The 828,135-nt window shown below is 45.1% G+C and carries 720 protein-coding genes, 1 rRNA gene, 9 pseudogenes and 1 riboswitch (1 of these 731 running past the window's edge); of the genes and pseudogenes, 376 read left to right on the forward strand and 354 right to left on the reverse strand.

The window, feature by feature from the left end:
• A protein-coding gene (locus tag MSG34_RS01710) for a cobalamin biosynthesis protein CobT (RefSeq protein WP_248336108.1) crosses the window boundary here: on the forward strand, positions 1-398 show its 3' portion. 1,321 nt of this gene lie to the left of the window's left edge; 398 of the gene's 1,719 nt are visible here — the last part of the coding sequence; its start codon lies beyond the left edge, outside the window; its stop codon occupies positions 396-398.
• 84 nt (positions 399-482) lie between these two features.
• Here the strand turns inward: MSG34_RS01710 and MSG34_RS01715 are convergent, their stop codons facing one another.
• Together MSG34_RS01715 and pta are read right to left on the reverse strand one after the other, a co-directional pair.
• Entirely contained in the window at positions 483-1,247 is a 765-nt protein-coding gene (locus tag MSG34_RS01715) for a sulfite exporter TauE/SafE family protein (protein ID WP_248336109.1), read from the reverse strand.
• A gap of 65 nt (positions 1,248-1,312) precedes the next feature.
• A complete protein-coding gene (gene pta, locus MSG34_RS01720; RefSeq protein ID WP_248336110.1) occupies positions 1,313-2,386 on the reverse strand; it encodes a phosphate acetyltransferase in 1,074 nt (357 codons plus the stop codon).
• A gap of 154 nt (positions 2,387-2,540) precedes the next feature.
• On the opposite strand from pta, the gene MSG34_RS01725 reads away from it, so the two are divergent.
• Complete coding sequence (locus tag MSG34_RS01725; protein WP_248336111.1) at positions 2,541-3,329, forward strand: IclR family transcriptional regulator; 789 nt, start codon at positions 2,541-2,543, stop codon at positions 3,327-3,329.
• A 216-nt stretch (positions 3,330-3,545) separates the two neighbouring features.
• The gene (locus MSG34_RS01730; protein WP_248336112.1) at positions 3,546-4,973 is read left to right on the forward strand and encodes an NAD-dependent succinate-semialdehyde dehydrogenase; all 1,428 of its coding nucleotides are present in this window, start codon (positions 3,546-3,548) and stop codon (positions 4,971-4,973) included.
• Between the two features lie 211 nt (positions 4,974-5,184).
• On the opposite strand, the gene MSG34_RS01735 is transcribed toward MSG34_RS01730, so the two are convergent.
• On the reverse strand, positions 5,185-7,368 hold the full coding sequence (locus MSG34_RS01735) for a malate synthase G (RefSeq protein ID WP_248336113.1): 2,184 nt from the start codon (positions 7,366-7,368) through the stop codon (positions 5,185-5,187).
• A gap of 155 nt (positions 7,369-7,523) precedes the next feature.
• A complete protein-coding gene (locus MSG34_RS01740; protein WP_009845781.1) occupies positions 7,524-8,477 on the reverse strand; it encodes a LysR family transcriptional regulator in 954 nt (317 codons plus the stop codon).
• Positions 8,478-8,618: 141 nt separating this feature from the next.
• Here MSG34_RS01740 and MSG34_RS01745 point away from each other — a divergent pair, with 141 nt between their 5' ends.
• On the forward strand, positions 8,619-10,217 hold the full coding sequence (locus tag MSG34_RS01745; RefSeq protein ID WP_012600243.1) for an isocitrate lyase: 1,599 nt from the start codon (positions 8,619-8,621) through the stop codon (positions 10,215-10,217).
• A 196-nt stretch (positions 10,218-10,413) separates the two neighbouring features.
• The gene (locus MSG34_RS01750; RefSeq protein WP_017067975.1) at positions 10,414-10,992 is read left to right on the forward strand and encodes a hypothetical protein; all 579 of its coding nucleotides are present in this window, start codon (positions 10,414-10,416) and stop codon (positions 10,990-10,992) included.
• A gap of 102 nt (positions 10,993-11,094) precedes the next feature.
• Here the strand turns inward: MSG34_RS01750 and MSG34_RS01755 are convergent, their stop codons facing one another.
• Positions 11,095-11,487, reverse strand: coding sequence for a cystatin domain-containing protein (locus tag MSG34_RS01755; protein ID WP_048614685.1), 393 nt, complete (start codon positions 11,485-11,487; stop codon positions 11,095-11,097).
• 667 nt (positions 11,488-12,154) lie between these two features.
• Here MSG34_RS01755 and MSG34_RS01760 point away from each other — a divergent pair.
• Together MSG34_RS01760 and MSG34_RS01765 are read left to right on the forward strand one after the other, a co-directional pair.
• Positions 12,155-13,384: an acyl-homoserine-lactone synthase gene (locus MSG34_RS01760; protein WP_248336114.1), complete on the forward strand. Its 1,230-nt coding sequence runs from the start codon at positions 12,155-12,157 to the stop codon at positions 13,382-13,384.
• A complete protein-coding gene (locus MSG34_RS01765) occupies positions 13,377-15,986 on the forward strand; it encodes a hybrid sensor histidine kinase/response regulator (RefSeq protein ID WP_248336115.1) in 2,610 nt (869 codons plus the stop codon). The genes MSG34_RS01760 and MSG34_RS01765 overlap by 8 nt, the downstream gene beginning before the upstream one ends.
• A 119-nt stretch (positions 15,987-16,105) precedes the next feature.
• Here the strand turns inward: MSG34_RS01765 and MSG34_RS01770 are convergent, their stop codons facing one another.
• Together MSG34_RS01770 and MSG34_RS01775 are read right to left on the reverse strand one after the other, a co-directional pair.
• Complete coding sequence (locus tag MSG34_RS01770) at positions 16,106-16,381, reverse strand: hypothetical protein (protein ID WP_050633040.1); 276 nt, start codon at positions 16,379-16,381, stop codon at positions 16,106-16,108.
• A gap of 438 nt (positions 16,382-16,819) precedes the next feature.
• Positions 16,820-17,158 (reverse strand): annotated as a pseudogene (locus tag MSG34_RS01775) (DUF1254 domain-containing protein); the annotation flags it as partial.
• Between the two features lie 128 nt (positions 17,159-17,286).
• Here MSG34_RS01775 and MSG34_RS01780 point away from each other — a divergent pair.
• The gene (locus MSG34_RS01780; RefSeq protein WP_248336116.1) at positions 17,287-18,204 is read left to right on the forward strand and encodes a LysR family transcriptional regulator; all 918 of its coding nucleotides are present in this window, start codon (positions 17,287-17,289) and stop codon (positions 18,202-18,204) included.
• Positions 18,205-18,242: 38 nt separating this feature from the next.
• Here MSG34_RS01780 and MSG34_RS01785 read toward each other — a convergent pair whose 3' ends face one another.
• Positions 18,243-19,169, reverse strand: a complete 927-nt coding sequence (locus MSG34_RS01785; RefSeq protein ID WP_248336117.1) for a LysR family transcriptional regulator — start codon at positions 19,167-19,169, stop codon at positions 18,243-18,245.
• A 129-nt stretch (positions 19,170-19,298) separates the two neighbouring features.
• Between MSG34_RS01785 and MSG34_RS01790 the strand changes: the two genes are divergently transcribed.
• Together MSG34_RS01790 and MSG34_RS01795 are read left to right on the forward strand one after the other, a co-directional pair.
• Positions 19,299-20,087, forward strand: a complete 789-nt coding sequence (locus MSG34_RS01790; protein WP_248336118.1) for a hypothetical protein — start codon at positions 19,299-19,301, stop codon at positions 20,085-20,087.
• Between the two features lie 67 nt (positions 20,088-20,154).
• Positions 20,155-21,666 (forward strand): DUF1214 domain-containing protein, encoded by a 1,512-nt coding sequence (locus tag MSG34_RS01795; protein ID WP_048614673.1) that lies wholly within the window; start codon positions 20,155-20,157, stop codon positions 21,664-21,666.
• Positions 21,667-21,937: 271 nt separating this feature from the next.
• Here MSG34_RS01795 and MSG34_RS01800 read toward each other — a convergent pair whose 3' ends face one another.
• The 7 genes from MSG34_RS01800 to kduD form a co-directional block, all read right to left on the reverse strand.
• On the reverse strand, positions 21,938-23,938 hold the full coding sequence (locus MSG34_RS01800; RefSeq protein WP_248336119.1) for a heparinase II/III family protein: 2,001 nt from the start codon (positions 23,936-23,938) through the stop codon (positions 21,938-21,940).
• A gap of 9 nt (positions 23,939-23,947) precedes the next feature.
• Complete coding sequence (uxaC, locus tag MSG34_RS01805; protein ID WP_248336120.1) at positions 23,948-25,372, reverse strand: glucuronate isomerase; 1,425 nt, start codon at positions 25,370-25,372, stop codon at positions 23,948-23,950.
• Between the two features lie 159 nt (positions 25,373-25,531).
• A complete protein-coding gene (locus MSG34_RS01810) occupies positions 25,532-27,298 on the reverse strand; it encodes a sodium:solute symporter family protein (protein ID WP_050652775.1) in 1,767 nt (588 codons plus the stop codon).
• Positions 27,299-27,703: 405 nt separating this feature from the next.
• Positions 27,704-28,342 carry an RpiB/LacA/LacB family sugar-phosphate isomerase gene (locus tag MSG34_RS01815; protein WP_248336121.1) on the reverse strand — a complete coding sequence of 213 codons (639 nt, stop codon included), beginning with the start codon at positions 28,340-28,342 and terminating at the stop codon, positions 27,704-27,706.
• Between the two features lie 72 nt (positions 28,343-28,414).
• Complete coding sequence (locus MSG34_RS01820; RefSeq protein WP_248336122.1) at positions 28,415-28,735, reverse strand: cupin domain-containing protein; 321 nt, start codon at positions 28,733-28,735, stop codon at positions 28,415-28,417.
• Positions 28,736-28,742: 7 nt separating this feature from the next.
• The gene (locus tag MSG34_RS01825; protein WP_102429220.1) at positions 28,743-29,267 is read right to left on the reverse strand and encodes a YgjV family protein; all 525 of its coding nucleotides are present in this window, start codon (positions 29,265-29,267) and stop codon (positions 28,743-28,745) included.
• 19 nt (positions 29,268-29,286) lie between these two features.
• Entirely contained in the window at positions 29,287-30,048 is a 762-nt protein-coding gene (gene kduD, locus MSG34_RS01830; RefSeq protein ID WP_048609765.1) for a 2-dehydro-3-deoxy-D-gluconate 5-dehydrogenase KduD, read from the reverse strand.
• Positions 30,049-30,294: 246 nt separating this feature from the next.
• Between kduD and kdgR the strand changes: the two genes are divergently transcribed.
• The 4 genes from kdgR to MSG34_RS01850 all read left to right on the forward strand — a co-directional run bounded on the left by kdgR (position 30,295) and on the right by MSG34_RS01850 (position 34,149).
• The gene (kdgR, locus tag MSG34_RS01835; protein ID WP_248336123.1) at positions 30,295-31,080 is read left to right on the forward strand and encodes a DNA-binding transcriptional regulator KdgR; all 786 of its coding nucleotides are present in this window, start codon (positions 30,295-30,297) and stop codon (positions 31,078-31,080) included.
• 291 nt (positions 31,081-31,371) lie between these two features.
• Positions 31,372-32,703 carry an MFS transporter gene (locus tag MSG34_RS01840; protein WP_248336124.1) on the forward strand — a complete coding sequence of 444 codons (1,332 nt, stop codon included), beginning with the start codon at positions 31,372-31,374 and terminating at the stop codon, positions 32,701-32,703.
• A gap of 143 nt (positions 32,704-32,846) precedes the next feature.
• Positions 32,847-33,728, forward strand: a complete 882-nt coding sequence (locus MSG34_RS01845; RefSeq protein ID WP_248336125.1) for a DMT family transporter — start codon at positions 32,847-32,849, stop codon at positions 33,726-33,728.
• Positions 33,729-33,903: 175 nt separating this feature from the next.
• Positions 33,904-34,149, forward strand: a complete 246-nt coding sequence (locus tag MSG34_RS01850) for a hypothetical protein (protein ID WP_050632849.1) — start codon at positions 33,904-33,906, stop codon at positions 34,147-34,149.
• A gap of 53 nt (positions 34,150-34,202) precedes the next feature.
• Here the strand turns inward: MSG34_RS01850 and MSG34_RS01855 are convergent, their stop codons facing one another.
• A complete protein-coding gene (locus MSG34_RS01855) occupies positions 34,203-35,390 on the reverse strand; it encodes a GGDEF domain-containing protein (protein WP_248336126.1) in 1,188 nt (395 codons plus the stop codon).
• A 305-nt stretch (positions 35,391-35,695) separates the two neighbouring features.
• Here MSG34_RS01855 and MSG34_RS01860 point away from each other — a divergent pair, with 305 nt between their 5' ends.
• The 7 genes from MSG34_RS01860 to MSG34_RS01890 all read left to right on the forward strand — a co-directional run bounded on the left by MSG34_RS01860 (position 35,696) and on the right by MSG34_RS01890 (position 45,887).
• Positions 35,696-36,484, forward strand: a complete 789-nt coding sequence (locus tag MSG34_RS01860; RefSeq protein ID WP_017070998.1) for a phytanoyl-CoA dioxygenase family protein — start codon at positions 35,696-35,698, stop codon at positions 36,482-36,484.
• A 20-nt stretch (positions 36,485-36,504) separates the two neighbouring features.
• Positions 36,505-37,494, forward strand: a complete 990-nt coding sequence (locus MSG34_RS01865; protein WP_248336127.1) for a zinc-dependent alcohol dehydrogenase family protein — start codon at positions 36,505-36,507, stop codon at positions 37,492-37,494.
• A gap of 301 nt (positions 37,495-37,795) precedes the next feature.
• Positions 37,796-39,700: a bifunctional UDP-sugar hydrolase/5'-nucleotidase gene (locus tag MSG34_RS01870; protein WP_248336128.1), complete on the forward strand. Its 1,905-nt coding sequence runs from the start codon at positions 37,796-37,798 to the stop codon at positions 39,698-39,700.
• Between the two features lie 381 nt (positions 39,701-40,081).
• The gene (locus MSG34_RS01875; protein ID WP_248336129.1) at positions 40,082-41,056 is read left to right on the forward strand and encodes a hypothetical protein; all 975 of its coding nucleotides are present in this window, start codon (positions 40,082-40,084) and stop codon (positions 41,054-41,056) included.
• A 456-nt stretch (positions 41,057-41,512) separates the two neighbouring features.
• Positions 41,513-42,211 (forward strand): ABC transporter ATP-binding protein, encoded by a 699-nt coding sequence (locus MSG34_RS01880; protein WP_248336130.1) that lies wholly within the window; start codon positions 41,513-41,515, stop codon positions 42,209-42,211.
• Positions 42,212-42,219: 8 nt separating this feature from the next.
• Entirely contained in the window at positions 42,220-44,754 is a 2,535-nt protein-coding gene (locus MSG34_RS01885) for an FtsX-like permease family protein (protein ID WP_248336499.1), read from the forward strand.
• On the forward strand, positions 44,754-45,887 hold the full coding sequence (locus MSG34_RS01890; protein WP_248336131.1) for a lipocalin-like domain-containing protein: 1,134 nt from the start codon (positions 44,754-44,756) through the stop codon (positions 45,885-45,887). The genes MSG34_RS01885 and MSG34_RS01890 overlap by 1 nt, the downstream gene beginning before the upstream one ends.
• A 197-nt stretch (positions 45,888-46,084) precedes the next feature.
• Here the strand turns inward: MSG34_RS01890 and MSG34_RS01895 are convergent, their stop codons facing one another.
• Positions 46,085-46,348 carry a hypothetical protein gene (locus tag MSG34_RS01895; protein WP_017091753.1) on the reverse strand — a complete coding sequence of 88 codons (264 nt, stop codon included), beginning with the start codon at positions 46,346-46,348 and terminating at the stop codon, positions 46,085-46,087.
• A gap of 385 nt (positions 46,349-46,733) precedes the next feature.
• Between MSG34_RS01895 and secD (MSG34_RS01900) the strand changes: the two genes are divergently transcribed.
• From secD (MSG34_RS01900) to MSG34_RS01940, 9 genes are all read left to right on the forward strand, one after another.
• Positions 46,734-48,521: a protein translocase subunit SecD gene (secD, locus tag MSG34_RS01900; RefSeq protein ID WP_122081215.1), complete on the forward strand. Its 1,788-nt coding sequence runs from the start codon at positions 46,734-46,736 to the stop codon at positions 48,519-48,521.
• Positions 48,521-49,423 carry a protein translocase subunit SecF gene (secF, locus tag MSG34_RS01905; RefSeq protein WP_248336132.1) on the forward strand — a complete coding sequence of 301 codons (903 nt, stop codon included), beginning with the start codon at positions 48,521-48,523 and terminating at the stop codon, positions 49,421-49,423. The genes secD (MSG34_RS01900) and secF (MSG34_RS01905) overlap by 1 nt, the downstream gene beginning before the upstream one ends.
• A gap of 303 nt (positions 49,424-49,726) precedes the next feature.
• Complete coding sequence (locus tag MSG34_RS01910; protein ID WP_050632839.1) at positions 49,727-50,818, forward strand: calcium:proton antiporter; 1,092 nt, start codon at positions 49,727-49,729, stop codon at positions 50,816-50,818.
• A gap of 57 nt (positions 50,819-50,875) precedes the next feature.
• Positions 50,876-51,532 carry a DedA family protein gene (locus MSG34_RS01915; RefSeq protein WP_248336133.1) on the forward strand — a complete coding sequence of 219 codons (657 nt, stop codon included), beginning with the start codon at positions 50,876-50,878 and terminating at the stop codon, positions 51,530-51,532.
• Positions 51,533-51,577: 45 nt separating this feature from the next.
• Positions 51,578-52,969 (forward strand): magnesium transporter, encoded by a 1,392-nt coding sequence (locus MSG34_RS01920; RefSeq protein WP_102561633.1) that lies wholly within the window; start codon positions 51,578-51,580, stop codon positions 52,967-52,969.
• A 36-nt stretch (positions 52,970-53,005) separates the two neighbouring features.
• Positions 53,006-53,656, forward strand: coding sequence for a MarC family NAAT transporter (locus tag MSG34_RS01925; protein ID WP_248336134.1), 651 nt, complete (start codon positions 53,006-53,008; stop codon positions 53,654-53,656).
• A gap of 187 nt (positions 53,657-53,843) precedes the next feature.
• On the forward strand, positions 53,844-54,521 hold the full coding sequence (locus tag MSG34_RS01930; protein ID WP_248336135.1) for a hypothetical protein: 678 nt from the start codon (positions 53,844-53,846) through the stop codon (positions 54,519-54,521).
• A 75-nt stretch (positions 54,522-54,596) separates the two neighbouring features.
• Entirely contained in the window at positions 54,597-55,298 is a 702-nt protein-coding gene (locus MSG34_RS01935; protein ID WP_012600215.1) for a hypothetical protein, read from the forward strand.
• A gap of 296 nt (positions 55,299-55,594) precedes the next feature.
• Positions 55,595-56,527: a LysR family transcriptional regulator gene (locus tag MSG34_RS01940; protein ID WP_050620449.1), complete on the forward strand. Its 933-nt coding sequence runs from the start codon at positions 55,595-55,597 to the stop codon at positions 56,525-56,527.
• A gap of 135 nt (positions 56,528-56,662) precedes the next feature.
• On the opposite strand, the gene MSG34_RS01945 is transcribed toward MSG34_RS01940, so the two are convergent.
• Together MSG34_RS01945 and MSG34_RS01950 are read right to left on the reverse strand one after the other, a co-directional pair.
• Entirely contained in the window at positions 56,663-58,396 is a 1,734-nt protein-coding gene (locus tag MSG34_RS01945) for a mechanosensitive ion channel domain-containing protein (protein ID WP_248336136.1), read from the reverse strand.
• A 289-nt stretch (positions 58,397-58,685) separates the two neighbouring features.
• Positions 58,686-59,726 (reverse strand): alpha/beta hydrolase, encoded by a 1,041-nt coding sequence (locus MSG34_RS01950; protein ID WP_248336137.1) that lies wholly within the window; start codon positions 59,724-59,726, stop codon positions 58,686-58,688.
• A 408-nt stretch (positions 59,727-60,134) separates the two neighbouring features.
• On the opposite strand from MSG34_RS01950, the gene MSG34_RS01955 reads away from it, so the two are divergent.
• The 3 genes from MSG34_RS01955 (at position 60,135) to MSG34_RS01965 (ending at position 63,665) form a co-directional block, all read left to right on the forward strand.
• Positions 60,135-61,973 carry an alkyl sulfatase dimerization domain-containing protein gene (locus MSG34_RS01955; RefSeq protein WP_228013015.1) on the forward strand — a complete coding sequence of 613 codons (1,839 nt, stop codon included), beginning with the start codon at positions 60,135-60,137 and terminating at the stop codon, positions 61,971-61,973.
• Positions 61,974-62,178: 205 nt separating this feature from the next.
• Positions 62,179-62,388 (forward strand): hypothetical protein, encoded by a 210-nt coding sequence (locus MSG34_RS01960; RefSeq protein ID WP_017094616.1) that lies wholly within the window; start codon positions 62,179-62,181, stop codon positions 62,386-62,388.
• 356 nt (positions 62,389-62,744) lie between these two features.
• Complete coding sequence (locus tag MSG34_RS01965; RefSeq protein WP_050650966.1) at positions 62,745-63,665, forward strand: LysR family transcriptional regulator; 921 nt, start codon at positions 62,745-62,747, stop codon at positions 63,663-63,665.
• Between the two features lie 64 nt (positions 63,666-63,729).
• On the opposite strand, the gene MSG34_RS01970 is transcribed toward MSG34_RS01965, so the two are convergent.
• The 3 genes from MSG34_RS01970 to MSG34_RS01980 all read right to left on the reverse strand — a co-directional run bounded on the left by MSG34_RS01970 (position 63,730) and on the right by MSG34_RS01980 (position 67,255).
• Positions 63,730-65,001, reverse strand: coding sequence for a DUF1254 domain-containing protein (locus MSG34_RS01970; RefSeq protein WP_050650967.1), 1,272 nt, complete (start codon positions 64,999-65,001; stop codon positions 63,730-63,732).
• A gap of 84 nt (positions 65,002-65,085) precedes the next feature.
• Entirely contained in the window at positions 65,086-65,853 is a 768-nt protein-coding gene (locus MSG34_RS01975; protein ID WP_248336138.1) for a hypothetical protein, read from the reverse strand.
• Positions 65,854-66,466: 613 nt separating this feature from the next.
• Complete coding sequence (locus MSG34_RS01980) at positions 66,467-67,255, reverse strand: helix-turn-helix transcriptional regulator (protein ID WP_050650969.1); 789 nt, start codon at positions 67,253-67,255, stop codon at positions 66,467-66,469.
• A 98-nt stretch (positions 67,256-67,353) separates the two neighbouring features.
• On the opposite strand from MSG34_RS01980, the gene MSG34_RS01985 reads away from it, so the two are divergent.
• The 4 genes and pseudogenes from MSG34_RS01985 (at position 67,354) to MSG34_RS01995 (ending at position 69,975) form a co-directional block, all read left to right on the forward strand.
• On the forward strand, positions 67,354-68,247 hold the full coding sequence (locus MSG34_RS01985) for a DMT family transporter (RefSeq protein ID WP_050650970.1): 894 nt from the start codon (positions 67,354-67,356) through the stop codon (positions 68,245-68,247).
• Positions 68,248-68,295: 48 nt separating this feature from the next.
• A pseudogene (locus tag MSG34_RS24235) lies at positions 68,296-68,550 on the forward strand (peptide ABC transporter substrate-binding protein); the annotation flags it as partial.
• Between the two features lie 409 nt (positions 68,551-68,959).
• Entirely contained in the window at positions 68,960-69,463 is a 504-nt protein-coding gene (locus tag MSG34_RS01990; protein WP_019822926.1) for an acyl-CoA thioesterase, read from the forward strand.
• A 239-nt stretch (positions 69,464-69,702) separates the two neighbouring features.
• A complete protein-coding gene (locus MSG34_RS01995; RefSeq protein WP_019822928.1) occupies positions 69,703-69,975 on the forward strand; it encodes a hypothetical protein in 273 nt (90 codons plus the stop codon).
• 561 nt (positions 69,976-70,536) lie between these two features.
• Here MSG34_RS01995 and malG read toward each other — a convergent pair.
• The 3 genes from malG to malE (MSG34_RS02010) all read right to left on the reverse strand — a co-directional run bounded on the left by malG (position 70,537) and on the right by malE (MSG34_RS02010) (position 74,273).
• The gene (gene malG / locus MSG34_RS02000) at positions 70,537-71,427 is read right to left on the reverse strand and encodes a maltose ABC transporter permease MalG (protein ID WP_048610621.1); all 891 of its coding nucleotides are present in this window, start codon (positions 71,425-71,427) and stop codon (positions 70,537-70,539) included.
• 11 nt (positions 71,428-71,438) lie between these two features.
• A complete protein-coding gene (gene malF, locus MSG34_RS02005) occupies positions 71,439-73,010 on the reverse strand; it encodes a maltose ABC transporter permease MalF (RefSeq protein WP_048614637.1) in 1,572 nt (523 codons plus the stop codon).
• Positions 73,011-73,088: 78 nt separating this feature from the next.
• Entirely contained in the window at positions 73,089-74,273 is a 1,185-nt protein-coding gene (gene malE / locus MSG34_RS02010) for a maltose/maltodextrin ABC transporter substrate-binding protein MalE (protein WP_048614635.1), read from the reverse strand.
• A 664-nt stretch (positions 74,274-74,937) separates the two neighbouring features.
• Here malE (MSG34_RS02010) and malK point away from each other — a divergent pair.
• Positions 74,938-76,050, forward strand: a complete 1,113-nt coding sequence (gene malK / locus MSG34_RS02015; protein ID WP_065677202.1) for a maltose/maltodextrin ABC transporter ATP-binding protein MalK — start codon at positions 74,938-74,940, stop codon at positions 76,048-76,050.
• Between the two features lie 239 nt (positions 76,051-76,289).
• On the opposite strand, the gene MSG34_RS02020 is transcribed toward malK, so the two are convergent.
• Together MSG34_RS02020 and MSG34_RS02025 are read right to left on the reverse strand one after the other, a co-directional pair.
• Positions 76,290-76,490 carry a hypothetical protein gene (locus MSG34_RS02020; RefSeq protein WP_010431457.1) on the reverse strand — a complete coding sequence of 67 codons (201 nt, stop codon included), beginning with the start codon at positions 76,488-76,490 and terminating at the stop codon, positions 76,290-76,292.
• A 209-nt stretch (positions 76,491-76,699) separates the two neighbouring features.
• Positions 76,700-78,616 (reverse strand): methyl-accepting chemotaxis protein, encoded by a 1,917-nt coding sequence (locus MSG34_RS02025; RefSeq protein WP_248336139.1) that lies wholly within the window; start codon positions 78,614-78,616, stop codon positions 76,700-76,702.
• 454 nt (positions 78,617-79,070) lie between these two features.
• Here MSG34_RS02025 and MSG34_RS02030 point away from each other — a divergent pair, with 454 nt between their 5' ends.
• From MSG34_RS02030 to MSG34_RS02055, 6 genes are read left to right on the forward strand one after another with little or no spacing between them, the layout of a single operon-like run.
• The gene (locus MSG34_RS02030) at positions 79,071-80,027 is read left to right on the forward strand and encodes a MoxR family ATPase (RefSeq protein ID WP_248336140.1); all 957 of its coding nucleotides are present in this window, start codon (positions 79,071-79,073) and stop codon (positions 80,025-80,027) included.
• Positions 80,028-80,037: 10 nt separating this feature from the next.
• On the forward strand, positions 80,038-80,964 hold the full coding sequence (locus MSG34_RS02035; protein WP_248336141.1) for a DUF58 domain-containing protein: 927 nt from the start codon (positions 80,038-80,040) through the stop codon (positions 80,962-80,964).
• The gene (locus tag MSG34_RS02040) at positions 80,961-81,446 is read left to right on the forward strand and encodes a DUF4381 domain-containing protein (protein WP_248336142.1); all 486 of its coding nucleotides are present in this window, start codon (positions 80,961-80,963) and stop codon (positions 81,444-81,446) included. Before MSG34_RS02035 ends, MSG34_RS02040 begins: the two co-directional genes overlap by 4 nt.
• Positions 81,439-82,446, forward strand: coding sequence for a VWA domain-containing protein (locus MSG34_RS02045; protein ID WP_248336143.1), 1,008 nt, complete (start codon positions 81,439-81,441; stop codon positions 82,444-82,446). Before MSG34_RS02040 ends, MSG34_RS02045 begins: the two co-directional genes overlap by 8 nt.
• Positions 82,439-84,322 (forward strand): VWA domain-containing protein, encoded by a 1,884-nt coding sequence (locus MSG34_RS02050; protein WP_248336144.1) that lies wholly within the window; start codon positions 82,439-82,441, stop codon positions 84,320-84,322. The genes MSG34_RS02045 and MSG34_RS02050 overlap by 8 nt, the downstream gene beginning before the upstream one ends.
• A gap of 2 nt (positions 84,323-84,324) precedes the next feature.
• Positions 84,325-86,004, forward strand: a complete 1,680-nt coding sequence (locus MSG34_RS02055; protein WP_248336145.1) for a BatD family protein — start codon at positions 84,325-84,327, stop codon at positions 86,002-86,004.
• Between the two features lie 103 nt (positions 86,005-86,107).
• Here MSG34_RS02055 and MSG34_RS02060 read toward each other — a convergent pair whose 3' ends face one another.
• The 5 genes from MSG34_RS02060 to MSG34_RS02080 all read right to left on the reverse strand — a co-directional run bounded on the left by MSG34_RS02060 (position 86,108) and on the right by MSG34_RS02080 (position 92,170).
• Positions 86,108-88,252: a GGDEF domain-containing protein gene (locus MSG34_RS02060; RefSeq protein ID WP_248336146.1), complete on the reverse strand. Its 2,145-nt coding sequence runs from the start codon at positions 88,250-88,252 to the stop codon at positions 86,108-86,110.
• Between the two features lie 336 nt (positions 88,253-88,588).
• Positions 88,589-89,338 (reverse strand): phosphate ABC transporter ATP-binding protein PstB, encoded by a 750-nt coding sequence (gene pstB, locus MSG34_RS02065; RefSeq protein WP_004732036.1) that lies wholly within the window; start codon positions 89,336-89,338, stop codon positions 88,589-88,591.
• A 90-nt stretch (positions 89,339-89,428) separates the two neighbouring features.
• Positions 89,429-90,292, reverse strand: a complete 864-nt coding sequence (gene pstA / locus MSG34_RS02070; RefSeq protein ID WP_017064256.1) for a phosphate ABC transporter permease PstA — start codon at positions 90,290-90,292, stop codon at positions 89,429-89,431.
• 15 nt (positions 90,293-90,307) lie between these two features.
• Positions 90,308-91,237 (reverse strand): phosphate ABC transporter permease subunit PstC, encoded by a 930-nt coding sequence (pstC, locus tag MSG34_RS02075; protein WP_017064255.1) that lies wholly within the window; start codon positions 91,235-91,237, stop codon positions 90,308-90,310.
• 111 nt (positions 91,238-91,348) lie between these two features.
• Entirely contained in the window at positions 91,349-92,170 is an 822-nt protein-coding gene (locus tag MSG34_RS02080; RefSeq protein WP_048609800.1) for a phosphate ABC transporter substrate-binding protein, read from the reverse strand.
• A 472-nt stretch (positions 92,171-92,642) separates the two neighbouring features.
• Between MSG34_RS02080 and MSG34_RS02085 the strand changes: the two genes are divergently transcribed.
• Positions 92,643-94,286, forward strand: coding sequence for a methyl-accepting chemotaxis protein (locus MSG34_RS02085; RefSeq protein ID WP_248336147.1), 1,644 nt, complete (start codon positions 92,643-92,645; stop codon positions 94,284-94,286).
• Between the two features lie 88 nt (positions 94,287-94,374).
• Here MSG34_RS02085 and MSG34_RS02090 read toward each other — a convergent pair whose 3' ends face one another.
• From MSG34_RS02090 to MSG34_RS02120, 7 genes are all read right to left on the reverse strand, one after another.
• Positions 94,375-94,932, reverse strand: coding sequence for a DUF1566 domain-containing protein (locus MSG34_RS02090; protein WP_050643358.1), 558 nt, complete (start codon positions 94,930-94,932; stop codon positions 94,375-94,377).
• 2 nt (positions 94,933-94,934) lie between these two features.
• Complete coding sequence (locus MSG34_RS02095; protein ID WP_122081233.1) at positions 94,935-96,419, reverse strand: DUF1566 domain-containing protein; 1,485 nt, start codon at positions 96,417-96,419, stop codon at positions 94,935-94,937.
• 4 nt (positions 96,420-96,423) lie between these two features.
• The gene (locus MSG34_RS02100) at positions 96,424-98,751 is read right to left on the reverse strand and encodes a proprotein convertase P-domain-containing protein (RefSeq protein ID WP_122081234.1); all 2,328 of its coding nucleotides are present in this window, start codon (positions 98,749-98,751) and stop codon (positions 96,424-96,426) included.
• A 9-nt stretch (positions 98,752-98,760) separates the two neighbouring features.
• Positions 98,761-100,902 carry a TonB-dependent hemoglobin/transferrin/lactoferrin family receptor gene (locus MSG34_RS02105; RefSeq protein WP_248336148.1) on the reverse strand — a complete coding sequence of 714 codons (2,142 nt, stop codon included), beginning with the start codon at positions 100,900-100,902 and terminating at the stop codon, positions 98,761-98,763.
• On the reverse strand, positions 100,903-102,924 hold the full coding sequence (locus tag MSG34_RS02110) for a prolyl oligopeptidase family serine peptidase (RefSeq protein ID WP_122081236.1): 2,022 nt from the start codon (positions 102,922-102,924) through the stop codon (positions 100,903-100,905).
• 258 nt (positions 102,925-103,182) lie between these two features.
• Positions 103,183-104,070 carry a lipase secretion chaperone gene (locus MSG34_RS02115; protein ID WP_050632817.1) on the reverse strand — a complete coding sequence of 296 codons (888 nt, stop codon included), beginning with the start codon at positions 104,068-104,070 and terminating at the stop codon, positions 103,183-103,185.
• Between the two features lie 38 nt (positions 104,071-104,108).
• On the reverse strand, positions 104,109-105,050 hold the full coding sequence (locus MSG34_RS02120) for a triacylglycerol lipase (RefSeq protein WP_248336149.1): 942 nt from the start codon (positions 105,048-105,050) through the stop codon (positions 104,109-104,111).
• A 482-nt stretch (positions 105,051-105,532) separates the two neighbouring features.
• Here MSG34_RS02120 and MSG34_RS02125 point away from each other — a divergent pair, with 482 nt between their 5' ends.
• On the forward strand, positions 105,533-106,780 hold the full coding sequence (locus MSG34_RS02125) for an SGNH/GDSL hydrolase family protein (protein WP_248336500.1): 1,248 nt from the start codon (positions 105,533-105,535) through the stop codon (positions 106,778-106,780).
• Between the two features lie 132 nt (positions 106,781-106,912).
• Here MSG34_RS02125 and MSG34_RS02130 read toward each other — a convergent pair whose 3' ends face one another.
• Positions 106,913-108,244, reverse strand: coding sequence for a DEAD/DEAH box helicase (locus MSG34_RS02130; protein WP_248336150.1), 1,332 nt, complete (start codon positions 108,242-108,244; stop codon positions 106,913-106,915).
• 361 nt (positions 108,245-108,605) lie between these two features.
• Here MSG34_RS02130 and MSG34_RS02135 point away from each other — a divergent pair, with 361 nt between their 5' ends.
• A complete protein-coding gene (locus MSG34_RS02135; protein WP_017061882.1) occupies positions 108,606-108,872 on the forward strand; it encodes an Lpp/OprI family alanine-zipper lipoprotein in 267 nt (88 codons plus the stop codon).
• Between the two features lie 177 nt (positions 108,873-109,049).
• On the opposite strand, the gene MSG34_RS02140 is transcribed toward MSG34_RS02135, so the two are convergent.
• Positions 109,050-110,024 carry a L,D-transpeptidase family protein gene (locus MSG34_RS02140; protein WP_048609811.1) on the reverse strand — a complete coding sequence of 325 codons (975 nt, stop codon included), beginning with the start codon at positions 110,022-110,024 and terminating at the stop codon, positions 109,050-109,052.
• A gap of 346 nt (positions 110,025-110,370) precedes the next feature.
• Here MSG34_RS02140 and deoD point away from each other — a divergent pair, with 346 nt between their 5' ends.
• From deoD to MSG34_RS02160, 4 genes are all read left to right on the forward strand, one after another.
• Entirely contained in the window at positions 110,371-111,081 is a 711-nt protein-coding gene (gene deoD / locus MSG34_RS02145; RefSeq protein WP_017061880.1) for a purine-nucleoside phosphorylase, read from the forward strand.
• Between the two features lie 82 nt (positions 111,082-111,163).
• Complete coding sequence (locus tag MSG34_RS02150; RefSeq protein ID WP_048610586.1) at positions 111,164-112,633, forward strand: lactate dehydrogenase; 1,470 nt, start codon at positions 111,164-111,166, stop codon at positions 112,631-112,633.
• 186 nt (positions 112,634-112,819) lie between these two features.
• Positions 112,820-114,289 (forward strand): hypothetical protein, encoded by a 1,470-nt coding sequence (locus tag MSG34_RS02155; protein ID WP_248336151.1) that lies wholly within the window; start codon positions 112,820-112,822, stop codon positions 114,287-114,289.
• The gene (locus tag MSG34_RS02160) at positions 114,289-115,869 is read left to right on the forward strand and encodes a GGDEF domain-containing protein (protein ID WP_248336152.1); all 1,581 of its coding nucleotides are present in this window, start codon (positions 114,289-114,291) and stop codon (positions 115,867-115,869) included. Before MSG34_RS02155 ends, MSG34_RS02160 begins: the two co-directional genes overlap by 1 nt.
• Before the next feature lie 80 nt (positions 115,870-115,949).
• Here MSG34_RS02160 and MSG34_RS02165 read toward each other — a convergent pair whose 3' ends face one another.
• Positions 115,950-116,852, reverse strand: a complete 903-nt coding sequence (locus MSG34_RS02165; protein ID WP_248336501.1) for a DMT family transporter — start codon at positions 116,850-116,852, stop codon at positions 115,950-115,952.
• Between the two features lie 250 nt (positions 116,853-117,102).
• Here MSG34_RS02165 and MSG34_RS02170 point away from each other — a divergent pair, with 250 nt between their 5' ends.
• The 6 genes from MSG34_RS02170 (at position 117,103) to MSG34_RS02195 (ending at position 122,705) form a co-directional block, all read left to right on the forward strand.
• Positions 117,103-117,498: a DUF3302 domain-containing protein gene (locus tag MSG34_RS02170; RefSeq protein WP_048610582.1), complete on the forward strand. Its 396-nt coding sequence runs from the start codon at positions 117,103-117,105 to the stop codon at positions 117,496-117,498.
• Positions 117,498-118,628, forward strand: a complete 1,131-nt coding sequence (locus MSG34_RS02175) for an HlyD family secretion protein (RefSeq protein ID WP_050650987.1) — start codon at positions 117,498-117,500, stop codon at positions 118,626-118,628. Before MSG34_RS02170 ends, MSG34_RS02175 begins: the two co-directional genes overlap by 1 nt.
• Positions 118,629-118,930: 302 nt before the next feature.
• The gene (locus tag MSG34_RS02180; protein WP_004732085.1) at positions 118,931-119,479 is read left to right on the forward strand and encodes an ECF-type riboflavin transporter substrate-binding protein; all 549 of its coding nucleotides are present in this window, start codon (positions 118,931-118,933) and stop codon (positions 119,477-119,479) included.
• Positions 119,480-119,485: 6 nt separating this feature from the next.
• The gene (locus tag MSG34_RS02185) at positions 119,486-121,180 is read left to right on the forward strand and encodes an ABC transporter ATP-binding protein (RefSeq protein ID WP_122081245.1); all 1,695 of its coding nucleotides are present in this window, start codon (positions 119,486-119,488) and stop codon (positions 121,178-121,180) included.
• Entirely contained in the window at positions 121,177-122,016 is an 840-nt protein-coding gene (locus MSG34_RS02190; protein ID WP_122081246.1) for an energy-coupling factor transporter transmembrane component T, read from the forward strand. The genes MSG34_RS02185 and MSG34_RS02190 overlap by 4 nt, the downstream gene beginning before the upstream one ends.
• A gap of 224 nt (positions 122,017-122,240) precedes the next feature.
• Complete coding sequence (locus MSG34_RS02195; protein WP_086774926.1) at positions 122,241-122,705, forward strand: TetR/AcrR family transcriptional regulator; 465 nt, start codon at positions 122,241-122,243, stop codon at positions 122,703-122,705.
• 98 nt (positions 122,706-122,803) lie between these two features.
• On the opposite strand, the gene glgB is transcribed toward MSG34_RS02195, so the two are convergent.
• The 3 genes from glgB to MSG34_RS02210 form a co-directional block, all read right to left on the reverse strand.
• A complete protein-coding gene (glgB, locus tag MSG34_RS02200; RefSeq protein WP_122081247.1) occupies positions 122,804-124,984 on the reverse strand; it encodes a 1,4-alpha-glucan branching protein GlgB in 2,181 nt (726 codons plus the stop codon).
• A 175-nt stretch (positions 124,985-125,159) separates the two neighbouring features.
• Positions 125,160-127,340 carry a 4-alpha-glucanotransferase gene (malQ, locus tag MSG34_RS02205; RefSeq protein ID WP_019821657.1) on the reverse strand — a complete coding sequence of 727 codons (2,181 nt, stop codon included), beginning with the start codon at positions 127,338-127,340 and terminating at the stop codon, positions 125,160-125,162.
• A gap of 187 nt (positions 127,341-127,527) precedes the next feature.
• Positions 127,528-129,981 carry a glycogen/starch/alpha-glucan phosphorylase gene (locus MSG34_RS02210; protein ID WP_048614594.1) on the reverse strand — a complete coding sequence of 818 codons (2,454 nt, stop codon included), beginning with the start codon at positions 129,979-129,981 and terminating at the stop codon, positions 127,528-127,530.
• Positions 129,982-130,548: 567 nt separating this feature from the next.
• Between MSG34_RS02210 and malT the strand changes: the two genes are divergently transcribed.
• The 7 genes from malT to sstT all read left to right on the forward strand — a co-directional run bounded on the left by malT (position 130,549) and on the right by sstT (position 139,698).
• Positions 130,549-133,257: an HTH-type transcriptional regulator MalT gene (gene malT / locus MSG34_RS02215; RefSeq protein WP_050620425.1), complete on the forward strand. Its 2,709-nt coding sequence runs from the start codon at positions 130,549-130,551 to the stop codon at positions 133,255-133,257.
• 601 nt (positions 133,258-133,858) lie between these two features.
• Positions 133,859-134,779, forward strand: a complete 921-nt coding sequence (locus MSG34_RS02220) for a DUF368 domain-containing protein (protein WP_059017557.1) — start codon at positions 133,859-133,861, stop codon at positions 134,777-134,779.
• A gap of 203 nt (positions 134,780-134,982) precedes the next feature.
• Positions 134,983-135,423: a hypothetical protein gene (locus MSG34_RS02225; protein WP_059017560.1), complete on the forward strand. Its 441-nt coding sequence runs from the start codon at positions 134,983-134,985 to the stop codon at positions 135,421-135,423.
• Positions 135,420-136,016, forward strand: coding sequence for an SCO family protein (locus MSG34_RS02230; RefSeq protein WP_050620424.1), 597 nt, complete (start codon positions 135,420-135,422; stop codon positions 136,014-136,016). Before MSG34_RS02225 ends, MSG34_RS02230 begins: the two co-directional genes overlap by 4 nt.
• Before the next feature lie 85 nt (positions 136,017-136,101).
• Positions 136,102-136,560 (forward strand): copper chaperone PCu(A)C, encoded by a 459-nt coding sequence (locus MSG34_RS02235; protein ID WP_048609827.1) that lies wholly within the window; start codon positions 136,102-136,104, stop codon positions 136,558-136,560.
• Between the two features lie 467 nt (positions 136,561-137,027).
• The gene (rsgA, locus tag MSG34_RS02240) at positions 137,028-138,092 is read left to right on the forward strand and encodes a ribosome small subunit-dependent GTPase A (protein WP_248336153.1); all 1,065 of its coding nucleotides are present in this window, start codon (positions 137,028-137,030) and stop codon (positions 138,090-138,092) included.
• Positions 138,093-138,483: 391 nt separating this feature from the next.
• On the forward strand, positions 138,484-139,698 hold the full coding sequence (gene sstT / locus MSG34_RS02245) for a serine/threonine transporter SstT (RefSeq protein WP_048609829.1): 1,215 nt from the start codon (positions 138,484-138,486) through the stop codon (positions 139,696-139,698).
• A gap of 179 nt (positions 139,699-139,877) precedes the next feature.
• Here sstT and MSG34_RS02250 read toward each other — a convergent pair whose 3' ends face one another.
• The 3 genes from MSG34_RS02250 to MSG34_RS02260 all read right to left on the reverse strand — a co-directional run bounded on the left by MSG34_RS02250 (position 139,878) and on the right by MSG34_RS02260 (position 143,881).
• Positions 139,878-141,098 carry a tetratricopeptide repeat protein gene (locus MSG34_RS02250; RefSeq protein WP_248336154.1) on the reverse strand — a complete coding sequence of 407 codons (1,221 nt, stop codon included), beginning with the start codon at positions 141,096-141,098 and terminating at the stop codon, positions 139,878-139,880.
• A 297-nt stretch (positions 141,099-141,395) separates the two neighbouring features.
• Positions 141,396-141,998, reverse strand: coding sequence for a response regulator (locus MSG34_RS02255; protein WP_050647760.1), 603 nt, complete (start codon positions 141,996-141,998; stop codon positions 141,396-141,398).
• A gap of 11 nt (positions 141,999-142,009) precedes the next feature.
• Positions 142,010-143,881, reverse strand: coding sequence for a sensor histidine kinase (locus MSG34_RS02260; protein WP_248336155.1), 1,872 nt, complete (start codon positions 143,879-143,881; stop codon positions 142,010-142,012).
• Between the two features lie 221 nt (positions 143,882-144,102).
• Here MSG34_RS02260 and dsrO point away from each other — a divergent pair, with 221 nt between their 5' ends.
• From dsrO to MSG34_RS02285, 5 genes are all read left to right on the forward strand, one after another.
• Entirely contained in the window at positions 144,103-144,939 is an 837-nt protein-coding gene (dsrO, locus tag MSG34_RS02265) for a sulfate reduction electron transfer complex DsrMKJOP subunit DsrO (protein ID WP_248336156.1), read from the forward strand.
• Positions 144,936-146,069: an NrfD/PsrC family molybdoenzyme membrane anchor subunit gene (nrfD, locus tag MSG34_RS02270; protein ID WP_248336157.1), complete on the forward strand. Its 1,134-nt coding sequence runs from the start codon at positions 144,936-144,938 to the stop codon at positions 146,067-146,069. Before dsrO ends, nrfD begins: the two co-directional genes overlap by 4 nt.
• Before the next feature lie 14 nt (positions 146,070-146,083).
• On the forward strand, positions 146,084-149,176 hold the full coding sequence (locus MSG34_RS02275; RefSeq protein WP_248336158.1) for a tetrathionate reductase subunit A: 3,093 nt from the start codon (positions 146,084-146,086) through the stop codon (positions 149,174-149,176).
• Between the two features lie 410 nt (positions 149,177-149,586).
• The gene (locus MSG34_RS02280; protein ID WP_248336159.1) at positions 149,587-150,228 is read left to right on the forward strand and encodes a c-type cytochrome; all 642 of its coding nucleotides are present in this window, start codon (positions 149,587-149,589) and stop codon (positions 150,226-150,228) included.
• Positions 150,229-150,237: 9 nt separating this feature from the next.
• Positions 150,238-151,299 (forward strand): c-type cytochrome, encoded by a 1,062-nt coding sequence (locus MSG34_RS02285; protein WP_248336160.1) that lies wholly within the window; start codon positions 150,238-150,240, stop codon positions 151,297-151,299.
• Between the two features lie 143 nt (positions 151,300-151,442).
• Here the strand turns inward: MSG34_RS02285 and MSG34_RS02290 are convergent, their stop codons facing one another.
• Positions 151,443-152,372 carry a LysR family transcriptional regulator gene (locus MSG34_RS02290; RefSeq protein ID WP_059017577.1) on the reverse strand — a complete coding sequence of 310 codons (930 nt, stop codon included), beginning with the start codon at positions 152,370-152,372 and terminating at the stop codon, positions 151,443-151,445.
• Between the two features lie 26 nt (positions 152,373-152,398).
• Entirely contained in the window at positions 152,399-152,839 is a 441-nt protein-coding gene (locus MSG34_RS02295; protein ID WP_009845852.1) for an Lrp/AsnC family transcriptional regulator, read from the reverse strand.
• A gap of 141 nt (positions 152,840-152,980) precedes the next feature.
• Here MSG34_RS02295 and MSG34_RS02300 point away from each other — a divergent pair, with 141 nt between their 5' ends.
• Complete coding sequence (locus MSG34_RS02300; protein ID WP_048609838.1) at positions 152,981-153,565, forward strand: LysE family translocator; 585 nt, start codon at positions 152,981-152,983, stop codon at positions 153,563-153,565.
• A 47-nt stretch (positions 153,566-153,612) separates the two neighbouring features.
• On the opposite strand, the gene MSG34_RS02305 is transcribed toward MSG34_RS02300, so the two are convergent.
• Positions 153,613-154,002 carry a DUF1294 domain-containing protein gene (locus tag MSG34_RS02305; RefSeq protein WP_248336161.1) on the reverse strand — a complete coding sequence of 130 codons (390 nt, stop codon included), beginning with the start codon at positions 154,000-154,002 and terminating at the stop codon, positions 153,613-153,615.
• Between the two features lie 156 nt (positions 154,003-154,158).
• On the opposite strand from MSG34_RS02305, the gene MSG34_RS02310 reads away from it, so the two are divergent.
• The 3 genes from MSG34_RS02310 (at position 154,159) to MSG34_RS02320 (ending at position 162,003) form a co-directional block, all read left to right on the forward strand.
• Positions 154,159-155,931 carry an alpha-amylase family protein gene (locus tag MSG34_RS02310; RefSeq protein ID WP_248336162.1) on the forward strand — a complete coding sequence of 591 codons (1,773 nt, stop codon included), beginning with the start codon at positions 154,159-154,161 and terminating at the stop codon, positions 155,929-155,931.
• A 404-nt stretch (positions 155,932-156,335) separates the two neighbouring features.
• Positions 156,336-159,977, forward strand: a complete 3,642-nt coding sequence (gene pulA / locus MSG34_RS02315; protein ID WP_248336502.1) for a pullulanase-type alpha-1,6-glucosidase — start codon at positions 156,336-156,338, stop codon at positions 159,975-159,977.
• A 259-nt stretch (positions 159,978-160,236) separates the two neighbouring features.
• Positions 160,237-162,003, forward strand: a complete 1,767-nt coding sequence (locus tag MSG34_RS02320) for an alpha-amylase family protein (protein WP_248336163.1) — start codon at positions 160,237-160,239, stop codon at positions 162,001-162,003.
• Between the two features lie 154 nt (positions 162,004-162,157).
• Here the strand turns inward: MSG34_RS02320 and MSG34_RS02325 are convergent, their stop codons facing one another.
• The gene (locus MSG34_RS02325; RefSeq protein ID WP_248336164.1) at positions 162,158-163,075 is read right to left on the reverse strand and encodes a LysR family transcriptional regulator; all 918 of its coding nucleotides are present in this window, start codon (positions 163,073-163,075) and stop codon (positions 162,158-162,160) included.
• 194 nt (positions 163,076-163,269) lie between these two features.
• Between MSG34_RS02325 and MSG34_RS02330 the strand changes: the two genes are divergently transcribed.
• The 3 genes from MSG34_RS02330 to MSG34_RS02340 all read left to right on the forward strand — a co-directional run bounded on the left by MSG34_RS02330 (position 163,270) and on the right by MSG34_RS02340 (position 169,316).
• Entirely contained in the window at positions 163,270-164,901 is a 1,632-nt protein-coding gene (locus tag MSG34_RS02330) for an alpha-glucosidase (RefSeq protein WP_248336165.1), read from the forward strand.
• Between the two features lie 368 nt (positions 164,902-165,269).
• Positions 165,270-166,448: a maltose/maltodextrin ABC transporter substrate-binding protein MalE gene (malE, locus tag MSG34_RS02335; RefSeq protein ID WP_048610530.1), complete on the forward strand. Its 1,179-nt coding sequence runs from the start codon at positions 165,270-165,272 to the stop codon at positions 166,446-166,448.
• Positions 166,449-166,478: 30 nt separating this feature from the next.
• Positions 166,479-169,316 (forward strand): amylo-alpha-1,6-glucosidase, encoded by a 2,838-nt coding sequence (locus tag MSG34_RS02340; RefSeq protein ID WP_248336166.1) that lies wholly within the window; start codon positions 166,479-166,481, stop codon positions 169,314-169,316.
• A 76-nt stretch (positions 169,317-169,392) separates the two neighbouring features.
• Here the strand turns inward: MSG34_RS02340 and MSG34_RS02345 are convergent, their stop codons facing one another.
• The 3 genes from MSG34_RS02345 to MSG34_RS02355 form a co-directional block, all read right to left on the reverse strand.
• Complete coding sequence (locus MSG34_RS02345; RefSeq protein ID WP_248336167.1) at positions 169,393-170,220, reverse strand: alpha/beta hydrolase-fold protein; 828 nt, start codon at positions 170,218-170,220, stop codon at positions 169,393-169,395.
• A gap of 95 nt (positions 170,221-170,315) precedes the next feature.
• Positions 170,316-171,182, reverse strand: a complete 867-nt coding sequence (locus MSG34_RS02350; RefSeq protein WP_248336168.1) for a MalM family protein — start codon at positions 171,180-171,182, stop codon at positions 170,316-170,318.
• A gap of 81 nt (positions 171,183-171,263) precedes the next feature.
• Positions 171,264-172,583, reverse strand: a complete 1,320-nt coding sequence (locus tag MSG34_RS02355) for a carbohydrate porin (protein WP_248336169.1) — start codon at positions 172,581-172,583, stop codon at positions 171,264-171,266.
• A gap of 434 nt (positions 172,584-173,017) precedes the next feature.
• Between MSG34_RS02355 and glgX the strand changes: the two genes are divergently transcribed.
• The 3 genes from glgX (at position 173,018) to MSG34_RS02370 (ending at position 177,847) form a co-directional block, all read left to right on the forward strand.
• Complete coding sequence (glgX, locus tag MSG34_RS02360; RefSeq protein WP_248336170.1) at positions 173,018-175,012, forward strand: glycogen debranching protein GlgX; 1,995 nt, start codon at positions 173,018-173,020, stop codon at positions 175,010-175,012.
• Positions 175,013-175,243: 231 nt separating this feature from the next.
• Positions 175,244-176,986, forward strand: a complete 1,743-nt coding sequence (locus tag MSG34_RS02365; RefSeq protein WP_248336171.1) for a diguanylate cyclase — start codon at positions 175,244-175,246, stop codon at positions 176,984-176,986.
• A 138-nt stretch (positions 176,987-177,124) separates the two neighbouring features.
• Complete coding sequence (locus MSG34_RS02370; RefSeq protein ID WP_248336172.1) at positions 177,125-177,847, forward strand: tRNA (adenine(22)-N(1))-methyltransferase TrmK; 723 nt, start codon at positions 177,125-177,127, stop codon at positions 177,845-177,847.
• Between the two features lie 152 nt (positions 177,848-177,999).
• Here MSG34_RS02370 and MSG34_RS02375 read toward each other — a convergent pair whose 3' ends face one another.
• Positions 178,000-178,944 (reverse strand): acyltransferase, encoded by a 945-nt coding sequence (locus tag MSG34_RS02375; RefSeq protein WP_248336173.1) that lies wholly within the window; start codon positions 178,942-178,944, stop codon positions 178,000-178,002.
• A gap of 341 nt (positions 178,945-179,285) precedes the next feature.
• Here MSG34_RS02375 and MSG34_RS02380 point away from each other — a divergent pair, with 341 nt between their 5' ends.
• From MSG34_RS02380 to MSG34_RS02390, 3 genes are all read left to right on the forward strand, one after another.
• A complete protein-coding gene (locus MSG34_RS02380) occupies positions 179,286-180,089 on the forward strand; it encodes a ferredoxin--NADP reductase (protein ID WP_050632784.1) in 804 nt (267 codons plus the stop codon).
• A 65-nt stretch (positions 180,090-180,154) separates the two neighbouring features.
• Positions 180,155-180,487, forward strand: coding sequence for a DUF1971 domain-containing protein (locus tag MSG34_RS02385; protein ID WP_009845875.1), 333 nt, complete (start codon positions 180,155-180,157; stop codon positions 180,485-180,487).
• A 221-nt stretch (positions 180,488-180,708) separates the two neighbouring features.
• Positions 180,709-181,701: a 2-hydroxyacid dehydrogenase gene (locus tag MSG34_RS02390; RefSeq protein ID WP_017063995.1), complete on the forward strand. Its 993-nt coding sequence runs from the start codon at positions 180,709-180,711 to the stop codon at positions 181,699-181,701.
• 134 nt (positions 181,702-181,835) lie between these two features.
• On the opposite strand, the gene MSG34_RS02395 is transcribed toward MSG34_RS02390, so the two are convergent.
• From MSG34_RS02395 to MSG34_RS02405, 3 genes are all read right to left on the reverse strand, one after another.
• The gene (locus MSG34_RS02395) at positions 181,836-182,708 is read right to left on the reverse strand and encodes a patatin family protein (protein ID WP_050647742.1); all 873 of its coding nucleotides are present in this window, start codon (positions 182,706-182,708) and stop codon (positions 181,836-181,838) included.
• A gap of 217 nt (positions 182,709-182,925) precedes the next feature.
• Entirely contained in the window at positions 182,926-184,377 is a 1,452-nt protein-coding gene (locus MSG34_RS02400) for a catalase (protein WP_048609850.1), read from the reverse strand.
• A gap of 287 nt (positions 184,378-184,664) precedes the next feature.
• Positions 184,665-185,837: a glycerate kinase gene (locus tag MSG34_RS02405; protein WP_248336174.1), complete on the reverse strand. Its 1,173-nt coding sequence runs from the start codon at positions 185,835-185,837 to the stop codon at positions 184,665-184,667.
• Positions 185,838-185,938: 101 nt separating this feature from the next.
• On the opposite strand from MSG34_RS02405, the pseudogene MSG34_RS02410 reads away from it, so the two are divergent.
• Together MSG34_RS02410 and MSG34_RS02415 are read left to right on the forward strand one after the other, a co-directional pair.
• Positions 185,939-186,025, forward strand: a pseudogene (locus MSG34_RS02410) (DeoR/GlpR transcriptional regulator); the annotation flags it as partial.
• Positions 186,026-186,205: 180 nt separating this feature from the next.
• Entirely contained in the window at positions 186,206-186,667 is a 462-nt protein-coding gene (locus MSG34_RS02415; RefSeq protein WP_050712354.1) for a hypothetical protein, read from the forward strand.
• 43 nt (positions 186,668-186,710) lie between these two features.
• Here MSG34_RS02415 and MSG34_RS02420 read toward each other — a convergent pair whose 3' ends face one another.
• Positions 186,711-188,942 (reverse strand): hypothetical protein, encoded by a 2,232-nt coding sequence (locus MSG34_RS02420; protein ID WP_248336175.1) that lies wholly within the window; start codon positions 188,940-188,942, stop codon positions 186,711-186,713.
• 456 nt (positions 188,943-189,398) lie between these two features.
• Here MSG34_RS02420 and MSG34_RS02425 point away from each other — a divergent pair.
• Positions 189,399-190,306: pseudogene (locus MSG34_RS02425) on the forward strand (GyrI-like domain-containing protein).
• A gap of 169 nt (positions 190,307-190,475) precedes the next feature.
• Here MSG34_RS02425 and MSG34_RS02430 read toward each other — a convergent pair.
• The 4 genes from MSG34_RS02430 to MSG34_RS02445 all read right to left on the reverse strand — a co-directional run bounded on the left by MSG34_RS02430 (position 190,476) and on the right by MSG34_RS02445 (position 192,671).
• The gene (locus MSG34_RS02430; RefSeq protein WP_241486948.1) at positions 190,476-190,778 is read right to left on the reverse strand and encodes a hypothetical protein; all 303 of its coding nucleotides are present in this window, start codon (positions 190,776-190,778) and stop codon (positions 190,476-190,478) included.
• Between the two features lie 53 nt (positions 190,779-190,831).
• Positions 190,832-191,170 (reverse strand): Fis family transcriptional regulator, encoded by a 339-nt coding sequence (locus MSG34_RS02435; RefSeq protein ID WP_248336176.1) that lies wholly within the window; start codon positions 191,168-191,170, stop codon positions 190,832-190,834.
• A gap of 199 nt (positions 191,171-191,369) precedes the next feature.
• Positions 191,370-192,344 (reverse strand): Gfo/Idh/MocA family oxidoreductase, encoded by a 975-nt coding sequence (locus tag MSG34_RS02440; RefSeq protein ID WP_248336177.1) that lies wholly within the window; start codon positions 192,342-192,344, stop codon positions 191,370-191,372.
• A 3-nt stretch (positions 192,345-192,347) separates the two neighbouring features.
• Positions 192,348-192,671 (reverse strand): antibiotic biosynthesis monooxygenase, encoded by a 324-nt coding sequence (locus MSG34_RS02445; RefSeq protein ID WP_248336178.1) that lies wholly within the window; start codon positions 192,669-192,671, stop codon positions 192,348-192,350.
• Positions 192,672-192,777: 106 nt separating this feature from the next.
• Here MSG34_RS02445 and MSG34_RS02450 point away from each other — a divergent pair, with 106 nt between their 5' ends.
• Positions 192,778-193,635 (forward strand): LysR substrate-binding domain-containing protein, encoded by an 858-nt coding sequence (locus tag MSG34_RS02450; protein ID WP_248336179.1) that lies wholly within the window; start codon positions 192,778-192,780, stop codon positions 193,633-193,635.
• Positions 193,636-193,663: 28 nt separating this feature from the next.
• Here the strand turns inward: MSG34_RS02450 and MSG34_RS02455 are convergent, their stop codons facing one another.
• The 4 genes from MSG34_RS02455 to MSG34_RS02470 form a co-directional block, all read right to left on the reverse strand.
• Positions 193,664-194,872: a crosslink repair DNA glycosylase YcaQ family protein gene (locus MSG34_RS02455; RefSeq protein WP_248336180.1), complete on the reverse strand. Its 1,209-nt coding sequence runs from the start codon at positions 194,870-194,872 to the stop codon at positions 193,664-193,666.
• Positions 194,873-194,906: 34 nt separating this feature from the next.
• On the reverse strand, positions 194,907-195,554 hold the full coding sequence (locus MSG34_RS02460) for a DsbA family oxidoreductase (protein WP_248336181.1): 648 nt from the start codon (positions 195,552-195,554) through the stop codon (positions 194,907-194,909).
• Positions 195,555-195,734: 180 nt separating this feature from the next.
• The gene (locus MSG34_RS02465; protein WP_248336182.1) at positions 195,735-196,532 is read right to left on the reverse strand and encodes a Cof-type HAD-IIB family hydrolase; all 798 of its coding nucleotides are present in this window, start codon (positions 196,530-196,532) and stop codon (positions 195,735-195,737) included.
• Between the two features lie 78 nt (positions 196,533-196,610).
• Complete coding sequence (locus tag MSG34_RS02470; RefSeq protein WP_048609878.1) at positions 196,611-197,183, reverse strand: TetR/AcrR family transcriptional regulator; 573 nt, start codon at positions 197,181-197,183, stop codon at positions 196,611-196,613.
• A 139-nt stretch (positions 197,184-197,322) separates the two neighbouring features.
• Between MSG34_RS02470 and MSG34_RS02475 the strand changes: the two genes are divergently transcribed.
• From MSG34_RS02475 to arsB, 3 genes are all read left to right on the forward strand, one after another.
• Positions 197,323-197,847 carry an HPP family protein gene (locus tag MSG34_RS02475; RefSeq protein WP_248336183.1) on the forward strand — a complete coding sequence of 175 codons (525 nt, stop codon included), beginning with the start codon at positions 197,323-197,325 and terminating at the stop codon, positions 197,845-197,847.
• A gap of 134 nt (positions 197,848-197,981) precedes the next feature.
• Positions 197,982-198,323 (forward strand): winged helix-turn-helix domain-containing protein, encoded by a 342-nt coding sequence (locus MSG34_RS02480; protein ID WP_081229294.1) that lies wholly within the window; start codon positions 197,982-197,984, stop codon positions 198,321-198,323.
• 105 nt (positions 198,324-198,428) lie between these two features.
• The gene (gene arsB, locus MSG34_RS02485; RefSeq protein ID WP_248336184.1) at positions 198,429-199,484 is read left to right on the forward strand and encodes an ACR3 family arsenite efflux transporter; all 1,056 of its coding nucleotides are present in this window, start codon (positions 198,429-198,431) and stop codon (positions 199,482-199,484) included.
• Positions 199,485-199,561: 77 nt separating this feature from the next.
• On the opposite strand, the gene MSG34_RS02490 is transcribed toward arsB, so the two are convergent.
• Positions 199,562-200,452, reverse strand: coding sequence for a LysR family transcriptional regulator (locus MSG34_RS02490; RefSeq protein ID WP_248336185.1), 891 nt, complete (start codon positions 200,450-200,452; stop codon positions 199,562-199,564).
• A 130-nt stretch (positions 200,453-200,582) separates the two neighbouring features.
• Between MSG34_RS02490 and MSG34_RS02495 the strand changes: the two genes are divergently transcribed.
• The gene (locus tag MSG34_RS02495) at positions 200,583-201,014 is read left to right on the forward strand and encodes a PACE efflux transporter (RefSeq protein ID WP_248336186.1); all 432 of its coding nucleotides are present in this window, start codon (positions 200,583-200,585) and stop codon (positions 201,012-201,014) included.
• 218 nt (positions 201,015-201,232) lie between these two features.
• On the opposite strand, the gene MSG34_RS02500 is transcribed toward MSG34_RS02495, so the two are convergent.
• From MSG34_RS02500 to MSG34_RS02530, 7 genes are all read right to left on the reverse strand, one after another.
• On the reverse strand, positions 201,233-202,105 hold the full coding sequence (locus MSG34_RS02500; protein ID WP_048610471.1) for a universal stress protein: 873 nt from the start codon (positions 202,103-202,105) through the stop codon (positions 201,233-201,235).
• A 16-nt stretch (positions 202,106-202,121) separates the two neighbouring features.
• Positions 202,122-204,125: a tripartite tricarboxylate transporter permease gene (locus MSG34_RS02505; protein ID WP_059017639.1), complete on the reverse strand. Its 2,004-nt coding sequence runs from the start codon at positions 204,123-204,125 to the stop codon at positions 202,122-202,124.
• A 289-nt stretch (positions 204,126-204,414) separates the two neighbouring features.
• Positions 204,415-205,593, reverse strand: coding sequence for a tripartite tricarboxylate transporter substrate-binding protein (locus MSG34_RS02510; RefSeq protein ID WP_248336187.1), 1,179 nt, complete (start codon positions 205,591-205,593; stop codon positions 204,415-204,417).
• Positions 205,594-205,897: 304 nt separating this feature from the next.
• Complete coding sequence (locus MSG34_RS02515) at positions 205,898-206,962, reverse strand: 4-oxalomesaconate tautomerase (RefSeq protein ID WP_248336188.1); 1,065 nt, start codon at positions 206,960-206,962, stop codon at positions 205,898-205,900.
• Positions 206,963-207,208: 246 nt separating this feature from the next.
• A complete protein-coding gene (locus MSG34_RS02520) occupies positions 207,209-208,348 on the reverse strand; it encodes an ABC transporter substrate-binding protein (protein WP_248336189.1) in 1,140 nt (379 codons plus the stop codon).
• Positions 208,348-209,817 (reverse strand): sensor histidine kinase, encoded by a 1,470-nt coding sequence (locus tag MSG34_RS02525; protein ID WP_248336190.1) that lies wholly within the window; start codon positions 209,815-209,817, stop codon positions 208,348-208,350. The genes MSG34_RS02520 and MSG34_RS02525 overlap by 1 nt, the downstream gene beginning before the upstream one ends.
• A 15-nt stretch (positions 209,818-209,832) precedes the next feature.
• Complete coding sequence (locus MSG34_RS02530; RefSeq protein WP_016795398.1) at positions 209,833-210,501, reverse strand: response regulator transcription factor; 669 nt, start codon at positions 210,499-210,501, stop codon at positions 209,833-209,835.
• A 449-nt stretch (positions 210,502-210,950) separates the two neighbouring features.
• On the opposite strand from MSG34_RS02530, the gene MSG34_RS02535 reads away from it, so the two are divergent.
• From MSG34_RS02535 to MSG34_RS02550, 4 genes and pseudogenes are all read left to right on the forward strand, one after another.
• Positions 210,951-211,805 (forward strand): MIP/aquaporin family protein, encoded by an 855-nt coding sequence (locus MSG34_RS02535; RefSeq protein WP_050643411.1) that lies wholly within the window; start codon positions 210,951-210,953, stop codon positions 211,803-211,805.
• A 59-nt stretch (positions 211,806-211,864) separates the two neighbouring features.
• Entirely contained in the window at positions 211,865-213,385 is a 1,521-nt protein-coding gene (gene glpK, locus MSG34_RS02540) for a glycerol kinase GlpK (RefSeq protein WP_065675764.1), read from the forward strand.
• 292 nt (positions 213,386-213,677) lie between these two features.
• Positions 213,678-214,469 (forward strand): DeoR/GlpR family transcriptional regulator, encoded by a 792-nt coding sequence (locus tag MSG34_RS02545; RefSeq protein WP_248336191.1) that lies wholly within the window; start codon positions 213,678-213,680, stop codon positions 214,467-214,469.
• 628 nt (positions 214,470-215,097) lie between these two features.
• Positions 215,098-215,322, forward strand: a pseudogene (locus MSG34_RS02550) (transposase); the annotation flags it as partial.
• 55 nt (positions 215,323-215,377) lie between these two features.
• Here MSG34_RS02550 and MSG34_RS02555 read toward each other — a convergent pair.
• The gene (locus MSG34_RS02555) at positions 215,378-216,613 is read right to left on the reverse strand and encodes a YadA C-terminal domain-containing protein (protein ID WP_248336192.1); all 1,236 of its coding nucleotides are present in this window, start codon (positions 216,611-216,613) and stop codon (positions 215,378-215,380) included.
• 214 nt (positions 216,614-216,827) lie between these two features.
• Positions 216,828-217,121, reverse strand: coding sequence for a hypothetical protein (locus tag MSG34_RS02560; RefSeq protein WP_248336193.1), 294 nt, complete (start codon positions 217,119-217,121; stop codon positions 216,828-216,830).
• Between the two features lie 270 nt (positions 217,122-217,391).
• On the opposite strand from MSG34_RS02560, the gene glpD reads away from it, so the two are divergent.
• Both glpD and MSG34_RS02570 read left to right on the forward strand, forming a co-directional pair.
• Positions 217,392-218,951, forward strand: a complete 1,560-nt coding sequence (glpD, locus tag MSG34_RS02565) for a glycerol-3-phosphate dehydrogenase (RefSeq protein ID WP_248336194.1) — start codon at positions 217,392-217,394, stop codon at positions 218,949-218,951.
• A gap of 256 nt (positions 218,952-219,207) precedes the next feature.
• Positions 219,208-220,017 carry an SDR family NAD(P)-dependent oxidoreductase gene (locus MSG34_RS02570; RefSeq protein WP_248336195.1) on the forward strand — a complete coding sequence of 270 codons (810 nt, stop codon included), beginning with the start codon at positions 219,208-219,210 and terminating at the stop codon, positions 220,015-220,017.
• A gap of 105 nt (positions 220,018-220,122) precedes the next feature.
• Here MSG34_RS02570 and MSG34_RS02575 read toward each other — a convergent pair whose 3' ends face one another.
• Positions 220,123-221,019 (reverse strand): LysR family transcriptional regulator, encoded by an 897-nt coding sequence (locus MSG34_RS02575; protein WP_248336196.1) that lies wholly within the window; start codon positions 221,017-221,019, stop codon positions 220,123-220,125.
• 194 nt (positions 221,020-221,213) lie between these two features.
• Positions 221,214-221,450 carry a YdcH family protein gene (locus MSG34_RS02580; RefSeq protein ID WP_017067743.1) on the reverse strand — a complete coding sequence of 79 codons (237 nt, stop codon included), beginning with the start codon at positions 221,448-221,450 and terminating at the stop codon, positions 221,214-221,216.
• 285 nt (positions 221,451-221,735) lie between these two features.
• Between MSG34_RS02580 and MSG34_RS02585 the strand changes: the two genes are divergently transcribed.
• Positions 221,736-222,200 (forward strand): TetR/AcrR family transcriptional regulator, encoded by a 465-nt coding sequence (locus tag MSG34_RS02585; protein WP_172378622.1) that lies wholly within the window; start codon positions 221,736-221,738, stop codon positions 222,198-222,200.
• A 142-nt stretch (positions 222,201-222,342) separates the two neighbouring features.
• Positions 222,343-222,801, forward strand: coding sequence for a hypothetical protein (locus tag MSG34_RS02590; protein ID WP_172378621.1), 459 nt, complete (start codon positions 222,343-222,345; stop codon positions 222,799-222,801).
• Between the two features lie 143 nt (positions 222,802-222,944).
• On the opposite strand, the gene MSG34_RS24160 is transcribed toward MSG34_RS02590, so the two are convergent.
• The 7 genes from MSG34_RS24160 to MSG34_RS02620 form a co-directional block, all read right to left on the reverse strand.
• Positions 222,945-223,067, reverse strand: coding sequence for a hypothetical protein (locus MSG34_RS24160; RefSeq protein WP_282449629.1), 123 nt, complete (start codon positions 223,065-223,067; stop codon positions 222,945-222,947).
• A gap of 223 nt (positions 223,068-223,290) precedes the next feature.
• Positions 223,291-223,986 (reverse strand): aspartate/glutamate racemase family protein, encoded by a 696-nt coding sequence (locus MSG34_RS02595; RefSeq protein ID WP_172378620.1) that lies wholly within the window; start codon positions 223,984-223,986, stop codon positions 223,291-223,293.
• Between the two features lie 164 nt (positions 223,987-224,150).
• Positions 224,151-225,134: an HAD family hydrolase gene (locus tag MSG34_RS02600; protein WP_248336197.1), complete on the reverse strand. Its 984-nt coding sequence runs from the start codon at positions 225,132-225,134 to the stop codon at positions 224,151-224,153.
• Positions 225,135-225,311: 177 nt separating this feature from the next.
• Positions 225,312-226,577, reverse strand: a complete 1,266-nt coding sequence (locus MSG34_RS02605; protein ID WP_248336198.1) for a RidA family protein — start codon at positions 226,575-226,577, stop codon at positions 225,312-225,314.
• 175 nt (positions 226,578-226,752) lie between these two features.
• Complete coding sequence (gene argF / locus MSG34_RS02610; RefSeq protein ID WP_017078525.1) at positions 226,753-227,799, reverse strand: ornithine carbamoyltransferase; 1,047 nt, start codon at positions 227,797-227,799, stop codon at positions 226,753-226,755.
• A gap of 171 nt (positions 227,800-227,970) precedes the next feature.
• Positions 227,971-229,062 carry an agmatine deiminase gene (aguA, locus tag MSG34_RS02615; RefSeq protein ID WP_248336199.1) on the reverse strand — a complete coding sequence of 364 codons (1,092 nt, stop codon included), beginning with the start codon at positions 229,060-229,062 and terminating at the stop codon, positions 227,971-227,973.
• Positions 229,063-229,078: 16 nt separating this feature from the next.
• Positions 229,079-230,515 (reverse strand): APC family permease, encoded by a 1,437-nt coding sequence (locus MSG34_RS02620; RefSeq protein WP_050620376.1) that lies wholly within the window; start codon positions 230,513-230,515, stop codon positions 229,079-229,081.
• Between the two features lie 396 nt (positions 230,516-230,911).
• On the opposite strand from MSG34_RS02620, the gene arcC reads away from it, so the two are divergent.
• On the forward strand, positions 230,912-231,820 hold the full coding sequence (arcC, locus tag MSG34_RS02625; RefSeq protein WP_050647705.1) for a carbamate kinase: 909 nt from the start codon (positions 230,912-230,914) through the stop codon (positions 231,818-231,820).
• A gap of 124 nt (positions 231,821-231,944) precedes the next feature.
• On the forward strand, positions 231,945-232,571 hold the full coding sequence (locus MSG34_RS02630; RefSeq protein WP_050643423.1) for a TetR/AcrR family transcriptional regulator: 627 nt from the start codon (positions 231,945-231,947) through the stop codon (positions 232,569-232,571).
• A gap of 126 nt (positions 232,572-232,697) precedes the next feature.
• Here the strand turns inward: MSG34_RS02630 and MSG34_RS02635 are convergent, their stop codons facing one another.
• The 6 genes from MSG34_RS02635 to MSG34_RS02660 form a co-directional block, all read right to left on the reverse strand.
• The gene (locus MSG34_RS02635) at positions 232,698-233,942 is read right to left on the reverse strand and encodes an NADH:flavin oxidoreductase/NADH oxidase family protein (RefSeq protein ID WP_248336200.1); all 1,245 of its coding nucleotides are present in this window, start codon (positions 233,940-233,942) and stop codon (positions 232,698-232,700) included.
• 176 nt (positions 233,943-234,118) lie between these two features.
• Positions 234,119-235,567: a DUF1254 domain-containing protein gene (locus MSG34_RS02640; RefSeq protein WP_248336201.1), complete on the reverse strand. Its 1,449-nt coding sequence runs from the start codon at positions 235,565-235,567 to the stop codon at positions 234,119-234,121.
• 12 nt (positions 235,568-235,579) lie between these two features.
• Entirely contained in the window at positions 235,580-236,257 is a 678-nt protein-coding gene (locus MSG34_RS02645) for a hypothetical protein (protein WP_248336202.1), read from the reverse strand.
• 61 nt (positions 236,258-236,318) lie between these two features.
• Positions 236,319-237,857, reverse strand: coding sequence for a sulfatase-like hydrolase/transferase (locus MSG34_RS02650; RefSeq protein ID WP_048669076.1), 1,539 nt, complete (start codon positions 237,855-237,857; stop codon positions 236,319-236,321).
• 185 nt (positions 237,858-238,042) lie between these two features.
• Entirely contained in the window at positions 238,043-238,939 is an 897-nt protein-coding gene (locus tag MSG34_RS02655; protein ID WP_248336203.1) for a LysR family transcriptional regulator, read from the reverse strand.
• A gap of 17 nt (positions 238,940-238,956) precedes the next feature.
• Entirely contained in the window at positions 238,957-240,108 is a 1,152-nt protein-coding gene (locus MSG34_RS02660; protein ID WP_248336204.1) for an anaerobic sulfatase maturase, read from the reverse strand.
• A gap of 242 nt (positions 240,109-240,350) precedes the next feature.
• On the opposite strand from MSG34_RS02660, the gene MSG34_RS02665 reads away from it, so the two are divergent.
• The 3 genes from MSG34_RS02665 (at position 240,351) to nfsA (ending at position 243,971) form a co-directional block, all read left to right on the forward strand.
• Complete coding sequence (locus tag MSG34_RS02665; protein WP_248336205.1) at positions 240,351-241,751, forward strand: DUF1254 domain-containing protein; 1,401 nt, start codon at positions 240,351-240,353, stop codon at positions 241,749-241,751.
• A gap of 140 nt (positions 241,752-241,891) precedes the next feature.
• On the forward strand, positions 241,892-243,004 hold the full coding sequence (locus tag MSG34_RS02670) for an outer membrane protein transport protein (protein ID WP_248336206.1): 1,113 nt from the start codon (positions 241,892-241,894) through the stop codon (positions 243,002-243,004).
• Positions 243,005-243,248: 244 nt separating this feature from the next.
• Positions 243,249-243,971, forward strand: coding sequence for an oxygen-insensitive NADPH nitroreductase (nfsA, locus tag MSG34_RS02675; RefSeq protein WP_012600115.1), 723 nt, complete (start codon positions 243,249-243,251; stop codon positions 243,969-243,971).
• Positions 243,972-244,082: 111 nt separating this feature from the next.
• Here nfsA and MSG34_RS02680 read toward each other — a convergent pair whose 3' ends face one another.
• Both MSG34_RS02680 and MSG34_RS02685 read right to left on the reverse strand, forming a co-directional pair.
• Complete coding sequence (locus MSG34_RS02680) at positions 244,083-245,615, reverse strand: phospholipase D family protein (protein WP_248336207.1); 1,533 nt, start codon at positions 245,613-245,615, stop codon at positions 244,083-244,085.
• Between the two features lie 161 nt (positions 245,616-245,776).
• Complete coding sequence (locus MSG34_RS02685) at positions 245,777-246,340, reverse strand: TetR/AcrR family transcriptional regulator (RefSeq protein WP_059017675.1); 564 nt, start codon at positions 246,338-246,340, stop codon at positions 245,777-245,779.
• A 93-nt stretch (positions 246,341-246,433) separates the two neighbouring features.
• Between MSG34_RS02685 and MSG34_RS02690 the strand changes: the two genes are divergently transcribed.
• The 4 genes from MSG34_RS02690 (at position 246,434) to MSG34_RS02705 (ending at position 249,140) form a co-directional block, all read left to right on the forward strand.
• Positions 246,434-246,967: a dihydrofolate reductase family protein gene (locus MSG34_RS02690; protein ID WP_162926785.1), complete on the forward strand. Its 534-nt coding sequence runs from the start codon at positions 246,434-246,436 to the stop codon at positions 246,965-246,967.
• A gap of 162 nt (positions 246,968-247,129) precedes the next feature.
• The gene (locus MSG34_RS02695) at positions 247,130-247,921 is read left to right on the forward strand and encodes an oxalate:formate antiporter (RefSeq protein WP_012600111.1); all 792 of its coding nucleotides are present in this window, start codon (positions 247,130-247,132) and stop codon (positions 247,919-247,921) included.
• A gap of 223 nt (positions 247,922-248,144) precedes the next feature.
• Positions 248,145-248,642, forward strand: coding sequence for a hypothetical protein (locus tag MSG34_RS02700; protein ID WP_102483343.1), 498 nt, complete (start codon positions 248,145-248,147; stop codon positions 248,640-248,642).
• A 207-nt stretch (positions 248,643-248,849) separates the two neighbouring features.
• Complete coding sequence (locus MSG34_RS02705; RefSeq protein ID WP_017062386.1) at positions 248,850-249,140, forward strand: putative quinol monooxygenase; 291 nt, start codon at positions 248,850-248,852, stop codon at positions 249,138-249,140.
• Positions 249,141-249,261: 121 nt separating this feature from the next.
• Here the strand turns inward: MSG34_RS02705 and MSG34_RS02710 are convergent, their stop codons facing one another.
• The gene (locus tag MSG34_RS02710; RefSeq protein WP_248336208.1) at positions 249,262-250,143 is read right to left on the reverse strand and encodes a LysR family transcriptional regulator; all 882 of its coding nucleotides are present in this window, start codon (positions 250,141-250,143) and stop codon (positions 249,262-249,264) included.
• A 246-nt stretch (positions 250,144-250,389) separates the two neighbouring features.
• Here MSG34_RS02710 and MSG34_RS02715 point away from each other — a divergent pair, with 246 nt between their 5' ends.
• The 9 genes from MSG34_RS02715 to MSG34_RS02755 all read left to right on the forward strand — a co-directional run bounded on the left by MSG34_RS02715 (position 250,390) and on the right by MSG34_RS02755 (position 260,750).
• A complete protein-coding gene (locus tag MSG34_RS02715) occupies positions 250,390-251,580 on the forward strand; it encodes an MFS transporter (protein WP_248336209.1) in 1,191 nt (396 codons plus the stop codon).
• Between the two features lie 391 nt (positions 251,581-251,971).
• Positions 251,972-252,730, forward strand: a complete 759-nt coding sequence (locus tag MSG34_RS02720; RefSeq protein ID WP_048609916.1) for a helix-turn-helix transcriptional regulator — start codon at positions 251,972-251,974, stop codon at positions 252,728-252,730.
• A 33-nt stretch (positions 252,731-252,763) separates the two neighbouring features.
• Complete coding sequence (locus tag MSG34_RS02725; RefSeq protein ID WP_061037889.1) at positions 252,764-253,408, forward strand: response regulator transcription factor; 645 nt, start codon at positions 252,764-252,766, stop codon at positions 253,406-253,408.
• A 122-nt stretch (positions 253,409-253,530) separates the two neighbouring features.
• Positions 253,531-254,199, forward strand: a complete 669-nt coding sequence (locus MSG34_RS02730) for a hypothetical protein (RefSeq protein ID WP_248336210.1) — start codon at positions 253,531-253,533, stop codon at positions 254,197-254,199.
• A 52-nt stretch (positions 254,200-254,251) separates the two neighbouring features.
• Positions 254,252-254,926 carry a fimbria/pilus periplasmic chaperone gene (locus MSG34_RS02735; RefSeq protein WP_248336211.1) on the forward strand — a complete coding sequence of 225 codons (675 nt, stop codon included), beginning with the start codon at positions 254,252-254,254 and terminating at the stop codon, positions 254,924-254,926.
• 44 nt (positions 254,927-254,970) lie between these two features.
• A complete protein-coding gene (locus MSG34_RS02740; protein WP_248336212.1) occupies positions 254,971-257,385 on the forward strand; it encodes a pilus assembly protein PapC in 2,415 nt (804 codons plus the stop codon).
• The gene (locus MSG34_RS02745) at positions 257,378-258,259 is read left to right on the forward strand and encodes a hypothetical protein (RefSeq protein WP_248336213.1); all 882 of its coding nucleotides are present in this window, start codon (positions 257,378-257,380) and stop codon (positions 258,257-258,259) included. Before MSG34_RS02740 ends, MSG34_RS02745 begins: the two co-directional genes overlap by 8 nt.
• Before the next feature lie 52 nt (positions 258,260-258,311).
• On the forward strand, positions 258,312-259,667 hold the full coding sequence (locus MSG34_RS02750) for a GGDEF domain-containing protein (protein ID WP_248336214.1): 1,356 nt from the start codon (positions 258,312-258,314) through the stop codon (positions 259,665-259,667).
• Positions 259,668-259,823: 156 nt separating this feature from the next.
• A complete protein-coding gene (locus tag MSG34_RS02755; protein ID WP_248336215.1) occupies positions 259,824-260,750 on the forward strand; it encodes a LysR family transcriptional regulator in 927 nt (308 codons plus the stop codon).
• A gap of 45 nt (positions 260,751-260,795) precedes the next feature.
• Here MSG34_RS02755 and MSG34_RS02760 read toward each other — a convergent pair whose 3' ends face one another.
• The 3 genes from MSG34_RS02760 to MSG34_RS02770 form a co-directional block, all read right to left on the reverse strand.
• The gene (locus tag MSG34_RS02760; protein WP_248336216.1) at positions 260,796-261,356 is read right to left on the reverse strand and encodes a sugar O-acetyltransferase; all 561 of its coding nucleotides are present in this window, start codon (positions 261,354-261,356) and stop codon (positions 260,796-260,798) included.
• Positions 261,357-261,559: 203 nt separating this feature from the next.
• Entirely contained in the window at positions 261,560-262,558 is a 999-nt protein-coding gene (locus MSG34_RS02765; RefSeq protein WP_248336217.1) for a LacI family DNA-binding transcriptional regulator, read from the reverse strand.
• Positions 262,559-262,657: 99 nt separating this feature from the next.
• On the reverse strand, positions 262,658-264,097 hold the full coding sequence (locus MSG34_RS02770) for a 6-phospho-beta-glucosidase (protein ID WP_248336218.1): 1,440 nt from the start codon (positions 264,095-264,097) through the stop codon (positions 262,658-262,660).
• Positions 264,098-264,414: 317 nt separating this feature from the next.
• Here MSG34_RS02770 and MSG34_RS02775 point away from each other — a divergent pair, with 317 nt between their 5' ends.
• Both MSG34_RS02775 and MSG34_RS02780 read left to right on the forward strand, forming a co-directional pair.
• Positions 264,415-265,977: a bifunctional UDP-sugar hydrolase/5'-nucleotidase gene (locus MSG34_RS02775; protein WP_248336219.1), complete on the forward strand. Its 1,563-nt coding sequence runs from the start codon at positions 264,415-264,417 to the stop codon at positions 265,975-265,977.
• A gap of 361 nt (positions 265,978-266,338) precedes the next feature.
• Positions 266,339-267,418: a hypothetical protein gene (locus tag MSG34_RS02780; RefSeq protein ID WP_248336220.1), complete on the forward strand. Its 1,080-nt coding sequence runs from the start codon at positions 266,339-266,341 to the stop codon at positions 267,416-267,418.
• Between the two features lie 46 nt (positions 267,419-267,464).
• Here MSG34_RS02780 and MSG34_RS02785 read toward each other — a convergent pair whose 3' ends face one another.
• Both MSG34_RS02785 and MSG34_RS02790 read right to left on the reverse strand, forming a co-directional pair.
• Positions 267,465-267,989 carry a hypothetical protein gene (locus MSG34_RS02785; RefSeq protein WP_248336221.1) on the reverse strand — a complete coding sequence of 175 codons (525 nt, stop codon included), beginning with the start codon at positions 267,987-267,989 and terminating at the stop codon, positions 267,465-267,467.
• A gap of 51 nt (positions 267,990-268,040) precedes the next feature.
• Positions 268,041-268,430 carry a VOC family protein gene (locus tag MSG34_RS02790; protein WP_248336222.1) on the reverse strand — a complete coding sequence of 130 codons (390 nt, stop codon included), beginning with the start codon at positions 268,428-268,430 and terminating at the stop codon, positions 268,041-268,043.
• A gap of 253 nt (positions 268,431-268,683) precedes the next feature.
• Here MSG34_RS02790 and MSG34_RS02795 point away from each other — a divergent pair, with 253 nt between their 5' ends.
• A complete protein-coding gene (locus MSG34_RS02795; protein ID WP_050647680.1) occupies positions 268,684-269,526 on the forward strand; it encodes a DMT family transporter in 843 nt (280 codons plus the stop codon).
• Here the strand turns inward: MSG34_RS02795 and MSG34_RS02800 are convergent.
• The gene (locus MSG34_RS02800) at positions 269,523-270,425 is read right to left on the reverse strand and encodes a LysR family transcriptional regulator (protein WP_048609931.1); all 903 of its coding nucleotides are present in this window, start codon (positions 270,423-270,425) and stop codon (positions 269,523-269,525) included. The genes MSG34_RS02795 and MSG34_RS02800 overlap by 4 nt on opposite strands.
• Positions 270,426-270,613: 188 nt before the next feature.
• Between MSG34_RS02800 and MSG34_RS02805 the strand changes: the two genes are divergently transcribed.
• Positions 270,614-272,686: an alkyl sulfatase dimerization domain-containing protein gene (locus tag MSG34_RS02805; protein WP_081229243.1), complete on the forward strand. Its 2,073-nt coding sequence runs from the start codon at positions 270,614-270,616 to the stop codon at positions 272,684-272,686.
• Positions 272,687-272,835: 149 nt separating this feature from the next.
• On the opposite strand, the gene MSG34_RS02810 is transcribed toward MSG34_RS02805, so the two are convergent.
• Both MSG34_RS02810 and MSG34_RS02815 read right to left on the reverse strand, forming a co-directional pair.
• Positions 272,836-273,750, reverse strand: a complete 915-nt coding sequence (locus tag MSG34_RS02810) for a LysR family transcriptional regulator (protein ID WP_248336223.1) — start codon at positions 273,748-273,750, stop codon at positions 272,836-272,838.
• Positions 273,751-273,759: 9 nt separating this feature from the next.
• Positions 273,760-275,133 (reverse strand): MATE family efflux transporter, encoded by a 1,374-nt coding sequence (locus MSG34_RS02815; RefSeq protein ID WP_248336224.1) that lies wholly within the window; start codon positions 275,131-275,133, stop codon positions 273,760-273,762.
• A 327-nt stretch (positions 275,134-275,460) separates the two neighbouring features.
• Between MSG34_RS02815 and MSG34_RS02820 the strand changes: the two genes are divergently transcribed.
• From MSG34_RS02820 to MSG34_RS02830, 3 genes and pseudogenes are all read left to right on the forward strand, one after another.
• On the forward strand, positions 275,461-276,306 hold the full coding sequence (locus tag MSG34_RS02820) for an enoyl-CoA hydratase/isomerase family protein (RefSeq protein ID WP_048609935.1): 846 nt from the start codon (positions 275,461-275,463) through the stop codon (positions 276,304-276,306).
• A gap of 210 nt (positions 276,307-276,516) precedes the next feature.
• Entirely contained in the window at positions 276,517-277,338 is an 822-nt protein-coding gene (locus MSG34_RS02825; RefSeq protein ID WP_248336225.1) for an SDR family NAD(P)-dependent oxidoreductase, read from the forward strand.
• A 204-nt stretch (positions 277,339-277,542) separates the two neighbouring features.
• Positions 277,543-278,324: pseudogene (locus tag MSG34_RS02830) on the forward strand (radical SAM protein).
• 118 nt (positions 278,325-278,442) lie between these two features.
• Here the strand turns inward: MSG34_RS02830 and MSG34_RS02835 are convergent.
• On the reverse strand, positions 278,443-279,027 hold the full coding sequence (locus MSG34_RS02835; RefSeq protein ID WP_248336226.1) for a TetR/AcrR family transcriptional regulator: 585 nt from the start codon (positions 279,025-279,027) through the stop codon (positions 278,443-278,445).
• 119 nt (positions 279,028-279,146) lie between these two features.
• Between MSG34_RS02835 and MSG34_RS02840 the strand changes: the two genes are divergently transcribed.
• Positions 279,147-280,037: a DMT family transporter gene (locus MSG34_RS02840; protein WP_248336227.1), complete on the forward strand. Its 891-nt coding sequence runs from the start codon at positions 279,147-279,149 to the stop codon at positions 280,035-280,037.
• A 32-nt stretch (positions 280,038-280,069) separates the two neighbouring features.
• A complete protein-coding gene (tsaA, locus tag MSG34_RS02845) occupies positions 280,070-280,480 on the forward strand; it encodes a tRNA (N6-threonylcarbamoyladenosine(37)-N6)-methyltransferase TrmO (RefSeq protein ID WP_248336228.1) in 411 nt (136 codons plus the stop codon).
• Positions 280,481-280,536: 56 nt separating this feature from the next.
• Here the strand turns inward: tsaA and MSG34_RS02850 are convergent, their stop codons facing one another.
• From MSG34_RS02850 to ascF, 3 genes are all read right to left on the reverse strand, one after another.
• Positions 280,537-281,154, reverse strand: coding sequence for a bifunctional 4-hydroxy-2-oxoglutarate aldolase/2-dehydro-3-deoxy-phosphogluconate aldolase (locus tag MSG34_RS02850; protein WP_248336229.1), 618 nt, complete (start codon positions 281,152-281,154; stop codon positions 280,537-280,539).
• A 31-nt stretch (positions 281,155-281,185) separates the two neighbouring features.
• Positions 281,186-282,616: a 6-phospho-beta-glucosidase gene (ascB, locus tag MSG34_RS02855; protein WP_248336230.1), complete on the reverse strand. Its 1,431-nt coding sequence runs from the start codon at positions 282,614-282,616 to the stop codon at positions 281,186-281,188.
• 71 nt (positions 282,617-282,687) lie between these two features.
• Positions 282,688-284,166 carry a PTS cellobiose/arbutin/salicin transporter subunit IIBC gene (gene ascF, locus MSG34_RS02860; protein WP_248336231.1) on the reverse strand — a complete coding sequence of 493 codons (1,479 nt, stop codon included), beginning with the start codon at positions 284,164-284,166 and terminating at the stop codon, positions 282,688-282,690.
• Between the two features lie 232 nt (positions 284,167-284,398).
• On the opposite strand from ascF, the gene MSG34_RS02865 reads away from it, so the two are divergent.
• Both MSG34_RS02865 and edd read left to right on the forward strand, forming a co-directional pair.
• The gene (locus tag MSG34_RS02865) at positions 284,399-284,923 is read left to right on the forward strand and encodes a gluconokinase (RefSeq protein WP_017631475.1); all 525 of its coding nucleotides are present in this window, start codon (positions 284,399-284,401) and stop codon (positions 284,921-284,923) included.
• Positions 284,920-286,716, forward strand: a complete 1,797-nt coding sequence (gene edd / locus MSG34_RS02870) for a phosphogluconate dehydratase (protein ID WP_248336232.1) — start codon at positions 284,920-284,922, stop codon at positions 286,714-286,716. Before MSG34_RS02865 ends, edd begins: the two co-directional genes overlap by 4 nt.
• 72 nt (positions 286,717-286,788) lie before the next feature.
• Here edd and MSG34_RS02875 read toward each other — a convergent pair whose 3' ends face one another.
• The 3 genes from MSG34_RS02875 to MSG34_RS02885 form a co-directional block, all read right to left on the reverse strand.
• Positions 286,789-287,796, reverse strand: a complete 1,008-nt coding sequence (locus MSG34_RS02875; RefSeq protein ID WP_050651076.1) for a LacI family DNA-binding transcriptional regulator — start codon at positions 287,794-287,796, stop codon at positions 286,789-286,791.
• Between the two features lie 143 nt (positions 287,797-287,939).
• Entirely contained in the window at positions 287,940-288,641 is a 702-nt protein-coding gene (locus MSG34_RS02880; protein WP_248336233.1) for a lipoate--protein ligase, read from the reverse strand.
• Positions 288,642-288,763: 122 nt separating this feature from the next.
• Positions 288,764-289,693 (reverse strand): hypothetical protein, encoded by a 930-nt coding sequence (locus MSG34_RS02885; protein ID WP_248336234.1) that lies wholly within the window; start codon positions 289,691-289,693, stop codon positions 288,764-288,766.
• Here MSG34_RS02885 and MSG34_RS02890 point away from each other — a divergent pair.
• From MSG34_RS02890 to MSG34_RS02910, 5 genes and pseudogenes are all read left to right on the forward strand, one after another.
• Positions 289,652-289,812 (forward strand): annotated as a pseudogene (locus MSG34_RS02890) (IS110 family transposase); the annotation flags it as partial. The gene MSG34_RS02885 and the pseudogene MSG34_RS02890 overlap by 42 nt on opposite strands.
• A gap of 138 nt (positions 289,813-289,950) precedes the next feature.
• Positions 289,951-290,850 (forward strand): homocysteine S-methyltransferase family protein, encoded by a 900-nt coding sequence (locus MSG34_RS02895; RefSeq protein WP_248336235.1) that lies wholly within the window; start codon positions 289,951-289,953, stop codon positions 290,848-290,850.
• A gap of 113 nt (positions 290,851-290,963) precedes the next feature.
• Entirely contained in the window at positions 290,964-291,974 is a 1,011-nt protein-coding gene (locus MSG34_RS02900) for a Gfo/Idh/MocA family oxidoreductase (protein ID WP_248336236.1), read from the forward strand.
• 10 nt (positions 291,975-291,984) lie between these two features.
• Complete coding sequence (locus MSG34_RS02905) at positions 291,985-293,505, forward strand: SgrR family transcriptional regulator (RefSeq protein ID WP_248336237.1); 1,521 nt, start codon at positions 291,985-291,987, stop codon at positions 293,503-293,505.
• 152 nt (positions 293,506-293,657) lie between these two features.
• The gene (locus MSG34_RS02910; RefSeq protein ID WP_248336238.1) at positions 293,658-294,056 is read left to right on the forward strand and encodes a DUF1090 domain-containing protein; all 399 of its coding nucleotides are present in this window, start codon (positions 293,658-293,660) and stop codon (positions 294,054-294,056) included.
• 102 nt (positions 294,057-294,158) lie between these two features.
• Here MSG34_RS02910 and MSG34_RS02915 read toward each other — a convergent pair whose 3' ends face one another.
• From MSG34_RS02915 to MSG34_RS02930, 4 genes are all read right to left on the reverse strand, one after another.
• A complete protein-coding gene (locus tag MSG34_RS02915; protein ID WP_248336239.1) occupies positions 294,159-295,253 on the reverse strand; it encodes an HDOD domain-containing protein in 1,095 nt (364 codons plus the stop codon).
• A 236-nt stretch (positions 295,254-295,489) separates the two neighbouring features.
• A complete protein-coding gene (locus MSG34_RS02920; RefSeq protein WP_248336240.1) occupies positions 295,490-296,545 on the reverse strand; it encodes an alcohol dehydrogenase family protein in 1,056 nt (351 codons plus the stop codon).
• Positions 296,542-297,060: a TetR/AcrR family transcriptional regulator gene (locus MSG34_RS02925; RefSeq protein WP_248336241.1), complete on the reverse strand. Its 519-nt coding sequence runs from the start codon at positions 297,058-297,060 to the stop codon at positions 296,542-296,544. The genes MSG34_RS02920 and MSG34_RS02925 overlap by 4 nt, the downstream gene beginning before the upstream one ends.
• Before the next feature lie 168 nt (positions 297,061-297,228).
• Positions 297,229-298,350 (reverse strand): multidrug effflux MFS transporter, encoded by a 1,122-nt coding sequence (locus MSG34_RS02930; protein WP_248336503.1) that lies wholly within the window; start codon positions 298,348-298,350, stop codon positions 297,229-297,231.
• A gap of 97 nt (positions 298,351-298,447) precedes the next feature.
• Between MSG34_RS02930 and MSG34_RS02935 the strand changes: the two genes are divergently transcribed.
• Positions 298,448-299,221 carry a helix-turn-helix transcriptional regulator gene (locus MSG34_RS02935; protein WP_248336242.1) on the forward strand — a complete coding sequence of 258 codons (774 nt, stop codon included), beginning with the start codon at positions 298,448-298,450 and terminating at the stop codon, positions 299,219-299,221.
• Positions 299,222-299,321: 100 nt separating this feature from the next.
• Here MSG34_RS02935 and uxuA read toward each other — a convergent pair whose 3' ends face one another.
• The 3 genes from uxuA to MSG34_RS02950 all read right to left on the reverse strand — a co-directional run bounded on the left by uxuA (position 299,322) and on the right by MSG34_RS02950 (position 302,591).
• On the reverse strand, positions 299,322-300,509 hold the full coding sequence (uxuA, locus tag MSG34_RS02940) for a mannonate dehydratase (protein WP_017068145.1): 1,188 nt from the start codon (positions 300,507-300,509) through the stop codon (positions 299,322-299,324).
• 208 nt (positions 300,510-300,717) lie between these two features.
• Complete coding sequence (locus tag MSG34_RS02945) at positions 300,718-301,500, reverse strand: FCD domain-containing protein (RefSeq protein WP_048660902.1); 783 nt, start codon at positions 301,498-301,500, stop codon at positions 300,718-300,720.
• A 107-nt stretch (positions 301,501-301,607) separates the two neighbouring features.
• Complete coding sequence (locus tag MSG34_RS02950; protein ID WP_054542902.1) at positions 301,608-302,591, reverse strand: TRAP transporter substrate-binding protein; 984 nt, start codon at positions 302,589-302,591, stop codon at positions 301,608-301,610.
• 299 nt (positions 302,592-302,890) lie between these two features.
• Here MSG34_RS02950 and MSG34_RS02955 point away from each other — a divergent pair, with 299 nt between their 5' ends.
• The 9 genes from MSG34_RS02955 (at position 302,891) to MSG34_RS02995 (ending at position 312,742) form a co-directional block, all read left to right on the forward strand.
• On the forward strand, positions 302,891-303,403 hold the full coding sequence (locus MSG34_RS02955; protein WP_048609952.1) for a TRAP transporter small permease: 513 nt from the start codon (positions 302,891-302,893) through the stop codon (positions 303,401-303,403).
• Between the two features lie 15 nt (positions 303,404-303,418).
• Positions 303,419-304,726 (forward strand): TRAP transporter large permease subunit, encoded by a 1,308-nt coding sequence (locus tag MSG34_RS02960; RefSeq protein WP_048609953.1) that lies wholly within the window; start codon positions 303,419-303,421, stop codon positions 304,724-304,726.
• A 96-nt stretch (positions 304,727-304,822) separates the two neighbouring features.
• Complete coding sequence (locus tag MSG34_RS02965; RefSeq protein ID WP_239936401.1) at positions 304,823-306,286, forward strand: fructuronate reductase; 1,464 nt, start codon at positions 304,823-304,825, stop codon at positions 306,284-306,286.
• A 12-nt stretch (positions 306,287-306,298) separates the two neighbouring features.
• Positions 306,299-307,711, forward strand: a complete 1,413-nt coding sequence (uxaC, locus tag MSG34_RS02970; protein ID WP_248336243.1) for a glucuronate isomerase — start codon at positions 306,299-306,301, stop codon at positions 307,709-307,711.
• A 3-nt stretch (positions 307,712-307,714) separates the two neighbouring features.
• Complete coding sequence (locus MSG34_RS02975; protein ID WP_248336244.1) at positions 307,715-308,707, forward strand: sugar kinase; 993 nt, start codon at positions 307,715-307,717, stop codon at positions 308,705-308,707.
• A 9-nt stretch (positions 308,708-308,716) separates the two neighbouring features.
• Complete coding sequence (locus tag MSG34_RS02980) at positions 308,717-309,343, forward strand: bifunctional 4-hydroxy-2-oxoglutarate aldolase/2-dehydro-3-deoxy-phosphogluconate aldolase (RefSeq protein ID WP_050712314.1); 627 nt, start codon at positions 308,717-308,719, stop codon at positions 309,341-309,343.
• A gap of 129 nt (positions 309,344-309,472) precedes the next feature.
• On the forward strand, positions 309,473-309,976 hold the full coding sequence (locus MSG34_RS02985; RefSeq protein WP_248336245.1) for a YgjV family protein: 504 nt from the start codon (positions 309,473-309,475) through the stop codon (positions 309,974-309,976).
• Between the two features lie 272 nt (positions 309,977-310,248).
• The gene (locus tag MSG34_RS02990) at positions 310,249-312,297 is read left to right on the forward strand and encodes a glycoside hydrolase family 3 N-terminal domain-containing protein (protein WP_248336246.1); all 2,049 of its coding nucleotides are present in this window, start codon (positions 310,249-310,251) and stop codon (positions 312,295-312,297) included.
• Between the two features lie 64 nt (positions 312,298-312,361).
• On the forward strand, positions 312,362-312,742 hold the full coding sequence (locus MSG34_RS02995; RefSeq protein WP_017057786.1) for a hypothetical protein: 381 nt from the start codon (positions 312,362-312,364) through the stop codon (positions 312,740-312,742).
• A 101-nt stretch (positions 312,743-312,843) separates the two neighbouring features.
• On the opposite strand, the gene MSG34_RS03000 is transcribed toward MSG34_RS02995, so the two are convergent.
• Positions 312,844-314,298 (reverse strand): glutathione synthase, encoded by a 1,455-nt coding sequence (locus MSG34_RS03000; protein ID WP_248336247.1) that lies wholly within the window; start codon positions 314,296-314,298, stop codon positions 312,844-312,846.
• Between the two features lie 118 nt (positions 314,299-314,416).
• Complete coding sequence (locus MSG34_RS03005; protein WP_017061092.1) at positions 314,417-315,364, reverse strand: LysR family transcriptional regulator; 948 nt, start codon at positions 315,362-315,364, stop codon at positions 314,417-314,419.
• A gap of 127 nt (positions 315,365-315,491) precedes the next feature.
• Here MSG34_RS03005 and add point away from each other — a divergent pair, with 127 nt between their 5' ends.
• The gene (add, locus tag MSG34_RS03010) at positions 315,492-316,490 is read left to right on the forward strand and encodes an adenosine deaminase (protein ID WP_108223611.1); all 999 of its coding nucleotides are present in this window, start codon (positions 315,492-315,494) and stop codon (positions 316,488-316,490) included.
• 118 nt (positions 316,491-316,608) lie between these two features.
• Positions 316,609-317,175, forward strand: coding sequence for a sugar O-acetyltransferase (locus MSG34_RS03015; protein ID WP_248336248.1), 567 nt, complete (start codon positions 316,609-316,611; stop codon positions 317,173-317,175).
• A 114-nt stretch (positions 317,176-317,289) separates the two neighbouring features.
• On the opposite strand, the gene MSG34_RS03020 is transcribed toward MSG34_RS03015, so the two are convergent.
• From MSG34_RS03020 to MSG34_RS03035, 4 genes are all read right to left on the reverse strand, one after another.
• Positions 317,290-318,123 carry a hypothetical protein gene (locus MSG34_RS03020; protein ID WP_248336249.1) on the reverse strand — a complete coding sequence of 278 codons (834 nt, stop codon included), beginning with the start codon at positions 318,121-318,123 and terminating at the stop codon, positions 317,290-317,292.
• A gap of 37 nt (positions 318,124-318,160) precedes the next feature.
• Positions 318,161-318,784 (reverse strand): HAD family phosphatase, encoded by a 624-nt coding sequence (locus tag MSG34_RS03025; RefSeq protein ID WP_248336250.1) that lies wholly within the window; start codon positions 318,782-318,784, stop codon positions 318,161-318,163.
• A gap of 174 nt (positions 318,785-318,958) precedes the next feature.
• Positions 318,959-319,441, reverse strand: a complete 483-nt coding sequence (locus MSG34_RS03030) for a prepilin-type N-terminal cleavage/methylation domain-containing protein (protein WP_248336251.1) — start codon at positions 319,439-319,441, stop codon at positions 318,959-318,961.
• A gap of 47 nt (positions 319,442-319,488) precedes the next feature.
• Entirely contained in the window at positions 319,489-320,445 is a 957-nt protein-coding gene (locus MSG34_RS03035) for a helix-turn-helix domain-containing protein (protein WP_248336252.1), read from the reverse strand.
• 328 nt (positions 320,446-320,773) lie between these two features.
• On the opposite strand from MSG34_RS03035, the gene MSG34_RS03040 reads away from it, so the two are divergent.
• Both MSG34_RS03040 and MSG34_RS03045 read left to right on the forward strand, forming a co-directional pair.
• Positions 320,774-322,018, forward strand: a complete 1,245-nt coding sequence (locus MSG34_RS03040; protein WP_248336253.1) for a membrane dipeptidase — start codon at positions 320,774-320,776, stop codon at positions 322,016-322,018.
• 280 nt (positions 322,019-322,298) lie between these two features.
• Positions 322,299-323,006 (forward strand): GntR family transcriptional regulator, encoded by a 708-nt coding sequence (locus tag MSG34_RS03045; protein ID WP_017078485.1) that lies wholly within the window; start codon positions 322,299-322,301, stop codon positions 323,004-323,006.
• 119 nt (positions 323,007-323,125) lie between these two features.
• Here MSG34_RS03045 and MSG34_RS03050 read toward each other — a convergent pair whose 3' ends face one another.
• Positions 323,126-324,220, reverse strand: a complete 1,095-nt coding sequence (locus tag MSG34_RS03050) for a carbohydrate porin (RefSeq protein ID WP_248336254.1) — start codon at positions 324,218-324,220, stop codon at positions 323,126-323,128.
• A gap of 762 nt (positions 324,221-324,982) precedes the next feature.
• A complete protein-coding gene (locus MSG34_RS03055) occupies positions 324,983-326,182 on the reverse strand; it encodes an enolase C-terminal domain-like protein (RefSeq protein ID WP_248336255.1) in 1,200 nt (399 codons plus the stop codon).
• Between the two features lie 260 nt (positions 326,183-326,442).
• Between MSG34_RS03055 and MSG34_RS03060 the strand changes: the two genes are divergently transcribed.
• From MSG34_RS03060 to MSG34_RS03070, 3 genes are all read left to right on the forward strand, one after another.
• Complete coding sequence (locus tag MSG34_RS03060; RefSeq protein ID WP_017065207.1) at positions 326,443-327,876, forward strand: PTS transporter subunit EIIC; 1,434 nt, start codon at positions 326,443-326,445, stop codon at positions 327,874-327,876.
• A 113-nt stretch (positions 327,877-327,989) separates the two neighbouring features.
• Entirely contained in the window at positions 327,990-328,958 is a 969-nt protein-coding gene (locus MSG34_RS03065) for a sugar kinase (protein ID WP_050647642.1), read from the forward strand.
• A gap of 15 nt (positions 328,959-328,973) precedes the next feature.
• Positions 328,974-329,603: a bifunctional 4-hydroxy-2-oxoglutarate aldolase/2-dehydro-3-deoxy-phosphogluconate aldolase gene (locus MSG34_RS03070; RefSeq protein ID WP_248336256.1), complete on the forward strand. Its 630-nt coding sequence runs from the start codon at positions 328,974-328,976 to the stop codon at positions 329,601-329,603.
• A 97-nt stretch (positions 329,604-329,700) separates the two neighbouring features.
• On the opposite strand, the gene melR is transcribed toward MSG34_RS03070, so the two are convergent.
• A complete protein-coding gene (melR, locus tag MSG34_RS03075) occupies positions 329,701-330,705 on the reverse strand; it encodes a transcriptional regulator MelR (RefSeq protein WP_050052613.1) in 1,005 nt (334 codons plus the stop codon).
• 327 nt (positions 330,706-331,032) lie between these two features.
• Here melR and MSG34_RS03080 point away from each other — a divergent pair, with 327 nt between their 5' ends.
• Together MSG34_RS03080 and melB are read left to right on the forward strand one after the other, a co-directional pair.
• The gene (locus tag MSG34_RS03080) at positions 331,033-332,385 is read left to right on the forward strand and encodes an alpha-glucosidase/alpha-galactosidase (RefSeq protein WP_248336257.1); all 1,353 of its coding nucleotides are present in this window, start codon (positions 331,033-331,035) and stop codon (positions 332,383-332,385) included.
• A gap of 70 nt (positions 332,386-332,455) precedes the next feature.
• The gene (gene melB, locus MSG34_RS03085; RefSeq protein WP_048610299.1) at positions 332,456-333,883 is read left to right on the forward strand and encodes a melibiose:sodium transporter MelB; all 1,428 of its coding nucleotides are present in this window, start codon (positions 332,456-332,458) and stop codon (positions 333,881-333,883) included.
• 200 nt (positions 333,884-334,083) lie between these two features.
• Here melB and MSG34_RS03090 read toward each other — a convergent pair whose 3' ends face one another.
• The 9 genes from MSG34_RS03090 to MSG34_RS03130 all read right to left on the reverse strand — a co-directional run bounded on the left by MSG34_RS03090 (position 334,084) and on the right by MSG34_RS03130 (position 341,571).
• Positions 334,084-334,344 carry a DUF5062 family protein gene (locus tag MSG34_RS03090; RefSeq protein ID WP_017061084.1) on the reverse strand — a complete coding sequence of 87 codons (261 nt, stop codon included), beginning with the start codon at positions 334,342-334,344 and terminating at the stop codon, positions 334,084-334,086.
• 180 nt (positions 334,345-334,524) lie between these two features.
• A complete protein-coding gene (locus MSG34_RS03095; protein ID WP_248336258.1) occupies positions 334,525-335,271 on the reverse strand; it encodes a phosphatase in 747 nt (248 codons plus the stop codon).
• 18 nt (positions 335,272-335,289) lie between these two features.
• A complete protein-coding gene (locus MSG34_RS03100) occupies positions 335,290-336,024 on the reverse strand; it encodes a nucleoside/nucleotide kinase family protein (RefSeq protein WP_061037841.1) in 735 nt (244 codons plus the stop codon).
• Between the two features lie 8 nt (positions 336,025-336,032).
• Positions 336,033-336,551, reverse strand: coding sequence for an MltR family transcriptional regulator (locus MSG34_RS03105; protein ID WP_164091097.1), 519 nt, complete (start codon positions 336,549-336,551; stop codon positions 336,033-336,035).
• A 56-nt stretch (positions 336,552-336,607) separates the two neighbouring features.
• Positions 336,608-337,879: a zinc-binding dehydrogenase gene (locus tag MSG34_RS03110; RefSeq protein WP_248336259.1), complete on the reverse strand. Its 1,272-nt coding sequence runs from the start codon at positions 337,877-337,879 to the stop codon at positions 336,608-336,610.
• Between the two features lie 47 nt (positions 337,880-337,926).
• Positions 337,927-339,339: a PTS mannitol transporter subunit IICB gene (locus tag MSG34_RS03115; RefSeq protein WP_082152263.1), complete on the reverse strand. Its 1,413-nt coding sequence runs from the start codon at positions 339,337-339,339 to the stop codon at positions 337,927-337,929.
• A gap of 29 nt (positions 339,340-339,368) precedes the next feature.
• Positions 339,369-339,812 (reverse strand): PTS sugar transporter subunit IIA, encoded by a 444-nt coding sequence (locus tag MSG34_RS03120; RefSeq protein WP_019824525.1) that lies wholly within the window; start codon positions 339,810-339,812, stop codon positions 339,369-339,371.
• Between the two features lie 551 nt (positions 339,813-340,363).
• The gene (locus MSG34_RS03125; protein WP_248336260.1) at positions 340,364-340,795 is read right to left on the reverse strand and encodes a GNAT family N-acetyltransferase; all 432 of its coding nucleotides are present in this window, start codon (positions 340,793-340,795) and stop codon (positions 340,364-340,366) included.
• A gap of 119 nt (positions 340,796-340,914) precedes the next feature.
• On the reverse strand, positions 340,915-341,571 hold the full coding sequence (locus MSG34_RS03130) for a QnrS family quinolone resistance pentapeptide repeat protein (protein ID WP_248336261.1): 657 nt from the start codon (positions 341,569-341,571) through the stop codon (positions 340,915-340,917).
• Between the two features lie 319 nt (positions 341,572-341,890).
• Here MSG34_RS03130 and MSG34_RS03135 point away from each other — a divergent pair, with 319 nt between their 5' ends.
• Positions 341,891-342,481: a TetR/AcrR family transcriptional regulator gene (locus MSG34_RS03135; protein ID WP_048614307.1), complete on the forward strand. Its 591-nt coding sequence runs from the start codon at positions 341,891-341,893 to the stop codon at positions 342,479-342,481.
• A 91-nt stretch (positions 342,482-342,572) separates the two neighbouring features.
• Here the strand turns inward: MSG34_RS03135 and MSG34_RS03140 are convergent, their stop codons facing one another.
• The 16 genes from MSG34_RS03140 to MSG34_RS03215 all read right to left on the reverse strand — a co-directional run bounded on the left by MSG34_RS03140 (position 342,573) and on the right by MSG34_RS03215 (position 362,063).
• Positions 342,573-343,820, reverse strand: a complete 1,248-nt coding sequence (locus MSG34_RS03140) for an anaerobic sulfatase maturase (RefSeq protein WP_248336262.1) — start codon at positions 343,818-343,820, stop codon at positions 342,573-342,575.
• Positions 343,821-343,939: 119 nt separating this feature from the next.
• Positions 343,940-345,685, reverse strand: coding sequence for an arylsulfatase (locus tag MSG34_RS03145; protein WP_248336263.1), 1,746 nt, complete (start codon positions 345,683-345,685; stop codon positions 343,940-343,942).
• 76 nt (positions 345,686-345,761) lie between these two features.
• Entirely contained in the window at positions 345,762-346,193 is a 432-nt protein-coding gene (locus MSG34_RS03150) for a tetratricopeptide repeat protein (RefSeq protein ID WP_048610280.1), read from the reverse strand.
• A gap of 194 nt (positions 346,194-346,387) precedes the next feature.
• On the reverse strand, positions 346,388-347,593 hold the full coding sequence (locus MSG34_RS03155) for an iron-containing alcohol dehydrogenase (protein WP_248336264.1): 1,206 nt from the start codon (positions 347,591-347,593) through the stop codon (positions 346,388-346,390).
• 216 nt (positions 347,594-347,809) lie between these two features.
• Complete coding sequence (locus tag MSG34_RS03160; protein WP_017070129.1) at positions 347,810-348,253, reverse strand: hypothetical protein; 444 nt, start codon at positions 348,251-348,253, stop codon at positions 347,810-347,812.
• Positions 348,254-348,325: 72 nt separating this feature from the next.
• Positions 348,326-349,741 carry a coniferyl aldehyde dehydrogenase gene (locus MSG34_RS03165; RefSeq protein WP_248336265.1) on the reverse strand — a complete coding sequence of 472 codons (1,416 nt, stop codon included), beginning with the start codon at positions 349,739-349,741 and terminating at the stop codon, positions 348,326-348,328.
• Between the two features lie 275 nt (positions 349,742-350,016).
• Positions 350,017-350,499, reverse strand: coding sequence for a MarR family winged helix-turn-helix transcriptional regulator (locus MSG34_RS03170; RefSeq protein ID WP_017061075.1), 483 nt, complete (start codon positions 350,497-350,499; stop codon positions 350,017-350,019).
• 360 nt (positions 350,500-350,859) lie between these two features.
• Complete coding sequence (gene choV / locus MSG34_RS03175; protein ID WP_248336266.1) at positions 350,860-352,071, reverse strand: choline ABC transporter ATP-binding protein; 1,212 nt, start codon at positions 352,069-352,071, stop codon at positions 350,860-350,862.
• A gap of 2 nt (positions 352,072-352,073) precedes the next feature.
• Positions 352,074-352,916 carry a choline ABC transporter permease subunit gene (gene choW / locus MSG34_RS03180; protein ID WP_248336267.1) on the reverse strand — a complete coding sequence of 281 codons (843 nt, stop codon included), beginning with the start codon at positions 352,914-352,916 and terminating at the stop codon, positions 352,074-352,076.
• A gap of 95 nt (positions 352,917-353,011) precedes the next feature.
• The gene (locus tag MSG34_RS03185; protein ID WP_017070132.1) at positions 353,012-353,983 is read right to left on the reverse strand and encodes a choline ABC transporter substrate-binding protein; all 972 of its coding nucleotides are present in this window, start codon (positions 353,981-353,983) and stop codon (positions 353,012-353,014) included.
• A gap of 136 nt (positions 353,984-354,119) precedes the next feature.
• A complete protein-coding gene (betA, locus tag MSG34_RS03190; protein ID WP_248336268.1) occupies positions 354,120-355,832 on the reverse strand; it encodes a choline dehydrogenase in 1,713 nt (570 codons plus the stop codon).
• 72 nt (positions 355,833-355,904) lie between these two features.
• Positions 355,905-357,365: a betaine-aldehyde dehydrogenase gene (gene betB / locus MSG34_RS03195; RefSeq protein ID WP_086968942.1), complete on the reverse strand. Its 1,461-nt coding sequence runs from the start codon at positions 357,363-357,365 to the stop codon at positions 355,905-355,907.
• 112 nt (positions 357,366-357,477) lie between these two features.
• Positions 357,478-358,080 (reverse strand): transcriptional regulator BetI, encoded by a 603-nt coding sequence (gene betI, locus MSG34_RS03200; protein ID WP_004732441.1) that lies wholly within the window; start codon positions 358,078-358,080, stop codon positions 357,478-357,480.
• Between the two features lie 429 nt (positions 358,081-358,509).
• Positions 358,510-359,016 (reverse strand): hypothetical protein, encoded by a 507-nt coding sequence (locus tag MSG34_RS03205; protein ID WP_248336269.1) that lies wholly within the window; start codon positions 359,014-359,016, stop codon positions 358,510-358,512.
• Positions 359,017-359,025: 9 nt separating this feature from the next.
• A complete protein-coding gene (locus tag MSG34_RS03210; RefSeq protein WP_248336270.1) occupies positions 359,026-360,708 on the reverse strand; it encodes an LruC domain-containing protein in 1,683 nt (560 codons plus the stop codon).
• 257 nt (positions 360,709-360,965) lie between these two features.
• A complete protein-coding gene (locus MSG34_RS03215; RefSeq protein ID WP_248336271.1) occupies positions 360,966-362,063 on the reverse strand; it encodes an alpha/beta hydrolase in 1,098 nt (365 codons plus the stop codon).
• Positions 362,064-362,341: 278 nt separating this feature from the next.
• Between MSG34_RS03215 and MSG34_RS03220 the strand changes: the two genes are divergently transcribed.
• The 3 genes from MSG34_RS03220 (at position 362,342) to MSG34_RS03230 (ending at position 364,778) form a co-directional block, all read left to right on the forward strand.
• Positions 362,342-363,046, forward strand: a complete 705-nt coding sequence (locus tag MSG34_RS03220; protein WP_048610257.1) for a response regulator — start codon at positions 362,342-362,344, stop codon at positions 363,044-363,046.
• Positions 363,047-363,082: 36 nt separating this feature from the next.
• Positions 363,083-364,402, forward strand: a complete 1,320-nt coding sequence (locus MSG34_RS03225; RefSeq protein ID WP_248336272.1) for an ATP-binding protein — start codon at positions 363,083-363,085, stop codon at positions 364,400-364,402.
• A gap of 100 nt (positions 364,403-364,502) precedes the next feature.
• On the forward strand, positions 364,503-364,778 hold the full coding sequence (locus MSG34_RS03230) for a hypothetical protein (RefSeq protein WP_248336273.1): 276 nt from the start codon (positions 364,503-364,505) through the stop codon (positions 364,776-364,778).
• Between the two features lie 98 nt (positions 364,779-364,876).
• On the opposite strand, the gene MSG34_RS03235 is transcribed toward MSG34_RS03230, so the two are convergent.
• From MSG34_RS03235 to MSG34_RS03275, 9 genes are all read right to left on the reverse strand, one after another.
• The gene (locus tag MSG34_RS03235; protein WP_048610253.1) at positions 364,877-365,254 is read right to left on the reverse strand and encodes a hypothetical protein; all 378 of its coding nucleotides are present in this window, start codon (positions 365,252-365,254) and stop codon (positions 364,877-364,879) included.
• A gap of 156 nt (positions 365,255-365,410) precedes the next feature.
• Positions 365,411-365,851 carry a PACE efflux transporter gene (locus tag MSG34_RS03240; RefSeq protein WP_048610251.1) on the reverse strand — a complete coding sequence of 147 codons (441 nt, stop codon included), beginning with the start codon at positions 365,849-365,851 and terminating at the stop codon, positions 365,411-365,413.
• A 52-nt stretch (positions 365,852-365,903) separates the two neighbouring features.
• Positions 365,904-367,358 (reverse strand): N-acetylglucosamine-specific PTS transporter subunit IIBC, encoded by a 1,455-nt coding sequence (nagE, locus tag MSG34_RS03245; RefSeq protein WP_248336274.1) that lies wholly within the window; start codon positions 367,356-367,358, stop codon positions 365,904-365,906.
• Positions 367,359-367,371: 13 nt separating this feature from the next.
• Positions 367,372-367,920, reverse strand: a complete 549-nt coding sequence (locus MSG34_RS03250) for a sugar O-acetyltransferase (RefSeq protein WP_248336275.1) — start codon at positions 367,918-367,920, stop codon at positions 367,372-367,374.
• A gap of 180 nt (positions 367,921-368,100) precedes the next feature.
• Positions 368,101-368,625, reverse strand: a complete 525-nt coding sequence (locus tag MSG34_RS24165) for a prepilin-type N-terminal cleavage/methylation domain-containing protein (RefSeq protein ID WP_084703256.1) — start codon at positions 368,623-368,625, stop codon at positions 368,101-368,103.
• A 185-nt stretch (positions 368,626-368,810) separates the two neighbouring features.
• On the reverse strand, positions 368,811-368,984 hold the full coding sequence (locus tag MSG34_RS03260; protein ID WP_156168089.1) for a hypothetical protein: 174 nt from the start codon (positions 368,982-368,984) through the stop codon (positions 368,811-368,813).
• Between the two features lie 99 nt (positions 368,985-369,083).
• Positions 369,084-369,689 carry an outer membrane beta-barrel protein gene (locus MSG34_RS03265; protein WP_050643510.1) on the reverse strand — a complete coding sequence of 202 codons (606 nt, stop codon included), beginning with the start codon at positions 369,687-369,689 and terminating at the stop codon, positions 369,084-369,086.
• A gap of 377 nt (positions 369,690-370,066) precedes the next feature.
• Positions 370,067-370,249: a hypothetical protein gene (locus tag MSG34_RS03270; protein WP_048610244.1), complete on the reverse strand. Its 183-nt coding sequence runs from the start codon at positions 370,247-370,249 to the stop codon at positions 370,067-370,069.
• Between the two features lie 447 nt (positions 370,250-370,696).
• Positions 370,697-370,993, reverse strand: a complete 297-nt coding sequence (locus MSG34_RS03275; protein ID WP_197279020.1) for a hypothetical protein — start codon at positions 370,991-370,993, stop codon at positions 370,697-370,699.
• Positions 370,994-371,815: 822 nt separating this feature from the next.
• Between MSG34_RS03275 and MSG34_RS03280 the strand changes: the two genes are divergently transcribed.
• On the forward strand, positions 371,816-374,185 hold the full coding sequence (locus MSG34_RS03280) for a M4 family metallopeptidase (protein ID WP_248336276.1): 2,370 nt from the start codon (positions 371,816-371,818) through the stop codon (positions 374,183-374,185).
• A 123-nt stretch (positions 374,186-374,308) separates the two neighbouring features.
• Entirely contained in the window at positions 374,309-375,865 is a 1,557-nt protein-coding gene (locus MSG34_RS03285) for a M28 family metallopeptidase (RefSeq protein WP_248336277.1), read from the forward strand.
• A 115-nt stretch (positions 375,866-375,980) separates the two neighbouring features.
• Here the strand turns inward: MSG34_RS03285 and MSG34_RS03290 are convergent, their stop codons facing one another.
• The 6 genes from MSG34_RS03290 to MSG34_RS03315 all read right to left on the reverse strand — a co-directional run bounded on the left by MSG34_RS03290 (position 375,981) and on the right by MSG34_RS03315 (position 383,881).
• A complete protein-coding gene (locus tag MSG34_RS03290) occupies positions 375,981-378,431 on the reverse strand; it encodes a family 20 glycosylhydrolase (protein WP_248336278.1) in 2,451 nt (816 codons plus the stop codon).
• A 107-nt stretch (positions 378,432-378,538) separates the two neighbouring features.
• The gene (locus MSG34_RS03295) at positions 378,539-379,168 is read right to left on the reverse strand and encodes a bifunctional 4-hydroxy-2-oxoglutarate aldolase/2-dehydro-3-deoxy-phosphogluconate aldolase (protein ID WP_248336279.1); all 630 of its coding nucleotides are present in this window, start codon (positions 379,166-379,168) and stop codon (positions 378,539-378,541) included.
• A 20-nt stretch (positions 379,169-379,188) separates the two neighbouring features.
• Entirely contained in the window at positions 379,189-380,136 is a 948-nt protein-coding gene (locus tag MSG34_RS03300) for a sugar kinase (RefSeq protein WP_248336280.1), read from the reverse strand.
• 92 nt (positions 380,137-380,228) lie between these two features.
• Complete coding sequence (locus MSG34_RS03305) at positions 380,229-381,743, reverse strand: sodium:solute symporter family protein (RefSeq protein WP_048610233.1); 1,515 nt, start codon at positions 381,741-381,743, stop codon at positions 380,229-380,231.
• 207 nt (positions 381,744-381,950) lie between these two features.
• The gene (locus MSG34_RS03310) at positions 381,951-382,343 is read right to left on the reverse strand and encodes a RidA family protein (protein ID WP_017065166.1); all 393 of its coding nucleotides are present in this window, start codon (positions 382,341-382,343) and stop codon (positions 381,951-381,953) included.
• A gap of 104 nt (positions 382,344-382,447) precedes the next feature.
• A complete protein-coding gene (locus MSG34_RS03315) occupies positions 382,448-383,881 on the reverse strand; it encodes a D-aminoacylase (protein ID WP_248336281.1) in 1,434 nt (477 codons plus the stop codon).
• 176 nt (positions 383,882-384,057) lie between these two features.
• Between MSG34_RS03315 and MSG34_RS03320 the strand changes: the two genes are divergently transcribed.
• Both MSG34_RS03320 and MSG34_RS03325 read left to right on the forward strand, forming a co-directional pair.
• On the forward strand, positions 384,058-385,332 hold the full coding sequence (locus MSG34_RS03320) for an amino acid deaminase (RefSeq protein WP_248336282.1): 1,275 nt from the start codon (positions 384,058-384,060) through the stop codon (positions 385,330-385,332).
• A 186-nt stretch (positions 385,333-385,518) separates the two neighbouring features.
• Positions 385,519-386,382 (forward strand): MurR/RpiR family transcriptional regulator, encoded by an 864-nt coding sequence (locus MSG34_RS03325; RefSeq protein WP_017062019.1) that lies wholly within the window; start codon positions 385,519-385,521, stop codon positions 386,380-386,382.
• Positions 386,383-386,492: 110 nt separating this feature from the next.
• Here MSG34_RS03325 and MSG34_RS03330 read toward each other — a convergent pair whose 3' ends face one another.
• Positions 386,493-387,035 (reverse strand): AAA family ATPase, encoded by a 543-nt coding sequence (locus tag MSG34_RS03330; RefSeq protein WP_248336283.1) that lies wholly within the window; start codon positions 387,033-387,035, stop codon positions 386,493-386,495.
• Between the two features lie 53 nt (positions 387,036-387,088).
• Positions 387,089-387,628, reverse strand: a complete 540-nt coding sequence (locus tag MSG34_RS03335; protein ID WP_248336284.1) for a hydrolase — start codon at positions 387,626-387,628, stop codon at positions 387,089-387,091.
• Between the two features lie 343 nt (positions 387,629-387,971).
• On the opposite strand from MSG34_RS03335, the gene MSG34_RS03340 reads away from it, so the two are divergent.
• From MSG34_RS03340 to MSG34_RS03350, 3 genes are all read left to right on the forward strand, one after another.
• Positions 387,972-388,556 carry a porin family protein gene (locus MSG34_RS03340; RefSeq protein ID WP_050647614.1) on the forward strand — a complete coding sequence of 195 codons (585 nt, stop codon included), beginning with the start codon at positions 387,972-387,974 and terminating at the stop codon, positions 388,554-388,556.
• A 252-nt stretch (positions 388,557-388,808) separates the two neighbouring features.
• Positions 388,809-389,378 (forward strand): porin family protein, encoded by a 570-nt coding sequence (locus MSG34_RS03345; RefSeq protein ID WP_248336285.1) that lies wholly within the window; start codon positions 388,809-388,811, stop codon positions 389,376-389,378.
• Between the two features lie 232 nt (positions 389,379-389,610).
• The gene (locus tag MSG34_RS03350) at positions 389,611-391,233 is read left to right on the forward strand and encodes a phosphoethanolamine--lipid A transferase (protein ID WP_248336286.1); all 1,623 of its coding nucleotides are present in this window, start codon (positions 389,611-389,613) and stop codon (positions 391,231-391,233) included.
• Positions 391,234-391,299: 66 nt separating this feature from the next.
• On the opposite strand, the gene MSG34_RS03355 is transcribed toward MSG34_RS03350, so the two are convergent.
• From MSG34_RS03355 to lafA, 10 genes are all read right to left on the reverse strand, one after another.
• Entirely contained in the window at positions 391,300-392,019 is a 720-nt protein-coding gene (locus MSG34_RS03355) for a lytic transglycosylase domain-containing protein (protein ID WP_248336287.1), read from the reverse strand.
• Between the two features lie 381 nt (positions 392,020-392,400).
• A complete protein-coding gene (locus tag MSG34_RS03360) occupies positions 392,401-393,369 on the reverse strand; it encodes an OmpA family protein (RefSeq protein WP_248336288.1) in 969 nt (322 codons plus the stop codon).
• A 10-nt stretch (positions 393,370-393,379) separates the two neighbouring features.
• Positions 393,380-394,252, reverse strand: coding sequence for a flagellar motor stator protein MotA (gene motA, locus MSG34_RS03365; protein ID WP_048610084.1), 873 nt, complete (start codon positions 394,250-394,252; stop codon positions 393,380-393,382).
• A complete protein-coding gene (locus tag MSG34_RS03370) occupies positions 394,240-394,947 on the reverse strand; it encodes a sigma-70 family RNA polymerase sigma factor (protein WP_048610086.1) in 708 nt (235 codons plus the stop codon). Before MSG34_RS03370 ends, motA begins: the two co-directional genes overlap by 13 nt.
• Before the next feature lie 9 nt (positions 394,948-394,956).
• A complete protein-coding gene (locus MSG34_RS03375) occupies positions 394,957-395,391 on the reverse strand; it encodes a flagellar biosynthesis sigma factor (RefSeq protein ID WP_048610088.1) in 435 nt (144 codons plus the stop codon).
• 2 nt (positions 395,392-395,393) lie between these two features.
• A complete protein-coding gene (locus MSG34_RS03380; RefSeq protein ID WP_248336289.1) occupies positions 395,394-396,653 on the reverse strand; it encodes a flagellar hook-length control protein FliK in 1,260 nt (419 codons plus the stop codon).
• 41 nt (positions 396,654-396,694) lie between these two features.
• A complete protein-coding gene (locus tag MSG34_RS03385; protein WP_048610091.1) occupies positions 396,695-396,994 on the reverse strand; it encodes a hypothetical protein in 300 nt (99 codons plus the stop codon).
• The gene (fliS, locus tag MSG34_RS03390) at positions 396,978-397,382 is read right to left on the reverse strand and encodes a flagellar export chaperone FliS (protein ID WP_048610093.1); all 405 of its coding nucleotides are present in this window, start codon (positions 397,380-397,382) and stop codon (positions 396,978-396,980) included. Before fliS ends, MSG34_RS03385 begins: the two co-directional genes overlap by 17 nt.
• Before the next feature lie 10 nt (positions 397,383-397,392).
• The gene (gene fliD, locus MSG34_RS03395) at positions 397,393-398,715 is read right to left on the reverse strand and encodes a flagellar filament capping protein FliD (RefSeq protein ID WP_248336290.1); all 1,323 of its coding nucleotides are present in this window, start codon (positions 398,713-398,715) and stop codon (positions 397,393-397,395) included.
• 95 nt (positions 398,716-398,810) lie between these two features.
• Entirely contained in the window at positions 398,811-399,647 is an 837-nt protein-coding gene (gene lafA, locus MSG34_RS03400) for a lateral flagellin LafA (RefSeq protein WP_048610097.1), read from the reverse strand.
• A gap of 166 nt (positions 399,648-399,813) precedes the next feature.
• Between lafA and MSG34_RS03405 the strand changes: the two genes are divergently transcribed.
• A complete protein-coding gene (locus MSG34_RS03405; protein ID WP_248336291.1) occupies positions 399,814-401,901 on the forward strand; it encodes a flagellar biosynthesis protein FlhA in 2,088 nt (695 codons plus the stop codon).
• Between the two features lie 27 nt (positions 401,902-401,928).
• Here MSG34_RS03405 and flgA read toward each other — a convergent pair whose 3' ends face one another.
• From flgA to MSG34_RS03500, 19 genes are all read right to left on the reverse strand, one after another.
• The gene (flgA, locus tag MSG34_RS03410) at positions 401,929-402,636 is read right to left on the reverse strand and encodes a flagellar basal body P-ring formation chaperone FlgA (protein ID WP_048610364.1); all 708 of its coding nucleotides are present in this window, start codon (positions 402,634-402,636) and stop codon (positions 401,929-401,931) included.
• 13 nt (positions 402,637-402,649) lie between these two features.
• Complete coding sequence (locus tag MSG34_RS03415) at positions 402,650-403,069, reverse strand: hypothetical protein (protein ID WP_248336292.1); 420 nt, start codon at positions 403,067-403,069, stop codon at positions 402,650-402,652.
• The gene (locus tag MSG34_RS03420) at positions 403,059-403,346 is read right to left on the reverse strand and encodes a flagellar biosynthesis anti-sigma factor FlgM (RefSeq protein WP_061031954.1); all 288 of its coding nucleotides are present in this window, start codon (positions 403,344-403,346) and stop codon (positions 403,059-403,061) included. The genes MSG34_RS03415 and MSG34_RS03420 overlap by 11 nt, the downstream gene beginning before the upstream one ends.
• Positions 403,347-403,407: 61 nt before the next feature.
• A complete protein-coding gene (locus MSG34_RS03425; RefSeq protein WP_248336293.1) occupies positions 403,408-404,415 on the reverse strand; it encodes a hypothetical protein in 1,008 nt (335 codons plus the stop codon).
• A 13-nt stretch (positions 404,416-404,428) separates the two neighbouring features.
• Positions 404,429-405,433: a FliG C-terminal domain-containing protein gene (locus tag MSG34_RS03430; RefSeq protein ID WP_048610108.1), complete on the reverse strand. Its 1,005-nt coding sequence runs from the start codon at positions 405,431-405,433 to the stop codon at positions 404,429-404,431.
• Positions 405,434-405,466: 33 nt separating this feature from the next.
• On the reverse strand, positions 405,467-407,140 hold the full coding sequence (gene fliF, locus MSG34_RS03435) for a flagellar basal-body MS-ring/collar protein FliF (RefSeq protein WP_050651144.1): 1,674 nt from the start codon (positions 407,138-407,140) through the stop codon (positions 405,467-405,469).
• Between the two features lie 14 nt (positions 407,141-407,154).
• Positions 407,155-407,529 carry a flagellar hook-basal body complex protein FliE gene (locus MSG34_RS03440; RefSeq protein WP_086968991.1) on the reverse strand — a complete coding sequence of 125 codons (375 nt, stop codon included), beginning with the start codon at positions 407,527-407,529 and terminating at the stop codon, positions 407,155-407,157.
• 29 nt (positions 407,530-407,558) lie between these two features.
• On the reverse strand, positions 407,559-408,461 hold the full coding sequence (locus MSG34_RS03445) for an OmpA family protein (protein WP_048610109.1): 903 nt from the start codon (positions 408,459-408,461) through the stop codon (positions 407,559-407,561).
• Positions 408,458-409,342 carry a flagellar hook-associated protein FlgL gene (flgL, locus tag MSG34_RS03450; RefSeq protein ID WP_050643539.1) on the reverse strand — a complete coding sequence of 295 codons (885 nt, stop codon included), beginning with the start codon at positions 409,340-409,342 and terminating at the stop codon, positions 408,458-408,460. The genes MSG34_RS03445 and flgL overlap by 4 nt, the downstream gene beginning before the upstream one ends.
• A 10-nt stretch (positions 409,343-409,352) precedes the next feature.
• The gene (gene flgK, locus MSG34_RS03455; RefSeq protein ID WP_248336294.1) at positions 409,353-410,732 is read right to left on the reverse strand and encodes a flagellar hook-associated protein FlgK; all 1,380 of its coding nucleotides are present in this window, start codon (positions 410,730-410,732) and stop codon (positions 409,353-409,355) included.
• Positions 410,732-411,250: a rod-binding protein gene (locus tag MSG34_RS03460; RefSeq protein WP_157367449.1), complete on the reverse strand. Its 519-nt coding sequence runs from the start codon at positions 411,248-411,250 to the stop codon at positions 410,732-410,734. Before MSG34_RS03460 ends, flgK begins: the two co-directional genes overlap by 1 nt.
• Positions 411,250-412,377 (reverse strand): flagellar basal body P-ring protein FlgI, encoded by a 1,128-nt coding sequence (locus MSG34_RS03465; protein WP_248336295.1) that lies wholly within the window; start codon positions 412,375-412,377, stop codon positions 411,250-411,252. Before MSG34_RS03465 ends, MSG34_RS03460 begins: the two co-directional genes overlap by 1 nt.
• The gene (gene flgH / locus MSG34_RS03470; protein ID WP_282449630.1) at positions 412,377-413,099 is read right to left on the reverse strand and encodes a flagellar basal body L-ring protein FlgH; all 723 of its coding nucleotides are present in this window, start codon (positions 413,097-413,099) and stop codon (positions 412,377-412,379) included. The genes MSG34_RS03465 and flgH overlap by 1 nt, the downstream gene beginning before the upstream one ends.
• A 47-nt stretch (positions 413,100-413,146) precedes the next feature.
• The gene (gene flgG, locus MSG34_RS03475) at positions 413,147-413,932 is read right to left on the reverse strand and encodes a flagellar basal-body rod protein FlgG (RefSeq protein WP_048610117.1); all 786 of its coding nucleotides are present in this window, start codon (positions 413,930-413,932) and stop codon (positions 413,147-413,149) included.
• Between the two features lie 11 nt (positions 413,933-413,943).
• Entirely contained in the window at positions 413,944-414,678 is a 735-nt protein-coding gene (locus MSG34_RS03480; RefSeq protein ID WP_048610119.1) for a flagellar hook-basal body complex protein, read from the reverse strand.
• A 4-nt stretch (positions 414,679-414,682) separates the two neighbouring features.
• Entirely contained in the window at positions 414,683-415,909 is a 1,227-nt protein-coding gene (gene flgE / locus MSG34_RS03485) for a flagellar hook protein FlgE (protein ID WP_048610121.1), read from the reverse strand.
• 151 nt (positions 415,910-416,060) lie between these two features.
• Positions 416,061-416,729: a flagellar hook capping FlgD N-terminal domain-containing protein gene (locus MSG34_RS03490; RefSeq protein WP_248336296.1), complete on the reverse strand. Its 669-nt coding sequence runs from the start codon at positions 416,727-416,729 to the stop codon at positions 416,061-416,063.
• Between the two features lie 36 nt (positions 416,730-416,765).
• Positions 416,766-417,194, reverse strand: coding sequence for a flagellar basal body rod protein FlgC (gene flgC / locus MSG34_RS03495; RefSeq protein WP_048610123.1), 429 nt, complete (start codon positions 417,192-417,194; stop codon positions 416,766-416,768).
• Positions 417,195-417,214: 20 nt separating this feature from the next.
• Positions 417,215-417,562 carry a flagellar basal body protein gene (locus MSG34_RS03500; protein WP_048610376.1) on the reverse strand — a complete coding sequence of 116 codons (348 nt, stop codon included), beginning with the start codon at positions 417,560-417,562 and terminating at the stop codon, positions 417,215-417,217.
• 171 nt (positions 417,563-417,733) lie between these two features.
• Between MSG34_RS03500 and MSG34_RS03505 the strand changes: the two genes are divergently transcribed.
• The 9 genes from MSG34_RS03505 (at position 417,734) to MSG34_RS03545 (ending at position 424,470) form a co-directional block, all read left to right on the forward strand.
• Positions 417,734-418,501 (forward strand): FliM/FliN family flagellar motor C-terminal domain-containing protein, encoded by a 768-nt coding sequence (locus tag MSG34_RS03505; protein WP_048610125.1) that lies wholly within the window; start codon positions 417,734-417,736, stop codon positions 418,499-418,501.
• On the forward strand, positions 418,494-418,877 hold the full coding sequence (locus MSG34_RS03510) for a FliM/FliN family flagellar motor switch protein (RefSeq protein ID WP_048610127.1): 384 nt from the start codon (positions 418,494-418,496) through the stop codon (positions 418,875-418,877). Before MSG34_RS03505 ends, MSG34_RS03510 begins: the two co-directional genes overlap by 8 nt.
• Before the next feature lie 26 nt (positions 418,878-418,903).
• Positions 418,904-419,644, forward strand: a complete 741-nt coding sequence (gene fliP / locus MSG34_RS03515; RefSeq protein ID WP_048610130.1) for a flagellar type III secretion system pore protein FliP — start codon at positions 418,904-418,906, stop codon at positions 419,642-419,644.
• Entirely contained in the window at positions 419,641-419,910 is a 270-nt protein-coding gene (gene fliQ, locus MSG34_RS03520; RefSeq protein WP_048610132.1) for a flagellar biosynthesis protein FliQ, read from the forward strand. Before fliP ends, fliQ begins: the two co-directional genes overlap by 4 nt.
• A gap of 5 nt (positions 419,911-419,915) precedes the next feature.
• A complete protein-coding gene (gene fliR, locus MSG34_RS03525; protein ID WP_248336297.1) occupies positions 419,916-420,695 on the forward strand; it encodes a flagellar biosynthetic protein FliR in 780 nt (259 codons plus the stop codon).
• Positions 420,688-421,827: a flagellar biosynthesis protein FlhB gene (flhB, locus tag MSG34_RS03530; RefSeq protein ID WP_050651151.1), complete on the forward strand. Its 1,140-nt coding sequence runs from the start codon at positions 420,688-420,690 to the stop codon at positions 421,825-421,827. Before fliR ends, flhB begins: the two co-directional genes overlap by 8 nt.
• Before the next feature lie 105 nt (positions 421,828-421,932).
• Entirely contained in the window at positions 421,933-422,748 is an 816-nt protein-coding gene (locus tag MSG34_RS03535; protein ID WP_248336298.1) for a GNAT family N-acetyltransferase, read from the forward strand.
• Between the two features lie 115 nt (positions 422,749-422,863).
• Positions 422,864-423,703, forward strand: a complete 840-nt coding sequence (locus tag MSG34_RS03540) for an AraC family transcriptional regulator (RefSeq protein ID WP_086969007.1) — start codon at positions 422,864-422,866, stop codon at positions 423,701-423,703.
• 134 nt (positions 423,704-423,837) lie between these two features.
• A complete protein-coding gene (locus MSG34_RS03545) occupies positions 423,838-424,470 on the forward strand; it encodes an acetyltransferase (RefSeq protein ID WP_048610139.1) in 633 nt (210 codons plus the stop codon).
• A 151-nt stretch (positions 424,471-424,621) separates the two neighbouring features.
• Here the strand turns inward: MSG34_RS03545 and MSG34_RS03550 are convergent, their stop codons facing one another.
• On the reverse strand, positions 424,622-425,596 hold the full coding sequence (locus tag MSG34_RS03550) for an arginine deiminase-related protein (protein WP_017061193.1): 975 nt from the start codon (positions 425,594-425,596) through the stop codon (positions 424,622-424,624).
• A 586-nt stretch (positions 425,597-426,182) separates the two neighbouring features.
• On the opposite strand from MSG34_RS03550, the gene MSG34_RS03555 reads away from it, so the two are divergent.
• Both MSG34_RS03555 and MSG34_RS03560 read left to right on the forward strand, forming a co-directional pair.
• Positions 426,183-428,033 carry an ABC transporter ATP-binding protein gene (locus tag MSG34_RS03555; protein WP_248336299.1) on the forward strand — a complete coding sequence of 617 codons (1,851 nt, stop codon included), beginning with the start codon at positions 426,183-426,185 and terminating at the stop codon, positions 428,031-428,033.
• 286 nt (positions 428,034-428,319) lie between these two features.
• On the forward strand, positions 428,320-429,024 hold the full coding sequence (locus tag MSG34_RS03560; RefSeq protein ID WP_248336300.1) for a DUF445 domain-containing protein: 705 nt from the start codon (positions 428,320-428,322) through the stop codon (positions 429,022-429,024).
• Positions 429,025-429,134: 110 nt separating this feature from the next.
• Here the strand turns inward: MSG34_RS03560 and MSG34_RS03565 are convergent, their stop codons facing one another.
• Entirely contained in the window at positions 429,135-429,623 is a 489-nt protein-coding gene (locus MSG34_RS03565) for an Lrp/AsnC ligand binding domain-containing protein (RefSeq protein ID WP_004732526.1), read from the reverse strand.
• A gap of 278 nt (positions 429,624-429,901) precedes the next feature.
• Here MSG34_RS03565 and MSG34_RS03570 point away from each other — a divergent pair, with 278 nt between their 5' ends.
• Positions 429,902-430,072 carry a hypothetical protein gene (locus MSG34_RS03570; RefSeq protein WP_019823299.1) on the forward strand — a complete coding sequence of 57 codons (171 nt, stop codon included), beginning with the start codon at positions 429,902-429,904 and terminating at the stop codon, positions 430,070-430,072.
• 62 nt (positions 430,073-430,134) lie between these two features.
• On the opposite strand, the gene MSG34_RS03575 is transcribed toward MSG34_RS03570, so the two are convergent.
• The 7 genes from MSG34_RS03575 to MSG34_RS03605 all read right to left on the reverse strand — a co-directional run bounded on the left by MSG34_RS03575 (position 430,135) and on the right by MSG34_RS03605 (position 439,391).
• A complete protein-coding gene (locus MSG34_RS03575) occupies positions 430,135-430,359 on the reverse strand; it encodes a hypothetical protein (RefSeq protein ID WP_081008942.1) in 225 nt (74 codons plus the stop codon).
• 328 nt (positions 430,360-430,687) lie between these two features.
• A complete protein-coding gene (locus MSG34_RS03580) occupies positions 430,688-431,488 on the reverse strand; it encodes a hypothetical protein (protein ID WP_248336504.1) in 801 nt (266 codons plus the stop codon).
• Positions 431,489-431,717: 229 nt separating this feature from the next.
• The gene (locus MSG34_RS03585) at positions 431,718-432,608 is read right to left on the reverse strand and encodes a helix-turn-helix transcriptional regulator (protein WP_248336301.1); all 891 of its coding nucleotides are present in this window, start codon (positions 432,606-432,608) and stop codon (positions 431,718-431,720) included.
• 247 nt (positions 432,609-432,855) lie between these two features.
• Positions 432,856-434,382, reverse strand: a complete 1,527-nt coding sequence (putP, locus tag MSG34_RS03590; protein ID WP_170930181.1) for a sodium/proline symporter PutP — start codon at positions 434,380-434,382, stop codon at positions 432,856-432,858.
• Positions 434,383-434,531: 149 nt separating this feature from the next.
• Positions 434,532-435,236: a 1-pyrroline-5-carboxylate dehydrogenase gene (locus tag MSG34_RS03595; RefSeq protein ID WP_048614230.1), complete on the reverse strand. Its 705-nt coding sequence runs from the start codon at positions 435,234-435,236 to the stop codon at positions 434,532-434,534.
• Between the two features lie 11 nt (positions 435,237-435,247).
• The gene (gene putA, locus MSG34_RS03600) at positions 435,248-438,385 is read right to left on the reverse strand and encodes a bifunctional proline dehydrogenase/L-glutamate gamma-semialdehyde dehydrogenase PutA (protein WP_248336302.1); all 3,138 of its coding nucleotides are present in this window, start codon (positions 438,383-438,385) and stop codon (positions 435,248-435,250) included.
• A gap of 181 nt (positions 438,386-438,566) precedes the next feature.
• Complete coding sequence (locus MSG34_RS03605; protein WP_019823315.1) at positions 438,567-439,391, reverse strand: AraC family transcriptional regulator; 825 nt, start codon at positions 439,389-439,391, stop codon at positions 438,567-438,569.
• Positions 439,392-439,534: 143 nt separating this feature from the next.
• Between MSG34_RS03605 and MSG34_RS03610 the strand changes: the two genes are divergently transcribed.
• The 4 genes from MSG34_RS03610 to MSG34_RS03625 all read left to right on the forward strand — a co-directional run bounded on the left by MSG34_RS03610 (position 439,535) and on the right by MSG34_RS03625 (position 444,223).
• Positions 439,535-439,693, forward strand: coding sequence for a hypothetical protein (locus MSG34_RS03610; RefSeq protein ID WP_248336303.1), 159 nt, complete (start codon positions 439,535-439,537; stop codon positions 439,691-439,693).
• Between the two features lie 205 nt (positions 439,694-439,898).
• Positions 439,899-441,002, forward strand: a complete 1,104-nt coding sequence (locus MSG34_RS03615) for a PEGA domain-containing protein (protein ID WP_017065149.1) — start codon at positions 439,899-439,901, stop codon at positions 441,000-441,002.
• Between the two features lie 243 nt (positions 441,003-441,245).
• On the forward strand, positions 441,246-443,075 hold the full coding sequence (locus MSG34_RS03620; RefSeq protein WP_248336304.1) for an SUMF1/EgtB/PvdO family nonheme iron enzyme: 1,830 nt from the start codon (positions 441,246-441,248) through the stop codon (positions 443,073-443,075).
• A gap of 428 nt (positions 443,076-443,503) precedes the next feature.
• The gene (locus MSG34_RS03625; RefSeq protein WP_029235686.1) at positions 443,504-444,223 is read left to right on the forward strand and encodes a helix-turn-helix transcriptional regulator; all 720 of its coding nucleotides are present in this window, start codon (positions 443,504-443,506) and stop codon (positions 444,221-444,223) included.
• A 102-nt stretch (positions 444,224-444,325) separates the two neighbouring features.
• Here MSG34_RS03625 and pdxH read toward each other — a convergent pair whose 3' ends face one another.
• Positions 444,326-444,961 carry a pyridoxamine 5'-phosphate oxidase gene (pdxH, locus tag MSG34_RS03630; RefSeq protein WP_017061203.1) on the reverse strand — a complete coding sequence of 212 codons (636 nt, stop codon included), beginning with the start codon at positions 444,959-444,961 and terminating at the stop codon, positions 444,326-444,328.
• A 167-nt stretch (positions 444,962-445,128) separates the two neighbouring features.
• On the opposite strand from pdxH, the gene MSG34_RS03635 reads away from it, so the two are divergent.
• From MSG34_RS03635 to MSG34_RS03660, 6 genes are all read left to right on the forward strand, one after another.
• Positions 445,129-447,051, forward strand: a complete 1,923-nt coding sequence (locus MSG34_RS03635) for an ATP-binding protein (RefSeq protein ID WP_248336305.1) — start codon at positions 445,129-445,131, stop codon at positions 447,049-447,051.
• Between the two features lie 84 nt (positions 447,052-447,135).
• Positions 447,136-448,431, forward strand: coding sequence for a response regulator (locus MSG34_RS03640; RefSeq protein ID WP_081229179.1), 1,296 nt, complete (start codon positions 447,136-447,138; stop codon positions 448,429-448,431).
• A 112-nt stretch (positions 448,432-448,543) separates the two neighbouring features.
• Positions 448,544-449,935, forward strand: coding sequence for an HlyD family type I secretion periplasmic adaptor subunit (locus tag MSG34_RS03645; protein ID WP_248336306.1), 1,392 nt, complete (start codon positions 448,544-448,546; stop codon positions 449,933-449,935).
• Between the two features lie 59 nt (positions 449,936-449,994).
• The gene (locus MSG34_RS03650) at positions 449,995-450,663 is read left to right on the forward strand and encodes a transglutaminase-like cysteine peptidase (protein WP_019823329.1); all 669 of its coding nucleotides are present in this window, start codon (positions 449,995-449,997) and stop codon (positions 450,661-450,663) included.
• 5 nt (positions 450,664-450,668) lie between these two features.
• The gene (locus MSG34_RS03655) at positions 450,669-452,579 is read left to right on the forward strand and encodes a LapD/MoxY N-terminal periplasmic domain-containing protein (RefSeq protein WP_050647601.1); all 1,911 of its coding nucleotides are present in this window, start codon (positions 450,669-450,671) and stop codon (positions 452,577-452,579) included.
• An 18-nt stretch (positions 452,580-452,597) separates the two neighbouring features.
• The gene (locus tag MSG34_RS03660; RefSeq protein WP_248336307.1) at positions 452,598-454,712 is read left to right on the forward strand and encodes a type I secretion system permease/ATPase; all 2,115 of its coding nucleotides are present in this window, start codon (positions 452,598-452,600) and stop codon (positions 454,710-454,712) included.
• A gap of 122 nt (positions 454,713-454,834) precedes the next feature.
• Here MSG34_RS03660 and MSG34_RS03665 read toward each other — a convergent pair whose 3' ends face one another.
• The 4 genes from MSG34_RS03665 to MSG34_RS03680 all read right to left on the reverse strand — a co-directional run bounded on the left by MSG34_RS03665 (position 454,835) and on the right by MSG34_RS03680 (position 461,308).
• Entirely contained in the window at positions 454,835-456,505 is a 1,671-nt protein-coding gene (locus MSG34_RS03665; protein WP_248336308.1) for a FapA family protein, read from the reverse strand.
• Between the two features lie 418 nt (positions 456,506-456,923).
• Positions 456,924-459,017 carry a GNAT family N-acetyltransferase gene (locus tag MSG34_RS03670; RefSeq protein WP_248336309.1) on the reverse strand — a complete coding sequence of 698 codons (2,094 nt, stop codon included), beginning with the start codon at positions 459,015-459,017 and terminating at the stop codon, positions 456,924-456,926.
• Positions 459,018-459,110: 93 nt separating this feature from the next.
• Entirely contained in the window at positions 459,111-460,085 is a 975-nt protein-coding gene (locus MSG34_RS03675) for a ParB/RepB/Spo0J family partition protein (RefSeq protein ID WP_017065141.1), read from the reverse strand.
• 5 nt (positions 460,086-460,090) lie between these two features.
• Complete coding sequence (locus MSG34_RS03680) at positions 460,091-461,308, reverse strand: ParA family protein (RefSeq protein WP_017061213.1); 1,218 nt, start codon at positions 461,306-461,308, stop codon at positions 460,091-460,093.
• 1,261 nt (positions 461,309-462,569) lie between these two features.
• Here MSG34_RS03680 and MSG34_RS03685 point away from each other — a divergent pair.
• Positions 462,570-464,549, forward strand: a complete 1,980-nt coding sequence (locus tag MSG34_RS03685; protein ID WP_248336310.1) for a replication initiator protein RctB domain-containing protein — start codon at positions 462,570-462,572, stop codon at positions 464,547-464,549.
• Positions 464,550-464,929: 380 nt separating this feature from the next.
• Here MSG34_RS03685 and MSG34_RS03690 read toward each other — a convergent pair whose 3' ends face one another.
• The 3 genes from MSG34_RS03690 to MSG34_RS03700 are packed head-to-tail and all read right to left on the reverse strand — an operon-like array spanning position 464,930 to position 467,211.
• Positions 464,930-465,448 carry a transcriptional regulator gene (locus MSG34_RS03690; RefSeq protein ID WP_248336311.1) on the reverse strand — a complete coding sequence of 173 codons (519 nt, stop codon included), beginning with the start codon at positions 465,446-465,448 and terminating at the stop codon, positions 464,930-464,932.
• Positions 465,445-466,377 carry an ATP-binding cassette domain-containing protein gene (locus MSG34_RS03695; protein ID WP_248336312.1) on the reverse strand — a complete coding sequence of 311 codons (933 nt, stop codon included), beginning with the start codon at positions 466,375-466,377 and terminating at the stop codon, positions 465,445-465,447. The genes MSG34_RS03690 and MSG34_RS03695 overlap by 4 nt, the downstream gene beginning before the upstream one ends.
• Positions 466,378-466,386: 9 nt before the next feature.
• Positions 466,387-467,211, reverse strand: coding sequence for an ABC transporter ATP-binding protein (locus MSG34_RS03700; RefSeq protein WP_248336313.1), 825 nt, complete (start codon positions 467,209-467,211; stop codon positions 466,387-466,389).
• 362 nt (positions 467,212-467,573) lie between these two features.
• Between MSG34_RS03700 and MSG34_RS03705 the strand changes: the two genes are divergently transcribed.
• Entirely contained in the window at positions 467,574-467,768 is a 195-nt protein-coding gene (locus MSG34_RS03705; RefSeq protein WP_017061218.1) for a hypothetical protein, read from the forward strand.
• Between the two features lie 189 nt (positions 467,769-467,957).
• Positions 467,958-468,518, forward strand: coding sequence for an NADAR family protein (locus MSG34_RS03710; RefSeq protein ID WP_050643559.1), 561 nt, complete (start codon positions 467,958-467,960; stop codon positions 468,516-468,518).
• 205 nt (positions 468,519-468,723) lie between these two features.
• On the opposite strand, the gene MSG34_RS03715 is transcribed toward MSG34_RS03710, so the two are convergent.
• Entirely contained in the window at positions 468,724-469,482 is a 759-nt protein-coding gene (locus tag MSG34_RS03715) for a transporter substrate-binding domain-containing protein (protein WP_048614214.1), read from the reverse strand.
• A gap of 88 nt (positions 469,483-469,570) precedes the next feature.
• On the opposite strand from MSG34_RS03715, the gene MSG34_RS03720 reads away from it, so the two are divergent.
• The 3 genes from MSG34_RS03720 to MSG34_RS24170 all read left to right on the forward strand — a co-directional run bounded on the left by MSG34_RS03720 (position 469,571) and on the right by MSG34_RS24170 (position 473,210).
• Complete coding sequence (locus MSG34_RS03720; RefSeq protein ID WP_248336314.1) at positions 469,571-472,003, forward strand: response regulator; 2,433 nt, start codon at positions 469,571-469,573, stop codon at positions 472,001-472,003.
• 333 nt (positions 472,004-472,336) lie between these two features.
• On the forward strand, positions 472,337-472,966 hold the full coding sequence (locus MSG34_RS03725; RefSeq protein ID WP_172378490.1) for a hypothetical protein: 630 nt from the start codon (positions 472,337-472,339) through the stop codon (positions 472,964-472,966).
• Positions 472,967-473,087: 121 nt separating this feature from the next.
• Positions 473,088-473,210: a hypothetical protein gene (locus MSG34_RS24170; RefSeq protein ID WP_282449632.1), complete on the forward strand. Its 123-nt coding sequence runs from the start codon at positions 473,088-473,090 to the stop codon at positions 473,208-473,210.
• A gap of 69 nt (positions 473,211-473,279) precedes the next feature.
• Here the strand turns inward: MSG34_RS24170 and MSG34_RS03730 are convergent, their stop codons facing one another.
• Together MSG34_RS03730 and MSG34_RS03735 are read right to left on the reverse strand one after the other, a co-directional pair.
• On the reverse strand, positions 473,280-474,032 hold the full coding sequence (locus tag MSG34_RS03730) for an SDR family NAD(P)-dependent oxidoreductase (RefSeq protein WP_248336315.1): 753 nt from the start codon (positions 474,030-474,032) through the stop codon (positions 473,280-473,282).
• A gap of 12 nt (positions 474,033-474,044) precedes the next feature.
• Complete coding sequence (locus tag MSG34_RS03735; RefSeq protein ID WP_248336505.1) at positions 474,045-474,740, reverse strand: sulfite exporter TauE/SafE family protein; 696 nt, start codon at positions 474,738-474,740, stop codon at positions 474,045-474,047.
• A 362-nt stretch (positions 474,741-475,102) separates the two neighbouring features.
• Here MSG34_RS03735 and MSG34_RS03740 point away from each other — a divergent pair, with 362 nt between their 5' ends.
• Positions 475,103-476,419 carry an aspartate aminotransferase family protein gene (locus tag MSG34_RS03740; RefSeq protein WP_086969442.1) on the forward strand — a complete coding sequence of 439 codons (1,317 nt, stop codon included), beginning with the start codon at positions 475,103-475,105 and terminating at the stop codon, positions 476,417-476,419.
• A 167-nt stretch (positions 476,420-476,586) separates the two neighbouring features.
• On the opposite strand, the gene MSG34_RS03745 is transcribed toward MSG34_RS03740, so the two are convergent.
• A complete protein-coding gene (locus MSG34_RS03745) occupies positions 476,587-478,101 on the reverse strand; it encodes a PLP-dependent aminotransferase family protein (protein ID WP_248336316.1) in 1,515 nt (504 codons plus the stop codon).
• Positions 478,102-478,340: 239 nt separating this feature from the next.
• Between MSG34_RS03745 and MSG34_RS03750 the strand changes: the two genes are divergently transcribed.
• The 4 genes from MSG34_RS03750 to MSG34_RS03765 all read left to right on the forward strand — a co-directional run bounded on the left by MSG34_RS03750 (position 478,341) and on the right by MSG34_RS03765 (position 481,627).
• Positions 478,341-479,207, forward strand: coding sequence for a transporter substrate-binding domain-containing protein (locus tag MSG34_RS03750; RefSeq protein ID WP_048614201.1), 867 nt, complete (start codon positions 478,341-478,343; stop codon positions 479,205-479,207).
• A 131-nt stretch (positions 479,208-479,338) separates the two neighbouring features.
• Positions 479,339-479,980 (forward strand): amino acid ABC transporter permease, encoded by a 642-nt coding sequence (locus MSG34_RS03755; RefSeq protein WP_017066356.1) that lies wholly within the window; start codon positions 479,339-479,341, stop codon positions 479,978-479,980.
• A gap of 134 nt (positions 479,981-480,114) precedes the next feature.
• A complete protein-coding gene (locus tag MSG34_RS03760; RefSeq protein ID WP_017066357.1) occupies positions 480,115-480,780 on the forward strand; it encodes an ABC transporter permease subunit in 666 nt (221 codons plus the stop codon).
• Entirely contained in the window at positions 480,773-481,627 is an 855-nt protein-coding gene (locus MSG34_RS03765; RefSeq protein ID WP_102428101.1) for an amino acid ABC transporter ATP-binding protein, read from the forward strand. The genes MSG34_RS03760 and MSG34_RS03765 overlap by 8 nt, the downstream gene beginning before the upstream one ends.
• A gap of 145 nt (positions 481,628-481,772) precedes the next feature.
• Here the strand turns inward: MSG34_RS03765 and MSG34_RS03770 are convergent, their stop codons facing one another.
• Positions 481,773-482,501, reverse strand: a complete 729-nt coding sequence (locus MSG34_RS03770; protein ID WP_248336317.1) for a UTRA domain-containing protein — start codon at positions 482,499-482,501, stop codon at positions 481,773-481,775.
• 211 nt (positions 482,502-482,712) lie between these two features.
• Here MSG34_RS03770 and MSG34_RS03775 point away from each other — a divergent pair, with 211 nt between their 5' ends.
• The 6 genes from MSG34_RS03775 (at position 482,713) to MSG34_RS03800 (ending at position 488,120) form a co-directional block, all read left to right on the forward strand.
• A complete protein-coding gene (locus tag MSG34_RS03775; protein WP_050620241.1) occupies positions 482,713-483,816 on the forward strand; it encodes an ABC transporter substrate-binding protein in 1,104 nt (367 codons plus the stop codon).
• A 61-nt stretch (positions 483,817-483,877) separates the two neighbouring features.
• Complete coding sequence (locus tag MSG34_RS03780) at positions 483,878-484,765, forward strand: alkaline phosphatase family protein (protein ID WP_248336318.1); 888 nt, start codon at positions 483,878-483,880, stop codon at positions 484,763-484,765.
• Positions 484,762-485,655, forward strand: a complete 894-nt coding sequence (locus MSG34_RS03785) for an ABC transporter permease subunit (protein ID WP_017061233.1) — start codon at positions 484,762-484,764, stop codon at positions 485,653-485,655. The genes MSG34_RS03780 and MSG34_RS03785 overlap by 4 nt, the downstream gene beginning before the upstream one ends.
• Positions 485,655-486,440, forward strand: coding sequence for an ABC transporter permease (locus tag MSG34_RS03790; RefSeq protein ID WP_004732591.1), 786 nt, complete (start codon positions 485,655-485,657; stop codon positions 486,438-486,440). Before MSG34_RS03785 ends, MSG34_RS03790 begins: the two co-directional genes overlap by 1 nt.
• Complete coding sequence (locus MSG34_RS03795; protein WP_048610148.1) at positions 486,440-487,459, forward strand: ABC transporter ATP-binding protein; 1,020 nt, start codon at positions 486,440-486,442, stop codon at positions 487,457-487,459. Before MSG34_RS03790 ends, MSG34_RS03795 begins: the two co-directional genes overlap by 1 nt.
• A 1-nt stretch (position 487,460) precedes the next feature.
• On the forward strand, positions 487,461-488,120 hold the full coding sequence (locus tag MSG34_RS03800) for an HAD family hydrolase (RefSeq protein WP_248336319.1): 660 nt from the start codon (positions 487,461-487,463) through the stop codon (positions 488,118-488,120).
• Positions 488,121-488,214: 94 nt separating this feature from the next.
• On the opposite strand, the gene MSG34_RS03805 is transcribed toward MSG34_RS03800, so the two are convergent.
• Positions 488,215-488,397 (reverse strand): hypothetical protein, encoded by a 183-nt coding sequence (locus MSG34_RS03805; RefSeq protein ID WP_248336320.1) that lies wholly within the window; start codon positions 488,395-488,397, stop codon positions 488,215-488,217.
• Between the two features lie 83 nt (positions 488,398-488,480).
• Between MSG34_RS03805 and hppD the strand changes: the two genes are divergently transcribed.
• From hppD to maiA, 4 genes are read left to right on the forward strand one after another with little or no spacing between them, the layout of a single operon-like run.
• Positions 488,481-489,554, forward strand: coding sequence for a 4-hydroxyphenylpyruvate dioxygenase (gene hppD, locus MSG34_RS03810; RefSeq protein WP_017097192.1), 1,074 nt, complete (start codon positions 488,481-488,483; stop codon positions 489,552-489,554).
• Positions 489,547-490,677: a homogentisate 1,2-dioxygenase gene (locus tag MSG34_RS03815; protein WP_248336321.1), complete on the forward strand. Its 1,131-nt coding sequence runs from the start codon at positions 489,547-489,549 to the stop codon at positions 490,675-490,677. The genes hppD and MSG34_RS03815 overlap by 8 nt, the downstream gene beginning before the upstream one ends.
• Positions 490,678-490,689: 12 nt before the next feature.
• Entirely contained in the window at positions 490,690-491,727 is a 1,038-nt protein-coding gene (locus tag MSG34_RS03820; protein ID WP_248336322.1) for a fumarylacetoacetate hydrolase family protein, read from the forward strand.
• A gap of 38 nt (positions 491,728-491,765) precedes the next feature.
• A complete protein-coding gene (maiA, locus tag MSG34_RS03825; protein ID WP_248336323.1) occupies positions 491,766-492,455 on the forward strand; it encodes a maleylacetoacetate isomerase in 690 nt (229 codons plus the stop codon).
• Positions 492,456-492,665: 210 nt separating this feature from the next.
• Here maiA and MSG34_RS03830 read toward each other — a convergent pair whose 3' ends face one another.
• Together MSG34_RS03830 and MSG34_RS03835 are read right to left on the reverse strand one after the other, a co-directional pair.
• Positions 492,666-493,595, reverse strand: coding sequence for a carbamate kinase (locus MSG34_RS03830; protein ID WP_248336324.1), 930 nt, complete (start codon positions 493,593-493,595; stop codon positions 492,666-492,668).
• A 523-nt stretch (positions 493,596-494,118) separates the two neighbouring features.
• Positions 494,119-496,155, reverse strand: a complete 2,037-nt coding sequence (locus MSG34_RS03835) for an acetoacetate--CoA ligase (protein ID WP_248336325.1) — start codon at positions 496,153-496,155, stop codon at positions 494,119-494,121.
• 199 nt (positions 496,156-496,354) lie between these two features.
• Here MSG34_RS03835 and phhA point away from each other — a divergent pair, with 199 nt between their 5' ends.
• The 4 genes from phhA (at position 496,355) to MSG34_RS03855 (ending at position 498,751) form a co-directional block, all read left to right on the forward strand.
• Complete coding sequence (phhA, locus tag MSG34_RS03840) at positions 496,355-497,149, forward strand: phenylalanine 4-monooxygenase (protein WP_248336326.1); 795 nt, start codon at positions 496,355-496,357, stop codon at positions 497,147-497,149.
• A complete protein-coding gene (locus tag MSG34_RS03845; RefSeq protein ID WP_248336327.1) occupies positions 497,139-497,477 on the forward strand; it encodes a 4a-hydroxytetrahydrobiopterin dehydratase in 339 nt (112 codons plus the stop codon). Before phhA ends, MSG34_RS03845 begins: the two co-directional genes overlap by 11 nt.
• A gap of 251 nt (positions 497,478-497,728) precedes the next feature.
• A complete protein-coding gene (locus tag MSG34_RS03850) occupies positions 497,729-497,938 on the forward strand; it encodes a DUF3283 family protein (protein ID WP_004732615.1) in 210 nt (69 codons plus the stop codon).
• Between the two features lie 96 nt (positions 497,939-498,034).
• Positions 498,035-498,751, forward strand: coding sequence for a YebC/PmpR family DNA-binding transcriptional regulator (locus MSG34_RS03855; protein ID WP_017057670.1), 717 nt, complete (start codon positions 498,035-498,037; stop codon positions 498,749-498,751).
• Positions 498,752-498,902: 151 nt separating this feature from the next.
• Here MSG34_RS03855 and MSG34_RS03860 read toward each other — a convergent pair whose 3' ends face one another.
• A complete protein-coding gene (locus tag MSG34_RS03860) occupies positions 498,903-499,154 on the reverse strand; it encodes a DUF2798 domain-containing protein (protein ID WP_248336328.1) in 252 nt (83 codons plus the stop codon).
• Between the two features lie 85 nt (positions 499,155-499,239).
• Between MSG34_RS03860 and MSG34_RS03865 the strand changes: the two genes are divergently transcribed.
• The 14 genes from MSG34_RS03865 (at position 499,240) to rlmJ (ending at position 516,011) form a co-directional block, all read left to right on the forward strand.
• Positions 499,240-500,142, forward strand: coding sequence for a LysR family transcriptional regulator (locus tag MSG34_RS03865; protein ID WP_048614154.1), 903 nt, complete (start codon positions 499,240-499,242; stop codon positions 500,140-500,142).
• Positions 500,143-500,154: 12 nt separating this feature from the next.
• A complete protein-coding gene (locus MSG34_RS03870) occupies positions 500,155-501,030 on the forward strand; it encodes an NAD(P)-dependent oxidoreductase (protein ID WP_102502140.1) in 876 nt (291 codons plus the stop codon).
• A gap of 341 nt (positions 501,031-501,371) precedes the next feature.
• A complete protein-coding gene (locus tag MSG34_RS03875; protein WP_065608296.1) occupies positions 501,372-502,052 on the forward strand; it encodes a hypothetical protein in 681 nt (226 codons plus the stop codon).
• Positions 502,053-502,118: 66 nt separating this feature from the next.
• Positions 502,119-502,817 (forward strand): ABC transporter ATP-binding protein, encoded by a 699-nt coding sequence (locus tag MSG34_RS03880; protein ID WP_050651191.1) that lies wholly within the window; start codon positions 502,119-502,121, stop codon positions 502,815-502,817.
• Positions 502,805-504,103, forward strand: a complete 1,299-nt coding sequence (locus MSG34_RS03885) for an FtsX-like permease family protein (protein WP_248336329.1) — start codon at positions 502,805-502,807, stop codon at positions 504,101-504,103. Before MSG34_RS03880 ends, MSG34_RS03885 begins: the two co-directional genes overlap by 13 nt.
• Positions 504,096-504,872: an outer membrane lipoprotein-sorting protein gene (locus MSG34_RS03890; RefSeq protein WP_248336330.1), complete on the forward strand. Its 777-nt coding sequence runs from the start codon at positions 504,096-504,098 to the stop codon at positions 504,870-504,872. The genes MSG34_RS03885 and MSG34_RS03890 overlap by 8 nt, the downstream gene beginning before the upstream one ends.
• A gap of 9 nt (positions 504,873-504,881) precedes the next feature.
• A complete protein-coding gene (locus tag MSG34_RS03895; protein WP_248336331.1) occupies positions 504,882-506,174 on the forward strand; it encodes a hypothetical protein in 1,293 nt (430 codons plus the stop codon).
• Positions 506,174-507,208, forward strand: coding sequence for a sensor histidine kinase (locus MSG34_RS03900; protein WP_248336332.1), 1,035 nt, complete (start codon positions 506,174-506,176; stop codon positions 507,206-507,208). Before MSG34_RS03895 ends, MSG34_RS03900 begins: the two co-directional genes overlap by 1 nt.
• Positions 507,209-507,280: 72 nt before the next feature.
• On the forward strand, positions 507,281-508,111 hold the full coding sequence (locus MSG34_RS03905; protein ID WP_248336333.1) for a LytTR family DNA-binding domain-containing protein: 831 nt from the start codon (positions 507,281-507,283) through the stop codon (positions 508,109-508,111).
• Positions 508,112-508,350: 239 nt separating this feature from the next.
• Positions 508,351-511,119: a M16 family metallopeptidase gene (locus MSG34_RS03910; RefSeq protein WP_248336334.1), complete on the forward strand. Its 2,769-nt coding sequence runs from the start codon at positions 508,351-508,353 to the stop codon at positions 511,117-511,119.
• A gap of 285 nt (positions 511,120-511,404) precedes the next feature.
• A complete protein-coding gene (locus MSG34_RS03915) occupies positions 511,405-511,869 on the forward strand; it encodes a hypothetical protein (RefSeq protein WP_029235281.1) in 465 nt (154 codons plus the stop codon).
• A gap of 334 nt (positions 511,870-512,203) precedes the next feature.
• Positions 512,204-514,003, forward strand: a complete 1,800-nt coding sequence (gene secD, locus MSG34_RS03920) for a protein translocase subunit SecD (protein ID WP_081090041.1) — start codon at positions 512,204-512,206, stop codon at positions 514,001-514,003.
• Between the two features lie 2 nt (positions 514,004-514,005).
• On the forward strand, positions 514,006-514,944 hold the full coding sequence (gene secF, locus MSG34_RS03925) for a protein translocase subunit SecF (RefSeq protein ID WP_248336335.1): 939 nt from the start codon (positions 514,006-514,008) through the stop codon (positions 514,942-514,944).
• A gap of 200 nt (positions 514,945-515,144) precedes the next feature.
• Complete coding sequence (gene rlmJ, locus MSG34_RS03930) at positions 515,145-516,011, forward strand: 23S rRNA (adenine(2030)-N(6))-methyltransferase RlmJ (protein WP_248336336.1); 867 nt, start codon at positions 515,145-515,147, stop codon at positions 516,009-516,011.
• A gap of 385 nt (positions 516,012-516,396) precedes the next feature.
• On the opposite strand, the gene MSG34_RS03935 is transcribed toward rlmJ, so the two are convergent.
• Together MSG34_RS03935 and parE are read right to left on the reverse strand one after the other, a co-directional pair.
• Positions 516,397-517,050: a SinI family restriction endonuclease gene (locus MSG34_RS03935; RefSeq protein WP_248336506.1), complete on the reverse strand. Its 654-nt coding sequence runs from the start codon at positions 517,048-517,050 to the stop codon at positions 516,397-516,399.
• Between the two features lie 93 nt (positions 517,051-517,143).
• Positions 517,144-519,018: pseudogene (parE, locus tag MSG34_RS03940) on the reverse strand (DNA topoisomerase IV subunit B); the annotation flags it as partial.
• Between the two features lie 85 nt (positions 519,019-519,103).
• On the opposite strand from parE, the gene MSG34_RS03945 reads away from it, so the two are divergent.
• On the forward strand, positions 519,104-519,892 hold the full coding sequence (locus tag MSG34_RS03945; RefSeq protein WP_248336337.1) for a TdeIII family type II restriction endonuclease: 789 nt from the start codon (positions 519,104-519,106) through the stop codon (positions 519,890-519,892).
• Between the two features lie 51 nt (positions 519,893-519,943).
• On the opposite strand, the gene dcm is transcribed toward MSG34_RS03945, so the two are convergent.
• A complete protein-coding gene (gene dcm / locus MSG34_RS03950; RefSeq protein ID WP_248336338.1) occupies positions 519,944-521,257 on the reverse strand; it encodes a DNA (cytosine-5-)-methyltransferase in 1,314 nt (437 codons plus the stop codon).
• A 154-nt stretch (positions 521,258-521,411) separates the two neighbouring features.
• Between dcm and MSG34_RS03955 the strand changes: the two genes are divergently transcribed.
• Both MSG34_RS03955 and MSG34_RS03960 read left to right on the forward strand, forming a co-directional pair.
• Complete coding sequence (locus MSG34_RS03955) at positions 521,412-522,119, forward strand: Eco47II family restriction endonuclease (protein ID WP_170930183.1); 708 nt, start codon at positions 521,412-521,414, stop codon at positions 522,117-522,119.
• Complete coding sequence (locus tag MSG34_RS03960) at positions 522,109-522,495, forward strand: MazG nucleotide pyrophosphohydrolase domain-containing protein (RefSeq protein WP_248336339.1); 387 nt, start codon at positions 522,109-522,111, stop codon at positions 522,493-522,495. Before MSG34_RS03955 ends, MSG34_RS03960 begins: the two co-directional genes overlap by 11 nt.
• On the opposite strand, the gene MSG34_RS03965 is transcribed toward MSG34_RS03960, so the two are convergent.
• The 4 genes from MSG34_RS03965 to MSG34_RS03980 all read right to left on the reverse strand — a co-directional run bounded on the left by MSG34_RS03965 (position 522,489) and on the right by MSG34_RS03980 (position 526,064).
• Positions 522,489-522,767 carry a helix-turn-helix domain-containing protein gene (locus tag MSG34_RS03965; protein ID WP_170930184.1) on the reverse strand — a complete coding sequence of 93 codons (279 nt, stop codon included), beginning with the start codon at positions 522,765-522,767 and terminating at the stop codon, positions 522,489-522,491. The two genes, MSG34_RS03960 and MSG34_RS03965, sit on opposite strands and share 7 nt — an antisense overlap.
• Before the next feature lie 150 nt (positions 522,768-522,917).
• Complete coding sequence (locus MSG34_RS03970) at positions 522,918-524,006, reverse strand: alkene reductase (protein WP_248336340.1); 1,089 nt, start codon at positions 524,004-524,006, stop codon at positions 522,918-522,920.
• A gap of 59 nt (positions 524,007-524,065) precedes the next feature.
• On the reverse strand, positions 524,066-525,274 hold the full coding sequence (locus tag MSG34_RS03975; protein WP_248336341.1) for an MFS transporter: 1,209 nt from the start codon (positions 525,272-525,274) through the stop codon (positions 524,066-524,068).
• Positions 525,275-525,380: 106 nt separating this feature from the next.
• A complete protein-coding gene (locus tag MSG34_RS03980; RefSeq protein WP_248336342.1) occupies positions 525,381-526,064 on the reverse strand; it encodes an SDR family oxidoreductase in 684 nt (227 codons plus the stop codon).
• A gap of 160 nt (positions 526,065-526,224) precedes the next feature.
• Here MSG34_RS03980 and MSG34_RS03985 point away from each other — a divergent pair, with 160 nt between their 5' ends.
• The 5 genes from MSG34_RS03985 to MSG34_RS04005 all read left to right on the forward strand — a co-directional run bounded on the left by MSG34_RS03985 (position 526,225) and on the right by MSG34_RS04005 (position 530,032).
• Positions 526,225-527,154: a LysR family transcriptional regulator gene (locus MSG34_RS03985; RefSeq protein WP_248336343.1), complete on the forward strand. Its 930-nt coding sequence runs from the start codon at positions 526,225-526,227 to the stop codon at positions 527,152-527,154.
• 113 nt (positions 527,155-527,267) lie between these two features.
• Entirely contained in the window at positions 527,268-527,660 is a 393-nt protein-coding gene (locus MSG34_RS03990) for a GFA family protein (RefSeq protein WP_017057647.1), read from the forward strand.
• Between the two features lie 29 nt (positions 527,661-527,689).
• On the forward strand, positions 527,690-528,157 hold the full coding sequence (locus tag MSG34_RS03995; RefSeq protein WP_248336344.1) for an OsmC family protein: 468 nt from the start codon (positions 527,690-527,692) through the stop codon (positions 528,155-528,157).
• 122 nt (positions 528,158-528,279) lie between these two features.
• Positions 528,280-529,512 carry a PatB family C-S lyase gene (locus tag MSG34_RS04000; RefSeq protein ID WP_248336345.1) on the forward strand — a complete coding sequence of 411 codons (1,233 nt, stop codon included), beginning with the start codon at positions 528,280-528,282 and terminating at the stop codon, positions 529,510-529,512.
• A gap of 175 nt (positions 529,513-529,687) precedes the next feature.
• Positions 529,688-530,032, forward strand: coding sequence for a ribosome recycling factor family protein (locus MSG34_RS04005; protein WP_248336346.1), 345 nt, complete (start codon positions 529,688-529,690; stop codon positions 530,030-530,032).
• Between the two features lie 144 nt (positions 530,033-530,176).
• On the opposite strand, the gene MSG34_RS04010 is transcribed toward MSG34_RS04005, so the two are convergent.
• The 16 genes from MSG34_RS04010 to MSG34_RS04085 form a co-directional block, all read right to left on the reverse strand.
• Positions 530,177-530,416: an RNA-binding protein gene (locus MSG34_RS04010; RefSeq protein WP_017061273.1), complete on the reverse strand. Its 240-nt coding sequence runs from the start codon at positions 530,414-530,416 to the stop codon at positions 530,177-530,179.
• A gap of 131 nt (positions 530,417-530,547) precedes the next feature.
• Positions 530,548-531,222 carry an SDR family NAD(P)-dependent oxidoreductase gene (locus MSG34_RS04015; protein ID WP_248336347.1) on the reverse strand — a complete coding sequence of 225 codons (675 nt, stop codon included), beginning with the start codon at positions 531,220-531,222 and terminating at the stop codon, positions 530,548-530,550.
• A 256-nt stretch (positions 531,223-531,478) separates the two neighbouring features.
• Complete coding sequence (locus MSG34_RS04020; RefSeq protein ID WP_048610083.1) at positions 531,479-531,745, reverse strand: hypothetical protein; 267 nt, start codon at positions 531,743-531,745, stop codon at positions 531,479-531,481.
• 252 nt (positions 531,746-531,997) lie between these two features.
• The gene (locus MSG34_RS04025) at positions 531,998-532,540 is read right to left on the reverse strand and encodes a DUF3833 domain-containing protein (protein ID WP_248336348.1); all 543 of its coding nucleotides are present in this window, start codon (positions 532,538-532,540) and stop codon (positions 531,998-532,000) included.
• On the reverse strand, positions 532,537-533,112 hold the full coding sequence (locus MSG34_RS04030; RefSeq protein WP_050651211.1) for a chalcone isomerase family protein: 576 nt from the start codon (positions 533,110-533,112) through the stop codon (positions 532,537-532,539). The genes MSG34_RS04025 and MSG34_RS04030 overlap by 4 nt, the downstream gene beginning before the upstream one ends.
• A gap of 3 nt (positions 533,113-533,115) precedes the next feature.
• A complete protein-coding gene (locus MSG34_RS04035; RefSeq protein ID WP_017061278.1) occupies positions 533,116-533,637 on the reverse strand; it encodes a DUF2878 domain-containing protein in 522 nt (173 codons plus the stop codon).
• Positions 533,615-534,895 carry a cyclopropane-fatty-acyl-phospholipid synthase family protein gene (locus MSG34_RS04040; protein WP_048610077.1) on the reverse strand — a complete coding sequence of 427 codons (1,281 nt, stop codon included), beginning with the start codon at positions 534,893-534,895 and terminating at the stop codon, positions 533,615-533,617. Before MSG34_RS04040 ends, MSG34_RS04035 begins: the two co-directional genes overlap by 23 nt.
• 105 nt (positions 534,896-535,000) lie before the next feature.
• Complete coding sequence (locus MSG34_RS04045; protein WP_050653131.1) at positions 535,001-535,807, reverse strand: DUF1365 domain-containing protein; 807 nt, start codon at positions 535,805-535,807, stop codon at positions 535,001-535,003.
• A complete protein-coding gene (locus tag MSG34_RS04050) occupies positions 535,804-537,075 on the reverse strand; it encodes an FAD-dependent oxidoreductase (protein WP_248336349.1) in 1,272 nt (423 codons plus the stop codon). The genes MSG34_RS04045 and MSG34_RS04050 overlap by 4 nt, the downstream gene beginning before the upstream one ends.
• 2 nt (positions 537,076-537,077) lie before the next feature.
• Positions 537,078-537,809: an SDR family NAD(P)-dependent oxidoreductase gene (locus MSG34_RS04055; RefSeq protein ID WP_248336350.1), complete on the reverse strand. Its 732-nt coding sequence runs from the start codon at positions 537,807-537,809 to the stop codon at positions 537,078-537,080.
• Positions 537,809-538,240, reverse strand: coding sequence for a nuclear transport factor 2 family protein (locus tag MSG34_RS04060; protein WP_248336351.1), 432 nt, complete (start codon positions 538,238-538,240; stop codon positions 537,809-537,811). Before MSG34_RS04060 ends, MSG34_RS04055 begins: the two co-directional genes overlap by 1 nt.
• Positions 538,241-538,254: 14 nt before the next feature.
• A complete protein-coding gene (gene phrB, locus MSG34_RS04065; RefSeq protein ID WP_248336352.1) occupies positions 538,255-539,670 on the reverse strand; it encodes a deoxyribodipyrimidine photo-lyase in 1,416 nt (471 codons plus the stop codon).
• On the reverse strand, positions 539,667-540,614 hold the full coding sequence (locus tag MSG34_RS04070; RefSeq protein WP_048614107.1) for a DUF523 and DUF1722 domain-containing protein: 948 nt from the start codon (positions 540,612-540,614) through the stop codon (positions 539,667-539,669). The genes phrB and MSG34_RS04070 overlap by 4 nt, the downstream gene beginning before the upstream one ends.
• 143 nt (positions 540,615-540,757) lie before the next feature.
• Positions 540,758-541,438, reverse strand: coding sequence for a ChrR family anti-sigma-E factor (locus MSG34_RS04075; protein WP_050643595.1), 681 nt, complete (start codon positions 541,436-541,438; stop codon positions 540,758-540,760).
• A complete protein-coding gene (locus MSG34_RS04080) occupies positions 541,431-542,078 on the reverse strand; it encodes a sigma-70 family RNA polymerase sigma factor (protein WP_248336353.1) in 648 nt (215 codons plus the stop codon). The genes MSG34_RS04075 and MSG34_RS04080 overlap by 8 nt, the downstream gene beginning before the upstream one ends.
• Positions 542,079-542,188: 110 nt before the next feature.
• Entirely contained in the window at positions 542,189-542,809 is a 621-nt protein-coding gene (locus tag MSG34_RS04085) for an LON peptidase substrate-binding domain-containing protein (protein WP_248336354.1), read from the reverse strand.
• A gap of 252 nt (positions 542,810-543,061) precedes the next feature.
• On the opposite strand from MSG34_RS04085, the gene MSG34_RS04090 reads away from it, so the two are divergent.
• Positions 543,062-543,448 (forward strand): tautomerase family protein, encoded by a 387-nt coding sequence (locus tag MSG34_RS04090; protein WP_017070218.1) that lies wholly within the window; start codon positions 543,062-543,064, stop codon positions 543,446-543,448.
• A 113-nt stretch (positions 543,449-543,561) separates the two neighbouring features.
• Here the strand turns inward: MSG34_RS04090 and MSG34_RS04095 are convergent, their stop codons facing one another.
• Positions 543,562-544,359, reverse strand: coding sequence for a DUF4344 domain-containing metallopeptidase (locus MSG34_RS04095; protein WP_248336355.1), 798 nt, complete (start codon positions 544,357-544,359; stop codon positions 543,562-543,564).
• A 326-nt stretch (positions 544,360-544,685) separates the two neighbouring features.
• On the opposite strand from MSG34_RS04095, the gene MSG34_RS04100 reads away from it, so the two are divergent.
• Positions 544,686-545,042: a YibL family ribosome-associated protein gene (locus tag MSG34_RS04100; protein WP_017060971.1), complete on the forward strand. Its 357-nt coding sequence runs from the start codon at positions 544,686-544,688 to the stop codon at positions 545,040-545,042.
• 316 nt (positions 545,043-545,358) lie between these two features.
• Positions 545,359-546,585, forward strand: coding sequence for a sodium/glutamate symporter (gltS, locus tag MSG34_RS04105; protein ID WP_048610056.1), 1,227 nt, complete (start codon positions 545,359-545,361; stop codon positions 546,583-546,585).
• Between the two features lie 201 nt (positions 546,586-546,786).
• Here the strand turns inward: gltS and norW are convergent, their stop codons facing one another.
• From norW to MSG34_RS04125, 4 genes are all read right to left on the reverse strand, one after another.
• Positions 546,787-547,956 carry an NADH:flavorubredoxin reductase NorW gene (norW, locus tag MSG34_RS04110; RefSeq protein ID WP_248336356.1) on the reverse strand — a complete coding sequence of 390 codons (1,170 nt, stop codon included), beginning with the start codon at positions 547,954-547,956 and terminating at the stop codon, positions 546,787-546,789.
• Between the two features lies 1 nt (position 547,957).
• The gene (gene norV, locus MSG34_RS04115; protein ID WP_248336357.1) at positions 547,958-549,457 is read right to left on the reverse strand and encodes an anaerobic nitric oxide reductase flavorubredoxin; all 1,500 of its coding nucleotides are present in this window, start codon (positions 549,455-549,457) and stop codon (positions 547,958-547,960) included.
• 276 nt (positions 549,458-549,733) lie between these two features.
• A complete protein-coding gene (locus MSG34_RS04120; protein ID WP_048610277.1) occupies positions 549,734-550,390 on the reverse strand; it encodes a nitroreductase family protein in 657 nt (218 codons plus the stop codon).
• 291 nt (positions 550,391-550,681) lie between these two features.
• Positions 550,682-551,548, reverse strand: coding sequence for a glycerol kinase (locus tag MSG34_RS04125; RefSeq protein ID WP_248336358.1), 867 nt, complete (start codon positions 551,546-551,548; stop codon positions 550,682-550,684).
• A 571-nt stretch (positions 551,549-552,119) separates the two neighbouring features.
• Between MSG34_RS04125 and MSG34_RS04130 the strand changes: the two genes are divergently transcribed.
• The 3 genes from MSG34_RS04130 to MSG34_RS04140 all read left to right on the forward strand — a co-directional run bounded on the left by MSG34_RS04130 (position 552,120) and on the right by MSG34_RS04140 (position 555,931).
• The gene (locus tag MSG34_RS04130; protein WP_017072359.1) at positions 552,120-554,012 is read left to right on the forward strand and encodes a PTS mannitol transporter subunit IICBA; all 1,893 of its coding nucleotides are present in this window, start codon (positions 552,120-552,122) and stop codon (positions 554,010-554,012) included.
• A 183-nt stretch (positions 554,013-554,195) separates the two neighbouring features.
• Positions 554,196-555,344 (forward strand): mannitol-1-phosphate 5-dehydrogenase, encoded by a 1,149-nt coding sequence (locus MSG34_RS04135; protein WP_248336359.1) that lies wholly within the window; start codon positions 554,196-554,198, stop codon positions 555,342-555,344.
• Between the two features lie 50 nt (positions 555,345-555,394).
• The gene (locus MSG34_RS04140; protein WP_017065079.1) at positions 555,395-555,931 is read left to right on the forward strand and encodes an MltR family transcriptional regulator; all 537 of its coding nucleotides are present in this window, start codon (positions 555,395-555,397) and stop codon (positions 555,929-555,931) included.
• 261 nt (positions 555,932-556,192) lie between these two features.
• Here MSG34_RS04140 and nagB read toward each other — a convergent pair whose 3' ends face one another.
• Both nagB and MSG34_RS04150 read right to left on the reverse strand, forming a co-directional pair.
• On the reverse strand, positions 556,193-556,993 hold the full coding sequence (nagB, locus tag MSG34_RS04145; protein WP_019819998.1) for a glucosamine-6-phosphate deaminase: 801 nt from the start codon (positions 556,991-556,993) through the stop codon (positions 556,193-556,195).
• A gap of 604 nt (positions 556,994-557,597) precedes the next feature.
• A complete protein-coding gene (locus MSG34_RS04150; RefSeq protein WP_019819999.1) occupies positions 557,598-557,951 on the reverse strand; it encodes a DUF413 domain-containing protein in 354 nt (117 codons plus the stop codon).
• A gap of 154 nt (positions 557,952-558,105) precedes the next feature.
• Between MSG34_RS04150 and MSG34_RS04155 the strand changes: the two genes are divergently transcribed.
• The gene (locus MSG34_RS04155) at positions 558,106-558,996 is read left to right on the forward strand and encodes a LysR family transcriptional regulator (protein ID WP_029405267.1); all 891 of its coding nucleotides are present in this window, start codon (positions 558,106-558,108) and stop codon (positions 558,994-558,996) included.
• Between the two features lie 216 nt (positions 558,997-559,212).
• Here MSG34_RS04155 and MSG34_RS04160 read toward each other — a convergent pair whose 3' ends face one another.
• Positions 559,213-559,416 carry a hypothetical protein gene (locus tag MSG34_RS04160; RefSeq protein WP_017061519.1) on the reverse strand — a complete coding sequence of 68 codons (204 nt, stop codon included), beginning with the start codon at positions 559,414-559,416 and terminating at the stop codon, positions 559,213-559,215.
• 236 nt (positions 559,417-559,652) lie between these two features.
• Between MSG34_RS04160 and MSG34_RS04165 the strand changes: the two genes are divergently transcribed.
• The 3 genes from MSG34_RS04165 to MSG34_RS04175 all read left to right on the forward strand — a co-directional run bounded on the left by MSG34_RS04165 (position 559,653) and on the right by MSG34_RS04175 (position 562,134).
• The gene (locus MSG34_RS04165) at positions 559,653-561,029 is read left to right on the forward strand and encodes an AlkA N-terminal domain-containing protein (protein ID WP_248336360.1); all 1,377 of its coding nucleotides are present in this window, start codon (positions 559,653-559,655) and stop codon (positions 561,027-561,029) included.
• A gap of 65 nt (positions 561,030-561,094) precedes the next feature.
• On the forward strand, positions 561,095-561,577 hold the full coding sequence (locus MSG34_RS04170; RefSeq protein WP_248336361.1) for a methylated-DNA--[protein]-cysteine S-methyltransferase: 483 nt from the start codon (positions 561,095-561,097) through the stop codon (positions 561,575-561,577).
• 170 nt (positions 561,578-561,747) lie between these two features.
• Complete coding sequence (locus MSG34_RS04175; protein WP_086773968.1) at positions 561,748-562,134, forward strand: hypothetical protein; 387 nt, start codon at positions 561,748-561,750, stop codon at positions 562,132-562,134.
• Positions 562,135-562,148: 14 nt separating this feature from the next.
• On the opposite strand, the gene nhaD is transcribed toward MSG34_RS04175, so the two are convergent.
• Together nhaD and MSG34_RS04185 are read right to left on the reverse strand one after the other, a co-directional pair.
• Positions 562,149-563,588, reverse strand: coding sequence for a sodium:proton antiporter NhaD (gene nhaD, locus MSG34_RS04180; protein WP_248336362.1), 1,440 nt, complete (start codon positions 563,586-563,588; stop codon positions 562,149-562,151).
• A gap of 240 nt (positions 563,589-563,828) precedes the next feature.
• Entirely contained in the window at positions 563,829-563,999 is a 171-nt protein-coding gene (locus tag MSG34_RS04185) for a hypothetical protein (protein ID WP_162926817.1), read from the reverse strand.
• Positions 564,000-564,531: 532 nt separating this feature from the next.
• Between MSG34_RS04185 and MSG34_RS04190 the strand changes: the two genes are divergently transcribed.
• The 4 genes from MSG34_RS04190 to MSG34_RS04205 all read left to right on the forward strand — a co-directional run bounded on the left by MSG34_RS04190 (position 564,532) and on the right by MSG34_RS04205 (position 567,282).
• A complete protein-coding gene (locus tag MSG34_RS04190) occupies positions 564,532-565,269 on the forward strand; it encodes a nucleoside recognition domain-containing protein (protein ID WP_048610036.1) in 738 nt (245 codons plus the stop codon).
• Positions 565,269-565,736, forward strand: a complete 468-nt coding sequence (locus tag MSG34_RS04195; protein WP_004737023.1) for a YjiG family protein — start codon at positions 565,269-565,271, stop codon at positions 565,734-565,736. The genes MSG34_RS04190 and MSG34_RS04195 overlap by 1 nt, the downstream gene beginning before the upstream one ends.
• Before the next feature lie 626 nt (positions 565,737-566,362).
• Entirely contained in the window at positions 566,363-566,749 is a 387-nt protein-coding gene (locus MSG34_RS04200) for an MAPEG family protein (RefSeq protein ID WP_050632578.1), read from the forward strand.
• 8 nt (positions 566,750-566,757) lie between these two features.
• Positions 566,758-567,282 (forward strand): hypothetical protein, encoded by a 525-nt coding sequence (locus MSG34_RS04205; protein WP_017061527.1) that lies wholly within the window; start codon positions 566,758-566,760, stop codon positions 567,280-567,282.
• A 42-nt stretch (positions 567,283-567,324) separates the two neighbouring features.
• On the opposite strand, the gene MSG34_RS04210 is transcribed toward MSG34_RS04205, so the two are convergent.
• Together MSG34_RS04210 and MSG34_RS04215 are read right to left on the reverse strand one after the other, a co-directional pair.
• Entirely contained in the window at positions 567,325-567,960 is a 636-nt protein-coding gene (locus MSG34_RS04210; protein ID WP_248336363.1) for an START domain-containing protein, read from the reverse strand.
• A gap of 175 nt (positions 567,961-568,135) precedes the next feature.
• Complete coding sequence (locus tag MSG34_RS04215) at positions 568,136-568,612, reverse strand: YHS domain-containing (seleno)protein (RefSeq protein WP_048610296.1); 477 nt, start codon at positions 568,610-568,612, stop codon at positions 568,136-568,138.
• Between the two features lie 110 nt (positions 568,613-568,722).
• Here MSG34_RS04215 and MSG34_RS04220 point away from each other — a divergent pair, with 110 nt between their 5' ends.
• Positions 568,723-569,547 (forward strand): AraC family transcriptional regulator, encoded by an 825-nt coding sequence (locus tag MSG34_RS04220; protein WP_061037713.1) that lies wholly within the window; start codon positions 568,723-568,725, stop codon positions 569,545-569,547.
• Between the two features lie 232 nt (positions 569,548-569,779).
• Positions 569,780-570,658 carry a 6-carboxytetrahydropterin synthase gene (locus MSG34_RS04225; protein WP_248336364.1) on the forward strand — a complete coding sequence of 293 codons (879 nt, stop codon included), beginning with the start codon at positions 569,780-569,782 and terminating at the stop codon, positions 570,656-570,658.
• Positions 570,659-570,756: 98 nt separating this feature from the next.
• Here MSG34_RS04225 and MSG34_RS04230 read toward each other — a convergent pair whose 3' ends face one another.
• Together MSG34_RS04230 and MSG34_RS04235 are read right to left on the reverse strand one after the other, a co-directional pair.
• The gene (locus MSG34_RS04230) at positions 570,757-571,797 is read right to left on the reverse strand and encodes an acyltransferase family protein (RefSeq protein WP_248336365.1); all 1,041 of its coding nucleotides are present in this window, start codon (positions 571,795-571,797) and stop codon (positions 570,757-570,759) included.
• Positions 571,798-571,920: 123 nt separating this feature from the next.
• Complete coding sequence (locus MSG34_RS04235) at positions 571,921-572,877, reverse strand: AEC family transporter (protein WP_048610304.1); 957 nt, start codon at positions 572,875-572,877, stop codon at positions 571,921-571,923.
• A 176-nt stretch (positions 572,878-573,053) separates the two neighbouring features.
• Between MSG34_RS04235 and MSG34_RS04240 the strand changes: the two genes are divergently transcribed.
• Together MSG34_RS04240 and MSG34_RS04245 are read left to right on the forward strand one after the other, a co-directional pair.
• Positions 573,054-573,647: a TetR/AcrR family transcriptional regulator gene (locus MSG34_RS04240; protein WP_008216752.1), complete on the forward strand. Its 594-nt coding sequence runs from the start codon at positions 573,054-573,056 to the stop codon at positions 573,645-573,647.
• Positions 573,648-573,904: 257 nt separating this feature from the next.
• Positions 573,905-574,753 (forward strand): alpha/beta hydrolase, encoded by an 849-nt coding sequence (locus MSG34_RS04245; protein ID WP_048610017.1) that lies wholly within the window; start codon positions 573,905-573,907, stop codon positions 574,751-574,753.
• Positions 574,754-574,911: 158 nt separating this feature from the next.
• Here MSG34_RS04245 and MSG34_RS04250 read toward each other — a convergent pair whose 3' ends face one another.
• Together MSG34_RS04250 and MSG34_RS04255 are read right to left on the reverse strand one after the other, a co-directional pair.
• On the reverse strand, positions 574,912-577,446 hold the full coding sequence (locus tag MSG34_RS04250) for a glycosyl hydrolase family 18 protein (protein ID WP_248336366.1): 2,535 nt from the start codon (positions 577,444-577,446) through the stop codon (positions 574,912-574,914).
• A gap of 400 nt (positions 577,447-577,846) precedes the next feature.
• Positions 577,847-578,311, reverse strand: a complete 465-nt coding sequence (locus MSG34_RS04255) for a DUF2850 domain-containing protein (RefSeq protein WP_017065063.1) — start codon at positions 578,309-578,311, stop codon at positions 577,847-577,849.
• A gap of 307 nt (positions 578,312-578,618) precedes the next feature.
• Between MSG34_RS04255 and MSG34_RS04260 the strand changes: the two genes are divergently transcribed.
• Positions 578,619-578,900: a pyrimidine/purine nucleoside phosphorylase gene (locus MSG34_RS04260; protein WP_248336367.1), complete on the forward strand. Its 282-nt coding sequence runs from the start codon at positions 578,619-578,621 to the stop codon at positions 578,898-578,900.
• Positions 578,901-579,125: 225 nt separating this feature from the next.
• Here the strand turns inward: MSG34_RS04260 and MSG34_RS04265 are convergent, their stop codons facing one another.
• The gene (locus MSG34_RS04265; protein WP_248336368.1) at positions 579,126-579,998 is read right to left on the reverse strand and encodes a pirin family protein; all 873 of its coding nucleotides are present in this window, start codon (positions 579,996-579,998) and stop codon (positions 579,126-579,128) included.
• 158 nt (positions 579,999-580,156) lie between these two features.
• Between MSG34_RS04265 and MSG34_RS04270 the strand changes: the two genes are divergently transcribed.
• Entirely contained in the window at positions 580,157-580,441 is a 285-nt protein-coding gene (locus MSG34_RS04270; RefSeq protein ID WP_048610009.1) for a hypothetical protein, read from the forward strand.
• Between the two features lie 25 nt (positions 580,442-580,466).
• Here the strand turns inward: MSG34_RS04270 and MSG34_RS04275 are convergent, their stop codons facing one another.
• Positions 580,467-581,657: a GGDEF domain-containing protein gene (locus MSG34_RS04275; RefSeq protein WP_248336507.1), complete on the reverse strand. Its 1,191-nt coding sequence runs from the start codon at positions 581,655-581,657 to the stop codon at positions 580,467-580,469.
• Positions 581,658-581,959: 302 nt separating this feature from the next.
• Between MSG34_RS04275 and MSG34_RS04280 the strand changes: the two genes are divergently transcribed.
• Entirely contained in the window at positions 581,960-582,298 is a 339-nt protein-coding gene (locus tag MSG34_RS04280; protein ID WP_248336369.1) for a DUF1840 domain-containing protein, read from the forward strand.
• Between the two features lie 170 nt (positions 582,299-582,468).
• Here the strand turns inward: MSG34_RS04280 and MSG34_RS04285 are convergent, their stop codons facing one another.
• On the reverse strand, positions 582,469-583,251 hold the full coding sequence (locus MSG34_RS04285; RefSeq protein ID WP_248336370.1) for a hypothetical protein: 783 nt from the start codon (positions 583,249-583,251) through the stop codon (positions 582,469-582,471).
• A 369-nt stretch (positions 583,252-583,620) separates the two neighbouring features.
• On the opposite strand from MSG34_RS04285, the gene uhpT reads away from it, so the two are divergent.
• From uhpT to manA (MSG34_RS04310), 5 genes are all read left to right on the forward strand, one after another.
• The gene (uhpT, locus tag MSG34_RS04290; protein WP_052879412.1) at positions 583,621-585,015 is read left to right on the forward strand and encodes a hexose-6-phosphate:phosphate antiporter; all 1,395 of its coding nucleotides are present in this window, start codon (positions 583,621-583,623) and stop codon (positions 585,013-585,015) included.
• A gap of 147 nt (positions 585,016-585,162) precedes the next feature.
• Positions 585,163-585,771, forward strand: a complete 609-nt coding sequence (gene uhpA / locus MSG34_RS04295) for a transcriptional regulator UhpA (RefSeq protein WP_017061545.1) — start codon at positions 585,163-585,165, stop codon at positions 585,769-585,771.
• Positions 585,771-587,267: a signal transduction histidine-protein kinase/phosphatase UhpB gene (gene uhpB / locus MSG34_RS04300; protein ID WP_282449633.1), complete on the forward strand. Its 1,497-nt coding sequence runs from the start codon at positions 585,771-585,773 to the stop codon at positions 587,265-587,267. The genes uhpA and uhpB overlap by 1 nt, the downstream gene beginning before the upstream one ends.
• Positions 587,268-587,275: 8 nt before the next feature.
• The gene (locus MSG34_RS04305; protein ID WP_248336371.1) at positions 587,276-588,616 is read left to right on the forward strand and encodes an MFS transporter; all 1,341 of its coding nucleotides are present in this window, start codon (positions 587,276-587,278) and stop codon (positions 588,614-588,616) included.
• A 291-nt stretch (positions 588,617-588,907) separates the two neighbouring features.
• Positions 588,908-590,113, forward strand: coding sequence for a mannose-6-phosphate isomerase, class I (gene manA, locus MSG34_RS04310; protein ID WP_248336372.1), 1,206 nt, complete (start codon positions 588,908-588,910; stop codon positions 590,111-590,113).
• On the opposite strand, the gene MSG34_RS04315 is transcribed toward manA (MSG34_RS04310), so the two are convergent.
• From MSG34_RS04315 to MSG34_RS04340, 6 genes are all read right to left on the reverse strand, one after another.
• On the reverse strand, positions 590,110-590,634 hold the full coding sequence (locus MSG34_RS04315) for a GNAT family N-acetyltransferase (RefSeq protein ID WP_248336373.1): 525 nt from the start codon (positions 590,632-590,634) through the stop codon (positions 590,110-590,112). The two genes, manA (MSG34_RS04310) and MSG34_RS04315, sit on opposite strands and share 4 nt — an antisense overlap.
• 96 nt (positions 590,635-590,730) lie before the next feature.
• Positions 590,731-590,988, reverse strand: a complete 258-nt coding sequence (locus MSG34_RS04320; protein ID WP_009846137.1) for a YdcH family protein — start codon at positions 590,986-590,988, stop codon at positions 590,731-590,733.
• 467 nt (positions 590,989-591,455) lie between these two features.
• Entirely contained in the window at positions 591,456-592,445 is a 990-nt protein-coding gene (locus MSG34_RS04325) for a rhodanese-related sulfurtransferase (RefSeq protein WP_248336374.1), read from the reverse strand.
• A 266-nt stretch (positions 592,446-592,711) separates the two neighbouring features.
• Positions 592,712-593,143 carry a GNAT family N-acetyltransferase gene (locus MSG34_RS04330; RefSeq protein ID WP_248336375.1) on the reverse strand — a complete coding sequence of 144 codons (432 nt, stop codon included), beginning with the start codon at positions 593,141-593,143 and terminating at the stop codon, positions 592,712-592,714.
• 75 nt (positions 593,144-593,218) lie between these two features.
• The gene (locus MSG34_RS04335) at positions 593,219-593,554 is read right to left on the reverse strand and encodes a 5-carboxymethyl-2-hydroxymuconate Delta-isomerase (protein WP_248336376.1); all 336 of its coding nucleotides are present in this window, start codon (positions 593,552-593,554) and stop codon (positions 593,219-593,221) included.
• A gap of 154 nt (positions 593,555-593,708) precedes the next feature.
• Entirely contained in the window at positions 593,709-594,857 is a 1,149-nt protein-coding gene (locus MSG34_RS04340) for a PLP-dependent aminotransferase family protein (RefSeq protein ID WP_248336377.1), read from the reverse strand.
• A gap of 115 nt (positions 594,858-594,972) precedes the next feature.
• On the opposite strand from MSG34_RS04340, the gene MSG34_RS04345 reads away from it, so the two are divergent.
• The 7 genes from MSG34_RS04345 to MSG34_RS04375 all read left to right on the forward strand — a co-directional run bounded on the left by MSG34_RS04345 (position 594,973) and on the right by MSG34_RS04375 (position 602,961).
• Positions 594,973-595,842 carry a GyrI-like domain-containing protein gene (locus MSG34_RS04345; protein ID WP_050651251.1) on the forward strand — a complete coding sequence of 290 codons (870 nt, stop codon included), beginning with the start codon at positions 594,973-594,975 and terminating at the stop codon, positions 595,840-595,842.
• Positions 595,843-596,088: 246 nt separating this feature from the next.
• Positions 596,089-597,426 (forward strand): MATE family efflux transporter, encoded by a 1,338-nt coding sequence (locus tag MSG34_RS04350; protein WP_248336378.1) that lies wholly within the window; start codon positions 596,089-596,091, stop codon positions 597,424-597,426.
• A 234-nt stretch (positions 597,427-597,660) separates the two neighbouring features.
• Positions 597,661-598,419, forward strand: a complete 759-nt coding sequence (locus MSG34_RS04355; RefSeq protein WP_086969156.1) for an ATP-binding cassette domain-containing protein — start codon at positions 597,661-597,663, stop codon at positions 598,417-598,419.
• Positions 598,416-599,267, forward strand: coding sequence for an ATP-binding cassette domain-containing protein (locus MSG34_RS04360; RefSeq protein ID WP_248336379.1), 852 nt, complete (start codon positions 598,416-598,418; stop codon positions 599,265-599,267). The genes MSG34_RS04355 and MSG34_RS04360 overlap by 4 nt, the downstream gene beginning before the upstream one ends.
• Before the next feature lie 46 nt (positions 599,268-599,313).
• Positions 599,314-600,825: an ABC transporter substrate-binding protein gene (locus tag MSG34_RS04365; RefSeq protein ID WP_248336380.1), complete on the forward strand. Its 1,512-nt coding sequence runs from the start codon at positions 599,314-599,316 to the stop codon at positions 600,823-600,825.
• A 4-nt stretch (positions 600,826-600,829) separates the two neighbouring features.
• The gene (locus MSG34_RS04370; protein ID WP_248336381.1) at positions 600,830-602,566 is read left to right on the forward strand and encodes an ABC transporter permease subunit; all 1,737 of its coding nucleotides are present in this window, start codon (positions 600,830-600,832) and stop codon (positions 602,564-602,566) included.
• A gap of 152 nt (positions 602,567-602,718) precedes the next feature.
• The gene (locus MSG34_RS04375) at positions 602,719-602,961 is read left to right on the forward strand and encodes a hypothetical protein (RefSeq protein WP_248336382.1); all 243 of its coding nucleotides are present in this window, start codon (positions 602,719-602,721) and stop codon (positions 602,959-602,961) included.
• Between the two features lie 120 nt (positions 602,962-603,081).
• On the opposite strand, the gene MSG34_RS04380 is transcribed toward MSG34_RS04375, so the two are convergent.
• The 3 genes from MSG34_RS04380 to MSG34_RS04390 all read right to left on the reverse strand — a co-directional run bounded on the left by MSG34_RS04380 (position 603,082) and on the right by MSG34_RS04390 (position 609,495).
• Positions 603,082-605,937, reverse strand: coding sequence for an FAD-binding and (Fe-S)-binding domain-containing protein (locus tag MSG34_RS04380; protein WP_248336383.1), 2,856 nt, complete (start codon positions 605,935-605,937; stop codon positions 603,082-603,084).
• A 436-nt stretch (positions 605,938-606,373) separates the two neighbouring features.
• A complete protein-coding gene (gene lldD, locus MSG34_RS04385; protein ID WP_248336384.1) occupies positions 606,374-607,513 on the reverse strand; it encodes an FMN-dependent L-lactate dehydrogenase LldD in 1,140 nt (379 codons plus the stop codon).
• Positions 607,514-607,800: 287 nt separating this feature from the next.
• Positions 607,801-609,495 carry an L-lactate permease gene (locus MSG34_RS04390; protein ID WP_248336385.1) on the reverse strand — a complete coding sequence of 565 codons (1,695 nt, stop codon included), beginning with the start codon at positions 609,493-609,495 and terminating at the stop codon, positions 607,801-607,803.
• 234 nt (positions 609,496-609,729) lie between these two features.
• Between MSG34_RS04390 and MSG34_RS04395 the strand changes: the two genes are divergently transcribed.
• The 10 genes from MSG34_RS04395 (at position 609,730) to MSG34_RS04440 (ending at position 624,219) form a co-directional block, all read left to right on the forward strand.
• The gene (locus tag MSG34_RS04395; protein ID WP_048611944.1) at positions 609,730-610,647 is read left to right on the forward strand and encodes a LysR family transcriptional regulator; all 918 of its coding nucleotides are present in this window, start codon (positions 609,730-609,732) and stop codon (positions 610,645-610,647) included.
• 11 nt (positions 610,648-610,658) lie between these two features.
• Positions 610,659-612,713, forward strand: a complete 2,055-nt coding sequence (locus MSG34_RS04400) for a prolyl oligopeptidase family serine peptidase (protein WP_248336386.1) — start codon at positions 610,659-610,661, stop codon at positions 612,711-612,713.
• 373 nt (positions 612,714-613,086) lie between these two features.
• Positions 613,087-614,427, forward strand: coding sequence for a carbohydrate porin (locus MSG34_RS04405; protein WP_248336387.1), 1,341 nt, complete (start codon positions 613,087-613,089; stop codon positions 614,425-614,427).
• Between the two features lie 603 nt (positions 614,428-615,030).
• Entirely contained in the window at positions 615,031-616,038 is a 1,008-nt protein-coding gene (locus tag MSG34_RS04410) for a LacI family DNA-binding transcriptional regulator (RefSeq protein WP_248336388.1), read from the forward strand.
• Between the two features lie 18 nt (positions 616,039-616,056).
• Entirely contained in the window at positions 616,057-617,304 is a 1,248-nt protein-coding gene (locus MSG34_RS04415) for an extracellular solute-binding protein (protein ID WP_050632545.1), read from the forward strand.
• 67 nt (positions 617,305-617,371) lie between these two features.
• Positions 617,372-618,358, forward strand: coding sequence for a sugar ABC transporter permease (locus MSG34_RS04420; protein WP_248336389.1), 987 nt, complete (start codon positions 617,372-617,374; stop codon positions 618,356-618,358).
• A 46-nt stretch (positions 618,359-618,404) separates the two neighbouring features.
• On the forward strand, positions 618,405-619,253 hold the full coding sequence (locus MSG34_RS04425; protein WP_170930191.1) for a carbohydrate ABC transporter permease: 849 nt from the start codon (positions 618,405-618,407) through the stop codon (positions 619,251-619,253).
• A 17-nt stretch (positions 619,254-619,270) separates the two neighbouring features.
• Positions 619,271-620,620 carry a GH1 family beta-glucosidase gene (locus MSG34_RS04430; protein ID WP_248336390.1) on the forward strand — a complete coding sequence of 450 codons (1,350 nt, stop codon included), beginning with the start codon at positions 619,271-619,273 and terminating at the stop codon, positions 620,618-620,620.
• On the forward strand, positions 620,620-621,711 hold the full coding sequence (gene ugpC, locus MSG34_RS04435; protein ID WP_050632543.1) for a sn-glycerol-3-phosphate ABC transporter ATP-binding protein UgpC: 1,092 nt from the start codon (positions 620,620-620,622) through the stop codon (positions 621,709-621,711). Before MSG34_RS04430 ends, ugpC (MSG34_RS04435) begins: the two co-directional genes overlap by 1 nt.
• A 93-nt stretch (positions 621,712-621,804) precedes the next feature.
• Complete coding sequence (locus MSG34_RS04440) at positions 621,805-624,219, forward strand: glycosyl transferase (protein ID WP_248336391.1); 2,415 nt, start codon at positions 621,805-621,807, stop codon at positions 624,217-624,219.
• Positions 624,220-624,371: 152 nt separating this feature from the next.
• Here the strand turns inward: MSG34_RS04440 and MSG34_RS04445 are convergent, their stop codons facing one another.
• Positions 624,372-625,319 carry an aldose 1-epimerase gene (locus MSG34_RS04445; RefSeq protein ID WP_248336392.1) on the reverse strand — a complete coding sequence of 316 codons (948 nt, stop codon included), beginning with the start codon at positions 625,317-625,319 and terminating at the stop codon, positions 624,372-624,374.
• 64 nt (positions 625,320-625,383) lie between these two features.
• Here MSG34_RS04445 and MSG34_RS04450 point away from each other — a divergent pair, with 64 nt between their 5' ends.
• Together MSG34_RS04450 and MSG34_RS04455 are read left to right on the forward strand one after the other, a co-directional pair.
• Positions 625,384-628,458: a GH116 family glycosyl hydrolase gene (locus MSG34_RS04450; RefSeq protein ID WP_248336393.1), complete on the forward strand. Its 3,075-nt coding sequence runs from the start codon at positions 625,384-625,386 to the stop codon at positions 628,456-628,458.
• Between the two features lie 97 nt (positions 628,459-628,555).
• Positions 628,556-629,569 carry a substrate-binding domain-containing protein gene (locus MSG34_RS04455; protein WP_248336394.1) on the forward strand — a complete coding sequence of 338 codons (1,014 nt, stop codon included), beginning with the start codon at positions 628,556-628,558 and terminating at the stop codon, positions 629,567-629,569.
• A 200-nt stretch (positions 629,570-629,769) separates the two neighbouring features.
• Here the strand turns inward: MSG34_RS04455 and MSG34_RS04460 are convergent, their stop codons facing one another.
• Together MSG34_RS04460 and MSG34_RS04465 are read right to left on the reverse strand one after the other, a co-directional pair.
• Positions 629,770-631,398: an ABC transporter ATP-binding protein gene (locus MSG34_RS04460; RefSeq protein WP_248336395.1), complete on the reverse strand. Its 1,629-nt coding sequence runs from the start codon at positions 631,396-631,398 to the stop codon at positions 629,770-629,772.
• Positions 631,399-631,410: 12 nt separating this feature from the next.
• A complete protein-coding gene (locus tag MSG34_RS04465) occupies positions 631,411-631,905 on the reverse strand; it encodes a hypothetical protein (RefSeq protein WP_029235272.1) in 495 nt (164 codons plus the stop codon).
• 240 nt (positions 631,906-632,145) lie between these two features.
• On the opposite strand from MSG34_RS04465, the gene MSG34_RS04470 reads away from it, so the two are divergent.
• The gene (locus tag MSG34_RS04470; protein ID WP_102428155.1) at positions 632,146-634,506 is read left to right on the forward strand and encodes an ATP-binding protein; all 2,361 of its coding nucleotides are present in this window, start codon (positions 632,146-632,148) and stop codon (positions 634,504-634,506) included.
• Between the two features lie 188 nt (positions 634,507-634,694).
• On the opposite strand, the gene MSG34_RS04475 is transcribed toward MSG34_RS04470, so the two are convergent.
• Positions 634,695-635,441 (reverse strand): flagellar brake protein, encoded by a 747-nt coding sequence (locus MSG34_RS04475; RefSeq protein WP_248336396.1) that lies wholly within the window; start codon positions 635,439-635,441, stop codon positions 634,695-634,697.
• Between the two features lie 274 nt (positions 635,442-635,715).
• Here MSG34_RS04475 and MSG34_RS04480 point away from each other — a divergent pair, with 274 nt between their 5' ends.
• From MSG34_RS04480 to MSG34_RS04490, 3 genes are all read left to right on the forward strand, one after another.
• Positions 635,716-635,940: a GNAT family N-acetyltransferase gene (locus MSG34_RS04480; protein WP_248336397.1), complete on the forward strand. Its 225-nt coding sequence runs from the start codon at positions 635,716-635,718 to the stop codon at positions 635,938-635,940.
• 71 nt (positions 635,941-636,011) lie between these two features.
• Entirely contained in the window at positions 636,012-637,124 is a 1,113-nt protein-coding gene (locus MSG34_RS04485) for a phosphotransferase (RefSeq protein WP_248336398.1), read from the forward strand.
• Positions 637,114-638,295, forward strand: coding sequence for an MFS transporter (locus tag MSG34_RS04490; protein ID WP_050620146.1), 1,182 nt, complete (start codon positions 637,114-637,116; stop codon positions 638,293-638,295). Before MSG34_RS04485 ends, MSG34_RS04490 begins: the two co-directional genes overlap by 11 nt.
• A 101-nt stretch (positions 638,296-638,396) precedes the next feature.
• On the opposite strand, the gene MSG34_RS04495 is transcribed toward MSG34_RS04490, so the two are convergent.
• From MSG34_RS04495 to MSG34_RS04510, 4 genes are all read right to left on the reverse strand, one after another.
• On the reverse strand, positions 638,397-639,743 hold the full coding sequence (locus MSG34_RS04495; RefSeq protein WP_248336399.1) for an MATE family efflux transporter: 1,347 nt from the start codon (positions 639,741-639,743) through the stop codon (positions 638,397-638,399).
• A 101-nt stretch (positions 639,744-639,844) separates the two neighbouring features.
• The gene (locus tag MSG34_RS04500; RefSeq protein WP_248336400.1) at positions 639,845-640,687 is read right to left on the reverse strand and encodes a helix-turn-helix domain-containing protein; all 843 of its coding nucleotides are present in this window, start codon (positions 640,685-640,687) and stop codon (positions 639,845-639,847) included.
• A 274-nt stretch (positions 640,688-640,961) separates the two neighbouring features.
• Positions 640,962-641,879, reverse strand: a complete 918-nt coding sequence (locus MSG34_RS04505) for a DMT family transporter (protein ID WP_248336401.1) — start codon at positions 641,877-641,879, stop codon at positions 640,962-640,964.
• A 330-nt stretch (positions 641,880-642,209) separates the two neighbouring features.
• A complete protein-coding gene (locus MSG34_RS04510) occupies positions 642,210-643,103 on the reverse strand; it encodes a DMT family transporter (protein ID WP_048611858.1) in 894 nt (297 codons plus the stop codon).
• Between the two features lie 123 nt (positions 643,104-643,226).
• Between MSG34_RS04510 and MSG34_RS04515 the strand changes: the two genes are divergently transcribed.
• Positions 643,227-643,709 carry a MarR family transcriptional regulator gene (locus tag MSG34_RS04515; RefSeq protein WP_248336509.1) on the forward strand — a complete coding sequence of 161 codons (483 nt, stop codon included), beginning with the start codon at positions 643,227-643,229 and terminating at the stop codon, positions 643,707-643,709.
• Positions 643,710-643,808: 99 nt separating this feature from the next.
• On the opposite strand, the gene MSG34_RS04520 is transcribed toward MSG34_RS04515, so the two are convergent.
• Together MSG34_RS04520 and aceB are read right to left on the reverse strand one after the other, a co-directional pair.
• Entirely contained in the window at positions 643,809-644,249 is a 441-nt protein-coding gene (locus MSG34_RS04520) for a heme-binding protein (protein WP_008220964.1), read from the reverse strand.
• Between the two features lie 101 nt (positions 644,250-644,350).
• Positions 644,351-645,976, reverse strand: coding sequence for a malate synthase A (gene aceB / locus MSG34_RS04525; protein ID WP_248336402.1), 1,626 nt, complete (start codon positions 645,974-645,976; stop codon positions 644,351-644,353).
• 313 nt (positions 645,977-646,289) lie between these two features.
• Here aceB and gcl point away from each other — a divergent pair, with 313 nt between their 5' ends.
• The 9 genes from gcl (at position 646,290) to MSG34_RS04570 (ending at position 659,118) form a co-directional block, all read left to right on the forward strand.
• A complete protein-coding gene (gene gcl / locus MSG34_RS04530) occupies positions 646,290-648,062 on the forward strand; it encodes a glyoxylate carboligase (RefSeq protein ID WP_102575673.1) in 1,773 nt (590 codons plus the stop codon).
• 117 nt (positions 648,063-648,179) lie between these two features.
• Positions 648,180-648,956, forward strand: a complete 777-nt coding sequence (gene hyi, locus MSG34_RS04535; protein ID WP_017075254.1) for a hydroxypyruvate isomerase — start codon at positions 648,180-648,182, stop codon at positions 648,954-648,956.
• 37 nt (positions 648,957-648,993) lie between these two features.
• Positions 648,994-649,890: a 2-hydroxy-3-oxopropionate reductase gene (locus tag MSG34_RS04540; RefSeq protein ID WP_248336403.1), complete on the forward strand. Its 897-nt coding sequence runs from the start codon at positions 648,994-648,996 to the stop codon at positions 649,888-649,890.
• Positions 649,891-650,131: 241 nt separating this feature from the next.
• A complete protein-coding gene (locus MSG34_RS04545; protein ID WP_248336404.1) occupies positions 650,132-651,442 on the forward strand; it encodes a glycerate kinase in 1,311 nt (436 codons plus the stop codon).
• A gap of 163 nt (positions 651,443-651,605) precedes the next feature.
• The gene (locus tag MSG34_RS04550) at positions 651,606-652,220 is read left to right on the forward strand and encodes a TetR/AcrR family transcriptional regulator (protein WP_048611847.1); all 615 of its coding nucleotides are present in this window, start codon (positions 651,606-651,608) and stop codon (positions 652,218-652,220) included.
• 351 nt (positions 652,221-652,571) lie between these two features.
• Positions 652,572-653,396 (forward strand): efflux RND transporter periplasmic adaptor subunit, encoded by an 825-nt coding sequence (locus MSG34_RS04555; RefSeq protein ID WP_248336405.1) that lies wholly within the window; start codon positions 652,572-652,574, stop codon positions 653,394-653,396.
• A 2-nt stretch (positions 653,397-653,398) separates the two neighbouring features.
• Positions 653,399-656,461 carry an efflux RND transporter permease subunit gene (locus MSG34_RS04560; protein ID WP_248336406.1) on the forward strand — a complete coding sequence of 1,021 codons (3,063 nt, stop codon included), beginning with the start codon at positions 653,399-653,401 and terminating at the stop codon, positions 656,459-656,461.
• Between the two features lie 178 nt (positions 656,462-656,639).
• The gene (locus MSG34_RS04565; protein WP_248336407.1) at positions 656,640-658,076 is read left to right on the forward strand and encodes an amidohydrolase; all 1,437 of its coding nucleotides are present in this window, start codon (positions 656,640-656,642) and stop codon (positions 658,074-658,076) included.
• A gap of 298 nt (positions 658,077-658,374) precedes the next feature.
• Complete coding sequence (locus MSG34_RS04570; RefSeq protein WP_050647492.1) at positions 658,375-659,118, forward strand: oligogalacturonate-specific porin KdgM family protein; 744 nt, start codon at positions 658,375-658,377, stop codon at positions 659,116-659,118.
• Positions 659,119-659,222: 104 nt separating this feature from the next.
• On the opposite strand, the gene MSG34_RS04575 is transcribed toward MSG34_RS04570, so the two are convergent.
• A complete protein-coding gene (locus MSG34_RS04575; RefSeq protein ID WP_050647491.1) occupies positions 659,223-659,867 on the reverse strand; it encodes a MurR/RpiR family transcriptional regulator in 645 nt (214 codons plus the stop codon).
• 172 nt (positions 659,868-660,039) lie between these two features.
• Here MSG34_RS04575 and MSG34_RS04580 point away from each other — a divergent pair, with 172 nt between their 5' ends.
• From MSG34_RS04580 to manA (MSG34_RS04605), 6 genes are all read left to right on the forward strand, one after another.
• Positions 660,040-661,443 carry a fructose-specific PTS transporter subunit EIIC gene (locus MSG34_RS04580; RefSeq protein ID WP_048611837.1) on the forward strand — a complete coding sequence of 468 codons (1,404 nt, stop codon included), beginning with the start codon at positions 660,040-660,042 and terminating at the stop codon, positions 661,441-661,443.
• A gap of 84 nt (positions 661,444-661,527) precedes the next feature.
• A complete protein-coding gene (locus MSG34_RS04585; protein WP_248336408.1) occupies positions 661,528-664,185 on the forward strand; it encodes a glycoside hydrolase family 38 C-terminal domain-containing protein in 2,658 nt (885 codons plus the stop codon).
• A 10-nt stretch (positions 664,186-664,195) separates the two neighbouring features.
• Positions 664,196-665,896, forward strand: a complete 1,701-nt coding sequence (locus MSG34_RS04590; protein WP_248336409.1) for a sugar phosphorylase — start codon at positions 664,196-664,198, stop codon at positions 665,894-665,896.
• 3 nt (positions 665,897-665,899) lie between these two features.
• Positions 665,900-666,520 (forward strand): fructose PTS transporter subunit IIA, encoded by a 621-nt coding sequence (locus MSG34_RS04595; RefSeq protein ID WP_048611831.1) that lies wholly within the window; start codon positions 665,900-665,902, stop codon positions 666,518-666,520.
• A gap of 14 nt (positions 666,521-666,534) precedes the next feature.
• Positions 666,535-667,698, forward strand: a complete 1,164-nt coding sequence (locus MSG34_RS04600) for a glycerate kinase (protein WP_248336410.1) — start codon at positions 666,535-666,537, stop codon at positions 667,696-667,698.
• 43 nt (positions 667,699-667,741) lie between these two features.
• On the forward strand, positions 667,742-668,929 hold the full coding sequence (gene manA / locus MSG34_RS04605) for a mannose-6-phosphate isomerase, class I (protein ID WP_248336411.1): 1,188 nt from the start codon (positions 667,742-667,744) through the stop codon (positions 668,927-668,929).
• A 119-nt stretch (positions 668,930-669,048) separates the two neighbouring features.
• Here manA (MSG34_RS04605) and MSG34_RS04610 read toward each other — a convergent pair whose 3' ends face one another.
• The 4 genes from MSG34_RS04610 to uraH form a co-directional block, all read right to left on the reverse strand.
• Complete coding sequence (locus tag MSG34_RS04610) at positions 669,049-670,410, reverse strand: 8-oxoguanine deaminase (RefSeq protein ID WP_248336412.1); 1,362 nt, start codon at positions 670,408-670,410, stop codon at positions 669,049-669,051.
• 159 nt (positions 670,411-670,569) lie between these two features.
• The gene (locus tag MSG34_RS04615; RefSeq protein WP_048613967.1) at positions 670,570-672,021 is read right to left on the reverse strand and encodes a nucleobase:cation symporter-2 family protein; all 1,452 of its coding nucleotides are present in this window, start codon (positions 672,019-672,021) and stop codon (positions 670,570-670,572) included.
• Positions 672,022-672,239: 218 nt separating this feature from the next.
• Entirely contained in the window at positions 672,240-673,583 is a 1,344-nt protein-coding gene (locus MSG34_RS04620; protein ID WP_048611821.1) for an NCS2 family permease, read from the reverse strand.
• 246 nt (positions 673,584-673,829) lie between these two features.
• Entirely contained in the window at positions 673,830-674,183 is a 354-nt protein-coding gene (gene uraH, locus MSG34_RS04625; RefSeq protein ID WP_248336413.1) for a hydroxyisourate hydrolase, read from the reverse strand.
• 411 nt (positions 674,184-674,594) lie between these two features.
• Here uraH and puuE point away from each other — a divergent pair, with 411 nt between their 5' ends.
• The 12 genes from puuE (at position 674,595) to MSG34_RS04685 (ending at position 684,249) form a co-directional block, all read left to right on the forward strand.
• Positions 674,595-675,530, forward strand: coding sequence for an allantoinase PuuE (gene puuE, locus MSG34_RS04630; protein WP_048611817.1), 936 nt, complete (start codon positions 674,595-674,597; stop codon positions 675,528-675,530).
• A gap of 22 nt (positions 675,531-675,552) precedes the next feature.
• Complete coding sequence (uraD, locus tag MSG34_RS04635) at positions 675,553-676,068, forward strand: 2-oxo-4-hydroxy-4-carboxy-5-ureidoimidazoline decarboxylase (protein WP_017067791.1); 516 nt, start codon at positions 675,553-675,555, stop codon at positions 676,066-676,068.
• 123 nt (positions 676,069-676,191) lie between these two features.
• Positions 676,192-677,178, forward strand: a complete 987-nt coding sequence (gene alc, locus MSG34_RS04640) for an allantoicase (RefSeq protein ID WP_004732858.1) — start codon at positions 676,192-676,194, stop codon at positions 677,176-677,178.
• A gap of 14 nt (positions 677,179-677,192) precedes the next feature.
• Complete coding sequence (locus MSG34_RS04645; RefSeq protein ID WP_004732859.1) at positions 677,193-677,753, forward strand: ureidoglycolate lyase; 561 nt, start codon at positions 677,193-677,195, stop codon at positions 677,751-677,753.
• A 14-nt stretch (positions 677,754-677,767) separates the two neighbouring features.
• Positions 677,768-679,084, forward strand: a complete 1,317-nt coding sequence (locus MSG34_RS04650; protein ID WP_248336414.1) for a urate hydroxylase PuuD — start codon at positions 677,768-677,770, stop codon at positions 679,082-679,084.
• Between the two features lie 391 nt (positions 679,085-679,475).
• Positions 679,476-679,748, forward strand: a complete 273-nt coding sequence (locus MSG34_RS04655) for a DUF4282 domain-containing protein (protein ID WP_017064999.1) — start codon at positions 679,476-679,478, stop codon at positions 679,746-679,748.
• A 125-nt stretch (positions 679,749-679,873) separates the two neighbouring features.
• Positions 679,874-681,088 carry a DUF3644 domain-containing protein gene (locus tag MSG34_RS04660; protein ID WP_248336510.1) on the forward strand — a complete coding sequence of 405 codons (1,215 nt, stop codon included), beginning with the start codon at positions 679,874-679,876 and terminating at the stop codon, positions 681,086-681,088.
• A 70-nt stretch (positions 681,089-681,158) separates the two neighbouring features.
• Positions 681,159-681,755 carry a DJ-1/PfpI family protein gene (locus tag MSG34_RS04665; RefSeq protein ID WP_248336415.1) on the forward strand — a complete coding sequence of 199 codons (597 nt, stop codon included), beginning with the start codon at positions 681,159-681,161 and terminating at the stop codon, positions 681,753-681,755.
• A 96-nt stretch (positions 681,756-681,851) separates the two neighbouring features.
• A complete protein-coding gene (locus MSG34_RS04670; protein WP_248336416.1) occupies positions 681,852-682,091 on the forward strand; it encodes a hypothetical protein in 240 nt (79 codons plus the stop codon).
• 16 nt (positions 682,092-682,107) lie between these two features.
• Positions 682,108-682,581: a GrpB family protein gene (locus MSG34_RS04675; RefSeq protein WP_048611806.1), complete on the forward strand. Its 474-nt coding sequence runs from the start codon at positions 682,108-682,110 to the stop codon at positions 682,579-682,581.
• 353 nt (positions 682,582-682,934) lie between these two features.
• Complete coding sequence (locus MSG34_RS04680) at positions 682,935-683,438, forward strand: RDD family protein (protein WP_048611805.1); 504 nt, start codon at positions 682,935-682,937, stop codon at positions 683,436-683,438.
• Between the two features lie 286 nt (positions 683,439-683,724).
• A complete protein-coding gene (locus tag MSG34_RS04685; protein WP_248336417.1) occupies positions 683,725-684,249 on the forward strand; it encodes a hypothetical protein in 525 nt (174 codons plus the stop codon).
• Here MSG34_RS04685 and MSG34_RS04690 read toward each other — a convergent pair.
• From MSG34_RS04690 to MSG34_RS04735, 10 genes are all read right to left on the reverse strand, one after another.
• On the reverse strand, positions 684,246-685,127 hold the full coding sequence (locus MSG34_RS04690; RefSeq protein WP_004732869.1) for an AEC family transporter: 882 nt from the start codon (positions 685,125-685,127) through the stop codon (positions 684,246-684,248). The two genes, MSG34_RS04685 and MSG34_RS04690, sit on opposite strands and share 4 nt — an antisense overlap.
• A 288-nt stretch (positions 685,128-685,415) precedes the next feature.
• Entirely contained in the window at positions 685,416-686,750 is a 1,335-nt protein-coding gene (gene guaD / locus MSG34_RS04695; protein WP_248336418.1) for a guanine deaminase, read from the reverse strand.
• A gap of 59 nt (positions 686,751-686,809) precedes the next feature.
• A complete protein-coding gene (gene xdhC / locus MSG34_RS04700; RefSeq protein WP_248336419.1) occupies positions 686,810-687,691 on the reverse strand; it encodes a xanthine dehydrogenase accessory protein XdhC in 882 nt (293 codons plus the stop codon).
• Positions 687,692-687,745: 54 nt separating this feature from the next.
• Positions 687,746-690,136, reverse strand: coding sequence for a xanthine dehydrogenase molybdopterin binding subunit (gene xdhB, locus MSG34_RS04705; RefSeq protein ID WP_248336420.1), 2,391 nt, complete (start codon positions 690,134-690,136; stop codon positions 687,746-687,748).
• Positions 690,129-691,574 (reverse strand): xanthine dehydrogenase small subunit, encoded by a 1,446-nt coding sequence (gene xdhA / locus MSG34_RS04710; RefSeq protein ID WP_282449636.1) that lies wholly within the window; start codon positions 691,572-691,574, stop codon positions 690,129-690,131. The genes xdhB and xdhA overlap by 8 nt, the downstream gene beginning before the upstream one ends.
• 452 nt (positions 691,575-692,026) lie before the next feature.
• Complete coding sequence (locus MSG34_RS04715; RefSeq protein ID WP_048611788.1) at positions 692,027-692,761, reverse strand: GntR family transcriptional regulator; 735 nt, start codon at positions 692,759-692,761, stop codon at positions 692,027-692,029.
• Positions 692,762-692,955: 194 nt separating this feature from the next.
• On the reverse strand, positions 692,956-693,642 hold the full coding sequence (locus tag MSG34_RS04720; RefSeq protein WP_248336421.1) for a DNA-3-methyladenine glycosylase I: 687 nt from the start codon (positions 693,640-693,642) through the stop codon (positions 692,956-692,958).
• Between the two features lie 89 nt (positions 693,643-693,731).
• Positions 693,732-694,259 (reverse strand): N-acetyltransferase, encoded by a 528-nt coding sequence (locus MSG34_RS04725; RefSeq protein WP_248336422.1) that lies wholly within the window; start codon positions 694,257-694,259, stop codon positions 693,732-693,734.
• A 42-nt stretch (positions 694,260-694,301) separates the two neighbouring features.
• Positions 694,302-694,928 (reverse strand): HD domain-containing protein, encoded by a 627-nt coding sequence (locus MSG34_RS04730; RefSeq protein ID WP_248336423.1) that lies wholly within the window; start codon positions 694,926-694,928, stop codon positions 694,302-694,304.
• A 163-nt stretch (positions 694,929-695,091) separates the two neighbouring features.
• Positions 695,092-695,751, reverse strand: coding sequence for an HAD family phosphatase (locus MSG34_RS04735; RefSeq protein WP_248336424.1), 660 nt, complete (start codon positions 695,749-695,751; stop codon positions 695,092-695,094).
• Between the two features lie 411 nt (positions 695,752-696,162).
• Here MSG34_RS04735 and MSG34_RS04740 point away from each other — a divergent pair, with 411 nt between their 5' ends.
• Positions 696,163-697,491 (forward strand): anaerobic C4-dicarboxylate transporter, encoded by a 1,329-nt coding sequence (locus MSG34_RS04740; RefSeq protein ID WP_004732879.1) that lies wholly within the window; start codon positions 696,163-696,165, stop codon positions 697,489-697,491.
• A 113-nt stretch (positions 697,492-697,604) separates the two neighbouring features.
• On the opposite strand, the gene MSG34_RS04745 is transcribed toward MSG34_RS04740, so the two are convergent.
• From MSG34_RS04745 to MSG34_RS04755, 3 genes are all read right to left on the reverse strand, one after another.
• Positions 697,605-697,928: a DUF4144 domain-containing protein gene (locus MSG34_RS04745; protein WP_248336425.1), complete on the reverse strand. Its 324-nt coding sequence runs from the start codon at positions 697,926-697,928 to the stop codon at positions 697,605-697,607.
• An 83-nt stretch (positions 697,929-698,011) separates the two neighbouring features.
• Positions 698,012-698,803: a CLCA_X family protein gene (locus tag MSG34_RS04750; RefSeq protein ID WP_248336426.1), complete on the reverse strand. Its 792-nt coding sequence runs from the start codon at positions 698,801-698,803 to the stop codon at positions 698,012-698,014.
• 120 nt (positions 698,804-698,923) lie between these two features.
• Complete coding sequence (locus tag MSG34_RS04755) at positions 698,924-699,613, reverse strand: flavin reductase (protein WP_248336427.1); 690 nt, start codon at positions 699,611-699,613, stop codon at positions 698,924-698,926.
• 235 nt (positions 699,614-699,848) lie between these two features.
• On the opposite strand from MSG34_RS04755, the gene MSG34_RS04760 reads away from it, so the two are divergent.
• A complete protein-coding gene (locus MSG34_RS04760; RefSeq protein WP_248336428.1) occupies positions 699,849-701,180 on the forward strand; it encodes a ferric reductase-like transmembrane domain-containing protein in 1,332 nt (443 codons plus the stop codon).
• A gap of 139 nt (positions 701,181-701,319) precedes the next feature.
• Entirely contained in the window at positions 701,320-701,727 is a 408-nt protein-coding gene (locus MSG34_RS04765; RefSeq protein ID WP_017061620.1) for a hypothetical protein, read from the forward strand.
• Between the two features lie 69 nt (positions 701,728-701,796).
• Here MSG34_RS04765 and MSG34_RS04770 read toward each other — a convergent pair whose 3' ends face one another.
• A complete protein-coding gene (locus MSG34_RS04770) occupies positions 701,797-703,239 on the reverse strand; it encodes an N-acylglucosamine 2-epimerase (RefSeq protein ID WP_248336429.1) in 1,443 nt (480 codons plus the stop codon).
• Between the two features lie 287 nt (positions 703,240-703,526).
• On the opposite strand from MSG34_RS04770, the gene MSG34_RS04775 reads away from it, so the two are divergent.
• The 3 genes from MSG34_RS04775 (at position 703,527) to MSG34_RS04785 (ending at position 707,657) form a co-directional block, all read left to right on the forward strand.
• The gene (locus MSG34_RS04775) at positions 703,527-705,005 is read left to right on the forward strand and encodes a DUF1214 domain-containing protein (RefSeq protein WP_048613884.1); all 1,479 of its coding nucleotides are present in this window, start codon (positions 703,527-703,529) and stop codon (positions 705,003-705,005) included.
• Positions 705,006-705,123: 118 nt separating this feature from the next.
• Positions 705,124-706,614, forward strand: a complete 1,491-nt coding sequence (locus MSG34_RS04780; RefSeq protein WP_248336430.1) for a DUF1214 domain-containing protein — start codon at positions 705,124-705,126, stop codon at positions 706,612-706,614.
• 104 nt (positions 706,615-706,718) lie between these two features.
• Complete coding sequence (locus MSG34_RS04785) at positions 706,719-707,657, forward strand: LysR family transcriptional regulator (protein WP_248336431.1); 939 nt, start codon at positions 706,719-706,721, stop codon at positions 707,655-707,657.
• Between the two features lie 82 nt (positions 707,658-707,739).
• Here MSG34_RS04785 and MSG34_RS04790 read toward each other — a convergent pair whose 3' ends face one another.
• A complete protein-coding gene (locus tag MSG34_RS04790) occupies positions 707,740-708,387 on the reverse strand; it encodes a glutathione S-transferase family protein (protein WP_248336432.1) in 648 nt (215 codons plus the stop codon).
• Between the two features lie 118 nt (positions 708,388-708,505).
• On the opposite strand from MSG34_RS04790, the gene MSG34_RS04795 reads away from it, so the two are divergent.
• Positions 708,506-709,357, forward strand: a complete 852-nt coding sequence (locus MSG34_RS04795) for a LysR family transcriptional regulator (protein WP_248336433.1) — start codon at positions 708,506-708,508, stop codon at positions 709,355-709,357.
• Between the two features lie 18 nt (positions 709,358-709,375).
• Here the strand turns inward: MSG34_RS04795 and MSG34_RS04800 are convergent, their stop codons facing one another.
• Positions 709,376-711,163, reverse strand: a complete 1,788-nt coding sequence (locus MSG34_RS04800) for a sigma-54-dependent Fis family transcriptional regulator (protein WP_248336434.1) — start codon at positions 711,161-711,163, stop codon at positions 709,376-709,378.
• Positions 711,164-711,490: 327 nt separating this feature from the next.
• On the opposite strand from MSG34_RS04800, the gene MSG34_RS04805 reads away from it, so the two are divergent.
• The gene (locus tag MSG34_RS04805) at positions 711,491-713,011 is read left to right on the forward strand and encodes an aldehyde dehydrogenase family protein (RefSeq protein WP_050653211.1); all 1,521 of its coding nucleotides are present in this window, start codon (positions 711,491-711,493) and stop codon (positions 713,009-713,011) included.
• Between the two features lie 140 nt (positions 713,012-713,151).
• Here the strand turns inward: MSG34_RS04805 and MSG34_RS04810 are convergent, their stop codons facing one another.
• Both MSG34_RS04810 and MSG34_RS04815 read right to left on the reverse strand, forming a co-directional pair.
• Positions 713,152-713,889, reverse strand: a complete 738-nt coding sequence (locus tag MSG34_RS04810; protein ID WP_050653212.1) for an NUDIX domain-containing protein — start codon at positions 713,887-713,889, stop codon at positions 713,152-713,154.
• 225 nt (positions 713,890-714,114) lie between these two features.
• Positions 714,115-714,516 carry a hypothetical protein gene (locus MSG34_RS04815; RefSeq protein WP_017061631.1) on the reverse strand — a complete coding sequence of 134 codons (402 nt, stop codon included), beginning with the start codon at positions 714,514-714,516 and terminating at the stop codon, positions 714,115-714,117.
• Positions 714,517-714,822: 306 nt separating this feature from the next.
• Between MSG34_RS04815 and MSG34_RS04820 the strand changes: the two genes are divergently transcribed.
• Positions 714,823-715,905 carry a pyridoxal phosphate-dependent aminotransferase gene (locus tag MSG34_RS04820; RefSeq protein ID WP_050653213.1) on the forward strand — a complete coding sequence of 361 codons (1,083 nt, stop codon included), beginning with the start codon at positions 714,823-714,825 and terminating at the stop codon, positions 715,903-715,905.
• Between the two features lie 77 nt (positions 715,906-715,982).
• Here the strand turns inward: MSG34_RS04820 and fghA are convergent, their stop codons facing one another.
• Both fghA and MSG34_RS04830 read right to left on the reverse strand, forming a co-directional pair.
• Positions 715,983-716,822, reverse strand: a complete 840-nt coding sequence (gene fghA, locus MSG34_RS04825) for an S-formylglutathione hydrolase (protein WP_012601125.1) — start codon at positions 716,820-716,822, stop codon at positions 715,983-715,985.
• Positions 716,823-716,978: 156 nt separating this feature from the next.
• A complete protein-coding gene (locus tag MSG34_RS04830) occupies positions 716,979-718,127 on the reverse strand; it encodes an S-(hydroxymethyl)glutathione dehydrogenase/class III alcohol dehydrogenase (RefSeq protein WP_017076927.1) in 1,149 nt (382 codons plus the stop codon).
• Between the two features lie 510 nt (positions 718,128-718,637).
• Between MSG34_RS04830 and MSG34_RS04835 the strand changes: the two genes are divergently transcribed.
• The 9 genes from MSG34_RS04835 to folM all read left to right on the forward strand — a co-directional run bounded on the left by MSG34_RS04835 (position 718,638) and on the right by folM (position 727,878).
• The gene (locus MSG34_RS04835) at positions 718,638-720,809 is read left to right on the forward strand and encodes a metallophosphoesterase (RefSeq protein ID WP_248336435.1); all 2,172 of its coding nucleotides are present in this window, start codon (positions 718,638-718,640) and stop codon (positions 720,807-720,809) included.
• A gap of 243 nt (positions 720,810-721,052) precedes the next feature.
• Positions 721,053-721,397, forward strand: coding sequence for an SMR family transporter (locus MSG34_RS04840; RefSeq protein ID WP_248336436.1), 345 nt, complete (start codon positions 721,053-721,055; stop codon positions 721,395-721,397).
• Positions 721,398-721,628: 231 nt separating this feature from the next.
• Entirely contained in the window at positions 721,629-723,926 is a 2,298-nt protein-coding gene (pflB, locus tag MSG34_RS04845) for a formate C-acetyltransferase (RefSeq protein ID WP_348983357.1), read from the forward strand.
• A gap of 40 nt (positions 723,927-723,966) precedes the next feature.
• Positions 723,967-724,110, forward strand: a complete 144-nt coding sequence (locus tag MSG34_RS04850; protein ID WP_248336437.1) for a hypothetical protein — start codon at positions 723,967-723,969, stop codon at positions 724,108-724,110.
• Positions 724,111-724,366: 256 nt separating this feature from the next.
• Complete coding sequence (locus MSG34_RS04855; protein WP_248336438.1) at positions 724,367-725,182, forward strand: DUF4238 domain-containing protein; 816 nt, start codon at positions 724,367-724,369, stop codon at positions 725,180-725,182.
• Positions 725,183-725,542: 360 nt separating this feature from the next.
• Positions 725,543-726,040 carry a 2-amino-4-hydroxy-6-hydroxymethyldihydropteridine diphosphokinase gene (folK, locus tag MSG34_RS04860; protein ID WP_248336439.1) on the forward strand — a complete coding sequence of 166 codons (498 nt, stop codon included), beginning with the start codon at positions 725,543-725,545 and terminating at the stop codon, positions 726,038-726,040.
• A 97-nt stretch (positions 726,041-726,137) separates the two neighbouring features.
• A complete protein-coding gene (gene folX, locus MSG34_RS04865) occupies positions 726,138-726,509 on the forward strand; it encodes a dihydroneopterin triphosphate 2'-epimerase (protein ID WP_017067658.1) in 372 nt (123 codons plus the stop codon).
• Positions 726,510-726,526: 17 nt separating this feature from the next.
• On the forward strand, positions 726,527-727,165 hold the full coding sequence (gene folE, locus MSG34_RS04870; RefSeq protein ID WP_248336440.1) for a GTP cyclohydrolase I FolE: 639 nt from the start codon (positions 726,527-726,529) through the stop codon (positions 727,163-727,165).
• Positions 727,162-727,878, forward strand: a complete 717-nt coding sequence (gene folM, locus MSG34_RS04875) for a dihydromonapterin reductase (RefSeq protein ID WP_248336441.1) — start codon at positions 727,162-727,164, stop codon at positions 727,876-727,878. The genes folE and folM overlap by 4 nt, the downstream gene beginning before the upstream one ends.
• A gap of 155 nt (positions 727,879-728,033) precedes the next feature.
• Here the strand turns inward: folM and MSG34_RS04880 are convergent, their stop codons facing one another.
• Both MSG34_RS04880 and mpaA read right to left on the reverse strand, forming a co-directional pair.
• On the reverse strand, positions 728,034-728,912 hold the full coding sequence (locus MSG34_RS04880; RefSeq protein ID WP_050653224.1) for a DMT family transporter: 879 nt from the start codon (positions 728,910-728,912) through the stop codon (positions 728,034-728,036).
• Positions 728,913-729,003: 91 nt separating this feature from the next.
• Positions 729,004-729,711 carry a murein tripeptide amidase MpaA gene (mpaA, locus tag MSG34_RS04885; RefSeq protein WP_248336442.1) on the reverse strand — a complete coding sequence of 236 codons (708 nt, stop codon included), beginning with the start codon at positions 729,709-729,711 and terminating at the stop codon, positions 729,004-729,006.
• 173 nt (positions 729,712-729,884) lie between these two features.
• Here mpaA and MSG34_RS04890 point away from each other — a divergent pair, with 173 nt between their 5' ends.
• The 8 genes from MSG34_RS04890 (at position 729,885) to ugpC (MSG34_RS04925) (ending at position 739,303) form a co-directional block, all read left to right on the forward strand.
• Positions 729,885-731,510, forward strand: coding sequence for an ABC transporter substrate-binding protein (locus MSG34_RS04890; RefSeq protein ID WP_248336443.1), 1,626 nt, complete (start codon positions 729,885-729,887; stop codon positions 731,508-731,510).
• A gap of 172 nt (positions 731,511-731,682) precedes the next feature.
• Positions 731,683-732,567, forward strand: coding sequence for a LysR substrate-binding domain-containing protein (locus MSG34_RS04895; protein WP_102431983.1), 885 nt, complete (start codon positions 731,683-731,685; stop codon positions 732,565-732,567).
• A 102-nt stretch (positions 732,568-732,669) separates the two neighbouring features.
• Positions 732,670-733,554 carry a sugar ABC transporter permease gene (locus MSG34_RS04900; protein WP_108020927.1) on the forward strand — a complete coding sequence of 295 codons (885 nt, stop codon included), beginning with the start codon at positions 732,670-732,672 and terminating at the stop codon, positions 733,552-733,554.
• Between the two features lie 23 nt (positions 733,555-733,577).
• Positions 733,578-734,525, forward strand: coding sequence for a carbohydrate ABC transporter permease (locus MSG34_RS04905; RefSeq protein WP_248336444.1), 948 nt, complete (start codon positions 733,578-733,580; stop codon positions 734,523-734,525).
• A gap of 6 nt (positions 734,526-734,531) precedes the next feature.
• Positions 734,532-735,812: an extracellular solute-binding protein gene (locus MSG34_RS04910; RefSeq protein ID WP_248336445.1), complete on the forward strand. Its 1,281-nt coding sequence runs from the start codon at positions 734,532-734,534 to the stop codon at positions 735,810-735,812.
• Positions 735,813-735,915: 103 nt separating this feature from the next.
• Positions 735,916-737,385, forward strand: a complete 1,470-nt coding sequence (locus MSG34_RS04915; RefSeq protein ID WP_248336446.1) for a CehA/McbA family metallohydrolase — start codon at positions 735,916-735,918, stop codon at positions 737,383-737,385.
• Positions 737,375-738,109, forward strand: coding sequence for an HAD family hydrolase (locus MSG34_RS04920; RefSeq protein WP_248336513.1), 735 nt, complete (start codon positions 737,375-737,377; stop codon positions 738,107-738,109). The genes MSG34_RS04915 and MSG34_RS04920 overlap by 11 nt, the downstream gene beginning before the upstream one ends.
• A 57-nt stretch (positions 738,110-738,166) precedes the next feature.
• Positions 738,167-739,303, forward strand: coding sequence for a sn-glycerol-3-phosphate ABC transporter ATP-binding protein UgpC (gene ugpC / locus MSG34_RS04925; protein ID WP_248336447.1), 1,137 nt, complete (start codon positions 738,167-738,169; stop codon positions 739,301-739,303).
• A 122-nt stretch (positions 739,304-739,425) separates the two neighbouring features.
• Here the strand turns inward: ugpC (MSG34_RS04925) and MSG34_RS04930 are convergent, their stop codons facing one another.
• The 5 genes from MSG34_RS04930 to MSG34_RS04950 all read right to left on the reverse strand — a co-directional run bounded on the left by MSG34_RS04930 (position 739,426) and on the right by MSG34_RS04950 (position 746,012).
• The gene (locus tag MSG34_RS04930; RefSeq protein WP_248336448.1) at positions 739,426-740,343 is read right to left on the reverse strand and encodes an ROK family protein; all 918 of its coding nucleotides are present in this window, start codon (positions 740,341-740,343) and stop codon (positions 739,426-739,428) included.
• Between the two features lie 306 nt (positions 740,344-740,649).
• Positions 740,650-742,062 carry a fructose-specific PTS transporter subunit EIIC gene (locus MSG34_RS04935; RefSeq protein WP_248336449.1) on the reverse strand — a complete coding sequence of 471 codons (1,413 nt, stop codon included), beginning with the start codon at positions 742,060-742,062 and terminating at the stop codon, positions 740,650-740,652.
• A gap of 13 nt (positions 742,063-742,075) precedes the next feature.
• Complete coding sequence (locus tag MSG34_RS04940) at positions 742,076-742,516, reverse strand: PTS sugar transporter subunit IIA (RefSeq protein WP_248336450.1); 441 nt, start codon at positions 742,514-742,516, stop codon at positions 742,076-742,078.
• Positions 742,517-742,780: 264 nt separating this feature from the next.
• Positions 742,781-743,998, reverse strand: a complete 1,218-nt coding sequence (manA, locus tag MSG34_RS04945) for a mannose-6-phosphate isomerase, class I (RefSeq protein WP_248336451.1) — start codon at positions 743,996-743,998, stop codon at positions 742,781-742,783.
• A gap of 109 nt (positions 743,999-744,107) precedes the next feature.
• Entirely contained in the window at positions 744,108-746,012 is a 1,905-nt protein-coding gene (locus tag MSG34_RS04950) for a fructose-specific PTS transporter subunit EIIC (RefSeq protein WP_248336452.1), read from the reverse strand.
• Between the two features lie 378 nt (positions 746,013-746,390).
• Between MSG34_RS04950 and MSG34_RS04955 the strand changes: the two genes are divergently transcribed.
• Complete coding sequence (locus MSG34_RS04955) at positions 746,391-747,230, forward strand: AraC family transcriptional regulator (RefSeq protein WP_248336453.1); 840 nt, start codon at positions 746,391-746,393, stop codon at positions 747,228-747,230.
• A gap of 563 nt (positions 747,231-747,793) precedes the next feature.
• Complete coding sequence (locus MSG34_RS04960) at positions 747,794-749,572, forward strand: transporter (protein WP_248336454.1); 1,779 nt, start codon at positions 747,794-747,796, stop codon at positions 749,570-749,572.
• A 126-nt stretch (positions 749,573-749,698) separates the two neighbouring features.
• On the opposite strand, the gene MSG34_RS04965 is transcribed toward MSG34_RS04960, so the two are convergent.
• Both MSG34_RS04965 and MSG34_RS04970 read right to left on the reverse strand, forming a co-directional pair.
• On the reverse strand, positions 749,699-750,472 hold the full coding sequence (locus MSG34_RS04965; RefSeq protein WP_017061657.1) for a PTS sugar transporter subunit IIA: 774 nt from the start codon (positions 750,470-750,472) through the stop codon (positions 749,699-749,701).
• Between the two features lie 7 nt (positions 750,473-750,479).
• Positions 750,480-750,782: a fructose PTS transporter subunit IIB gene (locus MSG34_RS04970; RefSeq protein ID WP_248336455.1), complete on the reverse strand. Its 303-nt coding sequence runs from the start codon at positions 750,780-750,782 to the stop codon at positions 750,480-750,482.
• 328 nt (positions 750,783-751,110) lie between these two features.
• Here MSG34_RS04970 and MSG34_RS04975 point away from each other — a divergent pair, with 328 nt between their 5' ends.
• Positions 751,111-752,976, forward strand: a complete 1,866-nt coding sequence (locus tag MSG34_RS04975; protein WP_248336456.1) for a fructose-specific PTS transporter subunit EIIC — start codon at positions 751,111-751,113, stop codon at positions 752,974-752,976.
• 126 nt (positions 752,977-753,102) lie between these two features.
• Here the strand turns inward: MSG34_RS04975 and MSG34_RS04980 are convergent, their stop codons facing one another.
• Positions 753,103-753,687 (reverse strand): TetR/AcrR family transcriptional regulator, encoded by a 585-nt coding sequence (locus MSG34_RS04980; RefSeq protein WP_017087226.1) that lies wholly within the window; start codon positions 753,685-753,687, stop codon positions 753,103-753,105.
• 139 nt (positions 753,688-753,826) lie between these two features.
• Positions 753,827-754,000, reverse strand: a complete 174-nt coding sequence (locus MSG34_RS04985; protein WP_017054859.1) for a hypothetical protein — start codon at positions 753,998-754,000, stop codon at positions 753,827-753,829.
• Positions 754,001-754,495: 495 nt separating this feature from the next.
• On the opposite strand from MSG34_RS04985, the gene MSG34_RS04990 reads away from it, so the two are divergent.
• Positions 754,496-756,475: a methyl-accepting chemotaxis protein gene (locus MSG34_RS04990; protein ID WP_248336457.1), complete on the forward strand. Its 1,980-nt coding sequence runs from the start codon at positions 754,496-754,498 to the stop codon at positions 756,473-756,475.
• Between the two features lie 100 nt (positions 756,476-756,575).
• Here the strand turns inward: MSG34_RS04990 and MSG34_RS04995 are convergent, their stop codons facing one another.
• The 7 genes from MSG34_RS04995 to MSG34_RS05025 all read right to left on the reverse strand — a co-directional run bounded on the left by MSG34_RS04995 (position 756,576) and on the right by MSG34_RS05025 (position 764,968).
• On the reverse strand, positions 756,576-757,319 hold the full coding sequence (locus MSG34_RS04995) for a GntR family transcriptional regulator (RefSeq protein ID WP_048613788.1): 744 nt from the start codon (positions 757,317-757,319) through the stop codon (positions 756,576-756,578).
• Positions 757,320-757,438: 119 nt separating this feature from the next.
• The gene (locus MSG34_RS05000; protein ID WP_248336458.1) at positions 757,439-758,725 is read right to left on the reverse strand and encodes an OFA family MFS transporter; all 1,287 of its coding nucleotides are present in this window, start codon (positions 758,723-758,725) and stop codon (positions 757,439-757,441) included.
• Between the two features lie 94 nt (positions 758,726-758,819).
• Positions 758,820-759,773, reverse strand: a complete 954-nt coding sequence (locus MSG34_RS05005) for a PfkB family carbohydrate kinase (RefSeq protein ID WP_050620075.1) — start codon at positions 759,771-759,773, stop codon at positions 758,820-758,822.
• On the reverse strand, positions 759,763-760,785 hold the full coding sequence (locus MSG34_RS05010) for an ADP-ribosylglycohydrolase family protein (RefSeq protein ID WP_050620074.1): 1,023 nt from the start codon (positions 760,783-760,785) through the stop codon (positions 759,763-759,765). Before MSG34_RS05010 ends, MSG34_RS05005 begins: the two co-directional genes overlap by 11 nt.
• Before the next feature lie 74 nt (positions 760,786-760,859).
• Positions 760,860-762,158 (reverse strand): nucleoside permease, encoded by a 1,299-nt coding sequence (locus MSG34_RS05015; protein ID WP_048611695.1) that lies wholly within the window; start codon positions 762,156-762,158, stop codon positions 760,860-760,862.
• A 341-nt stretch (positions 762,159-762,499) separates the two neighbouring features.
• Positions 762,500-763,663, reverse strand: a complete 1,164-nt coding sequence (locus MSG34_RS05020) for an aromatic amino acid transport family protein (RefSeq protein ID WP_248336515.1) — start codon at positions 763,661-763,663, stop codon at positions 762,500-762,502.
• Positions 763,664-764,029: 366 nt separating this feature from the next.
• Positions 764,030-764,968 carry a LysR substrate-binding domain-containing protein gene (locus MSG34_RS05025; protein WP_050646485.1) on the reverse strand — a complete coding sequence of 313 codons (939 nt, stop codon included), beginning with the start codon at positions 764,966-764,968 and terminating at the stop codon, positions 764,030-764,032.
• A gap of 153 nt (positions 764,969-765,121) precedes the next feature.
• On the opposite strand from MSG34_RS05025, the gene MSG34_RS05030 reads away from it, so the two are divergent.
• From MSG34_RS05030 to MSG34_RS05055, 6 genes are all read left to right on the forward strand, one after another.
• Positions 765,122-766,558, forward strand: a complete 1,437-nt coding sequence (locus tag MSG34_RS05030) for a UDP-N-acetylmuramoyl-L-alanyl-D-glutamate--2,6-diaminopimelate ligase (protein ID WP_248336459.1) — start codon at positions 765,122-765,124, stop codon at positions 766,556-766,558.
• 122 nt (positions 766,559-766,680) lie between these two features.
• On the forward strand, positions 766,681-767,826 hold the full coding sequence (locus tag MSG34_RS05035; RefSeq protein ID WP_248336517.1) for a D-alanyl-D-alanine carboxypeptidase family protein: 1,146 nt from the start codon (positions 766,681-766,683) through the stop codon (positions 767,824-767,826).
• On the forward strand, positions 767,823-769,043 hold the full coding sequence (locus tag MSG34_RS05040) for an MFS transporter (protein WP_061037610.1): 1,221 nt from the start codon (positions 767,823-767,825) through the stop codon (positions 769,041-769,043). Before MSG34_RS05035 ends, MSG34_RS05040 begins: the two co-directional genes overlap by 4 nt.
• A gap of 147 nt (positions 769,044-769,190) precedes the next feature.
• Positions 769,191-770,426: a MerR family transcriptional regulator gene (locus MSG34_RS05045; protein ID WP_248336460.1), complete on the forward strand. Its 1,236-nt coding sequence runs from the start codon at positions 769,191-769,193 to the stop codon at positions 770,424-770,426.
• Positions 770,427-770,996 carry an N-acetyltransferase gene (locus MSG34_RS05050; protein WP_248336461.1) on the forward strand — a complete coding sequence of 190 codons (570 nt, stop codon included), beginning with the start codon at positions 770,427-770,429 and terminating at the stop codon, positions 770,994-770,996.
• 237 nt (positions 770,997-771,233) lie between these two features.
• The gene (locus tag MSG34_RS05055) at positions 771,234-771,782 is read left to right on the forward strand and encodes a carboxymuconolactone decarboxylase family protein (RefSeq protein WP_248336462.1); all 549 of its coding nucleotides are present in this window, start codon (positions 771,234-771,236) and stop codon (positions 771,780-771,782) included.
• 114 nt (positions 771,783-771,896) lie between these two features.
• Here MSG34_RS05055 and MSG34_RS05060 read toward each other — a convergent pair whose 3' ends face one another.
• On the reverse strand, positions 771,897-773,324 hold the full coding sequence (locus MSG34_RS05060) for a PLP-dependent aminotransferase family protein (protein WP_248336463.1): 1,428 nt from the start codon (positions 773,322-773,324) through the stop codon (positions 771,897-771,899).
• A gap of 124 nt (positions 773,325-773,448) precedes the next feature.
• Between MSG34_RS05060 and MSG34_RS05065 the strand changes: the two genes are divergently transcribed.
• Positions 773,449-774,348, forward strand: a complete 900-nt coding sequence (locus MSG34_RS05065; RefSeq protein WP_050711877.1) for a DMT family transporter — start codon at positions 773,449-773,451, stop codon at positions 774,346-774,348.
• A 104-nt stretch (positions 774,349-774,452) separates the two neighbouring features.
• Here the strand turns inward: MSG34_RS05065 and MSG34_RS05070 are convergent, their stop codons facing one another.
• On the reverse strand, positions 774,453-774,878 hold the full coding sequence (locus tag MSG34_RS05070) for a DUF3010 family protein (protein ID WP_017069797.1): 426 nt from the start codon (positions 774,876-774,878) through the stop codon (positions 774,453-774,455).
• 259 nt (positions 774,879-775,137) lie between these two features.
• Here MSG34_RS05070 and MSG34_RS05075 point away from each other — a divergent pair, with 259 nt between their 5' ends.
• Complete coding sequence (locus MSG34_RS05075; protein ID WP_248336464.1) at positions 775,138-776,775, forward strand: methyl-accepting chemotaxis protein; 1,638 nt, start codon at positions 775,138-775,140, stop codon at positions 776,773-776,775.
• Between the two features lie 154 nt (positions 776,776-776,929).
• Here the strand turns inward: MSG34_RS05075 and MSG34_RS05080 are convergent.
• Positions 776,930-777,276, reverse strand: a pseudogene (locus tag MSG34_RS05080) (DUF3316 domain-containing protein).
• A gap of 209 nt (positions 777,277-777,485) precedes the next feature.
• On the opposite strand from MSG34_RS05080, the gene MSG34_RS05085 reads away from it, so the two are divergent.
• Both MSG34_RS05085 and MSG34_RS05090 read left to right on the forward strand, forming a co-directional pair.
• Entirely contained in the window at positions 777,486-778,355 is an 870-nt protein-coding gene (locus MSG34_RS05085) for a LysR family transcriptional regulator (protein WP_050647257.1), read from the forward strand.
• Between the two features lie 4 nt (positions 778,356-778,359).
• Complete coding sequence (locus tag MSG34_RS05090) at positions 778,360-779,037, forward strand: endonuclease (RefSeq protein ID WP_050647256.1); 678 nt, start codon at positions 778,360-778,362, stop codon at positions 779,035-779,037.
• A 5-nt stretch (positions 779,038-779,042) separates the two neighbouring features.
• Here the strand turns inward: MSG34_RS05090 and MSG34_RS05095 are convergent, their stop codons facing one another.
• On the reverse strand, positions 779,043-779,261 hold the full coding sequence (locus MSG34_RS05095) for a hypothetical protein (protein ID WP_050620063.1): 219 nt from the start codon (positions 779,259-779,261) through the stop codon (positions 779,043-779,045).
• Between the two features lie 240 nt (positions 779,262-779,501).
• Positions 779,502-781,163 (reverse strand): methyl-accepting chemotaxis protein, encoded by a 1,662-nt coding sequence (locus MSG34_RS05100; protein ID WP_248336465.1) that lies wholly within the window; start codon positions 781,161-781,163, stop codon positions 779,502-779,504.
• A gap of 275 nt (positions 781,164-781,438) precedes the next feature.
• Between MSG34_RS05100 and MSG34_RS05105 the strand changes: the two genes are divergently transcribed.
• Complete coding sequence (locus MSG34_RS05105; protein ID WP_048613816.1) at positions 781,439-781,951, forward strand: RNA methyltransferase; 513 nt, start codon at positions 781,439-781,441, stop codon at positions 781,949-781,951.
• A 111-nt stretch (positions 781,952-782,062) separates the two neighbouring features.
• Here the strand turns inward: MSG34_RS05105 and MSG34_RS05110 are convergent, their stop codons facing one another.
• Complete coding sequence (locus tag MSG34_RS05110; protein ID WP_248336466.1) at positions 782,063-784,123, reverse strand: alpha-amylase family glycosyl hydrolase; 2,061 nt, start codon at positions 784,121-784,123, stop codon at positions 782,063-782,065.
• A 278-nt stretch (positions 784,124-784,401) separates the two neighbouring features.
• Between MSG34_RS05110 and MSG34_RS05115 the strand changes: the two genes are divergently transcribed.
• From MSG34_RS05115 to phnE (MSG34_RS05165), 11 genes are all read left to right on the forward strand, one after another.
• On the forward strand, positions 784,402-785,238 hold the full coding sequence (locus MSG34_RS05115) for an SGNH/GDSL hydrolase family protein (protein ID WP_248336467.1): 837 nt from the start codon (positions 784,402-784,404) through the stop codon (positions 785,236-785,238).
• Positions 785,239-785,293: 55 nt separating this feature from the next.
• Positions 785,294-786,184 (forward strand): LysR family transcriptional regulator, encoded by an 891-nt coding sequence (locus tag MSG34_RS05120; protein WP_248336468.1) that lies wholly within the window; start codon positions 785,294-785,296, stop codon positions 786,182-786,184.
• A gap of 91 nt (positions 786,185-786,275) precedes the next feature.
• The gene (gene dgcN / locus MSG34_RS05125; protein ID WP_248336469.1) at positions 786,276-787,283 is read left to right on the forward strand and encodes an N-acetyltransferase DgcN; all 1,008 of its coding nucleotides are present in this window, start codon (positions 786,276-786,278) and stop codon (positions 787,281-787,283) included.
• Between the two features lie 57 nt (positions 787,284-787,340).
• A complete protein-coding gene (dgcA, locus tag MSG34_RS05130) occupies positions 787,341-788,327 on the forward strand; it encodes an N-acetyl-D-Glu racemase DgcA (protein WP_248336470.1) in 987 nt (328 codons plus the stop codon).
• A gap of 399 nt (positions 788,328-788,726) precedes the next feature.
• Positions 788,727-790,700 carry an ATP-binding protein gene (locus MSG34_RS05135; RefSeq protein ID WP_248336471.1) on the forward strand — a complete coding sequence of 658 codons (1,974 nt, stop codon included), beginning with the start codon at positions 788,727-788,729 and terminating at the stop codon, positions 790,698-790,700.
• Entirely contained in the window at positions 790,697-792,049 is a 1,353-nt protein-coding gene (locus MSG34_RS05140) for a sigma-54 dependent transcriptional regulator (protein ID WP_122082392.1), read from the forward strand. The genes MSG34_RS05135 and MSG34_RS05140 overlap by 4 nt, the downstream gene beginning before the upstream one ends.
• 256 nt (positions 792,050-792,305) lie before the next feature.
• A complete protein-coding gene (locus MSG34_RS05145) occupies positions 792,306-793,526 on the forward strand; it encodes a glycerophosphodiester phosphodiesterase family protein (protein WP_172378326.1) in 1,221 nt (406 codons plus the stop codon).
• 300 nt (positions 793,527-793,826) lie between these two features.
• Positions 793,827-794,867 (forward strand): phosphate/phosphite/phosphonate ABC transporter substrate-binding protein, encoded by a 1,041-nt coding sequence (gene phnD, locus MSG34_RS05150; protein ID WP_017054845.1) that lies wholly within the window; start codon positions 793,827-793,829, stop codon positions 794,865-794,867.
• 127 nt (positions 794,868-794,994) lie between these two features.
• Positions 794,995-795,765 carry a phosphonate ABC transporter ATP-binding protein gene (phnC, locus tag MSG34_RS05155; protein WP_004732991.1) on the forward strand — a complete coding sequence of 257 codons (771 nt, stop codon included), beginning with the start codon at positions 794,995-794,997 and terminating at the stop codon, positions 795,763-795,765.
• The gene (phnE, locus tag MSG34_RS05160; RefSeq protein WP_248336472.1) at positions 795,753-796,577 is read left to right on the forward strand and encodes a phosphonate ABC transporter, permease protein PhnE; all 825 of its coding nucleotides are present in this window, start codon (positions 795,753-795,755) and stop codon (positions 796,575-796,577) included. Before phnC ends, phnE (MSG34_RS05160) begins: the two co-directional genes overlap by 13 nt.
• Positions 796,577-797,380 carry a phosphonate ABC transporter, permease protein PhnE gene (gene phnE / locus MSG34_RS05165; protein WP_048663773.1) on the forward strand — a complete coding sequence of 268 codons (804 nt, stop codon included), beginning with the start codon at positions 796,577-796,579 and terminating at the stop codon, positions 797,378-797,380. The genes phnE (MSG34_RS05160) and phnE (MSG34_RS05165) overlap by 1 nt, the downstream gene beginning before the upstream one ends.
• 125 nt (positions 797,381-797,505) lie before the next feature.
• Here the strand turns inward: phnE (MSG34_RS05165) and MSG34_RS05170 are convergent, their stop codons facing one another.
• From MSG34_RS05170 to MSG34_RS05200, 7 genes are all read right to left on the reverse strand, one after another.
• A complete protein-coding gene (locus MSG34_RS05170) occupies positions 797,506-797,661 on the reverse strand; it encodes a DUF3012 domain-containing protein (RefSeq protein ID WP_017061679.1) in 156 nt (51 codons plus the stop codon).
• Between the two features lie 239 nt (positions 797,662-797,900).
• Complete coding sequence (gene raiA, locus MSG34_RS05175) at positions 797,901-798,257, reverse strand: ribosome-associated translation inhibitor RaiA (RefSeq protein WP_102320895.1); 357 nt, start codon at positions 798,255-798,257, stop codon at positions 797,901-797,903.
• A gap of 338 nt (positions 798,258-798,595) precedes the next feature.
• Positions 798,596-799,063, reverse strand: coding sequence for a hypothetical protein (locus tag MSG34_RS05180; protein WP_248336473.1), 468 nt, complete (start codon positions 799,061-799,063; stop codon positions 798,596-798,598).
• 1 nt (position 799,064) lies between these two features.
• Positions 799,065-799,472, reverse strand: coding sequence for a hypothetical protein (locus MSG34_RS05185; protein WP_048611636.1), 408 nt, complete (start codon positions 799,470-799,472; stop codon positions 799,065-799,067).
• Positions 799,473-799,532: 60 nt separating this feature from the next.
• The gene (locus MSG34_RS05190; protein WP_048613835.1) at positions 799,533-800,027 is read right to left on the reverse strand and encodes a hypothetical protein; all 495 of its coding nucleotides are present in this window, start codon (positions 800,025-800,027) and stop codon (positions 799,533-799,535) included.
• A gap of 2 nt (positions 800,028-800,029) precedes the next feature.
• Positions 800,030-800,515, reverse strand: a complete 486-nt coding sequence (locus tag MSG34_RS05195; RefSeq protein ID WP_081228941.1) for a hypothetical protein — start codon at positions 800,513-800,515, stop codon at positions 800,030-800,032.
• 22 nt (positions 800,516-800,537) lie between these two features.
• Positions 800,538-800,885 carry a hypothetical protein gene (locus MSG34_RS05200; protein ID WP_048611632.1) on the reverse strand — a complete coding sequence of 116 codons (348 nt, stop codon included), beginning with the start codon at positions 800,883-800,885 and terminating at the stop codon, positions 800,538-800,540.
• A 293-nt stretch (positions 800,886-801,178) separates the two neighbouring features.
• Between MSG34_RS05200 and MSG34_RS05205 the strand changes: the two genes are divergently transcribed.
• Both MSG34_RS05205 and MSG34_RS05210 read left to right on the forward strand, forming a co-directional pair.
• Positions 801,179-801,763, forward strand: coding sequence for a hypothetical protein (locus MSG34_RS05205; RefSeq protein ID WP_248336474.1), 585 nt, complete (start codon positions 801,179-801,181; stop codon positions 801,761-801,763).
• A gap of 414 nt (positions 801,764-802,177) precedes the next feature.
• Entirely contained in the window at positions 802,178-803,608 is a 1,431-nt protein-coding gene (locus tag MSG34_RS05210) for a Na+/H+ antiporter NhaC family protein (protein ID WP_248336475.1), read from the forward strand.
• Positions 803,609-803,730: 122 nt separating this feature from the next.
• Here the strand turns inward: MSG34_RS05210 and glgC are convergent, their stop codons facing one another.
• Positions 803,731-804,951: a glucose-1-phosphate adenylyltransferase gene (glgC, locus tag MSG34_RS05215; RefSeq protein WP_248336476.1), complete on the reverse strand. Its 1,221-nt coding sequence runs from the start codon at positions 804,949-804,951 to the stop codon at positions 803,731-803,733.
• Positions 804,952-805,350: 399 nt separating this feature from the next.
• On the opposite strand from glgC, the gene ompW reads away from it, so the two are divergent.
• Both ompW and MSG34_RS05225 read left to right on the forward strand, forming a co-directional pair.
• On the forward strand, positions 805,351-805,995 hold the full coding sequence (ompW, locus tag MSG34_RS05220; RefSeq protein ID WP_248336477.1) for an outer membrane protein OmpW: 645 nt from the start codon (positions 805,351-805,353) through the stop codon (positions 805,993-805,995).
• Positions 805,996-806,197: 202 nt separating this feature from the next.
• Positions 806,198-808,009 (forward strand): choice-of-anchor I family protein, encoded by a 1,812-nt coding sequence (locus MSG34_RS05225; protein ID WP_248336478.1) that lies wholly within the window; start codon positions 806,198-806,200, stop codon positions 808,007-808,009.
• A 106-nt stretch (positions 808,010-808,115) separates the two neighbouring features.
• On the opposite strand, the gene MSG34_RS05230 is transcribed toward MSG34_RS05225, so the two are convergent.
• Positions 808,116-808,835, reverse strand: coding sequence for an SDR family oxidoreductase (locus MSG34_RS05230; protein WP_008216572.1), 720 nt, complete (start codon positions 808,833-808,835; stop codon positions 808,116-808,118).
• A gap of 209 nt (positions 808,836-809,044) precedes the next feature.
• Between MSG34_RS05230 and MSG34_RS05235 the strand changes: the two genes are divergently transcribed.
• On the forward strand, positions 809,045-809,950 hold the full coding sequence (locus MSG34_RS05235) for a LysR family transcriptional regulator (RefSeq protein ID WP_248336479.1): 906 nt from the start codon (positions 809,045-809,047) through the stop codon (positions 809,948-809,950).
• A 57-nt stretch (positions 809,951-810,007) separates the two neighbouring features.
• Here MSG34_RS05235 and MSG34_RS05240 read toward each other — a convergent pair whose 3' ends face one another.
• Positions 810,008-810,346, reverse strand: a complete 339-nt coding sequence (locus MSG34_RS05240) for a helix-turn-helix domain-containing protein (RefSeq protein ID WP_004733017.1) — start codon at positions 810,344-810,346, stop codon at positions 810,008-810,010.
• Between the two features lie 105 nt (positions 810,347-810,451).
• Here MSG34_RS05240 and MSG34_RS05245 point away from each other — a divergent pair, with 105 nt between their 5' ends.
• Together MSG34_RS05245 and MSG34_RS05250 are read left to right on the forward strand one after the other, a co-directional pair.
• Entirely contained in the window at positions 810,452-811,219 is a 768-nt protein-coding gene (locus MSG34_RS05245; RefSeq protein ID WP_248336480.1) for an SDR family oxidoreductase, read from the forward strand.
• A 135-nt stretch (positions 811,220-811,354) separates the two neighbouring features.
• Complete coding sequence (locus MSG34_RS05250; RefSeq protein WP_248336481.1) at positions 811,355-812,008, forward strand: cupin domain-containing protein; 654 nt, start codon at positions 811,355-811,357, stop codon at positions 812,006-812,008.
• Between the two features lie 106 nt (positions 812,009-812,114).
• Here MSG34_RS05250 and MSG34_RS05255 read toward each other — a convergent pair whose 3' ends face one another.
• The gene (locus MSG34_RS05255; RefSeq protein ID WP_248336482.1) at positions 812,115-812,753 is read right to left on the reverse strand and encodes an NAD(P)-dependent oxidoreductase; all 639 of its coding nucleotides are present in this window, start codon (positions 812,751-812,753) and stop codon (positions 812,115-812,117) included.
• A 154-nt stretch (positions 812,754-812,907) separates the two neighbouring features.
• Between MSG34_RS05255 and MSG34_RS05260 the strand changes: the two genes are divergently transcribed.
• Positions 812,908-813,804, forward strand: coding sequence for a LysR family transcriptional regulator (locus tag MSG34_RS05260; protein ID WP_248336483.1), 897 nt, complete (start codon positions 812,908-812,910; stop codon positions 813,802-813,804).
• Between the two features lie 124 nt (positions 813,805-813,928).
• On the opposite strand, the gene MSG34_RS05265 is transcribed toward MSG34_RS05260, so the two are convergent.
• Positions 813,929-814,777 carry a hypothetical protein gene (locus MSG34_RS05265; RefSeq protein ID WP_248336484.1) on the reverse strand — a complete coding sequence of 283 codons (849 nt, stop codon included), beginning with the start codon at positions 814,775-814,777 and terminating at the stop codon, positions 813,929-813,931.
• 338 nt (positions 814,778-815,115) lie between these two features.
• Positions 815,116-815,772 (reverse strand): 3,4-dihydroxy-2-butanone-4-phosphate synthase, encoded by a 657-nt coding sequence (gene ribB / locus MSG34_RS05270; protein ID WP_017054827.1) that lies wholly within the window; start codon positions 815,770-815,772, stop codon positions 815,116-815,118.
• 186 nt (positions 815,773-815,958) lie between these two features.
• A riboswitch (FMN riboswitch) is annotated at positions 815,959-816,109 on the reverse strand.
• Positions 816,110-816,482: 373 nt separating this feature from the next.
• Here ribB and MSG34_RS05275 point away from each other — a divergent pair.
• Entirely contained in the window at positions 816,483-817,226 is a 744-nt protein-coding gene (locus MSG34_RS05275) for a phosphatase PAP2 family protein (protein WP_248336485.1), read from the forward strand.
• 85 nt (positions 817,227-817,311) lie between these two features.
• Here the strand turns inward: MSG34_RS05275 and MSG34_RS05280 are convergent, their stop codons facing one another.
• The 3 genes from MSG34_RS05280 to MSG34_RS05290 all read right to left on the reverse strand — a co-directional run bounded on the left by MSG34_RS05280 (position 817,312) and on the right by MSG34_RS05290 (position 819,912).
• Positions 817,312-817,674, reverse strand: a complete 363-nt coding sequence (locus tag MSG34_RS05280; RefSeq protein WP_248336486.1) for an MmcQ/YjbR family DNA-binding protein — start codon at positions 817,672-817,674, stop codon at positions 817,312-817,314.
• Positions 817,675-817,750: 76 nt separating this feature from the next.
• On the reverse strand, positions 817,751-818,476 hold the full coding sequence (locus MSG34_RS05285) for a sulfite exporter TauE/SafE family protein (RefSeq protein WP_193841066.1): 726 nt from the start codon (positions 818,474-818,476) through the stop codon (positions 817,751-817,753).
• 224 nt (positions 818,477-818,700) lie between these two features.
• Positions 818,701-819,912: an MFS transporter gene (locus tag MSG34_RS05290; protein ID WP_048611602.1), complete on the reverse strand. Its 1,212-nt coding sequence runs from the start codon at positions 819,910-819,912 to the stop codon at positions 818,701-818,703.
• A 29-nt stretch (positions 819,913-819,941) separates the two neighbouring features.
• Between MSG34_RS05290 and MSG34_RS24240 the strand changes: the two genes are divergently transcribed.
• Positions 819,942-820,091 (forward strand): hypothetical protein, encoded by a 150-nt coding sequence (locus tag MSG34_RS24240; protein ID WP_179946933.1) that lies wholly within the window; start codon positions 819,942-819,944, stop codon positions 820,089-820,091.
• Positions 820,092-820,551: 460 nt separating this feature from the next.
• The gene (locus MSG34_RS05300; RefSeq protein WP_017065874.1) at positions 820,552-821,166 is read left to right on the forward strand and encodes a YitT family protein; all 615 of its coding nucleotides are present in this window, start codon (positions 820,552-820,554) and stop codon (positions 821,164-821,166) included.
• A gap of 137 nt (positions 821,167-821,303) precedes the next feature.
• On the opposite strand, the gene sigZ is transcribed toward MSG34_RS05300, so the two are convergent.
• Both sigZ and MSG34_RS05310 read right to left on the reverse strand, forming a co-directional pair.
• Complete coding sequence (sigZ, locus tag MSG34_RS05305) at positions 821,304-821,903, reverse strand: RNA polymerase sigma factor SigZ (protein WP_248336487.1); 600 nt, start codon at positions 821,901-821,903, stop codon at positions 821,304-821,306.
• Positions 821,887-822,183, reverse strand: coding sequence for a metalloregulator ArsR/SmtB family transcription factor (locus MSG34_RS05310; protein ID WP_004733042.1), 297 nt, complete (start codon positions 822,181-822,183; stop codon positions 821,887-821,889). Before MSG34_RS05310 ends, sigZ begins: the two co-directional genes overlap by 17 nt.
• 233 nt (positions 822,184-822,416) lie before the next feature.
• Here MSG34_RS05310 and MSG34_RS05315 point away from each other — a divergent pair, with 233 nt between their 5' ends.
• A complete protein-coding gene (locus MSG34_RS05315; RefSeq protein WP_248336488.1) occupies positions 822,417-823,517 on the forward strand; it encodes a permease in 1,101 nt (366 codons plus the stop codon).
• Between the two features lie 106 nt (positions 823,518-823,623).
• Here MSG34_RS05315 and MSG34_RS05320 read toward each other — a convergent pair whose 3' ends face one another.
• Complete coding sequence (locus MSG34_RS05320) at positions 823,624-824,826, reverse strand: hypothetical protein (protein ID WP_248336489.1); 1,203 nt, start codon at positions 824,824-824,826, stop codon at positions 823,624-823,626.
• 382 nt (positions 824,827-825,208) lie between these two features.
• On the opposite strand from MSG34_RS05320, the gene MSG34_RS05325 reads away from it, so the two are divergent.
• Positions 825,209-825,511, forward strand: a complete 303-nt coding sequence (locus MSG34_RS05325; protein ID WP_248336490.1) for a hypothetical protein — start codon at positions 825,209-825,211, stop codon at positions 825,509-825,511.
• Between the two features lie 105 nt (positions 825,512-825,616).
• On the opposite strand, the gene trmY is transcribed toward MSG34_RS05325, so the two are convergent.
• Positions 825,617-826,216: a tRNA (pseudouridine(54)-N(1))-methyltransferase TrmY gene (gene trmY, locus MSG34_RS05330; RefSeq protein ID WP_017061702.1), complete on the reverse strand. Its 600-nt coding sequence runs from the start codon at positions 826,214-826,216 to the stop codon at positions 825,617-825,619.
• A 255-nt stretch (positions 826,217-826,471) separates the two neighbouring features.
• On the opposite strand from trmY, the gene MSG34_RS05335 reads away from it, so the two are divergent.
• Positions 826,472-826,996 carry a DUF3087 family protein gene (locus MSG34_RS05335; RefSeq protein ID WP_048611591.1) on the forward strand — a complete coding sequence of 175 codons (525 nt, stop codon included), beginning with the start codon at positions 826,472-826,474 and terminating at the stop codon, positions 826,994-826,996.
• Positions 826,997-827,574: 578 nt separating this feature from the next.
• A 16S ribosomal RNA gene (locus tag MSG34_RS05340) occupies positions 827,575-828,135 on the forward strand; the annotation flags it as partial.

Consider the following 828,135-nt stretch of genomic DNA (forward strand, 5'->3'; position numbering starts at 1 on the left):
TTGTATTCAAAGATTTTGATACGCATTGGAGACGCTCTCGCCTTGGCATTGCGAGTCTTCGTAAAGCCGACATCTTTAAAGAAGGGATTGATGGCGAAGCGGTTCAGTTCGCTAGCCATCGATTGCAGCAGCACACCGCCCTGCGAAAGGTTTTGATTGTGTTCTCAGACGGCTGCCCAATGGATACCGCGACCAGCACCGCCAACGATCAGTTCTATTTGGATAACCACCTCAAACAAGTGATTGAACGTGAGTCGACCAAAAACGGGATTGAGATTCATGGCGTGGGGATGGGAGTGGATTTGAGCCCATATTACCGCAACAACATTACCTTGGACGTACAAGAGAGCTGCTTGTTCGGGCTATGTAGGAACATCTTTGAGATGCTAAAGCGCTGACGTGTCAGTGAGGAGGGTGTCATCAAGCATTAAACGAGAATCAAGCCCTCCTCCTTCAAAGATAATTTTGATAAAGAAAACGTTCTAAGCCAAAAACAACGACCATACAGAGACCGCCATCAAGTACCCACCAATCAACATCAACACAATAAACACTAACTTCCTGAGTTGATCATTAGACAACGGCGGTGGGAAACGTCGAGCAAACATAGTGACAAGTGCAACCAAGGGAACAGCAATAGCGGATAACCACAGTATGCTCGCTTCCATGTCACCTGCAGCGTAGACATTGACAGTACGGGACATCGACGTACAAGCGAACACCATCAGCAGTGTGCTTCGCACCAGATCGAGCGTAAAAGGTTGCCGATAGAGATGATAAACAATCGGTGGACCTGCCATCCCAAATAACCCACCCGCGAGCCCAGAACTAAAACCTGAGACAAGGAAAGATACGGTTGCCGAACGGTCCTTTCTGGTTTTAGGTTTAAACATAAAACTCAAACCTGCGAATAGCACCATCGCACCCAATAGTCCTCGGAGAATATGCGTTGCCGAATCGCTTAACTCGTCCAGCAAGTACACCCCCATCGAAACGCCGGGAATAATACCGATGACCAACACCACCAGAATTTTGAGTTCCCCAAGTAGTGGCTTACCCATCAATGCAACCAAACAATTGAACAAGGTCACAATACTGACCACAGCGGCTATAACGGGTAAGGAAACCAGATTAAGGCTAACCGTTAAACCAATCACGATGATACCGAGGCCAAATCCGGTGACAGTTTGAAAATAGGTACCCACCGCGATGGTGGCAAGAATAGCGAGTAAAACAGGTAACTCCATCAGCAGTCCTAGTTGGGTTGTTTGGGTTTGATTCGAATTTGAGTGCTAGATTCAGGAGCGAGATGTTAATACCTAAAATCAAACGTCGACTCTTGTCTTTCTTCAACCTCAGCTTCAGTATCAACCTTAGAGTCAGACACTTTCCCTTGCTGCGCTTGTACCGCGGTCACCGCGATCACATTAAAGATGTCTTGTGCGCAACACCCTCTTGATAAGTCATTCGCAGGTTGATTCAACCCTTGTAATAGTGGACCAATTGCAACTGCCCCGCCTAACCTTTCCGCAAGCTTATAACCAATATTGCCTGCTTCTAAATTGGGGAATATCAATACGTTCGATTGACCTTTCACCTCTGAGTCGGGCAGCTTTTTCGCCGCTATTTCAGTGACAATCGCCGCATCAAGTTGGACATCTTGATCGACGGCGATTCCAGGGCAACGTTGTTTCACGAGTTGAGCAGCATTACGAACCTTATCGACCGATTCGTGCTTAGCACTGCCGTTGGTCGAAAACGACAGCATTGCGACTTTAGGTTCTTCCATCAGTAGCGTTTGAGCACTGTTTGATGCGGCCACTGCAATCGATGCTAGCTCGGTTTCATTGGGGTTAATCACCAAACCACAGTCACTGAAAATCATGCCGCCTTTAAGATTATGGAAAGGCTCACACAACATCATCAGAAAAAAACTGGACACCAATTCACTGTCTGGCGCGGGGCCGATAATCTGAAGCGCAGCTCGCACCACATCAGACGTGGTATAAACCGCACCATTAACTGTGCCATCCACCAGCCCCTCTCTGACCATCAAATTGGCAAAAACGAGTGGGTCTAGAACCAGCTCTAGGGCGTCATCATAAGTCATGCCTTTGGCTTTTCTTAATGTATACAGCCGCTCAGCGAGCACCTCTTTGAGTGACGACGCCTGTGGAGAAACAATATGAATGCCAGCGAGGTTAATGTGGTGCAGTTCTGCAGCAGCGATGATCGCCGATTCATCGCCCACGAGTGTGATGTGAGCGAGCTGTTTGTCGATTGCCATTCTTGCAGCAGCTAGCACTCGCGGGTCCTCAGCTTCACTCAAAACAACACGCTTACGATCTAAATGAGCTTTATCAATAATCCGTTCAATCGCCTTCATCTTTAAATTCCATTTATTGAGATTAATTGTTCCATAATTTACATTTATATTATTGGAATAATAAAAAAGGTCAAACTTTATTCAGATAATTGAAGAATAATGAATTGGTATGTACACTCTTAGGCATAGACATATCGCAAGGATGAATCACTGTATGCAAACAGAAACACCGCAAGTTCAAGGGGATACACCGACCCTCCGACTTTTTGCACTATTAGAGGTGATAGCGCAAAAAGACGAGTTTATTTCTCTGCAAGGTTTAGTCGAAGAGACTGGATTGCCAAAACCCACGCTGCACCGAATGCTTCAGCAATTAGAAGCCGCGGGCATCATTCAACGAGACGGCGACGAAAAGCACTACAGCTCAGGCATTCGACTCAGAAAACTTGCCGAAAACCTACTTTTGAATAGCACCATGCACAGCGCCCGACGCACCATCCTTGAAAATCTAAGGGCAGAAGTCGGTGAGAGCTGTAACCTGACGGCTCTTTCAAGTGGTGAAATCATCTATCTCGACCGTGCAGAAACTGAAGCTCCCCTTCGCTTTCACCTGCACCCCGGCTCTCGCGTTCCCGTGCACTGCTCGGCTACCGGCAAACTGTTTTTAGCACACATGTCTAAGTCGCAGCGCAGACGATTAATTGAAAATGTGCCGCTGACTCAATACACAGTAAACACGATTACCGACTATTCGACTCTAGAGAAAGACATTGAAGAAGCGAAAATCCAAGGTTTTGCTATTGATGACGAAGAGTTTTTACCAGGCTTAGTCTGTATCGCTGTGCTGATACCCTCACCAACAGGTCAATCAAACCTAGGCCTAGCGATACAAGCACCTGTGATTCGAGTGAAACCAGATGAAGCAATAAAATTCTTGCCCGCACTTCAAAAGGCAGCAAAAGCGCTAGGGAAGATCGAAGCTGATAATTGGAGTCAGCAGTAAGCACTTTCTTAGAGAATCTCGAAGTCCATGACTTAGCTGATCATGGATTTCAAAAGCCCTACTTTGGTAAACAATGCTTGCGCAAACAAGGGCTTCAAAACTATCGAATTAACGACCACAATCTGCGACTAATCAACATTTGGTCGAAGTGATCTGAACACTCGCCAACCCGCACATCAGCAACACGTCTAAAGTAATCACGACAAAGGAATCACGATGCTAAACATTGATAACCAGCACTTACTCTCTTTTATGGTGACAGAAGCGAACAACGCAGTTGCAGTCACAAACCCAGCAACGGGTGAACTCATCGGGCACGCACCGGTATCATCAGAAACAGAGTTAGCGAACGCGATTGAACAAGCTCATGTAGCGCAGAAAGAGTGGGTAAAAATTCCTGCTAAATCTCGTGCTGCACTGCTTCATCGCTGGCACCAATTGATCCTTGAAAACAAAGATGACCTTGCTCGAATCATGACAATGGAACAAGGTAAACCGTTAGCAGAAGCGGCAGGCGAAGTCGTGTATGGCGCGAGCTTCATTGAGTGGTTTGCAGAAGAAGCGAAGCGCACTTATGGTGATTCCATTCCTAGCACAATCGCTGGTAAACGCTTGGTGACCATCAAGCAGCCTATTGGTGTCGCATGTGCAATTACGCCATGGAACTTCCCTATTGCAATGATCACTCGTAAAGCGGCTCCTGCCTTAGCAGCGGGTTGTAGCTTTGTCGTGAAACCTTCAGATGAGACACCGCTTTCTGCGTTTGCTGTGGTTGAACTGGCTTATCAAGCGGGTATCCCTAAAGATCTACTTCAAGTGGTGCTTGGTGAAAGCCCTGAACAAGTGGGCAACCTATTCACTTCGCATCCGTTGATCAAAAAAATCTCTTTCACTGGGTCGACCCGTGTGGGCAGTATTTTGATGGCTCAAGCAGCAAAAGGCATCAAACGCACCTCAATGGAACTTGGCGGTAATGCACCTTTTATTGTATTTGACGATGCTGACATCGACGCGGCCGTTCAAGGCGCAATGGCGTCGAAGTTCCGTAATGCAGGTCAAACATGTGTCTGTGCAAACCGATTCTACGTTCACAGTAAAGTGTACGATGAGTTTGTGGCTAAATTCGATCAAGCGGTTCAGCTGCTTAAGATTGGTAACGGTTTAGATGAGGGTGTCACGATTGGACCTGTTGTCAGCCTTAATGCGAAGAACAACATCCAAGCTTTGATAAACCGAGCGATTGAACAAGGTGCTGCGCCTGTCACGCCAACTCAGGAGCTTAATGGGCTTTTCATTCAACCTGTTGTTCTTAAAGATGTAAAACACAGCATGGACATCGTTCAACAAGAGATCTTTGGCCCAGTCGCGCCTGTGATGAAATTCGACACGGACGAAGAGCTTATCGAGATGGCCAACGATACGATTTATGGTTTGGCGTCTTACTTCTACAGTCAGAACATCCACCGAGTGTGGAACATTGCAGAAGCGCTTGAGTACGGTATGGTCGGTATTAATGATGGCCTAATCTCAACCGAGGTAGCGCCTTTTGGTGGTGTGAAACAATCAGGTATTGGCCGTGAAGGTGCGAAAGAAGGCATCGATGAGTACATGGACATTAAGTATCTTTGCTTTGGCGGAAAATAAGGTTGGTAGTAACTAAGTTCTGGCAGTGATTAGGGCTCGGAAATACTTAAGTCTTAGCGAGCACTAAACTGCCCCATTATCCCTCCCTTCCCACCACAAGAATGAATCAAAAAAAAGCCGCGCTATAAAAGCGCGGCACCTTGGGCTCGGTTAAAGGGGATTTCTTTTTTTAGTATTTTACATTCTCTGTTTTTGTTATTCGGTTGCTTCGCTATTCCTGCGCTTTCAGCTTTAGACGCATCGCGTGCAGCACTGGCTCGGTATAACCACTCGGCTGAGCACAGCCTTCAAATACCAACTGGCACGCTGCTGAAAACGCAATGCTGTTTTCAAAATCAGGCGCCATATTTTGGTAGCTTGGATCCCCTGCATTTTGTTCATCAACCACTGCTGCCATGCGCTTCATGGTTTTCATTACTTGGGCTTCCTCGCAAATGCCGTGACGTAACCAGTTAGCGATGTGTTGACTTGAAATTCGCAGCGTTGCACGGTCTTCCATTAATCCCACATCGTTAATATCAGGCACTTTCGAACAACCTACGCCTTGGTCAATCCAACGAACTACGTAACCAAGAATACCTTGCGTATTGTTGTCCAGTTCGTTTTGGATATCTTGAGCAGTCAGCTTTTGATTGCCTAACAATGGGATAGTAAGAATATCGTCAACATTTGCTCTCACACGCTCACGAAGCTCTTTCTGACGGCTAGGAACACTCACCTTGTGATAGTGCAAGGCATGCAGAGTCGCCGCAGTTGGAGAAGGAACCCAAGCGGTATTGGCACCGGCTTGTGGGTGTCCAATTTTCGCGTCCATCATCTTCGCCATGTTATCTGGTTCTGGCCACATACCTTTACCAATCTGGGCTTTACCTTGCAGGCCACAAGCTAAGCCAAGATCAACGTTTTGATCTTCGTATGCGCCAATCCAAGTCATGGTTTTAAGCTGTGTTTTAGGAGCAAACGGACCCGCTTCCATACTAGTGTGGATCTCATCACCCGTTCTATCTAGGAAACCTGTGTTGATAAACACGACACGGTCTTTGGCTGCGCGAATACACTCTTTCAAGTTCACAGAGGTACGACGCTCTTCGTCCATAATGCCGACTTTAATGGTGAAGCGTTCTAAACCTAGTGCATCCTCAATGCGACCAAACAACTCATTGGTGAAAGCCACTTCTTCAGGGCCATGCATCTTAGGTTTAACTATATTGATGCTGTTCGCGGTCGAGTTTTGGTACGCGCTGTTGCCTTTTAAATCATGCATCGCGATTAGCGAAGTGATCATGCCATCCATAATGCCTTCAGGGACTTCGTTACCGTCAGCATCAATAATGGCAGGGTTGGTCATCAGATGGCCCACGTTGCGGATGAACAACATGCTGCGACCTTTCAGCGAGATCTCGCCTCCCGTCACACTGGTGTATTGACGATCGGGATTTAGGTTACGAACGATGGTTTTGCCGTTTTTCTCTAGCGACTCTTGTAAGTCACCTTTCATCAAGCCTAACCAGTTACGGTAAGCCAATGCTTTGTCTTCACCATCAACCGCTGCTACCGAATCTTCACAATCCATAATGGTGGTGAGAGCCGATTCTACCAACACATCTTTAATGCCAGCTACATCGACGCTACCAATCGGTGCGCTTGGGTCAATTTGAATTTCGATATGTAAATTATTGTGTTTCAGCAGAATACTTGAAGGGGCACTCGCATCACCTTGATAACCAATGAACTGGTTGCGATCAATCAGAGTGACTTCTTCGCCGTTATCTAAGGTCGCTGTCAGTGTATTGCCAATGCTGACGTTGCTGATGCTGTATTTGGTGACGTCTTTATGAGAGACACCGTTGAGAGGTGCAGCATCATCAAGGAAACCTCGAGCGTAGCTCACCACTTTAGCACCGCGTACCGGGTTAAAGCTTCCTCCCTTTTCCGCGCCGTCACTTTCACTGATGACATCGGTTCCGTAGAGCGCATCGTATAAACTGCCCCAACGCGCATTAGCCGCGTTAAGTGCAAAACGTGCATTCATAATAGGTACAACAAGCTGCGGACCCGCTTGTGTTGCAATTTCAGGCTCAACGCTGGCAGTAGTTACTTGAAAGTCATCACCCTCAGAAACGAGGTAGCCAATTTGCTGTAAGAACTGTTTGTACTCGGCCGCATCTAGCGTTTGTCCCGCACGCTCTTGGTGCCAAACGTCAATTTGATGTTGAAGATCTTCACGCTTGATAAGCAGTGCGCGGTTCTTGGGAGCCAAGTCTTCAAGGATAGTTGAAAATGATTGCCAAAAGTCTTCAGCGACAATGCCTGTTCCAGGAATGACCTGCTCATTAATTAATTGGTAGAGGGTGCTATCAATGTTCAAGCTTCCCTGTTGAATACGACTGCTCATAAAATCTCTCTCAAACTAACTGATGACTACTCATTAAATCTACGTAACTGGTTTAAATTTACGTTACTAGATTAAACTTACGCAACGGACATAAATTTAGCTAATTTATGCCAGTTATACTGGATATTCACAAAAAAAATACCCTACAAACTGTGTTATTCCGTCACTCCACTCTCGATTTCATTGGCGACACTTTTAATCAAGCGACGCATCCACTGGTGATCGGGATTGGTTTGCAACAATGGACTCCATGCCATCTTCACCTCAAAGGGTTCAATCGCAAATGGCGCAGGCTTGATCAACAATCTAGGGTTATTGCGCTGCAGTTGAGCCGCTTTGGTTGGAATGGTCAGGATCAGATTCTTTTGTTGTGCGAAGAGAATCGCCGACAAATAGTGTCGAGTAAACACCGTGATATTGCGCGTTTTACCAATGCGCATTAATGCTTCATCTATCCAACCAAGCTTTTGCGCTTCGCTTGGGTTGATCCCAACTCCGGTTCCCATTCCGGTCTTACTTACCCAGATATGTTGCGCCTTTAGATAAGACAAAATATCGAAGTTGTCGGCTATTGGGTTATCACAACTAAATAGACAAGAAAACCCGTCGTGCCAAAGGCTCATCTGATGGAACGACTGTGGGATATCGTCAAATCGGTTGATAATTATATCAACGGTACCTTGCTCTACATCCTGATAGCTCACATCACTTGGCGTCATTATATCCAGTCGTATTTTCGGTGCTATCTCGCTCAGTTTTTTCAATAGCGGCTGAATAATGGTCGACTCTGCATAGTCACTCGCCATGATACGAAACACGCGTTCACTGTCTTCTGCATTAAACTCTGTGGTCGGCTGCAGTGTCTTCTCTACATTCGCCAAGATGTTTCGAATCAGTGGCTGCAACTTGTGCGCGCGTTCGGTCGGTATCATCCCTTCACTTGTTCTCACTAATAGCGGGTCTTCAAACAGATCACGCAATCGGCGAAGGCCATTACTCATGGCTGGTTGAGTAATACCCAATTGATTTGCTGCTCGTGTAACGTTTCTTTCACGTAGCAACATGTCTAAATACACAAGTAAATTAAGGTCTATACGAGCAATATTCATAAGAAAAATACCGAATATAATAACTATAAATTAACAAAATTATCACATACATGATTATTATTTGTCCATGGTTAGATTTAATCCAAATCAAATGACCTCGCCAAATTGGCCAACATGTCCACGTGAAACTAAGGAATAGTTATGTCGCAAATTACACAAGATATCGAAATGATTGAAGTTGCAAAAAGCGCTGCTGGTGCTCCATGGGATGCAATTAACCCTGAATCTGCTGCTCGTATGCGAGCTCAAAACAAATTCAAAACAGGTCTGGATATTGCGCAATACACGGCAGATATCATGCGTGCAGACATGGCGGCTTACGACGAAGACAGCTCTCAATACACTCAGTCTCTGGGTTGCTGGCATGGTTTCATCGGCCAACAAAAGCTGATTTCTATTAAGAAGCACTTTGATGGCAAGACTGACCGCCGTTACCTATACCTTTCTGGTTGGATGGTTGCTGCTCTTCGCTCAGACTTTGGTCCACTTCCAGACCAATCTATGCATGAGAAAACCTCCGTTGCTGGCCTAGTAGAAGAGCTATACACCTTCCTACGCCAAGCCGATGCTCGTGAACTGGGTGGTTTATTCCGTGAGCTAGACGCTGCGCGTGAAGCAGGCGATGTGAACCTACAAGACCGTATCCAAGACAAAATCGACAACCACGTGACACACGTAGTGCCAATCATTGCCGATATCGATGCTGGTTTCGGTAACGCAGAAGCGACTTACCTAATGGCTAAGCAGATGATTGAAGCGGGTGCTTGTTGTCTACAAATCGAAAACCAAGTAGCCGATGAGAAACAATGTGGTCACCAAGATGGCAAAGTTACAGTTCCACACGCTGACTTCCACGCAAAACTTCGTGCGCTTCGTTACGCTTTCCTTGAGCTAGGCATCGACAACGGCATCATTGTTGCTCGTACCGATTCTCAAGGTGCTGGCCTAACAAAAGAAATCGCGGTAGTGAAAGAGCCGGGCGATCAAGGTGACATCTACAACTCTTACCTAGATGTTGAAGAGATTGATGTTGCAGATATGGCAGAAGGCGATGTTTGCTTCAACCGTGACGGCAAGCTAGTTCGACCTAAGCGTCTACCTTCAGGTTTATACCAATTCCGCCAAGGTACTGGTGAAGATCGTTGTGTATTTGACTGTATCGAAGCAATCAATGCAGGTGCTGACCTACTTTGGATTGAGACTGAGAAACCACACATCGGTCAAATCAAAGAGATGATGGACGGCGTACGTGAAGTACACCCTAATGCGAAACTGGTTTACAACAACTCTCCATCATTCAACTGGACGCTAAACTTCCGTCAGCAAGCTTACGATGCGATGGTAGCAGAAGGTAAAGATGTTTCAGCTTACGACCGTGCAAGCCTAATGAGCGCGGAATACGATGAAACTGAACTGTCTGCAAGCGCTGACGAGAAGATCCGTACATTCCAAGCAGACGCATCACGTGAAGCGGGTATTTTCCACCACTTGATTACTCTACCGACTTACCACACAGCTGCGCTGTCTACTGACAACCTAGCGAAAGAGTACTTCGGCGACCAAGGCATGTTAGGTTACGTTGCGAATGTTCAGCGTAAAGAAATCCGCCAAGGCATCGCATGTGTTAAACACCAAAACATGTCTGGTTCTGACATGGGTGATGACCACAAAGAGTACTTTGCTGGTGAGAACGCACTAAAAGCTGCAGGTGAAGCGAATACATCGAACCAATTTGATTAATCGCTAACGCTAAAGCCTCCCCCGTCCTTCTCTCTTACTTAGGTAAGATCCGGGGGAAGGCTTTGAGATAAAGCTTGTACTGCCAGCTTTATCTCAAAGCCTCAGATTTGTGTTCCACACCACGGTTAACCGAACAACTTCTGTTTAAGCTAACTGTATACATATTTGTTCAGATTCCTATTTGTTGAGAGTGCCTATGACTTCAATACCTACACACCTACAAGATGCAAAAACACTGTTATCAGAGAATGGTTTCGCGACGGGTGATACTTGGTATCACGGCACATCTTCAGCTTTATTAGCTTCTATTCAAGGCCAAGGCCTAAAACGCTCTGGTGACAAAGCGCTCAACGAAGCAGCTTCAAAAACCATGGCGACCATCGGCAACAACTATACCGAATCGGTTGAGCCAGTATTTCTCACTCAGAGTAAAGAACTGGCGTATTACTGGGCTCAACAAACCGTTCGTGAGCGAGGCGTTCGATTCGAAGGTGAAGAACAACCTATCGTATTAGCGGTAAACCTATCTGAAAAGCAACGCGCCAAAGTAAGACCGGACGTGGGCGCAATGAGCCTATTGATGATGAGTGTGGGTGAGCAATTCATGTCTCACCTCACTGAAATTTATCAAGCCAACAACATTGCAGGCCCCGACATCGAGCTTCGCACAGCCGATCGCATGGACTACCTCAATAAACTTGGTATGGCCTACATTGATGAAGACATCAGCCGCGCTTGTGTTCAAGAGTTAGCTGAGCCCGAGCTGGCCGACTGAAAACGTTCAGTGAATCAGTCTTCTTAAAACAAAAATGGCTCCCAATACGGAGCCATTTTTATTTGCTATCAGCCTATCTCACAAGATACAGGCACATCTAGATTATGAGCACAGAAGACCTTTCTGTGCAGGTTGCGTCATTTCGATGTCACCCTGTAGAGAACGGTAAACGATGGTGTTCCACACTTCACCATTATCCATTTCAAACTCAATAGCGTAATTCAAACCCGCGACAACCTGAGTTCGCACACTCAGAATCTGCTTGAGCTCAGCTGAAGTGTTCATTTGGCCAAGAACTGCATTTAAAGCTTGCTTAGCTTCCGGTGTGATCTCACTTTGCGACCAACCACCCGTCAGGTTTTTAGTGCTGCAGATGGGGTTCGCATTCTCTTGTGGTTGAGTTGGTACCTCTGATTTCTGACTACACCCAGCTAACGCTACGACACTAAACAAGGTTGCTATTCCAAGTAATGATGTTAATCGTACTTTCTTCATAAATTCTCTCTACCTCAATCATTTACGAGGGATTACTCGCAATAATGTTTCATATGCAGGCAAGCTTAAGCCTCGAATGTCATCACTTCATCAGGGATTATGGTGTAACTACTCTATAAACACAGGAGATTGTCAGGAAAACAAACCGAGCACTGGAGCCCTGCGTTTATCCACCTGATATTTAGAACATTAAAATGGGTAGCGAGAGAATAAGCGAGTATAAGACAGATACAATTCATCAGCTAATTAAATACCTCACACCCGAGATATTCATATTGCAATTAATAAGATGAACTCATGTTGATTTGAATTATGACATTGGTTCAAAAAATAGATATTTGAGATTATTTTATAAATTCAAAAGTTTATGCTCGGCTTAATCATGTCTGATTTTAAAACTGTGATCCAACCCTACAAGTTGTTGATAATAATGTATTTTGTTCACCTTTGAATTCATTCAAACATGGAAAATCTTTATTGTTAAGGGTGGGTGCAAGTAGTAAAATCTCACCCGATTATGCAACTTACTTCTCACACTATGGACACAAGTAAAGTTACGATTAGCTCTCTCTAAGTAACGTAACTTCAAACACATACCTAAAATCAGTGTCCTATAGATAGTGCAGATCAAATAAAAATAATTATATAAACCTAGGCTAGGTTAAACATGAAATTAACGTCGTCTTTAGGCTCACTGTTGGCTAGCAGTCTGTCTATCGAAATAAAACAGCGAGCGCTGATAGAGCTCGTCATCAGCACTTATCAGCCACATGAGCGCACTGAGCTTTTTCAAAACGTGACTGAATATCGTAGAAGCCAATTAGAATTGCTTTTCCCAGAGCATCAAAACAAAAGCTACTCTGTATTGTTTGAGGTGATGGACTACCGCGATCTGATTCTGCGCTATCCAAATACACTATCTGCAGAGATTGCTCTTCTAGAGCAGGCCGTAGGGCAGTGCTATATGCATTGGCTAGATTTCTGGTGTGAGTGTGAAATTGCTGCGATCAAAGCAAAATCTCCATTAAATCCAAGCTCTATTTCTCATGTCGACCTCCCTATCAATGACAGTGCTTATTACGGTGCGATCATCGAACAGATAGAACATGAGCCACTTTTGGTACAAACACCGAGTCACCCACAAGGAATGCTAATCAGCGATGCCATTGCTTTAAGCAATCTTGAGGTGTTCATCAAGGGTGAAAAATGGTTTGAGATGCTGCCTTTATTACACCTTTCTCAAGCAGGTAAGCATTTTATTTTGCTCAAACATCCAGTCGATGAAGCCTTTCCAACGCTGGTTTCCTCTACGCTGATTCAAGACTGGTCTAAGAATGACACTTGGCTAAGTTACGCACCGCCGTTCAGCAATGAGCAATGGCAATACTGTTTACCCAATTACGGCTACGATGAACTCGCAGGGTTACAACTTTTCACACCGCCTACACTGTCAAAATGTTACTCTCTCCCAGAATTTGACCAACAATTCCAGTTACAATTGTCCGACAAAGATGCCCTGTGTGAGGTGTTACGTCTGACCGTCAGTGGCAATACCCAACAAAAGCTCTATTTCCTCTACCTTGCTCAAAAAGAGCTGATGAGTGTATTACACCAAATAGGCTATAAGATTGGCTTCACTATTATCGAGCAACCTTTCATGCTTCAGTTTTATCAAACCATTGATTCCAATGCATACTTCCATGCTGGGTATTGCGAATTAAATGATGATGGCACAACAATTTATCGAGGGTTCTGGAATTTCGAGATGATGGTAAAAGCGTTCAATAATATCGATTTTCGGAGCTACAAACGCGCAGTGCGAGAGAGTAGAAAGTCATTAGAAAAATCGCGCTCGGCAGGAAAAACTAGCTCGGTAAAAAAGGATGAACATGTTTGATTTCGGCCTCGAGGCGATCATCTATGCAAAAGCAATCACACTGCTTGCAACCGTGGCTGTGGTTGTCATGTGGTTGTTCTATTACTGCTATCGCCTGAAACAGAAGAACGAAGTGATCGCGGGGACACACCATGCCCCTTACATCGCGTACTCGATCTGCATTGTTGCGTGGATCAGTAGTAACGCTTATTTCCATACCGACTTATTACCAGAACTTGGGGCCTCGGCCGCTGTGTTCGCCGCAAAGTTTGCCAACCTCGCCTCTTTCTTTGCCTTTGCCTTTGCTTATTACTTCTCGTGTAAACTCGCCGCCGAACAACGTAACGGTAAGGTTCATGTGTGGCAACAAGCCATTTTCGTCACCTTAACCGTCTACTCCTTCTTTATCAATTTAAGTCCGGGGTTAACCGTTGAACACGTCACCATTGCTGGCCCAAGCCAGTTCGTGATTGAGTTTGGTCCACACACGCCGTACTTCTTCATTGGGATGATAAGCTTTGTAGTGCTAACACTACTCAACCTGGTGGCCATGCGCGCCAACAGCAGCAAGCTAACTTTAGCCAAAACCAATTACATGATCGCAGGCATTTTAGTCTTCATGCTGTCTACTGCGACAATCCACCTAGGCATGACCTACTTCTTACGTGATTTCTCGCTCACTTGGTTGCCACCAGCTTTGTCGATAAGTGAAATGTTGTTCGTTGGCTATGCCCTGCTGACCTCGCGCTTCTTCAGCGTGAAATACCTGGCGTACATGAGCCTAAATGCTCTGTTGGTCTGTGCTATTTTGGTGATCCCTTTTGGCGCGATATTTATCCCGCTGACAGACGACAGTCAATGGCTCGTTGCTATCCCAATCTGTGCGATTATCGGCATCACTTGGCATGTTCTCTACAAACGCGTAAGCCACTACGCCTCACTCTTTGTCTACGGAAACAAGAAAACGCCAGTACAGCAGATCCTCTCACTAGAAGACGATTTCAAGCTGTCGATTGATGATGCAATGCGTCGATTAGGTAGCCTATTGCAGATTCCCGAAGACAAGTTGCGTCTGGTGAACAGCAACTACAACGAAACCTTCTACGAAGATTATCTGTCTACCAACAAGTCCGTTTTAGTGTTCGATGAGCTGTCTCAGGAGCTTGATTACACCGCGCCAACCAAGCGCTCGATAAAAGCCCTGTATGACAAGATGAGTTCAAACGACACCGCCTTGGTGATGCCTTTATTTGGTCAGGGGAAATCGGTCACGCACTTATTGGTCTCGTCACACAAGAGCAACGATAAGATGTTCTCTAACGAAGAGATCTCTGCACTGCAAACCTTGTTAACTCGTGTACAAAGCACCATTGAAGCCGATAGACGCATTCGCCAAAGTCGCGCTCTAGCTAATTCTATCGCACACGAAATGCGTAACCCGCTGGCTCAAGTGCAGCTGCATTTTGAGGTGTTAAAGCAGCACATTGATAACCAAGCCCCAGCCAAACAAATCCTAAAGGATATTGAGAATGGCCAGGCGGCGATTCAACGCGGGCGACAACTGATTGATATTATCCTGCGCGAAGTCAGTGACAGTACGCCTGAACACGGCCCTGTGACCATGACCTCTATCCACAAAGCCGTGGATCAGGCCGTAAGCCACTATGGTTTTGAGAATGAAAAGATCATTGAACGCATTCGTTTACCACAACACGCTGATTTTGTAGCAAAGCTCAATGAAACCTTATTCAATTTCGTTATTTTCAACCTGATACGTAATGCTATCTATTACTTTGATTCTTATCCAGAAAGCCAAATTGAGATCAGCACCAACACAGGGCCTTACGAAAACGTTCTGATATTCCGAGATACTGGCCCAGGCATTGACGAAGCCATTGCACATAAGATCTTTGATGACTTCTTCTCTTACCAAAAAAGCGGTGGTAGCGGCCTAGGGCTCGGTTATTGCCAACGTGTAATGCGTTCATTTGGCGGCCGAGTTGAGTGCCACTCTAAACTTGGGGAGTTTACTGAGTTCCACCTGTACTTCCCTGTGGTACCCAATGCACCCAAAGCAGACGCACTTCGTACGCCTTACTTCAATGATTGGAAAAGTAATCAAAACGCAACTGAAAACAAAACCAACGCAGAAGCTAAGCCAGATAACCAAGCGGAAACGCAAAGTTCAGAACCAACAAGTACCCTAACCCCAGAGAACCATTTGGCTCCAACCGTGCTTATCGTCGATGATAAAGAAGTACAACGCACGCTTGTTCAGATGTACCTGAGTCGACTTGGCGTCAATAGCTTACAAGCCAAAAACGGTGAGAATGCCGTCGAGCTGTTCAAAACACACAAGGTCGATTTGATCTTAATGGACGTACAAATGCCGATAATGAATGGGTTTGACGCAAGCCAAATCATCAAGGCACGCTCTCCTCAAACGCCAATCATTGCTTTGTCTGGCGAATCAGGACAGCACGAGTTAGATATGATCAGCAAGTTGATGGATGGTCGCCTAGAGAAACCTACCTCTTTGAACGCGCTGCAACACGTGCTCGATAACTGGCTTGAAAAAGGCTGGGCGTCGAATGCTTCCAAAGAAGCCGAAGGTGAAGAGTAGATGGCTAATGGCTAATGGCTAATGGCTAACAAGTTAATCAACGACTTATAAAAAATCCCCTCAAGAAAGGTTCTTGAGGGGATTTTTATTTGGGAACATTTCAGCCATTAGAAAAGATATTAAAGTTCTTTAATCTCAATCTGACGCAGCGTCTCCATGTATTCCAAAGTTTCATTCACATCGACTGGCTCGTACAAACGTAATACACCAGCCCAACCTTCAGACACTTCAAAATCATAAGCTGTACCGGTACCACAATTGAATGTGACAGACACTGTTCCATCACCGTTATCACGCATGGATTCACCAGAAGCATAGAAGTGCTCAGAGTCGATCCAACCATCCGCTCCATAAGTGGTTAGAGAGTAGTAACCACCGCGCCCCTCAAAGTCCAAATTTGGCGTTGGAATCGTCCACTCTTGGCACGTTGTTTTACCTTGGCCAGGAACACGCTCTAGATACTGCGCAGTGTCTGCAGGTAACCCAGCATAACCAAATGCCGTCACGTATTTGAAGTGGTGGTCTTCTACGTCATCCAAAGTCGCACCAAATCCCTTTAACCCTTCAATAGGCGCGCCGTGTTGCATCACGTTATTAATAAGTTTCAGTCGGTAGTTTTCAACGTCACTTGGGTTATAACCTTTGCCCTGATAAGGCTTGTTAGAGTTCGCTTTGATAGAAAGTAAACTCTGGCGTCGCTTAGTGTCTTCAATAGAATCTGCTATACGCGTTCTTGCTAGCACATGAACATGAGTGCCGGTCGTCAAATCATCTGCCGTTAGGTGAAGTGTTTCACCTCGGCGAACCACTTTATGCACAAGATGATTTTCGTCCATGATATGAATAATCTGGAAGTAATCGTTGTCTTCGTCTGGCACATGGAATGTTGCGCCTTCTGATACATCCACAACCATAGTTGAATAAACGACATCACGATTTGAGCGAATCACCGTTTGCGCGTCTTTGGATACTGGGTCAGCGTGCAGCCAATGGTTAACACCCACTTTGTTTTGCAGGCCAAGGAAGTTCCAGTCAGACTCCGCTTCAGGATAGTTATCCCAATTAACACCACCGATAGCCGCGTGGTCATAAACCGCTGAGCTGTTATTGTCTGCGGCCGTTACGCCAAATGCAGTTAACGCCAATAGCGTCACTAACGTCGTTTTCTTCATAATGGTTTCTCGTGTTTGTTTCGATGAGCTCAGTATGTAGATGCTGCGTGATATACTCCAATTGATTATATGAAATCAAGATATACAATATGGGTATATCTCAACAGTTTCGATGATGGAGCCTCACGATGATGAGTAACCGCTTTAAACAACTAGACCTCAATTTACTTAAAGTATTGAAGGTGTTGGTTGAGGTAAAGAATACACGCAAGGCTTCAGATCTGTTGTTTACAAGCCAACCCTCTATCAGTCGTTCACTACAAAAGCTACGTGAGTACTTTGACGATGAGTTGTTTATACGCTCACAACATGGCCTAGAACCGACCGCCAAGTTGCTTGAAATCAAGCAGACTTTATTACCCGTGTTATCGCAGTTAGAACAAGTGCTTGAACCTGAATCCGAATTTGACGTTGCTCAGTTTGATGGCACTGTGAACATCGCGATTAACGGATTTATTGCCAACAGCATCTCCGCAAAGCTAACTCAAATATTGTTAACACAGGCGCCGAAGGTGAAAGTGAACATTGTGGATTGGGGTGCCCATACGTTGGATTTGATCACCTCTGGCGAGGTTGATTTAGGGATCAATTATTACCCATTAGAACTATCTAAACAGGTATACCAGAAACGTGTCGCAAGTGATGATTTTGTATTGGTTTGCCGCACAGGCCACCCACTTGCCAACACATTATTGAAAAGTGACCAGCAAGAACCTTTGCAATTAGCGAGCTTGGTCGTCAGTGATTGGAACGACAATATTGCGTTAGCACCAAACGTGTTAGCCGATGTTGGCATCAAGACTGAGGTCAAAATACGTTCGACTTACTTACACAGCTTATTGTCTATAGTGAAACAGAGCGACGTATTATTCCCATGCTCAAAACTACTGGCTAATTCGCTTTCAGATGAGTTTTCCTTTGTGCAGTTTCCTCATATGCCCAATATGCCAAATGGCGATATTGGCATGACTATCGGGCGTAAACATCGCAATCAACCGAAAATGCTCTGGTTGGAATCGTGTATCGAAGAGGTATTCAGAGGTTAGTTACCGCATCTCTAAAAGTTGAAAAACAAAGCTAGCTCTTACTGGTGATTAGCCTCTGCCATCGCCGTTTCAATCAAATCCAGCAGCCATTTGTATTTGGCTGAGTGCTGGTTTTTCTTATGAAGATAGGCGAACACCTCCATCTCCTCGGGGCCATCTTCCAACCCCTCAATCGCGACTGAGCGCAATACGCCTTTATGTTGCTCAATCACCGGAGGCATGCAAGGAGCGATAATATTGGAGTGCTTGATCGTTTCAATTAACCCAACAATAGAAGTCGTTCGCAACGCCATATTAATTGCCTTACCTTGGCTCAAGACTTCCTCTTCCAACCGTGAATGTTTGTTTTGGTCGAAATAAGCTAGGTCAACGTGAGCAAATGGGAACGACAATAAATCATCAATCGTCGCGATAGACGCCTTAAAAGGATGATCGACTCTCACTGCCAATACAAACTTTAAGTTCACGAGCGGTACAGCAATGATCTCAGCAGGCAAATTCTCAGCTTCAAAGTGAATGACAAAATCAATCTCGTCACTTTTGAGCCTTTCTAAAGAATTTTGGGAACTCGTATGACTGATCAGCCTTGAAAATGGACTTTCTATTGATAGCTGATGAAAAAGAGCGGGCGTCAACCAAGGCAGGATATGAGGGTTTACCTCTATCTTGAAATCTTCGCTTAAATCCGCAGGATTAAACTGCTTTCCTTCTTCTATCGCCGTGAATAGCCCGTCCAATAAAGGAAAAACTCGTCGATACAGGTTGTCTGAATAAGGGGTTGGCAAAAACTGCTTATGGGACAACACAAACAATTCTTCACCTAGAGACTCCTTAAGCTTCTTGATGCTTTGGCTAACGGCAGGTGCCGAAACAAACAGCTTCTCAGCGGCTTTTCGCAAGCTCTTCTCTTGATATACCACCACAAACACTTTCAATAAATTCAGGTCGACGTTGTTCAGTTTCATAGCTAACCATAAAGCATTGCTTAACGAATGGTTAAGTTTATATGAATTAACTTAACAAAGTCCACTTTGTATAGTTGTCCCACCTTCACGATGTACACGGATGTAGTGAGATAACTCTATGAGGCAGCTATGTTATTACAACGTTCTATCCTTTCCCTAACACCTCTTTTGTTGGCCAGCGGTGTTATCGCTGAAGAAACAGAAGTTCAAGACATGTCAGACCCATTGGCGGTCTACACACAAGCTGGCTTCGGCTACACAGATAAAGGCTTAAACCTCAAAGTAGGACAAACCTACGACACAGGCAGCGACACAACCATGGGCATGAATGTGTTCGAAATCAAAGGCATCGCTGGTGAAGCTGTTGGTTGGAACAACCGAGGTGCCGACGACAGTATTGACTCAATCCGCTTTAGAAACTTTGGGGTCGACCTAACCAATGGTCGAGGTACTCAAGTTGATATGTCTTGGGATTTCGATAGCAATCAAGGTAGCGCGTCTTATAGCTTTATTCAGGCATTACCACAAATGGGCATGTTTAATTTCTATCCGCTTGCAGGTGTCGGTGTTGCTGCTGGTGAAGAGTTGGTTGAAGGCACTGGAGGCGATCTCGACGCCGATCAGCTTCGCGACCGCTACAACATGCACGGTACTTTCTACGTGGCGGGTATGTACGCAAAAATGCAACTTACCGACAAGGTTTGGTTGAACTACAACCCTATGTATTTAGGCACAATGTCAGGGTCATCAACGTTCAAAGATTTTGGCTTTGAGGGCAATGATTCAGTACTCGCACATGAATTTGCAGCGAGCTATCAAATCAATCCAAGAGCCAACGTTCGTTATTTCGCAAACTGGACAGAAAACACCAGTATCGAAGACGGTGATCACCGCATCGAATTTAACTACCAATTTTAAGTAGTGATTTCGGCTTTAACGAGCCGGTTTCGCTTGAACGAATAAGTTTAAGTTTTGAGGACACATTATGAACATGATATCTAAAGCCCTTACCGGTACTTTCACACATCCACTGCGATCAACAGCGATGCTCGTTTCTGTAACAGCCTTGTTTTCAGCAACGGCGATTGCTGGAAACGATAACCCAACAGAAACCCTTCAAACACGTTCGGGAGACTTCACTTTCGAAACCGACTTTCTTCATGGTATTCCAACACAAGAAAGCTCAGCAAAACTGTTCGAACTGATGGACTATCAACGCGCGTCACAAGCTTACATTTGGTCCGTGCCTTTGGTGTCAAACTACGCATGGAAACAAGCCTATGCCGACATGGGTGCAGAGGATGGTCAAATTACTTATGTTGAGTCTCATGAATCTAAGCTAGGAGGCTTAACTTACAACACCTCTACGCCTTACGCGATTACTTGGTTTAACGTAGAAAAAGAGCCCGTTATTATAGAAATCCCCACAAATGAACTGCGCGGCGCAGTACACACTATGTGGCAAATCGGTATTTCTCAGATGACTGAGCCGGGCATCTACGTGGTAAAAGCCAAAGGGTCTGAAACACCGAGCAACCTGCCAAAAGGCGCTAAGGTTTTTGAGTCAGACACCAACTATGTGTTCTTCGGCGTTCGCTTAATGGCAGATTCAGACCAGCAACGTATGAAAGACTTAGAGGCCCTGAAAATTACCGACCTTAACGGCAAGCCACTGAGTGATAACGGCGTAAACTTCCCTGAGCGTGGTGAAGATGCCAAACACCCAAGAGGTATGGCATTTTGGAATACGTTGAATGAAGCCATTCAAGCAGAACCAGTAGCAGAGCGTGATCGCATGATGCACGACATGCTACGCCCACTGGGTATTGAGAAAGGTAAGACGTTTGAACCATCAGGTCAGCAGCGTGAAATCTTAGAGCAAGCTGTAGTTATGGGGGAAGCTATGGTTAAGAATATCGACTTCAACAAAACAGAACGCTTGCCACACGCAGCTTACGGTAAGGAAGGCAACTTTTGGGAAGTCGCGACGGCTTCAACACCAAACCAAGATCGTTACTACGGTATGGATCTCGATGGACGCGCAGCTTGGTTCTATGAAGCTGTAACTAACGACGTAGCAATGCACGGTTTTGAAAATGGCGGCTGGGGTCAGATTTACCTAGACAACTACCGTGACGACAATGGCAAAGGGCTAAATGGCAGTAACCACTATACTTTGACGCTAGACGGGGATGTAAATTTCGCCGATTTGTTCTGGACAATTACAGTCTACAACGTAGAGAACCGCGCCATCATCGACAACGATATTGAGCGTGCCGACGTGGGTTCTAACATTGAAGGAACAGTTAAAGATGCACAAGGCAATTACACCTTCCACTTTTCACCAACTAAGCCAGCGGGCGTTAATGAGGCTAACTGGGTGCAAACTCGAGAAGACGAAAACTGGTTTGTTTACTTCCGCGCATACTCACCAAGTAAAGCATTTGTAGCGCAGCAGCCAGAAACCTTACTGCCTAACTTTAAGCGTGTGGACTAGCCGTTAAGTCTATGTACTAACGATTAAGCCCTTTACGACCTACGATAAAAGAGGAGCCTCAATGCTCCTCTTTTTTACTTTGGCCAAATTGTAAAAACCAAGGGTATCGTCTTAGGAACCTAACCAAAGATGAAGAGTAGATGGCTAACGGCTAACAAGCTAATCAACGACTGATAAAAAACCCCCTTAAGAAAGGTTCTTGAGGGGATTTTTATTTTGGGGTGAACTCGTAAAATTCAGCGAGTTACAATTCTTTAATATTGTTGTTCGATCAAACGAATAAAGTAACACCCGTTTCTTGGTTAATTGAAATAGATTGTGCCACTCCATTTCTTACCAAGCTTAAATTGATAACGTTCGATCGCCATTCGATATCAGAAACTCGAACCTCATCGTTTTGCGTCAAGTTATGTACCGTGGCAACTTTAAGAACCGCTTCTTGGCTACGTAAAATCGTGTAAGCTAAATCACTGGTTGCAGGGTTGTCTGGCGCATACCCCAACAACAGAGTTGCTGAACTATCCGTTATCAGCTGCTGATTAAATTCAGTTTGTCCATCAATCGAATAACGCAAATCAATGGACGCTTTAAGAGGTATCTCATGGCAGCTAGTCATTCTTGCTAAAGGCCCATCTAGTGGATTGTCGCAACCTTGTGCCTCTGTCAAAGCGCTGTGTTGTCCTCTGACATGCCAGACCAAATCTAGTTGTTGGTGGTGAGGGTTTTCCGCAGTATTGAATTCAATCGCCACATCCCCTAACCACAGAATTTGACGGCGAAACATCACATCTTTGTATGCGGCCAAATCCCACTGAACAATAGTATGGCTGTCAACCGTCGGTAACTCGCCACACCAATCTGTTTGTGTGTCTAACCATGTGTAGGACGGTTCTTTTACAAACGTATTCACTTGAGGGTTGGCTGGCGGTTGATTCTTCTGATTCACCGCCAAGGTGTTGTGCGTCACCGTATTTTTATAATACCCGTAATGCAGTTCAGCACCGTACCCTGTTGTTCCCAAATCAGGCAAAATTTCTTTACCATTTCGAGTAATGATCATCCCAAGTCGATCATAGTGATCGTGCTCACCACCATACGGAGAGTGCTTAATTAATAGCATGTTATCGTGCTCTCGATCGTGCATGATCGTGACGCCTGATTGTTCTGCATGAATAGACTGGCACATGATCGGCTCTGCCACAGGTAATGCATCAACACCGTACAACAGCGCGTCGATATTGTTGCGTGGCTTATCTTGATAGATGCTCTGCAACGCCGATGCAAATAAAGGGTCTCGGAACTCGCGATACCCGAATTCGAACAAGTGGCTATGAGTTAATTTCTCTTGGCCGGCAATACAATCGTTCAGACGTGGAAAGTCACCCGTATTGATGAGTAGCTTGAGCGGCAACGCCAACATGGTATGGAAGTTTGGCACTGATTGTAGTGAGTACTCTGTTTTACATGCCATTTTTTCGAAATTCAGAAGTGCTTGTAAAGCGTAGTAATGATAATGGATAGAACCTTCAAACCATAAGCCCTCCCCTTTTACACCATGCTCTAACTGATACTTCAAGCCATAAGGGGTGCTCACCGAAAAGTCGATGAATTTTCGGTCACCAAGTATCAAGCCTATCACGCCAATAGTCGCAGAAATCTTCATTTCATGGTTATGCAATTGATCAGCTCGATGTTGCATCAGGAACTCAGCGCCTTCGCGTAACAAGCGCTGTTCAATAAACAATTGCTCTTCGGTATTCAACTGCTCTTTAACGAAATCATAGCCTCGGGCAAAATCAATATTGCAATTCGCTTCACAGAGAGTCTGCGCATTTGCTTTTCCTGGACCGTTATATGGAATACCGCCATGTTCTTCGTAATTCGGGTAGTATTCTGCATAACCCAATAAGATCTCACGAACTTTTTCGAAGTATTTGCGGTCTTGAGTAATGTGCCAAAGCAAGCCTAGGTCATTACACGCTTTCGAATTGAGCCCATTAAGCCAACGCCACCATGCACCGTCATAAGGTTCCCCGGTAAGCACCTCGCCATCAACAGGGCACACATGTTCAGTGGGTCGGTCTCTATCCCAACTTAAGCGAACCCCATGCGTGGGGCAAAAATAATATAAATTCCATGTTGCGCGGGCATCAGGTGGAACGAGAGTGTCTGAAGTAAGCACAACCTGATTATCTTGAATAATTTGTTCGATGATCTCTTGGCTGGCATTTTGACGAATGATCGCCATTTCCGGAGAGGTAAACTGCAGCATAATGGATACCTATACTAAATCTTTAGATGAATGAAAATTGAAGTATTGTTTGGCGTTTTGATAACAGATGTTCTCGACACTCTGTTTAAGCAAAGGCTCATCATTCGGTAATTCCCCATCATCGATCCACTTACCGAGTAAGTTACATAGAATGCGACGAAAATAGTCATGACGAGAGAGTGACAATACGCTGCGAGAGTCGGTTAACATTCCGACAAAGCGTCCTAGAGCCCCTAAATTTGCTAGATCTTGAAGTTGTTTTTCCATACCCGCCTTATGATCGTTAAACCACCACGCAGAACCAAGCTGCACTTTACCTGGCTGCGCATCACTGTCTTGAAAGGCGCCTATGATTGACCCAAGCACTGGGCTATCTTTCGGGTTAAGGCTATATACGATGGTCTGAGGAAGTTGGCGGTCTTGATCTAACAAACTCAATAAATGACTCAGGTTTTCTGCAATTGGGTTGTCACTGATAACACTGAAACCCGTACCGCCACCTAGATCATCAAAGCGGCGCTTATTCACATTAGTTAACACTCCAATATGAATTTGCATCGACCAACCATGCTTATGATAAGCCTTGCCAAGCACTTCAAAAACGGCCGTCTTAAACTGCGAGATTTCTTCACTATTCAGCACATCACCACGTTTGACCTTTGCTATAGCTTGATCAAGTACATCAGGGTGATAGTGTGAAAAATCCACAATTTTTAACCCCAAGTCAGATAATCGACAGTTATTCTGGGCAAAATAGTCCACACGAGACGTGATTGCTTGAGCGTAGCTTGCAAAATCGACGATATTAATGTCACTGATGAACGCCAGTGAATCGAGTGTCTTTTGAAAACTACTTTGATTCTCTATTTCAATCAGACTGTCAGCGCGAAATGTCGGCAAGACTTGTACAGTAAATTCTGAACGATTCAGTTTATCGTGATACCTCAAATCGCTAAGTGGATCATCGGTAGTGCACAAGGTATCGACTCGACTCTCTTTAAGCAGACTTTGGAATCGGTGAGACTCTTGGCTGAGTTTTTGATTACAGTGTTGCCAAATAACCTCGCAGTTCTCTGAGTTGAGTAGTAAATCGAGACCGAAGTATCTCTTAAGCTCCAAATGACACCAGTGATACAGCGGATTGCCGATAAGATACGGCATGGTCTCACACCACTTTTGAAACTTTTCATAATCACTCGCATCACCTGTGATGTAATGCTCATCGACTCCGTTACTTCGTAATGCACGCCACAAGTAGTGATCGCAACTCAACCAAGCCTGAGCAATATTGTCGTATTGATGGTTGTCATAAATCTCTTTGGCATCTAAGTGGTTGTGATAATCAATAATGGGAAGCCCTGCCGCGTAATCGTGATATAAACGCTTGGCAGTGTCCCCCTGCAATAGAAAATCTTTGTGTATGTATGAAGACATAATTCAAACTCTTGTAGAAAACTGTATTGATGAACTTTAGGGAAAAATTCAATCATGAAATTGTTTCCTAAAGCCCCTCTACGAGGTGGTTCATATAAGCCAGAGAGCGTCCCCTCTGGCCTATACCCTTGTTACTTTTACATGACTAGTTATTGCCGATTACTTAGATGTAGATACTTCTAACCGAGGCGTTTTCCTCGCACTCTTCAATAACAGAGAACCCACAGTAACAATCACTGCGCCACAGAAGATAAAGGCCATGCGACCCCAGAACGGGTTCGGGATTAGTACCATCGCCGTTACAAGTGCACCGAAAACCAGAATGAGTTTGCCTAGCATGTCGCGTTGTTGGCGATCCATTTCATCTTGTCCTTCCTCTTCGATAACAGGAGTCGCAACATCACTCCAAAACTCTTTAAGTTCTGTGTTTCGTTCGCCCACTGGCTCTTTGTAGAACTTAGTTGTTAGGCAGAAGAAACCACCCGTGATCACAAGGTGACCAATAACCCCAAGCAGAACTTTTAGGTCACTCGCTTCACGTCCTGTGAACGGAACCTCTAGGTTTAATAGATTGGCAACGACGTCTGCTGTAAGCACAAAACTCACGATGTAAGACACCAACATGCCCACAGCCAATGTCGCCCAGGCTGCCCAGTCGGGCGTTTTCTTAATAAACATACCGAAGAATAACGGCACTAGAATCGGCATCTGTAACAGCGTACTTACGTACATCATTGCGTCGAAAAGGCTCAAGCCACGAAGAGAATTAATGAACAACGCCACCATGATGATCAATATGCCAAAGACCATAGTCATGAATTGACTCACTCGCATCAGCTTCTTGTCATCCGCATTTTTGTCCATGATTGGCGCGTAAAAGTTACGCACGAACACACCTGAATTTCGGTTTAGACCTGAATCCATTGAAGACATTGTTGCTGCAAATACAGCCGACATAAGCAGTCCCACCATACCAACCGGCATGACGTTTTCGACAAACACTAGGTAGACTGCATCAGCTGCTTTACTACCAAGTTCAGCCGCGTGCACAGTTGCCGCTTCAGGATAGATAATTGCCGTTACCCAAGGTGGTAAGAACCAAATTGCAGGCCCAACCAGCATCAATACAAACGCAAGGAGTGCCGCTTTACGTGCGTTAACAGAATCTTTCGCCGTTAAGAAACGATATGAATCTTGCATGTTGTTGATGTTTTGCAGCTGCTTAACGAACATGAAGATAAACCAAGATACGAACAGCAATGGATAGTTCATATCAGAGCCCATGACACTATCGGCAGGGAACTGCTCGATAAGATTCGCTGGACCACCAATTTTTGCCAATGCAGCCACAGCACAAACCACCGTCACCGCCATGATCACAACCATTTGTACAAAGTCTGAAGCAACAACCCCCCATGCTCCGCCCAGTACTGAAATGAAGAGAACAATCAAGCCAGTCACAACGATCGTGGTTTCGATATCCACTTTAAACACAGCACTAACGAAGAGTGCGAGACCATTTAGCCAAATACCGGTGTAAACCACACTTGTCGGCATTGTCGCCCACGTAAACACTTGTTCATTCGTTGCACCAAAGCGACGACGCACACCTTCAATAGGTGTAACAACACGCATTTGTCGAAAGCGATATGAAAAGAACAACCACGAAAGTAGAAAGCCAAATGCGTTCGCCATGAAAATAACCATGATTGGGAACCCATCGGTAAATGCTTTACCCGCAGCGCCAGTAAATGTCCAAGCACTAAACTGCGTCATGAATGCGGTAGAGCCAACCATCCACCACAACATCTTGCCTCCTCCACGAAAGTAATCACTGGTAGAGCTGCCTGCAAAACGTTTGAAGATGACGCCAATCGCTATCATAAAGATAAAGTAGACACCAACAACGAGCATGTCGATATTCATTACGAACCCCTTTTCATTATTGTTCCGTTTAAATGATTTAATTTTTAAAATACTGTTTCATTATTACATTAACGACATTTTATTTAAGGGTAATCTGTGATTTTTGTGATCCAAATAATGCAAAAGTCATACAAATGAGATCGAGGTTGGATTATTGAGATCGGCGCTTTTTAGGTTGAAAAGATCATTGATGGATATTTGGATACATCGTGGCGAGAAGGAGCAAAAATAGATCAAGTAACCTAGGGATATAGCGACCAAATTACGAGCCTAGGAGGTATACCAAACCATGACTTAGGCGCCTATTGCTTTGGTATTTACTGAACATCAGCCATTAATTATCCAAACACCGGATATAAAAAAACCAGCCTCATTGGGCTGGCTCTCTGAAATCAAGCGTTAGAATTAGTCCAAAAGCGAACGAACGTAATCAGCAATATCTTGATTTTGGCAGTTGTCAAAGAAACACTGTTGGAAGCGAGGGCTACCCACAGCAGTCTTCACTAGATCTTGATCGATAGCGCGCAGTGAATCAATAAAGTGATCCTTCACTACCGCTGCTTTTACCTCATTAAGAAGCGCGGCATTGCGTTGTTGTGGCTCTGCTCGCTCTAACGGGTAACCTTGACCACGCTCACCTGTGAACGCTTTTTCAAAGATGTAACGAACGTTCAGTTCACCAGCCCAACCAAAACCTTTCGCAAAAGCGAGCGCGATAGCGTTGCCGTTGTTGATTTGGTTAAACAAGAACGCATCAGAAGGCTCTAAACAGTAACCACAAACCACGCCTGGATGTAAGTTCAGCGACATCAAAGCACCTTGGCCAGTGCCACATCCTGTCACAACAAAGTCAACCGCCTTTGAGTTAATCAGAATGCTCGCCATAATACCTAGGTGAATATACGTTAAGTGGTGATCATTCTCGTCTGTCATTCCTAGGTTGAAAACATCGTGACCAAAACCACCAGCAACTGACTCTAGTTCAGCTGATACCATTGCATTTTTGCCTGCTTGACTGTTTTCCATCATTAGTGCGATTTTCATTTACTTTCTCCCGCAGCATTACTGCAAATTTAAAAATTAGTGCTCAAATGTTCGTTCTAAAAAATTTAGAGCTTAAACAAAGTCTTTACGCATTGGCGTAAAGTTATCAATTAATACGCCGGCTTCTAGGCAAACACAGCCATGTTCGATACCCGGCTCTTTGTACATAGTGTCGCCTGCGCACACCACTTTCGTTACATCGCCAATAGTGAACTCAAAGGCTCCCGACAAAACGTATGTGAGCTGCTCATGAGGATGGGTATGCAACGCACCAACAGCGCCGGTTTCGAAATGAACTTCTACAGCCATCACGTTCTCGCTATGAGCAAGCACCTTGCGAGAAACTCCCGCGCCAAGATCTTCCATTTTCACGTCTTCGTTATACACAAACATGTCGTTTTTATTCCTGTTGTTGCGGCGTAATTTTGCACTTGGCGTTATCTTGGTATAGACGAAAAATAGTAACGAGGTTAATCCCTATCACTGATATTTCCATCAGCGAGCCACCAATTGAACCAATAATCAGATTATTAGTTAGCCAGCATGCAGCTCCCAATAAAAAGCCGACTCTTAGTGCAATGCCGTTCAATCTAAATATTGAGTACGTTCCAATAATCGTTCCCGCTAAAGGCAGAAGTTGATACCAATGCTGAGCAAAACCGATTCCGCTGCCAACCGCGAGGGCAATAAATAACCCTGCAGCCCACAGCGATTTGGTATACATCGCGGTGCCAGTTCTTAATGCTGAAATCAAAGCACCGATTGCCGATGTAATGGAACCCAATAATAAAAAGTGAATAAGATGGTTAACGTTCAACATCAACATAACCACTTTGAGCTTTTTGTCGTCCTTCTGGTAAAAGGTCGAAAGGCCCAGAAGGAAACTTACTAGCCCTACAGCTTGTGCAACGATCTCGTTAACCATCTTATATTACAAAATATCGTTATCGTGCTAACCATCCACCATCAACAGCAATGGTATAGCCATTAATGTAATCCGATGCAGGTGATGCTAAGAACACACATGGGCCAGCGACATCTTTTGGTGTACCCCAGCGATCAGCAGGAATGCGCTCAAGAATAGCTTGGTTACGATCAGCATCTTCACGCAATGCTTGAGTATTATTGGTTGCCATATATCCAGGTGCAATCGCATTAACATTAATGTTATCGCTCGCCCATTCGTTCGCCATCGCACGGGTAATGCCCATTACAGCACTCTTAGACGCAGTATACGAAGGAACACGAATACCACCTTGGAAAGAGAGCATTGATGCGATATTAATGATCTTGCCGCCAGTGCCTTGCGCTTTAAACTGCTTCGCAACCGACTGAGACATAAAGAAAACGGTCTTGGTATTGATGTTCATTACGTCATCCCAGTTTTGCTCAGAAAACTCAATCGCGTCTTCTCGGCGAATAATGCCGGCATTATTAACAAGGATGTCGATGTGACCAAACTCAGTCAGCGCTTTATCTATAATTCCAGGAATATCTTCCTGCTTTAGAAGGTCAGCACGTACGTCTAAAAACGTATGACCCGCTGCATTCATTTTTTCGATGGTATCTGTTGGCTCAACACGATTTACGCCAACCACTTTACATCCAGCTTCAGCTAAACCAATTGCCATACCTTGACCAAGACCGGTATCACAACCCGTCACTATCGCTACTTTACCTTCCAGATTGAATGACTCTAACATCATGTTCGCTTCCTCAATTACGTTTAGTGTTGTGGCATTTCTGTAATTTCGCCCACTCGATTTAGTCATACAATAAAACATAAATTCGTTGCTGACAATTATTTTTGAAACGACATTTCAAAAATAATTTCTAATTAAGTTAAAACTTTGAAGTCGATCGTTCTCGTTTTTTATTTTTTTGAAAAGGCTTTTTAGAAATTACGAAAAGTGGTATTTTGTCTTGATATTAGATAGCCCAAAGGAAGAAAAATGGAGAAGTCCACCCAACCAGAAGCCGTTTCATCGGTATTAAAAGTTTTTAATATTCTTGAATCTCTGGGGGAACAGAAGGAAATAGGCGTATCAGACCTTTCACAACGTCTAATGATGTCTAAAGCCACTACCTACCGCTTTCTACAAACAATGAAAATGCTTGGCTATGTATCTCAACAAGGCGAAGCTGACCGATACTCACTCACATTAAAGATGTTCGAACTTGGTTCAAAATCACTCGAGTGGGTTGATATGATCACAATTGCAGAGAAAGAGATGCGTGTGATTTCAGAAGAGACTAATGAAACCATTCACTTAGGTGCGTTGGACCATGGCTCAATCATCTACATACACAAGATCGATTCTAGCTTCGCGCTGCGCATGCACTCACGCGTTGGTCGAAGAAATCCTCTGCATACGACTGCGATTGGTAAGGTTTTATTGGCAGAACGTGACGAAGAATTCGTTCGCACTCAGTTGGTAGACGCCGAGTTTGTGAAAAGCACAAAAAATACCCTCGAAAACGTCGACCAACTTATCGATGAACTTAAAGCGGTTAAGCTACAGCACTTTGGCGAAGATAATGAAGAACAAGAGCCAGGCTTACGTTGTATCGCAGCTCCAGTTTACGACCGTTTTGGTACCGTAATTGCCGGTGTCTCAATTTCATTTCCTACCATTCGATTTGATGAAGAGAAAAAAGCTCACTATGTAGCGCTACTGCACAACGCAGGTAGAAATATATCCAAGCAATTAGGGTTTAATGATTACCCAATCAAATAATGAAAAGGCAGCAATTATTGCTGCCTTTTTTATTGCGAGTTGTCCCATCGATTACCAGCCCACGAATCATCGACAAGTCATGCTGTGCGTAAATTGAACAACATAAAGCTGAGATAAATCACTCCCCTTACATCAAATCATGTGAAGACCATCAAACCTATAACCCACCATGAACCATGATCTCGAAGATCACCCAAACCAGATATTTTAGGGATTTGGCAACAATTCCATGATTTAAAAGAGTAAAAGGGTTATACATAATAATGTGTTATCTAAATTACTGAAATTATCATGACGCTCAAAGAGATCCTTAAAATTCCCAATGTCCGCTACTTCTTAATGTTTAGAAGCAGCTACTTTGCGCGTTTTTACTACCCTATATTCACCCTACTTTATTTAGATTACGGGTTAACCCTGTCTCAATTCGCGATGCTCAATGTAGTTTGGGCAGCCACTATTGTGCTTGCTGAAGTACCGTCGGGCGCATTTGCCGATACCTTAGGCCGCAAGAAACTGGTGGTGCTGTCTTCGATCGTGATGTTTGTTGAGATCGCCATGATAGCGCTAGTGCCAACTGGAAACCCCGACTTGGTGTTCGTAGTCTTTCTGATTAACCGGATTCTCAGTGGCTTAGCGATGGCACTGGCCAGCGGTGCTGACGAGGCATTGGCTTACGACACCTTAAAAGAACAAGGCAATGAAGAGTTGTGGCCTCGAGTGCTGCAAATCCAGCTTCGTGTCGCCTCAACGGTCGGTATCTTTGTCACACTGATTGGTGCGGCGATGTACGACGTGAATTTTATGACGAACATCTTTCATTTCCTTGGACTAGCCGAACCAGAAAGCACTAAAGATCTGATGCGTATTCCTGTGTTCGCCACCCTATTTGTTGCGATGATCGCTATCTATGCCGCGATTAATATGCGCGAAGAGAAAAAGGTGATGCCAAGCGACCAAACCAAATTGGCAACCACCATCTCAAGTCTCAAATTGACGATCGATGCAGGTAAATGGGTATTCTCTACGCCTTACGTGCTGTTCATCTTGCTCTACTACAGCCTATTCGAACACACCTCACGCATGTTCCTAACCATGAACAGCCAATACTATCTGGCCATTGATATTCCAATTATCTACTTTGGTTTTATTGGTGCGGGTATAAGTTTGCTTAAGATTATATTGGCAGGACAAAGCCGAAGATTAGCAGAGAGTATTGAGCCTAAAGCCTTCATTGTGGTCATGGGTTTAGCAAGCATGGCGACTTATTACTGGATCAGTTTAGGTTGGTCGATTTACGGGGTCATTCCGGCGTTGGTGTTAATCTTTATCATCATGACGATGAACATTTTCATCAGCTACCACCTGAATAAAAAGACCGAATCGCACAACAGAGCCACCGTTCTTAGTTTCAAAGGGCTGATGTTTAATCTCGGATACGGTCTGATCGGTATCTTGTACGCTTACTACTATAAGTTGGTGTCTCAGGGCTACACCGAACAAGAAATAGAACAGAACCTTGCCTTCTTGGCCTCACTGTCTTCTTTTTTCTATTACTTCACCTTACTGTTCATTTCGATCAGCGCGCTGTTCTATTTCAAAAACAAGAAACAGCCGATCTTCTGAAGAAAGCATCGAACTGTTGAAGAGATCTCTACTGCCGAATAGAGAATTAAGGTGAGCCTGTGGCTATAAACAGATCATGACACTTCTTATCATGTGATTTTTTGTTAGTATCACCACCAAATTACATCACTCATGGAAGCGTCATGTCTTTTAGTTGGATCGCCTTTACTCTCCTTGCCGCCTTTAGCCAATCTTGGCGCAATGCCTTTCAAAGCAAGTTAAGTGGCACCATGAGCGTGGCTGGCGTGACGTTGGCGCGTTTTATTTGGGCTGGCCCAATCGCCCTTATTTACCTCTACGCCCTCTATCAATGGCAGCCAGTCTCCGCACCGGATTTTTCAGGTGAATTCGTTTTCTATATAGTTGCTGCCGCCATTATGCAGATCCTCGCGACGGGTTTAATGGTGATGCTGTTCAAGCTAGAAAACTATGCGATAGGCGCAGGATTAGCCAAGTGTGAAGCCCCCGTGTCTGCGGTGCTATCCGTACTGTTTTTTGGCACCGCTTTAACAGTGACAGGTTGGGTGGGCGTACTTATTGGTACTTTAGGCGTGCTAATCATGAGTAGCGCTTCTGGCTGGCGAAGCTTGTCCCCGAAAGTGTTCTTATTAGGTATGGCTTGTAGTACCGCCTTTGCTTTAACGTCTCTTTGGGTACGGGAAGCAAGTTTGAGCATAGGGTTGCCCTTCCCTCATAGCGCCGCATGGGTGCTGTTCCTCGTCATTTCCCTTCAGACAGTGATTATCTGTACGTATCTTTTCTTCAAGGAACGCGACACGCTGCGCCTGATATTCAAGAAGTCGAAACTGGTCGTAATGACAAGCCTAGCGAGTGTTATCGGTTCTCTAGGTTGGTTTAGCGCAATGTCACTTCAAGCCGTTCCGTACGTAAAGACGCTTGGGCAAGTCGAAGTGATCTTCATGGTGTTGATATCCTACTTCTGGTTAGGCCAAAGCATCGCACGCAAAGACATTGTTGCACTCATCTTGCTCTCTATCGCAGCGGTATTGGTGATGTGGCAGTGACTTGAACGTCGCCATACTTAGAGGTTGGCTCAAAGAGAACTGGAAATCATACCCAAGTGACATATTCATCCACCGTATAAATATTACGGTGGCGTAAAATGATAAGAACGGCCTCCACATAATTTTTATAGTGCACGTATCAGCTATTAATCATTACCCAATAGGATACAGCCCAATGAAAACCCTTACTCAAATCGCACTAGCAACGATCTTTTTTACAACCTCAATGATGGCATTCGCAGAACCCGCGACAACAAACCAAGCCCAACTAGAAGCGTCAACCACAACAGTGAAGCATGAAGGAATGACCGTGACGCTAACAGATAAGCATTTTACGCCTGCAGAAGAAACTGAAGCCACTGCTTCACAAACTTTAACGCAAAGCCAAAAAACAGACTCAGCGCCACAGCCAACAATATAATGGCTGTATCAAAATAGTGGCATGGCAAACTAACACATAAAGACCTGTCATCATCAGGCAGTGACGAGCTCGTTAATATGACTAGGACAAATTGAAGTCATATTGCGACCGTTTGTTTTCGCTTGATACAACGCTTTGTCGGCTCGACTAATAAACCCATCCCAATTCTCATGTGGGTGAAGCTGAGCGACACCGAAACTCGACGTCAGAAACATCTCATTCCCTTGCACGGCTGAGATCTCTGAAATAGACAATCGCAGCTTACAAGCAATAGCCTGTGCTTGTAGGAAATTAACATTGGGCAATAAAATCATTATCTCGTCTCCGCCAAAACGGAACGCGCTGGCTGTTGGCGATGTTTTGATTGCACTTTGAACCATTTCAGCAAAAGACTTGATGACGAGATCACCCACAATATGTCCGTGTTGGTCATTGATCGACTTAAAGTTATCAATATCCATCATAATGGCACTAACAGGCATAGTCCCCGCCTGCTTCATGATGACTGGAACCATTTCATCTAATGCTCTGCGGTTTCCAAGTGCCGTTAAAGGGTCGCTGTAAGATAGGTCATGAATAGACCTAAGCAACCTTGCATTAATCAACCAGAGCATCGTGAAGCTCATCGATACGATAAGAACAATACTCACTAAAAAGGCAAGTTGATGAATGAGCGCGGCCGCCATGAAATCCTGCAGCTCAGCCGAAAATAGCGTCACCATTACTCGGAAAGCCATAAACCCGCCATATATCAAAAATGACAAGGCCATCATCCGAGTTGCTAAGGTCAAGTCATCACGTTGCCCCTTCAATACCGCAAAAGCAGTACAAAGAGTCACAAAGGCTAAATAGAAACTAATGAGGATGATTCGAGCCTTGATGGAAGGTTCGTAGTACGTGAAATAAATAAAACATGGTAAAAGAGCCAACATCATCAGACTGCTGAGGTAGGTGCATTTTAGGGAATATTCTCGAAACAGGCACAAGCTATACAAAGCGAGATGAAAGCCAAGCGCAATGACCATGTTGGCGCCAATAACAGTGATCCAATCAGGGAGTTCCCCTCTTAGGCTCAACATCAACGGCCCACTTCCAATAACAAATATTGAAATGGAAAAAATTGAAAGCCCTTTAATGGACTGTTGGGTAAATTGGAACAGCAACAAGCCAATGCAGTAAATGAAAGAGAACAAAATAATAATAAAATTAAGTGTTCTAATATCCAGCGAAAAACCATCCATGATTTACTCTCTTCCCTAAGCCAATTAAATCACAATATGGTCAATAATTATCTAAACCATAAATTTATTCACCATATGAATCATTACACTTTGTAAAATAGGGGATGTGTCACATATAGGGAGATCGGTATCACATGAGTCCATGACATGGATAGGCACGTAAAGCTCGCCCCCCATATGGCTTCATAGCATCACTGAATCTACAGGCTTCTGCACTCGTTACTTGGTTGAATGACGACTGTCTGGCATTATGCGCCCAAGAAATCTGTGGTTATTACACAGCAAAGAAAGAACGAAGGTAGTCAGTGGTAGAAAACAGCCAACAATTAAGTGACCGTTACGACAAACATGGTTACTTTGTTATCAGAAATTATTTCAATGAAGCTCAAATTGCATCGCTTAGAAAAGTCGTGCTGAAATTTCATGAATCATGGAAAGCAGACAATGAAGAATTCTATAAAGAAGAAGCATTTAACTCGTCTTTAATTACGGGAAGCGAGTATTTGCCTGCGGACGATAGAAGCGTGCTTTTCGACTTCATCAGCTCGAAACAAGTGATGGACGTGGTTGATGCGGTGATTCCGAACAAACCGGCATTCATGAATACACAGCTGTTCTTCAACCCAGTAAATCCGCAACAAAAAGACTTCTGGCATCGTGACTGTCAATACGACTACGACATTGATGACCAGATGAAAGTCATCATGGAAACCCAGGTATTGCATCTGCGAGTGCCCCTTTTTGATGAGCCAGGTATGGAACTTATCCCTGGTACGCACAAACGCTGGGACAACGAAGAAGAATACAATGTTCGCCAAGAAGAAAATGGCAAAGTGAGCAGCGATGACATCTCTGGCGGTAAGCAGATACCGTTAGCCGCCGGTGACTTATTGGTGTTTTCAGCGGATATGATCCACCGAGGCCGATATGGCTTGGATCGTTTGGCTTTGGATATTTTGATCTTCGATTCGGCGGCAGACTATGTCGACTACGTTGATGACGACTGTTTACCAACACCAGCTATGTTAAGCAATATTAGCGACCCAAGGTTGTTTATGAACACGCTACACTTAAAATCGATGCAATACTCATAATCCATAAAGGTGCCCGAACTATGACTGACACTAAGCAAAATACCCGAATTAGCCAGTTCCGTTTCGGTCAGCCAAAAGAATCTCTCAAGTTAGAACATGTCGCTTTAGGGGCACTAGACAAAGATAAAGTTCGCGTACAAATTGAAGCGACTAACATCAACCCTAGTGATCTGTTGTCGATTTATGGTGTGGGCCAATACAAACATAGCCATCAGCCGCCGAGAGTACCGGGATTTGAAGCGGTAGGAAGGGTTGTAAAGTCTAGCAATGCTGAGTTTTCAGTGAATCAGCGCGTGCTTGTGGCAACCAGTGGAACGTGGCAGAACTATGTCGATGTATCACCAGATGACCTGTTCCAAATTCCTCAACATCTAGACAATGGCTACGCCTGTCAGTTGTACATTAATGCGCTAACAGCATGGGTGTTGACGACAGAAATAGCCAAGCTGACCCACGAAGATGTGTTGATCATCAACGCGGGCAGTTCAGCCATCGGTAAGATCTTCTCCCAGTTGTCAGTATCACTCGGCTTCAACATCATTGTCGTTACATCACAGGCGGAGCTGTTCCCTGCCACTTCCTGTTGGGTGTTAGATGCGAACGCTGATCTAGTTTCTCAAATTAAGGCGTTAGGCTTGCCTATGCCAAGCGTTGCCTTTGATGCGATTGGCGGCTCACCCGGAACCAATCTTATTTACACCCTTGGCAACAACGGGCGCTTTATCAACTATGGGACGCTGTCGTTGGATTTTTACGAGCCACGCTTCTTTGAGTACGCGAAAAGCCAACACATCGATTTCAGCACCTTCTTCTTACGTTATTGGGAGGAAGCGGAAGGTAAAGATGTTCGCCGTGATAAGTTCACGACCATGCTAGATCACTTCATCACAAACGACATTCAGCTCGACGTTGACCGCTATCTGCCATTCGATGAAGTGCAAACCGCGATTGATCTCATTGAATCGAAAACCACACGCTTGAACGGCAAGATCATCTTGCTGTCACAGTAAGTAAAAATTTGACGATATATACCTTGTTTATTTCAACAGGCAAGACGTTCAACAGCTGACAAACAAGCTTATTAATATCCCAACGCTTAGAAAGCTTGATTCAAGGAATTGAGTATTGAGAACGCAGTAAAGAGTTGTAATGCGTTTCTCCATAACTTAAGTGATTACGAGATGGTCATTAGTCACATTTATTTGAAACATCAATAAGTTGCATCACTAGAAATATGACACTGATCACCCATAAAATAACCTCGATTCTATATGGTAGCGTCATACTTAAAACCACGATGTGAACATACCTATGAAAAGACACATACTATCAAGCGCCATCCTACTATCTCTAGCCTTTCCCACCTTTGCAGCTGATGGCGACATACACGATGTCACGATACTGGGTACTTCAGATATCCACGGTCATTTTATGGCGTGGGATTACGCGGCAGATAAACTCAACACTCGTGGTAGTTTGAGTCAAATCGCGACCAAGGTTGGTGAGATCCGCAAAGAGCAATCTAACATTATCCTTGTCGACGCTGGTGACACCATCCAAGGCAACTTCGTTGAAACCTTCAAAGACGAGCCCGTTGATCCAATGATGCTTGGCTTTAATCACATGAAATACGATGTGTGGGTTTTAGGTAACCACGAATTCGATTTTGGCCTCAAAACCCTCAACAGAGCCGTTACCCAATTTAAAGGGCAATCTCTCGGTGGCAACATCAAGAACAAAAACGGAAACCCATTCTTGCCGGGTTACACCATCCTTGAACGCGGTGGCATTAAGATCGGCGTGATCGGAATGGATACCCCAATGACGGAGGTCTTTGCGCAAGGTACAAACCGTTTAGAAGGCGTCACTTTCACTAATCCAACCTTGGAGGTGAAGAAAATCGTCAAAGAAATTGATGATAAAGTGGATGCCATCGTATTGGTTGCCCATATGGGGATTGAGAACGAGAATGACATTGCTGACACCGGTGTCACCGACATTGCCAATGCAAACCCAGAGCTTGATGCCATCGTCGCTGGTCACATGCACACTCGCATCGATAAGGCCGTTGTGAATGGCGTTATTATTACTGAGCCCGACAAATATGGCCGCGCCCTATCTCGTATCGATCTTCAATTTGAAGAGCGCGATGGCACATTCACTCTCGTCAACAAAGACAGTTTCACCTATAAAATTAAAGGTATCGACTCTGATGAGAATATGGACGAGCTATACCAGCCTTATCATAAACAACTCCGAGAAATGGCGAACAGACCTGTCGCTCAACTTACCGGCGTTGATTTAGTCCCAGAAAACGAAATCCACGGTATCCCTCAAGTCCACGTTCAAGACACAGGCATCAGTGCGCTATTCCAAGAAGCGAGCTTCTTTTATGCACCTAAAGCCAATGTCATCGCACTTCAAATAGACAACGACAATGCAGAGCTTGATGTTGGTCCAATCAAAGCTAAAGACATCGCGTACAACTACCAATACGCAGGTGGCGAAATCACGGTCTACCAGATGACAGGCAAAGAGCTAAGAACCTATATGGAATGGTCTGCGGGCTATTTCAACTCAGTGCAACCCGGTGATGTGACCTACAGCTTTAACCCTGAACGCAGAGCATCAAAATACTCAACCAATGACTTTTTCGCAGGCGTAACTTATACCATCGACCTCACTCAGCCTGCAGGTACACGCATCACCAACCTCGCGTTTGCTGATGGGACACCTGTTACAGATGAAACCGAAATCCGTATTGGTATGAATAGCTATCGAATGGGTCATCTAACCAAGAAAGGCGGCGTGCTAGAAGGTGAATCATTCCCTGTACTCTTTGATACGGAAGCAGAGTATGGAGAAGAAGCAGGCACGATCCGTAACATGACCATCAAGTTTCTTAAGGAAGAAAAGAACGGTCAGTATGAAGGCAAGCCTCAACAACGATGGGCACTTTCTGGCTTGGAGAGCCGTTACAATGAACAGCGAGAGATCGTAAAGTCGTTGATCAATGATGAAACCATATCAATCCCAACCAGTGACGATGGCCGCTACACAAACATCGCTTCTATCAACGTGAAAGAGCTGCTGTTCAAATCTGACGAAGCCAAACAAACAGCCATAACCACACGCGAAAAGAAACTGGCGCAGGCAACTGAGCAAGAGAGTAAGCAGATCAAACGCGAAATAACTCTGATTGAAGCACTCAATTAATCCCTAACGTCAAACCAATAACGACTTAACGACGCTTAGAGCGTGGTTAGGTCGTTATCGTTCCCGCCCTACAACATCACATCTGTACTGAGTAAAACGGTTGATATTGGATGAATGAGCTGCAAAGGCTAACTCATAGTTGGACAAGAATGAGTTTAGGGAAAATAGAATATGATCGATTACGAATAACTATAGGTATGGAAATTCGCTTAGTTGAGTGTCGAGTCTAACTAGAGCAAATTAGGTCTAGGTTGGAATTGAATTTGTACAACACCACAAAATACAAGATGTGGTTCTATGAAGATAAACCAACCAATTTATAATTTATGTAGCATATGGTAACTTGAACAATTATATAAAAATCAATTGAGTAGGAATTTCATGAACCGGAAAATTTTGAAAAACATATCTCTCCTGGCCGCATTAACTCTTACTGGGTGCGCTATGACCAGTGGAGAGTTAGCTATTCATCATATGTCTGACTATGAGGAATACGATTTAGTTGGGACTAACCATTCGAAAGCCCAACAAATAATGACATTAGTTGCGCGGAATAAACCTGTGGGAGTTAACGATTTAGATGCACCATCGTCAGTTTCTAACAATTTAGTTCGTGTAAACCAAGGAGCGCAGTTAGTCGGCTTACTATCGGGCGATTTAAACCCATTTCAGGCGGGTTTCAACATTATAGGTTCAACAGCAAGCTACAATGAGTTGAATTCACGCTATAGAGGAAACGCCATCTTTACCTTCACTGTATTTTCAGACTCAGACTATACGTCACTTGAAAACACTATTAGGCAGATTAGTGCAAGTCACGAAAATATGATTAAAGACGCTTATCAAAGTCTAGGTCGTGATGTAGTTAAATACACTCCTGATGACATTTCTCAAATGTCAAAAAGAGCAAATTTAGTTGCACCATTAGTTAAAGGCTCTACTGCCAATATTGATTGGTGTGCTTCACCAGATGCATTAGAAAGGGCAAGAAATAAAGAAGATGTAAGTTCATATCTGTGGTCTTCATGTGTCGTTTTCATTTCAGGAGATAGTGTTGCATATGAAAATATCACCAATGCTGACAGTCTCCCTTTCTTAGAGGAAGATCAAAACTTACTCGTCACTCGAACTTTTCTACCTGACATGTTTCCGATGAGTAAGCTACATTCTGAAATTCCCAATACTTATGCCTACATCCCATACTTCAGGCTGATGACTCTAAAAGGTCAAAGGGGTATGAGCGAAGAACAACTTGAAGCTACAATCAAAGAAGTAGCAGATGAAAATTGGTCAAAACAATCGATCGTTGTAGATTTAACAAATGGTCAAACCATGGACTTTGGCTTATCTGATTAAGTTGATGTAAACCTGCGTCCAACTCTGGTAAAGGTAGTCATGACGATTCTAATGATGTTGGGATTCTAGTTTCTCTTTTTGGGCTTGTTTGTCTCTGTCGATTTAGTTTTTACATCCATAAAAACGGTACTGAAAGTTAACGTATCATGCGTATCGTTTTTATATTTCTTGAATATATGAGTAATGTACCTGCCGTGTTTTAGAGCACTTTCGAGCCCAAAAGTACCACGGATAAAAATTCAAAGCCTCCGAGGTGACTCTAAGCTCCCACTAACATCCTTATTCCTCCCCACACTGATCTATTTCCCTCTTTTCGAAGTACAAGTTATTAATAATTCGACGTAAATCGCTTTCTTTTTCAAATTGTTGTCTACAGTTTTATAGAGCTTGTCGCTTCAGTAATTGCCACAAGTAATGACACCTTTTGATGGTAGGTTTTGGTTATAAGGAAAGGAAATGGAAAGCCCAATTGTCACACTCACACAGGCCAGCAAAAGCTTTATTGATGGTAAAGACACTCATAGCGTGTTGGGCAATGTCGACTTCGCTTTGGCGGCAGGGGAAAGCGTGGCTTTGACAGGGGCGAGTGGTAGCGGGAAAAGTACTTTGCTTAACATCATTGCGGGGTTTGAACCTCTATCTGGTGGCGAATTGTGGCTCGATGGCGAGAACTCATTAGATTGGAAAGATCCACAGTGGAGCCGATTCCGCCATCAAAAACTAGGCGTGATCTTTCAACAGTTCAACTTGCTAACCCCACTCAACGTAAAACAAAACATCGCCTTCCCGCTCCATTTAAATCAACAAAAATGGAGCGACTGGTGCGATTATTTAGTTGATGCATTGGGTATCAGCGAGCTACTCGAAAGACATGTATCCGCACTCTCTGGCGGTCAGCAACAACGAGTCGCAATAGCGCGTGCGCTAGCCCATAAACCCAAACTATTGCTTGCCGACGAACCCACAGGCAATCTCGACCACAAAGCAGGGTTAGAGGTTATGAAGCTGCTGAGTGAAATCACCACTCAAGGTAATACTGCCGTGCTTTTGGTTACGCACAGCCCGGAATGTGCCAGCTTTATGCAGACAAAATTGGTGTTAGATGATGGTTGTTTAAGGAACGCCGATCTAACCCCAAGAGCAGCAGCGTTGTGAGTAAACCAATGAAGCAAACTGGCTTCGCACAGAGTCAGCTCACCCATACAAAACTGACTCTGAATCTATTTGCGGCACACTATCGTCAATCACCACTGCAAGCCGCGGCGATTCTGATCGGCATTGTGTTAGCGGTCACCTTGTTTGTCGCAGTGCAAGCCATCAACCTCAATGCCAAGCGCAGTTATGCAGAATCGACCGAGCAACTTGGCGCCCAAGCGCAAAACCTTATCATTCCACCAACAGGGCAAAACTATTTGCCGGAATCGCTCTACTTCAGCTTAAGACAAAGTGGATTAAGCGCAGCGCTGCCCGTAATTGAAGGGCGAGTAAGAGACGAGCAAGGTCGACGTTGGTCAGTTCAAGGCAGTGAGCTGATCGCCGCCCTCACTTCAAGAACTCGCCACTCTCGCGTCGACGAAAAAAGCAATACTCAAACCAAAGAGCCAAACATTTCCCTGTTCGACAATGCCTTACCTTTGCCGCAACTCTTAGCGGGCGAAGCCATTGTGATGATGAGCCAATCTCAGCACCAGAGTTTGGACGAAGTAGACACGCTCACTTTGGATGAAGTACTCACCAAAGTTGTGGTACTGCCAGATGAATGGCAGCTCGGTAGCCGAATGTTGATGGATATTGGGTTCGCTCAGCAACTGCTTAACAAGCAAGGGCAACTGAGCTATATCGCTATTTTTGACACTAAGAGCGACACTAACAGCAATGCTCAGGATAAATGGCAAAGCCTTATTGGCGAGCAAGGGCAATGGATATCCAATAACCAAAGCACGGATCTCGGTTCAATTACCGATAGCTTTCACCTCAATCTCACCGCCATGAGTTTGTTGGCGTTTTTAGTTGGCCTGTTCATCGCTTACAACGGTGTGAAGTACAGTTTGCTGAAACGTAATCGGCTGTTGGTACAAATTCAACAAGCTGGGATTGCGCCAAGCATCGTATTTTCAGCTCTGTTAGTCGAGCTGACTGTTTTAGTCACACTGGGCGCGTCGCTTGGTTTCATTCTCGGCATTCAACTCAGCCATTGGCTACATCCCACCGTCGCGATAACACTTGAGCAACTTTATGGTGCAACACTGCTTCCCGGTACATGGCAGTGGCAATGGTTAGTGCAGGCACTGCTGCTCACGCTGGCCGCAACGCTTGTCGCGTGTTGGCAGCACTTTAAACAGCGGGTGCGACACCCCCTCTCTTCCCATGGCGGTTTCTATCAAGCGCCGGAAGCGTCTAACGAAAATCAGCTGTTTGTTATCGGGTCAGTATTAACCATTCTCGCGTTAGCAGGATTATGGTTGAGCGAGCATCACCGCTTCACCATGGCATGGCTCGGTGTGTTAGTGGTGTCGATTCCTTTGTATTTGCCCAAAACACTCAGCGTGCTAGCGAACTGGAGCGAAAAACGCACCCAATCGGGGTTAATACAATATCTGTTCGCTGAGCTGCGTGAACTTATCTCCCCTCTCTCCCTTGCCATGATGGCGTTGCTTCTCGCCGTCACCGCCAATATCGGAATGAATACCTTAGTCGGCAGCTTTGAATCCACGTTAAAGCAATGGCTTGAACAGCGCTTACATGCCGATATTTACGTTAGCCCTGCCCAAGGTGAAATCGCAAATGTGGAGCGTGCGTTAGAGCAGTTTGATAATGTTGAAACCGTTTATAAGCAATATTATGTCGACGATAACTTGCAGGGCTTACCGACTTTGCTCGGCACCAAAGACAAAGACACACTTGAGCAAACCATGGTGTTCCAATCCCGCGTAGATGACTTCTGGACGCGCTTTTACCAAGGTGAATTCGTGGCGATCAGCGAACCTACAGCGGTGAAGCTCGGCTTGTCCCTTGGAAGCCAACTCAAGCTCGACGCGATCCAAGACAAAACACTCATCGTCGGGGCGATTTTCCACGATTACGGCTCACCCAATGGTGAAGTGTTACTTTCACCTGATCTATGGCTCGAAAGCGGATTTACTGACTTACCCACCAGCTTGGGAATCAAAGTCTCTGGCGACCCACAGGTGGTGTACGAACAGCTACGCCAACAACTCAATCTGCACCCTAGCCAGCTTTACGATCAAGCGCAGATCAAATCGATCGCTTTAGATATCTTCTCACAAACCTTTGCCATCACTCGGGCGCTTAATGGCGTCACTTTAATGGTGGCGGTGATCGGCTTGTTCTGCGCCTGTTTCATGTTGCTCGATGCACGCAAAGCCGCCATTGCAAGGTTGTATGCGCTCGGTGTTAGTCAGAAAAAATTGATGGCGATGGTGGTCGGGCAAATCGTTGTTCTGGTCGCCTTCACTCTGGTTATCGCCTTACCACTCGGCGCTATGGTCGGTTATGTGTTGACGGACATCGTCACCCTGCGCGCCTTTGGTTGGAGTTTAAATTACGTATGGAATTGGAGTGACGCACTCAACATCGCAGCCATCACTATTCTAGTGGCTGTGTTTGCGACCTTGCTTCCACTGTGGCGTTTGGTCAATAAACCCGTGGTATCCAGTTTGCAAAGTGAGGTGTTGTGATGAATCGATCAATGAGAGTTTTCGTTCTCACACTTGGCATCTTGCTCCTTTTAGGATGTGAGGAGTCCACTCAACCACCAGCTCAAAATATGGGTTCGATACTTGGCGCAGAAACACAAACCGACGATGAAACACAAAAAGAGGCTGAGCAATTTACGCCGGTAGTAAAAGGCGTGGAGATCGCCTTCCCCGCCGACCATCAAGCACACCCTGATTTTCGTCATGAATGGTGGTATTTAACCGCAAATTTAATTGATGAAGAAGGCAATACTTTAGGCGTGCAGTGGACACAATTCCGCTTTGCGGCTGCACCACAGGAAAGTGGCAATAGCACTAAGGAAACTACGTGGCAAAGTCAGCAAATCTACATGGCACACAGCGCCGTCACCACCAAAGACAAACACTACGCCGATGAAAAATGGTCTCGCGACCAAGCTGACCTTGCGGGTGTTGGCTCTTCACCGTTTGGTGTTTATCTCGATGATTGGCAATGGACGTCGACGACCGATGACCTGTTCCCAGCTATATTGGTCGCCAACTCGGATCAATTTGGATATTCACTTAAGTTAACCAACAACGCGCCTTATCAAAAGCAAGGCGAACAAGGCTACAGCACTAAAAGTAGCGATGAATGGTTGGCTTCTTATTACTACAGCCAACCATTCATCGATGTATCGGGCAAAGTAACCATTGATGGCATCACGCATCAGGTGTCTGGTAAAGGTTGGATAGACAGAGAGTGGAGCTCGCAGTTTTTACTCGACTCGCAACAAGGTTGGGATTGGTTTGCGCTAAGGCTGAGTGATGAAACCAGCTTGGTGGTATTTCAACTTCGAAACTCAACATCAGGCAAAGCCAGTTATTCCCATGCGAGGTTGATGAATCAAGATGGATCCGGCATAACGATTAAGCAGCAAGACATCAGCTTAACCGCCATCAAGCAAACTAAAATCGACGGGCGTGACTACCCAACAGAGTGGCAAGTTTCGATTCCAAGCCAGCAAATAGAACTGACCGTCTCGGCACTCAATCCAAATGCCAAAATGCCGCTGTCGGTGCCTTATTGGGAGGGGCCAATCGTGATTAAAGGTTCTCATTCCGGAACTGGCTATATGGAATTGACTGGGTACTAAGCCAACAGCATATTTCTGAAATGAGAAGCTTTAATTTTTAACAGGCGAACAAGAATAAAATCAACCGTTACATCGGCTGCCATAAATATCGTTTACCCAGCTTGGGTTATCAATACAAGTTGCTCTAGTTTGTCACTCCCCAACAAACTAGAGCAACTTAAAAATCAACGCCGTAGACAAACATATCAATGGGTTTTCTATTCAGTCGATAGCGCTAGTGCAGAAATCCCTTGGAATATTTCTTGTCCTTTATCTGTTTTAATTTCAAAATCATCGAGCCAATAGATGTCAGTTAATAACCGAACATCTCCGATTAATTCACAGCGATCCTTTTCGCACAGTGTGTCGATTTCTCCACTCCAACATGTTGATATATCGATGACTATCATTCTTTCTATCTCAAGAAACTGATGGCTAAAATGCTCATGCAATGACTCTATACCTTCTGCGTAACTAAGCACTAGAGTGCATCTCCCTTCACCAATATCGCAAACTCTATATTTGCGATCGTTTAAATATATTGTGCAATCCACGTAGATTTATCCTCAATCATTAATTCAGATTACATTGTTTTAAATAAATCGAATCTCTGCGAGGAATTAGAGAAATTCATATATGCAAAGTCGAGCAAACCAAATATGAATTTCTCTAACCCATAGTTCTATTGAATCAAGAAACTAAGATAGCTCGGTAACCAACAGTTAGGTTTATCGATAAAACCGAAAGCGCCATCGATAACCTTTAGGATCCCTTAGTTTCAACTCATACATGATTAATACTGGTGCTTATTTAATAAATAAGCTTGGTGCTATTTACGTATGCGTTAATCAATAAGATGCAACCAAAATGAAGTTAAAGCGCTCAATCGCACCCATAAATTATTCAGCTAAATGGAAGGTCATCGTTCTCGTGTTGTCTGTAGTACTGATGCTTCTCAGTGCCCTACCCTCTGCATTTGGTGAACGTGAAGCTTTGCACATTTCAAACCAAACGCATTCGACACACGCTGATGATGTATATCGTTATCTTGTGGACAATAGCATTGATGTTCACAGTGTTAGCGAAAACAACGATAGGTTAGTTGTGACGTTTGCTTCAAGCGGGCAACAAGCCCCCGCACAAGCTTTGATGTCCGATTTTATCCAATCATCGGAGACCGTTGCCCTCACGCTCGAACCTTCAGCTCCTTCTTGGCTAACCTCGCTAGGCTTTCAGCCGATTAAGTTTGGATTAGATCTGCGCGGTGGTGTGCAATTTCTCTTAGACGTTGACCTAGCCCCTGTCTTTAATGCTCACGCGCAATCAGTGATCGACGACCTTCGTCAGGAGTTTCGTGTACGCGGTCGTGTAGAAAGCGGTGAGGTGGTCATTGTTCGATATAACGAAGCATTACTTGGCGATATTCGAACCCACTTAAGAACACAGTATCCAAATTGGACTCTGAGCCAATCTGGTGAGCGCTTAATGATCTCAATGGATGAGGAAGAGAAACGCGCGATTCGAACTCTGACCGTGACACAAAATCTTCAAACAATGCGAGGCCGCATAGAAGAGCTAGGGATCACAGAAGCCGCAGTCCAACGCCAAGGTGAAAATCGAATTCGCATCGAACTGCCAGGAGTACAAGACCCGACATCCGCAAAAAACATTATCGGCGCCACTGCATCGTTAGCGTTTTACCATGTGGAGCCTAATGTCAGCGCACGAACAAAATCCATCAATGACCAAGATGGTAGACCTGTCATTCTGCATAGAAACAGTATCTTAGGGGGCGAGCATATTATCGATGCACGCGCCAGCCTAGGAGAATTGGGAACACCCGAAGTTAACATCACCCTTGATAGCACGGGGGGGCGACTGATGACCAATCACTCGCGCAGCAATATCGGAAACCCGATGGCGACTCTGTACAGTGAATACAGTCAATCAGAGACAGGACAATCCATTGAGCAAAGCGAAGTTATCAGCGTAGCGACAATTCAATCAACGCTGGGTAACCGCTTTCGCATCACTGGCGCGGGGTCAATGGCAGACGCTCAAAACCTGGCTCTTCTATTGAGAGCTGGCTCACTCACCGCTCCTGTCACCATTGTTGAAGAACGCACAATCGGGCCAACTCTTGGTGCTGAAAACGTCAAAAATGGCTTTGCTGCACTCGCCTTGGGGCTTGGTTTTACATTGGTATTTATCGCTTGTTGGTATCGACGCCTTGGCTGGGTTGCAAATGCTGCACTGACTATCAACTTAGTGTGTCTGTTTGGCCTATTGGCGCTCATTCCTGGCGCTGTGCTAACGCTTCCGGGCATTGCTGGGCTCGTGCTAACCGTGGGGATGGCTGTCGATACCAACGTGCTTATCTTTGAACGCATCAAAGACAAAATGCGAGAAGGCAGAAACTTTTCCCAAGCCATAGATCGAGGGTTCGATAGTGCATTCTCTTCAATTTTCGATGCCAACCTCACCACTATGATCGTTGCCATCGCTTTGTATGCAATAGGTAACGGCCCAATTCAAGGCTTTGCTATCACACTCGGATTAGGCCTACTGACTAGCTTATTTACCGGCGTATTTGCGTCTCGAATTCTTATCAATTATTTGTGGGGAAGAGACACCTCACATGAGGTGAAACTGTAATGACCAAATCAATTAGCGTCACCAAAATACGTCAATTGATGACGATGATATCTCTGATTCTTTTGACGCTTTCCATTACATCGATCGTTGCAAGGGGGTTCAATTGGGGACTCGACTTTACGGGAGGTGTTGTCGCCGACATTCAAACAAAACCAAACGTAACTCAAGTTCAGCTCAAATCTCACCTCGACTCAGCACTGAGCCAAGATGTTCAAGTGACGGCGGCAGGCAGTGAGGGAAATTGGCAACTGCGTTTCAATGATACAGACCTCGATTTGCGAGAAGCACTTAACCAAGCACTGTTGCCAATAGACAGCAATTTCCACATTGCTAACAGCAGCGTAATTGGCCCTCAGGTTGGGTTAGAAATGGTCGAACAAGGCGGATTAGCGATTTTGGCTTGTTTCGTTCTTACCTTGCTGTACTTGAGCTACCGATTTGAATGGCGATTAGCGCTAGGTTCAATTGCGGCGTTGATTTACGACATTGTTATTGTGCTAGGGCTCTTTGCGGTGACTCAAATTGAATTCAACCTAACCGTGTTGGCCGCTTTACTGGCAGTGATGGGCTACTCCCTGAATGACTCGATCATCATTTCAGATCGAATCCGTGAGGTATTTCGTGCGAAGCCAGACGGTGAAACCGATGCCCTTCTCGATCAGTCCATCGTGTCAACGTTGTCACGAACGCTTGTCACATCAGGCACCACCTTAGTCACAGTCTCAGCATTGTGGTTGTTAGGAGGGAGCGCACTAGAAGGTTTCGCCATTGCACTATGTGTCGGGATTTTAAGTGGGACATGGTCTTCTATCTCTATTGGCACACTCTTGCCAACTCTTGTGGGCTTGAAACCAACCCACTATAAACCGGAAGAAACTGAATCCCTTGAAAGCATGCCTTAGCTTTTACTTACTGCGCTCATTGCTTACTGCTTACTGCTTACTGCTTACTTAGCACGCTATTAGGCGAATGTCGGTCGTCTGATAGCAACAAAGAATTTCTCTAATTCATAGTCTGAATCATCGGTTCACCTTAAGTTAGCAACATGGTTAGACGCATAGCTTTGTAGATATCGTTTTAGATGCAAAAGCTTAAACGCATAACTTGAAACGAACCGTTTGCTGCACAGGAAATTGCAGTATTCACCCGATTTACTCTCGTTAAAGGACATTAGCGAGCCTTCGGTTACTCAATAAAGGCTCAACATGCTCAACGTACTCAAACAAGAATACAAACTGCCACTTGGCATCGTTGCCGTTCTATTTTTCAAACTGATCGGCGACAACTTACTCACAGGAGAGCTGTCTCAGTTCGCCTACATAATGATTACTGCGGTGCTGTTTTACTCGGTGATGAGCGCCATTTTTTCGGTTGTTCGCCACTCAGATGCACTGGCGATCAAGCTTGGCGACCCATACGGTACTCTTATATTAACGCTGTCTGTTGTCTTGCTCGAAGTCATTATGGTCTCGTCCGTTATGCTGACTGGAGAATCGAATCCCTTCCTAGCGCGTGACACCATGTTTGCTGTCGTGATGGCGGTGCTTAATGGCTTTGTCGGTATCACCTTGTTAATCGGTGGGATGAAATACCATACCCAAACCTACAACCTTGATGGAATAAAAGCGTACTTGGTGGCCATTATTCCACTCTCATTACTGTGCTTGGTACTGCCTAATTTCACCAGTATGGATTCGCTGGGTAACATGTCGACCAGCCTAACTTGGACATTAGTGCTCGCTTCGATCGCCTTGTATGCCGTATTCCTGTTCATCCAAACACGCAGCCATACCGACTACTTCATTGATGGTGATAATGAAGATCATCATGAACATCACGGCCCTCTGCACAGCAATATATTCCACACGATTATGCTGGTGAGCTATTTGATGGTGGTGATTTTGTTAGCGAAAAGCCTCGCGATTCCAATTAACGATGGCATCACGGAAATGGGCGCACCTGCGGCTCTAGGTGGTTTGATTGTTGCCTTGATTATTCTCGCACCTGAAGCTGTTGGTGCCGTTAAAGCCGCCGTGACCAATCAATTACAGCGTGCGATGAACCTCTTCTTTGGCTCAGTTCTCGCCACTATTGCACTAACCGTTCCCGCTGTTCTGCTGATTTCAGGGGTAATGAACGAACCCATCCAACTCGGCCTCGCCCCTGCAGAAATGGTGTTATTAGGTGCAACGCTATTAATGACAAGCGTGAGCTTTAGCAGCGGGAGAACTAACTCGCTCAATGGTGCAACCCACCTCATCCTGTTCTTTGCCTACATCATCTTGATGTTTGATTAAAACGCATTGTGGGCTCCGGCTATCAACAGCCAGAGCCCACGTTAACTTGGAGTTTCCATGCAAGAGATTATTTCCGCGATTTGGCTGCAAGACTTTGATGCCTTACTTGAATTGAATTCACTGCACGTTTTATTGCTTTTGCTTGGTGTCGTGCTTTTCCTTGAGTCGAGTTTTGTTTTCTTACCACTACCCGGTGACGGCCTAGTGCTGTTTGTCGGGGCCATGGTTGGTTTGGGCGCGATTGATTTTTCAAGTGCTCTAATGCTTCTAACCAGTGCCTCTTTTTTGGGCAGTATCATTGCCTACCTTCAAGGGCGATGGCTGCACAATACTCCGTTCATGCGTAAAGCTGAACAAACACTGCCAGATGAATCGTTACCCAAGGCAAAAAAACTATTAAACCGATTCGGGTTTTTGTCCCTGTTCGTTTCGCGGTTTGTCCCATTTGTTCGCGTACTGACCCCAATGTTGATGGGCGTTGCACAACTCAGCGCAATAAGAACGTTGATTGTTAGCTTCACTAGCTCGATTACATGGGTCTTCAGTTTATTGCTGATAGGAAAGTGGATCATGCGACACCCATTCGTCTCGCAATATCAAGAGTTGATTACAAAGTGGTTCTTAATGGGCAGTTTAATCCTGATGGTTACTGCATTTATCGCCCTCTTTATTCGGCTTGCGACCAAGAAGCGACAACCACAAACATCCGAATAAAAATCGCTTTAATTGTATTCTCACTTATTGTCAAAGGTCTAACATATGACATTAATTACATTAGCTTTTTCATCAGAAGGGGCGGAAAAGCTGTACCTCAAAATACTGGAGTGTCTCACTCTAAGAAAGGCTAAACGACTGAATCAAACGCTTCTAGAGGCTGAACCCGTCGAACTGCCATCAGTCTTAAGGAAGCTCTCTGACCAGCAACGTATCGCCACTTGGACTCTATTAAGCGAAGTAAACCCAAGCCTTGCTGCCAACTTACTTGATCACTTATCTGATCCCGAGCTTCTATGGCTGATCAGTCAACTATCTGAAAGTAGCACCATAGTGCTATTTCAATATTTGCATTCCGCAGACCGCCGGTTGCTACTCAATGAGCTGCCAAGTGACCTACAAAAACAGCTCAGGCAAGCCCTACCTTCAACATGGAAAGACGAGGAGCGTGCAGCCTTGATCTACCCACAAGACTCTGCCGGAGGGATTTGTAAAAGCGAAGTCCTCAAACTGGCAGCAGACGCTACCATCGACAGTTTGAGCGCAATATTAAGCGCAGAAGAACACAACTTAGATCGACTAGAGTGGCGCTACGTTTACTTGCATGACACTGAAGGCAGCTATTTAGGCGGGCTGAAGATCCGTGATGTACTGCTGCTACCACGTGGTACGCCATTAAGGGAATACATAGATACCACAGTGCCCGTTATCAGCCCTGACACGGATCTAAATACGATTAAAAGTACGCTGGACACCACTTTACACCCCGTTGTTCCCATCGTTGATGAACAAGGTTTCCAAATAGGCATCGTCGGTTTTAAACATCTCAATGAAGCCTTATACCAACGTTCGAAGCAGCAAATGCTGGAGCAATCCGGTGTATTTGGAGGTGATGAGTCTCGCACCATGCCAGTACTAAAACGTAACCTACGTCGACTCGCCTTTTTATTGCCTTCAGTCGCCTTAAGTTATGCCGCGATTTCAATCATTGCTATTTACGAACCCATCATTGAACAAATTGCCGTCTTAGCGGCCGTGTTGCCGCTTGTCGCCAATCTTTCTGGTGCGGCTGGGAATCAATCCGTTGCAGTGTCGATACGTGAATTATCGATGGGCCAGATCTCAGCCAAAGACCTGCTGTATGTGGTCGCGAAAGAGATTCCAATCGGCGCGATCAATGGAATGCTAATTGGTGGTGTTCTGGCTCTGCTTACGCTGTTCACGCTTGGCGGGGAGCACTCTGGATTGCCATTGGTTATCGCCATCGCTTACACACTTTCTTCCACTCTTGCCGTCGTGATTGGAGGTACATTGCCCTTGCTACTAAAACGGCTCAACTTCGACCCAGCCATGCTATCAAGCCCAATGCTGACAACCTTAACCGACGCAATTTCGTTCTTCAGTGTTCTGTATCTAGCACACGCTTTTTTACTGTGATTTAACTTTTTCTTCCACCACAAAATGGGGATTCTTATGCATTTAGAAACATTGTTCACCTATATGACACTCACGGTTCTTGGTCTATTACCCATCATGAACCCACCCGCAGCAGCAACGGTTTTACTCGGTTTGAGTAAAGGACGAGATAAGAGCTATATTGTGTCGCAAGCCAAAACGACTGGAGTCTATCTTTTCATTGCCTTGTGCATCACCTTCTTCATTGGTGCATCGGTACTCGAACTCTTCAGTATTTCAATACCGAGCTTGCGTTTAGGTGGTGGCATCATCATTGTCGCGATTGGTTTCAATATGCTGTTTCCTCGCCCCGACAATGGAGCCGCCCCCTCTGGGCAAGATTCAATCGCACTAGTACCTTTAACCATTCCTTCACTGTGTGGCCCTGGTTCTATGGCGATGATCATCAGCCTGGCCGCTCAAATTGCTACTTATGAAAACCACACAAGTATGACTAGCGTCTATGGTGGTGTAGTCGCAGGGCTTACTCTCGTTGCACTTATTGCGACCTTCACATTAACCATGGCGTACCCTCTGCTCAAGGCGCTTGGTCAAAATGGCATCAATGCATTTACCCGAATTATGGGCTTCCTATTGATCTGTATGGGAGTGCAGTTTTTCACTCTCGGGATTCAAGAAATCGTTCTTGAGATCAATGAACTCTTATAAGTAAACAAACAGCCCAATTTTGAGCCTCAGCCATTTTTGGTTGGGGCTTTTTTATGTCTATACCCAAGTAACCTCAAGGTGCTTGGGTATATACGTTTAGCAAATATGAATCGCTGTAATTCATAGTCTATTCCCCGGTCAGTAAATAAAATAGCGGCATAAACAAACACAACTTGGATTTATATTTATGAAACTAACTAAAACATCTCTATTAATTGCATCACTTATTTCTTCACCTTTAGTCCTTGCAAATAACAATGTTGATTTCTCTGACTCTAAACAACATTATTCGGGGTTTGATATTGGTTATGGCAGCAACGATTTTGATATTGGCCTTCAATATGCCAAGTCACTAAATAACGATTGGAGTTTGCTAAGTTCATATAGCAGTGACGACAATTTTGATAACCACGAATTGGGATTTGATTTTCAAAGAAGCGATGGCTTAGGGCTTGTTTTTGAGTATGAACATGATACCAACTTCCAATCCGATAATTTGCGCGCGAATGACTATAGCTTCAGTCTCTACAAGGCCAATACGGTTAACGAACAGTTTTCTGTTGTACCTCAAGTAACGCTTGGCAACCTGAAGCATCAACAGATGAGCAGCAGTGTTTACTACACCAGTGCATCACTTGATATGACTTACAACCTGAACCCAAGCATGTGGGTAGGATTCACACCGGAATACACTTACAGCTTAGGTAAAGTGAAAGAAAAGAATGGCAACAAATCGACGCTTAGAGATTGGGATTACACGGCAGAACTTGGTTATCAATTAAATAGCACAAGCGCGTTCGTCTATAGCTATCAATATGATGATGGTAATAACCTTTCATTATTCTCTTTTAAACATTCATTCTAAATAATTAGAGCTGCCGGTAATAGGCAGCTCATTTTTTAATACCTAATTTTTAAATATTTAAATAAGTGAGACACTTTGAAAACTAAACTAATATTACTGAGCTGTATTATCAGCGCTTATTCCATTGCTGATGAAAACACAATTGATTTTGAGTCCGCGGTAGAAGAGTTTACAGAAGCGACCATTGAAACAACACCCATTGATTTCACCGACCCGACTGCCGCTTATAGCTCCCTTCAATTAGGGTACAGCAATGAAGGCCTTGATGCCGGATTTGGATATGCTAGAGCAATCAATGACGATTGGGCGGGATTGATTTTTGCTCAGTCTCTAAACAGTTTTGACACATACAGAGTCAGAGCCGCGGCACTGAGCACCAATTTCGGTAGTGGCGTTATGGGAGACTATTTATATGATGACCGACATGACACACACACTTTCGTATTGAACGCGATGCAAGTCCTGCCGCTGCATGAACGGCTACTGATTGCACCGACTCTTGGCGCGGGTGTCATATCCAGCGATAACCTTAATAAAGACGTACCTATTGCTATGGCGCAATTGTACGGTGTCGTTACCATTACAGAGCAAGTCTCTATGATGATAGCACCTATCTACACGACATCTTTGAGTGACAAAACACTTAAAATCAACACGTTAGACTGGGAAGGTAATTTTTCATACCAAATCGCAGATAACCAAAACATTTCATTTAAGTATAGTATCTACGATGAAACCGACAACAAGGTGGGCATTCACTACACCTATGCGCTGTAGCTACACTCATTCACTATAAGGCCCTTGAATCTACCTAAAACGAGTACTCTAACTCGAAGCTCTTGTATCACATCATGCCCTAAGCGCCTTTAGTAACACGGATGTTGCTAGCCCTCCTTTTACTTACTCAAGATATTTAGAACGCCTTTCGTTGAAAGCTAACTTCTGCTCACAGCGCATTGCTGCGAACCGTATCAAACATTCTTTAACACATATCGTTCTTAAACTATTGAACAAAGGCTAATTTCCCTTATTCTTAGGTTACGCTTTCGAACTTCATTACGAAAAGGTAACCCATGAAAGAACTTCAAGACTTAGACCTAAATCTGCTCAAGTTACTTAAAGCGGTTGTTGAAACTCGTAATACCCATGCAGCAGCAGACAAGCTTGGTATATCGCAAACCAGTGTCAGCAGAGGGATGGCGAAGTTAAGAGAAACTTTTGGCGACCAGCTTTTTCTTCGTAAAGCACACGGCGTCGAGCCTTCAGAATTGGCAGAGAAACTCGCCGAAGCGGCCGATGAAATGTACTCCCCTTTGATAAAAGTGGTTGAGTCCTACCACAACTTTGACCCTAAAATATTTACCGGCGAAGTCACTATTGCATTAAATATATTTCTACTTGAACTGTATGGCGATGGGGTTTTTAAGGTTCTGCAAGAAGCTTTACCACAAGCGAGCTTTAAATTGATCTACTGGCAAGATAAAAGCTTGGTAGAAGTACTGAATGGACAAGTCGATTATTTACTACAACTTTCAGGCATTCCATTACCTCAAGATATCTACCAACATAAGCTCACCGAAGTAAAATTGAGCCTAATTGCGCGTAAAGATCACCCTGTGTTAAGTAAAAGCAGTGAATGGGAAGACATTCATCACCTACCAATAACAAGAATCTTAATTGATGGCATTAACACCAAGCGTGCTCCGATTGAAGATCTCTATATATCAAAAGGCTACAACGCGAATATTGTGCTGGCGACGCATAGCCTCACAGTATTACGAAGCAAGCTCAGAAATTCAGATGCCTTCTCTTTTGGCAGTAGTTTTATGACGGAAGATGATTCGGAACTCCGCTGTTACCCATTACCTAATTTACCAAAAGAAATGCGCCAAATTGGTGTAGAGGGCGGCTACCTGCAATCCAAACGAGGCTTCCCACTTCACCAACTATTGCATCAAACCATGCAGAGCTACTTTGATAGTATTGTTCAACCTGACGGTCGATAGCGAGCGGGATTTCTGGCCTCAATTGAAAAACTATTAACGATAAGCTCTGGCCCCTAAAGCGATATATAGGTCGCTTTAGAGGCACGTTGTCTTTAGGGGCAAGGTGTCTTTAGGTTAATCGTGTCTGAGGCTGCTTTAAGCAGAAGGTGGGCGCACAGCAGAGGTTGCCGCCGGATACATGATGGTATTTTTAATTTCGTACTTATATTCAAAGCTGAAATCAGGAAATGGGAAGGCTTGCTCTTCATGCCACTGCGCAACAACCTGTTCGGCTTTTCGTTTCTGTTCCTCATTGTCATTAGCATTTACATCCACAAGTTGATATTGCGTAGAGTGAGCTATCTTCGCACCAATGCTCTCGACTTGGGTCAATACAGAAAACAAAATATCCTCTTGGACAGCCATGAACTCTTCATGGTCACGACAGCTAATGTAAGCCATCAGATTAATATTGATGGAGTATTCCCCAACACCCATGAGCCTCACTCGAACTGGATCTTCTTCGATGATTGGATGTTGCAGTAACAACCGGCGCAGATTAACGATCAGTACGCGTAATTGCTCAAGGGTAGTTTCGGAACGCAATCTCAACACATGATCCATGCGTCGCTTATCACGTCGCTCCAAGTTATCAATTTCCATGTTGGCAAATTCCGAGTTAGGAATGGTAATTAAAGAGCGCTCTAGCGTCCGGACTCGAGTCGAACGCAAACCAATACTCTCAATGGTTCCTAGTTTGTCTCCATAACGACAAAACTCACCAATCTTTACGCCCCCGTCAGCATAGAGCGTTAATCCGTTGATTACGTTCTCCAATATAGGGCGAATGGCCAGTGCAACCGCTAAGCCACCCACACCCAAACCTGCCAATATTGGGGAGATTGAGAACCCCATAAATTCGATGACATAAATGCCAAGAATAGCGATCGTCAACCCGCCAAATATACGTGCTAATACGGTAATCAGTGACGAATCTACGTGCTTTCCATTGTGCTTTTTGAATACATAAATATCAGCGAAATAATTGAAAATGGCCATAATAAGCCATGAGACGAAGAAGAACTGAGCCAGTAGGAAGAAGGTGGTGAACAGCTGATAAACACCACCTGTAATCCATATCCCATCATCAATCACCCATCTTGCTAAAAACAGCAAATTCACCACGCCCACCAGCGACAACAGTCGACCTGCCCGCCATTTCAAGCCTTTACCTTCCCAGCGACGATTCCAGCGTTCACCAAGCAAAAAGCTAATTCTTATCATTATCTTACATAGTGACAAAACGCCAGTGAGTGCAAGCCATTGCCATAAAGGAAGCGGCCCATAAAGTTGATTAAAAGATGAAGGTAAAGAAAGAACAAATTGCTTAGAGAACATAGGTCCGGGGCTAATCAGAAATTCCTGATAATAGTCTGGACGTGCTTTGCCATAGTACGGAAGGACTGACATCGTTCTATACCACCGAGAAAGGCTTTGAATGGTGTTAGAACTAAATAGGAACTGATCGGTTCGATCGCCTAGAGTTTGGCGAGACAATACGATCTCAGTATTGCCTAAACGCCAGTGATCAATATCTTCTCCCCTTATTTGCTCGACATTTGGCACTAGCTGATGAGTGCCTTGATCAATTCGATCCAACAACTCACGAAGAAGAATTATTTTCTCCATCACGACAACTGTTCGGCTTCGGTTCGGAACCATAGACAAATCCATGGTTCTGATCACTTGTGAATAAGCATGCTGCGCTTCTTTAAGATGCAGTGTTTCATTTTTCCAATGCTCGATAACCACACTCGAATCCCTGATGAAGCTCGAAAGAGTATGTTTGGGGCTCGACGTGTCAGCGAGCTCCAAAGCAATACTTGGCATGGCTAGCGCATTAGGTATGGTTAGACATAAGGGTATGGTTAGAAAAACGGCTACTAACATCGAATAAAAACGTCTTATCACAACGATCTCCCGTCATCACTTTGTTCCAATGAAAACATAGGGGCAAGCGAATAAGAATGATCCATGACAGATTGATGTTGAGAGTAATGATAATTAGCTTGTAGTAACGTGGATATACATTTTAAAAGTGAAGTGAATAACGTTGTCATTATATCCTCCAAATAAAAATTCACATCCGTGTGATTCAATATTAGCTTGCTGAAATAAACTAGTTGATATGTTTATTGAAGAACTGGCCTAACTCATTAATAGCATCTTCAGACTCTGGCATATCGATTAAGATACCACTCATATAATCACCATGAGATTGGCCATCATATATATGCAGGTCAGTTTCTACGTCTGCACTGCGTAATAATCGATGCATACGAACCGTATCACTTAACAAGAGATCTCGAGTGCCTGAAATGAATATCGTTGGTGGGAATTCATCAATATCAGCGTATATTGGTGAAATAAGAGGATTATCAAGCGCTTCTCCACCAGCATAGACATCGAAAGTGCCCTCAATCAACCCTTCTCGCTGACCTAGAGGGTCTAAGCCTTGCATCGTTAACCATGAATCCGATGTCTCTTTAAGGTCGACGGAAGGAGTCCCAACAAACAATGCGCCAGGTGTGGGAAGATCGAGTTCTTGCAGTTTAAGTGTCGTTGTTAACGTTAAGTTGCCGCCTGCGGATGTGCCAAAAATCGCTGTTGATTCTGGTGATTGAGTTTTTATTAGCTCTTTCCATACTGCAACTGCATCATCAATTGCCGCTGGGAATGGATGCAGTGGCGGTTGACGATAGTCAACAGAGATCACCTGAGCACCAAGCCCGTTCGCAACCCAAATAGCTTCTCGTAAAGCTGATTCACCCCCACCGAAAACAAATGCACCACCATGGATATGGACTAGCCACTTATCTTTGTATTCAGGGGCGATATTCTTCGGCGTAACAAAGAACGTATCGACTCCGGCAAACTGCTTAGCTTCATAAGTAACGTCCAAGCGCTCTAGAGCTTGTTGAGCAATCTTAATACCTGGCGCATCAAATTGGGCTTGTAACGCCAACCACTCTGCCGTGTTGTTAGGAACAGGAATTGCCGGTGAGATAACTCTGTTCTCAAATAACTGAGCAAACTCTGTCGATATTCCTGCTGGGGTCGGAACCTTTCGCTCTTGCAGTTCCATTCCAGCAAACGCCGCTGTGCTTGATAAGGTGAGTAGCAATGCAGGAATAACAGTGCGTAGTGATTTGGTTTTCATAGTAACTCCGGTAATGAATCTAAAAGCCGTGATTGGCGAACTGAGGCTATTATTCACGTCCGAATCCATTAGCACTATGAATTAGAGAAATTCAAATTTGATTATAGCTAAGTAGCAATAATGAATTTCTCTAATTCCTACTAATTCTAAAAATCAAATGCGATATTAAATGAAGAAAAGATAAGGAGCTTACATGAAATACTTACCAGCAAGTATGGTATTAACAGGCTATTTAGTTTTCTTTTTTATATTGGTTATGCGTTTAAACAGCTAAACAATATAGAAAGACAACACTCAATCACTTATTTAACTTCTTACTAGCTTAATAAACAAAAGAGTAAGAGGAACATTAAATTTAGTATCGGTCATCAGAATTAATTCGGACAGTATTAAACCATGAGAAAACCAATGAAACTTAATTCAACAACAAAATCAATCAAGCTATTCATTCTGACAGCTTCATTAAGCGCAACTGCCATCGCTCAAGACACGATGTTTACCTCTCCACAAAACGTATATAACGACAGTGAAGTAGTGCTGACTAAGTATAACAATGGCGGAGTAGTGAATGCTTCGGTGATAGAAAACGTAGCAAAGACTCAGCCTGAAGAGGCGTACATCAAACAAGTAACAGATGGAGTTTGGGCAATCACTGGCTATCATTTCGGCTACAAAACAGTTATTGAGGGCGAAACTGGCCTTATCATTTATGACTCTGGTGACGACATTGAAGAAGCAACGGAGATCTTGGAATTAGTACGCAAACACATTAGTGAAAAGCCGATCCACACCGTCATTTATAGCCATTCTCATTATGTATTTGGTGCACAAGCGATTCAACAAGCCTTTGATGGCGAGCTCAAAGTGATTGGTCATCCAGAGATCAACAAAAACGTTCTAGAAAGCGGCGGCTTAGGTGCGTCGATTCCTGAATTATCACCAACGCTAACAGCCCGTGCCTATGAGCAATTTTCGGTGCTTCTGCCTGCTGAGGGGCCTGACGCAAAATCACCAACACCGATAGGTAAAACACAAGGGTTTGTGCCAGTAAATACTCCTGTAACACAAGGCCAAACAATGACGGTTGATGGTGTCGAGATGGTTTTCTACACCGACTTTGATAGTGATACCGACGATCAAGTGATCGTCTATCTGCCTGAGTCCAAAACGGTACTCAACAACCACCTATGGCCAACTTACCCGAACTTCTACACATTAAGAGGTTCAGTGTATCGTGATCCGACAGTTTGGGCTGAAGGTATCCGCCTTATCAGAGACTTAAATCCAGAACATCTTATCAACACGCACACTGAACCACTCAGTGGCCATGATGAGATCCAAACCACATTGAACGGTTACTATGATGGAATTATGTACCTCTATGACCAAACTATTCGAGGGATTCTGCAAGGTAAAACACCTGAAGAGTTAACTTACTCGGTTCAGTTACCACAAGATCTCGCCGAATTACCCCATAACCAGATGACTTATGGTGAGTTTTCTTATTATCCGAAAAACATCTATTACCATGCGCTTGGTTGGTTTAACGGTGAAGCTGAAACCTTGAACCGTATTGAGCCGAACCTTCAAGCTAAGAAAATCATTGAAGGGTTTGGGGGAGTAGACGCGGTAAAACAAGAGCTAAACAAGACTATTGCCAACAATGAACTCGCATGGTCAGCAGAACTCGGCGGCTACTTAGTCCGTGTTGTCCCGAACGATGAAGAAGCTAAACAGCTTTTGGCAGACACATTAAGACAAATGGGCTACCAAACAGAGGCATCAATCCCCCGATCTTGGTATCTAACCAAGGCTCTTGAATTAGAAGGAAAAGTCCAAATACCAAGCGTGGTGTTTTCAGATGCTAATTCAATCATAGGATCCCCAGCCGAGACGTTGGTGGGCCAATTTCGAGTGCGTCTAGACCCAATCGCAAGCTATGGGGAAGACCAAATGATGGCAATTACGATAAAAGACTCGGATGCCCCAACAATGGGATTGCATGTACGTAGCACTGTCGCTGAGTTTATCTCAGACACCGAAGACTACAATCGCCAAGCTGACCTTGAAATCAGCGTATCTAAACGCACTTGGGCAGAGTACTTTGTTGGGGAGAAGAGCTTAGATCAAATGCTAGAAAGCGCTGACGTGAGCACTAACCACAAAGATGATGTGAGAGGATTCTTTAGCCTCTTTGACCAATTAGACGAATCGAAAACCCGGTTTGTATCCCCATCGCAGTCTTAGACTTGAGCTTCGACATAGACTTAGTTTTTGGGCTTAAACATAGCGATAGCCATGGACTAAACCACTTTTAACCAAAGCCTCCACGACGGAGGCTTTTTGCTATTCATCGTGTTCTATTTATCTAAACGCTTGTTACAAAATATCTAATTTAACCAAACACTGAGCTCCCCTAAAATACCAGTCAAATGATTAGGGGAGATAGAACATGATTAGCTCAGTACACAATGACGAACTCAACAGATACATAGAGAAACTAGACTTAAACCTTACCAAAGCTCAGGTTCGTGAACTTGGTTGGCAGCAAAGTAATGAAGAGGTAGGAAAAGAAAAAACAGTATTAGGCTCGTGGTTTTTCTTTTCTTTCTTTGGCTTATGTACGTCTGCATGTCTTGCACTGCTGATGTATATCTCATGAAGATAAACAAAACAATGACCACGTATAACCAGCACGGAACCTTCTATTGGTTCGAGGTCGATGGAGAAACGTACATACTGTTCAAGGTCGGTATCAACAGCGCGCTATTGAACCAACACTATGAGGATGTCACCGAACAACAGAGTAAAATATATAAGCTGTTAAAGACTAGTAAAGAACCCTAGGTGCCTCGCTTGTTAAATTGATCGCATGATGTTTGAGTTATGTTCCAGATAACAACAAAAAATAGATTGGCGATTCCACGATAATTCACACATCCTACTCCTTCATCTGGCGGGAACAGACTCACCCATGTACTATTGTATAAAAATCAACAAAATATAGTAGCTACGGTTATGGATGACGGTCTGTTAAGGAAACTGGATTTTAACTCTATTAAACTTCTCAAAATTCTTGGAGAAGAACGCAATACTAAACGTACTGCGGAACGAATGTTTTTGTCGCAACCTGCGGTTAGCAAACAGCTCAAAAAACTTCGTGAAGATATTGGTGACGAATTATTCATCCGCCGACAATACGGGTTAGAACCAACGCCTTATTGTTTAGAGCTTCTAGATAAATTACCGGCGCTATTCGAGTTACTGGAAGATGTTTTTTCTCGAAACCAAAATTTCAAACCTAGCGAGTACACTGGTGATATTTGCATAGCCATCAATACTTCAATGTATCGCCCTATCTCCCGAAAATTGTATACACACCTTAGCGCCTCAATGCCAAATGCAACATTGAAAATAATCAATTGGGGTCAAGATACCGAGCATAACCTGGCCATGGCAAGAGTGCACATCGGTATTAACTATCTTCCGCTCGATATTTCCAAACAAATAATTCAGAAGAAAGTGGCGCGATGTACCTTCAAGCTTGTCTGCAGAGAAGGACACCCAATCATCAACACCCAGCGTACTGCTCACGATGTAGGGCAATACCCTCTCGCTCTTCTCCAGCTTCCAGATTTCAATAAAAAAGAGAATCTAATTGAAACAAAGTTACGCGAATCGGGAGTCACACCAAACGTGGCACTTCGAGCAGACCAGTTAAGTATCTGTTTGCACGTTGTATCTCAATCCAACGCACTAATGCCTTGCATCGATATCTTTGACACCGAACTCCCAAAAGGGACGAGGTTTATATCCCCGAACAAAGAAGACACACCAAGTAGTGATATTGGTGCTTTCATCCCATCGAAACTCTCTAGAACACCCTTAGTGACATGGTTGCACAAAGAAATCGATCAAATCTTTTCGCATGCTAATTAGGTCAATTAAATTCGTATCGGTAGCTCATGGGAATAAGGCGCTGTCCTTAGCTGCCCGATAAACATTAATTTCCATAGTTAAACGAAGCTTTCGGAACCATTAGACTTTCCAAAGGTGAGCCCTGATAAATCAAACTTTGCACGGTACTACCTGCTAAGCCTTCCTGAGGTAGGTAGTAACGAACGACAAAGTAGTAGTCTTCGCCATCCACTACTGGCATCCAGTAGGTTTCGTTCTCTGGATTATGGCTTGAGAACGTAATGGTGATATTGCCATCAGCGTCAGGTGACGTGTTTCCTCCAGCCCATACTTGTCGCTGTGACCCACCAATCGTTGCAGGATCGAGAGGCAAACGGGTCTCATCCGAGTAACGCGTGACAGACCAGAATTGTCCAACGGCTTGGTCATGAGGCATAGTCAAGACAAAATCTTCAGCTCCGTTCAACTTTTCGCCTTCAGGCGTCATCGGGATCAACTCATAATATGCATGCTCTGCAGGAAAGCCAAGATGCCCTAAATGCGTTAATACTGAACGTCTTCTTTCATCGGCAAGATCATCAACATGACCAGGGTGTTCAAAGCCAGACAAATTGTTCACTACTAGCCCGGACGAGGCTAAGTTATGCACGTAACTCCTAACCTCGGTTAGCCTTTCTTGGTCGAAGTTTTCATCTGCGATAATGGTTTGGATGTTGTCGTGAGTCTGAACCCAGCCATCGGTAATTTGGTCTGCAAAGCGGAGGACCTCTCGAACATTGGCACGATCAGGCAATACAACATTTGAAACAGCTGAGTGATTGTCGATAACAAGTTGCTTACGCCACTCATCAGCCCCTCCGTTGTCACGATACTCGAATGTTTGCACTCGAATAAAAGCAAAAATCAGGTCATCGTTGACCTCGATGGTGTCGATATAGTTCCCCTCTGGCGTGTCATAATCTGAACCAGAACGAATAATAAGGTAGGTTCCACCTTCATCAGGAGTCACTTCGTGATAAGCCGCGAAATGCTCAGCGTCCAGTAAATGGAATGAAGCATATCGACTAGATTCACGAGCTGGTACCGTCACTTCAATAGGGCCATTGGATACGTCAAGCATCGCTTTAGCGTAAATGTGGTCCAGTGCAGGCGTGATAACGTCCCAAGTATGATCGGCTAAGCCAGGAAATTCAAATTGATTTAGTCCATTTTTCTCCATGAAACCAATCATGTTTTCCATGTGGTGATACACTCGTTGCCCTGTTAATTCAGCATCCGTTGGTACAATTTCTTCTGCATTAACTACATTTCCAAGAGAAATAGATGCAATCAACAATGATATTGCTGTGTTTTTCATAATAATCCTATTTTTAAATTATTAGTTAGAATAATTTAATTGATATTGTTAGGTTGATTTATTTACTGTGGTTTTTTTCTAAATTTAAAATTGATGGTTATATTCGATTCTAAAATCGGTACCAGTGATAACTTCACCAAAATTCCAGAATGCCCGTATATTACTCTGGCTATCTATTTGGTAACTTGCAGCCACTTCATGCTGCCAACCATAAAAATCGCTCGCGAGCTCTACACCACCAAGTTGGGTTGTATACATGGGGTTATAGTTGAGCCAAATATTGTCCGTGACGTCGATCTTGGAATACGAACCGATCACCGCAAAACTAGATGGAATGGTGTAGCCAATAGAGCCTTCATAGTCGGCGCCTGGTTTGATCAAGTGTGAATGCACATCTGCAACTGACAGTCCCACACCGACGAGAGGATACAATTGCACTGGCCCTATGCTTGGTAATGCTTGAATAAAGGAGTAAGAAGTAGAACCTACTTTGTTATCGAAGTCCCAGTTCAAATCAAGTTGAGAGCCCAATCCACTCTCTATGTTTACGTTGAAGTCGCGATAGCGCAACGAGTCAAAACTGTCATCACCTTTTAGGCTTAAACTTTCGGCAGCAAAGCCTTTTACCTCTAGAACATGCATAGCCATTGTTTCATCATTTCTTGTGTCATAGGCTTGGCCAAACTTAAAATTAACACCTTTATTTGTAAAACCTAATCCTGCTTGAGAATAGACAGCCATAGGGTCAGACATGTCCTGATATTCATCCGCAAAAACTGAGGTGAATGATAATGATAAAATAGAAGCAAGTGCTAACGTCAAATTTGATTTGTTTTTATTTAATAATTTCATACTGTTCTCTCTTATTTATTATGCTCTCCTTTGCAATTGCAATTATTAATTTAACTGCATCATGATTTTTTAATTAACCCCGAAGCGAGATTGTTATTCCTAAACAACCTCGTTTCGATAGAACAATATTAAATAATTAAATTTAGATTCGGAAATGAACTAATGAACATCAAATATTACCCAGAGGCATATCTGACGTATCTTAGCTTTCGGATCCAAAGTTGTCAGAGGTCTAAAAAGAGGAAAAGTCAGCCATAAATGATTAAGGTGTAGTCAGTATTAACTGAAAAATAAGATGAAAAGCGTTGAAAGAATATGGAGAGAGGCAGGATATGCAGTTTACTACGTCCAAGAATAAAGAGTCTCTCTGGAGCTTTAGAGGTTTTCTGAGTGGTTAAGCAGTTAAGTAATCCAATGGAACAAAATTAGGAAACTAGGAGGGAGGCCAGTGGTGGTTCTACAACTTCACTATCCGAAACAACCGCGTATCGATTGAAATTCAAACACTTTATCTACGATACATCTTGAATTCATCGGCAAAATCTCAGATACGCCCAAACAGAGTTCCAGGACTTGATTGGGCATGTTGTAAAGTTTAAGTACATAGAACGAACTACAACAAACGGTTCTTATACTGCTCTGGCGTTTGGTTCGCGTAACGTTTGAACATGGTGATAAATGGACTTGCTTGGTTATAACCCAATGTAAGAGCGACCTCTTTAACCGATTGGCCGTTTCTCAACAAGTCCATTGAGTAAAGGTAGCGCACTCGCAGTCGCCACTCGGTAAAGCTCATTCCAAGCTCCGTCTGGCAGTGGCGAGAAAGGGTTCTTTCCGTGGTGTGGACACGTTCAGCCCAATCTTTCAGTGTCACTTCGTCGGTTGGGTTCTCTTCAACAGAAGCCAATATAGGCGCTAGATACTTATTGTCGGTTGAAGGCAAGAAGTGATGCTCAACCTCACGCTGCGCAAGCTGGTCAAGCAGTACCTGGACAAGCCTTTGATCTTGTTCTGTTTCCGCAACATTTATTCCACGCTCGCGAAAGTCATCGATGATAGAAGACACAATCGGCGTGATCTTTATAAGACTGGTTTTTTCTGGCAAGTGTTGCGTGAGTTCTGGCGCGATATTTAGCGAGCAGTAGTCCAGAGGCTTACGGTTATAACTGCAATGCATCACCCCGGCCGGTACCCAAATCGCCAAATGCGGTGGTGCTAGAAATCGGGTGTTTTCCGCTTCCATCTCTAATATACCGCCACTGATCAATTGAACCTGTCCCCATGAGTGGCTATGAACTCGGGTCTCAGTGTTCGAAAGAAACGCTTCAAAATTCATAAATACGTTGGATGGTGCCTTATCAATTGATAAGGATGGGTGAAGGTTTCTGGAGTGTTTTTTCAAACTTGTCTTCCTATCGCGCCTGATGTCTTTCTAAAGATACTTGTAAGTATAACGACCTGTCAAACTAGCCGCATCAACTCATTTGCGACGGAATTCACATGCATTATCTCTTACCATTTTTTACAGTCTGTATCTGGGGCGCCAATGCAATCGTCAACAAGCTTGCTGCAAGCACCATAGAACCTAGCGCGATGAGTTTTTACCGCTGGTTTTTTGCGATGTTAATTCTCACGCCTTTCTGCATTCGCCCGGTGATGAAGCAGTGGGCTGTTATTAAGCCAAACCTATCGAAATTAGCGTTCCTCGGCTTTTTGGGTATGGTGTTGAACCAATCTCTAGGTTATTACGCAGGCTTAACAACAACCGCTTCCAACATGGCATTGATCACATCTTTAGTCCCGTTGATCAGTGTGTTTCTAAGCGTTCCCTTATTGCACAAGTCCATTTCTGGTTTGAGTATTGTGGGTGGCGTGTTGTCACTGTCAGGCTTAGCTCTGATGTTAGGTAAAGGCGATCCTTTGTTTTTCATGCATCAAGAGTTGACTCAAGGCGATGGCTATATGCTGATTGCGGCCTTTGTTTATGCGTCTTATTGTGTGCTATTGAAACGCTGGAAGATGTCAATCAGTAGCTGGGTGGTGATTTACATTCAGGGTCTGTTTGCTGTCGCGATGCTTACACCACTTTGGCTTACCAGCGAACAGCTTTTACCACCGCAACAAGCGATCCCATTGATAGCTTACGCCGCGGTTGCCGCTTCAATTTTAGCACCTTGGATGTGGGTGAAAGCGATTGACACCATTGGTGCTGACTCAAGCGCGATGTTCATGAACTTGCTTCCGGTTGTTGCGATCGTATTAGCCGCGACATGGCTTGGCGAAGAGATTAACCAGTTCCACATCATTGGTGGTGTGATGGTGATTTCCGGTGTCATCCTTGCTCAAATCAAAAGAAAACCAAGGCTTGAGGCTCCTCTCCCTCAACAAAGCTAAACGCATTACCCAACGCTCACATTAGGGTAAATATTCAAACTCACGTTTCACACAGCAAATGAGAGTGGCTACTGTAATCCAGATTATCATGAGCTCTTACAGCAAGCGCGTAAAACGGAAGATCAGTCTAAACGCTTCGCTTTATATCAGCATGATGAGTCGCTAGTAAACGATTCGGCAGCAGCTATGCCTATGCATCATTACAATCACACACGATTAGTGCGAAATACACTAAAAGGCTTCCCAAACAATAATCCGAAAGGAAATATCTACGCGAAGGATCTATACTTTGTAAAACAGTAAAAGTGAGCTGATAAGAAAACAATAATCACTACCACTTTAGTGGTAACTGAGATACAGTCACTTTAACTAAACCAAATCAACAGCGGTTAGTTGGCTAACACAAAAAAAGGTACCGACATGAGTACCACACGGCTTAGAAACACCTAGCATTGCGCTAGGTGTTTTTTTTGTAATCGACCTACCTAGCGACTCAATCAGTATTTATGATCTCTTAGCTTGATATCACTTCATCCATGTTTGCCATTCGCCTCATAGGCCTTTAAACACCAATATTCATCAACTGATCATCTGTTTGAAAAAAATAGTCTTAACCGTGAGATTATCCGCTTTAACTTATGTCATCTTAAGTATATTGTTACTAGCAAGTAACAAGCATGTTATGCAGCAAAATAATAATGAAGGAAGATAGATGAGCAGTAGCAATAGCCGACAAGATGGTAAACGAGACGTTACTCTGCGTTTTTTAGCTGAACCCGGGGATGTGAACTTTGGTGGTAAAGTTCATGGTGGTGCAGCAATGAAGTGGATCGATTTAGCAGCCTACGCTTGTTCCGCAGGTTGGAGCGGCAAATACTGTATAACAGCCTATGCAGGCGGAATTCGATTCGTTGCCCCAATTCATGTAGGCAACCTTGTGGAGGTAAGTGCAAAGGTCATCTACACAGGTTCATCTTCAATGCATATCGCTATCGACGTGCAAGCAAGCGACCCTAAAGAGCTCAATAACCGCCTAACAACTCACTGTATCGTTATTATGGTCGCTGTCGATGAGAATGGTAATCCGACTAAAGTGCCAGAGTGGATACCAGAGACGCCAGAAGACATCGAATTACGAGATTCGGCTATTCGCCTAATGAACATGCGAAAACAGATAGGTGAAGAGATGGAAGCTCACGTGAAGTACCTTAAGTAAGGTCCACCAGCAGCCCTCCCCCCCGACAAAACCTTATTACAATGCCAAGCGCCTGCTTGGCATTGATCTATTTGATACCTTCGTGCTCTACACCGCCAAATCCGCTGCACACCCAATACAGACGATAAGAGCGTGATACCCAGCCAAAGGTTGAAATGAATCGGCACTTGTTCACCGATTTATTTTGACTGTAATAAAGTCGTCATTTTGCTCTGATTAAATACCGCCAATCATAATAGATGCATTTGAATTTCTTGGAGCCACTCTTGAGCGTCATACGCCCCACTCTTAGCGAGTCTACACTGAACAATTTAAAGGCTGTTGAGTACCAATGGGTTAGAACTTTGTACGTCGAAGGCTACGACAGCAATGAAATCAACCACTATATCCAAACGTGTTTCGGCGGAGATCCGACATTTGCCGATCTATTTCGTCGCGTGGCACTCGATCAAGAAAGCATCTATGTATTATTGCAACACTTAGGCTGTGCTCCCTCGAGCAAAGAGTTCTGACTTCTAACTCCCGCCAAAAACCAGATATATAAATAAAGCCACTTCCATAACCCTCACAAATACCACTTAAAGACTCTGTAACTACCTCTCGCTTCCCTACACATTTTCAGTGCAATTTCAGGTTTTGTTGCATACAAATCATTGAAGTATCACGCATTGGAATATTAGCAACATATCAATAGTACAACGGCCACTTATACTGAGTGTCTGATTTGTGAGATTAGTTCATTTCTACAAGTAACCAAAATGAAGCGGTCGGTATTTAGGAGAGAAGTAACTCGAAATTTTGGGTTTTAAAGTAGATATGAGCGCGATAGTTGACGAGTAACGCTGAGACAAAAAACAAAAAGTAGCAGGCATAAAAAAACCCAAGTAAATACCTGGGTTAGAGTTACAAAAACCACTAATCATTAATAGCGTAAGGAACCTGATTAGTAGCCAGCTATGCGTAACCTGAGGGTTATTTTTATTACTGATCGGCGGCCAAACCAAATGATGTAATAAAAATGCCAATATAGAGCGACCTAACGGTCGCTCTTTTTCTTTCTTATAGAGTACAGCTTATCCTTTTACACCACCTGCCGTCAAACCGCCAACTAACCAACGTTGAGCAAGTAAGAACACGATAGTAATCGGAAGTGCTGATAGTACAGCCGCTGCCGCAAAGTCACCCCATAGGTAGTTCTGAGGGTATAGGTACTGCTGCATACCTACTGCTAGTGTGTAAGAATTCACATCCGATAGTAGGATTGAAGCAACTGGCACCTCACCAACAACACCAATGAAAGATAGAATAAACACAACCGCTAGGATTGGCACAGACAGTGGTAGTAGAACCAGTCTGAATGCTTGCCAAGGTGTTGCACCATCAAGGGCTGCAGCCTCTTCCAGAGAGTTATCAATCGTTTCAAAGTAACCCTTAATCGTCCATACGTGCAGTGCAATACCACCTAGGTAAGAGAAGATTAGACCACCGTGCGTATTCAAGCCTAAGAACGGAATGTATTGACCAAGTTTGTCAAACAGCGCGTAGATTGCTACGAGAGCAAGTACTGCTGGGAACATTTGGAAAATCATCATCGCTTTCAGGATAGTTTCTTTACCTTTGAAGCGCATACGAGCAAATGCGTAAGCCGATGTTGTAGACAGTGCCACAATTAAAATAGAGGTAATACCGGCTACTTTTATTGAGTTCCATAACCAAGTCAGTACTGGAAACGGAGGTGGCGTTACCGAGCCATCAGCATTCGTCACTGACATACCTAATGCTAGCTTCCAGTGTTCCAAAGATGGGTTATCTGGAATCAAGCTACCGGTTGCAAAGTTACCTTCACGGAATGAGATAGCAATAATCATTAACAGTGGGAAAATAATGAGCGCTAAGAAGCACCACAGCGCAAAATGCGTTGCCCATAGTCGGTATTTAAGGCCTTTACCTTGTACCATAGCCATTGTCGTGCTCCTTAATCTTGAGTCAGTTTAGTGAAACGAAGGTTTAGTAACGCTAGTGCACCAACCAGTAGGAAGATAAGCGTTGCGATAGCACTTGCTAGACCGAAGTCTTGACCGCCGCCGCCTTCGAATGCGATTCGGTACGTGTAACTTACAAGCAAGTCTGTGTAACCCGCTGGCTCAGAAGTACCAATCATGTTCGGGCCACCGTTCGTCAATAGTTGAATCATTACGAAGTTGTTGAAGTTAAAGGCAAACGCTGCAATCAATAGCGGTGTAAGCGGTTTAATCATCAATGGGAACGTAATGCGCTTGAAGTTATCAATGAAGTTCGCACCATCAATCGCTGATGCTTCGTACAAGTCTTCAGGAATCGCTTTTAGTAGACCCATACACAGAATCATCATGTAAGGGAAACCTAGCCATGTGTTAACAATCAACACCATGGTTTTTGCAAGAATCGGGTCTGAGAACCAGTTAGGACTTAAACCAAAGATACTCTCAAGCACCATGTTGATCTCACCAAAGCTTTGGTTGAATAGACCCTTAAAGATAAGAATCGAGATAAACGCTGGTACGGCGTAAGGCAGAATCAGCAGAACACGGTAAACTGCGCGGCCTTTCAGCTCTTCCCATTGCACAACGTTCGCCAGAATCAAACCAATCGCAAGTGTGAAGGCGACAGTACAAATCGAGAATACAACCGTCCATATAAAGATGCTAATAAACGGTTCTTTAATGCCGTCATCTTTCCAAACACGTTCGAAGTTAGCTGTTCCGATTTCTACAACAAAACCTGGAGAGATTGTGTTACCCGTAAACTCACCTTTATCATCAACTGGTTGATAGAAACCCACTTCCATGTTTGGCTTCAAGGTTTCGCCAGATTCATTGTTGTATAGCGTTTCACCGTCGTCCTGAAGGGTGTAAAGCGGAGCAACGGCAGCAAACTTACGTAAGCCACTCATGCGGATGTCATCACCGTTTGGCAGATGGAAATCAACACCACTGATCGCTGAACGGTTTTGGATGATCGCTTTGATCTTCTCTTTTTCACCTTGCGCAGACTCGATTGCTGATAGGTCCATGTCTGTTGCTGTCATACCTTCTAGAGAAAATACGTCAGTTGCCAACAGCTGGTCGCCATCTTTCACTACGATCTGGTGACCGTCATCTGTTTTGTACAAAGTAAATGGGTAACTTTCACCGCTTTGGAATGAACGGTCTAAAAGAACGGTTTGAGTACGCTCTAAAGAAAGCTGGTTTTTTGCGCTGTAGTTAGTAAACGCAAGCCCTACGGTGTATGCCAATGGGAAAAGAATGAATAAGATCATTCCGGCAATACCTGGGTAAATGTAACGGTGGGCGTAAGTTTTCTTACTGCCAAAAATGTAAAGTGCCAAAGCCGTTAAGATCACCGTAAGCAGCGCAAATGCGAGCTCACCGCGAGAATACATTAAAATTGTAGCGTAGCCGTTAATTAAACCAACACTACCAAGCAACCCCCATTTGATGAAGACGCTTTTACTGCCTGGAAGGCTTGATGGTGCCGGGATCGCATCTGAACCTTGAACTGACTGCATAGAGGAACCTGCTAACGAGATATAAAAATAGAAAAGTAAGGAGAGGTTGCCCCCTCCTTAAAAGGTAATGCTTTATTATTACTTAGTCATACGAGCTTCAGCAGCATCGAGTGCTTGATCAACAGATTGACGACCGTCAACTACGTTACCGATCGCTTCTTCCATGCTGTACCAGAACGTTGTGAACTGAGGGATGTTAGGCATGATTTCACCGTTCATCGCGTTGTCCATTGTTGCTGCAATACGTGTGTCGCTGTCTAGTTGACGTTGGAAAGAGTTAAGAGCAACAGCACCAAGTGGCTTGTCGTCATTCAAGGTCTTCATACCTTCATCTGTTAGTAGGTAGTTTTCCATGAACTCAACAGCTAGGTCGCGGTTTGGAGAAGCAGTGCTGATACCACCTGCCCATACACCAACGAAAGGCTTAGACGCTTTACCGTTAAACTTAGGCAGTGTTGCTACACCGTAGTCTACGCCAGCTTTCTCAATGTTTGCCCAGCCCCAAGGACCGTTGATGGTCATTGCAACGTTACCTGCAACAAACTCAGACTCAGCTACTGAGTAATCCATGTCGGCAGAGATAACTTTGTCTTGTACCATCTTCTCGATGAAACCTAGAGACTTCTGAACACCGTCAGTCGCTACGCCCGCATCTTTAATATCGTAACCTTCAGCAGTCTGTTTGAATGCGTAACCGCCGTCAGCTGCTAGTAAAGGCCATGTGAAGTAAGCTCCGCCACGTAGAGGCCACATGATTGCTTTCTTGCCGTCTTTTTGAAGCTCAGCGTTAAGTGCTGGAATTTCTTCCCAAGACTTAGGTGGGTTAGGAACAAGCGCTTTGTTATAAATTAGAGAAACTGACTCAACAGCAACAGGGTATGCGATTGTTTTACCTTCGTATGAAACAGCGTCCCATGCGAAGTCTACGATACCTTCTTTAGTCTCTTTAGAAGGTTTGATATCAGCAAGAAGACCCGCTTCTGCAAAACCACCAAAACGGTCGTGAGCGTAGAAGATCATGTCTGGGCCATCGCCAGCTGCTGCTACTTGAGAGAATTTCTCTTCTAGTTTATCTGGGAAAGCTACTGTTACTTTAACGCCAGTATCTTCTTCGAAACGTTTACCTACTTCAGCCATTCCTTCATAAGCTTTATCGCCACCAACCCAAATAGTTAGTTGACCTTCTTCGATAGCAGCGTTTGCACCAAATGAACCCAGAGCCACTATTGTGCCTAGAGCTACAGCGCTTAGAGCGTTTTTCATGTCAATATCCTTTTTATATTTATACGTAGGGCGCATTCAATTAAGACGAGCCAGTTTTCGGAGGTTATGATCTGAGAAAATCGATGACAGCTCATCATCCTAGCCACTACGCCCTAGCTATTATGGCTTAATTTCGTGATCGTCATCCGGTCAGATTAGAGAGCGAAGTCACAAAGTGTATACTCATCGTGATCCACATCACCGTTACGTGGTGGATTTATTTGAACTGGATCGCCAATTAAGGATAACCCCATTTATCTACTCCTCCCCTCCTACTCCCCCTAGTTAATTTTCCATTAGGAGGATGTACCCTTACGCCATTTCACCGAAACTGCATTCATCCAAGAGTGGATAGTAAGAACCCTTTACCGGCAAGTGTATGCGTTGACGCATTATTCATTTAGTTGGCTTCACTGCCCGCTGGTGTCTTATATTAGCATCGAGCTAAATCTGTGATTGAATCACGGGGGAGGTTTAGCTGGATGTGGGGGAAATGGGCATCAGTTTGGCTATGACGGGTGGGCTTGGTTAAAGAAGCCAAGTCTCACCCACTTTTTTCTTACTCACTCAATACTTACCAATTCCTACAGTTACTGCTGACCCAAAAATTTCTTATAATGATAAGCAGTAAAACTTAAAATTTGATCGATCGAGGACAAGCTAGATGGCGAGTGTCACGTTAAAAAACGTTTATAAATCATATGGTGATGTACAGATTTCTAAGGATGTAACCTTAGACATCAACGAAGGTGAATTCGTAGTATTCGTTGGACCATCAGGTTGTGGTAAATCGACGCTATTACGTTGTATCGCAGGTCTAGAAGACATTACGTCTGGTGATTTGTACATTGGCGACCAACGCATGAATGACGTTGAACCGTCAAAGCGTGGCGTGGGTATGGTATTCCAATCGTACGCGCTTTACCCTCACCTTAACCTTTACGACAACATGTCTTTCGGTCTTAAGCTAGCAAACGCAAATAAAGCTGAGATCGACAAACGTGTTGAACATGCTGCAGAAATCCTTCAGCTTGGTCACCTTCTTGAGCGACAACCTAAAGCGCTTTCTGGTGGTCAACGTCAACGTGTTGCGATTGGTCGTACTCTGGTTTCTCAACCAAACGTATTCCTACTTGATGAGCCTCTATCAAACCTAGATGCTGCACTACGCGTTCAAATGCGTTCGCAAATCACCAAGCTACAACGTCAACTGGGTTGTACCATGATCTACGTTACCCACGACCAAGTGGAAGCGATGACAATGGCGGATAAGATCGTTGTTCTTGATGGTGGTTATGTATCTCAAGTCGGTAAGCCGCTTGACCTTTACCACTACCCTCAAAACCGTTTCGTTGCTGGCTTTATTGGCTCACCGAAGATGAACTTCATGTCGGTACACATTGAACAAGCTGAAGCAGAACGCGTATTGGTACAACTTTCTAACGGCATGACTTTCTGGATTCCTGTTGACGGGACGACGGTTAATGCCGGCGATCGCATGTCTCTGGGTATTCGCCCTGAACACTTGATGTCTGCTGAAGCAGGTGACGCGACGATTGAAGCTGACGTGATGATGGTGGAGAAGCTAGGTAACGAAACTCAGGTTTACCTAAACCTTGAAAGTGCCGATGCTGATGTTATCTATCGCCAGCCAGACACGTTAACAATCGAATCAGGTGACAAATTGGCGATTGGTATTCCAGCGCACCGTTGTCACCTGTTCCACAGCGATGGCCGCGCATGTCGTCGTTTGTACAAAGAATACGGCACAGACTAATCGCTTAGCCTTTTAGGATATAACTTGCCCATACCGAATCCCCCTTACTCAGTAAGGGGGATTTTTTATGTGCTGGAGACGGTTTCACTTACATTGAATAGTTCATGAGTCAGCTACTCTGTCTTTCGCTAGCGGCAATAAAAAAGGCCTAGCAACCGCTAGACCTTTATCTGTTAGTCAGGCTATAAACCCAACCGTTAATATCACTTCTTTCAGACATGAAACCTGTCTAAATCAACTTAGTGAATTGGCGTATCATTCTGTTTGTTGAACTGGCCAAAATGCTTCTCTAACACTTCAGGAGTCAGTTTGCCTTCCGCTTCTAGTCGCTTGAACTCAGCAACAATTGCTTTTTGCTCTTCAAGTGATGGCAGTTTCACCTCAGGCTCATCGCCCATCTCTTGAGTCATCTGCTCTAGTTCTTTTTCAAAATCGCTCATGATACTTACCTAAATATTAAACCTAACGAGATTTTACTCATTTACGCCCTATGATGCTAGGGTGATTGAGTGCAAAGCCCGAAACCAGATCAAGCTAAGGTCCGTTAAAAGAAAACAAACCCACAAAATAAAAAGAGCTGGATTCACGATTAAATGAATCCAGCTCTTAGTTTATGTCTCTTTCTAAGCCATGCTACAGCTTAAAGGGATTAAAGCTTAAACGAACCAACCATCTTATCCAGACGAGAAGAAAGGTCTCGAAGCTCTTGGCTCGCCTCAGCAAGTTGCTCAGCAGTGCCCGTTGTCACTTCGTTGATGGCGTTTATCTCTTCAATGTTCTGGTTGATGGTGTGAACTACGGTTGATTGCTCTTCCGTTGCCGTTGCCACTTGAGTGTTACGGTCCGTAATATCAACGATACGGTCTGAAATGCCACTCAGCACGTCTACCGCTTCATCCGACGCCGATACACCTTCAAGGGTAATCACCTTACCCGTACTCATTGCCGTTACTGCATCTTTAGCATCGCTTTGCAGTTGGTTGATCATCTTCTGAATCTCTTCCGTTGAATCTGCGGTACGGCTTGCTAGGTTACGTACTTCATCCGCTACAACGGCAAAACCACGACCTTGCTCACCGGCACGGGCTGCTTCAATCGCTGCGTTTAATGCGAGTAAGTTAGTTTGCTCTGAAATATCACGAATAACACCCAGAATAGAACCGATGTCTTGAGTTGTAGAAGCCAGTTGCTCTACTACCTGACCCGTGCTTTCAATATCTTGCGCCAAACGACTGATCGCGTCTTTTGCTTTGTTCACCACAGAGCGACCTACTTCCGTATTGCCTGAAGCTTGAGTTGCCGTTTCTGCTGCGGTTGCCGCGTTCGATGCAATCTCGCTGATGGTCATACCCATTTGGTTAATGGCAGCCACCACTTGAAGCGTTTGGTCGCGCTGTTCTTGGCTGTTGTCGTGGGTGATGTGGGCTTTGTTAGAAACACTCTCTGCCGCCACTTGAAGCGCTTGGCTTGTCGAACACACCTCTTTCATCGACTCGTGAATCTTTTCAATGAATCCGTTGAAGCCTTTTGAAAGCTGTGCGATTTCATCGTTACCTTTCACTTCGATACGCTGCGCAAGGTCACCGTCACCTTCGCCAAGGTCGCCGAAACGCTTAGCCAGAAGTTTAATAGGTTGAGTAATGCTGTTCGCCAGAACTACGCCCATTAGGATAAATACTAATGCCACTACCGCAGTCATGATCAGCATCTTCTGCGCTGTCGCATCTAGCTCTGCAAATACTTCACCAGTCGGAACGACACCAATAACGAACCAGTCCATTGACGACACATACAAGCTCGCCACAAACAGCTCTTGGCCTTGGCTTTCAGTGGTAATCAGGTTAAAGCCCGACTTATTCAGTAGTTGACTGGCTTGAGGGCCGTAGAGTTGTTGAAGTGAAGAGTCACTGCGAGATCGCTCACGGTGAATTTGAACATCACCTTGGCTATCGGTTAAGAAGACAAAACCGGTATTTTCAATCTTGAAACCGTTCAGCAGGTTAACCATGTCATCCATCGACTTTGATAGACCAGACATCGCCAAACCAGAAGGCTGCTGATAGTTAGCAAACATCTTCACTTCGCCATTGGCTTCTTGGAACATGCTCACCATGGTCGGCTGTCCAGATTGCGTAAAGCCAAAGAACCAACCATCTTGCTGTTGGTTTAACTGACGTAGGAAACCATTTTGGTTCCAGTAATACGCCGTTTGACGGTTCGCCACTGAGGCATCATTCAACTGATACTGGTTACGAACATTGTTCAGTTGTTTCACCAGCTTGTTTTCTAATGACGGAGCGCGATCGGTCGATTCTATAGCATCAGAAATAAATTCATTTGAAGCAATTTGCTCCGCCGCCAACAATAGCTGAGACACTTCACGATCAATTTCACCATTGATTCGCTCTAGCATTCCTGGAAGTTCAATATCGATCAATCGATGACTTAATACATCTCTTGCTTGTTGTTGTGCCATTGCGCCGACAATCACTGTCGATGCAAGAACCGCAAAGGTAATTCCAAGTACAACTTTTTGCTTGATACTCAGAGAGTTAGTTTTAAACATATTTGGACCTTTAAAAAGAATCGCTCGTTATTGGTATACCCTGAACAGGACTTTTTAGTGCACGCCAACAAGCAATGCACAATCTGAGTGATGTATCGGCCACAACCAATAAAACTAGAGACTTTTCTCTCAAAAAATTGCAAATGTGATGTAACAATTAGAAATATTCACCTTGAACATGAATTAACTAAGCAAATACCGCATTGTCGAGAGTCGATTTTAGCTCTCAGCCCTTAGATCCAACCGAACTCAAACCACTCGCCACCGCCGAGCTTTTGTATATAAAAACCAATTGATATGGTAATAATCACAACCTAACGATGTTTTTAGCTAACCACTTGTAAATCTTTCCAATTTTGAAAAAATAAATTACGCAAATGTACTGGAACTTTTTCCTCGAAATCAGTGACCAATACACAAAATAAAAATCAAATGGATACCCAGAGAGTCCAAAATGCACAAATCAAATTTCGAAGTCCTTCAAAACTATCTAGAGTCTCAAATTATTGGTCAGAAAGAGCTCGTTAAGCAACTGATGATCGCCCTCTTGGCGGATGGTCATATCCTCGTTGAAGGACCTCCCGGCTTAGCAAAAACTCGCGCAGTAAAATCATTGGCTGACTGTGTTGAGGGCGACTTCCATCGTATTCAATTCACTCCCGATCTATTACCTGCTGATTTAACGGGTACCGACATCTTCCGTCCTGAGACTGGGGAGTTCACTTTCCAATCAGGCCCGATTTTCAACTCGCTGATTCTAGCGGATGAGATCAACCGAGCTCCGGCGAAAGTTCAAGCGGCAATGCTGGAAGCAATGGCAGAGAAACAAGTGACTGCCGGTCGAAAAACCTATGCGCTGCCTGAGCTGTTCTTGGTAATGGCAACACAGAACCCGATTGAACAAGAAGGGACTTACCCGCTACCGGAAGCTCAGTTAGACCGATTCTTGCTTCACCTAGAAGTTGAATACCCAGATATGGAAAGCGAGCTGGAGATCTTACGACTCAACCGTGGTGAGGCTCAAGGCAACGAATCAGCTCAGCCACAACAGATATCTCAGCAAACGATCTTTGAAGCGCGCCAAGAAGTGCTCAACATTCACATGGCAGACACCATTGAGCAGTACATCATCAGATTGGTAATGGCGACTCGCCAACCTAAGCAATACAGTGACCAACTTGATCAATGGTTAGACATGGGTGTCAGCCCGCGTGCAACCATTGCGTTAGACCGTTGTGCCCGCGCTCACGCTTGGCTTGCAGGACGAGATTACGTCACTCCACAAGACGTTCAAGCGATGGCATTCCCTGTGTTACGCCACCGTCTATTGCGCAGCTACCACGCACAAGCTGAAGGTGTCACCGCAAACCAAGTGATCGCACACCTTATTTCATTGGTTGGCAGCGCATAGGGATACGCGCATGAATAATCAACTACCCAACCATAGTGACGGTGTCACGTTAAATCTAGATGAGCTGCTGCAATACAAAGCGCAGTCTGTTCGCTGGTTGCCTCCAGCCAAGAGCCTTTGGTCGCAGCTTAACGGTCAACACGAGAGCAATCGCAAAGGTCGTGGGATGAATTTCTCTGAAGTTCGTCAATACCAAGCGGGCGATGACATTCGCAGCATAGATTGGCGTGTGACAGCCAGAACGGGCAAAGCGCATACCAAATTGTTCTCTGAAGAAAGGGAGCAACCTGTCATTCTGTTCTTAGATCTTTCAAGCAGTATGATTTTTGGCTCAACCTTGCTGCTGAAATCGGTTCAACTTGCTCACTTTGCTAGCCAACTGTGCTGGCTTACTGTGGCTCAAAAAGACCGAATTGGCGCGGTGATCGATACTGGCAAAGAGGTCATTGAGATTAAGCCAAGTGCAAGCAACCATGCTCCACTGCGTATTTTGAAAAAAGTCATAGAAATCAATAATTTGGCACTGTCTAATCACGACAATCATAATGACACGACCTTAGAGCATGGGCTGAAATCTCTGCACCAGCTTTGCCCTAAAGGAAGCGATATTATTATGCTCAGTGACTTTGTGCGTTACCAAGAAAGTGACTACTCACTTATCAGTCAAATTCGCCGACACAACAGAGTACGTCTGGTGCATTTCTACGACCCGCTAGAGCAAGGTGAAACCGCCTATAAAGGTTCTAAGCAGGTCACCGATGGCAGCAAAACTCAATGGTTTAATTTCTCTTCTAATAAAGAAAAGCAAAAGCTTAACCATGCTTTTTCGGCTAAGAAACAGCAGCTACAGCAGATGGGGTTGTCTCTCGCGATACCTTATAGCTCGCTGTCGAGTGCGCAGTCACTCATGAGCCAGATATCAGGAGAGCAGTCATGAAGCAGCCCTTAGATTTAAGTCCGGTTATTGCGCCAGATGCACCGACTTGGTGGCCTTTGGCGTGGGGATGGTGGGCCGTGATTATCACGGCCATTTCCCTGATTGCCTTGGTGTTTTTCATTCTAAAACGTAGAAAAAACAATCAACAGGCGAAGCAAGAAGCGTTGTCTTACTTTAGTAATAGTCAGTCTCCAGATGGCTTGTCTCCGAGCAAAGCGCAAGACATGGTTCGTCAGGCTGCACTGAGCTATTTCCCACGCGAAAAAATTGCAGGTTTGTCTGGTGATGATTGGTTGAAGTTCTTAGATGCGCAATTGGCGAAGCCGTTATTTGTAGCAAAACAATCCCAGTGGCAACAAGCGCTCTATCAAGATGTAGCTCTAATGAACGACGACCAGAAAAAGGCTCAACAGCAATTGGTTAATGACTGCGAAGTGTGGCTTCGTACTGCCCTTCCTCCAAAGCGAGGTCGTTATGAGTGATTTTCTAAGCACTATGTTTCTAAGCAGGGACTTGCTAAACATCGAGTTCGTTTGGTGGTGGATGTTCTTCCTCGCGCCACTGCCGTTGCTCGTTTACTTGTTCTCACCAAAGTCAGAATCAAGCAATGCCCTAAGGCTTCCATTTCTGCCCGAAGACAGCAACACAAAAACACCGAGCAGTCGCTTACCAAAGGCGTTGTCCGTGATTATCTGGCTTCTGCTGGTTACGGCGAGCGCGCGCCCTGTATGGTATGGCGAACCGGTGGAGTTTCAGCCTAAGCATCGTGATTTGATGTTGGTTGTCGACCTCTCCTACTCGATGAGCCAAGAAGACATGCAATTCAATGGCGAATACATCGACCGCTTGTCGGCTGTGAAACGAGTATTGAGTGACTTTATTGAGCGTCGTAAAGGTGACCGAGTCGGATTGGTACTATTTGCTGATCACGCCTACTTGCAGACTCCGCTTACGCTAGATAGAGATACGCTTTCACAACAACTCAATCAAGCGGTGTTAAAGCTTATCGGAACTCAAACCGCGATTGGTGATGGTATTGGCCTTGCTACCAAAACCTTTGTCGATAGCGATGCCCCTCAGCGTGTAATGATTCTACTCAGCGACGGCAGCAATACCGCCGGGGTATTAGACCCGCTAGAAGCGGCGGATATTGCAAAAAAATACGATGCGACGATTTACACCGTGGGTGTCGGTGCAGGCGAGATGATGGTCAAAGAATTCTTCATGACGCGCAAGATCAATACTGCTCAAGACTTGGATGAACGCACACTAATGGAAATTGCCAAACGCACCGGCGGTCAGTACTTCCGTGCGCGTGACAGTAAAGAGCTGGCAACAATTTACGACACCATCAACCAGTTAGAACCCGTGACGAACGCTACTAAGATCTGGCGACCACAACAAGAATGGTTTGTGTGGCCACTATCGGCGACAATGTTCTTCGCATTTATGCTGTTAGCCATTAGGAGAAACAATGTCTAACTTTACTTTTATCTACCCATATTGGTTCTTGGCGCTTGCTGCATTGCCCGCTATTTGGTGGCTGAGCAAGACACAATCCAAACAGGGATTACTCGCGTCACACATCGCCCGTTATCTGGTTCCTGAATCGAGTAAGCCATCGAAAAATCGCAGTACTTACTTCGGTATTTGGTGGCTGGTCGGCGTTATTGCGTTAGCCGGGCCAAGCTTCGAGAAAAACGAACAGCCAAGCTTTGAAAAAACGCAGGCACGAGTTGTGATCATGGATATGTCGATGTCTATGTATGCCACCGACATTAAGCCGAATCGCTTAACTCAAGCGCGATACAAGGCTCTGGATCTGCTTTCATTATGGAAGGAGGGGCTAACAGGCATGGTGGCGTATGCTGGAGATGCTTACACCATTAGCCCGCTAACGTCAGACATCAACACCATCAAGAACCTAGTCCCTAACCTATCGCCAGATATCATGCCTTATCAAGGCGGTGATGCCGCATCAGCCGTTAAGCTAGCGATTGATATGATGACTCGCGCTCATATCTACCAAGGCGATCTAGTTCTGATTGCTGACGATATTGATGCTCAAGAGAAGAAACAGATCGACTCCCTACTCTCTGACAACGATTGGACATTGTCGATTTTAGCCGTCGGGACTGAAAGCGGTGCGCCAATCTCGTTACCTACGGGTTCGATGCTGCAAAGCGACTCAGGACAAACCGTGGTGGCAAGAACCAACTTGAAGAACATGCGCGAGCTTACACGCAGCTATGGTGGCACGTTCATTGAAGTTCAATTTGATAACTCAGATGTTGAACACATCGCGAGCTACCTCGACCGCGTTGCAACAACATCAGAAGTAACCAAGACCAACAACTCACTCAACACCAGAGTGAACAACGGTTTCTGGTTACTGCCTTTGCTATTACTTCCCGCACTTGGATTATTCAGGAAAGGTGTTATTTGGTGTGCCTTAGCTGGAGTTATCTCTTTTAGCCAACCAAATACTGCGTTTGCGAACCCGTGGAAAACCGATGATCAAGTAGGCTATCAGCTGTATCAGAACGAAGACTTCCAACAAGCTGCTGAACAGTTCACCCAGCAAGAATGGAAAGGCATTGCTCAATACAAAGCCGGCGATTTCGAAGCCGCTGAGCAGACGCTGCAAGACCTTTCTGGTGAAGATGCTCGCTATAACCTTGCTAACGCCCAAGCCCAACAAGGCAAGTACGACCAAGCGATACAAGAGTATCAACGTATTCTTGAAAGCAACCCTGAGCATGCTTATGCGAAGAAGAACTTAGAGGTCGTCGAACAAGCCCAGAAGCAACAGCAACAGCAACAGCAACAGCAACAGCAAGGCGATTCTGACTCCAAAGACCAGAAAGACCAAGGTCAGCAAGGTCAGCAAGGTCAGCAAGGTCAGCAAAATGATTCTTCGCAAAGCTCTCAGAATCAACAACAAAGCTCTGCTGACAACGGCAAGTCACAAGATCAAAGCAGTAACCAAGATCAAAGTGACAACCAAGGTCAAAACGCAGCTCAAGGGCAACCTGAAAATCACTCTGACTCTGAAAAGTCTAAACAAAACGACAAGCATGCCGCTCAACAAAGTAAGAGTGATCAGCCGAAACAGAGTGAACAAGAAGGCGCTACACCTCAAAGTGCTAGCGCACAACAAGCTTCAAAAGAAGATGGTGAGAAAAGTGGTCAGCAAGCTGTAGCACAAACCTCAGATCAACCTCTGTCGAGCGATCCGGACATGCGAAAACTTGAGCAAGTAGAAAGCGCCCGTGACCCGAGCCAACTGCTTAAAGCGCAAATGATTTTACAAGCACGACAAAAAAGTGCTCCTAACAACCAGAACAAAAAGTGGTAACCATGCGATTTCTAAACAAGCCATTTTTATCCGTACTCCTAACATTGTTGTTGGGCGCTTTCTCGTCCTTCTCAGCATTGGCTGCAAACGCCGTGGCGAGTGTTTCACATAACAGTGTCACCAAAGATGAAGTATTTCTTCTTAGAGTCGCAACCGATGAAAAGGTCTCTTCTGACGCGTTAGATCTTACGGCGCTCCAGCAGGATTTCTATGTCGGCACGCCAAACTTTGGGTCATCGATGCGAATCGTCAATGGCAACCGTTCGGTGTCAAGTGAATGGAACATTACCCTTGCTCCACTGCGTTTGGGTAAGTTGCAAATCCCGAGTTTTGATATTGAAGGGGCAAAAACTCAGCCTATCACCATCAATGTTGCAATTAACAAAGCCGCTCCAACTCAACATGACATGGCTGAGTTCCAACTTAATCTCAGCAAGAACTCGCTGTACCCACAAGAAGTGGCTGAGCTTGATGTAAAACTCATCATCAAAGCTGACCCAAGAAGGCTGCAAGATCCTAAAATAGCGCCACCGAGCTCGCCGGGTTTAGATGTGGAACCTATTGGTGAGTCGAAGCAATTTCAAGATGTTCTCAATGGACAAGAGGTGACGGTAGTTCAACAGTCTTTCCGTATCTCCTCACAAAAGGCCGGACAGTTTAAGTTGAACGGACCGAAGCTGACTGGAGCCGTTGTTTACTCAACCAACAACTCCAGTACAACGCGTCTGTTCCAGCTCGATACACCTGTTGAAACCTTAGGTGTAACTGTGAAGGACGTACCAAAAGGCTACCAAGGTGAGTGGTTACCAACATCAAACTTCAAACTGATTCAACAATGGTCAGATAGCCAAGGCAATCAACTGGGAAATAGTAATGCTTTAGAAGGCGGTAACCCAACCATTGAAATGGAAGCGGGTGATTCGTTAACTCGTACCATCACCATGACGGCTAGCAACTTAACGCAACACCAGCTGCCAAAACTGAATATCACCTACCCTAATTCGGTACGTGTTTATGAAGAGAAGCCGCAATTTGGCACAACTCAGTCAGGTGATGCTGTCGTTGTTTACAAGCAAGTATTGATTCCGAAAGAGGCTGGAAATATCTCGCTTCCTGATGTGTCTCAAGCTTGGTTTAACACCGATTTGCAATCAGAACAAACCAGTAAAGCGCAGGGGCTAGAGTTAGCGGTAAAAGCAAGTGATCGCGCAGCGTCAAGCACTCCACCAGTTACGGCTACGCCCGCCCAACAAGTAAGCCCGACGGTTGTAACTGTAGATAGCCCTGGGATATGGCCTTACCTAACCGCTCTGTTTGCTGTTTTATGGTTAATCAGCTCAGCGATGGCTTTCTATTTCTGGTCACGACGTGGTGTAACGACAAAACCAACACGCATAGTTGAACGTCAATCATATACAGCAGAAGCGCTTATTGAAGCTCTGAAAACGAAAGATGGCGTGATGACCAGAACCTTGTTTGAGCAATGGAAAGCTGAAAACCCAGATCTGAGTGATGAGACAATAGGAGTGGTTGAAACTGAGCTAACGAAGCTCAATCAGAGCCTCTATGGTGAAGCTGGTTCACCAAGTCAGTCATGGGATCCTTCTGAGGCAGTCAAAGCAGTTAAAAAACCAAAGCGAGTCACAAGCAAAGCACGCAAGAGCACATTGGAAAAGCTTTAGTTAACCAGCAATCTAAGTAAACAAAAAAGAACGAAGCCGTGATGACCATATTGTGATCATCACGGCTTCATTCGTTTTACGCTAAGAAGAAACAGATACCGCACTAAGAAATTGAAACTTCGACCTTTTTACGTTTCAACGCAGAAACGATCCGATTTCGCCCTGAGTCTTTGGCTTGATACAAGGCTTTGTCGGCCTTGCCATACAGCAGATCAAAATCGAATTGATGCTGGTCTGAGGTTATCGAGGCATAGCCGACAGATGCAGTTAAATACCGACTGGTGCTGCTTTCACAATGAAGGATCTTCGCCTCTTCAATGCATTTTCTGATCGACTCTGCACGCCGCTTGGTCTCAGAGTGATGGGTGCCGATCATTAACAACATAAACTCCTCTCCCCCAATACGACAGAAAGTCTCTTGCTCATTGTAAACATGGTTATTTAGTATCTTACCTATCGAGCGTAAAGCAGCGTCACCTTCGGTATGACCATAAACACTGTTGTACAAACCAAAGTGATCGAGGTCGACAAGGATCAATCCGAAAGTGACCTCATGTTGTGTGGCAAACGCTCCTTGATCGTCACAATTTAGATCTTCTAAAACTTGCGACAACATACGACGATTTCCAAGACGCGTCAGCGGGTCTAATTTAGAAATGATGTCCAACTGTTCATTGGCTCTTTCAAGCTCTTGAGTGCGCTTACTGACCTCTTGTTCGAGCGTTTCATTGAGCTTTTTAAGCTCCTCTTGCGCCATGGTTCTTTGCAGCACCTCAGCAAGGCTAGAGGCAAAGATACGAATCACTTCGCGAAGCTGGGAAGTTAAAGGGCTGCGTGTTAACAAGTTATCGGCGGCAATAAATGCAATCGGCTCACCCGTATTGGTGGTGAGCATGGTCATTGCCGTCCAACCTACCCCAACAATATTAAAGTCATGATAGATAGGTACTGATTCTTCAAATGCGACTTGATTGGGACAAGCGCGAGCCGCTGAAACAATGTTGCGTTCCACCAGCTCTGAACGATAGTAGGACTCGTCGACAATATCACCCTTTATGTCGGTGCCCCATGTACCTTGCATGTAGCTGCAATTCTTATCCGTCAGGAAAACCGCCAATCGGTCGATGCCTAGGTGTTGAATAGCAAAGCTAACCGCAGACTTACACACCTCACTAACACTGTCGCAGCGAGACAACTCAACCATGCTCGAGTGCAGCATGCGTATGTTCTGCTCTTGGCGTTTACGAATGTATATCTGAGAGAGGAGCGACCCGAAGGATTCAAGCATCTGCTTTTGATAATTGGTAATGGGTGAACGGTGGATGTAGTTATCCATCGCAATCCAGCCGACCGGTTTATCCCCTTCACGCAAGATAAGCATCCCATTCCAGCCCTGCCCCACTACCTTGCCTTCGGTGTAGAGTGGCGCTTGTTCAATAATGACTAAGTTGGTGTGGTTGTCAGACAACGCCTCAATGTATTCGGCCTCAAGCTGGTGTAAATCATATTGAGTATGATGTTCACTGTTGGTTTTACCCGTTTCGTCAGTGCCGTAAGTACCACTAAAGCAGCGCTTTTTCATATCAAGTAACATGAAGATCGCACGATCAAAGCCTAGGCGATCGCGTACGGCTTCTACTGATGCTTTATAGAGTGCATCTAAAGTTTCGGGATTAGAAAGCTCTAACGCCACCTGATGAACTAGCTTCATGTTCTCGACAAACAGTTCACGAAGCTTAATCTCATCAAGGTATTGAGCTTCACGTGTGTCTCTGTGTTTGATCTCAAGTGCCGCGTTCTTCTCAGCACGAATACACTGCCAGCGAGCGGCGGCAAGTTGAAGAACATCTAGATCTTGGTCGAAGGTTTGATTGATCTTTTCGGCATCGCAATTTTGAACAATTAAATAAGTTCTGCAGGCAGGCGCATTATCGAGCATCATGATGAATGACTCCCCACCGAGCACTTTTATGTGATCCCAGTTACAGGTATTGATTGCCATAGGTAAAACACCGTCTGCGGTATCGAACTGTGAAACCCAAGGCCAAAATGTTGAGGGGTAATTCTCAAGTGAGGTTAATTCACCGTAACAAAACAACGGCAACGAATCGCTTTCCGGTATCGGCTCAGCAAATATCCCAATCCCTTTTGGAGCAAGCATTTTAGCCAAGTACTCAAAAAGAGACTCTGCCAATAAACGGTGATCGCGCGTAGCAGATATTTGTTTTGCAAAGGCTTTTACAGGCACAGCTTCCGTCCATTGGCTATTGAGAATACAGCAAAAATACAGAAGCCTTGATATGCAATCAATGTAACTAAAAATGAGATGTTAAGCGGGTCGCAATTTCACTTTTTACATTATCACAAGCATGAGAAGGACTACAAAAATGGGATTTCCTGCCCAAAATTTCATCGACATTGGGACTTTTTTAGAGGCATAAAAAAGCCCCACCTAAAGTGGGGCAAAACTTCCATCGCTTATAGTTATAGTGATAATTCTGTCGATCTATTCGATTATCTAACCTGCGTATCAGTTAGCGTGCTGGTTTTGCTAATAGGCCAAACACAGCACTTAAATAATCAATTAACCAAAGTCACCGTTTACGTAACCTTTAGTACGATCATCTTTTGGTTCGCTGAAGATAACACTCGTTTCATTGTGCTCTACAAGCTCTCCCATTAGGAAGAAAGCAGTACGGTCTGAAATACGACGCGCTTGCTGCATTGAGTGCGTTACGATAACGATAGTGAAGTCTTTCTTCAGGTCTTCCATCAATTCTTCAATCTTGTGCGTCGCGATTGGGTCAAGAGCCGATGTAGGTTCATCCATCAGGATTACATCCGGTTCCATTGCAATGGTACGAGCGATACATAGACGTTGTTGCTGACCACCAGACAAGCCAAATGCGTGTGCTTTAAGACGATCTTTTACTTCGTCCCAAAGTGCTGCACTGCGCAGTGAACTTTCTACTACTTCATCAATGTGCTTCTTGTCTTTGATGCCTTGAGCGCGTAAGCCGTAAGCTACGTTCTCGTAGATGCTCATTGGGAATGGGTTTGGCTTTTGGAATACCATGCCTACGCGAATACGCAGGTCAGCCACATCAATATTGCCGTAGATGTTTGTACCATCCATATCCAGCTTACCTTTGATAGTAACGCCTTCAATTAGGTCATTCATGCGGTTCAAGCAACGTAGTAGCGTTGACTTACCACAACCTGATGGGCCAATCAGTGCCGTAACCTGACGAGTTGGAATTGGCAGGTTGATAGATTTAAGCGCTTGGTTGTCGCCGTAAAACAGATCTAGGTTCTCAATATCAAATTTGTTCATGTTCGTAATCTCTAAATTCTTAAATTCGTGTCTAACTTGATGCTTTCTTTATCACGGGGGCTCTCTTTATTGATGAGCCAGCTAATGAGCTTAGTAAGTTGCCGTGTTGAAGCGTCTCGCAATCAGTTTTGTAACCATGTTGATCAAGAGAACCAGTACGATTAGGACTGTCGCCGTGCCGTAGGCTTGGTTCCACTCATCGATAGTAAATAGCTCTGTTGTCAGCTTATATAGGTGAACCGTTAGTGTACGGCCAGAATCGAATACCGACTCAGGAACACGTGCCACCATACCTGCTGTTAAAAACACAGGTGCTGATTCGCCAATTACACGACCAATACTAAGAATGACCGAAGTTAAGATACCTGGCATTGCGCTTGGTAAGATCAAACGCCAGATAGTGTAGATTTTTGAAGCGCCAAGGCCATACGAGCCTTCGCGGTAAGTTTGTGGTACTGCCATCAATGCTTCTTCTGTAGTACGAATGATTACAGGAAGAATCAGGATACTTAGCGTTAGTGCACCCGACAGAATCGAGAAGCCAAGACCAAGAATCGAAACAAAGAAGGTCATACCGAACAGACCAAAGATGATCGATGGGATACCAGCTAACGACTCAGTACAGAATCGAATCACTTTCACCAATCGGCTACCTACTTTCGCATATTCAGTTAGGTATATCGCCGTCATGATGCCCAGTGGCGCGGCTACCGCAATCGATGCAATTACCATGTAGATCGTGGCAATGATCATTGGGAAAATACCACGTTCTTCACCAGTACGAGTGTAATCATCAGTGATGAAGTTCCAATCTACGTATTGCAGACCGTTCGATAGGATGTACCAAATAATCCAGAATAAGAAACCAACGGTTACAGCTGCAGCTGCCCAGATAAAACCTTTTAGGATGTTATCTTTGGTTTGACGTGCTTGTTTTAGTTTTACGCGATCCATATTACTTATCCTCGCCTACTTCGCTTTTTCACGGTTAAGATAAAGTAGAGCACCATTTAACATCATGATGAACACTAGAAGTACAACACCTGTTGCGTACAGTGCGTTAGCGTGAACGCCACTTGCGTAAGACATTTCAATTGCAATGTTTGCTGTTAGCGTACGAGCAGAGTCCAAAATGCCTTCTGGCATTGCTGGCGCGTTACCCATAACCATGATGATTGCCATCGTTTCGCCAAGTGCGCGACCAATACCCAAAATCACACCAGTCATAATGCCTGAACGTGCAGCAGGAACGAGTAGCTTAAAAATCGTGTAGATTTTCGAAGCACCCAGTGCAAGTGAACCTTCTTTGTATGTGCGAGGTACAGCACGAATCGAAGTTTCAGAAACCGTGATAACGGTAGGAAGAATCATAATACCCAGAACAATGATACCCGCCAGGATAGTATTACCCGCTGGTACTTGGAAAACGTTCTGAATCATTGGAACGATAATTACTAGACCGAAGAAGCCGTAAACTACCGACGGGATACCCGCTAGAAGCTCAACTGCTGGTCGAATAATATCTGCAAGACGCTTTGGAGCAATCTCAGCAATAAAAATAGCGGTTAATACACCAACTGGCACACCAACAACTACAGCTCCAAGTGTCGAAACAATCGATGCAACAATCATGGTTGCAACACCGAATAGAGCTGGAGGTAACCAGTCAACACCCAGAACGATGCCAGAAACACCAGCCTCTTGGAATGCAGGGATACTCTCTGCAACGATAAAGTAAGCGATAACGGCTAGTGATACGATGCCGATTACAGCACTCGATAAGAACAAGCCGTGGAAGATTCTTTCTCTCCAGTCGATGCGCTTCTTAGCACGTAGACTTGGCTTGTTGATTTGAGTCGCTTCAGTATTCATAAGCTTTTCACTATTTGCGATGGTCATATATAAAATCTCAAACTTTGTGGCTCAATAAGAGCTCGAAATAAACAAAGTTGAAAGAAAAGGCTCAGCCTAAAGCAGGCTGAGCAATAATTAAGATTGAGTCAGTTAAGATTAGTTAACTGTGATGTAGCCTTTTTTAGCTGAGATAGCTTGAGCTTCGTCTGCAACCATCCAGTCTAGGAATTGTTGAGTTTCAGCTGATGGAGCGCCATCTTTGTAAAGAACTAGGAAAGGACGAGCAACTTTGTAAGAACCGTTCTTAACGTTGTCTACAGTCGCAGCAGCGCCGTCGATAGTTAGAGCTTGAACAGATTCGTCAACTGTACCTAGAGAGATAAAGCCGATAGCGTATGGGTTGCTTGCTACAGAAACTTTAAGTGCGCCGTTACCGTTTGCAACTTGTGCACGTTGAGAGATAGCCGATACTTTCTTATCGCCAATCTTCTTCTTAAGTTTCATGATGTCTTCGAATGCACCACGTGTACCAGATGCAGTATCACGAGTGATTGCTACGATTGGCTTGTCAGCACCGCCAACATCTTTCCAGTTAGTGATGTCGCCTTTGTAGATTGAAGTGATTTGCTCAGCAGTAAGAGCAGATACTTCGTTGTTCGGGTTAACAACAACTGCGATACCGTCACGAGCGATAACTAGCTCTTTCAGGTCAGCTGTTTTCTCTTCTTCTTTTAGGTCACGAGAAGAGATACCAAGGTCAGCACTTCCATTTTTTGCTGCTTTGATGCCTGCAGAAGAACCTGGTGCTTGAATTTCGATGAACACTGGTTCGCCTTTATTCATGTAGGTTTCTGCAAAAACTTCAACCAGTGGAGAAGCACTGTTAGAGCCAACTACAGAGATAGTTTCTTTAGCTGAAGCTGTATTCACTGTTAGAGCGCCTAGTAGTGCGATTGCACCGATAACTGTCTTTTTCATCACAAATTTCCTTTAGTGGCGTTATTGCCGTAATGTTGTGTTTTGCTTGAACGAGGCCTACTTTAGAATCTGAATATGACAGTTGTGTTTCACTTAATTGAAGCCTATATGACAACTACAACTTATTTTCTTGTTTCTCCCCTACCAAATAGCCTTAAAGTAATAAATTAGCCCCACTCATAGGCACCGAAAATTCATTCCAACCTATTTAAGCTAAACCGCTCAATATCTCGCCATCCTTTTATTTTATTACCTAATACCACACAAGGTTCTGTGCCAAATAACCCTACCTTAAAAATGGCTAAAGCCTTGTTTGTACAATAAATATTCAAAATTTATCAAATATCTATCTCATATATCAAAATCGAATTCATTACTGATTGAATTGTCATTCTCAGAAGTTAGAATCACCTGCTAATTACAATAATAACAATTGCTTCTGCTCATTTATTTATTCAAAGAAGGACATTACATGCGCCAACCTCTCAGTGGCTTATCAATCAAAATACAAATTCTCATACCCGTATTATTTTCCGTCGTCTTACTTTTAGCCGGTGTCATCATCGGTGGTGAAAAGCTAGAAAGTGCATTCAAAGATGTATCAGTAGCGACCGACCAATTAATCTTACATAAAGAAGAACTAAGCGAAATCGTCGACAACAGCTATGGCATGCGCATCAAAGCGATTTACAGTCTATTCAATGCTGATGACGTAAAAACACTGGTTGAAACACTAAACCAAAAACGCGACCAAAATACTCGCCTACTGAATTCATTAGACACAGTTCCAGGCATGCAAGATGAAGTAGCAGCGATGAACAAAGCGATGAATCACTATGTCGACTTTTCTCGTACAACAATGCTTCCTTTATTAAGAGCGAAGCACGGCGATGCATCACTCTCTTCAGATTTTGAAAACCGCTACCAGATCGCAATCGACCAATACCGACACGCGGGTAATGACATGGTGCAAGCGATCAACACGCTTTCTAAAAAGTTGAATCTGCTTGCGACTCAAGAAGTCGACATCAATGGTCAGCAACACACCAGCACACTCGATACCGCAACCATTGCGCTTCTAGTGATCCTATCTGTAGCTCTAATTATCAGTTGGACGCTGGCTGGCATCATTGTTAAGCCGATCAGCAATATTCAAGCAACCATGCGCGAAGTGGCAAAAGGTAACTTGTTAGTTAAAGCAGAAGAGTATGGCGACAACGAAATCTCACGCCTAGCGCAAGACGTAAACCAGTCTGTTGAACAATTGCGTGACACGGTAAGCTCGCTGTCTCGAATCAGTATCGAAGTGGCTTCTGCGTCGACAGAGTTAGCAGCAGTAATGACACAATCGAGCGTTAATTCAGACCAAGAGAAGCAAGAAGTAGAACAAGTTGCTTCTGCTGTAAACCAATTAGAAAGCACAGCATCACACGTCAACGAGAATGCAGTACAAGCCGACTCAGCTTCCAAGCAAGCCGACGAAATGGCAACACACAGCATGAGCTTGTTTAACGAGAGCAACCAAGCTAATGAGCAAATGGCGATTCAGCTGAGCGAAGCGGCAAACGTTGTAGGCACGTTAAAAGAGCACTCCGAGCAGATTGGTAAGGTAATTGAAGTAATTCAAAGCATCTCTGAACAAACTAACCTTCTTGCACTTAATGCAGCAATCGAAGCCGCACGAGCTGGGGAAAGTGGCCGTGGTTTCGCAGTTGTTGCCGATGAAGTTCGAATGCTGGCGGCACGTACCCAAGATTCAACCAAAGAGATCCAAGCAATTATCGAAGGTTTGCAGGTTCAATCGGGTAACGCCAATGAAAGTATGAGCAGTTCACTGTCTATGTTAGAGCACAACCAAACGCTCTCGGGAGAGGTCAGCGCAGCCCTTTCTGGTATTGCTAATTCAGTAACCGACATGACAGAAATCAATACTCAAGTCGCCTCTGCCGCAGAAGAACAAAGCCAAGTGACTGCAGACATCAACCGCAATATCTCCAACATATACAGCCTAGTAAGCCAAAACGTAACCGGCATTACCCAAGCCGCTGCAGCAAGCCATGAGCTATCTAACTTAGCCGAGCAGCAAAAGCAGCAGTTGGACTACTTTAAGGTATAGGGTTTAAGATTTAAGTTAAGACCTAAATACCAAAACCTAAAAGGCCGTGGAGAACCACGGCCTTTTTATTCAGAACATTTCCATTAAATTATTCTGCAACTAATAAGACGCTAAATTTATATTGTGCAGCGTTGTACTGGTAAACCTCACCATTAATCGAATCAAACGTCATCACGCTCTGTCCACCACCTGCAGGCGTTGAGCTCCAAATAAATGAAGCTAAGTTTCCGACTTCAACGTTAAACGTATCACCGAACACCTTGTGACTTATTGCTGGAGAGTGACAAGCCACCTCTTTTAATGATACCAACTCTTTGATGTTTGGCATGCGCCATTCTTTTACGCCTGCAAACTGATGTAACACATGGCTACCACTCTGGTCATTAATTGATTCAACCATGGAGAGCGCACTTTGCCAATGGTACGTTTCAGCAGGTCCACTACAAGCTAATGTCTTCGTATCCCAAGTTTTACCTAGTTGACAACGCATCCACGTTAATCCAGTCAGTTCATCGCTAAACGTCCCATTATCATTCGCAATGTAACGCGTACTTGGAGCTGATTTTTCGATATTCAAGCTGCACTCTTGTGCTATTGCACCCGCAGAAAATAGACCAATCAAAGTAATGGTTAATAAATTTTTCATCGCTATTTACCTTGTAGTGAAACTAAACGAGCTGGAAATTGGTATGAATCGTAATTGTCTGAAGAATCAACATCGCCAGAGTAAATTTCGAGAGAACTGATGTATCCACGATCGCCGCCAAGGGTGCCAATTTCGTTGTAATAGAAGCCCCCATCAACGGCAGTATTACTGTACTGATTATAAATAATGGATTGATTCCATACCGACCCTATATAGCTTGTGTAGTCGATCCCAGCCGTTTGGTGGGGGAAGTACTTATAAGTTAAACCGTAAGCCTTACCATCCGAGTTGGTTTCTGTCTCACCAAAGTCGAGTAGATTATAAAATTCATGAAATGTTGGTAAACGCCAGTCAGATTTTCCACATAAGTTAATTGAGTTAATGTGCTCCACGTAATCTTGGGTCGTACAAACTTGATCGCCTTTGGTCTTACACGTTGCTAGATCAACATCCTGATCGTAAGGCGTTACTACTCCAGGTAGTTCAAGGGCTAATAAGCGGTCTTTGTGTTGAATCGAGTTTTCATCATCCGTTTTCGATTCCCAAATCAAGCCACTGCGTTGATCCAAAACGCAAGACCACTGTGCTGCATCATCGGCAAGCACCTGACCATTAGCATCCAACTTCGCGAACTGAAAACCATTGCCAGTGTTCGAATTCAACTCGGTTTTATCAAAACCATACTCTGCATCTTGACCGGGGAATGAGCTCTGTGGTTCTGCCACATCTTGTGTGTCATCAATATCAGAGAAGTAACGTATGACACCGGTATCATTCAATGCTGTCGCAGCTTTCAATTCACCCTCTAAGAAGTTTGCAAAAGCGACAACCTCTTCATTAGTCAGTACTCCATTGACATAATCAGCCGCACTCTTATCAAACTTCGCACTCAACTGAGCGAGCATGAATGCACGATTCGAGTGCTTAAACGCCTTAATTGTTGATACAATATTTTGCTCCAAACTCGCGAGCTCAGACGCAGATAAATCATCTTGTATGTCACCAGAAATGGAGATGCCACTTTTCGCCAACTGCGCTTTTAACTTGCTGTTGGCCTCAGTAACCGTCAATCCATCCGCAACATAACCAGCCAGTAATGAGCTAATACCATTGATCTCATTCCCAGCGTTTTTTTGTAAACCAGGTGCCGCTATGTAAGCGTAAGAAGATGCAGAACCACTTGTACTATTTGCAGCAATCCCCGTATCGACTTGTGCTAACAAAGGCACCGATAAAATCGATTTTTTAGTACTGGTAATACTAAATTCACCATTCGCGTTAGCTGTTGAACTAGGCTCTCCGCTGTCACACATGTAGTTTTGATTTATGTCTGCACAGACCTTACTTTGCAAATCTACATTCTGTGCTGTCACTGTACCTGACACGGTATAGGTTGGAGCTGCAGATGCAGAGGTATCGGAACCGCCCGAACCACCGCAGCCAGCAAGAGCCAAAGAGATGGCCAAAATTGTCAATTGAGGTTTCATAGAGTTATCTTCTTGTTTTGTTTTTAAAGAGCCTTGCCACTAAAGACAAGTAACGCGTAGTAAATGACCTGCCGAACGAGAGCAAGGACATGAATAGAATCAACATAGGTGAAGCCGAGCCACCAGACGAACCGCTGGCAACGACTGGTTCTTTTGGTGATGTGGTTGTTTCACCACACTCGTATTTTGAAATAGTGCCAAGACCCCAACGTTTTAAGTGCCCAGTTTCACCATTCACATAATCGGCAACTTCTAAGCGCCAAGATCCGTTAATAGACTCCCCCTTAAACGAATCTAGAATCGAGTCATGCTTGAGTGTGAAGTAACCATCAAAGCCAGAAAATCGCGTCGATTTATGGTTCAGTAAATCTATCCGTGTCCCTCTAGGTGAAATCAAGGTGACCACTAAATCACTCAATCGAGGGTGATCGATCTCTAGGTACACTCCGAAATTTTCGTCTGCCGTTTGAACCGCTCCATTTAGGGTGTAATTAAATGTTTTAAACCCAACGATCGGCTGATTTGTTGAGCTCAATCTGCTGTCTGGAAGATAGCCGTTCATTTCTTTGATATCGGATTCGAGGACAGGTAACCCATAAACAAGTGACAAATTATGCTGCCAGTTTTGTGATTTCAAAGCGTCGCTGTATTGATAATCGACGCTCGTATTCATGATGACTGACGAACCACAAACCTCACCAGTAGGAAGTTTTGCCTCTATCAACAGCTGGTTAACCGGATCGCTAACGAATGGCTGTGTTAATGTCGATATTTTGACCTGACCGTCGACCTGTGCCTGTCTGAGCGTGGGATACAACTCGATCGCTAGCGCTTTTTCTGGATCAACATAGCGGCTAGCAACTTCAACCTTAAACGGCTCTATTACCAGCCCATGCACATCAAATTTTTGCTTCAATATTTCGGCATAATCGCGATTTGGATACAGTTTTTGAGCCACAAACAGCGTGCTCTCAGCTAGGTCGTGCATTTTCAACCCACGACCAACCCCGTACATAGATTCGAGTACAATTGAATCGAACTCTTTAAAAGCGAGCTCACCATATTGTTCAACCGATGCTTTCAGAGCCTGGAACAAAGGCGTTGACCAAAGCTCATCACCTAGCTCACCCGCAACGCTTTCATGAGGGCGATATTCCGCTTGTCTAAAGTAACGTGCTCTTTGGTTCCATAGGCTACGAGTGGTATTCCTGACCCCGAAGTAACCATCCCAGTTAAAGACGGTATCGATCTCGAACTCTTGTCCACGAGTTTGAGTATTTTCATATTGAGTACGAAAGCTAAAACTACCCGCCCAGTAATCACCAAAACCTTCACCGATTGCGCCGGTATGACCATAAGCCCAATCTTTTACTATGTGATAATGAATCCCATGCCCCAGCTCATGCAGGATCACATCACCATCTAGTGCATCAGGAGATCCTCCACCGATACCAAACAAAGCGGCTTTGGGGCCATAGTAATAGGTCGAGTTATCTGCGGATAAACCTCTGCCATCGAACTCAAGTGGCTCTTCAAACAGATCGAAGCCCAAGTTGCTGATATAACGCAAAGATTGATCAAGGTGAGCGAAAACCATTAATTGCGGGAATCGTGTATCTTGCCAATCTACATTTTGTAGTTCAGCTAGGTCAGTAAACTTAGCGACACCTTCAGCTGCGAGGAAATTTGAAGCATCACGGTTCGTTACAGCACCCGAGTCAGTATCAATCGAATATAAGGCAGCTGCATCAACCTGAGAGACACGATCATTGGTAAGGTAGATACCATCGCTGTGGTTCAAAACCTCCACATCAGTTTGTACATAATGTGGAAGACTCGGGTATTGGCTAACATCGGTGAGTAAAGATTCTGGTGGTGCAGCTTTGTCCATAGTTCTCAAATCTGGACTGAATACATTTACATGCGTCGAAACCACTTGCCCGCTGCTTAAGCTTGGCGCTCGCTCAGCTTCTAGTAAACGAGGAACTTCAAGCTCAGCTGCCGTTGTCGGAATTCCATTGAGTAATACGGTATTTTCCAGACTCCTGAAGACTCGCGAAACCTGCTCGTCTATGTTGGTTGATAACACCACCGACTTCTGTTGTTGGTACTCGCCTTCGATCAATACATCGAAGTTGTAGTGGTGCCCCAACTTAGACTGAGTTTCATAACGAAACCTAAACTTACCAACCTCAGGGTAAGCTTGTTCTAAATAGGCTTTGGCTTCCTGTTGCGTTGTCACAACAGTATTATCAATTGGGTAATCCCACTCGGCAGCGCTACTGGCTGCTGAAACCAAGAACAAAGCGATGTATAGAGGACTCTTTTTCATATGCCCTCCTTAAAACGCATACTTGGCGTTAACGGTGAAGTAGCGGCCAGGTTCTGTGGAGTAAATTTTATTGCTGTCCGCAATACCCGCAACGTCTTGGTATCGGATATATTCTTTGTCGAATAGATTCATCACATTGGCACTAACATCCAAGCCAAAGTTCCAAGAGTAACTGACTCCCAAGTCGACACTTGCCCAGCCAGAGGTCGTCGCACAGTCAGTAACGATACCTAAATCATCTTCACACTGAGGTACGCTGTCCATAGCTTGAGCCCAATTAACCATCGCGTAAGCGGAGAACATGTTGTCGTCATAAGTCACCTCGGCATTGCCTTCCCAAGGGGTTAATGTGCGAACTTTTTCTCCATCCTCATCTTCACCATCAACAAAACCGACTTTGGTACTCACACTCCAAAAGTCACTCAAACGATGCGCAATTGAAGCTTCGATGCCGTACGTCTCGACTCCATTTACGTTTTGATACTGCTTGTAGTAGTTGCCTGTATTTGAGTCAGGTACAAACGTGATCTGTTTAACGTCGATAAAATTATCGAACTTCTGATAGAAAACGGCGGCGTATAACTGAGTTTGGCCATTATCAAACTTACTACCTAGCTCAAACGAATCACTGGTTTCGGCCTCTAGGTCCATATTAGGCACAATGACAAATGGGGTAATTGGGACAAAATCATGATTTTGATAACCATAAATTTTGTCATAACCCGGAGCTCTAAAGCCGTGGTTGTACGAAAGGTATGTGTTGAGTGATTCTGTTAACTGATAACTCACCGATAAGCTAGGTGAGAACTCGCTAGAGCTTTGTTCCTTCACTTCGTAGCCATTGATCGTGCTCTGTGACTCAGGTTTCAACTGGTGTAAATCGAAACGGGCACCTGCCGTCACCGTCCACTGATCAATTTCAATCGCATCACGAACAAATGCAGCAAAGTTATACGAGCGAGCTAGAGCAAAAGGGACATCCGCGTTAAGTGACACTCCGTTCCAGTCTAAAACAGAAGATTGACTTGGACGCTCATGGAGGTTGGTTTCCATGCTCATGCCATAAGACAAGGTATGGATCATGTTTTGATGTTGGAATGCGCTAATAAAATCGGCGTTAGCACCAAGAAGTTGATCCGTGAAACCACGAACATCAATCGTTCTACGAAGCTCGGAAACGTTGTTGTTGGTTCGAGACATCAAACGATTCGTTGTGTCCTCATTAGTCATATCACGCCAATATATCTTGGCATCTAACTCCTCAAACCAAGAATTTAGGGGCAGATACTCAAAGCCCGCATACGCAGAAAACGTCTCAGTATAAGACTGTTGGTCAAAATCTTCAGTGTCCCACTTACCGTCTTTTTGGATCTTAGAGGTACCTTCTTTTCGACTTAGATTCTCTTTGTAGTACTCAACATTCCCTTTAAGCATCAAGGCATCACTTGACCAGTAGTTCAAGGTGTAACCACCACCGACACCATCTATGTCTCGGTTATATAAGTCTTCATCAAAATTTCGTGTTTCTTCACCTTCCCAATAAGAAAGATTAACCAAGCTTTCGAATTTTCCCGAACGGAAGGCGAGGTTTGTTGCACCTTTATATTTATTACTGATACCGGTATAGGTTGCAGAGACATCACTATAGAAATCTTTGTCCTCTAAATAGTCCCCCGGCTTTTTAGTCCGAACCACCACCACACCACCAATAGCACCTGAGCCAAATACAGACGAACTCGCCCCTTTTATAACCTCAATACTTTCTAGGTTAGACATATCAAACGAGTTACGCCCAATCTTGTCATTGATGTCATTGGCACCAAAGCCATCAGCAGACTTGATTCCGTCTTTCACAATCAAGATACGGTTACCTGTCATTCCGCGGATAGTGATGTTTTGAGGTCGCCCCGCTCCCCCAGAAACACTAACTCCCGGCTCGCTCTTTATTGCATCATAAAGCTCTGTTACACCCTTTTTCTCTAGTTCTTCACCAGTGATCACAGCCACTGACCCAGCGACTTCGGATAGTGGCTGTTCTATTTTATTCGCTGTTACGATCACTTCTTCAAAGTGATAAACCTCAGATTCGGCGTGCACGGGGTTGGCAGCAAGTACACTCAGTACTGCCGCTGATAGGGGGGAAAGCTTCATTTACTGCTCCGCTTTAATGTCTTTTGGGATAAGTGATAAAAGAAATGCGTACTCAAACGCTTGTTGCGATTGCGATCGTCGCCTGTCTGCCGAGTGCCCTTGAGTAAAGTTTGTCGACAATAAATAAGGCCCGCTCCCGGTCGTTAGTTCGCTAAGTTTTGCGTAATACTTAGCTCCTTCCCAATAGGGAACTCGGCGGTCATTGAGGCCAACCTGAATCAATATTGGTGGGTAGTTTTGTTCGCTAATATTCAGATAAGGGTCGTATTGCTGCATTACCTTCAATTCATCGGCAATATTTGGATTACCCCACTCACCATACTGCTGAGTCGTTAGAGGTATTACAGAATCAGACATGCTGTTCACGACATCGACAAAGGGGACTTTAAGGACTGCACCATTAAACAAGTCAGGAGCCTGATTTAATGCTGCGGCAACAAGAGTGCCACCAGCGCTTCCACCCATAGCGTAAATTGGGCGTCTACCTTGATCGTATGTCGTCAAATCTCGAGCTACAGCAATGAAATCCGAGATAGCATTCTCTTTTTTGACCCCTTTTCCTGCTTGGTACCAAGCGTCACCATAAAAGCCGCCACCGCGAACATGTGCAATTGCATAAATCACGCCCTCATCAAGTAGGCTAATGATTTGGGGCATAAAGTAAGGCTTCATCGTCATTCCGTAGGCCCCGTACCCGTACAAAAACAGAGGTGTATCCTTCGTGAGCTTATCCTTGCGATACGCCAAAGTTACTGGGATCGCTACCCCGCCAGAGTTGACGATGACTTGCTCGGAATAATAGTTAGATTTTTGATATTCAGGGTAGTGATCTTGAGAAAAGAGCTCTCTTTTTAGAGTGTCAGTATTCAGCCGCTCCCACTTCGCTGGCTGAGTTAAAGACATGCTTCGAATGTGCAGTTTGTTACTTTGGTAGTCACCTACTTGGCTTACCCAAGCAACTTGACCTGGTTCTGCTATCAGCTGTCTTGAACGATGACGTCCGTCGTTATCGAAGAATTGTAAGAATTGAGACGCACCAGTCTGGGTGATGATCACAGGCCCAGACTCAAACAGATGAAAGTTACTGATTCTAGATTCATCACTCGGTTTAAAAACAGCATTCCAATTATCTATTTTTGATGCTTGATTAAGCGCTACCGAGTAAAAGGCAAATCCCTTGCGAGCATGATTACTGTTCGAGAATAAACGAGAGCCAACAACATCAACGTAGTACTCCACGCCAGTTCTGCGAGGTAAGAAAGGTTTAGAGATTTCGCCGGTATCAAGATTTAACAGGCGTTGCTCACTTGAATCTTCATTGTTTGCCTGAACGATAGCAAATTGCGTATCACTTGAAAGGTAGTACGACAGTAACCACGCAGAATCTGGTTCTTCAATTAATTGATTTGGCTCTGACTGGTCTAAGAAGTATTGCGTTAGCGCATAAGGTCTCGAAGTTTGTTGCTCAAGTTGAACCAAATACAGAGATTGATCGTCTTTCGACCACGTAAGCGTACTGTCTACATTCCGCGCGATTGGGGTAACTTGACGAGTTTTAAGATCAACAACACTGACTCGGTACTGTTCAGATCCTTTGACATCTTCGGCGATCGCAAGCTGTGTTCTTGTTGAGTTTAATGCCCAGCCAGCTAACTGATAGTAATCAAGATCGGTAGATCGATCGTCAAGGTTAAGTAGCTGCGTTGATTCTTCATTCCCAACCAATCGGGACAATAAAACTCTTTCACCATTGTGATTGAGGATCGCATACTCATACCCACCAATTTCAAACCACGGTTTGTCAGCTCTCTCTGGGCGATTGTCCTGCCAATTGTCTTGCAAGGATTCACTCAATAACCGAATACGTTCTTGATACTGCTGAGTTTTATTATTTTGTTGATTAAGATAGTTGAGTACGTTGCTCGCGCTACGGGAATCATCTCTAAGCCAAGAGAGCTGATCGGAAGCACTGACCGTCCCCATCAGTAAAAGAGTAAAAGCTAACAACACAAACACTTTCATAAACTCAACAAATCCATACGCTAATTTAATAAATTTCGCGTATACTGCACCCAAACGATAATGAGATCAATTATCATTTACATAAATATGTGATATTAATCACGATAGATACGTCAATTAATTATGAATTGCTCTTGTATTACTATGGAATATTTATGTTTATTCAGAAGAAGAAAACCAGTTGATAGTTTTGACTATAAGCAATAATTTACCATATTACAGAATAAGCAATCGTTTACTTAATTAAACTAAATGACTTTACTGTTTAGTTTCATTAGCTCGAATTCTTTCAATCGCTTCTACCCTTCTAAGCTGTTCTGGTGGGAAATGTTCAGTCCTAAGTTGCGCAATCTTCTCTTGTTGTTCGGTTTCTGATAGGAATGAATCTTTCAAAACATCATTTCGTTCTGCCAAGTAGACCTCAAAAGAGTCTTCAAAGGCCGCTCTTTGTTTATCAAGTGCTTCAAGTCTTTGGGTTGCTTCTTCACCAACAAGTTCGCTTCTCTTTAGGTATTTACCCTGTTCATCGAGACCTTCAGAGCTAGAGAGTTGTTGGAGTAACACCTGATTCTGGTGACTCGACTGAACATAATCAGGTTGCTCAGATAAATAGGATTCAAGTCTTTGTTGGTATTCTTCATCCTCTAATCCCTCCTGTTTCAGAAGTAACTTTTCTAAGGCGATTTCTCTCATTCTGTTGTCGTGCGTAAACAGAATACTTATCTCGCTTTCATTGAAGAACTGAGCTTGAAGGTCAAGGAGCGCTTGATTGAGTGCACGTAGATCATCAACGGAAATGGATGTGGTATCTAACTGCACGTCCAACGATATCAGTGCCGACTTGTACTCAAGATACTTGGCAAACAGTGCTTCATCGACAATCGTAGCTTGTGATTGCTCATGGTGTTTTGCCACATTGTCGCGAATATCTTCAAGTGTTAGTTCGGTATTACCGGACACGAAGTATTCCATCATGTCTTTGGCTGATGCGTTATCGATGTCGGTATCTTTCTGAGAGGCAACTTTCAATGCGGAGACGCGTTGTTCGTCGTCAGTATGTGTATCTTGATTATTTAGATATAAAAAGACCGCCGCCGTACTCATCAGGGCTATCGTGGTTATCGACAAAATGGCGGTCTTTTTCATCATACTTTCCTTGTTTTCTTATTAAACGGCTTTGCAGACTACAAGCCAGCCAACTTCAATCGATTCGCATGCTGACGATATAGAGTCACAGGATCGGTCTCAAACAAGTGGTGAATTCCCAATAACCCATTGATCTCATCTAGGTGGTTCATTTTGTAATCATCACCAATCACTTTGCCCAAATGGGCGCTGCATGCTCCTACTAACCCGTCATTAGGTTCATTGAAAGCTAAACCTAGGATTGTCATCGCTCCGTCGGTAGGATCAAGAAGGTTGGTAAAAGTGGAAGACCCTGTCCATGAATAGTAATAAACGCCGTTACTTGCTTGCCACTCACCATCACCACACTCAGACGTCGGAACACCCTCAGGATAAAACTCGTTGAATGCTAGCGAGCCTTCTGTGGTCAATGCTTCAAGAGAAGCGAGTCCGTCTTGGTCGAGATCCGTTCCACCAGATAAAAGGTTAATCAGTGTCGTTAATCCACCTGCTAATTTAACCGCAATACCTTCTGTGACAGAGCCTTCAGATACGTTCCCTCGAACGAGATCAGCAACCTTAGAACCTTTATGCACACCACCAATACTGGTCACTGAAGCCACAAGATCCGGTCGAACCGACGCAACATAACGAGCCGTAGGCCCCCCGTGGCTGTGACCAACCAGATTCACCTTACTTGCTCCTGTTGCAGCTAGCAGCGTTTCAACTTGACTGAGTAACTGTTCACCACGGATCTCAGAACTGTTGGTTGCAGAGACCTGAGCGATGTATACGCTCGCGCCATCTTTGGTTAGGGATTCTGGCACGCCATAGAAATAGTCGACGCCCGCTAGTGTATCGAAACCAAACAGACCATGTACCAACATAATGGGGTATTTCGTTTCAGTGTATCCGCTGACTTCTAATGCTGATGCGCTCGTTCCGGCATATATGCCAAAACTGGATAGGCAGGCTATCGTCCAAATTAATATCTTTTTCAATGCTCTTTCCTTAAACAGATTAGACCTCTGATGAGTAAAAGAACCGTAGATGATGATTTTATAAAACAGAAAGTAACGATTTGATATTTGTGATGGCGAACTTGAATTAAACAGGTGCGATGAACATCAGGCAAACAGAATCAGAAGAAAAACCAAAACCATAAGTAATTGATTAAATTAACATTTAGTTAAGTTTAATGAGATTACTCATTCAATATCCTGACTCAAATATCAATTCCACATTCTCAATAAACCAAAATTTTTCGACAAATAACCGTTTGGAAGCAGGTATTTTTCAACCACAAACTCGTTGAAAACTTGATACTTATGCCATTAACGACACACCACAAACCTGAATACATTGACGTTAATTATTGATTTTAGATATAGGTCGTACCAGTTATTTACTTATCCAGTTATCAGCAAGAAACAAGCAACAACGTTTTTGTTTGGCTCATCTAAATATAAAAGAGAATACAGTGATGAAAAATACGGCTTTAATACTCACGTTAGCCCTGCCTTTTGGCGCTTATGCCGCAGAAGACTCAATACCAACACCTGAATCGATTACATCTGCACAAGTACTCAGTACACAAGGCTCAGAGACCTATTCATATGTTAGATGTTGGTATCGAACCGATGCCTCTCATGACTCTCCGGCCACCGACTGGAAGTGGGCAAAGAAAGAGAATGGTGATTACTACACGATCAACGGATATTGGTGGTCTTCTGTTTCTTTCAAAAACATGTTCTACAGTGATGCGCCTCAATCTGAAATCAAACAGCGTTGCGAACAGACGCTCGACATCCAACATGACGCCGCCGACATCACCTATTTTGCGGCAGACAATCGCTTCTCTTACAACCACTCAATCTGGACCAACGACAACGCTTTTCAAGCCAGTAGCATCAACCGTATTGTCACCTTTGGTGATAGCCTGTCCGACACTGGTAACCTATTTAATGGCTCTCAATGGGTTTTCCCGAACTCAGATTCGTGGTTTTTAGGGCACTTTTCGAATGGTTTAGTCTGGACTGAGTACTTAGCAAAAGCGAAAGATGTTCCTCTGTATAACTGGGCTGTGGGTGGCGCCGCAGGCACCAACCAATACGTGGCATTGACTGGTGTTTATGATCAAGTCACCTCTTATCTGACCTACATGAAAGTTGCCAAAAACTATCGCCCAGAAAACTCACTGTTTACTCTCGAGTTTGGCCTCAATGACTTCATGAATTACAACCGAGAAGTCGCCGATGTAAAAGCTGACTTTAGCAGCGCGCTGATCCGCTTAACGGAATCCGGTGCGAACAATATCTTGCTGTTCACCTTACCCGATGCAACCAAAGCCCCTCAATTCAAATACTCTGCCGAACAAGAGATCATAAAAGTTCGTGGCAAGATCTTAGAATTTAACCAGTTCATCAAAGCTCAAGCCGAGTATTACCAAGGTATGGGGAAAAACGTGGTGTTGTTCGATGCAAGTGCGTTGTTCGCCAGCATTACCGATAACCCAGAACAACATGGCTTTCGAAACGCGAGTGATGCTTGTCTTAATATCAATCGAAGCTCAGCCGCAGACTATTTAAGAAGCCACAGCTTAACTAATGATTGTGCGATCTATGGTTCAGACAGTTATGTATTCTGGGGCGTGACGCACCCAACCACCGCCACACACAAATACATTGCCGACCATATCCTAGCTTTTTCATTCTCAACATTTGATTTCTAAAGCCTTTAGAGCAACTCCGTAACCTGAGGCAGCACCTCTTAGGCACAAAAGTCAGATACAAAAAAACCGCCTAATAATGGCGGTTTTTATTTATGTCAGTTTTACAAACAAACGCTTTTAGCTGGCTGTCGATTACTCGTCGTCAGTTTTTGGCGCAACTTTTTTCTTAGGGATAAACACTGTATCACCCACTGCCACATTCTGGTGGAAGCTCTTATCGCGCTTAACTGGTTTCTTCGGCGTTTTCTTCGCTTGAGTGTTGGTTTTCTTCTTCGCAGGACCGCCTTTAGCAAACGCAGGTTTACGAGGCTTAATACCTTTGAACTTACCTTTTAGGCCTTCAAGCACAGAGAAAGCAAGATCTTGTTGAAGGTAAAGCTCAACACGCTTGAAGCTGTCCCAGTCTTTTGGACCAACCAAAGAGATTGCATCGCCTTTATTACCTGCACGGCCAGTACGACCAACTCGGTGGACGTACTCTTCGGTGTGCTTCGGCATATCAAAGTTGATTACGTGGCTTACGTTTGGAATATCGATACCACGAGAAGCAACATCGGTTGTTACCAAAATCTTGTAAACCGCACGCTCAAACTGACTCATGATCGCATTACGCTGCGTTTGGTTTAAGTTACCGCTCAGTGCAACGGCTTTAAGCTTCTTCTCATTTAGCTTATCCGTTAGGCGATCAGTATCAGCACGAGTGGCTGTGAAGATCATAACCTGACGGTATTCAGCTTCTTCTAATACACGGTCTAGAATCGCTTCTTTGTGATCTAGGTGATCACATAGGTAGAATTTCTGGGTGATATCAAGGTGCTGCTCGTTAGAAACACCCACCGAGATGCGCTTAGGTGCGTCTAGCATTTCATTGGCAATGCCGTTCACTTCCGCGTGATCAAGCGTTGCAGAGAACATTAGAGTTTGACGACGACGGTGCTTAGCTGCGTTTGCAATACGACGCAGTTCTGGAGCAAAACCAAGATCAAGCATACGGTCTGCTTCATCAAGGATTAGCGTTTCAACACCATCAAGGAACAATGAGCGGTGCTCTAGGTGGTCAGCAAGACGACCTGGCGTCGCTACGATAAAGCGAGGGTACTTACGCAATGCTTTAACTTGATCGTTAAAGTTCTCACCACCTAAGATAAGCGCCGCTTCATAAGACAGACCACCAAGCATGCTACGCAGTTCGCCGTAAACTTGCTTCGCTAGCTCACGAGTAGGAGCCAAAATTACACCACGAGGATCTTTAGCAGAAAACGCTTTTGTTTTTAATGCTTTATGTATCATTGGCAACACAAACGCCAATGTTTTTCCTGATCCCGTTTTTGATGAAGCCAATAGATCCTTACCAGCAATAGCAACAGGGATCGCTTTTGATTGGATCTCTGTCGCCTTCTTGAAGTCGTAATGTTTTAAGTTCTTCAGTAAGCGGTTATCTAAGCCTAAATCTTTAAAGTGCAAAGGACTCTCCAGTCATGATGGTATTGAATAAAATTAATTTAACGTGACATGATACCGCGAAAGTACTTTATAAGGATAGAGATCACAGTAAATTTATCCCTTAATCTATCTTTAGCTAGAACATTGTATGCATTGCTAGCAAAGGGATAGCTCTCCAAAAACACCTTCAAGTCGTCTCTAAATCCTTCATCTCATAAATGAGACACAACGTGATACTTAGCTAATTACCTCAAAAATTTAGCAATTTCTTTAGTTATTGTTTTTGCAGTTAAAAAATTAGTCGCTACAATCATTAATGAAGCGACTATATGATAAAGAATGTATAGCGCATCTTTTGATGATAAATAAGCAAGGAGTTCTTATGAATAAGACGTTAATCGCAGCTGCAGCATCAGTTTTCATTCTAGCCGGTTGTTCTTCAGAGCCAGAAGAAGCTGCAGTGTCAGAAATGGATCAACTAACTAACCAAGTGGCTCAACTTACAAGCGAAGTTGAAGCACTTAAGAGTGACAAAGCAGCAGCAGAAATGAAGGCTCAAGAAGCAGAAGCAGCCGCTATGGCAGCGAAAGAAGAAGCGGATCGTGCTAACGAACGCATCGATAACATCGCTGAGTCTTACACTAAGTAGTTTGAGATCTAATCGCGATTAAGCTGTAGATTAAATAAGTCGCAAAAAGCAGTATATAGACAGCACCACTTCTTAACGAATGTGGTGCTTTTTTTGGGCGATACCAATTCGAGTAGAAGGTATTGATTCGAGTAGAGAAAAGATAAAACGCCCCTTGTTACAGAAGAAGCAGTCGAATTAAAACTCAATCACAGGTGGTGCTATCTCTACAGGCACGCCGTTTTGAGCAAAGATAACCGCTTTCGCCTTTGAATTTGGCAGTTCTGCGTCTTCAAGCCACCATTTTAGTTCCACAGGGATCTGTAATGATTTCTTCGAACCATCACTTCGAGTTAATGGTTCGTGCGCTTCAACAAACACACTTCTATCTGGCTCTAACGACACCTTGATAGGCTCATTGATAATAGTGACCTGTTCACCACGGTTCACTTGCTCAAATAGCCACTCAATGTCTTTAGGTTCCATTCGGATACAACCAGAGCTAACTCGTAAACCTATCCCGAAGTCTTTGTTTGTACCATGGATCAAATAGTCGCCAGCGCCATAAGCAAGCCTCAGAGCGTACTCACCCAATGGATTTTCCGGCCCAGCGGGAACCACTCTCGGTAATTCAATGCCTTTTTCAAGATACTCTTTGCGGATTGAATTTGGTGGCGTCCATGTTGGATTCGGTCTTTTTTGGCTTATCTTGGTGATCATCTCGGGAGTATCGCGCCCCACTCGACCGATACCGACAGGGAAAACATGCACCTGATTTTTCTCAGGCTCGAAATAGTACAACCTTAACTCAGCAAGATTGATGACGATCCCCTTTCTTGGGGTGTCTGGCAGAATCAAGCGGCTTGGAATGCTTAACACATAGCCTTCCGCGGGAAGAAAAGGATCCACCCCTTTGTTGGCTGCCATTAGAGAGAGAAAACCAATATCGTATTGCTTGGCAATAATGGCTAAGGTTTCGCCCGCCGCCACTTCATGTTGTTGGATTCTGCCCACAATGCGGCTTTCTGTTGGTGGCAATTCAAAGGTTGCAGCAGACACCCACGATGAAGCTATCCCGCTGGCAAGCAAAGTAGTTCTTACAACAAGCGACACCGCCCTGTGAAGTCGTGTTTTCATTGACGGTAAAGGCGTCGAGTTAGCGCAATGCGACATACAAATCCTTGGTTTGTCTTTTATCAAAGTTTAGATTATCTCTGATCAAACGTCTCTACAACGTATTGTTGTCTCGAAACTGATAGGCAACAAGTTTATATGTAAGCCTTTTCCTCTCATTCGCTTGCAATTAACCCATACAAAATCGATTGCCTTTACGCTTTCAACAGATTTGGTTATCAATATTAATAAAACTATAATGACGGACCTGTTTTGTGACTAAAGTCTCATGGAGCCACGTTCTAACTCGCTAATATTGCCTCAACAAAACGAATTCAATTCAACAGAATCGGTAATTGATTAAATCCTGTTCCTATAATTACCGTTTAAACTTTGGAGAACGACCATGGCTACACCTCATATTAATGCTCAAGCTGGTGATTTCGCAGAAACAGTACTTATGCCGGGCGACCCGCTTCGCGCAAAATACATTGCAGAAACATTCCTTGATGACGTGAAGCAAGTTTGTGACGTTCGCAACATGTTTGGCTACACAGGCACTTACAAGGGTAAGAAAGTTTCTGTAATGGGCCACGGTATGGGTATCCCATCATGCTGCATCTACGTACACGAGCTAATCGCTGAGTTCGGCGTGAAAAACGTTATTCGTGTAGGTAGCTGTGGCGCGGTACGTGACGACGTTAAACTAATGGACGTTGTTATCGGCATGGGTGCATCTACTGACTCAAAAGTAAACCGCATTCGTTTCAACAACCACGACTTCGCTGCTATCGCTGATTTCGGTCTTCTAGAAGAAGCAGTAAACCAAGCACGTGCACAAGAAGTTCCAGTTAAAGTTGGTAACGTATTCTCTGCAGACCTTTTCTACACTCCAGAAGCTGACCTTTTCGAAAAAATGGAAAAGCTAGGCATCCTAGGTGTTGATATGGAAGCGGCTGGTATCTACGGCGTTGCTGCAGACCTTGGTGCTAAAGCACTAACTATCCTAACAGTATCTGACCACATCATCCGTGGTGAAAAACTAAGTTCTGAAGAGCGTCAAAAATCTTTCAACGACATGATGAAAGTTGCTCTAGAGACAGCAATCAACATCTAACGATTTGATAAAAGATACATTGAAAAGCGTTACCCCGCAGCCAGGCTCGCTTGGCTGCTCAAATAATCCCGAGGGGGAGATCGTGTCTAACGACAAGCTGCCAAAAGATGCGGATGGTTTGCAACTCAACTTTTGTAAAACATTGGCGTGTGACAACTTTGGCTTGAGCGATGCAAAACGGTATGTTTTGCAACACGCGAACCCTAAGCGTCCAGCGATGGTTTGTCGTGAATGTGGAGCTTTCCCCCCCTTACTTAACAATCGTGAAGTGTTAAGCGAACTTCATCGCCTAAGACAACTTCACAGCGATGGGCTTCCTGCTTGTCGTAATGATGACTGCGATAATTTCGGCTTATCGGTTCATACCCACAAACATCTTTATCATGCCTTCGGCTACAGTGGCGACAGGCAGCGTTATCGATGCAAAGACTGCCAATCAACCTTCGTTGATAAATGGTCTGGATCCAATAAAAAACTCCAATTTCAAGAGAACCTCATGGGCTTACTGTTCATGGGCTATTCCGTACGTGAAATCTGCCGAAAATTAGAGATCAACCCAAAGACTTTCTATGATCATGTTGACCATATCGCGAGCCGTTGTCGTCGTAAATTAGCGATGATCGATGCACGATGGGTTAACCATGCGAAAGATTACGAATTCGCATCTCACTACCAGCGTCTGCAACCACAAAGTAACAACGGTGTGGTGTGGATAGCGACAGGCGAGGCGCATTCTGGCTATATACTTTGCCAACACGTTAACTACTCTCAAAATGAAGAACCATCAGGAAACGTCGACCACAACCCTTATGATGATGTGGCACGATTTGTATCCAAAGAGCACTCTTCAGAAGCGAACCTCGAACTGCCTCAGCCCTCAGACAAACTAAAAGAGCGCATTGAACAGCAGTACCAAGTAATTCTTGCGAGAGGTAACGTTGAGGACCCTATGGGTAACCTCACCACATTTAGCTACCCTTCAAAGGGTGCACTCATTCGACCGCCTTATACCTCTTATGCTCACTTCTTACATGTGTTGGATATGTGTAACGAAGACAAGCATGTCGCCATCTATATGCCACAAGATCCATTACTAAGATCTGCCGCTTTAAGCGTATGTTTGCCGCGCATTCAGAGTCAAAATATTGACCTTATGTATGTCGAAGAAGATTCTGGCTGGCAAGACGATCAAAGTTTTGAAAAGATCGACATCGTTCACATGAGTTGGTGGCGAGATCGTTGGGCTATTGCGAATCAGGGTGATAACCAGAAAGGTATCTGCTACCTAACCGGTAACAATCCAGAACCAAAACAGTGGTTTAACACGGCCTCAATTCAACAAACTAAGTTCTATCAACAGCGCTTTCAGCTGTTATTTGATAGCTTTATTAATGAGCCCAGACGTAAGCTTCGTCCTGGGGGCATTCTTCCATTGCTCGACATATTTAGAGCTTGGCACAATCTGTGCTACCAAGATAAGCAAGGGCTCACGGCAGCACAACGCTTAGGCGTAGCGGAGCTGCCATTAACTCTAAAGCAACTACTTTCATAGCAACAAAGCCTCTAGGTAATTATTCGGGAACTCATTGATTTTAAAGCGACAATATGAGGTAACACCCATAATTAGAAAAGATCGATGTTCCTTTGACGCTCTACGAAAGATAATTGGTGCTTATCTCAAATTACACTCTTATAATGATTGTGTTATCAATATGTTCGATAATCATGGATCTAAGTCTTGGACAAAAATCAGTACCTTCTTGAAACAGAATTAGAAAAACTCAAAACTCGTGTCGACTCTGAGCCATCGGTGATCCTAGAGATTGCCCAACAATGCCTAGTCCGATCAGAGCAAGTTCTGTTTGAAGAGGGTGTCATCCAGTCATTGATGCTAATGGCAAGGTGTAGCTGGAACCTGATGGATTACCAAAAAGGTTTAAAATACATCAAGGAAGCCTACAAGCGCCAAATCCGATTAGATACCGACCTTTTTCTCCCTGAAATCCTCCATTTACACGCGCTCCAGTTCTGGGGACAAGCCAAGTATTACTCCGCCCAACAGTTCTGGATCAATGCCTTAGAACAGTCCGCATTGGTTGATGAAGTCGAAATTCAAATTGAATGCCTCATTGGCCTTGGCAATATTTGGCGAATGACCCACGAATATAAACTTGCACGTTCAACCCACCAGCTTGCCGTGAAAGTGGCTAACAACAGCCGCATTGGTTGGTTAGAGGGCAAAGCCAGAATACTGCTCGCTTGGGATTACTACCTGCTCAACAACTATGTTGAAATGCTGTCGGTATTGGACGGCGCAGAAGAAGCATTAAAAGACCATAAAGATAACACTTGGCATGCTGAGGTGTGGGACTTCCGAGGCCTTGCCCTACTTGGTCTTGAACGCTTAGATGACGCAGAGCGCGCCACAGCCAAAGCGCACAATCTGGCCGTTGAACACAACCTAGTTTGGATGAAGGCGCACTCATACATCAGCCGAGCTAGATTAGAGCTCTTGAGAAAAAGGCCAGAACAAGCGGCGGAATTACTCAGGCTCGCAGAACAGTCTGCAAACGAGTTCGATAATGGGGAGTTGCTGAGCCAAATCTGTTACCAACAATCCTTGGTGGCGGAAGAAAACCAAGACTTCCAAGCCGCACTCGTCGCATTTAAAAAGTACCGTCAATATTCTATCGGCATGCTCAAAGAGCAAACAACACGTGTTGGGTTAGATAAAGCGCGCAGTTCGAAACGCCAGCTTGAACAGAGAGCACGAAAACTGATTAACCGTATTCGCGGTCAGCACGAGTACGATCCTGAAAAGCACCTCTCTTACGTTGTCTCTGAAACCTTTTGGTGGGAAAAGTTGGTGCTATTTAAGACAGAGCTTAAACGCTCAAACCACAGCATCATTATGTTCCATCATGTCGATACTGATTACTTAGATGTCTGTACCGAGCTTGCTCATGCTTTATGTAACCAGAATGACTTCATCGCAAGGCTAAGCTCTGAACGTGTGGCTCTTATGCTTTCCGAGAAAGGCGAAGCCGCAGAGCAAACCTTCCAAACTCTCAGCACCATGCTCGATATCTATCCTTGGCATAGAAAAGGATTAAAAGGTTCGAAACCAACCGTCAGCCTCAATGATATTTTAACGTTCCCGTTCACGCTTGAACAACTCGAAGAAGACCATGCTGAGGTAATAGAATAATGGAAACTCTATTAAGCAAGATCACAGACGCCGGTTTAGACCCTTCATCAGTATCAGGTGAAGAAGCGATCATCTTCTGGAACCACATTCGTCAGCACGTTTCGACAACGCAAACAGAGCAAGCACACTGCTATATCATTAGCTCTGAATACCGTGCTGAGTTACAACAAAATCAAACCAGTATCGAAGAGTTGAGACGAGCACTCGATCTGCTCCACCTTCCTGCCGATGTCGAAGACATTCTGACAGTCAAAACCAGCCTAAGTGACCGCTTAGTTGAAATTGGTGATTACACCTCAGCACTCAATGAATTCGTCAGTTCATCGACAATCGCGGTTGAACACGGCCATATCGATGAATATGTATTAGCCATTTTAGGCATGGGGAACCTGTGTGATTCCTATGGCGATCACAACAGAGCCCTTCGCTACTATCAAAAAATCAGCAGCATAGACCATGCGATAAGCAGTCGCTCACTTCGCCTTAAATTCAAGCTGCATATGGTAGCAAGCTTGCTTCTACTCAATCGCATTACTGCAGCCAGCGATTTACTGAATGAGTGCGAAGAACTGAGTATTTTGGTGAGTGACAAGTTGCTCACAGCTCAAATATTGCTTTACCAAGCAAAGGTGCTGCGCGCTAAGAAAAAACACCATGAAGCGCTACGCTGTCTGTCTAAAGTTCAATACCCAGCCAACAGCACTCAAGCAAGCTGGCTTGCAACCATGACTCGTCTAGAGCTAGCACATTGCCTAAGTGCAACCGGCAAGCAAGACTACGCGAGCATGATTTTGTCGAGCACAGACAAACGCGTGAAAGCCTACTCGTCGCCAGTACTTGCAAAGCGATTCTACGATTCGCTGAGTGATGTGTGTATGAATCAAGGGCGTTTTCAAGAAGCGCTAAGCTATGAGAAAAAAGGCTACCGAATTGAAACCGATCTGATGAAGCAGATCCCGATCAGTGAACTCGGTGCAAGCCAGCTACGCCGACTGTCTCGTTTTGAGTTACAACTAAAACTCATTCTCTCTGAACAAGAGAACAAAGAGCTCAAAGAGACAACCGAACAACACAAGAATGCGGTGGCTCAGCTTCAACAAGACGTATTCACAGATCCATTAACAGGGTTGCACAACCGCCGCTGGTTAGATGTGAAACTGAAAGACATGCTGCTGCACGATACCTCTTTCGCGCTGATGGTTATTGATATTGACCACTTCAAGTCTATCAATGATGAACTGAGTCACTTAGTGGGTGATAAAGCGATTGTTAGTGTGTCTCAAGAGCTGCGCTCATACTTTAAGTTTAGAGGCGCGTCGTGTGTCAGATTTGGTGGAGAAGAGTTCCTCGTCATTCTAGAGAACACTGATCTTCCTAAAGCGGAAATGCACTCTGAAAATTATCGAGAGCGCATCTTCCAATTCGGTTGGCATGAGATACTTGGGGAGCGCGGTTTGACCGTGAGTATTGGTATCACTTTGCATCGTGACGGAGAGAATACTCAACGCACCTTCTACCGTGCCGATAAAGCTCTATACCGAGCTAAAGCCAACGGCCGTAATCAAGTTTGTACAGAGTAATGGCATGTCACTCTGTAATTCTGTAATTCTGTAATTCTGTAATTCTGTAATTCTGTAATTCTGTAGCTAAGGCCAACAGATTATTGATAAAAGAACAGGGAAATACCCGCGAGGGCGGCAAGCGTCCCGATGATACTTTGTTTTGACACCTTCTCCCCTTTCAGCGCATAAATCACCAAAATAAAGACCGGGCTGGTCGCTATCAAGGTTTGTGCAATCGCAGGGTTAGCATTTTTCAGCGCCACTTGTTGAAACCATAGAGCAAGAAACGTCCCGACAAAGATTGCTCCTAATAACCAAAGTTTATCGAGCTTGGTCATTTCCCATAAATCTCTTTTTATCGATGAATACGGCTTCTTTTCAACGAAAGGGATAATCAGCATCACGGCAAACACGCCGATCGTCAGGCGAATCAATGCACCTAACAATGGTGGAATATCGCCCGCCACTAACGCGTAATGAGAAATAACCACACCAGATGCCTGACAGACACTCGCCACAAGTCCATAACCAATGCCCCCCCACTGCGCTTGGTCATTCGATTCACCGCTCGCCGATTTTGATGGTTGGAAGACAACGAAGGTCACCGCCAGTGTTGTAATCACGACACCGAGCCAACTTTGCACTGTCAATACAGCGCCAAGGAACATTAATGCCAACACACCAGAAAGAGGCGGGGCTAAAGACTCCAGTAACAACGTCTTATTGGCACCGATTCTTTTCAACGCTGCAAAATAGGCGCTATCTCCAATCGCAATGCCAATCACACCTGAAATTGCCAATATCAGAAAATGGTTGGTACTCAGTTCAAAGTCCGGCATCGGAATAAGAGGCATGACCAGCAACATCATCCCTGACGCTACTATACCCTTAACAATGTTCAACTGCATCGCAGAGAAGCGATGTCCAAATTGCCCATAGATCCATGTCGCACATGCCCACACAATTGCAGCGCCAATAGCCGCTAATTCACCTATATACATCCGTATTTGTCCCTTGTGGTTATGCCCGTCATTTAGAATCGTAGCTGTCATCATTTCAGCTTAAATACCAACCAGAAAGCCAAAATAGCCTCTTCAAACGCGATGAGAATTTATAAGATTCATCAATGCTTTTATTCGCATTAGAAGCGACAACACATTATTTTCAACTCGGTAAATCATTTTTATAACAATTACTTGGATGATAGCGTAGTATATTTATAACTAATATCTAACATTACAAGGATCTGTTATGTTTTTAGACTACTTTGCACTCGGTCTACTGATTTTCGTAGCATTGGTTATCTTTTATGGCATCATCGTTATTCACGATATTCCCTATGAAATTGCGAAAGAACGTAACCACCCTCATCAAGATGCTATTCACGTCTCAGGCTGGGTTAGCCTATTCACCTTACACGCTATTTGGCCCTTCCTTTGGATCTGGGCAACGCTGTGGCGTAAAGATCGTGGTTGGGGCTTCGCTAAATTAGAAGAAGAGCAACACGATATTCATCATCGCGTCGATATTCTCATCGATCAAGTGAGTACCCTTCAGGAAGAAATCGCACAGCTCAAGCAAGCTGGTGCTGAGCAAAACAGTCCAGAGAAAGAGACAAACAACGTTCAAGATCAGGAGGCTAAGTAATGGATTTACTGCTGATAATGACCTATGCGGCACTTTGTATCACCATCTTCAAAGTATTTAATATCCCGCTCAATAAATGGACAGTACCTACCGCCGTTCTTGGAGGTGTCGTCATCATAGGTACTTTGATCCTACTGATGAACTACAACCACCCTTTCACGCAAATTGGTAATCAAGTTTACTCAACAACGCCAGTCGTTTCAGGCGTTAGGGGTAAAGTTATCGAAGTACCTGTAGAGGCAAACAAACCTCTGAAGGAAGGGGATATTCTTTTCAAAATCGACCCAGTTCCATTCGAAGCTGAAGTTGCAAGATTAGAAGCTAAAGTAAAGGAAGCAAGCCAAGGTGCACTTGGAATGGAATCTGAAGTGGCTGAAGCTGAGGCTGCAAAAATCAAAGCCATCGCAGAGAGAGATAAAGCCCAACGTGAATTCTCTCGTTACAAGCGCGGTTATGACAGCGGAGCCTTTACCGAGCAACAATTAGATACACGCAGACAAGCTTACAAGGCATCAGAAGCCGCCGTGAAAGTGGCCGATGCTAATCTAGAACAAGCAAAAATCGCCTTAGACTCTGAAATTGGTGGCGAGAATACAGCCGTTTTAAGCTTACTGGCTGAATTGCGTAAAGCTCAGTTTGATTTAGAGCAAACCGTGGTTCGAGCTCCCACTGACGGATACGTTACGCAGCTAGCATTGCGCCCAGGTGTTATGGCAGTACCGCTTCCTTTAGCTCCTGTGATGACCTTTGTTCACACAGAAGAACAATTCTATACCGCAGCGTTCAGACAAAACTCCTTACAACGCCTACAACCGGGCTACGAAGCTGAGTTCTTGTTTAGAGCATTGCCAGGGAAGATATTCAAAGGACGTATTGATGAAGTGATTCCAGCTATTGGTGAGAGCCAATTCCAAGCTAGAGGCGCGCTTCTAGGTACTGATGCGTTGCGTACCAGTGGTCGTGTGTTTGTTAAATTGAGCATCACAGATGATCTGTCTGACTACCATTTACCTATGGGTACCGCGGTTGAAGTTGCCGTTTATTCTGACAGCTTCACTCACGTGTCTATCATGCGTAAGGTCCTTATTCGCATGAAGAGTTGGCAAAACTATCTATATCTAGACCACTAAACGGTCGTAGATATGTGACGAACCCGCTTAACACATTGTTAAGACGAATGAAAAAGCCAGACCCGCTCTGGCTTTTTTGTTGCTTGATTAACCGTAAAATTGCGCTTTTTACACGATATTTAGGTGTTCAGATGGAATTTTAGACATCTAGACACTTACCTTCCCTTATGGAAGGGTTCTACTGTATAATGCGCGCCTTATTTTTTATATTTGCCCAAAAAACGTTCTCATTGAGACGCATATTAATAATGGCGAATATTCGTTCTTTATTAAGCTTTATCTTTCAGTATTCGAGGTTATCTATGAACTTTTCAGCTAAAACAGTGGTCGTTATTGCCATTGGCGCGGCACTGTACGGCATTGGTGGTTTACCTATGTTTGGTGTCCCAGTGTTTGCGAACACGACATTGAAACCAGCGATGGCAGTCCTAGCACTGTTTTCTGTTTTGTTCGGCCCAATTGTTGGCTTCTTAGTTGGCTTTATCGGTCACTGGGTAACGGATCTGTTCGCAGGCTGGGGCGTGTGGTTAACTTGGGTACTAGGCTCAGGTATCGTAGGTATGGTGATCGGCTTATTCCCTATGATGACTAAGAACCGTCTTCAACAAGGCGAGCTGCCAATGAAAGATTTTGTGTTGTTCGTGATACTGGCCCTTGCAGGTAACGTTGTAGGCTATGGCTGCTCTGCGTTCCTAGACACCATCCTATACGCAGAACCGTTTACTAAAGTCTTCACTCAACTGTCTATCATCGCAGCGGGTAATACCGTTCTGATCGCTGTTGTGGGCTTCCTGATCCTAAAATCAGTCGCTAAACGCAACAAACAAAGCCGCAACCTGACTGAGGCATAAGCGATAATGACTATAGCATTTTCGAACTTCTCTTTTAGATATGAGTCGCTGGATAAACCGACGCTAAAAAATATCAATCTAAGGATAGAGAAAGGAGAGAAAATCGTCATTATTGGACCAAGTGGTAGTGGTAAATCTACCCTAGGTCAGTGTCTCAATGGTCTGATACCTCATGCAATCAAAGGTGAGGTGTCGGGCTCTTTAGAGATAAACGGCAAGAATATCTCTGAGTTTTCGATGCACGATTATACCGAGCAAGTCGGCACTGTATTGCAAGATACTGACAGCCAGTTTGTGGGTTTGAGTATCGGTGAAGATATCGCGTTCGCACTCGAAAACCAGTTGATGTCGAACATTGACATGTACCCGTTAGTTAAGTCGACGGCAAAAATGGTCGACCTAGCGGACATGCTTGAGCGTTCACCTCATGACCTTTCTGGTGGTCAAAAACAGCGAGTATCGTTAGCGGGTATCTTAGTTGATGACGTTGATATCTTGCTGTTTGATGAGCCTCTAGCAAGCCTTGACCCGAAAACGGGTAAGGCAACGATTGAGATCATTGATCAGCTGCATAAAGAAACCAACAAGACCATCGTGATTATCGAGCACCGCCTCGAGGATGTCCTACATCGCGATATCGACCGCGTGATCTTAATGGAGCGTGGTGAAATCGTTGCTGACACGACACCCGATGAAATCTTGGCTTCTGAATTACTTGATACACACGGCATTCGTGAACCGCTTTACTTATCAGCGCTTAAGGCGGCGAAAGCACCACTAACCAGCGAAGACAAGCTGTCAAACCTCAAAGCTTTAGACTACAAAAGGTTCCGCCCTGCTGTTCAAGCATGGTTTGCTGAGCGCCCAGCCCCGTTAGCAGAGAAGCAGTACCCACCTTTACTCGAAGTTCATGGTCTGACTTATTCTTACGACGGCGAGAAGAACGCACTCGAAGATGTGAGTTTCAAGATTGGCAAAGGTGAGTTCGTTTCGATTCTGGGCAAAAACGGTTCGGGTAAATCAACCATCACTAAACTCATCATGGGTGTGATCGATGCCGATTCAGGCTCTTCCTATCTAAATGGTGAAGACCTATCTGAGCTTTCTATCTTTGAAAGAAGCCAGAAAGTCGGTGTCGTGATGCAGAACCCAAATCATATGATCTCGCATCATATGATTTTCGACGAGATTGCCTTTGGTCTTCGTAACCGCAATATTGCAGAAGAGCTGATCACAGAAAAAGTAGAGCATGTTCTTGAACTGTGTGGGCTGAGCAAGTTCCGTCACTGGCCGATCGAAGCACTGAGCTACGGCCAGAAAAAACGTGTAACGATCGCTTCTATTTTAGTGCTGGAGCCTGAGCTTCTTATCTTGGATGAGCCGACTGCAGGTCAAGACTACCGTAACTACACATCCATGCTGGCATTCATCCAAAAGCTTAACCGTGATTTGGGTATTACCGTTGTGATCATCTCACACGACATGCACCTCGTTCTCGAGTACACCACACGTTCGATCGTAATCGCAGACAGCAAGTTGATTGCGAATGCAGCGATGACGGAAGTATTTAGTCAACCATCTCTTCTAGAACGTGCAAACCTTTGTACCACCAGCATTTATGAACTCGCGACTATGATGAAAATCGACGACACCAATGCATTCATGCAGTACTTCATCGACTACGAGAGAAGCGCTCAATGAACGCATCAAAAGTAAAATTCGGCATCAATTACATTGATACAAAATCACCGCTTCATGCTCTCAACGGCATCACCAAATTTGCGCTCTTTTTAGCTTGGGTGACCGTAGTATTGACTACGTTCGACCTGAGATTGATTACGCTGCTTATTGTGACTGGTTTATACCTGCTAAAGCTTACCAATGTACCTGTACGCGTGTATAAGCCTTTGTTGTTAGGAACGGCAAGCGTATTAAGCCTAAATGCTCTGTTCATGTACCTGCTGGCTCCCCAGCAAGGTACTGAGCTCATCGGCAGCGAAACCTTATTGCTGACATTGCCGGGTAACTACTCGTTGAGCCAAGAGACACTGTTTTACTTGGTTACTGTCACGCTCAAATACATGAGCATGTTCCCGATAGCGTTGATTTTTGTCTTCACAACGCATCCGACTGAGTTTGCAGCTAGCCTCGACCGTATCGGTGTTCCCTACAAGATCGCCTACGCGGTGAGCTTAACATTGCGTTACTTGCCTGAAGTTAAAAAAGACTTCATCAATATCATGCATGCTCAACAGGCTCGCGGTGTAGAGCTCTCAAAGAAAGCGCCTCTAATTACTCGAATCAAAAATGTTGCTAAGGTTCTAGGCCCGCTCATTTTCTCTAGCTTGGACCGCGCAGACGAGATCTCTAACGCAATGACATTACGAGGTTTTGGTCGACACAAAGCACGCACTTGGTATAGCTATGCACCTTTGAAACGTATCGATTTAGTTTGTTTGAGTGTCATCGCTTTTATCGTGGTGTTAGCCATTGCGAAACGTATTCTAGAGCCGCAGTTATTTTGGTATCCGTTCTAGTCATCTGAATTAGCAAAGATAAACAAAGACTTTAAATAACACACCGCTCAATAGGGCGGTGTTTTTGTATGCACTTAAATATGATCAAAATTCAAACAGATGAATGTTAATTATCGTTTTTTAACGATAAACTGACCATTTATTTACCTCTGGGGTTTGAGATTTAATTCAGAAACTCTTAATATACTGTGTTTACAGAATGTTACACTCAATAGAGATTTGTAATGGCTCGAATAACTCAAGTACAGAAACTAGAAAATCAAAAAAACTACGATAACATCGTACTAAACCTTTTTCTGGCTGAAGGACATGAAGCACTAACTTATGCAAGGATTGCTCAAGAAATTGGCATTAGTTTAACGACGCTTCAGGGCTATTATCCGTCGACCCGCGCTATTCGTTCAGTACTTCACGAACACATGCTATCGATCGTTATAGACAGTCTAGATTTTTCATCAGAAGCGCTCTTTATCCAATCTTGGCAAACCGCTCTAGATGACGAGCAGTTTCGATACGTGATTAAATTGATGTTTTTCCATGCTTCGCAAATAAAGAACCCTGAGCAATTTAATCTCAGCTCAAACGGCGAATTTCGTGAAAAGATGTTGGATAGTTTTGGCAACGACTCAGTTCGAATCCTTGAAATGGTAGTCGGACGCTCAATGTTCTATCTCACCAACTTCAAGTAACACTCACCAGCTTACTGAAATAGAAAAAGGGAACCCTTGGGTTCCCTTTTTTAGACTTTCAGAAAAGTGAGCAGCGATAGCTTGCTCAACTTATAGACCTAATTTAGCTTGTAAAAAACGGTCGATAACGGCGGTAAGCGTAGTTCAATCGATGTGTCTAGCCCTTCGCTTTCTACTGATTCAATCTCAACAGTCTGCTTCACTTCAAAACCGCTGCCTGCATAGTCCTCAGAGTCTGTGTTCAACAGCAGTGAGTACTGACCTTTTGCAGGAACACCTAAGCGGAAATGCTCGTGAGGCACTGGCGTAAAGTTAGAGACAACTAATACACGCTCACCAGATTCACTGATACGCTCATGCGCAAGAATGCTTGCTTCAGCAGAGTCCTGTAGACGCCATTCAAAGCCTTTTGGGTCAAAATCAAGATCGTGCATTGCAACTTCAGAGCGGTACAGGTTATTCAAGTCTTTCGTTAAACGCTGAACTCCTTGATGACGTTGGTAATCCAGCAAGAACCATTGCAGTTGGTCATCATGGTTCCATTCAGCCGTCTGACCAAATTCTGCACCCATGAAGTTTAGCTTCTTACCCGGCTGCGCATACATGTAACCCATATAAGCACGTAGATTTGCCGTTTGCTGCCATTCATCACCCGGCATCTTGTTGTGGATAGAACCCTTACCGTAAACTACCTCATCGTGAGACAGAGACAATACGTAGTTCTCGCTGTGTGCGTAAACCAGCGGGAAGGTAATCGTATCGTGGTGATATTTACGGTTGATTGGATCTTCTTGGATGTAAGACAAGCTATCGTGCATCCAACCCATGTTCCACTTAAAGCCAAAGCCTAAGCCGCCCATGAAGGTAGGTGCAGAAACACCTGGGAACGCTGTCGACTCTTCGGCAATCGTCATCGCATTCGGGAAGTGCTTGTACACTTCTTCATTCATCCACTTAAGGGTTGCGATGGCGTCATAGTTTTCGTTGCCGCCGTCTGCGTTCGGAATCCATTGATCATGGCTGCGCGAGTAATCGAGGTACAGCATCGAAGCAACTGCATCAACACGAATGCCATCAATGTGAAATTGCTCGAACCAGTAGAGTGCATTAGAAACTAAGAAGCGACGAACATGCTCTCTGCCTAAGTCGTAAATGTACGAGTTCCAATCTTGATGCCAACCGCGACGTGGGTCCGGATCATGGAACAATGGTGTGCCATCGAAGTTTGCTAGGCCGTGATCATCACTTGGGAAGTGAGCTGGAACCCAGTCCAGAACAACGCCAAGACCCGCTTGGTGACATTGATCAACGAAGTATTTGAAATCATCTGGAGAACCAAAACGGCTAGTCGGTGCAAATAGACCAACAGGCTGATAGCCCCAAGAGCCGTAGAATGGGTGTTCTGAAACTGGCATTAACTCAACGTGCGTGTAGCCAAGATCCGTTAAGTATGGAATCAGCTCAGCTGCCAGCTCGCGATAATTTAAGAACTCACCTTCAGCGTTACGCTTCCAAGAACCTGCGTGAAGTTCGTAGAACGACAGTGCTTCTTTACGTTTCTCCGTCACTGGGCGGTTTTGCCACTTAGCATCTTGCCACTCGTAACGAGCATGATCGTAAGTCACGGATGAGAACGATGGGTATTGCTCAGAGTAGAAACCCCATGGGTCAGCTTTGTGTGGTAAGCCTTCGCCATTTGGTCCTTTTAATTCAAACTTGTATTGAGCGCCTTCTTCCAGTTCAGGAATGAATAGGCCCCACATACCGTAATCTAGGCGTTGCATTGGGTGGCGGCGACCATCCCAAGCATTGAAGTTACCCACCAAGCTTGCCGCAGTTGCATGAGGTGCGTACACCAAGAAACGCGTACCTGAAATCGTCTGTCCATCACGCTCTAGCGTAATAAACTGAGCCCCCATGTGATGATACATATCTTTCGGTGTATGAAGATCTTCATAACTCGCGTACAGATCGTGGTACTGGTACGGATCATCGATGATCTGTTCTACGCCAGCCCAATCAACCGCAAGCTTATAGTGAGTGAAACGTAAGTCTCTCTCTTGCTTAAGAATGAAACCACTTTCACCCTCTCGCGCTAACTCAATACGAGGTTCCTTTCCAACAATCAACTCGACTTTATCTGCCCCAGGAATCCACACACGTAATGCACCTTGCTCAGAAGGTAGGTATGGCCCTAAAAACGCAAATGGGTCTGTAAAACAAGCCTGTGATAGTTGGGTATATATTTGTTTTTGCTTTGAAATCGAACTTAGTTCCAAAACGTTTCTCCCTAACCAAACATCCAAAAAACATAATACAAAAATGCCCGCTATTAGTGCGGGCAATATAACGACGATTTATTCTACCAGATGAGCATTCATTATTGAGTGACCGAGGTTGTAGTTTCGTACGGCGTAAGCAAAAAACCACCTAATTTCAAGTCACTCAACGTCATTACTTACCTGCTTTTTCTCGAACGTCAGTCAGCTTAGAAGCGATACGATTAACGCCTTCGTGAGCAAATATTTCGTCCAAGTTCATTGATAGTTTACGACGCCAGTTAGGGTATTCATCAACCGTGCCAGGAATGTTTACTGGCTTGTCCATCTCTAGCCAATCTTCTAGCTGAACACTCAGTAGTGTTGAACCACCAGCCGCTACGTGCAGTTGAAGTGCCTCAGCAAGGTAAGAGTCCATCGGTACTTGGCTCGCATCACGGCCCACACCTTCTGGTAGGAAACCATGCCATGCTACTGAATCTAAGATACCTTGCTTGCACTCTAGGCGGTCATCGAACAAAGTTTCTAGTTGTTCAGCATCTGGGTATAAGCCAATCTCTTGGCCCATTTTCAGGTCATCACAGTGCCAGAAGCCGCGAAGCGTTGGCATATCGTGAGTACACAGTGCCGCCATCGATTGTGATGCGTAGTGTTTTGGTGAGATGAAACCACCGTCATCTTCTGATGTTTCGAAGAAGAACACTTTGTAAGAGTGTACGCCCGCATCTGCAAGGATGTCGACAATCTCATCCGGTACCGTTCCTAAATCTTCACCGATAACGCTACATTGGTAACGGTGAGACTCAAGCGCCAGAATAGACAGCATATCTTGTACTGGGTAGTAGATGTACGCGCCCTTAGTTGCGTTCTCACCCTTTGGAATCCACCACAAGCGCAGTAGACCTAAAACGTGGTCGATACGCAGTGCACCACAGTGCTTCATGTTCGCACGAAGTAGCTTGATGTAAGCGTCGTAGCTTGTTTCTTGAAGCACTTCTGGGTTTAAGGGAGGTAGACCCCAGTTCTGACCCAAAGGACCAAGAATATCAGGTGGAGCACCAATGCTCGCATCCATCACTAGGTTGCCTTCGTCAGCCCAAGTCTCGCTGCCTGAATCTGCAACACCTACCGCTAAGTCACGGTACAGGCCAACAGCCATGCCTTTCTCTTCAGCAAGAGACTGTGCATCGTTGATCTGGCAATCAGCTAGCCATTGCAGGTACATGTACAGATGAACGTTTTCTAGGTTCTCTTTGATGTACTTCTGTGTCGCTGGGCTGTCGAATGTACGGTACTTCTCAGGGAATACCGGCCATCCCCACATGCCAGAATCTTCGGCATGCAGTTCACCATGTAGAGCATCAAACGCCGCTTGATGCATCAGGCTATCGCCACCCTCTTCTACGAAGGCTAAGAACGCTTGTGCACGGTCGCTGTTTTTGTCTAGATGACGAGTCTTAAATTCTGCGAATAACAGAGGCAAGATGCTCATCTTAAGCTCAGACACTTCGGTGTAGTTTACCCAGTGTGCTTCACGCGCTTTTTGTAGACGCTGTTGGAACTCTGCGCTGCCGACTGTTTGTTGTGCTTCTGCACTTAGTGCGAATTCAGGAACTGAACTCACATCAATGTATAGGATGTTCAACCAGCGACGAGAAGACGGACTATATGGGCTCGCACCTTCAGGGTTCGCAGGGAACAATGAGTGAATCGGGTTTAGACCAACGAAGTCACCGCCGCGAGACGCGATATCAGCAACCAATTGTTTTAGGTCACCGAAATCACCAATACCCCAGTTGTGCTGAGTTCTTAGTGTGTAAAGTTGAACACTTGGTCCCCAAAGCTTTTTGCCTTGCTCGATTGGTGACTGCTTGAAACACGCCTTTGGCGTAATGATCAGTGTCATCTCATAAGGCTTCTTACGGCGCTTACGGCTCACAATGAGCTTGTGGTAACCCCATGCCAAATCACTTGGCAATGCAAACACTAAAGGGCCACCCTCGGCACGCTCGTCACGAACGACTTGAGATTGAAGATAGCCTTCAAGTACCTCTCCTTGCTCGGTTTCTAAGCGCCAGCTAAACTCACTTTCACGAGCACTTACACCTAGATTAAGCGCCACTTCTACTGGCTCACCGTCACGCAAGACAAGAACTGGGTCTAGTACATCTTTTTTGTGTTTTCTTTCTGCTGACTTAAGCAGTGCATCATCGCTGCTTGTATCGTAGCCCAACGAAGCCAATAGAGACGTGATCGTCTCGTCTGATACTTGTGCTTCATCGCCCCACGCACTAACGTAACTGTCGGCAATGTTTGCCATTTCTGCGACTTGTTTTAATACGGTTTGTTCTTTCATCGCTCTCTCCGAAAACGTTCTGACGCTTTCTATTTTGTAGGGTTGTTAATTTAATTTTTACTAATCAATTAGCTTGTGACAATCGGTTTGTAAGGAGCTTGTTTATAAACGACAAACCTTTAAGCCTTTCGTTTGCTCACAAGCTAATTGAGCCAAGGCAGAAACTGCCTTGGCTACTTTGGAAGTATTAACGGTTAACCGCTTCAAGTTTCCAGATGTTGTTCACGTAGTCGCGGATAGAGCGGTCTGATGTGAACTTACCAACCAATGCTGTGTTAAGAATTGCTTTCTTAGCCCAACCTGCTTGGTCTTTGTATTGCGTGCCCATGTCTTCGTGCGCTTTCACGTAAGATGCGAAGTCAGCAAGACATAGGTAAGGGTCACCACCGTCTAGCAGGCTATCAAACGTTGCACGTAGAAGACCTGGCTGACCTGGAGTGAACTCATCGCCAGTCAGTAGGTCTAGAGATGCTTTCAGTAGTGGGTCTGCATTGTAGTAGTCGTATGGGTTGTAGCCCTGAGCTTTCAGAGCTTGAACACCATCAACGTCTAGGCCGAAGATGTAGATGTTTTCATCACCCACTTCTTCACGAATCTCTACGTTTGCACCATCCATCGTACCGATAGTTAGCGCGCCGTTTAGAGCCATCTTCATGTTGCCCGTACCAGATGCTTCTTTACCAGCTAATGAGATTTGCTGAGAAACGTCTGCTGCAGGGATGATGATTTCAGCCATGCTTACACGGTAGTCAGGAATGAATACCACTTTCAGTTTGTTACCGATGCGAGGGTCGTTGTTGATCTTCTCTGCAATCTTGTTAACCGCGAAGATGATCTCTTTCGCTAGGTGGTAACCCGGTGCTGCTTTCGCTGCGAAGAAACATACGCGTGGCTCACACTCGAAACCAGGTTCGTTAAGAATACGGTGGTACAGAGATAGAATGTGTAGCAAATCTAGGTGCTGACGCTTGTATTCGTGCAGACGTTTGATTTGAACGTCGAAGATAGCGTTAGTATCTAGCTCGATACCCATGTTCTCTTGAACCCAATCAGCTAGGCGCTGTTTGTTTTCTTTCTTAACAGCCATGAATTCTTTTTGGAATTTCGCGTCTGTTGCAAACTTAGCGATGCCTTCTAGCTGCTCAAGTTTTGCTGGCCACTCAGTGCCGATCTTACCTGTGATTAGCGTAGATAGGCCTGGGTTACAGAACTTCAACCAACGACGTGGCGTGATGCCGTTCGTTACGTTAGTCAGTTTGCCAGGGAAGATTTCATTGAACTCAGGGAACAAGTCTTTCTTAACCAGTTGAGAGTGAAGCGCAGCTACACCGTTTACTTTGTAAGAACCAATCACACATAGGTTTGCCATGCGAACCATGCGGTGGAAACCTTCTTGGATGATAGAAAGCTTCGCTTGCTTCTCACCGTCACCAGGCCACATCTTGCGAACTTCTTGCATGAAGCGGTGGTTGATTTCAAAAATGATTTCCATGTGACGTGGAAGAAGACGGTTGATCAGTGATTCAGACCAAGTCTCTAGTGCTTCAGGAAGTAGTGTGTGGTTCGTGTATGCGAACGTATGAGCACTGATTTCCCATGCTTGATCCCAAGATAGACCTTTCTCGTCAATCAAGATGCGCATTAGCTCAGGAATCGCAATCGTTGGGTGCGTATCGTTAAGCTGAATCGTTTCTTGCTTAGGCAGATCTTCTAGAGAGAAGCCTGCTGCTTCGTGACGACGTAGAATATCGCGAACAGACGCTGCTGAGTGGAAGTACTGCTGCATTAGGCGCAGAGTCTTACCTTTCTCGTGGTTGTCGTTCGGGTAAAGAACTTTAGTGATGTTACCTGCATCGATTAGCGAGTGTTGCGCTTCGAAGTAATCACCGTTGTTAAAGCTTGCTAGTGAGAATGGTGCGATTGCCTGACACTCCCAAAGACGCAGCGGGTAAACCGTGTTTGACTCGTAACCTACGATAGGTAGATCCCAAGGCATCGCTTTTACTTCCATACCTGGAACCCAAGTACGAACTTCTTTACCGTCAACGAACTCAACGTCTACATGACCGTAAAAACCAATGTGTTGTGCTAGTTCTGGACGAGCTACTTCCCATGGGTAACCTTCAACACCACGCCATGCGTCAGGTGCTTCTTGTTGACGACCGTCTTGGAAAGATTGTTTGAATAGACCGTACTCGTAGTGAAGACCGTAGCCTACTGTTGGGTATTCTTGAGCGGCACAAGAATCCATGAAACAAGCAGCAAGACGACCTAGACCACCATTACCTAGTGATGGGTCGCGTTCTTCTTCTAGAAGGTCAGTTAGGTTTTGACCTAGCTCTTCCATTGCATGAGTGATCTGTTCGTATAGACCCATGCTGATCAGGTTGTTACCTGTTAGACGACCAATCAAAAACTCTAGTGATAGGTAGTTAACGCTCTTAGCGTTCTTAATTTTTTCATCATTTTCAGTTTCTAGCAGGTCAAAAGTCGTTAGCTCTGCAAGAGCACGACCCATTGCTAGATACCATGAACGGCTGTCTGCTGTTTCAACGGTTGTTGCGTAGGTTGCAGATAAATGTTTCTTAACACTCTCTTGGAATGACACTTTATCGAAAGTTTTTTGCTGAGTTGGTTTCATTTCAGAAATCTCGCTTTTAATAGTTCTAATTCATCTGTGACATATCGTGCATGGTCACCATAAACTAAACATCCTCCCGCTAATGCAACTGACTAGGAGTAGATGGGAGGGCGTAGGGGGCGTACCGACTTAGGGTTAGTGATCTGACTCTCATGTTCTGACTGCGAACAAAAACTTGGAGTGACTAAGATCACAAGCTCCCGTTCGATAACTTAACTTCAATTGATGTGACTTTTATTTAACCAGATTAAAGTCATTGTCAAATCTGATATTCAGATCACGAAAATAATTTCCAACTCTCATCTTTTGCATAGATTCCCGTGTAGGGATGAACGAAGTCACATTCATAAACCAACCCGCAACGTGAGCAAAGTCTCAAATAAAGGGCGTAGACACCCAAAAACATGCAGGAGCGCAAGGTTTCTGAGGAGGATCATAGTCGGTAACGTTTGGCTTCACGTAATATGAGTAAAGACTTAAGTAATTAGGCTAATGTCATTGGAGTGCACTCAACGATAGATTGGGATATTCCAGAACATAGCCACGGAATAGGTGTAAAACTTCGATATGTGGATCCCTTCGAAACTGACTCGTCCCGGCCGCTTACATAATGCAATCCTACGACCTAGGGTTCTCGATCTGCTTCACAATGCAGATTGCTATAAGCTTGTGTTGTTCCGCTCTCCAGCGGGCTACGGCAAAACCACCATGGCTGCACAATGGTTGGTAGATAAACCTAATGTGGGTTGGTACAGCATCGATGATAGCGACAACGATGCCTTCCGCTTTATCAACTACCTACTTCAATCACTTAATAAAGCGACTCAAAATGCCTGTCCGAACGCCCAAAAACTGGCAGAAAAGCGACAGTTTTCATCGCTGCATTCTTTATTAAGTGAAGTATTTGCCGAGATGTCGGAATTCCATCACGAGTGTTTTCTGGTGTTGGATGACTATCACTTGGTCAACAATGACGACATCCACGAAGCCATGCGCTTCTTCCTCAAACACATGCCCGATAACCTAACGTTGGTTGTCACCAGTCGTGGTACGCCACCACTTGGTACAGCAAACCTGCGCGTTCGTGACTTAATGATCGAATTAGGCAATGACTCGTTGGCGTTTGATACCGAAGAAACCACACGCTTTTTCAACCAACGCGTAGCCGATGGCATTGATGACACCACGGCAGACAGTATTTGTAGTTATGTAGAGGGTTGGCCTTCTGCACTGCAACTTATCGCGCTACAAGCACAACACCAAAAACGCACTCTTGCACAGTCCGCAGAGTCATTCTCTCACTTTAACCACGCTCATCTTTGGGACTACTTGGTTGAAGAAGTATTCGACCTGCTAGACAAAGAAACCCGACAGTTCTTGATGCAATGCTCTGTGCTTGATCACTTCAACGATGAGCTTGTGTGTGCACTTACACAGCGTGAAGATGCGTTAGGTATGATCGAATCACTCAACCGTTTTGGTTTGTTCATCTACCCTCTTGAAGGTGAAAAGAACTGGTATCGCTTCCATAACTTGTTTGGTGAGTTCCTCGCCCATGAGCGCCAAGCTCGAATTCCTCAGCAAGAAGCAGAACTGCATCGAAGTGCTGCAAAAGCGTGGATCAAGCAAAACACACCGCACCAAGCACTACGTCACGCACAGCGCGCTGAAGATCCAGAACTGATCATTCAAATCCTGACTGAACACGGTTGGCCGATGTTCAACCAAGGCGAGCTTTCATCTTTAGAGATGGCGATCAAGCAACTGACCACCGATCAACTTTACAGTGAGCCAAAGCTTTCGATGTTGCGTGCTTGGCTTGCACAAAGTCAGCACCGTTATGACCAAGTGGGTACTTTGTTGGAAGAAGCTGAAACTCAATATCAAGCTCGAAACATTGAACTCGATACTCAGCAACAAGGCCAATACAACGCCTTGCGCGCCCAAGTTGCCATTAACAGCAATGAGCCAGAGAAAGCATTGGAATTGGCTGAGCTTTCATTGAGTCAGTTGAACACCACCGTTTATCGCAGCCGCATTGTCGCCACCTCGGTTGTGGGCGAAGTGAATCACGTAATGGGTAACCTAAGCCGTGCGCTACCGATGATGCAACAAACAGAAAAACTGGCACGTCAGTATCAAGTTTACCATCAGGCTCTGTGGGCGATTCTGCAACAAAGCGAAATCTTGATTGCTCAAGGTTATGTTCAAGCTGCGTTTGAGCTTCAAGACAGCGCATTCAAATTGATTGAAGAACATCAGCTTCAATACGTGCCGCTGCATGAATTTTTGCTGCGTGTTCGCGCTCAGATCTTCTGGTGTTGGAACCGACTAGATGAAGCGGAAGAGTGTTGCTACAAAGGCTTAGATATCCTTGGACACCACTCTCCGAGTAAACACCTACACAGCTATTCTATGTTGGCTCGTATTTCATTGAGCCGCGGTGAGATTGATAAAGCGTCGAAATTTATCGACCAGATTCAGCACTTATTGCGTCAATCGACTTACCACGTAGATTGGACGGCAAATGCTTCTCTTTCTTTGATTCTGTTCTGGCAAGTGAAAGGCGATAAAGAGGCGATACGTGATTGGCTGAGTGTGGCGGTTCGACCTGAATCGGCAAGTAACCACTTCTGCCAACTTCAGTGGCGAAACATCGTTCGTGCACACATCATCCTTGAGCAATACGAAGAAGCCGAAGAAGCGCTGACCTTCCTTAAGAGTGAAGCCCAGCGTTCGCACCTGATTACAGACACTAACCGAAACTTGATCGTTGAAGCCGTGTTACGTACACAAATTAACGATGAAGACAGCGCACGAGTACTGCTTGAAGAAGCACTTCATATGACTAACCAAACCGGTATGGTCGGTAACTTCTTAGTAGACGGTGGAACTATCGGGCATATCTTGGATAAGTTGAGTAACAAGCCAGGCTTAGGTGATTTAGAACGTCACCGCGCGCAACAAATCATGAAAGATATCTCCACCACCCAACGCAGCCGCTCCGTTCACTTCGATGAAGACTTTGTTGAGAACTTGGTTAATCACCCGAACATTCCTGAGCTTGTGCGCACTAGCCCACTCACTCAGCGTGAATGGCAAGTACTTGGTCTGATCTATTCAGGATTCAGTAATGAGCAGATCGCTCAAGAACTCGATGTAGCGGGTACCACGATCAAAACTCACATCCGTAACCTTTACCAAAAGCTCAACATTGCTAACCGTAAAGAAGCAATCAGCACTGCGGAGAACTTGCTGCAGTTGATGGGGTACTAAAACGGATTCGAGATTCGAGATTCGAGATTCGAGATTCGAGATTCGAGATTCGAGATTCGAGATTCGAGATTCGAGATTCGAGAAAAGTTTAAGCTAGTCGCCAATGGTGGCTAGCTTTTTTTTGCTTGGAACATGGGAAAATAGCAACTTACCAAACGACAGGCAAAAAAATAGCCAACCGCAATAATCGCGATTGGCTCTATATATTTGTGAACAAATCATAAGTTCACTAACAACGTCAGTTGGCTAGGTGACCCTCGGCTTAAGAAGGGTCAATGTTTTTAATGCAGTTAGCGTGCCAACTTTTATTCAACGTTTTATAAGCCCTGCATCGCATAAAAACCATGAATTTTTCATGCGAATTGCAAAGTGCATTTGCATAATGCAACCAAGATGCAATATTGATAAGAGATCAGTTTCATCGCTGCTCTTAATGACAAATTACTAAGTGGTTGTTATCTAAATGTTAGGCAAATATTCACTTCAACTTATTGCCTTACAATTAATAGAGTAATAAAAGCCCTTCCCCAAAAGCATATTCATACTTTTTTTACACTAAAGTTTGTATACTGCACAAAATCATCCTCAACTCTATGAAGCAATGAACTACTTAAGTACTTTTTTCAAAGGCATGGCAATGGGCGCAGCAGACGTTGTTCCTGGCGTGTCGGGCGGAACCATCGCATTCATCACTGGTATCTACGATACGCTACTAGAAAGCATTCGCAGAATTAACCCTAGCGTACTTGGCTTATGGAAACGCGAAGGCTTCAAAGCCGCGTTTAATCACATCAATGGTTTCTTCCTCATTTCACTGTTCGCGGGCGTATTCACGAGCATTGCGACATTCGCAAAATTGATTTATTGGTTATTAGTCACCCACCCTGTTCCACTGTGGTCTTTCTTCTTCGGCCTGATCTTGGTGTCGGTTTTCCATATTCTTAAGCAAGTAGAGAAACGCGATATGATTCGCTTCGTGTTTTTGCTTCTTGGCGTTGCTTTCGCTTATAGCATTACCGTGCTTAAACCGCTGCAAATGGAACCAACCAGCATCAATGTTCTGATTGCGGGTGCGATTGCTATCTGTGCGATGATTTTGCCGGGTATCTCGGGCAGCTTTATTCTGCTCCTGATTGGCATGTATGGCCCCGTGCTTGGCGCCGTTAAATCATTTCAAGTCGATGTACTTGCGCTATTCCTTGCGGGCTGTGTGATCGGACTGCTGACTTTCTCGCACGTACTCTCTTGGTTACTGCGTTCATTCCGCGACTTCACATTGGTATTCTTAACCGGTTTGATGATCGGTACGCTGCCTAAGATCTGGCCTTGGAAAGAGACCATCAGCTGGCGCACAAACTCAAAAGGTGAACAAGTTCCTCTGATTCAAGAAAACCTATCACCGTTTGATTTTGAAGCGGTAACCTCTCAGCCTTCTCAGTTGGCCATGGCGATTGTGATGATGTTTGCTGCGATTGCATTGGTTTTAGGACTGGAAAAGTTCGCAGAGCGTAACGCTGACTAATCATTCAACGTATTTCTGGAACATGTTCAGAATGGATAGAACTTAGAAATACTAAGCTCACATATCTATTAAACAGACAAAAGCGAAGCCAATGGCTTCGCTTTTTTAGTTCTACCATACGCACAAAATTGCTTTTTGATACAAGCACGTATTGAGGGGTATGATAACATCGCCGCTCTTATAAAATTAGATGAGAACACGACATGCACTCTGCATTAAAGGTTGCTGCTGTTGGGATCGCTCTCGTGGCAGGCTTTTATGGGCCGCAAGCAATTCAGCAGTTTAAATCAGCGATGGAGCACTCAACTGCCGACGTCAACTTGGATGATTACTGCATGCTTTCAACCACATCATGTGAGCAAAAAGCGGTGGCGATGACACTCGATAGTGAGACGGCTCAGCCACTCGTTCCAAGTAAAATCAAAGTAGTTTGGGAAGGCGCAGCCTCTGACACATTAATGCTGTCACTCACTGGCTTAGAGATGGAAATGGGCTCGGCACGTTTTCAATTAAAGAATATTGGCGACAATACCTATGAAGGTGACGTGATTTTACCTGTGTGCACCATGGATAAAATGACTTGGCTTGGCGAACTCACCGATGGTGTTGAAACCGTAAACCCTGCAATAAGGATGGCAAGATGAGTAAGAATTGGTCGTTAGCATTAGTGGTAGCGTTTGTACTTGGCTTTGGTGTCAAAAGCTATCTTGATGGGCAAAACGAAGCTCAAGAGCAACACGCTGCAAAACAAGAGTTCTCTGCAACAACCCTTTTCGGTAAAGACAACCAGCCAACGGAAATCTTTGACCAAACTGATGACAGAATTCGTATCGTTTACTTTGGTTTCACTCGCTGTCCAGATGTGTGCCCCACTTCTCTAGCAATGTTAGCCGGTGCACTTAACCAAGTTTCTGATGAAGCAAAAGCCAAGATTCGCCCGATGTTTGTGTCTCTTGACCCTGAGCGTGATGCAGCAGAAGCCTCATACGAATACGCACAATACTTCCACCCAATGATGGAAGGACTAAGTGGTCCGTTAGATGTGACAACCACGCTTGCACATAACTACGGTGTTATTTTCAGAAAGACCGAGCTGGAAGGTTCAGAGTTGGAATACACCCTTGACCACAGCTCATATTTCTATTTTTTAAAGCCCGACGGCACCTTGATTACTAAAGTGCCGCATACGTTAACGCCAGCGCCGATTGTTGAGGCCATCAACCAATTGACGCAGTAAAACGTAACAATAAAGAACTTAACCAATAAAGTTCGAACAAAAAAGTCAGGTCCCAGACCAAAACATAAAAATTAAGGACAACAACATGAAGTTAAAAGCACTTGCTCTAGCAGGCTTATTGCTCACTCCCCTTGCTCACGCCAATAGCGATATTATGGTTCATGACGCGTATGCTCGTGCAACACCGCCTTCAGCAGTGAACAGCGCGGTATTCACGACTCTGATGAACCACAGCGATAAAGATCGCGCTATTGTTTCTGCGACAACGCCAGCAGCAGGAAAGGTAGAACTTCATGATGTTATCGTTGACGGCGACGTAATGAAGATGCGCCAAGTTCAAGAGATCACAATCCCAGCGAATGGTGAAGCGGTACTTAAACCTGGCAGCCTACACATCATGCTGTTCGACCTAAAAAGCAGCCTAAAAGAGGGTGAGCAAATTGAGATGACGCTGACCTTTGCCAATGGTGAAACACAGACCTTCGACGCACCCGTGAAGAAAGTGATGAGCGGCATGAAAAAGATGAACCACGACCATCATTAATCGTATTCACAATTGATAAAATAATTTAAGCCACGATGACTTCTCGCCATCGTGGCTTTTTGTTAAACTGAGCGCGCTTTTTATTCAAAGCCTGAACACATTAATAAACCAAGGAGAATAGAAGATGATTGTAATGAACACACTAAAACTGGCAGTAAAAGTAACGCGTTAATTTTGTTTGGTTAAACCAACTTTAATCTCGAACTACCAACATTAAGCCATCAGCTGGCTACCGCACACTTTTACCCGGTTTACTGTTGATCGTAAGTGATCAATATCTGCATGCCTGTAAGCATGACTCAATCCGGGGTCCTATCTATTTGAATTCGACCCAAGCTCAAACATTTTTGACGTCTCGACGCTTTTTGATCTGACTAACGCTTTTCGATCTCATCAACAATCTGGGGTCTTACAAGACGTTAATGCTCTCATAAGAAAAGAAAGCTCGCACGTCTGGGTAAATAGACATGAATTCACAAAACGCATTTTCTCATCCAATGTCACTTCAACAACTTGGATGGCAACCTGTATTCCAACAACAACTGACACTCGAAGACTATGACCATTCCGTCATTGCTCGTATCGTCGCACATCACCGTAGTGGCTATACCTTAGCGTCAGAGCAAGGTGAAATTGTTCTACCCATCCACCAAAACCAACCGGCAATGACCGTTGGCGACTGGGTGATTCTGAACTCCGATCTGCAATTCGACCGTTTACTAGACCGTCAATCGCTCTTCCGCCGTAAAGCAGCAGGCAGTCGCGTAGCTGAACAATATATTTCAGCCAATATCGACACGGTTTTTATCGTGGTTTCGTTAAATAACGACTTTAACCTAAGCCGCATCGAGCGTTATCTCGCTCTCGCTAATGAAGCGCAAGTTGAAGCCGTTATCGTACTCACTAAGAAAGACTTGTGTGACGACTACCAAGACAAAGTACAGCAAGTGCAAAGCTTAGATCCGATGCTGATGATCGAAGCCGTTAATAGCCTAGACCAAGACTCTACTCAAGTATTAGCACCTTGGTGTAAAACGGGAAAAACGGTGGCTTTGATGGGGTCGTCTGGTGTTGGGAAATCTACACTGGTCAACTCACTGCTTGGGGAGACTCAGCAAGCCACGGGTGGCATTCGTGAAGACGACAGCAAAGGCCGACACACAACGACGTCACGCTCACTGCATTTACTGACATCGGGCGGCTTACTGCTTGATACGCCAGGAATGCGAGAGTTGCAACTTGCAGACTGCGCCGAAGGGGTAAGCGAAACCTTTTCTGATGTCGAAGAGTTAGCTATGCACTGTCGTTTCTCTGATTGCCATCATGAATCAGAGCCTGGATGCAAAATACGCAAAGCCATTGAGAGTGGTGAGTTGTCTGAAAGACGATTTAATAACTATCAAAAGCTATTGCGGGAGCAAGCCAGAAATGGAGCCTCATTGGCAGAGCAACGTGCTAACAGTAAGCAGCTTTCGAAGATGTACAAAACCGTTCAATCAGAGAGTCGAAATCTTAAAAAAGCTTCTGACTAAACCTTTAAGTTAACGACTATAAGTTATATTTGAGACAAGCTTAGCCCCATAGTGTTAAACACGTGGGGCTTTTTGTTTCAATTTGGTCTTAGTGTGACTATTTATGCACACAATGTTCTCGCCAATAGCCGTTTACATTTCCAGATTTACAGTATATTGAGTCTATTAAATGTCATTCTGTAGATTTATAGCTCAATCAAAATACATTAATTTAACATTTAGCTCTAAAAACACCACGTAGCGCAAACAATCACCCTAAAAGTAAACTATTCCTAGACACCCTCTTAGATCCCGCTAATATGACCGCCCATTCCACTAGTGTATAGTCGGATTTGGTACAACTTTATAAAAAGATACATCACTATAATAAATTAACAATTGCAGGTATTTTATGCAAAATCACAACATGCTCGCCCGCATCGCTCGTGGAAATCTCGTTCTACAGATCCTTGCTGGTATTGTTTTCGGTGTCGTTCTCGCCATGGTTTCTCCTTCAGCAGCTCAAGATGCAGGCCTACTAGGTAGTCTGTTTGTTGGTGCTCTGAAAGCTGTTGCCCCAATTTTAGTATTCATTCTTGTTGCAGCTTCTATCGCAAACCAAAAGAAAGGTCAGCATACTCATATGCGTCCGATCATTGTGCTTTACCTGATTGGTACGTTCTCTGCAGCACTGACTGCTGTTGTACTGAGCTTCATGTTCCCAACCACTTTGACACTGGTTGCTGGCGCTGAAGGTGCTAACCCTCCTCAAGGTATCGCGGAAGTTCTTCATACCCTTCTATTCAAGCTTGTCGATAACCCAGTTAGCGCACTAATGAACGCGAACTACATCGGCATTCTTGCTTGGGCAATCGGTCTTGGTCTTGCACTGCACCACGCATCTGCAACAACCAAAGCTGTTTTCGAAGACCTTAGCCACAGTGTTTCACACATTGTTCGCTTCATTATCCGTCTTGCACCATTTGGTATCTTTGGTCTTGTTTCGACAACATTCGCAACAACGGGCTTCGATGCACTAGCAAGCTACGGTCAACTGCTAGCGGTTCTACTAAGCTCAATGCTGATCATTGCACTTGTGGTTAACCCACTGCTTGTATTTGCAAAAACAAAACAGAACCCATACCCACTTGTACTGCAATGTATTCGTGAATCTGGTGTAACGGCATTCTTCACTCGTTCAAGTGCTGCAAACATCCCAGTGAACATGAACCTTTGTAAAAAGCTAAACCTAGACGAAGATACTTACTCCGTATCTATTCCTCTAGGTGCAACGATCAACATGGCGGGTGCTGCAATCACTATCACTGTGTTAACACTTGCTGCTGTACACACAATGGGTATTGAGATTGATATCTTCACTGCGATTCTACTAAGCCTTGTTGCTGCAATTTCAGCATGTGGCGCATCGGGTGTTGCTGGCGGTTCATTGCTGCTTATCCCATTAGCATGTGGCCTATTCGGTATTTCTAACGATGTAGCGATGCAGGTTGTAGCGGTTGGTTTCATTATCGGTGTGATTCAAGATTCAGCTGAAACAGCGCTTAACAGCTCAACAGACGTCGTGTTCACTGCGGCTGTATGTAAAGCTGAGCAAAACAAAGCTTAATAAGCTCTTAAGTATTCGGCTTTCGCTCTAAGCTCTAAGCTCTAAGCTCTAAGCTCTAAGCTCTAAAAGCAAATAGCACATAAATAAAAAGGGAAGCATCAGCTTCCCTTTTTGTTGTCTTGAATTTCTCGATTAGAGCTAAAACGACCTATCGACCGTACACAACCAATGAGTGCAATTTACTGGTTTCTGTTCCAGTTAGACTCAACAGCAGACTGACTGAAATCTAGAGGATCACTATTTGGTGTCGCTTGTCTCTCTGTTGATGCTTGCTCGGGATTCACCTGTTGGCTGTAATCAACATTCGTATCTTGAGCACTCGGCGCTTGAGTCGCTATGTGGCTCGCATCTACATTCAACTCATTACCTTCTTCATCGAGCACTTCTTTTACTTTCTTAGGAATCGGTATAGTACGCTTGTAGAGCTTGTTGAGCGCTTTAATGATTGAGTGCTTAGTGATTGCTTCTTGGGTCAGCTTAGTCATTATCGGCTTAGTCAGAGCCTGTAAGCCCACGACTGCATCCACACCAAGCTCCCCGCCGACTTTATCCCGCAAATGCTTCGCTTCGGAGTAACCAAAATGAGCTGATAGGAATAACCAGATATAAGCGATGGCGTTGCCGTGTTCACCATGGTCTATCCAAGCTTCGCCTGCTCTAAACATCGCTTCTGCACTGTTCTTTTCTGCAGCCGTCTCAAACCAGTAAACAGCCTCACCATGGTTAGGCTCAACACCCACACCATTCAAATAACTCATACCGAGTTTGATCTTGCCGTCTAGGTTGTTTTTTTCAGCGGCCTTTTGGTACCACTCGACAGAACTCTCAGCTGAGTAGTCTGGGTTTTCTTTATCGAGACACCAGTCACCGATAAACAGCATCGCTTCGGTATTACCACCAGCCGCAGACTCTTCAATATAGGTATAACCCTTAGGGATATTCTTATCGGTTCCACGACCAAAGACGAGCGCTTTGCCCATCTCGAATTTCGCCGATACGTCATTGTCTAAAGCAGAGATTGCCAGCTGCCAAAAGTTGGCTTTCTCTCTTAAAATCAGGTCTTCTTTACGCTTCATGCTTAGGCGCACAATGCCGTACATGCCATTGATATTATCGAGTTGCGCCGCTTTGTCGTACCAATACAGAGCTTCTTTAATATTGTTACGTTCAGCTTCTTTTGCCAAATACAGAATCGACGGTACATGACCGGTTTCGGCTTTGAAGTGACGCTCTTTTTGCTCTTGTATGCGCGCTTTTTCAATCGCTTTTCGGTAAGCGACAGCACGAGCCTTACGTTCTTGTTCCAAGCGCTGCTTTCTTAGCGATAAAGAGATCAACCACACGGCGACAAGTATTAACGAAAGAGCCGTCGCACCAATTGCGATTCCCATTGTACTCATAAAATATTTTAACCTAACTCGGTTGATATCAGCCTCGGTGTCGAGGAGTTATCAACCTATAGTGAATGTTTCGAATTACAGGGAAAAGCGCCGTTATTAAAACGTTCCGCCCTAAAATGAACTCAGTTAAGTATCTCAGGAATACATAACGATAAAAAGTCTACTTAGACCTATCCGTATGCACTCCATAAATGGTGTGATCTTGCTTCAATATCGATTACTTATGAAGACCACCTTTAACCAGAAATTCAGTAGTAAAGGGAATGATTTCCCACTCTCTATCTCTTACATTTATGGTTAGGTAAGCTGCCCATAAATGTATGCCAACTCAGCGACCGTTTTCGCAGAAAACTTCTTCATCAAACTCGCTCGGTGTACTTCCACAGTTCTCATTGCAATGCACAATTCATCGGCTATTTTCTGGTTACGCTTACCGTCGATAATTTGTTTGAGGATGTCTATCTCACGCTCGGTTAACGACGCGTACGCTTGGCGATACACGTTCAGGTGTAAGTGCTTTTCAGAAGCGTTCAAACCTTGCTTGATCGCCTCAGCTAACTCATTGCCTTTAACTGGCTTTTGGAAGAAATTCACCGCGCCGGCTTGTAAGGCTTCAACCGCCATTGGCACATCACCGTGCCCCGTCAGATAAATCACCGACAGTGGGCTCTGCGCTTTCACCATCAACTCATGAACTTGCTGCCCTCTCATCTCTGGCATTCGGCTGTCTAAAACCACACAACCCGGCGCACTCAAATCCACTGAGTCCAAAAAACTGGGGCCATCTTCAAAAGCTGACACAGTGAAATCATGCTCTTCTAATAAGAACACCAACGAGTCGCGCATCGACTCATCGTCATCAACCACATAGACAGGAAGCCTTTGATGAAGTTCAGACATAACAAGATTCCTTATGAATCATTTGAAAGAGAGAAAGGCAGTGTCACCGCAACATGACATCCATGTGGGGTGAGTGACGTGATCGTCATTTGACCACTGTGATCTTCAATAACATCTTGGCAAATCGCGAGCCCTAACCCCAAGCCGTTTTCTTTGCTGCTCACAAAGGCTTGAGTCACTTCTTGCTCAGTGAAATCTAAGCCCGTTCCGTTATCGATAATCGACAACATTATTTTATCCGGTTGATACTCGGTAATCACTTTAATTGTCGCCGGCTCACTGTTTTTGTTATCAATATCAGACGCAGCGCTTTGTTCGCGATGCTGTTGTGCATTACACGCATCGGTCCCATTGTTGATCAAGTTTACAATCACCTGTTGCAAACCCACAGAGTCAACATTTAGTTTGATAGGCTTACCTACGGCATAGCGTTCAATGGTTATCTTGTGCTTGTGTAATCGGAATTGCAGTAACTCAATGGTGTCTGTAAGCAGCTGCTCGATATCGGTCTGAGACTTCTCTGATGAGCGTTTTTTGATCATGTTTCTCAAGCGCTGAATGATTGCGTCAGCACGATCCACTTGTGACTGAATCTTCTCAAATACAGGCTCTATATCTGTCAGCGGTTTGTTCTTCGAAATCCGCAGTAAACCACCTTCGCTATAGTTACGAATCGCAGCCAAAGGCTGATTGATCTCGTGTGCTAAGCTGCTTCCAAGTTCACCAACCACTGCGATGCGTTGTGAATGTTCTAGCTGTTCACTCTTGCTCTTTAACTTATGCAGCGTGGCTTCTAACTGCTTTTTGCTGCGGCTGAATTTGTATTCCAACCAAAAGTGGTAAGCATTCAATAGCACCACCAGAATAAAGAACGCCCATGCCCACTGCTGATTGTACTTGAGCCATATTAACGCTTCTTTCCACCAAGGTTGTTGCAGTGGGTGCATGTCGAGTTGTTGATAAAGCTTGTCTATCGAAAGCAGACTTGTCGGTGACGTCCAACCCGATGCATTCGCTGCAATGGCTGGCGCACTGCTCTTAGGCATCGCAAATAACACCTGACTCATCTGTTTGGCCAGTGCCGAAGAAGCCCGCTCTGTTTTGGCGAACGACCAGTTGGGGTACAACGGCGTAGACACTTGGCATCGGAATCCTTCTGGCGCTTGATTCTCGATAATTCGATATTGCCCCGCCACCAGTAAACCTTCACTGATCATGTTCTCAACTAAACAGCTTGGTACGACAGCTGCTTCAATATGTCCTTCACGCAGTTGATACAAACTGGCGTCGATTGGGAAACCTAAAAATTGGGTGTTAGAGAAAAAATGGTTGGGATTAAGCCCTTGTTGCATCACTTGATAACGCATTGTTAGATAGCCGCCAAATGCATTTTCAGATACTGCCGCAATCGGCTTACCACTCAATTGTTCGAGCGAGATATAAGGTGACATTCTTCTCACCACCAAGGCAGAGCCAATACTTCGGGTATTGCTGATGCTTCGATCTTCGAAGTTATGGCTGGTCATGGTCGCCATCCAAGAGAGGTCATATTGACGCCCTAATCGAACCGCCTGACCCGGATTGGTGATGACAAAGTCGACCTCAACACCTTTTACCGCATCAGCCATCTCTTCTAAGTTGAAAGGCTTGAGAACAAAGTGTTTGCCGGGAATGCGCTCCGACAACCAATCCATCGTCGGCTGCCAGCGCTGCTGCGCGGAAAGCTTGCCTCGGATAGCCAGCACACCGACCTCAATAACCTGCTCCGACTCAACAATGTTTGTCGTTGTAATCTCTTGCTCCGTTTGAGCGGCTAAACACATTCCTGCAGTTAAGCTCAACCAACAAAGGCTAACGATTGATATTAGGTTTCGGACTGTCACTAAAATCTCTTTCTCCACACTGACGGCATGTTCACACTCAAATAACGCATTGACGACACGTTAAATAGAGCCTTTAAACAAAGCATAACAGCTAGATTGGTAAAACCACATTTGTTCTAGATCAACTTTGATCTGGGTATGTGGAAATCCACAATACCCCGCGTACGCCCAAAATCTGACAATGAGCCCAACAGATAGAATAGTCATTTATAGGTACCAACATGGACTCATTGAAAAGACGGTTTCTCAGCCAATTCGGCAAGGTTTCCGCTGGTGCTGCGCTCATTCCCATCACCGGAATCAACACCGCAGTCGCAAGCACAGCCATTCGCAATAACAACCAACCTGACCGCAAAGGCGAAGTAGGTAAACGCTACGCCATGGCAGTTGATTTACGTAAATGCGTTGGCTGTCAGGCGTGCACTGTTGGCTGTAGCGTTGAAAACCAAGCGCCAATTGGCCAGTTCAGAACCACCGTAAAACAGTATGAAGTCTCCCTTGATGATGGTTCGACTACTCAACAAGACGTGAAGTCATTCATGTTGCCTCGTCTGTGTAACCACTGCGACGATGCTCCGTGCATTAAGGTTTGTCCTGTTCAAGCGACCTTCCAACGTGAAGACGGCATTGTAATGGTCGACAACGAACGCTGCGTAGCCTGTGCTTACTGTGTTCAAGCTTGCCCTTACGACGCTCGATTCATCAACAACGACACCCTTACCGCAGACAAATGCACATTCTGTGCACACCGCCTTGAAGATGGCTTGCTGCCCGCTTGTGTCGAAACCTGTGTTGGTGGTGCGCGCGTTATTGGTGACCTCAAAGATCCAAACAGCGAGATCAACCGCCTGCTTAATGAAAACCAAGACGACATCAAGGTGCTCAAGCCAGAGCAAAATACCAACCCACATGTTTTCTATATCGGCATGAACGAGCGTTTCGTTAGCCATATCGAAGGTCAGCCTGCGATTTATGATCCAGCCGCCATCGATAACTCATCCTCTAGCAAACAAGAATTGGCAATCGCGACACAAGGCAAACAAGGAGAGACAGCATGAATATCACTGAGGTGTTAGTTCCCGCTCAAGAGATCGCTTGGCTACCGTGGGCGGTTCAGTATTTCTTCTACATAGGTTCGGCTTACGCGGCGGCTATTCTGTTTTTGATTGCACTTATCTTCAAAAACTCTACCAGTCACCAATTCCGTTCTGCCCTTGTGCTTGTGATGGCCATTGGCGCGATTGTTGGGCCATTAGCCCTCACTGGTGACTTACACCAACCGGGACGTGCGTGGCACTTCTACGCTCACATCACACCTTGGTCATGGATGTCATTGGGCTCTCTGTTCCTACCTTTGTTTTCTGGTCTGGCTGTTGCGACTGCTTGGGTTTACCTGCGTGATGACATCGCACAGCTCAAAGAGAGTGAAAACCCACTTCTAAAACGCTTGTCTTGGTTAACACTGGGCCAATGGCAGGTATCGACAAAAGTGATGATTGCATTAGCCGCTGCAACTGCGTTATCAGGCCTAAGCATCGCGCTTTATACAGGTGCAGAGATTGCGATTTTGGCGAGCCGACCACTTTGGCATCAACCGGCTTCTCCACTGCTTTGGTTCACGACGGCATTCGTTGCTGCAACAGGTTTAACTCTATTTATTTGGGCTCTACTGCCTTCAAGCAAGCCAAGCTTAAAACCAACAGATCTCGCTCTGGTACAAAGAACTATTACCTTAACGGGTGGACTTGCGATCATTCTTACGTCGATTTGGGCATCTAACCATGGTCATTTCAACCTGTATGAGAACGACGCTTGGGGTATAAACCTAGGCATCATGACCACCAGCATTTTGCTGTGCATGATCTTAGTGCTGCCACTACAACGCCTATCGCAAAGTAAGCTAGGAATTATCTGTGTTGCGCTTGCGACCATCGTTTCAGCATGGGCGGTACGTTGGGTCACCATGATGGAAGTTCAAACCATTCCCCGTTTTGATGTGGGTGCATTCCCTTATGAACTGCCGATGGGTAGCGCAGGATTACTCGGCATTGTTGGTATGTGTAGCCTTTGGTTAGCACTTGCATTGTTCGCCTCTGAGATCGTGTCAACTCGATCTACACCTAAGACAATATTGAAGCCAAACCAAAATACATCATCGTCACCACTTAACCGTTCACATAGCTTGTAGTCTGAGGAATCATCATGGATAACAAACGTCGTCAATTTTTGAAAACAGGCCTTGCTGCCGGTGGTGTTGGAGCTTTTGCTGCAGGTTATGCGACAACCACAAAGCACATGGTTCACGGTGCTATCGATGGCACAGCTGGCAAGAAAACCAATCACATCCATCACGGTAATTCGTTAGAGACGGAATACAGTGTCGATGAGCAAGGTAAGATCTCGCCAAATCCAAACCAACGCGTGGCACCTTCAATGTGTTTTGGTTGCTGGACACTGTGTGGCTTGCGTGTACGAATCGATAATCGCAATGACGAGATCTTACGTATCTCAGGTAACCCGTATCACCCGCTATCAAGTGATCAGCAAATCCCGTTCAAAACACCAGTAAAAGACGCCTACATTGGCTTGTCTGGTGAATCTGGTATCAATAACCGTTCGACAGCCTGCGCTCGTGGTAATGGCATGCTAGAGATTCAAAACAGCCCATACCGAATCACTCAACCGCTCAAACGTGTTGGTAAACGTGGTGAAGGTAAGTGGGAACCGATCAGCTACGAGCAACTTATCTCTGAGGTCACCGAAGGTGGTGACTTGTTCGGAGAAGGCGAAGTTGAAGGCTTGCGATCGATTCGCGACATCGAAACACCACTTGATCCAAACAACCCTGAATACGGTCCAAAAGCGAACCAGTTATTGGTGACTAATGCCGGAAATGAAGGCCGTGACGACATCTTGAAGCGCTTTGCATTTAACAGCTACGGCACACGTAACTTTGGTCACCATGGATCTTACTGTGGCTACGCGTTCCGCGCGGGTTCTGGCGCGATCATGAACGATCTAGACAAGTTCTCGCACTTAAAACCCGACTTCAACAATGCAGAGTTCATTCTTTTCATCGGTATGTCTCCAGCTCAAGCGGGTAACCCGTTTAAGCGTCAAGCAAGACAATTGGCAGAGGCTCGTACCAACGGAAAACTCAACTACACCATTGTCACTCCAAGCCTTCCGGCAGGATCTTCAAGCCTTGCAGCGGGCGATCGCAACAACTGGCTGCCGATCAAGCCGGGCACTGACTCAGCATTAGTTCTGGGTATGATCCAGTGGATCATCGACAACCAGCGCTACAATCACGACTTCTTGTCTCGCCCAAGTGCGCAAGCGATGAAGAAAGCAGGCACCACACACTGGTGTAACGCATCTCACCTCGTGATCAGTGACGAATCACACCCACAAAATGGACGTATGCTTCGTGCATCGGATATAGGTTTGCTAGAAACAGGCGAACCGATGTCTGACGATGACGGATTTATAGCATTAGATGTGACAACGTCACTATTGACATCACATATTCAGGTGAATGAAGCGGCTCTGTTCGTCGATCAAGACGTAGAAGTTGATGGTCAGACTGTTCGCGTTAAATCTTCTCTACAAAGATTGAAAGAAGAAGCCTTCAAATATGACCTTGCTTACTACAGCGAGCAGTGTGAAATCCCACAAGACCAGATTATTGCGCTAGCAAAACGCTTTACCAGCTACGGTACGAAAGCAGTCGTGGATACTCACGGTGGCAACATGCACACCAACGGCTTCTACAACTCGTTCTCTATTCTGATGCTGAACGCGCTGATCGGTAACATCAACGCGAAAGGCGGTGCGATGGCGAAAGCGGGCGGCTACCCAACTTCGGTTGCAGGCCCACGTTACGACTTTACCAAGTTTAAAGGTAAGACTAAGCCTCAAGGTGTGTTCTTGTCCCGCAGCAAGTTCCCGTATCAAAAAACCAGCGAATACAAGCGTCGCGTTGCCGCAGGTGAATCACCTTACCCAACGCGCGCGCCGTGGTACCCAATCTCAGCACCGCTTTTAACTGAGCACTTATCAGCTGCAATTGATGGCTACCCTTACCGAGCAAAGGCATGGATCAACCACATGGCGAACCCACTTTATGGTGTTCCGGGTTTAGACAACTTGCTGGGTGAAAAGCTTAAGGATCCAAAACAGCTTGGTTTGATCGTGTCTATCGATGCCTTCATCAATGAGACCACAGCGTTATCGGATTACCTCGTGCCAGACACAGTGACCTACGAAAGCTGGGGCATGGCAACACCTTGGCATGGCGTTGCAACTAAAGCGATCACCGCTCGCTGGCCGATTGTCGAACCTAAAACCTCACGCACTCAAGACGGACGTGCCATCAACCTAGAGAACTTCTTTATTGATCTAGCGAAAACGCTTGGCCTAGGTGGCTTCGGCGACAACGTAATCAAAGACAATCAAGGTAACTGGCACGGTATTCATAGCGCTGAAGACTTCTACCTGCGCTCGGCTGCTAACTTAGCGTTCGTAAAAGGTGGCGTGCCGAATGTAGACGCGGAAGATATTGTTTGGTCTGGTCTAGAACGCCTAGTGCCTGTGATGAACAAAACGCTCAAGCCCGAAGAGATGCTCAAAGTAGCGTATATCTTTGCGCGTGGCGGTCGTTTTGAAGACGCCACTAATGCCTACACCAATGAAACCATGAAGTACAAATGGACCAAACCACTGGCTATTTGGAATGAAAAGCTCGGTACTTCTCGCAACACCATCAGTGGTGAGCAGTACATGGGTTGCCCGACATGGTATCCACAAAAGCTGGCAGATGGCACACCTTTGGCAGAGCAGTTCCCAGCAAAAGAGTGGCCATTTACGCTAACCAACTTTAAGTCCAATATTCACAGTGCGGTCTCTAATTTGTCACCACGCTTGGAATCGATTAAAGGAGTAAATCCGGTTTACATCCACCCGCAAGACGCTTCTTCTGCGGGTATCAAAACCGGTGACGTGTTTGCTATTGAAACACCGAGCTCAACCACACATGCGTTGGCGATGGTGATTGATGGCATCAAACCCGGTACATTAGGCTTTGAACACGGCTTTGGTCATAAAGAACTCGGTGAGCGTGCGCACTGGATCGGTGATACACAACAACCTGTGAAGATGAAGTCGAACGATGGCGTTAACATCAATGATATTGGCTTAATTGACCCGACCAGAGAAGGCAAAGGCGTGATGTTGGATTGGGTTGTGGGCGCAGCAGCAAGACAAGCGCTTCCGGCTAAAATCTACAAAGTCTAGACGTTCAAACCTCCCCTATTTCAGTCAAATCAAGACTGAGCACAGTAGAGCAACTTCGCCATTCGAGGTTGCTCTTCTTTTTAAGCTATTCAACGCCCAACCATCAATTCTTTACATCACTTCCCTGCAAGTTTCTCTCCTAGCCCCATCAAGCGTCTATGCTTATACAATCGGTGCCATAAAAGAGCCTTAACAAGCAGTCACACCGAGGCGAACATGGCAGTTCCCTTGCACTTCGTTAACGGTAGTTGGATTCGCCTATCGAAATCCACACTAATACCATTGTGGTGATTGAGGTTATTAATGTGAGACTTACCTCAAGTTCCCAGTGAATTAATGTGGAAATCCACAATAGCGCGAACAACCAATTATGTCGAAAATGCGTGCATTACAACCAATAGCGACGCCTCATGATTAAGCTGAACATAAAAACTCAAACTCTAACGCTTTGCATCGCTGCTCTAGGAAGCCTTTCTTTATCCGGTTTTGCACAAGCAGCGCCTAATCCAATGCCAGAAGCCGCAGAAACCTGTAGCGGTTGCCACCAAGCCGACGGGAAAGGCATGCCCAACATCGCACCGATGCTTGCAGGGCTCAATGCTGATTACCTCGAACATCAGCTTGTTCTGTTCTCAAGTGGTGAGCGTCAAAGCGCGATCATGAAAGGCATGGCTGATGGTGTCTCTGATCCTGCGATTCGTCGTGAAGTTGCAGAATACTTCGCTTCATTATCTTCATACGACTTCACCGATTTAGAACAACGCGGCTCACAAGCCGATATCGACAATCCCTATCGTAAACTTGTATTCCAAGGCGATTGGGATCGAAACATTCCAGCTTGTGCAACCTGTCATGGGCCAAGTGGTATGGGCGTAGACAAATTCCCTCGCCTAGCGAGCCAGCATGCCGACTACATTCAGACTCAGCTCAACGCTTGGAAAAACGGCACTCGTAAGGGTGATGATTTGAACATGATGGGTAATATCGCCGGCAAGTTGACCGACGATGAGATCAAAAATCTCTCTTACTACTTCGCATCTTTCCGATACTAAAGGGCTCGCATGAAAACATTACTTCTAATTACCGTAACCCTTGCCTCTGGAATCGCTTATGCCGAAGCTGAGTTGCCCGATCGCCAAACCGAACTGCCCGCCGTTGAAAAACCACAAGATAATAAATACCTGGTGCCACGCGACTTGGTAGATATTCCTGATGGGGAATTTGGCGATAAAGTAAAACTGGGCTATTCCCTGTTTGTCGATTCACAACAGATGCGTGGTACATTCGTCGGCAATGAACAAAACTGTGTAAACTGCCACATGCAAGCGGGCATGAAGCCTAACGCAGCACCTCTTTGGGGTGCGTACATGGCCTACCCTGCGTATCGTTCCAAGAACGACAAGGTAAACAGCTACGCAGAACGTATCCAAGGTTGCTTCACCTACTCAATGAACGGCCTGCCACCGGCTGAGGGTTCAAAAGAGATGGTCGCACTAACGGCTTATTCATACTGGCTGGCGATGGGCGGCATCTTAGACAAGAACGGCATGCAAGACACGCCTGTCCCTGAGATCAGCGATGTTGACTTACAAGTCGGTGGTAAAGCGGAAAGCTTCCCTCTCCCTGAAGAGCTGTTAAGCAAATACCCAATCGATGACCGCAGTAAACTGGCAGGGCGTGGCTACCCTAAGATTGATAACCCTGAACAAGAGCCGTCAATAGCGCGTGGTGAAAAGGTTTACCAAACCAGCTGCCAAACCTGCCATGGTCAAAATGGTGAAGGCATTAAAGGAGCTGACGGCCGTTCATACTTCCCACCACTGTGGGGCGAAAACGCGTATAACTGGGGCGCGGGTATGCACCGCGTGAACACCGCTGCCTACTTCATCTATGAAAACATGCCGCTTGGAAAGAGCCAGCAGCTTTCGATTCAAGATGCTTGGGATGTGGCTGCATTTGTGAATAGTCATGAACGCCCACAAGATCCTAGATACAAGGGTGATGTTGCTGGCAATGTTAAGCGTTACCACAACCACCAAGGCTACTATGGCAAAGAAGTCGACGGTCATGTGCTGGGTACCAAAGCTTATCTGAGTGGTAAAGAAGTGATTCATGAGCATTGATAGGTATTAGTGATTATGAGCCGTTCACGCCAGCTATAGCTAAGCTTTACATTGTAAATCAGTTATAGTCGGAACAATAAAAAAGGAGCCAGATCGTTCGACGTTCTGGCTCCTTTTTTATGTTTGAACGATTAGAAATCCAGCTAACCTTGCTGCATCTTTTCCCAAATCGTCGGAGAGCCGATATAGTCTTGAACCGTGGTAATGAACTCTTTGACCAGTTTTGTCTGTTTACGGTGCGGATACACAGCGTAGATTGCAGTATCAATCGTCGAAATCGGGTAATCAGGAAGTAAAGTGACTAAGCCGAGCTCTTTCATTGAGGCATACAGGTTTGATTGATCAAGGAAGCCATATCCTAAGCCATCTTTCACACAAGAGACCATGGTGCGAACATCACTCACCTTATAGTTGCCACGAATCGTCAGGCTTTGAAAAGTGTCGCCATGCGGCTCTTCACTGATACGCAGATGATCAACCGTCATATCTCCATTGGTATAAATCACAGCAGGTAGCGCGAGCAAATCTTGTGGCGTTTTCGGTTCACCGTGCTCCTTCACAAAATCGTTCGATGCGACCAACATGAAGTTACTGTCGGCAATCTTCTTCGCAATCAAATTCGATTCAACAAGCTTACTGAAGCGAAACGCGATATCAAACTGTCCTGCAATGATGTTGGCGATCTTATCGTCTAGTGAGAGTACAATCTGAACATCCGGGTACTTTCTCATGAACTGAGTGATGATAGGTTGCAGATATTGCTGCCCAAAATAGATCGGTGAAGTAATTCGTAGCACGCCTTTTGGCTCTGACTGGTATGAATCTGCAATGCCTTGAATCTGATTGATGGTGTCTTTAAGCACATAGGTTTGTGCGAGAATATCTTCCCCTGCCGACGTCAACGAAAACGAGCGTGTAGAGCGGTTCAGAAGCTGAACACCTAAATCTTGCTCGAGCTTTTTGATCTGTTTAGAGAGTGATGAGTTGTCCATATCGTGCAAGGTTGCCGCTTTGGTAAACGACCCTTGTTGAACCACATCTAAGAACAATAACAACTGATTGGTATTTGGCACTGCGCCTCTCCTGAAATAAAACTCGACTAGCGTTCGTCTTTAGGGGTATCCATCACAACCATAGTCGTAATAGATTGCACCTGAGCACATTCCCCAAGCACATCGGCATGAAACTTCTTATAGCCCGGTAGGTCTTTGGTTTCTACCCTTAGTAAGTACTCGTTGGCGCCAGTAATGTTGTGGCACTCCACCACCTCTTTTTCCATACTGACGTGCTGTTCAAACTCCAGCTGAGCCGCTTTGCTGTGGCTTGATAAACCAATCGAAACATAAGCAATAAAACCGACACCCATCAGCCCATTATCCAGAACCGCACGGTAACCTTGAATGATACCTTTACGCTCAAGATCCTGGACGCGTCTTAAGGTCGCAGAAGCCGACAAGCCAATCCGTTCTGAAAGCTCAATGTTGGAGATTCTGCCGTCCAATTTAAGCTCTTGCAATATCCTTTCGTCAAATCTATCCATAAGTACTTATTATTGTGCATTTAGTGATAATAGAGGAAATAAAAGCACATAATTGCCTCACTTTCCACCTACTATGTTTCTCAACACGTGAAAGTCATGACCGGTCAGTCACTTCGTTCATTTTTTTGCTGGAGAACCATAATGCCTTTAGAACAACTTAGCGCACTTGCCTTGTTTGCGTTCGTCTCGACCTTCACGCCAGGTCCAAATAACATCATGCTCATGACTTCTGGTGCGAATGTTGGCTTTGCTCGTACCATTCCGCACATGCTCGGCATAGCTCTAGGGTTTGCAGCCATGCTGCTATTAGTTGGCTTTGGTTTAATGGGCATTTTCAACGCTTATCCGGTTACGCACCAAATATTGAAATACCTAAGCCTTGCTTACCTCGTGTACCTTGCAATTAAGATAGCACTGAGCGGCAAAGCCAAAAGCACCGAGGCTTATAAGCCAATGACCTTCATCGGCGCGGCAAGTTTTCAGTGGGTGAACCCGAAAGGTTGGTCGATGGCGCTGACGGCAATTTCAGTCTATAGCAGCGGCAGTTCATGGTGGGAGCTTGCGATCATCGCAGGTATCTTCACGCTAGCCAACTTACCGTCAGTGACATTCTGGACAGCTGCAGGCAAGCAACTGCAACACTGGTTAACAACACCCATCCGCATCAAAAGCTTTAACTACGGTATGGCGGGGTTGCTGTTAGCCTCAACGATTCCGATGTTGTAACAAATAGCTTCCCTATGATGGTTAGTAAGTGATTACTAGCCATCACTTTACAAGTATCCAATAACCTCGCTAAGCCAACGCCCAAACGTCGCCTGCCCGCTCGGAGTTAACGTCCACACAAACGCCGCAACATTCATTGCCACTGTCACCCAATATATCGCTCTGAATGGCTGCTTCTGCGTTTTATGTCGCAGCTTATCTTGAGCAATCAACGCCCCTAACCAGCCACCAGCAACAGACAAGATATGTAAGGTTTTCTCTGGCACACGCCAATTGCCATTGATCGCTGCTCGCTTGTCCTTTGCGTACACAAAAAACGTCACCACACCGATAACCAAATACCACACCAACAGCGCTTTAGAGCTTTCTGTAAACAACACAGATACCGCCACCAGAACCAAATAGGTGATAACGATTTGAATAGATGAAGACAACATGACTCCTTTTGGGCAACAGCTCACATACTGTAGCAATTACGCCCTGTAGATTTTGATAAGGATGAGTAAGGCATATTGTAATTCGGTTAGCCTGCAAAGAATAAACAAGCCCTTTCATCCCTACATAACATGATGGAAGTTAAAGGAATTATAAATATGTACAACCAAAAGTACGCCATCTACCAAGTTTTTACGCGTTTATTTGGCAATAAAAACACCCAACATGTTCCATGGGGCACAATCGAGCAAAATGGCGTCGGTAAGTTCAGTGATTTTACCGACAAAGCGCTGTCTGAAATCCGCAAACTCGGTATGACTCATATTTGGTATACCGGGGTGCCACATCACGCCATCATCAATGATTACAAACACATCGGGATTTCAGACGATCACCCGAGCGTAGTGAAAGGCCGTGCAGGATCACCTTACGCCGTCAAAGATTATTACTCTGTAAACCCAGATCTCGCCGACAACCCCGAGCACGGTCAGGAAGAGTTTGAGGCATTAATCAAAAGAAGCCACGACAACGGCTTAAAGGTGATCATCGATATCGTCCCTAATCACGTTGCGCGTCATTATAAAGGCTTGAACAACCCAGAAGGTGTCAGTGACTTCGGCGCTCAAGATGACACAACGCTGGAATACCACAGAGACAATAACTTCTACTATATTCCCAACAGCACCTTTGAATTGCCAGACATAAAGCCCGCCTTTACGCCGCTAGGTGGTGAACAGCACCCTAGCCTAAGCTCCCCGTTTATCGAAACGCCAGCCAAATGGACGGGCAATGGATCACGCTTAGCTAAACCTAATTTCGACGATTGGTATGAAACCGTGAAGATCAATTACGGTGTGCGCCCTGACGGTTCAAAAGATTTCCCTGTGCTCCCCAAAGACTATGCCCAACGCGATTACCGAGAGCATCACCAATTCTGGGAATCGGTCGCTGTACCTAGCTCTTGGATTAAATTCAGAGATATCGCTTTGTTCTGGTTAGACAAAGGTGTTAATGGACTTCGCTACGACATGGTTGAAATGGTGCCTGTTGAGTTTTGGAGCTACCTAAACTCATCAATAAAGATGAAAAACCAAGATGCCTTTCTGATGGCAGAGGTGTATCAGCCGGACTTGTACCGCGAATACATTCACTTAGGCAAAATGGACTATCTATACGACAAAGTTGACCTATACGATGGTCTCAAAGCCATCATGCAAGGCAAGGCTTCAACGGCAATCATCCCTGAAATCCAACATCAAATGATGGATATTGAACATCACATGCTGCACTTCTTGGACAATCACGATGAGCAACGCATCGCTTCTCCCGAGTTCGTTGGCAATCCACATGTCGCAAAGCCTGCGATGCTAGTCAGCGCGTTATTGAGTAGTTCTCCAACCATGATCTACTTTGGGCAAGAAGTCGGAGAACCCGGTGCAGAGAATGCAGGCTTTGGACAGCCCTCACGAACTTCCATATTTGACTACATTGGCGTCCCACAACACCAAAAGTGGATGAATAATGGTGCGTTCGATGGTGAGTTACTAACCAATAAAGAAAAGCAACTGCGTCACTTCTATCAAAAGGTAATGAACTTTTCGCTAGAGCACTCGTCGATGACAGGTGATTACCAAGACTTACACCAGTGCAGTAACTTGAGTGATTCAGTCTACGCATTTCTGCGCTATGACCACCAAGAGCTAACCATTGTTGCTGCTAATTTCAGCCAACATACCACCGAAAGTATTCACCTAGAGATTTCACATGACGTCATTCAAAAACTCAAATTAGTTGATGGTCGTTACATACTCAATGAACATATTGAAGGCATAGCACAACAAGTGCTCGACATTGAGAACAGTGTTGGCAACTTTAATATTGAATTGAAACCGCTAGCGTCTTTGGTTTGGGTGTTATCCTTTAATGGATAATATATCTATCAATATTAATTACCGAACAACTCCCTTTAAATCAATTGATAAATAACTTAATTCCCATATAAAATTAACACTCTCTCAATTCGATATATTACTCACATTAATAAGGATGAGCTCTCATCCTTATTAACTACACCTAGCTTCTACGCCCTACATTATTGATATTAAACAAATGAGTCATTGATCCAATTAATTTAACAACAACCAAATACAAAGCGTGATATTGACGCTAGGTTTCCTATATTTACGAATTAAAAATAACTTTATACATTGCCATCACAAATAGTTGACCTTGGTTAAAGCTAGGATATTTATCTTCATAAAAAGTGAAATATGGATATCAAAACGTGAACAACATAAATATTAATAAAATTATCTCTCTACGAAATACCTTCAATGTGACCAAAAAGAGAAGCTTCAAGCGCTCGACTTTGGCCAAAGCAATTTTACCGCTATTCACCGCTACTTTGATCGCAGGTTGTGGCAGTGATAGCGACAATGACATCGACGCAGGCAATGATGGATTATACAAAGCAGGCGAAAACGAAGTTGTTGTTTATTACAAACGTGACGTTGCAGCCGCAAGCACTTCAGGCTCTACTTACGACGGTTGGGGACTTCACCTATGGAATGGCGAAGGTTGTACTAGCACAGACTTAGTCGCAATGGGGTTGAGTGAAACCGGAACCGATTGGAACAGCCCTTACGAATACGATGGTATCAGCGATACTTACGGTGCCTATTATGTATTGAAAGTAGATCCTGATGCTTCTGACCCACACAAATGCATGAATTTCATCTTGCACAATGGCGACGAAAAAGCGTTTGGTAGTGCCAATTCAAAGATCGAGTTAACCAAACTTGGTGATTCGCAAGGTGTATTCGGATTCCACGGCAGTAGCGAGTTATATTACGACCCAATTTCAGAGCGCCCTGTGAATATTGACGGTCAAAAAGCACATTGGTTAGATGCGACCACCATTGCTTGGGAAGCCGCTAGCAATGCCGACTCGGTGAAACTGTTCTACGCACTCGATAACAGCATCACGATGAACGACGACAAAGAGATCGTTGGTGGCACTGCAATTGAACTGAGCAAAGATGGGGAATTGTCTTCTGAATTGAAAGAGCGTTTCCGCCACCTTGCAAGCTTACCTGCCCTTGCTATCGACGTTGACGACAACACATTACGCACCATCTTAAAATCTCAGATAATTTTTGTTGCCTATAATGCCAATGGCGATGTTATCTCTTCAACTGAGGTTCAAAAGCCAGGTGTGCTTGATGCGGTATTTGCTAGCGAAGATGCTGGTAATGCAATGGGTGAAGAACTAGGCGCGATTGTTGAAGGCAGTGCTGCGACCTTCAAGCTTTGGGCACCAACCGCGCAAGATGTAGAACTCGTCTTGTACAGCGAAGATCTGCAAAGTTCACAAGTGATCCCAATGACGGAAAACACTGAGACGGGTATTTGGGCGACTGACGCGGTGTCTAATGCAGTCAACAGTTACTATCGTTACCAAGTGAAGGTCTACCACCCAACTACAGGCAATATCGAAACTCGCCTAGTAACCGACCCATACTCTCTCAGCTTGTCGAAAAACTCGGCATACTCTCAAGTGATTGACCTGAATGATTCAACTTTGAAACCAGCGAGCTGGGACGACTACGAACGACCAACCGTAGAGAAAGACGAAGACCACGTACTTTACGAATCTCACCTACGTGACTTTAGTTTCAGCGATAAGCTCGGCACAGCTAGCCTAAATGGAAAATACCTCGCTCTCACAGAAGCCGATCGTGAGTCGGTCAAACACCTACAAGCTCTGAAAGATGCGGGTTTAACCACGCTGCATATCTTACCAGCATTTGATATCGCTACCGTTGATGAAGATGCCGCGAGCCGTGTTGATATCACCGACACCGTAGGCAAACTGTGTGATGTAAAACCGACTGCTGCCTTATGTGGAAGCGAAGACGAAAACAAAGTCATCGAAGACGTACTCGATGGTTATAACCCTTCAACGGGTGACGCACAAGCATTAATGAATGACCTTCGTATGCTTGATAGCTTCAACTGGGGCTACGACCCATTCCATTACACGGTGCCAGAGGGAAGTTACGCGACCGATCCTAATGGTTCGCAGCGTATTCTCGAATTCCGTCAGATGGTGAAAGCCACGCACGACATGGATCTCAAGCTGATCATGGACGTGGTATACAACCACACCAACGCGTCTGGTGTGAACGATAAGTCGGTACTGGATAAAATTGTCCCTGGGTACTATCACCGTCTTAACGTCAACACTGGTGGCGTAGAAAACTCGACTTGTTGTGACAACACTGCGACCGAAAACCTGATGATGGGTAAATTGATGGTCGACTCACTCAAGGTATGGGCTGACGATTATAAAGTGGATGGTTTCCGTTTTGACTTGATGGGTCACCAGCCAAAAGACGTGATGGTCGAAGCATTGGAAGAAGTGCGTAAAATTGACCCGAATACTCTGTTCTACGGTGAAGGTTGGGACTTTGGCGAAGTAGCGGATAACGCACGCTTCGATCAAGCAAACCAAATCAATATGGCAGGTACTGAGATCGGTACATTCTCAGACCGTTTGCGTGACGCCGTTCGTGGTGGTAGCCCGTTCGACGGTGGCGTCGATTCAGAAGGCAACCACCCACTTCGCTTTAACCAAGGCTTTGGTAACGCAGCGATTGCCAATGAAGAAACCAAAGTTGATCAAGATTCGATCAATGGTCGTTTGCATAACCAAGACCTTGTTCGTTTAGGTATGGCAGGTAACCTCGCAGAATACGTACTGATTGATTACAAAGGCGATACCAAACTGGGTAAAAACGTTGATTACAACGGCGCGCCAGCTGGTTACACCAAGATGCCTTCAGAGAACATCTCTTACGTGTCGAAACATGATAACCAAACGCTTTGGGATAACAACGCATACAAAATCGCCACTGGTACTAGCTCTGCAGAGCGTGCTCGCATGCAGTCTGTATCGCTTTCTACCGTGATGTTAGGCCAAGGCATACCATTCATCCATATGGGTTCTGAACTGCTACGTTCAAAGTCTATGCAGCGCGACTCTTACGATTCTGGTGACTGGTACAACCGCGTAATGTTTGATGGTACTAACAACAACTGGAATGTTGGCTTACCACGTGAAGACAAAGATGGTGCCAACTGGGATCTGATCAAAACTATCATTGCTGACAGCGCGGCTAAACCAGACGCAGACGACATTGAGTTAACTAAGCAGCAATTCCTAGAGCTATTAAAGATCCGTAGCTCAAGCGAACTGTTCCGCTTAGATACAGCTGACGAAGTTATGAAGCGTGTCGACTTCCGTAACGTTGGCGAAGATCAAGTCGAAGGCCTGATTGTCATGTCGATCGATGATGGTGTGTCTGCGGGCGACGATCTTGACCCTGCAAATGATGCGATTGTGGCAGTTGTAAACTCAACCAATGAATCTCAATCGTTCAAAATCACGGGAGCAACAGGCTTTACACTTCACACCGTTCAACAAAGCTCTGAAGATGACATTGTAAAAGGTGCAAGCTTCGCCGCTGAAACCTTCACAGTCCCTGCATTAACCACCGCTGTATTTGTACAAGTTCAAGGCGATGCACGAGGTGCTGGTTTGCCGGTTGATAACTCAGGCAAGGATGTATCGAGCATTCCGCCATACGGCCAAACAACCGTTTACGTTAAAGGTGACATGAATGGATGGGGCGCAACGGATGATTGGGCAATGAGCTTTATTGGCAACGGTGTTTACTCTGTAACAAAGACTTTGGAAGCAAAAGAGTATGGATTCAAGTTTAGCGGCGCTACTTGGGAACAGCTTGATCTTGGTTGTAATTCAGTTGAACTTGCAGATGGATCTATCGGCATTGGCAACGCGGGAGATTGTAAATTGAACGTAACAGAAGCGGGCAGTTATACCTTTACTCTGAATGCGATTCACGAGCTGGATGACAATGTGGAGAAAGCCGTAGTTTCTGTGACTAAACAATAGATTCAACAACAAACAATTAAAATATACCTGCTTGTTAGGGGAGACATGATCTCCCCTTTTTAACGACGGTTGCTCCCAATACATTGAAGTAAATGACAAACAACAGTACCTCCTTTCTTTTTGAGCAGCAGCTCACATACCACAACAACTACGCCCCGAATTTCTTAACTAAGGAGGATAAAGCAGCATTCTGATTGAGCTAGCCTCCTAACCCAAACATAAAGGTCTACACCTCTACTTCACGAGATGGAATATAAGTATGTACAACAAGAAACATTCAATCTATCAAGTTTTTACACGTTTGTTCGGTAATCAGAAAACACAAAACACACCGTGGGGAACCATTGAACAAAATGGTACTGGCAAGTTTAGTGACTTCACTGACAAAGCCCTTTCAGAAATTAAAGAACTCGGCATCACACATATTTGGTACACCGGAGTACCACACCATGCAGTGATCAACGACTACAAAGACATTGGCATCTCAGACGATCACCCAAGCGTTGTAAAAGGGCGAGCAGGCTCTCCTTATGCCGTCAAAGATTATTACTCCGTAAACCCAGATCTTGCCGACAACCCAGCGCAGCGCTTACAAGAATTCGAAACATTGATAAAAAGAAGTCACGATAATGGCTTAAAAGTCATCATAGATATTGTCCCTAACCACATCGCTCGTAATTACAAAGGATTAAATAATCCAGAGGGAATAAGTGACTTTGGCGAGCAGGACGACACAACTATTGAATACCACCGAAACAACAACTTCTATTACATTCCTGGTAGCTCATTTGAACTCCCCGAGTTCGAATCCGCTTTTATCCCACTAGGAGGAGAACAACACCAAAGTTTAGCCTCATCATTCCTTGAATCGCCAGCAAAATGGACAGGAAATGGGTCTCGCTTAAGCAAACCAAACTTCGATGATTGGTATGAAACGGTAAAGATAAACTATGGTGTGCGCCCAGACGGCTCAAAAGACTTCCCTGAACTGCCAAATGACTATGCTACACGTGACCACCTAGCTCACTACCATTTCTGGCAGCAAGTTGACGTACCAGATTCATGGGTTAAGTTTCGAGACATTGCCTTGTATTGGTTAGACAAAGGCGTTGATGGATTTCGCTACGATATGGCAGAAATGGTACCTGTCGAATTCTGGAGCTATCTAAACTCATCAATAAAAGTAAAGAATCAAGACGCATTTTTGATGGCAGAAGTATATCAACCGGACCTTTATCGCGATTATATTCGCTTAGGTAAAATGGACTATCTATATGACAAAGTTGATCTTTACGATGGCCTAAAAGCGATTATGCAAGGTAAGGCTTCAACTGCAATCATCCCTGAGATTCAACATCAAATGATGGACATTGAACACCACATGATGCACTTTTTAGACAACCACGATGAACAGCGTGTAGCATCTCCAGAGTTTGTCGGTAACCCACACATCGCTAAGCCAGCCATGTTGGTTAGTACGCTATTAAGTAGTTCTCCAACCATGATTTACTTCGGGCAAGAAGTCGGCGAACCAGGTGCGCAGAATGCAGGTTTTGGACAACCTTCTCGCACATCTATATTCGATTACATCGGTGTTCCTCAACATCAAAAATGGATGAACGGAGGAAAGTTCGATGGTGGGCAACTCAACAATGATGAAAAGCAACTCCGACTCTTCTACCAGCGAGTGATGACGTTTGCACTGAACCATTCATCTATGACTGGAGAGTACCAAGATTTACACAAATCCAATCAGCTAAGTGATTCTGTTTATGCTTTCTTGCGCTTTAATAACGAAGAGCTTGTTATCGCAGCTGCTAACTTTAGCCAAAGCATAACGGATAATATCGAGTTGAAGATTACTGCAGAAGTGATTCAAGAGCTGGGAATCGCAGACGGAAGCTATCCGCTCAAAGAACATATTGAAGGCGCCCAACAACAGACACTATATGTGGAAAATGGCGTCGGTTACTTCAGCGCTGAATTAAGTCCCCTAGCGCCTTTCGCTTGGGTGTTAGCTATCTAATATACTGGCTCTCGAAGTCATTAATTATTGTTACATCGAAATAAGGATAAACGGTACTTAACGTAAATATCAAACATGTTAAGTACCTAAATGCCATGAGCAGTAGAGATGTTAAACCATCGAAAATTCACAAAATCCTATTAGTTTTTAAAGCCTAATTAAAATTAGCCTTTTGTAAAATTTCAATGAAGGTTTTAATCTTCAGATCGTCCGCTCCCTGCTTCGCGTAAAGACCAACATTCCCTCGCTTAGAATCATCAATCAACAAAGTTTCAAATCCTCTTTTTTTCATCCAATCACACATTTTATGACTGTATGGCATCACAGCATCTGACATTCTTAACATATCTAAGCTTGCAAAAAGAGAATCAACATCATAAACATCTCGCCCTACTACCTCGACATCACGCCCACCAGATTGTGAGTTTACGTGATCAGAAAGTACGGAGTTATGTCTGGAGTGATCGGGAGTCACTTGGAGTATTGGATAATCCAACATGTCACGCCTTAACAAACTGAAATCTAGATATTTCTTTGTTAATAATGGATGACCATTTCGAACAAACACGGCTTCTTTGTCTTGAAATAGTGGGTAGAAAGTCACTTTACATCGCTCATGCAATCCATAAATTTCATGGCCTACAAACAGATCTATATCCCCTTGAACTAGGTGATGCATCAAAGATAAATTATTTCCGAACTCTAAATGTAACGACCCCATTTGTTCTTGTTGTTTGTACTCTTCAACAGCCTTACAAACAAATTGTTCCCACCAAGCTTCGCCTGTGCCGAGCTTCAATTTACCTAATTGGCGCTGCTGCATATCGGTAAAACGGTGCATTAGCGACAGATGCTTTTCTTGCTGCTCTTGCGCAAACTCCCGAAACAGCAACCCATACTCGGTAAGTTCAACGCCTTTTGACTTCCGAATAAAAATAGCAACACCAATATCACTCTCTAATTTCTTAATTGCAGCAGTCAAGGAAGGCTGGCTTATATTCAGTTTTTCTGCAGCACCTTTAATGCTACCGGTATGCGCAACCATCAGAAAATATCGATATAGCTTATTCATAAGACTCTCTTAGTTTGCATTCGATCACAAAATGCGAGGTTAGAAATTCGACAAATTACCCCACTGATGTTTGCACACAGCGGATAGGCAACATGATATAGGATTTTTCTATATAGAGCATTAGTAATGCTATTTCCCACTCAAAGGTGAAATCACTATAGTAAAGGCAACTAACTAATTAAGTGGAAATTGAGATGGAACAGAAATGGTGGCATGACGCGGTAGTCTACCAAATTTACCCGCGTAGTTTTTTAGACTCAAATAATGATGGTATCGGCGACCTAAATGGGATTATCAGTAAGCTCGATTACCTCAAGGAACTTGGCATCAATGTCATTTGGTTATCGCCTGTTTACCAATCTCCAATGGATGATAATGGTTACGACATCTCTGACTACCAAGCGATTGCTAAAGAATTTGGCAGCATGGAAGACATGCAACGCCTTATGGACGAAGCAAAAAAACGTGACATCAAGATTGTCATGGACTTAGTGGTAAACCACACGTCAGACGAACACCGTTGGTTCGAACAAGCTCGCTCTTCAAAAGATAACCCATATAGAGATTATTATATCTGGCGTGATGCAAAACCGGATGGGAGCGCACCAGACGACCAAGAATCTATCTTCGGCGGTAGCGCTTGGCATTGGGATGAGCTAACACAACAATATTTCTTCCACCTATTTTCAAAACGTCAACCAGATTTAAATTGGGAAAACCCGAAGGTACAAGAAGAAGTTCATAATATGATGAACTGGTGGATTGACCTTGGCATCGGCGGCTTTCGATTAGATGTGATCGACCTTATCGGTAAAGAGATCGATAAAGGAATTACGGGTAACGGGCCAAGACTACACAAGCTATTGCAACAAATGAATCAGGCTACCTTTGGCAATAAAGATTTGTTAACAGTTGGAGAGACTTGGGGCGCAACACCAGAGATTGCTAAGCTATACAGCGGACAAGATAGAAATGAACTATCGATGGTATTCCAATTTGAACACATCACACTGACATGGGAAAACGGTGACAAATGGAATCCTATTCCGCTCGACCTTAGAGAATTCAAGAATGTTCTGACGAAATGGCAGCTAGAATTGGCAGATGGTGGCTGGAACTCTCTATTCTGGAATAACCACGACTTACCGCGCTTGGTGTCAAAATACGGTGATGACAAAAACTTCCGGATCGAGTCAGCCAAAATGCTTGCGACTTGTCTACACTTCTTGAAAGGCACACCCTATATCTACCAAGGTGAAGAAATTGGCATGACGAACGTTGCCTTCGATAGCTTGGAGCAGTACAAGGATATCGAGACTCATAACTTCTACAAAGTAAAAACAGAGTCTGGTGTCACTCATGAACACATGATGGATGCCATTCACGAGAACAGCCGTGACAATGCCAGAACACCAATGCACTGGAACAATCAAGCTAACGCAGGGTTCTCTAACGTAACGCCGTGGATTGAGCTCAATCCAAACTACCCGGATATAAACGTCGAAAGTGCATTAGCCGATTCAGGTTCAATATTTTACCACTACAAGAAATTAATTGAGTTACGCAAAGCTCATCCAGCAATTGTCTACGGAGCTTTCATTCCTGTTTTTGAAGAACACGATAAGGTTTTTGCCTACGTTCGTGAATTGGATGGTGAACAGCTTTTTATCGTATGTAACTTCTCAGGAGAGTCGTTAACTCTTGAAGTTCCTGAACAATATCGCACCCAAACGCCGACTTGCCTAATCAACAACTATGGTGAAGTTTCAAGTGTAGATACGCTATTACACTTAGCACCTTATGAATCTTTTGCTTTAAAACTATAGCCCTATAAGCTCCAACCCCCGCACAAAGGCAAGGTAATTCCTTGCCTTTTTTATTGTTCCTAATCAGTGGTTTTAACTCATACAGCATAAACCGACATACGCAACTCCCTCCTTAGCCAGCTATAGCTAAATGACCAGCAATTTGTTTGAGCCCACCTTCACATTTCTTTTCATGTTCAACATCACAAAAGCTTTCCATCTTCCTCTAAAACTCTAGCCTCACCTTAATGATATAGATTTTTACTATATCTTCTGTTTGTTTACCTATTTCTCAAGGCACAAGGAAACCGATAAAATCACTCCAAGATAATAAGAACTGATAGAAGTGATTATCGTTATGGATAACCTTCTGAATATGGAATAAAACTATGAAACCTCTATTGAAAACACTGTCTATTTGTACCCTTGCTGCTCTTTTTAATGCACCAGCTTTTGCTATGGAAGAAGGTGAAATTACTATCTGGATCAACGGCGATAAAAGTTATGCCGGTCTCGCTGAAATTGGTAAGCAATTTGAAGAAGATACGGGCGTTAAAATCAATGTTCAGTATCCAGATTCACTGGAAGCAAAATTCCAACAACACGCTGCGACAGGCGGCGGCCCAGACATCATCTTCTGGGCACATGACCGTTTTGGTGGTTACGCTGAATCAGGTTTACTTCACGAACTAAACCCAAGCAAAGAATTCAAAGAAAAGCTTGTCGACTTCAGCTGGGATGCGGTAACGGTGAACGGCAAAATTGTAGGGTACCCTCTAGCAATCGAAGCACCTTCTCTAATCTACAACAAAGATCTACTTCCAAACCCACCAAAAACATGGGAAGAACTTGCTGCTATTCAAAAAGAGATGGCTAAACAAGATAAAAAAGCCATTATGTGGGATGTAAAAAATGCTTACTTCACATGGCCAATGATCTCTGCCGGTGGTGCATTCGCTTTTGAGAAAACAGAAACAGGCTATAACGCAAAAAGCACTGGTGTTAACAACGAAGCAGGCGTTCACGGTCTTCAATTCTTAGTTGATATGGTAAACCAAGGGGTTGTTAACCCGAACATGGATTACTCAGTCGCTGAAGCTGAGTTCACCAATGGTAACGTTGCGATGACCATTAACGGCCCTTGGTCTTGGGGTAACTTAGATAAGCTCGGCGTTAATTATGGTGTTGCAGAATTGCCGACATTAAATGGTGGTAAGGGTAACCCGTTTGTTGGAATCCTAAGTGCAGGCATCAATGCTGCAAGTCCGAATACTGATCTTGCTGTCGAATTCTTAGAAAACTACTTATTCCAAGACGATGCTTTGAAAACCATGAATGATGATAAGCCTCTTGGCGCCGTGACACTAAAATCATTCCAAAAGATCCTTGAGAGTGATGAACGCATCAAGTCAACTATGACGAACGCTGAAAACGGCGAAATCATGCCTAACATCCCTCAAATGACCGCTTACTGGTTCGCTGAGGGTGCTGCAATCGATAACGCAATGCAAGGTAAGCAAACGGTTAAAGAAGCACTAGACACTGCAGCTAAGCAAATTACCAAATAACCTTTCTTCTTATTAATATCCTATTGTCCTTTGGCACAGCGCATGCTGTGCCTTTTTTGTTTTGGAAGTCACCTCGTTATGCAAATCCCTACTCTTTATCTCAAAGGTACATTTAATGGTTGGGGGTTAGACACCCCACTTATCAAAGAGCAAGATGGCTCTTATAGAGCAAGCATATGCTTATCAACCGATCTTTATCGCTTCAAGATCTCTGATTCAGATGGAACGAAGCAATGGACACTTTCAGGGCATGAAAGTGAAGCAACACTTTGCGAGTTCGAACAAGCAATCTCTCTTATCAATACACAAGGAATTGGCAATGACCTACTACTCTCTCCCACTGAGGCAGGTCAGTACTCCTTGAAGGTTAGATTCTCCTCGTCGACTCCAACCCTCACCATAAGCAAAGGTGAATACAACACTCAATCAACACCTCAACGAGAGCGCCTTGATACTAAGCTCATTGAGATTGAGGGCGTATTTCCCGACTGGAAGCACCCTGAGTTTGCAATACCACACGAGCAACTATTCCAAGAACTAGCCATCACAGAGGAACAGTCATTCCCGTTTGTATTCGGGGATAACGTCGATGGTTATTATCACGGTACTACCTATAACTATGTAAACAGTGGAAAATATCGCCACCACCAAGGTTGGATACTAGGCTCCTTCGCCAGCTATACCAACGGCAAGTTTAATAATAAGCTAGAAGCTCAATGTGCTCGCCTTATGCCTTATGGAATTGAGCATCATTACGACAATAGTCAGGAATCGCTAAGCCTTGTTCAAGGTTCGAGGCTTGTATCGCTCACGGTTTCGTCAAACAAACCAAGCATTTTAAGCCTGATTCCAGAACTCAACATACCGACTGTTCACTCTACAGTTCATACCTCAAATACCTCAAGCTCAAATGTAGTCTTAGAACTCAGCCCTCAAGTTTGCCCTGAAGGCAGCCCAAGATTTGTAGCAATTGCTAGCAACCGTTCAATACATGCAAAAGAGGTATCACTAGACGATCATCATGAACTGCGCGACCTAGTTCAACTCTCAGAGGGTAATGTAAAACTAATGCTCTCAACGTCGAATAAACAAACAGACCTTATTGTCTATTTAGGCTTTGCTGACACTCTTGAATCCGCTAGTTTACTGGTAAATCAAGCTGTCAAAAATAACGAGCACGTTCTTCACCAGCAGCGAGTTTATGACTTCCTGACCAATAATTATTTGTGGACCAACGACCCGGAATACAACCGAGCGGTTATGTGGTCACGTCTTGCCAGTAGAGCCTTTGTTAGCCATGAATTTGGAACCGGTATTTGGGCTGGGCTACCTTGGTTCAAAGACTGCTGGGGCCGCGATACGTTTATCGCTTTATCAGGAACAAGCTTGGTTAATGGCTTATTTAACGAAGCCAAAGAGATAATTGAAAACTTTGCATCAATGCAGATGCTCGACGAAAGCTCCGTGAATTTTGGCCGAATCCCCAATCGCGTGACAAGTAAAACGAACATCATTTACAACACTACTGATGGCACACCGTGGATGATTCGAGAAGCTCTTGAATACATCAACTATTCTGGTGATGTCGCGTTCGCTAAGGCTATTTACCCTACCCTGAAGCGTTTTATCACAGGTGTCGAAAGACACTACTTAAATAATGAAGATAGCTTGATGGCACATCGCCATCCTGATACATGGATGGATGCAAAAATTGATGGGATGACACCTTGGTCTCCTCGTGGACCTAAAGCCAATGACATCCAAGCTTTATGGTTTGAAAGCTTAAACTGTGCCATTCAACTCGCAACTTTAGTGGGCGACTCCGAAGCAGAAAAGAGTTGGAAAATCCAAGCAGGAAAAGTGAAGGAAAACTTCGCAACCAAATTTTGGGATAATGTACATAATCGATTAGCCGACCATTTATCTGAAGGTGACGTTCCCGATTATAGCGTGCGTCCAAACCAACTCATGACGATTTCAATTCCTCAGAAAGTTGAGCTTAATCAGAGTGAAAAAGAGCAATACATCGTCAAGAATGCTGTCGAAACGCTATTGTTCCCATGGGGGATCTGTTCATTACAACAAGAGCACGTTGATTTTCACCCATATCATGACAATCAAGCCATGTACCACAAAGACGCGGCTTATCACAATGGTACGATCTGGGGGTGGAATGCAGGCTTTACCATCACTGCTCTCAACAAGTTTAAGAAGCAAGACCTCAGTTACCAACTATCTAAAAACTTGGCGAGGCAAATCCTTACACAAGGCTGTAGAGGAACAATGAGTGAGAATTTGGACGCCTACCAAGTCGATGGCCGCGATCTTGTAGAATCAGGCACATTCGCTCAAGCTTGGTCTGTTTCCGAATATGCTCGTAACGCGCAACAAGACTATTTGGGATACTGCCCACGCTTATTAGATAAAGAGATACACCTAACACCCAACCTTCCAAGTTGTTGGCATGAATTGGTTGCTACGCTACCTTTTGGGAAAGGAAATCAACTACGGCTAGCATTTGAATCTAAAAATGGTATTTGTCACTACGAAATTCAGTCAAATTTAGAAGGTACAATAAGTTCCGAAATAACATTAGTTCTTAAACTGGATATAGACCAAAAATCTGTGGCTGTTATCTCAACACCATTGACGGAGCAGTTGGAAATAATGGTCGATAGTCTCCAAAATCAGGTCACTGTAAGCAATAAACAAGCGCATATTGATATTCAACCTAAACAAAGTAATACCATCTTAAGTGACTTACAATTTGCTAAACCTGATTTTTCCAGGAAACACAGTTGCATGTTTAACAATGACTACTTGTTGAATAAACGGAATAAACAACAGCTATCAGTAGCCAAAGACTAATTCCATTGTTAGCAAGCCGATATAAAGAAAGCCTAATCCACTTATTACTAGAAAGAGAATGGAATTAGGCCTTCTTTTATTGTCTAAAAATAAAGTCGATGAAGTCAGGGAATCGCAGAGACCAAGCCGTTTCATTATGCTTATGATCTTTACCTTCTTGATAAAACAGCGTCACGTTCCGTTTTTGAGCGAGTAACTTATTCATTTCTCGCGAACCACTTAGATATACATCCGCGAAATCCACTATTGTGCCTTCGCGGGCTTCATCCGTTCCCATATCCATATATATTTTTGTTGGATACCTAAAGTTCAACTCTTTCATATATTCGAAGTATGAGGTTTTATTGAACCAAAACGCTGGAGAGAATACCCCAAGTCCGCCAAAGGTATCCTGATATAGAGAACCTCCGTACAAACTGATTAATCCCCCCATGGAACTACCAGCAAGATACGTAAACTCTCGGCTAGGCTTTGTTCTGTATGTTTGGTCTATATAAGGCTTCAATGTTCGACAGATGAAAGCCATGTAATCGTCACCTTCACCACCAAATTTAAGTAACTCATCACCCACGCCCATTTCTTTTATGTCTCGATGTGCTTTCCAAGGTGAATACTCGTTATAACGCCCCATCTTATTAAGCTCATCACTACTGTCGATTGCTACGACAATTAACCCAGATAATTTACCAAGTCTCTGCATCTCATCAAGGGCCGTTCGTGCATCCCAACACATCCCATATGTCGCTGTGGACTCTTCAAAGACATTCTGCCCATCGTGCATGTATAAGACCGGATAAGCTTGTTCTGATTGTCGGTAACCCGCAGGAAGATAAATACGAAGTGTGCGAGTTCGATTAAGTTGTGGGATTAGGAACTCATCAATAAGAATCAATTCAGATTGCATAACTACCTCTAAACCTGAAATATATGAATACAGATAGAAAAAACGCCCCTTAAAGGAGCGTTCGATCTAAGCTACAAGGCTGCTAATTTATTAAGCTATTTTGCGTTGACAGCTCGTACAAAGGCTTCTTGTGCACCTTCAACATTGAGAGCTTTTGCTTCATCCAACAAACTTAAAGCTTTAGGTACATCACCAGATTTCACCGCATTTTGTATAGCAGATAAATAGAAGTCTTTTGTCTCTTGTTGTACGCGAATCTGTGTATCAGCTTTGTTAGTTGTCGCTACCACAGGAGTGGCAACAGCAGCCACTGGAACTACAGCAGCTTTAGCACGGTAAGGGCGAAGCTTTAGAGTTTCAACTTCTAATACTAGACGACCACCTAGTTGATTGGTGTATACAGGGTCAGTGACCATAGGCATCACTTCACCAAACTCTTTCGCACGAACTTTCGCAGGGTGATCAACTCTAATCGCTTTTCCTAGCTCATCAGCTGGTGTGTAAATAATAATGTAAGGTGTTTTACTTGCATCAACACGTAAGCGCTCAATGTAACTAGTGCGTGTAAACGCATCGGATGCCTGAACCTTAAAGTCTTCAAACTTCAATGTTTGTACTGGCTTAAAGTTCTCATCAAGAAGCATAGCTTCTGGAGCGAAAACAGAATCATCGATCATCAAACTAGAAAGCTTAACTAACATCTCACCAGAGCGCTCGCTGAACTTGAACGCTGCAAAGTGGCTATTACCGGTCGTAAATGTACCGACAGGTGAACCCAGGTCGATATCAAATTTTAAATCTTCATTGTCATTTAATCGAGCGTATGGGAACTGAGAAAAATCGCTGCAACATACTTCTGCGTTGGTAGGGGCATCTAATTTAGTTTGAACTTGAGCATCTGAAGCACAACCGCTTAGCAAGGCACCTAGTACCACGGCTAACATAGAGCTTTTATTTGTCATTTTAATCTCTCTCACTATTGGTTGTTGTTTTGGGGAAAACGGAAAAAGGCAGCCAATTGGCTGCCTTATACTGTAAATGGTTTAGAACCAAATTTCAGTGTGCACACCGAATACAAATTGGTCTTTACCGTTTTCGATACCAATTTGCTTAGCACTTGCTTCGTCGTCAGCTTTAATGTAGCTGATGTAAGGTTTTACTTGTGGGCGACCAAAGTAGTCTGAGTTTGCTGTGAATGCTGTGGCAATTTCTAGGTTAAGAATATCACTTTCCACATCATCACCGGTGCGCCCCCAGTAACCTTCATCACCTTCTTCGTGTGCGTAAGAAGCTGTCGCCTCTAAACGAATATTGTCGTTAAGCTTGTAAGAAGGACGAGCTGCAACAATATAACGTGTTAGGCCTTCAGCGCCCCAAAGTTCATCAAGAGCTGTGATATATGTCGCTTCTGTACCTAGTTGCCATCTTTCTGAGATATTTAGGACACCGTAAGAAGTCAAGAATAGAGACTCAGCATCATCATTACCGCCTGACCAGTTACCGAAGTTCACGCCACGGTTTTGCATTACACCTGTACCGTATGCAATCGCGTTTTGAGTCCAACCATCTAAGCCGTAGTAGCTAGTATTAAGAGTCAAAGACGCACCGAAGCCGTCGTCATTTTCTCCGTCAAGAGCTTGTTGGCCGTATTTCAAATCAAAATCTAATGAACCGATACCTGCGTCAACACCGTAATAGTAGAGGTCAAGAGAAGAAAGTGTTGCACGGTCAGTACCATTATTGATGGAATCATTTGTATCAGCCATCGTGTATGCAATACCTGCAGTATTTCCGCCTAACTTAGTTTGGATACCAGCACCAACACCTGATGATTGTTTCCAGAACTCACCAGACAAGATACCTGCAGCACGATTTAGGTAACGTTGACCAGCCCAAATTGATGTGTCTTCTCCAAGAACGCCACCTAGTTCAACAAAGGCCTCTTTTACTTCAAACTGAGAGTCAGTATTCTGCTTCTGTCCACCTTCAGAAGAGTATGCGTAAGAGTTACCATTACCATATTCAGTACGTAGAACGTAGTCAGCCCAAACACCATTTTGGTATTCAGAGTGCTTCTTAATTACGAATTCAACTTGGTTAGTGCTCTTACCATGTGTACCCGCAGTTTTGTAATCTGGCTTACCAAATTCAGTATCGACTGTTTTACCATCTACAACACGTACGTTAGAAGACATGTAACCGTGAACTTCCCAACCATCAGCAATAACTTCCGTTGGGTTTTTAACCTCAACTTCCATTGCTTCATCACCACTTGTTACATCAAGAGCTACTTCTTCTGCATATACAGAACCAGCCATAAGTGCAGTAGTCACCGCTGCAGCAATCAAACTTACTTTTTTCATTCTTAACTCCATTAAGGACGATTTATTTTTAGGTTTTATATTTTTGCTCTCTTGCGACAACCAAAGGCAGTTATGGCGGACGTAAGATAGAGAGGTTTAGGGTTTCCCCTGATTCGTTTCAACGGAGCCAATATTAAGAGGGGATGACAAGTTTGACTTCCTCCGCCCTGAACTAAATTAAGGGGGATGAGAAGGGAGTAGAATTTATACAGAACGGTGTTTACAGGAGTTAGATCACTTAATCTAGGAGGAGTAGACAGCACACAGATCTAATTATTCAATATAAGTGGGATCTACTTCAAATATATAATTTGAACCTAATCGGTAAATTATTTTTTTAACAATAATTATTCTGTGAAGTTGCTTGACCTTACTGTGACAAAGCTTTTTACTTATAGTTCACTGATGTCGATAAACGAACAAGAAATCAAGCAATGACTAGAACGCTCGCTCGCCCTTATCCACTAGGCGCAACGCTAGGTAACACTGGCTGCAACTTTTCAATTTATTCTCCTGACTGTAAATCACTCTCTCTCGCTCTTTTTGACGAGAACGACGAATTCACCACTTATAAATTAGAAAATGAATACGCTGATATCAGATATGTCTTTATTGATGGTATTAAAGCGGGACAAAAATACGGCTTCATTGCAGAAACGGACAACGGTCCTATCCTGCTTTCAGACCCGTATGCCAAAGCAATAAGCGAACCGCTCAATTACGTCACGCCATATACCAATGAAAAAAGCTTTGCGATGGCGAAATGTGTCGTTGTTGATGACACCTTCGATTGGCAAGATGTAGAAAAGCCACGCATTAGCCGCGAAGATACTGTTCTTTTTGAAACGCATGTAAAAGGCCTATCTCAACTCCACCCAGAAGTGGCAGCCAATACTAAAGGACGCTACTTAGGGTTAGTGAGCCCTGAAATGCTTGCGTTCTACAAACAACAAAATATCAACTCTCTACAGCTTCTACCCGTTGCTGCGTGCATGCATGAGCCTCATCTCTTGGACATGGATAAAGTGAACTATTGGGGTTACAACCCATACTTGTTCATGGTGCCAGACCCACGCTACGCAGAAAAAGACGCCGTTAATGAACTCAAAACCGCCATTCGTGAACTTCACCGCAATGGCATCGAAGTTATTCTAGACGTGGTGTACAACCACACGGCGGAAGGTGGCGAAGGTGGTACAACCTTCAACCTCAAAGCGCTAGATAGCCGCTACTACATTAAACATGGCTGTCATTACGCGAACTTTACGGGTTGTGGTAACACCGTTGATCTCACCCACCAGCCTGCACTCAACTTAGTGATGGATACGCTTCGCTACTGGGTAAGTGAGTTCCAAATCGACGGCTTCCGCTTTGACCTAGCAGCAACGCTGGGACGCGAGGGTGATAACTACAACCCTGAGGCTGCATTCTTTAAAGCTGTGGCTCAAGACCCTGTACTTAAAGAAACCAAGCTCATTGCAGAACCTTGGGACATCGGTCCGAATGGCTACCAAGTGGGTAATTTCCCGCTAGGCTGGAATGAGTGTAACGACAAACTACGAGACATCACTCGTAGCTTCTGGCGTGGTGATCAAGGCTACCTAAAAGAGTTTGCAACCCGTTTGATGGGGTCACGTGACATCTACAGTGCAGCGCACTGGCCGTATAAATTAACCGTCAACTACATCACTTACCATGATGGCTTCACCATGCAGGATCTTGTTTCTTACAAGCATAAGCACAACGAAGAGAATGGTGAGAACAACCGCGATGGACACGGCGACAACCGTTCTGAAAACTACGGTGTTGAAGGTGAAACTGAAAACCTGTTAGTTATCGCGACACGTGAAAAGCAGAAACGAAACTTCATGGCGAGCCTGCTGTTTGCTTTTGGTATTCCTCATATTTTGACGGCCGATGTGTTATCTCACACTCAAAAAGGTAACAACAACGCTTACTGCCAAGACGGTGTGACCAGCTGGCTTAACTGGGAAGATTCAGAGCGCAAGACTTACTTCAAGACTTGGTTATCTGAAATGATCTCTGCTCGTCAGCAATACATGGTGCCGTTTATTAAGGCATTCAGTGGCGAAAAGCGTAACTCTAACCGCATCTTCTGGAGCCGTGTTGATGGCACACTTATGGAACATGATGATTGGAACCGCTTAAGCTCAGTAGCTTTGCATTTAGGTATTGGTAAAGATGGCGACGAGTTGATTTATCTGATCAACCAAACCAATGCGCCAGCACGTTTCTCGTTACCGAATGATCGTGAACAAAACTGGGTAACCATCTGTGATACCAACTCGCGAAACGTTAAACCCGGTCATGCAGAAGGTGAAATGTTGTTATCGCCCACTTCGATGGCAATTTTGCACTACTCACCAGAGAAGACTGATTTGATTAAAGTAAAAGCTAAGTCAGCTTAATAAAACACCGAAAACCATAGAAGCCAGTTATATTTATAACTGGCTTTTTTGTTAGCTGAATATCTCAAAAATCATTCATCCATATGGAATCATTTGCATTGATGTGGTTAATGAAACTGTTTAGTATTGCCGTACTATAAAAATGAATCTATAACGTCTTTGGATATCATGGCTTTACCTAAAACATTAATTCGGCTTTTTAAACCATACATTATTTTATTAACTGGAGGGATGCTCTATCTTGCTGTGGCTCAGCTTGAAAAAGTAGAAACAGCAGCAACAGAACAATCATCATCAAACATTCGTATCGCAAGCTCTACCATTCGTTCCAACATCGAAGCCACATTCGGCAAACTCTATTTTTTAGAAACCAGTCTAGGCTTACCTAAAGCGGCACCAATCGGTGACAAAAAATTCAGAGAATTGAGTGATAATATTCTAAAAAGAACGCCAAACTTCTCCGATATCGTTCGATACCAACCACAATCCCAACAATATATATCAAGTCGTGGATTACCTCTTTCCCATGAACAAATCGACGCCATAAAATGGAACTCAATAGACAGTGTTGTTGAAGATTTCTACATCTCTTCGATTTACCAAAAAGCAGATGGTCGTTGGGTATTCGCAGTTAAACACACGGCGGAAAAATTGAATGAAGAAATATGGATTGAGTTTGACCTTCTACACACCACTCAAGGATTAAGAGACTTAAAAACGCTTAATCATGGCTATGTGTTTGTGGTTGACCGAGCAACAGAACGACTGGTCTTCCACCCAGATCCAAAACGTATCGGAACTAAATCAGTCAGCTATCACGCAGGTATCAGCCATCAACTCTCACAAGGTGAAACCGTTGGTAAGCACGAATACTACTATCAAGATAACTTCAAAATATCGGTGTTTGACGCTGACAACAGCTTGAACTGGGTATTCATCGCAGGCACCGATCGCCACGACATCTTAACCAGCTCACACCAATTTACGCTAACTGGCTTGGTACTTGGTTCACTGCTTCTATTGTGGATTGGCGCAAACTATTTGGCTTATCGTTTGAACGTGTCCTTGTCACAACTGAATAAAGTCGATGACCTTGTAAGCTTTAAGCGAGAGTTAAAATCCATACTGGATAGCTTTACCTACCAAAAAGGCATTCAATTCTGTCTCTATCAGCCTGAGAACCACGCATTCAGTACCATCGACTATCACGGAAACAAATCAACGGTACATTGTGACAAAGCCCTTGCAGAGCGATTTACACCGGACACCATGGCTTACCGAAGTGGTAAGTACGCCGATCCACTGGCATGTAAACTCAAAATACACCAACGCCATTACTGTATTCCTTTGCACTCTCGCAAGCAGTTGATCGCAGTGCTCTATGTGAACGCAAACTTACCGATCAGCCAGAGTATTCTGCGAATGATCCGTGATTACACTGAAGTCTCTTTGTCTAACTTACTGCTTCAACATCAATTGAGTAGCAAAGACCTGATGACGCAGTTAGACAATAAAAGCAGTTTCAGCATCGCCATCGAAAACTACGTGAGCGAGCCCGACACCTATGTCGCACTGCTTGATATCGATAATTTCGACCACGTAAACCGTGCCTACGGTGAAGCTGTGGGCGACAAGATGATCAAGCTGACTGCAGAATCGATACGCTATTACTTCCCTAAACCGAAAGGCCTTTGCTTGGCGCGTGTTGGAGGAAAGGAGTTCGCGGTATTGTTCAAAGCCAATGATGTGAAAGATGCAAAATTCCAGCTAGACCAGTGCCGAGTCGGAATCGCGGAGAGAACCATCGTCACTCCAGATATCACCTTATCACTAGGGGTTAGCGTGGGATACTCGCAAATAGAGGGCGAAACAGACTCAGCTTTAGCGCTAGCGGAACAGGCAAAGCTTATCGCGCAACAGCTTGGTAAGAACCGAGTGGAAGGGCATATCAGAGCCGTCGCCAAAGCATCGTAAACCCACACTAACCATTTTGTAGCCATCACACACCACAAAGCACCTAGGATTCACACCCTAGGTGCTTTTGTTTTTCTAGAAAGTCATTACAATGCGCCTTCGATAAGACCACATCCCTTTTCTAACGACGCGAACCTTATGAAGCTAAGTAACCGACTGCAAACTCTCCACTCCCTTGTCAGCAACGACTACCAACATATTTGGGACTGTTGCTGTGATCATGGCTTTTTGGGTGTTCAACTGTTGTCGGATAATAAAGCGCCTCAGATTCACTTTGTCGACATTGTCCCGTCTCTGATGAGTGAGCTTGAAGGCAAGCTAGCGCGCTACTTTCCACAAAATAATAAAGCCGAACAAACGGTTACCAGCCAATGGCAAGTCTACTGCATGGACGTCGCCGCTATCCCGCTTGAGAAACATACTGGCAAACACCTGGTGATTATTGCGGGCGTCGGTGGCGATCTCACTCAGAAGCTCGTCGATGATATTCATCGTCAACACCCAGACAAAGCGATCGATTTCTTGCTTTGTCCGGTGCATCAGCAATTCGAGCTAAGAAGCCATTTAAAGGCGCTTAATTTTGGTCTTATTGAAGAAGTGTTGATTGAAGAGAACCGTCGTTATTACGAGATTTTATTGGTGAGTAATAGCCGCGGTGATGCTAAAAAGAACCAAACCATTAGCGAGATATCAAACGTCGGTGACAAGATCTGGACACCAAGTTGTGATGAACAAGTGAAGGTATCACAGCAATACAAAGCCAAAACATTGCAGCACTACTTGCGCATCCATCAAGGACAAGAGAAGCAAGGCAAACTGAGCCAAGTGAAACACATCATCGAGGCTTATCAAGCAATTTAACTTTGCATTCTCTTTGAGTGTCTTCGCTTTAAAGAGTTAAAAACATAGTAAGTACTAACTTCACGGTTCAAAGCCGATAAAACCAATTCAATAAAAAAGCCGACAGTTCAATGAACTATCGGCTTTTTTGATGCTATCTGTTTGGTTTGAGCTTACTGCTCTTGCTTCTTATTAACCGTATCAAGCCCATCAATCGTTTCAGCCTCACGGAGCGTATCAACCCCATAAACCGTATCGAGATAGTCGTCTTTCTCTTTCCACGTGCTATTCAACCAACTGTGGAAACGGCGCTTAAACGCTTTATCTTCAAAGTAATTACCGTTTACGTTCTCATCCATCGGATGCAGTTTAATGCGCACCACGACCTTGGTCATTTTGCCTTTTAGCATATCTTCAAACGGAGAAGTCTGGTTTTCCGGATAAGCCAGAGTGACATCCACGATACCATCTAAGATTGGCCCCATTGCAGATAAAGCAAATGCCACACCGCCGGTTTTAGGCTTAAGTAGGTGTCGATAAGGTGTTTTCGCAGTCGCCAGTTTCTCGTGATTGGCACGCGTCCCTTCAACGAAGTTAACCAAGGTTGTCGGCGCTAGCTTGAACTTAGTACACGCCTTGTTGATTGCATCGAAGTCATCATTACGACGCTCAGGATTACGCAGCAAAAACTCACGCGAGTGACGTCTCATGAAGGGCATATCTAGCCCCCAACATGCCAGTCCAACAAAAGGGACGTACAGCAGTTCATGCTTAAGGAAGAACTTAGTCATCGGCATCTTGTCTTTCAAGATAGAAGACAGAATAACAATATCCGCCCAGCTCAGATGATTCGACATCATCAAATACCACTGTTTGGTCGAGATATCTTCCCCGCCTTCGACTTGCCACTCGATGTCGTTGTTCACGTTCAACATCCAAAGGTTGAGCGAAGCCCAGCACCAAAATGTGAAGTTAGCTAAACGAGTACACGACTTCTGTACAACAGAGATTGGCAGAATCAATTTGATGAGGCCAAAGAAGCTCACGGTAAACGCAGTCATTGCGGTATTGATGGTCACGAACAATACGTTCAAGGCCATACGAAGATTATCAAGCATAAAACACGGCTATATTGAGATCGAAAGCCGCCATTATACTCATCTGCAAAATATTCTCTTTAGTAATTGGTTGAATACCCTAGGGGTCAAACCACTGCACTAATTTTGCTTGTATCTAAAGACCAATTCATCGTTCTTAATCAACAAAATCAGCATCAAAAAATATCAATGATGTCATTTAGACTCGAAGTTAAATAAGTCCATTTGACACAATTTCAAATTATTTTCACCACAAAGCAGTATTGATAAGCATTCTCATTATTGGCATGGTACATGCAACTCCAAAATGTAAATAGTTGAGTATCCTTAATGAGATAACTTCTCTACGTAAAGGTGATGATATGACAGATATTCCTCATGGTTTGGTAACCGGTAAAGTTTTAAACAAGACGGAATGGACAGATCAACTGTTCTCACTTCAAGTCAGTGCTCCTGTCTCTCACTATCAGGCGGGGCAGTTCACGAAACTTGGCTTGCTTAACAGTGAGGATGAGTTCGTAAGACGCGCCTATTCGATGGTAAACGCACCAGAGCACGAACAAGGTCATCAACATCTGGAGTTTTTGATTATTAAGGATCAGAACGGTCAACTTTCACCTCAACTTCATGAATTGAAGGTGGGCGATGACATCTTTGTCGGCAAAGACCCAAGTGGCTTTATGACCTTGGATGAGATCCCAGAGATCGCCGACGATCTATGGATGCTTTCGACCGGAACCGCGGTTGGGCCTTTTATCTCAATGCTCGAAAGCATGCAGATACAACAGCAAAACGGCTCCGAATCTGAAAAAGTCGCCTCGTTCAAAAACCTTGTACTGGTTCATGCCGTAAGAACAGAACAAGACCTGACTTATCGAGACCGTATCGCTCAACTCGTTCATCACTTCCAAGGGAAACTACAATATGTGCCAATTATTTCTAGAGAATCAGTCACCGGAACTTTGCGCGGACGAATCCCAAGCTTGTTACTTGGAGGCGACCTTGAGCAAACCGCGTCTGTCGCTTTCAATCAAACCCGCAGTTTTTTCTACCTTTGCGGCAATCCGCAAATGGTTCGCGACACAAGTGAAGCACTAACCAGCTTAGGTTTCGAAAAGCACTTACGCAGAAAACCCGGTCAATTCAGTAGTGAGAACTACTGGTAAATAACAACCGCCAACCGTTAGACAGAAGCACAACTTTCAAAGAACAGTTAGAGAAGAGGTTTTATATGAGTCATTTACGTATTCCGTCACACTGGAAAATTCAACGTTCCACTCCATTTTTCACCAAAGACAACATACCAGCTGCGCTTCTCAATCATCACAATACCGCTGAGGGCGTATTCGGCCAGATCTGCGTAATGGAAGGCACCGTCACCTTCTACGGTTTTGCCGATGCAGAAGCGACAGAACCAGAAAGTGTTATCACAATCGAAGCTGGGCAATTTGCCACAAGCCCACCTCAATATTGGCATCGAGTAGAGCTTAGCGACGACGCACAATTCAACATTAACTTCTGGTCTGAGAAAGAGACCAAGAAGATGTTCAACACCCGAAAGTAAGATCCATTCAATATTGATGAACTTATAAGCAAGCTGCCTCGTACTGTGATTTTTAATGTTCAAGAACTGAAGAAAAAGACCAAGTAACCATAGTAATTACAATGACTAATGGTGATAGACAAGAGAAAAAAACTCTAGCACACTGAACAGAGTTATTAGTTTTAACCCCTTATCAAATAAACATAATTGGGGTTTTCATTTTTTAGGTAAGAGAGGAAGCCATGCTCAACATTGCTTTTTTTAGCTCAAAATCATACGACGAAAAATCATTCGAACTGGCAAAAGGCGAACTCAACGCTGAGTTTCATTTTCACGATTTTCGACTCACTACAACAACAGCAAAAATGGCACACGACAACGAAGTGGTTTGTGCGTTTGTAAACGATGACCTATCGCGAGACGTGTTAGAGATTCTTGCTCAAGGCGGCACCAAGCTGATCGCGATGCGCTGTGCGGGCTTTGACAAGGTCGACCTAGACGCAGCCAAAGAGTTTGGTCTGCAAGTGGTTCGCGTTCCGGCTTACTCACCAGAATCGGTAGCAGAGCACACAGTCGGCATGATGATGTGTTTGAATCGTAAACTACACAAGGCATACCAACGTACTCGTGATGCGAACTTCTCTCTTGAAGGCTTGGTAGGCTTTAACTTCCACGGAAAAACGGTTGGTGTGATTGGTTCAGGTAAGATTGGCCTAGCGACAATGCGAATTCTGAAAGGTTTAGGCATGAATATCCTATGCTACGACCCATATCCAAACCCGTTAGCTGTTGAGTTAGGCGCTAAATACGTTGAACTCGACGAGCTTTACCAAGAGTCTGATGTAATTTCTCTGCACTGCCCGATGAGTAAAGAGAACTACCACTTATTGGATGCAACGGCATTTGAGAAGATGAAAGATGGCGTGATGATCGTCAACACCAGCCGTGGTGAACTACTGGATTCAACCGCTGCGATTGAAGCGCTTAAACAGAGTAAGATTGGTGCGCTTGGTCTTGATGTTTACGACAACGAGAAAGAGTTGTTCTTCCAAGACAAATCTAACGATGTGATTGTCGATGACGTATTCCGTCGCCTATCCGCTTGTCACAACGTGCTGTTCACAGGTCACCAAGCTTTCTTGACCAAAGATGCGCTGTTCAACATCGCCAATACAACGCTCACCAGTGTCGATGCTTTCTTTGCGGGCAACACCAGCGGCAACGAACTCGTTTAATAACAGGCTGATTTAATAGCCTACTGAGCTAATAGCCGGCGAGTTAAAAACAAACTAGCTCTGCAAACACAAAGCCACGCTATTCTGAAGTGAACAGCGTGGCTTTTCATTTATTCAGTATTCTAAAACCCTTCCTAGACGCAGAAATGACAATCTTCGGTGTCTAAACCATACACGCCTTTTCGAATGGCAAGGTGCTCTTCACCCGCTTTAATGCCCATCTCATAACCTGCATTAAGAGTGCTTTGATCCATAGTCAAACGCTTCACTGCGAACGCTTCTGGCGGCGCTATCACTTTAATTGTCGCATCTTTGGGTGGGTTACGAATGAACTCCAAAGACTGGTTGTAGTTGTCGGCACGCACCGCCATCGACTCAGCAATATTTGGGAATTTCTTTAGTAGCTTTTTCAGCATCCATTGGTGCTTTTGAGGCTTCATTCGGTAACTCAAAGGATGAGAAAGAATCACCGTAATGTCTCGCGCACCACGACGATAGGCTTCGCGAACCGGAATCGAATCCGCGACACCACCATCGGTATAACAGCCACCAGAGAAGCACGGTGTTTCTCGGTAAGCAATAGGCAAAGCGGTGGTTGCTTCCACCACGTTAGAGAGGTTTTCTGGCTTGATATGATAGTAGTCCGCACTGCCCGTATCGACATTTGTGACAGCAGCGATGAGTGGGATGCTTGAAAACAACTCACCACAATCGAGCGGATAACGTTGATTGGATTCGTTCCATAACCATTTCACGTCCACTAAGTTACCGCCTTTAGCAAAGCGAGCAGGGTTAAAGAAGGTCTTATCCGTCGCCATAGTGGTGATCACATCATAACTACGTTTTGGTGCATGAGATAAGTAGCCAACCAGATTCGACACACCTGCAGATACGCCGATGGCAAAATCATAAGGACGGAAATCGTCTTGCATAAAGGCGTCTAAAACTCCGGCAGCAAAAATGCCTCTCATTGCTCCACCTTCAACGATTAATGCGCTCTTATTCATCTCAAACTCTTCTACTTTATAAACTGATAGCCACAGAATAATCCCATCACTCTTACAAAGATAATGGGATAGATTTATCAATTCGATAGGTAAAAACTATCAATGTGGATTATTAAATTTTTCAATGATTTAGGGTTGCTTGATAAACCAAGAGATCAAAAAAGGCCATCGAGTGATTCACTCAACGGCCTTTCAATTAACTAGTTAAGATGATTGATTACGACTTAAATTCGCTCACGTCGATTTCAAGCAGTTTACCAATGCCTTCACCGTATGCAGGGTCGGCTTTGTAACAGTGTCTTAGGTGACGCAATTGAATCTCTTTTGGCACGCCGCCTAGGTTGCGAGCAGTGTTATCAAAAAGAATCGCTTGCTTCTCTGGTGTCATTAGGCGGAACAAGTCACCCGGTTGCGAGAAGTAATCTTCATCTTCGCGGTGATCCCAGTGTGCTGCTGCACCATCTAGGTTCAATGCTGGTTCAGCGAAATCTGGCTGCTCAGCCCATTGACCTTCGTTGTTTGGCTCATAACCTAATGTGCCACCGAAGTTACCATCGACACGCATCGCGCCATCACGGTGGTAGCTGTGTACTGGGCAACGAGGAGCGTTCACTGGAATATGCTGATGGTTTACACCCAAACGGTAACGTTGTGCATCACCGTAAGCAAACAGACGACCTTGTAGCATCTTGTCTGGTGAGAAGCTGATACCTGGAACTACGTTCGCCGGGTTGAATGCCGACTGCTCAACTTCTGCGAAGAAGTTTTGTGGGTTACGGTTTAGCTCGAATTCACCCACTTCAATCAACGGGTAATCTGCATGAGGCCAGATCTTAGTTAAATCAAACGGGTTGTATGGAACCTTCGCTGCATCCGCTTCTGGCATCACTTGTACTTTCAGCGTCCATTTCGGGAAGTCTTGGTTATCGATGCTGTCTAGCAAATCACGTTGGTGGCTTTCGCGATCATCACCGATCACTTGTGCCGCTTCTGCATCAGAAAGGTTCTTAATACCTTGCTGAGATTTGAAGTGGAATTTAACCCAGAAACGTTCGTTATCAGCATTGATGAAGCTGAACGTGTGGCTACCAAAGCCGTGCATGTGACGGTAAGTCGCAGGGATGCCACGGTCACTCATTACGATAGTAATTTGGTGCAGAGCTTCCGGCAAAGAAGTCCAGAAATCCCAGTTGTTTTTCGCGCTACGCATGTTGGTGCGTGGGTCACGTTTCACCGCGTGGTTTAAGTCAGGGAACTTAAGAGGATCACGAAGGAAGAATACTGGCGTGTTGTTACCCACCATATCCCAGTTGCCTTCTTCAGTATAAAACTTCAATGCAAAGCCACGGATATCTCGCTCAGCATCGGCAGCACCGCGCTCACCCGCAACTGTTGTGAAACGTGCAAACAAGTCGGTTTTTTTACCGACTTCAGAGAACAATTTTGCCTTGGTGTATTTTGTGATGTCGTGTGTAACGGTAAATGTGCCGTAAGCACCTGAGCCTTTCGCGTGCATACGACGCTCTGGAATCACTTCACGATCAAAATGGGCCAATTTCTCCAAGAACCAAACGTCTTGAAGAAGTTGAGGACCACGTTTGCCCGCAGTTTGAACATTCTGGTTATGAGCAACAGGACAACCCGCAGCTGTAGTTAGTTTTTTACTCATCATCAATTCCTTATTACCTTTTAGGTGCAGCATCTTTGTTGCACCGCCACTTCTGTATGGTAGTTATTCATCACACAAAACCACGCAGTAACTAAGGATATAGAATAAGCTTGAATCAAAGTAAAATATAATCGTTTGTAATTATCGTTATCATGGACAAAACCTATCAAGTTAATGATCTAAATCATAATCATTTCATATTGATAAGAATATTTACAATATAATAATCATAAACTTACGAAACACAGCAAACCAAACATCGGTTTACCCCATCTTGTAGATGCCCACTATTTTTGCGATATTTTGTGACCTAACCGTAAAGTCGCTGCAATATTTCTTGCCGTTCTCGTCAAGTTGACATCAGCCTCTTGTAGTACTATTTCTAAGGTTTGAGGTGATCTCACGGTACCAAACAAGCTGCTCATTTCGCCGTAAAGTGCTTCTACTTCGGAGCCTAAAGAACCAGCAACCCCTATGGTCGGAATACCCTGTAAGCTCGCACGTTTAGCAATCCCATAAGGCGTTTTTCCTTGCAGAGTTTGATTGTCCATTTGACCTTCGCCGGTAATCACAAGGTCTGCGCCTTTCAATACTTCATCGGCTTGCAAAACATCAAGCACCATCTCAATACCCGGTTTGATCTGCATGTTAAACAACAAACCAAGCCCCATTGGAGCACCACCAGCCGCGCCATAACCCGTGCGCTTGTGAACGGGGTCATCGCCACCAACAAGGCCTTGTATTTCTGCAACTTGAGTAAAGTTCGCAAGCGCCTTATCAAGCATCAAGACTTGTTCCGGTGTCGCCCCTTTTTGTGGGCCGAATATATGGCTGGCACCGTTATCACCACACAGCGGATTATCGACATCGCACGCCACAATTAACTCGATATCAGCACAGCGGGAATCTAAACCAGTAAGATCAATAGATGCTAAATCCGCTAGTGCAGCGCCTCCTCGGTTAAGCTCTTGCCCTGCATTATCTAACAATGTCCCGCCTAACGCTTGAACAATACCCGCACCACCATCATTAGTCGCACTGCCACCCAATCCAAGAATAATCGTTTGAGCGCCCTGCTCTATCGCTTCCAAAATCAGTTGCCCAGTACCGAATGAAGAAGCAACCAATGGATCACGCTGCTCTGGTTTCAACAAGTCCAAACCCGATGCAGCGGCTATTTCAATCAATGCCGTTTTGTTCGGGTTGCTATCGGATGGCTCAAGCATCGCCCATTCAGCATTAACCAATGCGCCCAACGGCCCTTCCACTTGATATGTTCGCTTCTGCCCTACTAAACCTTGCAATAACACATCCACAGTCCCTTCGCCGCCATCGGCTAAAGGCAAGGTCACGTATTCAGCATCAGGGAAGATTTCACAAAAGCCCTTTTCAATGCACGCCGCCACCGATACAGCCGATAAAGATTCTTTAAACGAGTCTGGTGCAATAACAATTTTCATACTGAGAGATCCAAAAGGTTAGTAATTTTGATGAGTGCCCAATCTAAAAATGCCCCTATGTCAGATTAGCAAGCCAACCGGACGAATTGCCAGCTTTCATCCTTGATAGCTTGCTCACCGACATTGATCTTTCGAGCAGTGTGATTGATGAGCTTCGAGACAAAGGCATTAAGGTCATTAACTCGTAACGGATCCCCCATCAAGCTTCAGGCTCACCAACCAAACATTCAGAGCCTGAATGGCTTTCACCCAAAACCATCTATTTATCTACTCGATAAAAATAATTCTTACAATTAAGCGTTTATATTCATTAATAATATTGGCGGCGGACGGCATAATAGCCGCGAATCCTTTTAACGAGTTTGGTTATGTTCTACAAGCGTCTTTTGGTATTGGCTTTACCGCTTACTTTTGTGTTTCCCACCCATGCTGAAACGTTTGGTGAGCGAATGGCGCGCATCGAACAAGAGAATGTACTGGCGAAAACCATGAGTGAAGAACAAGTTGAATTGATACAAAAAGTCGTACAGACCAACCACTGCGCTAAAGTGGCGTTAACCCATCACCAACGCATTTTGGGGCAATATAAGGTTGAGACGTCTTCTTCGGAGTTATTCGTAAAATGGCGTCAACTCGGTAAGCAGTTAGACGCTCAATACGAGACAGATTACCCCGGCTACCCTAAGCACGCTTTTCAAGAATATCCAGCAGCTTCAAGCAAAGTCGATGGCTACCTTTTTGCTCTAATCGACAATGGTTTAAACGAGCAATCGTGGATCGCCAAAGAGTTTAAGCAGTGTAAAAAGAATAAGCTGATATCCCGAACCTAAGCTCTAGTCTACTCAGGTTCGAGAGCACTCACTCGCATTGGTTCTAATAAAGTAAGAACAGCCCTTCATAACCGCCAATTTCTATTTCACTCACATAGTCACCAACGTGACCGTTAGCATCAACAGGTTTCATTGGAACATCCAGCACAATGGTGAGTTTTTCCGCGTCATAAAAGCTCGGGTTCTTACCGTGGAAATCCGTGCGATACAACACACGACCATTGCTGAACTCTCTCGCTAACACCATGTCCTCAGGACCACCAGCAACCACCTGATTTTCAGATTGATACATAAAGTACGTAAACGTCGGCAGAACGTGAGTCATACCATTGAGCAGATCAGCATGCACCATTTCGTTCATCGAGGAGTCGCCAACGATGGTGTAGTCCGCGGGTTGAGGTGTCGTTGTCGATAGCATCAAAGGAATCGGCTCAAAGCCTTGTGGGATCTGATGACTCGGCTCTCCCAAATCAACGGCCAATAAAGAACTGGGTTGGTAGGCGATGTTTTTAGGGACACCACTTTGCCAGAAAGTGTCAGCCGTCGTGTTGCCACTTCCATAGACGTAACCATTGTTCCACTGATTAAAGTAGCTATGTTGAGCGTGTCGATTGAGGTGGTAGATCGCTAGGGTCGAGTATTGGTCTTGCTTCCAATTCTCTTCACTATTTCCAAGATACTGAACTCGCCCATAACGCGTTGTCGCCTGAAAAATAACACTTTGTCCATTGTAGGCGAGCGCAGAATTATCCCAGAATTTAGAGATCCCCGAGTAACCACTAAACCCAGTAGATGGAAAAATGTAGTGCTCCCGTAAATAAAGAGATCCTGCCTCGCTAAGATGAGACTGTCCATTTCGACCCAGTAAGTTCGCGGTTCCGATATTCAACCCAATCGACGCATCACTTTCTAAAGCAGATAGATTTTTCAGAAACGCTGAAAATTGTTGTTTATAGAGATCATCCGCTTGATTCGAACCCGCAACTGCTCCTAACTCTTGAACATGCCCGCCAGAATGAACATAGAACTGATTCGAACCAATAAGCTTATTTGTGTCGTCGTTGTACGCACCATTCAAACCTTGGCCTGCCCAACTTTGCTTGTAGTAGCGATGAATGGCAGATAGATAATCCGCGTTTGCGACGTTTGTTAACGACCAAGATGAGCTAGCGCTCCACATTCGACCAAATGGCACCACTCTTGATTCCCAACGAAAACGCGCTGTCGCGTTCTTATTAGTTCGATTTCTATACTCACTTGGCGACAAGTAGTTATCGCCATCTAGGTCTGCAGACACATCAAAACCGCGGATTTTTCGCCATTGGCTGATAGCATTGCCGTCCGGCGTTGTAGTCGGAGCGTCGGTTAATTTGACGGTTGGAAAACTGTTTTTCAGTTTTACTTCTTTTAAACGCGGCCTGTCGTCGGCGTTCTCACTTTGCCAACGAACTCTCACAACGTATGAGCGCCCACCATCTCTCAAAAAGGTTGAACCAAAATACTGTCCGCCACCATAGCTCGCACCACTGCCATCATGAGTTGTGGCTCTTACCCAATCATTAGGAAGGTTCCAGATCACCGATTGGTTTTTGGTCATGCTGAGCGTTTTGTCTTTCTTTACATCGAGCCTTTCCCACTGTGAAACCCTTCCGTGAGAATCAATAGCTGTTGGGTATTCAATCCAGAATTCGCCGCTGCCAGCAAACTGTGAGAACTTAAAGGTCAGCCGTTCGAACTGCTCAGCATGATAGACATACAAAGCCCCACCCTGTTCGAAATTCTCAAACACATCGGCATCCCACGGAGGCTCTTGATACAGCCAAAAGCCAGCATGGTCTTCACTGGCTGTATAGCCCAAGATCATAGGCTTTCGGTTTAAAAGCGTCTTTTCGCCGTGAGTTTTATCAACTTCGGCAATGACAGTATCTTCAGAAAAGTGCAGAAAATAGTCTTCGAAGTTGAGGCCTTCTAACTCAGCTTGGTTACGGAGATCGTTCTCCAACCAACCCGAGTTCATCGCCATGACTTGGTTGTACATATAACCAATTGTCGTGGCCCGCTCATTGTCGGCTTTGTCGGCATAAGCTCCGAAGACAATATCACTGTTGGTAATTTCCCAATCAATGACGGCATTCGCAGATAGTGGGGAGCCCGAAAGATCAACACCCGCTTCATGTTGCCCTGGCAGCACAACCGCTGTACCAACAGCAAAAGCGTAACCAGCGATTAAACATGACGGTATGAGTGCGAGCAGCCCAGAAATGTAGGTTTTCATGATTCAAATTTCCTAATCGATACTGTCATGCCTTAAATCACAAGACGAAAAGTCAGCCAACTTGCGTGTCAATTTAGGAATCAAAATACGAAAAAAGTATCGACTACATGGCTCTATTGTTCAAGTGCTCGTCTGTATTGTTTCATCCATGACAAAGAAAACGAGCAAATGCCGATTCAAAATCAAGACATTAAGGAAAAGATAAATTTTTGTGATTTTAATTTTATTTGGAAACCAAGTATCTCCGGCTAACGAGAAATCAGCTCAGATTTTCTCAAAATGAGAATAATACGGTTTGGAAGATGAGAAGTTATCAGAGCCTAGAACTCAGAATAGGACTTGGATTTGCTGTATCGAATCTCAGTTTGAGCGCCACAATGTTGAAACTCAATTTGGATAGGCTAGTCTCGGTCATCTAAACAAGAACGATGACAACAGAGAGTGGTAAATAAAGCGATGTACGTTGACTATCATAAGCGGCTTGTTCCCGTTATACGCTATTTAGAGAAGCACTTTAACGATCCGCTCAACTTGATCGAAGTCGCGGCATTAGCTAACTTTTCACCCTACCATTTTCATCGTACTTTTAAGGCCGTTCAAGGCGAAACGCTTGCTGATTTTATCAGACGATTGAGACTCGAAGCGGCAGCCAACGATCTCTTCAAAACCAAGCAACCTATTATTAATATTGCACTAGATTACGGCTTCTCATCGTCTCAAAACTTTGCCAAATCCTTCAAGCAACACTTTGGCGTTACGCCTAGCGCATTTCGTGATTGTGAAGACTACCAAGCTTTCGGTGAGTTAACTCGAAATAGCAAGATTGGACACACGTTGCGCAAGACTGGAAACGATGCAGTTACGAGTAATTCATATACTGGCTCCGAACTTTCAACATGGAGTAAGACAATGAAAACGCAACAATTCGAATCATCAAAATTGGCGTATGTGCGAGTAACAGGCCCTTATGGAAAAGGGTATGAAGAGCCTAGCGGCCGTCTTTATCAGTGGGCAGAAATGAAAGGATTATCAGGCAACACCTGCATGTTCATTTACCATGATAACCCAGAAATCACACCGACAGATAAGTGCCGAACAGACATTTGTTTAATGGTTCCAGAGGATGTCGAAGTACCCAGCGGTATCGAGCTAAAGGACTTTCCCGGTGGGCAATATGCGGTGACGAGACAAACGATCACCGAAATCTGCCAATATGCCAATATGCCAAAGCTTGGGATGATTTAATGAGTAACGTCATTGAGTCCGGTATTGAAACAGACGATCGACCTTGTTTTGAGCTTTACCACAGCTACGATCCGCAAACTCAACATTCAGACGTCAGCTTCTGTACCGCAATTAAATAACGACAATCAAAGCCTACCTCGCGTAGGCTTTCTTCTCTTCGGTTCGCTTGCCAACGGCTTTGTTGATTAATTAAGTTTATGGATAGCGACATCTCGTTTCGTAGATTTTTAGTCAATCAATGAGAACAAATACTAGTAGATACCAGTAATGTCATAACCCAAACGGATTTCATCCATCGCTTGAGGCTCGAAGCACTTTCCTAACGCGTACAGTAAAAAACATCACCGCACATGCGGTATAGAGCTTACCTACCCATAAGCCGATATTGATCAGCTGAGTTTCTTGCTTAATGAGACGTTGATACTCAGTATCAGAGAGGTAAGGATCGTCAAAGGGGACAACGTTAATCCCCCACATAAACCAAACAGACCAAACGACACTTCCTACTAGCAGCCACAGAGCTAGTATCAAAAATTGCTCGAACACACCTAGCAGTGTGTTCTTGTTAAGCGAAATTTGAGCTTTATTCATTTCACGACCTTTTTATCACGACACAGTTGAGGGGTTCTAAAGAAGCAAGAGCACTAAAGCCTCTTGTTCCACTTCCCTTGGTGGTCACGGTCGCAATTTTCTTGTGTATCGTAACTAACATGCTTATCGATATTCTTCAGTTGAATCCCAACTTGATTGAACGCGTGTTGGATAGCCCCAGAGGCACTCTGTTGACCTTCGCCACTTAAGAAGTTCGTTCTATCCTGATTGGTATCGAATATACAGACAATTTTCAAACTTTGCGGAAAAGATGAGAAGTTGACCGAGTGAGTCACCCATAAAAAACCATCGAAGCCTTTCAGCGTGTCTTCACAAACGTCAGTTAACACGTCTCTGATTTGATTCTCGATTTTCTTATCTGATTTACGCATGCGGCAAAGGTCCTATTTAACACCTTAAAAAATAAGGTTTTTCGGTCAGTTTCGTACTACCTGATATTGGACACTGTGGCGGTTTCAAATGCAAAGTATTTATTGGGGAGAGTCGACTGGAAGATATAGAGGAAACGCCTCATGTTTGATAGCTTACGAGGCGATCAAACATGAGACGAGTATAGAATTTACTAAAACATTAGCTCGCCGCTTGTTCCCAATCAGTTAATAACGTCATGATCACGCGAGAGTCTTGGTGGGTTGCCATTGGCGCAGCAAGTTGTGTGTCACCTTGCTCAACCGCTTGGCGGATATTGCGCACTTGATAATGGAAGCCGTCGCCTTGCGCTTCAACTTTCACTTCACGTGTCGACGTCTCATAGATCTCTACCGTAAACGTGTTTTCTGCAGTCGGTAACCATGGATTAGTATCTAGCGTAATGCAGCCTTTGCTACCTAGAATCGTAAAGCCATGCTTTAAGCCGTGGTCTTCAGCGGTGTGGATTTGCGCGGTCAAGCGGTCATTGAAACGCATCATCGCCGACGATTCACAGATATTGCTATCTTCGCCTCGTCGGCCGATTGCCGAGATCTGCACATCATCGAACACACTCTCACCGAACAGCTGCTGCGCAACAGAGTGAATCAGCGACATTGGGTAGCAACCAAGGTTGTATAGCGCGCCTTTGCTCGCAGGATTCACGAACTGATCAATCGCCGCAACGTAGGAACCTTGAATTGAGCGCACTTCGCCGATCTCACCAGTTGCCAGCTCTTGATGAAGCTTGGTGATAAGTGGATGGTTTAAATACATCAGACCTTCAGCAAAGAATACGCCCGCTTCTTTCACGGCTTGTAAAGCTTGCTCGGTTTTTTCCATATCTACCGACAGAGACTTCTCACACAAGATCGCTTTGCCTTTTTGAGCTGCTTTAATCACATACTCATGATGGACATGGTTTGGCAGAGCAATGTAGATAATGTCGACCGACTCATCTTCAATCAAGGCTTCATAGCTGTTGAAGGTTCGTGTTGGTTGGTATTGGGCAGCAAACTCGTTAAGTGTTTTTTCAGTACGACCAGCAACGGCATACAACTCGCTTTGAGCATCGCCTTTAATCGCATCCGCCATTACGCCTGAGATAAAGCTGGTTCCTAGGATTCCCCATTTCATGTCTTAGATCTCCTGCTCTTGTGTTTTGATAGATCCACGTTGCGTTTCAAATGCTTGCACTAATTCCGTAATATCACGCTCAATAAATGCTTGGGTATGAGGCATCACAAAGTGCTGATTAATCGCCTCGCGGTTTGCGTATTGCTCAATCAAGATCACACGATCGCTTTGGCTTTGATCATAAGTTGCGATTGCTTGTAGGCAGCCCGGCTCGCTCTGCATGTCTAAACAAAACTGTTCGATAGCTTCGATCGCAGCAGCTCGCTCTATGTTAGTTTTGATCTTAAGTTCGGCAGTAACAAAGATGGTTTCATTAATTTGAGGCATTTCACGCTCTTATTTTAGTTAATTATCGATTTGCCATTAATATAATTAACCCCTAATAATTGATAAACTCACCTTTTGTTTATTGTTTATCAACCAAGAGTGTTTAATGGATAAGTTAACCAGCATGAAAGTCTTCGTCTACGTAGTGGAACAGGGCAGCTTTCGTAGCGCCGCAAACCACTTCAACCTGTCGGCGACCATGATAAGTAAACATGTCCATTCCTTAGAAACCAGTCTGAACTCTCAGCTGATCCACCGCACCACGCGTAAGCAGTCTTTAACCGATTCAGGTCAGCTTTATTATCGTGAGTGTAAGCGAATTCTCGAAGACATCAGCAATGCTGAAAACCTGATTCAAACCTTGGAAAACCAACCACAAGGCACGGTAAAAATTAACTGCCCTGTCACCTACGGAAACAAGGTACTTGCCCCTATCGTAGCCAAATTCCTTGCACAACACCCAACCATTAACGTTGAGCTGATGTTGAATAATGACCTTGTCGATCCTTATTCATCCGACATAGATCTGATTGTGCGAATTGGCGACCTGTCCGATTCAAGCTTGGTCGCAAGGTATTTAGGGGATTATGAGATGTGTTACTGCGCGGCGCCCGCTTACCTAAACCAACATGCTGAAATCAGAGTATTGGAAGACTTGGCGCAGCACCCATCGCTTGGATTCAGTTACAGCAGCCAAGCTCCTCACGCCACACCGAATAAAGAACGTGTGCGCTTGATGTCGAATAATGGTGATGTGTTGCGGTATGCCGCCCTGCAGGGTGTGGGCGTGTTGTTGCAACCGACTATCTTAGTCGCAGAAGAGATTGATCGTGGAGCGCTGTTGGAAATCCTACCCGGCATGGCGCCGTTACCAAAGCCGATTCACTTGCTCTACAAAACCAAGCAACTGTCGTTGAAGAACAGAACCTTTGTCGAGTTCTTGTTAGCTGCGTTTGCTGAGTAACTAAGCGCTTTCTAAACAACAAAGACCGCTAGACTGTTTGCCATTGGCTCATCAAGCGCTTGCCAAGGTCGGAAGGTGTGGTGTTATGGACAATCATCTCATCACATTGGTTGAACACCATGAAGTGTTTTAGTTCTTCGCATAAAGCGTCAATCAATGACTCATGAGTTTTAACTCTGTCTTCAACAACCAAGTTGCGAATATTGAGTAAGCGACTCTTTCTATCGACCTTGCAATCCATTCGCGCCACCAGCTTACCTTGCCATAGAATCGGCAAACTAAAGTAACCAAACTGACGCTTGGCCTCTGGAACATAGCATTCAAGGAGGTAATCAAAGTTGAACAATGATTGCATTCGCTTTCGTTGAATCAGCAGGTTATCAAACGGAGACAGTATCTTAAGCTTGGTTCTGGAAAGAGGTTGATTCAGCAGTTCAAAAGCACCTGACAGGGCATAGTAATCAGAGCCTTGAATATCTACTTTCAGAACCTGCTTATCTTCAAGCATCTGTTGAAGTGTTTTCTGAATCAGAGGCTTTGTGTTCTTGAGTAGATAACTCATTTCCGACGCTATTCCAACTCCGTTAGCCTCTAAATAACGTGTTATCAGATGCTCGATGTACTCTTGTTCCGTTGGTTCTGAGGTATCAATGCCACCCGGCAAAACTCGTTCGGTTAGGTCATACACCTTATGGAAGTTCACTCGGCTCGGCACCATTAAGTCACCTTGCATAAACAAAGTCTCTAACGCCTGTTTAGCAGGTTTGCCACCCCACCCGCCGGGGTTTGGCCTATCCCCTTCAAAGTCTTTCGCCATCAATGGCCCTTCATTCTCAATACGTTTGAGAACATGCGCCATCAGTGCATCATCCTTTTTATACCAATGCTTAAGCTTACCGCTCGCGAAACCATTCTTGCGGTGTAAGCTGAAGCGGTAGTCACGCATGGGTAAATACGCAGCAGCGTGCGACCAATACTCAAACACTTCTCGACGCTCTAGCAGCTTATCAAGATGATCAAGCTGGTAGTCTTGATTGCGATTCCACAACGTATGATGGTGAGCTCGCTGAATCACAGAGATGGTATCAATTTGAACATACCCAAGGTTTTCAATCGCAGACAGCGTGTTCGCCAAAGTGCCTCCATTGCGTTGCTTTTTAGGTGGCAACTTCTTAGGCGGCAGCTTTTGCGAAAGCAATACCAGTTTTTGCGCTTGAGCGAGTGACAATGATTCCATGTAATTCAGACTCTAATTGATACCAATAATCGGCTTATGATTCAGCAATAAGTTCTTGAAGAATTTGCTTGTACGTTTCGACCGTCTGCGCACCAGTGACTGCACTCTTGCGGTTGAACACCACAGTAGGAACCGCAGAGATCCCCATGCGTTGCCATTCAAACTCTTGCGCTTCAATTTGCTTCAAGTTGTCGGTGTTCTTTAGGCGCTTCAGTGCCTTCGTTGAGTTTAGCCCAACCGCTTCAAGCTCTTGTGCAATGGCTTCAAGATCGGACAGGTCTTTCTGCTCTGTGAAGTGAGCAGTAAAAAAGCGTAGCTTTAACTCAGTCTGTTTACCGTGCTCTAGTGCAAAATCGAGAAGCACATGTAGATGACGTGAATTGACCATTCTCATGCTGTCATAGAAGTTAAAATCGAAACCAACCGCTTTGCCACGAGCCGCAAGCTGTTCACGTGAACGTTGGCTCTCTTCTGCGCTAGAACCGTATTTTCTCATGATATGGTCACGCAGGTTTTCACCCTCTTGCGGCATGTCAGGGTTAAGCTCAAACGGCTGCCATTCAAGTTCAATCTGGTCTTCTAAACCAAGTTCCGTAACGGCTTGCTCTAAGTTTTTGTAGCCGACCACGCACCAAGGGCACATCACGTCAGAAATAATATCAAGTTGAAGTTTCTTGCTCATAGTCATTCCAAATATCGTTACTAAGGCGTATCCAACTCAAAGTGAATACCCATCTTTCTGATTAGATTACAACAAGCTGAACACTCGTTCAAATTTAACTCAATACAACAGCAGCCAACAAAAAAGCCAACTCATTTTCACGAGTTGGCTTTGATAAAAATCGAATCGAGCTTAAGAGCGTTACGCTAGCAGCTTCTCAAGCACTTGGAATACACCTGCATCAACGTTACTTGGCGCGCCAAAACGAGCGATCTCTTTCAGCTTTGGATGTGCGTTTTCCATCGCGTAAGAGTGGTAGCTCTCTTTAAGCATTTCCAAGTCATTCAGGTAGTCACCAAAACTCATGGTCTGTTCGTAAGTGAAGCCAAGTGTGTTTTGTAGGTGTTTAATCGCCGCGCCTTTTGATGCCTCAGCGTTCATCACATCCAACCAAATTTTCGCACTCACAACCACTTGGTAGTTCTCACCAAACTTGGCATTAATGCTTGGGTTCACTTTCTCTTGTGAACCGTCAAAGTGACAGATAGCGACCTTGATGAAATCGTCTTCTACCGCCAGTAAATCTTCTACTTGCTCGCGGCGATGGTAGTACTTAGAGATCTCCGCTAGAGCACTCTCATCTTTGGTTTCAATGTATGCAGACTTCTTACCACAAAGCACCACATGTGCACCTTCAATGGCACGCGCTTCTTTGATGATGTCTTTGATGGCATCAGTATCAAGTAAGCAGCTGTAGAGCTCTTGGCCTTTATGCATCACCAATGTGCCGTTTTCAGCAACGAACATCATGCGACCTTTTAGCGGGGCAAAGGTTTCCATCAAGCTGTAGTACTGACGACCCGATGCCGCAGCAAAAATAATGTCTTGAGCTTCTAGTCGCTCATAAAGATTGAAGAATTCTGGGTCTAACTTTCCGTGTTCATTAAGCAGAGTGCCGTCCATATCAGCAGCGATAAATTTGATGTTCTGTTGTGGCATTTCAGGGCTTACCTATAAGTAAAGATTAAAGTGTAAATTATGATTTTTCGTTATCTTGTGTAACGGTTCTGCCTTCGATTATATCGCTAGAATAGCCAGTGAATGCAATGCTTTTCGGTAGGCTTGTCTGTTTGAGTCTGACTTTGAATCAAGCTGACTAAATTCACTTCTTACAATAAGTCCTTCGATAAAAGTCATAACCGATTCACTGCGTAATTCGAGTATTGCAGTGTCGACTTCTTCATTACCTCTGACCACATCACGAATGCTGTTTTTGAGCCAAACTTTGTGCTGTCGCGAGAGCATCGCAATGTCATCTTCCGACTCTTTAAATTCGGCTAACGCGTGCATGAACATGCAGCCTTTGAAGTCAGGTTGCTCAAACCATGCAAGGTGCCAATCTAACAGAGCATCGAGTTGGTTTTGTAATCCAGACGTTGATGATAGTGCCGCTTCTAAACTCGACTCGAAATGCTGATGACGCCTTTCTAACACGGCTTCAATCAGCTTGGTCTTCGATCCAAAATGGCGGTACATGGATGTCTTAGAAACCGCTGCCTCATCTCTAATCATATCCACCCCAACAGCGGTATAACCAAACTGATTAAACAACGATTCTGCTACATCCAGAATCAGATCTTTTTTACTCATCGTTCATCAACCTCGACTCGCTCTGAAATCGTAGAGCTCAATTTCTCGTTGCAAGAAGTGTACAGATCTGTATCATCCAAATCAAACAGTACAGATCTGTACACTTTCAATAAAAACAGAAAACGAAGAGGAAACGATTATGATCAGCAAACTATCTGGTGGTGGAGCCCTTCCTCCGAAAGCAAGCATTAGCCAGCTTATTAAAGGTTTTATTGGCGGTACGCTGGGCATCTTAACCTTGTGCCTATTAGCAGAAAGTTCTGGGTTCCCGTGGTTAATGGCTCCATTTGGTGCGACGTGCGTACTGCTGTTTGCGGTGCCTACATCGCCGTTAGCTCAACCTAGAAACGTCATTGCGGGACACTTTATTTCGGCTGCTGTGGGCTTAATCGCGTTATATGGCTTTGGGGATTCTTATTTGACCATGGCAATCGCTGTCGGCTTATCCATCATGCTAATGCAATACTGTCGAGCGGTTCACCCACCCGCTGGCGCCAATCCGATTGTGATAGCTTTGGCAGGTACCGCACATGTGGATTGGATGTTCTTATTCACTCCCGTATTAGTAGGCAGCATCGCTTTGGTTGGTATTGGTGCGCTATTGAATAACAGCTATTCACAACAAAAGTGGCCGTTATATTGGTTTGGTTCATCCAAGTCTTAGTCCATTGAATTTCAATGATAAATATGGATTTTGACATCAAATTTAGAAGCAAATTGAAAGATCACATTGACCCTTATATAAAATAGGCTTACCATTAATCGTCTTTTAACGATTATGGAAAGCGAAACATCAATATGAACGAAACTTGCTCTACAACTGGTGGCTGTGCTCTACCAATCGGACATGGTGATACCGAAGCTGAAAAGCAAATGGCAGCTCTAGCCAAAGCGCTCGCTCACCCGGCAAGAGTTCGTATATTGAGTATCCTTTCAACGCTAGAAAAATCGGGCGGCTGTTTGAACAGCGACTTGGTTAGCGAATTAGGTTTAGCGCAATCGACAGTATCAGAGCACCTAAGAATCTTGAAAACCTCTGGCTTCATCACTGCTGAATCGATACCACCGAAAATGTGCTACCGCATTAATCGAGGTAATATTCAGCAATTTGAATCGCTAATCGACACCATTTTGAAATAGATTCATCGCGCTTAGTTTGTCGAATACAGAATAAACTAAGCGTATTTTTTTGTTTTTTAATATCGTTTTTCGACGATTAACGATATCAACCAAAGAGAAAATATCATGAAGCCAAAATTAGGTTTTCTAGATCGCTACTTAACACTGTGGATCTTTATTGCCATGGGTCTTGGTGTATTGCTTGGCACCCTATTCCCACAGATCGAGCAGTGGAACGAATCTATGTCTATTGGTACCACCAACATTCCGCTTGCGATTGGCCTTATCTTAATGATGTACCCACCTCTGGCTAAGGTTAACTACAACCTGCTAGGCACCGTGGTAAAAGATAAGAAAGCGATCAAACTATCTTTGATCATGAACTGGCTTGTTGGCCCAATTCTAATGTTTGTATTGGCACTGACTTTCTTGGGTGACCACCCAGGTTACATGGTCGGCGTGATTCTGATTGGTCTTGCTCGTTGTGTGGCGATGGTTCTAGTTTGGAACGACATCGGCGGCGGTAACAAAGAGTACGGCGCGGCATTGGTTGCTCTAAACAGTGCATTCCAAGTGGTGAGCTACAGCTTTATGGCGTGGTTGTTCATCAGCGTTCTTCCACCAGTATTTGGTTACGAAGGCATGTTGGTTGATATCTCGATGATCGACATTGCACACAGTGTACTTATCTACTTAGGTATCCCATTCCTAGCGGGCTTCCTAAGCCGTAAGGTCCTTGTGTCGATGAAAGGCGAGCAGTGGTACAACGAAGTGTTTATTCCACGTATCTCTCCAATCACACTGATTGCACTACTGGCAACCATCGTTCTGATGTTCAGCCTAAAAGGCGAGATGATTGTAGAACTGCCAATGGACGTATTGTTGATTGCGGTTCCACTGACTATCTACTTCACAGCGATGTTCTTCATCAGCTTCTTCATTGGTAAGAAGATGGGTATTGAATACGACAAGAACGCATCAATTGCATTCACAGCGACAGGTAACAACTTCGAGCTAGCGATTGCCGTTGCTATCTCAGTATTCGGTATCAACTCAGACCAAGCGTTTGCCGGTGTTATCGGTCCACTGATTGAAGTACCTGTGTTGATTTACCTAGTGAACGTGGCGCTTAAGATGAAAGACAAGTACTACAACGGTCAGACGGTTAAACCTAGCGTCTAGGATCTCCATCTAGCCCTCACAAAAATCAGTATCACTTTGAACAGAAAGGCTCACACGCTAAGCGGTGAGCCTTTTCTTTATTTAGTTTCGTCTAATAAGCCTTTCAATGCTTGTTCAAGCCAAAGCAAGGCTGGGCCTTTAGAGCGTGTTTTAGACAGAACAAGATCAACGGGCGGCGACCATGTTTTGTGATCGAATGAGACATTAATCTCCACTAAACGCTGTTTATTCAGTTCCTCTTCGACAAGGTGCTTGGGTAAATATGCCCAGCCAATATCGCTGCCGAGTACCATCTCTTTGATAACAATAAAGCTGTTTGACCACCATACCTTTCCGGCAATCAGTGGAAACTGATCCATCACCTTACCTTTGTCTCCCCTCAACATTAGTTGACGATGCGGGAGTAAATCAGAGAGTTTCGCCACACCTGTTTTTGCGAGCGCATGACTTGGATGACACACAGCAATAAACGGTAAGTGACCGATAAAGCAAGGCTCAGAACCGACATCAAAAGCCAAGTTGGTAAACATTAATCCAATGTCGGCTCTCTCTTCGATAATCAACAGATTGACCTCAGTCGTGGTACACGCAACCAATTCAACTTCCGTCGCTGGGAATTGATGACTGAACTGACTAAGGATCTTAGATAGATTCGGGACCAATAATGAATCATCTAATGCAATTTTGATGAGCCCCTCTTCACCGCTACCCATCGCGTTAACCGTCACATTCAGATCTTCAACCTGCAGCACGATCGCTTTCACCTGTTTAAATAACTGCTCGCCCGCTTTGGTTAGTGAAGGCTTTCGAGTCGAACGATCAAAAAGCTCAACATTAAAATCTATTTCAAGATTGCTGATGCCTTGGCTCACCGCCGACTGTACCTTACCCAGTTGACGAGCACTGGCAGAAAATGACCCTAATTCAACGGCATACACAAACATTTTCAGTTGTTCAATGTTGTACATTCGGTTTCTCCCAAAACTTACTATCACTATATGTGATGCTAACTATCTTTATATTATCACTTAAGAAGATATTATCTAGCCAAGTCATTAGCCCATCGGCGGCTATTTAATCGTAAAGAGAGTTAGAAAAATGTCACATAAAGAACGCATGTTGCACATGGTGCTATTTGAATTGGTTGCTTTGGTTTTGATGGCAGGGCTTGCAACCTATGTTACAGGAAATGGCGCAGGTGAAATGGCAGGCTTAGCGCTCGCAATATCATTGATAGCGATGGCTTGGAACTACATTTACAACTATGGCTACGACAAAATTTACGGAACAGACCGAAGCAAAAGAACCACGAAAACACGTATCCTGCACGGATTAGGTTTTGAGCTTGGCTTGATGACAGTGACTTTGCCTGTCTTGATGTGGGTTCTACAACTCGACTTCCTAACCGTACTGATCATGGACATCGGCCTAGTTATTTTCTTCGTACTTTACGCGATTGCGTTCAACTGGGCGTATGACTCGGTTCGAGATCAATTGGTAGCGAAAGGAAAAGTGGCAGCTCTGGTTTAGAGCTGCACACATTGAAATAAAAAGGGGCTAACTGGTAATCAGTCATCGTAAAAAGGAGAATAAATACGATGACCACATAAGCATAGACGGACGGGTCACATATCAGTTAGCCCATGAGTTTACTCTAACAATCTAAGCTGTCATGCGCCTGACATGACAGCAGTTAAGTTTCGATGAATCAGTGAGTGATGTAGGGAAACCAATCACTCACCGATTTATTAGCTCACCATGAACAGAGGCACGTTGGTTTTACTCAATAACCTTCTGGTAACGCCACCCAGCATCTGTTGATGCATCTTCTTATGAGCAAGCGCGCCAGCCACTATCAAGTCAGCATGAAACTGCTCTGCATGAGCAAGGATCGCTTGAGGCGTTTTGATTCTGCCCTCTTTAAACGAAATACACTCCACTTCGATGTTATGCAGCCCCAAATAACGCTTTAAATCTTGTTGGTTAGGCTTTTTGTTGAGTGAACGCTCACTGGTTACCACCACGATGTTCTTTGCTTTTCTAAGCAATGGCATCGCAGCTTTCACAGCCCTCGCACCCGGATCATCTCCATTCCAAGCAATCATAATGCATTCTGGGTTAAAGCTTTTTTGCTCACGAGGCATCAGCAAAATTGGGCGACTGCCATGTTCTATCGCCACGTCAAAACTCACGCTACTTTTGCCATTAAGCGGTTTAGGGATAATGATTAAGTCAGACACCTTACCACGCTCAGAGACTACATCTGCTCGATAACCCGTTAGATTATGCCATTGAGCACTCACGTGTTTATTGGCCTCATTCATCACTAGGTTATCACTGTCACACAGCGGTACTTCGAGCTTGTCGCACAAGGTAGTGAACTCAAGTTCAGACTGGTTCATGTCTTCTGCAACGTAGTTATTCACCAACTGGTCGATACGGCTTAACCACTTACTCGGTAACAGTTGTCGCTCTTCTGGCATCAACTGCTGTGGGCTAATTTGAGCGTGTAACACATCCAAATGTGCACCAAAATATTGTGCAATGCTCAGCGCGCCTTCTAACCTTTCAGCGGAGTTTGCCGTAGAAGCGAAGGGCATAATAATCGTTCGAATCGTCATAATTACTTTCCTTCTATTATCCAATTGGCCAAGGCAGATTAACGGTTTCTTGTAGCAAGCCAATCGGCAAATCCAATACCATTAGGTGAGTCAAACCCAGTAAGAAACCGGTGGCAGCAACGGTAACCGATGCTGAACGCATCAAGCTCAACCCTGCTTTACTCATCAAGAACAAACAGAAGAACGCACTGATAGAAATCACATAACCCACAAAGTAGCAACCAAGGATCAATGCGCCTAGCCAGTACAGGTAGTGCATCATGCTGATACTGTTGGTATCAAAGGCGTACCCTTGCTCATACTCATTATCGAAATAGACAGCATCGCCTTCTGGTTTGGTCAGCAGTTGGAATAGCACCACAGCAGATAGCACCCACATAATGCTAGCAATGATAATAGTGAACACACCACCTAAGAAGCTCTGTTGGTAGCCGTCATAAATGCCATACATAAACGCGATATTGACCAAAGCAGCGAAGATAACTTGAGGCTTGCGATTACTGATTCTTACTGAAGGTTGAACCGTTTCAGTCGAAGTGTCTTGTGCTTCACTTTGCTTGTTTTTCTTCACGCTTTGACGCCACATGAAGAACAAAGAGAAAATTGTCAGCGCACCAATGATCATCACGCCAGGGCGTAGTAAGAACGCAACACCATCAAACTGCACCGCTTGATACAGGTAAGTTTCCATACCATTAGCAAGTACAAAACCAATCAAGAATGCAGGGCGAGGCCAGTCGAAACGCTTCATCAGCACACCCAGTGTACCTATGCTTAATAGCGTGACTAAGTCGCCAAGGTCGCGTGTTGCTTGGAATGCCGCAAAGCAGATCACCATCACCATGAATGGAGCAAGCAAGGTGTAACGAACCGTGGTCAGCCTAGCCACCCAAGGTGAAATCAGCATACAAGCGCCCGCACCGAACACGTTGGCTAATGCCAAAGACCACACGATAGTGTAAGTAATATCAAGGTCAGTACTCACCATCGCAGGGCCCGGTTCTAAGCCCACCAATACCATGCCACCGAGGAATACCGCCATGCTGCCAGAACCCGGAATGCCAAATAACAGCGTAGGGACTAAACCACCGCCCTCTTTCGCATTATTCGACGATTCAGGGGCAATTACACCACGCACATCGCCTTTACCGAATTCAGGATCTTTCTTAGTGGTTTGCACCGCATGACCATAAGCGATCCAGTCCACTACGCTGCCACCAAGGCCGGGAAGTGCACCAACAATACAGCCGATCACGCTACAGCGCACTGCGAGCCATTTGTTTTCCAAGAAGTCACGAACGCCCGCAGACCAACCCTTGCCAAGTTTACTAGCATTGGCGATTGGCTTATTTTGACGAAGCAGATCAATAATCTCAGGAAGTGCAAAAATACCTAAGCCCACCACAACCAGAGGAATACCATCCATTAGGTAGAAGTTGTCAAAGGTCATTCGATATTCGCCCGTTGCGGGAGCACTACCTACACTGCCAAGCAATACGCCCATGCCACACGCCGACAAGCCTTTTACCAAGCTCTTACCTGCCAACGCACCGACCATGCTCAAACCTAATAAGGTCAACATGAACAACTCACCAGAACCAAAAGCGAGGATCACAGGTCGAGCGATCAGCACAAAACCGGTCAGTATCACCGCGCCAAACAGGCCACCGAATAAAGATGACGTAAATGCAGCAGATAACGCACGCGCCGCCTCGCCTTTTTTCGCCATAGGGAAGCCATCAAGCACGGTTGCTTGCGAGCCACTTGAACCCGGAATACCCATTAATACAGAGGTAAAAGTGTCAGACGTTGGAATAACCGCAACCAAGCCGATAAGCATCGCCAAGGCTGAGATTGGATCCATGCCATACAGGAATGGAAGCAGTAGTGATAAGCCGGCAATACCGCCAAGCCCCGGAAAGATACCAATCGCGAGACCCAGTAACACACCACCTAACATAAAGGTGATGTGCTGGACGCTTAATATGGTTTCCAGTGCAGCAAAGAGTTCGTTAAACATCGTTGAATCCTTTCTATCATGAGACTCACTTTCGCTTCGTTTACCACCGCTTACCTATCCATGGATGTCAAAAGCCCTACGGTTCAATCCGTATAAGCCACATGCTTTTGGAGTTTGGCGCTTACTTTTTTACGTAGCGATATAAAAGTTACGTACGATATTGAAATGACGTAACAATATAAAAGTGAGATGAAAAGGCGTGAGCCACGATCTTGCGCCGCGGTCTCACTGCCAGTTAGTACTGAGCGTTGTTAAAACTCATGTTTTCTTGGGCTTCTGGATAGCCTGTTTAGAAACGGGTGTTGTAGTTTGTGGTCAGCCAGTTTCTGACCCATTCAAGGTTGCTTTCATCAAGCGACAAAGCGGCGTTTAACGCTAACTGTGCTTGTTCGCCAGTTAGCTGAGGGTAATCACCCAAGACTTCGACTGCGCGTTTTTGAAAATCAGGTTGAGACACCAACTCAGAAGCCGATGCGCGCCATGCAGCAACTGTTTCTTCTGGCGTCGACTTAGGCACAAAGATCATCTTCTGAGCGGCAAACCCGGCCATAAAGAATGAGCGCCAAACCGCATAGCCTTGTGTTTCTGCTTCTTCCGAGTGGAACATTTGGTAGACCTCAGCGAAGTGAGGAAGCTCTGGGAAATTAGGATCTCGCTTCAACTTGCCGTCTTCACCCAATACACCGAAGCTAAACAATGGAATCGCTTTACCTTCATTGACTAGCGGCGTCACTTTGTCGATGTAAGATGAGCTAGTTTGAGAATCGATGTTCACTTCGCCGCGCTCGAACGCCAGTCGACCAGCGCCACGCCCTTGCATGCCGAAAATTGCTTGTACCTCCAAACCAAGTAGATCCATGGCTAACAGTGGTACCAAGTCAATCGAGGTCGCACCTTGGCTTGCGTATTGAAACTTGATTTGGTCTTTCTTATCGAAAAGATCTTGTACGTTCTCGATGCCTGTTTTAGGCGAAACATACACAACGCCGCCAGTTGGGGATGCGAGAATCACGCTCCAATCGTTGTAGTCGTAACGAACTCGGCGATCTTGAAGAAGATAGGGATATTGGGTTGATGCCGAGCTTGCAAAGATGTTGAGGCCGTTGTCTTTCGCACGGCGAGCAAATTGGTTAGCGCCTTTTGTTGAACCGCCACCCGGAATGTTTTTCACCACTACTACTGGATTGCCCGGTAACGATTGAGACAAGTAAGGTGCATAGAAACGCCCCCATGTATCAGTACCGCCGCCCTCTTTGTAAGGCATCACAAACTCGACACGCTCACCTTTAAACGAAACCTCTTCGGCTTGTGCGTGATGAGATAATGCCCCCACACCAAGTAGCGTGACCAAGAGTGATTGACAAACTTTTAACTTAGACAATTTTTGAGTCATAAGAAAAGAACCGTTCGAGAATAACGAACCCTTAGTAGATGGTTGTGTATTGCCGGGTAGTTGTACGTTCAGCATCGTGCCTCCTAATATCCATTTACTGCGTGTTGCCTACAGCTGGACTGTTTTTTGTGGTTTCTGACAAATTAGTCGCCGAACCTGTCATCCAACTGACACGCTCCATTTTGATAACAAAAGTGTTACAAAGATCGCCCTTTCAGGCACAAAAACAGAGCACCGCGCGCTGAAGTGGTGCAGTAAATCTCTAGGTTTTACGAGGCTTGGGGGAAAGTGTTTAAAGCTAAAAAGAATATGAAGGTGAGAATAAAAAAATCGCCAGCCCAAGGCTAGCGACATGAAATAGCTAATAAAGCAGATTAGATTAGAATGTCGGGTAAACCTGACCTTTGAACAGTGGACGAGCGGTGCGCACCAAAGCCGCTTGACGAACCGCAGGCTCAATTTCCCCTGGCTCTACTTTGATATTGACTTGGATTTGTCCACTAGGGTGCTCAATAACGACCGTTTCAGAGTTAATGCCTTGGCACACTTCATGGGCGACTGTGCCCGGGATCATGCAAGCCGCCGCAACACAAATCCCTCCGGTAACAGCATGACTTGCGTGGCAGTTTTGTGGCACAAAGTATCGAGAGGTAATGTGTCCACCATACGTGGGTGGTGATAACAAGGAGACCTTAGGCACCACACTCCCCGTCACATCGCCCATACCCATTAATCGGCCTGCCGCTAATCGGATAGACTCAATGCGCTCTAATAAAGGAGCATTTTCATCAAGCTGTTGCTTGGTTTCATTACCCGTTAAGCCAAGGTCTTGAGCATTAATATGTACCATAGGCACTGCCGCGTCTAAACACGTCAACTCAACGCCTTCGACCTCATCACGCACCTTACCTGTAGGAAATAGCTTGCCCGTTTTCGATCCGCCGACATCTAAGAAGTTAAGCAAAACCGGAGAGCCAGTTCCGGGCACACCATCGACTCGCACATCCCCATCGTAACGTAAATGGCCATTTGGGCTTTCGGCGGAAACTTCGATAATAGTATTGGTGTTGATGTTTCTGACACGCAACATGGTCGATGGACTACTTAACTTAACCAAATTATTTTCACTGGCGAACGCCACGATTCCAGAGAGAATATTACCGCATGAGGGGCGGGTATCGACTTCTTTTTCTTCAACGCCAACTTGAGCAAATAAGTACTCCAAGTCGGTACCTTCTTCTGAAGATTTAGAAACAATGGCGACCTTGCTAGTCAACGTTGTTCCGCCACCAATACCATTAATTTGCTGTCCCTCACCAGAGCCCATAATACGCACGAGCAGTTCATCTCTTTCTTGCTCACTTTCAGGTAAATCACTGGCTAGGAAGTATGCACCTTTCGATGTGCCGCCGCGGATCAACATGCAGGAAATATTCTCATTCATGACCGTTTTCAACCTCTTACTCTTGAAGTGAAAGAGCAAATCCATGCTCATTTGTGGACTTCAAGAGTAAAAAACGAAACTGTCATGCAGCTGACTCGGTGACATTTAGCAGGGGCAGACAAACCAACATTTGGCTCAGTCGGTTCAAAGGCAGAATAACAGAGGGTTAATACCGAGGCTAAAACTGACCTAACCTGACCTAAACTGAACTGAACTGAACTGAACTGAACTGAAATAAGAATAAGGCTAGTCGTAGCTTTTTAAGGCACTCTCCCATTCCGTAATCACTAACGATTTTTTGCTTTGATCTGAGAAGATCAACAAGCTGACATCTAATGGCAAAGGCTTAAGTTGGTTCGCAAACTGTTCACGTAAGACAACGGCGGATTTTGCACTTTTTATATCGGTGCGCACTGGAGGCATGTTGGTTTCTTCTGCCATTAGCTTCTGTCCTGAATAGGAAAACAGATAATCGATAAAGGCTTGAGCTTGTGCTGGCCGCGGAGTGGTTTTGTTGATAAATGCAGTTCGAATAACCACAGGGGTATAGTCATTCGCAGCCACAATCACCACATCTTTGTGCTTTGATTCCCATGAGTTCGCGTACGAGCCCATGATGTTGTAGGCAATCGAGATATCACCATTGGTCAACGCCTTGAGCATCGAGGCGGAGCTATCAAAGGTGCGCGCGTGATGAAGATTAAACAGCTCTAAAAACTGCCCGTAGTTACTTGTTTGTGCTCGTTCAAAGGACCAAAGCAGATAACCGATACCCACATCACGAATATCAAACAGCCCTATCTTCCCCATCAGCTCATCACTATGTTGACGAATAAAACTCAACAACTCAACACGACTAAGCGGGACTTCTTTGCCTTCAAGAAAAGCTTGATTAAACACAATCACAGCAGGTTCATAGCTAAAACCAAACAACTCATTTCGCCATTGGCTCCAGTGCGGAACAATACCCGATTGAGAGCCATAGCCCGGCACATTGATTTGGTAAGGTAATGCGTAACCATCATTAACAAGTCGCAATTGTAAATCCATCACAGAACTGATGGTGATGTCAGGTTGATCCGGCTTTTGGTCTCGAATATGAGCATCTAATACATTGCTGCTCATCGCTTGATAGCGAACCGTAATATCTGGATTTCGACGTTGGAAGTCATCGAGCAGTGGCTTCATTTCTGACAAGTAGGCCGCACCATAGATCACCAGTGCATCTTCATTGTCATCACCTTGGTTGCTATTGTCTTGGTGAACAGAGTCTTGGCGACTAGCGCCTTGATTAGCTTGTGCGGTGGCATTCGTAACAAATAGAGCGCTTGCTAGCAGCACCGCCGAAGTTAGCCCTGTAATCCAAGCCCGTATTAGTTTGATCATTAAACCTCCCACCAATAGGTATGCGGGAACTGAACTTTCACCGTAAGACCGCGATTATCCGTTTCATTTGGGTTTGTATCTTCTAAGCTCAGAATTGCATTGGATTTTTGGGCAACATCTAACGCGATACTCATCCCTAGCCCTGTGCCTTGGCTAATCGCATTCGGGCTGCGATAAAACTTCTCGAACACATGAGGCTTATCTTGCTCATCAATGCCCGGCCCGAAATCGCGAATATACAGCACCGCTTTGCTGCCTTGCTGTACTAATTCAACCTCGATAGTGCTGCCTTTAGGGGAGTACTTGATGGCATTTTCAATGAGATTCGTCAGCATCTGAGTTAAGGCAAAGCTGTCGCCTCGAATGTGAAACTTCAGTGATTCGATGTAGCTCAGTTCGATGTCTTTGCTCAATGCATTCATCGCTAAACCACGGCTGGTTTGCTTCACCAACTCATTAAAATCAATCTCTGTGGGCTCAATACTTTGGTAGCGATGGCGAATCGTCGCGTGGTTCAACAACTGCTCTACCGTACGCTCAAGCACTTCACATGCGCCAGTGACTTTATCTAAGTAATCGAGTGTGTGGCTGTCATTGGCTTTGCTTTTGGCCAGTTCGATTTGAGCTTTAATGCCAGCGATTGGCGTCTTTAACTGATGCGCAGCTTCGCCGGTAAAGTTCTTAAGGTTGGTTAAGTTCTTATCGAGTTGAGACATAAACACATTGATGGTATCGACCAAGTGCTCAACCTCTTCAGGAGCGTCGAGATTGATTGGAGTTAGGTCGAGATTGGAACGCCTTTCCATCTTATTGTTGATCTCATTGACCGGCTTGAGCACCTTTACAATCAACACAAAGATGACCAACAACGCACTTAACATCACCGCGAGCAGTAGCTTAACCGCGTGGTCCGAGAGTTGCTTCTCCCATACTTGCCTCGCTTGTGTGGTTTGCCCCACAAGCACATAGATATTCTGAGGCCCTTCGCGGGTATTCATGATGCGACTGACCAAAGACAAACGCACCCATTCATCTTTAAAGTTTAAGTAAAAATAAGCAGCCTCTGGTTCGAGCTTAATCTGATACTGGTCGATTTGGTCACGCACTAACTGATCATCAAGCAATTCTTTATAACCCGTGATGTAACCCGACTCCGATGAATTCGAAGAACTAGCAACCAGATAGAAAACCTTATCTCTAGGGGAATCAGCCAGCGATTTGAAGGCCGCGGTGGGGATGTCGACACTGAATGTTAAACCATTAAAACGAACCTGCTCTATGATCTGCAGGGCGGCGTTATTCAACTGGCGATCGTAAAACATCTGAGTGGTTTGATAGGCGTAGCGCTTTACCGCAACCAAAGTCAGCAAACTAATCAGGCACAATAGACAGGTCGCAGAGAACAATAATTGAAATCTCAGCGATTTTGTTCGAAAACGAAAGCGGACAGATTGGGTCAGTGCCGTCACCTAATACTCCTAAGCTCAGTCTTCGACTTTATTAAGCACGTAACCAAGGCCACGTAGGGTTTTGATCTCGACATTACTATTGGCTAGCGCCTTCCTCAAGCGACCAACGTAGGTTTCAATCGCATTAGTATTAGGTGGGTTATCGAAGTTATACAAGTGATCGATGATCTCTTCTTTGCTCATCACACGATTGAGGTGGTTCAGGAAAATTTCTAATAAGCGATATTCACGCTGTTTAAGCTCAATGACCTCACCCTTCACTTTCACAATGCACCCGGCACTGTCGAACTCAATGTCACCAAACGTCACTGTGTTCTGATCGCTGCCTTGACGACGTCGAACGATCGCGCGACAGCGAGCCTCTAACTCACCAAAATCAAAAGGCTTAGTGAGATAATCATCAGCGCCTAGATCCAAAAGTTGAATTCGGTCAAACACTTCACTGCGCGCGGTAAGAATGAGAACAGGGGTATCAGACGATTGGCGAATACGTTTGATGATCTGCTCACCCGATTTATTGGGCAGGTTTAGATCGAGAATCACTAAATCAAAATCGGTGTGGCTGATCATGGCGAACGCGACTGCCCCATCGTAGGCACAATCAACACCATGACCTAGGTCGATAAAGCGCTGTTCTATTGCTTCACTGATCAAGCGATCATCTTCAACTACCAATATTCGCATCTTATCCCCCGCATAAAGAAGACGATTGTTCTTAAGTATGATGGCAATTTCAATAACAAAAGTAACAATAATAAAACAAAGCACAGTACCACATCACATTTAGAACATTCTGTTCAGTACACAAGGTAAAGTGTGTTAAATATCATCAAGCTACGTCTAATAATCCACCACTCACGAAGTAGCATCACAAATCCAAACATAAACTCCTCGTACCAGTTGTGCATCCGTTTACATACAGGTAGTTTTAGCGACCTCGAAACACATCCATTCGAACAATGACGTTCATGCGAGCGTCTTTTCCGAGCAAAAGTGTTCGGATTAACATTTCAAGTGACTTTAATTAACAATTTCATGCTCAAACGCTCACTTTTTATGTTCGTTTATTTTCGAGTTCGCAAATTTATGCACAATGCACGTGCTAGATAAGCAAAACTAAAAAGGACTCGAACATGACAACAAACAAACACCCTTCTTTATTTGGGCAATGCTTAGCTGAATTTATCGGTACAGGATTGCTCATATTCTTCGGCGTTGGCTGTGTGGCTGCACTAGTACTAACCGGTGCGACATTCGGACAATGGGAAATCAGCATCATCTGGGGCTTCGGTGTTGCGATTGCAATTTACTGTACTGCCGGCGTGTCAGGCGCTCACATCAACCCAGCGGTGACGATTGCACTAGCCATGTTCCATGGTTTTGATAAAGCGAAAGTGCTGCCTTACATCATTTCGCAACTGCTTGGCGCATTCTGCTCTGCAGCACTGGTTTACAGCCTGTACAGCAACCTATTCACTGACTACGAAATCGCACACAACTTCGTTCGTAGCAGCCAAGACGCACTATCAACTGCTGGTATCTTCTCGACTTACCCACATGCTTCACTCTCTTTCTTTGGCGCTTTTGCTGTGGAATTCGTGATTACTGCAGTGTTGATGTTTGCCATTTTAGCGTTAGGTGATGAGAACAACGGCGCATCTCGCGGCGCAATGAACCCTCTACTGATCGGTATTCTTATCGCAGTTATCGGTGGTTCTTTAGGTCCACTGACTGGCTTTGCAATGAACCCTGCTCGTGACTTCGGACCAAAACTTTTTGCTTACTTTGCAGGTTGGGATTTCGCACTAAGCGGTGCTCGTGATATTCCTTACTTCATCGTTCCAATTCTTGCTCCAATTGCTGGTGCTTGTTTTGGTGGTTGGTTGTACCCACGTGTTATCGGTGCTTACCTACCTATTGAAGGCCAAGGCTGCACAATTCCAAACCAATGTGAAACAGAACAAGAAGCTGAACAAGCTCAAGCTTAATCACTAAGCGCCCCTACATTTACTAAAATATAAATAACAAAAGAAAAAGGATTCTTACCATGACCGAGCAAAAATACATTGTTGCCCTAGACCAAGGCACCACAAGCTCTCGCGCTGTAATCCTCGACCACGATGCAAACATCGTTAGTTCTTCTCAACGTGAATTTACTCAGATTTATCCTAAAGCCGGTTGGGTTGAACATGATCCAATGGAAATCTGGGCAACGCAAAGCTCAACATTGGTTGAAGCGCTTGCTAAAGCAGGCATCCGCAGCGATGAGCTAGCGGGCATTGGTATCACTAACCAACGTGAAACCACCATTGTTTGGAACAAAGAGACAGGTAAGCCAGTTTATAACGCAATCGTATGGCAATGTCGCCGTACAGCAGACATCTGTGAAGACCTAAAAGCACGTGGCCTAGAAGACTACGTACGTGACAATACAGGCTTAGTCCTTGACCCGTATTTCTCAGGTACCAAAGTAAAATGGATTCTAGACAACGTTGAAGGCGCCCGCGAAGACGCTGAAGCTGGCAAACTACTGTTCGGTACGGTTGATACTTGGTTGGTTTGGAAGATGACTCAAGGACGTGTTCACGTTACGGATTACACTAACGCGTCACGTACTATGTTGTTCAACATCAACGACCTATGCTGGGATCAAAAGCTACTTGATGAAATGGGTATCCCGTCATCAATGATGCCAGAAGTGAAGCGTTCTTCTGAGGTTTACGGTCAAACGAACCTTGGTGGTAAAGGCGGTACTCGTATTCCAATCGCGGGTATTGCGGGTGACCAACAAGCGGCTCTTTACGGTCAAATGTGTGTAGAAGCAGGCCAAGCTAAGAACACTTACGGCACAGGTTGTTTCCTTCTAATGAACACGGGCCAAGAGAAAGTCACATCGAAAAACGGCCTTCTAACCACACTGGCATGTGGCCCTAAAGGCGAACCTGCATACGCACTGGAAGGTGCAGTATTCATGGGCGGCGCATCAATCCAATGGCTACGTGATGAAATGAAACTACTGGCTGGCGCAGAAGACTCTGAGTACTTCGCAACCAAAGTAGATTCTTCAAACGGTGTTTACGTAGTCCCTGCGTTTACTGGTTTAGGCGCACCATACTGGGATGCTTACGCTCGCGGTACGATTGTTGGCCTGACTCGTGGTGTTAACTCGAATCACATCATCCGTGCAACCTTGGAAGGTATTGCTTACCAAACGCGTGACGTACTAGACGCGATGCAAGCGGACTCTGGCATCAAGCTAGCGAACCTACGTGTTGACGGCGGCGCAGTAGCGAACAACTTCCTAATGCAATTCCAATCAGACGTGCTTGATACTGAAGTTCACCGCCCTGAAGTAACGGAAGTAACGGCTCTTGGTGCCGCTTACCTTGCTGGCCTAGCGGTTGGTTTCTGGGACAGCATTGACGAGCTTCAAGACAAAGCCGTTCTTAACCGCACCTTCATACCACACCACGACGAAGAGAAACGTAACCGCCGTTACAAAGGCTGGAAGCGTGCAATCAAGTGTGCACAGGTTTGGTCTGAGCTGCACGATGACGACGAAGAGTAATACTGAGTATTCAACTCACCGTTAATCATTAACCGTTGACCTAGGAACTCGAGTAATCTAATCGACTAGATTGCTCGAACCTCAGCAAACGAAACTAAAAAGAGCACTATTTTGTGCTCTTTTTTGCGTTTCAGGCTCAAATTCCGCGTTTTGCGCAACGTTTTTGCGGTTTAGACATGATTCCTTACCATCATTACTTCTCTCTTTTCATCAATTCGAGCACAATAGCGTGAGTTTATATTTTCGATTTTGACGCGCTAGAGCCCTTTGCGCGTAGGGAGTGGTAAGTTAAGTGAAGCAGATACCAAGACACCAGCAGATTGTAGATCTGGTAAAAACACAAGGATATGTGAGTACCGAAGAGCTCGTTGAAAAGTTCGATGTCAGCCCACAAACCATCAGACGAGACCTCAATGAACTTGCCGATAGCAACAAAATTCGTCGCTATCATGGTGGTGCAACCATTCCTTTAAGCTCGGAAAATACCTCGTATAACACGCGTAAAGCGCTTAACTTCAACGAAAAAGACGTGATCGCCGACGAACTGGTTAAGCACATACCAGATGGTGCAACCCTGTTCGTTGATATCGGTACCACGCCAGAATCGGTGGCACGCGCACTCAACAAAAACCACAAACAGCTAAGAGTCGTCACCAACAACATTAACGTTGCGAGCATCCTTCTTCCGAATCCAGAGATAAAGGTTATCTTGGCCGGTGGCGAAGTGAGAAACCGCGATGGCGGCATCGTGGGTGAAGCAACACTCGATTTCGTTAAACAATTCCGCCTTGATTTCGGCATCTTAGGTATCAGCGGCATCGACTTTGATGGCTCACTGCTCGACTTTGATTACCACGAAGTTCGTGTGAAACAAGCCATCATCGAAAACAGTCGCAGCATCTTCTTAGCCGTCGACCACACTAAGTTTGGTCGTAACGCGATGGTTAAGCTTGGTAACATCTCTCAGGCACACATGGTGTTTACTAATAAGCAGCCACCGGAAGAGATTCTCAACATCCTTAAAGATTCGGCAATACCATTAGAAGTGATCGATACCGCTCAACCTTCAAAATCAAGCGAATAGCCCCAACTAAGCTCAGCCAAGCCAGATTGAATTGGTCTGAGTTAAGTGAAGTAAGAGCACTCGCATTCGTGAGCAATCAAAAGCCAGTTCTATTGATAAAACACTTTATCGATAGCTGGCTTTTTTATGGTTCATCGAGGATTAGCGGGAACTAAAAACAAAAACGGTAGTAAGTGATATGGTTTGGTCGCCAAACAAAAATCATACACAAACTACGCTTTTCATGCCGAATCATACTTTTCTATCTTCATTCTGGGAAGGCTTTAAAATAGTAAAGTCTCACCAGACAGCATCACTTATTATCGTGACTCTTAAACCTAACTCTGAGGCTAAATACCCTTGTGGTCTTGAGGCCGAGGCTATCCATGAGTATCAAAGGCGTCATGTAAAAAAAGCGATGTTGCTCGGTGTTCCTGTTGAACTTTCCGTTCAAATTCGAAGGATTAGGTGCCGTGAATGCGGCATAAAAACAGAAGAAATTTAAATACACAGCAAGACAGCTATCTTACAGAAATATTGAATATCAATAAGGACTTAATGACCACTTATATACTAGGGTCACAGCTCCAAAGAGCTTTGGTATTGTGAATCAGAAGCACATGCTAAGGGGTTCTGGGGTGCATGGTGGGCACAAATACAAGAGAGTGGAATTAAGCCATTGAAAGAGTTCACACGAAAACTGAGCCTCTATCTTCACGGTATTATCGTATCGGCAAATTATTTGCTAAACACCTACACAGAGGAAGGGGTAAACAACAAGATACAACCGATCAAGCGAATGGGGTCTAGGTATCGAGATACAGACTACTTCTTCTTGAAGATAAAAGCGGCTTTCCCCGGAAATCCACTATGAACCCAAAAAAGCCGCCCCGAGGGACGGCCAAAACTCAACGTTTTATAGGTAATTCTTAGAATGCGTACTGAACACCGCCGCCCACTACTACGTCGTCAGAAGATGCCGCCAGTGTACCAGAAGCCGACCAACCAGTGTCAACGAAAGAGTGAGCAACACCAATCGCTAGAGCAGCTTCAGAGCCCGCGTAACCAACACCCGCACCGAATGCAGTCATGCCGTTTGCAACCATTGGACGTGCGTTAACTGTCGCAGCGTTCAAAGCTTGAGTTTGGTCGATACGAGTATCTAGACGGTCAACCTCAGAGAATAGAGTGTCGATGTCCGACGCGTTTTGGTTGCCTAGAGCGTAAAGCTCATCGATTTGGTTCTGTTGCACTGCCGCTTGTTGTGCAGCAGCTATACCTGCGTCTGTCATGTTCTGACCAGACTCGCCAAGGTTCGCGATTGCTTCAAGTACAGTTCCTTGTGGCGTTGGCTTAACTTCAGGTTCGCCCTCTATTGGGTCAACTTTGATTGGTTCACCAACGATTGGTAAATCTTTAATTGGTGCATCTTCAATTGGTGGCTGTTTTTCGTCAGCGCGTTTTTGCGCCTCAGCAACTACCGCAGCTTTAGCCGTTGCGATTTCAGATTCCGTCACTTCGATTAGGCCGTTTTTGCCCTCTTTGTATAGAGCTCCGTCGATGATGTGCAATTTACCTGCGCCAATGCTCTCAAGATGCTTATTGATAATAGTAACTTTGTCTTCATCGCTGAAGTAGAATTTTTTGTCGTCATTCTTAGCGCGATTTGCTGCAAGCTCGGCAAAGTTTGCTTTGATGTTTGTATGGCCATTTTCTTCAGCGTAATGCTTGATGATAGCGATTTCGTTATCGTTTAGGCCGCTTAGGTCACGACGTTGGTTGCGGTCTTCAATACGACCGTGTGAGCGTGATACTTGACGATCGTCGCGTTTAAGTTCGCGTCCGTCTTGGCGGTCGTCGCGACGATTCTCGCGGATTGTGCGGAAATCTTCACTCGCATCGTATGCAGTGCGAAGAGCCGCCTCTGGGTCAGTAATAACATTGCTATCGGCATCAAGAAAAACAACGTCACCTTCAGGTGTAACCATTGCGTAATTATCTGAACCTGTACGTTGCATCATTTCGTTGAACACCATTGCTTTCTGTGCGCTTGTAACGTTTTGACCTAGTTCAAAATCAGCAGGCGGTGTTGGTTGGCCGTTTTCAGCAGCGATTGAACCAAAAGAAGTTGCTGCGATGATTGTTGCTAGAATTGTGCGTTTCATATTCATTTTACCTATAAATATTAGTTAAGCGTATATATACGCATTGAGTTTCAAAAAATGGCCAATTCAATTTGGCTTTAACTCGATGTCCGCTTCGATGGGATGTATTATGTATATATACCCATTGTAGTGCAAGATTTTTTTAGTATAAATACGAATTAATTTTTAATGCATTGATTAGTAAAAGAAAATAATACTGTTCTAAATACAGTTTTTATACTTGCCATTGCATGTCGCGTCTCATGTTCTGAGATAATGCGCCTACAAACCAGTTAACTCCATTGATGGTTTGCGCGTTTGTGTTCTCTGCAAGGGCGCTATGGAATAACATTCTAACCACTGGAGGAAAGAAGTCACCGCTCCCACAGCTCTGACCCAAGAGTCCTCGAAAGCTTGCGGGCTTGATATCTCTAGCATCGCCATCATTCGAGGAAATACTCGCCCCTGCAATGTCTAAGCTCTCACGCGCGCCATTTCTGCAACCCGTCCGTAGGGTGCCGCGTCCCATCCCTCAGTCATGAATAAGTCATATATGATTTCATTTTGGAAATGTGTCAACCATATTTAGGACGGTACAGACCTTATTTATTGATGCGTGGGCGGTAGTCAGAACATAGAGTCCCAACATTTGAACCTCTGCTTTCATAAGCAGAGGTTTTTTTATGCCCAAATCACATAAAACGCGCATAAACGAAAATAATAAATGACCGTAAACGAAAGTTCATATAGGATTCAATTATGTTCTAAAATGCTCGTTCGCTCAGAAAGAGGTCAAACCATGAGTGCTCAACAAAATAATTCAAACAACAGTACATCCTCCACTTTAGACTTGATCGTGATTGGCGGCGGCATCAACGGCGCAGGCATCGCGGCAGACGCATCAGGTCGTGGTCTAAACGTTGGCTTATACGAAGCAAATGATTTCGCATCTGCAACGTCTTCTGCCAGCTCAAAGCTTATCCACGGTGGCCTACGCTACCTTGAACATTACGAATTTCGTTTGGTTTCGGAAGCACTCGCTGAACGTGAAGTCTTGTTAAGAAAAGCGCCTCATGTTGCTCAGCCAATGCGTTTCCGTTTACCTCATCGACCATTTTTACGCCCAGCTTGGATGATTCGCTGTGGCCTATTCCTTTACGATAACTTGGGTAAGCGCACCACTCTTCCAGGAAGTAAGACAGTCAACCTAGCGAAATCAGGCCTACTGAAACCAGAAATGAAGACAGGCTTCGAATACTCAGATTGCTGGGTTGATGATGCGCGTATGGTATTGCTTAACGTGTTGGCAGCAAAAGAGAACAACGCAGAAGTACGTAACTACTGCCGTGTTGAAAAAGCGCACCGTGAAGGCGGTATCTGGCATGTGACGATCCTTGATGTGATGACAAACCAGCGTTTTGAACGCAAAGCGAAAGCACTGGTTAACGCAGCTGGCCCTTGGGTTAAGCAGTTCTTTGATGATGGATTAGAGCAGGCTTCGCCTCGTAATATTCGTCTGATCAAAGGCTCACACATTGTTGTGCCACGCATTCATGACGAACCACAAGCGTATATTCTGCAAAACAAAGACAATCGTATTGTGTTCATGATCCCTTACCTAGATAAGTTCTCGATCATCGGCACTACCGACCTTGAATACAAAGGCGACCCTCGTAACGTCGCAATTGATGATGTTGAAGTAGATTACTTGATTGATATCGTTAACCAGCACTTTGTTAAACAGCTTGGCCGTGAAGACGTGGTTTGGACATACAGTGGCGTAAGACCACTATGTGACGACGAATCTGATTCCCCACAAGCGATCACTCGTGACTACACATTGGAATTAGACGCAGAGCTTGATCAAGCACCACTGCTTTCGATCTTCGGTGGCAAGTTGACCACTTATCGTAAGCTCGGTGAAGCGGCACTTAAGAAGCTTGAGCCACACCTAACCAACATGGGTGCACCATGGACAGCGAACGACACGCTTCCAGGTGGTAACTTTAGTTGCAGTAGAGAGCAGCTTGCGAAGATGATCCACACTAAATACCCTTGGGCATCTGAAGCGTTGTTACTTCGTTATGTGACTCAATTTGGTACTTACACGTGGAAGCTACTGGAAGGCGCAAACAGCGAAGCTGACCTTGGCATCCAGTTCTCAAGCGAAGCGCATGGCGTTTATCAAGTTGAAATCGATTACTTGATCAATGAAGAGATGGCGATGACTGACGAAGACATCTTGTGGCGCAGAACCAAACTTGGCCTGTACATGAGCGAATCCGAACAGCAAGCAGTAACGGATTACCTGAAAGAGAAGCTACAAAGCAAGGTTGTAACCTTTTCTCAAGTAGGCTAAACCCCACCAACCTAAACATGGTTCAAGAACATACTTAACAACGAAGCTTAGCGTCCCCCGCGCTAAGCTTTTTTATTGTCTGCTATTCCGCTCAGCCTGAGACTTTGTTAACACCTCTATTTTCAACAAAAACTAAATAGTGTTTTATTAATCCGGTTGATTATCAACTTCACAAAAGGTTGCTATTCTTTATCTCAACGAAACAACACATTTAAAAACGCTCACCATGTCAGCGCTTTAATAAGGAATCTATTCCATGCAAAAAGTTATTCTGATCACAGGCTCTACCGATGGTATCGGCTTCGAAACGGCAAAAGTACTTGTTCAACAAGGTCACCACGTTTTATTGCATGGACGTAACCCAAGCAAACTCAAAGATGTAGAGCAGCAACTTGTGGCTATCTCTGCAGAAGCGAAAATTCAAAGTTACGTGGCAGACTTGTCTGTTCTGGCTGATGTGGATGCGTTGGCTGACGAAATAATTGCTGAGCACGATAAGATTGATGTACTGATTAACAACGCAGGTGTGTTCAACACTCCGAACCCAATTACTAAAGACGGTTTAGATGTTCGTTTTGTTGTGAATACCATTTCACCATACCACCTAACTAAACGTCTGCTAGCTGTACTCGGTGCATCTAGCCGAGTAGTGAGCCTGTCTTCAGCGGCGCAAGCAGCAGTGAACATCGAAGCGCTAGAAGGCAAGAAGCCAATGTCTGATGGTGACGCTTACGCACAAAGCAAGCTTGCGATCACTATGTGGACTCGTGAAATGGCAAAAGAGTTAGGCTCTACAGGGCCAATGGTGGTTGCGGTCAACCCAGCTTCGTTACTAGGTAGCAAGATGGTGAAAGACGCTTACGGCATTGCAGGCGGCGACCTAAGCATAGGTTCTGATATTCTGGTTCGCGCATCATTGTCTGATGAGTTCGCACAAGCGGGCGGTCAATACTTTGATAACGACAACAACACATTTGCGAACCCGCACCCAGATGCGATATACGGTGATAAGTCGCAGCAAGTTGTCGCTAAAATTGAAGAAATCATCAAAGCGACGCTTTCTTAACTGCGACGACTCGTACTGAGTTGATTTGCAAATCTCAATAAAAAAGCCCTGTGTTTCTAATTAATTAACTTAGAAACACAGGGCTTTTTCGTACAACGTTTGTCTCTACGTTTGCTCCCAATACGGCGGATTACCATAATATTCAGAGAAGTAGTCAATGAAGGCTCTCACCTTTGGTGCCAGTAACCTTGTGCTTGGGTACACCGCCCAAATCGCAGGTTCCGAGGTTAATGGGTAATCTTCTAATATTTGAATCAGTTGACCGCTTTTCAGTTGCTCATACGCACACCAATTCGACGTCACCGTGATACCCATACCACCTGAGGCTGCGTCACGCAGTGCTTCTCCGTTATCTGCTCTGAACGACCCCGATGCCTTAATCGTCTTAGGCCCACCTTCAGTTTTGAAGGTCCAGTTTTCTAAACCAATCAAGCTGATACACTGATGATCGTTAAGATCTTGAGGAATGGCTGGCTTACCGTATTTGATTAAATAATCAGGTGATGCACACACAATACGTTTGTCTGTCGCCAATTTTCGGGCAATCAGTGTCGAGTCTTTCAGCTCTGAGATACGAATTGCGATATCAAAGCCGCCCTCAACAACATCCACCATCGAATCTGATAGTCTGAGATCGACTTTTAACCCAGGGTAGCGTTCTAAGAATCCTGGTAAAGCAGGAACAAGATGCAAACGCCCAAAAGACGCAGATGCGGTAACTCGCAGCGTTCCGGTTGGAGAATCACAACCCACACCAACCGCGGATTTGGCAGCATCGACACTCGATAACACTTCTTCAGCATGAGGTAAGAATGCTTCCCCCTCTTCGGTTAAAGAGACCTTACGAGTGGTTCTGTGGACCAAGCGAACGCCTAAATTGTCTTCCAGCTTACTGATGTGTGAGCTGGCAACTGCAGGTGATAAACCAAGCTCTTGCCCAGCCATGCTGATGTTATGCGTGGAAGCTAAACGAACAAACAATTTGAGGTGTTCAATATTCATGAGATTACCAATAAAATCTTAAAAATCGTGTACCAGTAACCCTCATTATGCGTCATTCACATAACAATACAACGTATTAACTCAGTTGAATTGTGAAGATGTTATTGAACCAAAACGAAAAAAACTCCCGAAGGAGTTTTTTTGTCTAAGTCTGCAATTCGCCATTTAGCTAATCAGCAAAATTACTAGCTCAACTAGCCAGTTAAACGTGCATGCAGTGCATCTTTCAGTACAGAACGATCATGTTTCAGTTGGTGCATCGAGCCGTCATCAATGGGTGAATCTTTCAGCTCAAGCTTACGAATCTCTTTATCAAGGTTGTCGTACGTTTTCATGTCTGCTGCAAAGCCATCGTCAGTTTTAACAAGCTCAGCAATTTTATCTTTCATTTCAGGAAATTCGTGAACAAGAGAATGATTTTCACCTAGCATAGAAACCTCTTAAGTTGAGTAAAGTGATTGGGTTAGTCTTAAACACATTCATTATTAACCTTAGCAAGTGGTTCAAATAACAAATGAGATCCAGTACACAGCATAGAATATAGACAATTCAGATTCACAAATTTACAACATGTACCTAGAAAATGGCTTTGTTGATTTTGATCAATCTCCATAACAAAAATCACTAGCAAGGTCCTTTAAACAAAGAACATCAAGCTCCTTGTTGATATTAGGTGTTTATACGTTATAGTAACAAAAACAATTTGGAGAAAGAGAATGGCACGCATATCTGCAAAAGAGAAAGAAGAGAAACAAAAGAAATATGACGAGGTTGTCTTTAACATCTTCATTACTGAAGGTTGGGATGCAATCAGCTATGGACGTATAGCCAAAGAAGTCGGGGTGACAGCTTCATCACTACAAAATTATTATCCTCGACTGGTCGATTTTGGCAAAGCATTGCAGGGTCGCGTCTTCCCAATGGTCGCACATCAATTAGATTTCTCTTCTAAAGAGGCATTTGTGTCCTCATGGGATGTCGCAATCCAAGGTGGAGGCTTATTTCCTTCATTGGTGAGAATGCTCATTCAAAGTGCTCTGGAAGCCGAGACTAGCCCGCAGACAGTTCAGGGTATCATCCGACTAAAAGGCATTTTAGGTCAGCACATGAGTCCAGAAGACGCAGATTCGGCAATAAAATCCGCGTTAGGCACAACTATAATAACCCTTATGAATCAATAAATTAAAGTTAATATATTAAAATGATTCAAATTTCTTTCAAAAAGCACTTGCCTTTATTAATGCATATACCCAGAACTCCTTCCCATCTAAACGGAACGACGTTGAGACAAAATCTGTAGATTTGCACGAAGAAATCAAAGATATGAGCCTAGATCAGAAATTCGCTGATTACATTCGTGGCAACAATGGCGAGATTGCTGGCCACATTCCTGATATTGAGTCAATTCCAGGCGAAGATGATGGACCAAAACTACTAGGTGACGTAGTTGGTAAAGTTCGTGATGCTATAGTAGAAGCTGGTTACAACCTTGGCGAATCTGGTCAAAATCTAACAGAATCAGGTAAAGCAGCAGTACAACAAAACCAAACTTATGAGCTTTACGCTATCGGCAACAAAAAAGCTCCAACAGTTAATGCTCGCCCAATGGTGACAAACGGTATGACTGCATTCGACGCAGGTGTTGGCTACACTGGTTCTGAAGCAACTCAAGCAATCGGTGTTGCGCACAGCTTTGGAGATACATGTTGGTCCGCTTCAGGTACTGTTGCAGCTTCTTCTGACAATTCAGTACTAGGTGCGAGCGTTCAATACGCATTCTAAGAGTTACCTATAAAACACAAGTTTTAGCCCCTCGAAAGAGGTTTTTTTTCGTTTATGGCAAATAAAAGCCTTTTGAGAACACAAGGCTTTACAGGAGTAACTCTTTATTAGAGCAGCTGAAAGGGGGTTTCCACAAAAGGAGATTAGCTGCTGCACCCCTGAGTATGAACTCGATTCATGTCGTCACCGACTTGTGCTTCTTGAGAGCCCGTCGATTGGCATCCTGCCACGAATAACAGCGTTACAGATAAGATAAGCAATTTCATAATAAATCCTCTTTCGGTCATGACTAAAGCATAGTGCTTAAAAGCGCAGATACCTCAGCCATTAACTAAAACCTTACCTGTTGATAAAGCCTTGGTTAATGAACAAAGCATCGCTTCATTAATTAACGACCTGCTTTTGTACAAAAAACTTTCACTCAACTGAATAAAAATCGCACAAAAACTAAAAGAGGACTGCTATGGAGCTAAGAACAAGAGCTAGAAGTTAGTCACTCGTCGCCAAACGTACTGCCGCTTCTGCATGAATGGCTGTGGTATCAAACAGGGGTACATCGGTATGTTGTTGCTGAATCAGTAGGGCGATTTCAGTACAGCCCAGAATAACGGCTTCTGCACCTTGTTGGCCTAGCTTCTCAATGATTTGACGGTATACATCTTGAGATTCTTCTTTTACTTCACCTCGACACAGCTCTTGGTAAATGATGTTGTGCACTTTCTCTCGGTCACTCTCATCAGGAATCACCACATCGATACCGAATTTTTTAGTCAGGCGGCCTTTATAGAAATCTTGTTCCATGGTGAAAGCCGTGCCGAGTAATCCGACTTTCTTCACTCCTTGTTCCAGCAGCTTCTGCGCCGTGGTATCAGCGATGTGCAAGATAGGAATCGTGATCTTCTCTTCGATCTCAGGAACGACCTTATGCATGGTATTGGTACAAATCAGAATGAAATCAGCGCCGCCCTTCTCTACCGATAAAGCCGCTTCCGATAAGATATCCGCCGTCTCAGCCCAGCGACCTTGATGTTGAAGCTTTTCTATCTCATCGAAGTTCACGCTGTACATACAAACCTTTGCAGAATTGAGCCCACCAAGGGTCGCTTTAACGCCCTCGTTGATGGATTTGTAGTAGCTCACTGTCGACTCCCAACTCATACCACCGAGCAAACCGATCGTTTTCATTTTTCTATTCCTTTAATTTCTGACTAACTCGATTAAAGCGCCATGCGTTGGGGATTTATAGTACGTTATTGCTGAAAATGAGACAAAGCCTTCGCTATTTCGCAAAAAAGCTCGAATCAAAAATCCGAGCTTTTATGAATCAAAAATCAAGAATCAATTAGGCGTTAGTACACCTCACACCAATCGGATTTCATGTCGATCAGCGTCCAATCCTCTCTGGAATTCGCCTCATCTAGCGCTTTATCCAACTTACCAACATGAGACTTACTATCGTACTTCCACTCGCGCTCAGCGTCAGTGTGATGAACAATCATTGCCATTGAATTAGGTTGGCTCGTTGCCCATTGCATCATCGCTTGGTCACCGTCTGAATTACCCACCGCTAGAATAGGTTTCTTACCGATAATATGTTGAATGTTAGTGACCTTTCCGGCTTTGTCATCAATGGTCAAAATCGACGAGTCTTTGGTAACAGTCGGTTTGCCATCGTTGTAGCTGTAGTTGTATTTAAGCGCACTACCGATGATTTGCTCTGTAGGAATATTGTAAGCTTGTGGAGCCCATGCCCGCATGAAGTCAACGCCTCCGCCCGACACAATATAAGTCTTAAATTCATGATCTTGCAGGTAGGTCAGCATCTCTTTCATTGGCTGATAAGTAAGGTCTGTGTAGGCTTTGTTGAAGCGTTTATCTTTTGCTACCGTCAACCATTGCTCAACGTCTTGCTGGTATTGCCCAACAGTCATACCAGAATGTGTCGCCATGATAATTTTCAATAACCCTTCTTCACCGCTGCCCAGAACGCTCTCAATATCATCTTCGAGTACAAACTTAAACGGTGCTTCTGTTTTCCACTCAGGATGTTCTGGAGCCATCTCTTTTACTCGGTCCAACGCAAAAGCCAATTGGAAGTAATAAGGCTTTTCCGACCAAAGCGTACCGTCGTTATCGAACACGGCAATACGATCTTCAATCGCCACGAACGCATCAGACTCTGCTTTGGTGGCTTGCCCAACAAAGTCGACGATAGCGGATTTACTCTCACTGTCTTTCCAAGAAGGCAGCAAATTGGGATCACAATCTTTAGCAAAAGATGAGAAAGAAAGGCTAGATAAAATCGTAACGGACAAAAGGGTTATTTTCTTCATAGCAACTACCATGTTGTTGAATTAATTGTAGGGTTTAATTCAATTTATCCTAGTTGGTCTACTCTGATTTTCCACTTATGGACACTATAACCGCTGTTTATGTTGCTGTTGGAACAGACGTAAAAAGAGGGCTAACCTCACAGCCAACCCTCATTGTTTTGATGTTACATAGAACGCTTAAAGGCTAGGTGGAGTTCCCTCACCGTTGGAAGTAATCGCATCGATTTGCACCAAAGCACCCATAGGGATATCAGAGACACCGATCACTGTGCGCGCAGGCAACGGACCGTCAAAATAATGCGTGCAAACGTCATTGAGCACATCTAGATCAGCCATGCCTCTCAATTGAATATTCAACTTCACGATGTCATCCATGACATGACCAACGCTCTCAACGACTTCTTTGATGTTATTCAGACACTGCATTGCCTGCTCTTTTGCGCCATTCGCAACAATCGCTCCAATTCTTGGATCCAGCGGTAATTGAGCGGAGATATTGTTGTAGTGTGAAAAGGCCACAGTTTGCGTTGAAAACGGGCTGATTGGCGCAGCTTTGGTATTGTTCGCTTTGATTACAATCCCATGTCGATCTTCAACCGCTTGTGGCGGAGTGCCATCACCGTGTGACACAGTCGCATCCATCTGTACTAACGCTCCCATTGTTAAGCCTTCAACCACCGTCACCGAGCGCGCAGGTATGTAACCGACTGCCCTTGCAATCGCGGAATCTGGAAAGAAAGTGGTATACACTTCATTGATGGCTGCAAGGTCATCCAAACTTCTCACATGGATATTAACCTTCACAATGTCATCAAGTGGAACATCAATATTTTCCAGTATCGATTTGATGTTTTTAAGACATTGAATCGCTTGCTCTTTTGCTCCACCAGCGACGATGCTACCCGATTTCGGATCAATAGGTAGCTGAGCTGAAATGTGATTATAGTGAGAGAAAGCCACCGTTTGAGTTGAAAAAGAACTGACTGGTGCGTGTTGAGTATTTCTTGCGATTTTAACTAACTCACAAGCCGCTTGAGGATAAGTACCTTCACCATTCGAGATCACTGCATCCATTTGTAAGTGAGCGCCTTCGAGCGGTAAATCAGCGACAGCGAGTGTCGTGCACGTTGGTACGTAGTGTTGGAAAAAGGACGCATAGATTTCATTAACCGAGTCGATATCCGCAATGTTCTTCAGGTATATATTGACTCTCACAACATCGTGCATACGGTGTCCAACGCTCTCCACAATCGCTTGAATATTTAACAAACACTGCTTGGTTTGATCTTCCAAAGAGCCAAAGATCAAACCGCCCGTTCTTGGATCAATCGGTAATTGAGCTGAGAGGTTATTGTAGTGTGAGAATGCCACCGATTGTGTTGAGAAAGGGCTCAATGGTGCATCTTCAGTGTTTCTTGAAACTTTAATAATATCGGCACTCATGTCGATATATCTCCTATTCGAGTATTGATGTCAGATAGAGCCGATTGGCCGCAGGTTTACCGACATTTCAAAATAAAAGGTACAAAAATAGCCGAACCAATAAATCGAGATAAATACTGGTTCAGCTTAATTCGAGCATCACAGTGGAGGTTTTTACTCCCTCACAAATAAACCCCTAAAGAGTGCTTAAGAAGCTGCTGATTTTTTCTTCATGATGCTTAACGGTTTCTTGTGTTGGGATAACCGCATCTTTATGTGTGAAGTACACCAAAATCGCCATCTGAGCTGTGAGTCGGTTTTCTGCTTCATCGAACGCCACTGAGTATTCACTTTCTAGTGCGCCGCGAGTCACTTCTTCTTTGTCATTCGCTGGTAGGCAGTGAAGCAACATTGCACCTGGGCGAGCCTTCGCCATTAGCTCTTCAGTAATCACATAGTTAGGCATGAATGCCGCAAGACGCTCTTCCTTCTCATCCATTTGCGTCACCCAGTAGAAGCTATCGCCGTACACCACATCACAGTCACTGATACGCTCTACATCATCAGTAATTTCAATCTTGCCACCAGACTCTTCACAGAAGTTCAGCGCCATGTCGATCCATTCTTGCTCCATGTGGTACTTCTTAGGACCAATTTGCTTGAAGCCCATACCGTACTTAGCACACGTCAGCATCAGCGAACGACACACATCCGTCGCGTCACCCATGAATGCCAAGGTGAGATCAGACAACTTACGTCCATCAGTGATGTGTTCTCTGATCGTGTAGAGATCAGCAAGCATTTGAGTTGGGTGGAAACGCGTATCAAGGCCGTTGATTACTGGCACTGTCGACATTTCAAGTAGGCCATCTAGTGTTTCAGGACTATTGGTACGAGCCATGATGATGTCGCACATACGTGATAACACTCGAGAAGTATCATCAATCGACTCTTTACCACCTAAGTGAATGTCTTTTGGTGATAGGAATAGCGCATGCCCCCCCAGTAATGTTGCTGCCACCTCAAAAGAAACACGTGTACGAGTCGAACCCGCTTCGAAGATCATCCCAACTGACTTGCCTTTGAACAGTGGTGGAATAGCGTTGTCTTTGCGCGCCTGCTTCAGGTGAGTCATCAGCTCCATCATGTTATCCATCTCTTCAACAGAGAAATCTTTCATGGAAACCATGTGCTCTAGGTTTGCTTTGTTTAGTTCAGTTGCGCTAGAAGAAGGTAATTTCATAATAAGTTCCTATTTTTCATAATTTTGTGCGCGGCTCTTTCAAGTTCACTTTCATGGCAATTTGATTTTGAATACCTGCCATCACTTTCAAGAACCGCTACGTTTGGGATTAAATTTTGGTATTAACGACTGTTCTCAGTCTTTAGTTGTTATTAGGTTTTATCGTTGTAACTAAACTCTTGGCACTTGTTGGGTGATGCAGTGGATATTGCCGCCACCTAACAAAATTTCTCGAGCCGGAACGCCGTTCACTTCGTAGCCTGGATAAATGCCTTCCAAGATCCCGATAACATCGTTGTCGTAGCGCTTGTCCAAAAGCGGCAACACAATTTGGTTATTGGTAATCAGATAATTGGCATACGATGCCGCTAAACGCTCGCCCGCTTCTCGCTCCATTCCGTCTGCGATATCGATACCTGCCGCTTCTTCCTCGGTCATGAATAGAGGGCCTGGCATTGGCAGCTTATGTACTTTTATCTGACGGCCTTTGGCATCGGTCTGGCTGGTGATGTAGTCATAGGCTTCTTTGCTGATCTCATATTGAGGATCATTCTTGTCATCGCACCACGTTAAAACGACTTCACCCGGTTTCACGACGTGAAGGATGTTATCGACGTGACCATTAGTTTCATCGTTGTATAAACCACGAGGTAGCCAAATTACCTTCTCAACGCTGAGGTGTTCGCAAAGTACTTCCGTCAGCTCTTCTTTGCTCATATCTGGGTTTCGGCTTTCGTGTAACAAGCATTCTTCTGTTGTGTAGAGCGTGCCTTCGCCATCAACGTGAATTGAGCCGCCTTCTAGTACGATTGGAGCGCGGTATCGAGAGTCACGAATGGTTTCACACATCTTTTGAGCGACTTGGTTGTCGCGGTTCCACGGTGAATACAATCCATCCACAAACCCGCCCCATGCATTGAATTCCCAATCCACTCCTCGGCGTTCACCGCTGTCATCAACAACATAAGTCGCACCGATGTCGCGCATCCAAGAGTCATCAGTCGAGATTTCCAATACTCGAATATCCTCTGGTAAACGAAATACTGCGTTATCGTACTGGTCTGAACTCGCGAGCATGGTGACTGGTGTCGTATGGCTGATCTTGGTAGCAACGTCTGCAAACACCGCTTGTGCTGGTTTTGCACCATTGCGCCAGTTGTCGGTGCGCTCTGGCCAAGCCATCCAAATCTCGCTGTGTGGCTCGTGTTCCCCTGGCATTCTAAAGCCATCATGTTTTGGAGTAGTCTCAATCAATTTTTTCATCGTTATGTCCCCTAAATTATGCTTGAGCTTCTTTTTTATCTTGCGTATCGGCTGTGTCGTTATCGTCCGAACCTTGCTGCTTCTTGCGCTTTAGAGCGCCTAGAAGAATCCATTCACCAGCAAGGATGGTGGCAATCACGCCAATCAAAACAGGTCCTGTGTATCCCCAATCAGCAACGGTTAGATCAAGAGCCTCGGGGAAGATAAATAAAATCACGGCTTGAAGGATGACGAAGAAACAAACAATGGACATCACCCACTGAGCCGCCATACCACCAGGTACTTTGAATGGGCGTTCACGTTTACCATCAACCACACGAAGCTTTAGGTATGCAGGGAACATGAACAGATAAGGCAGTAAGAAAATGCAGCTAGAGAAGGCAAATATCGACCAGAACAGATCATCATTACCTTGGGCAAACAGCGCGTAAGACAGGATGACGACCGTTGATACAGTGCCTGTGATGTTGTTTGCACCAACTGGAGAACCTTTCTCTGATACTTTCGCGACAGGCGCTGGAAGTTCACCTTCTTGAGCGGCTTCAGCTGCTGCTCGGCTCGCACCCATTGTCCAGCTCACCATGTTGCCGATAAGCGTTAGCAGAGCGAAAGTACCGAAGATGTACACCATGGCTGTACCAAACACGCCAGCACCGAAGAGTGTTTTGAATGTATCGATAAGACCAGACACTAAGCCAATGCTTTCAACAGGAAGCGCCATCAAGATGCCTACCGTACCGAAGATGTATAAGAAAGCGGTGATACCGATAGAAAGGAAGACGGCCTTAGGCATGTCGCGAACATCTTTCATTTCTTTAGTCATGGTCGCAACCAGTTCAAAACCCATTAGGTTGAACACAATCGCTGGCAAGAAAGAGACCGCTGAATCCAATGAAGGCATCATAGCTGGCAACGTAAATTCGTTGGCAACGCCGTTTTTCATTGCATAGATAAAGCCGCCCACACCCAATGTGCTGATCACGACAATTTTCAATATTGCACCAATATTCGTGACCCAAACACCGATGTCGGCAGACACATTACAGATCCAAACCGTTAACCACGTCAGTAATATACAGATGGCGATTTGTCCCCATAAAGACAGACCTGGCATAAAGAGTTCGGCAAACATCCCTGCAAACATGATGTATACCGCAGGCATCCACAAACCAACGTTAATCCAGTAAAACCACGTTGTTCTCACTGCCCATTTAAAATTGAAAGCTTGTTTTACCCAATCGTATATCCCACCTTCACCAGGGTAGGTGGTACTCAATTCCGAAGTAATTAAGCCATATGGAATGACAAAGAAGACCAGCATTAACACCCACCAACCAATGGCACTGACACCAATACTGGCTGACGCGGTTAATGTGTCGACCACCAACACTGCACATAGTGTAAAGAGTGCAATTCCCGTAACCCCCATTTTTCCTTGCGTTTCGTTACTCATCTCTTAGCTCCTTAATCTCTAATTCGGGATTAATTAAACGGCAAAGCGATGAAGTGAACTGGGATGAAAATTGAATATCGGTTTTACACAAACGAGTTCGGAGCAAAAACAAAATAAACCCAACAAATATTAGATTTATAATGCTAAAAGTCGGAATATTTGATTTTGGTCAATAACCATTCGATTAATAAATACATTTTCTATTTCAAAACCAAGATCACATATCTAGTTAATCTAGAGATAATTAAGGCTTTCTGTGACATATAGGCGACTAAAAACATCAAATATTAATCACAAATCGAATTGTGATTTTTATCCCCACGACTCCGACAATATTTAAATACAATTCAAACCAACTTATTTGCCAAGAGCAAAATATTATTTGGAGAATTAAACATGTCGAAGCCTATTATTGTTGTTGCTGTCGGTGGGAACGCTTTACTACAACGTGGTGAAGTGATGAGTTGTGAAAACCAAAAAAAGAGCATCGCGCAAACCGCCAGCTCTTTGGCTGAACTCAGTAAAGACTACCGTTTAGTGGTTGTGCACGGAAATGGCCCTCAAGTAGGGCTACTGTCATTACAGAACAATGCTTACAAAGATTGTCCTCCTTACCCATTTGATGTCCTTGGAGCTGAGACTCAGGGAATGATTGGATACCTTATTCAACAAGGGTTGAACGCTGCGATTCAAGACCGCTTTACTACGACAATTCTGACTCGCATTGTGATTGACGAGAACGACCCTGCGATCGCCGACCCAACCAAGTTTATTGGCCCTGTCTATACAGAAGAACAAGCTAAACAACTCGCAGAAGCCAACCAATGGATTGTGAAACCTGACGGCGCACACTGGCGTCGTGTGGTTCCATCTCCTTCGCCAAAAGAAGTGCTAGAGATAAAAGCCATCAAAGACTTGTTAGAGAAAGAGCACCTAATTATTTGTGGCGGTGGTGGCGGTGCTCCAGTCGTCGAAAAAGATGGCGCCTATGTGGGTTTCGAAGCAGTAATCGACAAAGACATGACTGCTGCTCTTATCGCAGAAGAAATCGGCGCAGAACATTTACTGATCCTCACTGACGGCTCTCATGTTTGTTTAGATTGGGGAACTCCAAAGGAAGAGAAGCTTGAAAACGTATCTGTCGCACAAATGAAGAAATACACATTCCCAGCTGGTTCTATGGGGCCGAAGGTAGATGCATGCTGTCTTTTTGTTGAAAAAACAAAACAACACGGACACATTGGTGATCTATCTAGCGCACTAGAGATCATAGAAGGTAAAACGGGGACACATATTAACGCCTAACATTGGGTTATAATGTTTTATATAAATAAAGGGTAATAAAGTCTAAGTTTTGATATTTCAATTGGAACTTTGCTTGAAAACCCTTTATGTTTTTTGTGTTCCAAATAACAGTGAGGATCATTAGATGCGCAAAGTAACCACCGAAGAAAAGTTAATTCGAATTCATGATGCTGTTGTGCAACTAATGGAACGCCGCGAAGCTACTGATATTTCAATGTATGATGTTGCTAAAGAGTGTGGAATGGCAACATCCACGGTTTATCATCACTACCCAAATATAGAGAACTTATTCCATAATCTATTAGATGACGTTTTTATTGATTTCGACTCTCTGTTAGGTAAGTGTATAGATGCCGAGCATGTTAATCATTGGACTGACATCAACCGCATGATTGAAACAGCGTATGTTAATTATTACAACGATCACCCTATTGCCAAAAAGCTTATATTAGGTCGTCATACGTTCACGGAGTTAGGTCATGCAGACACCGAGAATGACTTAATCCTTGGTAAAGAAGTAGAAACGATTTATCGACAGTTTTTTGATGTTCCTCAGTTACCACAATCCATCAATGTCTTCGCTATCTCACTGCAAGTCGCAGATAAAATATACTCGTTATCTTATCGCCAACATGGTTGCATCACACCAGAACTTGCCAATGAAGCTATCCGACTGACTGAGTCTTACCTTCAGCTGTATATTCCTCATATCTGTCAAAGAACAGAACCCAACATGCTGCATACGCATTAAGTGAAGCTGTAATCCCGATAACGTCTTGCCTTTCTATTTTCGCTTGATGACCTGACTAAACTCGCTGACCAAACAAAAAAGCAGAACTTCAATTCCTCAAAGTTCTGCTTTAAAGTTCATTACTGTTTACGCTCTGCGCTTTTTGAAGGCGTACCAGCCAGCGCTGAGAATTGTTTTTACCACCACACCTAATGCGCTTAGTTTAGGGTCGGCATTCTTGCCAGAGGCGATGCGCCACATCTGATGTTCATACCAAACCAGCCCGATCATCGCTACCTTGTCTAAAGCGGGTTTTCCTGTGGTTGGCACCGTTAGTGGCATGCCGTGGCTAGGGTCTTCAATTAACTTGTTAGGAAAATCAGGATCAACCGCCATTGTGCGCGCAATACCAATAAAATCGGTCGCCGAGGTGTTTAATGCTTCATTCATAGCTTGCGCGGTTCGAAAACCACCCGTGACCACCAGCGGAGTGCTGACGAGTTTTCTCGCCTTCACCATGTAATCCATAAAATACGCTTCACGCTTTACCGTGCTGGCCTTGATTGGTTCAGCTTTGCTCTTCGACCCCATCATGGATGGGCTTTCATAGGTGCCGCCGGAGATCTCAATCAGGTCGATACCGTTATCACTCAATGTTTGTACAACCTGCATCGACTCTTCTTCAGTGAAGCCACCTTTCATGAAGTCGGCGCTGTTGAGCTTAATCCCGACAGGGAAATCGTCACCGACCTCTTTTCGAATCGCACGATAAACCTCAAGCACAAAACGAAGTCTGTTTTCGAGTGAGCCACCCCATTTGTCTTGGCGTTGATTGTGTCTTGAAGACAAAAACTGACTCACGAGATAACCATGAGCACCGTGGATCTGCACACCGGTAAAACCCGCTTGTTTTGAAAGCTTTGCACTCAGCGCGAATTTATCAATGATTGCGATTATTTCCGTCTCAGTCAGAGCTCGTGGCGTATTAAATCCTTTTTCTAATCCGCGCTCTAAAGAGATAACTGAAGGGGCAACCGGGCTATCACACAAGAATTTAGGAATTTGCTTACCTGGGTGATTCAGTTGCATCCATATCTGCGAACCATTCTGTGTTCCGGCACTCGCCCACTCACGAAATACGGTTAAGTCACTGTGCTCATCTAACACAACGTTTTTAGGTTCACCAAGCGCGCCTCTATCGACCATCACGTTACCCGTTATGGATAGACCAATTCCTCCTTGAGCCCAACGCTGATAGAGCGTGACTAAACCTCGCTTAGGGTTATGGTGTTTATCACCTAGCTGTTCACTCATTGCCGATTTGAACAGGCGATTTTTGATCACTTGGCCATTAGGAAGAGAAAAAGGGTCGTTGAGGCAAATTGGATTCATGCGCGTGGTTACTTTCTTTGGTTTATATATTGCGTCCAGTATGCCCTATTTTATCCGACAGTTCTGAGCATTTAACGCCTATTTCGAAGCAAGTTTCGCTCAATAAAAAATGCCAGCGGCATAGCAACTGGCATTAATCGATTATAAACGAAACCTTAAACAGGTGACTTAAATCATCACTTTACCGTGGATTTTTTGACCTTGGTAAATGGTGTCGATTTCCATTTATCTGTTCTCACCTCTTCACCGGGCGTGTACATACGTAACACTGAATACCATTGATGATCGGGGATAGGTAAGAAGTTAGGATCATCTTCATGCCCTTTTACATCGCTACTCATGTAAATGGTGTAGCTGCCATCAGCATTAGGCGTTAGCGTTCTGTCTCCACGGGAATGACGGTTTAAGTCGTTTTTTTCCATCAATCGAGTTTCACCACTGTAGGCCGTGTATGACCAAAAACCACCCTCTTCTAGCGGCGGCGCATCGAAGGTCACCGTGTAATCATACTTACTACCGTCGAGCGCACCACCTTCACTATCAAAGAAGTCACCGCTGTACATAGTGTGTTTTGCAGGCAGCCCCCATTGGCCCATTAAGGTGCCGTAGGCGTGCTGAAAGCTTGGAACCTTGGTCATTTCATCGCGAGTGCCTAACACGTCACGTGAATCATCAAAGCCCGCATTAATGATTCGTTCCAGTCCGTCTTTTTGACCAGACTCGATCATACTAAGCTGCTCTGCCGTAAATGGATGATTGGCTTTGCCTAATTCAACATCTCCTAAGCCAATGTACTCAAACAGTTCAAGCAGCTTTTGGTCATGTGCCTTCATAGTTCCTTCAGACAGAATGAAATTGGTTCGCTCGACCCAATTAGAGTCTTCAGGATCTGGATACTCGCGTACGACGGGATCTGGCCCTTTCTGACCTAAATATTCCGACAACGTCCTAATATTCCATTGATCCATTAACTTTTGAGCAGTTGCAGAATCGTCACCGCCAAGGTCCATGATTCGACCCATCATCTTGACCAGCGGATGCTCGACATAGATCACTTGGTCGACACTCGCAGGCACTTCACCTTTCCACCCTTCAACTGCATACATGAAACTGCCGCCTTTTGTGCCTCGCTGTGGAGAACCAAAAGCCGAGTCAGTAAAGTGCTGCATATTCATGGTATGGAACAACCAGTATCGATTGTCATCATGGTCTGGAATCGTAATGATGACCGGCTCTGCCGCTAGGTCCATCCAACCCATCAAGTGTAACGTGTCATTGTTAATCGTCGGATGCGCAGTGTAAGTGTCGTCAGCAAGTATTCGAATATTTTGGAATCGATTCAAAGGGTAGTCTTGCTCAACGACGGTTTTGTAAAAGTATTTGTAGGCTTCATCTATCGAGTACGCGTACTCGTAGGCAAGTTGTGCCAATAACTGATTATCCTTTTTGAGCGACGCTAAACTCGCCATCTCAACGGGTAGAGTTTCCGTTTTTATCCCAATTGCTGTTTTTGTTGCCACAGCTGCGCTGGTCGCGTCCACGGATTGGCTCGCAAGTACCGGAGACGGAAGTGCAGCCATGAAAGCACAAGCCAGTGCTGCCGCAAGTATGTTTTTTTTCATCATTTAATGTCCTAACTAAAAACGAGTACGGAAGGTGATCCAAGTGTTGTTGTCAGTATCACCACTAAAAATGATGATGTTGTCACTATCTACCTTGTAGCCCAGCTGCATTTCAGCAGAGAAATCTCGAGTGTTCTCACCATCCAATCCGTAGGTGTATTGGGGGGCGAGTAGAAGATAAAATTGGTCAGCAAAATCGTACTTTAGATAGTTGATACTGCTGATGATTTGCGTGTCCTCAAACTTATTACTCTCCTCCCACATTTGTCCGTACGTTATGGCGCTATAGAGTTTAAATTTGTCGCTTAACTCGAATGCTTGCATCACACCAATAGAGGCGTAGTTCGATGTTAGATCGTCGTTGGAGAAGTCGTGTCCAGCATCAACAAACAAGCCGGTGCCCGTTTTCTTATTGGGTGTGAAGAATCGTGCTCGATAGTTTTCAAAGTTGTCTTTGCCTTCCAGCTTACCCAACACACCCCAATCGCCACGATTCACGCCAAATTGGAAGGTAGCGCCAAGCCCTTTATTGCCCGCAATTAGTTCACCTCCCGTATAAACGGCCATTGGATCAGCCATGTCACTGGCAGGTTCTTCTTGAGCGGAAACACAAAATGCAAAGGGGATAAGCGCAAAGATAGAGAGTGTAAAAGTGGAAAAGGTGCCCGTGAGCAGACGTAACGGTTTCTTCATATTATTGTCCGATAGTAAGGTGCGCTTGTTACAGCACACCTTGTATTAGTCGTATTTGGCGTTAGTCAGCAACCACTGATTTGTCTGCCATACCAATACCACCGGCTTTCTGTCTTGGTGGAAACGCTTTGAGTGACTTCTGATATTCCGCCGCTGATTTTTGCAGCTTTGGTAATACCCAAGACTTCTCTTTCATCCATAAGAACCAACCACGAGTATCAGGGCTACGCTCGTAAGGATCAGCCTTGATGTTGATGAGCATTCCTAGTGGCCACTCTTCAGGAGGCGCAATCCACTCCGTTTTGGTTTTTAGGTGCACTTTCCAATCATCCACTCGGAACGCATTCAAATCTTGCTCGTTGTAGAAGAAGAACTCATGACGTTGACTCGGCTCGCCTTTGGTCAACATATCCAGCTGGTTATAACCATCCAAGTGAACTTGGTAACGCTCGCCGTTTAACTCTTTTCCATCAAGCAGCTCTTGCTTAATGTCGCCTTCACCCACTGCAGCCATAATGGTTGGCACCCAGTCTTCAGAAGTCATGAAGCCATCGGTGTATTCACCTTGAGGGATTTTATCTGGCCAGCTGACCAGCATAGGCACACGGAAACCGCCATCCCATGTCGTGCCTTTTTGTCCTCTGAATGAGGCAGAGCCTGAATCAGGCCAGTGATCTAGGTTTACGCCATTGTCAGATGTGAAGAGAATGATGGTGTTGTCGATTTCGCCCAAGTCTTCAAGCTTATCGAGCAACACACCGATCTGGTCATCCAGTTCGATCAAGCCATCGTAGTAAGTGTTGATTTGGCTCGCACCTTGGTACTCCGGGCGCACGTGCGTTTTTTGGTGCATACGAGTCGGGTTGTACCACATGAAGTAAGGCTGTTCGTCTTTCTCTGCTTCATGTCTATCAAGCCAATTCGTAGCAAACTCCAAAAATTCGCCATCAACGGTTTGCATGCGTTTAGCGCCTAAAGGACCTTTATCTTCAATCGTTTGCTTTCCAACCACACCAAATCTTGGGTCTTCTTGCATGTCCACACTCTCGGTAGCGACAGTGTGAAGAACATTACGAGGGCGACCTCTGAAGTTAGGATCTGTTGGGAATTCCGGCTGTTCAGGCATCTCCATAACATTAAGGTGGTAAAGGAAACCGAAGAATTCATCAAAGCCGTGCACCGTTGGCAGGTGACTATTGTTATCGCCTAAGTGACTTTTACCGACATGCACGGTCGCATAGCCTTTGTCTTTCAACATTTCGGCTAGGGTTGGATCTTCTTTTTGAAGGCCAAGTGAAGAGCCCGGCTGACCGACAGACGTTAAGCCTGTTCGGAAAGGATATTGACCCGTGATAAAGGCAGATCGCCCCGCAGTAGAGCTGCCTTGTGCGTAGTAATCGCTGACCATCATGCCGCGTTCGGCAATTCGATCAATGTTCGGCGTATCCACCGCGCCTAAACCGCGGTGGTAGGCTGACAGATCTGTTGGGCTCACATCATCGAGCATGATGGCAACCACATTGGGTTGGCTCGCTGCATGTACGTTGACGCTCGCCAGTACCGAGAGCGCCAGAGCGGATTTAACAAAAGACTTATACATTTATAACCCTCATTCACTATGAGTAAATCGCTGAAGTCACAACGAAAATTGTGCATGTCTCAGCGAACCATTGTTGAGGTAAATGGTATAAGAAAGACGCCAAAAATGGCTTGATAGCCACTATTACGATTCTTAATAGTGGCTGTTAGAAAGGGGAGTTATTTAAAGGGAATAGTAGCGTGATACTAGGATTGAATAATCGACGTAATTTCTTTTTGCAGCCAATCCGTGAACGGGTTATTGCGGTTAGCTTGATGAGTAAACAGTGCCAACTCTCGACGATAGGTGTCTTTCAACAGTTCCGGCGGTAAATCGATACAACGATAAGAGTGATCAAGCAAATAGCGGCATTTCGACGATGTCACATAGATGAAGTCGCTGTCTTTAACGACTTCTAGCATCAAATTCATATTGTTACTTCTGAGCCCGATGTGTTTATCTAAGTCGTATTTTTTGATCAACATTTCCGTCTTGGACGGCTGAATGTAACCAGGGATCATATTGATACAGAGTGGGTATTTCAGAATTTCCTCAAGGGAGTTGCCTTGAATTGGGTGGTCAGCTCTTAGCACCAACATGAACTTATCAAAGCCAACTGGGCGTTCAGTCAGGGTTTTATTGACGTCCATAGGAAGATAGCTCACTCCCCAACACATTCGGTTGGTCTCTAGGGACTGCACACCGTTATCTAACCAAGGTGAGCATTGGAACGTCACTTGCGGCGCTTCTTTGGTCAGCTTTTTGATTAGTGGCACACCCACTGGGGTCAACAGCGGGGAAGGCAACATGATTTGAACCTCCCCTCTTAAATCTTCCAACCCCCACTCATCATTGGGTATGTAAAGGTTATCTAGCTGTTCTAATAGCAGGGGCAAGGTTTCTATAAGCTTCAAGCATTTTGGAGTGGGTTCAAGCCTTGCTTTATCTCGAACAAACAGCTCATCATCAAATTGTTCTCTGAGCTTACGAAGCATGACACTGATCGTCGGCTGACTTACGTTCAAAGCTTTGGCTGCACTCACCGTTTGACGAGTTTCATTAAGCACCAAAATGAGCCGCAGTAAGTTTAAGTCTTTGGTCATGCCCTACTCCAAATGATTTAGAAAAGTGGAAAGTACGCTGGCGAATACCCTTTTTTCATCGCTTCTACCATAGGCAGTAATTTGGGTAATGCGTGACGAAAAAACATCTCATACCCTTGGCACAAATGATTCATCGGACTGCCATCTTCGGTTGTTGCTATTCTGTTTTTAGGACAACCACCTTGGCAGAGTTCAACAAAATCACAACGTCGACAAGTGTTGTTTAGCTCTTCATATTTGTTGGTGCCAAACGCGATTTGTTCTGGTGAGCTCGCCATGGCTGCAAGCTTATCACTGTTCATGGTGCCCAGTTGATGATCTTGATACCCATAATGGTCACAACTGTAAACATTGCCGTCATGCTCAACCATTAATTGCTGTCCACAAGTCGCGCTGTGATGGCACATTTGGCTTTGGTAACCCATCAACACCATTAAACAGTTTTCAAAAAACTGGATATACACTTTACCGACATCATTGGCGCTCCATGCATCAAACAAGTCACAAAGAAATTGCCCCCATTGCTCCCCCGTTAACGACCAGTCGTGCCCTGTTCGCCTGTCCAACTCATGATCGATACAAGGCTGAAACTGCATGTAACCACTGCCATTTTCAACCAAAAATTGATAGATCGTTTTACCGTGTTTGTAGGTTTTATTGTTCACGACCGTTAACGTATTAAAATCAACATTGTGCTTCTTTAGATAAGACATCCCACGCATTGTGCGCTCAAAAGACGACTCGCCATTTTTGTCGATCCGAGCGATGTCATTCAGAATATTGGGCCCATCGATACTGATGCCCATCATGAAATTGTGTTTAGCAAAAAAACTCGCCCAACGATCGTTAATCATGGTTCCATTGGTCTGCATCGTATTCACGACGAGCTTGGTTGTCGCTTTGCTTGCCTGCGTTTTCATCGCAGCTTCATAGAAATCGAGCCCTCTTAACATAGGCTCGCCACCATGCCAGATAAAGTCCACTTGCTGATCTTTCATTGGCTGCGCGTCGATATGAGCACCGACAATTTGCTCCATCATGTCCAAAGACATTGAAGACCTCTTATCGACATCTTGTCTATTGAGATAATAGCAGTAGCTACAATCCAGATTGCACTGAGCTCCTTCTGCTTTAATGAATAAGCTAAAAGGATAAGTAGATGTGTTCATATCGATTCCCGTACTTTTTTGCCAACATATCAACCGAAAATCAATCAAACAATAGCGCCTAAAGCACCCTACCCGCACACGTCGTAGAGTCGCTTCGCCACACTAAATCAATGTTAATTAAAACAAGCACTTGAAGGCTAAAAAGAGACTATTAACATCCTTAATATCGGCTATTACACTCCTTAATCTCACTTGCTCATATGATAAATGCCGAATTCTGTTCCTACGATCTAAGGTGTTCCATGAGAAAGCTACTCTATAAGAAAAGTGTACTGACCAGTTTAGTGTGTTCTTTGTCCAGTATTATCGCGATGCCATCCCTTGCCCAACAATCTATTAATCCTGAAGAAGAGCTCGCTTACAATCTCGGTGTTCAAGCATTTATCTATGGTACAGGCCCATTAACCGTGGCAGCGGTTAGGCAAACGACCACATCTGTTGACGCGCCAATGGACAACGCCATGGCACCATTGAATGAAATGGGTAAAACACGCGTTCTATCCGGACCTCAGGATAGAATTGTACCTACCGTGAACAACGATACGCTCTACTCACAAGCTCACTACGATCTAGATTTATCAGGTCCAATGGTGATTGATATTCCTCGCACCGATAACCGTTACTACATTGTTCAGTTATTGGATGCTTACTCAGATTCGATTGAAGATCTGCACGTGAAGAATGTCGGCGACCAAGGTTCAAAAGTGCTTTTGGTCAACAAAGGATGGGCTGGCGAAGTGCCAGAGGGGATTGATCGTGTCGTAGAGTCTCGCACTCCTATGGTTTGGTTAATTCAACGAACGGGCGTATTTGGCGAGCAAGATCTCAATGACGCATTGGTTACTCACGATAAATTCCTCAGCTACCCACTTGATCAGCTTGGCGCAGAGCATGACATCGTAGAACTTAAAGCTTCGACAGGTCGCATCCCACCCATGGCGAGGCCTGAAGGGTTAGAGTGGTATTTATTGATTGACCGCGAGCTACGTAAAAACCCGATTCCAGAAGATGCTGCCATCGTTGATCAATTCCAGCAAATTGGTATTGGAGGATCGACCCCCTTTAACCCTGAAGCGCTAACCTCAGCACAGAAAAAAGGGCTAATGCGCGCGATTGAGTCTTCACAGCAGATCATTCAATACGCTGGTCGAAGCATCGGCGATGTCAATAATGGCTGGTCGATGATGTACGAGGGAGGCCGTTACGGGAATGATTACCTGAGCCGAGCGAGCATCAATATGCGTGCGGCTGGTTTGAATGTGCCAGAGCGAGCACTCTACCCAAATCGATACACGGACTCGAATGGCGAGCAGCTGTCGGGAGACAATCAATATCGAATGACCATGCCTGCCGATGCACCCGCTGACGCCTTTTGGTCTTTGACCATGTACGACGCTAAAAACCTGTTCATGGTTGAGAACTTCATTCAACGCTACTCCATTTCAACCAATCGTAAAGATGAGCTGAAATACGCAGAAGACGGCACCTTGCCAATATGCATTCAATACGTAAAACCGTCCGATCCAACGTGTAACTGGCTACCCGCGCCTCAAGATGACTTCTATCTTCACATGCGCCTGTATGAGCCAACTCAAGCCGTTCTCGACAATGAATATCCACTGCCACAAGTTGAAAAGCTCTAGCCCCAACTTGGTCAATTAAGTAGGTCAAGTCGATTGCCACGGCGTTCTTAATGTTCGCTCGTGGCAATTCGTTCTATCCCTAAATACATGACTCAAACTGCTAGAAACATAGCTCATACACTGAAAATGAGGTTCTATTCTTGAAAACACCTTTCATCACACTGTCTCTGTTAGTAACAGGGATAGTCAGCTCTCTCGCGCACGCGGGTGGATTAAACCTATCTCAGATTGCGACAACCAAAAGCGTTGGCACAGCCGGCGCAGGAAACGTAACCGCGAACGATGCATCCGCCGTGATCACCAATGCTGCGGGGTTATCGGCTATTGAAGAAAGCGCTTGGATTCTCGGCGTTCAATACCTCGATGTTGAAACCACTTTTGTCCGTGACGATAACTCGGCTTCGACCACAGGAAGCAGCGCCGATGTTCTCCCTCATTTGTCTTACGCATCAAGGCTCAATGATCAATGGGTCGTTGGCGCAGCATTGCACGCAGCTGGCGGCACTGGCGTTGAATACTCACACGGCGTTGGCGCGCACCCTGCTTTATTGATCAAAGAAAATAGCATTTCGGCACTCAACTTAACGTCGTCATTGTCGTATCAAGTTAGTGAACAACTGTCTCTTGGTGGTTCTTTGATATTGCAGCACGCAGCTCTTGAAACTCAAGCTTTGAACGGTCGAGAACTCCAAGGAGATAGCCTCGACCTAGGATTCGGCCTGAGTCTCAATCACCACATCAGTGACAACACACAATTGGGTGTCAGTTATCAGGGCCAATTTGATCACGACCTTTCCCTTGATAACGCCAACGCTTTTGGCATTAGCTCTGAACTAACATGGGTTCGAAGCTTAAACTTAGGGTTGAAGCATTCATTAAATGAAGACTTAAACCTTCTACTCAGCTCCAACATGGAGACTTGGCAAGATTATGATGACAAATACTCAACCACCTATTCTCTTGGGGTTGGTGTGGAATACGCATACGAGGATTGGTTGCTGTACAGCGGAGTGAGCGGTGACACGAGCCCTGTAAGCAGTCAAAACAGAGATGTGTTACTCCCGCTCGATAAACAGTGGCGTATCGGATTCGGCGCTGAGAAGAAGATATCCAACGACTTACATCTAGGATTGAGCTACCAATACCAAGATTTAGGCCATGGTGAAATTAATGCTGACTCAGGACTATTTCAGCCTTCTGGCAGCTATTCGACCAACAGAGTTCACTTCATCACTTTGTCTCTTCGCCATTAAAGCGAACTCTTGAGCGTTATTCGCTTCTAGCTTCTAGCTTCTAGCTTCTAGCTTCTAGCTTCTAGCTTCTAGCTTCTAGCTTCTAGCAAGAAACCGTACAAAAAAGGATTGGCTGTGACAGCAATCCTTTTAAATTCATGAATATCATTCTGCCAACCAGAAAGGCTCGAACACCCTTTACGCTCATGGTAATTGTCGTTATTGTGATTCTCTACGTCATCATCACAAGGACTGTCTGAGAGTTATGAACAGCACGATTGAAACTATTCTGGGGCACCGCTCCATTCGTCAATATACAAATCAACCGATTGAAAAAGCACAACTTGATGTGATTATTCAAGCTGGTCTCGCGGCTTCGTCATCGAGCTTACTGCAGGCTGTTTCTATCGTGAGAGTGACAGACAAAGAGAAGCGCAAACTGTTAGCTGAATACGCAGGCAACCAAGCTTACGTTGAGAATGCGGCTGAGTTTTTGGTGTTCTGTATCGACTATCAACGCCACGCTCAAATTAACCCTGAAGTGAAAACCGACTTTACTGAACTGACCCTGATTGGCGCTGTCGATTCTGGCATCATGGCGCAAAACTGCATGCTGGCTGCTGAGTCTCTAGGTTTGGGTGGCGTGTATATTGGTGGGCTGCGTAACAGCGCACAACAAGTCGATGAACTGTTAGAACTGCCACAGCACACCGCCGTGTTGTTCGGAATGTGCTTAGGTCACCCGGCACAACAACCAGAGGTTAAGCCTCGCCTCCCTGCTCATGTGGTGATGCACGAAAACCAATACCAACCGCTGAGCCTAGATGAAATTGCCAGCTACGATGATTCAATGCAGAGCTACTACGCAAGCCGTTCAAGCAACCAAAAGCAGAGCAGTTGGTCACAACAGATCACTCAAAAGCTGTCTGGCGAATCTCGCCCACATATCCTGCCTTACTTGAACAGCAAGCAGCTGACCAAGCGTTAAGCCGTTAAGCCGTTAAGCCGTTAAGCGATTAGAGCTAGCAGCAAACAGCAGTACAAACAAAAATGTCAGCGTACAATACGCTGACATTTTTATTTATCCGAGGCGGCTAGCTTACAGATATTTCTCAATCGGTAACAACTGTAGGAAACCTGATTGCATTCGTTCCCATTGACCAGTGTCAGGTTCGCTGTCCCAACGTTGATCGCCTGAATACCAATACACATCACCGTCTTCCAGTTCCAAGCGCCAGCTATTATCTTCACTCATCGCTTGCTCAATGGTGTCAGCTAACGTTTCAGCAATCTCTTTGTTCTCGATGATCAAAACCGATTCAGTATTGAGATAGGTAGAGCGCAAGTTGAAGTTAAATGAGCCGATGCTCGCGATGCTGCGGTCGAATACGACTGATTTAGCGTGCAAGCCATAGGCCGTCTCAGGTGCACATTTAGACACGTCTTGAGTCGATGCTTCACACAGCTTAGATTCTGGTTTTAGCTCAAACAGGTCGATGCCATGCTCCAACATGTCGTAACGTCTGCCCGCATAAGCGGAGTGATTAGTCACCAGATCATTAGAGGCCATAGAGTTCGTTAGCGCTTTTATCTCAACGCCCTTATTGTTCAATACCTGCCACTCTTCAAGCTGACCATCATCGAATACAAGGTAAGCCGATTCCAACAAGATCTCTTGTTTCGATTCGCTCGCCAGTTTCCCTAGAAGAATCGCGGTCGCTTTCGGTTCATCAGTATTATCGGAGTCATCAGGAACGGGTTGATCGTAAACAAAGCGCGCATTCACCCATGTCATCTCACCAATCACCTCTTTCAGTAAGCTATCAGCAGCCTCACGGTCTAATGGTAATTCAGGGTAATTTTGATAATGCGGCACGACAATATTATCTATCTTCGAGAGATCAGGTTGTTCGTCATCCCCCAGCATATCGACAGGGTAAGACCAACGGCTGTTCCAGTATTCAACAAAACTGGTTTGGATGGTGTTAACTACCGAGCCCATGACTAATACATCGCGGTCTCGGAAATTGATTTCATCAGAAAGGTCAAAGTATTCATCACCAATATTACGGCCGCCCACCACAGACAAAGTGCCATCGACGGTAAACGATTTATTGTGCATACGGCGATTTAAGCGAGAAAAGTCACCGACAAAGCTCAGCCATTTACTGAAGCCACGGCGTGTTGGTGTTGGATTGAAGATACGAATCTCGACGTTCGGGTGCGCATCCAGTGCCGACAGCAAACCTTCACGTTCGTTGAGGTTGATATCATCCAGCATTACACGAACCTTCACACCGCGCTCGGCCGCGGCTAACAAACGACTGGCTAAGTAACTGCCCGATTCGTCAGAGTTCCAGATGTAGTATTGAATGTCGATGGTGTGCTCGGCACTTTCGACCAGCGCTAATCGCTGTGCCAAGGCATCCCAACCAGACTCTTGCAGACGAACCGCAGTGGTGCCTTGCTCTAAAGCTTCAGGCTGAAATTCATTGGTTAGAACCGATAAAGTGCTAGGTGCAGGAGAGGTTGGCGGTTCTGTCGGGTGATCGATGCCTTCAGGAAGTGAAGAACACCCACCTAAAACGGCGATTAAGATTAGCGTTAAACTGATGCGTTGGAGCACAGGCATGTATCTGACTTCCTTTTCACTATGACGTCTTTAGAAACTTTCCGTACAGCTTTTCAATGAACAAGCTATTCCGATCTATTCATTGATTATTACTGCTAAATCCTGAAATTTATAGGTAATTATCCAGTATAAATTTAGAGGTCGTTAAATTGGCCTACAGATCACTTAAGTTGAGTGAGCGCCAAACAGTATAAACTCAGCGGCTTTTCGACCATTTCAATAGTGAGCTCTGTTCGGTCTGGGTTACAGTTCAACGCCAAAGCGTAGCCGTGTAAATAATCCACCAACAAGTCCAACGCATTTTTGGTTTGCTCTTTGGTTAACGCTAACGGGCTCAACACCGCTGTAAAACGTTCACTAAATACCTCCATCGGCCCGAGGGATTTCATGGTCAATAAGGTCTCTAACAAGCCTCGATATTCGTTGAGCATCGACAAGTAACTCACACTGAGCCGATATAGGTTATCTCGCCAGTCTTGATTCAGCTCTGGCTGTGCCACTTCTTCAATCAAAGAAACCGTGATTGCCTCAAGCAGATCGTTTTTGTTTTTGAAGTAATGGTATATGGCCATCGCATCGACCCCGAGTTCCGTCGCGAGCCCTCGAACACTTGGCACTTTGCCTCTCTCTCGCATCATGCTTTTAGCAATAGTGAGAATTCTCTCGGCGCAGAGTTGGCTTGCCCCACTCTTTGGTCGACCTCGTTTCTGATCCTTGACAGTCATACCGTCACCTCTTAAACTTTATTTCTACACTGTAGAATATTTTAATTTATTACCGTGTAGATGCCAAGTTTCTCATCGATATCGGAGTTAAAAATGTCAAATATTGTATTCATCGCAACCAGCCTTGACGGTTACATTGCAGACAAGCAAGGTGGCTTAGATTGGCTGCAAGCGATTCCAAATCCAGACGGTGACGACATGGGTTACAACGCTCATACCGATCGTATCGATGCACTGGTCATGGGACGTAATACAATGGACATGGTGTTGAGCTTTGGCATTGATTGGCCTTACAGCAAGCCAGTCTATGTACTGAGCAACACTTTAAGTGAAGTACCTCAAGACCTTGAAGGTAAAGTATTTCTGATGAAGGGCGAGCTTAAAAAGATTGTCGCGGATTTGAATAACAAAGGCCTAAAGAACTTGTATATTGATGGCGGCATCACCATTCAAAACTTCATGAAAGAAGACCTGATTGATGAGCTGATCATCTCGACCATTCCAGTCTTACTTGGTGGTGGGTCTCCGTTATTTGGTGACTTAGTATCTCCCGTCGATTTTACATTGAAAGACGTCACGACGTACCTTGATGAGATAGTGCAAACTCATTACTTACGTAAGCGTTAGAAAGCCTTAGCTACACAGTCAGATAATAGCTTCTAATGTTCTCTAAACTTATTCGGCTTATATTCTATTGACAATATAAGCCGACGTTGACATTCTATAATGCTGCGTTGATTTTACCGCACTAACTGTAATGCAGTTCTAACTTTTTAAGATAGGTAAAATATGAACTTCCCAAGTACTCTTCCAGCACCTCACAAAGCACTTCTTATCAAAGTGATTGATGTCCTGTCTCAAGACCCTCGAATCTGTGGTATTGCCGCAAGTGGTTCTTTTGGTTCTGATTCTATGGATAAATACAGCGACTTAGATTTTGTTATCGCGGTAAACCCAGCCGACTACAACAGCGTGATGCAAGAACGATTCGGCATCCTTGACCAGATCGGTGGTAAAGTCGCCGCCTTCACGGGCGAACACGTAGGTGAACCACGTTTAATTGTGTCGATATTCGGTCCTGAGCCAGTGCACGTCGATTTCAAATTCGTCTCTCTGCCAGACGCAGCAGCACGAGTCGATAACAACCACGTGTTGTGGGAGCGAGACAGCTTATTAACCGACGTATTCTGTACAGCAGAACCAGATTACCCTCAGCCAAACCCGCAATGGATTGAAGACCGTTTCTGGATCTGGACTCACTACGCTGCAACAAAAATTGCTCGTGGCGAATACTTTGAGACCATTGAATTCTTATCATTCCTGCGTCAAAACGTATTGTCTCCACTGGCACTAAAGCAGGCGGGTTTAACGCCCTCTGGCGTGAGAAAAATTGAAGCACGCTTGCCAGAATTTGCACAAGAACTCGCTAAAACCGTTTCAATGCCAGAACGTGATGCGTTGATTCCCGCTTTAAACCAAGCGGTAAAGCTCTACCTAGAATTAAGAAGCAACGAGCAAGTATCTGTAGATGAACATGCTCAGTCGTTTTGCCTTCAATACGTACAAGACGAATTGAGCTAACGCGACTAAAAATGCAGCAATCAGTCTGGCTCAATTGCTAATACACCTTAAACGCCGAAAGTATGAAAGCTATCGGCGTTTTCATTTTTGCGCATCAAAAGCTCCCTCTCACTGGCTTTCAAATCCTTCTTATTCATCTCTCTGCACTAACGCCTTTCCTATCAAAAGCCGACCTAAAGTAGTACCCTTTATCGTCTCTCATTCTTGATGGTAGCTGGATATTATGAAGCTTTTGGTCGATCGCACTGGTGAACAGTTTTTAGAAATTCTGCAAGAATCTGGAGACACGCTGACGGTTCAATTCATTACCAATGAAGGCAGTAGAAAGGGCAAGCCATTCCAAGATAACCTGAGTGGATTGTTCCTCACAGGGTGGAAGCCGCGCACCACTTCAACCGCCATCGGATTAGAACGCTTTAAGCAAGGCAAACTTGAAGATCCCAAAGTGAGTTTCGCATTGCACCAACTCTATCCACTGGGTCGAGACGTAAAATTACCTTCCGGTGATATCGCAACTATCGCGAGTTACGCCAATACCCATGCCGACGGCTACTATATGTTTGTGCGCCTCAACGATGAATTAACCCGACTCAAGATTACACCCGATTGGGAACTGCAACCTTCCGCTCAAAGATTGGCTCTGCCTTATTATCCAGCCCCAAGAACTAAAGAAGAGCTCGACAACATTGACGATTTTGATGCGTGGGCTGGCGGTTTTTAAATACTCTTTACCTACGCCTAGTAGCACATAATCTCCAGATTATTATCAATTAATTTTTGACAATAATTCAAATATAGCGCTGTTTATCGTTTCAAATATTCCTACTATTATTTGTCCATCGACACAGACTGCAGCTCAATGAACAAAGAGTGGCGCTGTAAACACAGACAAATCACCATTTCGGTGAAAAATAATATAGGTACGAACATGACTCAACTAACTATCGTCGCAAACATCGTCGCTAACGAAGACAAAATTGAATTGGTTAAAGCAGAGCTGCTAAAGCTGATTGATATTACTCGCGCTGAAGAAGGCTGCATCAACTACGACCTTCACCAAGACAATGAAAACCCAGCACATTTCACTTTCTACGAAAACTGGACGTCTCGTGAACTTTGGCAAACACACATGGGTAATACTCACCTTGCTGAATACATGGCAGCAACCGAAGGTAGTGTTACGTCATTTACACTTAACGAGATGACTAAGATCGCTTAAGTACAGTTTCAGTAGTCTGTTACTAGAAAGCACACTGACAAGCTATCGAGTTCGATTTGAAAGCCCCGCTGCGCGTCAGCGGGGCTTTTTTATTTAAGCGGGTATCGTCAGTCTGCCTTAGTTAGAGCTTCAAACGGGGCTGAATAAAATCGATAAACGCCGAGATACGTTTAGAGACCGATGACGACTTGTAGTAAACCGCATTCACTCGCTCTCGATCTGTGTTGGTAAGTTTGTCTTGTTCCAGAATAGGGATTAGTCGCCCTGCTGCCATATCCTCCTGCACCATAAACCCCGATAAACAAGCAATCCCATTTCCAGCTAAGACTAGTTGACGCACGGTTTCACCATTACTGGCTGTCACAGTAGGCGCTACATAACTTTGGTTTGGTAAAGGCCAATGGTTAAGCACTTTGTTCCCTGCAAAACCCACAATTTGATGTGAACTCAAATCTTCAGGTTTGGTGGGTAACCCACGCTTAGCGAGATAATCAGGTGACGCCACAATATGGAGTAAACTTTTTCCTAACGGGCGAGCGTGCAATGTTGAATCGGACAACTTACCGATTCGAATCGCAACATCGGTTCTCTTTTCGAGAAGATCAACGAAGCCTTCGTTGGAAGTGAGTTCCAACTCAATGTCTGGGTAAGCCTCTTTGAATGACTGCACCAACGGCACTAGCTGATGGAATACGAATGGACTGGCGGCATCGACTCTTAAACGACCTTTTGGCAACTCACCGCGCGACACGATTTCTTCTTCCGCGCTCTGGATCATTTGTAATCCCACCCTGACTGAATCGACAAACTGCCGCCCTTCCTCCGTCAATTCCACGCGTCTCGTTGTTCGGTTGAATATTGAGACGCCGAGTTGCGACTCAACCTTACTCACCGAACGAGATACCTTGGCGACCTGCACATCCAGCGCCTCTGCCGCCGCAGAAAAACCACTAGCATCGACAACGGTGAGTACCATTTCTAAATCATCTGAACGGGTTAACATAAGGCTCCTTCGCTATCTTCATTTTGTTTAATGTCATTTCGCTTGTGCTCATCAGCTTAATCCAATGATCGGTTACTCCTTCAATTATTGCAAATTTAACAAAGGTTATTTGTTAATTAGGTCATTTATCACAAATATATATTGCTAGATAATCCTCGCCATCAAACGAAGCGCTCCTATTGCAGTCACAAGCTGCCCCATTTTATCGCGCTCGGTATTTAACAAAGAACAGTAAGAGAGATGATTATGCCACTAGCATTACTTGCATTGACGCTCAGCGCCTTTGCCATCGGAACCACAGAATTTGTCATCGTAGGCTTGATTCCTACCATGGCGAGCGACTTGAATGTATCTCTGCCATCGGCGGGCCTATTAGTCAGTTTATACGCGCTTGGCGTTGCTATTGGCGCACCAGTATTAACGGCATTAACCGGCAAATGGAATCGTAAATCGGTGTTGCTGACCGTGATGGCATTGTTTGTCATTGGTAACTTATTGGCGTGGCAAGCTCCAGGCTATAACACGCTGATCGCCGCACGAATTTTGACTGGCCTTGCCCATGGTGTGTTCTTCTCGATTGGGTCGACCATCGCGACAGGTTTGGTTTCAAAAGATAAAGCAGCCAGTGCCATTGCGATCATGTTTACGGGCTTAACGGTTGCATTGGTGACAGGCGTACCACTGGGCACTTACATCGGCCAAACCTTTGGCTGGCAAGCAACCTTCTTGATCGTTGCCTTGCTTGGTCTTATTGCTCTTATCGGTAGCGCTATCTTGGTTCCAAGCAACCTTAAGCAACCACCAGCGGCGAAGATTTCGGCACAACTAAAGGTTCTAACTCAACCACGCTTGCTGTTGGTTTACGCTATCACAGCACTAGGTTATGGCGGTACATTCACAGCGTTTACGTTCCTTGCTCCGATACTGGAAAACGTATCAGGATTTGATTCGAGCTCTATCAGTCTCATCATGTTGGTTTACGGTGTGTCAGTGGCGGTAGGTAACATCTGGGGCGGAAAAATGGCCGACAAGATGGGCCCGATTAAAGCACTGACCGTTATCTTCTCTGGTTTAGCCGCGGTACTGGTAGTATTCAACTTTACCGCAGTAAACCCTTACGCAGCTGTTGCTACCATTTTGGTTTGGGGTGCATTCGCATTCGGTAACGTTCCGGGGCTACAAGTGTATGTTGTGAAACTGGCTGAGAAATACACACCAGACGCAGTCGATGTCGCTTCTGGGTTGAACATTGCAGCCTTCAACGTCGGTATCGCATTAGGCTCATGGGGCGGTGGTTTGATTGTCGCGAAATCTGGATTAATGAACACCCCTTGGGTAGGTGCTGTGATCGTTTTGATCGCTCTTGTTCTGACTCGATTCAGTGGTGCGTTAGACAAGATAGGTCAACAAGTGGGCTCTCCTATCCAAAACATCTAGTTGGTCACTCAATAAATAAAATGGCGAATAGACTATCTATTCGCCATTTTTCTTTATTGAAAATCACCTTGCTGATAAGTTCACCACTAATACCTGATATAAGCGAATCAACATTGCTTCAGAAATAATTAGTATGGATACTATCAAATGTATTTTTTTAATATCAATTAGTTATTTAATTTTCTTTTTAATAACTTACTCATTAACTTTGATTTAGATCAATACTAATTAATTAACAATAATACCTTGCGAAATCAAAGCCATATTATTTAGTTTTCACCCAATTGGGTGATGATAAAGACATCAATAGGTGACTAATATCTATATAAGATAGTGGAAAACATACGACAATATGAAAATATCCGCTTGATGCAAGCTTAAGGAATGAGAGATGCAGATATCAGAAAACACAATTCCATTAGATCATGGTTTTAATAAATCCCCTTCTGAATTAGAAGAGGAAATTAAAGATGGGCTCATAGAAATTGGGATTGAACATGCCACTTTAGTTATCATGTCAAAAAACAAAAAACCTGTTTTCAAGTATATAAAAAGTGTTAATGATAGAATCTCTATTTCAAAGCGAGTCACAGAGAAGCTTGACTCTTACCTATCTTTACTCTCAATGGATAAGAAAGGTCAATTATTCCATAGCCAAGACACCATAATTGAAAATCGAATCTTTGATCATCAAGAGCTGTCGATCATTACCCATGCTCTAAATCACTATTCAATCACTGATGAACTCTCTTACAATTATGAGATAGTCATTGTTCTCCACAGCATAAATGCACTGAATCCAGAAGAATTCCGCCAACTTGAGCTCATCTGTGACATCACTATCGCTTGGGCAAATTCTTGGATAGCTCACCATACAATGTTGTTGCATTGGAACCGCTACGCCGAACCTACAACCACAATCCTGCCCCCGATTCTTACAAAATCGGAGCTTGTTGTTTTAGAACTAATAATCAAAGGGTTAACTGGTTCAGAAGTCGCGCAAATACGCAATGTATCCAAAGAAACAGTCAGAACCCAAATCAAAAGCATTCTTCACAAAACTCAATGTAAAAATCAAAATCAGCTGATATCACGCTTTGGACAAGGCCAGTGGTTGATGAATAAATCAGCGCGCTTAGTTTACACATAATTCCGTCGAAAAACGCAACAAGGTAGGGTACTTATGTCACACCACCTTCCATCTCCATATATATGTTTAATTACTAGAGATGTAGTTTTATCTAGGGTTATACAAGACATTTTGAAATTTGCATTCCCATTGAGTCAGTTTCAAGCTCTTGAATCCTTTTCTGAACTTAATGTTAGCTATAGAGGCATCGTCATTTACGATAGGCAAACCATCCCCATGCCAAACAAATGTGGTTTATCTATCGTAAATAGGAAGGACAAATGGATTGCGATCAACATTACTAGTTCAAGTTGTTATGACTATTTACAGCTTGGATTCTTTGGTCAAATTGAAACCAATCACTTTGAATTTCTGCCTAAAGCCATTAAGTCTATTCAAGATGGTGAATTATGGTTCCCACGTCATGTGATGGAAAGTTTCATTATTGATCTATGCATTAATGACACACAAAAAACACCAATATCTATAACAGAAAAAGTTACGAGTAAATTTTCTTTGACGAAAAAAGAAAGGCGCGTTTTTGAGTTAATGTTACAAGGATTTTCGAACATTCAAATAGCAAGAGACACTAATGTGAGCATAAATACTGTAAAGACTCACGCTTACAATGTGATGTCTAAGTTAGATGTTCACTCACGGTACGAATTATTTGCAAAAGCACATGAATTAACTGTTTAAAATTAGCACTCTTTTCATACTTGTTTATTAAATATATCACCCACCTTTGCGAGGCACATATCTTAACGGCAAATTATTATCTAGTTGTTGTCGGTAATAACACAGGTAATGAGGGAATAATTATGAAAAAGTTAATGATAGCAGTAGCAGTAGCAGGTGTGATGTTTAGCGTAAATAGCTTTGCACATGGTGGTTCTGGCGGAGCTAAATTAGAGGCAAATGTCGTCCAGTTTGGTGGAGCAACTAACACCCTACTCAGCAATGCAAGTAACACTGATGGAGCACACATTCGCATGGAAGGCACGATTCCACAACGTTGTGTACTCAACTTAAAGTCAGCACAAGCCGGAGAGTTTGTGAATGGCGATATCCACCTAACTGACATGTTGGCAGAAAGCAAAAATTTGGTCTCAGGGTTAACAGCTAGTAAGCCAATTGCAAAGCTTCGCGCGTGGTGTAACTACGGAAAATCAATGGAAGTCGATATGACTGCCACACCTTTCAAAATGACTCGTTTTGGCATGGCCATTGGTAAAGAACGTATCGATTACACGCTACAAGCAAATCAAACTGACATTTTCGATACAAGCGAAGCAAGTGATGGTTTGTTTGGTAATACGACAGGTAACTTCCAAGTTAAATGGAGTGGCGAACACCAACAAGCAAGAATTGCAGAAGTTCCTCTTAGTATTACTACAGAGGGTGCAGCTTTAGCAAGAGCCGGTAATTACCGCTCTACAGTGTATGTGAAACTCCAAGCGAAAACTTGTCATCACATGTGTGGCTTTTAGCTCATAAATCAGAGCCCACAAATGTGGGCTCATTTTACCAAGGAAGGGTTTTATGAAAAACATCACTTTATTTATCAGTCTGCTACTCTTCCACACCGTCGTTCTCAGCTACGAAATCACTCCTATGTATCAAGAAATGAGTGAATTTGGCGGAAAGGCACTCTCAAGCTATACCATCAATAATCCCCAAGATCGCTCACTTCCACTTGAAGTTGTAGTGTATGACGTAAGCTACGATGAAACTGGTGAGGTACTAACACTTAATGAAGATAGTTTTCTCATTTTGCCTCCTCAAATAATGGTAGACCCACAAAGTTCTCAAAAAATTCGGGTTCGCTATATCCCTAGCGATGCTCTCACAATGACCAAACTGTACCGAATTGAATTCAACGAACTAGAAGTCGAGGGACCAGAAGATAATGACAGTAAAATAAAAACGCTTCTCAGTTTTTCGACCTTAGCTTTTGTCTCCCCTAACTCACTAAAGCCGACTATGAAACCCTCGATTAAAGACAGGAACATAGTGGTAGAAAACACAAGCCAAGTCCTAGTGAACTTACTTCACGCAGTATTCGAACTTCAAACGGACGGCGAGAAAAAAGACCTCCCGTGGAGCCAAATAGATACTAAGACAAGTGGCTACTTAATGCCTGGTGCCACTGCATATTACCCGATTCCAAGCAAATTCAAAAAAGTCACTGGTATTGCCATAAAGCAAAATAATTAACGCTGAACCACTGGCTTTTACACGAGCTTTACTGGGAGGTAAACATGAGACGATATTTCACAGTACTACTGTGGGTTTCTCTATGTTTGCTAACCCAACCTTACGCCTATTCCGCGGATTGGTTATTCCCATTTCCAATCAACTATTTGGGCTCAACAGTGGGCGATGTAGATGCCTTTTCTGATGGCAAAACTATCTCTAAAGTTAATACAGAACAACTACATAAACTGATTGCATCAGCGCTTACGAGCGAAGTGTCAGGTAACTTATCTTCGTACAAAGACACTTTTATTTCAGTTGAAATACTTAAAGAGTGGGGAATATTACTCTCCTTCTCATCGTCCGACATGTCTATCTCGTTGTCTTTTGTTCAAGATGTACGAAAAGAACAAGCTTTGAGTTTCAGCTCCCCTTACTCTTCGCCTATTTATTCTACGTCAGCCTTTTTTACTAACATCAATAACTTTAACTTTGGCGTATCGGATACACGAGGGGTCAAGACTCAAAGTGGAGAACAAAAGTGGAATGTAGAGTGGATCTCTACAGGGAACTTTGCCGGAGCTCGGGGGGTGAATTATAAACTTTCAGGGTATTTTGATGGCGGCACCGATGAGGACCAAAGTTTTTATCGTGGTGATATATCGGCCTTTATTGACCGTGCAGAAGTTCCTTACCGAGTAACATTTGGCGATCAGGTCAACAGCACTTCAGGCCACCTACCTAGCCAACAATTTGGTGGAATCGGTTTTGAACGTAATTACTCAGCATTACAACCTAATCGCAGTATTCAGGTAGGCGGTACTCAAGCATTAGTTCTTGAAGAATCAGCCGACATCGAACTCTACATCAACGATTCTTACGTAACAGAATTTCGTCTTCCGCCGGGCCGCTACCTACTCGACAACTTACCGCTCTCTTCAGGTAGTAACGACGTTCGTTTAGATATTGAATATCAATCAGGAAGACGAGATTCCATCCTCTACAGCGTGTTCTACAATTCGAAGTTGCTTAAAGAAGGAATATCAGACTTTGGTATGTATTTAGGCGCTCCTTCAGAAATAGAAGACAGTAACTATAAGTACGATACCGATAACCTAATCACCAGTGCTTTTTATGACTATGGCTTAACCGAATACTTAACTCTAGGACTAAACGGCTTTTACCATAAAGACGGATTCGTACTGGGGGGAATCTCTACGCTTGGGACTTCAATCGGTAATATTGGCTTTCGACTCTCGGGCAGCCAATCCAGCGAATACGATGAAACTGGCTATATTGCGAGTATCGATTATGCCGCTTCGCTCTGGGATCAAAACAACTACAGCGCCCCCAATTTACGTATCGCCCTTGAGTCTTATGATTCCTACTCCTATCAGCCTTGGACAGAAGAAGGCACTACAGGCCACTCAGCAGCGGTCAGCTATACCTTAGGTATTACCGACGATATTTACTTGTCCCTTTCATACAACCTAGATAAAGAGAGTGGCTACGAAGCTGAGTGGAGTGCAGAGGCTTCAACATCTTGGTCTTACTCCAATGTTGTGATTGGTTTAGGTATTACTCATGAAGAAGACCCAAATGAGGGAGTTTCAAATACTAAAGGCACCGTATCTATTGATTGGACATGGAGTTCTGATGACGGTCAATATACCGCAGATGCAGGATACGCAAGTGATACTGAGATCGGACGTGCAAGCTTTAGTAAGCCTAGTAAAAACCAAGTTGGTCAATATGGTTATGCGTTATCTGCAGATGTGGAATCTGACCAAGGCCAATATCAACTGCGTGGTGATTACGTCAGTAACCGAGTTCGCTACGACGGTGATGTCACCTACTATAACTCAACCGAATCTGAAGACACCGTCGTCACCTCTTTTAGACCAAGTACCGCATTCACAATCAGCGACGGCACCTTATCTTGGTCACGCCCGATATACGGTGCAGCTGCGGTCGTGCAAGTTCATGACACCTTAGACTCAAAAGTATTGATAAACAGTGATGAAGACGATAACGCCGAAGCCATCTCTTCAAATGGACTCAACAATGCAATAAGCCTTTCTACCGCTCATCTATCTCAAAGCTTCACGGTGGAAGCACCGAATGCACCGATTGGCTACGACATTGGTAATTACTTCTACAACGTTACTCCAGGCGCATACACCAGTCACATTTTCACTGTTGGCTCAGACGCATCCAAAACCGTGATCGGAAGATTGAGCTTAAGCGATGGAAAACCGTTGTCACTAACTCAGGGTTACTTTATCAGCGATACAGGCGATTCCATCCCATTCTTCACCAATAAAGGTGGACGATTCGTTGTAGAAGGGATCCGCAGTGGACGCTACAAAATTCAACCCATGAACTCAGAGATTAAAGGACACATGAACATCCCGGAATCAGAGGACAATTTAATTCGTCTTCCAGAGATTCAACTCATACAAGGAGCGAGTCATGAATAGAAAACTCTTGATGAGGACAGTGCAATGGCTACTGACGTCATATCTACTTGCGTCAGCTATTGCATACCCCTCAATGGCCTTTGCCACGAATTGTGCAGGCGTCTGGGATATAACCCAATCGAGCAACACCCCGCTCGAATTTGATAAATCCGGCTATGCCAGCATCCGATTTGAGTTGAAAAAACTTCGTTCTAAAACTGAACAATGTGCACTGAAATCTGTACGTTTAAAGGTGTTAGACCGCCCAAAATCTTCACATATTCACTTCATTAATCAGAATCAAACTATGCTGTCCTATGACCCCAAAGAGCGTGAATATTTACTTAGCTCTCAGCAGAATCGTCCGGTTCGCTTCTCATTAGTCGATCCCAAAGCAAAAATTAATTATGCGACCAAGTATGCGGTGCCATTTCTCGTCAAATTGCAGTTCAAAAACGACCAGACCGTGACACTCTCAGCAAACGCAAACTACAAAGTTAAGTCATTTGTCTCTTTGGATTGGTCTGGCAAAGGTAACAATTTTCATAAAACAACATCAGGGTATCGCTGGGCTTTGGGTGTTCTATCAAACAGCAAGCGCTATCAAACCGACTTTGTAATCAGTTCAAATTCACGCACCGAGCTATGGGTAAAACCCAAATATCGACAGTTGGTTAATTCTCAGAATCCAAAATGGACGATTGAGTACAAGCTTATCGTTGACGGGACTGAAATATCACCAACGCATCAAATGCTTCCGATAAAGCGTTATTCAAGGGGAAAACACAATATCCCTTTTGACTTAAAAATCACTGGAAATACAAACCTATCGCGAGCAGGACACTACAAAGAAGAGCTACAGATACAAGTAAAAGCCATAGACCCCATTTACTGAATGAGCAGGGGATACTCACGGGCTTTGAGTTTTCGAGACAAGGGTGAACCATATGAATATATTGAAATTCATCATCAAACAACGCCACTGGATGATAGCCTGTGCTGCACTGAGTATCTTATGTTTGCACATTGGTGATATTAGAAAGCTGATTGGGTTTGTTGAAAAAGACCAACAACATAGAACTCAGCTCATCCAGTTTCTTGTCCAAGATAATATATCCCGAACGTTAGAAATATTAGGGGCTACGTTATCGCCTTCACTTGGCCACGTCGATATTAATAGCTTAGAAGGGGTACTTCATTCATCTTCATCTCCTTTCAGTGGTAGCGATGTTCAAATCGTCGCACGTCGCTTTGGTTTAAACCCTGAGTCGTCTACATTTACCAACGCAATCAAACATAAACATACACTTTGGGGGTTAGATTATGACCAAGCACACTCTCAAGTACATCTAATCGCAGGTAGCATAAAACCACCCAATTATTTTGAAACCCATTTTGACTTAATGCCCTACTTCCCGAAAATTAATTCAGGGTGGAACACCATCATAATGATTGAGAATGAGAAAAAAGAAGTCTTCATGCCTTCTGGTGAGCCAGCGAAAATCACGTTCACCAACAACCTCATTAGATCCGATCAAGTAGATGCTGATTCAACCCTCCACTTTACCGAGACACACCTCGGGAACTTACCGTTCTTTAGGCTTAGCTCAGACGACAATCGATATTTTCATTTGATCACAGTGCCTCTCCCCCAACTAAACGCGAAATTGTTGGTGTTCGACAACATGACCACCTCCGTTGTTGAGATCATTGTCTCATTGCAAAATCTCATTGAGATCATTCTGTTGTTGGGGTTGCTCTACGTATTAATGCAGGCGTTTTCTCGCTATCAAGACAGAACAGCGCAAGCACTGCAATCAGATACGCTTACAGGGCTTAAAAACCGGCTTTACCTTGAAACTGCAAGCTCGCGTATCGAACAAACACAGCAACATGAACAATCTCGCTGTGTCGGCGTTATCGCCATAGACCTCGACCATTTTAAGATGATCAATGATAAATATGGCCATCACATAGGCGACTGTGTTTTGGTTCGAGTGAGTGAAATATTGTTGGAGAGTGTTAGAAGACACGATGAGTGCTATCGGATCGGAGGTGATGAATTTATTGTGATCATTAAAACAGAGAAGCAATCTGATATCGTAAAACTCGCCGACCGTATTCGCGCTAAAATATCAAGCGATCAGCAGTTGCACAATCAAGTCAACGGAGGCATTTCAGCTTCATTAGGGCTTGTGGACTTATCAACAGGTCAATCAATTGAAGAGGCCATCATTTCTGCTGATGAACTTTTGTATCAAGCCAAGCACCGAGGAAGAAACCTAGTACAGAGCTCAATTTAAGGCGATGAACAGGGATATAGCATCGAATGAAATCATTCGGGATAAATGAACATTAAAGAAAGCCTATAAAGTCTCATTCCACCTCTATTAATGGTGATTTTTAGCACAACAGTCAGTATAAGTTGAACAATCAATATGCCGACTACACGATGACCAATGAAATATTCAGACTTTAGCCTTATTCCAACTTTCGTTGCGATTATGGAAGAGCGCAGTTTTAGCCGCGCTGCAAAAAGGCTTGGCGTCAGTCAATCTGCAATAAGCCAAAGTGCAATTCGACTTAAGGCTCTATTTGATGACCCCTTATTTCTCCGTGAAAGCCATGGAATAACACCTACTCAGTTGGCAATCAGTATCTATCCGACGCTAGCCTCTGCGGTCGAAGACATCAAACTCACTACACCTTATTATCGTACCTTTGACCCAAAACATTGTGAGCGAGAGTTTGTCGTCTCTGCGCTAAGTGTATTCGGTTTAAGCATCCTACCTGTCGCATCAAAGCTTATTGGTCAAGCAGCTCCCTTGGCAAGCATCAAAGCAGAAGCACATGTAAGCCAATCAGAGACAATAAGTATGTTGAGAAAAAGGTTCGATATCACCTTGGACGTTGATTATGGTCAATACCCACAACTATGTTCAAAAGTGATCGTCAAAAACCAGCTCAATGTTATTTGCCGAAAAGAACACCCTCGATTAACTGGGTCGAGTATTACAGCAACAGAGTTTTTAAATGAAAGACATGTCACACATACGGTACCCGGTCAGGTGCAAAGCTATTTACTGAATAAAGGGCTAACAGCAGAAAGGTTATTAAGGAAACGAGACATTGCATGGCACTCGAACAGCATCACGGAAATGTTGCCGATTATTGAACAAAACGACTATATCGGCATATTTCCAAGCACACTTTTAGATCAGTACTTTCGTCATTTCAACCTGAAAACATTGCAATGCGATTTCTTACCTGATTGGTTGAGTATTTCAATGTTCTGGCATGCATCAAGAAACAATGACCCAAGCCATCAATGGCTTAGGAGTATTTTTTCTGAAACATCTAAACAGCTGTCATTGAAATACTCTTAACACCTGAGTCAAAACAATTAAATCATTTCTCAAGTATCGACGAGTTTACTCGTTATCGATCGCTTTCAGTACTTTACATGGATTACCGACGGCAACCACATTAGCTGGGATGTCCTTGATCACCACACTGCCTGCGCCAATCACGCTGTTTTCGCCAATAGTGACACCGGGGCAAATGATCACACCACCGCCAAGCCAAACATTGTCGCCAACATTAATCGGTGTACCAAACTCAACACCCTCTTCAACTCGGCCTTTCACATCGAGTGGATGACCTGCGGTCAGGATTTGAACGTTCGGACCAAGCAGCACATTATCGCCAATGGTCACTTCAGCTACATCCAAAATCACGCAGTTAAAGTTAGCGTAGAAGTTCTTGCCCAGCTTGATGTTCGAGCCGTAATCACAACGAAATGGAGGTTCTAAATGTGCATTTTCACAGCCCGGAATGAGCTCTTGCGTTGCTGCTTCCCATTCGGGTGTGTCAGGAATACTGTTATTGAGTTTTTGAAGCACCTTACGACATTCGATACGAGCTGAATAAAGCTCTTTATCCCAAGCCTGATAAGGTTCGCCTGCTAGCATTTTTTGTTTTTCTGTTTTCACGTTACTTACCTGTTCTCACATCACTTAGCTATTTTCATATTACTTAGCTAGTCTCACATTACTTAACTAATGCTGGTCAATTCATCGACCAAAAAACGCAATATCGCACATCTAAATAACAGTGAATAAGGAGTGTTTAAGCTTGGTTTAAGAGATGCGCAGCTCGTCACTTTTTGTAGGTGAAATATGAAATTCGAACAGTGCTAATTTAGCTTCGCTATCGAATCACGTAACACCAAACTACCAGTGGTATTGATGGTGGTCGCTTGCTCTGTTTCACCGACAATTTGCAGGATCGCCTTTTGCGTCATTTGCTCTAATGGCACACTGACAGACGTTAAGCTTGGCGTTAAAAACGCCCCCACTTTGCTGTTATCAAAACCGACGATAGAAACATCTTGAGGCAATGAGTACCCTAGTTCAGTTAACGCCTTAATCGCACCAATCGCCATATCATCGTTTTCAGACAAGATAGCGGTGAACGTTGCTTTGCTTTTTACCAGAGCCTGAGCCACGTGATAACCGCTCTCCATCGTCCAATCACCTTGAACAACTTTGGACTCATCCAATGCAATACCCTGTTTAGTTAGCACATCTTGATAGGCTTGGTAACGCAGCTCATCGGTCGAAGAACCGGCTTTTCCTCGAATCACTGCAATGTCTATATGGCCTTGCTCGATGATGTGTTCAACCATCAAACAAGCGCTCTGATAGTGGTCGGTGGTGATAGCATGATTGGGCTTCGACGGCATTTCTCGGTTGAGTACCAGAATCGGTGTGTCAGTGCTTTCGATGATCTTTGCAATCTCACTTTCGGTTAAGCACTGTGGATAGATGATGATGCCCGCGCACTTCATATCCAGCAGGAAGTTGATTGCCTTTCTTTCGTCTTCAGCGCTGTGTTTGCCATCGGTGATCACCAGCTGGTGATTCGACTCTTCGCTATAAGAAGCCGCGTGATACATCAAGGAAGAAAAGTAAGGGCCATTGAACAACTCATTAGTGATTACAAAGCCGATGAAATTGGTCTTCTTAGTCGCCAATTGCTGAGCCAACAAGTTCGGTCGATAACCTGTTTCTTGAATCGCATCAAATACCTTTTTCACCACATCTGGGCGCACGATGTTCTTGCCATTTAAGACACGAGAAACGGTCGATTTAGATACGCCTGCGCGGTTCGCGACATCAAGCATGGTTACCATTCGCTTCTTTTCCTTTATAAAAAATTAGCCGACATAGGCCGACTAATTCATTGCAAAATGACAGCTCACAGTTCATATAACTGTGCTGGGAAATGCATTCTAAATAGTGGCACCGTTAGATGCAATCACGCCTTTATACCACTCAAATGACTTTTTGCGCTTGCGTTCTAGTGAGCCAGATTGATCGTTGTGCTTATCTACGTAAATGAATCCGTAGCGTTTTTTCATCTCGCCAGTGGTGAACGACACTAAATCGATACAGCCCCAAGGGGTATAACCCATCAAATCAACACCATCAATCGCAACGGCTTTTTTCATCTCTTTGATGTGGTCGCCAAGGTAAGCGATACGGTAGTCGTCATTAATGCTGCCATCTTCTTCAATGGTATCAACAGCGCCAAAACCGTTCTCAACGATGAACAATGGCACTTCATAACGTTCATACAGAGACGCTAAACAGAAACGTAAACCCGTTGGGTCAATTGGCCAGCCCCAATCGCTAGACTGGATAAACGGGTTATCGACCGAGTTTTCATGACCGCCGTCCATCGCTTCTTCAGTCGATTGGTGAGAAGAAGAATCCAAGGTATTAGACATGTAGTAGCTAAAGCCAAGGTAATCCGCTTTACCTTCTTTTAGGATCTGCTCATCTTCGGGCTGCATCTCAATGTTGAAGCCTTTGATTGCCCAGTCACGCTTAGCGTAATTTGGGTAATGGCCACGCATCATTACGTCCGAGAAGAAATAACGGTCACGCATCGCTTGCTGCGCCACCATGATGTCTTCTGGCTTTGAAGAGCGAGGGTAGAAAGGCACCATCGCACACATTGCGCCAATTTGAAGTTCTGGATTGATCTCGTGACCTTTCTTAACCACCGACGCACTGGCAACAAACTGATGGTGAACCGCTTGATACATGGCTTCTTGCGGCTTTTCACATTGTGGGAACTTCACGCCTGAGCACAACCAACCGAAGATGTCTGCCGAAGTGTTCATCTGGTTGTTGATCTCGTTGAACGTCATCCAGTATTTTACTTTGTGCTGGTATCGCTCCATCACCGTAGTTGAATACTTAACGAAGAAGTCGATCACTTTGCGGTTCATCCAGCCGCCATATTCGTTAGCTAGATGGTAAGGCATTTCAAAGTGGCTCAGCGTCACGACTGGCTGAATATCGTATTTCAGAAGCTCATCAAATAGATCATCGTAAAACGCCAAACCCGCTTCACACGGCTCAGCTTCATCGCCATTTGGGAAAATACGCGTCCAAGCAATACTGGTACGGAAACACTTAAAACCCATCTCAGCGAATAACTTAATGTCTTCTTTATAGCGATGGTAGAAATCCACTGCGACTTGGTTTGGATAGTTTTCGCCATCAATCACGCCATCGGTGATTCGACGTTGTATACCATGAGCGCCCGCTGTTAATACATCAACAACACTGACACCTTTACCATTCGCATCCCAGCCGCCTTCTAGTTGATGTGCAGCAACCGCACCACCCCATAAAAAATCGTTCGGAAATTCGTTGTTCATACCATTACTCGCTACAAGTTATTCGTGAAAAAGATCAGGATTAGAGAGCTCATTGCAACTCTGAAACCGATTTCAATAAAAGCAAAGATACAGATTGAAACCGGTTTCAGCAATGCCTTTTTGATCTTTTTATGATCAAACTTAGGATCAATTTGAGCTCATACCAGCCCACATGACTCCTTTCATTAAAACCAACTCAAAAGGTAATTTCTTAATTTCTAGGATCAATCTAGGCTAAAGACTGTGCTTTAGCGCACACTCATCCCACTCGTGCTCACTAAAATGGCAAACGTTTCCTTCACTGACATGAGCACGCTATGAAAAACCTTAAAATGAAACCTTTATGCTTTGCTGTCTCCGTATTAACGACAGTGGCTTCAATGCCAACCTTAGCCGAAATAAAAGAGATCACTCTGCTTCATACCAACGATATTGAAAGTGTTTACGAACCCGTAGACGCGTTCTGGAATGATGACATTGAGCTGATTGGCGGTATCCCTTACTTGGCGACGTTGATCAAAAACGTTCAAGCTGAAGAAGGAACCAGTTTTCTATTAGACGCTGGTGATATTTATACGGGCGCACTCTCTAAAAAATCGAAAGGTAAGCTGCCTTTCGACCTGTATAACTCAATGGGTTATGACGTAATCACACTGGGTAATCATGAATTCGAATACGGTTGGGAATCACTGGTAGAAACTATGCCTCGTGCTCGTTTCCCTGTGCTCAACGCGAATATCTTCCATGAAGCTTCTGATTCGATGTTTGCTCAACCTTACACAATCCTTGAGCGTGATGGCGTTAAAATCGGCGTAATTGGTGTCATGGGAATTGATGCGTTCTACAACACAATGTGGAAAGGAAACCGTAAAGGGCTAACCGTCAAAGATCCTACGGAAATCGCTCAAAAATGGGCTGATAAAATCCGCGATGATGTCGACATGATCGTGGTACTAACGCACCAAAACAAGACGGCGCCTATGCAAACCGACAAAGAAGCCGATGCAGAAGTTCAGCGCGGATTCGATGAAGACTACGAAATGGCAGGAAAGCTCAAAGGCGTTGATGTGATCTTCGGAGGTCACTCTGACAATGGCTTAGTTGAACCAGTCGTTCATCCAAAAACAGGCACCGTTATCGGCTTAACCTTTGGTCAAGGCATGCACCTTGGCTACACCAAATTTACCGTCGATACCGAAAAGCATGATGTGAAATTCTTAGGCGGAAAATTGATTCCCGTTGAATCTGCCAAATTAGAGCGTGACGAAGCGACTTACGCATTGATTCAGAAAATTCGCGATGCTCACCCAACATTAGCCGATCAGCTTTCTACCCTAGATAAAGCCGCATCACGCCGTTACTATCGAGAATCGAATGTTGGCAACCTAGTGGCTGATTTGATGAAAGATGCAGGCCAAGCTGACATCGCGATGATCAGCTCAGGCAGCCTTCGTGTTGACCTAAATCCAGGTGCAGTCACTCGTGAAAATGTAATGAACCTTTTCCCGTTTACTGACACACTAACGGTGGTTGAACTAACGGGTGACAACGTTCAAGAGCTGCTTGAATACAGCTACACATTGCCTTACGGTCTGGCGCAATTCTCAGGGATCAAAGCCACTTACGACAGTACAGAACCGGAAGGTGAGCGTTTGATTAGCTTGAGTATCAACGGCGAGCCCGTATCCGAGAATCAGAAGTACAAAGTGGCAACGTATTCATACGCGGCCAGTGGTGGCGATGGTTACACTGTATTTAATAAAGGCGAAACACTATCGAACGGAGATCCGGTCATGCAAGTACTGATTGAAGGTTTCCAAGAACGTAAAAACATCATAGTTCCTGAACTTGGTCGTCAAGTCGATGTAAGTCGTCAGTAACAGAGATATCCAACAACTTACGTCATAAGATACGTATCAGGGATTAGCAGGTACAACACTCATGAGAACTCAGTTCAATTGCTGTAAAACATATAACTGTTTTAACCTAGCTAATCCTGATCTAAGCCTTTATCAGCGCAGCTCTCAATTAGGCTTCACGTCTTATAAATGCCCTTTGTGTGGGGCATTTACTCCGATACTGGAAAACGAGCCGATCCTCGCTTTAGCAAAGCAAATCGAAACTAATCAACTCCGCTTGCCTGAGATTGAATGCCCTACTTGCTTAAAACACACTGAAACCAGTGCCTATGGGAGCACAAAGATCGGCACACCGCGTGTTAAATGCAAACAATGCTCAACGGTGTTCAGCCTACTCAATCCACAAAAGACCAGTAGCAAACTGCAGCCTTTGTTAACGCTGATCACTTCTGGCGTTTCACCTAAAGATCTTCAACGGTTATCTCAACTCAATAGCAAATTGTTCTACGAACGTATAAAACAGTTGGCTCAATTGCTGCAACAGTTCAATCAACTGCTGATTCAAAAGTATCTTAGCAAGGCCGAAAGCAGCATGTCGCTGCACACCTCAAGCTTCGTATTTTTATCACGCTCAGGAAAAGGAAATACCCTGAAATGCTGGAACCTTTCGACTACCGAAAGCCAGTATGGTTTCCATGTCTTAGACACTGACAACTTTTATCGACATGACACACAGAACAGCCCCGCAGGGATTTATTACTTAGACTCCGTAGAAACAACGGATGAGTCGTCAACTTCACCTTTAGAAACCGTTCAAGCGACTTACGATAAGATTTTCTCTCGAAGTAAATTTGATGAATTAGGTTACACCTATCAAATGGAGTGTCAGTCCAATGAAGGAAGCGTGCTTCGACCCGTCTATGCAGCCCACGCCCATTGGATAAGTTTGTCTAAGATATTGCCTCAACATCACCGATTCGACTTCTTTCTAGAACACGAGAGTTTCATTCGCGGTGGCGCTATCACCAATCTTACCCAAGGTATAATGGCTGGTCGTTACAATCTTTATTACCTATACACAACACCCTCGGAAAACAATTCCGAGACTGATATTGAGCAAAAGAGTATTGGTTGGTGGGGAGAAAACTGGTCGACTCAAACCAAGCAATATCCAAGCGGCTATTGGGATGTCACTCTATGCGCTCTAACTGAAAGCAAAGAACCTGACCTTGAATTCAACGGCACTGAATGGCACCAAGACTACTTAAACCAGCTAATTCAATGGCTACCAACCCAATATCAAAAGAGCATCTCTTACCAGATGTCGCAGCATTGGCGTACCATATTCAACTACTTATACAACTTCACCTATAGCCAAGATAGACGCCAATGCTTCACCGAATATGAATTCGAATCAATTCTAGAAATAGTCACAGCACTCAACGCCTCAGCTTCCAAATAAGCTGAGCAAACCTCTTATCATAATAAGAACGAATGGCACCCCAACATCAATGCTGCTCAAAATACTGATCATGCTGCGATTTGCCGGATAGGTCTTGAGTTCCTGGGTAGAACTGGACGAGAGTCTGATCAGCAAGTGTGAGGTGAATCCAACCCTCTTTGACTTTCAGCCAATTGGTGCCGTTGGTCTCATAGACGGCAGGAAAGCTGCCCCAGCCTGACTCTGATACCTGCAACTCTTGAAAGCGGTTAATCGGGGATAGCTTATTGCTGTCGAAGTTTGCGTCGGCATAGACTGATAATGGCTCGATGGCATCGTTTGGCTTGAACGTATAACAGCTCACAGAGGCTGAAGTGCGATCAAACCACTGGTAGGGTTGTGCGCCGATTAAATCGTAGACCGTGCAATCATTGAATTGAATCGCCCACTCTTGGTGAGCTTTAAAACCAAGGTAACCTATGGGTTGTGATGGTTCAGGTTTCGCGTCCGTCTCCTGCTCATACACCGGTTCTGAGGTTACACATCCCATAAGCCCAAGACTAAAAAGGAAAGTCATAGCATGCTTCATCATTGTAATACCTCAGTTCCGTTGGTGAGTTAAAAGCTATTCAAGCTCCCTCCATTAAACGGTAAGCTCCAAGCGATTACCATCTGGATCGAGTACACAGCTCTCATAATAGCCATCGCCTGTTCTTCTTGGGCCATCTAAGCGCTCATAACCATCTTCAACCAAGCGTTGAGTGAGTGCATCGACCGCTTGTTCCGAGCCCAATGAAATCGCCATATGAACAAAGCCTGTAAACTGATCATAGATGTCATCTTTCGATTCAGGCACCGAGTCCATTTCCATGATCTCTAGACGGCTCCCTGTTTCGAAAGAGAGGAAGTATGAAGAAAACCCTTTAGTTGGGTTGTGATATTTTGAATTCGATGTCGCGCCGAAATAGTCTTCATAAAATCGCTTCAGCACTTCGAGTTGTTTGGTCCAAATTGCGATGTGTTCAATCTTCATTTTGTTCACCTCAGTTTGATGTCTAACGCTAGATTACTCATCAAATATGGCTCAATAAACAGAACGAAATTCATCGAAGCTGTTCCTGTTTAAGAACTCAAACTTATGTCCATAACTGCACAGTATTGGTATCTATGTTTGTGTAATAGTTATCTTTCCTCCATAGTCGGGTTTTACACATTCTGAGATATAAGCCGTGAACTTTCTAAAATTAATAACTCTCGCAGCTATATGGGGCGGTTCGTTTCTGTTCATGAGAATTGCCGCTAATCCATTGGGCCCAGCCGTGTTGATTGAAGCGCGAGTGCTATTTGCTGCCATCACTCTATTATTGGTCGCTATCTACTTAAGAAAGAAGTTGTCGTTCAATTCACATGCTAAGCACTTCTTTATTCTTGGATTGTTCAATACTGCGGTTCCCTTTTTACTTTTCGCTTATGCCGCACAGACACTGAACGCCTCGACACTCGCTATCTTGAACTCGACAGCGCCAATTTGGGCGGCAATCATAGGTGCGATATGGACCAAAACTACACTCGAGGCGCGTGTTCTATTAGGACTTGGGATTGGGGTAACGGGAGTTGGCGTGCTGGTCGGTTGGGATGCGATGAACATTGGTCGTGAGGCTGTGCTTCCAATCTTTGCGGCGGTGATGGCGGCCTTTAGTTACGGAATCGCATCAAACTATACCAAGCAAGCACCTAAAGTTGAGGCATTCAACAATGCTCATGGCAGCATGTGGGCGGCGGTCTTGATCGTATTACCGTTTGTCTTCTTTATGCCGATGAGAGAGGCTCCGGATCTCACCATCACCACATCAGTGATCTTATTAGGCGCCGTGTGTACTGGCCTTGCTTACTTGCTTTACTTCAATCTCGTTTCTGAACTGGGTGCGCCTTCGGCTCTGTCTGTAACCTTTTTGATCCCAGTGTTTGGCATCTTGTGGGGCAACCTGTTCCTAGACGAAGCGATTGGCCTTAACACTATTTTCGGATCGGTTCTGGTTATTACTGGCACCATGCTAGTGACCGGTATGACGCCTTCTAAGATGATAGAGAGCGCCAAACAAAAACGAGCAGCAAGAGCGGCTCGTTAATCAGCCATGTATTGTTGAATCTTGTTTCTCAACCACTGATGAGCAGGATTCAAATCGGTTCTCTTATGCCAGATCATGTATTGCTGCATCGGTAAGATTTCAAACGGCTGATCAAGGACTTGAAGCTGGAAAGGTTCAGAAAATTGATTGGCAAAATCACGCGACGTACTGCCAACACAATCTGAGCCCGATACCAGCACACACATGGTCATCAGTGAGTCACACTCTGCACTCACTTTTCTCTGTTTCAGTGGTGACTTGGTAAAATAATCTGCCGTATATAAACGGGTTCGACGCATTCTAAAAGTAACATGCTTTTCGTTGTAATATTGCTCTTCAGTCACTGAACCATTGATTCTAGGATGCCCCTTTCGAGCTATCAATACGAGTGCATCCTCAATCACAGGCTGCTTCATGTAGCCGTTAACTTGCGGGTAATGGATATCAATCGCTAAATCAGCTTGTTGCATGCTCAAGCCTTGCAATAATTCTTCTTCGTTGTTCGGCACCATATTGAATTCAATCGAGATATTGCCCAACGTCTCATCTTGCTCGACGAGAGGTTGAAGCTTGGTTAATCCAATCTCATTCACCAGGATACGAAACACATGATGCTGCTGATTATCAAATGTCTTTAAAGTGCTTACTGCGCTGCTTATCCCTTCTAGAGCAGGCTCTACTCGGTCTGCCAATTGCACCGCAGCGTTAGTCGGAATAATCCCACGCCCTTCACGAATAAACAGGTCGGTATCAAGCTGAGATTGCAATCGCTTCAATGCCCCGCTAACCCCAGGCTGAGTCATACCAAGCGATTCTGATGCAAGCGTGATCGACTTTAATCGATACACTTCTAAGAACACGCTCAATAGATTTAAATCCAACTTTTCCACGTCGCTCACCGTTACTCTCCCTGTCAATGTGGTCTTAATCAATCATAGGTCAGGATTCGTGTTCGTTCCCCAACCATTGTATGACTCAATACATAGCCAATCGTGATGTATTAAATAAAGCTTACTTTATTTTTTGCTATATGTCTTATTCCTATAATCGCCTCAACGAAACAAAATTCTGAAATGAAGAGGCTCTTATGACGACTTCACGCACGTTCAAAAATGCATCACTGTTCCTAGCTATCTCGCTCGCATTCCCTGCAGTTGCAGCTAACCATGACCACGCACACTTCAGCGAAATTGGCGACCAAGGTGGCAAAAGCGCAACCGAGATGACGACTAAGGCAAACCAAGAGTTCGCAAAAACACTTAACTTTGCCGACACTCGCGCTTTCGACAATAACAACAAGGGTCTTATTGCTAGCTTCGACCAAGAGACGGGCGACATCATTCGCAATAGCTTTAACTTTATCGACCCAAGTGTGACGAATGCAGACCAAGCACCAGATTCAGTAAACCCTTCACTGTGGCGCCAAGCGGTATTGAACCAAGCAGCAGAAGGCTTATATGAAGTTGTTCCGGGTAAAGTTTACCAAGTTCGAGGTGCTGACTTAGCGTCTATCTCTTTCATTCGTAGTGACAACGGTTGGATCGCTTACGACGTTCTTCTTACCAAAGAAGCGGCCGCTAAATCACTCAAATTCTTCAAGAGCAATGTGCCTGATGGCGGCGAACTGCCCGTCGTTGCTATGATTTACTCTCACTCGCACGCTGATCACTTTGGTGGCGCAAGAGCAATCAAAGACGCGTACCCAGATGTAAAAGTGTACGGTTCGAAAAACATCACTAAAGAGATCGTCGACGAAAACGTATTGGCGGGTAATGCAATGTCTCGTCGTACTGCTTATCAATATGGCGCAACCCTGAACCGACACGAACACGGTATTGTGGATGCGGCACTGTCGAAAGGTCTATCAACCGGCAGCATTACTTACGTCCTGCCGGACTACGAGCTGAACCATAACGAAGAGATTGAAACTCTGGTTATCGACGGCCTAGAAATGCAATTCATGGATGCTTCAGGTACCGAAGCGGCCTCTGAAATGGTGACGTATATTCCAAGCATGAAAGCACTCTGGACTGGCGAACTGACCTACCAAGGCATGCATAACCTGTACACGCTGCGTGGCGCTAAAGTACGTGACGGCTTGAAATGGTCTAAGAAGATCAACGAGATGTTAGTCACTTGGGGTGAAGATACTGAGGTGCTGTTTGCGTCTCACTCATCGCCAATTTGGGGTGAACAAGAGATCTCTGATTACCTAAAAATGCAGCGTGACGCTTACGGTTTTACTCATAACCAAACGCTTCGCTTAGCCAATAACGGTGTGGTTCTACAAGACATCGGGGACGAGATTTACAAGGTCATGCCAGACAGCATTCAACAGTCTTGGCACACTAACGGTTACCACGGTACTTACTCTCACAACGCCCGCGCGGTGTACAACATGTATCTTGGTTACTTCGACATGAACCCAGCTAACCTAAATCCACTACCAATCAAGCCAGAGTCAGTGAAGTTTGTTGAATACATGGGCGGCAGCGACGCTGTGATTGAAAAAGCGCAGCAAGACTTCCAAGAAGGTGAATATCGCTTCGTTGCAACAGCACTGAATAAGGTGATTCAAGCAGAACCAGAGAACAAAGTTGCACGTGGCTTATTGGCAGATACGTACGAGCAATTGGGTTATCAATCAGAAGGGGCAGGCTGGAGAAACATCTACCTAACCGGCGCTCAAGAGCTTCGTATTGGCACACAACCGGGCGCACCGAAAACAGCATCACCGGATGTGTTAGCGAACATGACCATTGAAAACCTACTCGACTACTTAGCCGTAAAAGTGGATTCGCTAAAAGCACAAGAAACACCATTTACGTTGAATATTCAGCTACCAGACGTGCAAGAGTTCTACTACGTTGAAATGTCTAACGGTAACCTGAACAATATTCAAGTGAGCGAGCTACAAGACGCCGATACGACACTGATCATCAATAAGTCTGACGTGTCTGACATCGTGCTTAAGAAAACAAGCCTAGGAAAACTGTTAGAAGACGGACAAGCAGGCGTGAAAGGTGATAAGACATCACTTAACAAACTGCTGTCTTCACTGACAGAAGCTGACACCTCTTTTGAGATTGTACCGCGTCCAAACAAAGGCGAAGAAGTTGATGCAGAGCTATACCAAGATTCAGCGGTACACGCTCATTAAACGCCAGATACACTAAATAAAAACAACAGCAGTTAGCTAGAAAAACGTTCTATAAAGAACATAAAAACAAGCCCCTACCTTTTGGTCGGGGCTTTCTTATTTGTTATCAATGAGTGCTTCTTGAACGCTACTCTTACTGAAGCTGATAGCTACTGAGCTTGACCGTTTACTTCGCAATCCCAATAAGAAGGTGAACCATAATATTGAACAAAGTAATCGATAAATACGCGAACCTTAGGCGCAAGTAACTGGGCACTCGGGTATACCGCCCAGATAGCCGCCTCATCCTTTAAAGGGTAATCTGGCAACACCTCAACCAGCGAACCTTCCGCGAGCTGCTTGTATGCTATCCAAGTCGCACACATGGCAATGCCCAAGCCATCGACACATACATCCCTTACCGCTTCGCCGTGATCGACACGGATAGCACCTTTCTTCTTGATGGTGACATCACCTTCTGGTGTATCGAACGTCCACCCTTCTAAGCCGGTTTGATTGATACATTGATGTTGCTTGAGGTCTTCTGGTGTTTTCGGATAGCCATGAGCTGCCAGATATTCTGGTGATGCACACAAAATACGTTTATCAGTAGAGAGCTTGCGAGCGATCAGGCTTGAGTTTTGTAGCTCCGCATTACGAATCGCCACATCAAAGCCACCATCAACTAAATCGACGATTGAATCACTGAGTGAAATGTCCACCGACAGATCTGGATACTTAGCCAAAAACCCTTTCAGAACAGGCATAACATGCATTCGACCAAACGAAGAAGGTGCAGATATTCGCAACACCCCTTTTGGTAGTTCATTACCGGTTCCGACAGAGGCAACACCCGCTTCGACACTCAAAAGGATTTGCTTGGCGTGAGGAAGAAATGCCATGCCTTCTTCGGTCAGGGAAACCTTTCTCGTGGTGCGATGCACAAGACGTGCACCTAGGCTTTCTTCGAGCTTTCCGATATGAATACTGGCTACCGGAGGTGACAACCCAAGCTCTTGTCCTGCTTGACTTATATTGTGCGTAGACGCGAGTCGCACAAACAATTTCAGATGTTCAATATTCATCAATAATGGCTAGCCTGCGCTGAGTAAACGCTGCTTATTGGCCGCAGCGGAACGGGGAATAATGTGAGTTTTAATATAGGCATTAAGCTTAAACCATGCAAAAGCGCCCGCTAAAACATTGGCGACGGTCGCAGCAATAACCGCATTGATCATGTCTCCAGTTATCGAGCCGAGCCATAAAGCAGGAATGTAGAAAACAAACAAGCGTAAGAAAGAGACATTCAAAGCTTTGCGAGGCACACCTAAGGCATTAAAGACCGAAGCAACCAACATGCAAAGCCCAAGCGGGCCATAGCTGAACGGTATAAATAACAAGGTCACTTCAAACCAGCTGCGTATGCTTTGTTCTTCCGAGATAACAGGAATAATCCAGCCACTAAACAGCGCCAACAATGTTGCCATCACGGTGTGGAAAACCAATAAGAACTTCGCTGTTGTATTCAATAGCTCAGGGATTTTGCATCGCTGCTGCGCCCCTAGGTAACGACCAATCATAGGCGGGATAGACATGGTCAGAGCAAGAGAAAACACCAGCATAAAACTTTCAACACGGGCGAGTAAGCTCCAAAAAGCCATCTCATCGGTTCCGATTCTCGCAATCAAAAGCATTGAAAAGAACGCGCTGACCGCAGGTAATATCTGATTCGCAGTGGTTGGCATTACCGTCTTGAATAACTCAAAACTGTAGCCTTTGATTTGGTTGCTGCGCGCGCCATTGAAGCCAAACCAACCTTTACCGCGAGACTTGATTAGCATATAGATTGCGCCGAAAGCGTAGCCAATGCTCGATGCGATCGCCGCCCCTGCAATGCCCATATCCAATCCAAAGATCAGAATAGGGTCGAGAATTAGGTTAATCACGCTGGCAGCCAAAAACATGCTGCCGGTTGTTTTGGTATCGCCATTGGCACGATAAACGCAGGTGGCCAGATAAAGCACCGCCACCATCAATGCACTGAACAACCACAGTGGCCAGTACACATTAAAAATCGACAGCATGGATTGGTATTGAGACTCGGAGACATCATTCACAAACGACGCAAAAACAGAATCGCTAAAAACAATCAGGCCTAAGCAGATTAAGGCTATTACCGCCACACCAAACCCGACCGACAACGTGGCAATTGAGGTGGATTTACGTTGTTCTTTTGCCCCTACCGCTTGAGAAATAATGGACGTTGCCGCCACACCGATGCCCACTTGAACTCCGGTAAACGCCGCTTGAAATGGCAAGGTGATACCGTGAACCGCCAACTCATTAACCCCTAGCTGACCAATAAAGATCGAATCGACCAATTGCACCATCATGATCGCAAACACGCCCAGCGTCAGTGGCAGTGTTTTCTCAATAATGGTTTTCAAAGTCGTGGATCTCATCTGCATAAGTCGGTTCACTCTTGTCTGTACCTTGGGGCTAATTACCTAGTTGAGCAGTATACGAAGCTAAATGAAAAGGATAAGAGCGCCAGGCAAGGAATGAGTTTTTAGATTTCGTTGACAATCGAGTTGGCAAGATACTTTCAACATTAAAATATCCAACTAAGGCATTGAATAAATTGAAATTACAAAACTCGCCAACACTCTTAATAATTCGTTAATAGTGTTTCGTTTAATGGTTAATTGTTGGTTCGAACATTCCTCGCTAGCCTGAATTTAGGTCGCATTCACACTGAATAGGCTGAAATGAAATCTCTCAGAAGGAATATGGAAATGGCATATCAAGGTTATACAACGTTTAAAGCTCAAGCCGAGGATGGGATTCTTACCGTCACTTTTGACTTCGGTACTGTGAATGTTCAAGGGCAAGAGATGCTTGCCGACCTCAATGGTTTAGCTATGAGACTAGAGCGCGATCGTGACATCAAGGTCGTGGTATTTCAGTCAGCAAACCCTGAAGTTTGGGTCTGCCACTACGACACCAATCTATTAAAAGACATGTCGACAGAAGCCGTTTCTCGTGAAGAAGCGAAGTTACTCGACCTGCAAGTGGTGCTAGAAAGAATCAGCAAACTGCCACAAGCCACCATTGCCAAGCTTGAAGGCTTCGCTCGAGGTGGAGGCCACGAATTTGCACTGGCGTGTGACATGCGATTCGCGGCTCGTGGGAAATACAAATTCATGCAAATGGAAGTGGGTATGGGCATCCTTCCTTGTGGTGGCGGTGCATCACGTATGGCACGCCAAGTCGGCTTAGGTCGCGCACTCGAAATCGTCCTAAGTGCACGAGACTTTGATGCTGACGAAGCCGAAGCATACGGCACTATCAACAAGGCACTAGAGCCGGATGAAATTGGTGAATATGTTGATACTCTTGCCAAACGAATCGCTCAATTCCCTGCCGAATCGATCAATGCATGTAAGCAAGCGGTGTATGAATCTATTGATAAACCGATCGACGAAGCACTCAAAGCGGAAGCTTACTGGTTGTATCAAGCCACCAGCAAAACCCCTGCGGTTAAGCGCTTCCAAATTGCCGATGAGCAAGGCCTAGAGCACGATATGGAAAACCAACGTAACTGGGAAACTCTGGTTATGAACGTTCAAGACATCAAATAACTCGGTCACTTCTCTTAATTTGGGTCAGCCACAAACTGACCCATTGTCTTACTTAATGGTTAAACGCCAGCTGTTACCCACCAAGTGTTAAAATGGTCATTATTTGCCCCATAGACTCATATTTGAGTCTTCAGCTTGTGAGCCAAATGCAACTATGTGTCATTAATCTTTGTTATAACGTTGTTCAAACTATTTTTTGAAGGACGGAACATGCAAAAAATAATTCTGATCACAGGGGCCACGGATGGCATCGGTTTAGAGACCGCAAAAGTACTAACGCAGCAAGGGCACCATGTTCTAATTCATGGCCGCAACCCAGCTAAGGTCAATAAAGTCGTGACCGCTCTGTCTCGCCTGTCTAAGAATGCAATCATCGAAAGCTACATCGCAGACCTATCGACGCTCTCTGAAGTTGAGGCGCTCGCAACCCAAATCAAAAGCGGTCACAAACGACTCGATATACTCATTAACAACGCAGGTGTGTATAAAGTGTCGGACATCACCACTCCAGACAATCTTGATGTGCGTTTTGTCGTAAACACCATTGCGCCGTATCTCCTGACACAAAAGCTGCTTCCTCTTTTTGATGCGACAGGTCGTATCGTCAACCTATCTTCAGCAGCCCAAGCACCCGTCGATTTAGATGCATTGATTAGCCCGAATGCGGGAGAGCTTGATGGTCCGGTTTACGCGCAAAGTAAGCTGGCGCTAACGATGTGGTCCATCGAATTAGCCAATACTCTTTTAGACAAGGGCACCGCAATTATCCCTGTAAACCCAGCCTCTTTCCTTGGCAGTAAATTAGTAAAAGATGCTTATGGCGTTGATGGAAACGATCTAGCGATTGGTGCCGATATTCTTTGTCGTGCTGCGTTCAGTGATGAGTTTGCCAACGCTTCCGGTAAATATTTTGATAATGATTCTGGGTTGTTCAAAGACCCACACGCCGACGCATTAGACAACACTAAGAACCATAAGCTGGTGACCGTGCTTGATCAATTGCTCGAAGAAAAGCTGTGCGTTGCGCACTGATCATTCATTAGTAAAAATACCACTAACACTCTCCCCCAACAATCCAAGCCGCAGTTCTATCCATACAGACAAAGAACTGCGTGCTCTTTCGATTATTAAAATTTCTTTAATACTGATTCACCACTTTGCCCAATTATCACCCAAGATGCAGATTGCTAAACTTGCCCCCGTCGAAACAACACAGGCTACGGCCGAGGAGCATTTATGCGTTTTGAAGGTAAAGTTTATCGTCCTTGGATGGAAGCAGAGAGCGTACTCATCCAGACAACATTGGGGTGCAGTAATAACCAATGTACCTTCTGCACGATGTTTGATGATAAGCGTTTCAAAGTAAGAGACATCAAAGACATCTTTGAAGATATTGATGCAGCGAGAAAGATCTACCCGCATGTAGAGTCTATCTTTTTAGTCGATGGTAACGTGATGGCAATCCGAACCGAGATGCTGATTTCGATTCTAGATTACATCAAGATCACCTTCCCAGAGATCAAGAACAATTGGAGTCCGGTGACCCAATTGTTCTTGAACGCATTCAAAAGCGCATGACGCGTGAGCATGCGATTGAAGGAATGAACTTAGCCCGTGAAGCAGACATCAAGGTACTGGCTTCTTTCATCTTTGGCCTTGGCGGCAAAGAACGTTCTGTCGAGCATGCGATTAATACCACCAGCTTGCTGAACATCATGCAGCCGGATGCGATTGCACCTATGGCTTTAGCCGTTCAACCGGGATCGGTATTAGAGAAAGAAGTAAACCGTGGCGAGTTTGTTTTACCAACGCCATTGCAGATTCTTGAAGAAGAAAAATACTTACTCGAAAACCTAGAAGATTTCGATTGCTACTACTGGGGCGACCACGGCAATAACATCTCACCAATGCGTGGCATGTTGCCTCAGGCTCGCAAGCCGTTTCTTGATAAGATCAATCAAGACATCGCTCACAACCCAATCACTAAGCAAAACGTCATTAAAACCTTTGCTTGGTAAGCGCTCGATTTAGCTCGTAAACAGACCAAACGACAGGCGTTGCAACTCCATATTATGGAATAATCAAAGTCCAGCAGCGCCTAACGTATATCTTACTTTTTCAGGTTCACAGCCCTACCTAAGCCAAAGCCGCTAACAACAAGTCAGTACTCGCTTCAACGTGAGCTGCAATCTCTTGTTCTGTGGGTGCAGGCATTCCCATCAACACACCCTCTCTGACACTCATCACCATACCAAGCCACAGCTTAATTTTGGTTTGTGGTTCTTCAATATCGAATCGCTCATTGAAAAACTGAGCAAGCACTCGATCGGTATCATCTGGGCCAACGTCCATAAAACGGCTAACTAATTCTGGAGACTTACTGCCTTCTGCTATCAACAACTTAAAGGTCGCAATATGCTCGCTCGAAAGGTGAAACAAAACGAAGTCTTTTGCGAAGCCCAATAGCGCTTGTCGAGTATCGGCGTGTTGCAAATGCACCACCAACTTATCGTCTGTCTGGCTACCCATTTGTCTTAACGTCGCTTCAAACAACACATCTTTAGAAGAGAAGTAACGATAAAGCGTTTGCTTGGTCATTTTCGCTTCACTAGCGACTCGGTCCATGCTGGTTTGCACGTAGCCTTCCACGAGGAATATCTCCTTCGCCGCTTTTAAAATCGCGAGTCGTTTCTTCTCTTTGTTCTGCTCAATCTTGCTCATTACTTCATCCACCCCAAAACAGAGATCATACTTTAAAGTATGATTTGTGTTGACTCAACCAATTTTTAAAATCATACTCACTAGTATGATTTATTGATAGCAGATAATTGGATAGAGAAATGACGACAATGAACCTCCCTAAAACTGAAGCAAGAAACACACGAACCCTCGGCTTTACCCTCGCAATTGCAGGCGCTGTATTGATGAGTATTGATCCGATATTCATTCGCTATGCTGGCGTAAGCGGCTTCGACACGGCCTTCTTGTTCGGCTTATTCAGCGCAATCTCGATGCCGATTTTGCTTAAGTTCAACGACAAGCGTGGTATTCGAAAAGCAGTAACACAAAGCGGTTGGCCGTTGTTAGCAGCGGGTATTCTTATGCTCGGCAGTGCCTCAGGTTTGGTGTTCAGCATCAAGATGACCTCGATTGCCAATACCTTTGTGATCCTGAGTGCAGCCCCTGCTGTGGCCGCTATTTTCAGCTGGTTGATCCTAAAAGAAGCCACTAGTCGATCGACTTTGATTGCCATTGTTGCGGTAATGATTGGTATTACGATTGTGGTTTCAGGTTCGTTTTCTTCAGGCAATTGGATGGGCGATGCGTTGGCTGTGTTCGCGGTGATCTGCCTTTCAATGATGTTTACCCTGCTGCGTAAATATCAAGACGTCAGCCGATTGGCGAGCGTTGGCCTAGGTGGTTTGTTGCTAGCGGTTGTGATGTTTTTCTTTGCAACGCCATCAAGCTACAGCGTTGAAACGTGGTTAATCATGGGCATGATGGGCTTGTTTACGGCACCTGTTGGCCGAGTGTTATCTATGGTCGCAACGCGCCACATTACCGCGCCAGAGGTATCAATGACTCTGATGTTGGAAACTGTGTTAGCGCCAGTTTGGGCGTTTATCTTCTTCACCGAAATTCCGCCTTTGACCAGTATTGTCGGCGGTGTGGTGATCTTGATTACGATCTTCATCTACACCTTAATGACCATGAAAAACGATGACAAATAAAAAGACTAATAAAGAGATAAATGGAGCTGAATATGGCTGCAGAACTGAAATTTATTGGCCGAATTGCCACGCCTTATCACTCGGTTTCGGAGTGTCCGAATAACATCCAACCGGACAACGGCCCAATCTGTAAAATCATCTTAGATGACGTTTATCAGCAAGGCTTACTGGGTTTAAACGGCGGTGACCACATCTTAATCTTGTATTGGTTAGAGGGCGCAAAACGAGATGAATTGATACAAAGCAGGAATGACGAAACACCGACCAAAGGCACCTTCGCACTGCGTTCACCGCACAGACCAAACCCAATCGGTGCCGCAGTGCTACCGATTGAAAAAATCGAGAATCACACCGTAACCGTAAGAGGCTTAGATTGCTTGAACAACACACCACTGTTGGATATCAAGCCAGCGATCTATAGAGAGCTGAGTGAAAACAAATAAAAAGGGCCAGTATCAGCTGACCCTTTCATTTTCTAGTTATGTCGCTCTCTGTCGAACTATCTGGAGCCGACCGCTCGGACTAATTCTGCGATCCCATCCCAATCACCCTTGTCCATTTTGTCTGTCGGTACCATCCAAGTTCCACCGCAGGCAACAACTGATTTCAGTGCTAAGTAAGACTCAACGTTCGCTGAGCTTACTCCGCCTGTCGGCATAAAGTTAACCGGATAAACAGCCGTCAACGCTTTCAACATTGCGACACCGCCAGATGGCTCTGCAGGGAAGAACTTTAGTGTCTTAAGCCCCATTTCCATGGCTTGTTCAACCAAGCTTGGGTTATTCACTCCGGGAACGATCGTAACCCCTCTTTGCTGACAGTATTTGACTGTGGTTGGATTCAAACCTGGGCTGACAATGAAATCAACACCCGCATCAATGGCAGTATCCACCTGCTCTGTAGTCAGCACAGTACCTGCGCCAATCAGTAACTCAGGGTAAGCTTCACGCATCAAACGAATCGACTCTGCTGCCGCTTCTGTACGAAATGTCACTTCAGCACAAGGCAAACCATTTTCAACCAACACTTTCGCAAGCGGCACAGCCTGAGCAACGTCATTAATGGCGATCACCGGAACGATGCGAATATCTCTAAGTCGCTGTTCAATTGTTTTCATTGTTCATTTCTCTCATTATCAAACAGACAAATTAAGCCAAGTCGCTGCCGTTGCTTGCGATCACTTTTTTGTACCAGTGGAATGACTTTTTAGGAATACGATTTAACGTACCATTGCCTAGGTTGTCTCTGTCCACATAGATAAACCCATAGCGCTTGCTCATCTCTCCGGTCGATGCCGCGACAAGATCGATACAACCCCAAGGTGTATAGCCCATCAGTGGTACACCGTCTTCCATTGCTTCATGCATCGCAACAATGTGCTGACGAAGGTAATCAATGCGGTAATCATCGTTCACTTCTCCATTGTCATCCAAGGTATCACGAGCACCTAAGCCATTTTCTACCAAGAAAAGTGGTTTCTGGTAACGGTCATAGAGTGTGTTCATCGTAATTCGAAGACCTGTAGGATCAATGACCCAGCCCCAATCACTTGCTGGAAGATGAGGATTTTTGATGGACTTAACAACATTAGCCGCGCTGGTGTTACCCGCATTCATATCGGCAGAAGCACAGCGTGAAGCGTAATAACTAAATGAGATGAAATCGACGGTGTTCTTTAGAATCTCGAAATCTTCTTCTTGTGTTTCAAGCACCACACCTTTGTTATCAAACACTTTTTGAGCATAAGACGGGTAGTAACCACGTGATTGAACATCGATAAAGAACAGGTTCTCGCGATCTTTTTCCATCGCCATAAGCACATCTTCTGGCTTACATGAATATGGATAGAAGTTACCGCCCGCCAGCATACAACCCACTTGGTTTTGCTCATCAACCTCATGGGCAATCTTTGTTACCAGAGCGCTTGCTACTAGCTCATGGTGGGCAGCTTGATATTTCACTTGGTCGTGATTTTCGCCTTCTTGGAACAACAATCCAGCACCAGAAAATGGGCTTGCCAGTAAGATATTAATCTCATTGAAGGTTAGCCAATACTTCACCAAACCTTTGTAGTTCTCGAAACACGTTCTCGCGTAACGGCTAAAGAACTCAATCATCTTACGATTACGCCACGAACCATACTCGTTGACCAAGTGCATTGGCACATCGAAATGGCACAAGGTAACGAGCGGCTCAATACCGTATTTCTTACACTCTTCAAAAACATCACGGTAAAAATCTAAGCCAGCTTGGTTCGGCTCTAGCTCGCCACCTTTTGGAAAGATTCGGCTCCAAGCGATGGATACGCGGAAGACTTTAAATCCCATCTCTGCCAGCAAGGCGATGTCTTCTTTGTAACGGTGATAAAAGTCTATGGCGTTATGGCTTGGGTAGAACTCGTCTTCGCTGAGCGTCACCTTATCAACCTGACCAAGCTTAATTGGCATACGGTTCTCACCGTAAGGGATCATATCTACGGTTGTTAGGCCTTTACCACCCGCTAAGTGAGCGCCTTCAGACTGGTTTGCGGCAATAGCGCCGCCCCATAAGAAATCTTCGGGAAATTGAATGTTTGACATCGAATACCTCGGAAACAATAAAAGTCACCTTACGCTGAAGTAAGGTGACTGAATAAATTAATCAATTCTAATTAAGACGCGGACACAACTGTCGGCTTGTCTTCTACCTTGCCAGCTTCTTTCTTTGCTGGCTCTGAAGTTGCTTTCTCATCGGCATCATCTTCTGGAACATCTTCAAAGCCTAGAACTAGGGTTAGAACAAATGACAGAACAATAGACAATGCGATCAGACCGAACACCCAAACGATACTCATCGGGTCATTCACATCAAAGAACTGAACACTCGTAAACAAGCTTGGTGCTGCCATCGAGTGACTCGCAAGACCACCCATGCCCGCTAATGCACCTACGATAAAACCAGTAATCATTGTTGCGATAAGTGGACGTTTCAGGCGAACAAGCACGCCGTACAATGCAGGCTCAGAGATACCGGCGAAGATAGCTGAAGCACCCGCGGCTAATGATGTCTGCTTTAGTGCGCTGTTTTTGGTTTTGTAAGCAACAGCCAGACACGCACCACCCATACCGAGGTTGGCACCGATTTCTGAAGGCATAACCATACCTTCACGACCCGTTTCGGCAATGGTTTGAATAATCGTTGGAGTAAATACACGGTGCATACCAGTAAGAACAAGTAGAGGCCACAATGCACCCATGATAGCAACTGACAACCAACCTAATGTGTCATGAATTGTGTAAACAAGCGCTGAAAGTGCAGTACCTACCCAAATACCAAATGGACCGATAAGTACGATAGCAACCGGAGCTGCAATCAATACGATCAACATAGGTTTCAGGAAGTTTTTAGTCACAGCAGGGGTAATGCTATCTACCCAACGTTCTATGTAAGAAAGAGCCCAAGTCATCACAAGTACAGGAATAACCGTGTAAGTGTATTTTACTGACGTGATTGGGATACCGAAGAAATCAACGTGCTTGCCTTCTGCAGCTTGCGCCATCAATTCCATAAAGTTCGGGTGAATCAAGACACCGGCAATCGCAATGGAAAGAGACATGTTGGTCTTGAATTTGATCGATGCGGAAGCGGCAACCATAACCGGTAGGAAGAAGAAGGCGCCATCGCCAATCGCTTTCAAGATAATCAAGGTAGGCGCATTTGGCTCAACCCAGCCCAACATCTCAAGTACCATGGCGAGCAGTTTGACCATTGAAGCGCCAATGATTGCTGGGATAAGAGGCGACATGGTACCAACCAGCGCGTCCAACATTTTCGCACCAATTGACTTAGCCGTTAGCTTCTCTTTTTTAGCAGGAACCTCTGACTCAGATACAGTGGATAGCTCACAAAGCGCCATCACTTCTTTGTATGCATACGATACCTCGTTACCAATGATAACTTGTACTTTGTCTCCATTATCAACAACACCCATCACACCTTTCAGTGCTTTTAGTTTGTTGATATCGACACCATCTTGGCTGTGTAAAACGAATCTTAGTCGAGTCATACAGTGTGTTAGGGCAGCCACATTTGTCTTGCCCCCAAGATGCTCAACAACAGATTTCGCAATTGCGCGGTAATCGTTGGCCATTTTATCCCCCAAAGATCTCTTTCCAGTGATTTTTAAACGCGAATATAGTGAGATGTGACTAATTTTCCGTCAGTAGGATGCAAAAACAATCACAATTGTTGTTTTGTGTCCTTCATCACACTTCCTTAAGTTACCGGTAACATGTTACCGATAACACTTATAAGATAAAGCCATATTTACAAGCGATGTTCAAAATTGAGATCACGCGCAAATTTGTTAAGAGGATTGAGTTATGGCTGGTAGTAGTGTCATCGTCATGGGTGTCAGTGCTTGTGGGAAAAGCACGATAGGCGAGCAGTTGGCAAAAAAACTTGGGCGTAAGTTTATTGATGGTGACGACCTTCATCCTCGAGCAAACATTCAAAAAATGGCGTCAGGCCAACCTCTTAATGATGATGATCGCATTCCATGGCTGGAACGGGTTCGTGATGCAGCGTACAGCCTAGAAAGTAAAAATGAGCACGGCATTATTGTGTGTTCTGCGTTGAAGAAGAAGTACCGTGACCAAATTCGCGAAGGGAACAAAAACCTCACCTTTCTCTTTTTAGATGGCGACGTTGACCTGATCTTGCATCGAATGCGTCAGCGCCAAGGTCACTTCATGAAAGAGAACATGATTAAAAGCCAATTCGAAACGTTAGAAAGGCCCGATCACGAGCCAGATACGGTTGTCATCAGCATTGATGGCGATATTGATGATGTTGTGGACTGTGCTGCGATTGTGCTTTCAATGACTGATGAGGCAGAAACAGCATGACCCTTCCAACCATCCAAGCGGTGACTCAACGATTAATTGAACGAAGCAAAACGACTCGTGAAGCGTTTCTAAACCGAACTCAACATCAAGCCTCTGCAGGCAAAGGTGGCAAAGGGCTTTCTTGCGGCAACTTGGCTCACGCTGTCGCGGCTTCTTGTTCCGATGAGAAACGCTCGATTCTTGATCTCACTAAATCCAATGTGGCGTTAATAAGCTCTTACAACGACATGTTAAGCGCCCACCAGCCGTATCAACACTATCCAGATCAGATCAAAAAGGCGTTAGCTAAGTTCGGCCACACCTCTCAAGTAGCAGGTTGTGTTCCCGCGATGTGCGATGGTGTAACTCAAGGGCAACCAGGCATGGATATGTCTTTGTTTTCAAGGGACTTGATTGCTCAATCAACGGCTCTTTCACTGAGTCACAACGTGTTTGATTCAACCCTATTACTTGGTATTTGCGACAAGATAGCTCCAGGACAACTGATGGGCGCTCTCTCATTTGCGCATCTACCGACGGCCTTTGTTCCGGCTGGCTTGATGGCAACGGGTATCAGCAATGATGAGAAAGTACACATTCGCCAAGAATACGCGGCTGGTAACGTAGGAAAAAGTACCTTGCTGGATATGGAGTGCAACGCTTATCACTCAGCGGGCACCTGCACTTTTTACGGCACAGCCAATACCAATCAGCTGGTATTTGAAGCGATGGGGCTAATGCTACCAGGCTCAGCGTTTATTCACCCTGACTCTGAATTACGTGCGTCACTCACTCAGCATGCCGCCATTGAAATTGCTTCAATGACACCACAAGCCACAAACTTCCGCCCACTTTCTGAAGTCTTTACCGCTAAAAGCTTAATTAATGGCATTGTTGCCCTACTCGCATCAGGTGGCAGCACTAACCACAGCATTCACATGGTCGCGGTAGCACGCGCAGCAGGATTTATTCTGACTTGGCAAGACATCAGCGACCTATCCGATGTGGTGCCTTTACTTGCTCGAGTTTATCCCAACGGTCCAGCAGATATGAATGCGTTCCAAGCGGCAGGCGGAGTTCCCGCGCTGTTACGCCGTTTAGATCAAGCCAACTTACTGCACCGAGATGTCACACCTACCTTTGGCTCGTTTGAAGATCAAATGAGTATTCCAGAGCTTGAAAATGGAAAGCTAACGTGGAAAAAGTGCGAACAGTCGGCAGACGCAGAGGTAATTGCAGGCCAAGAACAAGTATTCCAAAGCACAGGCGGAACGCGAGTCCTTTCTGGGAACCTTGGCAACGCAGTGATTAAGGTGTCAGCGGTTGCAGAAGAGCAACGTGTAATAGAAGCACCTGCGGTAGTTTTTGATTGCCAACATAAGGTAGAAGCGGCGTATCAACGAGGTGAACTCAACAAAGATTGCATTGTTGTGGTGATAAACAATGGCCCAGCTGCGAACGGTATGCCTGAACTGCATAAGCTTATGCCGATTCTAGGTAATGTTCAGAAACAAGGGTTTAAAGTGGCTCTGGTTACCGATGGTCGCCTCTCTGGAGCCTCAGGAAAGATCCCATCCGCGATTCATGTCTCACCAGAGGCGATTCGAGGCGGAACTATTGGGCTTGTTCGCGAAGGCGACATCCTGCGCTTAGATTGCGCGAGTGGCGAACTCAATAACCTCAACGACGTGCAATCTCGCCAAGCGAGAGTGTTTGAGGCAGACGCCAACCAACAAACCATGGGGCGCAACCTATTTAGCGTGATGCGCCAAAGCGTTTCGAGTGCAGAACAAGGGGCGAGTTTTATCGTCTAACTGTGTTATCGCTTAAATGTAAAAGCAAAAGGGCATCATTTCGATGCCCCTTTCAGTTTCCACGACACTTGGTTAAACGCTTTCGCCATCGGTGATGCGATAGCCCATATCCACTACCGTTTCCGTAACTGGCTCACCTTTCAATCGGGCAAGCAGTAGCTCGGCACTTTTCTTACCTATTTCATAACGTGGCGTATCCACGCTAGTCAGTTTTGGGCGTATGGTTTGACCGATATCTAACGCGTTATAGCCCACTACAGATAGCTGTTGCGGCACTTGGATTCCACGTTGCTGGGCAATGAGCAAGGTACCTATCGCGATGTCATCATTGGTGCAGAACACGCCATCTAGATCTGGGTAATCCGCAAGAGCGCGATCAAGCAGATCTTCAGCCAAAGAGAAGTTAGAGTGCTGTTCAGTCAACACGTGTTTAGGCTCTAATCCAGCCTCATGCATCGCTTTGTCATAACCTTGTAAACGCAGCTTAGTTCGCGCATCCAATCGAGCGCCAAAGTAAGCAATAGAGCGCTTTCCAGCTTCAATCATTCGCTTCACGACATGGTAAGAAGCATCAATATGGTCCAAGCCAACAACCATGTCGATCGGATTGGTTGGGAGTTCCATCGTTTCAACAACAGAAACACCTGAATTCTTGATCATCTGTAACGTGCGGGGGGTGTGGTGGCTTTCCGTCAATATCAACCCATCAACTTGATACGAAAGCAGCGAAGCAATTTTTTCCTCTTCTTCCACAGCATCATAGCTAAAGTGAGCAAGCAACGTCTCGTAGCCATTCTCTTTGGTAACCGTTTCGATACCTTGAACAAACGCGGCAAAGATTTGGTTTGATAACGAAGGGAGCAAGATACCGATCGCTTTACTCGACGACTTCGAGAGCATAGCTGGCGCTTTGTTTTCGATGTATCCCATCTCTTCAATAACCGCAGCAATTTTAACGCGTGTTTTGGCTGCGACTGAATCGGGATTGCGCATGTAACGAGAGACGGTCATCTTTGTGACCCCCACTTTGTCTGCAACATCTTGAAGTGTGGTTCGAGTTTTCTTCTGCTGTTCTGTCATAACTATTTGAACTCTTTATTATGTTACAAGTAACATTATAAAGTTCTCACCCCCTCAAGTTCAACCCATTCGTTATCATCGACACATAGTATTGAAATCGTTCTACCATCGGCAAATTAGTTTGGCGTTAACGAAAGGTGGTATTACGCATGCTTGATGAAAGCTTGGCTTAACTGCTGAAAGAGTGAGTCTACGTTGGGTAGAGTTGTCAGATATGCGGACAACGGAGTATGAACCTGCGCATCCACCACGGTTGGATTTCCACAAACTTGATTATAAAAATTCACGGGCGTAACGATGTTCTCTAGGTCGACATCCAACAAGATACAAGCTTGCGAAAGTACGATTTGGCCGCCCCCTTGTTTAAGCAATACACGCTGCGCAGTGCCCACTAATTTTTGTTTATTGATATTGAGGTTATAGTCGCCATCACAATAAGAACCGGGGGTGGCATGTACATCCACATCGATGCCCAGTTCTTTAAAAAACAGGGTTAAGACGTCGCATAAATGTCGATACGCTTTTTGGATGTTGTAGGCTTCATCACGAGGCCAATGGTAAATGTGCGATAGGTTAATGATCCCCGGCAGTTGAGGAACAGGAGCACCACCCGTTTTACGTGAGGTGAGTTGCCAGCCTTGTGCCGCGAGTTGCTTTCTAGACTCTACGGTCACTGGCCACTTTTTACCTGCGGGCAAAACGAGTGTTGGCGTTTTTGCTTGCCACAGCATTAAGGCTTGTCCAATCTCACCCGCCTGAATTTGCTGCAATAATTCAGCTTCTTTTTCAAACGCACGATCAACATCAATGTGCGGGTAACGTACGAGTTTATTCGTTAACTTCAATGCACTTTTCCTCTACAGATTGTGGTGACTTAGTGTTTAACGTCCTGAAATAGTTTACTAGATATGTCGCTATACGGGATGGAAACAGCGCCAAAATTTAGTTAATGGTGTCATAGTGTTTGTTAGGCAGATTTTCTTAAACGCTGTCGTATACCCTTAACAATTTGGCCATCGATTACTTCTTCTGGCTCCAAATTAAGAGCGCAATTTGCAATAATTGATAAAGAGTTATCCGTAAGCTTAAAACTTAGGGGTAAAACACTATTGATGTGTTCACTGTGCTCTTCAATTGCAGCAAATAGCGCTCTGAAAAAGTCCGCAACTGACGATCGTTGAGAAGAGGTCGCCGCTTCAGTCCAAGAATCACTTGAATAAACCTCTGAACTCTTTGCATCTATGCCAATTTCACTTACCACTTCAGACAGACTAGGCCAATATTTAAGGTCATACTGCCCACTAAGGCTTTCTAATGGCTGCTTTAAGAAGCCTTTATAGTGACCATTGTATTGCGATGCACTATCAATGACGTCCACAATACTGTAATGGGAGTTACTGTAAAAATTGGAGCTATTATTTAACTCTTTTCGTTTCGCAAGTAATGCCGCCAGCTTTTCAGCAACTTTTGCTATTTCAGCATTAGTTTCTATTAGGTGTTTCTTCTGAGATCGATACTCACTTGCCGCCTGAGGGTTCCAAAATGCGGCAGTAGACATAACTATGTCTAAAAATACGTTTATGTGGCTTTGTTCATAGTTTTCACCTAACTCTTTATAAACCACTGTCATCTCTGCTCGGCGAGCTAACAACCTGTCGGTAATTTCAACAACACTTGCCCAAATATCATTTTCGACATTATAAGTTCTATCGTTTACCAAGAATTCTTCACATAGCTCTACTGCTGATTTGTTCATCATCTCTGTTTCGTCCCAATAATTTGTTGATGAAACAACATTAATCGACCTTGCTTGTAAACAAGGTATCCCAGTTAAAACAATTTTCGAAGCTCTCAAATACCTGGTATCGACCCAGCTAAAAATCACTTCAGTGTTCATGCTGTAGACCAAAATGGTAAGGTCATTAGTCAGTAACCCGCCCTAAACTACTGACTACAATAGCAAATATGCCACTCATGCGTATAGATATTGATGCGTGTGGTGGTGCACATTATTGGCAAAGGGCGATCTAAATTATGCCGTGGCTATCTCCAAAACAGTCCGACACCTTTTCTCGATAACACTGGCTTCTGTCTAACAAGGTTGTCTGATATGGTGGCGGCAGAACTTCAGCAATTGTTTAGATAGTATTAAATATGAAAACACTAACCATACTTGATGGCGGCATGGGCCGAGAACTCAAAGAAATTGGCGCGCCATTTTCTCAACCGCTTTGGAGTGCTCAAGCGCTGATTGAAGCACCCGATTTTGTTAGCCAAGCGCATCAAAACTTTGTCGATGCAGGTGCTGAAATATTGATCACCAATAGCTACGCCTGTGTGCCTTTTCATTTGGGTGAAGAGCTGTTCGAGCAACGCGGTTTTGAACTAGCCGCACTGTCTGGTGAGCTGGCTAAAGCAGTTGCAGACAATGCTACCCACACAGTGAAAGTAGCAGGCGCGATTCCACCGCCATTTGGCAGCTACCGACCAGACTTGTTTAAGGTCGAAGAAGCAGCGCCGATCATTCAAACGCTTTACGATGCCCAAGATCCAAACATCGACCTTTGGATGGCGGAAACCATCTGTAGCCTGCAAGAATTCGAATCCATTCATGCGGTACTTAAGCAGTCCGATAAGCCGTGTTATTACGCATTCAGTTTGGAAGATACCAAGGGCGATTCTGCCAAAACTCGTTCAGGCGAGAGCGTAACAGACGCCATCAAACTTGCCTGCCAATCAAACGCGACAGGCATTATGTTTAACTGCTCAGTGCCTGAAGTGATGTTTCAAGCCATTATCGATGCCAAGAAGGTGATCGATGAGCTAGGCAGTGATTTAGAAATTGGTGTCTACGCCAATAACTTTGCGCCTATCAGCAGTGAGCATGAAGCGAATGACATGTTTCAAGAAATGCGTGAGCTGGATGGCCAAGGTTACTTAACTTACGCTAAACGCTGGCACGCACTGGGCGCGAATATTATCGGTGGCTGTTGTGGCATCGGGCCAAAACACATTCAAGCCCTAGCCGATTGGAAACGCTCCTTACAGAGCTAATCCTGAGTTTCAACTAGAATAAAATAAATAGAGAACAGGTTGAGAAATCTGTTCTCTATTTGTATGTGGCGTCTCTGAGTACACTGATACAAAACAACGATTTGGAGCAACTGATGAGCGACACGCAACGCAAAATTAAATGGGGCATCGCAGGGTTAGGCAATATTGCCAATCGATTCGCAACCGCAGTCACAGAGCACTGTTTACATGGTGAGCTGTATGCCGTTGCAGCTAGAGACCATACACGCGCAGCCACGTTCGCCAATAAGTTTGGTTGCGACAAGGCTTATGGTTCTTATGAAGATATGGCGAATGACCCAAGTGTTGAAGCGGTTTACATCGCTACGGTTCACCCATACCACCAGCCACTTGCTGAACTGTTTCTAAAGAATAACAAGCACGTATTGGTCGAGAAGCCTGCTTTTACCAACCTTGCTGACTGGCTTGAGATGAAAGCCCTTGCGAAACAAAATGGCGTGATGCTGTTAGAAGCGATGAAAACAATGGTGTTTCCCGCGTATAGTGAGCTCCAATCATTCTTGGTCGATAACAACATTCAGATAGACTCAATCGAAGCCAGCTTTGGTAACCAGCACGACTATGAGCCCGATTTGTTTATCTTCAATCCGGATTTATCAGGCGGAGCAACGCTCGATGTCGGCGTCTATGGGCTTTGGTTCTTCTACGACCTGTGTCGAACGCTGGGTGTGAAACCTTCAAAACCTCATGTAGAGATGTCGTGTCTTTATCAAGGGGCAAATGTTGATACCGATGCGTGCTTTACCTTCTCTGGTGATATGAACGGTAAGATATCGGCATCAACAGTGCAAAACCTTCCCCGATCAGCACACTTGAGTGGGCCTGATACTAAGATCACCATTCACGAAAAATGGTGGAATCCGGCCTTTATTGAGATTGAGCATCAAGGCAACAAGTCGACCATCAACTACCGTGTGAAAGGGAATGGATTCGAGTTTGAAATCGACCATTTTTCAGAGTTAGTCCTTCAGGGCAAAACTGAATCGAATATCCTAAGCTCAGAGATAACCTCTCGAGTTCTCAACACGATGGAAAAAGCACTGATTGACTCTGGCTATCCACATTTAACTCAACCTCGTCGTTAGGAAAAGAAAATTGGGCAACCTTAAGCGCAAGCTTGAACTGTATGAAAAGATATTTCAGGCTTTTGGGCCTGGAGTATCACATTGTCAGGTCAACCAACTGGCCACACTGCTGTACGTGAGTGAACGTCACGTTCAGACCTTACTCAAAGCGATGACAGCACAAGGTTGGATTGAGTGGCAAGCTAGCTCAGGCCGCAGCAAGAAGGCACAACTGACGTGTCTGGTTGAGCCCATTGAGGCGTGTTACCAATACGCACAAACACAAGCAGACGCAGGCAACATAGAACAGGTGTTTAGCACCTTGAGCTTCAATGGCCGTAATGCTGGCGCTGAGTTGCAAGCCTTTCTAAGCAATACCAATCCGTCGGCGCAAAATATCGCGTACATCCCTTTTCACCGAGAACTCGAAGCGCTTCACCCTCAACGAGTACTTAGACGCACCGAACGCTTCTTAGTGATGCAAGTTTGCCAACGTCTAACCTCCGTTCAACACGGTCAACTCAGCGGCGATCTGGCTTATCATTGGCAGGCTAATCAAGATGCGACACAGTGGTACTTTCAGATTCGCAATGATGTTCGCTTTCATAATGGTCGAACGCTTGAACCTAAAGACATAGCACGCAGCCTAAACTCGCTCTGCCAAAGCAAAATATGGCGTCGCTGTTATCAACATATTGATGAGGTCTCTGTCTCAGCAGGCAATGTGGTTGTCGTGAAATTGAATCAACCTGATTGGCATTTACCGCGCCTACTTGCTAGGGCTGAAGCCTCCGTATTTGATCACTCATCACCGACTGACAGGCTGATTGGTTCTGGCGCGTTCTCATTAGACATATTCTCAAGCAAGATGTTGAGATTGAGCCGTAATAGCGCCTATTCACACAGCACGCCGATTCTCAATCGAGTCGAGTTGTGGGTCTATCCTGAATGGGCACAGAGCAAAGCCTGCGCTCAAAATCAGGTGTGCGTGAAACTGCCCGAGAAAACGACCACCGTGCGTGGCGATGACCATGCTTCCCAACCGGATTTCGGCTCAACGTTTTTCAAAATTCAAAACCCAACGTTGTCGAAAGCCGTTCGTGAGTTCACCGTTGAAGACACCTCTGAATGCCAAACCCTTTTCGAGCAATTGTCTGTGTCTGGCGACAACAAAACCAGCGTGGAATATGGGCACTACCTAACTCACTACCTAACAACCAAAGACGTCGCGCTGTGCAGCATTATTGATGAGAACGACACCTTCACTGCGTGGTTAAGCTTTTTCACTCGCTTCCCGTTTGAGGAATTAACTTTACCTTCTGAGATGCTAGAGAAAATCGAACAAGGCTTAGCCTCAGTAACAAACCAACCCAACTTTGAGTTAGCGATGAATGAACTGTTAGAACTCAAGCATTGGTTGAATGAGTCTGGGGTTGTGGTTGAGCTTAAGCAAGAGGCGTTCAACTTAGAGGTTTCTGAAAAGATACACGGTGCACAAGTGAATGGCTTTGGTTGGTGTGAGCTCGATAAGTTGTGGATTAGCCATTTGTAAATCTAGTCGTGTTCAAAATAAGTCATTAGGCACAGAGACTTATCTTTAACACTCCCCTGCCAATAGCAAAGAAATGGGGTGCTAATGTACTCTCGAAGTGAGATTCAACAAATATAAGCACAAACTAAATAGCCCCAATAAGAAGGTAAACCATGACTCGACACCTAACAGGCTCATTACTGTTTCTTTGCGCATTCTCTTTTAACAGCATGGCAAGCACCCAATGCGACGCGCTAACAGGTTGTGAAAAGAAGTTCTGTGAGATCGAATATCAGATAAAGAAAGCGGAGCAGTACGACAACCAGTACAAAGTAGAGCGATTAACAAAAGCGTTGAAAGCCGCGAAAGAGAACTGCACCAATGAAGGTTTGAAGGATGATCTCCGTGAGAAGATTGAATCCAATGAACAAGATTTAGCTGAATACCAAGCCGATTTAGAAGAAGCAAAAAGAGATGAAAGAGCGGATAAGATTCGAAAGTATGAGGGTAAGATCGAAAAAGAACTGCGTAAAATCGATGAATTGAAACAAGAACTGGCTCAGATTCCTTAATCGATAATTTAAACAAAAATGGTCTTACTGCCTAGTAAGACCATTTAGAAAATATCGCTGTATGATGACCTCAAGGATCAACCTAGCCAACGCCAGCCGTTATTATCCTACCAGCGCCAATTCAGACTCTTTATAAATCCGGTTAGCCACTTTGTATGCCGCAGGTGACGTTAGTGTTTCTTTGCATCTGCGCTTAAACTGCTCGACTTCAATCGTTTGTTGTTCCAGTAAATAGTACAACTCACTCAAATAGTTAGCTTCAAACACAGCTTGACCAAGTGGTGTGCATTCGTATCGGCTCGACTCTTGGTAGCCAATTGCGGTCATCACTGATTCTGGCAGTTCCCAGAACTTAGCAATGGTGTAAGTCAGGCGAATTGAGTAGCTGTTCATCAGGCGCTTCAATGCTAACGAGTTAGGCGGAACAGAAGGATCAACATGCTTGAAGGCTTCTACCATCATTTGGAAAATAATCATCTTGCCTAAGTTGCGAATCAACCCAACAAAGTACGCCGCTGCCTGATCTTCTTGGGATGAAGAGTCTTTCATCAACTCCTTAGAAAAAGACGCGGTTTGAACACTGTGATTCCAAATTTTCTCACCGAAGTGACGCCAGTAAATATTGTTCCCCGGCGTGAAGTTCTTCATGTAGCTATTCACTACTCCTTCAACAAGCCCTTGAGAACCCATATTTAAGAATGCTGTTTTTAGGTCAGTAACCTGTTTTTCATTGCGTTTGTAAAAGGCGCTATTTGCCAACTTAATTACATCGGCAGCCATACTCGGCTCACGCTCAATCACTCTTAACAGTGCATCGACATCAAACTCATCGCTCTGTAATTCTGCCATTAACGTGGTCACAGAGGCTGGCATCACTGGCAGTTCATTAAGCAAGGCTTTTGGAGAGCGAATCAAACGTTCGATCTGACAAGCGACAAAATCACTAAATGGGTCTGACTCCGTTCGAAGACGAGACTCTCCAAACAAATAATCAAGGAACTCACCATCGTGAAGGCTAAGCGTCTTATCGACGATTAATGATGATGGCTGAGCTGACGACGGCGGAACAAAGATTGAAGACTGAACAGAATCAGTAGCAACGGTTTGTTGTTGCTCTTGTTGGGCAGGCTCTGCAGAGGGTTTGTTTTTTGAATCAAAAAAAGGTGAGAATAATGCCTGCAATACCCTTTTAAACATCAATACGGCTCCTAGATGATTATCAAACAGTTCGGGATATATAACGGCGGTGATTATCGCACAGTTAATTCATAAACCACACAATAACAAATGAATCATTAATTTCTCAGCTGTATAGGATCTGTTACTCAACGGGCTGCGAGACTGTGCCTACCAGCATTCACTAGAAACAAAAAGAGCGAGCACATAACGCTTGCTCGCTCTTCCATAAATCTAAACCGTGAAGCTGACTAAAACTAGCGTTCTGCCACTTCCAACACGATCTTACCAACATGCTTTTTCTTTAAGAACTCATCTTGCGCTTTATGGATATCGGCTAGCGGATAAGACTCTGCGACAATGGCGCCAATCTGCTGCTTCTCAATACGGTCTACTACATTCTGGAATGCCTGCGGTTCTAAAACCGTGCAACCAAAAAAGCCAAGGTCTTTGAGATACAAAGTTCGTACATCAAGCTGAACCATAGCGCCACCAATTGCGCCAGATACGGCATAACGACCGTGTGGTTTCAGCACTTCAAGGAATTCCGGCCATTTGTCACCAGCGACTAAATCAACAACCACATTCACACTGCTTTCGCCTAGTGCTTTAACCAAATCCGCATCACGAGCAATCACTTCATCAGCGCCAAGTTCAAGTAACTGTTGGTTCTTGCTTGGGCTAGTGATGGCAATCACATACGCGCCGCGAGCTTTTGCTAGCTGAATAGCCGCAGAGCCCACACCGCCCGATGCGCCAGAGATAAGCACGCGATCACCTTCAACCACATTCGAGCGAGTCAGCATGTTTTCTGCGGTCGAGTAAGAGCATGGGAAAGACGCTAGCTCAACATCCGACATGGTGCTGTTCACCGCGTAAGCATGCTTAGCTGCTACTTTGGTGTATTCAGCGAAACCACCATCGCACTCAGAACCGAAATACCATGGCTGTGGTAGATCTTGTCCATAAACCTCAGTCAAACAAGGTTCAATCAGAACACGCTCGCCAATACGTTCAGCCGAGACTTCGTTACCAACGGCTACAATGAAACCGCACACATCGGCTCCTTGGATACGAGGGAATTTCAACGCTTCGCCAGACCAACTGGCATCGTCTGAATCATCACTTTTTGCATACCAACCTATTCGCGTGTTGATGTCGGTATTGTTAACACCTGCCGCCATCACTTTGATCAGCACTTCATTAGGTTCGATTTGAGGAACAGCAATGTCTTCACGGTAGCCAAGCATTTCTGCTCCGCCGTGACCCAACATCTCTACGCCTTTCATTGTCTTTGGTAGTTCGAATTTCATCGTGTTTCCTCGAGTAATTTTGTCACCATATTCTGTGCCGATGCCACTGCTTCTTCGCCTAAGACTGGCCACGCGCTTGATACGCCTTCATGAAGTAAAAACAGTGGTGTCGCGAGATCATCTCGCAGGCTCTGATTGCCTATAAGCAAACGAACTTGTTCTTTATGCTGCGTAACCGCTTGGTTAATAAGTTCATTATCTGGGAACGCAGCAATCGCATTCATCGACATGCACCCATGCGGCGCATACTCTTCTAACCATTGTTGGAGCTTGTTGAAGATATGAGTGACAGATTCCAACCCAGCCTCTGGCGATGCCTCCAATAAGAAATCGAGATAGCGTTGGTGTCGGTATTCCAATGCACCAACAATCATCGCTTCTTTTGAAGGAAAGTGTTTATACAGGGTTCTTAGGCTCACACCGCACGCGGTTTTCAGCTGTGCAACGCTCGGCTCAGCAAAACCTTGTTGGCTGAACGCTACTTCAAGGCTTGCTGCAATCTGTTCTCTCAACATAGTGCTCTCTCAATACCCGACAATGGGTAGAATGATTGTTCTACTTACAGAGTAGAACGATCACTCTACCCGTGTCAACATCCTAATTTACGAATCAATAAAATGAAAAATTCCGCACCAAATAGAATGCGGAATTTATCGATATAGATGAGAGGTTTACCGTTTGGGTTAGAGTCGACTGCGTATCGTCACCAACACAGATAACGCGCCACAAAGTACTAACACCACGCCTAGATCTTGAATCATTCCCGCTAAAGCGAGCCCTGAACCAATCAAGGTGTAATACATCAAACCAAACAGTGCGCCTGCACTTCCCGCTTGAGATTGGTAGCTGACTAATGCGCGACTCAACACATTGGGAATCGCAATACCAAATGCCATGACCACCAGCATCATCGGAAGTAAAAACCATATTGAGTGTTGTGAAAAATAGACACCCACCGCACCTAATGTTTGAAGCCCTGCCGCGATACCAATCAGAGACATTGAAGACACTTGTCGCTTCAACAATGTCTTGTTCACCAAGCTTCCCAACAGAGTCCCGAACCCAAGCACAATGCCGCTGTAGCCAAACTGCTCAACGCTAAATCCAAGTTGAATGAAGGCAAATGAACCCAATTGATAATAGGAAAACAGTGCAATATTGAACGACGCGACCAGCAACGCAGACATCCATATATCGCTATCTTTGATCATGTGAATACTGAGTGACTTTAACTGCAATGGTTGCTTAGATTGTTGCGTTTCAGGCAATGACCATAGGCTATGTGCCAACAGCACTAACACCATAATAAACAGGGCAATAAACACATATTGATGCCCGCCCGCTTGGCTTAATTGGCCGCCAAGAAGCAGCCCGATGATTGGGCTAATCGACAGCCCCATTCCCATGTAACCAAACACCTTGGCCAGTTCAGCGCCGCTAAAAGCATCTCGCAGCATGGTTTGTGTCACAACCGAGCCCACCGCAAGCCCGAAAGCGCCCATGGCTCTGGCTATCATCAACCACGTAAAACTGTCGGTTTGCATAGCAATAAGTGCTGAACAGGCGAATAACCCCATGCCCAATAACATGGTTGGTCGGCGCCCCCATTTGTCTGCCAATATGCCCCATACCACCACACCGAGCGCAAACGCTGAGAAGTAGATCGAGAGCGTTTGCGCCGCTTGTGCGTAACTGACATCAAAGGATTTCGATATTGAATCCAGAGTCGGGCTATAAATGGTTTCTGCGATTTGAGGGAACATCAGCAATAGCACCATTTGCCATAAAGAAGGTTTTGTTTTCATCATTTTTCCAAGACCTGTGAACTTGACGAGGAGTCTAGGGGAAACTAACCTTGGCTCGTTAACAACATTAAAACCAAAAACAACAAGATTGGGACAAATGGCATTAATCAGCGAAACCATTGAGTTTGATGCAGACAGCTTACCTGCGCACGTAATAGGGATTGCGGCAGAGCTAGGCCAGCATGATTCAGGAATACATCACCACGAAAAAGGACAGCTGCTGTATGCTCCGCAGGGTTGCATCACCTTGACCTTAGAAAACGCCATTTGCATTTTGCCGCCGACTAAAGCCGTGTGGATCCCGCCCTATACCAAGCATCGAGCTCAGATGACCAATGTGGTTGCTTATCGGTCGCTCTATTTTGATAGCAGTATTTACACCTGCCCAGAAGTGATTGAGATTGTGGAAGTGAACGAGCTTTTGAAAGCCCTAATCAATAAGATGGCTTTCTGGGATTGGAACGTTGCCCGCGAGCAAACCACCAATACCGCCAACCTATTTTGGGAAGAGTTTTACAGCGCTAACCAACACTCGTTTATCTTGCCACTACCGACAGATCGCCGCTTTAAAAGCTTTTGCAAACGAGTCCGAACCGCTTCCTTTCTTGCCCCAGCCCTCTCGACATTAGCGAACTCGGTTGGCGCAAGCACCAAGACGATTACCCGATTATTCAAAGCCGAAACAGGCATGACTTATCAAGAGTGGCGACAGCAATGGCGCTTGTTTAAAGCGATTGAACTGCTCTCAGAAAACCGACAAGTCGGTGATGTGGCACATTTGCTAGAGTTCTCATCCAACAGTGCGTTTATCGCTTTTTTCAAACAGCAAACCGGACAAACTCCGTTGGCCTTTACCAAGTTAGCAGCGTGATTGTTGTTATCCAAACTCTGAAGTTTTACTGAGCTCAGATACAAAAAAACCAGAACATGAGTTCTGGTTTTTAGGCGTATTTTAAAGCTAGATGCGGTCGTTACTTGGTGTAGAAAGCGCGTTTCAATGCCATCTCTAAACCACGAACTTCAGCTAAGCCTTTCAGTCGACCAATCGCCGAATAACCTGGGTTAGTGGTTTTCTTAAGGTCATCCAGCATTTGATGACCGTGATCCGGACGCATTGGAATTAAGCGGTGATCGCCCACTTCTGCACGACGATTTTCTTCATCCAAAATAGCCATCACAACGTTGTACATGTCCACATCACCATCTAGGTGCGCTGCTTCGTGGAATGTCATTGGGTTACTCTCTTCACGCTTAGTTGAACGCAGGTGCGTAAAGTAAATTCGGTCACCGTGCTTTTTGATCATATTAACCAGATCATTGTCGCCACGAACACCGTATGAACCCGTACACATCGTCAAGCCATTCATTTTGCTCGGTACATGCTCGGTCAGCCAATCAATGTCTTCGATCGTTGAAACGATGCGAGGCAAGCCTAGAATCGGACGCGGTGGATCGTCTGGGTGAACCGCCATCTTCAAACCATTCGCATCACAGATAGGCATCAGCTCAGCGAGGAAATAAGACATGTGCTCACGTAGCTTGTCTTTATCGATTCCCGCATAGCGATCTAGCTGCGCTTGAAACGCTTCTAGTGTGTAACCTTCTTCAGCGCCTGGCAGGCCAGCAATGATGTTATTGGTCAGTTGCTGAATTTGCTCAGGCGTCATGTTGTTGAAGTAATCCAACGCTTGAGCTTGCTCTGATTCTGAATAGTCCGATTCTGCACCTGGGCGCTTCAAGATATGCAGCTCAAATGCCGCAAATGCGATTTGGTCAAAGCGCAGTGCGCGCGAGCCATCAGGCATTTCAAATTCTAAATCGGTACGCGTCCAGTCCAGCACGGGCATGAAGTTATAACAAACCGTATCGATGCCACACTCAGCAAGGTTAGACAGAGTTTGCTTATAATTATCAATCCACTGCTGGTAGTTGCCAGTTTGAGTTTTGATCTCTTCGTGCACAGGCACGCTTTCTACAACCGACCACGTTAAACCTTTCTCTTCGATAATGGCTTTACGCTTAAGGATTTCTTCTTTTGTCCAAACTTCACCATTTGGAATATGGTGCAGTGCATTCACAATACCAGTTGCGCCCGCTTGACGAATATCGTCTAGCGAAACTTGATCATTAGGGCCGTACCAACGCCACGTTTGTTCCATGAGACTTACCTTTCTTTAAGACGCACTTAGCCGGCTCGAATTAATCAAGCTAAATGCAATAACGACTTCTTAATGGCAGCAATGAAAATTACTGCCCGAGATAGCACCGGTCTACGCCGGTCTAAAGACGATGACTTATTTGCAACCTAGTGAATGAATCAGCTTCCAAAAAGAGTCTTGAAGCTGAATTCAACGTTAGCTTTCAGAACTAACTTTCAGTACTCAGCAGCACCACTGGGTTTGAGCTAAATAAGTAACCATCAAAGTTTGGGTCATCAATGTCTGACAGCGCTAACAAACGCTGTTTAACATTCTCAAGGTGTTGCCACATTGCGTTCTTAGCAGCGACAGGGTCTTTGCGCTGTAAGGCGGCGAGGATACGAGCGTGATCATCTAACCATTCTTCACGGTAATCTTGACCACTGATGTGAGAGTGGAGTTTATTCCACATTGGACTCTTTTCGCGTCGATCCCAGGATTGTTTCAACATATCTACCAGTACAGAGTTTTGAGTGGCCTCTGCAATACACATGTGAAATCTTTCATCTCCGCTGCAATCGGTAGTGCCGCTTGCAAGCTCTTCGCGCTCGAGTTCGAGTGCAGAGCGCATCTTAATAATGTCGCCCGGAGTGACCTGAGTTGCCGCAAACTCCGCGATATTACTTTCCAGTAATTGGCGGGCCTGCAGCATCTCGAATGGACCAGCGTCATCGCTGACCACATTCTCGCGAGAATGAGTTGGAATGTTCAGGACATAAACACCCGACCCTTTTTTCACCTCAACTAAGTTTTCAAGCTCCAGCATGATGATTGCTTCACGCACTACCGTGCGACTGACGTCTAAACGTTCAGCAATATCGCGTTCTGGTGGCAACCTATCTCCGACCTTATACAGACCTTCAATCAGTTCTCTTCTTAGTACTAACCCTATCTCCTGATAAGGTCTTTTCGGCTCGAAAGGCATCATGATGATATTGTCACTTCTTTCCATTGTATTTCTCTCGCCATCATAATGACCAAATATAATTGGTCAACCTCTATATCCTAAAATGCAGTAACACCTTGTTTTTGTATTACTATTTTTTCTATATTTGCTCGTTATTCAACAGCCTGAATACGGTCAATCAATGCGCTCAATTCTGGGTCCGCTTTATCTAGCGCGTCATACATAGGTTGAACCGCTAGTGCGAACGCAGCCTTGTCTGGTTCCACAAAAGTCACGCCCATTTTCTCGGCTTTAGCACGCTCTTTTGCTTCCGATTCAGCCCACAATTTTTTCATCAATTCAGATGAATCACTTGCCGCTTTCATTAGCGCATCTTGTTGTTCTGTAGTCAGTTTATCGTATGCTTTGGTTGAGATAACCAACACATCCGGAACCATCGTGTGCTCATCTAAGCTGAAGTATTTAGACACTTCGCTGTGACGGCTCAAGCTGAATGAAGGAATGTTATTTTCAGCCGCATCCACCACACCTTGCTGCAGTGCTGTGTACAACTCACCGTAAGCTAGTGGCGTTGGGTTACCGCCTAACGCTTTCACCATCGCAATTGCTGATGGGCTTGGTTGAACACGAACTTTCAAACCTTTCAGATCTTCTGGCGTGTTAATTGGCTTATTGGTATAGAAGCTACGCGCACCAGCGTCGTAGTAAGTCACACCAATAAAGCCGCTATCACGAGAAGAGTTAAGAATGTCACGGCCTACTTCACCATCAGTCACACTGTAGTAGTGTGCTTGATCGCGGAATAAGTAAGGCATGTTGAATGATGAATAAGCAGGAGAAAAAGCTTCTAGCTCAGCAGCATTACTTTTCACCATATCTAAAGCGCCGTTCTGCATCAGCTCCATAGATTCACGCTGTGTACCCAATTGAGCATCAGGGTAAATACGAATACGCACCTCACCATCAGTCAATTCACGTACTTCTTTCGCCATAAACGTCATCGCTTCATGTACTGCATGGTCACGAGGGTGGTTATGGCTCAGTTTCAATGTTGTCGCTGCATAAGCAGAAGCTGTTGCTCCAAAAGTCAAAGCAGCACCGACAACCGCACTAATCAAAGTTTTACGCGTCATCATCATTCTTATTCTCCGTGGATTGGTTATCCAAAATGTAGGGTGTTTTTTGTTATGGGCTCATATTGGGGCTCAAAAAAGGAACCGTCAAAGCTGAAATTAAAATTGATTGACCAATATCACAATAAAGACCCATAAATTGGTCAACCAAAATCATTTGTGAAGTTGCTCACGCCAACCAAAAAATGAATAGCTTATGATTCAGCCAGATTTTTGAACACCCCATCCCTACATAGAAACAATTTCTTACATTGGTAAACCAATTGTTATGAGATACGCAATTTTGTTGAAAGGAAATAAACATGAATAAATTGGTCAGTTACATAAATAGAGGGTTGGCCGCCTTTACAGTGTCTCTATCGTCTTTCCTAGTGCTGTGTGTGATATGGCAGGTTTTATCCCGCTATGTTATTGGCAAACCAAGTACTGTTACCGACGAGCTCGCGCGTTATCTCTTTATGTGGGTAGCCTTAATTGGTGCTGCTTACACTACGGGGCTGAAACGCCACCTTGCCATCGACCTGCTTACGATGAAGCTGACTGGCAAACGCAAATTAATCAACGAAATCGTTATCCAAATAGCCATCGCTTCTTTCTCTTATATCGTTCTGGTACACGGTGGAAGCCAACTTGCTGCTAAAACGCTTGCGATGGGACAGCTGACTCCCGCTCTAGGTTTAGAAATGGGTTACATCTACTTCTGCTTACCGATTAGTGGCGCTTTGATGATTTTTTACTCCGTCGTATTTACCTACGAACGCGTTAAACAATTAATGTCAGGTGACGATTTGATCACCGACTCACAACTTGATTGATAGAAGGATTTCACAATGGAATGGCAAGTAATACTGACCTTATTCGGTAGTTTCGCTGTACTGCTTACAATCGGTGTACCGGTCTCTTTTGCGATTGGTTTATCGTCACTAGCAACCATCTTAATGAGCTTACCGCTTGAGCCTGCAATCGCTGTAGTTGCTCAACGTATGGCCGCAGGCCTTGATAACTTTGCACTATTGGCAATCCCGTTCTTCATTTTGGCGGGCAACATCATGAACCAAGGCGGCATCGCGCTGCGCTTGATCAACTTCGCGAAAGTGTTGGGTGGTCGTCTACCAGGTTCATTGGCACACGTAAACGTGATGGCAAACATGATGTTTGGTTCTATCTCAGGCTCAGCGGTTGCATCGGCGGCTGCAGTGGGTGGCACCATGTCTCCTCTGCAAAAGAAAGACGGCTACGACGAAAACTTCTCTGCTGCGGTAAACATTACTTCTTGTCCTACTGGTCTATTGATTCCGCCAAGTAACACGCTGATCGTTTTCTCATTGGTTTCTGGTGGTACTTCAATTGCGGCGCTGTTCTTAGCGGGCTACATCCCAGGTATCTTGATGGGATTAAGTATCATGATTGTGGCGGGTATCATCGCGAAACGTCGCGGTTACCCAGTGGCAGCGCGTCCTTCATTATCAATGGTTTGGGATACCTTCCTAAAAGCGGCACCTTCTTTAGCACTGATCGGCATCATCATGGGCGGCATCATTGGCGGTATCTTTACTGCTACTGAGGCTTCCGCAATTGCTGTGGTATACACGTTTGTTTTAGCTGTGCTTGTCTACCGTGAAGTGAAATGGGGCGATATTCCAAAGATCATCCTTGAGTCTGCAGTAACAACATCTATCGTTCTATTACTGGTTGGCGCATCAATGGGTATGTCTTGGGCAATGGCTAACGCCGATGTGCCTTACATGATTGCCGATGCATTACTGGCGGTTTCTGATAACCCGCTAATGATTCTATTGATCATCAACATCATCCTGCTGATTGTGGGTATCTTCATGGATATGACACCAGCGGTACTTATCTTCACACCAATCTTCTTACCAATCGCGCTAGACCTAGGCATCGACCCTGTTCACTTCGGCATCATGATGACCTTCAACCTTGCTATCGGTATCTGTACACCGCCAGTAGGTAGTGCTCTGTTCATTGGTTGTTCGGTTGCCAACATTGCCATCGACAAAGTCATCAAACCTTTGCTGCCATTCTACGCAGCACTGATTGCAGCCTTGATGGCCGTTACTTTTATCCCTGAGCTGAGCTTGTTCCTACCTGAATTGGTACTGGGCTACGGTTCGTAATTTGGTCACAGATACATTCTAAGACTGCTAAACACCCAAACGTTTTACCAAATAATAAAATCCCGCTGGTTCGCTGGCGGGAAAAGGAACTGAATAATGAAGACTGTTGCTAACTCTACGCTGCCAAACACTGTATTACGACCTGACTACGACCGTTCAGCACTCCAAAGCCGTATCGTGCACCTTGGCTTCGGTGCATTTCACCGAGCGCACCAAGCGCTGTTCACCAATGAAATGCTCAGCAAAACCAACACTGATTGGGGCATTTGTGAGATAAACCTATTCGGCGGCGAAGACCTAATTGAATCACTTCGCGCGCAAGACCACCTTTACACCGTAGCTGAAAAAGGCGCTGAATCCACAGACGTTAAAGTGATCGGCTCAGTAACCGAATCTCTTCACCCAAGTCTAGATGGCATCGAAACCGTATTAGAAAAAATGGCCGAGCCTCAAGTGGCTATCGTTTCTATGACCATCACAGAGAAAGGCTACTGCGCTGACCCAGCGACAGGCAAACTCGACAAAAATAACCCATTAGTCATCGCGGACTTAGCTAACCCAACTCAACCAAAATCGGCGCTTGGCTACATTGTGCAAGCGCTAAAAATTCGCCGCGAACGTGGCTTAACACCATTCACGGTTATGTCTTGCGACAACGTGCAAGAGAACGGCCATGTAGCAAAAGCAGCGATCATTGAGTTTGCTCAACTGCTTGACCCAGAATTACGTGATTGGATTGAAACCAATGTCACCTTCCCATGCACCATGGTTGACCGCATCGTACCCGCAGCAACAGAAGAAACACTGACCGAAATTGCAGAACTGCTTGGTTGTGAAGACCCATGTGGTATCGCCTGTGAACCCTTCCGCCAATGGGTGATTGAAGATAACTTTGTGGCAGGTCGTCCAGACTGGAATGTCGCTGGCGCAGAGTTCGTAGAAGATGTAGTGCCTTACGAAGAGATGAAACTGCGCATGCTCAATGGCAGTCACTCTTTCCTTGCTTACCTTGGATACCTTGGTGGCTACGACCATATTTCCGACACCATGACAGATGCAGGCTACCGAAAAGCCGCTTTTGACATGATGATGAAATCCCAAGCACCTTCGTTAACCATGCCTGAAGGGACTGATTTAGAAGGTTACGCAACTTTGCTGATCAACCGCTTCACTAACCCAAGCTTGAAGCATAAGACGTGGCAGATTGCGATGGATGGCAGCCAGAAGATCCCTCAACGCATGGGTGGCAGCTTACGATTCCATTTAGAGCAAGGCTCAAATTTCTCGTGGCTTGCAACCGCTATCGCTGGCTGGATGCGTTATGTATCTGGCGTTGACGAGCAAGGCAACGAGATTGATGTTCGTGATCCAATGGCAGATACTCTTCGCCAGATCTGCGACCAGCATGGACTCAATGTTTCTGTGGTTCCGGCATTGCTTGCGGTTGAAGCGATTTTCCCTGCCGAGCTAGGCCAAAACCCACAGGTGATTGATGCGGTAAGTTCAGCGTACCAATCACTAATTGAACACGGTGCCGTTGCGACCGTGGCTGCGTTATAAGGAGTACAAACAATGAAGAATTTCTTATGTGAAGACTTTTTACTGTCGAATGAGACTGCACGCCGTTTGTACCATGAACACGCAAGCCACCAGCCGATTTATGACTATCACTGCCACCTAAACCCGGCAGAAGTGGCTCAAGATCGTCAGTTCGAAAACATGTCTAAGATTTGGCTTGAAGGTGACCACTACAAATGGCGTGGCATGCGTTCAGCAGGGATTGATGAGCGTCTGATTACTGGAGGCGCAAGCGATTATGATAAGTTCATGGCATGGGCTAGAACCGTCCCTCAAACCTTGGGCAACCCACTTTACCACTGGACTCATTTAGAACTACGCCGCCCATTTGGTATTACTGGCACTCTCTTTGGTCCAGAAACCGCAGACCAAATTTGGCACGAAGGCAACGAGCTATTAGCGACACCAGAATTTAGTGCTCGCGGCATCATGAAGCAAATGAATGTGGTGATGGCAGGTACGACAGACGATCCTATTGATTCTCTTGAACACCATAAAGCGATCGCAGAAGACAACACATTTGATGTGAAGGTTCTTCCAAGTTGGCGCCCAGATAAAGCATTCAAAATTGAACTCGATGGCTTTGCTGATTACCTGCAAAAGTTAAGCATGGTTGCTGACGTTGAAATCACTCGCTTCCATCATCTATTGAGTGCCTTAGACAGCCGCCTAGCGCATTTCAACGACCATGGTTGCCGTGCAGCAGACCATGGTATCGAAGTGGTTCGCTACGCGCCGATTCCATCAGAATCCGATTTAGATGATCTGTTAGCTCGACGCCTCAATGGCGAAACGCTCACCGATTTAGAATGTGCACAGTTCTCAACAGCGGTTCAAGTGTGGTTAGGCAAGCGTTACGCTGCAATGGGTTGGGTAATGCAGCTTCATATTGGTGCTCAGCGCAATAACAACACGCGTATGTTCCAACTGTTAGGCGCTGATGCAGGGTTTGACTCGATTAGCGACAAGACGTTTGCATTCGAATTAGCTCACCTATTAGACGAGATGGATCAAAGCAATGAGTTACCTCGCACCATCCTTTACTGCTTAAACCCTCGCGATAACGAGATGATGGCAACCATGATTGGTAACTTCCAAGGTGGGGGCATCGCGGGCAAAGTTCAGTTTGGTTCTGGTTGGTGGTTCAACGATCAGAAAGACGGCATGCAACGCCAAATGGAGCAACTATCTCAGCTTGGTCTGCTTAGCCAGTTTGTCGGAATGCTGACTGACTCTCGCAGCTTCTTGTCTTACACACGCCACGAATACTTCCGCAGAATTCTGTGTGACATGCTTGGTCGTTGGGCTGAAAACGGCGAGGTGCCAAACGACATGTCACTGCTTGGCCCTATGGTCGAAGAGATCTGCTTTGGTAACGCAAAACGCTATTTCGAAGAGAGGGCGTAACCCATGAAACATATCGCCATCATTGGTGAGTGCATGATCGAGCTTAACGGCAAACCGTTCGGCTCAATGCATCAAACGTTTGGCGGAGACACTCTCAATGCTGCGGTCTATTTAAGCCGCGGCTGTGAAGCCAACCTCAATCAAGATGACATCAAAGTGTCCTACGTCACGGCTTTAGGCGCAGACCCGATTAGCAAGGGAATGTTAGAACGCTGGCAACAAGAAGGGGTGTCGACGGACCTAGTTCTACAAGACAACCAACGTACGCCAGGCCTATACCTAATTCAGCTTGATGACGGAGGTGAACGTACCTTTCTGTATTGGAGAAATCAGTCGGCTGCACGCTACCTACTGCAGCACCCAGATTTCAATCAGATAAAGCAGGCACTGCGCAATGTCGATATGGTCTTTCTCAGCGGTATCACATTAGCGGTTCTGCCTGAACAAGATAGTATCGAGCTATTAAACATCTTGGTTGAGTTGAAAACACAAGGTGTTGAGATCGCCTTCGATAGTAACTTCCGCCCTGCACTTTGGCCACAGGACGAAAACCAAACCGTCAAAAATAGCTACCAAGCCATGTATACATTGACGGATTTAGCCTTGGTTACATTCGATGATGAACAGTTAATTTGGGGAGATACTTCACCTGAACAAACCATTGAACGTCTAACTTCACTGGGTGTTAAGCGATGCATCGTCAAATTGGGTGCAGATGGTTGTCTCATTCAAGATACCACAATTCAAAGTGACATAAATTCAGATTCTGGTACCGCTTCGGCTCCACGGGCGGTGCCGACCCTACCTGTTGAACACGTCGTTGATACGACCTCGGCAGGAGACTCATTCAATGGCGGGTTTTTATCTGCTTACCTTGCGGGCGAAAACTTAACAAAGTCATGCCAGCGCGGCAATACCATGGCAGGCGTCGTTATCCAACATCGTGGTGCCATTATTGCAAAAGAACTAACTCAAGCGGCCATCACAGCCATTTAAGGAATACCAATGTCTAACATCAAACAACAACTGAAAACACTGAAAGTTATCCCTGTGATCGCTATCGACAACGCTGAAGACATCATCCCTCTGGGAAAAGTGTTAGCTGAAAATGGTTTACCTGCAGCAGAGATTACGTTCCGCTCTGAAGCTGCAGTGGAAGCTATTCGTCTACTTCGTGAATCACAACCTGAGATGTTGATCGGCGCCGGCACTGTGCTCAATCGTGAGCAAGCTATCGCGGCTAAAGAAGCGGGCGCAACGTTTGTGGTCTCTCCAGGCTTTAATCCAAATACTGTCCGAGCTTGTCAGGAGATTGGTATTGATATCATTCCTGGGGTCAACAACCCAAGCACAGTAGAGGCTGCTCTAGAAATGGGACTAACCACATTGAAGTTTTTCCCTGCTGAAGCATCGGGTGGCATCAACATGGTTAAGTCACTTCTTGCGCCTTACACGGATATTGAGATCATGCCGACAGGTGGCATTAACCCAAATAACATTAAAGACTACCTAGCGATACCTCGAGTACTCGCATGTGGTGGTACTTGGATGGTGGATAAGAAGCTGATTGAAGAAGGTAATTGGGAGGAACTGGCTCATTTAACTCGTGAAGCCGTTAAGTTAGTCAATTAAACCTAATGCAGTTACACCTTTAACGCTATATCTAGCCCTCCTTTTGGAGGGTTATTTTATGGTTAGGGATTATTCATTAACAATTAATATTAAATCGTATTATATAGCATCTAAAGATAAAGGATAAATATGGAAAACTGGATAGCACAAGGAATTGGCGGGTTGGCTTTTGGTATCGGTGTCATGGCCTTTTGGCAAAAAGATGATATGCGTTTTCGCTATCAAATGATGATATTTTGTTTTGTCATGAGTATTCATTTCATATTAATGGGTGCAATAGTAGCCGCTATAGGTGTAATTATTAATGCTATTCGAAGCTACGTATCGATAAAAACTCAATCACGCAAAGTGATGTGGTTCTTTATCGGGTTAATGTGGTGTATGACTTTGCCTAACATGAATCATTTCTTTGAGTTTATTACCGTTGTTGGTTCATCCGTTGCAACATGGGCACTCTTTTCAAGACACGGCATCGCCCTGAGATCCTTGATCTTATTCAATTCATTCTGTTGGGCTAGCCATAACATTTGGATTGGTTCGATAGGAGGAGCCTTTGTCGAAATCACGTTTATTATCACTAACCTAGTCACTATCTTTCGTTTGCAGCAGCACAGGTTATTAACTATAAAATAGGCAACATGTTTTTAATTTAATATTTAAAATATGGAAGTAATACACCACTAATTAAGCGGGGTAATAATTGGATATCAAAAAAATAATCATAGATAAGTTTACGTTATTTAAAGTTCGTCAATATATTTCCAATACTAAATTGAATTAAATCACCAATTAAATTTATATGGTGATCCAAATCTTTAGTTTGATTAATTTTGGTTAACCAATAATCTGTTAATTATTAAAATTGGTCATGTACTTATTATTATACTAACAATAGGATCGTGACCATGAAGCGTCTTACCCTGACACCTATAGCAATCGCGTTGCTTCTTGCGGGATGCAACTCATCTGATAGCGACAATAACCTCCAGCAACCCCAAGTTCACTCTCGTGTTCATGATGTATTGAACATTGAGGGTTACCAGTTCCGAGATTCTAACGGCAATGGAACACTGGAACCCTTTGAAGACTGGCGATTATCTCCAGAAGAGCGAGCAGCAGACTTGGTTAGCCGAATGACGCTAGACGAGAAAGCCGGCATGATGCTCATTGACACCTTAAACTCAGCCGAGGGTGGGCTTGTTAGCAGTGCCGGGCAAGACATGATTGCCGATGCTCAAATGACGCGCTTTATCTTCCGTAACAGCGTAGTTGAAACCCCAGCTAACACACCTGATTGTGATGCTGGTCGTTCAGGCTGTCAGATAACCCCAATAGAAGCTGCCCAGTTCATGAATAGTGTTCAAGAACTGCGTGAACAGACGCGAATGGGTATCCCCGCTCTATTCAAGTCCAATGCTCGTAACCACATTGATCCATCTGCAAAAGCAGGGATCAACGTTTCTTCAGGTGCCTTTTCGGCTTGGCCTAAAGAGGCAGGTTTAGCAGCCACTCGCGACATGGATTTAATCACTGAATTTGCAGGTATCATGAATGAAGAATGGTCTTCAATTGGCCTACGCAGTATGTACGGATACATGATGGATTTGGCGACAGAACCTCGCTGGTATCGAGTGCATGAGACCTTTACCGAAGATGCAGATTTAGCGTCTGGCATTATGCGCTCACTGATCAAAGGGTTGCAGGATGGCGGTGAGGTCAACGAAGACAGTATCGCGCTAACCATCAAACACTTCCCTGGTGGCGGTCCACAAGAAAACGGCGGTGACCCACATTATGACTTCGGTAAAAACCAGGTCTATCCAAAGAACAATTTTGATTACCACCTAAAACCGTTTATTGCTGCGATTGAGGCTGGCGCTTCTTCAATAATGCCTTACTACGGCATCCCTGTAGATCAAAAGTGGATGCCAAACGATGTTGGCATGTCCTTTTCAAAAGGTATTGTTACCGACCTTCTCAGAGAAGAATTGGGCTACACAGGTAACGTAAACTCAGATACCGGCATCATTGGGGATCGAGCATGGGGTGTGGAACACAAAACGATTGATGAGCAGGTTGCCATGGCGGTCGAAGCTGGAGTCGATGTTCTTTCAGGTTTCCATGATAAAGAAGTCATCGTGAAACTCGTGGAAAAAGATCTGATCACCGAAGAGCGTGTAGACCTATCAGTCACACGCTTACTTGAAGAACAATTCAAGCTTGGCCTTTTCGAAAACACTTACGTTGATGAGAAAAAAGCCCAAGAGATTTTAGGCAACGAGAAGTACCAAGAACGCGCGGATTACGCACAGAAAAAGTCTGTCGTCTTACTTCAAAATACCAATAAGACTTTACCTCTAGCTGAATCAACCGCACAAAATCCTGTTGCTCTGTATGTCATGGGAATGGACGAAAACATTGCAGGAGACGACAAGTACAACTTTACCGTGACTTCTGGAGATTACGAAGCGGGAGAAACGCGTCCACCAGTACCAGCCGATACGGACTATGCGGTTATTCGTGTTCGCGTATCTAACGAAGGTTCAGACCCTGATCTTATCTTTGGTGGTGCGAACCCAGATGAACTCGATATTCTTGCGTTCAGTGAAATGGCTACAGCTGCATCTTGGTATATTGAACCAAGCCTAAGCGACATCAAAGCCGTTATGAACGAAGTGGGCGCTGACAAAACGGTATTGTCCATCAACTTTAGACAACCCTTCGTGCTAGACGATCAAAGTAACCTTAAGCAAGCCGGCGCAGTGATAGCGACATTTGGTGTCTCGGACAGCAACCTAATGGAAGTGCTTTCAGGCAACTTTGCTCCTCAAGGAAAACTGCCATTTGCTTTAGCGAACAGTGCCCAAGCGATTCAAAACCAAGACTCAGATTACCCTGGGTATGATCAAGCCGACACCCTTTACCCGTTCGGACATGGTTTAAGTTACGAATAATATTTGAGCTAATTCAGGCAGTGTTGAGCACTGCCTTTCCTTCTTAGATACCAAGGACAAAGTCATGGAACATATCTTACAACTGGGTTGGGATGATCACGCTATTCCACATAAAATCTGGATAGAACAATACTACGATGGGTGTCGTATCTGCTTGAAAGTCGTAAAGGACGTTGAGCCAGAAATGCTCTCATTGATTGTTCCAAATATTGATGTGCAAACCACTCATAAAGCGTGGCAAGGTAAAGCGACGAACATTACACCGGCCTATGATGACGGCGTGTTATTCACGCAAACTCGCTCGCTATTCAATTTACCTCACGGCTGCGTGATTTGGGCGGTAACACATATCCAGATGCAAAACGGCTTAAAAATGTCGGCAGACAAATTGTGCTTCGTACCAAAATACAGCAATCAAGATTCTTGCTTTAAGGTTCCGGCATAACGCGACTAAGCACTCGTTCAAACCACAAAATCGAGACCAACAAAAAGGCCAACGTTCACACGCTGGCCTTTGTTTTATCTGCTATCGGTCGGAATCAGGAACTAATCAATCAACACCAGCGAATCGAGAATCCCTTTGCCACTGTGGATCCCACCTTCATTTTCGCTAGCGGGTTTGCTACGAATTAGGTAGCCCGCGTAGCCATCTAGCTCTGTTACTGGTTCACCTTTATAGTAAGCGGTGAACAAACCCACTTCGCTGACTAAGTCTGTCACGAGCGTTTGTTGAGTGTCACGTACTGCAATAGTCGGCACGTCACGTTCATGCGGGTACAAGCGCTGCATCAATGCCCACGCGTCGTACTCTTCTGGTTTAAGCTGGCTCAGTTGTTCGCTGATGTCGTCACCAAAGACACAATGGCCACCGCCCTCACCTTGGTTTTTCAGCACCCACTCTTGCTTATCAGCTTGTGTGTTAAACCATTCAATTGCTTCACTGGTGATAGGCTTCATATCAGCCAGAACACTCTTGACCAGTTCGGCTTCTTCTAGCGTTAAACCCCAGCGGGCGTATTCTGCTGCTGACATCATGGTCAGCAGCATTTGCATGGTTTTGCTGGTCGCTAATTGCTGGCTGATAGTCGCGTTCATTGCGACATGGTGTTGTTCCATAAACAAGCGAGTCTGACTTAGCGTGTGGCAACACACCGATTCATTGAGCTCTGGAGCCCAGTAATCTGAATACTGGTAGCCAGCTCTTAGGTACACCACATCGACAGCGCCGACATCTTTCAATAACAAGCGTTGATTATCACCCGATGAAAGCTGACAGCTCAATTGTTCAAAGGTACGACGAACCGTGCGAATGCCCTGTTTTTGTAGCTCAACTTCAAGCAAATGTTGGTCATATACGTTGTCTTCGTTCTTCTGCACCACCATCAAGAAAACTGGTTTATCTTGCTCATTGAAGTCCGCTCTCACCTGCCTTGCAGCATTAGCGATACCATATGCCAACTGGGTTAAACCTTGGTTTTCAGCCGGTGTTGCTGACGGATCTTCCAACCAATGGTTATACACGTTTGGCCATTGGTTTTGCATGAATGAATGGAATTCTGTAGCGCGTTGACCAAAAGGCGCCATCCCTGCCGCAATGCCATTAAACTCAATCACTTTGGCACCGTGTTGGCGATCGTCCATAAAATCAGTACGCATCAACAACAAAGGTTGTCGCGCTGGATTCAAGCGCTCATCCGCACTGCCATGGGCTTGTTGATGCAACGCCATCAGGCGACCAAAAAACGGATCGGCTTTCGCCATATCGTTCAATGATGACTGTAAAAAGTCGTGGTCTTCAGAAACATTATTGATGAGCTTGGTGATCAGCGGCGTCACCTTCAACAGGTGTTCAAAAACCTCACGCTCAATACTCATTGGGGCAAGGCTAAAAGGGCAATGTCTCGCGGTATTGTCAGACTGACGGAAAGCGACACCGTGCATAATTGCCCACTCACAAGCATCTTCAATAACTTGTTGCGAAATCGATGGTATTGGATTCATTTAGATATCTCATTCTTGGCGGGCATTTGGCACCCGTAATAAGACGATGCTCATTCTAAAAAGACGAAATAAATTTAAAAAAACTTATTTCGCCGTTTTGATCATCGTAGCTCGCGGTTTACAGTTGAGGTTCTTGGGTCTTATTGACTATAAGGTCGCGAAGCCATTTGTGGCTTGGTTCAGAATCAAAGTAACGGTGCCAAAGCAGAAACAAACCACCGGGAACCAACTCAATGGGAATCGGCTTCATCACCAGCTCGCCACTCTCAATATAGTCACGAACCGAGTTGTACGGATAACACATCAGCAAATCGCTTTGTTTGCACAGCTTTACTGCGCTGGTGATGTCCGACACGTTGGCGGCTTTGTTAATTTGAAGCTGTTTGGCTTGCAAGATTTCCAGTAGCAGCCAGTCGCCAACGCCACCGGTCACTAACTGAATATGACGGTATTTAAGGAAGGCTTGCAGGTTCCACTCTTCTTGAAGCACTGGGTGATCATTGCGCATCAAACATACAGAGTAATCTTGCAACAACTCGACATGGTTTAGCTCGGCAGGGATATTTTGAATGTGGGTACTCGCCCTTTCATCGAGCTCAAAAATTCCAATCCCGAAATCGACCTCACGCTTTAGCAAGCGCTTAAAAGTTTCACTACTCCAAGTAGTGCTGTTTACCGTAATGTTCGGCGCATCTGCCAGCGCGTTAGGCATAAATTTAGGGTAAATCGCGGTATAAGCGGTTTCAACAAGATCGATATTAAAAGTGCGTTCGCTGTCTTTCGGCTCAAAGATGTCCGGCACGGTTAGCTGTTCAACTTGCAGCAGGATCTGATGAATCTTAGGCGCTAAAGAGGTGGCTTTCGGGGTTGGAAACAGACCTTTTGACTCACGTTCAAACAAAGGGTCATCAAACAGAGAGCGTAGCTTGGTGAGTTGCTTACTCACCGCAGACTGACTAAGGAACAATCGCTCTGCCGTTTTACTCACGCTGCGCTCTTCAAGCAACACATGTAAACACAGCAGTAAATTCATATCACATTTAAGTAAGCTCTTAACATCTACCATGATATTCCTTAGATTCAGATTAATGATGACTTTATGTCACTTTAAATCATATCACAAACTTGTTAATTTAAGCCCATGTAACCTATGAGTTAATAACTCAAAAAAATAATAGACCTAAGGAATACTCATGAACTTTCTAGCACTCCCTAAGATTGATCTGCACTGCCACCTAGACGGAAGCGTTCGTCCAGACACCATTATTGATCTGGCGAAACAGTACGGAATCGAACTTCCAGAAGACCGTGAAGCGGTAGTAAAGTCTCTAACAGTGCCTGAAGATTGCAAAAACCTTGATGAGTACCTAGCTTGCTTTAGCCTGCCACTGCAAGTGATGCAAACGGAAGAAGCGATTGAGCGTATCTCTTTCGAGCTTTACGAAGACGCAGCACTAGAGAACGTTAAATACCTAGAAGTGCGTTTTGCACCGATTCTTCACGTAAATAAGGGCTTGTCTCTTGATACGATCATCGCGAGTGCGGTTAAAGGCATGAAACGTGCAGAAGAGAAGTACGACATCAAGGGCAACTACATCATGTCTGTACTGCGTATGTTCCCGAAAGATTCGATCAAAGACGTGATCGACGCAGGCCAACCTTACCTAGGTAAAGGCGTGGTTGCGTTTGATATTGCTGGCGGTGAAAAGCCGGGCTTCTGCGCTGAATTCCCTGAGTACACGCAATACGCGATCGAAAAAGGCTACCGTGTGACGGTTCACGCTGGTGAGCAATGGCATGGTCAGAACGTTTACGATGCAGTAACCCTGCTAGATGCTGAACGTATCGGCCACGGTGTTCACATCCAAGGTAACGAAGACGCATACAACATCGTTAAAGAGAAGCAAGTTGCGCTTGAAACTTGCCCAACAAGTAACGTGCAAACTAAATGTATTCACAAATTCAGCGATCACCCAATTGCTGAATTCAAGAAAGACGGCATCGTTGTAACGATCAACACAGACAACCGCACTGTGTCGAACACAACCATGACTAACGAAGTGAAGCGTGTATGTGAAACGTTCGGTCTAACACAAGAAGACTACGCAGAGATCTACAAGTACTCTGTAGAGAGCGCTTTTGCTTCAGACGAAGTGAAGAAGCACCTAATGGGTTTCGTTGAGCAAATCTAATTTGAGCAATCTTGATTGCTAAGTAGAAAAACAGGAAGAGAAAGGCGTAGGCTTTTCTCTTTTTTTATGTCCAATTATCCGTATTCTAATAGCGATGTTGACGAATGGGATGCAAACAATGAAAACAGAACTCGAGAAAATGCTGTCCGGCGAGATTTTTGATGGCGCAGACCATGAAATAGACCACATGCGCACTCACGCCAGTAAGGCGCTGTCAGACTTTAATCAATGTACAGACGATACTCAGCAACCAAGCCTGCAAGCTAATCTGTTTGGTAAAGTAGGAAGCAGCGTTGTCCGTCCTCCTTTTCATTGCGAGTTTGGTAAAACCATCGAGATCGGTAACGACACCTTTATCAACATGAACGTGGTGATGCTTGATGGCGCGAATATCAAGATTGGTAACAATGTATTGATAGGACCAAGTGCCCAGTTTTACACAGCCTCCCACTCACTGGATTATCTCAGCCGCCGTAAGTGGGAAACTTTCTGCCTACCTATCACCGTCGAAGACGATGTGTGGATTGGTGGAAACTCAGTCATCAACCAAGGCGTGACGATTGGCGCTCGCTCAGTTATCGCAGCCAACTCAGTAGTCAACAGTGATGTACCACCAGATTGCCTATATGGCGGCACGCCAGCCAAGCTGATTCGACACTTGAATACCGAACAAACTCGCGACTAAACAAGAAAGCGCGTATCCAAATCTAAAAAGAGCCATGTTTCAATAACATGGCTCTTAATCTAATAAGCAGCATTGCTCTATCATACAGTTAACTTTCTACACAGTTTATCTCATTCACTGCTCTGAGGCCTGTAATGGGCTTCGCTCTAAAGCCTTCTCATACTCGGTTTGTGGTGAGCTAAGATAGGTGGTTTTCACGAAATCCTTCCACCCTGAAAATAGCGACTCTATCGGCTCATTCGTTATTACAGATACATCGCCATTACTCTTTATGAGCTTGATAAAAGCCTCTTCTCCCCAAGAACGCTCGATAAATTCACCGATGGTATAACCGACTTCGTAGATTGTTGCACCACCATTAGGGTTTATGTATAACTCTTGAACAAGCCCATCAAAACGGGCTTTGATTGCATTCCTGTTATTCATGTGGAACCAGTAATCTTCAGACTTATAGATAGCCACGGCTTCCCACAACCAACGAGGGTTGTTCACGAAATTAGGGTTAATTTGAAGTGTCAGTAAATGCACAAATTCATGCAGTGCCGTTCGTTGGATTTCGCCACCAAAATAAAGCAGCCTGATTTCATTACTTTGAGGCTCGATGTAGCCTGTAGAAAACGCATATCGCTGACCAATACTACGCTCTTGCTCATCTAAGTACGCCTTTTGGCTTTGCCATATTCTCACCGTTATAACCGGTATCGAGTCAAGACCGAAGCTCTTCATCAAAGGAATCTGTTTGAGCAATAGCTCGTTGTGAATACTTGGAATTATCGCAGGTGAAGTTCCATCATAAAGGACAAACTTGAACTGTCCTTTATCTGATTCATAGCAACCATCACATGCTTGCTCACCGCGGATTTGAAGCACGACAGCCACCACTAAAACCAGCGCCGATATAGTCAAAAACAAGAATGCAACGATAGACTTAGGTGGGTATCTTTTCATTTTCTACATCCTCAAATTTAACTCATTCGCCAAGGCGTCAATCGATTAAATTAACGCCAAGCGCCTGTAAGCTATTTTCACACTGAACAGCATTAGTAAACTGGATAGCCGCCATACCCACAGTTCTCGCACCTTCAACGTTATAAGGCATGTCATCGAGGAAGACGGTTTCTGAAGCTTTGAGCCCATAATTAGATAACAGCGCTTGGTAGATTTCAGGTTGTGGCTTAAGCAAACCAAGTTCAGCAGATACTGCCGCACCATCAAACAACGCCCAAAATTGATAAGTATTTTTTAAGTATTCAACAATCTCGACCACATTATCGGTAAGCGCGTACACACCATAACCCGATCGCTTTACTCGCTCGATGAGTTCAACTGAACCGTGCAATAAGATCTGCGTTTGCTTAACGTAATAGAACAGGCGATCGCACTCTAACGGGGACAAGTCGAGTTCTTGTTGATAACGCAGCTTGGCCTCACTTTCGGTCAAGAATCCTTTGTTCAAATCCATCCAAATCGTACTTTGAAAAATAGAACGAGCTCGAGACTCCAATTCTTCAGTATCACCAAAAGTAAGCCGGGCAATTTCCAGAGGTGCCCAACGCACAATGACATTACCTACATCAAACACCACATTTTTGATTTCATTAGAACTCATACACACTCCCGTTATCACCATGTCATTGATGGAAAAGCGACACAAAGTGCCGCACATCAAGATTCATAGCGAACGTTTATAAATTAAAAGCCTTGGGTAGAATATACAATCAATGGAGTACAAAAAAGGCCATCATTACGACGGCCTTCTCAATATCAATAAGCTAAGAAATAACTAACATAAATCGGCTTCCGATGAGAATATGGTTGGCGCTCCGGCAGAGGCGTTCGAACGATAAATAACGACGCAGGTTTCGTTTGGTTGCGCGTTGTCAAAAGAGTAGACAATCACCTCATTAGGAACCGAAGCAGCATGAGCGCCTAACATCTTCCAATCGCTGTTCTCACCACTTAAACCTTGCACCGCGATTCCTATTCCCATTTCCGACGCTGTGGGGTAGCCATAATCAGTCTGGACTCCGTTGACCGTTGTTCCTTGGCTTGAAGAAACAGGTAGATTCTCTACGCCTTCAATGGCTGCTTTGCCATAAACAATCGCAGCCGCACCTTCCATTGAACCTTTAAGGCCTTTTAATGCCGCCGCTCTCGCGCCTGACTGAAGCCCTAAGAATTTAGGGGCAACAACCACAGAAAGAATGCCAAGTATCACGACGACAACAACAAGTTCAAGTAAGGAAAAACCGTTTAATCTTTTCATAGTCAGCATCTTACGTTATAGAACGAAAGACAGTATACATAGGAGGGTTATACTTTTATACCGTCAGCTATACTTTTATTGTTCTTTTTCCATTGAAGTGGTGTTATTCCGTTCGATCGCTTAAACGCTCTTATAAATTGTGAGGCATCTGCGTATCCCAAGTGAAGCGCGATATCTGAGATCGAATAACCTTGCTCAGTCATAACGCGCTTGGCGAATTCAAAAGACAGGGTCTCTTTAATGGTTCGAAAGGTCGTCCCCTCTTCACTAAGTGCCCTTTGGATTGTACGCTTACCAATCCGGTTTATCTGACCAAACATCACCAAATCTACATCTACTCGACCAATATAAGGAAGTAATGCTTGTGTCACCTTGAAGGTGGAAGTAGTAGCCGTTGATACCGCTTTGATTGAGCAATCTCGATCAATGGGGTTATACGAAATGCACGTCTCATTTTGACCTATGTACTGTGGTGTTTCCGTTTGTATTCTCAACTCACTTAACGCACTCGCCGACACTGAAACTAAGTCGTAACGAATCGGCTTATCAATATCAGTTTGTTGAGATTTAAAATAAGCGTGGCTATAAACGATCAAAAACAGCTCGGCTTCAATACCATTGAGCGAGCTATTAGATACTAGAAATGAAAGCTTTAATGACTGTGAAGACGATTCGACTGACCATTGTTTAAACGGAAAAAGAGACAGAAAATCTCGAGCTAAAAGATTGGAAAAATCGAGTTCGAGAGCAGCTCGTTGAGCACAGTCTAATAACGAAGAAACAAACACCTCGGATGGTAATACCTTCCTCAACCCCTCTAAGAACTGCGTAAACGCATTAAACGAGACATATTGAGCAGGTGAAGTATCCATTGAGAATGGCATGCTCACTTGAACTGCGAGCGCTTCTATCGCGGCGTGATATAGAGCTAATGACTTATCTTCTCGGACGCACTGCTGGAAATGACTCACAACACTCTTCGCAATCAATGGTAATTCAAGCATCAGTTCACAATTCCTTTGTCTTGTTCAAAACAGGTCAAATCCACAACTCAACCCAATATCAGCATCAATTTCTTCATCAATACCAGTCTAAGTTCAGTGGCACAAAATGCACATTTTACTTTTCTAGCTTAGCTACTATTACCTCAAGTTAACAAGAGGCGCTTTAAGTTTTTAGCATTAAGGCGAAATCACAATTCAGGACGTAACGCTTTGATTACAAAGTATGACAGGGTTATCAATTTTAAATAACTCAACGATACCGTCAGGGTCTACTATTAAATCTAGGCATCAATATAAATGGACTTAAGCCAGTAATTGAGAGGTTTTCATGTTTAAAAAGATAACGTTAGTAGCAGCAAGCATTGCAATGAGTGTTGGTGTTGCACAGGCAAGTGTTGAGAGTAAGACCTGGCCTGCATCAGATAAGGCTAAAACATTTGTTCAAGACACCATTGTCATTGGTATGCTCGCGAGCCCTTACGGTGCAGGTTGGCAGGACAAGCAACAACTGTTGGATTACTTCCAAGATGCTCGTGATGCAGGTATCACAGGGCATGAATACACCATTACCGCTGCTGATCACAACTTTGATGACTTCTTGTTTCACCATCATAAACACCGCTCTGCGATGGCAAAACAACCTGACAATTTCATCATCGCGCATTCCAATAATGACATTGAGAAAGCGCACACCGAAGGCAAAACCGCCGTACTTTGGAACAGCCAAACCGCCACTATTTTGGAAGAAGATGTGACCAAAATGGCGATTCTAAAAGACATGGGCTTAAAAAGCATGATCTTGGCGTATAACGACATTTTCAGAACAGGTTCAGGGCAATTAGCAGCATTTAACGGTAGAGATATTGGCCTAACGCCTTGGGGAGAGTCTGTTATTGATTCGATGGTCGAGTATCAGGTCATTCTCGATCTCAGCCACACAGGCTCAAAGACAGCAAATGACGCGATGGATTACATGGAAGAGAAATATCCTGGAACCCCATTTGTTTACACGCACTCAGTGCCAGCAGGGCTTTATAAGAGTGAGCCAGATGCAACGCCACAAGGTTGCTACCGTGCTATTCCTGACGATGAAGCGATACGCGCGGCTAAATCAGGTGGCTACGTTGCTCCAACCTTCACCGAGTGGATGATGGACGGTGTTTGGCCTGAAGATATTTCTCCGGTTCAAGCTGCTGATATGATCGACTACTACGTGGAATTGGTAGGCGTTGACCACGTAGGTATCGCAACTGATGATATGTTCTCTACCGCAATGGTTGTGGATTTCGCAACCAAGAACGCGAAAATGTACGACGACGGCGGCTACATGATTGAGGCGTTCAACAAAGGCGCTACCGGTAATGGCGAACTGTCGAAGATCCTAGCGGCGATCACTGATGAACTGTGGAAACGCGGTTACAGTAACGATGATCTTGCCAAGATCTACGGTGGTAACAAGATGCGAGTGTACGCTCAAGTATCTGAGGGCGCTGACCCTGACGAGTTCCAAAAAGAGTATACAAAGCGTCTAAAAGTGCTCACCAAATTAAGAAATGAAAACTTAGCTATGTAGCTCGCAACCAACAAAGCTCAAACACTCGAAGCACGTCCTATTGGGCGTGCTTTTTTATTATCTACTTGCAGATGACCTCGTCTTCACGCTTATCTAACCAAGAAGGAGAATGAAGTCACACACCCAGAAGTAACCCTTGAATTCGCACTCCAAAACACCCTATTTCTCATCATCTAATTGGCCTTCTATGTTAGAATTATCGGCTAGTTCGGAATGCGCTGAGTATCTGATTTAGTTAACTATAATTTAATCACCATGAGTGCTTTTTTAAGTTTTTAGAATGAAAAAATATGAATTAGTTGTTCAAGATATTGTGAGCAAAATTTGCCAAAACAGTATCAGCCATAAGCTTCCTGCAGAACGAGAACTGTCTGAAATATATGGATTATCTCGTTTCACGATTCGTAAAGCACTAGCCAAGCTAGAGGCTATTGGCATGGTGAAATCTAAGGTGGGTTCTGGTTACTTCGTCAACACTTCTCTCATTGGTACACCACTGGTGTACAACTCCATTACTGAAAACAGTTTTGAAGAGATCTCTTATAAAAAGCTCCAGTTGAATAAAGCGCTACCTGATAACCACGAACAGCAGATTTTTTCTTTAGACGACAATGACTACATTTGGAAAATTAGACGGCTTCGATTGATTAACAACAAAGTAGTTCAGATTGAAGAAGCCAAGATCCCTGTCAGTGTCTTCCCAGAGATGAATGCCGAGATCATTGAAAGCTCAATCCAGAAACATGCGCTAGCGAAAGGTCTTCAGATCGATAGCTACTTAACAACGTATCAAGCGATCAATGTTTCTAAAGAAGATGCGGAGTTGCTCGGCTGCAAAAAAAATGCGGCGGCGATGAATATCACCAACCGAGGTTTCTTAGCATCAGGTGAGCTGTTCATCGTCAGCGATATCATCGACATCAACTACCAATGCACCTACCACACGCCTTTTAACAGTGAGAGCATGAGCTTCCGAGACAAAAAGTAACGGCTTGACTTGCATTGAGCCACTTTGTCTTCCCGCGTTTAATTTCTCTAGTTTTCCGTACCCCTAAAAACAACAACCCGCACAGTGGCGGGTTGTCAGTAGAATTGAATCAACTGATATTAGAATTCGTAGTACAAACGTACGCGAGCACCAAAATCATCGTCTTCAGAGAACGCAGATGTATTGCTCGTTTGGTTGTCGACCGTCGTGTAGTAAGTACCAAGAAGAACAGAGAAACCTTGTACTTCGAGCACGTTCTGGAACTCATAAGATGCGTAACCCGTGTTAACCGTCACATCACCTTTTGCCCATGTGGAATCATATTCGTTCGCACCATAGATGTAACCGATACCGAAGTTGTTATAAAGCGCGTTCAAACCCGCTGTTGCATTAGTTTCATCGACAGCATCTAAGTAAGCAAAGTTAGCGTTAACGCTCCAAGAATCATTAGACCAATTACCTGTTAGACCGTAACCAGTTCGGTCAGAGATATCTTTACCCGAGGTATCGACAACAGCATCGCTGACTAAGTTAGTTTCCATTGAGGCTGCAACAGTAAAGTCACCCATTTTATATGACACAACCGGGCGAACAAGGAAGGCATCTTTGGCGTTATCGTGGTCTACTTCCACACCATGGTAGCTATCAGAGAACAAGTCAGAGCGGTCACCGATCATCGTTCCTACTTCAACATACAGATCACCAAAACTTTGGCTATACATCAACTGACCATCAGAACCACGACCGCGAGCTTCTTTCATCTGATACACATAAGCGCTGCCACCCGTATAAAGTTCATTTGAGGTATCACCTGAATACTCTAGGAAAACATCGAGGCCGACAGGGAACATATCGTAGGCTTCAAAACGACCCGCTTTGATCGCCCACCCGTCTTTTTTGCCGAACTCAAAGTAGGCATCATCGAGTGCGACATTACCTGTGCTTTCAAATAGAGGTTGCGCTTTAACCCCAACATAGTGACCATTACTGGTGTACTTTTCGCCAGCGAACTCAATCAGAACTCGACCATCTTGGTTGAACTCTGCGTCACCATTATCATTCGACTCTCTATCTTGGTAGTTGAAATTCAGCTCAACGTTACCACCAACAGAGAAGTTACCTTCTTCTGTATCAACAATGGCAATGCCTGCATGAGCTCCCATTGCAGAAGTAACTAAAACAGCAGCTAAAGACAGTTTGAATGTGCTTTTCATATAAACCCTAATATTATTTTATTGTTATTAGTTGCATAGCAACTTTTTGATGTTCAAGTTGAAATATATGGACAGTATTCGACTCGATTTCTAGGGCGTATATTTACTAATTAACTCCTCACTCACAATATTATCCATCTGGAATTGCAGACCTAAATCACTGTTTTACATTTATAAAAATAGTCTTTAAATTCAATGCTTTAAATATAAAATTTAAAATTAGAAACTAAAATAATCTCTATTGCACAACACAGGTTAAATAACAGTCAAAACTTGGGTGGTTTTATAGCAATACGCTAAAACAGTTTAATTTAAATTATATTAAACTGTTTTAATAACCATCAGATTATTTATTAGAATTTAAATTAATCAAAGGTTAATGAAGAACTATTGAAAATATTAATAGCTCTAATTAATGTACATAATTACTTTTTTATGATTCATTTAAATAAAACTACCCCATATAAAAAAGATACACTTTGAAAGTGGGGAAATTAATTTTCGAAATTATAGTGAAACGTTTTACATTAAGGTCAGCCTGTTATTACTGAACTATTTAAAGTCAGTTAATTGAAGAGATGTGAGAGGTAATACTAATAGTTTGGATATGAAACTTCTGATTACTTGCTGATTGATTAGCTAGTTAAGCAACATCAACAGCAACAAATTGAGAACGAAGACTGACAAAGAAGCTAAAACGAACGGTAATTTTCAGACAAAAAAATGGCCGCTATCTGCGGCCATTTTGGTTAACTCAATGAGTTATGGAGTGTGAATCGCGCCATCAGGAAGGCGACTTTGAGTCCACTCGTGGGGGCGATACATAACAGGGAACTCGGCTGCAACCTCTCGGTCGATTTCAACACCAATACCTGCGATTTCAGAAGCGTATAAGTAGCCATTAATTGGCTCTGCAGCGTTCGGGAATACCTTGTGCGTATTCTCGTTGTACTCAACATGTTCTTGAATGGCGGCATTGTGTAAATGCACATTCAAATGCGTGTTTACCGCTGCACCAATTGGCGTCATATCTGGCGGGCAATGCCATGCAATACGAACACCGAAGGTCTGACATAGATGGCCTAGTTTCAGGGCTGGGGTAATGCCACCAATCTGTGAAACATGGCAACGAATGAAATCAATGCGACGGTTAGCAATCAATGATTTCCACTCTTCAGGGTTATTAAATAACTCTCCTAAACCTAATGAAACTGAGCTTTGGCTACGAATATTATCCAACCATTCCGTTTGGTTTGGCGGCAGAATATCTTCAATGAAGTAAGGCTTATATTGCTCGACTTCTTTGGCAAATTGTATCGCTTGGTTCGGGAATAGGCGCTCATGAACATCATGAAGAATATGGAATTGGTTACCATATTTCTCTCTCAGCGACTTAAACATCGTTAGAGTATTGTCCATGTACTGATCTTGGTCGTAGTACGAACCTTCAGTCGGGTTTTGAGTGGTATGCAAATCCGTTGGAACGCCGCCATAGAAACCAAGCTGACAACGAATGTGCTTGTAGCCTTTGTCTAGGAAAGATTCCACCAGCTCATAAATGCCTTCCATCGTGTCGCTCGTCGCGTGTGTGTATACAGGAATAGCATCACGAGACTTACCACCAAATAATTGATGTAACGGCATGCCCGCCAATTTGGCTTTGATATCCCACAGTGCCATATCAACACCGGAAATTGCATTATTGATAACAGGGCCATTTCGCCAATAAGCGTTGACCATCATCATTTGCCATAAGTCTTCAATATTATTGGCGTTTTTACCAATAAGAATAGGCTTTAAATATTCATCGACCATTGTTTTTACAGCAAGCGGTCTTTGTTGGAATGTCGCACAACCAAACCCAGTCACGCCTTCATTCGTTTCAACTACCACGGTAATGAGATTGTGTCTGTCTGGTTTAGTAATAATACAATGGATATCAGATATAATAGTTTCTTTCACAATTAAATAACCTAAACTTAAGTCAACTCCTATTATCTAACCGCTTTAAAAACCACATTTCAAGCGCTAATTTTGCGTAAAAATAATTGGTACGTTAAGTGATTTTTTTTGATAAACAAAACATACCAATTGGCCAAAAACGGTGAAAAAATAATTTTTCGGATTTTAAGTGTGATTGAGATCTCTTTTTACTCCGTTGGATTTAAATTGGTTGTCGTTATGATTGCTCGAGTTAAATATATTCCAATAACAGGTGTAGTATGCAAATGGTAGAAAAGAGTGATGCCGTTATTAATAACTCGAAGTCATCATCGAAGAAGAAAAATTTCAAAGAAAATATACAGTTATTAATCACTGCACTTGGTGGTGAAGACAATATCGTGAGTATCACGCACTGTATGACAAGGCTGAGATTCAAATTAGCTGACGAGTCGCTGGTAGACGAAGAAGCGATCAAGCAGATCGCAGATGTGAAAGGTGTGGTACTTCAACAAGGCCAAACTCAAGTCATCATCGGTGTTGAGGTCGAGAAGTGGTTCAACGCACTATCAAACACTCAACAAGCTGACGCAACTCCGGCTGATGAGCTAGAGAAAGGCAAGCTGTTCCAAGGAGTGATGCGCATTGTCGCAGGCATCTTTGGTCCGGTTGTACCCGCAATCGCAGGCGCGGGTATGTTGATGGGCCTGTTGTCTGGCCTTATTGCAACCAATGTTATCTCTGAAACCTCAGACACGGTTTACTTCTTCCGTTCTATCTCTGTTGCTGTGTTCTTCTTCTTACCTATGCTGGTTTCTTTCTCTGCCGCTAAGGTATTCAAAGTAAACGAATACATTGCGCTTGCTGTCTCTTCTGCAATGCTAGCGCCTCTGCTCGTTGATAAAGCAACAATGCTAAAAGATGCAGGTGCTGCTCCGGAGTTGACCGTTCTTGGCGTGGTTCCTATTGAGCTGCTCAACTACGGCGGCGCTATCGTACCTGCGATTCTAGCAATCTGGTTATTGTCTAAAGTGACTCCGTTAGTTGACCGTCTAGTTCCTTCTTCTGCGAAGCCTGTATTTACACCACTGCTTGCCTTTACGGTAACTTCGACCATCACGCTATCATTTGTTGGCCCTGCTGGTATCTGGCTAAGTAACGGCGCAGGTTGGGTAATGAGTTCACTACTGGAAATCTCTCCGACGTTAACAGGCTTTGTGTTTGGTCTAACTCGCCCGATTACCATCGTATTTGGTATCCACCACAGCATGACGCCAATCAGCCTGAACAACTTTGCACTGTATGGTAAGGATCTACTTATGCCGATCATGTGTTTGGGTAACATGGCAATTGCTGGCGCGACAATGGCTATCTGGCACAAGCAACGTAAAACGGTTTCTAAAGAGCAATCTTCAATTACGATGGGCTCAAGTGTTACCGCTATCTTAGGCATCACGGAGCCGGCTCTATTTGGTGTCCTCACTAAATACACCAAAGCGATGATGACCGCGAGTTTGGCTGCAGGTGTGTTCGGTGCTATCTCGGTAACAATCGATACGCACTTAACAAGCTACATTCTTTCTTCTGTATTCAGCTTGCCAGCTTACCTTGCAGGCGGTACGCAAAACTTCATTCAAGCACTGATGGGCGTGGTGGGTGTATTTGCACTGTCTTTCGTCCTAACGATGTTGTTCGTAAAACTAGACAACAAGTAATCGGCTAGTCTCACTCCCGTAAGATTAGAATCGAAAAAGCATGACCATATCTTGTTATGGTCATGCTTTCTTCAATACGAACAAATCCAACCTTTCCTTTCTAAGGCTATATTATGACCCACATCGCAATCATCGGTGAGTGCATGATTGAACTGAATGGGGCTCCATTTGGCGACATGCATCAAAGCTATGGTGGAGACACATTAAACGCGGCAATCTACTTGAACCGCAGCGCTGCGGTTAGCAATCCCATGAGCTGCAATAACACTGCGAATCCAGCGATACGAACTAGCTATGTCTCAGCGCTAGGCTCAGACGCTATCAGCCAAGAGATGCTTAACCGATGGCAAGATGAAGGACTATCAACCGAGTTCGTGCTTATTGACGAGCAGCGTTCACCCGGACTCTATCTCATTCAACTCGACGATGTTGGTGAGCGCACCTTCCTATACTGGCGCAACGATTCGGCGGCTCGCTACATGGTACAGCACCCCGATTTCGATAAGATAGCCAACCAACTTCGTGATGTTGATATGGTGTTTCTGAGTGGCATTTCCCTCGCGATACTGCCACACAGCGATCAGCTAAAGTTGCTCACTATCATCGAAGGCCTGCGTGAACGTGGCGTTACCATCGCCTTTGATAGTAACTATCGACCAAAGTTGTGGAGCTCAGAGGCCGCAACTAAAGAATGCTATCTATTGGGCTATAAAACGACCGATATAGCCCTAGTCACGTTCGATGATGAGCAACTGTTGTGGAGCGATCAAACACCACAAGACACCATAACAAGGCTGCATGCTCTCGGTGTCAAAACAGTTGTAGTCAAGCTTGGTGCTGAAGGCTGCTTGATCAGCGAAAGCCCCGTAAATGAGCCCGTAAAAATCACAACGACACCTGTCGAGACTGTGGTGGATAGCACCTCTGCTGGCGACTCTTTTAACGGCGGTTTCTTATCTTGCTATCTCGCTGGAGGTTCTATTGAAGAAGCCTGCCATCAAGGTAATGCATTAGCCAGATTGGTGATTCAACATCATGGCGCAATCGTCCCAAAATCCATCACCGACACTCTTTCAAACTGATATTAAGAAGTACACATGTCTACAATTAACGAACAGCTAAAAGCACTTAAAGTTATCCCTGTTATCGCCATTGATAAGGCAGAGGATATTATCCCTCTAGGCAAAGTATTGGCTGAGAATGGACTTCCAGCGGCTGAGATTACTTTCCGTTCAGACGCCGCTGTTGAAGCTATCCGACTGCTTCGCCAAGCACAGCCTAATATGCTGATCGGCGCAGGCACCATCTTGAACCGTGAGCAAGCACTCGCAGCAAAAGAAGCGGGCGCAACGTTTGTTGTATCACCGGGCTTTAATCCGAACACAGTTAAAGCATGCCAAGAGATCGGCATCGATATCATTCCAGGTGTGAACAATCCAAGCACCGTTGAAGCGGCATTAGAGATGGGCTTAACAACCTTGAAGTTCTTCCCAGCAGAAGCATCTGGTGGGATCAGCATGGTTAAATCGCTCGTTGGCCCATACGGCGATATTCGACTCATGCCAACTGGCGGTATCACGCCATCAAACATCGATCACTACTTAGCAGTGCCTCAAGTATTGGCTTGCGGTGGTACATGGATGGTGGACAAGAAGCTGGTTACAAACGGGGAGTGGGACGAGATCGCACGCCTAACACGCGAGATTGTTGAGCAAGTGAATCGTTAAGCGATACCGTCCTAGAAAGAACAAACTCCCTTGATTCCATAGCAACGAAGCCACAGCACATGCTGTGGCTTTTGTTTTATCGGGTTGTATCAATACCCTAACTGTCCGTCGTCGTTAACGGCCTTTTCCCATCACACGCTCCTTTCTCAAGGTCGTATAGCGGGCTGGCCCCATGACTGCTCCATCGGTGATCTTCCCTAGCCAGTTTTCTATATTGAGTCGGCGTAACACCAATGTATGTTTGGAAGGTTTCATAGAATCGGCTGCTCGAATTGAAGCCCACCGTGAGTGATATATCGAGAATGGTTCTATCCGTATCACTCAGCAAAGCACGAGCGTGGTTGATGCGCATCGCAGTAATGTACTGCTTAATGGTCATCTGCATCGTTCGCTGAAATACGTTCATCGCGTAGTTGCTATGTAATCCGATATGTTCAGCGATACCTTTAACGGTTAATGGCTGATTATGGTGAGTCGCAATGTATTCCAACATCTGGCTGACATAGAATTGGGAGTGTTTCGATACCCCTTTCTTGGTCGACTTATCCTGTCGATTTACCAGTAGTTGTTGCCAACCATCAAGGCAGATTCGTTTAAGCATTAAGCCAATTTCATCCATAGCCAACTGTTGACGACTTTCGGACGAATGTTTTATCTCTTGTGCCCAACGGGAGATTTCAAACTCACTGATCAACGAACAGGAATTCGATTGCAATACACTGCCGTGAGTTATCTGATTAACAAAATCCCGACTAAGAGCCCACGACATAAAATGGTGAATCGGTATGTTAATGATCCCCATATTATGGCATTGCCCTGGATTGGTAAGTCGATGGGGTACCGATGCCCAAAACAAGCCAATCGATCCGCTTTTAACCACAACCGGACTGCCGTTAATGATGTACTCCACATCATCCCCAAAGGGAATATTCACCTCAACTTGACCATGCCAGTGATAGCCTGGCATGGAGTGAGGCGCTCTGAGTTCGATATCGATTTTCTCATAAGAAGAATAGAGAGAAAGCGGACTTACCGACACGGTCTCGGATGAGTACTTATCTAAAGTGATAATTCTCACCGTATCTGAGGCTGATTGCGGCATATCTCGCTCCTTAGGAAATCGTATAGCTGAGTTTTAGCAGTTCCTCGATAATAAAACTCTGAAGGCGATCATAGAGCCGCAGTACCCCAATTCATAAGATCATCACGATGTGATTAGAGTCAGTATCTTAAGTGCAAAACTCGCTTCATTGCATAAGCTCTCTCCTTAAAAGCCAGCAAGTTGTCCCATTTCCTAAGATTTTCATTGGGTGATTTAAAAATATTAGAAAACGGGAGAGCTATTAGATTATCTGAGACGAATCGACATGGGTTCTAGGTGTAATTTATCTGCATCAACAAAGAACTCAGAGAGATAAAGGATTCCACTATGCAAAGCCCTAAGATCACATTCATCGGTGCTGGCTCAACCATTTTTGTTAAGAACATTCTTGGTGACGTTTTCCACCGTTCGGCATTACAAAACGCTCATGTCGCCTTGATGGATATTGATGAGACCCGATTAGAAGAGTCTCACCTTGTCGTCAGTAAGTTGATGGAATCATCAGGCGCTACTGGCTCTATTTCATGTCACTTAAATCAGAAAGAAGCGCTACAAGACGCAGATTTTGTCGTCATCGCGTTCCAAATCGGCGGTTACGAACCTTGTACCGTTACCGATTTCGACGTGTGTAAGCGCCATGGTCTGGAACAAACCATCGCAGACACACTTGGCCCGGGCGGTATTATGCGTTCGCTACGCACAGTCCCGCATCTTTGGAGTGTCTGTGAAGATATGACGGAGGTTTGCCCGAACGCGACCATGCTCAACTACGTCAACCCAATGGCAATGAACACATGGGCAATGTACGAGAAGTATCCGCACATTAAACAAGTCGGTTTGTGTCACTCAGTACAAGGTACTGCTGAAGAGCTAGCACGAGACCTAGACTTAGATTACGCAGACCTTCGCTACACCTGCGCGGGCATCAACCACATGGCTTACTACCTGACCCTCGAGAAGAAAACAGCAAGTGGCAAGTACGTCGACATTTATCCTGACCTACTGGAAGCCTTTGAGAGTGGCCAAGCACCGAAACCGGGTATTTATCACAATGGTCGCTGCACCAACTTAGTTCGCTATGAGATGTTTAAGAAGCTTGGCTACTTTGTGACAGAGTCTTCTGAACATTTTTCTGAATACACCCCCTACTTTATCAAGCCAAATCGTCCAGATTTAATCGAACGTTATAAAGTGCCACTTGATGAATACCCTAAACGTTGTGTCGAACAGATTGCCGATTGGAAGAAAGACCTTCAAGAGTTCAAAACGGCCGATAAGATCACCGTTGAAGAATCTCATGAGTACGCTAGCACCATCATGAACTCTATCTGGACAGGTATACCGAGCGTCATCTATGGCAACGTTAAAAACGAAGCCTTAATCGATAACTTACCGCAAGGTTGCTGTGTTGAGGTCGCTTGTTTAGTTGATGCCAACGGTATTCAACCAATCAAAGCAGGGCGTCTACCAAATCACTTAGCGGCATTGATGCAAACCAATATCAACGTTCAAACTCTATTAACCGAAGCCATTCTCACTGAAAACCGCGACCGTATTTATCATGCTGCGATGCTTGATCCTCATACTGCCGCTGTACTTGGAATAGAAGAGATATACGCGCTGGTTGATGACTTAATTGAGGCTCATGAAGGTTGGTTACCAGAGTGGGTTAACAAGTAATTTCATACTAATAAAAATACAATAACGTGAATATTAACGCCTTCTTACTAAGGAGGCGTAAGGAGTGGCAATGAGTATCTCAATGAATACCAAGCTCAGTTATGGCTTTGGCGCATTTGGTAAAGACTTCGCAATCACCATCGTCTATATGTACCTAATGTTTTACTACACCGATGTGGTCGGTATTTCTGCCGCTGCAGTCGGTACTATTTTCCTCGTCGCGCGTATCTGGGATGCGGTCAATGACCCAATTATGGGATGGCTGGTCAACAATACCCGCACTCGTTGGGGTAAATTCAAGCCTTGGATTTTAATCGGCACACTCGCCAATTCAGTCGTTCTATTGATGGTGTTTAGTGCTCATTATATCGAAGGCCCTTGGCTAATCGCTTACGCTGCTGTCACCTATATTCTATGGGGCATGACCTACACATTAATGGATATTCCTTTTTGGTCATTGGTTCCAACACTCACCTTGGATAAGCGTGAACGTGAAGAGCTCGTCCCATACCCTCGCTTCTTTGCTAGCCTAGCTTGGATTGTCACTGCGGCTATCGCGATGCCTTTCGTGAATTACGTAGGTGGTGACGACAAAGGGTTCGGCTTCCAGATTTTTACACTCTTGTTGATCGCTTGTTTCTTGGTATCAACTTTCATTACATTGCGTAATGTGAAGGAACGTTATTCAACCGCCAACCTAGACACAACTCAACCTGAAGAAAAGGTTTCACTGAAAAAACTACTATCACTTATCTACAAAAACGACCAACTGACCAGTGTTCTGTGTATGGCGTTGTCTTACAACCTTGCGACCAACATCATTACCGCCTTCGCGGTTTACTACTTCACTTATGTGGTCGGCAATGAAGAGCTATTCCCGTACTACATGGCGTATGCAGGTATCGCGAACCTTATCACTCTAGTGTTGTTCCCTAAACTTGCGAAAATGTTCTCACGCCGAGTTTTATGGGCCTGTGCATCCACTTTCCCTATCTTAGGCAGCGCGGTACTCATCTACGTCGGCATGTACGACAAACAAAGCATTCTGCTGATATCAACGGCAGGCGTCTTCCTACAAATCGGTACCGCTCTGTTCTGGGTACTGAACGTGATTATGGTGGCAGACACGGTCGATTATGGTGAGTTTAAACTGGGTTCTCGTTGTGAAAGTATCGCTTACTCGGTGCAAACTCTGGTTGTAAAAGCAGGCTCAGCATTTGCCGCTTTCTTTATCGGCATCGCCCTCACTGCAGTTGACTATGTGCCCAACGTAACGCAAAGCCCTGAAACCGTCTTCGGCATGCAATGCATCATGGTCGGCCTACCTGCTTTCTTCTTTGCCATTGCGTTAATCATCTACTTCCGCTTCTACAAACTGAACGGCGCATACCACCAAAAGATTCAAGATCACTTAACCGAGAAATACGACCACATTACAAATGACGGCTCAAGCACAGGAGAAGCTTCGAAGCCAACCAAACCAGTACAAGCAATTTAGACCCAAGTAACTAGTCAAAGAAACTGGGAAAAGAAAAGTCAAAACAATCAGTATATCATCGATGCAAAGAATCCCGGAAACTAAAAAGCCTAGCGAGTCATCGCTAGGCTTTCGTACATTAAAACAATAAGTGAGATTAGGGGAAAGGTTGCCAATCACCAGTTCAAATCAGGAGAACAGCACCAGTATTCAGAACTTCTTTATTTTAGCGGGTCATTGTCCGGCAGTGCCTTATGAAGCCAGAGTGCTAAACGCTTCTTAATGTTCGCGCCATCAAGCTTGTCGTCCGGTAACGGTGTGATCTGATTGACTTCAACAAGGAACAAGTACACTGCTTTAACCTTTATCGGTTGGGATGAATTTGGCAAATCAAAACCTTGTAGCTTTGCCATCTTAAAACCGACTTCAACTGCTTTTTTTACCAGCTTATCTTCATTAATGATCTTCGCGGTTTTCGACATATCATCTCCATCATCTTTATCGAATGAATACTGAGTATATCAAACCGAAAAAATCACAAGATTACTTCGTTCTCAATTTGAGGAATAGCTTTGATAAATAACAAACTCCAAATACGGAAAAGCCCAAAGTTATTAGCTTTGGGCTTTTTGATACCAGTAATCATTAACTCAACAACACACTTAATATAAGTGTGCAAATTCTTCGATTCGACTCTTACCGCGCAATAATAAAAAGTTCAAAAATCGGGATGTTGAGGTCGTGATTATTTTGTCTTCTTCCACACCGTGCTTTTCAAGTAATGCTTTTACAAGACCCAAATGAGCAATCTCTTCACAGAAATGCGCATCAGAACCTGTAGTAAAGTAAACACCAACTCGCTTGCCGATCTCGACAATTTTTGAGCATCGCACATCGCTTCCTTTTCGGCTCTTGCCTGTCAGTGACGTATTGTTCACTTCAATTGCAACATTGTGCTCCTTTGCGCACAGCAGAACCGCTTCCATATCGAACTTGTAGTTTGGATTCCCTAAGTGCCCTAGCACATCAACTTTGCCACTCTTAATTACGTTGATTAACGCCTGTGTATGTTCTTGTTCCGTCGATGGCTTGAAAACTGGCTCATGTAAGCTCGCAATCACCCAGTCTAAGTGTTGGTAAGAAGAGGGAGGAAGATCCAACTCTCCAGCAGTGTTCAGTGTGTTGGCTTCCACACCACGCAAGATACCTACATCGTGCAGAAAGCGGGGCAAAATTCTTTGATTGTTGAAAAACCAGTAGTGGGGGGCACCCGGCATTTCAGGAGCATGATCCGTTGTACAAAGAAGTTTCAGCCCCTTATTTTTCGATGCCAGTGCATTTTCGATAATGGTGCTATAGGCATGGCCACTTGCCAATGTATGAGTATGGCTGTCGACAACAATCTCCATTATGACCTCCTAAATTGTTTAATTGATTTGAAACGAACCGTCTTGACTCATGAAGAGTGTTAGGTCAGCAGGAATAGAATGGTCTAACACTTTATCGACGTTTTTTGAGTCTGAATTTTTATAGAACTCGACCGCCTCTTCTAATGTGGTACCTCCTCGCACCTTGCGGTTTACTAAGCGCTCTTCGAGGAACTTAGCGTCGGTGTCTATGAAGATGGTGAAATCAGCCAACTCATGCAATCCATTCCAAACAGGCTCGTTCAATAACAACCAGTTGCCTTCAATCACGACAATGTCCTTGTCTACCGAGATTGCGTCATCCACAGGATCATGAAGATTTCTATCGTAATACGGCCACGTAGGATTTTTTACTTTCAGCTGTTTCAACTTATCGATCAACGAGGTTAGGTTGAACGTTTCGTGAGAGCCTTTAATGGTACGGAGTTTAATTTTCTCTTCATCACGAACGATGTAGTTTGAGTCCAATATCTCATTGGGGTAATGAAAACCGTCAAATGGCAATACCTGAAGTGGCTCAACGTTGGTTTGTTGATGGGACAAATGCTCCCAAAACGCGGCTAACGTCGATTTACCACTGCCAGGAGGGGCACACAAAAAGATAATCGTACGCTCTTTTTTCTGCTCAAAAAGTCGCGTAAATTTTTCAACCAGTGGTTTATGAATCTGTTCAATATCTTTATCAGGGAATGTCGCTTCGGTTTCAAAGCCACTCACATTTAAGGAAACTTTCATGTTCAACCTTATCCTAATATCTCTTTCTCAATACTTTCCAACAAGTTCTCGCAACAGAGTTTCAACACTGTTTTAATCAGCGACTCGTAACGTGTTTGAGTGAATGAATCGAATGACGAGAATTTTAATTGGTTAATTGAATCTAAGTAGAAGCTATCTTTGCCTTTCGAGAGGTTTGATTGATTACTGATGAAGTCGTAAACCATGTCATCGCCAAATGTCAGTACTTGCGATTGCTTACTAGTGTATTCATACATTTGGTCGAATAAGCCAATATCTGCGTAGGTTTCCAAAGAGATCTTACCCATCGCAAACATCAATTTAGAGGCGACGTCGGTTGTCACAAGAGGCCCATCTTCTTTTAAAAGAGGTACGACGGCGTACTCCATCACCAAAGCATCTTGAACAAACACGTTCGGTAATAGCTTTTTCAGTTTTTGGTTTATTAACTTATTAGACGCTTCGATCAAACTCGTCGCGGAATCACACTGTTCCAATGCATCCAATAATTCATCTTGCAACAAAATATCAATTACCTCATGAAGCTGTGGTGGCTGGCTCGCCACCACAATAATGAACCATATTAAACGGTTAAGCTCACATCATAAAATTCAAGTAGCGCTTTTTCTGCCAATTCATTCCAAACGTAATTATTGGCTTTCAAGATTTCATCAAGCTCCAGGAAGAATGGAGACTGCTCTGCCAGTGTATGGAATTGGTCAATCGCTGTCAGCGGTAAGTCGATATGTGGGTAAATCAACTTCTTGCCACCCGGAATATCCAGTTGATTTAGGATAGTGTGAGGTGCCGCCTCTAAGCCACCAACGTGAGTTAGCATAAATGATGGGTTGATCTTACCCGCTTCCGAAAGTTCAATGGATTCAACCATATCCCCTGTTGAACCGCCAGAGGTTCCTACAATATGCGTAGATTCATAATGCACATTGTAAAAGTTGAACGGTACTTTAAATTGCTTATCTGTTGGACCAGCAAAGAAGTTCAGGCAGCCATCGTTACCTAATAGCTCATCAGCTTGCTCAAGCACCTGTGCAACCGCTGCATACACCATGACATCGTCATAGCCATTGCCGTCATTCAGTTCTTTTAAGTACGTAACGGGGTCATCAATTTTCGCTGTGTTTACGTAATGGAGTTCAATACCATTCTCGGTCGCTTTTGATACCGGGATAAGGCTTTCTGCGCGCGCGAGACGAGCTTCATCGATATCAGTCACCACAATACGGCTTGGCTTCACAGGGCCGTTAATCGCGTAATCAATCGCGCCAATACCCATAGGGCCTGCACACGCTAGAAGCGCAAGAGCACCGCCTTCTTTGATGCCCATTTGATGTTCATACACGTATGGGGTTGTATGGTAGCTAGCGTGGAACGCACCGATGATGCAAGACATTGGCTCTGCAAGCGATGCATTTGCATAGTAAGAACTCTTGTATGGCAGCACACAGTCTAAATCAATCGCTACTTTAGGGATGATTGAGTACGTCGCGTTACCACCAAATGTCTCGTAGCTGTAGCCTGCTGAGTAGCCTGTTGGCAAGCCCATTGCTGGCTGCAGTACAAATGGTTCGCCCGGCTTAAAACGGTCTTGTAAGTTAGCACCTACTTCTACAATCACACCTGCGTATTCATGGCCTGTCATTACAGGTACTTCAGCAATATTTTCAGGCACACGTTTGTGGTTACTGCCGAGGAGCGCTGCTTTGTAAGTCGATAGACAGATGCTGTTTGAGATATTTTTAACTAATAGTTCATCATCAGAAATTTTTGGAAGATCGAACGTTCTAAGTTGAACATCTTTTTCACCACGGATAACAGCAGCAGTTGTTTGAGTCATGATTTTCTCTCCGAAAGTGGGAGCACTGAGTGGCCCCAAAATTTAAATTAAGCTTGTTGACCAATGGTGTTCATTAGGTTGTCTAATGCAGGGTCATGTAAGAAGTTCTTGATAGTGACCACTGGTAAGCCCGTTGCTTTAATCGCTCTATTCTCTAGACTCTCGTGAGTCACCACCACATCGGCATCAGTTGGGACTTTTTCGATGGCAAAGTTTTTAACTTGAACATCGTAGCCAGCTTTTTCTAGTTTGCGTTTGAAAGTCGATGCTCCCATGGCGCTTGAGCCCATTCCCGCATCACATGCAAAGGCAATAAATTTGATGTTCTTTGCTTCCTTTGGCTGTTCTGTTGAAGCCTGAGCTGATGCTTTTGCTACCACACCCTCTGCTTTCATATCTTTCATGTCGGTTATCGACTGTTCAAACTCATCTTCTGATTGTTCTTTCTTGCTCACTTTCAAGATTGCACTTGCGACAAGGAAAGACACAACCGTTGCTGAAGCCACACCTGCGATGGTTGCGAAGAAGCTACCTTTTGGTGTAAGTGCTAAGTAAGAGAAAATCGAGCCAGGACTAGGGCCAGCAACCAGACCACCATCAAGTAGGTTGAACGTGGCAATACCTGTCGCCGCACCAGCAATCATCGCAACAATCATGATTGGCTTCATTAGCACGTATGGGAAGTACAGCTCATGGATACCACCGAAGAAGTGAATGATGATTGCACTTGGTGCTGATTTCTTACTTAGACCTTGACCAAATTTCGCGTAAGCCAAAAGCATACCTAGGCCAGGCCCCGGGTTTGACGCCACCATAAAGAAGATCGATTTGCCCGTTTCCGCCGCAGCTTGCAGACCTAATGGGTAGTAAATACCTTGGTCGATAGCGTTGTTTAGGAACAGTACTTTTGCTGGTTCATTAATAATGGCAAGTAACGGTAGAAAACCAGTTGCTACAAGCGCTTCGATACCCGATTTAACGAATAGGTTCGCAGCAGTCACAGCAGGGCCAACAATCGCGTAAGCAAATAGACACATCAACATGCCGAAGATGCCTAGCGAGAAGTTGTTTACCACCATCTCAAAACCTGAAGGGATCTTGTCTTGTAAGCGTTTATCGATTTGAACGATCACCCAGCCACTCAATGGACCCATGATCATTGCGCCAACAAACATTGGAATCTCAGCGCCAGCGATAACACCCATGGTACCTATCGCACCAGCAACTGCACCACGCTTATCCCCGACAATTTGTCCACCGGTATAACCAATAAGCAGAGGAAGTAAATAAGTGATCATCGGACCCACTAATTCACCAAAATATTCGTTAGGCATCCAACCTGTTGGAATAAATAATGCAGTAATAAAGCCCCATGCGATGAAGGCTCCAATATTTGGCAATACCATCGCAGTCAAATGACCACCAAAAGATTGCACTTTTGCTCTTATATTTGTAGACACGGTATATTCCTTATTTTCAAAGGTTATTCTTAGTAACTTTTAATAATTTCAAGTACGTCAGCTTTTGAAGATGAAGCCGCCAGCTTGGCAATGTTTTCTTCATCAACTAACATTTCACTAAGTGCTTGAATAACCTCGATGTGTGTATCTGAATCCTTTGCAGCTAATGTTAATAAGACATTCGCTGGTCCCATTTCTGAACCGAAATCAACTGGGGTTGAAAAAACATGGATACCTAACCCAGTCTTTAGTACACCTGCTTCTGGACGGGCATGAGGCATAGCAATGCCTGGACAAAGAACATAATAAGGTCCATTATCATGCGTTGACTGAATGATCGCGTCTGCGTAGTTATCGGTAACGTAACCTTTGTCTTGCAAATAACGAGTCGTTTCTTTAACTGCATCTTCCCACTTATATTCAGAGTGGTTAATGACATCAATTAGGTCGTGGTCAATAAGGTCATAAAGCATAATATATCCCAGTTATTCTTGTTCGTTGTTGTTGGGATTATTATCAATGGAAGTTGTCGAATCGAGAAATGGCAAAGAAACGTGACTTTAGTCACCTATAAATAACTGTCAATCGAATATTTCTGCGTTACCCCTCAATTTCAACCTGTAATTAAATAACAAATTTATAATTAAAAACAAGTCAATAGTTTAAGTTTGACAGTGAACTCAATAACTAAAATTAATTTAAAACAACAAAATGAGATATGAGTTCAAGTTAGACGGTTGACCATAAATTAATTGTGATAATGGTTATGTTTACATTCGTAAAACAGGGAATGTAACACGCCAAAATCAGTGACCAAGATCGCGTATGAAATCTAAACACCATTCAACTGAAATTTTACGACATAACAAACTGCTAACTCACTCATCCAGCCTCACGACATGAAAACGACCTGCATAAAAAGTCAGACGAAACTCCAAATACGGAAAAGCCCAAAGTTATTAGCTTTGGGCTTTTCTTCTAGCGACTGTGGTTGATTACAACCGAGTGATACGACAACCGAGGCTTACAGCGTCATATGCAGAATTGGAAATGGTTTTCCCATGTCATCAAGTGGGGAGCGTGATTCAATTTTGAACCCCATATGCAGATAGAAACCTACCGCTTGTGGGTTTTGCTCATTGACGTCAACTTTGTTGGCTGCTAACTGCTCAATCGCATGTTGCAACAACACCGTACCTACGCCTTGCCCTCGAATTTCATTCAAAACAAAAAGCATCTCAACTTTTGCATCATGGACACCCACGAAGCCAACAATCGAACCACTTTCATTTTTAACGCATTTCAAAGAAACCGCAGGGAACGCATGTTCCATGATGATAGGTTTAAAAAACTCAATATCTTCTTCTGTAATAAAGTCATGAGTTGCTCGGACTGAATTTTCCCAAACCTTAAGCATTTCTGCATAATCTTCAGGAAGCACATTTTCTATAGTCATAATTTTCTCTAGATTAAACTGAATATAAACATGTGCAGCCGCGAAGCTATAGTGTAACAGGCATTAATAATACAAAACAACAGCGTTCACTATCGACTCACTCTACCTCACTGCCTCTATTAATCAGGCATGACCACAATACCCATGCTTTCAAGCAGTTGCTCTTGCTGCCACGCGACGATTTTAATTCCAGATGTATCGACCTTGCGAGGATCTAACCCTTCTAATTCAGCATGGCATAAATTAGCACCTTGCATACTGAACTGCCCCCATACGTCTTCCGAAAACACACCTCGGCTGAGATCAGACTCTTTTAGTGACGCGCCACCAAGATAAGTGCCTATCCAACGGTTCTCAAACAGCTCGCACTTCTCTAAACAAGCTTGTTCAAAATTGGCGTATGACAGGTTACAGCCCGTAATATACGCTGAGCAAAAATACATTCTATTGCTTACCTGATTGGCAAAGTTAGCACGAGTGAAGTTAGCCCCTTTCAAGTCGCATTCACGTAGCTCAATCCCATAGCAATTCGCATTACTAAAATTCGCCATCGCCAGCTGGCAATTCTGGAAGCTTGCATCTCGTAAGTCGGCAACATCAAAGTGGCATCCCTCAATATCGCCTTGTTCAATAAACTTACAGTTAATAAACGTTACGTCACGTAAGTTCGAACGTCTGAAATCACAACGGATAAACGTACAGGCTGTAAATGTAAGCTCTGATAAGTCTTGCTGAGCAAAACTGTGGTGATGATAAGTGCTGTTATTGGTGTCCATTTAGCCCCCTAAAGAAATTACGCTAAGACTATCATTGCGATCTCAAGAAAACACTAAATTAAAAACCAACAAAAACAGCAACTTAAAACACCCCGATTTGGCTATTTTAAGGCACCAAACAAGCTCTTTAAGGTTGTTATTTTCGTTTTATAGCATGCGCTTATCTTGAAAAAAGTTTTGTCGCTTAGAAGTGTAAGCAAGAGAAAAATCAATTTGACGAAACGAGTCAATTATTGACCGGGTCCTAACGCGCTAGACTGGACGGTTGGTATGTTGCTGGTTACACTATTCCTCATTCTCAGCATAAAGAGTAAGAACAATGAAAGACATGCGACAAGCTATGCTCGATGCAGGGTTTAGCCTTATTAATGAACACGGGTTTGCTGGTGTTGGCCTGATGAAAATCATCAACCAAGCGGAAGGCACGAAGGGTTCTTTTTACCACTACTTTAAATCCAAAGAACACTTTGGTGAGATCCTTCTTACTAACTACTTTGATGAGCATCTCGCTAAGCTAGATGACTTTTTAAGTGATGAGTCGCTTTCTCGTCGTGATCGCGTTAAAGCCTATTTCGAGTTTTGGTGTGCATCGAAACTGACTGAAGACTTCAATATCCAATGTCTTGTCGTAAAACTGGCGGGAGAAGTATCTGGGTCTGCTAACCCATTGCAATCGACCATGGCAGAAGGCGCAGAAAAGATCATCCTGCGTATGGCAAAGCTGTTTGAAGAAGGCAATGAGGCCGGTGATTTCACTATCGCAGAACCCGAATCGCTATCTCGAACGCTTTATGGTTTATGGCTTGGCTCAACGCTCATGGCCGCTATGCAGCGCAACCGTTCGATTCTAAACAATGCCATGGATGAGACCATTCTTGCCATGAGCCCAGCACAAGAATCAGCTGACTAGGTACCCGTTACCAAATACCAAGAGGCTCGCACAATTTAGCGAGCCTTCTATCTAACTTAAATCTTGATTGAATCCATTCACGCCTACTCCATTACCCCAGACGAGACGCAATATTATTGGCTTTGAGTAAGCCCTTAATAACCGGGTCGATATGCTTGAAGAAGCCCAGCCATCCTTCACAGAGATAATTTAACCCAGCCTCACCATCTCGGCTTGTGATGATTCTGTTTTTTGGGCATTCGCCATGGCATGCAAATTTAAACTCACAGGTTTGGCATTGTTTCGGCAGAGACTTCTGTTTGGCGAAGCCAAAACTCTGCTGCTTTGGCGAGAAGGCTAAAGTTGAAAGTGCTTGCTCCTGAATATTACCTAACTGAAACTCAGGAAAGACATAATGATCACATGAGTACACATCGCCATTGGGCTCAACTGCTAACCCTTTGCCGCAGATCTCGCTCAAGGTGCACATGGTGCTTTCTCTGCCCATCCATACACCGACAAAATTTTCAAAGTACGGCACTAATACCCGACCAAAATCATGTTCGAACCATTCGTCAAAAATGGTAATGAGGAATTGTCCCCATTGCGCAGAGCCGACACTCCACGGTTCAACCTCGCCTGATACGGGAATGATCGCTTGTTGATTGCTCAACCATTTATTGTTGGTGTGAGCTTCGCGCTTATCGACCACAGGAATAAACTGCAATTGCTTCGAACCCACTTCATCGCGTAGAAAGCGATAGACCTCTAATGGATACTTACCTGTCACATCATTCACGCAACTTAGAGTCGCAAACTCGACGTTATGCTGCTTCAAGTAGCGAATACCACGCATTGTTTGAGAAAAGGTTCCTTTGCCTGCACGGTTAGTTCGGTAGTGATTATGTAAGTGCTCTGGTCCATCAATACTGACGCCAATGATAAAGTCATTATTCTTGAAAAACTCACACCACGCATCATTCAATAAAGTGCCATTGGTTTGAAGGTCGTTGCTGATCTTGCTGTAGCTAGGACAATATTTTTTCTGCAGCTCGACGACCTTTTGAAAGTACTCAAGCCCCAACAAGGTAGGCTCTCCACCATGCCAAGAAAAGATGATTTCAGGCGTGTTCTGCCCCTCTATGTACTGTTTGATATAACGCTCTAACAGGACTTCATCCATCGTATATTGAGAGCCTTTTGGGTATTCAAGCAGCTGCTGTTTTTCTAAGTAATAACAGTAGGTGCAACTGATATTACACACCGCCCCAATCGGTTTTGCTAGCGCTTGAAGCTTGCTGTGTGCTTTACCATTGAACTGCGGAATTGAACTCAAATTTGATAGCGATAGTGTCGTCATGAAGAGTGCCTCGATGTAAAAGTTATTGTATTAGCTAAAACAATTCGTAATTCCTTTACACGGTGTTCATCGGCCAACCAAGCTTGATGGCATTAGGTTGGCCGAGTGGTTCATTTCCTCTATTTCACGTTTTCAAACGGGTTCCACGCTTCGTCAACCGGGACGATGTTTTGCGCTTTTTCGTACTCTTGATATTCAGCGACCATTTCAAGGAACAGATCTGGCATTTGATTTCTCAAGTCATGTTGCTCAGCAGGGTCTTTCTTGGTGTTGTATAAGTGCCATTCACTGTCGCCGCCCATACCGGTAGAGATTCGAATGATCTTGTAATCACCTTTGAGCAAAATCCCGCTACCAAACAATTCAAATGGAATCGCATTATCGGCACTGTGCACCTCTGCCGTTTCACCTTTGAAGTAAGGCAACAAGCTCACACCACTCATCGGCGCCACTTCTCGACCTTGATATTCCGTTCCTGGATGCTCTACCTCTGCAATTTCAAGAATCGTGGCTGCAATGTCTTTCACTTGGGACAAGTCGTCTGTTTGAGTTCCCGGCTGTAACGCATCTTCACCTTCTAGAAGCGCTTTGGCTGGCTTAACAATAAACGGCACACGGATACCGCCCTCTGCTGTGTAAGCTTTGTACCAAGATAGGCCGCCGGTTGAAGCGCTTGCCCATTCAGGGCCAAGTGACACACTGGAGTTCGCCTTACCTAAGTTTTCGGTCGAATTATCGAAGTGATGAGCGGTCCACGTTCGGATCAGGTCACTGATATTTTCACCAGTAATATCCGCCGCTTCTGGGCCGTTATCCGCTAGATACATGATGTAGGTATTGTCGTATTCCCCGATTTCTTTCAGGTAATCGACTATCTGACCGACTTGTTGGTCCTGCATTTCCATCATGCCCATCGCCACAGCCATTTTCTTGCCGTACCACTTTTGTTCTTTCTCAGAAAGCGAGTCCCAAGGGCGGCTTAATGAATTACGTCCTGAAATCTCAGCCTCTTTAGGAATCACGCCCATCTCTTTCATGCGTTGGAAACGGTCTTCTCGAACCGAGTCCCAACCATGTTCAACGTAATAATCCACTGTATCTTGATAAGCAGATTCAGGCGCTTGCAGTGGCAGGTGAATACCGGTGAATGGGACGTAAGCGAAGAAAGGCTTGCCGTCATCTTTTTTGCTGTCGATCATCTTGATGATCTCGTTGGTGTAAACTTGGTCTGAGTACTCGCCTTTGTATTTATCCTCAACCACTTCACCGTTGCGGTAAGTTGGCTCAACTTCAACACCGGGAATATCGCCTTTTTGCAGCGCATCCGCTGTCGCGGCATTTTTGGCTGGGAACATCATATCTCGGTTAAAGTGATTCGAACCGCCCGCTAAGATACCGTAACTCTCACCAAAACCTCGATCATCCGGTAAGAATCCATCCTCGTGTCCCAAATGCCATTTACCAGACAGGTAAGTGTTATAGCCACTCTCTTCAAGCAGCGTTGCGACCGTGACGCCTTTCTTGGTGAGGTAACCTTCATAACCCGGCTTACCAATCGCGCCCGGATAGACGGCATAGTCGAAGGTGCCAAGCCCAACCTCGTGGCTGTTTGCTCCGGTTAGCATCATAGAGCGCGTTACCGATGAAGTTGGGGACGCGTGAAAGTTAGTAAACTTAACCCCCTCTTCAGCCAGCGCCATTAGGTTTGGGGTATCCGCTTCTGAGCCATAAGGCTGTGTATCGGCAAAGCCCACATCATCACCAACAATAACAACAATATTCGGCTTTTCTGATTCAGCCGCAAGAGCAGCACTGCTTGCCGCGGCCATTGCCGTGAACACTAAAGATTTCTTGAATGTCTGCATAAGACGTTCTCCAATTTCTGTGATTAACTTTTTCTGTGGTTAACCTTTCTGTGATTAACCTGAGTTAGGATTTGAATTAGTGCGCGGCTTGCGACATCCAATGTAATAAGTCGAGCGCAGGGTCATACTCTTGAGCTGCTGCCATGCCTATCCAGGTGACAGCTTCCGCTTGGCTGGCTTGAACGCCACTTCCAGAGATATACATCAACCCAAGCTGTGTTTGAGCTTCAGGGCTACCGTTATTGGCTGCGGTGACGAACCACTCCGCGGCTTTTTCATCATTCTGTTCTACGCCCTCTCCGCTCAGATATAAGTAAGCGACAGAGAGCTGGGCATCCAATTGCCCTTGGTAAGCCTCATCCAACAATTGCACGACATCTTGATGCTGCTGCGATTGATCCATGGTGGCTGCGTTCTTAGAGCTTTCGCTTCCAACGCTTGCTTTGGCAAAAAACAGAGCAGCCAAAACACCAGTCAGAATCACGGTAGTTAAACGTTTATTGATCATTTATTTCCTCCTCGGGAATAAAGGTCACAACGTCCCTGTTGAATGAGTTAGGTAAAAAGTAGGAATGGCGCGATGATGCACAAGCTTGATAGCAATACGTTTTCAATTTTCATAATTGGCTCTCGAGTAATAGTTGTGAGTGAATCAAGGACTGAACTAAATGGTCATAAAATTCAGTCAATTAAGACAAGGACTTAAATCGCTTTCTCAATGATGGTTTCAATCGCCTGTTTCGAGATTGGGTAGAACTGAAAGCAGATGTCTTTTTCAATCGCTTCCGCAATGTTGCTCTTCTCTTGCTCATCAAAGTCCCAGCTGCTGAAACGCTTCATCGCGCCGACACTGGTTTGGAAGTTGTTTAAGAAATCCAACACTCTCTGATAAACCATCTCATCGGTTCCCGCCGTGTCGACCGAGAAAGCTTGAGCTAACTTCGCCGCATTCGGCATATAGAATTCAGGCAGCGCTTCAATCACAACCGGCATCAGTACCGTGTTGGCATCGCCATGTGGAATGTGGCTAATCGCACCAAAAGCGTGAGCACAGTTATGAATCGGAATACCGCCCAAAGACGAATAGAAAGCAGAGATCGCCATGGTGCTTGCTTGAAGAAGGTTGCTACGTGCTGTTAGGTTTTCTGGCTCTTTAAGTGCCAAGGGTAAGTTTTCAACAATCAGTTTTGCAGCCTGAATGCCGTAAGCGTCGGTGAATGCATTACTCATTGGCGAGACAATCGCTTCAACAGCGTGTGTTAGCGCATCCATGGCGGTAGAACGAGTCAGGTGAGCTGGCAGCTTAGTGGTCACCGTTGGATCAAGAATTGCGATATCGGCTTCCAATCCCGATGCGACTAGGCTTGCCTTAATGTTTTCATGTTCGTTGTAAAAAACAGCAATCGGAGAGGCTTCTGCGCCCGTACCAGCCGTTGTCGGAACAGCAATGTGGGGCACTCGAATATCTTCATTGTTTGGCCATACATCCATATGACCACCACCTGCAATTACGGTGCGAATATCATCGATCTTCTTATGAAGTGCGTATTTCACACCTTTAGAAGCATCAATTACGCTGCCGCCGCCAACAGACAAGATCGCATCAGCATTGACGCTGTTTGCAAACTCAATGGCTGCGTTGATGTTGTCGCAAGTTGCGTCTGGCGCGATATCGGTGTACACGCCAACAAGCTGAACCGCTTGTTGGTTCGCTTCCTGATTCCCATTCTGGTTTACAAACAACGCCGAGAACTGCTCAACAAAGCCAAGAGACTCCAAACCTTTATCAGAAAAGAGCACGACTCTTTGCGCACCTAAGCGACCAAACAGAGAAGGGATATTTTCAATGCCGTTCTCTTGAGCATGAACAATGGTTTTAAGTTGAAAGTTAAAATTATTGGTTGTCATGGTGTTTACCTCATTTCTAGTTGATGACTAAACAATAACCAAAACAAACCGGTCGGTCTAGGGTGTAAATGTCAAAGATATGTCAATTAAGATCTTTATGGATCATTACCTCAAAACGAAAAAAGCCCGCAAGTGCGGGCTATTGTCATAAGTAAACTATTGATCATTAAAGAAGTGTCATTGACTCACCCTGAGCAACTCACAAACGGTTAACGATTAACGAAGGTGAGCTGGGACCTTGCTCTTATCTCTAGTGAGGTAGTAGTACAGATAAACCAAAGAATAAACGGTCACAAATCCATCGAGCGCAAACACGCCGCTCCAGCCATAGAACCACTCATAATCGTTGATACACACGTTGTATAAGAAGATGCCAACAAACATCGACTTCTCAAATGCGCTGTAAATCATCGTCGAAGTTCGCAGCGATTTGTACTTCGCCGAGAACATCAACAACACACCAATACAGCCAACCATCACACCCCAGTGTTGATAAGTACCCAGCAAGTACTCTTTGTTTTCCATCATGGTATCGTTGTATGAGAACAGCGTCTGCATACTCCAATCTGGCGCTAGGAAAGTGGAAAAAGCCGTCGCTGTTAAGAAACCGGTGATCATCAAATACGATTTGATCGTACGTTCAAAAAAACGTTCCAACATAAAAGTAACCTCTTAAAATAATTTCGTGAAAATAACTTTTTGAAAAATAAACAGTGTCATACCAACAATGATTTACTGGCCAAGCATGCCCATCACTGCTGTTTTTAATTCGTTGTCTTCTTTTGAAAACAGATGCTTAACTCGATGATCTAAACCCGTTTCCAAGACTGTTTTGGCGTGGGAGAAAGTCAGGAAACCTTCTTTGCCGTGATAGTTGCCCTGACCTGATTCACCAATGCCACCAAACGGCGCGTCATCAACCGCTAAATGGAAAACACAGTCATTAATACACATGCCACCGGAGTGAACTTGGTGCTTAACCTGAGCCTGTAAGCTCAAATCAAAGCTCATCAGATAAAGTGCTAACGGCCTTGGTTTACTATTGATGACTTGGAACGCCTCTTCGACATTGCGATACGTAATCAAAGGTAATAATGGGCCGAAAATTTCTTCGTTCATCACTTTGGATGACAGGCTTGGTTCAACGATCAAATGTGTCACCAAGCGATGAGTGTCTAAGTCCATCGCTTCATCATGGCAAGCAACGATTCGTGTCCCTGCTTCCTGCTCTTCATTCAATAAACCAGCAATACGATCACATTGGCGAGGGTTAATGAGCGAGGTTAAACTCTCAGAGTAGATCCCTTCATCAAACAGCTGTTGGTATTGTTTTTTGTACTCCAGAATGAAGGCTTCGAGCTTATCTTCAGGGAGTAGCACATAATCTGGAGCGACACAGACTTGGCCGTTGTTTAGGCTCTTGCCATAAATGATTCGCTCTACCGCAATATCAATCGGCATGTCTTCTGCCACGATAACCGGCGACTTTCCACCCAGCTCTAGCGTGACTGGGGTTAGCGTATCAGCCGCTGACTTCATCACTTGGCGACCCACTTGGGTTGAACCCGTAAACAGAAGATGATCAAACGGCATCGCCGAAAATGCGGCTGCGATTTCTACCTCACCTTCAACCAAGCACACCTCATCGGCATGGAAAACTTCCGCCAATAGCGCTGTTAATACTTGGTTCGTGGCTGGGGTGAATTCGCTCATCTTGATCATGGCGCGATTGCCCGCAGCCAGCGCCGAAATAAGCGGGCCGACGGATAACATGATCGGGAAATTCCACGGAGCAATAATCCCTACGACGCCTTTGGGTTGATAAACCACCTCAACACGAGAGGTTGAAAGTAATGGTCCGGAATGACGAATTGAAGATGTCGACCAATGAGGCAAACATTCAATGCTGTGATCAATATTTCCGATACAAGGCAATATGTCAGCCATCAAAGTGTCTTGTCGGCTACGGTGACCATAGTCCTCACTCACGGCTACACACAAACGATCTGTGTAATCGATAAGCGCAGATTTAAGTGCGAGCAGCTGCTCAATTCTCTCCGATATCGCCGGCATCGGTTTCTGTGCAAAAGCTCCCTGCATGCTGTTCAACGTCATGGTCATTTGTGTTGGCGTCAATTCGTGTTTCATACATCACCTCGTGGTTAAGATGAGCACACAATAATACACAACAGACCGGTCGGTCTAGTGTTTTATTGTCAGAGAATCGTCAATGGAGTTTTGATTACAATCCAATGAGGCGGCTACAAACGGGGCAAAAAGTCAGGGGAATTTAAAATAAGAAAGCGTAACTAACACGCAAGGCAAATAGAGATTTTAAATGGTAGGATCAAAAATGGCCGCTTAATGCGACCATTTGACAATTATTTAAGTTGTTGTTCTAAATGAACAATTCATAAGTAACGTTAGCTCTTAGCTACGTTTGCAATGCCTTCAAGCTGAAGTACTGGAGCGGCGTCAATGTCTTCTGCGTTCATCATTGATGATACTCGCTGCATTGAAGAAAGCAGTAAGCTTTGCTCCCACGGCTCTAGGTTTTGGAATTTTTTAACGAAGTTATCTTGCAGCGGTGGCGGCGCATTGTTTAGCAACTCTTGACCTTTTTCTGTCAGGTTTGCGTGTACTTTGCGGCGATCTGACGAGCTGCGAACACGTTGTACATAGCCATTCAGTTCCAAGCGATCGATGATCGTGGTTGTGGTGGCTTGGCTTACATTGGTGTGATTAGACAATTCTTTGATCGTCACATTACCCATTTCTTGGATTGCTCTCATTAGAATTAATTGAGGGCCAGTCAAACCATACTCTTTACTCAGCTTTTTCGAGTGTAAATCGATAGCGCGAATAATTTGTCGAATAGCGACTAGGATTTCGTCATGTTTGTCCAAGATGCAGACCTTTGTACTAATATACTGTGAGTGGTTTTACAGTGTCGAAGCGAAGAACTCTCATGAAATCGGAGTCAGGACCGCTCAAATTACACTGTAAATTGATAAATTACGTCATTAATTTTTCCGCATTGTACTGATGTTCATACTATTCTCAATCTTTTCTATGCCTCTGAATTTGCGCAGGGCAACACTTTTGCTCAATGAGTCACGATTTTCGCTCTTATATCGGCTAACAAGGTAACAAAAAGCCAGAAGTCGTTAACAAATAAAAAGCAGAGCAGTCAAATAGGTAGGGAGATTGTGATGGCCCCACTACCTATTAAATGTTTCGATATCTGACTATTTTAGTTCAAAAGACTAAGCAGCACTGTTTAGTTGAAAATTACCTGTCAGCGCGTTGTAGAACTCGCTGTTATCCAAGATCCCAACCAATTGATTGTCTTCAACCAGCAAAATCGGATGGTTACTGATCTGCTTGAGCTTAATCGCATCACGCATGCCAATTTCCGGACTTGCCACGACCACACTCGACGCGCTGATCGCGGTTAGGTCGTCAGATTCGCTCCACTCGACAAGCGCCAAAGTAGATTCACCTTTTACTGATAAAGCACCTTCATTCTGTTCAATCCAGAGATCTTTAGAATCGCAGATCTTCCAGCTTTCATTCTCTTGCGTCAGTGAATCAAGAGGCTGCATCAAAGAGCGACCTTTAAGTACATTCAATGGATTGGTGTGAGCAACGAAGTCTTTTACGTATTCTGTTTTTGGCGTCAACACGATCTCTTCAGGCTTACCGTGTTGAATCAGCTTTCCTGACTCCATGATCGCGATGTTGTTACCAATCTTCAGTGCTTCATCTAGGTCGTGACTCACGAACAGAATCGTTTTGTTGAGTTTGTTTTGCAACATGATCAGTTCATCTTGCAGTTGAGCACGAATCAATGGGTCAAGCGCCGAGAACGGTTCATCCATCAATAGAATGTCGGTGTCCATAGCGAACGCACGCGCCAAACCAACACGTTGCTGCATACCGCCAGAAAGCTCATGAGGGAATTTAGTTTCCCATTCCGCTAGACCAACCATTTCCAATTGTTCACGCGCTTTTACACGACGAACATCTTTTGCTACTCCCTGCATTTCAAGACCAAACGCCACGTTGTCTAATACGTTAAGCCATGGCATCAAAGCAAACTTTTGGAAAACCATGGATACACGGTGAGTACGTAGATGACGCAGAGTCGCTTCATCACACTGTGCTAAATCGACTTGTTGGTCACCGTCTTTGATTGTCAGTGAACCACGGCTGATCTCGTTCAAGCCGTTAACTGCGCGAAGCAAAGATGATTTACCAGAACCAGACAAACCCATCAATACACAGATCTCGCCTTCTTCAACCGTCAGCGACACATTGTCTACGCCGACAACTTGACCTGTTTCATCGATGATATCTTGGCGAGTTTTACCTTGATCGAGTAGCTCAAGCGCTTGATTGGCTTTGTTACCAAACACAACATCAAGGTTTTTAATGGTAATCGCGTCCATTGCCTTTTGTTCCTGAGAGATAGACATGATTAAGCTTCCTTCTGGTTTGGTGTTTTGCACAAGCGGTCAAGGATGATTGCGACTAAAACAATCGCTAATCCGGCTTCAAAACCTTGTGAGATGTTCACTGTGTTCAATGCACGAACAACAGGTTTACCAAGCCCGTCAGCACCAACAAGAGCGGCGATAACCACCATCGAAAGCGACAACATAATGCATTGGGTGACACCCGCCATGATGCTTGGCAGAGCGGCAGGTAATTCAACTTTGAGCAGTAACTTCATGCGACTTGCACCAAAGGCTTTACCCGCTTCAATCAGCTCTTCAGGGACTTTCGTTACCCCTAAGTAGGTCAAACGAATTGGTGCAGCTATTGCGAAAATAATGGTCGAGATTAAGCCAGGCACGATGCCTAAACCGAATAGAACCAGAGTTGGAATCAGATACACAAACGTCGGAACGGTCTGCATTAAATCGAGAATTGGGCGCAACATCGTATAGAGCCAAGGACGGTGGGCAGCCATGATGCCAACCGGTACGCCAATTAACACGGAAATCGTTGTCGCCGCAAAGACGAGAACAAAGGTTTCCAGCATTTCTTGCCAGTAGCCGAGGTTAAGAATAGTCAGCAGTGCCGCGACCACAAAGATCACTAGCGAAGGTTTACGGTGTAAATACCATGCAATCGCAGCAGTAATCACGATTGGCAGTGCAGGCGGCATCCACTTAAATATATCGACTAAAAACATAATGACGGTTTCTAGAAAAATCGAAATAGCGTCAAAGAATCCTGCTGCGTTGATTGTTAGCCAATCAACACCCGCTTCCATCCATTGTCCGACAGGGATTTTGTTTTCCGTAATAAAATTCACAATATTGCCTTTTATTATGGGTGGGCTACTTCAAACCAATCGATAAATTGGCAAGCCCACCTTTATTATTTATGTAGCTGTTGAGATAGGTAGAACTATGCTTTAACTTGCTTTAGGTATTCAGTAACGGCTTGAGTCGCTGATTCACCCTTATGCGTTTTTACGTTGTCTAACCAAGCTTCAACTTGTTGAGGGTTGTTGTTCAACCACTGTTGAGCCGCTTTTTCTGGCTTCACTTTTTGGTTAAGAATCTCTTCCATCAACTGGTTTTCCATCTCTAGAGTGAATTCTAGGTTTTGTAGAAGTTGACCGACGTTTGCACACTCAGACAGGTAGTTTGAACGAACGTTAGTGTAAACATTCGCACCACCGTAGTTAGGGCCGAAGAAGTCGTCACCGCCTGAAAGGTATTCCATTTCAACATTGCTGTTCATCGGGTGCGGAGCCCAACCAAGGTAAACAATCCATTGGCTACGGCGTGCTGCACGAGATACTTGAGACACCATGCCCGCTTCACTTGATTCCACTAAGCTGAAATCTTTCAAGCCAAACGCGTCAGAATCAATCATTGATTGGATTAGGCGGTTACCGTCGTTACCCGGCTCGATGCCGTAGATGCGGTCTTTAAATTTGTCGGCATGTTTTGCTAGGTCGGCGAAGCTTTTCACACCAGAGTCGTACACGTATTTTGGTACAGCTAGTGTGTATTTTGCGCCTTCAAGGTTGGCACGAACGGTTTCAACCGTGCCCTCTTCGCGGTACTTAGCAATATCGCCTTCCATGGTTGGCATCCAGTTACCTAGGAATACGTCAATATCGCCGTTTGCCATTGAAGAGTAAGTCACCGGTACTGAAAGTAGGTCGGTTTTGGTTTTGTAACCAAGGCCTTTTAATAGTTCAGAAGTAACGGCGGTTGTTGCGGTAATGTCAGTCCAGCCTACATCAGCGAAGCGGACGTTTTCACATTGTTGTGGTTCAATAGAAGCGTTAGCACCAAATGCAAATGAACTGATGGCTAATGTTGCTAATACCTTTTTTGTAGCGGTTTGCTTATGTTGAGTCGTCATAATGATTCCTTTTTATCTTTCCTTTTTCTGCCCTAACTCATACTAATCAGGGCAGTTTTGCTGACTTTTGACTAATTTTGGTTGTTACTTTTTTTATTATTTCTGCGTTTATTATTTTTATTTTAATAACAGAGGCTTACGCTTCTCTTACTGGTTTATTGATTCTTTGCTTCTCTTGCCATTCAGGTGCAATCCACACTGGAACGTCCTGCTCTTTGAGCATTGGCTTACCCAAAATCAAATCGGAAGCACGCTCAGCCACCATGATGGTCGGGGCGTTCAAGTTTCCGTTCGGAATAACAGGGAAAACAGATGAGTCGACAACACGCAGATTATCAATGCCGCGAACGCGACACTCTTCATCAAGCACTGCCATTGGGTCATCATCAGCGCCCATTTTGCAGCCACATGAAGGGTGATACGCACTTTCCACGTTCTGTTTAACCCATTCGTCGATTGCTTCATCTGACGTAACACTTAGACCTGGCTGAATCTCTTCACCTCGGTAAGCATCCATTGCTGGTTGAGACAAAATCTCGCGTGTCAGACGAATACAATCACGCCAATCTTGGCGGTCTTGCTCAGTCGAGATGTAGTTGAAAATGATCTCTGGCTTGGCATGCGGGTCAGCAGAAGTGATCGCAACCGTACCGCGACTTTCTGGCTTATTAGGCCCAACGTGTACTTGGAAACCGTGACCATCAAAGGCCGCTTGTCCGTCGTAACGCATCGCAGCTGGCAGGAAGTGATATTGAATGTTTGGCCACTTCAATCCTTTGCGAGAACGAATGAACGCGCACGATTCAAAGTGGTTAGTGGCACCAAGGCCTTTGCGAGTCAGAATCCATTCCGCGCCAATCATGCCCTTGCTCACCAAGCCAAGCTTGCTGTTGAGTGTGATAGGTTCGTTACAGTGATATTGGAAGTAAACTTCTAGGTGGTCTTGAAGGTTTTCACCGACACCACTCAGTTCGTGTTTAAGCTCAACGCCGGCCTTTTCAAGCACGGCTTTCGGGCCGATACCAGAAAGTTGAAGCAGTTGAACAGAACCAATAGAGCCCGCAGAAGAGATCACTTCTTTATTCGCCACAGCCACCTGGGTATTGCCTGACTTTTCAAACTCGACACCGACCGCTTTCAAGCCCGATTGACCATTTGAGTCTTGTCCTTCAAGTAAGAAACGACGCGCCACGATGCCTTTCTTTAAGGTTAGGTTTGAACGCTTCAATGCTCGACGTAGATAAGCATTAGAGGTTGAGGCTCTAACACCCTTGTCTACCGTCATATGCATAGTACCGAAGCCTTCTTGCTGGTAGCCGTTGTAATCGTTGGTTTCTGGGTAGCCAGCGTCTTTACCTGCATCGATAAACGCTTGGTAAAGCGGGTTGAGCTCCATATCGTTACCGTTACAAGTGCCGACAGGGCCATTGTCACCACGGTATTCATCACCGCCTTTGTTCCATGATTCAGCACGGCGGAAATAAGGCAGGCATGCTTGGTAGTTCCAACCCGCTGCGCCCTCTTCTTCCCATTGGTCAAAATCACACGCGTGGCCACGAACATAAACCATGCCGTTGATCGATGAGCTGCCGCCTAACACTTTGCCACGTGGGCAGTGCAGTTCGCGTCCATCAAGACCCGGTTCTTGCTCTGTTTCAAATTGCCAAGCGTACTTTTCAGTATTCATTGGGTAAGAAAGTGCGGTTGGCATCTGGATAAAAATACTCTTATCCGTACCACCAGCTTCCAGTAATAAAACGCTATGTTCACCGCTTTCCGTTAGCCTATCCGCTAACACACAGCCGGCCGAACCCGCGCCGACGATAATATAATCGTAGCGTTGTTCCATGTTTTGATTTCCCTGAGATGAGTCAGTAGGGCTAGCTCTATTAAGCTAACCCATAAAATTGAGTGTTACGCGTTAGGCATAAGGGCTGGCGTAGTCGCCAAGTTCAATAAGAATGCTCTTAGTCTGCGTATAGTGAAGTAGGGTTTCTGGTCCATTTTCACGGCCAATACCTGAAAGCTTGTAACCACCAACCGGCATTTCTGCTGGTGAGTCGCCCCACGTGTTCACCCAACAAATACCTGCCTGCATTTGATGAATAACACGGTGCGCACGAGAAAGATTTTGCGTGAACACACCAGCCGCAAGGCCATATTTGGTGTCGTTAGCGCGGCGAATCACATCGTCTTCGTCCGAAAACTTCAACACTGACATCACAGGGCCGAAGATCTCTTGTTGAACGTGAGGCATGTTGTCTTCGCAATCCACAAACACGGTTGGGATAACAAAGTTGCCGTTTTCGAGGCCGTTATCTGTCACTTGATAGCCGCCCGTCAGCAAGGTTGCACCCGACTGCTTAGCTAGCTCAATTGCTTCAAGGACTTTTGAAAGGTGGTCTTTAGAAATCAACGCGCCGATCTGAGTCTCCATATCCATTGGGTTACCAATGATCAGCTTCTCAGTGCGTGTCTTAAGTTGGTCGATGAATGCGTTGTAGATGTTTTCATGTACATAAACACGAGTACCATTAGTACACACTTCGCCTTGGGTGTAGAAGTTTGCGACCATCGAAGCTGACACTGCATCATCCAATTTCGCATCATCAAACACGATCATTGGTGACTTGCCGCCAAGTTCCATGGTGACCGATTTCAGCGTTTTAGCGCTATCTGACATTACCGCTTTACCGGTACCGGTTTCGCCCGTGAACGACACTTTCGCGATGTCTGGGTGCGCCGTTAGCATCTGACCAACACGGTAATCGCCCTGAACCACGTTGAACACGCCATCAGGAAGACCAGCTTCGGTAAATATCTCAGCAAGTTTGAGCGCCGTTAGCGGCGTTTCTTCTGAAGGTTTGAAAATCATCGCGTTACCCGCAGCCAATGCTGGAGCCGATTTCCACATCGCGATTTGAATAGGGTAGTTCCACGCGCCAATGCCCGCACAGATGCCTAGCGGTTCGCGGCGAGTGTAGAAAAATTGAGATTCACTCAGCGGCTGTTGGTCGCCTTGTAGCGTTGGAGCCAAGCCAGCAAAGTATTCAATAACATCAGCGCCAGACGCCACATCCACTTCAATTGCTTCTTGCAGCGGCTTGCCCGTATCAACAACCTCAAGGTTTGCAAGGTCATTATTTCGAGCTCTAAGTATTTCCACTGCCTTCAACAGAATACGGCTGCGTTCCACAGCGGTCATTGCAGACCATACCGCAAATCCGCGCTTCGCAGATTCAATAGCACTGTCGACATCCGCTGAAGATGCTTGGCCTAACGTCGCGATAGGTTCACCGTTGGCAGGGTTAATGCTATCAAAGGTTTCACCAGAGGTTGCTTTAACCGCTGCGCCATCGATGTATAACGAGTTCATTTCCATTTGAGATTCTGACTTAATTATTGTTATTAGACTCTGCTGGTCTATATGTGAGTAGTGGGTGTAATAGCGGTCGTTCTTGCTCTAGGTCTAGACCTAGCGCTGCCACTACGATCTATTTGCTGTGACACGAGTAGAACGTAAGTTGTTTATCTAGATAATCATTGATGATGGCTCGCGCCTTTTGAGCATCGATACCATCTGGGTTTAGTGTGCCTCTCAGCCACAAACCATCAATCAGAGACGCAATCCCGTGAGCAACGAGATCCGCTTGTTCATGATTCAAAATACCTTTCAACTCAAGACGTAAGTGTGAAATCAAACGTTTTTCATTCACACGCTGCAGTCTTTTCAGCTGCTCGTCATGCATTGAATATGACCAAAATGCCAACCACGCCTTCGCGACCTTATTTTCTGCTTGGTAACCTTCGAAGTTACCATCGATGATCGCGTTAATTCTCTGTTGGTGAGCATCAACAGGAAGTGCTTTTAGTGACGTGGTGATGGTATTAGAAAGTTGGCGAAGGATTTCACGCATGGTCTCTTCGAGCAGCCCATGCTTCCCGCCAAAATAGTGATTAATAATGCCAGTGGAGACTCCCGCTTCTTTGCTGATCAACGCAATACTCGCGGCATGCAAACCCACTCGATCAATCACCGTCATGGTGGCTTGAACAAGCTGTGGTTTACGTATATCAGGCATCCCAACCTTCGGCATTTCTCAGTCCTTTTATTTTATATTGAACGTTCAGTTAAATATAAAATGACAGAAATTTAGTTAGGGTTCAAATGATTATTTAAAACAAACTCGTAACAATACAGCATTCAAAACAACAAAAATCATTATAAAACAATAAATTAAATATCATTTAGAGCACTAACGAAAACAATTAAAGATTTGAGGTGTGATAGTTATTGGTCAAATGTTTTTGCTTATTCTGAACAAACTTCAACCGCTTATCTTCTGTGCCGAAACAGGGCGAGACACAACGAATAGGCATCGTTATTTGTGTATTGGGAGGGAAAGTCGATGATGCGATTGATGAAGAGTAAAAATGAAAATCAGTTATAACGAGAGCACCACAAGTAAGTTCGGTGCTCTCATTTTTATCGCCAATATTGAGATAATAAGATGTGGTTGGTTCAACTAAAAAGCCAAGTGGTAACTATTGCTCGATTGATCCAGTGAAATTACCCAACTTTGCTCTTGTTCACTGCTGCTCATCGGTACCCAACGAGCGTAGATTTGATCCCAGTTCCCATTCACTTCTAATTCCACCACATCGATTTGAGTTGGGTATACCGTTGTGATTCTAGACAATGGGTCTGCGACAACATCACCGTTACTCATCACAAATGCCGACTCGGAATACAAGTGCAACGCTCCCGGAGTGGTTCCCGTGTAATCCATCGACAAACTGATCTTCTCACCGACATCAAACGAAAACCCAGCTTGTGCAACAATCTCCGAAGTGTCGGTTATCACTGCAACGGCAGGCTGAGCAGGAGACGCGGGCGTCTGAACCGGTGTTGGCGTGGCCGATGGTGTCTGAGCTGGCGCAGCACTTGAGCTTCCCCCACCACCTCCGCCGCCACAGGCTGCGACTAACAAAGGCAGAGAACTGATGGTGAATAGTTTGATTGTATAATTCATGGTGTTCTCCTACTCGTCCGTCGCTGAAATAACTTTATTGGTGGTCGATGCCTTGTACCACTCGCCATCTGTCTCACCACTACTGGTTACCCATGTAGGGAACGACGTATAAGCTTCACTGATGTCTATATACTCAACAGGGTGGTCCCATTCGTCACGGATGTTAATCACCCAAGGCATGTTGTTGCTGGTCTTAAACGATTCAGAACCCGAAGAACGGTCATCGTGACTATTGAACAAGGCATTATTCATGTCACTGGTGCCAGAAAACGCTTTGAGGTGAGTTTGCCATGTCATACCTGGAGGAGTGCCAACAAAATCACCGTGGTACATATCTTCAGCCGCGAAAATGAATGAGTCATAAGGTGGATAGCCGATATCATCACGCGATACTGGAGACGTAAACTCGACATACAATTGATAGTTGAGAGCATCAGCATTTTGCTGTTCAGAGCATGCGCTTTGTGTTCGGTAGAAGACGCAGCTTTCGGTGAGTTCACCTAGGTTTTCTAGCTCCACTCTCAGATCTTCAGACACCATCAGAATCGTTTCGCTGCTCCCCTCTTTGAGAATGGTATGGCCAACGGCAACACCATTTCGAGTCAACGTTGTGGATGCCACGTTAGCAGGCAGAACGTTCGGCAGCTTCAAGGCATAGCCATTAGAGTAGCCTGCACCCATCGCCTGAAGTGTATAATCTATGGTTAGGTTTTTAAGCTCTCGCTGTCCATTGAGTTGCTCTGTCACTCGGTAACGCCACACCACATCATTGAAATCATAATCCCCTTTCAAGGGCCAATTATCTTCAAATGCGATCGTTGCGTAGCTGTTCGAGCTTGGATAGACCGACGTCACTGTCACATCCTCATTGTTCTCTTGCACAAGCACTTCGTATTTAGAATCTGTCGTACCATCTTCATTGACCCCATCAACAGCCGCAAATGGGGTCACTTCAACAGTGAAGATCAAATCATTAAAGTCGTTGTCTCCGGTAGGGCGATAAATATCCTCAAAGCCAAGTACTAAGAACTCATTTTCTGTATCGAGGAAGGCAACATTGTGTCTTCGATATTCAGCGGTCGCCTCTGGGTTGAGCGATGGATAGCTGTAAAAAGGTGTTCCCCAACCGCCAAGCCACGGGATATTGTTATAAGAACCCTCCCAACCCCAACCATTAGAGATAATGAAGAAAGCCAATGTTTGGCCAGCGGTAAGTTGGACACTTAAATCAATCGTGTCACCTTCCTGCATCTCACCAACACTAGCAACGGACGTATTGGGAAACACAATCACATGCGCATTAATGTCATCTTTGGTCGCCGGTGGGTTGTTAGTGTCAAACACAAAATAACCGAGGGAATTTCGATAACCCGCCCCTTCATTCAAGAACGTGATTTTCGCCGTTGCGTACTCCGCACCATTCAACTCGTCGTCAATATCAATGCTCGAATAACGCTCCGGCGCAATAAATGCACTGTTCACCGTACTGCCTTCAGGGAGCATCGAATAGACGTTGGTCAGTACATCTTGTGGGAGTGAATCGGCTATTGAATAGGTATTGTTGGGTTTACCTTTTGCAGAATAGTTTGACGCATCTGATCCAGATTCAAAGGTAAGATCCGCAGTTGTCAGCGCCATCGCAAAACACGGTATTAAACAACTGGGCAGTATGACTGAATTCCAATTTCTCATTATGTTCCCTCTTTGAGCTAGCCATAAACGTGTAAAGAGGAATGGAGCAAGTATAGTGCCTAAAAATAAAACTATATTTAACAGAAGGTTATGATTGCAGAGTTGAATTTTCTCATTTTGAGAATGAAGTTGACGTGAATCGAGGACATCTAAAGTCACCGCGGCAAATCTCAGTCAAGCAGACACAAAAAAGATTGGTGACCACAGCGTCATCACCAACCTTCTCTAGTCGTTACTAATGTTATTACGACCCTAAGCTACTCAATGCGTGTAATGAAACCGTATTTATCTGACTCAGCCTTTGTCACCCAGTGTTCACCAGAAGCTGGAGCAGAATCTAACGTAAAGATATAGAAGTCGATTCCTGTATCTCCCATTACCTTTTTAAAGTAGGTCGCTTGCTTGCGATGGCTTTCATTTGTGTATGGGAAATCTTTGGCTGTTTTATCATCCTCAGCCCAACTGTGCACACCAACCTGCTTATTAAGCTCAATGGCTTTAGTGGTATCTGCTCGTTGCAAAACTCGTGGGTTACCCGCAGCGAAAAGATCCGTGCCGCCAGAGAACACCGACCCCGTAGGCGTTACGATCGTCGTCATGTTGTTACTGTGGATCATGCGCCCGGTGTACATATTGATATCATCGTCAGCGCTGCCACCAATATGATTGGTAAACTTCAATGTCATCTCGCTACCTTGATACAATTTCACGATATCAAAAAGCTGAGAATAGGTTGATGCACCCAGAGTCGACCGAATTCGATCAACAGCGCCAGTCTCGTTGAGCACATCGCGGTAAAAAGCGTCGAAAGCAAACGATGTGGTGATGGTTACCTTGTTGCCACTTTTAGATTTACTCAAAATGGTAGACCCAAGGCTAGTCACGTATTGAACCAGTTCATTGTGATACTCAAGCTCGACGGGTTTATGAGTATTCGTTGTCGTGTTAATTAACGTGGTGTCATTGCCGATTGAGCGTTGAGCAACACCACAATCAAATGAATCAAAAAAATGACCCTCGTGGTAAATCGCACAATCGTCAGCCCCTGCATCAGGGAGGTACAGATCCACACTTTGACCTAAACTATCCGCAAGCCTAACCACTTTTTGCTTATCACTAATATCTTCCGCAAATAGAACGGTTTCATACTGCACGCCGTTGTAATCAAGCTTTATGGATTCTTGGACCTCTTGTCGCTCTTTATACAACTCACCCAGTTTCGTTGATGAAAATACGTAATCCGCTTGAGGTTTTTCTTGCGCTTTGGTGGCAGCTTTACCTGAGTTAGAGCTTGAATTACAGCCCGCTAACAGAATCAAAGGTAACGCCAGTAATGCATTTCTATAGTCGTTCATACAGTTATTCCCAAAATGTTTGATGGGAAAATTCTATTATTTAAAGACCAAAACATCTGTCATGCGAATGTATGAGAATGTATATCGTTTTGAACATTGTTTTTTATTTTCACACAAATCCAAAAACATCATTGAACTAGCGTACAAAGTGTTTAATCATTCATGTCAGGTATTTTACGTAAGGCCTGTAAATTGGGTATGCCACAATAACTAGATACTCAAAAAGGCTCCCTCACGTAATCTCAATAAATGAAACACACGATAAGGCTGAGAATGGAATGACAAAACCTAAAATGATCATCGTAGAAGACGATTTGAAACTTCAGCGAATGCTAAAGGATTACTTTGTTACGCAGGACTTTGATGTTTCCACACTCGATGATGGCAGTGATGCTGCGCAGACCATCCTTGCCGAACAGCCTGATATCGTGTTGTTGGATTTAATGCTCCCTGTAACCGATGGACTGACAATATGCCGACAGACGCGCACTCTCTTTAAAGGTAAGATTTTAATGCTCACCGCCAGCGATGATGATTTCGACCACGTTGCAGGCTTAGAGACAGGCGCTGATGACTATGTCACCAAGCCAATCAAACCAAGAGTTCTGCTGGCCAGAGTTCGTTCGCTATTACGCCGCCAAGAGGCCAATACGGCTTCAGTCGATGACTCAGACAACCTTCAGTTTGATCAACTGGTTCTGAAAAACACCTATAAGAAGTGTGAACTTTCAGGTGCCGTTTTATCACTAACTGACAGCGAGTTCGACCTACTTTGGTTATTAGCGAGCAACCCTGATACTCCGCTATCACGTGACTATTTGACACAAACGCTGCGTGGTATTGAGTACGACGGAATCGATCGAACGATTGATAATAAAATAGTGCGCCTAAGAAAGATTCTTGGCGACGACCACACTCCAGCAGAGAAAATTCAGACCATTCGCGGAAAAGGCTACTTATTTGTTTCGACCGCCTGGCGTTAACCTCGCTCAATACGAGCGTAATAAAAGAGAGCGATTATGCGACGTATCTTTTTGGAGTCCTTAATAGGGCTGTTAGTTTGCTTTATGGCCGGCCTTGTCGCCTACGAGATTAGCGTCTATCAGCTCAATACCGACTACGAATATGTACTGGAAGATTACGAAGCGGCTGCCCACCAGCAATTGATCGAAAATATAGCGAAAAATCAAGGCCTTGAAGCTGCTCATCAAGCGATAAACCAGTTTGTAGAAACCACACGAAATAAATTGGTCACATTCAGCCCAGACGATGAAATACCTAGCCCCGTTTCAGAGTTCTTCAGCACTAACCCGAATACCTTTGTTTTTCACGATGATGAACGTGACCTATGGTTTCGCTTAGCAAGCAGTGACAATACCTATCACTACCTCCCCAACAGTGAAGCGTTCGTTAGGCAAAAAATCGAGTTGGAGGATGACCTCATTTGGTTATTCTTTTTAGCGAGCTTTATCTTATATGGCTTATGTCATCTATTTATTATCTTTCGCCGAGTTAAAAAGCTTGAGGCTGCCACTCTGCGTTTTGCGGAAGGCGATCTCTCGACACGAGCCGAGACTTCAAGTGGCATTGCGATTGGCTCCCTGAACAAATCCTTCAACCTAATGGCCGACCGAATTCATCGCTTAGTAGAAAGTAATCGCTCACTCACTAATGCTGTCGCTCATGAACTGCGCACGCCAATATTCCGTATTCAGTGGCAAGCTGAAATGTTGAAAGACACCCAGCTAAACGCAGAGCAAGAGAGCACGATTGAGAGTATTGTCGAAGACACGGAAGAGATGGAAAAGATGGTCGATGAGCTATTGTATTACGCCAAACTCGATAGCACTGACCTAGAAAACTTACAAAAACCATTAGAGATACGAGACTTTCTCAACCACGCCATGACGCGTTGGAACAAAGACACTCAGCTCAGCATCGAACTATCATTACCTGAGCAACCTAGCTCAATAATGGCGGATGAAACGCTACTCAACCGAGCACTAGATAACCTAGTACGTAACGCAATGAAATTCGCACGTTCGCAAGTGTCGATTGAAGCAAGCGTGCATCAAGATCAGCTACAGATCGCGGTACATGATGATGGTGATGGCGTGGCACAAGAGCATCAAGCTCGCCTGTTTGAACCGTTTTACGTTGGCGACAAAGCGCGTAACAAAGCCAAGAGCGGCCATGGTTTAGGGCTTTCTATCGTCGAAAAGATCTGTGCTCAACATAGCGCGACTGTGGAGGTTGGTCAGAGCCAAACCTTAAAGGGGGCGGTATTCACCATATCCATTCAGCTATGTAATGATTCCGCTGACAAACCCATACAGTAACTACAAAACACCTCTGGAATAATGTTCAACATCGGTCGGGAGATACTGTCTCCCAATGAACCTATTGAATCTAAATTCCAATCTTTCTTAAGGTGTTTGTATGAAAAAGTTATTAGTTGTTTTAGGCATTGTTTCTCTAGCGGGTTGTTCTGGTATTAGCCACAATGAAGAAGTGTACACAGCGCACGCTGAGAGCTTCAACATTGTCGGTTTCCAAGTTCCAGGTAACACTCAAGACCGCGCAATGGAGTTAGTACCTGAAGGTGCAACCGTTAATACGATTCGCTCAACAAACTCTGATACGAGCTCTTTTCTGGGTATCATCAACCGTATTATCGGTATCGACTACGTTCAAGTTGGTGGTAAAAAGCAGTAATTAGAATATACGGCAGGTCCATTGTTTATCGCTGAGAAACAATATAAGCAGAGCCCTGTTAGACGAATAAAAAAAGCACCCATTTGGGTGCTTTTTTGTCAGTCTTTGAAGACTGAATTCAACAGATTAGCGCAGCATTGCTTGAGTCCTACTTGCTCGACCTTTGCTTTGTTGGTCTTCACTTTCCTATCCAAGCCACGAACTAAACAGCTAATGTAGCCCTTGCTAACGCCTGTCACTTCGGAGATGTCATGCAGCTTCTTCCCTTCTCTCGCCATTGATCTTATTTCCTCAACAACTTTGTCCGAGTATCGCTTACTTCTTCCTCCGATCTTCTGTTTAAACTCAATGCTGTTACGATATAGATATTGGTAGATAGTTCTCCGACTTTTCCCTGTCAACTCTGCAAGCTCATCCAAATCCATCAGTTGCGAGTTGGTGTTCACTATCTGCCTTTGTTCGTCAGTCCAAGCCATCGAAAATCTCCTCAATCAGATCTGCACGTTCCTATACATATAGAGGCGGCTATGTATATCAAACGCCAAATTATTTACTACGGTAGCCAACGCTACCATCCAACAACTCTCGTCATGCGAGCGTTTAAAAAATATCGTCTTCATCAAATGTGTAATCTATCTCACTGAACATCGACAAGGAGCATTCGACTTTTTTAGAATCGCAGCCCTCGCTTTGTCGTATGCTAAGTTGAATGTGAATGCGTATATTGTGATAAAGATAGTGATACCCACATCCATAACGAACGCTTCCCAAACCCCGACTTCAAGGATGTAAGCGATCACTGGAATTGTCAGCACCAGTAGACCAATCTCAAACAAGGTAACGTGGTAGATACGCAGCTTGATACTGCGGTTCTCTTTCTCACCTGTGTAAAACTGGTCAAATATCCAATTGAATAAGAAGTTCCAACACATGGCTATCGTAGCGACGATAATCATAGTGCCTGACAGTGAACCGACCTCGTGGTCTGTAGCAACCATCAGCATGCCAATTGATAGCAGGACTGCGAACACTTCAAATAAAACTGCGTGGAATATACGCTCCAAAGTTCCCATTTTTTGCCTCTTTCTTAGTGAATGGGTGCGACGGGAAGCCGCACCCTAGTTTTTATTTGTTGACCTGCAGCTTCATAGCTGCAGCAACTTTATCTACTTTGCCAATACCAATGATTACTTGAACTGCAGTGCCCGATAGTTTCACAACACCTGCAGCACCTAGTGCTTTCAAGGCTTTCTCATCTACGCTCTTTGAGTCTTTAACGTCTAGACGTAAGCGAGTGATACAGTTATCGATAGACACTAAGTTTGACTCGCCACCTAGAGCTGCAACGTACTGAGTTGCTACTGAGTCAATATCAGTCGCGCCTTCATCAGCCATATCTTCACCACGACCAAGCGTCTTAATGTTCAGCTTCACAATCAGGGTACGGAAGACTACGTAGTACAGGCAGAAGAACACGAGGCCTTGAACGACTAGCATGTACCACTTAGTTGCTAATGGGTTCTGAGTACCTAGAACGAAATCGACGAAACCTGCAGAGAAACCGAAGCCGCTCATCCAACCCATTTCTGCAGCAATGTACAGAGACAGACCCGTGAATACTGCGTGGAAGAAGTAAAGCACCGGAGCTAGGAACATGAACGAGAATTCTAGCGGCTCAGTGATACCAGTGAAGAACGATGCAGCTGCTGCTGCGATCATTACAGAGAACACTTTGTTTTTGTTCTTAGCATCTGCGGTGTGGTACATAGCAAGTGCAGCAGCCGGTAGACCAAACATCATGATTGGGAAGAAGCCAGCTTGGTACATGCCCGTAACACCGGGAACACCCGTGCCGTTAGCAATAGATTGCGCGCCACCAAGGAAGTTAGGAATGTCGTTGATACCTACAACGTCAAACCAGAACACAGGATATAGAGCGTGGTGCATACCAACCGAAAGCATTAGACGGTTAAAGAAACCGAACAGACCAGCGCCGACTGCGCCAAGGCCTTGCAGTGAAGTACCTAGCGCTAGAAGACCAGAGAAAATAACAGGCCAAACCGACATTAGGACGAACGCTAGAACCATACCTGCAAGCGAAGTCAGGATAGGCACAAGACGTTTACCACTGAAGAATGCGAGTGCCTTTGGTAGCTCGATGTGAGAAGTACGGTTGTAAATCTCAGCCGAGATAATACCCACGATAATACCCACGAACTGGTTCGCAACCTTATCAAAAGCCATTGGTACACTATCAGGAGACACGCTTAGGGCAAGTGATAAGAAGTCCTTAGATAGGAGAGTGGTCACAACTAACCACATAACGAAACCGGACAGAGCCGCAGAACCTTCTTTATCTTTAGAGAGACCGAACGCGACACCGACCGCGAACAAGACCGCCATGTTATCGATGATTGCACCACCTGACTTAATCAGGAATGCAGCAAGCATGCTATTCGCGCCCCACCCTGTCGGGTCAAGCCAGTAACCAATACCCATCAGTATTGCTGCCGCAGGCAGGGTCGCTACTGGAATCATTAAGGCCTTACCGACCTTTTGCATGTATCCTAAAACACTCATCTCTTTTCCTTATTTAGATTTGAACTTCTTTTTGTGGTTGTGCCGGTGTCCCGACACAAACCGTATTTGATGGCAAGTCCTTGGTAACTACCGAGCCGGCGCCAATCACTACGTTGTCGCCTATGGTTACACCACCAAGAACAGTCACGTTCGCACCAATCCAGACATTGTCACCAATAGTGATAGGCAGAGATTTCTCATACCCTTCAGCACGTTTTACCGGATCTAGTGGGTGGCCAGTTGTAGTAAGCACAACGTTAGGACCAAGCAGACAGCCATTACCAATCTTCACTTTATTTCCGTCGAGAATGGTGCAGCCGTGGTTTGCATAGAAGTGATCGCCTACGTCTATGTTGTACCCGTAGTCGCAGTGGAACGGAGACTCAACGTGCGCGAATGCGCTTTCTAAAATCTCATACGTAAGTCGCTCGCGAATATCAGAGTCAAAGGCTTGATTCAGCAAGTGACACTTGTATTTAATAGTGGCTCGTTCTAGTTCCAGTTCAGGCTCTAACGCCCAATACCACTCGCCTTTCATCATTCGTTGTTTTTGTTCATTCATACATATTCCCCCTCGTGTAATTAAGCCCCCCCGTTAAAGGAGGCTTAATTACTTAGCCACCGTTAACAGCCAGATAAAGAACAAGGAAAGGCGCGACCATTCCGAGTAGAGCAGCCCACCCGAAGAACCAGTAAAACGCGATACCTTGGCTTTTGATTGCATCAATCATTGTCGTTACCTTTAGCAACCATCGAAGCTGTCAACTGTCTGAACAAAGCCGTCTTTTTCTTTAGAGTTGTAGGCAAAGACAAAGCACTTATTTTCTATAGATTCTTCCTCTCCCAACTCATTAATAAGAATGAAGACACCATTAGTCTTTCCTTCGTCGGCACCCTTAAATAAAAACAGATCACTTTGAACATCCTCGGATAAAAACTCCTTGCTCTCAGCCTCTGTATTTAGAACAACTAAATCGGTATCCATGATGCGTTCTATATTTTCCTTGGTCATGAGAGCATTACCTTTGGCTGTCTTGATTCCGTTACTCAGAGTGCCAAAGTCTTCTGATTCCTTGCCTTCAATAGCGGCCTTCCCGAAGACAATGCCATTAGCACCTTTTAGCGAACCTTTCGCCCCGCTCAGAGTTGCTTTACGCGCATCGGATTGAAGATTCATAAACTTAGGCATTGCTGTAGCCGCAAGAATGCCAAGGATGACAATCACTACTACCAATTCAATTAACGTAAAACCTTTTGCTTGTTTCATTTTTACTTTCTCTTAATCAGAAAAATATTCGCACTAACAACACAAAGAAAAATTCACTTATCTCGTCTGCAAAAAACAGAATTACCAACCCCCAAATACACCAGAGAGCAATGAGGTATTTAGGTGACGTACAAATCCGGTCTAGGTCGTCTGAATTGCAGAAACATCTGTAATCACTGGGCGACTTACTCATCGTTCCAATTCTCCGGATCTAACATTGCAGACTCGCCCCAACAACAAGGTCCACATAGGTCTAGCTTGTGAACATCGCCATCATCGGTGTGAACTTCCACGGTAGGCACTCTGCCGCATGCGCAGCACGACCTGTCGTAGTTTGGGATTGCTGTCTCGTTACTCATATTTAAACCTTGGGTTAAATAAGGCCGCTCGCTGACTAGACGAGCGACCTTGATCCTATGCAGGGGGAACTGCAATAAGGATTCGGTTACTCTTTCGAGTTAAAACTTGTAGCCAAGTGTGAATTGAGTGAAGCCACCGTCTGCACTGTCTGAGTCGTAATGACCGCTGATATGGTTGTGATACTCAGCTTCAGCTAGATTTAGTTTTGTGTAGCTAATATCTGCATAGATACCTGCAGGAGTAACCCAACCAAGACCCAAGTAAAGGCCACGTTGGTTTAGTTTGTAGCTCTCTGATGTCGTGCTGACGTAGTCACCTTCCCAATCTGTGTATCCGCTGTTCGACTTACCCTTAAATCGAACAGCCGCAGAGCCGAGCTTGACGCGAATACCGCTATCAAACTGATAGCCCATGTAAAGAGCGTCACTGCTCAACTCATCTTTGTGCGACCCCCAATCACTACTACCAGAGCTGACGGTTTTTTTAGGTGAATACATGCCGCCAATAATCACACCATTCTCGAATGTGTAATCAGCTTGAATATTGAATGCTTTGTCGTCTGTTTCTTTCGAATGTGAAAGACTCTTCCCTAAGTCACCATTAAAATCGACCATACCTAAACCGATTGCGAAGCCTGATTTACTTCCTGCCACTGCGCCAGTTGATGCTAGAGCTAGAGATAATGTGATTAGTGCTTTTTTCATGGGTAAATACCGTATTCTCATCCATAAACTGGGCGAAATATGCCCTAAAAGTTGTTGATATTTTTATCATCAGATAGTCCAGACGTGACAAAGCCTCGCCAGGGACGATTTGGAAAGAGATTTAGTTTGTTGAATCGTTTCGGCTGAGAAGCCTAGAAGGGGGGGAGGTTTTGATTAGATAAGAGAGATTACTTGTGGTCTACATCTAACACCCGGCCCGACTTCGGAACAAACTAAATCCCGAAGTGATGCGTTCTTTATGGATAGATTTTAATTGAGGGCATTTCCAGTCTGCGACTGTGATTGGAGAGTAAACACCTTCCAACTCTTTTCGCCCTTTGGTTGTATGCAACATGCGTATATCCGTTCTAAAAATTCTAACTGTTTTCCACCGATGTATCGGGGCTTACCAATTCTCTTCTTCGCGAGTAAAGCTCGTGCTCAACCACATAATAACCTGATTTTATCCATTGAGTTACTTGCTGTGGTTTAACACCTTGAGCTTCTGCAAATCGACGTTGGCTACCCCAAAACTCATCGATATACTGCCTCAGCTTCATGGCTGTTCTCCTGAAGTTCGAGGGCATTATATAAGTAATAATAATTTATTGTAAACAGCCGAACTTTAATTTTAAAAATGACCATTGACAAAATATAAAGCAAAACACTTTACATAGAATATTTTAGTATTACCTATGAAATACACATGTATTACTTAGGTAATACAATTAAATCCCAAGCATTAGGAATTACTGACACTCGCTGTACCATATAACATGAAGTACACCTCGCTCATTTATTGCGCATATTTATCATGGTGGAAATAAAATAATCGGTATTTAGGGCTCAGACGAGACTTTGAAGTATTTCCGCGTTGTAATTCAAATTGAAGGGGATTTTGAATCGCTACTCTGGAATTGCGTAGCCACATCACAGATACGTATTAGCGGCTACTTTTTGGTAGCAGAATTATGAATTGGAAGAGCCCGGAAAAGTTTGTTCAATACTTAAAGTTCTTTAATGGCTTCAATAAGTTTTTTTCTGACGCTAGTGGGCAATTCGTCTTTGATAGCAATCAAACCTCTAAACAACTTCGCACCAGTCACCTTCTTACGCATATCTTGCTGTAAGTCTTCAACCCAATCATCTAAGTCTCCTTTATCACGCAAAGTAAGACGCATCGGTGTAGGACTAATATTATGCGTAGTATCTACATTCTGTTTATTCGTTGTGATTACTTTGTCTTCAACCTGAACTTGCGCCATATCGGACGAGTTTTGGCTAGATCGGTCTTTCTTAAGCATTATTACGCCTCTACACATCAAATGAATTCATCAGAATTTAGTCATCATGCCTTTCAATAAAGAGCAGTGCCTTCTTGCCACTGGAGAAACCTGTTTAAACCAGTATAACGAATGGTTCCACCCTACGGGACACATCTATTGATTCCTAAAATTTACTGAACCTTTATTTGCACTATTTCCGAACAGAAAATTGTATTACATCTGTAATACTGAACCAATTTTATCACCAATCGGTATACCAGAGAACTCCAAGCAATTAATTCCATGGTCTTATCAAAAGCATAACGAGAAAATAACAGTGCTAATTCCTCGCTGCCTTGGTTAACCTTATCAACGGCTTGGTTGTATAAAATACCTGACTTTTTTATGCGGTTTATTTTGTGCTCTGTGCCAAACAAGTGTCCTATTCCCCTTCCCTCTTTTAACTAACAATTCGAAAAATAAGCCGAAAAGTCTTCGATTTCTTATCAAAATTGCCCCTAAATTCGCTAAATGAACTTTTGCTTAAAGTGACACTTTCAAATCGTTGATCCTTCTATCAACCCAGAATCCGTTAATTGAGGCACAGATCAATTTACTCGAAAACCTTAATTTCCAAGAGAAATTAACACTTAATAAAAGTGTCACGATTTTATAAATAAAACATATGGGTGCGTTCAAAAATAAACAGAAATGATAACTATCTGTAAATACGAAAAATATAAGTTTCATGAATAAAAGAGATCATTGCCATGCTACTAATTAATTAGATCGAATGATGTAAATTCACTGTGATAATTTTGTTACGTTTTCTTGGATTTTACATGGAAAGAGAAAACAACAATGAAAATAAGAAAGCGTTTAGTTGCCGTTGCTATAGCCAGTGCTATGTCTTTGTCAGTGCATGCAAGTGAATCCGTTCAAATCGATCAGCCGATCAACTTTACTAACTTCTCTGGGCTAAACGCTCAGTTAGGAGTCAGTAATTCATCTAGCTTCAAGATGGTCAAAGAAGTAAACCTCAAAAAGCGTGGTATCTATAAAGTTAAGATCCAGCAGAACATCTGGGGTACCCCGGTATGGGGGCATTACCTAAATGCCACCCAGAGTGCACAAGGTGGGGCGTTAAAGTCGGTTCAAGGAAGCTACCTTAAAACAACGACCTTAGAACGCTCTTTTGTTAAGCCATCAATCAACAGCGCTCAAGCGGTTGAACTCGCAAGTAAAGATCTAAAGACTCAAGGCTTAACCAGCAAATCTCTAGACAACGTTCAACATCAGCTATTTATCTATCAAGGTTCTGTGAAGCAAGGCATCGGACAACAAAGCGCAGATAAAACACGACTAGTGTACGTTGTCTCTTACCTAGTCGAAGGCAGCGAACAGCCGACCCGACCGTTCACCATGCTAGACGCGCACACAGGCGAAGTCATCGACCGCTGGGAAGGTATTGCCCACGCTCAGATCGGTACTGGCCCTGGCGGTAACGAAAAAACAGGCATGTACGAATACGGCACCGACTACCACTTCCTTGATGTTCAAGAAGTGGGCACAGAGTGTGTAATGGAGTCTGAAAATGTCGTTACTGTTAACCTTAATGGCGCAACCGACGGCGACACCACTTACAGCTATGAATGTCCTCGTAACGAATATAAAGCCGTGAACGGTGCATTCTCACCACTCAACGATGCTCATTACTTTGGCAACATCGTGTTCGACATGTATAAAAACTGGTTCGACACAGCGCCACTCTCCTTCAAGCTCATGATGCGTGTTCACTACGGTGAAAACTACGAGAATGCATTTTGGGACGGCAGAGCCATGACCTTTGGTGATGGTGAAAGCTTCTTTTACCCGCTTGTTAGCCTAGATGTATCAGCCCATGAAGTGAGCCACGGTTTCACTGAGCAAAACTCAGGTTTGATATACGCAAACCAATCCGGCGGTATGAACGAAGCCTTTTCTGACATGGCAGGTGAAGCCGCAGAATACTACATGAAAGGCACCAACGACTGGATGGTCGGGCGCAATATCTTCAAAGGCGAAGGTGCGCTGCGTTACATGGACGATCCATCACGTGATGGCTCTTCAATCAACAATGCATCCGAGTACTACGATGGTTTAAACGTGCACTACAGCTCTGGTGTGTTCAACAAGGCGTTCTACCATCTTGCAACCACACAAGGTTGGGACACCAAAAAAGCGTTCGAACTGTTTGTGCTAGCCAACCAGATCTACTGGTCTGAAAACAGCGACTTCTGGCAGGGTGCTTGTGGCGTGAAAAACTCAGCAACCGACCTTGGCTACAGTGCCGATGATGTTGTTTCTGCGTTTAACTTAGTGGGTGTATCACCGTGTGGCGAACCACCACTTCCACCAGAACCGGAATACCAACGCCTTGAAAATGGTGTCGAAGCCGCAGTTGCTGGTGAAACAGGTTCGAAAACTTACTTTGATATCGAAGTACCAGCTGGCCAAGAGAAGCTGACGATTGATCTTGCTGTGTCTACGGGTGACCCAGATATTTATGTCGGCCTAGATTATGCGCCAAGCTCTCAAGAGAATATCTGTAAGAGCGAAACCGTGACCGATGAAGTGTGTGTGATTGAAAACCCAACCGCAGGTCGTTACACGGTTAACGTTCTAGGTTACTCAGATTACGCAGGTGCAAACCTAACAGCATCGTACGAATCTGGCAGCGCTAACGTACCACCCGTCTCTTCTTTCGAGCACACCATTGTCGGTAAAGAAGTCGAGCTACGCAGCACAAGTTCAGACAGCGATGGTCAAATCATCTCTTACCAATGGAACCTAGGCGATGGCAACACGCAAACAGGTGAAGTGACTCGTTATACCTACGATGAAGCTGGCGACTACGTGGTAACGCTAACCGTGACTGACGATGCAGGCGTTGCAACATCAACCAGCAAGTCGATCACGATTGAAGGTGACTCAGCGGAAGGCTTCCCACTAAAACTGAAGTTTGGTAACAAAAACCCGAATGGCAAAGCTCGCGTTAAGCTGGCATGGGATTACGACACCAACGACTACTTCGTGATTAAGCGTAATGGCAAAAATGTTGGTGCTACAGACTTCAACTCATACGTCGACAAGTTCCGTCACAACGGCACAGTCGATGTTGTGTACCAAGTGTGTACCTCAAGCGATATCTGTTCAGAAACCAAGCATTACCGTTTCATTAAAACTCAATAATCGAAAGTAGATTCAGGGCTCCTTATGGGAGCCCTTTTCATGATTATCTGTTCAGAAAATGAAACATCTACACAAAAATCAAACCCATAAACATAACAATACTCACCATAAAAAGGACGACAAATGGCTATTCAAAAAAGCATGCTAGCTTTAGCTGTGCTCGGGGGATCGTTAACCCTAATCAACAGTAGTGCGGCTTACGCATCCCTAGGCATCACACCTCCAGCGAACGAAGAGGTTTGGATCACCACAGATGCGGACGCACAGCATATAATGACTCAGCATGGCGCAACGGTTTACCCAAGCGTGACAGGAAACAAGCATTCCATCATCGCGAAAATCAACCAGAAAGAGCTAGCTAAACTATCCAGCCACATGCACGAAGAAACCCACCGTTGTGGTGGCTACATGGTGCACGAAGACAAAGCAAGCGCACTCAAAGCCGCAGCAATGCCATTGACCATGAGCAGCTTCGAAAAGCCGGTGATCAGCCATCAAGATACAGTGAATGACCTACTCGCTCAGGTCGAACCAAACAACATGGTCACGACCATTGAAAATCTAACCAACTTCACCAACCGTTTTTATACTACTTCTACTGGTGTCGCTGCTTCAGATTGGCTTTTAGAACGTTGGGAAACAGAAATTAAAGATGTACCGTATGCGTCTGCGCGCCAGATCACGCATGCCGAGTATCCGCAAAAATCCGTTGAAGTGACACTGCTTGGCGCTAAATACCCTGAAGAGATCGTCGTTGTTGGCGGACACCTTGATTCAACGGTAGGTTCTTGGACAAGCGAAGGCACCATCTCTCCGGGAGCTGATGATGATGCGTCTGGTATTGCGACCGTAACTGAGTCGCTTCGCCTGATGATCGCCAGTGGCATTCAGCCAGACAAGACCATTAAGTTCTATGGTTATGCGGCAGAAGAAGTCGGGCTGCGTGGCTCACAAGATGTCGCCAACGCTTTAAGAGATGAGCAAGCAAACGTTGTATCGGTACTGCAATTAGACATGACCAACTACAACGGTTCAGCGCACGATATCACCTTCATCACGGACTACACCGACAGCAACCTCACCGCCTATTTAAGCGAGCTGATCGACACTTACGCGAGCGATATCAGTTACGGTTTTGATGATTGCGGCTATGCTTGTTCTGACCACGCCTCTTGGCACAATGTTGGCTACCCAGCTGCTATGCCATTCGAAAGCATGTTCAATGATTACAACCCAAGTATTCATACCCAGCACGACACGCTTGAAAACTCAGATCCAACGGCGACACACGCGACCAAGTTCGCCAAACTGGCGATTGCTTATCTTGTCGAAACCAGCCTTGACTCACCGGTTGTTGGCCCTAAAGAGCTGCAAAATGACATCCCTGTTGAAGGTCTTACTGCAGGATATGGTGAAGAGCAATTCTTCACATTTACGACGGAAAGTGCAGGTCAGTTAACAGTAACACTAACAGGCCCTCGTAGTGGCGATGCGGACTTATATGTGAAACACAACGGCACCGTATCGAAAGCGAACTACGACTGCCGTCCATACCAGAACAGCAGCAACGAACAGTGTGTATTGAACGAACCTGCGGGTGAATTCAGCATCATGGTGCGCGGCTATCGCAACTTTAACGATGTCACCATCGTCGCTAACTTCGTCCCTGATTGGCTGTAAGGTTGGTTGACTAACAATCACACCTCATAAAGAAGCTCAAACTAAAAAACCGCCCACAGAGGGCGGTTTTGATTCACTTATTGGCGTGTGACTTATCAGTTAATCAGTTCGCGACTTACTCAACTAGCTGCTTTAACAGTAACTCAGTCGGGCGAACAATCGCGATGATTGATTCATCATAGATTTTCGCCGAATCAGACAGTATCGCTTGGTAGGCAATCACGTCTGCTGCTCTTACTTTCTCGCCTGCTTGTGCTTTCGCAATCAAGGTTAGCGCCAAGTCTGCGACTTCAACGGTTTTCTCTGCGACAACCACAGTCTCTGCCGAAGACACGTTACCAGCGAAGACAGTCTCTGCGGCAAGTGCAGCCGATTTAGCTTGCTGATAATGTCCTGTAAGTTGCTCTAGTGCTTGTTGATTGCCTGTCGCCACTTCATTGACCAAGTCTTGCATCTCATAAACGGCATAACTTTCCACAGGCAGCGCATCAACGAAGCGGTTTAAGCGCTCGTATTGGCTGTATAAAGTGCCCTTAGGTTCAGTAGAGTTCCACTTCTCCCAGTTACGTGCATAGTACTGTGCTGGCTCAGTGTATTTCGCTAGCACGCGCAGGTCGTGAATATCTTGGCCTTTGGCAATGCGTTTTAACAACATGTCGGCATCCGCATGATGACGTAGGCCAACCGATACTTCAGACCATATGTCCATTGCCTTCATGCGCTTGTACATGCTGCGCTCGTCCGTCAGTTCTTCATCAGACCAGAAACGCTCTGCAATGGCATAACTACGCGGCCATAGATAGTTTTCTACCGTGAGGCTGTCTTTGTTCTCTAGCCACATGGTGATCTCGCCACCTAGGATAAGTTCTTTTTCTTTGTCGGTTAGCTCCGCAGGGTAACCGCCATTTGGCTCTGGAATCACGCTGCCTTCAACATCACTGCTCGCAATCACTTCCCCTGTGGTTGGCCAACGCACGTTACCAATCAACTGGTAGCTGCCTTCAGCAAACCCATTTGGATTCAGATTCAAGTTGAATTCAGTGTAAGACATGAAGTTATCGAAGTGACCGACAAAGGTTTTACCCGGCACATAATCAAGGATGAAGATCTCTTCACGAGACTTACCGTTGTAATCACTGAATGCACGGAAAGTACCGTCTTTCGCTTCAATGATAGTCAGTGTTCCCTTACGTGGGCCGCCTTTTGAACGTGGCTTCTGCCATTGGTAAGTGACAAACTTTTCTCCACTGTGCAGCTTATCGTCAACCGTGATGCCGCTTGGCATTGGATCATTGCGATAATGGTAGCTAGTCGGCTGAGGTTGATCTAGGTAGTAACCGGTAGACAGAATGCCTGGGTAGCCCTCTTTTGCCGCACGACCAATACTGTCGTGCCCTTGCCAGCTTTGAATCACGATCGAAGTCGGCAGATCTTTATGCCAAATCTCATCCCAACCGGTCATCTTCTTACCCCGCTCTTCGAGCATCTTCTCAACTTTTACATTGAGGTAAGACTGCAGACCACGCTCGCCATCGATATTGTTCTCTTCGATAAATTGCTGATGCTTCTCGCTGTTTTTCCACTGCGCATAGTTCGGCTCATCGCCACCAATATGAAAGTACTCATCTGGGAACAGCTCGGTCACTTCATCAAATACGTCGCCCAGCATTTCATAAAGCTCTGGATTCAATGGGTCCATTAATGGTTCAAACACGCCCCAACCACGCTCTTGCTCATAGCTTTGACCTTCACCTCCCGACATCAGGCGCGGGTAAGCATGAGCAACCGCAGAAGAGTGCCCCGGCAGAGAGACTTCAGGAATCACACGAATACCGAGGTTACGCGCGTATTCCACTAAGTAGCGAACTTGGTCTTTGGTGTAGTAGTTACCATCAGCGGTTTCAGACCACAAACGCGGCCATGATTCAGTTTGAATACGAATGCCTTGGTCGTCCCAGAAGTGCCAATGGAAGACGTTCATCTTCGCCGAAGCCATCGCGTCTAACTGACGAATCAACACATCGAATTCAATGAAGTGACGTGAGGTATCGTAAGAAACACCACGCCAGCGGAAGCGAGGCTCATCGACAATCGTGACAGCAGGAATGTGGTAGCCAGTCGTTGTCGTTTCAACGAGCTGCAAAAGGGTTTCGATGCCGTGAATCGTGCCGTATGGGCTTGGAGAACTCAGCGTTATTTGATCACCCTGAGTGGTAATTTTGTAGGACTCTACGGAGTCGATGTTTTGTACTTCAGATTTTGGTGCTGCGTCGATATCAATGATCAAGTTCGCTTGGTCTGCGCTATCAACCTGCCAGTTCAGGATCGGCACGCCAGTCTGGCGCTCAAGGCGATCAATAAAGCGTTTCGCCGTGTATTCAACGCGATCAGAATTAAAGCCGTTGATGTAAACCTTGAAGTTACCGTCGACCTTAACCTGCCCAGCTTGCAGCTCGACTGTTTGTGGGTACGGCATTAAATTTAGATCGGTATTTGGAGCCATTGCTAACGCCATTGGGGACACTACTGAACCTGAAATCAATAGGGATAATATAGTTTTTTTCATTATTAGTTTTCCTATATAACGGGCGTTCTGTTTTGTTTATCGGAGGCAATTCACAAAACAGAACCATCACCACTGCTGTTGTTTATCTTTATTCCAAACGCTTGTCGTTAGTTCACAAGAGCGACTGCTTCACGAACCAATGCCGCGATCTCGTCCCACTGTTCGTTCTCGATCATCTTCGGAGATACCATCCAAGTACCGCCACAGCACACCACGCGATCCACGGCTAGGTAGTCATTCACGTTGTGTTTACCGATACCGCCCGTTGGCATTAAAGACACATCAACGTATGGCGCTAACAGAGATTTCACCATGTTGATGCCACCAGACGCTTCTGCAGGGAAGAACTTCAAGAAGTTAAGACCAAGTTCCAGCGCTTGCTCTACTTGGCTTGGATTGTTTACGCCCGGAACGATTGGAATACCGATTTCTTGGCAGCGTTTTACGGTGTTTGGATTCAGGCCCGGAGCCACGATGAATTCGCTACCCGACTCTTTCGCAAGGTAGATCTGCGCTGACGTTAATACTGTGCCGGCACCGATACACATCTCTGGGTACGCATCGCGCATCGCACGAATCGCACCTGCTGCCGCTTCAGTACGGAATGTTACTTCAGCAACGGGTAGGCCATTTTCTACTAACACTTTTGCCAGTGGAATCGCGTGTTCCACCTTATTGATTTGGATAACAGGGATAACTTTGAATTGCTTAAGTTTGTTGATCATTTCTTGAGACATAATAATTCCGCTTTTTAATTTTATTTTTTAATCAGTTTGCTCATAGCGCTCACGGGGATGATTGCGCCAGAGTATTGAATAACGATTGAAGCCAGTTGGTGGCCAAGTTCGGCTGCGTCAGTGGCGCTCTCGCCAGTAAGACGCGCAGCTAAATAGCCCGCAGCGAATGAGTCGCCCGCAGCACAGGTATCAACCACGTTAGAAACACGAGTCGCTGACACATAGTTCTCAACAACATCGCCTTGTTCAACTTGAACAATCTTGCATGGCTCACAACCACGCTTGATGACGATCTCTTGGCACCCCATACGAAGGCAACGTTGTTGAACGCTCTCAGAGTTACCCCAAACCAGCAGGTCGTCGTCTTCGGTAATCAGTGCGATGTCTACCAATGGCAGTAACTTGGCGTACCAGTGTTGAGCTTGCTCTGTACTCCAAAGCTGTGGGCGATAGTTGTTATCGAAAATCACCTTACCGCCTTGGTTTGAGAACACGCTAATGGCTTTGAATAAACGCTCACGAGAGGCGTCATCCAAGATCGCAATACTGATACCGCTGATGTAAATCGCGTCGACTTGCTTCTCTGTCAGAGCGATTTCAAGCTTGTTTAAGTTATCGATTTGAAAGTAAGATTTTACTGCCGCGTCGTTGCGCCAGTAGTGGAAATGTCGCTCACCTGTCTCGTTGGTTTCGACCATGTATAAACCGGGTAACTTGTTTGGGATACGTTCAACGAAATTGGTTTGAATACCTTCTAGCTGCCAACTATCAATCATGTTCTGAGACAGTTCATCACTACCTAAACCCGTCGCGTAATGAACAGACAAGTTTTGATGTTGAGTTAAGCGAGAAAGGTAAAGCGCGGTATTGAGCGTGTCGCCGCCAAATTTTTTGGTTAATGGAGAGCCGCTTATTTCGACCATACATTCGCCGAAGAAAGCAATATTGAACAGAGAAGATGCCGACATAGCCGCTCCTAAAAATAGAGATAATTGACTTTAGAAAAGGCCCTACCGTTAAGCAGGGCCTGAATTAAGCAAACCAGTTGTGGAGACCAGATTTAGCTTGTTTGATTAGCAGGGCGTTGAGGTGCCGCGTCTTCTTCAATTACACCTGAATCAGACATTTCCATCTCCATCAGAGCGCGTTCATCATCAAGAATCGCTTTCGCCATTTCTGGTGTTACTTGGTTAGCCGGAGTGCATAGGCTAACAGCCACACCTGCTGCTAGAGCAAACAGACATGAAGGAATCACAGGGTTGCCCCAGAAAGCCGTGTAATCAGCGTTTAGCATCACTACGAATGAAGCCACAGAAGCACCTGCTAGCGTTGCAAGCGCACCCTGCCAGTTGTAGCGTTTCCAGAATTTACCCAACATACCGCACACGAACATGCCCGACATTACCGTTGAAATCATCTTAGTGATGTAGCCAATGATATCGTTTGACGTAAGCGCAAATAGCAGTGCAAAACCAATCACCACAATCAGTGCCAAGCGAGAGTAGTTCAGCATTGACTCTTTGTTTGGTACGCGGCCTGTGAACATCACGTAAACGTCACGCAGTAGGATAGACACGCCCGCAATCGCATCTGAGCTTGCACTCGACATGGTTGCAGAAAGACCTGCGATAAGAACAATCATGCCAACGCCAACTGGAAGAACCGTTGCAGCTACGTAAGGGAACGAATAGTTCGGGTTATCCAATGATGGGTCGATTGCGTGTGCAGCCATACCAATGATTGCAGGGATGATTGAGAAGAAAAGGTACAACACACCCGATGCAACAAATGAGCGACGAATGGTTTTAACGTCTTTGCCTGAGTAGATACGTTGACGGAATGAAGGCGTCGCCAGTACACCCACACCGATAACCACAGCCAGAGATACAGCAGGCAGAATGCCCAGTTTATCGATTGCTAAAAAGCTTGTAGCAGCAGGATCCATCGCAGCGTAAAGGTTGTCCATGCCACCAATGTGGTCCACAGACATAACCGCCATCAAGATGAAGCCAGCAAAAAGGATGATAGCTTGGATAGTATCGGTCCATACAACCGCTGTGTAACCACCGATCACCACATAGATAGTAAATGCCGCAGCAATAATAATTTTCGCAAGGTTAAGGTCGATGTCTGCAATCCACGCTAGGTACATACCGCCACCTAGAATATGCGCACCCAACCAACCGATTGACGCGATAAAGATAAGCAGACCAACCACGTTTTTCACGATACGGTTAGCGCCTACGTAGTAAGCCAGCTCTTCACTCATGGTCATGAAGTTCAGTTTACGAACCGGAGCAAACCAAAGGGCTAGCAATAGGATGCCGATAGCACCGCCAATTCCGTACAAAGCACCAGCCCAACCATTCGCGTAGCCGAAGCCAACCGCCCCCATACTTGAGCCCGTGCCGACCATAGTCGCGACGGTTGTACCCAGTACTAAGAATAATGGCAGGCCACGGCCGCCTAATAAGAAATCTTCGCCAGATTTTTGATTACGCGAGACAAACCAGCCTAACCAAATTAAAAATAATACGTACACGCCGAAGCCTGTAAGAAAAAGTGTGCTGTTCATTTGACACCTCTCAGTGAAATATTAAGTTCATTCCTGAACTTTATTTATGATTCATTCATTTTATATTTCATATAATTACTTTATTGGTTTTGTATATTTTTTAATTAAAGTAATTTTTATAAATGTAGGGTGAGAGTATTAAAGGATAATAACAGGGATGCTTACCCCCTAATACTCTCTAAGTAGGTTATTGTGATTAGGTTATAACTAAACGCGATCAGCGCGGTAGCAAGTCACATCTACTTCAACTTTCACGTCTACCACTAAGTCACAGACCATGCAGATACGTGCCGGTGGGTTAGCACCGAAAAACTCTTTGAATACCTTATTAAAAGATTGGAAGTAACGAGAATCCGTTAGCACAACCTTTACGTGCATTACGTCTTCTAGGCCGTAGCCCGCTTCAGTCATGATATCGACACAGTTTTGGATCGCTAGGCGAGACTGGTCAACAATACCACCCTCAACCACTTCACCATCTGTCATCGGTGTCTGGCCAGAAACGTACAGGAAACCACCCGCTTCAGTTGCGCGTGCAAATGGTAAATGTTGTCCGCCTGTACCTGTACCGCCTTCAACACCGTAACGTTTAATAGTCATTTTTCAACTCCACTTCTTTATAGATAATATTGGTTCTGTTCCAATATATTTAAATTAATTCGTCATTTTTATATTTACCGTAAATTTAATTTGATAATTAAAATCTAGTTTCGGTAAATAAAAACGCCTGAACGATTATTTTTCACTTTTCCTTGCTGGTAAGTTAACTCACCATTTACAAATACACTTTCTATTCCTTCAGCAACTGAAATAGGATTTTCAAATGTTGCTGTGTCTTTAATATTCTTTGGATCAAATAAAACTAAATCGGCAAAGGCACCACAGCGAACTTCGCCTCGGCCCGCTAAGTTGTAACGCTCTGCCGACATTCCGGTCATCTTGTGAATCGCTTCTGGCAACGAGAACAGTTTTTCATCTCGGCAGTAGTGACCCAATACTTTCGGGAAGGTGCCCCACAGTCTTGGGTGTGGATGCGGGTCATTAGGTAAACCGTCTGAGCCGACCATGGTCAGTTTGTATTTCAATACACGCTTTACGTCGTTCTCATCCATGCAGTGATAAACCGCGCCCGCTGGTTGAAGCGCTTTTGCCGCGTCCATCAGAGGTAGATTCATTTCATCAGCAATTTTCTTCAGCGTTTTGCCTGCGTGTTCTGGTTTTGCTTCAGACCAAGTGATAAAGATGTCGAAATCATCGGTCACTTGTTTCAAATCTAATGTCGAAGAGCTCGCTGAGTATGGGTAGCAGTCACAAGACACATCTTGGTGCTCAGAAACCTTGTCCATCAAATCAAGAACTTCAACAGTTCTGCCCCAGTTGCCCGCACCTGCACATTTAAGGTGAGAGATAACAACAGGCACTTTCGCGTATTGTCCTGTCTCAAACGCCTCTTCCATCGCGCTTAAGATCTCTTCGAATTCGGTACGCATGTGCGTGGTATAGATGCCGCCGTGGCTAGACAGTACCTTTGCTAACTGCATCACTTCGTTGGCATTCGCTTGTTTCGCACTTGCGTAAGCCAGACCAGAGCTCAAACCTAATGCACCTTGCGCCATCGCTAAATCAAGGTTGGTTTGCATCGCTGCGATTTCATCTTCGCTTGCAGTGCGTTGTAGATCGTCCATCACTTGGTTACGCAGTGTGGTGTGGCCAACCAACGCTGCTACGTTTACTGCGGGTTGAGCTTGCTCTACCGCTTGTGCATACGCCGCAAAAGTTGGGTATTTAAAATCAGCCTGCACACCTAAAAGATTCATTGGGTCAGGTGGATCGCCAGCCAAAACCGTTGGCGATGCGCTGATGCCACAGTTGCCAACAATCACGGTTGTTACACCTTGGCTGATCTTCGGTAGGCAGTCTGGGTAACGAATTACGTTGGTATCGTCATGTGTATGTACATCGATAAATCCAGGAGCCAATGCTAAGCCTGCTCCCTCAACCAACTGGCCACAATCTTCGTGATCGATTTGACCAATTTCGGCGATTTTTCCATCAAGGATTGCTACATCGGCACAAAACGATTGTTCGCCGGTGCCATCAAACACCTCTACATTTTTGATTATCGTATCGAACAACATTTTTCACTCTCTCAATCCACTGTGTTGATGGAGCTATATTAAGAATCCAGCCGATTATTTTCAGTGACAAAACACACATAATATTTTAATTTGCGTGATAGTTTCTACCACAAATTAGATTACAGATATATTTAAACATTAAATAACAACGACTTAAATCATGTTAGGAATCAGCAATGAAACATAACCCTGCACAAAAAGATGTTATAAAGTATCAAAAAGATAGTTTCGTCTTGACTGAAAAAGGCCAAAAAGGGAGAGCAGTATCACAATCTGAGAACGGTATTTACCGACTGGTTGATGAAGATATTTCGCTTCCGGTAGCAATTATTAAACAATCCGCCTTAACCAATAACCTAAATTGGATGCAATCATTCGCCGATCACCATCAGGTTAAATTGTCACCGCATGGCAAAACATCAATGACCCCTGCTTTTTTCCGCCAACAGCTAGAAAATGGCGCTTGGGGTATTACAGTAGCGACACCTGCACAAGCAGAAGTTGCCGCTATGGCGGGTGCAAAACGAATCATCATGGCCAACCAGTTGGTGGGTAAAACCAACATGGCGATCGTTGAACAGCTGATCAGTGAATTTGATGTCGACTTTTACTGTTGTGTGGATTCATCGATAAACGTGCAGCAACTTAACCAGTATTTCGCCAACACCAAACAGACACTAAAAGTACTGATCGAATTTGGTGTGCCGGGCGGTCGTTGTGGTTGTCGTTCACCACAAGAAGTTCTAGAACTGGCTCAAACCATCCAAGACACACCTGCCCTTTCGCTGGCGGGTATTGAGGTGTATGAGGGTGTGATTCACGGTGACAACGCAGAACAAGACATTCGCACCTTCTTAAATCAGGCACTGACCTCGGTCGAAAGCCTCACATCAGATGGCCTAATTGCAGGGCAACCTATCATCACGGGTGCCGGCTCTGCTTGGTATGACGTGGTTGCAGAATGTTTAGCGAACCTAACCGATTACTTGGCGATCATCCGCCCGGGCTGTTATGCCATTCACGATACCGGTATCTACCTAGATGCCCAAAGCAAGGTGTTGCAACGCGCCCAAGTAAACCAAGGTTACGCGTGTGAATTGGGTGGTGATTTAGAATCGGCACTTGAGGTATGGGCGTATGTAATCTCTCGCCCAGAACCGACCAAACTAGTGGTTGGGCTAGGCAAGCGTGATGTGGCGTTCGATGCAGGCTTACCAATTGCTGAACGTGGCTATCGCAATGGCGAAGCTATCTCAGTGAAAGGGCTGACTGCTACCGCCGTGATGGATCAGCATACCTTTGTTGAAACGGACGGCTCTTCTGAGATTGAAGTAGGAGACATGATTGCATTCTCAACCTCACACCCGTGTTTAACCTTCGATAAGTGGCGCTACATTGCCATCAGCGATGACGACCATCAGGTAACAAACTGGGTGGAAACCTGCTTCTAGTTCGATTTTTCAATAAGCTAGAATCAGCGAAACAATAAGATATACTAACGGGGCTAAGGCTTAGTTTTTAATGGATTAGTGCTCAATAGCTAAATGACTAAAAAGCTAAAGAGCTTGCTTCTTACGAGCTAGATTCTTAATAACTAGGTAATAACGATTAGCCCCATCAACAAAGGATCAGGATTCTTGAGTTTAGAAGTAGATATCATTTCACAGATAACGGAGCGTTTTCCCGCTCTTCGTGATGCAGAGAAAAAAGTCGCTAAGCTGATCATGGACGACATTGATTTTGCAGCCAATGCCAGCATCACCGAGCTTGCTGAAAGCGCTCAAGTAAGTGAAGCCACCATTACACGTTTTGCTAAGGCTATTGGCTGCAGCAACGTACGTGATATGAAGATCAAGCTTGCTCAAACACTGACAGTTGGCCAGCGTTTTATTCTCGAACCGGTTGACCAAACGGGTTATCAAGGTATCTACGAATCGATCAAGCAGAGCTTAGACATCAACCGTACCTTGTTCAAAGAGCAAGACGTTGAAACCGCAGTCAGCTGGCTGCATAACGCCAGACAGATCATCGCTATCGGCATGGGTGGTGGCTCGACTATCGCCTCTCAAGAGCTGCAACATCGACTGTTTCGTTTGGGCTATCCCGTGGTGTCGTACAACGATGGTTTGATGTCACGCATGGTTGCAGCGACAGCAGACGCCAATGATGTGATGGTGATGATCTCCGCGACCGGTTTCACGCCTGTGATCACTGAAACCGCAGAGCTGGCTAAGCAGTACGGGCTTAAGATCATCGCAATTACCCCACAAGACACACCGTTGGCAAAGATTGCCGATATCTTGTTGCCCATCAAACATATGGAAACTGACTTCATCTACAAACCGTCGGCTTCTCGCTACGCCATGTTGGCGCTAGTGGATGTGCTTTCTATGGGGATCGCAGTCAATCATAAGAACCGCTCTCGCGACAAACTGCGTCGTTTGAAGGTTGCGTTAGATTCCTACCGAGGTGGGGGCGACCGACAGCCTCTCGGTGATTAATGTTTAAGACGACTAAGTCATCAACTAGTCGATTTCAATAAAAAGCCCCGCAGTATTCACTCAATCGAGTCGATACTGCGGGGCTTTTTTAGTTGTGGCTTTTCTGGAAATCACTCGCCTGAGTCAATCGAAGCTAAGATAAACTCGACTCGGTCCTCAATAGATAGCTTGGGCACTTCCACCAGCTGATAACCAAACTGGGTATAAGCTGTCACCATCTTTTCGTAAGTGGCGATCGCTTCATCGAAATCTTGTTTACGTTCTTCGTCATTGATGAAAATCGAATCCCATAGTGGGAAGATAAATACCTTGCTGTTGTATTCAAGCTCATTGCATTGATTCAACAGAGATTCAGAAATCGGCAAAGCTTCCAACAAGCTGTAACCATATGAATCTACGATACTTCTATCAAAGAAAACGCGCTGTTCACTTGCCTCAAATACTTGGTAATTAACTAACTCTTCTCGCACCATCTCATCACGAAAAGCCACTTTATCTAACCATGGCAAGGCACTCCCTTGTCGTGCTACTTGGTGTTGAATGACTTTACGCCCAACCTCTGGTGCGCAGCGATAGCCGCGACTTTTCAACGCCTCGATAACCGAGGTTTTTCCTGAGCCCGGACCACCGGTAAATACGATTAGATTATTCAAACAAACCTCTTCAAAAGGGAAAATTAACGAATCGGGCCGTAACGAAACCCAAGTTAACGAATTAAGGCTAGGATCGGCTTGAATTCTGGTGCGCGACAATCTTTCACTAGCTCGTACAAGCTCATTTCTAATCCCGTAATTTGGACACCGGCATCGGTTAGTCGACGGATTGCCAGATCCTTGTTGAGTGCCGTTCGCGAACTAACACAGTCGCCAACTACCTGAACCTTGTACCCAAGATCTAACAACCCCATTGCGGTTTGATAGACACAAATATGAGCCTCAATGCCACACACCAACCACGTATCAACATCTTTAGCTTGCACTGCCTCAACAAACTTGGGCTCGTTACAAGCGTTAAACGTAAATTTCGATATCGGCTTAGCATCGCTCAGCAGGTCATTCAGCTCGTCGACCGTAGCACCTAGCTTCTCTGGATTCTGCTCCAAACGAATAATTGGCAGACCCAAAACCTGCGCTCCTTGAACCAACTTTCCGCAATTAGCAATCAGCGCATCGCTGTCATCAACAAGGCGTGCGAGCTTACCTTGCACGTCCACAACCACCAAACCTGTGCTTCCTCTGTTTAACATCCAACTCTCCTTGTCATCATTAGAATCAGCGTACTGCTTTGCTCTCAATAAACACCGCAATAAATACTACAATAGAACAAATATAATATTTCTTATGTTTTATTTTTCAATTAGTTAGATAAATACGAACTCACTCCAACCTTAAAAAACATCGTTTTATTTAGCAAATTTAACCATTTGTCAATATATGAATTTTATTTATAAACAATATAACCAAAAAATTCTCTGTTACCCCTTGATAAATCAAGGACCGAAGACAATCACGATATCAATGAAAAAATAGGTTTCATTTGTGAGGGTTTTATAAATCAATTATCAGCGATACCGTGATTTGCATCACAGGATGAGTAAACAAGGTATTATCATGAAAAAATCAGCATTAGCACTCGGCTTAATCGGTTTAGTTTCACTTCCAACTTTTGCAGCAGGTATCGATGGTGGCGCATACGTAGGTGGCGGACTTAGCGTCTATCAAGGCTCAGACACTGATAGTGCTCCAAGCTTAGATTCTAGCGGTATGGGCTACAACCTATACGGCGGTTACCAATTCAACCGTATCGTTGGTGTAGAACTTGGCTACAACGATTACGCAAACTACAAAAATAGCTACGAAGACCTATCACCGACGTCTATCTCTGTATCAGCAAACCTCGGTTATACATTCGACAATACCATTCGACCATTCGTATTAGCAGGTTTGAGTTCCGTAGACCTAAACGCAAGTAGTGGTTCTAGTTTTGACGATGACAGCGGCACTGGCTTCCACTTTGGCGTCGGCGTTGAATACTCACCTATCGAACACTTAACACTTCGAGCTATTTCTCAGGCTGATGCGGTAAGTGTGGATAATACGGTTGGTGGCAAGACATACAGTAGCGACACTCTAGCATTCAACAGTGTGAGCTTCGGTGGTTCATACGACTTCTAATATTCTCCCCAAACGACTGCGTCGTAAGTAAGTAGCTCAAATTCACTTTGCTACTCTGCCCTGTGATAAGGCAGCACAGTAAAGTGAATTTTTGTATCTATGTAACGATTCAGCTTACAAAGCCATACAGTAATGAGCAAAAGACTCAGGGATAATTGTCAACAACGGTCGAGAGGCCAAAAACCAACAACAATTAAAAATCAACAGTGACCGACAATCACATTTGAAGACATGACAGAGTGAGTAACAAAGATGAACAAGATAACAAAATCAGCATTAGCACTGGGTTTAATCAGCGCAGTTTCTCTTCCAGCTTTAGCCGCAGGTACTGATGGCGGTGCATACATTGGTGGCGGACTTAGTGTCTACCAAGATTCTGATACAGACGGTCAAGGTAGCTTAGATTCAGATGGCATGGGCTACAACCTATACGGCGGCTACCAATTCAACCGTATCGTTGGTATTGAACTTGGCTACAACGATTACGCAGACTACAAAAAGGGTGCTGCAAAACTGTCGCCAACTTCTATTTCGTTGTCAGCAAACCTAGGTTATACGTTCGACAACACGATTCGTCCATTCGTGCTTGCAGGTTTAAGCTCTGTTGACCTAAACGCAAATAACGCAGCTCTGTATGATGACGATAGCGGTACCGGTTTCCACTTTGGTGTTGGTGTTGAATACACGCCAATCGAACACCTAACGCTGCGTCTAATTTCGCAAGCAGACGCAGTAAGCGTGGAAAACGACTACGGTACGTACAAAAACGATAAGACACTAGCCTTCAACAGCATTAGCTTCGGTGGTTCATACAACTTCTAATGTGATTGAACCACATAGAATAAGCTGAACATACTAATTCACTTTGCTGTTCCACCTTGTCATGAAGGTCACTCAGTAAAGTGAATTTTTTGTTTCTACACGCCCTATCGCGTCATTTCACTTTAGCCAGTTTATCGCTCACCATCACTTATTGAGCTTTATGCGTTGATATTAGAGCTTTCTTGGTAGCGAGACTAAAATAAGGGATAAGAGACGCAGGAAAACAAGACCTATGAATCTACCAAGCTTAAACATGTCGATAAACAAGCTGCCTTTTGTGTTGGCCGTGTATTATCTGCTTGTCGTCAACATCCCTCTCTCCCAAGAACTGTTTAGTATTGTTCAGGCATCGAAATCTGAAAGCGTTGCGTTTCTTATCTCCATTCCTATTTTCTTCCTTGCTGCCTTTAACTTCATCTTCCAAGTCTTCAACTGGCCTATCTTCTCTAAGCCGTTTTTCATCTTATTGCTGATCACCTCAACCTTAGTCAGCTACAGCATGTTCAATTACGGCATATTCGTCGATTACGGCATGATAGAGAATGTGTTTGAGACCAATAGCGGTGAAGCAGCCAGCTATATCAGTGGTCACTCGATCTTATGGCTACTAGCCATGGGCGGTATTCCATCTCTCATCCTGTTGTTTACCAAACTTGAAAAAGAGTCTTGGAAAGATTTCTTTGTCTGGAAATCGATTGGCTTGCTCTCTTCCTTGATTGTCATTGCCATTATTGCCGGGCTTTTCTACAAAGATTACGTATCGATTGGTCGTAATAACTCGCACATCAAAAAGATGATCATTCCGACCGAGTATGTGGCATCGATGGTCAAATACATCAATAACACCTACATCAAACAGCCCATCCCCTATCAAGAATTGGGGTTAGATGCTCAACTCAAACCACAAGCAAAAGCGGCAACCAAACCGACCTTATTGGTGTTTGTACTTGGCGAAACCGCTCGCGTGTATAACTACCAATATTATGGCTATGAGAGAGAAACCAACGCTCATACCAAGCCTTACAACCCAATATTTTTCTCTGATGTTCAGTCGTGCGGTACAGCCACCGCAGTTTCTGTACCCTGCATGTTCTCGAACATGAATCGCAGCAACTATGATCGCGACAAAGCCTACAACCAAGATAACGTGGTCGACATTATGAACCGCGCGGGCATTCACTCCATTTGGAGGGAGCATGATGGCGGAGACAAGGCGGTCGCACATCGAATCAAAGAGATGACGCTCGTCGCCAAAGACAGCGACCCTTTGTGCAATAAAGACGTATGCTACGACACAGCGATGCTAGAGAACTTCGAACAAGATACGCAAGATCTTAAGCAAGATAGCATCATTTTCTATCATATTGCGGGATCCCACGGCCCAACGTACTTTGAGCGTTATCCAGAAGAACATAAGAAATTTACGCCTGATTGTGCTCGCGCCGATATTGAAAACTGCACCAAAGAAGAAGTAGTTAACACCTACGATAACACCATCTTGTACACGGATTTCTTTCTCTCACAGGCTATTCAAAAGCTAGAGAAGCTCACCGATAAGTACAACGTGGGGCTGATGTACATTTCCGATCATGGTGAATCTTTAGGGGAAAACGGCGTCTACTTGCACGGCATGCCTTATTCATTGGCACCGAAAGAGCAAACCCATGTGCCTATGATCATGTGGATGTCTGATGGTTTCGCCGAGCAGAAAGGGATAAACCAAACCTGCTTGAGAAAGGCAGGCAAAGAACAGAGCTTCTCCCAAGACAACCTGTTTGACTCTTTACTCGGGCTAATGGATGTACAAACCAAAGAATACCGAGAGAACCAAGATATTTTCGCTGCGTGTCGCTAGTTTTATAGGTGACTTATGTAAATTAATTTCCAAAGGTTAGTTTACATAAGCACCATTCGGTCGCCATTACAGCGAAATCAATGGCGGCAAAGGAGTCAAGTTAACCAAAGGAGTACTTTGCCAGTGACTTTCACTGGCAAATAACCACATTGGAGCAACCGTATTCTGTTTGAGTGAAGTAACATCCACTAACACCAACAGGGCGTAAAAACGATGTACATAGTCAACCGTCTCTTTGGGTAACCTTAAATCGGAATACTGCCGACTACCCGCCTTTTTTACTGCTCGTTGTACCCGTCCTTCTCCAGCGTTATATGCCGCAAGAGTCAGGTTAATATCACCATAAAACTTACGATATAAAAAATCGAGATACTGCATCGCCGCATGAGTGCTAGGCTCAATCTCAAACCTTTGATCTTGCCTGTCATTAACAGTCAAACCAAACCTTTCAGCAGTGGCTGGCATCAGTTGCCATAAGCCTGCCGCCTTAGCGGGGGATATAGCATTGGAGTTATACGAAGACTCAAGCATAGGCACCAACACAAAGCTATCAGGTAAAGACCGCTCGGCAAGCTGTCTAAAGATTTCGTTAACCAGTGGGTCGAACTCTTCTAGCTTTTTCAGTATTTGGTTTTGGTATGGTTTAAGCGTGTTTATATGGGGTTGGATGACATTTTGGGATGGACGGTTTTGCGCATAACTAGAGCTACTTTGAAAGCACATAAATAACAACACCAGCCCTAAAAACCAGTGCACCAGAATTTGAAAGCCAAAGCCTTTAGCCAAAACATCGCTCCGTCATCGTATTGTCCTTTATCCTTGTTTAAACCCCAACCCTACCTTCAGTATTAGAAGCACACCTATAGATCTGTTCACTCAAAGAATCACCAAAAAAAGGTTAATACCACGATGGTGCAACCCAAAAATACCGCAAAACAAATGGGAATCACTAAATGCTTATCCTTCTCGAGAGAGATAAAACCTTGTGGCTGTTGAACGATAAACATGACTAGCAAAATATTGTAGATAGCAATCAGCAAACCTACGATAAAAACATCGAAATACAGCAAACTCGTCGCTAAATAGACGTAATAGCCAATTAGAATATAATCAATGAGTACTAACCAAGCCAGGCACTTCCGTGAATTAAACATGACGTTGATTGATTCAGTCATAACGACTTAGCACTTCAAAAGAAGTGACAGGTTGGTTCAACTCCGCTTGTCTGATGGCTCTTTTCTTAGTGTCAGGCAACACCTTATCCAACTCATGCTGACCAAGTGGAGAAGCTCTTGTGGCACTGCCTATCGAAAACGACTTATAGACTTTATTCAGCTGCTCTAGGGTATTTGCGGTCAATATATACAACTCTATACGACGGTTAACTCCAGATTTCGTATTCTCATTGTCAACAGGAGCGGTATCACTCATACCCGTGACCTGAAAGATATGGTGCTCTTGAAGCCCCCCTTTATTGAGATAGTAACGCGCGCTGTTTGCCCTATTGCTTGATAGTTCCCAGTTCGTCATGCGGCTACCCTTATAACGACTGGCATCTGTGTGACCAGTAATGATCATCTTGTTCTCGATTTTTTCGAGTAGCCTTGCGAGGTTCAATAACAGGTCTTGATAAAATGGCGTCACTTTAGCTCCGCCTCGGAAAAACATAGGCCCTTTGTCTGAATCAGCAATCACCAATTTGGCTCCCTGAGGCGTAACGAAAACACTGACACTACCTAATGCATCAATACCTGAAAGCTCTTGGGTTATACGTTGTGCCAGCAATTCAAGCTCCTGTTGGCTATTAAACTCGCCTTCTAACACTGAGGTATCATTAATTCGATGAAGATCGGCATCATAGTGAGAGGTCGCGACATGAGGCAGTGGCAATGGGTTTATGGAATTACCACCACTTTCACTGGTACCTAGGTGCATGATTGGATCATTTCCGTAAGCAAAGTAGTTAAGCAGTTTCTTCTGATCATCCACATCCACCACCTGCAAAATCCACAGCACCAAAAAGAGACACATCAACGAAATCATCAGATCCGCCATTGCGACCTTCCAACCACCATGTTGCAGTTCATTGCGCTTACGGCGACCTTTTTTCTGAATAATGACTTGAGGTTGCTGCATCATCGTCTCCTTAACTTGATGACGGCTGTTGTCTTAACACTTCAACCGCCTTCTCAAGTTCAACAAATGATGGTTTGTAGCGAGTCTCGATATTTTTTCGACCTGCATTAGCACACATGTGAGCCGACTGGCCTTGAGCATAAGCTGACAATATCGACTTAACACAAAACAGTGGCGCGAGCTGATTCTCAGACACATCTTTAATGCTGCTCGACATCGGACCTAACACACAGTAACACCCAAAAACGCCAGTGAAGGTACCCACCAATGCGCCAGCAATGTTCTTACCAATTTCGGTTATCTCACCATCCAGCCCCTGCATAGTGAGGATTATTCCCATCACAGCCGCTAAGATCCCTAACCCTGGCATCGCCTCAGCAGTGGCATGTAGCTTCTCCGACGGCTTAGTATATTCGTCTTCCAAATGTTCGATTTCTTCTTCAAGAAAAGCCTCGAGCAAATGCTGAGATTGCTTGCCCGTAATCACCTGACGAAATGAATCGATAATGAATTGTGTGGTTAACGCGTCTTTGGTAATTCGAGGATACTTCGCGAAAATCTTGCTCGATTCCGGGTTCTCAACATGAATATCCAACGCTTTGATGTTCTTCACTCTCGCGGTATTAATCAGCTCAAACATCAAAGACAGTAACTGCTGATAATAGTCCTTGTTGTAAGGAGTAGAGCGAAACGCAATACCAATCTGTTGCACCATCAATTTGAGGGTTGAAGAGGTCGTAGACATCAGCAAGCTAGCGAAGGCTGCACCAAAAATAATGATGATCTCTGACAGCTTAAAGATGAACTCAAACTTACCACCAAGGAAAATGAAGCCACCAAAAATCACACTTAATACGACAACAATGCCGATTAACTTTTGCATACATCACTCTCCTTAATTCTGCTTTTGAGAATGTCTAAGCCTCGATGTTTGAGCCTGTGAACCTTAATCTCATTGATATCGAGGACTAACGCCGTCTCTTTGGTGCTCAAGCTCTTCACGTAAATCAGATACAAAATCCGCTGTTCCATTGCTGGGAGTGAATTCAGTACCAGCTTCACCTCGTTAAACAATACTTCTTTATCGGTTTCGGGCACTGCAGTAACTACAGATTCCAACTCGATATCATCAAAGACATCCACGAGGGTCATGGCTTGCTGGTAATCATCCGCTTCTACCCCTAAGTGTCGACAGACTTCATTACTGGTTGGCTCCCTGCCGAGTAGCTGGAGTAACTGCCGCTCGGCATGTTTGATGCGGTTGACGAGCTGGCGTTTATCACGCTCCATGTAGTCACGTCGACGCAATTCATCGATCAGTTCACCACGAATGCGCACCGCAACGGCACGACGAAAGTCATCATTTGCCACATGGTCAAACTTTCTCAGTTCAATCACTAAGGTCATCATGGCGGTTTGTTTAAGGTCCTCAAACGTCCCCTCATCAACCGCATAGCGATATTGATACAGCAGCCCATTAATCAACTTAATGTTTTGCTGCAATACCAACTTCTCGAGCTCTTGTAGCGTCGCTTGGTCATCGGTTTGGGTATGTTGATACTTAGGCTGCATTAACATGATGACGACCTATTGAAATACCGCTTTCGTCACAAGCACATCACCCACTTGTAAGCTGGGTAACTCGTCCAAATCGTCCTTTAAATCGTCTTGAATGACATAAATAAACTGCTTGTTATAGAAGTAAGACGCCTCCTTCACACTGAATTTTTTTATGATTCGATTTTTGATTCGACTGAGCTGCTCGTGCACGTAACCACTGTTCCGCTCCGGCGTAAACATAGAGACATCCAGCAACAGCAGGCTTTGTCGGTTACCTAGGTTAATCGGTACGAGTACATTTTCTAACTGAACCTCGATCTGTTGTGTTGCAGCCGGTTCTGGCTCACTTGGGGTTAACCATGAACTCAACAGTCCCATATTCAGTTGATTGGTTTGATAAAACCAAAATCCGGTCACACATAATGCGAGAGTTAAAGCAAAGGTGATGAAAACTTTAATCATGTTCAGACCCTCGCAATATATGCTTGGTATTCCAGTACATACTCGGGTTGATCTTGCGTATGAGCATCACTAGAGGATAGGCGTTCTTGTTCGAACGGCTGATTTTGTTGCTTCGACTCAGGTTGATGGTGGCTAGGTTGGTCAAGACTAATGTTCACCTCAGACAACTCTGAATTTTGCGAAATCAATTCGTGTCGCAAACGCTCCGATGTCGCTAAGATCGCCTCTCTGGTTAGCGCCGATGATGCACTCATTTGGATATTTACTTTGTCACCTTCCATGCGAATGTACATCTCGACCTTGCCTAGCTCAGGTGGATCAAAACGTATTCGCGCGGCCTGATTTAACGTGTCGAACTGAAGCTGGATTTTATCCCTCAATACTTGATGTATCTGCCTTTGACTTTCTAAGCTAAGCTCTTTGGTCGTCTCTACCATCGGAGCCGAAGTCCTAACATAGCTGCTATCACTGGTAGCATTAACCGCTTCAATTATCGGCTGCCCCATTAACAATGGAGTGGTGGAAGTAGCCCCTAACTTGAGGCTTGCTGGAGTGGCATTGAACATTGAACTGGCTAGCTGATGATTAAACGACAAGGCCAACTCTGAACTGGTATACCTATTAGGTGTGTGACCAAAAAATGAAGGCGCGCTCGCTTGCCAATCAGCCCCTGAATGATCCACTCCTTTAGAAGATAATAGCGAGCTGCTCTTTAAACTGAATTCAGAACCCGCTCCCCGTCTTTGATTCATCAATTCCAACTGCTGGGTAACAAAATGAGCAATCGTACTTAACTGCGGCAGTTGAACCTGTGGCTGCTGCACGAGATCTTGTGGCGAGTCGAACGACTGCACTGCTGCTCTATCACTCAGATTCAACCCTTCCGCTGATGCCTCCAATCGAGTTAGAGGTGAGTGAGAGTGAGTAGTATCAAACCCAGGACTCAATAGTTCAGGATTAAATAGTTGTGAGTAAGAAAGTACCGAATGAGAAAAACTAGCCGTGCTTTCAGAGGCACTCATATTAGGTATCAAAGCGGAATCTGGAGAAATTGCAGACATAGACGAACTCACCTGATCAAGCACCGAAAATAGCGACTGAAAAGACTGCGCAAGCGGCGTCATACGTATCTCGCCTAGTTCTGAAGCCAATGGTTCAAAAGCTAAAGCTTCAGAGGCTAAGGTTTCAGAAGCTATAGGCGTCGCTAACGTACTCGCGGTGTTACTTTTCACTGAAGGACTTGCCGTCGACAGTAAATCCAAACTGCTCCTATAAGACGACGTTTGTGCTTGTAATTCCATAATTACTCTCCCGCTCTGACCTGTGTCTGAGCATAGGCTTTATCACGTTCACGTAGACTGATATTGTTACTAAGCTGCTGTTTTAATAAGGCTTGCTCATGAGTCACTAAGATTCGACATTGCTCATGAGCCGACTTAAGTCGCCTAACGATAGCAACATAATCAGGGTGCGACTGTTCAACCTCTAGCAGCACCTTTTTCACCAACAGATTAAGCTTCACGATCTCAGCAAATTTTTTGCGATTTGCTGCGTCCTCTAACTTACTGACAAGACGTTCTAGCTGCTTAGGACTGGGCTTCATCAAGCCACTCCATTGCGCCTTCCCATCCCTCTTTCAGATCGGTCACGACACCAATCAACTTAACGATAAGTTCGGTATTCATCTCTTTCGATGCCTCAAATACAGTCGCAATGGCGTGCTCATACAAGGCGTGTATGTTTTGGATAAGCTCTTCCCCAGTAGATAAATCCAGAGATGCATCGAGCCCAACTAAGATATCAATCGATTTTTGCGTTGCGTTAGATTTGAGCTCCAAGTCTTTGGTTTCAATTGAAAATTTGACACTTTCTAACTCTTGGATCAGTCGCTCGTGTAACATACAAATCAATTCAAAGCTCGACGACACTGAAGCATTAGCCGTCACTTGAACATTGGCATAGTTGGCTTGCTGCTGTTTCCCTAAAAGCATGTGTTGCTCCTTAGATAGTGAAAAGTCCAGATACCGAATCCAATTGACTACTGAGTGAGTTCAGTTGAGTAAACTGAGACAGGTAGCGGTTGTAGTAAGTCTCATAGCGAGTGTCGAGCGCCGCTAAGGCGTCATTAATGCGGCTCTTTTCATTATCGAGCGTATCTATTCGTCGACTCAGGGAGCCGTTAGAGAAGTCGATATAGGTTTCAAGTTTGCTTTCAAAAGCTTCAAAGACTCCACCGCTTCCAGTGAATAGTGTTTCAAAATCGACCGTCGTTGCCGCACTTTCAAATTTGCTGGAGTCGAGGCTAAGCTTGCCATCCCGGTCGATTTCGAGCCCTAACTCAAACAAACGAGTACCGTTGTAGTCATCACGTATAACGCTAGCCAGTTGGTTTTTGATGCTGCGCACTGCGCTATCCGAAGCCAATACCCCCCTTGTCTCATCCTCATTACCAGAAGCGGTTAGGTTAGTGATCTCAGTAACAGCGCCGTTATAGGCATCAACAAATTCTTGTAAGGAAGCGACCGTGGCGGAAAGATCATCGCCAATTTCAATCTTTGTTGCTGAATCTCCGCTGTTGTTCGATTTAGTCACCGTAAGGTCAACGCCATCAATGAGCGATTCAAAGGTATTACTTGAATTAGTAAGTTGAGTGCCAAACTCGCCACCGAGTGCGATCACCGCATCCTGTGCTGTTTGCATTGGTGCGGCGCTTGCTGCTGCCACCACCGTATCCCAACCGCTGGCGGCATCTGCAGACAAAGTAAAAGCAGCGTCAGCGCCTTCATTTTCAGAACCAAACAGCACTTTCATCGCCCCTTGCGACTTAACGAGAGTGGCTTGAATAGAACCGTCAAATTGATCATTGAAGTAACTTACAAACTCGCTGTACGTAACATCACCACTTACGTCAGTGTCTGCATCCATAATGTTGATGTCTGTAGTAACGCCGCCTTGAGTGACAGAAAACACGCCTCCCGACGCCATAACATCATTTGAATCGACCGAGTTGGCATCAAAAACTACTTGATGATTGGAAGCCATCTGTTGCACAAAAACATCTAAGTTGATGTCATTCACACCAGAGTCGACGGAGAGAGAGAAATAGTCATCACTCGATGTCGAGGTTGACGTTTGAGTTAGGCTGGACCCAGATTGAGTAAACTCGTAAATTTTATCTTCAAGCGACTGAAGGGCCGTTTTAACTTTACCAATCGCAGAGGTCTTTGAGGTAATCGTTGACAACTTTTGGGTATAGCGCAACTCAAAAGGCTGCACATCTAGACTAGCAAAATTGCTAGCTAACTGAACCGCATCAACGTTCATAACTCTTCCCCTTAACTCGTATAGGAGGTACAGCTCTACCCTCCTGCTACTCGGCTAATATATAGCCGCTACTGAGTAAATAATTGCTACTCAAACTAGCCCAATAGGCTCATCGCTAATTGAGGCACCATCTTCGATGCACTCAGCATAGAAGCACCCGATTGCATAAGCATTTGCTGCTTGCTCATCATTCCAGACTCAGAGGCAAAATCGGTATCCATGATTCGACCTTTAGAAGACTCTAAGTTTTCCGTCATATTGCCAAGGTTGGTAATAGTGTGTTCAAGACGGTTAATATTCGCACCGAACTCTGCTCGCGCAGTACCCAACAGCTCAATAAGGCCACCTGTACCAGATAGAGCATCAATATTAGATGCTGCACTTAAAGCACCGCCACCAGCAGCTAGTGCGTGACCTGTCACCGCACCGACTTCAGTTGATGCATCAACTGATAAGGTTTCCGTTGATGAGGTACCTATCTGAAACACAACCGCACCGGCACCAAAGCTACCTGTAGTGAGCAAATTGGTACCACCAAAATTTGTATTCGACGCTATGTTAGCTAACTCATCACTGAGCGCATTAAACTCAACATCAATCGCAGTTTGGTCTGCTGTAGAATTAGTCCCATTTGCATACTGAACGGCTAGGTCGTTCATTCGATAAGCAATATTGGTCATCTCGTCAAAGGCCCCCTCTGCAGTTTGCATCATAGAAATCGCATCCTGAGAATTACGCATTGCTACATTCATCCCGCGTGATTGAGCTTCCAAGCGGTTAGCAATTTGTAGGCCTGCCGCATCATCGGCAGCTGAGTTAATTCGAAAGCCGGTAGACAGTTTTTCCATGGATTTAGTTAATGCACTGTTGGTCGACTGCAATGTATTTTGAGTCACTAAGCTTGCGTAATTTGTATGTACTGATATAGCCATCTGATGTTCCCCATCTGTGTTTGCTGTTCACTAACTGTTAACGACAGTGGAAAAAATTCATTTCATATTTTTCGGAAAAAAGATCACTAAATTTAAAAATAGCAAGACTCAAAAATGAGAAGTGCGTAAAAGTATCCTAGTATATTAATCAACAATATTCATAATAATGGTTGTTATGAGACACGTATTAAATGCAATAGCTGCACGGCTAACAATTCCAATTGTGTTACTCATGATCTTGGCGATGGTGATTCTGCCGCTGCCACCAATTTTATTGGATACGTTTTTTACCTTTAATATCATGCTTGCCATCGTCGTCTTGCTGGTCAGCAGTACCGTTTCACGAGTGCTTGATTTCTCTATATTTCCCTCGCTATTACTTGTCGCTACCCTACTTCGATTAACCCTCAATGTAGCCTCTACCCGTATCGTTCTACTCGAAGGTCACAATGGCGGAGACGCCGCTGGTAAGGTGATTCAGTCTTTTGGTGAAGTGGTTATCGGCGGGAGCTACGTTGTCGGTATCGTGGTGTTCGTGATCTTGATGATCATTAACTTTGTGGTCATCACCAAGGGGGGCGAACGGATTTCAGAAGTATCAGCACGCTTTACTCTGGACGCCCTACCAGGGAAACAGATGGCCATTGATGCAGACTTAAATGCAGGCGCTATCGATCAGAAAGAAGCCAAAACTCGACGTTTAGAAGTAGGAGAAGAAGCGGAGTTCTACGGCGCAATGGACGGTGCCAGTAAGTTCGTTCGTGGTGATGCGATTGCTGGGCTATTAATCCTGTTCATCAACTTAATCGGTGGGGTTCTAATAGGAATATTTGAGCACAACCTAACCGCAGAAGCAGCTTTCCAAACCTATGCCCTACTGACCATTGGTGATGGTCTGGTTGCACAAATTCCATCGCTGTTACTGGCCACATCCGCCGCTATCATCGTGACGCGAATTAGTGATAACGATAACGACATGGCACAAACGGTGAAAAGGCAGTTACTTGCGTCACCGAACAATTTATACATGGCTGCGGGAGTCATGTTTGTTATTGGTAGCGTACCAAACATGCCGCACTTAGCCTTTTATACCTTTACCGTATTGTTAGCGTTTGTCGGTTGGAGACAATCTAAATTTCAGCATGTTACGCCCGATACAAGCCCCGATTTAGATACGCTTCCTCAGCCTCATCAAGAAAATACGATTGATTGGAGCATTATTCCCAACGTGGATGTGATTGCCCTGTCGTTAGGCTTCAAGTTGGTTCCTTTAGCAAGCTCTCAAAAGGGCGGTAACCTGATTAAGAGTATTCGTGGCAGCCGAAAGACACTCAGTGAACAAATAGGCTTTGTGATGCCAGAGGTGGTGATAACCGACAACCTCTCACTAAAACCTTCCGAATACGCCATTAGCATTGATGGCGATGAGATTGAGCGTGGCGAGGTTTATGCCGATAAAGCAATGGCAGTAGGCAACCATATTGAGCATCCAGATCTCGATGGCATTGTTGGCATCGACCCAGCGTATCAGCTTCCAGCGCTATGGATTAAAAAAGGGGATAAAACCAAGGCGATAAACCATGGATTTCAGGTAATTGAGGTGCATGATGTCATCGCGACTCACGTCAGCAAAGTGTGCAGCGAACACCTAGACAACATCTTCAATTATGATGACGTGAAAGCCCTCAACCAACGACTTGCTATGCAGCATCCTGAGCTTGCAGAGAACCTAGCATGCGTCATTAGCCCTAACCTACAGATGCAGGTCGTCCGTCAATTGCTGGCTCAACAAGTGCCTATCATCAACGTGAGGACCATAGCCAACACCATTATTGAAAGCGTCGACACCATAAAAGACCCAATCTTGCTGTCTTCTAATATCCGGGTCGCGTTAAAACGAACCATCGTCAATTTGATCTCGCCAAACAGCAAGACCATCCATGCTTTCATTATTGGTGCAACCTTAGAAGGAGAGTTAAAGGGCGCGATCTCTTTGAGTCAGCAAAGCGACCCCAATATTCCTCTGGACTCAATTCCTGTTGAACCGACGATCTTGCAGAAATTCCAAAATCGCATGCCGACCATAGTACAAACCATGCAGAGCCAAAACCTGCCACCGGTCATCGTAGTACCTCCCACCACACGCCCTATGATAGCCAAGTTAGCCAAGGCCTTTGCCAAAGAGCTGATTGTTCTGAGTTACAATGAGATCCCAAATGAGTATGGATTAAATGTATTAGGGGATGTGGAGTAAATAATAATTCGCTCATTGAATCTGATTTTAGAACACACGAACTCTGTTTTTTTCAATGACGACGCCGCGTAGTAACTTTCCAGACTGTCGATTCTTAACAGAGACCGTGTCGCCTATCAGCCCACTTTCTAACGCCATTCCTAACGTTTCTAAACGTATACGATTCGATTGAAAAACCACATCCACAGAGTGCCCCTTTTCAACGTCATAATCCAAATACATAGAGGAAGTGGTCAACAAACCTCCCTTGTTCACTGAGCGCTTAATTTTGCTACCAACGATTTCGCTGGCCTTGAAGAACACTTTTTGGTCTTTGTAGAGTTTGATCGGTTCAATCGTAATATCGTCATGCGTTAGCCGTTGGCCTTTCTTAAGTGCTTTATTAGCTGTCGCAGTCCAGACGGTTATTGTCGACGTTGAGGTCGCAGAAAGGGTCCATCTCTCAGGCGCACAGCGCACATTCCACTTTTGTTTGCCAAGCTTGATCTTGCTTCTATGGGTCACTTCAACAGACTCAGTACAGGGCGGTAACTGATGAATAGCCCGAGAAAAACGCAGCTGAACATCGAGTTGGTACTGTTGGGGATAGCGGTAACGAATGGTTTGCTCAATGAGCGAATGGATTTGAGTGGAGAGTTGCTGTTCAAGTGCAATGCTATCTGATTCTGCATTCACCTTGGTCACACAACCATAGACGAGCAGCAATGTACCAGCTAGCTTTAATAACCTAACCATACTCCGCCTCAGCCTAAACATTGACTCTTAATTGATGCTTACCAAGCGCCTCTTCCATTGCTTGATGCTGCATCACCATGACACTGCCTTGGCGCGCCAACTTGGTTTTACACTGGTTTATCGACTGCTCAATTTCTTCATCCAACGTTTGAACGCGTTGCAGTGCCTTTCCTTTAAGCCGAGCCTGCATGTTTTTTGCGTACTGTCGCTCTTTACAACCGAGCCGTTTGGCCAGAGAAAATCGCTTGGCGTCAGCGTCAGCTAGCCGTTGAGTCAGTGATGTGACCGCTTGATTGAGGGATTCCAGCTTCTGATACTCACGACTCAATATCGCAGCACGAATATCATCTAAACGTGCAGATAACTCGCCCGACAAAGCCAGCACATGCTGACCATAGTTAATATAACCAATCAGGTCACTTCTACGTTCCATGATCCAGTCTCGTAATGACTTTCGCTAACTCATCCATATCAAACACTAACTCTCCCGCGGAAATTTGCGCTTTTATCTGCTCGACTTTAGCCGTATCGATATCGTCTACACCGTCAAAAAGACTCTTGGTATTATCGAGTAACTCCACTTCATGCTGAGAGAGGTTAATCGGCTTCACCTTCGCTTTTTGATCGGGCTCGGTTTTTTTGTTTTGAACCACATCTACCTGAGTATGAGGCACAACGTGTTTCACATTGTCGACCTTAATTTGACTCATCTCTGCCTACCCATTTTGCTGCACTACTAATTAACTATAACGGCAGTATTTCGTCTCTATTTCACCTTTTTCTTAATAGTTTGATTACATTGTCTCTGGTTGGCCCACTAAAGCCGCGATGAATTGACCTAAGCGACAGCTCTGGGTTACTCACTAACTGATGCTTAAAGCTGCCTAATTTTTGCAACTCGGGGTGTGAACAAAACGCGATAAGCTGGTCAGCTTTTTGCCTTTTCATCTTCAACATTTTCGATAATGCCAAATACAGTTTATTAACCCGTTCAAGCAAGGCGTCGATTTGTTGATTTGAGCCCGGCTCATTGACCAACAAGCGACTGATGTCGTCCAACACGGGATAGCGAGCTTGAGCTGGCACCGCAATCGGAGGCCCTTCAGCATACCGACCACCTTGGCCTGAAACGAAAACCTGCCCATCCCACAAACGCCATTGTTGGTCCCGAATACCGATCACAAACTCTTGTTGTTCATTAATTCTGAGCTGCAAATGCGCATAAGCAAACATCATCTTGAATTGTTCTAGCAATACCTCTCTGTCTTCTGAACGTTCAAACGCCAACGGTATCAAACGGTTATTGATGTACAGAGAGACAACCTCATCACGAAACCGTTCTCGCTGTAAGTCGAGCCCCGGAATCGTAAATTCGATAAAAGGGTTGTCGCCTTGAATCGGTGCAAAACTTGAGTCCACGACGTAGTCACCAAACAATCTTTTCTGACTCCAAAACACCAATTTTTTCTTAATCACATCAATGTGATTGGCTTGTTCTGGGCTGTACTGGTTCAGTTCTGCTAACTGGCGCAGCTTAATCAATTCGCTCGCCACAGTTCGTAGCACTTCCCCCGCCATCATAAGCCTGCTGTACATTTTGTGAGAATCGGCAACCTCAGCAATCAGCTTAGGCCTTTCTTGCAAGTTCATTTGCACCATTTGCTGCCTAACGAGTGCATTGTTCGGCTTGTTACTGCTTAGCTTTTCCGGCTTTTTAATTTTTCCCGTCGTTGTCGGATTCACCTGATTTTTGCGCTGCGTAATACCCGTGAGTTTCATACCACATCTCCGATTAGGTCAACCTTGGCTCGTTAGCAAAGTTCAGCTTGATGATCTCTTCCGATTGCATTTGTTTGACGATATCAATGATATCTTTACGTGCTTGCTCAACCTGACTGACCGGCACAGCACCAATGCGTACCAGATTTTCTTTGAGCTCTGTCGATACCCGTTGTGGCATAGAGTTGATGATGTAAAGGCGACAATCTTTATTGGTACCTTTGAGTGCATATGCCCATTGCTCCAGGCTGACTCTTTCGTTAATCAGGTTGATGGTTTCTAGGTCTTGATTAAATAGGGTGAAGAAATCAAACATCGCCTCTTCCACCAGCTCTGCGGCTTCAGCGTCTTGATCATGAAGGAATTGGAATAAATTGCTTTTGTCACCGGAATAACGGTTGATAAGGTTCGCGACCACTTTCGAACCCTGCAGGCTGGCAGACCCGCCGCTGTGATAATTGACTTTGCAGCGATCGATAAGGTCTTTTAGTGTCTCCATCAGACCAGAGGTTAACACCTGTGTCTTAGAGATTTGCAGGATTAACGCATGGCACTCTTGTTCCTCATACTCCTCCATAACACGACCGCTGTATTCCAAAGGGAGGTGGGCAATCAATAGCGCTTGCAGGTTAATGTGCTCTTTCTTGAGATCATTGACCAAAAGCTCCGGAGGAATCCATGCCAGCTTTTCAGCATGTGAGCGGATCTCATCGCCATAAATCTCCGACACAAGATCTCTCGCCAAATTGCCGTTTAACGTCTTTTCCAGCACATTGGTGATGTATTGTCGTGTCCCGCCGAGAATCCCGGAGTGCTTACGAAAATCATCAAAAAAGCCCGACAAAGAGACCAGCGCATCTTTGGCTTTGATGTCCTTCATTTTACTCATGGCATGCGTGATCTGTTTGATCTCTTCATGAGTGAAGCCTTTGAGTACTTCAGAACCGATGTCCTCTCCCATGGTCAACACCAACATCGCGACGCCATCCACTGATTGATAGGTTTGTTTGCCATCCATGCACCTTCTCCCTACTGACTTTTATTTGGTTCGTTATGCTTGTATCCAAGTACGTAAAATCTCAGCCACCCTATTCGGGTCTTCTTTTGCGATTAATTTGAGATGTTTAATTTGAACTTCGAGTGGGCTATCCGCAGATGGCAAGTTGTCATCAAGCGCCTTAATACCGGTTGCATCAATACCTAACGATTCCAGTTTGGATTGTAAGGCTGCATCAGCGGCACGCTCTTCTTTGGTAATGACGTCATCGTATTCCATGCTTTCCGCTTCCAGCTCTTCTTGCTCCGCTGACTTAGTAAGGTATTGTGCTAGAGGTCGCAGCACTACCATGATCATCAAACCACTGAGCATCACTCCAAGTAGATATTTAAGAGGCTGCATAATATGCGTGTTCTCAAACCAAGCAATCGGGGCTTGCTCTGGAATACTGGCAATCACAAAAGGGAAGTGAGTGATGTGAATGCTGTCGCCGCGCTCGGTATTGAACCCTATTGCCGAACGAACCACATTCTCAACATTAGTAAGCTCTTCGGGTGTCCAAGTTTGATTGGGGTTCGCTAAGTCGTTCACCACAATAGAGACAGAGAGGTTCTGCAATACACCTTGCTGATGCTGAGTATGGCGAACCTTGCCACTCACCGCATAATCACGCGATGTTTCACTTCGATTGACCTTGGCGTTAGGCTCTGGTTGAGGCTCTCCATCGGTCACTGGTGGTGTGTTGCTCAATGCCCCCGGAATCCCGAGCGCCATCGACGACTCGTTCATGTCACTCAATAAGGTCTCTTTTCGAACCACAGGATCAGCGTAGATTTCTTCTGTTTCTTCAACCTTAGAAAAATTAATATCACTGGCAATTTGAACTCGAAAGTTGGCTGCACCGAGAATTGGGGTCAGCATGTCAGTCGCTTGAGCGACCAAGTTTTTTTCAAGGTTACGCTTGTAATCGGATTGCTTGCCAGTCGTCACGGTAATGTCCCCAACCGTCGCATCATTTGATAACAAACGACCATGTTGATCGACCACTCGCACATGTTCCGATTTAAGTCCAATAACCGCACCAGACACTAAGTTAATGATGGACTCAACCTGAGTCGGCTTAAGGTCCATCCCATTAATAATATGCACAATCACCGAGGCTCTCGGCTGCTCAGCGTCATCACGCATAAACAAACTTTCCTTCGGTATGGCCAAATGAACACGAGCCAAGCTCACTGCACTCATAGTGGTGATACTGCGTGCTAACTCGCCCTCTAGAGCATGGCGATAGCGAGCATTCTCCATAAACTGACTCTCGCCGAGGCTCTTTGAGCTATCTAGCGAATCAAAGCCACTCGGCAATTGTTCTTTTAATCCTTTAGACGCCAATATCATGCGGATTTTGGCGACATCACCTTCGGGAACCAGTATTTGCCCATCGTCCTGACTCAACTGGTAACGTATTGATTCCTCATCCAACATTTGCAGTACTTGGCTAGAATCGAAGTTCGCTGATTTGCTATAGAGAGGTCTAAACCGTTCTGATGACGTCCACAACATAATCACGATGATCGCCGCAGTAATCGTCGCAAAAATAGTGATGATAATGACGTTGCGTTGTGAACTCTGCCAAAACCTCGTGAGCCAACTAGAGGCCTCAGTGAGCTTCTCTTTGGCTACTCCCATATTATTGGTCAACGCGGGTTGAGTTTCTGCTTCTGCTGCCATCGCTAATCCCTAGCCTAAATTGGCATTTTTATGATGTCTTGAAAGTTGGACACCATCTTGTTGCGCACTTGCATCAATGCATTAAATGAGAGCTGAGCTTTCTGTGATGCGACCGTCGCTCCCAATAAATCATCGCTTTTACCTAACTCAACGGCGGTGATTTTTTCCGAAGCATGAGATTGGTATCTATCTACGGTATCGAGCACACTTTTCAAGGTGTTGCTGAACGCCAGTGAATTATCGGATACCGGGTTAACCGTGTGATTGTCATGCGTGATGCCTCTCACCATCGCTCCCGTGACAGCTTGGTTAGAGAACGGATTACTGGCAACCTCTTGCTGCTGCTCTATCTTCCCTAACATTGCTTGTTGCATTTGGACTGCAGTCATCTTTTCCATTGTTTACCCTCGCAGTTGCATCACTTGCGCACTAACCGAATCTCTACGCGACGATTCTTATCCCGGCCTTGCTGAGTCGTGTTGTCATACTTAGGATAACGATCACCGTGGCCACGTATCTCAATCATTTTCTTTGACACGCCATTGCCCATAAACCACTGCGCAACGTCGGATCCTCTCTGCTTTGAAAGTTGTAAATTAGCGACGGAATCACCGGAATTATCGGTGTAACCATCAATCAGGATTCTAATGATTCTCGAGTCTCGTTTGACCAAAGTGCTGATGTCATTAATGGTGCGTTTCTGCCCTTCGGTGAGTGACACCGCCCCTTGCTGAAAGCGCAATTCAACTCGACGCGCATGCTGGAAGTTGACCGGCGGCAAGCCATAACGGCACTCATTAAATTGCTCTAAAGCTGGCTTAAAGTTGGTGGTTGGGAAATAGACATCAAAGTCCATCGCATTAACGTTAAACCAAGCGCCACTTGCCATATCATCCAACATCAAGGTTGCGCCATCGTCTGTCACGAGAGCGGCCCCTTGCTTGTTTACTCTTTCGATGGTGGTTGTGGTGTAAGACTGGGACGTTCCCCAAACAGGCTCTGTAGTATTGAATGACGTTGATGTCGGAAGTGAACGCACACCACGCTTTTCCACTCTGACCTCCATCGGGCTTGCCGCCAACAAAATGAATTGCACAGAAAACCCGGTGTGAGGATCGAAAGAGTTCAGTTCACACTGATCGACAGACTCTGTGAACCGCCACTCGACACTATCGAACGGAACAATGTAGCGCTGCGCCAAAACCTGAGTCGACAGCATCACTCCCCAGCCTATTAGCAAAACGCCTAGCATCTTGCCAAGGGCACGGCGAAAGACAGAGGAAGTGCCCAAGCTAGCGGTTGCCCAAAAGTACTTATTCATAACAAATCAAACAGTGAAATTCCGGCAACACGCGCAAAGGTTTTTTGCGTAGCTTCTAGCGCGATCATACCTTGGTTAAGTTCAACGGATGCCTCTGCATAATCGAGTTCCTCTAGCTCAGAGCGAACGGTTTCTGCAAAGAACACCATATCGATACTGGTCTCTTTCAACCTGTCTAAGGCGTTGTATTGACTCCCAATATCAGTTAATGAAACCAACAAGCTTTGATGAAGCGCTTGGTTGGTATTGAGCGCATTATCTAAAGCAGCAGTAAATCCCCCAGTTGGAAGCTCCAATTCTGCTATCGCATTGTCTAAATCAGTAAAAATTGCACTGCTACCTATGGTGTCGGTGATGGTTAAGTTACTCGGTACGTACTGATTATCACCGACCTTAGTCTCGCGATAATCTGAATTGGGGTTTAAGGCATAAGGCGGTGTTGTAGCGATCGCAGGGGTGCTGATATCCGTTCCTGAAAAGAGATAACTGCCATCATTGGCTTGGTTCAATGTGTTCAACATTTCCGTTTTGAGGGACTTAAGTTCTAGCACTATCCCCGCTCTACTCTGTGAATCAAGCGTACCGTTTTTCCCTTGTAGGAGCAGTTCGTTCACTTGTTGAGAGAGCTCCTCAAGCGTGTTGACGTTAGTTTCGTAGCGCGTCAGCTGTGACTGCACATTTTCGATATTGCGTTGGTACTGCTGATTGTCAGAGACGGTCTTTTTGAGCCCTTCAAGGCGCACAGCGGCAATCGGGTCATCGGATAAATGATTGATCTTCAGCCCCGTCGACATTTGCTCAAAAACTTTGTTCAAGCGGATATTGTTGTCCATTAATGAACGCTGCATCACCGCGTTAAATTGGGAGTCCGTTACACGCATCACTTTTCTCCTAGAATGCTCTTAGCAAGGTCTGAAACATCTGATTCGCCGTACTAATGATTTTCATGTTGGCCTCATAAGCGTTGAGGTACAGCAGCATGTTGGCGGCCTCTTCATCGGAATTAACCGCACTGACACTGTCTCTCGCCACTTGTGCGTCTTCCATGCTGACTTGAGCTGCCGTTGCCTCGCTCTGCGCCTGTCGAGTGAAAATACCGATATCACCGAGTAACCCTGAATAGGCGCTGTAGGGTGTTTCTCCCACCACAGAGCCAGTGGTTAGTGGTGTTTGTGACAACATCGATAGGTCTTTCAACACGTCGCCGTTTCCGGCAAGGGTCGCACTCGATGAAAAGGCTAAGTCTTGTGCAGTGAGGTTAGGATCAATCGCCAAAGATAAGGCTTCACTGCCTGGGGTGTAGGTAAACAAGTTCTGACCAGCTACGCCATTAAGATCAAACCCTGAATTCAATGCAGTATTCACTCCATCAGCCAAGCCTTTGGCAAGATCTGCTAACAGCGTTTGGATGGGATCGTATTGGTTCGTTTTTAGCGCTTCGAGCGCCCCTAACTCTCCACCTAACGAAGCATCAACAGGCGTCGTCATCGACTGAAAGGTAATGTTAAGATCCGTGCTGTAAGGATCGCCACTGGATAGGTCTCGCTCAAGCGATGCGGAATAACCACCAATTACTAAAGGCTGACCGTTTGGTGTCGAGAGTTCGACGCCGCCATTGGTGTAGATCACCTTAACATCGAGAGACTTAGAGAGTTCATTGAGGTGTTTATCCATCGCATCTTGTAAGCCACCAACGCTCTTGCCGAGCAGCGCATCTTCTTGCAGTTTTTGGTTTAGGGAAGCAATGCTTTCTAATTGGCTATTCACGTGGGTAACCAGTGCGCCATAACGCTCACTTTGCGCGGCTTCTTGCTGACTCAGCTGCGCGGATACGGCGTTAAACTGCTGCGCTAAAGCATCAGCATTTGTCAGTACTTGCTGGCGAAAAGCGACGCTTTCAGGTGTCACACTGGCCTCATCAATGGTAGCAAAAAATCCATTCATTCCCTGTGTGAGGCTAAGTCCATCAGCTCCTAACAAGTTCTCCAAATTGGACAAACCATTAAAATAGCTTTGGCTATATTGGGCAGATTCCGTCGCTTCTCTTAGTCGATTAATAGACGATTGATCGGCAATCCGCAGGATATCGCTAACCTCAACGCCGGAGCCTAAGTTAATACCATTCACGGCATTGCCAGATAAACTGGCTTCCATCGTCACGATTTGACGGCTATACCCAGGGGTATTCACATTAGCGGTATTTTGCGCCGTTGTATTGAGAGCTACACGGTTGGCGAGTGCACCACTTAATCCGATGTTGGTCATTCCCATTACTGATTCTCCTTATCAAAAGGTCGGCCGATAACTTGTGATGACAACTGTTTAAAAATCATCTCGGCTAATCCAAACGACGATTGACGACTGATTCGTTGTGCAAGCTGAGCATCTAGCATGCCCTGAAACATATCGTCTGATTTCATCGACAACGGATTATCTTTGTCACTAAGCGCTTGGCTGGCAGAGCGCATTCGGGTCAGCATTTGTTGTAAAAACAACGCCTCAAACTGCTGTGAAGCCGCTAATAATCCTGAGGCAGAGTTGTCATGCTTCAATTTAGCAAGCGCGTTGTTGTCTAAGTAAAAGTTGGTCATAGCTTGACTTGAACCTGCGCTGGCTTTCGCCATGTGCACCGTTTCAGGCGCTCTATTCATCATTAATCTTGCAAATGGCAGCGGATGATCAGCATGTTTAACCGACGCTGCCATTTTTGGGTTGTCCAGTATTGGCGTCGCTTGGTTACTCGATATCGGTTCAAGCGCCACGTGAGTCAAAGCCGTTAGATTCGTCATTAGATCACCACCAAGTCACCGTTAATGGCACCTATCTCATCGAGTGCCTGCAAAATTTGCATAAGCGCTTCTGGTGTCGCACCAATGTTGTTAATCGCATCAACGATCTCTTGCAGATTGGTCCCTTTCGGCCAAACCATAGTGGTCCCATCTTCCTCATCAACACTCACTTGAGAGTTCTGAATAATCGCGGTTTCTCCAGCAGTATTGAAAGCACCGCCAGGTTGAGAAACAGATTGAGATTCCAATATCGTCACGGTAATCCCGCCTTGACTGACCGCCGCTTCAGACACCGTCACGTTCTGGCTGATCACCACAGTTCCGGTGCGAGAGTTGAACACGACCTTAGGCAGTCGTCGCCCCTCTTCAACCTCAAGCTCTTGAATCATGGCAACAAACATCACTCGGTCTTCGCTATCAATCGGGGCAGAGACTTGGATCTGACCTTTATTGAGCGCTTTGGCTACCTGCCCGCCGAACATCTTATTAATGGCTTTGGAAACATTGAGCGCGGTTTCGTAATTCGGTTGTTTGAGTTGCAAGCGTATCGTTGGCTCTAAATCAGTACCGGTCGAGACCTCACGCTCCAAGGTCGCGCCATTGGGAATGCGCCCGACGGTCGGTGTGTTTCTTGTAATGCTGGTTCCGTTTTCACCGGTAGCATTGAAGCCACCAACAACTAGGCTGCCTTGTGCTATTGCGTACACTTCGCCATCGATACCTCGTAATGGAGTCAGCAATAAGGTGCCGCCGCGCAAGCTTTTTGCATCCCCCAATGAAGACACCGTCACCGTCAGGGTTTGACCTGCCCCTTGGTGAGGCTCCACCATGGCTGTGACACTAACGGCGGCGACATTTTTCAGTTTAGGGTTGGTGGAATCATCCAGTTGCACCCCAAATTGTTTGATCATGTTAACCACCGATTGTTGCGTGAATTTCACTTGCGATTTATCGCCAGACCCGTCCAAGCCAACAACTAATCCATAGCCAATAAGTTGGTTTTGTCTGTCTCCATACACCTCTGCGACTTCAGCAATCGGCCGCGCTGCATCGACCACCGAAGTAAAACAGAGCAAGCACCAAGGCAACGCCAACGAGGTTAAGTAGAAGCGAATTAGGGAACTCATTAGAATGGCATCCATGGCGAATTGAAGAACTGGGTCAACCAACCTGCAGTATTGGTATCAGCAAACGAACCGCGGCCAGCATAAGTGATTCTTGCATCAGCGATTCGCTGGGAGGAGAGGGTGTTGTCTGCCTGAATATCATCGACCCTGACATTGCCGGTCAGACGAATATATTCGTCCCCTTGGTTGAGCTTGAGCCACTTTTCACCTCTTACCCTAAGCACACCATTGGGCAGGACGTTGTAAACGGTGACAGTAATAGAGCCTGACAAGCTGTTGCCTTGCTTTGAGGCAGCTGCACCATCAAAATCACGCGTGGCATCAACGGAAGCGCTCACGTCATCAAACGTCTTGTTGCCCAATGTGGGCGCGGTAATGTTGGCACTGGAATCTTTGCCATATTGAGTTGAGGCACTCTTATCTGACTCTGTCTTTTCATCCAACAACACCGTTAAAATATCGCCCACACGGTACGCTCTTCGATCTTGAAACAGGGTCATCGAGGTGGTGCCCGTATAAAGGCTGCCTTTGCTGACTCTTGTCACTTGATAGTCCAGCTCTGGCGGTGCATACGCTTCATCATTCGGCGATGGTGGAATAAAATCGTCTTGGCGACCAGCACAGCCGGCAACCATCACCACCAGCAAGGTAACTATGGTGAGGTAATAAATCACACAGATTGCATGCGCCTTACCCAACCCTGGCTTGATTGACTTTTCCATGTCAGAACTCCCTAACGACCATCGCTATTCGCTCGTTAAAGCGAAAGCTATGATTGTTGCGCGATGTACTGCAGCATCTCATCGGCTGCGCTGACCATCTTGGCGCTCATCTCATAAGCGCGTTGGGTGGCGATCATATCGACCATCTCTTCCACCACCTGTACGTTCGACCCTTCAAGTGCTCCTTGTTTTAATTGGCCTGAACCTTCTGTTCCGGCGACGAGCTCTACCGCTTCACCTGAACCTTCAGTTTCAATAAATAGGTTTCCCCCTTGAGCAGAAAGCCCCGCAGGATTCATGAATTTAACGATGGTAATTTGCCCTAGGTCTTCAGGGTTAACTTGGCCCGGTATCGTGGCGCTGACCACACCATCAGCAGTAATGCTGACTAGGGTCGCTTCTGGAGGAATGACAACTTCAGGAATCAAAGGATAGCCTTGCGTGTTGACTAGCTGCCCATCAGAGTTAGTTTGAAATTGCCCATTTCGGGTATAAAGCAGTTCTCCTTCTGAGTTCTCTATCTGGAAAAAACCATCCCCCAAAATAGCCAAATCAAACTGTTGATTCGTATTCTGAATATTCCCTTGGGTAAACACTTTCTCGGTGCCGACCACTCGAACACCATTACCAAGCTGAATACCTGTTGGATGTTCATTGAGCTCTGTGGTTTCGGTACCCGCTTGTTTATCGACGCTATAAAAAAGATCTTCGAACACCACGCGGTCACGCTTGAAACCCACCGTATTGATATTGGCAAGGTTGTTCGAAATAGCCGTCATTTTTGCATCTTGTGCGGCCATCCCTGTTTTGGATATCCATAAGGCACTGTGCATAATTCCCTTCCTTAAGCTTTGAGAAGCTTATTGCCTATCTGAGCGATTTCATCTGCAGATGCCATCACTTCAATTTGCATTTCGTATTGTCGAGTCAGCGACATAATGCTGACCAACTCTTCTAAACTGGAGACATTACTCGCTTCTAAATAACCAGAACGAACCTGAACGGTAAAATCTTCAGCCAATGCTTGCCCACCTTTCGGAACAAAATGACCACTGGCATGCATGGTCATTTGCTCATTCTCAGGCTTAACCAGCTTGAGGGCGCCAACCTCTAGCGACGCCTCACCACCAATTGGGGTAATAGACACCAACCCATTCGAGCTCACCGACACAAACTCAAAATCGGGTAACACCATTGGACCTTCTGTCGACATCACCCGACGCTCACCAAGATAGAGTTGCCCATTACCATCCAATCGAAAATTACCCGCCCGGGTAAAGAGCTGAGCAGGTTCATCTTCTAGCCCTTCGAGCGTAATAAAACCATCACCATTGATCGCAATATCCAATGGTCGCTCTGTACGTATATCTTCACCCTGAGCAAAGTTATTAATCGATGAGTTGGTTCTAGACGTGACGGAAGTCAGAAAGCCTGAGCCCTCAAGGCGCATCGGTGTTGAGTGCTCCATTAAGGCTTTAAAACCTACGGTATCCGCATGTGACAGATTATTTGCGCGAACGTGCTGAGCGAGCATGGTTCGCTCTGCACCTTTCGCTGCACTGAATAGAATAGGATTCATAACGCTACACCACGTTGAACAAAGCTTGCGTCAATTGATCCGATGTCGATATCGACTTGGTATTGGCTTGATAGTTACGTTGAGCCGTCATCAAGGCCACCAATTCAGACGTCAGATCGACGTTAGAACCTTCGAGTGCACCAGAAGTCAAATCACCGAATACCCCACTGCCCGCGGTACCAAGAACTGGCGTACCGGAACTGAAGCTTTGCAACCAAGCGGTATCACTGGTTTTGATCATGTTTTGAGGAGAAGCAAAGTCGGCAAGCACCACCTGACCTTGCAATTGAGATTGGCCGTTGGTGTAGGTCGCAAATATACGGCCATCGTTTTCCATACGAACACTGGCATAGTCACCAGAGGTATAACCATTCGGGCTATTTTTGGAGACAACGAAGTCACTACCAAATTGAGTGACCGCAGCAAGGTCAATATTAACCGTAACACTGTTCGCCCCATTCGCAGGGTCAAAACTGACTGAATAATTTCCCCCTGACGAAATGGTGCCATCGGCATTAAAAGTAAAATTTGCTGTGTCTGTTGCAGTTGGTGACGCGGCAGGTATCAAGGCATCAGCGCCATCAATCGCTTTACCATCGACCAAAACATGGACATCCCAATCATTGGATGCACCTTTTACAAAGTACTGACTCACCGTATGTGGGTTACCTAGAGAGTCATAAACTGGAGTGGTATAGGAATGGTTGTAGGTGGATGAATCACTGTAATCAAATGCGGTGGCGGGAACTTGCTCTCTGGCATCTAAATTGGCAACAAACTCAATGGCATCTGTTTCCCTAGCCTGCAAGGATGCAGTACTGATCTGCACGGTGCCTACCGACCCCAACAGCAGGTTATTATTGCCATCAACCGAGTAACCTTGCAGAGCCGCACCACTATTTGCTGTGATCACGCCATCGGCATTCATGTTGAAAATACCAGAACGGGTATAGAGGGTTTGCCCTTTACTGTCTTCAAGCACAAAGAAGCCATTACCACTCAATGCCATATCCAGAGATCGCCCTGTACCTGTAACCGTTCCACTTTTTTCAAAGTTTTGCGAAACCCCAACCACTTCAACGCCACCAGCTTCACTACCGCTATAAACGGAAGCAAACTCGGTTCTCGACTCTTTAAAACCTGTCGTAGAAACATTAGCAATATTATTCGAAATGGTGTTCAGCTCTGAGTTCGAGGCATTAAGCCCGCTCAGTGCAATACTAAAACTCATAATGTCTTCCTCTTCACGCTAAAGAGGCTATCTCCGCAGGTTTACTTAGCTAGCGAAGAACGACAGCCGCCATCTTACTTACTTTAAAAAACAAACTAAAACCGGCAAAAGCCGAAAAATATAGCGAAAATCTTTTAACCTATTTCAAACTTTACTCATTTGAGAAGGCAGCAACGTCATAAAACGCCACCATGCCAACTCCCTTTACCTGCAAGTGACTGGTACCACCGATTAGAGGTGTCGTCACATGTTCCACTTGGCCATGCTGATAAATCGATGGCTGATAATCTTGTCCACTGTCCAATTTGATACGCATTTGGTACTCACCCGTCAGCCCCATGGCTTGCGCATCCAATGTGTAATCCACTCGCCCTGCACTGTTCGAGCCAAGGTTCATCGACTTAACGTTACCAAGTGAGTCAACTAACTCCAGTATCACGGTATTCGATGGCGCCTGTAACTCAACGTATCCCGCATGCTGATCAACACCCGATGCAGACAAGCGATCACTTTTTACCGTCACTGTTTTATCAATCAGCGCGGCGGTGCTAAGCACTTGTAAGTTATCGAGCATTGTCGAGTTGTTTTGCGTCAGCTGAACAAGGTTTTCTGTACTTTCAACCTGAGAGAACTGCGCCAACTGTGCGACATATTCCGTGCCGTCAGTTGGGTTGAGTGGATCTTGATTTTCAATCTGAGCCACCATTAAAGTAATGAACTCATTCTTTAATGCACTCGCACTATTCGGATTATCTTGAGGGGTGATCGTTGACGCAGACTCAATATTATTGACCTGCGCCGCACCGGATATCGTCGTCATGGTGTAATTCCTCTGGCGTCATTGGCAGCAGTTACATTAACTACGCCAAAGCCCCATCAGTGATTGTTGCATCGACTTTACGTTGCCGAGCACTTCTACGCTGGCTTCAAAACTACGAGTAGCCGATATCATGTCAGCCATTTCGTTAACGACATTAATGCCAGAGTAATAAACATACCCTTCGTCATTGGAGAGAGGATTGTTGGGCTCATAACGGCCTTCCATCATTGAAGAGACTTCAACAACATCGGCAATGCGAATCGGCACCACACCTTGCTGTTGAGTTTGCTGTGCATTGAAGTGGTTATAGACTGCTGAGAAAATCGGTTTCAGCGGTTTATAGACTTTTGATGGGTCACCAGATACTGAATCGGCATTCGCCAAATTACTGGAGATAGTATTAAGCCTGACGGTCTGTGCACTCATCGCTGAGCCTGCCGTCTCGTAGATACCTAAGAAAGCCATGATGTCCCTACCTAATTCACTTATTGTCCCTTGATGGCAGACTTTATCCCGTTGATCTTAGACTGCAAAAACGCAAGGCTCTGATGATAATCCATCACATTTTTCGCGAACCTAGCTTGCTCATTTTCTAGCTCAACAGTGTTGCCATCTCGTGTTCTTTGCACAGGAATCCGATATTGAGCCGTCGTACCTATGTACCAGTCTTTTGAGTGACCAATACCACTGAGTACCGCCTCGAATCTCAGATCCATCGCTTTGTAATTAGGCGTGTCCACGTTAGCAATATTGGAGCTCAATACTGCCGCTCTGTCCAAACGAAACTGCACCATTTTGGGGTGTACCCCAAGCGCATCGTCTAAGTGAATCATTGCCCTAGCCTCGTCGTTGTTTGGCCTTAATCCTTTTAAGAAGTAGGCCTTTAACTTTTTATATTTTCTCTCACAACCGAAGTTGAAATGAGATTGCTTTAACCTATAGTTAGGATTAATTAGCGTGTCAAATTTGAGAATGACCGCAAAAACCAACAATTGGTACTTGACATGAAGAAGTTATCATTGACTGAATTCGGAAATCCGAGCATAAAAATGCGTAAGTTTCTGTTAAGACACTCAAGCCATTTCTCTACAGAAATTATTGATATTTTTAAATTTAACTTTGCGGGCCGTCACGTAAAAGCCACGTTTTCAGAAGCTCGTCGACCTCCAGCAAATAGCATCAAAACCGTTCTTCATATTGAGGAATTTGGGCATGTTTTTTTCTTTATTGCGCCACAAGCTGCCGATATTCTGCTACACAAGCACCTCAACAACCCGTTACCACTCAAGAAATCAAAGCGTAGCAATAACGACATTGCGCTAACCCAAACCCACCTAAGGCTTTTTCAAAAATTCGCCATGGCGATAACCAACGCACTGACTGCCGATGCCAATCACTACGCCATTGAGCACACCGACCATCAGCCCTCTGACATTGGTGTCACCATTACGTTTGAGTTCGACGACCAACAGCTCGATCTGACCTTCATGATCGACAACAAATACGTGAAAAAGCTGCGCGACATGATGGAAAGTAACGAAACCTTTGATCGGGAAGAGATACTCGACAACTTACGCTATCAGCCCGTTGAACTAGGGTGCGTCATGCTTCACCGGCAGTGCACACTCCATGAGCTTTCTCAGCTAAAACCCGGGGATTTTATGCCCATGACCTTGTGCAAAAACCTCACGGTCAAGGTCAACGGACACCCTACTTTTTTTGGCAAACTTCAATCCATAAACTCTGAACTGGGAGTCGAAATCGATGGCTAACGACAAAGAGACACACAACATTGACAGCTCAATGAGCGACTTAAACCTTCATGATGAATTACCAGATCTTGATGACTTAGATTTGGATGATCTTACCGACGACTTGGACTTGGGAGACGACAAAGAGCATATGAGTAACATCTCTCTGCTAAAAAGTATCCCTGTCGACATCACCGTTGAGGTTGCACGTAAGACATTGATATTAGATGAGCTACTGAATTTAAAAGCAGGCAGTGTCGTGATGCTGGAAAAACATGAAGGCGACCCCGTCGATATCAAGATCAATGGCACCGCGTTTGGCACAGGGGAGATAGTATCCAAGAATGGTCAGTATGGCGTTAGATTACTGAGCATCATCAAGAAACCGAGTAAGTAGCTCCTTTGAATAACGCAAAGAGTACGATGCCAAAACGAATATTCTTCACGCTAGCTTTTGCGTTATTCGCGAGTACATCGCACGCAGAAGGGCTGACGATTCTCAGTGAAACAACCACATCTGACGGAACTGAATACAGCATTAAATTGCAGATTCTAATCCTGATGACATTACTGAGCTTCGTTCCAGCTTTCGTGATCATGTGCACCAGTTTCACGCGAATCGTCATTGTCTTGGCCATTTTAAGGCAAGCGCTCGGCCTGCAACAAACGCCGCCAAATCAGGTGCTTGTGGGGATTGCACTCATTTTTACTTTGCTGATCATGAGGCCAGTCTGGACCAAGATTTACGATACCGCTTACATTCCATACTCGAACGATGAAGTGTCCTTGATGGAAGCGTTAGCCACAGCAGAAAAGCCGCTGCGTCGATACATGTTGGACCAAACGCAACGTAAGGCACTCGAACAAGTCTCCAAAATCGCAGGCGAAACCTCCATAGAATCCGATCAAGATATTCCCTTCTTAGTATTACTGCCGGCTTATCTACTGAGCGAGCTCAAGGCCGCCTTTCAAATTGGCTTTATGTTGTTTTTGCCCTTTCTTGTTATCGACTTAGTGGTGGCTTCTGTTCTGATGTCGATGGGGATGATGATGTTGTCACCCTTGATTGTCTCTCTGCCTTTTAAACTGCTGGTTTTTGTCATCGTCGATGGCTGGGGCTTACTCATGGGGAGTTTAGCCAACAGTTTTTGGATAAGTGGATGAGTCCGGAAGAAGCCGTCACTCTGGTAAGCCAAGCAATCTGGCTGATCATTCTTATGGTGTCGGTTCTTATTGTGCCTAGCCTTGTCGTGGGTTTGGTCGTCGCAATTTTCCAAGCGGTAACTCAAGTCAATGAACAAACCCTTAGCTTCCTTCCTAGGCTATTAGTAACTCTGTTATGCATCATTCTTTCAGGCCATTGGTTATTACAAGAGATCAACGACCTATTCTTGTTTATCTTCAATACGATACCAAGCAAGGTTGGCTAGCCCTGATGCAAATAACCTTTACTGATATCACCCAATGGCTAGGGATACTCTGGTGGCCATTTGTCCGATTTACTGGGCTTTTTCTTATCGCACCATTTTTTGGTGATAACGCGATACCGGTAAGAGTTAAGTTGCTGTTTGCTTTTGTTTTTTCTTTGCTTCTCGCTCCCTTAGTGAAGGAGGTACCTCCATTTAACCCTTTCAGCATCGACACTCTACTGTTCTCTTTTTACCAGCTTATATTTGGTTTTTTAATTGGCTTTGCGGTGATGATATTTTTCACTATTTTTTCAATTGCGGGGCAGGCGATTTCCATGCAAATGGGGTTAGCCATGGCAATAATGAATGACCCTGCCAACGGCGTTAGTATCGCCATCATTGGCAGAATCATGTTCATCACCTCTATGCTGCTTTTCCTATCTTTAGATGGACACCTAGTGATGCTGCTTGTGTTTAAAGAAAGCTTTGAATATTGGCCTCTCAATTCAGCCTTCCCTTTCAACAGCATTGAATACGTATTGAAAATGGTCTCTTGGATGTTTGCGACCGGCCTGCTAGTTGCGGTGCCAGCTATTGTCGTGATGCTATTGAGTAACATCACGTTTGGTCTAATGAACAAAGCGGCACCGTCTCTTAATGTCTTTGCACTTGGTTTCCCAATGACCATGCTACTTGGCTTATTCGCATTAATGGCGTCCCTAACTGGTATCGGCGATCACTATTTTGATCTGGTATTAGAATTGAACCAGCATCTGCACTATATGTTGAGGCTGGCTAATGTCTGATCATCAAGACTCCGGAGATAAGAGCGAGCAACCCAGTCAACATAAGCTCGCCAAAGCTAGGCGAGAAGGGCAAGTACCGCGCGCTAAAGAGTTCGTTTCTTCAATAACCCTTGTCAGCGTCGTTGCTTACTACGTGTTGAATGTAGACATGATTAAACAGACCTTCATTGAACTGTTTCTTGTGAGCTTTCAGTTTGATAGCCAAACGGTCAGCCAGCCAATGGCTATCGTTGAGTTAGTAGGCACCGCGCTTTTTTCGATGATCACGCTATTTTTCCCGCTTCTGATTTATCAAATGATTGCCGCGATCGTCGGCTCAACGCTACTTGGTGGGTGGATATTCAGCCCATCTTTATTGATCCCCAAGTGGGAAAAGATAAGCCCACTCAAAGGACTGAAACGCATATTTTCCTCTCAATCGATCGTCGAACTGTTTAAGAACATCATTAAGGTCTCTCTGTTCTTTACCCTACTGTATTGGGTAATATCGAGCTACATCTCGGTGATCACAAACCTAGTCAGTGCCCACTTTGATACCGTCGTACTTTCCGTAGCAACCATTACCATTGAGTACTTAGGCTACCTTCTTTTAATCGTCTTACTGTTTGGCTTATTTGATTTCCCTTATCAGCGGCATGAATTTACAAAACAGATGAAAATGACCAAGCAAGAGGTCAAAGATGAGCACAAAGACCAAGAAGGTAGGCCCGAGGTTAAAGCTCGAATCCGTCAGATACAGACTCAAAATGCCAAGAGAAGTGCCAATGAGCGCGTGCCTAAAGCGAGCGTTGTGTTAACCAACCCGACCCGTTACGCCATTGCCCTAATTTATGATTTAAGCCAAGCAGAGGCACCGTTTGTTGTCGCGAAGGGGCAAGATGATGTGGCACTTTACATTAGAGAGCTTGCGACTAAAAACGAGGTTGAAGTCGTCGAGAGCCCTGCACTTGCCAGGGCGATTTACAACACCACTCAAATCGACCAAATGGTTCCAAACCAACTCTTTGTCGCGATAGCGCACATCCTAACTTATGTGAATCAGCTAAAAGCATGGCGCAAAGGCGAAAGAAACAAACCCACCAATTTGCCCCACTTCAACATTCCTAAATCATGGTCTGATCCAAACGATTAGGCCGCTACTCCACTAGTGAAACACATAAAACTGTCGTTTTTATTCAATACCTTCTTAAAGCAGTCGCCTACACTTGCAGCTATTGAAACAACAGGAATTAACGCGATGTTAGACATCAAAAAAATCTCAGCACTTAGAGACTTGAGCGAACTTAAAACGGCTTACTTTGCTGAGTCAACAGCACCTCTTGATGGCATGTGGCACTTCGGCTTTGTACCTATGTCGGACCATTACGGCTTTTACGAAGGCGACAAACTTGTCGGTTATTGCGTATTGAATGGTGGAGGCTACTTACTTCAATTCTATCTAGCACCAACCGCCAACACCACTATTACAGACTTGTTCACCTTAATCGTAGAAAACAACAGCTCTGTGGTTGGTGAGGTGAAAGGCGCATTCGTGAGCACGGCTGAACCACAATATCTGTCACTATGCTTGGACAATACTGAGTCCTTCAAAGTCAACGCACTGATGTTTCGCCAGCGCCCAACAGCCGTCGAAAACAGCATTGAAAACATCGAGATGACTCTCGCGACGGAAGAGCAACTCGATCAACTAGTTGAATTTGCTTCATCAGCAATTGGCGCACCAAAAGAGTGGCTGACCGGTTACTACAGCAACTTAATTGCTCGACAAGAGCTATGGGGCTACTGGGAAAATAACAATGTTCTCGCAACAGGAGAATGTCGGAAATTTGATGAACACCAAACGCAGTTTGCCGACCTAGGCATGATTGTCGCTGAGCAAGAACGCGGTAAAGGCTTAGCAACGCGTGTTCTTTACTTTCTAAAGCAGCTCGCTAACAGCCAAGGGTTAGAAGCTATGTGTTCTACGGAAAGCAGCAACATTGGAGCACAAAAGGCCATCACTCGCTCTGGATTGTCTTCAAAACATCGTATCTTGCAGTTTGATTTTGACTAAATTTCAGAACTAAGCTGAAAGTTCAGTTCTGATAATAGATACTGATAAAAACTGTCACCGATAACGATATCCACATATAGTTGGAGGTGACAGTCATCTGAAAATAGAAGGTCTAATGATCAATTGGTTACAGTCTCCAAAATCCCCTCAAATCGCTAAGTTCATTGATTGCTACTGGCTGATTGAAAAGACGCCCGACGCTCAAACTCATCAATTTCCGATACTCAATCCCGATCCATCGGCACACCTGATCTTATCGCCAAGCGAGCAGGTATATCACTACACGATTGAGCAAAAAATCGATCAAGGCGTTGGCTGCCATCTGCTGTTACCACACCATAAAGCCATCGAATTGGATCACTCAAAGCCCTTTGTTCACTTAGGTATTAAATTCCATGTCGGAGCCTTGTACACGTTAGATATTCCAGACTGTCCGCACCCCAGCCTAGACAGTGTTAACCCTATCGATCTCGCGAGTTTGTTAGATAATCCTAATGCCGAAGCAATGTCGCTGATCAAGCTCGCTCAAACCGATGCTGAGGCCTGCTGTCAGCAGTTAGATGATTTGCTGCTTCCTTGGTTATCGACAGCTAAAACGGATAGGCACAGCGAACTCACACGTAAGGTGTTGGGTGTGCTTGGTTCGACACCGATTGCAGAGCTTGGCGACAAGCTGTTTTGCTCGCAAAGAACATTGGAAAGAAGCTTCAACAAGGTAACAGGGCTGACATTAAAACAATGCCAATCGATGAACAAACTCGAAGCGATGTTGGAATACTTGTATAAGCGAAATTTGGATGACATCGACTGGATGGACGTCGCCTTTCAATTTGGGTTTAGCGACCAACCGCACCTGATTCGTTACCTAAGGAAAACCATCGGTCTAACACCTAATACTTACGCTAAACAAGGCGGATTAACCATAGATGTTTATGGTGGAGTGAGATCGGACTAACCCACCCTTTCTCTATAACAAAGGCTCTGTTTATAACGTACACCTCTGCCTTTTGTGTCCCATTAGTAGCAAGTTTTATTGAGTTTAGATTTGCGACTAAATATACTGGGGACATCATCAGACGGAGGACAAAAATGAATAATAAAAACAAACATATAGTTTTAATTCATGGTCTATATATGCCTGCGTTGATCATGCAATATCTGGATAGAAACTTCAAAAAACGCGGCTTTACAACGCACAAGTTTGCCTACAACTCGCTGCGTTTCCCTTCTGCAGCCAAACGCCTCAATCGCTTCGTGAATGCTCGCTTTAATGAGTACGATGAGGTCTATTTCTTTGGTCACTCACTCGGTGGCTTGCTGATTCGCCACTACTTTAAGTTCTACCAACCCGACTTTGCAGACACCTGCATTATTACAGCAGGCACGCCGCACAATGGGGCAACCATAGCCAAAACACTGTCGAATCATGGGCTTGGGTTTATATTTGGTTCGAGCAAAATGATCTTAAGCGATGGCTTGGGTGACTACGATATTGATGTGCCGATTGGCGTGATTACAGGTACCTACGACGCCGGAGTCGGACGTATTGTTCTGGGAAGAAATCCTGGCGATGGCACAGTCACACTCGAAGACGCCAACCTAAGAGGAGCAACGGATACTTACGCCCTCAAACTCAACCACACGGCGCTTGTCTACTCCAAGGAAGTCGTGACACTGTCGGCTCAGTTCATCGAACACAGAGCTTTTAAGGACGCTTCATAGCTTATTTCCGTTAGCTTTTGCGCGTTGACTCCTGTATCGAGCTCTTGTTGTCTTATTTGTGATAGATAAAAACAAAAATACCACTCTGCGATAAGAGTGGTATTCAAAGATTCATTACTGAAGTGAGTGCTTGTTATACTTTCTATACTTGTTACAAGCGATTCACTCGCGTGGGTAGGAACACCTCACCCAACATGCATCGCACCGAACCACCACCAATGTCTTCAATCGTTTTCACGTTAAATGGTAGCAGCTTGCCATGTGTCGAAAGCTGAGCTAACTGGGCTGGAGAAAACGCATCGTAAGCCGATTGAGACATCGCGATCACCTTGTCGCCATTCACTGTCTCCAGTTGCAGAATGTTGCCGCAGAATCGGTTCATCTGATCAATTGAGATAGAGATAACCTGCTTATCTTTAGCAAGCGACTTCACCACAAAACGGCGCTCAAACTCTGGGATCACTTCATCACAGATCACGCAGAAGTTATCACCAATCGCCATCATCACATTGGTGTGGTAAATCGGCTGGCCAGACGGCAGTGCTGTTTGGAATGAAACCACGCGAGAGTAACCAATACGCTTCGCATAGTCTTCTAACACTTCACGGTCACAACGCTGAGAAAGCGCTGCGTAGATAGTCTTGTTGATATGGTCGATAACCATCACGCCCGTGCTCTCTAGATAAGAACCCTGCGCGATGTAAGACTCTAGAGATTCACTGTGGTTAACAATACGACCCGACGCTTCTAACGCTTCAATAAGAGCATTTGGCTTAACTTCATTCTGACGGTTTTCACACGCCATAGGGAAAGTGAATAAGCTTCCATCACTACAGGTACTGAACCAGTTGTTTGGGAAAACAGCATCCGGCGTTTCAACGCCCAACTCTGGGTAATCAAACTCTACAACTTGCACACCTTCTTTACGCAACGAAGCGACCATGGCCTTAAATTCGGCCATCGTTTCTACCTTCACCTCAGCTTCGGTCAGATTCACTCTGTGCTGAAATTCGTTATCACGTGCTGTTTCTTCGTTAAATTTAAACTCTTTTGGCGGCACCATAACAACGCAATTGGCGTTTTGAACATTAGTAATATGAAGTGATTTTTTGTGTAGGTTTAACATTTCGACCGTCCCTATCTTTTATTTACTTCAGAATTGTAAACAACTTGTTACGACAAGATTCACTGAAAAGAATAATGATTTGAATATTTATCCCAAACAATTACTGCAGATCTTAGATTAATCGGTAATTTTTACTGCAAGATAACAGCACATCAGAAAGAACCAACTGTGTGCATATTCGTTAAGTCACTTTATGGATAAATATTCTGATTCCATTTTCTCGCCTATCACGAGTTTTGATTACAATTTAATCCATTTAACGTTAGGATTATCACCGTTGCATAACAATCAATTACGTTTGAAATAAGCTTAACTTTTCCTGTCTAATTCAATCTAAAATAAGCGTCATGAAAGACATTCTTTGGAGCTTTCCTGCATCGCTTAGACAAAGTTTTAGTGTTTTAAAGCCAAGTGCCTAAATAAGCGCTAGAACAAAATCCATCGAATGACTTAATACTGATAAGAACCCATGGGCGTTTATATAATTTCAAACTAAGACAGTTAAATTTCAAATCAAGACCATAAAAACAAAGCTGCACCAACGATGCAGTCGCTTATAGATGCACTAGTTTATAAAGGGAAATCTATGTACAAGAAATTTGAAGGCTTTACTGAAGCCTTTCCAAAGGGAGAGCCGATACAACCTCCTACTGGCATACTGGCATTCTGCCGCCATTACACTCGAGGTTTCGAAAAACCGTTGATCTTGCTCGGGTTGATGAGCATGACCATCGCGATCATCGAAGTCGCGCTGTTCGGTTACATGGGGCAGTTGGTCGACTGGCTATCAACAAGCAACCCAGACACTTTCTTAACAGACAACGAATCGACATTGATGGGGCTCGGTATTCTGCTGTTGGTTGTGATGCCAATCTTGATCAGTGTTTACTCGCTATTGCTGCACCAAACTTTGCTGGGCAACTACCCAATGTCGATTCGTTGGTTAGCCCATCGCTACCTTTTGAAGCAAAGCCTGTCCTTTTATCAAGATGACTTTGCCGGACGTGTCGCGACTAAAGTGATGCAAACCTCGCTCGCGGTGCGTGAGACCGTGACCAAAATGGTCGATGTGTTTGTCTACGTAACGGTTTACTTCACGGCGATGCTGTTCATGCTTGCTGAATCAGATTGGCGCTTGATGGCTCCGATGCTGATTTGGCTCTTCGTTTACATCGGTATTCAACTGCACTTCGTGCCAAAGCTAAAAGACGTGTCTTCCGAACAAGCGGATGCTCGTTCATTGATGACGGGTCGTATTGTTGATAGCTACACCAACATCGCAACCGTGAAACTGTTCTCACACAGCAAGAGAGAAACCGAATACGCCGAAGAAGGCATGGAAGGCTTCTTAGATACGGTTCATCGCCAAATGCGCTTGGTTACTGGCTTCAACATCTGCGTTGAATTTGCTAACTATCTATTGGTATTCAGCATTGCGGGTATCTCTATCTACCTATGGTTAGACAACGCGATCACCGTGGGTGCGATTGCGATAGCGGTCAGCTTGGCTCTGCGTATTAACGGCATGTCGAAATGGATCATGTGGGAAATCGGTGGTCTGTTTGAAAACCTAGGTACCGTGATTGATGGCATTAAAACCCTGTCTAAACCTATCGCTATCGAAGACAAGAAAGACGCGAAGCCTCTGGACGTTCCACAAGGCGGTATCCACTTCGATAACGTGAGCTTTAACTACGGTGAGAATAAGGGGGTGATTAACAACCTCAACCTCAACATCAAACCGGGTGAAAAAGTGGGCTTGGTTGGCCGTTCGGGTGCAGGTAAATCGACCCTAGTTAACTTACTGCTGCGTTTCCACGATGTAGAAAGCGGCCGCATCCTGATTGATGACCAAGAGATCTCGAGCGTTACTCAAGATTCTCTGCGCAGCAACATTGGTATGGTGACCCAAGATACCTCACTGCTGCACCGTTCGATCAAAGACAACATTCTTTACGGTCGACCAGAGGCATCAGACGAAGAGGTGTACGCAGCCACTAAACAAGCGCACGCTCATGAGTTTATCGAAACGCTAACCGACCCGTTTGGCAACGTTGGTTACGATGCTCAAGTAGGTGAACGTGGCGTTAAGCTTTCTGGTGGTCAGCGTCAACGTGTCGCTATCTCGCGTGTTCTTTTGAAAAATGCTCCCTTACTTGTTCTCGATGAAGCAACTTCTGCACTCGATTCTGAGGTAGAAGCCGCGATTCAAGAGAGCTTAATTGAGCTAATGGAAGGCAAAACGGTTATTGCGATTGCACACCGCCTGTCGACCATTGCAGCGATGGATCGCCTGATCGTGCTTGATGCCGGCAATATCGTAGAAGAAGGCACGCACCAAGAGCTGATTAACCAGAATGGTATTTATGCGCAGCTATGGAATCACCAGACCGGTGGCTTCATTGCCGATGACCTTGAGCAAGCCACGAACGCTTAATTTTTGTGCTATTTTAAAAGTGCGATGTGATTCACACCAATTTGTTTATTAGCGGTAAATTACACATGGCAGAATGTTATGTCGTAATTATATAATGACATTAACACCAAAGACGCCTCGCTTGCGCGTTCTGGAATAAGGCTAGACTTCGGGGGGAGGCTAGCCTTTTTTATGCCTGCCATTTGGCGCTCTTTGCTACCTGTCCAATAAACTTCATCGATCCTTTTGTTTTTTTCTTGGCGTTTTTTTCTTAAAATGCGCGCAATATTCTTTCTAGAGATCAACCATGAACAAAAGTGTCTTAACTAACGTTATTGCGTTAGCACTGCTTGCTGGCGGCTATGCGACAGCAAACCAATACTTGCTTTACGCAGGCCTATTCGCCTTTTCTGGTGCCATCACCAACTGGCTTGCGATTCACATGTTGTTCGAGAAAGTACCCGGCCTATACGGTTCTGGCGTTATTCCAGCGCGCTTTGAAGAGTTCAAGGCAGCCATCAAGCAACTGATGATGGAGCAATTCTTTACAGAAAGTAACGTTGATCGCTTCCTAAGCAGCGAGATGACAGGAAAGTCGCTCAATCTAGAGCCTGTGATTCAGAAGATCGACTTTAACCCTGCATTCGACTCATTGGTGCATGTTATCGAGAACTCTCAATTTGGCGGTATGTTGGCAATGTTTGGTGGCACAGAAGCACTAGAACCAATGAAAGCACCATTTGTTGAGAAGATGCAAGAATCTGTGATTGAAATCAGCAAGAGTGACTCTGTAAAAAATGCCATCAAGGACGAGCTAGAATCGCCTGCGATGATGGATGAAATCAAAGAGAACATTGAGGCGATCATCGATCAGCGCTTGAATGAACTAACACCTAAGCTGGTTAAAGAGATGGTTCAGACCATGATCAAGAAACACCTTGGCTGGCTTGTGGTTTGGGGCGGTGTCTTCGGTGGTGTGATTGGCTTAATCTCTGCGGCCATTACGCTGTAAGCCGGACAAGTTTATCGGATTACCTTTATCTGACGCTCAACAAAAAATGGAAGCTTATTAGCTTCCATTTTTTTATATCTAAATCACATTGGTAAGGCGAAAGCAGGCCACTATTTTAGAGTTGCCAACAACTCAGGGTTCACGCCAAAACCCTTTTTATGCTCTTCAATCACCACTTCACTGCGTGTCTGAATCACACCAGGTAGGGTACCCAACTTCGTTGCCATAAACGCTTGGTACGCCTTCATGTCTTTCACTCGAACCTTGATCATGGTGTCAAAGTCACCCGACAGTGAGTAGCACTCTTCCACCTCAGGCATCATCTCTACCGCTTGGGCAAATTTGTCGAAGATCGAAAAGCTAGTCTGATCGAGACGAATATGGATAAAAACTTGAACATCGAGTCCCAGCTTTTCTGAACAAAGCTCAGCATGATAGCCCGTGATGTAGCCCTCTTTCTCCAATCGCTTGAGTCTATCAGAGCAAGGTGACGTCGTAAGGTTGACCTGTTTTGCCAGTTCAACCACAGGTAAACGCCCTTTCATATGCAGAATTCTTAGTATCTCTTTATCGATACGATCGAGCTGATGCTGAGACATAACATTCCTTAAACATTCTAAATTCCGCTCAGTATATTCCATACTAGGAGCAATCGAAGAAAACCTCGCTCACACATTTAAAAACTAAATGCACAGGTGATATTCACACCAAATATAAATACATAGAAATAGATAACAACCCTTATAAATCAAACTCTGGTTATTAACAAATTATTATAGAAATGACCTGATTAACAAATAAGTTGAGCCGGAAACGAAAGAAAGCATATAGGCCAAAGTGAATAATAGAATTATCAAAGAGAAAGGATGACTCTATTATGAAAACGCAAGAACTCGCATATAAACCTTACGGTATTGGTTCATGGACGCACGTAACGGTATCAAAAGATGTTGCTCAAGCACTAGCAAATGAGTACTCAAACTACGGTTGGGATGTGAAGATTGATGGCGACGCCATTGATGCTGAGCTAGCACTCAAAGCCGCATAGAAACGCAAAAACCTCCTAAAACGGAGGTTTTTTGATCTAAGTTAGTGAGCGCTTACTGTAAGTTAAGCTAAACCAACTTGGGGCACAGTACTTCCTGTTTCGCAACGGCAGTTACACGTGCGGCAGAAGTGCTGAGTTTCCATATCGTAATACAGATTTCCACTAAATAGCTTTGATGTCCATTGCATCATACGGCCAGAAGTTGTCTCGGGCTCTGACTCACAACGTTTCATTATAGACTTATGTAGTGTTGTTTTTTTACATCCTTTGCAATAGAGATCCGGCATACCTTTGTCCTATAGGTCTTTAGTGGTTACTGACAATTGACACATCATGTCCAATTCAGTTCAACAATTCACCGAGCTAATCACAAAAGTGAGCGCCAAGTTCAAAAAATAGCCATTTTTCTGCTTCATTTTTTGACATCAAACGCCATAAAGGTCCAACCTCTTCCATGCAATTTCTCTCGTTCACTCGGTTTCAATTTACATTGTAAAACCCTATAACGACAGTACCTCCCCTATGTTAGCCACCAAATTGAGCAATAAAAAAGCAGCACTTCCTCAATGAAAGTACCGCTTAAATAAGTCATATTTGCTTCAATTTCACTTAGGTTTAGAAGCCAAATTTACCATTGTCATTTTTCCACTCTGAACGCGCAGGAATGGTTTCGATGGTGTCCCAGTGCTCAACGATCTTGCCGTTATCAACACGGAACAGATCATAAAAAGCGACGTGGTTATTCATGAACTGGCCTTCACTGATCGACAACACAAAGTTACCTTGGCCCAAAATCTTGTGGTTAGCGGTATAAACCATCGGCATGCCCGCTTCCGCTAACGCCCCCAAAGCTTCACCCAAACCGCTTAGGCCATCGGCTACTCCTGGGTTGTGCTGTAAGTAAGCACTGTCTTCATTGTCGATATAGTTATTAATCTTCGCCATATCACCGCCGATCAAGATGTCTTTAACGAAACCACTGACCAACTGCTTATTTTTATCCGTTTTCTCGAGGTCTACGACTTTAGTTACACCATCTAATTGAGTTCGTCCACTTGCGTTTGGCTTGGCAATTTCTTGCAAGTTATCCCAATGTTCTACGATCTGTCCCTCTTCAAAACGGAACACGTCAAAGCCGACTTTAGGGCCGAAGAAGTTGTATTCAGTGTGTGTTACTACGAAATCACCGTCTTGAAATGAACGTTTCACTTGTGCTTTCGCTGAACCTTCTGGAAGCATTTGTAATACTTCACCAAAGCCCGCTAAGCCATCACCTACCGCTAGGTTATGTTGAATGTACTTTTCAGGGTTAATGTAACTCACCGCTTTTGCGTCGCCCGTTTCAATGCTCGAAATGACCGCTACCGCTTTTTCTTGAATAGATAGCTCTTGTGCCGCAACCGTGCCGGTAATCATAGAGGCCGCGAGTACGCTTGCCGTGAGTAGTGTTGATTTGAGTTTCGTCGCTTTAGATTCAGCTGCTTTGAATGTTGCTGTTGGGAATGCGTTGGTTATTGTTTTCATTATTGAGTCCTCTCGTTGGCTTGGAAACTATATTAGTCAACGAAAGAGACTCACGGCAGAGTGGATTTAGGCAGAAAAATGGTAGATATCGAACCTTAGGTGATTCGTGTCGACCTGCTAGCTATTCAGAGAGTGACGGCTTGGAATACTTCTTTTGAAACTCACTCGGCGTCATTTGAGTATGATTTTTAAAGTACTTAACGAAATTACTCGCATCTTCAAACCCAAAATCCAACGCCATTTTCTGAGACGTAATATTGGTTACCACCAGCTGACGCTTCATTTCTAAAACGGTAAAAGAATCGATGATTTGCTTGGCAGTTAACCCCGTTGCGACTTTGCACACTTGGTTCAACGTCTTGTAGGTGGTGTTAATTTGATTGGCGTACCAGTTTGCATCACGCACACGCAGGTAGTTGTTTTGAAGAAGCTCAAAGTAGCGGGCAAACTTAATGTTTTGCTGCAAGCTCAAGGCGTCTTGCTTCACTTCTGGTCGTAGGCGATGAAGAATCAGGGCTAGTGCCGAAAACAGATACATCACAATCAAGGGATCGGATTCTGGCTGATTCAGTTCCGTCATAATTTGCTGAATGAGACTTTGCGTCCGCTCTTGGTGGGACTCGTCTAGTGACAACAGTGCCGAGTGCGCCTTGTTCAAATGAGTAGGTGTGTAGTTCGGCAACTTCATATTAGCGTGAACACTGTCTAAGAACGCTTGAGTAAACAAAACCGCAGTGCCTTGTGGCTTGTTACTAAAATCAAAGGCGTGCACCTGCTCTCTTTGAATGAACAACACACTCCCTTGGTTAAAAGGGTAGTCCTCAAAGTCGACCATGTGCGTGCCTGAGCCTTGTTCGATAAACAGAATCAGGAAGAAGCTGACACGATGTGGCAATTGAGGATCGTGGTTAATATTGCTTTCTGAATAGAGCCGAGACAAGGGCACAAACTCCAGCTCAGCTTGCGCCGTTTTCTCATGGTTAAAGCCAATATTCGGGATTACTTGAGGCACTATTAACTTCCTATTCATTTACTCAACGACTCTTAGCAAGAGTAATGTATCGCAATGGGAACGGAAATGCTCTGAGCCTAGAAGTATGACTTAGCCAGCGTCACCAACAAGGTAAACATGCTCAACTTGCCAGACGCAACACAAGGTCAAAGCATTTAGATATAGGCAAAAAAATAGAGCCACCGAAGTGACTCTATTATTTTTAGCTCATGTTCTTTGCTAATTCACATCTGTTTTACAATGTAAATTAGTCTAGCTCAACGAGGTTCTTCTCGAACTCAGCGTGTTGCTTCTTAACTTCGTCTTCAGGCTCGCCCGTAATTAGACTCACGATAACGATAGAAAGAGTCGATAGGATGATTCCCGGTACGATTTCGTACACATCGAACCAACCGCCCGTGAACTGTTTCCAAAGTACAATCGTCACACCACCAACTACGATACCCGCTAGAGCGCCGTTACGGTTCATACGAGACCAATACAGGCTCAATACGATAGCTGGGCCGAATGCAGCACCAAAACCAGCCCATGCGTAAGACACAAGGCCAAGTACTGAACTGTCTGGCGTCATCGCTAGTACAAGTGCAATCAGAGAGATTAGGATAACCGCGAAACGGCCTACACGAACAATCTCTTCTGACGTAGCGTCTTTCTTCAGAACTTGCTTATACAGATCTTCTGCCATTGCAGATGAAGAAACAAGAAGTTGTGAATCCGCAGTACTCATGATTGCCGCTAAGATTGCCGCCAGTAGGATACCTGCGATTACTGGGTGGAACATCGCGTTCACAAGAAGCATGAAGATCTTCTCGCCATCGTCTAACTTAGGTGCACCAGAGTTAGTTACGTAGATAAGACCAACCAGACCAACCAGCATTGCACCAATCATAGACAGTGCAGTCCATACCACTGCGATACGACGCGCGGTTGTTAGGTCTTTATTGCTGCGCGTTGCTTTGAAACGAGCAAGGATGTGTGGCTGACCGAAGTAACCTAGACCCCATGCCGCTAGCGAGATGATCGCGATCGCAGAAAGAGGCTCACCTTTCGCATCATTCCATAGCGTGAGTAGCTCTGGGTTGATGTTATGAAGGTCTGTAGATAACTGGCCAAGGCCGCCGTTCATTGCTGCGATTGGTACAATCAATAGCGCAGCAGACATTAGTAGGCCTTGAACCAAGTCAGTCCAAGATACCGCTAGGAAACCACCAAACAGGGTGTACGAAACCACACATACGGTACCGATAATTACCGCCGTTGTGTAATCTAGGCCGAATACCGTTTCAAACAATTTACCACCTGCTACCAAGCCTGAGCTTGTGTAGAAAAGGAAGAATAAAAGGATAAAGAAAGCAGAAATTGTTTGGATCAGCTTAGAGTTATCGTTGAAGCGACGAGATAGGAACTCAGGCAGCGTCAGTGATTCAGTTGTAATACTGTAAGTACGCAGACGCTTAGCACTGATTAACCAGTTTGCCCAAGTACCAACCAGTAGGCCACCAGCAAGCCAGAATGCCTCAAAGCCAGCAGCGTAAGCGTAACCAGGCAGGCCAAGTAGCAACCAACCACTCATGTCTGATGCACCAGCAGAAAGTGCAGCAGGCCATGGGCCTAACGAACGACCACCTAGGAAGTAGTCAGTTGAGTTAGATGTACGTTTGTAAGCAATAACACCGATCGCTAGCATCATAATTAGATACGCAATGAACGTCGTCGTTATTGCAAAACTGTTTTCTATCATTTGATAGTCCTCATTTTGTAGAAAGCCTTCCATGCCTAATTCAATGCAAGGCACTCACCGTTAAGGCAAGCAAATGCATTGAGTTAGGTATTCAGGCTCTAAAGCACGATGGGGTAAATCCAAAAATGGAAAAAACCAACAATGGAGAAACCAAAAGTGCTTAGAGCCAATTTTACTGAAGGTTAGTGAGCTTCGCTTCCAAGTTCGAGCAAGGTCGCGTTACCGCCCACGGCTGTTATATTTATAGTTCGCGTACGCTCGGTAATGAAGCGCAGCGATAGGTGTGGATCATTAGCAACATTCATTGTCGCCAGATCCGTTTCAGCCACTAAACCGACGATTGCACCGTCACGTTTAGCAAGCTGTAAATTGATAGCTTGTGCCGTTTGTGAATTACCCACGTAACCTGCACTTCGTACATCGCAAGACAGCAGCTGTTGAGCAGCGTCGTACGATGAAACCTGTACTAAGTTAGTTGGTAGATTCGCTTGTTTTGCAGCATCAGCAATTAAGGTGTTGAACTGCACGTCATCACTGCACAATTGAACGCTGTTACCTGCCAATAGTGCTGCAGTAATCATCGCTGTTGCGGTTTGCAGTGCCGGCAGCTTCTCTTCGCAATCATCAACAATCACCAAAGCTACACCGCGGCCAGCGGCATACAGCTCATTGGTTTCGCCCGTAGGGCCCGCCATTAGATGATGCTCAGAAAGCAGCGCAGACGCTTGCTCTAGATGATAAGTCGCCACCGCTGCCAAAGGCGCAGATTGGCTTTCAATCTCTGATTTAAATGAAAGTACCTGAGCACTCTTATGATCAAAGTCGGTAAGATTCCATTGTTCCCACGCTAACAAAGCATCAGAAAAACCTGTCACTTGATGAACCATGATACTGCTCCTTATGCCTTGTCTTGTGATTGAGAAAAATGAACATCTGTAAAGCGGTATAGGTAGTGAGGACCACCCGCTTTAGGGCCAGTACCCGACAAACCTTGACCGCCGAATGGTTGAACCCCAACAACAGCACCCACTTGGTCACGGTTGATGTAGCAGTTACCCACACGAATGTGTTTCTCGATCCAACGGTAAGTTGTTTCGTTACGGCTGTGGATACCCATAGTTAGGCCAAAACCGGTTTGGTTAATTTGGTCTACTACTTGTGTCAACTCACTCGCTTTGAAGCGAACGATGTGCAGCACAGGGCCAAACTGTTCTTCTTTCAAGCAGCTGATGTCATCGATTTCAAACGCACTTGGTGGAACAAAGTCACCATGTTCACAATCCGTACCTAGAGAAAGTTGAGCCACCTTCTTCTGGGTATTGGTCATGTTTTCTATGTGTGCCAACAACTTCTGCTTCGCGTTTTGGTCGATAACAGGGCCGACATCGGTTTTATGAAGATGTGGAATGCCAACACTCAGCTCATCCATTGCACCGTGAATCAATGCAATCACGCGGTCTGCGATGTCTTCTTGGATGTAAAGCACACGCAGTGCAGAACAACGCTGACCTGCAGAAGCGAATGCAGAACGAATAACATCACGAACTACCTGTTCAGGCAGTGCGGTACTGTCGACGATCATCGCATTCTGACCACCGGTTTCCGCGATAAACGGAACAGGCTTAGCGTTACGACTCGCCAATGACACGTTGATACGTTGTGCTGTTGGTGTTGAACCCGTAAAGGCAACGCCCGCAATCGCATCATGACTGGTTAGCGCACTGCCGATCTCAGCGCCACGACCCGGTAGTAACTGAATCGTGCCAGCAGGGAAACCCGCTTCATTCATCAATTCCACTGCGCGAGCTGCTATTAGGCTGGTTTGCTCGGCAGGCTTAGCCACAACCGTGTTACCCGCAACCAAAGCTGCTGTAATTTGGCCAAGGAAGATAGCTAGAGGGAAGTTCCAAGGGCTAATACAAACGAAAACGCCACGACCTTGTCGAGAAGCAATTCGTGTTTGGCCATCAAAACCTTTTAGTTCGAAACCTTGTAGGTTATCCACTTGTTTTGCGTAGTAACGACAGAAGTCGACGGCTTCACGCACTTCATCAACACTATCGTGAATCGTCTTACCCGCTTCTTGATGACAAATGGCCACCAGCTCAGCTAGGTTGTCTTCCATCAAATCAGCTAACTTATCAAGCGCCGCCGCTTTGGTTTCAACCGAAGTTGCGTTCCAATCAGCGAATGCAGCATCTGCGCCAGTGATCGCTGCGGAAACATGATCAAGGTTAGCAAAAGCCACCTGACCCACATTAATACGACGATCATAAGGTGCAGTCACCTGTTCAACGTTCTGATCAGCCTTGATCATGCTTTCGGCAAGAGATTCACCGTTGATCACAGGGCCAGCAGTCCATTGATTGTTTAAGAAGCCTTTTACTTGCTCTTCAAACTGATGCGCTTCGCTTTCGATATCAATGTTCACACCGTATGAGTTTTTACGCTCAGGGAATACCGCTGGAGGCAGAGGAATCTTAGTGTTGTTCAATGTATCGAACGCCAGAAGCATATCGACTGGGTGTTGAGTCAGTTCTGCCACTGGGCAACGAGCATCAACCAAACGGTGTACAAACGAGCTGTTTGCGCCGTTTTCTAGCAAGCGACGTACTAGGTATGGCAGTAGATCTTTGTGGCTACCAACCGGTGCGTAGATACGTACTGACTGTTGGTAAGCTTCCATCGCATGGTTGTAAAGAGAATCACCCATACCGTGTAAGCGTTGGAATTCAAAGTCTTTATGCTCGGTCATTACTGCAATAGCAGAAACGGTGTGAGCATTGTGGCTCGCAAACTGCGGGAAGATATTGCCGCGAACACTTGGGCTCAATAGGTAACGCGCACAAGCAAGGTAAGCTACGTCTGTCGCTTCTTTACGAGTGTAAACTGGGTAATCAGTGAAACCAGCCTGCTGTGACCATTTAATTTCGCTGTCCCAGTAAGCACCTTTCACCAAGCGAAGCGGGATCAAATCACCCTGCTCTTTCGCTAGGCGGTTTAGCCATACGAGAACCGGTAGTGCACGCTTTGAGTAAGCTTGAATAACCAGACCAAATTTACCCCAACCTTTTACAAGGTCAGTACGGTACAGTTTTTCGAATAATTTAAGAGAAAGCTCTAGGCGATCCGCTTCTTCAGCATCGATCGTAATTGCAACGTCTAGCTCTACTGCACGGCGCAATAGCTGTTCTAGCGTGTCGCAAAGTTCCGTCAGTACGCGGTCTTCATTCGCCACTTCATAGCGTGGGTGAAGCGCAGAAAGCTTGATAGAAACAGACGGTGCTGGGCTAGATTTTGAAGAGACGTATGTGTCTCGACCTACGGCTTCAATCGCCATTAGGTAATCTTTGAAGTATTTATTTGCGTCAGCAGTGGTCAGTGCCGCTTCACCTAGCATGTCGTATGAGTAGGTAAAACCTTTATCACGCATAGACTTACCGTTCTTTTGCGCTTCAGCAATGCTGCGGCCAAGAACGAATTGGTGACCCATCACCTTCATTGCTTGGTGCATCGCTTTACGAATTACCGGCTCAGAAAGCTTGTTCACTAAACGGTTTACCGCTTGACCTGCACTCTGCTCTTTAGATGAAAGCCCAACCACCTTACCCGTTAGCATTAAGCCCCAAGTGGATGCGTTAACAAACACTGAATCAGAATTCTTTAGGTGAGATTTCCAATCCGCAACGCTGAGTTTGTCGCGAATCAATGCATCAGCCGTTGCTGAATCAGGAATACGCATCAAGGCTTCCGCTAGACACATCAGCAAGATGCCCTCTTGAGTATCTAAGCTGTATTCAAGCAACAGTGCATCGATCATCTGGATAGAAGTCTTATCCGCACGGATAGCTTCGATCAATGAGGTCGTTTTCTCTGAAATTTGCTGCTTTTCTGACTCAGAAGGGGTAGCTAGCGGCAGAAGTTGCTCTAGCCATTGGGTTTCATCCACCATATATAATGGTGAGATAAGCGACCATAGATCAGTAAGCGACTGCTCATTGAATTCTGGCTTTAACACATCAGTAGCTGTAAACATGCGTTTTCCTTAATCTCACACCCGGAATTAGCCCGGGATCTCTACAATGGCTGCAGTGTATTTAGAGTATATAAGGATTACTTGTCAAAAACTCCGAGTTTTTTGCTAAAAACTCGCTTTATTAACAAAACAAACACAACGTCACATATGAAACTTTAAAATAATATGCCGTTTTGTTTCACTATTTAACAGAAATTTTCTTTTTGTATTGGGATGGAGACATGCCTTGAAGGCGTGAAAAGGTGTGAGTAAAAGAGGATTGACCGGAGAAACCAGCCAGTTCTGCGACCTGACCAAGGCTAAGGTTACCCTGTTCAATTAAACGGCGAGAACGGTCGATACGCTTACCAAGAACATACTGGTGAGGGGTAATGCCCATTTGCTCTTTGAACAGCATATGGAACTGGCTTTCGCCCAAGAACACGCTGCCCGCAAGCTGAGCGACAGAGATCTTATTCGCGAGGTGTTGCTCGATATAGCGATCCAGTGCTTCAAGATCAAAACGCGAGTCTTTAATTGAGGTTTCAAACGCTGAGATGTGCCTTTGCATTAAGGCGATCACCGTGTCATTGCAAGCACGGCTTAACAATAGATCATCCGGGCTCGCCTGCATTTCTTGCACCAACATATGGATAAGCTTTTGAATTTGCGCGTCTAATTGAAAGTAGACGTTCGATGATTCTAACTGGTTAATCTTCTCTAACATCAGAGGGTCATCATCGGTTGGCACTGGCATGTTGAGCACTAGGATATCCGACTGACCGACCACCCCACCGAAAGCATGATCAGAGCTCGCTGTTACCACACAACCTTGACCCGGCCCGATAAGATTACCCTTACCGCAAACTTCAAATTCTGCCTGACCTTTTAAACCAATCACGACCTGCGAATAATGGTGATCGTGACAATCCATATGCGAAGGCAAAGTAATGATCTCCGCAGGGCGAGGGCCAGTAAGGCCTAGCGGGGACAAGTCTAGGTTTGGAAAGGGTAAAGGTTTTGGCATGACAGCAAAATACTCAGATCGACATAGTAAGAATAATACTCTGAAATCCGCATAAGATGAATTTGTAAATGATCATGAGAGTCATTTCCTCGCCTTAAACAGAAGATCATTACCGCGATCATCTTGATCATGCCTCCGGAAAGATGATCAAGAGTGTACAAACTACGGGCATTGTAAAACCAATCGTTCCGGCGAGTTTAGGGGCTTCACAAGCAATCACACAAGCAATCACACAAGCAATCACACAAGCACGAAAAACCATGTGGTCAATAAATGCTTCTTCACGCCAACATAATGAATAAATTTTCTTATATAGCTCAAATAATTGGCTATAAACCTGTAAAAAGTGTATCCGAAGTACCGAAACTTGGCTTTTGAGTAGATTGGATAGCAATAAAACGGTATAAAGACGGGTACTGTGTTAATTGCTAATAACTAGTGACTCACAACTAGGAAGTAGACACTTTATTAACGAGCCAATTTTCAATCTACAAGTTGCAGGGACCTATGACTAACTTTCGAATTTCAGCGCTTTTACTTGCGCTATCCCCACTTTGGGTATCTGCATCGGTATCCGCTGAAGAACTGAATCAAGTCGATCCCGTTTCAGCTATCGATGCAAAGCTAACAGAGAAAAACTCAGATATTGAGCGTATTTCAGCAACCAAAGTATCGGCGACTGAGAACCTAAAACAACTACAAAACAAAAACAGTAAGTTGTTGCGCGAAGGTGAAGAACTTAAGGCAAAACGTAACAGAGCCAAGTCTGTACTCGACAAACAGTACAGTCGCTTGCTTGAAGATCCAGAAACGGATTTAGTCTCTTTCCAGAAAAGTTACCAAGACGCTTGGGCTGCGGTTAAAGAGAACCAATCGTCTCAACTAGATAACGAACAAGCGATCAACGAGAGCGAAATTCACCTTTCTCAAATCAAGCAAAAGCAAGCTCGCCTGAATAATGAGCTGGCAAACTTGAGAGAGTCAAAAGTTGAAGCTCGCGTAAAACGTATCGCAACAGAACTGCGTGAAAGTGCGGTGCTTGAAACCAGCTATACCACCACATGTTCATCAACAATGACACTGGGTGAGTGTACTGCACAGGGTAAACACCTGACCAATCAAAAAGCCGTGCAAACGTTCAAGAGCCAATTACTTGAGCAGCTCACAGAAAGCACTCTAGCGAAGCAAAACTTACAAGGTGTTCAGCTGAATATCCATGTTCAAGACAGCCAAGCGATCAAGAGCGGCTTCTCTGGAAACAACTCTTACTTCATGCAGATGCAAGCTCAACTTCAAGCAAAACCTGAAGCAGTTGCAGCATGTAACCTATTGAATGTTTCGACTCGCTACTGTTTAACAGGCAGTGACGCCGCAGTCGTTAAGAAAAGTGATAAGCAGTGGGCTAACGTGACGGTACGTTCTGATCAGTACAACGACTCAGTAACCATCAACGGCATTAAGTATGGCAGCACCCCTCTTGAGGTTGCGCTACCAAGTGGTCGTCACCAAGTAACCATTTCAAAACAAGGTTACGAGTCTTACAACCGCACAGTTACCATCAACGGCAGCGACACGATTTGGGTTAAGCTTCTTCCTAGCAAAGAAAGCTAAACACCCTTTCTAAATAGAGCTGAGCCGATACAAAGCGCTTAGCTCTATATCAGATAGCCGTGCCTATTTCACAAAGCTGAATGAACACTCGCCATTTTGTTGATAGTTATAAACTGTATGATCGTTACAAATTTGTATGGTCGTTATAACCTTGTTTTATCGTTATAAACAGTAGCTGCAGACGAAATGGCGTTCTCGTTTAGAATATTCGATTAACCTAAATTACGATTGAAGTAGCCCATCATGCGCCAAGGTCTTCCTACTCTATTATTTGCACTTGCTCCCTGCTTAATGACGCCAGCTGTTTTTGCTGAGGCAACACCACCAGCGATCGCGTCCTCTGTCACCGACATTGAAAGCTCACTTTTCGAAAAGCATGCCGACTTAACGGCTGTTGAGAAGAAATTGGCTGACAAACAAAATGAAGTCGACAATCAGGCGCAGCAAACGGCACGTCTAGCTGAGTTATCAGCTCAAGCAGAGCATACACTCGCAAAGGCAAAAGCCAGCCTAGAGCAAGATTACACGCGCATGATTGATGAGCCCGATTTCGATATCTCGCTTGCTCAAAAACGCTTCCAAGACGCTTGGAAAACCGTAAAAGAAGGCAAACTTGCGATTTCAGACTCAGAGCAAAAGCAGCAAGGCTTGATGATAGAGCTTGAGGCTATCCAAGCCGAGAAAGCCGCGGCAGAAGCTTCAATCGCAAACCTGAACCAAGACAAGCTAAGAGCAAGAGCAGAGCGACTAAGAAACGAGATCACTCAGACGGAAGAGCAAACAGTTAGCTTTACCAACCGTTGCAGCAGCGATATGACACTGGCGCAGTGTTCAGACCAAACGGTGACATTGGCACTTCAAAAAGCGGTAAAACAGTTCCAGCATAGCCTAGTGGACAACGCGACTGAATCGAAAACAGTGAAAGAGCACCTTGCGTCTGCTTCGCTGAACATTCACGTTCTGCAACACAAAGTGAAATCCTCTGGCTTCTCTGAAGATAACCGTTACCGAGCGGTGATTGCGGCGAACCTAGAAACTCGTCCAGATAAGAACACCCCTTGTCGTCTACTTGGTATTCAGTCATCAAACTGTTTCACGCAAAGCGAGCAACAAGCCAACGACCAGCAAAAAGAAGTTGCTTGGGTTAACTTGGTGGTTCGTTCAAACCAATACAACGACAATGTCTCTATCAACGGCGTGAACTATGGCAGTACACCGGTTGAGGTGATGTTACCGACGGGCCAACACATGGTCACGATCGAAAAAGAAGGCTACCTTTCTTTCCACCAAGAGTTGAAGATAGCCCGCGATCACAACCTACGAGCCGTATTACAAGCCAAGCAAAATTCATTGAATGTCGGTACTAAGTTTGCCGATCCGATGGGTAACGACATTCAGAGCCCTGAAATGATTGTTGTCGGCTCGGGTCGCTACCTACTGGGAGAAAACAACGCACAACAAGTGACCATCAAACAGCCGTTTGCATTGGCAGCAACACCAACCCGTGTTCAAGACTTCAAAGCATTCGTAAAAAGTACAGGCTATCAGACAGACGCTGAGCTGATGAACACCTGCGATACGTTCGTCAATGCAGAGATCACAACCGTTTCAGACAAAGACTGGCAGAACCCAGGCTTTAAGCAAGCTGATAACTCACCAGTAGTTTGTGTTAGCCAAAACGATGCCAAAGCGTATACACGTTGGTTATCTAAAAACACCGGCTTCACTTACCGCTTGCCAACACCACAAGAGTGGGAAGCTGCAGCAAGAGCTGGCCAAGACACCAACTTCTGGTGGGGCAATGAATTCCGTTCAGGCAAAGCCAACACAGGTTGGGCGGGTACACCTTGGTCAAACGTTAGTACATCTCCAGTTAAGTCATTCCTACCAACGCCAACAGGCTTCTACGACATGGTGGGTAATGTATGGGAATGGACAACCGTTCAGAGAGGCCTAGCGAAGGGTGGCGCGTGGAGCTTCTCTCCTGAAGAGGCAAAGGTGTTTAACGAACTGTACGTACCGCCTTCAACGGCAGCGAACTATCTAGGATTCCGAGTAGTACGAGAACTGTAGGCTCCCAATCACAGGCTCAGAATCCCAAATATTTACTCTAGGTTCTCAATTATCACATTGAGCAGCATTTATAGGGGAATTCCCCCCTTATGCATAAGCATTCCTAGGAGTAGATTCGTCGATAGAGTAGTAAGTCACTCTGGGTATCAAATTGATGCCTCAGTTTAATTTACCTGACCCTCGTAAATTAGACTGAAAATCTTCTACATGTCGACAAGGCATATCTTGTCTTTAGCCAGCCCCTCTTCAGGCTGGCTTTTTTTTTGCCTGATTATCACCCTTTATGCCCATCGATTCTCCGTGATTGACACAGTTAATCAGCAGTCCGTTTAACTGTCAGTCACCCCTTATTTTTCGTACTCTAATTGCCATTGCAGCGCTATAAGAAACTGATATCATTGCCATAACTCAGCTTACGAGATAAAACCTTGCCAGATCCACTCAACTCCATACATCGTTCTTTATTCGAACAACTTCCAGGCTGCTGGGGCTGCAAAGATACTGACTCGGTCTTCGTGTACGCCAACCTTGCTTACAACCAATTGATTGGCTTAAAACCCAATGAAACTTGTACTGGCTTGACCGACTTCGACATGCCCAGTCAAACCACTGAGTGCGCACAAGATTTCAGAGCTCAAGACAAACATGTGATGGATACACGCAGCACCCTTAAGATCCTCGATATTCACCCCTATCCAGACGGACGCTGGCACGCCCATATCTTTACCAAAACCCCTTGGCTTGATGACGACGACAACGTCCAAGGCACCATCTTCTATGGCCAAGAGCTTACCGATACCGCGATCTTAGAGGTTGGTCATTGGGTTTGTCAGGCCACAGGGACAAAAGGCGATCAGGCATCGCTTGCAGGGTCAGAGCCGCGCGTGTCTAAGCTGCAAAAGCGGCTGACTTCGAGAGAATCAGAGGTACTGTTCTTACTGCTTTTCGGCAAGAAACCACAGTACATCGCGTCGACGTTAAACATTTCAATCAAAACGGTCGAAGGTCATGTCGCCAGATTGAAACAGAAGTTTGATGCACGCAGTAAAAGCCAATTGATTGAGTATGCATTGGATTCAGGATTGGGCTCAGTGATCCCAGAAACTCTGCTCAAAAAACAGATCTCTGTTGTTCTTCACAGTGACTGATTGACTGTTCAACTGAAAATGCAGACAAAAAAATGCCGTTGATTTGATAAGTCTAATCAACGGCATTTTTGGATCTGTTAAGCAGCTAAGCGATCAAGCAGCCTAAGGCGCTAGGCGATCAATATCCCAACTGTTGTCTTGGCGAGAGAACAAGAAACGGTCGTGCAAGCGGTGTTCTCCACCCTGCCAAAACTCGATGCTATCTACACGTACACGGAAACCACCCCAGAAAGAAGGCACAGGAATCTCGCCTTTGGCAAACTTCTGTTTAAGCTCTAGATACTTACCTTCTAAAATCCCACGTGCTGAGATGCGGCTACTCTGCTTACTTGCAATCGCGGCCAATTGGCTCTCTTTTGGACGTGACGAGAAGTACTTCATATTTTCCATAGCCGTCAGCTTTTCAGCCGTGCCCGTAATATGAACTTGTCGCTCAAGTGGATGCCAAGGGAAGTGCAAACTGATTTTGCTGTTGTGCTCAAGCTGGTGCGCTTTACGGCTACCTAAGTTGGTGTAAAAAACGAACCCGTCTTTATCAACATTCTTCAGCAGAACAATGCGTTGGAATGGCTGACCATTTTCATCAACCGTAGCAACTGTCATGGCAGTAGGGTCCGTCAACTTCGCTTCAATGGCTTGCTCTAGCCATAAATTGAATTGCTCAATCGGGTCTGCGGCCAAGTCTTTACGTCTCAATCCACCCTTAGCGTATTCGCGACGAATATCTGTCAGTTCCATTTGGTTGCTCCTTTTAATTTTTTTGTGATTTTGCGCCGTAATCCTTTGAAACACAAGTCTAAGCCATGGTTTTGTCTCACAGAAGGTGCTCTGTGTTAACAAGATCTCGGTACTCTCTCCATCATATTGATAATCTTTATACAAACCGATGACAAGTTGAAATCCGAGTGACCAAAATACTGCCTAACCTAATGACACCCTTTGTTTTATTCTCATTGTTATTGGGAGCTGCAGGGCTGACTGCAACCCACTTTATGGCAGTGCAATTCCAAGAAAAAATCGTCACTCAGCAACTCGATGAAGCGGCGAATAAAGCCAATCTACAAATCGATTCTGAATTGGATAAATTCAAACAGATCCCGGATTTGCTCAGCCATGACCCGCGCTTGCTCTCTTATTTTGACTCATCACAACGAGCAGACAAGATTTCCGCTGCGCAGCTCAATCAATTGCTGTTTGAATGGTCGAATCAAAGCCAGGCCGACACCATCTATATTCACGACCCGAGCGGTACTGTGGTCGCTTCCAGTAATTACCAAAAGCCTCGTACCTTTGTAGGTGAGAACTTCTCGTTTCGTCCCTACTTTGCTTCTGCCATTCAAGGTAACAACACACAATATGTCGCGCTAGGCGCTCGCTCGAACGTACGCGGTTATTTTCTGTCTTCACCGCTGTATGTTGAGAATGACATTGTGGGGGTTATCACCGTAAAAGTGAGTTTAGAAAACCTCGAAAACATCCTGACCAGCGACGACTTTGAGATCGTAGTACTCGACTCGAACCAAGTGGTCTTTCTATCAAGCCAAGCTCCATGGCTTTATCATTCACTGTTGCCATTAACGCAGCAACAACAAACGGATATCGCACTTCAACGCCAATACGGTCAAAGCGAAATTTCGATCATCGAAGCCTTTCGTTCTTCAAGATCTCAGTCAGAAGCTAGCAACGCCAATCAATCTAGCAACCTTCAATCCAATGAAATCCGAAAAGAGCTCACCGCCAACCAGTTATTCAAGCTTGGTGCTTTTAATCTTTACCCCGCTACCATCAGCAACAACCAGTACCAAGTCGTCGCCCTAAAAGAGACCAGAGCTGAACTTATTAAAATCTTGCAGATCGATGTCATCTTCGTGGTGATTTACAGCTTGGTGATGCTCATCGCTTGGTCGTGGCGCCAGACTTATCTCGCGAAAGTGGCGTTGACCCAACTCAACCAAAACCTAGAACAAACCGTAGATAAACGTACCCACTACTTGAAGCAAGCCAATCAACAGCTACAACAAACCCTTTTTCAATACCAAGAGTCGCAATCCAAGTTGAAGCAGACAGAACAAGAGCTGACACAAACCGCGAAATTAGCGGTACTCGGCGAACTGTCAGCCAGCATTAACCACGAAATCAACCAACCACTAGCAGCACTGCGAACCTACAGTGAAAACAGCTTAAAACTGCTTGAAATGGAACGAACCGATTTAGTGAAAAGCAATCTTGAGAAAATGATTGGCCTCAACAACACCATTACCGACATCATCGCGCGACTCAAAGTCTTTACTCGCAAGGTCACCAAACAAGAACATCATGTGGCGAACCTGCATCAAGCGGTCAATAACGCCACTAGCATTCTCAGTGCGCTGATGATCAAGCAAGGCATTACGCTAAGGCTAAGCACGGTGCCAGATGACATCAATATTGCGATTCATCCAACCGAACTCGAACAAGTACTGGTGAACCTGATTCACAACGCGACTCAAGCGCTGCAACAACAAGTTCTTGAACAGAAAATCTTGCAGGAGCAACAAAACCTGGAAAGCGTTGACCAACAGGCTAGCCCACAGATAGGTATCGAATGGCAACTGCATCATGACTCTTGTCAGCTGATCATTTGGGATAACGGAATTGGCATGCCGAACGATAAGCTAGAACAGCTGTTCGACCCGTTTTTTACCACCAAACCGGAAGGCTTAGGGCTAGGGCTTTCAATATCGAAACGGATTATTGAAGCGTATCACGGCACGATCAGCGCGAACCGGTTAGAGCCTTCAGGCATGGTATTCTCGCTAAACATCCCGTTATATAACGATAAGGGCTAACACGCCGTTGTTATCGCTGATTAGAAAACGAATCTCACATACTGCTAATCTCACCTACAGCTAAGGACTCGACTTTTGCACTCTATGCCTAAACTCTATTTTGTCGACGATGAACCCGCCATTCGAGACTCCGTAGAACAAGCCATGCTCATTGAAGGCATCGATATCGTCTGCTTTCCCAATGCTATTGAGGCATTAAAGAAAATAGATACCACGCAAGCCGGAATTGTCATCACCGATATTCACATGCCGGTAATGGATGGCATTCAATTAACGCAAAAGTTGCTGAGCCAAAATCCTCATTTTCAGGTCATCGTACTTACCGGACATGGTGACGTGCAAACCGCGGTATCAGCGATGAAAGCCGGCGCTTACGATTTTCTGGAAAAGCCATTTGTGGTCGATGCCCTACTCACTGCCGTTAAAAAAGCGGCAGATAAACTCGCACTGGTTGAAGAGAACAACCTATTGCGTAAAGAGTTGGCAATGCAAAATCAGGTTGGCCCAAAACTGATTGGTCAATCTCCATCGATGCAGGCATTACGCAGAGAGTTGATCACCCTAGATACCAAAACCAACCCACTTCTATTGTTTGTTGGTGATTTAGGGACGGGGAAAAGGGTCACAGCACAATACACTCATGATTTACACAGTCATCAAACTGCGGAGCTTTGCCCTGTTGCTGCGTTTAATTTGCCACGCAATGACGAAGCGACATTCCATCAGTTTGTTTTGCAACTGTTCTTGAAGCATCAAGGTGGAACACTCTATATCCATGAGACAAAAGCATTAACTCAGGATCAATGGCTGTGGTTAGCGAATCTAAAACCCACTCTACTTCGTGAAAACTCATGCAAGACCAATGCAACTTGTATCATTATCGCAACTACAGTAGTTCCTACTACAATTACAGGTGAACTGCGCCGATTTAATTTACTAACCTTGGCGCAAAGAACGGAAGATATTGGCTCTTTGTTCAAACACTTTGCTCGTGGTGCAGCCAGTCGCTATCAGCTGCCACCCCCCGTCATTACAGAAAAAGAGATTCAACGACTCATTGCAACGCATTGGACGGAGAACATTCGCCAGCTTCGCCAACATGCTGAACTCAGAGTGCTGACTCAAATTAAGCAGCCGTCGCTCGACAGCGATACTAATGAGCCAAATGACGACAATGAACTCGATATGAGCATTGAAGAGCAACAACAGTCGTTAAACCAACGCACCGATAGCTTTGAACAAATTATCTTGATTGAGGCGCTACATCGTCATCAAGGTCGTTTAAAAGAAGTACAACAAGAGCTGCAGGTGTCGCGAAAAACACTGTATGACAAACTAAGAAAGCACCAACTCGATAAAACAGATTTCAAGAACCGATAAGTCTTAAAAAATATATAAATTCAAAGATTTAAAGGAGCAAAATCTTAACATTTATCAAAAGTAAGAATACACTCAATAGGCTTGCACTTTTATTTAGCGAACAAGGACTGTTATGAGTCAGAAAAATTTCAGCAAATTGAACGAGACCGAGCTTGAGTATGTCGATGATAAAACAGCGGCACTGCTCCTCAATACGCCCACCAGTGCGCGTATTATGTTGTGGGTGATCGTTCTGTTTTTTATTGCTGCTATTGGGTGGTCTGCCTGGGCAGAGATCGACAAAGTTACCGTTGGCCAAGGCAAAGTCATCCCTTCCTCTCAGCTCCAAGTGGTGCAAAACCTTGAGGGTGGTTTGGTTAAAGAGATCTTAGTTAGAGAAGGCCAACAAGTTCAAAAAGGTCAACAACTACTATTGATCGATGACACTCGCTTCCGCTCAGACTTCCGCGAACGTGAACAACAAGTTGCCAATTTAACCGCCAACGTATTGATGCTTTCAGCCTCATTAACCAGTGTTGTCATCAACGAAGAGTTCTCTGAAAAAGAATGGAAGAAAAGTGTCACTCTCGATTATGGCAAGCTTGCGTTCCCACCTAAATTCTATGAACTTCAACCTCAACTGGTTAATCGTCAAAAAGCAGAATATCGTCAAGATCTCAATAATCTGAGAAACCAGCTTTCCGTTTTTGATCAACAAGTTGAACAGAAACAACAAGACCTTGTCGAAATTAAAGCGCGTGTCGATAACTTAAGACAGAGTTACCGATTTGCCCGCCAAGAACTGGATATCACCAAACCTCTCGCCGATGAAGGGGTAGTACCACGAATTGAATTACTTAAACTGCAAAGACAAGTGAACGACACTCGCCGAGAAATGACTTCAAGCGAGCTAAAAATCCCTCTGCTACGCTCAGCAATCAAAGAGTCCATGCTCAGCCGTATTGATGCCGCACTGAACTTCCGCTCCGAACAACAAGAAAAACTCAATCAAGCCCAAGACAAGCTATCTGCAATGACTGAATCGGCCGTTGGCCTTGAGGACAGAGTAAACCGTACCGTGGTGGTTTCTCCGGTAACTGGCACCGTTAAAACTCTTGGTATTAATACTGTCGGCGGGGTTATCCAACCGGGTATGGACATCGTTGAGATTGTACCGACAGAAGACTCTCTATTGGTTGAAGCGAAGATCGCCCCGCAAGATATCGCTTTCCTACGCCCAGAATTGACTGCCATCGTTAAATTTAGTGCCTATGACTTCACTAAATACGGTGGTCTAGAAGGCGTGTTAGAGCACATCAGCGCCGATACCACTCAAGATGAAGAAGGCAACAGCTTCTACATCGTGCGTGTACGCACCGAAAAACACAATTTTGGTAAAAACGAAGAACTACCAATTATTCCGGGAATGACGGCCTCTGTCGACATCATCACGGGTAAAAGAACCGTGCTTGAGTACATGTTGAAGCCACTATTAAGCGCTCAAAACAATGCACTAAAAGAGTAAGGACGTTTGATGTTTAACAACGCCTTTCAACACACAGTAAATAGACAAGAGCAGAGGCTATGAAGTCTCGGATTTCGCTCTTGCTGCTGGTCCTCACCTCTTTTACCTCTGTGGCGCTCAACAAGAGCGACCAACGGTGGATAGATGCGGTGACCAAAACCTACGGCGATAGAGCCGGAAAGCGAGTGGCAACGTGGCGCTCAAATATGACGTCATACGACGGATTAAGTGAAAAAGAGAAGCTCAGATCGGTGAACCAGTTCTTCAACCAGATGTACTTTGTCGATGACAACATACTGTGGGGAAAGAATGACTACTGGGCAACACCACTGGAATTTTTAGGCAGCAACGCCGGTGATTGTGAAGACTTCACTATCGCAAAATACTTCTCTTTGCTTGAACTAGGCGTCCCAGATAAAAAATTACGATTAGTGTACGTAAAAGCACTGGAGCTAAACCAGTTCCACATGGTGTTGGCGTACTACTCAACACCGAGTGCAGAGCCACTAATTTTGGACAACTTAAACCCTGAAATTAAACGCGGTTCCAAACGCCCAGATCTACGACCAATTTACAGTTTCAACGGTAAAAACCTTTGGTTGATCAAGTCGGCAGCAGGCAGCGGCAAGTTAGCAGGGAAATCTTCAAGATTGAGCTTATGGAACGACTTACGTTCACGTGAGCGCTCTCTAAAATTAAACAAACCCATTATCAATTACGATGAGTAGGTACAATGACTTTATATAAACAGCTTGTGGTCGGGATGGTTGCAGTGTTCATACTGCTGATGACGTCAGTTTTTATGATCGAATTCAATACCACCCGTGGATACTTAGAGGAGCAGCAACGCTCTGAGGTAAGTAATACCATTAATACTGTTGGACTGGCTCTCGCCCCTTACTTAGAAGAAAAGGACAAGGTGGCAGTGGAGTCTGTTATCAACGCCCTGTTTGATGGCAGTTCTTATTCCGTCGTTCGATTAATCTTTCTCGACAGCGGTGAAGACATTCTCCGCTCATACCCTGTAAAGCCAACCGGCGTACCGGAGTGGTTTACCAACCTAAACCTGTTCGAGCCTGTTCATGACCGCCGCGTGATCACCAGTGGCTGGATGCAATTGGCCGAAGTCGAGATCGTAAGTCATCCTGGCCCTGCCTATGATCAACTTTGGCAAGCATTCATCCGCTTACTGAGCATATTTGGCACGATCTTCTTGCTCGGTTTGGTATCTATTTCTTGGATCCTTAAGCGCGCTTTACGCCCGCTCTCGTTGATCATTACGAAGATGGATCAGATCGCTAAGAATCAGTTTGGCGAACCTCTGGCTCGTCCAAAGACAAAAGATCTAACCTTGGTTGTCGATGGTATCAACCACATGTCGACTCAAGTTGAACTGGCATTTAAAAACCAAGCGAAAGAAGCTCAGAAGTTACGTGAAAGAGCGTATATCGACCCTGTATCTCAGCTAGGTAACCGTGCTTACTACATGTCTCAGTTAACACAATGGTTAGAAGAGTCGAGCTTAGGTGGTTTAGCGGTGCTTAAAGCGGAATTTATTAGTGAAGAGTACGATGAAAAGGGCTATCAAGAAGGTGATGCCCTGGTTCATCAACTGGCTGAACAGCTACAAGCTTCAATCTCATCACCAGATATCACCATCGCTCGTATTTCTAGTGACGAGTTCGGTTTCATCATGCCAAACATTGATGAGAGCGAACTGAAACTTGTCGCGAGCAGCATCGTAAACTGTATTCAGAGCCTAGGTTCAGACCCAACAGGCACTGCGAACCCACACATTGCTCTTGGTGTGACATACAGCAACACGCGTAAAACCAGTACTGAAATCATGTCGCTGGTGGATAACGCACTTTCAAGTGCCAAGGCGAACCGAGAGCTGTCTTACGGCTACGTAACCGCAGACGATCACGGCGCTGTGATGGGCAAACAACAATGGCGCATGTTGGTTGAAGAAGCGATCATCAACGACCTCATTACCTTCCGTCTGCAGGCTGCAAACAATGCCTTTGGTAAAACGTATCACCAAGAAGTGTTCTCTGCGATTGAAAAAGATGGCGTGCGTTACGGTGCAAACCAGTATCTATACGCCCTAGAACAGCTTGAAATGAGCCACATTCTCGACCAATACGTTATCGAGAAGATGATTGAAAAGCTTAATGCAAAAGAAGTAACCAGCCCTGTCGCTATTAATATTTCACCAAGCAGTATTTCTCAACCAAGCTTCATCCGTTGGATCGGTAAGACGCTTGAACAGAATGCTTCAATCGCTCACCTGTTGCACTTTGAGATTCCAGAAAACTGCTTCATCAACGTTCCGCACTACACGGCACTCTTGTGTAACACCATTCGCAACGCTGAAGCGGTGTTTGGTGTCGATAACTACGGACGTAACTTCCAATCACTGGATTACATCAACGAATACCGTCCAAGCTATGTGAAGCTAGATTACCTGTTCACACATAATCTTGATGACGAAAAACAGAAGTTCACCTTAACGTCGATCTCTAGAACCGCTCACAACCTAGGCGTCACCACCATCGCGTCACGAATAGAAACTCAGACTCAGCTAGATATCCTGTCTGATAACTACGTAGAAGTGTTCCAAGGCTTCATTGTTGATAAATAGTTGTAAGGGTTATATCACATGCAAGATCCACTATTGAACTCACTGATCTACGTTAGCCGGTATTACGGGTTAGCTAACTCGCCCGAAGCGTTGATCAATGGGCTACCACTATCCGATGGAAAGCTAACCCCTTTCCTATTCCCTCGTTCTGCTGAACGAGCAGGATTAGTGGCGAAAGAAAACCGTTCCGACTTAGAAAAGATCCCTCACCTGATTCTGCCTGCGGTTTTACTGCTTAAACAAGGTGAGGCGTGCGTTCTCAACAGTATCGATTTAGAGAAGCAAGAAGCGGAAATCATTACAGCGGAAAGCGGAATGGTGCCAATCATCATTCCTGTCGAAGAGCTGAAAGAACAATTCATCGGTCGCTACTTCTTGGTCAAGAAACAGTTCCGTTATGATGAACGTTCACCAGAGGTTCTAAAAACACGCAAAGGGCATTGGTTTTGGAGTACGATTTGGGAATCTAAAAACATCTACCGAGATGTGTTGATTGCCTCCATTCTGATCAACATCTTCGCGATTGCCGCGCCCATGTTCACACGTTTGGTGTACGACAAGGTAGTACCGAACCTCGCCTTTGAAACTTTATGGGTGCTAGCGAGTGGTATCTTTGTCGTGTTCCTATTCGATTTGCTGCTCAAATTGATGAGAAGCTACTTCATTGATGTTGCTGGTAAGAAATCCGATATTCTCATTTCCTCCAAGCTGTTCAGTAAAGTACTGGGGATTCGTATGGAAGCGAAGCCAGCTTCTGTCGGTGCTTTCGCTAAAAACCTGCAAGAATTTGAATCAATCCGAGAATTCTTTACCTCTGCAACCATTGGCTCGCTCATCGACCTCCCCTTTGCACTGATGTTCTTAGCACTCATTTGGTTAATGGCTGGAAACCTTGTATTCGTTCCCGTTGCTGGCGTGGTCATTTTGATCGTCTATGCATTGCTAATCCAAGGCCCACTGCGCCGTACCATTGAAGAAGGCTCTCGTCTTGCTTCGCAGAAGTACGCGAACTTAATCGAGAGTTTGGCAGGGTTAGAGACGGTTAAGCTGTTCAGTGCGCAAAGCCAATTCCAATTCCGTTGGGAAGAAGCGGTTGCTCACATGGCGAATTGGAATATCAAAAGCCGACGCATCACTGACAGCATCCAAAACACCGCCGGCTTTGTTCAGCAAAGTACTAACGTTGGTATGATCATTTTAGGCGTGTACCTAATAGCGGAAGGTGAACTTACGATGGGTGGCTTGATCGCCGCGACCATGTTGAGCGGCCGAGCGATTGGTCCTCTTGTTCAGTTGTCTTTGCTTTCGACTCGTTACAACCAAGCGAAGTCATCAATGACTCTGATTGAGCAAGTAATGTCGATGCCAGATGAACAAGAAGAAGGTAAACGTTATATCCACCGTCCGATTATTCAGGGTCATATCGCGCTAGATAAAGTGACGTTCCACTACCCTGATTCACCAGTGGCTTCTATCAGAGACTTAACCCTCAATATTAGCCCTGGTGAGAAAGTAGCAATCATTGGTCGTATTGGTTCAGGTAAAACCACACTAGAACGTCTGATTATGGGCCTCTACAAGCCTACAGAAGGCCATGTACGCATTGATGACACGGATATGGAGCAACTGCATCATGTCGACGTACGACGCAATATAGGTTGTGTGCCGCAAGACAGTAACTTGTTCTACGGTTCAGTAAGAGACAACATCACCTTAGGCCGCCCTTTGGTGGATGACCGTGACGTGATGGATGCGGCAAACCGTGCAGGCGTAACTGCGTTTACTCAGCAAGATCCTGCAGGTTTAGAACGCCAAGTGGGTGAAGGTGGTGCTTTGCTGTCTGGTGGTCAACGTCAGTCGATTGCCATTGCTAGAGCCTTTCTAGGACGCCCGCCAGTGTTGTTGATGGATGAGCCGACTAGTGCGATGGATAATCGCTCAGAGATGCACATCAAACATCAGCTCAACCAGTTATTGCCAAGCGAGACGTTGATTCTGATTACACACAAAACGTCGATGTTGGACATTGTCGATCGAGTGATCGTAATGGAGAAAGGCTGCATCATTGCAGATGGTCCAAAAGCACAGGTTCTTTCAGACCTTAAACAAGGCCGAGTGAGAGCTGTTAGCTAGAGAGCTCAAGCCACCTAAATAAATCATTATCAGTAGAAACCAAAAGGGGAGCATCAGCTCCCCTTTTTCTATTTGTCAGTATCGTCACCTCAGCCATACATCACTTATGTTCAACACAAAATCTACAAAGCAATATCCTCTTGCTCCATCTTAAACGAACATTGGATCTCGTACTGGTTGAATGAGAAAACACTTCCGCCGTGGGTTCGCTTGGTTGTGACTGTCTCATCACCAAATTGAATCGTCACTCGGGTATACACTTTTTCGTGTACCTCTACCGTACATTCAGCAAGGTTGGTTTCAAACTCCGCTTCGAGTGTATCTAACTGCGACTTTGTGTTTTCAATTGCGAGGTTGTTCTTCTCTCGTTGCTGCTCAATTTCTAGAGCTTGCTCTTCGCTTCTCTCTGCTTTCGGGCGCTTCTTAAATTCTAACTCTTGGCGAATCACACCCATGGTTTGCTCTTGAGTGTGTTTATAAGTTTCCTTCAGCTCGGCTATCTTTTGGCGGTAGCCATCGTAGCGCGCAAAACCATGTACCTTGGTTGCGGTATCTCCCTCAACGCCTAAGAAGACACATTCTACTTTCCCGCCGACTTTGGCTTCACCACCGCTGAGCGTGCCATGCTTTTTAAAACTGTCCATCACGATAAGGTTGTTACCACAGCGAATGTCATTACTCATACTGTGCACACCAAGTCGAAGGTCGTTGGCCGTTTGTAGCTCGGCATTCTGTGCGTAGCTTGCTGTGATAGAGCCTTTACTGAATACCTTACAACTTTTTGGCGCACCCTCTTTGGTCGTGTGGCCGATAATCCCTTTCGCGACTTTGATATCCCCCTGGGCTTGCACTTCGGCCGATTCGATAAAGCCACCAACCGTAACACTTCCGGTCGCCTTGACGATCATCCCCGGCTCGATGTTGCCAGAGACAAAGACATTACCTTTAAATTTAACGTGCCCAGTTGAGACATCGACGTTGCTGACACATAACGCGTCATCCACTTCGATGGTTCGATCTTTAATGATGGGCAATCCAGGGTGTGAGGCGAGTAGTAAATTGGGATCTTCAGGGGAGATGTAGGTGCCCTTTCCAGGCTTGATTAAACTGTCTTGTCCAGGAAGCGGTGGGATAATTCGGCCTTGAACGGTAAAGCCAGCGACACCTTTGGTAGCGGGGGTACGTTTCATTAAGTGATCATTTTGACCAACGGTAATGGTTTGTCCCAAGTCTCGCATATCAATCTTGCCTTCGTCTTTACTGCGAGGCTTCAAGACTTGACGAGTAATATCTTCAACCAAAGCGGCAAACTTAGCGTCTTTACCTTTTACTGGTTGTGTCCCTTTAGCGACGGGCTGAGTAAACTTTTCGCCAGGCTTAAGTTTGCTACTCATCATCAGAACTTTTCTGAGCGCTAACTTATTTATTCCTTTTGTTATTTGAGCTTGAGATAAACACTGAATGATGTCGCTACCACGCAGTGGGTGTCCATTGTAGGGACCAGTGACGACAAGACTCGCCAACATCTCATCATCAGACAGTTCGACCGCAACAGTGGCATTTCGGACTTCGGCAATCAAGACTCCTTCATAAGCTTCGCCCTTACCTTCTTTAGCAAGAGTAACGAAACGCAAGACCTCTTCTTCGAAAAGAAAATAGTTTGATGCATTCAAAGCTTCCAAGGTTGGTGGCAGCGTCTTGTTATCAAAGCTTGCGTCAACCACAGTCCCGGTTGGCAGACATGCCATTACTTGTTGCTTGTCTTCCGACAATGTAACGATGTTATCCCACATTCGAATTGAGTATCCCTAATGACTCAGTTGTTATTCAGTCTATATAATTCATTCTGCGCTGAGTATCACATTATTAGAATAATCAGCGTCACATCACTTACTTTCGATTCTGCAAACATGACTCATAAATAAGACTTACACATTTTATGATCTGCTTCGCCTTTACAAATACATAGGGAAATTTTTCAGTATATTTCGTGCGATTGAATATTGATTCGATATAGGACTAGATAGTAAAGGCGAATAGCTTTAGAAGATTAAAGGCTGTCATGGAGAGATGAAACGGAAGTGATGAAACAAATAATCAGGGTAAAAACGGATTTCAATATGGAGCTTCAGTTTACAGTGTAAATCCAAGATTCTAATTTACACTGTAAATCTAATTTGTAGCGGTCGGTCTATTTTATTGATGGCCTGTCTATTTACAGTGTAAATTTGCTAGCAATGCATCGACGTCTTTACGAAACTGAATCTCTGCTTGTTTGCGACCAACAAGATTAAACTGTTCGACACAAGTCCCCCACTCTTTCTGTTGAACGACCTTTGCAATGAGTAAGTCAGAAATACCTATGTTTCGATCGTTACTGAGTAGAATCAAGTTCAGTACGCTGAAGCTGATCGCATCATAACTGTTGCCACCGTTCACGTAATTTCTAACTAACTGAGTTTCAAACTCGCCGACGGTATCGACACTCTTTGGCAGCAGTGCGCGCACCATATCGGTTTCAAGTGAAACCAAAGAACCTGAAACAAGAAAACAGTAGCTACGCTCGAAGTGATTTTGAACTTGGTTTATCCAGCCTTGAGAGTTTGAGTTAAGCGCCTTAACCATCAGAACCGAGTGACAGCCGCTAGCCTGATCTCGCTGGTGGCCAATGTGCAAAGCTTCAAATTCACTACCACGCCAAAAAGAAATCAATTCGCTGGTCGCACCAAAGCTTGTCGCCAGATAATCTGTTTGGCTGGTTTGCTGTGATAACTGAGCCAACATCCAACGGCCAATACCCAAACCTTGATGACGCGCTGAAACAGCAATGCGCATAACTCGAAGGCAACGACTGCTCGCCGCCTGAGTACAGCCAAGTTGGTTTGCCAATAAAACGGGAGCAAGGTGACCTTGAGGCCTGCGTTTTCCAAGTTGAATTTGAGCAATCAACTCGCAGTCCAAACCTCCCTCTTCCGTCACTAACATACAACCTAAACATTCATCTTGCTTCCAAGCGGCGTATAAACGGATTGCTGGATTGTTGAGAAACTGCATTAAGTCATTAGGCGAGGTCTGATAGTGCGCATCCACGAGAAGAGAAAAACATTGTTGTAGCTGCTCAGGATTAGCCAAGTATCCTGCTTTTGATAACTCGACCAGGTCTAATTGATTGATTGCCTCGGCAGAAAAACCATCGAGTTCATCAACCGCCGATTCACTGACTGATGCGTCATTACCAAGTAGGAAGCAATCAAACAACCAAGCCTCTAGCGGATCGTTGTTATTCCAACGAATCGGTTGTTCGAGCTTAAAGCCTTTCCACCCCGGACGATGCTCAGAAAGCCAAGACTCAAACTTAATACCGAACCCTCGTCCACTGCCTTCGTAACCGTGTACCGTGGTTGAAAAGATCATACGGTGATAAATATCGACCATGGATTTAAGCATCGGAATTGGAATTGCAGCTGCTTCATCAACAAATAACAGATCGCAATCAGGCTTAGATTTAAGTAATTCATCTGCCGCGACAAATCTTAAACTGCCACCTTGATGACGAATGTGAGTAGCATTTATCACTTCGCAAGATTCCAACCCTTGGCTAGCATGGGAAAATACCGGCTCTACCGCCTTCACTGAAGGTGCCGTAACAATAATATTAAACCCGTGACGCTCAGCTAACAGCTGCGCTGCTGCAATACCCAATGTCGAGCTTTTACCACGCCCTCTATCCGCAGTAAGAATCAAAGGACGTTTACGATGTCCAGACACTACCTTTTTAACTAATTCAACCGCAGTGTTTTGCTGTTCAAATTTATCCAATCCGTTTTGGGCGCTTTGCATCTGAGGAAGAGCGTGAGTTGCTTTAACTGCATCGCCGGCTTCATTGTGTTGTGAAACAGAAATCAGTTTATCAAAATGACGTTTTAACCAACGTTGACCAAAGCTCTCGCTATCTTCAGAGGCATCAACTTTTGGCGGCAACACCAACAGCAGCCCACCACCGACTAACGAACCCAGCGCAGCACTAAAACCATTCGCATCAAACTGCTCTCTAAAGTCACAAACCAGAACTTGGCACTCACGACCAAGCAGTTGTTGGCCTTTTTTTACTGGAGCATGAATCACACCTTCAAATGGCGTACCGCCGATCTGGAAGGTGCTCGGAATGAGTGAGTCTTGAAGGAAGGTAAAAACAGCAGAGTTTTGCCAATCAAAATCGCCATCAAAGACCACGCCGTAGCGGTGATCATTATGTTGAGCAATATTAGAAAGTGTATGCAAAAAAGTGTTGGTTGGGTTTGTCATAGTTAGCGTCCAGATTCATCTAAACACAGTTTATCACAGCCAAATAAAAAGCCGCATAAAGCGGCTTTAGAGGAGTAATGAAAAGTCGTCGACTTAGTCGAGCTTCGATTGAACGAAGGCGAGGATTTCTTCCATTGTTGCATCATCAACTTTCTTAAGGTTCAACGCCAAGTTTGAACCCTTGCGGCTGTATGATGCACGGCCCTTAATAAGCTCAACTTTTGGAGAAGCTTTCTTCGCTGGCGCTGGCGCCAATTCAAGAATCCAACCTTCCAAAGTTTCTGTCACGTCTTTGGTTAGACGAGTTACGCCTTGAGCTTCACTACGCTGCCATACAAAACCTTCAGAAGCATCACACTTAGTAAGCAGTGTTTGCTGCTGTTCACTCGTCAATCCACCAAACTGCTTGTGCAGTTTAACAATAGTTGGACGACCAAGGTCGCTCACATTTGGGTAAGCTTGTAGCAATTCAAGTGGCAAAGCGGCCGCTTTCAATGCACCACTCACCAAAGCTTCGCTGCACTGGAACATTTTCGCCAGTGCTTTCTGGTCTTCAGCTTCGCCTTTATCCAGCTTCGCTTGCATCTCTTTACCCTTCTCATAAAGAGAAAGCGGTTTATGAGCGTTAGCTACGTCTGATAGGAACTTAGCGTGTTCGCCGTTAATGTTTTCAGCAACATAGATTAGGAACTCTTTGTCAGCCAAAATACATGACATACGACGACGGCTACCATCAAGAACTTCAATCTTACCGTCTTTGTTCTTACGACCAACCGCAGGGTATTGCTGACCACGTTCTTTCAATGTTGTAAGAACATCAGAAAGCGCATGCTCGTTTAAGAAAGATTGCTCACGAGCGTTCTCTTCAAAAACAACCGTTCGAGTTGCCACTTCAGCCGCGGGGATTCGAACCAATTCAAATGAAACCAGATCTTCTCCAGCAACAGAAAGTTCGATCACTTGAGCCTGTTCTTTTGCCGCTGTTTGCGCTTCTTGTGGTGTTGCTACGCGACGTTTGTTTGCTTTACCAAATAGCTTTGCATTTAAGTCAGATGTTTTAATTGCCATTGTTGTTATCCCTGATTAAGTGAAGGCCAGTTGCTATGTAATACGCGCTCTAATTCTAGAGCACTTTTTTGTACTGCGTCTTGAGCAACAGCTAGAGTTTTCTTACCGCCCTCAAAGTCGCTTACCGTTAGATCGAAAACCGTGCTGTAAGTGTCAGCACAGGTTTCAAAAGCACGGCTTCTTGGAATGGTTGCCATCATTACTTGATCATTCAACAGGTAGTTCATTTCCGTCAGAACTGACACCTGTTTCTTGTTGTCGTCTTCAAACATGGTTGGCATTAGACGAACAAACTCGAGCCCTTTCCAATCATCCGGGAACATTTCGTAAACCGTTGGTAAATGCTGGAAGAAGTTAACCGTTGAAGCCCAATCCAAACGCTTAGCAGCACATGGAATCAGAAGTGCGTTCGACGCGTACATTGCATTCCATACTAGAGGGTCAACGTGCGGGCCGGTATCAATCATAATCACATCGAAATCATCGGCGATTTTGTCGATTAGCTTCTCTTTTAACAGACGAACAATATCAAGTGACTGATCTTGTGAAAGGCTTTGCCACGCTTCAGCGTTAAACATCGCATCTTCTGGGAAAGCAGAAATTGTCTTCAGGTTTGGATACTGAGTTGGCAATAGTACGTTCTTACGAAGAAACTCTAGATCGACATCTTGGCCTTCAGGCACGTTGTCCAACATGATATCGACGGCAGAATAGATGCTGTCGTGCTCTGCCCCACTAATTTGTGGATTTAGGAACAGACGCAAAGAGCCCTGTGGGTCCAAGTCAATCAGACAGATACGGTAGCGCTTATCCAAATTCAGAGACAAACAAGCGGCTAAATGAACCGCTGTCATTGATTTACCCGTACCACCCTTCTGGTTTTGTACGTTGATAATCCATGGCTTATTGTCAGCGTGCTGCTTACGTTCATGGAACTTTGGCACTTCTGCCGCGTCCATCAACATGTGAGCTTCTGTCAATGAAATCGAGTAATGATTGGCGTTATTCTTTGTAAACTGATGGCCATCAGCTTCAAGTTTAGTGATCGCTTCATCGAGTTTACGACGCGTTAAACCAGAACGAGTCTCCATCATAGCTTTAGACATTGGAGGGAAATGTTCATCACTTCGCTCTTCCAAAATAATCTCAATTCGGTCAGCCTGAACTTGTTGAGTTTGTTCGGCTAGCTGATAGAGCTTATCAATCGTTTGTTCTCTTTTCATTGCCAGTTTCCGTAATGATTAACTAAGTACAAATTGTACAGCGATTAACAACAAACACAACAAAAACATGAACATACATTTATGAGTAAAATCACATAAAATAGACTGCGTTTTTACAATTTGATGTAACATCGCCTTAGACAAACACAAAAATGACCGTTTCTATCATGCACAACCATGTTATTTCTAACGTACATTTAAAATGTTACAGCATCACTTATTTACAATGTAAATGGAATTTCAGCGAAAAATCTTCGGAACGATTGAAATACAACCGTAGATTACGGTTGGTGTGATTTGCATTCGAATTTATAGATTTTCAATCCAATAAAAATTAAAAAACACTCAATGAACAAAAAGGTTCAAAACAGAAGAGAAGATGGGGTGTCAAAAAACAGCAGAGGATTGGAGCCTAACCGGAAGAATGATCATGGAGCACATCCAGTGTAAGATAATTAATAACGCCAAATTATGAAGCATGATCAAGGCGTAAACTGAGCAATATTGATCCGAGCAACTGCACATTGGAAATGATCAAGCTCCGGAAAAATGATCAAGTAAACATCGTTCCGGAAGCATGTAATTTATGAGCTAAGTTACGGACAAATGCTTTTGGAATGGGGATTCAACGCCTATAAGGGCTCAATGAGTGAAAATTCAATCGACACAGACCGAGAATACACAAACATGACAATTTCATGATCATGCTTCCTAGTTAAGACCCACCAGCGCTAAATACATCAAAGCAATCCATTTCCAGCGGATAGAGACTAAATTTTGCACTCAATAGGGTAGGAACGATAAAAAAGTGTGCTCTCTTGATCATTGTTCCGATAGATTGGCCGCCACAAGTGTCCACATAGATAAGTCAAAAGCGACTTAGAAACCGATGTTGAATTCCGATCTGTGGATAAGCTGTATGAGTATGATGATCATGCTTTCGAACCAATAATGATCATGCTTACAATGACTTAATGATCATCGTTCTGATGTTCTGTGATCATGCTTTCTTAAGTTTAATGATCATAGTTTCGGAACCTTTATGATCATGCTTTCCAAGGCGATTTATTTTAATACTTTAAATTCAGCCACTTAAAAGCAAACTTACGTCCAGATCATTAGATCACTTAATCATTTAAGATCATATTAATCAAAAAGATCAGTTATTTAAAAGCCAATAAATTCTCTTTATTTATGATCATTCTTTCTTTATCATTCAGGAACTATAGTGAAATTACGGTTAGTGTGATACGGATCAAAAATGAAACCAGAAGAGAAATTGTTAATTAAGGCACGAAGCCACAAAGATGGTCATTTATTTGAGGTATCTGAAACAGCCGTTGAATGGATAGAACAATATCAACACTTCAAAGGTGTCACCAAAAGCATAGTTGAGCTTCTTAACCTAATTTCACTTCGTGGGTTTAGCAGCAAAGACGGGTACGTTTCCACCACTGAGATTATTGAATCAACCGATGGTCAAGTCACTCGTGCGGCCTTACAGCAAAGGCTAAGAGCAGCAGTCAATATCGGATTATTCAAACAAATCCCCGTTCGCTTTGAAGAAGGCCTTGCTGGTAAAACCATGTTGCATCGCTTTGTGAACCCAAACCAGTTGATATCGGTACTGGGTGCCACCAGCTTAGTGACAGAAAGCGTGAAGCAAAATGAAAAGCAAAAGCGCTCTAAAGCCCTAGCTCAAACTAAAGTAAACAAGCGCTTACTGAATGAACATGGGTTGAATACCCCACCAACGATGAAAGATGAAGCGGATCAATTCATTGTTTCGCCAACCAATTGGGCGGGGATTATTGATCAAGCGTTAGCGCCACCTAGAACTCGTAAGAGCTACCAGAAATCCATGGTTTCGATCTCTGGCACTCGAGCTGTGATCGAGACAAGATCTTCTAAAAACATCATGACCGTTGACGATCTGATGACGTTATTCGCGTTATTCACGCTCACCGTTCAATATCATGATCATCACCAAGATGATTACCATCTAGACGCGAAACACACGCCGAACAAAACACCACTCTACATCACTGATATTTTGTCTCTACGTGGCAAGAAAGACAGCGGCCCTGCACGTGATTCGATCCGCGACAGTATTGATCGTATCGAATTCACGGATTTCCAACTCCACGAGCTTACAGGCCGTTGGCTTAGTGAGAACATGCCAGAAGGCTTTAAGAGTGATCGTTTCCGATTCTTAGCTAGAACCATTACCGCATCGGAAGAAGCGCCTACAGAGGGCTCTGACGGCGAAATTCGCATTAAACCGAACCTATACATCCTGGTTTGGGAACCTTCGTTCTACGAAGAGCTGCTGACACGTGACTATTTCTTCCTATTTCCGCCAGAAATCCTGAAGCAACATACCCTGGTCTTCCAAATGTATTCGTACTTTAGAAGCCGCATGGCACGTCGCCATTCAGATAGCATGTTGCTCAGTGAGCTCAACCAGAAATTGGCGCGTAACATCGATTGGCGTCGTTTCTCGATGGATCTGATCCGCGAGCTCAGAAAGCTGGGTAAAGTCGGGGATCAAGAAGATACCTTCCTGGTTAATCTTTGGGGTTATCACTTGACGATCACCGCGTTGATCGAAAAAGGGAAAACGACCGATTATCAGGTAGATATCAAATGTAATGTGGAAGAAGTCTTACGTTACTCAAGAGCGCGTACCACTAACGCAGGTAAGCGTAATATGGCACCAACGCTGCCGAACCCACTTCGTAACGAAATGGTGTCTAAGCAGAAGCTGGAAGAGCTGTCTGAGATTATCGACGGTGAGTTTGAGCCAATTCAGCGTAAAGCACCGTCGCCAAGAGGCAAATTGGGACGTCGAGTTAAGCAGCGCAAACACTCTGTTGAGATTAACGCTGACGAGATCATGATTACTCTCTCTAAATATACCTCTGCAGAGGCTCTAGAACGCAGCATAACGGCTTTATCCGCTATGACAGGGCACTCACATGCCTCAATCAAAGAAGAGTGCTCAGAGCTCATTGAGAAGCTTGATTGGTTGAGAGTAGGGGAGGACGTTATCCCATACGAAACACTGAGTCGCCTAATTGAGCTTTACAACGACCGAGATAGCACCAGCAATCGACATCTGTCCATTGAACGTTTGATCTCTGGTTTAGCGGTGCGTCGCAAAGTGTGTAAACAAGTTCATGAAGGTCATTTAGACGAAAACGTGTTCCTTGCGCTCGATGAAATGGCGATTGGCCACTAGTCATTATCCTATTGCGATAAGCCTGTTTTATCGTGGCTGAATGGATAGTTTTGAACACATTAGGTGCTGATTAAAATCGCACCTAACGCTGACAAAGTGATGACAATGTAACGCATCTAGTTGATTATTATTTATCCCGAATAGACAACCTTTGTCCTTTCTTATGATTAATAGATTGGCTCATATTTTGTTACATCATACTGAATAGATTTTTGCGAGTTCCTAAGGGACTCGCTTTTTTTTGCCTGAAATTCAGTCAATCATTAAAATTCAATAGCTTACAGAGTTAAACGCCGAAGCATGATCAAGGCCAGATCATGCTTTCTACGGATCTAACTCTGATGATATTCTGATTTAATGTTTGATCGAGAAGGGCTTGATCAGTGTAGGTGGCGTTGAATACTACCTTGATCATCGTTTCGGAGGTGGGTTGCCATAAAGCGTACATGCGACTCGATCAATTTCTCTGATTCTGCTTTCCAGCGTGGTTCTTGCTGTTGGTTCGTAAACTCCAAAGCCAATACACACAAGTGTTGTAGCCGCTGTGTGCACCATTCTTGCAATCCTGCTTCTGATTTTGGGTCGCATGACACCGCTTGCAGCTTACTGTAAGCAAACATCAGGTATTGGTAGGCTTTATCTTGATGGCTTGAGCTGCTGGCCTCCTGCGAAGCCAACTCCGGATTCGATGAATCTGCGAGGTGGCGATAGAAAGTAAAGATTCTCAGGCATCCGTCTAGCCAACATGCGATGCCTTTGCTCTGCTTATCCGTGATTAATGGCCCCCAGAGTGCATCTGGAGGCGTTAAGATCAAAGGTTCTAACCGGTCCACTTGATCATGCTTTCGGTCTTTGTACCAATCTCCGATCCGCTCTAACCAAGTGTCTAGTTCATTCATGCAACGTTATCCCACTGTTTTACAAAGTGATTATCAGCAACTTGTTTGATTTTATGCTGTATTTCACTGCTCTGCTCTCGAATACGATCAGCGTCTATTGAATAGTTTGGCTCATTTTTAACGAGTTCGCCAAATGGCAGATCGGGATCAGGGACGGCAGAGATCAACAGCTTAGTGTACGGGTGTTGTGGATTGGTTAAGATCGACTGGGTTGCTCCCCATTCAACGATCTGCCCTTTGTACATCACCGCTGTCTCTTCTGCGATGTAATGTGCCGTGGCAAGATCGTGGGTTATGTACAAAAAGCCTATGCCTAACTCTTTCTTCATTTTTTGCATCAAGTTCAACACGCCAAGTCGAATCGAGACGTCCAACATCGAGGTGGGTTCATCAGCAAGAATAACCTCAGCGCCAACGGCCAGTGCTCTGGCTAGGTTAACCCTCTGTCTTTGGCCTCCACTGAGCTCGTGTGGGTATTTGGCGAGCGTTTCGATGGGTAACTCCACCAGCGTTAATAACTCTTTGAGGCGCTTTGTGAGAGCCTGTTTAGTGTCTACCTGCTTATGGATCTTAAGTGGGCGTGTTAAATGGTGCTCAATGGTGTGGGTTGGATTGAGTGAACCAAAGGGGTCTTGAAACACCATTTGCACACGGCTGCGATAATCCAAGATATCTTTACGGCTTTTCAGCGTAGAGATGTCTCTGCCTTTGAACAGTATCTCTCCCTCTGTCGCAGGGTAAACCTTGGTCATCAATCGTGCGCAGGTGCTTTTCCCGCAGCCAGATTCGCCAACCAGTGCCAGTGTTTTGCCTGCATGTAAGTCAAAACTCACACCATGCAGTGCTCTAAAGATCTCTTCTTTGCCAAATCCACCACCAACAGTGAATTCTTTAACGAGGTTTTTTACTTGAAAAATAGGTTGTGACATGGAGCTCTCCTAGCACGCCGTCGCGTGAGCATGTTCATGAATATTAGGGAAAGAACTCCATAGCTTTTGGGTGTAGGAGTGTTGTGGGTTGTTACGAATCTCATGGGCTTTATTGACCTCAACTATCTTGCCGTGGCGCATGATGGCAATGCGATCACACAGCTGGCTCATCAGTGCGAGGTCATGGGTAATGAAGAGTATTGAGAAGCCAAACTCCTCTCTGAGTTGGTGTATCTGCTGCAATATCTCGCGCTGTACAACCACATCCAGTGCTGTGGTTGGCTCGTCCATGATGATCAGCTTTGGGTTAAGGGCGAGAGCAATGGCAATCACCAAACGCTGACGCATCCCGCCACTGAATTGATGCGGGTACTCTGTTAGGCGATGGCGTGGAATATTCACAAGGTCGAGCAGTTTCTCGGCGCGATCTTTGGCCTGTTCATTGGTCATGCCTTTATGGTGACGCAGCACATCAGCAAACTGCTCTTCGATGGTTAATACGGGATTGAGTGAATTCATCGCGCTTTGGAACACCATCGCGATCTCACTCCAACGCAAGGTATTCAAATGGCTGTCCGATAAGCTCAGTAGATCTTGCCCACCAAATAGTATCTGGCCTCCTGAGATGAAAGCTGGCGGCTTATGCAGGCGGTTAATGGCAAATGCGATGGTGCTTTTGCCACAACCGGATTCTCCGGCTAAGCCGAAAATCTCGCCTTGGCCTATGTTAAAGCTAACGGATTTGACTGCATTGAAATCACCGTCATCGGTGATGTAGTCGACACATAGATTCTTCACTTCGAGAAGTGGTTTCTCTGAATTTCCCACAGACATGATAAATACTCAGTTATGATATTGATAACTATTATCATTAACATGTGTTGGATTTAGTGGAAGCGACGAGCACGAAAAGGATGAAGTGCCTCGAAGTTTATCTTGGGTTATTTCACGAATTTTCAGCAGAAGAGAAGCATTGAAAGCGGGGAAAATGAGAGTTGGATCAAACCACATTTCTTATGGGGAATTTTTTAAATGTAATTGCAGAAAATGGCTTTGGCAAAGTTTAAATGAGGCATTTATTAATTAGCTTTGTGAAGCGTCGGAATCATCACACTTCAGTACAGAATTTCTTAACAAGCGAAAAAGCATTTGCTACAGATTACTTGTCCATTACATGGTGCTTTTCGGAGGAAAACATGTCCATTAATTCTATCAACCATGATGAAATGACAAATATTGCAAACAAGTGGGATGCTGAAGAAGAAGTATCTTTCAAACCAGAAAAGAAAATGAAGTCTGCTGAAGCTCGTCGTCGTATCGAGACTCTAAGAGAAATTAGAGAAAGCGGTTTGAGTCTGGAAGAAGCGAGGGAGCTAGGTCTTATTCACTAACAATCCCCATTGCATTTAGAAGGGTGGCACAACGCCACCCTTTGATTTATAAGTATTTTTTCATAGTTCCTATCCAGATTGAATCAACCTCTTGATTGTTTAGCTCACTGTTCCGTTTAGCCTATCCCTTTTGACATTACGCTTTTTAGATGAAAAACACGCACATGGCATACTCTTGAACTAAGTTGTTTGACAGTAATATTCAACGCCACTAATTTTAAAGTTAAAGCAAAAATATGCGATGTCGTTGGTAAGGAGAAGGCTATGTCTAATTCTGTGGCTCAAGCTAAAGAAGTGCTGTTTTACGAACCCGAAGATCCGAACGGATACCTGTCAAATTTTGCCGCTTGTCCTATCAAGGTAGGTGATCAAGTTTGGGCAACCAGCGAACACTATTATCAAGCGATGAAGTTTGCCTCCGAAGCGCTACGCAATACCATTTTGGAAGCCAGTACACCTGCCGAAGCGTTCTCTTTAAGTCGTGACTATGAAGACCAAGTTCGCGAAGATTGGTATGACATTCGTGTTGAAGTGATGCAGTTCATTGTGACAGAGAAGTTCAGGCAGAATCCACAGTTTGCGCTGTTTCTTACCAACACCGGAGATTCGGTGATCAAAGAACATTCGCACAAAGATCACTTCTGGGGCGATGGCGGCGATGGAACCGGCGAGAACCATTTGGGTAAGATTCTGATGGCAGTGCGTCACCAGCTTCGCACTCAGCAACTGCATTTGATTGCTTCGCACTGATTCGTCGATTCAGATAGCGGGCATACTTATAATTACCCCTAAGACGCATTTAAAAGGCCGCTCTGCTATCTAGTATTAAGCAGGGCGGCCTTTTCGGTTTTAGAGAGTCAGGCATCAATGATAGTTAAAGTGTGTAACCAAGCTGTTCGTTATCAAATTGTTCACTATCAAGCTATCCGTTGCTAAGTTCTGCGTTACGCTGGTGCTACAAGTAACTCTGTACGATGTCGTCGAGCTGTCCATCGTCTTTCATTGTGTCTAGGCGTTGGTTGATGAAGCTTTGCAGCTTAGGATCCATCTCAGGGTCAAATGCCAAATGGATAGGGTAGTTATTGATTACAGAACCAAACTCTTGCATCTGGTAATCATCAATACTCAGTTTTTGCTCGTTTAGGTTGTATTTGATTCGTGATTCCATTTCCACAAACACGGTATCGCCAGGTGCTCGGTTCAGGACACGAAACGCAGCAGTGTAATCTTTTACTCGAATCTCGTTGAGCTTGCCCTGTTGGATATAAGGTTCCAAGTTCGGATACTCAAATCCCACCAGCAATACCACGGCTTTCCCGTCTAGATCATCGATTGTGTTGAACTCAAATGGCTTTTTACCGCTACTCAGTAACACGTGTTTTACATTGTAAATCGGATCTTCAGACAGGTTCACAGATTGGATGTTTCCCCAGCTAGGGCTGCCATAGGTAACCCAGTTAGGGTTCTCTCTCGCATCGAGCTTGTCGATCATTCGATTAAAAGGGTAGGTGTGGTAGTTGATCTCATATTGGCTGTCATCAAACACGGCTTCCACAATATCTGAAACGATTCCTCTGTGAGATGACCCGTCAGTTTCGATCTGAAAAGGTTGCGCTTGGCTCGCAATAATGTAGTAGTGAAGAGGTTCGCTTGCAAAAGCATAACTGCTTGAAAACAAACTGACTATGGATGCAAAGATAAGATGTTTTTTCATAACCTTCCCTAGTTATTTGATGAATGACTACTATTATACTAGTTGAGTAATTGTAGTTTGCTAGGATAACAATAATGGTAATTTGTGTATGGTGACAAAAGGAAAACGCTATATTGGACTCTCCCGACAGTTGATCGGGGTAATCATCGCAATCAGCACCTTATTCACTGTTATAGTGACAGGTCTCGGGTTGTATGTGGAGTACCAAAATCGAGTTTCTTTTATCAGCTCTCAGGTCGAACAGGTTAAGGCCGGTTATCTCTCCGGTTTAACGTCCAGCTTGTGGGTCGAAGACCGTGCTCAACTGTTTGTGCAAGCAGAAGGCATCTTTCGTTTGCCGTCTGTGAGTTACCTCCTGATTGAAAGCCCCGATGAAAAAATTCTAGAGTTAGGTCAAAAGACCGAAGGCCAATCTTATTCTCAGTCTTGGGAAATGGTGCACCAAATGGGTGGCACAGATTTCCCATTGGCAACGCTCACGGTGCAATCTGATTTAAGTATGATTCTCAATGACTTTGAAGAACGAGTGCTATTGTTGCTTGCCTTCGAAGCCGTCAAAATATTCTTGCTGTCTCTGGTATGTTTAACCATCGTCTATCGCCTTGTCGTAAAACGTTTGATGACCATGTCTTCTCAGATCAATCTGCAACAGGTCGAAGACAACAAACCGCGCTTCTTAACGCCAACTGACTCTACTTACAAAGATGAGATCTCGACACTCGAGAGCAGTTATAACCAGTCTATTGAACGTATTCGTCAACAGTACAAAGAGCTGGAAAAAGCCAAAGACGTTGCTGAGGTGGCCAACCGCAATAAAAGTGAATTCCTTGCCAATATGAGTCACGAAATCCGTACCCCAATGAATGGGATTATCGGGTTGTCGTCTTTGCTCTCTGAAATGGATATGCCGAAAGAGCAAAAAGAGTACATCAACATGCTCAACACCTCTTCGCTTACTTTGCTCGACTTAATCAATGACATTCTTGATTACTCGAAGATCGAAGCGGGGCGACTAGAGCTTCAGCAAGAGCCGATGAAAATGATGGGCATTGCGGCCGACGTTGAATCAACCTTCCGAGTGAAAGCGGAGCAGAAAGGGCTTCGATTCCAATTAGCGATAGACCCTAAGATCCCAACCATGGTGATTGGCGACGGTACTCAACTAAGACAAGTCCTAAATAACTTAGTAGGCAACGCGATTAAATTTACCGAGCACGGCCACGTCACGCTCTCACTTCGTTTGGAAGAGGTGGTTGAGCCTGAACAAAAACTCAGAGTGAAGTTCGAGGTTGTCGACAGCGGTATCGGTATTGCAGAAGACAAACAGAAATCGGTGTTCGATAAGTTTCAACAAGCCGACGGCAGTACCACACGTATTTACGGAGGCACAGGGCTTGGTCTAACAATATGCGAGAAGATCGTGACATTGATGGGCAGCAAGCTTGAACTCACCAGTGTTGAAGGTCAGGGCAGTACCTTCTATTTTACGGCTGACTTTGACCCGTGTTTAGAAGCCGACGAAAACAATATCGATTTCAATCAGGTTTCGGTTTTGCTGGTGGATGATAGCCAGCTGAACATGCGTATAACGTCTACACAGCTTCAATCCTTTGGCGTTAAGTCTGAGTGCTGTGAAACGGCAAACCAAGCGTTAGAGTTGGTTTCAGAGTCTGTGGCTAAGTCATCACCTTATGATCTGGTGTTGATAGACAAAGTAATGCCGTCCGTTGATGGCTTTCAACTGGCGAGAAGCTTAGTTGAACGCTTTGGCAGTGAGTGTCCTAAGTTAGTGATGATCTCTGCTGACCCTAGAAAGCAAGATGAAGCTCGTGCTAAACAAGTCGGTTTTGTTGCCTACATAGCGCGCCCTTACCAAGATAATCAGCTTAAATGGACCATTAGTGAGGTACTCGCGAGAGCCGCCGATACTTCAGTCTTTACTTATCCGAACAGAGGCGAGGTTGCGTTTAAAGACAATGAACCAGTGTCGTTAACCAAACCTGCGGCGGTTGTTAAAGAGGCACCCTCTGTTTCTGTAAACGCCTCACAAGCCGATAAACAAGCTCCAATTGAAGCAGAGTCAAAACCTGTCGCGGCTGCCGGAGAATTTAGTGGTACGGTTTTGGTCGTTGAAGACTCGCGAGTAAACCAGCAAGTTGCCAAGATGATGCTCAAGAAACTTGGCTTTGAGGTTGATATTGCTGACAACGGTGAAATTGGTGTTGATAAATTCAAGACTAACGAATACGAGATGATCTTTATGGATTGTCAGATGCCGGTTCTCGATGGCTTCGAAGCGACCAAGCAGATCCGAGCGCTCGAAGAAGGGTCTGCAAAGCACATTCCAATCGTTGCGTTGACAGCCAACGTCGTGCAGCGAGACAAGCATTTGTGTTTCGATGTAGGCATGGATGAGTTTTTACCTAAGCCTGTTAATCAAGGGAAACTGAGAGAGATAGTAGCCAGTTTCTTGTCGAAAGAGACCGAATCAAGCAAAGAACACGAGCAGAAAATCGTTTAGTTTTATGTGATTCTTCATCGTTCCTAATCCTTTATCGAGACCTAAAGCACAACCGCGCTTTAGGTCTTTTTTATGCGTGTTGAAGAGATTGGACTTCAATACCTGCTCGCCAGTGAAAGCCTCTAATCGCCAGACAAGAACACGAAACATTGATCGTGAACTCACTTTATCGAATCCTTGTGTAAGCTTCATTTCATTGTCATACAACTTCTCCACGGCTTTGCTAATCTAAAGTTGCGACCTATTAAGGGTTCACCCACCCCATATTCATCATCTGTTGTACTTCTGCTATTTGCTTTTATTAAAACCTAATCAATTGAAAGGGCTATCAACATGAGTAAAGTAATTGCAACTCACTCTGAGTTAGACAAAGCAACGCAACTATTCGACGACTTTTTGGCAGGCATGCCAGAAATATCAATCAATACCGCTCACACAGACGCGCCAAACAGCATTAACATCAATGACAATGAAGAAGTGCAGGCTTATCTCAAGTATTCATTCTCCCAATACCTCGACTCGATAGCCCAGCCAGACACCCAACACGAACCTGAATTAAAACCTCATACCCAAGTGCTTCTCACACTGGATGAAAGTGGCTACCCAATCACTGCGGTGAGTGATGGTGACAGTGAGTTAGAAATTCTGATTTGGGATAATGATTACGATGGCATTGTTGATCATGTATTGCCGAAACCAGACGGAGGCTGCGGTATTTTGACCAACCAATACACCACCAAAGATGTGGTTGCCATTGAGTGGGCGAGCGCCATTATGGACGTGAACCTCAATGGTTTTGAGTTTGAGTGTACGACTATTTCTCTACTGTCTGAAAATGAAATAAAAATAGAACAAACAGGCGCGGCACCTAAGACAGAGATCATCCATGCATCGTCTGAGAACGCCATTAATATGCTTCATGCGATAGAGCAAGAGTTCAAGTACATTCATGGTCATGCCTGAACCGTTGTTCTTTGAAGGGGTATCAACCGAAGATCAGCCAAGCCGCATCAATATGCGGCTTTGTTTTAGGTGATGGATATCTGCTTAAAGTCGCCGACCATGAAATCAATCAAGCCTCTCAATGCCGGGTTTTACTGCGGTAAGCATGGTCAATGCAGCACTAGATACATTCACCAAAGGGTATCGTCATGCCATCGCAAGTGATGAATCAGGGCAAGCCTTTGATGTGGTCGATTGCATCTAAGTAAAAAATTGAAGTCAGTAACAAAGGTGGTCTGCATAGACCACCTTTTTTGATTTAGAGTGTTTTAAACTAGTCTCTATCGATAGCGAATGGAGACCACGCTTGTCGGGTCGGCATCACTTCGACTCGGTTAATGTTGATGTGCTCTGGTAAGGTTGCGATATAAAACATCTGCTCGGCAATATCCTCTGCTGACAACGGTGTAGTGCCTTGGTAAAGGTTGTCTGAAGCCGTCTGGTTACCTTTGGTTCTTACTAGAGTAAATTCCGTTTCTGCAATGCCAGGGGAGAGGTCAGTCACTCGTACCCCTGTGCCTTGTAGGTCGCAACGTAGGTTGTAACTGAACTGCTTTACGAACGCTTTGCTGGCACCATACACATGGCTTCCTGGGTAAGGCCACTGTCCGGCGATTGACCCAACATTGATGATTGAGCTTCCTGCGCCTTTTTTAATTAACGTAGGCAACAGCGCATGAGTAACATTAACCAAGCCTGTGACATTGGTATCGATCATAGTGTGCCAGTCTTTCAAGTCCACATCAGGCGCGCCTTCTGGTGCCAAAGCTAACCCAGCATTATTGACCAATGCGGTAATCGATGAGAACTCAGTGGGTAGTGAATCAATGGCTTGTTTTACGGCGTCTGCGTCTCGAACGTCGAGTTGAATTACATGCACAGGCACCGTTAATTCTTCCTTTAGGTCGAGTAGCCTTTCGATTCGACGACCAGACAACACTAACGACCAGTTATCTTCCGCAAAACGTTTTGCTGCCGCTTTGCCGAAACCAGAGGTTGCCCCTGTAATGAACGCTATCTTATCCATAAATACATCCTTCTAATTTGAAATTAACATAAGTAGTGCCATGCCGATCAAAATCGGCGCGGTCGTTGTTTTTGCAGACAAGTTCGGTACTGATAGGTACAGCTTTTGCCCCAGTACATTGCCAATCAAAGCTGCCGGTAATAGCCATAAACCTGTGATGAACGATCCTTGGTTAAATGCGCCAATCCATATGAAGCCAACCAGTGAAATTGCTGAACTCAGCAGAAAAAACACGATCGCGGTGGCTCTCTGTTCACTGGTTTTAATGGTTAGGTTCATCAAATACGTCACTAATGGCGGCCCTCCCGAAGAAGCGGTGGTCATGCTAAACCCCGAAATTGCTCCCGCCCAAAACGCGTGTCGTTGGTGTAGCCAAGTGAGGCGTAAGTCCAAAATAATCAGCGTGCCAGCGACCAAAGACATCATCGCGATAAAGGCCTTCAAGCCTGATTCCGATATCGTGCTAATGAAATACAGCGAGAAAGGCACCGCAACCAACATGCCAATACACAGCGGCGCAATAAGCTGGATATTGATGGTGGTTTTACTTCGCTTGAGCAGAGGGAAAGTGCTTAGAAAATCCAATAGGATAGCGATGGTTACCGCTTGCAATGGTGGAACAATAAAGCTGAGGGAGAGCGCTGCGATAATCGCAAAACCAAACCCTGAATAGCCTCGAACTACTCCTGCAAACAGAATCAATGTCATCGCTAATCCTAATTCCACTCTTGCTCACCTCTTTGCTTTTGATATTGCTGCTGCGTTAATTAGCGTTCGATGAGACTTGTCTCGTCTGCCTTTCAATCTATTCACACCTAAGAATTTTGAATAGAGCCAGATCTACGATTGGATTGGGTCAGGCTGTTGGTTGGATCGGGGAGGAGGTTTGGGCTGATCCACTGGCCCACGATTTTGTTGAAACTGACACTATGACCTCCGCCCTGTTTGGGATGAAGATTATGCCATCCGATAGCGCAGCCTTTTCAATGTCGTGTTTTGTGTCTTTCATTCTTGAAGAGGAGCCAAGCACGAGCGGCTGTGAATCTAGTGTTGTTAATGGAGACGATGAAATGGAAGTATCAACAGAACAGCTTGTGAACCAAGATATTATCGACCTCGACAAGAGCGTATTTCATTCTTGGTCGATTCAAGAAGCAGCGGAGCCTATCGCCATTGCGGGTGGGCAAGGATGCAAAATGTGGGACTACGAAGGTAAAGAGTACCTTGATTTTAGTAGCCAACTGGTTAACACCAACATTGGTCATCAGCATCCACAAGTGATCAAAGCCATTAAAGATCAAGCGGACTCATTGGTAACTGTTGCCCCTGCGACCGCAAACCTCACTCGCGGTTTGGCGGCCAAGCGCATCTTGTCGAAAGCGCCAAGCTCGTTTAAGAAGGTGTTCTTTACCAATGCAGGCGCAGACGCCAACGAAAACGCGATTCGCATGGCGCGACAATTCACTGGGCGCGACAAGGTGTTATCTGCTTACCGTTCTTACCATGGCAATACAGGTACTGCTATTGCTGCGACGGGGGACTTTCGTCGAATTCCAAACGAGTATAGCCGTGGGCACGTTCACTTCTTCAATCCATTTCTCTATCGAAGCGAGTTCAATGCGGCGACTGAGGCAGAAGAGAGTGAGCGTGCCCTGCAGCATTTAGAGCGAGTGATTGAATGCGAAGGGCCAACAGCGATTGCGGCGATTATTCTAGAGACGATTCCGGGAACGGCTGGCTTTCTCATTCCGCCCAAAGACTATCTTATCGGCGTGCGTGAGCTTGCAACTAAATACGGCATTCAGTTGATATTCGATGAAGTCATGGTTGGCTTTGGCCGCACGGGTAAGTGGTTTGCGTTTGAGCACTTTAATGTAGTGCCAGATCTGATTACTTTTGCGAAAGGGGTGAACTCCGGTTATGTGCCTGCTGGTGGCGTGGTGGTCAGCGAACCGATCGTTGAGCACTTTAAGTCAAACTTCTTTATGGGCGGCTTAACGTACTCTGGTCACCCTTTGGCGATGGCCTCTATCGTTGCAACGCTAGATGTGATGGAGCAAGAGGGCATTGTCACGCATGCTGATAACGTCGGTAACAGCGTTCTAGGGCCGCTCCTACTGAGCCTTCAAGAGTTACACCCTATGATTGGTGATGTGCGCGGTAAAGGGATGTTCTGGGCTGTAGAGCTGGTGGAAGATCGTGAAAGTAAAACACCATTAAGCAATGAAAAAATGGGGCAATTGAAAGCGCAATTGACCAAGCGAGGCCTGTTGACCTTCATTGTGAATAACCGTATTCACGTTGCGCCACCTTTGGTTATTCAGCCAAGCGAGATTAAGAAAGGCGTTAAGATCATTGATGAAGTGTTGTTTGAACTCGCTTCTTAATTCTTCATTAAGATAGCCAATACAACGACCAAGGCACTTTGACAAAGGGTTCCCCGTTCTTTTCAACGTGCCAAACCTAACCTTCAGAAACGACAAAAGAGCATCGATTGATGCTCTTTTTACGTTTATTCACTAAATCACTCTGCTCAAACCGCTCTTAAGTGATGCTAGATCTTCATCACCTCTGACAGCTCTTTGATACCGAGTGCGATCAGATCTTTGTCGATGGCGTGAAAGCCCAATCGAAAATAGGAGTTGGGGTCATATTCTGACAATGCTTCACAGCCCGATTCCGTCTCGGTATTAGTCATGAAGTGTGAATACCCGGTTTCAATCAGTATTCCTTTTTGTGCGGCTCGTGATGCTAAACGTTGGCTATTGATGTGGCTGGGCGTTTGTAGCCACAGAGAGTTGGCTTGTTCACTCTGAGCCAGTCGCTTGCAGTCAGGTAAGTATTTCAAGACGGCATCGTTGATCAGCTTCCAGCGCTGGCGCGTGTTTTCTCTAAAGCGCCTTACAAAGCTGTCGTAGTAGCCTTGTTCAATAAAGTGCGCCACTTCCATCTGGACACGGCTTGGCGCGTGTCGATACATCAAGCGACGCAGTATTCTAAGGTCGTAGATCAACTCTTCAGGTGCCACGATGTAGCCTAATCTTAAGCCGGGTGCTAATAGCTTAGAGAAGCTGCTGACGTAGATGACGCGTCCTTCCTTGTCACTGGCTTTCAGCGCGGGTTTAGGATTCCACTCCACGTTGCACTCGGCGTCATAGTCATCTTCGATAATCACCGCATCATTGGTTTTGGCCATTTCCAGTAACTGAGCTCGACGCTCGTCACTCATGGTGACGCCCGTTGGGGCTTGGTGGCTAGGTGTGACATAGAAGTGATCACACAGTGAAGAGTGCTCATTGAATCTCAATCCTTGTTCATCCACTTGATGCGGGTGTAACTGCGCGCCAGAGAGATTAAAAATGTGATTCGCTTCTTTGTAGCCGGGGTTCTCGACTCCGACTCGGCTCTGGTGGTTCATGAGCAAAGTAGAAATCAAATACAGCGCATTTTGCGAACCTAAGGTTATGAGGATCTCATCACTTTGAGCGTGAATGCCGCGCTGAGGAAGCACCCTTGTGCGTATCTGTTCGACCAGCATGTCGACGTCCTTATCGACCTTGTCACACAGCCAGCGATGGTCATTTGGATCTGAGGTGACCTTTCTTGTGGCTTCTCGCCATTGCGCTAATGGAAAGTCATTGATAGAGGGTTGGCCAAAAATAAATGGGTACTGATAGCAGCTCCAATGCGAGGGTTTGACGATGCGAGGGTATTGGCTCAATTGCAGTTTAACTCGCTTGCTCCAATCCGGTGCATTGTCGTTGTCTGTTGATTCAAAATGATCCAAGTTCGCGTCTATTTCTTCGCTCGGATTTTGATACTTTTCTGACAGGTAATAACCACTGCGAGGCTTGCTGATGAGATAACCATCATCGAGCAAACTGTCGTACACCAACGAGACCGTATTGCGTGAGACGCCTAATTGGCTAGAGAGCTTGCGACAAGACGGAAGCGCTTGCTCCGCAGGAAAAATACCATTCAATATCGCCGTCACCAAATAGCTACGCACTTGTTCTTGTAGGCTTCTTTTGGAATCAAACTCGATGAAACAATTGTGATTTATCGCCATGAGATACAGTCCTTATTCTCAGTAAACCTCGGTCCTATTTGTATAAAAGAGCAAGAAGTGAGCCAGAGTTCATATGGATGTTTTAAGAACTGGCTTTTGAACGGTATCTAATGAGAAAGGTGCCCTGCTCTAACCTAAAAATAGCTCTGTCCCAACCCGAAAATTAAATTGGCTCTACGTCTTCGAGGCATTCCGTTCATAAAGTAAAGGCAGGCAAATAATCTCGATAAGGAAAGCGTATGAAACAGGGAATGACGATGAAGGCATGGGTTTCAACAGCGGCAGCAACAGTCGTACTGGGTTGTTTTGGAATCGCACAAGCATCCGAGCTTGCAGCCATCGAAAAGCAAGGTTTTATGAAAGTGGCGACAGAAGATAACTACTCGCCATTCAACTACATCGATCGCGGTAATCCAGCTGGGATTAATAAAGATCTGCTTGATGAACTGCGTGAATATTCGAAGTTCGATATTGAACAAGAGATCTTACCTTGGACAGGGTTACTCGCGTCAGTATCCGCTGGCCAATACGACGTGGCGTTAACTGGAGCGATCATTACCGACGCCCGTTTAAAGGCCTTTGACTTTACTCCACCGATTGCTTCAGCGCAGCACTACTTCTTAACCCGAGCGGGTGATGACGACATCAATACTGTCGCGGATCTAGACGGCAAAACGGTGGGGCTACAAGCCGGCAGTGCCTTGCTAGAGCGACTTCCTGAGCTGGAAGAGATGCTAGAAGCACAAGGCAAGTCTTTGGGCAAAGTCGTTCAGTATCAATCTTATCCAGAAGCGTATTCCGACTTGGCAATTGGCCGTATCGACTATGTGATCAACAGTGTGGTTTCGGTTAACGAGGTGGTGAAGTCGAAGTCAAAGGTATTCAAAAAAGGCGAAGCAGTCTCTGGCCCGGGTTTCGTGAGCTGGCCAGTTCCTAAAGATAATCCTGAGCTTTTGGCTTACCTAACGGAATTCTTCCTACACCTTGAGCAAACAGGAAAAATGGCAGAGCTGCAGAAGAAGTGGTTCGGTGAATCGTTCGACCAACTCCCTTCAGAAGCCATCACTTCGGTTGAGCAGTATCGCAAGCTAACAGCCGTTCAATAGATGAATAAGCATGCGCCGACACAAACAGTTAGCGACTGTTTGTGTCCATGCCAATGGGTTCAAAGCGGTTTACCCCATGAGTCATTGGCGCACAATCTATCGAAAGAAGTCGCTGATCAAAGAGGTCGTTTATGGATTATTACGCTTGGGAACAGTTGCTACAGGGCGCGTGGGCAACGGCATGGATATCGGCAGTATCGATTGTATTAGGTGTCGTCATCGGCTTAATGATTGCCTTGGTTAGAATGATGAAAATCCCGTTTGTGGATCAAATGTTGGGCATCTATGTCAGTTGGGCACGAGCAACGCCTTTGGTGACGTTGGCTCTGTTTATTTTCCTTTCTTTTCCGTCATTTGGCATCAATTTAGATAAACACGTTTCTGCCATTTTAGCGCTCACACTCAATACATCGGCATTCAATGCAGAGATTTGGCGCAACGCCTTTCTCAATTTTTCAAAAGGGCAAATGGAAGCAGCAGAAGCCATTGGTATGAGACGCATCACTTACTTTCGCCGCATCATGTTCCCACAAATGGTGATCATGAGCCTACCTGCGCTAGTCAATGAGATGTCGTTCTTAATTAAGGGCAGCCCGGCGATTGCGGTGATCGGCATCGTCGACCTAACCCGTGTTACCAATCGAATCTCTGCGGTTACCTATGAACCACTTGGGCCGATTCTGTGTGCTGGTGCCATATACATGTTGATTATTGGCGTGTTGGTGAAGTTGCAAGCGGTGGCTGAAAACCGAGCCACTTATCTGCAGCAGTAAATGTGGCTATCAGTCATCTACCTCAGTCACAGCTATCAACAACAGCCACAGTTTAGCCGTCATGGCTACTTGGTCAGAAACACCATTTACCTGCTTGTGATGCTTTATTGAGCGGGTAAGTTTAAGGAGTAAATATGGAAGAATGGAATATTATCTGGCAACAAAAAGAGCTGTTTGCTTCAGGGTTTGTGACCACATTTTATCTTTTTGTTTCGTCTTCAATCTTGAGTTTCATCATTGGCATCAGTTTGTTGTATTGTCTCGAAAACTCAAAACTTGGTGTGAAGTACACCATCAATAGTTTGATAGGCATGATGCGCACCTTGCCGTTTCTTATCTTAGCGTACCTGCTCTATTACGGGCTGCCGCAGGTTGGTATTCGACTCGATGCGATTACAGCGGGAATCATCGCGCTAAGTCTCTATCACGGTACCTATTTTTGTGAGATTTTCCGAGGTGTTCGTAAAGGGCTAGAGCCAGGTTACATCGAAGCAGCGCACGCTTATGGCTTCTCTAAATTCAAAACCTTTACCCGAGTTATTACCCCAAATGTGTTGTTTAAATCGGTTCCGCTGATCACGAACCAACTCATCATCTGCTTAAAAGACACAGCGTTTCTTAGCATCATCACCGTCGCAGAAATTACCGCGGCCGCCAATAGTATTCAATCGACCTACTTCATCCCATTGAATGCGTTCATCATTGCTATCGCGCTCTACTGGGCTGTGAGTATTGCACTTGAAACTATCACCAAACGAATCCAAACCAAAGTTGAACTTAGAGGGCTTAGCCATGCTTAAACAATCAGAGATTATTGAAACCGAAGCACCGATTAACCCTTCTTTGGGCGTGAATTTGGAAGTGATAGAGTGCGAGCCACTATTGGAAGAACGAGAGACGATCATCAAGGTTGAAAACCTGTCGAAACAGTTTGATGGCATCGAAGTACTGCGAGACATCAACCTCAACATCAACAAAGGCGATGTGGTGAGTATTCTCGGCTCGTCAGGTTCGGGGAAATCGACGCTACTGCGTTGCATGAATTGGCTAGAGCAGCCAGAGCGCGGCACGATTTTTATGGGTGATGAGCGTATTGGCATCAACTCTGAAACGGGTAAACCACTGAAATATAAAGAGTTGGCGAAACTCCGAGAGCGCCTTGGTATGGTTTTCCAAAGCTTCAACTTGTGGCCGCATTTAACCGTGTTGCAAAACGTCATGGAAGCGCTCGTTCACGTTAAGAAGATAGCGAAATCAGACGCCGAAGAGATGGCTCGTAAGCAGCTCGATAAGGTTGGGATGTCGCACAAACTAGAGAACTACCCAAGCATGTTATCGGGTGGGCAAAAGCAACGTGTCGCTATTGCCAGAGCTCTCGCGATGGAGCCGGATGTGCTGCTGTTTGATGAGCCAACGTCAGCACTCGATCCTGAATTGGTCGAAGAGGTGTTATTGGTGATGAAGAAACTGTCGCAAGAGGGCTACACCATGGTAGTTGTGACACATGAGATGGAGTTTGCGCGTCAGGTATCGGATCAGGTGGTGTTTCTTGAGAAGGGCATATTGATTGAAAAATCCAACCCAGAGAAGTTTTTCACTAACCCAGATTCATCAAGGGTAAGACAGTTTCTCAAGCTTGATTCATGAGCTAGGTAGCTTGCACAGCTTCAAGGTTCGATCGTTAAAAAACTCCGTCAGAATTTGTCGGAGTTTTTGTATGTTAGCTTTTTCTTCCTAAACCTAAACCTAAACCTAAGCCTAAGCCTAAAACTAGGCAAATGGTCATATGACGTTAACCAATACTATCAATATGAATCACCACAGAGTCCGGTCGCCAGTATTCCAACTCGCAGTCCATTAGCTCACCGTCTTGTTTGTAGTTCACTCGGCAGATCTTCAAAACGGGCTGGCCTTCGGCTAAATTCAGCGCCTTGGCGACATGCGCAGGGGCGGAGGTGGGAATCACATCAAAGCGCGAGCGTTTGGTCTCGTAGCCGTATTTTTCTCGGTAGATGCCTGTTAGTGACATGGTGAGGTTTTCCGACAAGACACCATCAAATAAGGGCGCTTTCAGTACATTTTCAACAAACAGCACTGCTCTGCCATCAATAAAACGCAAGCGCTCAATCACGTGTATTGGCGTTATCTGCTCTATCTCTAATGCTTTGGCGTAATCGCCCGCCGCCATCTCTGTACGGGTGCTGAGCAGTCTGGTTTCTGCTATGCGGTGTTGTTCGCGAATCATTTGATGAAAGTGAGAACGTGACAATGGGTTATAGCGAACACGTTCGGGTGACACATACCAACCTCGGCGCTCTTCTCGGTATATCAGGCCTTCGGTTTCTAATGATACCAACGCATCTTTGAGCGTAATTCGTGTGGTTGAAAACAGCTCGCTGAGCTCTCTTTCGGATGGCAGCTTTTGCCCCTCGGTGAAGATGCCAGATTGAAGCTGTTCTCTGATGCTTGCCTTAATTCTGCCTAGTTGTGTCCCTGATTGCCCTGTAGCCAATGTTCTCATTGCTGATCTAGTCCATAAGTTCGTGTGCTCAATAAGGTAAACCACAGAGTTAACAGGAATGTGACAGTAAACAAAGGCTTGCTGTCATATGGGTGAAATATAACTGCCACGGAAATGCATCCTAACTGTCAAATAACTTGTGCGAAAGCGTCACACTCCGGCGATAGCATACAAAATGAACTTACTGACCTAGTCCAGAGGGATAGAGACAATGAAAACTTTGCTTAGCCGTTCAACTGTATCGCCAGCCAAACTGATTGGTTCACCTGCAAAATTAATCGGCGCAACGCTAATAACGGCAACACTTTCAATGCCAGCGATGGCGAAGGATGCTGATCTTGAGTCACTGATTGAAGCCGCTCAAAAAGAGGGTGCGGTTTACAGTGTGGGTATGCCAGACAGTTGGGCAAACTGGAAAGGCACATGGGCTGACCTGAAAGCAAACTACGGTTTGAAGCATCAGGATACAGACATGAGCTCGGCTCAAGAGATCTCGAAATTTGAAGCAGAGAAAAGAAACGCAACCGCAGATATCGGTGACGTCGGTTTCGCCTTTGCACGTGTCGCTGTGCAGAAAGACGTAACGCAGCCATACAAGCCAACGACTTGGGATGACATTCCAGATTGGGCGAAAGACAAAGATGGTCACTGGGCTCTGGCTTACACAGGTACTATCTCGTTCATTTCAAACAACAACCTTGTTGAAGATGCCCCAAAATCTTGGAGTGACCTACTCGAAGGCGACTACAAAGTCACAGTCGGTGATGTAGGCGTAGCAGCACAAGCAAACAACGCAATTCTAGCGGCTGCATTTGCTAACGGCGGTGACGAGTCGAACCTAAAACCAGCGATTAAATTCTTTGGTGAACTAGCGAAGCAAGGCCGCCTGTCTTACACAGATCCAAGCATCGCGAACCTTGAAAAAGGCGAAGTGGAAGTGGCAATCATGTGGGATTTCAACGCACTGAATTACCGCGACAAGATCGACCGTGAGCGCTTTACAGTAAGCATTCCACAAGATGGTTCAGTGATCTCTGGTTACACCACCATCATCAACAAATACGCGAAAAACCCGAACGCGGCGAAGCTGGCTCGTGAATATATCTTCAGTGACCAAGGCCAAATCAACCTAGCAGAAGGTTACGCGCGCCCAATCCGTAGCAGCGTTACGCTACCTCAATCAGTACAAGACAAGCTGATCTCTAACGATGAATACAGCAACGTGCACCCAGTATCTGACTTCTCAGCATGGGAAAAATCAGCACGTCGTCTGCCACGTCAATGGCAAGAAAGCGTATTGATTCACCAGCAATAACCCCGCTTAACACGCCACCTGTAACGGGTGGCTTATAGAAACAAGCAATAGAGAATAGACCATGAGCAATAAGGTTATCCTTGTTGTTCTAGATGGACTGAACTATCAGGTAGCCCGTGATTGCATGGGCTACCTGAACGGCCTTCTAGAACTTAGTGACTCGAAAAACAGTAATCACAGCGTTTCCCAAAATCAACAGGGCACTTCGCAAATCATGAGCACGCAAAAAAACAAGCTGCGCGCCACGCTTTACCCTGTGCAATGTGAACTGCCATCTATGTCACGCCCACTGTATGAGTGCATTTTAACTGGGGTTCGCCCTGTCGAGAGTGGCATCGTTAACAACCAAATCGTGCGTTTATCGAATCACGAGTCGATCTTTAGCTTGGCGAAATCGCAGGGCAAAGTGACGGCTGCAGCGGCATATCATTGGGTGAGTGAACTTTATAACCGAGCGCCATTTGATGCTGTGCGTGACCGTTTCACTAACGATGAGACCATGAACATTCAACATGGCTGTTTCTACCACTGGGATCATTACCCAGATGAAGCCTTGTTCTTGGATGCAGAGCATCTGCGTGTCACTCATCAGCCTGATTTCTTACTGATTCACCCAATGAACATTGACGACATGGGGCACAAGCACGGGCTGGACTCTCGCCAATACCGCAATAGTGCTCGTGGCGCGGATATCTACCTGTCGAACTACCTTGAGAAATGGGTAGACGATGGTTATCAAGTGATTATCACCAGTGACCACGGCATGAACAATGACTTGTCTCACGGTGGCATTCTGCCTGAAGAGCGTGAAGTGCCATTCTTTGTGATTGGCGATAAGTTCACACACCAAGAGTGTTCAGTGAAACAGACCGATATCTGCGGCAGCGTCTGTCAGTTACTCAACATTGAACACGATAAATATTACACTCAGGAATTGTTGGCCTTATGAGCAGTTCTGTAATCACGCAGAGCGATGGCTCTGCGCTTCAACCCAAAACCAAATCTTTGTTTCAACGCTTCAAGCCCGCCTTGTGGCTTGCGCCTTTCGCACTGTTTTTCTATCTGTTCCAACTGGCACCTATGGTTTGGGTGCTGATCAACAGCTTCTTCTACGATGATGAGCTCTCTCTCGAAAACTACTCTGAGATATTCGATTCTGCCTTCATGATGCAGGCTTTTGGCAACAGTTTATGGCTGTCGATTTGGTCGAGTATTGTTGGCTTAGCGATTGCGACTCTGCTCGTTTCTTCATTACGCCGCGTTGATTCTAAAATCCGCGATGCGGTGATTGCCTTCACCAACATGAGCAGTAACTTTTCTGGTGTGCCTTTGTCGTTTGCCTTCATCATCATCCTTGGTACTAATGGTGCGATCACCTTATTGCTTAAGCAGTATGGATTACTAGGTGATTTCGACCTGTACGGCAAGTGGGGCTTACTGGCGATTTACATCTATTTCCAGATCCCATTGGCGGTGTTGTTGCTGTATCCAGCGTTCGATGCCTTAAGTGACGACTGGCAAGCTGCTTCGGCATTGCTTGGCGCGAAAACTTGGCAATACTGGACCAAAATCGCGCTGCCTGTGTTATCTCCGGCTTTGTTCGGCACCTTCATCATCTTGATTGCCAATGCGATTGGCGCCTATGCGAGCGTGTATGCGTTGACCTCGGGCAACTACAACGTGATTACGATTCGAATCGCGAGCTTGGTATCGGGCGATTTGTTCTTAGAACCAAACCTAGCTGCGGCAATTTCAGTGATTCTGATGGCGATGCTGGCCTTCATCACCGTGATTAACCAATGGCTGATCAGCAAAAGCTACGCAGGGAAGAGAAAGTAATGAATACCGTAAATACTCGCTTTCATAAAACGGTTGTCTATTCGATTGTCGGCATCATGATGATCCCGATCTTAGCGACTTTTATCTACTCGATCTCTTCTCGATGGGGCGCAACGATCCTGCCGGATGGCTTCACGTTAGATTGGTATATCAACCTGCTGACCGATCCTCGCTTCTTACAAGCCTTTGGTCGTTCACTGTTTATCTGTGTGGCGGCGCTGTCATTGAGTGTGGTGTTGGTTCTGCCTGCGATTTTCGTGGTGTTTTACTATTTCCCGAAACTCGACAAGGTGATGAATATCCTGATCTTATTGCCATTCGCTGTGCCACCCGTGGTATCGTCGGTTGGCTTGCTTCAGCTGTATGCAGACAGCGAAATCTCACTGATAGGCACGCCGTGGATCTTGATTGGTACTTACTTCACCATCGCGTTGCCATTCATGTATCGCGCGATTGCCAACAGCTTTGAAGCGATCAACCTGCACGACTTGATGGACGCTGCTCATCTGCTCGGTGCAAGCACTACCAAAGCGTTCTTGTTGATTATTCTGCCAAACCTTAAGAAAGGCTTAATGGCGTCGCTGTTCTTGTCGTTCTCGTTCCTATTAGGCGAGTTCGTGTTCGCCAACATCTTGGTGGGTACACGTTACGAGACACTGCAAATCTACCTATACAACATGCGTCAAACCAGCGGCCACTTCACGTCAGCCCTAGTGATGACGTACTTCCTGTTTATTTTCTTACTGACTTGGTTGGCAAGTCGTTTCAGCCAGGGAACAAAATAATGAGCTATGTAAATGCGAAAAACCTCACCAAGAGCTTTGGTGACAACACGGTGTTTGAAGATATTGAATTTTCCATCGAGAAGGGCGAATTCATTACTCTGCTTGGTCCCAGTGGCTGTGGTAAATCGACTCTACTGCGCAGCTTGGCAGGCCTGAATCCTGTTGATGGTGGCGAGATCTGGGTCAACGGTGAAGAGATTACTCACCAAGTGCCACAACAGCGTGGCATCGGCATGGTGTTTCAATCTTATGCGCTGTTCCCGAACATGACGGTTGAAGGCAACATTGCGTTTGGCCTTAAGATGAAAAAGCTTGCTGCTAACGAGATTAAGCGCGAAGTCGCGAAAGTGATTGGGCTGGTGGACTTAACGGGCAAAGAGAAATTCTACCCGCATCAATTATCGGGCGGTCAGCGTCAGCGTGTCGCTTTGGCAAGAGCCTTGGTGGTCAAGCCGCGTATTCTATTGCTCGATGAACCACTTTCAGCGCTGGATGCCAAGATCCGTAAACACCTACGCCAACAGATCCGAGATATTCAAAAAGAGATGAACCTGACCACGATCTTCGTGACCCACGATCAAGAAGAAGCGATGATCATGTCTGACCGTATCTTCTTGATGAATAAAGGGGAGATCGTACAAGCGGGTACACCTGAAGAGATCTACACTCAACCGGCCAATGAGTTTGTTGCTGGGTTCATGGGGCACTACAATCTGGTGCAAGCGAACAAAGCCAAGCAACTTTTCAACATTGAAACCGAGTGGAAAGTGGCGATTCGCCCTGAATCGATCTACGTGAAAGAGCAAGGTCGACAATATGGCGAGCATATCTCCGCGCCGAAAACGGGCACCATTCGCAACCACCAACTGCTAGGCAACGTGATTCGCTACCAAGTGGATGTCGATGAATGTGAATTAACTGTCGATTTACTTAACCGTTCCTCTGAGCGACTGTTGGCAAACGGCAGCCAACTTGAACTCCTGTTTAACCTTAACGAAATTCAACCTGTGAGAGCCTAAGATGTTCAAACCTTTGTATGTATTTGATATGGATGAAACGCTGATCAATGCCGATGCAGCGATGCTCTGGAATGAGTTCTTGGTTGAAAAGGGCATTGCCACTGCGCCCAACTTTATTGAAGAAGATAAACGCTTAATGGGCCTGTATTCGGAAGGCAAACTGAACATGGAAGATTACCTCACGTTTTCTATGCAGCCATTAGCCGATATGCCAACAGAGCAAGTCACAGCATTGGTCGAAGAGTGTGTTGAACAGCATATTTTGCCTAAACAGTTCAAGCAGTCGAAACCTTTGATTGAGCAGCTTGAGAATGATGATATCGATATGTTGATCATCTCTGCCAGCGTGACTTTCTTAGTGGAAGCGGTGGGTCGTAAGATTGGTATTGAGAACGCACTCGGTATTGATTTGATTGAAAACCAAGGCCGTTTTACTTCTCAAATATCAGGTGTGCCAAGCTACCGTGAAGGCAAAGTGACGCGTTTAAAAGCGTGGTTAGACAATCAAGAAACTAATTACTCAGATATCCACTTTTATACGGATTCAATCAACGACTTACCTTTGTGTGAACACGCTGATTTTTCCTATTTGGTGAACCCATGCCCGCGTTTGAAAGCGTTAGCCGATCAACCGAATTGGTCGATTCTCAACTGGGATTAACGCGATTCTGATATTTGAATTAGGTTCGTTCTAGAACTCATCAAGCCGCTGACTACAGCGGCTTTTTTGCATCATCAATCTAATGTTCGATTTATCACCTTAGCTGATAAAATTGCGCATGTAACAATTCGATAACATATCTTGCTCTGCTGTAAATCAAACCACCATCTTTCAATCCCTTGATAGTACTAACTTTGTTGTTGTGAGGTTTTGCGTGTAACAAATATTTTACAATTTGACGGGTTTTTAGCGTTATTGCCCATTTCCTTCTATCCATTCCAATCTTTCCGCTTGTGGGCCAGATTTAATTAAGGACAAAAACCACGTAATACAAAACCAATAGGTACAAGGAGAAAGTTCATGGTGGATACATACAACCCGCTTGGTACGGATGGATTCGAGTTTGTTGAATACACGGCCGTTGACCACAAGGGAATTGAGCAACTTAAAGCGCTGTTTGTGTCACTTGGTTTTGCTGAGATCGCCAAGCATCGTTCAAAAGAGGCTTGGCTGTATCGACAAGGTGACATCAACTTTATCGTTAATGAACAACCACACAGCCAAGCGGAAGCGTTCGCCAAGGTACATGGACCATCGGTGTGCGGCATGGCTTTTCGTGTTAACGAAGCAACGGCTGCAATGGAACAAGCGTTTAAGGGCGGTGGTGAAGAGTACAAAACAGAAATAGGGCCGATGGAGCTGAGCATTCCTGCCATTTACGGCATCGGTGAAAGCCTGCTCTATTTTGTGGATCGCTATGGCAAGCAGAGCATCTATGACGTCGATTTCCGATTCTATGACGATGCGGAACAGCGCATGGCTGAAGCGAATGTTGGCTTGTATGAAATCGACCATCTCACGCACAACGTAAAGCAAGGCAATATGGATGTATGGTCTGGGTTTTATGAGCGTCTGGGCAACTTCCGTGAGATTCGCTACTTCGACATTGAAGGCAAGCTGACAGGCCTTGTGAGCCGCGCTATGACCTCACCGTGTGGCAAAATCCGAATTCCAATCAATGAGTCTTCAGATGACAAATCACAAATTGAAGAGTTCATCCGAGAATACAACGGCGAAGGCATCCAACACATCGCGCTCGCAACGGATGACATCTACAAAACGGTGAAAACCCTGCGTGATCGTGGCATGGATTTTATGCCAACTCCAGATACCTATTACGAGAAAGTCGACGAGCGTGTGAAGGGCCACGGTGAAGACACTGATCTACTGCGCGATTTACGTGTTCTGATTGATGGCGCGCCGACCAAAGACGGCATCTTGCTGCAAATTTTCACGCAGACGGTAATCGGGCCTGTGTTCTTTGAAATCATTCAGCGTAAAGGCAACGAAGGCTTTGGTGAAGGTAACTTCAAGGCGCTGTTTGAATCGATTGAAGAGGACCAGATTCGTCGAGGAGTATTAGACGATGCATAAATGGATCTCGTTTCCTCATCGGGAGGGGGTGTGCTCTAAACAAGCGCATGCCGACTTCCCCGAAGAAGCAATTTATGAGCGAGAGGCGGGCCGAAGTGGATTCTTCGGCCCTGCCGCTCACTTTCATCACCAACATGCCCCAACAAGTTGGTCTGAGTGGGAGGGTGACTTACGCCCTCGCGCTTTTGATTTTACGCTGGTGGAAAAAGCCAGCCAGATAACGCCTTGGGCTGTGCCTCATCTTTTGCACAACGCGGACTGCAAAATTCGTGTATGGCGAATGGATGAGAATATGGATTTCTTAGTGCGTAATTCTGATGGTGATGAGCTGCTGTTCATTCACCAAGGCAGCGCCGATCTCTATTGTGACTATGGTCATCTAGAGGTGAGTGAAGGGGATTACGTGATGATCCCGCGCTCGACCAATTGGCGCTTGGAGCCAAGTGAGCCGATGTTCATCTTGATGATTGAGAACACCGATGCGGCTTATTCCTTGCCAGAGAAGGGCATGGTGGGCAATCACGCGGTGTTTGATCCGGCGGTTCTTGAGATTCCTTCTATTAATGACCAATTCCGTGCTCAGTACTCAGAAACTCAAACTCAGGTTCAGGTGAAGCGCCACGACAAAGTCAGTGTGATCACCTATCCGTTCAATCCATTGGATGCAATTGGTTGGCATGGCGACTTAGCCGTGGTGAAAGTGAATTGGCGCGATATCAGACCGCTGATGTCACATCGCTACCACTTGCCACCTTCTGCGCACACTACTTTTGTTGGCGCAGGCTTTGTGGTGTGTACCTTTGTGCCGCGCCCGATTGAGAGCGATCCTGGGGCATTGAAAGTGCCGTTCTACCACAACAATGACGACTATGACGAAGTGCTTTTCTATCACGCTGGTGACTTTTTCAGTCGCGATAATATTGAAGCGGGCATGGTGACCTTCCATCCAGCTGGCTTCACGCATGGGCCTCACCCTAAAGCCTTTAAGGCTGGGCAAGCGCATAAGAAGAAGTTTACCGATGAAGTGGCGGTGATGATCGATACTCGCCATGCGCTGCAGTTCTCTGACGAACTCGATAGCGTCGAGAACAAAGAATATGTCTACAGTTGGCAAGAGAAGTAAGGGGCAACAAGGATGAAATTAGCAACCAAGAAAAATGGTACTCGCGATGGTCTATTGATGGTCGTGAGTAAAGATCTCAAACAGTGCGTGGCTGCCACCGAAATCTTCCATACAATGCACCTTGCACCCACCATGCAGGTGGCGTTGGATAACTGGAACAGCGTTGTTTCTCAGTTAGAAGAGTTATACACCTCGTTAAACAACGGGCATGTGACAGGCAGTGAAGTGTTTGCACCTCAATATTGTGAATCGCCTCTGCCACGCGCTTATCAATGGGCTGATGGCAGCGCATATGTAAACCACGTTGAGCTGGTGCGTAAAGCGCGTGGTGCTGAAATGCCAGAAAGCTTCTGGGTCGATCCACTGATGTATCAAGGCGGTTCAGATGCGTTTATCGGCCCTCGTGACAATATTGAATTTGCCAGTGACGAGTGGGGTATCGATTTCGAGGGTGAGGTTGCGGTTGTAACTGGTGACGTACCAATGGGTGTTAGCGCCAAGCAAGCGCATGATTCGATTCGCTTGTTGATGTTGGTGAACGATGTGTCGCTGCGTGGCTTGATTCCGGCAGAGCTAGCGAAAGGCTTTGGCTTCTTCCAATCTAAACCGTCTTCGGCGTTCTCTCCGGTCGCCGTTACACCTGACGAGCTTGGTGAACAGTGGAAAGGCAGCAAGGTGCATTTACCGTTGATATCGACCTACAACGACCAGCCTTTTGGTTGTCCAAATGCAGGTGTCGATATGACCTTCAATTTTGCCGAGCTAGTGGTGCATGCTGCGAAGACTCGTCCACTGTCGGCTGGCGCAATCATAGGCTCTGGCACGGTTTCCAACAAGCAAGGTACTGACCACGGCACCTCAATTGTGGAAGGTGGTGTCGGCTATTCATGCATTGCTGAAGTGCGCATGATAGAGACGATTAGAGATGGTAAACCATCAACTCAATTCATGTCATTTGGTGACTCGATCAAGCTTGAGATGTTTGATGCGGCGGGTGGCTCCATTTTTGGTGCGATTGACCAAAAAGTTAGCCAATATCGAGCGTTATAGCCCATATTATAAAGATTCAGCTCGAGCGAGATCATTGTATGAATCAGAACATGACACTTTACGGTTACTGGCGCTCTTCGGCCGCTTATCGGGTGCGTATTGGATTGAACCTAAAGCAACTCAGTTATGAATCTAAATCGGTGCATTTGGTGCGTAATGGCGGCGAGCAGCATGAGCCACAATATCGTGAACTCAATGCCAGTGAATTAGTACCAGTACTGGTGGATGGTGACGTTCAACTCAATCAGTCGCTGACGATCTTGCAATACTTGGACGAAAACTATTTGTGTGAGACCAGCCCAGACTCCTTGTTGATTCCTGAGCAAATACCACTGCGCTATCAAGCGTTGGCAATGGCTCAGGATATTGCGATAGAAATTCACCCTCTCAATAACCTGCGTGTGCTGCAGTATTTGGAGCGAGAGTTGTCGTGTGAGCAAGAGGCTAAAATAGGCTGGCTTCACTATTGGATGAGCCAAGGTTTTTCGGCATTAGAAGAGAAGCTTTCTAAGCATCGTCAAACACACGGTGATTCAGTTTATAGCCTCACCGATTCACCATGTATTGTCGATATCTGCTTGGTGCCACAGGTGTATAACGCGCTGCGCTTTGGCGTTGATATGTCGCCGTATCCGCTGATTAACGCAATTGTCGAAGCGTGTAATCAGTTACCCGCTTTTATCGATGCGATGCCAGAGAATCAAGCGGATGCGAATGAGTCCATGTAGATTCGCTGATGTAAACGCAAATACTCTTCCCCTGCGCTACCAAAACCGTTTCTTGAAAGAAGCGGTTTCCAAAATTAAATATATTAAATGCAGTAAGTGTATGAATATTTATCCCGTTTAGCACTAATATTTCCCTTATAAAAAAGCCTCGTTATTAAATAAGAGGCTTACCCCAACTTTTATATTAGTGGTGATTATCATTCGATAATATTAGTAATAAACAATACCTTCGCCTTTCGTAATCAAAGTACCAGCTTCATTGGTGATTATTTTATCTAAATCAAATAATGAACCAATCGCCGCATTACCTAATCCAGCTTCAACGAATTTACAAACGGCATCAATTTTTGGCCCCATAGAACCTGCAGGGAATGAAAATTCTGCTAAACCAGCAGGCGTTGCTTGCTTCATTTCTGCTTGGTCTTCTTTACCATAGTTACGGAAAATCGAACCATCGGTTAAGATAATAAATAAGTCGGCATGGATTTTTTCAGCCAGTAATTCAGCCGTAAGATCTTTGTCAATTACGCACTCTACGCCAGTACTCTTACCATGCTCAATACTCACGGGAACACCACCGCCGCCACAAGCGATAACAAGGTTTTCTGTATCTAGAAGAGTTTCAATTTGCTGAATTTCAACAATGCTTTTTGGCATAGGAGAAGGCACAACGCGACGGTAGTACTCGCCATCAGCTTTAAACTGCATTGTGCTTTGAGCCATTAACTCTTTAGCTCGTTGCTCTGTATATACAGGGCCAACAAATTTAGTCGGGTTAGCAAACGCCGGGTCTTTTTTGCATACTTCAGTTTGCGTGACTAGCGTCGCTACGTCTAATTCAGGGTCAATGTTTCTTAGTTCTTGCTGTAACATGTAGCCCACCATGCCACAGGTTTGAGAGCCGAGTACATCCATTGGATACGGGGTCGTCTCTGGTGAATATTCGTTGTAAGCTGCGTTTTGTTCCATCAACAAACCTACTTGTGGGCCATTACCATGAACGATAACAATCTCATGCTCGCGAGCGATCGCGGCAATACTCGCCGCTGATTTGATTATATTTTCACGTTGGTTCTCAGCCGTTAATGCTTGGCCTCTTGCTAAAAGAGCGTTACCGCCTAAAGCTAATACTATGCGCATGATAATGTCTCCGATCATTTAATAATGATTTTATTTTACGTAGGGATTAACCGCTTGTTTCTAATTAAATCCAAGCTTATTAATAACAATGACTAGGTTTTTAATTACTCTTAAGTAATTAACATGCCGAGATAGTATGGGAAAATAACCGTCCTAAATGTGATAGCTATCAAATTATTATTTCACTAGAAATAGAGCTGTGGAAACGGGAGTCATTGCAATTCGATTAAATATCCATAAGCTTGGATACAATCTAGCGGTGGAGTCTTTTTTGGTATAAATGATTCGCGTTTAGTGAATATTATCTCTGGCTATAAAATGACTAATTTTCTATTTTTGTTTTAAATATGATGAGCAGATCGCATTAAGAGCTTTGGAAAAGGTACGGGGCTATACTGAGGCGAGGATTCACAAGCTTAAATAGAAGTTTAGATTTGGTTTTCAATCGGCTGCCTTTACTCCAGATGTTATCTGACAGCCAAATGAAAATCGGAGATAGTTAGCCACTTTCTAAGGCTTAACACTAAAGCGAAACAACACTCTTTATCTCTTCCAAAACCTCGGCGTTAGCGATAGCCCCGAGGTTTTCTACACTTTTGCCATTGATCACCTGTTTCACAGCCAACTCCACCAGTTTGCCTGAGCGTGTTTTTGGCACGTCGCTGATCGCAAATATCTGGCTTGGCACGTGTCTTGGCGAGCAAGATGATTTGAGCTTGTGCTTAATGGCGGCCAATAGCGTTTCATTTAGAGCCACACCTTGCTGCAGTTGAACGAACAACCAAATTTGCTCATTTCGGTCGATATCTTTACCGACAGCTATCGAATCGATGATGCCTTCAATGGTGTTTACTTGCTGATAGATCTCGGCGGTACCAATCCTTACTCCTCCAGGGTTGAGTGTGGTGTCGCCTCGCCCGTAGAACAGGTAGCCGCCATGTTTGCTCTGCGCGACTTCATCACCGTGATGCCACACATTATCGAACTTATCCCAATAGGTGCTGTGATAGCGCTCTCCGGTGTCATTCCAAAAGCCAGCGGGGAAGTTGGGTAGGGAGTTGGTGCAAACTAATTCGCCACATTCGTGATCGACCTTTTGACCAGATGAATTGAACACCTTGATGTCGACGCCGAGCCCGGCCTGTTGGCACTCACCGCGATACACTGGCGAGATAGGGTTGCCCAAAACAAAGCAGCCACAAATATCTGTGCCGCCAGAAATCGACGCTAAATGCAGGTCTTGCTTTATGTGCTTGTAAACGTAATCGAACTGCTCTGGGTAGAGCACAGAACCGGTCGAGCACAGTGTTCTTAATTGAGGAAGAGAGTGGCTGTCGATCGGTGAGAGTTCCGCTTTCTCAATCGCCTCTAGATACTTGGCTGAGGTGCCAAATGTCGATACGTCAGCTCGCTGCGCTAAATCCCACAGAACGTTGGGTTGCGGGTAAACCGGGCTGCCATCAAAGATAACCAAACAAGCCCCACTCGCGAGCGCAGAGACGTGCCAGTTCCACATCATCCAACCGCAAGTGGTGTAGTAGAACACGCGATCTCTCGGTTTAATATCGCAATGAAGTTGATGTTCTTTTAGGTGGTTGATGGTGGTGCCACCAACCGAGTGCACAATGCACTTTGGCTTGCCTGTGGTGCCGGAAGAGTAGAGTACGAACAGTGGTTCATTGAAGCCGATACGCACAAATCGAAGAGCTTTTGTCTGATAGTGATTAATGATGCTGTGCCAGCTTAGAATCGACACATCATGTTCAACTTTTTTCTTCTCTAAATCGCTCTTCTCTAAGTCATTACTCGGTTTCAAATAACCGATCTCACACACCTGTTTAAGCGCGTTTAAGTGCTCGATGATTTCACGGTTCTTGTCCGCCATATCGAACGTCTTGCCATTGAAGGTGTAGCCATCACAGGTGAACAGCACCTTAGGTTTCACCTGTCCGAATCGCTCAATCACACTCTCTACCCCAAAATCAGGCGAGGTTGATGTCCAAATCGCGCCTAAGCTGGTGGTCGCTAGCATTGCGACCACGGTTTGCGGCAGATAAGGGGTATAAGCGGCGACCACATCGCCTTGTTGCACGCCACACTCCACGAGCCATTGTTGAACGCTAGAGACTTCCTCACACAAGGTTTGCCATGTGTAGCTTTGCTGTTCGCCACGTTCGTTCTCAAACCAAACCGCAAGTTCGTTTGGCAACGCTTTTGCTGAATGCAGCAAGTTTTCGGCGTAGTTAACTTGAGCATTAGGAAACCACACCGCATCGCGATTCGATTTCGGCTGCTGCCAGCGACTTTCACCTTGAGTTTTGATGTGCTCGCTTTCTGCCTTGTTAATACAGTCTTGCGAACCCACCATGCCACAAAACTGCCACACGTTCTGCCAAAACGACTCCGGTTGTTCCACAGACCATTGATGAAGCTCCGTGTAGTTTTTCAATTTCCGCTCTAATACGCCCTGTTGATCGAGGTTATTCATAAATCGGGTTACGTTGGCGTGTGCGATACGTTGGTCACTGGGTTGCCAAATTGGCTTATTGCTCTCGTGCATTCCTTTACCTTTAACAAAAAGTTAACGATTTCAGTCTGGTATTTAGGTTTTACAAAGTCAAAAGATCAGCAAAATAAGGGTTTGTCGGAATTGTGTAAATAAAATGTTACACGATCGCCCGTTTCGAAAAATCGTGCAAATTGGCGGATATAAGGAGTGGAGATAGGCTTAAAGTGAGACATTCGAAAGGAGGTGTGTAATGACTCAATATCATTCTAAGCCCGTGAGCCAAGAGGGATGGGTTGAGTGGAGCCTCGTAGAAGACGCCATTTGGCACGACTTAGTGAAAAGGCAACTGGACGTCATTAATGACCGCGCATGCGATGCCTATTTGCACGGTTTGACCCTGCTGGATCTGCCATTAGACAGAGTTCCCCAGCTGCCAGAGATAAACAAAGTGCTAATGGAAACAACAGGTTGGCAAGTTCAGCCTGTGCCTGCATTGATCGATTTCGACCGTTTCTTTGATTTGCTCGCCAATAAGAAATTCCCAGTTGCGACATTTTTGAGAACGCGAGACGAGTTCGATTACTTACAAGAACCTGATTTCTTTCATGAAATTTTCGGTCACTGTGCCATGCTCACTAATGCCGATTTCGCGGCTTTCACTGAGCATTATGGAAAACTAGGCCAAGCCGCCACATCCAAACAGCGCGCTTATCTTGCCCGTTTGTATTGGTTTACGGTCGAGTTCGGTTTAGTAAAAGAAGGCCAAAAACTGAAAATCTATGGCGGTGGCATTCTCTCGTCTCCGGCGGAAACCATGTACGCATTGGGCGGTGATTTGGCGGTTCGGGAGCGGTTCGATCTGCAAACGGTGTTAAGAACTCCTTATCGCATCGACATCATGCAACCGAAATATTACGTGATCGAAGAGCTATCTGAGCTCTTTAAAATCAGTCAGGAAAACCTATTACAGCAAGCTGATCTCGCCATAGACGCGGGGTTACTACCACCACTTTTTGAACCCAAGGAACCCACACATGTTGAATGAACAAAAATGCGAAGCCTGCAGTATCGACGCGATTGCTCTAAGTAAAGATGAACAACAATCTTTATTGTTGGAGTTGTCAGACTGGCAGGTCATCGAAAGAAACGGCATCCCGCAGCTTGAGAAGGTGTTCAAGTTTAAGAACTACAAACTAGCGTGGGCATTCAGCAACAAAGTGTCAGAACTGGCAGAAGAAGAGTTCCATCATCCTTCGATCTTATTGGAGTGGGGCAAAGTCACCGTCACTTGGTGGAGCCACTCAATCAAAGGCCTGCACAAAAATGACTTCATCTGCGCATCACGTTGCGATGTTTTCGCCGTGAGTGAGTAGTCTTGTTGGGTTAGGGGTTACTCTTGCAACCTTTGTGATGCGATTAACTCATTATTCGGCTCATTAGGTGAGTCGAATACTCGATACTTTCTCCTCAAGGGGTGCAACTTCTCTCAAACTAGCTTGACCTGCATCAGCGACTTGCTTGGTTTCTTGTCTCATAAACCCTTTCTGTTACTCATAGTATTGGTTTTATGAGGCTGCTCTATGATATATTTCTCGGCCAAGTGTATTACAGACGAAGGCTAATAATGTCTATCAACCTTTCACTCCTTCCACCCAGCGAGAAAAATAAAATCGAACTGGATAAGCAAGCATCGTTTCTTGTATGGAAACTGAAGCAAGCGAAATGTGGCCCTGAAGCCATTGTTGAAGAAGCAATGAAGCTAGGTGACCCAGAAGAAAAGGCTTGGTTTGATCAGTCTGTAGAAAAATACAAACGGGTAATGGGTGTCGCATAAACGCAGACAAACCTTGCCCAGCAGTGCTGTAGAATTGAAATGACACAGTAATTTGCTAGAATTTGCACCGTTAATTGAATCAGAGAGAAGATCCCGATGGGAAGAAGTTTTGAAGTGCGCAAGGCCTCAATGGCGAAAACTGCAGGCGCAAAAATTAAAGTTTATTCTAAATACGGTAAAGAGATTTACGTACTGGCTAAGAACGGCAGCTCTGACCCAGACATGAACCTACCTCTTAAGCACCTGATTGCTAAAGCGAAGAAAGACCAAGTACCAGCTCACGTTATCGACAAAGCGATCGATAAAGCGAACGGCGGCGGTGGTGAAGACTTCCAACCAGCTCGTTACGAAGGTTTTGGCCCAGGTGGCACAAGCGTAATCGTTGACTGTCTAACTGACAACGGCAACCGTACTTTCCAAGACGTTCGCCAATGTTTCGTTAAGACTGGTGCGAAAATCGGTGTTGAAGGTACTGTTTCTCACATGTTCGCTCACCAAGCTGTATTCCAGTTCAAAGGCGAAGATGACGAGATCATCCTAGAAACGCTAATGATGGAAGACGTAGACGTGACTGACGTTGAGCTAGAAGACGGTGTTATCACTGTATTCGCTCCAACGACTGAATTCTTCAAAACGAAGACTGCACTAAACACTGCGTTCCCAGAGCTAACGCTAGACGTTGAGGAAATCACTTTCGTTCCTCAAACAACTACGCCAGTAGCTGAAGAAGATTCTGAGAAATTCCAGAAGTTCTTAGACATGCTTGACGACTGTGATGACGTTCAGCAGGTTTACCACAACGCTGAGCTGTAATCTTTACAGTAACAACAGTTATTAAAAAACCGAGCCTAGTGCTCGGTTTTTTTATGTCTGTAATTCAGTAGTTTATCCATGAACAGAGTTTTTGAACGCATCTCTTTGATCGCAGAGCCTAGACTATAGCTCCTTGGTCAAAAGTCCTTGATCATCGTTCCGTGATCTCAGGTTCGCAAAGCGTTCTCGGGCGACAAATCCATGCTGAGAATTTTCTGATCAAAGGAAGCACGGTGAGGTTGAGTGCGATGGCACACGGCCAAGCAATGAAAAAGCTTTGCAGCCAGATTGGCGGCCACTCGGGGCTGAATCCTATTTTGTAGCCAGAAATTAACCCAGACATGATGGTCGCCATGGTCAGTGAAGATAAAATCGCGGTTACCCAAAATTGTTTGTTGTTCATACTGTGTTTCTCCCGTGATTTTCTGATGTTGATGAGATAAGGTTACATTTATCCATTAATGAGAAAAATAGGCACATGTAGAAGTATGAATTCCATATTTGGAAACATTGATGATCTGTTCTTATTCTGTGCAGTGGTTGAAGAGGGCTCTTTGCTATCGGCTTCGAAACGGCTGCAATTGCCAGTATCGACCATGTCCCGTCGGTTAACCGCATTGGAAGATCGCCTCAATATCCGACTTTTAGAAAAGAAAGGTCGTGAGCTGGTGGCCACCAAAGACGGCGAGGCGGCTTTTTCTGCACTGAGCAGCGGCATGGAGTCGATTCATCACGGCTTTAATAGCTTGCTGGAAGAGCGTGACGCTATCCAAGGCAAGATAAAGCTCGCCGTGCCTCATAACTTCTACAGTGGCTTTCTACGGTCGACGGTAGAGCAATTTCTCACTCAATACCCGAACGTTCAGCTCGACCTTACCCTGAGTCAGCAGCAGCTTATTCCACAGACCGATCGTGACTTACTGATCACGTTTAAGATCTCGGACATGGAAGGCATGATTGCTCGACCGCTGTTTAAAGCCAAACACGGGTTTTATGCAAGCCAAGAATACTTAGATTCGCGTGCAACAATAGAAAAACCGGACGACCTAGAGCTACAAGACTGGATTAACGTCGATGATGTGTTTGATATGCCGCTCTACAAATCCGACCGCTTAGAGCAAATGATTACGATTAAACCTAAGTTCATCGTCAACGATATTCATGCGGTGGCGGCCGCAGCGCAAAAAGGTTTGGGGCTCGCGTCATTGCCTTTTCGTCATGTATCCCCTGAGATGAATTTGATTCAAGTGCTCCCTGAGTATCATCGGGGTGATCGCCAAGCGTATTTAGTGTACAAAGAAAGAAAATATCAGCCAAAGGCTTTGACCCTGCTTATTGATGCATTGATTGAGAGTGTTCGATCTTTTCATAGCGATGGTTTGGTCAAATAAAAGGAGAAAGAAATGAAAGTAAGTTTTATCGGGCTAGGCGTTATGGGTTTCCCAATGGCAGGCCACCTAGTCAAAGCCGGTTTCGAAGTAACGGTATTTAACCGTACTCACAGCAAAGCGCTAGACTGGGCTGATAAACACCAAGGTAAAGCGGCAGAATCTGTGGCTGAGTGTGTAGCGGAAGCTGACGTGGTATTGGTTTGTGTGGGTAACGATGACGACGTACGTAGCATGACAACCAGCGAAACAGGCGCGTTGGCAGCGATGAAGCCAAACGCGATTCTTGTCGATCACACTACAACGTCTGCAGTTCTGTCTGAAGAGCTTGAAGTGGCTGCGAAGCAAGCCGGTATTCGCTTTATGGATGCACCAGTGTCAGGTGGTCAAGCGGGCGCAGAAAATGGCGTGTTAACCATCATGTGTGGCGGCGAACAAGCGCTTTTCAACGACCTTCAACCTGTGTTCGAAGCTTACGGTAAGTCGTCAGTTCTTATGGGTAAAGTTGGCCAAGGCCAACGTGCAAAAATGGTTAATCAGATCTGCATTGCAGGTGTATTGAACGGCTTATCTGAAGGCTTAGTACTTGCTGAAAAATCAGGTTTGGATATCCAAACGCTAGTTGATTGCCTTAAAAACGGCGCTGCTGGATCATGGCAGATGGAAAATCGCGCTACCACAATGGCGCAAGACAAGTTCGATTTCGGTTTCGCAATTGATTGGATGATCAAAGACTTAGGTTTCTGTCTAGATGAAGCAGAGCGCCAAGGCATCCAGCTTCCACTAACTGAAAAGACCAACAACGCATACAAGGCACTGTCTGCACAAGGACAAGGCCGTATGGATACATCAGTATTGATGAAAGCTGTGGTTGAAGAGACAAAGAAGTAGCAAGACAGAAGTAATAGAAGCTTCGCTTGGATCATTAAAAATAGCCGCTGATTAGCGGCTATTTTTTGGTTTGAGCTCTGCCGAGAGCGTTAATCCAAAAAAATAAATCCCCTCCTAGCCTCCCCTTGATTCATATGCAGATCCCTTGCTGATCGTGGAAAGGGGAGGAATTGTGGCTAATTATGCGAATAGTGTTCGTCTAGTTCCTATAAGGTTGAGACTCCACTCACGCCCCAGATCAACCATTCACTCCTGGTAATTACCATTCGTCGCATTGATAAAACGGCATGACAAATTCTAGTTAACCTTTCAACGTCAACATTTGAAAGGGATTAGAAATCATGACTACTTCACACTCATTTAATTCAGGCTCTACTACCTCTCTGCTTAAGCGTTCATTGCTGATTGCGCTTGTTTCGTTTGCACCGTCGTTAGCTTTAGCGAACCCGAGTTCAGACGTGCTCGATATCTATAACCAAGCGGCGCAAGGCAATGAAGACTTGGTTGAGGTGGCTTACGAACGCCTTAATGACACGCTGCAACAAGACGGTGCGACACCGCTGACTTTGGTTTACCTAGGTAGCACAGAGACCTTGATGGGACGTGATGCGTTCTTGCCTTGGAATAAGATGAAGTATGTGGAGAAGGGCTTATCAACCATTGATAAATCACTGGTGCTGCTGAAAGACGAAGACCAACCAATTCATGAGCAACCTCGTGTTCAAGGGCTGCCAGATTCTTACCTAACTCGCGCAATGGCTGCGGTGACTTACACCTCGCTACCAGACATGTTTAACCATTTTGATCGTGGTTATGACCTGTTCCTCTCGTTACTCGCGGAAGATGATTTCCAGCAACAGCATTTCGCTGCAACCTCGTGGATTTACCGTTATGCCATTACCGCATCGATTCGTGCTGAAGACTTCGAGCAAGCACAGGTGTGGCTTGAAAAAATGGAAAGCACCGATGCCGGAAACATCGAGACAATGACGGCTAAAGCCCTAATAGCGAAAGCCAAATAGCGGTTTACTAAAGCTCATTAACAACTGCGAACGCTTAAAAATTATGGGTCAGCGGAGGACAAAGGAATGATTGAATTTAAAGATATCGGCAAAGCATATGTCACGGGCGGTCAACGTGTTGATGCATTAAACGGGGTCGATGGACACATCCAACGTGGTGAAATGGTGGCGTTATGTGGGCCATCAGGTTCTGGAAAAAGCACACTTTTGAATATTCTTGGTTTGTTGGATATGAGCTATCGAGGGCAGATCGATATTGATGGCCAACCGTATCCGACAGAGCAAATCGCCGCTGCACGTTTTCGTCGTCAGTCGTTGGGTTTTGTGTTTCAGCGCTTCAATCTGGTTCCTGTAATGACAGCGTTAGAAAACGTCGCTTACCCATTGATGTTGAACCAATACTCTAAGCAAGAACAGCAGAGCAGAGCGCAAGACATGTTAGAGCGTGTTGGGCTAGGGGATTACGTTCATCACCGACCAGACAACCTTTCAGGTGGCCAGCAACAACGTGTCGCGATAGCCAGAGCGCTGATCCACAACCCAAGCTTAGTGATTGCCGATGAGCCGACCGCGAGCCTAGACAGTCACACCGCCAACCTTGTGATCGACATTATGAAAGAGCTCGGCCATGAAATGGGCACCACCTTTATCGTCGCAACACATGACCCAAGAATGGCGCAGCGTTGTGACCGAGTGATTGAATTAATCGACGGTCAACTGGCTCCACAAGCCACAACAACGGAGGCGATCTCATGGGCAAGCTAACACAAAAACTGAGCACTTTTTTGCTTCCTACCTCGGTGCGTTTGGCGTGGCTTAATCTATTAAGAAATGGTCGACGAAGTCTGCTCTCGGTGTTGATCATCGCCATCGCGGTATTTGCGCTGACCTCGGCTGGAGGTTATGGGCTTTACACTTATGAATCTCTGCGTGAATCGACCGCGCGCGATACTGGTCATCTTACTTTGAGCACTCCGGGATATTTTGAGCAAGATGAAGACATGCCGCTGAGCAATGGTCTAGACAATGTTCAAGCCCTAACCAAGAGCATCATTGGTGACAGTGACGTGCGTGGTGTGCAGCCGCGAGTCTACTTCAGCGGTTTGGTGTCTAACGGTAGCAAATCGACCATCTTTATGGGAACGGGCGTCAATGAGCGCGAGTTCGACATGAAAGGACCATTCCTTGATGTGCGCAGCGGGCAAACTCTCTCGGATGTGAAATCTCCCAGATACGATAGCCAAGAACCACAAGTGATGCTGGGAACCGACCTTGCCCGCAACCTCAAAGTTGCGGTTGGCGATTGGGTAACGCTGCTAGCCACCACCAGTGACGGTGCTTTGAACGCTTTTGATTTTAAGGTGCAGGGCATCTACTCGACTGGCGTACCTGAGTTGGATAAGCGTCAGCTGTACGTACATATCACCACCGCACAAGAGCTTTTAGCGTCAGACAAAGTCAGTACCTTGTCGGTGTTCCTATTTGAAACAAGTAAGACGTCGACCGTTCAACAGCGCATTCAAGCGACTTTAGATCGAAATAGTGCGAGCCAAAGCGAACAAGGCACAGAGATCGAGATTACCCCGTGGCAAGATCGTGCGTTTTTCTACACCAAGGTTAAAGATCTTTACGACAGGATCTTCGGCATCATGGGTGCTGTTATGGCATTGGTGGTATTCGTGTCTTTGTTTAACACCATGACCATGTCGGTGACGGAGCGCACTCGTGAAATTGGTACCTTGTCGGCACTCGGCAGTTACCCTTCTGAAATCGTGGCAGGCTTCTTAAAAGAGGCAGGATTGCTGGCGGTGATTGGCAGTGCGATTGGCGCTTTAGTGAGTGGCTTAGTGTCGGTGTTATTGCTAGTGGTTGATATCCAAATGCCACCACCTCCCGGGAGAACCGAGGGTTACCCACTCAACATTTACTTCTCATTGGAATTAGTTGGTTACGCCACTTTAGGTGTGCTGACGATATGTTTGCTAGCTGCTTATTTCTCTGCTCGCAAAGGCGTGAATAAGCCAATCACGGAGGCGTTGGTTTATGTATAAATTTACTCGTTTACTCACTGTTTTAGGTTCTGTATTGGTTCTAGCATCGACACCAAGCTGGGCAGTCGATTCACAACAAGTCACTGAGATGATCGCCAAAGCGGATAGCTATCGTTTGAACAGCGAACAGGCATCTAAAGTGGTTTCTCTGGTGGCGCTGTATCAAGACGAGCAACTGGACAAAACCCGTGAATACAACGTATACACAAGGCCAAACCGAGAGTCATTAGTCGTCTTTAAATCAGCTGTCGAGGCTGGGCAAAAGATGCTGATGATTGAAGATAACTATTGGCTACTGATGCCGAAATCACGCCGTCCCATTCGTATCACACCGATGCAAAAGCTATTGGGCGAAGCCTCGGTAGGGGACATCTCGACGCTCACTTGGAGCGAAGATTACCAAGGTGAGTGGGTTGCCGAGCAACAAGTTGAGATACCGACTGGCGAGACGCTCGATACCCATCACCTAAAGCTTGCGGCGAAAACCAAGGGTGCCAGCTATCAATCGATTGATCTGTGGTTAACGGCAGACCGAGCATTCCCAGTTAAAGCGGATATGTATCTGCGTTCGGGAAAACTGGCGAAGCAAGCGTGGTTTACCGAAGGCGTGAGAGATGGATTACCCACCGTGGTGTCGATGACCTTGCTCGATAAGATTCAACCAAGCAAGAAAACTGTGATTGAGTATCGCGAGGTGAGCGAACAAAGCTTAGCGGATAAATACTACAACCCTGCTTACTTATCTCGTAACAGCGTATCTGGTCTGTAGGTGGACGTCATGAAAGCTTCCAATTGCCGATTCCACATCAAGTCTTCAATCGCTACTTTGTTTGCCTTGTCTTGTGTGAGTAACACGATTCAAGCGGACGACCTGAGCTTAGCGTGGGATTGGCAACTGAGCGCTGAGTCGGTTGAATCGCGAGAGTCGCCATTTAGCCTTTTACCATCTGATCATCGTCAGTCTTTGAATGGCCTGTTGGATCTTGAGGTTGGATATGGCAATTGGCTTGGTCTGTTTGCAGTGAAAGCCAATGATATTCTGAGCAATAACCCTCAACAACAAGACGTGAGCTTTGAATCGGAATTCATTGTGCGTGAGTTGTTCTGGCAAGGTGGCGTTGAGCTGTCCAATTCACTCGTTGGTGATCACTATCTTGATGTAACTCTCGGCAAGGTTCGTTTAGATTGGGGCGTAGGCTATGGCTATCGACCTTTAGACATCATCAAGCCGTATCGACAAAACCCGGTGGGCATTGTCGTAGAAGAGGGCGCAGGTGTTGCCTCGGCGTCACTGTTCGATATGACGGGCGAATGGACACTGCTTTACAGCGATTCGTCATGGACTTCCCAAGACGTAAATGAATTCGAAAAGCAGAATCAGCAACAAGGCTTTGGGGTACGTCGTTACAATCTAGTGGGTGATCACGAATATCAATGGGTCGTCTATTACGACGATGTACGCCACGGCTTGCTTGGGGCGAGTTTGGTTTCGGTATTAAACCTCGCTTGGGAGTTTCATGGCTCTGTTGTCTATCAACGACAAGGCCTTGGCTACAGCCAGCCTAACTCACTGCTTAAACCGGCTTATCTTGAAGAGCAGGGCGAGGCTTATCAAGCGTTAGTAGGATTAACATGGGCCAATGACACCGGCCACAATGTGGTGTTGGAATACTGGTTTGATAGCCGCGCGTGGAGTGATTCTGAATGGCAAAGCGCGCTAGAAAGTGCCGAGTCTTTGTCAATTAATCCGATGACAGCATCACTGGCTGCTTCTTACGCGCAAGGCTATCAGCACGCTAATTTGGTTCAACACAACATCATGTTTCATTGGTCTCTGGATTCGACACATGGCTGGCTTGAAGATATCACGCCGACATTCGACGTCATGTTGTCTCCCCAAGACGGCGGTTTTATTGCTACCCAATGGCTTAACTATCAGGCTTTAGATAATGGCGATTCATCGTTGGATTTGGAACTTGCTGCACGCTTTCTAGGCGGTAAAAGTGATTCTGCTTACGCCAACTTACCCGATAGTCATATGATTCTCTTAAATATCAAAGGACGATTTTAATGGACACTTCTTCAAACAGTCGATTTTCATGGATTAAGAGTTTCGCGTTCACCACGCTATTTTGTGTTCTTATTGCGATTACAACCCATACGATTTGGGGCGGCGGATTAACGGTTAACCTGGCAATCAGCTTTGGCTTTGGTTACAGCGCCGTAGGTTCTTCTTTCATCTTGGTGAAGTTGTTTAAGAGGACATCCCGAACGCTTGAAGTGGGTATCTCAATGCTGTTCGCGATGACCTTTGGTACCTTGAACGCGCACTATTGGTTGAACGGGTATTTCGGGGCCAATATCTCGGACCTCAAATCCGTAGTCTTGCTCGGTGTGATCTTCTGTTCGGTTTGCTATTACTATTTCTACACACGAGAGCAGCAGTTACGTGCCGATAACGAATTGGAAGTGGCCAAGCGTCGTCAGGCCGACCAAGAAAAGGTGGTGGTGCTGAGTCAGCTTAAACAACTGCAAAGCCAAATTGAACCGCACTTCTTGTTCAACACGCTTGCGACCATCAATGTATTGATTGAGAGTGACAGCGCGAAAGCCAAGTTGATGCTCGAAAAACTGACTGACTTGTTGCGTGTGACTTTGAAAAACAGCCGCACCGAGCAATCGACCATTGCACAAGAGGTCGACTTGTTAGACGCTTATCTTAATATCCAGAAGATACGTTTGGGTGAGCGCTTAACGTTCTCGATTGAAACACACGAGATTAGCGATTTGCAGGTGATTCCACCGTTCTTGATTCAACCTTTGGTCGAGAATGCACTCACGCACGGCATCGAGCCCAAAGCCGCTGGTGGCCAAGTGAATATTCGTATTACTCAACAAGCACAAAAGCTAAAAATTGAAGTGGCTGATAATGGCGCGGGGTTGAAAACGCCTTCTGCGAATACGGGTCACGGTGTTGGGTTGAGCAATATTCGTCAAAGAATTGAAACCCTGTATGGTGATAGGGCGAGCCTAACGATTACTGAACATGTTGAAGGCGGGGTAGTCTCGACGATCTTGTTACCGCTGACTGACGCAGCTGCCTAGAATTACAGACCAGAAAGCACAGAGCAGTGACGAAAAATAGACGATTTACAGTGTGAATTTAAAGGACTAACCATGAACAACCCAGCAGTACAGCCGAGCGTAACGGCGATTATCGCAGACGATGAAGCACTGTTAAGGCATCACTTAGACAAGAGCCTTGCTGAGGTTTGGCCGGAACTCGAGATCGTCAGCAAGGCACAAAACGGTTTGGAGGCCATGCAAAGTATTCAGCAACTTAAGCCCGACGTGGCTTTTCTAGATATTCGTATGCCAGAGCTGGATGGTATCTCGCTGGCGAAACAACTCAACAAGTTAGATTCGCCGCCATTGATTGTGTTTATTACGGCTTATGACGAATACGCGGTCAAAGCTTTTGAGCATAATGCGATGGATTACCTGCTGAAGCCAATCAACGAAGAGCGCTTACTGGCCACATGTCAGAAGGTGCAAGCGCGTTTGTCGAGCAACCAAACGCAAACAGGTAGCACTCCGGAACAGCCCGATATCACGGCGTTAATGGCTCAGCTTCAACAGCTATCCCAATCGTCTTCCCAACAAAACAAGCAACAGTATCTCACGTGGCTCAAAGCCAGTGTCGGAGAAGACATTCACTTAATCGCCGTCGATGATGTGGCTTACTTCAAAGCCGAAGACAAGTACGTCTCTATATTCAAAAAAGGCCAAGGCGGCTCTCTAGAGGAGTTTATTCTTCGCGTGTCTCTAAAAGAGCTGATCGCCCAGCTTAACCCGGATGAGTTTTGGCAGATCCACCGCTCGGTGGTGGTGAAAGTGTCGGCCATTGATAAGGTGAAGAAAGGACTCTCAGGTCAGATGTCGGCGTATGTGTCAGGGGAAAAGCTACCGATCAGCCGTGCCTCGCAAGCGTTGTTTAAGGGTATGTAGAGAACTGGCTGAAATTTATGTAGCTTATTGATTTTAAATAGATGTAGTTAGCAAGTCTAAAATCGATGTAATAGGCTCTTATCTAAACACCACTTTAAATGAGTACAGAGATCTTACATAACGATTGGTGATTTATAAAATAAAGACCTAGATCACAAAGATACTCATCAGGTTCAATATTAAATAATAATCGTTAGCTCAATCTGTATATTGTCGATGAATGACATTAAGAGGTTGTTATGAAAACATATTATTTAGCGACGGCTCTATGCCTCACCTTAGTTGGCTGTAGCTCAACATCAAAAACTACCGAAACGCCAATCCAGCCGGATCCGGCATGGACTTCAGGCCAACTAGAAAATGGCCTTACCTATCATGTTTATCCAGATCATGAAGAATCCGTATCTGTGCGTTTAGTCGTGCACGCCGGTTCGATTCAAGAGACTGATCAGCAAGAAGGCTATGCTCACTTCTTGGAACACATGGCATTCAATGGCAGTAAGAATTTCTCTCAAAATGATGTGATTCGTCTATTCGAAGATGCAGGCGCTAGCTTCGGTGCTGATATCAACGCCTACACCTCTTATGAAGAGACGGTCTACCAGTTAGATTTGCCAGATAACATCCAATTGCAGTCTGCTTTGACGTGGATGCGTGACATTGGTGATGGCCTGGATCTATCAAGTTCAGAAGTCGAAAAAGAAAAAGGCGTGGTTCTTGGTGAGTTCCGTATGGCTCGCCTCGATGATAAGTCATTCGGAGATATATATTATGATTACTTCATTGAAGGCGGCCCGTACGAATCGCAAGATGCACTAGGGACGAAATCGTCGATTGTGAATGCCACTCCTCAAGGCATCACCAACTTTTATCAGACTTGGTATCAACCTCAAATAGTTGAGCTGGTCGTTTCTGGTGATGTGGACATCAAAACCGTGATTCCACTCATTGAAGAAAAGTTTTCTAGCTGGGAGCGTGGTGATACGCCGAGACCAGAGAAACAGAAAACGACCTCATTCAATGAAGATGATTATGTTGAGTACGCAGGAAGAGAAGCGCCTAGCATAACTCTGACGTTTAACCGAGGTTTAAATAGAGTTGAAAATCATGCTCAGCAGCATCAACGCTGGTTAGATGAAACCTCTCAACAATTGATTAGACAACGATTAGAAGCGGTGTTCAATGATGCTGCGCTGCCGACTCAATGGATAGCGTCTGATGGCTATCGAATGGGTGCTCTGCACTATTCGGCAATAAGTGTTGGGTTTCCGGCTGGAGACCGTGAAGTAATCCAACAAGATCTGCTTTCTACATTGGCGTCATTGCGTGATTTTGGTGTTTCGGAAACGGATATTGTTGGCGAACAGCACTACTATCAAGACTTACTCGACAACATCGAGCATGACTGGGATAAAATGGATAGCGTTGAACACGCGAACTACAAAGCGAGTGCGTTAGTCACAGATCGAATTGTCCAATCACAGAAAGACTATCAAGTAAGTTTAGAAGCTTTCATTGCTAACTTGAGCCTTGAAGTGATTAACGACAACATCAAGAATCTACTTTCTGATGATTACTTTATTGTTATTGGGATGGACGACAATGAAGACAGAACAGCGGTCATTAACTCTCTAGATAGCTTAAAAGCCACGTATAGCGAGGCGGGAATTCCGCCGCTTGCGATAGGAACAGCCAGTGCTTTTGCTGTACCTAGCTCGCAAGGCGAGGTTGTACTTGCTGAACAAATGTCCGTAGACCCATATATCCAAAAGTGGACGTTGAGCAATGGCATCGACATGTGGTATCTGCGTGATTATGTGGCGGGTGATGATGTTGGGGTGATGTACATGAGCCTCGGTGGAAAAGCCGCTTTGGATCCGAGCCTTTACCCAGCGGTTGAGGTTGCGTTACCTACTTTCGCTCGAAGTGGTGTGGGTGAATTTACGGGTTCTGAGCTTTTAGCGTACTTTGATCGTGAAGATATTAGAGCTGATTCCTTTATTGGCAACACTCGCCATGGTGTTGAATTTAGTATTAACAAAGGTGGGCTCAAAGATACGTTTGCTGCGCTTTATACCTTCATCACTGCGCCTAAAATTGTTCCCGAGCAGTTAGAGGCAGTGAAGCAGGAGTTTGTACAAGGTCAAGAATCTTTCTTGAGTAGCCCTGTTGGTCAGTTTGAACGAGCGGTAAACCACAATATTTATCGTCAGGAAAGTGGTCATTATCTTGTAGATAAAGAGCGTGTTGAAACGGTTTCTGTGGAAGACGTCGCCAATCTTCATCAGCAGCTGTTTGGCCAATTGAGACATAACCAATTGGTGGTCGTGGGTGATATCGACCCAAGTGAATTAAAGCCTTTAGTTGAGCAATATTTGGCTTCGATTCCATTAGAAAAAGCCGAGGTTCCGGACTTTAAGGTGGCTTACAAGCAGCCATCTGAATCACGCATTGATTTAGCGATCAACAATGTGAATAGTGCCGAGTACATCCTACGAGTTATCTCTGAGCCTAGCGTTGAAGTTAAAATGTCGGCAAAAGATGTTTTCATGGAAGACTTACTGCAGCGATTGCTGGCGACTCGTTTAGATACCTATATTCGTGAAGAGTTGAGCTTAGATTACTCGCCATATACCTATGCAACGTTGCGAGACAGCGAGCCGAGTTATGAGTGGGTTATTGGTGCGATGATAGCGCCAGAAAATGTAGACCAAGTTGAAGTGGCGATCGATAAAGTGGTTGCAGACCTTTTACAAGGTGTCTCCGAAAAGGAAATGCACGCAGTCGTGAAACAGTTTGAAGCTGACTTCTCGCCTCTAGAGAAGAGCTCTATCGACCAAGCATGGTATGTGTCTCGTTACTTGCTCCATGATTACGGTGTCGAAGCTTTGTCTCAAGTTGAGCGAGTGGCGAGGTCGATCACTGCGGAAGACATGAATCAACTTGTCCAACGCATCTTTGGTGAAAATAGCCGTAAGGTTAAGAACATCATGCGTCCTAAAGCCTAAAGCCTAAAGCTTAAAACCAACAGAAAGAGACAACTCAAAGCCAAGCGATCACCGCTTGGCTTTCTTGTTTTTTCACCATTCATAACGTCTATGCATCACCTGTTGTTAAGCCGTTTTAGATCTATGTAAATCTAAATTTCGAGAACGCTTAATCGGTTGCATCGTATCATTTTCTAAAAAAATGTTTTAAATCAAGACAGCGTTTCATTTGTATTGTAGATTGACGATCTACGAGAATGTTGTTTGGATATTAGATTGCTTAAACTGGGTACCCGATTAGTCTTAATGTTGTTTTTACTGAGCTTTGGCTTAGTGAATTCTAACGGCTATTCGTTTCCTTCTAAGCCATTTCAAATATACTCGGCTCAAGAGCAATCTTCACAGAATGATCTTTGTAAACAAGCTGATACGGATAATCCGTCGAGCTACTTAGAGTGCGATAAGGCTCAGTTTGGCACCGTGCCTTCTGGTGACAGTTCCAACTATCACGACACCGAATCAAGCCTTCAAGCAGCAAACTTCAGACGTATGCTCAGTAACGAGCAAGAAAGCGTGGCCGATCTTGAGCCTGCTTATCATCTACTGATCGACTTCTCTCCCCCTTCATTACTGGCTTCTCTGCTTTTCAACACACCGTTGTTGGATTCCAAGCAGCACTGGACCAGCATTGTGAGTTCTCCGTCCTCCCGGCTTGCTGGGTGGAAAGAGGGCAACATCCAATACTCGCATTTCCGAGAACTTCTTAGCTAATCGTTTGACCCTAAATTGGTCGTATCGATGGTCACTTGTGCCCGTTGAGCTCGCCAATTAACCAACACAAACATAGCGACATCAGCTTTAGCATCACTATCTTTCAACCAGCTTGTTCTGGTTGTGATTAGCCATTGCTCGTGTTCGCAAAATATTAGACATACCAATCGTAGTAAATAACTGAACACCCTAGCTGGTTAAAATGCTCGATAACTGCGTTAGAATTTTTGATTGTAGAATAGCTACTTATCGAAAAATCCTGCCTTGTTCTCAAGCCTTTTTCCTTCGCTAGTGTCGATCATTTATTCACCGTGATTGGTAAAAAGAAGAGATCTTGACTGTGAAAAAACGCATTCCAAGAAAACAAATTAACCACTACTCAAAGTGGAAATACGTGGTGCTTATCGCCACTATCATCATCATGGTTCTGAGTGCTTTACCTTCTTGGTATGGCGAGAATGCATCGGTTCAAATTAACAACCGTTCTGAACAGACCATCGATGCGAGCCAAATTACCCAATACCTTGCGAGCGAAGGCATCCAAGCCAAATCGGCATTTCAAAAAGACAACCGTTTGGTTGTCATCTTGGAAGATGCAGAGCAACAAGCGAAAGCCAAAGAGGTGCTGAATGAGCGCCTATTGGATAACGCGACGGTTGCGCTAGCGATGGAGCCAGCAGCACCAAAATGGTTGACTGACATGGGCTTCGCGCCGATTCAGCTAGGTCTTGATTTACGTGGTGGTGTGCAGTTCTTGCTAGAAGTGGACATGGAACCGGTTTACCACGCACAAGCACAATCTGTGGTCGACGAGATCACCAGCCAAGTGCGTTATGCACGCGGTAAAGTGGTGAATAACCAAGTTGAGTTTAACTTCCGTACTGATGCAGATTTCGAAAAAGCACAGAAACTGATTCGTGAAGAGTTCCCACAATGGCAACGTGACCGTTCAGATAAATCGCTAACGTTAACTCAGTCTGAAGAAGAACAAAGAACGCTACGTAACCTAACGGTTCAACAAAACCTGCAAATCATGCGCAGCCGTATTGAAGAGCTAGGCATCACTGAGGCATCGATTCAACGCCAAGGTGAAAGCCGTATCCGTATCGAATTACCGGGTGTACAAGACCCTGCAGCTGCGAAAGACGTGATTGGTGCTACGGCTTCATTAGCGTTCTACTCTGTGTACGACAACGCAACGCGCAATACTCAAACTCTGAAAGATTCAGATGGCAATCGTGTCGTGGTTGCTCGCAAAGCCGTGCTGAGCGGTGAACACATTATCGATGCACGCAGTGGCATTGGTGAAATGGGCAGTGCAGAAGTAAACATCACGCTTGATTCTTCTGGTGGTAAGAAAATGTCTGAGTTTTCTCGCCATAACATCGGCAAGCCAATGGCGACCGTTTACAGCGAATACAGCCGTGACAGAGCCGGTAACAGCGAAAAAACCAGTGAAGTGATCAGTGTGGCGAACATCCAATCTCAACTGGGTAGCCGCTTCAGAATCACTGGTGCAGGCAGCATGGCAGAAGCACAAGAGCTTGCTCTACTGCTACGTGCGGGTTCATTAACAGCGCCTGTTACCATCATTGAAGAGCGTACCATTGGCCCATCTCTGGGTGCTGAAAACGTAACGAATGGCTTTGCTGCTTTGGCTCTTGGCCTTGGTCTTACTCTAACGTTTATGGCGCTATGGTACCGCCGCCTTGGTTGGGTCGCGAACTGTGCATTGGTGGTTAACATGACCACGTTGTTTGGTTTGATTGCCTTGCTACCGGGTGCGGTATTAACTCTGCCAGGTATTGCGGGCTTGGTACTGACCGTCGGTATGGCGGTAGACACTAACGTGCTTATCTTCGAGCGTATTCGAGACAAGATGAAAGAAGGGCGTAGCTTTGCTAGCTCTATCGATCGTGGTTTCGATAGCGCATTCTCGTCAATTTTCGATGCTAACGTCACCACCATGATCGTTGCTGTGGCTCTATACACAATCGGTAATGGACCGATTCAGGGCTTCGCTCTGACACTGGGCTTAGGTCTTCTAACCAGTATGTTCACGGGTATTTTTGCTTCACGAGCGATCATCAATTTGGTTTGGGGGCGTGACCAACGCCACGATGTAAGGATTTAAGTATGAGTACTTCAAAAATGACTATTTCAGACCGCTATTTTTCAAATAGCAATATGACTCGCCTTCGTAAGGTGATGTCTGTGATTTCTATTGTGCTGTTCATGAGCTCTGTGATGCTGGTGGCAGTGAAAGGTTTTAACTGGGGTTTGGACTTTACTGGCGGTGTGGTTGCCGAGGTTCAGCTCTCTGATCAAGTAACCAAAGATGCGTTAAAAACAAAACTTGATACGGCTTTCCAACAAGACGTGCAAGTGGTTGGTATGGCAGAGCAGGATCGCTGGACAATCCGTTACAGCCAAATGACAGACGCTCCTCAGCCAAACTTAGTGGATGCTTTGTCTTCTGTAAGTGACCAAGTAAAAGTGCTTAACAGCAGTGTGGTTGGCCCTCAAGTCGGTCAAGACATGGTTGACCAAGGTGGCTTGGCGGTATTGGTGTGTTTCCTAATGATCATGCTGTACCTGAGTGTTCGTTTTGAATGGCGTTTAGCACTCGGCGCCCTTGCCGCGATCATCTATGACGTGACGCTTATCTTGGGTCTGTTTGCGTTCACTCAATTCGAGTTCAACCTAACGGTATTAGCGGCAGTGTTGGCGATATTGGGTTACTCATTGAATGACTCGATCATCATTGCCGACCGTGTTCGTGAAATGCTGCGTGGCAATCCAAATGGTGACACTGATAACCTACTTAACGAATCGGTTAAAGCGACCTTCTCACGCACTATGGTGACTTCAGGTACAACGCTAATCACCGTATCAGCACTTTGGCTACTGGGTGGCGCGGCACTACAAGGTTTCGCTATTGCACTAGTTGTAGGTATTGTCAGCGGTACGTGGTCTTCAGTGTCTGTCGGTATCACACTGCCTAAGTTACTTGGCCTACAGCCTTGTCACTACCAAGTGAAAGCGCCAGTAGAAGTTGAGGGCGAGTACCCTTAAGCTCTCTATTGGTTAACTGTACGACTTAGTCAGTAACGTCAACAAGCCCTTCGTATATAACAAAACGAGGGGCTTTATTTTTTATAAGAGTCAGACAGTTACAGAAAAGAGAGCCTATTTCAAAAAACGATGGATTGAGTAGGCAAGCCCTCATGATATGAAGTATGTTTAGATGACGTTCGTAGAAATGAGGCAAGGGAATGGAATATCGACATCAATGTCATGTAGGCGACCATGGTGATGCGCTAAAGCATCCAGTATTGAGTGCACTTGTTCAGTCATTAATGCAGCAACATTCACGCCTCAATGTTATCGACACGCACTCTGGTACAGGGTGTTATGATCTCACTACTGCACCCAGTAATCATGCTGGTGAGTTTGCTGAGGGGGTCGGGTACTTGTGGCGAAACAAGGCTTATCTACCGCCAGCATTTAGCTCTTTTATGTCGGTGTTGGAATACTACAATCCGAATCAACTTATCTCTCTCTATCCGGGCTCAGCAGCCATCACTTACCAACAAGGCCGCAGCCAAGATAGCTTCTATTTTTCAGACATTCAGCAAGATGAAGCCGACCTATTACAAACCAACATTGAGAAGCTGCAACGCGATCTTGATGTCTCAAGTAAGCTCACCATTACCGCGGGCGATGGCTTGAAAGCACTGCCTGACGACATAGCAAAACACGACAACCATCACCTGATTGTTATCGATCCACCCTATGAAACCGATTCTGAATATCTCGCGGTGATCGATGCCTTGGTTAAGGCGTATCAACAGTCTGAGAAGGTATCAGCCCTCATTTGGTACCCGCTTTACACGGATGACAAGAGCTCACTGATTCTGAACCACTGCGTGACAGCGGTGAAAGATGGCTTGCTACCAAGTCCGATTAAGTCGGAGCTTCGTCTTCGAGATCCCAAGGGTGATGATCGCCTGATCGGCAGTGGTTTGTTGCTGTTCAATCCGCCACAAGGCATCGCTGGAATGGTCGCAGATACGCTCGATTATTTACACAGCCAACTCGCGACTAATGGTGAAGGTTACTGGCAAATGAGAAGCTTATAGATCTGATTTTTATAGGTTTTATGATGGTTTTCTAGACATCAATCACTAAATCACTGTTACCTATGTGGTTTAAATTGACCAAACGCTAACTTTTATCGATTGATTAATTGCAGTGAATCATTTAAAAATAGAATATCAATGCGCACAAGTGCATAATGGCTCATAAGTTAAATAATTAAACTAGATTGTGGTTTACCCCCTAAACTGCATTAGGCTCGCACTAGTCATGCGAGCCTTTCTTTTGCCTGAAGGAAATGTTTACAACAGTTGCTCTTCAATCTTTAGCGCAATTCGCGCCGACATCGGATAGTTATCACCATTTGCCAATAACGCTTCTCATTTTGAGTGCTTATTGGGTTTGATGGGATGAGATAAGAGGCTGTTTCTATAGACTACTTGGAATGAACAATACCTTATTGTTATTTTGTACTACCTGTTTAATAAAGCTTTTAAATCTTTCTTCTGAAAGAGTTTGGCATCCGGTTAGTTTTACTAACGAAGGCCAGTATTTAGTGCCATTATTAGCATTTAATCGATGCCATTTGATAATATCTGTACCATTTCTAACTTGGGAGCTAGAGCTGTTTTCGGTGTTGTTCCTATTTTTTACTTGAAGACGCTCATTATCTATTGATACTAGATCTGTACTTCTAACTGTTTCCCCCCAAGCCATATACCAGCCATGGCTAGCTAACTCTTCTGCTAAGTATTCTTCTAGAAGGTTACCGATAGCCATTTGTGACCTTTTCAAGAGCTTACTAGCCTCATTGATCGTCTTCATATCAATATCTGATCTGATTTCATTTATAATGGTATCGTTAATGTCATCGTCATACGTATTGGTTGGGTTACCATGAGTTACTGATTTTCTATTTTTGTACCCATTTAGGTATTTTTTCAGCCATTGGTCGATATTACTTATTGTAAGTCCGTCATAATACTTTGCTGCTTCTAGGACATATTCTAAGCCGTTTGGTATGCAGTAATCCGAATATTTTGTGTCTAACAGTTTTTCCACTTGTGCGAAATGTTCGTCCATTATTTGAGTCTCAATTTTTGGTTTGCTATATATGCATTCGTATTGCTCTTGAGCTAGGCTAGCTGTAATTTGATAGTTACTATCAGGAGTAGTATCAGCTAAATCACCATTGTTTTGTAACCATGTACGGCGATCATCTGCACGTTTCTTACCAAGCAGCATGTCCATCATCTCGTTGGTCGCTTCGCTGTCATCAATCGTTAACTGCACAAGACGACGAGTGTTTGGATCCATGGTGGTTTCACGCAACTGAAGTGGGTTCATTTCACCCAGACCTTTGAATCGTTGCACGTTGATCTTGGCTTTCTTCTGCGATAGTCGCTCAAGCACACCGTCTTTCTCTGCGTCATCGAGTGCGTAGAACACTTCTTTACCGCAATCGATACGATACAGAGGAGGCATTGCCACATAGATATGACCCGCTTCAACTAATGCATGGAAATGGCGGGTAAACAATGCACATAGCAGTGTCGCGATATGAAGACCATCCGAGTCCGCATCGGCAAGGATACAGATCTTACCGTAACGCAGGCCTGATAAATCATCGTTATCTGGGTCGATACCCAGAGCTACCGAGATGTCGTGCACTTCTTGCGAAGCCAATACTTGGTCTGCTGACACCTCCCATGTATTTAGGATCTTACCGCGAAGTGGCATCACCGCTTGAAACTCACGGTCACGTGCTTGTTTAGCAGAACCACCCGCCGAGTCCCCTTCCACGAAGAAGATTTCGGTACGGCTTAAATCTTGAACTGAACAGTCAGTTAGCTTACCCGGCAGTGCTGGGCCTGAAGCGATTTTCTTACGCACAACCTTTTTGCTTGCGCGCATACGGCGGTGTGCATTCGCAATACAAGCTTCTGCTAGCTGTTCTGCCAGTTGTGGCTTTTCGTTCAACCACAGGCTAAACGCATCTTTTACCACACCAGATACAAACGCAGCAGTTTGACGGGAAGACAAGCGCTCTTTTGTTTGACCAGCAAACTGCGGATCTTGCATCTTCACCGATAGTACGTACGAACAGCGATCGAAGATATCGTCGCCCGTTAGCTTAACGCCACGCGGCAGAAGGTTACGGAATTCACAGAACTCACGCATTGCATCAAGAAGACCTTGGCGAAGACCGTTTACGTGTGTACCACCTTGTTTAGTCGGTACTAAGTTCACGTAACTTTCGGTGATCATGTCGCCGCCTTCTGGCTGCCAGATGATCGCCCAGTTTGCCATTTCTGTTTCAGCAACAAATTCGCCAACATACGGTTCTTCAGGCAGCAAGGTGTAACCTTTCACGCCTTCGGCAAGGTAGTCTTTTAGACCATCTTCATAGAACCATTTATGCTCTTCACCACCGACTTTGTCTATAAAGGTAATTTCTAAACCTGGGCAAAGCACTGCTTTTGCACGTAGGTTGTTAATCAGACGAAGTGTCGAAAATTTAGGGCTATCGAAGTACTTAGGATCAGGCCAGAAATGTACTGATGTACCGCTGTTACGATGACCACAAGTGCCCGTTACAGTAAGTTCTGTTACGGCATGACCGCCTTCAAGTGCGATCTCGTGAACTTGACCTTCTCGGCGTACGGTTACTTCAACACGTTTTGACAGCGCGTTTACAACCGAGATACCTACACCGTGCAGACCACCAGAGAACTTATAGTTGTTATTCGAGAATTTACCGCCAGAGTGGAGCTTAGTTAAAATCAGCTCAACACCTGAGATCCCTTTTTCAGGGTGAATATCGACAGGCATACCACGGCCGTCATCGGTAACTTCTAACGATTGGTCTGCATGAAGTACCACTTTGATCTTCTTAGCGTGTCCCGCTAGTGCTTCATCGACCGAGTTATCAATGACTTCTTGGGCAAGGTGGTTAGGTCTTTCTGTCTCGGTATACATTCCCGGGCGGTGCCGCACAGGATCGAGACCTTCAAGTACCTCGAGATCTTTTGCATTATATTGCTGTGTCATTGGTAATGTCTTGAATTATTGGGCATTCCTATGTCGCATTATATGATACTTTACTCGTACTTATATTGATTGAGGTACTGTTTTAATGTTGTCTAAAAATGATCTAAAAGAAATTATTGAAGAAACTATTAGCCATAACATCGATGACTTCTTTAATGGGAAAGAAGTTAAAACAACCCACATGCTGGATCATATATTTCCACGAGAGAGGAAAATTCGTTCTTTAATCGGAGGTTTGGAAACATCGATGGGAACACGAGTATGGGAACCTTTAGCAAAAGAGTTTGCAAAGAAAAGTGGCTATGATGTTTGTGACGAGAAAAAATTCAATTCGTCAGTTCCTGTAATTCCGGATAACGTCACAACATTTATTTCATTATGGGAAAAGAAAAAGAACAAAGACCCTTCTTTAAAGTTACAGCAATATTGGGTTGAACTAAAAGAATATATAAAAGATAACGTAGATTTGGATTCTCTCGACTTTAGAAAGATCCCGAAAGGCGAAGGTGTTGACGTAATCCTTGCATGTGATTCTGAGTTGATCATGTTTGATATCAAAACTAATCAATTAAACGCTGGTGGTGGTCCTAAATTCCTGAAAAATATAATGAATTGGTATGCTTATTTGGCATTAAAAGAGTACCCAGGTGATGTTCGTTGTTTTTTAGCATTTCCTTTTGATCCTCATTCAGGCAAGTTCTGGGCTAAAGAGGGTGGCAAAGTTACCCCGTTAATTAAAGCGGAAGAAGCATTTGTGGCAGACGAGTTCTGGGATCAGTTGACGAGAGTTAAAGGGACTACAAGTATCATTGAAGAAACATTCAAAGGTCTAGGGTCTGAGTTTGGAAAGAAGTTTTCAGGCCACTTTGAGTAATCGTAGTTAAATTAAAAAAAGGGAGTAAATAGTGCTCCCTTTGTTTTCTTTTTATTTAAAATTATTATTAAACCATTTGATGCTACTGAACTTTTCGTTTTCATCTAGCTTTGGTATTTGGTTTGATAATTCAATATCATTTAGGAGCCTAACTAAAGAATGTCCAAGTGCTCTTGCCATATTTACAGGTACGGCATTACCAATTTGCTTATAAGCAGCATTCTTGGAACCTTGAAATTCCCAGTTATCAGGGAAAGTTTGAATTCGTGCATACTCTCGAACCTGAAGAGGGCGAGTGTGAATAGGGTGACAACGCTCAGTTTGCTTTTGAGCCGGTGACGTCGTCAACGTTAAGCTTGGTTCTTCTAATGAGAGTCGGCGTGCCATGCCTGTTTTGCCACCACCTAAGAAGTAACTTCCTCCCATATACTCACGCTGTAAGTCATCTGAGAGGTTGCGCCAATAACCACCTTGAGGTACTTCTTTCATGATCTCTTTTTTACGCTCGGGGTACTCTTGCCCTGGTGATTCCGGAACATCAGTATCGTATAGCTCTCCTGCATATAATGCATCGCGCAATGTCATTACTCGTTTGAAAGGAGACGGCCAATGGAATTTTACGTCTTGTTGAGCAAGATCTTTTCGTATAGCTACTAAGATAAGACGCTCACGCTTTTGGGGGACTTTATAGAATATTGCCTTTAGAACTCGAGGTTCCACTAGTTCATAGCCCAGCTCATCAATGACAGACTTGATGGTTTCTAGGGTGCGGCCTTCGTCATGTGTAAACAGTGCTTTTACATTTTCAGCCATAAATATTTTGGGCTGAGTTTCTTTGATCGCACGCGCCATTTCGAAGAAGAGAGTTCCGCGTGTATCTTCAAATCCTAAGCTTTTACCTGCGTATGAGAACGCTTGACAAGGAAAACCGCCAGTTAAAATATCTACGTCTTCTTTTATCTGCGTGAAATCTACTTGTGAAATATCACCTTCGATAACATTCCAATCTGGTCTATTGTGGCGAAGCGTATTACAGGCGTGTTTATCCATTTCATTCAGTAAAACGCTTTCTAGGCCAGCTTGCTCCATACCTATAGCTAGGCCACCACCACCCGCAAATAATTCAACCAAGTTATAAGTTCGATTGGGCTTCACTGCATGTTCATCGTCCCACTGAGTTTGAACCATTGTTTGGATCTCAGGGTGATCTTCGACTTGCTCTAGAGGGATCATGCCTGATTTAGGACACGGTGTGATCTCTCCACGTTTGATTCGAGCTCCAATCGTTGCTTTAGATTGCGATAGGATATCTGCTAGGACTTCAACACTGTATTTTATTTCTTTTTCATTTTGGACATCAAACATATGACGCTTCCATATAGTTAAATCGTTAATTGATTGGTACTGTTTTAATATACAGTATTTTTATTCGAAGGTCCACTATTTTAGCTGTTTTTTTTTATATGTACTAACTCTTAAGTTTTCGATCCATAATGCCCATTCATATTAAGAGGTTATGATGAAAGCATTCGACAGAAGTGAGTTAAAAGAAGCGATACGTGGCAGTATCAAACGTATTTATCAAGCACAAAACACAGAATTAGATTTGTACCGCAACACTTTAGATTGCTTTTCAGCTTCTATTGATTCCGTAGTTCAAGGGATCAGTCTAGATGAGTGGATGAAACAAGAAAAAGAACGTCAAATTCAAAAAACTAAGCAGAATGCTATTGGTAGCTTACATGAAGAAATTCTTGGCTCTATAGCTTGGGTTAGCAATCTTCCTGTCGGGCAACTAATCGATATAGTTTCACATGAGAAAAAAGTTGTCGCAGAAATCAAAAATAAGCACAACACTACAAAAGGTAACCATAAGGTCGCTATTTATGATGATTTGGCACAAGCAGTCGCTGAGCGACCTGGTTATATTGGCTACTATGTAGAAATTTTACCAAAAGGCCAAAAAGCATATAACACTACTTTTTCACCATCGGATAATAAAACTAAACAACGCAGAGCTTCTCGTGAAGATATCCGACAGATTGATGGCCGATCGTTTTATGAATTACTAACCGGACGGGCTGATGCGATTGATGAGTTGTACCAAGAATTACCGAAGATAACTGCTGAAATTGTAAAGGAAGAATTCGGAAAGGTATTGGACTCAAATTTAGTATCGTCGTCACCTACTTTTGATTTTAACTTTGAGAAAGCCTATGGAAATTAAGTCAGGAGAGTTTCTGAAACAATTACAAGTCATTGCGGCTATAAAATCTCAACGAGATCTACAAGGAACTTGGTTTCAAGGAAGTTCAACTTATCTAGATGCGCTAGTTGAGGAAGTTACTGAAGTTAAAGAAGAAATAACGTTAGGAAGGCAAGCTTTTTTAGAGGATGAATTAGGCGATTTGCTTTGGAACTTTGTTTGTCTAATTGAACATTTGGAAGTAGACAAAAAAATAGACAAAGAGAGAGTCTTTCAACGAGCTGTTAAGAAATACTCAGAACGAGTGGCTGAGCGCGCTCCAAATGAAACATGGGATGATGTTAAAGCGCGCCAAAAATTAGAGCTTCAGAAAGAGAATGAAGGCGCAAATCAATAGTCTAGAGCTTCTCTAATTCGTTGTATGTTTTCTCTTATCCAAATCTTATCAAATGGCCCCCATGATTCTACTTGGTAGTGGCCGTTTTTTAATGCGCCCACAAACACACACTCGATATCAAGTTCTTGAAGTGCAGCAATAGTATCTTGTGCTGTTCTGCGTGGAATGTTTATCTCAGCTTGTATTTTGGGGAGTGTATTAAAGCCATTATCGACTAGATAGGCTAAAAGTAGGCGTCGATAAAAAGATGTTTTAGTTTTGCTTAAATTCATAATTTTCTCATTCCCTGAAAGTAAAAAAGAGCCCCGAAGAGCTCTTAATGACTTTCTCATCCGGACCAACGGTTTAAAAGTCTAGAGAACTATACCTTTGATAAATATAATATACTAGTGCCACTTTAGACTTTAACTTAGATCGGAAGACTACAACGCTGGATAATCGATATAGCCTTTTTCGTTGCCGCCGAACAGGGTGGCGCCGTCGAGTTCTGATAGCTCGCTGCCGTTTTGTAAGCGTGATACCAAATCTGGGTTTGCTACGAATGGGCGACCAAATGCGACCAGGTCGGCGTAGCCTTTGCTTAGTATTTCCTCAGCGCGTTGTGGTGTGTAACTGCCAGCAACGATGATGGTGTTAGAGAACAAGGCTCTTAGTTCTACACGGAAGCTTTCAGGTATCACAGGTGCGTCATCCCAATCGGCTTCTGATAGGTGTAGATAAGCGATATTACGAGCTTGCAGTACCTTTGACGCTTCTAAAATTGTTGGAACGATGTCTGGGCAGTTCATGTCTTTGAAGGTGATGAATGGGGCTAAACGTACACCTACTTTGTCTGCGCCAATTGCATCAATCACTGCATCCACAACTTCGATTAGGAAGCGAAGTCGGTTCTCTCGACTGCCGCCGTAGTTGTCGGTGCGTTTGTTTGAGTTGGTTCTTAGGAACTGATCAATCAGGTAGCCATTGCCACCGTGGATTTCCACTCCGTTGAACCCTGCCTCGACTGCTTTTTTCGCTGAGTTAGCAAAATCTTGAACAACACGGTCGATGTCTGCTTGGGTCATCTCTCTTGGTTGGATGCAATCGACCATGTTGCCGTTTCCATTCTCATCAGAGATCCAAACCTGCGTTTCTATTGGAGCTAATGCAGAAGGTGCAATCGGCAACTCGCCTTTTTGAAAGGTAGGGTGTGATACTCGGCCTACGTGCCATAGCTGGCAGAATATCGCGGCACCTTGTGCTTTTGCTGCTGTAGTTACTGACTTCCAACCTTCGATTTGTGCATCGGTATAAACACCGGGTGTGAATGAGTAGCCTTGAGAGTCATCTGAAATTTGTGTCGCTTCAGTGATGATAAGCCCTGCACTTGCACGTTGTTGGTAATAGGTTGCCATCATGTCGTTTGGCACATTTCCAGGTTGGCTAGTACGAGCGCGCGTCATGGGTGCCATAACCACGCGATTTTGCAGTTCTAGGCCTTTCAGTTCTGATGCTTCGAATAATTTGTTCATCGTTTCTACCTTGTTTTAATGCTGTGATCTTTAGTTTTTTATTGGGGAGATAAGTCGCGTTACTTGCTTTCTGCTGGGCTGAAAATAGAGTTGCTCTGTGGTTTTTCAGCTCGGTTGGCTTTGGCTATTAGCAGCAAACCAATCACAGGAACAACAACGGCCGCGAATGGAATCATGCCTGCGCCTAGTTGGCTGTCGAGAACCATGCCGCCAAGAAATCCACCAAAGGCATTGGCCAAATTAAACGCTGAGATATTCGCGGTTGCTGCTAGTTCTTGGCCTTCGCCACCGTTGTTCATCACTCGAAGTTGCATGGCTGGAACGTTGGCAAATGATGCAATACCAAAGACAAATGCCGCTGCAACGAATAGGATTTTGTTGTCTACCACGAGGCCAACCACAACCAATGAAACGATCATTGCGACAGCCCAAAACATTGAAGCTTTGCCTAGGTTTTTATCTGAAGAACGTCCGCCCAAGGTGTTACCTATAATTAAGCCGACACCCACAATCACTAAGATCCAAGTGACAGACTGTTGACCGTAACCGGTGATGTGCATAGCGATTGGCGCAAGGTATCCATAAAGCGTCATGAAGCCAGACCAAGCAAAAGCGGTGATTGCCAAGCTGATCAGCAGCATTGGGTTTTTGAACGCTAACAGCTGAGTTTTGATGTCTTTTGCTTCACTGTGACCAGTCGATTTGATTGACGTTAGAATAGAAATCATCGCAATCGTGCCAAGTGCAGCAACAGTGAAGAAGGTGGTGTGCCAGCCGAATTGCAAGCTAACCCACGTACCCGCTGGAACGCCAAGAACGTTAGCGAGCGTTAAGCCTGCGAACATCTGACCAACCGCACGACCAGCCATTTTTTCAGACACTAAGTTGGTCGCAACAACCGCACCGATGCCATAGAAAGGGCCTTGCACTAAGCCTGCGATAACACGACTCGCCAGTAGTAATGGATAGCTTGGCGCTAAGGCGGATAAGACGTTACCGATGATGAACAGTGCCATTAAGCCAATCAGCACCATCTTCTTATTAAAGCGCGCCAGGTAGATGGTTAAGATCGGGCCGCCGATAACGATAGCCAACGCGTAAGCACTGATAAGGTAGCCAGCTTGGCCTTCTGTGATTGAAAGTGATGTGGCGATCTGTGGAAGAATACCTGCGATAACAAACTCAGCGGTGCCGATTGCAAATGCTGCGAGTGTCAGTATCCAAACTTGGAATGGCATCTTTTCTTGTGTCATGGCTTTTGATTTCATGATGAGTTACCTATTTAAATTCTTGTTTGTTAGGACGTTGAGATAAACGCCCTAACGATGTTCTTTGTGTCTTTGTGTCTTTGTGTCTTTGTGTCTTTGCGGAGGTTTAGCCGAGTAGAGCGCCGCCATCGATGTCGATGATTGACCCTGTTACGTATGGGTTATTAATCGCGAACAGGTAACCCATAGCGATCTCTGAAGCATCACCAACCTTACCTGCGGGTAGATTGTTTTTGGCGTTGTCGTACATGCTTGCACGAGCGGAATCGTCCATGTTTTTGTAGGCTTCCGTCATGGTCAGGCCGGGGCTAACAGCATTGACGCGAATCGGTGATAGCTCTTTCGCCAGTATTTTAGTCACGCTTTCTAATGCGGCATTGATGGCGGTTTTTACGTAAGTGCCAGCCACTACTTTGCGAGACAACATACCCGTCGTGAGCGTGATAGAGCCGTTTGGCGTCATGTAGCGCGCTGCATGTTTGGCTACGTTTAAGCTGCCCCAAAACTTAGTGTCAAAAGCTGTCTTAGCGTCTGCGGTTGCTACGTCTGTTACTTTTCCTGCAGGAGCGGATGAGCCAGCCGTTACGATTAAGTGGTCAAACACGCCAATCGATTCAAAGTATTCACAAATTGATTTTTCATTGCTGATATCAAGGCCTGTATGTCGGCTAGCGATGTGCACTGTGTTGTTTTCATTTCTCAATTTCATCGCGAGAGCTTTACCTATACCTGATGTGCCACCAATGATGACGAAAGTGCGTTGCTCTTGTTTAGTCGATTCGTTAGTCATGTTCTGAATTCCTGCGTTGTTCTGTTGATGTTTGTCATTATATTTATTCGACTAAATTTGATAATTGGTTAAAATATAAATTCATTATTCGGCTAGGATGAATAGTGTCGCTGAGTATTCAGATCGAGCATTAAGACGAAGAGGTGGAAGCGAGAATCGTATGGATAAGTTTTCAGATATGGCGATGTTCGTCAGTATTGTTAAGCATCACGGGTTAGCGGCGGCGGGGCGTGAACTGGGTTTATCGCCTGCGACCATGACAGCGAGGCTTCAGGCACTTGAAGAACGATATGGTGTGAAGTTGTTGAATCGAAGTACGCGCCATGTGTCTTTGACCGACTCTGGCGAGCTGTATCACAAGGCGTGTCTGGAGATATTGGATAATGTCAGTGAGGCCGAAAACCTGATTCAAAATGGCGTCAAAGAGGTCAAAGGTCCACTCAAAATCGCCGCGCCGAAAGACATCGGAAAGCAGTACATTCTTCCTATTCTCTCTGAGTTTTGTCAGCAATATCCCGACGTGATCCCTTACCTCTACTTGAACGATAACCTCTCGAACATTGCTGAATCTGGCATGGATATCGTGGTCCGTTATGGTGAATTGGTCGACAGCAGTTTGATATCCAGACGCTTGTCGCCAAGCCGACGTGTGTTGTGTGCGTCACCTGAATATCTTGCCAAGCATGGAACACCGTTAACGCCGCAAGACTTGGTTGAACACGACTGCTTGGCGATGCTGCGAAGCAATGAAGAGCTCAAGACATGGCACTTCCAAGATCATGATATGAAGAAGTCGATTACCGTTGTTCCAAAGCGATTTTCAGACGATGGCGAAGTGATTCGCTACTGGGCATTAAAAGGCGAGGGCATTGCGCTTAAATCGGTGTTAGATGTGCAAGACGACATCAATAACCAGAGCCTTGTGACGCTGCTTAATGGCTACATGAAGAACTTCAATACCGCGATGTCGGTGTCGAGTGCCGATTTGAATGTGGTGTACATCAGCAAGAAGTATCAGCCTAAGCGTATCCGGTTGTTTCTTGATTTTCTGTTTGAGCGCTTTGGCGATTTGGTTGAAAAGTCTAGTTAGATTGGCTAATTGGCCGCGTATGACAGAACTCTCGAACTCAACATCCGGCTACGGACAGAGAACATTGAACTGGTTATGATACGACCAACATAAGGACGTGATTGGAGAGAGAAATGAAAGTCGTCGGAGATACGGTCATCCAACCTTTTCACAAGGCAACCTGCCATTGCGGTGCGGTTGAACTAGAGCTCAGTTTACCTAACGGGATAGAAAAGCCACGCCGCTGTGATTGTTCCATCTGTCGTCGTAGGGGAGCGATTGTGGGCTCTGTTGCGCTGGATGGCATCAAGATCCTCAAAGGTGCAGAGCATCTCAAGCTTTATCAATTCAATACCAACACCGCAAAGCATTATTTCTGCTCAAACTGCGGCATCTATACCCATCATCAACGCCGGTCTAGCCCAAATGAATACGGTTTTAACATCGGCTGTTTGGAAGGGGTAAACCCTTTTGATATTGGTGATGTGGTGACCAACGATGGTGTTAACCATCCAGCTGATCGTTAATTTATTGAGCATTAAAAAGGGAAGGAATTATGTCTGAATATGGAGCGGTCATTCGCTGGCAAAAAGCGCAAGATGAAGCCTTTAGCGACAATCAATACAGTCGCGGCCATACGTGGGAGTTCGATGGTGGTGTCACTGTGCCTGCTTCGTCCTCTCCACATGTTGTTCCACTGCCGTTTTCGGTGGAAGCGAATGTTGATCCAGAAGAAGCGTTTATTGCGGCACTTTCTAGCTGTCATATGCTGACGTTTTTGGGCATTGCCGCAAAGCAGAAGTACGTGATCGACTCTTATGTGGATGATGCGATTGGTGTGTTGGAAGAAGATGAATCTGGCCGCTCGTCTGTCACTAAGGTGACTCTGCGCCCTAAGATTGTGTTTTTAGGTACCAAAAAGCCCACCGCCAAGCAGCTCGACAAACTGCATCACTTGGCACACAAAAACTGCTTTATCGCGAACTCAGTAAAAACAGAGATTGTGGTCGAGATGCGAGATTAATTTAAAACAATCACAAGATTTCTTTAAAAGCTTCGTCCTTTTTATCTCGCTATCGTCTTAAGGGTATTCATGCAATTTCGTTGATTGCAAAAAGACCGAACACATTATTTGAGGAATCCTCCATGACAGCGTTTAACAGTGCATCGAATTACGGTGAAAATGCATTTATCAAAAGCAAACCAGAGATGCTAGAGAGCATTTACAACACCACCGATGTATTTCCTTACTGGGTTGCCGACATGGATTTTCAGGTGGCGAAACCGATCACTCAAGAGCTGAATCGCTTGGTTAAGCGCGGTGTGTACTCGTATGAGTTCAATGAACAAGCGGTGTTTGAGGTGCTGTCTCAATGGTATTCAAAGCGTCATGGGCTGAATCTATCTTCTGACAAGTTCGTACAAGTTCCGGGAGTGCTACCGGGCATCGCGTTGTTACTGCGCCAATTTACCAATGAGGGTGATGGTGTGCTTATTCATACGCCTGCTTACCATCAGTTTGCTAATTTGGTGAATAAAGCAGGTCGTCAGGTCGTGAATAGCCCGTTGACTAATGACGGACAGCGTTATCAGATTGATTTCGATGGTATGGAGCAACAGATCATCGACCAACAAGTGAAGACGATGATTTTCTGTAATCCGCATAACCCGACTGGGCGAGTGTGGACACACCAAGAGATTGAACAAGTTATCGAGATCGCTAAGCGTCACGACGTGTTGATCATCAGCGACGAAGTCCATTCCGACATTATTTTTGAAGGTCATGCTTTTACGAGCTTAACCAGCTTCGATTACGACAAGGTTATTGCCTTGATTGGTTCTCCGGCGAAAACCTTCGGCATGCACAGCATCTCAAACGGCTATGTGTACACCAACAATAATGAGTTATTTGAAGCGTTCAAAACCAATGTGGTGGCGATGTATCTTGATCATGGTAATGCGTTCAGCACGTTTGCAACCGTGGCGGCCTTTGAGAAAGGTGGAGAGTGGCTAGATGGCATGTTGGTGTATCTGCAAGACACGGTGAAATGGATCACTGAGTTTGCGGAGCAGCGTATTCCTCAGTTAAAAGTCTTCCAACCGCAAGGCACTTACCAAGTGTGGTTTGATTTCTCAGGCTTGGATTTCTCGGAAGAGGAGCTAAAAAATGTGGTGTTTGAGCAGGCTAAAATGGGCTTAACCCCAGGTGGTTGGTTTGGTGCGCAAAGCCCTAACTTTATGCGAATGAACATCGCCACTTCACGCGATAATATCGAGCAATCATTTACTGCGTTAGCGGACGCGATTGATGGCTTTGAGCGAGGAAGCCTGTCTCGTTCAACTTGTTGTGATAGCGGCGCTTCAAAAAGCTGCTGCTGATATCGAGCGTTAGGCTCAAAGAACGAAAAACCGCGAGGCTGCTTAGTGCATCACTGGCGGTTTTTTTGTGTCTGTGTAATCCTACGTACGGTTTTAATTGAGTGACAGTTAGAAAGTTCTGAGAGATAGGTAGAGAGCTCTTGAATGGCAGGAATAGGTTGGTTAGCAGAGAGTTATGTTTAGCGTCCCATTGAATAGTTTTGTACATCGTGTGAGTGATAAAAGCCAAGTGATGGCGAATGCTGCGGAATGTGGATGTCAGTTGAAACGAGTTCGTCGTTCACGTAATTGGCTGTTGATCGCTCAAGAGCATCAACTCGTTGAATTTAAAACGATGTTAACCCATGAAAAAGACGGTTGGATAGCAATTGCAATCGACAAAGTGCTGCCTAAACCAGTGGTGTGTTTGGCATCTCTGTTGGCCGCTACACCTTCAATGACTGTGGCTCAGCTGGTGATGGAATCTGGATGTTCAATGGCCGAAGCAAGACGTGCTATTGATGAACATGAAGGTCTGTAGGCGTATTCAAATCGTGTGAAAAGAGAATTGCGAGCAGCAAAAAGCCCGTAACGATATTGCGCTGGAAAACGTCATATCGTTACGGGCTTTATCATCTGTGCTGCTGTTAAGCTAAGCCATGCGGCTTATGAAGCATTGACTCGATTAAGAGTTAGCTACTTTTACACGAATCGTGTTTTTGCCAAGCTTTGACAAGTTCAGCTTGTTTAGTGCTGCTTTAGCTTCTTCTTGCTCTGGCATTTCAACAAAAGCAAAGCCTTTTGAGTCGCCAGTTTCTTGGTCTAAAACTAGGCTGCACTCTTTTACTGAGCCAAACTCAGAAAATAGCACACGGATGTCTTGCTCAGATGTAGAGCGCGATAGGTTACGAACTAGAAGTTTCATAATAAACCTTGAATATGAATTTACGCCGAGCATTGTCGCACACTTTCATGCTCACCCTCACAAATAATTACTCTAATCATTTCTTTGGTAACGCGTCGCTCTATTTACCGATTAAGCGAGCTGTTTACCTGCTAGCCGCGGTTTATCGTGATATCTGATACGAATCCATGCTCTGTGCTGGTCAATGCCTGTTGCAGCATCTGAGCGGCTTCTTGCGCGGTCATAAAGCTCGAGGTATCCATGTCTTTACCGCTTGTATTCCAAAACTCGGTCGCCATTCCTCCAGGATAAACCGCCACGATTTTCATCGGGTGACCTTTTAGCTCCAACCTTACCGATTCGATAAAGCCTTTCACGGCCCATTTTGCCGCGCAGTAGGTGGACTCTTCCGCTTTAGCACCTTGTGCCGCCGTCGACATCACCACAGCAATGGTGACCGATTGATCTTTGTAGCGCTGCACAAGCTCGCGAATCAAAAAGATCGAAGACTCGATATTGTTCTTTAGCATGTCGCTGATGGTGGCTGGGTCTTGCTGTTCTATCTTACCGAAGTAGCCACTGCCAGCGCTGTGGATCACCAGCTTCGGCATTTCAGGTAACGCATCCAATAACTCGCTCACTGAGTGAGGGTCACAGAGATCACACGCTTGGCTAATGGTATTCGCAGGTAGGCCTTGCGCCACTTCTGCTAAACGTTGTGCGTTGCGACCTGTAATGGCTACGCGCTGAGCGTCTGTTGCGGCGTTAGCATATTGTTTCGCGAGAGCTGCGCCTAAACCGCTGCTTGATCCGGTAATTAAAATCATACTGTCTTAAATTTGTAGAGTTGATTCGAGATAGTAAGGGGCTAGGCTAAGATTTTCTGAGATCTATGGCTAAAGTTGATCGATAGCCTGGTTGATAGCTTGGGTGATAGGTCGAGCGGTAAGGCTGAGATAAGAGAGTGGGGAAAGTCGTTAAGAATCGACTTGTTTGGTAAGAAATAATACCGCTAAAAAGTAGCAGAACTAACAAGTAAAAGCGCCGGCATAAGAGCCAGCGCTTTTGAGTAATCATAAGTGATTATTTTTCGTCGTCGAACTGTTTGATCGTGAACGCGTCTTCGATTCGGTTAAGCTCTTCTTGTTCTTTCACTCGCTTCTCTTCTTGCAGAGTCGCTCTCGTTTCGTTGAAACGTTTTTTCTCTGACTTAGTCAGGAATTTTACAGCTTTTTTGTTGGTCAGTGCGTAAGCAACTACGTCTTCACCTTTTTCTCTGCGGTCGTTTACGCGTTGTGAGAAACGTTCATTGTCGCGAGCTTTACGCTCCGCTGAGGTCAACTTGCTCATGCTTTAAAGCCTTTTCAATTATTCATGGTAGGGAATCTACGCTTAGCGAAACAAATGGGAACTGCTTAGTGTCAGTCTAGTCCATTTGTATGCTGGTGGCGCATCTTAGCACAGTGGCTTGAGCATGCAGGTATGCTATTCGAGGGATTAAACAAAACAGCCCACAATTTTCGTTGTGGGCTGTTTTGTTACGTACTGTAGTTATCGATGAAGTCATCGATTTAAAACTAAGAATCAGAAGCGGCAGCTAAATCAGATCTTCTCGATGTATAAGATGACCTCTCCGACTTTAAATCCAAATTTGGACATCTCAGTCTTGTTGAACAAGCGCTTGTCGTCCATCAAGAACATCCAATCATCGAGCACCACTTCATAAGTGCTGCCGTCTACTTCAATTTCTAGATCATATTTCCAATACAGCGCTGAACCTTGGGTCTCACCATAAGCGGTTCCAACGACATCGTTGGCGGTGCCCGAATAGGTGTTTTCGCCCGTTTTGAGCAGATTCCAAACGCGAGTAGAGCGCTCGCCATCAGCAAAAGAGAACCACTCTTTTATTTCTCCGTTGTCACCGTCCCAAGTCGCGATCAGTTTGGCATCAAAGCGGCGCAGTAGGTTACCAGAGCGGTCGAGCACCATGCCATAGGCCATGAGCTCGCCATTAAAAAAGGTTTCAAGCTTGAGCTCTGGCGTAGTGTCGACATGGTCTTCTAAACTTGCAGAGCCACAGCCCACTAGCCAAGTGAGTGAAAAAAATACCAGAGCGAATTTTATTATTGCTGTTTTTGGATTCATTTGTTCAAACCTAAAAGTTGTTTACGAAGACCGGGTTCAGAGGTGTTTTCAGATAACCAAATCGCTAGAAAGGCTTCGCCGAATTGTTTGTCTTGAATGGTGCCTATCGGTTGTTCATCGAAATAAAAGCGACTCACGTTATCTTCAGCGACACGAATCGTGAGTGTGCTTCCTTCTTCCACGTTCGGCCACATCGCGTACAAGGGTTTCAACCAACGTTGAATGTTGCTGTTAGAGTAGCCAAGCTTGTTCCACTGATCTTCGGTCGCGTCTACGAGGTCTTTGCTATCGATAGAGCGGTAATACTCAAGCTTCAAAGCTCGTTCAGAGTTGGTTGGCGTCGCGTAGAATTCTGCGGAGTAGAGAGTCCAAAATAGGTAGCTCATTTCACCCTCTCCACGTTTATTTAGATCGTCGACAGCAGAGGCTTTAACGCTTCCAGCAAATAACAGCGCAGCAAAAATTAACGAGAGAGTAATAAAGCTTAGAAGTGTGTTTTTTGCTTGCTGATGAGGGCGAACAATACCTCGCTCAGGTTTGAACGTTTGTGTCGGGTTGCGTGGATAAGCCATAAGTCACCTCGTTATTGCCATTTTAGGTTGTATTAAGTTGGAGTAGGCGGCCACCAGTAAGGGCAACAAAATCCCCCAACTTATTGCAAGGGCAGCAACTACCGATGCATCTGGCCAAGTAGTAAGAAGAGCACCTGCTTTGATGCCTCCCCAATAACTACTAGTACCTGCTACGAACCCTATGACAAACAAGATCACTTTCGAGCATTTTAATAGCCAATTTAGGCTGTGGTTAAAACTGATTAAGAACATGATCCACAGGCAGACAAGCCACACCGGGAACCAAGATTGATTCGCAATTTCAGAGTCGACGGCAAACACGCCGAAGTGCAGTAAGAGGCTATCAAGCAACAGCCCCAATGGTAATAAAATGAGTATCTTCAGATCGCTACTGCGAGTCGGTGATAGAAGGAAGTGAACCACTACAATCAGTGGTGTGACGAACGGGGCTTGCGCGGTAAAGAAGGCACTGCAAACCCAGGTCGCTTGAAACAGTACGAGATTAATAATCCAAAACCGCTTCATCTTTTGCTCCAAAGTAACGAGGTTTTCTTGCGACTACATGGTGAGTGCTGATCACGCGCTCTTTGAATGCGCCTTCACAGTAGCAGAAGTAGAAGATCCACAAGCGCTTAAACTCTTCTGAATAGCCGAGGGACTCTAACTCTTCCCAACTATTTTCAAAGGCGATGTTCCAATCATTCAGTGTTCGAGCGTAGTGCAGGCCAATGTCATCAATTTCTTGAACCACAAGGTCGGTGCTGGTCGCAAGGTGTTGGGTCATTACTGAAACCGAAGGTAGGCAACCGCCGGGGAAGATGTACTTCTGAATAAAGTCGACACCTTTGCGGTATTTGTCGTAACGACTGTCAGCAATAGTAATCGCTTGAATCAGCATCTTGCCTGAGGGCTTAAGTAACGACGAACACTTTTCAAAGAAGGTTTGTAGATATTCATGGCCGACCGCTTCTATCATCTCGATCGAAACCAACTTGTCATACTCACCAGTGAGATTGCGATAATCCTCTTTGAGTAGAGTGATTTTGTCGGTTAAACCAAGTGCTTTTACTCTCTGTTCAGCAAGCGCATGTTGGGCATCTGAAATCGTGGTTGTGGTGACATGGCAACCATAATGCTGCGCCATGAAGATGGCTAAGCCGCCCCAGCCTGTGCCTATCTCGACCACGCTATCTTTCTCAGACAGCTCTAGTCGCTCACAGATGGTTTTCATTTTGTTTTGTTGAGCCTTTGACAAGGTTTCTGCGTCTTCGCTGTAGATAGCGGAAGAGTACTGCATCGAGCTATCTAAGAAGCGCTCATACAGCTCGTTGCCAATGTCGTAGTGGGCGAGAATATTTCGCTTAGAGCCTTGTTCGGTGTTGGCATTCTTGCGACGCAGCAAGAGGTTTTTGATGCGAGAAATCCACTGTGTCTTGTCATCAAGCTCATCTAATTGGGCTTGGTTACGAGCCATGATTTGAATCACACGCGTGAGATTTGGACTGGTCCATTTGCCATCGATATAGGCTTCAGATGCCCCAATGCTGCCGTTGATGACGACATCTCTAAAAAAGGTCGCATCATGAATCACGATTCGACCTTTCAGTTCGGCTTCTCGATCACCAAATACTGAATGCTGGTCGCGCTCAATGATCTCAAGCGTCGCGAATTGAAGGCTCTCTAAAACCTTGAAGATTAAAGCTCGATATTTACAGTTGCTTGAAACAGCAACGGCTTTAGCTTGTTGTTCAATATTGTTGTTTTGTTTGGCAAGCTGTTCCATGTAAACCTCGCTGATAACTCATTCTAATATTTTGTGCCAACTAAGCTGAGTTCTGCTCCTTGGTTGGAGCGAACCCAAGCTTCAATTGAGTTCTTTCGTGGGCGCTTAAGACGTTGAGTCTGGGTGCGCCACAAACGGTACTTTTTTCAGGAATAATTTGAGAGCCTGATAATAAATTCCCATCACGACTTTTATCGTCATCGCCGGAATCTTGAATACCGTTCGTCTAATGTTTGTCTTGGTTACTGACTGTTTCGTCAGAGCCAGTGTCGCATCGAAAAGCTTATCGTCTCGGCGGCTTTCGATGTGAACTAACGTGCGTTTCGCTGGTGGCTTAATTTTCCAAAAATAAGTCATGTTCAAATCCATGAACGGCGAAACGTGAAACTCTTTTTTTACCTTCAACTCTTGGTGCATGTCGATGAGATAGTAGTGTCTTTCTCGCCAAGGTGTGTTACTCACCTCAGCCAACATGTACTTACAATCTCCTTTTTCGTCGTAACAGAAGAAACAGTTGATTGGGCTGAAGTAGATGCCTAAACAGCGGCACTGAGCCAGCATCGTCACACGGTTTGAATCAGACCAAACCCCACCAAGTTGTTGCACTTTGGAAGCTATACGTTGCTTAAGTGATTTTGGTTCATCCGTGGTGACATTTTCTTTTTTTTCAGCGAGATAATCCGATTCGACAAAGCGAATCGGGTTGTACCATCGAGTTCCGAACAGCGCACTGCGCGCTGTGGTTTGGGGCAGTTCATCAAGATCTAACCCCATCATATACAGCTGATAACTGAACTCATGGGTGATGTCGCCAAAGCGGCGATGTCTGACGTTACCCCAATAGATACCGCTGAGCTCTTCACTCTTTTCGGATGCGATCCCCATCTCGGGTGTCAGGGTTTGACTGTTCATAGCGCGGAACTCGTACTCAAATCTAAACCGAAGCGTTTGGTTACATCGAGTGCACTGTGGACACCGTCTTCATGGAAGCCGTTGTACCAGTACGCGCCGGCAAAGTGCGTCTGGTTTTTGCCACAAATCTGCTCACGCTTGTGCTGAGCTTCGACCGTGTTCGAATTAAGTACCGGGTGATGATAAACAAAGCTGCGAATGATTTTTTCAGGGTCGATGGTTTCGCTTTGATTCAAGGTGACACAGAAGGTGTCTTGGCTTTCGATGCCTTGCAGAATGTTCATGTTGTACGTGACACAAGCAGGTCGTTTACTGTCGCCATCCAACATGTAATTCCAGCTTGCCCAAGCCAGTTTTCTATCTGGGAGTAAGCGAGTATCGGTGTGCAGAACGACTTCATTACGGCTGTATGGGATCTCGCCCAGTACCTGTTGCTCTTGTTCTGTTGCATCACCAAGCAGACGTAAGGCTTGGTCTGAGTGGCAAGCAAAGATTACTTCGTCGAAGTCTTGTGTGCTGCCATCTTCAAATTCAATCGTGACGCCTGTTTCTTGGCGAGTCACTTGTTTAATCGATGTATTCAGTGCAACAGGTTTGTTTAAGCGTGAAAGGATGATTTCAACATAAGAACGCGACCCCTTTGGAATCACATACCACTGAGGACGGTTCGCGATATCGAGCAATCCGTGGTTGTAGAAAAACTGGATGAAGAACTTCAGCTCAAACTCTTCCATCTCTTCTAAGCTTGTCGACCAAATCGCCGCGCCCATCGGTAGGATATAGTGCTGACTGAAAAAGTCGGAAAACTGATTATCTCGTAGGAAACTGCCAAGGGTAACGTCTGGTGTGAATTCATTGCTTTCAAACTGAGCCTTACACAGTTTGTTGAACTTGAGAATGTCAGACACTAAAGACCAGAACTGAGGTTTGAAGATGTTACTCCTCTGAGCGAATAACGAATTAATGCTGTGTCCGTTGTATTCAAACTTAGTGGTGGTGTTGTGGACGCTGAAGCTCATCTCAGTCGGTTGCCTTTCGACACCGAGTTGTTCTAGAAGCTGATTGAAATTCGGGTAGGTTCGATCGTTGAATACGATGAAACCTGTATCTATCGAAAACGCCGAGCCTTGATGTTCAATATCAACGGTCGCGGTGTGCCCCCCAACGTAATCATTCTTTTCGAATACTGTTACGTCGTGGTGCTTATCTAATATATGAGCGCAAGTGAGTCCAGAGATACCTGAACCAATAATGGCGATTTTCTTCATTGTTATACCATCCTTGAAGCGAGTTTTTGCCAAACTGGAGTTGGAAGCATTCTTAGTAGCTTCATCAACATGATGAATCGTCTTGGGAAATCGATTTCACTCTTTCCTTGAGCGATACCATTTACGATTCGCTGAGTTGCGGCCTCACTACTAATAATCATAGGCATAGAGAACGTATTTCGCTCGGTTAATGGCGTTTCAACAAAGCCTGGGTGCACAATTGAGACATGAATGTTGTGCGTTGCCAGATCAACCGAAAGTGTTCTGCCTAAGTAGGTGAGGGCTGCCTTTGAAGCGCCATAAGCCTCGGCTCTTGGCAAAGGTAAAAAGCTGGCGCTGGAGCTGACTAAAACCAAACGGCCGCCGGGCTTGATGTTTTTTAACCAGGCTTTAAGGGCGTAGCCAATTGAAATTAGGTTTATGTTGATGACGCGCTCGAAAAGCTCGGCATCAAAATTCACTGGGTCGTCGATGTACTCACAATCACCCGCATTTAGAATCAGCAGGTCGAGCGGCTTGTCTTGGTCGAGTTCTGGGAAGTTGTGGTAATCAGTCAGGTCGAAACAGAGCGGCGTAATGGATGAATGCGCGACGTCTGTCTCGTGCGAATCAACTAAGGCTTGCAGCTTGTCTGAGTTGCGGCCACAAGCAATCACTTGATGCCCTTGCTGAGCGTAATCTTTAGCTAGGGATTGGCCGATACCTGAGGTCGCGCCTGTAATCATAATACGCATTATCGACTCGCTCTCTTTTTGATGGATTTTATCGCACAGCCCAGTACTGGAATGTGTTCATACAACATAGAACCGACGTCGAGGTAGTCTCTGTGGTAAATCACTTGACCGTCGAGCATCTTGAGGTGGCTGTGTCCTTGTACTTCTATTGGCTTTTGCCCATTTAATTGCTTGTGAGCAAACTGCATCGTCCAGTAAACGGAAGCCTCGTCGTTCGCTTCGAAAGTGTGTTCGATATGAAAGTAACAGCTCGTTACCTGTGTGTAGAGGTTCTCGAAGTAGTGCGTAAGCGCCGAAATACCGCTGACATGATGCAGCGGATCTTGGAATTCAATATCAGGGTGATAAACCGTCTTAAGCACGTCGAAATTGTCGGTTCCGAGTTCTCGATACATGTTGAGAAAGTTATCAAGCCATAGAGAGTTATTCATAATATTCACTCTAATTATTTGAAGAAGGCTAAGGCTCTCAATCGTGCTTCTTTATGCTCAACGATGGGTTGCCAGTATTCGCTGTCTATTCCGTTTTTAGCGATAAAGTCATGTGGGAAATGCACATGCTTATCTGGGATATTTTGCAGCTCTGGTATGTACTTACGAATAAAAATTCCTTTTGGATCAAACTTTTCACTCTGAGTGATTGGATTGAAAATTCGGAAGTAAGGTTGAGCATCACAGCCCGTACTTGAAGCCCACTGCCAGCCACCATTGTTGGCACTAAAGTCACCGTCGATAAGGTGTGACATAAAGAAACGTTCGCCCCAACGCCAGTCAATAAGCAGGTGCTTGGTTAGGAAGCTTGCCACCACCATTCTTAGCCTGTTGTGCATCCAGCCCGTTTCAACCAGTTGACGCATTGCTGCATCAACCAATGGATATCCTGTTTTTCCTTCGCACCAAGCTTTGAAGCTAGGATGATCGTGATACCAATCTAAACCATTGTATTTTTGCTGAAAGTTAGCGCCTTTAACCAGTTTAGGATGGTGGAACATCAAATGCTTATAAAAATCTCGCCAAATCAATTCGTTGAGCCAACAAAAGGCCGGTAATTGCGTATCAAATAACAGATCGGGTTGTTGCTGAATCAATTGAATCGCTAACCAACGTGGGCTAACTGCGCCAATTGCTAAATAAGGTGATAGCCCCGATGTTCCTTTAACTGAGGGAATATCTCTCAGACGTGCGTAGTCGTTGACTTTATTGCCTAAGAAATTGGGGATCACATTGCCCAATACATCTTGGCTTAATGGCCAGCGACTTGAATCAACACGAGGAAAGTCGAAATCATAGTCAGCGGAGATGGTTAAGGCTTGTAAGTCGTCAGGAAGCTGTGTTTGTGAACGTTCAGCTGACTCGACAGGAGCTGGACTGCAGATGATGCCTTTCACCTGAACTTCTTTTAACCAAGCGTTCTTAAAGGGCGTAAAGACTTTGAACATCTCGCCTTGTTTGTTGAGAACGCTACCGAGTGTCAACATAACGTCACAATCGCTGATCTTCAGGTTTAAGCCGCTTGAAATTAGCTTTTTATCGCGAGCCTGTTCATCGACCTCTGGCTCAGAGTTAGCGTAGACGCACTTGGCATCAAGCTGTTGGCATAAGTCGATGAGCTGTTTGGATTGGTCGTCAAAGTCGGAAGCTTTCAGGTGAAGCAAAGTCATCCCAAATTCAGCGAGCTGGGATTTGAGTTGTTTTAGGTGACGATAGATGAAATCAGCTTTGATTGGTGCAAGGTGGTGTTGCTGCCATTGTTGTGGGGTTGAAATAAAAACGGCGATAGATACGCCGTTTTCAATTGCTGCGACGAGCGCTGGGTTATCGTGAATCCTCAGGTCTCGTCGTATCCATAAAATGTCGCTCAATATCCGTATCTCAGCTTAAGTTCTTGTGGGTGAGGGTTTAGGTAAACCTGTGATTCCAAGTACTCGTTTGGGTATTCCATTAGGTAGTGATTGATCAGTGTCAGCGGCACTAGCAGTGGAATCACGCCCTCTCTGAAAGAATCTATCTGGTTGGTGAGTTCTTGCTTGTGAGCGCTACTCAGTTGTTTCTTAAAGTAACCTTGCAAGTGATGCAGCGTATTGGCGTGACTGCCTCGATTAGCATGATGCGATAACGCCTTCATCAAACCTTCGATGTATTGAGCCGCCAATTCGTCGATGTCTAGCTCATTACCCGCTAACAGTTTGCCTAAGCTTTTGTAACCCTCAACGTGGTGACACATAACTAAGTACTTGTGAGCGCTGTGGAACTGAATCAGTTTGTGTTTAGTTATGCCTTCATCCACAAGATCGAGCCATTTTTGGTAAGTGAATACTCGAGTCATGAAGTTTTCACGCAAAATGGGATCGTTAAGGCGGCCGTTTTCTTCAACGGGAAGTAAGGGGTTACCGTCCATAATTTGTTGGGTGAACATGCCTACGCCAGTCGATTCAGAGCCGCGACCATGGTGGTGGTAAACCTTCACGCGTTCCATGCCACAGGTTGGGCTTTTTTGACACACAATAAAGCCAGCAATGTGTTGGTTGTTCTTTGAGTAGTTTTGACCGAACTCGATCAGTTCGTTGGTCACATCACCTGAACCATCTGGGCGAGAAACGTGAATGATGTCATCTAACATTCTCGTTTGACGAATGGTTGGGCGAGGAGTTGGAAGGCCGACGCCCATTTCGGGACAAACCGGTTCTAACTCTACGTAATCTGCAAGATCGTCTGTGCAGAAGCGCGAACGTTTGTGTCCAGTATCGAACCGAACTTTATGACCGGCGACACATGCACTGATGCCTATTTTTATTTTTTTATCCATTGGTCAATTCCTTACGATCATTGCTCATCGTTATTCTTATATTATGTGGTTTGTTGCTTATTCCACATTACTTTAGTTCGGTTTTTACTTTTCTACCTAGCCAACTGTGCGAGTCTTGTGACGAGCCCAGTAAATACTTCAATCTAATAAATGTATTTACCTAGTGGGTTGAACAGTTGACTCACGCCTTTAGTGAAGTACAACGCATCACTTGAAACGGTTAAACAGACACAACCTTCTTTTGTTGCCGGTTGATGAGTGTGATTGCCATCCAACCAGATAAAGTCACCTTTGTTGTAAACGCCCATTTCGTCTTCGAAACTGCCTTCTAGAAGAAGCGTGATCTCGAAGCCTTTATGGGTGTGGCAAGGCACTTGTCCATCTTTGTCGATGTGCAACAAGCTGGTGTGGTGTGCTTCGTCAGCAAAATCGAGTCTTGCTCGTGAAATTTTGCCTAGGTTCATCCAGTCCTTTCTCGCTACTGAGTTGAGGGCGCGAGGAATCGTGAACGTGGTGTCTGCAACCGTAACTTGCTGAACCTCTGGAATCACTTCAACTGACTGTGAAGCATCGGCTGTGATTTGCTCTATCGCATCAAAATCAAAGTCCATGTCGTCCATTGAGAAGCTGTCTAGATCTTCATTTGAGAATACTGGCTCTGCGTCAAATGCATTATTTGCCGCTTCAGCGGTGAGTTGCTTAACTTGTTGTTGGCAGTGTTCACACAGCTCTACATGGCTAGAAACAATCAAAGAAACTGAATCAGCCAACGTGCCATCGACGAAGTCTTTCAAGATTGCCGCGTTTGGGTGATGTTTAATCATGGTCTTGTTCCCCCATGTGAACTTTTAATTTGGCTAAAGCGAGTCTCAGACGTGATTTCACCGTTCCAAGTGGGACGCCAAGTTGCTGAGCGAGTTGTTCTTGAGAGAGCTCTTGAAAATAGACACCTTTGACGATGGTTTTCTGAGCGAGAGGCAATTTCTCTATCTGAGTCATTACGTGTCGGCTCATCAAATGATCACCGAATGGCAAATCTTCACTTTGAGATTCGGCTACCATCGCATCGATTGGCCAGATATCGTCGGCTATCGTTTGTTCGGCTTTCGCTTTCACTTTGCGCAACATGTCGAATGCTGCATTACGCATTACCGTGTAGACCCAAGTGGTCGCAGCGCCTTTGTCTTCGTTGTAAAGGTGGGCTTTCTTCCAAACGTTAGTCATCGTGTCTTGAACTAGCTCGTTGGCAGCCGCTTCGCCGCCTAACTTACTAATGCCAAAACGCTTAATCTTAGGAGCGAAGAACTTAAACAAACAGGTGAACGCCTGCTTGTCTCGGTCTGTACCAACCAACACCAACCAGCTCGAGAGCTCTGTCGGTACTTTGTTGTCTGTAGGTACTTTGTTATCGGGAATAATGACATGCTCCTTGCCGTTCCCTGAACTTCTGCTTTCCACTTGCATAGTAACTAACCATCATGCGAATTTGATAGGCACTACGTGAAAGGAGAAAGTCGGGATCACTTTAATTTAAATTAATTTCTACTATACAAAATTATAGTGAAGAAAAGTGCTTATTGCCCCGTAATGATTTGATTCAAAAAAGGAACTAGAGACGGAAAACTGGCTGGCTCAGTAAATTCTGTTTTCTTTTCCAATGGGATAGGCATCATTTCGAGCAATCGCGCACAAATCCATTGTGGGCTCTCGAAATCTGGAGTGGGATAGAGTGTTCTTATCGAATCGTGGTCGCGAAACAACTGAACCAAAAAAGCGGTAAACACGTTAGGCACTTTATATTCATGGGCTGGCCAGTGTGGCAACGAGCTGAACTTACTTTTAATCAGGTCACCATCGTCTCGAAACGACCCATGCAATTGCACCAGCTTTTCGCCTTCGACATCAATTTCTAAGATTTGGTGATCCGACATATTGAAGTCAACGATGCATACCTTTGTTCCCCAAGAGCTGAGGTGACCAAAGTTAGAGTTGTCTTGAGTGGCAATAATGAAACCATCGCCCTGCGCTGCGTGAGCAACCATCGCGAGGTACTTTGGCTCAAAAATGCGCAGTCTTTGTCTGCCTCCTGGTAGAAGGAAGATGGGGAGAGGAAACACTGCGAGCTCTAGAGAAGACTCTACGGGTGTTTCTGGTTCGGCGTCTGTCCGCGTGGTCTTCCTAGGTGAATTCGGCACATAGTACTCCTTAGTTCAGATGTGATTTGAGAAGATATACGCGGGGAGGGTGGTGTTCGATCAATTCGCTTCGGCTTATGTTTGCAAAGGGATAGGTATTTTGTTGCACCTGTTCATAAATTCATTGTTTTTACCTTTTCTCATACGCGTCATTAGGTAATATATGAACAAATAGTAAGCGAATGGGTAGTTGCCAGACGATGCTTCTATCTGACGTTCTTCTATACCTAACATCGCATCAAAGGAATGGTCATGATTGTTATTTATGGTATCAAAGAGTGCTTAAATCCAATTAAGTTGCAGCTCTCCAATGTGTTGCAGCAGTGCTTGAACAGTGAAATGGGTTTACCCGATGACAAGCGAGCACATCGGTTTGTGCCATTGGAACGAGATGACTTCTTTTACCCGGAAGGAAGAACAGAAGCCTATACCGTCATTGAGATAAATATGATGGAAGGTCGAGCGGTAAACACCAAAAAGCGCTTAATTAAGAAGATATTTTCTGAAATAGAAAAGCAGTTAGCTATCTCTCCAATTGATATCGAAATCACCATTAAGGAGCAGCCATCGCACTGCTGGGGATTTCGAGGCATGACCGGCGATGAAGCTCAAGATCTGAAGTATAAAGTGAAGGTCTAGGGTTTAGGCCCCTAACTCCTAATTCTTAACACGTAAGACTTAACCACACCTATCGAGTGACGGCTTTGGAATTTGATTCCAAAGCCGTTTTGTCTCGTTCTCGACACTAACTTTTAAGCATCGTCGCTCTCTTTTAAATACTGATGCCAATTTTCATTGATCACGTCAAAGTGCTCAACGCAGAACTCTTTTCTGTCTTTCAAATAGTCATTTTCCACTTCATCGAGCAAGTTCTTATAGGCATCAGGATCGCTGCCATACACCAAGCATAATGTGGAGAAGTAACGCTGCAGGTCGAAACTGTGCTCGTCGATGTATTCCCCTAGGTCGTAATACTCTGGGCGGTCTTCTGACTCGAAAGCGAACATGTCAGCAGCGCTGATAGCAGCGTCGGCCCCATGCTCTACGTAGTTCAGCAGTAGCACGGTTGCTAGGTTATCAACTGCATCTTCTTCTTTACCCAATATGGCAATGTTCTGATCTTCGATATACGCATGCCCAGCTTCGTGCAGCAGAGTGTGCAACAAGGTATCAATAGCGCCGGTTTGCGCAGATTTCCCATACTCTTTTTCGTATTGGTTCTTCTCAAAGTAATTGAGTGACTCAGCGTAAAAACTGTAAGGGATCAGCACTTGATGGGTTTGTGGATCGTAGAGTGGTCCTTCTTCCCCGCCATATTGAATGGTTAATGGCTTCTCAAACATGAACAGTTGGTTTGATAGGTCGACCACGGTGTCATTAACGCCACTGCTTTGAATCTCTCGTTTGAGCTGCTCTTCTTCGGTATTTTGCGGTGTAGAGTACTCGACGATTAGGTTACTTTGGGTGGTTTGTTCACTAGATGCATAAGTTGTGGCAAACATTGCACTCAGGGCTAAGCTGCAGGTCAATGTTCGTTTCAATAATGTCATCGGCTATCCTTGTGATTACGTGGTGAATCAGAGTCGTGCTGGGGGTAACAACTCCAAGCTGCGTACCCTGATTTAGTTATTGCGTTAGAGTATAAGTTTAGACGGAATTTTGATGCATCGAGGACTGCAATTTTTGATGTAGGCGCTATCCTATCAAGGAATAATCCGCCTAGAGGTTCGCCACAAAGAATAGGTGAGCTGAATGAGCGGTGTCGATGTGATTCGTTTCTGTTGGTAATTAACAGATAAATTTCGGTTCAACAGAACCCTTGTGCTATACTCCGCGCCCCAATCCGAATTGGCTTGTTTAATCTTAGGAAATTATTATGAGTGTTAAAAACGAACTTCAACAAATTAACAACCGTCTAGACAAGTGTCGCCACAAGTTAGATGCTGCTAAAACTCGTAATGATCGTCCTGTTGTTCGTCAGTTCGAGGAAGAGATTAAGAAGCTAACTAAGAAAATTGCCCAGCTTAAACACAAAGAAAGCTACGATGTGAACCAAGAGCGTAAGTCTCTGGTTGATATGCCATTTAGCCGTGAGATCACTAAGGCTGAGCAAGCGGATATGGGTAAACTTAAAAAGTCTGTTAAAGGACTCGTAATTGTTCACCCAATGACGAAGATCGGTAAAGAACTTCGTATTGAGGTTATGACTGGTTACGCACCGAAAAAATTCTAATTACCAGCGATGGTGATGAAAGAGGAGCTAGAAATAGCTCCTTTTTGCTTTTTTAGGTATTAAGAAAGCAGAGTCAGCGGCATAGATACTCACGCCGTTTTCAACTTTTAGGAGGTGATTGTTGTCACAAATCCTTTTATCTCCTATAAAAGTTAACGTGCTACTAACATGGCACTAAGCGATCGCAGTAATGTGTTCGCTTTTCGAATCCACACTTTCTCTCCAGTTTGTATAAATATAGGTAGAGCAGCACAAATAATTACAGATAAAACTAGACTCATTAGGGAAGATGAGAACGTAAAAAAATAGAGGTTATATGAATCAATTAATTTCAATTGGACCATTAGAATCCTTCCTAATCGCGATTAGTGTTTTGTTTCTAGGTCATTTCGTCAATGCAAAGCTTCCGATTCTCAAAAAGTACAACATTCCAGAGCCCATTGTCGGCGGCTTGATTGTCGCTTTTGCTATTACAGCCCTGCACTTTAACGGCCTTGATCTTGAGTTTTCTTTGCCCCTGCAGAACACTTTTATGTTGATGTTCTTTGCAACGGTCGGTCTTGCGGCGAACTACACGCAGCTGATAAAAGGTGGTGCTAAGGTATTCCTATTCTTAGGGGTAGCGTCGGTTTACATCATTATCCAAAACGGTGTAGGCGTAACCTTAGCAACGGCACTAGGCCTTGAACCCTTGATGGGTTTGATTGCTGGCTCTATCACGCTTTCGGGTGGTCACGGTACAGGCGCGGCTTGGTCTCAAACCTTTGCAGACACGTTTGGCATTGCAAATACGCTAGAAATCGCAATGGCTTCAGCGACCTTTGGTTTGATCATCGGTGGTATTATCGGTAGCCCAGTGGCGCAAAAGCTGATTGATAAAAACCAGCTTGAATCTGAGTACGGCACTGGCACGCAAACGCACGAGCGCTTCCCTGAACTTGTTACTTACAACGAGTATGAAGAAGACAAAGTGACGGCGAAGAAGGTGATTGAAGTGTTGTTCATCCTTCTTATCTGTATCACGGGTGCGAAGTACCTAGAGCAGTGGGTGGCGACTTTTGAAATTTCTTGGTTGATGATTCCTGACTTCGTTTACGCGTTGTTTATCGGTGTGTTCATCACTAACGTGTTTGAAGTGACTAAGCTGCATAAGACTGACAGCGAAACGGTCGATATTCTTGGTACGGTGTCATTGTCACTGTTCCTAGCAATGGCGCTAATGAGCCTTAAGCTTTGGAACATCTTTGATCTTGCGATTCCGTTCTTGGCTATTCTTGCGGTTCAGGCGGTGGTGTTAGGTATCTTCTCTTACTTTGTGACGTTCAAAGTAATGGGTTCTAACTACGACGCAGCGGTTATGGCGGGTGGTCACTGTGGTTTCGGCCTAGGTGCAACACCAACGGCAGTAATGAACATGGGCTCTTTGGTGAATCGATACGGTCCATCGCCACAAGCCTTCATGGTTGTGCCAATTGTTGGTGCCTTCTTTATCGATATCGTTAACCTGATTATCCTTCAAGGTTACATCTCGTTTATAGGTTAATGTTCGCCTTTGCTTAAGTGCGATAAGCTCATCGCACTAAGATGAATACAAGAAAGCCAGCCTGTTGACTGGCTTTTTTATTGCTTGCTTATACTCGAGTTGCTCTAGTATAAGCATCAAATTTTCCCGAATTTGATGTGCATTTTTGTGTTGAATACAGCCGAACTATGTAATGAGTCGACTGCTTTTACACCTTTGTACTTATGATGGTGAACTTATTTGCAACTCCTTTAGTAAAGGAAATGCAGCCTTGATGTGCTCTCCCGTGACAATGAATCCAACCAACTGGTTATCTTCATTGAAGCCTTTGGCGACAATGCCTTTAGGATCGAATCGAGTTTCCCAGCTCTGAGCTGTGTGAATATCGCGCCCTGCCAGCTGAATAGGGTAACTCGGTGTTTTCACCTTGGTGATCATATGAGGCAAGCTGAGCTTTGCATCGCCCACTTTGATCTCTCCTTTATCCATAGTCAGCTGCTTCGCCAACACGTTTGCCGACAAGATTGCTGGCTGTAAGTAGGCCATCACACGACCTTCAATTTCAGCGCAATCACCAATCGCATACACATTGTTGGCGCTGGTTTTCAGGGTGTCATTGACCACAATGCCTCTGTTGACCTCTATTCCCGCTTGCGTGGCTAAAGCCGTATTTGGCCTTAATCCTGCTGCGGCAATAACGATATCTGCTCGTATTAATCGAGAGGCGGTAGTTTGTAGCCTGACTCCATCGTGGAGGTAAGTCGCTCGACAAATCGCCGAGTCGGTTTCGACGGTAACCCCTGCTTTTGTCAGCTCCCTTTCCAACTCAAGTGAAACGAAAGGCGGCACAAGGCTGTTCAATAGATAACTTGCGGGTTCGATAATCGTGACATCTTTGCCCGCAGTTTGAAGGTCGAATGCAAGCTCGACCCCAATCAAGCCTCCACCAATCACAGTGATACGTTGTGCGTCATCAACCTGAGCCTTGTGTTTTTCGAACTCTTCCAAGCTATTGAGAGTAATGGTCGCGCTGCGTTTAAGCCCTTCCGCTGGTGGTATGAAGGGCGTTGCGCCAGTCGCTAATACCAACTTCGAATAGTGAATAATTTGCCCGTCAACATGAACACACTGCTGCTTAGTATCGATTTCACTGACGAAAGCCTTGGTTTTGATGACTACGTTGTACTGCTCAGCCAATTGCTGAGCGTTATTAACGGCTAACGACTGTGGTGTTTGAGCCTGGCTGAATACGTGTGAAAGATTCGGCTTACTGTACTCAACCCCTGCATCTGCCGTGATCATGGTAATCGCGACATCTTGGTCAATTTTACGTACCATCTTTATGGTTTGTAGGGCGGCGAAACCACCGCCCACAATCACAATGTTCGACATGTTACTTCTCCACAAACACTTCTTTACCTAAATGGCATTCAGGGCAAAGGAAATCATCTGGCACTTGTGCCCAAGGTGTTCCCGGTTCAACGCCTTGGTAGGGTTCACCTAACTGTGGGTCGTACACCCATTCACACACAGTACAGCGCCAGCAAGTGCAATCTGCGCTATGTACAGGCTTATCTTGCGCTTCTTCTGACTTCTGCTCTGTCGTGTCTTTTAGCTCTGTTGGGGTGCTTGTCGGTGCTGATTCAATACGTTGAACGTTGCGCTCAACTTGTTTAGGCTCACTAACCTCGTCCGCATCGGTGCGCCAAACCTCGGCCAGTGTCATCCCGTAGTCAATACATTGACGAAGTGCGTCTGTATCTGGTTTCCAGTGGATGTGCTGAGGTGCGCTCACCTCGAAGTTGGCTTCACGTAAGCGAGCATCGATGCGTTTTACTGCGCCGCCAGTCCAACCTGAAGAGCCAAATGCTGCGGCTCTTTTTCCTGCAAAGCGCAGGCCGTGTATTTCTTCAAGTAGCGCGGCGATTTGCGGCATCATCACGTTGTTCATGGTCGATGACCCAACAAGCACACCCTTTGAGCGGAAGACATTGGCAAGGATGTCATTCTTGTCGTGCTTAGAAATATTGAACACCTTGATTGCCGTTTCTGGGCTGCCTTTGCGGATACCCTTCGCGATAGCATCAGCCATCATGCGAGTGTTGTTGGACATGGTGTCGTAGACAATCGTGATGCGATCTTCTTTGTAGGCTTTCGACCACTCGTAATATTGCTCAACGATTTGAGTCGCATTGTCACGCCAAATACAACCGTGAGAGGTTGCGATAACATCGATCGGCACGCCTAAGCTCAGCACTTCTTCAATCTTTGCTTTAACCAGCGGCGCAAACGGCGTCAGGATATTCGAGAAGTAACGCAGACACTGTTCATGTAGTTCAACTTGGTCTAGCTGGTCATTGAATAGATTTTCGTCGCAGTAGTGTTGGCCGAAAGCGTCGTTACTAAACAGGATTTCATCACCAGTTAGGTAAGTTGCCATTGAGTCTGGCCAGTGCAGCATTTTCATCTCAACGAAGATAAGTTGCTTGCCGTTACCGACATCAAGAGTGTCACCGGTTTTGACGGTTCTGAAATTCCAGTCTGGTTGGTGGTGATGACCAACAATGGAGGTCACTCCAGCTTCAGTACAATAAACCGGCGTGTTCGGAATTTTAGCAAGCAGCGCAGAGAGCGCGCCTGAGTGGTCTTCTTCGGCGTGCTGGCAAATGATGTAGTCGATCTCGTTGATATCGATTTCCATCTCTAGGTTTGCAAGGAATTGCTCAGTAAAGCGATGATCGACAGTATCGACAAGCACTGTCTTCTCTTCACGGATCAGGTACGAGTTATAGCTCGTACCTTTGTTCATGTGGTATTCCTTACCGTGGAAATGCTCGGTTTCCCAATCGTGGACGCCGACCCAATGAACATTTGATTTAACGTGAATAGTCATAATGATAATACCTTATTGAAATATCTAAGGCTCTCATTGCACTAGTCGTGCCACATTTTTAAATTGTTGTTTTAATTGTGTTTGTTTGCTTTTTGAGCTCTAATTTGTGTCTTTATGACTTGTTGGTTTTTGTAATCATATTGAATTTAATGTGTCTTTATGACTTTTTGGTGGGTAGTGGCTTGGATAAATAACAGATATAAAAAAGGCCAGCGAGCGTCTGGCCAAATAAAGCAGTGCGATTTGTTTGTGTCAGCTATTACAGATCAGTGTCTATTACAGCGTAGTAATGACTTCATCAAGAGCTAGGCGCGCTTTTGGTTTGCCGTAGTTGTAGTCTTCGCCGTCTTTGTGGTAGCCGATAGCTAGCGCTACATCAACAATGTGACCTTCTAGTTCGTCAGCAAACTCTTCGCTGATCATAGCTGCATCTACACCTTCCATAGGTGTTGAAGCGATACCTAGGCGAGCTAGTGTGTGCAGTGTGTTACCTAGTGCGATGTAAACTTGAGACTTAGTCCAGTTACCGTTGAAACCTGTTTCGTCTGTGTTCATTTCTGCGAATGCGTAAGCACCTAAGAATTGCTCGTACATTTCAGCTGGTAGGTGACCAGAGCTTACTTCTGTATCAGCACGCTTCGCGAATTTCTCTTTAGTGTACTTAGGATCGTGAGCAAACAGGATCGTGTGTGACGCTTCTTTCGCATGTGGTTGGTTAAACTGGAACATGTTTTCGAAAGTATTGTGGAAGCGTTGTTTTGCTGCGTCACTCTCAATGATGATGAATTTCCAAGGCTGAGAGTTGATAGAAGAAGCTGACAAGCGAAGTGCTTCTTTGATTACTTCCATGTCTTCCGCAGAGATGCGTTTTTCTGCATCGTATTTTTTAGCTGTGTAACGAGTGTTTAGATCAGTAATGATTGGATGAGTCATGTTGAATCCTAATATCTATCAATAATAAATGTTGTAGGGTTTTATGTTCAGTCACGTCAACAATAAACGGATAACGAATTTAAACGAATCTCTATAGATTGAACGTCTAAATAGTTATCGAACATGCCCCAATAAATCGAGTATCTGCGGTAGCTCAAGTCGATGGGTGTAAGATAATAGAAGAATGACTCGGGAAAAATAGCGAACATATCAAATCACTATGGTTAATAATGTCCATAATGATTCGATAAATGTGATCTTAATGGAGGTGGAATCTCTAGATTCAGTAGCTTAGTAAGCCTTGATACCATATTGGCGCAATAATGGCGGAAGTACGCTGTCTAGGTTGGGGATATCTTCTGGCGTAATTTCGATTAAACCAAAACCATGATCTTCATAGATTTTTCTCGTCGCTTCACGTTTATCTTCGGCGATTGGCGCAGAATCGGTTCCCCAGAACTGGATGTATACTTTGCCACTTGGTAGATAAAAATCGCTGATCACTTCTTTTGATATTGGTAGCGGACGCTCGTACGCATGAACCACTCCTGCCATATAAAGCCAGTTATCGATGATCAGTTCTCCCTTTGAACGAACATAATGCCCATCTAAGCTTCGGTGCTTCGCCTCAAATTTCTGACGAAAACTGGAGAATGACACATCGGTCGAGTGGCTTTCAGCATCATGCCCTAGGAATTCAACAACAGACTGCTTCAAACGTTTATTGCGAACCAGTGAGTCGTGCCATACCACGAATAAGTTTTGAGTCGCTTTATCTTCTCTTTGTTCACCACCGGCTTTTAAGCCTGTAGAGGTGACATGCCAACCGTCTTCTTCTTTTGTTATCCAACCAAGTTCATTGAGCAATAAGTTGATCTTCTTTGCGCTAAGTTGAAAAGCACTACCCAGTTGAGTCGCAGTTAGTGTTTTTCCTGAGAATGAGTCCAAATCGATAAGTAGTTTCTCTGGCCAGACAATAAAGACACCAAACTTCTTGTGTTCGACATATTCCCCACCAAAGCTTTCTCCCCGTTCTGTGAGAATCCAACGCTCTTGTGAACGCACTATATAGCCCGCTGTTTTTAGATCGCTAAATAAAGCTTTAGCTTCTATGCCTTTTTGTTTAGCGAGTGCGGATGTGGAAATTTTGTCTGACATAGTCTTTTCTCAAATAGCGGAGTCATCAGCTGATGGGTGTTGGAGATATATATGATGCGATAGCGTTGGTAAATACCATATCACATCTATCAATACTAACTGCAGTTCAGTGGTCTATGTTTTTAGTAGAGCGTTAGGTCTCGTTTTGTATTTTTAGCAAAATGTAGCTCAATCTGTAATTAAATTACATTTATAGTGATTTTACTCATCTCGCTGCATATTTTATATACGTGACACGATGTTCTTTTATACGGTTTATATAGATCTTAGATGCTATATTTTACTAAGTGTGATTTTGATCACTATTTATTTTTAAGTATTACAAAATAAAATGTGATCCCGATCGTGTGTTAATGATATCCATTCTCATTAATTTGGCTTTGTAATTTAAATTCATGGTGTTTTTGTGATCTAAGGTGTGCTTGTTAACCCGAAAGTGTTTTTCGTGTGTGATAGCTGTCACGAAAGTTGGGCTAGGGTGCATTTTGGAAATGTTGTGATACATTTTAATCGACTTTTGAGTACACACTTTCGGTCATTTGACCAACCAATACACTACGGGGTTCTACCTATGTTATCACCAGAAGCAAAGATTAAGGTTCAAAACTTTGGTCGTTTCTTATCCAATATGGTAATGCCAAACATCGGCGCATTTATTGCGTGGGGTTTCATTACTGCACTATTCATCCCAACGGGTTGGTGGCCTAACGAAACGTTAGCATCAATGGTTGGTCCTATGATTACATACCTACTGCCACTATTGATTGGTTACACCGGTGGTAAAATGGTTGGTGGTGACCGCGGTGCGGTAGTGGGCGCTATCACAACAATGGGTGTTATCGTTGGTACTGATATCCCAATGTTCATGGGTGCAATGATTGTAGGTCCACTAGGTGGTATCGCAATTAAGAAATTCGATGAAGCTGTTCACGGTAAAGTGAAGAGTGGTTTCGAAATGCTAGTGAACAACTTCTCTGCGGGTATCATCGGCATGATCTGTGCGATCATCGCGTTCATCGTGATTGGTCCTGCGGTTAAGATTCTGTCTGGCGGACTTGCGGCTGGCGTAAACGCAATGGTAGAAGCGGGTGCACTACCTCTAGCATCTATTTTTGTTGAACCTGCGAAAATTCTATTCCTAAATAACGCAATCAACCACGGTATCTTCTCTCCACTAGGTATCCAGCAATCTGAAGAGATGGGTCGCTCTATCTTCTTCCTAATCGAAGCAAACCCAGGTCCTGGTTTTGGTCTTCTACTTGCTTACATGGTGTTTGGTAAAGGTAGCGCGAAGCAATCTGCTGCTGGTGCATCTATCATCCACTTCCTAGGTGGTATCCACGAAATTTACTTCCCTTACGTACTAATGAACCCACGTCTAATTCTTGCGGTAATCGCAGGTGGTATGGCGGGTGTATTCACTAACGTAATGTTCGATTCTGGCCTTATCTCTCCAGCATCACCAGGCTCTATCTTCGCAATCTTACTGATGACGCCAAAAGGCTCTTACATCGGTGTTGTCTTGTCAGTTATCGCAGCAACAGCAGTATCTTTCTTAGTGGCTTCAATTCTGCTTAAAACTTCAGCTCAAGATGACGACGAAGACTCTCTAGAAAAAGCTTCTGCACAAATGAAAGACATGAAAGCGTCTTCTAAAGGTGCAGCAGCAGAAGCAAACGTAAACCTAGCGGATGTAAAAGCAGTTTATGTAGCGTGTGATGCGGGTATGGGTTCAAGTGCAATGGGTGCAGGTCTACTACGTAAGAAAGTAGCAACAGCTGGCCTAGACATTGAAGTAACCAACTACGCAATCAACAACCTACCGGCTGATTCGCAAATCGTTATTACGCATAAAGACCTAACAGACCGTGCTCGTAGCACTGTGCCAGGTGCGATGCATATGTCTCTAAGCAACTTCCTAGACGGCGGCGTATACGACCAACTAGTTGCTGAGCTTGTCGATGCTCAAAGTGGCGAAGCGAAAGTAGAAGCTCCGGCTCCTGCAGCAGCTCCAGCGCAAGAAGGCAACAAGCTTGCACTCACTGACGACAGCATCTTCCTTGGCCTTAAAGCGACTCAAAAAGAAGACGCAATCAAGTTTGCTGGCGAACAATTAGTAAAACTTGGCAACGTATCACCAGAATATGTAGATGGCATGTTTGCTCGTGAAGAGCTTGTGTCTACTTACCTAGGTGAGTCTATCGCAGTACCACACGGCACAATCGAAGCGAAACAGTACGTACAAAAAACCGGCATCGTTTTCTGTCAGTACCCTGAAGGTATTCAATGGGGCGAAGATGAAGATGATATCGCGAAGATGGTTATCGGTATTGCCGCACAAGGCGATGAGCACAACATGGTGCTGATGGCTATTACCAATTCACTCGATGATGAAGAAGCTGTGGAATGCCTACAGAACACAACAAACCCTGCTGATGTTCTACGTATTCTCAACGGAAACTAAAAAGCTCTAGTCAAGCTCCTGAGTGAAGGAGGCCGGTATCCCCCTACTGGCCTCATTTTCGGTCTTAATCTTTCTAACAAGATTCAGTCTGAATAGCTTACTGCTTAATGCCTAGGGCACATCGTCAAGGCATGTTGTTGAGTAGTTAGCTATCTAGATTCAAATATTTATAAGGTCAAAATTATGAAAGCGTTACATTTTGGTGCAGGTAATATCGGTCGTGGTTTCATTGGTAAGCTTCTTTCTGATGCTGGTATGAAGGTTACGTTTGCTGACGTAAATGAAACGGTTGTAAATGCGTTAATTGAACGCCAAGAATACCCAGTTAAGATTGTTGGCGAAGAGTGTGTTGTCGAAGTTGTTAAGAACGTGACAGCAGTAAACTCAGCGACAAGCGCAGTCGTAGATTGCATTGCTGAGTCTGATCTTGTGACGACTGCAGTGGGCCCTACGGTTCTTAAAATCATCTCTAAGTCTATCGCTCAAGGTATTGAAAATCGTGCAGCAGCAAACAACACTGCACCAATGAACATCATCGCGGCAGAGAACATGGTTCGCGGTACTAGCCAATTAAAAGCAGCAGTGTTAGAGCACCTTTCTGATGAAATGAAAGCGTTCACTGAAGAGCACATTGGTTTTGTTGATTCTGCGGTTGACCGTATTGTTCCACCGGCAGAAGCGGGCGAAACAGATCCTCTAGCGGTAACGGTTGAAACGTTCAGCGAGTGGATCGTAGACCAAACACAATTCAAAGGTGAGATTCCAAACATCCCAGGTATGGAATGCACTGACAACCTAATGGCTTTCGTTGAGCGTAAACTGTTCACGCTAAACACAGGTCACTTGGTAACGGCATACCTTGGTGTCCTTGCAGGTCACGAGACAATCAAAGACTCTATCGAAGATGACGTAATCCGTGCTGAAGTAACGGCAACGATGGAAGAGAGTGGTGCGGTTCTGATTAAGCGTTACGGCTTTGATCCAGAAGCTCACGCTGCCTACATCCAAAAGATTCTAGGTCGTTTTGCTAACCCGTTCCTACGTGATGAAGTAGACCGCGTTGGTCGTCAGCCAATTCGTAAACTGAGCCCGCAAGACCGCCTAGTTAAGCCTCTAAACGGTACATTAGAGTACGGCCTACCGAATGCTCACCTAGTAAAAGCAATCGCTGCTGCGTTCCATTACAAGAACGAAGACGACCCTCAAGCGGTTGAACTTCAAGCAATGTTCGCAGAAAAAGGCTTTGCTGAGACATTAGCGCATTATTCTGAGCTGAATAGTGACTCAGAAGTTGTTAAACTAGCGGAAGAAGCTTATCTAGCATTGAAATGATAAACCATCAAAGTGCCACACCAGTGGCACTTTCTTATTGTCGAGCCGTTATGCCAATACAAACAAGCCATGAAACTGAATTACTTGAAGCCCTTTCGGAAGCTGAGAGTGCTGGCGCCTGCCTAATGGCTGCTTACGATGCATTGGACGACACGGTAGATGCCGTATTAAAAAACATCTTTAAGAAAGACGACACTGCAATTAAGTTCGTTGTCGAGCCACTTCTCAACAGTGGTGGGCCGTTAGGCGAGATCATGATTCGTGCTAAGTTGCTACTCGGGCTTGGCGTGATCAGTAAAGAACTCTACGACGATCTCGAGGTTTTCGTTACCTTGAAAGAGTGGGCAAAAATACAGGGTGAAGACACCAGCTTCACAGAAGTTGATGTGATATTTGAGCTCAACAAGGTGCACGCGATTCAGCGTATTATGCCTATCGAATATGACGCGGAGATGGTGGAAACGATGTCTGGCCCAATGCTTGAAATGTTCTTGGGGCGACATAATCAAAAAGTGAAGTCGACGATCGTATTGGCTATCACTGACATTATTACTACCCTATGCCGAGATAACGCACTGAGCTCTTAGCTCTAGTTTGCAGCCCTGCTTATCTTGTTTAACATCCTACACATCTTGTAGCTGTTCATTCGTTTCAATACAAAGTTTAAAATGATGGCGGTTTCTCTCGTTGGAGAAATCGCTTTGTTGTTTTTGTTCCTCTAAAAATATCCGATACCTCTCCCCATTAAATACAAAATCAACAGGCACAAAAAAAGCCACACTCAGTGGCTTTTTCTATTCAAGACGCTCTCTTTATTAAAAACGCCCTGCTATTCAAGACTATAGGAATTATAGGTCTTGGATGTTCTCAGCTTCTAGCTCTTGGAAGTAGCGTAGAGTCTTAACTTTTAGCTCTTGTTGAGCTGGCTCATCAGCAACGATGATAGCTTTACGGTGCATCTGTAGAGCTGTAACAGTCCACATGTGGTTTACAGAACCTTCGATAGCCATTTGAAGCGCTTGAGCTTTGTTGTGGCCTAGAGAAAGGATCATCACTTCTTCAGCATCTAGAAGAGTCGCAACACCGATAGTTAGTGCGTATTTAGGAACTTGGTTGATGTCGCCATCGAAGAAACGAGAGTTCGCGATACGAGTGTCTTCAGTCAACGTTTTGATACGAGTACGTGAAGATAGAGAAGAACCTGGTTCGTTGAATGCGATGTGACCGTCGATGCCTACGCCACCCATGAACAGGTTGATTTTGCCGTATGAACGGATTTTCTCTTCGTATGCTGCACAGTGAGCATCGATGTCTTCAGCTTTGCCGTCTAGCAGGTTGATGTTTTCTGCTTGGATATCAACGTGGTTGAAGAAGTTCTCGTGCATGAATGTGCGGTAAGATTCTGGGTGGTTTGGTTCGATACCAACGTACTCATCCATGTTGAATGTTACAACGTGCTTGAAGCTTACTTCGCCAGCTTTGTAAAGTTCAATTAGCTCAGCGTAAGTAGTTAGAGGTGTGCTACCAGTAGGAAGACCTAGTACAAATGGACGCTCAGCAGTTGGAGCGAATTTGTTGATCGAATCTGCGATATGACGAGCAGCCCATTTACCTACTTTTGCTTTGTTGCTTAATGGAATAAGTCTCATTGATTTTGCCCCTAGAAATAAAATTTTATAGTGTTCTGAAACATTAATTCGCATTATAAAATAAGTTATCCAGTTCCGCTATTGTTTTAGGTCAAGTTTTTGCTTTTTTAGTCGTAACTGTGACTGGAACTCTCAAAATTGCACAATTATTGTATGGATATTTGGTGGCGTTAAACAAGATTAATACGTTTGTCATATACAGCAATATCGATCTAATTCAGCACCTGAAAGGGTTGGTGTGTTTCTATGTTTTGATACGCTTTTGCGATAATGGCGTCGCTCGAGCCATTGACGAACTTTGGTGTATTAACGTGTTTCGGCGTATAAACAAGCGTTGATAGCATAGTTGAAGCTAGAAAAATAATGATGGCAATGGAGCGCTATCGTGATAAAAGACAGGGGCAGGATGAATAACGATGAATCTCAGTGGGATGAATACCCATAAGATTGAACGAGAGCTGTGTTTTAGTCACGCTATCGCTATGAATTGTATATAAATATTGGTAAAAATGGACAGGTTGGCTAAACTTACCAATTACAAAGAAGATGTGTTTGAAGGCAAAAAAAAGCCCAAAGTGATGAGGTATCACTTTGAGCGATTTTACTAATCTTCTAACACTAACTCACTTTCGTATTCTTCCCTAGGCACTTCGCCGCGTTTGCAGCCGTTTAGGGTGTGAAAGCGACGGCGTCCACGAGCCAGTTGAATGTACTTCAACCAAACACGCTCTAACTTGGACTTTGCCTTATGAGGGTGAGACAACACTTTAATGAAGTGTTTTTCTTCTGCATTGATTGGTGCTAGTTCACCAGTTTCAAGTGCAAGCATAGTGTCACCAAACAAGGTTAGGATTTCCTCTTCTGAAAGAGTAAAATCACCCGACTTAGCGAACCCTCTCGGGAATTTAATGGTGTCATAAAAACGTTTTTTTCCGTGTCGGAATTCGGTCTCAGACATATCAGCCTCAGTAATGTGGTTAGATAGAAATTAGTGTTTATTGCTCACGCGAAAATATTGTTAAAAGGCTAAAATAGGAAACAAAACGTTTTTGCCTTTACGATAAACAATCCTAGATCGGCTAGTTAGCAGATTTATTACAGAGATGTATTTGATGGATGTGAAAGTATTTAGAACCTTTCTTGAGGTTGCAAGGGTGCGCCATTTTGGGCGTGCAGCTGAAAACTTGTATTTAACACAAGCGGCGGTGAGTGCGCGGATCAAACAGCTTGAAGGCTATTTTGATACTCAACTCTTCATTCGTGACCGCAATAACATCAAACTCACATCTTCCGGTGAACGTTTGATTGGTTATGCCGAAGTGATGGTGTCCACCCTACAACAAGCCAAATTTGAGCTGTCGTTAGAGAGTGGTAAAGCCTTGCAGTTAACGCTGGGCGGCACGCCGAATATTTGGGATGCGTATCTACAAAACTGTTTAAGTGTGGTAACGGACTCTTTTGGTGGTTACGGCTTTATGGCAGAGGTGATGGGGCGCGAGCAACTGAACCGTAATTTGTTAGAACGAACCTTAGATATGGCTTTCGCGTTCGATCAGATCAAAGCGGAAGAGCTGAACTGTAAAAAAGTCGCTGACTTGGTTTTGGTGTTGGTATCAACGCAGCAAGATGATCTGGAATCTGTATTCCAACATAAGTATGTGTATGTGGATTGGGGAACACGTTTTGGTTCTGAGCATGCAGAACGTCACCCTAAAGTGCCAGCACCTTATCTACGCACCTCTACAGCGCGTATCGCCCTCGATTTCATTTTAGAGAAAGGCGGCAGTGCGTATCTTCCGGTGTCTCTAGTCGAACCTTTTATCGATTCGGGTCAGCTGCATAAGGTGAAAGGGGTTGAAGACTGGTATCGCCCAATTTATCTGAGTTACCGTAAAAGCAGTACTTCGGTTGATGCGATCATGCAGGTTGAGAAGTTGGTTAACGAGATTGACCCATCGACGGCTTACACACTGCAGCAAGCCGCTGAACAAGCGCCTGAGTAACGGCATTCGCGGTAAGTAATGGCTTTGTTGATTAGATTCAATAAAAAATGGCTCCTAACTAGTTGTATAGTTGGGAGCCATTTTTGTTTTTAAACCAGAAATGTACTTCTTTTCGGAACTAGAGATCGTTTCTAATTCCATAAATATCGTTTAAGCCTGGTATGTGTAGCCTTTTTTAAAAGCCCTATCACTTCAAAGCACTATTCTTCGAAAATTCTAGAGATTCATTAGATTCTCAATAGACTCTTCAAGAGAGTGTGACATGTACGAATGGATTTGATTGCCATCCGTTGCGTCAATCTCGATCATAGAAATCCCGTTGTCCGCTTTGTCTTCAAGAAAGCTTAGAGACTGCTCGACTGATTGACTGGTGAGAACCTGTTGATTTGATAAAACAATACGACATGTGTGTAGAACCATAGCCTTTTCCTTTTTATATTCGATAGGTCTCTGCATCTTGGCGTGCTAAGTACCGATCGTTGACGTTGTGAGAAGAATGCCTTCTCTAGGTTAAATTTAGTCGAATTGAATAAAATTAAAACCCTTTTTTGTGATTTATCTGACCTTCGCTTCCGAAAGTGGCTAGCGACAATGGTGGTTCACGGTAAACTTTTAGGTATCGGATCAAACGCTATCGCAAATGGGAAGAGTACGGCATGTCGAAAAAGATCAATCACAACAGCACCTTAACCAGTGAACAGTGCCATTTGGCTCGATATGCACGAGATGTTCGCTTTGATGGGATGTTTTTTACAGCGGTGAAAACGACAGGAATTTTTTGTCGCCCGATTTGCCCAGCAAGTCCGCCCAAAGAAGAAAACGTCGAATATTTTTCCCATCAAGCTCAAGCATTGAAAGCGGGGTATCGTCCTTGTTTACGTTGCCGACCAGACAGCGCGCCTTTTTCGCCAGCTTGGAAGGGCGTCGAAACCACTTTCTTGCGTGCGATGCAGTTGATTGATAATGGCGCACTGAATTCAGGATCTATCGTCGACCTTGCAACGCGGTTAGGTATTTCCGATCGTTACTTGCGAACCTTATTCGACAATTACATCGGTGTGTCACCCAAGCAATATAGTCTGTACAGCCAATTGATGTTCGCCAAGCAGTTGCTGCATACCAGTAGTATGAGTATTACGGATGTTGGCTTTGCAAGTGGCTTCAATAGCACGCGCCGTTTTAATGATGCGTTTCAAAAAGAACTGCAGCTTTCGCCAAGCCAAATTAGGCGATCGAAACCAAGTGACACTCTGAGTAATCATATTCAGCTTGGTTTTAATGGACCCTTAGATTGGAACCACTTGTTGAGTTTCTATCGACGAAGAATGATTGAGGGTTTAGAAGATGTTGGCGAAGATTATTATAAGCGTTCGGTAAATGTGAATGGGTCAAAGGGTTGGTTTAAGGCGACTTTAGCTAAAGAGAACCGCTTGGATATTGAATTTGAGTTGGATGATATAAGCCAATTAAGAAGCTTGATTGCGAATATACGCCGTATGTTTGATCTTGATGTCGATATTGCCAAGGTCGAGACGTTCTTTACGACTATCGATCCTAACTTGGTGGCTAAGAGTGGCATCCGTATTCCTGGCGTGTGGAGTGCTTGGGAAGCCGGAGTAAGAGCGATTCTCGGGCAGCAAGTCTCGGTAACGGCGGCGATTGGTCAACTTAACTTATTGGTCAAAGAGCTTTCTGATGAATATGAGAAAGCCAGCTTCCCAACACCGAAACAGATAGCGCAGGCTGATGTTAGCTTCTTGAGAATGCCGGGAAGCCGCAAAGAGACCCTAAAGCGTTTTGCCGAATACATGGTCGACAATGAAGCTGAGCATCCTTCCAAATGGATTGAGCTAAAAGGGATTGGGCCTTGGACGATTCAATATGCACTGCTTCGCGGGTTAAGCGAACCCAATCATTTGTTGGTTGGTGACTTGGTGGTGAAGAAGTTTATTGAGCATCGCCCCGCCATCAACACAGAGAGCGTTTCGCCTTGGGGTAGTTACGCCACGTTCCACTGTTGGAATCAGTCTTAATAGAAAGAACAATCCACCAATATCAGCAATCCGCAAACATCTGCATTACCAGGCTAGGAGAGATTATGACTAACCGATTTACTTACTATGAGAGCCCATTGGGAACCGTGACGTTACAGGCGAACGATGAAGGCTTGCTCGGCCTTTGGTTCGAGACACATACCACCAAGCCGGAACAGTTGGGTGCTCAAGATGATAGCTTTCCGATCTTTGCATTGGCTATCGAGCAGCTTAATCGCTATTTCTCAGGCGAAGCTATTCAGTTTTCTGTGCCGATCGCAGCCAAGGGCACGCCATTTCAACAGTCGGTTTGGCAGGCGCTGACGACCATTCCTTATGGAGAGACTTGGAGCTATGCACAACTGGCTGATGCGATAGGCAACCCGAAAGCCGTTCGTGCTGTGGGTTTGGCGAATGGCAAAAATCCGGTTTCAGTGATTGTGCCGTGTCACCGTGTGATTGGTAAAAATGGCAAGCTGACCGGGTATGCAGGTGGCGTAGAACGTAAACAGCGCTTATTGGTGATAGAAGGAAGAGAGCAAGACTAGAAAGCGATTTGGCAATGAGCCTGTCGAGATGCTGACTGAAGATCACGTATTACTCATGGTGAAGGCGAGTGGTTCTTAAAATGTGACTTTGCATTAAAATCAACGCTTTCTGGAAAATATCGATTTGGTTGCATATTCTTTGACTATGTTCTCTAGGCAAGGATGCCCAAATGAATAGATTACCCTCACTAATATTTGGCTGTAGCTCTGCATTGTTGCTGACAGGTTGTTTAACTGATACCAGTCGACCTTTCGAGGTTCCACAGCTTGCTCTGTTCAAAGGTATGTATGAGAACGCAGATAATGACAGTTATCTACTTTTTGAATCTGGGCAAGTGACTTATCAAACAACGGACAATTCCGTGACTCGAACCTATCGTGTCGATGATGACTTGATCACCATTGAGTTCAATTCTGGAAGCAGCCGAACTGACTCTAGACTGGTTATGCGCATTCAACATCAGGGCGAGATGTTAACTTGCAACCAATGCCCAGCGATACAATTGAGTAACGTCTGGACACTTGTTGAGAAGCCTCTGAAAAACAGTTCGAATTAGAAAAGATCTCCGAATTAGAAAAGCCCACCATTAAGCCATAGGTGCGCAGCGATACTGACGGCATAGCCAATCATGATCACTGGCATCCATTTCAAGTGGCCAAAGAAGGTGTATTTGCCATGCGCCGCGCCCATTAACGCCACACCTGCCGCACTACCAATAGATAACAAGCTGCCGCCAACGCCTGCGGTTAAGGTGATCAGTAGCCAGTTACCCATCGACATTTGAGGCTCCATCGATAACACCGCAAACATCACCGGAATGTTATCGACAATCGCAGATAAGATCCCCACCATGATGTTGGCCCAAATTGGATCCCATTGGCTGTACATCACGCCAGAGGCAAGCTCCAAGTATCCAAGCAGACTCAAGCCACCGACACACATCACCACGCCGTAGAAGAACAACAGCGTGTCCCATTCGGCATGCGACACTCTTCGAAATACATCAAAGGGCACGACTGAACCGAGTCGCTTCAATGCCCCCTCATCATTGTTGGCAATTGCGACCGCTTTTTTCTTCGCCAGAGAATTTGGCAAGGTCTTACGCAAGAAATAGCCAAAGAACTGTAGATATGCCAGCCCCATCATCATGCCCATTACTGGAGGGAAGTGGAGTACGGCATGGAAAGCAACCGCAGTGCCGATGGTCATGATGAACAACAACACGATGCGTCTTGCACCGCGTTTTAATTCAACGTGTTGATGCACCGTGTCGGGTTGGGTTGTGGGAACAAAGTAGGACATGATCAGGGCAGGGACGAGGTAATTCATCACTGAAGGAATAAACAAGGGAATGAACTCACTGAAGCTTACATAGCCAGCTTGCCACACCATCAACGTTGTGATGTCACCGAATGGGCTGAATGCGCCGCCAGCGTTAGCGGCTATCACGATGTTCACACAGGCTAGGTTAACGAATTTAGGGTTAGATCCTGCGACTTTCAGAACCACGGCGCACATCAATAGAGCTGTGGTGAGGTTGTCGGCGATCGGTGAGATAAAGAAGGCCAGAATACCGGTTAGCCAGAACAGAGAGCGGAAATTAAAGCCTTTGCCCACCATCCATGCTTGCAGCGCATCAAACAGTCTTCTCTCTTCCATGGCGCTGATATAGGTCATGGCGACGAGTAGGAATAGTAAGAGCTCAGCGTATTCCAGTAAGTTGTGTTCGAGCGCTTGTTTAGCCACTTCAACAAGGTTGTGTTCTTGGTAGGTAAAACCAATGATTATCCAGATCAGGCCTGCCGCAAGTAACACTGGCTTGGATTTTCGGAGCTTTAGGTACTCTTCCATCATCACCACGATGTAGGCGACAACGAAAATGGTTAGGGATAGGTAGCCAGCGAATGAGTTGGTGAGCTTGAGTGGTTCTCCCAACTGAGAAGTGGCAGCACCTGCTACCGTAGAAAAGAGTAACAAAGAGAGAACAGCAGAAAGCTGGATACCTAACATGGATTACGCTCCGAAGTTAATAAGTTATTAACACGGGTAAAAGCGTAGACCTAAATAACCATGTGCAGTGTGATAGATATCTTAATAATTCAATAGATTATAATGAAAGGAATAGACTGTGATACGAACGAAATACGGTCTTACATGCTCAAAATTACTGTCTTGCACACTTAAGTTAAAGACTAAAGAAAAAGCCCTACCGGACTCAGTGCCGATAGAGCTTATTCGAAATTGCCAATATTATGCAGCATTGAGATCAAACGTCAGTGTTTGTTCTGCAGCACATACTTCAACAGGCCAGCCATAGGATTGGTATTCAAGCGCAAGTTTGTCCGCTACTACGCGAGATACTGTTGCAGTGATCCACATGCCTTTGCCCATTACTTGATATTTAAGCGTTCTCATTTCCATAGTAATCACCGTTCTCCTTCTATATTGGCTGCGCGAAGTCTATAGCACCTCTGAGGGCTGAAATTTCGAATTAAGCTCAAATGCTTTATAAAATGGCTCACTGTTTGCGCTTGGCTCAAAACTCAATCAACTAAGAGTAAACGGTTGTATTTTTGAAGCGAAATCACCTTTTAAGTCTCTGTATTATAATCGAATCAAAATTGACCAGAAAAACAATGTAAGAGATCTCTTACAGCATTATCAGAGATCGCACTAGGTAAACACTTCTCACTAGAAGCCAGACTTGTGTGGTGATTGTGTGCGTTTTTGGTTGCGCTGTTGAAGCCAGGTTTGTTTAGTTTTGTATGTGAAATATTCTAATTTATTTAGCGTATGGTCCTGCTTTTAAATCCAAATCACAGTTTTATATGTTGCTGTGCTTCTTTTATTCAAACCGATACGCTATTTGATTTTGGTCATTAACCTTTCGCTCATTAGTTTGCACTATCTATACGTGTTCTGTTCCACATAAACGAGATGTATAGAGGTCCTTATGACTAATCCAACCAAAACCGATCGTAAAGTCACGATCGGCAGCTATATCGCACTCGCGTTCGCGATTGTGTTCTTTTCAGGCTTAATGCAGTCCAATGAATGGTATGGAGTGTTCGATTTTACAACGCTCAACGGTTCATTCGGTAAGGTCGCTTACGATGTGAGTGAAACGGCCGATGGTATTCAAGCGGCAACGACGTCACTGCGTGGTAAAGGCGGTAGTGGTGCTCGCGACGGTTTCATTTTTGCTTTGACACTTATTCCGACCGTGATGTTTGCATTGGGTATGATCAACGTACTTGAGCACTACGGTGCACTGGATGCGGCTCGTAAACTGCTGACACCTCTGCTTCGCCCTTTAATGGGTATTCCGGGTAACTCAGGCTTGGCACTGATCGCGTCTTTGCAAAGTACCGATGCTGGCGCAGCGATGACACGTCAGTTGAAAGACGAAGGGCATCTCACTAAGCGTGAAACCGATGTGTTCACCATGTTCCAGTTTACGGCGGGTGCGGCGATCGTTAACTTTTTCTCTTCAGGTGCGGTGCTGTTCACTCTAACCGCGATGGACGGTTCTTTAGCGGTGACATCGTCAATTGGTTTGGCTGTCGCTGTGATGTTTATCTTTAAGTTTGTCGGCGCGAACCTGTTCCGTATTTACCTCAACATTACTGAAGGCAAAGAAGACAAACCAAAATCAGACAAAGAACAAAAACTGGAAGAGGAAGTAGCATAATGAGCGAAGTTAAAGCAAAGAAACCAATGGTTACTGATATTTTCGTTGAAGGTGCTAAGAAAGGCTGGGTTATTGCGACTACCTCTACAGTACCGAATGTTCTGATGGCATTTGTGATCATCAAGGCATTGCAGATCACCGGTGCGCTGGATTTGATGGGCAGTGTATTTGCTCCAATCATGGCGGTATTTGGTTTGCCTGGCGAAGCGGCAGCAGTATTGATTGGTGCGTGGATGTCGATGGGTGGCGCAGTGGGCGTGGTTATCACGCTGTTTGACCAAGGTATTCTGAACGGCAACCATATTGCAATCTTGGCGCCAGCTATCTACTTGATGGGTTCTCAGGTGCAATACATGGGCCGTATTATGGGACCAATTGGTACGGAAGGTCGCTACATCCCGGTGATGATCGCGATTTCGGTATTGAATGCCTTTGGTGCAATGTTCTTGATGAACATTATTTTGTAACGTGACTTTGAACGGTTAGCTGCGAACAGCTTTCAGACGTTACAAAAAAGGAAACCCCGTTTGGCTTTCACCAAACGGGGTCTATTCTTTTCGTAGCCATCCTGCTACTGCGCGTTACTTATCTTTCAATAGGTAACTGGTGCTCCCTGCATCGTTCCTTGACGTGGCTAAATCCTTTAACCTATCCAATTCATCGCCGTCCTAGCGGTGTCCTTGCAAACTTATCATCCTGACAAGTGACTCTATCCTAGAGCATAACTTCCTTGCTGATAACTCATCCTAAGCCATCAAATCTTCATCCTGAAGATACCTAATCCGTTAGGCTTTTTCCTGTTCCTGCCAACTCCCTGTCGACATGTGTATTAAACACTGCAGAGGCTTTACTCACAATCCACCTCAAGAAATAAATGTACCCACTGATCGAAAGAAATATGCGTGGATTCATACAAAACAAGGGCTTGGGTTTGTATTTTAGGAATTTTCTGCGAAGCTTGATTGTGATCTCTTACGTTCGGTGTGAGAGATCTCTTACAAGTGCTCGGGCGCGATTTTCATTTTATCTCGGCGGGTGTTGTCGAACAGATAAGAAAGAACACTGAGTAAACACAAAATAATAGGGAAATATGATGGTTACAGCACTTTACGCAGCCTTGCTGACGGTCGTAATGATTTGGTTAGCAATAGAGGTGATCAAGCAAAGGCGAATCAATCTTGTTGCTCATGCTGATGGCGGTGTCGAGTCGTTACAGATAGCACGTTCGGCACAAAGTAACGCTATGGATTACATCCCAATCACCGTTATTTTGATGGGATTGTTAGAGATGAATGGTGCCGGTGTGTGGCTGATTCATGTCATTGGTGTGGCGTTTATTGTGGGGCGTGTGATTCATGCGAAAGGGATCTTAGCGAAGAATTTCAAAGGTCGAAAAGTGGGGATGGTGTTAACGCTTATCTGCATGATCTCTTTGATTGTCCTAAACTTAGCTTACCTACCTTTTGATAAAATGTTCTAGGGAGCATTATGGCGTTGCGTCTTCCTCCTGCTTGGGCGATTGTCCTCGCAGGCTTGATACTCAACATCATGGCGATTGTCATGTCGAGCTTGGTGCTCGATAAAATTGAAGCTGAGAAAGCGGAATACAACGATCGCAAATACGGCAATGTGTACTCAATACAGCTTGCTTGGAATACGATTGAAACCCTAGAGCGCAAGCGTGAAGCGATCCTGATTCACCTTGATAAACCAGAAACGGTGCAGCCGACCACGGTTCTCGACGAAGCACTGCGTGGGCAACTTAGGCGTTGGGTGAGTAGCGAAGTGCCAAGTATCTCTTTGGCTCACTTACCGAAACTGATGATGCTGATAAACAGTGCACAAGAAGCGCAACGAACTCGAATTGATGATTACTATTTGGATAACCTGACCTTGGTTGAGTTAATCCAAAGGCTTGATGAGAAAATGGCTTTCTATAAGAACATCGCCCTGTTTCTTCAAGTATTTGGCTTGGCGCTTATCTTAGCTCGCGACCTCGCTAGAAGACCTTAATCTTTAACCTTAATGCCTCCATTTACTTATCGACTTGTATCGTTAGCGAGACTCATTTGGCAGGTTAGGGTGCTGTTGGCCTTGGTACTTTGGTAACTGTTCTTTTAGCCCCTTAAACGTGCTCAGTGCACTGCCTATCGATAACTTGTTCATCAGCCAATTTGGCAAAATGCCACCTGCGTTCGCATACGCGGTGTAGGTGATGTAGGTATTGCCATTAGTCAGCGGTTGCAGTGTCCAAAGTGCGTCCACATCGTAGATTCGAATGTACCCCGACTCTTTCGCCAAATAGTTCGACGCATCCTTTATCGACAAAACAAACTGCCCATCCTCGATGCTGTATTTTGAGTAGGTCACCATGTCTCGATCTCTGGCAGGCCACGGTGCTTTGAATTGGGTATAGACGATGTTTTCCGCCTCAGATATCTGCATCAACACACGGCTTTGCGACACGTTATCTATCCAGTTTGGCACGTTCTCGCTGTCTTCCAGCAACAACAGAAAACCGGAATAAGTGGTGGGCGTTTGCATCTGTGCTCGTATTTCGACCAAGCCTTCGCTGTGTGGCCTTTTATCAATCATGATGCCATCTTCACTTTTGACGAACTGCCACGGGTTGGCATAAGTCAGTGCCGATAGGGCGCAGAGGCCGAGTACCAAAATCCTAGGTAATGTCATTATTCTTCCATAAAAAGAAAAGCTTATCTGCTAGGAGTATAGAATAGAAATGGGCTTTGTAGGTGTTACCAATCGCTTTGGGTTTACCTCTTTGGGGAAAACCCCAATGAAAACGGAAGCGTTCGGTCGCTTCCGTTTTATTCTTGGGCAATGGATAAGCGCTATAGACTAGAGCTTAGAGCTTATAGGCTTCTACGGTTTTGATGGTTGTCCAGTTGCTGTTGGCGTCTTGGATGAACTCTTGTGTATTCTCCAGCCAACGTTTTTGAACCGATTTATCTAAGTTCAGATACAACTTCCCATCTTCCACTTTCCAAGCGAGAGGGTCGGTTTCAAACTTCTTACCCATGGCTACTCCAAACGCGCAGTAACCGCCATATTGAGGGGCATAGGCTTCTGGATTGGCTCGAAATTCATCTCTGTTTTCACTGCTCGCAAAGTTATAGATCGCATTCTTATAGGTCGCTGTGAACTCCGATGTGCCTTTTACTGGGCCTTCATTGGCAAAGTAAGCGACAGGATCATAGCCTTTGATCGCGAGATCATTGCTGTCGACACTCATATCAAGGTCTGCTGCCATTAACGAAAAGCTGGTGCCTAGTAACGCGGCCAATAGAGTGATTTTTTGACTGGTCGATTTCATGTGTGACATATCAAGTTCCTTGTCAGTGTTGGTTATCTTGTTTGAAATAATTTAGCCCACTCGTCCGGTCTATAGAGGGACAAAAGAACTAAAAACTAAGCGAATCGTTCGGAGGATGCATGGATCTGCTTTCACAACTCATGGAACATTTCTCGATACGCACTGGCGTTTTCTATTCTGGAAACCTGTGTGGGGTGTCGTCATTTAACGCGCAACAAGGTAAAGAGGGGCATCTTCATGTATTGAGCGCAGGGGAGTTGAGCTTGTCTAGCGCTCATACGGAACACAGGCATTTGTCGCAGCCTTGCATTGTTTATTTGCCGAATAGCACACCACATGCGATTGAAGGCGTGGGAGACGGTGCGGAAGTCGTGTGCGCGAACGTGGAGTATCGTTCTGGGCAGATGAATCCTTTATTGTCGGCTCTGCCTGACTTGATAGTGATTCCCCTTGAGGAGGCACCTAACTTAATGCCAGTGATCGAGGTGTTATCTAATGAGTCGAGCCAAGAGTCGTCGGGGCAGCAGTACTTAATGGACAAATTGAGTGACGCCTTGATGGCTTTGATTTTCCGCCATCTCATCGAACAACAGAAAATTGATAGCGGCGTTTTCTCGGCGCTTGCTCACCCACGATTGGCTCCTGTGGTTACGGCTATTCATCGATTACCTGCTCGTCACTATTCGATTGCCGAAATGGCGTCACTGGCCGCGATGTCTCGCACTCAGTTTATTGAAGCGTTCAAACGAGAAGTGGGTGAAACGCCGGGAGATTATGTGCAAAAGTGGCGAGTCTCTGTGGCTCAATCTCTGTTATTGCAAAATAAGCCGATCAATTGGGTCGCTGATGAAGTGGGTTACAATAGCTATTCAGGATTCTCACGTGCTTTTCAACATGTTGCCGGAGTGTCGCCGCGCCGTTGGCTAAAGCAAAATGTGTCGTGAGACGCCGGGGAATCCCCACTCGGTTTATGGCTATTCGCATCAGGCTGGTCTATGTTTTAGCGGAAATTGTATGTAGTTTGTTCTTTTCTCGGAAGAGGGTGTAAAAAGGTGGACTTTATAAGCGCGTTGTAACATCCTGCCCGTCCTATTTTATCTAGACACCAATGAGACGAAGTGCCTGCTGAACATTATTCAGCCTCCCGTATCTCATTAAAGTATTAAGGAGTTCAACTTGAACCTGTTTGTAAGAGACCTTACCGTTATCGATTCTTCATACATCTGTGAACACAGAGGGGTCGTAGGAGATAGTTGGATTTTAGATGTCACCATGTCTGGTGAACTTAATGAAATGAGCATGGTGCTGGATTTTAGCAAGGTCAAAAAGCAGATCAAACAGCTTGTCGATGAGCATGTTGATCACCGTTTGCTGCTGCCAATGCAAAACGCTGCAATTGTTCTTCAAGCGAGCAAAGCGGGCTACTCTAAGGTTGACGTGCTGCGTGGTGATAAGAGCCTTCATCTACATTGCCCTGATGAAGCATATTGTCTGATTGATGCAGACGCGATCACCATTGAGAGTGTGACCGCACACGTTTACAATATTCTTCGCGATAACCTACCAAGTAACGTCACAGGGTTAGAGATCACCCTTCGTCATGAGAACATTAATGGCGCGTTCTATCACTACACCCATGGTTTGAAAAAGCATGATGGCAACTGCCAACGCATCGCGCATGGTCACCGTTCTCCAGTAGAAATTGTGGTTGATGGTCAGCGTGACGAGCAACGCGAACAAGCATTTGCTCAGCGTTGGGAAGACATTTATTTAGGTTCTAAAGAAGACCAAGTTTCTGTTTCATCACTTAACCTGAGTGAACACGCGAACAGTGTTAATGATGAAAGTCACTATGGCTTCCGCTACACCGCGCCACAAGGCGAATTTGAGCTAGCGATTGCTAAGAGTGAGACGGAAATTTTACCGACCGATACCACGGTGGAATTACTTGCGGGTTATATTGCGGATCAAGTTGAACCGAGCCTAGCAGAGAACCAATCACTACAAATCGTCGCTTATGAAGGTGTTGGCAAGGGCGCAATGGCGTTCCGATAACACTCCAGCGAGTGACAGACTCTCGTTACTGACATGATGAAATAAAGGCAAGATAATCCGTTATCTTGCCTTTATTTTTTGTGGCTCTTAAAACTGATTTAGCGAAGTAGCACACGTCGTAGTGGTGTTTTCTCGATTCCAACAACCAACCCGAAGCTCAACAATACGGTGCCAAAAAATACCGTAACGTCTTTTGCCAGTTCCGTAATGCCTAACACTCCACAGACATTGAACAACACGATAATGATCAGCAGATGGCTGACGTAGATACCCAGCATGCGATTTGAAATGGCGCGAACCCAAGCGTAGTTACCCATGTTTGGATTTGCTAAAAGCCACATGAACACGCCCATCCCCCACAGCGCCGTGCCAAACAAGAAATCATTCATGTTGAATCCGACGTCGAACGTGGTGAGCCATGCCGCCTCAGCAAAGTGAATCAACATGCCTAACGCTAATAACCCCAACGCTTTAGTTGATGACACCTTCCATTGATTCTGACGAATAAGGAAACCTAAGGTCACCATTAACGTGCTAAAGAACGGGCCATTACGCGTGAAGAAGGGTGCTTCTAACCCGGTTAGCGTAGCGTAGCTGCCTGCCAAAACACCATAAACGTAAAGTACAATGGCCGCCGGGAATAGCAGTTTGTCGAGTTTCATTTCGACTATCAAAGCAATGATCAAAACGGCACATACGAGAGCGGGAATAAACCATAAATGAACCAATCCACCTTCTAAGAAAGAGTTAAGTGGCGTGTTCATTAAGAAACCCCAATAGCCTTGGCGCTCACCTAGGTATCCAAACTCTTCTACTTTCGCGAGGTTGAATGGCATCACTAAGCAAATGATACTCCATGCCAACCAAACCTTAAGCAGTGGTTTAGAGTAGTTAATGACGGTCTGCCAGGGGGCTGCAGTCAACTTGGGCTGAATAAGATAACCGGAAATTAGGAAAAATAGAGGTACCGCAAAACGAGCGGTTTGGTTGAGTATATAACCGATCCAAGGCACTTCATCTATTTGCCAATAAGTGAGTGCCATTTGACCGTGTAAACCAATGATCGCCAAGATAGCAATCACTCGGCCTAACTCGATACTGGCGATGTGTTGTGAAGGCGTATGTTGAACGGAAGACATATCAGATCTCTTAGTAAAATTTTTACGAAATCTAGCAGTCTTTATGCCCAACCAGTTAGTCCTAAATCAAGGCTTATGACCTTTGTTTCAAGGCTTGTGTCGGTTTTTTGAAGCCTGTCGCAGCTATATTAAATCCATTGCAGTAAGTACAAAAATACCGAGAGTACAAGTGATAAGAGAAACAACAGTAGTAAGCGCGATGATGTTAGCCGCCAGTGTTGAGTTTCCTCCCATCGCACGAGCCATAACGTAGCTTGCCGCTGCCGTTGGTGCCGCGCTCATCAAGAAGATAAGCCCGAGATCGAGCCCTTCAAATCCTAAGTACCCAGCCGCCAGTGTAATCAGTAACGGTGAGGCAATTAACTTGTAGCTAGAGGCGAACCACGTCGACAATTTTTCTTGTTTGAGTGAGCTGATGTCTAGCGACCCACCGGTACAAAGCAGTGCTAAAGGCAACGTCATGTTGGCAAAGTATTGACCAGCGTCAGTGACCATTTTTGGGATAGGAATAGAAAGCGCATAGAAGACGACCGCTAAGAAAATAGCGATGATCAATGGGTTTTTGGTAATCGACTTAGCGATTACTTTAATCGCTTTCGCGCCTGTGTCTTCGCCTTTGGGTGTCAGTGCAATCACGGCTTGAATGTTATACAGCACGGTTAGAGATGCGACATAGATAGCCGCCAATGCCACGCCTTGGTTGCCATAGATATTAGCCACATAGGCGAGGCCGATGATCGCGGTATTAGCGCGAAATCCACCTTGGACAATCACACCTTGATCTTTCGAACCTTTGAATACCAACTTGGTCGAGAAAATCGTGAACAAGAAAAAGACAAAGTTAGCGATGACGCCAAACGCAACTAACGCGCTACTGGCTGAAAAGTTGTGATTCGATTGAACAATACTCAGAAATAGCATTGCGGGCAGGGTGACTTGAAAGACGACCTTAGATGCGACATCAATGAAATTGTCATTGATTAAGCCGATTCGCTTGAGCATCACACCAAGAAACAGCATTAAACAGATAGGGCCTGTTACCGACGCCGAAAACGCAAACTGTTCCCAAAGTGTGTTCATTCTCTTTCCCTAGTTATTAAACTCAATAATCGGTTAACTCAAATTCCTTTGAATACTGTCGCATTTTTCCACAGTTCTTTGATAAGACAAAATGAATACCTAGGGTTAAGTAAAAAATCTTGAAAAAAAGAACGAACGTGCTAAAAATAATGTATCAGATTTATTATTGGTGAATAATGAGCAAGGGAAAGATAACCAAAGAGTATATTTTGAGCCACGCATTCGCGCTTGCGAGTGAGAATGGGCTTGAGAGTTTGACGATTGGCGAGTTAGCCAAGCAGTGTGGCATGTCTAAGAGTGGCTTGTTTGCACACTTCAACTCTAAAGAGAACCTGCAACTCTCTGTACTCGAATATTCCAACGCCATATTCACTGAAAGAGTCATCATTCCCGCAAGAGAGCTGGGGGATGGTGATATTGAAGCGAAATTGAAACAGTTGCTCGACAATTGGCTAGGCTGGAACCATTCGTTCCAAGGCAGTTGCATGTTTATTGATGCATGGAAAGATGCGGGCAGTGAAACGTCTGTGATTCAGAAAGCACTGCAGAAAACGATTTCAGTGTGGATTGATTACTTGACGATTCAGGTAGCAAAAGCGGTTGAGAGCAAACAGTTCAGAGCCGATTTAGATCCTAAACAGGCAACCTTTGAGTTATACGGCCTCTACTTGAGTGCGAACTTGTTCTACTCGTTACGAGGCCAACAAGCGAGCCACACCCACTTTTGGAGTGGTGTAGAGCGCTTAATCGCTAGCTGGAAGGCGGTTTAACTCGTAAATCACTTAGTTCGGCAAACCATAGAGTTTGCAAACCAGTTAGTTTGTAAGCTTCTTAGCTCGCAAACTATTGAACTCGTAAAGCATGTGACTTTGCGTAACTACGGTTTGCAAAAGACTTTAAGAGAAGTGGCGGCAAGCAGTCATAAAAAGCGCTATCGCCATTTTTTATACCAACAAATAGCACGGTCGTTCGATTTTTTAGGGCCGAGCTCGATCCGCCAATGATGATGGCGATACAAGGAACGGTCATGAGTGACAAAATCTACTTTAATACATCGAACAAATTCAGCTTCAAGCGCAGCTTAATTGGCGCAACAACCAATCTGCATTACATCTTAGCGCCGAGCCATGCGAAGAAAACGGCACGTAAGCTGCTGCTCACTCCAATGCGTACCGAGCAAAAAAATGCTGATCCCCAAGGGCTTATCAAGAGTGAAATTGAAGGTCGTGATGGCGTTTTAAAAACCTATTCTTTAGGTACGGGGCCTGTTTGGGTGCTGACTCATGGTTGGTCTGGCACCGCGAGTCAGTTCTTCCCTTTGATGGAACACATCGCCGCCAAAGGTTTTACGGCTCTGGCTTACGATCATCCTGCTCATGGTGGCAGCGATGGTGTACATGGTCATATTCCTGCGTTTGTAAATGGTTTGGAAGCGATTCTCGATTCGGTAGGTGAGGTAGCTGGTTTGGTCGGTCACAGCATGGGTACGGCTTCTGCGTTGGAATGTAAGCACGTTAAATTGGAAAACAAGCCATTATTGCTGATTGCACCTGTGTTGGATTATCTAGAAAACCTATTTGGCAGCGTCGCGCGTTCAGGTTACTCAATGAAACTGTTTGAAGCGGTAGTCGGAGAAGTAGAAGAGCAGTTTAACTACCCAATTCAGTCTGTTGATCCCTATGGAAAGCTAGCGCTTCGAGAGTCTCAAACGATCATCGTTCATGATGAGCAAGACAAGTTTACTAAGTTTGATGTGTCTCAGCGTGCTGCTAATGAAATGGGTCGCGTTACTTTAATTGCGACTCAAGGGCAGGGCCATGGGCGAGTAATGAAGTGCCCACAAGTATTCGAGAGCTTTGATAACTTGATTGGCTAAGTCCAACGATCGTAAGTCAGTAGGACGCCAGTAAAAAGATCGTAAGCTCAAAGGTCAGAAAACATAAATAAAAAGGCCAACCAGACATTATCTGGTTGGCCTTTGTTTTATGGATTTAGTTGATGCTTAGTTGGTGTTTAGCTCAACCCTATTTTTAGTTAACAGCTTGCAGGACCAATCTCTTTCCACACGCCCCATTGGCCTGTCGTTGTTGGATCTTCACCGGTTGTCCACCATTTCGCTTCCCAAATCTTACCGCCTTGAGTCACTTGGTCGCCACCAGTGTAAACCGCGCCTGAATCCCAAGCGTTAGTACACGTACCGCCGCCTGTGGTTTTCTTAAGAACTTTCACTGAAGTAGCCGCTACTGATGCCTCTGTGCCATCGCTGACTGTTACAGAGAAGTTCAGCGTTGTATCTTGCGTGTATTCCGCCGCGACAAAGCTCACTGAAGAACCTTGAACCGTTGCATCAATACCAGCAAGTACATCCCATGTGAAGGTCAATGTGTCTTGGTCAGCATCGCTCGAAGCCGAAGCATCAACCACGACTGCATCACCCGCATTAACTTCAGCCGGAGCCGTAACCACAGCAACTGGTGCTGTATTGACTGGGCCCGTGTCTTTAGGGGGTACGGTTACAACAACGGTGTCCGTTGCAGTAGCACCTTCGTTATCAGTTACCGTTAGGCTGAACGTGAGTACTTCTTGTTGAGCGACTTCAACCACATCGAAGCTTGCAACAGCGGCATTAGCGTTCGCTAACGTTACTGCCGAACCACTTACTTGTGACCAAGCGTAGCTAGCGATTGTACCGTCGCTGTCTTTTGAAGCGCTGCCATCTAGAGAAACAGAAGCTGGACCTTCAACCGATTGGTCTGCGCCTGCAGCTGCGGTTGGTTTGCGGTTTACAGGTTCTGTTGTACCGCCCGCAAGACCTTCATGCATTGCATTCAGGATGTCGCCGTTATCTGCATCAATTTCCCAAGAGAAAAGACCTGCAAGACCAAGGCTACGAACGTACGCGCCTTTTGCTTTAACTGAGCGGTCATCATCAAATGTGATTAGCTGACCTGAAGTGCGGTTCCAAACGTAAGGCGCTTCTGCCATTTCGTCGTAACCATATTCAAAGCCGTTGATGCCTTGGTTGTTTGCACCAAGCATGTTCGCCTTAATGCCTTTGTAATCAATAACGCCATCTTCCCATACGCCTTGCGCAGAGCTACCTTTCAGTTTGCCATTACCCACCCCTGTCATAGGGTCGCTAGGATCTGAAAGTGATGATGGTAATACGCCTTCCCAACCACGACCGTACATCGCTGTACCAACAACAAGTTTGTTCGCAGGAACGCCTTGCTCAAGCAGCAATTGGATGCCGTTGTCTGTGGTGTAAGCTGGGCCTGTGTATTGTTCGCCATTTTCATCAAGGCCTGTGCCATCACATTGACCAGGACGCATGAAGTTACCGCAGTTGAGCGCTGTTTGGTGACCTAATACGTTGTTCCAACCACCATAGAAGTCGTAAGTCATTGCGAAGATGTAATCCATGTATTGGATAGCATCGCCGTAGTCCACGTCTTCAATCTTATCGTGGCCGACACCAATCGCAGAAGTGAGCTCGTAAGTACGACCGTTTTCCGCTTCTAGCTCATCCAGCATCACGCGAAGTTCTGCCATCAGGGCTATGTAAGCTGGGCCATCATTTACTGGGTCACCAAGGTCTGGCGCCGCACCGCCTCCACCAGGGAATTCCCAATCGATATCCACACCGTCGTAGAATTTCCATGTGTTTAGGAATTTCTTAACAGACGCAACGAAGGTGTCACGGTTGGCTTTGGTTGTGAAATCAAAGAACGGGTCAGACAGCGTCCAGCCACCAATCGATGGGATGATCTTCAAATCAGGATTACGCTGTTTTAGCGCCATCATCATTGCGTAGTTACCCTTGATAGGTGAGCTGTATTCGTGTCCCGCTTGAGGGAAGCTTTTCTGGAAAGCAGCCCAAGGGTCATGAATCACCACTTCGTAATCGTTAACACCCTGACAAGCTGTCATGAGTGCGTTGTAGCTGTTACCGCCTACTGATTTAACTGATTCGTTTGGACCACAAATTGGGATGAAGCCATAAAGGATATGGGTCAAGTTGTCAGCGGGTAGGTTATCAACGGTGTAATCACGGCCGTAAATACCCCACTCCACAAAGTAAGTACCGACTACCGTGTTTGGATCTGTGTTGTATGACTTGTTGTTCGGATCCACATTCATCGCAAGTGGCGCTAAGTGTGAGCCATCGGTATCAGCGATCGTGATTTGAGCTGGTGCGCTCTTGCTACAACCTGTTTCGTCACACGCTTCGATTTCCATCTCAAATAAGCCGCCTTGGCCGTATTCGAAAGAAGCTGTGGTTTGGCTACCAGTGATTGGGCCGGTGGCTACTTTAACGCCATCAAAGTAGATGTTGTACGTGTTTCCTGACGTTCCGCTCCATTGGTTGAACTTAACGTCGACCTTTGCTTTATCGTGATATTTCACCATCTGGTTGTAGCCAGAGGTGGTTTCCATCGCGAGTTCAATTTTAGAAAATTGCAGGTTGTTGGAACCGTACATGTCGATGCTAGGTGCTGTTGGAGCAGCTAATGCTGTACCAGATAGCGCTAGAGCAATGCTTGCAGCACAGGTATTTATACGAATCATACTATTTCTCTCATTCCTTGAAGATTACGAGAACCCAATGGCCCCATAAACGGCTCCAATCAGTTTTGAAGGAGCTTCCCAGTCAGTATTCGAGAGAGTTTTAATTTCATAACTGAAAATAAATCCGTTTTCGATGGACAACTAAAAAATTGTATCTTGTTACAATTCTGTTGCTTAATGAATGAGAGGCTGAGTCCATGTTTTATAAAATAAAACACCCTTCAGTAGGAAAATCTCACAAGTGAAAATTCACGACATGAAGTTATGAAAAGGTGCGACAAACTATAAGAAAATACTGTGGATTGAAGCAGAATCACAAAGTGAAGTATGTTGAGCGAGCGGGGTCGATCGACGAGTAAACTAGAAGGCGACTGCAGTTCGGAGTAAGGAGAAGCGAGGTCTATCTTTTGAATTGCTCAGCTAAGGAAGCGCGTCGTTGTTGCATGACACTATGGGTATCACCAGTCGCAGTATCTTCGTAGCCTTCTTTAATAAATTGCTGAGATGGTACGCTTGGCTCTAATCGCTTTAAGCGAGGCGAATCGTAAGTACCACTGATGGTGTAAACGGTGGTTCCAGAGCCAGTGTTGATCGTGACGATCTTCCCGTCAAAATCGAATGAGGTAGTGATAAGACGATGATTCATCATCACACCGTTTTCTGAAAGTGTCAGGATGTCGGTGTTGTAAGGTGGCGCCGCAATCTCTATCCATGTGCCATAGACGTTGCTTGGGCTGACAGATTGCTGGTGGGCTTGGTAAGCAAAATAGCCGGCGGTGAGGGCAACCATAAAGCCAGCTAATAGGAAGCCGTAGAGTAACGAGTTGGCAAATAGATCTCTGCTTTTAGTCGGCTTTTTTGCCATTATCTCTTCATTTTTCGACTGATATTGTTTTAGATTCTATTAACTAAAACCTTAGTTTGCAAAAATTGTTCTAAGAGTTAGAAGCAGGATCGAATGTTCTAATAAATGTGGTTGCGTTAGTGATTTTTAGCCTTGCTCCTCAGTATTTACGCTATCAATGAAAGCGAATTCCAGAAATGCTTAAGCTATGCGTATTTATTTCTTGTAGGAAAGTCTCGAATTGGTTAAAACAATTATCACCTAAATTTACGCATAGGCTTACTCGGTGAGCTCAATAATTGCAATTTGAAGATAACAAGGAAGTACAATGATTAAAGAAAACAAATACTTTGAAGGCGGCGTTAAGTCGTTAGCGTTTAACCAGTCTGGTGCTGATGTGAGTGTTGGTGTAATGGCGGCTGGTGAGTACACTTTTGGTACTGCGGCTCCAGAAAAGATGACCGTTGTTAAAGGTGCTTTGATTGTAAAGCGTGTTGGTGATCATGACTGGACGACATACCAATCTGGTGAGTCTTTTGACGTTGCGGGTGACTCTTCATTCGACCTACAGGTAAAAGAAGCGACGGCTTACCTATGTGAGTACTTGTAATCAGATCTAAATTTGTTCAATCAGGGCATCGTTTGTCTCTGATTGAATAGAAAAAAACCACGCTCTAGGAGCGTGGTTAAATAAGTGATAGTAACCGGCAGTGGATAGTGTCACTTGTTTTTGTAGTCATCAAATGGATGACCAAATCGTTGTTCGTTGCAAAATATCTTCAATCTTCAATCTTCAATCTTCAAAGCTCAAAGCTCAAAGCTCAAAGCCAAGACATCAGTAAGTCTCAAACACACCGTTGTTGTAGTCTTGAATTGTCTGTTCAATCTCTTCCATCGAGTTCATGACAAACGGACCATAGTGCACAACAGGTTCATTAATCGGTTCACCAGAAAAAATCAGTACCCCTGAATCTTCCAAGCTACCCAAAGACAGCAAGTCAGCTTTGGTGAGCAGGGCAAGTTGACCTTGGTTGATCACTTTGTCGCCGATCTTAATACTACCCTTGTACACGTAAGTCATGGCATTGTGATTAACATTAGTCCCTAACGTGACTTTTTGCCCAGAATGAGAGCGCCAATCCGCAACGCTTAATGGCACACCTGTTTTCTGTAATGGACCCTGCGCTCGTAAAGCCTCTGAATCATCGTCAATTTGGTTGTGCAGTTCAAACCCTCCAGCAATCACTCTTAACAAGCCACTTTGTTCACTTTGATGTTCCGCGATGCTTTCACTTTGGAAATCGTGATACTGCGCCGGTTGCATTTTGTGTGTCGCAGGTTGGTTTATCCAAATCTGAAAACCATGTAGCGCACCTTCTTCCATCATTGGCATTTCGCTGTGAATGACACCACGGCCTGCGGCCATCCATTGAGCGCCGCCGCTGCGTAGCTCTCCAACATTCCCCATATGGTCTTTGTGTTGGAAGTGACCTTGGAGCATATAAGTGAGCGTTTCTATCCCACGGTGAGGATGTGGAGGAAAGCCGCCAACATAGTCTTTGCTTTCATCCGACTTCAGTTCATCAATCATTAAAAATGGAGAGAAGCGTGCGTTGTTAAAACCTGCGAGTCGTTGGATTTTGACGCCGTCACCATCTGAGGTGGCATGTGCTGCAATCACATGATCTACTGCTCTTACATTCGTCATTTTGAAACCCTCGTAAACTTGAATAGCTGTAGTTTATGTAATTTGATTTAAAAAGAAGATGGCACAACGTTGAGTGACTTATTCGAAAATCTTGAACAGGTAACAATATGAAATTATGTCTATACTTGAATAGAGAGTAGACCGCCAAGGAGGCCGCTATGGCAGTTCAGCAAAAACATGGCGAAAGGCATGGTCGGATGGGTTTTGATAACGACTTTACAACGGAGCAAAGTCAGCGTTTTACAGAGGTTGCAAACAGCGCCGTTAAACGCCGCGTGAAAAAACGTGAGATAGAAGCGCCGTTTATTGAGTCAGCTAAGCAAGCCGCTTTTAAAACCGTAGTGAGGCGACCTAAAGGGAATAACCCAAACCGAACACGTCAAGTCATATGGATTATTATGATCGGGTTAGTGAGCCTTTGGCTTATGTATCTTGCAGGTTAGCAGCGCCGCTCAGTTATAGGAATGGCTAGCGTTGGCGCGTTTTTAATAGCGTAACATTGTTCCCTTCAATCTTCGCTTCAAAGCAATCTTCAAGTTCAGATGAATCTGGTGCTGAGCTAACAAGGCTCGTTGGTAGTTCTTCTATCAGGGTCGATACTGGGTTGTCGTGATAATAAGCATATCGGTTTTTTCCTGAATGCTTGGCAACATACATCGCTTTATCAGCACATCTCGTCAGCTCATGCAATTCTTGGGCATCTTGCGGGTATAAAGCAACCCCAACACTTAACGTCAATTCCTTGATTCTCTCGTTTGTTTGGCAGCCGCTTTCAAACAGCCCGCAGATCCTATCTAGAATGCCGTCTAGATCTTTACGAGTTGGCACATCGTAGAGCATCAGAACAAACTCGTCTCCAGCAAAGCGCGCGATGGAATAATCGTATTCATGGCTTTTTCTGTCTCTGGTTCGAATATTGTTGCTCAAGCGATTGGCAAAATGCTGTAAGACACTGTCTCCCACATCGTGCCCGTAGCTGTCGTTAATGCCTTTAAAGTCATCAATATCTAAAAAGACTAATGCCGTAAGTGATCGCTCACTATCTACTGTTGCTAGTTTTTCTGTCGCCCAGCGTTCAAAGCTCCAACGGTTTGCCAAGCCGGTTAGCTGATCTCTGTAGGCGAGATCTTCAATGCCTTCTTTATACAGGCGTTGAATATAACTGACGGCTTTTGTGTAGTAATAGGCGGATGTGTGGCACACCAAGCTCATGGTAAATAAGCTAAGGACAAATCTGTGTGTGCTGTTAAATGGTAAAGAAAAGTTGCTAGGCATTGCTGTGATCAAGGTGCTGATGAACAGGCAAAACGAGGTGCTGAAGATAATGCCAATTCGGAAATCATTAATGAAAATGACCGCGGCCAAAATTGGGTAGAGCCAAAGTATGCGGTCGGGGATAGCGTGACTGTACAAGAATAGGATGACGCCCTGAACTAGAAGAACACCACTCAAAATCAATTCGGAATACTCAGGATTGATGACTTTTCTTACATATAAAGCGTTCGAGATGGCAATGATGGCGAAGCACAGTTCGAACATTGACAACGTGTAATGCTCGCCTTGGAAGTAAGCCCAAGTATAGAAAATGAATAACGCAGCGGCAGTCAGTGAAAAGGAGTGGACAATTTTTTGCTTGCGGGTGGATCGTATGTCCGCCATTTCTTCTAGGTGTCTGCCGACGAGCCTTTTCATGTGATTTGTGCCAAAGTTTTTGATAATGGTGTTAATAGTAGATTAAATAATAGTCATTGCGGAGTGTTAGTCGTCTTTTTAGTGTGACTACTATCAAGGTTTCATATTAAATTGATGTGACTCATAATAATTATTGATGCGTGTCACTGAAGGTGCAGAGTTTTCTGATGACGAGCGAGGTACTTGGAGCGATTTGAATATTATCTACTTGCTTTCCAGTGAGTTACTCCACATAGTTTGTAAACGACCAAAATTAAGAAAGGCTCATTATGTTAATTACCTTTAGTTGTAAAGCTCATGCTAGCGTCACGATGTTTGGTGAAGTTGGCCTTCAATTTATCAAGATGCTTGGGCATAGCGGCTCCATCCCAGGTGCTATGGAAGCTTCAGAGGTTCCTCAAGCTCTGGATAATCTACGTGCTGCGATTGCAGCAGAGCAGAGCAAGCCCTTAGAGCAAGTAAATACTGATGACGACAATGAAGAAGAGGTGGTTGAAGCACCTGTAAATATCGGTAGCCGAGCGTTCCCACTGGTTGAATTATTAAAGGCCGCCATCAAGGATGAATGCGAAGTGATGTGGGAAGACGGTAGCGGTAAACGACTGTAGTACAATGCACGCGAAACGTAACAAGCCTATTGAATCTATTTTAATAAGAATGAATGTGAACCAGTATCGGACACACCATGGAGTTTGATGGTGATGAACCGATACTGGTGTTGTATTTGATCTGCGATTTAGAAGCTAATAACTAATAACGAACCGCTCATAACGAAAAGCTAGCTGGCTTTGTTAAATCGAATCGATTGTATTTTCTTTTCACTACCATCTAGGTAAGCGTAGCTTTCTAAGATCCAAAGCTGGCTATTGAGCATTCCCAATTCAATGCGAACATCAGCACTATTCACACCCTCATAGATGACATCTTGGATGTTAGTTGGATAAAAATTGTAACGATTATTTTGAGATTGAGGCTCGCCAGCAAAGTTGACATTTACCTGGGTAGCTTGGTTAATGACATCCATTTGGTAGCCTTGAGCTTCATCGTAAGAGAACTGAGCCGTTAGGTTGACTCCTTGTGAATTAGCTACGCTCACCTCTGCTTGACTAATGCTGTTCAGTTTTCCTGTCGACTCTAAGTCCGAGATGGTATCCAGAGTGTTAACGTGATTGTGGATAGTGACATCCCATTCGCCAATGAAATTATTGAGCTCTTCCCAATTTTGTTGCTTCGTCTCTGTTGCTGTTGCTGTTGCTGCTGCAGCGTTCACGTTGGTATGCGCAATGGCTTCGTTACGGCTATCGTGACGGATGTTGTCTCGATTACTTCTAATGTCGTTACCTGCACCTGCAACCCCGCCGGCTACTCCGCCGACAACGGCACTTTTCATTGCTAGCTCTGCATCACCAGTTAATGCACCTATCGTGAGTCCTAACAGTGCGCCACCGACAGCGCCCTGCTTAGTGCTCGCATTGGGATCATCTTCACCGGGTGTCACACATCCAGCAAGTAGTGGAAGGCTGATAGCAATCGCAAGTGATGATTTGACCATTGAATTCATAGTTGGAACCTAAAAATGTGTTTATAAAAGGATTCAAACTTTATCAATGCAATGTCAGGCAACCATTATGAATAATGCTTTGTTTGTTGCGAAGTGTTTCACTTGTTTCTGTTTGTTTACAAGGCTTGTCAGCCTTGAAATGAGAGACTTTTGTTATCGATATATCAATCCATAACAGACCGTAAACAAAGTGATGCTGTTCACGCTTTCTTGACTCCCAATTCTGAACTAAGAATTTTTCCTAGTTATTCTAAGACCCTCTCTCATGCGGTCGATTTTTAGACTCCTTATTATTTCCCTGTCAAATAACAAACAATGAATGGTCGCAATTATACCGTGCAGACCTCATAAATAATAAGAGAGTTCACAATGTTAAAGTTCCTAGATCAGGTTCGAAAACCGACGCTGGATCTTCCGGTCGAAACTAGAAGAAAAATGTGGTTTAAACCATTCCTACAATCTTACCTCGTCGTGTTCATTGGTTATCTAACCATGTATTTGATCCGTAAGAACTTCAATGTCGCGCAAAACGACATGATTTCTACTTATGGATTATCGATGACGGATCTAGGTCTTATCGGTCTGGGTTTCTCTATCACTTACGGTATCGGTAAAACGGTTGTTTCCTATTATGCCGATGGTAAAAACACCAAGCAGTTCCTGCCATTTATGCTTGTCCTTTCTGGTATTGCCATGTTGGGCTTCAGCTTCAGTATGGGCGGCGGCAGCGCTAGCTTATTCTTGATGGTTGCCTTCTATGCGTTGAGTGGTTTCTTCCAAAGTACCGGCGGTCCTTCAAGCTACTCGACCATCACTAAATGGACGCCTCGTAACAAGCGTGGTTCTTATTTAGGCCTTTGGAATATGTCGCACAACGTGGGTGGCGCAGGTGCGGCTGGTGTTGCTCTGTTCGGCGCTAACTACCTATTTGATGGCAACGTGATCGGTATGTTCGTGTTCCCATCAATCATTGCGATTGTGGTTGGCTTTATTGGTATGCGCTTTGGTAATGACTCTCCAGAAGCCTATGGTCTAGGTACGGTTGAAGAGTTGTTTGATGAAGAAGTCAGCGAAGAAGATACGGCTGCTGAAGAAAATCAAATGACTAAGAAAGAGATCTTTGTTGAATACATCCTGAAAAACAAAGTGATCTGGTTGCTCTGCTTCGCGAATATCTTCTTATACATTGTTCGTATCGGTATCGATCAATGGTCTACCGTTTATGCGTATCAAGAGCTAGGTCTATCAAAGGAAACGGCGATTTCAGGCTTCACTTTGTTTGAGGTTGGTGCACTGGTCGGCACGCTAATGTGGGGCTATTTATCAGACCTTGCGAACGGACGCCGTGCTTTGGTTGCTTGTGTGTCGCTTGGCCTTATCATCGTTTCTCTAGAGTTCTATCAACATGCAACCAGTGAGTTCATGTACTTAGCATCACTGTTTGTGCTTGGTTTCCTTGTGTTTGGTCCTCAGTTGCTGATTGGTGTTGCTGCAGTAGGTTTCGTGCCTAAGAAAGCAATCAGTGTTGCGGATGGTGTGAAAGGCACATTTGCTTACTTAATTGGTGACAGCTTTGCCAAACTTGGCCTAGGTATGATTGCAGACGGCACGCCTATTTTTGGCTTAACGGGTTGGAAAGGCACGTTCGCAGCGCTTGATACGTCAGCTGCCATTTGTATCGTGTTACTGCTATTCGTTGCGGTTGCGGAAGAGAAGAAGATTCGCCACGCTAAGAAAATGCACTTAGCGTCTCAAAACGCGTAGCGAGTCTCACGTGCTTTATTGGTTTAAAGCACGTGAGATCATACCAATCGTTAGTTCGATTCAGTATCATCTCTATCAATAAACTTAATTTTAGATAGCTCCTGTTGGGGCTATTTTTCTTTCTTACTCTTAATTTTGGTTAATATCATGATTAATGTTGCGCTTGTTGATGACCACGTCATTGTTCGATCTGGCTTTGCTCAATTACTCAGTCTTGAAGCTGATATTACGGTCGTGGGGGAATTCAACTCTGCGGCAGAAGCGCGCCTAGGATTGCCAAGTTGTCACCCTGATGTCGTGATCTTGGATATCTCAATGCAGGACGAAAGTGGCCTGAGCTTATTGGAAGAGATTCCATCTGGCATTGCCAGCATCATGTTGAGCGTTCATGACTCTCCGGCGATGGTTGAGAAGTCATTAGAGTTAGGAGCCAAAGGTTATCTCAGCAAGCGCTGTAGCCCTGATGAGTTAATCCAAGCCGTACACACGAGCGCAAATGGTGGCTGTTATCTCACACCTGATATCGCCATAAAGCTTGCGACACCCATGAAGAATAAAGCCTCTTTAAATCAGCTCACCCGCCGAGAAAGCGAAGTGTGCCAGTTATTGGCAACAGGGCTCGATGTAAAATCTATCGCCGTAGAGCTAGGGGTTAGCCATAAAACGGTGCATGTACACCGTGCCAATGCGATGGACAAACTCAATGTTAAGAATAACGTCGAGTTAGCGAAACTGTTTACACAAGACCAGTACTAATGCGTTCTTACCTAGCCACCTCCCTGTGTGGGATTTTTATGGCTGGCTGTGCATGGTTCTGTTTGTGGGTTATTGCCTTCTATTTCATTAATGACCCTGAGTTAGCCATTCTGCTTTTCCCATTTTCACTTCGATTGGGAATGACGCTGCACACTCGCACCCACTATTGGCCCGCTATCTATATTGCAGAGTGGGGGCTTGCGATTTCTTTAGCTCTGCTACTTGATGAACCTCAATGGCTGACGATACTCATCGCCAGTGGGTTGAGTATTCCTGCCACTCTAATTGCCAAGCGTTATTATTCTGGTGACCAAAATCGTCACTTGTTAGTGATGGCGAGCTTAATCATGGTCACAGCATTTATTAATGTTGCCGTGGTGGGCTCTCATGTACCAGCCGTTTACATGGTGTGGTTAGCGAGTATCACGGGTGGATTGATGCTGGTGCCTATGTGTTATCTGGTCTGGAACTATCTATTCCAAAATAAGTGGGCGCCGCTGAGCTCTTACTTAATCCATAATGTTGTAGAGTTCAAAATTCGTCACATCGCTTTATACAGTGTGTTGCTGGTGGCCAGTATTTTGATACAAACCAGTTTGCCTGATGAACTAAGGCGCTTCGCCCCATTTTGTATGGCGATCCCTATTATCTTGCTGGCCGTTCGCTACGGGTGGCAAGGCGCTTTACTGGCGACTCTGTTAAACAGTGTTGCGCTGATTGCTGCTCATAGCGGAACGTCCAAACTCGAAATTACCGACTTACTCTTGTCTTTATCAGCTCAAACTATTACCGGTATATTGCTTGGCCTTGCGGTTCAAAAGCAGAAAGATCTCAACTCTAAATTGCGAAGCGAGCTTTCCAGAAACCAAAACCTTTCACGCCAGCTCATAACAGCTGAAGAGTCGGTTCGTCGTGATATTGCGCGTGAGCTGCATGATGAAATTGGCCAAAACATCACGGCAATTCGTACGCAGGCAAGCATTATTAAACGTGTCGATGCGGCTGAGATGAGCGTTCGCTGTGCGGGGACGATTGAGTCATTGTCTTTGAATGTTTATGACACCACCAAACGTCTACTTACAAAATTAAGGCCTAAGATGCTGGACGATCTTGACCTAAAAGATTCCGTGGAACAGCTTATTAGAGAGATGGAGTTTTCGGATCACGGCGTTGATATCCAGTTAAATTGGCAAGGTGATTACTCGTGTTTGAGTGACACGCTTAAGGTCACTATCTTCAGGCTGTGCCAAGAATCTCTAAACAATGCCTCTAAATACGCCAACGCGAGCGAAATCAGAATTGAACTAATTCTAGGTGACCAGGCTTATCTTCAGATATCAGATAATGGCATTGGTTTTACAGCGCAAGATCTTCTCAAAGGAATGGGTGTTCGCGGTATGCAAGAGCGTGTTCAGGCGCTCGGCGGCAAGATGACAATCAACGCTAATGGCTCGTCTTCGGGTACCAATATCAGCGTTACATTACCCAAAGTGTGAGAACGAATATGTTTGGATTTCTGCGCTCAACAACGTCGAAGAGTGATGCTCTAGCTGATGATGAGGTCAACCAGAGTTATCGCTACTGGCGTCTTCATATCATGATAGGTATGTATGTCGGCTATGCGGGTTTTTACTTCACTCGTAAAACCTTTAATTATGCCGCGCCAGCCATGATCACCGATCTTGGTTTGGACAAAGGCGATATCGGCTTAATTGGTACGCTCTTTTATCTTTCTTATGGCTTATCGAAATTTATCTCAGGCACGATATCGGATCGGTCGAACCCTCGCTACTTCATGGGGCTTGGCCTAATCGCGACTGGTTTGATAAATATCGCGTTTGGCTTTTCGAGTTCGTTAGCGGCTTTTATCTCGCTATGGGTACTGAATGCATGGTTCCAAGGTTGGGGCTGGCCATCGTGTTCCAAGTTATTGACGACTTGGTATTCTCGCTCCGAAAGAGGCTTTCGCTGGGCAATCTGGAATACAGCGCACAACGTTGGTGGAGCGCTTATCCCTATTCTTGTGGGTTATCTAACGCTGCAGTTCAGTTGGCGAGCTGGGTTTATCTGGCCGGGTGTGATTGGTGTTTTTATCGGTCTTATTGTCTGCTGGCGCTTACGTGACAAGCCCACCACCATGGGACTTCCGACGGTAGGGAAGTGGCGCAGTGACCATCTAGAATTAGCGCAAGAGAGCCATGGGCAAGGGTTAAGCTATCGAGAAATCCTAAAAACCTATGTGTTCAGCAATAAGTACATTTGGTTGCTCGCCTTTAGTTATGTGTTGGTTTACATCGTAAGAACGGCAGTTAACGACTGGGGCAACTTATATCTCACCGAAGAGCACGATTACAGTTTGATAAACGCCAACACTGCGTTGTCTCTGTTTGAGATTGGAGGTTTCGTTGGTTCACTTGTTGCTGGGTGGGGATCGGATAGGCTGTTTGGTGGAAACCGAGGCCCGATGAACATCTTGTTTGCGATTGGTATCTTCCTCTCGGTATCGGCTTTATGGCTTATGCCTTTAACCAACTTTGTGTTTCAGGCGGCTGGGTTGTTTTGTGTTGGCTTTTTTGTTTTTGGCCCTCAAATGCTCATTGGTATGGCGGCGGCGGAATGTTCACATAAAGATTCTGCCGGGGCGGCGACAGGCTTTGTTGGCTTGTTTGCTTACATGGGCGCAGCACTCTCTGGTTACCCATTAGCGCTCGTTCTAGAAACTTACGGTTGGAGTGGGTTCTTCATTACCATCTCCACTTGTGCGGCCGTTATTGGCTTGCTGTTACTGCCTTTCCTACAAGCTCAATCGCCTCAGAAAAGTGCAGAGGTTCGCTCTGGCTTTTAAGGATCGATAACAAGATAGTCACTAGTGTTTGTATTCAGATGCTTGTATCGCTGCTGTATCCAGTGCGATACAAACCGCTATCTTATTCTCAGCGCTTTCTACGCGTGATATTCAAATGTGACTCTTTTCACGCTTTTCATCGTTCTCACCTTTTTCTAAGAATTTTTCCTATTGCGTCTAAGACCTCATCTCATGTGGGTTCTAGCTGCGCTCTGTAGTCTTTCTAATTATTTACGTTATTAGAAATCAGCTCTCTGAATTGTGTTCAAAGGGCTCACTACGGAAAACGCCATGTCACTCAGCCACTTCTCAGAACACTCATTTTTCCCAATGGAAAACACCATCCAAAACTATGCATGGGGAAGTATTTCTTCGATACGTGAACTGTTTGGCTTCAAAAATGAGTCACAAGAGCCGCAAGCGGAAGTTTGGATGGGAGCACACCCGAAAGGTTGCTCAATGGTCAAGCTGGACCAACATTTAGTGCCTCTCTCTGAGTTGATTAATAAGAATAAACAGGCTTATCTATCAAGCGATATTGCGCAGGAGTTCGGTGAATTGCCGTTCTTGTTTAAGATCTTAGCGGCAGAAAAAGCGCTGTCTGTTCAGGTCCATCCAAACAAGCACCAAGCTGAAATTGGCTTTGCGAGAGAAGAACAAGCAAGCATTCCTTTGGCCGCAGGACACCGTAATTACAAGGATTCAAACCATAAACCAGAATTGGTTTACGCGATCACTGAATATCAAGCGATGAATGGCTTTCGAGAATTCGATGAAATATTAGGTTTGTTCAGACAGTTGGATTCGAGCGAGTTGTCTGGTTTGGTTGAAGAGTTTGGCAACCACCTTGATTCTCGCGGTTTAGAAGCATTTTTTCGGGATCTGCTAACGTTGAATGACCAATGTAAACACCGTGCATTAGAGCAACTTCTGACTTACGCAGAATCTCATCAAGACCAAGCTGAGTTTGCTTTGGTTACTGAGCTTAGCCATCAATACCCGAACGATATCGGACTATTTTGTGTTCTGCTGCTTAACTTGATCACATTGGAGCCTGGTGAAGCGATGTATTTGAACGCAAACACTCCACATGCTTACATTAAGGGAACCGGGCTTGAGATTATGGCTAATTCAGACAACGTGTTGCGCGCTGGTTTAACGCCAAAACACATTGATGTCCCTGAGTTAGTCGCGTGTACAGAGTTTACGCCAATTCCGTTTGATCGCTTGTTATTGGCACCCTCAAAACTGGGTCAATGTGATCGCTATGATATCCCGGTCAGTGACTTTGATTTCAATATCTTTCATGGCCCAAAGCAAGAAGAAGTCATCACAAGTGGTGCTGAAATCTTAATGGCAATCGATGATGATTTAACGCTAATGAGCCAGAAAGGTGAACACCTAACACTCACCAAAGGGCAATCGGTATTTATCCCTGCCTATATTGGTCATTACGAATTGAGCAGTAATGGGCGAGTGGCTAGGGCGTTTAATTAGAGATGGTGTTTGTAGTCTGGATTGAGCTCCATCCCCACAAAATTATCATCTCCTTCATCTACAACGTGGTAGCCAAGCGATTGATAAAAGTTAATAGCACGAGCATTACTTTTAAAACTCGACAGAGTCACTTGGCTTCGTTGCTCTTCCATGGTTCTCTTATGTATGAGAGTCATGACTTGCTTGCCAAGCGAACGGCCTTGGTATTGAGGGAAAATGATCAGCAGATGAATATGGTATGCGTTGTCATAAGGCTTAAAGCAGACGAGTCCCACTCTTTCATTTTCACTATATATCCAATGAAACCAAGAGGGATGGTAATCGTTTAAAAGTCGTTGGCGTTGGAAGTCGTCCTCCCAGCCGAAAGCGCTATCTACGTGTATGAAGATACCTTGTTTAACACACGCAAACAGTTCATCGAATTCAGAATTTGAAACAAGTTGGAACTGTATATTTTCTTCTGTTATTGCCACTTTGCTCGCTTCCTTATCAAGCGCCTTTGAATAAGCAAACAGTAACATAATTGAAGAAGCTGAATTCGCTTAGATTTGCGATGTGATAAAACCAAAAAGCCATGCGTAGTGCATGGCTTAAAATAGAGTTTTGGACTGATTTTTCTATACGATCTTAAGCGCGTGATGGCGCGTGAGCTGTTTGTGTAGCGAGTCTTTTAGCTCCATGCGTTCTACTTTGAGGTTGTGCATGCTGTCGTCATCAATAGGGCTGCCAGAGATTTCTAGCTGACGGATGTCGTAGTCGAGTTGGTGGTATTTCTGCATGTCTGCTTTGAATTTTTCGTCGTCGTGGTTGAGCTGAACAATGTCTAATTTAAGATCTGGGAAATCTAAGATAAAGGCATGGTTTTCATTGAGCATTGGCACTTCCTCTCTAGTCGAATTTTTAGGGCGTGTTGATCTTTCGAGCTTGTTTTTGCGGCGAATTGCTGGGTATGTCTACAAGGCAGAGGCTTTGATGTGTAGCTAGCCTACATGAAAGGCCGATAACGTAGTAGAAATAACCAGCAAACGCTGCCCGAAGGGTTCGGCTAAAAGCGTTTTACTCTTTGTTGAGGGAGATTTGCTTAGAATGACTAGGCTACTTCTCCCTCGCCGCGATTAAAACGCTTTTATCTCGAACAAAATCTAACCGCGGAAGGTCAACACGCCCTGACAGTATAGAAGTAATTTTTCGAAAGAAATGTGGTTCAAAACACAAAGCCGTAAAGCGATCAAAAAAGGGCGCAAACTCGTGGGATTATCCTCGAACTTGCGCCCTTTTGTATGTATATAGCTAACTATTTATAGTTATATGTTTAGAACTATAAGAGTTTAAAGCAGAAAGTTTACTTTGCTTTCTTGCCAGAGCGTTGCTGCTCTTTGTGTGCAAGCTTTTCTTTTTTGCGTTGCTCGATAAGGTGAGCAGCTTCGCCACCTACGTGGGTTTCGCCACGAGCACTCGACAGTTGAACTTGCTTTTCACGTTCGCGGAAACGGGCTTTCTGCTCGTCGCTGTGCTTATCAATACACTTAGGGCAGCTTACCCCTTTCTCGAAGTGTTCAGAGGCTTTGTCTTCGTCTGTGATTGGCAGGCGACACGCGTTACACACATCGTAGCCGCTCTTTTCTAGCTGGTGGTTTACTGCAACACGACCATCAAATACGTAGCAGTCGCCTTCCCACATGCTCTCTTCTTCAGGCACTTCTTCTAGGTACTTAAGAATGCCGCCTTCAAGGTGGTAAACCTCATCAAAGCCTTGCTCTTTCATGTAGGCTGTTGATTTTTCACAACGAATACCGCCAGTACAGAACATCGCGACTTTCTTGTGTTTCTTAGGGTCGAGATTGTCTTCAACGTATTGAGGGAATTCACGGAAGGTTTCTGTGTTTGGGTTTACAGCATTTTTGAAGGTGCCGATGTCCACTTCGTAGTCGTTACGAGTATCAACCAGAATCACATCAGGATCAGAGATCAATGCGTTCCATTCGTTTGGTTTAACGTAAGTGCCGACAACGTGGCGTGGGTCGATGCCCTCAACGCCCATGGTTACGATCTCTTTCTTAAGCTTAACCTTGGTGCGGTTGAATGGTTGTTCTTCGTTGAACGACTCTTTGTAAACAACATCCGCCAAGCGAGAATCTTGTTTGAACCATTGAAGAAGGGCGTCGATAGATTCGCGCTTACCTGCAACGGTGCCGTTGATACCTTCACTCGCAAGTAACAAAGTACCGCGGATTTGGTTGGCTTCTAACACGTCGGTTAGTGGCTGGCGAATTTCTTGGTAATCATCAAGTGCTACGAATTTATACAGAGCACATACAACATATTGAGACATGGTTTTTCCTTTCTGCGAGCTGGAACGTAAATCCAGAGCGGTTGCCTGTTTTGATCAGAACTGAGTACTTCAACTTAGTTCTGTCTTGTTGGCTTATTAAAATCAGGCGCAGTATAACCAAGGCGGTGCGGGACAAAAACCAACCAAACGTAGGGCTATATAACATCATTTTTGGTGTGGCTTTAGGTGTGGTAAAAAGGCCGTTATTTGATAAGGAATGTTAGCTCAAATAAGCAGTGGTGTTGTGTTGTCTTTTGAATACTTGGCTAAGAACTTATGTAGTATCTCATCTCAATGAGTTGGTGTTCTCCGACGATTTCTACTTCACGAATGAACTCAAAGCCAAGCTTTTCATAGTAACCTTTTAGGTATTGATGGGCGTGGATTTCAATGACTTTGGCACCATGTTCAGAGGCGTGTTTTAGAAGTGCGCGAACAATTTTAGACGCGATACCAAATCTTCGATAAGGCTGCAGAACAGCAACACGTGCCATGGTTGAGTGTCCTGATTCATCAATGTGCAAGCGTGCCGTCGCGACTAAATTATCTTCATCGGTGATGAGTGCATGATGTGAGACAGGATCGAGCCCATCAAGATCCAACACATGGGGAATACCTTGTTCAACAACGAATACTTGATGACGAATGGACTGTGCTTGCGTTATCAATTCTGGGTTTTTACCAATCACCAATTCCATTTCATTGCTCCATGCTGTTAACGAATGTTTTTAGAATCCCTTATTGTTGCGGGGATGTACGCTTGTGATTTGCCTTTAAACTAAGGCTTTTGAATAGCTGCTTGTCTCAATATCAATGATCTCAACGGTCAGCGAAGCATTAGATAGTGAAAGAGTCAGTAATTGATCCAATATGGACTTGGAGAGCATCGCTTTAACGCTTTCGCTACGCCCAGACAAAATACGCACAAAGACATGCACGAAGTCTTCTTTTACTTCACCGGTTTGGTAATGTTGATAGGCAAGGCTGCGTACTTTGATGTCTTCTCCTGTTGGTGAGAACAACTGAGATTCCATCGCGCCGAGAAACACTTTTTGGTTGAGTTGCTGACCATCAATAGTGGATGAGTGTTCGATAATACAATGCGGCAAAACTGATGTCCTTTCTGTGCTTTATGGAGACCTAAAATTAAGGCCAATGTGACTCTCTTGTTGAGAATGACATTGGCCTTTAATGCTGACTTATGACGGCTTCCCGGTAATAAACCGATCAGGCAATCACCAATGCAGTCAGTACTGTCAGCGATTACGCTTGGTTAAGTACTTCTGCTAAGCGTTTTACCGCTTCAGTCAATTCTTCAGGGTTGGCGTTGGTGAAGTTTAAGCGCAGTGCGGCTTTCGCTTCATCGGCCTTTGGATAAAATACTGGGCTTGGTACAACCGCTACACCATTCGATAGCAAGGTTTTCGCCAGTTCGAAGGTGTCACACTCAGGGATTTCAACCCAAATGAACATCCCGCCATCGACGGCTTTTAACACGCAATCTGCAGGCAGTTGTTTCTCTAGCTCTGAGAACAGCACTTCATAACGAGACTTGTACAGGGTGCGAATGTTCTCCATATGTACGCCAAAGTCTTCATGTTTTAGAAGACCAACAAGCAGTGCTTGCATTGGTACACTTGAGTGTAAATCCGCGCCTTGCTTCACTTTGATCAGTGGTTCAAGGTAGCTGCGTTTGCCTGTTACCGCGCCAATACGTAAACCCGGCGATGCAATCTTAGAGAATGAACGAAGAACGATAGAGTTGTCAGGGCAGAACGAAGAAACCAACGGCAGTTCTGTACCCGTGAAACGTAGCTCACGGTATGGTGCATCTTCAATGAATGCCACGTTGTATTTGATACACAGCTCAGCCACTTTTTGACGAGTTTCTGTTGCCCAGCACACACCGGTTGGGTTGTGGAAATCAGGCACGGCATAGAACATTTTTGGCGCTTGCTGTGCAAAGCACGTTTCCAGCTCATCCAGGTTCGGGCCAAATTCAGTTTGAGACACGGTTGCAATGTTTGCTTGAACTAAGCCAAACACCTGCATCGCACCTAAGTAGCTTGGCGCTTCCATCACAACCACATCACCCGGGTCGACATACGCACGTGCAATCAAATCCAAACCTTGCTGAGAGCCAGTACAAATCATTGCCGTGTGTGACTCTGGCAATTGGTAGCTTTGTGTTAGGTGGTCAAGCAACGGGCCGTAACCGGCGGTCGAACCGTATTGGAAAACTTCAGGCATGTTCGCTAGGTTTTCTAGCGTTGGCTTCATTAAATCGATTGGGAATGTTTTCTCGTCCGGTAAACCACCGGCCAATGAGATGACATTTGGATCACTTGCGGCTGCGAGGATCTCTCGAATGTATGAAGATTGAATCTGTTGTAATGACTGTGCGATTTCCATGTGTTGTGTCTCGTCGTTTATCGTTTTTATTCTATCGCTTGATATTACACGGCAATTGTAAAAACTAGCGTGTCCGTTTATGCTCTTAAACATGTCCATTTATGCTATTTAAACGATGTCACGTCAACACATATCGCGAATCAATGATGTCTTGTTCCATATTCACCAAGACATCAGTCAGCCTTTGTCTGCCAAAGAGTTATCTGAGATAGCTGCCTATTCAGAACAGCACTTTCATCGCACCTTCAAAAGTGTGGTCGGGGAGTCGTTGCATCAATATATCCGACGCACTCGAATGGAGTATGCAGCCAACCAATTGATGTTTGATACTAGTTCGTCTGTGGTTGAGATCGCGCATAAATGTGGCTTTAGTTCTGTGTCTTCGTTTAGTCGAGCATTTAAAGCGACCTTTAATATGTCGCCCGGAGAATGGCGTAAACACGATTTACAAGTAGCAGAAAAACCCTATTTGAAAGATCCCGAAGTGGCGGCGGGCTATTTGAGTGTGGCGCAGCGAGTATTGCCCGAACCCAAGATCGTTGAAGTGCCTGAGCGCATGGCAGCCTATGTTCGACATACGGGTTATAACCGCTCTATTCGTAATGCGTGGTTGATATTGAAAGCGTGGGCGAATTCCGAACAGCGTGATTTTTCGAGCCAATTTGGTTTGCATCACTCAAACCCTGCTTGGGTTGAGATGGATCAGTGTCGTTATGTCGCGTGTATCGCGATTGATGAGCCGATTAAGTATCGTAGTGTCGTGAACCAGATGGTGATTCCGGGTGGTTTACATGCCGTATTTCGATTGAATGGCCGCTACGGCGAGCTGCTACCACAGATCAGTATGGTGTTAGAAAAATGGCTACCCACATCTGGTTTCAAACAGCGATCTACTCCTGCGTACGTGCATTATCATCAGAATCACTTTCTTAATAGTGATGAAATATTCGAACTCGATTTCTACCTTCCCGTGAGTTTTTACTGAGCCTTTACTAGGTTAACCATTGAGTTGGCTCAGTAATTGGTTTTGTTGTGTTTTGTCGAGCGTGATTTTACTCATTTGTTGTGGCTAATTTGCTCGCTCAATGACAGAAAGGCGTCTTATGTTGATGGTGCGATGGGAGAGAAGCTTGTTGATAAACGACTCTAAGTAAATGATGACAACGTACGGATTAAACGATAGCATCCCGCTCTAATTGCAAATAGTTCTTAATATCACTCGCTTGAATATATGACCATTACCCACAAAGATTATCTGAAAATTGCTTTCCCTTTCATCATCTCAACAGTGACACAACCTCTGCTAGGTGCGGTGGATACCGCTGTTATTGGCCAACTTGGTATTGCTGAACTGATTGGTGGCGTGGCGATCGGCACCATCATTATGAACACCATGTATTGGTTGTTTGGCTTTTTCCGTGTCAGTACCACGGGGCAAAGTGCGATGGCACTGGGCAAGGGAAACCGCTCTGATCTGGCGGGTAGCTTGATGCGTCCATTTGTGCTGTCTGGTTTGGTGGGCTTGATCTTTATCTTGATACAACCACTCATCTGGCAAGGCGCAATGTGGGTGATTGAGCCTGAAGCCAATGTGGCCGAGCACGCGCATATCTACTTCAGTATTTTGATTTATGGCGCGCCTTTTGTGTTGCTCAACTACACCATTATTGGTTGGTTAATGGGGCAAGCGAAAGCCAAAGAAGTTCTTTATACACAAGTGTTTGGCAATGTGTTGAACATTGTCTTGGATGCGGTGTTTGTACTTTATTTCGATTTGGGCGTCGCAGGTGTGGCTTACGCAAGTTTGATTGCACAAGTTACCACCTTTGCGATTGGTGTGACCTTGGTGATGAAGACCAGCAATATTTCGATCTCTGAGTTTCTGCAAGGCTCGAAGATGAACAAGAAAGACCTATCGACAATCATCTCATCGAATACTGATTTATTGCTTCGCACCATTTGTATCTTGGTGTTCTTCAACATGATGGCGCGTACTGGCTCTAAACTGGGTACGGATGTTCTAGCGGCTAACGCGATCTTGATGCAGGTGACCTTCATAGTCAGTTATATGTTTGACGGCATTGCCAACGCATCGAGTGTGTTTGCAGGTAAGGCGGTAGGTCAGAAGAACCCTTCAATGTTGGATCGCGTATTAAGGCTTAACTTCCAATGGACGGCAGGTTTCATTGCTGCGCTGACGCTTTTAACCCTGATATTCAAAGACATGATTGTTTTCTTGTTTATCGATATTCCAGCGCTGGTTGCCTTGTATCAAGAGATGGCCCCGTGGCTGATTGTGTTCCCGCTGGTGGCAGGCTTTGGCTTAACGGTTTACGGCATTTTTACCGGAACGGGAACCACGCGTCCGGTTAGAAACTCAAGCATCGCGACTTTGTTGGTATTCTTAGCGGTACAGGCATTCACCATCGATATTTGGGGCAATCATGGTTTGTGGTTGGCGTTTACTCTGTTCTATCTTGGGCGTATTGCGTTCCTGTATCCGTTCATCGCACAAGTTAAGCAGAAGTGTTACCCAGTCGAAGATGCCGCTCAGGGTGCCATTAACTAAGTAACCTAATCACCACCTGTAATACTTTATCAAAGCGCTTTACTATTTTTACACGATAAATTTAGTGAGCGCTTTTTTGTATCGGTAAAAATCACCTCGAAGGGTCAACACGCCCTAATGAAAATTGGTCAATCAAACAGCAAATAAAATGCGATACAGTTCAATGTTCTCTTTTCATCATGTCGGCTAAATGATAGAGTTGTTATGTTATAACATCTATGTGTGAGTATCTGCGTGAACGCCCCACTTTTGTCTGTTGACCATCTAACGATCAAAACCTCTTCGAGAATCCTTTTCCAAGATATCCACTTCGATGTTTATCGAGGTGAGCTGTTGGCGATCATGGGTCCTTCAGGTATTGGTAAGTCGATGCTTTCTCGCGCTATTGCGGGGTTTCTGCCAGAGACGGTTGAAGTTGAAGGTCATATTTCTCTATCTGGTGAAGCGGTGTGTGGTTTACCGATGTTGCAAAGAACTGCAGCACAGCGCCCCGCAGTTATCTTCCAAGATGCGCTTCAAGCGTTAAACCCTCTGGTTTCAATAGAAGGCCAACTCTGCCTTGCCTTGACGGGAACTCGCACCAAGCTTAAATCAAATGACAAAATCAAAATTACCGAGTTGCTGATTCAACTTGGTTTTCCTAATCCAGAAACCATCTTGCCGTTGTACCCGAGCCAAATTTCGGGTGGGCAACGCCAACGTGTGTGTATTGCGATTGGCTTGCTGAGTAACTCCGATATTATCATCGCCGATGAACCAACCAGTGCGTTAGATCCGGTGACAGAGCAAGAGATACTTAAGCTGATTCGACACAATGTTAAACAGCGTCAAATTGGTGGTTTACTCATCACCCATGACCTGCATAGCGCGTTGGAGTGTGACAAGCTGTTAGTCATCGATGATGGCGGTGTGGTGGCTTACGGTGCACCGAAACATGCACTTGAGTCGAGCTCTCACGCTTTCTGCTGTTCATTGAGAGACTTAATCGAATGAGCTCGACCTTAACACTAAACTCAGAAGCCTCGCCATTAATGCCAGTGACTGATTCAGAAACACAAACATCGACAGAGATTAAGTTCGACAATGTGAGTGTTCACTACTATTCCGTACCAAGTTGGTTGGGTGGTAAAGCGTTTAAAGCGCTGCAGAACATAGACCTTAATGTTGAAGACAAAAGCCTAGCAATTGTTGGGCGTTCTGGTGCCGGTAAATCAACGTTAATTGAACTGCTATTTGGTCTTAAAGCGCCAACCGTTGGTCAAATAAACTTGTTCGGTTATTCGCTCCCAATTCGCGATAGCAAAGCGCAAGCAACGGTGTGTCGGCTGATTCAATTGGTGCCACAAGAGCCCCACACTAGCCTCAACCCTTACTATACCGTTCGACAGATCTTAGCCGAACCCTTAAGCAACTTAGATGTTTCGGGTAATCATGAAGCCATCATTGAAGAAGCGCTGTCAGACGTTGGATTGCCTGCCAGTTTGCTCTTACTGAAACCTAATCAGCTTTCTACAGGTCAAGCTCAACGTGTGGCTATTGCTCGGGCTCTTGTCGTTAGACCCGCCGTGCTGGTGGCCGATGAACCTACTGCTAGCCTTGACCCTGTGAATCGCCAAAGGTTGTTGGACTTGGTTAATTCATTGAAAAAGAAGCGCGATATGCGCCTTATTTTGGTTACGCACGATTTAGGTGCCGCAAAAGCCCTTTGTGAAGAAATACTGGTACTCGACCATGGTGAAATGGTCGAGCACGGACCGACCGATCAAGTGATGAGTAAACCTGCTCATCCTGCAACTCAGATGCTGATCGAGTCTCAGCCTCTTTCGAAATCTGCTTGTTAAACACAACCCTATTTATTAAAAAATACAGCTACAGAGAAAAATAATTATGCGTTTTAATTCAATCAAACTGGCTTGCGCGCTTGCGTTGGCTCTGCCTTTGACGGGCTGTTTTGACTCTCAACCAGGGTCGAGTGATGCCGCAGTAAAATCTGAAATTCGAGTTGCGATGATGCAACCGCCAAGAACGGGTTTATCGCCACTTTCTGATGACGCTTTTAAGTTATCTCGTTGGAGCACCGCAGAAACTCTGGTTAACCTGAGCCCAACCTCAGAAGCACAACCTATGCTAGCAACGGATTGGAAACATCTTGATCCTCTGACTTGGCAGTTCACGATTCGCCAAGGCGTTAAATTCCATGATGGTTCGACATTAACGGCAAACTCTGTAGTGAACTCTCTACAAAAAGCGCTTGAAGCAGCACCTAAGCCGCGCATCTTAGATGGCGTAGAGCTAGAAGTGAAAGCGATGGACAACTACCGTATAGAGATTAAAACCAGCTTTGATGACCCTCTTTTACCAAGCCGTTTATCAAGCCCTCAATTAGCGATTCTTGCAGCAAGTGCTTATCAAGAAGATGGTCGTGTGAGTCCAATTGGCGCAGGCACTGGACCGTTTGAGTTGACGGAAATTAACGGTACAACAAGCGCGAAACTGAAACGTTTTGATGGCTACTGGGGAGAAAAAGCGCAAGTCGAATCTGTAATTGCAGAATACGTTCCTAACGGTTTTGCTCGTGCTGCAGCACTGAGAACCGGCACGGCTGACGTCGTTGAAGCGGTACCCGTTTCACAAATCGCGACCATTGATCCGAACCTACTTTACGAAGTGGCAATGCCTCGTACTAATACGCTTTACCTGAACAACAAGTCAGGCGTATTTAGCGATATTGAACTGCGTAAGGTAGCGGCAGCTGCAGTAGACCGTGAGCAGATCGTGAATACTGTTTATGAAAACCACGCGGATATCGCGCAAGGTCTATTAGGTCCTGCACTTGCTTGGGCTGAGCCAATTCGACCTGAAGGTCCGGCAGTCGACAAAACGCTAAAAGTGAACGGCGAAAGCATTGTTATCGGTACCTTTACCGACCGTGCAGAGCTTCCAGAAGTGGCAGCACTACTGAAACAACAACTTGAAGCGGTTGGTTTCAAGGTTGAGCTGGATATTCGCGAATACGCTCAGATCGAGAACGATGCGCTATCTGGTAAGTTCGACGCGTTTATCCTTTCTCGTGCAACGGTTCTAGATTCGGGTGATCCAGTGGCATACATGATGAGTGACTTTGGCTGTAAGGGTTCTTTCAACCTTGGCCAGTTTTGTTCTCAAGAGGTAGATAAAGCACTGAATCACGCTGACCTACAACCGCTAGGTGCGCTGCGTCACCAGGCGATCATCGAAGCTGAACAAAAAATCCTTAACGATTTCGCGGCTATCCCGCTGCTTCACGAGCGTGTGATTCAAGGTGAAAGTGAGCGTGTAAGCAATGTCGTTCGTGACCCAAGTGAACGTCGCTTGGTGGATCAAACGACACAAGTTAACCCGGCAACACAGGCTAACTAAATAAATGTTATCTGCTGAGACTCTGCGTCGAACTCTATTTATCTTGACGCCTTGGCTATCAAGAATCGCTTCACTGATTGTGGTGGTGATTCTTGTTGGTTTGATGCCTGACATTGCAGGCATCGACCCAAGCCAATCTATTCTGCGGGCTAGGGCGGGGCAACAACACCTGCTTACGCCTGAAGCTTTAGCTGCGGTACGCGCTGATCTTCAGCTTGACCGTTCAGCCATTGAGCGCCTGCTCGACTGGGTAGGAAGTGCTTTTTCAGGTGATCTAGGTGAATCATGGATTGATGGTTCCTCGGTTGCATTAAGCATTCAAAAAACAGCATTTACGTCTCTGTTTTTAATGTCTAGCGCACTTGTGATGACTTTCGTACTGTGTGGTGCAGGCTTACTTGCTACCTTACGCAGTTGGAAGAAGGGCAAACTAGGGCAGAGTTACAGCAGTTTAAGCACCGTATTAATATCGTTGCCAGAGTATGTGGTGGCCTCGGTATTAATATTGATGTTCTCTATCTGGTTAGGTTGGCTACCACCGTATGGTTGGCAAGGCTGGCAAGATATCTGGCTACCGAGTTTAGCGCTCGCACTGCCTGCAAGTGGCTTGTTTAGTCGCCTACTCAGAGACAGTTTACAACGCGTTCTCAATGAACCTTGGGTGATCACTTGGCTCAGTGCCAACGTTCATTCCAATCAAATTATTCGCTTTGCGCTGAAAAGAGCGCTGAGCAGTCTGATCCCGCAAATCGCGATGATCGTGATTGGCTTAACTGGTGGCGCAGTCGCGGTTGAGCTTATCTTCTCGATCCCTGGTATCGGACGCATGATTCTTGGTGCAGCCAAGGCGCAAGACTTACCAATGCTGCAGGGCGGCTTATTGGTGTTACTGCTATTTTCAATTGCCGTAAGCAGCATGAGCTTGTTTGTTCAGCAATTGATTCTTGGCCACAGCCTGAAAAGCGGCAAGCTCATCAGTAGCCACTCTTCGTTTCGTTTCACCCAGAACCGCGCAAAGCGTGTCACTGCTTTAGCGATCTTCTCTTTCCTAATTGCTATCGTAGTTTGGGCTGCATTCCGAGACCCATACACTAGCCAGTTTGCACGCTTAGCATCGCCGAGTTGGCAAGCACCTTTGGGCGCAGATGGCATTGGCCGAGACCTACTGGCGAGAATTGGTTCTGGTATGGTTGCGACCTTCCAAGCCGGCATTTTAGCAACGTTCTTGAGCTTGGTGACGGGCATCATCATGGGTTTCAACACCCGTTTTAGCCAAGGCCTTATCGAAATCACTAAGGGTATCCCATACATCATTGCTGGCTTGCTTGTTGCAGGTTTAACGGGGATGAATCCGAACAGCGCCTTAATCGCGATTGTATTGGTGTCGTGGGCGCCGTTAGCCGCACACTGCTCAAGCTTGATCGTAGAAGCCAAGGCGCAACCTTATACACACCTCGCGCCACTATGGGGCACCAGTAAGCTTAGAATCTTCCGTTTCTACTTGCTTCCGTATGTGTTGCCACCGTTGTTAAGACACGCGATGTTGAGGCTACCGGTTATCACTCTAAGTCTGACCTCGCTGAGCTTCATCGGATTAGGGGCAAAGCCACCAACACCTGAATGGGGTTTGATGATCGCAGAGAACCTTCCATACATTGAGCGCGCGCCATTAGCAGTCATGGGGCCAATTGTTGGGCTGATTCTGTTGGGTGCAGCGATTAACATGATGTTTGATGACTAACGAAAAGAGCCGGTCGCTGAGGTTTCTAAATTGACGATTCGATTGGGTATTCGATTTAGCATTTATGTTGTAACCTTAGCCCTGCTTTTTAGAGACGCTTTTTGATCGGCTCGAAAGCTAAATAGACCCTAGTTAAGTGTAAAGGATTCAACATGTATCTCGTTTTGTATTGTCACAATATTGGTATGACCGACTTTTCTTTCTTTGAAACGGAAGACTTCGATAAAGAAGATGGCTATATCGTGCGAGGTAAATGGCCGAACGAGAAAGCGTTCCGTGATTACTTAACCAAAGAGTTTGGTGATATGAACGAGTTCCAAGTGATCGACTTAATCGCCAAAGGTGCAGAAGCAGAACACTACTCGCCAGAAGAGTTGATGAGCTTGGCTCAGTAGCCGCTAGCTCAGCAATATCTAGCTCGGTAATACGGTTTAAATCGAATAAAAAAATGGCAGCCTGATTGGCTGCCATTTTTCGTTTTAAGCTAGAGCACGTTGCTCGCAGTATGAGTGGAGCTACTGCGTGACTTCGTCCACCAAGTACAAGATTGATTGATACGGAATGCCACTGTGGTGTGATAAACCGATCTCACAGGTTCGGCTGTTACTGAAGCCACGAGTGCAGTTGCTCGGCACTTGTTCCTTGAGTGGGTGTACCGCCGCCTCATTCAGCTCTGGTGTAGTGAAGCCTTTATCACCTGCCCAACCACAACATTGAATATGCTCTGGAACAATCACCTCTTCGGTGCAGGCTTTAGCAAGGTTTAACATCGCACCTTCTAAACCCATTCGACGAGAGCTACAGGTGACATGCAGCATTACGGTTTCTTGCAGCGGCTCAAGTGTCAGGTGCTCTAGCAGGTATTGGTTCACAAACCCTGTCGGTTCTAGCACTTCTAATGGTTTAGTGAACTGCTCAATACTGCGCTTGGCACAAGGGCTGGTGTCCATTAGTACAGGGTATTCACCCTGACAACTGGCTTGCCATAACACTTCTTCCAGTTGTTGCGCTTTAGATTGGGCTAAGTCGGTCATACCTTTGCTGTCGTAAGGCATACCACAGCATTGGTCGTCTAGCTTCTTCGGCAGAATCACTTCGAATCCTGCTTTTTTAAGTAGAGACATGGTCACTTCGGTCAAAGGGCGTTGGTCGCCTGCATCGCTTTGTTGTCCCATGGTACGACTCGCACAGGAAGGGAGGTAAACCACCTTCTTATGATTGCTTGAAGGTTCTGCCGTCACTGGTGATGAGGTTAGCGAGTGACTATTGGATTGCGGCATCTCTGGCAACCAAACCGGTGTCGCGCCTTTAGTCATTGAGCGTAAGCCGTTGGTTAGCTTGCCGACTGTATTTGCTCCTAGAACCTTACTCGCCACTTGATTAGTTTTGAGGCCAGCCTTGGTCAGCTTGGTGGTGGTCGAGAAGTGATCCGCTGTCCACTTAGCAATTGGTGTGAACTTCTCATATTTGGCGATACGAAGCTTCTTCACTAAATCGCCAGTGTTGATGCCCACTGGGCAACGCTCGGCACATAGGCCTGTTGCAGCGCAGGTATCAATGCCTTGGTATTCAAAAGTCTTCTCTAGCTCGCTGGCTTCTATCTCTTCGCCTGCAGCACGGCGGCGTTGTAGCTCGCGATATAAAACAATACGTTGGCGAGGTGATAAAGTCAGCGTGCGAGAAGGGCAAACAGGTTCACAGAAGCCACACTCAATACAGCGGTCGACTAGATCATCGGCAGCAGGCATCGGCTTCAGGTCTGTGATGTGGGAGTTTGGATTGTCGTTGATTATAACGCCGGGGTTAAGCAGCCTTTCTGGGTCGAACAGTGCTTTGATTTGTTGCATCAAGGCATAGCCATCTTTGCCCCACTCTAATTCCACATAAGGTGCCATGTTTCGGCCCGTGCCGTGTTCCGCTTTCAGTGAACCTTGATATTTCACTGCAACTAGCTCGGCAACGTCATCCATGAAACCGCCGTAACGGTCGATCTCTTCTTGGCTATCGAAGCCTTGGGTAAACACAAAGTGCAGGTTGCCTTCGAGTGCATGGCCGAAAATGATCGCCTCGCTGTAGTCGTATTTATCGAACAGCTCTTGCAGCTCTCGAATGCCGTTAGCGAGGTTTTCAACAGGGAAAGCAACGTCTTCAATGATGACGGTAGTGCCGACTTCACGCACTGCGCCAACTGCTGGGAACATGCCTTTTCGGATGCCCCACAGAGTCGCGACTGTCTTCGGATCGGACGTGAAAGGGACTGATTCAACAATCGTGTATTCAGTCAATGCGTCTAAAATTGATTTACATTGTAAATCTAAGTCCTGCTGGGAGCTGGCGTGTGATTCCACCAAAATAGCAGCGGCTTCTAAATCTAGGCTCGGCATGAATGCAGGCATACCCGGTTTATCCGCCACTGAACGAAGTGCTCTGCCATCCATCAATTCAACCGCAGCAACTGGCGTTTTTGATAGCGTAGTCACGGCTTTACTTGCTTGCTCGATGTCGGCAAACACCAACAGAGCCGATGCTTTGTTCGGATGTTCGATAACCGTGTTATAGGTAATCTCAGCAATGAAACCTAGTGTGCCTTCTGAGCCAATCATCAAGTGTTTGATGATCTCAATTGGGTTGTGGTAATCAACTAGAGCATTGAGCGCGTAGCCGGTGGTGTTTTTAAGACGGTACTTGTGGCGAATTCTGTCTGCGAGTTCTTGATTCGAGCTGGTCTGTCTGTGTAAATCAACAATGCCTTCAAACAGCGCTTTGTGCGATTGCTTGAAAGCCTCAACGCTGGCGTTATCTGCGGTATCAAGCAGGGAACCATCACTTAATACGATTTTCATACTCTCGACGGTGCGATAAGAGTTTTGCGCAGTACCACAACACATGCCGCTGGCGTTATTCGCCGCGATACCACCGATTTTACAAGTATTGATTGAAGCTGGATCTGGGCCGATTTTACGTTGAAACGGAGCAAGATATTTGTTGGCATCAGCGCCAATCACACCCGGTTGCAGGATGATCTGATTACCGTTATCGACGATTTCGTGGCCGCGCCAGTCGTCGGTCAGGGTGATAAGTACCGAGTCTGAAACGGCTTGTCCTGAAAGGCTTGTACCCGCAGCGCGAAAGGTAAAATGAATGCCCAGTTCGCGACAGCTTTGAATGGTGAATATGACTTCGTCTAAGTTTTTAAGCCTTAGAACCATTTTCGGCACCAAGCGATAGAAACTCGCATCGGTGCCATAAGCCAAACGCTTTGCCTCTTGAGTGACAATGCGTTCTGTTTCTATTTTTTGAGCCAGTATCGCTTCAAGCTGCTGATAAGCTTGTGCGTCTATTACTCGCTCATGGGATGTGTTTGTCTCCATCTTTGCTTCCTTGTGCTTCTTATTTGGCACTGGTTAGGGCGTGTTGACCTTTCGTGGTTAAATTTTGTTCGAGATAAAAGCGTTTTAATCGCGGCGAGGGGGAAGTAGCCTAGTCACTCTAAGCAAATCCCCCTCAACAAAGAGTAAAACGCTTTTAGCTGAACCCTTCGGGCAGCGTTTGCTGGCCATTTCTACTACGTTATCGGCTTCTCATGTAGGCTAGCTACACATCGACGCCTCTGCCTTGTATAAATACCCAGCAACTCGCTGCAAAAATCAGCTCGAAAGATCAACACGCCCTAGCTTTTTATTTTCCAGTGCTTAAACGGTGTCACAACGGCAGTGGAATTGCTGTGACACCGATTGAACTTCAGTCTAAGTAGACCAAAGCATGAGTCCGAATCTGAATCCGAACCTGAATCTGAGTCGTGGTGGTTTAATCTAGCCCTACCAAAGACTCACGGGTTAAGTCTTTGATTGTCTTGGCGCCTGTCAATGTCATCGCAACGCGCATCTCTTTGTCGTAAAGGTCGAGTAGGTTTTCAACCCCTGCTTGTCCTTGTGCCGCTAACGCATAGACGAAAGAACGGCCAAGTAAGGTGCAATCTGCGCCCATCGCCATCATGCGCACTACATCTAAGCCAGTACGAATACCAGAGTCGACCAGAATCTTAGTGTCGCCTTTTACTGCGTCTGCAATTGCAGGCAGTGCTTTGGCACTTGATAGAACACCATCAAGCTGACGACCGCCGTGGTTTGAAACTACGATACCGTCTGCGCCAAATCTCACGGCGTCTTTTGCATCTTCTTCATCAAGAATGCCTTTAATGACCATAGGGCCGTCCCAGAAATCACGGATCCACTCTAGATCTTTCCATGAAATCGACGGGTCGAAGTTATCACCCAACCAACCGATGTAGTCTTCCAGTTTGGTTGGCGAATCGCGGTAAGTAGAGATGTTGCCAAGATCGTGAGGCTTGCCGAGTAAACCAACATCAACTGCCCAGCTAGGATGACGCATTGATTGAAATACACGACGCATTGCAGCGTTTGGACCACTCATTCCTGAGTGCATGTCACGGTAGCGAGCACCAGGTACTGGCATATCCACGGTGAAGACCAGCGTTGTGACGCCAGCTGCTTTGGCGCGTTCAAGAACGTTCTTCATGAAGCCACGGTCTTTTAACACGTAAAGTTGAAACCACATTGGGCGTTCAATCTTAGGTGCGACTTCTTCAATCGGGCATACCGATACCGTCGACATGGTAAAAGGAATGCCTTTGTTGTCGGCGGCTTTTGCTGCTTGTACTTCACCACGTCGTGCGTACATGCCTGTTAGACCAACCGGAGCCAGTGCGATTGGCATTGCGAGCTTTTCGCCAAACAACTCGGTTTCCAAGTTTAGGTCCGACATATCATTAAGTACACGCTGCTTGAGCGCGATCTCTGCCAGATCGGCCGTGTTGCGGCGTAGGGTATGTTCTCCGTAAGAACCGCCGTCAATGTAGTGGAAAAGAAACGGTGGTAATTTCGATTTTGCTGCGGCGCGGTAATCAGTCGATGCGGATATGATCATAATTTCAGTCCTAAATTCTTGGGATGTTGCCCTTCTATGAGAGCTTGGTTTGGGCTGCTTTAATTCTTGAAAGTCAGTGTTCGATCTTGCTTAATTTTTGAAGCTGTAAACGATAAAACGATAAAACGATAAAACGATAAAACGATAAAACGGGAAAATGGCGTTAATACCCGAGGGTGTTGATGTGTTTTAGTATCCATTCCGAAACTCATCAACTGTCTTATTAGACGGTGTTGCAGTCGGGGAATTGAGTATTAACGCCAAATGCTTGTGTAACGACTTATGGTTTACATAAGTGCGTCTGTCATTTTGAAGCCGTAGATAACCACGAGGCCGATGATCCCTGTCATCACCAGGTAGTAGAACGTTGGGATGATTGTCTTACGTAGCGTTGCACCTTCACGTCCTAGTAAACCTACCGTTGCCGATGCCGCTACTACGTTGTGAATCGCAATCATGTTACCTGCTGCTGCACCAACCGCTTGCAGAGCGACAACCACCGCACTAGAGATAGTCAGAGTTTGTGCTACCTCGAACTGGAATTGGCTGAACATCATGTTTGAAACTGTGTTCGAACCTGCAATGAAGGCACCTAACGCGCCAACCGTTGCACTCAGTGCAGGGAATGCGCCGCCAACTAGATCAGCTGCAAAGTTCGCAGTCGTTACTGGCATACTTGCCAAATCAGCGCCGTTCACACCAGAGTTAATAAAGATACGTACCATTGGGATGGTGAACACCAACACAAAGCCTGCGCCAATCAGGGTTTTACTTGACTCACCAAAGGCTTTAGCCAGTGGTGCTGCGCTGCGAGATTGCATTAGAACAGCAACCAGTGCGACGAAGACCAAGATACCGCCCGGTAGATACAGAGGTTGAATCGCAGTGCTTACGCCAGTCTCGCCAAGGATGTTGCTGAACGATAAGCTCACGCTCTTAAGTAGGCCTTTGAACTCAGGGCTCACACGGCTAGCAACTAGAGTGACAGCAAGCAGCACGTAAGGTGCCCATGCCATTGCCATGCTCATTTTCTTATGACCTTGCTTAGTGTCATCAAGATCGATTTTCAGAGAACCTAGCCATTCTGCTGGCCACTTGTCTTCGCTCTCGAAATCCCATTTTGATTTTGGTACGAGGAAGCCACGTTTTGCTGCTGTAACCACAATCGCTAGGCCAACCAAACCACCAATCAATGATGGGAACTCTGCGCCAAGGAAAACGCCCGTTAATGCATAAGGAATCGTGAAAGCAGCACCTGCGAACAGTGCGAACGGCAGGATATCTAAACCTTCAGTCCAGCTTTTGTTCTTACCGAAGAAGCGAGTCAGCATCATCGCCATCAATACAGGCATCATCACACCAACAGAAGCATGAATCAGCGCAACGCTTGATGTGATTTGTTGTAGGTAAGCATCCCATGTTGAGCCATGAGCAATCAGGCTTTCACCGATATTGTGCGTATCCAAACCTTTGTTCACACCAACGATAATTGGAGTACCAACCGCGCCGAATGATACTGGCGTTGATTGGATCATCATGCCCATCAGTACCGCAGCCAGCGCTGGGAAGCCGATCGCAACCAATAGTGGTGCTGCGATGGCAGCAGGTGTGCCGAAGCCAGATGCGCCCTCAATAAATGAACCGAAACACCAAGCAATGATGATTGCCTGAACACGACGGTCAGCGGATATGTCAGTGAATCCGTTGCGGATAGTAGTGATGGCTCCGGTGTGTTTCAAAGTGTTTAATAAGAAGATGGCGCCGAACACAATCCAGAGAACCGACACGGTTATGCCGAAACCTTGGAATACAGAAGCCAGCACTCGAGTGCTAGACATATCCCAAGCAAATAGGGCAATAGCAACGGTTAGTGCAAATGCCACTGGCATCGCTTTTTTCGCTGGCCAGTTCAGGCCAACCAATAGAATCGCTGCAACAACTATTGGTGAAAATGCCAATAGGGCTAGTAGAGTTTCACTCATGGGTACTTCCTCGTACTGTTTTCAAACGTTCATGTTTGAAGTAAAGATCACGTTATGGTTTGTCATTATTTGAATCGCTTTGGCCTCTAAATGGGAACCTTATTTAGGCGAATCTTGTAATTGGAATGACTGTTTTTGTAATTGTTTTGTTAATTTGGCGTGAATTTACCCCTTTATTTTTTATTGATATAGGGAAATAATGAAAATAATTAATTCCAAAATTGGCATAATCAGATGCGAGCAGACGATTTGATCCTGTTTTCACAGGTGGTAGAACTGGGCAGTTTCAGTAAAGTGGCAGAGCAAAATAACCTTACAAATTCGGTAGTTAGTAAAAGAATTGCGCGTTTAGAGGAAGAGATCGGCGTGCAATTATTATATCGAACCACGCGTAAATTGACCCTGACTGAGGCGGGTAAGGCAATGTTACACGGGGCCAAAAATGTGAAGCAGGCAGCTCAAGAGGCTATGGATGCAGTTTCAGGCTTTGGTGAAAATGTCAGTGGTCATATCAAAATGTCAGTGCCTACTATCTCCGGAGATTTGATTCTCGCAGACGCGGTGGCTGAGTTTTGTAATATGCACCCAGGTTTAACGGTCGATATGTCTCTGAACAATCGCTTTGTCGACTTGGTTGAGGATGGTCTCGACTTGGTGATTCGAACCGGCTACTTGGAAGATTCAAGCCTCATTGCTCGTCATATATTGGATTCACAATGGGTGGTGTGCGCTTCGCCGTCTTATATCGCTAAGAACGGTAAGCCGATGCTACCTAAAGACTTAGTGCAACATAACTGTCTGCAATACGCGTATCAAACAACGGGTGCCAGTGAATGGCAGTTCCTGCATAGTAAAGACGGATGTACTGACAACGACAAATACATAGTGCGTGTCTCGGGTTCATTTTCTACCGATAACGCCACGGCACTTCGTAAAGCTGCGTTGGGCGGCCATGGTGTGGCGTACGTGCCACGTTGTCTGGTGTATCACGATATTCGCAACGGCCAGCTGGTGGACATCTTCCCTGATTTAGTCGGTAAAAAGCTGGGTATTTATGCGGTGTACCCCTTTACGCGCCAGCCACCGAACAAGATTAAGTTATTGATTGAACACATCAGAACCCGTTACCTGACGATTTCACATTATTTTTAATAAGGATCACGATGAGCTATCTAAAAGAGTATCCAGTCACCAACAAACAGATCGTCAGCGATGACTATTTTGGCCAGATAATCGAAGACCCGTATCGTTGGTTAGAAGATGATAGAAGTGACGAGACCGCGCAGTGGGTAGCGAGTCAAAATGAGGTCACGTTTGATTACCTTGCTCAAATTCCGTATCGCGCTGAACTGCGAGAGCGATTGGCGAAAGCGCAAGACTACAAAAAGAGCTCGCAGCCGTTTGTGCGAGGTGATTACACCTATTTCTATAAGAACGATGGCCTGCAGAATCACAGTATTCTCTATCGTCAGAAAGAGGGGCAGCAGGTTGAAGTCTTCTTAGACCCGAATACCTTCTCGGAAGACGGCACCACATCTCTAGGCTCGGTGTCGTTTTCTAAAGACTACAGCTTAGTGGCGTACAGCATTTCTGAAGGTGGTAGCGACTGGCGCAAGATCTTCGTTATTGATACCGAGACTAAACAGCAGCTTGAAGCCGAAATCACTGACGCTAAATTTACTGGTATTTCTTGGTTGGGTAATCGCGGCTTTTATTACTCTAGCTATGACAAGCCAGACGGCAGTGAACTCTCTGCTCGTACTGAGCAACACAAGCTGTACTTCCATGAGTTGGGTACAGAGCAAGCTAGTGACAAGGTAATCTTTGGTGAGAGCAACGCTGAACAACACCGTTATGTGTCGGGCTACACCACGGAAGACGATCGTTACCTAATTATTCTTGGGAAAGAATCGACATCAGGTAACAGACTGTTCTATATCGATTTAGATTCAGAGGCGCAATCGTTGAACACGCTGATTGACCATGTTGATAGCGACACTTACCTCATCGATAACCAAGACCAAGTCTTCATCTTATACACCAACTTAGAAGCACCCAATGGCAAGGTGGTGAGCTTTGATACTCGCGATGGAAAGTGGCTTGATATCATCCCTGAGAAGCCACAGCCACTGGACATCAGCACTGGTGGTGGTTACTTGTTTGCGCACTACATGGTGGATGTGGTGTCTAAAATCGATCAGCTTGATTACCAAGGTAACTTAGTTCGAGAACTTCACATGCCAGGGATGGGAACGGCCAGTGGCTTAGGTGGTAAAAAAGAGCAAACCCAGCTTTATTACACCTTTACCAACTATGTCACGCCGCCAACGATTTTCTCATTCGATGTCGAAACTGGTAGTTCAGAAATCTATCAGCGATCTGAGTCTCCGTTTGAGTCGGATCAATTTGAGTCTAAACAGGTCTTCTATACCTCAAAAGATGGTACACAGGTTCCGATGCTTATCTCTTATAAGAAAGGATTAAAACTAGACGGTAGTAACCCAACCATTTTGTACGCTTATGGCGGCTTTAATGTCAGTCTGACGCCTTCTTTCTCAGGTACGGTCGGCAGTTGGCTAGAACTGGGTGGTGTATATGCGGTGCCAAACCTGCGTGGCGGCGGTGAATACGGTAAGGCATGGCACAAAGCGGGTACGCAACAACAAAAGCAAAACGTATTTGACGACTTCATTGCTGCTGCGGAATTCTTAATCGAAGAAAACTACACCAGCAGTGATACGTTAGCGATCCGCGGCGGGTCTAATGGTGGTTTGCTAGTAGGCGCTTGCATGACACAAAGGCCTGAGCTGTTCCAAGTGGCTCTGCCTGCGGTTGGGGTATTGGACATGTTGCGTTACCACACATTCACGTCTGGTGAAGGCTGGGCGTACGACTACGGCACATCAGCACAAAACAAAGAGATGTTCGAATACTTACTTGGCTATTCTCCCGTTCACAATGTGGTGCGCGGCACGGACTATCCAGCGACGTTGGTCACGACGGCTGACCATGATGACCGCGTGGTGCCAGCTCACTCTTATAAGTTCATTGCAGAGCTGCAAGATAAGCATGAAGGTGGCGCGCCCGTGATGATTCGTATTGATGTTAATGCGGGCCATGGCGCTGGAATGCCGCTGAGTAAAGCGATCGATCTCACCGCCGATATCTATGCATTTACTCTGTTCAATATGGGGATTGAGTCTCTAGATTCACTTTAGCGAATGCTTGATTCTAGATAACGGGGTATTTTACTCAGACCAAAAAGCCTCAAAATCTGCCTTAGATTTTGAGGCTTTTCATATATATGAAAACCAATCAAAGCTGCACCATATTCCCCTCACTTTCACACACTGTTTTCCGTGATAGCCGCCACCATTACTGATGAAATGAAAGCGATTTCAAGCTGACATTTTACGGATGTTTGTTCATAACTTATTGATCTAAATGCAGTAGTTTTCTCCGTGAATTTTCTAAAGGTTTCATGACATTTAAGCTGATTTATCAGTGTGAACAGCGACCAACTTTTCAACGCTTTCATTGCTTAATATTTCCCTGTTCGATGAAAACTCAAAAAAATAATAGGGAATTACAATGCAAAAATTTAAGCTTTTGCCAATAACAGTCGCAGTGGCGGCGTCGCTTGCTTCACTCTCTTCTTTTGCTGCTGATACTGATATAGAAGCATTAGAAAAACGAATTCAAGAGTTAGAATCTAAGGTTGTGGATATTGATTATGTTAACGATCAACAGCCCGCTGTCCTAACTGCAGAAACTAAGGTGCCAGAAGGCATCGTCTTCTCTGGTTATGCTCGTTACGGCGCTCACTACAAGAGCGGTGATGAGCGTTACGTAGACATCGGTACAACAGGTCGTTCTGTCGGTCGTTTGGGTAACGAAGCCAATGGTGGTGAGGTTCAGTTAGCTAAGCTTTTCCAAGCTGACAACGGCGCTATCTGGGACGTCGTATTCATGGCTGACCATTGGGAAGCAGACGCTTGGGCTGACGACGGCGGCTTGAGTATGAAAAAAATGTACGCTGGTGTAACCAATGTATTTGAAAGCCAACCTGAGCTTTACATGTGGGCTGGTCGCGACTTCCATCAGCGTCCACAACAAGGTCTGAACGATTACTTCTGGATGACACATGATGGTCAAGGTGCAGGCTTTAACAATCTAGATTTCGGTGGCGCTAAGCTGGATATGGGTTTTGTTGGCCAAGTGAAAGGCGGCCTTGTGAACGACAACGGTCGATACGCTGTGACCGCGAAACTACACAGCATTGACGCTGGTATTGGTAACCTAGATTTCTACGCGAACTACGGCTTCGCATCTAGCGAAGCGGATACGTCAACGACAACTGAATACGTATACGATCCATTGACAGGTAAGATGGAGCCAGTGGTAACGCCGGGTGAAAAAATCAGTGACGAAACGGCCTACCTAGTAGGTGCGACGTTAGGCTTAGGCGACTCTAACCGATTAATAGTGAAATACGGTGACGGTGCGGATTCATCAGTATTCGACCTAAAAGGTGACTACCAAACTTTGTACGCAAGTGTTGAAGGTAGCTACGCAGCAACAGATAACTTCATCATTGATTACTTAGTGTCATACAAAGACAACTCTGGTTCTGATCTAGACCGCGAGAACACGGAATACGCTGGTATCGTTCGTCCACAGTACCAATGGGATGATGTTCACTCTACATGGTTAGAAGCGGGCTACGGCATGGTTGATTACGATGACGACGGTGAAGAGAACGCTTGGAAAGTAACGCTTTCTCAGAACGTTTCTCTAGGTGGCTTACCTTGGAGTCGTCCAATGCTTCGCTTCTACACAACTGTGGGTGATGTAGAAACGAAAGGCAACACAGTGAAGACAACTAACGTTGATACATTGTCGTTCGGCGCAATGTTTGAAGCTTGGTGGTAATCACAAATTAGCAACAGCAGCTCTTTGAATTCGGCATATTTCAAAGAGCTTGTGTTTGAAAGTAGTAAAGACTGTCCATTTAGCCCTAAAGGCAGATTAATTAGGGCACGTTTCAATTAACTCCATTCTTGGGCACATTCTTTGTGCCTTTTTTTCGTCTTGAATATCTGTTCTATCATTTTGGATTGCCTCTCCCTCTGCTCTCCATGACATCTTCAATACCTCGTTTCATATTATTTTAATGTATCTCGCGTACCCTGCTTTATCCCTAGTAATTGTAATGGCTAACTACGCGTCGTAGCCCTTGCATATCAATAGCCTAGTTAGCGGGGAATACTCGATATTCATCGTATTTGATACACCAATAGGTGTGTTGAAACCCCTTCACGGAACTAAGGCTTTTAACAAATCTGACTCACTATGGATTCATGATTCCATGAAACAGTTTCATGACATGAAGTGAATCTGTAAGCGCTTTCATGATTTCCACAACTGGCCTTTTTACCTCCAACTTTAGTGTGATGACACTCACTTCAACTAAAACGTAATTTCTTAATAATCGTTTTGTAAGCGGTTACAAGCTAATGAAGTATCGAGGTTCGAGTGGCGACAATTAAACACGTATCAGAACATGCAGGTGTGTCTCAGGCGACAGTGTCTAGGGTTATTAATGGCACTAGCAGAGTGAGTCATGACAAGAAGTTAAAGGTTGAAAAAGCGATCAAAGAATTGGGTTATCGCCCGAACTCTATCGCTCAAGCTTTGGCTTCAAGTCGTACCGGAAGTGTTGGTGTAGTTGTTCCAGAACTAGGCGGTTCTTTCTATTCAGGCATCTTGCATTGCATAGAGGAAAACCTACGCCGCTTTGGTTACCACGCTGTGGTTACAGCGGGTTCGAACACTGAACAAGGGCAGCGCGAGTCGGTGGAATTTCTGCTGGGGCGTCGTGTTGATGCTTTGATTCTTCATACTCAACTGCTCAGTGATGATTATTTAATTGAATTGGAAGAACAGGGGATCCCTGTGGTTTTGATTAACCGCTTCATCCCAGAAATGGCGATGAGTTGTATTGATATTGATAACGAAGTCGGGGGGCTACTCGCTACTCAATATCTTTTGCAAAAGGGACATACAGATATCGCGTGTATTACCGGGCCTTTAGATAAAGCAGATGCTAGGGGGCGTTTGCAAGGGTATCGAAAGGCCTTGGAAGAAGCGGGTGTGCCATACGATGAAGCCTTAGTCTCGGAAGCGGGTTTTACTGAAGAGACGGGCATCAGCGCTATGAAAAAGCTGATGAATCGTAAGTGTCATTTCACAGCAGTATTTGCTTCGAATGATCACATGGCATTCGGCGCCTTTGAGGTGCTGCATCAAGAGGGACTGTCAGTTCCGAAAGATGTATCACTGGTGGGCTTCGATAACACCATCTTCGCGCGTTATCTGACCCCTAGTTTGACCACCATTAATTTCCCTATTGAAGAGATGAGCGTTGAAGCAGTACAGCTCACTCTACAGAAGCTAAAAAAAATCAAACATGACGTGAACTTTAAATTGCTGCCGACGTTGGTCACTAGAAACTCGGTATCGGATTTACCAGTTACCCTATAAAAATATTAAGGATAGAACATGAAATTTAAGACCTTGGCGCTTTCATGCGCGGTTGCTTTAGGATTAGGTACAACAGCTGTGAATGCCGCTGACAAAGAGATTCGTTTCGACGGCTTCCCTGATTTCGATAGCAGCTTGAAGGTGTTACTGCCTGATTTCGAAAAGAAGACAGGGATTAAAGTTGATTACCTTATGAACAACCATGGTGACCACCACACGAAACTGACAACGAACCTTGCAACGGGTTCTGGTGCAGGTGATGTGATTGTTGTCGACGTTGAGAAAATTGGTCCATTCGTTGGCTCTGGTGGTCTAGTTAACCTGTCTGAAAACTACGGTGCAGATAAATACGAAGAACGATTCGCACCTTACGCATGGGCACAAGGCAAAGGCGCTGATGGCGATATGTACGGCATTCCTGTCGACCTAGGTCCAGGTGTTATGTACTACCGTACCGACGTATTCGAAAAAGCGGGCATTGATGTAGAAGAAGCAATCAAAGATTGGGATTCATACATTGCTGCTGGTGAAAAACTGAAAGAGCAAAACGTACAACTTATTGCTTCAGCAGCCGACGTAGCACAAGCAATTATCTTCACGACGGTTCCTGAAGGTGAAGGTCTGTACTTCGATAAAGATGGCAACCCTGTTGTGACATCAGAGCGTTTTGTTCACGCTTTTGAAGTAGCAAAAGAGATTCGCGACAAAGGTTTAGACGGCCGTATCCTAGCTTGGTCTAACGAATGGTACGAAGGCTTTCGCAACGGCACATTTGCAACTCAACTTTCTGGCGCTTGGCTTCTTGGTCACCTAAACAACTGGATTGCACCGGAAACTAAAGGTAAGTGGGCAGTAGAAAACCTACCTGATGGTATCTACGGCAGCTGGGGTGGTTCATTCCTTTCAATTCCAACTCAATCAGACAACCCAGATGAAGCTTGGGCGCTTATTGAATACATGACGACTGACCGTGAAGTACAGCTTAAGCACTTCGAAACGATTGCTGCTTTCCCAGCGAATACAACAACGTATGACGATGAGCTTTTCCAAGAAGAGATGGAGTTCCTAGGCGGACAAAAAGCCCGTCTTATTTTTGCTGAAGTTGCGCAAAACATCAAACCAGTATCTCCAGCACAAGGCGACCACGTTGCACGTTCTATCATCTTAGAGAACGCATTGATGGAAGTACTTGATGAAGGTAAAGACATCGAGACAGCGCTTAAAGAGGCTGAGCGTCTAATCAAGCGTCGCACGCGTAATCTTTAATTTGTTATTACTTTGAGTAAGTGAGGAGGCGCGGATAGCGCGCTTCCTTTTTTAAGAGGTCGTTACTATGAATCATACAGCGAGCACAACGATAGAACCTTCGGAGCAAAGCTTTTTTTCTCGTCTGAATTTGAAAGCGCTTACACCGTATGGATTTCTTCTGCCGTTTCTGATCATTTTTTCTGTATTTGGGATCTTCCCGCTGTTGTTCTCTGTTTACCTGTCGTTCCACGAATGGAACCCAGTACAGGGCATGGACGCAATGCAGTTCGTTGGTTTTGAGAACTACCATATTGCCTTGACTGACCCGTGGCTATGGCGTTCATTAAAGAACACATTGTGGCTAGCAATCACATCAGGTGTGGCTCAGCATTTAGTTGCTATTCCAGTGGCTTACATGTTGGTTTCGATGGGTGACCGTATGCGTCACTGGCTAACATCGGCGTACTTTCTACCGTTCATCACATCAACGGTCGCAGCGTCACTGATTTTCTTCAACATGTACTCTCCTAACTCAGGAATTATTAACCAAACGCTGATGGCTCTGGCTGATAGCACGCTGTTTGGTTGGGCATTTGCTTGGGTTAATGATTTTCAACCCATCCGCTGGTTAGACGATGCCACTATGGTGAAGCCGTCTATCGCGATCATGGTTTTCTGGAAATACACCGGTTTTAACATCGTCCTTTACACCACGGGTTTAATGACGATTCCTAAAGACATTTTAGAAGCTGCTCGTATGGATGGTGCCAATGCCTTCCGCCGCTTCTGGAACATCTCACTACCAATGATTCGTCCATTTATCTTCTTTGCAATTACGATGACCATCATCGGTAACCTGCAAATGTTTGAAGAACCGTTCGTACTAACGCGTGGCACAGGTGGTACAGGCCAATCTGGTTTAACTATCTCTATGTACCTCTACAAAGTGGGTTGGGAATGGCTAGAAATGGGCACGGCCTCAGCGATTTCATGGCTTCTGTTTGCACTCATCGCAACGTGTACCTTGGTTCAATTTTTATTCTTCGGTAAGAAAGGCTTAGGGGAACATTAAGATGTCGACATCAATTAAGACAAATACTTCACCACTAAGTGGCCTAATGCCAAGCGAACGCACCATGTACATCATGACTAAGATCTTGATGGTGATGCTCGGCATATTACTGGTTGTTTCTGCAATCATTACGGTGTTTCCGTTTGTGTGGTCAGCTCTGCTTTCAACACGTGATCGTTCGGAAATCTTTGGTTCGGGCATCAGCTTTGCCATTGGCGATAGCTTGGCAATCAACTATGCAAAACTGCTTGAAATCATGCCGTTTTGGAAAGCGATGTTTAACTCGATTTACGTGGCTTTCTTAGGCACCACCATCTCGCTGTTGTTCTGTAGCATGGGTGGTTACGCATTTGCTGTGTTTAAGTTCCGCGGTAAGAACGTGTTGTTCGGCATGCTGGTTGGCTCGATGGCGATTCCGCCTGTGCTTAGCTTGATCCCTTACTTCATGATCGTGAAATTCTTAGGCTTGCTGGATAACCATATGGCGGTATGGCTACCGTTCACCACCACACCATTTGGTATCTTTTTGATGCGTCAGCACGTGATTGCATCGATTCCTAAAGAGCTATTAGAAGCGGCGAAACTGGATGGTGCAGGCGAGTTCAGAACGTACTGGAGCGTGGTACTGCCACTGATGAAACCAGCATTAGCAACGCTTGCGATTGTTCAGTTCGTCTTCTTCTGGAACATGTTTATGCAGCCTCTCGTAGTGCTCAACAACCCAGATAATTACGTGATTACGCAGGCACTACGAAGCGTTCAAGGTATTCCGAATACGCCATGGGGCGCGGTAATGCTAGGTACCACAATTTCAATTTTACCACTCGTTATTACTTACCTGTTCGCATCGAAACAGATGATCAGTGGTTTAACGTCCGGCGCAGTTAAAGGTTAGGTTTAAGGGTTATAACAATGAATAAATTTCAACTTCCAAGTGATTCAAAGTTACGCAGTAAGGAATTTGTATTCGGTGTCGCGACATCTTCATACCAAATTGAAGGCGGCGTTGAAGAGGGCGGTCGCACACCGTCTATCTGGGACACTTTCTGTAAGAAGCCGGGCAAGGTCGACAATGGGGAAAATGGTGATGTGGCGTGTGATCACTACCACCTATGGAAACAAGATATCGAGATGATTCAAGGCTTAGGCGTGGATGCTTACCGTCTCTCTATTGCATGGCCGCGTATCTTGCCGCAAGACGGTGTGGTGAATCAGCAAGGCCTTGAGTTCTACGGTCAGATCATCGATGAGTGCCATGCTCGTGGTATGAAAGTGTATGTGACTTTGTACCACTGGGATCTACCACAATACCTTGAAGACAAGGGCGGCTGGTTAAACCGAGAAACGTCTTACAAATTCGCAGAATATGCAGAAGTGGTGAGCAAATACTTTGGCGATACCATCGACGTATATACCACACTCAATGAACCGTTTGTGTCTGCGTTCCTAGGTTACCGCTGGGGCGAACATGCGCCGGGTATCAAGGGTGAGAAAGAGGGCTACTTAGCATCTCACCACCTAATGTTGGCTCACGGTTTGGCAATGCCGATCCTTCGCAAGAATGCACCTCACGCTAAGCATGGCGTGGTATTCAACGCGACGCCGGCTTACCCGCTGACGCCACAAGATCAAGGTGCGGCAGATTACTGCGAAGCGGAAAACTACCACTGGTTCATCGACCCAGTATTAAAAGGTGAGTACCCACAGCCGGTGGTTGAACGTCAAGCGATGAACATGCCAATGATCCTTGAAGGTGATTTAGACATTATCAGCGCACCGGTCGATTACATCGGTATCAACTACTACACACGTAATGTGGCTCGTTTTAACGAGAATGGCGATATTGAATCGGTGAAACAAACCGATGCTGAACACACTTACATTGGCTGGGAAATCAACCCACAAGGCCTAACCGATTTATTGGTCAGACTGGATGCGCGTTACGAAAACATGCCACCTATCTACATCACAGAGAATGGTGCAGCAGGTAACGATGAGCGTGTTAACGGACAAGTGATGGACGACCAACGAGTTCGTTATTTCCAAGGTCATATCGAAGCGGTTCACAACGCAGTAGAAGCGGGCGTGAAAGTCGATGGTTACTTCGCTTGGAGCCTAATGGATAACTTTGAGTGGGCATTCGGCTACTGCCAGCGTTTTGGCATCGTCCACGTTGATTACACCACCCAAGAAAGAACATTGAAACAGAGCGCAATTGCGTACCGAAATATGCTTCTAGAGCGCGCTGAGGAGAACAGATAATGGCTAAAGTAGAATTTAAGAACATCAAAAAATCATTCGGTGATGTTGAAGTTGTAAAAGAGTTTGATTTTACGGTTGAAGACGGTGAGTTCGTGGTTTTCCTTGGCCCATCTGGCTGTGGTAAATCGACTACGCTACGTATGCTTGCTGGCCTTGAAAGCATAAGCTCTGGCGACATTGTGGTTGGCGGTAAGTTGATGAATAAAGTCGATGCGAAAGACCGTGACTTGGCGATGGTATTCCAAAGCTACGCTCTGTACCCACACATGACCGTTTACGAGAACATCGCGTTTGCCCTGAAACTGAAAGGCATGCCGAAAGCTGAAATCGACGTAGAAGTTTTAAAAGCGGCGAAAATGCTAGAGCTTGATCCGCTACTGAGCCGTAAGCCGAAAGAGCTTTCTGGTGGTCAGCGTCAGCGTGTAGCAATGGGCCGTGCGATGGTTCGTACACCTAAAGTGTTCTTGTTTGATGAGCCGCTATCTAACCTCGATGCCAAACTGCGTGGCGTGATGCGTGAAGAGATCAAACACCTACATCGTGAACTAAAAACCACCACGATCTACGTAACACACGATCAGATCGAAGCGATGACATTGGCGGATCGCATCGTGATCCTGAAAGACGGTTATGTGGCTCAAGTTGGTACGCCAACGGAAGTGTTCCAACGCCCTGCTAACAAGTTTGTCGCGCAATTCATTGGTAACCCTTCAATGAACATGTTGGAAGCCAAGCTGATTGAAAAAGAAGGCGAATACTTTGTTGAACTTGGCGATGTTCATATCCCACTGCCAGGTCGCTTTAAGTCTTTGGCCTCTAAAAACCTAGCGCTTCACTTTGGTGTTCGTCCAACAGATATCCACCTACGTGCTGAGCAAGTCGACCACGATCGCGTACTGCCATTCCCTGTGAAAATCAAAGACAAGGAACTACTCGGCGCGAGCATTCTTCTGAAAACAGAAATTGGCGGTCAGCCGTTGATGGTTGAAACCCAAGCTGCTGAGGTAGATGTGAAAGAGCTGACTCTTTACTTGGATTTGGATGCTTTCCACCTGTTTGACGCACTGAGTGAGAACTCGCTAGCGAGCTAGCCAGTCAATTTAAATCAGCCATTGAGCTGACTCCAACCAACTTACGACAAATTGTTTTGGCTCCTCCTGATTTGGGAGGGGCTAGGGATAGTGATGATGAAATTCGGATATTTTGACGATAAAAACAAAGAATACGTAGCAACCACACCGTGTACACCGATCAAATGGTGTAACTATGTGGGCACATTAGATTTCGGTGGCATTGTAGATAGCAACGGCGGCGTATTGTTGTGTAAGGGCGATCCTGCACTCAACCGTATCACTAAGTACATTGCACAACTGCCAAACTCAGACTTTAAAGGTTCGACCCTTTATCTAAAAGTACGTGATGAAGCGGGCAATGTAGAAACTTTCTCGCCTTTCTACACCCCAACCTTGAAGCCGTTGGATAAGTTTGAAAACCACACCGGTTTATCATACACAACTATTATTGCAGAAGCCTTTGGTGTGCGTTGTGAAGCGACGTTCTTTGTACCAAAAGCTGACCAAGTACTGCTACAAGACATCAAAGTCACCAACATTTCAGACAAAGCACTGCACGTTGATGTGGTGCCTGTGTACGAATTTACACACTTCGATGCGCTTAAACAGCTACTCAATGCGGACTGGGTTCCACAAACCATGACGCTAAAAGCACACCAGCAAGAGTCGGGTCATACCGTGCTTGAGCAGTATGCCTTCATGAAGCGTGACTACGCGGTGAACCTGATGACAGCGGATCGCCCTGCGACGTCTTTTGATGGTGATCGCCAATCGTTCCTAGGTAATTTGGGCTACGGTACATGGGCAGCGCCAGAAGCACTAAACAATGATGAATTAGGCAACACCGAGTGTTTACGTGGCGACAACATTGGTGCACTTAACCTGCGCCTAGGTTGGTTATCTCCAGAGCATACAGAACGTACGATTGTACAAATCGCGCAAGAACAGAGCCTAGAAGCAGCATTGCCTCTGCTGGCTAAATATCGTGACCATCAAGTGGTTGATTCAGCTTTCGCTGAACTGGCTGAACATTGGGATGGTTACCTACAAGCAGTTCAGGTTGAAACGCCAGATCCTGCAATGAACTCAATGCTTAATGTACATAACCCACGTCAGTGTCACACCACCAAAAACTGGTCTCGTTACCTGTCTCTGTACCAGCTTGGCTATGGCGCACGTGGCATTGGTTTCCGTGATTCTTCGCAAGATACGTTAGGCGTAATTACTCACATGCCAGAAGAAGCGCGTGAGTTCATTGAGCGTCTGTTATCTGTGCAAAACACCAACGGTTCTGCGATGCACCAGTTCTTCCCATCAACCATGGAAGCGAACGCGGGTGACTCTCGTGAAGAGGAAGATCGCCCTGATTACTACGGTGATGATCACCTGTGGATCATCTACGCGGTGACGCAATATGTAAAAGAAACGGGCAATGCAGACTTCTTGAATAAAGAGATCCCGTTCTATCAAAAAGACAAAGCGGGCAATCCAGTTGAAACGGGAACGGTTTGGAACCACCTGTGCCGCGCGATTGAATTTACTTATACCAATACTGGTGAGCACGGCCTACCGCTGTTAGGTTTCGCTGACTGGAATGACACGGTGAACCTGCCAACGGGTGCAGAATCGATGATGGTGGCGAACATGTACGGCAAAGCACTGCTCGACATGTTGGACTTGTGTGAGCTGCGTGGTGAAGCGCAACTGACGGCTAAGTTTAAAGACCAGTACCAACAGATGCAGAGCACAGTCAATGAATGCGGCTGGGATGGCGAATGGTTTGTTCGTTACTTTGATGAGCAGGGCTTGCCGATCGGTTCTCATAAAAATGAGCAAGGGCAGATCTACACCAACGGTCAAAGCTGGCCTGTGATCTCTGGTTTCGCGACTCAAGAACGTGCGACTCAGGCGCTAGACTCGGTTTACAACAAACTAAACACTACCAATGGCATCAAGCTTTCAACACCGGGTTACAACGGCTTTGATCCTCAGCTAGGCGGTGTTTCAACTTACCCACCAGGTGCGAAAGAGAACGGCGGTATCTTCTTGCATTCAAACCCATGGGTGATGATCGCAGAAGCGAAAATGGGTAACGGCGAACGTGCTTACGAGTACTACCGTCAGATTAATCCTGCTTCTAAGAACGACGACATTGATACCTTTGAATCTGAACCATACTGCTACCCACAAAACATTTTGGGTGATGAACATAAGCAGTTTGGTTTAGGCCGAAATGCATGGCTTTCAGGTACTTCATCTTGGACATACGTTGCGGGTACGCAATGGATTCTGGGTGTTCGCCCTGAAGTGGATGGCTTGCTGGTGGACCCATGTATTCCGGCTGAGTGGCCTGAGTTCAAAGTACGTCGTCAGTTCCGTGGTGCGACTTATCATATTCATGTCACTAACCCGAATAACGTGTGTAAGGGTGTGGTTGAAATGAAGATAAATGGTGACCTGATTTCAGGTAATAAAGCACCGGTATTTACATCGGGTGAGCACTCGATAGAAGTGGTTTTAGGTTAACAAAGAGAAGGGCGCTTTATGCGCCCTTTATTGCTTCTTTCGTTTGGTTTTCTAGTTTGGTTCTTTCGTTGCAGTTGTTTCGTTAGCAATGCGTTCTCTGGGGGCTGATTTCGCATACAGCAGTTGCTTTACTTTGCTTTACTTTGCTTTCTTTATGTTGGCTGATAGGTGGCTTGGCATTGCCAAGTAAAGGTCTGAGATTGGTTCGGGCTAAGTGTCAATAAGCCGATCTGGTTATTGAACGCATCAGCTGGGCAAGTCATTGGTTCTATTGCAATACTTTGCTCGCTAGTTGGCGTGTAAAGCTGAACGAATGGGTAGCTTTCATCTTGTTGGTAGCGAATTGCGGCAGACGAATCTGAGCGCGTAAACGCAAGTTGGTTGGTTGTCTTGGAATCAAATTCAAAGCAGTGATTTAAGCTTTGATTGGTCAGTGAATCGTCCAAAGACAAACGGTCAAAAGCGTGTTTTTCACCATTGGGTAAGTCGTTTTCGTGTATGACCTCAGAGCAAGGCGACATAGCGAGTTCACATTGTGCTAGCTCAGTGCCGAGTGAAAAGTAAGGGTGCCAAGCATCACCGAATGGGAAGGCTGAATCACCCAGATTAGAGACGGTCGTTGAGGAAGAGAGTCTACCCGTGATGTCGATAGTGAAGGTCACTTCAAGGTTGAACGCAAACGGGAAAGCAGGGTGCAATGACGACGTTTGATACTGCAACGTCACACTGGCGGATTCTTCAGTGGCTACGTTGTTTGTGATTGAAAAAGGTTGGTTGTAGAGCAGGCCGTGTACGGCGTGATCAGACCAAGGAAAGTTAGCTGGGAGTTGATGGTTTTGGTTATCGAAACTGTAACGACCTAAGTTTAAACGGTTTGGAAAAGGGAATAATTTAGCACTGCGGGAAAAGAACGGATGTTGGTTGATCAGTTCATCATAATTCTGATAACCACAAATAAAAGAGAATGGACTGTTATTTACGATATATTTATTAATAACAGCACCAAATCCATTGATTATTTGAAGTTCTATACCATGTTGGTGGTTTATTAATGTGACAGAGTCAATATTTCCAAACTTTTCATTTATAATTTTAAACATGTTGATGTCTCCATTTTTAAAAGATATTAACAAGAAGAAAAAAATATTCAATGGCGGTTTTAAAATGAATAATAAAATTCCATATACGAGCTACTCAGGAAATTCAGAACACTTGTGTAAAAAAGGTGATGCAGTTGAATTTATTCAACCTTGGTACACGCCAATTTCGACTACACCAGAAAATACCGGTATGGCAGTCGGCGGAATTGGTAACACATTTACACTCACACCAAACGGTAACACGCCTAACTTCAGCTTTATTCCGGGAATATTTGTCGATTGTTCAGAGCAAGTTGTTAATTTTAATGATTTTTATGCGTCAGTGATGAATGTGCCAACTATCGACACGCTGCAAGTTCTTAATGAACAAGAGCTAAGCGTTCACCTGAACTTTTATCCGGCTTTGTTCGATGGAAAAAAGATTGAAAGTAGAGAAATGTCGAATGCGATTAGTCTCATCCAATCAGCATTAAAAAATGGTCGTTTCTACCAAGAAAATAAAGCTAACTTTACAAAATGGAACGTTGAATTTTCAAATAAGACTCAATTATTGATTGAAGAAGATTCATCGTCGATTATTTGTCAATTATATGTCGCCTTGGATTTCTTTAATGGTTTATTAATTAATGATACAACGAGATTATTATCACTTACTGCGGGTGAAAATAATGATACAGGTAGTGTTAATGGTGAAGATATAGAATATCAAGCTTTGTATCCACTGGCTGAATATAAATATAGTAGTTTCGATGATATTAAAATAAAGCGTAAGGTAGTCTCTCCGATCGTTAAAGAGGACAAACGACTGTGTTCTTTGCCGATGCACTGGAATCACTTTGAATTAACCAATGATTCATCGCAAACACGTGTGATTACGCTTGCTCAGCCGCTACAAAACTTGATTGGCTCAACCTATCAAAAAGGTCGTGATGGCATTCAAGATTCGGCGTGTACCTTGTCTCAAAACCCAATTGCTCAGCAGCATCAAACGGTTAACTTAAAGGGTGAAAGTCGCAGCTTTACTGGCGTTCAACTGACCAGCCAATCGCCTTATCAAAGCGATATTGAAGGTGAAGTGGTGTTTGGTGTTCAAGCGGATAATCAACTGACAGAATCTGGCAAGGTTTCGATTTCTGTGAAGCCAACGCTTTATACCTCTAAGGCAGAGGAACAAACAGAGTTCGCACTGAAAACAGGCCGTACCAACGCGGAATTCCAAACAGGAATTTACACAGGGCGTGAAGCGTTGAGCGCATTGGTTGTGGTTCAGGTTGAATTGGAAGCGGGTGAGTCTGTTGATCTGCGTTTTGCACAGGTGATGGCGCACAGCAAAGTCATGCTTAATGGCTGGCATTCAGACAAGGCTTACACGCAATTCTACCCTCAAACGCAACCGGCTCTGCCGATGTTAGAAGACATGTTGCCCGAGCTAGAAGCGATTGAGCAACAGATCGTCGAGCAACAAACGGCCTTCTTAGAGCAAGCTCAAAGCAAGATCTCGCAGCCTGAATCGGCACTGCGCTATGCGACGATGGCGATGAATTCATTGTCCTTCCTAGCTGAATCAACGGTATGGGATAAAGAAGACAAGTTCTTAGTGAAAGAGTGTGTCGATTACCCATTCTTTAACTCTCTGGATGTGTATTTCTACGGCTCATTCTCTCTGCTTTACTTGCTGCCTGAGCTTGATGGCTGCGTGATGAAAGAGTTCTCGAAAGCTATTTTGGCCGAAGACTTTACCGAGCGCCGATACTGGGAATATGAAGCGACGCCTAATGCAGAGTTGATTGATGACAAGTACCAGGGCGTACGTGCCATTCGAGGCGCTGTAATCCACGACTTGGGCAGCCCGTTCGACATCCAGCCTGACGCGTACAGTTGGCACAACGTGAAAGAGTGGAAGGACTTAGCACCGAAGTACATTCTGATGGTGTACCGCCACTATCAAAACACACAAGATATTTCTGTGGTTGAAGAGTGCTGGCAGGCTGTCACTGAGAGCATCGATTTCTTATCGAACTTGATTGCTGAGGGTGACGATTTACCACTAACCCGTGGCACAGACGATACCTTCGATAACCTCGCGTCACATGGTATCTCAATTTACTGTGCTAGCCTCTGGGTTGCTGGTCTTCAAGCAGCAAGCGAGCTTGCACAATTGATGGGCGAAAGCGAACTAGCTAGCGGTTACTTAACGCGTTCGAAAAAGGCGTTAGCAACAGTTGAGCAAAGCTTGTGGGATGACAAAGAGGGTTACTACCACTTCTTCGTCACTCCCGTTCAAGCTAAGCATTTGACAGGTCTGGGCTACAAAGACTTGGAAGCATTAGGGCTTTCACTGACTGGCGATGCGATTGCCGATAAGAACATTCTTAATGAGTATCTCAATGAAACAGATACTTCAATCAGCATCAGCAAGGTGTCTCAAAGAGTCTCTAAGAAGCGCTTATTGAGCGAGACCGCGCCACAAGCCTTTACACAAGACTACTTAGATTTAGTTCCTGATTCAGACAACAGTTTTGGCGATGCTTTATTAGCAGACAGCTACTTAAAGTTAATCGGACTAGAAGGTATTTTCCCGCAAGAGAATATCCAACGCGCCCTAGATTATGTTTATAAGCACAACTTTGAGATCAATAGCCCTAAGCTTGGTGTCGCGAACATGACGTTGGCCGACGGTTCACCACATGAAGCGTTCCAAGCACAAGATGTGTGGATTGGTGTGCAGTTTAGTGTCGCGACAGCGTTGAGTCTGGCGGGTAAATCTCAGCAAGCGGAAACATTGATGGATACCGTGTATACCGCGCTGTATGACTATTCAAAAATTCCATTTGCAGCGCCAGAAGGGTTCAACTGCTCAGTCTCATTTGATGAGGAAGATCTTTCAGAATCTTTTAAATTGTCACAAATTGATGCGAAAAACTGGCTAAGTGTACTTAAATATCAAAACTGTGTGCTATCTGACGGCCGAGTGAGTCCTAGCCTGACTAAAGACAGTGATAAATTTGTTAGTATGCTGCAAGGCGAAATTTCAGCGGAGCAAGCTATCGTTCTTCACAAATGGCTGTTGAGTACCGGCTTGAAATATACCGCAGGTCGTTATTTCAGACCGGGGATGATTTTCGCCTACATGTATTAACTAAATGACACGAGTTTCAACAAAAGCAGTGGTATGCAGGTTGAAATAGGTGGGGAGCTTTCGGGCTCCCCAAATGTCACTGGATTAGGGTATCGAGATGCGCACTAAAACTAAAAAAACCACCGTATACGATGTAGCGAGACTCGCTGGTGTTTCCCCAAGCACGGTTTCTCGTTTTCTTAATCGAACCACTTATGTGTCGGATGATAAAAGCCAGAATATTGAGCAAGCGATCAAAGACACTGGCTACAAGCCTAACTTTCAAATGCAGGAGAACATCAACCGCCGTTCATTGACGATTGGTGTATTGGTGCAACACCCTGACAGCCCTTATACCAGTCGGATCCTCAACGACATGGAGAAAACTCTGATTGCCCAAGGCTACTCACTGGTCATCGCAACGGGGCACTGGCAAAAAAAGCTCGAGATACACGCGCTGGAGTACTTAGCTAAAAGTAACGTGGATGGCATGATTATCGTGACGGGCAGTATTACCAAAGACGACATCGCCAAGTACGCACAAGACATTCCGATTGTCGCGGTGGGTTACGACATCGTTGAGGATAACGTTCGCTCGATCAATATCGATAATGTGTTGGGTGGCTACATGGCGACTCTGCACTTGCTGCAACAAGGACACGTGAACATTGCTCATATAAAGGGGCTTTCAAGCCAACCGGATGCGGGAAGTCGCTTTGAAGGTTACAAGAAAGCTCTTCAAGAGGCGGGCATTAAAGTGATGCCAAAACTCGTCAAACAGGGCGATTTCAGCAGTGAGGCTGGCTATGAGAAAACGGTAGAGTTGATTGAATCTAAGGTTCACTTTTCCGCTCTATTCGCAGCCAATGACCAAACCGCTTATGGGGCGATTAAGGCGCTACACGATCACGGTTATAAAGTGCCAGAAGATGTGTCTGTGATTGGCTTTGATGACTTACCAACATCTAAGTATTTCACACCTGCGTTAACAACATTAAGGCAACCAATTGAAGAGATTGGCGAGGTGTGTGCTCAGTCGATCTTGAACTTGTTATCTGGCGAGAGGCATGAAGCGCGATTACCACCGATTGATTTAATCGTCAGAGAGTCGACCAAGTCTTTGTATCGATAGTGTGTAATGAAGTGATTTGATGACAGGGAATGACATTTCAAGATGAATTATTTCCCTTCAGAAACGAAAAATGTCGCATCCATGCGACATTTTTCTTTTGGCGGCCAAACCAGTTTTGCTATATCCATTCTAGATTTCAATCCATTAGGAGATTATTCAGAATGTACTTATAAGACGCTGTTAATGTTGATTAGTTCCCTCTACGCCGCATTTTTTTTCGATTTATTTTCTAAGTCGAATGACGCTGCGATTAACTTCTTGGTGTAGTCGTTTTTCGGCGCATTGAAAATCTCTTCGGCAGACCCTTCTTCCATCACTTCACCCTTCTGCATCACCAGTACACGATCCGACAGTGCTTTTACTACCGAGAGATCGTGACTGATGAACAAGAAGCCGATATTGTGCTTGGCTTGAATGTCTTTGAGTAGGTCAATCACGGTCAGTTGTACTGAGCGATCGAGTGCCGAAGTTGGTTCATCCAGCAAAATGAAAGAGGGTTCAAGAATCAGCGCGCGAGCAATCGCAATACGTTGTCTTTGTCCACCTGAGAATTCGTGCGGATAGCGGTTAATTGAATTCGGTTCTAATCGAACCTCAATCAACGCTTTGCGCGCTCTTTCTAAACGTTCTTGCTTGGATAGATGAGGTTGATGCACAGTTAAGCCTTCGGTGATGATTTCCCCAACCGTCATACGTGGTGATAAAGAACCATAAGGATCTTGGAACACCATCTGCACATCTTTCTTGAGCTTGTGACGCTCTTTGTCGTTCAATAAGCTAATGTCTTGGCCTTTGTAAACAATGCGTCCGCTGCTTGGCAGCAAGCCGATTAATGCACGTCCAAGAGTTGATTTACCTGATCCAGATTCACCAACAATACCCAAGGTTTCGCCCTGTTTAAGATTCAACGAAATGCCTTTTACGGCTTCGAAGTACTGACTTTTACTCTTGATGAAGTGTGATTTCACCAAGAACTGAACTCGGATGTCGTCAGCACACAATAGCTCTGGGGCTGTCGCCTCAACAGGAACCTTAGCGCCTTTCGGAATAGAGTTAATCAGCATCCGTGTGTAATCGTGCTTAGGGTTATCGAACAGTTCTTGTGTTTGCCCTTCTTCAACCAATTCCCCTTTACACATGACGAGTACACGGTCGGCAAAGTGTTTCACGACGCCTAGGTCATGGGTGATGAACAAAATCGCCATCCCCATTTTGCCTTGAATCTCTTTGATAAGAGAAAGTACTTCCGCCTGAACGGTCACATCCAATGCGGTGGTGGGTTCATCGGCAATCAGAATATCCGGTTCATTGATCAGTGCCATTGCGATCATGATGCGCTGTAACTGACCACCCGAAAATTCATGCGGGTACTTGGTGTAAGCCTGTTCTGGCATTGGTAAATGAACCAGATTGAAGAGCTCTAGTACGCGCTGTTTTGCTTTTGATTTCGATACCTTACGATGACACATAATGGCTTCTGCCACTTGAATGCCAACACGAAGGTAAGGATTGAGAGAGGTCATCGGCTCCTGAAAGATCATGCCGATTCTATCGCCACGAATCGACTGCATTTCTCGCTCAGTTTTCCCAAGAATCGATTGTCCCTCAAACTCGATGTCTGATTGCTCATCGATAATCGCGTTATCTGGCAGCAAACGCATCAGCGCGTTGGAAGAGACGGATTTACCTGAACCTGATTCACCAACAATGGCCAAGGTTTCGCTTGAATTAAGGGTAAAGTTAACCTTTTTGACCGCATCAATGATTCCATCATTGGTTGTGAAGCTAACGGAGAGGTTATTGACTTTAAGTATGGCCCGGTCCGACATGATATATCCTTATCAATTTAAGACATTAGGTGAAGATTGAACTTCTGACGTTGTTTTAAGTTGCCCAAAATGGTGATGAGCACGTTGAATTTGTTCTAGTTCGAGCATCCAATGCGAACTGCGCTGAGCGCTGCAAAAAGCGATCAGGTGATTGAGCAAGTCTTCGCTCTGCTTTTCCAATAACCCAAAGGTACGTTGAATCAGCTCAGTGTTCTCCAGAGAGATAAATTGCATCAGAGCGTAAGATTGATTCAAGGTATCGAAGGCTTGTTGATGCTGACCTAATCGGTTGAGTATCTCTGATTGAGCGACACTTGCGTCTCTCAACCCGGCAAGCAGGCAGGCAAATTGGCAAGGCTTAATATCGCTTTGGTATGCTGCATCTTGGATGTGATGAGGAAGTGAGGTTAGAACATCACCATACAGGCGCTGTGCTTCAGGCCAGTGACCTTGTTCCATTAACTGTTCAGCTTTTAGGTAGTGCATCCAGCATCGTTCAATTTCCATATCCACATCCTCAATTTATAATATTCTAAAATGTTAATGATATTTATTATCAATTGCAAATTAAAATCATTCACATGTTAAGTTGGTGAATTAAATGACGAGCTATTCCTAAAAATGGCTTAAATTGTGTGTTATTTGTTCAGTTGAACAGCTGTGTAGCGTAAGTCACTAAATTTGTAGGAAATTACATCTACACTGATTTTATCTACACCCAAGTAATGAAGGACTAAGGAGGCGGCGATGGCGATGCAAAGACTCAATACAGAACAGCTGTATCAGGTAGCGGATTTAGACAAGCTACCATGTAAGTCGACCAAAGAACTGGCTCCAATTGACGAAATCGTCGGGCAGGAACGGGCACAAAAAGCCGTTGAGTTCGCGATGTCAATCAAGGAAAAGGGTTACAACATTTATGCGATAGGGCGAAATGGTCTGGGTAAACGCACCATGATCTTGCGCTATCTGAACCGTCACCCTCAAGAAGTGCAGGAGCTTTTTGATTGGTGTTATATCGCGAACTTTGAAGATATTCGTACACCTAAGGTACTGAAATTGCCTCGTGGCGTTGGCAGCAGCTTAAAGCAAGATATTGAAAAATTGATGCGAAAACTGCTGAAAGGTATGCCTCTAGCGTTTGATAACGAGATGTACTTTAGCCGTGCTGACAGGCTTAAAAATCAACTGGCAGCTAAGCAACAAGCTGCGTTAGAAAGCATTAGCCAAGAAGCGAAAGACAAGGGCATTAACCTGACGATCACTACTCAGGGTGATTACCAGTTTGTGGCCATGAATGGTGATGATCTTCATACCGAAGAGAGCTTCGATCTGCTTTCGTCGGAAGAACAAGATCAATTCGATAAAACCATTGATGGATTGGAAGTCGGCCTACGAACCATTTCTCGTGAGTTGACGGAGCTTGAAGAGACGTACACTGAGAAAATTCAAAAGCTTAATGATGATACGGCGCGAGATGTGATCACTCACTTCATCAAGCAATTGAAGAAGGATTACAGCCAATATCCAGACATCAAAAAGTACCTAACAGCACTGCGTAAAGACATTGTCGACAACGCTGACATCTTCTTAGAAGAGAGCACGGAGCAAGCCGAAGTTGCAACGGCCTCTTTGGATAAAAAAATGCCGCGTCGCTACAAGGTTAACGTGATTGTGAGCCAGAAGGAGGAGACTCTGCCGATCGTGGTGGAAGAGAATCCAAATTACCACTCTCTGTTTGGCTATGTAGAAACGGCAACGTTCAAGGGCACCGTATTTACTGACTTCTCACTGATTCGCGCAGGTAGCTTACACAGAGCGAATGGCGGCGTATTACTGATGGACGCGGTGAAGGTACTTGAGCAGCCCTACGTTTGGGAAGGTTTGAAACGAGCACTGCGTTCACGTCAATTGAGTTTCACTTCATTAGAAAAAGAGGTGACCTTAACGGGCGCGGTATCGCTTGATCCAGAACCGATTCCATTGGACGTTAAGATCATCCTGTTTGGCGATTACCGAACTTACCAACTGCTGCAACACTACGATGCAGAGTTTGGTGAACTGTTTCGTGTGACAGCCGATTTTGAAGATGAGATGAAGCGTACTCCCGATTCTGAAATGCATTACGCGCGCTTTATTTCGAGCATCGTGCACGACAACAACATGCTGCATTGTGACCGCAAAGCGATTGCTCGCATTATTGAGCACAGCTCTCGTCAGGCCGGTGACCAAGGTAAATTGTCTCTGCACTCTGCACATATTGCTAATCTGCTTCGTGAATCAAATTACGTGGCGAGAGGCTCAAAATCGAACCTGATTCGTGCAACGCACGTTGACCAAGCGTTATCTAACCAACAGATGCGTGTCGGACGACTGCAAGACAGCGTGATGGAAACCTTCACTAACGGCACAACGCTAATCCATGTTGATGGCCAGGCGGTTGGGCAAGTGAATGCGCTGTCTGTACTCAGCACGACGGATCATATGTTTGGTGCGCCGAACCGAATCACGGCAACCACCGCTTACGGTGATGGCGAAGTGATTGATATAGAAAGAAACGTAGACCTAGGTGGCAGTATTCACTCGAAAGGTGTGATGATCTTGTCGGCTTACCTTTCTTCTGTGTTTGGTAAGACAGCGAAAGTTCCGCTCACTACTAATATTACCTTTGAGCAATCGTATGGTGGCGTCGATGGTGACAGTGCGAGTATGGCCGAGTTCTGTGCGGTGGTGTCAGCGTTTTCTAAGCAGCCAAACCGTCAAGATATCGCGATTACAGGCTCGATGAACCAGTTTGGTGAGTCTCAGCCAATTGGTGGTGTGAACGAGAAAATTGAAGGTTTCTTTGATGTGTGTGAAATCAAAGGGCGCTCAAACGAACAAGGGGTGATCATCCCGCGTTCAAATGTTCACAACCTGATGCTACGCAGCGATATCGTGAAAGCGGTTGAAAAGGGCGAGTTTAATATCTGGGCGATTGACCATGTAACAGAGGCGATTGAACTGTTCACAGGCAAAGCCGCAGGTGAAGCAAGTGATGAGGGTAGCTATCCAATTGATACTATCTTTGGTATCGCCCAAGCGAAGCTGAACGCACTGCGTAAATAGCTTGAATATATAGATACATAGTTTGATAGCTAAGCTAAATAGATAAACAAACAGATAAACAGCCAAAACGCAAAAGCCATCGATTATAGAGTCGATGGCTTTTTTGTTGGTTACGATTTGGTTCGCTAGTGAGCTATTTGTATTTGGTCAGCTTGCTGTATTCGGTGAAAGTCGCGTGTTAAAAGGCGTTACCCATTTCGTAAGCAAAGCTTGGTGCCATCGAACTTGAGCTTACCTAATAAGTTCTTAGCGTTAGCTCGACCGATATCATCAAATTCGACACCATAGCGCGCGTAGTGCGTCGATTTCTGCAGATTACAGACGATGCCTCGCAATGGCGGAATCAGTGGTCCGTTGTAGTTCTCAGGGGTTATCTCAATAGACACGCGATCGGCAATCTGAATCGCACGAGAGGTTGGTGAGGTAACGAAACGACAACCACTTTTCGATAAATCTCGTATCTCACAGTTTGCTCGCTGGTCGTTGAAGATGATTCTTGAAGCAAGGTTAACTTCATAGCGTGTTTCTTTACGCAGCTGAGTCACTTGCATCGTGCTTGGTGTCGAAAGTACAAGAATAGGGAAGGGTTCACCAATCTTATGATGAATTTGGCTTCTAAAGTGGATAAGCGCGCCTTCACCTCGTAGAGAATACGCACGAGCAGTCATCCAAAAACCTTCTTGAAAGAAAAAGTTCAGATCTTCATTGGATACCTCGGGAACCTCAACCACAATACAGTTATCACTGTGCGTACCGATAAACTTGGTGGTGGCGAGAAACTTCGTACCAACGGGAGTCGAGACATTTAATGTCAGCTCACTGCCGTGCTCAATCATGGCCAGTGCATCAGTGCTATTGATGGTGGAAACGGTGCGATTACGAGGGTCTTGAAGTGCCTGATTATGCTCCAAAGGCTTCTTCAGGGATGCGTTCATTATATGTTCTCCATGCGCCAACATGCGTCTGTTAGTTATATTGGTAACTTGCTAACAAGGGGTTATTACGTGCTAGATTAAGTGGACGTACTCACATAGATTTATAGAGTGCCTTTTATCATTGCTGATTTTATATTAAGCCGATTGCACTGAATTATTTGCTGTGTTTGTAAGTACTTAGTTTTATTTATATGCACTTGCGTTAGTCTATTACAAGGAACTCATACTTCAAACTTTTATTGTTTGTCGTATCAATTATTTGCAGGAGTTGAGAATGCAGGCAGTAAAATGGGATCAAGAAGTGAACCAGATCACGGTAGAGCTAGAACCCAACCAGTTCGCGGTCGTTAAGTATCAAAAGGACGGAGATGTGCTACATATCACGTCGACACGCATTCCAGATGAACTGCAAGGCAAGGGCTTTGGTAAGGTGATGATGGAGTCGGTATTGCCTGAAATCGAACAAGCGGGCTTCAAAATTGTGCCGGTTTGTAGCTAAGTGGTTCACTACATGAATAGGCAGACACAGTGGTCACATCTTCTATCCGATAAAGCATAACAACGAGTAATATGTCTCAATCAATATCGTCGAATAATCGAGCTCAAGCTACAGCAAGCTCAAGAGAAAATCAGCTTTATCAAAAAATAGCGACCTCATTGGGTTGTCATCAAGGATTTGATGTCCAAGTGATTCAACGCCTATGGGGTGGATATGGCGAGTTAGTTCGCTTGGTCTTTTCTCAAGCAAGCCGTGCTGAACTCAAGAGTGTGATTGTTAAACATGTCGCGTTGCCAGATAAAGCCGAACACCCCAGAGGCTGGAACACCAAACTCTCTCACCAACGAAAGGTACACTCTTACCAAGTGGAAACGGCTTGGTATCAGTCGTTCACGCAACAATGGGATGAGCGCTGCCCTGTACCTGTTGGGCTGCAATGTGAACTAGAAGAGAATGAGTGGCTAATTGTGATGCAAGACTTAGCGGATATAGGTTTTCCGTTAACCTCTCAGTTTGATGTGCTTGCTGCTTCTGACTATCAGGTATCTAGTTACACAAGAGAAGAGCAAAAACAACGCGATGCTTGCCTTAAATGGCTTGCTAACTTTCATGCAAAGCACATCAATATCAATCAACAACAGTCGTCATCATTGTGGCACGTCGGTACTTATTGGCACTTAGACACACGTCCTGATGAGCTCAATGCCTTGGCTGATTTACCATTGAAGAACCAAGCCAAGCACATCGACCGTTTATTAAAAGAATGTCCATATCAGACCTTGGTCCATGGCGATGCCAAGCTCGCTAATTTTTGTTTTGATTCTGAAAGCGAGCGCGCGGCTGCGGTCGATTTCCAATATGTGGGTCACGGCTGTGCGATGAAAGACGTGGCCTTGTTCATGAGCAGTGCGGTGAGGCCGCAAGATTGCGCAGAGCTTGAATCAGAAGTACTAGATGCTTACTTCCAGCACTTGAAAGAAGCATTAGCGCACTATCAACCACACCTTTCATTTGATGAAGTCGAAGCCGCATGGCGACCAATGTTTTGCGTGGCATGGGCCGATTTCCAACGCTTCGTAAAAGGCTGGAGCCCAGAGCATTGGAAGATTAATCCTTATACTGAGCAGTTGACCTTACGAGTGCTCACTCAATTAGACGAACAGGAGTCCGTCAATGTTCGATAGAACCGCGAGCTGGAAAACGCCGCAAAACTTTTTATTACTGATTTCGATTGTTGTACCGATCGCGTTTTCGAGCTGGATGGCTTTGCTTAACAACTTCGTGATTGAGAAAGCGAACTTTGATGGTGCGGATATTGGTTTACTGCAAAGTGTGCGTGAGATTCCGGGCTTCTTAGCGTTTACCGTGGTGTTTGTGTTGGCATTCATTCGTGAGCAACGCTTCATGTTGATATCGCTGGCGATGCTCACTGTAGGCACCGCGATTACGGGTCTGTTCCCCTCACTCACTGGATTGTTGCTGACTACCATTTTAATGTCGACGGGCTTTCACTATTTTGAAACGCTGAAGCAATCTCTGTCACTGCAATGGTTGAGTAAAGAAGAAGCGCCAGAGATGCTAGGTAAGATGATCTCAGTCGGCGCACTGGCATCCTTAATCACTTACGGATCTATCTGGGTGATGCTAGAACAGCTCAAGCTCGACTTTGCTTGGGTGTACGGCATTACTGGCGGCATTGGTTTTATTCTGGTTTTGGTGATGACCTTTGGCTTCCCTGAGTTTCAGACCAAAACGCCACAGAATAAGAAGTTAGTACTGCGAAAGCGTTACTGGCTCTACTACGCGCTAACGTTTATGAGCGGTGCGAGAAGACAAATCTTCACCGTGTTTGCAGGTTTCTTGATGGTAGAGAAGTTTGGTTATTCGGCGGCCGACGTCACATTGTTGTTCTTGGTTAACTACCTATTTAACTTCTTGTTTGCGAAGCGCATTGGTCGATTTATCGGTGTGGTTGGCGAGCGTAAAGCGTTGATCTTCGAGTATGTTGGCTTGATTGGTGTGTTTGTCGGTTATGGTTTGGTGCAAAGCGCGGAATGGGCGGCGGCACTTTACGTGATCGATCACCTGTTCTTTGCATTGGCGCTGGCGATCAAAACTTACTTCCAGAAAATCGCAGACCCGGCAGACATGGCATCAACCGCTGGTGTCTCTTTCACCATCAACCATATAGCCGCGGTTGTTATTCCGGTCGTGTTTGGTGTGATTTGGTTATCGTCCCCTGCAACGGTTTTCTACATCGGTGCTGCGATGGCGGCGGTTTCTTTGGCGTTGTCTTTAAACATTCCTAAGACACCTGAAGAAGGCAATGAAGTGCGAATGTTTAGCTGGCGTTAACGCTAGATAGAGGCAAATAAAAAGCTCCAATATCGCTATTGGAGCTTTTTTGTATGTGCTATTTGATGGTCAAGAAGCAGTATCTTTAAACGGATTACTTCCTAGGCCACCTGTTTTTCTAAAGAGCCTGTAAAGCGTTTCCTGTCGCTGCGTAACATGCTGAGGCTGACTATCGCGGTTAGGGTCTCGGCGAACAGAATACTTGCCCAAATCCCTTGTTCTGGGAATAGCTTAGGTAAGATGACGATGCCTAATGCGACGAAGACAAAACCACGACCAAGAGAGATTAGTGTTGCTTGTTTAGGCTTCGCCGTTGCCTGAAACAGGTTGGCGATCACCAAGTTGACTCCCATTAGTGGTACAGCAAAGAAAAAGAACGTTAAGGCGGTTGCAGCTAGCCCAATCAAATCACTCGAATCACCTAAATATAGGGCTGCGATTTGAGGCGCACACAGGTACACAATAATCATAAACACCAAGCCACTACCTATTGCACTTTTTAAACCTAAACGAAAAATTGCTTCGATGCGGTTTGGCTGGTTAGCACCATGATTAAAGCTGATGATTGGCTGGCAGGCTTGAGCGATTCCTACCATTACAAACAACGCAAATACCCCGATGTTTGCGGTTAAGCCGTAGGCGATAATGTGATTCTCACCAAACTGATGCAGTAACACGTAGTTGAACAATAAGATTGTCATCGCTGCGGTCACTTCAATGAAGAAAGTTGGCGTGCCTATTTTTAGAATGCTTGGCAGTTTGTTAAAACCAATCCCTTTTAAGCTCAGTTCCAAGGTGCCTTGTTTACGTACAAAGTGGCTTAATAAAATACAAGCGATGACACCTTGTGCAATGGCTGTACCGTAGGCTGCCCCTTTCATTCCCCAGCCCCATTTCAAGACGAAGAAGTAGTCCAACACTAGGTTGACCACGGCACCTATCGACATTGCGTAAGTCGCCAGTTTTGGGTTGGTGTCATTACGAACAAAGCACGACATGACCCAAGCTAACGAGTACAACACAAAGAATGGCAACATCACAGACAGGTAATCGTGAGTCAGTTCAGCCATGTAGCCAGAAGCGCCCATCAACGCAATAATGTCGTCCAGAAAATACAGAGCGATGCTGACTGAAATGGTGCTAAGTACGGCGGTACTCAGCATCGATTGGCTAAAGAGAGTTTGACCCGACGCCGAATTTCCTTTGCCGACTTCAATAGACATAAGAGCCGCGCCGCCAATACCCACCATCATCGCGATAGCGGTAAATATAGAGAAAGCAGGAATGGTTAGCGCGATAGCACCAAGCCCATCTGGGCCAACACCGCGTCCGACGAACCATGCATCTCCCATGATGAAAAGAGACTTGATCACCATGCCGGTTAGCGCTGGCCAAAGGTATTGATAAAAGGATTTAGATATTGGATCGGTTTTTAGGTTGATGGCCACTGGAGTTAGCTCCCAACAAATTGGATTTAACCAAATTGGATGAAATAAAGAGGGAGCATTATCCGAACTTAACCGGGTTCTAAAAAGGGATGATCTGCTTATTATGTTGCACTATCTGCACATCGAGTTCGAAACTCTGCAGGTGACTCTTTCATCTGGCCACGGTAAAAACGGCTGAAATAGGCTGGGTCTTCGAAGCCAAGTTCAAAGGCGATGGTTTTAATTGTCTTGGTCGAAAAGATCAATTCTCGATTCGCTTCCAAGATGATTCGATCGTGGATTAACTGAGTCACGGTTTTGCCTTTCTCAGATTTGACGATTTCGTTGATACGCTTGTTGGTTATCGATAGCGCTTGAGCATAAAACTCACAACTCTTGTGGGTGGTGTAGTGTTGTTCAATCAAATCGACCACTTGGTTTACTCGGCTGTCGCGCACTTCGCCTTTCAATGATGATTGGGTTGCGAAGCGTAATATGTAGCGCAAAAAGCTATTCATGAGGGATTCTACCAAATCCCAGTCGCTCTTTTCTCGTGCACATTCTTCTTTAATCATAGTGAAAATAGGCAGTAGGTAGCGGTTGCCTTCTTCACTGCAATCTAAGTAGGGAGGGCGACTTTGATGCATGGCAAAAACGGTGTCGACCAGCTGTGTGTTACGATGGTTGGTCTTGACAAAGCCTGGGGTAAACACCAGTAAACGAGCGCTTTCTCCCACTAGTTCAGATCGGTGAACCTGACCCGGAGCAATGGTAAAAATACGGCCGACCTTGTTGTCATAGTCTACAAAATCAATGCTCTGACTGCCTAAGCTATCCACGCACCACACCAACTCCCAGTATTCATGTCTGTGCGGTTCTAAGAACGCGTCGTCGCTGTTAGTCAGTTCCTCAACCCTACAAGGTTGACCTTTGACGAGGCGCATGTGTTTGATGGGAGTTCTCATGACATTCCTTGGTTGAAGGTAGACTGTGCAGTTAAGACTAGAGTCGGTTGTTTTCGACGTTTCTAATGTAGTCGATAGTGACTTTTAAGTCATTCGATTGCTGCGTTATTGGCTATCTGATATGAGCGGTGAACCAGTGCTCGTGTCGGAATAGACTGAAGTATATGTGGTGGAAGTGAGAGAGAGGTTTAAGTCGGAGTGGTATCTAAATAAAACCCTAGAGACTCATTGCGAGCCCTAGGGTTATATATACAGATTATTAGTCTAGCTTAGCCTAGTTGCTACTTACTGTTTTCAAAGAAGAGCGTAGCTTGAAGATTCCCTTAGGTGCCTTGGTCAGCAAGATGCCGCAAAGTAGAGGAATCATCATTACAAGTGACTGTTCAGATAAAACCTCACCATTGATGTAAGAAGAGATCAGTAGAGCAACCACAGGGAAAATTAGGAAGCAGATAGACGCTTGGAACGGCGTCGAAACCTGACCTAATTTAAAGTAAGCAACAATGCCGCCCACACTCGCCACAAAGCCTAGGTAAACCACTGCTGAGATTGAATCCCAAGTGAAAGATTCAACATTTACGTTCTCGCCCACAGCTGATACGGCAAATAAGAATAGAGCTGCAATTAGGCTCGGTACGGCGTTGTAGGTCAGTACTTCAATGCCTTTGCAGTGCTTTTGAACCAGCACATACATCACTGCGTGAATCGCAACAGCAAGGCCTAAGCAAACCGTGCCAATTAGGTAGTCATCGCCACCCATCTGCATTTCATTACCAAGGATTAAACATAGGCTCACAACAGCAGCGATCAAACCGAATATCTGGTGCTTCGCCAGTCGTAGACCTAAGAATAAGCCAGACATTAGCATCACTGCGACAGGCATGTTGGCGAAGATGATCGACGCTAAACCTGAAGAGATGTATTGCTCGCCATAGATCATCAACGTAAACGGAATCGCGAAATACATCAGCGCAACAATAAGCAGCCATTGGCGCTTACCTTTAGGGAACAGCAGTGGTTGGTTGAAGACTTTCGCCAATACCGCAAGCAGAGGTGCTGCAAGTAAAAAGCGCAACGCAGTAGCAAAAATAGGTGGGATAGAATGCAATGCTACTTCCATAGCGAACCAAGTGGTTCCCCAAATTAAGCAAACAGAGACAAAAAGCAAGATAGTTAGCGACTTCGAATTCATGGTGACTACTCATTAATAATTATTTTAAATCATAGGCTTGTAGCGCCTTAATGACGTGGCACAGTATAGAAAGGTAGCCGGAGAAAAGTTTTGCCTTTTTATCTCTAATTTAGGTTTTTTGTAGAAATAAAATCTCTAATGTAATTATTTTATAGAAAATAAATTCACTTTAGATAGTTTAAGTAAAGTCATTATTCTTTGTGAGGTCTAATTTTGCTCAGGAAGTAATCAACTCACGAGAATGGCTGTTGGGTTATTGCTATCAGCATAGCAACAAAAAACGCGCCCTTAATGAGGCGCGTTTTTATCAATACGTTTAAGAGACAGTATCTACTGCGTAACAGGCTTAACTTGTTTGGACTGTCTTACCGCAAGGATAAGTTGCGGCAGCAGTGACATCACTATCATACCGGTCATTAGTGAATACTGGACTGCAGTGAATGATTCACCCATTAACACCATGCCTGTCACGATGCCAGCCACTGGGTTGGCGATGCCACCGAAGGTGAAATCAACCACAGACATACGTTGTAGCAACCACACATACATGCCGTAACCCAGTGCAGTATTTAGACCAATAACCCAAACCAAGCCCATCGCATTGCGAGTATCGAAATGAGTCACAGCATTAACATAAGGCTGCGGGTCGATGAATGCATGAACGCCAGACGCGACAGACAAAATCGTACCGCCCAGAATCAGTTGCCACGTTAATACCTTCCACCAGTGCATGCGATTACCCAGTGACTTGGTAATGCTGCTGCCGATAACGATACACATGATCGCGGCGAACATTGCGCCTAAACCTATTGGGTTCAGAGCAATTTGGCTTGGGTTAAAGAGTACCCACGCTAAGGTGATCAAGCCAATACCTGAAAGGGCTTGAATCAGGTGTGGGCGCTGTTTTTTCACTACCCAGTGGAAGATCATCGCGAACACCGGGACGGAGATCATACCCACGCCAGAGATTGCCGAAGGTAGCGTTAGCGCCATCACGAAGATCAAGCCAAAGAAGGTCGCGATATTGATAAGGCCCAGTGTGAAAATGATCTGCCACTCGCCTTTTTTAGGTAGTGTTGGCTTTACTGCTAGCAATAACAAACCAGCAGGCAACGCACGCAAAGCACCCAATAATAATGGTGGCCACTCCTGTAGCGTAAATTGCGTCACTGCATAGGTTGTTCCCCAAAAGAACGCGGGGATCATTGCTAATAATATGTTCATTTAAAATATCTTTACGTTAAGATAACTATTGTGTGAACTGTATACTGAGAACTAGTGGTTGTAAAGTATCTTTATGTTAAACTAGTTTGAAGTAATCAGACTAACAACGGAGCGAGATTGCAAATGGATGCTATCGACCGCGTAGTAGAGCAATGGGCAAAGGAAAAGCCCGAACTAGAAACTGAGCCTATGGCAATGATGGGTCGGATTATGCGTATTGCCAAGTATATGGAGACGCAAGTTGCCGAGCTTCATAAAAAATACGACATGAAGCTGGGTGAGTTTGATGTGCTGGCGACGTTGCGACGTTCTGGAAAGCCTTACCGACTGACGCCATCTGAACTGATTGGATCCATGATGCTGACATCAGGCGCGATGACCAATCGCCTTGATAAGCTAGAAGCCAAAGGGCTGATCAGTCGTGAGCACAGCAAAGAAGACAGACGCAGCGTGAGTGTTCAGTTAACCAAAGATGGTCTTATTCTGATTGACCAAATGATGACTGAACATGTTGAAATGCAGAAAAAACTGGTTAAATCATTGTCTGCGAGTCAGAAGAAGAACACCAACCAACTTCTGAAAGCATGGTTGAGTGCGTACGAGTAGTTTTGCTGATCTTCCTTTAGATTCAATAAAAAACCGAAGCCTAATAGCTTCGGTTTTTTTGTTCTTGTTTAAGAACTTCAAGTACAGCGAATTGGCGAGTTAAGCTTGGAGCATCTCGTCACTGAACAGTTCTGCACAACCAATGCCATTGATGGCGCAGCTCTCGTCGATGTCTGAAATATCACCGCTGACACCAATCGCGCCAAGTACCGTTTTGTCCTTATCTCGAATCAGTAGGCCCCCTGGTACTGGCACCATGTTTCCGTGTGCGAGTACGTTTACGGCGGAGATGAATGCTGGTCGGTTGTCAGCATCTTGGGCGAGTTTTCTAGAGGAACAGCCCAGTGCGAGTGCTCCCCATGCTTTAGCGATCGCGATGTCTGGTCGCATCATGCTAGAGCCATCTTGACGTTGCAAAGAAATCAGTTTGCCACCGCTGTCTAAGACGGCGACCGTCAAAGGTTCTGTGTGGATCTTGTTTCCTGCTTTTAAGGTGCCATCAATGATGGTTAACGCTTGTTGTAGAGTCAAACTTCCCATGTTATCTCCTAGTTTTTCAAGGGGCCATGTACCAAGCTAAGTCAGCCGAACATTACTCTAGTTGTGAATATCATCGACTGATTCAGCTCGGTACAAGAGTCCTAACTGGACTCTTGTAATAGCCCATAGCTGGGTAAAGTTAGGAAGGCAGCGAACTCTTCGGCTGTAGAAAGTTGATAGAAAAGATCGGCTGTCTCTTCAAATCGACCTGCTGCATAGCGCGAGTCTCCGACTTCATGTTTTATGGTGTCTAGCTCTTGGTAAAGCCAAGAGTGGAACAGTGATTTGGTAAAGGTTTGGCCATCATCGAGTGTTACCCCGTGGTGGATCCATTGCCAGATATTGGCTCTCGAGATTTCAGCGGTCGCCGCATCTTCCATAAGGCCGTAGATAGGTACACAGCCGTATCCTTGGATCCAAGCCTCAATGTAATACAGCGCAATGCGGATATTCTTACGCACACCCGCTTCGTCGCGGCTGCCTTCACAAGGTTTTAGCAGAGAGTCTGCATTGATCACATGGTCTGGGCTTTGGAAGTCCATTTGGTTTACTTTGCCATCGAGGTGCTTATCGAAGATCGACATCGCTAAATCAACCAGTGCAGGGTGCGCGACCCAAGTGCCATCGTGTCCGTTTTGAGATTCTCTCTGTTTGTCTTCAATGACTTTGGCCGTCACTCGCGCCATCTCTTGCGGGTCTTTCGCTGGAATAAAGGCTGACATACCACCCATCGCCAATGCACCACGAGCATGACAAGTTCGTACCAACAGTTGGCTATAGGCGTTGAGGAATTCTTGATCCATGCCGATGCCGTGTCGATCTGGCAGGATGCGGTCTTTATGGTTCTTCAGCGTTTTGATGTAGCTAAAGATGTAATCCCAACGACCGCAGTTCATTGCCACGATGTGATCACGCATTGCATACAAGATCTCTTCCATCTGGAACACGGCTGGTAGCGTTTCGATCAATACTGTCGCGCGAATGGTGCCTTTGGGTACTTGGAAATAGTTTTCGGTGAAGCTGAAAATATCGTCCCACCATTGTGCTTCTTCCATGCTTTCAAGTTTTGGAATGTAGTAGTAAACCCCTAAACCTTGTTGTGCACGTGATTGATAGTTGTGGAAAAAGTACAAGGCGAAGTCCATCAAGCAACCACCGATAGGCTGATTGTTGAATTGAATGGACTGCTCAGGAAGGTGAATCCCTCGTGGGCGGGCAATCAGCAGTGCAGGCTCGTCGTTTAACTGGTAACTCTTCTGCTTTTTCTCATCGAAGTAACTAATGGTGCCAAGGTTGGCATCTCTTAGGTTGATTTGCCCTTCGACCATATTGGCCCAAGTCGGGGAAGACGCATCCTCAAAGCAACACATGAAGACTTTCGCGCCTGAGTTTAGCGCGTTGATCACCATCTTTCTTTCGATAGGCCCAGTGATCTCTACGCGGCGATCAAGCAGTTCTGGTGGAGGCGTTGCCACCTTCCACTCTTTATTCTGACGAATGGAAATGGTGTCTTTTCTGAAATTGGGTAGCTCTCCCTCGTCATACTGAGCTTGTTTTGTGTCGCGGTCACTTAGCAGGGCATGACGGCGATCTCCAAACTTATTGACGAGAGCTTCTAAGAATTTTAATGCATCTTTAGACAAGATCTCTTTGTACTCGGAGTTGTCCATATTCCCGAGTACCTGCATACACTGTACTTCTTCTCTCTCTTTTACGTCATTCATCATTGTTGTCTCCTTTGAACAATACGATGTCACTTTGTATACAAAATGCTCTTTTTAAGGATATTTATATTGCATAAATTGTAAACAAGCAAAGGGTATTTAACATTTATTTATCATTTGATCTTTTTGTGATTTATTTCCACGTAAAGATATTTTATGTAAAGCAATGAATTGTAAGCTTTTCAGGGTGGGTGCTTACTCAGAATGGCAGCGGTATGTAACTAAATTGTTTCATTTTGGGGTTGATAAATGGCGAGGATGGTTCATAGTACACAAAAGTTAGTTTAATTGTATACAATCTGAACTGGAGGTTCGAATGGCAATTATGAAAGCGATTGAAGCAGCGGTAGAGGTGCTTAAACGTGAAGGTGTAGACATCGCATTTGGTGTTCCCGGCGCAGCAATTAATCCTATGTATGCGGCTATGAAAAAGCTCGGAGGAATCGACCACGTCTTAGCTCGTCACGTAGAGGGTGCATCCCATATGGCTGAAGGGTACACGCGCACTAATCAAGGCAATATAGGTGTGTGTATTGGTACTTCTGGTCCTGCGGGAACGGACATGATCACGGGTCTTTATTCTGCGACTGCAGATTCGATTCCAATTCTATGCATCACAGGCCAAGCGCCACGTGCTCGTCTTCATAAAGAAGATTTCCAAGCGGTCGACATTGAATCTATCGCTAAACCAGTGACTAAGTGGGCAACCACGGTGCTGGAACCTGCACAAGTGCCACGCGCATTTCAAAAAGCCTTTCATTTAATGCGTTCGGGTCGTCCGGGTCCAATCCTGATTGATCTACCGATTGATGTTCAGCTGGCTGAGATTGAATTTGATATCGATACCTATGAACCGCTAGAGCCTTATAAGCCACAAGCAACACGCGCGCAGGTTGAGAAAGCATTAACCATGATGTCTCAATCGGAAAAACCGCTGATTGTATCCGGTGGTGGCGTGATTAATGCTGGCGCATCTGAATTGTTGCAACAGTTTGCCGAGATCACTGGTGTTCCTGTGATTCCAACCTTAATGGGCTGGGGATCGATCCCGGATGATCATGACTTAATGGCGGGCATGGTAGGGCTACAAACATCCCATCGTTACGGTAACGAAACCATGCTCAACTCTGACTTTGTGTTTGGTGTGGGTAACCGTTGGGCAAACCGTCATACCGGTTCTGTGGATGTTTACACCGAAGGCCGCAAGTTCGTACACGTCGACATTGAACCAACCCAAATCGGCCGTGTGTTCTGTCCTGATTTAGGCATTGTCTCTGATGCGAAAGCTGCACTAGAGCTAATGGTTGAAGTGGCGCAAGAGTGGCGTGACGCTGGCAAACTGCCGAATCGAAATGCTTGGGCAAGTGAGTGTCAGGAACGCAAGTCGACCATGCTGCGTAAAACCAATTTCGATGAAGCGCCAATGAAACCGATGCGTGTTTATGAAGAGATGAATAAGGCATTTGGTCGTGATACTTGTTATGTGAGCACCATTGGTTTGTCGCAAATCGCCGCCGCTCAGTTCCTGCATGTTTATAAGCCTCGTAACTGGATCAACTGTGGTCAGGCTGGCCCGCTAGGTTGGACAACACCCGCCGCATTGGGCGTACGAGCCGCCGATCCAAATCGCGATATTGTCGCTATCTCTGGTGATTATGATTTCCAATTCATGATCGAAGAACTGGCAGTAGGTGCACAGTTCAACTTGCCATACATTCATGTGTTGGTGAACAACTCGTATCTAGGTTTGATTCGCCAAGCACAGCGCCAATTTGATATCGATTATTGTGTACAACTGGCGTTTGATAACCAGAATGCACCAGAGCTTGAAGGCTACGGCGTTGACCATGTTGCGGTTGTTGAAGGTTTAGGTTGTAAGGCGATTCGAGTTCGTGAACCAGAGCAAATTGCCGCTGCGTTTGAGCAAGCAAAAGAGCTGATGAACAAGCACAAGGTGCCAGTGGTCGTTGAACTGATTCTTGAGCGAGTAACCAACATTGCGATGGGCGTAGAGATCAATGCTATTAACGAGTTTGAACCGCTTGCCGAAAGCCGCGGCGATGCTCCAACGGCGCTGGCGTACAAGTAATCATTAAGTCATGTGTATCCGTAGAGCTGAGGCTTAGCTCTACGGAAAAGCCTCCAATATAGCGAGGCTCTACTACAAATAACCAGATTTTCAAAAATAAAGAATAAGGACAGAGTCATGGCAAAATTTGCAGCAAACTTGTCAATGTTATTCACGGAAGTTGATTTTATGGACCGCTTTGAAGCTGCCGCAGAAGCGGGCTTTCAAGGTGTGGAGTATCTTTTTCCTTACGCCTTTGATGCTCAGGCAATCAAAGCAAAGCTCGACGCTAATAACCTAGAGCAAGTGCTATTTAACTTGCCTGCGGGTGATTGGGACGCTGGCGACCGTGGTATCGCGGTCGACCCAGCGCGAGTTGAAGAATTTCAAGCGGGTGTACCTAAAGCCATCGCTTACGCAAAAGCGCTCGGTTGTACTCAAGTGAATTGCTTGGCGGGGATTGTTCCGCAAGGTGTCACCCAACAAGATGCGCAATCGGCGTTTGTGATTAACCTGCATTACGCGGCGAACGCGCTCGCAGCAGAAGGCATTAGCTTAGTGATAGAAGCGATCAATACCCGCGATATTCCGGGCTTCTTCTTGAACACCACGGAGCAAGCCAAAGCGATCATCAAAGAGGTAGGGAGCGATAACCTTTCTATCCAATACGATATTTATCACATGCAAATTATGGAAGGCGATCTTACGCCGACCATGCAGCAAAACATTGGCCAAATCGCACACGTGCAACTGGCTGACAATCCAGGTCGACACGAACCGGGGACGGGAGAAATCAATTACCCATTCGTACTCAATTATCTTGATGAGCTTGGCTATCAAGGCTGGGTTGGCTGCGAATACAAGCCGAAAACAACAACGACAGAAGGCCTTGGTTGGCTACACCAGTACCGTTAATTGCGTCTGGTAACCCTCAAACGTTAAGGAGAACAACATGTCTAAAATTGCATTTATCGGAACTGGCATCATGGGTAAACCTATGGCGAGTAACCTTCAAAAAGCAGGTCACGATTTGATTCTGTCGGATCACTTTACTGCAGCACCTGCCGATCTTGTGACAGCGGGCGCAACGGTCTGCCATTCACCAGCCGAAGCCGCTGAAGCTGCGGATATCATTATCCTAATGGTGCCGAATACGCCTCAAGTGGAAGACGTCCTGTTTGGTGATAATGGCGTCGAGCAAGGCCTCACCGCAGGTGGCGCTGCTGGAAAACTGGTTATCGATATGAGTTCAATCTCGCCAATCGCAACCAAAGCCATTGCAGCGCGAATCAACGAAGGCGGCGCGTCATACCTTGATGCTCCGGTATCAGGTGGCGAAGTAGGCGCTATCAATGCAGCGCTGACTATCATGGTGGGCGGTGAGCAAGACGCCTTTGATAAAGCGCGTCCGCTATTTGAAATCATGGGTAAGAACATCACGCTGGTGGGTGATAACGGTGCAGGTCAAACGTGCAAAGTAGCTAACCAAATCATCGTTGCTCTGAATATCGAAGCCGTGTCTGAAGCGTTAGTCTTTGCTTCAAAAGCCGGTGCCGATCCAGCACGCGTACGTCAGGCTCTATTGGGCGGCTTTGCTAACTCTAAGATATTGGAAGTGCACGGTGAGCGGATGGTTGAAGGCACATTCGACCCTGGCTTTAGAATCTCACTTCACCAGAAAGACCTGAATCTTGCGCTAACGGGCGCACAAGAGCTAGGGGTCGCACTGCCGAATACGGCGAATGCTCAGGAGTTGTTTGGCGAGTGTGCCGAAATGGGCGGTGAAGGTTGGGACCACTCTGCGCTTATTCAAGCGATTGAGAAACGTTCTGACCACTCGATTCGTTAATCTAGTTAACGGTTTTTCCGTTTAGTGGTTAGTCAATCTAACGATTATCCGTTAATTAATTAGGGCTGCTATCGATTCGTAGCCCAACAGTTTGTTTATAAATCGCGTAGTTTCGTCTCCTTTTATACGCGTTCCTGATACAAGGCTGAGGTTGAAGTTGTTCCTTTCCAACTTGATCTTAGCAGGCACCCTTTAGCCTTGTATCGGGGTTCTTTTTTCTCCGTCAACTAAGGAGTGGCTGATGGACATTGATGCTAAGCAGTTTCTGCAAACCCTTTTCTCAAGTGCCGTTAACGAGGCGCTACCTAAAAATCACATCGAACCTTTTCTTCCTCAAGACATATTCTATCGCTCGGCAAATCAAGCTGGGCGAACTGTCGTTATCGGGGCAGGGAAAGCGGCAGCATCGATGGCCGCTGAATTGGAAGCCGTATGGCAAGCCAAGAAACAGCAAGACCTTGCGCTACGTGATTTAGAAGGCTTGGTTGTGACTCGTTATGAGCACACCGCCCCTTGCGAACATATTGAGGTGATTGAAGCAGCTCACCCTGTGCCAGATGCGATGGGCTTAGAAGTGAGCCAACGTATGCTGCAATTGGTGAGTGGCTTGAGTGCCGACGATACGGTGATTTGCCTACTGTCTGGCGGTGGCTCCGCTTTACTAAGTCTACCCGGTGGCGACATCAGCTTGGCAGAGAAGCAACAAATCAATAAAGCGCTGCTTAAGTCGGGCGCAGCCATTGATGAGATGAACTGCGTTCGTAAGCATTTATCGTCAATCAAAGGTGGGCGATTAGCGAAAGCTGCTTATCCAGCACGAGTGGTCTCTTTGGCGATTTCAGATGTACCGGGCGATGACATCAGTGTGATTGCATCGGGTCCGACCGTACCAGACACCACCACCCGTTTTGATGCGATGGCAATACTGGAACGCTATAGCATTGAAACACCACCTTCGGCATTCGAATGGTTGAACAACCCAGAGTCAGAAACGGTAAAGCCGGATGATGAGTGCTGGAAAAACGCGGAGCACCATATTATCGCCACACCAATGTCGGCGTTAGAAGCTGCCGCAGCAGAGGCCGAAGGCTTGGGCATTCCTGCTTATGTGTTGAGTGATTGCATAGAGGGAGAAGCGCGAGATGTCGCGAAAGTTCACGCTGCACTGGCTAAGCAAGTGGCTAATCATAAGCACCCATTTGAGACGCCTTGCGTGATACTTTCCGGTGGCGAAACCACAGTAACCGTTAAAGGCAATGGTCGCGGTGGGCGTAACTGTGAGTTCTTGTTGAGCCTATATAACGAGCTTAAAGGCCAAGACAACATATTTGCATTGGCTGCTGATACCGACGGGATTGATGGCGTGGAAGACAATGCGGGCGCGTGGATTACCCCACAAACATGGCAACAAGGTTCGAGCTTGTCGCTTAAAGCGCAAGACTATCTCGATGCTAACAACAGCTACGACTTCTTCAAGCAAGTCGATGTGCTTCTTACCACGGGGCCGACGCTGACCAATGTGAATGACTTCAGAGCGATATTGATTCTTTAACTTGAACAGTTCAAAAACACGGTATGGAATGGTCGCTTCTTAACAAATAGAGCGGCCATTTTATTGTTATCAATGCGGTGACCTTGAGTTCTGAGATTATCTTCTGGACTAATGAAGCACGTTGATTACTATGATTTTAGTAACGAGCTGTAAAGGATGCAATATGTCTAGGATCAGACAAAAGAATCAAGATTTAATCATCGAAGTCGCGTGTGAACAATTCGCCACTCATGGTTATGCCGCAACAAAAATGGCTGACATCGCAAAAGCGGCCGACATTCCCAAACCTAACGTATTCTATTATTTCAGCTCTAAAGATAAGCTCTACAACGCTGTGCTTGAAACCGTCACTCAGCCCTTACTAGAAGCGTCTCGTCCGATTGAAGAGCTCAGCGATCCTGTTGAAGCCTTGTCTCAATATATTCAAACCAAGCTGATCATTTCTCGCGATCATCCACATGCCTCTAAGGTATTTGCCAATGAGGTGATGTCTGGCGCTAAAGTATTGCCGAAAGAAATTGGTGACGAGCTGTATAAGCAATCCCAGATGATTCTTGATAAGTTCTCGACATGGTCGGCGCAAGGATTAATGGACGATGTTCCTGCACACCACCTGATGTTTACCATCTGGGCAGCCACCCAAACCTACGCCGATTTTGGCTGGCAGATTTGCAGCGTGATGCAGAAAGAACAGCTCGATGATAAAGACTATGCTGATGCCGCTGAGTTTATCACTCAACTGGTGATTAAAGGCTGTGGTGTGAAAGGAAAAGCTTAGTTAGCTAGTCGAACTCAATTTCATAAAAATAAGGACATCACTCGATGTCCTTTTTTGTATGCGTTGCTTTATGGAAGAGTGACCTTTAGGAAATCGACAATAATGCGTTGTCGTTCGATATTGTCTTCAACAACCAAAATACGACTGGGTTCAAGCCTCTATCCGATCCAAAGACCTGCCCCTATCCAAAATGTAGCCTACCTAAAATTATGTCGAACTTATCTCTAATGGTTAGCGTTGATCAAAAAAATGAAATTTCATCAAATTCTTTATAAATCTAGCATCGACTTTGACTTTAATTCGACAAAGCCAGTTCAATAATAGATCGCATCAATAGGTGAGGGTCGAATTATGAAAACTAAAATCATCGCGCTTGCAGCACTTCTCGGAGTTTTTACAACTCAAGTATCAACAGCTCAAGCAACAGAGCTGATCGGCCATGTTCAAGGGTTGAACAAACACAGTATTGTGGCTGAGGTGCCTGGCGTTGTTGAGATGAATAACCTTGAAGTGGGAGATGCTGTAAACCAACGGCAACTACTTGCTCAAATTAAAGCCGATGATTTTAGGTTTAGTGTTAACAAAGCGAAGGCCAATCTTGCGCTTGCAGAAGCGGATCTTGCATTACGGAAAGCAACCTATAACCGCTATCAAGCACTCATCAAAAAGAACAGCCTTTCAATAGGAGAGCTAGATACAGCACGTGCCGAGTTTCTTAGTGCCAAAGCGGCTGTTTCTGTTGCTCAAATTGACTATCAACAATCTCAAGTTGATCTCGAAAATACGCAAATTGAGTCTCTTATCTCGGGCTATATCTCTAACAAACCCGCGCAATCAGGCGCTTGGGTGAGTGAAGGTGATTTGCTCTATGAGGTGGTCAACATCGATAAAGTCACCTTGTCATTCATGGCGAGTGAGTATGACTTAAAGCATTTCACTGTAGGTCAGGAAGTGGTGGTGTGGTCTGAAACCAACCCAGAACTCAAGATGGAAGCGAACGTGCAGCGCATTGGTGTCGAGATGCAAAATTTGACCTACCCAGTCTTGGTCGAGATCACCAACCAAGGTCATCAATTTAAACCGGGTATGTCGGTGTACGCCTCGACAGAGCTTGCGGTGAAAAATGTCACAACAGCTCAAGCAACATCGGACTCGAACCAAGGTAAAGGGCAGTAGAGATGAACTTTTTAGCATACTTCGCGAATCGTCAATTTTTAGCTCGAATTATTACGGTAATGGTGTTGCTGACGGGTGTTATGTCGTTAATGCAGCTCAATTTACAAGAGTACCCTGATGTTGCGATGGATACGGCGGAAATCGAAACCATCTATCCCGGTGCAACGGCTCAAGATATTGAACTCAACATCACCAACCCGATAGAGAAAGAACTTCGCTCAGTGGATGGCATTGCCTATTTTTCGTCTGAATCATCAGAAGGGCGCTCTTTTATCGAGGTCGAATATCTACCCGGTGAAGACGCAGCGGTGATCTTGCGAGATATTCAGCAAGCGGTCGATCGAGTCGGAAACCTACCGAAAGATATAGATGCGCCACCGGTTGTGACTCAGCAGAAAACCTCTTCTTTGGATGTGTACCATTTTGGCGTTAGCCTATCAGACAGCAACACCGATCCCGCTTCACTACAGCATTACGCGTATCAGTTAGAAAAGAGAATCAACAACCTGGGGGGCGTTGGTGCCATCAAGCTTTCTGGCTTTAACGAACGAGAGTTTTGGGTTGAGGTTGACCCGGAAAAAGCACGCCGTTATCAAGTCGCCTTCAATGATGTCAGTACCGCGATAGAACAACACAACCTATCGCAATCGGGTGGTTTTGTAGAGTCGTGGAGCCAAGAGCAGAAGATCGTCACCATGACCAAAGTGGCCTCGACCGGTGATATTTCTGACATCGTAATCAAGGCGCTGGATTCAGGTCAGGTCGTGCGTGTGTCTGATGTGGCAACGGTGATTGATACCTTTGCGCGCGCAACTGAAGATTCTGTTTTGAGCGGGAAACCGGCGGTGATTTTCTCAATCACAAATAGTGGTAGTGCCGATGTGACTGCTACCATCGAAAGTATCAAAGCGTTGTTGGACAAAGAAAGCGAACGCATTGGCGATCAATTCATCTTCCAGACCAGCCTCGATCTTGGTAAAGACATGAGCGAGAAGTTCTCTATCGTGGCCACCAATGGCGCAATCGGTCTGGTGTTGGTTTTGCTGATCTTGAGTATGATTCTGCAACGACGCGTCGCCTTTTGGGTGTCGGTTTCTATCCCGTTTTGTGTGTTCGGTGTGATGATCGTTTTGCCTATTATGGGACTGAATTTAGACAGCATTACACTGGCTGCATTGTTGTTGGTGATCGGCATTATCGTTGATGATTCAGTGATCATCGCGGAAAGTATTTTTCAAGAAAAAGAAGCGGGTAAAAAAGGTGTCGATGCTGCGGTGTCGGGGACGCTAAAGGTGATCAAGCCATTGATGGCGAGCTTAGTAACCACTGCTTTAGTGTTTATCCCGATGCTATTTATTCCCGGCACTATGGGCAAGGCGGTTGCGGTGATTCCGATTACCGTAATCGCAGCGCTCGTGTTCTCATTCATTGAATGTACGCTCACGCTGCCTACACACTTGGCTTCTGCAAAAGAGAGCACCCAAAAATCTCAAGAAAAGGATCGATTTGAATGGATAGCTAAGCACTACCGTTCGCTGCTCAATCTTGCTCTGAACTACAAGAAGTCAGTGATTGGATTGGCGTTGGTTGGCTTCGCTGTTTCTGGCTTTTTGGTGTCTTCGTTGAAAGTAGATATCTTCCCAACAGAAGCGGGCAAATACATTGAAGTCTACACCGAAGTGAAGGCAGGTACGCCGCTAAGCAAGGTGCGAGCAGCTCATCAGTCGATAGAGCAAGCGATCGAATCCTTGCCGGAAACGGAATTGGTTAGCTATGAATTGGTTTACTCGTCACCGGTGTCGCAAGGCGTCATTAATCTAACGAACTTCGACCAGCGCAGCCGTTCAGCAGAACAGATTATTGCGGCACTTAATGAAGAGTTGAAAGTGGTGTCTGAAGGTATGTTTATTAAGTTCTCAATTGATGCTGGTGGTCCGCCTCCCGGTGAGCCTGTCGAGGTTCGAGTACTTGGCGGAACCGAGAGCGAACGCAATCAAACCGTGGATTTGGTGATGGCTTGGCTAGAAGATTACCAAGGAGTGACAAGCGTCAATCACAATGAGGCACTGAAAGATCCTCAGCTGAATATCGTTCCTCAATATCACTGGCTGGCGAAATACAACTTAACGGTGAGTGACTTATCGAATGCGCTGCGAGTCGGCTTTGACGGAAACAGCGTGACATCCACTTGGCTTGGTGATCAAGAGGTCGATATTCGTGTGGTATTGGACGAGCAATTCCGCGATATCGAGAAACTGAAAACGACTAAAATCTACACCGCAGATGGGCAGCAAGTACCGCTCAGTCGATTGGCAACGGTTGAACAGATAGAAATTCCGCGTCTGATTAAGCATTACAACGGGGAGCGTGAAGTGACGGTATCAGCGGCTTTATCTGACGAGAACATTAGCCCTGTCGCGTTATCCGATGAGCTAATCACAGAGCTCAACGGTCAATACCCATCGAACGTGACCATCAGCGTTGGCGGCGAAGCAGAAAGCACCAACGAAACCATGAGTGGTTTTATGGTGGTGTTCCCTGCGGCGATGGTGGCTATCTATTTCGTGTTGGCGGTGATGTTCAATTCACTGTTGCAACCACTGCTTATTATGGCGGTTATCCCGTTTGCGATCATGGCGTCATTGATGGCACTCGTGGTTCACATGCAGCCGATGTCTTTGTTTGGTTTGATTGGTGTTCTCGGCATGACAGGCGTGGTGGTCAACAACTCACTAGTGCTGATTAACCGAATCAACGAGCTAAGAACCGAAGGTTTAGAGGCAATAGACGCAGTAACTCAAGCCGCGGTCAGTCGCCTGCGTCCGATTGTGATGACATCACTGACCACGGTTGCTGGCTTGCTTCCTCTGGCGTATGGGTTAGGTGGAACGGACGTGTTTATGGGGCCGATGTCGCTTACGCTGGGCTATGGTCTGCTGTTCTCGTTGCCAGTCGTACTGTTGGTGATTCCAGCCATGTATGCGCTATTCTTTTCTAAAGGTTCGCCTGAACGAGCGAAGAGCAGTTCACAAGCGCAGCTCAAAACTAATCACAAAGGTTCGTGAAGCACGATTTTGTGACCTGTTGTGCAATAACTCATTTATCTTGAATTTGGCTCGATTAGGTATGCCATTTTATTTAAAGGTAAGGTTATAGTGTCGCAAAAATTTAGCGGTGATCTTTTTTCTAAAGGAAAAGGCTAACCTGCTAACAATATTACACGCACAACATATAGGTTTAGCAATGACGCTCAAAAGCTTGGCATGCACCATCAGCGCAGTTCTACTGGCTGGCTGTGGTTCGACGGTCGCGACGCAAACATACAACGCCGATCTGATCATCACCAACGGACAGGTTCTCACCATCAATTCAGAAATGTATGTGATTGAAGACGGTGTCGTAGTGGTGAAAGACGACCAGATTATCGCAGTCGGTAACGAGGATTTGATCACTCAATACCGCGCCGAAAAGGTGATTGATGCTCAAGATGGAATCGTTATGCCGGGCATGGTGAACGCGCACAACCATTTACCTATGATCGCGTTTCGTGGCTTAGGCGAAGAGGGTATTTCGAATCGCCTGTTTGCGTACTTCTTCCCTCTAGAAGCCGAAAAGCTAAGCCGTGAGCTGATTTACAACGCGACTAAGCTTGGCTCTATCGAATTGGCACAGAGCGGAGTAACCACTTACGCCGATATGTATTACCACATGGACGAAATGGCCAAGGCGACCAAAGAAGTCGGCTTACGCGCTGTGCTCGGCGAAACTGTGATTAAGTTCCCAGTGGTCGATGCCAAAGAACCTTATGGCGGCATTGAATACGCCAAAGGCTTTATCGAACAATACAAAAACGATGAACTAATCACGCCTGCGTATGCGCCACACGCGGTGTACACAGTCAGCAAAGATAAGCTACAAGAGATCAATAAACTGTCTGCTCAATACGATGTGCCGGTGTTAATTCACGTCGCTGAATTCCCGAATGAAGAAAAGCGTATCAAAGATGAAACCAAAGCGACATCACCAGTTGAATACATGGATGAAATTGGTGTGCTAGACGAGCGCGTAGTGATTGCTCACGGTATTCACCTTTCAGAGAACGACCAAAAGCTTCTTAAGCAAGCTGACGCGGGTATCTCATACAATCCAATGGCGAACGCTAAAGGCGCGACAGGCATTGCACCTGCTTGGGAGATGTATCGTGCCGACATGCGTATTGGCTTAGGAACTGACGGCCCAATGAGCTCAAACCAAGTCGATATCATGCGTACTCTAAGTTACGCAGCTAACATGCAGCGCTTAAAGCATTCAGACCGCACCATCATGATCCCTGAACAAGTCATTGAGATGGCGACATTAGGTGGTGCAAAAGCCCTACACATGGAAGACCAAATTGGTTCTCTGGAAGTGGGTAAAAAAGCGGACATCGTGATTGTAGAGACACAATCAGCGAACATGATGCCAAGTTACGACCCATACGCGACACTGGTTTATCAAGCGAACCCAAGCAACATAGACACCACGATTGTTAACGGCCAAATCGTAATGGAAAACCGCGTAATGCAGACGGTTCAACTGGATGATATCCGCCAAAGCGTCGATGAATTCGAAGCAGACATCACTGAGTTCGCGAAAGAGCTTTCTAAGAAGGCGATTAAGTCTAAGAGTTTGATGGATTAGTGATCAAATAATGAAGCTCTAAACTGCTTACACTAGGTATTTTTTCAAGATGGTTAGCTCTAACATTATAAGGAAATGAAGCTAACCACCTTAATGTAAACGCCTTATTTTTTCTAAAAAAGCCTCTCCCCAAATATCCAAAAAGTAGACTTGGCTCATGTTTCCAATGTGACCAATATTCAAGTCGAACGGTGATACAGCGAATGTATCACGATACTTTGTACTTGTTTAATTCCTGAGTTTTATAGTGGCGGCGAAAGCGAAAGCTCGTATCCTAATAAAACTATAAAGGTAAAAAATGAAAAGCCAAGTTCTACTTTGTTCTACTCTTATTGCCCTTTCTTCTATGCCCACTTTTGCTGGTGAAACTAAGTTAGACGTACGTTTTGGTCATAACACTGCGTCTGATATTCGCGACAGCCGAGTGAAATTCATGCACACCTTCGATACTGGTTTTTACTTCAGTGCGGAGGCCGCCCAGATCCATAACGACGGTTACTTTGCTGGTAACGATTCAAATGATGAAGACACTAATGGTCTAAAAGCCGCTGCGCAAGAATTTGAGGCGACATACAAGTTCGAAATCAATGAGCAGTGGTATTGGGCTCCGGGTCTTGTCACAGTGACAGCGCCAAATTGGACAGAATACCGTCCATACTTGAAGTTGGGTACAAGCTTCAAAAACGGAGTCTCTCTAACTGGTCGTTATCGTTATAACTGGTCCAACGATGCAAACGGGAAAGACTACTTGGATGGCAGTGGCACAACACGTGGTGCTTCGAATCAGTTTGATATCTGGCTATCTAAAAGCTTTGGTGATGTGGGGCTAATGTATAACCCGAGATACCGTTATCAAGACGGTGTTGACCAAGGCACTGGTCGAGATGATTACTGGGAGCATACTGTTATGGTTAACTATAAGGTTAATGAAACTTGGACGCCATACATGGAGCTAGTGTCTGTCGATGAAACTTACGTGGACTCTGACGGCAACCGAGAAAACGATTATGCAGTACGTTTAGGGTTTGTCATGAACTTGTAATTTGATGAATATACTGCGCATTCCTTGCCCATAATATCGTAGAAAACAAAGAGCAGCCTTAAGCGCTGCTCTTTTTGTATTTGGAGAACTGGAAAAGGGGGAGACTAAAAGGTCAGCAGTTCTTTACCAATTTGGTCTACGATTTGCAGTGAATGAATCTGAGACTCCCTACCATACAAAGAGATACCATCCACTTGCTCTTCTAGTGCTACGTTTTGGTGGCAAACCTGGTCGAGTGTTGAGCCTTGATGGCTTATTCCTACCACCTTCAGTCCCTTACGCTTAGCATTTTGCGCCATTTCTATTACAGCGTTGGTTTCACCAGACTTGCTGATCAATAGCAGAGTACCGAGTTCGGCACGGGTGAGCTGGTGAATATCTGTGATTACCAAGTGAGGTACGTTAGCTAAGGATAGAAATCGAGACAGGTAATTTACGCTAACGATGGATGCACCGCGTGAATACAGATATACCACAGGGGATAACTTCAATGTATTGGCAACCCCCGCAATTTGTTGCTGATTCATGTGACTTGAAGGTGTTGTCACATTTTGCTTGAGCTCATTAGAGAGTTTATACCTGAGTTCAGTGTAACTCGCGTAGCCCATCTTTTTGCAAACTCGATTTACCGATGTAGTTGTTGTTAAAGCCTTATTTGCAATGGTCTTAGCCGAAATTTCATGGAGCTCACTGGCGTGGCCGATCAAATACTCGTAAATCGCACGTTCTATACCTTGAAATGTGTTCATTGCTCTCAGCTATTATTTAAGAAACTATCAATATTACGCGCGAAAATGAGGCAAATTACCATGACTTCAATCACAGATGTATCGTGATACTTCGGTTGTACGATGAAACAGTGTCGGTACACATTCACGCTTCATATACTGGCCGCAGTTGATAAGAACAAGGTATTAAACCATGGCTAAGAAAAAACTGGTTGCAGTGACCGCTTGTCCTACAGGGATTGCGCACACCTTCATGGCAGCTAAAAAAATTCAGAGCTGGGCTGAAAAGCAAGGCTATGAAGTTAAAGTCGAAACTCAAGGTAGTGATGGTGTTAAAAACAAGCTGACAGCTCATGATATCGCTACCGCGGACGGCGTGGTATTAGCCGTTGATGTGCCAATTATGGACATGGAACGATTTGATAACGCGAACCCGCTACAAGTTCGTACCCAAGAGCTGATTAAACGTGTTGACGATTTACTGCCGACAGTTTTTCTACGTGGTAAAGAAAAGTCTGACGCTAATGTCGAAGTGCATGACGAAAAACGTTCCGCTTACCAGGTGGCTATTGGTCATATTATGACAGGTATAAGCTACATGTTGCCTGTGGTTGTACTTGGTGGGTTATTGATGGCCGTGGCGAAAATCACTGGCGAGTTCATTGATATTTCGGGAACACCAATTCAAACGCTCGATAAGCTTGGTTTCATGACAATTAAGTTTATGTATCCAATCTTTGCCGGATACCTTGCTTATTCGATTGCGGGTAAACCTGCACTTATTCCAGCCTTTATTGGCGGTTTGATGACCGATGAGCCTTACAAACGATTTTTCGACCTGGAAGGGTGGGCGCCATCAGGCTTCTTCGGTGCCATTGCTATTGGTTTCCTTGTGGGCTATTTGGTCCGTTACCTTAACGATGTGATTCGAGTAAGAACGGATCTTACGACTCTAAAAACCATGCTGTTAGTGCCAGCAGTAACTGGCGTGGTGATGGTGTTAACCATGGAGTACGTGATTAATCCGTTCTTTGGTGCTTTAAACCTTGCAATGATTAACGTGTTCACCGAAGCCGGCGACGCAGGTCGAGGTATTTACTCGATGGTAATTGCTGCAGGTACTGCTTTTGACTTAGGCGGTCCGATCAACAAAGCCGCAGGTTCAGTAGCACTTGGTCTTAACGGGATGGGAGAAGGTTTCGACCTAATTGCCCGTGAGCTGGGAATTGTTATCCCACCGATTGGCGTTGGCTTGGCTGCGATGCTAGACGGTAAATTCCGTAAACGTGTATTTACCCCAGAGGAGCAAACGGTCGGTAAGACGTCTCTAATGCTTGGCATGATTGGTATTTCAGAAGGTGCGATCCCCTTCATTCTTAAGAACCCTAAGATGATCCCAATTATGATCCTTGGCTCAATCATAGGTACTCAACTTGCGGTTGTCCTCAATGTTTTCCAAAGCTTACCGCTACCAGCTGTTTGGGGGTGGTTCCTATCATCAGACCCAATTAGCTACACCTTATCCGTGTTCGTTGGTTCAGGGTTTATTGCCGTCGCATTACTGTTATGCACCAAACCTCAGCCGAGTAATGCTTAATTAAGCGTCCTCATCATTTGAAATTTAATGGGGGAAGTGACCGCTTCCCCTCAATTGAAAATTTAGATAAGTCGAGATAAATCAATGGCTAAAATTCATGTAATTCCACATACGCACTGGGATCGTGAGTGGTATTTTACTCAGCAAGACAGTGACGTTTTGGCTACGTATAACTTCACTAAAGTTATCGAAACGTTGGAAACTCAGCCTGAGTACAGTTGTTATCACTTAGATGGTCAATCATCTATCGTTGAGGATTATCTTAAAGTCCTGCCGCACATGCGTGATCGCTTGGCACAACTCGTTTCTGATAAGAAGCTATTTATAGGACCTTGGTATACACAGACCGATACCTATAATGTGGCGGGTGAGTCGATCATTCGTAATCTTAAATACGGTATGCATATTGCGGAAAGTTTAGGGCATAGCATGAAGGTGGGTTACCTACCTGATACGTTTGGCCACAACGCACAAATGCCGACTTTGTTTAAAGGCATGGGAATCGATAACATTATTTTCTGGCGCGGAATTGATTATGACCAACAGGTAGAGCGTTCTAATTTTAATTGGCGTTCTGCGGGCGGGGATGTGATTTATGCTTATAACCTTGTCCATGGTTATGGCGCAGCTAAAAACATGGTGGCGACCCCTGATCATCTAGACAAGAAAATCTTCCCAATGGTCGAGAAAATCAAATCTCTTTCTGGCTTGAGTGAAGTGCTTATTCCATCTGGTGGCGATCAGGTGAATATTGATCCTGAGCTCCCTAAAACGTTACAAGCTGCCTCGCATCGCTCACCTGAGCAAGACGTATATGCGATCTCTTCTATGGAAGCATTTGTTGATGTTTTACGCGATAACAGCGATAGCTTTGAGACTTATAAAGGTGAATTTAAAGCTCCGCGTTATGCTCGAATTCATAAGACGATCGGCTCAGTTAGATATGACATTAAAAAGCTAAATTTCGATATAGAGCAGTTTTTGATTAAGAAGCTTGAAGTTGTCATCGCAATTGCGAAAGCACAAGGTATTACTGTCCATACAGAGCTGATAGATATCGCTTGGAAGAAGATTCTTGAGTGTCATGCGCACGATAGTATTGGTGGCTGCAATAGTGATGCGACCAATGCCGATATTATGCATCGCTTAAAGCAGGCTCAAGAAATTTGCCACGGTTTGTATAACCTTGTTATCAAAGAGATTGCTAGTAGCTGCCATGATAATGAGTTGATGTTGTTCAACGGCCAAATTAAACCATACACAGGGCTTGTTAAGGCCGTGGTATTTAGTTCGCATGAAAACATCGCAATCTCAGATGGCAACGAACAATGTGCTATCGAAGTGATAAAGCGCGAGACGTTAGATGGTGGCAAGGTTATTGAAGTTACCAAAGACGGTGAAAAAGAGGTTGCGGTTCCTCCTTACTATCGTTTCGAGTTGAATATCTCAGTTAATGACTTACCAGCGATGGGATACCAAGTATTTGAAGTACAGCCATGTGACGTGATCAATCGTCAAGTGGAAGTACGTAAGCAAATCTCGATTGAAAATGAAGTAATGATGCTGACGTGTGAGGGAAGCCAACTTCAGTTAGTCGATAAAAAGGCTAATCGCGTTATTCCTCGACTTCTTACATTTGAAGAACAAGCTGATGATGGCGACTCCTATGATTTCTCACCGCTGCGAGGAGATACACCGTTATATAACCACGCTATTGAGCTTATCGAAACGCGGGTAGGTGAAACTGAGCAAGTGATGTTAGTGCGCGCGACACTCGATATTCCATTTGATCTTAGCGCCCGAACTGCGAATCAGAACGATCATCAGGCGACGTTTGAAATTAGCTTAACGCTTAGCCATGGCAGCGAGCAGCTAATAGTCAACATCACAACGATCAACCAGGCGAAAGATCACCGTGTGCGTGTGTTAGTTAATTCTGACGTTCAATCAAACACCTCGATTAGCACCCAGCCATTTGCATTGATGGAGCGTTCAATTGCGCCGTCAATTGAAGGTTGGAAGGATAAGTTCCGAGAGTGCCCTATTGATATCGAAACCACAGAAGGTGCAGTGGCGTTAGCTGAGCCAAATAAAGCCGTTGTGATTAATGGTAGTGGGCTTAAAGAGTTTCAAATCATCAAGGGGCAACACTCAGACAAAATCGCGCTCACCCTATTCAAAGGTACAGGTGTACTTGGTAAAGATGACTTAGCGTGGCGACCAGGTCGTGCTTCTGGCATCAATAATACCGTAGTACACACTCCTGATGCACAACTTCAAAAATCCATGCAATTTAGTTTTGCTTTGGCGTTAACGAAAGATGCTCAACACAACACAATTCGTCGGTTAGAGCGCGAATACCTTGACGCACCATTTAGCTATCAAAAGCAAACGTTGAACAGTTTCGAGAATCGATTAGAGCGCTTCCAAGTTCGATTTGATTCACGTGAGCGTTTGGCTTCATTTAACCTGCTTTCACTCAAACAGCCGCTTGAACTATCAAGTATCGGGCACTCGTTCTATAAGAAAGATGCGGTGATCATTCGATTGTTTAACCCTACGCCTTCAGTCGTTGAACTAGAACTAAATGCGTTTGAACAGTTTCAGCAAGTTGAGCTGGTGGATTACCGAGAACAGCCAAAAACGTACGCAGACTCAACAAGCGTTGAGAGTATTCCTAAAGCCGTTGTTCAACCAAACAACAGCATCGATTTACGCGTAACGTTTGCCGTTGCTCAATAAGGACAAAGATATGATTGAAAAAATACTCTTCAACAAAGTCGCCGATATTTATGGTGAAGAAGAAGCACACTCGGTAACGCAAGAGATCTTAGCCTTAATTGAGAAATGGAAGCCAAGTGCTCCACAATACACACCGTGGGTTGATGAGAATACATCTTACCTGATTACTTACGGTGACAGCTTTGCTCGTAACGACGAAAAAACATTGAGCAGTATGAAAATTTTTGCTGATAAGTACCTAAAAGACTCAATCAGCAATATCCATATTCTACCTATGTTTCCGTACACCTCTGATGATGGCTTTAGTGTGGTCGATTACCGAAAGGTCGACGAGAAGTTGGGTGACTGGGAACACCTCAATGCTTTGTCTGAGAACTTTGATTTGATGTACGACTGTGTGATCAATCACATCTCAAAAAGCAGTGATTGGTTTCAAGGTTACTTAGCAGGTGATACGCAATACCAAGATTACTTTGTTGAGTCTGACCCAAGCCTAGACTACTCGAGTGTTACGCGCCCCCGCGCTTTACCGCTCCTGACACCGTTTAGTAAGGCTTCGGGGGAGACATCTCATGTGTGGACTACTTTCTCTGAAGACCAAATTGATATCAACTTCCGAAGCTCGAAAGTGTTGCTAGAAAGTATCGATATTTTATTGATGTATGCAGTAAACGGCGGCCGTTCAATACGCCTAGATGCCATCGGTTTTATCTGGAAAGTAATAAATACAACGTGTATTCACTTGCCGGAAGCACATCAGATTATCCAGCTATGGCGAATCATCTTTGATGAGACGGTTCCTGGCGCGTTACTAATCACTGAAACAAATGTGCCACACAAGGAAAATATTTCGTATTTCGGACAAGGAAATGAAGCACACATGGTGTATCAGTTCCCGCTTCCGCCTTTGACTCTGCATGCATTCATGAGTCAAAACAGTTCTGTATTGACCGAATGGGCGAAAGGCCTAACCGAAGAAGCAATGGCTTCACTGCAGCAAGGGAATAAGACAACTTACTTTAACTTCCTTGCGAGCCATGACGGTGTCGGTGTTCGTCCAACGGAAGGGATCCTGACCAATGAAGATCGTTTGTTAATGTGTGAACAGGTTGAGCGTAAAGGTGGTCGCGTAAACTATAAAAACAACAGTGACGGGTCTCAGTCTCCTTATGAGTTGAATATCAATTACTTAAGTGCATTAACTGAAGCTTCCGATAGTGATGATGAGAAAGCGAGAAAATTCTTGGCGGCTCAATCTATCTTGCTTTCATTTATTGGTGTGCCTGCGATTTACTATCACAGTTTACTGGGCAGTGAGAATGATATTAACGGGATGGTTGAATCGGGTATTAACCGCAGAATCAATCGTGAGAAGTTCGATTTAGACGAGTTAGAGGCGGAGCTAGCCGAAGCAGGCTCATTGCGCCAACAAGTTTATAGCCAGATGGTTGAGTTGGTGAAGCTGCGTAAAACTCAACCTGCATTTTCTCCACTTATGAGCCAAAAAGTTCTAGACCTAGGTGAAAAGGTGTTTGCATTGCAGCGCGGCGAAGGAGATGAATCTATTCGCTTTGCTCTGAACTTAAGTGAGGTCCCACAAGAGGTTCGCCTTGATGCTGGTGGTTATGACTTGATTAGTCGTGAGCAGTTAGCAAATGTCTTTATATTGAAACCGTTTCAATTTGTTTGGCTGAAGAGTCATAAGGAATAGCGCATGAAATTATCTAACCTAACGTCCGAAAGCTTAATTCTGTTAGATGCGGTGTTCGATGACCGATTTGCAGCTATTAACGCATTGACTGACAAGATCGACCAAGCTGGCAAATTAACAAATAAACAGCAGTTTTTAGATGCTGTATTGCATCGTGAAGAAGAGGGGCCAACAGCTCTGGGTGAGTACTTAGCGGTCCCTCACGGTAAATCTCCGGCGGTTATTGAGCCTGTGTTTGCCTGTGCTTTCGTTAAAGATGAATTGATGTGGCAAGGTATTGATGGTGATGAGCCCGTCAATATGATCTTCTTGATTGCGATCCCGCCAGCAGAAGCTGGATCTACGCACATGGAAGTGTTGACGACATTGACGTCTTCTCTTGTAGACGATGATTTCCGTGATGAGTTACTAGCCGCGAATTCGACTCAACAGATTATGAAGTTGCTCGGTTCAGAAGACGACTGTTCTCAAGGCGCGAACAATACTCACAGTGAAGCAAAGTCAGACTCTGAATCTCAGAAGCAAGAAGAGCCGGAAATGGCGAAGGACATTAGTCAAATAGCCTACCCAGTAGTTTTAGGTGTTGGCCTGGTCATTTCAGCGTTTTTGTTCTTACTGCTCTAGAGTGAATACCTTCGATGAAAATAGTGATTGCTCCAGATTCATTTAAAGAGTCACTGACAGCTAAGCAGGTCTGTGAATGCATTGAACAAGGTTTTGTTCACGTATTTCCACAAGCTGAATACGTACACCTTCCTCTCGCCGATGGTGGTGAGGGAACGGTTGACGTATTGATGCAAGGTTTAGAGGGCGAGATAAGACTTTCGCCAGTGACCGGGCCGCTAAAGTTAGATTCACTCGACTGTGGTGTGACGGCTCAATGGGCGCTACTTGATAACGGCAGTACTGCCTTAATTGAAGTGGCGGCGGCATCAGGCTTAGATCTGCTCGATGTTTCTCAACGTAACCCTGCAGTGACCACTACCTATGGTACTGGCGAGCTCATATGTGAAGCATTAGATCTAGGTGTGAGCAAAATAATGCTTGGCCTCGGTGGTAGTGCAACCAACGATGGTGGGGCTGGTATCGTACAGGCTTTAGGTGGAAAGCTACTGGATCGAGAAGGAAACGAATTACCAAAAGGCGGTGCTGCGCTTTCTAATCTTGCCCGCATCGATTTGTCTGGTGTTCACCCCCGTTGTAAGCAAGTGGAATTCATAGTGGCATGCGATGTTGCGAACCCACTTGTTGGGGGGAATGGAGCTAGTGAGGTGTTTGGTCCTCAAAAAGGAGCGTCTCCAAGTTTGATTGCTGAATTAGAGCGTTGTTTATCTAACTTTGCCAAGGTTGCTTTCTCAATAACTGGTGTCGACCGTTGTTCTAGCGCTGGGTTTGGAGCGGCGGGTGGCACCCCTTTGGGTGTCTCCTTGTTATTTGATGTTCAAATTAAGCCTGGAATTGAGATGATTTTAGATGCGTTAGACGCTGATAAAGTTCTAGAACAGGCTGATCTGGTGATTACGGGCGAAGGTCAAATGGATAACCAAACCCTGCAAGGTAAAACGCCATTTGGCATTGCTAAGCGAGCTAAGGCGAAGTCGATTCCAGTGATTGGAATTGCAGGTTCTTTAGGTTCTGAAATCGATGATTTATACGCCACAATCGACAGTGCTTTTGCCACTGTTCGCTCACCACAAAGCCTTGAACAAGTGCTTCAAGAGGCGAGCGTGAACGTGACTCAAACATCTCGAAATATCGCTGCTACTCTCAAGTTGGGTGCGTCAATGATTAATGCTAAGTAGTTGACTAAGTTTGATTACTTGCAAGTGATACAAAGAAATATCTATGTCTTTATTTAAATTAGATAATGTTATTCAGCATTATCCGTGGGGAAGTAAACAGTCTATTTCTGAGCTGTTTGATATTCAAAATCCTAATTCTGAGCCTCAAGCTGAAATTTGGATGGGGGCTCACCCTAGAGGCTGCTCAAGAGTTGCTGATACAGGCCAGCTGCTATCGGAGGTTTTAAGCCAAGACAGCAAGGGAATGTTTGGGGAATACACTGAAGCAAGGTTCGGTGAACTACCTTATTTGTTTAAAGTTCTCGCGGCAGAAACCCCTCTATCGATACAAGTACACCCAAGTAAGAAAAAGGCTCAGCTTGGTTTTGAACGAGAGAATAAGCTAGGCATTAGTTTGGATGCATCGAATCGAAACTACAAAGATCCTAACCATAAACCTGAGCTGGTTTATGCGCTGACTTTCTACAAAGCGATGAATGGTTTTAGGCCTATTCCGCAAATTATAGAGCTGTTTAAAGAAGCAGAAATTAGCGCACTGGATATTGAGATCTCAGCACTAGCAATTAGTCCCAACAGCGAAGGCTTGAAAGTGTTTTTTACCTCGGTGATGACACTTGAAGGTGAGCGAAAAAAGTCAGCGCTAGAGCAGCTGTATTCGGCTTATGAACGTAGACCGAAGACTGCTATGGGGCGAGAAGCTTTACAGTACAGCAAAGGCTTTGAACAGCATTATGTCGATGATATTGGTTTATTTTCGCCACTCATGTTGAACACAATCGAGCTTGCACCGGGTGAGGCAATGTTTTTGCATGCCGAAACCCCGCATGCTTATATCGAAGGTACTGGGCTAGAGATTATGGCGAACTCAGATAATGTGTTACGTGCAGGTCTCACTCCTAAGTTTATCGATGTACCTGAATTGATTGATAATACGTGTTTTGAAACGACGGATATCGAAGGCATCAAACTGAAACCTATCGAGAAAGAAGACAAGTTGAGTTTCCCTATACCTGTTGATGATTTCGGCTTCGACATCTTGTCAGTGAACGAAGAGGTCAGCCAACAGTATCTACGGAGCGCAGAGATTTTATTTTGTATCGGTGGTGAGGTAACGGTTTCAACTAAAGAGCACAAGTTAATGCTGAGTTCAGGTGAGTCAGTGTTCATCAGTAACGATGCTGGAATGTATGAATATCAGGGACAGGGAATACTTGCTCGAGCGTACAACTGAGTCGAAATTTGCCTAGTCGAAAAGCATCCAGTTGTTATCACTCAATTTCTCTAGTGACACAAGAAAGGCCGACATCACGTCGGCCTTTTGCTTTCTGGTGAGTTCAAAACATCGAAACGCTAGTTATTCATCGCCAGCTTACCGAGCTTCATCGCGGCGGCGTGGTGGCGGTGCATCAGTTGCTCCATGTCTACGCCGATCACAGCACCATCGTTAACGCGCCATTTTCCCGCTACCATCACTCTATCCGCTTGTTGCGCACCACAAAGTAGTAATGCAGCCAGTGGGTCGTGACTGCCAGAGAAACGAATATCATCGAGCTTGAACATCGCGATGTCGGCTTGTTTTCCGACTTCTAGTGTACCAATGTCGGTTCTACCCATTGCGGCGGCTGAGCCCGATGTCGCCCAGCGCAGTGCGTCGAAGTGTGAAACATTGGCAGAGCCATATTGCAGGCGTTGTAAGTACATCGCCATGCGGACTTCGGCAATCATGTTGGAACCGTCATTCGAGGCTGAACCATCCACTCCCAGTCCGACTTTAACTCCTGCCGCTTCAAGGTCGTTGTTTTTACAAATACCGGAAGCCAACATCATATTGGAGGTTGGGCAGTGGCTGATACCAATACCTGCTTTACCCAAGCGCTTGATCTCTTCTGGATTGAAGTGAATACCATGAGCAAGCCAAGTGCGTTCGTTGAGCCAGCCTACATCTTCCAGATAATCGACAGGGCGCAAGCCAAACTTCTCGATACAGAAGTCTTCTTCATCGAGCGTTTCGCATAGGTGCGTGTGCATCATCACGTTTTCACGTTCGCTGATTTTGGCTGTCTCTTTCATCAGGTCGGTAGTGACCGAGAATGGCGAACAAGGCGCGAGTGCGATTTGAATCATCGCCCCTTCATCACGCTGGTGGTAATCACGAATCAAGCGTTGGCTATCGTCGATGATGGTCTGTTCGGTTTGAATGGTGTGTCGTGGCGGTAACCCACCGTCATCTTCCCCTAGGCTCATGGAGCCGCGCGTAAATATCGCTCTCACGCCAAGCTTCTCTGCGGCCTCGACTTGTAAATCGATGGCGTGTTCAAGCCCGTTTGGCAGTAAGTAATGGTGATCAGAGGCGGTGGTACAGCCCGACATCATTAACTCAACCAGCGCCAGCTCTGTAGCTAGGCTCATCATCTCAGAATCTAGGTTGGCCCAAACAGGGTAGAGACTTTGTAGCCAATGGAAGAGTTCTTTATTGAGTGCGCCAGGGTAGGCACGCGTTAGGGTTTGATAGAAGTGGTGGTGCGCATTGATAAGCCCAGGAGTCACAACATGACGAGAAGCGTCGACGCTGTAATCAACGGGTAAGGTCGGTTCTTTGTGTTTACCAACCAGCTCAATGATTTTATTACCTTTAATGACAATTCCGCCTTCTGCATCAGCCAGTGAGCCAGTGTAGATTGCGAGAGGATTCTTAATCCAGATGGTTTCCATTCATAGTAGTCCTTAGCCATCTCAGCCTTTTCAGGGAAGAGGGTCTTTATTTGGTATTTGTAGTTAAAAGATAAATTCGAATCAGGGTCGTTAAAACGTTTAATGCTCTAATCAGCCCTGATCCTACGGAAATCGGTTTTACGTTAATCAGTGGACCAGCTAGTTCGCTTTGGGCTCAGGGTTATCTGATGCCGCTTGAACGTCTGCTTCTGTACTTGCTTGTTGAATCTCTAATTGTTCGTCTGCTTGAAGCGCTTCTTCAGCTTGTTCTTTCATTTCTAACTCAACTTGCGCTTGGCTCTCGGCTAACGCTTCTTGCTCTTCTGCTCGTGAAGATTTCGGCAGAATAAGGTTCAGCAATACCGTCATAATAGTACCGGTAGTGATGCCTGAGTGAAGAAAATTCGCCAAATCATGTGGCAAGTGTTGCAGCAATCTTGGTTCGAAAGTGACGGCTAAACCAGACGCTAAACCGACACAGATTACCAAGGCATTTCGCTTGGTGTCTGCGGCCTTGATCAACATGCGGATACCCGCGTAAGCGATCATACCGAACATCACAAAGCCTACACCACCCAGAACAGGTTTCGGAATTGTGACGGCAATGGCGGCTAATTTCGGGAATAAACCGCCTAAAATCAACAAACCACCGGTAGCTGCTACAACATAGCGACTTGCTACGCCTGTGATACCCACAATACCGACGTTTTGACTGAATGATGCCAGTGGCATTGCCGTTAAAATTGAAGATAAGGTACTGCCAAGGCCATCGCCTAGAAGACCACGTTTTAAGTCTTTACCGGATACTTGGGTTTGGCAGTTGTTACCGAGTGCCATGAAATCACCCGTTGCTTCAGCGATAACCACGATGTACACCAAGCTCATGCTGATGATGGCACTCGCAGAAAAGGTGAAGCCATATTTGAAGGGTTCAGGTCCGCCCACCCAAGCGGCAGAGCTGATTTGCTCAAGGTCGACCATGCCGAGCGATAGCGCCACAATGTAACCGCCCGCTAAACCAATCACGATAGCTGAAGCGGCAACCGCGCCTTTACAGTAAACCGATACGCCGACTACGATGCCCAAAGAGACCAGTGCTAGAAACAGCTTTGGTAGTGTGGCGAATTGTTCCGTGTTGGCAGGGGAGTCTCCGACCCAATTCATGGCAACCGGTAAAATGGTTAAACCGATTAAGGTAACCACAACACCACTTACCACGGTTGGAAACAGCTTCCGAACCTTGTCCATGTAGAAGCTGGCACCAATTACCACGAACGAGCCGATAAGCGCTGAGCCCATAATGGCAGCAACACCACCTTCGTTACCAATCGAGATAGCGACACCCAAAAAGGCAAAGCTTGAACCCATCACAACGGGCAGTCGAATACCGACAGGGCCGAAACCAAGACATTGAGCGACGGTCACAATACCAGACGCCAATAACGCAGCATTGATCAGCGAGACGATCTCTGTGTTAGGCAAGCCGATAGAAGCGCCGACAATAAGGGGAACAGCGACGATGCCACCAATCGAGGCGAGCATGTGTTGCAGTGCGAGTAGGAGGGTTAGCCCATGAGGCGGTCTTTCATTTAGGGTGTACAGAAGTTTCATTTGATATTCCTCTGCCTGCGTTTCCGTTTACAGGCGATTGGCGGTCAAATAATGACTTCTACAAACTGCGTAGGGTCATAAAAAAGGTGCACTAAAGGAACGGATTGCTTGTGCGTTCCGCTGATTAGCACAATTAGCTTTTTCTTTAAAATGTTGTTGTAACCTGTTTCTTGATAGCTCGGCCTGCGAACAGGCCAAGCGATAGTTACGTTTGGTGATTAGCCGATGAACACTAGCTTAGCGATGAAGATAGCCGCTAGGAAGTACATCGAAATTGAGACATCTTTTGTTTTACCTGTCGCCAGTTTCAGCACTGTGTAGGTAATGAAACCCAGTGCGATACCATTCGCGATAGAGAACGTCAGTGGCATCATTAATGCGGTAATGGCTGCAGGTGCACCGTTGGTAAAGTCTTTCCAATCAACGTGTTGCATGCTGCTCATCATCACGAACGCCACGTAAATCAGCGCGCCAGAGGTTGCGTAAGCTGGGATCATGCCTGCAAGTGGAGATAGGAAAATCGCCGCTAAGAACAACACACCAACCACAATCGCAGATAGGCCAGTTCGTGCGCCTGCTGCAACGCCCGCTGCACTTTCTACGTAACTGGTTACTGGCGGACAACCCACACACGCACCAGCCACGCTTGAGATACTGTCGGCTTTCAGCGCTTTGCTTAGACCTTCGATCTTGCCTGTTTCAGGGTTGGTTAGGTTTGCACGCTCAGCCACGCCCATCAAAGTACCCGCGGTATCGAACATGTTTACAAAAAGGAAAGCCAAGATAACGCTGATCATCGAAACATCGAGTGCACCCATAATGTCCATTTTTAGGAATGTAGGCGCTAAACTTGGTGGCGCCGCGAAGAAGCCGTTGTAATGCACTAAGCCAAGCATCATACCGACAAGCGTTACACTCAAAATACCGATCAGCACCGCACCAAAGACTTTACGCTCACTGAGAACTGCGATGATAAGGAACGCGATAGCCGCCAGTAGCGCTTCTGGTTTAGTGAAGTCACCTAGTGAGACCAAAGTTGCTGGGTTTTCGACGACGATGCCTGCTGTTTTTAAGCCAATCAGACCCAAAAACAAGCCAACACCCGCTGTCATGGAATAACGCAGACTCACTGGGATACTTTCAATTATCCATTGGCGGACTTTGTAGAAGCTCATCCCGACGAACAAGATACCGGAGATAAACACCGCACCCAGTGCCACTTCCCAGCTGTAGCCCATTTCGCTTACTACTGTGAACGAGAAGAAGGCGTTCAAGCCCATGCCCGGCGCAAGTCCGACAGGCCAATTCGCAAATAGTCCCATTAACAAACAACCGATCGCAGCACCAATACAGGTCGCGACGAATACCGCGCCTGAATCCATGCCTGAAGCGGCCATGATTTGTGGGTTAACGAAGATGATGTAAGCCATGGTTGCGAAGGTGGTGACACCACCGACTAACTCATTCTTTACGCTACTTCCGTGGGCCTTAATTTTAAAAAACTTCTCTAAAATTCCGTTGTTCGCATCTTGGTTGAGTATTTCTGTTTTACTCTCACTCATGTCAGCAAGTCCTTTTATGTTGTGATCCATTTATTGAATACAGCGAGATTTCAATATTAAGTTTTAAGGTTTTTTCCTAGCCGCTATTTCTTTAGTTATCTGTTGTTTAGTCATCAACTTCTAACTAATAACGTTGTTAGTATTTTTATATGAGCGTGTTTAGTGAGCGCGCATCATTTTAGATGCACGCACCAATCTGTTTAATATTTGTCGGTTGAGCCTAGTTCGAAGTTCTAGGTCACGGGACTAACTGCCCCGATAGGTTGAGAAACTGTAAGGCGAGACGAGAAGAGGAACGTGGTAGTGCGCGTCTGGATCATCTAGACCAAAGCGAATAACCACATCATCTAGGAAGGGCACGTCATCCAGCTCTACGCCTCTGCTTCTGTAGTAATCAGCGACGTAAAACACCAATTGGTATTTCCCCGGTCGGAAATCATTTCCTGCCAGAATCGGCGCATCGGTTCGGCCATCGGAGTTGGTGAGTACCGTCGCTAGCTTTTCTGTTGAGTCTTCGTTGACCTTATAAAGCTCTACCTTGATCTCTGCACCTGGTAAGCCGTGAGTCGTGTCTAATACGTGTGTTGTTAGTCTTCCCATAGTCCTTTAATAGCGCTTTTGGCGCTCCTCTGTTCCGTGGTTTATCTGTGTAATTCGACCCTGCAAAGAATGCAACTGGTCACTTTGTTATCACTAACTATGTACGAACTGTATACAATTAGTAAAGCGAATTGTTGGAAAAATGTTAACCATTTAGTCGTTTTTTCTGACTTTAAAGATGTGAGTTATTGGTTTTTGGTCGAGGGTTACATTGTTAAAGTATTGTTTTTAAATGGTTCTAATGAGGAAAATTAACTTGAATAACAAAATCTTTACATTGAGATAAATAATTGTATACAATAAATGTACAGGGGTAAGGTTGCTCGGTTTTTGGAAAATCCATTCACTGATTCATTTTGATGAACCAACGAAAGAGCGGCTAAGCCAACCACTTATGTTAGGAGTACTTGGATGAATAAGGATTATTCAAGAAATTTGATCGGTTACGGAGCTAACCCTCCAAACCCTCAATGGCCAGGTAATGCGCGCGTCGCGGTTTCTTTTGTATTGAACTATGAAGAGGGCGGTGAGCGTTGCTTGTTACATGGAGACGACGAGTCTGAAGCCTTTCTTTCAGAGATCCCGTCAGCACAGCCGATCAAAGGCGAACGTCACATGAGCATGGAATCCATTTATGAATATGGTAGCCGTGCGGGTGTATGGCGTGTTCTTCGCTTGTTCGATGAATATGAAATCCCACTGACCGTCTTTGCGGTCGCAATGGCGATTGAGCGTCACCCAGACGTTGCCAAAGCCATGGTCGAAGCGGGGCACGAAATCTGTAGTCACGGTTATCGCTGGATAGACTATCAATACATTGATGAGTCAGAAGAGCGCGACCACATGACCAAAGCGATTGAGATCATCCAACAAGTGACGGGTCAACGCCCCCAAGGTTGGTACACGGGTCGAACGGGTCCAAATACTCGTCGCTTAGTGGCAGAAGAAGGTGGCTTTCTTTATGACTCCGATGCCTATGATGATGACCTGCCTTATTGGCATACCGAAACCGGTCATCCTCAGCTAGTGATTCCTTACACACTCGATGTGAACGACATGCGTTTTTCAACCGCGCAAGGCTTCAACTCGGGTGAGCAGTTCTTCCAATATCTGAAAGATACGTTTGACACCCTTTATATGGAAGGCGAAACCGCGCCGAAAATGATGTCGGTTGGGTTGCATTGTCGTCTGATTGGTCGTCCCGGTCGTATTGCTGCATTAAGGCGCTTCTTAGATTACGTCAAAGAACACGACAGCGTGTGGCTATGTCGTCGAATCGATATTGCCAACCACTGGCACCAACATCACCCTTATCAACCGAACAACGTTCATCAACAACAGAAGTAGCAGTGAAGCAAGGAGGCTTAACGTGACTGAATTTCGATCATGCCAACCAACAACCATGGACCGCGATACCTTTGTCGCTCACTTCGCTGATGTATACGAACACAGCCCGTGGGTTGCAGAAGTGGTGTATGACCAAGGTTTGAATGCCGAAGATGACCATATCGAGAATCTTCATCTGAAAATGGCATCGACCTTGTTAAGTGCAGACCAAGGCAAACAGTTGGCTTTGATCAACGCTCACCCGGATTTAGCCGGTCGAGCAGCAGTAAACGGCGAACTCACCGAGTCGTCGACCAAAGAACAAGCGGGGGCGGGCATCGACCAGTGCAACGCCGAAGAATTTGAAAAATTCACTTCTTACAACAACAGCTACAAAAGTCGCTTCAATTTCCCTTTTATCATGGCGGTGAAGGGAGCCAATCGTTACCAAATTCTTGAGTCGTTCGAGATGCGATTAGGAAATGATAGTGAAACTGAGTTTGCTACGGCGATTCAAGAGATCAACAAGATCGCGATGTTTCGTCTCTGGGATATGTAAGTTAACGGAGTTAACAGCTATCTCAGCCCAGTCTTAGTGCGCTAAGAGCATGCTTTATAAGCGAATAAGCCACTAAGTTCTCATTTTATTATTACTTGATTAATTGGATAGGATTACACGGACATGACCCAAACATTTGAACAATACATAAACCTTGCAGACGAAAAACTCGGCGCAGAAGCTACCTTCGCAACAGACGATTTTTTCGCCGATAAAAGCCGTCTTCTCAGCCACGCAGCGCCAGAGTGGAAAGACGACTTATACGACGATAACGGCAAGTGGATGGACGGTTGGGAAAGCAGACGTAAACGTGGTGAAGGTTACGACTACTGTGTCGTTCGCCTTGGCCTAGCTGGCACCATTGCTGGCGTTGATATTGATACCTCATTCTTCACTGGTAACTTCCCACCTTCGGCATCAATTGACGCGTGTTATTCACCACAAGGTGAGCCAACAGACGCAACAGAGTGGCAAGAAATTCTGCCTTCAATGGCACTACAAGGTGATCATCATCATCTTGAAGCGATTGAAAGCGACCAAGTATTTACGCACCTACGTTTGAACATCTACCCAGACGGCGGTGTCGCACGCTTACGTGTTTATGGCCGACCAAGTGTAGATTGGGAAGCAATAGACTCTCAGCAACAAGTCGACCTAGCATCGGTTGAACACGGTGGTCGAGCACTGGCCTGTAGCGATGAGCACTACGGCAACAAAGCCAACATCTTAGGCCCAGGCCGCGGTGAAAACATGGGTGATGGCTGGGAAACAGCACGTCGTCGTACACCGGGTAACGACTGGGTTATCGTGGCACTAGGCCACCCAGGTAACATCGAACGCATCGTTGTTGATACAGCCCACTTCAAAGGTAACTACCCAGATAGCTGCTCGATTCAAGCGGCTTATGTGAAGGGCGGTACCGACGACCAAGTAGAAACACAAAGCTTATTCTGGCGTGAACTGTTGCCAGCACAAAAGCTGCAAGCGCACGAAATTCACGAATTCATTTCTGAGGTAAACGACCTTGGTGCGATTACCCACGTACGTGCAAACATATTCCCAGATGGTGGTATCAGCCGTTTGCGTCTGTTTGGTACGAAAGCGAAATAGGTAAGGAAATGAGTATGAGTAATGGAATACGTCGTTTATCAATCGAACCGTTAACCAAGCAGGCTTTTGCAGAGTTTGGCGATGTTATCGAGTCCGATAATAGTGATTTCTTCATGATCAACAGTGGGTCAACACGTCGCTACCACAAGCTAGCGACAACGGATGTGCAAGACCAAGATGGAGAAGCGATCATCAGCATCTTCCAAGCCACACCGTTGAGCTACCCACTGACCATCAAAATGTTAGAGCGTCATCCACTTGGCTCTCAGGCATTCATTCCATTACTTGGTCAACCCTATTTAATTGTTGTTGCGCCAAAAGGCGACGATCCAACATTAGCCAATAGCCGAGCTTTCTTGAGCAACGGCCGTCAAGGAGTGAACTATCACAAAGGGGTGTGGCATCACCCAGTTCTCGCCCTCACCGATCAAGACCAGTTCTTGATCGTCGATAGAGGCGGCGAAGGGCACAACTGTGATGAAGTTTATTTCGACAGCGACCGAGTGGCATTGCATTTGGACGACTTGCCAACGGACGACAATAAGGAAGAGCAACGCTTAGCTAAAGCGTTGTGATACAGGAGTTTATTATGGATCCGCATATTACAGAATGGTTGAATTTAGCAATACGCTGGGCTCACATGATTGTTGGTGTTGCGTGGATAGGCGCATCATTTTACTTTGTTTGGTTAGAGAACAACCTTAACCGAGTAAACCCCAAAACGGGCCTTTCAGGCGACTTATGGGCAATTCACGGCGGTGGTATTTATCATCTAGAGAAGTACAAACTTGCGCCACCAGAGATGCCAGAGCACCTGCACTGGTTTAAATGGGAAGCTTACTTCACGTGGATCACCGGTGTGTGTCTACTGGGTGTGGTTTACTACCTTAACGCTGAGATTTACCTGATTGCACCGGGCTCTGGCCTTAATTCAACAACGGCAATCGCGATTGGTATTGGTTCATTCGTTGCTGGTTGGTTTATCTACGACTTACTGTGTGACTCGCCATTAGGTAAAACCCCCGTGTTGCTTGGCGTTGTACTGTTTGTACTACTAGTCGCTGCAACATATGGCCTAACTCAAGTGTTCAGTGGCCGTGGTGCTTACATCCACGTTGGCGCAATTATTGGTACCATTATGGTGGGTAACGTATTCCGCGTTATCATGCCTGCACAGCGTAACTTGGTGAAAGCGATTGAAGAGAAGCGCGAACCGGACCCGGCACTGCCAGCGAAAGGCTTACTGCGTTCTCGTCACAACAACTACATGACACTGCCAGTGCTGTTCATCATGATCAGTAACCACTTCCCAAGCACTTATGGCTCGGAATACAACTGGCTGATTCTTGCTGGGCTAGCGATCTTCAGTATCTTGGTGCGTCACTACTTCAACACCCGCCATGGTAGCCAAAAGTTTGCATGGACAATACCAGTCGCAGCATTGGGTATGATCACGCTTGCGTTTGTGACCTCACCTTACGCGAAAAAACAGATGACTCCGGTTGTGCAAGCACCAGTGGTTCAAGAGGTGCAAGTAAGCGCGACTGAATCGGCGACAGAAGAACTTGCTGCAAACGGTACTGCTTCAACGACTAGTTCTCAAGCTGTACCTGCAGACCACGCAATGCAAACGGCTAGCGCAGGCGTCAGCTTTGAAACTATCAACAAAGTCATTCAAGAGCGCTGTTCTGTGTGTCACTCATCAACCCCTAGCCATGCTGCTTTTGCTGCTGCACCTGGTGGTGTGATGTTTGATACCCCAGAAGAGATTAAAGCTAACGTCCCAAGGATTGTTGCTCAAACCGTAACAACCAAGGTGATGCCGCTCGGCAACATGACTCAAATGACTGACGAAGAACGCGCACTCATCGGCACTTGGGTAGAGCAAGGCGCTACGCTTCAATAATCATGTGAAATCCTTTACCTAAGAGCATGAGTCTTAGGTGAGGCTTGGGGAGAGTTTGGTTTACGGGCACGCGCCAAACTCATCCCACCCTGTTTCCCCGGTTCCTATAACCGGGGCTTTTTGTTTTTGGACAAAGGTATATTAGAAACTTTATTAGTATGCATACTTAATAGTTTTATGAATCCACCGAAGTTAGTTCGATATTTGCGTTACATGACACATTTAGTTGCATATAAATTGTTGTTGGTCATGAAATTTAGGCTGTATGTTTGGTATGTGTATGTTCTGTAAGGAAAGCTTGTTGAAATTCAAAGCTTTTGATTGCGAAACTTCACAAAGAACTAGTTAGATACCCAAGTATAAATTTCATAAAAAATAAGGAAATATAGTAATGAAATCAGTTTTTTCGTTCGACTCAATGTTAACTCCTAAGTTAGTAACTGGCCTATATTGGTTGTTGTTGCTAATCGCTGTAGTTTCAGGGCTAGCAACCATGTTTGGAGGATATGGAGGTGTAACATTTGAGAAGTTTATTCTTGGTGCGTTTACGATATTGGGCGGCGCTATAGGTGCGAGAATTTGGTGTGAATTGATGATAGTTATCTTCAAAATTAATGAAAACCTGCAGTCTCTAAAGGACTTAAAAGGCGAGACTGAAGCCTAGTATGCAGATGCGTGACAGCTAACACTTCGATGTTAGCTGTCTACTGTATTTTTATGTTTGCTTTGTGATGGTTCATTGAGCGTCACGATTGTTTGGCGATGAGAACTGAACAGTAGGGAATTAGTATATCTCAAAAGAAATGGCTTCAAGTTGATAAAGCATATAACTTCTTTTTGAAAAGCTATAAAGGTGGCTATGACTTTTCGCTAGAAGAGTTGGCGGAACAAACCGGTTGGAGTGTGTCTACTGTAAAAACATACTTGAGGAAGAAGTGGGTTTCCTTATTGGAACCGTGTGGATCAAACTTTAAAGTTACCGAACTGATCGCAACGTTCAATCAAACTACTTTCCGGCAGCATCAAAGCCAAAAGGATGACATAGAAAAGCTCTTACATCAGATTATGTTGGAAAAATCTATTTCCGCTTGTATTTCGGCTATTGAAATATACAACAAACCTAACTTTGAGCACCGTGAAGAGACCTTTTCTATTTTAATGACAAATGCTTGGGAGTTATTACTTAAATCTAAACTTGTTAAAGAGGGAGGAGACTCACCTCAAGCAATTCATATTTTCAATAAAGGTGACATAGTTCTCTCTCCAAGTGGTAACCCTAAGACGATTTCTTTAGGTGCGGCGTTAAACCGATTACTTTCTAATGGTTCAGTTCCTCAAGTTGTTGGTGACAACATAAGGCTGCTAATGAACATCAGAGATGATTCAGTTCATTTCGTATGTGGAGACCTGGAACTTAGTACGAGTATCCAAGAAATAGGTACTGCATCTCTCAAGAACTTTATGACTCTGACCATGAATTGGTTCAACTACGATTTTAGTAGATATAATTTTTACCTAATGCCAGTTTCATTCTTTCACCTGTCAGACGTTACTAGCTTTAGCATTGATAACGAGGTAAAAGCCAATCTCTTAAAGTACCTTAAATATATTGAAAAAAACCATGAACACGATAAAGATGCTAATTACGCTATTTCACTAAAGCTCCATACCAAATTAGTCAAAACAACTAATGATGAAGCATTACAAGTTCGCTTAACTAATGATCCTGAGGCTCCTGAGATTATCCTTTCTGAAGAGGATGCACTTAAAAACTATCCTCATGATTACAATGAACTACTAGACATACTTAAAGACCGATATACAAACTTTAAACAAAATAGAGTATTCCATGACCAAATGAGAACTCTTAAAGGCGAGGGAGAAAGGTACTGTAAAGTGCGAAGGTTAGACCCTGATAACCCAAAAAGTATCAATAAAACCTTTTATCACAATAGAGTTATAGATCAATTTGACCAGTGGTATGAAAGGGTTCGCGTAAAGTAGGCTATAACTTTGATTTCAAGAGCTGCAATTGGCACCTCTCTCGCTAGAATTCGTTATGAAAAGGAATAACATGGATATTGCAGTACTAACTTTTGATGGATTCAACGAGCTGGATTCTTTCATCGCATCGGGTATTTTGAACCGAATGAAAGAGTTTGGCTGGAATGTGCAAATTACTAGCCCTACAGAATTTGTGACTTCAATGAATGGAGTCACAATTCAATCTCAGCAACCTTTAGAATTTGCCAATACTGCTGATGCGGTGTTGTTTGGTAGTGGCATGCTGACCCGCGATATTGCTCAAGATGATAAATTACTCTCAAGGTTAAACCTTAATCCACAAACACAATTGATTGGTGGTCAATGCTCAGGGACTTTATTGATGTCGGTATTGGGGTTACTGAATCAAGTTCCAGCCTGTACTGATTTAACAACGAAGCCATGGGTAATTGAATCCGGTGTGAACGTGTTGGATCAGCCATTTTATGCGGAAGGTAACATTGCTACAGCGGGTGGCTGTTTGTCGTCCAAATACTTAGCTGCATGGGTTATCTGTAAGCTCGCAGGCCAAGCACATGCCGAAGCTGCAATCCACTATGTTGCGCCAGTTGGTGAGAAAGAAGACTTTGTGAATCATTGCATGTCGATAGTAAGTACTTACGTTTAAATTGATTCATTGCGTGCGCAGTCCTGTATAAGGTTCTTGATATGAATCTCTACCCATGGCATTTTTAGTCCAAATTGACCTTAGTTAGGACAAAAAATGGAAGACTTGATAGTCGCGTATTTTAGGGCATTGAGCTCATTCTTTAGGTATCTGTTTCAGTCGATATTGATTGAGTTCATTGGTTACGGAGTTGGCTGGATAGTCTGTAAAGTATTCACATTAGGGCGCTTCCCCCCATTGATTCCAACGGAAAAAGAGCGAACCAGAATCTCTTATATCGGAGCTATTAGCATCGTGTTGCTCCTGTTAGCAATTGGTGTGTTCAATAGTTTGTGATTCGGAGTAAGGATATATGAAATTTTACCTCGCGGAACAATACCAAGCGGTTTGCAACGAGCTGTTTGTCCGATACGAACGTGACATCAAAAAGCTAATCCCTAATGCGAGAGTTGAGCATGTGGGCGCATCTTCTATTCCTTTTGCCGTGTCTAAGGGCGATCTAGATATCTTCGTTGGTGTTGAGCTTAATGAGCTTGAGGATGTTATAGAGAGGCTCACAACACTCGGCTTTACAGAGAAACTCGATACTTTAAGAACACCCGAACTGTGTATGTTGGAATCTACATCCGCTGATGATGTGGCGTTGCAAGTGGTCGCCAACGGTTCTGAGTTCGAATGCTTTCTAAGGTTTCGTGACAAGCTACGTGCGAATCCGGCATTAGTTCAGCAATACAACACCCTCAAAATGTCTTGTGAAGGTTGGTCTCAAGAAAAGTACCGTGCAAAGAAGTCGGCTTTTATCCAGCATGTGTTGGCTTTGAAATAGCATCAGTGCCCCTCACCTCTAATTGCCCAATTGACAAAAGCCTTACTAATACAAATCGTTAAGTCAAAAATCATTACCTCTGGAAATTTACCTTCTTAAATTCCCTTCAACCTATCTTATTGCGTTTTATAGTCAAAATTTAAGCAACTAAGCTCACATATATTGCATGGTGTATTAGTTTTGGTATTTGCCTGTGTTATGTTTTTATCGATTTTATAAAGCGTGACTTATCTATTGAAAGCAAAGTGTTTTCTTTCGAATTAATTTCAAGATTTGTCTATCAGTACATCAACCTAACGCTATCAAAAATCGATTTCTCGACGTTCATAATCAATATCACCTTAGGAAAGGACATGTCTGAAGTAGTAGAAAATACACCCGAAATTGTGCTCGCATCTCGATGGTCTCGCTTTTGGGCGTTTGTTATCGATGGCCTCATTTATGCAGCTGCTATGATTCCGGTTGTTCTATATACCGATTTGTTCGATCGAGCCGTTTCTAATGGAGGCATAGAGTTAAATGAACAAATCATGATGTTTGTTTATGGCTGGGTGGTATTCCTCTTGTGTAATGGCTACTTATTGCAAAAGAAGGGACAAACGATCGGTAAAAATGTAATGGAAATTGCGATTGTTGATATGGGTGGCAAGCAACTAGGGTTATTCAACATAATGATCAAACGAATTTTACCTATGAACATCTTTGTTTATATTCCTGTTATTGGCCAATATATATCGATTATTAATTACCTGTTTGTTTTCCGCAAAAATAGACGCTGCTTGCATGACTTAATAGCAGGCACTCAGGTTGTTAGTGTAGCGATACCTAGAAACCTAGATTTCAGTACTATCGAATAATTCCGAAGTAAGTTCTGTCTCGTTAGCTACATGCTTAAATAAACAGCGCCAACGCCAATTGTTGGTGCTGTTTTTACTTTCCCCTTACACTCTTTCCAAATATCGAATTTAGTATCAAATTTCTCTTTGTTATACAGGCAAGTCTCTCATTATGAAGAACTTCTTTGATAGCGAACTCATGCTCTCTAGTTCCTTGAATTTCGTTTTGCTATCGCTTGGGCTAACGCTCCTTTTTCATCTTCCGATTTGGTGTGGGTTCAACTTGAGCCGACGCAAATGGAAGCTTATGGATTATCTATGGCCGTTCTTGGCAGGTATCGGGATGCTGGGTGCAGTGTCTGAGATTCGTGCGAAAGTAGCGGGTGATTGGGTTGAAACAGAACAAACCAGAGCGGTGGCGATTTTAGAATCGGTTCAGCAGTTTTCTTTGGATAAGCTGCGAAGTGATACCTGCACCGGTCAACCATCTTTAGATAATCACGCTCAGCACCATGAAGCGTGTTTGTGGTATTTGAACACGGCAATCACGTTCAAAGATGTCGATTTCACCTTGTTACCCAACGCATCGGATTTTACGGTTCCTGCGCCGAGCGTGTCGCTGGTTGAAAGTGATGCTGTGTGGGTGAGTGGTATGCTGAGTCAGTATGAGAAGCAGAAAAACCAATACATAAAAACCAGAGAAGCGCAGGTGAAGCAGCCATTAGAAAGCCTCTTCTGGTATGTAAGTCCTTACTTAGTCTGTTTCGCAATAGCTCTGCGCCTTACTAAAGTGACGGCAGAGCTTAAACTGGATAAGTGCGTAAACAATTAACTCGACATAGACAGCGCGAACGACAGTAAAATAGGCAAGGTAACCACACTTAGGAAGTTGCCGAACAACACCATAGATGCGACCTTGGGCGGCTCGACATTGAAGCGTTCTGCAAACAGGTAGTTCATCACGGCGGGTGGCAACATGGTGAACAGCACCATCATTTGTAAGTGCAGTGTAGGCAGCGGAATAAAGAAGTAGATGATGGCAAAGGCGATGGCACCAGTAAACAGCGATTGAGCCGTACACAGCAAGCCAACTTTGAGTCCGCTTAGCTTCAAGTTCACCATTTGCGAACCCAGCGACAACAGCATGATAGGCACGGCAGCTTGGCCGAGTAGCGATGTGGCTTCGTAGATTGGATTCCAAACTGCAATGCCAGATAGGTTTAGCGTCATCGCTAATGCAGCCGCTAAGAATATCGGCATTTTGAGGATCTGTTTGATCGGGTTACCTTCGCTTAGGAGCGCCAAACCTACACTAATATGAACACACGCCGATACCACAAACAGCAGTACTGCAGGGGCTAATGCGCTCTCACCAAAGGTATACGTGAATAGGGGAATCGCCAGGTTGCCACTGTTGCGGAACATGTGTGGCGGAGCCCAAGCTTTGAAATTGAGTTTAAAGATCTTGCAGATTGGTATCATCAATAAAGCAGGTACCAACACCGCAACCAAAGAAGCGGTGATGAGTGGCAGTTGTTCCGTGTCGAGCGGCATGGTGGTCAGCGATGCAAACACTAGCGCAGGAATACACACATCCATGTTGATGCGATTGATCGGTTTGAAATCGGGCTTGAGCCAACGACCGACCGCAAAGCCAGCACTGGCTAAAGCAAAAACGGGAAACAGAATGCTGACGACCTGTTCGAACATAGAATTCCTTTCTAGATTGGGTGCTTCCATTTAGCTGAGAAACGAATGTTTTAGGGAGATGCTAAAGTGAAGTATGAAGTCGATATGTATAAACATTAACCTATCAATATAATGACTTGGCGTCACCGAAGATCGTTGTCTGTGAGCGGTTAATTTATATTTCTTTGAATGAAGCACAAAAAAGACCAGTGGCATCAGCAACTGGTCTTTAAAGGCTAGATAAATCTGGACGGATTTTTAATTAACGACGGCTTGTCGCTGTCTAGCGATTGTTACTCGGTTTTAAGTCTAGCTAACGAGCTTTTGGTAGTCTTTAAAGTTTACATCGTAGGCCTTTTCGCCGTAGATGTAAGTCTCGCTAACGGTTCTGTCGTCACCTAAACTCATTAGTACAAATAGCTTCTCTTCCAGTTTGGTGGCTTGTTCCATTCTAAAGCGCATCAGCTGAGTTGCGTGTAGATCCAACACCACGAAATCCGCTTCTTTTCCGACTTCCAAGTTACCAATTTTGTCTTCTAAATGCAGCGAGCGAGCGCCGCCTAGTGTTGCCAAGAAGAGCGACTTAGCCGGGTGCAGCTTCTTATGTTGTAGCTGCATGATCTTATACGCTTCACTCATGGTTTGCAGAATCGAGAAGCTGGTGCCTGCGCCAACATCAGTCCCCACGCCGACACGAATGCCGTGTTCTTCCATCTCAGGTAATCGGAATAGACCTGAGCCTAAGAACAAGTTCGAAGTTGGGCAAAAGGCGATAGCAGATTCAGTATCAGCAAGGCGTTTACATTCACAATCAGAAAGGTGAATACCATGAGCAAATACCGAACGCTTATGAAGTAGTCCGTAATGGTCATAGACATCTAGGTAACTGTCGCGCTCCGGGAACAGCGATTTCACCCACTCGATCTCTTTCTCGTTTTCAGAAAGGTGAGTGTGCATGTACACGTCTGGATATTCTTCTAGCAGTTTACCGACAGTAGCAAGTTGCTCTGGTGTGCTGGTTGGCGCAAAACGAGGCGTTACCGCGTAAAGCAAACGGCTGCGGTTGTGCCATTTCTCAATCAGTTCCTTGGAGTCTGCATAGCCAGATTCTGGTGTGTCGGTGAGGTAATCAGGCGCATTGCGATCCATCAGAACCTTACCCGCGATCATACGCAGGTTACGCTTCTCTGCTTCTTCGAAGAATACGTTGACCGACTCTTTGTGCACTGTACCAAAAACCAGTGCCGTAGTGGTGCCGTTGCTTGCCAATTCGTCTAGGAATAGCTTCGCGACTTTGTGTGCGTAAACTGGATTTTTGAAGCGCTTTTCTTCTGGGAAGGTGTAGTTCTCTAACCAATCAAGAAGCTGCTCACCGTAAGACGCGATCATCCCTGTTTGAGGGTAGTGGATGTGCGTATCAATAAAGCCAGAGGTGATCAGCTTGTCTTTGTATTCTTTAACTTCGAGTGTTTTAGGTTGGCGAGCTAATACCTCATCGGCATGGCCTAAGTCGACGACATGGCCATTCTCAACCACTAAAACACCGTCTTCAAAATAGTCGTAAGACTCATCGATACCGACATCTTTTGGGTCGGCGACGCTGTGTAAAATACTGGCGCGATAAGCTTTGCTTTGCGTTGTCATGTTTACTTCCTTTTAATGACTTCAGCGACGTTATGGCCGCTAAAGCTTTGCGACTTGTGTTAGGCGATCTTCTCTTCCAATGGTGGTTCGCCTACGTCGCTTGGTTGACTGTGTTGATCGGTCAAATCCTGATTTCGATATTGTTTGGTCGGGCGCTTTTGTTCAAGGGCTTGGCCTTGATAGTGTGCGATCAGTTCACCCGCAACCGATACCGCGATTTCTGCTGGGTGTTTGCCATTCACAGAGCTAATACCAATCGGACAAATCATTGTGTTGATCTGCTCTTGGCTATAGCCGCGTTGTTCCAAGCGGAAGTCGAACTTCTTGCGTTTTGTTAGTGAGCCAATCATGCCGAAATAACGACTGTCTTCACGGTCGATAATGGCTTTGGTTAGGTCAAAATCGAGCTGGTGGTTGTGGGTCATCACAAGGTAGTAGCTGTTCGGTGGCATGTGTTTCACTTCACCGACTGGATCGTCTGAGACAAGCTTTTTAACACCGTGTGGCAGCGTTTCAGGGAACACTTCTTCACGTTCATCAATCCAGGTTACACGGAAGGGCAGAGTCGCGACAATGTGCAGCAGCGCTTTGGCAACGTGGCCAGCTCCAAACAGCACAAGGTGATTCTGCTGAGTGCCAATCGGTTCAAAGCTTAACGTCGCCATTCCGCCACAACATTGGCCTAGACGAGCGCCTAGGTTGAAGCGTTCTACTTTGAGTGATTTTTCGCTGGCAATCAGCATCTCGCGAGCCATTTTAGTGGCCACATGTTCAAGGTGACCACCACCAATCGTAGCGATGATTCGGTCACGAGTGACAAGCATTTTGGTGCCTGCATCACGTGGCACTGAGCCTCTGTCTTCAAGAACCGTCACCATCACACACGGTTCGTAGTTCTCTTCCAGTTTTGCCAGTTCGTGAATCCAATTATCCTTAAACATACGTCCTCCTAAATCCCTTTTTATGCTTCCCAAGCTAAACGATCGATATGAGCCCTAAGCCGTTTCTGATTGAGCATCGACCGAAGTCGGAGCCGTTTCAGTCACTTCCTGAATCGCCATCAGAATACGTTCTGGCGTTGCAGGTGTGTTGAGCTTAGGAATCGCGCCATCGACGGCAACATAGCTAATCGCATCTTTCAGTGCGCTCCATACCGACATACCCAACATGAAAGGGGGCTCACCCACGGCTTTCGAGTTGAAGACGGTGTCTTCTGGGTTGCTGCGGTTTTCCAAAAGGTGCGTTCTGAAATCAATTGGCATATCAGCAATCGCTGGGATCTTGTAGCTTGCCGGGCCATTGGTCATTAAGCGGCCTTGCTGGTTCCAAACCAACTCTTCCGTGGTTAACCAACCGACACCTTGCACAAAGCCACCTTCGACTTGGCCGATATCAATCGCTGGGTTCAGTGAAGCACCCACGTCATGCAAAATATCAACACGTAGAATCTTGTTTTCGCCAGTTAGGGTATCGACGATAACCTCTGAACAAGAGGCGCCATACGCGTAGTAGTAGAACGGGCGACCGCGTGCTTTCTCGTGATCGTAATAGATCTTCGGAGTGCGGTAGAAACCAGTGCTCGATAGCGAAATCTGGTTAAACCAAGCCAGTTCAACAAATGAGTTGAAGGTCATGATCTCATCGCGGATCTGCACCATGCCGTTCTTAAATACGACCTCTTCAGGCCACACTTTGAAGTGCGAAGAAGCGAAGTCGATCAGGCGCTGCTTAATGGTTATTGCGGCGTTTTGCGCGGCCTTACCGTTGAGGTCGGCGCCCGATGAGGCTGCGGTTGGTGATGTGTTCGGAACTTTGTCTGTGTTTGTAGCGGTGATCTGGATACGTTCGACATCGACTTGGAACTCCTGTGCAACGATTTGTGCCACTTTGATGTTCAAGCCTTGCCCCATTTCCGTACCGCCGTGATTCAAATGAATACTGCCATCGGTGTAGATATGGATGAGCGCGCCTGCTTGGTTCAAGAAAGTCGCAGTAAACGAGATGCCGAATTTCACTGGTGTGATCGCAAGGCCTTTCTTCAAGATAGGGCTCTGCTTGTTGAACTCAGCGATTTCTTTACGACGTGCGTGATAGTCACTGCTGCGTTCAAGCTGTTCGGTTATCTCAGGTAAAAAGTTGTCTTCAACGGTTTGGTAGTAATGGGTCACATTACGGCCTTCTTCGCCGTAGTAGTTCGCTTTACGTACTTCCAAAGGATCTTTTTTCAGGTAACGCGCAATCTCGTCCATGATGTGTTCAATCGTCATCATGCCTTGCGGGCCACCAAAGCCACGGTAAGCGGTGTTCGATGCTGTATTGGTTTTGCATCGATGACCGACCACTGTTGCATCACCTAGATAATAGGCGTTGTCTGAGTGGAACATCGCGCGGTCGACAATAGAACTTGATAAGTCTGGTGAGTAGCCACAGTTACCTGCAACGGTAATGTCGGCACCTTGAATCACGCCATTGTTGTCAAAACCGACGGTGTATTGGTTGTAGAACGGGTGGCGTTTACCAGTTTGCTGCATGTCTTCATTGCGCAGCAAACGCATTTTTGTAGGTCGGCCTGTAAGGTGAGCTATAACCGCAGCTATACATGCTGGAGAGGCTGCTTGAGTCTCTTTACCACCGAAACCACCACCCATACGACGCATATCAATCACGACTTTGTGCATTGGTACGCCAATCACTTCCGCCACCAGTTTTTGAACTTCGGTCGGGTTTTGAGTCGAGGTGTACACGATCATGCCGCCGTCTTCGGTTGGCATCACGCTACTGATTTGAGTTTCTAGGTAGAAGTGTTCTTGGCCGCCGATCTCTAGGTCACCAGAGATCACGTGTTTCGCTTGTGCCAGTGCGGCTTTAGAGTCACCACGTTGTTGAGTGTGGCTCTCTGTGACGAAGTGTTCTTTCTCTAGCGCTTCTTTTACATCAAGAATCGCTGGAAGCTCTTCGTATTCAATGATCGCAGCGTGTGCAGCTTTGCGCGCGGTTTCTAAATCGTTAGCTGCCACGGCAATCACAGGTTGGCCGTAGTATTCCACCTTGCCATCAGCAAGCAGTGGGTCACCCGGAAGAATTGCACCAATATCCAGTTCACCCGGTACGTCTTTGGCTTGAATGGCAATTGCCACGCCTTCAAATTCGTAACACGGTGATAAATCTATTTTGGTGATGTTGGCGTGTGCTTGAGTGCTCAGGCGTGCGTAAACGTGCAGCTGATTTGGGAACTCAAGGCGGTCATCAATGTATACCGCTTCGCCCGTGACTTGCTTGGCTGCACTGTCGTGTTTAACGCTTTTACCTACGCCAGTTTTTAGGTCTTGTTTTGCAATGGTAACCATCTCTTCGTGGGTCATCGCATGCTCGTGTGATTTAGACATAAGACGTTACCCTTGTTTCGATTTGGTTGTTTTTGTTCTGTTGTTCAATGAAGTAGCGACGCAGCATGTTGGCCGCCGACAATGAACGGTATTCTTGGCTTGCACGGAAATCAGAGAGCGGCTCAAAGTCGTTATACAGTTCCTGCATCGCTAACTTAATATTAGCGTCTGTCCATGGTTTGCCTAATAACGTATTTTCACAACGCGCCGCGCGCTTAGGTGTTGCAGCCATACCGCCAAAGGCGATACGAGCGTAAGAAACCTTGCCCTCTTCGATTTGAATATCGAATGCACCACACACTGCAGAGATATCATCATCTAAACGCTTAGACAATTTGTAAGCTCGGAAGCTGTCGTTAGTTGGCTTAGGAATGATGATCTGTTCAATGAATTCACTCTCTTTTTGCGCCGTCACTTTGTAGCTGATGAAGTAATCTTCAATTGGCATAGTGCGTGATTCGTCACCACAACGAAGTTTGATCTTCGCGTTTAGGGCAATCAGCAGAGGAGGAGTGTCACCGATAGGCGAGGCATTCGCCACGTTACCGCCGATGGTGCCTTGGTTACGTACTTGCAGTGAAGCAAAACGATGCAACAGTTCACCAAAATCTGGGTAGTATTTTTTCAGTAGTGAGTAAGAATCACTGATAGGCAGGTTAGCGCCAATGATTAAATCGGTGTCGGTCTCTTCACATACCTTCATGTCTTCAACAAGGTTTACGCTGATCAGTGTTTCAATCTCACGATGGAATTGCGTCACTTCCAGAGCTAAATCCGTACCGCCAGCAACCAGCTTAGCGTTCGGGTGGGCTTGAAAAAGCTTGGCCAGCTCATCGGTACTTTTCGGGGAAAAAGCGGTGAGGTGACCAAGGCGTAAGTTGGCCTCGGTGTCTTGTATACTTTCTAGCTTCTTGATGGTGTTGCGTTCGAGCTCAGCAAACTGGTCGATCAAAGGTTGGTCTGTTGAAAGCGACATCGCGGCATCAACAATTGGTCGGTAGCCCGTACAGCGACATAGGTTACCTGCCAGTGATTCCATGACGTCTTCTTTGCTCGCATCGGGTTTGTTCTTGCCTAGGGCAAACATCGACATGATGAAGCCCGGCGTGCAGTAACCACACTGTGAACCGTGAAAATCCACCACTGCTTTCTGCACTGGGTGCAAAGAGCGATCTCGATTTTGCAGATCTTCTACCGTGATCAGTTGTTTGCCATGCAGCGCTGAAACGAACGTAAGGCAAGAGTTCACCGAGCGGTATTGCAGTTGTCCATCAACCACTTCACCCAGAACTACCGTACATGCGCCACAGTCGCCCGACCCACAACCTTCTTTTGTACCCGTCTTATTTATCTTGGTACGAAGGTAGTTGAGCACTGTCATGTTAGGTGACAGATTGTCTTCACGTCTTATTTCCTGATTGAGCAAAAAAGTAATCAAGAGACCTCCTTGTATATCGACATATTTCCATGTGTATTCTTTTTGACTTCTAGGTCAATAATTATCCATCCTGACCCTGCGGTCAACTATTTATTTACAAAAATGCAACAATGAGGTGTTAGGGTGAATTGTATACAATTTATTTTGTTATCTATTTGTTTGTTTTATAAAGAGTTGGCGGTCTTTTAGTAAGTTTAATGGTGTGAATGTGTTTTTATCTATGTATACAAAAATTGTAGGAGTTTAAGGAGGTGAGCGAATCGGTGTTATTCAGTTCTATAGCCTCATTCAGGCAAGTAATAACAAGGTGAGCAAGGGAAGTTGTGGTGATTTTCTAACGATGGAAGAGGGTTTCAGGCATAAAAAAGAGAAGTAAACGCTGAGGCTTACTTCTCTTCTGTTTTGTTAACAAAAAGTTGTTAACAAAAGATTTGGCTATCTAGTTAGCAGAACTATGATTTGCTCTTGAGCAGATCAGAGAACACCACATGCAGATCGCTCGAAGCTGTGTTGCTGTCTAGGTTGAGCTTGGAGCGAATGTGGCTTAAATGCTCTCGCATTAGGTCAACGGCTTGCTCTTCATCGCCAGACTCTATCGCATCCAGTAATCCTTCATGTTCATCCAAAGAGCAGTTCGAGTGGCTACCGGTTTCGTACTGGGCAATAAGCAGAGAGGTTTGCGATACCAAGCTGCGTTGGAAAGCCAGCAGTGGCGCGTTCTCAGCCATTTCAGCCAGTTTGATGTGGAACTCACCAGATAAACGTAAGCCAGAACCATAGTCACCTTGGTCAAAGGCGCAGTTCTCTTTCGCGACCAGTTTTCTACACTCGTCGATTTGGGCTTTGGTTGCGTTCTTAACCGCCAGCTCAGTGATAGCAATTTCCATCACTTCACGTGCTTTAAAGATTTGTTTGGCTTCGTCTACTGTTGGGGCTGCAATCACAGCACCTCGGTTAGGACGGATCACCACAACTTGTTCTAAGGAGAGGCGCAGCAAGGCACGGCGGATAATAGTACGGCTAACGCCAAAGATTTCTGCTAGTGCTTCTTCGCTTAATTTGGTGGCTGGTGGCAGCCTTTGTTCTAGTATCGCGTCGAAGATATGGCAGTAAACAACATCGTCTTGAGTCTGGCCTGTTACTTTCGTTTTTACACCTTTGGAGACAGAGTTTTTGAGAACTGTCATAGAGATAAGGACCCTTGTTTAGTCGAGTTGGGTTGGTCGAGAATAATTCATGAGTATTACTCTATATTGTATACATTTATCTATACAATGCCACTGGATGAAAGTGCGATGCACGCTTATTTGTTAATGACTTATAACATTTAGTTTGCAGGGAACTGTGTGCAATCTAGAGCTTTAAGTCATTAGCCCTAAAACTAGACGTGATTATCGCCGCAGCTGTACGCCACGATCTGGCTAATTTCGCTGAGGCTACGACCTGATTGTTGTTGCCATTCGTTGAAAGCCTTACTCGCCGCGACTTGTGCTCGCTTGGTGTTACGACCGCTATCGACCACATCGGTACTGCGTAGGTGTGCTTCAACATCTGATGACAAGATGAAGGTGTCTTTACCCATTTGGCGCAGAGTGTAGGCACCAGTATTTCCGCCCAGTCGCTTGCCGTGTTTCTTCAGATAATCCCAAAGTTCTGTGATACGTTCTGATGGCCAGTCGGCAACCATTTGTGAGAACGAATCGGCCTCACGCTTGGCGTTGTGAATCATGGTGGCATTGGCTGGGATGGTCATCACCTTAGTCAGGTGGCGAATAATGCGCGGGTCTTGCGCTTTCTGCTCCCACATCTCGTTCGGCAGCATCAGCATCTTTTCGATGTCGAATTCAAAGAACACTTCTTCGAATTGCGGCCATTTCTTTCTCACCACATTCCACGAAATACCACATTGGAATACCTTTTCAGTAAAGGCGGCGAGCCAACGATCGTCTGTGATTTGTGATAGCTCAGCTTGTGAAAGGGGCGCACGAACAATCTTTTCGAGTTCTGCTGCTCCGCCTTTACGGTGAGCCGCACGTTGATAAATGGTGTCGAATTTTTCTTGGGTCATTGGAGGTTCCAAATTACATCTGTGTAGCCAATGCTTAATGATATGGGGTTGAATCTAGCAATTAAAACCAGTCTGCTGATCAAAACCAGCTAGCAGAGCTTTAATTCCATCTGATACAAGGGCCATATTTTACCATTGAACTCTTTCACGCTCGGCTCTTTGTCTACTACCTCAAAGCCCGCTTTGTCGTAGCAGCGTTTTGCGCCGTGGTTTTGCTTGAATACGGCTAAGGTGATGGTGGTGACATTCGGTATTTCTTTCGCAGCCTCTAAGGCCGTTTCAAGCATCGATTGTCCTAACCCTTTGCCTCGAAGGTTTGGGTGAATCGCGACTCGGCAGAAACGAAGTTCGTTGTCTGACATGCGTTGAAATTCCATAAAGCCAAGCAAGTTATTAGTGTTTGAGTCGGCGCTTGAATCGGCGTTCGGTTCTGAGTGTGACTTAGATGCAGAGAAGGTATATAACTCGACATGTGGCTCTTGAGATCGTTCGATGATTGAAGCCGCTTCCAACGGCCAACCAAATGTTCGCCCACCCCATAGAACGTAGTCTTCTAGGGATGTAAACCAAGTGACGATCTCTTCGGCGTCGGATGCTTTAAAGCGGTTTATTTCCATATCCTTCTCTCTTCCTTCTCGTGTATCTGTTTTCCTAAGCCGTTAAACTTCCGAGCCCAACTGCTCAAGAAAGCCACGCATGTAGTCGGTGCGCTTGTTGGCTTCTAACTTGGCGGATTCTGTGTTCATGGTTTCAGCTAACTTGAATAGCTTCACGTAGAAATGGTCGACACTGTAATTCTTGTCATCTAAGTCACGATGCTTGGCGAACGGGTCTTCGTGGTTATAAAGCTCTGCGTTAAAGCTTTGGCCAACGTATAGACAGCGAGCAATGCCAATTGCACCGAGAGAATCTAGGCGATCAGCATCTTGAACAATCTGTGCTTCCAAGGTTTCTGGTGTGATGTTGGCACTGTAACTGTGAGTGACAATGGCGTGATGGATCTCATCAAGGTAGGACGCGGGATACTCGATAGATTTGAGGAAAGAGATCGCCTTGTCTGCCGCCATTTGTGAGCTTTGGGCTCTGTCTGGGTGGTTCTTGGGAAAGGTGAAACAATCATGAAGGTAAGCGGCAGGCAGAACGACCTCAAGCTTAGCTTGTTCTTGAGTACATAAAGCCTTAGCAGCTTTGACGACGCGCTTGATGTGGCTGATATCATGCGCCGCATCTTGTGTCATTTCTTGTTGTGCAAAATCAAGCAGTTGGCTTTCAAATCTTTCAATCACGCGTTTCTTTCTCCATTATCAATATTGCTTCTCGATTTCCATCGTTTCATATCGACTGTAACAGTTTATAGCGCGATTTTTTATCTTTTATAAAAGGAATACCCACAAAAAAACCGACTCAGTGAGTCGGCTTAATATTGGTCTTTATTTGCTGTATCGGCTTTTAAGCTGCGGCCTGTTGCAGTTGCGCCAGCACATGATGCAGCGATGGGCTGATCGTGTGACCAAGCGCCTTTACTTCTTCGCAAGGTTCAACTAAATCTGGAATTTGGAAGCTGATCATGTTGGCTGCCATTGATGCACGAATACCGTTGTTTGAGTCTTCAAACGCTAGGCAGGTTTCAGGTGCAACACCTAAGCGTTCTGCCGCTAGCAGGTAGATCTCGGGGTGAGGCTTACCATTGGTGACTTCACAGCCTGTGCTTAACGAGGTGAAGTACGAATCTAGGCCAGCCAGCTCAAGCTTCTTCTTCGCGATATCAAGCTGAGTGGAGGTCGCCACCGCGATTGGAATGCCATTCGATTTTAGCCATTCAAGCAGCTCAATCACGCCATCTTTTACTGGGATTGCTTGGTGCTTAACAATCGCACTGTAGCGAGTGCGCCATTCATGGTTCAATGCTGGGTAATCTAACCCTTCGCCGTAGCCATTTCTAAAGATCTGTTCGATGGTTTTTGCGTTACAACCAATGATGCCTAGGTAAACATCCTGCAAAAACGGAACACCTTGCGCGTGACATGCTTCTTCAAAAACCTGCATACAAAGTCGCTCGGTGTCGAGCAGCAGTCCATCCATATCAAAAATAGCAGCTTGAAAATTCATATACGTGGTTCTTTCTGTGTTGTCGTCGTGAGGGCGAGTATTTTGACATAGTGTCTAGTGATAGGCGAGTCAGCGTTCAGTAAGAATGTATCCAATCGGCTCGGCAATATGCTTCTGAATGACTTTAAGTATGATTGATTGCGGGTTGAATAATATCGTTCAGTTATGAGCCTGATATTTTATAGGCCATCCAGATCTAACAGAAACAATTATGATTATTCCACATAACAAATCTAGCTTGTGAGTCTGGCTTCTTATTACATTTCATAAACTTACGGGCGTGTTAGCGTGACCATAATCTTATAAAAAACAATTACCGGGAGCCTGCAATCATAGTGTGACCAAGCAATAAGTAAATGGCTGAGCTTAGGGAGAAAATAACATTAGTCCACATTTTTAGCAGGGTTGCTTATGTTGTATTTTGAGTTTCTATTTTTATTAGTCGTCCTTTATATCGGGTCTCGGTATGGCGGTATTGGCTTAGGGGTTGTTTCTGGTATTGGTTTGGTTATTGAGGTGTTTGTCTTCAAGATGCCACCCACGTCTCCACCTGTCACCGTAATGCTGATCATCCTCGCAGTTGTTACTTGTGCTTCGATCCTCGAAGCGGCAGGTGGCTTGAAATACATGCTGCAAGTGGCGGAAAGGGTGCTAAGAAAGAACCCGAAACGCGTTACCTTGATTGCACCGTTCGTGACTTACTCGATGACATTCTTATTGGGTACAGGCCACGCGGTTTACTCAATTATGCCAATCATCGGCGATGTTGCGTTGAAGAATGGTATTCGTCCTGAGCGCCCGATGGCGGCTGCGTCTGTTGCGTCTCAGCTAGCTATCACGGCATCACCAATTTCTGCTGCTGTGGTCTATTACCTCGCGCAACTTTCTGATATCCAACACTCTATTACTCTGCTTTCGATTTTGATGGTGACGGTTCCTGCAACCTTGTTCGGCACACTTTTGCTTTCTCTGTATAGCTTGAAACGCGGTAAAGAACTGAACGACGATCCTGAATACCAAGCACGCCTAAAAGATCCTGAGTGGAAAAAGCGTATCGAAAGCACCACTGCGACCTCTTTGGATGAAGTACTGCCAACTTCGGCTCGTAATGCGGTATTGATTTTCCTATTGTCGATTGTCGTGATTGTAATCGTGGCGATGGTGCCTGAGATCAGAACCATCGTAGACGGCGACAAGCCAATCAAGATGTCGGTGATCATCCAAATGATGATGCTCTGTTTCGGCGGTATCATCTTGCTGGCAACCAAAACTGACCCGCGTGATGTGCCAAACGGTGTGGTATTCAAATCGGGTATGGTGGCAGCAATTGCTATCTTCGGTATCGCTTGGATGTCGGATACTTACTTCCAATACGCAATGCCTCAGTTCAAATCTGGCATCGTGGAAATGGTGACCAACTACCCATGGACGTTCGCACTAGCGCTATTCATCGTATCGGTTGTGGTGAACTCACAAGCAGCAACAGCACGTATGATGCTACCGGTTGGTCTTGGCTTAGGATTAGACCCAGCACTGCTTATCGGCTTGATGCCAGCGGTTTACGGCTACTTCTTCATCCCGAACTACCCATCAGACATCGCAACAGTGAACTTCGATGTGTCTGGCACTACCAAGATTGGTAAGTGGTACTTCAACCATTCATTTATGTCGGTTGGTTTGATCGGTGTCGTGGGCGCATGTTGTTTAGGCTACGCACTGGCACAGATTTTTATCGCTTAATTGTCGCTTAATTGTCGCTTAATCGACTAGCGAGATAAGAAACGAGAAACAGCGCCTATTGAGGCGCTGTTTTTGTTTTAACAGGTTTCGTTTATTAGCTTTCAGGAGAGCTATTAACGTGGCTCAAAAGCCAGCGACTGAATTGCTTCTTCAATCGTTAGGAAGTGGATCTTCATCAGGCACACTTCAGCTTTTTGAAACTCGTGGTTTCGAATCAGTTTAGTCACGCTTTCAACCGAATACTGCTCAGCTCGTTTAGCTAAACCCAGTTGGTTTGAGTTTGATTGTAGCGAGTAGCTGTCGCCAACTGAATCTATGAGGTAATCATCTTCGCCCAAGATCATATCTGAGCATTCCACCTGGAAATCTTGTTCTGACGCGACGTAAATAAGCTCATCGTCACCGGCGAGTTTTACTAAGGATGGCCAACAGATCATTACTGCCTCTAAATCATGCATATTGAAGTGTGTGTCTGGACTATAAACGCTTTCGAAGCTTTGGTCATGTGCTGTCCTAAGCGCTATTTACTCAAAGATCGCCCTAATGGTGCGAAGTAACCTTGCAGGGCTTGATATATCTCTTCTCGATGCGTCATATCAGGATACACGGGGTACATATCAGGCTTGGTTGTGCCATCGACCAGATAAGTGTTCTTGATATCGGAGCACGATTCAATCACGGACTCAAAAGCACGCGCCATCATCTCTGTGGGTAGTGAGAAGTAACGGGTAGACATCGCTTTGTCGGCAATCACGCTGCGAGCCACGTAATCGTGTTTGTCTAAGTTATTGTCGCTAAGCAAAGTGGCGTCAAACAGAGACATCAAACTCTCGTTTAATGGATGAGGTCGTACTTTTCTATCGTGCAACCAACAGTCACTGGCGAACAAGATTTGCTTGCGAGGACCGGAGGTGTCACCAATCTCAAACGCCTTTTCGGCGATGTAGTGGTCAAATGCATGCCAAAACTCGTGTGCGAGCGCGCCAGCTCCAGCGTTCTTGGCGAGGGCTAATTCTCTTTGGTTTGGGGCGTAGTGTGCTTGTACGCCTTTTCTGCCACCACTGCCAAACGCTAAGCCTAATGTGCCGCGAAGGCCAATTGCCTCTGGTGGCAAAGCCAAGATGTAAGCCAAGTCGGCTAGCGAGTCGAATATCAGATTTGCGGCCAACTCTTTTTCTTCTTTCGTGACCCAAGCCCCCACACGAATGCTGCCCATACCGAAGGTCTGTTTGATGTCCATAAAAGACACCTGATCGCCATGTCGGTAGTCTGGGCCTTCGCGCGTTTTATACTTAAAGTGAGTTAACTTCAAAAGGGTCCTTGGAAACAGACGTAAGAATGAATGAGGTGCTCAGCGAGATGCACTTGTGTGAGATGCATCTCTTGGAATTAAAGGACGTTAGCACTTTTGATAGCAAATTGCCGAACAAAATTAGTCTAGAATAAGTTCGAACGCTTCCCATGAGGTTGGGTTACCTTCGCGAGTGAGTGGAAAGAGTGGCTGTTGTGGTTTTGCATAGCTTAATCGGTGCAGTCTTTGAGTTACGTGGTAGCTATCAAGCCCTGATACCGTGACCAAATCCAACGCTTCTAAATCAAGGTAGCCATCCGGCATCACGGCGCGTTTGGGTGCGTGAATCGTTATAACTTCACCGATCAACATTTGCGTTTGATTGCTTTCGATTGTGATCTGTTCTTTGAACGCTAACCCTATCTTTAAACTGCTCTCCAAGACGAAGGGAGCGGGGAATTTGTCGTCATAATAGGCCGTTAAGCCGACCGCGTTGAATTCTGAGACTGGTTTAGGGTAGCGAGCCGAGGTTTGATGGGCCTTTTTAACAAAGTCAGCACCAATGCTGTTAACGGTGAAGTGCTTTGTTTCTAGAATGTTTTCTAGCGTATGACGGCGGCTTTTATCTGGGCGAACAATAAAACCAAGCAGCGCCGGATCAGACCCAAGATGAATGACAGAGCTTACTATCGCAAGGTTTTCAAACCCCTGCTTATCACAAGTGCCAATTAGGTTGGCGCTTTTAAATCCAGACAAGGAATTAACCAAACGAATGCGATGTCGCTGGTCCATTGTTTGGATATCTTGTTTAGAAAGGGTCATGTCCTTCATATCTTCTCTTCTTCTCATTTATTGTTATCTTCGAGCATGCTCACTAACGGACTTATATGTACGAAGAATCCGCTTTTATCGATCAAAGAGCGCTTAGTTTGGCCGTGGGCAGTTTGTCTCTTTTATCTCTGCTACAGCACAATGAACGAGATCCTTTGCATAGATTTACGTACGTTGACGTCCCTTTACATCACAGGAGCTAAAGTAATGATGTCGTCTTTATGAGTGTTAACAAATGAAAACAGTCCGCAATATCATTTGGGCAATGATTGCCACAATGTCAGCCTTTTGGTTTGCGATGGAACCGCAATTATTCGCTTCAAGCGATGTCTTTGAATGGCGCTCAGCCATGATTCAGTACTCAGGTATTTTGTCTCTGATGTTAATGTCCATCACCATGATCTTGGCGATGCGTTTGCCTATGGTTGAGAATTGGCTGAAAGGTATGGATAAAGCATATCGAGTCCATAAATGGCTCGGTATCGGTGGTGTTGCATTGGGTGTGACACACTGGTTGTGGTACCAAATTCCTAAGTCATTGGTGGTGTCTGGCGTGTTAGATAAGCCTGTTCGACACGATGGTTCAGGGCCGCAAGCTGTTTTGACTGGATGGGAGTTATGGGTCAGTGAATTGCGCGGAATTGCTCAGAGTATTGGCGAATGGGGCTTCTACTTATTACTCATTTTACTTGTGGCGTCACTATGGGCGGCAGTGAAGTACAAACCGTTTAAATTGTCGCACCGTCTGATGTCGGTTGCGTACCTGTTTATCGCTTTTCACTCAGTAATACTGCTTAAACGAGCGTATTGGGGAGAGCCTATTTATTATCTAACTGTGGCATTTGCTTTGGTTGGGTCTATCGCAGCGATTTACAGTTTGTTGGGCTTGGTTGGGCGTCGTAATCGTCACTCAGCGACCATTACCTCGACTCGTTATTTTCCACAAGCTGAGGTGATGGAGCTTGTGTTAAAACCTGATGCATCTTGGCATGGTCATAACGCTGGGCAGTTTGCATACCTGCGTTTTGGTAATGAAGATCCTCATCCGTTTACCATTGTTTCTGGCAGTGAAGATTCAGAGCTACGCTTTTTGATCAAAGAGCTGGGTGATTTTACTAATGGCCTTTATGAACGAGTGAAAGCGGGCGATGCGGTTACGGTTGAAGGTCCCTATGGTCGACTTGATTTTGACCTATGCAAGCCACAAATTTGGATTGCTGGTGGCGTCGGGATTGCGTCGTTTTTTGCAACACTTGAAGCGCTCAAAACAGAACGAGATCATCCTCGTATTGAACTGTTTTATTGTACTCGCGGTGTTGATAAGCAATTAATCGATGAGTTGTGGCACCTTGCACACGCGGTTGGTGTGAAGTTGACCGTGATAGACACCTTACATTCACCTCGGCTGAACGCCGGAAGAATTGTCAATCAATGTGGCGACCTCAACGAATACGAGATGTATTTCTGCGGGCCGGAGTTGTTCTCTACATCACTGAAAAAAGAATTAGACACCTATCAATTTGATATTGAAAAGCACTACCACGAAGAGCTGTTTGTGATGCGTTAAAGCTAACTATTGGGGCTGTGATTGTTAAATTAGTCAATCGGCACCGTGCAAAAAGGCGTAAAGTCACTCAATTTGTTATTGCAGCGGTTTGCTATTGAGCGATACCATATAGGGCTATTTCTTTGGTAAAGATGTAATTATGTCAGATGAAAAACTCGCACTAGAGTGGATGCGCCAACAAGCTCATAAAGTTGACCCATACGTTATCGATCCATCGTTTGATGAATGCGTTGAGTTGCTTGATCCTGCCTTCAAGAAAGGCAAGAGTGTTGCTCAACTCAAGTATCTGTTATCAGAAGCAGATCGCCGAGCGGGCGCGGCAGAGCGTAAGCATGCAGCCTTAAAGTATGCCAAAGAAAAAAGCCCAAATGCTGGTCAGATTCTGCGTCTGCAAAGCAAACTTCAACAAGTCCAGTTGGCGTTGAAATTGGCGACTGGCGACAACAACATGACCATCTCTCAGTTCTGTTCAGAGTATGATGTGACCAAGCGTGACGGCAATACGGCATGGAATGAAAAGTTAGTTGAGCAAGGGAAGAGAAAGTAGCCATTAAAAAGCCTGAAAACTGATTTCAGGCTTGGTTGTCAATCCGCTTAATCAGAACCAATACCCACGCTAAGGTCGAATGTTATTGAAACTGACCTTTTGTGACCCATCGTCTAGGTTCTCCAACTTAACCACATCCCCTTGATAGTAATACGGTTCCATTGGCATCTCGCTATTGGTTGGCCTTGCGTAGTGAAGCACAGCGGGTTTACCTTCCTCTTGTCGAGCATATAAATAGCCAATCAGCGCATGCTCAAACTGGTGATAACCGTTGCCCCAATGGAAAGCTTTGGTGCGTTTTGGATCAAGCCCAACACCTCCGTATTTATGATCGACCCATACATCATGAAAGGTCGGTAGGGTGTATTGCAATACGTCTTTCATTGAACCATCGACTAGCGAAACCGTCATGGCTGCTTGATCAAGCTCCGCCCATTCCCATGATGAAGCCCAATTTGTATTTGGTCTGCTTTGCCATCCAGTTATCTCTTGTCCTTTCCACTCGCTCTGAAGTTCCTCGCCATAATATTGGGATACGCTGGCAAAGTCTTTCTGATATTGCGCCTGAGCGAGAGTGTATTTCATACCGTCTAAACCAAACTCCGACCATTCAGAGTTATTCAATGTTTGGCCTGTAAGGTAAGTCATCCAATAGGCTTTGATGGTGTGCCCAAAATCATTGTGATTGGCATTCGGCATCATCGCCGCTTTGTCGTGAATTGCACCGTAGAAGCGTTGTTCATCTTCAGAGTGGTATTGGTCAATCATGGTTTGCGTGAGCCAGTTTAAGTCATCAAGCCATTTTGTTTTGACGGGCTCTTTGAGCAGAGGTGCGACGAGCAACATGTAGCCGTTTATCTGATCAAGTTGCGCGACTAGCTCACGTCGTTTTGCACTGCCATCTTCACCGTCAGCAAGCACCCAAGCAAGACCACTGTTGTCGCTAAGTCGATATTTATCAAAGATAAAAGCTTGTTGTGCGATGAGTGCTTGTTCTACCTTTTTGTCTTGGGTCAAGTAGTAGTACATAGCAAGGCCAACCAGCGCGTACGCTTGATCTTGAGAGGTGCGCTGCTGCCAATCCTGGCCTGCTTTTCCCTCTTTTGTGTAGCCAATAAAGCCACCATTTTGCTTATCTTCTAGTTGATCAATGAGGTAGTAGGCACCTTGCTTGGCAAGCGCTAAAGCCTGTTTATCGCCAGTAAGGTGGTAGAGCACGCCATAGGCATAAGTTTGGCGTGACTTCATCCGCGTAAACTCTTTGCCAAAGTGCGGCGTGATCCAGCCTTTGTTCAGTTCAGGGCACACATCAGAAACATCGAGCAAGGTACCGTCATCACAACGGAAAGTCGGGAAGTTGCCTATCGGCTCTCCTTGAGCGCTAGACATCAACCAGTAAGGTGCAAGCCCTTCAGTAGCATGATTGAGCCACTCTTCTCCAGAAGGAAGAGGGGCGTTGGCAGATACGGCGTAGCTAGTAACACTGAGTAATGCGATCGTTGCTCGTAACATGATGTTTATCTTAACTATTTGAATTTCGTTGAATATAAACAATCACATCTGCACATTGTGATTCGGTGATCACAATCGACCAAATTATTGCGGAGTAGAGGAAGGTTTACAGATCATTGAGTCGTACCGGAATAGTCGAACTATAACTAGCATTATCCACAAATCGAATAATTCATAATGATTATAAGTCATTGGATGGGATTTGGTCTCGTTCGTATACTGGGCTCAAACAAAGGATGTTTTTTAAACAATTGAATGTTTCACCTTTACGAAGAGATATGCTCAACATGAAAAAACTTCTATTAGCTTCGCTACTTGCTATCAGCACAATGCCGGTCTATTCCCAGTCATTCGATGATACAGATGACATCCTTAATCGTGCATCACAGATTGAAAATCTCGAATACAAAATGATGGTGCAGCGCGCTACTCAAACAGCAATCCATTATATGCCGGCTGTGACTCAAATTGATTTTCTAAAAGCGACTCGTCGTGACCTTGATGGCGACTTCAACGATGTGGTTTATGTGAACGAACCTTTTGGCTCAGAAAAGGGGTTTCTCACCGCGAACGATACTACCGCTTATGCTTGGGCAACGATAACGTCGAAGAATGGCCCTGTGGTGATTGAGGTGCCCGCAGCAACAGACAAAGTGAACTACTTTGGCTCAATCGTTAACCAATGGGAGGTTCCTATTGCTGATGTTGGTTATAAAGGTGCTGACGAAGGCAAAGGAGGGAAGTATCTATTCTTGCCACCAGGTTACGACAATAAATTAGGTACGAAGCAGGATCTCGAAAGTAAGGGTTACCTTGTATTTGAAACGGATACGTACCTGTATGGCTTTTCATTCAGACCGTCATTAACCAATGGGGCGACAGATTTGGATGCGGGTAACTACGCGAAGCAAATCAAAATCTACAACTTAGCCGATGCAGAAAATCCACCCAAGACAGATTACTTGGATGCAACAGATGTCGCCTATGACAGCCTACCTTATTACAACGAGACGTTTTTTCAAGACATTAATGACGTCATCCAAGAGAACCCGGTCAGAACGCAAGACAAAGCAATGGCGTCGTTACTAAAAGACCTTGGTATTGAAAAAGGGAAAAAATTCGACCCAACAGCTGAGCAGAAAAAAGCGATGAGTGAAGGTGTGCTGATGGCCTATGCACACATGCAATCAAAGTTTGTTGAACCGGATCAAACGGTGAGTGCGCTATGGAGAGATGAAAACGGCAAACCTCTGTCGCAATGGTCCTTCTGGAATTTTGGCCCTCAAGCTCAGCTTGGTTTCCCATTTGTGGATGAAGATGAGGTGTTAGTTGATAAGCGTGCGGCGTCGTATTTCTACGTAACTTACTTGCCGAAGCAATTGGGCGGTTCAACCTTTTATCTAACGGGTTTACGCGATTCACAAGGTGAGATGTTAGATGGCAAAGCGACGTACAAGCTCAATGTACCAGCTGATACGCCTGTCGAGGACTTCTGGTCAGCGATTGTTTACAACATGGAAACCAAGAATTTTGTTAAAGGGGTCGATCGAGTAGGGCTATCGTCTCGAAACGCTGACACGATGAAAAAGAATCCAGATGGTTCGTATGATCTGTATTTCGGCCCTGAAGCACCAAAAGGGCAGGAGGAAAACTGGGTTCCTACAGGTGGTGAAGATTACTTCTTATTGTTCCGACTTTACCGTCCAACATCGAAGACTTTCTTTAAAAACTGGATGCTAGAAGACATGGAAAAAATCAGTGGCTAGCAAGCAATAGAGACTCAACCATCTCTGCAAGTAAATAGCTTAATGCGTGCCCCTAAGTGAAGCATACAAATTGGGGCCGGTTAGGCGATGAGAATCATTTTAGACAAGAGAAAATATTATGAAAAAATCGATTATTGCTACGTTGCTGATTACTTTAGGCTGTTCATCTGTGGCGCTCGCTGAGCCTAAATTTAGTGCGCAAGTACCAGATAGCATCATTACGCCAAATAAGGTCGAATCTGGCTATCTAGGTGAGCTCAACTATACCGATGGTGCACCGACATTAGAAACGCACGCTAAGGTTCAAGATTTTGTTCAAGTATCTAATGCTGTTCGTGTTTTTCTATCCGGTATTCCAGTTGCTTCAATACAAGGGCTATTGTTGGGGCATGAGAGTATCGGTATGAAGCCCAATCAAACAATCGCAATTTCTGAAGACAACTTAGACGCCAATAGTTTATGGCTAACTGCTAATACAACAACACCCTATGTCACTTCGGAAATTGATGTAAAAAATGGCCCGGTGATTCTAGAAGTTCCTACTCCGGTTATGGGTTTACTCGACAATGCTGCATTTAAGTACGTTGATCGAATTGGTGTCACTCACCCAGACAATGCAGCTAAATCAGGCAAGTATTTTATCCGCCACTCTTCGTGGAAAGGCGACGTTCCAGAAGGGTACATTGAGGTTGTCAGCGAAGGGTATCAGCATTGGCTATTGCTGCGTTTAGTGAGCTCACCAGAGAGTATGGAACAGAGTATTACAACATTAAAAAACACCACCAAGCTGTATTCGTATGGCAAAGAAGATAAGACAGAGTTCATGAATATTTCTGGCGTCGATTACAACACCATTCATGCTATGGACGAGACGTTCTACGATGAGGTCAATGCACTTATTCAATATGAACCTACCGCTATTTTTGATGCTGAATGGTTGTCGTTGGCTAAAGACATCGGAATAGAAAAAGGGCAAGAGTTTGTGCCAAACACGCGTATGCAGCAAATACTGTCGGAAGCCGCAAAAATAGCGACTGCTGAAGTACGCTCAAGCTATTTCCACCCTAAAGAAGAGATGTTTCGCTACGATGATAGACAGTGGTTCACGCCGTTAGTCTCAGGCCATGAATTTAAAGATGAAAATGGCGTAATTGACTCCGATATGCGAGCAACATTCCACTTCATGGCAACCGGGATTACACCAGATATGGTGACGAAAACCGTAGGAAAAGGATCGGATTATCTGTTGGCGACACGTGATGCCAACAAGGAAGTGTTGGATGGCAGTCAACACTACACGGTGACTTTGCCACCGAATGCGCCAGTAGAGCAGTTTTGGTCATTTATGATCTACGATAACCAGACTCGCTCTATGCTAGAAACCGACCAAAAATCTGCTGGCCTTGATGGTTTGAGTGAAGATATTAAGAAGAACAGCGATGGTTCTATCACTGTCCATTTTTCGCCCAACGCTCCCAAAGGAATGGAAAGTAATTGGGTCCAAACGACGGAAGGCAAAGGTTTTAATATCATCTTCCGCATGTATTCGCCGACAGAAAAGTGGTTTGATAATTCATGGAAACCAAGTGATTTTGTTAAGGTGAAATAGAAGGTATCGCAAGTTTGAATGCACCCTATAAATGGGTGCATCTTTTCATGTTAAGGTTATTCAGCGCTTAGCACTGTTATTGCTCAAAGATAGCTAGAGGATTTATGCGAAAAGACATGTCATATCAGTTGAATCGAGTCGACCTAAATTTGCTGGTGGCCTTTGATACATTGCTTAAAGAACGCAACGTAACCAATGCTGCAAAGGCGTTATTTGTGTCACAGTCGGCCATGAGTCGCAGCTTAAAACGGCTGAGAGAAACCTTTGATGATCCTCTCTTTATCAGAACATCTACGGGCCTAACACCAACATCAAAAGCACTAGAGTTAGGCCAAGAACTGCAACACATTCTGCCGCAGCTAAACGCGTTATTTCAGCGTAATCAATTTGATCCTCGAGAGTGCAACGATACGTTTTCGATCTCTTTACCGACCTTTCTGGGGAGCACCATTCTTCCTAATCTAGCCTTGGGATTATTTGAAGAAGCCCCGGATGTGAACTTGATAGAGATGGCTGCGAAAAGTAACCCTTATGACTTGCTCGACAAGGGTAAGTTAGATTTTGCGATTCATTATGCAAGCTCGTTAGATCAAAAATACCAAGCCACCAAAATAGGGACCATCTACCCCAAATTGTTTGTTAAAAAGGAGCACCCACTGGTTGGAACGACATCAACTTTAGATGAGATCATGCAATACCCAGTGCTTGCTATGAACGTCGAAGAAGACCACAAGCAAGCATTCAACACCCCTTTGCAACAGATCTTATTGGAGCTAGAAAGTGATAAACGCCCAAAGCTTCGAAGTACTCAAACTCATGTATTAATGGAAATCGCTTCTCGTTCTGATGCGGTGATTTTTGGTATGAACGCTTTAAATGCTTTGCCAGATTTCGATCATCGGTTTGTCGATATTTATGATTTTGTAGACAGCAAGCAATATCACGTAGACCTTTATTTATTGCAGCATCAACGTACATTTACATCCGCTTCGCATCAGTGGATAGCGTCTCGGTTTAATGAGCTGTTGAAGACCATACTCTGAAAAAACGCACTCTAGTGAAACGTTTCTAACTGCCTAATATTGAATGAGTCTCGATGCTATATCGAGACTCATTGTTATCTACTTATACAGGTTCGCCCGCCTCATCCTCTTCAACCACATCGGTTTCTAAGCTTGCCTCTGCCAACCATTTTTGTATTGATGGGCTGTTAAGTACACGTTGTTGATACTGCGATGCTTTCTTTGAAAGCTGGATGCCATAGGTTTCTACGCGCAATGCCACAGGTGTAAACATCGCATCGGCAATCGACCATTCACCAAACAACCATCCTTCAGGGTATTGTTCCATTTGCGCTGACCATATCGCATCAATACGAGCGATGTCTTTCAGTGCGTCTTCACTGACTGTGACCTTTCTTTTGGCGCGGCAGTTCATCGGCATTTCATTTCTGACGGCAAAAAAACCAGAGTGCATCTCGGCGGAAATGGCTCTTGCACGAGCGCGCTCTTTGGTGGATTTTGGCCATGCTGCTCCGTCTAAGTGGGCGTCGTTAACGTATTCGAGAATCGCCAATGAATCCCACACTGCAACGTCACCATCAACTAAGGTTGGAACCTTAGCCGTTGGTGTCACTTTCGCCAGAGTGTCGTAAAAATCAGAGGTGAAGAGTTTGAGCTTGATGACTTCTGCATTCAGGTTGTAGTTATCGAATATTAGCCATGCGCGCAGTGACCAAGTTGAGTAGTTCTGGTTTCCAATATAAAGCTGCATAGGGGCTTCCTTGCGTTTAGTGGGTATGCTTTGAGCCTTGGGGGCATGCATTTGAGCTTAGGGGATTGTATTACGGCGCACTAACGGATAATTTTGATGCAATACATTAATAAAAACGATGGGTGGTAATTTCAATATGGATATTGATGCTTTGCGAGGCTTTCTCGCGTTCGTAGAAACCAGTAGTTTCACACGTGCAGCGAAACAGATAAATCGCACCCAATCGGCATTCAGTGCGCAGATGCGTAAGTTGGAAGAAGAGCTCAACGTCACCCTTTTCAAAAAAGAAGGGCGTAACTTAATACTCACAGAAGCAGGTTTGGCGCTGCGTTCTCATGCCGAACAGTTGGTCGCCCTTCACAATACAGCCCTTAAGCAAGTAAAGCGTTACGAGGACAAACAACCTCTGCGACTTGGCTGCCCTGAAGACTACAACGACACTATTCTGCCAAAAGTGATTCGCCTGTTGCAGAAAGCAGAACCCACCTGTTCTATTCAAGTATTCAGCCTGCCCAGCATTACGCTCAGAGAGTGGTTAGATGATGGCAGGCTTGATGCCGCAATTGTCACCCGAGCGCCCGATAGTGAAGAAGGGTACTGGCTCACTCATGATATCGGAGTATGGATAAGCAGCCCTGATTATGTGTTCGATGAGTCTAAATCAGTCCCATTAGCTTTGTTTCAGACCGATTGTAAGTATCACGCAGCGGCAGTGAATGGCTTAACTAAGCAGGGCACGCCTTATCAGTTATTGGCGTGTAGCAATACGGCTTCTGCACAACGTGCAATCGTTAAAGCCGGATTAGCCATTGGCGCGATGGGTAAGCTCAGCGTCACTTCAGATTTGAAAATTCTTGACGATATGCCGCCGTTGCCTTCGGTCGATATTGTGTTGATCTTAGCGAGCAAACATCATCCAGTATTGGACAAAGAAGTGCTCAATCAACTTGTGGAGTTAGAGTCTGAGTAGCTTAGGTTCATCTTCCTGCTAAAGAATCCCCAAACTTTTCAGCTTTCGATAAATGGTATTGCGGCTGATGCCGAGTATTCGCGATGTCTTGCTGATGTTGCCTTGGTTCGCTTGATACGTTTGCAACAAGGTTTCTTCAACGGTACTTCTTAAATCGTTATTCGCTGTACCTTTGATGGTATTAGGAGTCGTCAGTTGATGGTGATTGTCTTGCGCTAACGACGTGAGATGTTGAGCAAGGTGGCTGGGTACATGCTCGAGTGTGAGTTGGGGTTCATCACTCGCCAGTAAAGCGGCGACCTTCAGTAGATTATCTAATTCGCGGATATTGCCCGGCCAAGCGTAAGCGCACAGTAAGCTCATCAAGTGCGGGCAGATTGTCTGTTCGTCTTCGGCGTATTTACGATGAATGTGCTCGATTAAGGTGTGCTTGTCTTGTCGGTGTTGTAGGCTTGGCAAGGTGAAGGCTAAGCCGTTTAGGCGATAATACAAGTCTTGTCTGAACTCTCCTGTCGCAACTAACTGTTCTAGGTTTTTATGAGTGGCAGCGATGATCTGACAATCGACTTGGTAGCTTTGATTTGAACCCACAGGGACGACGGACTTATCTTGTAGAACATGCAGCAAACGACACTGAGCCTCTAACGGCATGTCGGCGATCTCATCTAGAAACAGAATGCCCTTGTCCGCTTGGCGAATCTTACCTTGGAAACCTTTGTGGCTTGCGCCCGTAAACGCGCCCGGCGCGTAGCCAAACAGTTCGGATTCGATAAGATCTTTCGGTAGTGCTCCACAATTTACCGCCACCAACGGCGACGATTTACGTTGGCTTTGCTTGTGTAATGCTTTAACAAATTCGCCCTTACCAACCCCTGTTTCACCTAAGATCAACAAGCTGATCCCTTTATCGATAACCTTATTAGCTTGCTGCCAAGCGTGTTCAATTTGTTGCTCGCCATGGTGCAAATTACACGATGCCGAAATAGAGCGTGTGCGCTTGTTCGTTGTTTGTTTGAGGCGTTGTTTCTCAAACACAAAAGGCGTATCTAATGAGGTTCGGTTGAACAGGGTATCTATGCATTCGCCGACGATCGAGGTTTGATCCAACAATTGAGAAGCAACCTGATTGTGCGCGACTACCTCACCAGCTTCGTTCGCTATCACTATCCCTTGCCAACCACTGTGTAGTAAAGATTTCTCACACGCAAGATCGATTCGAGTGGTGCCTTGTGGGATGTGGCTCAGTAGCTGGTTCTCAACAAGCTGAACCATATTTTGAACCAGTAATTGGACGGAACTGTCGTGTTGTTGCTGCTCACTGGTGATGTCCAATACGCCAACCATTTGACCTTGGTGATCGAACACCGGGCTTGCTGAACAGCTGATAAATCGATGCTGGTGGATGAAGTGTTGTTCGCCAATGATGGATACTGGCTTGGCTTCAACAATGGCGGTGCCAATCGCGTTGGTGCCTTTCAGTTGTTCCTGCCAACAGGCTCCAGAGCTGAGTGCAATTGATGTCAGCTTCTCTTTAAACCGCTCCTGTCCCCAACTCGCCAGAATCACCCCTTCAATATCGGTCAGAATCAAACGACTGTCGGTACGGGCAAACATCTGATTGAACAAAGGCAGCGCATTACGTTCGACGATGTTGATTAAGTCAGAAGATTGATGTCGTCGCTGTTTAAGAATCGATTGAGGAAGGCGAATATCTTCGGGAAGTCGTCTCTGTTTTAGACCTGCTTCTGTACTGCGGTGCCAAGAAGACCAAAGCCAATCTGAGGTATTTGCTTGTTGAAGGTGCATGACTGTTCCATGTCGTAACAGTGAGGGTGTACCAATTTGGAACAGTTGAACACTGGAGTGGTTTCCATACGTCCGTTCAATGCCAACTCACTTTGGGTTGTAAACGTTTGGTAATCATAGTTTTACAATTTATTAACAACAGGTTTTGAAGTTCTGGCGTGTGATTTGCGTTGTTACTGTTGTGAAGAAAACACGAAGTATCAGTGTTTTAAACAGAAAGTATAAACATGGGCGTCTCGCCATGAGTTCTTTTCTCAAGGGGAGCCGCCACAAAAATAAGACAGCTCTAGCTCAATAACGAATATCAAATCGAAGAAGGATCTAACTATGATTTACGCACAGCCGGGTAGTGACAACGCAGTGGTGAACTTTAAAGCGCAATACGATAACTTTATCGGTGGCGAGTGGGTGAAGCCTGTCAGCGGCGAGTATTTTGATAACACTTCCCCAGTGAATGGTCAGGTGTATTGCCAAGTGGCACGCTCAACCGAGGCGGACATTAGCTTGGCACTGGATGCGGCGCATGCAGCTCGTGCGAGTTGGGCTGCGACTAGCGTGACTGAACGTTCGAACATTCTACTTAAAATTGCCGACCGCATTGAAGCGAATTTAGAAGAAATCGCGGTCGCGGAGACGTGGGAAAACGGCAAGCCTGTGCGTGAAACTTTAGCAGCAGACATTCCGTTAGTCGTTGACCACTTCCGTTACTTTGCGGGTTGTATCCGAGCGCAAGAAGGCAGTGCAGCAGAGCTCGATTCAAACACCGCGAGTTACCACTTCCCAGAACCAATCGGTGTGGTAGGTCAGATCATTCCTTGGAACTTCCCGATTTTAATGGCGGCTTGGAAATTGGCACCAGCGTTAGCTGCGGGCTGTTGTGTGGTGATGAAGCCAGCCGAGCAAACACCGACATCGATCTTGGTGATGATGGAGAAGATCGCCGATCTTCTACCAGCAGGCGTCGTCAACATCGTGAATGGTTTTGGTAGTGAAGCGGGTCAAGCATTAGCAACCAGTGATCGCTTGGCGAAACTGGCATTTACCGGTTCAACAGAAGTCGGCCATCATATTCTGAAATGTGCGGCTGAAAGCTTGATTCCATCAACGGTTGAGCTTGGCGGTAAGTCTCCAAATATCTACTTCCCAGACATCTTTAACCATGAAGATGAATACCTCGATAAGTGTGTTGAAGGTATGTTGCTGGCGTTCTTTAACCAAGGGGAAGTATGTACTTGTCCATCACGTGTGTTGATCCACGAATCGGTATACGACAAGTTCATCGCCAAGGTGGTCGAGCGTGCTCAAACTATTAAACAAGGTAACCCGCTAGATACTGATACTCAGGTGGGCGCACAAGCTTCTAAGGAGCAGTTCGATAAGATTCTGAGCTACCTAGAAATTGGTCGTCAAGAAGGCGCGAAAGTGTTGACAGGTGGCGAAATCGCGCAGCAATCTGATGATCTCGGTAATGGTTATTACATCCAGCCAACCATGTTGGAAGGGCACAACAAGATGCGTGTATTCCAAGAAGAGATCTTTGGCCCTGTAATCGCGGTGACGACGTTTAAAGACGAAGCAGAAGCGCTAGAGATCGCCAATGACACTGAATATGGCTTGGGTGCAGGCGTGTGGACGCGTGATGCAAACCTCGCGTATCGCATGGGTCGTAACATTGAAGCGGGGCGTATTTGGGTGAACTGTTACCACGCTTACCCAGCACATGCCGCGTTTGGTGGTTACAAAAAATCGGGTATTGGCCGTGAGACACACAAGATGATGCTCGACCACTACCAAAACACCAAGAATCTATTAATCAGCTACGATACGAATCCGTTAGGCTTCTTTTAATACAGGTTCGTTTAAAAAGTATGAGAATGAATCATAGGTACAAAGAATAACTAACAACGCAGTCGGCTTAATTAAGAACAAAAGCTAGAAACCAAAACGCCCAATTCAATCGAGTTGGGCGTTTTTATGTTTGAATTGGTCTAGCTTTTCGAAAAGAAGATCTCTGGCTTATGGTTCGGGCCATAGTTGCTTTCTAGTTGGGTAAGTTCTAATCCTTGTTTGCCTATCAAAGAGCCGACCAACTGGCGGTTAAACGGGTAGCTGTCGGGGTTGTTAATATACTCTTCAACATCAATCCATTTAGCTTCTGCGATTTCATCGGTGTCTTGAATCGCAATTTCTTGAGTTTGGGCAATAAGGTGGCAAATAAAGTAGAGGTTTGATTTACCGAATTGATACGGGTGTCTTGTCGCCATGCCAACCACAGACATGAACGTGGCTTCGATACCAGTCTCTTCCAAGGTTTCTCGAACCACAGACTCTTCAATGCCTTCACCCAACTCAATATGACCGCCCGGTAATTTGTAACCCGTCATGCCGTGCTCTTTGATCATCAGAACTTGGTTGTGTTCGTTAGTGATTAACGCGCCAGCGCCCAAGGTGTGGGTGGGGATGAAAGGCACAAACTCCACAATCTCGGATTTATGGATCAGCGTAATCTCGTCTTCTAAGCAGTTGTGAAACACAAAACCAAGCTCAGTTGCCACTGGAATAAGGTGCGAGAGTGAAATAGGCAGGCTAATCCAAATAATGCCTTTGTTATTCTGCTTTGAAAATTCGGTGATCTCGCTGAGTTCAGCATTGAATGAGTCAGTATCGTGAGGGGCGGTTGCTGGGTCGATGATGATGCCGTTAAATTTGTCGAGCGTAAATTCCACGGGTGATCCTTTATTATTTTGATTTATTGGGCGTCGAGAGTGGTTTGAGCTTATCGTATCTAAAGAGCTTATAACACCTTGAGAGCAAGGGCAGTAGTGAATCAAAAGTAGGCAATGCAGTTTATGTCGACTGGGTCGGGGTAAGTGGAGGGTGTTGCTAGAAACAAAAAACTGCGCTTGGAAGCCAAATCGCAGTTTTGATATGAGGTTTATTGCAGTTCGATTTTAGCGAATATAGTTCGCGTTAATACTCACGTACCAGTGTTGAAGCTTGCCATCAGATTTCTTGATCCACAAATCGTTGGTGTAGCTATCAATCTTGCCGTTAACCGTAAGGTTGAATGTGTTCTCGTCGAATTCGCCAAGCTTCACGAACTGATCCGTGGTAATCAGGAATGGATCCATGTCGTCTACACCAACCACATCTGAAATCACATAGTAGTGGTAAGTCAGCGGCTTGCTCGCATCATTCGGGTTGCTGCGATACGCAACAAGCTTGAAAGGTTCCGTTAATGGAACGTCGAGCGTTTGCTTGTCCATGGTCGCTGGAATCGGGATAAACAGCCAAGCGGTAAATAGACCGCTCAATAAAACCATCAGGAAGAAAAGAGTCTTAATTGCTTTCATAGCAACCTTCAAAATATGGGGGATGTTAATGGGGCTATGGTAACTAGGGAGAGTAAAGATGCAAGCTCTGTTATTACCCTATCTTATCTCAGCTTAATCTAGCGCAAAGAAAGCGGTTCGGTTAACTCGAAATGGAAACACGAGTGCTTAACTCATGATTATGGCTTAAGAGAATTCGTTATTTGAACCAATCTTTGTTTTTAACCAGTCTCTCGAAACAAGGCGAAGAACTGTCGCGAAATGACCTATATCTATAAAAACTAATACGATAAGAATAGCGCATGAATATTTTTTGAGCGTTTTCTTATGCATTTAAATCCACGGTTAAGTGGTGAATACCATTCTTATGTCGATCACTCATTTCGTATCGATTGCTCACTCGGCTCTAATCCATTTGGCGCACCAGAGATTCCTGAACATGTGGTCAAAGATATTATCTATGGGATTGATAAGTACTATTGCCACAGGGAGCTTTCAGAACTGACCTATCTAACTCGCCAGTTTATTGGGATTGAAGATTGTCGTATTACGTACACCACGGGCTCTCTTGGGGCGCTAGAACTTATCTTCAATAAACTTATCGATCACAACAATCGCACCATGATAGGCATTGGCCCTCAGTTTGTTGAAGCAGTATCTGAGTTCACTTTGGTGGATGGGAAGTACCAGTCCATCAACATGCTTGATTATCAAAACGAGTCGGATCTGTTTGGTGTGTTGGCCTCAAAAATAAGCAGTCAAAAGCCGGCCTTGGTGTATATCGATAATCCCAACAACCCAACGGGTCGAATCTACGACAGAGCTTATCTGGTCGAGATAGCGAGAGTATGTGAGCGTTCTGGCGCTATTTTGATTGTCGACGAGGCCTATGGCGAATATCTGACTCCTGAACAGTCTATGCTCGATCAAACCTTAGTCTTGGACAACTTAATAGTTTTGCGAACCTTTTCTAAGGGCTTAGGACTTGCAGGGATTCGACTCGGTTACTTAGCCAGCAGTGAAAACCTGACTTCTGCAATAGAAGCTGCGGTGAGTGTGTTTACGCCGACTTACCCTTCAATAAAAATCGCATCGGCGACCTTACCCAGTGCGAAGCACTTCTTAGAAATGAACCGCAGCAAAACCGAATACTTTAAGCAGCAAATGATCGGCTTGTTGTCTGAGCACAATATTGAGGTTGTTGGTACGTCAATATCAACACCCATTATGTTGCTGAAAAAGACAGGAACTCACCTTTCAAAGCTATTTGAGAATATCGGTATCAAGACGTGCTCCGGTGTTGATTTTGCAATTACGTGCGACGCGATGACTGAAGAGTATGTTCGAATACGAATTGTTGGAAATGATGTGGATTTAGAAGCGTTAAAGCAGCGTATTCAGCAGTTATAAAAGCAACCGTTATAAAATCATCAGGTATTAAAAAGCCCGCACCTTGTGTTTACAAAGTGCGGGCTAAATTCATCTGGCTACTTGTTCAGGTAAGCAGCGTGGAACTCAATGTGTTCATCAATAAAGCTAGAGATGAAGTAGTAGCTATGGTCGTAACCTGGCTGCATACGTAGCTCTAAATCGGCATTGGTTACCTTAGCGGCTTCGACTAATTGCTCAGGTTTAAGCTGCTCAATCAGGAAGTTATCGGCTTCGCCTTGGTCAACCAACATTGGCAGCTTAGTGCCTTTGGTTTTTAGAAGCTCAGACGCGTCGTAGTGTTTCCACTCTTCAATATCTAAGCCTAGGTATTGGTTGAAGGCTTTTTGTCCCCAAGGGCATTGCATTGGGTTGGTGATTGGGCTGAATGCCGAGATAGAACGGTAGCTATCTTCGTTTTTGATGCCAATCGTTAGAGCACCGTGTCCGCCCATGCTGTGACCAGAAATCGATTTTACAGATGTCACAGGGAAGAAAGATTCAATCAGTGCTGGGAGCTCTGTTACCACGTAGTCGTACATGTGGTAATGGCTGTCCCATGGCGCTTGAGTTGCATTCACGTAGAAGCCTGCACCTTGGCCGAGATCGTAATTTTCATCGTCGGCAACACCTTCGCCACGTGGGCTAGTGTCTGGTGCAACAATCGCGATGCCTTGCTCAGCCGCGGCTTTGAAAGCGCCGGCTTTTTGCATGAAGTTTTCATCGGTACAGGTTAAGCCTGACAACCAATACAAAACAGGAACTGGGTTTTCTTTGCTTGCGTTAGGCGGCAAGAAAATCGCAAAACGCATGTTGCAGTCAAGCGTTGCAGAAAAGTGGGTGTATTGTTTGTGCCAACCACCAGCAACCTTTGCTTGGCTAATGTTTTCGATTGTCATCTATTGTGCTCCGTTAGGTTGATGGTTTGGGGAGTAACGTGTCTATATCATTTAAAGTTTCACCACCCACCGGGCAGGAGGTGGTGAAGACAGTTTCGCTCTGATGTTTAAGTCAGAACTGTGGTCTCGACACCTAAGTATCGAGACCAAGGGGTGTTATTTATCCATGTGTAGAACAGTACGGATAGATTCACCTTTGTGCATTAGGTCGAATGCTTCGTTAACGTCTTGCAGACCCATCGTGTGAGTAATGAACTCTTGAAGACCAAATTCACCTGCCATGTAACGGTTAACGATTTCTGGAAGCTCAGAGCGGCCTTTAACACCACCGAAAGCAGAACCACGCCATACACGACCAGTTACTAGTTGGAATGGACGAGTAGCGATCTCTTGACCTGCACCCGCAACACCAATGATGACTGATTCGCCCCAACCTTTGTGGCAGCACTCAAGTGCTTGACGCATCACGTTTACGTTACCGATACACTCGAAAGAGTACTCAACACCACCGTCTGTCATCTCAACGATAACGTCTTGGATTGGCTTGTCGAATTTAGTTGGGTTGATGCAGTCAGTCGCGCCAAGCTGTTTTGCTAGCTCAAATTTGCTCTCGTTGATATCAACACCGATGATGCGGTTAGCACCAGCCATGCGAGCACCAATGATTGCAGAAAGACCGATACCGCCTAGGCCGAATACAGCAACGTTGTCGCCTTTTTCTACTTTAGCTGTGTTCAGTACCGCGCCCATACCTGTTGTTACACCACAACCTAGAAGACAAACTTCTTCAAGTGGTGCTTCTTTGCTTACTTTCGCTAGTGAGATTTCTGGAAGTACTGTGTACTCAGAGAAAGTAGAACAACCCATGTAATGGAAAATCGTTTCGCCATTAATAGAGAAGCGGCTTGTACCGTCTGGCATTAGGCCTTTACCTTGCGTTTCGCGAACCGCTTGGCATAGGTTAGTTTTACCAGATTTACAGAACTTACATTCGCCACATTCAGCTGTGTAAAGTGGGATAACGTGGTCGCCAATCTCAACACTTGTAACGCCTTCGCCGATCATCTCAACGATGCCGCCACCTTCGTGACCAAGAATTGAAGGGAAGATACCTTCTGGATCGTCACCTGATAATGTGAATGCGTCAGTGTGACAAACACCAGTAGCAACGATGCGAACTAGAACCTCACCAGCTTTAGGAAGTTGTACATCAACTTCTTCCATTTTTAGTGGCTCGCCAGCTGCCCATGCAACCATTGCTTTTGATTTGATATGCGTTTGACCAGGTTTAATTTCGATTGTCATTGGATGTTTCCTATATATGTCAGTACAGCGGATAACTGTGCAATTAAATTCAACCCGTTAAGCGTAGTTGAGCTTAATTGTTTCCGCTCTCTCGTTTTGTTGGAGCTAGTATAGGTGTGAGTACGAGTTTTGATAATCCCCCGAAATGGAAAATGATTATTACGTATTTGTAATAATAAGTATGGAACAATGAATTTTCTTATTGGCAACTATCTTAGCAAGAGCGACTCAGGTTTTGAGGATATGTGACTTATCCAAACGGTCTGAATACATTGTTTTTACTGATGTTTAGGTGGGGATTTTATGGCGATTTGTATATTAATCTTCGATTCGTATTGTTGATCTATCAGCTTTTGAGATGGATGATAACTTGTTGAATTTTAACGACTGAAGCAATGTCGCATAAGCGTTCGTTGTGCGACGTTTTGTAAGATATAAGAAACAATAGTGTCATTTTTCTCATCTAGTCTCCTCGCCAAATTTTGAGTTCTAACTTTTTGGGAAGAGAAAATGAAAAAGAGTACATTGACCGTACTGTCAGGCTTAATAGCAGCCACATTAGCTGGTTGTAATTCAAGTTCACCAAGTGACGACAGCGGCAATCTAGATAGCGCAGTGCAAGTGGCGTTCATGCCTGACATCCATTTCCATGATGTCTACGGTGATTTTCAAGACGGTTCGTTCGCGGGACTCTACAATTCGGATAGTGGCGAGTATGCGACAATTCGAACGATGGAGTCTCAGATGAACTCCACTCGTCTATTCAATGAAAACTACTTTGCGATGATAGCGGCGCTTGATGATGTGGTTGAGCGTGGCGTGAAATACGTAGCCTTGCCAGGTGACTTTAGTGACGACGGTCAGCCGATTCATATGCGTGGCTTGGTGAGCATTTTTGATCACTACCGCGACACGTACGGTCTTGAGTTTTTTGCAGCGCCAGGCAACCACGATCCAGGGCGTCCATTTACAATCCCTGCAGGTAAATCTGATTACCTAGGCGAAGGTGGTAAGAAGCAGCGCATCTACAGTCGCGGTAAAGAAGAGTGTGTTGGTTATGACGATGAGTGGACGACCATTCCCGGTGAAGGTGACAACTTAGCAACCATCTGTACTGAAGAAGTACGCGAATGGGGCTATGAAGAGATCATGAGTATCCTAGGTACTCACGGCTTCTACCCTCAGCAAGATTATCTCTACTTTGAGACGCCTTACAGCAGCGACCAAGCTCGAACTAATTACAGCTATGATTTAGCGAAAGAAGAAGCGGCTTTTGATAAGCGTATGTACGAGATCTGTTATGAAGGTACGGGTGGCAGTTACAAAGAAAGTGGTTATTCAAGCTGCTCTGAAGTGCCGGATACCAGTTATTTAGTAGAGCCTGTGAAAGGGCTTTGGTTGTTGGCGATCGACGCGAACGTTTATCGTCCGGTAGAAAACTCGTCTGATAGCTCTGTCGATGGAAACACGTTTGATGGTTCAAGCAGCGCTGGTTATAACATGATGCTGACTCACAAAGAACACGTGATCGATTGGATCTCTGATGTTGTAAAAGCAGCGAAAGAGCAGAACAAGACGCTGGTGTCTTTCTCGCACTTCCCAATGACCGACTTCTACAACGGCGCTTCTGAAGAGATTGAAGATCTGTTTGGTGAAGGAAGCCATCAATTGGCTCGTGAACCAGATGACAATACCAGCCGAGCATTAGCTGCGACGGGCTTAAATATCCACGTTGGTGGTCACATGCACTTTAACGATACAGGTAAGAAGAGCTTCAATATTGATGGTGTACAACACACACTTTTCAATATCCAAGCGCCATCGTTAGCGGGCTACATTCCAGCCTACAAGCTACTGAACATTCGCCCAGATAACCAAATCGAAGTTGAAACCGTAGTGATTGACCAAGTGGCTCGTTACAACGAGCTATTCAGTCACTACGAAGAAGAGCATGAATACCTAACGGCAAGCGCGGGCGATGACGAAGAAGCAAAAGCTAAGATTTGGAACAAAGAGATTCTGGATTCAGAGAGCTATTACGAACTCACTGACTGGCATATTCGCGAACTAACGCGCTTACGTTTCCTTCCGAGCGACTGGCCTTTAGAAATGCGTGAAATGATCATGCGAATGAACGGCGAAGAGATGATGATCATGTCTCAGTTAGAAACCAACTTCACGGTTTGTCAGCTAGCAAATGAACTGGGTTATGACGTAGGTACTTGTATTTCCAATGGTGTTGATGACTACGAACAGTTTCAACGAGATTGGGAGACAGCCAAAGTTGTCGCTGAAAAGTTGGCTTCTTTAGAAGGACTAGAATTAGCAGATTTCGCAGATTGGAGTGGTGAGCTACTAGCAACCGACTTCTACCGACTGCGTAATGCAGATGAACTGGCATTCCGTGATATCGGTGAAACACAGCTTCGCCAATACGAACTGCTAAGCCGAGAACTGGCAGAATTTGATGGTACCGTGGATTCTGAGCTAGGTGACCTTGGCCAATATACCGTTGGAGAGGTGTTCCGTTCTCGTTTTGGCAGCTTGTTCGTAATTCTTGAAAAATTTGCAACAGGCCAAGCGAGTGACCACTTCTTGATTGATATCGACCAACAAACTCTGACCGATCTGAAAGGTGAAGTTAAGCGTGATATTTTAAGAGACTCTACATCAGTAAATTAAGCGTTACGGCCTTGTTTTTAATAAACTAGGTGTCTAAATTACTTAATTGAAAAAGAGCCTGTTAGCCATGAGTTAGTAGGCTCTTTAATTTTGTATAATGATGGGTTATCCGAGATCTATTCTTTGAGCTTTTGGTTAAGATCTTTTAGGGTACGTCATAATAATTACTTACTGAAAATCGCATGAATTGGAAATAAAACTACAATATTCTGAGCGCCGTATTTTATTGTTGTGGACCCAAATATGCTTTTATCTCTCCCTCCTCCACTGATGCTATCATTTGCCATTGTGCTTGAAGTTGTCGCCACTTCTCTATTACCTAAAACGCAGCAGTTTACTTCTTTACCTGCGACTGTCGCTGTACTAGTTGGCTACGGTTGCGCTTTTTATCTGTTGTCTCTCACGGTTCAAACCATGTCATTGGGTGTTGCCTATGCGATTTGGTGTGGGGCAGGGATAGTGTTGGTCGCGGCGTTGTCTTGGTTGGTATACGGGCAAAAGCTAGACATCTACGCGATCATTGGCATCGCTTTGATTCTGTCTGGCGTGGTGATCATCAACCTGTTTTCAACGTCGGTGAGTCACTAAGAGTCTATTCCTACTTCTGAAACAACAAACTAATTGGAATCTAGAGTTGTTAACCTCCAACTTAAGATATTGAATATAAAATAGTAATTCTAATAAATGCATTTTGTGCATGTATTTTATGAAAACAGCTCACTTTACTCATAGATTGGTCGGTTTAGTATAGCCAGCAGAAACCAATGATTATAAATAATCATCGATACTGTCTGTTTATCAATAACTTAGGAGGTCATTGTGACTATTCCGACAACCGATATGATGGAAGCTTGGGCGGGATTTCAAGCTGGCGAGTGGCAAACATCCGTTAATGCACGTGATTTTATTCAGCGAAACTACACCCCTTATGAAGGTGATGAATCTTTTCTTGCGGACGTGTCGGAGTCGACGACACAGCTATGGGAATCGGTGCTAGAAGGTATTAAAGAAGAAAGCCGCACTCATGCCCCTGTCGATTTTGATACTGATATCGTTTCCACTATCACCTCACACGATGCAGGTTACATTGCAAAAAACCTCGAAAAAATCGTGGGTCTACAAACCGATAAACCACTGAAACGCGGCATCATCGCGAATGGTGGTATTCGAATGGTGAAAACGTCGTGCGAAGTGTACGGTCGTGAATTAGAGCCACAAATCGAAAAGATCTTCACTGAGTACCGCAAAACGCATAACCAAGTAGCGTTCGATCTTTATACCGATGAAATTAAAGCATGTCGCCGTTCTGGTATTATTACTGGTCTGCCAGATGCTTATGGTCGTGGACGCATTATTGGCGACTACCGCCGTCTTGCTTTGTACGGTATCGACTTCCTAAAATCAGACAAAAATGAGCAGTTCAAATCGACTCAGAAGATGCTTGAAACGGGTGGTGATTTAGATAAGACATTGCGTTTACGTGAAGAGCTTACTGATCAAATTCGTGCCCTTGATGAAATGCGAGAAATGGGTTTGAAGTACGGCATTGATATGTCTTCTCCTGCTCGTACTGCGCAAGAAGCAATCCAGTTTACCTATTTTGGCTACTTAGCTGCGGTTAAGTCTCAAAATGGTGCTGCGATGTCGCTAGGCCGCACGTCAACCTTCCTAGATGTTTACATCGAACGTGACCTTAAACTTGGTCTGATTGATGAGAAACAAGCGCAAGAGTTAATTGACCATTTCATCATGAAGCTTCGTATGGTTCGTTTCCTACGCACTCCTGAATACGATTCATTGTTCTCTGGCGACCCAATTTGGGCAACAGAAGCAATGGCTGGTATGGGTGTTGATGGTCGTACACTCGTTAGCAAAACGACTTTCCGTTACTTGCACACATTGCACACGATGGGCCCAGCACCAGAGCCGAATATGACGGTTCTATGGTCTGAACAACTGCCTATCGCGTTTAAACAATACGCGGCTAAAGTGTCTATCGAAACCTCATCACTTCAGTATGAGAACGACGATCTAATGCGTGCGGATTTTGATAACGACGATTACGCGATTGCGTGTTGTGTAAGCCCGCAGGTGGTTGGCCAACATATGCAGTTTTTTGGTGCTCGTGCAAACCTTGCTAAAGCGTTGCTTTACACCATTAACGGTGGTGTTGATGAAAAATCTAACATGCAGGTTGGTCCTCAAGTTGCTCGTATCGAAGATGAAGTTCTCGATTTTGACCGCTTAATGCCTCGCTTTGATGACATGATGGATTGGCTTGCAACGCAATACGTTACTGCGCTGAACGTGATCCATTACTCGCATGACCGTTACAGCTATGAAGCATCGTTAATGGCATTAATGGATCGCGATGTTCATCGCACAATGGCTTGTGGTATTGCAGGGCTGTCGGTTGTTGCTGATTCGTTAGCGGCTATCAAATACGCGAAAGTAACACCAGTACGTAACGAAGATGGCATCGCTGTCGACTTTGAGATTGAAGGCGAATATCCGAAATTCGGCAACAACGATTCACGTGTCGATGATATTGCTTGTGATTTGGTTGAACGTTTTATGAAGAAAATTCAGAAAATGAACACCTACCGTGAAGCGGTTCCAACTCAATCTATCCTTACGATTACTTCAAACGTTGTATATGGTAAAAAAACTGGTAATACGCCAGATGGTCGCCGCGCAGGTATGCCATTTGGCCCGGGCGCAAACCCAATGCACGGTCGTGATGAGAAAGGTGCGGTGGCTTCACTTTCTTCAGTTTCCAAACTGCCGTTCGAGTACGCTAAAGATGGTATTTCTTACACCTTCTCAATCGTACCAAATGCACTAGGTAAAGATGACCTAAGCCAAAAAGTGAACCTAGCAGCACTAATGGATGGTTACTTCCACCACGAGGAAAGTGCAGGATCGATTCGTGTTGAGGGTGGACAACATCTTAACGTGAACGTGCTTAACCGTGACATGTTGTTGGATGCCGTCGAACATCCAGAAAAATACCCACAGTTAACCATCCGAGTGTCGGGTTACGCTGTGCGATTCAACTCGCTAACACGTGAACAGCAACAGGATGTAATTAGCCGTACGTTTACTGCTAAGATCTAACCGTAAACTTCAAGTTATACGGTTCTAAAAAAGCGCGAGAATGACATCCGTCTCTCGCGCTTTTTTTGTACGTCAGTATGGCGGTAATGATGTTGTTGGACGTCGCGTTGTCTTGGCTAGTTTAGGGGCAAAACTCGAAAGTTTCGTGGTGATTGGAATTACTTTGATTCTGTCTGGTGGTTAGGGCCTCTAACTTATTTTTGCCCCTTTATGATTTAGAGTATAAGATCATACACATTCTGTTAATGAACTTTTGCCCTACAAAAAGTTATCCAAACTCAGCAAGTTCAGAAATTATGCACTCACAATGCATTCTAACTTTTTAACACCCTCACTAAGTTATTGATTTTCTGTTGAAGACTTAAACAAAAGACCGCATTATATCTATGCAAAGAGCGGCTTAGCGCGGTATAGAAAGTGTTATATTTATGAGGTAAGTTTTGAGTTCAATTAATCATCACTATGTCCCACAATTGTATTTACGAGGCTTTATTGCTGAGTCTGGTCGTATTCAAGTATTCGATAAAAAGTTGGAATCATTCAAGAAAGATAAGCAAACACCTCGAACAATATTATTCGAAAAACATAGAAATACAATCACACATCGAGGTGTGCGAACTGATGCACTAGAAAAGCTCTACGGGACAATTGAAGCACCATTGGGGCAATTTTTTGATTTAGTTCGCAAGAGCCTGTCGGAGAAAGAACTAATATCCAAAGAAGGCATTTATCTTCTAAAGGTATTTGTAGCGTTTCAATTTTGGCGAATGCCTTTGTTAGATCCCTTTGTAGAGCAGTACATTAAAACTCTAGACTTAACACGGTTTGGAGACAGAATTACACTGAATGGGGTCAATATTGGCGATTGTGATCAAATCAAAAACGCATTAGAAAATGACTCAGGGTTCAGGCATTACTTTCGTAGCTTTATGCTGCCTCTACTAACGTTTGATTTTAGGGTACATGATAGTGACTATGAATCATGGAAAGTCCATCATGTTTCGCCAGAATACGGAGGTTGGAACAACTTTTTAACGGGAGATAACCCGCTACTCTTTGACGATTTGACTCAGATGTTCGCATTTAAGTCTAAGTTTATTATGCCTTTATCGAATAATCAGTTGATCACCTTTTCGCCAGTTCAAAATCACGCTATGAACCTAGATCCGCTTTTTACAACTTACTTAGCAATGGCTACATATAATCAGTGTCATCGATATGTTGTAGGTACTAATAAAGATATATTGAGCAAATAAAGTTATTCTTGGGTTCAGAAGTGGAACCTTCAGATTTGAGGGCGGAGTTATTTACATACATATAACGATTGAGCAGTGCAATAAGGTTTGGTCGTGGAAATAACCGATTTGCTATACCTGAAGTTATTCATTAATTGCTGATGTTCGATTCTCCGAGACGGATAATTGTCCAGAACCTTCATTAGCTGAATTTTTACCCGTGGTACTTTCTAGTTTAAAAGTCCTCCTTTCCGACTCAGAACCGATCTCTATATGAGTTGTCGGGAGATTTTCTTTTACCCTCCCGACATCAAACGGATACATAGCTGATCTTCCTAGCGACTTACAACGTAAGAGGCTAGTTAAAAGGGAGAAAACAATATGTCCACCGTCTATGTCAGCATCGGAAGCAACATTAACCGCGAACATCACATCACAGAATCCCTCAAAGCATTGAATAGCCGCTTTGCACCTCTGCACATTTCTAATTTCTACGATTGTGAGCCTGTTGGTTTTGAAGGAGACAACTTCCTAAACCTAGTCGTAGGGTTTGAATGTGACCTTTCTATCGCTGAACTGGCTAAGGTTCTGCATCAAATAGAATTGGAGAATGATCGCAAGCGTGAAACTAAACAATACGCTTCGCGCACTATGGATATCGATATCCTTCTTTACGGTAACGAAGTGGGCACTATCGATGGAGTAGAGCTGCCGCGAGGTGAAATCACCGAGTACGCTTTTGTGCTTCGACCGTTAGTTGATGTTGCCGCGCAAGAACGTCATCCCACTCTAGATATCTCTTTTCAGCATCTCTGGAACAACTTCGATCAGCTGAGTCAGAAAACCGAACTTATACCTTTCAAGGTCAGCTTCACTTAGTCCCTACAACGGCTTTAAACAGAACGCTTGAGCTTTATTGATCTTTTCCTCTAACAGGCACGTAACTCACTCTACCTTCTAAGGATCGGAAACTGTTATGAATCACAATGCGATTATCACCATCACAAATCTCAGATTAAGAACCTTCATTGGCTTCAACGAAGAAGAAAAAACCAAGCAGCAAGACATCGTCATAAATGCAGAGATACATTACCCCGCAAACAACCTTTGCCTCTCTGATGATGTGGAAAACGCACTTAACTACAAAAATATCTGCAAAAAAATTATTGAACATGTTGAATCTGGACGGTTTCTGCTTTTAGAAAAGTTAACCAGTGACGTGCTCGGCATTTGTATCGACCACTCATGGGTCCGATACGCTCAAGTGAGAATTGACAAGCCTCATGCTCTACGTTTCGCCGATTCCGTCTCGCTCACCCTGAGCTATGAAGCAGAACTCGAAGATTAATTCATAAGGAGCGACTCATGCTAACCACAGAAGCTGAAAAAGTAAGAGAAGCTTTACTCGAAAAGGGACTAGAAACCCCAATGACATCGAGTGAAATGAACCCCGACCAGAAGTACAACCGCATCAAAGGACTTTTGATGGAAGTTGTCAGTACGCTTGGACTGGATTTAACCGATGACAGTCTTGCTGAAACACCTCATCGCATTGCAAAGATGTACGTTCACGAGATATTTTCAGGGCTCGACTACAATAACTTCCCAAAGATCAGTGTTATCGACAACAAAATGTCGGTTGATGAAATGGTCAAGGTATCGGATATAGACTTAACTTCTACGTGCGAACATCACTTCATTACCATCGATGGTTTAGCTCAAGTGGCTTATATCCCTGAATCCAAGATTCTCGGGCTATCTAAAATAAACCGTATTGTTCGATTCTTCGCTCAGCGCCCGCAGGTTCAAGAACGCCTTACTCAACAAATCCTGGTCGCGATACAGGCTCTGGTTGAAACAGAAAATGTGGCTGTGACGATTAAAGCAACTCACTACTGCGTTAAATCGAGAGGCGTTATGGATGCAAACTCTGAAACCACAACCACCGCGCTTGGTGGCAGTTTCAAAACTAACCCTCAAACTAGAGCTGAGTTTTTACGATGAGTGAGACGATTCTAATAACTGGAGTGGGGAAGCGTTTAGGGTTCGCACTGGCGCAGCAACTTTTATCTGACGGATACAAAGTGATTGGCACTTACCGAAGCGACTATCCCCAGCTGCAATTACTGCGCGACCGCGGAGCCGACTTGCAACAGGTAGATTTTTATCAACAAAGCAGCCTAGAGGGCTTTCTGTATTATGTTGGTCAAGAATACAAGGCGCTCCGAGCCATCATCCATAACGCTTCCGACTGGCAACCGGAGAACAAAGAAAATCCCCGTGAAAACGCATTACAAATCATGAACCAGATGATGACGGTTCACGCTACCGTGCCTTATCTGGTTAATTTAACGCTCAAAGACCAACTAATGTCTGGCGATAAAACGTCGGACATCATCCACATCAGTGATTACGTCGCGGAAAAAGGCAGTAAAAAACACATCGCTTACGCGGCCAGTAAAGCTGCACTCAACAACCTGACGCTGTCGTTCTCAGCGATGTTGGCTCCCAAGGTGAAAGTAAATACTCTCTCTCCAGCCATGATCAAATTCAACGAACATGATGACGAGGCGTACAAGACTAAAGCTCTGAAAAAAGCACTGATTCCCGCCGAGGCAGGCTTTGAAGAAGTGATCGATGGAATTAAGTTTGTTTTGGCTAGCCACTATATGACAGGAAGGACTTTGCACCTTGATGGCGGCAGACATTTGAAGTGAAGTTCATGTGTTGAGAGCTTGAGGCAGGATAGTAAACGTAGCTATCTAAAACTGATTGATGACCGAGTGATGGTCTGCATGAGGAGAAAGCTTATGTCACCTCTGAGTGAACTGCATCAAGGTGGTTTCCCAATATGAAAATGTCCAGCCACTTGTCATGATTTTTTATAGCGAGTTAGATTAATAGCGACAAGCCCCGAAATTATAATGACAGTGCCAATTACATGGTAGCTCTCAATATCTTCACCTAAGATTATGTAACTCAACATGGCGGCAATTACAGGCATGAAATTCATTGATAGTGAGGTTTTCATCGCGCCAATCATGTCGATTGCCTTTTTCCAAAGATACGTTGAAATGATGGAAAGGAAGAATACGGCATAGACGATGAGTGGTATTGACTCAGTAGAAGGAATATATGATTCACTAGTAACGAGCATAAGGGGAAATAATAGCACTGAAGCAACAAATAGTTGGCAATACAATAGTGTCCAACCTGACATTATTATGGGGTTCTTGTTGAGAATAATACTATATAAGGAGTAAGAAAATGTTCCGACTAGCATCAGGATATCCCCATAATTAAACTCTAAGCCCTGTAAAACTTTCATGTCCCCCTTAATGAGTACATATATGACGCCGAGTAGTGATACTAACACCCCAATATATTGACCAATAGAGAGCCTGGTTTTTAGTATCACAATGCTCATTGCCAAGGTTACAGCTGGTATTAGAGAGTTAACTAATGACATATTGATGGGAGATGTATAGTGACCAGAGAAGTAAGTCATTGATTGACTTAATCCCATCCCGAAAAAGCCTAAATACAATAAGGTAAGGTGGTTTTTCTTAATGACATCAATATTCTGCTTGATTTGAGGTAGACAAATAGGTGTTAAGACTAAGAATGCAAACACGCATCGGTAGAACGCAAGAGTCGCAGGTTCTATTACACCTACAGCCATCTTGCTAACAACGTAGCTTCCTGCCCATATAGCAACAGTGAAAAATGAAATTAAGTAGCCAGTGTACATTTATTTAAGTTCGAATCATGATAGAAGTAGCCAGTGTACTAGTAATTAGGATGAATTACTGTTCGCATGTGTATATGTAGCCTACTCCAGACTAACCTTCCTCACACTCCAACACAGCCACAAACGCATCCAAATACTTCTCTATAGTCAAATCCGCAGATACGGGCGGTAGCTCTACAGTAATGCATGGCAGGTTTCTTTCCTGACACCATGTGCCGAATGAGCCTGGGGTCTCGTAATCCACGTCTTTGACGAGCGGTAGGTTGAACTGCTTGCCTAGCCAAGTGGCGAGTTCTGATTGAACGGGGTCGTCGACCATGGCGAGTGGTTCGTGGAATGAGATGACGAATTTAGGCTTACGCTGTTCGATGAGCTTGATGAGCGAATGAACTTCAGGTTCTAGTTGATTGGCTTGCCCGGTTTTGACTTTTACATCTCTGACTGGTGTGTGAGAACTCCAGCGATAGACGGTGCCGTTTGCTGTCCAATTTTGCGTTGGGAAGGCGCGGTTCAGATCGACTTGGTTTGCGTTGGCGCGAGTGCCTAATTGAGTGCCATCTGGGTTCATCGACAGAATCACATCGTGTCGCAAGTTGGCGGCTGGCAAGCTTCTCAGCGCACAAGATAATCCCGCAATAGAAGCGGTTTCATCACCGTGTGTGCCTGCTAAGATCAGCCCGCGAGACTCGCTTTCTATTTGCGCGGGGAAATAGAGCAAAGGCGCACCCAACACCGATTTCCCATATGACAGCGGCTTTATTGAAAACGCAGCTCTTTCCGTTCTTGGAATTAAACTCACCTTAATCTCCTGATTGATCAAGTACTATCAAGTATTCACTATTGGCTATATTAATCATTAACTAAGTCCATTAGATGAACCCCTTTAAATAAACCATAGCGTCAAAACTCGTCAACCGTCGCATTGTTAATTTTATTACTTGCTTCAAAGATAGGCTAGGAGAGCAAACAAACATGGATTTTAAAAAACATTCAACGGCTTTACTCATTTCATCTTTATTGACCCCTTTTATATCAGTAACTGCCGTTGCTGAAACCTTACCTGCCGGTGTTTCGCTGGCAAAAGACCAGCATTTAGTTCGCGCTAATGATGCAGAAGCGGCGACGCTTGACCCTGCGAAGGCAGAAGGCTTGCCGGAAATGCACATTCTACGTGACCTATTTGAGGGGTTAGTGATTCAAGACCGCGATGGCAACATCACCCCAGGTGTCGCGGAGTCTTGGGAAACCGAAGACAACCAGACGTTTGTATTCCATCTGCGTAAAGACGCGAAATGGTCGAATGGTGATCCGGTGACGGCCGATGATTTCGTGTATGCGATAAGACGCGCGGTCGACCCGAAGCTCGCTTCGCCGAATGTTTGGTATCTCAAGCTTACTCAAATCAACAACATTGCAGACGTAGCCGAAGGCAAGAAGCCCGTTGAAGAGTTAGGTATCTCTGCCGTAGATAAGCACACGGTGAAGTTCGAGCTTGATAGCAAAGTGCCATACTTTGTTGCGATGACGGGCCACACATCCATGATGCCCGTTCATAAGGCAACGCTAGAAAACAGCGATAAGCCGTGGAGTGACCCTAAGCAGTTTGTTGGCAATGGTGCGTTTGTTTTAGGCGAGTGGGTGGTGAACGAACGCATTGAACTGGAGAAGAATCCTAACTACTGGGACAGTTCAGATACGCACTTAACCCAAGTGACTTACATCCCGTTTGAGAACCAAAACGCTTCGATTAACCGTTATGCGGTGGGCGAGGTCGATATTACGTCTGATGTGCCGACACACATGGCGCAGCAGCTTAAAAGCAAATACCAAGATGCGTTTACCGCGGTGCCTCTGCTGTGTACTTATTACTACGCGTTCAATACCACGCGACCTCCATTTGATGACGCGCGAGTACGTAAAGCGGTGTCTTATTCGATGATGCGTGATGTCATCACTAATGGTGTCACTCAGGTGGGTAACCTACCGGCTTATACCTTTGCTCATGAATACACGGCAGGTTTTGATGCGACTCAGCCTGAATACAGCACATGGACTCAAGAGGAGCGTGACCAAAAGGCAAAAGAGCTGTTGAAAGAAGCGGGGTACGATGCAGCTAACCCATTGGATTTCAAATTGCTCTATAACACCAGTGAGTCGAATAAGTCGATTGCAGTGGCGATTGCTTCCATGCTCAAAGGCAACCTAGGTGCGCAAGTTGAGCTGGAAAACCAAGAGTGGAAGTCTTATTTGGTGTCTCGTCGCCAAGGTGATTTCGATGTGATGCGCGCTTCTTGGTGTGGTGATTATAATGAAGCATCGACCTTCTTGAGCTTATTGCGTTCTGAGTCTTCGGGTAACTTTGCGCGTTACAACAACGATAAATACGACTCTGCAATGGACAGCGCACTGTCAGCAACTAACGAGCAAGATCGCCAAGGTTTCTATGATCAAGCGGAGCAGTTACTGGCTGAAGATATGCCTATCGCACCCATTTATTACTACATGCAGGCTCGCCTAGTTCGACCAAGTGTTGGCGGCTTTGCGAAGAACAACGTGGAAGGGCGCATCTATTCTAAAGACCTCTACATCCAAGAATAGATAGGCTGGATGCGAGTTCTAGCATCTCGCATAATAATATGAAATAGAAGAAAAGGGACGTTGATCATAAATATCTGATCAACGTCCCTTCGTCATTAATCTGTAACGGTAACCGCAAAAAACTGAAACCTGATTGAAGTATTTTTCACTTTTATTTCAATCAGGTGAAGCCATGTTACCCCCTCTACGTGCCCTTGTTGCGTTCGAAGCTGTTGCCCGCCTCGGTTCTATTGGCGCTGCTGCGCGAGAGCTTTGTGTTACGCAAGCTGCGGTGAGTCAGCAGCTTAAAAGTTTAGAAATCTTTCTCGATACCACACTGTTTGAACGCAGCTCCAAAGGCGTAAAGTTGACGTCGGCTGCCCAACATTATCAACCGATTGTTGCGGGCTCATTGGCTCATCTGAAACTACAGACTCAAATCCTGTTTGGGGAAAAAGAAACCGACGTTTTGAGCCTGCGCGTTAATCACACCTTTTGCCATAACTGGCTGCTACCTCGCCTGCCATCTTTTTATCAAAAATACCCTTTTATCAGGCTCGATATTCAGCTGGTGGATTGGCCATCAACCAACCCTTGTCAGAATGTCGATATCGAGCTGACCAACGGCAAAGTCGAAAGCGAAGACACCCATTGTGAGCGACTGTTTCAAGAACACTGGCAGTTAGTGTGTAGCCCTCAATTCAAATCCGATCATCAAGAATTACTCAGCAAGCATGACTTTGCTGCTCTGCCGACGGTTCAGGTGAAAGGCTACCGAGAGAACTGGCTGCAATGGCTTGGGCATAACCAATTCGAGATGACCTTACCTAAGGTTCTGCTCGAAGTGAGTAACTCTCTGCATGCCTTAGAAGCGGTTAAACATGGCATTGGAATGTTGCTCGTACGCTCGCTCGCGGTGTCTGAATTGCTCAAGAAAGAAGACCTTGTGTTGGCAAACGAATCCTCGATGCCTGCCGAATCTGCCCACTATCTGATTACCAAACACAGTCGCAGCGCCAAGGTGAATTTCTTCTGCGATTGGCTCTATCACCAAATGGAAGACGGTGAACTGGAGTAAAGATTTTCTAATGGGTAGCCATAAAAAAAATGAAGGGCGCTCTTACTAACCTGTCACACAAACCCCTTAATTTAACCGCATACAAATAAGGACGAGGTCACCATGAGTGCTTTCTCAGAACCAATGAAAAACCGCTTAAAGGTACTGCTATTTACCGCACCGTTGTTGGTGCCACTGTTTACTTTTTGGCTCGTACCATTTGGTTATTCGATTTACATCAGCTTCACCGATTGGGATTACATCTCGCCAGATTATTCGTTCATCGGTTTAGAAAATTACGAGTATATGGTTGAGGACTACGAGTTCATCCAAGCGATGCTCAATACGTTTTGGTTCTCAGTCGGCGTGGTGATCCCCACCATTATTCTTGGTCTGGTGTTTGCCATGTTGCTGCACAAAAACTTTAAGGGTAGCCAGTTTTACCGTGCGGTGATCTTCTCACCTTGGATTACACCAACGGTGGCAGTTTCGATTGTGTGGTCTTGGGTATTTGAGACCAAATCGGGCTTGGCAAACCACTTATTGGAGTCTGCAGGGTTTAGCGCGATTCCATGGTTAGAGAACGGAAACACAGCCTTGATTGCGGTAATTATCGTTACGGTGTGGCAGGCGATTGGTTGGACGATGTTGTTTTACATCAGTGCGATCAACAAGATTCCAGAGTCACTGTATGAGGCTTCTTTGATCGATGGTTGCAGTAGCTTAACGCGCTTTTTGAAGATAACGCTGCCCCTGATTTCTCCAACCACATTCTTCTTAGTGGTGGTCAATATTATCACTGCAATGCAGGCGTTCGATCAGTTCCAGATCTTAACGCAGGGCGGGCCGGGTGGAGAGACTCGCACCTTGTTGTACTTGTTCTACCAACAAGCATTTGAGCGTTACGAAATGGGACCTGCAGCCGCGACATCGTTAGTGATATTCCTGATTACTGGATTGTTGGCACTTATTAATACCTACATCGGCAAGCGCTGGGTGTACTACTAGTCGATTTTTGAAAGGACAGAATTATGACCACGCAAGTATTGGATGCCAATCAAGTCTTAAATCAAAGAGCGGCTGAATCTAAAGTCACAGCCCAAGCGAAAGCAACCAAATCAAAGGTTGTGTCAAAGAAAAGCTCAGTCGATCGCCGTTCGTTTATCGCACTGGCTAAGCACCTTTTCTTAGCGACCTGCGGAACCATTATGGTGTTTCCGTTCTTATGGATGCTGTCAGGTTCGCTGAAAACCAATGATGAGATTTTTGCTAACCCGCTGGATTTGATTCCAGAGCAGTTCCGTTGGGAAACCTTTGTCGAAACTTTTCACAGTGCGCCGTTTGGCTTGTACATCTTCAACAGCTTTAGCGTGGCTTTGTTTACGACTCTATTGGTGATTGTGAATTCCGCGATGTTTGCATACGCGCTGACTCAGCTGAAGTTTCGTTCGAAGACAGTGCTCTATTTCATCGTGATGGGCTGTTACATGCTGCCAGGCGCAGTGACTTATATTCCGTCTTATATCACCTTGGCAAAGCTGGGTTTGTTGGATTCTCACATGGGCTTAGTCGCGTCGAACGCGGCGTCGGTTTTCGGTGTGTTCTATTTACGCCAAGTGTTTATCAAGGTGCATCCGTCGCTGATTGAAGCGGCACGAATTGATGGTGCAGGTGAGCTCAAGATCTTATGGGCAATCATCTTACCGCAATGCCGAGCAGCAGTCGCAACACTGTTCCTCATCACTTTTATTACCAATTACAACAGCTACATGTGGCCGAGTCTGGTGATTACGACTCAGGATTTAAACCTGATCGCGACTGGTATTCGTCACTACTTTATTGCCGAAGGTAACTATGGATTGAACTGGTCGCAAATCATGGCGGCGAGCACCATTGCAGTATTGCCTTTGTTAATTCTATTCGTCATTTGTCAAAAGACGATTCTTTCAGGTATCGCCGATAACGGCGTAAAAGAGTAAACGGAAATGAAATTAAAAACTCTCGCACTAGTGTGTGCTGGCGCAGCAAGCGCGTCTATGTTCTCTAGCAGTGTTCTTGCCGCAACCGAAGTTAACTTCTGGTATTCCGGTGGTACTAAGCCACAGCAAATGATGACTAAGCTCATCGAAGAGTTCAACGCGAGCCAAGATGAGTATGTGGTGAAGCCAGCATTGCAAGGCAACTACACGGAAACCTACCAGAAGCTGCAAGCAGGTCTAGCGTCTAGAACTGCGCCTGAACTAGTGCTGCTAGATTCAGGTCGTGCGGAAGCGATGCACGGACGTGGTTTGAGCCGTGACCTAACGCCGTTCATGGATGAAGAGTTTAACTTCTCTGATTTCATTGGCGCGTTTAAAGACCAAGTGACAGCAGACGATGGCACCATCATTGGCTTGCCTGCTTACGGTACGACTCAAGTGTTTTACTACAACAAGCAGGTATTGGCAGATAACGGCTTTACCGAGCAAGACCTAAACACATGGCAAGGCGTGGCTAAGGTCGCGGAGAAAGTTACTCAACGTGATGACAAAGGCAACGTGACCTTTTACGGCTGGGAGCCGATGTGGGGCCAAGACAACATGATTGACGCTGCTTTCTCTAACGGCGCGAAGATCATCAGTGATGATGGCAAAACAGTGTTAATCGATTCGGCTGAATGGGTTGAAGTGTGGGACAGTTTCCGTAAGTGGATCCACGACGATCAAATCATGCGTATTCACTACGGCGGTCAAGGTTGGGAATACTGGTACAAAACCATCGATGACGTAATGAAAGACAACGCGTTGGGTTACACAGGTTCATCGGGTGACCAAGGTGATTTGGACTTCACTAAGCTTTCAGCAACCACACAGCCAGGTTGGGGTTCAAACCCTTCTGCGCCACAAGCGGGTGCGCTGGTTTACGTGATGCCAAAAGGCACAGACGAAGCAGCAGCAAAAGGTGCGTTCGAATTCGTTGAGTTCTACACCAATGCGAAGAACACGGCGGCATGGTCAATGTTCACGGGTTACATCCCAGTGCGTAACAGCGTTTCTGAAGTACCAGAATACCAAGCGTTCACTAAAGATAACCCGCAAGCTCTGATTCCTTTGAAGCAAGCGGACACGGCGACCAAAGACTTCCTAGACCCTACTAACGGTAAGATCATGGACGCTCTGAAAGTGGCAGCGGATCAGATTCAAATCCAAAACGTGCCTGCTGACCAAGCGCTAAAACAAGCAGCTAAGAAAGCACAACGCGCACTAGACCGAGCGAATCGTTCTTAATCTGTAAAGTGGTTAACACTATCTTTGCATGCACAAAGGCCCACCTATTCGGGTGGGCCTCTTTTGACCCAGTCCTTCAATTAGGACGAACTTGGTGAAGACAATGACCCAATTTCAAGGTGAGCTGCCGTTTGGCAGAGTACGTATCCCCTTTGATGTGCCAGCAGGTTGTCACTGCGTAACCATTACTGGTACGACGGTGAAAAAAGGATTTTTGTACGCAGCGGCCTACGATGCCAACCAAGGATTTCGTGGCAAGGTGTTGTTTGAAAAAGCGCACAAGTCACTCACTATTCAACCGCAAAACTCTGGTCTAGGCGCGATTGACGGCGCGATTCCATCGGGCGAATGGTTCTTGGAGCTTTACAATCTCGAAGGTGAGTTTCGAACTGAACGTGCGATGCAGTATCAAGTCGATGTGCTTTGCTCTGAAGAGTTAGTTAATAGCGATGCCGAGTTAGAACTGAACCCAACGGTGACACGTGAGCACGATATCGAGTTTGATTACAGCCACATGTTGAGCTCTGATTCTCGCTGGTATCGTGGTGATTTACACGCCCACACTCAGCTTTCTGATGGTCACAATACCTTAGCTGCAGCGAAAGATATTGTGGAATCACAAGGGCTCGATTTCTTCTTCTTCACTGAGCACAACATCTGCCAGCCGAAGCTACCTATTTCCAAACAGTGCTTGTTCTTACCGGCGTTAGAAGTCACAACCGATCTCGGGCACTTCAATGTGCATGGCCCAGTTAAGTCTTTAGACCTTAGAGACATTGAACACAGCAGCCAAGCGACCATGGAAGCGGGATTGAGTTTAGCGAAAAGTGGACACAGTTCCCTTGGCATTAATCACCCGATGATGAAGCCGTGGCACTGGCATTACGATCAAGTGGATCTCAGCCAAGTGTCTACGTTTGAAGTGTGTTGTGACCCTACTTGGTCAACCTCGCCAAAAGCGACCGAAGAGGCGTTATTAGTTCTCAATGAAATGTGGAATTGTGGCCAGCGCATTACCGCGATTGGCGGCAGTGATTCACACCTTGAGCCACATGAACGTAATCCTAAAGCGGATGAGCCCTCTATCTATGGTGACCCATCCACATTCGTTTACAGCCATGGTTTGAGTGGCGAAGGCATCTTGTCTGGTCTGCGTAATGGACAAGTTTACCTAGAGCGTCGTTGCGGCTTGAAGTTTGATATCAACTTAAGTGATTTACTGCCGGGTAACGACTCCCAAGGCCAACCACTAACATACCGAATTGCGGTATCTGATTCAGAAAACCCTTACTACGCTGAGTGCGTGGTGGATGGTGGGATTGTCGACCGAGTGGCTTTGAGTGATGAGCTGCAAAGTATCCATATTGATGAGGGCTACCGTTGGTGCCGAGTGGATATTCGTCGCGGAGAGCTTTCTTCAGCGTTAATCAACAGCCCTCAATCCTTATCTGAGGAACGTGAGTTTGAAGGCTGCATCAACGCCGTATTCGACGGCAAACAACCAGAATTTAACCAACCCCTAGTGCGTACTTGGGGAGAACTAATGGAGCGAATGAGCCGTGATGAAGTTTAAGGCGATGTTATTTGATAAAGACGGCACATTGTTAGAGTTCCACAAGATGTGGCTTAACGTTTCTCGTGGTGCCTGTGAGCGAGTGAAATCTTACAGTGACCAACATCAGGGTAATCAAACTGTCACACCTGTTGAGTTACTCTTGGCCATCGGCGTGGAAGGTGATGTGGTTGATAACTATGGATTATTAGCCTCAAACCCAGTGGAAGACACCGCAACAGCGTGGTTCAACATGCTGCAACCGAATGTCTCGCTCACTGAATTCACTAAGGTGACCAAAGCCGCTTTCAATGATGAAGTGGAAGAAAACCCAAGCTGGATTGAAGCCCTACCGGGTGTGACTGAAAAGCTCGGTCTGTTCAAGCAGCAAGGCATGATTTTAGGCATCGCGACCGCAGATACCAAAGACTCAACGATTTATACGTTAGAGCAATCAGGTTTGAGCGAGATGTTCGATTATATCGGATATTCCGATGGCGATATCGAACCTAAGCCAGCGCCCGCATTACTTAACGCATTCTGTGAAAAGTGCGGCATTGAGCCACACGAAGTGATCATGTTTGGTGACACGGTTTCAGATATGGAATTTGGCCGTAACGCAGGCGCCAGCAATGTTGGCGTGCTGACAGGTACTGCTCAACACAGCGAGTTAGAGCCAGTAGCGGATCTGGTCATCGCATCGGTAGCCCATTTTGAGCTCAATCAACTGCAAGAACGTGGCTAAAACGTTTAACGACAGATTCCAAAGATAGTATTTAACGAATTGATTTAAGGACAGGTTATGGCTGAAGTCACACTGAGAGGGGTAGAGAAAACCTACCCAAATGGTTTTAAGGCCGTGCATGGTGTCGATCTTAATATTCGCGAAGGCGAGTTTATGGTGTTTGTTGGGCCGTCTGGCTGCGCAAAATCCACGACACTTCGTATGATTGCGGGTCTTGAAGATATCTCAGAAGGCGATGTCTACATTGGCGATAAACGTGTAAATGAGCTGCCACCCAAAGATCGCGGCATCTCAATGGTGTTTCAGAACTACGCACTTTATCCGCACATGTCGGTGTACGACAACATGGCTTTTGGCCTTAAACAACAGAAGCTGCCAAAGCATGAAATCAATGAACGTATTGAAGATGCTGCCAAGACTTTAGATATCGAACATCTGCTGAACAACAAGCCGGGTGAAATGTCTGGCGGTCAAAGGCAGCGTGTGGCTTTAGGTCGTGCGATGGTGCGAAAACCAGATGTATTCTTGTTTGATGAGCCGCTGTCTAACTTAGATGCAAAGCTGCGTGTTTCAACACGAGTCAGCATTGCGCAGCTGCACACTAATCTGAAACAAGAAGGGCAGAATGCCACCATGATCTACGTGACACACGATCAGGTGGAAGCCATGACCCTTGGCGACCGCATCTGCGTGTTGAATCAAGGTGAGATCATGCAAGTCGATACGCCGATGAATCTTTATCAGTACCCAGCAAACAAGTTTGTCGCGGGTTTTATTGGCTCGCCAGCGATGAACCTTATCAAGGTGAGAGTCGACGAGATTGACGGCGTGATGAACGTGGTATCGGAAAGTGGTGCACGTTGGACGCTACCACAAGATAAGCAAGCTATCGCTCGAGAGAAACTCGGTGAGTGGTTGTGGTTTGGCGTTCGTCCTGAGCACATTCAACTGGCTAATCACGATGCGCCGTTGTCAGAGGTGAATACTCAAACGCACAAGCTTGATGTGGTCGAGTCTATGGGCAATGAGTTGTATCTCTACTTCAAATTGGGTGCTGACAAGCTGGTGGCGCGAGTGCCTTTCGATGCAGATCGCACAGCAAACAGTGGTGAAGAAACGGGGCTGCATTTCAACACCAGCCAATGTCACTTATTCGATTTAGAAACCGAAGAGACGCTCGATCCTAAGAGCTGATTCTATTGCTCCTACGAGTTATTTTGTAAAAAGAAATCCCCATTCGTTGACTAGACGAATGGGGATTTTAGTTACTAGGGGGTAGTTACTTTATCAATAGTGATTACTCACATGAAATTCCGTTAAGAAACGCATAAGAATGCTGCGCCTTTGACTCCACTATCGTCACCTAGTTGAGCTTTTAATATTGGAGTCGAACAGTTGCCGCCAAATACATATTTTGACAATGCCTGAGGAAGATCGTCATAAATACCAGTCTCGTTCGACATACCACCACCGAGCACAATAGCGTATGGGTCAAAAACATTAATCACTTGAGAAAGTGCCCTTGCTAGCTGATCGATATAGTTGTGATAGTGAGTTTTTGCTGACTCAGACTCGTTACGCGCAGCCATGATTTGTTGACTTGTAAGCTCTGTTCTATATTGCGCGTTATATCGAGCCGCAAAGCCAGTGCCGGATAGAAATAACTCATTGCAAGCTGGGCTTTTGCAATAACATGGCTCTGGGGTGTAATCTGTTTCAGTGTTTAGGTAAGCCAGTTGATTATGTCCCCACTCTCCTGCAATGTTGTTCGGTCCTTTGACTAACTGTTTGTTATAGACAACACCACCTCCGCATCCTGTGCCAATAATGACACCGAAGGCTGATGTGTAACCTTTTGCTGCGCCGAATAGAGCTTCACTGAGTGCGAAACAATCTGCATCGTTGGCTAAGAAAACGTTCTTCCCTAAGCGTTGCTCTAGATCTTCCTTTAGCGACTGTCCGTTGATTATAAGAATGTTTGAATTCTTGATCTTGTTGGTCTTAGGGCAAATTGCTCCCGGTAGACCTATACCAATATTGATGTCTTCGGCGAATTGATTGTTCGCGGTTTCAATGATTTTGACGACATGACTTAGGAAAGCTGCATAATCATCCTTGATAGTTTCAAAACGCTGGTAATAAAGCTGTTCCCCATCGTCTTGAAAAATGGCGGCGGCAATTTTGGTTCCGCCAATATCTAAGCCTAAGTAATGCATAATACTGCTCTTGTTCATTAGTCATACGTTAAAGGTAAGGGTTGTGATGTTTTCTATTCAGTTGTAGCTGTCCCCAACCCATTGGCTCTCATTATAATGGTAATCCTATAGAACTTTGCCTATTAGACCTTTAATCGTGACTCCATTCTCAGAGATTTGACTTGCTTCAATTCAATTCTCGAAACTATGAACAAAGAAATCCCCATTCGTTGACTAGACGAATGGGGATTTTAGTTACTAGGGGGGAGTTACTTTATCAATAGTGAGCATTCACTAATTTATTGATTCTATTAGATAGCCTTTGGTTTTAAATAACCTTAGGTTTTAGATAGCCACCATAGTCGCGGCTTTCTTCATTGCTTCCTTGGTTGAACACTCAATCACGTTCGCGTTAGCAAAGCGGTGAGCGTCTTTCACTTGAATATCGTGAGCCAAGATAACCAGTCTTGCATTCGCTACATCTAGGTCGGTGATGCGGTTCTGAATACCGTTTTGACCTTGAGTTTCTACTTTAATCTTAAGGCCTGCGGCTAAGCCTGCTTTCTCTAGTGCTTTCGCTGCCATGAAGGTGTGTGCAACACCAGAAGGGCAACATGTTACTGCTACGATGTCGTACTCGCCTTCGCCTGCTACAGGAGCCGCTTGAGCTTGTACTGGTGCTTCAATCATATCTTCTTCTGTTTCTACCGCTACAGGTTTCCAGAAGCCTACGATAACGGCTGTGGTTAGCGAGCCAAGCGCAATACCGACGACGTACATTGGAATGTTGCTTGATACTGGCGCAGTGATTAGGCCGCCCCACGGTGCGTGCAGTAGAACGTCCGTCATGAAGCCAAACACACAACCAACGATACCACCGGCAACGATTGAAGGAAGTACGCGCATTGGGTCATTCGCTGCGAATGGGATAGCACCTTCAGAGATACCGATAGAACCCATGATTGCTGCCGCTTTACCTGCTTCTTGCTCTTGTTTAGAGAACTTGTTTTTGAATAGGAAAGTCGCCAGAGCCATGCCTAGAGGTGGAGTACAAATCGCGATGCCAACGCCGCCCATTAGCCAAGGTTGGGTGTCTACTTGAGTTTGAGCAAATAGGGTCGCTACTTTGTTGATAGGGCCGCCCATATCAAACGCCGTCATACCACCAAGGATTGTGCCCAGAACCATCTTAGATGCGCCAGCCATTGAAGCTAGGAACTCGTTCATTGAAGACATAAACAGTTTGATTGGCTCGCCGATGCCCCACAGTACGATACCTGCAGAGATTAACGTACCTAGAAGCGGGTAAATAAAGTACGCACCTAGCGCGGTCATGTTTGCAGAAAGAGGGATCTTCTTAAGTTGGAACACCACGCCACCGGCGATAAAGCCTGCCACGATACAGCCAAGGAAACCGCCGCCCATGTCAGCCATGATGCCAGAAGAGATCATCGCTGGCGCTAGTGCTGGTTTATCTGCAATGGAGTAACCAATAAAGCCGCCAAGAATGATTGGGAAAAGAACAAGGCCTTTGATACCGATATTAGAGATGTCTGCCAGCAAGCCGTCTGCTGGAACCGCACCTTTGCCTGATGCCATGACCGCTAACGCCAACAGAACACCACCGGCTACGATGAAAGGTAGCATGTGTGAGGTTCCGAAAAGCAGGTGGCCTTTCATGGTACTAAGGATTTTTTTAAAGTCGCTACTACTATTTTTATTATTGGTATTCGTAGCTTGAGTTGTTAGGGTGCTCATAATTTTCTACGCCTTATGAATTAACTAAAATATTAAGGATTTGTTGTTCGTCTTTTGCGTTATGGATATCTTGAATAAATTCATCGCTGAATTTTCCAAATAGTTCTTGTAGTACATAAATATGATGGTCAGCACCGTTATCGGGTGAGGCAATCATAAAAAACACGGTTGGATTGATGCCGTCTTCATCTCCATACTCAATACCTTGACGCTTAACACCGACAGCGATTGCTGGCTCAGTTACCGCCTTGCTTTTTGAATGTGGGTAAGCGATGCCGTCCATTGAGGTAATGCTTTGAGATTCACGAATTTCGATGTCTGCCAAGAAGGCTTCTTTATTACTGATTCGGTTGTTCTCAAATAACATTCCTGCCAATTCTTCAAACAGTTCTTTTTTATTATTCGCTTGAAGATTGTTATTAATTAAGTTGACGTTAGTTAGCTGTGTGATCATTTATTAACTCATTCACGATTGAAGTTCTTGAATTAAAATTAATGGATTAACCCGATTCGCGAAATAGCAAATAAAAGCCCTTCACTGTACATTTGTATCCAGCAAAATTAAGTGTGATTTGCATCATTCATCCAGTGTGAGATGGGTCATATTTGATGGTGTACTTCGGTGTTGAAATAACTTTCTGTAGGAAGAAAAAAGCTGTAGGAACAAAAATGCCCCGCAAAGCAGGGCATGATCAGTGTTTGTATCTACTCGATAGAACTAGCTGTAAGCTCGCGCCACGCGTCCAACGCAATCCAGTTTGTAACTCTCAGCGTAAGCGGGAATGAATACCGATTGGCCTTTCTCTATTACGCAGGTTTCACCACATTGATGAGTGAGCACCATGGACTCGTCGAGTGGTAGTAAGATCTCGGCGCCTTCGGTAGTGATCTGTCGTTGATGTGAGTTTTGCACGATAGAGAACTTAAAATCTTCGACTGGAATTTGGTATTCCATCACATCACCTTGCTCAATAGGGCTGAGCAGTAGCCTATCCGCAGGCTTTTCATTGAATTGAGTACAAGAGACTAATTCATTGATATCCATGTACTTAGGCGTCAACCCTGCGCGGAGTACATTGTCTGAATTCGCCATCACTTCTAAGCCCGTGCCTTTGATGTAAGCGTGGGGTGTCTCGGCATCTAGATACATGGCTTGCCCAGGCTTTAAGGTGATCACGTTCAATAGCAGCGGAGCAAACAAGCCTACATCCCCCGGATATTGCTGTTCCAACTCTGAAATCAACTGGAACACGGGTGCATCAGAAAGCTTGGCCTTCATCAGCAACATGGTCAGCGCCATGCCTTTTTGTTCACCTTGCAAAGACAATAAGCTCGCGAAGAAGCTGGCTAATCCATTGGGCGTTTGGTCGCCCGCGAGATCGTTAACCATCGAATGAAGCTCTGGAATGTCGAGATAATGGAAGTGCTCAAGGATCTCGTTGATCGACCTAAAGCCATTCATCGCGGTGTAGTCGGTTAATGCATACACCAGTTCTGGCTTGTGATTGGGATCCTTGTAGTTGCGGTTTCCAGCTGTCATCGGAATGCCTTGCTGCTCTTCAAGAGCATATCCAGATTCGGCTTGCTGCTTGTTAGGGTGAACTTGAACCGAGAGCGCTTTCTCAGCAGCTAACACCTTAAACAGATACGGAAGTTCACCAAAACGGCTCGCGACTTTCTCACTTAGAAACAGGTTTAGGTTCTTGGAAATAAGGTTCGACAATGTGGTTTGCTGACCATTGTCAGTGACTATCGAACAACCATTAGGGTGAGCACCCATCCAGATCTCCGCTTGCGGCTCACCAGACTGGTTATCAATACCAAACAGTTGGCTGAACGAAGAAGGGCTACCCCATGCGTAGTTTTGAATTACGTTGGTCATAGGGTAGAAAAAGCGTTGTACGAACGAGTCGTTCGCTAAAGAAAAATCAGACATCGAAATCACCATGAAGGGAAATATGGCTTGAGCTCTATTCGTTCCTAAAAACTATTAGTTACTAAAAACAGTAGGGTAGAGGGGCTCAAGCCATTGGAGTTGAAATGGCTTAAGCCGCTGCTGTCGTTAGCTTGGCTTTGCGTAGATTTTTAAGCGCGATACAAGTAACCGCAGTCACGCCCGCACCAGATGCCATGCACAGCAGTGCCAGCATTGGGTAATTCATTGCGCCTAGTAGAGCCACAACTGGGCCACCATGGGCAACGCTGTTGGTGATACCAAATGAGAACGCCATAACCGCTGCAGTCATTGAACCCAGTACGTTGGCAGGGATAACCGACATCGGATCTTGAGCTGCGAAAGGAATCGCGCCCTCAGATATACCCACTAAGCCCATTGCGCCCGCTGCTTTACCCGCTTCGATTTCAGATGATTCGAACAGGTCGAACTTACGGCCAAGTCTGGTTGCGATAGCCATGCCTAGTGGAGCCACAGGAATTGCACACGCCATCGCACCCATGAATTGAGTTTGACCGCTGGCGATCATGCCGACTGAGAATAGGAACGCCACCTTGTTGAAAGGGCCGCCCATATCGAAACCAGCCATGCCACCCAATACGATGCCAAGCAGAACCACGTTGCCTGTGCTCATGCTAGTAAGTAGGGCTGTAAGAGCATCCATCAGCCCTGCGATAGGTGCGCCGATAACAAAAATGAACAGGCCTGCGATGAATAGAGAACCAGTGATCGGAGCGATCATGATAGGCACAAGCGGTTGAACGAATTTGTGGTAGTTAAACGAAGTAATCCATTTAACGAAGTAACCCACCAATAGACCTGCGATGATTGCGCCAATGAAGCCTGTGCCTGCGTCAGCGCCATAGAAAGAGCCGTTGTTGGCAATCCAACCGCCAATTAAGCCTGGGGTTAGGGCTGGGCGGTCAGCAATCGCGTAAGCAATGTAGCCAGCCAAGATTGGGATCATCAGAGTGAAGGCAACTACACCCACTTCTAGGATTTGGTTCCACATGCTGCCAGCAGGAATCGCCATGCCAGATTCACTCGGCTCACCACCAATCGCTAGTGCGAGTGCTATCAAAAGACCGCCTGTCACCACGAATGGGATCATGTGAGATACGCCATTCATTAAGTAACGGTAAAGGTCTGAACGTGCTTGCGAGGCTTTCTCTGCAACAGATTGGTTGGTCGGTGCTTGTTCAGCTTGGTAGCTCGGTGCATTGAGCGCTTGCTGAATCAAGCCTTGAGCGTCTTTGATTGGCGCTTTTACGTTGGTGCTGATAACGCGTTTTCCTGCAAAACGAGCCATGTCGACCTGTTTGTCACAAGCCACCACAATCGCATCTGCACGTTCGATCTCTTCTTGAGTCGGGCTGTTTTTAACGCCAATAGAACCGTTGGTTTCGACCTTGATATCGTAGCCAAGAGCCACCGCGCCTTTTTCTAGTGCTTCGGCTGCTAAATACGTGTGTGCAACGCCAGCTGGACAGCCTGTCACACCAATGATGAAGCCTTGTTTCTCAACGTTGGTTACCGTTTCTGACGGCTCAGGTTTGGTAAGCAGTAGTTCTAATGCTTCTTGTTCAGATTGAGCATTCATGAAGCTTTCGATAAAGCCTTCTTCAATCAGTTTTGAAGAAAGTTCTGCCAGTACTTCGATGTGGTGATTATCGCCGCCATCAGGAGAGGCAATCATGAAGAACAGTTTTGATGGCTGGCCGTCATCGGCGCCGTACTCGATACCCTGTTGATGGACACCGATAACAACCGCGGGTTTGATCACCGCAGCGCTTTTCGCGTGTGGCAGAGCAATACCTTCTTCAAATCCGGTATTACCTTGTTCTTCACGAGCCTTAATGTCGGCAAGAAACTGTGCTTTGTCTGAGATTCTGCCTTGTGCGTAAAGCACGTCTATCAGCTCTTTAAATACGTCTTCTTTTGAATTAGCGCTAAGCGAAAGCTTAATCAAATCTTGATTGATCAATGTCGTGATCATAATGAACCCCTACTCTGTTTTTATTTTGTTAGGGGTATTCTGGAATCTACGACTTACCTTCTGTAGTGAAGAAAAAATGCATTTACTGGATGATTGTTGCGTTATAAGTGGAGTGTGATTTTGATCGGTCGAACGGGCGTTTTTAGGTCTGTGTTGACAAGGTTTGTCGTGCTTTGAAGCTTTTATTTATAAGGGTTACAGCGTGTTTTGTTATCTGGTAAATTACGTGCCTTATCGGTTTCGTCACTGGAGATTTATTTCCACGACTGGATTTTTGTAACCTAGATCTCAAATTGTGATTTTGCTCAATAGCGCTATGTTTCAGTTACAGGTATATCTATTTCCGTAGCCTTATTGCTGCCCATAAGAGTTCGAATAATGATATTTCATGACTTAATCTCGTCGGTGTTAAATGAGCGAGAACCGTTTCATAACATCTGGTTTGCTGGAGATTTCCACACACCTTCCGCTTGTAGCTATCAGGTGAACTTTCCACGTTTAGAGCTGGTGTTAGACGGAGAGTATGTCAATGAAATGGAGAGTCATGATCGCAAGATCACCAACGTTATTGCCAAAGCCGGAGACGCGATTTTCATCCCACCCAACTGCTGGAATAAACCTAACTGGGATACCGACTGCTCAGTGTTAAGTATGTTGTTTGGGCGTCGTCAGCTTGGCTTGAGTTTGGTGAGTAAGCGCAAAGGGGAAGAGAGCTTTTACGATATCCAAAAGCACAGTATTCAGACTCGATCAGGGTTTGCGATTGATAACATTTTGGAGGCGCTTAGCTCGTTAGCGAGAGAGAGTAACAAGCAGCCGATGGACGAGTTATTGCTGCAAGCTCTGCTTCAATACAGTAAGACGATGTTAAATGCGCCTGTCGAGAAATCTCACAGCCGAGTGCAGGATGTGTATCAAGGGATCTGTATCTACATTCAAGAGAATTTCCACCGTCAAATCACCCGAGACAGCATTGCCTCGCGCTTTAGCATTTCATCCAATCACTTGTCGCGAATGTTCCGTCAGCAAGGCCACATGACTCTGGCAGAATACATCACCCGTGTTCGAGTCGACCGCGCTAAGTTCATGCTAAAAAAGTACAACTTCAAGCTCAATGAAGTGGCACTACGTTGTGGCTTTAAGGATGTGAACTACTTTTGTCGAGTGTTTAAGAATCGCACAGGAAGAACGCCGACTGAATATCGTGGGTCAATCTAATATCCCTTCAAATTGCCATTTTTGACCAGAGCTATATGACCGAAATTTGTATGACTAGATCACCACGGTGAACCCTGTGTTGTGGTGATCAATTTGCTTTGTGTTTTCTTCTGCTGTTTATTTCTAAACCCTATTTCGAAACCTATCTTTAGGCAGGTTCTCTATTTATCCCGTTTCACTAAATAAACCCGATTAATAACATTAAGGGTTCGCTTTGCGTGTTACTTATTATTTTTCGCTACCTATTTATTGAATTAAACCTGTCAAAGTTGATGTATTAACGCGATGCATTTAATGAACGCTAAGTAAATTAAAAACCACTTATCGAGACGACAAAATCTTGTTGTTGTTGTCCGGTTTACTGATCTAAATGTTTTTAAGTTATTGATTTTAAATGCTTACTTCGTGTCGGGTTATTCTTTGTTTACTAAGTTGTAATTCATGCATCGAAATCAAATATTCAGGTTTATACGCCCCATCACAACCTTGACTTATAATACTACAAATTAAAAATTCTATAGATAATATGCTCTTCAGATATTCATCATAAAGAAGACTTATACATGGAACTCAATACTCTGATCGTAGGAATTTATTTCCTTTTCCTTATCGCAATAGGTTGGATGTTTAGAACGTTCACCAGTACAACCAGTGACTATTTCCGCGGGGGCGGTAACATGCTTTGGTGGATGGTTGGCGCGACTGCGTTTATGACTCAGTTTAGTGCTTGGACCTTCACTGGCGCAGCGGGTAAAGCGTATGCCGATGGTATGGCTGTCGCGGTTATCTTCTTAGCGAACGCATTTGGTTACCTGATGAACTACCTGTACTTCGCTCCGAAATTCCGTCAACTGCGTGTGGTAACGCCAATTGACGCGATTCGTATGCGTTTTGGTAGCTTCAACGAACAAGTATTTACTTGGTCTGGCATGCCGAACAGTATTGTTTCTGCAGGTATCTGGCTGAACGGTTTGGCGATCATCGCATCGGGCATCTTTGGCTTCGATATGACAACCACCATCATCCTGACGGGTCTAGTTGTACTGGTGATGTCGGTAACGGGCGGCTCTTGGGCGGTTATCGCGTCTGACTTCATGCAGATGGTTATCATCATGGCGGTAACCGTAACGTGTGCTGCTGTGGCTATCGTGCAAGGTGGCGGCGTTACTGAAATCATCAACGATTTCCCTGTAGCAGAAGGCGCGTCTTTCGTTTCTGGTAACAATCTAAACTACGTAAGCATCTTCGGAATCTGGGCATTCTTCATCTTCTTCAAGCAGTTCAGTATCACCAACAACATGTTGAACTCTTACCGTTACCTAGCGGCAAAAGATTCTAAGAACGCGAAAAAAGCGGCACTGTTGGCGTGTATTCTGATGACCATCGGTCCAATCATTTGGTTCATGCCACCTTGGTTTGTAGCAGGACAAGGGGTTGACCTGGCAGCACACTATCCAGATGCAGGTTCTAAAGCAGGCGACTTCGCTTACCTTTACTTCGTAGAGCAATACATGCCAGCAGGTATGGTAGGCCTTCTAATCGCAGCGATGTTTGCGGCAACTATGTCTTCTATGGACTCAGGCTTAAACCGTAACTCAGGTATCTTTGTAATCAACTTCTACCAACCGATTCTTCGTCCAAACGCGACAGAGAAAGAGCTGATGATTGTGTCTAAGTTGATGTCTACCTTCTTTGGTCTTGCCATTATCCTTATCGCGCTGTTCATCAACTCGCTTAAAGGCTTGAGCCTGTTCGACACCATGATGTACGTGGGCGCACTCATCGGCTTCCCAATGACCATTCCAGCATTCTGTGGTTTCTTCCTTAAGAAGACTCCGGACTGGGCAGGTTGGGGTACGCTAGTGGTTGGTGCGATTGTTTCTTACATCGTAGGCTTCGTGATTACGGCTGAAATGCTGCAGAACTTGTTCAACCTAGAGCCGTTAACGAGCCGTGAATGGTCTGACTTGAAAGTGGCAGTAGGTCTGATTGCGCACTTAGTATTTACTGCTGGCTTCTTCATTCTTTCGACTCTGTTCTACAAACCACTGGAAGCGTCTCGTCAGAAAGATGTTGATACTTTCTTCAACAACCTAGCGACGCCATTGGTTTCTGAATCAACAGCACAGAAGAAACTGGATAACAAACAACGTCACATGCTGGGCTCACTGATCGCAGTGTCTGGTGTGGCAGTGATGGCGATGTTTGCTCTACCGAACCCATTCTGGGGAAGAATGATGTTCGTACTGTGTGGTGGTATCGTGTTCATCGTTGGTCTGCTGCTGGTGAAAGCTGTAGACGACTCGGTTGAGGATGCGAAACAAGCGAAAAAAACAGCTTAAGTTAGCTAACCAGTTAAACAAGTAATTAAACATAAAACGGCTGAGCTCTCATGCTCAGCCGTTTTTTATTGTATGAGAAAACGAGCTTAAAGAGTTGGTTAGACAGTCTGTTTGAGCTAGAGGAATTTAGATAAGACGAGATGAGATATACATTAATAGAGCCTGAAGGTCGACACTGCTTCGGGTCTTTTGCAGACGCTCATTGACCTGATCGTGAAGCAGGTTTCGAGTTAGGTTGGTCGCCGCCACAATGTGCTCACGCTGTGGCTTGGTTGGCAGAACAAGAGCAATGGCTACATGCACTTCGCCGATACGTGATGCCCAGTCAATCGGGTCGTCACTGACGATAACCGCAATCGAGAGATCTTGAGTCGATTCAAACATCACATGCGGCAAGGCGATACCCGGTGACACGCAGGTTGAAGAGCGTTCCTCTCGCTTAATAAATGCCAGAATCAGTTCATCTGGGTCTTCTGGATAAACAAGGTGAGCGAGCCCTTTTAAGCACTCAAATTTGGTCAGTTGGGTTTGCGCCTTAGCGTGGTGCCATTTGATGTCACAAGGCGGGCATATCTGTGGCATTCGCTGGATTAAATCGCTAGAGAATTCATGGTTCACTTGCGAACCAACCATGTCGTAATGCTCTGCAATGACGTCTTTGAGAACGAAGCAGGCAAGCTCCGCATCAATACCAACCGCGGTTATCTGACACAAATCACCACGAAGTAAACCTACTTGCAGCATCGCGACGGATTTGGAGAGATCAGCGGTTCGATTTTGAGTGATGTTGATAATGCGGATGTTGCTTTTGAACTTCTTCGCTAAGCGAGTCAGCGGCTGCGCGACATGTGAGTTCGCGGCAGGATCGTTAACGAAGAAGGTGATCTGGTATTCGTTCATCAAAAGTTTAAGTTCGACAATGCTTAATAAAGACTTTATCGACACTCAACAACACCTCTTCCATTGCAACAAATACGGTTTTAGCTGGGTCAAATCGGCTTGGTTGTTCGATGTCGATATCAGAGACGATCAACACTTTGTCTGCGAGGGTAATATCTTGGGCGGTCAGTAAGTTTTCAATACCCATAGCGCCTTGCGTCTCAACCTTGATTGAAACGTTGAACTTAGGGGCTGTTTTATTTAGAGCATCAGCTGCCATATAAGTATGCGCAATGCCTGTAGGGCACGCAGTTACCGCTACAATTCTCATTATTATTCTCGGCTTAATCTCGTCCCTGTTACGTTACATAAGCTACCTTTCAGAAGCTACTTTGCAAAAGCTATCTTGCATGGGAACTCCAGTATGGAAAGCTCGCATGGGAGAGGGACGATATTGTTATGGGTTCTGTGGATTTTATGGATTGGCGTTTTTTATTCCAAGGTGAAAGTCACACTCTGAGTTCTTGGTTACAATAATCCAGTTAATGCACCTTTCGTCCTATATATTGAGTGCCTTCACACCGTTAATCTTTTCATCTTATTAACCTTATCACTTACGTAATTACTTCAGTCTGAAATCAGGCGAGGCAGAGCTGCATATGGATATCACCAACATTATCGAGCCCGAGATCATCTGCTTAGATTTACAAGCAGACTCAAAACAGGCGGTATTTGAAGAGCTTGTTGAACTGCTTGACCGCGCCGGTAAGCTCTCCAATAAACGTGAATTCCTTGATGACATCTGGAAGCGTGAAGCTATCGGTAATACTGGCTTTGACGATGGTATAGCCATTCCACACGCGAAAAGTACTGCCGTAGCTAAACCTGCTGTGGCGGTAGGTATCAGTCGCTCTGGCATCGATTATGGCGCAGACGGCGGCGAGCTGTCGGATGTGTTCTTTATGCTCGCTTCACCAGACAACCACGACGACCACCATATTGAGGTACTAGCTCAGATTTCGACCAGACTTATCGAAGATGGCTTTGTTACAAAATTAAAGGCGGTGGAGTCTGTCGAGAAAGCTCAAGAGCTGTTTCTTGAAGCCAATTCAGAATCGTTCGATAGCTACGCCTCTAGCCATCATGAAGTGTATGTCGAACCACTAAGCCCTTGGGCACAATCTCTTAATCGCCTCAAAGAACACTTATTATACGGCACCTCACACATGATTCCTTTCGTGGTTGCAGGTGGTGTGCTTTTGTCTTTGTCGGTGATGATGTCTGGTCATGGCGCAGTACCTGAAAGCGGTGTTTTGGCTGACATCGCGCAGATGGGCATTGCGGGGTTAACCCTGTTTACTGCGGTACTCGGTGGTTACATCGCCTACTCAATGGCTGACAAACCGGGTTTAGCGCCCGGCATGATTGGTTCTTGGGTCGCGGTCAATCAATACAACACCGGTTTCCTCGGCGCGATCGTGGTCGGCTTCTTCGCGGGCTTTGTGGTTAATCTACTCAAGAAGATCAAACTGCCAGACAGCATGATCTCGCTGAGCTCGATCTTCATCTATCCACTAGTCGGCACCTTTGTCACTTGTGGTGCGGTGATGTGGGTGATTGGCTCACCGATAGCTCAAGTGATGCTAGAGATGAACCAAATGCTGACTGGCATGGCAGGCTCAGGAAAAGTGGTATTGGGCAGTATTTTAGGCGCAATGACGGCCTTTGATATGGGTGGCCCGATCAATAAAGTAGCAACGCTGTTTGCCCAAACTCAGGTGAATACTCAACCATGGTTGATGGGCGGTGTTGGTATTGCGATTTGTACACCACCACTAGGCATGGCACTAGCGACTTTCTTATCGCCAAAGAAATTCAAAAGAGACGAACGTGAAGCAGGTAAAGCGGCGGGCATCATGGGCATGATTGGCATCAGTGAAGGCGCGATTCCTTTTGCTGCCGCCGATCCTGCTCGCGTTCTGCCTGCGGTTGTTGCTGGTGGCATTGTCGGTAACGTGGTTGGCTTTATGTTCCATGTAGTGAACCATGCACCATGGGGCGGATGGATCGTGTTGCCAGTGGTTGATGGCAAGATTGGCTATATCGTTGGCACACTAGCTGGGGCTCTAACAACAGCTCTTATCGTGATTCTTCTGAAGAAGAACGTGGTCGAAGGCGAAGCGAATTCTAATCAGTTCACGGGTTGCTCGGTAACGGAAGAAGGGCAAGCGGATGTATTGGCGATCACTTCTTGTCCATCTGGTGTTGCCCACACTTTCTTAGCGGCGAAGTCTTTAGAAAAGGCGGCGCATCATCTTGGGGTTCGGATTAAAGTCGAAACACAAGGTGCCAACGGGATAGGTAATCGCATCACACAAAAAGACATTGAAAGGGCGAGGTTGGTGATCTTTGCTCACGATGTGGCGATTAAAGAGGTTGAACGCTTTGCGAACGTGAAAACGTTAGATGTCAGTACCAAAGAGGCGATGCTTAATGCGCAGGCGTTGATCATGCGAAAGGTGTAACTCTTTAAACCGCAAAGTTTATCATCTATACAGTTAACTAGATCAAAACTAAAAAGACTCCGCTCAGACCGGTTAAGGTGAAAGCGGAGTCTTTTTGTATCGCTTTCTAATGTACTAGTTCAGCCCTCAAAAAGGGTGGTACTTAAATACGTCTTCAACCATTGAGTTGAGCAAATCGATATCGTCACAGGTTTTCGCGTAGGTACGCAGGCCTGCGATTTGAACCTGAACATGACGAGCAAGTTGAGTCGGTTCGCGCTCTTTGCTTATCTCACCCAATTCTTGTGATTCTGCAATCAGCTTGGCGAACTCACCTTCCATTATCTTGAGTGACTTCTTCGCTTCTGCTAACAATTCTGCGTGTTCATCAGTTAGCTCTGCGACCGTTTTAGCCAACATACACATGCCGTTTGGTGCGCTCTGTTTCGATTCGACCACGGCGCGTTTTACGAAGTTTTCCAGCGCTTTGATAGGCGATTCGGTTTCACTGCGGAAGCGGTTCAGGTTGAGGATGCCAAGTTCGGTATAGCGAGCAAGCGTCTCTTTAAACAAACCTTCTTTGCTGCCGAACGTCGCGTAGATGCTGCCCGGACGCATATCAATCACGTCTTGCAGGTTGCGCATAGAAGTCGCGTGAAAGCCCTTTTCCCAATACAGGTTCGTTGCTTTATCTACTACGTCTTGTCTATCGAACTTAGCGGTCTTAGCCATAACATCTACTTTATTAATCTGAACATATGTTCAATATTTTATGCTGAACGCCCGTTCTAGTAAAGGTGTGTTTGGCTGCTTTGCACAGGCTTAGAACATCAAAGAGTTAATAAAACATCCCGATCATCAGGAAATCATCTTAATCATCAATCACTTCTACGGTCTTGTGCTGAGCGCCGTAGTAGGTGCCTTCATCGATGGTGTACATCAATGTTGCGTCGCACTCTGGACAATCGAATTCCTCATTGGGTTCAATGGCCGCTTCTTCTACCCATTCCCAACCGATATGTTCTTCGCAAGCGGGACAATCCATACAATATCTCTCAGTTGTTGTCGCATATTTATTGCGAATCTCTACTTTAATAATTCGGCATTATACATATTTAGTTAACGAGGAATAGACAGTTAATCAGCGCAGAATAAGGACTTGGTTAGTTGTGAATCAATCGCTGGTGAGCGTTGAATCTATAGTTAGTTCTGAATATATCGTTTTCTCTGAGCACATAATTGGTGCAGACCTACCCCTTTTGGGTAGTTAAAATGTGTCATATTTCAGTCGCTTACGTCAATAAAATGTTGTTGCACGTATTTTTGGTATCGTTAGGTCGCTTAGCTAACAGTTTTATCGGTAAATCAATGTATTTTGTAAGGTTAAATGTTACCTTCATCGCATCGCGATCTGTGTGGTATGGTAATTGATGCACATTGATCAAGTTGAATAATTATACAGTCACAATTGAGGCGCATCTTATTAAGGATGTGCGAGTTAGATGACTGAAAAGATTTGTTAGCTGCTAGGGAAATGATTATGAAATTAACCGATATGTCTTTTAAGCAAAAAATCATCGCTTTGCTTATTTTACCGATCTTGGGATTTCTATGGCTTAGCGTTTCTGCTATTTCAAAAGGCGTAGAAACCACCAGTGAATTGTCTTCATTAAACCAACTTACCCGTTTGTCGGTTGTGTACAGTGAACTTGTGCATGAGTTACAAAAAGAGCGTGGAATGACGGCTGGGTTTATCGGCTCACAGGGCACTAAGTTTGTCAGTGAACTACGTGCACAAAGAGCCAGTGCAGATAATAGACGTAATCTGAAAACCGAATACTGGCAATCTGCTGAAATCGATTTACCGCAGATCACTCGGCTGAACACTGAAATAAGCCAAAGCCTAAATCAAATTACTTCTATTCGAAATCGAGTGGATTCTCAATCGATTCCTCTGTCTGAGGCTTTGGGTTACTACACCAAACTTAATGCAAAGCTGCTGAGCGTATCGGCGTTAATTGCTGAGCTTAGCTCTGATGCTGCCATCACCACTGAAACCATCGCTTACTACAACTTTTTACAAGGTAAAGAGCGAGCAGGTATAGAGCGTGCTGTCCTAAATAATACCTTCTCTAAAAATGAATTTGGCCCAGGCATGTTGGTTAAATTCATCTCTTTGGTGACTGAGCAAAATACCTACTTCTCAAACTTTGAGGTATTGAGCAACCCAGCTAACGTTCGTTTCTTTGAACAGCAATTGAATGATCGTTCGGTGGCAGAAGTAGAAAAGCTTCGTGGTTTGGCTGAATCTAAGATGAGCGGTTTTGATGTTGATCCTGTGTACTGGTTCTCGCAATCTACCGCTCGTATTGTTCAGCTAAAGAAAACAGAAAACCACCTAGCAGAGTCGCTTATCGCACTGACAGAGAAAAAAATGTCACAGGCGCAGTCTGCGATGATGATGAGTATTGCTCTGTTTGTGTTGATTACATTGTTCGCGACCTTCGTGAGCTATAAGGCGATCAGCGACCTGACGATGAGAGTAAAAGATCTTACAGTGATGCTGTCTAAGGTTCGTAATGACAACGACTTAACAGTTCGTGCTAAGTTCGTTGGCAACAGCGAGCTTGGACAGATCTCTTCGGCACTCAACGAAACGCTAGAGAAGTTTTCGAATGTCATCGATAACTTGTCTCAATCGAGTTTGACCTTGGCTTCTGCCGCTGAAGAAACATCACAAACCTGTCACTACAATTCGAAAACTCTTGTTCAACAACAAGACCAAATTGGTTTGGTTGCAACGGCGACAGAAGAGCTATCGGCTACGGTAAATGAAGTGGCCGCGAAAACTCAGCAGACAGCAAGCTCCGCTAAAATGGTCGATGAGCAGTCGCAAGAAGGTTTGAGCACAGTCCAAGACTCTTACCACTCGATCGAGAAACTGGCATCTGAGATTAATGACTTAGCTGAAAAGATCACGCATCTACATGAAAGCAGCAACAACATTAACAGTGTAATTGATGTGATTAAGTCGGTAGCAGAACAAACCAATTTACTTGCGTTGAACGCGGCAATTGAAGCGGCTCGTGCGGGTGAGCAAGGTCGCGGATTCGCGGTAGTGGCCGATGAAGTTCGCACGCTAGCACAGCGTACTCAGCAGTCGACAGCTGAAATTGAAGGCTTCATCAGCTCGCTACAGTCTGATGTGCAAACCGCGTTTAATGTGATTGATAACAGTCAGAAGATGTCGTCTAAAGCGGTTGAGGATTCAAAAGAAGTGGAACACACCTTACAAGGTATCTCAGCATCGGTAAGCGAGATCTTTAGCATGACTGAGCAGATCGCAACCGCTACCGAAGAGCAAGCGGTAGTGACTCAAGACATCGCGCAAAACGTGATGGCAGTAGAGCAGAAGTCGACAGAATCTACGACAGGTGCAACGCAAATAGCTGCAACAGCCAAAGAACAAGCTCAGCTAGCAGCTTCATTGAAAGATATTGCGAGTACGTTTAAGAGCTAACTAACCAAGCACTCCAATAAGAAGTAAAAAGCCCGTTAGTCTTCTACTCAATAGTAGGACTAACGGGCTTTTTGTATCTACTGTATTTTGGATACGAGGTTTAATCTTCGCTCACGAAAACATACATATCACCACGACAGCGGTTGATGCTGTATTCAATCGGAACGCCTTTTTTATCGTAAGCGGTTTGTTCGATAAGCAGTACAGGCACGGTTTCGTCGATATTGAGTTTTTCTAGGAACTCTTCAGTTGGCATTTTTGCAGACACACGACTTTGCGTTTTGGTTGGTGATATGTCTTGGCTGCGGAAGTAGTCGTAAAGCGACAATTGAATTTCGTCTGGGTCATGGATCAAATGAGCAGGGACGTAAGACTCTTCGATAGAGACAGCTTGTTCGTCGATGTAACGAACGCGCTTCAATAGAAAGACTTGATCGTTCTCGGCGATTTTGAGCATCTTGGCGATTTCTGAAGAGCAAGGAACCACGTCTTTCTTTATCCACAATGTGTCGGGTTTTTTGCCTTTTAAAACCACTTGTTGAGAGAAGCCTGTCGCTTCTTTACTTGAGTATTCAACAGTCTCGCTGATCATAGTACCCAAACCACGAGAGCGAACTATCACGCCTTCTTTATCTAAAATATCCAATGCTTTGCGAACTGTAATTCGAGAGACACCAAGCTTGTCGCTGAATTCACGTTCCGTTGGGATAAAGTCACCGCCCTTCAACATTTGTTGCTCGGTCGCGAGCTTTACTGAATCGGCAATTTTCAGATACAAAGGTGATTTATCTTTCTGTTCGATTCGCTCTTGAATCAAGGTAAGCAGTGGTTGATAAGCGCTCATAAAGGTCTGTTTTAGCTTTTATATTTAACCGAAGTATACCCGAAGTCTGAGTCCACACTTAATAGAAATGTGAAATCTGAGGGCGAAACAAAGATTCCACCACTCAGAGAGTCATTGAGTTAGCTTGAACGTTCAAACTGATAATTGGAGGCTTCCCCATTGTCGCTGCACGGTTCTGTAGAAATGGGTTTGACACGGAAGGTCAGTATCGTAGCCATGCTCACCAATACTGCACAGATCAAATAGGCGATCGAGTAACTGCCGTACCAATCCATCGATATTGCCGCAAGGATAGGGCCGATAAAGCCGCCAATCCCCCAAGCGGTATAAAGCACACCGTAGTTGGCACCAAAGTTTTTCAGGCCGTATAAGTCCGCCATAATTGAAGGGAATACCGCTAATAAAGTGCCGTACCCAATACCCGCTAACGCCGCGCCAACCATCAGTGCTGAGCTAGAGACAAACTGGCTAAACAGCAGCATATTGATGGTTTGTAGCCCCAGCGCGATCGCTAACGTTTTCAATGCACCAATCTTGTCGCTGAGAAGTCCAGAAACCAATCGGCCAGCCGAATTGAATATCGATAAAGTCACGATCAAATACGCGCCTTCTAAGATATTGGCTTGCTCTGCAGCGATAGAGGTGATGTTGGCGATGATCATCAAGCCAGCTGCCGCGCCGAATGCGTAGGTGAACCACAATAAATAGAACTGTTTGGTGGCGAGCATCTCTCTCCACATGTAATTTCGGCTGACCGTTGATGCAGGCGTTAATGCGTCAGGCTGTGATGAGCTGACTTTAGGCTCATAGCCCTTTGGCGGATTTTTGATAGAACAGGCCAGTGGAAAGGCGATAAGAATCAAACCTGCCCCAAGTATTTGAAGGCTTTGCTCTAGACCGTATTCTGAGATTAGATAGCTAGTAAGCGGTGCCAAGTAAATAGCAGCCAGCCCGAATGCAGTGGCGAGTAACCCATTGACCATGCCTTTTTGAGAAGAGTGAAACCACTTCATCGCGGTTGGATTCAAACACGCATAAGCGAATCCAATACCGGCACCAGTGACTAGACCAAAGCTCACATTAAGGTTCCAAGGCGTTAGGGAGAGGCTCGCCAAGATCATTCCCGCGCCAGCCATCAAAGAACCCACCATTAATACTTTTTGTGGGCCGATTTTATCTTGAATACGACCAGCAATGAGTAGCGCCAATGATAGGGTGATTATAGTGATGGTGTAGGGCATCGAGGCTTGAGTGTTGTTCCAACCGAGTTCTAGTAGCGAGTTCTTAAAAACGCTCCAGGTATAGAGCACGCCGATACAAAGGTTGATCCCACAGCTCGCAAGCAGAATCCTCGTCGCTTTGTTATTTGCATTGGAAGAACGGTTCATAACAGAAGAATGATTCATATTAGAAAGGCCAAAAAAGCTAGGTAAAAGAAAGACAGGCATAACAAAAAGGCCCAGTAATACTGAGCCTTGTGTCTACATGACTTAACAGGAATTAGTATTGGTTAAGGTAGTGAGTTATCTCGTCGACGCTTGGCGCGCAGTCGCCACCCACATGACTCACCACATAAGACGCAACTGCATTGCCAAGTAAGATCGCGTCAGGCAGTTCCCAGCCAGAAGCCAAGCCCGCTAACACGCCACCCGCATGGGTATCGCCTGCGCCAATAGTATCAACCACGGTCGCTTTAAATGGCGCAACGTTCCCGTAGCCATCTTGAGTAGCGAACAGAGCACCATCACTGTCGATACGCAGAATCAGTGGGCATCCATACTGGTTATGCCATTGTTCTACAAACGCATTTATATCTTGCATGCCGAGTACTTCGGCTTCTTGGCGATTTAAAGATATGGTCGGTTTCAGCTTGATTAGGCGATCAAATAATGGCTTTGGAATGTCTCCAATACGAGGGCCGAAATCGATGAATAGTTCAATACCGCTTGGCAGTGTTTCAAGCCAAGTAACGATTTGTTCTCCACAAGCTGAAGACAACTGGTATCCAGAAAGGTAGATGATCGCATTGTCTTGCAGCTTGAGTTGTTCAAGCGCTTGTTGATTCCAGTTGTTCTCAACGCCACTGACGGACAGGAAAGTACGTTCACCATCGGGTTCAACTAACGCTAAGCACCAACCATTGTCGCCACTTGGATCTTGCAGGCTACTTGCTAGGCCTTTCTCAGCCATCGCGGCAGTGATGATGTCCGCCCATTTACCTTGGCCAATTGGTAGAGCATTAATAGATTCAACGCCGAGCTTTTTTAAAGCAATCGCGATGTTGAGAGCACAACCACCAACGTGAATGCCTTTCTCTGTGAGTTCGACATCAGTGCCACGTTTCGGGAGAGCAGGTGTTTCTGTCACAATATCGACCACAGCAGCGCCGATTAGGCACAACTGTCGTTTGTTTTGTAGAGTTGGAATCAGTGTAACCAAAGCACTATGAGGCATACCCTTGCTCCTTAATCTCTCTTAAGCGTAGGAAGGTTTCAGCGTAACCCGCGAAGTCGAGTTGATTTTCGTCGTCTAGCTGTTTTTTCAGATCGATATCAATAGCTTGGATACCATTCAATGCGCCACAAATTGCTGTAGCCATTGCGCCTATCGTATCGGTATCACCACCTAAGTTTGCACATAGAATGGCACAACGATTTGGATCGGTTTGAGCCAGTTCGACCATCGCGATTGCTGCTGGTACAGACTCAATTGTGCTCACACCAGCGCCAACAAGGTTATAGATCTTTTCCATACGCTCTTCAACGCCGCTGTTTTCTGAAGCAACCATCAGAGCCAATTCAATGCGAGCCCCCATCGAAGCGCTGAAGGTGGTGATGTTCTTAGTTTGAGCTGCAACCGCAATCGCGGGTAGTTGATCTTTGATTGCGTTCCAACTGTGACCTTCAATCGCTTTAGATATCGACCATGCAATAGCTACAGCACCAGAAATCGCTACGTCTGATTTATGGGTTGGGCTTGAAGCTAATGCGACTTGGTCGATGAAGGTGTCTAGGCTAGTGGTTGGTACTAGGCAGCCCATTGGAGACACGCGCATTGCCGCACCATTGGTCACGCCGTTGTTTTCTAGTTCATCAATTGATGTCCCTTCCTTGATAGCGCGCATCGCGGCTTTTGAACTCGGGCCAAAAATATTCTTATTGAATGCATCAAAACCTTCAGCCCAACTTAATACGTTACGAGCAATAATCTCTGGTGAGATTTCGCCATCGCATTCAATGATAGCGTCTGCAAGAGCCAATGCCATTGAGGTGTCATCTGTGAACTGGCAAGCATCGAAATAACAAGCGGCGTTGTTTTCAGCTGGCCCCGGCAGGAAAGAGTCAATCCAACCAAAGTGTGCTTTTACTCGGCTTCTTGGCCAAAGCTCTGATGGCATTCCCATTGAATCACCCAGTGCTTGACCATAAAAAGTGCCTAAAATTCTGTCTTGTTTTGAAATGTTCATCTTACTTCACCAAAAATAGGTTATCTAAAAGCTGCTCAGTCAGAAACTAGGAGAGAGACTGAGCAGGTATAAAATTACGCTTGAGCTTTTTCTACTTGAGTCTGCTCTGATGGGTTTCCATCTGATTTGTTGTCGATTTTGATCTCTTTGATCTCGCCGTTTGGCTCACGGAAGAAGTACATAAAGATAACGAGGATGATGGCTATCATGATGGCGCCGAAGCCCCACATACCACCCCAGTCAAACGTTAGTCCGTTTTGTGGTTCGTCATAAGCGAACATCTTCTCCATCAACACGCCACCTAAGCGGTAACCCAGCAAGCTACCAATACCTTGGCAACCGAGTGTGATAAGGCCTTGCGCAGCGGTACGCATGTGAGCCGGTGCTTTTTTGTCGACATAGATGTAGGCCGTTACGAAGTAGAAGTCGTAGCTCACACCATGTAATAGGATGCCTGCGAATAGCAGTGAGTAGAGGTACCAAGTGTCTGCGCTACCATAAACGAAGAATCCGTAACGAACCGCGGCAGTAAATAGACCAAGAAGTAATACCTTCTTAATACCAAATCGTTTTGTGAAGAATGGTAGTGCCAGCATAAAGAAGATTTCAGAGAACTGACCCAGCGTCATCCAACCTGTCGCATTACTCATTCCGACTTCAGTTAGGTAGCCATTAGCGAAGATGTAGTAGAACGCTAGAGGCATGCTGAACATGAAAGAACAAACGAAGAATGCTAGGAAGTTTTTGTCTTTTAGCAGCACGATAGCGTCTAGGCCAAGCATCACTTTAAGGCTGAGCTTTCCGGTACTTTTCGGTGGTGTATCTGGCAATGTTAGCGCGAAGATACCCAGAGCCAAAGATGCTAAAGCGGTAAGAATAAGTGGGATATTGCTTGATGAAATATCACCATAGCCTAACCAACCTGGTAGGAAGCCGATAGCGATACCTGATGCAATCCAACCGATCGTACCCATTACACGAATGCGCGGAAAGTCACGCTCTACGTCTTCTACGTTAGAGAAAGCAATGCTGTTGGTCAGTGCAATCGTCGGCATGTAAGTTAACGAGTAAAGCAAAAGTAGTGGGAAGAAGGTGGCGAACTCGGTTTGCTGAGCCGCTAAGTACATCAAACCTGCACCTGCTATCAACATTACAGAAAGTACTTTCTGTGCAGCGAAGAATCGGTCGGTGATTGATCCAACTAAGATCGGTGAAATGATCGCGGCGATCGCGGTACATGCGTAAGACCATGCGATCTCAGTTGGTGTGAATCCATTGGTATTGAGTATTTGCCATAGGGGAACAAACCATGCTCCCCAGATAAACCATTCAATGAACATCATTGAAGACAGTTTGAAGTTATTCGATTTCATTATTATGTCCTTTAGTACTGTAGGGTACGCAAATGATGGTATTTCAAATGATAATACCAATACAATACCATTGAGGTTGTTTTGTGATCTAATTATCAGATGTATCAGCAATCGATCTACTTTATATGATCATAGATCATGCTGTTTTGAGCAGGGCTGGAGTTTGAAATACTGAGAGAGGGTTTATCTAAATGATTGTTTCTAATTACTTTGTCTGAAGGCTTAGTTAATTGGATTTGGCGATGAAGGCAGAGTTTGTAGATAAGAATATTAGGCATAAAAAAAGAGCAGCCAAAGCTGCTCTTCTTGGTATCTTTTTAGGTCTATGACCGAGTGATGAGCTACCCCATAAACCAAGACACGAAAATCAACGCGCCAAAACCGAATGTCGCCATTAGTGCCGTGTCGCCGCCGGCTGCTGTGTAGCTGCCTTCGGTTTGTAGGTGAGGGAAGTCAGGTCTGCGAACCTTAACCACCATTGCGAGTGGGCCCCAGATAGCTAGGAACACCAGCACCATGCCTGCGTAGTCCAACATGCTTACAAACTGGCTAGCGAACAGCTCTGCTAATACCAAAGGTAAGATGAAGGTCAGCGCATAAGCCAAGGCTTTGTTGTTGGTCACCGCGTCTTTGTTTTGGTCGTAAAGCGCCATCGACACGCCGAGGAAAGAAGTCACCAAGGCTAAAGCAGAGAACAGAGCGATCACCACTTTCAACCAAGCAGATTGGCCGCTGAATGCAGAGATCAACTCAGAGATATTGTGGAACTGGCTGATCGCCTCTGTACCAAGGTTGCCGATAATCGCGAACAACCAAGTTAGGTAGCAAATTAATGGAATCACTGAGCCTAGCAGAATCATGTTGCGGATCTGCTTTTGAGTCGCTTCACGGTTGTAGATAACCAGTGATGGGATCACCACCATAGAGGCAAAGCTAGTAAAGATAACTGCGCTGTACTGCACCACATCGTTGGCCGTGTATTGGCTGGTTTGAGTTAGGTAATCAAGGCGAATGTTGCTAAACAATGACGCGATAACGATAAATAACATCACGACCATTAAGATGAATAGTCCGCGATTCAGTTTGTCGATATAAGACTTGCCCGAGACGACAATAGCGCCCATCAATAGGCTGAAAATGGTATACGCAACGGATGCCGATACATCGATACCAACGTCGAGCAGTAGCTTATGAATGATGTCACCGACACCCAAGATATAAGCGATCAACATGCATACTAGCAGCAGGTAAAAGAGTGCATTGATAAAGTGTTTACCTTTGCTGCCCAGAGTGAGGTAAGCAACACTGCTCATGCCACTGTTGTCTTTGGTTTTAGTGCACGCTTCTGCCAGTAGGAGTGCAGAGTATGTGGTGCCAATAAAGATAAGTAGCATCAACACTGAGCTGATCATGAAGCCAAATTGAGCCAACACCATTGGGATAGCCAACATGCCAGCCCCTAATGCCGTTCCCGAAAGGATTAGGGAACTGCCGAATAATTTCATATTCAAGAAAAACAACCTCAAGCGATCCAATTAATTTTTGTTTGGATTGTAAATAATTGTTTCCAAGACTAACAAAATACTCAGTAAAGTTAGGGGTTAATTTCTAATAAATTTTGAATTTTTCTAAAAAAGTTAAGAAATGATTTGTGAGGGGTATGCTTGGTTGGATTAAGTATTCACTTGTTGGTTTGTTTTAGCGTTTTGATAACTTTTGTAAATTGATGGCCGCTCAATAATTTTGGGATCTGCGGTCGATTAAGTGGTGATTTAACCTAAGTGAAGTAGGGGCAAACCTTGCTTGTTTCATGAATCCTTGTTTGCCCTTTGCTAGATACTCTTGCTGCTCCTAGCTAGTAACCCCCAGCTCTATTTGATGAGTCGAAGCTCTTTTACTTTTTCTTGAATTAGGTTTTGAACCAACTGGGTAAGAAACTGGATACGTGGATGACTGGCGTCGCGTTTTAATGTCACCATGTCGACGTTAAAATCTGGGATTTCAATGGGTGGATCGCATAGTACTAAATCATCATCTATCAATTCAGAACGGCCTACCATCTCTGCCATCACGGCTAATACATTTCTTCCCGAAAGCATTCTTCGAATGGTCAAGAAACGCGTTGTACCAAGCACCACATTACGTTTTACACCGATATTTTCTAGCGTGATATCGACTTGACTCGTCAGTTCTTGGTTAGCCGTAATTATCATTTGCGGTGTCTTTAAATAGGTATCGAGCGGTATCGGGAGTGTGGTCTTCAACACCTTGTTATCAAAGGTACAAAGGTGCTTTTCTCGGTAAAGAAAGGTGGTATCCAAATGGCTTGGTAACTCCTGAAAAACACCAATACAGAGGTCCGTGTTTTGGTCTTCGAGTAACGTCACGCAGTTCGCACTATCGACAGGCTTGAGCAGGACTTTACTGAGCGGGGCGAGTTGCTGAAGAGTGTCGAAAATCTCAGGACCAAAAATCTGCTCTGCGTAATCACTGACACCAATGGTGAACTGTCCTGAGTAACTCTCTGGCTCAAATTGTTCCGCCGGTAAAATCTCTTGCGTGAAAATCGACAAAATCGTCTGAACCTTAGGGGCGATCTCATGGGCTCTCACCGTCGGTTGCATCTTATTGCCTTGCCTTTCAAAGAGAGGATCCCCCAATAATTCCCGAAGTCGTTTTAGGTTGTAACTGGTGGCTGGCTGTCCCAAGTGCAGCTCTTTTGAAGCTGCCGATACACTCTTTAAGCGAAAAAGCGCGTCAAAAGTGAGCAGTAGGTTGAGGTCGATTCCACGCCAATTAAGATCTTTCACAGCAATATTCTCATTTGGTAGAGATAACACTAAAGAATATAGGTTATCAAAATAGCTGATGACTTGAATTGATTTGTTCAATTTCATCGATGGGATACAGGAAAATATACTCGACTCAATTAGTAATTCCTAGCTAACAGAAAGGATAAATGAATGTTGAGCGAGACATTGAAAAGCTTCTTAAAACAACTGGGCGCATTGTCAATTAGGCGCTTCTCAACAAACAGTGAACACGTTCAGTGTCAGGATGTATTCGTTTGTCGTGAAGGGACGAGTCATGATAGTCATCGTTATATTGAAAGTGCGATTACCAATGGTGCAGTTGCCATCATTGCAACAAAACCTATATCGGCATCGGTACCAGTATTCGTAACGGGAAGCTATTACCAAAGCTTGCTGCTCATTAAGGCTTTTTATCAGTATCCGCATAAGAAAATTCGCCATATTGGTATTACGGGCACAAACGGAAAAACGACCGTTGCACATGGCTTGAATCAGGTTCTAAAGACCAATCGACAGAGCGCTTATATTGGAACACTCGGCGTTGAATATGCGGGTAACAAACAAGAATTGAGTAATACCACGCCAGACAGCGTGACATTATTGAACTTATTCAAAGATATGGCGGACGCGCAGGTCACTGATAATGTTATGGAGCTGAGCAGCCATGCGTTGGTGCAAGATAGAGCAGGGTTTGTGCCGCTGTCTGTTGGAGTGATTACCAATATTGGCCGCGACCACCTTGATTATCATAAAACACTGGATGGTTATGTTCAGGCTAAGCTGCAGATCCTGGATCGCATTCAACCCACTGGCACCGCTGTGATTAACCTTGATGATCCCCACGCCAATGTCGCGATAGAGCGAGCAAGCAGTCGAGTGAATGTCCTAACGTTCTCAATGAATAATTCAGATGCGGATCTTTATGTCGAAGATTTGAACGTTGAGCCATTTGGAGCCACCTTCAGCCTCAATAATCAAGGCAACAAAGAGCGCGTTTTCAGCCAACTGCCTTTTCTGTTTAACGTTGAAAATACCTTAGCAATGGCAGCAACATTGTTGGCACTGAATTGGTCGCTAGCTGATATCGCGAATGCCTTGAATAGCGTTGTTGCGCCGGATGGACGTTCAAAATATCTGTCGCTTGATAATGGCGCATTGGCTTTAGTTGATTACGCACATAACTTTGATGGTCTATCGGCTCTCTATCAAGGCATCCAATCCCAGTCGGCTAAGCGAGTGATTACTGTCGTTGGTGTGACTGGCGACCGGATACGAGATGCTGCTGATATTGGCAAACTATGCGCTACCCATTCTGATGTTGTTATTTTTACTTCCGATAATCCGTTGGGTGAGATGCAAGAGGATATTTTTCGTGCGTTAACTTCGCAAGTTAGCCCCACGCTTTGCTATGAGATTAGCGACCGCTATGAAGCCATTCAATTAGCCAAACAACTGAGTCGCTGCGGTGACCTTATCTTAGTGTGTGGTAAAGGCTCAGAAACGCACCAGTACATCACGACGAATCAAGTTGGTCGCCAACGCTATATTGGCGATGTTGCCGCACTGACTTTGGAGGAAGTGTTATGAGTCAGATTTCTATATTGAAGCTCAGTGTCTCCTCGTCATTAGCTGCGGTAGCAAAGGTTAAAAAGAAACTAAAAGAAAGGCTTCGCTGGGCGAGAGCGTTGACTTACTTATTGTTAGCGGGAATGAGTGCTCCAAGCTTCGCTGTGGTAACCCCGAACCCGCCTGAGTTGGCGGCCAAAGGTTATGTTTTGATGGATTTCCAATCGGGGAGCATCATTGCAGAGCAAAACTCACGTGCCATTTTAGCCCCTGCCAGTTTGACCAAATTAATGACGGCTTACGTCGTTGGACAAGAGATCAAAGCCGGTCGATTGACATGGCAGGATAAAGTCTCGGTCAGTGAAAACGCGTGGTCGGCAAAGTTCTCAGAGTCATCCAAGATGTTTATTCAGCCTGGAGATGAGATTTCAGTTTCAAATCTTATGAAAGGGGTGATCGTTCAATCGGGTAACGATGCTTCTGTCGCACTGGCAGAGCACATCGCGGGGAGTGAACAAGCCTTTGTTAGCCTAATGAATGGTTGGGCGAAGTCGCTTGGGCTGCAAGATACTAACTTTGTGAATGCGCATGGTTTAGATGGCGAAGGAATCCAAACTTCTCCGTTGGATATGGCGATTTTGATGAAGTCGATTATTCGAGATGTACCTGACGTTTATGCTTTATATCAAGAGCGTCGGTTTACTTGGAATAAGATTACTCAATACAACCGAAACAAGCTGCTTTGGGACAAGTCAAATAATGTCGATGGCGGAAAAACGGGCTATACCGAGAATGCGGGTTACAGCTTAGTCAGCTCGGCGACGGAAGGGAAGATGCGCTTGATATCGGTCGTTATGGGCACTACTAGTCCACAAGCGCGAACCTCTGCGTCAAAGAATCTATTGAGTTATGGGTTTCGTTTTTACGACACCAAACAAGTGATGCAAGAGGATCGAATAGAGTCTCAGGTGCGAGTTTGGAAGGGGAATACAGAACAAGTCGGTGCCAAGATCGCCGAAGATGCGTACCTCACCATGCCAAGAGGATTAGTCGATTCGCTGCAAAAATCTGTGATAATGATTGAACCGCTGCTCGCACCTATTAAGCAAGGGGATGAAGTGGGACAAGTTGTTTGGAAGAGTAACGGTAATACGGTGGCAAGTTTCGCTTTAGTGGCAGAGCAATCTGTAGAACAAGGATCTTGGATGGTACGACTTTGGGACAGCATTCAACTTTGGTTACGTGGTCTATTCTCTGACTTAGTAGGTCGGATTGAGGTAAGCGAATGAGTACTAGAACGGACATTACTCCAATGTGGCGCAATAGAGACTATATTCGCCTGCTGTCTGCTCAAATCATATCGTTAGTCGGCACAGGAATGAGCTCCATCTGCTTAGCCTTGCTCGCGTATGAGCTGTCGGGTGATGAAGCAGGGATGGTGCTGAGTATTGCATTTGCTTTGAAGATGTTGGCGTACATAGGACTCGCGCCAGTATTTGGTGCAATCGCACATAAGTTGCCGAAACGAAGGACTTTGTTCGCGCTGGATTTGATTAGGGCGCTGTTGTTTGTCTGTTTACCGTTTGTCACCGAAGTGTGGGAAGTCTATGTGTTGATGTTTCTCATCAATGCGTGTTCTGCGGGTTTTACTCCCCTGTTTCAATCAACGCTACCTTTGGTCTTAGTGGATAAAACGCAGTACGCGAAAGCATTGTCGTTCAGCCGAATGGCTTATGATCTCGAACAGATATTTAGCCCAATGCTAACGGCTCTATTGTTGAGCTTAATTGGTTTTAGACAGTTATTCATGCTCGATGCGGCAACTTTTCTGCTGTCTGGTGTGTTGATCTTACTGTGTACATTACCAAATTTGAAACGAGTGACAGAATCAGCGCATAAAACGAAAAAGACCAGCGCGGTGCAAGCGCTGCGTAATTACTTGAATAAACCTAAGTTGAGAGCTCTGTGGTTTGCGTATCTTGCCGCGGCCAGTGCTTCTGCGATGGTGCTAGTGAATACGGTTATCTACGTACACGAAGTGCTGCACGGTGACGAAACGCAAACCGCATTAGCAATGATGGTCGTTGGTTTGGGTTCCATGCTTATGGCACTGCGGTTACCCAAGTGGTTAGAGAGTCACTCGCCGCAACATTTTCATTGGATAGGGTTGCTGACGATTTGTGGCTCTTTTGCCGTTGGCAGTTTCACACCCGGTTGGGTTGGCTTTGGCGTCATGTGTTTAGCCATGGGGGTCGGAATGTCTTGTATTCAAACTTCCGCAGGCCTGTTGATCACCCAAGCGTGTGAGGGAGAAGATACTGCCCCGTATTTTGCTGCTCACTTCTCTTTAACGCATTTCTGGTGGTTTTTTACTTACTTGATCGCGGGGATAAGCGTGAAGCTGTTTGGTATGAGTGCCGGCTATTTAATTATGGGAGCTCTTTGTGTCATTAGCGGCTTAATGTATGCCTCAATCAAAGAGACGTTCAGCGAGAATAATGGCTAGTCATAAATGGAAAGCTTATCGCTAAAAGACATGTTCGAAGGGCGTTATCAGTTTGAAGCTAAACAAGATGAGAAAAATGCTTAACTGAGTGTTGACCTGACTACAACTTCATAGTTTATCTTATAGATAGAAATGAGGGAGAAGTGGATGTATCGCATATCTGAATTAGCGGAGCTCGTTGGCCTGAGCCGTTCAACGCTTTTGTACTATGGAAAGTTGGGTTTGATTGAAGCTCAACGTACCAGTAATGGTTATCGAAGTTATTCCGAACGCGACTTGCAGCGTGTGAAATTGTTGCAGCAGTTACAAGCGGGTGGCCTGACGTTGAAAGAGTGTCAGGCGTGTTTAGATGCAAAGGTTGACCGCTCCTTGTTACAAAACCGACTCGAGCAATTGGATGAAGAGCTCGCTCAGAAACAGCGGTCGAGAGATCTTTTATCGGCCTTGTTAGGCGAGAGTGGTTTGCAAGATTGGCATGAATCGATGGACAAGGTAGCGCCTGATGCACATCTCGATTGGTTAATTAAGCAAGGCTTTGATGAGAAGCAAGCACTGCGACTGAAATGGCTTTCAAAAGACATGAATGATCATGACCAGTACATGGCGGATTTTGAGGTGATCTTTGAGGGTTTACAGCGTTTAGGGCCAGGAACCGCGGAAGATACTTTAGCGGCGCTGGCACAAGTTCCGGTTTTTCCTAAACGTGTGCTTGAGATCGGTTGTGGTAAAGGTATTGCCACCTCTGTGTTAGCGGAAGCCTTAGTGGAACATCAAGTGGATGTGCAAATAACGGCGGTAGATAATGATCAACCGAGTTTAGATGTTCTGACTCAGCAAGCACAGGCTCTTGGCTTAGAAAGCAACGTCAAAACCGTGTGCGCGAGCATGATGGATCTACCGTTTGAAGCTAAGTCGTTTGACCTAATTTGGTCGGAAGGCAGCGCTTACATCATGGGTGTTGAAAAGGCACTAAAGCAGTGGCGAAATTTACTCAGTGATGACGGCATATTGGTCGTCAATGACTTGGTGTGGAATACCGAACAACCTAACGAATCGAGCAAAGCGTTTTGGCAAAAAGAGTACCCAGACATGACGACGGTTTCAGAACGAATTAAACAATCACAAGCAGCGGGTTATGAAGTTTTGGATCACTTTGCGATGAGTGATGCCGGTTGGCTTGCCTACTATCAGCCTTTTAAAAATCGAGTTGAAGCTCTGAAAGCGACGATGCCTAACTCAAAATCGCTGGTAGATTGCGACAATGAAGTTAAACAATTTTTCGATAGCAGCACACAAAAGAGCGGATTGGATCAACAGCCTTCTAAAGTTTCTGATAAACGTGACTTTGATTATCAGTTCTTTGTGCTCAAGAAATTAAAGTAAGTGAGTAACACCATGAAATTTAGACAATATAATTCAAACGAAATCGAAACAATCACTCAAGTTTTTACTCAGACCTTTACGGATTCAGAAGGTGAGAACGAAGGTAAAACCGTGGGAAAGCTTGCCAACGACCTTTTAACGACTACAGCTCCGACAGAGCTACTTTGCTTTGTTGCTGAAGACGATTCTAGTGAGTCGGATGCGGATAGCACGATTGTGGGCGCGATTATCTTTACGCCGCTTTCATTTGATGATGAAACCAAGGCATATTTGCTTTCGCCAGTGGCGGTGAGCACTCAGATGCAAAAGCGCGGAATTGGCCAGCAACTGATTAACTTTGGTTTGCAGGCTCTGAAAGAGCAGGGTGTTGAGCTTGCAGTGACGTACGGTGATCCTGATTACTATTCAAAAGTGGGCTTTGGGCAAATTACCGTTGAGCAGGTTCTAGCGCCCTTTGAATTGAGTTTCCCTCACGGTTGGTTAGCTCAATCGTTGACTGGTGGTGACATCAAAGTAACAAGTGGAAAGTCGAGCTGTGTTAAAGGCTTGGCTCACGCAGAATATTGGTAGCCGCTTGAAATAAAAATTGAGAAAAAGAGAAAGCCCATCAGGTGTTGCCTGTTGGGCTTTCTTGTTATGAGCAAAAGATATTTTTTTGGCTGTAATGTATAAACTGAACGACTGTTCAAATAATACTTGAACGATCGTTCTTGTTTGATCTATATTGTTTTCACACCAACGGAGAACATTCATTAATTGCTCCGTGATTGAATAACTTTAGAACCGTAAATTGATAGGGATAGAGCCATGAGCAACTTCAAAATTCACTCAGTAGAATCCGCGCCAGAGCAAAGCCAACCTATTCTTGAAGGCGCTAAAAAGCAGATGGGCAGAGTGCCGGGCTTGTTTGGTGTGTTGGCTGAATCTCCAAACACACTTAAGGCTTACACTCAGCTTCATCAGGCGTTTAGCGACTCATCTTTCGATGCGGAAGAGCTAACGGTTGTTTGGCAAACCATCAACGTTGAACACGAGTGTCACTACTGCGTTCCTGCACACACTGGTATTGCACATTCAATGAAGGTTGATCCTGCAATCACCGAAGCACTACGTAATCGCACAGCTTTACCCACTGAAAAGCTGCAAGCTCTACATGATTTTACGCTGAGCATGGTACGTAACCGCGGCAATGTATCTGAAAGTGAAATGGCAGCATTCTTCGACGCGGGCTACGGTCAACAACAAGTGCTAGAAGTGATTCTTGGCCTGTCTCAGAAAGTGATCAGTAACTACGTAAACCACGTTGCTAAAACGCCTGTAGACAAAGTATTTGAACAGTTCGCTTGGCAAGGTTAATCGCATTTAACTAACCATCGTATTTAAGCAATTCAAGATATGAGAATTATGAAAGCCCCGCTCAGTTGAGTGGGGCTTTGTTGTTTGGGTTGAATGTGGAATTAACAAGGTTACCTAACGTACGTGTTTAGCAATTATCTTCGCTAGTGTTACAACCCCTTCTTTCCACTCTTTGCTCTCTTCAATGTTAGCGACAGTGAAGCGCAGGCAGTGTTTATATTGGTCATTCGTCCCAAACACAGTACCGGGTAAAATCCCCAATTTATGCTTCAAACAATCTTGATAGACCGCGTAGCTATCGACTGGCTCAGGCAGTGTTATCCAGTTTAAAAAAGAGCCTTCCGGTTTTGATAGGTGGTAGCGCCCGACTAGGTGAGGGTAGCTATCTAGTGCGTGTATTAACAGGCTTTGAAATTGCTTTTGATTGGTCTGGTAAAGCCGCTTCATCTTAGACAAATGGCTGCGATATTTACCGGTAGTGAGAAATTGACCCACCGCGGATTGCATCAGGTTTGAGCTGCCCATGTTGTCGCATAAAAGGTACTTTTCGACCAAAGGTTGGTAGCGCCCAGACAGTAACCAACCGATTCGCAAGCGTGAGTCTAAGGTTTTAGACAATGAGTTGACGTAGATGACTCTATCTTGACCATCAAGCTCTTTGAGGCTAGCGATTGGTGTATCGAATGCCAAGCTACCGAACACATCGTCTTCGATAATTGGTAGAGATCCGGTGATCTCCAGTAACGCTTTTCGGTTCGTCAATGGCATCCGTGAGCCGGTTGGATTGGTAAAGTTTGGCGTTAGCAGTAAGGTTTTCACATCCCATTTGTCCAGTGCACTTTGTAGCGAAGGAATGTCGATTCCGTGGCTAACACTGCTTGGGATTTCAAGGGCTTGCAAGCCAAGCGACTCAAGTAATAGTAGATTACCAAAATAACAGGGCGACTCGACCGCCACAATGTCGCCGGGCTTGGTGAGCGCACGCAGAGCTAGACTGATCGCCTGTTGAGCACCATGAGTAATCGCAATCTCTTTCGATCCCGCAGGCACACCAAGATCATGGGTGATCTTTAACAATTGCTTTACTAATTGCTCGTCGCCGGGGGGGAGTTGGTAATAACCAGGAAGCTGAGTTTGTAAACGGCTATGGCGTCCAATTTCGGCATACAAGCTTCGAATAGCGGGGTTGTTAATGTTGGGATGAGCTGAGCCTGCCAATAGTTTCAGACGACCTTTTGGACGAGAGAGTACCGATTTGGTGACAGACAACAGATCGACTTGTTGAGGTTGGCTTGATGCATCCCAGCTGGTGGTGTTCGGTGCTTTCACGCGATAGCCAGATTTAGGTACTGAATAAACCCAGCCTGTCGCTTCCAGTTCTTGATAGGCGCGAATCACGGTATTTTTGCTTACGCCAAGCTGTTCGCTTAACTGGCGGATCGAGGGAAGGCGATCGTCTGGATGAAAGAGTCCTTTATCGATCTGAGCCTTAATATGTTGTTCGGTAGCAAGGTATTTATTGCCGATGAGTTCTGCTTCCACGTTTTTCTCCCTCGTTGCTCACTCTCAATCTGTAACCATTTAAAGTGTTATATCTGTATCTTTATTAGTTATCTGTACCCAACTAAGGTAACAGCATTGATGAAGAGTTGACCAGAGGTTTGTAATGCTGATTAAAATGATTCCGTTTGTGTTTGTAATATTGTGGTCGTCAGGCTTTGTCGGCGCACGTCTTGGTGTGGAATACGCGGAACCCGCAACATTACTCTCACTGAGGATGGTGGCCAACGTGGTGCTGTTCTTGGTTTTGATTGCAATCCTTAAGCGTCGTATCCCTCGTGGTCGAGCATTCTTCCATGCTTGTGTGGTCGGCATCTTGATTCATGGTTTCTACCTTGGTGGCACCTATCTGGCGATTGATATGGGTATGCCCGCTGGGTTGAGTTCTCTACTGGTTGGCTTACAACCGATTCTGACTGCATTGATTATGATCAGCTGTACTTCGCAGCGTTTTAATTTCGCGCAGTGGCTGGGCTTAGCGCTTGGTTTTGCGGGTATCAGTTTGGTGTTGATGGGCAATATTGAATGGCAGTCAGATGATCAAAAAGGTTTGGCAACGCTATTGTGTTTGGTTTCTTTGGTGGGTATTACCTGCGGCACTCTGTATCAGAAGCGCTTCTGTCAGGGGACCGATATGGTCGGCGGTGCGATGGTGCAATACTTGGCTTCGGCGGCGCTGTTTCTGCCGTTCGCAATGCGTTACGAAACGATGCAAGTGAACTGGACTGTAGAATTCACGCTAACTCTAATCTGGCTTGTGGTTGTTCTGTCTTGCGTTGCCATCCTCTTGCTGCTTTACATGGTAGAACACGGTGCATCTTCAAGTGTGGCCTCAGTGTTTTACTTAGTTCCACCGACGACAGCAATTCAAGCTTGGCTTATTTTCGGTGAGTCGTTCGACATCTACGGCGCAATGGGCTTCGCCTTGTCCGCCGCCGCGGTTTATTTGGTGGTGAGGAAGCCAGAATGGATTAAGGCTCGCAGACGAACAGTGTTAGAGCGGTAGTTTGTATACCAAAACTCACTCTACTTAAAGCTGATGACTAGAAACAAAAAAGAGCCTGAATATTCAGGCTCTTTCTGTATCAAATATTGGCTAGCGACTTTTGATTAGCGCTTCATCAAGCAAGCGTATGCCGTTGTAAACGGTGCTTCTTGGTATTGCTTAAGGCCAGTTTCTTTGAACTTCATCATTAGAGGGTTACGCTTAAGGCTCTCTTTGATGTCAGCAGGTGATACAACGGTTACGTCTAGGCCGTCGATCAGTTGAATCGCTGCTTCTAGTTTGAAACCAAAGCCACCGCCAGCAAATTTGCCTTTAGTTTGGCGTTGACGAATCACAACTTTGTCTACTTGGTAATCTTCCATTAACTTTGCAAAAGAGAATTGAAAGTCTTTCATATTCTGTGTGTCGTTTGCGTCGCTAATTGAAACTTTAGAAACTCGGCAATCAGGAATGTTAAATACACCATCTGATAGAGAAAGAAGACAGATGACTGCATCGTTACCTTTGATTTCAACACCACAAATTTTCATGTTCTTACCTACTTATTTTAGAGCCCTACATTATGGTGTTATTTCTAACACTTCTCCAGTATTTGCGCGTATCAGCAGCAAATAAGTCTAAATCAGAGTGTATTTTAGTCGCCGAAAGTTAACGTTTGATTGAAAAATCATCACACTAATTTGCGGTATCGTTTGCTATGAGATGAGGCTCACAAAAGCTTAGCGGGATTTCATATGTGTGCTGTATATTGCGCGCGCATCCCTATTTTAAGTGTGGTTATTAATCCCAATGAATATCAATAATCTTTCGATTAAGAGTAAAATCGCGATCCCGCTGTTGGTGATTGTGATTGTTTTTTCTACCGTTACTGTGCTCAACGTTATCAGATCAAATGCTCAAGCTGCGATTAATAACGAGCTCAATAATGTGGTTCAGCCAGTGCTAGATAACCTAGAAGATGGCTACCGAGATATCTACCAGATTATCGCTTCGGCACAAGGTCTGTTGCTTGCTAAAGACCAAGCGGCGATCGAGTACCAAAAGTTTGAATTTAAAGACAACGCTTACAAAGCGGTTCCCCGTTTTCAAAGTGTCGAAACCTTGTATCAAGCGGGCGTGTTGGATCCATCTTCACGTGGCGAGCTATCAAAGCTAGTTAACGCGATGAGCAAGTGGGTGGCATTGCACGAGCCAATGTTCGCTGACCCAGCAAACGCAGACCAATACAATATTGATTACTCGACAGCGCTCGATGCTGAGTTTGCGATCATTCGTACTCAACTGCGCGATATCCGAACTCTGATTGAACTGAAACAGAAAGAGCTTCGCCAGCAAGCGGATGACTCTATTGAATCGAGTAAGTTGATCATTGAAGTGGGTATGGCGGTTGCTGTTTTCGCTGCACTTTTCGCGATGTGGTTATCAAATCGCTTTATCGTTCAGCCGATCCAGAACGTAGAGAAAGCAATGAATGAGATCGCATCGGGTGACGGTAACTTATCTCAACGTATGAAGGTCGAAGGTCATGATGAGATCGCTCGTTTGAGTTCCGCTTTCAACCAGTTTGTTGGCAAGATCCATGTTACCGTCGAACAAGTTATTTTCACATCGAATGCGGTACGCGCTGAGATGGAAAACATTAAATCGTTAACGCAAAGTGTTGCTGAATTTTCATCGAACCAACAGCGTGAAAGTGAAGTAGTCGCGGCGGCGGTTCATGAGATGCAAGCAACCAGTGAAGTGGTGAGTGGTAATGCATTAGACGCAGCAACCGCAAGTAACGTTGCAAACCATGAAGTGGAATCGGCTGATACTACGCTTGGCTTAACTGTGACTTCGATTGAACGCCTTGCGCAAGATATCGAGAACGCGGGTGGTGTGGTTCAAGAACTGGACACTGACGTGAAGAACATCGCCTCAATCCTTGGTGTGATTAAAGGCATTGCAGAACAGACCAACCTACTTGCATTGAATGCGGCAATTGAAGCAGCACGTGCCGGTGAACAAGGTCGTGGCTTTGCGGTTGTGGCTGATGAAGTCCGTGCGCTTGCGAGCAAAACTCAAGACAGCACCGGCGAAATCCAATCAATGATTGAACGCTTAGAAGTGGGCGCGAAACACGCGGTTGGCGTGATGACTGAAAGCAAAGTGAGTGGCGAGAAAACTATTATTCAAGCAGGGACTGCGGCGTCTTCACTAAGTGAGATTCGCAACTCAATCGGTAAGATGAACGACATGAACACACAAATCGCTACGGCGGCTTCGCAACAGTCCCAAGTGTCTGAAGAGGTGAATAAGAATGTTCAACGCATCGCAGAAAGCACCATGCAAATGGTTGAGATGGCAAGCAGCGCAGAAAATGCATGTATGGCATTGGCTGAACAGTGTGAAGCGCTTGATAGCCTAGTGTCTCAGTTTGAAGTGTAATCTTCAAAATTAGACAGACGAATATGAGCTGATAATGGTTGCTCGTATTGAGTCCCATTAATCAGCGCTGAACGAAAAAAAGCCCGTACTCTATGAGTGCGGGCTTTCTTTTTGGCTAGGTGATCAGTTTTTAGACCAAATCAATCATTCAGTGTTAGCTTCTACGACCGTCTTTGTATGTGTAACGGTAGTCAACTTTTACGTTCGCTTGGTAATGGATATCGCCGTTCATGTTAGTGATTTTTTTCACTTCCATGTTCGCGTCATCAATCTTGAACGAATCGTATTGGGTTGTCTGTTGGAACTGTGGCAGTTCTCTTGAAAGCTCAAAAGGTGTTTTTGCGCTTAACTCATCCATAAGATTGGTGCCTGCATCGTATGCTTCGGCTTCACTAGCATATGTGTCAGATTTTAGCGTTGTTTCTTGAATTGTTGTTTTAGTTGCTGCAAACGCAGTGGTCTGAGTACAAGAGTTGATGCAAGTATGATTAACTTCTTCATAGGGATACCTTACTTTGTTGTACCAGTGTTTTAGAGATTCTCACCCTAGCAATAGGGGATGAGGTTAATGTTAGGACAAAAATATGGTTCGGTAAGGGAATGACTATAGGTGCCGAAGATTAATGCACAGCGCATATCAAGCAAGGTGACACTGATATCTAACTTCAATACACTGTATGGGTAACCAAAGTTCAGCATAAGGTAAAGGCATGGCCAATTGGGAAGGGGTAAGTGAGTTTGTTGCAGTGGCAGAGCGAGAAAGCTTTACTGGTGCGGCGCAGAAGCTCGCTACGTCAGTGGCTCAAATTAGTCGTAGAGTAGCAAACCTCGAAGAACGACTCGCAGTGAAATTGCTCAATCGAACGACTCGAAAGGTGTCTCTAACAGAGGCTGGGCAACTCTATTACCAACAATGTAAGTTGTTGGTTGAAGGTTTAGAAATTGCTGAGCTTGCGGTCACGCAGATGCAATCCACACCCAAAGGCTTACTGAAAGTCACCGCGCCTGTGACTTATGGCGAGCGCCAACTCGCCCCAATACTTCATCAATTCTTAAAGCTTCACCCACAAGTAGAGCTTGAGCTGATGCTGACCAATCAAAAGCTCGATCTGATCGATTCTGGTGTTGATGTGGCGATTCGTCTCGGCCGATTAGAAGACTCAAGCCTTGTGGCGAAGAAGCTGTCTCAACGCCAACTTTATGTATGTGCAAGCCCTGAATACATTGAACGTTATGGCGAGCCGCATACATTGTCTGAATTAAATAATCACCAATGTTTAGTCGGTGGATTTGAACACTGGCGCTTTAAAGAAAATGGTCGCCCTCGTTCAGTTCGGGTTAATGGACGCATTAAGTGCAACAGTGGTTTAGCCTTGTTAGACGCCGCTAAACAGAGCATTGGCTTGGTTCAACTGCCAGAATATTACGTGAGTGAAGACCTTGATTCTGGTGAGTTGATTGAGGTGCTGTCCGATTATCGAGATGACAAGGAAGGAATATGGGCGCTTTATCCTCAGAACCGTAACTTATCTTCTAAAGTTCGCCTGCTGGTGGACTTCCTGTCTGAGCAATTGGATTAGTTCTATGACCCAAAGCCACAACAATTCAACGGGTCAAGCCGAGCTGATCCTTAGCGTGTTCGACACCCTTGAGCAGCACTATGGCTATTTTGATTGGTGGCAAAAGGAAGACCCTTACGAGATAGTTCTAGGCGCTATTCTGGTTCAGAACACCAACTGGAAGAATGCAGAGAAAGCACTCATCAACTTAGGCGATAAGCTCGACCCAAGGTCAATCGCTGAGATGGATCTTGATGATCTTGCCCAAAAGATTCGTTCGAGTGGTTACTACAATCAAAAAGCCATTAAGTTGAAGGCCGTGACTGAGTGGTTTTCGAAGTACCAATACGATATGTCTGTGGTGCGAGAACAGGACAAAGATCAGCTCCGAAAAGAGCTATTGGAAGTCAAAGGGATCGGTGGCGAAACGGCTGACGCGATTCTGGTGTACGCGATAGGTAAACCGTCTTTTGTGATTGATGCGTACGCAAGAAGGATATTCACTCGTAATAGACTCGATGTACCTAAATCGTATGAAAAATTTCGAGCCTTGATGGAAAGCGTAATCCCTCTGGATACCAAAAGGTACGGCTACTATCATGGTTTGTTAGTCGAACATGGTCAGCAGTTTTGTAACCCTAAACCCAAGTGTCAAGATTGCCCGCTTAACGCCACCTGTCTAGAAGCTCAAACTAAAACTTAACTAGCTTAAGGTTCAATTTCTCCGATGGAATATAAAACCAACTCTTCTGGGTTGCTGCCTTCACCAAGTGTTCGAATGTCTTCGCCTTCTTGTTTGAGCTGAAGAATACACTTCATCGCTTTGTTCTGCTCTACACCAATAATAGTTTTCATCTCCGACGCCGATACGCCAAAGCGAGTGGCAATCAATAAATCGCGAACCTTCTTCTTATCTGAATTAAACATGCAGCGTTCCTCTACTCGAATCGATGATTTAGACCAACTCAATAAGTTTAACCAACTTCTGAAAATAGGTACTCAAAGCTTATGATAAATAGCGAGTGAAAGGGATAGGGGCGGGGACTTTTCTGTTGGTCTTAAAATTGAATAACTCAAAAAGTTCGGGCTTCAGAATAGAGATTCTGAAGCCCGACGTGTTTTAGGATTAATTAGCGTTTGATTACGGCTTACTAGACCGAAAATGTATTAGACGGTGAAGCGATCTACCAAGTGATACAGCTCATTTGCACGACTGTTGAGGTTTTGGCTACCTGTACGGTTTTGATTCGCGAGTTCTGCCGATTGTGAGCTTTGGTCAGAAATTACCACGATGCGTTGAGATATCTCTTGGCCGACTATATTCTGCTGTTCAGTCGCTGTAGCAATAAGCGAGTTCATGTCCATGATGGTATCAATCGACGCTTGGATCTTCGCCAGTGCTTCGGCTGCGGCATTCGCTTCTTCCACGGTTTGCGCACTTCGGGTTTGACTTGAATCCATCGCTTTCACAGCAGCATCTGAGGCGGCTTTAAGTTGCTCAATCATCTTATGAATGTCGCCAGTGCTCTCTTGAGTACGGCTTGCCAGTTTACGAACCTCATCGGCGACCACAGCAAACCCGCGCCCTTGTTCGCCCGCACGCGCAGCTTCAATCGCGGCATTCAACGCGAGTAGGTTAGTTTGCTCGGCAATGTCTTGAATGACCGCCAACGAAGAAGATATATTCTGCACATCGCCTTCTAAACGAGACACTACGGTGTTCGCTTCTGACACTTCACTCGCTAGGCCTGCCACCGAATCTGCAGCGGCGTTTACTATCTGTTGCGCTTCTTTGGCATTGCCCTCTGCAAGTTTAGCGGAATCCGCCGCTTGGCTAGCGTTGCTCGAGATCTCTTGCGCCGTTGTGGTCATCTCGGTCATCGCTGTTGCAACTTGTTCTGTCTCTTCACGTTGCCCTGTAGCAATTTCGTCGACCTGCGCAGCGCGAGAAGACATGCTAGATGTCTCGGCTACTACTTGTTGCCCGACATCACTTACGCTGCTAATGATGGTTTGCAGGCTTGCTACAAAGGCATTGAAGTTCTCGCTGAGCTTCGTGAACTCAGGCGCTTTGAAGGTTTCCATTCGAGCGGTCAAATCGGCTTCGCCACTCGCGAATGCGCTGATTGAACGATCAAACTGCTCGAGTGGTTGCATGATGGTGCGGTTGACAGCAACGGCAAACACAGCAACTACTAGGGCAATCAAACCACAGAAAATCGCGATAGCCGTCAAAGAGCTTTGTAACGCAGCATTCGAGCTCTCTTTCATCTCTGCGATGACCGCATCGATGTCGTCAGTATAGAAACCTGTGCCTAGCATCAAGTCCCACTGGGGAACGAATATCGAGTAGCTCAGTTTCGGTAGGGCTTCGGACTGACCAAGTTTTGGAAAGTAGTAGGTAGTGAACTCACCAAGCTTTGAGTTCTTGATCAGGTCACGAATAAGGTAGTTGCCTTTTTTGTCTTGCAGGTCGTAGTAGTTCTTACCAATACCATCGTTATTTTGCCCGACAACGACTCGCACACCTTTCGAGTCATAACCAAAAATATAGCCAGACTCGCCATATTCTAATGTTCTTAATGTCGGTAAGGCTTCTTCTAATGTTGCACCTTTATCCAAAAATGGGCTGATCGAAGAGTAGGCCATTTGTAGATACGCTTTGAGTTCCTTTTCTTTCATCGCCATCATATTGCTACGCGTCGATTCAACTTGCTGTGCGGTTAGCTCGGTGCTCTTCATATACGTCACGCTCATCATGCCAATTGCCATAAGTAGCAACGGAATGAAAGAGAGAATATAAAGGCGGTTTTTGATGGTTAGGGTCATGTCACGCTTCCTGTGTGATTATCTCATGCAATTTTCAACACATTATTAATGTGGTTTTAAAATGTAAATGGACTTGTTGTTGAATTGTTATCCAGAAATGTTTTTGTTTTATAAACATGATGGCGGTTAGATTTTTGATGTTAGAAGCCTTGCAACTAGGGGCTTAATGACGAAAAGAGTGGTTTGTTACGATGCTTTTGAATTTGCCGCTGCTTTGGTAGAATGCGACGCTTTGTAGCACCCTGCTATGTCTATTCGTTAAGTGAGAAAGATTCATGAACAAAAGCCATGTGACTATTGGTTTAACTAACCCAAAGAGCCCGACAAACGTTGGTGCTGTTATGCGCGCGGCTGGTTGTTACCAAGTCGACGAAGTTAAATACACAGGGCAACGCTACGAAAAAGCCGCTAAATTTCACACCGATACCAAGAGTGCTGCGCGTACTATCCCACTAACGGGTGTCGAGTCATTTTTGGATAACCTTGATTCAGAAACGAAAATTGTTTGTGTAGAACTCGCTGAAGGTGCAACACCACTCCCGCGTTTTAAACACCCAGAAAATGCCATCTATATCTTTGGCCCTGAAGACGGTTCTATTTCTCAAGATGTTGCTGACAGAGCAGATCACGTCGTGTACGTACCAACAGTTGGCTGCATGAACTTGGCTGCGACAGTTAACGTGCTGCTTTATGATCGCCTTGCTAAGTCAGATGAAATGGACGAAAGCAACGAGCTTATTAAGAAAAGCCGCGATAACCGTAATCACCTGCAAGTGAAGCAGGAGTAGATATCGTTCTAATCGTATCTGGTCTCTTAATATCCAATGCAGATTAAAGAAAACCCCTTATTCGTAGGAATAAGGGGTTTTTACTTGGTTGATCTCGGATCTTAGGTTTGGCTATTCAGCACATTTGGAAGCCATAATTTTTAATGGTTGTCCTGCCTCATCGAATTGTAAGCTCCATACATACTGCCCTGGGTTACGAATGGTAATAGCAGTATCTTGCCCGTAACCACCTTTAGTTAATGAGTTTAGTTGCCCTAGTTTTAGGTTGAGCCCATCCGCTGTAAACTGTGGTGACCAAGCTTTAGACGCGTATTGCATGCGATAGCTACCAGGCTTTTCAGTGGTAACGACTTGGTAAGTGTTTTCACCTTTATACTCAAACTCTCGTTTAGCTACGTGTTTCCAACCTGAATCAGCAAAGTTGCCAACCACATAAAGTGGGCTTGAAATTGGCCCTTCAGCGTTAATCGTTGGGTTGTTACATTTAGCCATGAAGCCTTGTCCAACTTCATTCCCTGTCGCCATTGTGGCCGCTATAGGACCTTTTTCACTTGGCTGTGTTATCGACAAGAAACGAGCTTCAAAAGGGTTTAGAACTATAGAGTAATGACCATCAATTGCTGATATCGATTGCTCAGATTCAATATCCGTCAGATCAGCTTTGGAGCCTGCTTTTTCTTTGGTTAGTTTTATGGTCTGCTCTTTGTTGGTAACGTTCACTGCGTAGATAACAGCATCGCCGTCATAGGCTTTGTGATCGACATATGCGATATCGTTGGCGATTAGGTTCGTACGTTTACCCTGTGATAGAGCAGGGTGCGTTTCCCTCAGTTTCATTAAATTTGTAACGTACTGCTTTAAGTCTTTTTCGTTGGTATTGAGTTGAGCTGTGACACCTTCTACTTTACCGCTAGTACGTGCTACGTGGTCATCGCACAAGCCATTAATAGCACAGTCATCAGTCCATACTTTATCTGAGAAACCTTCTAGCTGATCGCCTATTTCGTCCCCATAGTAGGTGGTTATTGGGCCTGTATAAGCCGCTTGGAATGAAAATGCCGCTTTATAACGCAGCCAATACTCTTTGTCTTGTGGAGAAGCGATATCTCCGCGCTGTAATAAGTCACCAAAGCGAACAAGGTCATGGTTACCAATCATTAAATTGGGTTTTGCATGGTCTGGGTATAACGAATGTAAAGACATGCCTTCTGCAAGCCATTCTCCACCTTTGTTCCCCACGCCTGCTTCGTTTACAGCAAAGGTTTCTGTGAGTCGGTAGCGCATTGGGAAATCAAACGCAGAACATAAAGCCGGTTCTTCATTTGAGCCATAACCCGTTTCTATTATGCGGTTCTCACCAGCCCAAATTTCCGCAACCATATAGCCCAGAGGGTTCACGGTTTTACCTTCGCTGTTTACATATTCGACTTGAGAAGAAGCAGTATCTACCGTTTCTCTGATTTGACTCCAAGCTTCTTTTGGCACTTGGTAAGCCTGATCTAAGCGCCAACCATCGATTTTGAGTTCTTTGATCCAATACTCTGCAACTTCTTGGTAGAAGGCTAGGCTCTCGGGGTATGAGACTGGATTATCCTCTCCTTGGGGCAGTTTACCTGTTGGTGACGGCACTACATTTTTTTTGTGGTGACCAAATACGCCATCAAAGAAGACGTAAAGCCCGCGAGCATGCGCTTCTTCAACTAAGGTTTTAGCTTCTTCCATCGTGCCGAATCTCGGATCGATATTGAAATAATCAGTGGAAAAATAACCGGTGGCATCCAGTCTATCAGCCCAATGGTCCTGGTTTTTGATAGGCTCTGAATTAAAGATTGGGGTTAGCCAAATACCATTCATTCCAAGAGACTCTATGTAATCAAGTGAGTCGATAATGCCTTGAATATCTCCTTTGTGGTGGCTAGTTCCGTACCCTGTCCCATGACCAATTGAGTCATCGCCATTAACAAAGCTCTCAACCATCACTTGATAGATCCTCAAGTCATTCACGTCGGCATTAGTATTCGTTTGGCATTGGTATGCCGTTAATTCTTGAACAGATTCAGGTGCAGATTGACAACCTGCAAGTAGGATGGCGGCAACGGCCAACGCGGTATTGGATAGAGAAAGTTTCACGTTAAGGTCCTTATTATTATGATTTAACTTATTATTCACCATCCTGATAATCTATAAATCCTCCGTTAAATAGTGGCAATAGGAGTAGGCGATAGGCTGAGAGACAGGAGTCACAATATGTGGTTAATTTCTTATACATATTATGATGAAGTGCTGATTTTTGAGGCGGAACGAGGTTTGTACAGCAAGATGTTTTTACGGGGTATGTAAACAACTTTGTTTGGAATAAGTCATTCTCTGCTTCTAGTGTTATCTATCCCGTACGCAATCGGATATTATCTTGAGTTCATTACTAGATAATTGAAGGGTTAGATAACACCATGGAAGACAAGCAATTACTTGCCGCGCTACAGCAACACCCTGTCCTCGATCTCTATCAGTTATTCCAAGAAATTGGTCAAAACCGCTCTCTGTATGCATTACTAGAAAGGTTATCTTTCCTTAAAGAACATCATCAACTGAGTACTCGTCTTAGCCCTTTTAAACCTCATATCGAAGGGTTGTTGGCTCAATTCGATAGCACTACACCAGATAGCGAGATCCTCAAGGCAGTCGCTCTTCAGTCTGAGATTCAGCAGCGAGGTCACAGCATGAGTCGTTACATCATGACATCAGATAATCATCGCCATTTTTCTCCAAATGCAGACTTAGTGATGTTTGGTGATTCGATCACCGAGTGGGCACCTTGGGCAGATATTTTCCGCAATATCTCGATGGTCAATCGCGGCTTGGCGGGCGATACCACAACAGGCATGTTACGCCGTATTGATACCACGTTGAATGTGAAGCCCAAGCTGGTTTGCTTTATGGCAGGGATAAACGATTTAGCTCAGGGTTATGATGTCGAGCATATCTACCAAAACTACATTGAGATGCTTAAGGTGTGGCAAGAAAATGATATTCGCATCTTGGTGCAATCAACGCTTTATGTGGGATCTAAACTGCAAGGTTTGAATCCGTCGGTTGAACTACTCAATACCAAAATAAGCGAGTACTGTGCACAGCAAGGCATTGCGTTCTTAGATGTGAATTCTGTATTGTCACCTAATCAGCTTTTGTCGAATGAATACTCATGTGATGACCTGCATTTGAATGCTAAAGCTTACCAAGTTTGGGCAGAGGTACTTCAACCTACGGTAGCTGAGCTACTAAAATAAACTCACGCAAAAAGCCAAGCCCTAGATTTGTTTCGTGAACCATAAGGACATCAATGTGAACCTAAGACAGTTGGAAGTCTTCTACGCCATTATGCAGACCGGAACTGTATCTGGAGCCGCGCGCAGTTTGCATGTGTCCCAGCCTAACGTGACCCGTATTTTGGCACATACCGAGCAACAACTCGGGTTTGGTTTATTCGAACGAGTTAAAGGTCGATTGGTACCAACGGTTGAAGCGAAAACCTTGCTACCGGAAGCAGAGAAGGTCTACCAACAACTAGGCCAATTTCGTTCTTTGACTAACAAAGTGAAGCAAGGCCATCAGCATTTGCGTATTGGCGCACCGCCGATTCTAGCCACCAAATTGCTGACTCCGGTGATCGCCCAAATGTCTCGTGAACAAGAGCTCTCTTTTGAATTGCTGACTGCCAATCGCGACGAACTGTGTGCAGGGTTGCTAAAACATGAGCTCGATATCGCTATCGCTTTTGGAGACGAAGCACCGCCAGCGATCTTAAGTGAAACGCTATTAACTGAATCACTTAAGGTTTTGGTTCCTTCCAATACGGTTGATCATTTACCTACAGAATTAACGCTAGATGATTTGATCCGTTATCCGTTGCCAATCATTGGGCTTGATAGCCGCGATCCACTAGGCCTCCTGTTACATCAAAGCCTTATTGCGCGAGATGAGCATTACTACCATCCGATATCTGTACGTGGGTATAGCGCGGCGGCGGAACTGGTCAAGCACCAAGCGGGGTTTGCGATTGTTGATCCGTGGACGGCAGAGCAATATCAAAATGACGACTCGGTTTGTGTGTTGCCGCTTCAACCAGACATCCAATTTTCGGTATCGATGCTTTGCGCAGAGCACACCCCTCAGTCGATTTCCGTTAAGCAATTTATCGCTTCATTGAAGAACCATACTCACCCTATAACCTAAGGTTATAGGCTCGCCATAAATAGGCATTCGGCAGCTTCGAAGTTCTTAATTAAAGTAAACTCATACAAGGACTTATTAATTAGGAATACTCATGTCGATCGCTCAACCTTACCTTCTTTTTCTTGGGGATGTTACCGACCCACTTGCCGCAAAAACAGCTTGTGGTATTCACCAATGGCGACCAGAAATTTGCCTAGGTCAGCTTCGTTTAACAGACGATACCGTTTCACTTGGCTTAACGGACATGACCTTGCAAGAGGCGCAAGCGCTAGGGGCGAAAACCCTAGTGATTGGCACAGCAAACCCAGGTGGCGTTATCCCTGATTCTTGGCAGTCAACCATAATGGAAGCTGCAGAAATGGGATTTCAGATTGCATCTGGCATGCACCAGCGCTTGAGTGAATTTTCACCGCTTGCTGACATGCAGCAACAAGGATTGACTAAGCTTCATGATGTACGCCATTTTGACGGTGTTCTTAATGTTGGTAACGGTAAGCCTCGTCAGGGTAAGCGCCTCCTTACTGTCGGAACAGATTGCTCAGTAGGCAAAATGTTCTCGGCATTAGCGATTGAAAAATCGCTTAAACAAGCGGGAACATCTGCTCAGTTTAAAGCGACAGGGCAGACCGGTATTTTGATTGAAGGTAGCGGTATTTCGATTGATGCTGTGGTTGCGGATTTTATTTCCGGCGCAGTTGAAGCGATTAGCCCTGATTTTACCGACCACGATTGGGACATCATTGAAGGGCAAGGCTCTTTGTTCAACCCTTCGTTTGCAGGCGTGAGTTTGGGTCTTTTACATGGCGCACAAGCGGATGCTTTGGTGCTGTGTCATGAAGTTGGGCGACCTCATATTCGTAACCTTCCTCATGCTCAATTGCCAAGCATAGAACAGACGATTGAAGCCAACTTGCAAGCGGTGCGACTGACCAATCCAGACGCGAAGCTGGTGGGTATCTGCTTGAACACGTCGGCGATTAGCATTGAAGATGCTGAGACATTGTGCCAAGAATGGACCACACTCTATCAAGTGCCGGTGACGGACCCAGTGCGCTTTGGTGTACAACACATTACTGATCATTTGAGACATTCACTTTAATGACTTCATCATTTCTACGTTTCTATTTGTTAAAGCGAACATCAACCGAGTGAAATTATGAAGATTACAGCAGAACCCATTACTATCGCGATGCAAACGCCTTTTCGCATCTCTCGTGGCAGTCGAACTGAGTGTCACGTTGTTCGTGTTTACATTGAACATGATGGCAAACGAGCTCAGGGCGAATGCACGCCTTACCCACGATACGGTGAGTCATCGGAGTCTGTGTTAGCGCAAATCCAACAAGCGTCTAGCGCACTTGAAGCTATGTTTGAACGAGGCGTTACCGATCCGGCAGAGCTAAGAGATCATCTTCAGTCTTTATTGACCGGAGGGGCAGCGCGAAATGCGGTTGATTGTGCGCTTTGGGAGCTTGAAGCCAAACAACATGACCTGGTCTTCCCAAATAGCCTGTTTGAGTTACCGAATCAAATCGTGACAGCAATGACAGTCTCCATTGGCACTCCAGAAGCCATGGCGACACAGGCTCGAGATTATGTCGCGAATGGGGCAAAACTCTTAAAAGTGAAGCTTGATGGCGAGCAAGTGGTAGAGCGTGTTCGCGCGGTACGAGAAGCTGCGGTAGATGTTCAAATTATTTTGGATGCAAATGAAGCGTGGACAGGATTGAATCTCGAAGAGTTGTTTAATCAACTGGCAGAATTTGATATTGCGATGATCGAGCAGCCGTTACCCCAACAGCACGATGCCTCACTGGCGCACATCAAGCACTCGATACCACTTTGTGCTGATGAAAGCTGTCATACCACTTCACAGCTCTCATCGCTGTTGGGTAAGTATGAAATGGTCAATATCAAACTCGATAAAACGGGCGGTTTGACTGAAGCATTGATACTTGCAGAAGAAGCCCAAAGACTCGGGTTTACTCTGATGTCGGGTTGTATGCTTGGTACATCGTTGGCGATGCGTGCAGCTCTGCCTATTGCGGTTCAATCTGAAGTCGTCGACCTCGATGGCCCAGTATTACTTGGTCAAGATGTAACACCAGCACTGACTTATCGAGATGGGATGATTGTTCTTTAAGTTCTTTAAGTTCTTTAAGTTCGTTGAGTCTCGGTTAGTCGATGGACATGACATGAATGAAATCGTATGAGTGAAAACTTGTGCGATTTTTTCGATCTCTAGACCTTAACTTATTAAATCATCGTAGGTTTTGACTGCTTGATGGAGAGTGCTATTCATATAATTTACGTGCGTATTGATAAAGTAATCACGTTTCTGTCGGTGCGGTCACTTTCTATTATCGCAAAACAGACAGCTCAAGCTTTATAAAATAATTGTTATGATATCTTATGTGAAATGTTAATGATTGCTCTTCATTTAATAGTTTCACTAAAGCTATTCGATGCAAGCCCAAGTAAGGCTCACGCCCTAACTGATTGAATCATTGACAGTTACTGTTGATTATTTGATGAAAAGAAGGTGGGGCGAGTGAGTAGTTATGTCTCCGAGGTTGTAGAAAATAAGGATAGTTTCGAGCGCCCGTTCTCGATCAAAATTCCACGTCGTAAGTGGTTTGGTTGGAAAGGTATTGAGCTGCGCTTGGTACTTGCGTTAGCCATGCTATCGATGACCACTATCTTCCTCTCAGTTATCTCCAGCTTTACCTTCGATGATTTAAACCAACGTCTTGTTGAGCTAAAGGATAGTGAAATCCCGGCCTTAGATAATGCCGCTCGCCTTAATGATATGGTGCGAGTGATTATCACAACATCTTCTCAGCTCGGTGACGCTGAATCCAATTTAGAGCGCAAACAGGCGATGCTCAAAATTGAAGAGGCTATATCAGTAATGAATAGCGTTATGGTTCAATTTCCTGATTATCACGCCTACTTTAAAGATCTTATCGCCCAAGTTAATAATAGTCTGAGCCTGTTGTATCAAAGTGAGATTGAGTCAGAACAACTCAATCAAGAACTTCGTAATTTGCTTGAAGGCTTTTATCCTCTATTGCAGCAAGCCAGTGACTCACTTGATAGCCTACCTGAGTCTGCCAAAGATCAAATCCAGTACACACAGCTCAAGTCTCTGCTTTATTACCAATTAGGCTTGGTCGAAAAGCTGTATAACGATTCCAGTTTTAATGAACTGGATTACACCAGTTACCGACTCGAGCAGGTAGGAGAAGAGTGGTGGAAGCTCTGGGTCAGTGGTGATTTAAGAAGTGACTTTCCTCAATTAGATCATCAACTCACGGTGATTTATAACCTCGCCTCAAGCGATAGCAGCTTGTATGGGATGAAAAACAAAGCGCTCGATCATCTTTATCAAGAGCAATACTTCCTAGAAAACAGCCGTGAGCATCTCAATCAGTTAACCGTACAGATCGAACGCAACACCAACCAAGTGAACAGTGATATTGACCTATCGATTCAGCAGGCGCAGCAATCTTTGCAATCTAATCAGCGCCTCTCTCTTTTTCTCTCTTTATTTAGTGTATTGGCTGCCGCTGCTATTTCATGGTTCTACGTGCGTAAGAGTATTTTGGAAAGGCTTTTACAGCTTAAAGACAATATGTTCGCGATTTCTACCGGCCATTTAGATACCGAAGTATCCATTCGTGGCAAAGACGAAGTGACGCAAATGGCTAAGTACCTGAAGGTGTTCCAAACCACGGCCAAAATCGTTAAGCAAACCAATCGCAAACTGGAGGCTGAGGTTGAAGAGCGCACCTTAGCCGAAGCTAAATTGCGAGTGACTCAAGATGAGCTAATCCAAGCCGGAAAACTGGCTGCGTTGGGACAACTCAGTGTCGGGATCACGCACGAGATCAATCAACCTCTGACGGCTGTGAATAGTCACGTTCGAAGCGCTCAGCTTTGGCTAGGTAAAAATAGACCAGATAGAGCCGAAGATAATCTTAAAAAGATCGAAGTCCTACTAGATAAGGTGGCGGCAATCACCCGTCACTTGAAAGCCTTTTCACGTAAGAGCGATGGCAAGATTGATAACGTAGAACTGGAGAAGGTGATTGGTGATGCAATTGACCTGTTTGAAACCAGACAAAGCTCAGTATCGATTCAGTATTCGCCCCAAAGCTACCAGATGGTTCGAGCCAACAGCATACGCTTGGAACAAGTGCTGGTGAACCTTATCAGTAATGCTCTGGATGCCGTTGAACATAGGGAGCAGCCCCAGCTCAGCATTTCAACGCAAGAGCACCTGAACACCATTCAGATTTCGGTCAAGGACAATGGACTAGGTATACCCGAAGAAGATATCCCGTATTTGTTTGACCCATTTTATACCCGAAAAACAACAGGCAAAGGACTAGGGCTCGGTTTGTCTATCGCATACAACATAATAAAAGACTTTGGCGGCTCGATTCACGTGGAATCGGTTGAACACCAAGGCACCACCTTTATCGTCACTCTACCAAAAGGCACAGGCTCATGATTTCAGAAAAACACATAGTTCTTATCGACGATGAAATAGATGTCGTCGAAGCCGTGAGCGAAATGTTAGAGCTAGAAGGGTTTAGTGTCAGCACCTTCACTGATCCCAACCTTGGCCTAAAGTCGCTTAAAGCGAACAGTCTGTCGGTTGTGTTGTGTGATGTGCGTATGCCGAAAGTGGACGGTTTGACGTTGTTGAGCTCAATCCAACACCGTGCCCCGAATGTACCCGTTTTATTGATGAGTGGCCATGGCGATATCCCAATGGCGATCGAAGCGATGAAGCTTGGTGCTTTCGACTTTCTGGAAAAACCGCTTAATTCGAGTGAGCTGGTGGAGAAGCTTGATTTGGCGATTACCCAATGTCAGCACAATTGCCCTTCAACCTCGGATGGCGATGAGCAAGAGGAGCTACCTATAGAGTCTGTGGTTATTGGCCAATCAAAAGCGATGGATACGATACGTAAGCAAGTACTCGCTTTAGCACATACTGGCGTCGATACCATTATCAATGGAGAAACGGGAACGGGTAAAGAGGTGATAGCTCGCGCTCTGCATCAATTTAGTCGTCGTAAGACTAAACCATTTGTCGCAATTAACTGTGGCGGCATGACAGAAAGCATTATTGAGAGTGAGTTGTTTGGCCATGAAGCGGGTTCGTTTACTAGCGCGAACAAGAAGCGTATTGGAAAAATAGAACAAGCCAATGGCGGGACTCTGTTTCTCGATGAAATTGAGAGCATGCCGATTGCGGTACAAATCAAATTGTTGCGCGTGATTCAAGAGCGAATGATTGAGCGTGTTGGTGGTAACGAGTTGATACCTGTCGACATCGTCGTGGTAGCCGCTAGTAAAGCTGATCTCGCGAGCTTGAGTGAGTCTGGAGAATTCAGAGCCGATCTCTTCTATCGCCTTAACATTGCGAGCTTAAACCTTCCTGCATTGCGTCAAAGAAAAGAAGACATTCAGGTGCTGTTTCGCCATTTTGTGATTCAAGCGAGTCATAAATACAAGACACGTCCTTCGACGATTTACCCGGAACAAATTCAGCAGCTATGCCGACATGAATGGCCGGGCAATGTGCGTGAACTGCGTAATGTCGCTGATCGATTTGTGTTGGGTATCGTCGGTGATGGCTTTGATCTTCAATCGCCAATTTGTGAAGCATCCGGAGAAGATTTCGCTTTTGAAAAGCAGATGGAGCAGTACGAACGAAATGTTCTGACGGAAGCGCTAATAGAAAGCGCGGGTAATATTAATGAGGTATCAAGTAAGCTGAATTTACCGCGTAAAACTCTTTATCGAAAAATGAAGAAACACCAATTGGATAAAGAGAGTTTCAAGGTCTAGCTGGTTCATTAATTCGCATAGTAAAAACACAAGACAACAATGACCCATTTATCATTTAGTCGAATGATTGACTGTTTCAAGTGATTGTAATAAAAGAGCTTTAACATCTGGCACAAAGCGTGCAATCCCTACATTGTGGCGTCAGTCCACATGAGGTTATTCGGTATTGAGTCAAAAACATATGACAGCTATCAACACTGAATGATCGAACAAAGGACATTAGAAAAATAATTGCTTGTTGCAAGGAGATACAAACATGAAGCAAATACTGAAAGGTTCGATTGCTCTGATACTCGGTATGAGTTCAATAACGGCATGGGCCGCTGCAGAACCAGCAAACTTAGGACCTCGTCCCCTCTTTTTAGTTAACAATATGGATGAGAGCCCTTTGAAAACAAAGCTGCTCAGTTGTAGCGAAGGACCTTTTCATCGTAGCGATTTTTCTATTGGGCATCGCGGAGCTGCTATGCAGTTTCCTGAGCACACTAAGGAATCCTATTTGGCGGCGATTCAAATGGGCGCTGGTGTCGTCGAATGTGATGTGACCTTCACCAAAGATAAGGCGTTGGTATGTCGTCACTCGCAAAGTGATCTGCACACCACGACCGATGTATTAGCGCATCCAGATCTTGCTAAGAAGTGCTCAACCCCGTTTATACCAGCTAATCCAGCGACAGGCGAAGATGCTAAGGTTGAGTGCCGTACTTCTGATTTCACGCTGGCTGAGTTTAAGACGCTCAAAGGTAAAATGGATGGGGCGAACCCAAAAGCCACCACGGTTGAAGAGTACATGAACGGGACTCCAGGTTGGAGAACCGATCTTTACAGCCAAAGTGGCACACTGATGACACACGCAGAAAGTGCAGCACTGTTTAAAGAGCACGGCGTGAAGGTCACTCCTGAATTGAAATCGGCAGCAGTCGACATGCCTTTCAATGGATTTAGCCAAGAGATGTATGCGCAGAAGTTGGTGGATGAACTGAAAGAAGCGGGTTTCAAGCCTTCTGAGGCTTACCTGCAGTCATTCAACTTGGATGATGTGAAGTACTGGATCAATGAAACGCCGAAGTTCGGCAAACAAGCGGTTTATCTTGATGACCGTGTTTACGAACAAGCGGACTTTGTCGCGTCTGTTGAGAACATGAAAGAACTGCACGATGCGGGTGTGAATATCATCGCACCACCTCTGTTTGCTCTGGTTGATTTAGACGAAAACAACGAACTGGTTGCGTCTAACTACGCCATGCTTGCTAAGGATGCAGACCTCGACATTATCGCTTGGACACTGGAACGTTCTGGCCCGCTAGCGCAAGGCGGTGGTTGGTATTACAAGAGTGTGAAAGATGGTATCAACAATGATGGCGATATGATGAAAATGCTTGATGTGCTGGCACAAGATGTTGGTGTGATGGGCGTATTCAGCGATTGGCCTGCAACGGTAACTTATTACGCAAACTGCATGGACAGCGACGCTTAGGTTCTTCTGAGTGCAGTGTTACACCTGCTAATTATAGCGTTTGTATAGAGAGCGCTTACTAAAGAATAACAAAAGAAAAAGCAGTGAACCAAAGAGCCTTCGGGCTCTTTTTTTACCACTGAAATCGACGGGACAGAAATGACCCAAATGATTGGTTTTGAGTTGGACACGAATGACTCAAAAGATATTAGTTAGTTTGGGGTTTGTTGTAAGTTGTTGAAATTAAATAAATAAAAACATGGCACAAAGGCTGCAATAGCGAAGGTGACTTTCAACAATAAGTAAAAGTAAGGTTTGAATATGAAAATCAGTGTTAAAGGACTGTTAATCGCTAGCTCATTACTACTTCCTTCAATGGCTATGGCAAGCGACTGCTCTAGTCGTGGTGTGTTAGACGATCGATACTGTGATGAAAACCAAGATTTGGTCGCCGATTCACCAAAGAATCCAGATGAGTGGAACGACCCAAGCACGCTTGTGTTTACCTACACGCCAGTAGAAGACCCAGCGCTATATAAAGATGCGTTTGCGGATTTCCAAGCTCACCTAAGTAAAATTACGGGTAAGCGAGTGATTTACTACACAGTTCACTCGAACTCTGCGCAAGTAGAAGCGATGCGTTCTGGTCGACTGCACGTTGCAGGTTTCTCTACCGGTCCAACAGGCTACGCGGTTAACCTAGCGGGTTACGTTCCAATTGCAGTAAAAGGCGATGAGTCTGGTTTCCAAGGCTACAACCTGATCACCATTGTGCGTAAAGACAGCGGTATTAATACAATGACTGATCTGAAAGGCAAAAAGGTTGCACACACTTCTGCATCTTCCAACTCTGGCAACCTAGCTCCACGTGCGTTATTCCCAGCGAAAGGCCTAGTGCCAGATGAGGATTATAAAGTGCTTTACTCAGGTAAGCATGACCAGTCTATTCTTGGTGTTTTCAATGGAGACTATGATGCAGCACCGGTGGCATCAGATGTTTACGATCGTATGGTCGCTGCAGGTCGTGTCGACGATTCTGAACTGAAGATCATCTACCGTAGCCCACGCTTCCCAACGTCTGCTTTTGGTTACGCGTACAACCTAAAACCAGAGCTTGTTGAGAAGATCAACGAAGCTTTCTTTAGCTACCGCTTTACTCCAGAGATGAGTGCATCATTTAAAGGTGCAGACCGCTTCTCACCAATCAGCTACAAAGAAGAGTGGGACGTGATTCGTGATATCGCACACGCGACAGGTACGGCTTACACCAAAGCTGGTCTTAAGAAGCTCGCTGAAAAAGATGCGGCTAAACGCGCAAAGAAAAAAGCAGCTGAGCTAGCAAAACAAGCAAACAACGGCTAGTTCTTGACTCAGTTGGAAGGCTAAGTTTTAGAAAGACTTAGTTCTTTAAATACTTACCTTAACTAAAAATCTATGCCCTCGCGGGTAGGGCATAGTTCATTCTAAAATTCGCACAAGGAAATGCAGTATGGCCGTAGCAAGCTATGAAGGAATAAAGATAAACAACCTTTTCCACGAATACGTGGCAGGCAAGCCAATCCTTAAAGGCATTAATATAGATATCGATGAGCCTGGCATCATCGCGATTATCGGCCCATCCGGTACAGGTAAAAGCACACTTCTACGCTGTATCAACCGCCTTAACGATCCAAGCCAAGGTGAAATCATTTTTGATGGCGCAGACCTGACTCAACTTAAAGGTCAAGCGCTACGCAAACAGCGTCGACATATCGGCATGGTGTTCCAAGAATATAACCTTGTCGAACGTTTAACGGTTATCGAGAACGTGTTGAGTGGCCGTTTGGGTTACATGACTGCTTGGAATGCATGGCGTCGTAACTACTCTGCGCAAGACCTCGCCAAAGCGTTTGAGCTACTTGAGTTTGTTGGTTTACAAGACTTTGCTAACCAACGTGCCGACAGCTTGTCGGGTGGACAAAGGCAGCGAGTTGGTATTGCTCGAGCAGTGATGCAAGACCCTTATATTCTTCTGGCTGACGAACCTACCTCATCACTCGATCCGAAAACCGCAGTTGAGATCATGGAGTTAATGGAGACATTTGCAGAACAGAAAAACATCCCTGTTTTGGTGAACATCCACGATGTGAACCTAGCCAAGCGTTACGCTAAACGTATCATCGGCATGTGTAACGGCAAGGTGCATTACGACGGCAGTCCTGAAGGTATTTCTGAAGAAGATCTAAAAATTATCTATGGGGGTGAATCATGGCTGGACTAACCCCAAGCTCATCGCCAAGCGTACCGTCAAACCAGTCGCCAGCGAAGCACGAAAACCCTTTCAAGGTGTCATGGACAAACCGTGCGATTATCACCGGTATAGTGGCTTATCTGTTTTACAGCTTCTCGACGCTAGGGCTTACCTTTGATCGTTTGATCATCGGTTTTGGTGAAAGTGAGCGGTTACTATCTCGAATGTTTCCGCCTGATTTTTCGCGAACCAGCTTACTGCTTAGTGGGTTAGCGGAAAGCTTACAGATTGCGATTATCTCAAGTTTCTTTGGCATCGCTATTTCACTGTTTCTAGGCTTGCTAGCCGCGAGAAATATGATGCCTTCAATCGTATCAACGCCCATTCGTGGATTTATTGCATTGTGTCGTTCTTTTCACCCAGTGATCATCGCCATCTTGTTTGTGAAAGCGGTGGGCTTTGGTGCTCTGGCTGGGATCTTGACCTTAGTATTCGCATCCATTGGCTTCATCGCCAAGCTGTTCGCTGAAGCTATCGAAGAGATCTCTTTTAAACCGGTTGAAGCGATTAAAGCAACTGGCGCGAGTTTCATTAGCGTGATTCTGTATGCGGTGATGCCTCAGGTATTCACGCGTTTTATTGGCTTTGCTAGCTACCAGTTAGATTCGAATCTACGTAACTCAACCATGGTTGGCATAGTAGGGGCTGGTGGCCTTGGCGGTACATTGTTCTCGGCATTCCAACGTTTTGACTACGACTTCGTCGCGGCTATTTTGATCACCATTATCGCACTGATTCTTGTCGGCGAATTCCTTTCCAACATTGTTAGGAGAATCTTCTAATGACAACTGCATCTATTGATAGAGAGTGGCAGCGTTTTACACCCAACGAACGTGTAGCTCGATTTGCTGTTTACCTTAGCCTTGTGTGCGCCATCGTGTGGTCTTGGCAGACGGTGGAAGTGATTCCTGAGTTCTTATACGACGCACCAGCACAGTTCGCAGATATGTTTGAGCGTATGGTGCCAATGGACTACGGTTTCTATCCTGAATCGATTCACGCTGCGATGATTGAGACGCTGCATATCGCAACGTTAGGTACCTTATTTACCTTGGTATTTGCAATTCCGTTGGCGTTACTGAATGCGCCAAACATTACCCCGAATAAAGCGTTGAACTGGGTTGCTCAATTCTTTCTGGTGTCTTCACGTTCTGTGAACTCATTGGTTTGGGCACTGTTGTTTATCGCACTATTTGGCCCCGGTGTTCTCGCAGGCATTATGGCAATTGCCATTCGTAGTATCGGCTTTGTAGGGAAGCTGTTAGCGGAAGCGATTGCTGAAGTGAACATGGGGCCTATCGAAGCTCTGCGCGCAACTGGCGCTTCTTGGATGAGCATCTTGCTTAAAGGGTATTGGCCACAAGTGATGCCAGCATTCTATTCAATTGTATTGTTCCGTTGGGATATCAATGTGCGTGAATCTGCTGTACTGGGGTTGGTGGGGGCTGGTGGTATTGGCGTGGTGCTAAACGATGCGCAAAACCTTTTTGAGTGGCAAAAAGTATCGATGGTATTGGTGAGTATTTTTGCTGTGGTTATTATCGCAGAAGCTGTAGTGATCCATATCCGTAACAAACTCATATAGAAAGTATGTTGTGTGAAAGTTAAGAGCTTATCTAGCATTTTGAAGCTCAAACGACCCTAGGTACTTCGGTCTACCTAGCGGTCGTTTTTTTATGCGGTGTCTTCCGTATCAAACGGACAACCCGCTTAAAAAATGCAGTGCTTAGCAAAATCGCCCGCTTCATTAGCCGTCCAGTCACCTTTAGGCTTCTCTTTCATATCCGCACACCAAGCTTCACTGCCCACTTCTGTACAAGCCATTAGTTGAGTGGCAAGGAAAAGTATCAATGCGATTTTCTTCATAATAAACATTCCGTTGTGGTCTAAATTTCTGTTTATAACTGTATCAAATACCACAAGTGATTGTTATAGCAGCTAAGAACTTAAGGGCGTTAAAAATGATGTGGGTTTGAGCTGAATGCGAGAAACGGTAAAGAAGGAAGGTTTGCTTGGCTTTAAGATCGAAAAAGCCAGCAACGTGTGCTGGCTTTGAAATTCTTAATAAGTTTCTATTAGTTATTTCGCTTTAACTACTTATCGAGTTAGACCAATTTCATCTCTTGGATGATGTCCGAAGCAATCTCTGGCTTCGTGCTTGTTGGTTTCTCGTGTAGGTCGGCTTTCAATTGTCCCTTACGGTTACTTAGGCCCGCTTCAAGTTTCTTAAGTGCTGCAGCGATAGCTGGGTACATAACATCGTCTGTCGATTTTGCTGTTACTCGTACACCTTCGTAGTTGGTGAATACTTCAACCTGATGTTGACCGTGTTCTTTTGTAATGATGATGTCGCAGCTGATCAGTGATGGAAAATGGTTTGATATCTTTTCGAACTTACCTTCGATGTCTTTACGTGAGTCGTCGTTAATTGATACGTGATGTGTTTGAACGTTTATTTTCATAAATCATACCTTTCCAATGACTGTGTCATTTAAACGTAGCAAACATCGGATAGATTAACCAACTGAGAATTAGCACATGTGTGATTGACTTCAGTGTTATCAAATATTCTCTTGTTACTCCCTTGAAAGTCCGATGAACTGATCGCATATTATGTTTCGTGTTTTAGAGACATGTTCAAAAAAACTCCATCCTTGATAATTTGCGCTAACCTACAGCGAATTCCCAGTGAATCTCTCTTTATCGGTTTTATAATTCCGAACTTGTCACTCCATTGATTTTCTTTCCAGCTCACGCATTTTTTTCTTCTTTGAATAAAAACTCAGCTTAAGTTACTAATTTATAGACACTCAACTGCCCACTCCATATTGAAGTGAAACTCTCCAGCTGTGAGTTGGGACTCGGGTATAGTAATACGTGCTCGAATATCGACTTCTTTATTTGATGCCAGTTGATCGACAGGAAATTCGACGCCCTGACGCCAATAATTAATGTCACCTTCATAACGAACCGGCGTTTCGACTTTGAATCGCACAAGTTCTGAAATACGAGATTCATCAATTGAGCCTAGGTCAATATGTTGCAGTTTGAGCAACAATCGAGAATCTTTGCGATTGGACTCCAGCTTGAGCGTGATGGCTCTGCCATCGTATTCTCGACCAAAACTCATCTCACCTTGGTTATTGATCACTTCTAAACCGCAGCGTTCTCTCACATGCTTTTTAAAGCTTAATGTAGAGTGATTATTGGATGCCAATGTACAGCTAGATAAGCTAAGTAGAACAAACGCGATAACAAAACGTGCCATGCTAGTTCACCATAACGCGGACAATAAAGTCCGTGACCGCTTGTTCAGTAACAGCCACATTACTGATGGTTTGCTTATCTTTGAGAGAGACCTGATAGCTTGAGCTCAGTACAATATCGGCATGATGATATTTGTATTCGACAATAAGATCGCACGTGACACGCTCAGTTTGCTTAATTTCGACGGTAGTCTCGGTGTAGTTAACGCGACTTTCGGTGTCGATTAACTCGATGCTCGACCAATCGATGTATTCAGAATTCGACAACGCATCAAAGATTCGGCGCTGGTGGTTGTCTGAGCCATCGACGCACATTTGATTGAAATGTTCGACTTCTTTCCTATCAAACCCGGTGCTCACGGCATAGGGCGCGATAAATAATATCGCCAAGAATAAAACTAGAGTTTTCATAGTGCCTCTGGGTCAGTAAGCCCTCATGATTAAAGGGCTTACCGTGGGAGAGATGATGGGTTAGTTACACTCAATCTTCCATTTTGTTTTTACTTCGTAATCATCACTAGCATCGAGATTGCTTTCATCAACCGCAACACGAGCGAAAAGATTCATATTGTTATCTTCACGAATTTGATCCCGAGTGATGTCTACACCCGATTCCCAACTAACTGCAGATTGGTCTAGCTCTGTTGTCCCCGTTGACTGGAAAAACACATCGCCTTTTTGAATTTGGCCGTTAAACGATTCGATTTTGATCTCTTCTGCTCGAACTTTGATTCCGTTTCTGTTGCTGACTAACTTTACAGTCGCGTGAGATTCATTGTAACTTTCGCCAAAAGCCAAGTCGGCTTGGTCTTCTGTTGCTTCTATCCCACATTGAGACTCGACAGATGCTGAGAATACAACATCACCTGTTTTGTCATCTTGATGGTCAGGTGGTATGGCAAACGCCGAACCAGTGGAAAATACAGACATGGCAGCTAGGCCAAGTAGTGGTTTTCTATTAAGCATTTTTACTCCGAAAAAGTGGTATTGCTTTGTTTCATCTTCAGCAGGCGATATTTCTCTGCTTCGATTTGTAATAGCTTTAGCTCATGTTCCGCTTGAGCTAGCTCTTCTAAACGTTCTCGCTCACGGAGCTCGAACTCGTAGAGTCGACGACAGTCAACTCGATCCTCACCACCAAATTGGAATGTCACAGCCGCGTATACGCCTGCCTCATCCTGATTTTGGTAGTAATAATTGTTGTAATAGCTGTCGCTATCTTCATTGCCGGTTGATCCGTAGGTTCCGAACTGAACGGTTTTACCTGTGGAAATCGCTTGCTCACATGAAGCCCCTTTAGAAGTTCGAACTCGGTCGGTACCGGATGGGTTAGATACGCTCGGTATCGGGTTTGCAGAAACGGGCAGCGTGAGAGCAGTGCTGCTCAGTGAGGCGATAGCCAGTGCAACGACAGTCAATAAAGCTCTGCGCAGCGTTGTTATGGTTTTTTGCATCGTTAGTACCATTTGAATTGGCTTAATAGCGCTTAAATTTAAGATTGGTGCATACTTCGTAGCTGTTCGGGGAATCCGTCACCATGCGCGTACAAATCTTCTTCTTGGTTGTTTGAGCAGCTGGCGTCTTAACATTGATATCCAGCTCTATCTCTTGGTTTGCATCCAATTGGATCTTGTTTGGAAACTCTTTGTCATCAATTCGCAGGTAGTAATCCGCTTGTTTGGTGTAACGGTTTACCAATAAAAACCTGACCTGTGTTTTGTCGGAGTAGGTCTGAAATTCGGTATTTTTCCACTTGTGCACATTTGCGTTTGCTAAGGAACTGCTCAGCAACAACGCGGCAGCAATGATGTAAATAGCCTTCATGAGAACCTCAAAATGATGATCGAGGTCTCATTTTAGGTTTGTTCAAAGGCAGGACTTACCATTTTGCGCCACTGACATAAGGCTGACAGTACGGTAAAAATGACTGAGATTTTTTAGGTTGAAACTGAAGAGCAGCGAAACTAGACGGGCTGAGATGAGGAGAAAATGGCAAAGTAACTATTTATGATTTCATCACTCAGTATCACAATTACCAATATAAGACGCTGCAGTTTATTGAGGTGTTTGTTAGTACGGGATACTCTAACAACCATCTTCTATTTGGATCCGTTATCATGAAAATGCCTGTTAAATTCGCTGCAATTGCAGCTTCCTTTTCTTTCGCTTTTAATGCTTTTGCTGCGCCTGTTGAGTTTCAGAAAATTCCAGAGATCATGCAGCAATTTGATACTGCAGAGCTGTATGTTAAGAAGTCGGTGACGTTAGGCCGTTTGCCTGCTGAATCTGAAATTGGCGTTGATTTTCCTACCTACGTTTCAGATGGAAAGGGTGGTTACAGCTTAGAAACCAATAATGTAATGACGGACGATGTGGTTATTGCAAGCATGCCGAAAGCGATTGTTGATGATGTTTTCAACCAATGGTTGGTTCCAAAGGATACGTGGATCAGCAGCTATGGTTCACTGCCAACATCGACCACAGAATTTAAGCCGTTTAAGCGCATTAAAACCATCAAAGCGATTAAGATCGATGCTGAGATGTTAGAGCTAATGGGCAGTGAAGATGGCAAAACTGCGGTGATTAAAGTGAGCTGGGATGAAAAGGGTATGAAGGTTTATAAGGATGGCTACTTAGCGGATTATGAGTACGGGATTGCCCCTCATGAAATGCAAGAGAACTACGAGCTAGCCCCTAAGTAACTCTGTTCTATTGCAGAAAAGCGCCTAGCTTATTAGTGGGCGCTTTTTTGTTGCTCACCAAAATATGACGAAAATCACACTTTTCTGACAATTCATGACTCGTTGTGCTAGTATGCGCCGCTTGTCTTTGTAATTGATAAAAAACGCATTACTAAAACAGACTTTTCTGTTTACCTGCTTGTAATGACCTCATTCAGTTTGGCCTGACTTGGCTGAACATCTGCATTTTGCTCGGACGCAAAGAGAGTAGCACTCACTACTTCACTATGTACATTTGAGAGCACCATCTATCAAAGGCCTTTTTGATACAGCCTAAATTAGCGCGAACTTAGTTCAGCGTGAAGGGTTTCGTTTTTCCAAAAATCCCTCTCGGCGGCTAAGTGAACCTTAGTTGCTGACAAATAAGGAGTCTATATGACGACTACGGTATCCACATCCGTACCTACATCTCAAGCTGGTAACACAGCGCCGACAGAGAAAGAAGTAAACCACCCGTTTCTCTCTTTGGTTATCATGGTGATCGTTGCTGCAATCGCAACTTACTTCATCCCTGCTGGTGAATTCGAGCGAGTGGTCATGAATGGCCGCACGGTTATCGACCCAGACAGCTACACACAATTGACCAGCAACCCAACAACATTAGCCTCTTTTTTCGAATCATTTTTTAAAGGCTTCAAATCCGCTTCTGGCGTGATGGGCGTTGTGGTATTTGTGGGTGGTGCTTTTGGCATTATCAAACACATGGGTCTGTTAGACGCATCCGTTGTTGCGCTAACCACTAAGTTAAAGAAGCAGGGCTTGTACGTGATTGCACCTGTGATCATGACGGCGATCTTCTTCAACGTTACCTTCACCGGTATGCGTGAACTTGATGTCATCTTTATCTCTTTGATGATCCCGATCTGTATCAAGCTTGGCTATGACGCGATTACGGCACTTGGTGTTGTTTTACTGGCAAGTTGTGCAGGTTTCGCCGCCGCTTTGGCTAACCCATTCTTTACGGGTATCGCACACACTATCGCTGAACTGCCTATGTATTCAGGTATGTGGTACCGCTTTATTGTTGGCATGTTCATGTTGCTAACGGGTGCGTGGTATGTGCTTAACTACGCGCGCAAAGTTAAGCAAGACCCAACCAAAGGCTTGTTGCACGGTACGGGTTATCACTACGAATCTAACGTTGAAGCGAAAACACTGACCACACGTGAAAAGCTTGCGGGCATCGCGTTCTTGGGCGTGTTCGTATACATGATCTTCGGCACGTTGACGATGGGTTTCGGCTTCACTGAGATTGCAGGTGCATTCGTGGCGATGGCGATCATTCCGGGTTTGGTGGCGGGTTTATCTCCGAACAAGATTTGTGAGTATTGGACCAAAGGTGTTAGCGACGTATTGGTGGCGGTACTGATCATCTTTTTCGCTCGTTCAGTGCTAACTATTATGGAAGACGCGAAGATTGTTGATTCAATTATCTTCTATCTTGCACAGATCATTTCTGGTAGCTCTAAACTTGTGGCAGCAGCAGGGATCTACTTCTCGCAGGCTGCGATCAACCTATTCATTCCGTCTGGCAGTGGCCAAGCGGTGATTACCATGCCAATCATTATTCCGTTGGCTGATATTGGTGAAGTGACTCGTCAAGTGGCGGCACTGGCTTCTCAATTGGGTGATGGTATTTCTAACTATATTTACCCAACCAATGGTGGCTTGTTGGCGGTATTGGCTATAGCAAAAGTACCTTACACCAAGTGGGTTCGTTTCTTCCTACCGCTGTTTTTGTTCTGGTCGGTGGGCGCTTTGGTTTCCGTTGTGATTGCTCAAATGATCGAACTAGGTCCTTTCTAAGGTTTCTGTTTAACCGAATACATGGACAGTTAAGGCTTAACTGAAGCCGTGTAAGTAAATAAGAAGGCAGCGAGTTCGCTGCCTTTTTTTCGTTTAAAGAAAAGCCATCCCAACGTTAAAGGTTACTCTTCAAATTGGTAAGAAGAGGGCACCACAATCACGCCTTGTTTTGATATGTGGAAGCGTTTCGCATCGGCAAGGCTATCAACACCGATCTGGGTTCCGTCAGGCACCTTAACGTTTTTATCGATGATGCAGTTTTGTATGTGGCAATTTTTTCCAATCTCAACATCTTCAAACAAAATACTATCAATCACAATCGCGGCATTACTGACTTTCACTTTAGGGAAGAAGATAGAGTTTTGCGCCGAGCCGCCTTCAATTACAACGCCATTTGCTATCATCGAGTTGATGAATATTCCTTGGTTACCTTCAACCGAAGCAATGGTTCGTGCGGGTGGCAACTGCGGTTCGTAAGTACGAATTGCCCAATCAGGTTGATATAAATCGATTGGCGAAGCTGGCTTTAACAGGTCCATGTTGGATTGGTAATAAGAATCGATAGTACCAACATCTCTCCAGTACGCATCTTGGGTCACACGGCCTTCTTCATCCCCAAACTTGTATGCGTAAACACTGTTGTTGTCGACCAATTTCGGAATGATGTCTTTACCAAAATCGTGGCTTGAGTTCGGATCTTCGGCGTCCGCCAGTAGTGCTTGTGTTAGTACCTCTTTATCAAAGACGTAAATACCCATTGAAGCCATGCTTCGAGTCGGCCTACCAGGTACACATGCAGGGTAACGCGGCTTTTCGGTAAAGTTATTGATCTCTAGAGATTCATCTATCTCCATCACACCAAACTCTTTGGCTTCATCAATTGAAACCTCCATGCACGCCACGGTTAGGTCGGCCTCTTTCTTTTTGTGCTGCTTGAGCATTGGTGCGTAATCCATGCGATAGATATGGTCACCGGATAGCACCACCACATGCTTGGCTTCACTACGAGAAAGCAGATACAAGTTTTGATAAATTGCATCGGCAGTGCCGCTGTACCAGCTATCACCGGTTCGCATTTGTGGGGGAACATTGGTGATGTATTCGCCGAGCTCGGGGTTAAGCACCGACCAACCATCTCTTAAATGTTTTTGCAAAGAGTGAGACTTGTACTGAGTCAGCACCAAAATTTGGCGTAGCCCGGAGTGTAAGCAGTTCGCGAGAGTGAAATCGATGATTCGATATTTGCCACCAAAGGGTACCGCAGGTTTTGCACGGTTATCAGTGAGAGGGGAAAGCCGAGAGCCAACACCGCCGGCCAGAACGATTGTTAGAGTGTCTTGCATGATCAGAACCTCAATGTATTTATGATTATGAACATAGACTTGCAAGCACTAAGCCAAATGTAACTCATTGAATATTATACGAGGCGAGATTGATTCTTGTTGCTCTGCACCAAAATGAAGCGTTCGAGATATTGGCTTGCTCTATTTTGATCCAAAGAGAGCTGAGCAAAGTGACGGGATTGAATTAACAAAATGATGCACGGAAAAGTTGCATTACAAAACTGTCAATAAAATGAAGGAATAAAGTGATCGGGTCGATATAAATTTACATAAATAATCACAACTTTTCACAAATTGATTTCCATCAATAAAGTAGGGTTATTCTATGCTACCTTGCACGCAAAATAAGAAATGATTACTCATTCACCAATGAAATGAAGCCCTCAAAAGGAAATTATAATGAAAAAAACAGTATGTGGTATTGCAGTTATTGCGGCTCTTATGTCAACCAATGTTCTTGCTCATAAAGAAGGTGATTTCATCATCCGTGCAGGTGCGGCAACGGTATCTCCGAACGACAGTAGCGGCGCTGTACTTAATAACCCTGACCTAGAATTCTCGGTTGATTCTGATACTCAGCTTGGCCTGACTTTCGGTTACATGTTCACTGACAACATCAGTTTTGAAGTATTGGCAGCAAGCCCATTTTCTCACAGCATTTCTGTTAACGGTTTAGGTAAAATTGCAGACACGAAACACCTTCCACCAACGTTCATGGTTCAATACTACTTCGGTCAAGCGAACAGTGACTTCCGTCCATACGTGGGTGCTGGCCTTAACTACACAGTGTTCTTTGATGAAGGATTGAATGCTAACGGAAAAAATGCAGGCCTAACGGATGTTTCTTTGGATGACTCTTGGGGACTTGCTGCGAACATCGGTATCGATTACATGATCAATGAAGATTGGTTCCTAAACGCATCGGTTTGGTATGCTGACATCGGTACTACAGCTAAATACTCTGATATCAATGGGAACAACTACTCAACAGACGTTGATATCGACCCATGGGTATTCATGATTGGTGGTGGTTACAACTTCTAATCTCCCTATTCAGTTTACTAAAGGCGCTCAAGCATCAGCCAGCTTGGGCGCTTTTTTTTGCTTGCTTGTTAATGAAATACCTAATCCAACTTATTATCGCTATGGGTAAGGGAAACTCATTGTCGTCATTTATTGTTAATAAAAGGGAAAGATAAGTGTCATAACAGCCCTCTATGATCGCGATTCAAATTATGGAGGATATATGAATCGTAAATTTAATAAGCTGACATTATTACTGCCTATCGCGGTAAGTTCTGCTCTAGTAGGCTGTTCTCAACCAACATCACCAACGACTGCTACGCCATCTCAAACATCACTTGATGCTTTTAGCCTTCAATGCCAATCCATCGAGCAGCCAAGCGCTTCCAATGCTGAGGTAACTGGAATCAGCCTAGTTGGTCGTTCAATTGCCGACGCCCCGTTTGATACTTCTGCAGCCGAAATCGTCAGCTACGATTCATGTACCGACAAGCTTTATGTTGTGAACGCTCAAGCTCAAAAAGTTGATGTGTTATCAATGAACTCGGCTAGCGAACCAAGACCTGAGGGCTCTATTGATCTTCAATCAGCGGCTGCAGCTTCTGGTATTGATATTGGTGCAGCGAACAGTGTGTCGATTCATCAAGGATTAGTTGCTGTCGCGATTGAAAATACTGACAAGCAACAAAACGGCATCATTGCACTTTATCGTTCAGACACGTTAGAGCTGATCACTACTTATACGGCTGGTGCATTACCGGACATGGTGAGCTTCTCGAAAGATGGTCGCTACATTGCCTCTGCAAATGAAGGTGAGCCGAATGCGGATTACAGCATTGATCCTGAAGGTTCAGTAACGCTGGTGGATTTAACCAAGGGCCCGTTGCAAGCGACAGTCACTCAAATTGATTTTAAGGCATTTAATCAAGGTCAGCCTCGTCATGCAGAGTTGACCGACAAGGTTAGAATCTCTGCGCCGAATGCAACAGTTGCTCAAGATCTTGAACCGGAATACCTAACGTTTGCGGATAACGGAAAACTCTACGTTGCCCTTCAAGAGAACAACGCGTTGGCAGCGATTGATGTGGCGAGTGCACAAGTGGATGCGATTCTTGGACTAGGCGGAAAGCCTTGGGATAACGCTAAGCTAGATGCGTCAAACAAAGACAAAAATATCGGTAATCTACAAAGCTACGCGATGTTAGAAGGTCTCTACATGCCAGATAGCATCACTAGCTACAGTGTTGAGGGCAACACCTACATTGTGACTGCGAACGAAGGTGATGGTCGTGAATATGGCATCAAGACCACGCAAAAAATGTGTGATGAGAAAGGTTTTGAGTGGGACGGTGACGATTATCAAGGCACCGAAAACTACACTACAGAAAAAGACTTTTGTATCGCTTATGTCGATGAAGTGCGCGGCAAGAAGTTAGATGTTGACGCTAACCACCCATTAGCTGGCGCATTGAAAGACAACAAGCAACTTGCACGTCTTAAAGTGATTAAGCCACAAGGGACACTCGCTGCTGACCAAAAGGTTCAAGCATTCGGCAGCCGTTCTTTCTCTATCTGGGATGAGTCAGGCGAGTTAGTGTTTGATAGCGGCGATGATTTTGCTCGAATCGTACTTGAGCAAGATCCTGCAAACTTCAACAGCACCAATGATAACAACCAAAGCGGTGACGATCGTAGTGATGATAAAGGCGTAGAACCTGAAGCGATCGAAGTGGCTGAGATCAACGGTAAGCACTATGCCTTTATTGGACTTGAGCGCCAAGGTGGCATCATGGTTTACGACGTAACGCAGCCTAAGAGTGCAAGTTTCATCAGTTACTTGAACAACCGAGACTTTACACAACCAGTATGTACTAAGGTTGATGAAGACGGTGATTGCGACAACGATACTTACAACGCTAAAGCGGGTGACTTAGGCCCAGAATCAATCAAGTATTTCACTCGCTCTGGTAACCACTTTATTGCGGTTGGCAACGAAGTGAGTGGTAGCACATCAGTTTACCGCGTTGAGTTCTAATCTCGCTTATCGCTAACAATTAGATTGAATCAAAACAAAAGCGCCACTACTTATTCAGTAGTGGCGCTTTTTGGTTCATCGCTTATTTAGTAGCGATAGCAAAGGCCTATGGCTGTTGCTTAGTTGGTGCTAGAGCAATCTCACGGATACATACGTTCTGTGGTTGTTGGTAAGCGAATGATACAGCGCGAGCGATATCGTCAGCTGCCAATACGCCGCCCATGTCTTCTTTCCAAGAGTCGTAACCGTCTTTGATCTCTTGAGATGTTGTGTGAGACAGAAGTTCTGTTTCTACAGCACCCGGTGCGATAGTGGTAACACGAACATTTGAAGCCGCTACTTCTTCACGAACGTTCTCAGAAATAGCGTGTACCGCGAATTTAGTACCACAGTAAGCCGCGTGGCTTGGGAATGTTTTCTTACCTGCGATAGAGCTGATGTTGATGATAGTACCTGTGTTGCGTTCCATCATCGGAGCAAGTACAGACTGCATGCCGTTTAGAAGACCAATCACGTTCACATCGAACATTGTCTTCCACTCTTGTGCGTCTTGAGTATCGATTTGACCAAGAAGCATTGCGCCAGCGTTGTTGATAAGCGCATCGACAGGGCCAAACTTCTCTTCACCTTGTGCGATAGCTGCATCAAAAGATGCTTTGTCTGTTACGTCTACTTTCACAGATAGAGAGTTTGGTAGGTTCAGCGCTTCAAGGCGGTCAATACGACGAGCTAAAAGTAGCAGAGGGTGACCTTCATCGCTTAGACGACGAGCGATTGCTTCACCAATACCAGAGCTTGCACCTGTAATTACGATTAGTTTTTTCATTTTATTTCCTCTGTACTTTTATTGCGTCGGTTGGTTACGACGTGTTGTTTAAGTGCATTCGAATCAAGTGCTTGTTGCCTTGCTTCGTTGCGATGGAGGTATATTAAGGAAAATAGCATTGTTGATATATAGCGCTTTACTTGAAACACTGTTGCTGTGGTGCAACAATAAAACGTCTATCTCATCACTTCATTAGTAAGCTGGCGACTATGCTCAATCAAATTAACCTGTCTGATATTCGCTCCTTCGTGCTTATCGCTCGTTTAGGTAATTTCACCAAAGCGGCTGAGGAGTTGGATGTGTCTCGTTCCCACGTATCACGCCAAGTGAGTAGCCTAGAAAAGCAGATGGGTGTGACACTGTTTATCCGCACCACTCGAACCTTGAGGCTGACTCACGCAGGGCAAGATCTGTACGCAAGATGTGAACAAGCCTTAGATAATATAGACCAAGCTCTGATTGCTGCTGTGGATGATGTCGAAGAAGTACGTGGCGACATAAAAGTAAACTGTGTTGGCGGTTATTTGGGTGAGGTGATCATCGCGGATCTAGTCAATGAGTTTATGCAGCTCTACCCAGACATCAGCATCAGCCTTGATTTCAGTAGTAACCGAGTCGATTTGATTGAAGACGCGTTTGATATCGCTTTTCGTATGGGAAGCCTTGAAGATGCGGGCTTTATCGCGAGAAAGCTTTTGGACATCGAGATGGGAACACTTGCGAGCCCTGAGTATTTTGCTCGCAAAGGAAAGCCAAACCATCCTAAAGATCTCATTCACCATGACTGCTTAACGGGGTCTGTGCGTAAGTGGAGCTTTCAATCGCTAGACGACACCAAGAAAACGGTCGATGTGCATGTGACGGGCAGACTGCAATGTAAAAATGGCCGAGTGTTGGTACAAGGCGCGAAATCGGGCAACGGAATTATTCGTGTACCAACCATCTATTGCTTACAAGAACTGAACGACGGGCAATTGCTGCAAGTGTTTGAAGAATGGGTGGTGCCGAAAGTGGACTTTTCAGCGATCTATCATCGAGACCGCTATCAACCGAGCCGAATTCGAACCTTTATTGATTTTGTGAAAGGCCGTTTTGAGCAAATGCCAGTCAGCTAAATGGCGCGTGCTGCCTACCTTCCTCCTTCTTTTGGCAATAGTTGGACGGGCTTGGGCTTACATCTCGTCGATTTCGTTTTGTAGGTTTTCCAGTTGGTCTAGAATCAACAAGAACTTCTCGCCGAACGGCGTCACTTGGTATTCAACTCTTGGTGGGAGTTCGTTGAACATCTGCTTATCCAAAATCCCAAACTCAACATTTCGCTTCAAGCATTCATTCAAAACCTTGGTCGATAACCCTTCGACCGAGCGCACCATTTCACCGGGGCGATTAATGCCATTTGCCAGTAATTGGTAAACCGTTAGCGACCATTTACAGCCGTAGATGGTTTCTACCATACGAGCTGAGCGCTCTGGTGCAGATTTTCTTGAAAAAAAGTTTTCCTGATTTTTCATAAAGATGTACCAATAAGTACCTACCTAACCGATTTGTACTTACTATTCATAGTGTTAGTTCAAAGCCTAAGATTACCACGTTCACATGACTTAGGAGATAACAAAATGAACTTCACTAAAAATGGTATTGCAGTCGTAATTGGTGGCACAAGTGGTATGGGCTTTGAAACCGCGAAGCAGTTAGTCGCTCAAAACATCCATGTGTTGGTGGTCGGCAATAACCCAACTAAGTTAGATAAAGCGGTGTCAGAACTTCAATCACTAGGCCACGCTTCTGGTTGGCAAGCTAACCTTTATGATGATGCAAGTGTGTCTCGCCTTATTGCGCATTTAGAGTCGCTCGAAGAAGGTATTGGTTACCTTGTTAATGCTGCAGGTTACTTCAACCCTAAAGCGTTTATTGAGCACCAAGAATCTGATTACGAGCAATACATGCAGCTTAATAAAGCAACCTTCTTCATTACTCAAGCGATAAGTAAGTTGATGATTCAGAGCGGCGGCGGCAGTGTGGTTAACGTTGGTTCTATGTGGGGTAAGCAAGCAATTAAAGCGACGCCATCTTCTGCCTATTCAATGGCTAAAGCTGGCCTGCACGCATTAACACAACACATGGCAATGGAACTGGCTGAGCATAACATTCGCGTGAATGCAGTGTCTCCGGCTGTGGTTAAAACACCGATTTACGAATCTTTCATTAAACCGGAAGAAGTGGATCAGGCGCTAGAAGGCTTTAATGCGTTCCACCCAATTGGTCGAGTCGGTTTGCCGAAAGACATCGCCAATAGCATCTCTTTCTTACTGTCAGACAGTGCAGATTGGGTAACGGGTGCAATCTGGGATGTTGATGGCGGTGTGATCGCTGGCCGCAATTAATCAGGATTCTTTTTAGGTGGCTGTCGCGCAGGCAAAATGGCAGCGAGATGGCCTCCTTGATGAGTATTCGCGTAGAATAGAAACGAGAAAGACAACAATAATAATTAAAACGATAACAAGAGTAAGGTCGCCATTATGTTCAACATGGACTTTTCAAAAAAGCTGGTTATTGAAACCGAATCATTAGACTGGATTGCAAGCCCTGCCAAAGGGGTATGGCGCAAGCCGCTTGAAAGAGAAGATAAAGAATCAGGTCACACGACCAGCGTGGTGAAGTACGATCCTGAATCTTCGTTTTCTGAGCACCCACACCCACAAGGTGAAGAGATCTTCGTATTAGATGGCGTGTTCTCTGATGAAACTGGAGATTTCCCTGCCGGCACTTATATCCGTAATCCCCCGGGCAGTGCGCATTCTCCATCAAGCAAAAATGGCTGCACGATCTTGGTGAAGCTCAACCAGTTTGACGCGAGGGACTTAACTCAAGTTCGCATTAATACTCTAGAAACAGAGTGGCTTCCGGGTATTGGTGGTTTACAAGTGATGCCACTGCATGAATTCGAGCACGAGCATGTCGCTTTAGTGAAGTGGCCTGTTGGCGAACGTTTTCAGCCACATCGTCATTTTGGTGGTGAAGAGATCTTTGTGTTGTCTGGCACCTTTAAAGATGAACATGGTGAGTATCCAAAACACACATGGATGCGTAGCCCTCATATGAGCGAGCATTTCCCTTATGTGGAAGAAGAGACGGTTATCCTAGTGAAAACGGGTCATTTACCACTGATATGATGATTATTTCGATGAACAAAACAGAAAGCCGCTTCGTTTAAGTAAGCGGCTTTTTAACGTTTATCTCTATGTGTCTATGATTTTTCGTACCTAATGAACGGGGAAACTAGTAAGCGACACCAATACGTTGGCGTGGGAACTTGCCCGCTTCTAGTTCATCAATCATCGCGATAGCATAGTCGCTGACGGATATTTTGCTGTTGCCATCTTCGTCGGTGAGCAGTTGGTCGCCACCGGTACGGTAGGTTGATAGTTTCTCGCCCGGGAAGATTTCTGCTGCTGGGCTAATGAACGTCCAGTTAACCTCGCTGTTAGACTGTTTGAACACTTCAAGAGCTTCGCCTTGTGCTAGCGCTTCGTTTTTATGCTCTGCTGGAAAGTCCGGAACGGTAACTAACGGTACGTTTGGCGCTACTTCTAATGAACCCGCACCACCTACCCAAAGTAGACGTTCGATACCAATGCTTGGCAGTGTATCAAGCAGCTTAATTGCTGTGCTTTTTACGATGTCGTGATTACCTAGGGCACGTCCGCCAATCGAAGCAATAACCGCATCAACGCCTGAGAAAGACGTCGCTAGACTGGCTGCTTCATCTTGTAAATCAAATGAACGAACCTCAACATCGCTGATTTCTACACGGCTTGCATCTCTTACAACAGCAACAACCTCGTGTCCGCGAGCTTTAGCTTCTTGAGCGATGTGACTACCAATCCAACCTGATGCGCCTAATACTGCAATTTTCATAATGTAACTCCAATTATCTGATTTATTGAGTCTGTTTCTCGACAGCTATTGCAGTCTAATAGCTCACTAGGTTGCGATAAATATCGTAAAATGATGTAGATTGTATCTATATAGTTAACTAATAGGCTTGGTTCAGTGGATAAGGGAAAGTGTGATGGATAGATTGACGGCGATGCGTAGCTTTGTTGAAGTCGCAAATTGTGCCAGTTTCACTCAAGCAGCAGAGCATTTGGATATGAGCCGTTTACAGGTTTCACGCCATGTTCAAGAGATCGAAGGGTGGCTAAAACAGCGGTTGTTGCACAGAACCACTCGTAAGGTGAGTTTGACCGTGGCAGGAGAGGTTGCCTTACAGCGCTGCGAGAAAATCCTCCATGAAACGGCAGAGTTAGAAGTTACTTCACTCAATCAAACCGATGCTCTTTCCGGAACTATTCGCATAGCTGCTCCGATTGGTTTGACTCAACACATGTTGTTGGATGTGGTTGAACAGTTCACAGAGCTTCATCCCAATATCACGGTAGAACTTTTTGCTTCTGACCGTTTTGCTCAGTTGGTGGATGACAGAATCGATATTGCGCTGCGTTATACCGACCAACCTGACGATAGCTTGATTGCTCGTAAGCTAATGGAAATTGATTCGGTGGTGTGTGCATCGCAAGCTTATTTAGACAAACATGGTCAACCTAAAACAGTCGAAGCGCTTCGACAGCACAATTGTTTTCGCCATTTGAGTGTCTCTAAGTGGGATTTCGTTAAGGATAATCAGCATTTTTCGGTTGAGGTGTCTGGCACTATCAAAGCTAATGATGTTGGGGTATTAACCCGCGCCGCGCAACATGGAAAAGGGATAGTTCGTTTGCCCTGTGATTTAGCCAACCCACTGATTGCGGATGGCAAATTGAAACGAATTTTGGATGATTTTGTTTCACCGAGTAGTGTGCTTTGGGCTGTGTATTTGTCTCGTAGTTATCAGCTGCCTGTTGTTCGTCAGTTCATTGATTTTGCAGCAGAAGCTTGGTCTAGCGATATCAAGTCTGGCGATGTTTGAAGTGGCATAAATGCTTACCCACATAAATCTACAACCCATAAATACAAAAATCCGATATCAAAGGTGATATCGGATTTGAACTCAATAATTCAGAGTTCCAGCACGCTCTCCTCTCACGAAGTCTTTACATGTAATGATGTACGGATAATCGGGTATTCATCACCTTTTCGTTTACGTCTGGTAAAGGCTGATACAAGCTTCTAGTAATGTCGGATAATACTTGGTCGTAAACTTGTGACACGACGCTAGAAATATCACTGGTTAATTCGTACATGCTATCTGCTGGTTGGGTCGCTTCAGTACTTGATGCGATCTCGGTAAGTGCATGCATCGCACGTGTACAAATGGGTGATCCACTGCTGATAGGGCAGATAATCGATAATTGGTTAAGTTTGCGGTGCGTTTGAGATGCGTAGAATTTGAATCTCGCATACTCCTCAGGCTTCTCCATATCAGGTATGCACATACGTAACTTGGTCAGGATTTCCATGCAGTCTAAGATCTGTTGCCAATTCATGTGATACTCACGGCTCATGTCTTCTCGCTCAGACTGAATCAGCCAGATGATCATCACTTCATCCATCAAGAACATGCTATGGCGAATTGTTTTGCCATGAATCGATTGGTTACGCACCAAGCTGCGGTTTTGCCAGTCACTGTGCATGGCAATGAGCTTAAGGTGATAGATGCGATACATAGGGCGGCTATCAAACGACACATGGGACTGAAGCAGCTCAGAGACTTCAAGTATGTTGTCGTAAATCTCGTTCACTTTGCGAATCGACTCACTAGACAATTTATATGCTAGAGCGTAATGCGTTGCTGCGCGGTGTTTGCGTGATAACAACAATAATTCTCTAAGCAGAACTAAGGTTTCAAACCGGTGTGATAGCGCTGTTTGTCTCTTCCTTGAGAAATGAAACAGGGCCGCAAGTACTAATAAGGATAAACCCACTGAAATAACTACAAACATATTCAACTCCTAATATTTGTATACCTACTTAGTGGTAGTGCAGACGCCGTGCCAAAATAAATAAGTGTTATATTTCAGTTGTTTACGATTTTTCTGTAATTATGGATGATCAATGATGGTGCATGACTTCACCATTCGAGTGAATATTTCTCATATTTTGCAGGATTTTTTGAGAGGTCAGTCGTGGGCGATGAGATGGATCTTAGATTTCAGTGTAGGAAATGAAGAAGGCCTCACCCTTTATATACTTTTAACTAGAAAAAGCAGTAAGAGTGAGGCCTTTCAATGTTCATTTCTGAGTTTCGTTAGCTTAAGAGCTAAGCGTTTAGCACTAAACGTTAAGCAAGCTTAAGGTCGAACTCAGTGCGGTACATCACCATATCTTCAATGGTCAGTACTGGCATGTTGTGTAGTTTACCGAAAGCAACGATCTCTGGCGCTTTTGCCATTGTGCCGTCTGGGTTGGTTACTTCACATAGTACGCCAGCTGATTGAAGACCAGCCATTTGCATAAGATCCACAGTACCTTCTGTGTGACCACGGCGAGCAAGTACACCACCTTTACGCGCGCGTAACGGGAATACGTGGCCAGGGCGAGCAAGGTCAGTAGGCTTAGCTGTTGGGTTGGCAGCTGTCTTGATCGTTGTTACACGGTCAGCGGCAGAAACACCTGTTGTTACGCCAACTTTTGCTTCGATAGTGACGGTGAACGCAGTTTGGTTTGCGCTGTTGTTATCAACAACCATAGGTGGAAGTTCAAGTTGGTTTGCTTGCTCGTCAGTTAGACACAGGCACACAATGCCGCTGCATTCGCGGATCATAAGCGCCATTTGAGCATTCGTCAGGTGTTCTACTGAGTAGATGATGTCGCCTTCGTTCTCACGATCTTCATCGTCAAGTAGAAGTACGCCACGACCTTCGCGTAGAGCTTGCAGTGCGTTTTCAACGCGAGTGATTGGTTCGCCAAATTCGGCAAGTAGTGAAGACTGATTCATGGTTAAACTCCTAAAATATCACCAGAATCAGGGCTGTATGAGGGATCTCAACCGAGCACGACAAAGCCTACTCATTACAAGTCGACTTTAGCTCATTATGGTTTTATCCAAAACGAAATGCACCCGTCTGAGTTGGAGGCATCAACCCAATAGATAGGTGCGCCTTTCCAACTTAAACGAGTGTGTTTCCATTCTCTCTCATCCGGACTATAACCGTCGGCTCTGGCATCTCACCAGATCTGCTGACCTCGACGAATCGAGCGCTCGCGGGCTTATCTTTAGATTTTGCTAAGGACATACCGCCGGTGGGGAATTTCGCCCCGCCCTGAGAATAAAAATTAATAATTTGTTTTGCTTTGAAAGCAGACCAGATGGTAATCCTTTCGATAGTGGATTTAAAGGACTGACAGCAAAGTTTTTCAGATTCTGGCCTTATAATCAGGTAAGTGTTCACTTTATCGGCAGACCTTGGCGTATGGTGTTTAGTCGGGCGTTAGCTATGTTTAGTGGGTTTTGATGTCTATATGTGCACAAGTGGATGGTCTGCATTATTGGTGATGACGTGACAGTTCATCAGCTCAATACTCAAGAGGCCCTTTAATCGATTATTGTTACACCATGACGGCTTACTGACCGTTTTGACATAAAATTGATATTGGCGATGCTAAGCTGCGATAGCATCCGACCACTTTATCTCAAAGATCTTAGCCATGACTTCTCTGTTCTCTAACAAATCCAAAGGCTTATTACTGCTCGTTTTAAGCTTGTATTCTCTAGTACCCTTTTTGATCTTTGGATCTGACTTCGACCTTGGAAGCGCGGTTCTGCCTTTCTACGGTGCCTTTATGACGTTTGTGACTTACTCGGCAGGTAATCAAGGGTTCTTGGGCACGCTCGCTGTTTTGTCTTTAGTCTTGCTCACGATGAAGTTTTCTAAAGCTAAGTTAGTCAGCCTTTGTCTGCAGCTCGGCCTGTTGTTGGTGCTCAGCTTTGCAGCGAAGACCTTCTTAAAGCATTCAACAGAGAGCCCGCGTCCTTATTCTGAGTATTTGGTAACGCAGGAAGTGATTGAAATGCCAGAGCTGTTTTATGAGCTGCCTTTGGTAGAAAAAAATGCCGCGATTGAATCTGTGCAAGATAAGGTCAGCGAGTGGCGCACTCGTCATTGGCATGGCGAAACAGATTACTCTTTCCCATCTGGACACATGATCTTTGTCGGTGTGTGTTTGGCATTCTTTGGCGGATTGTTCCTAGAGGCGAAACGCTTTTACCTAGTCGGCGGTTTGTTGGTTTGGGCTGGTGGTGTCGCCTATAGCCGTGTTTGGCTTGGTATGCATCGACCTGAAGACTTGGCGGCGTCTATCGCCTTTGCGGGTTTAATTTATTTATTGGTGCCACTGATTCCAACGCAAAAGATAGAACCTTTATTGCCCAAGTTTTTAAGAGAAGCTTAAGGTTTTAAGAGGGGCTTAAGGTTTTAAAAGCGGCCTAAGCTTTTAAGAAGTGCATAATTCTATATTTAACAAGCAGAGATTCTGGCTACTGATTGAGCCCGAGTTCTGCTTGTTTCTTTTTGGTAAGCCCCAAAGACACAATTCGGTGTGACTCCGTGAGGTAGTATCTCAGCTCCTCATCCCTTTCTGATGTGCTCTCAAAAAGCTGAATCCATTTCATGCCACGCGAAGCAAAGTAGGGGGCGGGTTTATAGCCCGGCTCTTCTTTGAGAAAGTCGAAATTCCGATCGGACGCCTTGAAGATAAACGCAGGCTCATCTTTCGGTCCCCAGCCACCAATCGCAAACACCTTGCCACCCACTTTCCACACGTGAGAGTTATTCCACTGCATCACATAACTGGTTGCAGGCAGTGACTCGCAGAATGCATTGAATTCATCGTAAGTCATAGAACGTCCTTTTATCTATTGGGTGTTTGATCTGTGGTTTTTAAGATGTCTTTCTTCTTGTTTTTATCGCTAATAACTAGCCAGCTAACCCCTGCCAGATTGCTGTAAAGCCACTGATAGAACATAGCAGTAATGAACCAATGCGTATCTTCTCTTTAGGGATGCTTTGTGTCGTCATCAATGCCACTTTATAACCCAACCAAGCCGCAGGCAGCAAAGGGATGGTAATGATCAAATGGTGCATGGTGAAGAAGCCAATCGGGATCTGTACCAGTAACGAGATGATCGAACTAAACACGAAAAACGCAGAAAGGTTACCACGAAGCTGATTGGCATCTTGGTGTTGCAGTAGTAGTGCCATCGGAGGACCACCAATACCCGAACTGGTGCCAAAGAACCCAGAGAAGAACCCCGCAATACCCATCTTAGTTGGGGTTGGTTCGAGTCTAAAGGGCAGTAAGCTAACAATCACGGCAAATACTACCAATAAGCCCAACCATAGTGATAACACGCTCGTTGAAACCATCACCAACAAAGCACCACCTGCCAGTGACCCCGGAATACGGCCCAGCAATGCGATTTTTAATCCGCCAATCGAGATATTCGCTCGATGTTTAAAAGCGTTGAATAACGAGATAAACAGACCAATTAAACAGATAGGCGCAGGTACATAATCTGGAGAGACCAAAAACAGCAGTGGGGCTGCAACAATGGCCAAACCAAAGCCGATTGCGGTTTGCACAAACGAGCCGACAAAAATGAGTGCCATTGCGATAAGGACAGTCTGATCTATGTATTCCATAAGCCTGCGGATTAGTTTTAAAGGAGCGGGTGGATACTATAAATGAAAACCAAAACAATAGTCTTATTATTCAGTGAGGTTTATGCCAGTTTCGCTAGTTATAATTTCTATTATCGCGACCAACAAAAAAGCGAGTGAGTATCTCAGGATGCTTCCTTTCAATACTCACTCGCTTTATTGGAACGACTTGTTGTTTACGCTAGTGGGGGAGTCAGCATAAAACGTTAAGCCATTGCCAATTTCAGTCGCTCAATCGGCTTGTCATTGATTGGTAAATGGATAAGCGCTGCCGCAAATGCAAGTACCACGGTTGACCACCAGATTGGCTCGTAAGAACCGTAGTAATCGTAAATACGACCGCCAACCCAAGCGCCTAAGAAGCTACCCACTTGGTGAGTAAAGAACACCAAGCCGTACAACGTTGATAGGTAACGGGCACCGAAGATCTGACGAACTAAGCCAGAAGTTAGCGGAACCGTACCCAACCAACAAAAACCAATCGCTGCACCGAAGATAGCCGCGGTTGACTCAGTAACAGGCAAAGTGACAAAAGCTCCGATAACTACGGTACGCACTAAGTACAGTGCCGACATTACATGACGCTTGCTGAACTTATCGCCCATCACACCCCAGAAGTAAGACCCGAAGATGTTGAAGATGCCAACGTAAGCCAGTGCCATCGCCGCGCTGCTAGCGGGTAGGTCTTTGTCTGCTAAATAGCTCGGTAAGTGTGTTGCGATAAACATTACGTGGAAACCGCACACGAAGAAGCCCGCGTGAATCAACCAGTAACCTTTGTGAGCAAACGCTTCAGACAGTGCTTCTTTGAGTGTTTGGTTCTCTTCAGCTTGCGCTTGTTTGTTTGAGGCAGCTTTAGGCGCTCGCATGAACAGCGCAAAAGAGATCATCAAACAACACAGTACGCCAAACACTTGCATCGCACTTTGCCAATCAAACTCGTTCAGCATGTATTGTGCGCCCGGAATCACCGCAAACATACCAAATGAACCTGCAGCCGTGGTTAAGCCAAACGCCTTAGCCGCGTGCTCTGCCGGTACCACTTTCGCCACTGCGCCAAGCACGATCACATAACTTGTTGCACTTAAGCCAAGGCCAACGAGTGCACCCAATGAAACGTAAAGCATGCTCGATTCGGTAGAAATTGAGGTAAGAAGTAAACCCAAACCGTAAGCACATGCACCAGCGATAATGATGCGTCTTGCTCCCCATTTGTCAGCTGCCATACCAACAAAAGGTTGGAACACGCCGAACAATAGGTTTTGTAGCGCAATCGCAAAGCTGAAAAACTCGCGACCTGTACCGAAATGTTCTGAAATTGGCATCATGAAAATGCCGAATGATTGTCTGATCCCTAGACTGATAATAAGTGTGCCTATCCCAAGCCATACCAGTAAAGGAAAACGGAAAATGCTCATTCTAATACTCTTAAATTAATGGTGGTGATGTGAGTGGTCTTGCGCTGACATGTGTTGGTCAGTCATCTCATGGTGATGTTCGTGCCCAGAATGCTCATGCGCTGACTGCTGGTGGCAGCCACTGCTCACGGCATGCTGAGCCAAGAGATCAATCAATGGCTGACTGTGATGCACAATAACCAAACTAATGACAAGAAATAGCGTCATTCTGGCCAATTGGGCAAAAAGAGATTGTGAAAACATACGGTGTTGACATGCGCTCAATGTTGTAAGAAGTCGCGCATCATAGTGATGAGTAGGTTATGTATCAAATGACCATTTGTGATGTGGTCTATGCGTTTTATGCATAGATTATCGCTTGATTGGAATTGGGACAAAACGTGTTCAATAAATAAGAAAACTTGAAGCTCGTTGGTTAATACAAACAACTATCTAATTAAGAATGAAAGCCTAAATTCAGGTTTATAACTATATGTTTAATAGAAGTTTTCACAAAGCTGTAAAAACTAATATACAAACTAATCACTAAGCAACATTGCTCGTTCACTCGACTTATCTGTCAAACATCGTAAATTTGGGCATAAATCGTTTCAAGACTACTGAAACGCGATGTTAAAAGATTCAGGGAGAGTCATTCACATGGATAAAGATCATAACCTTCGCGAAAACTTACTGGCACTGATCTTAGGTAGCGCACTGGTTTCACTCGGCGTTATCTTTTTCAACCAAGTCGGTTTACTCACCGGAGGCACGGCTGGTCTAGCGATCTTCATTACCAAAGTAACAGATTTGAGCTTTGGCCAAGTATTCTTCGCACTTAACTTACCTTTCTATATTTTGTCGGTTGCTCGTATGGGCTGGCGCTTCACCATCAATACGTTTATCGCTGTTTCGATTGTTTCGTTCGCTGTGGATCACTTGTATCACGTGATTCAAATTGCCGAAATTCATGCATTGTATGCAGCTTTACTTGGTGGTGGCTTGATTGGTACCGGCATGCTGGTGATTTTCCGTCACAAGATGAGCTTAGGTGGCTTCAACATTCTGGCGTTGTTCTTACAAGAACGTTTTGGAATTCGAGCGGGTAAGGTTCAGATGGCATTAGACTGCACGATTGTTGTGCTTTCTCTGTTCATTGTTGATGTGTCATTGGTTCTTCTGTCTGTACTTGGTGCGATAGTCACCAACTTGATTCTAGCGATGAATCATAAACCGGGGCGCTATCAACCTGTGGTAAAAGCGGAAGCAGCATAGTCCGGTTCGATCAAGCACTCGATTCGCTTAAGCTCTAGATTTGCTTAAGCAAAGCGTGATTTGCAGATTATGAAAACAACAAAGCCAGCATCAACTGCTGGCTTTGTTCTATTGAAATAACGGATTCGATGTAGCGATTAACACTTGCCGCAGCTGGCGTTCGGCTTAAGCTCGCAATCAATCACATTGCCTTGTTGATCAAGGGACAAGTTACAACACTCTTCAAACAGGTTCTTAAGATCACCACGGCTTTTTTGCACGCGGGATTTAACCGTTGAGTAGCTGACGTTCTGCGCTTCTGCGATCTCTTTCTGGCTTTGGCCTTTAATGTCGACCGCAAGCAGTAGCGATGAGCTTTGTTCTGGCAATGCCTGAATAAAAGGTTCAATACACAATGAAAGCTTCTGCTTAAATTCAGAGTCGTGGTCTAAATCGGTAAACCACAGATCTTCAGCATCAATTTGGCTATCACGTTGTTGGCGTGCATGCTTACGGTAGAAGTCGATAATGGTGTTGTTGGCTAACTGGAACAGCCAAGCCTTAACACTGCTCGCATCTTGTACCTTATCTAAGTTCTGATAGGTCTTAATCAAGATATCTTGGAGCAAGTCGTCTACATCCGCAGAGTTGTTGACCTTTGAATGCAGGAATGACTTTAATGCTTGCTGATACTCGGCCCAGACTTGTTCGAGCTTCAAAGGTGCCCCGTTCAAATGTGCATCAGTTGCACTGTTCATTTACGCAACACTCGTCTTGTAAGAAATCAATCACACCTTCTAGGCATTCATACTCCGCCACGCAGAATAGAGTTCTTCCTTCTCGTCTTTGGCTGATTAGGCCCGCAGACGCCAAGCTTGATATGTGGTGAGACAAGGTAGAACCGGGAATGCCTAGCTCTTCTTGTAGGCCGCCAACTGCAATGCCTTGGTAGCCAGCTTTAACGACACTCTTATAAATGGTTAGGCGAATAGGGTGCCCCAACTCTTTAAGTGCTTTCGCAACGACTTCTAAGTTCATATTAACTCCTCAAGATTTAATTTCGATGTTAGTCGAAATGTATGTCGAATTCAAATTTAAAAACGGTGTCTGTGTAAGTCATTGAAAAACTGTGTTTTCGAAAATCATTTCGATTTTTGTCGAAATAAAGCTTGATCTGGAGCTGTTTATTTCTATAATTCGAGAATATTCGAAATTAAGGGTTGGTTACTTTTCTCATAGAGCCCAACCTTCAATCCAGTTTGGAGTTAATTATGAGCAATGAAATGTTAACAATGCTAAAAGACGCCCTTGATATGTTCGCTTTCTTAGCAGTAGAGCTAATTATCCTTTTCTTAGCGATCAGCTACATTGTTGGGATTCTTCAAGAGTTCCTTACACCAGAAAAGATTCAATCTATCCTGAGCTCACGTAATGGTAAGGGGTATGTGGTTGCTGCACTATTGGGTGCAATTACACCTTTCTGTTCATGTTCGACCATTCCTTTCCTAAAAGGATTGCTGCGTGCAAGAGCGGGTTTCGGTCCAATGATGGTGTTCCTATTCGGTAGCCCACTATTGAACCCAGTGATTATTGGTTTGTTCGTGATTACGTTCGGCTGGCAAGTCGCGGTGTTCTACTTCCTTGTAGCAATGACGGTGTCTGTAGTGGCTGGTTACGCACTTGAGAAGTTTGGCTTTGAGCGTTACGTAAAACCTGAAGCGTATGAATCAACAGGTTCAGCTTCAAGCTGTGGCACTAGCTGTGGTGACTCTGCTCCTAAGAAAGCAGCACCGGCTAAAGCGGAATCTTCATGTGGTACAAGTGCATGTGGCGAACCTGCACCCGTAATGGCGAAAGAGACATCTTGCTGCGATTCTAAAAAAGAAGAGCCACAAGTAACGGTTTCATGTTGTTCAGCGGATGGAAGCGCAACAGCTGAAATCGTAGAGAAGAAAGAACCTAGCCGTTGGATGAGAATTTGGTTCTCAACTTGGAAAGATTTCAAACAAGTTTTCCCTTACCTAATGATGGGTATCGCGATTGGTTCATTCATCTACGGCTTCATTCCTACAGACCTTATTGCACAGTACGCTGGTGAAGGTATGTGGTATGCGATTCCAGTAGCAGCCGTGATTGGTATTCCACTGTACATTCGTGCTGAAGCGGTAATCCCACTAAGCGCAGCTTTAGTACAGAAAGGTATGGCGTTGGGTTCAGTTATGGCATTGATCATTGGTAGTGCAGGTGCAAGTTTAACGGAAGTTATCCTGCTTAAATCAATCTTCAAGAACCAAATGATTGCAGCATTCCTATTCGTTATTCTAAGCATGGCGATGGGTGCGGGCTTCCTATACAGCTTCATCTTTGGTTAATCAGGCTTGATTGTGAGATAACACCATCGATACCAAGAGATAGATAATAAAAAGAGCTCACTTAGTTGAGCTCTTTTTTTGTTTAACTGCTTATCAAATAGGAATATCAGACTGGGTTTGGTAGCGCGGCAGAAGTACCGTGTGCAGCGAAAGCGTTGGTAGCTAACACATCGCAGTGGTGTCGATTAATTGCATCGCCGTAGTTGTTGGTTATGCCGGGAAACTGAAAACGATACATTGGAATACCATATCGGCGCTCTCTTTGTTGGCCGATTCTATCTTTGCTCGTCCATAATAGTCGGTTCTTAGCCGTGTAAGTCATACCGTGCATTTTATTGAAATACGCTTCATGACTGCGCATTTGCTCGTACAGTTCGATAATGCGTTGTCGAGAGAAGTTCAATGTCGTGCTTGGTTTAAACTGCGTGCCCCAACCCGTTAATACCTTTTCCATGAAATCTCTTGTCACCAGTCCTGGACCAGTAAGTAATCCCGCACCTTTGCTTCCGCCGGAAGTATTCGCATTCCCTACTAAAGTGCCGTGTCGGCCGGGCATGTAGGTGGTGTAATATTGAGTAGAAGGGGATAAGCGAGGCATTCTCGCCTTGAAAGCCAATGAACGTTCGTCTTCAGCAAAAACACATACGATTTGTTTGACGTTTTTGCCCAGTAATTTGTAATCCTTGAATGCGTTCATCCCGCCGGGCACGGGGTCACACGCAAAGATGTTGACGGGAATATGGCTAAGCTTGGGATCTTTGAGCATTCGGTTCGCCAATTCAAAGCAACTCACACCACCACGGCTCCAACCTACGATGTTAACTTGGCTAATGGGCTTGGTTTGGCGTTCAATCGCTATGTTCTGTTGGCGAGCCGCGATACCTTGTTTTAGATCGGCTGCCAGTGCTTGTGAGTCTTTCAACCAATCCTGATATTTTTGGTTGGTTGCGAAAGGCCAAGCTGATGTTTCTGGGCGAGATTCACTGAGCAGGCCTTTAGCTCGCTTCATGTAGTCATTCTTATCTTGTTGGCTTCCGCGCAAGATATTCAGCACATGGCGCATGTTGCTGTCGATACCTTTGCCTAGCAACGTTCCCTTAACTCCGGAGTACGTGTCATCTTTGCCTTGCTTCAACCATTCGTTTTGATTCCCACTGCCAACGCCATCCACTTGGATGTAGTCAATCATGTCTCTGCCAGTCGTATTCTTCGCTAACGTAGAAATCAACTCGCCTGACACGTAGTTTTTATGATTGTTGTCTTCTGAGTTTGATCCTGTGCCACAGAAGAATACGGTAAAAATTGACATATATTCCCTTAAAATAATTCACCGAAATTATCGGAAGTATAACTGTAGAATCATAAGCTTGGAGCGGAATCTCCATTAATTGGTAAAGGTCAGACCAACAACGGGCAGAAATGGAACGAAGCGCAAGTTTTATAAATCTCATGCTTTGTGGTTTTTTGGAGGTGTTGAGATGGGTTACGACCGTCAAGAAATATCAATCTAAGTGTCACAATACTCATCGTTATTTTGTCTAGTATCAAACAGCAGGCTGATTTTGCCCTAGCGCTAAAATCTAATGCCTACACTTTGTATAGATACGTGCTGTCTAAGGGTTACGACCTAAGGTGCAGGTAATTTATAACAGATCGCTTTCGAGCTTAGATTAAGGTTGATAGGAGGGAGTATGTTCGCAATACACAGGGAGTATGAGTTACAGAATCAGCAGCATTTTCATGCACACATTCAGGTAAAGCCAACAGGGAATCTAGAGTTTGAAATTTTAGAGTCTCATGAACATCACGATACGGATTTTAGTCATTTATCGTTTGAGACTGAACAAGGGAACACCAAAGTGATTGGGCGAGATGAAAGTGGTCAACAGACGGATTGGCAACTTTTACTGGCAGAGGAAGATGCAAAAGAACTTAATCACTTGGTGGTTTTGGTGTCTGAGCAGTATGAGACGTTAATGCGAGACCTGATGTGACGAGGCAAGTTTGCAATAAGTTGAGCAAAGCAAATATCGGTAACCCAAAAATCAAAAGCCCGAAGAATAACCGGGCTTTGCTAATTATGGGTGTGTCTCATCGGGCTAGAAACCGCGAATATCCAGCTCATTATTGATCAACACAACACACTGAGAAGCAAACAGCATGTTCGGGCCTAAGCTGATCTTTTCTGTTCCTAAGCGCTTTAAACTGTTGTAGCTTTTCTTCGGCATTGGGATGTGGTCAGTCAGAAGGAAACATGGGTTTTCAGCAATCTCTGCATCACGGATAAAGTCACCCTTCTTATCCATCATGTATAGCTGGTGGTCTTCAGCCAGTTCTTTCACTAATTTTTCAAAGCTCATAGTGCGAACGACGATCCCCGGTTCAACCTGACGAGTCTGCTCTTTGGTCATACCTTGAGAAGCATCAACCGCTCTTACTACCGCTGATAACAATGCCGATTCATGAAAGCCGCCAATGTTGGTGATCTCATTTGAATCGAAAGTGATCGTACGTGAGAAGTCTTTAGTACTTTCTAATACAAGGTGCACGGTGACATTCTCACGATGAGATTGAGCAACGAAGATCGTGTTCATAAGAGTATGAGCCAGAATCTCAGTATGAGCGTCTTGCCCAACACCTTCTAAGATAAGTTTGCTCTCTGTAGGGGCTGCGCGAGCGCGTAATACAAATGAACGCATGGAATGTACCTTGTCAGTATGTGATAAAGCGAAACGGACTTTATCAACATGAATTGATGAATAACCAAAATTGTGGCGGTATGTAACTCTTTTCTATTAATGAAGTCAAATGGAGTTGCACTTAGCAACAACCCGCGAACTTTGAGTATTAAATAGAGAATGACCACATTACAAGACGGTAAGGGTTGAAGCGAACCAATGTTCACATAGATAGTATGCGCAAATTATTAGGTGGCTTGCAGAAGGAAGTAGTCGATGAAGTTACAAAAGATCAATAAAGAAGAATATAGAAAGAAGATGAACTTGTTGTTGGTCTCATTAGTTGGGTCACTTGCATTGTTTGCTATCGTATTCGGCACCATTCTGATTGAATTGTTTGGCTCGGCGACTTCAATTACTGGTGAATCGACAGGGAACTTTCATTTGAACGTACTTGGGGTGATCTTATCTGTCGCTTTGAATGCGTTTATCGCAAGCCGAGTGAAAGGGCATGAGTATTTCAAAGAAGCGCTTTATGTTTGGAACCTGAAACAAATCCACAATCAAATCTATCGTAAGCTCAAGCGCATTCAGCCAAAAGCGGAACAAGGCGACCGAGACGCGCTGACCATTCTTTACTTCTATTACACTACGCAAAAACAGGTATACGACCTAGACAACAATACGTTGACGATAAAAACGGTTCAGCAGTCGCTAGATAACATCGTAGAACTGAGTGATAAATGGAGTATTGAACTAGATATAGAGGCTTTTTCGAAAGATCTAGTCGCGAAATTTTAAGTGATATGCCTGTAATTGTATGAGCTTTGACCTGTGAAAGAGGCTTTTGACGTAAAAGTAGACACTTAAGCAACTTTTTTGAATTTTTATCAAAAAAGGGGTTGCCATGTTTTCGATGATCTCTATAATGCCGCCTCACTGACACGGCAGACGCCACAAGGCTTCAGCGGTAATCAGTAAGACGGAAAGTTCGAAAAAATTAATTTTAAAAAGTGTTTGACACTTAAGATTAAATCGCTAGAATTCACGTCCGCTTTCAAGAGTTTCTTTGTAAAAAGAAAGTTTCGATAAGCAAAGCTCTTTAACAATTTAAACCTATCAATCTGTGTGGGCACTCGTTGATGAATATCAAAACGTTTTATCGTTAGATAAAACAGATTCTTCGGAATCAAAATTGATTTCAATGAACTGAGTGACCAATACGTTTAACTACTTGTAGTTATTCGGCACAGTCAATTCATTATCATTCTGTTGGAATGGTAATAGCTTTAGAATTACATGTTCATGTTTACATGAATATTAGTTTTGAAGTCAGTATTCGTTGAGTCACACCTATTAATTTAGGTAATCAAAACTTTAAATTGAAGAGTTTGATCATGGCTCAGATTGAACGCTGGCGGCAGGCCTAACACATGCAAGTCGAGCGGAAACGACACTAACAATCCTTCGGGTGCGTTAATGGGCGTCGAGCGGCGGACGGGTGAGTAATGCCTAGGAAATTGCCTTGATGTGGGGGATAACCATTGGAAACGATGGCTAATACCGCATAATGCCTACGGGCCAAAGAGGGGGACCTTCGGGCCTCTCGCGTCAAGATATGCCTAGGTGGGATTAGCTAGTTGGTGAGGTAATGGCTCACCAAGGCGACGATCCCTAGCTGGTCTGAGAGGATGATCAGCCACACTGGAACTGAGACACGGTCCAGACTCCTACGGGAGGCAGCAGTGGGGAATATTGCACAATGGGCGAAAGCCTGATGCAGCCATGCCGCGTGTATGAAGAAGGCCTTCGGGTTGTAAAGTACTTTCAGTTGTGAGGAAGGGGGTAGCGTTAATAGCGCTATCTCTTGACGTTAGCAACAGAAGAAGCACCGGCTAACTCCGTGCCAGCAGCCGCGGTAATACGGAGGGTGCGAGCGT

The sequence above is a fragment of the Vibrio sp. 1CM2L genome, assembly GCF_023161695.1.
GTDB classification, from domain to species: Bacteria; Pseudomonadota; Gammaproteobacteria; order Enterobacterales; family Vibrionaceae; genus Vibrio; species Vibrio coralliirubri.

Excerpts from the sequence above, each read along its gene's own strand:
- MSG34_RS01715 (WP_248336109.1), bottom strand. The coding sequence starts at position 1,247 with ATGGAGTTACCTGTTTTACTCGCTATTCTTGCCACCATCGCGGTGGGT.
- pta (WP_248336110.1), bottom strand. The coding sequence starts at position 2,386 with ATGAAGGCGATTGAACGGATTATTGATAAAGCTCATTTAGATCGTAAG.
- MSG34_RS01725 (WP_248336111.1), top strand. The coding sequence starts at position 2,541 with ATGCAAACAGAAACACCGCAAGTTCAAGGGGATACACCGACCCTCCGA.
- MSG34_RS01730 (WP_248336112.1), top strand. The coding sequence starts at position 3,546 with ATGCTAAACATTGATAACCAGCACTTACTCTCTTTTATGGTGACAGAA.
- MSG34_RS01735 (WP_248336113.1), bottom strand. The coding sequence starts at position 7,368 with ATGAGCAGTCGTATTCAACAGGGAAGCTTGAACATTGATAGCACCCTC.
- MSG34_RS01740 (WP_009845781.1), bottom strand. The coding sequence starts at position 8,477 with ATGAATATTGCTCGTATAGACCTTAATTTACTTGTGTATTTAGACATG.
- MSG34_RS01745 (WP_012600243.1), top strand. The coding sequence starts at position 8,619 with ATGTCGCAAATTACACAAGATATCGAAATGATTGAAGTTGCAAAAAGC.
- MSG34_RS01750 (WP_017067975.1), top strand. The coding sequence starts at position 10,414 with ATGACTTCAATACCTACACACCTACAAGATGCAAAAACACTGTTATCA.
- MSG34_RS01755 (WP_048614685.1), bottom strand. The coding sequence starts at position 11,487 with ATGAAGAAAGTACGATTAACATCATTACTTGGAATAGCAACCTTGTTT.
- MSG34_RS01760 (WP_248336114.1), top strand. The coding sequence starts at position 12,155 with ATGAAATTAACGTCGTCTTTAGGCTCACTGTTGGCTAGCAGTCTGTCT.
- MSG34_RS01765 (WP_248336115.1), top strand. The coding sequence starts at position 13,377 with ATGTTTGATTTCGGCCTCGAGGCGATCATCTATGCAAAAGCAATCACA.
- MSG34_RS01780 (WP_248336116.1), top strand. The coding sequence starts at position 17,287 with ATGATGAGTAACCGCTTTAAACAACTAGACCTCAATTTACTTAAAGTA.
- MSG34_RS01785 (WP_248336117.1), bottom strand. The coding sequence starts at position 19,169 with ATGAAACTGAACAACGTCGACCTGAATTTATTGAAAGTGTTTGTGGTG.
- MSG34_RS01790 (WP_248336118.1), top strand. The coding sequence starts at position 19,299 with ATGTTATTACAACGTTCTATCCTTTCCCTAACACCTCTTTTGTTGGCC.
- MSG34_RS01795 (WP_048614673.1), top strand. The coding sequence starts at position 20,155 with ATGAACATGATATCTAAAGCCCTTACCGGTACTTTCACACATCCACTG.
- MSG34_RS01800 (WP_248336119.1), bottom strand. The coding sequence starts at position 23,938 with ATGCTGCAGTTTACCTCTCCGGAAATGGCGATCATTCGTCAAAATGCC.
- uxaC (WP_248336120.1), bottom strand. The coding sequence starts at position 25,372 with ATGTCTTCATACATACACAAAGATTTTCTATTGCAGGGGGACACTGCC.
- MSG34_RS01810 (WP_050652775.1), bottom strand. The coding sequence starts at position 27,298 with ATGAATATCGACATGCTCGTTGTTGGTGTCTACTTTATCTTTATGATA.
- MSG34_RS01815 (WP_248336121.1), bottom strand. The coding sequence starts at position 28,342 with ATGAAAATCGCACTAATGATGGAAAACAGTCAAGCAGGCAAAAATGCA.
- MSG34_RS01820 (WP_248336122.1), bottom strand. The coding sequence starts at position 28,735 with ATGTTTGTGTATAACGAAGACGTGAAAATGGAAGATCTTGGCGCGGGA.
- MSG34_RS01825 (WP_102429220.1), bottom strand. The coding sequence starts at position 29,267 with ATGGTTAACGAGATCGTTGCACAAGCTGTAGGGCTAGTAAGTTTCCTT.
- kduD (WP_048609765.1), bottom strand. The coding sequence starts at position 30,048 with ATGATGTTAGAGTCATTCAATCTGGAAGGTAAAGTAGCGATAGTGACG.
- kdgR (WP_248336123.1), top strand. The coding sequence starts at position 30,295 with ATGGAGAAGTCCACCCAACCAGAAGCCGTTTCATCGGTATTAAAAGTT.
- MSG34_RS01840 (WP_248336124.1), top strand. The coding sequence starts at position 31,372 with ATGACGCTCAAAGAGATCCTTAAAATTCCCAATGTCCGCTACTTCTTA.
- MSG34_RS01845 (WP_248336125.1), top strand. The coding sequence starts at position 32,847 with ATGTCTTTTAGTTGGATCGCCTTTACTCTCCTTGCCGCCTTTAGCCAA.
- MSG34_RS01850 (WP_050632849.1), top strand. The coding sequence starts at position 33,904 with ATGAAAACCCTTACTCAAATCGCACTAGCAACGATCTTTTTTACAACC.
- MSG34_RS01855 (WP_248336126.1), bottom strand. The coding sequence starts at position 35,390 with ATGGATGGTTTTTCGCTGGATATTAGAACACTTAATTTTATTATTATT.
- MSG34_RS01865 (WP_248336127.1), top strand. The coding sequence starts at position 36,505 with ATGACTGACACTAAGCAAAATACCCGAATTAGCCAGTTCCGTTTCGGT.
- MSG34_RS01870 (WP_248336128.1), top strand. The coding sequence starts at position 37,796 with ATGAAAAGACACATACTATCAAGCGCCATCCTACTATCTCTAGCCTTT.
- MSG34_RS01875 (WP_248336129.1), top strand. The coding sequence starts at position 40,082 with ATGAACCGGAAAATTTTGAAAAACATATCTCTCCTGGCCGCATTAACT.
- MSG34_RS01880 (WP_248336130.1), top strand. The coding sequence starts at position 41,513 with ATGGAAAGCCCAATTGTCACACTCACACAGGCCAGCAAAAGCTTTATT.
- MSG34_RS01885 (WP_248336499.1), top strand. The coding sequence starts at position 42,220 with ATGAAGCAAACTGGCTTCGCACAGAGTCAGCTCACCCATACAAAACTG.
- MSG34_RS01890 (WP_248336131.1), top strand. The coding sequence starts at position 44,754 with ATGAATCGATCAATGAGAGTTTTCGTTCTCACACTTGGCATCTTGCTC.
- secD (WP_122081215.1), top strand. The coding sequence starts at position 46,734 with ATGAAGTTAAAGCGCTCAATCGCACCCATAAATTATTCAGCTAAATGG.
- secF (WP_248336132.1), top strand. The coding sequence starts at position 48,521 with ATGACCAAATCAATTAGCGTCACCAAAATACGTCAATTGATGACGATG.
- MSG34_RS01910 (WP_050632839.1), top strand. The coding sequence starts at position 49,727 with ATGCTCAACGTACTCAAACAAGAATACAAACTGCCACTTGGCATCGTT.
- MSG34_RS01915 (WP_248336133.1), top strand. The coding sequence starts at position 50,876 with ATGCAAGAGATTATTTCCGCGATTTGGCTGCAAGACTTTGATGCCTTA.
- MSG34_RS01920 (WP_102561633.1), top strand. The coding sequence starts at position 51,578 with ATGACATTAATTACATTAGCTTTTTCATCAGAAGGGGCGGAAAAGCTG.
- MSG34_RS01925 (WP_248336134.1), top strand. The coding sequence starts at position 53,006 with ATGCATTTAGAAACATTGTTCACCTATATGACACTCACGGTTCTTGGT.
- MSG34_RS01930 (WP_248336135.1), top strand. The coding sequence starts at position 53,844 with ATGAAACTAACTAAAACATCTCTATTAATTGCATCACTTATTTCTTCA.
- MSG34_RS01940 (WP_050620449.1), top strand. The coding sequence starts at position 55,595 with ATGAAAGAACTTCAAGACTTAGACCTAAATCTGCTCAAGTTACTTAAA.
- MSG34_RS01945 (WP_248336136.1), bottom strand. The coding sequence starts at position 58,396 with ATGCCAAGTATTGCTTTGGAGCTCGCTGACACGTCGAGCCCCAAACAT.
- MSG34_RS01950 (WP_248336137.1), bottom strand. The coding sequence starts at position 59,726 with ATGAAAACCAAATCACTACGCACTGTTATTCCTGCATTGCTACTCACC.
- MSG34_RS01955 (WP_228013015.1), top strand. The coding sequence starts at position 60,135 with ATGAAACTTAATTCAACAACAAAATCAATCAAGCTATTCATTCTGACA.
- MSG34_RS01960 (WP_017094616.1), top strand. The coding sequence starts at position 62,179 with ATGATTAGCTCAGTACACAATGACGAACTCAACAGATACATAGAGAAA.
- MSG34_RS01965 (WP_050650966.1), top strand. The coding sequence starts at position 62,745 with ATGGATGACGGTCTGTTAAGGAAACTGGATTTTAACTCTATTAAACTT.
- MSG34_RS01970 (WP_050650967.1), bottom strand. The coding sequence starts at position 65,001 with ATGAAAAACACAGCAATATCATTGTTGATTGCATCTATTTCTCTTGGA.
- MSG34_RS01975 (WP_248336138.1), bottom strand. The coding sequence starts at position 65,853 with ATGAAATTATTAAATAAAAACAAATCAAATTTGACGTTAGCACTTGCT.
- MSG34_RS01985 (WP_050650970.1), top strand. The coding sequence starts at position 67,354 with ATGCATTATCTCTTACCATTTTTTACAGTCTGTATCTGGGGCGCCAAT.
- MSG34_RS01990 (WP_019822926.1), top strand. The coding sequence starts at position 68,960 with ATGAGCAGTAGCAATAGCCGACAAGATGGTAAACGAGACGTTACTCTG.
- MSG34_RS01995 (WP_019822928.1), top strand. The coding sequence starts at position 69,703 with ATGCATTTGAATTTCTTGGAGCCACTCTTGAGCGTCATACGCCCCACT.
- malG (WP_048610621.1), bottom strand. The coding sequence starts at position 71,427 with ATGGCTATGGTACAAGGTAAAGGCCTTAAATACCGACTATGGGCAACG.
- malF (WP_048614637.1), bottom strand. The coding sequence starts at position 73,010 with ATGCAGTCAGTTCAAGGTTCAGATGCGATCCCGGCACCATCAAGCCTT.
- malE (WP_048614635.1), bottom strand. The coding sequence starts at position 74,273 with ATGAAAAACGCTCTAAGCGCTGTAGCTCTAGGCACAATAGTGGCTCTG.
- malK (WP_065677202.1), top strand. The coding sequence starts at position 74,938 with ATGGCGAGTGTCACGTTAAAAAACGTTTATAAATCATATGGTGATGTA.
- MSG34_RS02020 (WP_010431457.1), bottom strand. The coding sequence starts at position 76,490 with ATGAGCGATTTTGAAAAAGAACTAGAGCAGATGACTCAAGAGATGGGC.
- MSG34_RS02025 (WP_248336139.1), bottom strand. The coding sequence starts at position 78,616 with ATGTTTAAAACTAACTCTCTGAGTATCAAGCAAAAAGTTGTACTTGGA.
- MSG34_RS02030 (WP_248336140.1), top strand. The coding sequence starts at position 79,071 with ATGCACAAATCAAATTTCGAAGTCCTTCAAAACTATCTAGAGTCTCAA.
- MSG34_RS02035 (WP_248336141.1), top strand. The coding sequence starts at position 80,038 with ATGAATAATCAACTACCCAACCATAGTGACGGTGTCACGTTAAATCTA.
- MSG34_RS02040 (WP_248336142.1), top strand. The coding sequence starts at position 80,961 with ATGAAGCAGCCCTTAGATTTAAGTCCGGTTATTGCGCCAGATGCACCG.
- MSG34_RS02045 (WP_248336143.1), top strand. The coding sequence starts at position 81,439 with ATGAGTGATTTTCTAAGCACTATGTTTCTAAGCAGGGACTTGCTAAAC.
- MSG34_RS02050 (WP_248336144.1), top strand. The coding sequence starts at position 82,439 with ATGTCTAACTTTACTTTTATCTACCCATATTGGTTCTTGGCGCTTGCT.
- MSG34_RS02055 (WP_248336145.1), top strand. The coding sequence starts at position 84,325 with ATGCGATTTCTAAACAAGCCATTTTTATCCGTACTCCTAACATTGTTG.
- pstB (WP_004732036.1), bottom strand. The coding sequence starts at position 89,338 with ATGAACAAATTTGATATTGAGAACCTAGATCTGTTTTACGGCGACAAC.
- pstA (WP_017064256.1), bottom strand. The coding sequence starts at position 90,292 with ATGGATCGCGTAAAACTAAAACAAGCACGTCAAACCAAAGATAACATC.
- pstC (WP_017064255.1), bottom strand. The coding sequence starts at position 91,237 with ATGACCATCGCAAATAGTGAAAAGCTTATGAATACTGAAGCGACTCAA.
- MSG34_RS02080 (WP_048609800.1), bottom strand. The coding sequence starts at position 92,170 with ATGAAAAAGACAGTTATCGGTGCAATCGCACTACTAGGCGCTCTAACA.
- MSG34_RS02085 (WP_248336147.1), top strand. The coding sequence starts at position 92,643 with ATGCGCCAACCTCTCAGTGGCTTATCAATCAAAATACAAATTCTCATA.
- MSG34_RS02090 (WP_050643358.1), bottom strand. The coding sequence starts at position 94,932 with ATGAAAAATTTATTAACCATTACTTTGATTGGTCTATTTTCTGCGGGT.
- MSG34_RS02095 (WP_122081233.1), bottom strand. The coding sequence starts at position 96,419 with ATGAAACCTCAATTGACAATTTTGGCCATCTCTTTGGCTCTTGCTGGC.
- MSG34_RS02100 (WP_122081234.1), bottom strand. The coding sequence starts at position 98,751 with ATGAAAAAGAGTCCTCTATACATCGCTTTGTTCTTGGTTTCAGCAGCC.
- MSG34_RS02105 (WP_248336148.1), bottom strand. The coding sequence starts at position 100,902 with ATGAAGCTTTCCCCCCTATCAGCGGCAGTACTGAGTGTACTTGCTGCC.
- MSG34_RS02110 (WP_122081236.1), bottom strand. The coding sequence starts at position 102,924 with ATGAAAGTGTTTGTGTTGTTAGCTTTTACTCTTTTACTGATGGGGACG.
- MSG34_RS02115 (WP_050632817.1), bottom strand. The coding sequence starts at position 104,070 with ATGAAAAAGACCGCCATTTTGTCGATAACCACGATAGCCCTGATGAGT.
- MSG34_RS02125 (WP_248336500.1), top strand. The coding sequence starts at position 105,533 with ATGAAAAATACGGCTTTAATACTCACGTTAGCCCTGCCTTTTGGCGCT.
- MSG34_RS02135 (WP_017061882.1), top strand. The coding sequence starts at position 108,606 with ATGAATAAGACGTTAATCGCAGCTGCAGCATCAGTTTTCATTCTAGCC.
- MSG34_RS02140 (WP_048609811.1), bottom strand. The coding sequence starts at position 110,024 with ATGTCGCATTGCGCTAACTCGACGCCTTTACCGTCAATGAAAACACGA.
- deoD (WP_017061880.1), top strand. The coding sequence starts at position 110,371 with ATGGCTACACCTCATATTAATGCTCAAGCTGGTGATTTCGCAGAAACA.
- MSG34_RS02160 (WP_248336152.1), top strand. The coding sequence starts at position 114,289 with ATGGAAACTCTATTAAGCAAGATCACAGACGCCGGTTTAGACCCTTCA.
- MSG34_RS02165 (WP_248336501.1), bottom strand. The coding sequence starts at position 116,852 with ATGTATATAGGTGAATTAGCGGCTATTGGCGCTGCAATTGTGTGGGCA.
- MSG34_RS02170 (WP_048610582.1), top strand. The coding sequence starts at position 117,103 with ATGTTTTTAGACTACTTTGCACTCGGTCTACTGATTTTCGTAGCATTG.
- MSG34_RS02175 (WP_050650987.1), top strand. The coding sequence starts at position 117,498 with ATGGATTTACTGCTGATAATGACCTATGCGGCACTTTGTATCACCATC.
- MSG34_RS02180 (WP_004732085.1), top strand. The coding sequence starts at position 118,931 with ATGAACTTTTCAGCTAAAACAGTGGTCGTTATTGCCATTGGCGCGGCA.
- MSG34_RS02185 (WP_122081245.1), top strand. The coding sequence starts at position 119,486 with ATGACTATAGCATTTTCGAACTTCTCTTTTAGATATGAGTCGCTGGAT.
- MSG34_RS02190 (WP_122081246.1), top strand. The coding sequence starts at position 121,177 with ATGAACGCATCAAAAGTAAAATTCGGCATCAATTACATTGATACAAAA.
- MSG34_RS02195 (WP_086774926.1), top strand. The coding sequence starts at position 122,241 with ATGGCTCGAATAACTCAAGTACAGAAACTAGAAAATCAAAAAAACTAC.
- malQ (WP_019821657.1), bottom strand. The coding sequence starts at position 127,340 with ATGAAAGAACAAACCGTATTAAAACAAGTCGCAGAAATGGCAAACATT.
- MSG34_RS02210 (WP_048614594.1), bottom strand. The coding sequence starts at position 129,981 with ATGAAACCAACTCAGCAAAAAACTTTCGATAAAGTGTCATTCCAAGAG.
- malT (WP_050620425.1), top strand. The coding sequence starts at position 130,549 with ATGTGGATCCCTTCGAAACTGACTCGTCCCGGCCGCTTACATAATGCA.
- MSG34_RS02220 (WP_059017557.1), top strand. The coding sequence starts at position 133,859 with ATGAACTACTTAAGTACTTTTTTCAAAGGCATGGCAATGGGCGCAGCA.
- MSG34_RS02225 (WP_059017560.1), top strand. The coding sequence starts at position 134,983 with ATGCACTCTGCATTAAAGGTTGCTGCTGTTGGGATCGCTCTCGTGGCA.
- MSG34_RS02230 (WP_050620424.1), top strand. The coding sequence starts at position 135,420 with ATGAGTAAGAATTGGTCGTTAGCATTAGTGGTAGCGTTTGTACTTGGC.
- MSG34_RS02235 (WP_048609827.1), top strand. The coding sequence starts at position 136,102 with ATGAAGTTAAAAGCACTTGCTCTAGCAGGCTTATTGCTCACTCCCCTT.
- rsgA (WP_248336153.1), top strand. The coding sequence starts at position 137,028 with ATGAATTCACAAAACGCATTTTCTCATCCAATGTCACTTCAACAACTT.
- sstT (WP_048609829.1), top strand. The coding sequence starts at position 138,484 with ATGCAAAATCACAACATGCTCGCCCGCATCGCTCGTGGAAATCTCGTT.
- MSG34_RS02250 (WP_248336154.1), bottom strand. The coding sequence starts at position 141,098 with ATGAGTACAATGGGAATCGCAATTGGTGCGACGGCTCTTTCGTTAATA.
- MSG34_RS02255 (WP_050647760.1), bottom strand. The coding sequence starts at position 141,998 with ATGTCTGAACTTCATCAAAGGCTTCCTGTCTATGTGGTTGATGACGAT.
- dsrO (WP_248336156.1), top strand. The coding sequence starts at position 144,103 with ATGGACTCATTGAAAAGACGGTTTCTCAGCCAATTCGGCAAGGTTTCC.
- nrfD (WP_248336157.1), top strand. The coding sequence starts at position 144,936 with ATGAATATCACTGAGGTGTTAGTTCCCGCTCAAGAGATCGCTTGGCTA.
- MSG34_RS02275 (WP_248336158.1), top strand. The coding sequence starts at position 146,084 with ATGGATAACAAACGTCGTCAATTTTTGAAAACAGGCCTTGCTGCCGGT.
- MSG34_RS02280 (WP_248336159.1), top strand. The coding sequence starts at position 149,587 with ATGATTAAGCTGAACATAAAAACTCAAACTCTAACGCTTTGCATCGCT.
- MSG34_RS02285 (WP_248336160.1), top strand. The coding sequence starts at position 150,238 with ATGAAAACATTACTTCTAATTACCGTAACCCTTGCCTCTGGAATCGCT.
- MSG34_RS02295 (WP_009845852.1), bottom strand. The coding sequence starts at position 152,839 with ATGGATAGATTTGACGAAAGGATATTGCAAGAGCTTAAATTGGACGGC.
- MSG34_RS02300 (WP_048609838.1), top strand. The coding sequence starts at position 152,981 with ATGCCTTTAGAACAACTTAGCGCACTTGCCTTGTTTGCGTTCGTCTCG.
- MSG34_RS02305 (WP_248336161.1), bottom strand. The coding sequence starts at position 154,002 with ATGTTGTCTTCATCTATTCAAATCGTTATCACCTATTTGGTTCTGGTG.
- MSG34_RS02310 (WP_248336162.1), top strand. The coding sequence starts at position 154,159 with ATGTACAACCAAAAGTACGCCATCTACCAAGTTTTTACGCGTTTATTT.
- MSG34_RS02320 (WP_248336163.1), top strand. The coding sequence starts at position 160,237 with ATGTACAACAAGAAACATTCAATCTATCAAGTTTTTACACGTTTGTTC.
- MSG34_RS02325 (WP_248336164.1), bottom strand. The coding sequence starts at position 163,075 with ATGAATAAGCTATATCGATATTTTCTGATGGTTGCGCATACCGGTAGC.
- MSG34_RS02330 (WP_248336165.1), top strand. The coding sequence starts at position 163,270 with ATGGAACAGAAATGGTGGCATGACGCGGTAGTCTACCAAATTTACCCG.
- malE (WP_048610530.1), top strand. The coding sequence starts at position 165,270 with ATGAAACCTCTATTGAAAACACTGTCTATTTGTACCCTTGCTGCTCTT.
- MSG34_RS02345 (WP_248336167.1), bottom strand. The coding sequence starts at position 170,220 with ATGCAATCTGAATTGATTCTTATTGATGAGTTCCTAATCCCACAACTT.
- MSG34_RS02350 (WP_248336168.1), bottom strand. The coding sequence starts at position 171,182 with ATGACAAATAAAAGCTCTATGTTAGCCGTGGTACTAGGTGCCTTGCTA.
- MSG34_RS02355 (WP_248336169.1), bottom strand. The coding sequence starts at position 172,583 with ATGAAAAAAGTAAGTTTGATTGCTGCAGCGGTGACTACTGCACTTATG.
- glgX (WP_248336170.1), top strand. The coding sequence starts at position 173,018 with ATGACTAGAACGCTCGCTCGCCCTTATCCACTAGGCGCAACGCTAGGT.
- MSG34_RS02365 (WP_248336171.1), top strand. The coding sequence starts at position 175,244 with ATGCTCTATCTTGCTGTGGCTCAGCTTGAAAAAGTAGAAACAGCAGCA.
- MSG34_RS02370 (WP_248336172.1), top strand. The coding sequence starts at position 177,125 with ATGAAGCTAAGTAACCGACTGCAAACTCTCCACTCCCTTGTCAGCAAC.
- MSG34_RS02375 (WP_248336173.1), bottom strand. The coding sequence starts at position 178,944 with ATGCTTGATAATCTTCGTATGGCCTTGAACGTATTGTTCGTGACCATC.
- MSG34_RS02380 (WP_050632784.1), top strand. The coding sequence starts at position 179,286 with ATGACAGATATTCCTCATGGTTTGGTAACCGGTAAAGTTTTAAACAAG.
- MSG34_RS02385 (WP_009845875.1), top strand. The coding sequence starts at position 180,155 with ATGAGTCATTTACGTATTCCGTCACACTGGAAAATTCAACGTTCCACT.
- MSG34_RS02390 (WP_017063995.1), top strand. The coding sequence starts at position 180,709 with ATGCTCAACATTGCTTTTTTTAGCTCAAAATCATACGACGAAAAATCA.
- MSG34_RS02395 (WP_050647742.1), bottom strand. The coding sequence starts at position 182,708 with ATGAATAAGAGCGCATTAATCGTTGAAGGTGGAGCAATGAGAGGCATT.
- MSG34_RS02400 (WP_048609850.1), bottom strand. The coding sequence starts at position 184,377 with ATGAGTAAAAAACTAACTACAGCTGCGGGTTGTCCTGTTGCTCATAAC.
- MSG34_RS02405 (WP_248336174.1), bottom strand. The coding sequence starts at position 185,837 with ATGAAAATTGTTATTGCACCAGACTCGTTTAAAGAATCTTTATCGGCT.
- MSG34_RS02415 (WP_050712354.1), top strand. The coding sequence starts at position 186,206 with ATGTTCTACAAGCGTCTTTTGGTATTGGCTTTACCGCTTACTTTTGTG.
- MSG34_RS02420 (WP_248336175.1), bottom strand. The coding sequence starts at position 188,942 with ATGAAAACCTACATTTCTGGGCTGCTCGCACTCATACCGTCATGTTTA.
- MSG34_RS02430 (WP_241486948.1), bottom strand. The coding sequence starts at position 190,778 with ATGAATAAAGCTCAAATTTCGCTTAACAAGAACACACTGCTAGGTGTG.
- MSG34_RS02435 (WP_248336176.1), bottom strand. The coding sequence starts at position 191,170 with ATGCGTAAATCAGATAAGAAAATCGAGAATCAAATCAGAGACGTGTTA.
- MSG34_RS02440 (WP_248336177.1), bottom strand. The coding sequence starts at position 192,344 with ATGAAATGGGGAATCCTAGGAACCAGCTTTATCTCAGGCGTAATGGCG.
- MSG34_RS02445 (WP_248336178.1), bottom strand. The coding sequence starts at position 192,671 with ATGCCTCAAATTAATGAAACCATCTTTGTTACTGCCGAACTTAAGATC.
- MSG34_RS02450 (WP_248336179.1), top strand. The coding sequence starts at position 192,778 with ATGGATAAGTTAACCAGCATGAAAGTCTTCGTCTACGTAGTGGAACAG.
- MSG34_RS02455 (WP_248336180.1), bottom strand. The coding sequence starts at position 194,872 with ATGGAATCATTGTCACTCGCTCAAGCGCAAAAACTGGTATTGCTTTCG.
- MSG34_RS02460 (WP_248336181.1), bottom strand. The coding sequence starts at position 195,554 with ATGAGCAAGAAACTTCAACTTGATATTATTTCTGACGTGATGTGCCCT.
- MSG34_RS02465 (WP_248336182.1), bottom strand. The coding sequence starts at position 196,532 with ATGCCACAACAGAACATCAAATTTATCGCTGCTGATATGGACGGCACT.
- MSG34_RS02470 (WP_048609878.1), bottom strand. The coding sequence starts at position 197,183 with ATGAGTAAAAAAGATCTGATTCTGGATGTAGCAGAATCGTTGTTTAAT.
- MSG34_RS02475 (WP_248336183.1), top strand. The coding sequence starts at position 197,323 with ATGATCAGCAAACTATCTGGTGGTGGAGCCCTTCCTCCGAAAGCAAGC.
- MSG34_RS02480 (WP_081229294.1), top strand. The coding sequence starts at position 197,982 with ATGAACGAAACTTGCTCTACAACTGGTGGCTGTGCTCTACCAATCGGA.
- arsB (WP_248336184.1), top strand. The coding sequence starts at position 198,429 with ATGAAGCCAAAATTAGGTTTTCTAGATCGCTACTTAACACTGTGGATC.
- MSG34_RS02490 (WP_248336185.1), bottom strand. The coding sequence starts at position 200,452 with ATGTACAACATTGAACAACTGAAAATGTTTGTGTATGCCGTTGAATTA.
- MSG34_RS02495 (WP_248336186.1), top strand. The coding sequence starts at position 200,583 with ATGTCACATAAAGAACGCATGTTGCACATGGTGCTATTTGAATTGGTT.
- MSG34_RS02500 (WP_048610471.1), bottom strand. The coding sequence starts at position 202,105 with ATGACGATTCGAACGATTATTATGCCCTTCGCTTCTACGGCAAACTCC.
- MSG34_RS02505 (WP_059017639.1), bottom strand. The coding sequence starts at position 204,125 with ATGTTTAACGAACTCTTTGCTGCACTGGAAACCATATTAAGCGTCCAG.
- MSG34_RS02510 (WP_248336187.1), bottom strand. The coding sequence starts at position 205,593 with ATGCTGAACGTACAACTACCCGGCAATACACAACCATCTACTAAGGGT.
- MSG34_RS02515 (WP_248336188.1), bottom strand. The coding sequence starts at position 206,962 with ATGAATGAGAATATTTCCTGCATGTTGATCCGCGGCGGCACATCGAAA.
- MSG34_RS02520 (WP_248336189.1), bottom strand. The coding sequence starts at position 208,348 with ATGATCAAACTAATACGGGCTTGGATTACAGGGCTAACTTCGGCGGTG.
- MSG34_RS02530 (WP_016795398.1), bottom strand. The coding sequence starts at position 210,501 with ATGCGAATATTGGTAGTTGAAGATGATCGCTTGATCAGTGAAGCAATA.
- MSG34_RS02535 (WP_050643411.1), top strand. The coding sequence starts at position 210,951 with ATGACAACAAACAAACACCCTTCTTTATTTGGGCAATGCTTAGCTGAA.
- glpK (WP_065675764.1), top strand. The coding sequence starts at position 211,865 with ATGACCGAGCAAAAATACATTGTTGCCCTAGACCAAGGCACCACAAGC.
- MSG34_RS02555 (WP_248336192.1), bottom strand. The coding sequence starts at position 216,613 with ATGAAACGCACAATTCTAGCAACAATCATCGCAGCAACTTCTTTTGGT.
- MSG34_RS02560 (WP_248336193.1), bottom strand. The coding sequence starts at position 217,121 with ATGGGACGCGGCACCCTACGGACGGGTTGCAGAAATGGCGCGCGTGAG.
- glpD (WP_248336194.1), top strand. The coding sequence starts at position 217,392 with ATGAGTGCTCAACAAAATAATTCAAACAACAGTACATCCTCCACTTTA.
- MSG34_RS02570 (WP_248336195.1), top strand. The coding sequence starts at position 219,208 with ATGCAAAAAGTTATTCTGATCACAGGCTCTACCGATGGTATCGGCTTC.
- MSG34_RS02575 (WP_248336196.1), bottom strand. The coding sequence starts at position 221,019 with ATGAATATTGAACACCTCAAATTGTTTGTTCGTTTAGCTTCCACGCAT.
- MSG34_RS02580 (WP_017067743.1), bottom strand. The coding sequence starts at position 221,450 with ATGCTAGGTGAAAATCATTCTCTTGTTCACGAATTTCCTGAAATGAAA.
- MSG34_RS02585 (WP_172378622.1), top strand. The coding sequence starts at position 221,736 with ATGGCACGCATATCTGCAAAAGAGAAAGAAGAGAAACAAAAGAAATAT.
- MSG34_RS02590 (WP_172378621.1), top strand. The coding sequence starts at position 222,343 with ATGAGCCTAGATCAGAAATTCGCTGATTACATTCGTGGCAACAATGGC.
- MSG34_RS24160 (WP_282449629.1), bottom strand. The coding sequence starts at position 223,067 with ATGAAATTGCTTATCTTATCTGTAACGCTGTTATTCGTGGCAGGATGC.
- MSG34_RS02595 (WP_172378620.1), bottom strand. The coding sequence starts at position 223,986 with ATGAAAACGATCGGTTTGCTCGGTGGTATGAGTTGGGAGTCGACAGTG.
- MSG34_RS02600 (WP_248336197.1), bottom strand. The coding sequence starts at position 225,134 with ATGAAGAAAATAACCCTTTTGTCCGTTACGATTTTATCTAGCCTTTCT.
- MSG34_RS02605 (WP_248336198.1), bottom strand. The coding sequence starts at position 226,577 with ATGAGTGCCGATATTATTAAAGTTTCAAGAAACACTGAAGATGCACCA.
- argF (WP_017078525.1), bottom strand. The coding sequence starts at position 227,799 with ATGAAATTACCTTCTTCTAGCGCAACTGAACTAAACAAAGCAAACCTA.
- aguA (WP_248336199.1), bottom strand. The coding sequence starts at position 229,062 with ATGAAAAAATTGATTGAGACTACTCCAAAACATGATGGCTTTAGAATG.
- MSG34_RS02620 (WP_050620376.1), bottom strand. The coding sequence starts at position 230,515 with ATGAGTAACGAAACGCAAGGAAAAATGGGGGTTACGGGAATTGCACTC.
- arcC (WP_050647705.1), top strand. The coding sequence starts at position 230,912 with ATGTCGAAGCCTATTATTGTTGTTGCTGTCGGTGGGAACGCTTTACTA.
- MSG34_RS02630 (WP_050643423.1), top strand. The coding sequence starts at position 231,945 with ATGCGCAAAGTAACCACCGAAGAAAAGTTAATTCGAATTCATGATGCT.
- MSG34_RS02635 (WP_248336200.1), bottom strand. The coding sequence starts at position 233,942 with ATGAATCCAATTTGCCTCAACGACCCTTTTTCTCTTCCTAATGGCCAA.
- MSG34_RS02640 (WP_248336201.1), bottom strand. The coding sequence starts at position 235,567 with ATGATGAAAAAAAACATACTTGCGGCAGCACTGGCTTGTGCTTTCATG.
- MSG34_RS02645 (WP_248336202.1), bottom strand. The coding sequence starts at position 236,257 with ATGAAGAAACCGTTACGTCTGCTCACGGGCACCTTTTCCACTTTTACA.
- MSG34_RS02650 (WP_048669076.1), bottom strand. The coding sequence starts at position 237,857 with ATGTATAAGTCTTTTGTTAAATCCGCTCTGGCGCTCTCGGTACTGGCG.
- MSG34_RS02655 (WP_248336203.1), bottom strand. The coding sequence starts at position 238,939 with ATGACCAAAGACTTAAACTTACTGCGGCTCATTTTGGTGCTTAATGAA.
- MSG34_RS02660 (WP_248336204.1), bottom strand. The coding sequence starts at position 240,108 with ATGAACACATCTACTTATCCTTTTAGCTTATTCATTAAAGCAGAAGGA.
- MSG34_RS02665 (WP_248336205.1), top strand. The coding sequence starts at position 240,351 with ATGAGAAAGCTACTCTATAAGAAAAGTGTACTGACCAGTTTAGTGTGT.
- nfsA (WP_012600115.1), top strand. The coding sequence starts at position 243,249 with ATGAACAGCACGATTGAAACTATTCTGGGGCACCGCTCCATTCGTCAA.
- MSG34_RS02680 (WP_248336207.1), bottom strand. The coding sequence starts at position 245,615 with ATGCCTGTGCTCCAACGCATCAGTTTAACGCTAATCTTAATCGCCGTT.
- MSG34_RS02685 (WP_059017675.1), bottom strand. The coding sequence starts at position 246,340 with ATGACTGTCAAGGATCAGAAACGAGGTCGACCAAAGAGTGGGGCAAGC.
- MSG34_RS02690 (WP_162926785.1), top strand. The coding sequence starts at position 246,434 with ATGTCAAATATTGTATTCATCGCAACCAGCCTTGACGGTTACATTGCA.
- MSG34_RS02695 (WP_012600111.1), top strand. The coding sequence starts at position 247,130 with ATGAACTTCCCAAGTACTCTTCCAGCACCTCACAAAGCACTTCTTATC.
- MSG34_RS02700 (WP_102483343.1), top strand. The coding sequence starts at position 248,145 with ATGAAGCTTTTGGTCGATCGCACTGGTGAACAGTTTTTAGAAATTCTG.
- MSG34_RS02705 (WP_017062386.1), top strand. The coding sequence starts at position 248,850 with ATGACTCAACTAACTATCGTCGCAAACATCGTCGCTAACGAAGACAAA.
- MSG34_RS02710 (WP_248336208.1), bottom strand. The coding sequence starts at position 250,143 with ATGTTAACCCGTTCAGATGATTTAGAAATGGTACTCACCGTTGTCGAT.
- MSG34_RS02715 (WP_248336209.1), top strand. The coding sequence starts at position 250,390 with ATGCCACTAGCATTACTTGCATTGACGCTCAGCGCCTTTGCCATCGGA.
- MSG34_RS02720 (WP_048609916.1), top strand. The coding sequence starts at position 251,972 with ATGCAGATATCAGAAAACACAATTCCATTAGATCATGGTTTTAATAAA.
- MSG34_RS02725 (WP_061037889.1), top strand. The coding sequence starts at position 252,764 with ATGTCACACCACCTTCCATCTCCATATATATGTTTAATTACTAGAGAT.
- MSG34_RS02730 (WP_248336210.1), top strand. The coding sequence starts at position 253,531 with ATGAAAAAGTTAATGATAGCAGTAGCAGTAGCAGGTGTGATGTTTAGC.
- MSG34_RS02735 (WP_248336211.1), top strand. The coding sequence starts at position 254,252 with ATGAAAAACATCACTTTATTTATCAGTCTGCTACTCTTCCACACCGTC.
- MSG34_RS02740 (WP_248336212.1), top strand. The coding sequence starts at position 254,971 with ATGAGACGATATTTCACAGTACTACTGTGGGTTTCTCTATGTTTGCTA.
- MSG34_RS02745 (WP_248336213.1), top strand. The coding sequence starts at position 257,378 with ATGAATAGAAAACTCTTGATGAGGACAGTGCAATGGCTACTGACGTCA.
- MSG34_RS02750 (WP_248336214.1), top strand. The coding sequence starts at position 258,312 with ATGAATATATTGAAATTCATCATCAAACAACGCCACTGGATGATAGCC.
- MSG34_RS02755 (WP_248336215.1), top strand. The coding sequence starts at position 259,824 with ATGAAATATTCAGACTTTAGCCTTATTCCAACTTTCGTTGCGATTATG.
- MSG34_RS02765 (WP_248336217.1), bottom strand. The coding sequence starts at position 262,558 with ATGGTAACCATGCTTGATGTCGCGAACCGCGCAGGCGTATCTAAATCG.
- MSG34_RS02770 (WP_248336218.1), bottom strand. The coding sequence starts at position 264,097 with ATGAACAACGAATTTCCGAACGATTTTTTATGGGGTGGTGCGGTTGCT.
- MSG34_RS02775 (WP_248336219.1), top strand. The coding sequence starts at position 264,415 with ATGAAAAACCTTAAAATGAAACCTTTATGCTTTGCTGTCTCCGTATTA.
- MSG34_RS02785 (WP_248336221.1), bottom strand. The coding sequence starts at position 267,989 with ATGATGAAGCATGCTATGACTTTCCTTTTTAGTCTTGGGCTTATGGGA.
- MSG34_RS02790 (WP_248336222.1), bottom strand. The coding sequence starts at position 268,430 with ATGAAGATTGAACACATCGCAATTTGGACCAAACAACTCGAAGTGCTG.
- MSG34_RS02795 (WP_050647680.1), top strand. The coding sequence starts at position 268,684 with ATGAGAATTGCCGCTAATCCATTGGGCCCAGCCGTGTTGATTGAAGCG.
- MSG34_RS02805 (WP_081229243.1), top strand. The coding sequence starts at position 270,614 with ATGACGACTTCACGCACGTTCAAAAATGCATCACTGTTCCTAGCTATC.
- MSG34_RS02810 (WP_248336223.1), bottom strand. The coding sequence starts at position 273,750 with ATGAATATTGAACATCTGAAATTGTTTGTGCGACTCGCGTCTACGCAC.
- MSG34_RS02815 (WP_248336224.1), bottom strand. The coding sequence starts at position 275,133 with ATGCAGATGAGATCCACGACTTTGAAAACCATTATTGAGAAAACACTG.
- MSG34_RS02820 (WP_048609935.1), top strand. The coding sequence starts at position 275,461 with ATGGCATATCAAGGTTATACAACGTTTAAAGCTCAAGCCGAGGATGGG.
- MSG34_RS02825 (WP_248336225.1), top strand. The coding sequence starts at position 276,517 with ATGCAAAAAATAATTCTGATCACAGGGGCCACGGATGGCATCGGTTTA.
- MSG34_RS02835 (WP_248336226.1), bottom strand. The coding sequence starts at position 279,027 with ATGAGCAAGATTGAGCAGAACAAAGAGAAGAAACGACTCGCGATTTTA.
- MSG34_RS02840 (WP_248336227.1), top strand. The coding sequence starts at position 279,147 with ATGACGACAATGAACCTCCCTAAAACTGAAGCAAGAAACACACGAACC.
- tsaA (WP_248336228.1), top strand. The coding sequence starts at position 280,070 with ATGGCTGCAGAACTGAAATTTATTGGCCGAATTGCCACGCCTTATCAC.
- MSG34_RS02850 (WP_248336229.1), bottom strand. The coding sequence starts at position 281,154 with ATGAAAACAATTGAACAGCGACTTAGAGATATTCGCATCGTTCCGGTG.
- ascB (WP_248336230.1), bottom strand. The coding sequence starts at position 282,616 with ATGTCAAACATTCAATTTCCCGAAGATTTCTTATGGGGCGGCGCTATT.
- ascF (WP_248336231.1), bottom strand. The coding sequence starts at position 284,166 with ATGGCCAACGATTACCGCGCAATTGCGAAATCTGTTGTTGAGCATCTT.
- MSG34_RS02865 (WP_017631475.1), top strand. The coding sequence starts at position 284,399 with ATGGCTGGTAGTAGTGTCATCGTCATGGGTGTCAGTGCTTGTGGGAAA.
- edd (WP_248336232.1), top strand. The coding sequence starts at position 284,920 with ATGACCCTTCCAACCATCCAAGCGGTGACTCAACGATTAATTGAACGA.
- MSG34_RS02875 (WP_050651076.1), bottom strand. The coding sequence starts at position 287,796 with ATGACAGAACAGCAGAAGAAAACTCGAACCACACTTCAAGATGTTGCA.
- MSG34_RS02885 (WP_248336234.1), bottom strand. The coding sequence starts at position 289,693 with ATGAACACTGAAGTGATTTTTAGCTGGGTCGATACCAGGTATTTGAGA.
- MSG34_RS02895 (WP_248336235.1), top strand. The coding sequence starts at position 289,951 with ATGAAAACACTAACCATACTTGATGGCGGCATGGGCCGAGAACTCAAA.
- MSG34_RS02900 (WP_248336236.1), top strand. The coding sequence starts at position 290,964 with ATGAGCGACACGCAACGCAAAATTAAATGGGGCATCGCAGGGTTAGGC.
- MSG34_RS02910 (WP_248336238.1), top strand. The coding sequence starts at position 293,658 with ATGACTCGACACCTAACAGGCTCATTACTGTTTCTTTGCGCATTCTCT.
- MSG34_RS02915 (WP_248336239.1), bottom strand. The coding sequence starts at position 295,253 with ATGTTTAAAAGGGTATTGCAGGCATTATTCTCACCTTTTTTTGATTCA.
- MSG34_RS02920 (WP_248336240.1), bottom strand. The coding sequence starts at position 296,545 with ATGAAATTCGAACTACCAAAGACAATGAAAGGCGTAGAGATGTTGGGT.
- MSG34_RS02925 (WP_248336241.1), bottom strand. The coding sequence starts at position 297,060 with ATGTTGAGAGAACAGATTGCAGCAAGCCTTGAAGTAGCGTTCAGCCAA.
- MSG34_RS02930 (WP_248336503.1), bottom strand. The coding sequence starts at position 298,350 with ATGAAAACAAAACCTTCTTTATGGCAAATGGTGCTATTGCTGATGTTC.
- MSG34_RS02935 (WP_248336242.1), top strand. The coding sequence starts at position 298,448 with ATGGCATTAATCAGCGAAACCATTGAGTTTGATGCAGACAGCTTACCT.
- uxuA (WP_017068145.1), bottom strand. The coding sequence starts at position 300,509 with ATGGAACAAACGTGGCGTTGGTACGGCCCTAATGATCAAGTTTCGCTA.
- MSG34_RS02945 (WP_048660902.1), bottom strand. The coding sequence starts at position 301,500 with ATGGAAAGAAGTGACAATATCATCATGATGCCTTTCGAGCCGAAAAGA.
- MSG34_RS02950 (WP_054542902.1), bottom strand. The coding sequence starts at position 302,591 with ATGATGACGCGTAAAACTTTGATTAGTGCGGTTGTCGGTGCTGCTTTG.
- MSG34_RS02955 (WP_048609952.1), top strand. The coding sequence starts at position 302,891 with ATGAATAAATTGGTCAGTTACATAAATAGAGGGTTGGCCGCCTTTACA.
- MSG34_RS02960 (WP_048609953.1), top strand. The coding sequence starts at position 303,419 with ATGGAATGGCAAGTAATACTGACCTTATTCGGTAGTTTCGCTGTACTG.
- MSG34_RS02965 (WP_239936401.1), top strand. The coding sequence starts at position 304,823 with ATGAAGACTGTTGCTAACTCTACGCTGCCAAACACTGTATTACGACCT.
- uxaC (WP_248336243.1), top strand. The coding sequence starts at position 306,299 with ATGAAGAATTTCTTATGTGAAGACTTTTTACTGTCGAATGAGACTGCA.
- MSG34_RS02975 (WP_248336244.1), top strand. The coding sequence starts at position 307,715 with ATGAAACATATCGCCATCATTGGTGAGTGCATGATCGAGCTTAACGGC.
- MSG34_RS02980 (WP_050712314.1), top strand. The coding sequence starts at position 308,717 with ATGTCTAACATCAAACAACAACTGAAAACACTGAAAGTTATCCCTGTG.
- MSG34_RS02985 (WP_248336245.1), top strand. The coding sequence starts at position 309,473 with ATGGAAAACTGGATAGCACAAGGAATTGGCGGGTTGGCTTTTGGTATC.
- MSG34_RS02990 (WP_248336246.1), top strand. The coding sequence starts at position 310,249 with ATGAAGCGTCTTACCCTGACACCTATAGCAATCGCGTTGCTTCTTGCG.
- MSG34_RS02995 (WP_017057786.1), top strand. The coding sequence starts at position 312,362 with ATGGAACATATCTTACAACTGGGTTGGGATGATCACGCTATTCCACAT.
- MSG34_RS03000 (WP_248336247.1), bottom strand. The coding sequence starts at position 314,298 with ATGAATCCAATACCATCGATTTCGCAACAAGTTATTGAAGATGCTTGT.
- MSG34_RS03005 (WP_017061092.1), bottom strand. The coding sequence starts at position 315,364 with ATGGTAGATGTTAAGAGCTTACTTAAATGTGATATGAATTTACTGCTG.
- add (WP_108223611.1), top strand. The coding sequence starts at position 315,492 with ATGAACTTTCTAGCACTCCCTAAGATTGATCTGCACTGCCACCTAGAC.
- MSG34_RS03015 (WP_248336248.1), top strand. The coding sequence starts at position 316,609 with ATGAAAACAGAACTCGAGAAAATGCTGTCCGGCGAGATTTTTGATGGC.
- MSG34_RS03020 (WP_248336249.1), bottom strand. The coding sequence starts at position 318,123 with ATGAAAAGATACCCACCTAAGTCTATCGTTGCATTCTTGTTTTTGACT.
- MSG34_RS03025 (WP_248336250.1), bottom strand. The coding sequence starts at position 318,784 with ATGAGTTCTAATGAAATCAAAAATGTGGTGTTTGATGTAGGTAATGTC.
- MSG34_RS03030 (WP_248336251.1), bottom strand. The coding sequence starts at position 319,441 with ATGAAAAGATTAAACGGTTTTTCCTTACTTGAACTTGTTGTTGTCGTC.
- MSG34_RS03035 (WP_248336252.1), bottom strand. The coding sequence starts at position 320,445 with ATGCTTGAATTACCATTGATTGCGAAGAGTGTTGTGAGTCATTTCCAG.
- MSG34_RS03040 (WP_248336253.1), top strand. The coding sequence starts at position 320,774 with ATGTTTAAAAAGATAACGTTAGTAGCAGCAAGCATTGCAATGAGTGTT.
- MSG34_RS03045 (WP_017078485.1), top strand. The coding sequence starts at position 322,299 with ATGAAAAAATATGAATTAGTTGTTCAAGATATTGTGAGCAAAATTTGC.
- MSG34_RS03050 (WP_248336254.1), bottom strand. The coding sequence starts at position 324,220 with ATGAAAAGCACATTCAAACTGTCTTTAGCTGCTGTTTTAGTTACTTCT.
- MSG34_RS03060 (WP_017065207.1), top strand. The coding sequence starts at position 326,443 with ATGCAAATGGTAGAAAAGAGTGATGCCGTTATTAATAACTCGAAGTCA.
- MSG34_RS03065 (WP_050647642.1), top strand. The coding sequence starts at position 327,990 with ATGACCCACATCGCAATCATCGGTGAGTGCATGATTGAACTGAATGGG.
- MSG34_RS03070 (WP_248336256.1), top strand. The coding sequence starts at position 328,974 with ATGTCTACAATTAACGAACAGCTAAAAGCACTTAAAGTTATCCCTGTT.
- melR (WP_050052613.1), bottom strand. The coding sequence starts at position 330,705 with ATGCCGCAATCAGCCTCAGATACGGTGAGAATTATCACTTTAGATAAG.
- MSG34_RS03080 (WP_248336257.1), top strand. The coding sequence starts at position 331,033 with ATGCAAAGCCCTAAGATCACATTCATCGGTGCTGGCTCAACCATTTTT.
- melB (WP_048610299.1), top strand. The coding sequence starts at position 332,456 with ATGAGTATCTCAATGAATACCAAGCTCAGTTATGGCTTTGGCGCATTT.
- MSG34_RS03090 (WP_017061084.1), bottom strand. The coding sequence starts at position 334,344 with ATGTCGAAAACCGCGAAGATCATTAATGAAGATAAGCTGGTAAAAAAA.
- MSG34_RS03095 (WP_248336258.1), bottom strand. The coding sequence starts at position 335,271 with ATGGAGATTGTTGTCGACAGCCATACTCATACATTGGCAAGTGGCCAT.
- MSG34_RS03100 (WP_061037841.1), bottom strand. The coding sequence starts at position 336,024 with ATGAAAGTTTCCTTAAATGTGAGTGGCTTTGAAACCGAAGCGACATTC.
- MSG34_RS03110 (WP_248336259.1), bottom strand. The coding sequence starts at position 337,879 with ATGACTCAAACAACTGCTGCTGTTATCCGTGGTGAAAAAGATGTTCAA.
- MSG34_RS03120 (WP_019824525.1), bottom strand. The coding sequence starts at position 339,812 with ATGCTTTATGACCTTATTGACCACGACCTAATTGATGTCATTAACCAC.
- MSG34_RS03125 (WP_248336260.1), bottom strand. The coding sequence starts at position 340,795 with ATGACTATAGAAAATGTGCTTCCTGAAGATTATGCAGAAATGCTTAAG.
- MSG34_RS03130 (WP_248336261.1), bottom strand. The coding sequence starts at position 341,571 with ATGGACACCAATAACAGCACTTATCATCACCACAGTTTTGCTCAGCAA.
- MSG34_RS03135 (WP_048614307.1), top strand. The coding sequence starts at position 341,891 with ATGAAAGACATGCGACAAGCTATGCTCGATGCAGGGTTTAGCCTTATT.
- MSG34_RS03140 (WP_248336262.1), bottom strand. The coding sequence starts at position 343,820 with ATGACGACACTATCGCTATCAAATTTGAGTTCAATTCCGCAGTTCAAT.
- MSG34_RS03145 (WP_248336263.1), bottom strand. The coding sequence starts at position 345,685 with ATGCAGACATTCAAGAAATCTTTAGTGTTCACGGCAATGGCCGCGGCA.
- MSG34_RS03150 (WP_048610280.1), bottom strand. The coding sequence starts at position 346,193 with ATGATCAATAAACGTTTAACTACCGTGATTCTGACTGGTGTTTTGGCT.
- MSG34_RS03155 (WP_248336264.1), bottom strand. The coding sequence starts at position 347,593 with ATGACAACCAATAATTTTAACTTTCAACTTAAAACCATTGTTCATGCT.
- MSG34_RS03160 (WP_017070129.1), bottom strand. The coding sequence starts at position 348,253 with ATGTTGGAACGTTTTTTTGAACGTACGATCAAATCGTATTTGATGATC.
- MSG34_RS03165 (WP_248336265.1), bottom strand. The coding sequence starts at position 349,741 with ATGAAACACGAATTGACGCCAACACAAATGACCATGACGTTGAACAGC.
- choV (WP_248336266.1), bottom strand. The coding sequence starts at position 352,071 with ATGTCTATCTCTCAGGAACAAAAGGCAATGGACGCGATTACCATTAAA.
- MSG34_RS03185 (WP_017070132.1), bottom strand. The coding sequence starts at position 353,983 with ATGACGACTCAACATAAGCAAACCGCTACAAAAAAGGTATTAGCAACA.
- betA (WP_248336268.1), bottom strand. The coding sequence starts at position 355,832 with ATGGAACAACGCTACGATTATATTATCGTCGGCGCGGGTTCGGCCGGC.
- betB (WP_086968942.1), bottom strand. The coding sequence starts at position 357,365 with ATGGAAATGAACTCGTTATACATCGATGGCGCAGCGGTTAAAGCAACC.
- betI (WP_004732441.1), bottom strand. The coding sequence starts at position 358,080 with ATGCCGAAGGTTGGGATGCCTGATATACGTAAACCACAGCTTGTTCAA.
- MSG34_RS03205 (WP_248336269.1), bottom strand. The coding sequence starts at position 359,016 with ATGAATTATACAATCAAACTATTCACCATCAGTTCTCTGCCTTTGTTA.
- MSG34_RS03210 (WP_248336270.1), bottom strand. The coding sequence starts at position 360,708 with ATGAGAAATTGGAATTCAGTCATACTGCCCAGTTGTTTAATACCGTGT.
- MSG34_RS03215 (WP_248336271.1), bottom strand. The coding sequence starts at position 362,063 with ATGAACGACTATAGAAATGCATTACTGGCGTTACCTTTGATTCTGTTA.
- MSG34_RS03220 (WP_048610257.1), top strand. The coding sequence starts at position 362,342 with ATGACAAAACCTAAAATGATCATCGTAGAAGACGATTTGAAACTTCAG.
- MSG34_RS03225 (WP_248336272.1), top strand. The coding sequence starts at position 363,083 with ATGCGACGTATCTTTTTGGAGTCCTTAATAGGGCTGTTAGTTTGCTTT.
- MSG34_RS03230 (WP_248336273.1), top strand. The coding sequence starts at position 364,503 with ATGAAAAAGTTATTAGTTGTTTTAGGCATTGTTTCTCTAGCGGGTTGT.
- MSG34_RS03235 (WP_048610253.1), bottom strand. The coding sequence starts at position 365,254 with ATGGCTTGGACTGACGAACAAAGGCAGATAGTGAACACCAACTCGCAA.
- MSG34_RS03240 (WP_048610251.1), bottom strand. The coding sequence starts at position 365,851 with ATGGGAACTTTGGAGCGTATATTCCACGCAGTTTTATTTGAAGTGTTC.
- nagE (WP_248336274.1), bottom strand. The coding sequence starts at position 367,358 with ATGAGTGTTTTAGGATACATGCAAAAGGTCGGTAAGGCCTTAATGATT.
- MSG34_RS03250 (WP_248336275.1), bottom strand. The coding sequence starts at position 367,920 with ATGAATGAACAAAAACAACGAATGATGAAAGGCGAGTGGTATTGGGCG.
- MSG34_RS24165 (WP_084703256.1), bottom strand. The coding sequence starts at position 368,625 with ATGAAACAAGCAAAAGGTTTTACGTTAATTGAATTGGTAGTAGTGATT.
- MSG34_RS03260 (WP_156168089.1), bottom strand. The coding sequence starts at position 368,984 with ATGAGTAACGAGACAGCAATCCCAAACTACGACAGGTCGTGCTGCGCA.
- MSG34_RS03265 (WP_050643510.1), bottom strand. The coding sequence starts at position 369,689 with ATGAAAAAAGCACTAATCACATTATCTCTAGCTCTAGCATCAACTGGC.
- MSG34_RS03270 (WP_048610244.1), bottom strand. The coding sequence starts at position 370,249 with ATGAAGCTGAGGCAGTATATCGATGAGTTTTGGGGTAGCCAACGTCGA.
- MSG34_RS03275 (WP_197279020.1), bottom strand. The coding sequence starts at position 370,993 with ATGCTTAAGAAAGACCGATCTAGCCAAAACTCGTCCGATATGGCGCAA.
- MSG34_RS03280 (WP_248336276.1), top strand. The coding sequence starts at position 371,816 with ATGAAAATAAGAAAGCGTTTAGTTGCCGTTGCTATAGCCAGTGCTATG.
- MSG34_RS03285 (WP_248336277.1), top strand. The coding sequence starts at position 374,309 with ATGGCTATTCAAAAAAGCATGCTAGCTTTAGCTGTGCTCGGGGGATCG.
- MSG34_RS03290 (WP_248336278.1), bottom strand. The coding sequence starts at position 378,431 with ATGAAAAAAACTATATTATCCCTATTGATTTCAGGTTCAGTAGTGTCC.
- MSG34_RS03295 (WP_248336279.1), bottom strand. The coding sequence starts at position 379,168 with ATGTCTCAAGAAATGATCAACAAACTTAAGCAATTCAAAGTTATCCCT.
- MSG34_RS03300 (WP_248336280.1), bottom strand. The coding sequence starts at position 380,136 with ATGTCGGCATCTTCTCTGTTCAATATTGCTTTCTTCGGCGAATGTATG.
- MSG34_RS03305 (WP_048610233.1), bottom strand. The coding sequence starts at position 381,743 with ATGAACAGCACACTTTTTCTTACAGGCTTCGGCGTGTACGTATTATTT.
- MSG34_RS03310 (WP_017065166.1), bottom strand. The coding sequence starts at position 382,343 with ATGACTATTAAACGTTACGGTGTTGAAGGCGGTACAGGTACAGGCGGA.
- MSG34_RS03315 (WP_248336281.1), bottom strand. The coding sequence starts at position 383,881 with ATGTTGTTCGATACGATAATCAAAAATGTAGAGGTGTTTGATGGCACC.
- MSG34_RS03320 (WP_248336282.1), top strand. The coding sequence starts at position 384,058 with ATGAAACATAACCCTGCACAAAAAGATGTTATAAAGTATCAAAAAGAT.
- MSG34_RS03335 (WP_248336284.1), bottom strand. The coding sequence starts at position 387,628 with ATGTTAAACAGAGGAAGCACAGGTTTGGTGGTTGTGGACGTGCAAGGT.
- MSG34_RS03340 (WP_050647614.1), top strand. The coding sequence starts at position 387,972 with ATGAGTAAACAAGGTATTATCATGAAAAAATCAGCATTAGCACTCGGC.
- MSG34_RS03345 (WP_248336285.1), top strand. The coding sequence starts at position 388,809 with ATGAACAAGATAACAAAATCAGCATTAGCACTGGGTTTAATCAGCGCA.
- MSG34_RS03350 (WP_248336286.1), top strand. The coding sequence starts at position 389,611 with ATGAATCTACCAAGCTTAAACATGTCGATAAACAAGCTGCCTTTTGTG.
- MSG34_RS03360 (WP_248336288.1), bottom strand. The coding sequence starts at position 393,369 with ATGCAGCAACCTCAAGTCATTATTCAGAAAAAAGGTCGCCGTAAGCGC.
- motA (WP_048610084.1), bottom strand. The coding sequence starts at position 394,252 with ATGCAAAAGTTAATCGGCATTGTTGTCGTATTAAGTGTGATTTTTGGT.
- MSG34_RS03370 (WP_048610086.1), bottom strand. The coding sequence starts at position 394,947 with ATGTTAATGCAGCCTAAGTATCAACATACCCAAACCGATGACCAAGCG.
- MSG34_RS03375 (WP_048610088.1), bottom strand. The coding sequence starts at position 395,391 with ATGATTAAAGTTTTCATCACCTTTGCTTTAACTCTCGCATTATGTGTG.
- MSG34_RS03385 (WP_048610091.1), bottom strand. The coding sequence starts at position 396,994 with ATGAAGCCCAGTCCTAAGCAGCTAGAACGTCTTGTCAGTAAGTTAGAG.
- fliS (WP_048610093.1), bottom strand. The coding sequence starts at position 397,382 with ATGCTTTTAGGGAAACAGCAGCAAGCCAACTATGCCAATGTTCAAGTG.
- fliD (WP_248336290.1), bottom strand. The coding sequence starts at position 398,715 with ATGAACGTTGATGCGGTTCAGTTAGCTAGCAATTTTGCTAGTCTAGAT.
- lafA (WP_048610097.1), bottom strand. The coding sequence starts at position 399,647 with ATGGCTATATCAGTACATACAAATTACGCAAGCTTAGTGACTCAAAAT.
- MSG34_RS03405 (WP_248336291.1), top strand. The coding sequence starts at position 399,814 with ATGGTTGTTATGAGACACGTATTAAATGCAATAGCTGCACGGCTAACA.
- flgA (WP_048610364.1), bottom strand. The coding sequence starts at position 402,636 with ATGGTTAGGTTATTAAAGCTAGCTGGTACATTGCTGCTCGTCTATGGT.
- MSG34_RS03415 (WP_248336292.1), bottom strand. The coding sequence starts at position 403,069 with ATGGAACGTAGAAGTGACCTGATTGGTTATATTAACTATGGTCAGCAT.
- MSG34_RS03420 (WP_061031954.1), bottom strand. The coding sequence starts at position 403,346 with ATGAGTCAAATTAAGGTCGACAATGTGAAACACGTTGTGCCTCATACT.
- MSG34_RS03425 (WP_248336293.1), bottom strand. The coding sequence starts at position 404,415 with ATGAAACTCACGGGTATTACGCAGCGCAAAAATCAGGTGAATCCGACA.
- MSG34_RS03430 (WP_048610108.1), bottom strand. The coding sequence starts at position 405,433 with ATGGATGGCAAACAAACCTATCAATCAGTGGATGGCGTCGCGATGTTG.
- fliF (WP_050651144.1), bottom strand. The coding sequence starts at position 407,140 with ATGGCAGCAGAAGCAGAAACTCAACCCGCGTTGACCAATAATATGGGA.
- MSG34_RS03440 (WP_086968991.1), bottom strand. The coding sequence starts at position 407,529 with ATGACTGCAGTCCAAATGCAACAAGCAATGTTAGGGAAGATAGAGCAG.
- MSG34_RS03445 (WP_048610109.1), bottom strand. The coding sequence starts at position 408,461 with ATGAATAAGTACTTTTGGGCAACCGCTAGCTTGGGCACTTCCTCTGTC.
- flgL (WP_050643539.1), bottom strand. The coding sequence starts at position 409,342 with ATGCGTGTAACGGACTCCCAATTTAACGCGGTGATGCAGCGTTCATTA.
- flgK (WP_248336294.1), bottom strand. The coding sequence starts at position 410,732 with ATGGGAATGACCAACATCGGATTAAGTGGTGCACTCGCCAACCGTGTA.
- MSG34_RS03460 (WP_157367449.1), bottom strand. The coding sequence starts at position 411,250 with ATGACGAATCTAACGGCTTTGACTCACGTGGCGCTTGAACCGATATCG.
- MSG34_RS03465 (WP_248336295.1), bottom strand. The coding sequence starts at position 412,377 with ATGAGTTCCCTAATTCGCTTCTACTTAACCTCGTTGGCGTTGCCTTGG.
- flgH (WP_282449630.1), bottom strand. The coding sequence starts at position 413,099 with ATGGAAAAGTCAATCAAGCCAGGGTTGGGTAAGGCGCATGCAATCTGT.
- flgG (WP_048610117.1), bottom strand. The coding sequence starts at position 413,932 with ATGCACAGTGCCTTATGGATATCCAAAACAGGGATGGCCGCACAAGAT.
- MSG34_RS03480 (WP_048610119.1), bottom strand. The coding sequence starts at position 414,678 with ATGAATCCTATTCTATTCAGTGCAGCGAAAGGTGCAGAGCGAACCATG.
- flgE (WP_048610121.1), bottom strand. The coding sequence starts at position 415,909 with ATGAGTTTTAGTATTGCACTGAGCGGGCTTAATGCCTCGAACTCAGAG.
- MSG34_RS03490 (WP_248336296.1), bottom strand. The coding sequence starts at position 416,729 with ATGACGACGATATCCGGTGCGGCGCAGGTCAATAATATTGAGTCTGCG.
- flgC (WP_048610123.1), bottom strand. The coding sequence starts at position 417,194 with ATGGCTTTCTTAGGTATCTACGAGACGGCAGGCTCAGCGATGAGTGCA.
- MSG34_RS03500 (WP_048610376.1), bottom strand. The coding sequence starts at position 417,562 with ATGATTCACTTAGACGATGCGCTTGGGGTACACCCCAAAATGGTGCAG.
- MSG34_RS03505 (WP_048610125.1), top strand. The coding sequence starts at position 417,734 with ATGAAGAAGTTATCATTGACTGAATTCGGAAATCCGAGCATAAAAATG.
- MSG34_RS03510 (WP_048610127.1), top strand. The coding sequence starts at position 418,494 with ATGGCTAACGACAAAGAGACACACAACATTGACAGCTCAATGAGCGAC.
- fliP (WP_048610130.1), top strand. The coding sequence starts at position 418,904 with ATGCCAAAACGAATATTCTTCACGCTAGCTTTTGCGTTATTCGCGAGT.
- fliQ (WP_048610132.1), top strand. The coding sequence starts at position 419,641 with ATGAGTCCGGAAGAAGCCGTCACTCTGGTAAGCCAAGCAATCTGGCTG.
- fliR (WP_248336297.1), top strand. The coding sequence starts at position 419,916 with ATGCAAATAACCTTTACTGATATCACCCAATGGCTAGGGATACTCTGG.
- flhB (WP_050651151.1), top strand. The coding sequence starts at position 420,688 with ATGTCTGATCATCAAGACTCCGGAGATAAGAGCGAGCAACCCAGTCAA.
- MSG34_RS03535 (WP_248336298.1), top strand. The coding sequence starts at position 421,933 with ATGTTAGACATCAAAAAAATCTCAGCACTTAGAGACTTGAGCGAACTT.
- MSG34_RS03540 (WP_086969007.1), top strand. The coding sequence starts at position 422,864 with ATGATCAATTGGTTACAGTCTCCAAAATCCCCTCAAATCGCTAAGTTC.
- MSG34_RS03545 (WP_048610139.1), top strand. The coding sequence starts at position 423,838 with ATGAATAATAAAAACAAACATATAGTTTTAATTCATGGTCTATATATG.
- MSG34_RS03550 (WP_017061193.1), bottom strand. The coding sequence starts at position 425,596 with ATGTTAAACCTACACAAAAAATCACTTCATATTACTAATGTTCAAAAC.
- MSG34_RS03555 (WP_248336299.1), top strand. The coding sequence starts at position 426,183 with ATGTACAAGAAATTTGAAGGCTTTACTGAAGCCTTTCCAAAGGGAGAG.
- MSG34_RS03560 (WP_248336300.1), top strand. The coding sequence starts at position 428,320 with ATGAACAAAAGTGTCTTAACTAACGTTATTGCGTTAGCACTGCTTGCT.
- MSG34_RS03565 (WP_004732526.1), bottom strand. The coding sequence starts at position 429,623 with ATGTCTCAGCATCAGCTCGATCGTATCGATAAAGAGATACTAAGAATT.
- MSG34_RS03570 (WP_019823299.1), top strand. The coding sequence starts at position 429,902 with ATGAAAACGCAAGAACTCGCATATAAACCTTACGGTATTGGTTCATGG.
- MSG34_RS03575 (WP_081008942.1), bottom strand. The coding sequence starts at position 430,359 with ATGCCGGATCTCTATTGCAAAGGATGTAAAAAAACAACACTACATAAG.
- MSG34_RS03580 (WP_248336504.1), bottom strand. The coding sequence starts at position 431,488 with ATGATTACCGGCACGGTTGCGGCACAAGAGCTATCTATTCAAGAAAAA.
- putP (WP_170930181.1), bottom strand. The coding sequence starts at position 434,382 with ATGGAAGGCTTTCTACAAAATGAGGACTATCAAATGATAGAAAACAGT.
- MSG34_RS03595 (WP_048614230.1), bottom strand. The coding sequence starts at position 435,236 with ATGGTTCATCAAGTGACAGGTTTTTCTGATGCTTTGTTAGCGTGGGAA.
- putA (WP_248336302.1), bottom strand. The coding sequence starts at position 438,385 with ATGTTTACAGCTACTGATGTGTTAAAGCCAGAATTCAATGAGCAGTCG.
- MSG34_RS03605 (WP_019823315.1), bottom strand. The coding sequence starts at position 439,391 with ATGCCAAAACCTTTACCCTTTCCAAACCTAGACTTGTCCCCGCTAGGC.
- MSG34_RS03610 (WP_248336303.1), top strand. The coding sequence starts at position 439,535 with ATGATCAAGAGTGTACAAACTACGGGCATTGTAAAACCAATCGTTCCG.
- MSG34_RS03615 (WP_017065149.1), top strand. The coding sequence starts at position 439,899 with ATGACTAACTTTCGAATTTCAGCGCTTTTACTTGCGCTATCCCCACTT.
- MSG34_RS03620 (WP_248336304.1), top strand. The coding sequence starts at position 441,246 with ATGCGCCAAGGTCTTCCTACTCTATTATTTGCACTTGCTCCCTGCTTA.
- pdxH (WP_017061203.1), bottom strand. The coding sequence starts at position 444,961 with ATGGAACTGACAGATATTCGTCGCGAATACGCTAAGGGTGGATTGAGA.
- MSG34_RS03640 (WP_081229179.1), top strand. The coding sequence starts at position 447,136 with ATGCCTAAACTCTATTTTGTCGACGATGAACCCGCCATTCGAGACTCC.
- MSG34_RS03645 (WP_248336306.1), top strand. The coding sequence starts at position 448,544 with ATGAGTCAGAAAAATTTCAGCAAATTGAACGAGACCGAGCTTGAGTAT.
- MSG34_RS03650 (WP_019823329.1), top strand. The coding sequence starts at position 449,995 with ATGAAGTCTCGGATTTCGCTCTTGCTGCTGGTCCTCACCTCTTTTACC.
- MSG34_RS03655 (WP_050647601.1), top strand. The coding sequence starts at position 450,669 with ATGACTTTATATAAACAGCTTGTGGTCGGGATGGTTGCAGTGTTCATA.
- MSG34_RS03660 (WP_248336307.1), top strand. The coding sequence starts at position 452,598 with ATGCAAGATCCACTATTGAACTCACTGATCTACGTTAGCCGGTATTAC.
- MSG34_RS03665 (WP_248336308.1), bottom strand. The coding sequence starts at position 456,505 with ATGTGGGATAACATCGTTACATTGTCGGAAGACAAGCAACAAGTAATG.
- MSG34_RS03670 (WP_248336309.1), bottom strand. The coding sequence starts at position 459,017 with ATGACAAACCCAACCAACACTTTTTTGCATACACTTTCTAATATTGCT.
- MSG34_RS03675 (WP_017065141.1), bottom strand. The coding sequence starts at position 460,085 with ATGGCAATTAAAACATCTGACTTAAATGCAAAGCTATTTGGTAAAGCA.
- MSG34_RS03680 (WP_017061213.1), bottom strand. The coding sequence starts at position 461,308 with ATGAAAAGAGAACAAACGATTGATAAGCTCTATCAGCTAGCCGAACAA.
- MSG34_RS03685 (WP_248336310.1), top strand. The coding sequence starts at position 462,570 with ATGAAACCAGAAGAGAAATTGTTAATTAAGGCACGAAGCCACAAAGAT.
- MSG34_RS03690 (WP_248336311.1), bottom strand. The coding sequence starts at position 465,448 with ATGAATGAACTAGACACTTGGTTAGAGCGGATCGGAGATTGGTACAAA.
- MSG34_RS03695 (WP_248336312.1), bottom strand. The coding sequence starts at position 466,377 with ATGTCACAACCTATTTTTCAAGTAAAAAACCTCGTTAAAGAATTCACT.
- MSG34_RS03700 (WP_248336313.1), bottom strand. The coding sequence starts at position 467,211 with ATGTCTGTGGGAAATTCAGAGAAACCACTTCTCGAAGTGAAGAATCTA.
- MSG34_RS03705 (WP_017061218.1), top strand. The coding sequence starts at position 467,574 with ATGTCCATTAATTCTATCAACCATGATGAAATGACAAATATTGCAAAC.
- MSG34_RS03715 (WP_048614214.1), bottom strand. The coding sequence starts at position 469,482 with ATGAAAAAACATCTTATCTTTGCATCCATAGTCAGTTTGTTTTCAAGC.
- MSG34_RS03720 (WP_248336314.1), top strand. The coding sequence starts at position 469,571 with ATGGTGACAAAAGGAAAACGCTATATTGGACTCTCCCGACAGTTGATC.
- MSG34_RS03725 (WP_172378490.1), top strand. The coding sequence starts at position 472,337 with ATGAGTAAAGTAATTGCAACTCACTCTGAGTTAGACAAAGCAACGCAA.
- MSG34_RS24170 (WP_282449632.1), top strand. The coding sequence starts at position 473,088 with ATGCCGGGTTTTACTGCGGTAAGCATGGTCAATGCAGCACTAGATACA.
- MSG34_RS03730 (WP_248336315.1), bottom strand. The coding sequence starts at position 474,032 with ATGGATAAGATAGCGTTCATTACAGGGGCAACCTCTGGTTTCGGCAAA.
- MSG34_RS03735 (WP_248336505.1), bottom strand. The coding sequence starts at position 474,740 with ATGACATTGATTCTGTTTGCAGGAGTAGTTCGAGGCTATTCAGGGTTT.
- MSG34_RS03740 (WP_086969442.1), top strand. The coding sequence starts at position 475,103 with ATGGAAGTATCAACAGAACAGCTTGTGAACCAAGATATTATCGACCTC.
- MSG34_RS03745 (WP_248336316.1), bottom strand. The coding sequence starts at position 478,101 with ATGGCGATAAATCACAATTGTTTCATCGAGTTTGATTCCAAAAGAAGC.
- MSG34_RS03750 (WP_048614201.1), top strand. The coding sequence starts at position 478,341 with ATGAAACAGGGAATGACGATGAAGGCATGGGTTTCAACAGCGGCAGCA.
- MSG34_RS03755 (WP_017066356.1), top strand. The coding sequence starts at position 479,339 with ATGGATTATTACGCTTGGGAACAGTTGCTACAGGGCGCGTGGGCAACG.
- MSG34_RS03760 (WP_017066357.1), top strand. The coding sequence starts at position 480,115 with ATGGAAGAATGGAATATTATCTGGCAACAAAAAGAGCTGTTTGCTTCA.
- MSG34_RS03765 (WP_102428101.1), top strand. The coding sequence starts at position 480,773 with ATGCTTAAACAATCAGAGATTATTGAAACCGAAGCACCGATTAACCCT.
- MSG34_RS03770 (WP_248336317.1), bottom strand. The coding sequence starts at position 482,501 with ATGAGAACATTGGCTACAGGGCAATCAGGGACACAACTAGGCAGAATT.
- MSG34_RS03775 (WP_050620241.1), top strand. The coding sequence starts at position 482,713 with ATGAAAACTTTGCTTAGCCGTTCAACTGTATCGCCAGCCAAACTGATT.
- MSG34_RS03780 (WP_248336318.1), top strand. The coding sequence starts at position 483,878 with ATGAGCAATAAGGTTATCCTTGTTGTTCTAGATGGACTGAACTATCAG.
- MSG34_RS03785 (WP_017061233.1), top strand. The coding sequence starts at position 484,762 with ATGAGCAGTTCTGTAATCACGCAGAGCGATGGCTCTGCGCTTCAACCC.
- MSG34_RS03790 (WP_004732591.1), top strand. The coding sequence starts at position 485,655 with ATGAATACCGTAAATACTCGCTTTCATAAAACGGTTGTCTATTCGATT.
- MSG34_RS03795 (WP_048610148.1), top strand. The coding sequence starts at position 486,440 with ATGAGCTATGTAAATGCGAAAAACCTCACCAAGAGCTTTGGTGACAAC.
- MSG34_RS03800 (WP_248336319.1), top strand. The coding sequence starts at position 487,461 with ATGTTCAAACCTTTGTATGTATTTGATATGGATGAAACGCTGATCAAT.
- MSG34_RS03805 (WP_248336320.1), bottom strand. The coding sequence starts at position 488,397 with ATGGATAGAAGGAAATGGGCAATAACGCTAAAAACCCGTCAAATTGTA.
- hppD (WP_017097192.1), top strand. The coding sequence starts at position 488,481 with ATGGTGGATACATACAACCCGCTTGGTACGGATGGATTCGAGTTTGTT.
- MSG34_RS03815 (WP_248336321.1), top strand. The coding sequence starts at position 489,547 with ATGCATAAATGGATCTCGTTTCCTCATCGGGAGGGGGTGTGCTCTAAA.
- MSG34_RS03820 (WP_248336322.1), top strand. The coding sequence starts at position 490,690 with ATGAAATTAGCAACCAAGAAAAATGGTACTCGCGATGGTCTATTGATG.
- maiA (WP_248336323.1), top strand. The coding sequence starts at position 491,766 with ATGAATCAGAACATGACACTTTACGGTTACTGGCGCTCTTCGGCCGCT.
- MSG34_RS03830 (WP_248336324.1), bottom strand. The coding sequence starts at position 493,595 with ATGCGCATAGTATTAGCTTTAGGCGGTAACGCTCTTTTAGCAAGAGGC.
- MSG34_RS03835 (WP_248336325.1), bottom strand. The coding sequence starts at position 496,155 with ATGCACGAGAGCAATAAGCCAATTTGGCAACCCAGTGACCAACGTATC.
- phhA (WP_248336326.1), top strand. The coding sequence starts at position 496,355 with ATGACTCAATATCATTCTAAGCCCGTGAGCCAAGAGGGATGGGTTGAG.
- MSG34_RS03845 (WP_248336327.1), top strand. The coding sequence starts at position 497,139 with ATGTTGAATGAACAAAAATGCGAAGCCTGCAGTATCGACGCGATTGCT.
- MSG34_RS03850 (WP_004732615.1), top strand. The coding sequence starts at position 497,729 with ATGTCTATCAACCTTTCACTCCTTCCACCCAGCGAGAAAAATAAAATC.
- MSG34_RS03855 (WP_017057670.1), top strand. The coding sequence starts at position 498,035 with ATGGGAAGAAGTTTTGAAGTGCGCAAGGCCTCAATGGCGAAAACTGCA.
- MSG34_RS03860 (WP_248336328.1), bottom strand. The coding sequence starts at position 499,154 with ATGAACAACAAACAATTTTGGGTAACCGCGATTTTATCTTCACTGACC.
- MSG34_RS03865 (WP_048614154.1), top strand. The coding sequence starts at position 499,240 with ATGAATTCCATATTTGGAAACATTGATGATCTGTTCTTATTCTGTGCA.
- MSG34_RS03870 (WP_102502140.1), top strand. The coding sequence starts at position 500,155 with ATGAAAGTAAGTTTTATCGGGCTAGGCGTTATGGGTTTCCCAATGGCA.
- MSG34_RS03875 (WP_065608296.1), top strand. The coding sequence starts at position 501,372 with ATGACTACTTCACACTCATTTAATTCAGGCTCTACTACCTCTCTGCTT.
- MSG34_RS03880 (WP_050651191.1), top strand. The coding sequence starts at position 502,119 with ATGATTGAATTTAAAGATATCGGCAAAGCATATGTCACGGGCGGTCAA.
- MSG34_RS03885 (WP_248336329.1), top strand. The coding sequence starts at position 502,805 with ATGGGCAAGCTAACACAAAAACTGAGCACTTTTTTGCTTCCTACCTCG.
- MSG34_RS03890 (WP_248336330.1), top strand. The coding sequence starts at position 504,096 with ATGTATAAATTTACTCGTTTACTCACTGTTTTAGGTTCTGTATTGGTT.
- MSG34_RS03895 (WP_248336331.1), top strand. The coding sequence starts at position 504,882 with ATGAAAGCTTCCAATTGCCGATTCCACATCAAGTCTTCAATCGCTACT.
- MSG34_RS03900 (WP_248336332.1), top strand. The coding sequence starts at position 506,174 with ATGGACACTTCTTCAAACAGTCGATTTTCATGGATTAAGAGTTTCGCG.
- MSG34_RS03905 (WP_248336333.1), top strand. The coding sequence starts at position 507,281 with ATGAACAACCCAGCAGTACAGCCGAGCGTAACGGCGATTATCGCAGAC.
- MSG34_RS03910 (WP_248336334.1), top strand. The coding sequence starts at position 508,351 with ATGAAAACATATTATTTAGCGACGGCTCTATGCCTCACCTTAGTTGGC.
- MSG34_RS03915 (WP_029235281.1), top strand. The coding sequence starts at position 511,405 with ATGTTGTTTTTACTGAGCTTTGGCTTAGTGAATTCTAACGGCTATTCG.
- secF (WP_248336335.1), top strand. The coding sequence starts at position 514,006 with ATGAGTACTTCAAAAATGACTATTTCAGACCGCTATTTTTCAAATAGC.
- rlmJ (WP_248336336.1), top strand. The coding sequence starts at position 515,145 with ATGGAATATCGACATCAATGTCATGTAGGCGACCATGGTGATGCGCTA.
- MSG34_RS03935 (WP_248336506.1), bottom strand. The coding sequence starts at position 517,050 with ATGGACGAACATTTCGCACAAGTGGAAAAACTGTTAGACACAAAATAT.
- MSG34_RS03945 (WP_248336337.1), top strand. The coding sequence starts at position 519,104 with ATGTTGTCTAAAAATGATCTAAAAGAAATTATTGAAGAAACTATTAGC.
- dcm (WP_248336338.1), bottom strand. The coding sequence starts at position 521,257 with ATGTTTGATGTCCAAAATGAAAAAGAAATAAAATACAGTGTTGAAGTC.
- MSG34_RS03955 (WP_170930183.1), top strand. The coding sequence starts at position 521,412 with ATGAAAGCATTCGACAGAAGTGAGTTAAAAGAAGCGATACGTGGCAGT.
- MSG34_RS03960 (WP_248336339.1), top strand. The coding sequence starts at position 522,109 with ATGGAAATTAAGTCAGGAGAGTTTCTGAAACAATTACAAGTCATTGCG.
- MSG34_RS03965 (WP_170930184.1), bottom strand. The coding sequence starts at position 522,767 with ATGAATTTAAGCAAAACTAAAACATCTTTTTATCGACGCCTACTTTTA.
- MSG34_RS03970 (WP_248336340.1), bottom strand. The coding sequence starts at position 524,006 with ATGAACAAATTATTCGAAGCATCAGAACTGAAAGGCCTAGAACTGCAA.
- MSG34_RS03975 (WP_248336341.1), bottom strand. The coding sequence starts at position 525,274 with ATGAAATCAAAAGCCATGACACAAGAAAAGATGCCATTCCAAGTTTGG.
- MSG34_RS03980 (WP_248336342.1), bottom strand. The coding sequence starts at position 526,064 with ATGACTAACGAATCGACTAAACAAGAGCAACGCACTTTCGTCATCATT.
- MSG34_RS03985 (WP_248336343.1), top strand. The coding sequence starts at position 526,225 with ATGGATAAGTTTTCAGATATGGCGATGTTCGTCAGTATTGTTAAGCAT.
- MSG34_RS03990 (WP_017057647.1), top strand. The coding sequence starts at position 527,268 with ATGAAAGTCGTCGGAGATACGGTCATCCAACCTTTTCACAAGGCAACC.
- MSG34_RS03995 (WP_248336344.1), top strand. The coding sequence starts at position 527,690 with ATGTCTGAATATGGAGCGGTCATTCGCTGGCAAAAAGCGCAAGATGAA.
- MSG34_RS04000 (WP_248336345.1), top strand. The coding sequence starts at position 528,280 with ATGACAGCGTTTAACAGTGCATCGAATTACGGTGAAAATGCATTTATC.
- MSG34_RS04005 (WP_248336346.1), top strand. The coding sequence starts at position 529,688 with ATGTTTAGCGTCCCATTGAATAGTTTTGTACATCGTGTGAGTGATAAA.
- MSG34_RS04010 (WP_017061273.1), bottom strand. The coding sequence starts at position 530,416 with ATGAAACTTCTAGTTCGTAACCTATCGCGCTCTACATCTGAGCAAGAC.
- MSG34_RS04015 (WP_248336347.1), bottom strand. The coding sequence starts at position 531,222 with ATGATTTTAATTACCGGATCAAGCAGCGGTTTAGGCGCAGCTCTCGCG.
- MSG34_RS04020 (WP_048610083.1), bottom strand. The coding sequence starts at position 531,745 with ATGAGCAAGTTGACCTCAGCGGAGCGTAAAGCTCGCGACAATGAACGT.
- MSG34_RS04025 (WP_248336348.1), bottom strand. The coding sequence starts at position 532,540 with ATGAATCCAAAAACAGCAATAATAAAATTCGCTCTGGTATTTTTTTCA.
- MSG34_RS04030 (WP_050651211.1), bottom strand. The coding sequence starts at position 533,112 with ATGGCTTATCCACGCAACCCGACACAAACGTTCAAACCTGAGCGAGGT.
- MSG34_RS04035 (WP_017061278.1), bottom strand. The coding sequence starts at position 533,637 with ATGAAGCGGTTTTGGATTATTAATCTCGTACTGTTTCAAGCGACCTGG.
- MSG34_RS04040 (WP_048610077.1), bottom strand. The coding sequence starts at position 534,895 with ATGGAACAGCTTGCCAAACAAAACAACAATATTGAACAACAAGCTAAA.
- MSG34_RS04045 (WP_050653131.1), bottom strand. The coding sequence starts at position 535,807 with ATGAACAGTCAAACCCTGACACCCGAGATGGGGATCGCATCCGAAAAG.
- MSG34_RS04050 (WP_248336349.1), bottom strand. The coding sequence starts at position 537,075 with ATGAAGAAAATCGCCATTATTGGTTCAGGTATCTCTGGACTCACTTGC.
- MSG34_RS04055 (WP_248336350.1), bottom strand. The coding sequence starts at position 537,809 with ATGCGTATTATGATTACAGGCGCGACCTCAGGTATCGGCCAATCCCTA.
- MSG34_RS04060 (WP_248336351.1), bottom strand. The coding sequence starts at position 538,240 with ATGAATAACTCTCTATGGCTTGATAACTTTCTCAACATGTATCGAGAA.
- MSG34_RS04070 (WP_048614107.1), bottom strand. The coding sequence starts at position 540,614 with ATGGATAAAAAAATAAAAATAGGCATCAGTGCATGTGTCGCCGGTCAT.
- MSG34_RS04075 (WP_050643595.1), bottom strand. The coding sequence starts at position 541,438 with ATGATTAAACATCACCCAAACGCGGCAATCTTGAAAGACTTCGTCGAT.
- MSG34_RS04080 (WP_248336353.1), bottom strand. The coding sequence starts at position 542,078 with ATGCAAGTGGAAAGCAGAAGTTCAGGGAACGGCAAGGAGCATGTCATT.
- MSG34_RS04090 (WP_017070218.1), top strand. The coding sequence starts at position 543,062 with ATGATTGTTATTTATGGTATCAAAGAGTGCTTAAATCCAATTAAGTTG.
- MSG34_RS04095 (WP_248336355.1), bottom strand. The coding sequence starts at position 544,359 with ATGACATTATTGAAACGAACATTGACCTGCAGCTTAGCCCTGAGTGCA.
- MSG34_RS04100 (WP_017060971.1), top strand. The coding sequence starts at position 544,686 with ATGAGTGTTAAAAACGAACTTCAACAAATTAACAACCGTCTAGACAAG.
- gltS (WP_048610056.1), top strand. The coding sequence starts at position 545,359 with ATGAATCAATTAATTTCAATTGGACCATTAGAATCCTTCCTAATCGCG.
- norW (WP_248336356.1), bottom strand. The coding sequence starts at position 547,956 with ATGTCGAACATTGTGATTGTGGGCGGTGGTTTCGCCGCCCTACAAACC.
- norV (WP_248336357.1), bottom strand. The coding sequence starts at position 549,457 with ATGACTATTCACGTTAAATCAAATGTTCATTGGGTCGGCGTCCACGAT.
- MSG34_RS04120 (WP_048610277.1), bottom strand. The coding sequence starts at position 550,390 with ATGACTCATCCAATCATTACTGATCTAAACACTCGTTACACAGCTAAA.
- MSG34_RS04125 (WP_248336358.1), bottom strand. The coding sequence starts at position 551,548 with ATGTCAGACAAAATTTCCACATCCGCACTCGCTAAACAAAAAGGCATA.
- MSG34_RS04130 (WP_017072359.1), top strand. The coding sequence starts at position 552,120 with ATGTTATCACCAGAAGCAAAGATTAAGGTTCAAAACTTTGGTCGTTTC.
- MSG34_RS04135 (WP_248336359.1), top strand. The coding sequence starts at position 554,196 with ATGAAAGCGTTACATTTTGGTGCAGGTAATATCGGTCGTGGTTTCATT.
- MSG34_RS04140 (WP_017065079.1), top strand. The coding sequence starts at position 555,395 with ATGCCAATACAAACAAGCCATGAAACTGAATTACTTGAAGCCCTTTCG.
- nagB (WP_019819998.1), bottom strand. The coding sequence starts at position 556,993 with ATGAGACTTATTCCATTAAGCAACAAAGCAAAAGTAGGTAAATGGGCT.
- MSG34_RS04150 (WP_019819999.1), bottom strand. The coding sequence starts at position 557,951 with ATGTCTGAGACCGAATTCCGACACGGAAAAAAACGTTTTTATGACACC.
- MSG34_RS04155 (WP_029405267.1), top strand. The coding sequence starts at position 558,106 with ATGGATGTGAAAGTATTTAGAACCTTTCTTGAGGTTGCAAGGGTGCGC.
- MSG34_RS04160 (WP_017061519.1), bottom strand. The coding sequence starts at position 559,416 with ATGGTTCTACACACATGTCGTATTGTTTTATCAAATCAACAGGTTCTC.
- MSG34_RS04165 (WP_248336360.1), top strand. The coding sequence starts at position 559,653 with ATGTCGAAAAAGATCAATCACAACAGCACCTTAACCAGTGAACAGTGC.
- MSG34_RS04170 (WP_248336361.1), top strand. The coding sequence starts at position 561,095 with ATGACTAACCGATTTACTTACTATGAGAGCCCATTGGGAACCGTGACG.
- MSG34_RS04175 (WP_086773968.1), top strand. The coding sequence starts at position 561,748 with ATGAATAGATTACCCTCACTAATATTTGGCTGTAGCTCTGCATTGTTG.
- nhaD (WP_248336362.1), bottom strand. The coding sequence starts at position 563,588 with ATGTTAGGTATCCAGCTTTCTGCTGTTCTCTCTTTGTTACTCTTTTCT.
- MSG34_RS04185 (WP_162926817.1), bottom strand. The coding sequence starts at position 563,999 with ATGGAAATGAGAACGCTTAAATATCAAGTAATGGGCAAAGGCATGTGG.
- MSG34_RS04190 (WP_048610036.1), top strand. The coding sequence starts at position 564,532 with ATGACTAATCCAACCAAAACCGATCGTAAAGTCACGATCGGCAGCTAT.
- MSG34_RS04195 (WP_004737023.1), top strand. The coding sequence starts at position 565,269 with ATGAGCGAAGTTAAAGCAAAGAAACCAATGGTTACTGATATTTTCGTT.
- MSG34_RS04200 (WP_050632578.1), top strand. The coding sequence starts at position 566,363 with ATGGTTACAGCACTTTACGCAGCCTTGCTGACGGTCGTAATGATTTGG.
- MSG34_RS04205 (WP_017061527.1), top strand. The coding sequence starts at position 566,758 with ATGGCGTTGCGTCTTCCTCCTGCTTGGGCGATTGTCCTCGCAGGCTTG.
- MSG34_RS04210 (WP_248336363.1), bottom strand. The coding sequence starts at position 567,960 with ATGACATTACCTAGGATTTTGGTACTCGGCCTCTGCGCCCTATCGGCA.
- MSG34_RS04215 (WP_048610296.1), bottom strand. The coding sequence starts at position 568,612 with ATGTCACACATGAAATCGACCAGTCAAAAAATCACTCTATTGGCCGCG.
- MSG34_RS04220 (WP_061037713.1), top strand. The coding sequence starts at position 568,723 with ATGGATCTGCTTTCACAACTCATGGAACATTTCTCGATACGCACTGGC.
- MSG34_RS04230 (WP_248336365.1), bottom strand. The coding sequence starts at position 571,797 with ATGTCTTCCGTTCAACATACGCCTTCACAACACATCGCCAGTATCGAG.
- MSG34_RS04235 (WP_048610304.1), bottom strand. The coding sequence starts at position 572,877 with ATGAACACACTTTGGGAACAGTTTGCGTTTTCGGCGTCGGTAACAGGC.
- MSG34_RS04240 (WP_008216752.1), top strand. The coding sequence starts at position 573,054 with ATGAGCAAGGGAAAGATAACCAAAGAGTATATTTTGAGCCACGCATTC.
- MSG34_RS04245 (WP_048610017.1), top strand. The coding sequence starts at position 573,905 with ATGAGTGACAAAATCTACTTTAATACATCGAACAAATTCAGCTTCAAG.
- MSG34_RS04250 (WP_248336366.1), bottom strand. The coding sequence starts at position 577,446 with ATGATTCGTATAAATACCTGTGCTGCAAGCATTGCTCTAGCGCTATCT.
- MSG34_RS04255 (WP_017065063.1), bottom strand. The coding sequence starts at position 578,311 with ATGGCAAAAAAGCCGACTAAAAGCAGAGATCTATTTGCCAACTCGTTA.
- MSG34_RS04260 (WP_248336367.1), top strand. The coding sequence starts at position 578,619 with ATGATTAAAGAAAACAAATACTTTGAAGGCGGCGTTAAGTCGTTAGCG.
- MSG34_RS04265 (WP_248336368.1), bottom strand. The coding sequence starts at position 579,998 with ATGACGAATGTAAGAGCAGTAGATCATGTGATTGCAGCACATGCCACC.
- MSG34_RS04270 (WP_048610009.1), top strand. The coding sequence starts at position 580,157 with ATGGCAGTTCAGCAAAAACATGGCGAAAGGCATGGTCGGATGGGTTTT.
- MSG34_RS04275 (WP_248336507.1), bottom strand. The coding sequence starts at position 581,657 with ATGGCGGACATACGATCCACCCGCAAGCAAAAAATTGTCCACTCCTTT.
- MSG34_RS04280 (WP_248336369.1), top strand. The coding sequence starts at position 581,960 with ATGTTAATTACCTTTAGTTGTAAAGCTCATGCTAGCGTCACGATGTTT.
- MSG34_RS04285 (WP_248336370.1), bottom strand. The coding sequence starts at position 583,251 with ATGAATTCAATGGTCAAATCATCACTTGCGATTGCTATCAGCCTTCCA.
- uhpT (WP_052879412.1), top strand. The coding sequence starts at position 583,621 with ATGTTAAAGTTCCTAGATCAGGTTCGAAAACCGACGCTGGATCTTCCG.
- uhpA (WP_017061545.1), top strand. The coding sequence starts at position 585,163 with ATGATTAATGTTGCGCTTGTTGATGACCACGTCATTGTTCGATCTGGC.
- uhpB (WP_282449633.1), top strand. The coding sequence starts at position 585,771 with ATGCGTTCTTACCTAGCCACCTCCCTGTGTGGGATTTTTATGGCTGGC.
- MSG34_RS04305 (WP_248336371.1), top strand. The coding sequence starts at position 587,276 with ATGTTTGGATTTCTGCGCTCAACAACGTCGAAGAGTGATGCTCTAGCT.
- manA (WP_248336372.1), top strand. The coding sequence starts at position 588,908 with ATGTCACTCAGCCACTTCTCAGAACACTCATTTTTCCCAATGGAAAAC.
- MSG34_RS04315 (WP_248336373.1), bottom strand. The coding sequence starts at position 590,634 with ATGTTACTGTTTGCTTATTCAAAGGCGCTTGATAAGGAAGCGAGCAAA.
- MSG34_RS04320 (WP_009846137.1), bottom strand. The coding sequence starts at position 590,988 with ATGCTCAATGAAAACCATGCCTTTATCTTAGATTTCCCAGATCTTAAA.
- MSG34_RS04325 (WP_248336374.1), bottom strand. The coding sequence starts at position 592,445 with ATGTCTCAATATGTTGTATGTGCTCTGTATAAATTCGTAGCACTTGAT.
- MSG34_RS04330 (WP_248336375.1), bottom strand. The coding sequence starts at position 593,143 with ATGGAATTGGTGATTGGTAAAAACCCAGAATTGATAACGCAAGCACAG.
- MSG34_RS04340 (WP_248336377.1), bottom strand. The coding sequence starts at position 594,857 with ATGGAAATCGCACAGTCATTACAACAGATTCAATCTTCATACATTCGA.
- MSG34_RS04345 (WP_050651251.1), top strand. The coding sequence starts at position 594,973 with ATGTCACGTCAACACATATCGCGAATCAATGATGTCTTGTTCCATATT.
- MSG34_RS04350 (WP_248336378.1), top strand. The coding sequence starts at position 596,089 with ATGACCATTACCCACAAAGATTATCTGAAAATTGCTTTCCCTTTCATC.
- MSG34_RS04360 (WP_248336379.1), top strand. The coding sequence starts at position 598,416 with ATGAGCTCGACCTTAACACTAAACTCAGAAGCCTCGCCATTAATGCCA.
- MSG34_RS04365 (WP_248336380.1), top strand. The coding sequence starts at position 599,314 with ATGCGTTTTAATTCAATCAAACTGGCTTGCGCGCTTGCGTTGGCTCTG.
- MSG34_RS04370 (WP_248336381.1), top strand. The coding sequence starts at position 600,830 with ATGTTATCTGCTGAGACTCTGCGTCGAACTCTATTTATCTTGACGCCT.
- MSG34_RS04375 (WP_248336382.1), top strand. The coding sequence starts at position 602,719 with ATGTATCTCGTTTTGTATTGTCACAATATTGGTATGACCGACTTTTCT.
- MSG34_RS04380 (WP_248336383.1), bottom strand. The coding sequence starts at position 605,937 with ATGGAGACAAACACATCCCATGAGCGAGTAATAGACGCACAAGCTTAT.
- lldD (WP_248336384.1), bottom strand. The coding sequence starts at position 607,513 with ATGATCATATCCGCATCGACTGATTACCGCGCCGCAGCAAAATCGAAA.
- MSG34_RS04390 (WP_248336385.1), bottom strand. The coding sequence starts at position 609,495 with ATGAGTGAAACTCTACTAGCCCTATTGGCATTTTCACCAATAGTTGTT.
- MSG34_RS04395 (WP_048611944.1), top strand. The coding sequence starts at position 609,730 with ATGCGAGCAGACGATTTGATCCTGTTTTCACAGGTGGTAGAACTGGGC.
- MSG34_RS04400 (WP_248336386.1), top strand. The coding sequence starts at position 610,659 with ATGAGCTATCTAAAAGAGTATCCAGTCACCAACAAACAGATCGTCAGC.
- MSG34_RS04405 (WP_248336387.1), top strand. The coding sequence starts at position 613,087 with ATGCAAAAATTTAAGCTTTTGCCAATAACAGTCGCAGTGGCGGCGTCG.
- MSG34_RS04415 (WP_050632545.1), top strand. The coding sequence starts at position 616,057 with ATGAAATTTAAGACCTTGGCGCTTTCATGCGCGGTTGCTTTAGGATTA.
- MSG34_RS04420 (WP_248336389.1), top strand. The coding sequence starts at position 617,372 with ATGAATCATACAGCGAGCACAACGATAGAACCTTCGGAGCAAAGCTTT.
- MSG34_RS04425 (WP_170930191.1), top strand. The coding sequence starts at position 618,405 with ATGCCAAGCGAACGCACCATGTACATCATGACTAAGATCTTGATGGTG.
- MSG34_RS04430 (WP_248336390.1), top strand. The coding sequence starts at position 619,271 with ATGAATAAATTTCAACTTCCAAGTGATTCAAAGTTACGCAGTAAGGAA.
- ugpC (WP_050632543.1), top strand. The coding sequence starts at position 620,620 with ATGGCTAAAGTAGAATTTAAGAACATCAAAAAATCATTCGGTGATGTT.
- MSG34_RS04440 (WP_248336391.1), top strand. The coding sequence starts at position 621,805 with ATGATGAAATTCGGATATTTTGACGATAAAAACAAAGAATACGTAGCA.
- MSG34_RS04445 (WP_248336392.1), bottom strand. The coding sequence starts at position 625,319 with ATGTTTAAAATTATAAATGAAAAGTTTGGAAATATTGACTCTGTCACA.
- MSG34_RS04450 (WP_248336393.1), top strand. The coding sequence starts at position 625,384 with ATGAATAATAAAATTCCATATACGAGCTACTCAGGAAATTCAGAACAC.
- MSG34_RS04455 (WP_248336394.1), top strand. The coding sequence starts at position 628,556 with ATGCGCACTAAAACTAAAAAAACCACCGTATACGATGTAGCGAGACTC.
- MSG34_RS04460 (WP_248336395.1), bottom strand. The coding sequence starts at position 631,398 with ATGTCGGACCGGGCCATACTTAAAGTCAATAACCTCTCCGTTAGCTTC.
- MSG34_RS04465 (WP_029235272.1), bottom strand. The coding sequence starts at position 631,905 with ATGGAAATTGAACGATGCTGGATGCACTACCTAAAAGCTGAACAGTTA.
- MSG34_RS04470 (WP_102428155.1), top strand. The coding sequence starts at position 632,146 with ATGGCGATGCAAAGACTCAATACAGAACAGCTGTATCAGGTAGCGGAT.
- MSG34_RS04475 (WP_248336396.1), bottom strand. The coding sequence starts at position 635,441 with ATGAACGCATCCCTGAAGAAGCCTTTGGAGCATAATCAGGCACTTCAA.
- MSG34_RS04480 (WP_248336397.1), top strand. The coding sequence starts at position 635,716 with ATGCAGGCAGTAAAATGGGATCAAGAAGTGAACCAGATCACGGTAGAG.
- MSG34_RS04485 (WP_248336398.1), top strand. The coding sequence starts at position 636,012 with ATGTCTCAATCAATATCGTCGAATAATCGAGCTCAAGCTACAGCAAGC.
- MSG34_RS04490 (WP_050620146.1), top strand. The coding sequence starts at position 637,114 with ATGTTCGATAGAACCGCGAGCTGGAAAACGCCGCAAAACTTTTTATTA.
- MSG34_RS04500 (WP_248336400.1), bottom strand. The coding sequence starts at position 640,687 with ATGAGAACTCCCATCAAACACATGCGCCTCGTCAAAGGTCAACCTTGT.
- MSG34_RS04505 (WP_248336401.1), bottom strand. The coding sequence starts at position 641,879 with ATGAATTCGAAGTCGCTAACTATCTTGCTTTTTGTCTCTGTTTGCTTA.
- MSG34_RS04510 (WP_048611858.1), bottom strand. The coding sequence starts at position 643,103 with ATGAACATATTATTAGCAATGATCCCCGCGTTCTTTTGGGGAACAACC.
- MSG34_RS04515 (WP_248336509.1), top strand. The coding sequence starts at position 643,227 with ATGGATGCTATCGACCGCGTAGTAGAGCAATGGGCAAAGGAAAAGCCC.
- MSG34_RS04520 (WP_008220964.1), bottom strand. The coding sequence starts at position 644,249 with ATGGGAAGTTTGACTCTACAACAAGCGTTAACCATCATTGATGGCACC.
- aceB (WP_248336402.1), bottom strand. The coding sequence starts at position 645,976 with ATGATGAATGACGTAAAAGAGAGAGAAGAAGTACAGTGTATGCAGGTA.
- gcl (WP_102575673.1), top strand. The coding sequence starts at position 646,290 with ATGGCAATTATGAAAGCGATTGAAGCAGCGGTAGAGGTGCTTAAACGT.
- hyi (WP_017075254.1), top strand. The coding sequence starts at position 648,180 with ATGGCAAAATTTGCAGCAAACTTGTCAATGTTATTCACGGAAGTTGAT.
- MSG34_RS04540 (WP_248336403.1), top strand. The coding sequence starts at position 648,994 with ATGTCTAAAATTGCATTTATCGGAACTGGCATCATGGGTAAACCTATG.
- MSG34_RS04545 (WP_248336404.1), top strand. The coding sequence starts at position 650,132 with ATGGACATTGATGCTAAGCAGTTTCTGCAAACCCTTTTCTCAAGTGCC.
- MSG34_RS04550 (WP_048611847.1), top strand. The coding sequence starts at position 651,606 with ATGTCTAGGATCAGACAAAAGAATCAAGATTTAATCATCGAAGTCGCG.
- MSG34_RS04555 (WP_248336405.1), top strand. The coding sequence starts at position 652,572 with ATGAAAACTAAAATCATCGCGCTTGCAGCACTTCTCGGAGTTTTTACA.
- MSG34_RS04560 (WP_248336406.1), top strand. The coding sequence starts at position 653,399 with ATGAACTTTTTAGCATACTTCGCGAATCGTCAATTTTTAGCTCGAATT.
- MSG34_RS04565 (WP_248336407.1), top strand. The coding sequence starts at position 656,640 with ATGACGCTCAAAAGCTTGGCATGCACCATCAGCGCAGTTCTACTGGCT.
- MSG34_RS04570 (WP_050647492.1), top strand. The coding sequence starts at position 658,375 with ATGAAAAGCCAAGTTCTACTTTGTTCTACTCTTATTGCCCTTTCTTCT.
- MSG34_RS04575 (WP_050647491.1), bottom strand. The coding sequence starts at position 659,867 with ATGAACACATTTCAAGGTATAGAACGTGCGATTTACGAGTATTTGATC.
- MSG34_RS04580 (WP_048611837.1), top strand. The coding sequence starts at position 660,040 with ATGGCTAAGAAAAAACTGGTTGCAGTGACCGCTTGTCCTACAGGGATT.
- MSG34_RS04585 (WP_248336408.1), top strand. The coding sequence starts at position 661,528 with ATGGCTAAAATTCATGTAATTCCACATACGCACTGGGATCGTGAGTGG.
- MSG34_RS04590 (WP_248336409.1), top strand. The coding sequence starts at position 664,196 with ATGATTGAAAAAATACTCTTCAACAAAGTCGCCGATATTTATGGTGAA.
- MSG34_RS04595 (WP_048611831.1), top strand. The coding sequence starts at position 665,900 with ATGAAATTATCTAACCTAACGTCCGAAAGCTTAATTCTGTTAGATGCG.
- MSG34_RS04600 (WP_248336410.1), top strand. The coding sequence starts at position 666,535 with ATGAAAATAGTGATTGCTCCAGATTCATTTAAAGAGTCACTGACAGCT.
- manA (WP_248336411.1), top strand. The coding sequence starts at position 667,742 with ATGTCTTTATTTAAATTAGATAATGTTATTCAGCATTATCCGTGGGGA.
- MSG34_RS04610 (WP_248336412.1), bottom strand. The coding sequence starts at position 670,410 with ATGGAAACCATCTGGATTAAGAATCCTCTCGCAATCTACACTGGCTCA.
- MSG34_RS04615 (WP_048613967.1), bottom strand. The coding sequence starts at position 672,021 with ATGAAACTTCTGTACACCCTAAATGAAAGACCGCCTCATGGGCTAACC.
- MSG34_RS04620 (WP_048611821.1), bottom strand. The coding sequence starts at position 673,583 with ATGAGTGAGAGTAAAACAGAAATACTCAACCAAGATGCGAACAACGGA.
- uraH (WP_248336413.1), bottom strand. The coding sequence starts at position 674,183 with ATGGGAAGACTAACAACACACGTATTAGACACGACTCACGGCTTACCA.
- puuE (WP_048611817.1), top strand. The coding sequence starts at position 674,595 with ATGAATAAGGATTATTCAAGAAATTTGATCGGTTACGGAGCTAACCCT.
- alc (WP_004732858.1), top strand. The coding sequence starts at position 676,192 with ATGACCCAAACATTTGAACAATACATAAACCTTGCAGACGAAAAACTC.
- MSG34_RS04645 (WP_004732859.1), top strand. The coding sequence starts at position 677,193 with ATGAGTAATGGAATACGTCGTTTATCAATCGAACCGTTAACCAAGCAG.
- MSG34_RS04650 (WP_248336414.1), top strand. The coding sequence starts at position 677,768 with ATGGATCCGCATATTACAGAATGGTTGAATTTAGCAATACGCTGGGCT.
- MSG34_RS04655 (WP_017064999.1), top strand. The coding sequence starts at position 679,476 with ATGAAATCAGTTTTTTCGTTCGACTCAATGTTAACTCCTAAGTTAGTA.
- MSG34_RS04665 (WP_248336415.1), top strand. The coding sequence starts at position 681,159 with ATGGATATTGCAGTACTAACTTTTGATGGATTCAACGAGCTGGATTCT.
- MSG34_RS04670 (WP_248336416.1), top strand. The coding sequence starts at position 681,852 with ATGGAAGACTTGATAGTCGCGTATTTTAGGGCATTGAGCTCATTCTTT.
- MSG34_RS04675 (WP_048611806.1), top strand. The coding sequence starts at position 682,108 with ATGAAATTTTACCTCGCGGAACAATACCAAGCGGTTTGCAACGAGCTG.
- MSG34_RS04680 (WP_048611805.1), top strand. The coding sequence starts at position 682,935 with ATGTCTGAAGTAGTAGAAAATACACCCGAAATTGTGCTCGCATCTCGA.
- MSG34_RS04685 (WP_248336417.1), top strand. The coding sequence starts at position 683,725 with ATGGATTATCTATGGCCGTTCTTGGCAGGTATCGGGATGCTGGGTGCA.
- MSG34_RS04690 (WP_004732869.1), bottom strand. The coding sequence starts at position 685,127 with ATGTTCGAACAGGTCGTCAGCATTCTGTTTCCCGTTTTTGCTTTAGCC.
- guaD (WP_248336418.1), bottom strand. The coding sequence starts at position 686,750 with ATGACAACGCAAAGCAAAGCTTATCGCGCCAGTATTTTACACAGCGTC.
- xdhC (WP_248336419.1), bottom strand. The coding sequence starts at position 687,691 with ATGTTTAAGGATAATTGGATTCACGAACTGGCAAAACTGGAAGAGAAC.
- xdhB (WP_248336420.1), bottom strand. The coding sequence starts at position 690,136 with ATGTCTAAATCACACGAGCATGCGATGACCCACGAAGAGATGGTTACC.
- MSG34_RS04715 (WP_048611788.1), bottom strand. The coding sequence starts at position 692,761 with ATGACAGTTCTCAAAAACTCTGTCTCCAAAGGTGTAAAAACGAAAGTA.
- MSG34_RS04720 (WP_248336421.1), bottom strand. The coding sequence starts at position 693,642 with ATGACCCAAGAAAAATTCGACACCATTTATCAACGTGCGGCTCACCGT.
- MSG34_RS04725 (WP_248336422.1), bottom strand. The coding sequence starts at position 694,259 with ATGGAAATAAACCGCTTTAAAGCATCCGACGCCGAAGAGATCGTCACT.
- MSG34_RS04735 (WP_248336424.1), bottom strand. The coding sequence starts at position 695,751 with ATGAATTTTCAAGCTGCTATTTTTGATATGGATGGACTGCTGCTCGAC.
- MSG34_RS04740 (WP_004732879.1), top strand. The coding sequence starts at position 696,163 with ATGTTGTATTTTGAGTTTCTATTTTTATTAGTCGTCCTTTATATCGGG.
- MSG34_RS04745 (WP_248336425.1), bottom strand. The coding sequence starts at position 697,928 with ATGATCTGTTGGCCATCCTTAGTAAAACTCGCCGGTGACGATGAGCTT.
- MSG34_RS04755 (WP_248336427.1), bottom strand. The coding sequence starts at position 699,613 with ATGAAGGACATGACCCTTTCTAAACAAGATATCCAAACAATGGACCAG.
- MSG34_RS04760 (WP_248336428.1), top strand. The coding sequence starts at position 699,849 with ATGAAAACAGTCCGCAATATCATTTGGGCAATGATTGCCACAATGTCA.
- MSG34_RS04765 (WP_017061620.1), top strand. The coding sequence starts at position 701,320 with ATGTCAGATGAAAAACTCGCACTAGAGTGGATGCGCCAACAAGCTCAT.
- MSG34_RS04770 (WP_248336429.1), bottom strand. The coding sequence starts at position 703,239 with ATGTTACGAGCAACGATCGCATTACTCAGTGTTACTAGCTACGCCGTA.
- MSG34_RS04775 (WP_048613884.1), top strand. The coding sequence starts at position 703,527 with ATGAAAAAACTTCTATTAGCTTCGCTACTTGCTATCAGCACAATGCCG.
- MSG34_RS04780 (WP_248336430.1), top strand. The coding sequence starts at position 705,124 with ATGAAAAAATCGATTATTGCTACGTTGCTGATTACTTTAGGCTGTTCA.
- MSG34_RS04785 (WP_248336431.1), top strand. The coding sequence starts at position 706,719 with ATGCGAAAAGACATGTCATATCAGTTGAATCGAGTCGACCTAAATTTG.
- MSG34_RS04790 (WP_248336432.1), bottom strand. The coding sequence starts at position 708,387 with ATGCAGCTTTATATTGGAAACCAGAACTACTCAACTTGGTCACTGCGC.
- MSG34_RS04795 (WP_248336433.1), top strand. The coding sequence starts at position 708,506 with ATGGGTGGTAATTTCAATATGGATATTGATGCTTTGCGAGGCTTTCTC.
- MSG34_RS04800 (WP_248336434.1), bottom strand. The coding sequence starts at position 711,163 with ATGCACCTTCAACAAGCAAATACCTCAGATTGGCTTTGGTCTTCTTGG.
- MSG34_RS04805 (WP_050653211.1), top strand. The coding sequence starts at position 711,491 with ATGATTTACGCACAGCCGGGTAGTGACAACGCAGTGGTGAACTTTAAA.
- MSG34_RS04815 (WP_017061631.1), bottom strand. The coding sequence starts at position 714,516 with ATGAAAGCAATTAAGACTCTTTTCTTCCTGATGGTTTTATTGAGCGGT.
- MSG34_RS04820 (WP_050653213.1), top strand. The coding sequence starts at position 714,823 with ATGCATTTAAATCCACGGTTAAGTGGTGAATACCATTCTTATGTCGAT.
- fghA (WP_012601125.1), bottom strand. The coding sequence starts at position 716,822 with ATGACAATCGAAAACATTAGCCAAGCAAAGGTTGCTGGTGGTTGGCAC.
- MSG34_RS04830 (WP_017076927.1), bottom strand. The coding sequence starts at position 718,127 with ATGACAATCGAAATTAAACCTGGTCAAACGCATATCAAATCAAAAGCA.
- MSG34_RS04835 (WP_248336435.1), top strand. The coding sequence starts at position 718,638 with ATGAAAAAGAGTACATTGACCGTACTGTCAGGCTTAATAGCAGCCACA.
- MSG34_RS04840 (WP_248336436.1), top strand. The coding sequence starts at position 721,053 with ATGCTTTTATCTCTCCCTCCTCCACTGATGCTATCATTTGCCATTGTG.
- MSG34_RS04850 (WP_248336437.1), top strand. The coding sequence starts at position 723,967 with ATGACATCCGTCTCTCGCGCTTTTTTTGTACGTCAGTATGGCGGTAAT.
- folK (WP_248336439.1), top strand. The coding sequence starts at position 725,543 with ATGTCCACCGTCTATGTCAGCATCGGAAGCAACATTAACCGCGAACAT.
- folX (WP_017067658.1), top strand. The coding sequence starts at position 726,138 with ATGAATCACAATGCGATTATCACCATCACAAATCTCAGATTAAGAACC.
- folE (WP_248336440.1), top strand. The coding sequence starts at position 726,527 with ATGCTAACCACAGAAGCTGAAAAAGTAAGAGAAGCTTTACTCGAAAAG.
- folM (WP_248336441.1), top strand. The coding sequence starts at position 727,162 with ATGAGTGAGACGATTCTAATAACTGGAGTGGGGAAGCGTTTAGGGTTC.
- MSG34_RS04880 (WP_050653224.1), bottom strand. The coding sequence starts at position 728,912 with ATGTACACTGGCTACTTAATTTCATTTTTCACTGTTGCTATATGGGCA.
- MSG34_RS04890 (WP_248336443.1), top strand. The coding sequence starts at position 729,885 with ATGGATTTTAAAAAACATTCAACGGCTTTACTCATTTCATCTTTATTG.
- MSG34_RS04895 (WP_102431983.1), top strand. The coding sequence starts at position 731,683 with ATGTTACCCCCTCTACGTGCCCTTGTTGCGTTCGAAGCTGTTGCCCGC.
- MSG34_RS04900 (WP_108020927.1), top strand. The coding sequence starts at position 732,670 with ATGAGTGCTTTCTCAGAACCAATGAAAAACCGCTTAAAGGTACTGCTA.
- MSG34_RS04905 (WP_248336444.1), top strand. The coding sequence starts at position 733,578 with ATGACCACGCAAGTATTGGATGCCAATCAAGTCTTAAATCAAAGAGCG.
- MSG34_RS04910 (WP_248336445.1), top strand. The coding sequence starts at position 734,532 with ATGAAATTAAAAACTCTCGCACTAGTGTGTGCTGGCGCAGCAAGCGCG.
- MSG34_RS04915 (WP_248336446.1), top strand. The coding sequence starts at position 735,916 with ATGACCCAATTTCAAGGTGAGCTGCCGTTTGGCAGAGTACGTATCCCC.
- MSG34_RS04920 (WP_248336513.1), top strand. The coding sequence starts at position 737,375 with ATGAAGTTTAAGGCGATGTTATTTGATAAAGACGGCACATTGTTAGAG.
- ugpC (WP_248336447.1), top strand. The coding sequence starts at position 738,167 with ATGGCTGAAGTCACACTGAGAGGGGTAGAGAAAACCTACCCAAATGGT.
- MSG34_RS04930 (WP_248336448.1), bottom strand. The coding sequence starts at position 740,343 with ATGAACAAGAGCAGTATTATGCATTACTTAGGCTTAGATATTGGCGGA.
- MSG34_RS04935 (WP_248336449.1), bottom strand. The coding sequence starts at position 742,062 with ATGAGCACCCTAACAACTCAAGCTACGAATACCAATAATAAAAATAGT.
- MSG34_RS04940 (WP_248336450.1), bottom strand. The coding sequence starts at position 742,516 with ATGATCACACAGCTAACTAACGTCAACTTAATTAATAACAATCTTCAA.
- manA (WP_248336451.1), bottom strand. The coding sequence starts at position 743,998 with ATGTCTGATTTTTCTTTAGCGAACGACTCGTTCGTACAACGCTTTTTC.
- MSG34_RS04950 (WP_248336452.1), bottom strand. The coding sequence starts at position 746,012 with ATGATCACGACATTGATCAATCAAGATTTGATTAAGCTTTCGCTTAGC.
- MSG34_RS04955 (WP_248336453.1), top strand. The coding sequence starts at position 746,391 with ATGATATTTCATGACTTAATCTCGTCGGTGTTAAATGAGCGAGAACCG.
- MSG34_RS04960 (WP_248336454.1), top strand. The coding sequence starts at position 747,794 with ATGGAACTCAATACTCTGATCGTAGGAATTTATTTCCTTTTCCTTATC.
- MSG34_RS04965 (WP_017061657.1), bottom strand. The coding sequence starts at position 750,472 with ATGAACGAATACCAGATCACCTTCTTCGTTAACGATCCTGCCGCGAAC.
- MSG34_RS04970 (WP_248336455.1), bottom strand. The coding sequence starts at position 750,782 with ATGAGAATTGTAGCGGTAACTGCGTGCCCTACAGGCATTGCGCATACT.
- MSG34_RS04975 (WP_248336456.1), top strand. The coding sequence starts at position 751,111 with ATGGATATCACCAACATTATCGAGCCCGAGATCATCTGCTTAGATTTA.
- MSG34_RS04980 (WP_017087226.1), bottom strand. The coding sequence starts at position 753,687 with ATGGCTAAGACCGCTAAGTTCGATAGACAAGACGTAGTAGATAAAGCA.
- MSG34_RS04985 (WP_017054859.1), bottom strand. The coding sequence starts at position 754,000 with ATGGATTGTCCCGCTTGCGAAGAACATATCGGTTGGGAATGGGTAGAA.
- MSG34_RS04990 (WP_248336457.1), top strand. The coding sequence starts at position 754,496 with ATGAAATTAACCGATATGTCTTTTAAGCAAAAAATCATCGCTTTGCTT.
- MSG34_RS04995 (WP_048613788.1), bottom strand. The coding sequence starts at position 757,319 with ATGAGCGCTTATCAACCACTGCTTACCTTGATTCAAGAGCGAATCGAA.
- MSG34_RS05000 (WP_248336458.1), bottom strand. The coding sequence starts at position 758,725 with ATGAATCATTCTTCTGTTATGAACCGTTCTTCCAATGCAAATAACAAA.
- MSG34_RS05005 (WP_050620075.1), bottom strand. The coding sequence starts at position 759,773 with ATGCCTCATAGTGCTTTGGTTACACTGATTCCAACTCTACAAAACAAA.
- MSG34_RS05010 (WP_050620074.1), bottom strand. The coding sequence starts at position 760,785 with ATGAACATTTCAAAACAAGACAGAATTTTAGGCACTTTTTATGGTCAA.
- MSG34_RS05015 (WP_048611695.1), bottom strand. The coding sequence starts at position 762,158 with ATGAAATCGAATAACTTCAAACTGTCTTCAATGATGTTCATTGAATGG.
- MSG34_RS05020 (WP_248336515.1), bottom strand. The coding sequence starts at position 763,663 with ATGAAATTATTCGGCAGTTCCCTAATCCTTTCGGGAACGGCATTAGGG.
- MSG34_RS05030 (WP_248336459.1), top strand. The coding sequence starts at position 765,122 with ATGTTGAGCGAGACATTGAAAAGCTTCTTAAAACAACTGGGCGCATTG.
- MSG34_RS05035 (WP_248336517.1), top strand. The coding sequence starts at position 766,681 with ATGAGTGCTCCAAGCTTCGCTGTGGTAACCCCGAACCCGCCTGAGTTG.
- MSG34_RS05040 (WP_061037610.1), top strand. The coding sequence starts at position 767,823 with ATGAGTACTAGAACGGACATTACTCCAATGTGGCGCAATAGAGACTAT.
- MSG34_RS05045 (WP_248336460.1), top strand. The coding sequence starts at position 769,191 with ATGTATCGCATATCTGAATTAGCGGAGCTCGTTGGCCTGAGCCGTTCA.
- MSG34_RS05055 (WP_248336462.1), top strand. The coding sequence starts at position 771,234 with ATGAGCAACTTCAAAATTCACTCAGTAGAATCCGCGCCAGAGCAAAGC.
- MSG34_RS05065 (WP_050711877.1), top strand. The coding sequence starts at position 773,449 with ATGCTGATTAAAATGATTCCGTTTGTGTTTGTAATATTGTGGTCGTCA.
- MSG34_RS05070 (WP_017069797.1), bottom strand. The coding sequence starts at position 774,878 with ATGAAAATTTGTGGTGTTGAAATCAAAGGTAACGATGCAGTCATCTGT.
- MSG34_RS05075 (WP_248336464.1), top strand. The coding sequence starts at position 775,138 with ATGAATATCAATAATCTTTCGATTAAGAGTAAAATCGCGATCCCGCTG.
- MSG34_RS05085 (WP_050647257.1), top strand. The coding sequence starts at position 777,486 with ATGGCCAATTGGGAAGGGGTAAGTGAGTTTGTTGCAGTGGCAGAGCGA.
- MSG34_RS05090 (WP_050647256.1), top strand. The coding sequence starts at position 778,360 with ATGACCCAAAGCCACAACAATTCAACGGGTCAAGCCGAGCTGATCCTT.
- MSG34_RS05095 (WP_050620063.1), bottom strand. The coding sequence starts at position 779,261 with ATGTTTAATTCAGATAAGAAGAAGGTTCGCGATTTATTGATTGCCACT.
- MSG34_RS05100 (WP_248336465.1), bottom strand. The coding sequence starts at position 781,163 with ATGACCCTAACCATCAAAAACCGCCTTTATATTCTCTCTTTCATTCCG.
- MSG34_RS05105 (WP_048613816.1), top strand. The coding sequence starts at position 781,439 with ATGAACAAAAGCCATGTGACTATTGGTTTAACTAACCCAAAGAGCCCG.
- MSG34_RS05110 (WP_248336466.1), bottom strand. The coding sequence starts at position 784,123 with ATGGTGAATAATAAGTTAAATCATAATAATAAGGACCTTAACGTGAAA.
- MSG34_RS05115 (WP_248336467.1), top strand. The coding sequence starts at position 784,402 with ATGGAAGACAAGCAATTACTTGCCGCGCTACAGCAACACCCTGTCCTC.
- dgcN (WP_248336469.1), top strand. The coding sequence starts at position 786,276 with ATGTCGATCGCTCAACCTTACCTTCTTTTTCTTGGGGATGTTACCGAC.
- dgcA (WP_248336470.1), top strand. The coding sequence starts at position 787,341 with ATGAAGATTACAGCAGAACCCATTACTATCGCGATGCAAACGCCTTTT.
- MSG34_RS05140 (WP_122082392.1), top strand. The coding sequence starts at position 790,697 with ATGATTTCAGAAAAACACATAGTTCTTATCGACGATGAAATAGATGTC.
- MSG34_RS05145 (WP_172378326.1), top strand. The coding sequence starts at position 792,306 with ATGAAGCAAATACTGAAAGGTTCGATTGCTCTGATACTCGGTATGAGT.
- phnD (WP_017054845.1), top strand. The coding sequence starts at position 793,827 with ATGAAAATCAGTGTTAAAGGACTGTTAATCGCTAGCTCATTACTACTT.
- phnC (WP_004732991.1), top strand. The coding sequence starts at position 794,995 with ATGGCCGTAGCAAGCTATGAAGGAATAAAGATAAACAACCTTTTCCAC.
- phnE (WP_248336472.1), top strand. The coding sequence starts at position 795,753 with ATGGCTGGACTAACCCCAAGCTCATCGCCAAGCGTACCGTCAAACCAG.
- phnE (WP_048663773.1), top strand. The coding sequence starts at position 796,577 with ATGACAACTGCATCTATTGATAGAGAGTGGCAGCGTTTTACACCCAAC.
- MSG34_RS05170 (WP_017061679.1), bottom strand. The coding sequence starts at position 797,661 with ATGAAGAAAATCGCATTGATACTTTTCCTTGCCACTCAACTAATGGCT.
- raiA (WP_102320895.1), bottom strand. The coding sequence starts at position 798,257 with ATGAAAATAAACGTTCAAACACATCACGTATCAATTAACGACGACTCA.
- MSG34_RS05180 (WP_248336473.1), bottom strand. The coding sequence starts at position 799,063 with ATGGCACGTTTTGTTATCGCGTTTGTTCTACTTAGCTTATCTAGCTGT.
- MSG34_RS05185 (WP_048611636.1), bottom strand. The coding sequence starts at position 799,472 with ATGAAAACTCTAGTTTTATTCTTGGCGATATTATTTATCGCGCCCTAT.
- MSG34_RS05190 (WP_048613835.1), bottom strand. The coding sequence starts at position 800,027 with ATGCTTAATAGAAAACCACTACTTGGCCTAGCTGCCATGTCTGTATTT.
- MSG34_RS05195 (WP_081228941.1), bottom strand. The coding sequence starts at position 800,515 with ATGCAAAAAACCATAACAACGCTGCGCAGAGCTTTATTGACTGTCGTT.
- MSG34_RS05200 (WP_048611632.1), bottom strand. The coding sequence starts at position 800,885 with ATGAAGGCTATTTACATCATTGCTGCCGCGTTGTTGCTGAGCAGTTCC.
- MSG34_RS05205 (WP_248336474.1), top strand. The coding sequence starts at position 801,179 with ATGAAAATGCCTGTTAAATTCGCTGCAATTGCAGCTTCCTTTTCTTTC.
- MSG34_RS05210 (WP_248336475.1), top strand. The coding sequence starts at position 802,178 with ATGACGACTACGGTATCCACATCCGTACCTACATCTCAAGCTGGTAAC.
- glgC (WP_248336476.1), bottom strand. The coding sequence starts at position 804,951 with ATGCAAGACACTCTAACAATCGTTCTGGCCGGCGGTGTTGGCTCTCGG.
- ompW (WP_248336477.1), top strand. The coding sequence starts at position 805,351 with ATGAAAAAAACAGTATGTGGTATTGCAGTTATTGCGGCTCTTATGTCA.
- MSG34_RS05225 (WP_248336478.1), top strand. The coding sequence starts at position 806,198 with ATGAATCGTAAATTTAATAAGCTGACATTATTACTGCCTATCGCGGTA.
- MSG34_RS05230 (WP_008216572.1), bottom strand. The coding sequence starts at position 808,835 with ATGAAAAAACTAATCGTAATTACAGGTGCAAGCTCTGGTATTGGTGAA.
- MSG34_RS05235 (WP_248336479.1), top strand. The coding sequence starts at position 809,045 with ATGCTCAATCAAATTAACCTGTCTGATATTCGCTCCTTCGTGCTTATC.
- MSG34_RS05240 (WP_004733017.1), bottom strand. The coding sequence starts at position 810,346 with ATGAAAAATCAGGAAAACTTTTTTTCAAGAAAATCTGCACCAGAGCGC.
- MSG34_RS05245 (WP_248336480.1), top strand. The coding sequence starts at position 810,452 with ATGAACTTCACTAAAAATGGTATTGCAGTCGTAATTGGTGGCACAAGT.
- MSG34_RS05250 (WP_248336481.1), top strand. The coding sequence starts at position 811,355 with ATGTTCAACATGGACTTTTCAAAAAAGCTGGTTATTGAAACCGAATCA.
- MSG34_RS05255 (WP_248336482.1), bottom strand. The coding sequence starts at position 812,753 with ATGAAAATTGCAGTATTAGGCGCATCAGGTTGGATTGGTAGTCACATC.
- MSG34_RS05260 (WP_248336483.1), top strand. The coding sequence starts at position 812,908 with ATGGATAGATTGACGGCGATGCGTAGCTTTGTTGAAGTCGCAAATTGT.
- MSG34_RS05265 (WP_248336484.1), bottom strand. The coding sequence starts at position 814,777 with ATGTTTGTAGTTATTTCAGTGGGTTTATCCTTATTAGTACTTGCGGCC.
- ribB (WP_017054827.1), bottom strand. The coding sequence starts at position 815,772 with ATGAATCAGTCTTCACTACTTGCCGAATTTGGCGAACCAATCACTCGC.
- MSG34_RS05275 (WP_248336485.1), top strand. The coding sequence starts at position 816,483 with ATGACTTCTCTGTTCTCTAACAAATCCAAAGGCTTATTACTGCTCGTT.
- MSG34_RS05280 (WP_248336486.1), bottom strand. The coding sequence starts at position 817,674 with ATGACTTACGATGAATTCAATGCATTCTGCGAGTCACTGCCTGCAACC.
- MSG34_RS05285 (WP_193841066.1), bottom strand. The coding sequence starts at position 818,476 with ATGGAATACATAGATCAGACTGTCCTTATCGCAATGGCACTCATTTTT.
- MSG34_RS05290 (WP_048611602.1), bottom strand. The coding sequence starts at position 819,912 with ATGAGCATTTTCCGTTTTCCTTTACTGGTATGGCTTGGGATAGGCACA.
- MSG34_RS05300 (WP_017065874.1), top strand. The coding sequence starts at position 820,552 with ATGGATAAAGATCATAACCTTCGCGAAAACTTACTGGCACTGATCTTA.
- sigZ (WP_248336487.1), bottom strand. The coding sequence starts at position 821,903 with ATGAACAGTGCAACTGATGCACATTTGAACGGGGCACCTTTGAAGCTC.
- MSG34_RS05310 (WP_004733042.1), bottom strand. The coding sequence starts at position 822,183 with ATGAACTTAGAAGTCGTTGCGAAAGCACTTAAAGAGTTGGGGCACCCT.
- MSG34_RS05315 (WP_248336488.1), top strand. The coding sequence starts at position 822,417 with ATGAGCAATGAAATGTTAACAATGCTAAAAGACGCCCTTGATATGTTC.
- MSG34_RS05320 (WP_248336489.1), bottom strand. The coding sequence starts at position 824,826 with ATGTCAATTTTTACCGTATTCTTCTGTGGCACAGGATCAAACTCAGAA.
- MSG34_RS05325 (WP_248336490.1), top strand. The coding sequence starts at position 825,209 with ATGTTCGCAATACACAGGGAGTATGAGTTACAGAATCAGCAGCATTTT.
- trmY (WP_017061702.1), bottom strand. The coding sequence starts at position 826,216 with ATGCGTTCATTTGTATTACGCGCTCGCGCAGCCCCTACAGAGAGCAAA.
- MSG34_RS05335 (WP_048611591.1), top strand. The coding sequence starts at position 826,472 with ATGAAGTTACAAAAGATCAATAAAGAAGAATATAGAAAGAAGATGAAC.